A 922,746-nucleotide genomic window follows, 5' to 3' on the forward strand; every position below is an offset into this window, starting at 1 on the left:
ATTAATTTGATCTCCTCTCGGTAGAAAAACGCTTAGTTTTGAACAATATTTGCGCTGATGCCGGGAAACAATGGGGTTGAAAGTAATGGAGAACGCATAATCCGTTTTAACATCTTATATAAAGAACTTCCTCGACGGGTAACTTGAAAGCTGCGGCAATTATAAGAGCGAACGTAATCGAAGGGGAGTAATCTCCTTTCTCGATTAACCCTACTGTCTGGCGAGTGGCTCCGATGGCATCCGCTAGGTCTTGCTACAACCATCTGAAGCGAGCACTCAGTTCGCGAACGTTGTTAATAAGCACACGAGAGTTCCTTTCCAGTTATTGGTTGGGAGTGATTGTAACTTATGTATTGTAAAATGTAAACACTATATTGCATTTCGGAAGCCAGCTTAGTCATTTAAAAGCAAAAAGAAGACGGCAACACGTTAATACCGACGCTATAATGATCAGGCAGCTTTTTGCAACGCTGAACGACTACAAAAGCCACTACCACTATCTGCAACGCTGGCTGGCCGAACAGTACCCGATACTTAAGCTGGAGAAACAGACCGCCGACCACGCTCGGCAGTCTGTCGGACACATGCTGACTGCCCTGCGGACTCGCTTAGCCTTACGCTTGAAAGCTTCGGAACGTAAGACTGCGTAAGCTTCTTTAAAATAGCGCTGAGGAGAAAACGAAGCGAAGTGTTCCAAGGGCGGTCAAGCTCCCGAGAGCCAGCTTGTGGATGGCCAAACAAAGCCCCCAAGCGTTCAATCAACTTGACCCGACAGCCCAGCCATGGCTGGTTTCGGGCCGTTTGCAACTGCTTTCGCCTTGTTATAGTTTGCAGGTTGTTGACAGAAAAACCCAAAGAGGGCTGCAACAGTCTGCCTCCCGGCAACCTGTCACAGCCCCAAGCCCACGTCCGACGCGGCCTTTTGGTTCTTATTCTTCCCCCGTCGCCACCGGATTCTCGCTATACGAAATCCAGTCACTCCAACTCCCCGCATACAACTTAACATTCCTATAGCCGGCCTTTTCCAGCGCCAGTACATTCGGGCAAGCGGTGACACCGGATCCGCAGTAGACGATGATCTCAGCGTCTTTGTCCAGCTCGGAGAAATGCTCCTGCAACTCCTCGGCACTTTTGTAGCTTCCATCAGCATTCTGCGTATCCTTCCAGAAGAAGTTGACTGCGCCGGGGATATGACCGGCCTTCTTGTCCAAGGTTTCTTCCAGACCCAGGAAGCGTTCCCGGGCGCGGGAATCGATAAGGACCGGAGAGAGGCCGGTTGCAGAAGCCGAAGGCTCCATATTAGCAGATACCTGGTGTACGTTGTCCACGTCAACCTGCATCTGCAGCTGCACATTTGCCTGGAACGAGCTTGGTACCCGTACCGGCTGATGCTCCGTTACAGGGAATTTCTCTGCCTTCCATGCGCTGAAGCCGCCTTCCAGAATGAATACCTGTTCATGCCCCAGGTAACGCAGCAGCCACCAGAGCCGCGCAGCATTCATGCCGCTTTCGTCATCATAGGCGACAATGCGTGAATCATTTCCGATTCCCAGCTTCGAGAGGCGTGCAGCAAGTAACTGCGGGTCGGGGAGAGGATGGCGTCCGCCATGTTCTCCCACAGGGCCTGACAGATCCAGCTCCAAATCGAGATAGACCGCACCCGGAATATGCTCTTGTTCAAAGCTTTCCCGGCCAGCTTGAGGTTTACCGAGCGTAAACCGGCAGTCTACTATGGTTTGCTCCGGCTCATAGAGCCTTGCCAGCAGCCAGCGTTTAGAAACAGTTGCATCCATAAGTATCCCATCCTTTGCGTATATCAATATGAAATTTATTATAGCGGAAAAATCGGGTGTTCGCTGGAAGTAGTTATTTTAGTTGTTTTGGCGATTTGACACAGCCAGTTACTGATTTTACAATTGCCTTTGAATTGGTGAATATTTTTCACTTTATGGTAGACTCGCTACAATACATATAAGAGAGGGGCATAAGCCTACGGAGACCATTGTAAGCCAGGTTTGGCCGGAGTGGAGTGGAACATTGAGGAAGCGGAGCGGGGGCTGGAATAATACAACCTATTTTGTAGAAAATAGCACTCGCCGCGCCGTGCTGCGTATCTATGATACACATAAAGATAGAGAGAAAATCGAATTCGAGCATGCCGTGCTGCAAAAGCTGGGGATGTTGTCTTTACCCTTCAGAGTGCCTGTTCCCATCGCGACACCGGCCGGAGAAACTTTGGTTCAGCTGGAGGACAGGGCTGGTAAATTTAGCTGCTTGTTCGAATACATAGACGGAGATTCGCCCACTGAGCAGGAGTCTGGCTATTTCGAATCCTTCGGGGAGGCGGCAGGTACATTGTCCGTAGTGCTGGCAGAGATAAGTCCCGGACTTGCTCCGGTCTACCGGCCTTATTACGAGCTGCGGCAGGCTTATCCGCTATGTACCGGAGAAGCAATCCGTGAGCTGTGTCTGCAACCGCCAGTCCCCTTTACTGAACTTGCTAAGGGATTGGAGATCCTTTACAACGCCTATGAAAATATCGCCGATTCGCTGGCTGAACTTAAGGGGTTGCCGCATCAGCTGGTGCATGGAGATTTGAATGCTTCCAATCTGCTGGTGGAGACAAGCGATCACCGGCAAGTAGCTGCGCTGCTTGATTTTGAATTTTGCACCTTTGATGTGAGGGCGATGGAGCCTGCGGTAATTCTGTCAGGGCTATTGGGTCATGCGGAGGAAAGAGCGGCGGTCCGGGATTTTTGCCGGGGTTTCAGCACCAGGGTCCGTCTTAGCGAAGCCGAAATCAAGGCCGTTCCCGTGCTGATGCTGCTTAGAAAAGTTGATGTGTTCCTGCACTTTGTCACCCGCTATCTGGAGGGCACGGATGAAGCACATGTGCTTCATGAACAAGTGAAACAGTTATCCGCAGAGGTAACCCAGCTGTCAGTTGTATCTGCACAAATTCAAGAAATTCTGCTGGAAGAGCAAGGCGGAGCTTGATACAGCTGTCTCCCGGTATGGATCATGGTCTGAGCTCCACAGCCAGTTCCCCCGGTTGAGCACATTATCTTATTCGTCCAGCTTCAACTGTAAGTATCGATCTCCGTAATAAACGGACAGCCAAAATTTATAGTGTGGAACATTGCGGTAATCATCCGCTGTGTGTAGTTGGACTTTTGATTTGTGGGATGCCATGCTATTCTCCTTCGGCAGCTGGTTTCTAGTTTGTTTACCCTTTTTTACCAAGGATGTAACCAGTCACTCTTTTTGTTCGTAAGCATAGTTAAATCTATGAATGGGTTCGCTGTATTTGCTTATTGAAGCTTATTGAATATTTTGGAGAATTGGAGTTGCATGGATGAAAAGGTTAGTGATCATTACCGTCGGTAAAACACATAGCGGGAAAACTACATTTGCTAAAAAATTAGAACAGCATTTACACAACTCAGTTGTGATTGACCGGGATGATCATGCTGAATTTATCAACACACATTACAAAAGCTTGCTGCCTAAACAAGGAGCCAATACCTTCAAAAACGCCATCTCTCGGACAATTGTAGATTATGCTGTTAATGAGTCAAATTCACATCTTATTTTATGTAACGCCAATCGTGGTCGTAAAGGTCGTTTTGAGATGCTCGAACGTTTTCATCACAAAGGTTTTGTCAGCATACTTGTTCATTTTGAAATCCCCGATGATATTCTTTATTCTCGTATTACCAATAGTCAGCGTAGTACAACTATTTTCAGAAGTGCGTCTAATTTTGAAGAAGTGTTTAGCCGGCAGCAAGCAGAGTCTCATCATGGCGATGTGGTGGCACCAGCAGCAGGCGAAGCAGACCATTTGTTTGTAATTAAGGATAGTCATGAAGTTCAGTCTATCATTCAAAAAATTACGAATATCGCTCAAGGCTTATGAGTGAGAATCGTCTGAATATAACGTTGTCGAGGTGAAGAGCAGCTTCAAACAAGGAATTGGAGGAGTGTATGTTAAAAAGAAGAGGTGTGAAAATTACACTCTGCCTGCTGGCTGCACTGATTGTATTGGCTGGATTGGGAGCCGCATACCAATGGTATGGTTCTACACAGGACAGGAAGAATTATTCACCCGCCGGAAGTCTATACCAGGTAAAAGGAGGTAAAATGCACCTATATACTGAGGGTGCGGGATCAACGACTGTGGTGTTTGCAGCCGGGTGGGGAACGGCAAATCCTTACGCCGATTTTTCTCCATTGTACGAGGGGCTGAGGCAGCATGCGAAAATTGCGGTCTATGACCGCTTTGGTTACGGATATAGTGACTTAACCGGCAGAAAGCGGGATATTGACTCCATCACCGATGAAGTTCACGAACTGCTGCAAGTTTCCGGCCAGCAGCCGCCTTATCTATTTGTCGGCCATTCGCTAGGCGCACTGGAAACCATCCGTTATGCCCAGCGGTACCCTGAAGAGGTGAAAGGGATTCTGCTGATTGACGGTGGAAGTCCTGAATACTATGAGTCCAGTCCGGAGCTTAAACTAGTGTCCGGAATTTACAAGGGGCTTCGGGCGACCGGTATATTGCGTGCATTATATCATGTGAACGGATTCGCAGAATGGGTAGCGAGTGACAGCAATGGGGATAAGCTGCTGCCCGAGAAGCTGAAGGAAATAAACCGCAAAGCGGTACTGCTGCTGGCGGGCAACCGGAATATGACCGATGAAATTCGCCAGAGTCAAGAGAATGCCCGCGTCGTGTTGGCTGGCAGCAAACCGCTTCCGATTCCTGTCACTGTCTTGACTGCCGACTATTTCGGCAAGCTTGACGATGATGCCTCATGGATGGACAGCCAAGCAGTTCTTCCTGAATGGTCCGTCAAGGGCAAACAAATCATCGTGCCTGACAGCTCCCATTACATTCACAGCTATCAGCCTGAGCGGGTTGTTGAAGAACTGCTGCAGTTAATTGAAGGGGAATAAGCTGATTCATGTAAAAGAGGGTACACCTTGCCGGGTGTACCCTCTTTTTTCATATGGCTGCAAGGCATAAACTCTAGATCAGACGATATCCGGCAGGCAGCTCTCCGCTGTCGCGGATATTGCGGATTTGCGCTAACGTCAGCCTTTGATTGGTGGAGATGATTGATTCCACGTCATTGCCGTTGATGTAATCATCCAGATCTCGGATGTTGTGATTTCCACGCAGTACACGGAAAATGCCTCTGAAGCGGGTTCTGCTGAACAATACAAGCGTAGCATTGCTGCTGGTGGAGAAGAAGCGCAGACTTTCGATTCCGTCGAGAATGTTGTCTGTATTACGGATCCCGAGATTGCCGGTATAAATTCTGCTCCGTCCCCTGTAGTTCTCTTCCGAGTATACTGTGAGCCGCGGGTAAGTTTGGGAAATATGGACCGCTCGTTTCATTTTTATTCCTCCTAAAAGTTTTGTGAGCATCGCGTCCAGAATCTTCAGCGTACAAAACTGACTTCGGAAGCATGGGTTTAAGTTCTGTGAAATCAGCATGTGCTGAAGCTCATTCCACTACTATTCTATGTTTGCTTGAGAGGAAGTCTTGGACGAGGAACTATGGGACCGCCTTTTAATGACACCTAATTCCTAAAAAATGGCTTTACATCACATCGTCACTAGTGTACTATGTAACTAACACACCGACACGGTATTTGTTTCTCCAATATTTTTACTTTTTCAGGAGGTTGCTATGAAACAGTCAATGAGTACACAGGGACTTGCAACACAAGGGAAAGATTCCATTGTGCTGCAGATGAATCAGGTCAGTAAGGTTATCAAAGGAAAGGCGATAGTAGATCAGCTGTCTTTTGACATCCGCAAAGGAGAAATTGTCGGGCTGCTCGGACCTAACGGTGCCGGAAAGACAACGACGATCCGCATGATGACCGGCTTGATCAAGATGAGTGAAGGGGATGTGCTGGTTCAAGGACATAGCATCCGCAATGATTTCAACCGGGCAATAGCCCATATCGGAGCGATTATCGAGAACCCTGAGTTTTATCCGCATATGACCGGGCTGGATAATCTGAAGCAGTATGTACGGATGAGTGATGATGTTCCGGAATCGCGGATTGAAGAGGTTGTGCAATTGGTTGGACTGCATGAAGCGATGGGCAAGAAGGTAAAGGCTTATTCACTTGGTATGCGGCAGCGGCTCGGTATCGCCCAGGCACTGCTCCATTCGCCGAAGCTGCTGATTCTGGATGAGCCGACGAATGGCCTGGACCCTGCGGGAATACGCGAAATGCGTGATTATATGCGGACAATCGCTGAAGTTGAAGGGATATCCATCCTCATTTCTAGCCACATGCTTGCAGAGATTGAACAAATTTGCCATCGGGCCGTTGTCATTCAGAACGGAAAGCTGGTGACGGTAACCAAGCTGGGTGCCGGGGAAGAGACGGAAGGAGAAGTGTCACTCACTGTCCGGGTAGGCGGGATGGAAGCGGCAAAACGAGTTATACAAGAGCTGCAGGGAGTGGGGCTGGGCAGCGTGGATGAGGCCCGTTCTGAACTAAACATACGGCTGCAGGACATCAGGGTGCCTGAGCTCGTTGAGGCATTGGGAAGAGCCAATGTCGGCGTATACCGGATTACGGAGAACAAACAAAGCCTTGAGGAAGATTTCTTGAAATGGACAGGGGGCAACCGAATTGCGTAAATTTAACTATCTGGTGCTGAATGAATGGCTGAAGCTGTCGAAGAAACGTTCTTTTTTCGTGCCGCATGTACTGCTGATTCTGCTGCCGCTTCTGTTAGGCTATATGATCAAAGCTTTTTCCAAAGAGTCATTCGCCTCTGCTTCCGAGTTTACGGCGGTGATGCTGCAGCCAACCGGAATAGGCCAGGTCATCGCTATACTCGCCATCATTGGAACAGCGGGGATTGTATCCAAGGAGTATAGCCAAGGAACGATCAAGTTTCTGCTTATCCGCGCACGCAGCCGTATGGCTATTCTAGCCTCCAAGTATGTAACGGTACTGCTGTTCGCGCTGAGTCTGACCGCAGTTGCCGCCGTGGCTGTCTATCTCTCGGGTGCCATTTGGTTTGACGTTGGCGGGGGAGAAGCGGGAATAAGAGACATACTACTTTCGCTGCTGTACGGCTGCGTGTACACGGTCGTATATGTAACGCTGGCGTTTATGATCGGGGTGCTGACGACCTCCACAGGAGTGACCATCGGGATTACGATGTTTGCACTGACCTTGGATAAAGTAGTTATTTACCGTGATTTTTACAAATACTTTCTGTTTCCGAATATAAATCTTAATGTCTACCACAACAACGCAGCGCCGTTGCCGGGAATGACTCTTGGCTTTTCCATTGTAATGCTGGCGGTCTATCTGATTGCGTTTCTGCTGGCGGGGTTTGTGGTGTTCAGACGAAGGGACGTTGCTTGATGACCATTGAATTTGACAACAACCAGCCCATATATATTCAGATCATGAATTATATCAAAGGCGAGATTATCACAGGCAAGCTGAAACCCGGCGATAAAATCCTCTCGGTGCGGGAACTGGCCGCAGAATTGCAGATAAATCCAAACACGGTGCAAAGAACCTTTCAAGAATTGGAGCGTGAAGAGATTGTGGAAACACGGCGGGGTATGGGCAGATATGTTACGGGGAGGGAAGAGACCATTATGACCATTAAAAAAGAGATGGCCCAGGATGTCTTGGACCGGTTTATCCGCGGCATGGAGGAGCTGGGTTTCCAGGGAGAAGAGATCTTGACGGTCGTGGCGGAGAATATTGCACAAAGGAATAGTAAATAGGGGGATTGCCAGGGTGGACAGTATACTTCAAGTACAACAGGTTACTAAAAAATACGGCTCAAAACAGGCGCTGCGCGGGGTTTCTTTTGAACTCGGTGCAGGCAGAATCACCGGACTGCTCGGCAGCAACGGCAGCGGGAAAAGTACACTCATGAAGCTGATTGCCGGGCTGGCACAGCCAACCTCAGGCAGTGTGTCTGTGCTCGGTGTTCCGGTAGGGAAACAAAGCAAAGCATTGGTTTCGTTTATGCCGGACCGGCCCCTGACAGACCCTTGGATGAGTGTGGGAGATGCGATGAAATTTCAGCGTGACTTCTATCCGGATTTTGACCCGGTCAAAGCCAAACGTATGCTGGAGTTTATGAAGCTTAGTGAACGGGATAGGGTGCAGACGCTCTCCAAAGGGATGAACGAACGGCTGCAGCTGACCATGGTCCTCTCGCGGCGGGCGAGTTTATACATGCTGGATGAACCTATTGGCGGAGTGGACCCTGTGGCGCGGACGAAAATTCTCAATGCGCTGATGGAATTTTACGAGGAAGACAGCAGCATTTTGCTCTCGACGCATCTGGTAACAGACATTGAACGGATATTTGATGAAGTTATTTTTATAAAAGAAGGAGAAATCATTCTGCAAAGTGATGTGGAGGAGTTAAGGCTGCAACGGGGAAAAAGCATTGACGAGCTGTTCAGAGAGGTGTATGCGGAATGCTGAAGCTAATAAAATACGATTTTAGACGGAGCCGTGACCGGATTCTTGCGTACTTTGTAATCGCAATTCTGGTGCATGCCGCCACATGGTATTGGAACAGACACATGGGGGTTCAATTGGTCGCAATCAATCTGACCACGTATGTCGTAGTGGGGATCAGCCTCCTGCTCACTAGCGCGATTACCTTTGGCCGCAATTTGAAATCTTATCACCGCCGGCTTCTGCCAGTGAGTTCTCTGTATACCATCTTGTCACCGCTGCTGCTCTGCTGGACGCTGCTATTATCCGTTGTTATCATCGCAACCCTGCATCTTGGGATCTATATTCTCGTATATTCGGCGGATTTCCTCCCGGGAAACTTCTGGCCGGTTGCCCTAAACTGCATACTGCAGCTTATCTGGTTCTCCGGTTTAATGCTGATCTCCATTATGTTTGCCATCACGGTGGCCAATAGTGTGCGGGTCAGAGGAAAGATATGGATCATCATCGCTGTATTGGTGGTACTCCAGAACGGGCTGTCTTATCTTGAACAGCTGATGTTTAAAAGTTCTCTCGCGGGTGTGGAGAGCATGTTCGAGTTTGATGTTCTTGATGCGGACTCGGTTCGCAGCGGGATTACATTCTCCTACCCAGTTCTTAATTACTGGCCTATGTTATTTGAAGCGGCCGTTGCAGTTATTCTAATCTATGCGATGAACGTGCTGCTGAAGAGAAGGGTGGAGGCTTAAACCGCCGCTCCATTTGGGAGGGAGGCTGGGGATACTAACTACTCATGCGGCGTTTGCTGCCGAACAAAAGCAGGGCTAATTGCCCTGCTTTTCGTGTTTGCACAGCAAAAGACGTCCTCGAAGGAGGACATCCGGCTGTGTCCTATTAACCAACTTACTGGGCGCTGCGCGTGTTAGTCCAGCTTTCGAGCTCCCGCAGGAGTTGCTCTTCTTCATCCTCCTGCAAATCCAGTCTCACCCCATATTGATATTGGCCAAGCCCGAACATCCAGCCCCAGCGTACACTTCCCACAAACTGAAGTTTGTCTTCTGCCAGCTGAAAGTGGATAATTATCTTCGTATCGCCTGCAGTGAAGCGGAGATTCAGCGAAGTTCGGATTTTGCACCCTGAACGGCTAAGGTCAAGCAGTACGCCTTCCGTAAGCTTGCCTGCCCCGGGACCGTTGTTACCAGCAGGAAGTTCAAGCCAGCATTCGATGGGCTGGTTCATTACATATCGGAACGGTTCTTTTCTGCTGGAGTCGTCCATTGTTCACCTCCGCTAGTTTATTTGCTATTATAACGAAATGGTTTCATTTGAACAATCTCCTAAAGTGCTATTTTTTAAAAAGAAAAGTTTTACTTATTTGTTGAAACGAGAGAGGAGCAGATACCCCGTGTATCAATATGACAATGAAAATTTTACCGGGCATAATTTTGACTACGCCGAATTGCGTGATGGAGAACTGAACAGCTGTACGTTTGATAGGTGTTCTTTCAAGGGAGCTTCTATGGAAGAAATGACTTCCGGCGGCTGCCGTTTTGTGGATTGTGATTTTACCGGCGCATTGCTCAATGCCTCGCTACATAAAGGAGCGGCGTTTACCAATTGCAAGTTCTCCGGGGCAAATCTGTTTGTGTCTAAATTCGAGGATTGCAAAATGGTCGGCTCCGATTTCTCCAATGCGTATATGGACGGCATTACGCTGATCGGCGGGGATTGGTCTTACACCAATTTGCGGCATATTAACCTCAGCAGGCAGGACCTGCGGGGCATCAGGTTCGCTGAGGCGGACATGCTTGGCTGCAATCTGCAAAAATGCGATCTGCGCGGTGCGGATTTAAGCCGGGTACAACTGGCCCAGTGCAAGCTTGCGGGAGCAGATCTAAGGGATGCTAAGCTGGAAGGGATTGACCTGAAAAGCCTGGACTTAAAGGGAGTAAGGCTCGATGTGGAACAGGCGGTGCTGCTGGCACGTTCGCTGGGGGCTAAAGTCGGCTGATATTGGATACGCGAACAGCTCCGCTCTGTAAGATAAGGGCGGAGCTGTTTCTCTGTCTACAAGGCAGACTTTAAGATTGCAGATTTATAATTCCTGCGGCTTTATCCGATAAAAAAATTATCGACACTATTCTGCGAAAGATATGGGGAGAATGTGCATGACGTTTAACCTGCGGACTTTTTTTGCCAGTGCCTTTGCGGTAATTATTATCTTGCTGACTGCACTGCTTATTTATGTAATCGGGAATCAAGCTACGAAATCTGTGGAGGTAAGTATCGGGGGCTCGCTTGCTGCAGAAGCATATCAAATGTCGGAGAAACTGGATCATTTCATGTGGTCGCGTTCCGGGGAAGTGGAAGTGCTGAGCAAGCTTAACGCTTTCCAGAAGCCGCTGGACACTCAAGAAATCAGCGGATTGCTGAATCAATTGAAGAGCAGCCTGCCGGTGTTCACCTGGGTCGGTTACCTTGACCCGAAGGGAACTGTGCTTTCCGCAACGGACAACATTCTCCTTGGAAAGGATATCAGCCAAAGACCCGTATTTCAGGAAGGCCGGAAGGGGTTGTTCACGGGTGATGTGCATGATGCCGTGTTATTGGCAAAGCTCCTGCCTAATCCATCCGGAGAAGCCTTGCAATTCGTGGACGTGAGTGTCCCGGTCTACGACAAGGTGGGAATGCTTAATGGTGTACTGGCAGCGCATTTGAGCTGGGAGTGGTCGCGTGAGGTAGAGAAATCCATTCTGGACCCGCTCAAAGAACGGATGAAAGATGTGGAAATCTTCGTAGTCAGCCAGAAGGATGATACTATACTGCTTGGACCCTCTGGGCTGGTGGGAAAGAAAATGGCGAATGAAACGCTGCAGAAAGCCCGGGAAGGCGGAAATTCATGGATCGTGGACAGCGGCAGCGGAAAAGATTCTTACCTGACTGGATACGCTTACGGGGACGGTTATTTGAATTATCCGGGTTTGGGCTGGTCAGTGCTAGTTCGTCAGCCCACAGATGTTGCTTTCGCAACGGTACACCAGCTCGAAAGATTTATCATATTAAGTGGATTGGCAGCTGCGGTGATTTTCGGAATTCTGGGCTGGCTGCTTGCCGGATGGATTGCCCGTCCCCTGAATCAAATTGCCAAAACGGCAGATTTGCTCAGCTCTGGTGCCAATGTGGAAATCCCCGCCTTGTCCCGCTTTAAGGATGTGGCCATCTTGTCAACTTCACTGCGGAATCTGGTCAGCAATCTGACCAAAACAGAGAATAAGCTGAGCTATATGTCGGATATGGCTCTGCACGATGTGCTAACAGGGCTGCCGAACCGGGCCGGATTGAACGAATTTTTGGTTCACGCGGTGAACAAGGCTAAATTGAACCGGACAACCCTCAGTTTTCTGTATATGGATCTGGACGGATTCAAAAAAGTGAATGATACTTTCGGCCATGCTACCGGTGATGTTCTGCTCCAGCAGGTGGCTGTGCGGCTGCGGGAGTGCACCCGAGACAATGAAATCGTTGCCCGTCTGGGCGGAGATGAATTTGTGATCATTCTGCATACTTCTGCAAGCAAACCCATGCAGGAGTCGGAGGTTGTTGCAGCGCGCATCATCAGCAAAGTTAATCTGCCGGTCGTCATTGGAGGCGATACCATACAGGTCGGATGCAGTGTCGGAGCAGCCGTATGGACTCCAGACTGCTTGGATACAGCCGAAACTCTGCGGCTGGCGGACGAGGCATTATATATTTCTAAACGCAGCGGCAAAAATCGGATTACATTTGAAGCCGCTTGCTAATAGGCGCTGTGCAGCCAAAAAACCTTTCTGTGTAGATATAGCGGTTAACCTGCCGCTGTACCCTAAGAAAGGTTTTTTTGTGTTGCTATTCTAATGAGATTCTTAGTTGTTAGTGAAAACCTTAGCGCAATTTTTTTCGGGGGGAAGCCCACCATTTGATCCAGAGGCTCCCTTCGTCATCATGAAATAATTTAATGCCAAACCATCTAAGGGGTGTCCACAACTCTTTAAAATAATATGATGGCATAGTCCAATAGACCCTCCTAAATAGTTAATTTTCACTATATACTACCCCAAATTTTAGTAACTAACAATAGCTTTTCTATCAAATCCAGGTAAAGTTTTGGTAAAATCAGGGCTGTTTATCTTAAAGCTGGTTGCTCTATGTATGGTGTAGGATAAACAATTGATAATTCATTACCCCTTTATTCACTTAGCTAAACATCTATCTTGAATTCATAGGAATAAGCACAAGCTATTTGGCAGAATGCGCATTTAATATAGGGAGGGATGTGATGAGATGACGGAGACCGAATTTATTTCCAGAATTATACCCTACGCAGTCGAAGATATGAAGCGCAGTCATATTGCGGCCTCGCTGACCATTGCGCAGGCAGCGCTGGAATCCAGTTGGGGGAACAGCAGTCTAACGGTTAAATCCAATAACCTCTTTGGCATTAAAGGCAGCGGACCTGCCGGAAGTGTGGCGGTACGGACAACAGAGTACAGAGACGGCAAAGCGGTGAAGGTGACTGCAGCCTTCCGTGCTTACAATAACTGGGGTGAATCTGTGGCCGACCATTCTGCGTTGATCATCGGCGGGGTCTCATGGAATCACACCCTATACAGCAAGGTGATTGGTGCGGATGGAAAAAAGGCCGCACGGGAAATTGCCGCAGCGGGATATGCGACTGATCCCAAGTATGCGGCAAAGCTGATTCAGATAATGAATACCTATAACTTGTACGCATATGATGAAATTAAGGAGGAGGATGAGATGTCGGCGGAAGATAAGCAAAAGCTTGCAAGTCTGGAAAAAGAACTGAAAGATCTGCGGATTTTGTTGTCCGATCTTGCAGTCAGCAGAGATATGCTGAAGACAGATGTACAGGAGCACGGGCAGGCGATCACTAGTGCGACTGAGCGCCTTTCCCTAATTGAAGGCCGGATGGTGATGAATGTCCCGGCATGGGCGGAGTCGGCTGTCAGTGCAGCAGTGGCGGCGGGACTGCTGGATACGCCTGCCGGCGGCAGCTTGGATTTTTACCGGGTTCTGACAGTATTGCATCGGGCGGGATTGCTGTCATCCCGGAAGGAGGGGTGAACGTCATGTATAACGATGCGCTTAACAATGTGCTTGCTTTCGCATCGGTGTTAGCCGTATTTGTAATGGCTCTCGTTCAGCTTGTGAAGAATAGCGTGAAGCTTCCGCGCAACCTTGTACCGGCGGTTGGTCTGGCAATAGGATTATTAGTCGGGGCCGTTGCCTATCCTTTTACAGATATGAATCTGGTGCTGCGACTGTGGGCAGGCGGACTGGCAGGATTGTCCGCCACAGGTCTGTTTGAACTGGCTTTTAACAAAAGGGATGGAACAACTAAAGATTAATATCCTGTGATTGCTGATTCTTCCGAATCTATTAAAGATTTACTATAAATCATTGAACCTAATGGTGTTATGTACAAGCAATAAGTAATCTCTCTTAATACAATGAAATATGCAAGAAAGGAAGGGGGGGCTCATCATGGGAACTTATCTTGATGCTCGAACCTCGCAGAACGCGAGCATAGCGAACTCTATTGCCATTCCGATTCTGCTGCTGAATGCTCCGCAGCTGTTCGGACAAATTGGCTTGGTCACCGCAGGTGCTACGACGAATCCGCGAGTATTGTTAAAAGGAACAATCTCTTTGACGCTTCCGCTGGCGCTGGCGGGTATTACAATTACAATAGTGAGAGGAACGCTTAGTACCGATCCGGTTGTATATTCTGCTACCTCTACGTTTAGCCTTAGCGTCTTGGCGCCACAAGTCATCACGTTTTCAGCTGCAGACTTTAACCCGCCGATAACTCCTCAATTGACGTACACTGCTTTCGTTAGTTCCAACCTGCTCGGCACGGTTCGTGTCGGTCCGGAGAGCTTTGACGGCATTCTGGTCTCCGATTAATTTAAGGTTACTGTGTCTTGTCATGCCTGAAATATTGGTTATGACAAGACCTCTACATATACATTTGCCGTGGCCTAAATTTTGACCGTTTCGCCCAATCTGTTAAGCCAGCCAATACATATTCTACCTTGTAGTAATCATTATGAAGGAGGTAATCTCATGGGTGCAGATTGCGGATACGGTGGTAATGTTGGTGGCGTTCATAATTGTCCGGTAAGTCCTTTTACATCAACAGGTGCAATTCTTGTTCTTTATATCCTGTTGGTCATTATTTTGAGTGCCTGTTTCATCTAAGCTGGATAGCACATCGGCGTGTTCCCGGGCTTTTTGCCGGGGACGCGCTTTTTTCTGTGTCTAGTCCGATTTACATAATGCACCAAAACACTTATATTTGAGGATAATACCTTAATAAGGAGATCGTTATGGATTTCAGAAAAATAAAAAACGGTGAAAGTCTGCCGCTGGAGCTGCTGTTGTCAGCTGATCCTTCTCTGCCGAAAGTGGAGGATTATGCAAAAAGAGGTGATTGTTATCTCGCAGTTGACAAAGAGGACGTTGTGGGAGTGTATGTGCTGCTGCCGACAAGACCTGTTACGGTTGAACTGGTAAATATTGCGGTTGCTGAAGAGCAGCAGGGCAGAGGAATAGGTAAACAAATGGTGATGCACGCCATACAGATTGCCAGACAAGAAGGGTACAGCGTGATGGAAGTGGGCACCGGTAATTCAAGTGTAGGGCAGCTTGCGCTGTACCAGAAATGCGGCTTCAGAATAGTGGCCGTGGATATGGATTTTTTTACAAAACATTATCCTGAAGAGATCTATGAGAATGGCATACAATGCAGAGATATGCTACGGTTATCCCTAGATATATGACTCGCTGTATCATTAACTTATTGGAGGAATTGTTGTGACAACTATTTATAAGAATCTAACCGATCTGATTGGCAATACACCGCTGCTGGAGCTGGCAAATTACAGCAATTCTCATCAGGTTGAAGCTAAGCTTATCGGGAAACTGGAGTACTTTAACCCTGCTGGTAGTGTAAAGGACCGTATCGGCTTTGCGATGATCAAAGATGCTGAAACCAGAGGGCTGATCCAAAAAGATTCAGTATTGATTGAACCTACCAGCGGAAATACCGGGATTGGACTAGCTTTTGCGGCTGCTGCACTTGGTTACAGACTGATGATCGTGCTGCCTGAATCGTTCAGCGTGGAACGCCGCAAACTGCTGAAGGCGCTTGGAGCTGAGCTTATTTTGACCCCGGCGGCTGAAGGGATGTTAGGCGCGGTTACCAAGGTGGAAGAACTGGCTGCAGCAATCCCGAATTCTTTCGTTCCACAGCAGTTCAGCAATCCGGCCAATCCACAAATTCACCGCGACACAACTGCAGAAGAAATTTGGACGGATACCGGCGGGGAAGTGGACATTTTTGTGGCTGGGGTAGGTACTGGGGGAACCATTTCTGGTGTCGGAGCAGTATTAAAAGCAAGAAAACCGGGCGTGCAAGTAATTGCTGTCGAGCCGGCAGATTCGCCGGTCCTTTCCGGTGGCAAGCCAAAAGGGCATCAGATCCAGGGCATTGGAGCCAATTTTGTGCCCGATAATTTTGACCAAGACGTGGTGGACGAAATTTTTCAGGTTAAGAACGAGGAGGCATACGAAACGGCGCGCAGTCTGGCCAGAACAGAAGGCCTTCTTGTTGGAATTTCCTCCGGAGCAGCTGTGTATGCCGCATCGCAAATAGCCAAACGCCCCGGGAATCAAGGGAAGAACATTGTTATTATCCTGCCGGATACGGGAGAGCGCTACTTGTCTACACCACTTTTTGATGACGAGGAATAAATTCTTCTGCAGGACGTAACTCCGACGATAAAAAGAATCTGATTATTCAAGGGGCAACCCAATATTAAGCAGATTTGGTCCAATCTTGTTGGGCCTCAGCTCCCCGGGATGGTGTTGTTAAACTTACTGTAAGTTGGAGCGAGATTTAAGTGTATATACCCTGCCGCTGGTAGGGTTTTATTTTTTTCACTGCCTGTTTCATTGAATGTCTTTCGAATGACAATGTGTTAGAAGCCAAAAGAAATAGTCAAAACATCATCAATCTATACCATACTGATTTTCGTTTACTTAATGGGAAGCTATTAGAATATTATGGTTGTACAAAACAATTAAGTGAGGCATTAAGCAACAGTGGTTCAATAAGTGAAATAGAAGAGGTCAAACCTAAAGAGATAGAGGATTTTGTCCCTATGTATTAGGATATATGGATTAAGATAGGGACTGTTTAGAACAAAAATCGAGGCCCTATATCTAGTACCTTTTTCATATAACAACGGTAAAAGAGCAGGATAGAATATAAGAATCAAAGCCGTAAGTGCTAACAAGTGTAGATAAGCCAAATAGAATAATCGATGGTCTAAAGGTGGAATCAAATGGTATGAAAAACAATCCGGCTATAGCAAGACCATATTGTAATCGGGTTAGATAAATTCTGGTTTGTTTGTTCATAAATATCCCTCCTAACTTTAATTAATACGATTATAGAGAGATACGCAAATGGCGGGTGGTTACAGCAGCAGTTATTTTAATCCCATACCTAATGCAATGTTGTGGAAAGCGAATCCAAAAGCAACAGCAAAGCAGATTCCTACTCCCAAGCCCTCGATTTCAAGTATTTAACAATTCTACTCGACTTATCTAATTTAGTTTCGTAAGGGCAAAGCCTTGAACGTATATGAAATCACTTATCTGGGTGAAGTCGGCGAATATGAATCCTATTTTGTTATTCGAAGCGGGCTGACACATGGAAAAGTGGAATCTGCTAAGTACCATGAATATTCAGACCCATGCTCCGACTAACCTATTTCGAGTTTCTGAAGATGCTTCGCTGCCGTAAGATAGGTCAATCGACGCCGCGGCCCGACGAGGAAGCTTTCCCGGCGCCGGAACGCATCGAAACGGCAAATAGGCTGATTTGAGAGATCGGCAGCCGTGGACGCAAGTTTCTATATCACGAGAAGAAGGACTGATATGCGGCAAAGGTATGAAAGCTGTAACCATCATACAGCCCTGGGCGACACTGATCGAGCTTGGGGAGAAGCGATTTGAAAATCGCAGATGGGTGACAAAACACCGCGGTGAGCTGGTAATCCACGCCGGGAAGAAGGTGGACCGGGAAATCAGCCAACAGGGGCCTTTTTAAAAGCGTGCTTGCCCGCCATGGATATACAGCTGATAACCTGCTGACTGGGTGTGTAATCGCTGTTGCCAGGCTGGCAAAATTAAAGCTTAGATAGCCCATTTGAGAGGGCAGAGACAGCATGTATCACGCTTAGTATAAAGAATAGAACCGTGTAATTATGAATGGGTAGTCCATGTAATTAGTACGGAGTTGCGACTGAATTTAGTAGTAATAGATTATTATACTTCGCTGCATGCTTCTGCTCATCGAGGATAATTCCGTACAAAGTATCCTTATAAACGCCGTATGGAAGGCCGAACCATATCTTTCGATACTTTTCAACAGCAGACAATTCACCTTGGAAGGCTTTTTGCAACCCGGCAATATACGAATTAACATGTTCAGGAACTTCGCTGCTAACTCCTGTCACTTCATGTCCTGTTAATTCCCTGTACATTTGTCGGAACATTTGATTATGCCCTCGTTCATCATTCCGGATAGAGGTAATCACTTCAGCTTGTTCGTGGTTCGGAGCAAGTTTTATGAGTTGGTCATAAAAAAGTTCATCATTTCGCTCCCCTTGGACTGAATTCCTCATTAATTCAAGTGCATCTTGAGTTGAAGTTGCCCAAATGGGGACAAATTGTGATCGGAACCAATACGGATACACCATATACATGAGCTAAACCCTCCAATAGTTTGTAAGTATTCTACCAGCAATCATATGCACACTAGCCCAAGATGTGCATGATTTCTCTTTTTTCTTAAAAAACTATTCCTGGGAGTAGGAGTATCATGAGCGAATTATAGCTTCTTTGAAATCGTGAAACCCTTGGTACATTAGGCTTTTCATAAATAGTGCTGAGGAGTCAAATAACTGTTTTTTGGTCGTTTTTGCGAATTTGGCACCCAAGATTGCACCCAATTATGTTTTCCGTTTTGCAGGTTTAACCATATCGTCGAATACATCGGCAGCAGCTTTGTCCACCGATTCGAAGTGTTTGTTCTTCGGTCCTTTAATAACCGGAGCTCCATCTTTATACATGTTGAGGGGATATTGAAGATAGGGAGAAACCAAGCAGACATGTTGGTGGAATCTGACAGTTCCATTTCATTAGGATAGGGCGGAGATTGGTCGTGCCAAAGCAGGGTTTTATTGAATGGTTGGAGGGTATTAATTCAAATCGAAATTGATAGGAGTGATCTTATGCTACAAAGAAAGCATAGAGGCAAGATAATCTCGTGTTATGAGTACGGGGTATTATCACAAGGGCAATCTATTGTTGAAAATGGAGAAGAGACATGGGTCTTCCAGGCTGAAAATCATGAGAATCTGATGATGAATTCAAGCTTTCAATGACCTTTCGATGGAAGGTTGGGAATTGGTAGCTGAGAACAAAATTAACTACATTCTCCGTAAATCCATTAAACGACATGCTTCATCTTCAGGTGTATAGAAGAAAACAATTCGGGAAAATGCACCCAATCAGCACTCAATTCATTATTTTTGCTCAAAACCATTTATTGCGAAATTTAGACGATCCTTTGTTACATAAGGCTTTATAGAACAAAAATCGAGGCCCTATTTCTAGGGCCTCTTTCATGGGAGAGGAGAAACCGGACGAAGAGCTTATGGGGAAACGTAAGCCTGCTCCGCGGTTGTCTACGACATTTTGTGATGTCGATAGTTACATGATGTCCCGGTTGCTCCAGTCTTATACCTGTGGACGTTAAAAAAAATCTGCCGGCCTCAATGTGACAACGGTAGACAATCTTTTTATTTCAATAGACAATTGTGGTACTATAGGCTTGGACTTGTGCCTTAATCGGCATAATAAACAGAGACATAGAGCAGGTGAATAATTGGTGAGAGTTGTATCGGGAAGTGCAAAGGGGAGGCCCCTGAAGAGTGTTCCGGGCAGCGGAACGCGGCCTACAACCGACAAGGTAAAAGAAGCGGTGTTCAGTATGATCGGTCCTTATTTTGAGGGCGGGGCAGCGCTTGATTTGTTCGCAGGTACTGGCGGTCTTGGCATTGAAGCCTTGAGCAGAGGGATGGACAGTGCGGTATTTGTGGATATGGAGCAGAAAAGCATCGACACGGTGCGTGCGAATCTGAAGGCAGCTAAGCTGGAAGCGCAAGCTGAGGTATACCGCAATGATGCCGGCAGAGCCCTTAGCGCGCTGGAGAAGCGGGGACGTTCGTTTGATCTTGTGTTCCTGGACCCGCCGTACAGGCTGAAGCATGGGGATGAGCTGATGATGGCGATGGCGCAAAAAGGTCTGCTCAGATCAGATGCGGTCATCGTGCTGGAGCATGAATCAGGCTATGCCTATCCGGAGGATATTCCGGGGTTCTATAGAACCAGACAGGCTGTATACGGCGAGACGACAATTTCAATCTATCAGTATGAATCCGCTCTCCGTGAAGAGGCTGTGAGTGGTAAGGAGGGTAATGATGAGTCTGCAAATTAGAAAAGAACGTGTTGCCATTTATCCCGGGAGCTTTGATCCGGTTACGATGGGACATATGGATATTATCCGGCGTGCAGCCAAACAATTCGACAGACTGATTGTTACCGTGCTTAACAACCTAAGCAAGAATCCGATGTTTTCGGTAGAAGAGCGTACGGAGCTGCTGCGGCAGGCCACTGCGGATATTCCAAATGTGGAGGTTGACAGTTTCCGCGATCTGCTGGTTAATTATCTTCGCCAAAAGGACGCTCAAGTCATTGTCCGCGGGATCCGTACGGTCACTGACTTTGAATATGAATTGCAGAACGCATCCATTAATCATAATTTGGACCCTGAAGCGGAAACGATCTTTATGATGACCAATCCGAAATATTCCTACCTTAGCTCAAGTGTGGTCAAGGAAATCGCCCACTTTGGCGGGAATGTGTCGGATTTTGTGACCCCTGAGGTAGAACAGGCAATGAAGCTTAAATTCAGCCGTTTAGACGGCGGAGCCAAGTAACAGCAGATACAGCGGCAGACAGAGCGATGATCATCATCAGCAGCAGCGATTGCAGGCCAAGCAGCTGGGGGACTACGCTCCATACGTTCAATGCTCCAAGTGTTGCGGTCGATTCGGCAACCTCGGGACCCGCCACCGCCGGCAGTACGGTTTCACGGAGATTCATCAGCGGGTTCCATAATAATAGGGTAAAAGCAAAGGCAAATACTCCATGCAGCAAGCGGACGGCGGCATAAGGCAGGAAAGAGATTTTCGCCCTTTTAAGCAAGGTAAGTGCTTGGAGCTGGCCGCAAATTCCGCTCCAGCCGAGAGCAGCTGATAGCAGGGCCAGGCCTGTGATCCCCATGGAACTAAAGTCGTGAGGTGCTGTCAGTTCTGAGGTCAGTGCATTTGCTCCGAGATGAATCTCCAGAAAACTTGCCGCCAAAGCAGGAGGCAGCTGCGGTACTAGAGAAGTAGCAATATTTATGACAACAGCGAACATAATCATGTAGCCGCCGATAACCATCAGGCTCTGAACGGCAGTTGAGACGGATTCGCCGAGCAGCTTGCCGAATCCGCGGCCATCTTTTGCCCGGGCTTCTGATACTGCCTGATGCATCCGTCTGGGCAATGAAGCCGTTTTGCGCTGTGATGGAACTACCATCGGAGCTTCGGTTTTCGCCCGACCTGTGAGCAGGGTCGCGGTTACGCCTGCGGCAAGTCCCGAAATCCAGTGGATGGCCAGCAGGGTATATCCGGCGGCAGGACTGTGCAGAAAAGCAACGCCGACTACAATGAGCAGCGTAACCGGACTGGCGAAGTGGGCGACGGAAGCCAAGCGTCCGGCCTCCTTGTCCGTAATGCTGCCCTGCTTATGCAGCAATTGCACACCGCCTGCGCCAGCCGGGAAACCGGCGGTCATTCCGAGGGCGAGTGTCCAGCCTCCGGCCCCCGGAAGACGGAAAATCCTGGTCATCACCGGCTCCAGCAGTACTCCGAGTCCATGCACGAATCCCGTGGCTGTGAGCATTTCTGATAACATCAGAAAGGGCAGAAGCGCCGGGAAGACAAGTGTCCACCAGAGCTTCAGACCCTGAAGGGAAGCCTGGAAGGAGGACTCCGGCGATAAGATAATCGCAATGGCGAGCACAATGGCAACGGCCCCGGACAGAAAGGGAACCGAGGCTGAAGTGAACCGGCGTATTTTAAAGTTATTCATTATGAGCATCACCTCTTCATAACTTAGGACATGGGCTGAGACTGTTATCAATTTATGCAGGGCAGACAACCATCATGCCACAGCGGAGAGGATACAGCTCCGAAGTTTATTTGGAGACATAAGCATAGAGCCGCGGGGAAAGAAGGGAATTGCATTGAGGCAACTGAAACGCCGGGTAGGCGTTCGCGCCATAGCCTACTTGTTTACTTTTGTGGTTATACTCTATGTTGCAGTATTTATGAATACTCCATATCTCGTGTATCAGCCGGGCAGTGCCTCAGAGGTGGCGCCGATGATCAAGGTGGAGAATGCCGATCCGCAGGAGCAGGGCACATTCATGATGACGACCGTATCAGCGAGCTACGCCAATGTTGCCCTATTAGTGGCTTCTGCGTTTAATTCCAATGCGGAAGTCGTATTGAAAGAGACCAGGCTAGGGGATAAGAGTGAGCAGGAATATGCGGCTGAGCAGGTATATTATATGAGCAGCTCCCAGTCTGCTTCCGTTCAGGCTGCCTATCATGCTGCGGGCGTTCCTTATGAGGATGTTGTAGACTATCTGTATGTCTTCTCGGTTCCGGAGGAAAGCAGCCAGGACCAATTTCAAATAGGCGACAAAATCATCCGTGTTCAAGGGCAAACTGTGCCAGACCCCACTGCGCTCTCCAAACTGCTTTCCTCAAGCAAGGTTGGCGATCAGGTAGAAGTCGTACTGCAGCGGGGTGGTAAGGAAGTCAAGGAACAGGTAACACTGGTGGAGGTTAAAGACAAGGAGACTGCGGCGGGCCGCCCAGGATTTGGGGTTGTGATTGGCGCGGTGCAGAAGGTACAGCCGAAGGACGCAGGAAAAGCGGTCAGCTTTGTGGATACCAGTGTCGGAGGACCCTCGGCTGGCCTAATGTTTACGATGGAAATTTATAACCAACTTACTAAAGGCGATTTAACCAAAGGACACCGGGTAGCGGGAACTGGAACTATTGACGCTGAAGGCAAGGTAGGGGCCATTGGCGGAGTGAAGCATAAGATTGTTGCTGCAGACCGGGAGGATGCGGAGATTTTTTTCGTGCCGGTTAAGAATTATGATGAAGCCAAAGCCAGAGCGGATAAAATAGGCACCTCAATGAAGCTGGTGCCTGTATCCACTCTGGATGACGCGCTGAAATATATGGAAGAGCTGCCGGTCAAACCCTAACCGGCGGCAGTAAGAAATCGCTGTACAAATCAGTACGCAGAGGATTGGCGAAAGCTCCGGCATACGCGGCGGAGGCTTGGAGATCGCATTCAAGCATCGGATGTGAGAAATGGGCAGGACTCAGGACAACGGGAAGAGAGGCACTTCTCTTCATATTCTTGAGCAGCTTTCTGCCGCTCTCGCTGAACCCCAGAACCCGAATGTAGCCGGGGCCTTGGGCCAGCCGGGAAGGTGTCATTTCCTCCTTGCTGTGATTCAGCAGGGCATGCAGCAGCAATCTCTGCAGCCGTGTATGCGTGTAGCGTCTGCTCTTTAATACTTGCAGCAATGCGCTGACCGAGAATTGTTCAAGCTGCGGCATGACTCTCAGCAGCCGGTTCTCAAGCCCTTCATTCATATCCTGCAGGGACCTCAGCTCTGCGGCAGTATGCGTAGTCAGCACATGACGGAGCTGGATGCGGAAGTCTTCCAGGTTCAAAGGGCCTCTGCCGGCTGCATGCTCTCTTTCCAGGATGGACACGCTATATTCTGGCATGAATTCTGCAGGTGAGCCGCCTTCATTAAGAAGCCGGCGGATCGCTGTGGCGCTGGCAATGGAAGACCCCGCCTGCAGCGGGTCATGGAAGCCTGCGCCAGTGCGCGGCACGGTAAGAGGTCTGATGACACTGCCGAGCCGCCGCAGGGCGATCAGGTAATGCAGGCCGAGACTGTTGTTCGGCTGCCGCAGCAGTTCTTCGGCATCGAAGGGTTTCTCCTCTCCCGGGAGAGACCCTTCCCAGACTGCCGCCGCTGCTGTGCTGTATGCGGCGGGGAAGCTTGTGCCTAGCGCCATGAGGCGGCGGATCTCGCTCTGAAGCTCGCTGCTTTCTTCGGCCAGGAATCCGGCCAGCGGCAGCAGCTCACCCAAAGTGCCGGCTTCGGAGCCGAAGCACAGGCTGTCCACGACCCCGGTCGCTTCCAGCAGGGATACAGCTCCGAAGGCGAACCACTCTGCCGGTTGAAGCGCATAAGCGACCGGCAGTTCAATCACGAGATCGGCGCCCATATGCAGCGCCATCTCCGTGCGGGCCCGTTTACTGACCGCAGCCGGCTCGCCGCGCTGGGTGAACGGGCCGCTCATGACGACGATCACGCTGTCCGCGCCGGAGATTTTTTTGGCTTCGTTGAAATGGTGGACATGCCCGTTATGTAAAGGGTTGTATTCTGCTATTATGCCGACGGTTGTCACAGCTGCTTCACTCCGTATTCTGAGAAATATGGTGATTTAATAGTTATATCATAAATTGTCCCTCTTTCTGAAACAATATAAAGGGAAAATGGTTGACAAAGTTCGGTAATAATAGGTATAATAAATTTTGTTTGTTTGGAGTGATGATTATGAAGATTCACTTTCGCAAAATGGCAAATGTCGATGAGCCTCTGAATATTCATGAAACTATGGATGTCAGCGAGCTTGTCAAAGGGCGAAAGGATATACTTGCTGTTGCACCGCTCTTGGTGGACCTTAAAGCGCTGCCCGCGGATACCGATTGTGTGAACGTGGTGGGAAGACTGAGTGGAGAGGTGGACATGTTATGTTCACGTTGTCTCACCGAGGTCAACAGTAAGCTGAACATTCCTTTTGCGGAGACTTTCAAGTGGCTTAAGGAGCCAATTCTTCCCGAAGATGAAGATGATGAACTCATTTACATCAAAGATGAGACTGTGGAGCTTGTCCCGTTCGTGGAAGAAAACTTCGTACTGCACTTGCCGGATTCGGTATTGTGCAAGGCAGACTGTCTTGGTCTTTGTCAGAAATGCGGACAAAACTTGAACGAAGGCACCTGCAGTTGCGACAACACAGTGATCGATCCTCGACTCGCTGGGTTGAAAGACTTTTTCAAATGAAGTATGACTAAGACCAAATCCCGCGATAGGCGGGTTAAAACCGAATTAGGAGGTGTAACACAATGGCAGTACCTCAACGGAGAACGTCCAAAACACGCCGTGACAAACGCCGCACCCACTTCAAACTGGTTGTGCCGGGCATGGTGAAATGCGAACAATGCGGAGAGCTGAAACTGGCTCACCACGTATGCAAAGTTTGCGGAACTTACAAAGCAAGAGAGATCATCAAACAATAGTTTCTAATAAGAGTAGCACTTCATCTAATGGTGGGGTGCTATTTTTTTGGGGATGGGTAAAGATTCCCCTCCGTTATTGTGTGGCTGAAGCCGCGTGGTTATGCCGCTTTTCAGGCAAAGCTTTATTTTTGCCGCAGCATGCTTTATACTACATATTAGTACCAGGTTCTAAATGAAGTTTATGACCTTTATATTGATGACGATAGCGGCCTTCTCGCGGCCGGATGCTAAGTTCAGCATGTGCCAGGAGGTGAGCCGCCATAGAGCGGATGTCCAAGAAAGAGCGCCAGCAGCAGCTGCTGGGTATTATCGATGGCAATCCATTTGTGACCGACAGGGAGTTGACCCGGCAGCTCAAGGTGAGCATTCAGACCATCCGTCTGGACCGGCTGGAGCTGGGGATTCCGGAGCTGCGTGAACGGATGAAGCAAATGGCTGAACATTCTTATGATCAGGTGCGCTCCTTACCAGCCAATGAAGTGGTCGGTGATATTGTCGATCTGCAGCTGGACAAGAGCGGCATTTCCATATTTGAAATTCGTGAGGAGCATGTCTTCTCCAGGAACGGGATCGCTCGTGGCCACTACGTGTTCGGACAGGCCAATTCGCTGGCGGTTGCCGTGATCAATGACGAAATTGCCCTGACCGCTTCAGCCGACATCCGGTTTGTGCGCATGGTCCGGTTAGGCGAGAAATGTATTGCCAAAGCGCAGGTGCGTTCGCTCGCTGGCCGGAACGGCAAAGCTGAGGTGGACGTATTTACGTATGTCGGAGAAGAACTCGTGTTTCAGGGTCATTTTGTAGTGTACCGGTCCGCAATTGAAGAATACAGCGAAGGGGGAAACCGCAGTGCTGATCGCCATTGATGCCATGGGAGGCGATAATGCTCCTGAATGCAATGTGGAAGGGGCATTGTCCGCGGCCGCGGAATGGAGCGATACGCAGATTGTGCTCGTCGGCGACGAAGCCAGACTTGAGCCGCTGCTGAAGAATAAACCGTCCAATGTGACGGTGCGTCATGCGGGGGAAGTGATTGGCTCCGATGAAGAGCCGGTCAAAGCAGTCCGCCGCAAGAAGGATTCATCCATGGTTGTGGCTGGACGTATGGTGCGTGAAGGGGAAGCAGATGCCATGATCTCTTCCGGGAACACAGGCGCGCTGATGACCACGGGGCTGCTTGTGGTGGGGAGAATGGATGGAATAGAGCGCCCGGCGCTTGCTCCGATGATTCCGACGCTAGATGATGTCGGCGTACTCGCCCTTGATCTGGGGGCCAACATGGATGCCAAGCCCCAGCACCTCGCACAATACGCGCTGATGGGCAGCATCTACCGCAGCAAAGTACACGGAATTGCCAAGCCGCGTGTAGGGCTGCTGAATGTGGGGACTGAGCCGGGCAAAGGTAATGAATTGACCAAAGAAGCTTATCCTCTGCTAGCCGCTTTGCCGGGGATTCATTTTGTCGGCAATGTTGAAGCACGTGATGTGCTGACGGGCAATTGTGATGTGCTTGTTTGTGACGGGTTTGCGGGCAACATACTTCTGAAGACACTTGAAGGTACGGCGGGCGCTATGTTCTCTCTGCTGAAGGAACAGTTCAGCCGTTCGCTCAAGACCAAGCTGGGTGCGGCTATACTGATGCCGGAGCTCAGAAGTCTCAAGGGGAAGATGGATTACAAGGAGCACGGCGGAGCGCCGCTGCTCGGTCTTAGCGGTCTGGTAGTGAAAGGGCACGGCTCATCTGACGGCAATGCGGTCAAGAATGCAGTCAGACAAGCGCGGATTGCGCTGCAGGCGGGTCTTGTGTCCAGCATATCCAAGGAAATTAGCGGGAAGTGAGTGACGATATGAAACAGTTACGTCCGGTAGGAATAATTGGTACAGGAAAATATGTGCCCGAAAAAATATTAACTAACAGTGATTTGGAAAAGATAGTCGAAACGAATGATGAATGGATTGTCAGCCGTACAGGGATCCGTGAACGGCATATTGCCGCTCCGCATGAGGCGACCTCGGATCTTGCTTATGAAGCTGCGCTGAAGGCGCTGGAATCAGCAGGCATGAAGGCGGAGGATCTGGATCTCATTATTATAGCAACAGTTACACCTGACAGTTCTTTTCCGTCCACAGCCTGCATTCTGCAGGACAAACTGGGGGCCAAAGGAGCCGCGGCTTTTGACTTGTCCGCAGCCTGCTCCGGCTTCGTCTACAGTCTGGCAACAGCAACCGGATTTATCCAGAACGGGATGTATAACAATGCATTGATCATTGGAGCGGATACCTTGTCGCGGATTACGGATTACACGGACCGCAACACTTGCGTGTTGTTCGGAGACGGCGCGGGAGCGGTTATTCTCGGCGAAGTTCCGGAAGGCAGAGGTTTCCAATCCTTTGATCTCGGTGCTGAAGGCTCCGGAGGCAGCCTGCTGAAGATGGAAGCGGGCGGCTCGCGTATGCCGGCTTCCCAGCAGACGATAGACGACAAGAAGCATTTCATATACATGAACGGCCGTGAGGTGTTCAAGTTCGCCGTTCGGGTGATGGGTACGGCTACCGAGCGTGTGCTTACCAAAGCAGGTCTCACGAAGGAAGACATTGATCTGTTCGTGCCGCACCAGGCAAATATCCGCATCATTCAATCGGCTATGCAGCGTTTGGATCTGCCAGAAGAGAAATGCGTAATCAACGTGGACAGATACGCCAATACGTCTGCGGCTTCGATTCCGCTTGCGCTGGTTGAAGCAGCGGAAGAGGGCCGGATGAAGGAAGGCGACACCGTGCTGATGGTTGGCTTCGGCGGCGGCCTTACTTGGGGTGCCTCGGTACTGAAATGGTAAACATATAAACGAGCAATGAATTCAAAGAACTCGGTGTGCCTGCCGCTTGATTTGCAAGCCCGGCAGCTGCACCGTTTACGGGAAGGAGTTCGAACTTATGGGTAAAATCGCATTTGTCTTTCCCGGCCAGGGTGCACAGGCAGTTGGGATGGGTAAGGATGTTTATGACGCTCTGCCGGATAGCCGTGCGGTGTTCGAGAAGGGCGATGAAGTGCTTGGGTTTCCGCTGAGTAAACTTGTATTTGAAGGTCCGGACAGCGAACTCAAGCAGACGGTAAACACACAGCCTGCGCTTGTAACAACCAGTGTAGCTTATCTGGAAGCACTGAATAAGCATGGACTGAAGCCAGACTACGTTGCAGGTCACAGTCTGGGTGAATACAGCGCTCTTGTGGCTTCAGGCGTACTGTCTTATGAGGATGCAGTCAGCCTCGTGCGTCTCCGGGGACGTTTCATGGAAGAAGCGGTTCCTGGCGGACAGGGCGCTATGGCAGCTGTATTGGGTGCAGAACGCGAAGCTTTGGCTGAGCTGTGCAACAATATTTCCGCAGAGGGCAACCCGGTTGAATTGGCAAACGTCAACTGTCCGGGTCAGATTGTAGTGTCCGGATCGCTCGAAGGTGTGAATGCTGTCGTTCAGCGTGTGAAAGAAGCCGGAGGCAAGCGGGCGATTCCGCTCGAAGTCAGCGGACCGTTCCACTCTTCTTTGATGAAGGAAGCTGCCGAGCGTCTGGCAGCTGAACTGAAAGATGTAACCTTTAATGCGCCTTCAGTTCCTGTAATTGCCAATGTTACTGCCTCGCCGGTTACCGATCCCGAGGAAATCCGCGGGCTGCTGGTACGCCAGGTGTTCTCGCCTGTACTCTGGCAGGACAGTGTGGAATGGCTGATTGCGGCTGGTGTGGACACATTTGTTGAGATTGGCTCCGGCAGTGTGCTGGCAGGACTGATCCGCAAAATTGACAAGAATGTCAAGGTGATCAATATCAACAGTCTGGAAAGCATCCAGACAGTCAATGGCTTGGCTTAACCACAGCGCAGGATAAAGGGAGGGGAATACAGAATGTTCTCAGCATTAAGAGGCCAGACGGCCCTTGTAACCGGCGGTTCCCGCGGCATCGGCCGCAGCATAGCGCTTCTACTCGCAGAGCATGGCGTGAAAGTGGCCGTGAACTATTCCGGAAGTGAAGCTGCAGCGCAGGAAACAGTAGCCCGGATAGCAGAGCTAGGCTCCGAGGGGATTGCCCTGAAGGGGAATGTAGGCAAAAGCGATGAGGCGGAGAATCTTGTTAAAGAGGTCTTGAACACTTGGGGCAAGATTGACATCCTCGTTAATAATGCCGGCATCACCAGGGACAACCTGATTATGCGCATGAAGGAAGAGGAATTTGATCAGGTCATCGAAACGAATCTCAAAGGCGTGTTCAACTGTCTAAAAGCAGTCACACGTCCGATGATGAAGCAGCGTTACGGGCGGATCATCAATATTTCTTCGGTTGTGGGTGTGACGGGGAATCCTGGGCAGATTAACTATACTGCTGCAAAGGCAGGGGTAATCGGCATGACGAAAGCTGCGGCCCGCGAGCTGTCTTCACGGGGAATTACCGTGAACTGCATCGCTCCCGGTTTTATAGACACCGATATGACCCGTGAGTTGTCCGATGAAGTCCGCAGTGAGCTGATTAAGGGAATTCCCCTTGCTCAGCTTGGGCGGCCGGAGGACATTGCTATGGCGGCGGTATTTTTGGCCTCGGAAGGGGCTGCTTACATGACCGGTCAGACACTTCATGTGGACGGCGGTATGTACATGTAAGATCAAACCAGCGTATAGGGATTAAGGGAGAAGCGGGAAGAAGCGCCCGGAAAGCGTTTTTTACGCTCTATGGTATTTTGACTTCATATCTCGTATAATACCAAAAGAGGAGGTGAACCGGATGTCCGATGTATTGGAGCGTGTAAAACGCATTGTCATCGACCGCTTAGGTGCCGATGAAGCTGAGGTAACATTAGAAGCGTCTTTCAAAGATGATTTAGGTGCTGATTCTCTTGATGTAGTAGAATTGGTTATGGAATTGGAAGATGAATTCGATATGGAAATCTCTGATGAAGATGCAGAGAAGATTACGACCGTGGGTGAAGTTGTGAAGTACATACAATCTCATACCTAGAGTCATATGATTGAGGGTCCCGTTCCTGCTAGGGCGGGACTTCTCCTCATTTTACAGCACAAATGAAATGCAAAAGGATGCATATTTGCACCTTTACGGGGAAAATAACAGAACCGCAGAGGGGTTAATTTTTGCGGCGACTGCAGTTTATATAGACTATTCAGAGAGCATGTATGTTCAATTATGTTGAAGTATACAGCCTACAGATGGGGTGATTGCGTTTGAGTCATAGAGTGGTAATTACCGGTATGGGCGTGATGACGTCACTGGGTAAAGATTTGGATACGTTCTGGGATAGCCTCATGAGCGGGAAATCCGGTGTTTCCAAGGTTGAAGCCTTTGATGTCAGTGAATACACTACGCAAATAGCAGCTTCGGTTAAAGACTTTGATGCGGAAGAACGTTTTGGCCGCAAGGAAGCCCGCAAGATGGACCGTTTCGTTCAGTTCGCGGTAGCAGCCGGAGAAGATGCGCTGAAGGACAGCGGACTTAAGATTGGTGAAGATATTGATGCGGAGAGAATTGGTGTGTCCGTCGGATCAGGTATCGGAGGTCTGGGTACTTGGGAAGACAATCATAATCTCCTGCTCGAAAAGGGACCGAAACGGGTCAGCCCGTTCTTTATTCCCATGATGATTGCCAATATGGGCTCCGGCCAGCTGTCGATCAATCTTGGTGCAAAAGGTCCTAATACAACAACTGTGACAGCCTGTGCAACAGGAAGCCACTCCATAGGGGAATCCTTCCGCCTGATCCAGCGCGGTGACGCGGATGCGATGATCTGCGGCGGTTCCGAAGCTACTATCCGCCCGACAGGGATGGCAGGATTCTGTGCCATGCGGGCGATGTCCACCCGCAACGACGAGCCGGAGAAGGCCAGTCGTCCATTTGACAGCGGCCGTGACGGTTTTGTAATGGGTGAGGGTGCCGGGATTCTGATTCTGGAATCGCTGGAGCATGCCGAGAAACGCGGGGCGAAGATCTATGCCGAAGTGATCGGCTACGGTCTGAGTGCGGATGCCCATCATATGACGGAACCGGATCCTGACGGCGCAGCACGCTGTATGAAGATGGCGATCCGAGATGCCGGTATCGCACCGGAAGAGATTGATTACATCAATGCGCATGGCACTTCCACGCCAGTAGGCGACAGATCGGAAACGGCTGCCGTGAAGAAGGCGCTTGGAGATCATGCTTACAAGGTTGCAATCAGCTCCACGAAATCAATGACAGGCCATTTGCTTGGTGCTGCCGGCGGTGTGGAAGCGATCATTTGTGGTCTTTCCCTGCAAAATAACATCATTGCGCCAACCATCAATTTGGACAATCCTGATCCGGAATGTGATCTGGACTATGTTCCGAATGAACCGCGCAAAGCAGATCTGAATATTGTTATGTCGAATTCGTTCGGATTCGGAGGACATAACGCAACCGTAATTCTCAAAAAATATAATCAGTAAGGGGACAGTGCAGTGAAAGGAGACCTGAAGCAGTTACAAAGTCAACTTCAAATCCAATTTCACGATGCTGTACTTCTGAAGCAGGCCTTTACCCATGCCTCTTATGTGAATGAACACCGTTTCAATCAGCATCAGGACAATGAGCGTCTGGAGTTTCTCGGAGACGCGGTTCTGGAGCTTACGGTTTCTGAATATTTGTACAAGTTGCTGCCGGACAGACCGGAGGGTGAATTGACTAAGCTGCGGGCCGCTATTGTATGCGAGCCTTCACTGGTCAAGTTCGCTGAGAGCTTGGGTTTCGGCAAATATGTATTGCTGGGCAAAGGGGAAGAACTTACGGGCGGACGTACTCGCCCGGCCTTGCTGGCCGATGTGTTCGAATCCTTCGTGGGAGCGCTTTATCTCGACCAAGGGCTGGAAACGGCACGGCGGTTTCTTGATCATCATGTATTTCCGCTGGTGGAGACGGACGGCAAGCTGCAAATGCAGATGAGCGATTTCAAGACGGAGCTTCAGGAGCTGATACAGCATCACGGATTGGGTACGCTGGAATATCGGATTATTGAAGAACGGGGACCGGCGCATGAGCGCGAATTCGTCTCTGAAGTGTATATGTCCAGCCAGTCTCTCGGCAAGGGCAGCGGCCGTTCCAAGAAGGAAGCGGAACAACAGGCTGCAGCTGCAGCGCTTTTGCGTCTGAAGGAAGACGGCGCCTGAGTGATGTGGAACTTAGATAAGGTAGCTAGCAAAGAGCGGTAAAGGTCTGAATCCGGCAGGAAAAGCGGAATTTAGACCTTTGCTGCTCTTTTTTAAATATCATTAGATTGAACAAGCTTTTTAGGAATTTATGGATATCGTGTAAGAAGTGGATGAATTCACGTTGAAACGAAAGGATTTGCCCTTTTTTGTGGTTTGACAATCTTTATTGGGTAGGTTTAACATGTAATTAATTAAATAAATTACCATAATAGGGATGTTAAGGCTGGGATGTAGTGATGTCTGAGACTGTATTTGAATGCCAGGAGAAGATGCGAAGACTTGCAGTTAAGATTGTGAAGCATTATCGCGGCAAAGGTCCGGAGAATGTAAAGGTTAGGATGGAGTATGAGTCCTTAATCATTATAGAGATTCGTGGAATTCTCTCCAGTTTATCTGAAATTTTGCTCAGCGAAGGTGCGGTACATTTAGTTACAGAATACTGGAAAGTGCTGAAGCCTTATTTGGAGAGAGAGTTTATGGCAGAGATCGTAGAAACGCTTGGCAGCCCCTTTACATATACATGGAAGATCGAAGACCCGAATCCAGGGGATAGGGCAATTATTATTCAATTGAATAAATCGGTTTGATTAGAGAGAATGGACTTTTGCTCCTTAGCTTTTTAATAAGCCAGTACATTGTGTATTTCTGATTATACCTTGTATTGGCTTATTTTTGTATTGCTATAATTGTGCAAAAAATCACAAGGAGTGGTGAGGAACTATGGAGAATAAAGTGCTGACTGTATGTCCGTATTGCGGAAGTGGTTGTCAGATGAATTTACTTGTTGAGGAGGGGAAAATCGTAGGCGCTGAACCAGCGGATGGAAGAACGAATGAAGGGAATCTATGCCTTAAGGGTCATTATGGATGGGATTTTCTGAATGATCCGCAGATTCTTACCGCCCGTATCCGCAAGCCGATGATTCGTAAAGCAGGGACACTGGCAGAGGTATCCTGGGAAGAAGCCATTCAGTATACAGCCGAAAAACTAACAGCAATCAAGGAAAAGTATGGACCGGATGCAATCATGGGAACCGGTTCAGCCCGTGGCCCGGGAAATGAAGCCAATTATGTCATGCAAAAATTTATGCGCGCTGTTATCGGAACCAATAATGTTGACCATTGCGCTAGGGTATGTCACGGGCCGTCCGTAGCTGGGCTTACCTATTCGCTAGGGGATGGCGCAATGTCCAATTCAATTCCTGAAATTGAGGACACGGATTTGTTGTTTATTTTTGGATACAATGCAGCGGTTACCCATCCCATTGTGGCGAGAAGAATTGTTAGTGCGAAGCAGAAGGGCGCCACCATCATCGTAACCGATCCCCGCAAGACGGAGTCGGCCCGCATTGCAGATACTTGGCTGCCCCTTAAAGGCGGCACGAACATGGCGCTTGTCAATGCCTTTGGTCATGTGCTAATTGCTGAGGAGTTATACGACAAGCAGTATGTTGAGAAATATGTGGAAGGTTTTGCGGAATATAAAGCCAGTGTGCAGAAATATACACCTGAATATGCGGAGAGCATTACAGGTGTGCAAGCGGCGGAGATCCGCAAAGTAATGAGGCAATATGCGAGTGCGAACAAGGCGATGATCCTGTACGGTATGGGGGTATGTCAATTTGCCCAAGCCGTGGACGTTGTAAAGGGTCTGGCCTCACTGGCGCTTCTGACCGGTAACTTTGGCAGACCTGGCGTCGGGATTGGTCCGGTCCGCGGCCAAAATAATGTACAGGGTTCCTGCGATATGGGGGCATTGCCAAATGTCTATCCGGGATACCAGTCTGTTACGGATGACAAGATCCGTAAAAAATTTGAAAAGGCCTGGGGAGTGGCTTTGCCTCGCAAAATCGGGTATCGGATTACCGAAATTCCTCATCTCGTTCTAAAGGAAGACAAGGTGAAGGCCTATTATATTTTTGGCGAAGATCCGGTGCAGAGCGATCCGAATGCCTCAGAAGTGAGAGAGACGCTGGATAAATTAGAATTTGTAATAGTCCAGGACATCTTCATGAACAAGACGGCCCTGCATGCCGATGTGATTTTGCCGGCCACCTCCTGGGGTGAGCATGACGGGGTCTACTCCTCAGCTGACCGTGGGTTCCAGCGGATCAGAAAGGCCATCGAGCCTCCCGGTGAAGTAAAGCCCGATTGGCAAATTATCAGCGAGCTTGCCACGGCGATGGGCTACCCGATGTCCTACCGGAACACGGAAGAAATATGGGATGAAATGAGGGGGCTCTCCCCGTCGTTTGCCGGAGCCAGTTATCGGAAGATGGAAGAACAGGGCAGTGTTCAATGGCCTTGTCCGTCAGAAGATCATCCGGGCACACCGTATTTATATGAAGGGAACCGGTTTACCACTTCCAGCGGCAAAGGACAGCTGTTTGCCTGTGAATGGAGGGCACCGCTGGAGCAGCCGGATCAGGAATATCCGTTGTCCTTGTCCACAGTGCGTGAGGTAGGGCATTATTCGGTTCGGACGATGACCGGCAACTGCCGTGCCCTCAGTCAACTGTCGGATGAGCCTGGTTTCATCCAGATGAGCCCGGCGGACGGATCAAGCTTAGGGATTGAAGACGGCCAGCTTGTACATGTTGTATCCCGCCGAGGCAGAGTGTTAGCCCGGGCACAGATCAGCAACCGTGTCAAAACCGGAGCCACCTATATGACCTACCATTTCTGGATTGGGGCCTGCAATGAGCTGACGGGTGATTATCTGGACCCGGTCTCCAAAACTCCGGAATACAAGTATTGTGCGATCCGCATCGAGAAAATTGCAGATCAGCTGCGCGCGGAACAACAGGTTCAGCAGGAATATGAGGCGCTCAGAGCGCAGATGCATGTGGAGGCGAGACCGGTATGAATAATGTACAGCCGAATCCGTTTGTCATTGCCGAAGCGGGCAAATGCATAGGCTGCAAGGCGTGTGAACTGGCATGTTTCGCAGTTCATAACGATCACAATGGGGTTGGGGCGGCGGCGGGTACTGTTACGGTACCGGTTATTCCCCGCCTGCATGTCATTCGAACAGAGAGCTTCACACTGCCGGTACAATGCCGCCAGTGCGAGAATGCGCCTTGTGCGGAAGCCTGTCCGGTTCAGGCGATCCGGCAGGAGGAGGGGACGATAGTTATTCATGAAGAGAGCTGCATAGGCTGCAAAGGCTGTGCCATGGCCTGTCCGTTTGGTGCCGTCAGTCTGTATAAAGCATACAGCAACGGCAGGGTAGTCCCTCAGATTCAACTGAAGGAGCGGCAGCATAGCGCGATGGTACGTAGCGCCAAAGTGATCGCCTATAAATGTGATTTATGCCGGACCAGGGACCATAAGGACGGAGCTATGGGAAACGTTCCGGCTTGTGTAGAGGTCTGTCCGGTAGAGGCACTGTCACTGGTTCATCCGGATACCAGTGTAGCCAGGTCACGGACAGCAGCAGCTATGCGACTGTAATACCACTTCAATTCAGAAAAGAAGGTTGCACTATGTCGTATAAGGATCCAATCATTCATATTGACGAACAATTATGTACCGGCTGCAGACGTTGCGCGGCTGTATGTCCTGTGGATGCCATTATCGGCGAACCGGGCCACCCGCAGACTATTGATGCTCATCGCTGCGTCGTTTGTGGACAGTGTGTGCAGATTTGTACCGCTTATGCTGCGGACAACGAGTCGACGACAGCCTCACGAGCGGTAAAGTTACAGGAAAGAGGGCAGCTCCCCAATGTGCGTGAGCCTTTGTTCGCTGCTTATTCGTCAGGGGATATCCAGAAGGTAAAAGCTGTTCTGGCTGATCCGAAACGGTTCAAGGTGGTGCAGTGCGCTCCTGCGATCCGAGTATCTCTGGCGGAGGAGTTTGGGCTGCCCTTCGGCACTTTAACCCCGGGGAAAATGGCGGCGGCGCTGAGACGGCTGAAGTTTGACCGGATTTATGATACGAATTTTGCTGCGGACGTGACGATTATGGAAGAGGGCTCAGAGCTGATTGGCAGAGTGATGTCAGGAGAGCGGCTGCCAATGTTCACCTCCTGCTGTCCGGCCTGGGTGAAGCATGCGGAGACGGCAGCACCGGAGCTGCTGGAGCATTTGTCCAGCTGCAAGTCCCCGATGCAAATGGGTGGAGCCTTGTTCAAGACCTACGGAGCGGAGCTGGATGGAATTGCACCTTCGGATATTTTCAGCGTCGCGGTTATGCCCTGTACCTGTAAAAAATTTGAATGCAGCAGAGAAGAAATGAGTGTGGATGGTTGCCGTGAAGTGGATCTCGTTATTACTACAAGGGAACTGGCCAGCTTAATCAAGGATCAAGGCATCGATTTCATTCATCTTCCCGACGAGCCGTTTGATTCACCGCTGGGCAAATACTCTGGAGCGGGCTCGATCTTCGGCGTCACAGGCGGTGTGATGGAAGCTGCGATACGAACAGGGTATGAACTGATCACCCATGAGCAGATTCCCAATCTGCAATTGGATTTTGTCAGGGGAGAGGAAGGCATCCGGACGGCAGAAGTTCAGATTGGCGATTTGGAGCTCAAAGTGGCAGTAGTTGCAGGACTGAAATATGTGGATGCTGTTTTGGCAAAAGTTGCAGAGGGCACCTGCCCGTATCATTTCATTGAAGTGATGGCTTGTCCCGAAGGCTGTGTCAGCGGCGGCGGACAGCCCAAGCTCCTGTTGGAAACGCAGCGGAAAATTGCTTATCAGGCCAGAAAGAGCGCTGTCTACCGCCACGACTCTCATCAGAAGGTCCGCAAATCCCATGAGAATCCAGATATTATCAAATTATATAAGGACTTCTTAGGTGAACCGTTAGGCCATACTTCACATCATTTGCTGCATACCAAATTTGTTGACAGAAGTCTTAAGGAGGAGATGTCATGAACCGGTTTGTCATTGCCGATCCCGATAAATGTATTGGTTGTCATACTTGTGAAGTGGCCTGCGTAGTTGCACATGCCGGGAATAATATGTTCGTTCAGGAAGAGAGCGGGGCTGACTTCTATCCACGGTTGACAGTCGTCGAGACCGATGAAGTTACCGCACCGGTGCAGTGCAGACATTGCGAGGATGCTCCTTGTGCCAATGTGTGCCCGAATGGCTCCATTACGAGCAAAGACAATAGCATTTTCATCAATCAGGATAGCTGCATTGGTTGCAAGACCTGTATGCTGGTATGTCCTTATGGGGCGATTACAATGGTTCCGGCACATAAAGGTGGCCAAAAGCAACTTCAATCCGGGCTTCGTTCCAATACATCGGGTGCATGGAGCCGCAAGGAGAGAATTGTGGCGAACAAATGTGATTTGTGTGAAGACAGCGGCAAGGGCCCGGAATGTGTACGGGTATGCCCCACAAACGCTCTCCAATTCATCGTTCCAAGCCAGATTGAGGATTCCATTTCCCGGAAAAGACTGGCCAGTGCGCAGTCATTACAGCAGTTTAGCGGTTTTTCGCGCCTCTAATTCAGTCACTATAACGCAGAAAGCAAGGTGGAGCGTTTGTCCGATATCTTGGTCGATCACTTTGGTCGTTTACATAATTATGTGCGTATCTCCGTTACTGAGCGCTGCAACTTGGGCTGTCAGTATTGCAATCCGGGCAGAGTAGAAAAGGCTGTGGAGGGTAACCCGCTTACCTTTGACGAAATTGAACGGATCGTAAGGGTACTCGCTGAGATGGGGGTAACCAAGGTGCGACTTACCGGAGGAGAACCGTTGATGCGTCCGAACCTGGAAGAACTGGTGGCCAGGTTAAGGGCCATCTCCGGGATTGAACGTGTCGGTCTGACCACGAATGGACTGCTGCTCGCCCCCAAAGTGCAGAAGCTGCGTGATGCCGGGCTTACAGATCTCAACGTCAGCCTGGATTCTCTAATTCCAGAACGCTATTCCAGAATCACTGGGGGCGGCGATGTCAGCAAGGTGTTGCATGCTTTAGCAGCTGGTTTTAAGGCTGGCTTCGAGGTACTGAAGCTGAATATGGTCTTGATGAAAGGTGTAAACGATGATGAAATTGAATCCTTTCTGCAGCTGACTCAGAAATATCCGCTGCACGTCCGCTTTATTGAATATATGCCCATGGGTCATGATATCAACGGATGGGAAGCGGGATATATGCCTTTGGATGGAATACTGGAGCGGTGTGCCAAGGCTGGTTTTAGTCTTGAAGCAGATCCGGACCCGGGTAGGACAACTGATGAGCCGACTAGGAAAGCAGCAGATTCCGGCCCGGCCCGTTATTTTCGCATCCAAGGTGCGGCAGGGCAATTTGGCTTGATTCATCCGGTCAGCCAGCATTTCTGTAATTCATGTAACCGGCTGCGTATTACAGCAAACGGTCACGTTAAGCCGTGCCTCTTCTGGAACGAAGAGCTGTATATCCGGCCTTACATCGCTCAATCAGAGCTGCTGAAGCAATTGTTTCTGCGCGCCCTGGAAGCCAAACCTGGCCAGCATATAATGATGGACCAACCGGGCACCAAGCCACCCTTGAAGGCCACAATGCGTCTGATGTCGCAAATTGGGGGGTGAAAAACAATTGAACGACGATCCTATGTTTCGGGTGGAATCGGATGCTTTAGGGAGTGAAGCGGTTCCCAGTGGGGCTTATTATGGAATTCACGCGGTAAGGGCGCGGGATAATTTTGCGGTCAGCGGCCGGCCGGTGAATCCGCGGATCACGCGGGCCATTGTAATGGTGAAGAAAGCGGCAGCCAAAGTAAATGGCAGGCAAGGGGGTATTTCCGAGCAGGCGGCTGCGGGTATTCTATCTGCTTGCGATGAAATTCTACAGGGCCAGATGGATAAACACTTTATTGTGGATGCGTATCAGGGCGGAGCGGGAACGAGTACGAACATGAACGTTAACGAGGTGATAGCCAATCTGGCCATCGAGAAACTTGGTGGACATAAGGGGGATTACCGGCTGATCCATCCGATAGATCATGTGAATCTCTATCAATCTACCAATGACGTGTATCCCACTGCCATGCGAATTGCGATGATTCCGCTGCTTCGCTCGCTTAGTGAAGAGTTTGCCTCTCTTCAGGAGGCATTGCAGGAGAAGGAGCGGGAATACGCCGATGTGTTAAGGTTAGGACGGACTCAACTCATGGACGCACTGCCCATCATGGCCGGACAAAGCTTTGGTGCTTATGCCAAAGCGGTTGCACGGGACAGGTGGCGGCTGTACAAGGCGGAGGAACGGCTGCGGGAGATTAACCTTGGAGGAACGGCAGTGGGCACAGGAATGAATGCCCCCCTTGCTTATATTTATGCCATTGCAGAAGAGCTGCGGGAACTAACCGGAATGGGGCTGTGCCGCAGCGATTTTCCGATGGATGGCACCCAGAATATGGATGTGTTTGTGGAAGTTTCAGGTTTGCTCAAAGCCGCTGCAGTGAACTTGCTGAAGATATCCGGCGATTTCCGGCTGCTTAATGCCGGGCCCTCCGGCGGAATTGCAGAATACATCCTGCCGCCTATGCAGGTAGGTTCTTCGATCCTGCCCGGTAAAATGAACCCGGTCATCGCAGAGATGGCCGGGTCAGTCGCTATGAAGGTGATCTCCAATGATACAGCAGTCACTTTGGCGGCGGCCAGCGGACAGCTGGAGCTGAATGCCTTTGCCCCTTTAATCGCAGAATCTCTGCTTGAATCTCTTGAAATTCTTACTGAGGCTGTACGGCTCTTTCATGAGCGATGCGTGCGTGGGTTGAAAGTCGATACTGCACATTGTCTCGAGCATTTGGAACGCTCCGGCGTCATGGCTGCCGCAGCGGTGACGTATCTGGGTTATGACGCCGCAGCTGAACTGGCTACGTCTGCGGCGGCCTCGGGCCGGCCGTTAAAAGAGATTTTGCTGGAACAAGGACTGATGACGAAAAAGCAGATCGATGCCATTCTGCATCCGCTGGAGGTTACCAAACCAGGCATCCCTGGAAGATCAAGAGATTTATAAAGGTTCTAAGATAACGAAGGAGCGCATGTTATGAGCTTACATGATACCCCGCGTGGAGAACGAATGCACATTGCAGTCTTTGGACGGCGTAATGCCGGGAAATCCAGTGTGATTAACGCTTTAGGCGGTCAGGAGACGTCCATTGTTTCTCCGGTAAGCGGGACAACGACAGATCCGGTTTATCAACCGATGGAGCTGCTGCCGGTGGGACCGGTAGTGCTCATTGATACCGCCGGATTGGATGATAGCGGAAGTTTGGGCGAACAGCGGATTCGCAAAACAAATCAGGTTCTGAGCAAAACCGATCTGGCGTTGCTGGTGATAGACGCTGTCCAAGGAGTAGGCGAATTTGAGCACAATCTTTTACAGAACCTGTCTGTCAAGAAGATTCCGGTCATTCTACTATTGAACAAAGTAGACTTGCTCGAAGAACATGGTAACGGTGAGGAACACACTGTAGTGGCGGCAAAGGCAAAGGTAGAAGACCAGCTTCATTTGAAGCCAATGCTATTCAGTGCTCTCAGGAATACTGGGATCACGGATCTAAAAGCTGCAATCGTCCGGGAGCTCCCGAGGGACGAAGACCGGTTCCGGCTAGTGGGAGACCTGCTGAATCCCGGAGACTTGGCTGTTCTGGTAGTGCCGATCGATAAGGCAGCACCCAAAGGAAGACTGATTCTGCCCCAGCAGCAGACCATTCGTGACATCATGGAATGTGATGCAGTTGCTGTTGTCACCAAGGAACAGGAGCTTGGACACACGCTCAAGACGCTGGGGCGCAAGCCAAATGTGGTCATCACGGATTCACAGGCATTTCTTAAAGTTCAGGCAGATACCCCAAAGGATATCCCGCTCACGTCCTTTTCCATATTGTTTGCCAGGTACAAGGGGGATCTTCCTCAGCTTGTACGCGGGGTTCGCGCTATTGGTCGTTTGCAGGACGGAGACCGGGTGCTCATTGCGGAAGCCTGCACGCATCACCGGCAATCCGATGATATTGCTTCCGTGAAGATTCCCCGCTGGCTGCGGGAACTGACAGGCAGGCAGCTTCAAATTGAACATGCCGCAGGCAGTGATTTCCCTGCAGGACTCGGCGGTTATTCACTGATCATTCACTGCGGAGCGTGTATGTTGAACCGCAGGGCGATGCTGGGGAGGCTTGAAGAGGCGGAACATGCGGGTGTTCCAATTGTGAATTATGGTGTATTTATTGCCTACGTGCAGGGGGTGTTCCCAAGAGCCATCGAAATGTTTCCGTCTGCAATGCTGGCCTGGGAGGAGGGGGCATATAACCATTAATGCGTATATTAAAGCGGGGGTGTTCCAAAAGCCATCTGAATGGCTGCTGGAACACCCCCTTTTTGTGACAGCGTACATTGGGTGCGGCCTAAAACCGTAGATCTCGTTCGCCGTTATGGATACGCTGAAGTTGCTTTAGGGTCGCTTTTTTGACCGATTCCTTGGGAATGCGCTCCAGATTGTCATGAATCGTCTGCTCTCCAATGGCCCGCATCTCCTCATCGGCGTAATCCAGCAGGTATTCCTGAAACGTCATCAGGGAGTTCGGCTGACAGACATTATGAATTTGGCCGGATTTGGCCAGCTGCATGAAACGGTCTCCCGTGCGGCCTTCCCGGTAACAGGCGGTGCAGTAACTCGGCACATAGCCGTCCTGGCAGAGATTTTTGATGATTTCCATAGGGGAGCGGTGATCGCCTACCATGAATTGCGGTTTGTCATCTTTATCTTTGTTCACACTGTATGCGCCAACACCTGTGGCGGAGCCTGCGCTGATCTGGGAAATGCCCAGTTTGATTATCTGATCACGAAATTCAGCGTCTTCGCGTGTAGAGAGTATCATTCCTGTATAGGGAACGGCTATTCGCAGAACGGCGACGATTTTGGCGAAATCCGGATCGCTGACCAAGTAAGGGTAACTGTCCAGGTTCACATTCTCCGCTTCGCGCAGGCGGGGGACGGAAATCGTATGCGGTCCGCAGCCATAGGCCTGTTCCAGATGCTCGGCATGCTTTAGCATGGCTATCGTTTCATATTTATAATCATAGAGCCCATACAGAACACCAATACCAACATCCTCGATACCGGCTTTCATGGCCCTGTCCATGGCGGTCGTATGCCAATCATAATCACTTTTGGGTCCTTGCGGATGGTATTGCTTGTAACTAGGTCTATGATAAGTCTCCTGAAATAAAATATAAGTTCCAATTCCCGCCTCAGCCAGCTTGATGTAGTCATCGAATGTGGTTGCAGCGATATTGACATTGATCCGGCGGATACTGCCATTGTCCAGCTTCGTATCGTAAATGGTCTTTATGCAGTCGAGAATATAATCGATGGAACAATTGCGGGGATCCTCACCCGCTTCCAGCACAAGCCGTTTGTGTCCCAGAGACTGCAGAACGTTAACTTCCTGGGCAATTTCATCTGAGGTTAAGCGGCTGCGTGTGAATTCAGAATTGGAATGTTTGTAACCGCAGTACACGCAATTATTGACACAGTAGTTGCTGACATAGAGCGGTGCGAACAATACAATCCGGTTGCCGTAGATCCGTTCCTTGATAACTCTGGATACCTGATAAATCTCATTCAGTGTTTCCTGATCTTCCACATTTAAGAGGACAGCTGCTTCTTGTGAGGTCAGTCCTTTACATTGTCTGGCTTTCTCAAGAATTGCGGACACCTTGGCCCGATCCGATCCGGCATTTTCTCCAAATCGCAGCGCTTCTTTGATCTCTTCGTCCTGAATGAAATCCGCCGGACGACTTTCATTTACTCGGCTCACGAACATCCACTTCTTTCTGGGTTCATTATTGGATTGACAAGCAGACTTGGACTCTTCCAACTCGATTGCGAGATGACAACAGGCTGATTCGGTGGCTTCCTTACAATGGAACATGCTGTGCAGAAGAACGGGATAGATAATTCAGACTATCTCCCCGGCCCATATCCACATGGAATCCGGCAGCTTCAATCCGCTGTTCCAGACAGAATCTGCATTGGGCGGATTCGTCACCCAGACAGATTTTGTTATTGTAGAGCGTATATTGGGCTCGTACAGTCAAAGGAGAGAGATTAGGCATGACCACATTGGCGCCTGCTTGCAACGCCAGCTCCCGCCCGTTCGGGTGAGCGGTTCCCATGGCTGTTGTAGCAGGGATTAGGGCATTCGGCACGAAGAGCCGGGCAAGAGCAATCATATCCAGTGTATCTATTACTGTTCCGGCCGGCTCGTCCTTTAAGGGTGTGGCCTGATGCGGCAAAAAAGGGCCAATGCCGATCATATCCGGTTCAAGCGCCTTAAGATACAGCAGGTCTTCAGCCAAATCCCCGGGCGTTTGGCCTGGTAAACCAACCATAAAGCCTGCACCCACCTGATAGCCGAGGGACTTGAGAGCCTCCAACCGATTCCGGCGGCTGTCAAAGGTCATGGTCGGGTGCAGGGCTTGGTACAGCTTACGGGAGGCTGTCTCATGACGCAGCAAGTAACGGTCAGCTCCGGCCGCGAGCAGTGTAGCGTAAGTCTCATCATCCCGTTCACCAATCGACAGTGTTACCGCGGTATCCGGATAGAGTGTTTTAATGCGCGTAATGAGCTCGGCCAGCTTCTCAGTGGTGTACCAGTCGTCTTCTCCGCTCTGCAGAACAAAGGTACGATAGCCCAGCTCATACCCTTCCCGGCAGCATTCCAAGATTTCTTCAGGTTGGAGCCGATAGCGGCTGACTGTCTTATTGCCGGAGCGTATGCCGCAATACAGGCAGTTCTGTTTGCAAATATTGGAAAATTCGATCAGCCCACGCAAAAATACACGGTCGCCATAACGTTCCATTCTTTTCAGATGGGCCAGGTGATGAAGCCGCTTTTTTAGATTTTGGTCCGGGTTCCTCAGTACGGTAATGATCTCTTGAGCTTCCAGTGATTCTTCTTCATATAATCGATCCAGCAATTGTTCCGTTGACATCACTCCCTATCCTGGAGGGGATTAATCATATAACCAAAAAATAACAATTGCGAAGCTCTAGAAAAAATTGTAACAAAAGTAAAAATAGAGAACAGTGAGTTTTGTGCTTGAATTTTGAGGTTCAAGGAGGGGGGAAAGCGGGACAACCGGAGATACGATCCGGACGGGTATACACATTACATGAATTCTGACGAATGAAACCAACGGTGGTGATTCCCAACTGTTCCGCCAGCTCAAGTGCTAGTCCGGTGGGGGCAGATTTGGACAAAATCATTTCACAGCCTATTTTGGCTACTTTCAATAAGATTTCAGAAGAGATCCGTCCGCTGAAAACAACAATTTTGTCATTGAGTTTCAAATGTTGCTTCAGGCAGTAGCCGTAAATTTTGTCCAGTGCATTATGACGCCCAATGTCGCTGCGGGCCAGCAGCACCCCGCCGGCATCGCAAATTGCAGCAGAATGGACGCCACCGGTGCGGTGGAACAGCTCTGATCCGGTTTGCACTTCCTCCATTAAGCGGAAACAATCGTCGAAAGAAAGTGACACATGTACCCCGTCCGCAATTTTGGCCGTTCTGGCATCATTAATGTAGACGAAGCCATGCCGGCTAGACCCGCAGCAGGAAGTTACATATCGCTTGGCGAACAGCTGACGGTGTAATGGGCTTAAGTGGTCTATAGTTACGTGGACGAAACCTTCTTCTTCCTTACTCCAAATCGCCTTGATATCCTGGAACCCTCTAATGATTCCTTCGGATGCCAAATAACCGATAACCATGTCCTCGATATATTCAGGCGTGCATACCAGAGTGACGAATTCATCACCGTTTATTTTGATTGTGACCGGATGCTCCGTAACGATAAGATCTTCCTCCATCGTGATATGGCCACTGCGGTAACGTATAATTTCCCCATGCCGCTCGGATCCGAGTTCCAATGCAATCACCCTTTTTCGTTAGAAATTGAATATCTCAACATTTCCTTAAATGATAAATAATACCATCTAAAAACACACCCTTACTACATCACTTTTCCTAAAAAGTGTCAATTTAATATCTCACATACAGCCTTTGCGTTCTTCATGAATCAGAGCTATTTTAGGAGTTGAACGCTATGGTATAATGGGTCAGAGGTGATAGGCGAGTTATGTTTTTGAAACGGATTGAATTAGCGGGCTTTAAATCATTTGCCGACAAAACGGAAATGGAATTTGTACGCGGCATAACGGCCGTTGTTGGCCCGAACGGCAGCGGCAAAAGCAATATTTCCGACGGCATCCGCTGGGTGCTCGGTGAACAGAGCGCCAAATCGCTGCGCGGCGGCAAGATGGAGGATATTATCTTTGCCGGAAGTGATGCACGCAAAGCCGTGAATTACGGTGAGGTGTCGCTCACTCTGGACAATGAGGATCATGTCCTGCCGCTCGATTTCAGCGAAGTTACAGTAACGCGCCGTGTGCACCGCAGCGGTGAAAGTGAATATTTAATCAATAAGCAGGCCTGCAGGCTGAAGGATATCACAGAGCTGTTTATGGATACCGGCATCGGACGCGAGGCTTATTCGATTATCGGACAAGGCCGGATTGAAGAAATTCTGAGTACGCGTTCCGAGGATCGCCGCGGTATTTTTGAAGAGGCCTCAGGTATTGTTAAGTATAAATCACGCAAAAAAGATGCGGGCCGCAAGCTGGACGAAACCGAGCAGAACCTGCTCCGGATTCATGATTTGATCAGCGAGCTGGAGGATCAGGTAGGCCCGCTCAAGGATCAATCGGAGAAGGCCATCCGCTATAAGGAGCTGCGCGAGCAGCTGAAACAGCTGGAAATCTCCGTGTACGTGCACCAGATAGAAGGCATTCATACCTCCTGGAAGGAAGGCAATGCCCGGCTTGAAACGCTGCAGGTCGAACAGCTTGAGCTGTCCACTGTCGTTTCGGCCCATGACGCCAAGCTGGAGAGCGGGCGTTCTGAGCTTCGAGCACTGGAGGCGCAGGTTGAACAACTGCAGGAACAGCTGCTTCGTTACAGTGAAGCGAATGAGAAAAGTGAAGGCTACGGCGAAGTGCTGAAGGAGCGCAAGCGCAACCTGGAGAACAACCGCGAGCAATTGATGCTTACACTGGGCTCGGTAGGAGAGCGCTCAGAGGGTAGACAGCGCGAGCTGGCAGAGCTGGAGCATAAGCTGCAGCAGTCAAGACAGGCTCTGGAGGAGCTGCGCGCTCAACTGGCAGATGAGGAAGTCCGGCTGGAAGGAGTGGCTGGCGGGATTAGCCAAAGCAAGGAAGAGAAGCTAAAAAGCGCCTTGCTTGAGCTAATGAACCTGATGGCCCAGGCCCGCAACGAAATTCGTTACGCGGATCAGCAGAAGGAAGCCTTGGAGCGGCGGATGAGCCGCAGCGTTGAGGAAAGCGGCAAATGGGTCGCGCGGCTCGCGGAGCTGTCTGCTTCGCAGAAGGGTCTGAAGGATACCATTGCCACACTCGGCAAAGAGATTGGAACGCTGCGCGGCGCCTACATCACGGAGAGCGAGCAGACCAGCAAACGCCAGAAGCTGCTGGAGGAAACGCAGAGCGGACTCCGTAAATGGGAACAGAAGCGCGAAGCCCAGGTTTCCCGGCATGAGACGATGAAGGAAATGCAGGATGATTTTGACGGATTTATGCTTGGAGTCAAAGAGGTCCTTAAGGGAGCGCGCAAAGGCCAGCTAAGCGGTGTGCACGGTGCAGTAGCGGAGCTGATCTCCGTGCCGGAACGGCTGGAGCTGGCTGTGGAAACAGCGCTAGGCGCATCGCTTCAGCATGTGGTTATGGATAATGAAGCCGTCTCCCGTCAAGCGATTACCTTTCTGAAGCAGCGCCAGCTGGGACGGGCTACATTTCTGCCGCTGGATGTCATCCGGCCCCGGCAGATTACCGGCAGCGACCGCAGTATGGTGGAAGGTGCGGAAGGATTTGTCGGCATCGGCAGTGATCTGGTCGGTTATGAGGACAAATATGCAAGCATTGTCGGCAGCTTGCTCGGAAATGTCGTTATTGCAGAAAGTCTGGAACAGGCTAACCGGATCGCCGCCAAATGCCAATACCGCTACCGTGTAGTTACGCTGGAAGGCGATGTTGTCAATGCCGGCGGTTCGATGACCGGGGGCAGTCAGCATAAGAAGAACAACAGCCTGCTGAGCCGTAAACGCCAGCTCGACCAGCTGTTCGGTGAAATTGAAGAAAGCGAACGTCAGATTGCCAAGCTGAAGCAAGGCATTGCCAAACTTCGCGAGGAGCAGGAGAACGCTGCGAAGAAGCTGGAGCAGCTGCGCCATGACGGTGACGAGAAGCGTCTGGAGGAGCAACGGGTCTCCGGTGATTTGAAGCAGCTGGAACAGGAACTGCGCCATGTTCAGGAGCAGGTGGATGGTGCGGGTGCCGAACGCAGCGGCTTTGAGAGTGAAGTCCGCAGTCTGGACGAGAGCCGCAATCAGGCGGTTGCCGAGCTTGCAAGGCTGGAGAAAGAAGAGAAGGATTCCCATGAGGCCATCCGCAATGCCGAATCGGAGCGTAAGGCGAGTGAAACGGCTAAGGAAGAGCTGCAGGGTAAGCTGACCGGCATGAAGGTAAGTGAGGGTAAGCTGGATCAGGAGATTTTCTCACTGGAGGAACAGCTTAGACGCATGAGGCAAGACGCCGGATCGCAGGATAAAGAGCTGCGCCAGAGCCGCAGTCTGCTTATGACCATCGAGAAGGATCTCGAAGAGAATTCACGCGAAGCGGTCAAACAGAAGGAAGATCTGAACAACTACCGCCTGAAGAAAGAAGAGACGGCGGGTACGCTTGATTTGGCGCGCGCTGAACGGGCGGCGTTAACCCGCAAGCTGGAGCTTGCCGAAGGTGAAACCAAAGACCAGCGGCAGGCTTTAAAGGCCGTGGAGGACAAGCTGCGTTCCACAGAGGTAGCTGTAGGACGGCTTGATGTTGAGCTGGACAACATTCTCCGTAAACTGAGCGATGATTACGAGCTGAGTTATGAACTGGCGAAGCAGCGTTATCCGGTTCCCGAGGATGTGCCGGCCGCACAGCTGGAGGTGCAGCGTCTAAAGCGCAGTATATCTGCGCTTGGCGAAGTGAACCTGGGGGCAATTGAGGAGTATCAGCGCGTGCATGAACGTTATACTTTCCTCAGTGGCCAGAAGGATGATCTGGTGGAGGCCAAGACAACGCTTTACCATGTCATTCATGAGATGGAAGAAGAGATGTCCAAACGCTTCAAGCAGACCTTCGATGCCATCCGCCGTGAATTCGGCACGGTTTTCTCGAAGCTGTTCGGCGGCGGACGGGCGGACCTGATGCTGCTTGATCCCGAGCATATGCTCGACACAGGCATAGATATTGTCGCCCAGCCTCCCGGCAAAAAACTGCAAAATCTGCAGCTGTTGTCAGGCGGTGAACGCGCATTGACCGCTATGGCACTGCTGTTCGCCATCCTGCAGGTCAAACCGGTGCCTTTCTGTGTGCTGGATGAGGTGGAAGCGGCACTGGATGAAGCGAACGTAGTCCGCTTTGCCCAGTATCTGCGCGAGTTCTCGGAGCAGACACAGTTTATCGTGGTTACCCACCGCAAAGGAACCATGGAGGAAGCGGATGTGCTGTATGGTGTAACGATGGAAGAAGGCGGCGTATCGAAGCTTGTCTCGGTGAAGCTGGAGGATGAGGAAGCGGAGATTGCCTAAATGAAAGCATTGTATTTCGGAAATGAACCGGGGAATCTGGTGTCTTAACGATAAGAGGAGGAAGAGCATGAGTTTTTTTAAGAAACTGAAAGAAAGTATTTCCGGTAAAACCGAAACGGTTACCAAACAGTTCCGCGACGGTCTGGAGAAGACCCGCAAGGGTTTCGTTGAGAAGGTATCCGATCTCATCATCCGCCGTAAAAAAATAGATGAAGAGTTTTATGAGGAACTGGAAGAGATTCTGATCGGTGCCGATGTCGGGGTAAATACGGTAATGTCGCTTGTTGAAGAGCTTCGGGCTGAAGTGAAGCAGAAACGGATTGAGGATGCCTCGGAGCTGCAGCCGATCCTCTCCCGCAAACTGATGGAGCTGCTGCGCGGTGATGACGACAACAGTCTGAAAGAGAATCCGGACGGAATCACCGTTATTCTGTTCGTCGGCGTAAACGGTGTCGGCAAGACAACAACAATCGGCAAGCTGGCACACCGCTACAAACAGGAGGGTAAAAAGGTTCTTCTCGCCGCAGGCGATACCTTCCGGGCCGGAGCGATTGAGCAGCTTGAGGTCTGGGGTCAACGGGCTGGTGTTGACGTCATCAAGCAGCAGGCGGGCTCTGACCCGGCTGCAGTAATGTTCGATGCCGTGCAGGCAGCCAAGCAGCGGAATGTGGATGTGCTGATTTGCGATACGGCGGGAAGACTGCAGAACAAGAGCAACCTGATGGAAGAGCTGAACAAGATCTTCCGGGTCATTCAGCGTGAAATTCCCAGCGCTCCGCATGAGGTGCTGATGGTGCTGGATGCGACTACCGGTCAGAATGCCTTGACGCAGGCGAAGCTTTTTGGTGAAAAAAGTGGCGTTACCGGCCTGGTGCTGACCAAGCTGGACGGGACCGCCAAAGGCGGTATTGTTGTGGCGATCCGCCAGGAAATGAATCTGCCGGTGAAGCTGGTTGGACTGGGCGAGAAAATGGAGGATTTGCAGCCATTTGATTCCGGACAGTTCGTTCATGCGCTGTTCGCCGGGATGATCTCTGACGAAGATCAGAAGGAAGCGCAGGAGTAACTCGCCGCAGGCGCTTCAAACGAGGATGAACTATGATTACCATAAAAGCCCTGCAGAACGGTTCACGTTCTGCAGGGCTTTTGTCATTACTGATTGTGTGAAAAAACAACTGCCACCAGGTTTTTTTGTGAAAAAGCTGCCCCTTCTTTAAATAGAAGGAACGGGTGCTTTTATATTTGGATACTTATATTAAAAAAACATTATATGAAAAATTCATAATAGTACTGCTTGTCAACTCACCTGCATACAATTCAATGTATAATTCACTTTCGTGCTCCCGAAAACTAAACTCATGAGAAAGGAAGCGATTCCACAAATGCTGGATGGGGTATAAACTCCATTTTGTTGTTATATATATTGACATGAACAATATCATTTACGTATTATGAGAGTAGTATTTAATATTTTCATACTTAATTCTTAAATTACGAACCAGCTTGTCAACAAACTTCACACATTATAATGATCCGAAAGGAGTCGGGCTCATGTCAAAACTTGATCCTTTGCCCGGTCTGTCTCCGTATCCGCTGCAGCATTTCTATGATGAAATGTATGCCGATGAACGGAGCATCCGTCCTCATTACAAACATGTGAACCGCATGTTTTCCGGGATGAGCCCTGAAGAGCTGCAAGGCAAGCAGAAGCTGCTGCAGCGCCGGATGATGGAAGAAGGTATTACCTTTACGCTGTACAACCCGGCACAGGATCATCCGATGGAACGAACGATTCCTTTCGATATGATTCCGCGGATTATCCCCAAGGGGGAATGGGAGAGGCTTGAGGCTGGCATTGTCCAGCGGATCACGGCTTTGAACCTGTTCATCCATGATATTTACCACGAGCAATACATTGTAAAAGACGGGATTGTCCCGCGCCGCATGATTATCTCCAACTGTTATTTCCGGCCGGAGATGGCGGGACTGCGAGTCCCCGGCGGTGCTTATGTCACTACCTCGGGCATTGACCTGATCCGCCATCATGACGGAGAGTATTATGTGCTCGAAGACAACCTGCGTACTCCTTCCGGCTTTTCCTACCTGTTTAAAGGCAGATCACTCATGAATCAGCTTTTCCCCGAATTGTCTTTCGCCAGCTCCATCCGGGATGTGGATCATAGCTTAAACCGTTTTCTGTCTGTGCTGCGGAGTTTATCTCCGTCGAGGACCAAAGATCCGGTTATTGCGCTTCTGACCCCGGGAGAATATAACTCCGCTTATTATGAGCATGCTTTCCTGGCACAACAGATGGGCATTCATCTTGTAGAAGGCCGTGATCTGGTGACCCAGGACCACAAAATTTATCTGAAAGAAATGAATGGGCTGCGCCGTGTAGATGTGTTGTACCGCCGTTTGGATGATGACTATATCGATCCGCTGGCGTTCCAGCCCAGCTCCCTGCTCGGTGTCGCCGGACTGATGAATGCCTACAGGGCAGGCAACATTGCCATCGCCAATGCACCGGGAACCGGAGTAGCCGATGACAAAGCCATGTATGTCTATGTTCCAGATATGATCCGGTATTATCTCAATGAAGAGCCGATTCTGGGCAATGTCCCCACCTACCTGTTATCACGTCCGCAGGAACGCCAGTATGTGCTCGATAATCTTGCGGAGATGGTCGTGAAGGAGACCTCACTCTCCGGCGGCTATGGCATGCTGATTGGAAGTGAAGCTACCAAGGAGGAACTGGTTGATTTCCGGCTCAAGATCCTCGCTGACCCTGCCCGTTACATCGCCCAGCCGATTATGTCGCTCTCAAGAGCGCCGGTATTGTCAGGAGGGACAATGGCTCCGCGTCATGTTGATCTCCGTGCATTCGTGCTCATGGGTGCGGACCGCAAACCGCATGTGATTCCCGGAGGGTTAACCCGGGTTGCCATGAAGGAAGGCTCGCTGGTCGTGAATTCTTCACAAGGCGGTGGGGTCAAGGATACCTGGGTAATGGCCTGAGGGAAATGCATATTGCTTCTGGATCATAAAATGCCGAATCACTATGTTAGATGAGGGAGTGGCGAGGATGCTGAATCGTAATGCGGAGGCTTTGTTTTGGATCGGCCGGTATATTGAACGGGCAGAGAATCATGCGCGGCTTATCGATGTGCATTATCATATTCAACAGGAAGAGGACTTCCAGGAGGAAGGACATAAATGGTCGAGGCTGATTGATGCGCTCGGGGTCAGAAATGAATACCTGCGGCAATTTGACAGCTTTTCGGAACAGGATGTATTGTCCTTCATTACGCTGGATCTGGGCAATTCCAATTCGTTATTCTCTTGTGTTCATCAAGCGCGCAACAATTTGCGCACTCTGCGTCAGCATTTGCCAAGCGAGCTGTGGGATATTGCCAACGGTTTTAATCTGTGGCTCGCAGAGCAGTCGGTAGCGGATATTATGCGGGGTCCGCATCATTTCTATCAGCAGGTCAAAGAGCGGGCGGCGATGTTTCTCGGGGCAGAGCAGTCTGTCATGCTGAGGGGAAATGAATGGCATTTTATTGAGAGCGGCCGCTTTCTGGAACGGGCAGAGAACACGACACGGATTCTGCAGGCGGTCACTGTACAGTGCAAGTCTAAGGAAATTAACGCGATTTATACCCAGCTTCAGGCGGTGCTGAAATCCGTGAGCGGTTATCAATCCTTCCGAAGGTATTATGCAGATGCCATGTCACCGGAGAGTATTCTGGAGTTCCTCATTGTGAATGCCTCTTTTCCGCGTTCGGTCCGCTTTTCATTCCATAAATTGGAGGAGCATTTAGCCAAGCTCGAGCTGGATACTTCTGAGAAGGGCTCCGGGCATGAGAAGGTCATTCGCCAGGCCGGAAAGATCAAAGCAGAGCTGGATTATATGGAGAAAGAAGAAATGTCCGGCGATCTCGTCGAGGATGTGCTGCATTCGCTGATGTTATCATGCCAGAGACTGGGCAAAACGATGGAAGGCGCCTTTTTTCGCCGCGAAGGAGTGCGGGTATGAAAATTCAGATCCATCATACGACCACCTACAGCTATCCCGAGCCGGTTACGGACAGTGTCAATGAAATCAGGCTGACGCCGCGCACGAATTACCGCCAGTCCTGCTACCATCATGAGGTTGAGGTGTTTCCCCCCGCCAATTTGCTGACTTACGAGGATTTCTTCGGCAACCGGGTTCATGCTTATTCCGTGAACAAGCCGCATACGGAGATGGTCATCCATACGAAGGCGACCGTAGTGACTTTAGATAAAGCACAGGGTAACGATCTGCCGCATCTTCCGCTGGAAGAGCAGGTGAGACTGCTCAATGATGAGAAATTCCAGAACCGGTATGTTGAGTTCATCTTGCCGACGCGTTATACGGAAGTGACTCCTGAGCTGGTTGAATTTGCTTCACAGCATCCCTTTGACGAAGCCGATGATATGTACGAGTGGACCAAAAAGCTGTCATCGACCATCTACGAGCAATTTACGTATGATCCCGAGGCTACCAGTGTGAACACGACTGTGAAAAAAGCATTAAAGCTGAAGCGCGGCGTCTGCCAGGACTACGCACACTTGATGATTGCGGTCTGCCGCAGTGTCGGTCTGCCTTCCAGATATGTTAGCGGGTATCATTTTGTCGGTGATTTGCAGGGAGCTAATGCCAATTTCGAGCAGGCTTCGCATGCCTGGGTGGAGACGCATATTCCCGGCACGGGCTGGCTTGGTTTTGATCCCACCAATAACGTGGAAGTAAGCTGGCGTTACATCAAACTTGGGCATGGCCGGGATTACAAGGATATTGTACCGGTCAAAGGTGTCTACCGCGGAGTATCGGGTACGCTCACCGTGAAGGTGGATGTCCGTCAGTTGGGAAACTAAATGTACAGAATCCAGGCCCCACATTGTGGGGCTTAGTTTTGTATCTAAATGAGATAACCGGGTCACATCCTCTTGTTTTGTGCATCTTTAGTGCAACTTGCTGCCTGGTTTGCACAAATTTTGCATAACCTGATTATAATCAAGGCCGATTTGGGTAATCTTGAAACAGAGCCACTTGGATGGACGAATCGGAAGGAGAGTGTACATATGAGCCCAAATATAGCTAAAAAGCAGCGTTTTCTTGGAAAAACAGCCATAATCACAGGTGCGGGCTCGGGAATCGGCAGAGCGACGGCGATTCAAATGGCGCGCGAAGGTGCAAATGTAGCCTTGTTTGATCTGGTGAATGAGCGTACTTCGATCCTGGAGCAGAAGCTGAACAAGCTCCGCAAGGATTGTGCACTGGCCATTGACGTAGACACCTCGGATGAGGAACGGATGAAAGAAGCAGTGCGCAGGACCGTTGAGCATTTCGGAGGTCTTGATGTTGTGTTCGCCAATGCTGGAATCAACGGAGCTGTGGGTCCGATTGAGGAACTCAGCCTTAGTGATTGGGAACGTACTATATCGGTCAATCTGACCGGAACCTTCCTGACGCTGAAGTACAGCATTCCCCATCTGAAGGATAAAGGGAAAGGCAGCATCATTATCACCAGCTCGATTAACGGCAACAGCAGATTCGCCAGCTTCGGCTGGTCCCCATACAGCACAACTAAAGCCGGTCAGGTAGCCTTTGCCAAGATGGCGGCACTGGAGCTGGCCAAGTTCAAAATCCGGGTCAATGTAATCTGTCCTGGTGCGATTTCCACCAATATTGATGAGAGCACGGAATTTAATGAGGATATGGAAGCTATCGTGATTCCGATTGAATTTCCGGAAGGGGCACAGCCACTCGCGGATGGACCGGGCAAACCGGAAAATGTAGCGGATCTGGTTGCTTTCCTAGCCTCGGATGAATCCATTCATATAACGGGTGCGCAGATTGTGATCGACGGTGCAGAATCCCTGTTGTCCTAACCCATAACGCAGCGGGTGATACATCATCTGCTTCCCAGCAAACAGCCTTAGCCGGTGATCAGATCAATGATCAGGGTTGAGGCTGTTTGCTGTGTTTTTCTTGTTGTAAACATACAGGTTATGGTAACATTTCAGCTAAAGGGCCTGGGCTGACCCGGACTCATAAGTATTATTATGCTATACAATGGCTCTACCCTGTGGTGCGGGCGCTTTTCCCTAAATATGCGGTTTCACTAAAAGAGATCGGTCTGGCTATGATTCATCTATCAGTCCATGGATCTGACCGCGATATTCTGGAAAGCCGGGAGATTGCCGCCATCGCAAGAGAGCAGTAGGTTAACTGTTAAATAATCTATCACAGAAAAAGGTGATCCTATGAATCAAGAGGTGACAGATTTCATTAACACTGTCCAACAGCCATGGCAAAATGAGCTGTGTAATCAACTCCGCCAGTTGGTTCATGATTCCATTCCGGAGGTACAGGAGCGTATTCAATACGGCAAACCGCATTTTCTTAAAAACGGCAAATATGCTGCGGTTATTACCACCGCTAAGGGTTGGGTGACCTTTTCCATCTTCAATGCAGCAGAATTGGAAGCTCCTGACGGATTGTTCGAAGCCGGAAAACCGGAAAGAAGAACAACCAAGCTGCTTGAAGGCAAACCGGTTGATTATGAGCTGCTGGGTGCATTGCTGAAACAAGCCTCGGCTACACTCTAGGGTAGTTCATAGAATCGGATGCTGAACAATAAAAGGAATGAAACACTGCCGAAAGGTGGTGTTTTTTATTTTTTCACAAGAACAAAAACTAAACAATCTAATTAGATAGTTGTAAAATAACAAACAAAATGATAATATGTCTATATTAAATAAAGCGGATTGGGTGATTGAGTTGCCGGAAGGAAAGGGTTCAGTCAGTATTTCGGAAAAATTCTGGAATGCCTCGATTGAGGAGTTAAAGCAAGGTTATATTTTTGAGACGCGAGACCGTTCAGGAATCTATACCTGTCTGGTATGCGGTGAAGAATATGAGAAGGGTATTATCTATAAGAATGACAACCATTACTATGAGGCAGAGAAATATGCTGCGCTTCATGTGGCCAATGTTCATGGCACCATGTTTAATTGGCTGCTCGGAATGGATAAGAAACTTATAGGGCTGACGGATCTGCAGAAAGGGCTGCTGCTTGCATTTCATCAGAGCCTCAGTGACGGGGAGGTTGCCAAGGAGTTAGGAATCGGCAGTACTTCCACGGTGCGGAATCACCGGTTCACACTGCGTGAGAAGGTCAAGCAAGCCAAATTGTTTCTTGCCGTCATGGAGCTGGCTGAGGAGAAACCGGGTGTTTCTTCACCATTTGTAAGTATCCCGCGCTCCGCTTCCATGATCGATGAACGTTTTGCTATTACGGAAGAGGAGAATGCCGAGATCCTTGGGACTTATTTTAAGGAGGGACTGGATGGCCCGTTATCCGAATTTCCCAAGAAGCAGAAGCGGAAAGCCGCCATTCTTCGCCAACTGATTAAGAGGTTTGCCGCCGGCCGCAAATACAGTGAGAAAGAGGTTAACGCCATTCTGGGTGAAGCCTTCCCTGATCATGTCACACTGCGGCGCTATCTGATTGATTATGGCCTGCTGGACCGCGAGGATGACGGCAGCAGCTACTGGGTTAAATTATAGAGCCTGTGCCCCGGGACAGAGCTTATTATTGAAGGAGAGATCAGGAATAATGGAAAAAGCAAGACGCAAAGAACTGGCCTATGATTATGCCCACTCTCATCGGCCGATGGGTGTATACCGGATTGTGAATACGAAGAACGATAAGTCTTTTGTAGGCAGCAGCCTTAACCTGGAAGGCGTATGGAACAAGCATAAATTTATGCTCGATATTAATAGCCATGACAATAAATCGCTGATGGCCGACTGGGTAGAGTACGGGGAAGAGGCCTTCCGTTTTGAGATTCTGGAACAAATTAAACCGGAGGAGGATTTTGTGGCATCCGTGTCCGAGCTGGCCAAATACAGAAAGCAGCTTCCGGAGCTGGAGAGCAAATGGATGGACCAGCTGTCTCCCTACGGAGACCGCGGTTATCATAAACCCAAGCAGAAATGAAATGACATAGCGGCTGTGTTAAAATAAGAAGCAAAACGGGTTCTGAACACAAGGAGCGGTACGATATGGGTATGCTGTCATGGCTGGCGGAGCAGCGGATTCAGGAAGCGATGCGGAGCGGGGAATTCAAGGATCTTCCCGGGGCTGGAAAGCCGCTGGAGCTGGAGGACTTGTCGGGGGTTCCTGAGGAACTGCGGATGTCATTCAAGATTATGAAAAATGCCGGGCTGCTGCCGGAAGAGATCACACTGCGTAAGGAATGTGTAACCCTTGAGGAACTGCTGGCAGCATGCCGCAACAGCGGGGTTACTAGTTCTGGTGAACAGAAAACGCTGGAGAACAAGCTCTCCATGAAGAGACTTCGGCTGCAGGAACTGCTGAGGCAGCGCGGGCTGGAGAGCAGCAGTTCCATCCTGGAGTACGGCGATAAAATTCGTCAGAAGCTGCTGAGTGAAGAAGAATGAGTCTGCGCCCGGAGGGGCGGCAGGCTTTTTTTTGTTATCTTTCGGTATATCTGTATCCGGTTGGGAGAGTTCGAATCCAACTTTATGAAGCATCTTGAAATTTAGGATCGTTTCGCCCATGATGATTAGGCAGGATAGATGCAATACGCGCTGCCAATTATACTAAGTTAATCACAGATTATGGAGAGAAAAGATGAAACAGCTTCCTATTATGCAGGTGCTCCCTGACCTGAAATTGATACTGAATAAGAATAAAGCAGCTGTACTTATTGCCGAACCCGGTGCGGGGAAGACGACCGGAACCCCTCCGGCTTTTTTGGACGAGCCTTGGATGTCTGGCAAGAGTATTCTAATGCTGGAGCCCAGAAGGCTTGCAGCCCGTTCAGCGGCTGTTTATATGGCGGCCTGCCTTGGAGAGAGTGTGGGACAGACGGTAGGCTACCGGATGCGTATGGACAGCAAGGTTGGCAAAAACACACGGATTGTTGTTGTGACCGAAGGTGTGCTGACGAGAATGCTGCAAAGCGATCCTTCACTTGGCGATGTTGGACTTATAATTTTTGATGAATTTCATGAGCGCAGTCTTCATGCTGATCTCGGGCTGGCACTGACGCTGGAGGTGCAGTCTGTGCTGCGTGAAGATCTGCGTATTCTCATAATGTCAGCTACACTGGATGGAGAACGGGTGTCGGCGCTGCTTGGCGGAGCGCCGGTAGTGGATTGTCCCGGCCGCACCTATCCGGTGGAGACGATTTATGTTCCGGGATCAGGCACAGCGCAACTGGAGCAAGCAGCGGCCATTGCCGTCCGCCGGGCCCTGGATGAGCAGTCCGGTGATGTACTGGTGTTCCTGCCCGGCGAACGGGAGATCCGCCGTACCGAACGTGAGCTGCAGAGCGGGGCGCTTCCCCAAGGGACGGTGCTGCGGCCGCTTTATGGCCAGCTCCCGCAGGCCATGCAGGATGCGGCGGTGGCTCCAGCCGTGCCGGGTGAGCGCAAGGTCGTATTGGCAACTTCCATCGCCGAAACAAGCTTGACCATCGAAGGGGTGCGCACGGTGATTGACACCGGGCAGCGCCGTACGCAGGTATTCTCTCCGCGCACCGGCATGCCGCGGCTGACAACAGTGCCGGTATCGAAGGCATCGGCTGACCAACGCCGTGGCCGTGCCGGGCGGACAGCGCCGGGAGTCTGCTACCGGCTGTGGAGCAGCGAGGAGCATCAACGTCTTCCGGACGACAACGTGCCGGAGATCATGGAAACCGACCTGGCGCAGCTCGCGCTGGAGCTGGCGCTATGGGGCGTGCGCGATCCTGCCGCGCTGCCCTGGCTGGATGCGCCGCCCGCCGCGCCTTACGCGCAGGGCGCTGCGCTGCTGCGCCAGCTCGGCGCGCTGGATGCCGGCGGCGCCATCACGCCGCACGGCCGCAGCATGGCCGCGCTTGGCGCACACCCGCGTGCCGCGCATATGCTGCTGCGCGCGGCAGAGCTTGGCGCCGCGCCGCTCGCCTGCCGGCTGGCGGCGCTGCTGCAGGAGCGGGACCTCTTCAAGGGTCCCGCCGCTGCGGACAGCGACCTCACGCTGCGCGTGGAGGCGCTGTTGAGGTTCGAGCGCTCCGCCGAGACGGGCGGAGCGGACCCGGCGATCTTGCGCGCGGTGCAGCGCGAGAGCCGGAATCTACTGGCGCAGCTGCAGGCCGCGCCGGAAGTGCCCCGAGACAGCAGCGGCACAGGGCTGCTGCTGTCGTTCGCCTATCCCGACCGGGTCGGGCAGAAACGCGGCGATGGCGCGTTTCTGCTGGCCGGCGGCCGGGGGGCGGCGATGCGGGAAGGGCAGCCGCTGTCGCGTTCGCCCTATATTGTTGCCGCCGGCGTGGACGACCGCGCCGGGCAGGGGCGGATCATGCTGGCCGCAGATCTGCCTGAAGAAGAGCTGCTCCGTCATCATGCGGGCAGTTTTACAGAGGAACGGGAGGTTTACTGGGACAAAGAGAGCGGAAGCGTCAAGGCGCGCCGGCGTACGCTGCTCGGCGCGCTGGTATTGAAAGAGACCTCGCATGAGCGGCCTACGGCAGAAGAGACGGAGGATGTCCTGCTGGGGGTGATATCCGCAGAAGGTCTGGAGATATTGCCTTGGGATAAAGGAACAGTGCAGTTGCGGCAGCGAATGGCATTCATGCATGGACTGCGGACGGATTGGCCTGATGTGGCGGATGAAGCCTTGCTTGGCTCGCTGGATGAATGGCTGAGGCCCTTCATCCAGGGAATGCGCAACCTGCGTGATCTTCAGCGTCTTCCCTTAAGCCGGGCGCTTGAAGGAATGCTGGACTGGAACAGCAGACAGAAGCTGGACAAGGAAGCTCCGACACATATCTCGGTGCCCAGCGGATCTCGGATACCGCTGGATTACAGCAATCCGGGCGCGCCTGTACTGGCAGTAAGGCTTCAGGAGATGTTCGGGCAGGTAGATACACCGAGAATCGGCATGGGGCAAGTTCCTTTACTGCTGCATCTGCTGTCACCGGCGAGACGGCCGATGCAGGTCACCTCCGATCTGGCGAGCTTTTGGCGCAGTACCTATTTCGAGGTTAAGAAGGATCTCAAAGGCAGATATCCCAAGCATTATTGGCCGGATGATCCGCTGCAGGCGGCGCCTACAAACCGGACCCGCCCGGTTAAATAGGGACGATGAATCGTCCCGCACGGATACATCCGGTCAAATAAGAACGATGAATCGTCCCGCACGGATACATCTTGTTAAACAGGGACGACTGATCGTACGCAGAATAGCAAAACTATGAATTTCCAAGGAATTGTGAAGTCTTGCTCCTGTAAACTGTTTGGTTCAGCCGCTAAAGGGTAATAATGTAGCGAACCACAATTACGAAGGAGGGCTTCAAGTGACTAACAAAATTGTAGGAGTTTTCGATACGGAACAAGAAGCGACCAGAGCAATTGAAGGACTTCAAAGTCGAGGAGTCAGCAATGACGAAATCTCAGTAATCACAAGAGACCGCGATGAATTAAAAAGCATTTCTGATGATACAGGTACGATGGCTCCCGAAGGGGTAGCGACAGGCGCGGCTACAGGTGGTGTGGTAGGCGGAATTACCGGGTTGCTCGCAGGAATCGGGGCATTAGCCATTCCGGGGATCGGTCCCATTCTGGCGGCTGGACCTATTGTGGCAACACTCACTGGAGCAGCTATTGGTGCCGGTGCCGGTGGTCTGGTAGGCGGATTGATTGGTCTTGGTATTCCTGAGGATGAAGCCAAGGAATATGAAGGATATGTCGACAGCGGCAAAATCCTTGTTCTCGTAGATGACAACGGCAGAGGCCGGGATATCCACGATGTGTTCAGCGGCAGCCAATCCTTGAACTCTGGTCGATACAATAACCTCTACAGCGATACTACAGTGGATGACACCTTGATTAACAGGGAAACAACCGATACTTATAACCGTAACAGATTGTAAATAAATTTTGATTGCAAGGGGCTTTATCAGTCTCCTTGACCCCATATTTGAACTAACAAAAAATGTTCTTCCGCTGACAAGCCGGAAGAACGTTTTTTTTATTGTGTAGAAGATTATGCATTGTGAAAATTGTGGATCATTCGAAGCATGATGAGGCACAGGCGCGGCTACTAATGATCGCATAAAAGTGGCAGAAACTTTATCAGTGTGCTGCACAGAAAGCACATTAGAAATCGGCGCGGACAGTCATCTGGATGGAATGAGAGGCATAAATGCATCTGAATTTTCCGCACACGCGCTATATGGCCAAGTGAGAGGCATAAATGCATCTGAATTCGCCGCACACGCGCTATATGGCGGAGTGAGAGGCATAAATGCATCTGAATTCGCCGCACATGGGTTAAATGGCGGAATGAGAGGCATAACGCATCTGAATTTGCCGCACACACGCTACATGGCGGAATCCAGAAGTTACTCAACAATATAGTTCTATCTAGTCCACCAACTTCCCAATCTGTTCCAACTTGTTGCAACTCTATTCCCAAGCTGTCTTCACCTTTTCGTCATCGAAGGGTTCTTGAACACGGCGACAGCGCACCATCCATCACAACAACCACTATAACCCTAATTTCAGCATATGAAAAATTCACAATAGAAAAATCAAAAAAATCACTCCCCCACCTTTCCACGAGAATGACCACCATTTTATCTTCACTTATGTCTTACAAACAAGGAAAAAGTGGACCCTGAGCAAGCGGGGGCTTCAGGTTGTGAAAATTGGTAAATAGTGTTTTACTAGAGTTATGCAATAGAGTATTCAATAGAGTTTACTGAAAAGGTTAGAAAGAATACAGGTAAAGTCATTCCACTACAAGGAGGGGTTCCGATGGCATTTATGATTGCCCAGCGGGCTTTTATTAAAGTATATCTGATTACGATGGTAGAACAGCACAAGGGATACGGTTATCAAATGCTGGAGGATTTGCGGAGAGATTTCAAAGCTCATAGCTATGCTCCTCCCCAAAGTGAAATCTACCGTGCGCTCCATGAACTGGTGCAGCAAGGAATACTTTACCGCACTAAGCAGTTGAAGGGAAATGATCCTAAGGTCGATTTTCAGGAAATTGTCTTATATCATTTCACGGCCGATGGGGAGGAAAAAGCCAGGCTCTATAAAAAGCAGGTGAAGACAGACCTTGACCGCTGCCTCGGTATATTAAACAAGGCGGTAGCGGATAATTTCTAAAGTCAGGAATCCTCTTTTTCTACATCCTGCCCGGGAGGTGTGACCGGAGAGCTGGCGCTGCCGTAGTCCTCAACGGAATCCCAGGCCCCGGCATCATCAAATCTTCCGCTATGCTCCTGCCGTCCCTCGCCTGCCCCGGCAGGAGGAGGTGTCATTACCTGTTCTTCTACGGGACGGTCACTCGAGAGCTCTCTGCCGGGAGAGTATTCTACGGTATAGGCTGTGTAAGGAATGGCCTCTAAACGTTCATAAGGGATGTTTTGTTTGCTGGCGATACAGACACCGTAGGTACCATCCTTCATTCGTTGCAGCGCTGCTTCTATCTCTTCTAATTCTTCTGTAAGAGCTTTGTTAATACCCAAATCTCTGCTTCTTTCGAAGGTCTCTGTGCCTGTGTCAGCCGGATGGTTGTCGACGGAGGAGAGTTCACCGGTTGAGATTTTGAGCGAATCACCGAGCAGGCTGTTTTCTTCACCATTACTGGAGAAATGTTGTTCCAATTCTTCTTTGCGCTCTTCTAAAGCAGCTTTAAGTGTGGCCAGCTGCGAGTTACTTAAGTGGCTCATTATGTGACCTTCCTTTCTGCGAAAAGAGTAGTATTGCTGATGTATTCTTACCTTACCCTTTTCGCGAGGAGGGCAATCAGTGAAGCTATGAAATCAGAACTGCAACTTTAGTGATATTTTCAGGTTGCACTCAGCCTGTTATAATGGTTACTGCCGGAGAACACAGATAACTTGGAGGTCACTTAAATGGATGAACATATGAAACGCCGATTGGACAAGCAGAGAAAGCTGTTCAGCCAGCTCGGCATTACACTTGATGCACTGACGATTCATGAGAAGGAATTTGGTATGAAGCTTCGTGGTTATGACGCGGAGGAAGTAGATACTTTTCTGGACAGCGTAATCAAGGATTACGAACGATTTTATGCGACGATTGCCGATTTGATGGATAAGTGGCAGGAACAGCAGATTGAACTCCGCGAAATGAAAGCTGAGACCAAGGCAATTCCAGTCGCTCCTCCGATCGTTAGAGGAATTGATCCGAGAGAGTTGGAGGATGTTATCATCAAACTTGAAAACAATATCCGTCAATTAAAAGATAGACTGCCACAAAGTGAAGGCTACTTGTGACAATAAAAGGATGAATATGAAATATATTCCTATATTTTGCAATCGGGTGACTTGTTTACTGCATTTCCAACATTTACAATAAAATGGGAGTATATATCGGGATGCAAGATGGAGGTTGAAACCTTTGCCCAAGAAGCAAACTTGGAGCTTAAAGATTCGTGGCAAAATTGCAGTAGGCTATGTCTTGATTTTCTTAATGTTAGGCCTTTTTCTGCTGATCGTATCCAGTAGAATTACCGATCTTGAGAAGGAAACAGTTTTCCTGAGTGACCATGATATAGAAGTGCACGAGCTTACATATCAAATTGAAAAAAATGTCCTGGATATGGAGACCGGACAAAGAGGATATGCGCTCACCGGAGACAATTCCTACCTGGTTCCATTTAATAGCGGCCTTGCAGCTTGGCAGATCAATCTTGCCAAGCTGAATGGTCTGATTGCAGACAATCCGGACCAGATGCGGAATCTAGGCGTTATTAAAGAAAATATTCAATTATGGATTGATCTGGCCGGACAGCCAGTGGTTGATCTAAAGCGGAATGGTGAGGATCAAGCCATAGCTAAGTTTTTCCGTAATGATACCGGCAAATCGGTTATTGACTCGATCCGCTCGCAGTCCGACTATTTCCGGGATAACGAGCGGAAGCTAACCAATGAACGGATTTCGAATTTGAAGGAAAGCAATAGCAGACTTCTGATAACCATGTATATTCTATGGACACTGGTTGTGCTGCTCGCGGTCTTGATTACGTATTTAATCTCTGCAAGTATTGTAAATCCGCTGCAGCATGTCATTCTGGCAATTAATGGGATCGCTGGAGGCGGCAATATGTCTGAGCGGATAAAGGTAAAGACCATGGATGAAATCTATGATCTTGGTGAAGCTACCAATAGTCTGCTGGATAAAGTGCAGCTGGAACAGTGGAGCAGTGAGCAGCAGACTGCCATGTCCGTAATTCTGCAGGAAGCTACAGATATTTATTTGTTATGCAGGACTTTTATGAATAAACTGGCAACAACCCTTGAGATGCAATACGGTGCCATTTATGTTATGGATCATAAGGAACGTTATAAATGTATGTATTCCTATGCCGGTGCTGAGAAAACAGAATTCCCGTTTGCAGAAGATTCAATCTTACCCGGTGTGGGTCTTGTGGGACAATGTGCAGTAGATAAACGTATAATTATAGTTGAAGATTTGCCGGAGAATTATATCAGCATTAATTCTGCACTGGGCAGAACGGCTCCCCGCTTCGCAGTTATTGCACCGATTATATTTGAGAATAAAACTGTGGCTGTTTTAGAAGTAGCTTCATTGACCCAATGGGCATCGTATCACCATGAGCTTTTATCCAAGCTTTTGGACATGATGGCGGTTTCCGTGAATTCAGTGATGACCCGTATGGAAATCCAGAAACTGTATCATAATTCCCAGGTCATGAATGAAGAGCTGCAAGTTCAATCGGAAGAACTGCAGGTGCAATCTGAGGAATTGCAGGTGCAGACCGAAGAATTGCAAAATCAAACGAATGAATTGCTCACGGTCAACCGGGAACTGGAGAATCAGAAGGCCGTTGCAGAGAATGCCGCAGTGGAACTGGAACGATATAATGAGCAGCTTGAGTTAAGCTCCCGCTATAAATCGGAATTTCTGGCGAATATGTCGCATGAGCTGCGTACTCCGCTGAATAGTATGCTTATCCTATCCCAACTGCTGGCCGAGAACCGCAATAACAACTTAAGCGAGGAAGAACAAGGTTATGCTTCGGTCATTCACAATTCCGGCACTGATTTGCTGGTCATGATCAACGATATTCTCGATCTGTCCAAGGTGGAAGCCGGCAAAATGATGGTGGAAATGGATGCGGTCAATCTTACGGAGCTCCCTACATTGCTCAGGGGTTATTTTGGTAAAACCGCCGAACAACAGAAATTGGAGTTTTCTGTGAACATCGGTGCAGAAGTACCGGATCTATTTTATACCGACGAAATGCGGCTGCATCAAATTCTGCGCAATCTGCTGTCCAATGCCTTTAAGTTTACGGAGGTAGGTTCCGTGCAAGTTGACATTACCCGGATCGAAGCTTATTCTGACCCGCAGTATAACCCAACTGAGCCAGTTTTGGCTTTCTCCGTCAAGGATACGGGAATCGGGATTTCGGAAGAGCATCGTGAGCTGATTTTTGAAGCTTTCATGCAGGCAGACGGTTCAACTGTACGCAAATTTGGGGGAACCGGGTTGGGTCTGTCAATCTCCCTGCAGCTGGCCAGATTACTGGGCGGGTATATTTCACTGCAGAGCGAGCTGGGGCAAGGCAGCACCTTTACACTATTTCTTCCTTGCCGTTGCCTTGAAGCTGACATGGAGGATGGACTTCAGCCGCCGGGCTCCTGGTCAACCGTTGCGGCGGCACGGGAGCGGGAAGTCACTCAAAAGCCTGAGAAGGCCACTATAACTGTGGACACAAGTTTGTTTGAGAAACAATATGACATGCTCCAAGGCAGGACTGTGCTGATTGTTGATGATGATCTTCGTAATATTTATGCCCTTAAGCAAGGGCTGGAGCCTTATCAGATGAATATCCTTACGGCACAGTCAGGCTTTGAGTGTCTACAGATTGTCAGGGAACAGGCAAATGTGGATATCGTGCTGCTAGATATTATGATGCCGAATCTGGATGGTTATGATACTCTGTCAATCATTCGTGAAGAACTCCTGCTTCCGGATCTGCCGATTATCGCGATTTCAGCCAAAACCATGAAAGAGGACCGTGAGAAATGCCTGGCGGCGGGCGCAACTGATTTCATAAGCAAACCTGTTGTTATGAAAGACGTGATTACCCGAATGTGCCGATGGATTACGGTTGAATAAGCTTAGGCTTATGAGTTTGCTTGACTTTTGAAAAATTACCATTGACGGCGATATGAACTATGAATTATGATAGGCTCATAAATGATCATTTATATGTAGTTGGCGTGTTACCGTAAAGGGCATGAGCCAAGGATTGTCTTCATTCATTTGAGACAGTTCTTGGCTTTTTTTGTTGCCTGTAGCCTGAAGATTAGGGGAAGGAGGGGAGAACTTGTCACGGGAAATCGAACAATTTCAAGTTCAGCGTGTAATTGGGAATAACGTTGTAATGGTCCAGGGAGAAAAGAACGGCAAGGAATATGTCATTATTGGCAAAGGCATCGGCTTTGCGGTGAAAGATGCCGGTGTGATTGAAAGCAACGATCACCGGATCGAAAAGCTGTTTCGCCTGGAAGACCGGGAAGAATGGAGCCAGTATCAAATACTGCTCGAGGACATTGATCCTAAAATAATGAAAATCACCGATGAGATTATCGGAGATATCACCTGTCAGTTTCCCGGCAAGTTAAACGACAAGATTTATTTGGCGCTCCCGAGTCATATCCAGTTTACCATCTACCGTCTGAGGGGCGGGATGGATATAATTAATCCTTTTTTACAGGAAACCAAAATGACTTTTCCGAAGGAATTTGAGATCGCTTTCAAAGCGGCAGAAAAAATCAGTGACGAGTTTAAAATACAGATTCCTGAGGACGAAGTAGGATTCCTCACCTATCATGTATACTCCGCTGTGAGCAATGTTCCGGTTGGACAGCTGGTGAAAGCCTCCAATATCGTGAATGAATTGATTGAGATGATCCGGGAAGAGCGGAAGATTACCTTTGAGCACGGCAGTATGAACCATGTCCGGTTGATGATTCATCTGCGTTTTTCGCTGGAACGGATACTGCAGGGATCCTTAATAGATAATCCCTTCGTGAAGCACATTAAGAAGGAGTATAAAGCGGAATATAAGCTGGCGCAGAAACTCGGGAAAGTAATGCAAAGTTCACTGGAAGTGGAAGTTCCTGATGAAGAATTATGTTTCCTGGCGATGCACTTGCACCGGCTATTCCAAACTTTAGAGAAGAACAAATAGCAGCTTGCGAGGAGTGGCGCGGATGTTTTCCAAATGGAAATCCAAAAAAGAAGAGCAGCATACTGAACAGATCATAGAAATTACAGCTCCTATCAGCGGGCAAGCGGTTCCTTTGAACCAGGTACCTGATGATACCTTTGCCGGCGGACACATGGGCAGCGGAATTGCAATTGAACCTGCTGAGGGGAGGCTTAAGGCTCCGTTTGACGGCAAGATTGCCCATATCGTGAAATCCAATCACGCATTGATTCTTGAGCATCCGTCCGGATTACAGCTGCTGCTACATATCGGAATCGATACGGTCAGCCTGAAAGGCAACGGATTTGTCAGCCATGTTGCTACCGGAGACAGCGTAAAGGCAGGGCAGACCTTGATTGAATTTGATCTTGAGGCTATACAGGCGGCAGGACTTGCAACAATCTCGCCGGTAATCGTAACGAGTATGGAGGAACATTTACCGGAAATAGAGAGTCTCTATGGTGCAGTCACAGCGGGTACGAATATCGTTCTACGGGTGGCTTCAAAGCACTAGCATACTTGAGCAGAACCAATCATGAAACCAAGGGGATGATATTATTATGTTGGCTTTTCTACAAAAGTTAGGTAAGTCTCTGATGCTTCCGGTCGCGACATTGCCGGCAGCAGGGATTCTGCAAGGGTTAGCTTTGATTAATTACGAAAAAGATTGGCATCTGGGGGCTAATGTAGGCGGATTCCTGAATCAATATGTTGCTCCATTCCTGAATGCTGGCGCGGGCGCCATATTCGGCAATCTCGCTTTAATATTTGCTATCGGTGTGGCAATAGGGTTCGCCGGAGATGCTGTAGCGGCATTGTCTGCGTTGATTTCATACCTGGTACTCACCAAAGTTCTGGCTATCGTACCCTTGCAGTTCTCATTTATTAACGACGACGTTGTTCTGAATATGGGGGTACTCGGGGGTATCTTTGCAGGTGCATGGGCAGCCTTCCTCTATAAAAAATACCACAATATCAAGATGCCGGACTGGCTGGGATTCTTCGCAGGCAAACGTTTTGTTCCGATCGTGACTGCCGGTTCCATGATGGTGCTTGCCATATTCGTAGGTATGATCTGGAGCCCTATACAGGATGTAATCAGTGATTTCGGGAACTGGGTTGTGGGTCTCGGCGCGGTGGGCGCTTTTATCTTCGGTACAGCCAACCGCTTGCTGATCCCTATCGGATTACATCACGTACTCAACACCATTGCTTGGTTTCAAATTGGTGACTTTACCAATGCAGCCGGTGAACTGGTACACGGGGACTTGACACGTTTCTTCGCCGGAGACAAAACCGCAGGGATGTTCATGACCGGGTTCTTCCCGATTATGATGTTCGCTCTGCCTGGTGCAGCCTTTGCTTTTATCCATACTGCAAAACCGGAGAAACGCAAACTGGTTGCCTCTATCTTTATTGGTTCAGCGATTGCTTCCTTTTTAACAGGTATTACTGAACCGCTTGAGTTTTCCTTTATGTTCGTTGCTCCGCTCTTATATCTGGTGCATGCCATTTTAACAGGGTTATCATTGGCCCTGATGTACGTCCTTGATGTTAAGATGGGCTTCGGATTCTCCGCAGGTTTGATTGATTCCTTGCTGTACCTGAAGCTTACTACTAATGCATGGATGCTTATCCCGATAGGACTTGCGTTCTTCGTCCTCTATTATGTGCTCTTCCGCTTCATTATAGTGAAATTTAAGCTGAAGACGCCTGGGCGGGAAGATGAGACCGAGGATGAAATCGAAGAAAAGTCCATCGGCGGGGCTTCGGCAGGTGTTTCTTCCCAAGCCGCAAAAATTCTGGAAAACATCGGCGGACCGTCCAACATCCGGAATATTGATGCCTGCATTACACGGCTGCGGTTGATCGTAAACGACGATAAGGCAGTAAAAGATGCTGCGCTTAAACAACTGGGCGCTTCCGGGGTTATGAGACTTGGTCAAGGTGCGGTGCAAATCGTATTTGGTCCAAAATCGGAACAGATTAAGGATGATATAAAGAAGCTTATGTAATAAATATTATGTGCGGGCATCTCTGATGTCCGCATTTTTTTGTGATGCACCTCTTGCAATATATACAATACCGAGTATAATACTTGGTATAACGGAATTAAGGAGTCGGTACACATGTCAGTCGATGATTATCTGGATCTTTTAAACTACGCCAAAGCAATTAACGATGGACAGTGGCAGGCTGACATCATTGAGAATTTAAAGAACTTCAAGGAAGCTTCCGAAGAGCGGGAAAGAGTGGAGAATGTCCGGGAACTCTGGAACCGGTTTGATCATATAAACCTGATGCTGCTGGAATTGTTCAACAAGTTGAGGGAACATGAGGATGCTGAGGACAGTTACCGGTGGAAAGAGAAGATTTGGGAGCTGAAGATGGAGCGGATTACACTGGCAAAGCAAATTCAGGAGAGATATATCAAGATCAGATAATAGATGAATTGATATCCTTACTTGATAATACAAAATAAAAAAATGGCATGCAGTTAGTCTGCTCTGCCAAGACTTGCGAAGTTTACGTTAAGGTGAATTTTGCGGATTCACATTAACAATCTGAAAGATGAATTATTTCGACATTTGCATTCCTTCACGCATCATCGTCATACACATGGTCATCATTTCATCGCAGTCTTGCATTTTCTTCATCATCATGTCCATATCCATGTCCATCATGTTCATTTCAGTCATCTTCTCCATGCACATCTTCATACTGTTCATCTTGGCCATCATGTCTTCCATGCACATATTCATCATCATTTCCATACACATCTTTTCCATTGTTAACGCCACCTCTCAATTTATAGTAGTTTACCTTCTCAAATTACTATATTTTGCTAGTCTAATCAACACTTTTTAAATATTTAAGCCTGGAAATATTTTATTATTTGTCACTATTATGTATATTCAGACCTTGCAGATTGTAAATATAAGATTACTAAACATCACTGTGCACGGTTATTAGAAGATACCGGCAGTTCCTTTTTTCATAAAAAGGGGCTGCTTTTTTTTGTAAATATAAGATTTTATATGCTTCACGCTATAAATTATCCTTCTATTTCTCGCTGAAACGGTACCGTCCTTAAAAAGGACGACAAAGCCGTTTCCACTTGTTGTGGTAAGATGTTTTTGACGTTTTCTGATACAAAAAAGCTTCAGGCTTCGTCTTACTTATAGCTGCAGCTGATAAGGAGGATTTAAACAATGGATATTCCGGAATCTGATATATTCAAAGCTCTATTTTATGAACACTATCCTGTGGTGCGGCGTAAACTTGCTGCTTTGGTACGGGATGAGACGGCGGCGGATGATTTAGCCCAGGATGTATTTTTAAGACTTTACCGCAATCCGCCGGATGACCCCGGAGCGCTCGGTGCCTGGCTGCATAGAGTGCTTACCCGGGTCGGATATGATTATTTGAATAAAGTAGCCAGAGAACGGCGGCTGCAAAATAAGCAGGAGCTCCTCTTCGATATTGGGGCCTCTCCGCCTACAGGTGAAGAGGTGGTGCTCGCCAAGCTGGACCAGGAGGATGTCAGGACCTGGCTGGACAGCCTGCCGGACAGAGACAGACAGGCGCTGTTGCTGAGATATTCGGGTTACAGCTACGCAGAGATCGCCGGAGAGCTCGGTGTAAAGCCGCCGGTTGTCGGGACACTGCTAAGCAGGGCCACAACGAAGCTAAGGCAGCATGCAGTAGAGGCGCTCCCGCACACGACTAGACCGTGAGGACAGCGGCGTTTGGAAATTTTGCTTCTATATATTACTTAGGAGGAACGATCAATGACCAATCCTATAAAACATGAATCAGATCAGCTGAATATGGATGAAGCTTGGGCCAGGCTGCAAGACAGCATTGCGCAGGAACCGGTAAATCCGGTATGGGCAGCTTGGGGCCAGCAATCAACGACAAACAATGATCCCTTAATAAATGCTGCTTCTACAGCTGGTACACCCGGCGGTAGGACTGCAATGACGCAGATAACAGGGCAGGCTGATTCTGCTACGGAAGGCAAGAAAACGGGAAAACGGCCTCGGCGGCCTCAGATGAACCGCCGGCGGAAGTGGGCGGCAACAGCAGCCAGTGTAGCTATCTTCGCTGCTATTCTCGCCACTCCGGTAGGAAGCACGGCTATGGCAGCAATCCTGAACCAATTCCGGATGCAGGAACCAACAGTTGTGAATGAAAGCGATCTGCGGAATATCTTCAATCAGATTACCGAGGGGGGAACTGTCGGTGAAGCTGCCAGTAAATTCGGAGCGGTCTCGAGTTCGTCCGGAACCATCGATGGAGCGGTACCTATAAATGATTTGCAGAAAACGCTGGGGTACAGCGCAGTCAGCGGGGAAGGATTTGACCAAGTCAAGTCTGCTTGGATTAGTCCTTCCCAGGAGATGACCCTTATGCTGAACGTTGACGCAGTCAACGAAGCGTTGCTGCGCCTGGGATCAGATCAGCTGCTACCGGAATCAATAGATGGCAAGCCGATAACTCTGGCTATTCCTGAGATCGTCCGCTACGACTTATCCACGGACAATCAGCATTGGGCGAGCTTTACTCAGATGAATACGCCAATAGTGACGGTAGATCCGTCTATAGACGTAGAAGAAGCCGTTAAGGCTGTCCTTAACTTTCCGCTTCTCCCGGATCATCTGAAATCCAGTTTGCAGCAAAGCCGGATTCTATCCGGCGACATTCCATTGCCGCTGATTAAGGGTCAGTTCTCAGAAGAAATCACTATTGACGGGACACCGGTTATTTTTAATAAAAACGAATATGGCAGAGGAACGCAATATAGTGCGACTTGGGTGAAGAACGGCCAGTTGTTCGATTTCTCCGGAGGAGAAGTGTATTCGGACAAAGCTAAGTTTATGACGAAACTGCAGGAGCTGATCACATCATGAGCATTCCCGCAATAGAAGCCAACTCGTTGACCAAAGAATACAGCAACGGGCGCGGTTGCCGGGATGTAACGATTACTGTGGGGAAAGGGGAAGCCTTTGGCTTCCTCGGCCCCAACGGTGCCGGGAAAAGCACCTTTGTGAAGATGCTGGTTGGACTTATCCATCCTACAGGCGGAAGCGCCTCTTTGTTAGGACATAAAATTGGTACGATGGAAGCCAAGATGAAGATCGGTTATCTGCCGGAGCTGTACCGCTATCAGGAATGGCTGACCGGGGAAGAGGTTGTGCGGCTGCATGCCAGATTATGCCGGATCGATAAAACCGTGGCGGGTCAAAGAATTCCTCAGCTGCTTAATGAGGTGGGTATTGGACAACGCGGACGGGACAGGGTCAAGCATTACTCCAAGGGCATGCAGCAGCGGCTGGGACTGGCTTGCGCGCTGGTGAACGAGCCGGAGATCGTTTTCCTGGATGAACCTTCATCTGCGCTCGACCCGATTGGACGCATGGAAGTCAGGGGTATTCTGCAGCGCTTGAAGGAGCGCGGAATCACTATTTTTCTCAACTCTCATCTGCTTGAGGATGTTGAGGTGCTGTGCGACCGGATGGCACTGCTGAATAACGGTCTTATCCTGCGGCACGGCACAGTATCAGAAATATTAAATAAGCGAACGAGCTGGCATTTTAAAGTGGGCGGCTTTTCGCCTTTTTTGCTGTCCTGGCTGAATGATTTTACCGGACTGTCAATCAACATCTCTTCTGGTGAAGATAAGCAGGAACGGGACTCCTTGCAGGGAACGGATCCTGACAGCGGAATTGTATGGCTGGAAGCAGAGCTGGAAAGTGAAGAGCAGGTGGGCTGGCTGAATGCGGTTTTTATAGAACAGGGTTTGACTTTATATGAAGTGAAGCGTAAAAAAGAGCGTCTGGAGGAATGGTTTATGGATGCGGTATCCGGACTGAGCCACAGGGGGGAGCGGGAATGAGAATTATACTCGGGATGACCTGGAAGGAAATGCTCCGCAAAAGGGTGATGATGCTGACCCTGGTGATGACAGTGATCTTCCTGCTTGCTTTCTGGTTTGTGGCCGGCACTATCGGCGGAGATCGACGTTTTGGCGGCGGGTCCGGAATCGTGAATGGCAGTATTCTTATTGAGCGGTTTACGAATGGGGCATTTATACTGACGTTAGGGTTTTTCTTCGGATCGTTTGTTATCGCTTTTCTGGCGATCTTCAGCTCCTTCTCGGCCATTGCCGGGGAAGCGGAGCAGGGAGTGATGCAGGCGATGCTGCCCAGACCGATTCCACGCTGGAAATGGTATCTCGGCCGCTGGCTTGGCTATGTCACGCTGGGGTTACTCTACGCACTGATACTTTTCGCGGCTATTCTATTCATTACGAATGCCCATGCCGCAATACCTAGAGATATGGCAGCATTGGTTAAAGCTTTCCTGATTTTTGCTTCAAGTGTTCCGCTGTTGATCACATTGTCGATGCTGGGCTCCGGATTTTTCTCGGCGCTCGGGAACGGGGTATTTATGACGATGCTTTACGGAGCGGGCTGGCTGGGAGGCATGATTGATAAGGTGAGCTCAGCGCTGAGCCTGGAAGGCAATGCACTTCATATGCTAAACAATATGACAGGCTTCATGTCAATGCTCATGCCGGTTGATGGTTTGCAGCGCAAAATGACAGCTGTGCTGTTCAGTCTGGACGATCTTGGCGGTATGGTCTCGTTCAGTGGCGGGGCATTTTCACTTCTTAATTTGAACTCAGTTCCCTCGAATTCATTTGTGGTCTACGCTGCGGTTTATACTGCTGCTCTTTTCATAATCGGCTTGCTGCGGTTTCAGCGGAAAGATTTATAAATACGGAGTTCCAGAAAATATGAACAACAATAAGCGCCCTTTTTATTCCGGCTGGCGGAACAAAAAAGGGCGCTATTGATGCTGCGGACCCCATATCATTTGGTTGCGCCGATCTCGATCCACTCTGTAGACCAGTTGCTGATTTCTCCAAGAATAGGAGCCAGGGCAGTGCCTTTGTCCGTCAGCGAATATTCAATGCGTACAGGCATTTCAGGATAAACTGTACGCGTGATAATGCCCTCATTTTCCATTTCCTTCAAGCGGTCAGACAAAACCTTTCCGCTGAGATTGGACAAGCAACTCTCGATTTCACCAAACCGGCGAGGGCCATTCATTAATACAAATACGATCAGTGCAACCCAACGTTTGCTAAGCACATCTACTGCTTTTTCAAAGCGTGGACACATCTCGAAGTCATTCATTAAGATCACCTCTGCATTCATTATATCATAAACTTACAATAAGTAATTATAATTATTTAAATATATATTATAACTTGACGAAGTTATATTACAATGATAAACTAACTTACAAATAGTTACTTGAAGTTAAAATTAAAAATATTTAAAACTTTAGGACGGTGCACTTATGATTAAACCTGATATCCTTTCTATATTGCAGAATAAGATCAAACGGATAACGATGGATGATTCCACTAATATACTGGTCGGACCGATTACGCTGCCGGTGAATCTCGATGGAGAAACAGTCACTTTTAAATGGTACAGCTGGTTGAAATCGGATGACGTTGAACTGCAGGGCGGGGATTCTATAGAAGCAACTGAATTATTGATCTCCCGTCTGTCTTCCATGAATCTCGCTGACAGTCAGCAGTCCAGTGTACTCGTTTACGGTGATTTCGAAGACTCGGACGAAGCTTTGATCCGGATGCACAGCATCTGCCATACCGGCGATATTTTCGGCAGCAAACGCTGTGATTGCGGCTTCCAGCTGCACCAGTCGATGAAGATGATTGCCCAGCACGGCTCCGGTGCGTTGTTCTACCTGGCTAACCACGAGGGAAGAGGCATTGGCCTGTTCAGCAAGGCAATGGCTTATATTCTGCAGGAAGAGGGTTATGATACTGTGGAAGCCAATCTGGAGCTTGGCTTTGCCGATGATTCCAGAGACTATAAGGATGCCATCAGCGTACTGCAGCATCTGCGCAGCAAACCGGTGACACTGATTACGAACAACCCTAAGAAGATGGACGCCTTGAAGGCTGCCGGAATGAACACAGTGAAAAGAATTCCGCTATGGGGTGACGTTTCCGTATTCAATGAGAAGTACCTGCGCACAAAGGTAACGCGGTCCGGCCACTTGGAAGCTGTGAAAAGTAACGATTTCTTTGAAGGCAGAGTCGCCAAATAATGCTGTCATCCAGCTACATTCCTGATTTCCCCCGCAGAAACGGATGCCGTTTGTAAATGGACGGTATAACCGTTTCTGCTTATTTTACGATAAACGGGTAGTGCTTTTGTAATCCGTGCATTATAATGGGGTACTGAACCCAATCTTTAGCTTAGCGAGGTACAATATGAACGCCATTCAAGTGCAGGACTTACGCAAAACGTTTAAAGTCCAAAAGAACCGCGAGGGCCTCAAAGGGGCCTTCGCTGATTTGTTTAAGAGGGAATACTCCGAAGTGACGGCAGTGAAGGACATTTCGTTCACGATTCCTCAAGGTGAAATTTGCGGATACATCGGTGAGAACGGTGCAGGCAAATCGACCACGATTAAAATGCTCACCGGCATTCTCGTTCCAACTGCTGGCAGCCTGACTGTAGGCGGGTTTGTTCCGTATGCCGAACGTGAGAAATTTGTGCAGAACATCGGCGTAGTCTTCGGGCAGCGCAGCCAGCTGTGGTGGGATATCGGCGTGATCGAGTCTTTTCAGCTGCTGCGCAAGGTATACCGGGTCTCCGAACAAGATTTCAAAAAGCGTCTCGATGAGCTAGTGTTACGTCTGGAGCTGCAGGATCTGCTGAACCGGCCGGTCCGCAAGCTTAGCCTCGGCCAGCGGATGCGCTGCGAGCTTGTGGCCGCACTGCTCCATAACCCCTCGATCCTGTTCCTGGATGAACCGACCATTGGTCTCGACATTGTCGTGAAATCGGAGATCCGCGAGTTTCTGAAGGACATGAACCGGGAGCATGGCACAACCATTCTGCTGACTACCCATGATCTGCAGGATATTGAAGCGCTCTGTTCACGGGTCATTATGCTCGATGATGGGCGGATTATTTATGACGGCGGTCTGGAGGACTTGAAACAGCGCTGGGGAACCGGGCGTGAGGTGGTATTCCAATTCGGCACAGCTACGAAGCTCAGCCAGATAATGCAATGGACGGAAGGTATGCCGGTGACCTGGACGGCCGAGAACGACCTCGCCGCCAAAGTCTGGATTCCGCTGGAGCTGAATGTATCGGATGTGCTGGGACGCGTGGTAGGCCTGGCAGATATAACAGACATCAAGATTATCGAAACCAACACAGACGATATTGTCCGCAGTATTTATCAATCCGGATCGGCGGAGAAACCGGAAGAGATGATCGCGGCTTTGCAGGAAGAGAAAGAGGTCATACATGTCGGACAAGCTTAACGCCGCTGTTTCCAGCTCCGCGGGTGGCTCCTCTTCCTCTGGAGGACAGCCGGAAAATGGACACAGACTTTTGCTGGGCGCTTATTTTGATTTTATCCGCATCCGCTTTCTGACCATGCTCGCTTACCGTGTGAACTATTATTCAGGGATTCTAATCTATACGCTTAATATCGGGGTGAACTATTTCACCTGGAAGGCCATTTATGGGAACGGGGAGTCGCTTGGCGGGTTTACTGGAGCGCAGATGACCACCTATGTGGCCGTCTCATGGATGGCGCGCGCCTTTTATTTCAACAACCTGGACCGGGAGATCTCCACGGATATCCGGGACGGCAGCATCGCCATTCAGTTCATTCGTCCTTATAACTACGTATTGGTCAAAATGATGCAGGGACTCGGCGAAGGGTTATTCCGCTTCATGATGCTGATGATTCCGGGGATGGTCATCGCCATTCTGTTATTTCCGGTGCAATTGCCGACAGAGCTTTCGGCCTGGGCCGGATTTCTGGTCATGCTCTTCTTCAGCTTCCTGATCAGTTCACAGATTAACGTTATCACAGGGCTGTCCGCCTTCTTCGTGGAGAACAATGAAGGCATGATGCGCATGAAGCGGGTCATTGTAGACCTGTTCTCCGGCTTGATTATCCCGATTAGCTTGTTCCCGGACTGGCTGTCCGGTGTGCTGAAGGTTTTGCCCTTTCAAGCCATCACCTACCTTCCGGGCTCCGTGTTTACGGGCCGGGTACAGGGTGTGGGCATATGGAATGTGCTCGGTGTCCAGGTGTTCTGGTTCCTGGTGCTGCTGATTCCAATTGTCTGGCTATACCACGCGGCGCGTCAGCGGCTGTTCGTGCAGGGAGGGTGAGGAAGGTTTGTATTATCTGGGATTGTTAATCGAATATTTGAAAAATTATATGAAGACCCGGCTGACCTACCGCGCCGATTTCTGGGTGGAGGTCATTTCGGATCTGCTGTTTCAAGCGACTAATTTTATTTTTATCCTTGTGATCTTTATGCATACCGACAGCCTGGGCGGCTGGAATCAAAATGAAGTGGTGTTCGTATACGGCTTCTTTATGGTCCCGTACGGCGTCTTCAGCTGCTTTGTGAACATGTGGGGCTTCAGTGAGCGTTATATCGTCAAAGGCGAAATGGACCGGATTCTGACCCGGCCTGCGCATAACCTCTTTCAGATCTTTCTGGAGAATGTAGACCCGCCAGCCCTGTTTGGTTCGATCATTGGATTGATTATTATGGCAATCAGCGGCGCTAACCTCGGACTGCCGTTCGAGTGGTGGACGATACCGGCACTGATCCTCCTTACGCTTAGTGCGGTAGCCATCTATACGGGGATTTACACCACGCTGACTTCATTGTCATTCTACTCCGATGCCCCGACCGGCATTTTGCCGCTGATGTACAATATTCAGAGCTATGGCCGTTATCCGGTCACGATCTACAACCGGGCTATTCAGGTATTGCTCACCTGGGTTATTCCGTTCGCCTTCGTCGGTATTTACCCGGCAGCACTCTTTCTGGAACGGGATGAGATGCGAGGAATGGCGCTGCTGACTCCTGTAGTCGGTGCGGTATTCCTTTGCCTTGGTCTTGTTTCTTGGAACTACGGGGTTAAACGGTATAAGGGAGCAGGCTCCTAAAGCAGCTTTTCAGCCATAAAATAGTATCAGCAAGGCAGACAGGAGAAAGACACCCTGTCTGCCTTTTTTCTGTCTCTGTAGAATTGGTATGGCGGATAGAGTGCAAAGTGGTTATTTCCCGGCACAGACCGAACAGGTAAGCTGGCTGTATGGTTTAAATGTGCTAAGGGAGTGATCGAACATGGGGGTCTTTGGAGCCGAGTTTAAAAAAGGGTGTTTGGATTCTTTGCCGATTGTCGCCGGTTTTATTCCTGCCTGTTTTACTTTTGGGCTGGTTGGCAAGGGACTTGGACTTGGAAGTCTGGAGGTTTTTCTGATGTCAGCATTGATGTATGCGGGCACAAGCCAATTCGCTGGCGTCAAGCTGCTTGCGGCAGGGACGGCGGCGCCTCTTATATTGCTGCTGACCTTGGTTATTAATTTAAGATACCTGATGATCAGTTTGTCCTTTTCAGGGTTGGTCAGACGAAACCTCAGTACTGCGGTGAAGGCGTGGATCGGCTTCAGTTTAACAGAAGAGGTCTATGCTGTAAGTATGCTAAGCCATAAGCAGATTTTAGGGCAGGAAGCAGCGGACGGGCAATCACCGGAGTTGCCGCTGCATTATCTTCTTGGCCTGCAAATTCCTCCTTATACTGCGAATCTTGTGTCCACAGCTGCTGGTATATCCCTTGCAGCCTATATTCCGGCCGCTTTTTTACCCGCGCTGAACACCTCGCTATATGCTTTATTGATTGCATTAATTGTTCCTCAGCTGCGGGGCAGCAGGCGCAATCTGGTGATTTGCCTGTGCTCGGCGTTGTTCTCCTGGGTTCTGCAACCTTACCTCGGGAGTTCTGCTGTGCTTGCCGCCATGCTGGCAGGAATGACTGCCGGCCTTCTCGTTCCAGTTCGGGTTAACAGGGCTGTGGAGGAGACCGCATGAACATTGCAGTGATCGTTGGCATGGCGCTGATCACCTTTTTGCTGCGATTCGCGCCGCTGCTGCTTACCCGTGATTTCCTTCCGAAAACCGGTAAAATCAAGATGATGCTGGATCATTTGCCGCTGGCTGTACTGAGTGCCTTAACGGTACCGGGGATCTTTCAGGTAGATCCCAAAGCTCCGCTGATCGGTATCGCTTCCGGCGCTGCTGCTGTTATACTGGTCTTAGGCCGTAAAATACCGCTGCTGCTTGTTGTTCTGGGTGCGGTAACAGCGGCAGTTATAGTAAAGGTGATATCATTAAATTTCTGATATATGATGAAATGTGGAGAGGTGCCCGATGAATCATGAACTGCTAATCACGCTTGACAGAGATAGGGCAGTGCCTTTAAACCGGCAGATCTATGAGCAGATTCGGACAGCTATCCATTCCGGAGCTTTAAGTGGAGGCGATCCGTTGCCGCCAACGAGAATGCTGGCCAAGCAGTTATCCCTCTCGCGAAGCGTGGTTCTGCAGGCATATGAGCTGCTTCAAGCAGAAGGATATCTGGAAATGCGCAAAGGTGCGGGAACTTTCGTTACGGGTCTGCGGCCAGAGTACGGGCTATCAGGCGATGACCCTGACATGGAAAAGATTGCACAGGAGGACCGGCAACTTCACTTGAAGAATGAACTGGCCCTCTCTTTGCTTACACCTGATGCTATCATGGATAATGTCGGACCTGGTGCCGTGTTTTGTGATTTCCGCCATGGTGTGCCTGCCTGGGATGCCTTTCCCATGGATAGCTGGCAGAAAGCGCTCATGAATGCCTGCCGCAGCGCCACGCCGCAGACACTGGGATATGGAGCTGCGGAGGGCTCATATTCCTTGCGCCAGGAAATTGCCCGGCTGCTGCGTTCAACACGTTCCATTCCCGTGACTGCCGAGCAAATTGTGATTACATCGGGGGCAACGCAGGCCTTGGATATTTTAGCGAGGTTATGTTTGAGCAAAGGCGACGGATTGATTATGGAAGATCCCACCCACCATACGGTACGCGCAATATTCAGGTTCTCCGGCGCTGAGATTATACCGGTAACGGTGGATGAGGAAGGCATAACCGTTGAAGACTTCGACAAACGTGTTCTTCAAGCGGCAGAAACAGGGCAGAGCAAGATTCCGAAGCTGATTTATGTCACGCCATCCCATCAGTTCCCGCTCGGGACAACGATGTCATTAAGCCGCAGGGTTCAGCTTCTGAAATGGGCAAAGGCGCATGACGCGTTAATTATTGAAGATGATTACGACAGTGAATACAGATACGATGGTCCTAAGCTGTCAGCACTTGCCGGTCTGGATCCCGGCAGCAGGGTGGCCTACATCGGAAGCTTCAGCAAAATCCTGTTTCCGGCGCTCCGCATAGGCTATATTATCCTGCCCCCATCCATGATCCCGGGATTTCTGGCGGTCAAATGGCTTGCCGACCGGATGTCTCCTGCTCTGGATCAAGAAGCGCTGGCTGAATTTTTGAAGTCTGGACAATATGCCCTTCATGTTGCCCGAATGAATAAGCTCTACGCCGGGCGCAGAAGTTGTCTGCTTCACAGTCTGCGGAAGGAGTTTGGCCCTCGGGTGCGTACGTTTGGTGAAGAGGCAGGCCTGCATGTGCTGGTTGAGCTGGATTCACCGGCAAATGAAAATGATATAGCGGCAGCTGCGCTTCGGTATGGCGTACGTATCTATCCAGCCTCTTCTTACTTCGTGGGTTCCAAGCCGCAGAAGCCTGTATTTCTGCTGGGTTACTCCAATCTTACGGAAAGCCAGCTGAAGAGCGGGGTGCAGGCGATCCGCAGGGCGGAAGACGATGCGAAGACAATGAGCTTGCATTAATATGGCACGAATAGGGTTTTGAAAAAGTTGAAAGATCATCACTATAAAAATGAAATTGGCGGAATTGAGGAGGTACTGGATGAAATCATATATCCTTGGGGTAGATTTGGGTGGAACGAATATCAAAGCAGGGCTGTTTGATACCGGTTTTACAGCAATCGGGGAATTGTCAACGGCTACTGAAGCCGCGAAAGGACCGGCATTTGTGCTCGAACGGATTCGAAATGCGGTTCAGCTGCTAACGGAGGAGCATGGAGTTGCTTTGGAGCAGATCCAATGCATGGGACTGGGCATCCCCGGTTTGCTTGATCCGGAAGAGGGACTGTCCATCTTCTCTCCTAATTTTCCGGATTGGGAAAACATACATATTGTAAATGAAATGAAAAAGTTCTACTGCTTTCCTGTATTTATTGATAACGATGTGCGAGTCAATATGTACGGTGAATGGCAGTTTGGCGCAGGCAGAGGGTATAGAAATCAGGTGCTGCTTACGCTAGGAACGGGACTAGGTTCAGGAATCATCACTCAGGACAGGGTGCTTTACGGTACTACTTTCAGTGCCGGGGAAATCGGGCATATGAACATGTACAGGAACGGCCGCCCTTGCCGCTGCGGAAGCTCCGGCTGTCTTGGGAGGTACGTGTCCGCTGTAGGCATGGTCAACACTTTTAAGGAAAAGCTGGGTGAAGGCAGAACCAGTATCATTCAGACTTGGACAACCGGTAATAATGATGCCATAACCGCTTTGATGATCTCTGAGGCGTATGATCTAGAGGACAGCCTGGCTGTCGAGGTGATGCATGAGACAGGGGTTTTGCTTGGGTTTGGACTGGCCAATGTCATTAATCTGCTGAACCCGGATGTGGTCATTATCGGCGGGGGAATGGCGGCGGCAGGGGACAGGCTGCTGCGCAGTGCCCGGGAAACGGTAAATGCACATGCACTGAAACTGGCGGGCGGCAAATGCAGGATTGTTCAGGCTCAGCTTGGCAGCAGGGCCGGAACGCTGGGGGCTGCATACTACGCGTATAAGAAGGATTGTGTTAAGCTGGGAGATGAAGGAAAAAAAGTGTAATCTAGTGATTACCGTAGACATCAGGCAATCAAGAGTATTGATAAAATCGAAAATGATATCGAACAGCCGCTTGCCGCTCCAGAAATGGACTATGTAATCCGGTTTGAGGAGCCTGTTAAGTTTGCCCAAGCACTGCCGGAAAGTGAAGATCCAACGGAACAGCCTATCTCGTCTGTCTATACGTCTGTTCCCGATACTCATATCTATAAACAGATTAATGGACAGCAGAGTGAATGGATCGGTCCTGAGTCGTTAAAAGCAGGAGATGAAATTGAACTCACTTATTTTTATCCGCTGACCCCTGTTTTTTTGGCGATGGAAATTAAAGTGCTGAGTGAATAGCAAACACTGAAAAAAAAGCAGCATTCTGCTTGAATGGAGGAAGACATACCATGAGTTTACCTGTACAGATCCGTCCTATGACCCAAGAAGACATAGAGATGATCTATGAAGGCTTATCCGGTCACGATATCAGTAAACCACTAGAGTATATCAAAAGCTGCTGGGAAGAAAACCGTAGTAAAGAAAGAGTGACGCTCCTGGTGTCCCTTGAGAGTAAGCTTGCAGGCTGGGGCCATGTGGTGCTTCACCCGCAGTACCCCTACTTTAAAGAGCACGGAATCCCTGAAATCCAGAACTTTGACATTATCCCCCCGCTCCGCAAGCTGGGCATAGGGAGCCTGCTTATCGAGGCGCTGGAAAAAGAGGCATTTGTGCAGTCGGATACGATAGGTATAGGCTTCGGGTTGTATGCTGACTATGGTACTGCACAAAGAATGTACATCAAGCGCGGCTTTGTCCCCGATGGCAGAGGGATAATGTATAACGATATGCCCGTAGTTCCAGGAAGCCAAATTTGTGTAGATGATGATCTGACGCTATTTTTAATCAAAACCAAAGCATAAAACATTTAATTCCGATAAAAATAGCGCATGCTATGCTATATAGAGCGGACAGAACAAGCAGGAGGGCGAAAATGAAACGAGAGATCCAGCATGTACCCTATGGCTATGAACCACCAGCCAGCGAACGCAAAGGAACGCTAGTTTTCTATGATTCCTTTGAGCATATAAGTGATCAGGAGCTGGCTGAGGCAGCCCGGACGGCTACAGAACGCAAATTCACCAAGCTGGTGCTGTATCCGTTGCATGAAGAAACGGTAAGGCGGATGACGAAGGAGCCTGTACAGGCGTATTATAAGCGGGAAGACCGTTTACATGAGTGGAGAAGAGAACAGGGACTTTCATTTATCACTGTGGAAACTCTGGAGGGAAAGCGGAAGAAATATACGCCGCTCGATTCTGCACTCCGTCATATTAGTGAGGTGTATCCTTCGCCGTATTTCCTGTATCTTACACCAGAGATGGCTAATTTGTTTGCTTCTTATTCCTCCTTTGAGGAGTGGATCGTGAAGCTTCGGCTTATTCTGAGCGAAACTCCATCTACTATTCATCCAAGGCTTGAGAAATTTCGCCATCGCTGGGATGTTGCGGGCGACGAAGAGAGGAAATAACCTGTGGCAGGAGTTGGCCAGCACATTCAATGCCAGTCTCAAGCAGCAGTGAAGACCCAGGTCTCATTGCTGCTTGTTTTGTTGTTGCCGGTAACAATGTCCGCCGCTGCGGCTGCTGTCATTACACGCTATACAGCGTTATTGAGTGCTTCCCTGTTTGCGTTTGTAGTTGTACATTCTCCACTGGTAATGGATAAAGCAGCCAACGCAGAATCCGAGAATAGCGACAGTTGCTGCGACCGCTACCAATGCGGTGAAGATATATGCGGCAATATTCCAGCCTGCCAGAAAGCTGATCAGACCAGCGGCAAGACAGAAGACGGCTATGCTTTGGTTAAATTGCTGCTGCTCCCAATCTTCGTGCACATAAGCAGAGTGTTCTTTCTTGAGGAAATTTACCCCAACCTTCATCACGGGATTGTATCCGAACAGTAGACCGGACAAGCCGGCGGCTAGGGGAATCGCAAGTATCCAATGTTGTCCTGTAAGCCAGGTTAATAATACGGAGATCACGATAACTGCCTGGTTGGTTTTGACCAATGGTCTGGGGATTCCTTTGGATTTGATATCTTTACCCATCTAATTCACACCTTTCGCATTGGAATTAATTAAATTATAGCGGATCCCTCTGCCACTAGCAATCAGAAAAGACTTATTTAATCTCAAAATTTCCATCCTTTACGTTCGTGTAGGTAATGTCCTTAGTCCACATGGCTCAGTCGCTTCAACAGTTTAACTCAAATGAATTATTCTTTGACTCCTTCAGCCTTGAAAGTTAAGCTGTTTTTTGTCTGCAAGTTTCCTTCTTCCAAAAAAAGAGACTTAAAAAAGTGACTTTCAGCGCCAAACCGAAAGAGTCATGAAGAATTCTGAAATCTGGTATGTTAAAGTGTAAATAGTTAACAACACAAGAAAGAAGGGCTGAATATGATCTATGTTGTGCTGGACGACCGAGGCTTTACCGATACGTGACGGTCCGGATTGTAAAGAATACGCGCTAAATTTGTAAGCTGATGCTAGCTGATGAAGTCTATGTGAACAGAAATTTTCGCTACTATAGGAATCAGGAGGATATTCAGTGGATGGCCCATATACTAGTGGTTGAAGATGAACAGCCGATCAGCGATTTGATTACCATGAACCTTAAGCTGGTCGGACACACGTATTCCAAAGCTTATACCGGTTCAGAGGTTTCTGGAATTCTAGAACAGGAGCGAACGGATCTTATTCTGCTTGATGTGATGCTTCCCGGTATGGACGGGTTTGAAGTGATGCAGCAGATTGCCCACTTGCGGATTCCGGTAATTCTGATTACGGCCAAAAATGCATTGGCAGACCGCATCAAAGGGTTCGAGTTAGGTGCGGATGATTATATTATAAAACCCTTTGAAATCCTTGAGCTGCTGGCCCGTATCAATGTCGTGCTGCGCAGGAACGAACAAACTGCCTCTGCTTTTATTTGCGAAGAGGTGGAGGTCCGGTTTCCGGAACGTCAGGTCCGGGTAGACCAGTTGCCGGTGGATTTGACCACCCGGGAATTTGAGCTGCTCGAAGTGTTGATCCGCAACCGGAATATAGCCCTCTCGAGGGAAAAGCTGCTTGAATTGGCCTGGGGCTATGATTTTGCCGGCGACACCCGCACCGTGGATGTCCATATCCGTCAGCTGCGCAAAAAACTGGGCTGGGAAGAACGAATCAAAACCGTATTCAAGCTGGGCTACCGCCTGGAAGTTCAGGTCTAGCCATGCGGTTCTGGCATAAGATTCTCCTCTCCGTCCTCGTGCTCTTCATTGCAGCCCTCGATGTAAGTGTAATTATGGTGATGAAAAAAAGCTGGCAGCTGAACATGGACAGCGAGACTAAGCGGGCGGCCAGCGAGCAGCTGCTGATTGCCAATAATATATACGAGAATCTTGATTCTATCCTGGCACGGGGCATCACCCTCACCCCTGTCTTGCTGCTCAGTGTGGCTGAGTCATATGGTGAACACTACCGCACACAAGGAATTGGCTTGGAGCTGCGGGAGAACGGTCGGCTAATCTACCCGAATACGGGCGGAAAGGACGGTATGCAGGATGAACATACCATCCGGTTATCCATGCCGCTTCCTGCTCCTTACCAGCATATGGAGCTGGCCTATAAGCGCGATATCAGCGGGCTGTATGCCCAGCAGCAGGAGCTGAACCACTTCTTTGTAATGATTAACTGGATTGTAGGTCCGGTGCTGGCGCTGCTGCTCTATCTCCTCATCCGCCAACTGACCAAGCCGCTCAAGCAGCTGTCGGAGACGACCAAGACAATCGCTGAGGGCAATTATTCGAACCGTGTGGAGCTGCACAGTAAGGACGAGTTCGGAGAGCTGGCACTCAATTTCAACCGGATGGCTTCGGTGGTGGAGCAGCGGATGACCGATCTCTCCGACATGGCCGAGGATAAACAGCGGATGGTCGATAATCTTGCCCATGAACTGCGTACACCGCTGACCAGTATGCAAGGTTTCGCTGAATTTCTCACTTCGGCGAACATTGGCCAGGAAGAACAGATAAAGGCTGGCCGCTATATTTGGAGTGAAACGATCAGGCTGAAGAATCTTGCCTTTAAGCTGCTCGATTTGTCCGTCCTCCGGCACCAGCCTCTGGTGCAGTCAGAGGTGGATGTTTCTGGACTGTTCGAGGCGGTAGTGCAGACGGAACATCAAAAAATAACTGAGAACGGAATACTGTTGCAGATTGACAGCTCCATCCCCACCGTGTGGGGAGATGCCGATCTGCTGGCATCCTTTCTGGTGAATTTAATCGAAAATGCCATTCATGCTTCAAAGCCAGGCTGCCAGATCCGCTTGCTAGCCTATAATCAGAACGGGGAGGCTGTGCTGGAAGTGCGTGACAGCGGAAGCGGGATGACGGCGGAACAGAGCAAGCGTGCCTTCGAGCCGTTCTATCGGGCGGACCCTGCACGTTCACGGACCTATGGCAATGCCGGTCTCGGTCTCTCCTTGTGCCGGCAAATTGCCGAGGCGCATCAAGCCAGAGTTGAGCTGCAATCTGTTCTTGGTGAAGGGACAAGCATCCGCATCTTTTTACAACTCCATAACAACTGTCCTCCTACTCCATAACATCTTGGGATTAAGGTATAGACAGATTCAACATCTTTGATCCCAATGGAGGTAATACAATTGAGCAAGAACAAACTGTCTGCTACGTTAGCTGTTATCCTATTTTCAGGAGCTGTGCTCACTGTCAGCGCGACTCTCGTCCCCAGCTTAGTGAACTCCGCAGTCGTCGCCAAGAACAGCCCGGAAATTCAGGGTAGTGCCCAGCTGGCTTTAACCGGAAGCACCGTCCCTGTGCTGAAAGTTGAGGCACCGGCGCCGGTGTCCACTGTGAAAGAAGACCTGCTTAAGCAGATGACTGAGGCGCAAATCCAGCAGATCTATGACTTCATAGACAAGCCGGGCGATCCTCGCAATTCAGGCCGGGAAATGACCGATTCAGAAGTGAACCGCAGACTGGTTCTGGATGACCAGTATGTGTATGATGGGCTCCGCCCCAAACAGCAGCTGCCGTTAAAGCCGGGACAAGCAGAAGTGTATCTGGATTTGGAGACCAATACGTACACATACCCGGAGCGGAGTTTGACCGATGAAGAGCTGCTGCAGCTGATTGACTGGTCCTACCGGGTCAATTATATCTTGTCCAAACGGAATGTGACTGCGCCCCCCCTGCCGCAGGAATTCAGCAAGGCTGAAGCGCAGGCGCTGGCGGCTGAAAGTGTGCGCAAGCTGTTTGATGCCGATATTTCCAAGCTGCAAACGACAGTTATTCTAGATGAACTAAGACTGGACAAACATCCAACCTGGAGCGTTCATTGGTCTCCTTATAAGTCGCAAACCCTGCGGGGGCAAGGCAAGGAATTTTGGCAATATCACGTAATAATTGATGCGAAAACCGGGGTCGTGCTAGATACGACAGCAATTAATTTGGCGCTGAAAAGAACTCCCATCGACAAAGCGGCCGCCAGTGCCATTCAAAAGGATGCCAGCTGGATTCAAAAAGCCACCCAGATCGTTACGGACAAGCAGGGGGAAACAAGAAACATTGTCAAAGCTTATCTGACCGATACCGAAGTTAACAACAAACGCGGGATGGTGGCAGTGAAACTGTTGTTGGAAGACGGAAGCAGCTATACAGCGGAATTCCGCTATCCGAATCAGGCCCTGCGCTGCCTTATCTATGAGGCTGCCGACAAGGCCGATTAAGCAGAAACCGTTTCAAAAAAACGAGTACAAAGTTCCAAATAACAAGAAAAAAAACTTTTCAGCCCTTTCGCTTCCCTGCAGGAAGCCGGAAGGGCATTATTCGTTCCGGGTGTCAGAAGAAAATAGAGTTTTATATAGATTGAACTAAAGTAAAACATGAAACCATTTTTAAACATAATCGTAGCATATTGTAAATAAATAGAATTGAGGTGAAGTATGAAAGCTGCTTTTGATTACTTAAGAAGAGCCTATTATAGGCTTAGTTATTATTATCAGAAATTTCAATTGATTGTAATGTCTTTTGTAGTTGTTGGAATAGTTGATTATTTTTTTATTTACGAGATTTTCGTTTCATTATCAGCATTATTTCCTGTTTTTATTTTAGAAATTGCTCCAGTCATTATTATCATTTTATCAATATTTATTATTCGAGGAATCGTTAAATTTATAAAGAAGATGAAAGAAAACAAACACTTACTATTTTTATTCTAACTAGAAATTATAGTTCAAACGACAGATGAAGCTGGATTTGAAAAATTAGCACGGTTATACATAGATATAGAGGGCTTTGATGGCTGAAGTAGCAATAAAGGTATCTATGGGGATGACTGGTTGAGCCTGCATTCCGTTGACTGGCTCTTGTTAGCTTCCAAATTTATAGCTTGGTGGCAGGAAGGTGTCATCCTGTCTAAAAGCCAGGCAGCAGATTGGGGGCTTTTACATCTTAGTGGCGGATGGAAAGAGAATTTGAAGCGATGCAAGAAGCTAAGGAAGGATCCATCCATGGTAACATGTCTAGAGTATTCCGAATGGCTGAGTAATTTGGAGCCAGCTATTATAGAAGCATCACATGATCTGGACAGAGCTCTCGAAACAACTATTCACTAAAGTAGAATCTTTACAGTCCTATAGAAAGACAGTTAATAATAACTTTTCCGCTAACAGGAAACGCAAGCTCACGCAGGTTAGAAGATTAAGACCTCCCTTTAGAAGCAAACATAGATGTAATAGCTTCTAATGGGGGGGATAAGGGCAGTCTTGTTGAAGAAGGTATACCATTGTAATATAGTATTTTAACAATGAAATATTGGAGGTCCTTATGGAATTCAAAACTGCAAATGTAAACCATCTTCCTGCAATTGTCCGTTTATTAGCGGATGATGAATTGGGGGCTACCCGTGAGCGTTTTGAACACCCACTGCCAAAAGCATACATTGATGCTTTTGCAAAGATTGAACAGCAGATTGGTAATTCCATAATCGTTGCTTTGGATAACAACGAAGTTATTGGTTGTCTTCAGCTTACAATTATTCCGGGGATTGCAAGATTAGGAACGACACGCGGTCAAATTGAAGGTGTTCGTATTGACAGTGATTATCGTGGCACAGGAGTTGGAGAGTCCTTATTTCGTTATGCTATTAATGAGGCTAGAGCAATGGGGTGCGGGATAATTCAACTGACAACTGATAAAAAACGTAAAGATGCCCATCGGTTCTATGAACGACTTGGATTTGTTGCTAGTCATGAGGGTATGAAACTTTTACTAAGTACTTAGTCATTGAACTATCGGGAAACGATAACTCAAAAAGACATGAGGGCATATAACACTTTGATGGAAAGGGAATCAGTGAAATTTAACCATAATTGATGTATGGAACAAATTGGTATTATAAAATATGGTTCACGGTGTGCATTTAAGCGCGCAGCGTCGCATGTTATAATAGTTTTTTCTTCAAAAGCCGAAAAGATTCCGACCTCTATAGGCGGAGATGAATCGGCGGTTTTCAACTATTCAGCGAACATATGTGCTACACTGTAAGAAAATACTACAAAAGGGGGTGTCGCACATGATCGTTCATCAAGCCTATAAATACCGCATCTACCCGAATACCGGGCAACAGCAACTCATTCGTCGAATGTTTGGCTGTTGCCGCTTTGTGTTCAATCATTTCCTGGAAGAGTGGAACCAAACCTATGCCGAGACAGGCAAAGGTTTGTCCTATCAGACCTGTGCGACACAGCTCCCCTTCCTAAAAACACAATATGACTGGCTCAAAGAAGTCGATAGTATTGCTTTACAGTCCGCCGTTCGGCATGTGGCAGATAGCTTTGACCGCTTTTTCAAAAAGCAAAATCAAGCGCCTCGCTTCAAAAGCCGGAAGCATCCAGTACAAAGCTACACCACGAAATTCACGAACGGAAATATCGCCATTGAAGGCAACCAATTGAAGCTTCCCAAGCTCGGCTGGATGCGTTTCGCCAACTCTCGGAAGCTGGAGGGTCGTATACTGTCCGCTACGGTACGGCAAAACGCCAGCGATAAGTATTTTGTCTCCCTGGTTTGCGAGGTCGAAAAGACCCCGCTCCCACAAGCAGATGCACATATCGGCATTGACTTGGGGCTTAAGGAATACGCTGTGTGCTCCAACGGCGAACATTTTGCCAACCCCAGGTTTTACCGTCAATACGAGAAAAAGCTTGCGCTGTGGCAGCGGCGTTTGGCAAGACGCACACCAGGGGGCTCCAACTGGAAGAAAGCCAAGAAACACATTGCTCGTATTCACGAACACATTGCAAATTCCCGGAACGATTTTCTCCACAAGATGACAACGAAGCTGATCCGTGAGTGCCAAACGATCAGCATCGAACATCTGCATGTGGCGAATATGATTCAAAATCCCAAACTCTCCAAGTCCATCGCTGATGCGTCCTGGGGCGAATGGGTGCGTCAACTGACGTATAAAGCATCCTGGTATGGACGAACCCTCCGGGTTGCCGACACCTTCGAGCCGACCAGTCAGCAGTGCCACGTATGCGGCACGATCCATCCCGAAGTGAAGAACCTCTCGATTCGAGAATGGACATGTGTAGCTTGCGGAACACACCATGATCGGGATGAAAATGCGGCTCATAATATCAAACAGGTAGCGGTATAGCAATTACCTATAAAAATAAAACATAGAACTGCGGGAACGCAGGGATCGCTTGCCCATAAGAGGAGGTTGCTCCTCTGTTCGCAAGAATCCACCCCTTCAAGCGTCAGCTAAGTGGTGGAGATTCAATTTGTCGCATTATTATATGAAAATATATCGATCAAGGTGCATTAAAACTAGCTAGAAAAGTTGAAAAAAAAGATGTCCGCATGACCAATAAAAGCGTAGTGTTGAAACCAGCAACTCTGCGCTTTTTTTGTGCAAATTACCTAATTATGTATGGTTTATGGAGAGTTAATGAACATCAATTAATAGAATAGGAATGGGGGCAAATATGGATCAGGTATTACAGAAGATAGCCAATTTGATTAGCGGTGAGGTTAAAAGAGTCACCATTGGGATTTCGGGTCATGGTGCATCTGGAAAGACAACGTTTGCCCATAGTTTTTTAAAGCTTCTGGGACATGATGATGTGAATTATATTAATACTGACCCCTATATTGTCAGCTCTCATCTTAGGAAATACACTTTTATCGACTATGAATATAACAATGAACTTCATCATGAAAAAATGACTGCTTGTCACCCTGCTGCTCATCATATATTCGCTTTAGAAAGAGACATACATATGTTAAGAGATGGTTTAGATTTTTATACAATAGGCACGAATTATACAAAGAGTACGTTAATATCTTCACACAACAAAATAAATATAGTGGAAGGCATGAGTGTTGCCTTTACAGACCCAAATTTGTATGACCTGAAAGTTTACTTATATACGGATGGAGAAACCGAGTTGATGAGAAGGAGTATACGTGATGTTTCTGAAAGAGGAACAGATATTAATTATTTAAGAAAATCTCATGAAGAGCGTAGAATTCAATATGATTTATTTATGCACCCGTATCATCAAAAATTTGATATAGTTTTAAAAAATTCCAACGAAGAGTATATTCTTGAAAAAAGCTGTTTTAATTAAAATGTGAAATAAAGACAAATTGGATATTGAGATTATAAGGTTTACGGGTTCTGGAAAAACATCAATAGTAGATGCTTTACAGTTAAAATCGCACAGTAGGCACATCATTTTAAGACCCTCTTTCCTTCGGGATTGAGGGCTTTTTTCTGCTAATAACTGAATGGCGGAAGCACCGTCCAATTGTGGGGAGAACTCCCTTCTTTCGGATGGCTTATGACGATCGTCACTTATCATATGACGGTCTTTTTTAATATATTTACGACGGGGAATATATTTGTCAAGAAGGAGCGGGAAGGTTGAATAACGAAATAGAAATCAAGCAGTATAGTGTTGGAAAAATATTGGGTTTATGGGCTATAGTCACGTTGCCAATGTTCTTTATTCGATTCGGACTGATGCCGTTTCTGGTGCCAATCGTCAGTTTTCATCCGCTAATTGTCTTTTGGATGCTTATGATTGTCGGCATGATCTGGCAGTTTGTACTATCTGTCATCATCTTGAAAAAAGAACTGGGCAGTTTAAGCTGGGAGAAGCTGAAAAAAAGACTGTGGCTGAATCATCCGGTTCATCCGAAAAAGTTTAAAGTCTACAAAGTCGCTTATTCATTCACGCTTCCGATCATCCTATACGCTTTTTTCTTTGAAAACTCAGGTTTGTTCCAGTTTGTAGGAGAAGCGCTCAACCGGATTTTCCCGTTTATGGCTCCTCAGGAGTATACAAAGATACAAAATCTGATGGCTCCTGAATTTGTCGGTGCCTGGTATCTGCTTGGTATTGCGCTTGTCAGTTGTTTGTTTAATTATTTACTGGGAGAAGAGTTGTTCTTCCGTGGCATTCTGCTGCCGCAGATGAAGGGAGCCTTTGGAAGATGGGATTGGGCCATGAACGGCGTTTTGTTCGCTTTTTACCACCTGCATAAAATAACGGATATTCCTATGATTCTCATCGGATCGATTTTTTTCGGCTTTTTAAATGTCAGATATCGCAGCTTTTGGCCATCCGTCATCATTCACGGGGTGGAAGCCATACCAGTGCTTTTAGGCGTTATTGCGGCCATTCTAGGAATCATGCTGTGAAGTGAGCGATTTCTAAAGGATGTGTGGTTTCATGAATATTTCAACAGTTCATACCCTAAGCAATACGAAAGTATCGAAATTATTTTTCTTTGGACTGGCATGCTCTTACGTGGTCCTGTTATTGCTTTACTTTGTTTTATCTCAATATAAAGGCTTTGCGGTGGTTACGATCCTAATCGGGCTCTATTTCTTAAGACACTCGAAACGAGTGTTAAATCATCCTGAGTATCATCCCATTGTAGCCGTATCCCCGATTGTCGAAATCGTTCTCCTCTTTCTTCTATTCCTGGGAAGCAGAACAGAAATCGAGAGTATCGTATTTGTTCTCTTTATTGCGGATCTTCTCTTACACTACAAGTCGTGGTATGCTTTTCCGTTTGCTTATGGTGGATATTTAGCCTACATTTTTTTGTGGTCACCAGGCGGAGAAGATTTATGGCGGAATATGTTCCATATTTTGAGCTATTCGTTTTTGGTAATACCAATCTGGAGCACCAAGCTGCTGCTCAATCAAAGGGATATGAACCTTCGATTAAACGAATCTTTGATCCAGGAAGCTAGAACTAGAGAAGAGATGGCGGCATTAAAAGAGAGAACGCGGATTGCGGAAGAGGTTCATGATACGATGGGACACACGTTAACTACAGCGATCGTCGCCCTTGAGGGAGCCCAACTGCTCTTCGATAGAAAACCGGAGGAATCTCTTCGGAAGATCCTCATCGCACGCGAGCAGCTGAAGCAAGGACTCGGCAATATCCGTCAGGTTGTCAAAACATTAAAAGCAAAGGAAGGGACTATTGGCGACTTGGGGCTTAAGGAAGGAATACAGAAGATCATGACCGATACGGAAAAGCAGACGGGTGTTCAATTTATTTTACATTTTGAAGAGGTCACCCATCTAATTTCTCTTCAGAAGTATGTTATGATCAACTTCATAAAGGAATCGATCACCAATGCGCTAAAACATGGCAAAGCAAGTGCAATGGAGATCTCTGTCCTTGAGCAGCAAGATACGATTCATATTAGGGTAAAGGACAATGGAATCGGCAGCGATTCATTCATATTTGGGTTTGGTCTGAAAACGATGGAAGAAAGAATTGAGGCCATCGGAGGTCAGTTGAGTGTGCAAAGTGAGCCTATGAAGGGATTTGCACTCCATGTCCGGATGCCTGTTGCAAAGGGGGACGGTTAATGGATAGCGATCGCAAAATCAGCGTCATGCTTGTGGATGATCATAAAATTATGCTTGAAGGTCTGGAAACTTTGCTTTCGATAAGATCGGAGATAGAGATTGTTGGGACGGCCCAAACCGGCGAAGAAGCACTTGAACGGCTGCACTCGGTTGTTCCGGATGTCATCCTGATGGACATCCGCATGCCGGGTATGGGAGGCGTAAAGGCAACCGAAGCCATTAAGGAGCTCCACCCGCATGTGATTATACTCATCTTAACGACCTTTGACGATGATGAGTATATTATAGAGGCTTTATGCAACGGAGCTTCCGGTTATTTGCTTAAAGACATCGATGGAGAGAAGCTTGTTCAATCCATCGATGAAGCGCTCTCCGGAAATTTGCTGCTTACTGGTAAAGTGGCAAAAAAGCTTGCTCTCACGATCCGCAATAAAAACAGGGGGTTTGAAAAAGCAGGTAAGGAACTTGAGCTAACGCAAAAAGAACTTGACCTTGCAAGGCTGCTTATTGAAGGATATAACTCAAAGGAAATTGCCGGAAAATTATTTTTGACTCAGGGAACGGTAAAGAACTATTTAAGTGACATTTATTCCAAGATCGGTACCAATGACCGGGCTAAAGCAGTCTTGTTATTAAAAAGATATTTATCAACATGAGAGAGTGGTGTCAGGAACTGGATTAGTGACTCTGCTTTGAATACGGGTTAAAAACTCTGACCAGGTGGCTTTATCCTGGTCAGTTTTTTCATTATTAAGCTTCTTCAAATTGATCTACAGTTCCTTATCTAGTTAGAGCGGTGATTTTCAATAGGCACCGTAAAGTTTAATTTTAAAATAATTTCACGTTGACATTTAGGCCTCTTCCGTGGTTTTATTATGTAGACCGATTGTTATAAAAGTAAAAGGAAGTGTAGAGCTTGTCGAACAAGCACAATGCACGGGAGGCGATTGTGGACACCGCTTCAAGGTTGTTTTTTACCCAAGGTTATCATGCTACCGGGCTAAGTCAGATCATCAAAGACAGTGAATCGCCGAAGGGATCGCTATATTATTATTTTCCCCGTGGCAAAGAGGAGCTGGCCTTGACCTGCATTAACCGGACCAGTGAGATCGTCGCTAAGCAGCTGCGTCATTATGTGGAAAATGGCAAAAGTGCGGCAATCGCGATTCAGGATTTCATTCTGGGAATGGCTGCTGATGCTGAGAACTCAACCTTTAAAGGCGTTGTTCCGTTCAGCTTCTGGCTGTCTGTAGAAACCTCCTGCGTCAGCGAGGAGCTGCGGACAGCATGCCAAGCCGTATTCAACGACTGGCAGGACGTTGTCATGCAACAGCTGCTTGCTGAAGGCACAGATCAACAAATGGCAGCCGATAAGGCTTCCGTTGTGATTTCTTTGTTTGAAGGGGCACTGCTCCAGACATTGACGTACCGCAATACACAGCCGCTGCTTGCAGCTGCTAGAGCTATACCCGCCATACTGGATTGACAAGAAAGAATATAGAGAGAAAACTATACATTTTCAGGAGGATACAAGAGTGGAAGCAACGATGCAAGGAAAGAAGCAAACCCCAGAAAGAAAGTTCAAGACAATTCCGATCCTCGTCTCCTTATTGCTCGCCGGATTTATCGGCATGTTCAGTGAGACTGCGTTGAACGTGGCATTGACGGATTTAATGCAGGTGCTGAATATCACACCTACAACGGCCCAATGGCTGACAACGGCTTACTTGCTGACACTCGGAATTCTCGTTCCGATCTCAGGTTTGCTGCTGCAATGGTTCACAACAAGACAGTTGTTTATCGCTGCGGTAAGTTTCTCAATTCTGGGAACCTTCCTGGCTGCCATTTCGCCAAGTTTTGAGTTTTTGCTCACGGCACGCGTCGTTCAAGCGATGGGAACTGCACTGCTCCTGCCGCTGATGTTCAATACGATTCTGCTCATCATCCCAGCCGAGAAAAGAGGGGGAGCGATGGGACTGATTGGACTCGTGATCATGGTTGCTCCTGCAATCGGCCCAACCATTGCCGGACTATTGATTGAGAGCTTAAGCTGGCACTGGATTTTCTGGCTGTCGCTGCCGTTCCTGGTAGCTGCACTGATCTTCGGAATTCTGTTTATGCAGAACGTTTCTGAAGTGACGAAGCCGAAAATTGATGCACTTTCCATTCTGCTGTCTTCGTTAGGTTTTGGAGGCATTGTCTACGGATTCAGCAGTGCCGGTGAAGAAGCGGGCTGGGGAAGCCCGAAAGTAATTATTGCCATCGCTATCGGTGTAGTAGCACTCGTGCTGTTCGCTGTTCGCCAATTAACGATGAAGCAGCCGATGATTAATCTGCGTGCATTCAAATATCCTATGTTTACAGTTGGCGTGCTTATGGTCTTCATCTGTATGATGGTTATCCTTTCATCCATGCTGATTCTTCCGATGTATCTGCAGCAAGGCCAAGGTTATACTGCCTTTAAAGCCGGTCTGCTCCTGCTTCCAGGCGGAATTATCAATGGTCTGATGTCGCCGATTATGGGACGCTTGTTCGATAAATATGGACCTAAATGGCTCGTGATTCCAGGGTTGGTCATTGTAGCGGTATCCCTGTGGTTCTTCTCCAGCATCACTCCAACATCCACCGTTGTGTTCGTTATCGTGCTTCATAGTGCGCTGATGATCGGGATTTCGATGATTATGATGCCTGCCCAGACGAACGGGATTAACCAGCTTCCGCTGCAATATTATCCCGATGGAACTGCCATTATGAATACACTGCAGCAGGTAGCCGGTGCAATCGGTACTGCCTTGGCAGTCAGCATCATGACCGCTGGCTCGAAGAGCTTCATGAAGACCGTAACTAATCCAGCCGATCCTATCAATATTGTTCCGGCATTTACACATGGGGTTCAGAACGCCTTTATCTTCGGAATGATTATGGCTATTGTTGGACTGGTTGTCGCCTTCTTCCTGAAACGTGTCATTGTACAGCACAAAGCTCAGGGCATGATGCACTAATAAGAACATTTGTAGTTTTAGAAGCACATCCGCAATGCGGGTGTGCTTTTTCCATATGCTGGACGATATTTGTGAAATAATGTATAGTGTACATAGAATAACGATGTATTAAGGAACGGTGTCAGACTTTGGCCTAATTGAATCCTGAAGGGAGTGTTAACAAAATGAAAGTCAGCAAAGAAATGCTTAAGGGCAGCACAGGGACGTTGATTCTAACGCTGCTGCTGGACAAGCCGCAGTACGGATATGAGCTGATCAAGGAGCTGGAGCAACGTTCCGAAGGTGTATTTTCCTTAAAAGAAGGTACACTGTATCCCATTCTCCATGCGATGGAAAGTGAGCGCTGGGTAGAGTCTTACTGGGTAGAGGTTGAGGGGCGGAAGCGCAAATATTACCGGATATTGAAGGAAGGCGCGGAGAAGCTGAAGGAGAAACAGTCCGAGTGGCGTTTATTTAAAAAAGCGGTGGATACTGTAATTGGGGAGGGCGGAGCATAGTGGAGTCGAAAAGTGGGCTGGAGCAGTATTTGGACAACGTATGCGGTGAAGTCAAAGCCAAGAAAATGCATGCCGAGATCCGCAGCGAGCTTAGGGGCCATTTGGAGGATCTGATGATTGAGCAGGAAAGTCTTGGTGCATCCAAAGCAGAGGCAGAAGTTTTGGCGGTTGCGCAAATGGGTGATCCGAAAGCTGTAGGAAAGGATCTGCATCATATTCATAAACCAAGGACTCCATGGGGTTTGCTGGGAGCTCTGCTGTTGTTCTCTGCGATTGGGTTGTTGGGGATGAGCTCATTGGAAGCAAGCTTTATGAACAACCCGAGAGTTCCTGCAAGCTTTCTGCCGAAGCAATTAAGCTTTATGTTGATCGGGATTGCTTTAATGACTGCCTGCTATTTCATCAATTTTCGCAGGCTTCAAAAGCTGTCCTGGCTGCTGTACATCTTTTCAATAGCAGGGATAATCGCAAGTTTGAAATGGGGCCTCTATGTGAACGGGAGCCGGACTTATTTTTTGGCTTTTGGGGGAATCGTGATCAACCTGGTCTCCTATAGTCCTTATATTGTGCTGGTTGCGCTGGCAGGCATCTTCTCAAAATTTAAAGCGGATGGCAAGCTGGGAACTAAGCGGAATTTGCTCCCGGAGTTAGTTATTCTCCTTGGACCGGCGGCGGCCTATATCATTGCTGGCCCCATACCTGTGTTGTTGCTGTATTTGGTCTGTTCTCTGATATTGTATACCTGGCTTTCCGGGGCCTGGTTGCGTTCGACGTTGATCGGTGGTTTTTTTCTAGCGGCGGGCCTCCGGTATGCGGGGAATAATCAACAGATGAGAGACCGGATTCTGGGTGCAATCAATTACAATATTAATCTGGAGTCCAGTGGATTTGTCTATAAGACCCTGAATGAGGTCATTGCTTCAGCAGGCTGGAGCGGACATGGCTTCGGTGCTGAATTCGAGAGGCTGTCGTATGCATATTCAGATATGCTTCCTGCTTATTTGGTATACTGCTTCGGATGGGGCGGCGGGCTGGTGCTGCTGGGTATAACTCTTTGGTTTTTAATCAAGCTCTTCTCTTCAATTCAGGCAGTGAAAGATTATTATGGCAAGAGTGTTATTATTGCTCTGTCACTCATACTTGCTATGGGACTGTTCTACGGTCTGCTGGTGCTAAGCGGCAAAATGATTCTGACCAGCATTCCATTTCCGTTCATGAGCTATGGGGGCCATGTTCTCATTGAATATGCGGCGCTTGGACTGCTTATGGGCATCTACCGGCGCAAGGATATCACACCTGCTGAACATGAATCACGTACTATAAGGGGGGCATTATGACACAGCAGAGCCAATTCGGTTCACATTGGAATAGAAAGATCCTGCTAAGCTTATCCATTCTTCTGGGTACGGCGGCAGGATACTCAGCATTCGTAGCTAAGCCTGCTTACGCCGCTGGTACACAGCAATCCGCAGCCGTGTACAAACAGTTCCAGACATATGTACAGCAGTCATCTACACTCGTTAAGGCGCGCAGCTATCTCATCAATCATATTGACGAAGCCGGGCTCTGGTATGCTACCCAAATGACTTTGCAGTTAGAAAATGCGCAGAAGGCCGAATTGCCAAAATATACGGAAAAATTGGATTCGGAAGCGGTCCGTCAGGCGATTGACGCAGCGGTTCGGAAAAACGGACTTACCTATACCTCCTTGCTAAACAACATTAAAGATTCCAAGATACGTACAGTACTAATTGAAGGACGAGATAAAGGGTATAAAATCAGAACCAGTGAAGGCATGTACTATCCGGTAATGAATTATGAAAGCTATAAGGCGTTCAAGCCTCATATTAAGACTGATATAGGAACATATATAGATATGATGGCAGCAGAATCGAACAAGCCTAGTCTCAAGGAAGGTTCAATCATAATTAGCTGGAATGAGCTTTTGGCCAGGACACTTGCAATGGAAGATTTCGTTAGAAGGTATCCGCTCTCTGACAGGCTTGAAGCGGTCAAACTTACACTATGGAGTAAAAAAGTAAATCTGTTCATTGGCTCCGGCAATACACCAGCGTATGATTATATCGAAGAAGGTGCTCCGGTTATTATTAACTCTGAACTCCGGCAAGCTTATGAAGCTGCAATTCTGACCGGCAGCGGAGATAGCGAACTTCTCAGAACCATAGAGGAGTTGCTCGCACTGCTGGACCGCAATAACAATGAGTTTACTCCTGATGTTCAAAAGTTTATCAATACGTACTTGGATCCGAACTAGGGGAAGGAAGGAGCTTTATCTTAATTATGAAGCAGCATAGGACAGGCAAAAGGCTGACGGCGATCATGCTCTTGCTGATCTTGGGGATGACCTCAGGCAACACCGAAAGCTCTGCAACAGCGGCAGGTGAACCCGGACAGAAGGCAGGCGCATCAGCACAGCAAGTTAGCACCCAGAAGAAGAATAACCTGCCCAATGGTTTTGTTTATCTGGATGAGATCATTCCAACCGCACAATATGAAATTCGTTATTATAGCGATAATAATTTTACCGGTACACGGGTTGACGGGTACAAAGCTCCTCTGGCGATCTTCTCAAAAACGGCGGCGGCGGCATTGAAGAAGGTTAGTGACGATTTGGAGCGAAAAGGATACATTCTTAGAATATATGATGCTTACCGCCCGCAAAAAGCAGTTAATCATTTTGTCCGCTGGTCGCAGGATGCCGGAGACATTAAGATGAAGCTGCAGTATTATCCTAAGCTGGACAAACAGAATCTGTTCAAGCTTGGTTTTATCGCCAAAAAGTCGGGACATTCCAGAGGCAGCACGATTGATCTGTCTCTCGCCGACAAAAAAACGGCTGCCCTGGTCGATATGGGCAGCCGGTATGATTTTTTCGGCGAGATCTCCTATTATAATACTTCACTGGTCAGCGCCAAGCAGCATGCCAACCGCAAGCTTTTGAAAGATGCTATGGCGAAGCATGGGTTTAAGCCGTACAGTAAAGAGTGGTGGCATTTTACGCTGATTAAAGAGCCTTTTCCGAAACAGTACTTTACCTTTAATGTAGAATAACAAGCTGGGATGATTTACGAAAAATCCGAAATCCCTACGCAAAGCCTCCATAGCCATGACTGTTTCACAAATCCGCCCTGCGTTTTCTCGGCATTCGGTTCATGTTGGCGTTCAGCGGCATTTTTCCCAGCAGTTCGGAGGCGACGATCCCCAGCAGTACTAGCGCTGCCCCGGTGTAACCTTGCATGGACAGCTGTTCCCCGGCAAACCAGAAGCCGAAAAAGGCAGCAAACACAGGCTCAAGGGAGAAGATCAGGCCGGTGCGTGTCGGGGTAGTGTATTTCTGGGCTACCGGCTGTAAGATAAAGCCGCAGGCGCTACAGAGAATGCCAAGCGCAAGAATCGCAATCCAGCCTGGCATGGAAGACGGCAATGACGGTGTCTCGAAGACAGCAGACAGCACAAGGGCGTACCCACCGGCAAAACCTAACTGCAAAATGCCGATATTCAAGGAGTCGCAGGTTTTTACCGCTTTGCCGGTGACAAGGATCTGCACAGCATAAAATACTGCTGACAGGATGCACAGCAGGTCACCCGGCTGCACATGCAGCGAGGAATTTAAGGTCAGGAGCCCGATCCCCGAAATGGCCAGCACAGCGCCAAAGATCTGCGGGGGAGCGACTCTTTTTCTGAAAACAAGCACATCAATCAGTGGAACAAAAATAACGGTCAAAGCGACCAGGAATCCGGCATTGGAGGTAGTAGTTGTCTTCAGTCCGAAGGTGATGCAGGTGAATACGAACAGCAGCAGGAATCCGAGCAGTGCTCCATATTTCAAGGTTCTAAGGTCTATTCTGCGTAGACGCTTGTGAAACAAAATGGCCGCCAGCACAAAAGCAAGGCCGAAACGCAGTGCAATCAGATTAAATTCCCCCAGTGTATCCAGTCCCATCTTCATGAAGATGTAGGAGGAACCCCAGAACATCGTTACTACAATGAGCATTAGCTCAGCCTTAAGCGGCTTCATCTCGTCATCATCCTTCTTTACGTCAAGTGATTATAGTATAATATGGCTTATTACATAAGGTAACTGAATGTTTATCATAGGAAGCATGAGGAAAATTCATGTAAGTTAAGAAGGGGGCCGGAGTCCTTGAGCATCACTAAATATGAGGTGTTTCTGAAGGTTGTGGAGCTGGGCAGCCTGACCAAAGCCGCTGATGTTCTGGGCTTTACCCAGTCCGGGATCAGTCATACCATCAGCAGCCTGGAGATGGAATTCGGCTTTTCGCTGCTGGTAAGAAACCGCTCGGGGGTCAAATTAACGGTCAACGGTGAGCAGGTAGTGCAGCCTATCCGTGAGATCCTGAAATGGAATGAGCAGTTGAAGCAGCAGGTTGCCGACATTCACGGGCTGGAAACGGGGACGATTACGATTGGCACGTTTACCAGTGTGTCTGTGCATTGGCTGCCGGGGATGATTAAAGAGTTCCGCAAGGAATACCCTTATATTGAATTCAAGCTGATGGAGGGCGGCTATCTGGAGATTGAGCAGTGGATTGAGGCTGGGGTCGTCGACTGCGGTTTTATTTCACTCCCCACCCGGGATAAATTTGAGGTATTTCCCCTGAAACAGGACCGGATGCTGGCCATCCTCTCCCAAGACCATCCCTTGAGCAAAGCACCATATATGCCGCTTGCGCAAATGGCCTATGAGGATTTTATTATTCAGAAGGCCGGATCGGATTATGATGCCAGGCGTGTGTTTGAGCGGGCGGGAATCCAGCCGAATATCAAATTCACGGCCGGAGATGATTATGCCATCATTGCAATGGTGGAAAATGGTCTCGGCATCAGTGTTCTCCCTGAAATGGTCATCTCGCGCCAGAATCATAATGTAGCTATGCTGGAGCTGGAGGAGCGCAGTTTTCGCTCGCTTGGTATTGCTGTTCATTCGATGAAGTATGCATCACCGGCAACCCGGCGTTTTTTGAAGCATGTACAGGTTTGGCTGAAAGATTATCCGGAGTAACTCAATGGGCTGGAGGTTGAAATGGAAGCAAACTTTGATAGACTGCGCACGCAAGCAATGAACATTGTCGCAATTCCCCAGCATTACCGTTTGGTGATGGAAGACAGCACGCCAACGCGGGATGCGGTCAATCGCTCTTTTATCTGGGAAGACCCGGAGAACAGGGAATGGACCCTTGAGATCTCTCTGGATTTGGCTACCGGTTGTCTGGTGGACTTGAATGTGGATTTGGAACCTAATGAGGAAACCAATGACAGGGAAGATCCCAAGGGCATGGGGGAGGAAGCGAGGGAAATCGCAGATGCCTTTGTGGGCAAGCATGCGCCGGACGCGGCTGGTTTGACTTGGATTCATACGGATGACAGCAGAAGACGAATTACGTACAGGGAAGAAGTCGGTGGCCTGCCTCTCCCGGACACAGGTTGTGAGGTGACGCTGGATCAAGGGCTGGGCATTATCCGTTACCGTCATCATCTTAAATCAGCTCCAACACCGGAATGGCCTGCCGTCCTCGTTAACGAAGGTGCAGTAAAAGAACAATTGCTGTGTCATACCCATATGGAGCTGCAAATCACAGCATTTTCTCCTTCCATCTACGATGTGCCCGGTACAGAAGATGAGTATCGGATGGTATATAATCCGGCTCCGCTTATGCGATTTATTGATGCTGTAAGCGGAAGGGACTGCTTCGGACCTGAACATTACGCTTTGCCATCAATTCATTCGCTCAAAGTCGATGAAGGGCCGACAGAAACTGCGGGAAGTGGGCCGGAAGAAGCTAAAACGGGTGCAAACCGCAGCATTGCTGACTGGCAGCAGCTGCTTGGCATAAATCCGGAGCTATACGAGCTTGAGAAGTCTTCAGACGATGGCGAACGTATTATGTTGCAGTACAGGCATATAGATGAACTGGAAGATGAACCTGAGCAGGCAGCACTCTCTGTAGACGGATATATGAAGTATAGGTGGGGAGACAAGCTCAGGAATCTGGAATCTCCGTTTAAGCTGCAGATCGAAAAGACGACAGGAACCTTGCTCCGCTTTCATCGGAATGACCCGGGAAAGGAGCAGCCGCTTTCTCCCCTGAACCGGCAGCAATGCTGGGTTAAAGCGGAAGGGTTTCTGCGTGAGGTGTTCCCGGACTATGCTTCCTATCTGCGGCTGGAAGTTGATAAGGATGACCTGGAGGATGAACCCCGCAGCCGTGAGTTTTTCTTTTTGCCTGTCTACATTGGCGAGATCCCGGTTAACGGAGAGCGGGTAACGATTAGTATCAGCACAGCAACCGGGAATACCTGCCTTTATTCCGGCGTCTCTTGCGAGATGCTCCAACAGTTGGCTGAGCCCAGGCTTGCCCCGCTGCTAACACCTGAGATAGCCTTAGAAATCTATAAGCGATATATGGATGTCAAGCTTAGATGGATTAAGGATTCTAATGCGGTGCGGCCGGTATACCGGCTGATTTATGAACTTGTAACTATTCCACGGTCTGAGCCTTCTAGTGGATTCGTCAACTGTAAATTGAGATACATTGATGCCCGAAGCGGCGAACCGATTTGGGGGAAGTACTAAAGGGTGAAAGAAATTTCAGGTTGACGAATGTGAAATGGCATGAAAGAATGTACGCGTGTACATTAAGCGGTTACAAAGTTATTAGCCACGGAACTCTTCGTTCGTGCTTCATCGAAGAAAAGTGAACCAAAGGAGGAATAAGATGAAACAGCTCCGCATCGGAATGATCGGCTACAAGTTTATGGGTAAAGCCCACAGCAACGCCTACCGCAGCCTTCCCATGTTTTTTCCGCAGGCACTGAGACCGGAAATGTCTATGATATGCGGGAGGAATACCGCTGCGTTGCAAGAAGCAGCTTTACAGCTTGGCTGGTCTGATAGTGTGACCGACTGGAAAGAGCTCATCTCCCGGGAGGATATTGACCTCATTGATATCAACGCGCCCAGCAATGCCCATAAGGAAATTGCTCTGGCAGCAGCCAAAGCAGGCAAGCATATTTTCTGCGAAAAGCCGCTGGCGCTGAATCTTGCGGATTCCCGTGAGATGCTGGAGGCTGCGACGGATGCGGGCATCATTCATATGGTCGGCTTCAATTACCGGTTCTCACCGGCAGTCAGGCTGGCGAAGCGGCTGATTGAGAGCGGAAGACTCGGGAAGATCTATCATTTCCGTGCCTGGTTTCTGCAGGACTGGATTATAGATCCGGATTTCCCGCTGGTGTGGAGACTGCAGAAGGAGATTGCCGGTTCCGGCTCGCATGGCGATCTTGGAGCACACTTAATTGATCTTGCCCATTTCCTGGTCGGCGATATGCAGGAAGTAATCGGAATGAGCGAGACCTTTATCAAAGAGCGTCCGCTAGCCGCTGAGATGACCGGCTTAAGTGCGAAGGCAAGCAAAGATGCCCCAACAGGAGAAGTGACTGTTGACGATGCGACACTGTTTCTGGCCCGGTTTGTAAGTGGTGCTTTGGGCAGCTTTGAAGCTACTCGTTTTGCTGCGGGTCACCGTTCGACCAATTCTTTTGAGATTAACGGCAGTCTGGGCAGTGTGAAATTCGATTTCGAACGGATGAATGAGCTGGAGGTGTACCTGACCTCGGACGACGAGGATGTTCAGGGCTTCCGGCGTGTGCTTGCCACCGATCCGGCCCATGATTACGCCGAAGCCTGGTGGCCGCCGGGCCATACCATCGGGTTCGAGCATACGTTTATCCACGAGATGCTGGAGCTCTCCACCGCCATTGCGGAAGGACGCCAGCCGGAGCCAAACTTCCATGACGGAGTAAAATGTCAGGCTGTTCTGGAAGCTGTTGAACGCTCCATTGAACAGAGACGCTGGGTGGAGATATCCGAAATGTAATTATCAATAAAGCATCATTATAGTTGAAGGAAAGCTAATTATGATCTTCCTGCCCAAGAAACAGCACCGTTCGCTTCCCAGGAACGGTGCTGTTTTACGTGTTATGTGGAGGAGTGAACTATTTGCGCGCCCCGGAAGGAGTAATCCCTTTGTATTGCTTGTAGAGTTTGGTGAAATAATTGGGGTTGTCGCAGCCCACTTTGCCGGCAATTTCTGTCACAGTCAAATCCGACTCCAGCAGCAGACGTTCAGCTTCATGGATCCGGCTTAAGTTCACATAGTCGATAAAGGTGCGTCCGGTCAGCTTTTTGAAGGTTTTGCAGAAATGATAAGGATTCAGATTGACAAACTTTGCAGCCCATTCAATCGAGATCTTCTCATCAAAATGAGCTTCCAGATATTCCAGCAGCGGTTTAAAGCGTTCGCGGTTAATGGAATGGCGCTCGCTCTGATGCCTCTCTGACAATTGCTGCGGCGGAAAGCTGCGTGACAGCAGGGTAAAGAACAAATGCAATTGGTTCTTTACAACCAGTTGAAAAGCAGGGCCTTTACTGCGCACTTCGGCAATGATGGCTTGCAGCAGGGGATAATAACAGGAGCAAGCCGGGTTCAGATCGGCGGGTTTGACCGGAAACTGAAACCGGTTATTCAGATAGGGTGCAACGAATTGCTCATGCTGGGAGTCCTGGTTTCTGTCTTTGAACAGTGAAGCATGGAACACGATGGATACGTAAGAAATATCCCCGCTGTATAAACTGTAACCGACATGCAAACCGCCTGAAGGAACAATAATCACATCACCCGGCCCGGCTTCATAAGGTTTGCTGTCCACATGAAAGATCGCATGGCCTTCCTGCATCACAATGATTTCGAAATGCTCATGCCAATGCAAGAAAAGGATATTCTGTTCCACTTTAGCCTCTCGGCACTCATTAAAAAAAAGGCGGAACGGATAGGTTTTCTCTTCGAGCTGCGGGTATTCCTTAAGCTCCTTCGGATAAGTCATGACTTCTTTCAACTCCCCCAATATTGAGCTATATTAACACAAGATAAAACGAGAATTCACACCAAATGAGCTATATACTTGATTTGCTGAACTTACTATAAACCAATATTGGAGTGGTACACAAGATGGAAGATACAATGAGAATCGGAACACTGGTTGGCGGGGGAGATGCTGTAAGAGTGATTCCTCAAATAATTGGACACGGATTTGAATCCTTCAGTCTTACCTTTTGGCAGACCATCGGAGAGACGAATCTGATAGAAACCGCGGCGCGTGTACGGGAACTGGCTGCAGAGCATGATTTTGTTATCTCCTCAGTCGGCATATTCGGCAACCCGCTAACCGGTGCCGGCGATAATGCTGATACCCTGGCCAGCTGGGAACGTTTGATTGATCATGCCCATCTCTTCGGCACAGATATGGTATCCGGTTTCACAGGACGTCTGACAGGGCAGTCAATAGATGAATCCATACCTAAATTCACGCAGGTCTTCGGGGAACTTTCCAAGAGAGCGGCTGACCGGGGGGTGCGAATTGCATTTGAGAACTGCTCGATGGGCGGTAATTGGGACTCCGGAGACTGGAATATTGCGCATAATCCTACAGCCTGGGAAAAGATGTTCAACGCGGTTCCGGCAGATAATCTCGGCTTGGAGTGGGAGCCCTGCCACCAGATGGTCGCCCTGATTGATCCGCTCCCGCAGCTGCGCAAGTGGACGGATAAAATATTCCATGTCCATGGCAAGGATGCTACAATCGCCTGGGACATTGTCAAGGAATACGGCATCCATGGTCCGAAGCCTTATGTATGGCACCGGACCCCGGGTTTTGGAGACACGAACTGGGCTGATGTGATCACGATTTTGCGCCAAGCCGGTTACAAAGGTACCATCGACATTGAAGGCTGGCATGACCCGGTATATCGTGATGAGCTGGAGATGACCGGACAAGTTCATGCTCTGAACTATTTGAAACACTGCCGCGGCGGCAGCTTTATACCCAATCCGGTCTAATACAGAAAGCGGGGAACTACCAATGACAGCAAAATACCGTGTTGCGATTGCCGGTTGCGGAGGAATGGCCAATGAATGGATCAGCTATGCGTTGAAACGCCCGGAGGTCGAAATCGTTGCCCTTGTAGATATCAAGCTGGAGTCGGCACAGGCTATGGCCGGGAAATATGGGCTTTCCACTCCGGCCTTTACGGAGATACGGCAGGCAATTATAGAAACGGGTGCCAACCTTGTGTTTGACGTCACAGTTCCGTCCAGTCATTATTCTATCGCAAGTACATCACTTGAACTGGAATGTGACGTGTTCAGCGAGAAGCCCTTGGCTGAAACGATGGAGGAGTGCAATGAGATTGTTGCGTTGTCGGAACGCACCGGACGAACACATGCTGTCATGCAGAACCGCAGGTACGATCCGCGCATCCGCTCGCTGCGCGGGCTTGTCGACGCAGGTACGGTCGGCCGGACGGGTTATATCGGAGCGAGTTTCTTCCTCGCCCCCCATTTTGGCGGTTTCCGCGAGGTGATGAGCAGTCCGCTCCTGCTGGACATGGCCATACATACCTTCGATCAGGCCCGTTTTATCAGCGGAGCTGATCCGGTTACAGTGTACTGTCAGGAATTTAATCCACCCGGCTCCTGGTATGAAGGCCAGGCTGCCGCTATTTGCATCTTCGAAATGTCGGATGGCTCTGTATTTTGCTATCAAGGGTCCTGGTGTGCGGAAGGTGCACCCACCTCTTGGGAAGCGTCGTGGCGGATTCAGGGGGAGAAAGGGGTTATTCTCTGGGATGGTGTAGGCATGCCTTATGCTGAAGTAATCGCAGGTGGTGACCAGTCCGGTAAGTTCATCCGTGACTATGAGCAGGTAGAAGCACAGGCCGTTTCGATGGATGAGACCTTCCATCATGGCTGTCTGGAAGAGATGTTCCTTTCGCTCTCCGAGCAGCGTCCTGCTGAAACAGACTGCAGGGATAACCGCTACAGCATGGCGATGGTATTCGGCGCCCTTGAGAGTGCCAAGACCGGCCGCAAGCTTGAAATTGCTGAGGTCATGAACCATTCTGCAAAGCATATGCAGCTTGGGTAGAAGCAGGTGTCATAGCTGGGCGTACCTGAATACGCCTGCTGTGGTCGCACAAGTGTTAACGTAAATAAAGCAGCCGTATCCGCAGACATGTCTGCAGATACGGCTGCTTTTTGTTTACGAGTAAAGATTACATCCTAGAAGCCTTTGTATTGTGGCTCCTCTTGTTCAAGTTCGGTTACACGGCCTTCAACCTGCTGCACAATTTGCTGCGTCTGTTCCGCTGCACTTGTGAACAAGGTTTTGGCCTGCTGGTTTTGAGTCTCCATCGCGAATTGCTCCAGACTCGCTTGCGCGCTTTTCAGCGATGACAGGCAAGTCTTCACTTGTGAGGATACAGTCATTAGATATTGCCTCCTTTTAGGTAGTTAGCAAACTGAACGAATCATAGTATCCACCGGTGAAGATGCAGAAATACAGGTAAAAAATTCTAATTCGAAGCGTTGGTCTTTTGGATTAAACAAGAAATTATTTCTTGGTTAGGTCTGCGCCCTTTAACAAATAATGAGCATGTTGACATGCGGTAATTCTAAACTTAGGAGGTAGTAATCATGCCGGAATGGCTTGAGGTGATTTGGCGGACAATTTTCGCGGTGGTTGTGCTCTTCTTTTTGACAAAGCTGCTGGGGAAGAGACAAGTTTCGCAGCTGTCTTTTTTCGAATATATCACTGGAATTACAGTAGGTAGCTTGGCGGCTTACATATCCCTCGATACCGATAAAACATGGCATTTGGGGGTGATTTCGCTGATCGTCTGGGTGGCGTTCTCCCTTGGTATCGAGTTTCTGCAAATCAAGAGCAAGAAGGCCAGGGATTTCATTGACTTCAAGTCAACCGTGCTAATCAAAGACGGTAAAATTCTGGAAGAAAATATGAAAAAAGAGCGTTTAACAACTGACGAATTGCTGGAGGAGCTGCGGAAGAAGGATGTCTTCAAATTGGCAGATGTCGAATTTGCGATCATGGAATCGGATGGAGCGATTAACGTCCTGCTTACCCGGGAGAATCAGGCGCTGACACCAAAAGATATGGGCATTAAAGTGGCTCCTGAGAAGGAATCTCAAGCCGTTATTATGGACGGCAAGATCATGGACAAACCTTTGGATACGCTGAATTTGTCCCGAGGCTGGCTGCAGGGCCAGCTTGAAAAGCAGGGTTTAACCGCTGAAAATGTATTCCTCGGCCAGGTGGATTCCTATGGCGAACTTACTGTGGATCTATATGCGGACAAGGTGCAGGTGCCAAAGCCGCAGGATAAACCCCAGCTATATGCACTGCTGAAGAAATGTGAAGCCGATCTGGAACTGTTCAGCCTTTCCACCGACAAAAAGGAAGCCAAACAGATGTATGAAGAGTGCTCCGGGAAGCTGCAGACATTGCTGCAGAGTTTGAAACCTTATATCCAAAACTGAGTAGTTTAACTCCATATAGCCTTACAAGACGAGCAGGCCAACAAAAACGAATGTTTTTTGTTGGCTTTTCATATGCTCAGCAATGTACACCGAGGGTGATTCCCCAAGTGTTCAATATTTCACATAAATGTAATAATGAGGGGTGAAAAAGACTGTACAATTCTCAATAAATACTTATGATTGAGATTAGGCTGACCACTGCAAAAGAGCAGGCTTTTGATTTTTCGGCAGTCTTAAGTTTAAAGTGAAGTGAGGGATGCGATGCCGGGATAGGTACTGTGCTGATTTGAAGAAGCAGAAACAGGGATGAATTCGTAAATACCGCAACAGGTACTGAAAGAATATAACCTATTGGAGGTAAATGTTAACGTGAAAATAAAAAAACGATTTGCATTCTCTGCAATGATTGCGCTTTCGGCTATGCTGGCTCTCTCAGGGGTGGGTGGAAGTATTCCATCCGTTCAAGCGGCAAGCATCTTCAGTGATGATTTTGAATCCGGCAATGCCGGCAGCTGGACCCACACGTCAGGCTCATGGACAGTGCTGCAGGACGGTAGCTCTCATGTCTATTATCAATCGGGTAATACGGAAGGGCGCTCCTCGGCGGGCAACAGTAGCTGGACTGACTACAGCGTGCAGGCAGATGTGAAAATTGACAACTTTAACGGCACAAACCGCACTTATCTCTGCGGCCGTTATACAGATGGCAATAATTATTATGCGGCTTCGCTCTCCAACAGCAATGGGGGTACGCTGGAAATCCGGAAGAAGGTCGGCGGCTCCAGCACTACACTTGCCACTAAAACAGACTTCCCTGTCACTGCCGGTACAGTGTACACGGTTAAGCTAGAGCTAAGCGGAAGCACGATCAACTTTTATGTGAATAATGTCTTGCAATTGAATGCACACGATAACAATTTGACTTCCGGCGGTATCGGATTGGTCGCTTATAAGACAGCAGCCAAGTTCGACAATGTAGTTGTTTCTACTACGGATTCTACGACTCCAACTCCTTCACCAACCGCAACTGCAACCGTGGCACCGACGGCTACAGCCAGTTCTACTCCAGCACCATCGGCTACTCCGACAGCTGTACCCACAGCAACAGCAACAGTTACACCAACACCAACACCAACCGTGGCACCGACAACGACACCCCCTCCGGCAACGGGTTCACTGTATGTCTCGCCGAATGGAGCGGCCGGAAATGCCGGAACCATCGGCAGTCCTACGACCCTGGATTCAGCTATTACTAGAGTAGCCCCGGGAGAGACTATTTATCTGCGCGGGGGAACCTATACTTTTTCCGCTCCAGTAACAATTGAACGGGAGAACAGTGGAAGCACCAGTTTGCGCAAAAATATTGTGGCTTACGGAAACGAAAAACCGGTGCTTGATTTCTTCGCCGAATCCTTTGGGTCTACTGAACGCGGACTGCAGATTTATGGCCATTACTGGAAGGTAAAGGGGCTTGAGATCAAAGGTGCAGGAGATAACGGGATCTTCATTGGCGGCAATTATAATATCATTGAGAATGTAGAAACGCACCATAACCGGGATTCAGGGCTGCAGATCAGCCGCTATTCCTCCTCACTCTCCAATATGAGCGACTGGCCCAGCTATAACCAGATCATTGGCGTATACTCCCACGACAATTTCGATCCGGACAATGGGGAGGATGCTGATGGTTTTGCCGCCAAGCTGACGATTGGACCGGGCAACGTCTTTGACAAGTGTATTGCTGCATGGAATACAGATGACGGCTGGGATTTATATACCAAATCGGAAACAGGCCCGATTGGTGTGGTTACGATCAAGAACAGCATCGCCTACAAAAATGGCCAAACCTCGGATGGAAGCAGCACGGCAAACAGTGACGGCAACGGCTTCAAGCTGGGCGGGGAGAAAATTTCTGTGAATCATATTGTACAGAACAGCATCGCCTTCCAGAATAAAAAACATGGCTTCACCTACAATAGCAATCCGGGCTCCATTCAGCTGACAGGCAATACCTCGTGGAGCAACGGCCAAAGCAATTTTGCTTTTGACACAGGGACACACCAGTTTACCAATAATTTGAGCTTTGCCGGCGGCTCCAGTGACAAAACCAGTGGTACAGATGTTCTCAGCACCAATGTCTGGTGGAAGAGCAATGCCAGCACGAATGCCAAGGGACTGGTCGCGAGCAGTGCCGACTTCGCCAGCTTGACCCCTTCAGTCGTCAGAAATGCGGATGGTTCCTTCACACTCGGCAACTTCCTGAAACTGGCCAGCGGCAGTGATCTCATTGGCTCGGGCACACCAAGCGGCACGAATATCGGAGCTACGCTCCAGTAATCGTTATAACTAAGGAGATGCATGTTATACAAACTTTGAGGAGGAGAAAAATGGCTTCCAAACGAATGAGATTAAGGCTGCTGAGCGGAATGGGATTCGCTGTAATTCTTGCACTGATATTTATTGTCCCGGCCAGCGCAGCTTCTTTAGTCAGCTATGATTTTGAAAATGAAGGCGCTAACAACTGGACCAGCACAACTGAAACCTGGTCTGTCGTTCAGGATGGAAGTTCCTCCGTCTACTATCAATCCAGCTCCTCGGAAGGGCGCACCTCTGCCGGTAACAGCGGATGGACCAATTACAGCGTGCAGTCCGCCCCAACACCATCAGACGCGCTCAGTGCATACAATTTGACTGGCTTCTCCGCAGGCAACTCCGGCGGAGGCATTGTGAATGAATCGAATACCACCCTTTACAAAAAGGTGTACACTGCGACTGATCTGGCAGCTGCACTCAAGAAAGGGTCCGGTGTAAAGGTCATTGAGATTATGAATGACCTGAATCTAGGCTGGAACGAGATCCCTTCCGCCGCTCAAACCTCACCGTTTGCGGCCCATAATTCTCCGCTGACTCACCCGGTACTGCTGCAGACAGGAGTAAGTAAAGTTACTCTTGACGGCTTTGACGGTCTGACGATCTTCTCGGCTAACGGGGCTAAGATTAAGCATGCGTCATTTGCAATTAAACGCAGCTCCAACCTGATCATCCGCAATCTCGAATTCGACGAATTATGGGAATGGGATGAGGCCAGCAAGGGGGATTTCGACAAAAACGACTGGGATTATATCACGCTTGAAGAGGACACCAACGTATGGATTGACCACTGTACCTTTAACAAGTCCTATGACGGACTGGTCGATTCGAAGAAGGGCACTTCCGGGGTGACCCTCTCCTGGTCAACCTTCAAGGGCGATGACCGGAGTCCAAACAGCTGGGTGACCCGGCAGATCAACGCGCTGGAGGCCAACAGCTCTGCTTATCCGATGTATGCCTATCTGCGCAGCAGCGCCATCGGTTTAAGCAAGGCAGATATCATTGCAGTTGCAAGCTCTCAGAAAAAAGGACATTTGGTGGGTGCCACATCTTTTGATTCGGGAAATTCCAATTTAAGCATTACCCTGCACCATAATTATTATCTCGACATTCAGGACCGCTTGCCGCGTCTGCGGGGAGGCAACGCCCATGTCTATAACATTCTGGCGGATAATTCCGCTGTTTGGGCAGCGAAGTCAAGAATCACAACAGTGATGGAAACGGCGATTGCCGGCAAGGGCTACCACTTTGGAGTAACCAGCAACGGGTCCATTTCTACGGAAGGCGGGGCGGTATTGGTAGAGAAATCCAACTTCGTTGATATCTTGTATCCGCTGCGCAATAATCAGACAGATCCCGCAGATTCCAGCTACAGCGGTAAAATCAAGGCGCTCGACACGATGTACTCTTTAAATGGCGTGTCTTTCAGAGGGAACAGTGACACCTCCGGAAGTCCGCTTGCCCCGGTACCGGCAACTATTATTCCGTTCTCCTGGTCTGGAATTTCGGCTTTGCCTTACAGCTATCCGGTGGATGACCCCTCCACGCTAGCTGCCAGACTAACGGCTTCCAATGGCTCGGGAGCGGGTAAACTGAACTGGACGAAATCCAACTGGTTACAGACAATGTATTAACCGGACTGGGTGGGAGAGCGTTTTTATTTCTCGATTAACGGCGCTATACTATAGTGGAATGGCTATTATTACATTTGGTATAGAGAGGAAGTTGTTGATCTTGGAATATGTGAAACTGGGATCTACCGGTCTGGACGTCTCGCGGATTTGCCTCGGCTGCATGAGTTATGGCATTCCTGAACGCGGGTCGCATGCCTGGACACTGAATGAGCAGGAGAGTCGTCCGTTTATCCAAAAGGCGCTGGAGCTGGGCATTAATTTCTTTGATACAGCCAATGTATATTCGGACGGAACCAGTGAGGAGATACTTGGGCGGGCGCTGAAGGATTTTGCCTCCCGCGATGAAGTGGTCATTGCCACCAAGGTGCATGGCAGAATGCGCCCGGGGCCCAATGGCGGCGGATTGTCACGCAAAGCGATACTGAGTGAAATTGACCACAGTCTTAAGCGGCTGGGAACGGATTATGTGGACTTGTATCAAATCCACCGCTGGGATAACCAGACGCCTATCGAAGAGACGATGGAGGCCCTGCATGATGTTGTGAAGGCGGGGAAAGCCCGTTATATCGGAGCTTCCTCCATGTATGCCTGGCAGTTTCTCAAGGCGCTGCATGTTGCAGAGCAGCATGGCTGGACCCGTTTTGTCAGCATGCAGAATTATGTGAATTTGCTGTACCGTGAGGAGGAACGGGAAATGCTGCCGCTTTGTGAAGCGGAGGGCATCGGCGTGATTCCCTGGAGTCCATTGGCCCGCGGCCGCCTTACAAGGGACTGGGAAGAAGCGAGCACCCGTTCCGAGCGCGATGAATTCGCCAAGCAGCTTTATTCACAAATGGAAGAGGCGGACCGGATTGTCGCACTTAGGGTGAAGGAAATCGCCGAGGAACGGGCTGTCCCGCGTGCTCAAGTGGCCTTGGCTTGGGTGCTTCAGAAGAAACCTGTGGCCGCTCCGATTGTCGGAGCGACCAAGATGGCGCATCTGGAAGATGCAGCAGCAGCGGTGTCCCTTCGTCTGACCCCGGAAGAAGTCCGCAGACTGGAAGAACCGTATATCCCGCATCCTGTAATCGGCGGATTGAACTGAATCTTTACCCATGATGCATTAACCCTAAGAGCCTGCTGGTGAGCAGGCTCTTTGTGCTGCGGGCGGAGAGGGAAATAGATGCATAACTTCATCGACTATTGGAAAACTAAGTAAGATTCCCTATAGATCAGTGGAGGTGAAGCGAGATGACAGCCAGCATACTGGATAATATAAAAGAGCAGCTTACGGGATGCAGCGATGCCGTATACCAGTCTATTATCGTATATGGTCATGCCTGCATGCTGGTCTACATTCCTTCCATTGTAGATACACTCAGTCTGCAGGAGTTTGTGTCATCTCCGCTCAAATCCGAAGCGAATTCCGAGCCGGATTGGCCGCGTTTTCTGGAACGGCTCGACCGGGGATCTGCTTTTGCCATTCCTTATATCAAGGTATTTGACCCCGATCGGGCGGTAGAGCTGATAGTCAGCGGCAATCCGGTGCTTTGTATCGAAGGGCTGCCCTATTTATATTATTTCGAGATCGCCCACTATCAGAAACGTTCAGTATCGGAATCACAGAACGAGCTGGTTGTCATCGGCCCCCAGGAGGCCTTCATCGAAGATATTGATACCAATTTATCGCTGCTGCGCCATAAAATTAAACATGCCGATCTAAAGACCAAACATTTCTCTATCGGCAAATATACAAAAACCGATGTGTATGTGGTATATATCGAAGGCCTGTACAAGCCGGAGCTTCTGGCTTCAATTGAAGATACATTACGCAAAATGTCGATCGACGGTGTGCTTGGCATCAGTTATTTGGCAGAGCATATGAAGCAGGGGAATTTCTCGCCTTTTCCTGTGTTCCAGTATACAGAACGCCCTGACTCAGTGGCAGCCTCATTAATGGAAGGGCGGGTGGGACTGCTGCAGGATGGGACTCCATCCGCTCTGCTGACACCGGTAACTTTGTTCTCGCTGCTGCAATCCTCCGAGGATTATTACCAAAGCTTTTATGCCGGCAGCTGGATCCGGCTGGTCCGCTTCTTTTTTTCTATTATATCCATGCTGCTGCCTGCGTTGTATGTTGCGATTACAACCTTTCATTCGCAGATCATTCCTTCTGATCTGTTGATTACCATTGCTGCGGCAAGAGAAAACATCCCTTTCTCTGCCCTGACCGAAGCGCTGATAATGGAGCTGACCTTTGAAGCACTTAGAGAAGCGGGAACCCGGATTCCTAAGCCGGTAGGGCAGACGGTATCCATCATTGGCGGTATCGTAATCGGGCAGGCTGCGGTTCAGGCAGGAATTGTTTCTGCGCCGATGGTTATTGTCGTTTCCATTACCGGGATTGCTTCCTATATCATTCCCCATTTGGAGCTGGGTTTGACCTTCAGATTACTGCGTTTTGTGCTCCTCATCCTGGGTGGAACGATGGGGTTATTGGGCGTATTTGTGGCTACTTTTATGATTTACGGCCATTTGGCCAATCTTAAATCCTTTGGAACTCCTTATTTGCAGCCGATCGCTCCGCTTGTATTACAGGATTTGAAGGATACGCTGTTTCGTGTTCCGTCCCCGTTCATGAATAAGCGCAGCACATCCTTTACAGACCGGAAGAATCAAAGGAGACAGAAGCGGCAATGAAACTTTTAAAGCAGGCAGTCATTATCCTAATGCTGCTGAATCTGACCGGCTGCTGGTCCAAGGTGGAGCTGGATGAATTGACTTTTGTTTATGGATTATACATTGATGTTGGCAAGGAACCCGGAACGGTTGAGGTATCCATCAGCTCACCTCTACCCAATAGGCTGATGTCAGGTACGCAAACAGGGAGCGGAACCGGAGACGGCAAAGCCTACACTTTGGTTTCAAAGACAGCGCGTACCCTCCAGGATGCGAACATCATGATTCAAAAGGATCTTTCACGCCGTATTGAGCTCTCTCACATCAAAATTGTCGTGTTGGGAAACGAATATGCCCGGCAGGGAATCGGGGAGGTGCTGGAATGGTTCGAAAGAAAACCAGAATTTCCCCTCGGCACATATATCATGGCTGCTCCCGGGAAGGCCAAAGATATTTTTAAGTTATCTCCTGTGTTCGAACAGCTTCCCGACCAAGTGCTGATGAATATCGCAAATGAGAATATCATGTTCAATACAAGCGTTATGGATTGTATATTAGCGGAAGTTTCAAATATGGGGTATGCGATGAACTATCTTTCATTCGGTAAGAAAGACGAAACGAGCGAGCAAGGAAAAACGGAGTATTGGGCAGGTGTACAAGGGGTTATGCTGTTCCATGATGCTAAGATGAAGGGCATTCTGGATGTAAAGCAGAGCAGGGCTTTGGCATGGGGGGCGGGACATCTGGCCGGAAGATTGAAGCTGCCTGAATATACGATAACCTGGGATGAAGAAGGTAAAGGCACTGCCAGCGCTATATTCCAAAGAAACTCCGCCTCAAGCTCTGTGAAAATGACAAGCAAAGGTCCTGTCTTTCATATAAAGGTGAAAGGGGGCGCAAGTATTACCTTTTTTAAAGATTCAGAGGGCCGCAGTGCCAGCAAACTTAGTCCTTTATTAAAGAGAAGGCTTCAGGAGCAGGTTGTAAAAGAAATTTCGGACTCGCTCCGGACTGTGCAAGACGCGCAGGTTGACGTTCTGCAGCTTGGAATGCTGGTGGAATGGAATTATCCTAAGGCGTGGAGTAAGCTCCGCGAACGCTGGACTGATTATTACGCCCATCATGCCGAGATTAAAGTAACGGCTGACTTCACCATAGAGGATTTTGGTTCGGAGAGATAAATGAATACTCAAGGAGACGTTATGACTACATCCAAATGGCAGATGTTCCGTTTCACCGTTGTCTACCTCGCTTCACAAAGCTCTATGTTTCTGATACCCGGTTTACTCACAACTTCAGGCTATCAGGGCTGGATAGCGATCATTGCAGGCTGTGCACTGGGGATGATTCCGCTTTTTTTTACTATTCAGGTGGGCAAGATAAAGCCTGGAGAGGCGTGGGTCGATTTTGGCAAGGAGATTATGGGGAAGTGGCTGCATGGGGGAATGGTTTTTCTTCTACTGATCTGGTGTGTTTATTTTGTCTCCTTTGATATTGAGAATTTTGTATTGTTTTTTGGTGCTAATTATTTGCGCGAGACGCCACCGCTGTTTATTCAGATTGTTATTGGGCTGGTGATTATGTATACGGCTCACCTGGGCTTTTCGACGATAGTCTATATGACTGACGGGTTATTTCTGATTTTTCTCTTCTCCACTGCGCTCAGTTATTATATATTTATCCCAAATGCCGACTACTCAATGCTCCCTGCCCTGCTCCATTACCATGATCCCGGGATTGCTTTCAAGGATTCAATCACGACAATGTCCTGGTTTGGGGGATGGACGGTGTTTTTGTTCGTTGCCCCGGATCTCAAAATCGACAACAAAATGCAGAAACGGCTGATTGTTGCGGGGATTAGCGTAATGCTGACCGTACTGGCTGCATGGCTGATAACCATCTTGAATTTTGGTCCACATTTCGGCAAGGAACTGCAGTTTCCTTATTTGCAATTGATCCAGAGTTCCTCACATGATGATCTACTGGGTAATTCGGACCCGATTCTCATCGGATTATGGTCTGCTTCAATGTTTATACACAGCGCTTTTTTGATATATGTAGCGCACAAATGTGCTTTGTACTTGACCAAACAGAAAGCAAAAAAAGTGATGATCCCTTTCCTGACGATCGGTTCGATCACAATTGCCTATCTGTATTCGCTCAATCTCACTCAATACAATAAGAATTACAATGCCTTTGGCACTGTGATTATTTGGCTGATTGTGGAGTGCATCCCCGTGTATTACTTCATTATTGCTTTCATCCGCTCCAAGATAAGTACGGCGTCCAAATAGCCGCAGGAGACTTATCTATTATAAATTGGAGGCGCTTTCTGGTATGATTAGGAATTAATACATACCACTAAAGCGATGGGATGGTGCCTGATTTATGAATCTTCAAGAAGCAACTCAATTAATAGAATCGATAAGAGTCAATCTGGCTAAAGTTATTGTCGGCAAAGAGGAAGGTGTGAACCTTCTGCTGACAGCCCTGCTCGCCAATGGACATGTGCTGCTGGAGGATGTTCCCGGCACAGGTAAAACACTGCTCGCCAAAACACTGGCCCGCTCGCTGGACTGCACGTTCAAGCGGATTCAGTTCACTCCGGACTTATTGCCCTCTGACTTAAGCGGAATTAATTACTATAATCAGAAGACCGGTGAGTTTCAATTCCGTCCGGGCCCGGTATTCGCCAGCATTCTCTTGGCCGATGAGATCAACCGGGCCACGCCGCGGACCCAGTCCAGCCTGCTGGAATGCATGGAGGAGCGGCAGATTACGATCGATGGTGTGACCCATGAGCTGGAAGCGCCGTTCCTCGTCATTGCAACACAGAATCCGGTTGACAGTCAGGGAACTTTCCCGCTGCCTGAAGCGCAGCTTGACCGATTTCTGATGCGGATAATGACCGGCTATCCAACCTTTGAGCAAGGGGTTGATATTCTACAGCGGTTCCGCCAGAACAATCCGCTTGATCAGACGACTGCGGTAGCAACCGCCCGGCAGATTCAAGAGATTCAGCAGCTTACGGCTGCAGTGAATGTCAGCGACGATTTGCTGGCTTATATGATTAGGATCGTCGAAGCAACCCGCACTGCACCGGGGATCAAGCTGGGAGCCAGTCCGCGGGCAGGCTTCGCCTTGCTGCGTGCTTCCCAGGCGTATGCATTGATTCAAAGCAGGAATTATGTGATTCCGGATGATATCAAGGCAGTGGCAGTTCCCGTCCTTGCCCACCGGCTGGTGCTGCAGCGCGGCCCGGGATCCCGGGAGGGGCAAGCCGTAGAGCTGGTACTCCAGAAGCTGCGCGAAGTGGAGGTTCCGGCAGAGCCGATCCCGGCTACAAGCGGCGGAAGGGTGGAGTAAGAGATGGCACTGCCCTGGTTCATCCTCAGCACGCTCCTGCTGCTGCTGTTGATTTCTGCTGTCTATCAGCGACATGCGCTGAAGAAAGTCAGCTACACCCGCTATTTCTCGGCCAAAACCGCCTATGAAGGAGAGCATGTGGAGATGGTTGAGGAGATAGCGAACAATAAGCTGCTCCCATTGCCCTGGCTGCGGCTGGAGTCCAGCATAGCCCGGGGTCTGGAGTTCGGCAGCCAGGAGAATCTAGGTGTCAGCAGCGGGGAGATTTATCAGAACCACGTAAGTATGTTTTTTCTGAGGTCTTACCGGCATATCAAACGTCGCCATCAGGTCCGTTGTCAGCAAAGAGGCTTGTTCAAGCTGGAAAGCGTCACGATGACCACTGGAGACCTCTTTGGCATGAGCCGGAACAGCAAGGCGTTCTCCTTACAATTGGAACTGCTGGTTTATCCGGAGATTATAGACCTTTATGAGCTACCGCTGCCGATACACAGCTGGCTGGGAGAACTGCCGGTCAAAAGATGGATTATTGAAGATCCTTTTCTGACGGCCGGAACCCGAGAGTACAGTCCAGGGGATTCGCTTGCGTCTATTAACTGGAAGGCAACGGCCAGAACCGGGCATATGCAGGTGCATCAAAAAGATTACACCGCCGATTCGCGGCTGTTCCTCTGTCTGAATGTTGAGATCAGTGACTCCATGTGGAGAACCGTTACAGATAAGGAACGGATTGAGCTGGGAATACGTTATGCAGCGACGATAGCAGAGTATGCAGTAGGGCACGGGATCGACACCGGGCTGCTTAGTAACGGGAGAATGGACGGTGGAGGTGAGCGGGAGCCGGTGACTGCAGACCCGATGGGCCAACTGGAGGATGTTCTGGGGCTCTTGGCCAGGCTGAACCTGGACAGGACGCTGCCCATGTCAAGACTACTGGAGTTAGTGGCTGAAGAAGGGCATAAAGATAATGATTATCTGATTATTACCTGTCACCGAGGCCCAGAGCTTGAGCTGGCAGCTGAGCAGTTAAGACTGCTGGGAAATGGTGTGGAATGGCTCGACATTCCGGATGAGGGGAGAGAGTCTGCATGAACACTGCTAGAGGTCCCCGAATGAAAGCGTCATTGACTTTATGGTTGGCCTGTCTCATAGAATGGCTTCTATTTCTTCCGGTATGGGTTCTGCTTCAAAGCTACCAGCAGTCCGGGCAGGCTATCCTGCCATGGATGTACATTCTGCCTCTCCTGGCGCTGGCCGGGGTGCTGTTGCGGCATTTATGCAACCGGAAGTGGAAGCAGCTGCTTTCCGCTCTGCTACTGGGGGTGGCGTCAGGATTTTTATTCGGTGAGTTGTCCATTTTTGCACTTCCTTTTATCGCTTGCAGCGTGTTGTTTGCTTATCTGGGGATGACTGCCGCTTCCCGGAATAACCGGAATGGAATGTACATTGCCGGAATTGCCGTTTATTTTACAGCTACAATCATCAATACCCGGATTCCTGTACTTGAGTCCAACCTGTCCTTGTTAACCTGGTGTGGAAGTCTGTGTCTGGTATTAGTACTGTTGGATACGAATACCAGCTTTCTTCGCTACAGCTCTTTTGCCGGTGAATCCGCGCGCCTGCCTGCAGGGATAAGACGACATAACCGGATGTTTGTCCTGCTGTTTATTGTCGTGGCCGGCTTGCTTGCGGCAGGCGGGGGCAAAGCTGTAGGCATGCTTCTATGGAATACAGTCCGGATGTTTATGAACTGGATCATCGCGTTGTTTAACGGAACAGAGGAACCGATTCAGCCTGAAGCTGCTCCTCCGGCGCAGCCACTAGAGCTGCCTCCGGCCGAGACTCATGAACCGGGTTTGCTGGCAATGATCTTCGAAGTCTTGTTTTATGCCATTGGAGCGGCGGCAATTCTTGTTTTGCTTTATTATGTCTTGCGTTGGCTTTACAGAAATACAGGCGGAGTGCTGCGCAGAGCACTGGATGCCCTGCTGTCCATGCTGCGGAGAGAAACGCCGCAGGAGCATAATGCCTTTCAGGATGAAGAAGAGAGCATCTTCGCCTGGGGAAAGACTGTGCAAGGCATTCGGGATTACTGGAGCAGCCGGTTGAAGCTGCGCAGACACAGTGACCGCTGGGAAGGAATGAATGGAGGCCGTGAGCGGGTACGCTGGATGTATCGCCATTGGCTTAACAGCAATCGGAACGAAGGATATGAAGTGAAAGGATTTCTTACTCCACAAGAGACGGGAGCGGATGTGGAGGAATGGACTGGCGGGAAGAACCGCCGCCATAATGGAGACAGCAATACCCCGGCAGTTCCTGAAGGTTTGCTTAGGCTTTACAATCAGGCGAGATACGGAGAGGAGGAGCCGCAGGCAGCAGAAGTCTCAGCTTTGAAGGACCGGCTGAAATAATTCTCATAGATAGATTCCAAACATTCTCTGTAGTCACGGCCAATCCCAAAATAGAAGAATTATAAGTTCAATCTATATAGTTGGATACGAAGAGGAGTGGAGAGGATGGCCCGGTATTTGCGCGGGGAGCTGGCAAAAGAGGCAAACGTGAATATTGAAACACTTAGATATTATGAGAAGCACGGGCTGCTTCCGGCACCACAGCGGACGGCATCCGGTTACCGGCAATATACGCATGAGACATTGAATCGAATCGTCTTTATCCAGAATGCCAAGTCTTGCGGGTTTACGCTGAGGGAGATCAAGAAGGCACTGGTGAGGTCGGCAGACGGAAGTATCGGGATCGCTGATTTTATCGCAGTTATTGAGCAGAAAGTCATCAGCATTGACCTCGAAATATCAAAGCGGGAAAAGACGAAGGCGCTGTTAGGCGATCTGAAGAGCAACCTCGAATCTGCCGAGAGACATCCGGGGGTGCAGGAAACCTTGCATATTCTTAAGATGGAGCCATAAAGAACCCGGAATACAGATTGCCTCTTGACTGTGTACCATACTACAGGGTTTACAATCCAGACAAAACCTTGTAGGAGGAATGAACAGGATGCAGACACCGATCGAACAGCTTCAAGCCATGAAAAGTTTCTTAAAACAAACAGGCGGCAATTTGGGAAAGCCGGCAGAGCAAATTCGTTCTGAAATGGCCGAAGCCGCCAAGCAATTGCCGGCGCTTCCGGGTGATGTACAGGTGAAGCCGGTAACGACCCGGCAGTTGACTGGTGAATGGGTCATCGCTAATTGCATTGAAGCGGAAGGAAGAAAACGAGCAATCCTATATTTTCACGGGGGAGGGTTTATCTCCGGGAACTGTGAGATCTATCGTGATCTGGCGGCAAGACTATCTTCAGCCTGCAGTGTTCCTGTACTTACAGTGGAATATAGGCTTGCCCCGGAGCACCGTTATCCGGCCGCAAATGAAGATTGCCTCAATGCATACCGCTGGATGCTGGCGGAGGGATATTCGCCGGATGACATTATCCTTGGCGGCGATTCGGTAGGGGCCACTCTGGCCTTGATGACAATGATCAGTGTGCGGGATGCAGGGGAGAAGATGCCAGCAGGGGCGTTTCTGCTCTCGCCGCATAGTGATCTCGTACATTTGGACGGATATTCTTATGATAGCCTGGCTGATTCAGATCCAACGGGGAGCCGGGAGGGCAATCAGAGAATTCTGGAGGATTACTTAGGCGGTTCTTCCGGGGAGAAGCCTGCGATTCTCTCTCCATTACGGCTCTATCTGCACGGTTTGCCCCATCTGTATATTCAGGTTGGCGATCAAGAAGTGCTGCTCAGTGATGCGGAACGTTTGGCCGATCGTGCACGTGCTGATGGAGTAGAGGTTACGCTGGAAGTATGGGAGAACATGTGGAGTGTGTTTCAATTCATGGCCGCACTGCTGCCCGAAGCGCAGCAGGCGATCATGAACATCGGCAGCTATACAGGGGGAATCTGGGGGAAAACAGCTAACTTGCCTGATGACAGCAATCACGGGGGAGTTACATTAACAAGCGCAGAAGCATGAGTGAGAGAACCCCGGTAAGCACGGTTCCCAGCAAACTGCGCGTCTTTATGGCCACCCAGAAGGTGGGCAAGGCGGCGATCAGTTCCACATTGGAAGACAGTGAAGTGAATTTGCCTTCCTCAATGAACAGCTCCTGGGCGACGAGCGCCGACATAATCGCAATGGGTACATAACTCAACCAGCGCATCCCCCATTCGGGAATGGAGATCCGGCTTAGCAGCATCATCGGAAGTACCCGCGGAATGAACGTAACCAATGCGGCTCCGAAGATAATCAAGAAGATATCCAGTCTTATTTCCATTTTTGCATCACCATCCCTATCGTAGGTGCAATTAGAGCTGCAGCGATCACGCCGAAATTAGGCGACCACAGGATGGAGACACCGACCGTAACCACTACGGCAATAGCTCCAACTATAAGATCCAGTGCATATTTGTTCCTGCTCAGTATGGTCAGCACCAGTAGTCCTATGAACATAGCCGGAAGCGCGAAGTCCAGTCCCCACTGCTCCGGGCTTGAGATCCATTGTCCCAGAACAGCACCTGCGAGGTTCGCGAACAACCAATTCAGGTAGGCGGTGATATTGAGTCCATGCATCCATTTCTCGCTGATGTGTTTTTTTCTCGCACTCTCCTGAATGGCGACGCCAAAGGTTTCGTCGGTTAAGAGTGCGCCTATCAGCAGGTTTCTCATGGGTGTGAGGTGGCGGAAATAAGGGGACAACGCAGCACTTAACAGCAGGTGGCGCAGATTCACAAGCAGGATCGTAATGATGATGCTGGCCCCCGTGCTTCCTGCGGCTATCATTCCCGCCGCGATGAATTGGGCGGAGCCGGCATAGAGAATGATGGAAATCATAGCTATTTCAGCGATGGAAAGACCGGCCGTTTTCTCGACAACCCCGGCGGCAAAGCCGATACTTAAATACCCGAGCAAAGTGGGGATACAATCCTTAACTCCCTGCAGGAAGCTGTCCTCCTTGCCCTGCGCGTCAAGTGTTTCTGACGCCTGTACAGGCTCCAGCTTCATGGTTGCTCCTCCTTTTTATCAATGGAATCATCAAGATGAAATGAAATCAGATTATATTAATATCTAATAATTAACGGTGGTTTGCAAGGATATTGTTCCTGAAAAACCCGAAAATGAACCTGCCGGTGCTCTGTATGAGGCATTGTGAAACAAGAAAGTCAGCGAAGAAGTGACTGATGGAGATCATCCATCTGCTTCAAGTAATGTAATCTGTGCACTAACTTCACGAAAAAGTCCCGCTGCAGATAGTTCTGCAGCGGGACTTTCAAATTGTATTTATCCTATTATTTGAGCACCAGCACACCGAATCCTTCCATACTGTAGGTTCCCGAAATGCTTTCTCCTGTCAGCAAATCTGTTCTCTGTTCTTTGAGTGAGATCACTGCAGGCTCTTCGCTGTAGTTCAGCAGGAAGGTGAGGCTGGCGGATTCGCCTTGACGGATTTGCAGCTCGACCTCACTTGGCAGCTCGAGCCAATGTTCAGCCGGTGAACGTAGATTTAGAGCACCAATGATTCTTGTCGCAGCTTCTTCATTGAATACAGCTCCGTAATACCACACCTCGCCTTTACCACGGAGATTTCGGGTAACGGCCGGTTTTCCTTTATAATAATCGGAAGCGTAGGTCGCCATGACTTCCACGCTGTCTTCTTCCACGTGAAGGATATCGTTAAAAGCGTCGGCTCCCGTCAGTGCTTCCGGTTCTTCAGTCCAACTGATAAAGGTGGGACGCCGTGTACCTTTAACTACAGTGAATTCTTCCACTGTTACCCCGCAGAGCTGTCTTGCCGCCCCGGGGAAAGGCCGCATATAGCAATGTCCACGCTTATCCTTGTAGCCGGTCCGGCAGCCGAAGATCAGTTTCCCGCCTTGCTGCACATATTCATCCAACAATGCCGCTATTTCATCTGTCATGATGGCCGGATGCGGGTAGACCAGCACTTGATAACGGGCCAGTTCCTCTACGGTTGTAGTGCGGCCCAAGTAGATAATGTCACTGGGAATGTGCTGCCGCTGCAGCGCTTTGAACCATTCCTTGTTGCTCTGCCACATGAAAGGGCCGTGCCAGACATCATATTCACCGTCCCATTCATTGTCATAATCCCGCAGAATGGCTACTGTGGCCTCAGCGCGTGTCCCGATGATCTCTTGGCCGGATGCCGCCAGCTCCTCGCCGATCCGCGCCGCTTCCCGGACTCTCCGGTTGGGCTGGTTATGGTAATCATTGAGGCCATGCCAATAGATCTCATTGCCCATGGTTGCCGTTCTCCAGCGGAAATACAGCACCATATCTGCGCCATGGGCGATAGACTGGTACGTCCAAAGCCGCATCTGCCCCGGTTTAGGTGAGGGCATGTCCATACGGTTCACCCAGCCGCCTGGTCCGGATTGCTGTTCCATGATGCAGAAGTTGGGACTGATGGAACGCACAACACTGAGGGACAGGCTCCAGCTCCGGTCACCCAGCGGATTTCGTTCAGCAGGATCAGTATGAATGCTGGAGAACTGGGGGTATGAATCATAGCTGAAAAAGTCCAGCAGCTCATCACTCATTTGATGACTGTCCAAATGGCCGAATAACCCGTTTGTCGTAACCCATTGATCCGGCGCCGCAGCACGGATAATGTCGGCCTGATTCTTGGCAAACGAAATCGTATTATCAGAGATAAACCGCTTCTCGTCCAGCGCCTGATGCGGATTAGGCTGTCTCGGGACCGGGGTAGGACGCGGTAAAAAGACCTGAGACCAGTTAGTGTAGCTCTGATTCCAGAAGACTGCACCCCATGCCTCATTCAGTTTCTCCAAGGAGCCGTATTTATCTTGCAGCCACTTCCGGAAAGACTTGTGGTCACTTTCGGAATAGAATTCACTGATCTCGCAGTTCAGCTCGTTGTCGATCTGCCAGCCGGTTACTCCGGGGTGGTTGCCATAATGTGCAGCAAGCTGAGCGGCAATCCTGGCGCATAACTCGCGGTATTTGGGGCTGCTGTAATTGTAATGCCGGCGCATGCCATGCTGAAGAGTAACACCTTCATAAGTCACATTAAGCACTTCCGGGTATCGTTCGGTAAGCCAGGCAGGAGGCGTAGCCGTCGGTGTACCCAACACCACCTTGAGTCCATGGCGGTAGGCCAGATCAATGGCGCGGTCGAACAGTTCAAACTGATAGACACCTTCTTCAGGTTCAAAAATAGACCAGGCGAATTCACCCATACGGACAATCGTGAAGCCTGTTTCCACCATCCGGCGGTAATCATCTTCCCACATCTCTTCCGGCCAATGCTCGGGGTAATAGCATACGCCCAGCTCGAACCGATCTGCTGCAACTGGTTTCTTCATAGGTTCCTCCAAGTGTAAAAATATGCTTTGAACATTATATAAATCTATTGTATTATCAGGTACATAAAAACTGATATAACATAATATTGCTATTATATGACTATATTGCGTGCTTGCTTTCCAAGTATAGAATAGAGGGAGGACGAAATGAAAAAGCAATGGGTCTTGCCCGCCCCGGCTTACGCCCACTATGTATGCTATCCGGAATTTCTCGGGCATTACAATCATTTTCCGCAGCATGCGGAGCGGAGAAGCGAGGGAGTACTGAACAGCTACAATCTCCATCTGGTATTTGAGGGGACGGGTTATGTTTTTCAGGAGGGAGAACGGATTCCCATGGGAAGGGGAAGCGGCTTTCTGTTCCCTAGAGGGGCATATCAGCAATATGGCTCTGATCCCCGCAGACCCTGGGAGGTGCGCTGGGTTCACTTCAATACAGCCATTTCCTTGCCGCTACTGGAGGAAGCAGATCAGTCGCGCGGTTATTTCTTTACATTCGATCCGGATGCCGGGCTGGAGTCTATCTTTGATGAGCTGTTCGAGCTTAGCGCAGTCCATGAAACCCGGAGTGAACCTCGTTTCTCGGCTTTACTTTATGAAATTCTGGTTACACTGTTGCAAAATTCCGAGCCGCTTCATGGATCGGTGCCCCTGGAGATCCGACATTCCATTAGGCGTACAGCCGACATGATTCATAAGGATTGCCAGCGTCCCTGGACACTGGAGAGCATGTCTAGGCTTGCGGGTTACAGCAGCTATCACTTTTTGCGGCTCTTCCGGTCCATCATGGGGAAGACACCGAACCGTTATTTGAGTGACTGCCGTCTGGCCAGGGCCAAGCTGCTGCTGGTCTCTTCCGATTTGTCTGTTGCGCAGATTGCAGATCAGACCGGGTTTCATCAATCCAGCTACTTCATTAAAGTGTTCAAACTGGCAGAAGGTATGCCTCCGAGCCAGTACCGCCGTACTTTCGGCTCTTAGTGACGCAGACGATTAGGGTTTATTAACGGTCACCGTTCTGAAAACAGCGCATGTTGCGCTGTTTTTTTGAAACATTGGCACAAAAAGGTTACAAATTCGCATCATAGAGTTACAACTTGGTTACATTTACCTTCCAGCCAACAACTATAATAATTCTAGTTAATAGACTTGGGAGGGGAAAGAAAGTGAGAAAGCATAAAAATACATACGTTGCTCTGCTCTTAAGCACCATCGTTCTTGGTCAAGTGGCCGGAGGGATAGCTGCTCCTTCTTCGGAAGCAGCAGGCACAACACCAGCAGCAGCAACAACAGCAACCGTCAAAATCAATCCGATTCAATTAGGCCAAGGAGTCACTGCCGCATTGGAGGATGTTAATATTTGGCCGCAAACCGGTGGCAATATTCTGGCCTATACGCTTAAGCTCTCTAACAACGGCAGTTCTAGTGCCAATCTGGTGCATTATTTTCCGCGTGTAGTCACTCCGGGAGGTTCAGCCATTCCCGCCAATCCAGTAACTGCTGATGCGCTTAAGAAAAAGGTCGGAGCCAAGGACAGCCTGCGCGTGACCTACTATGTGAATGTCGGTCAAACGACTTCGCTGCAGGGAATTAAGATTGCCATGTACGTATGGGACGCCAAAGCCAAGGGGTATCTAAAGAATGCGGGTTCTCTGGCGATTCCGGCGGGCTATTCCACAGCCGCTGAACGCGGCAAGATCCTGAGCACCACCATGAATGACATTCCAGTTACAGCAAGTGCGGATTCCCTGCAGCTCTACAAGTTTAGCGGTAAAGTGTACGCCAAGGTAGGACTGAGCATTACCAATAAGGGCAGTAAAGTTCTGAATGAAGCCGGATACACTCCATATCTCCAAACGGCAAGCGGCACCTCTTTCGAGCTGACGGTGAACAGCGCACAGGCAGGTTACAAGATTCAGCCGCAGGAGAAAAAGAGCATTTACTATTTGGCGGAAATTCCCGCAGCCCTGAATACCAACAACATGAAGCTGCAGTTTACACAAAAGGATGAGACCCTGAAGCTTGAGCTTCCCAAAATGTCTTTCAAGCTTCCAGTTGCGTCTACTCCTAATTTTGTTGTGAATCCAGGTGCTGTCAAAAAAGTCGGTATTAACAGCAATACAGTGGAAATGCAGCTGGTGAATGCTTCGGTTTATTCAGAAGACGCCCATGGAGTATGGTCCTTTCAGTTACGTCTGAAGAATGCCGGCAACAAGGCGGTGACCCTGCCAAACTACGAGCTTGCCGTGAAGTCGATCAAAGGGACAGCTTTCCCGGTGAACGCCAAGGCACTCAGCGGGCTCACGCTAAAACCGTTGGAAACCAAGGTTGTTCCGCTTACAGTGCAGGTACCCCTTGAGGTCGAGCAAGCCGGGCTGCAACTGCAGATGATTGAAGCTGTCAGTGCCACAGAAACGGCCGGCCCAACCACTGGCCCAACCACTGGCGAAACTGCTGGTACACCTGGAACGGTAACGGCGGCGTCTCCCAAACTGATTTTTCCGGTAGCCTACTTTACCATTCCTTATGCGCTTCGTGCTGATGTACAGAAGGGGGAGGTCTATAATCGGACGAATCAATTTGGCTCCTTCTCATACAACCTGACGTCTTTACAACGGTATCCTTGGAAAGATGATGATATCGTCATGGCCAAGCTGAACATCACCAACACCCAGTCCGTAACCCTTACTCTTCCCGAACTTACGGGAGCGATTAAGCTGGGTACTAATGATTTAGCGGCGACCACGGATCTTCTGATCGATAAAGAGGCCGCAACGCTGGCTCCGGGCAAGTCCGCCGAGATCGTAGTGATGTCTAAAGTTCCGTATACCGAGGAATTTGAAAATGTACGAATTAATTTATTCAGCACGGTGAACACCGAGAAGGTGCCGTTCCTGGATCTCAGCATGAGTAATTCACTGAATGCAATAGATAATATTGACCGCGGCGGCACCTACAAAATCAGCGGCAAAGGTAAAAATGCCAATGTTCAGGAGAGCCGGACGACGGTTTATGAGGGGATCAATTCCAAAATTGTGTACACGGAACTGCTCATAAGCAGTCAGGAGAAAAGACAAAGCAAGATGACGCGTCTGCAGGCGTATTACAGAACGAAGGACGGGCAGTTTTTTGATGCAAAACCTAATCAACCCGACAATGCTGCAACACCTGGCGGTATGCAGTTGGTTTCGTTCTGGGCGAAGCTGCCGAAGACGGCAAGTGCCGAAGACATCTCACTGGTATTAGGTTCCGGGGTGACCGGAAACAAGTTAAGTGAAAGCGGACAAGAGGCTACCGGCTTTATTAATGCAAGTGCCCTACTGCTCACACCTAAAACCACAGCACCGGCGGGTAATTTAACGAAGATCACATTCTTCCCCTATAATTTGTCGGTCATCAACTCAGAAGGCAGACTATTGGAACTAAACGACACTATCAACATCGTAATGACTTATGATCTGACCCGGGACAACAGTATCGACAGTGGCGATTTGGAGCATAAGCTTGTGCTTAGAATGACTGATCCCTATGGCGTATCACAGGATAAAGTGCTGACAATTGGCACGGATCTGACAGAAGGAAATAGCAATACCTTCTCGATGTCCTTCAGTAAAAATCTGTACACGAAGCTCAAGGGCGGCACTTACAAATTAACTTTGTTTGATGAATTCCAAGGCGAGCGGCAGGAGCTTGGGGGCCAGGTTTTCAACCTGTTCATCGACCGCCAGCTGATAACTAATACCAAAGATACCAACGCTAAATGACAATGGAAGAAGGAGCAGCTTCTATGTTGCGAGTAGAAAATATCAAGCACTCTTTTAAGACCGGCAACGAATGGACCCCCGTGCTTCACGATATCAGCTTCAATGTAAAGCAGGGTGAAATGGTTGCCCTGCTGGGCAGTTCCGGCTCCGGGAAATCTACAATGCTAAACCTGATGGCCGGCCTGATGAAGCCGACTGAAGGCCATATTTACATTGCGGATCACGATATTGTTAAGATGGGAGAAAACAAGCTTTCCGTGTTTCGCCGCAAGCATATCGGATTTATCTTTCAGGCCTATGAGCTGATCACCAGTCTTACCGTGCGCGAGAATGTGGAGCTGCCGCTTGTGTTCCAGTCCGTCTCGCCATCCATCCGTAAGCAAAAGGCGCTTGCGCTGCTGGAGCAGGTCGGCATTCCGGACAAAGCTGATTTATTTCCTTCCCAGCTGTCTGGTGGCCAGCAGCAGCGGGTAAGTATTGCCCGCTCGCTGATTACGGAGCCATCGGTCATCTTCGCGGATGAGCCGACAGGGAACCTGGACTCCAAGACTGAGGATGAAATCATCGACATCCTGCTCAAGCTCAACCGGACGATGAACACTACTTTTATTGTTGTCACGCATGAACATGAGGTAGCAGAGCAAATGCAGCGCATCTTTTCCCTGCGGGACGGTTATTTAATTACCGAAGAGCAAAAGGCGGCAGAAGCGGAACCTCAAGAGGAGGAGACGCAGTGAAGATCAGAGATATAACCCGTATGGCCTGGGATCAGGTCAAACGGCGCAAGGTGGTTACCGGACTGTGTATGACCGGACTTTCCATCGGTTGTGCAGCAATCATTGTTGCGCTTAGTGTTGGACAATCCGCACAGAACTATATGACCGATGAGGTCAATCGCAGTTTTAAAATGGATGAAATTATGGTCTCTCCAGGCGGCGGTATCCCCTCGCGTGGCGGCGGCGACAGCAGTAAGGCTCCTGCCGAAACAAACGAGAACCTGAATCCAGGTAAGCTGACGGAGCAGAAGCTTGAGATTATCCGCGGTCTGGATCATGTAGTCGCAGCCGCGCCGTTTCAAGATGTCGGCTACCTGCAGATTGTCACGGTCGACAACAAAATAGGCGATGCCAGAGTCATTGCAACAGACTTAGAGATGCTGAATAAGTACGGCCATACCTACAAACAGGGAGGGGGCTCAAATCTCCCGGGTATGACTGTGCTGAATTATGGGGCAACACTCGGCCTGATTGACAATGAAACCCGTACGAAGCTTTATGAGCGTCTTTCTGCAGATCCTTTTAACCAGGAATTAAATGCTCAATACACCAGTATGACCCTGCTCCCTTCAGAAATGTATAGGCAGCAGCTACAGATACAGGCGCAGGACTATAGCAGCGCGTCAAGAGCCATCAAGCTCAGCTCACCGCTGCAAGTAGGGGGCATCCTGGCTAATCCGACGGGGACTAGCGATGAACGTGCTTCCTATGACAAGATTATGTATATCTCTCAGGATACTGCGGTTCAACTCGGGAAAGAGCTTGCTTTTGACAATATGTCGGTCATTAATGTGCCTGAGGAAGGCAGCTACAACTCAGTGACGGTTAAGGTGGACGACGTTGACAACATTAAGCAGGTAGAACAAATGATTCAGAAGCTGTCTTTAACGACCAGCAACAATCTGTATCAGATGGATATGCTTAAAGAGCAATTTGATACAATCAAAATGGCAGCGCTTGGAATAGGTGTTTTTATTCTAGTCATTGCTTCCATTTCCATTATTGTTGCCATGACCATGTCCACCCATCAACGTAGACGGCAGATTGGGATTATGAAGGTGCTGGGCGCGAATATGGGGCAAATCCGCAATATGTTCATTACGGAAGCGGCACTACTGGGGCTTTTGGGCGGATTATTGGGCGTTCTCTTTTCCTACCTGATTGTAAATGGTCTCAACAAGCTTGTGGGTACAGCTGGTGATGGTATACATTTCTTTATTCCGGAAACGAACCTTCCCATCGGGCTTGTATTTGCGATTATGACAGGTGTGCTGTCGGGGATCTATCCGGCGATCAGCGCTTCAAGAACAGATGCGCTTACTGCTATTAAGCGGGACTAGCTATTTTTAAATTGAAAGGACGCCGAACAATGAAGAGGATAATTAAAAAGAGCCTGAAGTGGCTCATTATTGCGGCCATCGTGGGTATCGGGGGATATCTGCTGTTCACCAAAGTGATCAAAAAAGAAGAACCCCAGATCGTGATGGAGTCTACGCAAGCAATCAGCTTTCCGGTTACTCAGGAGACCATAACGAGTTCTGTTCAGGTGAAGGGGAAATCACAGTATCAAGAGGAGACTCTGGTCTATGCTCCTTACGCTTCAAAGGTTACAGCATGGAAGGTGGAGAACGCCGGCCAGGTGAAAAAGGGGGATGTGCTGTTCACTCTGGACCAAAGCACATTGCAAAACGAAATTGCCACCACGGAGGCTGCCATTCGCAAAGCGCAGCTGGAGGGGGAACTGAATTCATTCGTCAGCCAACAGGACGCGGAAACTGCAGCTCCAATCGGAACTGAAGCGGAGCGGCTCAAAGCGCTGGCGGCCCAGGAAACGGCACGCATGAATGAGGAATTGAATCAGGTCAACGCAGGTATTCAAGAGCGGGAGCTGGCGGACAAAAGGAATAAGCTCAAAACGGCGATCTATCATGCGCCTGCAACTGGCATTTTCCTGTATGACAGCAGCAAAGAACGGCCGCAGATGGTGACGGACAATCAGTATATCGGTAAGATTGTTGATCTGAGCAAGCTTGAATTTATTGCGCAGGTCGGGGAACAGGACATCTTCCGCATCAAAAAGGGCATGAAGGTTCAGGTCAAGATGACTGCAATGAAAAATCTTACGCTTAAGGGTGAAGTGACCGAGGTATCGAAATTCGCCACTACAACCAGCGGACAGAACTCGGCAGCAAATCAGGTGCCGCAATTTGAGGTGGTTATTTCTCTCCAGCCGGATGAGCATTTAATCGGCGGCCTCAGTCTTAGCGGCGAAATTGAGACGTTGCGTAAAGAGAAAGCCACAGTAGTCTCCAGCATCGCTGTTATGCATGAAGGTGATCTGGCGTATGTAATGCTGGATAAAGGAAATGAGCAATATGTACGGCAGGAAATCAAGGTCGGAATGGAAACTACGGACAAGACAGAAGTTCTCTCTGGACTAAAGCCCGGGGATAAAGTAGTTATTCAGTAGTTAAAATAACGGGCAGTCTGTTGATATAACAACAGGCTGCCCGTTTAGCTTGTCGAAGGCTGTTGAGAGAGTCTCAACAGCCTCTTTGTTTACTTGGTAAGCGAACTTCGCCAGCTTGTGATATCCTGGTTCAGCTTTCTCAGATCGGGTACGGCTGTCGGCTGGTCGGTCAGACGGTATTTGTCCTTCAGTGCAAGAATGCGGTAGACACTCTCATCAATTCGTGACTCCTTGATGGTGCCGCTTTGGACACTGGCCAGCAGCGCTTTCCGAACCGCTTGCTCATTCCCGTATTCATGGGCGACAAGAAGGATATCACTGCCCGCCTGTACGGTATCGACAGCTGCGGCAGCCAGCGTGTAGTGCTCGGTGATGGCACCCATTGTGAGGTCATCGGTAATGACCACTCCCTGAAAGCCCATCTCTTCACGCAGCAGCTTTCCGATAATGGCCCTGGACAAAGAAGCAGGCTTATCAGAATCAAGCTCCGGAAAAAGAATGTGCGCAACCATTACCGCATCCGCATTCTCCTGAATGGCCGCCTCGAACGGCTGCCATTCCAGTTTGGCCAGTTGGGCAGCAGTTTTGTTCACGACCGGCAGTTCCAGATGGGAGTCGACGGATGTGTCGCCGTGACCGGGGAAATGTTTAACAACCGGTATAACGCCTTCACTGGCGATTCCTTTCATCTCAGCGATTCCTAATCTGCTGACGAGGTCGGCAGTGTTTCCGAAGGAACGGTCGCCGATTACAGGATTATCGGGATTGCTGTTTATATCCAGCACAGGGGCAAAATCCATATTATACCCGGCTGACAGCAGCTCTCTGGCGAGCAGCTTGCCCATCGTTCCGGCAGCACCGGAATTGTCGGCTGCGCCAACGCTCCCGTTCGACGGTATTGCGGCATATTCATCAGGCATGCGGCTGACCTTGCCGCCCTCCTGATCTACGCTCATGAACAGCGGAACCGGATTCTCCGCGTTGCTCTTCTTCAGGTCATTGATCAGACTGACCATGCCCTTCAGGTTGCTGATATTGTCTTTATACAGGATAATTCCGCCGATCTTGTCTTCGGCAATCATCCTTTTTGCCTGGGTATCTAGCTTGATGCCGTCAATGCCGACCAGGAGCATTTGCCCGATTTTCTCCTCCAGTGTCATATTTGCCAATTTGCTCTCAATTGTATCGCTGCCGCTGGCCGCTGATTGCATTGGTGTCGCTGTCGCTGTTGCTGTTGCTGTCGCTGCTGAAGCCGCTGTTGCGGAAGGTGATACGGTTATGTAGTCCGTAGGAGAAATATTTCCTGTCTGCACATTGGTGCTTCCTGCGCATCCGCTGATGGCAAGCAAGCCGGAAAGTACGGCAGTCACAGGAAAGAGTCTGCTCCAGTCTCGCGGGGTGAAGTGCCGGTATTTCAGCCAAATCATTTTCATTTGCAAATATTCTTCCTTTCGTTTGCCGATTCACTGGCATGGATGATAAGATGGAGGAGACTTTACATAAGGCTTGTTTCAAGCAAATTACTCTAAAGGACGAGGTGAGGGACCCATGAAGGAAGAATTAATGAATACATTGAATGAGCAGATGAATTTTGAATTTTATTCTGCTCACGTTTACCTGGCGATGGCTGCTTATTGTTCAGGTGAAAGTCTGGACGGTTTCGCTAACTTTTTTCTGGTACAGGCCGAAGAAGAACGGTTTCATGCAATGAAAATTTACAAATTCCTTAATGACCGCGACTATCGCGCTACGCTCGCTGCCTTACCGGAGCCGAAGAACGAATATACATCCATGCTGGATGCCTTTGAACATGCCTATGCCCATGAACAGCAGAATACGCGAAAATTCTACCATCTGGCCGATCTGGCGCTGGATGCACGTGAGCACGCGACCATCTACTTCCTCAAGTGGTTCATTGATGAGCAGGTGGAGGAAGAGGCGCTGTTCAGCAATATTATCGCCAAGCTGAAACGGATTGAATCCGATAGCAACGCCTTCTACATGCTGGACGCCGAGTTTGCAGCGCGTTCATTTACTCCGCCGGCAGAATAAATGCTTAATGTATGAGCAGCTGCTCTAACATAGTTTAGCAGAAAAGGGATCTGTCTTATAGGACAGGTCCTTTTTTGTGTTTACCTTGTGAAGGGCGAGAGCCCGCAAAGCCTTTCTGTATAAGAGAATAATTCCGGTCCCCAAGACAAATCACTGTCTGATGTTGAACTAGGGCAAACAATGTTGCGTATTGCAAAACACTTCCTGCTTCCCAACTCTATTTGGCAGGGTTAACTAATGCGCCGCCCGGCAACACTGTTTCTCTAGACCCACCCGGATGTCAGCGTGTAGTATAGAACAATACTATTGTTTGGAGGTTCTTTTTTTTGGAAAACTACAGCGACATTAAACAAAGTGAAAAAGGGGCTTGGCTCAGTTTATTTGCCTACATTCTTTTATCCGCCGTCAAATTGTTCATCGCAAGTGTCTCGGGTTCCCAAGCTCTGCTTGCAGACGGATTGAACAATAGTACGGACATCATTGCGTCTCTCGCCATCCTGACAGGTCTTAAGATTTCCCGGAGACCTCCTGATTCCAATCACAGCTACGGGCATTTCAGAGCGGAGACGGTAGCCGCATTGATTGCTTCTTTCATTATGATTGCCGTAGGGTTGCAGGTTCTGTATCAGGGTGTCAACAAATTTGTCCAACCGGTGCTGGAAACGCCAGATCTTATTGCTGCCTGGACGGCTGCGGGTTGTGCGTTAGTTATGCTGGCTGTTTATGCGTACAATATCAAGCTTGCCCGTGAACTCAAAAGCAATGCCATGCAGGCGGTAGCTCAGGATAACCGTTCGGATGCGCTCGTAAGCATAGGCGCTTTTATAGGGATTATCGGTTCACAGTTTGGAATTCCCTGGCTGGATCCGCTGACTGCGACAATTGTTGGGCTTCTGATCTGCAAGACAGCCTGGGATATTTTCCGCAAGGCTAGCCATGATTTAACGGACGGTTTTGACGCAAGCGAACTGGAGCTGATGAAGCAAACCGTTGCCCAAATCGATGGCGTAGAATCGATAAAAGATATTAAAGCACGCATTCATGGCAACAATGTACTGGTGGACACAACCGTGCTGGTGAACTCGAAGCTGAACGTGGTGCAGAGTCATGATATTACGGAAGAAATTGAAGACCAATTGAAGGACCGACACCAGGTTTCCAATGTGCTTGTACATATAGAGCCGCTGTAAATATAGAATGGATTCCAAAGTCTGATATGCCCGGCGAAAGCCGGAGCAGTCAGGCTTTTTTTGCAATATAGCCTACGGGCAGGACCCTCATTGTAGCGTATTGCAATTTCCTGCATGAACACTCTAATACTTGACTTATACGTCTTGTATATGTATATAATAACATTATGATATTAACAAAAAGATAATAATTAAATCCGCAGCTGTAAAGGAGTTTGGCTATGTCAAAACAACCGGTCACTGACCGCAACGGTATAACCGAGGAACAATTCCTAAAAACATATGATGCTGGAGTGTATGAACGTCCATCCGTAACGGTCGACATGCTGATTTTTACCGTGATGGAACGGGAACAGGATAATTACCGGAAGCTTTCCGAGAAATCACTGCAGCTGCTGCTGATTCAACGGGGCGAACATCCTTACTTGGGACAATGGGCGTTGCCTGGCGGTTTTGTCGGTGTACATGAAAGCCTGGATGAAGCGGCACGCCGGGAATTGTTCACAGAAACGAATATAGACAATATCTATATGGAACAGCTGTATACCTGGGGAGAGGTGCAGCGCGATCCGCGGATGCGGGTCATCAGCTGTTCCTATATGACTTTGGTTGATCGTACCGCACTGAATGTGCAGGCGGGGGATGATGCGGCTGATGCTGCCTGGTTCGAGGTATCACATGAGATCCTCGAAGCAAGCCGCAGAGAGCTGGAGCAAGGATATGAGCTGGACCAATTCATCAAGATCACTCTGCAAAGTGATAAGGTGACTTTATCAGGAGTGGTCAAAATTACCGAATCCGTTCAAGGCCATGTCAGCAAGATCCTACGTGAGATCGTGCAGAGTGAAGGCTTCGCTTTTGATCATTTAATGATGGTTCAATATGCGATCGAACGCCTGCGCGGCAAGGTTGAATATACGGATATTATTTTTAATCTGATGCCGCCCCTGTTCACTTTGTCGGAGCTTCAGCGTGTCTATGAAATCATTCTGGGCAAAGAGCTGCTGGCCGCCGCCTTCCGCCGGAAGATTGCTGACCGTGTGATGGAAACTGAGGATTTCACCAGGGATGCCGGACACCGCCCCTCTAAGCTGTACCGATATAACATGAACCGGGCTTCCAATCAATGATATGAGGAGAGAGCAAGATGGAGAAATTCACCTATTTTTACCGCAGCGGCTCACCATTCTCACAATGGTATCCCTGCCGTTTCACGGTGGGAGAGCTTCACTTTAATAGCACTGAGCAGTATATGATGTACAGTAAGGCACAATTGTTTAAGGATGAAGAGCTGGGATTGAAAATCTTGCGGGCCACAACTCCCAGAGAGCAGAAGGCATTGGGGCGTCAGGTGAGCGGTTTCGACAAAACCATTTGGGAACAACACTGCAAAGAGATTGTCTATCAAGGAAACTGGGAGAAGTTTATTCAGAACGAGGACCTGCTGCAAGCGCTGCTGGATACGAAAGGCACCACGCTGGTAGAGGCCAGTCCGACGGACCGGATCTGGGGTGTGGGTTTAACGGAAGAGGATCCGAGGATACGAAGAAGAACTACCTGGCGCGGCACCAACTGGCTGGGGGAAATCCTGACGAATCTTCGCGAGGAGTTTACTCGCTCTACTATCTAATCGTTAAATAGATTACCAGTACAAGTAGACCAAGAGCTGCCATCCAGGACAGCGGGTGATTGGGATTTAACCCCCAGCCGAGCCCTGATGATTTCGGAACAAATATACGTTGCTTTGGCGCTTTCTTGCTGAACATATCGTGCACCTCTGTCCTCTGTAAATTTTATTATGTGTAAATGCTGAGATAAGTATTGATCAAATGGCGAGAAATTGCAATAACTTCTGATGCGCAGCCTTTAGGCTTGCGCTTTTTTTGCATCAACCCAAAAGAAATTTGTTACATATTGTCGTGTGATGTTGTTAACAGAACTTTCTTGCGGAAATGTGGAGAATTAGATATGCCTCTAAATATGAAAATTATGGTAAAGGATAAGGTGAGTGAGTACATGATTGAATGGAAGGATTCGTATGATATCGGCGTGGAGAAGATTGATTGCCAGCACAGACAGCTGCTTGTGAAGCTTAATGAATTTTTTGATGCTTGCACGAACCAGAAAGGCAAAGAAAAGATTGAAGAAACACTGAAATTCCTTAAGGACTATACCCTTGAGCATTTTGGCAATGAAGAGCAGTTGATGTCGGAGATTGATTTCCCTGAGCTTGCCGAGCACCAGAAGACTCATGCCGAATTCGTGCAGACTGTGCTTGAACTGGAAGAAAGCATTAAGACCAAAGGCGTATCCGTACTGTCCACAATCAAACTGAACCGCACCTTGACGGACTGGTTGATCAACCATATCCACAAATGTGACAGGCTGATCGGTGATTGCATTGCCGCTAAAGGCAATAAGGCTGTTTAACTTACATAGATAGATCATGAAGATGCCGCAGGGCATTTTCTTTTTTATGTTGCTTGACTGTTGGGAGGTAGACCCTCTCATTTATTACAATGCTCCGGCACAGTTTATACTCGGCTAATACTTTATGATATGATTTGAGGTAGAACGTATAGATATGAGCTGTACGCTAAAGGAGTGGTTGAATGAAAATACTGCGCATGCTATTTTCCGGAGCTGGAGTGCTGCTTGTATTGGGATTGGTTAATTTCTACATCGGCTTTCATCTCTGGGTTCTGCTGGAGAATTGGCTGCCGGGTATTTCAGCAGGTGCCTACTGGACGGTGTTTATGGTTATTGCTTTTGCCTATATGATCGGAATGGCGCCCTGGCCAAAGGCTGTGAAACCGGCGGCCAGATTCTTCAAAGTGATCGGGTCCTATTATTTGGCCTGCATGGAGTTTGCGGTAATTGTGCTGCCGTTAACTGATCTGCTCTATTGGGTGCTGGGACTTATGGGGGTTAACCGTTCGGCCTTTACTTATGAAGCAGGAGCGACGCTGGTTCTGTTGCTGGCTATCTTCCTCATTTGGGGTTCACGGAATGCCTGGAGCACTATTGTACGCACTCATCCGATCAAAATTGATAAATCCATTGGAACAAGCGCACCCCTTACGGTCGCCGTTGCTTCGGATTTGCATCTGGGGAATATTGTAGGCAACCGTCATTTGCGCAAAATGGTCACCGAGATCAACAACATGAAGCCGGATGTCATCCTACTTGCCGGGGATGTGCTGGATGACAGTATCGAGCCGTTTATCCGCAATGGAATGAGTGAACAGTTAAAGCTGCTTAAAGCCCGTCATGGCGTATATGCCGTACTGGGAAATCATGAATATTACGGCGGCTCGATCAAAGAGTATACTGAGCTGATGGATAGCATAGGTATCAAAGTTCTGCAGGACGAAGTGGTGGAAACTGCGGGCGTCTATATTGTCGGCCGGAAAGATAAGACCGCGGAAGCTATGGAGGCTGGCGGCAGACTTAGTGTCTCTTCGTTGCTGCAAGGTCTGGATCTCTCCCGTCCTATAATCATGATGGACCATCAGCCTACCGGTTTTGACCTTGCAGCAAAGGCAGGGGTGGATATCCTGTTATCCGGACATACACACCGCGGACAGATTGCGCCTAATCACTGGATTACCAAACGCCTCTTTGAGCTGGATTGGGGCTATCTGCTTAAGGAGAAAATGCATGTAATCGTCTCCTCCGGCTATGGCACCTGGGGGCCGCCGATCCGTCTGGCCAGCCGCTCCGAGCTGATCAAGCTGGAAGTTTTGCTGGAGGGCAGCAAACAATACAGTGAAGAACCGCTGTCTTCACAGACAGTGCTCATTTAAGCTGTACATGAATTAAACATTAGACATTATATAGATTGAACTTGAGAAATACATGTAGTCACGACCAATCCCAAAATAGAACCCCTGCAGCTTCAATGGAGTAGCTGCGGGGGTTAATCATGTCCAAGGAGTGTTAATCTTGAAATACATAGAATTTGGAATCGGCAACCGGTGGATAGTCAGAACGGAAACAGAATTTGAGGATGGAACGGAGACGGAGCAGCAGGGGATTATCCGGCCGATCCATTTCCATTCGCTGTACCTGAGGATATGGATAGGGAAGACTGTATTCGTTGCTGATCTTAAAGAAGGCTGCAAAAAATCAAGGAAGAGCAGAAGCAAAATCAAAATAGTTATCGGAATCAGCAGTTATTAGAACTGTTATAGGATTGACAGATGCGGTAGATTCACGTACATTGAAGTAGTTAAGTTATTAACTATATGGAGCTGAGCGGAATTTATGGACGATCTACAAAGATATGTAATGGAGCAGCCGCTATATACGGAGGTATTCTTCACATTGGTTGAGGCAACTGCAAATGTCGTGGCGGTATCCGAGAAATACTGGCAGAATCAGGGTCTGAACGGAGCGCGTATCCGTATTCTGGTGGAAATCGCCAAGCATGGCGGAACTATGCTGCCTTCAGTGCTTGCCGAGAAAATCGGCGTGACCAAAGCCAATATCAGCCTGCTGCTTTTGCCGCTGGAGAAGGACGGATTGATCAGCCGGGCAAGCCATGCTACGGACGGCCGGAAATCGGTCATTTCGATCACTGGTAGCGGACGCGCACTGCTGAAAGAGCATCTTCCGGAGAACCGTCAGGCAGTTGCCGAAGTTATGAAGCGGCTGGATGAAAAGGAACTGCTGGAGTTGATGTCATTGCTGCACAAACTGAACCGCTCTATATAAGTTTGGAGGTATAAAGCACCGATGATACTCTCATCTTAACATTCAATCTGATAGTAGAAGTACGTAACAGCTTTTTTTGTTTAAATAGTTAATAGCTTAACTAAATTCCATGAACCAAAGAGAGGGTGCAAACCGATGAAGACTATGATTACGGGAGCAACTGGCCAATTAGGACGCCTGATTATTGATAATCTGCTGCAAAAAATGCCACAGGAGCAGATTGTTGCAGGTGCCCGCCATCCGGACAAAGCTATAGAACTACAACGTCAAGGAATAGAAATACGTTATGCCGATTACGATGTCCCTGAAGGGCTGGAAGCTGCATTCCATGATATATCCCAACTGCTGCTAATTTCAAGCTCACACACGGATGACGGCATTCGCCTTGCCCAGCACAAACGGGTTATTGAAGCAGCAGTCAAAGCAGGCGTTTCGCATATCCTCTATACCGGCTTTGCCTTCCCGCAACAACGGATTAATATTGCTTCCGGCAATGTCCATACGCTTACAGAGCGGGTGATTCTGGATTCCGGCCTAGAGTACACCTTCCTCCGCAACGCATTATATATTGATTTCGTGAATGTACTTGGATTAAAAGAAGCCAGCCGCAGGGGTGAGCTGATTACACATCCGGGGGATTTTCGGTTCAACTCCGTTTCACGTGAAGATTTGGCCCTGGCTACAGCCGCTGTTCTTGCCGGCTCCGGGCACAGCAATCGGATTTATGAGCTGGCTGCACCACATACGTGGAGCTTCAATGATCTCGCAGCAGCGCTGACATCGCTGGCAGGCAAGCCGGTAACACATCGGGAGGATGCCAGCGTTCAGCACTGGATTTATTCTTTTCTGAAGAAGATTGATACGGTCTCTACTTCGAATGACCTGGAACAATTAATGGGGCGGAGCATCACTTCGCTGCAGGACAGTATAGTGCCTTTTGTTTAGTCTATACTATTTTTCCAATGGATACATCTCATAATGCTTCCCGTCACTGGGAGCCATGGCTCCTGGAACTCCCCATACACTCTGGTGGATTTTGTCCGCATCTACTACGGAATAGATATAGGTCCAGTCCTTTTCGTTGCTGAAGCGAACCTCCAGGTGATAAGGGTTGTATTGTCTTCCAGCTTGACGGCTAATTTCCCACTCTTCACCAGGATACTTTACCTCTAAATATTGGTTAAGTTGTTCTGTTTTTTTTGATACCTGATAATCAAGCCAATAGGGACGAACTGCAAAAAACACAAGCAATAGTACAGTTATCGAACCTGCAGTAATTAAACTGATCTTCCTAATCTTATCTGGTAAAAGCACTGCTATAACAAAAATAACAATGACAAAAATAACTGAGGCTGTGATTTCCATTGCTGTTATTGGATGCAAGAAAAGCCCTCCTCTTATGATCAAGCTAAATATTCATGCAGCTCTTAAAGTCTTAACAGTGCCTTAATATTAACATGCGGCGTGACGATTTTCAGTAATTTAGAACATAATGAAAGCCAGCTTGCCGGACTCCCGGTTGTCTTAACGCAGCAATGTTGCTACTATGGTGACAGCTAAGAAGGGATATGGGAGAGGTGTTCAGATGAAAAAGATATTGGTTGCCGATGATGATCTAAATATCCGTACACTGCTGCGGCATGTATTGACCCGGGATGGGTATCTGGTCGTTGAAGCAGGCGATGGCCGGGAAGCAGTAGGGCTGATGAAGGAGAGCACGGTGGATCTTGCCGTCGTGGATGTAATGATGCCGCAAATGGACGGGCTGGAGCTGTGCCAGTACATACGCGAAACGTACGACATTCCGATTATTCTCCTGACGGCGCGGCAGCAGCTCAGCGATAAGGAGCAGGGCTATTTGCGGGGGACGGATGATTATGTGACCAAGCCGTTTGAGCCAGAGGAGCTGCTATTCCGCATCAAAGCGCTGTTCCGCCGCTATTCGATAGCTTCCGATGACAAGATCCGTCTTAACTCGCTCGTGATCGACCGCAAAAATTATGAAATCAGTAACGGGAACGATGTGCTGCTGCTGCCGGTGAAGGAATTTGAGCTGCTGGCGCAGCTAGCGCAGTATCCGGGGCGTCTGTTCTCGCGCAGCGAGCTGATTGAGCTGGTGTGGGGAGCCGATTACGAGGGCGACGAACGGACGGTGGATGTGCATATCAAACGTCTGCGCCAGCGGTTTGCTGACTATCAAGAGGATTTTGTGATCCGCACGGTGCGCGGAATCGGTTATAAAGTGGAGATGGTGAACGCATGAAGTCGCTTTATGTACGGATGAGTGTGCTGTTTTGCTCAATTATACTGATAAGCAGTTTTATGGGATTTTTCGCATCCAACTTCTATTATCAGGTCAAGATCAAACCGCAGAACGATGCCAAACTCACGAAAATGGCGATAGGTTTGCAGCAGTTTGTCCAGGACCATCCCGATGCGGTGGGAGAATATCTGCTAAGTACGGCATCCCTGGGGTATAAATTATACTTGTCCAATGGTCAGGGCGACGAGAAGTTTTATGGCTTGCCTTTCCGCAAAAATGATCTGGGCGAGGAAGTGCTGCAAAACGTGCTTGCCGGAGAGGTCTACCATGGAGTGGCGGAGTTCCCGAGCCAGGCGTTTGTGACCGGTTTTTTTGATAATCAGCTCAGCAACTCGATTGGATTGCCGGTGCGTATCAACGGTCAGACCTATGCCTTGTTTATGCGTCCGGATGCCGAGGTGCAGTTTGGGGAGCTGCGGATCTTTTTTGCCGTGTTGCTTGGGGTAAGTGTTCTGTTCAGCCTGTGGTTTGTCCTCGTTACCGTGCTGCATGTGGTTAAACCGATTACGAGGCTGACTGCCGCTACGAAAAGGATTTCCAAAGGAAGGTACGACATCCGGCTCAATACCCGGCGGCGGGATGAAATCGGCCAGCTGGCCTCCCATTTCATGATCATGAGCCAGGAGCTGGAGCGGACGAACCGGGCGCGTCAGGAGTTTGTCGCCAACGTCTCGCATGAGATTGAATCGCCGCTGACCTCCATCCAGGGCTTTGCCCATGCGCTTAAAGATTCTGCACTGCCGGAGAACCAGAGGCTGGAGTACCTCTCCATTATTGACGGGGAGAGCCGCCGCCTCTCGATGCTCAGCAAACAGCTGCTCACCCTGTCCTCTCTGGATTATGACGAGAATGCGCTGCAGAAGAAGAGCTTCGATCTTCGTGCGCAGCTGCGCCAGGTCGTGCAGATTATGGAGTGGAGACTTACGGAGAAGGAGCTGGCGGTTCGTCTGCATGTGGAGGATATAACACTTCAGGGGGATACGAATCTGCTCTATCAGGTGTGGATGAACCTGCTGTCCAACGCGATCAAATATACACCCTCAGGTGGAACCATCACCCTATCCGCGGAAGCCACCGGGGGCAGCTGTAAAGTTACAGTCGCGGATACCGGGGAAGGAATATCAGCCGCAGAGCTGCCGATGATCTTCGACCGCTTCTACAAAGTGGACAAGGCGCGTACCCGTGACAGCAACAGCAGCGGGCTGGGACTGTCTATAGCGAAGAAAATAATCGAAACGCACGGCGGCACTATTGAAGCATCCAGCACGGTCGGTACAGGCACCACCTTCACCGTGAATCTGCCGCTTCTGTAATTATTTATTCATACTCCGTTCATTTTCATCCTCTACACTGTGTTTATACAGAGCAGAGGGAGTGGTTTTATGTTTTTAGCTTTAAGGGAAATGAGGCATTCCAAAGCACGTTACAGCCTTATCATGGTCATCATGCTGCTGGTTTCCTTTCTCGTCCTGTTCGTTACCGGGCTGGCCAGAGGACTTGCCTATGCCAATATTTCAGCGGTGGAGAATATGCCGGCTAACTATTTTGTCGTCCAGGGCGACGCCGATCATGCCTTCAGACGTTCTCAATTAAGTGATGCCGAGCTGATTGCGGCACGTTCAGTTGTGGGCGAAGATAAAGCAACACCGCTTGCGGTGCAGACGAGCACGGTAACATCGGACAATGGGGATGCGAAGGCGGACATTACTTTTTTTGCCGTAGATATGAATGGTATGCTTGCTCCTAAGGTGGTGCAGGGAACCGGGATATCGAATGAAGCCGGGGGCAGCGCAGTTGTGGACTCCCAGCTTGCACAGTCGGGAATTACCCTGGGAAGCACCATCGTTGATCAGGCTTCAGGGATGTCCTGGAAAGTATCCGGTATTGTGGACGATAGTTCTTACAGTCATACCCCGGTTGTCTATATCAATAATCTGGACTGGCAGGAAATGAAGCAAGGGGCACGGCAGGAGAAGGCTGATTCACAGTCTGTGCCTTACAATGTGGTAGCGCTCAGCGCATCTTCTGCTCAAGCTGATGAAATTACCGCCAAACTGGACAATGTGGAGGTCATCACGCAAAAACAGGCGATCTCCAGTGTACCCGGTTATTCGGCGGAGCAGAATTCACTGATGATGATGATTGTGTTCCTGTTTGTCATCGCAGGCGTTGTACTGGCAGTATTCTTCTATGTAATCACGATTCAGAAGACGAGCCAGTTCGGTATCCTGAAGGCCATGGGCACCAAAATGTCCTATCTCGCCTGGAGTGTGGTAGGGCAGGTAATGATACTGTCCGTAGCCAGTCTGGCAATAAGCCTGCTGCTGACCTTTGGTATGAATAAGGGGCTGCCGGATTCGATGCCGTTTCAGTTGGAGAGCTCGACGATTATTTTAACCAGCGTGTTGTTTATAGGTATGTCTCTGCTGGGATCACTTATTTCTGTAGCAAGTGTTGCTAAGGTAGATGCATTGGAAGCGATAGGGAGGGCTGGAGCATGAGTGCCAAATTAATCATGAAGCAAGTGACCAAAACCTATGGAGACGGGGACAGCACGATGTCGGTCTTGAAGAACCTTGATCTGACGGTCAATGCCGGCGAATTTGTAGCTGTTCTGGGTCCTTCGGGCTCAGGAAAAAGCACCTTCCTCTCGGCGGCTGGAGCTCTACTGACACCAACAAGCGGGGAAATCCTTATTGACGGAGAGCCACTGGGCAATAAGGCAAAGAGCGAACTAACCGAACTGCGGCTGCAAAAAATCGGCTTTATGTTTCAAAGCGCACAGCTGCTGCCTTATTTAAAGGTTGAGGAACAGCTGCTCTATGTAGCCAAGTTGGCGAAGCTCAGCACCAAAGAAGCCAAAGTGCGGGCTGCGTATTTACTCAAACGGTTAGGCATTTGGGAGCGCCGCAACCACTATCCCGAGCAGCTGTCCGGCGGACAGAAGCAGCGGGTGGCGATTGCCAGAGCGTGGATGAACAAGCCGGCGATTCTGTTCGCAGATGAGCCTACTGCAAGCCTTGATTATGAGCGGGGCAAGGAAGTGGTGCGGATGATTGCCGACGAAGTGAAGAGTGAGGGGAAAGCGGCAGTCATGGTAACCCACGATGAACGGATGCTGGAATGGTGTGACCGCGTGCTGCATCTGGAGGATGGAGTACTGATTGAGTCTTAAGTTTATGTATGCCTTAATGGCCTGAACCCTCGAACAAGGGTTCAGGTTTTTTGCTATCCTGTAAAAATGTTGTCTATGAGAATTAGACTGGCGGTTTACGGTCTGGATTAACCGGTGCAAGCAGCTTCTCGATAAAGACGGTTATGGCCATGGTAGCAGCGTTTTCCTTGCGGCTGATGATTGAGAAATTTCTCTCCAGCAGCTGATGCCTGATCCGCAGCTCGCTGATTTCGCCCCGGGCGAGCTCTTTGCGTACAATCCATCTCGAGAGCATGGCGATTCCTAATCCAGCCGAGACGGCTTCCTTAATCCCCTGGCTGCTGTTGAATATATAAGACCGCTTATGGGAGATTTGGGCATGCTGCAGAAAATGATCGCTGAAGGCACGCGTGCCGGAGCCAGGCTCCCGCAGCACCCATACCTGATTCTGGAGCATGTCTTTATCTACGGCATTTGCGGCCGAGAGGGGATGGCTACACGGAGCTACAATGATCATTTCATCCTTCATATAGGGAATCACGGACAGCTCATGGTCAGACGTTTCGCCTTCAATGAACCCGATATCAAGGATGTTCGATTTAATGGCGGCAATAATCTCCTCGGTATTGTGGATCGTGACCTGCAGATTCACCTGCGGGTATTGATTGGCGAACTCGGCAATTCTGCCAGGCAGGATGTACTCTCCAATCGTAAAGCTGGCCCCGATATGAATACTCCCGGTGACTTCATCGCGCAGCAGTTGGATTTCCCTGCCCGCTTCTTCATAATGCGAGAGGATCTGCTTCACATGTTTATAGAGGATAGCTCCCGCTTCTGTCAGCCGGACTTCCTTCGGGGAACGGTGAAGCAGCTTGGTTCCCAGTTCATTTTCCAGGTTGCGGATATGCAGACTCACGCCGGGCTGGGAGAGGTTTAAGAGCTCTCCGGCACGGGAGAAATGGCGCTGTTCAGCAACGGTTGCAAATACACGTAATGCATCTACTATCATAATTATACCTCATTATTAGCCTTGGAATTCTTTGTACATGGCCGATTATTATCCATTTTAACATAGTTATTATCATCAATCATAAGTATTTGTAATGATAGAGATAGCAAAGACGTATTTCACTTCCCTGTTGGCTGCACTTATAGTGAGATTACAAGTTAGCAACGTAATTGAACGTAAACAGGGAGTGGTTTGAGATGAATCATGCACATCAGCTTCAGCGCTTGAACGATAAATACAGCGGATTTATTCTAGGAATCCTGCTTACAGGACTACTGGCCATAGCAGCCAAATATTTGGCGCTGCTGCCTTACCTTGGCATCATGGGCCAGCTGGTAATTGCCATTCTGTTAGGAGTTCTGCTTCGTACAGCAGGAGGGGTACCGCAACAGGCAGTGCCGGGCATCAGCTTTTCCAGCAAGAGATTGCTCAGAGCGGGGATCATCCTGCTCGGGATGAGATTGAACCTGTTTCAACTTGTGCAGGCCGGTCCCAAGGTGTTGGCGATTGCCGTGATTAATATTGTATTTACTTTGTTCACCGTTTATGGACTCTGCAAATGGATGAAAATTGATAGGACACTTGGACTGCTGACCGCTTGCGGAACTGCGATATGCGGAGCAGCAGCCGTCGCGGCAATCTCTCCCCAACTAAGGGCCTCGGACAATGAGACCGCAATAAGCGCGGCAACGGTAGCTGTGCTGGGGACGATATTTACGCTGGTTTATACGTTAATTTATCCGGTGTTGTCCCTTAGTCCAGAAGGGTATGGGATATTTGCCGGAGCCACTCTTCATGAAGTAGCGCATGTGATCGCCGCTGCCGCACCCATCGGTGAAAAGGCTGCAGACCTCGCGGTGATCGTGAAGCTGACTCGGGTAGCGATGCTTGTTCCGGCAGCTCTTGCTATTGGCGTCTGGGAAGCCTATAGACAGCGTAAAGCAGAGAGAGTGTGTAGGGGGCAAGTGACGGCTGTACAGCCACCGCATTCCAAAATTCAGTGGAGGAAACTTCCGGTTCCCTGGTTTATCGGCGGTTTTTTGCTGATGAGCGGTGTAAATACGCTGGGAATAATCCCTGAACAAGTAACGGCTGATCTGATTATCCTGGCGTATATGCTGCTGGCCATGGCGATGGCGGGACTCGGGCTTGGTGTGGATATCAAGACCTTTGCCCTAATGGGTAAAAAACCGCTGCTGGCTGGCTTAATCGGCTCGTTACTGCTCTCGGGACTTGGATTTCTGCTGGTTCATCTCCTTGGACTCGCATAGTCCGTTTCTCCCCTCTACCTTGTGCTGTTCCGGTAGGCAGAGGGAGATACGCCGGTAGATTTCTTGAAATATTTCGAGAAATGGGCCAGCTCCATGCCCACCTGCGCAGCGATATCGGAAATGCTGGAAGTAGAGTAAGAGAGCTGTCTTTTAGCCAGTTCCATCCGCTTGAGCTGCACATAATGCATGGGCGGAACCCCCATGTATTTCTTGAAGTAGGGGATGAAATAGTTCGGATGCAGATGAACCAGCTCGGCCAGTTCCTCTACCTCCATAGGCTGCGTTAGGCGCTGTTCAATGTATTGCAGGACGTTCGCTAGCTGTTTTTGACCATTGGTATGAGCCAGCTCACCCATGAAATCGGAATATCCGCCGTCCTCCAGGCAGAGTGCTAGCAGATGAAGTAGTGCGGCTTGATTCCGCATGGTGGAGAGAAGGTTCTCTTCCGGAAACCGTGTTATCATCTCTGTGAAAATCTCCCGAATGGCATCCGGCTCCGCAACATCGCTTATGTACAGCTTGTTGCCTGTATGAAACAAGGGCCATTCTCCGATATGGGCATCAAAATGACAAAAGTACCGCTTATAGGGATTGTCAGGGGAGGTTTCTGTAGTTTGCGTCGAGCCTGCCGGCATGATCATCAATTGGCCGGGGCGCGGATAATGGGCTTGCCCGTTCAGGATCACCTTACCCTCGCCGCCATCAATGAAATAAAGTCTGTTAAAGGATGGCGTCTCATTCAAGCGGTTCCATCCGGGGTATCTGCTGCTTAAGTGGGCATGGGTAACGGTGACGCTCAGGTTCTGCAGTAACGCTCCTGTAAGGTTGCCGGATTGATTCATCATATAACTCCTTTATTGTGTAATAAATCCAGTATACCGCTTTCATTTAACTAAAACATCTTAATTATGTACAAAAAAACCTTAATTCCGGTCATGTTCACTGTCTGGAAATAGGGTTATTCTCATATCATAACTCACATAGGAGTGATTCATAGGATGAAGAAGGTTCGTTATGGAATTATTGGAGTTGGAAATATGGGCCGGGCCCATGCGCTCGATCTGATTCATGAAGTAAAAGGAGCTGAGCTGGCGGCTGTCTGTGATACAAGCCCCGAACGCCTGGAGTGGGCGGCAGAGCACTTGCCTGATACGGTGCTCAGGTTCAGCACACCTGCTCAATTATTTGCCTCCAAAAGTATTGATGCCGTATTAATCTCCACTCCGCATTATGATCATCCGCCGCTTGCGATCGAGGCGCTGAAGCACGGCTATCATGTATTAATTGAAAAACCCGCCGGTGTATATACGAAAGCCGTGCAGGAGATGAACGAAGCCGCTGCGCAAAGTGGCCGCAAATTCGGCATTATGTACAACCAGCGGACCAACCCGCTCTATCAAAAGCTGAGAGAGCTGATTCAGTCCGGTGAGCTGGGTGAGATCCGCCGCACCAACTGGATCATTACTGACTGGTATCGTTCGCAGAGCTATTACAACTCCGGGGGCTGGCGGGCTACATGGGCTGGAGAAGGCGGCGGTGTGCTGCTGAACCAGGACCCGCATCAGCTGGATCTTTGGCAATGGACAACCGGAATGATGCCGAAGCGTGTGCGTGCATTCTGCCAGTTTGGCAAGTACCGCAATATTGAGGTGGAAGATGATGTAACCGCTTATGTCGAGTATGAGAACGGAGCAACAGGCCTGTTCATCACCACTACCGGGGAGGCGCCGGGAACCAACCGCTTTGAAATCAATGGGGATAACGGAAAAATCGTCGTGGAGAACGGCAAGTTGACCTTCTGGCGTCTTCGCATCCCGGAGCCGAAGTTCAATGCCGAATTTGCCGAAGGCTTCGGAAGACCCGAATGCTGGAAATGTGAGATTCCGGTTCCAGAGGGCGGAGGAGAACAGCACAAGGGAATCTTGCGCAACTTCACCAATGCCATTCTGCATGACGAACCGCTGCTCGCTCCCGGAGAAGAGGGAATTCGCGGCCTGACACTTTCGAATGCAATGTACTTGTCCGCTTGGACTGACAATTGGGTTGAGCTTCCGATTGATAGTGATTTGTTTCATGAGAAGCTCATGGAACGGGTGGAGAGCTCTACCTTCCGGAAGGAAGCTGTAGAGCAGCGGGCTTTTGACGTAAAAGGTACTCATTAATGTAATTATAGGACAGACAAACTTAATAAGGAGTGAATTGCTCATATGCAACGTTCTACAATAGCTGCACAAATGTACACACTACGTGATTTTACCAAGACTGCAGAGGATTTAAGGGCTGCTTTCCAGAAGCTGAAAGTGATGGGTTATCAGGCTGTGCAAATTTCCGGAATGGGTCCGATTGATCCGCAGCTGGTCAAACAATACGCGGATGAAGCTGGGCTGACCATCTGCGCGACCCATGTGCCGTGGAACCGGCTGGTGAATGACCTGGACGCATTGGCTGCAGAACATAAGCTGTGGAATTGCAAATACATCGGTCTCGGCGGACTGCCGGGAGAATATCAGAGCAGCCAGGAGGGCTATCGGACATTTGCCAAACTTGCCTCCGGAATTGCGCGGACCCTGAAGGAGGAGCATGGTCTGCAATTCGTTTATCATAATCATGATTTTGAGTTCGAACGGATTGATGGGGTTACGGGTATGGAGGTGCTGCTGCAGGAATCCGATCCCGAGGTGTTCGGCTTTGAACTCGATATGTATTGGGTTCAGGCCGGGGGAGCCAATCCGGTGGACTGGGTTCACAAGGTAAAGGGCCGGATGCAGGTCATGCATCTGAAGGATATGGCTATCATCTCCAGGGGACAGGTTTTTGCTGAGATCGGTGAAGGAAACATGAATTATGAAGCTATTATTGAGGCCGGCCGTGAAACGGGTGTGGAATGGTTTGTTGTTGAGCAGGATGTCTGCCGCCGCGATCCTTTCGAGAGTCTGGAGATCAGCCTCAAATACCTGATTTCGAAGCTGTGACCGGGAGGGTTGAAGATGAGCAGAAAAGATGGAATGATGTATGCACCTACTCATGAAGCTAGACCGGTTGTAAAACCGGGTGAATTTTTGATCGCTGCGATGGCGCTGGATCACGGTCATATCTATGGGATGTGCAATGGTCTGGTCGAAGCAGGAGCCCGGTTGAAATGGGTCTTTGATCCCGATCCAGAGAAGGTAAAAACTTTTGTCAGCACTTATCCTGGTGTTCAAGCCGCACGCTCCGCCGAAGAAATTCTTGAGGATCCCGAGGTCCGGCTCATTGCAGCGGCCGCGGTTCCTTCCGAGAGAGGGGCGCTCGGACTCAAGGTGATGGCACACGGGAAGGATTATTTCACTGACAAAACGCCGTTTACGGCAATGGAACAGCTGGAAGCAGCGTGGACTCAAACTGCATTGACGCGGCAAAAGTACATGACTTATTTCAGCGAAAGATTGCATGTGGAGAGTGCGGTGTATGCCGGACAGCTGATTCGGCAGGGAGTGATCGGCCGTGTGCTTCAGATCATCGGAATGGGCCCTCACCGCTTGAGCGCACCAAGCCGTCCGGATTGGTTCTTCCAGCGGGACAAATATGGCGGAATCCTCTGCGACATCGGCAGTCACCAGATTGAACAATTCCTGTATTATGCGGATTGCCGCGATGCCAAGGTACTGCACAGCAAGGTTGCCAACTACAACAATTCTGCTTATCCTGAGCTGGAGGATTTCGGCGATGCAACACTTGTCGGCGACAACGGGGCGACGCAATATTTCCGTGTCGACTGGTTCACACCGGACGGACTGGGCACCTGGGGTGACGGCCGAACGATCATTATGGGAACGGAAGGGTATATCGAGCTGCGCAAATACAGCGATATTGCCCGCTCCAACACAACGGATCATGTCTATTGGGCAGACCGTCAAGGAGAGCATTATGAGCATGTTTCCGGCAAAATCGGCTTTCCGTTCTTTGGCGAGCTGATACTGGATTGCTTGCAACGGACAGAATTTGCTATGACCCAGCAGCATGTCTTCAAAGCGGCGGAGCTATGCCTGGAAGCTCAGGCCCAAGCGGTAAATCTTACGCCCGAGACACTCATAAAGGCCTGATAGGAACGGAAATAAGATTGGAAGGTGCACAAGATGACAATACTTGGAGCAGCCATAATCGGCTGCGGAGCAATAGCTCCCTTGCATGCCAAGGCGATCGCGGCACAATCAGGGGGACAACTGCTGGCAGCTGTAGATATTGATGTGGCCAAAGCGGCAGCATTTGGAGAAGAATATGGCTGCGGCGCGCTAACAGATTATAAAGAGCTTTTGAACAGAGCTGATATTGATATCGTCCACCTCTGCACACCGCATGATCTGCATGCGCAGATGGCGGTCGATCTGCTGGAGGCGGGCAAACATGTCTTAACAGAAAAACCGATGGCGGTTGACCTGCCTTCTGCCCAGCGCATGCTGAAAGCTGCGGAGCACAGCAAAGGCCAGCTCGGCATCGTATTTCAGAACCGCTACAATGAACCCTCTATCAAGATTAAGGAGACCATTGAATCCGGCGTGCTGGGGCCGCTTGTATGTATGAAGGGGGTTGTCACATGGTACAGGTCACCTGAGTACTACAAGGAGAGCAACTGGAGGGGGAAATGGACCTCAGAGGGCGGTGGGGTGCTGATCAACCAGACGATTCACACGCTAGATCTGCTGCAATGGTTCGGCGGTGAGATCTCATCAGTACAGGGAAGTGTAAGCACAGATGTCTTGGACGGAGTTATTGAAGTAGAGGATACGGCACATGCCTGCATCAACTTCAGGAATAAGGTCAGGGGACTTTTTTACGGCAGCAATGCCTACCTTGTTAACTCACCCGTAGAGCTGGAAATAGTGTTCGAACAAGGGACGCTGCTGCTGCGGAGGGATTGCCTGTATCTGTGGAAGGACGGCCGGGAAACGCTGCTCAGTGAGCCGGGGGTGTCAGGTATTCAAGGCAAGTCGTATTGGGGAACGGGGCATCAAAGACTGATTCATGACTTTTATGACCATGTCCGCGAAGGAAGACCATTCTGGATTGACGGCTCAGAAGGACTCAAAACACTGGAACTGATTGCAGGCATATACAGCTCCTCCGGGATTGAAAAAAAGACTTATCCTTGGCAGACCGCTCCCTCAAATTGACTTTAAGCAGATTTAACCTTATCTTCTTAACATACGTTATAGTATGTAGAGATATATAGATAGGGAGAGGGATTACAGGTATGGAACAGGCAATGTTTGCAGGAGGCTGCTTCTGGTGCATGGTTACACCCTTTGAAGAATTGCCGGGTATACACGGAATTGTATCAGGCTACGCCGGGGGTTCAGTGGAGAATCCAAGCTATGAACAGGTCAAGACAGGCACTACAGGACACTATGAGGTAGTGCAGATCAGCTTTGATCCGGCACTTTTCCCGTACGATAAGCTGCTTGAATTGTTCTGGCCGCAGATTGATCCGACTGATGACGGAGGACAATTCCAGGACCGGGGAACGCAGTACCGGACTGCGGTGTTTTATTATAATGAAGAGCAAAGACTGGCAGCTTTGGCTTCCAAAGAACAGGTAGCGGCCAGCGGGCGTTTCGAGGGACCTGTCGTTACGGAAATCCTGCCCGCACCGGTCTTTTACCCGGCAGAAGACTATCATCAGGATTATCACAAGAAGAACCCGAAGCATTATAAGGAAGACCGGGAACAGTCCGGCCGTGATACTTTTATCGCGAAGCACTGGTAAGTATAGAAGAAGCTTGATCAGGATCAGCTGGACGGAGCACTTTCCGTTCAGCTTTTTTTTTTCACTTTTAGGCTGCACCAATTCCAACTTAATACTCATTCTTAAATTGTTGGAATTCCACATTCTTTCTACACATTTGATGGGTAAACTTCTAAGTATCCGTGATAGCTATGAAATGGAGGGATACACATGAAGAAAATCATACAATTAAGCGCTGTGACATTGCTGCTTGGTACGGTGCTGACCGCCTGTCAATCGGATAAGGAATCAGCAGCTCCGCAAAGTGAACAGAATCCTTCTGCCGCGATTTCTATGCCCTGGATTGCGACCAAAAACACAACCCGGATCAACACCTCGGACCCGGTTCAGGCAGCGGTACTGGTGTCCCGGTCTTTATGGACGGCAGAAACCAAAGCCAACCGTCCTGCAAGCGTAGTCCTAACCAATGCGGATAACTGGCAAATTGCTGCAGTGAGTACTGACTTAATCCACCATCCGAGTAACGGGCCGGTCTTGTTCTTGAGCAAAGATGGCGTTCCGGAGGTTACGTTGGAAGAGCTTAAACGGCTGAATCCGCTGGGTGCCGAGAGCAATGCGGGCATCCAGGTCGTTCTGGTCGGACCCGTCGCGGACGGTGTGGAAGAGCAGCTTAAGGCACTGGATTTAAAGGTGGACAAGATAGAAGGTGAAGATCCTGCTGCTGTAGCTCAGGCGATTGACGCTTATTATGCCAAAGTATCCGGCGAGCTGCCGCAGAGTGTAATTATCGGCTCAATGGACAGCCCCGAATATACGCTGCCTGCAGTCAACTGGATTGCGCATATGCCTGAGCCTTTGTTATACGTAGCGAAGGATGATATCCCGGCCTCCACGGCAGAGGCGCTCAAAAAGCGCGGAGGCGATGCTGCCATTTACCTTCTAGGCCCAGCTTCTGTTGTCTCGGCAAAAGTCGAGGAGCAACTGGGAGCATATGGTACGGTAACTCGCATCTCCGGTGATGATCCTTATGCGAATGCGATTGCTTTTGCCAAATTCAAGGATGAGGTTAGCGGCTTCGGCTGGGGTATCACGACTCCGGGCCATAACCTATCCTTATTGACGAAGGATTCCACCATGCTGGCCATCGCCGCTGCGCCATTCTCCCATTTGGGAAAACATGCACCGTTAATCTTTACGGAACAAGACGGACTACCGGATTCGGTCATGAATTATATGATGGAGCTTCAGCCCAAGTTCAAGGATTCACCGGCAGAAGGTCCCTATAACCATGCCTGGCTAACCGGCGATACCGGCACAATAACCAGCAGTGCACAGAGCGAAATAGATGACATGCTCGAAATCACCTCCGCCTCTGGAGACAATCCCCATTCGGGGCACTAAAGCAAGCTGGCTGGCTGCGGACATCCGTGGTCGGCTTGTTCTTTGTTTTTAGGTATAATTGAAAAAAGAATAAAGAAACTGTATAGATTGAACTTGAGAATTACAATTAGGGAAAAGTGGCGGAAGTCCAAACATTCTCTGTAGTCACGGTCGATCCCAAAATAGAAGAATTATAAGTTCAATATATATAGGCCACGAAAAGGGTGAACAGCTTGTCCAAAGCACAGGTTCTCATCGTTGACGATGAATGGAACATGCGGAATTTGCTGCGCATTTATTTGCTGCAGGAGGGTTTTGCTATTAAGGAAGCCTCCACCGGGCGCGAAGCCCTGTCCATGATAGAGAAACATAACTTCGACCTGATCCTGCTGGATGTAATGATGCCTGATATGGATGGCTGGCAGGTCTGCCAGGCGGTAAGGGAGAGCAGTCAGACGCCCGTTCTGATGCTTACCGCACGGTCGGAAACGAAAGATAAAGTACATGGGCTGGGCATCGGTGCGGATGATTATTTAACCAAACCGTTTGAACCGGAAGAATTGCTTGCGCGAATCCATTCCCTCTTGCGGCGTTCGAATATGTTCCGGGTTTCCGCGTCACAGGAGCAGGTGCTGGAGTACCCGGAGTTAAGGATTTATCCGCAGGCACGAGAGGTACAGGTTCAAGGTGAGAGGATCCTCTTTACACAGAAGGAATTTGATCTGCTGCATTTGCTGGCGCGCAGCGGGCAGCGCGTGTTTACGCGGGAAGAATTGGTAGAACAGCTCTGGGGCAATGACTACGGCGGTGAGACGCGGGTTATTGATACGCATGTTAAGAATATCCGCGAGAAGCTGCTGAAGGCAGGTCTTTCTTATGTACCGGTGCAAACCGTGTGGGGGCTCGGCTATAAATTCCAGATTCCCGGTAATGTCGAATGAAAAACAACATCATCGGCTTTAAGCTGGGTGTCGTGATTATGTCGGTGTTTCTGATTGTTCTGCTCTCACTCGGGATAGTGATAGACCGGATGTTTACAAGCTTTTATTACCAGGAAATGCAGACGGAAGCTGAGGAACTGGCCTCCCATTTCACAGCAATGGCCGAATCCAAAGATACCACGAACGGTCAAATGATGATGTCCTTTGCGGAGTTTTCCAATGTCAGCATCTTTAACATCTCCTTGGATGGAAAAGTGTTGCTGCACTCCGGTGTTCATGATTCTACAGATCGCTCCTTTATCCGGGCTCAGGATATGCAAGCTATTTTCACCGGACAAAGGGTGAGCTTCTTGTACAAAGACCCGTCCGGCTACCGTTATTTTGTTACGGGACAACCCATCTCAAGCGGTGACATTATTACCTCGGCACTTTATGTGATGTCTTCCACGGAGAATATGGAACATTCCCTGTCTACGGTGAGAGATATACTGCTGCTGTCTGGTCTGGGCGCCTTTTTGCTTGCTTTGGGCATCACTTGGTTCATCGCCCGCATATTATCGCGTCCGCTTGTCCAAATGCAGAAGGCTACGCGCAAGATTGCGGCTGGTGAACTGGAAACGCGGCTCACGATCAGCGGCAACGATGAGATTGGCTTTCTTGCTGGTGCCATCAACGATTTGGCTATGAATCTGCAGCACTACAGGGATACACGCCAGGAGTTTCTCGCTAATATTTCCCATGAGCTGCGGACGCCGATCACCTATCTCCAGGGGTATGCCAAGGTGGTTAAGGGAGGGCTGTATGAGACGGAAGAAGAAAAAATACTCTACTTGGACATCATCGACCAAGAGGCGCACCGGATTCAACATCTGGTAGACGATTTGTTCGAATTGGCCAAAATGGAGGAGGGGAAAATACCGCTGAATCTGGAAGAGGTCGATTTGGCGCTGCTCGTCGATCAGGCGGTCCGCAAAGTCGAATTGACTGCTAAAGAAAAAGGGTTGCAGCTAAATTCCAGCTGTACCGGTGAACCGATTGGTTTGCAAGGGGATGGCAAACGGATGGAGCAAATCGTAATGAATCTGCTGGAAAACGCTATTCGTTATACCGATGCAGGAGAGGTTAGCGTCCAGCTGGATTTTCGCGTAGACTCAGTTGCATTTATCGTCGAGGACACAGGGATTGGCATTCCTGAGGAGGAGCTTCCGTATATCTTTGACCGGTTCTACAGAGTAGAGAAATCACGTTCACGGCAGTACGGAGGCACCGGTCTGGGGTTGTCCATTGTGAACAAATTGGTAGAATTGCTCGGGGGCGAGATTGAGATTACTAGCAGGGCCGGAGCCGGAACACGGTGTAGGGTTGTTTTTTATAAATAGCCGGATTTCATGGCCGTCTCATTATATGGTCACGGACCCGAACCCGGTCCATAAACAAGACCGGGTCCGGGCTAGTGAGCATAATATGAATTATTGAGGGGATGGTGACTGTAGTTGTGTCAGCAAGCTGCGGATCGTCTGAATGACGAGATCAGGTTCGTCGTGAATAATCATATGTCCGCTATGGGTTGCGACAGTCTGCTTGCTGTCTGTGGAAAGGTCCAACATTTTGCGCTGCCCCTTTTGCCAAATATCTTCCAGCTTTTTACCGGCAGCTTCGGAGAAGCCAAAGCCTGCATAATCCTGAGGAATTCCTCGTGACAGGATTCTTACCGGAAGAGAACCAAGGTTCTGACCCCGAATAGCGTCCTCTGTGGTATGTGCCAGATTTCCTTCTTGTTCTTTAGCTTTGAAGAAACTAGGCTTTGAAATGACATTTATGAACTGCCCTCTATCTTCTTTCGCAACCAGGCCATCCAGCAGCACATCCTGGAATATACGCATAGCGCCTGATAATTTCAACACTTGCAAGACTGTTGCGGGGGGATTGCCCGCAAATTTTTCCGCAGTCAGAATAGGTTTGGTCTCACGCTCGTCATCTTCCGGTCTGGCATCAATCAGTACCATACCAGCAACCTCATCCCGGTAAGTATCAGCGAATAACCGGGCATACATCCCACCCAAAGAATGCCCAACTAGCAGGTAAGGGCCATCGATTCCCTCCCGTTCTAATGCCGTATGCAGCTCACGAACGATATTTTCTCCCGTGCGTGCTGTAGGCGCTTTTTCACTCCAAGCATATCCGGCTCGGTCGTAGCTCACAACAGTTGCGAATTCGGACAGCTTCTCAGGAATATCCCTCCAGGACAAACTGGTTTCACCGCTTCCCGATTCAAGAATAATGGTTGGGGAGCCCTGCCCCAATTTGTTAATGTGCAGCTTGTATCCGCCTGCATCAACCAGCTTGCCGGGAGGCTGGTATTTCTGTTCTGCATTTCTGGATGCCAGCCATTCATAAGCAAATCCGGACCCGAGCAGTAAAATTATGAAGGTGAGCAGGGAGAGAGTTACTCTTTTCCAGATCTTTTTTTTGGATCGTTTCTTCGGCTGTTGTGGTTGAATAGTCATAAAATAATGCTCCTCTTTCGATGTTTTATTTAATACAAACGTATTATATAAAACATTATAGCACATTGTATTATAAAAAGATAAGCAGGTATAATAGAGATATGCCAAAAAAAGTTGATCATGAGAAACAAAGAAAACGGCTTGCCGACGCCGCTCTGAGAATTATACATAACTCGGGTCTTGAACAAGCCACTGTCCGTAATATCGCAAAGGAATCCAGTTTATCGGTAGGATCGATGCGTCATTATTTCTCTACGCAGGCAGAATTGTTCGCATTTTGCATGAATCTTTTTCTTGCGAGAATTGAACAGCGGGTGGAGGGATTCCAGCCGGAGGGCAACCTGCTGCAGGATATGAAACGTCTGCTGCTGCAACTGATTCCGCTGGATGAAGAGAGAATTATAGAAAGCGAGGTTTGGTTTTCTTTTAATGCAAAGGTGTTGATCTACCCGGAGTTATCGAAACTGAACGACCGGATGCAGGAAGAGGTGTACAAGGTTTCGATGTTTGTTATTACAACATTAGTGGAACAGAAGGCGGCGAAGCCGGAGCTCGATGTTGATCTGGAAGCGGAGAAATTGTATGCGCTGATTGACGGGTTGGCCATGCATCAGCTGATGCAGCCCGGGAGGTTGTCCGATGAGCGCCTTGAGCAAATGCTTGAGCAGCATTTACTTATACTGTGTGATCTTAAATAGGGGCCAATCCAAAATCGGAGAGGCCCCTTCGAAGATTGATTAATGATTCATCCCGGCCATGCCGCCCATAATTTCCGGGTTAATCATGCCAAAGATCATGGCGATATGCGCCACCACCAGGAAGCCGCTGATCAGCATGAAATGCAGCTTCAGCTTGCTCTCTTCCGGATATTTGCGTCCAATCAGGCCGAGGTCAAGTAAGGCCAGCGGCAGCAGGAAGAACACGCCGCTCAGATAGAAGCCTACCGCTACTACGTCCACCCATGTATGCCACTCGCCATTTACGGTGAGCGGGACAAACGCGGTAGGGAACAAATAGAGAAAAACGCCGGTAAAGTAAAGTCCGGCAAGAATGCTGCAGATCCGGTTAAACGCTCGGAGCGGTCCATCCAGCTTCTTCGTAAACAGGATGATAAATTCTGTAACGGTGATCGTCTCTGCAAAAATGACCGGAATCGCCATGAAAAGAATTAAGTTCCAAGGCTGGTTGTCCGCAAGCAGGGACATGTAATGCGTCATATTCATGTTAAGTCCTCCAGGAAATAAAATCACTTCACCTGTAATGTTAAAAGATAAGTATGTGGAAAGTATGGAGAAACGCAGGTATGATTGAAAAAGCTGCAGCTGATGAGGGGAAAGAGACTGCGGCAATTGAATTTGGAGGGAGCAAGGCATACGTCATGGGAGAACTGAAGAGTATTTTATTTGATTTGGACGGTACCTTAACCGACCCCAAAGAGGGGATTACCAAAAGCGTGGAGTACGCGCTCAACAAGTTCGAAATAGAGGTAGAGCATCTCGATTTGCTTATTCCTTACATAGGGCCGCCGTTATATGAATCTTTTATCCAGATCCAGGGTTTTACCGCGGATAATGCCTTGAAGGCTGTTGAATTTTACCGGGAGCGTTACCGTACATTGGGGATGTTTGAAAACAGTGTGATTTCCGGTATTCCGCAATTGCTGGAAGAGCTCCGGCTGCAAGGATACAAGCTTTATGTAGCCACCTCCAAACCGACAGTATTTGCTGAGGAAATCCTCCGGCATTACGGTTTGGATGGCTACTTTATGCACACTGTTGGCAGCAATTTGGATGGCACACGTTCCAAGAAGCAGGAGGTAATCCGGTATGTGCTGGAGCAGAACGAGATTGCCGCAGAGCAGGCACTGATGATTGGAGACCGGGAGCATGATATTATTGGGGCAAAAGGCTGCGGCGTGGCCTCGCTTGGGGTAACCTTTGGCTATGGGTCGGAGGAGGAGCTTGTGAACGCAGGGGCCGATTATATCGCACATCAAGTAAAAGAGGTTGGTGAGATTATCTCACATCTCAAGCTCAATACAATGAGCAGCAGACGTTAATCTGTCGCTCAAAGCGCCTTTTACCCGTTTGGTTATCTTACAAGGACAAAAAAACTATTTTTCAACTGTGTATTGACTTTTCCGTGTTTGATTGCGTAATATGTAACCAGCAACACCATAAACACCATAACCAAGGCAATGACCAAAGACATGAGTTCCTTCACGGACTGACCAGAGAGAGAAGTGCAAGGTGAGAGCTTCTTACAGAACCGGCCGGAATTTACCCCTTTGCAGCCGTGGCACTGAACCCCTCCTGCTGTTAGGAAGGCTGTAAATGTCACCGTCTTATCCCCGATATCGGATACCAATAAGGATCTTGCAGCTTTACTTCCGCCGAACAGCAGGGGGTTGCTATTGCGCAGATCAAATTAGGGTGGAACCACGAGCTAAACGCACTCGTCCCTTTCTGGGATGAGATGCGTTTTTTTGCGTTCAAACATACAAAAAAACTTGAAGAAATGGAGGCTGAATCATGGAGATCAAAGCAACACTGCCGGATGGAACAATTAGGAGGTATTCGCGTAACACCACGATTGCACAAGTCGCAGAATCCATAAGTCCTACACTGAAGAAAAATGCAGTAGCCGGTAAACTTGACGGCAGACTCGTTGACTTTCATCAACCGATTACACAGGACAGCCTCGTTGAAATCGTAGTGCTGGACAGTGAAGATGGCCTGATGATCCACAGACATAGCACAGCGCATCTGTTGGCTCAAGCCATTAAACGAATATACGGTGATAAGAATGTCAAGCTGGGCATCGGCCCGGTCATCGAAGACGGATTCTATTACGATGTGGATATCGAGAAGCCTTTGTCTACAGAAGATCTGGCTGCGATAGAGGCGGAAATGGGCAACATTATCAAAGAGAACCTGCCCATAGTCCGCCGGGAGATCAGCCGCAGCGAGGCGCTGAAGACTTTTGAGGCGTTTGAAGAGCCGCTGAAGCTGGAACTGATCCGGGATCTGCCGGAGGAGGCAGTAATCAGCATTTATGATCAAGGCGAATTTTCGGATCTGTGCCGGGGGCCGCATCTGGCCTCAACAGGTGCGATCAAAGCCTTCAAGCTGCTGAGTGTGGCAGGTGCATATTGGCGGGGAGATTCCAGTAATAAGATGCTGCAGCGGATTTACGGGACTTCTTTCCCGAAGAATGCGCAGCTGGAAGAGCATCTGTATATGCTGGAGGAAGCGAAGAAACGCGATCACCGCAAGCTGGGCAAGGAACTGGAGCTGTTTATGTTCTCCGAGGAAGCGCCGGGAATGCCATTCTATCTGCCAAAGGGCATGATCGTCCGTACAGCATTGGAGGAATTCTCCCGGGGGATTCAGCGGGAAAGGGAGTACAGTGAAGTCCGTACACCGCTGATGATGAACAACCGGCTGTGGGAGCAATCCGGACATTATGATCATTACAAAGATGAAATGTACTTCACAGATGTCGATGAGAACAAGTTCGCACTTAAGCCGATGAACTGCCCGGGTCATATGCTGATTTATAAAAACAGCCTGCATTCCTACCGGGAGCTGCCGATCCGCATTGCGGAATACGGCCAGGTTCACCGCCATGAATTTTCCGGAGCGCTGAACGGAATGATGAGGGTCCGTACCTTTTGCCAGGATGATGCCCACTTGTTCGTTCTGCCCGAGCAAATTGAGGAAGAGATCGGCCGGGTACTCGCCTTGATCGACCATATCTATAAAGTATTCGGCTTTGAGTACAAGGTAGAGCTGTCCACACGGCCGGCAGATTATATGGGGGCGGAGTCATTGTGGGATCAGGCCGAGTTGGCGCTGCAAAAGGTACTGGAGAAACGTGGCATCCCTTATCGGGTGAATGCGGGAGACGGAGCTTTTTACGGGCCGAAGATCGACTTTCATATTCTGGACGCGCTCAAAAGAAGCTGGCAATGCGGAACAATCCAGCTGGATTTCCAGATGCCGGAGAAGTTCGACCTGTCTTATATCGGCGAAGATGGCCAGAAGCATCGGCCTGTCGTTATTCACCGTGCGGTCTACGGCTCGATCGACCGGTTCATGGGTATTCTCATTGAGCATTATAGCGGGGCATTTCCGGTATGGCTGGCCCCTGTGCAGGCCAAACTGCTGCCCGTGTCCGAGCATTTTGCCGATTACGCTTATGAGGTGAAGCAAGCGCTGGAAGCGGCAGGAATCCGGGTCGAGCTTGATCACCGCAAGGAGAAGCTGGGCCTGAAGATCCGCGAAGCTCAGCTGGAAAAGGTGCCATACATGCTCGTCCTTGGAGAAAATGAGCAGAATTCCGCTACTGTCTCGGTAAGACAACGCGCAGTAGGCGATCTCGGCACTGTAAGTATTCAGGAGATCATTCAGCGTATCGTTAGCGAGATTGCCGCCCGGCAATAGGTGTTTCTACATTATAATGTAACTCCAGTGACTGCTCCGTTTTCATAGACGGGGCAGTCATTTTACGTAAATAGGCAGACAAGGATGTTTCGGGTATTTTATAATGATCTCGGGCTTGATGAATAGACAATACTGGAGGCGTCCTTTGTGATTACAAACAACATCAAACAACTAAACGGCAAGTTTATCAAGCTTATTCCTATGGAAGCCGATCATAGGGCGGAGCTGCTCAAGCTCCTGCACAATCCGCAAATCTGGGAATACACCTGGCGGAAAATAACAACAATCCAACAAGTGGAACAACTAATAGAAACTGCGCTGCGCAATAAGGAGAATGGGGCCGACCTTCCTTATGTCATGATTGAACAAGCTTCTGGAAAAGTCGTCGGCACCTCGCGGATTATGCATCTGGACCGGATTCACCGCAATGCGGAGATTGGCTGTACGTGGATTTCACCGGAGTATTGGAGAACGCCAGTCAATACCGAATCCAAGTCGCTTTTGCTGCATTACTGCTTCGAAGAACTGGGGCTGATCCGGGTCAATTTTACGATAGTCGGATACAATTTGAGATCACAGAAAGCCATTGAACGTATTGGCGCTGTAAAAGAAGGCGTTTTGCGCAAGCACAGAATTACGTCGGAGGGCACCGTTCTTGATAATGTACTCTATAGCATTATTGACGAGGAGTGGCCTGCGGTCAAAGAGAATCTGCAATACCTGCTGAATGTTAAATATTCGTAGAACTATCCTCAATTCATTGGTATAATAGAAACATATATTCCCCAATAAACGTAAGTTATCAGTGGTACCCAGCCCATATTTCTCCCTTCATGGGGCAGATATGGGTTTATGTTATTTTGTGAGGGTTATGCAAAAATGCTCCTAAACTACGAAGTGATGGCGAGGTTGGCGCAAGGATGAACTGGTCTGATTTTGGTGAACGGAACAAACGCCTTAACCCACTGTGGACGCTGGGGGCGGGCATGAATCTTGGAGAACTGCAGCCTTATAAGGAAATGATTGCGCTCAGTGTGTTGCTGCAGGTCTACTATCTCGAGCTGGAATCCAATGAACGAAGAGCCAAAGAGGATATTATTGAGCTGGCCTGGAGTTCACTGGAGCGGTTTAATATTGCAAGGTTTGGAACCATCGAATCTGTGGAACGGCTGGTAGACGGGCTGCTGTGGAGCGGGGGCGGCGGGGATTTTGAAGCCTTTTATTATGATGATCAGACCCGGCAGATGACTCTGCAAAAGTACAAATACTTCACGGTAGACGAGGATGCGACCCGCACCAGTTGGGAAGAGAGCGGCAAGACAGTTTACCGCCTTTCCGAATATGCGATGGAGCTTATCTTCATGAGCCATGAGATTATAGAAGAGTTCCAGATTAGTATTAAACTGCTGGAGATCCAAATGCATATTAAGCATGGACGCGTCACCCGGGCGATGCAGGATGTGGGTGAACTGATCTCGCGGGTTCGGAAGATGACCCAGCAACAGCAGGAATACCGCAATGCGCTGCGGCGCAACCCGAAGCATATGTTCAGCGAATATGGGGTTATGCGGCATCAGCGGGTGGAGGAAATTCACCAGCAGTTTGATGAAGAACGCAAGCATTTTGATAATATCCACCGTTCCCTGGCCCGGCTGGCGAATGACGAGAAGGATGTTATCGACTTTAACGAGCTGCGCCTGTTATCCGAACGGGTGGAGCTGTCAAGAAAAGTACATGACGAGCTCGCGGAGGTTGTGCTTAGCATTTTTGAAGCCGAAACCAATTTAAGACTGAACTTTCCAGAGCTGTTCTGGGGAGCTGCCGGTTTTAATTTCCGCACGAATGTATGGGAGGAATGGGTGAAAGCTGAAGGCCTGCCGAGCGGGGACAGTCTGGAAACCTTGATTAGCGGACTGTTCACACCGAGCCAGGACTTTATCTACCCCCTCGCCTGGGCTTGGGAAGAACAGGATGTCGGTTTTCTGCCGGAAGAATATCTGGATGAGCCCGATGAAGAAGGGGAGGAGCAACTTGCAACTTATACGCCTAAGTCTATACCTTGGACTGAAGTTGCGGAGCTGTGGAAACCGATTTTTACCGAGCTTGCCGGCAAAGGACGTTTTACGTTCAAAGCGGATGCTTTCTCTCCGGAGGAACAGTCCCGTTGGGCACGGCTCCCGGATGCCATTGACCTGTGGGTACAGTTCTTTCATACCGAGGTCGTCGTACAGGAGTATAACGAAGACAACCCTGGCGGAAGTGACGAGTGCCAGAAGCTGATTCAGCGGCTGCTTACGGATTGTCCTGAGCTGGAGATGCTGCGGGGCAAAGTGCTGCGGACAACCATACTTGAACCGGATCAGGGGACAAGCGTGAGTTGGCCCGGTCTGGAAATGAGCCCTTATACCATTACTATAGTAGAGAGGTGAGAGAATACAGCATGAGCTATTCATTGGAACAATTGCAGCAGGCTTCGCGGCTGTTTTTTGATCTGCTTCGGCGGAAAGTCATATCTCTGGATGATCCAGCTGCAGTGGAATGCCTGCAGGATACGGGGGCCTATGACGCCTTGCAGTATATGGCTAAAGAGGGAGGCTGCCGGATTATGAATTCCGGGCACCGCCTTCACCTGCTGGTCAATCCGCTGGGATCGGGGTTCGCGTCCAACTTCACACAGCTGCGGAATAAATACTCACGAATTGAACGTAAAACCCATTTACATATTATCAACGTCATTATCCTGGTTTTTCTGGCGGAAATGGATCAGGATGAGCAGCACTTTAAGCCCGGTCAGGACAGCATGTCCTATATCCAAATCTCCGATCAGGTGTCCTCGCTTCTACAAGCATGGATCGAGCTGGATGAGGAAGGCAGCTTCAGCAAGCAGTGGCGTCTGGATATTCAGGCAATGCATAAAGTATGGGCAAGCCTTTATATGCAGACCAAAAGCCAGGAGGAAGGCGATTCCCTGTCGAGAGGCTCCGGTTCACGGATTGGACTGATTCATGAAGGGATGAAGCTGCTGGAGGAGGAACATCTGGTGTTTATTTCCGAGAACGAGAAGCGGATTTTCCCCCGGGAAGAGTTATATGAAAGAATGCGGTATCTGTACCACGATGTAGACCGTTACAAGGAATTGAAAGCTCTGATCGGCCGGACCTTGACGGAGAAGGAGGGGGAAGGCTATGCCGCGCATTGAACGAATCCGTATCGCCGGACTGAAATACGAGAAGATGCTTAAGAAGTATGATGATATGATTCTTGATCTTTGCAATGAGGAAGGCCCGGCCAATACCCTGATTACCCTAATGAACGGCGGCGGGAAAGGCGTACTGCTGCAGTCCATCTTCCAACTGCTCCTGCCTAAGGCGGCTTGGGGGAAAGACAATGAGAACCAGGTCGAGGCTTTTTTCCATAATCATAAAAAACAGCTCAAGCCCTATACCTTCCACGTAGCGATTGAGTGGCGGCTGGACAACAGTGAGCGTAACGAATACATGACGACCGGTATTGCCATGACTGCCCACAGCTCGATAGATCAGCTGGAGATTAAGGTTGACTATCTGCTCTACGCGCTGATGGATTATGAAGAGCAGGCTGAGCTGACCCTTTCAACGCTGCCGCTGTATGATCATGCGGAAGGCGGTCCTGTAAGTTTTGAGACGATTCAACAATTTGTACGGGAACGGCGGAATGAAATTGTTGCCTTCGGCAGCCACAGCTCCGATCTGAAGAAGTACTACAGCTTTCTTGCTGAACGGGATATTCATATCGGTGAATGGCGTAACATGAAACGGATCAATGGTGAAGAGGGCGGGATCAAGGGCTATTTTCAAAAAAATGAGGCCTTTACCAACCACAATCTGTTCGAGAAGCTGATTATTCCGGAGATTGGCTCCAGTCTGAACGAGGGTGTCAAAGAAGAGGATGGTTCGCTTCAGCGGATGTTTATCGATACCGCAACCATTGCCCAGAGACTTCCGATGCTGGAGCAGAGGGAAAAGGCTTTTGCCGAATTCACTACGCTGGCTGCACCGCTGTATGAGCTGGTCGAACAGGGAACGGAAGCCGAGCGGAGCTTCAGAGAGACTGAACTGCTGGGTCGGCAGATGTCTACGGTCATTCACGAGGAGCTTAAGAATGCAGAGGCGGAACGCAGCAAAACTGCCGATGCATTGGTTCAGCATCACCAGGAGGCGCGCCAGCTGCGTTTTGAGGGCGATAATCTGAAATATCTGCGCAGCAAAGAGGAACAGGATCTTAAGCAGGATGAATTCACGAGGATTTCAGACAACCAGACACGGGCCAAGTTGCGGCTGGATGAGTCGAAGCTGAAAGAGAAAAAGCTTGAAGTAGCTTATTATCTGGCCAAACGCAGCGCGCAGCTCCGCCAGATCGAGCAATGGCAGAAGGAAATTGAAGCTATCGAAGGCTCGCTGGAAATGAAGGAACGCCAGGAGGTTATTCAGGGAGCGAAGGAAGAGCTGCGGCTGCAGTGGGACAAAGTCTTTCAGCTCTGGCAGGGACAGCTCTCGTCGTTCGTAACCCGCCAGCATTCTCTGACTGCTGAAGAAAATGGCTTACGCAAAGAAAGGGAAAGCTTGCTGCTGGAACTGGGCGGTCTGGATAACCGGATCAATGAACTTACAGGAGCCATCCGCCAATATACCGAGGAATTGGGTGTTTTTGCCTCACGCCATGGGCATGAAGCAGCCGGGGCGCCAGGAGCGGCGCTGCAGCGCACGTTAATAGCAGCTAAGACAATCGCAGACAATATCAGCGGCTTTAACGAGCAGCGCAAAACTGCTGAAGAGCGTAAGCTCAGTCTGCACCAATCGCAGACCGAGCTGAAGGTGAAGCTGAATGCCGGGCAGAGCCAAAGCGATGAGCTTCAGAATCTGCTGGAGTCACAGATGAACAGGGAGTCACAGCTCTGGTCACAGCTGGTCGTGCTGCTGGAAATGTATGAAGAGCATCACCAACTGGGAGTTACGGCGCTATTTGAAGCGAAACCGGCCATTCAGGAGCGGTTTATCCGCAGGCTGGATGAGGCTGAGCAGCAGACGAAACGGCTGAGAAGGGATTATTACAACCAGCTGATCGATGTAGAGCTGCAGCAGGAGTCCTTCTGGCTGCCGAATGCGGATATCCTGAGAGTGAAGGACACACTGGATTCACTCAAAATCAGTTCCATGATCGGCAGCTCCTACCTGAATGACCTGCCTTACCTGAGCCGTGAAGAGGAAATGGAACGGCATCCGCTTCTTCCTTACGGAATTATTGTGACGCAGCGCGAAGCTGCCAAGCTCCAGCCGGATACGCTGAAAGAAGTCCTGCTCAAGTCAGCGGTGCCGGTTTTCATCCGGGAAGAGATGGCGGAAGCCGCATCCGGTCCTTTCCTGCTGCCAGCCAATCAAGGTCCGCAGATGGTTCTGCAGCCGGATCATTTCCAGGAATGGAAACGCGGAATATCCTCCAGTCTTAAGCATCAGGAGGAAGAGCTTAAGGATGCGGAAGCCTATCTGTCGAAGCTCAAATCGGCGCGGCAGGAATTCGAGCGCTTGTTCCAGAGTGAACATACCTTGGCCCTGAAAGCCAAACTGAATACACTTGAATTACTGCAGAATGAGCTGAATCTAAAGCTCGGGGATTTGAACACGGAGATCAGCAGGAATGAAGACAGCCTTGCGGTTATTCAGAGAGAGCTGGCACAATCTGAAGCCGATCGGACCGAGCATGAAGAAAGAGCACAGGCGCTGCGCCAGTGGGATGAACGGACAAAGAAGCAGGAACAGGATTATAAGGATAAGCAAAAAGCGGTAGAACGCAAAAAAGAATTGAGCAAAGAAATCGCCAGCAAGGATCAGGGGCTGGTTCAGGTAAAGGCCGAGCTGGGCAGCACCGCGCAGCAGCGGGAGAAGTGGATTGGAGATACCCGCTATTCGCTTTTTCCAAGGCTGCAGAACTGGTTTCCCGAAATTGCTTTCCCCGGCGAATATCCGGTTGCTCCTGCTCTGGAAGAAGAGCCCGTACTTGATCCTGCTGCTCAAGATACGCTAATGCAGCTGCTCAGCACGGTGGAAAGCCTCCAGCAGTCCTTAACGCAGAATGAACTGGAGATCCGTACGAGAGCGGGGAATATCAAACGGGCCGGTGAACAGCTGGCGGAGATCGAAGCTGCGGTGGTCCAGGTGGATCAAGATTGGCGGAATGCCCCTCTTCCAACGGATACAGCCGAGGTGATTTTGACGGCCAGAGCGAGACAGAAGAACGAGACGGTATACTTGGATGAGGACTATCAGCTTGTCCACGATTCGTTTATCCGCGCCCAGACCATCCTTGAGAATCTGCAGAAGGATCTACGGAAATCCGAAAAAGTGATCAAGGAGAAACATGAACGTGCTGTAGAAATATGGCATGATCCGCTGGATCAGAAGGAAGAAGAGATCAGCAGGCGTTTCCGGGAGAATGAACAGCTGCTTAACAGCTGCAAACAAGCCTTGAGTGTTATGGATCAATGGATTCAAACATTGGTAAGCCAAAGCAAAATCATGGATACCCATGTAGAGGGACGGGTCCAAATGCGGGATGTTCCTGAAGAGCTGCAGCAGCGGGTAAAAGAAAATTGTGAGCCGCTGGTAGCTGACTGGCTGCTGCGCAGCAAGGAAAGCCGCAGTGAGCGGTCGGAAATCTCCCGTAAGGTGAAGGAAGAGAAGACGTCTTTAAGCAGTAAATTGGCGAAAAGCGGCTGGAATGCCGAGCTGGAGACCAAAATCCAGGAAAGGCTGAATACTGTACATTGGGATGACTTTTCTATAGCCCGGCAGGTGCTTGATTCCATGCTCCAAAGCTCGCGCGATCAGATTGAGAGCATCCGCAGCGACAAGGAAGGGATGGAGCTGTCCCGCAAGCTGTGGGTTGGCCGTGCCGCCAAACGTGTCGTGCAGATTGTCGATATCCTGAAGCGTATGGAACGCCGGATGATCATTCTTAATGAGAATGGACATGCTTTTCCATTGGTCCGCCTGAATTACAAGAACATTACGGTGCCGAAGACGAGCGATGATATCGAGCCGCTGGTCAGTGATTATTTCAACCGCTGCATTAGCGGGCTATTGGAGAAATATGCCAAGATTGAGCAGGTGCCGGCAGCCGCTGTCAAAGAGATGATCAATGACGGGAAAATCGTATACGCCGCGATGCAGAACCGTTTTCCGGTGCTTCAGGTCTACAAGCCGGTGACCGAGAACTATTTCCTGTATGCGGCTCCTGAAGAGTACCATTATTCCGACTGGGAAGTTATTAACCGCGGAGCACTGGATGAGGCTGTCGGCAGCGGCGGGCAACGCCAGTCTGTGCAGCTGCTGGTTGCTATGATGATCATGACCCATAAGCGGGTCAACCGTGAGAACAAGGGCTGGACGGTTTTCCTGTACGATAATCCATTTGGTGAGATGGTTTCGAACAACGTACTTGATCCGGTATTTGAAATATCCAAAGCACTCAAATTCCAGTGGCTGATCGTTACGCCGCCCGAGCTGGTGAAGAATGATGTCAGCATCCGTTTCGGCGTGTACTGGCAGCTGTATTTTGGGGGAGATAAAGGAGAAATGCTGGAATCCACGCTCATTAAGGGTGGCCGAAAGCTGATTCCTGCTTCCTTGTTCTGACCATATCATAAGTCAATCGCGCTATCTAACGGCAACTATAGAAATAAAGTAAGAGACCCGGCATCACGCTGAGTCTCTTTTTGTTCTATCAGGCTATGTTTTGAATATACTATTTTCGTATGGAAGGAGAGATGAAGATCATGGAAATTCGGATGAGACAAAAGACGTTTATCATAGCTTTAATTGTACTGCTGCTGAGTATGCTGCTGCCCGCTTTTAGCTTGGCCCAAACTGCCGTGCCTGAGCACACGGACTCTTTTTACGTTAATGATTTCGCCAATGTGATTGATGATAAAACCGAAAATTACATCGTCAACTATGGTATTCGTTTGCATCAGCAGAGCGGTTCACAAGTTGTGCTGGTGACAGTGGACTCTACAAATGGAGCTGCGATAGAGGAGTATGCAACCTCGCTGTTCAACGCCTGGGAAGTAGGCTCAGCTGACAACAATAAGGGTGTGCTGCTGCTCTTTTCGATCAAAGATAACGAGTACTGGGCGGTTAGGGGCAGAGGCCTGGAGGACGAGCTTAATGACGCTGTTTTATCGCAAGTTCTTTCCCAGTCGCTTGCGCCGGACTTTGCCAAGAAGGAGTACAGCTTCGGGGCACGCAAAACTTACGGGTCACTGATCCAAAAGCTGGGCGGAGTCTGGAAGGAGCAGGTCGGTTCCAAAACCTACGTATCCGATAATGCCGGAGTTCTCAAAAAGGTCAGCAAGCTTTATCTCAACCAATCCAGCAACCGTTTCAAGACAACGACCGGAAGCGGCATTTATGTGGTTACGGTTAAAAATTCCGCAGACAAAAACCTGCAGGAATATACGTATTCGAAATTCGCCTCCATTGGGGCGGGTTCCAAGGATGTAATGCTGGTGCTGGACATCGGCGGGGACAATTACCATATACTGCAAGGCAAGGACATCGACGGAATGCTGACCAATGAGGCGATGCAAGATATTCTGGATAAGGTGCTTGAACCGGAATTCGCCCGAAAAAATTACGCAGGTGGTGCGGTAGCAACAGTCAATACTTTGCACAAATTCTTGTTGGCCAGAGCAGATATTCCCCAGAGTTCCACAGTGGTAAGTTCAGAGACTATTGCCGTTTCCAGTACGGCTGCATTACCGGCTGACAAAGCAACGGTAGTGGAAAACCAGCCTGTTTCTATATCCAAAGGTATAATAGTCAGCGGTCTGTTTCTTGTGTTTATCCTGTTGTTTAGCCTTGCGATAGTATGGCGGAACAGAAAAATCGCACTATACGGTTATGGCAGCCGCAAGCAAAGACACGGATGAAATGATGGCGGAAAAGGCGATATCCAATGCCCGAGTGACCCTATAAGGTCAACGGGCATTATTTTTTATGTGAAGTTTAATATTACTTCGTTAGTCTAACTCTTTGATCATCTTGAAATTATGCAGGATAACACCTTTTCGCTCCACCGCCTGCATCTGAACAGACCTATAGCCGTGATGTTCAAAAAATGGCTTTGCTGTGATGCTTGCATCGACAGTTACTTGGACCAGTCCCAAGCTTCTGGCTTCGGCTTCAAGTACTTTTAACAATCCCGAGGCAATGCCTTGTCCCTGAAAGTCTTTATGCGTAAATACTCTGTCCAGATATCCCTCAGGTGACATATCCGCAAAACCGATGATGCTGTCATTCAACTGGACTATATAAGAAAGGTGGCTGCTCAACGATTCTTTCCAGGCATTCTGCCGGGTTTCCCGGTCATTGTTATCTGCCCAGGCGTCAAGCTGCTTCTCAGAATAATCCTTTTTATTTACGGAATGAACCGTCTCATAGAACAAGGTAACAATTTGTTCGATATCCGAAAGCCGAAACTTTCTAATCTCAAAATCTTTAAAATTCATTGGTAATCCCCCTCCAAACGACATTTAACCTCATTATAGTACACGGGTCTCCTAACCTTCAGCAGCAGAATTGAAAAAAATGAAACTTTTAATCTTTCATTATCGTCTATGATGAAAGTATATGTTTTCATGCTTATTACCATTAATAGAAGTATTAGGGAGGCTTTATGAAGTGAGCTCATCATCATTACCTCAGCGCAATGCTGTAAGCAAGAAGAAGAAAAAACCGGTCCGCAAGCGCAAGAAAAAAAGTTTTTTACGCACACTCTCCAGACTTTTTTTAATCTTGATCCTATTACTAATCGCCGGCGGGAGCTGGCTGTATTTTGCGCCCTCCGCGCATAATCTTCGCTACTTGATCGCAGATACGCTGATTACCACTCAGCACCGCTATATGGCGAAATATATCATTGGTGAAGATGAACTGAAAGACCGGGTTAAGGAGTACAATGAACGCTTTGTGCATATGGGAGATGAGAAGGACACCCATACCATTGTACAGCCGCCGGTGGAGGTAGAGAAACCTTTGGTCGAGATTGAGGAAGTGTCCGGCACGGGTTATTCCGGTTATGTCATGACCGTTAATGATCCGACCAAGGTACGGCTGGGTGTTCCCGGCAAAATTGGATCAGGCGAGAAAGTGTCCAGCATGGTGTCACGAACCGGCGCGATTGCCGGTGTGAACGGTGGCGGCTTCGCCGACCCGAACTGGAAAGGCAACGGATTTAAGCCGATAGGACTCGTGATTTCGCAAGGGAAATTGTTTTACAATGGCTTGGGCGGAAAAAAATCAACACAAATCGTCGGCCTCGATAAGCAAGGCAAAATGATCGCTGGCAATTATTCGCTGAATGAGCTCAGTGATCTTGGTGTACAGGAGGCAGTGTCCTTTCAACCGAGATTGATCGTCAATGGCAAGGGCCTCATTAAGAATGCGGCCGAAGGCTGGGGGATTGCCCCAAGAACGGCGATGGGTCAACGTGATGACGGTGCTCTTCTATTTGTGGTGATCGACGGACGACAGCCCGGATACAGCATCGGCGCCAATCTATATGATGTACAGCAAATCATGCTGAAGCACGGAGCGGTGATAGCTGCCAATCTGGACGGAGGTTCATCCACCGTACTTGTTAAGGACAACGAGATCGTCAACAAACCTTCTTCGCAATACGGAGAACGTTATTTGCCTACGGCTTTTCTGGTGTTTGAACACCCGGAGCAGGCGGATATTACGAACATCTGGGAAGGCCTGGACCCTGCGAAGATCGATGCTGGAAAGAAGCGGACACATTAAACTGCAGGTATCCTAGACAGAACAGACGTGGAACGTCAGAAGGTTCTATGCTACGATATCTTCTGTGATGCTGAATTATCGCTTAAGGACCGGAGGGGGAACAGGGTTGACATTGCAGCAGCTCCGCTACGCAATTGAAATTGCCAACAGCGGCTCGATGAATGAAGCGGCCAAAAGGCTTTTTGTGTCGCAGCCCAGTCTCTCCAACGCCATTAAGGAACTGGAGAGCGAACTGGGAATTACTATATTTGAACGAAACAACAGAGGGATCAGCATCTCTGCTGAAGGGATGGAATTTCTGGGCTATGCCCGGCAGATCATTGAACAAACCGAGTTTATGGAGAACCGGTATACCGGCAAAAAACGCAGCCCGATTTATTTTTCCGTATCGACCCAGCATTATGCTTTTGTCGTTGATGCGTTTGTCAGGTTGATGAACGAGCGCAATGTGGCGGAATATAATTTCAGCCTGAGAGAAACGCAGACTTATGAAATTATTGAAGATGTCCGCACATTGCGCAGCGATCTCGGTATTCTGTATATCAACGAGAGTAACTATAAAGTGATGAACAAGCTGTTCAGCGACGGGAACCTGAAATTCACCCCGCTGTTCAATACGAACCCGCATGTTTATGTCAGAACGGGCCACGCACTGGCCGCCAAAGAAAGGGTTACACAGGACGAGATTCTTCCGTATCCCTATATTACCTTTGAGCAAGGGGATAACAATTCGCTGCATTTTTCTGAAGAGATGCTGAGCTTCACGCAAATACAGAAAAATGTTAAAGTGACAGACCGGGCCACGCTGACCCACTTGTTGCTGGGGAGTGATTCCTATACGATAGGCACGGGCATTATGGCCTCTGAGCTGAATGGCGAAGGGCTCGTAACGGTTCCTTTTGACAGCAATGAGGTGTTCACGGTTGGCTGGATTGCCCACAAGGACCGTAAGCCAAGCGAAATCATGTCCGGGTTCATTGAAATTCTGAATGATCTGGTGTCTGAACAATATTTCGACTTCAATCAATCCTTACTATAACAGCAGGAGGGACGTATGATCAGTCCAGTTATCGGCTCCAAAAGAAATGCTCCTCCCTTTCGTTACGACATCGTCGGCAGCTTCCTGCGTACAGATGAGATTAAGACCGGCCGCAATTTATTTGAACAGGGTGAAATCACGGCAGAGCAGCTTTATGAGATAGAGAATCAAGAGATTTCCAAGCTGCTGGAACAGGAAAAGGCGCTGGGAGTTAAGGCGGTCACAGATGGTGAGTTCCGGCGTTCCTGGTGGCATCTGGATTTCTTCTTCGGAATCCAAGGCACACAGAAAATTAGCCTGAACCAAGGCGGCGGCTCGAAAGAAACTGCCCAGCGGGCGGAGAGCTTCAAGATTGTCGGTAAAATCGCCTTTACGGATCATCCCGTGATCGGACAATTTATCAAGACGCAGCAGTTAGCCGGAGATACGCCGGTAAAAATGACGATTCCTTCTCCTGCCTTGTTTCATTTCGTGCAGGATTATAACGGGAATGAAATTTATCCGGAGCGTGAAATGCTGTACGCAGATATTATTGCAGTGTACCGGGCAGCGATTCAGGCTTTCTATGATGCGGGCTGCCGCTATCTGCAGCTGGATGATACGACTTGGGGAACGCTCTGCAGCGGCAAGCACCGGGCACATCTGCGCAGCCGGGGAATTGATCCGGACCAGCTGGCGCAGGACTATGTGCGGCTGATTAACGAGAGCATCTCTCTACGTCCGGCGGATATGACGATTGCCCTGCATGTGTGCCGGGGCAACTTCCGCTCCACCTGGTTCGCCGCAGGGGGATATGAGCCGATTGCCGAAGTGCTGTTTGCTCAGGCAGAGGTCGATGCCTTTTTCCTTGAATACGATAATGAACGGTCCGGTGATTTCGCGCCGCTGCGGTTTATCCGTGATCAATTTGTAGTACTGGGGTTGGTGACTACCAAACATGGAGGCCTTGAGAGTAAAGAGCAGCTTAAGCTCCGAATTGAAGAAGCCGCCCAATATGTAAATATTGAGCAGCTGTGTCTGAGTCCCCAATGCGGATTTGCTTCCACGGAGGAAGGCAATATGCTGACCGAGGAAGAGCAGTGGGATAAGCTGCGCCTGGTTATTGAAACCGCTAATGAAGTCTGGATCTGAACAGAATACGAGTTACACACTAAGAGACCGCTCCTGAAATTAGGAGCGGTCTCTTAGTGCAGATTTGCGAGTCAGCAAGGAGACGGGAATCTGGCAGCTTCGAAAGAAGTGGTGACAACAAATGAAAATTGATCTATAAAGCCTGGAGTTGTGGTGGTGGCAAAGATTTCAACCCGATCGCCGCCGTTCAGTTTCAAGATCGTAGAAACACTTGTAGCGTTGCTTCTGTTTACATTGGTGCCGAAAAAATCGTTGTCTACCGGTGTATTAGGAGATTGAATACCATTCACCAGGATCACAAGTGCAATGACGTAATTGACAGTAGGGTTTACAGGATTGACGGCAATCAATGAACTGATGGAATAAACGCCTGAAGTTTTTGGAATAAACACGGAGTGGAGAGGATCATATTCACCGCATAAATCGAATTGAACCACAGGAAAAGGAATTTTGGTAAGCTGATCAGCTTTAGTTATGCTGACAACGCTGTTAGGGGTACCGATTGCCCTAAAAGCCGATGGACGGATTGTGCTCCAGATATCCAGAGGTCTTATTCTTTTCGGTTCAACTCTTTTATGTTTTTGGATTTTTATGACCAGAGGTCTTCTTCTGAAATTTTTTTTGCGGATCGGCTTATACATGATACCCCTCCTAAGTGTAGGTGTTTACCTCATTCAACTTATATATATGGCACTTGCAGTTGATTGAAATAGGTAAATAACAGGGGATATCAGCACATTTTAGGTATCTGTCTTCATGCTGTAGGAAGGTTGTTCAGGATAAAACACATCAGCGGAAGGGTAGGACAGTGTACGCAACCAAATGCTGAAGATCCCTTATCCGGTTGGGAGTTTCTCTTGAAGAATGATTCAACAGTTCACATAGGGCAATGAGATCCTCCAGCTTGGAGAGAAGCCGCCAGTTCTTATCCAGAACCGTACCGTGCTCCTGATAGGCTGCAATAAAATGCTTCTCAAAGACAGAATCAGCCGCTTCATAACGCAGGATGTTGCCAATATCAACGTATCTGTTCCAGGAAAAAGCGAACTCCCAATCCAGTACAGCTGACACAGAGCAGTCTGCAGCATCCCGGTGCATCAGAATGTTCAATCCGTTAAAATCAGAATGGACGAGGACGGGTCTGGCATGGCTCCGGCTTTCCTTCAAGGCTGCAAGATTTGACTGGCAGAAGGACCAAACTGCTTGTGTCAGCTCATCACCAAGCCAGCTCCCGCAAGGTTTATGGAAGAGGCTGTCCTCAACGAAGGCGAGAAAACCTTCGGCATCAGTATTGAACGGCTCGGAGATCCGCAGGTCTTTGCCGAAGAAACCAAACTCCGGGAATGTGTAATTATGTATGCCGTTTAGAACTCTGCCGGTTGAAGCTGCGGCTGATGCGACATCCAGAGCTGTTCCGGTTTTTAATACATCACGTAAGTGAATTCCTTGTTTCCATTCCTGCACAGCCCACGGCTGATTAAAAATGGTGCAGCTTGTATCAACATGAATAAAATTCGCTACAGGGACAGTCGGACTTATAAGTCCGGCAATGGCCAGCTCTTTGTAAACGATCCTACCATCCTCACTGTACAGGCGAAGCACAAAGGGGTCAGCCATTCCCTCCACAGTGATCTTATAGTTGGAATTTCGAAATCCAGTAGACATTGCTTCAGCATAGGTTACTCGTTTCCCGGAGAATACAGGCTCGACAATCTCCTTAATTTGCTTAAGCTCCAGTGAAACAGGTTGCTCTGTCCGTTCCCAGCTCTCTTTCATCTCATCAGCCTCCTTGAAGCTATCGTAACATACCTATTCATCAAACGGATGTTATTGACAGATGTACATGAACCGGGTTACTATGGCTTACAATAACTTACATCAACAACAGCAATGAAGAGAAGAGTAATTGGAACCTATTGTTCACAGAGAGCTCCAGCCTGGTGAAATGGAGCAGCGATGATTCCAACGAATAAAGTCTCCGAGCTTCATACGGAATTGAGCCGATTGCTCAAGGATGGTATGACGGGATCTCCCGTTACAGAGATAGGGTATAAGCGTAATGGCCGTACCCGAAGAGGTGAGCAGGGTAACCTGTTCGCAAACAGAGGTGGTACCACGACGCTAATTATAGCTCTCGTCCTCAAGATGACAATCTTGCGGACGGGAGCTTTTTTGCTTTATCCAACTAAAAAATTAGAGGTGATTGGTTATGCATTGGGCAGAAAAAATAGCGAGTCAGTTAATTGAAATGCATCCTGAGCAGCAAGCCTTTGTGTGTGCTTCGGGGATCAGCCCGTCGGGTTCGGTACATATCGGGAATTTCCGGGAGATCGCGACGACTTATTTTGTAAGCAAAGCGCTCGAAAAAGCGGGCAAAGAAGTGAGGTTTATTTTTTCATGGGATGACTTCGACCGGTTCCGGAAGGTTCCTAATCATGTAGATCCCGGCTTTGAACGATATATTGGATTGCCTTATTCCAAGGTTCCGTGTCCTTATGGCTGCCATTCCTCCTATGCGGAGCATTTCGAGCAAGAATTTGAACAAGCGCTGATGGCATTTGGGATTACACCCGAGTTTATCTATCAGAGCAGGGAGTATCAGTCGCGCCGCTACAATCCGGCCATTCTTCAAGCGCTGCGCCGCAGAGGGGAGATTTACGATATTCTCATGTCATTTAAAACAGGGGAAGCCAGTGCGGAAGACAGAGCTGCTTTTTATCCAGTTCATGTATATTGTGAGCAATGCGGAAAGGACAGCACTACGGTTGTGGATTTTGACGATCAGGCAGAAACACTATCCTATACATGTACATGTGGTCAGCATAACACTGTCTCTGTCCCGGAGGCTGCTATAATCAAATTGCATTGGAAAATAGACTGGCCGATGCGCTGGGGAATGGAAGGGGTAGCTTTCGAGCCCGGTGGACGCGATCATTCCTCTGAAACAGGCAGCTTCAACGTAGCCAGTGTGATTTCTGCACAAATCTTTGAGAATAAGCCGCCTTATTACGTGCCTTACGAATTCATCAGCATCAAAGGCAGCCACGCCAAAATGTCCAGCTCGTCGGGAAATCATTACACGCCTGCGGATCTTCTGAAAGTGTATACCCCGGAGAATCTATTGTTTCTGTTCGCAAAATATCAGCCGAATGCCGCTTTTCATATTGGGATGGATGAAGATGTACTCCGAAATTATGCAGAATTTGAGCGTTTTCGTGAAGCCTACCCGTCTCCAACACTCTCTGAAGAGATCAAAGCTGCTTTGGAGCTGTCCATGAACCATGTTACAGAGGCCAAGGCCCCAAGCTTCAGTCAGGTCTCCGGTATTTTGCCGCTTGTGAACTTCGATTTCGAACTGCTAAAGGAGATAGTGGCACGTAACGGTGGAGGGCACGACGAGGAGCTGCTGCAACAAACCGCAAACCGTGCGGAGCATTGGATCAGACAATGGGTTCCGCAGCGTATGATTACAGTGAATACTGAACCTGACATCGCCTATTATCAGACTTTAGAGCCCGGCGAACAGGAATGGATTAAAGATTTTTGCAGCTTACTGCGAAGAGAAGGAATGGATGAACAAGAGCTGATGACGGAAATTTACGCAATTTGTCACGATAAGGACAAAAAAATAATGAAAAACAATCAAAAACGTTTGTTTAAAATCATCTATCAATTCACTCTCAATCAACAGGAAGGACCGCGGATTCCCGTGTTAATTCAGGTGCTGGGAGCGGAACAAATACTGGCTTTGTTAGACTTTTCCTAGCAAATGGACTGCCCTTTACGTGATCGTTCGATCAGAGGTATAATAGAAGTCGACTGTTTATAATTAATGTTGGAAAGTGAGCGGAAACTATATGGGTCGTAAATGGAATAATATTAAAGAAAAGAAAGCATCGAAGGATGCCAATACAAGTAAGGTCTACGCCAAGTTTGGGGTAGAGATTTATGTAGCCGCGAAGAAGGGCGAACCTGATCCGGAATCAAACCGGGCGTTGAAGGTTGTTCTGGAACGTGCCAAAACGTACAATGTGCCGAAAGCCATTATCGACCGTGCTTTGGAAAAAGCTAAAGGCAGCGGTGATGAGAATTATGTTGAACTTCGTTATGAAGGCTTCGGACCAAGCGGCTCAATGATCATTATTGATGCGCTCACGAATAACGTTAACCGTACAGCTCCCCTGGTGCGTTCCGCGTTCAGTAAGAATGGCGGCAACATGGGTGTCAGTGGTTCGGTAACGTATATGTTCGATCAAACAGCCGTTATCGGTCTGGAAGGCAAATCTGCCGATGAAGTGATGGAAATGCTGATCGAAGCGGACCTGGATGTTCGCGATGTACTGGAAGAGGACGAGGCTGTCATAGTATATGCCGCGCCTGACCAGTTCCATGCGGTACAGGAAGTGTTCCGCAATGCAGGCATAACCGATTTCACCGTGGCTGAGCTAACCATGCTTCCACAGAATTATGTCGCGCTTGCCGAAGATGCCGAGGCTCAATTTGAGAAGCTGATTGATGCTCTGGAAGAACTGGATGATGTACAGCAGGTATATCATAATGTGGATTCCGAAGAATAGCAGCACTGATTTCATCCGAAGACGGCCAGCAGATGTTTTGTCTGCTCTGGCCGTTTTTTTATATGAGACAGCAATCTTTATATGGGGTTATTTTGTTAGGGGGCGCTGGAAAGAATAATCTGGCTGTGGAAATGCCAAAATAAGCTGGAACACTAATAAGTATCCAACTTAAAAGGAGGCAACACAGTGCCGCATGAAACAACGCCGGATAAAAACCTGATCAATACGGTGGAAGAACTGGAGAATGCACCCGTCAACAGCCAGGAAGCCCAGCAAAGGGAGCAGAAAAAGCTCGACAACCGCAAAGAGTCGCTCCGGGATGATAGGACGACTTATAAGAAAAATGAACAAAACACGTATAAGTGATCCTTCCACTTGAGTAGCACCAAGAAAAGTGGCAGAAGATATTCTGCCGCTTTTTTTGTCATTTATACACCATTTGAGCTAACGCATCTTAATAATCCAGAAGGCGTCCATTATCATGCCATTGACCGTACATTTTATTTTCTTTAGTGTTTGTTATAAATTTGTCTAATCTACTCTTAAATAATTCGGGTTGCTTAATATTACATTGTATCGTGTCGATCCGAACACGTTGATAAAGAGCTGGAAATGCCAAAAAATTCTCATAAACTTGCCTTTCCTCTTTAAGCCTTTGCTCAATAACCCTATCTATTTTAAAAGAATCGTGGTCCATATCAGGAAGTACCTTTCTTCCTTCATCAGTCATTAACCCCAACTTTTCGAGGCGGCGGACACGTTCTTTATTCAATTCAGTCCAAGAACTTTTTTTGCTTCTGGGAGACAGTCTCTGCACCAGCTCAGTTTCAGATATTTTCTTTTTGACTCCATCGATCCAGCCAAAACATAAGGATTCTTCGACCGCATCCAAGTATAGCAACGTATCTGGGTTTGGCGTCATACTCACTACGACCCAACAATATTTTTCAGTCTTAGCATTTTCCTGCAGCCAACCCCTCAACGCTTCTCTCGATATTGCTGTAATTAGATTTTCAATTTCCATAGATGAAAAATATTCTCCTTTTTTGGTATTCATACCTCCATCATAGCAAAGGCGGCTTGCTTTTAGTATAAGATTACGACCATGATACATATATTACTGCCTTCCGGGCAGGGGTTAAAGACACACATCATTCCATCTATTTACATTTTATTAGTAACATTTGTAACTGACTTGATGGACAAAAATTGATAAATATAGATTGTAAGCGTTTTTATAACATGACTGGGGGAATGGTTGTGAAAAAGGTAACAAAGTTATTGCTGGTAGCCGGTATTTCATTGGCAGTTGTAGGAGTAGGCAACAGCAACGTGCTGAATGATGTATCTTCAGCCGCCAGTGCACCGCTCAAGGTAGGCCGGGTAGAAGCGGCAGCACATGGCACGAAATGCTTCACCGTAGCTGTTGCCGTTGTTCAAAACGGTGTAATCGTGGCTGCCTCGCTGGATGATTATCAATTCCTGAGCACAGATGTGGCCAAGGGAGTCCCTAACTCCGATGCCGATTTCGGAAAAAATTATAAAGACCCTGCAATGGTTCTGGCCTCCAAGAAGGCCAATAACAAATATTACAGTGATCATATGAAAGAAGAAGCCAAATCCACCGTTGCTTATGACAAAAACTTAGCTGCTGTTGAGAAATTTGCGACCGGCAAGACGATTAAATCGCTTGAAGCTACGCTCACTAAGAAGAGCAAAGAAGAAATGGTGGATGCCGTCAGCGGGGCTACGCTGGTGGATACCAAGGGCTACTTAACGGCTATTTTGAACGCAGCCAAAGCTGCTAAATAACACAGTCACTTCGATAGATCGAATACTAGACTCCTTCACGGCTGCTGCTGTGAAGGAGTTTTTATTTCTAGGTAAAGTTGAACTAAAGAACAATTTCAGGAAATCCAAACCTAACAGCGGCCGGAAGTCCAAACATTCACCGCAGTTGCGTTCTATGCCGGCTCAATAAATCTAAAGTTCCACTTATATAGTTTAAGAACACCGCCCTTATCAACTGCTAAGCCGCAGCTAAGTTATAGATGAAGTAGATAAGTGGGATTATTTATGCTATATTTTTCACATGGCTTTTAACAAACGTACGTTCCTATAATATAACTAAAGAGAGAAGGTGCACCTCAGAATGTCTGAATTCCGCCTCTTAAGTGTTGTGCATGTTTTTATGATTAGAAATCAGCAACTGCTGCTCCTCAGGCGCTTCAATACGGGACATGATGATGGATATTACGCGCTCCCGGCGGGACGTCTGGAACGTGGTGAAGGGGTAATGGCCGCCGCAATTCGTGAGGTTCAGGAAGAATGCGGCGCTGTAATTGCTCCCGGGGATTTAGAAATGACCGGAGTAATTCATATTAAAACTTCCCATGACGAACGGATTGATTTTTTCTTTATCGCCAAGCAGTGGTCAGGTGAAATTAGCAACGCTGAACCCCATAAATGTGATGATCTTCGCTGGTTTCCATTAGACCGGCTGCCTGCTAATCTTCTGCCTGTTGCTGGTCAGGCGCTGGACCAATACAGGCAGGGAGTATGGTTTTCGGAACATGGGTGGAAGTAGAAATGACAGAGGAGTGAATTAATGCTGACTATGATAAAGGGGCCTTATTTGCAGTGGCCGACCGAAGAATCTATGACTTTCATGTGGGAAACCTCTAAGCCTGCTGCATCCAGAGTGGAAGTGATGAGGGCAGAACGAATACATAGCGGTTATCAAGGAAACTACAAGCAGCCGGAACAGATCCTTGCCAGTGCTGAGAATTCTGGATATTCCCTAATCCAGCAGCTTACGGTTAGCGGACTGGAACCAGGAACGATTTATTTCTACAAGGTGTATTCTCAGAATGAGCAGGAGGCGGCAGAAGCAGGGCCATTTCCCTTTAAGACAGCTATGTTGCCAGGAGAGCCGTTTTCATTTACGGTAACCAGTGAAACCGGCGGCTACAGCGGTTTTGATATCACAGGCGGAGAGATCAACAACAGCATCTTTGCACAGATGAAAAAGTTCCGTCCGGACATCAGCCTGTTTATCGGTGACATTGTTAATGATGGAACAAATTATGCCGATTGGGATCAGTATTTTTTCAGTCCCGGAAAAGAGCTGCTGCAAGATACCCCCTGCTTTAGCTGCTTGGGCAATCATGAGAACGGAGGCTCATGGTATTATGATTTTTTTGCTTTTACCGCTCCGAAGAATTATTACTCCTTTGATTATGGAGATGCTCATTTTATTGCTCTGGACAGCACGGATTTCATAAACAATGATACTTATCCTGACAGCTCGGGGAAATTTCAGGCAGGAAATGCGCAATATGATTTTCTGGTTCAAGATCTGCAAAACACTTCCGCCAAATGGAAAATTGTCTACTTTCACTATTCTCCTTATGTGTCCGGCGGTTATCAGGTTGAAGCACTGCGGGCGCTTTGTCCATTGCTGGAGCAGCATAGTGTGGATCTTGTACTCAGTTCCCATACGATTGTGTATGAACGAAGCTATCCGCTGCGCTCCGGCAAGCTGGATTTCATGGACGGGATCGTATATGTCGTAGCTGGGGGAGCCGGTGCAATGCCAGAGTGGCTGCTGCCCAAGCGGGAATGGTTCACTTCACAATCGCTGGCAGTGCCGCATTTTCTGCAAGTAGCAGTAACTCCACAACAATTGGAAATTCGCGCGATCGATCATCAAGGAGCGTTATTCGATAAATTTAGTATTTTCAAGGATACGGATGGAGCAAAGGAGTTCGTGTGAGGTCTGGGTAAAGGTATGCTGAGCTAAATAATAAGCGGTTTACTCATTAGGTAGCTAAAGATAGCACAGGGAAATAAATCTATGGTGCGCTCATCCAAAATTGTGTATGCTGGAGTTTGTTTAGAGGACAGTCTCTGAAATACATAGCAGGAGGATTTGCGCAGTATGGAGCATGCAAGCATAACTATGATAGCTATTCTGGTCATTTGCGGATTTCTGGCCGGACTGATTGATTCTGTAGTTGGAGGCGGCGGGCTGATTGCAATTCCGGCACTGCTGTCTGCGGGTATCCCATTACCCTTACTGCTTGGGAGCAACAAATTAGCCGGGACGTTGTGCTCCTTCACAAGTACCGCGTCTTTTATGCGTTCCGGGAAGATCAACTTTCAACTGGTCAAAGTACTCATTCCTTTTTCCATCATCGGTGCAGTGGCAGGTTCACTTACAGTCAGGCAGGTGCCCTCGGAGTTTCTGAAGCCGCTGGTTATTGTCATGCTGGTCGTGATCACAATATATACGTTGTTCAAAAAAGCTTGGGGAGATGTATCCACATTCGCCGGCAGCAGCAAAAAATCACGTCTAATCGGTATTGCAGTCGCTCTGCTTATCGGTTTCTATGACGGATTTTTTGGTCCGGGAACCGGTTCCTTTCTGATCTTTGCCTTCCTGATGATGGGGTTCGAGTTCGTGACAGCCGCAGGAAATGCTAAAGTGCTCAATTTCGCCAGCAATATTTCAAGCTTATTGACCTTTGTAGCGTTAGGCTCGGTCAGTTATTCCTACGGACTGATTATGGGAATCCCGATGGTGATCGGGGCCATTGTCGGGTCCAGAATTGCCATCCGCAAAGGTGCCGCATATATCCGTCCGTTATTTATTGCGGTGACGGTCATCTTGATCAGCAAGCAAATCTGGGATACGATGCATTAACAAGAAGAAATGGCGGAGACAGTTTTTCGATACAACCGGAGACGGAAATGGAGTGGGACACAGTTATGACTAATAAGCTTTACTACGAATCTGCCTATTTGAAGGAATGGCAAACCAAAATCAGCCGTGTGGTTGAGAAAGAAGATGGCTTGTATTTAGCTTTGGAAGAAACGGCCTTTTATCCTCACGGTGGAGGGCAGCCCTGTGATACGGGGTTTATCAATGAACTTCCAGTCCTTGATGTTATTCTGGAGGACGATGAAGTACTGCACAAGGTAGAACGTTTGCCTGCAAACAACCAGCTCAGCTGCCGGATTGATTGGGACAAGCGGTTCGACCATATGCAGCAGCACAGTGGCCAACACCTGCTCTCAGCCGTATTCCTCGATCTCTGCCAGGCCATGACATTAAGCTTTCACCTTGGCAGTGAATATGCCACGATCGACATTGAACTGCCGGAGCTGGCTCCAGCTCAGCTGGCGCTTGTGGAACGGGAAGTCAACCGGCACATATACCTGAATCACAGCATTACAAGCTATTTCGTAAATGAAGCAGAGTTGGCGCGTCTGCCTCTTGTGAAGCAGCCCAAAGTGACGGAGAACATCCGGATTGTCGAAATTGATAGTGTAGAATATAACGCCTGCGGAGGGACACATGTCTCTTCTACAGGAGCTATCGGCATGATCAAGCTGCTGAAAGCAGAGAAGCAGAAGGGCAATATCCGAATTACTTTCAAATGCGGAACCCGCGCACTGGAGGAATTTAATGAGAGTTTGCAAATACTCAGCGTACTGTCCGCAAAATACAATACGGGCAAGGATGAAATCATTGACCGGATTGAAAAGTGGGAGCAGGAGCATAAGGACCTGCAGCTGGAACTCACGGCATTGAAGGACCAGAATGACAGCTTCACCGCCCGGGAGCTGTTGTCAGCTCTGGAACCGGACAGTCATGTGATCTCACAGATCTTCGAGCAAAGATCTTTCAAGGATTTGCAGAGCCTGGCCCTTAAGCTGACTGCACAGACGGAGCTTCCGATCTTGCTGCTCTCGGCAGCAGAGAATAAAGTGGTGCTGGCCCACAGCGGCAGCTCCGAAAATTCCTGTGGAGCCTTCTTCAAAGCCAGCCTGGCAGAATTCCAGGGTAAAGGCGGGGGCAGTGATAAGATGGCGCAGGCCGGCTTTCCGGCATGGGAGAATGCACTTGCTTTTTATGAATTTGCCAAAAAAGAATTTATCTAGACGAGATCGCCTGATGCCATAGATTCACGAAGCTGTACTTCGGATCACTGAAACAGAAGTATTTCTCAAAAATAAAGTATCTTTATAAAAAATAGCCGTATCGCTAAAAAGCGAATACGGCCATTTGGCGTTGAGGGTTGCTTAAGGGTTATATAATAACTGCCCCTTTATAATCGCAATAGAGCTTGTATAATCTAAAATGTATATCTGTTTATATTTCCATGTCGGACTTCAGGAGAATTGTAATGAAAGAGCTGAACTATGAAGAGTATGAAATACTCGAATCTTTGTTTAACCAGAAAAAGCAGCATATTCCGGCGTTATCTGTGCTGCGGGGGAGTTATCCGGGGCGGGTATTTACAGATGTGACGGAGAGGCCGACCCTTGCAATAGTGTGGGCGACCGGCAGATGGATGTATGCCGCAGGCAACATCAACCCGGAGCAGAATAAAGAGGCAGTGAAGCTGTTTTTGCAGGATGTGGCACTTCCCGATTGCAAAGCTCAGAACCGCAGCTGGTTTGAAATTTACACGGACGATTCCAGGGAGTGGGAGACGTTGTTTCTGGGCGGAATGGACAAATTGAACAAATGGAACGTGGATAAACATCTCGAGTCAGTGTATGTGTTCCATTCTGAGCAATTTAATCGGAGACAACAATACGCGAAACCGGATTTAACCAGTAACCTGCGGATCGAACTCTCTGAGTATCCTGTTTTGCCGGATGCTTATCATCACCTGCCTTATGTACTTTCAAAGTTTGCGGAGCAGACAACCTGCGGTGCGGCGGTAAAGCTTGGAGAAAGTACCCTTTCGATCTGCAAAAATAACGGGTTCACAGCCGGACGTGAATATTTTATTGATGTGGATACTTTCGAAGCAGCCGAGCGGAACAAGGGCTATGCAGAACAAGCTGCAACTGCTTTAATCGACTATTATCTGACAAGGGGGATGGTTCCACTTTGGGAAACGACGCATGAGAACCACCCTTCTCACAGACTAGCTTCCAAATTGGGATTTGCCCCTGTTGAGCAATACCCGGTATTTTCTTTTGTGAGACGGTAAGGTGCTACTTGTGTCTTGCACAGCGGACCGTTCATAATAGAAATGGATGGTATGCTGTGCAAGTGTCGTTAAGTGGCGTTAACAATCTAATATTCCGGGAGGATATCATATGAATTACCGTAAGCTTGGAAATACAGGACTGTCAATCAGCGAAGTCAGCTTTGGCACTTGGGCCATTGGCGGCGACTGGGGAACAAGCCGGGATGAGGACGGACTGAAGGGTCTGGCGCTGGCTATTGAGCAAGGCGTGAATTTCTTCGACACCGCTGATGTCTACGGTTCCGGACATGCCGAAGAGCTGCTTGCCAAAGCCACCAAAGGCAAAGAAGATCAAATACATATTGCCACGAAATTTTGCCGTGCCGGTGACATTCATGATTCTGAGAATTATTCAGCACGGAGAGTAAGTGAATACGCGGAACAAAGCCTGCGCCGCCTACAGCGTGAAGCCATTGACCTGTATCAGATTCATTGTCCGCCAATTGAGATTTTACGTGACGGTAGTGTATTTGCCGTTCTGGATCAATTAAAAGCCGAGGGTAAAATCCGTCATTACGGAGTCAGCGTGGAAACGATTGAAGAGGGACTTCTATGTCTCGAGTATCCTGGCGTGCAAGCGCTTCAGATTATCTTCAATCTGTTCCGCCAGCAGCCCGCACTGGAACTGCTGCCGCGTGCCGAAGCGCAAGGTGCGGGAATCCTGGTGCGGCTGCCGCTTGCCAGCGGCCTGCTCACAGGGAAGTTCAAGGAGGACAGCACCTTCCAGCCTGACGATCACCGCAGCTTCAATGCCAACGGCGAGCAGTTTAATGTGGGCGAGACTTTTGCGGGTCTGCCTTTTGTCAAAGGTGTAGAGCTGGCCCGTAAGCTGGATTGGATCAGCGAAGGCCGGGGGAACATGGCAAGAGCAGCGATGCGCTGGATTCTGGATCATCCTGCCGTCAGCTGCATCATTCCAGGATTTAAGAATGAAGCGCAGGTAGCCGACAATCTCGCTTCACGCGAAGTCCCTTCCTTTACGGCAGAAGAGATGCAGCGGTTAAGCCAGTTTTACAGCAACGATGTCGCTCCGCACATCCGTGGGGGTGTATAAGCCGACTCTATGACAAGGAACACAACCATCGGTCTGCTTGCCCATGTTGATGCCGGGAAAACGACCTTCGCCGAGCAGCTGCTCTATCATACGGAGGCCATCCGCAGCCGGGGCAGAGTGGATCATAAAGATACGTTTTTAGATACGCATGAGATTGAAAAAGCCCGTGGAATCACGGTATTTGCAGACCAGGCGGAATTCAGCATCGGAGATTCGCGCTACTTTCTGCTGGACACGCCCGGGCATGTCGATTTCTCGCCGGAGATGGAGCGCGCGCTGCAGATTCTGGACTACGCGGTGGTCATTGTAAGTGCTGTTGAAGGTGTGGAAGGACACACAGAGACCGTATGGCAGCTGCTGCGCCAGCATGGAATTCCGACCTTTTTCTTCATCAATAAAACCGACCGTGCGGGCGCTGACCCGCAGCGTGTATTGAATGAAATCAGCCTACAGCTCAGCAGGGATGCTTTCATGCTGCCGGAACTTCAGGAAACCGGAGTAGACGAAGAACTCAAGTCATTTATGGCCGAACGCGATGATCAGCTGTTTGAGGCTTATCTGGACGGAAGTCTAAACGATTCTGACTGGCTCGAAGCGCTCATCGCTTTAGTCCTTCACGGCAAAATCTTTCCGTGTATGTCTGGCTCTGCCTTGCTGGACGAGGGCATCGACAGCTTTCTCCGCAGCCTGGATGCTTTAGTACATACTGAATATGATTACCAGCAGCCTTTTTCAGGAAGAGTATATAAGATCCGCCATGATGAAAAGGGAACACGGATCACCTACATTAAAGCACTGCAAGGCGTGCTTAAATCAAGAGAGGAACTGGCTTACGGTCCGCCTCAGGAACGGATAGCGGAACGGATTACCGGTATCCGCAAAATTTACGGGGCTAAGACAACAGCAGCGGAATGGGGTGCTGCGGGAGAGCTGTTTGCGGTCACGGGATTAACATCCGCTAAGCCTGGAGAAGGCGTCGGGTTGTTGCAGGATCACCTCAGCAGCGGGCTTGTCCCGACATTGAAATCAAAGGTGCGGTTTGAACCGCCCGTGCATCTTAAGGAAGTGCATACTGCCTTCCAGCAGCTGGGTGCGGAAGACCCGTCGCTGAATGTGAGCTGGGATGAGGAATTGCAGGAACTGCATATTCAGGTGATGGGGCAAATTCAGTTGGAGATTCTGGAGCAGATTATGCGCGAACGCTTCAGTATCCCGGTGACATTTGGCGATCCGGAGATTCTGTATATGGAGACGATCCAGAACACAGTGTACGGTTGCGGCCATTTTGAACCGCTCGGCCATTACGCCGAGGTGCATCTGAAGCTTGAGCCCGGCGCGCGCGGCAGCGGTATCTCTGTTCAGAATGAGTGCCACCCCGACGATTTAGCTGCCGGCTACCAGCACCAGATTGAGCAATATTTGCTGGAAAGCCGGCATCGTGGCCTGCTTACCGGCTCACCGCTGACGGATCTGCGTATCACCTTGCTAAGTGGAAGAGCGCATAATAAGCACACCCACGGCGGGGATTTCCGGGAAGCCGCATTCCGGGCTTTGCGTCAAGGACTGGAGCAGGCGGAGAATATTTTGCTGGAGCCGGTGTATGCGCTCAAGATCAGGATAAATATCGATCATGTGGGCAAAGTAATGGCGGATATCCAGCAGGCTAGCGGGAGCTTTGCCGCACCCGAGATGACGGATCAAGTGGCAGTCGTCACGGGTACGGTGCCTGTCGCCACCTTTATGAACTATTCCGTCAGACTGGCCTCAATGACGCAGGGCAAAGGCTCATTGTCGCTAAGGGTTGCCGGTTATCAGGATTGCCATGAACCGGAAACCGTTATCCTAAATAAACAATACAATAAAAATGCCGATCCGGCTTACACCTCCATTTCGATTTTTTGCGCGAAAGGGCAAGCTTTCTCCGTACCTTGGGATGAAGCGGAGGAACATATGCATGTGAAGCGGCAATGGTAAGCACCCTCTGGCAGATTGCAACGAGGACATATGTCCTTTCCGTAGCAAGAAATTTCGCTTTTAATTAAAAAGAGCAAAGGCCAAGATTTTGAGGGGGATTTACATGACAGTAACGATAGACAAGATCGCTTGGATTCACATCGTGGAAGGTAAAGTATTGGCTGCCCGTTCCCACGGAAAGGATACCTATTATTTTCCCGGCGGGAAACGGGAATCGGGTGAAACTGACAATGAGACGTTAATCCGGGAGATCGAAGAGGAATTAACGGTCCGGCTTGTGCCGGACAGTATCCGGTCTTTTGGCACTTATGAAGCAGCAGCCCATGGCAAAGAGGAAGGCGTGCTTGTCCAAATGACCTGTTTCACCGCAGATTACACAGGGCAGCTTGCTCCGGCAGCGGAAATTGCAGAATTGGCATGGCTTAGCTATAAAGACAGGGAACATGTTTCCGCTGTCAGCCAGATCATCTTTGACCAATTACATGAAATGAAGCTACTCTCCTAATATTTGCTTTTCCAGGCCCGTTTCAGCCAATGCCATGGCTTGAAACGGGCTTTCGATTTACTGTCCTGTCACCTCCAATTCAACTCTTTCCTCCACTTAGGACATATGTCCTTCACGGATAACGCCAGATGTCATTTAATTAAAGCAGAGATCACATAGAGGAGAGAGAAGCAATGAGAGGAATTATTTTTGCATTCTTGGCCGGGGCCTGCATTACGCTGCAAGGGGTAGCCAACGCCCGCATCAGCCAGGATATAGGCACGTGGCAGGCAGCAACGATCACCCAATTAACGGGCTTTATTATGGCTTTTATCATCCTGCTGTTCGTTAGAGACGGGAAGAAACAAGGCTTCAAGCTGGTCAAACCCTTGTATTTAACAGGAGGTGCATTCGCCGCTTTTGTTATTTTCAGCGAAGTGACCGCAATTCAGAATATCGGTGTTACCTTTACCATATCGGCACTACTGATCGCGCAGCTGCTCCTTACATTTCTGATAGATAGTAACGGATGGTTCGGTGTGGCGAAGCAGAAGATGCGGCTGCCGCAATTCATCGGAATCGGCATGATGATCTTGGGTGTAGTCATTCTTAAGTTCTAGCCTTGGAGGGAAAGCCGGCCATGAAGGAAATTCAAGATCAAGGTCTGCTGCAGACCTATTTGCAGAAACATCAGCTGGAGCTGATTCTCATTGAACCGCTGAGGGCGCATCTGTCGCTGTACAGCTTTGCGCAGGGGGAAACAATTTGCTTCAAAGGAGATCCTTCCGAGTCGCTGTACGTGCTGGTTAAAGGCAAACTCAAGATTTATACGACGACGGCCGAGGGCAAGACGCTGATTATTTCCTTCAAGACACCGCTCGAGCTAATTGGGGATGTTGAATACATCCAGGGAACAGAATTGCTGAACACGGTTGAAGCCGTATCGCCGGTTCATATGATTTGCATACCGTACAGGTGGCTGAGAAAATACGGGCAGAACCATCCGCCCTTGCTGCAATTTTTGCTGGAGATTATTACTCAGAAATTCTACAGAAAATCCGATTTCCTCAGCTTGAACCTGATGCACCCCGTTGAGGTACGGCTGGCGAGTTATCTTTTATCCATTACCTATGATGAATCTGATCCTCAATTTACGGGGCAGTTAAGCACGATTAATCTGGTGGATACGGCGAATTTTATTAGCACCAGCTATAGGCATTTGAACAGGGTAATCCAGAAGTTCTGCCAGCAGGGGCTGACCGAGCGCAGCAAAGGCTACATTCTGGTGAAGGACCGGGAAGGGCTTAGCAGGCTGGCGCACCGTAATATTTATGAGTAAACCACACCATACTGATGAACATAAAGAAGATAAAAAAGGAGTAATAGATAATGATACTTGGACTACTACTGGCCATGTTTGCCGGGGCGCTTGTGAGCCTGCAGAACATATTCAACAGCAAAGTAAATGAACATACGGGATCATGGTCCACAACAACATTGGTACTGGGGATGGGCTTTATTGCTTCACTGGTAATGGGGCTGATCGTGGAAGGCAAAAATATGTTCACTCTTCAGCATATGCAGCCCTGGTACTGGATCAGCGGAATGATCGGTGTCGGTGTGGTCATCTGTCTGGTGCAGGCCACCAGACTGCTTGGAGCGACATATGCGATTTCGATTGTACTGACGTCTCAGCTCGGCTTCGCCCTGCTGTGGGATTCACTGGGCTGGCTCGGTCTGGCCAAGGTTCCGTTCACGTTGAATCAGCTCATAGGTGTTCTGGTGATTGTAGGCGGAATTCTGGTCTTCAAATTAGGTGGGGGCCGCGAGCCGCAAAAGTCTGCCGAACCCCGCAAGCAGCGGCAAGCATTGCATACCGATTAATAGCAGTTATTCTTAGGCTTAGGTCTTTTTTGCAGCAAAAAGCGCGCACCGTATGGTTACGGTTGCGCGCTTTTTTTGTTACAGCTCTAGTGGAGAGCTTTACTGCCGAGCAGTGCGTTTTTCCACTTGCTGTAGACCATCCAGGCGTCTCCATTGTCCAGTAAATGCTTGCAAGTATACACGCCTTCTTCTATGGAATTGACCTTTCCGGCCACGTGAAGCCGGGCTGCGCCATTCAACAGCGTCTGATTGTAGAAGGCCATATGCCCGCCTCCCTGAAGTACTGCTTCAGCCGTCAGCAGCTGCCGTTGGGGAGTCCAGTCCATTTCAGGCACAACGGTTTCAAGTCCCAGGGCATCAGGATCAATGATATCCAGCTGCGCTATGCCGTTCGCAATGGAGTATACGCGGTTCGGGCGGTCGATATAGAGATCCTCAGAGCCTTCCACCCCTTGAACAACCAATCCCTTTTGGTAGCCGAGCTTCACGATAAGTCTGGAAATCCGGTCGAATACAGTATTATGATAGATCCCGAATACGATGTAAGGAGAACAAGAATAGTCGATCAATTTCTCGGCTGTATTTAGGATCGTTCTCATGCCTATGTCTTCCCGGAGGCTGCGGATGGCCCCAAGCGGAGGACACCACTGCTCAGCCTTGGCGAAGAGGACGCCGCTTTCTTCTGCAGCTTCGATCGCGTCTGTCCGGGACAGCCTGGCAATCTCAATACCGGAGGCTTGAATAATGTCCTGCAGCGTAACCCCCCACTTGGGCGGCAATGAAGGGGAACCATGCAGTGTGACCGGCACTCCCGCAGCAGACAGCAAGAAAGCGGTAGGGAAGGTGGCGACAAAAGAATTCGTTCTGCCGTCATAAGGCCCGGCACAATCCAGGCCCTGCTGAACCGGCTCACGGAGGGCAACCTTGCGGCAGACCGTTACGAAGGCTTCCAGCTCCTCGATGCTTTCCAGCTTGATGCGCTCCGCAATTAGAAAGGCACCAATCTGCACGGGAGAGGCTGTCTGGCCCAGAATGGATTCCGCTGCAAAATAAGCTTCATCATAGCTTAAATCCCGGGCACCTCGTTTGCCTCTGGCAACTTCTTTTAGAATATTGATCATATGGGATTCTCCTTAAGTTTGATCCTGCAGCAGCTGATATACTTTAACAATCGACGTGGCGACATCAACCATACGCTTGCGTTCATTCATCGCCTGCTTGCGAAGAAGGTCATAGGCTTCGGATTCACTGATGTTCTTCGCTTTGGAGAGAATGCCTTTAGCCATATCAATCCATTTGCGCTCTTCGATCCGGGACAGCAGCTGTTCCCGCTCCTTCAGCCATTGATGGCGTTCGAAGCACTGCTTGGCGCTGAAATGAAGAATCCAGTGAATCTCCTGCGGGTGCATGAAGGGGGATAATATCCCGTCGACCCTAATATTGTCTTCACAGGCCGAGACAGATAATGTCGCGGTCAGGGAGGTGCACCACCAGACCATTGGCGCAATTTTGTGCTGGATCAGCGGGGTGCTCCAATCATTGATTTCGGTGATAGGCAGATGAAGAATGGAGGCATCGGCATCGCTGATCAGGGCCAGGGCCTGTTCCGGAGTATCAGCTACCTCGACCACATAACCGCAGGAGCGAAGAATGACGTCCGGGCTCCGGGACGAGAGCGTTTCTGTATCGTTCTCTGTTGTACCATTATGAATGACGAGCAGGGAATGCATAGTTTGCCGCTCCTTTTACATCGTAATGATCGACGTCATAGATCTACTCTTGAACATACTTATATAAGTTATAATGTTATATTATATAACACATATTTAGCGATGTTGTCGATAAATTAAATATATAAAAATTTATATGTCATAATTGTTGACGTATTACGAATTCATGTAGTATAGTCATTTTAACAAATTCATCAAATCTACGAATACAACGATGTATTCGGTCGAAGCGGCAATGGCGCCTGCTCTCACATCTGTTACCTGGAATCGTAAGTTTCCGGCCGGAGTGAAGCGGGCTATTTCTGTTGTCTACATGGAGAGGAGAGAGGCATATGTCAGCAATACGCAAAAAACTGATACTGGTCGGAAACGGGATGGCGGGGGTACGGGCGATCGAACATTTGCTCAAATTGGCTCCTGAGGCTTACGAGATTACGATTTTTGGTTCCGAGCCGCATCCGAACTATAACCGGATTATGTTATCTTCTGTCCTCGCAGGCGGAGCCAGCATGGATGAGATTATTATCAATGACCTTGAATGGTACCGCAGTTTCAATATTACGCTGTATACGGGCCACACTGTCACTTCCATAGATACTGTGGAGCGTAAAGTATATACGGATAAAGGGATAGAAGCCCGCTATGATGAGCTGATTCTGGCCACCGGCTCTAACCCGTTCATGTTGCCGCTGCCCGGAGCAGAGAAGGAAGGAGTCATCGCATTCCGCGATATTAAGGACACCCGGATTATGCAGGAAACTTCGCAAAAGTATAAAAAAGCGCTGGTCATCGGCGGAGGACTGCTTGGTCTGGAGGCGGCAAGAGGACTGCTGCACCTGGGGATGGAGGTTTCGGTTGTACACATCCATGATTACATTATGGAACGCCAACTGGATGAAGCGGCTTCGGTGATGCTCCGCAAAGAGCTGGAAGAACAGGGGATGAAGTTCCTGCTCAAGAAGCAGTCGGAGGCAATTCTCGGTAAAAAAAGAGTTAAAGGACTACTGTTCACAGACGGCGAAGTAGCCGAAACCGATCTGATCGTGATGGCAGTCGGCATCAAGCCGAATATTGAGCTGGCACGCAAGAGCTCTATTAAGATTAACCGCGGCATCATTGTGAATGATTATCTGGAAACCAATATTCCCGGAATCTATGCAGTCGGAGAATGTGCAGAGCACCGGGGTATTGCTTACGGACTCGTAGCTCCGTTATATGAGCAGGGGGCTGTGCTCGCCAAGAGACTGGCGGGTGTTCCGACTGAAGGTTACACAGGCTCTATTACCTCGACCAAGTTGAAAGTATCCGGGGTCGATGTATTCTCCGCAGGCCAGTTCACGGAGCAGCCGGGGTCAAGAGCTTTACGCTATCAGGATGAGATCGACGGAGTCTACAAAAAGCTGGTCATTCAGGACGACAAGCTGATCGGTGCCGTCTTGTTCGGCGATACGAATGATGGGGCACAGCTATTCTCCATGATTAAGAAAAGCGAGAATATTAAGGGGAAGGAAAAAGAACTGCTGCTTGGGATTTCCGGCGATGCCCTTGCCTCGCCCAAAGGAAACCGGCTCGAGGGCATGGCTGATGACGAGATCATCTGCGGCTGCAACGGTGTGTCCAAAGGGGCGATAGCCGAGGCTATTCAATCCGGGGGCTGCACCAGCGTAGGCCAGATCAAAGCCTGCACGAAAGCTTCCGCCTCTTGCGGCGGCTGCAAACCGCTGGTAGAGGGACTGCTGCAGCTCTATGCCGGTGATCATGTGGTCACGGTCAAGGAAGGCATCTGCGGCTGCACTACACTTGGACGCGACGAAATCGTCGCTGAGATCAAGCGGATGGAACTGAAGACAGTCAAGGAAGTCATAAATGTACTGGATTGGAGTAATGAAGAGGGCTGTGCCAAATGCCGTCCTTCATTGAATTACTATCTGGGGATGCTCTGGCCTGAAGAATATGTGGATGAGAAGGAGTCCCGGTACACGAATGAACGCTACCATGCCAATATCCAGAAAGATGGCACGTACTCGGTGGTGCCGCGAATTTACGGAGGCGTGACCTCACCGGCTGAGCTGATCAAGATTGCAGAGGTTGCCGCGAAGTTCAAGGTTCCATTGGTGAAGTTCACCGGCGGGCAAAGACTTGATTTGCTCGGCGTCAAGAAGGAGGATCTGCCGAAAATGTGGGAAGAGCTGGATATGGCTTCCGGGCATGCCTACGGCAAGACACTCCGGACGGTCAAAACCTGTGTCGGCTCCACCTACTGCCGGTTCGGTACGCAAGATGCCCTTGGTATGGGCATTCGCTTAGAGAAAGCTTTCGAACGGCTGAATACGCCGGGCAAAGTGAAGCTTGCAGTCTCCGGCTGTCCGCGAAACTGTGCGGAAGCGACGATTAAGGATTTCGGCGTTGTCGCCATTGATGGCGGCTGGGAGCTGCATATCGGGGGCAACGGCGGTGTGCATGTACGGGCAACAGATCTCCTCTGTGTAGTGAAAACCGATGATGAGGTGCTGGAATGGGCCAGTGCATTTCTGCAATATTACCGGGAGAATGCCGGCTGGAATGAGCGGACAGCCCAGTGGGTCGAACGTGTGGGTCTGGACAGCATTAAGCAGGCCTTAGAGCTTAAGGAAGAGCGGCTGGCGCTGCAGGAAAGAATTCAGAAGACGCTCAGTCTCACCACCGATCCGTGGAAACAAATTGTTAATGAGCCGGAGCTGCGCAAAAATTTCGAAGAACTCTCACAACCCGAGACGGTATAAGGAGGCCACTGCTATGACTATGACCAAAATGCTTGTTGGCAATTTGACGGATATCGACATCAGAGGCTCGCGCAAGTTCAAGGTGGGAGACAAGGAGATAGCCTTGTTCCGTCTCTCCGGTGGTGAGGTGCTGGCTGTTGAGAATAAATGCCCGCACAAAGGCGGCGTCTTATCGGAAGGTATGGTCTGCGGTTCAAAGGTGCACTGTCCGCTCCACGACTGGCGGATTGACCTTCATAGCGGTGCTGTACAGGCACCCGATTCCGGTCATGTGACAACCTATGAGGTGGAGGTAGACCACAGCAGCGGGCACATCTATCTGACCATCTAGTACAAATAATGATTACAGGGGGAATAATCATGGATTACGTGAAGCCTAGTGAAGTGTTGTCCGCAATGATCGAAGCCGGCAAGGCCAAAGCAGAGCTGAGCATCATGCAGCTTATTGTACGCGGCAGCCTCGGCGGAGCGATACTGGCGTGTGCGACTACCTTAGCTTTTACAGCAACAGCCCAAACCAAGATACCTATGATCGGAGCACTTTTATTCCCTGTCGGCTTTGTAATGATTATTCTGCTTGGACTGGAGCTCGTTACCGGCAGCTTTGCTTTGATTCCGCTGGCGGTGCTGGAGAAAAAGACGTCTCCCGGCCGGATGCTGAACAATTTCTTCTGGGTAATTATCGGTCACTTAATTGGCTGTGCAGTATATGCGGCATTATATGGCCTCACTATTACAAAAATGGGGACCGATATGTCAAATCCGCTAATTCAGACGTTGATCACAACAAGTGAAGGTAAAACATCAGCCTATAAGAGTATGGGGGCAGAAGGGATGACGCTCGCCTTTATCAAGGCGATGCTCTGCAACTGGATGGTTACGCTCGGGGCAGTGATGGCAATGACCTCTAAATCCACAGCCGGAAAAATACTGGCGATGTGGCTGCCGATCCTAACGTTCTTCGGTCAAGGCTTTGAGCACACGGTGGTCAATATGTTCGTGATTCCTGCCGGAATGCTGCTAGGGGCAAAAGTCAGCTTTGGAGACTGGTGGATCTGGAATGGTATCCCCGTTCTGCTCGGGAATTTTCTCGGCGGGGTGCTGTTTACTGGCCTGCTGTTCTATCTTTCGCAAAAAAGCTTTAAGTCCGGAGCTTCTTCCGCTGGGGATCAGCCGTCCGGACGGGGAGATGCTGTTATCTCAAGCACGGCAGCATTGGAGAAAGGCCTATGAAACAGGGAAGCATAAGTATTGTTGGAGCAGGACCGGGGGACCCGGAGCTGATTACGGTCAAAGCGCTGCGGCGCATTCAGACTGCGGATGTTATTCTCTATGACCGGCTGGTGAATGAAGAATTGCTCGCTTATGGCAGGAAGGAGGCAATGCGCATCTATTGCGGCAAAGCGCCGGGCCAGCATTCTATGCCGCAGGATGGCATTGAAAGGCTGATGATTAAACACGCTTCCGCCGGCAGCCATGTCGTCCGCTTAAAGGGCGGCGATCCCTTCGTCTTCGGACGGGGCGGGGAAGAAGCGCTTGCCTCTGCTGCTGCGGGAATTCTCTACGAGGTCATTCCCGGCATTACTTCGGCCATCGGTGCAGCGGCTTCCGCTGGAATTCCTTTGACTCATCGCGGCCTCGCCGCCTCATTTGCCATCGTAACCGGCAGCCGCTGCCACGATCATGCTGCTCCTGTCCGCTGGGATGCGCTTGCTCACAGCGTGGATACCCTTGTCATTTACATGGGGGTGAGCCAATTGAGCGGGATCCGCGAACAGCTGCTGAAGCATGGGAAGGATGCTGCAACTCCTGTAGCGCTGATCGAGAATGGGACTACAGCCCGTGAGCGGACGGTGACCGGTACGCTTGGCAACATCGACAAGCTGGCCACGGTTATGAAGATCAGCAATCCGGCACTTATTATCATCGGTGAAGCGGTGAAAGTGAGGGAACAGCTGCTGGCTCTGGAGAATGCCGCACGTTCGCAAATTGGATAATCGCATGGATTATAATTTTTAGGAACTGTCAAGATGTAAGTGAGTGCAGTCACAGGCCCCGGTTGAATATAAAATCTATACTTATTCCATAATCTATTTAGGAGCAACCTGCTCTAAAGGAGAGTGGAGGATATGCAAATTCAACTGGATCCCTTAACTTCCGGACGACTTGAAGAAAGTCTTAATGATAAACCCGGATCCTTCAAATTATTCTATGACACGGAAGATTGCGGCTGCAACGGTGTTTTGGTTTTGTTGATCGTAAATGAACCTAATACAACGGATATCGTCTTCCAGCAGCAACCCTTCGTCTTTCTCTGCGACCGCCAGCAGGAATCATTATTTGATGAGGTGATGACTCTGGAAGCCGACGAACATTATCCATCCTACAAGCTGACAAGCGATTCCACTTTATTCGGAAGCAATATCAGAGTGAGAGATGCGCGGCAATAAATTTGTCAGATGACAAGAACATAGTCCTTTAAGAATCCGCGCTCTGCGCGGTTTTTCTGTTGTAAGGGGCCCGGTTATTATCCTCCTCGGGATAAGAACTGGGTCCCTTTGCCGGCGATGTACTCCTGGAATTTATGTAAAGTGTATTCCTTATGATGCCAGGCAGGCTCAATCTCTCAGAGTCCAGCTGTTTCCACTTTCTTCATATAATTTTGACTGTGTACAATAAACTCTGCGGCCACCGGAGAAACGTACTGAAAGTCACGTACGGCAAGTACGACCTCGCGAGTTATGGCTGGTCGAAGGGGAACAGCCGTCACTTTTGGCAATACCTCCGGCATGAACAGTTCGGGCAGGATGGTGACCCCGACCCTTTCCTGCACCATGGAGAGGATTGTGGCCGGATCCCTCACCTCGAAGGTGATGTTCGGTACATTGCCATGCTCCTGTAACAGTTTTTGGATGCCATAGTCTTTAACCATAATAAAGCATTTGCCCCTCAGTTGGTCGAAAGTGAGAAACGGTTCGTCTTTCAGCGGACTATCGTTTGAAACAAACACCTTCATTTGATCCTGAAGCAACGGAAACGTATGTAGCTCTTTGTCAGGCGTGGTGGTAAAGCCGACATCTATTACGGAGCCGGAGATCCAGCTGTGAATCTCTTCGTAGCTCCCCTCAAACAAGACAATATCAATCTGAGGAAACAGCTCCCGGAACGAACCGATTAAGCCGGGAAGCACCTTAGCGGATACACTGGGAATGACTCCGATACGAAGTGTTCCCGCTTCCAATCCCAAGGAAGCAGAGGATTCCTCTCTCATGCATGATGTAATACGCAAAATTTCCCGGGCATGCTGAATCATCCGTTCACCGATGTAGCTCGTGGAGATGCCGCGCCGGTTGCGGTGAAACAACAAGATTCCCAATTCCTTCTCCAGACTGTTGATCATTTGCGATACCGCCGACTGCGTAAACCCCAATGCATCTGCCGCTCTGGTAAAATTTTTGTGCTCCGATACTGCAATTAGAACTTGTAGCTGCGTAAGTGTCATGTTTCCTCCTTAGACATTAGTAATTACTTATTAACTATATAATAAAGCATAATTTCACTAATGGTATACTGCGTCGTATACTCTACCTTGTGAGCAGTGAATCAACTGTAAAAAGGGAGGAATATTTTATGCATCCTGAGTGGAAGAGCATCTGTAATGATTTTATCCAGGCAACCTCTTACGCTGTCGGCGATTTGGAAAAAGGTTGGGCGGCAAAGTACGACTTTTCTAAAGCTCCGCCTACGTATTTGCGGTATGAAGACGCTATTGTGCATATCCCATTGGGAAATCCGGACTTTCCGGAAGCTCCAGCCCTGTGGGAACTGCTGAACAACCGCCGTACCAAGCGTAATTTCACCAATGTGCCACTTTCATTGAACGAATTAAACCTATTGCTCTGGGGAACACAGGGAATCACTGCAAATATGGAGGGGTATCAACTTCGGACAACGCCTTCCGCAGGAGCACTTTATCCGATTGAAACTTATCTGCTGGTGAATAACGTGGTAGGATTGGAAAAAGGACTGTATCACCTGGATGTGGAGCGATGGACCTTGGAAGGGTTAAAACTGGAGGACGTAGCGCAGGTTGCCTATCTGTTTACGGAGGAGCAGGAGATGACCCGCCGGGCGGCCGTTAACTTTGTTTGGACTGCAGTGGTTGGACGCACGGAAGACAAGTACAACGAACGGGCATATCGGTACATATGGTGGGATGCAGGTCATGTCTCACAGAATCTTCATACTGTCGGGAACGGGTTGGGGCTGGGGGTAGCCACCATAGGCCACTGGTTCGACAATAACATGAACGAATATCTGGGCATCGACGGGAGCAGTCATCTCTCTGTTCTGATGGCATCCGTCGGCAAAACAACGGGAAAAGGCTGGAAGCATGATAGAAGGCCTACTTAAGTAGCGTAAGAGAAGGAGATGAAGATAATGAGTAATTTTGCTAAAACACCACAACCGCCTTATTACGCGGTTATCTTCTCGAGTCAACGTACCGAAGGAGATCATGGATACGATAGCATGGCAGAGAATATGGTAACATTGGTGTCCAAACAACCAGGTTTTTTGGGTGTGGAAAGTGTCCGGGATTCGCTTGGTTTTGGGGTAACGATCTCTTACTGGGAATCCTTGGAGGCCATTAAAAATTGGAAAGCAAACGAAGCGCATGGATTAGCACAGGAAAAAGGGAAAACGGATTGGTACGAAAATTACATCACGAGAATCTGTAAAGTAGAAAGAGAATACTCCCTAAATGAAGTCTAAGAAGTTCATTTTCCTATAAAAATCCCGTCTTACGTTAACAAGAAGATCGAAATCTTCGAGCGGATGCTAAGTGAGATGGAGTGAAATATCATCTGCATGCCAAAAACCCACCTGTCTCAGCATTTCAGCATAGGTGGGTTTTTGGCATGTTCATTCGCGATGTTTAATAAGCCGTCCAGCCGCCATCTGCTACGATGACGGTTCCGTTCACGAAACTGGATTCTTCGGAAGCAAGGAACAGCGCTACTTGAGCAATTTCTTCCGGTTTGCCGACCCGCGGGTTCAGGGCCAGTCCTGGCTGGGTACGCCCCATACCAAATTGACTAATGTTTGTCATTGAAGAACCAATATTAGTCTCAACTGCGCCCGGTGCAATAGCATTGCAGCGGATTCCCTGCTGAGCGTACATGAAGCCGGTATTCTTGCTGAAACCCACAACGGCATGTTTAGAAGCGGTATAGGTAGCACCGGCCCGGGCACCGTTTAATCCTCCGGCCGAGGCGACGTTGATAATTACCCCTTTTTGTTTATCAAGAAAGATGGGGAGAGCTTTGCGCGTTGAGAGCATTACGGAGTTCGTATTGATTGCGAAGACACGGTCCCATTTGTCATCTTCAATATCCCCGGCAGGTTCGAAATTATCCATAATTCCGGCATTGTTCACCAGAATATCCAATGTGCCATAGGTATTCACTGTAGTATCTATCAAATTCTGAATGTCTGCTTCGGACGCTACATTCGCCTTTACTGCAATAGCCTGGCCTCCGGCTGACTTGATTTCGTCTACGGTGCCTTTAGAAGCTTCTTCGTGAATATCTGAAACTACGACCTTGGCACCTTCTTTTGCATAAAGCAAAGCGATTGCCTTACCCATTCCTGAAGCTGCCCCCGTAACCACAGCTACTTTGTCCTGAAGTCTCATCTGAATTCCTCCAATGTCGCGAATATCTTCCAAACGCTAGTATCTTTTAAAGGTATCCAGTTTATGCAGAATCACTGTGCTGTACCTGTGGATCACTTCCTTAGGTTTATTTGCATGTTATCTGCTTTATGTTATTCTGGAAATAATTATGGTAGTTTACAGGGAAGGAAGAGAGCGATTGTGAAGTATATCGGGCTGGATATCGGAACGACTTCAATTTCCGGATTGGTGTATGATCTGGAGCAGCGAACAGTGCTTCATACCATTTCGGATGAGGGAGGAAATACCCCTACTGGCTCAGCGGAGTGGGAAAGGCTGCAGGACCCTGAAAGAATTCTCCTGCAAGTGGAAGATATTCTGGAGCAACTGGTATCATGGGAACCGGATGTGTCCGGGATAGGCCTGACCGGACAAATGCACGGTATCCTATATATAAATAGAAATGGGCAACATGTCAGTCCGCTTTATACTTGGCAAGATGGCAGAGGGGGTCTTCCTTACGATGCTTCGCTTTCTTATGCGCAGAAGCTGAGTGAATCGACCGGCTACCCGGTCACTCCAGGCTACGGGCTGGCAACACACTATTATAACCTGCTGCATGATCTTGTTCCGAATGATGCCTCCAGCTTCTGTACGATTGCCGATTATGTGGCATTAAGGTTAGCAGGGTGCGATGTGCCAAGAATCGACGCAACACAAGCTGCTGCGATTGGCTGCTACAGCTTCCTTCTAAATGATTTTGACCGGACAGCCCTTGCTGAGGCAGGAATTGTTTCGAAGATGCTGCCACAGGTTGTACCCTCAGGAACGGTAGTAGGACTCACATCTCACGGAATTCCTGTATACACCTCGCTAGGAGATAATCAGGCAAGCTTTCTGGGAAGTGTACCGGCTCCTGACCAGTCGCTGCTGCTGAACATCGGTACAGGTAGCCAACTGTCGGTGCTGCTGCCGGAGGGTATGGAGCAAGTAGACGGAATGGAAATGCGGCCTTATCCCGGCGGTGGTGTGCTCATGGTAGGTGCTGCACTCAGCGGAGGCAAATCCTACGCTCTTTTGGAGCATTTTTTCCGGCAAATCATCGAAGCTTATACCGGAGAAGCAGCGGAAGAAGTATACAGTATAATGGATCGGCTGTTAAAGGATAATCCGGCGGGTAGCCAGGGGTTAACGGTACACTCACAGTTCCTTGGAACCCGATCAAACCCTAGTACGCGCGGCAGCATAGAAGGCATTTCGCTGGACAATTTCACTCCCGGCAAACTTGCCCATGCCTTTCTGGAGGGGATGGTTGATGAGTTGCACGTATTCTACACGGCTCTTGGGATGAAAACCGGCAGAACCTACGATTATATAGTCGGCTCTGGTAACGCACTGCGTGCCAACACAGTATTATGTGCCAAAGTCCGGTCGGCGTTCAGGCTTCCTTTTAGTCTGAGTAGCTCACAGGAAGAAGCGGCAGTGGGTTCGGCATTATGCGCAGCGGTAGGATCAGGTTACCTAAGCAGCTTCAGAGAAGCCGGAGAATACATAACGCTGGAACAAAGCAATCAAACCTGCGAGGTAGAGATTAGCAGCAAGGATAAACTTCGCCTGATGGACAAATACGGATTGTCTGCTCCAGAGCCACAGGAATCTGTTATACCGTTTATTAGTGATGCTGAAGAAGCAGAGCGTGCAGAACTTCCTTACACGCAGAGTGCAGGTTTAATGGAGTCCGGTCCCCGGATAATCCCTGTTCTGCCCGGACAATCCATTGGCCCGCTGCGGCTTGGAATGACCGAAGCAGAGATCGCGAAAGCCGCAGCGGAATTTCCGTTATTTTATAAAGTAGAATATAACGGTGCCGGATCGGCGGTATTCATCGAAATCGCCAATTCTGGGGAAGAGTGGACCTGCAGTTTTGCCGGGATTGATCTATTTGCTACCATGGCTGAGAAGCTGATAATTATTCTGGATCAATTATCTCCCTATGAACGGAATCCTGCGGAAACCGGATGCACCTATACTTTTCCGCAGCTTGGTCTGACGTTATGGCGGTCCGATGCCCTTAGCGAAGCGGATCTGCTTACTGAAGAGTATTTGTCGCTTCCTCCCGATATTTACGAGGATGAGAAACGGCTGCTGTATTTTGAATCGGTGTCAGTGTTTGTTCTATTAAAGGAGGTTAACGATGAAACGGATGCCCTTTGAACGTCCAACCGAACATTATGATGCACGGATCATGGATATCGACGAGAAAATCTGTGCCCTAATCAAGCAGCGGAAAGATATCTCCGGCAATAATCCGGGCTTTCCTCCCTTAGAGCAAATCTCTAAATGGGCGGCGGATTTCGAACTCTACGAGGATTTGTTAAAATCAGTATTCGGAACCTTGTTAAGTGAAGAGCATTTTAAACCCTTGATTGAGCCTTCCGGATTCAGACAACATATTCCTGTGCTTCAATCCATTGAGCAGGGTGAATATTTCTATACACTGACTTCCTTGCGGCAATACAGCAATGCCAGCGTAATTACATTCAATATAGATTGGGATGTTACGGTAGATGATCTGATCAGACATTCCTATAAACATCACAAACATTTTGAACTTGATCTGGGTGAAGCTTATGACTGCCGAATGTCAGATGGCGGTAGCTCAACGGGGCATGCCGCTTATAATTATGTGGTCTCCCCTCCGCTGCCTGACGATTTATCAGGGATAGACCTTGCATTTAAGGAATACATCGGACCATTCAAGAACAAAGAGACAGGTACTGAAATTGTTTTTAGCGTGAAATGATGCTGATTTATCCCTTTATCGCCCCGCGATGTTTCCATAATGGACTAAACAGACAACCTGCGAATATAAGCATATTTATGCTTAGCGTAATCAGGAACACCGTGCGCGGCCCCGACAGCTCAGAGATCCAGCCCGACGCCATAATGGCGAAGGGCATCCCCAGCTTGAAGATTGATCCCGTAATTCCGCTGACCCGGCCAATTAGCTGATAAGGTGTCGTCTCCTGGCGGAACGTCCAGATGCTTACCGTGCTTATCGTCTCAAACAAACCGTATAGAAACAGACCGAAGGCAAGTACATAAGCAGAGTGCGACCAATAAAAGATGATACTCGTCAACCCGACGCATAAACTGGATAACGTAATCAGCTGTCCAACTGTGAAATAACCCCGCAATTTACCGATCAGCAGGCTTCCTGCCAGTCCTCCGATTCCAGCAGCCGAGAAAACGAGGCCAAGTAGCGCGTTCCCGAGCTTCAGTTCATCTTTTGCGAAAAAAATAATTGTCGTATCCACCATCCCTGACGTGCTGTTCAGAAAAATAACGGCGATCGTCATCGTCCATAATAACTGGTTCGTGCGTAATTCAATCCAGCCTGCATGCAGCTCTTTCCAGAAGCCGTCTCGCTTCGAAGAAGGCGATGCGGTCTCTTCATGGGTTCGAATACAGGAAAGTGTAATGAAGGCCAAGGTGAATGCAACCGCCGTAATCAGCAGAGATACATGGAGATTGGGTAGGATGAGCAACAAGCCGCTTAATACGGGTCCGGCGATCCCGACAAAGGTCGTCACGAAATTGTAGGATGCATTTGCCGGGGTGAGCATAGACTTGGGAAGCGATTGCTTCACCATGGCAACCCGGGCGTTAGAATAGGCATACCCAAAGGTCATCAGCAGAAAACCCGCAATGTACAACAGCCAAAGAGAATGACTCCCCATTTCGATAGCCGCGTACAACCCCGCGAGAATTACGATCTGCAGCAGAATAGCCGTTAAAGACCACCTTTTCTTATGTACCCTGTCTACCAGTACGCCAATGAACATCGCGAGCAGCAAATTCGGCAGGAATTCAATGCCCCTCATCGTCGACATAACCACGGAGGACTTCGTGAGATCATACAAGATGAGCGGGAGGGCAAGCTCATAGATCTTGTTCCCCAACGCCATGATCGCACCTGTCCCTAATAGAATCATAAAAGCCGGACTGCGCCAAATGGATAGCACCGGCTGCGCTTGCGTTATGTTGGATGACATTAGTTCATACACGCTCCTCTTTACGGCTGGAATGACTCAAATTATACTTTTACAAAAGTGGTAGTAAAATAGAAAAGTTAATTTATTGATTTCGCCTTTTAGAGGAGTGACGATGATGGATATTGAAGATCATTACTTAACGCTGCATAAACAATATGAGTTAAAGCCGGATAAAGCCTGGTTTCCCGTGTCGATGGATGAGCTGTCGGTTATCTTTGACTGCACGCGCCGCAATACGCAATTTCTCGTCCAGAAGCTGAAGGAGCATGGTTATATTGACTGGAAATCGGGACTGGGCAGGGGGAATACTTCACAGCTTGTACTTCTCCGGGACAAAGAAGAGCTGATTCTGGAAAAAGCGCGCAGACGGGCGCAGCAAGGCCGGATTCGTGAAGCCTTCGAATGTCTGCAGGCCAGTAGTGACGAATCTCTGCATACGCAGTTCCACAGCTGGCTTGGTGACCAGTTTGGCATGCATAAACAGCGGAGTGATGAGGATGTGCTGCGGTTTCCCTTTTACAGGCCCGTGCCTGATCTTGATCCGCTGACAGTTGTCCGGAGAACGGAGGCGCATATGATCCGCCAGTTGTTTGATACATTGGTGGAATACGATCCGCAGCAGCAGACGCTGAAGCCTGGACTTGCCCATCACTGGGAGTGTGACGAAACGAAAAGCCGCTGGACCTTTTATTTGCGCAAGGGCGTGATGTTCCATCATGGTAAAAGGCTGACGGCGGAGGATGTGCGCTTTACTTTCGAGCGTATCAGGAACTGGAGTGCCGGCGATTTTCTGGCACAAAGTGTGCTGCAGGTGGAGATGAAGAGTACGTATAGTGTTTGTTTCCAGCTGGCTGAGCCGAATGCGCTGTTTGCGCATTTTATAGCCACCGAAAGATTTTCAATCATTCCGAATGATTTGGAGCAGATAGCTGCTAGACATGACTTCGCCAGGCTGCCAGTGGGCACCGGCCCATTTCAAATGACGGAGAATAATGAATCCATCCTGGTGCTGGAGGCCAATGAACGTTATTTTAATGGACGGCCTTTCTTGGACCGGATTGAAATGTGGGTGTGGCCTAATTACGAAGAACAGCTGCGGAGCAGGGAGCGGTCTTCGGATCAAACACAGCTGCTGTATTTTGAAGCGCTTAGCAAGGGGGATTCTGACCGGACATTGAACCAATATGAGCTCGGCAGTACATTGCTAACGTTCAATTTGTCCAAAGACGGAGTAGTGCAAGACAGGCGATTACGGGAGGCGATTCATCTTGCGCTGGACCGGAAGCAAATGATTCGGGAGCTGCAGGGGAAAAGAGCCGTGACTTCTTCAGGCTTTGATCCCGGGTGGAATGACCCCGCATATGGCTCTGATTTGGATGAAGCCAAAGCTCTGCTGCGAGCCTCTACTTATGCCGGTGAAGTCTTGCAGCTGTACACCTATGAGTATTTCAGCAATGAAGAGGATGTGCGCTGGATCCGGCAGGAGTGCGGCAAGCTGGGCGTTAAGGTGGAAATAAATGTGCTGCCTATTCTGGAGCTGTCGCAAGCTGGGGTGATTGTGCAGGCAGATATGATCTTCGTTGGTGAAGTGCTGGGCGGGCAGCCCTCGATTGCTTTAATTGAGATGTACCGGTCTCCTAACGGTTATATCCGCAACCATTTAGATGCTGCCACGTTGGCAAAAGTCGATGGACGAATCCGGGATGCTCTGGAAACTGCCGATCCGGAGCAGAGAATGCAGATTTTGAGCGGGATCGAGGCGGAGCTGAAGCGGCAGTGCAGTGTGCTTTTTATGTATCATAGTGTGCAGACAGTCGGGCATGAGAAATCGCTGCATGGGATCGAGATGAATGCCTGGGGCAAAATCGACTACAAGGAAATATGGATTAAGTAAGAACATATAATAGGTTCAGGAAGGTTTATTCTATCATAAAACAATCAAAATATATTGTAAAACGATAAATTATATGTTAAATTCAAAACGGTAATACTTCATTAATTAAGAAAGGCTAAAAGCTGCCCGGCGAGGAGATAACATTATTGAAACCAATAACACAACTTTTGCATTTTGGCTATCATCAGGCGATGAGCTGCATTTTTCCGATTGCGATCTTTGGGACCTTAGCTCTTTCCGGTGCAATAGATGTGCCTTTCGTTTACCGTTATGATGCCATTCTTTTCATATTGCTTACTGTGCAGTACCTCATGTACCGCAGTGGATTAGAGACATGGGATGAGATTAAAGTGATCTGTATATTTCACTGTATTGGACTGTTGCTGGAAATATATAAGGTGAGTATGGGATCATGGTCATACCCGGAGCCCGGGCTTACGAAAATATTCGGTGTACCGCTCTATAGCGGTTTTATGTATGCAAGTGTTGCAAGTTTTATGTGCCAGGTATGGCGTAGACTGAAGATGGACATGACCGGCTGGCCGGGGCTTACTTCTGCGGGATTACTGGGAGGAGCCATCTATCTGAACTTTTTCACACATCATTTTATTCCCGATTTTCGCTGGTGGCTGACGGCGCTTGTGCTCATTGTTTTTTGGAAAACTTGGATCATCTATCGGGTACGGACCGTTACTTATCGAATGCCCTTGACACTGGCTTTTTTCATCGTAGGTTTTTTTATCTGGTTAGCCGAAAATATAGCTACATTTTTTAATGCCTGGAAATATCCTGACCAGTACCAAGCCTGGCAAGTGGTTAGCTTCAGTAAGATCAGCTCGTGGTTCCTACTGGTGATCATCAGCGTTATTATTGTGGCCCAACTAAAACATGTTAAAGCGAACCGTATTACAAAAGGGTAAGGGTCCAGCTAAGATTAAGCAAACGGGACACGATAGTACAATAAAACAGTGGCAGTCCAGGACAATATTCTCGTCCATGGCTGCCGCTGTTTTTTGTTGTGTTCAGGAAACGCAGCGCACGAGGCTGGGCTGGATTATTATTACATAAAACTTTCCCTAGTGAAAATTAGTTTGACATTAGAAACAAATGCCTTTATTTTTATATATATAAATAAGTTTCATTAGGGAAACATATTTTCCTTAATGCACATTATTGAATCTTATCTATTCTATGAACCAGGAGGAGAAACAAATGAGGAACCTGTGGGTGGAGAGAACGAGAAAATTAGGTGTGGGTGCATTGCTGTCTTTGGCACTTGTAATCACGGCCTGTAATGAGAAGGAGAGCGGGAACGCAGCAGAAGGGACAGACAAAGACACCATTGCTGTGGTTACGACCATTTCACAGATTGCAGAGCCTATAACGATTATTGGCGGAGATAAAGTACAGGTACAGAGTCTTATGGGACCGGGTGTGGATCCCCATCTGTATAATGCCACTCAAGGAGATATAGCCAAGCTGGGCGGTGCAGATCTGGTCCTGTACAGCGGCTTGCATCTGGAGGGCCAAATGCATGAGGTGTTCCAAGAGATCGGCAAAACGAGGCCGACAGTAGCGATAGCTGAGAGTATCCCGGAAGACCAGCTGCTCACAAATGAACTGGGAGACACGGACCCCCATGTATGGTTTGATATCGACCTCTGGAAGCAGGCCCTCGGCAATGCAGCAGAGGAGCTGAAGAAGCTGGCCCCGGAGCATGCAGAATATTTTGAGAGCAATAAAGCGAAATACTTCGCAGAGCTGGACACGCTGAACACGGATTCAAAAGCCAAATTGGCACAGATTCCTGAAGCCCAGCGGACACTGGTTACCGCGCATGATGCATTCAGCTATTTTGGCAGGGCAAATGGTATTGAGGTAATAGGCTTGCAGGGACTGAGTACAGAGGATGAATTTGGCGTCTCTGACATTAACGATACTATTGACTTGCTGATTCAGAACAAAATTCCTGCCGTATTCGTAGAAAGCAGTATTAACCCGAAATCCATAGAGGCTGTGATTGAAGGAGCCAAGAGCAAGGGGCTGGAGGTCAAGCTCGGCGGCGAGCTGTTCTCCGATGCCATGGGCAATGCGGATACCGTTGAGGGTACTTATCTGGGAATGTATAAACATAACGTGGAAACGATCTATACTGCACTCAGCGGGGGAGGGAAATAAGATGAGCGATGTTCTAGTAGAAGGCTTAAATGCCTCTTACCGGCAAAATAAAGTATTGCACGATGTTTCCTTCAAGGTGCAGCCCGGCACGCTTACGGCGATCATCGGCCCGAACGGTGCCGGGAAATCGACCCTGCTCAAAGTGATGCTGGGCCTGCATCCCAAGCTGTCGGGCAGCGTATCTTTTTACGGCGCCGCCTTCTCCAAGGTGAAATCACGTATCGGTTATGTGCCGCAGCGGGGCTCCGTGGATTGGGATTTCCCGACGGATGCGCTGGATGTAGTCATGATGGGACTGTATGGCAAAGTTGGGTGGCTGAAATGGCCCAAAGCCAGTCACCGGCAGCAGGCATTACACGCCCTGGACCAGATGGGGATGGCCGATTACGCGCACCGCCAGATCAGCCAGCTGTCCGGCGGGCAGCAGCAGCGGGTGTTTCTGGCCAGGGCGCTGGTACAGGATTCTGACCTTTATTTTCTGGATGAGCCCTTGGCCGGGGTAGATGCCGCGACGGAGAAGGCGATTATGACGACACTCCAGCTATTGAAGGAGCAGGGCAAAACAGTGATGGTCGTACATCATGATCTACATACGGTAGAGGAGTATTTCGACCACGTGCTGCTGTTGAACCGTACGATTGTAGCCCACGGAAGTACCCGTGAGGCGTTTACCCAAGAGCAAGTGTACCGTGCCTATGGAGGTTCGCTTCGCTGGATCGGAGGCACCTAATGGATATAACCGGCATCTCACCCAACACACTCTGGGTATTATTTAGTACTTTAATTCTTGGGATCGCCTCAGGTTTGATCGGTTGTCTGGCGTACTGGAAACGCCAAAGCCTGATGAGCGACGCCCTTTCCCATGCGGCTTTGCCGGGAATTGTGATTGCTTTTACGATCGTTGGTGTCAAAAGCGTTCCGGCAATGATCGCCGGAGCGGCGCTAAGCGCAGTGCTCGGTTTTCTCTTTATCCAGTGGATTCAATCGTCCACCAAAATTAAAGAGGATACGGCGATGGGAATCGTGCTATCGATCTTTTTCGGACTTGGAATCATGCTGTTGTCCATTGTAAACCGGACGGCAGGCGGAGGCCAGAGCGGTCTGGATTCCTTCATATTTGGCCAGGCAGCTTCCATGACCGGTAAAGATGTTAAGATCATGCTGGTGCTGGCATTGATTGTGATCGCGTTCATATGGATCGGTTTCAAGGAGTGGAAGCTGTTTCTGTTCGATGCGGATTTTGCCAAGGGGCTGGGTTTGTCCGGGCGGGTGATGAACGGGATGTATATGAGCATGCTGATTCTTGTTATTGTCATCGGGATTCAGGCGGTAGGTGTCATCCTGATGTCGGCTCTCCTGATTATTCCCCCGGTAAGTGCGCGATACTGGACCCAGTCCTTCAAGCGGATGCTTATCATTTCCGCTGTATTCGGCGGGGGTGCCGGGGCCGCAGGAACATGGGTCAGCACACTGGGAAAAGGCTGGCCGACAGGACCCTTTATCGTTCTGGTCTCGTCTTCGCTGTTCCTTGTGTCGCTTGTCTTTGGCTTTCAGAAAGGCTGGCTGGCGAAGCTTCTTCACCTGCGGGCGCAAAAGAAAAAATCGGCGGAATCAGCACATCTGCATACGCCTGAGGAGGGGAAAGCGGTATGAGCTACACAGCCTGGATCTTGCTTACAGCTTCACTTGTCGGCTTAACCTGCGGAATAATTGGAACGTTCCTCATCCTTAGACGAATGGCAATGATGGCGGATGCCATCAGCCATAGTGTGCTGCTGGGGATCGTCGTTGCCTTCCTGATCACCAAGCAGCTGAGCGGCGGACATATGCTGATCGGCTCCATCATCGCCGGTCTGCTGACAGCCATGCTGGTCCAATTCCTGCACTCCCGCGGCGTAGCCCAGGATGCTTCCATTGGTGTAGTCTTCACCACATTGTTCGCAGTCGGTGTAGTTCTGATTGCAACAAAGGTAGGGAATGCACATCTAGATGTAAAACACGCATTGATGGGTGAAATTACATTTGTTCCGTGGACTACAGTGGAGCTGCCTTGGATAGGTGCCGTTCCTCAAGCAACGCTAATGCTGTTCATTGTACTCATTATTGTTCTTGCCGTTATTCTTGCATTGTATAAAGAATGGAAGATTACATCGTTTGACCCGGCGCTTGCGGCCAGTCTTGGACTTCCGGTCGTATTGATGCATTATCTGTTCATGACGCTTGTATCGGTAACAACGGTGGCCTCATTTGATGCCGTCGGGGCAATTATGGTCGTAGCCATGCTGATTACCCCGGCTGCGTCCGCTTATCTATGGACAGACCGTCTTTCGGTCATGCTGATGCTCAGCGCCGGTTTTGGCGTCCTCTCTGCAGTCGCGGGTTACTATATTGCAGTGTGGCTGGACACCTCAATTTCAGGCTCCATGGCCTTTGCTACCGGACTTGTATTTATAGCAAGCTTCCTGGGTTCTCCGTCAAGCGGCGTGTTGTCCCGGTTTTTCCGGGCTCCAGCAGTGATTGAGGAATAGCATAAGCCAGTACTTTCCTCTGTGATGCGGGCAGACCATATTAATCTGCTTGAAGGCGGATGTATTGCGGACCGTGGAAGCCACAGCGAATTATGGAGCCGCAACGAGCTGTATCGGACACTTTTTCAGCATAATATGCAGGAGTCTGTATAACCAAGAAGCCCTCAGGTTTCCGCCTTGAAGCGGAGCAATGAGGGCTTTTGTTAGGCTTAAGAAGCAATAATCCGGTTTATACCCTCTGAGGGAATTGGATGAGTATGGCATTTCTTATCGTATCCGCCATCATCAACGCTTCACGCTCGATACGGTCATACAGCTGAATACTGGTGTTGTAGTCCTTGTTCAACATCGCTACTGCTTCTGCTTTAGTTAGTGCCAGATGATCGTAGAACATTTTCCTGAACTCATCTTTGGGGAAAAAGGGGTTAATGCGGGCTAGAAATTCAACAATTTGATCCGCATTGGCAACCCATTTTTTCTCTTCGGCGGCAGCTGCATTGGTATCACCTGCTTTCGCAGCTTTGACAAGATCAGCAGCAATTACCAAGTGTTCTTTGATAAGATTGCTATAAGCATTAGCTATACTCTCTCCGTAAAAGGGCTTAAGCGCGTTGCCCATATCCGGCGCATTCTGCAGGAGGCGCGCCAGTACCGCATCGGTATCGGGCAATCCGAAAACAAGACTGATGATGGCCATTCGTGTCCACGCCACATGCTGCTCCCATAATAAGCGCATATGGTTTTTGAATTCAATCTGAGCTTTGGTCAGGCAGATCACCTGTGGACCTGCATTTGCAGGAGCCATATTGGGCCATGCGTAAGACGTTCTATTTCCGGAGGGGCCAAAGCCCCCATAAGAATACATACAATCTAACCTCCCCTGAATACTTATATCCCCATAGTATGGGAATTCCGCCTATGTGTTCACAGATGGCTGCAAAAGAAGGTGGTTTTTACGTTTTCCCTAAACAAAAAAACGAGATATCCGCTGAGCGGAATCTCGCTTTTTGTTGCAATGGCAGATTAAATTCGAGCGAGCGTGAAGCGGAAGCTATACGGCCGGTTTGCAGGCAGAGTGAACTGTTCATGCGTTGGTGCACCCCAGCTGTCGTCCCCGCCGACACCCATTTGCTTGTAATTGACCCTCAGCACGGTTTTATCCGAAGCCGGCAATTTATAGATGTGATCGCTGGCTTCCAGTTCTTCTGGTTTCCAAGGGAGTACGTTGATTTCCAGCGATGTTGTATTTTCGATATGGATCCCTGATCCATCGCTGCCTTCTGTAACTGAAGCATATCTGACATCTGTCTTGTTCCCGCATTCCTGTGGCTTAAGGTAAGGAGTGAACTGTTCACTGACTTTGCCGCTAAAGCGTCCCAGACGGGCTCCGGTTTGCCGGTCCCAATAGTTCTCATGTGGTCCGCGTCCGTACCATGACACAGTGTCCAGGCTTCCATCCAGCACGAACAGCATTCCGAACTCGGGAATTTCCGGCAGCGAGCTGCTGCCCGGGTTCAGTTCCTGCAAAATCTCCACAGATCCGTCAGGACGGATTTCATAGGTGACCAGTAGAGTGGACACGGGATTTGTGGGCAGCAAGTAGGTTGCCGATACGAAACAAAGATTCTCTTGAGTCCGGGTAGTGAATTGAACAAGACTGCGTTCATAGGAAGCCTTTCTCCAGACTGCGGAACGTTCCTGCAGATGGTTGCCAAGATCATTATCGGTGACGGCTCTCCAGAAATTCGGTCTTGCAGGCTCAATCAGGCGTTCTTTGCCCAGGACTTGATAAGAGAACAAATCTCCGGTTGCCGAATTGAAAGAAAGTGAAAAGTCAGCTCCTGCAATGATCAATGCTTCCTCTTGCTCAGTGATGTGAAGGGGATCTCCTGCTGAAACGGGAAGATTTCCTGCAACTCTTGGAACTAGAATGAACTGCTCCCATGCAATCTCATGGTTGGCATCTGCCCATGCTGCTGCAGCAGGTTGAATGAAGGACAAGGTCAGCACTGCTTCTTTATCATTGGCTATGGAACTAAGCTCATACGGAATGACACAATCGACAGTCTCTCCCGGTGCAGCGGCAATCCGCAGAGAGCCCTCTTGCGAAGTTACGCCTTCCAATTCAAGCTTCCAATGTAAATCATATTCTTCGATATTCGTAAATAAGAAGTTATTGCGGATTTGATAAAGACCTTTCTGAAGATCCTGGGCGGTGACTTTTATATTCTGATAGCATTTTTTGACCTCAAGCAGCTTAGGGGTAACTGTCCGGTCTGCAAACAGCAGGCCGTTGCCGCTAAAATTCCCGTCATGTGGGGATTCACCGAAATCGCCGCCGTACGCCAGATATTCAATCCCCTCTGGAGTTGTAGTGCGGATGGCCTGATCCACCCAGTCCCAGATGAATGCGCCTTGGAACACATCATATTTGTCGAACATATCGGTGTAGAGATGCAGTCCGCCGCAGGAATTGCCCATAGCATGGCTGTATTCACAAAGGATATAAGGCTTCTGCGGATTGTTTGTCGCATATTGTTCAACGCCGGCAGGCTTAATGTACATCGTAGACTCGATATCGCTCGCCGCTTCCGAAGGTCTGTAATGAAAAATTCCTTCATAGTGAACAGGACGGGTAGGATCGGCTGCCCGCAGATAGTCATGCATGGCAATAAAATTATCGCCGCCAAAGGACTCATTGCCGAGTGACCAGATGATAACAGATGGATGATTTTTGTCCCGTTGCATCATGGAATTACAGCGGTCGATGACATTGGCGCGCCATTCCGGCTTGCTGGCGGGAACATTCCCCTCATGCAGCTCTTGTTGTCCATATTGCCAGCTGCCGTGTGTCTCCAGATTGGTTTCGTCGATTACGTAAAGACCGTATTCGTCACACAACTCATACCAAACTGACTGATTGGGATAATGAGAGGTCCGTACCGCATTAATGTTATGGGATTTCATCAGATGAATATCGCGGATCATATCCTCTACGGACAATGCGCGTCCAGTGTCACAAGAGAACTCATGCCGGTTAGTGCCTTTCAGTACGATCCGTTTCCCGTTAATCTTCATTAAGCCGTCTCTAATCTCGAAGGAGCGGAAGCCAACCTTTGTGCTGACCGCCTCTTGAACGGCCTCCTGACCATCCACTAGCGAGATCACCAGGGTGTAAAGGTATGGTTTCTCCGCACTCCATTTATGAGGCTGAGCTACAGGTGCCGACAGTTTAAGCTGCTGCAAATCTCCTTCCTGAAAAGATACTGCAGCAGCAACCGGAGCAGCCCAGACCCCTTGGCCATTGTTGTCATAAAGCTGCATTTGCAGCGAGTAATCTCCAGCTTTGCGGCTAAAGTAATCTTCCACTTTGATGTCCACGTTCAGCTCCGCATGCACAAACTCGTTGTCCAGATCGGTCCGGGCCCAAAAGTCGGCAACACGTACGGGAGGTGCGGTATACAAATAAACGTCGCGGAAAATGCCGCTAAGCCGCCAGAAATCCTGATCTTCCAGCCAGCTCGCATCACACCAGCGGTACACCTCAACGGCCAGCTTATTCTCTCCTGCTTGCAGATAAGCTGTAATATCGAAGTCCGACGGGGTAAAGGTATCTTCACCATAGCCGACCAGTTCTCCGTTCACCCATACATAAAAAGCAGACTCCACACCCTGGAAGCTGAGGAATACAGGCTGGCCGTCCCAAGCTTGCGGTACATCAAATGTACGTACATAGGAACCTACAGGATTATATAAAGTAGGGGCAAAAGGGGGCTTCAAATCCGGTTCTGACTCTGCCCAAGGATACCGCACATTGGTATATTGAGGGTAATCATAGCCCTGGAATTGCCAATGGGAAGGAACAGGAATATCCGCCCAATTGCTGTTGTCATAATCTGATTTATAGAAATCCTTGCTGCGTTTCTCAGGAGTTTCGGCAAAGGCGAATTTCCAAGTACCGTTCAACGATTGATAACGAGAGGAGGATTGTTTATTTCCTTGGAGTGCTTGCTCAGCAGTCGGGAAAGACATCATGGAAGCATGCGCTTCCATTCGGTTCAATTGAAAAATCTCCGGATTGTTATTCCATTCGGGATATCCGTTGGCAGGTGGCTGATAGACTAGCTTCTTACGCACTTTAACATCTCCTTATATTGTTATATTCATATTATAGAATGAGAAAGGCTCAAGGTATATATAATGATATTCTTATCAAATAACACAATATGAAACTAAATAGGGCTTTCTTTCGCTAGAAATGAAGGCTAATATAGAAGCAACAATTAGAAACGGAGAATCCTTGTGAAAAGCAAAATGATTTTTTGCCAAACTGATGAGACGATGCTGCTGCCCTTATATGCCACAACCATCGGATATTGGGAGCATCAGGCTGAAACTTTGCGTCCGGCCGGTTTTCCGGATTATCAGATGCATCAGGTGCTTGAAGGCAAAGGTGAACTGAATATTAATGACAAAAGTTACATCGTAGGCCCCGGGGAAGTGTTTTTTCTATATCCTGAAATTCCGCATTTCTATACTCCGGTTAGCAGGGAGTGGAAGCTGGCGTGGATTTCATTTAGCGGCAGGGAAGCTGCCCAGATGCTGATGTACGCAGGAATACGCGAGTCTGGACCCGGGAGATTAAGAGACGAAGCACTTTTGGAGCCTTTGCGGGAGATGCTTCTTTTGTCTAATGAACATCCGCTTGAAGATGATCTGGAATGCTCCAAGCTGCTGTACGCATTGCTGTTGGATCTGAAACGCAAACTGCTGCCTTCTTCCAGCGAGGAAGATGAAATGGAACGGATTAAGCCCGTCCTGCGCTATATAGAACTCCATCTGCACCGGCCGCTTCAGTTAAAAGAACTGGCAGAAGTAGCTGCAGTATCGCCGCAGTATTTGTGCCGGCTGTTTCAGCACACGGTTCATGAGCGGCCGGTAACGTACATTAATAAACAGCGGATTAACCGGAGCAAGCAATTAATGTTTAACGTTCGCGGTAAAAAAATCTACGAAATTGCCCGGGATGTCGGTTTTGAGAATGCCAGCTACTTTTGTGCGGTGTTTAAACGGGTGACAGGGATGAAGCCTGAGGATTTTAAACGATTGCATGGTTTGGTTTAAAGGTGAATGCAGGGGGGATATAATCGGAGCTGGACCTTTCATGAATACTGCATAACAAAAAAAGGCAGCCCACGGCTGCCTTTCGTTCATTCATTGTGCTGCATAAATAAAATGCTCAACTGTCCTTACTGTATCTTCGATCTCCGGATTTGAGTTGTCGATCATTGCGACATTCGACGCGGGCAGCGGCCACGCGACAGTGCGGCTGCCAAGCGAAGACCGGAATTCCTGCCAATGCTGAAATTTCCAGTCATCCAAAGACGAGTGCCTGCCTTGAATGCGTTCCCGGTACAAATCCTCGTTGGCCAGTCCGACCAGAACAACCTTGACCTCAACCTCGGGCAGCGTAAGACCGATCCGGGACAGCTCACTGCTAATCCAGTCTGGGTCTGCTGCTTCCTTGGTAAAGGGTCCAACCACGAATACATCGCTATTCAGGCCGATATTATCAAGTGCGGCGTCCATCGTAATGCGGTAACCGAGGTCGCGGCAAAGTCTTTTATATTCTGCGGAATCTCTGTCAGTCGGGTCCAGACCATGCATGGTCATGATGGCGTCCGCCGCCGGCCGCAGCAGAATATCCATATCGAAGAAGGCGGCTTTGCGGCGCGAGGCTACCGCTTTGGCCAGCGTCGTTTTGCCCGCACCTGCCGGTCCCAGAAAAAATACCAGTTTATTCATCATTCTGCTCTCCTCAAATCCCGATTCAGTTCACACCTCAACCAGTATATCCTATCATTTTTTGCAATCCAAAAAAAGGTTGAACAGAGCCAAAGAGAGCGCTCAAGTTCAACCTTTTTTATACCCGGTAGTGTTCACCTTATTTGACAACTTTCTTGCCGGAATTCAATAATTTATGCCACTTCTTAAGGTAGATCACTCTGCGGAACATCGTTTTATCCTTCAATTGATTAAAGATATAAGCATCCGGCCGCGTATTTACCTCAATAATCCATGGCTTCAAAGCAGAATCCAATCCAATATCCAGGCCTATTTCCTTAAATCCGCTGTGGTTTTTATGGAATTCTTTCGCCACCTGATCCCCTAAAGCTTTTAATCCTTTGATATAGTCTTTTTTCTTGTCTCCTTGCAGGTAAGGACTAAGCAGCGTTTCCAGAGGAAGCGGTTTTCCGCTGTTGTGGAAATTCGTAACGATTTTCTTAGGATGTGCCATTCGCCCGATATATCCGGTACATTCCCAATGGTTCGTGCTGTTCATTTGCGTCATAATGCGCACATCAAAGATACGATTCTGATAAGTTAGCAGATTTATCCCTTGCTGAACCAAATATTCACGCTTTAATTTACTGCTGCCTAGCGAAGTGAACAGAGCGCCGTAAGTTTTAAAATAACGGGGAGTCTCGCCTACGTGATAGGCATATTTATGTTCACCATACTTAATAACTTTAATGACACCATTTCCTCCGGTTCCTTTGACAGGCTTTACATATACCATCTTATGCTTGTTAAGCATGGACTGCAGGGCTTCATACGAATAGATCCGGCTATCGGGCACGAATTGGCGGAGCCGTGAATGGTTAAGCAGCATTTTTGTTTTGGACCATTTGCTTGCAATGGTAATGGTTTTTTTGGTGGTCGCGGCTTTCTTGGACAACATCAGCAGGTCACCTCGTTCTAATAGTGGAAGTATAGCTTTACACACTTATATTGCCTGTCTTACGGGAATGGATCATTCCGCAGCCTTCAGCACATAGGATATCGTATGTAAGTCATCGGTCATCAACCACAGGCAAAAAGACGGGGGGATGCGCGGAAGTTTCATGTATAATTAAGAGAATATGTAGAAGGGTTTGGAGGCAATGTGCAGATGACAGTCTCCGTGATTTATTTCATTTTTACAATAACCGTAATGATTGCGCCTACTGGATTGTAGAGGATGAGGGAGAGGTTGCGGGCGGGTGCGGGATGGCCCCTTTTGCCGGTTTCGAGCATTTTTCCTGTGACGCCTGGTATATTAGGGAACTTGAAAATTAGCTGTAAAAGGAGGATTGCGGCTTGGAGTTATCATTGAAATCTCTGGATTTAAAAGCAGCGGAAGTTGGCAACAAAGCCTCGAATTTGTCCAAGCTTATAAACGAACAATTCAGCGTGCCCGATGGTGTAGTGCTGTCCCAAACTTATTTCGCATGTTCGGAAGCTGAACTGCAGCAGAAGTTGAATCGACTGTCTGAGCGTCTGGAGAGAATGCTTCCTTCCGCTGACGGCTGGGCCGTCCGCTCCACGGCAATCGACGAAGACGGCGGAACGAAGTCCATGGCTGGTCAATACAAGACCGTAATTATTCAGCATTCCTCTCAGCTGCCGGCTGCAGTTGCTGAAGTGCATGAGGGGTCAATTCCTGTGATCATTCAGACATTTATTGAACCGGATTATTCCGGTGTTCTGTTTTCCTGCAACCCGCTTACGGGAGAATCCGAAATAATCATTGAACTTGTAGAAGGAAGAGGAGAAGCTCTCGTGGGCGGGGACACCAATCCAATGGTCCATTACCGGGAAGGCAAATGGAGCGATTCCAGCCCATTGCTCGAACAACTCCTGCTCCATATGGAACCATGGATTATGAAAGCAAAGGAGCTAATGCAGCAGCAGGTGGACATGGAGTTTTGCATCAAGAACAAATCGCTTTACTGGCTTCAGGTTCGTCCTGTAACAACCGGAGTCCATACCGATTCGTGGGACTACGATTTTGCACATATCCCTGACTCCTTCCTTGAAGAGGACTGGTTTCTTCTTGATCAGTGCACGGAACCCGTTACTCCGTTAGTAAAGAAGCTGGATCCGGGCAATTATTTTCAAATGCCTTATTGGGATATACGGTTCGTTCAGCATTACCCTTACATCAGTCTGAAAAAGAACGTTGGTGCCGCTGCGCCTTCACAACCGGACGACGGGACAAGCATGCTGCTTAGATGGCAGGCGCTTAGAAACAGATACGAGCCGATCTTCGATCAACAGCTGAACGAAAATATTACGCAAGCCTCACTTGAAGACTTATGGGAGAAGACAGCTGTTCGGGTAGAGATCAACCGGTCTTATGTGAGTGAGTATTTGAACCGGGACTGGTTCATGGCACGACGCATCATAGGGAAGGAGCTGGAACAGCTCGTCAGCCGCTATGCTGGAGAGAATGCAGACGTACCGCTTTTATTGTCCTCGCTGACTGGAGAAGTGAACACGATCACGTATCAAAAAACGTTGCAGCTTAACCAATTGGTAAACTCTGCGCGGAAATATCCTGACTTTGGAGAACTGTGCAACAAGGTTAGAAGCAGTGAACCTCATCCATGGGCAGACCAATTTGCTGCTTTCATTTCCCAGTACGGCTACGAGCTTCCACATCCCTTGGCACTGCACCTGAAGACCTTGGCCGAGAGTCCGGAAACGTTGTTGTCCAGAATTGCAGCTGAACTCCATACCCGCAAGATTTCTCGTGAGGGGAAAGGTCAGGAAAGCTGGAAAGAAGTTGCTGCCAGGATTGGGCAACGGATGGAGCATGACGAGAAAACGGAATTTCATAGGCTGTTAACAGAGTATAGAGCCTACGTGATCCGAACAGAAGATGACGATTATCTGCTCCAGAAAGGTTCATCCTCTATTAGAAGAATCTTGCTCGAAATCGCTCAGCGTTTAGTAGACTGCGGCAAAATAGAAAGCAGGGAGTCTATATTTTTCCTCTATCCCGATGAAATACATGAACTGATCTCCGGTGCCCGCCAAAGTGTGGAAGAAACGGAACTCCTTCAACGGGAAAAAAGCTTTGCCGCAGCAGCAGCAATTAACCCTCCATTACTTCTGAAGCCCGGTAATGCGCGGAAGGTGTCCGAAGACCAAAAGCTGCAGGGGGTAGCTGTGGCGCAAGGATGCAGAAGTGGAAAGGTCTTTAAATTAATGAATCCGCTGGACCGGGAAAGCTACAACCAGATTCCGGAGAATGCGGTCATCGTAGCTCCAATCCTGACGCCCAATCTGACTTATGCGATCTTGGCCTGTGCAGCTATCGTAACCGAAGTGGGCGGTTTCTTATCGCACGGAGCTATTTTTGCCCGGGAGATGGGCATTCCGGCGATTGTTCAGGTAGAGGCAGCGACAAGTCTTCTCCAGAATGGTGATGAAGTACAGGTAGATGCAAAACGGGGAGTAATTGAAATACTGAAGCGAAACTCAAATCCATCATAGGAAGTGATCTTTCATGAAGCTGCCAGTCTTGAACCAAGGTCTTGCTGAACAAATTCAGCAGTCGGAAATTGACTATTTAACCTCAAGAATTAACTCCATCCGCGAACGCGAAGGTAACCCGGAGGGTGTTGAGATTGTCCGTTTCGGCCACACCACTGGTTTCTATATCAGGACCATGCCATGGAGCCTGTTTAATTCCGTTAAGGGGATCTCTGATCAGGACGTGGACAAGCTGGAGGAGATCATCCGATTTTATGCTGCCAAAGACAGAGCTTTCCAGATCGATGTGGATCCTGTTCATTGCAGCTCCAAGCTTTTTAAAGGGTTATCCGGTCATGGACTTTACCAGAGTGGGTTTCATGCTGTACTGTATGGGCTACCGCGTCAAACGCCGTCTGAACTTCCATCCAAGATAACAATTGTCGAAATTGATAACGTAAATTCCTTTGACACTTATGCAGAAATCCATTGCCTAGCTTCCGGCATGCCGTTGTCCGATAAGATTCATTTCGTGAATAATAATCTAGGATTGCTGAATAGGGCGGGGTGGAAGCTTTTCGCAGGTTATTGGGAGGGGCTTCCGGCCGGAGTGGCTGCGATGCATATAAACGGAGATATCGCCTCCTGCACACTCGCCGCAACAATTCCTGAATACAGAAACAGGGGGATCCAGACTGCATTATTGCACAAGAGGATGCACGAGGCTCACTTGGCAGGTTGTCGGCTCATAACGGCTCAGGCGGGTTTTGGTTCTACAAGCCAGAACAATATGGAACGGGCCGGATTTCAACTGGCTTGGACAAGAGCGGTTTGGACAGCCCGCCTTTAATTTTTGTAGAATCAAATGGATTAGCCGTTGTGAAGACGTTCAGGGTTCAGCATGTTATTATTAACAGCATTTCTTAGCAAGGGAAAAACAGCCAGTCTCCGGTTTATGGGGAGCTGGCTGTTTCTATGATCTCACCTGATTATGCTTGAAGCGCCTCCGCAACATCCCCCTTGTGCAATGAGCAAAAGGCTGCAAATCCGCCACCGCGCGCGCGAAGCTCCTGGAAGCTGCCAACCTCGGCGATTCGTCCGTTCTCCATATAGATAATTTCATCATACAATCCCAACAATCCCTCATTCATATTATGGGTTATCGTAATTAAGGTCAGCTCTTTAAGCGTGAGCAGTCTGCTTTCGATTTCATAAGCGGTCTGCATATCAATCGCGGAAGTTCCTTCATCCAGAATCAGGATCGGTTTGCTGCGGATCAGCGCCCGGGCAACGGCAATCCGCTGGCGCTGGCCGCCGGAGAGCTGTGAGCCGTTCTCACCAACGGTAGTCAGCAGTCCACTGGGCATCTTCTCCACAAACTTATGGACTCCGCTGGTACGAAGGGCAGTTTCCATAACTTCCTCGGAGAATTCCTCATGTAAGCAAATATTCTGCTTAATGTCCGTATCGAACATATAGACATTCTGATGGATGGTCGCTGTCATTTGCTGCAGCTGCTCTGGGTCAAGCTGTTTGAGGTTGATCCCATCAAGGGTGATGGAGCCTTCATACCTGTCATAATACCCGCTAAGCAGTTTAACAAGTGTAGATTTACCGCAGCCGCTTCGTCCGACCAGTGCATATTTTTTTCCTTTTTGCAGGGAAAGATTGATGTCCGAAAGCACCTGATTTCCTTGCTGATAGGCAAATTGCAAGTGGCTGACCTCCAGATTCTCATTGAAAACAGGTTCGAGCAACCCTGACTTCAGCTGTGCCTCTTCGCTTGCCAGATCATTGATCCGTTGTACAACGGGTTTGACACCTTGAATTTTGGGCAGATTCTGCATCACGACAAGTACAGGTCCCACAAAACCGCCGCTCAGCTGGACAAGGGCAACCAGGCTCCCCGCTGAGAAGTCTCCGGAAATAATCAGATAAGCAGCAATAAAGACTACTGAAAATTGAGTAAGAATAGCCAGCGTTTCGGAGAGGCTCTCATTGGCGGCAAATAGCCGGTCAGCAGCAAAACGGGTATTTGCGGCTGCGGTGTTCTCCTGCTGGAATTTCTGCTCCGTGTGTTTGCCCATGGCATAGGATTTGATCACTTCATAACCCGACAATAAATCCTTAACGCTAGTGGTAAAAATGGACATCCGGGCAGATACGGCGCTTTGTTTGTCCTGCAGAGCTTTGCCGAAAAGGGAAGGGACGGCAAACATCAGAATCATACATACCACCAGGATCAAGGTAACCAGCGGGCTCAGGTAGAGGAGTGCAATGAGGGAGGAGGCAAAAACCACAACATTCTGCAGGGTAAGCAGCAGGGGTTGGATATAGTTATCCTCCAGCAGTTTGATGTCATTGGTGAGTGCCGACAAATAATCAGCCGTATTGGACGAAGTGAATTCTTCTGCATTTCTGCGGAATACTCCACGGAATACCCGCTCCCTCAGTGACAGGGTCAGATTGCGGATCAAGGCTTTGCTGCAAATGGCATATATGAAACCGAACAAGCTTAGCAGCAGCAAATAAGCAACCGACAGGATCAGAATTTTTTTGAAAAGTAACATGTCACCCTGCATGGCGGCATCGATTACCTTTTGCAGAATGATCGCAACCAGTACGCCTGCTGCCGAGGTAATGATACTGAACAGCAGGGTAACCGCAAGCAGCATTTTGTTTTGACGGATGGACTGTTTCATCAAATAGACAACTCCTAATATTAGATTATCATTAAATTTATAAGATGACAGTATCATATTAATATTAATTATGTCAAACATATTAGACGGATATCTTATTCAGGCGCACAAAAAAACTTCCCGCTAAAAACACACGGGAAGTCTGTCAATGCTATAGCAGAAAATGTTCAAGGTCAGCAATTAACTGCCGCAAGTTGTCAGAGTCCAGATGATAATACACCTTGCCGTTTTTTTTCTCAATTCCGACCATACCGCAGGCCAGCAGCACATTCATATGATGAGACATGGTGGCAGCAGTTAAGCCCATCTGATCTGCAATTTCCAGATTGTATTTCGGACTGACCTTGAGCGACGCCAGGATTTGCAGCTTGCTGTTGTCCCCGAGTGCCTTCATCCGAAGCAGCAGAAAATCTTTGGAATCGGCATGGCCCTTGCTGGCTACCGGAAGCAGATCGACGAACAGGCCATAGTAGCAATGCTTGGCGAACATCACCTGCCCAAGCGGAACAATTAAGGATGGATGGACAGAGGGTGCATCGCTGAACATCTCCACCAGCTTAATAAATTGTACATCGTCCTGCCTTTGCACGGATTGAACATACTTGGAAATCAGCTTATTCAGCGGCTTCTCCAGTTCCTGGCACACCTGCTCAAATGCAGACAAGTTATTGTTGATGATCCGGGCAAGCGCCTGGATTTGTGTACGCGGCTGCTGCAGCAGCCTCAACATTTTCCATTTCATCCCTTCTTCAAGAGGACTGTCGCTCAGGAAGGTGATGATATCAGCCAAAGATAGACTTCCGGAAGGTGAGGTTTTCTGCAGTTGGTAATTTTGCATGACCTCCATGTCGAGCAGGATCTTCCATATTTCTTCATGAAGCACCTCATCCGGCACTTCTGCAAGCGAGTTTAGCCAAGCCGTATTTTCACTGAGCAGCAGATGTAGAACGGAGAAGAAGGAGTCATTTTCATCCCCGAAAAAGAAGTCCGCTTCCTTACCAAGTACACGATATTTAAGAAAGGTATGGATGTACTTGTCTACTATTTTCAAATGTTTGCTGTAAAAGGCTTCTCCGTCCAGCCCGAATTTGTTCAGGTCTTCAATCGTCCCTTTCTTGTAAGTCTCCACATGGCAACTGACGTAGAGCAAACCCAAGGTCTCAAAGACGGGATCCAACTGTTCATGAATGTTGAGGTTCATAGGTCCTCCATAGGTTTTATTAGTTTGGTGCTTATCTAATTCATTATATTTTCATTAAATAGGATTATCAAGTTTCAACTTGACAGTCGCAAATATAAAGATATTATAGATATAGTAAGTCCTTTAATATAAGAACTTAAGATCTGAAAGTCTAGGTTAGCACTTCAAGGGTAAAAATATGTTGTATTCCCGGATATAAAAAGTCTTTAATAGCCATCAAGGAGGATGAGATTTATGATTTACGATTGCGCGATTATCGGTGGGGGACCTGCCGGGCTGAATGCAGCCCTAGTGCTTGGCAGAGCAAGGAGAAGTGTGGCTCTGATCGACAACAACCGGCCTAGAAATGCTGTTACGCATGCGTCTCACGGTTTTATTACAAGGGATGGAGTAACACCGGCTGAGTTCAGGCGCGTGGCACATGAGGAACTGCAGCGTTATCCGTCTGTAGACCATTTGCCGTTCGAAGTGGTCTCGGTCTCTCAAGCGCAAGGTGGATTTGAGATAGAGGATTTGGGAGGAGTCCGTGTTCAAGCCCGGAGGCTGATCCTGGCGACGGGTCTAAAGGAGATCTTTCCGGAGATCGAAGGCTTGCGTCCTTTATACGGTAAAAGCCTGTTTAACTGTCCTTATTGTGACGGATGGGAGCTGAGGGATCAACCATTGGCCATTGTCTCTGAGTATCCGACCGTATTCCATATGGCTAAGCTGCTCCTCAATTGGAGCAAGGATTTGCTTGTGTGTACACATGGCCAGGCGTCCTTGACCGATGAGCAAAGACAGCAGCTTGAATCTAGAGGAATCGTCGTGATCGAACAACCGGTTGCGGCTTTCCACGGCCAGAACGGCCGGCTTGAGCACATTCGTTTTGCAGATGGAACTAGTGTGGCCAGAACCGGCGGCTTTGTAGCTCCGAAACTTGTGCAAAGCTCAACGTTAGGAGAGCAATTAGGCTGTGAAATAACGGAGCTTGGAGGGATTCGGACAGATGACAAGGGACAAGCTTCTGTCTCCGGTGTATATGCCGCAGGTGATGCTTCGTATTTCGCGCCTTCCCAATTGATTTTTGCCGCAGCCGACGGCAGCCGAATTGGTATGAACGTAAATATGGATCTGACAGAGGAAGATTTCAACAGTTGAAATCTTCTTTCCGGTTAGTTACCGAAACAAAACAAGCAATTCTTCGTCTATAGGTAAGTAATGGAAACGGAGGGTTTACCATGTCACTGCCTATTCAAAAGTCACAGAAACAAGGCCGCACTTTCAGACTTACTGCTGCTTGCGTGTTATTGAGTATGTGTCTTGCCACACCTGCCCGGGTATCTGCCGATGCCGGAGCAGTTTCCCGAATGAGTGGCGAACAAGCAGCTAAGGAAATTTCAGGTTCTGCAATCAAATCTCAGGTTGCCGCTACTGTCTCACCTTATGCACCGGTTCTCACAACATTCAACATTGAAGGTAAACAGCTGAAAGCACTGGCGTACAGTGCGGATGGAACCCTGTTGGTCCAGCTGATGCCGATTGCCCGGGCCATGGGATATACGGTGGAAGATCAGGCCGGGACCGGTGATCTAACGCTCAGCAAACCGCGGCGCGTGATCAAGCTTACTCTTTACAATAGTTCTTATAGTGTCAACGGCCTAACTTCTTCAGCCAAAACACCGTTTGTCAGAGAGGGTTCCACGTATGTGCCGCTCCGCCAGCTGGCTACAATGTCAGGTTATGATATTGTGCTGAAGGGCAAAAACAGCTATCTCCTCCATTCACGTCCGGAAAATGAGCTGACGATTTCCGCTTCCGGTGAGCTGGCGGTAACTACAGAGCCTTATTCATTTTCTATCCGTTATCCCGTTCTTTCCGGTTCTGCGCACAAAGAGGGTATTGATAAGATTAATCACTTCCTCCAGAACAAGGCAGAAGGCTGGAAAACACAGGCCGAGCAAGAGCTTGCACAAGCTTGGGCAGCACATCCCAACAAGGACAAAATTATAGACTACGCGCATATCTTACCCTACGGGCTCCAAGTGGAGTGGACGATCGCTTACAATGAAAAGGGCCTGCTCAGTCTGTACGCGGATACTTATCAATATATGGGCGAATCCAAGCAGGACAAAAGCATCCGGTACAGCTGGACCTTCGATCTCGCCACAGGAGAGGAGCTGTCACTGCAGCAGCTTGCAGGGAATAATCCGAATTACCAGACACAGATTAATCAGTATATTAACCTGAAGATTGCTTCCGGGGAAGCAGGCCCTTTCGCACCGCTTCAGTTTCCGGGAATCGAAACCTCCAGTACTGGCTGGTATCTGCTGGATGGACGGATTGTTGTATATGTGCAGCAAGACGCTGCTAATTTCATTCATGATGGAATTTTTGAAATACGAATACCGGTCTCCCGAATTTCTGGAATGGAGAATTGACATATCGCAAATTATCGATATAATAAACTTCATGAAACCTATAGATGTTTTTAAAGCGTTGTCCAATGAATCGCGGATTCAAATCCTGCAATGGCTCAAGGAGCCTGATGTTCATTTTACGCCCCATGAAGGGATTGATATGACGGAAACCGGGGTATGTGTCAGTCAAATTACCGATAAGCTGAATATGACCCAATCAACAGCCTCCCAGTATCTTTCGATACTGCAGAGAGCAGGGCTTATTACTACCAAACGTATTGGCAAATTTACGTATTACCAAAGGGATGAAGAAGCGATTCTCAATATGGCTGAATACATGAAGCAAGAAATGTAAGGCACAAACTGAGTTCTTGATCTAAGAATTCGGTTTTGTTTTAATTTAACAATTCGATAATTCGTAATATGTAGATTTTTTCATGATTAATCACATCTATAATTCGCGATATATCTTTATATATAACAACAACTTAGGAGCTGAACATTACATATGTCTACGAACTGGAAGATATACACACTCGCCATCATTAGTTTTTTAGTCGGAACCTCGGAATACATTTTATCCGGTATTTTAGATAAGGTTTCACTTTCGTTTGGTGTATCGCTAGCGTCTGCAGGTCAACTGATTACGATTTTCTCACTGGTATATGCGCTTTGCACACCTATGCTTATGGCTTTGACAGCAAGCATGGACCGCCGCAAATTAATCGTCTCTGCACTCGGTGTATTTGTTGTATCCAACATTCTTGCTTTCGTGCTGCCTGGGTATGGACTATTCGTGGCTGCACGCATCCTGATGGCGCTTGGAGCCGGAGTAGTCGTGGTTACGGCCTTAAATATTGCTGCCAAAATCGCTCCTGAAGGCAAACAGGCCAGCTCCATCGCAACGGTCGTGATGGGATTTACGGCATCGCTTATTATCGGAGTCCCTCTGGGACGGATGACCGCGGATATCCTGGGTTGGAAGTTTGTGTTTGGCGGAATTGCTCTGCTGGGCATCTTGGCAATGATCATTCTCTCGTTCACCATACCGAATATTAAAGGAGATTCACCTGTACCGCTGCGTAAGCAATTAGCACTGCTGAAAAAGCCAAAAGTAGCACTCGGGTTGTCCATTTCTTTCTTCTGGCTTGGCGGTTATTCTATCGCTTATACGTATCTGTCACCGTTCCTGCTCAAAGTATCAGGTATAAGCAGCGGTTACATCAGCGGGGCTTTGCTGGCTTTTGGGATCGCCAGTATGATTGGCTCAAAGGTTGGCGGCTACAGTACAGACCGCTGGGGAGTACACCGTACCTTATTCAGTGGAATGGCGCTTCATATCGTAATGCTGCTCTTGTTAGCTGTAGTTAAGGACTCTTTGGCCGGAGTATTGGCCGTATTGGTATTGTGGTCATTTGCTGCCTGGTCATCCGGACCCACACAGCAATATTATTTAACAACGATTGAGCCTGAAGCCTCTGGGGTTATGCTAGGTCTGAATCAGTCCATGATGCAGCTCGCGATGGCTGCCGGAGCGGGGCTCGGCGGCATAGCCATCAATCAAGTTGCTTTGTCCTCCATTACATGGTTCGGTGCTGCCGGCGTTGCCCTGGCGATTATTGCTGCTTTTACGCTTTACCGTCTGGATTCCGCACATCAATTGACAGCCTGCTCATTAGAATCTTATAATGAAATGACTTAAACGTATAAGTTGACCTTTTAATATTAATTTATAAGGAGAGATTATTATGGAACTGGCAGCATTTATCCACGAACCGAAGGGGGCATTTTCCTATGCGGTTAATCAGGAGACCCTTCATATCCGTATCAAGACCAAAAGAGATGATATTCAAGCCGTTAAGCTTCTTCCTATTGACCCGTACAACTGGAAGCCTGTAAGCAAAGGTTCACATGTGTGGGAGTTTGCAGTAAAAACCATACAGCCTGTGGAGATGAAGAAGGAATATGTTACCCGTCTGCATGATTGCTGGTTTGCAGAGGTGCCGGGGTTCAAATGGAGCAGAATCCGCTATGGCTTTATATTGGATGACGGGCAGGAGCTGTGTTTTGCCGGATCCCATAGCTTCATCCCGCTGCAGGAAGACTCGCCGCCGCCTGCCGACCATACGAATTATTTCAACTATCCCTATATTCTCGAAGATGATCTTTATAGGGCACCCGCTTGGGTAAGGGATACCGTGTGGTATCAGATTTTCCCGGACCGGTTCAACAGGGGAGCTGCCGGAGAACAGGATAATCTGCTCGCTTGGGGCAGCGATGAAATGGACGGCCCTGAGAAGAAATTTGGCGGGGATCTGCAGGGCGTGACAGAGAAGCTGGATTATATCCGGGGTCTTGGTTGTGATGGGATTTACTTTACGCCTATCTTTGAGTCACCTAGCTCGCATAAATACGACACCAAAGATTATTTCCGGATCGACCCCCAGTTTGGCGACAATGAGAGCTTTGGATTGCTGGTGGAGGAGGCGCACAAGCGGGGCATTAAAGTGATGCTGGATGCCGTGTTCAACCACTGCGGGCATGAGCATCCCTTCTGGCAGGATGTATTGAAGAATGGACAAGACTCGCTCTACTTTGATTACTTTTATATTATGGACCCGGACAAACCTGTGGTATCAAATTCTATGGCGGCTACGGCGGATGACGATGATTTGGGAGCACATCTGAACTACCGGACTTTTGGATTTGCCGAAAATATGCCAAAATGGAATACAGAAAATGCAGAAGCAAGAGAGTACCTGCTGAGTGTAGCGGTGTATTGGACTGAGCGATATAATATAGACGGCTGGCGGCTGGATGTTGCCAATGAAGTGCCCCATGATTTCTGGCGGGAATTCCGCAAAAAAATCAAAGGCATTAACAAAGAGATCTATATTCTCGGTGAAAACTGGTTTTACTCCAACCCTTGGCTACAGGGCGACCAGTTCGATTCGGTTATGAACTATGAGTTCACGGCAGCAGTTACCCGTTTCTTCGGGGTCCATCTTCAGAATCAGGAACGGTTTACAGCAGCAGATTTTGTATATGCGATTAACGGGCTGCTCGTCAGCTATCCCAAACCTGTGATGCAAAATATGTTCAACCTGCTGGACAGCCATGATACCGCACGAGTTCTCCACATCTGCGGGGACAATGCAGAACTGGTGAAGCTAGCCTATGTCTTCCAGCTTACGTACGGTGGTTCCCCAAGCATTTATTATGGTGGCGAAGTGGGTCTGGGTGGGGATGAACACCACAACCGGCAATGTATGCCGTGGGATACTGCGAAGCAAAACCAGGATCTCTATCAGACCATCCGCCGGTTGATTGAATTAAGAAAGCAATACAACGTGTTCAAGGAAACTGATATCTCATGGCTGTCCATTGATGATGAGACCGGAAGCTTGATTTATTCAAAAGAATCACAAGGCAGCACACTGTATGTGCTGATTCATAATTCACCGGTGGCGGCAAGCCTCAACCTTCCCGTTGAACTGAAGGATCAGGTGCTTCAGGACATTTTTGCCGGAGAATCCGTTCGCTTATCAGATGAAATCAGCATGGAACCTTACTCCTTCCGGTTGCTGGTTCAATAAAGTGAAACGTAATTATTATGGAGGTTAATGTTAATGAATGCAGAGGGCAAACCAGCTATTCTAGAATCGATGACAATGTTTGTACCACAAGACGCCAATCGCGGCATTTCTTTTACCAATAAGGAAGCGGCCTTTTACTTCACTCAATCGCACCTGACGAATCATCCGGAGCATGCCCATTTTGAAGGATTCAATGTGGCCAAGAACAGAATTTTCGGCGGATATTCTCTATATATAGATAAGCAAAAGCTAGATAATCAAAAGTCGGATGTCTGGGTGTATCCCTATAAAATGCTTCGCAAACACGGGGAACTGACCGAAGAGCTCTGGATGTTTGATTATAAAAATGTAATAGAAGTAAGTCTGGAAGGCGGCTCCGGGCAGGCTGCCGGAATTGTCATAAACGGTGAGAATGTTGAATGTATAGCACTAAATCATCAGATTGCTTTGTTTGCCTCCATGGAGGGAGACTGGATTATTGCTGTAAGCTCCAAGAACATCCAGCCGCTGTCTATGGACAACGGGATTGTAACCAGCTCTGGCAACTCAGACGGCTTTTACATTGCGGTTGGCAAATCGGCCGCTGAGGCAACTGCCTTGATTCAGGATGCCCAGAAACATGCTGTCCGCTGGAAAGCGGATCGTGTGAAGCGGATGGAAGACTTTTTGAACCATAATGTATATGTGGATTCCAGCTCGGAGTCGCTCACCCTTGCGCTGAATTGGCTGAATCTCACGATGGATCAATTGGTGACAAGGCAGCAGGGAGAGGGGATTTACGCCGGTCTGCCCTGGTTCAATGAGTACTGGGGGCGCGATCAATTTATTGCTCTTCCGGGTGCAGCGCTCGTTAGCGGACAATTTGAGACGGCCAAGCATATCCTGCTATCTTTTGCGGAATTTCAGGATACGGAGGAGTCGTCCAGAACTTTCGGCAGAGTGCCGAATATTCTCGCTCCCCAGAACATTGATTACCATACCACTGACGGTACACCACGTTTTATTATCCAGCTGCAGGATTATGTAAAATACTCCGGTGACACTGCAATCATCACACAGCTATACCCGGCGGTGCAGAACAGTATAGAAGGATCGATCCGCAACTGGGTGGATGACAAAGGATATCTTACACATAAAGACAATGAAACGTGGATGGATGCCCGCGATGCCGATCTGAATTCTTATTCGCCAAGGGATACCCGGGCCAATGATATACAAGCGCTTTGGTACAATCAGCTTCGTGCGGGCGTATATTTTGCGGAGGTTATGAACGATCAAGAAAATGCAGCCAAATGGGATGCCATTGCTGAGAAGTTAAAAGGCAATTTCGAGCTGGATTTCCGTGATCAGGCACATCCTTATCTGGCAGACCGGTTGACTGCGGAGGGCGAAGCGGAATTCTCCTTGCGTCCGAACCAGCTGTTTGCTCTGGATATGCTCGAAGACAGTGAATATAAGAGCAAAGTTATCCGCACCGCATGGGAGGAACTGGCTTATCCTTGGGGAGTTGCCTCACTAGACCGTCAGCATCCGTTGTTCCATCCCTTTCACTTAACGGAGCTTTATCACAAAGATGAAGCTTATCACAACGGCGCGGTATGGACCTGGTTAAACGGCATCGCCATGCAGCGGATGATTGAAGCAGGCCAGCCAGAAACGGCATACAAGCTGTTCCGAAATATGAACTGGCAAGCGCTGAATCTGGGTGTAGTCGGAGGACTGAGTGAGAATCTGGATGCTTACCCTCAGGAGGGTGAGGACTGGGCGAAGCTAACTGGAGCTTATTTGCAGGCCTGGTCCAATGCGGAGCAGCTGCGGGTCTGGTACCAATATTTTCTTGGCATCCGGCCGGATATGATCCGCCGCACGCTTACGCTTGCACCAAGAATCCCTGAAGAGATCAAAGAGTTGCACTATCAGGTCAAAGTAGGTAACGGCAGTATTAATGCAGCCTATTCCGCGGAAGCTTTCGGACAGACCTATCAATACAGCTTTAATGGAATTGGGCTGACTGTAATTATTGATATTTTGCCTTTTGAGATCGCGAGAATAGAGGTTGAATCCAATACCATGCTGGAGATTAACCGGACTGAGCATACATTAAAGATTACTCAGCGTGATGCGGAGGGTAAGATCATTACAAGCACTGTCATCCCACAATCAGAAGAGAGAACACGGTGGCAGTCGCAAAGCGATCAGATCTTTAAGGATGTCAAATTTGCAGAGCCGTTGCCTCTGAATGCGCATCCGGTGATGCGGCGGTACAATGTTTCAGCAGAAAGCCCGAGTGACTAGAGGATATCTTCAAACTGGAAGAGCTTTGGGGAAGCAGAGATTTAGTATTGAAAGTAGGGGCCCTAAAGCCCGCAGCGGGTTTGTTTATTCGTAACGGGCTCAGGAGGCGCTATGGAGAGTGAAACCCCTGTTTATTCTCTTTTGCGGACCCGGGCGACCTTATCTGCTCTGCATTCTATCTAAAAACGGCCAGCAGGGAGAAATAACTGCGCTGGAGTCCGTTTTCCTACTGTAACAGGCTAAAAGCCCCAAATAAGTGCAACTCGGTCCGTTCGTGCTCAGAGTACCCATGATTCCTTAGGGCATACAGCAGCAGGTTTTGGCGGGGAAGCGGTTTGAAGATACGCCTTAGAACAAAAGAATGTTGAAGCCGCCCTTTTGGGCGGTTTTTTAAAAATATAATTTATATGAGGAAGGCGAGGCCGTTTCCACTTTTGATAGAGGAAAGGTTACGTTCGATGTCGCTTTCGATACGCCATTGGCGGCTCACCGACAATTTTTTTGAATACGGAGTTGAAAGTGTCAATATCCCGGTATCCTACCGACTCGGCAATCATGCTGATCTTGAGATCAGAGGTGCGCAGCCGTTCGCAGCTTTTTTGAATCCGCAGATGCTGCAGGTAGGAGCCAAAGGACTGGCCGGTATGCTTGAGAAACATGCGTTGAAGATGCCGGCTGCTCCAGCGGGACATTTGGGCCAGATGGGCAAGAGTGATTCCCTCGGAAAGCTTCTGCTCCATAAATAGAATGACCTGGGCGAAATCGGAAGCCTCGATTGTGGACCTGTCTTGATCCGCATATAGTTGTCTGTATACGGTGACTATCAGCTGGCTTAGCAGTGTTTGCAGCATAGTTACGGAGCCGATGCCAGGCACAGACATTTCGCGGTGGAGATTCAGCATTAGTTTCTCTATCGAGCCGTCCCAATCCGAGACGGAAAAATAAGCTGATCCCCTGCTGCCGAGTGACTGCAGATGTTCTATAATTGGTGATTCTTCTTGCAGCAGGGCGGACAAACGGTCCACCATATGATCATCAAAAAGACAGTTATAGACTATCAAACGGTCCTGTTCTGGATGAGATGTGGCCGGCCGGAACACGTGGGAAACGCCCACCGGAATCACGAACAGCATGCCTTTGCGAACCGGAATCACAGCTTGATCAATGTGATGAAAACCCCGCCCTTCAGCGACGTAGCAATATTCAATAAAGTCATGGGAGTGATAAGGAGCGAAGAAGTTTTCCGCGTAGCGGTTGACCAGCAAGTGCAGATTGTTCTTCAACAAACTCTCGCTTTTGAACAATTGTGCGGATCGTTGCATGTAATCTCCTCCTATAAAAAATGGCATGATTTCAGGGATATATTGACCGTATTGCCGGGTAATGAAAGCGGTACCGAAGCTATAATTATAGAGCAATGATTAAATTATAGCTATAGAGGGAGGATCACACCGATATGTTCGCAATAGAAAAACTTCGCTGTGAGTACAAACAAAACCCGCTCGGCATCGATCTCGCTGCACCCCAAATCAGCTGGCAGCTGGTAACGGATCGCAGAGATTGCAAACAGGCTGCTTACCAGATTCAGGTTGCTGTGGATAGCAGCTACCGTGAAATGCGCTGGGATTCCGGCAGAGTGGAGTCATCGCAGTCCATTCATGTCGCGCTAGATCAGGTGAAGCCGGACGCGCGCACGCGTTACTATTACCAAGTTAGGGCATGGGATCAAACCGGAGTGTGCTCCCGCTGGTCGGAGACTGCATTTTTTGAAACCGGGCTAATGGGTGAGCTATGGGAGGGAGAGTGGATCAGTGCTCCAACCGAGTATTTCACTGAAGATTCCGAGGTTTGCCCGCAGCTTCGTACATTCGTTGAGCTTAAAGGGACGGTTGCAAGTGCAAGAATTTATGTTACCGCACTGGGTCTGTATGAGCTGCAGTTGAACGGCCGGCGTGTCGGAAATCACTATTTCACTCCCGGTTGGACGAGTTACGGTAAACGCTTACAGTATCAAACGTATGACGTAACCAATCTCCTGTCCGGGGGGACAAATGTGCTAGGCGCACTGCTGGGGAATGGCTGGTACAAGGGACATCTGGGATGGAAAAAGGAGAAAAAAATCTATGGATCAACAACAGCGCTTTTACTGGAACTTCATATAAAATATACGGATGGCAGTACGCAGCGCATCCATACCGGGCAAGGCTGGGAGGCGGCAGAAAGCGCGATCCGCATGTCGGATATCTATATGGGTGAGACTTACGATGCACGGCTGGAGCGTAATCTTATGAGTACACCGGAAGCAGGATGGCATCCCGTTGCTGTCATCGGGCATTCCAAAGATATAATTGTGGCACAGGAAAATGTTCCTGTAACCCGGAATGAGAGTCTGCAGCCTATTGCACTGCTGACAACTCCCCAAGGCGATAAAGTTCTGGATATGGGGCAGAACATGGTCGGTTGGCTCAAATTTTCGGTACAGGGGAAGGCCGGGGAGACCGTTGAACTTCAGCATGCCGAAATATTGGACGGGGACGGCAATTTCTACCGGGAAAATATCCGTAGTGCGATGCAGCTCATCCGCTATACGCTGAAGGGTGATGAAATAGAGGGCTATGAGCCTCATTTCACCTTCCAGGGGTTTCGTTATGTGAAGCTTACAGGCTTCCCGGAAACCGTTCAACTTGAGGATTTCACAGGTGTGGTGGTGCATTCAGATATGGAGCGTACCGGGGACTTCCAGTGTTCGGATCCCTTGGTGAACCAGCTGCATCACAATATTCTTTGGGGGCAGAAGGGGAACTTTCTGGATGTGCCAACCGACTGCCCGCAGCGGGATGAACGGCTCGGCTGGACCGGTGATGCGCAGATGTTTGTCCGTACAGCTTCGTATCTGATGAACACTGCGCCGTTCTTCACCAAATGGCTGCGGGATTTGAAGGCGGATCAGACCCCTGAAGGAGGCATTCCGTTTTATGTTCCCAACCTGACGGAAGCTTTCTCTGACGGCTGGGGAGAGACAAGCAACTCGTCGGCAGCTTGGGGTGATGCAGCTGCAGTCTGTCCATGGACGATCTATGAAATGTACGGCGACAAACGGCTTCTAGCAGAACAGTATGAGAGTATGAAAAGCTGGGTGGGATATATTCGCGCCCAGGGAGACAATCCTTATTTGTGGAATACCGGATTTCATTTCGGGGACTGGCTGGCGCTGGATTCAAAGCCGGACAGCTATGTTGGAGCCACAGATCCCAATTACGTAGCTACCGCATTTTATGCCTATTCGGTTTCACTGACAATTAAAGCTGCTACCGCGCTGGGAAATACAAAGGATGCCGATGATTACCGCGAATTACATCGAAGAATCCTTGAATCCTTCCACGGAGAATATGTGAATCCAGACGGGCAGTTATCCGTCCCCACCCAAACGGCTCAGGTGTTGGCGCTGCGCTTTGATCTTATAGACGGGGCAGCAAAGGAGCAGGCAATCCTGAAACTGGCAGAACTGCTCGCCGAAGCCGGAGATCATCTGACGACAGGTTTTGTGGGCACGCCTTATCTGAATCCTGTACTTAGTGACAGCGGGCACAACAACCTTGCCTACAAGCTGCTCTTTCAGAAGGATTATCCATCCTGGCTCTATCAAGTGACTAAAGGGGCAACTACGATCTGGGAGCATTGGGACGGGATCAAGGAGGACGGCAGCTTCTGGAGTGCAGACATGAACTCCTTTAATCACTACGCATACGGAGCAATCGGAGAATGGCTGTACCGTTATGTTGCCGGAATCGGGCCGGACGAAGCTGAGCCGGGATTTAAGAAGGTTCATATCCGTCCGAGACCGGGCCAAGGCATGGATTTCGCCAAAGCCAGCCTAGAAACCATGTATGGCACAGTGGCTTCGTCATGGCGGCGGCTGGAGGATGGCGGTATGGAAGTTCAGATTACAGTCCCCGCAAATACAAGTGCGGTAGTTATACTTCCGGGAGCAGCGCTGCAGGGATTGCTTGAGAGCCGCGTTCCGGTGGAGCAGGCTGAAGGCATCTACAGCACATTGCCTGCAGAAACTGGTGTGCAAATAGAAATGGGATCGGGCAGCTACCAATTTACTTACGGGTATCCTTTGTAAATGCCGTAATTGCTCTGTTCAGACTCGGCAGTGTCAGGTTCTTACTCCACAGTGAGAGCCTGCCGCTGTTTTTTTTCGCTTAATTTTACTCTATGATCTTTGCACTTACGCTCTGGCAAACGTTTTAACTGCAGACAAAACTTAGAGGAAAACATTAAAGTACATTGCTAAACTTTTTTAAATTGATATTGCGGCTAATCAAGGGTCTGGCGGGTTTAGCTTAGCACTTGCATAAATGTTGTACGATTACATTAGAAACGAAAGGAGGAGATCTTACTTGGAAAAAGATAACGTTGCTTTCACGCTGCACTTGAGCGCAAAGCCCGGCGAAATCTTTACTTTCGGCACTTATCCGCAGACGGTTGGCGGCGAGGACAGAACACCAATTAAGTGGCGGGTGCTGCAAAATTCGGGTAGTGAGTTATTCATTTTGAGCGAGTACATTTTGGACTGCAGGCGATATCATGGGGAGAATGCTGATATTACATGGCGTGACTCTGATTTGCGAAGGTGGCTGAACGATGAGTTTTATAATGCCGCATTCAATGACTCCGAGAAGAGGTTCATCAAGACTACACATTGCGCTGACAATGGAGAGGGTAGTGCAGACACGGAGGACAAGGTTTTTTTGCCCAGTGTTTCTGAGGTGAAAGAACTGACCTATAAACTTGATGAAGTCTCTTTAAGTGCGAAACGTCGGGCAATAGCAACAGAATTTGCCAGAATAAAAAAGAACGATGGATGCCACTTGTACGTGTATAATAAAAAAGTAAAAAATGACTATATCACCGAGGAGGGTGAAGAATCGGGCTGCTCCTGGTGGTGGCTGAGAACTCAGCATGGCAGTTCTTCACGCGCGTTTTTTATTGGCCCTCGCAGCAGTATTCGCAGTTATGGACGTGTCAACTTAGCTTGTTACGGTGTGCGTCCCGCTTTAGTAATACATTTTCAATGATAAGGATCGGCGCTGGAATATTCATGGAATCGGCCATCTTTTCCGTAGAAATACCTCTCATAGGTTATGCTGCGTAATCTCTATAATGAAGGTGTATTGCATAGAAAGGAGGAGCATCGGCTACAGCTACGATCAAGCACCTACACATTTTGGAGGAGGAGTATAATGCGCAGCAAGTATCTTGCAGGCTCACTTGTAGTCATTCTGCTGATCTCAAGCTGGTTCCCGGCCGTTGGGCCTTTCGCACCCGTATCTGCGGCTGGCGGAACGAACCTGACGCTGGGAAAGAACGTAACGTCGAGTGGACAATCTCAAACGTACAGCCCGGACTACATCAAAGACAGCAACCAGGAAACCTACTGGGAAAGCACGAACAGTGCATTCCCCCAATGGATTAGTGTCGATCTTGGAGCAAGTACGAGCATGGATCAAATTGTACTCAAAGTTCCTGCAGGCTGGGAAACCCGTACACAAACGCTTGCCATCCAAGGCAGTACGAACGGCACAACGTTTACAGATATTGTCGGATCCAAGGAGTACGTATTTAATCCGGCGGTGGCTGGCAATTCAGTTACCATTCATTTCACCGCTGTCAGTACACGTTACGTCCGTCTGAAAGTAACAGCCAATACCGGCTGGCCAGCTGCACAACTCTCTGAATTCGAAATTTATGGTACCGGCAGCATTACGCCAACACCAACACCAACAGCGACTCCAACTCCTACAGCAACAATTACACCAACAGCTTCACCAACGGTTACACCGACACCAACAGTCAACCCGACAGCAACTCCAACGACTTCTCCGGGCAGCAACATTGCCACCGGCAAAACAATCAGCGCATCCTCAAGTACTCAATCGTTCGTGGCTGCTAATGCAAACGATAATAATACAAGCACATACTGGGAAGGCAGCGGCAATCCAAGTACATTAACGCTTGATCTCGGCGCAAATTATAACGTTACATCGGTGGTGCTCAAGCTTAATCCGTCCACTGAATGGGGTACGCGCACACAAACCATTCAAGTGCTCGGCCATAACCAGGACACGACGGCTTTTGGCAGTCTGGTATCTGCACAATTGTATACGTTTAATCCGGCCTCCGGCAATACGGTCACTATTCCGGTGACCGCAACGGTCAAACGTATACAGCTTAAAGTCACAGCAAATTCCGGCGCACCGGCCGGACAAATTGCTGAATTTCAAGTATTCGGCACACCTGCACCGAACCCGGATCTCCTGATTAGCGGCATATCTTGGACACCTGCCGCTCCTGTTGAGAGCAGTGTGATCACGTTGAATGCAACGGTTAAGAACAACGGCAATGCAAGTTCCGCAGCCTCTACGGTGAATTTTTACCTGAACCGTGAACTTGCCGGAACTTCCCCGGTAGGCGCATTAGCGGCAGGCGGGTCGGCGAACGTTTCGCTGAATATAGGAACAAAAGCCGCTGCATCCTACGCCTTAAACGCCAAAGTTGATGAGAGCAACCTTATAATCGAGCAGAACGACACCAACAACAGCTATACGAATGCAGCATCGCTCGTTGTCGCTCCTGTGACTAGCTCAGATCTGGTGGGTACAGTATCGTGGACACCAAGCAACCCGGTTGCCAATAACGCTGTCAACTTTACTGTGAATCTTAAAAATCAGGGAACCATGGATTCAGCAAATGGTGCCCATGGAGTCACTGTAGTTCTTAAGAATTCTGCAGGTTCAACCATTCAAACCTTTAACGGTTCCTACAGTGGTACCCTCGCTGCCGGAGCATCTGTTCATGTTGCAATTCCGGGGACTTGGGCAGCGCTTAATGGCAACTATACCGTAACTACTACCGTTGCCGCAGACGCCAACGAAGTGACGGCAAAGCAGGCTAACAATGTAAATACAACAAATCTGGTTGTATATTCTCTTCGTGGGGCAAGTGTACCCTATACACGGTACGACACCGATGACGCTGCCCGAGGTGGAGCTGCAGCCCTGAAGAGTGCACCTACGTTCAATCAGGCATTGATTGCTTCGGAAGCTTCCGGCCAGCGTTATGTGGCACTGCCCTCGAACGGTTCTTATGCCCAGTGGACAGTAAGACCGGGTGAAGGCGGTGCGGGTGTAACCATGAGATTCACCATGCCAGATTCGGCAGACGGTATGGGGCTTAACGGTTCGCTGGATGTATATGTAAATGGAGTCAAGGCCAAGACTATTCCGCTGACCTCCTATTACAGCTGGCAGTATTTCTCGGGCGATATGCCGGGAGATGCACCTAGTGCAGGACGCCCGCTGTTCCGTTTTGATGAAGTGCATTGGAAAATGGACACAGCGCTGCAACCGGGAGATACGATACGCATTCAGAAGAATAACGGGGACAGCCTGGAATATGGTGTGGATTTCATTGAAATTGAGCCCGTTCCGACGGCTGTCTCACGTCCGGCAGGTGCAGTCTCTGTAACGGATTACGGGGCAGTGGCGAATGACAATAAGGATGATCTTGCTGCTTTCAATTCTGCTGTTACTGCAGCAGTTGCAGGCGGGAAAACACTTTACATTCCGGCAGGAACCTTCAACCTCAGCAGCATTTGGCAGATTGGCTCGATCAGTAAAATGATAAGCAACATAACAATTACTGGAGCGGGTTACTGGCATACAAATCTCCAGTTTACCAATCCAAATGCGGCGGGTGGAGGCATTTCGCTCCGAATAACAGGCAAGCTTGATTTCAGCAATGTGTATCTTAATTCGAATCTGCGTTCCAGATATGGGCAAAATGCGATTTACAAGGGTTTCATGGACAATTTTGGAACCAATTCCATCATCCATGACGTCTGGGTAGAGCATTTTGAATGCGGCATGTGGGTTGGGGACTATGGGCATACTCCGGCAATCTATGCCAGCGGGTTGGTGGTCGAGAACAGCCGCATCCGCAACAACCTCGCCGACGGAATCAACTTCGCCCAAGGAACAAGCAACTCCACCGTACGTAACAGCAGCGTGCGGAATAACGGAGATGACGGTCTTGCGGTGTGGACCAGCAATACCAATGGTGCACCTGCGGGTGTAAACAATAGCTTCTCCTACAATACGATCGAGAATAACTGGCGTGCAGCGGCTATTGCCTTCTTTGGCGGAAGCGGGCATAAGGCTGATCATAATTACATCATTGACACCGTTGGAGGTTCCGGAATCCGAATGAACACGGTGTTCCCGGGATATCATTTCCAGAACAATACCGGCATTGTATTCTCGGATACAACCATAATCAACAGCGGAACCAGTAAAGACTTGTACGATGGAGAACGCGGAGCGATAGATCTGGAGGCTTCCAATGATCCGATCAAGAACGTAACATTCACCAATATTGATATCATCAACACTCAGCGGGATGCAGTTCAGTTCGGCTACGGAAGCGGATTCGAGAATATTGTGTTTAACAACATCAATATTAACGGTACTGGACTTGACGGGATTACCACCTCGCGGTTCGCGGGGCCTCATCCGGGTGCGGCGATCTACACTTATACCGGCAATGGTTCCGCAACGTTCAAGAACCTGACGACAAGTAATATCGCTTATCCAGCGTTATACTTCATCCAAAATGGGTTTAAGTTGACCATTCAATAAGATTAACTAAAGGCTCCTGCCTGAGAAGGATTCCATTAAGGGATATCTCGGGCAGGGCCTTTTTGTATAAACCTGGATATCAATCCTGACAGAGCTGAATATCCATGTTATGATATGAATGAATAAAAATTAATTCATTCACCACTAAGCTTGACTTAAACACAGAAGATACTGGAGGGGCTTCAATGAAAAAAGTTACTGCATTTATCGGAAATCATCAGAAGCATTCGACTTACAAGGCAGTATGTGAATTTGAGCGTAATCTCAAAGCTTATGGTAATATTGAGTTCGAAATCGTATTTCTGAAAGATTATCAGCTTGAATATTGCCGGGGTTGTAAGGTATGTTTTGATAAAGGGGAGGAATATTGCCCTTTGCATGATGATCGTGACATTCTGATGGAAAAGATGATCCAATCAGACGGAGTTATTTTTGCCACTCCCAATTACGCATTTCATGTATCCGCACCAATGAAGAACCTGCTGGACCGGCTTGCTTTTACATTCCATAGACCGCGTTTTTTCGGGAAGACCTTTACGGCTATTGTTAATCAGGGAATCTTTGGAGGCAACGCTATCGTTAAGTATCTTAGCAGTATGGGGGGTAACTTCGGATTTCGGGTTTCCAAAGGCTGTGTCCTGACGACGCTTGAGCCCCGGAGTGAAGCTGCGCAGAACAAAATAACCCGGGAAATCAAAAAAGCCTCTGTGAGATTTTACAAGAACCTTATGCGACCAGCACCACCAGTTCCTTCTTTTTTCAGGCTGATGACATTCCGTATGTCCCGTACCAGCATTCAGCTAATGCTCGACGATAAGTCTAAGGATTACCGGTATTACAAGGAAAACGGCTGGTTTGAATCGGGGTACTATTACCCGGTTTCCTTAGGGCTCGTCAAAAAAATGGCTGGTCGTATTTTCGATGGAATGGGAAAAAGAATGGCTAAACGCTCATAGCAAGTTACAGTAACTATATATCTATCTATCGGAGGGCAATAGAGTGGAGGATAAGAAAACAGAGATTTTTAACAATGGTAAAGCAATCTTCAGTGCGAAAGGTTTTAAACAAACCAATGTCTCCGACATTACAAAGGCGGCCGGGATTGCAGTAGGCACATTTTATAATTACTTCTCTTCTAAGGAGAAGCTGTTTCTGGAGATCTTTCTGGAAGAAAATGTGAAGCTGAAAAAGAGCATTATGAAATCAATCGACTTAAACGAGGAACCTCTGCCGCTGATCAAAAAATTAATAGCATTAAACATTAATGGGATGAATTCAAACCCGATCCTTAAAGAATGGTTTAATAAAGATGTTTTCGTCAAGATTGAGCAACAATACCGTGAAGAGAACGGCGTCGAACAGGTTGATTTCTTATATGACAGTTTTGCAGAACTGTTCAGATGCTGGCAAGCTGAAGGAAAGATAAGAAATGACCTGGATGTTGAGCTGATCATGGCTTTTTTCACAGGAATTATTATTATAGACACCCATAAAGATGAAATCGGGATTCAGCATTTTCCGCAGATTATGGATTACATGGCGGAGTTTGTAATGAAGGGGTTGACTGATCATCCGCAGGCTAAACCTATGTAGATTGAAGTTAAGCAGCCGCAATAAGCTGCCGGGAGAACCGGCAGCTTGTTCACTGGATTAATTTGAGATATAGGTACCGCCGCCTTTAATGCAAACGGGCTCGTCATTAATGGATAGCCAAACGTCCACGGAGGAAAGATTGCGGATGATCTTGCGGTCGACACTAAACTTCAAGGAACGGACAGCCTGAATATAATCCATGATTTCGACATTTGTTGCATACCATACATCGGAGTGACCGCCGGCTTTCCGGCAAAAGGCTTCGATCAGTTCCCAGTTGTTCTGGCGCTCGAACTCAAAGCTGTGCCCCCAAACATAGCAGAGCCTAAACTTCTGCGAAGGTCCTTCGGTAGTAAAGCGCTCCCAAATCCCCTCAAGCTCATCCTTGTGATGACAAGTCGGATGCCATTCCATAAAATCAAGAGGGACATCAAACTGTCTGGTGGAAACAACAGTACGGCTGTATTCAATACCTGCTGCTTGTAGCGGAGGGATGATAGCTGCCGAATACGAACCATAGGGATAAGACATTCCCCGAATCGGATAGTCTACGAGCTGCTCCAGCCGTCTGCGGTCTTCCAATAGCTCCTCTACCACCATGGGTAATGGCAGTCGGTCCAAATGCGGGTGGGTTACAGAATGCGCCGATATTTCGTGATTGCGGGCTATGGCCCGTACATCATCATTTGTAAGAAATCCGGGAGCATTCAGCATTGCGCTGTTGAGATGAAAGGTTCCTCTGATCCCGTATTGATCAAATATTCCGGCCAGACGAATATCGTGTTTATGCCCGTCATCATAGCTCATGGTGAGTGCTTTGGACATCCCGCCGGGAAATAAATTAAATTTCAGCTTCATCATTACCACACTCCATTAATGTTCATTTATGTAAACAAGCCTGTTAAGCTTTATTATAGTGTAACTCCCCGGAAAATTGGGAGGTTTTTTACACTTAAGGCGTCCCTTCAGCTGAGTTTCTGCAGATGGGACGCCTTTTTTACCACTATGGGCCGTTTCAGAAAAGCACTAAATATCATCCGTGTCTCAGTAAAAGGTTAAACGTTGTTCACTCCGCTTTTTTTCTCCGTAAAAAAGTAAAGCAACGCCAGCAGCGGCAAGACCGTTCCGATCAAAGAGGTGAAGCTCCAGCCGCCATGAGCATAGGACCAGCCTCCCAAGGAGGATCCAATAGCCCCGCCCATAAAGAATATGGACATGAACAGACCGTTCAGACGGCCTCTGGCCTCATTCCCGAGTGAATAAATTGCACGCTGTCCAAGCACGAGATTTCCCGACACAGCCATATCCAGGGTAATAGCGGCGAGTACAAGCAGGAGAAGGACTGCTCTGGAATGGCCTTGAAGCAGAAAAGCCAACAGAAAGGAAAGTGTAGCCAAAACCATCGCCAGTCCGGTTAAACGGCGGGTCCAGCCTTTGTCCGCCAGACGTCCGGCGATTGGAGCCGCTACGGCTCCTCCCACACCGGCTAAAGCAAACCATGCAATCCCTTGCTGGGACAATCCGAACTCATCTGCCAAATGTAAAGGGACCGCAGTCCAGAAAAGGCTGAAGGCTCCAAAAAGAGAAGCTTGATAAAAGGCGCGGCGCCGCAATACCGGCGTTTGCTTGAATAAAGTAACCAGCGACAGGGTTAACTCTCCATAGTTCATTGCCCGCGAGGGCATACGTTTCGGAAGAATCCGCGACAGCAAGACCGACAGTACGGCAATCAGAACCGCGGAGATTGCAAATACAGACCGCCATCCCCAAAAGCTTGCAGTAAAGCTGGCTAATGGACGGGAGAACATAATGCCGAGCAGAAGTCCGCTCATCACATTTCCCACTACACGTCCACGTTGTTCTTCAGAAGCCAAATAAGTAGCATAAGGGACCAGAATTTGAGCGACTACAGAACCTAATCCAATAAAAAAGGAAGCCGTCAGGAACAGTGCTGCGTGATGGACGAAAGTCGCGGCCACTAGAGCAATCACGACGACGATCAGCGAAACCACGGCAAGACGCCGGTTTTCGATAATATCACTAAGCGGTACAATGAACAGCAGACCCAGAACATAACCGATTTGAGTAATGGTAACTATTAATCCTGCTGCTGCTGAGGACAGCCCTGTTGCAGCACTGATCGGACCCACTAACGTTTGTGCGTAATAAAGATTGGCAACGATGATACCGCAAGAGGCCGCGAGCAGAAAGGTAATCCATCCCGGAATAGGCTGACCCTTCACTTCTTGTTCATTTTGCATTGTAATCCTCCTCATTTCATAAAAGTATGGTTTAAATAATATACTGAACGTTCAGTTCACTAATTCATAATCAAATAATATACTGAACGTATCGTTTTGTAAATGGGTAATTTTGATTTTCTTTTTGTGGGAGATTAAGTATAATGAACGTATAGTATTTATAAATATGGGATTGTGAAGTTATTTTGCGAAGGGGACTGATAGTGTGAATACCAAACGAGGGCGTCCACGCAACATGGAGACTCAGAGTTCGATTTTGAAATCCTCCTATGAACTGCTTCTTGAGCATGGTTTTGCGGCAGTAACCGTTGAGAAAATTGCAGAGCGTGCCGGGGTTAGCAAAGCTACGATCTATAAGTGGTGGCCCAATAAAGCGGCAGTTGTAATGGATGGCTTCCTTTCAGCGACTACAGAAAGGCTGCCGTTGCCGGATACAGGTTCGGTGTACGAGGACATCCTTATCCACGCCACGAATCTGGCCCGTTTCCTGATTAGCCGGGAAGGCAAAATGATTACCGAGATTATCGGTGAAGGACAACTCGATGAGGGTCTGGCAGAGGCGTACCGGACACGGTATTTTCAGCCGCGCAGGCTGGAGGCCAGACAACTATTGGAGCAAGGCGTCAAGCGGGGGGAGCTAAATGCAGAACTCGATATCGGGATATGTACGGATCTCATTTATGGACCTATTTTCTACAGATTATTATTAACCGGTGAAACACTTGACGATGTCTATATTCAGAAACTTGTAAAGCTTGGTTTTCAGGGAGTTGCTCCCATTGCAACGTATAAATGAAAAATGGCCGTGTCCAGGTGAATTATCTGGATACGGTCATTTTATTGATCTAAAATATTTTGAAAAGCAGATATATTCCAGCGATGATTCCGGCGATGATCAGCCAGCTGGATATTTCATCCCACAGACTGGGAACGCCCCGGGAGTGAAGCTTCTGTTCGTTTACATCAAAGTTGGCTTTATGGCCTACATGGTCCGTTGTACGGGGTGGAGGAGAGTTATTGCCATCAAACATATAAATCAGCTCCTTGCTTCATTATTAGTTAATTATAACCTTTTGAGAACATTAAAGGAAGGTTGATCTGCGGTATAACATGTGAGCGCGGTAAAAATAAATCAATCGTTTTCCCGTTGAAAGGCGTCTTACTTACATGAACTCTTTCAGAGGGCCTCTTCTACATGCCAACACTAAAGAAAGAGAGGGGGAGTGGCGATGGTAGAAAATACGATGAAAGAGGTCAGAATGGTGGATGTTGCCGAGATGGATGAAGAAGCTTTTTTTCAGCGGCTGTATGTGGAGCACCGCAAGTTGTACTCGATCGCGTTCAGCTACCTGAGAAGTGAAGCTGACGCGCTGGAAGTGGTGCAGGAAGCGTCTTGCCGGGCATGGATCAAGCGCAAAAAGCTCAAAGACGAGCAAGCCTTTACATCCTGGGTGATACGAATTACCATCAACTGCTGCATGGATGAACTCAGGCGCAAAAAACGTGTGTTTCCGGCGGAGACGCTGATAGAAGAAGCGGCGCAGGAAATGAAAAGCAATGAACGGATTGACCTGGAACGGGCGATGGACCGGTTGAAGCCGAAATACCGGCATGCGGTGATTCTAAAATACTACCAGGACATGACAACTGCCCAAATTGCCAATGTGCTGCAGAAACCGGAGGGTACGGTTAAAACCTGGCTTCGCGAGGGACTTAAGCAGCTGCGGGATTATCTGTAGAGATACGGGAGGTGAAAGAACATGATTGACAAAGAAGAACGCGTTCTGCACCAGAATGTGGATGAAGTAAAGCATAATGCTGAAGCCCTTGAGGAAATGAAACTCTATAATGCAATGCGAGGTGGAATCATGCAGGGAAAAAAACGCGAAAAGCGGCGCAGCTATTTCTACGGAATGGGTGTAGTAATCGCAGCCGCTGCAGCAGCACTGTTTCTTTTTAATATCAATGATGCTCCAGGAACGGAAGTTGCCGAACAATCGCCGCAGAGCTACACAGCTACCACTAAACCATGGACCGATTCCGCAAAATTTAGCGGAGCCTCCATAAGCGATAGATCTTTTCAAAGCATACTAGACCGGAATCTCATAAAGCCTGTCTACCAGAGCGTGGAGAAAAACGGCCTGCGGGTCGAAGTCATGGGCGCTGTCGCAGACACCCGAAAGTTGTTTATTTTGTATAGTGTACACAACAATACGGACCAAACGGTATCTCATGCTGATTTCTCATTGGATTTTGGAGCTTTTGAAGCAGCGTCTATCGGAGCGAGTTTAGAGATAACTGCTCATAGTAGTCAAATCAACGCGGGCCAAACCTCCTATTTCATCTATACGAATAACCTGTCACCCACGGTTGACTATCCCAAGGAAGTGACATGGAATGTGATGCTGTACCAAACTTCAGGCAAGGGACTCCAGACTAACCTGTCAATTCCTTTCGAGCTTGATCCGGACATGTTCAAGGAACAGACACGAACGCTACATCCCGAAAGCAATCTGATTGTTGATGGTCAGACCATTAAAGTGAATCAGGTGCTCTATACTCCGCTGAACACCTATGTGGATTTGGAATTTGATAAGAATAATGATAAACAAGTCTTCAGCCTGATTGAGCCTGTGCTGATTGTTAAAAGCGCAGGAAAGACGGTGAAATCCTACTACCCCGGCATCATCACAGCCGATAATTCCGAGGTCTATTCGGACCGCTCCCAGTCCACGCTTTACTTCAAGAACACCCAGGACGGCCAGCCGGACGCTGCCACATTGAAGACCTTCGGAATTGCCGCTCTTGATAAAGATCAAATGAAAATTAAAGTCGATCTAAGCAAAAAGCAGATGATCGAAGCTCCGAACTCAGACCTTTCCATTATTGAATCTGAAGAGGGGGCGGAAGCTGAAAAGATCCTGTTCCAGCAAACGTTTCAGAAAGCCCCATTGAACAGTATCATTAGTATGCGGCTGTCGGATACCTTTACCGATGGCAATGGTCAATCCCACAAAACGGCGGGTGTGAACGGCCAAATCAGTAGAATTTCTTCGAACAAGGAGAGTACGGCCGTAGATAAATACCTCTATAATTTTGGAAAGGAAGCCGTTGAATACCCGCAACCGCTAACCTTAACTATTGAGCGGTATTGGAACCCGATTATGGACACGCAAACTGTAGAGTTCTCATCGCAAAAATAGGTACTGTCTCCTGTAATGAGATTTTTATTTAAACGGAATTTAACCTTTCACCAACCCGATTTTTAAACTACGTCTTTTACAATAGACCAGTAGGGGAGAGGCGATTATCCGATTACGTTCAAAGACTTGTTACAGGGAGCAGTGAAACCGATGGAAGAGAAAAAGAAAAAGAAGTTTAAATTTTGGAGAATTGTTAGAAGTATTGTACTGCTATTATTAGTAGTATTGATTCTCGGTGTGGTTGCGAATATGCTGGTGACCAAGTACGAACAAAAGAGATACCCTGCATGGGGCCAACTCGTGGAAGTCTCCGGCAAGAAAATGCATGTGTACACCAAAGGTGAGACGGGAAACACTATTGTTCTTTTAAGCGGCCTGGGGACAGCAGCGCCTGTCTTGGATTTCGAACCTTTGATGAATGAGTTGGCTCAAAACAATAGAGTGGTCGTCGTGGAGCCTTTCGGATCTGGCTGGAGTGAGCGGACTTCAAAACAACGAACTGTGGAAAATATCGTTGAAGAATGGCGGACCGCTTTGCAAAAGGCAAATGTAAAAGGCCCTTATATCCTAATGCCCCACTCTATATCCGGAATTTATAGCATGTATTATGCCAATAAATATCCGTCTGAGGTAAAAGCAGTAATAGGCATTGATCCAACCTTGCCGCAGGCGGTTGAGTATTTCAAAGAGTCTGCGCCCGCGATGCCTAAATATTTGAGCATGGCGGCACCAACCGGACTTGTAAGATTGGCAACCTACGTCAGCCCTAAGAATGTTCTGCCGATATCTGCTGATGGAACTTATTCTGATGAGAATTTAAAGCTGACCAAGATCCTCACTGCATGGAATGCCTATAATAAGAATGTAGTAAATGAAGCAAGCGAAATTAACAACAATATCAAAAAAACAAAGAACCTGTCATTTCCTTCAAACATACCTGTAATGATTTTTACTACAAAACCGGACAAAGTGAATGAAGAAGGCAAATCCAACATTACCTTTTACGAAACCCAGCTGAAGAATGTAGCTTCTAACAAGCTCGTCGTATTGGAAGGGCATCATTATCTGCATTGGACCCATTCCAAGAAGATTTCAGAGGAAGTAAATGAATTCCTCGCTGCATATGCAGGGAACAAATAGTATAACAAGTGAGCCGCTTCAACAAATAAGTCAAGCACCTCTTACTAGAGGGGCTTGGCTTTTGCAATTCCTGCCTAGAATTTTTTCTTGTGATAAAGTTGCTCTCGACTAAAACAGCAATATAAGCGAATATAAATAAAGCAATACTAAAAACTAGAAACAACCTATGGGGGTACATATATGAGAAAGCCAATTATTGCCGTGGATATGGATGATACGATCTGTCATCTGGTTAAGCGGGCGATTTACCATAACAACAATGATTTCCCTACGCATCTGCTGCGGTATGAAGATATGCTTGATTGGGATACCGATCATCTGCGCCATCCGGATTGCACTCAGGAAATCTTCTACGGACGGCCCGGATTGTTTGAGGAGCTTGAAGTGTTCGACGAACATGTCGTCGGGGAGATGGAGAAGCTGCATAACGCTTATGATGTAATTATCGTTACGGCTGCACAGCCGAAGACAGTCATCGAGAAGTGGAACTGGCTTCAGAAGCATATGCCTTTTATTCCAATTGAGAACTTCTTCCCTTGCAAGCGGAAGACGCTGATTAACTACGATCTGCTCATTGATGACGGGGTACATAATTTGGTGCCAGCATTGCAGGAGGGAAGGAAAGTACTCTGCATTCCACATCCTTGGAACCTGAAGGCCCGGGAGCAATATGCATTTCCGCTGCTTACCACCTGGCAAGGTGCCAAAGAGCAGGTTGATCTAATCCTCGGGGGTCAGCCCGTTTCATCTTAATACAATCTTAATACCACAGCCAAAGTTGTAACACTATGCAGATTTTGCTCATGATATACTAGCGCTAAAAGCGAAGATATTGAAAAAGGGGTAGCCAAATGGCAACAAACTGCACCGGCTCAGCTTCCGAATTTGAGCAGATTCCAGACCTGCCGGAAGAGAAAAGACTTGGAAGACTGAAAATATTCTTCGGTTACGCAGCAGGTGTCGGCAAGACTTGTGCCATGCTGAGTGCTGCCCATGAGGAACAAAAAGCCGGAATTGATGTTGCTGCAGGCTGTATTGAGTCTCATCACAGGCCGGAGACGCTGATTCTGCTCAAGGGTCTGGAGCTTATGCCGCCACTGGAAGTCACCCATAACGGTATCCTTACAGAGGAGTTTGATCTGGACCGTGCGATCCGGAGAAGACCTGATCTTATCCTTCTGGATGATCTGGCTCATATCAATGCGGCTGGCAGCAGGCATAAAAAAAGATATCAGGACATAAGCGAGCTGCTTCGCGCAGGAATCCATGTCTATACGACTATTAATGTGCAGCATATTGAAAGCCTGCAGGATGTAGTCGCTTCAATAACCGGCATTTCTGTAGAGGAGCGTATTCCTGATAGTGTATTCGATAGTGCCGATCAGGTTGAACTGGTTGATATTGAACCTGATGATTTGATCGACCGCCTGAACAAGGGGAACATTTATCCGGATGAAGAAGCACAAAGGGCAAATGCTCATTTGTATATCAAAGAAAAACTGACTGCCTTGCGTGAGATTGCACTGCGGTACACGGCAAATCAATTGAACAGAATCGCTTCACACATCGGTACTCAGGTAAAAACCAACGAATATTATGCCAAAGACCATGTCCTGGTCTGCCTTTCTTCGGCGGCTACCAATAAAAAGGTGATCCGCACGGCGGCGAGAATGGCGGAGGCTTTTCACGGGGAATTCACCGCATTGTTTGTGGAGACACCGAAGACGCAAAAGCTAACCCAGAAAAACAAGGCGGAACTTAGAGCGAACTTTAGGCTTGCAGAGCAGCTTGGCGCACAAATTGCCACAGTCTATGGAGAAGATATCCCTGGACAGATTGCGGAGTATGCCAAAGCAAGCCGGGTTTCGAAGATCGTGGTGGGGCGCTCCCATAACAAAAAGAAGTGGTTTGCAAAAGCGAATTTGGCCGATAAGCTGACCGCATCTGCACCCAATATCGACATTTATATTATTCCGGACACCCAGCCTACGTTCTATAAAAGATTTCCGCAATATGTGAGCTATCCCGAGCTGTCACTGGCTGACACAGCCAAGACGACTGGAATTCTGGTTGTCTGCACCTTAATCGGACTGTGGTTTAATTATCTCGGTTTCAGGGAAGCAAATATCATCACGGTCTATATTCTGGGTGTGCTGCTCAATGCGATGGTTACCGGAGGCCGGCTGTACAGCGCTGTGTCTTCGGTTGTTAGTGTGCTTGTGTTTAATTACTTTTTTACCAAACCTTATTTTTCTTTACAGGCGTATGGTTCGGGTTATCCGGTTACCTTCCTGGTGATGCTGTCGGCTTCCTTTATCACAAGCACTCTGACAATGCGGGTAAAAGAGCAGGCCCGGCAATCCGCGCAAAAGGCTTATCGGACAGAGGTGCTTCTGGAGACAAGCCGTAAACTGCAGCAGGCGAAAGACACCACGGCAATCATTCATGAGACGGCACAGCAAATGGTGAAGCTGCTGGACAGAACGATTATCTTTTATCCGGTGCAGCAAGACAGCTTATCTGAGCCGCTCGTTTTTTTAAAGGAAGAGTCGGCTGTAGATCCTCAAGAGTTTTCGGGCGGAAATGAACAAGCGGTTGCGGACTGGGTCTATAAGAATAACAAACGGGCCGGGGCTACCACAGATACCTTCTCTGCCGCCAGTTGCTTGTATCATGCGGTGCGGGGAGGAGATTGCGTATTTGCAGTGGCAGCCATCGCCATGGATAAGGAAGACCCGCTGGAGGTTTTTGAGAAAAGTCTGATGATTGCGATGCTGGGAGAATGTGCGCTGGCGCTGGAAAAAGAAATGCTAAACGAAAAACAAAAAGAAATCTCGATCCAAATTCAGCAGGAACAGCTGCGGGCGAACCTGCTGCGGGGAATCTCCCATGATTTGCGTACCCCCCTGACCAGTATATCCGGCAATGCGGGAATCCTCATCGGAAACTCCAAGGTGCTGAGCGAGGAACAGAAGAAGGGGCTGTACACCGATATTTATGATGATTCCATGTGGCTTATTAATCTGGTGGAGAACCTGCTGTCCATTACCCGGATTGATAATGGGTCATTAAATCTGAATATGCAGGGAGAGCTTCTGGAGGAAGTTATTGCGGAAGCTTTGCTTCATATTCATCGAAGCAGCATAGATCATATGATCAGCACCGTACTTGATGAAGAGCTGCTTATGGCTAAAATGGATTCCCGGCTGATTATTCAGGTCCTGATCAATATTGTCGACAACGCAATTAAATATACCGGGACCGGGTCGCATATTACAGTCTCGGCGAGACGCGATAAAGAAATGGTCAGTGTAGAGATTTCCGATGACGGTCCCGGTATCCCGGAGGAAGCGAAGGCTAAGCTGTTTGACATGTTCTATACGGCGGATAATATCCGCGGAGATGGCCGCCGCGGACTGGGACTCGGGCTTTCATTGTGTAAATCTATTGTAACTGCTCATGGAGGCACAATAAGTGTGAAAGATAATGTTCCGCAAGGTACAGTGTTCCGCTTTACCCTGCAGGCCGTGGAGGTGGTTGTTCATGAATAAGCCTTTAATTCTTGTCGTCGAGGATGACAAGCCCATCCGCAAATTGATTACTACAACACTGGAGACGCAGGGCTATAAGTACCATACAGCTGAAACAGGCCAGGCCTCGATTCTGGAGGCGGTCTCCAAGCAGCCGGATATTATGATACTGGACCTCGGACTTCCCGATATGGATGGCGTAGATATTATAAAGAAGGTTCGGGCATGGTCGAATATCCCGATTATTGTGGTCAGCGCCCGCAGTGAAGACCGGGACAAAATCGACGCGCTGGATGCAGGCGCAGACGATTATCTGACCAAACCCTTCAGCGTGGAAGAGCTGCTGGCGAGGCTCCGGGTCAGCCTGCGGCGTATCCGGTACGATAGTGACAAGCTGCTGAAGGATGCATCTATTTTTACTAACGGAAGTCTCAGAATCGATTATTCGGCAGGCATCGTATTGTTGGACGAAGAAGAAATCCACCTCACTCCCATTGAATACAAGCTAATCTGCCTGCTGGCCAAAAATGTGGGAAAAGTATTGACCCATAATTACATCCTGCATGAAGTCTGGGGCAGTCATACCTATGACATCCCTGCCTTGCGTGTATTTATGGCGACTCTGAGAAAGAAAATAGAGAAGCTGCCTTCTCAGCCAAAGTACATTCAAACCCATATCGGAGTTGGTTACCGTATGCTGCAGGTTGGCGACGATACAAAGTGACCTGAGTTAACGCTTAGAATTCATAAAAATGTCAGCGTAGACCTGGAAGAATTTAACGAGAAATTTCAAAGCACCCATTCTACTAGGGCGTGTCTTCAAACCGCTTCACCCGCAAGGTGTGTGTGCTTCCGGAAAGTGTATTCCTGGCTCTGAGCATGAACGGACCGAGTTGCACTTATTTGGAGCTATTAGCCTGATACAGGAGGACATCGGACTCCAGCGCAGTTATTTCTCCCTGATGGCCGCTTTTTGATAGAATATAGAGCTGATAAGGTCGTCTGGGTCCGCAAAAGAGATTAAACAGGGGTTTTACTCTCCATAGCGTCTCCTGAGTCCTTCCCTCGTAATTAAGAGGGATTCTCACGAATGCTCACTCATTCGCAGGATTTCATCGCTATGAAGCGGTGGAGATGGTTGGCTTACGATGGAAATTGAACCGTCGAGCGGTTAGCGGGCGGGCGGGAACAGAAGCAACGCATGACGTGCCTTTAGATCGTCGATATCCTGCACACTCCACTTGGCCCACGGAGGTTCACCCTCCCAGATCTCAACGGGTCTACGCCCTCACATTCCTTCGTTACACCTGTCCATGGCGTGGAGACCGATAGCGTTTACTTAACGGGTCAATGCCCTTACGGACTCAAGCACTCGGTTCTCTTATGCATATATGCTGTACAATCCTGCGAATAAGTCAATTCTCGTGGTTCGGGTTTACGCGGCAACCGGGGCTGCAAGTGCACTGCGGTATGTTTCCCCTCGCTGCACCATGCCGATCAGAATACGAGCCAGCTTGCCAATCAGTTTAAAAAGCGACGCCTGCTTCTTCATACCCTGCGCCTGGTTGTGCGCATGCCACCGCTTGAAATCGGGGTTTTGCCGCACGAGATTCAGCATCCCCCAGTATAAGTGTTTGCGGAGCGTACTGTCGCCGCGTTTGGAGAGCTTGATTTGTCCTTTGAATTTGCCGGAGGTGCACTCGGCCAGATTCAGGCCGGCTCGCCGCAACAATTGCCTGCCATGCGCATAGAGGCGCAAGTCGCCAGCTGAAGCCAGAATGGCTGCCAGCGTCATGTTTCCAAGCCCGCAGATGCTCCGCAACTGCTCGGCCAAGGGGATCTCCGTCAAGATAGATTGGATGGCCTCATCCATTTCGCCGAGCATAGCGACCACGTGCTCATAGGTTTGAAGCAGGCGGCGGATGTCTTGCCGCGCTTCTTCCGTTGCCCTCGTATCGCCAATACTGTGCGTTGCTGCTGCCAGCAAGGCCGCCGCCTTAGCTCTGCCGCTGACGCCAGAAGCACGTCTCATCCCTTGCTTACGCCAATGGTCAATGACTTCGTCGATGCTCAGTCTCTTTAGGTCACACGGCATAGGGCAAGCGTGGAGCGACGCCAGCGACCTTAGCACCGTCCAGTCCGGGAAGACTTGGCGAAATTCCGGGAAGTAAAGGTCTATCCAGCGAACGATCCGGTTGCCCAGGCTTGTCGATTGTTTGACCCAATACTCTCTATCGCTCATGAGCGTCTTTAACCGTTCGAATACGGCTGCCTGAGTAACGTAGTCTGTGTAATAGCCACGGCTTACGACGTCCGCAATGACAAGCGCATCCTTGGGGTCGTTCTTGGATGGACTATTGTCCCGGTTCTCTTTGTTGCGGTGAGTCGTCACTGGATTGACCAACACCACCTCGATCCCTTGCTGAAGCAGCCAATTGGCGAGGTTAAACCAGTAATGGCCGGTGGGCTCCAGACCGATTAGAAGGGATGTCAGCCGATGCTTCGACTGAGCTTCCCTTACCCAGCGCAAAAACTTCTCAAAGCCTTCCAGTGTGTTAGGGAAAGACAGGTGACGGGGAGTGAGCGAACGTCCGCGAAAATCGGTCATCTGTGCGGCGTGTGCATCCTTAGCGATGTCGATCCCGACCACTGCATGCTGCATGCTAATTCGTTCAATGCGTTGATTTGTCCTATCGTTTCGGTTAGACTTCATAGTAAGCGCCTCCTGATGGGTTTTTAGGGCTGTAGACCCCTTACACCCCCATCATACGAGGCGCTCTTGTTTTTGTCTAAGCTGAAAACTTAGCGTATACAGGAATGTTTACGAGTAAATGAATCCGCTACGGGCTTTTAGGGTCCCTACTTTCAATTTGTTTTGTAATTATAATCATGTGTTAAAATGGTAATGTTACAATAATATAGGATAGGAGGGTAGGTGAAAATTTTAGTGTCTAAAAATTTAGAAGGAAGGATGAAATGGTGAAAAATAAAAAAGTGTTTACAGTTTTAGCTACAGCATTTTTGTTAACTTCCATCTCTGTTTCTGTATCGGCGGCAAGTTCTACACCAAATGCTTCGGATGCACCTGCCAGAATTGCTCAGGTTGTTCCAAGTAGCAATTTCGTAGATAATTTAAATACAACACAGATTGAGACTAATTCTACTGTTCAAGTTACTGATGTCCCTAATATCACTGTCCCTCTATCCACAGAGCCTGTGCAAGTTCTGACTGAGAAAAACGTTGCTGCAAGAGGAAGTAATGCTCCAACTAACTTTTGGAACTTGGCAAATAACTCTTATTCAGGTTCTTTCTCTTATGTAGAGGACTATGTATTTACGAATTATTATTTCCCTGTTAATGGTGAGAAAATAATATATATCAATGTTACTACTACCCCAGTGAATCATGGGGCAACTGGAAAATATAGAATTGTTGCTTATGAACTTACAACTGGAAATGTTGCTGCAACCTATAAGGGGACTGTTGGCATAACTGCAAATGCGATGTTCTATAATCTCAATCAAAGTAAGACATATTACTTTGGTATTTTGAATGATATGGATAGCCCAATAGATGGATCGCTTACAGTTTTTCACTAATAAAATGTTATATATCTGCCCAACGGCTTCGGCTGATGGGCATTTTTTTAATTCACTTTGTGAAAGTTTTTATTGAAAATAATGATTCTCTTATTGACAGCCCTTTAGTCACTATATTCACAAATTGAGAAGGCTCTTTCTGTGGAAGGTCAAAAGAATTGTATTCAAGTAAATGACTATAATTATGCATAATATAGATTGAACTTGAGAATTACATGTAGGGAAAAGTGGCGGAGGGGGATTTTGGAACTGTAGGAGCGACAGCGTCCGCCTTTAGGATTGGATTTCTAGCGCGATTCGCGGTTAAATTCAGGAAATCCAAACCTAACAGCGGCCGGAAGTCCAAACATTCTCTGTAGTCACGACCAATCCCAAAATAGAAGAATTATAAGTTCAATCTATAGGTACAAAATGATTCAATAAAAAATAGTGTAATATCATTGAGAACACCAAACAGCGTTATAAATAGTGGAGATGCTTGGTCTCCACAGAGAAAAGGATCACAGAGCGGAATAGTAAGCCGCCTGTGATCCTGCTATTAAATGTAAAATGAATTAGAATACCTCGTAATTATGGCCATAGTTATTATCCCAATACGTTTGACCGCCAGTTGTATACTCAATCGAATATTTAACATTTGTAGCACCCGGAACATTGATGCTGTAATTCCAGTTTTCAACAGTGTTGAAATTATTCAAAGAGCCAGTATAAACGGCGTAGGCCTCATGAGTCGTCGCCCAGTCGTCCGTTGTGTACAGTATTTTTACTGATTTTGCCGGATTCAGGTTCTTCACATAGATATTTCCGCTGAATTCACCATTGCTCAGAGTACTATTGGCGTTAAGCACATTGGGTTCTCCCAAAATCACGGATCTTAGGGGAACTGTATGATTCACTTGATTGTAATAATTCGCTCCCCCGTTGTTATCCCAATAGGTCTGGTTATTCACTTCGTATTTGATTGCGAATTTTATGAAGTCCAGATTTTTCAACTCCAAATGATCTGTTGAAGAATCAGTTCTGGAAATGCCAAAATGCCATTTCTCATGGTTTACATCCGCCGCCCCAACATAAGATGCACTCGTATCATACCAATTTGTGTTATCTGTCGTGTAGTGGACAGTCACATTCTTCACGGGTCCCAGATTAGCAACTTCAATATTGCCGCTGAATCCGACATATCCAGGTTTATAAATAACGCCGACATCCGAGTCAATAAGCTTTACCTCATTACCGCTGGCAAATGCCGATCCGGCAAAGGATACACCAAAAATCAGAGTAAACATCATCAATCCAGCAAAAAGTTTTTTCATTGCTTTCACAGTTCTCGCTCCTCTAATTTAAAATTTTTACACCTGAGTCTGAGCCGACAAGGAAGACATACATTTGAACGCGTTATTGTTCTTTCATCCCTCCCTTAACACTTTGAAACCAAATTGAAATTTACGGAAAGGAAATCATTTCCTGTTAATACAATAATCTTAATTGGGCTTGATGTAAATAGTAAAATAGTAACATAATTTATATATTAAGTAAGGCGACTTTCACACCTGAAAAAATGTACAGACTAACTGGATACTGTAGCACGGAATTAACCGTCTTGGGAGAAGGCGGTTTTTTTCGTTTCAAAAAAGGAAGGACTCGCCGTCTATACGATCAACTTAATGCAATCTTTATCCGCTCATACAAACCCTGACCCTGAATTAATGCCTTGAGTGCTATTCTAAACCGGTAGCTAAATATGACATTCAGGAAAGGATCTTTATGATGGATGAATTTTTGAAAAATGCCGGGTTGATCGCAATCATGATCGTGGTGCTTTATACCATTAAGAAGATTTATGACTACATTGATTTAAAGAGGGCAGGCGACTATGAAGATGATGAATTCTGACAATCTTAATGCAATCTTTATTCTCTCATGCAAACCCTAACCCTGAACTAATGGCATAGATGGTACGCTGAATCAGTAGTTAAAAGCAGAGATGAGAGAATGTTGGAGAGGAGTGCGAAGGATATGATGGACATGTATATGGTGGTGGCACTCGCTGTGTTTTTCGGTATGTTCTATGCGTTTGCACAGTGGTGTGGGCACGTCATCGACGATAAAGGGGGGAAAGAGCAATGACAGTGGTCCTGATCGCAACGATGCTGTTGTTTCTCTATTTGGTCTACGCCCTGATTCATCCGGAGAAATTTTAGGCAGTGCGGTAATAAACAGCAAGACATATAGAGCATTGAGCTGAAGCTCATTAAATGAAGGAGGGGCATTCGTGGGTATTATACAAATCGTCGTAGTCATTGCCATACTGCTGCTACTGGTTAAACCGGTAGGAACTTATTTATATCATGTGTTCTCAAATGAACCAAACCGGTTGGACCGGATCTTTGGGGGATTCGAGCGAGGCATATACAAGGTAAGTGGCCTGAAAAACCGTGAAGGGATGTCCTGGAAGACCTATGCACTCAGCTTTCTTTCTACCAACATTGTGCTGGTTGTGTTCGGTTATCTGGTTCTCCGCCTGCAGGGCGGACTGCCTGTAAATCCGAATGGAATTACCGAGCTGGAGCAGACCCTTACGTTTAACACGGTAATCAGCTTCATGACTAACACTAATCTGCAGCATTACAGTGGGGAGACCGGTCTTTCCTATTTCTCGCAGATGGCGGTTATCACCATGATGATGTTCACATCGGCAGCCAGCGGTTTTTCCGTAGCAGCAGCTTTTGTGAGAGGGATTACCGGTAAAAATTCACTGGGGAATTTCTTCGAAGACTTCGTCAAGGCGATTATTCGGGTGTTCCTGCCGCTTGCACTGCTTGTAACAATGGCTTTAGTAGCACTGCATGTTCCGCAGACATTAAAACCTACACTGGAGGTAACTACGCTGGAGGGTGCTGCTCAACAGATTGCGATCGGGCCGGTTGCCTCACTGGAATCCATCAAGCATCTGGGAACGAATGGCGGAGGATTCTTCGGGGCGAATTCCGCACATCCATTTGAAAATCCGTCACCGCTTACCAATGTCATTGAAATCCTGTCCATGTGGATGCTGCCCGCATCCTTGCCTTATATGTACGGACTGTTCGCTAAGAATAAACGGCAGGGCTGGGGCATCTTTGCGGCCATGATGACTTTGTTCGTACTGCTGTTGTCGCTCAATTATGCTGCGGAGATCAAAGGAAATCCGGCAATGGCAGACCTGGGCATTGAAACTTCTCAAGGCAGCATGGAAGGAAAAGAAGTTCGCTTCGGTGTACCGCAATCCTCCTTGTTTACGGCAGTAACAACCGCAGCGACAACAGGTAGCGTCAATAATATGCATGATACCCAAACCCCGCTGGGAAGTATTACGCCGCTTGCGCTAATGATGCTGAATAACGTCTTCGGTGGCAAAGGCGTGGGCCTTATCAATATGCTGATGTACGCCGTGCTTGCGGTCTTCCTGTGCGGGCTGATGGTGGGGAGGACGCCGGAATTCCTCGGTCGAAAGATTGAAGCGAGGGAGATGAAGCTGATCGCGGTGGCGATACTGATTCATCCGCTGATCATTCTGGCACCGACAGCAGCCTCATTCCTGACGGATCTGGGGCAAGGCGCTATTAGCAATAGCGGGTACCACGGTCTGACGCAAGTGTTATATGAATACACTTCCTCTGCTGCCAACAACGGTTCAGGTTTCGAAGGACTTGCGGACAACAGCACATTCTGGAATGTGATGACTGGTATCGTAATGCTGCTAGGACGCTATATCTCAATCATTGCAATGCTCGCCGTTGCAGGTTCCCTGATCCGCAAGCAACCCGTACCGGAGACAATCGGCACATTCCGTACAGACAACGGTCTGTTCACCGGCATCTTGATCGGTACGGTGCTGATCATTGGTGCGCTGACATTTCTGCCGGTCGTGGTCCTGGGACCGATTGCTGAACATTTGACTCTACGGTAGGAAAGAGGGAGAAATAGAGATGAGTACTGTACAAAAAAAGAAGCTGCTGAGTGGGCCTATTATACGAAGTGCAGTCAAGGACAGCTTTATCAAGCTGAATCCGATGACGCTAATGAAGAATCCGGTCATGTTTGTTGTTGAAATTGGAACGATTATTGTTCTGCTGATGATTCTCGCCCCTGGTTATTTCGACGCAGAGGAGGCTAGAGGCTTCAATATAGCTGTCTTCTTCATACTGCTGGTTACCGTATTGTTTGCCAATTTTGCGGAAGCTCTGGCGGAAGGCCGCGGGAAAGCGCAGGCGGATACACTGAAGAAAACCAAGCAGGATATTTCCGCGAATAGACTGGTAGGAGGCGTCATTAAGATTGTTGCTTCCTCCGAACTGCGAAAAGGCGATGTCGTTGTTGTCAGTCAAGGAGAACTTATTCCCGGCGACGGCGAGGTCATTGAAGGGCTGGCATCCGTGGATGAATCGGCTATAACAGGTGAATCGGCTCCCGTTATTAAAGAAGCCGGCGGAGATTTTGGCTCCGTGACAGGCGGTACGAGAGTCGTAAGCGATCAGATCAAGGTACAGATTACAAGTGAACCCGGCGAGTCTTTCCTTGACCGGATGATCTCACTGGTGGAAGGAGCCAAACGGCAGAAAACACCGAATGAAATTGCGCTGAACACGCTATTGATCAGCCTGACGATTATCTTCCTGATCGTGGTAGTCACCCTGCAGCCGATTGCCGCTTATCTGGAGGTCAACCTGGAAATTCCGGTCTTGATTGCGCTGCTGGTCTGTCTGATCCCCACTACCATTGGAGGGTTATTGTCGGCAATCGGAATTGCGGGCATGGATCGGGTTACCCAGTTCAATGTGCTCGCCATGTCCGGTAAAGCGGTCGAAGCTGCCGGAGACATCAACACGATGATTCTTGATAAGACCGGCACAATTACCTTTGGCAACCGTATGGCCAGTGAATTTGTACCTGTGGGCAATGAGACGGTAGAGGATCTGGCCGGGTGGGCCGCTGTCAGCTCGCTGAAAGATGAGACGCCGGAAGGGCGCTCCGTCATTGAGCTGGCCAAGAAACAAGGATACAGTTACGACAACAGCCTTATGGCTGGAGGCGAGTTTATAGAATTCCGTGCCGAAACACGGATGAGCGGAATGGATCTTCAGGACGGCCGGATGGTTCGCAAAGGGGCTGTGGATTCCATTAAGCGCTGGGTGTCTTCTCAAGGGGGGCAGATTCCAGATCATTTGGATCAGCAAACGAATGCCATTGCCGGCAAAGGAGGGACACCGCTGGCTGTTGCAGTTGATAACCGGATATATGGACTCATCTATCTGAAAGACACGGTTAAGCCGGGGATGAAGGAACGTTTTGATGAACTGCGCAAAATGGGCATCAAGACGATTATGTGTACAGGGGACAATCCGCTGACTGCTGCTACTATCGCCTTCGAGGCCGGAGTCGACGGATTCATTGCCGAAAGTACACCGGAGAATAAGATCGAGGTCATCCGCCGGGAGCAAAGTGAAGGCAAGCTGGTGGCAATGACTGGGGACGGCACGAATGATGCTCCTGCATTGGCACAGGCGGATGTGGGACTTGCGATGAACAGCGGGACCACAGCGGCGAAGGAAGCGGCCAATATGGTTGATCTGGACTCCGACCCGTCTAAGATCATTGAGGTTGTGGCGATCGGCAAGCAGCTGCTGATGACACGCGGAGCATTAACAACCTTCAGTATCGCGAATGATATCGCCAAGTATTTTGCGATTATTCCCGCCATGTTTACGCTGGCCATTCCAGAGATGGAAGTGCTGAACGTAATGGGACTAGGTTCTCCAAGCTCCGCGATTATCTCAGCACTGATCTTTAATGCAATTATCATTCCATTGCTTATCCCTTTGGCGATGAGAGGCGTATCGTATAAGCCGATGAGCTCCACCAAGCTGCTGAGCCGGAATATATTTATCTATGGGCTTGGCGGGATCCTGGTTCCCTTCCTCGGCATAAAGTTGATTGACCTGGTTGTAAGCATATGGATTTAAGATCACTGCACTTGGCTAGAAGAAAGGATGAATAAATTATGCAAATCGTCAATTCAGGCGCAATAGAGCAAAAGCCAGTTTCTAAAGGTTCATATATATTTAGTGTGATAAGACTTAGCCTAGTGTTTGTTGTATTATGCGGGATCATCTATCCGCTGGCTTCTACCGCGCTTGCCCAGGTTCTTATGCCTTCCCAGGCGAACGGGAGCCTGCTGAAGAATGGAGAAGGCCAGGTGATTGGCTCTGAGCTAATTGGCCAGAACTTTAAGAATCCGGCGTTATTCCAAGGCCGTGTGTCCAGTATTGAGTACAAGGCTGAAGCCTCGGGATCGAACAACTATGGACCGTCCAATCCGGATTTGCTAGAACGCACCAGCAATACTATAGCTGAGTGGAAAGCGAATAACCCTGACATTCCGGTTAGTGAGCTGCCTATAGATTTGGTCACGAACTCCGGTTCCGGCCTGGATCCGCATATATCTCCCGCTGCGGCTACGGTACAGATCCCCAGAATCAGCAATCTGACCGGTATTTCAGCAGATAAGCTAGAAGCATTGGTGGAAAAATATACTGAAGGCCGCGATCTTGGGGTGTTTGGTGAGGAACGTGTCAATGTGCTGAAGCTAAATCTCGCTTTAATGGAAACACCGGCGAATTAGAACCGGCTCACCCCTGCCTGCGCTTCCAGCGGACAGGGGTAGTTTCCGCTTAAGGATAGGAGGTTAACAAGTGGCACCATACAAACGCAAAACCCCGGAAGAAATTCTGTATTCCATTTACCGTTTGCACCGGGGCAGGCTGAAGATTATCATCGGCTCCGTCAGCGGATCAGGCAAAACCTATCATATGCTGGAGGAAGGCAAGTTATTGAAAAAGCAGGGCATTGATGTTGTAATCAGTGCCGTATCGACGATGCAGAGAGCGGAAACCATGCAGCAGCTTGCCGATCTGGAGCGTGTCCCCAGCATTCATTGGCTGAAAGACGGCAAGGAGCAGAAGGATCTTCCTTTGGAGACTTTGCTGGAGCGCAATCCCGAGGTACTGCTTGTAGATGGCTTGGCGCACCGCAACCGCAAAGAAGCCCGTTTTCAAACGCGGCTGGAAGATATCCGTTATTTGATGGACAACGGCATTAGCGTAATTACGACCATCAATGTGTATGAATTGGCTGGAGTGGGTGAGACCATCTTTCAAATGACGGGAATCCGCGCAGATGAAACCGTACCGCTGCATACCCTGGAGCTTGCGGATGAGGTCCGCTTGATCGATGTCTCACCTGAAACTATTCTGAAGCGGATCGAGGAAGGTGTTTTAGGCCATGAGACGCATCCTGCACTGTCCCGACCCGGCAATCTCGGCGTGCTTCGAGAGCTGTCTCTGCGTCTGGTGGCTGAAGGTGTCAACGATTCGCTAGAGAAACATCGCGAGGAACATGGGCTCATTGGTCCTTCCGGCGCGATGGAGCGGATACTGGTATCCGCGCAGTACCATTGGAACGGGTCGCTTTATGTGAGAAGAGGCCAGCAAATCGCCAAGCGGTTGGGCGGTGATCTGATTGTGGTGACATTTGCTATTCCTAACCGGCCGCTGACGAAGGACCAGCAGACCTTTAAGCGTTCAATTGTAAAGCTGGTAGAGCGGGTGGGCGCCAGGTTTGAAGAGCTTCCTCTCACCCTTCAACGCCAGCTTCCTTCCGAACTGGTGCGTTATGCCATTCAAAACAATGTGACCCGGATCGTCATGGGCCACTCCCAAAAAAGCCGCTGGCAGGAGCGGTGGCAAGGCTCGATCGCTGACCGTGTACTGCGTCAGACCCGCAATATTGATGTGTTTCTGATGGCCGACCGGGCCGAGCAGGAAGGAGAACGGATTCTGCCGATCAAACGTAATCCGCAAGGGAAGAAGGAGCCTTTCCACCGGTTGACCAGTCAAGAGATGGAGAAGAAGATTGAAGTGATCCGCCGTGGATCCTTTAAGGTATATATCGGTGCGGCTCCCGGAGTTGGCAAAACCTACAAGATGCTTCAGGAGGGGAATATACTTCAAAGCAGAGGCATCGATGTTGTCATCGGGCTGCTGGAAACCCATGGCAGGAAGGAAACCCAGGAGCAGATAGGCGAATTAATAACGGTACCCCGGGCCAAAATTCTATATCAAAATACGCATTTGGAAGAAATGGACACGGACGCAATTATTACCCGCCGCCCGGAGGTCGTCCTGGTGGATGAGCTGGCACATACCAACGTGCCCGGCAGTATAACCAGAAAGCGGTATGAAGATGTGATCCGTCTGCTCGAAAACGGCATTTCTGTCATTACAACTGTAAATGTGCAGCATCTGGAAAGCTTGAACGACGCGGTAGCCCAATTAACCGGCGTACGTGTCAGGGAGACTGTGCCGGATGCGATTCTCAAAATGGCCAGTGAGGTCGAACTGATCGATGTAACGCCACAAATGCTGCAGGAGCGGATGCGGGAAGGGAAGATATACGCCTCAGAGAAAGTAAACCAGGCGCTGGAATCGTTTTTCAAGATCGGCAATCTTATTGCACTGCGTGAACTGGCCCTCCGCGAAATTGCGGATGATGTAGATGAAAGGCTGGAGGCCTGGGACCGGGACAATTCCTTGCGGGGCCCATGGAGCAGAAAAGAGGTGATCTTCGTCTGTGTGGATCTGGGACCAAGGGCAGAGCGGCTGATTCGCCGCGGATTCCGCATTGCGCATCGCTTGAAAGCCGAGTGGTATGTTCATTATGTGCACTGCAGTTCGAAAGAAACACCCGAGGAGCAGAAACGGCTGGAGACGCTGCGTCGTCTAACAGAACAGCTTGGAGGGAATTTAGAGGTGACTATGGCAGAAAGCCGTAAGAACCTGCACGAGCATTTATTAATCAGGATCAATGAAGTGAAGACGACACAGCTGATCATCGGGCAGGTGAGGAAGCCGCTCTGGCGGACGCTCATCAAAAAAAGCTTCGTCCACTATCTGCTCCGTCATGCCCGGCATATGGATATGCTGGTGGTGGCTGATCAATGAGAAGAGTGAGGAAGACAGAAGGAACCGATCCTGTGGATTGGTTCCTTTTACATTCTTCTTTTAAAGTCTTATAATAGGAGAATGAATATTCATTCCGCTCAAATCTATACCGGTTGAATCCGGAACCATTCCAGTCTAAGGTAAGGGTGATTACACTGGCTACTAACAAACGGGAAGATATCATGAAAGCGGCCTTGGTGCTGTTTGCCGAGAGAGGATATGACGGCACAACCGTTCCGATGATTGCTGAAAGTGCGAAGGTAGGGGCAGGTACGATATATCGCTATTTTGCCAATAAAGAATCGCTTGTTAACGGATTGTTTCAGCATTGCGTGCAAGTGTTCTCGGACACGTTAAAATATGAGGGCATTCATTCCACGCCGGATATTCGGGAGCAATTTCATTATATTTTTCAGCGTTTAGTGAAGTTTGCCGATAATAATGTGAATGCGCTGCTCTTTATCGAATCCCATAATAGCGCTTATTATCTGGATGACCGAAGCAAGCAGGTGTTTGATGAGCTGCTTGGAACGTTTCGCCAAGTGTTGGAGAATGGTAAAAAAGTTGGGGTCATCAAAGAGTTCAATACAGATGCGCTGATTGCCATTGTATATGGTGCGTTTGTGCTGTTGTTCAAGCTGATTAAGTCTGGAGTGTTAACCGAAACCCCCGATCTGCTGGAAGGTGTCGAAGAAAGCTGTTGGAATGCCATTAGAATCCTATGATTCTAGTGTTTTAAGGAGACTGCCAAATGACAAAAGTAAAGATATTTACAGATAGTCTTTCAGATCTGCCGTCCACCGTAATAGAACAATATGAGATTGGCATAGCTCCTGTATATGTTGTTTTTAGTAATGAGCTGATATTCCGGCATACGGTCGATATAACTACTGAGGAGATCTACACCTACGTAAGAGAGAAGGGGACGATTCCCGGTATTGCTGCTCCAACATCTCATGACTTAAGTACTCTCTTTGCTCCTTGTATTGCTGCCGGAGACAATGTATTATTCATCAGCATGGCCTCGGGGTTATCCCCAACCTACAAGAATGCAGTGGCAGCCGCCCAACAATTTCCGGAAGGGAGAGTCACTGTCATTGATTCCTCAAGCATTTCCTCAGGGACGGCGATGATGGTCCTTCGGGCAGTCGCAGCGGCGAGGAAGAGAAGGCATCCCGCAACTATAACCAAAGAGCTGCATCACTCCCGGACAAACCTGGAAGAAGAAATGCTGCTTGATAAGCTTAACTTTGTAAATCAGGGTGGAAATGTTTACGGTTTGCATAATCGGATAAAAAGTCCTTTGAATTTAAAAAGTCCGGCAACGGTCAGATCGGGGCGCATGCATTTCTCCATGAATGAGCCACAAGGCGGCGCCACAAAAGCGCTGGATAAGATGCTGCACAATGCAATTGACAACAAAGACGAGATTGACCAGAAGCTCGTGCTTATCTCACAGACGATGGCAGAGCAGCCTGCTGAATATTTAAGGGAAGCATTGATTAAAAAAGTGGGATGCGACGAAGTGCTTGTGACTTCGAGCATCAGCGGCTTTCTCTCCCGCACCTCACCACGAAGTTTGGGTGTAAGCTACTACCGCAGAGCTGATCAGGACTGATATATTACGGAAAAGCGGGGAATACAGCAAATGAAGAACATGTATGCGAAATGGGCGGCGCTTACGGAAAGAAGCAGCCATCTGGCGCTGTGGAGCACTTTTTTGAAATGGATTGTCCTGGGCGGCATAGTAGGCGTATTGTCCGGAACGGCCTCGGTTTTTTTCCTCAAGAGTCTGGATTATGTTACTGAGGTTCGGCTGAATCATGGATGGCTGCTCTTTCTGCTTCCGGCGGGAGGCGCGCTGGTAAGTTTTCTATACATGCGCTACGGCAAAAACAGTGCCAAGGGAAATAATCTGATTTTGGAGCAAATCCGGGAGGGTAATGAAGCAATTCCGTTGCGGATGGCTCCTTTGGTGCTGTTTGGCACGCTTATCACTCATCTCTTCGGTGGTTCAGCCGGGCGGGAAGGAACTGCAGTACAAATGGGAGGCAGCTTGGCCGAAGGATTCGGGAGACTTATTAAGATCAATGCGCTGGACCGAAAAATATTGCTGATGTGCGGGATAAGTGGTGGTTTCGGCTCAATCTTCGGGACACCTCTGGCCGGGACCATTTTTGGGCTGGAGGTGATTGCGATTGGACTCATCAGCCATAAAGCGCTGCTGCCCTGTTTCACAGCCAGTTTTGTGGGCGATCTGGTGACTACCCGCTTATGGAAGGTGCATCATACCCATTATCAGGTGGATGTTTTTCCGGCTCTGGATCTAGTCGTCCTGTTAAAAGTGATCGCTGCTGCGATAGTGTTTGGTTTAGTCAGTATGTTGTTCAGCGAACTGACCCACTTTTTAAAGCGAACGTTCACCTACTTCTTTAAAAACCCGATGCTAAAGAGTGCGGTAGGCGGGCTCATTATTATTACCTTAGTTTATGTCATAGGTTCCAGGGATTACTTGGGACTTGGTATTCCACTCATCAGCGGGTCCTTTGAGACAGAAATGCCGCCATTTGCGTTCCTGTGGAAGCTCATTTTCACTGCATTTACTTTAGGCACAGGCTACCAGGGCGGTGAAGTTACTCCATTATTTGCTATAGGGGCGACACTCGGAAACAGCCTGGCTGGTGTACTTCATTTATATGCTCCTTTCCTGGCCTCACTGGGCTTTATTGCGGTATTCTGCGGAGCCACCAATACACCTATTGCCTGTTTCATAATGGGGATTGAATTATTTGGTTCCACCGGGGCGGTTTATATGTTTATTGCTTGTCTGGTCAGTTTTTTATTCTCAGGACATACCGGTATTTATACATCCCAGCAGATCGGCGTATCGAAAAGTCATCTGATCCCTATCCCAGAAGGGACTACCCTAGCCTCCGTCAAGGGTCTGCGCAAACGAAAAACAAAAGCCAGCGGAAAAAAACATACCAATCAGTAGATTTGCTGATCAAAACCATGCTTGGGTTGAAATTAAATAAAAGGTATGGTAAAATTCTGTTACTTTAATGACTGGAGTTGAAAAGGATAATGTAGAAATTTTCTTGCGAATCTTTTAAACAATAAAACGACAAATGCGATTTTATTTCGCATGTGTTTTATTCTTTATACGCAAGAAAGTTACGCATTTCTTTTCACTCAGACGAATATCCTTGTCTAACTCCGCTTTGGGGCTGGATTTGCTGTATTTATTTGAGCTACAAGAAAGTAACTTTCTTGTAGCTCTTATTTTTTTATATACAGGAGGAATATTTATGTCATTAATCAATGTTGCGAACCTCACGTTTGCCTATGAAGGCAGCTACGATAATATATTTGAGAACGTAAGTTTTCAAATTGATACCGATTGGAAATTAGGATTTACGGGAAGAAACGGGAGAGGGAAAACAACCTTCCTAAGCTTGTTGCTTGGTAAATATGAATACAGCGGAACGATTTCGTCTAAGGTCGATTTCGACTATTTCCCGTTCCCTGTCGAGAATAAGGAAAATAATACCCTTGACGTAATCAGCGACATCTACCCGGATTATATTCACTGGAAGCTGATGCGGGAGCTTTCATTACTAAAAGTATCCGAGGATGTTCTATACCGGCCCTTTGATTCCTTGTCCAACGGTGAGCAGACGAAGGTGCTGCTTGCTGCATTATTTATTAAGGAAAACAGCTTTTTGCTCATTGATGAGCCTACCAATCATTTGGATCTGAATGCAAGAAAACTGGTCAGTGCTTATCTGAATACCAAAAGCGGCTTTATCCTGGTCTCCCACGACAGATCCTTTCTGGATAATTGTGTAGACCACATCCTGTCAATCAATAAAACCAACATAGAAATTCAAAAGGGGAATTTCTCCGCTTGGTGGGAAAATAAAAGGCGGCAAGATCATTTTGAACTGGCAGAGAATGAAAAACTAAGAAGAGACATCAAGCGCTTGTCGGATTCTTCTAAACGAACGGGCAACTGGTCGCATGAGGTGGAGAAAAGCAAAAATGGAACACGGAATTCCGGTTCCAAGTTGGATAAAGGTTATGTTGGCCACAAGGCTGCTAAAATGATGAAACGCTCTAAAGCCATTGAGCAAAGACAGCAATCTGCCATTGCTGAAAAGTCTAAACTGCTGAAAAATATTGAAAATTCCGACAGCCTGGAGATTTCACAGCTTAATTATCATAAAAACGAGCTGGTTGAGCTTGAACATGTCTCGATTCAATACGGGGAGAAAATCGCCTGCGCAGATATCAGCTTTTCGATTGAGCAGGGGGAGCGAATTGCACTTTCCGGTATAAATGGCTCCGGTAAATCAAGCATTATCAAGCTGATTTGCGGCGAGGAGCTAGACTATACAGGCACACTCAGGAAGGACAGCCAGCTTACGGTATCTTACGTATCACAGGACACCTCGCATTTACAGGGCAATTTAACGGACTACGCCAGAAGCAACGGGATTGATGAAAGCCTGTTTAAATCGATTTTAAGAAAACTTGATTTCTCCAGAGTACAGTTTGAAAAGGATATATCTGCGTTTAGCGGCGGGCAAAAGAAGAAAGTGCTTATTGCGAAAAGCCTTAGTGAGAAGGTCCATTTGCATATTTGGGATGAGCCGCTTAATTTTATTGATATTATTTCCCGGATGCAGATTGAAGAGCTGCTGCTGGAATACACACCAACTATTCTTTTTGTCGAGCATGACAGTGAATTTTGCAACAATATTGCTACAAAAATCATTCATCTGTAATCCATTACCTGAATTTCTCAGGACCGGTCACTGCAGACTTTCTCGGCTCACCCGAAATAACTCCTAACTCGTAACCCAATGAGTTCTTTCGCGTATATGATATAACTATGATCCGACGAAGCTGCAGGGATTGAATGTTAAAGGTCCAAACTAAAAGAAGTTGAGGTAATCCATCTTATGAATGAATTTACACTGCATGCCGATACAGCGTATAAGCTGGCTGAGCAGAAAGCTGCTCAATATTTTGCATCACTTTTTACACAGGTCAGGAATAGGAGTTATGTGCCTGCCTTAACTGCAGACTTCCATTTGTGGAAGAAGAGCCATATTCATCATCATTCATGGCTGTCCTTTTTTTCGCGAAACCAAAGGAACCCCGGATCTGCGGATTACCACCGGTATATTCAATGGCTGAATTATACAGGGAAATTAAATGATTATCTCGACCGGAGCATTTCCTATATCTACATGAGGGATCTGGGCAAAGCGCTGGATTCTCCGGACACTCAAACCAGGATTCAGCGGATGGTTGCCGATATCAAAGATCAATTGATACCCTCAGCCTCAGCAGGCGGGGAAACACAGCAGGACATGCTGAATTTGGCAAAGCTGTACCGCTGGGCCCAGAAAGAAGGGGTTGAAACAGCCACGATCTGGGTGATTACTAAACTCAAAACCGTCTCCGCCAATCTGCCGGAGGAAATGAATCCCGAGCAAGCCCAGCGTAAGCTGATTAAGATTATTATCGGGGTTGTCATGTATGTGATGGAAGAGATGGAAGGTAACCTTGCCCCTGCAGAACGTGCCTTAAGACTTGATGAAGCCATACGGCTGGGGTATTCTTATGGACTTACCTATCCTTTCATAGACGATCTTTTAGATTCTGCTGTCTTAACCGTTCCTGAGAAAGAACAGTATTCCCGGTTGATCCGTCAAGCGCTTCTGAGCGGAATAGTCCCGGAGCTGGGTGAGTGGGACGGTGAAAAGATTCCGCTGATGGAGTACGTGCATTCGGAGCTGCGGGAAGCCTTTGAGTACATTAAGAACCATCAGCGGATGGAGACGCAGAAATCGTTTTTTGAGCGTTCCTATGTGTTTTTTCACTCTCAGGAAATAGACCGGGCAAAGAATCTGTCCCATGATGGTTATACCAATGAGGAGCTCTATATTCCTGTGATCCTAAAATCATCTTCCTCCCGCTTGATTGTCCGCTCTGTAATCAGTGCGCCGCTAGATGACGGTTTTGATCATCGAACTTTCTATTATGGCTTATACAATCAGCTGGCGGATGATTTTGCCGATATGTCCGACGATATGCTGGAAGGCGCGGTTACCCCGTATACCTATTATTTAAAATACCGCCAGCAGCGCAACGATTTGATCAATCCCTTTGAAATGTACTGGACTGTCATTTCCCATCTGCTCCATAATGTGTTTCATTCTGATCCTAAAACTTGCGAGGTGATTCTGGACCGGGTCATTAACGGTTTGAAACGTTCTAGAGAACGTTTAGGCAGGGATAAATACAACGAAATCATGGAGATATTTGCGTCTGGCAGCCCGGAATTCAAACGCCTGGTAGACCGGATGGTTCACAAAGCAGAGGATGTCGATTTCTTCGACAAATTGCTTCGGGACCAGCTGCTTAATACACTTCGTAACAACCGGAAGGAAAAGGAAGAGTTTCACGATACGATCAAAACGGTACGCGGAATGATCAATAGCCAGCTCCTAATCCCTAAGCCTGAGGGAATGCCACCGATGAAGGAACTGCTTATAGATGCTGCTAATTACAGTCTCGAAGGAGATGGGAAACGAATACGTCCAGTCTTAACGTGGGTTATGGGCGTAAGAGAATATGGACTGGAGCCAGCGGATATTGTGCCGCTGCTCAGATCCTTGGAATATATGCATACCGCTTCCTTGATCTTCGATGATCTGCCATCCCAGGATAATGCGTCAACCCGCAGAGGGCGTGAAACCCTGCATCAGGTGCATGATGCTGCGACTGCCGAATTAACCGGCCTGTTCCTGATCCAGAAGGCTACAGAGGAACAAGCATCTCTCCGTCATTTCGATCCGAAAACCGTGCTTGCCCTGATGCAGTATTCAGCACAAAAGACTGGGGATATGTGCATGGGGCAGGCGATGGATCTGCATTCCAAAGGCGAAGATTTAACTCTGGAGCAACTGAATGAGATTTGCTTTTACAAGACCGGGATTGCCTTCGAGGCGGCGCTGGTCATGCCAGCTATGCTGGCTCAGGTGAAGGAGGCGGAAATTACTGCGCTGAAGAAATTCGCTTATCATGCGGGGATCGCCTTCCAGATTAAAGATGATTTACTCGACCAGGAGGGTGACCGGCTATTGCTCGGCAAACCCGTTGGCCAGGATGCCGGAAATAACACTTCGACTTTCGTATCCATTCTTGGGCTGGAGAACGCCCGGAAAGAGCTGTGGGAACATTACTGTCTGGCCTCGGAAGCATTGAGCGAGCTGCCCCGGAATATTGCTTTTCTGAAGCATTTATTGAATTATATGGTTAACAGGAACCGCTGAACTGCACACATGAAATCATACAGTAAACGGCAAGCCTCTGCACTTGGAGGTTTGCCGTTTCTTCTTGCTGCTGTCACCAAGAGAGATAGTTAATAAATTTTTAATAAACAGCGCGTAAACTGACAATACAGTAAGGGGCAAAGATGTAGGAATAAACTGTTTGGACAGCGGAGCGGATGACTATCTTCCAAAGCCATTTGCACTCGAGGAATTGCTGGCAAGAATGAGGTCGACTAGGATATGTACTCCGAAAATAAGGGCAGTGCGATTACAGAAATGAAAATACGCTGCCATACGTCCCCTTATACACGGGTTGTCCGAATTTCCGTACCCATTCATCGAACAGCTTCTGGGAAATGCCATTGGCGACAATTACATAATCCGGATGGTCATACTCAATAATGTCGGGAAGATATTCCGAAAATCCGTACATGGAGCGTTCAAAAGCAGTCCATCCCAGCGCGCCAAGGGAGGCTTTCGTAATAAATGGATCCTGCCTGCCGTCACACAGCACATCACCGCCGCGGAACATCACATAACCGGATGAACCATAACGGTCAAGGACTTTGGGCCGGGTTCCTTCAGGGGTACGCTGCAGAATGTAGTTCATTTCATCCACCGGATAATTGTACGCATTAATGACAGGCGGAACCATGAATATATACGCAATATTTAGAAGTAACCCTGCTGCAAGCAACAGCCTTAGTGTGCTTTGCCGGATTAGAATACCTGGTTTGCGTAAGAACGCCAGGGGAATAGCTTCAAAAAATACAGCTCCAAAATAAGGGATGAAAAGCCACATAAACAAGTTCTGCTTAAAGTTGGACACACCCAGATACAATATACCGAGCATGAAAAAATAACGAAAAGGTTTTCCCTGTAGTGCAAAAGGAAGGGTACAGGCAAAAAACAGCAGCAATATCATAAGGGGCAGATTCTCCAGACTGTTGTAATGAATCGGCTTCCATTCATTGATAAGCAGATTGAAGTTTTTTTGCGTCACCGTCAGGATATACAGAAGACTCTTCAGTCCTCCAGGATTTGCAATGCCAATCAGCCAGACCAGGACAAAGACAATGGTTTTATGTAAATTCAGCGTTCGATTCAGTAAGGATTCTAGCAGTGCCATACCGGTAAATACGGCAATGACTAGCCACACACCTGCATGGAAATTGGCGATGGCCAAAGAAAGGGCGATCATAGCAACGGCATATTTAGTTTTAGCTGACAGTTGATACTCCCTCAGATAAACGAAGAACCAGACAATCATGAACGACGAAATCATCTGCGGACGGCCTTTGAAGTAGTTGTAATAAACCCAGCATGAAATCAGCAGTACAAAAGGGAGCAGAAGAACATGCTCCTCCTGAAGTCCCAGCTCTTTGCGCGATATTTTACCTAGACGTAACAGTCCAAGCACTAAAAAGAACAAACAAGCCGCAGTCAAAACGTACACTCCCGGCCAGCCGAATGCCTGATAGAGCGGTGCAACGAGGATTTGAAATCCAACTTCATGCGGGACATATGGCAGCTTGTCACCGTAAAACGTATGAATGGCATGATGCAGGACTTCTCCGTGATTGATCATATAACGGCCAACCTCAATATGCCAGAAGGTATCGGGATCATTGTAGGAAAACTTGGGAAACATTAACAGAACAATCCCGATAATCACTATTCCGTATATCGATTTGACTATTTTAAGCTTCATGTTGACTGCCTCCCCCTGGGTTTTGAGTTCTATTATAACCTCCTATTCTTAAAGGAAGGTAAAGACATCCAATAATCCTGCTAAATTAATAGTTCGTTAAGAATTGCTTCACGGCCAGTTTATACTTAGCCATTACACTCAGACTAGACGAACCATAAATGGATAACAGGAGGATGTAAGGCTGTGCTTACTTTGTATAATTCCCCCTTACTGCTGCTCTAATCTCTATAGTTTCATCCTGCAGCGCACGATATGAACTAATGAAACGGAGTGAAGTGTATGCATCAACTATTGACATGGATAACTGAAACGGCGCTTCATCTTGTACATTCACTGGGGATCTGGGGGATATGGATCGGAATGATCCTGGAGAGCGCCTGCATCCCTATCCCCAGTGAGGTAATTATGCTCAGCGGCGGCTTTCTGGTTGCCCAGGGATCACTTTCATTTTTGGAAGTGGTCGTGGCAGGTTGTATTGGGAATCTCATCGGCTCGATCATTGCCTTTTATGTCGGCCGTGCCGGAGGAAGACGCTTGCTCGATAAATACGGCAAGTATATCCTGCTGAATGCGCATCATCTTGAGCAGGCGGAACGCTGGTTCAATAAATTTGGAGAGGGCACCGTATTTTTTACGCGGATGCTACCCTTTATACGGACCTTTATCTCTTTGCCGGCAGGAATTGCCGGAATGAAAACTTGGAGATTTATAGGATTTACCTTGCTGGGTTGTATCCCTTGGAATGTGGCTCTTGTCTATTTGGGATACCGTTTAGGCGGGAACTGGAGCGTCGTGGAACAGTATTTGCGCCCAGTCAGTTATGCGGTTGCCGGAGCCGTAGTGCTTCTGTTGGCATGGTGGTTACTTCGTAGAAAGAAAGAACGGGCAGTTTAAACAGTTTTACGTCTTAATAAATCCACCTTGTGCTTTTGGATTCTTCTTGAATTATCGTATGATAAGGAAATCATGGAACTAATAAGAGGCGGGTGATTGACCGGATATGTCCATACGTTTGAAATTTCTGCTGTCCTATGCGGCTATGCTGGTGGTACCGCTGCTTCTGCTTGTTCTTACTGCTCTGCTGCTGACGGTTGTCTATCACGGAGATGTGCAAAGTCTGAAAAGCGCATATGAGAGCAAATTTGAAGGAATGGAAGAGAGCGATACTCGTAACCTGATTAAACATACCTTCATGCAAAATACAGATTTACTTACAGATACAGCCTTTCTGGACGAATTATCTGCTGATATGCTCAAAAAAAACACGTCAATCTATATCCGCTCAGGGAATAAGTCACACTATGCCTCAGAGGATCTCCAGCTTAAACAGGGGTTAACCGATGAATTGCCGCCGTTCAAACAAGCGGGATCCCATAGCGAGCCTTTCAGAACGAAATATGACAATGACTGGTATAAGGTTGCCCAGTTCGATTTATTGTCCAGCCATGCAGAGCCGGTAAGCATTTTCCTGGTGAGTAAAATTGATCCTTTGGTTCATTTTGTGCGGACATTCTTCCCTATTCTGTTTCTGTCGACGATAGTCGTACTTCTGCTGACACATACCCTGCTGACAACCTATATGTCGAGAAGGATTATCCGCCCCTTGCTCGAACTGCGCAAAGCAGCCCGAATGGTGTCGGAGGGGGATTTGGATTTTCAGGTCCAGATTGACGGCAAGGATGAATTGGGGCAGCTTGGGTTGGCCTTTGAGGAAATGAGGTCCCGACTTCAGCAGTCTATACAGATTCAGCAGCAATATGAAACGAACCGTAAAGAGCTGATCACGAACATATCACATGATTTAAAAACGCCAATTACTGCTATAAAAGGCTATGTGGATGGAATATTGGAGGGCGTGGCAGATTCACCCGAAAAAAACGAGAAATATATGCGAACCATTGCTGCCAAAGCCGGTGAAATGGATCATCTGATTGATGAATTATTTTTGTACTCGAAGCTGGATATGCAGAAGCTGCCTTTTGCGTTTGAGTCGGTACGTATTGTGCCTTTTCTAAATGATTGGGCGGAGGAGCTCAAGGTGGAGCTGGAGAAGCAGGAGGTAGATCTGCGCATAGCGATAAACGGCGGGGAAGAGGCAAGGGTAGCTGTAGACCGTGATTCCTTCAAACGTGTGTTTGGCAATATCATTCAAAACAGTCTGAAGTACATGGATAAGCCGGAAAAGAGAATCACCATCCAAACCTCGATAGAAGCGCAGCAGTTTACTCTGGCCATTGGCGATAACGGATCGGGGATTCCGGCGGAGGCGGCTGGGCACATCTTTGAACGGTTTTACCGGGCAGAGCAGTCCAGGAATACAAAAACGGGCGGAAGCGGCCTGGGTCTTGCCATTGCCAAACAGATTATTGTGGAGCATGGAGGGACCATTTATGCGGATAGTGAGCTAGGCGAGGGGACCGTGATACACATTGTTTTACCGATTGAACAAGGAGGTGCTGGAGAATGAAACGAACGATACTGATTGTAGAAGATGAGTCTTCGATTGCCGAGCTTCAGCGGGATTACCTGGAGATGAACGGTTTTGAAACCGAAATCGCTGTTAATGGAGAACAAGGTCTTGAGCTTGGTCTTAGCGGCAAATTCGAATTAATTATACTGGATGTTATGCTGCCCAAGCTGAATGGCTTTGAGGTGTGCAAAAAAATCCGCGATGAACTGGACATTCCGATTCTTATGGTTACCGCCAGACGCGAGGATATTGACATTGTTCGCGGATTAGGCCTCGGTGCAGATGATTATATGACCAAACCCTTTAAACCCGGAGAACTGGTTGCCAGAGTAAAGGCCCATTTATCCCGGTATGACCGTTTGAAAGGGCGCGGCTCCTCTACAAGCGAATTGGAGATCAGAGGGCTTCGTCTGAATCCGGATGCCCGCAGCGCTTATGTCAGGGATGAGGAGATTACGCTGACGACCAAGGAATTTGATTTGCTATATTTTCTGGCGCTCCATCCCAATCATGTATTCAGCAAAGATCAGCTCTTTGAGCGCTTGTGGGGCGTAGACTCCCTGGGAGATACACAGACAGTGACTGTGCATATCCGCAAGCTGCGCGAAAAAATCGAAGAGAATTCGGCCAATCCGCTCTACATTGAGACGCTTTGGGGTTCCGGCTATCGTTTCCGTTCCTGAGTGCCTCTATGTACACATACAAGCCAATGCAAATCCATGGGATGCTGCTTTGGCTTTTTTTGTTGCTTAACGGGAGTTAAGAATTATTTAAGGGTCTGTTCACAGGCACTTTAGATTTACCCGTTAATCTAATAGCACGGGAAGCTTCCGGGAATAAAACTGAAGTATCCACACCAAGGGGGAGAGGTCATGGAATATATAGCCAAGCTAACAGGAGTCAGCAAAAAATTCCGTAACGGTAGAGGCATTAGCGGCATGGATATGGCGCTGCAGCAGGGAGATATCTACGGTTTGCTTGGACCCAACGGTGCCGGCAAAACCACACTTTTGAAAATGCTGACCGGCTTGATTTCTCCGAGCGTCGGAAACATTTCATTGTTTGGGCAAGATCTGGAGGAATCCTTATCAGCAGGTATGCGGAGTGTGGGCTGTATGATCGAATCCGCCGATTTTTATGATTATATCACAGCAGCACAATACTTAAAGCTAAACACCAACTTCTATCCGGAACTCAGGTCCCGGCGGATTGATGAAGTTCTTGAAGCGGTGGGTCTTGCCGCTTTTGCCAAAGAGAAAATAAGAAACTTCTCTACCGGCATGAAGCAAAAGCTCGCAATGGCTTCTTCTATTCTGCATTATCCGGAGCTCGTGATCTGGGATGAACCGACAAACGGGCTGGATATTGAAGGCGTTGTTCATTTTCGTGCGCTCGTTAAGCAATTATCCGTTGAAGAAGGAATTACCTTCCTGATTTCCAGCCACATGATTCATGAACTGGAGCAGCTATGCAATAGAGTGGGTATTTTGCATCAAGGCGTTTTGGTTCGCGAAGGTAATGTGCAGGAGCTGCTGACGGACAATATATCCCTGGAGGAGTATTATATTGCCGAATTACAAAAAGGGAAGGAGATGATGGAGCTTGGACGGCTTAACAGCAGGGCTTAAAAATGAAATACAGCTCATGATCTACCGCAAAAAAACAATTTTCTTCTTTTTGGTTTCCGCGTTGCTTCCTGTTCTGCTGATTATATTACTCCATACGCTTCAACCCATTCTAGGACTTGCTGCCATCAGCCCTTCTTATCCGGTTCAAATGCTGGAAATCTATACTGTATTCTTGATTCCCTTGTTTATGTTTCTAGAGATTGCCGATTGTTTTCCGCAGGAAATATCATCGCGCACCCTGAAGCTGGCGCTGCTGAGGCCGATCACAAGATTGGGGGCTTACACGGCAAAATTTCTGGCTCTCGGAGTGGCCATCGGCGTGTTGCTCATGCTTCTGGGTATCGTGAGCACGCTGTGCAATCTATTCTTCGGGACACCAGGGGCGGGAAGCATTAATCTCTTCGGTGTAGGGAAAGCCTACGCCGCAGCCTTCCTGTCCATGTGGTCTATGGCCGCCCTATTCGTATTCATCGCTCAATTTTTCCGCAGCGCCTCCGGGTTTCTGATATTTTCCATACTATTCTATACCGGAGCTAAGGCAGTTCCTTACCTTATAAACGGATTTTCTTCTTTCTCCATTACTGCCTATACAGATTGGTATTCGTTATGGTTAAGCCACAGCATCGCCAGCGGCAGGCTCGTTACATCTTCTTTATTCCTCTTGTCCAGTTTGGTTATGTTTCTAATGTTAGGCTATATCTTCTTTGAACGTAAGGAGGTCTAGCGGTTAAATTGCCTCAGGTTATGAACTTGTCAATTAATGCATAAATGAGAGGGGAATCCACCTATGAATACAATTCATCCGCCCGGGCAGGAAGAACGCCAGCTATGGAATAAGGTTCCACAAGTTACGATTTTCTTCTGGATTATTAAAATTATGGCCACCACTGTAGGTGAGACCGCAGCAGACTTTCTTAATTTCAATCTGAATTGGGGCCTGACCATCACAACGCTTGCGATCAGTGGTTTGCTCCTAATCTCCCTATACTTCCAGATGGACGCCAAAAAATACGTACCGTCATTGTATTGGATCACCGTTGTGCTGATAAGTGTGGTTGGTACACTGATCACCGATAATCTTGTAGACAATCTTGGAGTTCCGCTGGAATCAGCTACGCTTTGTTTCTCTATAGCTTTATTGATAACTTTTGTAGCTTGGTACGCCAGTGAGAAAACCTTGTCGATCCATTCCATTACCACTGCTAAGCGGGAAGCCTTCTACTGGCTGGCGATTCTTTTTACCTTCGCCTTGGGTACGGCTGCTGGTGATCTTGTCGCAGAGAGTATGAACTTGGGATATGGGGTCTCAGCGGTAATCTTCGCAATAATCATTGGTGCTGTTACCTTCGCGCACTTCCGTTTGAAGCTGAATGCTGTGGCTGCATTCTGGATCGCTTATATATTAACCCGTCCTTTGGGAGCCTCGCTCGGAGATTATTTATCGCAACCCCGCAGTGAAGGTGGACTTGAATTAGGTACGACCGGTACCAGCTTAATTTTTATTGTGATTATTTTCGGATTGATCCTGTATTTAACCAAGTCCAAGAAGGATCAGATTGCGGCTTAAGTTCGCTTGTCCCTGATCCAATACTTAAGATTTATTTAATAGTCTATTCACGGTGAATTTAGGAATATGGCTTAGGCTGAAGCAGCAAGTGAATTTAGCATTGAGAGGAAGATAGAAGAATGAAGAAGAAGTGGTTGTTAACTGGAAGCACGCTAGGAATTAGCGGTGCTATAATGCTGGCTACCGGATTTACGGTGTTTGCGGGAACCTCTGGTTATGATGATTACAAGGCTGCGCTGAAGAATACGGCGCAGAATCTGGAGAGTGTTACTGTCCAGGCGGAAGCTCGCCTTAAGGACAATGGCAGCCTGCTTAGCCAGGTGCAGAGCAATTTGAAGGCCAGCCTGCAGAATGAAGTGGTGAGCGGAACCGTCAAAATCGACGGCAGCGCTGGTTCGCAGAACATCAGCCTTTACAGTCAGCCGGATGGCCAAGTCTGGAAAAGTGATGCTTCCGATACTTACTATGTGAAGCAAGACCAAGCCGATAAGGATGATCAGACAGCGGGTAAGAAAACAAATGACGATGTTTGGTTCAGCAATCAGGGAGAGACGGTTATTGATGCGCTAATCGGGAACTTAAAGAATGAAATTACTTCTACTACCGGCAGTGACGGGTCCAAGAATATTTCACTTCAACTGGAAAGCGCGCAAATTCCGGCTGCCTTGCAGGCCCTGGCACCTATCGCCTTTAAACAACTGTCGGATCCTTCAGAACGAGGGGACCGTCCAGACAATGATTCGGTTGATATTCAAAGTGATCCCGAAGAACTGTTTCAACAAAGTCTGTTTAACATTAAGGAGATTGCTCTGACAGATGGTGTGCAAATTCAAAGCATCAGCCTGAATGCAGTGATTAATCCATCCAATGAAATTCAGCGCCAGCAATTTGAGATCACATTTACCGGACTGGACGCGAAGGGAGTATCCCATACCCTGACTGCCAACCTGGATGTCCAACTGTCCGGCATGAATGGAACAACTCCGGATACCATTGACTTGACCGGTAAGCATGTAGTGCAAGTAAAGGATGATCATGAAGACGGGCATCACGAATAACCCCGGCGGAGAATGACTATCCCATTGGATTGGAATACGGGCGGATTAAGGACATGACGTTCTTATCCGCTCTTCTTATAGCCACCTATATTAATAATTGCAGCAGAGAGGAGCGAACTATACATGTACGATTATATAATTGCTGTGATTCAAGGCATTGTCGAAGGAGTAACTGAATTTCTGCCGGTATCCTCCACAGGCCATTTAATACTTAGCGGTTCCCTTCTGGGATTCACCGGAGATAAAGCTGACACCTTTGAAATCATTATTCAACTGGGAGCCATTCTAGCCGTTGCAGTCATTTACTGGCGGAGGATTCTTGGTCTGCTAGGTCTGGTAAAAGCTGAATCCGGGAGCATGAACACAAATGGAGGGTGGAAATTGAATCTTATCCATATCATCCTGGCTTGTCTGCCCGCGATGGTGCTTGGACTCGTTCTTCATTCCTTCATCAAAACCTATCTGTTCTCTCCCTATACCGTGCTTGCTGGACTTGTGTTTGGAGGATTGTTTATGCTGTACGGCCAGAAGAGACAAATTGCGGTACTAGCGGAGAATATTGACCAGCTAACCTACAAGCAAGCCATTAAGATAGGTTTGTTCCAGTGTTTGGCCTTGTGGCCGGGCTTTTCCCGTTCCGGAGCAACAATCGCAGGGGGCTTGCTTGGGGGGGCAGGCTACAAAGCCGCAACTGATTTCTCCTTCCTTATTGCTATTCCGATGATGGTGGCAGCGAGTGGTTATGAACTTCTTAAGAGCTATCAAACCTTAACAGCGGCCGATGCCGGATTTTTCATCACCGGCTTTCTTGTAGCCTTTGTCGTTGCACTGCTGGCCGTAATTACATTCCTGAAGCTGCTGCAGCGGTTGAAGCTTGCACCCTTTGCTTATTACCGGTTTGTACTGGCTGCCGTATTTTTGATTTATCTGCTGGTTCGCTGATATCTCACTGGGTTTACAAAGGTTCTATCTCCAAATGTCGATAGGCTTGGCATCCCGGCTTTTACCGAGGGTGCTCAGCCCGTAGATATCTTCAAGGGTCCGCAACAATGAATAATGATTTGTTTTTACCGCTAGTGCACCTTTCTTAACATTAGCGCCGACGATGAATGTCGGTATTTTATTATGTTCGCTCATATCATCCTCATCCCAGGTTACAATGAGCAGACTGTTATGTTTAATGGCCCAGGCAGCATAGGAGGACAGATGATTCTTAAGCCACTGGTCCGCTGTTTTGACGCTGCCGTCATGCATATCATTATTCAGGCTCGGAATGACAAAAGAAACGGTCGGCAACTGATTGAAATCCTTGGGAAAATTGGATAACGGCATGTTGAGGCTGGCAGGCAAATTGGAGAAATTCACCCAGGGGTTATGTTTTCGTGCATATTTCGTCTTCAGATCATAAGGACCCGTATAGCCAACTTTAGGCAAGCCTTCGGAGTAGCCTCCAAATGTAAGTCCATGACGAATGAGCTCGGAAGCCAGATTAGCGCGGTGAATTGGAGCGTGGGAAAGGTCATCCGTAACCCCTTGATTAGAGCCGGAGAAGAGATCTAAATAGTTCGGCTGGCTTGGGTGTTCTATGGCATAATGGTTGGTAAGGCTCAAACCTTGTTTGGCCAGGCTGTTCATATACGGTGCAGATGGATTGTTTAGAATCTTGTGTGAGGAATGGTTTTCTTCGACTACAATGACGATATGCTCAATAGTTGGCTTAACAGCATTGGACTTATTCGCCGTCAGAGAAGTGGAAGCCAGCATAGCCGCACTGTCTGAAACGGGGTGGGCCGGAGAATTGACCCCTATTGTTATTAAAGCTATAGAAGCTATCATTAGTTTGGATTTGAACATTATCCTTACCTCTTTCGTATGTAAAATCTAGAGCATTTCTTATTCTACACTCTATTTATTAAAATTCTCTAAAGAATGAGAGCCGTTGTACAATTCAATCTGTCTGGACGGTTCAAGATATATCCAGACTAGTGTTCAGAGAACGGGAGAGATAACATTGAGCGCTTTATTCGAAGTACATTGCCGTAGGAACTGTCCGGTCAGCGGTTTAGCTAGGCGGTTTGCATAAGGGCAAATAGAAACAAGGCATTACCGGCACCCATAAGGGGTGCCGGTTTTTTCATTCTCAAGAAAGGTCATTTGTTTATCCGTTCATTATGAAAAAAAAGTAAAGATTGACATACTTAATAGTAATAATTACAATTAAACTCAATGTTAATAGTAATAATTACTATTAAAACTGCAATCCAATTCTAACCGCTTGGAAAGGAGTATATAAAACTTTCGGCATAGGGGTTCTGCCAGAAATCTTATCATTGCGAATTATCATTCTATGGAGGTATCAAATGAAAGAAAATCAAAAGAAACTCACAAACAAGCGAGCTTTTTCTTATGCAGCCTTGGTGTTGTCAGTGCTCTTATTGCTGGCCGGCTGTTCAACGGGTTCCAAGCAATCTGACCCTTCACCCGGCGCACAAAACACCAGCAAAGTGAAAGACGATTTAGTACTGGCCGTTGGTATCATGGATGGCGGACAGTTTGATCCTAAAAAAGGCTGGGGAATGACCCAAATCCGTCTGACCCATAGCTCACTGCTGGCTATCGACTCTGATCTCAACTTTATTGGGGATCTTGCAAAATCCTATACGATCAGTGAGGATGCACTAACATGGACCTTCCCGCTTCGCGAGGAAGCCAAATTCTCCAACGGGGAGCAGGTTACTCCGGAAGATGTCAAGTATACATACGAAATGCTCAAGGAAGACGGCATTAAATTCGATTTATCTTTCGTTAAGTCGATTGATGTATTAGAGAACAACACGATCGCTATTACGCTTAATGAACCGCGCTCTACCTTTGTAAGCCAGCTTACAGAGATCGGAATTGTGCCTAAGGCCCACTATGATGAACATTATTCCGAGAACCCGGTCGGTTCCGGCCCTTATAAGGTGGTTCAATACAATGAAGGACAGCAAGTTATCATGGAATACAATACGTACTGGTACGGCAAAGAGCCGCAGTTCAAAAAATTGACCTTCCTGCTTCTCGAAGAAGATGCCGCCCTTGCCGCCGCAAAAGCTGGAGAAGCCGACATTGTCTACGTTCCGCCGACTTTCGCAGAGCAAAAGGTAGAGGGAATGACCCTACGCAGCTATGAGAGTATTGATTCCCGCGGGATCATGCTGCCTGCAGTCCCTAGCGGCGGTAAAGGCTTGACCAATGGCAAGGAAGTGGAAACAGGTAATGATGTGACCTCAGATCTCGCTATCCGTCAGGCACTTAATGTTGGTCTGGACCGCCAGAAGCTACTGGATGTGGCACTTGATGGACATGGTAAAAAAGCATATTCCCTCGCCGATGGTTTGCCATGGTTTAACGAAAAAACCGTGATCGAGGACGGGAACATTGAAGCGGCAACCAAAATCCTCGCCGATAGCGGCTGGGTAGATACGAACAAGGACGGCATTGTGGAAAAAGACGGCCGCAAGGCTGAGTTTGACATGTATTTCAGCTCCAGTGACCAGCTTCGCAGTGACCTGTCCCTAGCTGCTGCAGATCAAGCGAGTGCTTTCGGCATCAAGATCAACCTCATCGGGGTTACATGGGATGAGATTTATCTTAAAGGCAAGACAGCAGCAGTGGCATGGGGAGGAGGTAGGCATCACCCTTACCAGCTGTATACGATGAATGCCTCAGACCAAATCGACAAGGGCATTGGCAATATGTCTAATTACCACAATCCCAAGGTGGATGAGTACCTGCATCAGGCGCTCACGTCTTCCTCACTCGAAGAGGCCAATAAATACTGGAAGCTTGCCCAATGGGATGGAGAAACGGGCTTCAGTGGCATCGGAGATGCTCCGATCGTTTGGCTGGTGCGCGTTGACCACTTGTATTTGGCCAATGAGAAGCTGGATCTTGGTAAACAGCCGATTCACTCGCACGGTCATGAGTGGGCATTATTCGGCAATGTAACCGAATGGACATGGGGTAAGTAGGAAGGGGAAATATTGTGGCCAAAAGCATCGTTATTCGCCTGATTCGCGTTGTAACCCTGCTGATCGGATTATCCATTCTGACCTTTTCACTTATTCATCTGTCTCCAATGGACCCGGTCAATGCCTATATCGGTGGGGACAGCTCAGCGTCGCCAGAGCAAATTGAAAAAATCAAACAATATTGGGGTGTAGACAAAAGCCCGGTGGAACAATACCTTGCTTGGGCAAAAGCATTGCTGCAAGGCAACTTTGGGATTTCAAAGCTGTATCGCAGCCCGGTCATCGACATTATCCAAAGCCGGTTTTTAACATCACTTGCTTTAATGGGGACAGCATGGATTTTATCGGGAGTCATCGGATATGTACTAGGAATGACTGCCGCAATGAACCGGGGCAAATGGATGGACAAGCTCATTAAATGGTACAGCTATACGCTGGTATCCACTCCAATCTTCTGGATGGGCCTCATTCTATTAATCGTATTTGCTGTCTGGCTTAAATGGTTTCCTGTGGGTTTGGCCATGCCGGCCGGGGTGATGGAAAGTGATGTGCGGTTCATCGACCGGATTCATCACTTTGTGCTGCCTGCTCTGACATTGAGCATTCTGGGAGTCGCCAATGTTGCGATGCACACCCGCGAGAAAATGATTGATATTCTAAACACAGAGTATGTCATTTTTGCCAGAGCAAGAGGGGAAAGCAAGTGGCAGATATTTAAAAATCATGGTGTTCGAAATTCGATCATTCCCGCGATTTCCCTGCAATTTGCCTACTTTGGCGAACTTTTTGGGGGCTCTATGCTGGCCGAGCAGGTATTTGCTTATCCCGGGCTGGGCAGCACCTTGACCACTGCAGGTTTAAAGGGGGACCTCCCGTTAATGGTGGGCATTATTCTGATTAGCTCCTTGTTTGTTTTTGCAGGGAATCTGATCGCCGACATTTTGAATAAGGTTGTAGATCCGCGCATGAAGGGGGAGGCCTGAGATGCTGACCATACCTGAAGGAATGAATGTACGCAAGAAAATGATTCTGCTGCTTGCGTTGTCTTCCGGCTTTCTGCTGGCCATATTGATTCTCAGCTTTTGGCTGAGCAATGACAATCTCCGATTGAGTGCGGCAAGCAAGAATCTTGCCCCAAATCTTCAATATATATTCGGTACAGACTGGCTCGGCAGAGATATGTTCACACGTACCCTCAAAGGACTGCGCCTCTCACTGGCGGTAGGAGCGTTCGCCTCCATCCTCAGTGTCATCATCGCTACTGTAATGGGGATTTGTGCGGCGACCTTTGGCAAGACAGTAGATGCCGTCATTTCCTGGTTAATTGATTTGTTTATCGGTATGCCTCATCTCGTGTTTATGGTTTTGATCTGCTTCATTGCAGGTGGTGGAATACAAGGCATCGTACTCGGTGTATCCCTTACGCATTGGACAGGGCTGGCAAGGGTAGTCCGTTCCGAAGTGCTGCAAATTAAAGGTGCGGAATACATTCAAATCTCTAAAAGCTATGGAAAATCAGCTTGGTATATCGCAACAAAACATATACTGCCTTCTATTTTCCCCCAAATTATGATTGGTTTTCTGCTGATGTTTCCGCATGTGATTTTGCATGAAGCCGCATTAACATTCCTGGGTTTCGGGCTTTCTCCTCAAACTCCGGCTATTGGGATCATATTATCTGAAGCGATGAACCATATTTCAACCGGCAAATGGTGGCTGGTGGTGTTTCCGGGACTGCTTCTGGTCGTAGTGGTTAAGAGCTTTGACAGTATCGGCGAACAGCTTCGTATTCTGATGGAGCCTGCCAGTTCCAATGAATAGAGGGATGGATAATGACTAATGTACAGAATAAACGGCTGTTGCAGGTTGAGAACCTGTCCATTGGCTTTTCACAATATGTGAAAGGTACGCAAAGACGGATGATCCAACCGATAACGGATATGCATGTGGACATTGATGAAGGTGAAATTGTTGCCGTGGTAGGAGCGAGCGGTTCAGGGAAAAGCCTGTTGGCACATGCTGTGCTGGGTATCTTGCCAGGCAATGCGATCAGCAGCGGAAGCATCTTATACCAGGGAGAAGAGTTGACGCAAAAGAGAAAGGAACAGCTCCGGGGCCGGGAGATCTCATTCATTCCACAGTCCGTCAATTATCTTGATCCTCTTATGCGAGTCGGGAAGCAGGTACAGATCGGGCTGGATCAGGCAACCGCACAGGCTAAGCAAGAAGAGCTATTCGCAAGGTATGACCTGAAAAAAAGTGATGGACGTCTGTTTCCGTTTGAATTATCGGGCGGGATGCTGCGCAGGGTGTTGTTCGCGACAAGTGTCAGAGAAGGGGTGAAGCTGGTTATTGCCGATGAGCCGACCCCCGGAATTCATCCGCAGGCACTCTCCGAAATCTTGCGGCAACTTAAGCAATTCGCTAAAGAGGGGGCCGGAGTAATGCTGATTACTCACGATATCATGTCGGCGCTGGAAATTGCTGACCGGGTGGCCGTGATCAAGGATGGAACAACAGTGGAAATCTCCGCCGTTTCGGCTTTTGAAGGCAAAGGGGAACGATTAAAAACCGATTACACCCGAAGGTTATGGCGGGCCTTGCCGCAGAATGATTTTGATTTGGAATTTAAGCGAGAGGAGGCGGAGTCATGTCTCTGATCGGAGAAAGCTTAGGTCATTATTATCAAAAAGACCGCTGGATTTTTAAAGAGATCAACCTGTCAGTAGCCCCGGGCGAGGTTCTTGGGTTATCAGGTTACAGCGGATGCGGAAAAACTACACTGTCCCGAATATTGGCCGGGTATATCCCCCCGCGTGAAGGGAAGGTAACGTCAGATCAGATAGACATGAAGGGGCCGGGATTTCGGCCTGTCCAGTTAATCTACCAGCATCCGGAAAAAGCGATTAACCCCAAGTGGCGTATGCGGGATGTTGTAACGGAGTCCTATACTCCTTCTCAGGACATTCTGGATGCTTTCGAAATCCGCAAGGAATGGATGGACCGTTGGCCGATTGAACTCTCAGGGGGAGAGAAGCAGCGCTTCTGCATCGTCCGTTCCCTGAATCCTGCCACCAAATATATTATTGCCGACGAGATGACCACAATGCTGGACGCTATTACACAGGCACAAATCTGGAACACTTTTCTCCGCATTTGTAAAAGCAGGGAAATTGGAGTTATTGTGGTCAGCCACGAGACCAGCCTTCTGAACCGGATATGCGATACGATCTATAAGGTGGGCAGCAGTTAAAAAAAGGAACATCTGTAAGGTCATTAGCCCTACGGATGTTCTTTTTTAGCCTGCATAGTTTTATAATGAGAATAATGCGGATGATCCGTTGTTATTGTATTATTCGATTCAAATACCAGCCAAAAATTATATGAATAAGGTTTACAATCCTAACATATCAAACTATGATTTAGCTTGAATATAGATGACAAATCTCATAGGAATTAATATTTACATCACACTAACGGAGGTCGCAAGTTGAAGACAAAAGAGATGGTATTTGCCGCATTATTTGCTGCACTAATAGGGGTATTAGGTATGATTCCACCGATTCCGCTAGGGTTTATCCCGGTGCCCATTACCGCACAAACACTTGGTGTCATGCTGGCGGGAAGTTTTTTAGGTAAGAAGACAGGAAGTCTTAGCCTGATTTTATTTATCGTGTTAGTCGCTCTGGGTTTACCTTTATTATCCGGAGGACGTGGAGGTTTCTCTGCATTAGTCGGGCCGTCAGCCGGTTACATTTTAAGCTGGCCCGTAGCTGCATTTTGTATCGGATATGCGACAGAAAAAGTCTGGTCCAATGTAAAAACATGGAAAGTTATCGTCATTAACTTAGTTTTTGGTGTGATGCTTGTTAGTTTGATCGGTGCGCCGGTTATGGCTTTGATTACACATACCTCTATTTGGGCCGGACTTGTGGGAGCAACCGCATTTTTGCCGGGGGATTGTATTAAAGCGGTCATAGCTGCTATTATAGCGCTACAATTAAAAGCCGTCAGTCCAATCGAAGAGAAGTGATAAAGATGAATCTGATTGAACCCTTACTGCGTTATGCAGAGCAGCAGCCCGACCATATCGCTTTAACCGATGGCGAAGAGAGCCGTACTTATGGGTCATTGGTACAGCGTATGACTACAATTGCACAGGGTATACGGCAAAATGGCCTTCACCATGATAAGATTGCCATTTTATCTGCGAACCGCATTGAATTTGTAGAGGTGTTTTTAGGAGCTATTTATGCCGGGTGTGTTCCCATCCCTTTGGATCCCAAATGGAGTATAAATCAAGTGAACGCTGTTCTACAGCAATGTCAGCCGAAAATGATTTTTGCAGAGACCCATTTGGCAAAGATTCTAGACTTACAGGACACGGCAATTCAACTTCTAACTTTTTCTGATCAGGACATGGGTTCAGGTTCTTATGACAGCTGGTTGCTCACTCTCAAGCCGGAAGCTGAAATGGATGAATCGAATGAATTATTGTTTATCGGCTTTACTTCAGGCACAACAGGAACACCTAAGGGGTATATGCGCACCCACTTGTCGTGGATTCAGAGCTTCGAGGCGACCAAAGAGGCTTTCCTGCTAAACCGCATAGAGCATATGTTAGCTCCAGGCCCCTTTGTTCATTCCTTGTCTTTATTCGCGGTAATGCAGAGCCTATACAGCGGTGCAACCTTTCATATCGTAAAAGAGTTCGATGCCGGCAAGGTTCTACAGTTGTGTAAACAGAATCCCGATGTTATTTTGTTCGTCGTGCCGACGATGATTGAAGCACTGCTCCAGCAGAAGGATAAATTTGGTCAGACACAAATCCAGGCATTAATCAGCTCAGGCGGGAAATGGTCAGAGAGGTCTAAGAATAGGTGCAGGGAGATATTCGGCGCAGCGAAGCTATATGAATTTTATGGCTCATCTGAAGCTAGTTATATCAGTTACCTGGATGTTCATGCCGACAACAAGCCGGATTCAGTAGGCAAACCCTTTTCTGGTGTACAGATATCAATTCGTGATGAGCATCTTCAGGAGGTAACCCCAGGGGGCATCGGGCAGCTTTATATTCGGAGTGATATGATGTTTACCGGGTATTATCATTTGCCGGAAGAGACTTCAGCGGTTTTTCGTGACGGATGGCTGATCATCGGAGACTTTATGTATATGGATCAGGATGGATATTTGTATTTGGCTGGCCGCTCAAAAAACATGATGGTTTCCGGTGGCCTTAATGTTTTCCCGGAAGAAGTAGAGTCTGTGCTGCAGCAGATGCCGGAAATTCAAGAAGTGATGGTACTGGGAGTACAGGATGCCTATTGGGGTGAACAGGTGACAGCACTTGTGAAGTGGAGCGGACAAACGCGTTTATCTGTAGAACAAATCAAGGATTACTGCTGCCGGCAAATTGCGAACTACAAGGCCCCAAAACAGCTCATCACGGTAGAGCAGTTCATTTATACAAGTAGCGGAAAAATTGCCCGGCAGGCAATGAAAGACTACGCGAAAAGATGGATGATATGATAGAGGCTGTAATTGTGATCGCTAAACGGACACCCATTGGCAGGATCGGCGGAGTATTAAGTGCTCTTGAGCCGGAAGCATTATTAGCACCGCTTATTCAGCATATTGTCGCAGAAACGAATGTGCCGAAGGAATTAATTGATGATGTCATCATTGGCAATGTAGTAGGTCCAGGCGGCAACATCGCACGGCTTTCTGCTCTGGAAGCAGGACTGCCAGTGACGGTCCCGGGTGTCACGGTTGACCGGCAGTGTGGTTCTGGTCTGGAGGCAGTCAATCTTGCGGCAAGGCTGATTCAAAGTGGTGCTGGTGAGATTTATTTGGCTGGTGGAGTTGAGAGTACGAGCCGTGCCCCATGGAAAATGGCCAAACCGCAATCGCTAACGGGTGCACCGCAGCTATATACACGGGCCCGTTTCACTCCAAGCGCCTACGGCGACCCGGATATGGGCATTGCAGCCGAGAATGTCGCCCGTAAATATGCGATTTCCCGGGAAGAACAGGACCGTTATGCTTTGAAAAGCCATCAAAAAGCCATTCATTCGCAGCAAACCGGCCGATTTCTGCAAGAGATCGTTCCTGTACAAGCGAATGGCGGATGGGTTACCCTAGATGAATGCCCCAGAGCCAATACTAGCCTGGAAAAGCTGCAGCAGCTGCCGCCAATCTTTCTGGAACAGGGTACGGTAACGGCTGGCAATGCATGTCCTCTGAATGATGGAGCGGCTCTGGTTCTGATGATGTCCCGTGAGAAATGCCGGGAGCTTCAACTAAAGCCTATTTTGCGTGTCGTCGATGCCCAAGCGGCAGGTGTTGATCCCAATTATTTAGGTATGGGGCCTGTTCCAGCTGTTCAAAAGGTGCTTAACCGCCAGCACCTGAGTGTTGCCGATTTGGATATCGTGGAGTTTAACGAAGCTTTTGCCTCACAAGTATTAGCCTCACTACAGGAGCTTCAGATTCCGCAGGAAAAGGTGAATCGTGGAGGCGGAGCACTGGCCATTGGCCATCCTTACGGTGCTTCCGGCAGCATCTTGATCACACGGTTATGCACGGAGATGTTATATAAACCTTATAAACGAGGGCTGGCCACACTAGGCATTGGTGGCGGGATAGGTCTGGCCACGCTGGTGGAGGCGGTCCAATGAATACAGTCCGGCATCAGGTTCATATCACTGCGGAGTGGATTTCTGACTATGCACAAAGTATCGGAGCTCCCTTGAAAATGATAAAAGGTGATCTGATCGCACCTGCCACAATGCCGATTATTTTCTGGCAATTTTTCGATATTCCCTGGTTGAAGACGGATGCCCCCTTAATTCACGGCACGCAGCATTTTACCTACCAGGAACCAATTACCGCAGGGATGATCCTGGATTGTGAATTATCCTTAACGAGGATGGATAAGAAAGAAGTTAGACAGGAACGGATGACCTTTTATTACCACACGCTTATTTATACCTGTGGCGGTAATCTCATAGGGACGGCAGATACCATATTAATCCGGGCAGGTGATTAAGATTAAGAAACGTATAACTGCCGAGGCTGTCCGGCAATATGGTGCTGTCTCTAAAGATACGGCTGCCATTCATCTGAATGCCGAAGCTGCTGTTAAGGCTGGCTATAAGCGGCCTATAGCGCATGGTATGTATATCATGGGGCTGGCACAATCGTTATATCTAACCGATCATCCAGCACAGTGGATTACAACGTATAGCATGAAATTTCATAAACCGCTTGTAGTAGATACAGATGTGGTGTTTCACTTTGAGCCTAGCGACGGTCATATCGAAGTGAAAGTCACATTAGAATCTGGTGATGTGATTGCTTCAGGTACCTTTTCAGTGAAAGAGATGAAGTGATGGATAAAGTAGCCGTAATTACAGGAGCCACCAGAGGGATTGGGCGCAGCATCGCCTTAAAGCTTGGCCAATCCGGTTATCAAGTGATTGTCAACGGGACAAAGCAGGCGCTAATCGACGAGGTTGTGCAGGAGATTCACCGGACAGGCGGCGAGGCGCTGGGGATTTGTGCCAATGTCGCAGATCCGCTTGAGGTCACTGCGATGGTGGATGCTGTCATCGCTAAGTATGGCCGTATAGATGTATTGATACATAACGCCGGTAATTTGCATGACCAGCAATGTCTGCATATGACGGATGAAGAATGGAATTCGGTGCTGGATGTGCATCTGAATGGAGCTTTTTATAGCATTCGCCGGGCACTGCCTCATATGCAACATCATGGCGGAGACATTCTTCTGATGACCTCCACTGCCGGATTAACAGGTTCGATTAAGCAGGTGAATTACAGTGCGGCCAAAGCTGGAATGCTTGGAATGATGTGGACGCTCGCAGCCGAACTAAAGCGCAACGGTATTAGGGTAAATGCCATTGCGCCTGCTGCCTTAACGGATATGACCCGGCCTGTCATCCAGCATATGAAGGAAAAGTACGCCAGCCGCAAAGAGCCGTTCCCGGAGTTCTGGCAGGTGGGGGAAGCAGATGATATTGCCCGGTTCGCAGCCGCATTGCTGGAACAGCCGGATATTGAGTTAACAGGTGAAATATTTGGTGTGAATGGTTCGAAGGTAACGAAGTGGCAAAAGCCGGAGCCTGCTTTTACCGAAACCGGCATAGAGGCATTTTTCAAAACATGGCGGCAACAGAAGGGTAGTCATTAAATGCTGACATTCGATCACGTTCATTTTTATTATAAAAAAGGGCAGCCCGTCATAGAGGATTTAAGCTTTACGATTGAGACGGGGGAGTTCGTGGCAATTGTCGGGGCGAATGGCTGCGGCAAGTCTACAATTGCCAAGCTAATGGATGGATTGCTGCTTCCAAAACAAGGGGATGTAACCTTTCAGGATCTAAACACCTCCAGACCCGCAGACCTTAGGATGATCCATGAGCAGATAGGGTTTGTATTCCAGAATCCGGAGGACCAATTCATTACTACAACGGTGATGGATGAAGTGATCTTTGGATTGGAAAACATTCGTGTGCCAAGGGAAGAAATACGCTGCCGGTTGGATCAAGCCCTACAGGCTGTGCAAATGGAGAATTATTTGGAGTCGATGCCCCATCAGCTCTCAGGCGGTCAAAAGCAACGGGTAGCTATTGCCGCCATCCTGGCTATGCAGCCCCGGATTATTATTTTTGACGAAGCTACTTCCATGCTTGATCCGCAGGGGAGGGAGCAAGTGCTTTCGATCATGCAGGAGCTGCACCGCCAAGGCATGACCATTATCCACATCACCCATCATATGGAGGAAGTGCTGGCTGCGGGGCGTATTTTACTCATGGATAAGGGGCGTCTTGTATTTGATGGAGATCCGGTTTCTTTTTTTGAAACGGTGCCCGTTGAAGACTACCAATTAGAACTTCCTTTTGCGGTTCGAGTATATCGAATGCTGCATCCGGACATGCCGCTAACGGTAGATTGGAAGGAGATGATCCGCTCACAATGGTCTACCATCTAAACAATCTAAGCGTGAGTTATGCCGATCGGGCAGCTCTGCAAAATGTCAGCTGCACGATTCAAGAAGGCAAGTGGATCTCTGTCATTGGCCATACAGGCGCCGGCAAGTCTACATTTGTCAAAGTGCTGAAGGGGCTGATTCCGGACATTGCCGGAGAGTATTTGATTAATGATCATCCCATTCCCAAGGACCGTAAAGGACAACTAAAAGCCCTACCTGATATAGGCTACGTATTTCAATATCCCGAGCATCAATTATTTGAATCGACGGTGTACAAGGAGCTTGCCTTTGCTCCTAAGCTGCGTGGGGATACGCCTCAGCAGATAAAGAAGTCGATAGAAATCATTCTTTCGCAAGTAGGTCTGACAGAAGATATCCTGCCATTGGTTCCGTTTCAGCTAAGCGGGGGGCAAAAGCGCCGTGTAGCTATCGCTTCCGTATTGATGATGGATCCGAAGCTGCTTATTCTGGATGAACCTACAGCAGGTCTCGATCCAGTAAGCCATGCCGCATTGCTTCAGCTGCTGAGTAAATGGCAGCAGCAAGGTAATCGCACCGTTATATTCGTATCCCATCAAATGAACGATGTTGCCGAATACTCGGATGAAGTCATGGTATTTCACGAGGGGCAACTCATGGGGCATTATGAGACCGGCACTTTATTTCTGGAACAAGCGGAATTGCTGGAGAAACTGGGTTTATCCCTTCCGGAACCTGTACAAATGTTAAAGGTAGTTGAGGAAATGTCCGGTGAGATAATTGAAGTGGCGAGCTGCAGAGAGCAGGATATATTCGCAAAAGTGCTGCCCATCTGGCAGGCAAGGAGACTCTAAATGTCTAATACCCTGTTAATGGGACAATATTTGGAGACGCACTCCATATTTCACCGTCTGGACCCGCGGACAAAGCTTGTGAGCATGATTATTATCATGCTGAGCTTCCTAATGCTGGACACGTTCGTCAGCTACGTTGTCGCAACCCTTTTTTTGGTTGGCATTATGTGGTTATCCAAAATCCCGTTACAGGTCTTTTGGAGAGGCATGAAGCCGGTCTTGTTTATTTTGATGTTTACTTTTCTCTATAATGCCTTATCCACGAAGGGGAATATCATTTGGTCCTGGTCCGTTATAGAGGTGACAGAAGAGGGACTGCTGAACGGGTTACGTTTCGTTTGGCGTATTGTCTTAATCATCTTGCTGGCTTCTATTTTAACGTTAACTACAAAACCGCTGACCTTAACCCATGGGCTGGAGAAATTACTGGCCCCTTTATCCAAACTCAATGTGCCGGTGGAGCAGTTTTCACTAATGATTGTGATTGCGATCCGGTTTATCCCAACGATTATGCAAGAGCTTGATCGGATTCTCCTGGCCCAGAAGGCCAGAGATTATGATATTACCACCTTAAAGCTGCCAAAACGTATATTTGCCTATATTCCGATTCTCGTGCCTTTGCTTCTAACGGTGATTCAACGTGCCGAACAACTGACTCATGCCATTGATGCGCGTGCTTATGGGAATGGGAAAGGGAGAACTTCCTATAAGCAATTGACATTCCAGCGTGTCGATTATCAAGCAGGCGGAGCAGTTATACTAATGACCGTGATCCTGCTGCTGTTGAAAATTTGGGGATTTTAAGTGGATAGAAGGAGAGATAATGATGAAATGGGCTACACGGGTAACTGAATTATTACAAATTAAATATCCTATTATTCAAGGGGGACTTGCCTATTTAGCCTATGCAGATCTTGCGGCTGCGGTTTCAAATGCAGGGGGATTAGGCCAAATTACCGCTATGAGTCTCCCGGATGCAGATGCCTTGCGCTCGGAAATTGAGCGTGCGCGCACCCTGACGAACCAGCCCTTTGGTGTCAATTTTGCTATTGGCAACCATAATATTAACTATAGGGATCGGGTCCAGACTGCTATTGATGAGAAGGTCCACGCTGTGACGATCACTGGTGGAGATCCTACGGCGATATTAGAGATGATGCAACCCACGGCAATAAAAACACTGGTGCTCGTTTCCTCACGAAGACAAGCTCAAAAAGCGGAACAGCTGGGCGCATCGGCGGTGATTGTTGTCGGGCAGGAAGGCGGCGGGCACTTAGGGCGTGATGATGTTGGAACGCTGGTGCTTGTCCCGCAAGTGGTTGATGCTGTTCAAATTCCCGTCGTTGCTTCAGGTGGAATTGGGGATGGCCGGGGCTGGATGGCTGCCCATGCCCTTGGTGCTGAAGGTATTGAAATGGGGACACGCTTTATCGCCACTCAGGAATGTGTGGACGCCTCCGCCTCTTACAAAAAAGCCTTGATTGAGAGTTCGGAGGCAGATACAACAGTGATCAAACGTTCTATCCATTCACCGGCCAGGGTATTGCGAAGTGCCTACACGGAGAAAATTCTCGAAATCGAGCGCGTAACCCCCACCTATGAAGCATTAAAAGAATATATTAGCGGTGAAGCCAACAAACGCTGGATTTATGAGGATTGTGAAGAAGAGGGGTTCGGTTGGGCAGGTCAAGTGACCGGCATGATCCATGATATCCCAACCGTCGCCGAATTGATCAATAGAATGGTCCAAGAGGCGGAGAAGGTTCGCGGAAAATGGGGAAGCTAGCGTCCACGGAAAGTCCGGCGCAAGTCCTCGGTCCATTTGTCCGGGATTTCCCAGGGGATAAAATGTCCACCTTCTGCATGGGCTGTGATATTGACATGGTTATACCAGGGAGCGCGATCGCTGTCCAGGAAGTTCTGTACGCGGTTTTCGGTTGTGATCCCTGGCGGATTTTCGTAGCCCACGAAGCTAATACCGGTTGGTGCCTCAATGACAGGCCAGCGATCATGAGCGGGTGTCCACGGATAGCGGTTGGCGTTGGCGTAGACGCGTATTGAGGTTTCGATGGCGTTGTTAACCCAGTAGATTGTTGCGTGTGTAAGGATGTCGTCCTTGGAAAAAACATTCTCAACGTTGCCTTTATTATCACTCCATCTTGCCCAGCGTTCCAAGATCCAAGCGAGCATGCCTGCGGGCGAATCGCTTAGTCCAAAGGCGAGGGTGGCTGGGTCAAGGACATGTACGGCGAGATGCGATGCGAAACGGCGATCCAGATTTAGAATCCCCTTCCGGATGTCTTCAGGGATATTGCCGGGTATAGGACGGCCTCCTGCGAAATCCCAAGCGCGCTCCCCGTTGAAGAAGTTAAGTTTCAGCGCTGACCCAATGTGTATCGCATAGAGCTCATCTGGATATTTATGTCCCAGTTGACCTGTCACGAGAGCGCCTACATCACATCCTCCTGCAGCGTATTTAGTATAGCCGAGGATATCTGTCATGAGTGTATGCCAGAGATCAGCAATTTTCCAAAAGTTCATATCCGGGTTGTCCGGCAGTGGCGTCGAAAATCCGAAACCGGGAAGTGAGGGGACGATTACGTCAAAAGCTTCGGCTGGATCGCCTCCGAAGGCGCCAGGATCCGCAAGCTGATCAATGACCTTGGACCAGTGCCAGAATGTCCAGGGCCAGCCATGAGACAAAATTAAGGGTGTAGGGTCTGGTCCTACGCCTGGTTTACGCATAAAGTGCACAGAAACTCCCTCAATGTCTACTTTATAATGTTCATAGACGTTGATCGCTTTCTCGGCTTTGCGCCAGTCAAACTCGTGAATCCAGTAATCAACGAGTCCCTCAAGATAGTTCCGGTTTACCCCGTAAAACCAGTCATCGTTACCGGCGTCTAAAGGCCATCTCGTAGACTTCAGACGAGATAGAACGAACTTAATAACTACACAAAAGGGCAAAAGTAGCGGAGGGGAATTTTGGAACTGTAGGAGCGATAGCGACCGCCTTTGTCACCGGATTTCCACCGCATACAACGGGCTAAATCAAGAAATCTGGGGACAACAGCGGCCGGAAGTCCAAATATTCACCGTAGTTACGTCCTAGCCAAAATGGGAAAATTTTAAATTCAATCTATATAGCTTCCTAATATCCACTATTGAGGTGAAGATCCATGAAGCAACCAGAGATAAGAAAAGCCGCCGTCAAAGATGGCATAACCGTATCAAAGATTATTACTGAATCATTTAAAAGACGAACCGAATTACTTCAGGTATCAGAAACAGAATATCCCAATCATGTTGCGTTTGAAACGGAAAGGATGGCAATAACCAGAATTAACAATTCAACGGTTAAGATTTTATTTGTGAATGATGAACCAATAGGGACCATAGGCACCCGGCAGGAAGGAGAGATTGGAATTATTGATAGACTGGCTATCCTCCCATCCTACAGAGGTGAAAATTACGGAAGGTTATTATTAGAGCATTCAGAAAATGAATTATTTAACAACGATTGTACAGAAATACATATTTCCTTAGTTGCCAGCTATCAAAATTTAAGGAGGTTTTATGTTGAACACGGGTATACCTGCATAAGTTCAACAACTCTATCAGGCTTGCCCTGTGAAGTGCTTTCATTACGAAAATATAAAAGATGAGTTGAGCTGAGAATGGACCATGGTGCATTACCGGGAAGAGAAGAAGGCCGATACAGAAGCCTTTATACAATTTCTCCAGGATCTTCTCTCTGCCTATTCGAATAGAAAAAACGCCTTAGAATCTTAATTGTGGTCTATATAGTTGCTATATACCACAGCATATGATATTTTTGTATGAAAATAACAGTACTTTGTACACGCTCTAAAGTTCACCTAGTAATGTTAATATCTACAAGAGGTTAAGATTGTTTTTAACTATTGTTTAAATTAGGAATAGGCCAACAAACGACCACCCTGGAAATGAAGTTGGCTGTCTCTTCAACATTATTAAGAAAGCGCTTACAAATCTTATGAAAGGAGAAAATTGAATGCGGGAAAAAATTATAATCATTGATGATGATACTGAAACTCGCAAAATATTGGTTCAATCCTTACTAGAGCATGAATATGAAGCTGTTGGATACCCTCACAGCGGACAAGCATTGGTAAGCTTCATTCATTCTCACGATCCTGATTTAATTATTCTTGACCTGTCAATGCCAGGGGCGGGCGGCTTGAACTTATGCACGGAATTGCGTAAATTCAGCGATAAACCAGTCCTTATTACAAGTCATCATACCGAAGATTATCTTAGGATTGAAGCCTTGAACCGGGGGGCAGATGAGTTTATTGCCAAACCCTCCAGCTTTGAGGTATTGCTCGCCCGGATCAGAGCACACCTCCGCAGGTATAAACGGGCTTTCCCTGTTAATCAACGTCATTTAATTGTTTATCCAGGCCTGCAGATCGATCCTACTACCCACACAGTAATGGTCTATGGCAAGGAAGTCTCTTTATCCTCTAAAGAATTCCGACTCCTTGTTGTTCTCGCAAAGAACCCGAATCGAGTATTCCACACCGAAACCTTATACGATCTTATTTGGAAAGACATTAAGCATGGGGACATACGAACCGTCATGGTCCATATTTATAAATTGCGGCAAAAAATTGAAAAAAAACCGAGTGAACCGCTATATATTCATACTGTCAGAGGTGCCGGCTATAAATTTAACGGATCGGTTTCACTATTGATGGAATCCATGGATGCGTAGTATTAAAACACCGTTTATCGAATAATCTAAGACTTTGCTAAAAAAACTTATTTCATTACTTTAACTAGACTTTAACATACGTTGGTAAGATGGACTTGGATGCAAACGATTGCAGTCCGCAAAAAACCAGCTTTTTAGCAGTATATACCTTGCTGGTTTACGGATCACATACTCGTTTTCATACCAAAGGGTACAGGAGGAGAAAAAAGCTAATGGTGAAAAAGAGTTGCAAAGTATTTCTAAGCATGATGCTGCTCTGCTCAATGCTGTGGAGCGTTGCAGTATTGCCAGCGGGCCAAGCAACAGCGGCCACAGTGACCCCGACAGCACCGTCCACAGCAGCGTCTGCAACAACCAGCAACGCGCCGGTTAATAACACGATGATGCAGTTTTTCGAATGGAATACACCTAAGGATGGTGGACATTGGAACCATCTTGCTGCCGAAGCAGCTAATCTGAGCGATGTGGGGATCACGGCAATCTGGATACCCCCTGCTTATAAAGGCCATGTGGGAACCGACGATGTTGGTTATGGCGTTTACGATTTCTACGATCTGGGTGAATTCAACCAGAAAGGAACCGTACGTACCAAATATGGTACAAAAGCTGAACTGAAATCGGCGATCAGCTCGCTTCACAACAACAATGTTCAAGTCTACGGCGATATCGTTGTCAACCATATGTTGGGCGGCGATCAAAGCGAGAACATTAAAGTGACACAAGTACAGGGCAACAACCGCAACCAGACGATTGGCGAGTTTAATACAAACGTTTGGACAAAATACAATTTTGATGGCCGCAACAATGCCTATTCCAATTTCAAATGGAATTGGACGCATTTTGACGGTTCAGGTGACTACGATAAAATTTACCGCTTTCCAGACAAAGCATGGGATTGGGAAGTTAGCACCGAGAACGGTAACTATGACTACCTGATGGGTACCGACATTGACTATGACAACACTGCAGTTGCAGATGAAATAAAAAAATGGGGCGTATGGTATGTCAACGAAATGGGTCTGGATGGTTACAGACTAGATGCTGTTAAACATATCAAATACGGCTTCATGAAGGAGTTTGTAGAAAATGCCCGTGCCAAAACAGGTAAAGAGTTGTTCACTGTCGGTGAATTTATCGGTGGTACAGCTGAATTGAATTCCTACCTGGGCAAAGTGAATCAAAGCATGTCCTTATTTGATTTCCCGCTCCGCAACAACTTTGCGACAGCTTCCAGTTCCAACGGAGGTTATAGCATGCGCAACCTGGCCAGCGGAACATTGACGGGAACAAATTCGGATAAATCCGTTACTTTCATTGAAAATCATGATACGCAGCCTGACCGTTCAGATGCTCATGGCGCACAGGTTCTTGATTGGTTTAAACCGCTTGCTTATGCGTACACTCTGACACGACAGGAAGGTTATCCTTCAGTATTCTATGGTGACTACTATGGAACCAGAAGCAGCAACACTGCTGGTCCTGGAACAGGAAAAATTAAATCGCTGAAGAGCAAGCTTGATCCGCTTCTGAAAGCACGCAAGGATTACGCTTACGGTAAACAAAACGACTATCTTGATAGTGATGACATGATCGGCTGGACTCGTGAAGGTTTGGCTTCCAAACCAAACTCCGGATTGGCAACGGTCATGACAGACCGTGCCGGCGGATCGAAAACGATGTATGTGGGAACAAGCCACGCCGGTGAACAATGGAAAGATATCACAGGCAACTTCTCTGATAAAGTAACTATCGGCTCCAGCGGTAATGGTACATTCAAGGTTAAAGAGGGTTCTGTATCGGTATGGGTACCAGATGTGGCAACTCCAACCGATCAAGCCCCTACAGTACCAACAAATGTACAAGGAACAGCAGTAGGCACTACATCTGTAAATCTGAGTTGGACAGCTTCTACTGACGACAAGGGAGTTGCTAAATACGAGGTTTATCGTGACAGCGCTCTCATTGGTGAATCCACCAGCACTACTTACAACGATTCAACAGTAGCAGCCAACAAGACCTACGCCTATACGGTTAAGTCTGTAGATACAATCGGACAGAAATCAGGCTTCAGCGTTGAGGCTACTGTTACCGTCGGCGGCGGAGGAACGCAAGATCAGCTTCCAACTGCGCCAACGAATGTGAAGGGAACAGCAATAGGCACAACATCTGTCAACCTGACATGGAGTCCTTCCACGGATGACAAGGATGTTGTGAAATATGAGATTTACCGTGACGGTACGCTAAAAGGCGAAGCCACGGGAACAGCATATTCAGACAACACTATAGTGAATGACAAAACGTATTCCTACACAGTCAAGGCTGTAGATACAATCGGACAGAATTCAGCATATAGTGTTCCTGCTGTCGTGAAAATCGGCAACGGTGGACAGCAGCAGCAAGAAGCAAGCTTATTCAGTTGGGATAATGCAAACGTTTACTTCGTCATGACAGACCGTTTCAATAACGGTAATACCAGCAATGACGGCGCTTATGGCAGACCTAAGACTGATGCTTGGGGCTCGAATGTGGGTACATTCCACGGTGGAGATATTAAAGGTTTGACCAAGAAGCTGGAAGAAGGCTACTTCACAGATTTGGGTACAAATGCAATATGGATCTCGGCTCCGTGGGAACAAATGCACGGCTGGGTAGGCGGTAAAGACGGTGACTTTGCTCACTATGGCTACCATGGCTATTATGCACTTGATTTCACTGCGATGGACAAGAGTATGGGCACCATTGATGAAATGCGCGAGTTCGTTGACCTCGCTCATACCAAAGGAATTCGTGTTGTCCTTGACGTGGTTATGAACCATGTCGCTTATCCGACACTTGTGGATATGGCGGAATACGGATACGGTGACCGCGGCGGACTCGCCGGAAACTGGACTCCGGATAAAGGCCAAGGCCAGAACTGGCACACGCACAACAACATTATGAACACAAATAATTCCAGTGCATGGGCTTCCTGGTGGGGCAGCAGTTGGATTCGCGCCAACACTATTGCGGGTTACGATCAATGCGGCAGCAACGATCAGACGCTGTGTGTAGGGTTCCTGCCTGATATTAAGACCGAATCCACTAGTGGTACCAGTTTGCCGCCGCTACTGAAGACGAAGTTCAACAAAGAAACAAGCGGTTACGACAACTGGATCGTTCCGGCTGCCAAGCAATACCGCAAAGATCTGAATGTCGCCCCTAAGGATTACATGATCAAATGGCTGTCTTCATGGGTCGAAGAATTCGGAGTTGATGGTTTCCGTATTGATACTGCGAAGCATGTTCAAGCAGACAAATGGAAAGAACTCAAGACAAGCGCAAGTAGTGCGCTTGCGAAATGGAGACAGAATAACCCGTCGAAACCGGGAGCAGATTGGACAGATAACTTCTGGATGACAGGGGAAGTTTGGGGTCAAGGCCTTGGAAGAGACAGCACTTATTTCGATAACGGGTTTGATTCCTTAATCAACTTTTCTTTCCAAGGTGCGAATATGAGTGACCTGGAAGGCCTTTTCTCCCGATATGCAAGTGAATTAAATGGAGATCTGCCTAACTATAATATGCTCAGCTATCTTTCTTCCCACGATAAAGGGTTGTACACCCGTGGAGGCTTGATTCAGGCAGGCACCGCGCTTCTGCTTCTTCCGGGCGGAGTGCAGACGTACTATGGAGATGAAACGGCAAGACCGTTCGGGGCTACTGGCTCTGACCCGTATCAGGGTACGCGCTCATTCATGAACTGGAGCGGCATTAACCAAGGTGTTCTGTCACACTGGCAGAAGATTGGGCAATTCAGAAACAATCACATTGCAGTAGGTGCAGGAACTCATAAGAAAATTGCAGACAGCCCGTATACGTTCTCACGCACCTATGAGAAGGATGATGTTCTGGATAAAGTAGTCGTGGCTACAGGAGCTTCCGGAACTGTGGATGTGAATGTATCCGGCATCTTCCCGGATGGCACTACGGTACGCGATACTTACACGCAGAACGAAGTGGTTGTAAGCGGAGGCAAGGCCAAATTCACTGCTGGAACCAACGGCGTTATTCTGATTGAAAATGTTGGCGTAAACAAAAAGTTCCCGGTTCTGACGGCCTCACCAGCAGGCGGTAAATTCAAAACCGAAACTACCTCTGTAACGCTTTCGATCAAGAATGCGGACAGCGGCAAGTACACGCTGGATGGCAGTGATCCGGTTAACGGAACTGCATTTACCAATGGAACAACAATCACAATTGGCGCAGACATGGCCATTAATGACAAGAAAACACTGAAGATGTACGCCACGAATGAAAATGGCGAAGGTACGGCGTCGCACGATTTTACTAAGGGTGATCCTAACGCCAAGCTGGAAGTTTACCTCAAGAAACCGGCTGGATGGGGAACACCTTCCATTTACTTCTACGACACAGCACCTAAGGACAATGACCCAACCTGGGCTACAGCTCCAGCTATGACAAGCGCTGGCGGAGACTGGTATGTCTACAGCTTCGACAAAGCTGAACAAGCTACAATTATCTTTAAAGACAGCACAGGTAAACAAGTGCCTGCTCAGAACCAAGCTGGATTCACCAGAACAGCAACAGGCTGGTATGACGGAAGCGCTTGGTCCGATACAGATCCGCGTGTCGTGACTAAACCGACGGCTCCATCGAACCTGGCTAGTTCTGTAAAGACAGACAAGACAGTAACATTGACTTGGAATGCGTCCACTGACAGCTCCGGAATTGCCGGATACGACGTATACCGTAACAATGTGAAGGTTGGATCGGCTACAGCAGCGACTTATAAGGACACAGGCTTGACTGCAGAAACAACGTATACCTATAAAGTTATTGCCAGAAGCCAAACCGGCGGAACCTCCGATCCAAGTAACGAGCTCAGCGTTAAGACTAACCCGTCTGAACAAGGCACAGACAACACCGTTACGGTTTACTACAAAAAGGGATACGCAACTCCCTACATTCACTACCGCGCTGAAGGTGGCAACTGGACAGCCAGTCCTGGTGTGAAGATGGAGGATTCTGTAATTCCGGGATATGCTGTGCACACGATTGACCTGGGAACCTCATTGGCAACACGAGCAGAGGTAGCATTCAACAATGGCAGCGGTCAATGGGACAGCAACAATCAAAAGAACTATTTCTTCAATATAGGCGACAATACCTATGACACAGGTAAAGTGACCGCTGGTAAACCGGAAGGTCCAAAGCCAGGAAATAAGGTTACCGTCTACTACAAAGAGGGCTGGACAAATGTAAACATTCATTATCGCGCCGAGGGTGGTACCTGGACATCCGTTCCAGGTGTGAAGATGGAGAATGATTCGTTGAACCCTGGCTACAAAAAAATAACTGTTGATATTGGAACCGCTAGCCGTCTGGAAGCTTGTTTCAATAACGGAAGCAATGTTTGGGACACCAACAATCAGAAGAACTACTTCTTCAACGCAGGCGACAATATTTACATTCCTGGCAACAATAATGCTGCAGGACAAGTGAAGCTTGGGGAGAAACCGGTGGGAGTAGATACGATTGCTCCTTCAGTTCCAGCTAACCTGGCTGGCAATCTCAGCAGTGGAACTCCTAAGACGATCACTTTGTCTTGGGGTGCCTCTACTGACAATATTGGCGTAGCAGATTATCAAATTACCCGTAAGGCTGGTACAAGCACGGAGACATTTACGGTGAATGTAACAACTTTTATCGACAGCACGGTAACGGAAGGTACGACTTACAAGTACCAAGTCCGTGCTCGTGATGCTGCAAATAATTTCTCTGCTAACAGCAATGAAGTAATCATTGAAACTTCAGCCGGAACCGATACAGAGGCGCCAAGCGTTCCAGCCAGTCTTATATCGACCGGTAAGACAACTTCAACGGTGAGTCTGTCCTGGGCAGCTTCAACAGATAATGTGGCTGTAGCAGGTTACGACATCTATCGTGGTGCAGTAAAAGCAGGAACATCAACAACACCTGCATTCACGGACACCGGTTTGGCTGAAGAAACATCATATACCTACACTGTAAAAGCTTTCGATGCTGCAAATAACTTCTCAGCAGCAAGTGCTGAGCTTACAGTGGTCACATTGAAAGGAACGATCGTTATTCCTGGTGGTGACAAGCCCTATTCCACTAATCCTTCATTTGGTAAACGCGTAACTACTCCAATCACAATTGACGGAACTAACAGTGGTGAATGGACAGATGACATGCTGATTGCTATTGACATGGCCGGCGATGATCCGCGTACACTTGGCAGCAATTGGTCTCTTCATGAAGCGCCAATGGATCTTAGCCATCTGTGGGCAGCTTGGGACAACGAGTTCCTGTATTTGGCTTGGCAGTATATAGATGTTACAGACATCGTTGATCCTGCTAATGCTGGTTCTGCAGGCGGTACAACGATCCGCTCCATGGATATGCCGCAGACGATTGCCATTGATACGATTCGTGGTGCTGGTGCAACAAATGATATGTGGAAGAAGAATGGAAATCAGCCGCTCTGGGGCGGGCTGGATCTACCTGATTATCAATTCAACATCGCTTCGAATATGTTCCACTCCGGTTACATTTCCAGAGCCGTAAACGGTGTGTTCCCTGTCGACGATGCTGGAGTGAACTATAAGACAGGCGCAGCAGCAGGTATTACCGTTAAATTTGCTAAAGGCAAAGGTTATACATCCCTGTGGGGCGTGAAAGATGCTGATGATGTTAATGATTCAAGCAAGCTTGTAAACTTCATGGCACTTGGCCACGATCCAAATCGTGACACGCTCTATGAAGCGAAAATTCCTCTCAGCGCACTCGGAAATCCGGATATTGAAAATGCAGGTATCGGCATAATGCTGCACCAAGGCGAGTACTCGCCAATGGACACCCTTCCAAATGATCCAGGGACTTCGAACACGCCAGGGGTTTCGGATTCCAACTCTCCAAAAGAGTGGGGCGACATAGATTTATTGACAGCACCATTCGCACGTATCGGCAGATAATAGCGGAAGGCCATTATTGAATTACACATTCCCCGCAACAACACAAAGAGGTCGGCCAGTTTTCTGGCTGACCTCTTTTCAATGAAACACTGTCAATGAACAACAAAACCATATAGCAATCTTTTGCACATTGATATTTCCATCTGTATAAGTTTCAGTAATGGAAAATTATAGGAAATCCAATAATTTGTGAATCATAATGATTTGTTGTTATGAAATAAATGATGAATAATAATGAAATAAAAAAAGATATTTTAGTATATATTTCACTAAAAGCATTACTATATTCCGAGTTCATGTCGATAATAAGGTCAAGATAGGCGGATATTCATAATATTTTGCTAACTCAAGGTGAAAAAGTTGTTTTTTCACTTCACAAAACTTAATATCTATGATTAAATGATTATGAAACGATAGTAAATATTTATGAAACTTATTTCACTATGATTGCATCACGGTGATAAGCGTTCACAGCTTTTATAATACGGAAAGGGGGTGAATACAACTATTGCATCTGTATGTCATTCGACATGGACAGTCGACAATGAATATCGGGAAAGGGGGAGGTGCGGATTGTGAGCTGTCCGCTATAGGTTATTGGCAAGCCGAACAAATCCCATCCTTCTTCCGGAACATTAAAGTTAAGGTCATTTATTGTAGTCCACTTCGAAGAGCGATTTTATCAGCATTGCCTCTTGCGCGGTTCTGTAATTTGCCGGTAATTCTTGTTCCTGAAATGTCAGAGATGTTCCTGGAGCCTTGGACGTATTATCGGGATTACGAGTGGCAGAGTTGCGTTCAAATTGAAAGCGGTTACCAAAACGTGCGATTCATACATACACATGATGAAAGCAAGCGATGGTGGCCGGTATGGCCGGAAGTACCGAGCTCAGTCAGAGTAAGAGTTCAGTCCTTCTACGATGCTCATATTGCTCCGGAACTTGGGACGGACGAACATATTGTCGTATTTGGGCATGGGCAGTCCACAGCGGACTTGAAACAAATCGCCAACCCTGGCGACCTCATCCCAGTCTACAATGCGGGAATCGTACAGTTCGTTATGAATGCTGCTGGTAAATGCGAGTCTGCCGTAGTCCATACAGAGCATCTTGGGGTTCATGTGTCTGATTAAAACTGCAACAACAAACACAATAGATTGAAAGGGGTTTCACACAATGGAATTCAAAAAAGCAACATTACTGTTGACAGCACTTATTACAGCTTTTTCTGTTAGTGCATGTTCATCTAATAAAGACAATACGCCGACGTCAAGCGCAAGTCCTGCTGCTGCAAACAATACTCAAGGAGCTGCAGAAAACGTGGGGGAAGAGGGGCTTGCTCCTGAAGCAGGCGCAAAGTTAGTAGTCTGGGAAGCTAAAGATGAGAAACCTTTCCTTGATGCGATTGCAAAAGAGTTTACAGCTAAATACAATATCCCGGTTGAATTCCAGGAAGTACCGTCAACGGAGCAACGTAAAAAATTGAAAACTGACGGCCCTGCAGGACTGGGCGCTGACGTTCTGGTTATGCCTCATAATACGCTTGGTGATGCAGTTGCTTCCGGGATTGTCCTTCCTAACGATTTCTACTCAGAAGATACAGTGGCTAATTATCCTGAAAAATTAGTTGATGCCGTATCACTGGACGGTATGATCTATGGTTACCCTCGTAACGTAGAAACGTACCTCTTGTACTACAATAAGAGCCTCGTGAAAGAGGAAGATCTCGCATCATGGGACAACATTATCAAATTTGCCAAGGGCTATAATGACGTAGCGAATAACAAGTTCGGCTTTATGTGGCAAGTGACCGATTTCTACTATAACTATTCATGGATTGCCGGAAGCGGCGGGTATGTTTTTGGTGCTAACGGCACAGATCCAACCGATATTGGTTTGAACAATGATGGAGCTGTTGAAGGCATGAAGTTTTTCCAAAGCCTGCGTGAGGCGCTGCCGATTAAAGGTGTAGATGCTACCGCAGACGTAAAAACGAACCTGTTCCAAACCGGTAAGCTGCCAATCAATATGGATGGCGTTTCCCAATTGAGCAACTTTACAACTGAAAAACTTGGATTTGAAGTAGGAGCTGTTCCGCTTCCTCCTATGCCAAATGGTAAAGCACCGATTAGCTTCTCAGGCGTTAAAGCCTATTATGTAAGCTCTTTCAGCCAATACCCTAACGCTGCGAAACTCTTCATTCATTTTGCCACTTCTGAAGCTGCTGCGAAGAAAAACTTTGAATTGACGGGTCTCATTCCTGCACGCAACGGCATGGATTCGGATCCGGCTATTGCAAACAATGAAGTTGCAAAGGCCTTCACCGAACAAATTAAAAACTCCCAGCCAATGCCGAACATTCTGCCTGCAACTCAAATTTGGGGACCATCGACTGCTTCACTGGAATTGATTTGGGATGGCGCAGATGTGAAGGAGACTTTAGACAAGTCTGTTGCTGATATTAAGGCCGGTATCGAACAACAAGGAAAGAAATAGATTTCGAAGCAGAATACAAAATTGGCAATTACCCGCTGAATAAGTGGGTATAAGATGAACTTGAGAATGAGGCGGCGGAATCGCTGGGAAGCCCTATACACCGGGTACTCAGCCATTTTAAAACGTAAGATTCTCAAGTTCACGTTCTATAATTGCTTCATTTAAAGGAGATGTGTCACTGAAGATGAACCAGAAAAGGAAGACGGCTACAATTCTCTCCGTTCTAGCAATGGGTTTAGGGCAAATCTATAATCGCCAATACATAAAGGGAATTCTGATGCTCCTATTATATGGTTGTGGATTATATTACATTATCTTTAACCTGAAAGAAGCATTATGGGGGATCTTTACCCTTGGAGAGAATGCGCAGCACTTAGAGCTTGTCGGTAAAATATATAAGATGGTTCCCGGAGATCATTCGATTTTCCTTATTGTTCAGGCCTTGATTGTCTTATTCGGACTTATTGTCTTTGTTTATATGTACATTGCGAACATTAAAGATGCATATAAAACAGGGAAGTCCCGTGAACAAGGGATTACACCCCATACATTCATAGAAACGGTACATTATATTAATCAGCATAAATTTCCACAGTTCATTATTGCTCTCCCGCTTGTATTTGTATTGTTCTTCACTGTCTTGCCTCTAGTATTCTCGGTAATGATTGCTTTTACGAATTACTCTTCGCCAAAGCATCTGCCTCCAGCCAATTTGATAGACTGGATTGGCTTCGATGCCTTTAAAGAACTGTTTACGTTAAGCAAATGGGCCAAGACATTTTATGGAGTATTCACTTGGAATGTCATCTGGGCAATACTTGCAACGCTATCCACATTTTTCGGGGGTTTTGCGGTAGCGCTGCTTGTACAGAATTCGCGTACCCGCCTGAAGCCTTTATGGCGCACAATCTATATCCTGCCATTTGCAATTCCGAGCTTTGTCTCCTATTTGGTTATGCGCAACATGTTTAACTCCCAGTTTGGTCCTATTAACCAGTATCTGAAATGGTTTGGTATACAGGGCCCGTCGTGGCTCTCGGATCCAACTTGGGCCAAGGCAACGGTTCTGCTGGTTAATCTATGGCATGGTTATCCTATATCTATGCTGCTCATTATCGGGATTCTGACCACCATCTCCAAAGAGCTGTATCAGGCTGCGGATGTTGATGGAGCATCGGCATTTCAGCAGTTCAAAATGATCACCTTCCCAAGTGTCATGTTCTCGTTATCTCCGATTCTGATTGGTATGTTCGCTGGCAACGTGAACAGCTTCAGCGCTATATTCCTGTTGACTAACGGTAATCCGGCCAATAGTGAATATCAATTTGCAGGAAGCACGGACATTCTGATCACATGGTTGTATAACTTGACGATGAACCAAGGAAATTACAATTTCGCTTCCGTAATTGGAATCATTATATTTGTCATTCTGGCGACCTTGTCCATTTGGAATGTGCGTCGGACACGTTCGTTTACAGAGGAGGAGATTAACTGATGGTTAGTAAACTGAAACTCAAGAATATGTTCAGCACTGTAGTCCACCATATTCTGCTGGCAGTTATCGCCATTATAACCATCTACCCGGCAATATGGGTTGTGTTAGCCTCCTTTCGGCCAGGGACTGCGCTGTACAGCGAGCACCTGCTTCCTGATCGATTTACAATAGAGCATTACAAGGAACTGTTTAAATCATTCCCCTTTTCACAATGGTATGTGAACACACTGAAGATTGCTGTTATTTCAATGATTTGCAGTACTTTTTTTGTATTGCTGACGGGCTACGCGTTTTCACGGTTCCGTTTTAAGGGGCGGAAAACCTTAATGTCGGGGTTGTTCGTTCTCAATATGTTCCCATCCTTTATGAGTATGATTGCGGTCTATATTTTGCTCCTGAACATGAACTTGCTGAATACTCACTCTGCACTGATATTTGTATATTCCGCAGGGGCAGCTATGGGATATTTGCTCGTTAAGGGTTTTTTCGACACCATTCCAAGGAGTTTGGAAGAAGCAGCAAGAATAGACGGGGCCAACCATTGGATCGTATTCTTTAAAATATTTATGCCATTGTCCAAACCTTTGGTTGTGTACTTGGCTGTTACCTCGTTTGCGGCGGCATTTAACGACTTTATCTTCGCCCAAATGGTACTGCGTACCAAGGAGCAGCAAACGCTCGCAGTGGGATTGTATAACATGGTAAATACTCAGTTTTCTACGCAGTTTACCATTTTTGCGGCAGGATGCGTATTGGTTGCATTGCCAATTACAATCGTATTTATGTGCTTCCAGCGCTTCTTGGTGGAGGGTCTGACTGCAGGGGCTGAAAAAGGATAACCGTTAAACCGTTTATTGAAGATTGGAGGAGAAGCAGTTGTTTGATTTGCATACACATCACGAACGATGCGGCCATGCTGTAGGTTTGCTGGAACGATATATAGAGAACGCAATTTCAAAAGAAATAAAGATTCTTGGAATTTCGGATCATTCACCTTATTTTTTCTCGGAGGAGGACAGACCTTTTCCGGGACTGGCAATGGCCAAAAGTGAATTTTTCAAATACGTAGAAGAAATTATCAGGTTGAAGAAGAAATACGAGGATCGCATTGAGCTGCTGATTGGCGTGGAATCGGATGTTTTCAAAGAGCACATCGATTTATATGGCCAAGTCTACAGCGGATTTCCTCTTGACTTTGTAATCGGATCGATCCACTTCACATCCCCATCTTGTATTATGAGAGGGCTGGACTGGAGTATCGCTTCCGAGGAAGAACGCGAGGCAGAATTCAGGCGGTTTATTGAACTCATACAGCTCACTGTTCAAAGCGAGTGGGTTAACATTATCGGACATATGGACAGGTTCAACCGGGGATATCAGTCATTTACTGATTTGTACAAGCCACATATCGCTCCTACGCTTAAAATGATGGCAGAACGGGGCGTGGCTATGGAAGTGAACACAGGCGGCTTCCGGACGGCTTTAGAGGACTGGTATCCAGCGATGGATGTGATTGAGCAAGCCCACTATTATGGGGTGGAAATTACATTTGGTTCGGATGCTCATAAGCCTGAGCGGGTCGGCAATGAATGGGAGCAGGTTCGTGACACACTGGAACATATAGGTTATAAACGATGGGTTATTTTTAAACAACGGAAGCCGTATTATTTAGATCTCAAATCCTAGAAATCTGGAGGAGTCCATGAAAAACAGAATGTCAGGTGCGAGATTGCTCGGCAGCCTTAAAAGATCGGTCGGAATAAAACTCTTTTTCATGTTTTTTTGCACTATAGTTGTACTGGTATCCATACTTGGAGTAGCTTCCTACACTGTCTCAAAGAATGTTATTAAGAAAAAGGTTGCTGCAGCCTCTCTGCAAACGGTTGTACAGGCGTCAGACAAGCCAAAAACATTATCCAAATCACGATGATTATCGCCATACTCTCTGCTCTTGTAAGCATTGGTATTGGATTGATTATGATACGGATGGTAGCTAAACCGCTGGTTAAACTCTCATCCTTGATGGAAGAAGGGGAAAAAGGGAATCTGTCCGTGCGTACGAATTTTAAGGGACAGGACGAAATTGGCCGACTGGGACAAAGCTTTAACCAAATGATGGGACAAATTTCCCTGCTGGTGGAGAAAACCAATGATTCCGCGCAACATGTATTGCAAACAGCATTTGAGTTGTCTGAAGTTTCCCAGAACACTTCCACGATGGCGAAAGAGGTCGCTGTGGCAGTCGAGGAAATTGCACAAGGGGCAATGGGGCTTTCGATGGAAGCAGAGAACGGGATGAATTACGCTGACAACATCGGGATGAATATGAATAAAGTGATTGATATCAATTCAAAGATGGAAGGCTCGGCTGATCGGGTGTATCAAATCAGTAATGAGGGAACCGGGTATATGGGTGATCTCATCACAAAAACGAATTCGACTGAAGAATTGACCAGATCCATGATAGGTAAAGTGGATAAGCTCAAAGACAGCACAAGCTCGATTCGAAAAATTCTGGAAGTGCTCACAACAATGGCCCAGCAGACGAATATTCTGTCCTTGAATGCGTCAATAGAGGCGGTCAGAGCTGGTGCGGTAGGGAAAGGATTTATGGTCATCGCGGATGAGATACGAAAACTTTCGGATCAATCCAAAGTATCGATAAGCGTTGTTCAGAACATTACAAACGATATTCAAAAGGAAGTTGAGGAAGGGCTTGTTTATCCAGGAAAGTGCATCATCAACGGCTTCCATCAGGGAACTGAATCAATCACAGTTCATATTATCCGAATCGATAAGCAACGTAAGCGCGGTGGCAGAGCAATCATCCGCAGCCTCGGAAGAAGTAGCTTCTATAGCGACCGAGCAATTAAAAATTAGTGAGAAGCTGGTATTCCTTTCCGACAAATTGGAGAATTTGTCAGAGACGCTTAAAGAATCCCTGGTTCAATTCCATACGAATAGGGGAGAGTGAATACGAAGGGAAGTGGAAGTGAATGGGTAGCGCAAGCTCAGCTATATGGCACATCAGCTATTGGGATATGACGCTGCGAATTCTGATGGCCTTATTACTGGGCGGATTGATCGGATTTGAACGGGAAGTCAATAACCATGCGGCCGGATTCCGGACCCACATTCTCGTTTGCGTCGGTTCTGCAACAATTATGTTGTTGTCTATCTATGGATTCAGTGATTTCGCGGATCAGCCCTATGTCAGAATGGATCCTGCACGGTTAGCGGCTCAGGTCATTACAGGTATCGGATTTCTAGGTGCAGGAGCAATTATTCGCACGGGTTCGTATGTTTCCGGTTTGACTACAGCGGCTTCCATCTGGGTTGTGGCAGGCATCGGCCTCTGTGCCGGTGCAGGGTTTTATTTCGGAGCTGTTCTGGCTGCATTTCTTGTACTCGTCAGCTTGTTTGTATTCAATAAGTGGGAGAAATACATGCTGCGTAAATATCGAAAATATGAAATGAACATCAAAATGTATAATAGACAAGACATATTAGCACAAATTGTGGCCGAATTAGGGACCCAAGAGATACAAATTTCTGAAATGCTGGTTCAATCCAACCAAAAGAAGGAAGAAAATCAGCAGCAGACAGTCCATGTACGCTTAAATGTCAAACTGACCCGCGGGGATAAAATTATGAGTGCGGTTAATAGAATCTTCACATTTGAAGATGTACTGTCGGTTGAAATACCTAATTTTTCCAACCTTTCAAAAGAAACCGTTGATTGGGGTGAATCAACAAAGAGAAAACTGGATTTAAACTGAATATTCATAGTAGAATAAACAGATAGGGAATGTTGTTATAGAAAAAAGTTCTCTCATTTTTCGGGGGTGGTTGAAATCACTACTATAAAAGACGTAGCTCTCCTAGCGGGTGTATCGCCCGCGACTGTTTCCAGAGTGATTACCCAAAAGGGCAATATCGCTAGCGAGACCAGGGCTAAGGTTTTCTCTGCTATGGAGCAAATAAATTATGTGCCGGTACAATCTCAATTACAGAATAAATCCGGAACGATAGGCTTCTCGATTGCAAGAGATCCTAAGGACATGCTCGAGAATCTATTTTTTAGCGATGTGTTGTGCGGAATTTCGAATGCGGCGAAAAAGTTAGATTATAACGTACAGTTCTCGCTTTACTATAATGTTGAAGAACAAATCGAGAAGTCGATTCAATTGTTTAAGAAGAACCAGGTAAAGGGATTTATCTTTACAAGCGTGAGGTCTTCGGATAAGGATTTATTGTTAAATAGTATGCAGGAGAACAATATTCCTTTTGTCATGATCGGGAGCAGTCTGAACCACAATGTATTTTCCGTACACAACGACAATATCCGTGACAGTTATATGGCGACCCGATACTTGCTTGATAAAGGATACCGCAATATTTTGTTTCTGACGGCGAACGTGAAGCAGGATTTCACTTACGATCGTATTCACGGCTATCAGAGAGCTATTGAAGAGAGTGTGGAAGAGGCTTCTACGAACATCGTTTACTCCAGTAACGAAGAGGCAGACATAACGAATGCGCTGGACAAAGTTCTCGGAGAAGGGACCAGCTTCGATGCGATCCTGACGATGGAACCTATTGTGTCTCTAATCGCGACGAAATATTGTCAACGCAAGCAGATGAGAGTGCCGGAAGACGTCGGTATGCTTACCTTCAATGATGCAGCCTATTTGGATAAAGTGTCGCCATCAATTACCGGCTTGAACCTCAATCCATCAGTGCTTGGAGCCGAAGCATTCCAGCTCGTATATGAGTTGATATATACTAATTCGCCAGCCTTAGTACACAAGAGTGTAACAATTCCCTCGGAAATTATCGAACGGGAGTCCACGAATCGTATTGTTGTTTAGATCGCTGTTCTATCACTACAAAAAATGAAGCACCTTGCTTGCAGAATTTTTATATTCTGTGAGCAGGGTGCTTCTTTAGTTCAAATATAAGAATTTATATGCTTCACGCTATAAATTATCCTTCTATTTCTCGCTGAAACGGATACCGTCCTTTTGAGGACGGCGAAGCCGTTTCCACTTGGCCCGGCTTGAAAGTATGGCAAGACTCCGGGTTTTTTTGCCGTTACCGGAATCCACGTTATTCTGAATGGCAGCACCCAGTCTCTTTATATCCTTCCAGCACTTTTAGATGCTCCCGCCCCCAGCCGCACATGTTGTCCAAAAGGGTGCTCAGCGTTTTACCGTGAGCGGAGAGGCTGTATTCAACCTTTGCGGGGATACTGGGGAACACTTTCCGTTCTATTAACATGGCCTCTTCCAGCTCCCGGAGCTGTTTGGACAGGGTCCCTTGCGAGACATCCGGAATGAGGCGCCGCAGTTCACCGAAGCGCTTCGTGCCGTCGATTAATAAAATGAATAAAATCAGCGGCTTCCATTTCCCCTCGATCGCTTCGAGTGTTGCCAGCACCCCGTCCAGTCTGGGCTCTTGCAGATTCACAGATCATTTCCTCCTTCACCTTCTTGTAGATGTACTTTTATCATACTGGAATATATTTTTTTGTGCATCCTTCGCAGTCCGCACACCACCTGAAGGTACGAAAATTCGTACCAGGTACGAATAAAGTGCGTACTGGACGACGACACTCTTTCATTCCATAATGAACAAAAATGTACAGAACCACGGAGGAGAAACAGATATGGACTATTGGAATTTAGCAGATAAGAAAGTGGTTATTATTGGAGGAAGCTCAGGTATCGGTTTAGCTACGGCTGTGGCTGCCGCCAAGCTAGGGGCGCAGGTTATCATCGCAGGACGGTCGCAGGACAAGCTGCTTCAGGCGGCGGAGCATGTGAAACAGCAGGCAGGAAGCGTTATGGAGTTCCATGTGCTGGATAACCGGAATGAAAGTCAGCTGGAGCAGTTTTTTGCGCAAATCGGAACGTTTGACCACTTGTTTACGCCTGGCGCTGCTTATGTTCGCGGTCCGCTCACGGCAGACCGCGATGTTGCGGTCAGCTGTTTTGAAGGCAAGTTCTGGCCGCAGTACTTTGCTGCTAAATATGCTGCCCCTTATTTGTCAGCTACGGGCTCAATAGTGCTGATGTCCGGAGCATTCAGTCAGCGGCCGCTGGATGGAGGGGCTTCTTACGCCGCGTGCAACGGTGCGATCGAGAGCTTAGGCAAAGCGCTGGCAGTGGAGTTAGCCCCCGCTCGTGTTAATGTGGTCTCACCCGGCACGATCTGGAGAGAGGGACAGGAGGGCAGTGCACGGGGAGAACATTTTAAAGAATACGAGAAGCTGTCGCTTCTGGGACGTGTGGGCTATGATGAGGAGGTTGCGCATACGGTACTATACCTGATGACGAATCCCTTCACAACAGGCAGCACCTTGTTCCCGGATGGAGGTTATCTTTTGCAGTAGCATCTGCTTCGTTTACATGTTGGGACGTCAACAAAGCCAATGGCGGTTTCAATCCTAAGATTACCTTCGAGTAAAAATAAATAAACAAAACACCCGTGAGTATTGGCGGGTGTTTTGCTTTTTTATAACTCTTTTTCACCAGAACACGCTGCTGAAACGGTCATACATATTAATGCTTTGTATCGGTAGCATCATACATAGTGATATAGACTAAGTGATTTCTAATGTGATTCTAAGAGTGCTCTAATTTATTGAAATTATACTATGAGATGTAAGAAGACATCGAATTCAAGGAGGAAGAAAATGAATAAGAAGTGGCTTTTATCTGTTGGTTTAGTTAGTGCGGTGACACTTGGAAGTGGAGCTTTACTGCACTCAGCCTTTGCAGCATCCAATGTTCCGGTCAAAACAACTGCCCAGGCAACTGGACAAGCTGTATCGGATGGAGATGGAGAAACTGCTGATGATCAAGTCAATTCAACCCTAAATTCTACCCAGGAGCAATCGGACGGAGACGGAGAAGTTGCGGATGATCAAGAGCAATCAGACGGTGACGGAGAAGTTGCAGATGCTAAGGAAGAAGCTGATTTATTGAAGCAGGCTAAAATCTCAAAACAGCAAAGCATTACCCTTGCGCAAGGTCAGGTGAAGGGAACCGTAAAACAGGTAGAGCTTGAAGACGAAGATGGTGCTGTGGTTTACAGTGTTGAAATTATCAGCGATTCGAAGTTGGAAACTGAAGTGAAGGTGGACGCAATAACCGGCAAAATCATTAAAGTTGAGAAAGCCGATGCTTCAGATACGGACAACAACCAACAGGAGCAAGATACAGAAACTGCTGATGAATAATAAATGAAAGAGGACAGGATACTACTCCAATACGGGGGGTTCCTGTCCTTTTTTCGGCTTGAAAATGGTTAAAAGGGGAAATGTCATTGGTACATTCAATACTGATTGTTGAAGATGAAGTGAAAATTTCACGCCTTCTGGAGTTGGAGCTGACCTATGAGGGCTACCATGTAGAAATTGCCGAAAACGGCAGGGACGGATTGGAGAAAGCGCTCGCTCAAGGCTGGAATCTAATCATTTTGGATATCATGCTTCCGGAACTTAATGGTGTGGAAGTCTTAAGAAGATTAAGAAAAGTAGATGCCTATACTCCAGTGATTCTGGTAACTGCCCGAAATAGCACGTCCGAAAAAGTAGCAGGTTTAGATCAGGGGGCAAATGATTACATTACCAAACCGTTTGAGATTGAAGAACTGCTGGCCAGAATTAGAGCAAATATCAGGCTTGGCGGCGAAAAGTCCAATTCTCCACAAGAACCGTCAATTATTCAAATCAATAATCTGATCATTAACAAACATACCAGAGATGTGATCCGTGAAGGCCAAAAGATTGAGCTTACCCCTAAAGAGTTCGATTTATTGGTTTTTCTGACAGAGAATAAAAACCAAGTACTGAACCGGGAGCAAATTATTAATCACGTTTGGGGTTATGATTTTGTTGGAGATACGAATGTTGTTGATGTTTATATCCTATATGTTAGAAAAAAGATCGATTCCGGTTTCAAGAATAAGTTAATCAAAACAATTCGCGGCATCGGATACTGCATCAAGGAGGAAGACGGTTGAAGCTAGGAACTAAAATCACCTTGTTGACCTCTCTTTTGCTTATTGGCATATTATTGTGCGTTGATATTGCAGTATATTTGTTATTCATTAAAAATGCCGGCCAAAATGCGGGTGAAATGCTCTTAAGTAAATGGGAGCCAATTATTGCGCAAGCAGAATTCTTGAGCAAAGAAGCTCAGGAGACTTTACTTTATAATTCATTAACAGAAGATACCCTCATTCGAATTTCCGTCCCTGGCTCTAATATCGTGCGTAATATCTCGAATGATGCTGATTTTGATTTGAATGAGATTCCGTTTAGCTATAGCAAAACTAAAAGTACTAAACTTTTACATCATGACGGGAGAAGAATACTTATCGTCTATATTCCTGTGATGAACGCGAGCGGGACCTTAGACCGTTTTGAAATTGCTGAGAAATTAGATGATTTGGAGACCAACATTCAAATTCTTGTGACAATACTGACGTTCACCACTTTCGGAGCAGCCTTAGTCTGTATGTTGGGTGGAAGCATTCTCTCCCGTACAATCGTTAAGCCTATTGCAAGCAGTATAAGAACGATGAGGGAGATTGAAAGCAGTCTCACTTATAAGAAGATTCCTTTTAAAAGAAAGGGAACTGATGAAATCTATGAAATGACGGAGACTTTCAATCGAATGATCGAAAGACTGGAGGAGAGCTTTTGGAATCAGCAGCAATTTGTCTCCGATGCCTCTCATGAACTCAATACGACTCTAATGATCATAGAGGGCTATTCGAACATGCTTAGACGCTGGGGAGCCCAGGATAAAAAAGTGCAGGAAGAAGCCGTGAAGTCCATCTACGAGGAAACTAAACGGATGAGGGTAATGACTCAGCAGCTGCTAAATTTGGCTTCATCCCAGCAAGGGGGACAATTTACGTTGAGTTCGGTGGATTTAATCCAAACCTGTAAACAGGTGATTGCTCACTTCGGTCAATTAAGCTCCAGAAAAATCGTAGTTCATACAAGGGAGAAGCAATTAGCGATACAAGCGGATCACAGCAAAATTAAACAGCTAATGATTATTTTGCTCGATAACGCCTTGAAATACAGCACGGCCGCTATAGAACTGCATTTAACCAGCCAACACGACTGTGTTCAATTTATCGTTAAAGATTATGGAATCGGAATTCCTCCAGAGGAGGTAAAACATGTGTTTGAACGTTTTTACCGTATCGACAGCTCTCGCCACAGGAAGACAGGAGGGACTGGACTTGGACTGCCTATTGCAAAAGCAATTGTGAAGGAGCATCAAGGATCGATCCGAATTGAGAGCAGTGAAGGTAAGGGAACAGAAGTAATTGTTGAGCTGCCGACAATACCTCGCTCATCCGTAGTGCTTGATTATCAGGTTTAAATTTATCTTTGAAAGAAGGATCTGCTCTTTTGATGCCAAATCAGCTGCCGTAGCTGGAAAAGCAATACATTCGGTAAACAGCAAGCCGCCTCTGATTATTCAGAGGCGGCTTGCTTAATTGATTAATATATTAATTTACGGCTTTCTCACCATCTTGTCCCGTTTGATCAGGAAAAGGATTAACGGATGGTGCGGGAACTGAAGCAGCGGGGGATATTGTTTCTGGGCTGCTGTTTACAGAGTTCACTGTTACTTGTCCGTTTGTAGGCAATACCCGGCGTGCTGTTGTGTAATGAGAATTCCACCAGCCTGTATTCAGCGGAGTGATCGTCACTCCCCCTTTTCCAAACGTGTGGAGAATCTTTCCATCGCCCATATAAATGGCTACATGATGTATAGGAGAATAGAAGAATACAAGGTCTCCAGGTTGCAGCTGATCCCTAGTTACGAACGTTCCGACATTGGACTGTTGACTGGATGAGCGGGGAATAGATACTCCATTTTGTTTAAATACAAACTGAGTAAATGAGGAGCAATCGAAAGCATCAGTTTTACCGGACTGCGCCCCGAATTTATAAGGGACTCCTTGGTATTTCAGACCAGTTGAAATAACTTTATCCCCAACAGTTGCAGCTGTTGCTGCATAAGCCGTGCTGGTGCTGTCTATAAATCCAGTTCCTGCAGACAACAAGGCTATACCTAGAGTGACACCAATACCCAAATTGCGAAACCGTCTTTTACTGTGAGTTGTATTCATATGTTACCTCCCGTTGTTGTAATCTGGGTGATCACCTGAATACACTGTAGCACGTTAAATATTTACATAAATTGTTAAGGGTTGAAATTTTGTTCTCTCCTTGAGGGATTACCGCCTTTTATTAGAGTACGATTAGAATTTTCACATCTGTTTCTTATTGACAGGTCGCCCGGGAATGGGCACAAGCGCTTGTCCTCCGAAGTAAGAAGGACAAAACCTGTCCTATCGTAAAGATTAAACATTCTACAAGAGATGAGAAAGCGCTGATAACCGGAACAATAAATATCCCAGCTCCGACTTCAGTCCCAGGTCAGCCGCGATCAAGAATATAAAGCGGCGTCCCGCTCCCGCATAACAGCACTTCTTTCTTATCTAGTTACATGATACATGTCAGACTTTATTGGTATAAGTTTGGTATAGCAACTTCCGGGTTCGTGTCTGCTTCATAGTTGATATCAGCATTCTCAAAGCCAAACAACTGGAAGAACTCTCTGCGGTAGCCTTGCAGGTCGGTAAGTTCATTCATATTCTCTGTGGACAAAAGGTTCCAGATGCGGGTTACCTCAGCTTGAACGGCAGGCGACATTTCGCAGTCATCAATACGAATGCGTCCTTCCTCATCCAGCGGAACTTCTCCACTTGTATAGAGACGATCTGCAAACAGTCGGTACGTCTGTTCAATACAGCCTTCGTGCAGTTCTAGTTCCTTCATCACTTTGTATAGGACTGAGATGTATAAAGGAACAACCGGCAAGGCGGAACTCGATTGGGTCACCAGCCCTTTACTAACCACGACGAATGCGCGACCGCCATGAACCTTCATCTGCGCGTTAAGCTCTCTGGCGGTGGCTTCCAGATGATCCTTAGCCCGGCCGATGGTTCCGGAGCGGTAGACCGCATCCGTAAGCTCCGGCCCGATATAGGAGTAAGCTATCGTTGTCGCATCGTCTGCCAGCACATCTGCTTCCCGGAGAGCATTAATCTACAGCAGCCAATCTTCACCGCCCATCACTTTGACCGTGCCGCGGATTTCCTCTTCTGTGGCAGGCTCAATAGATATGGTGCTTACTTCACCGGTATGGAAGTCTACCGTTTTATTAGTGTAGGTGCGCCCGATAGGCTTCAGCGCAGATTGATACACCTCACCTGTCTGCGGATCACTCCGTCGTCCTGTAGAAACACTGTAGACCACAAGATCGACCTGTCCCAGCTTCTGGCGGATCAGCTCAATCGTTCGCTCTTTGGTTTCTTGCGAGAAAGCATCACCGGCGACACTGTAGGACTGCAGGCCTGCTTCTTCGGCAAGCCGTTCAAACGCCGCTGAATTATACCAGCCAGCGGATGCTGTCCGTTTTCCGTTTGGACTGCTCTGCCGGTACACGCCCACTGTGCTTGCGCCCGCACCGAAAGCAGATGTAATACGGGAAGCAAGACCATATCCGGTTGAGGCTCCAATTACCAGAACATTACGGGGGCCCTGGATCTTCGGCCGTTTTGTTATCGCTTGTATTTGCTGCTGAACTTGGCTGGCGCATCCCTCTGGATGTGCAGTTGTGCATATGAAGCCGCGTGTTCTTGGTTTGATTATCATGGTCTATGCTCCTCACTTTATGTATATTGACGTGACAGGAAACACTTGTTTGTATTCAATACTTCTCATATGTTTATTACTGTAAAATCGACAAAAATACAATATACTCCCTTTTTATTACAAATGCACAAAAGGAAGCTATTCCTAAATTTTGAATGGTTTAAAAAAAGGGGGAGGGTTATGGCTTTTTGGAATACAGGACCAATTGAAAATAACGCATGAAGTCCTCCGTAGTGAACAATCTGATTCGTCCGAGACAAAATAAATCATTGAGTGAAAGATGAAGGATAGTTGAATCAAACAAGGAGTAGTTTGCCACGGCAGAGCCGCTACCTTGTTTTCATTAAGCTCAAATTAGGTAAGAGGCTGGTGCAACAATCAGAGCAGGATTAATCTCCCATGAGTGCTTCCAGATAGGAGTGACAATCTGTGATGCACCGTGATCGTTGGAGTCAGACTAACGGATGGGCTCGTAGGCACCATAGCTTATCCACCTTCTTCTTCCAGCCATAGTAGCAGTATAACAGATACATATATTTTCATCATCTGTGGTGCGTCGTTTGCGCTGCATGTATGGCTAACGGGAAACGATAGTTGAAAAAAACCAAACCAACTCGGCAGTTCAGTCCAAAAGGAAAGGCTGCTTTTGATTGAACTACTATGAAAATTCATTGCACCAAAGTGTGGAAAAAGGCAGCACTAAAGAAGACGCAGCTCGTTCGTTTTTTAAAAGGGGAGAGCGCCAGAATAGCTTTTTATTGCAGCTTTATACAGATTAAGTGCCTTCTGGTTTAGTGATGGTAATGGAGTAGCCTAGTCCTTCAAGTCTGCGTAAAGCATGTCGCACAATGGACTGTTCCCTTTGCTTATCAAAGTAGTCTTCCCCTAGATCAACATACATTTCTTTACGAGTTAGAAGGTAATAGGAGATTCTCAACATGGCATGGGCGACTACTATTCCTGCTCGTTTCCTTCCTTTCCGTGCAGCTGTACGCCTATAAAGTGCACCGAGGTAGTTCTTTTAACCTTTTACGGAGCAGCTTCCGTTAAGCCTGATCTCAAATATTTATTGCCCTTTTTGGTTTTAGCCGATTTCCTTTTGCCCGCACTTTCGTTATGGCCAGGAACAAGTCCTGCGCAGGAACACATATGAGCTGCGCTTGAAAACTGGTTTTTAATATCAGTACCGATTTCAGCCAGGATTTGTTCGGCCATTCGTGTTGATATGCCTGGAATTGAGTCTAATCGTTCGATATCTTCTTGGTAAGGATTTACTCGCCGTGCAACTTCTTGATCCAGCATATCAATTTGTTGAGTTAGAAAGTCGATGTGAGTTAGAATGGTTTTTATCATTAGGCGTTGATGGGGGCTTGCGTATCCTTGGAGGGCAAGTTCAAGTTCGTCTTTTTTTCGTTTTAGTGTTCGAAGGGCCATGTTGGCCAGTTGCTCAGGATCATCTATACCTTCAGCAATCGCATAAAGCATGTATCTAGAGGAAACTCCCATAATATCTGAGACAACGGAACCAAGCTTAATATTGCTCTCTCTAATACTTTTTGGATTCGATTATGCGGTCTGGCACGTTCTTCGATGATACTCCGACGATAACGAACAAGCTCTCTTAACTCACATTGATTACGGTCTGGAATGAAACTGGCTTTGATCAGGCCGTGGCGAAGGAGTTGGCAAATCCATTCTGCATCTTTAACATCGGTTTTGCGTCCAGGTACAGCTTTCATATGCTGGGCATTAAGCAGTAATATTGTCTTTATGGACATCCATACCGCACGCCCGTTCAATAATTACATCCACGCCATTCAACCTTTCTACGGCATCATGATTGGAGATTGGTGCAACAACCAGAATAGGATTAATCTACTATGAGTGCTTCCCAGCGGGAGCAACATTCAGTGGTGCACCGAGGTCGTTGGAGTCAGAATAACGGATGGGCTCTAATCGCACCATAGTTCATCGACCTTCCTCTCCCAGCCGTACTTCCAGTATAAAATACCGAGCTGAAATTTTCATTCTCTGTGGTGCAGCGCTGATTTTGCGCTGCATGGTTGGCTAACGGGCAGCATTGTGGCACCGTTCAGTATGAAAGTGTTTGACTAATTTGAATATCAATCTATAATTATGAAAGAAAATTGGACTTGGACAGGACACAGACAGATTGTCCTGATTTGTGCCCTCCTGAATGGATTGAAATGCCGACATGCTTCAAAATGGCCGAGGGCTATGAGGAAAACGATAATCGGTATAGCTGTATGTATATTCACAGCAAGCTTCCATAAGTAGGAGCTTGTTGTTTCATTTTTAGAAGGAGAACAGGTCAAAATGACACTAAAAAAAAGAATCTTTTTATTGTTCTTTCTCAGTGCGTTTATCCCCTTTATCAGCATATTTGCAATTTCTTACTATACCATTGACTCCATTTTCGCAAATAAGATCGATGATGGCATCCGTAGCAATTTACAGCAGGTGACATCCTCATTGGAGAATTCAATCACCAATCTGAATCACGTTACGCAGCAATTGTCTTACAGTGGCACTGTAGGCAAAAGGATGGATGAATTTTTGAATCCGTCCTCCGATATCTTCGAATTGATCGAGGCCAGGGACGAATTAAAGAGCGAGTTAAGCGTTGTCACGTTTACCAATCCAAATATCGGTTTGACCTTATATTACTTCCAGAAAGAAGGCACTACGCAGTTCGGTAACTTTCCGATCAAGGATCATTTTTCTCCTGAGTCTTTGCCTGTGCTCTTCCAAACCTATGGAATTAAGTACTATGGTCCCCATATCAGCATGAATCGATTCGATGACAAACTCGTTCTGTCTGCTATGCGAAGAGTACAACTTCCCAAAAGGGACGATGCGTACATTTACGTAGAATCCGGCTTTCGTCTTACAGAGGATATCTTGGGTTACAATCAATACAACGGCGCTTTATCTCATTTGATCCTGGATGGAGAAGGCAACATTGTGTACAGTGAAATACCGGAAGCCATGAAGGTCGGGGAGAATTTCTCCAGCTTAACAGTCGACCCTGTGAAGGACGGAATATCCCGCGGGTACCACTGGTTTAAAGAGGATTCCTCACAGAAATGGAGTATCGTATCGGTCATTTCACAGGCTCAATATCAACAGGAGAAAAACCAGTGGCTGCTTCAAATATTGCTGGTCGCTTTATTTTTCCTTGGCTTTACCGTATTTCTTGCTTGGCTTCTGTGGAAGATGGTCTACAAACCACTCGGACTCTTCCATTCCGAAATCAATGGGATGTCCAAGAATCCACAATCGACAGGGAGCCGAGCTCGAACTCAGATTCCCGAATTTGATTTTCTGCTGGGTGAATTTACCAATATGCAGCATCAAATCGGTGACCTCTTCAAGGAAGTGCAGCAGAAAGAGAAGATTCGTGCAGACCTGGAAGTGGAAAAACTGCTCTATCAGATCAACCCGCACTTTCTGATGAATACGCTGGATACGGTGCACTGGCTGGCCGTCATGAACGGACAAGGGGAGATCGACAAGCTGGTGCAGTCCTTGAACAAGCTGTTGTATTACAATTTGGGCAAATTAGGGCAAGTATCCACGATGGAAGAGGAAATTGATGCGTTAAGGCAGTATCTGATTTTGCAGCAAATTCGATATGACTTTGAATTTGACGTCCGCATTACTGCAGATGAACAAGTGCTTCAAATTCCTGTGCCTCGCTTTATTTTGCAACCGCTGGTTGAAAATTCGCTATATCATGGGTTGAGTGACGAAGGTTTTATTCAAATTGAAGTTACACGCACTGAAACGTTGAACATTATGATACAAGATAATGGTGCAGGCATGACCGAGGAAGCCATTCATAAACTGCTGAACAATCGTGTAGCTGAACAACAAAAAGTAGGGATGGGTATAGGACTCAATTACGTTCACCGTATGTTGAAGGCACAGTACGGGGATCAAGCACAACTGGTGATCGAGAGTGAAGTGGGAACGGGGACAAGCATACTGCTCATATTGCCTATTAAAGGAGAAGATATCCCGGCATGATTAAGGTATTGATTGTGGATGACGATAAGCTCGTACGCAAAGGCATTAGCTCTGCGATGCCATGGAACGAGTTCAACATGGAAGTTGTAGGAGAAGCAAGTAACGGGGCGAAAGCACTGGATTTTCTGAAATCCCAACCGGTCGATCTAATGTTGACGGATCTTGCCATGCCGGTAATGTCAGGGATTGAACTGATGCATGCTGCGAGGCAGCTCTATCCGGAACTTCATATCGTTGTGTTAACACTGCATCAGGATTTCGATTATATCCAGGAAGCGCTCAGGCTGGGAGCCATCGACTATATAGCCAAAGTCCAGCTGGAGAAAGAGCAATTCGAACATGTTCTGCATCGGATACATACCCGAATTAACGGGTTGACGAACACGAAAATAAAGATGCCTTCACAGAATGCAATTAATGTCCATTATCGAAATGTGTATGCACTTGTTTCACTGGATCGCAAATCAGAACATACGTGGACAATGGAGCTAACTGCGCATGAAGAAGAGATAAGGTGGGAGGTTGAGCGGAATAGCTGGATGTGGGCAGTACCCCAGTACGAAGAGGATCAGCTTTTTCATCAATTAAAGGAATCCCTGAATCAGGTCCCCCAAAGTACGTTGTTGGTTTTGTCTGATGTACAAGAGCGAACGTGGTCGCAAATCAAAAACTGGATTATGAATTATACAGAGACGTCATTATTCTATGCGTACAACCCCAGTGACCAAGTCATTCCCGTTTCGATGAAAGAGGGAGACATATTTTCAAAAGAACCGCAGGATGAGGACATTGACCGGATTAAGCAAAGTTGGTTCCAAACACTATGGACCCATCATGACAGTTACTACAACCAACTTATTGACCAGTTCAAATTATTACGATTACATAAAGGTCAGTTGATGGGATTGCTGTACTCGATCGTTATGGAGTGGAACCACCTTTTTGCCCAAACTACGCTTGGAAGAATCTCCATGATCCATTCTTTCGAGTCCTGGTTCGAGGTCGAAGAGTGGATCAAGCAGACTGCTGCAGGCATTCGAAAGACCGATGAACAGACTTCATATTCACCGGAAATCATCGATGCCGTGAAAAAAGCGGTGATGATCGTGCAACATGATTTGGAGCAGGCATATACAGCTTCAGGTCTCTCCCAACAACTCAACATCAGCCGAAGCTATTTCAGTCAATGTTTCAAAGATCTGATGGGGAAAACCTTTAATGAGTACTCCCGGTTCATCCGGGTAGAGAAGTCCAAAGAGTATTTGCTCAATACGAACAACACGATTTTCTGGATTGCGGAGCGAGTGGGTTATACGGATGAAAAATATTTCAGCCGGATTTTCCGTGAACTGACAGGTCTTCTGCCAAGCGAGTATCGGCAGCTAGGCAGAGGAAATAAATAGCGGATATCTTCCCAATGACCGAACATCCATTTAATGAGAAAAGTGACCGTATTCCATGATCGTTGTAGGCTGTCATGTAAATGATACGAAAGACATTTTATCGATTTTTGATAAATGAAGGCCGACAGCTTCCTGTTTTAGGAGCTGCTGGCCTTTGTTTTTGATCAAGAATAAGGATAGATAGACGAATGTAGGTCAGTAGGTAGGGTATATGCTCACAAGCTAACCAATGTATTATATTACCGACTGAAAACTGTAACCATTTCTCTATCCAAACGGACGTGCAATCCCTATCTCGATTGGTCTTCAATCCATTTTATAATGAAAGCGTAAACATAATTGATAATCAGTATAAAGGGGAATCGAACTAGATGAGAACAAAATGGTCCATGAAAAGCAAACGGTTGACGAAGCGTCTGGCCGTGCTGTCCATGTCTGCCTTGATGGTTGCAACCCTCGCGGCATGTGGAGACTCTTCCAATCCTCCTACCGCAGAGGAAGCAGGCAAATATGAGGTAACGCCGGGAGATCCGTTCAGTGCCTATAAAGACGAAATCACCGTAACCATGGGACGGGTGACCACAGCCAACCCGAAACTGCCGGCTGGAGATACCTATGAGAACAACGCGTATACTCGGCTGGTCAAAGACACGTTTAACGCTCAGATTACAGATCAATTTGAAGCCAATGGTGAAGATTATAGCCGTCAAGTTTCGCTCGCCATCGCCTCCGGGGAATTGCCTGACATGATGCGCGTCGATTCCAAAGATGAACTGAAAGAACTGGTGGATAATGATCTGATTGAGGATCTGACAGCCATTTATGATCAATATGCTACGGATAACATCAAGCAGATGTACGATTCCTATGATGGCCGTGCATTAGACAATGCGACGATCGATGGACGTTTGATGGGCCTTCCGGCGACTTCCCTGGATTCCGCACCAACGATGGTTTGGGTCCGTCAAGATTGGCTGGATCTGCTGGGAATTCAACTTGATGCAGACGGAGACGGGACCATCTCGCTGGATGAAGTGGAGAAAACAGCGCTGGAATTCCTGAAAAGAGATCCTGGCCAATCCGGGAACCCGGTAGGTATTCCATTTGTGAACACGCTGAATACAACAGATTATAATGGCTCTGCTTATACCATGCTGGGAGTTGCCTCAACCGAGGGAGCGTTCCCGCAATATTGGATGGATGGTGAAGAGGGCAAAATCGTGTATGGTTCCACGACAGAAGAAACCAAGCAAATGCTGGGCATCATGGCGGATTGGTTCAAGAATGGCATCATTGACCCGCAATTTGGGACCCGCACGTTTGATGACATTACTGCACTCTACACCAATGGCCAAAGCGGTATCGCTTTTGGACCGTGGCATATCCCTGACTGGGGACTGATCAGCGTGAAGCAGATGGATAAAAATGCAAAATTCTCGGCGTATACGTTGGAGGATGCAGACGGCAATGTCAACGTGGCACATGCCAATCCATCCAATCAGTTTATCGTGGTGAAAAAAGGATATGAACACCCTGAGCTGGCCGTTAAGATTGTAAACCTGTTCTACGATAAACTGGCTAATGATAAAGATGCCGCAGCAACCATGCCGGAAGCTGCCAAGTATCAAGAGACCGGGGTAGACGGTTCTACGAGACCTTTTAATATCGAAGTCAACTCGGCTACATCGCTGCTGGATGATTACTCTGACGTCGTTCGTGGGATTAAAGGAGAGATTGGCCTGGATGAGGTTCGTACAACCGAATCGAAGAACAATATCGGAAGCATCAAAACCTATTTAAGCGACATGGATACGGATGACGCGACTGCTTGGTCGAAATATCATTCGCGGATCAACGGAGTTGGACTGATCGACAAACTGACACAGGAAAACAAATTCGTCTGGATGACACCTACTTTCTCTGGAACTACATCAAGCATGAAACAGACGTGGGCCAATCTGACGAAGTTGGAGCAGGAATCGTTTATCAAAATCGTGACCGGTTCAGAACCGCTCGATTACTTTGATACATTCGTCAGCAATTGGAAGAAACAAGGTGGTGATCAAATCATTCAGGAAATTGAAGACGAGGTCGCATCAAAACAATAAACATCATGAACAGTGGCAGGGCTGCGATACGCAGCCTTTCTTCAAGAAAGGGGTTCATCCATGAAACAGGAGAATTTGAAAGCAAGGGGCCGGCTTGGCGCAGGTGCCATGTACCATATGATGATGCTGCCAGGCATTTTGTTTTTGCTTATATTCAGCTATGTTCCAATGGTCGGCATCATTACGGCTTTTCAGGACTATATACCCGCCAAGGGCATGTTCGGCTCCGAATTTGTAGGGCTGAAGCATTTTATTTATATGTTTAAGCTGCCGGATATCGCGCAGGTCGTCAGCAATACGTTGGTGATTGCTATTGGCAAGATTCTGCTCGGAACGATGATGGCCATCATTTTTTCCGTTTTGTTAAATGAAATTCGTATTAAATACGTAAAAAAATCCGTGCAGACTATTGTTTATCTGCCGCACTTTCTATCTTGGGTTGTACTGGCATCCGTCGTTGTCAACATGTTCAGTTTGGACGGAATTGTGAATCAAATGTTGGCGTTCTTTGGCCTGGAAAATATTAATTTCCTTGGCAGCAACACCTGGTTCCAGCCACTGATTATCGGAACAGACGTGTGGAAGGAGTTTGGTTACAGTTCCATCGTCTATTTGGCTGCTATTACGTCGATTGATCCCGGTCTGTATGAAGCGGCAGGAATGGATGGAGCCAGTTGGTGGAGAAAAGTATGGCATATTACGTTGCCGGGCATGCTCCCTATTATTCTGCTCATGGGTGTAATGAGCCTGACCAATATTTTGAGCGCCGGTTTCGATCAAATCTATAATCTGTATAACCCGGTTGTCTATGAGTCGGGCGATATTCTGGATACCTATGTCTACCGGATCGGTCTCGTTGGGCGACAGTATAGCTTCGGTACGGCTGTTGGCTTGTTCAAGTCCGTGATCGGCATTGTTTTACTCTTGTCTGCCAACCAGTTGGCCAAAAAATATACGGACCGAAAAATATTCTAAGGAGGCAAAACCTGTGTCCTATTCTGCAAACTTAAAAGATCGAATTGGCCGGTTTGTCATCTATGCCATCGTCATCATGCTAGCATTGGCCTGCCTTCTTCCGTTATGGAATATCGTTGCCATTTCATTCAGTAGCAGCGAGGCGGTATCAGCGAATGCTGTAGGTCTCGTTCCGGTCAATTTTACAACTGCAGCGTATACCAAAATTATTGATGATCCACAGTTCTGGCGTTCCTTTGGCATATCTGTTCTACGTGTCGCGCTTACCCTTGTGCTTAACATGACTCTGATTATTTTGATGGCTTATCCGTTATCCAAATCGAAAAGGGATTTTAAAGGCAGAAACATTTATATGAATATTATGATTTTTGCCATGTTGTTCAGTGGAGGCATGATTCCGAGTTACCTGCTGATCAAAAACCTGGATATGTTGAATACGATTTGGGCACTTGTTCTGCCAGGCGCTGTCCCGATATTCAGTGTCATCCTCGTGATGAACTTCTTCTCCGCTGTACCTAAAGCGCTTGAAGAAGCAGCGTTCATCGATGGGGCGAATCCGCTCCAGGTCTTGTTCAAAGTCTATGTTCCTGTGTCCATTCCTGCGCTGGCAACAGTCGCTCTATTCAGTATCGTGGGTACATGGAATGACTTCTTCAGCGGTTTGATCTATATGACCAAAGTCAGCAATTATCCGCTAATGACCTATATTCAGTCCCTTAACGTGAATATTGCCGATTTGCTTCAAGCCGGCACGAATTCCAGTGAGCTCAGCAACCTGACTGAAATTTCGAAAAAGAACCTGAATGCGGCCAAAATCGTAGTCGCTGTCATCCCGCTATTGCTGATTTATCCGCTGCTGCAAAAATACTTTGTGACTGGCATTGTCGTAGGATCCGTCAAAGAATAACTAGATGCTGTGAGTTGATGAAAATAAACCACGTTTCGTGTGAAAGAGAGGTTGAATGGAACATGAAAAATAAAAAATGGTGGAAAGAAACCGTTGTATATCAAATATATCCACGGAGCTTTCAAGATAGTAACGGAGATGGAATCGGCGACTTGGAGGGCATTGTGTCCCGATTGGATTATTTGCAGGAACTCGGCATCGGTGCGATTTGGTTATCACCCGTTTGCAAGTCCCCTCAAGATGATTATGGGTATGATATTTCAGATTATCAGGATATCGATCCGATGTTTGGGTCTTTGGAAGATATGGAAACGTTAATTCATGAAGCCGGGAAACGAGACATTCGGATCATTATGGATTTGGTGTTGAACCATACATCGGATGAACACCCTTGGTTTCAAGAAGCCAAAAAAAGCAAAGGGAGCAAAAGATCCTGTTCACAATCATGCGAACGTCCTGCTTGAATGGCTTATTTCCCGATAAAAAAGTACAGGCCGCCCCCGGGATCGACTAAGATCCGGGAAGCGGCCTATGTGTTTAGGTATTACTAGTTGTTGTCCAATTGCAGGGCTGGGCCGAAAAACTCATAGTGAATTTGTTCTTCTTTCATTCCGAGCGCATGCAGTTCACGAATCATCGCTTCCATAAAAGGTACCGGACCGCAAACATAGGCATCCCCTGTAATATCTACATATGACTTTAGGACTTCGCCTGTAATTACTCCATCCGGACCACCGGAATAGAAGGTTTTGGTCTTAACATTGCTCATAGCAGATGCATGTTTCTCGACATCTTTACGGAAAGCGGCCAGTGCTTCATTCCGCGCAGAATGCAGGAATACAGTCGGCCGGTCCGGCGTTGCTGCCGCAACGGTTTCGAACATGCTTATCATCGGCGTGATGCCCACACCGCCAGAGATAAAGGCCACAGGCGTTGTTTTGGTGGCATCCAGCAAAAACTCACCCGCCGGGGCGCTTACTTCGACGGAATCTCCTTCTGCAACCTGCTCATGAAGATAAAGCGAGACGACGCCATTCGGATCATTATCGGCTTCACGTTTCACGGAAATGCGGAATTCATCCGCTTTTGGCGCTTGCGAAAGGCTGTACTGACGGATCATGGTGTACTTCTCGCCAGGTATTAAGACACGTACAGAGATATACTGTCCTGGCTTATAATCCGGTACATTGGAACCGTCTGCCGGTTTAAGATAGAACGATGTAATGTTGGTGCTTTCTTGTACTTTGCGCGCAACAGTGAACGGTTTGAAGAAATTCCAGCCATTTTCCTGTTCACGCGCTTCTTTATACATGCTGTCTTCAACGCCGATAAAGGCACCTGCGATGACGCCGTAGGCTTCTTCCCATGCTTTGAGAATTTCATCGGTGGCGGCATCACCCAGCACTTCCTTGATGGCTTTCAGTAAAAATTCGCCGACGATCGGGTAATGCTCCGGTTTAATGCCAAGACTGACATGCTTGTGTGCAATCTGGACAACCGCAGGCAGGATATTCTCAAGGTTGTCAATGTGGACGGCTGCTGCGTACACCGCATTGGCAAGTGCAGCCTGCTGGCGGCCTTGCGCCTGGTTGGCATGGTTAAATACATTAAGAAGTTCTGGATGGGCTTCGAACAAATTCCGGTAAAACACTGATGTAATGGTTGTGCCATGTTCGGCTAATACGGGTGCTGTGGATTTGACAATATCCCGGGTTTCCTGTGATAAAATAACGATCAGCTCCTCTCAATTGTTCCAAATTTAATATATACTCATTTTAAGTTAAAAGATATATTTAAAATACCACTTTAACAAAATGGACAATATATATGATATTATTTGTAATAAATATCACTTACTATACCAACAATTGGAGGGAAATATGAGACTTACTTTGTATACAGATTTTTCTTTGCGAATCCTCCTCTATCTTGGATCAAAGCAGCGAAATGAGCTTTCAACCATACAAGACATATCGAACGCTTATCATATCTCCAAAAATCATTTGATGAAGGTCTCACACGAATTAGGAAAGGCGGGATATATTGAAACTGTAAGAGGGCGGGGGGGAGGTATACGGCTTGCCCGGACACCTGAAGAGATAAACATTGGGGAGGTCGTACGCCGGATGGAAGACGACTTCTATCTTGTCGAGTGCTTCAATCCTTCAGGCGGCAGTTGTCCGATCTCCCCGGTTTGTGGACTTAAAGGAGCACTTGCCAGAGCACTTCAAGCCTATCTGCAGGTGCTAAATGAATATACGCTGCAGGATTTATTAATCAACAAAGATGACCTGCGTGCTATTCTTCAACAGCAGGAGAAGGTCACGCCTCCGCTAACAACAGCCGTTCTTCATCCCGGCTATGAATGGAGTTCACAACCAACAGGGCATGGAACTGATGAATCACCTCAGGAATGAGTCCGTCTTCCTCCGCATCGGCGTGGCTAATGATTCGCGTCTCCCAATACTCAATCAAATGATCGGCCGCTTGGCGCGCCACCTCGATTTCTTTTGCTTCCAGAAGCTCTTCCACTTCTTCAGTTTTAGCTATAGCACCGGACAGCCCGCCCTGATGAATGGCATGATGGGCGTGCAACTGGCGCAATGAAGGACCTGTCATGTGGCTCATCCTCTCGTTTTTTTTTTTCAGTATAGCACACCAGAAAGCAGTGGAATTCCCGCTAAGGAATTCCACGGATCACAAACAGGGAACTCCCTAATAGGAGCTAATATCCTTAATCATCAAGTACACCGTACAGCTTTTCTCTCAGCGAGGAAGGCTTTTTTTGCTTTTTATTCAGATCAAGGGAATTCCCGCGGCTCAATAGGCGATTCCCTAATGGGAAGTATCGCCAGGGGGATCCATAATGAGATTAATTGAATGAATGTATATTTTTACGCAACCCTGTCCTTCATTCTGCAAAGGAGTGTTCGTAATCGATGAAGAAAAAATATGGTCTCAACTTTTTCAAGCCAATTGAAAGCTATTCCGGGAACTGGTCCATTCTTGAGGAGAAAAACCGGGATTGGGAGAATATGTACCGCCAGCGCTGGTCTCATGATAAAGTAGTCCGCACCACTCACGGAGTCAATTGTACAGGTTCCTGCAGCTGGAAGGTATTTGTGAAGAACGGAATTATTACCTGGGAGAACCAGCAGATTGATTATCCTTCCTGCGGGCCGGATATGCCGGAATTCGAACCGCGCGGCTGTCCCCGTGGAGCTACATTTTCGTGGTACGAATACAGTCCTCTGCGCGTGAAGTATCCCTATGTTAGAGGGAAGCTGTGGCGTCTGTGGCAAACGGCGCTGTCCGAGCATGACAATTACGTCGATGCATGGGCCAGCATTGTAGAAGATCCTGCGAAGGCTGACCTTTACAAGAAGGCCCGCGGCAAAGGCGGTCATATCCGAGTGGGATGGAACGATGTACTCCATCTCATTTCGGCACAACTGATTTATACCATTAGAAAATATGGTCCCGACCGGATTGCCGGCTTCACACCTATTCCGGCCATGTCGATGGTCAGCTATGCTTCGGGTGCGCGCTTCATCTCGCTCCTGGGCGGTCAAATGCTGAGCTTCTATGACTGGTACGCCGATCTTCCTCCGGCATCTCCGCAAATTTGGGGTGAGCAGACAGATGTGCCGGAATCTTCTGACTGGTACAATGCTGGCTATTTGATGATGTGGGGGTCCAATGTGCCGCTTACCCGGACACCGGATGCACACTTCATGACGGAAGTGCGGTATAAGGGAACCAAGGTAGTATCGGTGGCACCGGATCTCGCGGAAAACGTCAAATTCGCCGACAACTGGCTGGCGCCGAATCCCGGTACGGATGCCGCGCTCGCCCAGGCTATGACGCATGTAATTCTGAATGAGTTCTATAATGAGCGCCAGGAACCGATGTTCCTGAATTATGCCAAGCAATATACAGACATGCCTTTTCTGATTTTGCTGGACACGCATGAAGATGCCTTGAAAGGCGGACGTTTTCTCCGGGCGAGCGACCTCGGTGAGACATCGCAGCATTCAGACTGGAAACCGGTCATCTTTGATGAGTCAGCCAGTGAATTCATCGTTCCCAATGGGACCATGGGCCAGCGCTGGGAAGAAGGCAAGCAATGGAACCTGATCCTTGAACGTGAAGATGGAAGCAAAGTGGAGCCGGCGCTGAGCATTGAAGGTCATGGAGAAAAGTGGACAGAAATTGTATTCCCTTACTTCGATAATGCCGGTAACGGTACGTTCAGACGGATGATCCCGGTCAAAACAATCCAGCTGGCAGACGGTACAGAACAGGTTGTTGCGACTGTTTATGATTTGATGATGAGCCAGTACGGCATCGCTCGTACAGCCAGCCCGCTGAACGCCAAGGACTACACTGATGAATTCTCTCTTTACACGCCTGCCTGGCAGGAGAAAATTACGAGTGTGAAATCAAGTGTCGTTGTTCAAATTGCCCGTGAATTTGCCCAGAACGCGATTGATACGGGCGGACGTTCGATGATTATCATGGGGGCTGGGATCAATCACTGGTTCAACAGTGACACCATCTACCGTTCCATCTTGAATCTGGTGATGCTCACCGCTTCACAAGGTGTCAATGGCGGGGGCTGGGCGCATTATGTCGGTCAAGAGAAATGCCGCCCGATCGAAGGATGGTCAACTATTGCCTTTGCCAAAGACTGGCAGGGTGCGTCCCGTCAGCAAAATGCCACATCATTTTTCTACTTTGCAACTGAGCAATGGCGTTATGAGGAGAGCGGCACGGATTCGCTGAAATCGCCGACGGGCGGAGAGGTAGCTTATCAGCATCCGGCTGACTATAACGTGCTGGCTGCACGTCTCGGCTGGCTGCCGTCCTTTCCGCAGTTCAATAAGAACAGCCTGCTGTTCGCGGAAGAAGCTGCGCAGCAAGGCAAGAAGTCCAATGCCGAAATAATTAGCCACACTCTGGAAGAGATCAAATCGCGTAAAACCCGCTTTGCAGTGGAAGATCCGGGCGCTCCTGAGAACTTCCCGCGTTCACTGTTTATCTGGCGCTCGAACCTGATCTCAAGCTCCGCGAAAGGGCAGGAGTATTTCATGAAGCATTTGCTGGGAGCTTCCGACGGGCTGCTCGCCGAGCCGAATGAAGAGCAGAAGCCGGAGGAAATTATCTGGCGGGAAGATGTGGAAGGCAAGCTGGATCTGATGGTTGCCCTGGATTTCCGGATGACCACAACGCCGCTGTATGCGGATATTGTATTGCCTGCGGCCACCTGGTATGAGAAAACAGATCTGTCATCAACAGACATGCATCCCTTTGTTCACCCGTTCAATCCGGCTGTGAACCCGCTCTGGGAATCGCGTTCGGACTGGGATATTTACCGCCAGCTTGCGGAGGTTTTCTCCGAAATGGCGAAATCACATTTGCCTGGCGTCTACAAAGACCTTGTCTCAACACCTCTCGGCCATGACTCGGTAAGCGAGATTTCACAGCCTATGGGTCTTGTCAAAGACTGGGCCAAAGGCGAGATTGAAGCGATTCCGGGTAAAACAATGCCAAACCTAAGCATTGTAGAACGGGACTATACCCAAATACATGATAAATACATCTCGCTCGGACCCAACCTCGCAACCGGCAAAGCAGGGGCACATGGCATCAGCTTCTCTGTCGCCGAAGAATACGAGGAATTGAAGCAGATAAGCGGGGTTCATTTCGACGATTCAATCAAAAACGGACTGCCAAAACTTCAAACTGCCCGCCAGGCGGCAGATACGATCCTTCATCTGTCATCGGCTACCAATGGCCGTGTATCCCAGAAGGCTTACGCGCAAGCGGAGAAAGATTCGGGCGTTGAGCTCAGAGATATCTCGGCTGACCGGGCAGCAGAGAAGATTACGTTTCAAAGTATTACCGCTCAGCCGAGGGAAGTCATTCCCACACCGGTATTCAGCGGCTCGAACAAGCAGGGCCGCCGTTATTCGCCGTTCACAACCAATATCGAACGTCTTGTTCCTTTCCGCACTTTGACCGGAAGACAGCATTTCTATATTGACCATGAGATCTTCCTGCAGTTTGGAGAATCGCTGCCAGTCTATAAGCCCACCTTGCCGCCGATGGTCTTCGGACCGCGTGACAAGGCAGTGAAAGGCGGACAGGATTCGCTTGTTCTACGGTATTTGACACCGCATGGCAAGTGGAATATCCACTCTACCTACCAGGATAACCAGCACATGCTGACCTTGTTCCGCGGGGGTCCAACCGTATGGATCAATAATGAGGATGCCGAAGCGCATCAGATTTCCGATAATGACTGGCTGGAAGTATACAACCGCAACGGTGTCGTAACCGCACGCGCAGTCGTCAGCCACCGGATGCCGAGAGGCACCATGTTTATGTACCACGCCCAGGACAAGCATATTCAAGTACCAGGCTCTGAGATCACGGATACTCGCGGCGGAAGTCATAATGCTCCTACACGAATTCATTTGAAGCCTACTCAGATGGTGGGCGGATACGCACAGCTCAGCTACGGTTTCAACTACTATGGTCCAATCGGCAACCAGCGGGATGTCTACGTAGCCGTACGCAAAATGAAGGAGGTTAACTGGCTTGAAAATTAAAGCGCAAGTAGCGATGGTAATGAATCTGGACAAATGCATTGGCTGCCACACATGCAGTGTCACCTGCAAGACAACCTGGACTAACCGTAAAGGCGCGGAATATATGTGGTTCAACAACGTTGAAACAAAGCCGGGGATCGGCTATCCGAAACGTTGGGAAGACCAGGAGCTCTATAAAGGCGGCTGGAAGCTGCGTAAAGGAAAGCTGGAGCTGAAGTCAGGCAATAAGCTGTCCAAGATCGCGCTCGGCAAAATCTTCTACAATCCAGACATGCCGGAAATGAAGGATTACTATGAGCCGTGGACTTACAATTACGAACATTTGACGAATGCAGGTGAACAAAAACATTCCCCGGTTGCACGGGCACATTCGGCGGTAACGGGTGAGAAGATGGATCTGGAATGGGGGCCGAACTGGGAAGATGATCTCGCGGGAGCGCATGTAACCGGACCGCTGGATCCGAACATCCAGAAAATTGAGGAAGAGATCAAATTCAACTTCGAAAAATCCTTTATGATCTATCTGCCCCGCCTTTGTGAACACTGCCTTAATCCGAGTTGTGTCGCGTCCTGTCCTTCCGGTGCGATGTACAAACGGGATGAAGACGGAATTGTGCTCGTCGACCAGGAAGCCTGCCGCGGCTGGAGATATTGCATGACTGGCTGTCCGTATAAGAAGGTGTACTTCAACTGGCAGACCAACAAGGCGGAGAAATGTACCTTCTGCTTCCCTCGCGTGGAAGCGGGCTTGCCAACGGTCTGCTCCGAGACTTGTACCGGCCGGATTCGCTATTTGGGCGTTCTGCTGTATGACGCCGACAAAGTCCTTGATGCCGCTTCGACGCCGGACGAGAAGGACCTGTACAAAGCACAATGTGATCTGTTTATGAATCCGCATGATCCGGAAGTGATCGCCCAGGCAAGAAAAGACGGCATTTCGGAAGACTGGCTGGAGGCAGCCCAGAACTCCCCGGTTTACAAGCTTGCCATCGAGCACAAGCTGGCATTCCCGCTTCATCCGGAATACCGGACGCTGCCAATGGTTTGGTATGTGCCGCCGCTTAGTCCGATCATGAATTATTTTGAAGGAAAAGATTCGCTGAAGAATCCGGATCAGATCTTCCCGGCTATCGAAGAAATGCGCACTCCGATCCAGTATTTGGCCAACATGCTGACTGCAGGTGACACGCAGACGGTCAAAGAAGCCTTGCAGCGGATGGCAATGATGCGCTCATATATGCGCGCCAAATCCACAGCTCAGGAATTCGACCTAAGCCGTCTGGAACGTGTAGGCATGACTGCACATCAGACGGAACAGATGTACCGGCTGCTCGCCATCGCCAAATATGAAGACCGCTTTGTGATTCCGACTTCCCACAGAGAACAGCATATGAACCCTTATCGTGCCCAAGGTTCGACCGGCTATGGCAATAGCATGGGAGATATGGGCTCCGGCTCCGGCTGTGACGGCTGCGGCCCGGCCAGTGCTGCAGGAACCACGATGAAGAACGGCAAGGAAATGTATGAAGAGAACTTCTACGGAGGGATTTGGCGTGATTGATCTGATCAAATTGTACGATTACAAGCAATCCTTCGGATATTTCGCCCTGCAGCTTATGTACCCGGAGAAGCTGGATTTTCATCCGGCTTTTCTGGAAGAGGCGTTCAGCAGCGGCCACCCGGGTTACGCCCATGTGCACACCTACTGGTCACTGATGCAAAACTTCAGCCTGGAAGAGATTCAGGAGAGTTATGCGGCCACTTTTGATTTCCAGAAAGACTGCGCCCTGTACATGACCTATTTTAAATTTGAAGATGCCAAAGAACGCGGACAGATGCTGGCCAAACTGAAGCTATTATACGAAATGTTCGGGCTGCAAATGCCGGAAGGGGAGCTGCCCGATTATCTTCCGCTGATGTGTGAGTTTCTGTATGCTGCAGAATGGCTTGAAGATCCGTCAGCGCCTGAGAATTTCGGGATGCTGATTGCGATTCTTGAGGATGGCACCTATCATCTGCTCAAGGCACTTGATAAGAATAAAAGTCCCTATTTCCACCTGGTGAAGGGATTGCGTGAAACATTTAAAGCTTGTGCCCGACAGGAGGCCCCCAGTCAATGAATATGTTTGCTCAGTTTCTATGGGTTATTTTCCCTTACATTTGTATGGTGGTCTTTATCGGCGGACATATCTTCCGCTACCGCAAGGATCAGTTTAACTGGACGGCGAAATCCAGTGAATTCATTGAAAAGAAACAGCTGAAATATGGAAGTATCTTATTCCATCTTGGGATTATTCCGGTCATTTTTGGCCATGTCGGCGGTCTCGCCATACCGAAGTCATGGATGGAGGCAATCGGTGTCAATGAACATCTTTACCACATAGGCGCGGTGTATATTGGCGGATTTTTCGGAGTAGCCACGTTGCTGGGGATGATCATTCTGACCTCCCGCCGCTTTACGATCAAGAATGTCCGCCGGCTCAGCAGTGCCTCCGATTTGATTGTCAATTCACTGCTGCTCTTTATCGTCTTTATGGGAATGTACTCCACAATCGTAACCAATGCCGTACAGCCCGAGTTTGATTACCGTGAGACGATTTCCGTCTGGTTCCGGGGCCTCTTCATGTTCAGACCGGATCCGTCACTTATGGAAAGTGTGCCGTTTTCCTTCAAGCTGCACATCCTGTCCGGCTTTGCCATTTTTGCCTTTTGGCCGTTCACCCGCTTAGTCCATGTATGGAGTGTTCCATTGAATTATGTAGGCAGAAGTTATATTCTATACAGAAGAAATAAATCGAATTAAAGGAAAGCAAGCGAAAACTTCTTTCCCTGTTCAATTAGGAGAGAGAACGATGACAAACACGGTGAATTACCAAAAGGAGCTAGATCAGATCCGCAAGGTTTTAGGTTATGATTTTATGTCAATGGCCCTTGCTGAACCAGCAGAATATGACTATGTGATCCGATGGAAATACGCCTCCGGCAATACGAATGACCGTTTCAAACGGATTGTGCTGCAATCGGGAAGAGGAATTGCGGGAATCGTGTTCAAGACCGGAAAACCGTTTTCACTCTCTTCTGTACAGAAACATGTGCAGCCTGATACCTTGTTTAACTATCCCATTACTAAGATGGAGAATTTGAACAGCATTGGCGCTGTCCCCATATGGAACGATGCCCGCGTCGAAGGTGTACTGCTTGGAGGATTCAGGGGAGAACAGCAGGTAACCGATGAAATGCTGCACGCCTTGGAGACAGTTGCGCGTAAAGGTATTGGAGACTTGAACGGGAAGGAATTGTTGCTGAGTTGAGGGTACCCGGAATGGATCTGCCGAATCTGTTAATGACGAAGCTGTTTGAGAACAGCATGGAGGCCATGTTCTTTTTTGACCGGGAAGGGAAAGCCCTGGCAATGAATCCGGCTGCAGAGAACATCGTAGACAAGGATATCCTGAAGCAGCTTTATCAGGGAAATCCCCAGGCTCTTTGTGGAACTTGCCGGGGGTATACCAGTGAAACGGAACTGCGAACCTGCCTTAACTGTTATTTCAATACACCGGACTCCGAGGATTTTACATCCTATCAAGTTTACCTGGAAACCAAAGACAAAAGGATCGTTCCTTATGCCGCTACGTTTCATACCATTGATTACGAGCAAGGTATCCGGGTATTTATGCTGAGAGATTTAACCAGACAGTTCAAAACGCAAGAGAAGTTTTATCAGAACAAAATGATGAAACATGTGATAGAAGCGCAGGAGAATGAACGCAAACGGATATCCCGTGAGCTGCATGACAGTGTTGCCCAGGAGTTGATGAGCGCAGTCATTGATCTTCGCGTGCTCAAGTATATGACATCTGACGAGCAGCTGCTGAGGAAAGTAAAGCAGACTGAGGTATCAATGACCCGGCTGCTGAATGATATCCGTAACCTCTCAGTAGAGCTTAGACCTGCGGCACTTGATGATTTCGGATTGGAAGCTGCATTCCGGTCCCACTTCAAACGGATGGAACAAAGCTATGGCCTTGTAATAGAATATATATCTCAGCTTTCAGAGAAGCGCTATGAGAGTGAAATCGAGACCGTCATGTACCGGGTTTGCCAGGAAGCCGTTTTGAACGCGCTAAAGTATGCCCAAGTAGACACGGTCAAAGTTTCTCTTACAGAGAAAGACGGTGTCCTGCGGCTCCTGGTCGAAGATGAAGGAACCGGCTTCAAATTGGGGGACGAACCTAGCGGAACCGGACTTGGCCTCTTTGGCATGCAGGAACGGGCGGAATTGGTAGGCGGTACTTTCAATGTAGATTCAGGTATTGGCAGAGGTACAAGAATCCTTTTACAGGTTCCTGTAGGATTTGCTCAAGGGAAGGAATGAGATTCTGATGAAGATCGTCATTGCAGACGACCATGCGATAGTACGCAGCGGATTCTCCATGATCCTGAATTTTCAGGATGATATTGAAGTGATCGGAGCGGCGGCAGACGGAAGAGAAGCTTATGCCATGGTAGCCAAATTCCGGCCGGATATTCTGATCATGGATCTGAGCATGCCGCCGGGAGAAAGCGGACTGATTGCGACAGGCAAGATTAAAGAGGATTACCCGGATACCAAAATCCTGATTCTGACGATGCATGATGATGAGGAATACTTATTCCATGTACTCAAGAACGGAGCTTCCGGATATGTCCTCAAAAGCGCGCCGGACGAGGAGCTATTGCTGGCCATTCGGACCATTTATGAAGGCGGCACCTATATTCATCCCAAGATGGCGACTTCTCTAGTCCGTGAGTTCATCAAAAAGGATAAGACCGTCAGCACAGAAGACCTGTTCGAACTGTTGTCGAAACGGGAACTGGAGATTCTACCGCTCATCGCCAAGGGATACGGCAACAAGGAAATTGCTGAGAAGCTGTTCATCTCCGTCAAAACAGTTGAAGCCCACAAAGCTAAAATCATGGAGAAATTAAATCTTAAAAGCCGGCCTGAGCTGGTTGAATATGCATTAAGGAAAAAAATGCTGGATTTCTAACCGGTGAATGGAGGTTATGCTTGCGTGCCGGATTTTGCAGAATTGCAGTTTACAACACCCGCCATGCGCATTCTTGAGAACGAACACCGTTATCTGTCTTTTCTTATGGAAGAATGGCATGCCATCGTGCTTTGGTTTGAACAGGAAACGATAAGTGTGGAAGAAGGCAGGACACGGCTTCAAGAGCTGCGTAAAGGGGTCCTCGATTTTACCGGTCCGCTGAAGAAGCATATAGCGAAGGAAGAAATACATTTTTTCCCGCTGTTGGGTACTTATATCGGTTTTGAACAAGGGCCGCTTGTCGGTATCCAGGAGGAACACAGCGAAATTGACGGATATATCGGCCATTTCCTGCATCACACGAATAGCGGGATAGAGCTGATGTTACTTGAAGAGATCCGTGAAGCTGTGAGATATGCCGGTGAAGCTTTTGAAGTATTGACTGTGCACTTTGTGAAAGAAGAGGCTGTCATATTCCCGATGGCCGAAAATCAGATGAATACCTTGGACAAAGAGCGGTTATGCCAGAAACTAAATACGCTCATCACCTGAAACACACAAGCTGCTTCTTCTTGAAGCGGCTTTTTTATGCTTTGCAGCTATATAGATTGAACTTGAAACTTGAGGAAATGGAGCGGAGCGACGGAGGGGGATTTTGGAACTGTAGGAGCGATAGCGACCGCCTTTGTCTTCAGATTTCAACCGCAAACAGCGGTCATAATCAAGAAATTCTTACGACAACAGCGGCCGGAAGTCCAAATATTCTCCGCAGTTGCGACTGAACCTTTACTCTAAACTTTTCAGTTCAAGTTATATAGAACTTATGAAGGTGATTCCAGTGTCTTCATACAGGGCGAAGCCGTTCCTGCCTATTTTCAGGGTTTACCCTGTCAGGGAAAGGGTTCTCCCCTATATCTGAACAGGGGGATCGGCGGATACAATGAGATCAGGAAATACGTATCTAGATAAACAATCAGGAGAATAAATGGCGAAAAGGTGAGTTGAATGATTAAAAAAATGCAGTTGCCGCTACAAACATTAAACTTGATTCTCGGATTCATGGTATGGGTTATTATTTCCTCCCTGATGCCTTTTATTTCCGAAGACATCAGCATTCCACCCGGGAAATTGGCGATGGTCACCGCAATTCCGGTTGTCCTGGGTTCGATTCTAAGAATTCCGCTTGGCTATTATGCAAATATTTTAGGAGCACGGATTATCTTTATGACCAGCTTTATTCTGCTCTTGTTTCCGGTCTACTTTATTAGTGAAGCTTCTACAATGACTCATTTAATTATTGGAGGAACTTTTCTTGGAGTTGGCGGGGCTGTATTCTCAGTAGGGGTTACTTCACTGCCTAAGTATTTTCCTAAAGAAAAACATGGTTTGGTAAACGGGGTTTACGGAATAGGCAATATCGGAACTGCCGTCACAACCTTCTCGGCCCCGTTCGTAGCCGCACAAATCGGCTGGTCACCGACTGTGAAGATGTACTTGATTCTTTTACTTATCTTTATTGCATTGAATTTCTTTTTCGGGGACCGGCACGAACCCAAGATGAAAACACCAATCATCGAGCAAATCAAAGGTGTTGCCAAAAATGAGAAGCTCTGGCTGTTCTCGCTGTTCTACTTTATTACCTTCGGGTCTTTTGTAGCGTTTACGATTTATTTGCCGAACTTCCTGGTCTCCAATTTTGGACTGGAAAAGGTGGATGCAGGCATGCGCACAGCCGGCTTCATCGCAGTTGCTACCTTTTTCAGGCCGGTAGGTGGCTGGCTCGGCGACAAATTCCAGCCTTTGTTCCTGCTGATTGGCACATTCAGTATCTATACGGTTGCAGCGATTATTCTTGCATTTATGCCTTCCATGGGTCTGTATACAGCGGGCTGCCTTGCCATTGCGGTAAGTGCGGGAATCGGAAACGGTGTTATTTTCAAATTGATGCCTTTGTACTTTAATAAGCAGGCAGGAATTACCAACGGGATTGTGTCAATGATGGGTGGTCTTGGCGGCTTTTTTCCGCCGATTATGCTGTCGTTGATTTATTCGGTCACAGGTCAATATTCCATTGGATTCATGCTGCTCTCGCAGGTGGCCCTAGCCAGTCTGGTGCTGGTGGTATGGCTGTATTATCAGGATCGGCTTGCGCTTACCTCTGAAGTGTTCAACTCGACCGGACAGGGGATTCTGGTAACCGATGTATCAGGACTTATTAAAACCGTGAATCCGGCATTTACGAAGCTCACGGGCTTCACTGAAGAAGAAGTACTCGGCAAACAGCCCAGCATCCTGAAGTCAGGCCGCCAATCCAAGGATTTCTACAGCGGCATGTGGAGTGAAATCAGGGCGAAGGGGATGTGGCAGGGCGAAATCTGGAATCGACGCAAAAATGGTGAGGAATATTTGCAGTGGCTAAATATCAGCGCTGTTAAAGACGAGACAGGCGAAGATGTTCGCTATGTGGGCACGTTTAGCGATATCACGCAGAAGTAATCGAAAGGGACGATGCCAGATGAATGTACATCCACCACAAGATCAACTGCGGCGGCCCATCCACGATTTGCGGATATCTGTAACCGACCGGTGCAATTTCCGGTGTTCCTACTGCATGCCAAAAGAAGTGTACGGTGAAGATTATGTCTTCCTACCGACAAGTGAACTGCTGACATTTGAAGAAATTCATCGCTTGACGAGTTTGTTTGTTTCGCTTGGCGTAAGCAAAATCAGGCTGACCGGCGGTGAACCGCTGATGCGGCGGGGTCTGCCCGAGCTTGTTGCCAAGATTGGCTCTTTGGACGGTGTAGAAGATATCGGTTTGACGACCAATGGGGTACTGCTAGGGCAACAGGCGGAGCCTCTATACGAGGCGGGACTACGCAGACTGAATGTTAGCCTGGATGCACTGAATCCTGAGCTTTTTGGGAGAATGAACGGGCGTGGAATCAAACCCGGTTTTATTTTAAAACAGATTGATCATGCCATAGAGGCCGGTTTTGAGGTCAAAGTGAACATGGTGGTGCAAAGAGGTCTGAACGAATCGGAGATTCTGCCGATGGCCCGCTATTTCAAAGAAAGAAATATAACGTTGCGGTTCATCGAGTTCATGGATGTCGGCAACGACAATGGCTGGAGCTTTGAAAAAGTCGTAACGAAAAAAGACATCATGGAGCGCCTCCAGAGTACATTCGAGCTGGAAGCACTCGACAACAATTATTTCGGTGAAGTTGCCCAACGCTACCGCTATAAGGGCAGCAAGGCAGAGGTTGGTTTTATTACTTCGGTATCCGAGTCGTTTTGTTCTTCCTGCACGCGCGCCCGGCTGTCCTCTGACGGCAAATTTTATACCTGCCTGTTCGCATCAAGCGGTTTTGATCTCAGGAAGATGATTCGCAGCGGGGCGGATGATCAAAGCTTGCTCGAAGCTATTAGGAACGTCTGGGAGCAGCGTACAGACCGCTATTCTGATGAACGGACGGAACAAACCGTAAGGAATAGAACAAAGATAGGGATGTCCTATATTGGAGGTTAACGACTGATAGTACGATGGGAGATGAATTGTGCCAATGAACGGAGCACAGCTGCTAATTCAGATGTTGATAGAGAAGAAAATTGACACCCTATTCGGATACCCCGGCGGTGCGGTATTACCTTTGTATGATGCGTTGTATGATTGCGACAGCATACAGCATGTTCTCGTTAGACATGAGCAGGCAGCGGTACATGCTGCTGATGGATATGCCAGAGTAACGGGACGCCCGGGAGTAGCGCTTGTTACCAGCGGGCCGGGTGCAACAAATGCGGTTACCGGTATTGCTACAGCCTTTATGGACTCGATTCCGTTAATCGTCCTGACGGGCCAGGTTTCCACCGATCTCATAGGTCTGGACAGCTTTCAGGAAGTAGACATTTATGGCATGACGATGCCCATCACCAAGCACAACTATATTGTCAGGGAGGTCGCCGATCTTCCGAAGATTGTGAACGAGGCATTCCATGTCGCAACAACGGGACGACCCGGCCCAGTCCTCATTGATTTGCCGAAGAATGTAATGGCAGCAGAATTTAACATGGAGGAACAATCTGGCAATCAGGATTCCCAGCCATATATCCGGGGTTATCAGCCAAAGCATTCTATGGATCCTCTGGACATCCAACTCGCAGCTGATCAGTTGAACCGTTCTGAACGCCCGCTTATTCTTATTGGTGGAGGCTGTATGACAGGTAATACTCCGGCATTGTTAAAAGAGTTCGCCGAGCAATTCAACCTTCCTGTAGCCAGTACGCTAATGGGTTTGGGTGCCTTTCCATCCGGGCATTCCCTGCATCTGGGTATGGTCGGGATGCACGGAACAGTCGCAGCCAATCGTGCGCTGCAGGGTGCGGACGTTGTGTTATGTCTCGGGGTTCGTTTCAGTGACCGTGTTACAGGCAACCGTAAGGCATTCTCGCCGGGTTCTTATAAAATCCAAGTCGATATTGATACTTCCGAATTAAATAAGAACGTTGCAGTCGATCTTGCTATCACAGGAGAATGCGCAGATCTGCTTGCCGGACTGTTGGAAAAAATACATATGCAAGAACCTGCTGTTTGGAATCAGCAAATCCGAATCTGGTCCAAGCGTTCCACAAAATCACCGCGGGTGCAGGATACCAAGCTGACTCCGGTTGAGGTGATAAGGTGCATACAAAATGCAACAGATGGCGATGCCATCATCTCTACGGACGTAGGACAGCATCAAATTTGGACCGCCACACATTATAATTTCTCAGAAGCCCGCTCTTTCCTGACCTCCGGTGGGCTTGGGACAATGGGCTATGGCCTGCCGGCTGCAATTGGTGCTGCAGTAGCTTTTCCTGACCGTCAAGTGGTGTGTATCACGGGAGACGGAAGCATCCAGATGAATATGCAGGAAATGATGACGGCGGTCGATCTGGGCCTGAACGTCAAAGTCGCTATCTTCAAAAATGGCTACCTGGGTATGGTAAGGCAGTGGCAGCAGCTGTTTCTTGGCCGCCGTTATTCTTCCGTACGTATCAGTTCACCCGATTTCGTAGCTTTGGCCAAATCCTTTGGCGCCCAGGGGCTCCGGGCCGATAATCTTGTCGATGCCGAGCATATTATTGATCTTGCTCTCCATACGGACGGACTTGTCGTCATGGAGTTCGATATTACCGAGGAAACGAATGTATATCCCATCGTACCTCCGGGGTCCAGCAATCAGGACATGATTGTTGAATAACATCAGAACAATTCAAAAAGGATGTTTCTCTATCGAATCACCGTAGAGGAACGTCCTTTTTTTTGCTGCCAACCACTAGAAGTACAAGACAAGCACAGACACATACAACATAAGGGAAAAACCTATTTCAATCATTCCGGTACGCTTGGCGGTGACTCCTGTCTTGGGGAGAATGGCTGCCCGCAGCAGCAGGATAACAAGTGGAGCGAGCAATGAAGGGAATAGCAGCAGACCAGCCACAGCGAACAGCAGATGATACAGAACAGATCCGTAATAGAAGCGGATGTTGTTTCGTTCACGAATAACCGTTTTGACATACAAGGCGGTCCCGATAAAATAGAGTACGCTGAGCAGGAACAGCTCTGTCACGGCGCCCCAGCTTTCTCCTTTGCCGACATAAAAGACAGGATAAATGATCAGGCAAAATGCCAATATGGCGCAAATATCATTAAGCAAGGCACGTTCATTTTTGGTTTTTGCATAATACAGATTAACAGCGAACAGGGGAACAAGCGGCAGAACAAATCCTAACAGCTTAGGTTCAGCAATCACCAGATAAAGGATAAAGGGCAGAAGCAGAATCCCGTAAACCCGCATGGGCTGGAGGTAACGCTCCAATTTCCCTGTCTTTACCCATTGCAGCAACGGGAAGCTGAACAAATAGATCAGAAGCCAGCAAACAAACAGGGGAATATGTATAAATTGTCCTTTCGATGAAGCGACTCCGAACAGAAATGGAAGGATAAGCATCGCCCAAGCCCCGTGCTGGTTGGGTATGTACTTCCTCATGAGAACAAAACCTCCTTCCCTGAAAATAAACGACAACCTTAGGTTGCCGCACTACTTAACTATACGTCCTTACCTATGTTGTTATAGTGATTTGAGACACTACGTATCAATAATAATGTATGAATAACAGTCATTTACCTTGTACATAGTAAAGAAGAACGCTGCTCATAAAGTGGAAGAAGAAGGGAGTGCTGTGGAGCATGAAAGAAAAAGAAATTAAACAGAACGCTATTGAAGCGGACCAGTTGAACTTTCACGACCAAACAGACGATGTAGTCCGTAGTGTGTCTGCCCCAAAGGGGATCGACGAAGCCGTTGTAGCTATGACCTCACATATCAATAAATATGATGTACCGGATGAGCTGGAAGACAATAATTAATGAATCAAGCGCGTGCAGGTTAACCTGATACGCGCTTTTTTATATGGCTTGATAAACTTCCCTGACGATAGCTGTCAGGGAAGTTTAATTATAATAGGCTTATCAAATGTGATTGGAGTGTTATAGAATGCAAACCAAAAAAGCTTATCTTTATGTATTTAATACAATGTCAGACTGGGAATACGGATATTTAATTGCTGAACTAAACACAGGCAGATATTTCAAAAAAGATTTAGCACCTTTAAAAGTAGTTACGGTAGGTGCTAATAAAGAAATGGTTACTACGATGGGAGGACTGAGCATAAAACCGGATATTTCCATTGATGAGTGTACAATTCAGAGTAAAGATCTTTTAGTGTTGCCCGGAGGGAATACTTGGGGAGAAGATATTCATCAGCCTGTCTTGAAAAAAGTTGGCCAAGCCTTACAGCTAGGCACTATTGTTGCTGCAATTTGTGGGGCAACCGAGGGGCTGGCGAACAATGGATACCTGGATTCTAGAAAGCACACAAGTAATAACTTAGAGTATCTTAAAATGGTCTGTCCGAATTATAAAGGAGATGAATTCTATGAGATAGGACCTGCTGTATCTGGTGAGAATTTGGTTACTGCCTCAGGGGTAGCTCCTCTGGAATTTGCGATGGAGGTACTGAAACAATTAGATGTATTTACACCAGATACATTGCATTCATGGTACAACCTCAATAAGACTCAACAACCTGAATACTTTTTCCAGTTAATGAATTCAATATCCTTGTAAGCGTGCAATCAACATGTGATTATACATTATTGCGAAAATGTTGGGGGGAAACACCTACATATTTTTTGAATAGCCGCGAAAAGTAAAAAACATCATTGTATCCAAGGGAAACGGCAGTATCTTTAATCGATCGATCTGTATTCAGCAGTATATTTTTGGCTTCGGAAATTTTGAGACGGTGAATGTACTTATTAAGTGAGTACCCGGTATGTTTCTGAATGATACGCCGGAGCGTGGATATCGAAATGTGGTAGCGTTCGCAGAATGCATCAGCATCAAAACTTTGATGCAGGGATGCCGCAATATCATCCATGAGCTTGGTGATGTAGTCTGTCGAATCGGTATTAGGCTGGCTGCTTTGTACAAATTCGTACAAAAGGGATTCAAGGAGTAAGGAAGCCCGGTCCAGATTGCTTGGAATGCCGCTTTCCATCAACATGAAGATTCGATCAATTTTGCTCTGTTGTGCATCATCGAGTCCTGTCTGGCGAACACGGTAAGGTTCGGTTAACCAGGTAGAGAGCCACTCCGCAGTTCGTGATCCTTCTACTGTGAAATAGAATTCATCCCAAGTCTCTTGCGGGTCGGGTCCATAGTCAAAGGTGGCGTCTGGAAAAAAGACAAAAAAAGAACCTTTATGAACAGGCTGCTTTTCCTTGTTGTTAACCTGATATGTGCCCTTGCCGCCTGCAATGTAAACGAAAGCATAATATTGGAATTGGGCTTGGGTTCGGTACAGCGACCGGTTGGGGAGGTGCCCGACATTGACGATCGATAATGATTTTAGCTGCAGCTTACTTTCATCTGTCGTGCGATCAATAATGCGAATAGGCTTAGAACTGATTGTATAGTCCATGTAGGTGGTCATGATGGTTATTCTACCTCCAGAAGAGTCATGTTATCTTAATTGTATAATAAAATATGACCAATATATAGGAGGGTTCATGCGGCATGAGTAAAAAGAAAATTGGACTGATCGGAGCGGGATCCATCTCCGACTTGCATTTGCAAGCCTACCAGGGGAATGAACATGCAGAACTATATGCTATATGTGACTTGAATCAGCAACGGGCAGAAGATAAAGCGAAGCAGTACAATATTCCGAATGTGTATAAAGATTATCATGATTTATTAGCTAATCCCGAAGTGGAAGCGGTCAGCATTTGTACGTGGAACAACAGTCATGCAGAGATCAGTATTGCAGCCCTGCGTGCCGGTAAGCATGTGCTAGTGGAGAAACCTTTATGCCGCAGCGTTGAAGAAGCGAATGCCATCCAGGATGCGGTACGTGAAACTGGCAAGTTGTTGCAGGTCGGATTTGTACGCCGTTACGACGCCAATGCGCAGCTTGTAAAGAACTTCATTGAGAAAGATGAACTGGGTGAAATCTATTATGCTAAAGCTACTTGTATCCGTAGACTTGGGAATCCGGGTGGCTGGTTTGCAGATGTTGAACGTTCCGGGGGAGGCCCATTAATTGATCTCGGAGTCCATATTATCGATTTGTGCTGGTATATGATGGGGCGTCCAAAGCCCGTTTCGGTTAGCGGCAACACGTATCACAAATTGGGCAACCGCGCGAATGTGAAGAACTTATCCTTTTATCAGGCAGCCGATTATGATCCAAGCACCAATGGAGTGGAAGATATGGCAAATGCACTAATCCGTTTCGAGAATGGGGCATCGCTTATGGTTGATGTCAGCTTTACCCTTCATGCGAAGTCGGATGAGCTTGCTATTCGTTTATACGGTGATAAGGGCGGAGTGGAAATTGAACCTGAATTGACCATGATTACTGAAAAATATGACACCATTCTGAATGTAGCTCCGCAAACAGACAGCAAATCCATAAATGTGCCGGAAGCATTTTGTAATGAAGTGAATCACTTTCTGGCCTGCCTGCAATCTGGAGAAACACCGATCAGTCCGGTAGAAGATGGCTTGCAAATCATGAAGATATTGTGCGGTATCTATGAGTCTGCGAACAAAGGACAAGAAGTTCAGCTCTAATAGAATTTCAGGAAAAGAGGGTGAAACAATGAAATTGGGAATCAGTTCATACAGCTTGGTAAATGAATTGGAATCGGGTGAAATGGATATTTTGGGTGTAATTGATTGGATTGCCGACCAAGGCGGCGAGCATATTGAGATTGTACCCATTGGATTCGAATTGACTGGTAATCCTGACTTAGCGGACGCTATTCGAGAAAAGGCAAAGTCGCGAAACATAGATGTGTCCAACTATGCCATCGGCGCCAATTTTGAAACGGATTCCCAAGAAGCCTTTGAGCTGGAAATCAGGCGGGTAATGGATGAAGTCGACGTTGCCGCAAGACTGGGTGTAACTCGTATGCGCCATGATGTTGCCAGCAGCAGCGATACTTCGATCGGCAACTTTCATCGTCAATTGGACCGCCTGGCAGAAGCCTGCGGGCGAATTGCCGATTATGCAGCACAGTATGGTATAGTAACCAGCGTTGAGAATCATGGCTATTTTATACAAGCCAGTGACCGGGTACAAGCATTGATTCAGCGGGTGAATCGGACAAATTTCCGTACAACGCTGGATGTGGGCAATTTCATGTGCGTGGATGAGAACTCTGTGGTTGCCGTGAAGAACAATATTGCATATGCTTCTGTGGTGCATGTAAAGGATTTCTATTGGAGACCTTCGTATCAGAATCCCGGGGAGGGCTGGTTCCAAACGGCAAGCGGTAATTATTTAAGAGGTGCAATCGCAGGCCATGGAGATATTGATATGCGTGAAGTGCTTCGTGTGGTTAAAGCGTCAGGATATGACGGATATATTTCACTGGAATTTGAAGGGCTTGAGGAATGTAAACGGGGAACCCGGATAGGTCTTGATAATGTGAGAAGGCTTTGGAACGAAAGTTAATCTGCGATGAGATCAAAACCCGGTAAAGAGGAGGCTTAAGAATGAAATTGGCAAACCCGATTGGTATAATGGTCGATAGTCTGCGTCTTAACTTGCGGGATGGACTGGTGAAAGCTAAAGAGCTGGGGGCAGATGGTGTACAAATCTATGCAGTTGAAGGTGAGATGGACCCTGAGAATCTGTCCCCGCGAGACCGAAAGGAATTGAAGAGTTATATCGAATCCCTAGGTCTGCGAATTTCAGCATTGTGTGGTGATCTGGCTGGCCATGGTTTTCAAGATGCGAAGGTGAATTCGGCGAAAATTGAGAAATCGAAGCGCATTCTTGATTTAGCCGTTGATCTGGGAACACAGATTGTTACCACACATATTGGTATTGTTCCGAATCAGGTGAATGATCCAGTCTATGATACGATGCAGCGTGCGTGTGAAGAGCTTGGTGTCTATGCCAAGAGCTTGGATGCCTATTTTGCAATTGAGACTGGACCGGAAAAATCTGCACATTTGAAGCAATTCCTCAATTCGCTGAGCACGAATGGCGTTTCTGTCAACTTTGACCCTGCCAACATGGTCATGGTAACGGGTGACGATCCTGTTCAAGGAGTGCACAATCTGAAAGATTACATTGTTCATACGCATGTGAAGGATGGCATCCGTCTGCGGGAGGTAGATCCCCGTGAAGTCTATGGAGCGTTAGGCTATGAGCCGATGAGTCACGACCGTATTGCCGAAGATGCTGCATCTGGCGCAAGCTATCGAGAACTGGCTTTAGGGGAAGGCCATGTGGATTTTGATAACTATTTCAAAGCGCTCCAGGATATTGGCTACACCGGGTATTTGACTATTGAACGTGAAGTGGGCGATCAGCCGGAAGCTGATATTGCCAAAGCGATTGATTTTATCCGGCGCTATCGTTAAAGAAATAGGGCAGTGATGAATACATCAAAAAAAGGCGAGTCTCTGAATAATGGAGACTTGCCTCTTTTTGTTGTTCCACGTTGATTTTTTATCGAAGAACAAATTCTCCAGGCATCTACAGGGATACTGATAGAACAAAAGTAGACCATGGAGGCAACCCATATTGTGACAAGCTTTTTCATTAACAAAATCCCCTTTGATTGAACTTGAGAATATACATTTAGGGAAAAGTGACGGAGGGGAAGTTTGGAACTGGAGGAGCGATAGCGTCCGGAAGTCCAAACATTCTCTGTAGTCACGGCCAATCCCAAGATAGAAGGATATTAAGATCAATCTATATAGCAATTAGAACTATTCACAGATTCGCTCCAGCAATGTTCCCAATTGTTCAGCTAATGCTTGATGTGAAATCGGCATTTCATTCGAAAACCACCATTCCACTACGCCTACATAAGCCGAGGCCACAAATGTCACGGTAAGGTCTGCATTTAACCCCTGGTTTTTTCCTTTCGTCACATCCACCTCATTACGGAACTCTTCAATCAGAAAGTCAACGAACCGGTTGCGAAAATATGGGGCTCCTTTACTTGCCAGCATCATTGAAAAAAAGGAGTAATTGTCTTCGAGGTATTCTGTCCAGATCAACGAACCGCTTACAAAATCCAGATCAGCTGCTGCTTCACACCGCTCCCGCAGCTCGTTAATATGGGCCTCTATGAGTTTGTCCAGCAAATCGTATTTATCCGTGTAATGAAGATAAAACGTTCCCCGGCTGATATTTGCTCTGTCGGATAGATCCTGTAAGGTGATATCATCAATATTCTTTTCAGACATTAGTTCAATAATGGCTTTCTTTAAAGCTTCTTGCGTCTTGAGTATTCTCCGATCTATTTTAGCCATCTTATGGTCACCAGACTTTCTTAAGGTAATAACTAACATAACACTTGAACCTAGTTGTAATTATAGACAATTGCACATTAATGTATCAAGGGTTATTATGCTTTTGAAAAATGGATGTTGACTTGGAGTTAACTCCAGAGGGTAAACTCCTTTATGTAGCAATAGCTAATAAAAAATAGAGGAGGCATTGTTGATCAGTCTAGGTATGCCGGAGCAGGCATTTAACTATAAAAGTTGAACACAAGAACTACCTAGAGGCAAAAGCAGCGGAGGGGAATTTTGGAACTGTAGGAGCGATAGCGAGGATGGCGTACTGGCATCTGTCGACGCTATATAAGTAGAAAATGGACTAAGTTTCATGCAATTAATAATTGGATGCGAACCGGGAGGTGAAGCGAGTATGGCGTTGGCCATTAAACAGGTTGCAGAGAAATTTGATGTTTCCCAGGATACACTCCGTTATTATGAACGGATCGGGCTGATTCCTCATGTAAATCGCAATAAAAGCGGTAACAGAGATTATACGGAAGAAGACTGCAAATGGGTTGAGTTTATCATCTGTATGCGGCATGCCGGTCTCTCGATTGAAGTATTGATTGAATATGTCGATTTGTTTAACCAGGGTGATGAATCCGCCGAGGCCAGAAAAGATCTATTAATCGAGGAACGCAAGCAGCTCGCCACAAGAATGGAAGTCATGAAGAAAACGCTGGAACGCTTGGATTCTAAGATTTCAAGGTATGAGCAAACTATAGGAAAAAGAGAAAAAACACTAAGAAGATCTGCTGAGCAGTCTGATAACGAAATCTAGGATTAAACACCTATGTACGATCCCTTTAAGGCGTAATAAAAAGCGAACCGGCAGCTACAGTGCTGCTGGTTCGCTTTTGTTGATTAATTTTTCGCTGCTGCAATGAGCATTACATATCAAGTTTAACGTTAGTGAGACCTTTCACGATTTCAGGGTCGTTATGAGAAATGGAAGACGGTGGCATTATAAGTCATTCATCATTTCATCAACGTAGGTGCTTTTCAACGATTGGACTGCGGATTCCCTGTTTATTGAATAAGAAATTTTATAGATACAGGAGTATATCACGTTAAGGACGTATTCAAATGCTATTTGCGAGGAAAAGGTTCCGATCTTGGCATGTTTTACTTCATCATTTGGCACTTGAATACAGAGCGTACTGAGTTTTGCCAGTTCACTTTGAGTGGTAGCTGTGATGGTGATAAAAGGGATCTGTTCACGTCTGAAGTGCTGAGCTGCTCTTACATAAATCGGTGACTTTCCGTGGTAAGTCAAGAAAATCGCGCAATCCTCTTCCGTCAAATTAACGGTATGATATGCCCATTCGTACAGCTCAGTAGCGATCACTACATATTTGTTGATTTTAATCATTTTATTCTGAAAACTCTTCGCGCGGATTTGGGAATCTCCCAAGGCATAGATAAAGATCCTTTTTGCTTTGTCCAGCATCCCGGCTGTTTGGGACAGCAAATCATCATCCATGTAGGCATAGGTTTTGTCGATCGTTTCCTTCATCAATTCAGCAATTTCTTTCGCCACTTGAAGTGGAGATTCCTCATCACTAAACGGATAATTAGGGTCGACGCTGGAAATGTTCTGGGTATATTGCTGGAATTCCCGGGCAAGTTTAATGATGAACTCTTTAAATCCGGACAGCCCAAGTTTATGGGTTAAGCGATTGACCGCTGAATGCGATGTATAAGTAGCCTTTGCAAGCTCCTGAATATTTAAATGCAGTATGCTTTCTTTATGCATCAGAATATAGGCAGCGATACTTTTTTCGTTTGGTGTAAAGTTATGCATTTCCGATAATTGGGTCAATATCTTCAACAGATTCACTCCTATAAACATTTTGTTCAAAAAGCTACCGGGATCTAACCAAGGAATTGGTGGAATGTACCGTTTTGCCGGCTGATCCTTTACGCTAGGCTGAGTTCTTCTATAATAAATGAAAAAGACTTAAGGGGGAATTCATATGCTTACGATCGGTTATATCGGGAATGGCAAAAGCACAAACCGTTATCATCTGCCTTTTTCATTAAACCGGGAAAATTTGAAGGTGAAGACGATCTACGCCCGTAATCCGGGTAAAGGAGAGTGGGAGAAGGCGCCGGGCATCCTTTACACCGATGAACTTGAAATGTTAATGAACGATGAAGAGATTCAGTTGATCGTGATCTGTACACATATTGATTCGCATTATGCTTATGCCAAAATGGCGCTTGACCACGGGAAGAATGTGCTTGTCGAAAAACCTTTTATGCCAACTAAAGAAGAAGCAGTCTCAATCTTCCAATACGCCAAAGAGAAAAATCTGGTACTCCAATGTTATCAGAATAGACGTTACGACTCGGACTTCCTCACGACCAAAAAGGTTATCGAATCAGGTAAACTGGGTGATTTGCTGGAGGTGGAGATGCATTACGATTATTATCGCCCGGAGACCCCGAATTCAGTTACGCATTACTCCAAAAATAACAGTTACTTATACGGACATGGGGTTCACACCATTGATCAGGTCTTATCCTACTTTGGGGAACCGGAATATATACATTACGATGTTCGTCAACTGCTGGGAACCGGCAGAATGAATGATTACTTTGATCTGGATTTCTATTATTCTACACTCAAGGTATCGGTTAAATCGAGCTTCTTCCGCTTGAAGGCGCGGCCCAGTTTTGTTGTATACGGAAAAAAAGGGGTATTCGTTAAACAAACGCAGGACCGCCAGGAAGAGCACCTGAAATTATTTTATTTGCCCAAGGGACATGCTGATTTTGGCATTGATTTGCCGGAGCATTATGGTACCCTGACTTATCTGGATGATGCAGGCCAATATCATGAAGAAAAAGTCGTCTCTGAGAAGGGTGACTATGCCCGGGTATATGACGATATGTATCAAGCTATCCTGCAGGGCAAAGATAAGACAATAAAGGATGAAGAAACGATTGCCGTTATGGAGATCATCGAGAATGGGATAGAGGGGTGCAGCTAGAATGAAATTAGGAATCGTGGGAGCCGGCAACATAGTAATGGAGTTATTAAGCTTTGTTCGTGATATTCCTACTATCTCATTACAGGCCATCTCTTCAAAACCTGACCATCAGGAAAAATTGCTGACCCTGCAAAGCCAATATGGAATTTCTCAGATCTTCTACAATTATGCTGAGATGCTTGGGAGTGATGAAGTGGATACGGTCTATATCGGGCTGCCCAATCATCTGCATTATTCCTATGCGAAAGAAGCTTTACTGAGAGGCAAGCATGTCATTTGTGAGAAGCCGTTCACATCCAATTTGGGTGAATTTCTGGAGTTGAAAGAGATTGCACTTCAGAGTGGATTAATACTGGTAGAAGCCATCACGAATCAATATTTAAAAAACTATCTAAGCATGAAGGAATTTCTGCCCAAGCTTGGAGAGCTCAAAATCGTGGAATGCAACTATTCCCAATATTCCTCCCGCTATGATGCCTTCAAAGCAGGAGAGGTGCTGCCCGCCTTTAACCCGGTACTGTCCGGGGGAGCGTTGATGGATATCAATATTTATAATATTCATTTGGCGATAGGCCTCTTCGGAAGCCCGGAGAAGGTGGAGTACTTTGCGAACATGGAGCGTGGGATAGATACTTCAGGCATTCTGATGCTTGATTACGGTAATTTCAAATGTGTCTGCATAGGTTCAAAAGACAGCGCAGCTCCTAGTGCAGTTAACATTCAAGGCAATAAAGGATATATCCGCCTGACAGGCTCGACTAACAGTATAGATTGCTTTGATTATGTTCCCAATAAGGAGCAACCCATCCGGGTAGATCGTAAAGATCATCCCCACCGGATGTATGATGAATTCATCGCCTTTGACCGTATGATAAATGAAATGGATATGGAAAAGGTTACGGATAGGCTCGAACATAGCGAGAGAGTCATGCGTGTGATTGAGCTTGCCAAGCTGTCTGCCAATCTTGTGTTTGGTCCGGACAGATCGAAGCAATAAATATAAAAAAAGGGCCACTGACATATTCAGTGGTCCTTCTCTATGTTCACTCCCACCAATGCTTCATTTCTGTAATTCCAACATCCCACAGTTTAGCATTGCCGGAAACTATAATCGTAATTTCGTTGATTTTATCAAAGGGTATCTCCAGAGGTTCGGCTTCTTTACTATATTCATCATTGTATTGAGCCACCATGTTCCCGTCTGCCATTACAGTGACCTCACCTTTGGAATCCCCATTGTCCTGAATGCCATAATAGGAATAGAACTTTACATCTATTTTGTTCCCCAAGATATAGGTGTACTTTTTATCTTTGTCGCCATCACTGCTATACATGTTAAATTCAGGTTCAATTCTCTTGCCTGCTACAGTGAAAGTTGGAAGGTTCCCGGTCATAGGAAAATTACCTGTAACTTCCTTCAGTTCATGTAGAGCTCGGATAGGGCCTTCTTGTTTCACTAAAGCATAATTGACAGTTTCAGAGATTATAATTATCCCTACAAAAAATAGAACAACTGACAAAGCTGCAACCATGAGCTTTTTATAAGTGATTTTCGGAGAAAATCCAACCTTGTATGCGAAAAATCCTATCGCGCCACCTAATGTATTGGATATTACATCATCTACATCAAAGCTGCCGAGATAAGTTAAAGCCTGCAACGTTTCCAGAACGAGAATCGCCAAGACAAACAAAGAAATGAACTTCCTGAATCTGACACGATACAACAGGGGGAAAAGTACGCCGAAAGGGATAAAGGCAGCAATATTGCCAAAATCATATACCCATGAAAAAGTCGGTTTTGGAAAACGAAGCGGAATGGTTTCTGGAACAAGTATAAATGTGTATCCAGATTGACCCGTTGCATTCTCTAATCTGTTAAAAGCAAAGAATATAAAATACAAAATTAAAAGGGTGTATAGAATGGTTCCTGCAGAGATGAACTTCCGCCATTTCGTATCCATAAATATCTCCTTAATCTCATACTAAAACACACTTTGATGCACACGACTTAATATTATAATATTTATATTGGTGGATGTAAACGAAGTGAGGAACCCATTCACCTTCTTTAATCGAATAGGGGTGACCCCAGCCATAAATGACTGCTTGGGACACCCCCGTTATCTACACATAATACCTTTATTTACTGCTCCATAAGGCTACACGGTCCTGAACATATTTGGTGTAGCCTTTTTCCATTTTCTCAACGCCGGCTTTATCCAGTTCAGCCATGTAGGCATCCCAGATTTTATCGAATTCGGCCGGTTTCGCCAGGATGGCCTGGGGAATGCGTTTCCACGTAATATCCCTCATTTTGTTACCCAGAATGGAGACTTCATCCTCGCCCGGAATCGCGATATTCCATGCCGCTCCATAAGCTTTTTCCGCGAATTCTTCTTCTTTCGGGAACAAATCCTTCCATGTGGTAGCCTTGTAAGCGGCCAAGGTTTCTTTTTCAACATCGCTGTAACCCAATACAAGCTGTTCCGGGAAATTTCTAGTGTAATAGTTGCCGGTTGAGTCCTTGGCGCCATCACCATAGTGGACCATCATATTCCAGTAGAAGCCGAGTCCGGATTCTTTAGTAAACGCCGTATTGTCGTTGTTAATCCGGTCCTGAACTTCTGCAGGAATGACGCGTTTGCCGTTTTCCACTACATAATGCTTGCCTTCAATTCCCCAGTTGTTCAGGATTTGCCCTTCGTCGGAAGCGAGGTAATCCAGGAACTTAATCGTACGGACCGGATCTGGATTCGTGCTGGAGATCGAGATGCCGTAACCACCCATAAAGCCGGTAGGCCAGAAGCTGGTTTCCTTATATTCTTTCGTCAGCGTTACCGGATAATGGCCATAGGTTTGATCGAATTTGCCTGCCGTCTTGAGTGCCTGCTGGGCGTCGTTGTAGTCCCAATCCTGGTCAATCAGGCCGAGCACCCGTCCGGTGGCTACTTTAGCTTTGTATTGGTCATACTTCTGGACGAAGCTTTCCTTATCGAGCAGGCCGATGTCATTCATATGGTTCAGCCAGCGGAAATATTCTTTCTCCTCCGGACGGCGGAAGTGGTAGATGGCCTCATGGGTCTCCTGATCGACGTAATATTCCCCGTCATCCGAGCCGCCTGTCGTGGCAACCGCAGGGTTGGTGACGGAAATATACATATGCCAGTCATCTGCGTTCAGGGAAACCCCAATGTTTTTGTTGCCGTTCTCATCGGTGGGATGCTTCTCCAGATAGGCTTTGATCACATTTTCATAATCGGCAACCGTTCTGATTTCCGGATATCCGGCTTCTTTCACCACACGGTGCTGCAGTTCGAATCCGCCCCCGGCCACGAATTTCTTCTCATCCACTGCTGCCCAGGTCGGAATGGCATAGATGGACTGGTCTTCATTGGTATACTTGGCCCGGGCGAGGTTGTCGCCGAGCACACGTTTGATGTTGGGCGCATATTTATCAATTAATTCGGTCAGATCGATGACTGCTCCGGCATCGACAAGCTTGCCGATATCCGCTTTGGCGGAAATAATATCCGGATATTCGCCGCCGGCTGCGATCAATGCGATTTTTTGCTGCGGGTCACCGACAGCAAATTCCGCATCGAGGGTGACACCTGTTTTCTCAGTAAGTACTTTACTGACTTCGTCTTTCATATTGTTCCAGTTCGGATTCGGGTCCTCCGCGAAGAAGGAGAGTGTAAGCGGACTTAAATCTTCGGCTTTCGCCGTAGCCTCTGCGGTGGCGCTGCCACCATTTGTAGCCTTAGTGCCTCCGGCATTCTCTGCCGTATTCTTGGTATTGTTCGAGCCGCCGCAGCCTGCCAGCACACTGAGGAGCAAGGTCAAGACCATCAGTACGACGTACGGTTTCGCTGTCTTTCTTGTCATGAATAGAAACCCTCCCTTTTTCTGGTCACAAAATGTATTGTATACACAGGCTAAGCCTGCCGATACCGGAGACGGACTAGCTTTTTACCGAACCCAAAGTCATGCCTTTGACGAAATAGCGCTGCAGAAACGGATAGACGACCAGAATAGGTACAGTGACGACGATCGTGATCGCCATTTTGACCGATTCCGGGGAGATTTGCGCCATAACCTCGGTCATATTGCGGCCGCGGAAATTATCCGCATTGGTCGTCGTGCTCTGGATGACCTTCATCAGCTCAAACTGCAGGGTGGTCAGCTCATCCTTGGAACCGTTATAGAGGTAGGTATCTAACCAGGAATTCCACTGGCCGACAGCCAGGAACAGGGCGATGGTTGCCAGCGCCGGTTTGGTTAGCGGGAGAATAACCCGCCAGTAAATCGTGAAGTCGTTGGCCCCGTCCAGCTTGGCGGATTCCTGTAGGGCGTAAGGGAGGCCATCGATGAAGGAACGAATGACGAAGACATTAAATGCACTTACGAGACTGGGGAGGACATAGACACCGAAGGTCCCCATCATATGCAGATTTTTGATCAGGATGTAGATGGGGATCAGTCCGCCCGAGACGTACATAGTAAGCGCCAGAAATGTGGAGACAAATTTGCGGGCCTGAAAGTCCACCCGGCTCAGGGTGAAGGCAAGCATGGAGGCACTGACTAGCCCGAGGATCGTGCCGATGACGGTGCGCAGGATAGAAATTTTAAGTCCGGTCATCAGCCCGGAATAGGCAAAGATCGTCTCATAGTTCTTGAAGGTGAACACACGGGGGAAAACCGTAATCCCGCCTTTGATGCTGTCTGTGGAGTCGTTGAAGGAAATCGCCAGCACATTCAAAAAAGGATATAACGTGGCTATAGTCACCACAGTAATCGCAACATAGACTACCAAATCGAAGATGCGGTCCGACCAAGACGCAGCGGCCATTTTATTGTTCAGCATAAGGGCCTCCTATATGATGCTTTCCTTCGTTATTTTTTTGAAAATTCCATTGGCCACAAACAGCAGAATCACACTTACCACAGAGTTGAAGATGTTAATAGAAGTGCCGAAGGAGAAACGTCCCATGCCCAGCCCATAGTTCAGTGCATATAGATCCAATGTCTGCGAGAAGTCGCGCACCAGATTATTTCCTAGCAGGAACTGCTTCTCGAAGCCTATACTGATTAGATGCCCGATCGAAATAATGAGCAGTATAACAATCGTAGTCCGGATGCCGGGCAGTGTAATGTTACGCACCTGCTGCAGACGGCTCGCACCATCCACCCTTGCGGCTTCATACAGCTCCGGTCCTATACCCGAAATGGCTGCTAAATAGATAATCGTGTTCCAGCCTGTTTCCTTCCAGACATCCGAAGCCGTGACAATCCCCCAGAAGAAATGGCCTTTGGCCATAAATTGAATGGGTTCACTGATAAGATGGAGGCCCATCAGCAGATCGTTCACCGCACCGTTGTCGGTAGAGAGCATCTTGGTGATAATCCCGGCGGCAACTACCCAGGATACGAAGTGGGGAAGATAAGAGACCGTCTGTACGAAGCGTTTCAGAATTTGCAGCCGCAACTCATTCAGAAGGATGGCGAATATGATGGGAATGATGAATCCGGCAAGCAGGCCCATGATACTCATAGCGAGTGTATTGCGCAGCGCATTGAAGAATTGCTCATCCTGGAAAAGCTCTTTAAAGTACTGCAGACCCACCCATTTCTGCTCGAAAAAGGATTTGCCGGGTTTATATTTTTGAAAGGCCATAGTCCATCCCCATAACGGCAGATAGTTAAATACAAATGCCCAGAGCACAAACGGTATGGCCATCATATAGAGATATTTCTGCTGCAGGAAAGTTGGCCAAAAGCGTGAGGCGGGCTTCTTCGGCTCCGGCTTTACTTTGGTGGTAATCGCTTTCATTTATGTCCCTCCTTCGATATGGCATTATCATAAGCTACAGGAAATCAGGGAAACACCCGAACATTTTCTATAAAAAACAGGGAGAAATCAGCTCTTTTCGTAAGCGTTTTCTGAAACTGCGTGCTCACACAGAGCTTCCTCTGCGGTAGACGGAAGGAGAAATACCTTCAACTTTTTTGAACTTTTCGCGAAAATAATCCACATCGCTGAATCCGACTTCGCTCGCGGCCTGATGGATTTTCCAGCCCTGATCCAGCAGCTCCTTGGCTTTCTCAATGCGGACCTTGTCCAGATAGCTATTGAAGGAAAAGCCTGTACTGTTTTTGAAAAGCTTGCCCAGGTACGCGCTGCTGTAAGTAAACACATCCGCCAGCGTTTCGAGCTTCAGGTTCTCATTGTAATGGCGGTGAATAAGGTCTTGCATTCGCTTCATTAAGACGTCCATATCGTCTCGGGTAATTCCGCCTGCATGCTGCTCCAGCATAGTAGTGATGTAGCGGTACAGCTGGGGCAGGGAGGTATGTTTATAGATTTGCTGGATTTGCTCGTCCATCCGGTTGTGCTGCTGAGCCAGCTCACTGTATTGGAGCGAGAGTTTGTTGATCAAATGCGTGACCATTCGTACATAGCGTGATTTCACAGCCATCTCAGAGTAACTGGCGGCGATCATCAGTTCACCGGTTTCCTGGATTAAGGAAGGGAGTACATCGAAGGTGCCGATTTCCATGGCGAAATACAGGCGCTCCACCACAGAATCAAGCCTGCAGTCCACTTCCTCTGATCTGACCTTGAGTACTTTCTTCAGCTTCAGGGAATCCGGTCCAATCATACCCGGCTCATCGTAGAAAAAATGCTCCTTCATCCGTACCAGTGCGGATTGGCGGGAGACGGGAAGCTCCTCCAGGGTATCCACCATATCACCCGCGGTGATGATGCATTCAAGCCCATAGGCGGTTACGGCTTGCAGTATATTCTGGACCATTAATTTGCGTACAAGCTCCTTCTGATAAGAGGGCTGCAACAGAACCCCTAAATAGGAGTCCAGCGAGAAGACAATTCCCCACGCCTGTTCATCAAAGCTTGCTGCAAGCCTGGCTTTAACGGCCGTTGAAGGCCCGTTGTCCGCATTGTCCTGGAGCAGCAGCCGGATCAGGACTACCTGATAGGAATCCCATAGCAGTCCTGCTTCATGGATGGCTGCCTCCATTGAAGGCAGCATCTGCGGGCTGTTCTCCATCAGCAGGGATTGAACCAGCATTTCGCGGCTCCACACCTTTGCGGCGGCATGATTCTTGCGATGGGTGCTCCGCGCATCCAGCACTGCGGACAGTTTTGCCAGATATAACTGCAATTCCAATTCATCTACCGGCTTAAGTAAATAGTTATCAATGCCAAAAGCCAGCGCACGCTTAGCATAGTCGAAATCGGCATAACCGCTGAGGATAATGATGTGTATCTCCGGATCGTTTTCCCGCAGCTCTTTAATAAGCTCCAGACCATCTCTGCCGGGCATCCGGATATCTACAATCATTAGATCAGGACTATAGAGTTCATATTTATACTTGGCTTCTATGGCGTTCGCCGCTGTATCTATAATCTGATATCCACAGCTCTCCCAGTCCAGCAGAGCAGTAAGTCCCTCACGGATTGCCAGCTCATCATCCACAATCAACACTCTATACATAAGAATCGCTCCTCAGGGGGATGGCAAAGCTAATCTGCGTTCCGAATCCGGTTTGACTGGACAGGGTAAGTCCGCATTCCGGGCCGTAGGTTAACTGAAGCCGCAAATGAATATTGCGCATCCCGATATTATTGGTTTCATAGTCATCCTTGTTCTCCAGCATCTGCCGGATTTCTTGCATCCGTTCTTTGGAAATACCTATGCCATTGTCGGATACCTGCACCTTGAGCTGTTTGTCTTCTATGCGGATATCCACCCGGACCATACCGCCGTCAATCCGGTTCTCCAGCCCGTGGATCACACAATTCTCCACCAGGGGCTGAATGATCAGCGGCGGAATCTGAATACTGTGAGCCTTGGGGTCTACTTGAAGCTCATAGGCTAGCCTATCATCATAGCGGAATTTCTGGATGACCAGATAACAGTTTACGGTCTCCAGCTCACTGTGCAGACTGATCATCCCATTGCCGACCTCCAGGTTTTTGCGCATCATTTTACCGAGCAGCCGCACGACCTGGGATATATCAGACTGGCCCCTGACTAGAGCTTTCATGCGGATGGATTCCAGAGCATTGAACAGAAAATGGGGGTTGATCTGGCTGGCCATCATTTTGAATTTAATCTCATTCTGCTTCAGTTCGATTGCATTTTTTTGCCGGTTGGATTCCTGTACCTCGCTCATGAGGTCGTTAATATTCCGCACCATATGATTGAACTGTCTCGCCAGCTGGCCGATTTCATCTTTACCGTCAATTACCAGCGTAGCACTCAGATTACCGGAAGCGACCTTGGAAATATGTTTGCTTAAGTGCAGCATCCGTCCGGTGAGTAGCCGGGAGAAATAATAGATAAGCAGAATTGCCATCAGTAATGCAGAAATAATGACAGAGGAAGCCAGTGAGATAATCCGGTTGGGTTCGCTCACGATACTTTCAACGGAAAAAATGGAGATGATGCGCAAACTGTTCAGGCTTCCCCCTGGATGCCAATCATCAATCAGCATTTTAAAAGGGTTGCCATCAATCGTTATATCATAGGGACCTTGTCCGGCGGTGGTGGCAGATACAGGGCTGAAGTTAATATCAACCAGCGATTTGCCCAGTGTATCTGCACGGTTGGAGGCTACTATATTGTCGTTCTCATCTACTATTATGGTTTCAAAAGTCTCCTGATTCAGGATGGCATTAAGCTCGTCAGTATTCACATTTACAACTAAAACTCCGGCGGTACGCTGCTTCAGAAAATCTACTTTGCGGATCAGACTGAGATAATATTGGCCGTTGCGGTTGTCACGGATATAATTCCAGCAGACCAGGCCTTTCTTGGCGATAGCGGTTTGATACCACTGCTCCTGTGTGACCGTCTCATCCGCCTGCAGAAACTCCCAGTTGTCAAGAATTGTGGGATTATTGATATACAGGCGGATGCTGGAGATCTCTTTGTACAGGCGGATAAAATCACGAAAGTCAGGATAGTCCCAATAAGCCTTCACAACATCATAGACCGACTCGTACCGGTGGTTGGCAGCTTCCTCCAGTCGGCTGTCATTGGACAGCCGGTAAGCAATGTCAAGCGGGACGCCCAGCAGTTCGCCGGTCCGTTTTTTCACCCGGTCCACATTAGCTGTAATTTGCTCCAGAGCATTGCCCATCGCCATATTCCGCAGTTCACTCGTCAGAAATACCCCAACAATCAACACCGGAATTAGGGCGACACAGCCAAAAGACAAGAACAGCTTCGTCCTGAGCCGCAGATTGTTCATTAGGGTGATGATTCGGGCATACACAGAAACATACACCTCCATTAATATATTTGATAGCGCTTACAAATATGTGTATCGCAAACTACCATCCATTAAATGTAATATAATATGCATTTATTGTCTCGTGAAAGAACCACTATATAGATTGAATTTGGAAAATTAAAAAAGGGTGGGAGTGACGGAGTAGAAGTTTGGAACTGTAGGAGCGACAGCGTCCGCCTTTGTCTGTGGATTTCAACCGCGAACAGCGGAATAAAATCAAGAAATTCTTACGACAACAGCGGCTGGAAGTCCAAACATTATCTGCAGTTACTACTATAACCCAAAATAGAAGGATCTTAAGTTCAATCTATATAGCTAAAGAAGCTGAGAAGTAAGATGGGTGAAGCAGGAAACAGCTATGTTCAAGGAGAAAGTAATGGAGAACCAAAGATCAGGAGCAACAATACAGGGTTGCATAGATTACCATGATTAGGAGTGAGATTGTTGCAGACAAAGATTAGCCTTGAAGGCGAGTGGGAATTGCAATTAGATAAGGAGAAACAGGGACTACAGCTGCCTTTTTCCGATGTCATTACCTTGCCGGGAACGACATCACATGCCCGCAAGGGACCGAAGAACGAAGAGGTTCTGGTCAGCGCCCTGACAGATGAATATCTGTTCGAAGGGTCGGCTTGGTATTCGAAGGAAGTAGTCATTCCAGAAGAACTCGCAGGAAAGACTTGTTTCCTATATTTGGAGCGCACCAGGCTTACGACGCTCTGGCTGAACGGTCAAGAGATTGGCAGCCGTGATAGCCTGAACACTGCGCATGTATATGATTTGACAGGGAAGCTTCAGTCTGGCAGTCAGACACTCACCGTCCGGGTCGATAATACCGGTTATCCGACCAAAGGCGGACATATGACTTCGCCGGACACTCAGACCAACTGGAACGGAATCACTGGACGCATCGAGCTTCAGTTCTACGGCAAGTCCTATTTGAGCGGAATTCGGCTCGATCCGAATCTGCCTGAACGTTCTGTCCGAATCACAGGAATACTGGAAGGAACGGCTGTAACAACGATTGCTGTATCAGCTTCCAGTTTTAATAGCCAGACAGCCCATTCGGTGGCTGAGCAGGAATTCACAATCTCGCCGGGGAACTTTACGATTGACTACACGTTAGGTTTGGATGCGCTTCCTTGGAGTGAAACCGCACCCAATCTCTATAACCTTAATATCCTCCTGAAGGATAGAGAAGGCGGAACCGGCGAACTGTATGAGTCGTTCTTCGGCTTGAGGGAATTCAAGGCGGATGGCGATAAATTCACGATCAACGGGGAGAAGACTTTTCTCCGCGGCAAACATGACGGACTGATCTTCCCATTGACCGGCTATGCCCCGACAGACGTAGAGGAATGGCTTAGAATTCTGGGGATATCCAAATCCTATGGTATCAACCATTACCGGTTCCACACCTGCTGTCCGCCGGAAGCGGCCTTTACCGCTGCCGATATGCTCGGGATCTATATGGAGCCGGAGCTGCCGTTCTGGGGAACGATTACAGAGCCATCGGACGAGGGTCATAACCAGGCTGAGCAAGACTATCTGGTCAGCGAAGGATATGAAATTCTGAAAGCGTTCGGCAATCATCCGTCATTCGTGATGATGTCGCTCGGCAACGAGCTGTGGGGCAGCAGAACCAAGATCGATTCCATTCTCAAAGACTATAAAGCATTCGACGACAGACCCTTGTATACTCAAGGCTCGAACAACCACCAATGGGTACCGGAAATTCTGGAGCATGAAGATTTCTTCTGCGGAGTGCGTTTCTCGAAGGAGCGTCTGTTCAGAGGCTCTTATGCGATGTGCGACGCACCGCTCGGTCATGTCCAGACCGCACTGCCGGGTACGATGAAGGATTATGACGACCAGTTCGTTCCTCCGTCCCTGCAGAGCGGAGAGGTAGCAGAAGCGGGAGGTACTGTCCAAATTCAGTATGGTACTGAAGCCAAAACGGTGCAGGTCGGAGACACGTCCGGGGAATGGATTCCGCATATTCCTGTTATCTCGCATGAGATCGGGCAATACGCGACCTATCCAAATTATGAGGAAATCAGCAAATATACAGGACCGCTCAAAGCTGGTAATTTCAAAATTTTCCAAGAACGGCTGGAAAGCAATGGCCTGGGGCATCTCGCGGGCAAATATTTCGAGGCTTCTGGACAACTGGCGGCTGCTTGTTACAAAGAAGAGCTTGAGGCCGCTTTCCGCACCCGGAGACTTGCCGGATTCCAACTGCTGGATCTGCAGGATTTCAGCGGACAGGGAACAGCCTTGGTAGGTATTCTTGATGCATTTATGGACTCCAAAGGAATGATTACACCAGAGGAATGGCGCACCTTCTGCAGCGATGCAGTCCTGTTGGCAAGATTCCCGAAATACAATTACATCTCCGGAGAAGTCTTTAGTGCCAGCGTCGAGCTGAGCTGGTTCCGGTCCGAAACACCAGATTCCCTTGTGCTGCAATGGGAGTTGACCGCAGACGACAGAACGCTGGCCGAAGGCTCAAGTGCAGTAAACATCCCGGCGGGTTCGAATTATATCGATATCTGCCAGTTGGCCATTGATCTTCCTGCCGTCCAGAAGATGACGAAAGCTGTACTTACTCTGAGAATCGCCGGATCAGATATCCGTAAATCCTACGACCTGTGGGTATATCCAGAGAATAGCGGTTCCGGGCTGGACCGCATCCGCATTTTCGAAGAGCTTTCCGATGAGGCGCTTGCGCTGCTGGAGCAAGGTGACAACGTGCTGCTCATGCCAAAACCGGAGTCTCTTCATAACGCTATTGAAGGCTTCTATTGTACGGATTTCTGGTGTTATCCAATGTTCCGCTCCATCTCTGAGAGCATGAACCGCCCGGTACCTGTCGGTACCATGGGGCTTCTGATCGACAACAGCCATCCTGTGTTCCGTGATTTCCCGTGCGAACAATATTCCACGTACCCTTGGTGGAGTATCATAGAGAACTCAAAATCAATTATCCTGGACGGAACCGACCGGGAGTGGAGCCCGATTGTACAGACAATCGACAACTTTGAGCGTAATCATAAGCTGGGGTTCCTCTTTGAGTGCCGAGTAGGGGCGGGCAATCTGCTGGTCTGCGCCCTCGACGCCAGTAAAGCAGGAAAAACGCCGGAAGGAAGACAATTCCTGTCTAGCGTAGCCGGTTATATGGCATCCAGCGAATTCAAACCGCAGTACACAGCAAACGTATCAGAGCTGCACAAGCTTATTCAATAAGCATCAGGGCCAGTTCGATTTGAATAGATCTTAAGTTCAATTTTGCAGGGAGCCGTTTATCGGCTTCCTGTTTTTTTTAGATAAACAGAAGTAGAAGAAGAAGAAGAAGAGAGTTTTATAGGGTGATCAATCAAGTCTATTGAAAAATAGATATCGAATAATAACCTCGCAGAGTAGGTTTTTCTTGCCCGATAGTGCTCATAAAAATAAATTGTCAAAATCATGCTTTATCTGGGATTATTTTGTTGTAGATTTGTCATTATTTAGTTATAATTCTATTAATCATCAATGAGTAACGAACTCAATTCTAGCAACATGAAAGGATGAACAGAGTGGCACTTGAATCGCATCATCTGCAGCTCGAGTATGAATTCTTAAAGGCTCTGAGGAATGCTGAAGTTCCGCTTGGAGCCAGCACTCTGGTTCATACGCTGGGGAAGAAATATGAACTCAGCCAGGCAACCATCGGACGCAAGCTGATGGAATTTGATTTCGAGGGCTATACCGTTCTGAAAGGCCGGAAAGGGCGCATTCTGACAGAAAAAGGAACAAGGCGCATTGCATATTTGGAGAAAGAGCTGCACCAGAAAAATGTAAATTCCCAGTTTCTGCAGCTATTGAATAATTCAGGAGAGTCCGCATTGGTGGATGTGCTAGTGGCCAGACGGGCGCTTGAGCGGGAAATTGCCGCATTGGCTGCACAGCGGGCTACAAAGGAAGAAATCAGTCTGCTAGAGGCTTCTATTGCCAGTCAGAGCGAGCTTTTATCACAAAATATCATTCCCTATGAAGAAGACCGTGAATTTCATACTTTACTAGCGCTTACGGCGCGTAATCAGGTATTGCTCCATGCGGCTCAGCTGGTATGGCAAACCGGCAAAGATTTCCTGGAAACCGCCTATATTCGCCGTACGGTGGGCAGCGAGCTTGTGGTTGATCACCGTAAAATTCTGGATGCCGTTGCTGCGGGTTCACCTGAGCAGGCGGAAGCGGCAATGGTTATGCATATCAATCAAATGATAGAGGATGTCAAACGTTATTACGCTATCCAAAATCAGGAACAGCGCAATTCGTAAATGCTTTGAATAAAGGAGTGGAAATTGTGGAGATCCATTACCGCTTAGGCATAGATATTGGCGGAACCTTTACGGATGCCATTGTTACAGACGGGCAGGGCCAGATTGTCGCGGCGCTCAAAATACCCTCGATAGCTGATGCTCCCGAACAGGCGATATTCCAGGCATTAGACCAGCTGCAGTCGAAGGGAGTGGACACACGCAAAATTGAACTCTTCGTGCATGGCACTACGCTTGGCGTAAACACGCTGATCGAACGCAGTGGTGCAGTTACCGGGCTGCTCGTGACCAAGGGTTTCCGGGATGTACTCGAAATACGCCGCTTACGGCTTGAGAATACAACTAACCTCTATGGGGATAAAGCGCTGCCGCTTGTCCCGCGCCAGCTTGTAAAAGAAATCGATGAACGTCAGCTCGCAGACAGCAGAGTGCTCACCCCGCTGGACCCGCACCAACTGCTCCAGGCAGTGGATGAATTGGTGCAGGAGGGGGTTACGGCACTAGCCATCAGCTTCCTGCATTCTTATGCCAATGCCGGGCATGAGCAATTGGCCGAACAGCTGATCCGTGAGTGTTATCCGCAACTGCTCATCTGTAGAAGCAGTGCAATCTGGCCGCAGCAGCGAGAGTTCGAGCGGACGCTGGCCACGGTGATGAATGCTTATGTAGGCGAACGGATGGGGTCTTATTTCAAGCGTCTGCAAGAAGGAATCGGACCCTATGGCGTATCGGCGACGCTGCTGTCCACCATGTCAAACGGTGGTATGATGACCGCTGCCCGCGCTGCGGCCGAGCCAGTAAGGACGCTCCTGTCCGGTCCTGCCTCGGGTGTGATTGGCGCAACCTTTATCGCGGAGCAGGCAGGTATTAACCAGGTCGTTACCTTCGACATGGGCGGGACAAGCGTAGATGTCGCCTTAATTGACAAGGAGCCTACCTACTCCACAGAGAATCAGGTGGGCGATTTCCCGGTTATCATTCCTGCGGTAGATGTGACCGCCATCGGAGCGGGCGGAGGCTCGATCGCCTGGGTTGATTCGGTCGGGGTATTGAAGGTAGGGCCGCGCAGTGCAGGCGCCAAGCCGGGCCCGGCGTGCTACAACCGCGGCGGCAAGCAGGCGACAACCACTGATGCCTATTTGCATTTGGGCATTCTGCAGGCAGACCGTTTTCTCGGCGGCCAGATGCAGCTGTTCCCTGAACTGGCTGAACAGGCGCTTACGATTTTGGGTGACCAGCTCGGGCTGACTGCCAAGCAGACGGCGCAGGCCATTCTGGATGTGGCCACCGCGAATATGTATGCCCAATTCTCACCGCTGATGGCGCGAAAAGGAGTCGATCCCCGTGACTTCACTCTGCTTGCCTATGGGGGCGCGGGCCCGATGCATGCTTTTCTGATGACGCGTGAAGTTGGCATCCGCCGGGTGTTGATTCCACCTTCTCCTGGAACGCTTTGTGCTCTGGGCTGTACGGTTGCCAATTTGCGCAACGACTTTGTCTTCACACTTCACAAGCGCAGCCGTGGACTGGATGCCGGAGAACTTCAGACACATTTTTATTCGCTTGAGCAGCAAGGACGCCGCTGGATCGAGGATGAGGCCAAGGGGGGAGTAACTCTGGGCGGTACATACGTCATTTACAGCGCGGATATGCGATATGAAGGACAGGCATTTGATCTGGAGGTTACTCTCTCAGATTCTGATATTTCTGATCCTGAAGAAGCGGAGATTAAATTCCACCGCAAATATGAATCCGTCTTCGGAATCAGCCAGCCGGAGGCGGAAGTCATGTTCGTCAATCTGCGGGCAAGTATCGTCGGGCTTCTGCCAAGTAAGATTAGGGCAGCTTCTCCGCAGGTAGCAGGCAGTGGAAAACCTGTGGAGTCCCGGGGAATCACGTTTGACGGATTGGATTACCAGGCTAAGGTGCTTAATCGGGAGCATCTGAACACAGATACAAGAATCTCCGGTCCGGCTATCCTTGAGGAATATGATACGACGGTGTTTGTACCTCCCGGCTACACAATACACAGAGATGCTAACGGAAATATTATCGGGGAGGCAGATCTATGATTACGGATAAAGTCTTCCTCGAAATCTTCAACAACCGGATTCAGGCAGCAGTAGAGGAAATGGCCAACGTCGTCCTGCGCACCGGCTTTACCGCCTTTGTCAAAGAAACGGGTGATTTCGGCACCTACCTGTTATCGCCGGAAGGCGAGACGTTCGGCTCTCCGCTGAATACGGGATACAACCTCTCCCTGGGAATTCCTGCGGCTACCGCCATCAAGGCAATACACCAGTGGCAGGAAGGTGACATAGTCATCTGCAACGACCCCTATACCACTGGGGGGATGGTGACCCATCTGCCGGATATTCACCTGATTAAGCCTTATTTCCATGACGGCAGGATCATTGCTTTTGGACTTTGCTTCGTACATTCTTCGGATGTCGGCGGAAAGGTTCCGGGCAGCGTATCGCCAAGCGCTTATGACATACATATGGAGGGCATCCGGATTGCGCCGGTCAAGCTGTATGAGGCTGGCTGTATGAATGAGCAGGTGCTCCGGCTGCTGCTGGACAACAGCCGGATCCCCGAGCAGAATCTTGGCGATCTCAAGGCGCTTATGGCTGCGCTGAACAGAGGGGAGCAGCGGCTGAAGGAACTCATCGGCAGATATGGGGCGGAGCAGGTGGAGCAAGGCATTGAGAATCTTCTGGAGTATGCGGAGCTTAAAGCCCGGGCGATCATTCAGGATATCCCCGACGGCTCCTATGACTTCTGGGACTATCTGGAGAAGGGGCCCGGCGGCTATCCGATCCGGCTGCGCTGCCGCATGACAATTACCGGCACGGATATCTATCTGGACTTTAGCGGAACCGACCCGCAGGTTAGAGCTTCGTTTAATATTCCGACGCATAACCAGCAAGGGCACTATATGCTTGTGCCGGCGTTGATCCGCTACTTCCGGACACTGGATCCGGCGATTCCATGGAATTCCGGGATGGTGCGGATGGTGCGCAACTACGCGCCTCCGGCATCGGTGCTCAATCCGGAACCGATGGCGGCGGTAGGTGCGCGAGCGGCGACCTTTATCCGGGTGATGGATGTCATTACAGGGGCGCTGAGCCAGGCGCAGAGCAGCAAGGTGCCGGCTGCTGGAGCAGGTCAAGCCTGCATTGTGATGATGGCAATGACCGATGCTTCCGATGGCAAGAGCAAAGTTGGTGTAATTCAGCCGATCTGTGGCGGATCAGGGGCAAGACCGATGAAGGACGGGATTGACGGGATGGATTTCGCCGTAGGCCATTTGCGGAATATTCCGGCTGAAACGGTTGAGGCGGAGATGCCTGTACTGATTGAACGTTACGGTTTAAGAGCGGATTCAGCCGGAGCCGGCAAATTCAGAGGCGGCAGTGGCATTGACCTGCGCGTCAGGATTCTCAGTCCGGATACCGTGATGACCGCAAGAAATATGGAACGGATGGAATTCCAGCCCTGGGGCCGCTTGGGAGGTGGTGTAGGTAATCATGGAGAAGCGATATTTAATGAAGGCCGGCCAGATGAACGCAACCTTGGCCGGATTGATGAGCTTTTGCTACAACCGGGAGATACCGTGACTTTTCTGTCCCAGGGCGGCGGCGGATATGGAAATCCTTATGAACGGGACCCTGCATTCGTACGGAATGATGTGCAGAAAGGACTTTTGTCGGAAGATCAGGCGCGTGAACAATACGGCGTAGTGCTAAATTCAAATGGCAAAACCTTTGATGAAGCATCCACTAAGCTGCTGCGTAATGGACGCAGTAAGAATCGGGAAGCTTTCAGCTTCGGGGGAGCCAGGACTGCGTTTGAAACGGTCTGGACAGATAAAATGCAGCTCGCCGTGAACGCTGCTCTGAGCAGCTATCCGCTGGCACTTCGGGATTATTTGAAGAGACAGACGATGGCAGAAGCTGAGTCCAGAGTTGCTGCGGGGCATCCAGTTTCGGCTTCAGCAATACCAGAGATCATGGAAGAATTGCGCAGGGGAATAGGGCTGCGCTGATGACAACAGCGGCTATGACCGGAAGGCGACAAAATTAGGAATTATATTAAATAACCTGAAGGAGAGAACCGAATGAGTACTCAAAAACCTAAACGCTCTTATATCTTACCGGCAATGTCGCTTGCCATGATTGTGGCACTGTCAGCTTGTGGAGGGGGAAGCAACGCGAATAATGCTACTGGAAACAATGTTGCTAAAAACAATGCTGCCGGGAAGTCGGAAGATTCGACAGCAGCCGGCAGTGGTGAAAAGGTCAAGCTGACCATGTTTATCTGGGCCGGCTCCAATCAGGATGTGGTTCCTAAGGAAGTCGTAGCAGAGTATGTAAAGAACCATCCGAACGTTGAGGTGACCTTCGAAGAATCCTCCAATGCTGTAATGTATCCGAAGATGCTGGCAGGCAAGCAGGCTGATCCGAACAATCCGATTGTAAACTTCGGTTATTTCAACGCAGATGCTTCAGCCAAAGGCATCAATGACGATATGTGGGAGCCGCTTGACCCGGCCATAGTCACCCATATGAAGGACATTCCCGAAGCCTTCCATACCGCTGATAACAAGGGCATCGTCTGGGGCGTGTCGAGCTTTGCGCTGGTCTACAACAAAGATCTGGTAAAAACACCGCCGACAAGCTGGAACGACCTGTGGGGAAACGAAGAGTTCAAAGGAAAAACTGCATTGTGGGATTACATGTTCTATTCTTATCTGTCCCCGCTTCTGGCTGTAAAAGGGGAAGAACTCGGCGCATCCTACGAGAATCCAGAGCCGGCCTTCCAGTTCTGGGCGGATAACAGCGAGCAGATCGGCACACTGGTTACCTCGAACGACCAGCTTAAGGGTCTGCTCGATTCGGGCGACGCCCTGATTGCTCCGTTCAGCTCACAAGTAGCACAGACTTGGATCGACGGCGGCTCGCCGCTGGCCGTAGCTTATCCTAAGGAAGGTGCGATTTCCTTCCCTTACTCGCTGCAGGTTGTCAAAGGTTCTACGCCGGAGCAGGCAAAAGTGGCCAACGAGATCATTAATGAGCTGCTTAGCGCAGATGCGCTGTCCCGTTACGCCGAGGCGACAGGTACTCCAGTGACAAGCACGGCAGCAGTCATCCCGGATAAATATAAGGATGATCCATCCTTCTCCGTTGAGGAGCAGAGTAAGGGAATGAATCCGGACTGGGATACGCTGGCCAAGAACAGCTCCGCCTGGAAGGAACTGTGGGACCGTCTGGTCAAAACAAAATTATAAACCGGCTGCTGGCAGCAACCGAAGAGATGGGAGTTGGGGACAATGAGTGACGGAGTGGGGCCGATTGCAATCGAGACGCGAAAAGTGAGCAAGTCTTATGCGGGAAATACGGCCGTTAATCAGGTGTCGCTACAGGTGAAACGGGGAGAATTCGTCTCTCTGCTCGGGCCCAGCGGCTGTGGGAAAACCACGCTGCTCCGGCTTCTCGGCGGCCTGGAGCAGCCTGATGAGGGGACTGTGCTGCTGTCGGGACAAGATGTCTCGGGGATCCCGGCCTATGGACGGAATACGAACATGATTTTTCAGCAACTGGCGCTGTTCCCCCATATGGATGTCTACAATAACATCGCTTACGGCTTGAAAGTCAGAAATACCCCGAAGCACGAAATCAAACAGCGAGTACAGGAGATGCTGGAACTGGTGCAGCTTGGCGACTACAGCCAACGCGCCGTCTCCCAGCTATCCGGCGGACAGGCGCAGCGCGTTGCCATTGCCCGCGCCTTAATTAACAAGCCGGAGGTGCTGCTGCTGGACGAACCGCTGTCAGCACTGGATTTGCAGCTGCGGCTGGATATGCAGCGTGAACTGAAAAGGATACAACGTGAATTCGGGGGCACGTTTATCTTCGTTACCCATGATCAGCATGAGGCGATGAACATGTCTGACCGCATCGGTGTCATGCGGGGCGGCAAGCTGCTTCAATATGCAACACCTGATGAAATCTACGAACGGCCCGTGGACAGCTTTGTTGCCAAGTTTATCGGTGACACCAACCTGCTTCGGGTGAAGGTACTTGGTGCGGAAGAAGGCCGGGTCTGGGTTCAAGCCGGCGGCTTGAAGCTTGCCGTGCGCCCGCCGGAAGACCAGCCCCCGCTCCCTGCGGGGAGTACGGGTTCACTCTCCGTCCGTTACGAGTATCTCCGAATCGGAGAAGCAGCAAGTGGCTGCGACAACCGGCTGGAAGGAAGAGTGACCGAATGTGCATATGGCGGTGCAAGCATCAAGTATACGCTGGATATGGGTGGCCATATCCAGCTGCATGCCAGCACTCTGTATCAGCGGGGAGATGCCCGGTATGCTCCGGGCGACTCGCTGCAAATCGGATTCAATCCCGAAGACGGTCTGCTCCTGCCCGTTGATGGACCTCCTCAAAGAGTAGGTTCCTTATGATGAAAGCTACCGGCAAGCTCGTGGGGCTGTTCTCTCCGGGGAACCGAACCTGGGCGGCTCAGCTGCTGCTGCTGTTGCCTGCGCTTGCCTTGATGGGCATCGTGTATCTAGGTGGACTGCTGATCTTCGGCCGGTACAGTTTTGACCTCTACGAGAATGGGAGGCTGATCCGGGACTGGAATCTCGATTCCTACCGTTCTTTCCTGGGAGACCCCTATTATTGGACCTTGATAGGTACCACCTTTCGAGTCGCCGCCAAGGTAACTTTATGGAGTCTGCTGCTTGCCTATCCGCTAGCCTACTGTATTGCCGGCCTGAAAAGGCCAGGCATACAACAGTTCTTCTTGCTGCTAACGTTTCTTCCGCTTCTCGTCAGTGCTGTTGTCAGATCGTATGGATGGCAGCTGCTGTTGTCTAAGCAGGGTTTTATGAACTGGTTGTTCATAAAGATGGGACTGACGGATAGCGGATTTGAGATGATGTATAACGAGACCGGGGTTATCGTTGCGCTTGTACATATCTTTCTGCCGTTTATGGTGTTCCCGATCTTGAATGTGCTTACCCAAACCGATGATTCACTGAAAGCGGCAGCCCATGATCTGGGCGCAGGCAAATGGCGTACGTTTTTAACCATTACACTACCTTTGTCCGTGAGGGGCATTGCGAGCGGGGTGCAGATTGTCTTCACACTCTGCCTGACCGCATTTACAACACCTCAGCTGATCGGAGGCGGGCGTGTCATGACGCTTCCGGTACTGATCTATCAGCGGACATTGGATACGAACTGGCCAATGGCGGCTGTGGCGAGCCTCTTTTTGTTTGCTTCATCAATCCTTGTATCCCTGATTGTGAACAAGGGAGCCGACCGGCTGATGTTCCGGCGTACCCGGACGGGAGTGCAGGCCCATGACTAAAAAACCACGGGATTACAAATGGATTCTCTACGTATGCGCCGGCGCGGTCGGCCTATATCTGCTGCTGCCGTTGTTGATGATCCTGGTGACCTCAGTGAGCAGCGGAGCCTCCAGCAAGTTTCCGCCCGAGGGGCTGACGCTGGGATGGTACAGCCGTCTGGGTGAACAGAAGCAGTTTCTGGAAGCCTTCCGGAACAGTATGCTGTCTTCAGCGGGTGCAGTTCTGCTAGCGCTGGTTACTGGCACTATGGCTGCGCTGGCGATTGTCCATTATCCTTTTCCGGGCAGGGGACTTTTGCGCGCCTTTTTCATGTCGCCAATGGTAATGCCCAAGATTACATTAGGTGTGGCGTATCTGATCCTGTTCTCAAAGATGCACATCGCTGGCGGATTATTTGCCCTGATTCTGGGAGAGGCAGTCATCGTCCTGCCGTTTGTCCTGTCCATTGTTGGCAGCGCTCTCGCCAATCTCAATCCGGCACACCGCGAAGCTGCCGCCGATTTGGGGGCGGGACCGTTTCGCATTTTCTTTACGATCACATTGCCGCAGCTGCGGTTTTCGCTTTTTTTAGCTGGTTCGATTGCCTTTGTCTTCACCTTTGATCAGGTCGAGACGGCACTGCTTATTTTACGTCAGGGAAGTTACACCTTGCCTATACAGCTCTTCTTGTACATGGAAAAATGGCAGGATCCTACGGTCGCTGTCGTGTCCATGGTGCTTATCGCTTTTGCACTTGTTCTGTTTTTTGCAATCAAACTGCTCATCCGCTCCGCACCGGGTCTGGAAAAACTGCTCGGCAGCCGAACGAAGAAAAGGAGGTCTTGAACCTGATGGACAAGCAAATCTCGAATCCTGTTTCCGGAGCCAACCGGCCGCGTGCCGCTGAACTTATGGCAACCAGAGGTCTGGCCGCTCTTGTGGCGACCACGCCGGAAAACATCAACTATATTCTTGGCTCGCAGCTGCGGGCCAGCAACTGGACGATGCAAATTTATGCTGTACTGCCGCGTGAACCGGAAACCCGTCCCTGTGTCATTATCCCTACCAACCGGCTGGGTGTAATCGCGCAGCTGGGGATTACCGGAGCGGATTTATATGTGTATAGTGATTTTTTTGTGGAGGGGTCTGTCGAAGGCAAGCCATCCACTCCGGATATCGATCTTTTTTACGCTTTGCTGCAGAATACGACAACCTATGTGGGTCCGATTGAGGCGTTGGAGGCGGCTCTTGAAGATCTTGGGCTTAAAGGACAAGCAGTAGGAGTGGACGAAATGAGGATCGCTCCGGATCTGCTTGCCAAATTTGCCGCAGGACTTCCCGGCGGACAGGCTGTAGCAGCCTACCAGCTGTTCCGCCAGATCCGGCAGATTAAGACCCCATTTGAAATCGAACGTCTGCGGAAGTCTGCAGCTCTGAACGAGACGATTGAGCAGCAACTAATCGATCTGATCGCCGCGGGTGTGCACGAGAAGGATTTGGCCGACCATTACCGGCTTGCCGTGATGAAAGCAGGGGGCACCCCCGCGATGACGGCAGTTGGTGCGGGTCCGCGCAGCGCACTGCCGCTGATTGAGAATTATTTCCGCGTCATCGAGCAGGGGGATCAGATCCGTTTTGATCTCTGTCTTCAGTTGGACGGATACTGGGGAGATACAGGACGGACTGTAGTGCTTGGAGAAGCCACACCTTGGATGGAACAGCACTTTCATGCGGTGCGCAGCGGCTGGGAGCAGGCGCTTGAAATGATCCGCCCCGGCGTAAAAGCATCTGATGTTTTCCAGGCAGCCGTAGCCAGAGTTCAGAAGGAAGGCATTCCGCATTACCGGCGCCAGCATGTGGGGCATGCCATCGGCCTAGAATTGTACGATGATATAACTCTGTCGCCCGGAGATCACCGCATTCTGGAACAGGGGATGGTGCTGTGTGTGGAAGTTCCTTATTATGAACTGGGCGCAGGCGGATTTCAGATTGAAGATACGATCGTGGTGACAGCAGACGGCTACGAGTTCTTAACACAGATGGAACGAAAGCTGTTCCGCAAATAACAAGGAGGGTTCCGGTCACCCTGTCCTGTTCTGACAATCGGAGTTTCTCCAGAAAAGAAAGTAGGGAGCAATGAAAATTCAGCAGGGTTCAAAATCGTTCCGAAATATTAGTCTTGCACTGTTTGCCGGAGGTTTTGTCACATTTGCGCTTCTTTATACCCTGCAGCCTTTGATGCCGGAAATTACCGAAGCGTTTGGAATCACGCCGACGGAAGCCAGTTTAACCTTGTCGGTCACCACTCTATCCATGGCATTGACCATGCTGTTCATCGGTTCCATATCCGATGCGGTTGGCCGCAGAGCCATCATGACGGCCTCTCTGGTTGCAACTTCCGTGATCGCCGTCATTTCCGCTTTTAGCCCGCTTTTCCCCGTATTGCTGCTGTTGCGTATATTGCAAGGTATTGCGCTCGCCGGATTGCCCGCTATAGCAATGACTTATCTTGTGGAAGAAATCGACCCCCTCAGTCTGGGCTATGCAATGGGACTTTATATTAGCGGCAACTCCATTGGAGGGATGGGGGGCCGGATCATCAGCGGGTTGTTGACCGACTGGTTTGACTGGCGCGCAGCTGTCGGTGTCATTGGCGTGTTGGGTCTGGCTGCGGCTATGATATTCTGGATGGTGATTCCGCCTTCACGCCATTTCGTGAAGCAGACAGGCAAGCTGGGCCAGGTGATTCCTCTGCTCTGGTCGCAATGCCGTAATCCGCGGCTCCTTTGTCTGTATGGGCTAGGCTTCCTGCTAATGGGCAGCTTTGTCACCTTGTTTAATTATATTGGCTTCGAGTTGACCGGTGAACCGTACAATCTTAGCCAGTCACTGGCCGGCAGCATTTTCGTCGTGTATCTGATGGGAACCTTCAGTTCCACCTGGATGGGACGGCTGGCTGACCGGTATGGCCGTACCGGTGTTATTAGGTTAGCCCTTGCCATCATTTTAACGGGAGCACTTTGCACGCTGCATCCCTTCTTATGGGTCAAAATCATCGGCCTTGCGCTGTTCGCCTTTGGTTTCTTCGGTGGCCATTCCATTGCCAGCAGCTGGGTGGGCCTGGTAGCCGATGAACATAAGTCGCAGGCCAATGCACTGTATCTCTTTTTCTACTACGTAGGCTCTAGTGTGAGCGGTACAGGCGGCGGGGTGCTGTACAGCCATTTTGGCTGGTTCGGCATCATCGGCATGATCGCAGCCTATGTGGCAATTAGCCTGATGTTATGCGGCTTCCTAGTGCACAAGAGCGGGGGAGGGATTCAGAAACTTTAATTCCATAAACTAAGAAGAGGCAGCCGACGGACGGCTGTCTTTTTTGTATGATCGCTGATTGAGGATAGACTATAAGTTCATCAAATGACGTCCGTTTTCAGCAGTGAAGGAAATATCTGCTTGTCTACTTTCCTTAAAAAACTTGGTAAGGTAGAGGTTAGCAATTAATAAGAGGTGAAAAGTTGTCATGAATAAGAAACACTGTTTGTTCTGCGATGAGATTGTTCCCATTAAACCGGAAGGCGATTACGATAGATATATTGGCTGTGCCTGTTCACCCGGCGGTTTCTATAGCCTTCGGAGAGACAGCTATGAACCTATTAATTCGTTGCCGCACCCCAAGAAACGCGACATGCTTCATTTAATATCAGCTTATATCCGGGAGTTGACCGATTGTGATGAAAAGGTCACTCTAGCCGCCAACGACTTAGAGTCGATTGCAAATTCTCCGAAAATACCCGTTACCATTGAAGATAAAGGAAACCGTCTATTGCAATATTTGTACAGACATTCCGAAGGACCGGAGGAACCTGTGGTCATTCAACCACTCTCCAGCAGCTATAATTTGACCTATTCGCCCAATCTGCAAGAGCTGGTCTATATCATTGATAAGCTGATCAATGAGCAGTTGCTCATCAGGGAAGGTATGTCTTTTAAGCTTACCGGCAAAGGATGGAGTGAAGCCGCTGCGAACGCCGGAGGAAAAAAATTAAAGCCTTGCGTCGTTCTCATCTCGGATGAGGGGGATATGCGCACGGAGTGGCTGGAAATACTGTTGCCGAAAATCGAGCAGTGCGGTTATCTGCCGCGATTGCTTACACATACAAAAACGCAGAGCCGTGAACAGTATTCCTTGGAGCTTATCGCGGACAGTAAACTGATGATAGCGGACTTATCCGGTCAATCCCCCGAGGTGTATTTTGCAGCGGGATATGCGCTCGGTTTAAACATTCCGGTGATCTGGACCGTAAACGGCAGCGATGCCGATAACCTTTTTGTACAAATCCAAGATATCCGTCCGATGGTTTGGGATACAGCCGAGGAGCTGGCAGTACTACTCCAGCAGAAGTTGAGTTTATAGAGAATTTCCAGGACATGACCCGGTAAACGAAGCAAAAATAAATAACAGGCGTCTCTCATAGAGGAGGGCGCCTGTTATTTATTTTACTGATATAGATTTCCCCACAATTAAAATTCAGGATTTTTTGGCAATCATCTTTTTCAACTTGATTTCGGACTCTTTCCCGGTTGACTGTCCCACTTGTTGGATGAAGAAGGAAAGCAGCAAGGCGAGAATGCCGATTCCCACAATAACGAGGTAGGCATCATTTATGCCCTGGATGGACGCTTCCATCATCATGTGTTCCTGGGTTGCGCTTTTTGCGCCACTTGCGCCCATAAGATTCTGCAAATGAGTTGTGGTACGGCTCGTCATGATGGTTACCAGCAAAGAAGTACCTATGGCACCCGCGACTTGTTTAACGGTATTGGAGATTGCGGTGCCATGCGCATGAAGCTTCGCCGGCAATTGATTTAATCCTGCGGTTTGAATAGGCATCAGGAACATCGCCATTCCGATCTGCCGGCCTGTTGACATGAACACCAGATAGATATAGCTGGTAGAGTCCGTTAAATTAACAAAACTTAGGGTCGTGGTGATCGTTATAAGCAGACCGATGATGGCAAGCCATTTTGCTCCGAACCGGTCGAACAGCTTTCCGGTGACCGGCATAAGCAATCCCATCACAAGCGAGCCGGGAAGCAGCAGTAAGCCGGACTCCATGGCCGTATAGCCGCGGGCACTCTGCAGGTACAGGGGAAGCAGAATCATATCCGCATACATCACGATTGTAACTGCGATACTGATGACGGTGGTTAAGGAGAACATCTTATATTTGAAGGCCCGGAGATCAAGAAGCGGATGTATGGAAGCCAACTGCCGCCAAGTAAACAGGGCAAGAGAAAGGATACCCGCACCAAGAGACAAGAGCACCTCTACACTCGACCAGCCTGCGCTGCCGGCCCGGCTGAAGCCATACAGCAAAGCGCCAAAGCCGAGGGTGGATAGGGCCACGCTAATCATATCAATCTTGGGATAGGAGCGTTTCGATACATTCTTCAAATAAATAAATCCGCAGACAATAACAAGGACAGTGGGGGGGATGATCCCATAGAACATGGTTTCCCAACTGTAATGTTCCAGGATATATCCTGCCAAAGTAGGTCCAATCGCAGGGGCAAATATAATCGCCAATCCGACCATGCCCATGGCAGCGCCTCTCTTTTCCGGAGGGAAAAGCGTTAAAATAACATTGATGAGCAGCGGCATGATAATTCCTGCGCCAGTTGCCTGAATCAAACGCCCGGTAAGCAGAACGGGGAAGCTAGCCGCGAGGGCTGCTACGACCGTTCCAGCGAGGAAAATAAACATGGAAGTCTGGAAAAGCTGCCGGGTAGTAAAACGCTGCATTAAATAAGCCGTAATCGGAATCAGTACACCGTTCACCAGCATATAGCCTGTTGTCAGCCACTGGGCGGTTGCCGCTGAGATGTTGAAGTCATTCATTAATTCCGGCATGGCAACGCCCATCACCGTCTGATTCAACGTCGCAAGAAAAGCTCCAAAAATCATAATGAACAAAATAGGTCCTCTTTTTAGGACACTGATGTTTACTTCTCTCTGTTTACTCACTTACTCCATCCTTTCAATGGTACCTTTTTCTTTTTGAGCAGCATGCAAATCCCTATTAGAAAAAATAAAATACTGCATCCCATTCCAAATAAAGCGCTGGAGCTGATGGCATTGGGCGATTTCTCCATCATAAGCAGAGTGTATTGAGTCACCACAATGGAAACCATTGCGTCTACAAAGCTAATCATTTTCAGTGAAGAAACGATAGGTCCCTTCAGATGCCGGTTAGCCAAGGTACCGTAAATGGCAATACCAAGCTTGGTAAAAGCAACCGCTGCTACCAGATAAACAATGTAACCTCTAAACATGAAAGCATCTCCGGCAACATACATCCGCAGGCAGACCAACAGATAGGAGATCCCGAGAAGACAAAGGAAAGTGCCACTGCGTTGATAAACAATAAATTCCATGTTATATCTTTGTGCGGGGCCTTCAATAGTTTTGGCCACTCGATATTTATAAAGTGCCTGACCTCTTGCGGCAAAGAGGATTATGTAATACACCGCGTTAATCATGAACCATCCAGATAGGAGATACACACCGAGGATCAACTTGCCGATGCCGATCAAAGCATTGATTGTAAGTGATGCAACGTTTGTTAAGGCAGTTCGGTCTTGATAATCGACCAGATAGCGGTCAAATAAACACTTAATCACTTCCCCAGCAGGGCATTAGCCTTTTCGCACACCTCGTAAATCTCGTCATACTTCTGATCGATCAGAGGCGTTACCTTGTTCGTTTTTTTCTTGCTGATACCGCTGAAGAGAAAATACGGGATGATCCAGCCTACAAAACCGGGGACTGCCAGAATTATTGTAAGAGGCAGCAGATCAGCTTGATTAGCAAACACAGAGCCAGCCATGAACGCTGTTCCAATAACACCGATAACATAGGCAACGACAGAAGCACCGATGACCTTGGAACTTTCCAGCGTTTCAATTTCGTTAACGGAGGCATCGAATTGGCGTTGCAGGCGGGTCAGCTCGGCTTTATTACGGATCTTCCGGTCCCGCTTAAACTTCATGGTTACAGAACCAACATTCTGAACTGAGGTCGAAGTACCCTCCAGCGCCCAGCCGAAGTTGTTATACCCGTCTACATACACCGACTCCATTTTGCGTTTTACCGTAACGTCCTTGTACTCATAACCGACGAAATTAGATTCGTTTCTTGTGATCTCACTCATAATAATGTCTCCTTTATTAATTAAGTTGATGTTGAAGCTTTCCTGTTTCACTTGACTTGATCATCTTACTGCCGAGATATTTATGAATTGCTTATAAAATGTTTATAAAATATTAATTGAACAATCGTTATGAACCGGAATTGGAAGATATGTTGTCTAATATAAAAAGCAGCCTGAATTCGTGTTCCGAATTCAGGCTGCTTTATCTTCAAAAGCCGAAAAGACTCCGACCTCTGTAGGCGGAGATGAATCGGCGGTTTTCAACTATTCAGCGAACATATGTGCTACACTGTAAGAAAATACTACAAAAGGGGGTGTCGCACATGATCGTTCATCAAGCCTATAAATACCGCATCTACCCGAATACCGAGCAACAGCAACTCATTCGTCGAATGTTTGGCTGTTGCCGCTTTGTGTTCAATCATTTCCTGGAAGAGTGGAACCAAACCTATGCCGAGACAGGCAAAGGTTTGTCCTATCAGACCTGTGCGACACAGCTCCCCTTCCTAAAAACACAATATGACTGGCTCAAAGAAGTCGATAGTATTGCTTTACAGTCCGCCGTTCGGCATGTGGCAGATAGCTTTGACCGCTTTTTCAAAAAGCAAAATCAAGCGCCTCGCTTCAAAAGCCGGAAGCATCCAGTACAAAGCTACACCACGAAATTCACGAACGGAAATATCGCCATTGAAGGCAACCAATTGAAGCTTCCCAAGCTCGGCTGGATGCGTTTCGCCAACTCTCGGAAGCTGGAGGGTCGTATACTGTCCGCTACGGTACGGCAAAACGCCAGCGATAAGTATTTTGTCTCCCTGGTTTGCGAGGTCGAAAAGACCCCGCTCCCACAAGCAGATGCACATATCGGCATTGACTTGGGGCTTAAGGAATACGCTGTGTGCTCCAACGGCGAGCATTTTGCCAACCCCAGGTTTTACCGTCAATATGAGAAAAAGCTTGCGCTGTGGCAGCGGCGTTTGGCGAGACGCACACCAGGGGGCTCCAACTGGAAGAAAGCCAAGAAACACATTGCCCGTATTCACGAACACATTGCAAATTCCCGGAACGATTTTCTCCACAAGATGACAACGAAGCTGATCCGTGAGTGCCAAACGATCAGCATCGAACATCTGCATGTGGCGAATATGATTCAAAATCCCAAACTCTCCAAGTCCATCGCTGATGCGTCCTGGGGCGAATGGGTGCGTCAACTGACGTATAAAGCATCCTGGTATGGACGAACCCTCCGGGTTGCCGACACCTTCGAGCCGACCAGTCAGCAGTGCCACGTATGCGGCACGATCCATCCCGAAGTGAAGAACCTCTCGATTCGAGAATGGACATGTGTAGCTTGCGGAACACACCATGATCGGGATGAAAATGCGGCTCATAATATCAAACAGGTAGCGGTATAGCAATTACCTATAAAAATAAAACATAGAACTGCGGGAACGCAGGGATCGCTTGCCCATAAGAGGAGGTTGCTCCTCTGTTCGCAAGAATCCACCCCTTCAAGCGTCAGCTAAGTGGTGGAGATTCAATCGATCTTATCCATTCAATCGCATGGGGAAGAGCTTACTTCTCCACTTTCAATTTGACTGTGAATGTTGTACCCTGGTCGGGCTCACTCCTAACCGTTATGGCACCGCCCACCAGTTCAATGACCCGCAGCGAAAGAGCAAGTCCAAGGCCGTTTCCCTCCCCGGAGTGGGAAGTATCTCCCTGATAGAATTTATCGAAAATATGCTTCATCGTTTCTTCGTCCATGCCGCAGCCAGTGTCTGCTACCGTAACCGTAATCGTATCTTTATCTGAAGTCTGCGATAAGGTGATCGTTCCGCCGGGGGCTGTAAATTTCAGCGCATTGGAGAGAAGATTAAGCCACACGATCTCAAGCATACTTTCATCTGCACGAATGATGGCACGGTCCTCTATGTCCGCCGCAAATTCGATATTCTTCGCTTCCCAGGAATTTTCAAAAGTAAGGGCGCAATCGCATAGCTGTCTGCACAGATCATAGGGTTCGGCAACGTGATTAATCTCCTGATTATCCAATTTGTTCAGCTTCAGAATATTGATCACCAGCGTCGTTAATTTTTGGGAGGCCGAAATGATTGTATTAGTATATTCTGTACGAAGTTTCGGCGACAGATCAACCTTTTGCAGCGCCATAGCGTAACTATGAATGACGGATAGGGGGGTTTTAATTTCATGGGACACATTGGATATGAAATCGTTTTTGAGTGTTTCGATGCTGCCGAGCTCTTCAACCATCTTGTTAAAATCCTCGAACATTACGTCCACATAATCCTTCTTATCCGCTCTATGGAGTGGTTCCAGATAGACAGAAAAATCGCCTTCCGCTACCTGTTTTGCGGCCTCGCTGAGTTTTCTCATGGGCTTATCAAAGGTTTTGTACTTCTGCCTTGCGGTGAAAAGGCAGAAGATGAGGGCAACGATGATCCAATATCCCGTGATCCCGAAGATGTATTGCGGTGGAACGTTTTCTACGGAAAGATAGGCATCGTAGATCAGCGCTTGCCCTGCGGTCAGCGTGGACAGCACAATAAAGGTCCAGAAAAACTCTTTCCATGAAAAATGCTGCGATTTGAGCCGGAGCTTCTCTTTCTTTATCTTCCTCATTGCAGCACTGCCTTGTAACCAAGTCCATGAACCGTCATGATCTTGAAATCCTCACAGCAGGAGAACTTGTCCCGAAGTTTAACAATATATACATCCACGGCACGCAGGCTTGTTTCGCTGCCAATGCCCCAAAATTCATCCATAAGCTGGGCACGGGAAAAGGTATGTTTGGGATAGGAAAGCATCTTGTAGAGTATGTTGAATTCCCGTAGCGTCACCGAAATTTCCTCACCGTTTACCGTTGCGGTCATCTCATCTGCGTCCATCATAAGACTTCCTACCGCCAGTTTCTTTTCATGAGCAATATTCGCCCGTCGAAGCAGAGCACCCACACGCATTACCAGTTCGTCCATATTGACCGGTTTGACCATGTAATCGTCAATCCCTGCACGAAACCCTTTTTGTTTCGAGGAAATATCGTCACGGGCGGTAACAAAAAGAATAGGGATAGTCTTGTTAATAGCCCTGACCGTTTCCACAAATTCAAAGCCATCAATCTCCGGCATCATAACGTCTGAGATGATAAGGTCGTACAGACTGTTATACATCAAATCATATGCCTCGCGTGGGTTTAAACACCCTTTAGCATCGTATCCGTTATCACACAGATAGGTGCAAATAATTTGATTGAGCTTTATATCATCCTCCACAACAAGGATATTGACCATGAAAAAACCATCCTTTCTAAGGAAACTAAAATTAGTATAAGAGTCAAATGTTAAAAAAATGTTTGGATGGAGGGATGAACGAAAAAACCCCTCCAAGTATAACAGTAATGTGATGCTTTTTACTGTCTACCTAAAGGGGATAATGTAATATCACTCAGAAATAATGCTTATCATTATCTGTTCACAAGCTCGTTAATTAGCTTCAGGATGACTTCCCGCTTAATAGGCTTGCTGACATACTCGTCCATCCCGGCAGCAAGACATTTTTCCCGATCACCTTTCAAAGCATTGGCTGTGACTGCGATAATCGGCGGACAGTTCTCCTTGTGTTCTTCTCTTATCAACTTCACCGCATCGAAGCCGTTCATAATCGGCATGTGCAGATCCATTAAAATAAGATCAAACTTTTCTTTGTGTGCTGCTTCAACTGCATCTATTCCGTTTGTGACAGTAGTGATTCTATGACCTATTTTTTCAAGTGTTTTGGTTAACACCAGTTGGTTGATGTAATTGTCTTCAGCAAGCAAAATGTTGATTTCCCGTGTATTAGGGTGCTTGTACAAGGAAGACTCTTGAGCGGGTACTGTCGCTGTTTTCTTGGGCTTGATGGTGAAGGAGAAAGACGAGCCACTCTTGCCGTCACTCTCCGCGTATATCTCGCCGCCCATCATATCGATGATTCTGCGGCTGATCGCAAGGCCCAGACCAGTGCCTTCGTGATTGCGCGTCATAAAGCTGTCAATCTGCGCAAACGGTTCAAAAATGTCATTCAGCCGCATAGGATCAATCCCAATGCCCGTATCAGTTACCGTAAAGGCCAACTTTGTCGGATCTTCCTTTAGCAGCTTCACTTTTACCGATATGCTGCCCTTGGAGGTGAACTTCACGGAATTGCCGAGCAGGTTCAGGAGGACCTGTTTCAAACGGTCGCGATCTCCGTAGATATAGTCCGGAACATCATGATTTATAGTACTGGAGAGCTCAATTTGCTTTTGATCGGCTTTCATGGAAATGACGGCGAAGCTGTCCTTGATGCATTTGCGAAGATCGAATGAATCCTCTTGCAGTTCTGTCCGGCCTGCCTCGATTTTTGAAAGATCAAGAATATCATTGATGATATTGAGCAGCGTTTCCCCGCTTTTGCGGATGATCTCTACATAGCCCCGTTGCTCTTCATCAAGGTTAGTAGTCTCAAGCAGAATATCCGTCATGCCGACTACCCCATTCATAGGGGTGCGGATTTCGTGGCTCATCATGGCAAGAAACTCACTTTTCGCTCTGTTCGTAGACTCGGCAGCCTCCTTTGCAAGCAACAATTGCCGCTGTTCAGAGATGTCCTTACAGATGAGGTAGAATCCGATATTTTGATTACTCACATAAATCGGTGCAATACTGGTGAGCACTTCAACAATCTGGCCACTCTTGGTTCTAAGCGCATTAATGTGCTGTTCAACCGAATCATCGTACAGCGCTCTTTTCAGAATCTTCTGGACATTCTCGTGGCCAATTAGACTCGAAAGCTCCATCCCGATCAGATCGGCCTCTATGGAGTAGCCTGTGATCTTTTCCGCCATACTGTTGGCGTTAATAATTCGGCCGTCTAGGCCAAAGGAAATCACGGTGTCATGGTTGTATTTTTTGAGTGACGTATACCGCTCAACTGATTCCTGAAGGCGCTGCTCGGATTCTTTTTGCTTGGTGATGTCAATGATTTGGCAAATGTAATACAATGCCTGGTCCGCCTCATCACTGAAAAGCTTGAGAGAAAGCAACCCCCACAAGTCGTCTTCATTTTTTGAAATAAACCGTTTTTCGAGCTGTACGTTGGTTCGGTCACCCATGAGCGCCTTGAGCTGGTGTATAGTTCTAAAATCATCATCGGGATGGGAAAGGTTTTCCAACCTCATGCCGTCAAATTCTGCAGTGGAATAGCCAAAGATCTGTTCAATGGCGGGGTTAACAGTTAAAATCACACCTTCTGGCCCAACAAGGGCGATGCCAAAGGAGGCGTGATCAATGACCTGTTGGTTGAATCGTTCCTGGTTCAGGTTTACGCGATGCATGGCGGCCTCCATAGGGTAAGGTAATGTGTGCGTCAAAAATAGACCTCCTATATGGAAGGCCTGAATCTAGTGAAATGAATATAACTCCGAAATTGAATTACCCGATTGATTTTTTATTGAAACAGGAAGAAAATTGAAAATACCCGTAACATAATTTCAAGCTAGGAGATGATTAGAATGTACAATCAAGCCAAAAGAACGCTTACTACCGGACGATTGATTTTAAGACCCTTTAAAGAATCTGATGCACAACGAGTCAGTGAGCTCTGCAATAATTACAATATTTATAAGAGTACATTAACTCTACCTTATCCATACTCCATTGATTGTGCATTATCATGGATTCAAACACAAGAGGTTAATTTTAACAATAATAAATCCTATGAGTTCGCCATTACTGACAAAAATACATATGAGCTTTATGGAGCTATCGGCCTGTCCAATAACCAAACACACAAAAATGGCGAACTCGGGTATTGGATAGGTGAGGAATACTGGGGTAAAGGATATGCGACAGAAGCAACAAAAGCTATCCTTGAGTTTGCCTTCACAGAAAAGCATTACCATAAAGTGTACGCGAGATTTTTTGCTTCAAATCCAGGCTCTGGACGGGTTATGCAGAAATCGGGCATGGTGAAGGAAGGTGTTTTATTGCAGCATGTCTATAAAGAAAATAAATTTGTAGACCTTATTCATTATGGAATTATTAACACTTGAGGGTGAGCTTTTTTTATATACAAATGACCAATTGAAACAGCGGCAGCCATGGACGAGAGATATAGTCATGGACTACCGCTGTTTAGATTATAACGATGGCTATCAGCATATCCGGAATGTTACAGACGAAACTGTTCATTATAAAACGGCTCTACCCCCGCTTTAAGATAGTCTCCGTATGCTTCAACATACCAGTTAAGGCATTTCGCTTCCCCGTGTTTAAATCAGAGGCATTCCGCTTTAACGCATCGCGGATGGGGATGACCTCTGTCATTTTTCTGCCGCTTTTCTCTTTACGAACTACGCAGGTCGGGATGTAATCGACGTTAGTGATACTTGTGTTTCCTTTTTGATCCTTTTTGATTTTAAGAGTAAGAATGATACTGCTTTGGGTATAAGGAATATTCATGAGTTTAGTCGAAACAAAATTACCCAGCGAATAGATAACGAATTGTTTCTTTCCCCGAACAGCTAACGGTTGAAGAACATGCGGGTGAGATCCCAGGATGATGTCCGCGCCATTTTTAAAGAAGAGGTTGACCAGCTGCTTTTGCCTCTTGTTTGGAGTGTACTTATATTCGTTTCCGAAATGCAGATAAAGCAAGACCAGGTCGGCTTTCTTTTTTATAATTCGAATTTCTCGGATGATTTTATCGGTTTCTATCCGATTGACCAGCCATGGCTGACTCGCCGGTACAGGAATCCTGTTGGTTCCTGCCGTGTAAGAGAGAATTCCGATCGTAATCCCTTTTACGTTTTTGATAAGAGTTTTCTTGGAATCTTCTAATGACTTAGATGTTCCGGTATGGTCGATTCCAGTATGGTCCAGAACTTTTAACGTGCGAATCAGACCCTGTGTACCATAATCCATGCAGTGATTGTTCGCAGTTACTAATACATCGAATCCGGCTTCCTTAAGTGCCGGGGCCAATTCGTCTGGGCACTTGAATATCGGACCGCTTGAACGCAGACTTTTCCGGCTATCCCGCCCGTTTCCGGCAAAGGTGGTTTCGAGATTGCCAATCGTCAAATCAGCCTGTTTCAGATAAGGAGCAACTTTTGCGAACAGGGGGCCGAACGAATAGGTACCGTCAGCTTGTTTAGCATCTGAAATAATATGACGTTTGACCATAAGGTCTCCTACAGCATTTATTTGTATTTCCGTCATCGTTATCCACCTTTTTATTGTTTTGATTAGGATATGGCGGAGGGGGGGTATGGGTTATTAATATTCACATCAGAACAGGGGCTGTTTCCGGGACATCGAAAGCTCGGAAAGAGGCTTTATTTTTTCTTTTTTATACAAAATGTGACCCTACGCATAATCACTTCATTTAAATCGTCTAAATTTAAGGTACACGAATTTTATCTCAAACTTTCAGAATTTGATTCAAATCCTCTTTTTTGTTTGGCGGCCATAATAGAATATGGTTATTGATAAACATTATCAACCAAACATTGGAGGTTAACGAAATGAGTACACAGTTCAAAAAAATCGCCGAGGATACTTTCTGGATAGGCAAAATTGATAACCGTCAGGTTCCCTTTCACCGCCTGGTTCTGGCAAAAGGAACGACCTATAACTCATACCTGTTAAAAACAGGAAAGCCGACCGTCATTGATACCGTAGATATGGAATTCGGACGTGAATATGCCGAGTGTCTGGGTGAAATGATTGATCTTCTGGATATTCATTACATCGTAATTAACCATACAGAGCCTGATCACTCCGGTGGACTGGCGGCTCTTGCTGGCAAGGCTGCAAATGCCACAATTGTATGCACCGAAATTGCCGTACCGGAATTGCAGGAAATGTACAAGCTTCATAGCCGGAACTTCCTGGTGGTTAAAGACGGAGATAAGCTGGATATCGGAGGAAAGACACTTCTGTTTAAAGAAACACCGTACCTTCACACTGCTGAAACGATGATAACCTATTGTATCGAAGATCAAATCTTATTTCCTTGCGATATCTTCAGCACGCATGTTGCGGTGGAGAATCTGTTCAGCGATGAAGCCGGTTTTGATATCACGGAAGATTTCCAGGGTTATTACGCCGCCATTATTCATCCTCACAGAAGATATGTAAGAACACTGCTGGAGGCTGTCAAGGATCTTGAAATCCGGATGATCGCTCCTTCCCACGGATTTGTGATCCGGGAGGACATCCGCAAATATATCGAAATGTACGCCACGTTGAGCCGCGAAACCACTCAAGGAAAAAAGGCAGTCATTGTATATACCACCATCAAAAACAGTACCAAGAAGATGGCCAAAATTATACAAGACTGCTTGCAGGAAAATAATATTGCGACAGAGGTCTGGGATGCGGACAAAAGCAGCGCCGCCGATATTCTGAACAGCATTGCGTCAGCCGATGCGGTCTTTATCGGCAGCTCCACTAAATACGCGGACATGATCGGGAACCTGGAGAACATTCTGAAAGAAATGCAAAACATGAATCTGGAAGGCAAGCTTGCTGCAGCCTTTGGCTCATACGGCTGGAGCGGTGAAGCCATTGAAGTCATTCAGGATTATCTGAACGGAACCAACATGACGGTGCAAAGCACTTCTGATGTTATTAAATCCACAGGGATGACACATGTGGAGTTCCCTTTAAGAATCAGATTTTCCCCTAAAGAGCCTGAGAAAGTACAAAAAATTAAAAATGCTGCTGAATTTGTATCGGATTTGCTGCTGAGTTCATTTTAGGAAGGAGGATTATAGGATGACAAAACATTACGTTATTGTCGGCGGCGGAGTAGCCGCCGTCCATGCCGCCAAAGCGATCCGTGATCAAGACGCAGAATCGGAAATCTCGATCCTCGGAGAGGAAGACCAACTGCCCTACAACCGGATTAAACTGACCAAAGGCCTGTTTACCGACCTGCACAGTGAGAAGGTGCTGATCAAGAAGGAAAAATGGTATCGCGATAACCGGATATCCGTAAAGACCTCTACCCGAATCAGTTCTGTCCACCCGGACCGGCAGCTGGTGGAGACAGAAGACGGGCAAAGTGTATCGTATCATAAGCTCCTGTTGTGTATGGGAGCAAGGAACCGCGCGCTACCGATTGAAGGTGCGGACCTAAACAATGTTCATACCCTCCGTGATATGAACGACGCGGACCGGCTGAAAGACAGCCTGCAGGATGGCAGCCGTGTAGCCGTAATCGGCGGAGGAGTACAGGGAATCGAAACCGCTTGGGCGCTGCATGAAGCAGGATATCAGGTAACGGTGATCGAAGCATTTCACCGTCTGATGGGCAGACAGCTTGATGAGAAATCCTCACAGCTGCTTAAGGACACCCTCGAACGATCAGGTGTTAAGGTTATTCTGCAATCAGGGGTGGCATCTATTACAGGGTCAGAGTTTGTTACCGGAATTACGATGGATGATCAGTCATATTTCTCCTGTGACCATGTAGTTTACTCTATAGGTATCGTACCGAACACGGCGCTGGTAAATGGCTCGAATATTCTAGTCCGGCAGGGCATTCTCGTAAATGAACAAATGCAAACAAGTGATCCGCATGTGTACGCAGCCGGAGATGTTGCTGAAATTAACGGGCATGTGGAAGGACTGTGGGGCGGAGCGATCGAGCAGGGCCGGATTGCCGGCAATAATATGGCCGCCAATCTCACTGTTTATCGTAGAGCTGTTCCAGTGACCTTGTTTAACGCTTTTGGCCTCTCTCTATTTTCAATAGGCAACGTTGATGAACGGCAATGTGACATGATAGTGTGTGGAGAAGAAAATGGAGCGCATACGCTCATCTATGTGAAAGATAACACAATTACCGGGGCGATATCCTGGCAAGGCGCAGCTGCGTCCCTGGTATATAAAGCCGCTGTCGAGCAAGGCATCACGCTTACGGGGATTGATCTCAACGGGAGCAATATCGTGGAAATTATGGCTGAAGTACAAACCAGATTGAACTAAACTACCAACTTTTTAGGAGATGATAATGATGAAGAAATACATCTGTCAACCCTGCGGCTATATCTATGATCCGGCAATAGGCGATCCCGATGAGGATGTGGCTGCAGGTACAGCATTTGAAGACTTGCCTGAAGATTGGGTTTGTCCGGTATGTGGTGAGGATACAAGCCACTTTGCGCCGGTTGAGGACAAAAAGTCTTCTGCTTCCTAAAAAGAAGCAGGAGTTGTAAAAAAAATGAACAAAAGGGGGGACAGTTATGAATGAGCATTCTTGCCAACACGCTGCAGAACCTTGTACCCGCAAGGTGCCGATTTTTGCTGCGTTGAGCGATGACGATCTCTCCCGGATCAGCGCCATGATCAAGCACCGTAAGTTCACTAAAGGTCAACCGTTAATTCTGGAAGGGGCGCCGTCGGATACGCTGTACATCATTCAGCGGGGGCATGTTAAATTATCCAAAACAACTCCTGAAGGCAAGGAACAAATTCTGCACATCCTGACGAACGGGGATTTCTTCGGGGAACTGAGCATATTTAACAGCGATGAGCTGAGCAACTTCAGTGCTTATGCGCTGAAAGAAACCAATATTTGCATGCTGACCCGAACCGATATGGAGCAGCTAATGACTGATAATCCGGATATTTCGCTTAGGCTGTTGAAGAGTGTTACCAAAAGACTAGCCCATACAGAAAATCTGGCGCAAAGCCTGGCAACCAAAGATCCGGAAATACGGATTGCTTACATGATCATGGAACTCAGCGACAAATATGGCAAGCAACGTGGTGATCATATTCATATTGACCTTCCGCTGTCTCGTGAAGAACTGGCCAGTTATGTCGGGGTCACCCGCGAAACTATTAGCAGAAAATTCTCAAGGTTCGAAGATTCGGGTCTTATTGAGCTGATTGGAAACAAGCAGATGGTTATTACAGATCCGGCCGGTTTGGAGAGTTATATGGGGTATTAAGATAGTAACGGATCAAAAAAAATCAATATGATTAAGCGGCATTTCTACCATTAAGTTATTGTGGGGAGCAAACTCCGATACTTGTCGTTCCGGATGGAGTATCCATTACTACAGGGAGCTTATAGGCGTGTTAAACAAGCTGTCGAGATTATTCTCGGCAGCTTGTTTTGCAGTGTCACTGGGTGAATCTACTTCTTCAGGGTTGTCAGCATACTCTGGATATGGCTCTCCATTAGCTGCCGTGCTGTTTCGCTTTGTCGTTCCTCGATGGCAATGGCGATCAGAACATGATAATTGGAAGCTTTCGTCCGCATATTGGGCAGCGTATTGGTCTGCTTGCGCCCTTCGGCCAGCAATGGAAGAATCGAATTCAGCATCCGCGCCACTACCGGATTTGCTGCCCCTTCGGCGATTAACTGATGAAAGGCAAGGTCTGTCTCGAAGAATGGGCCACCTTCCTCCATTTGCCGCACCATTCGCTCTGCCAGTACCCGCAGCCTGCGGATCTGATCGTCATCGGCCCGCTGCGCGGCCAGAGCGGCAAGTTCAGGCTCAATGAGCAGTCTTGCTTCCAGCAGATCCACTATCGAAATGTTTTCCAATTCCTCTAAGGCTACCGCCGGATCATCCAACAGCAGCGGATCGTTTCGTACATACATCCCACGTCCGTGCTCAATGCTGACATTCCCCTGACTCTCTAATATCCGCAGCGCCTCGCGTACTGTAGTAACGCTAACGGAAAAATCAGCAGCTAGCTGCTGCAGAGTAGGGAGCCGATCCCCCGGAGCCCATTCCCCATCGAGGATTTTCTGTTTCATAAGCTCTATTGTAGCCTGAAACGCGGTCTGTTTGATCTGTTTCATGTTTAGCCGTCCTTATCACTTGGAATGAATTCATTTTAGCATAGGAGCTTCTTGAGGATAAGCAGATATGTCTAAGTATTGATTTAGTATTGACTAGTAAACAACAAGATAATATGATTGTAGCATAAAGATCGTATCAATATCGTAAAGGTAATTACATTTAACGTTAAAAACAATGGATCGCACGGTTTTTTTGTGTAATAAGGGAAAAAAGTAAGAGATTTAATTTTATTCAAGAATAAAGATATGATCTTTATGCAGAAACTCTATCAGTGATGAAGCGGAAGGAGGAGGGGCAATGGAGGTAGTAACCTTTGGGGAAACCATGGTACTTCTGGCACCGGACCGGATGGTTCCCCTGGAGTATGTGAACGGCTTTCACAAGCATGTTGCTGGAGCCGAGACCAATGTGGCAGTTGGGCTTGCCCGTATGGGGCATACCGTGGGCTGGTTCAGCAAGCTCGGAAATGATCCATTTGGACGCTATATTAGGCAGGTCGTAAGAGGACATGGCGTCGATACTTCCGAAGTCAGGATTACAGACGAAGCGCCGACGGGAGTGTTTTTCAAAGAACAAATATCCCCGGACAAAATACAGGTGTACTACTACCGCAAACAATCGGCTGCCAGCCTGATGCACGAGGAGGAGCTTAATGAGGCTTATGTTGGAAAAGCCCGCATCCTGCATGTTACCGGCATTACTCCGGCGCTTAGCCCGGAGTGCAGGAAATTAACCTTTCGAGCCCTCGAAGCGGCAAAAAAACACGGTGCGGCCATTGTGTTTGATCCCAATATCCGCTGGAAGCTTTGGAACAGAGAGGAAGCCTGCGTTGTGCTTAATGAAATGGCGGCACTTGCCGACTACGTGTTGCCCGGTATTGAGGAGGGACAGTTTCTGACAGGATGCTGTACGCCTGCAGACATCGCAGATCGTCTGCTGAAATCCGGCGCCGGTGCTGTCGTAATCAAGCTCGGCGCCAACGGGGCTTATTACAGTAACGGACGAATCGCGGGAAATGAGCCAGGGTTTCCGGTGAAACGGCTCATTGATCCGATGGGTGCCGGAGACGGTTTTGCCGCCGGATTTATAAGCGGATTGCTGCAAGGGGAGGACCTGCCCTCAGCAGTGCGACGCGGCAACGCGGTAGGTTCCATTGTTGTCGGGGTAAGCGGCGATGTGGAAGGTCTTCCGACACGGCAGGATGTGGATCTTCTCCTGGCAGGAGGATCCGACATGGAGGATATTATCCGGTAAGTGAGGGCAATCCAAAGGAGGAGGAAAGAAATGGACAAAAAAATTCAGATTGAGCGGTTGATAACTTCCGGACTGGTCGCCGTTATTCGCAGACCAGAGCCTGAAAGGGTGGATAAAATTGCCGCGGCACTGGCAGATGGCGGTGTCGGGGCGCTGGAGATTACAGCCGATACGCCGGAAGTGAACAGGTTGATCGCGGACATGAAGGCGAAATATGGAGATCGCCTGCTGGTGGGAGCAGGTACGGTGCTGAAGTTGACGCAGGCCGAGCAGGCTATCGCGGCGGGAGCCGATTTTATTTTTTCGCCAAATTTGAATGAGGCAATTGTGGATCTGACCTTAAAGTACGGGCGAATCTCCATCCCAGGCGTAATGACGCCGACCGAAGCTGTCAGAGGGCACGAAGCTGGTGCTGACCTGCTAAAGGTGTTCCCCGGCGGTTCGCTGGGCGCCTCCTACATAAAGGAACTGCAGGGGCCCCTTGGTCACATCCGGATGATGCCGACAGGAGGCGTGACACTTGCGAATGTCGGATCCTTCATTGCCGCCGGATCTGTTGCCGTCGGTTTAGGAAGCGCTCTCGTAGACCGGAAAGCGGTGGAGCAGGGCGACTATGGGAAGATAACAGAGACGGCCCGCCAATTTGCGAAAGAAGTCAGAAAGGCTAGAATGAACAACACAAAAGGAGCTAAATAATCGATGAAAATAACCGGATTTGAGACTTTTATCGTTCCTCCCCGCTGGCTGTTTCTGAAGATTGAAACCGATGAGGGCATATCCGGCTGGGGAGAGCCGGTGGTCGAAGGTAAGGCTCACACTGTTCAGACCGCAGTGGAAGAGATGATGGATCTTTTGATCGGACAGGATCCTCAGCGGATTGAAGACCTATGGCAGTTGATGTACCGGGGAGGATTTTATCGTGGCGGGGCTATTTTGATGAGCGCGATAGCCGGGATCGATCAGGCGTTGTGGGATATTAAAGGGAAAATCTACAATGCGCCCGTGTACCAGCTGCTCGGCGGCGCTTGCCGCAATTCAATGCGGGTTTACTCCTGGATAGGCGGAGACCGCCCCATCGATGTCGTCAAATCTGCTCTGGAGAAGAAGGCCGCCGGTTTCACGGCGATTAAGATGAACGCCTCGGAAGAGATGCAGTTCATTGATACACATGACAAGGTGTATGCAATCGTTGAGCGGGTCGCCGCCATTCGGGAGGCCTGTGGACCGGAATTCGGGATCGCTGTCGATTTTCACGGGCGGCTTCACAAACCGATGGCAAGGGGACTGGCCAGAGAGCTGGATCCGTACCGTCTGATGTTCATTGAAGAGCCGGTGCTGCCGGAAAACAACGAAGTACTGCGGGAAATCGCACATCATACCAGCACTCCGATCGCGACGGGTGAGCGCATGTTCTCACGCTGGGATTTTAAAAATCTGCTGAAGGATGGGGTGGTCGATATTATTCAGCCCGACCTGTCCCATGCGGGAGGCATCACGGAATGCAAGAAAATATTCGCCATGGCCGAGGCGTTCGATGTTGCGGTCGCTCCGCACTGTCCGCTTGGGCCGATTGCTCTTGCCGCCTGTCTTCAGGTAGATGCGACGTCTTATAATGCGGTCATTCAGGAACAAAGCCTCGGCATCCATTATAATCAAGGAAATGACCTGCTGGATTATATCACCGATCCTACAGTTTTTGCCTACAGTGACGGTCATGTCAATATTCCCTCCGGACCGGGTCTTGGCATTACGGTGAACGAGGAGTATGTGCGGAAGATGGCGGAGTCGGGCCACCGTTGGAGAAATCCGGTATGGCGGCATCGGGACGGCAGCATTGCTGAGTGGTAAGGCCTATTACAATATTCAGGAGGATGGTCATGTCATTTATTCCGAATTACTGGGAAGATACCGAGACGCTGCAGATTAACAGGAAAGCATCCAGAGCTTACTATATCCCATACGCGTCAGCTGCAGACGCGCGCCGCAGAAAGCGGGGGCGTTCCCCGTATTATCAGACGCTGAACGGCCGCTGGAAGTTCAAATATCACGCCAGCGTCAGAGAGGTCAAGGAAGATTGTGTGGCCCCTGACCATGACATCAGCCGTTGGGATGATCTGGTGGTTCCGTCCTGCTGGCAAGTTAACGGTTATGATCAACTGCATTACACGAACATCAACTATCCCTTTCCGTTTGACCCGCCCTTCGTGCCCAATGATAATCCTGCCGGACTTTATGTCAGGGAGTTCACACTGCCGGATAATTGGAACGGCAAGGAGAAGGTGGCGGTATTTGAAGGAGTCAATTCCTGCTTCTACCTGTGGGTGAACGGACAATTTGTTGGCTACAGCCAAGGAAGCCGGATGCCGGCCGAATTCGATATATCGCCTTATGTCCGTCCTGGTGTGAACCGGATGGCCGTCATGGTGCTGAAATGGTGCGACGGAAGTTATGTGGAGGATCAGGATCTTTGGAGATTCTCTGGTATTTTCCGGGACGTCTACCTGCTTGCCAGGGATTCCGCTCATATCTCCGATGTATTCAACCGCACATCTCTGTCCGCAAGCTTCGATAGTGCGGAGCTAAACTGCGAGGTGGAGACAACAGGCAGGCTTGAAGTTGAAGCTGTTCTGCAGGATGCAGACGGTGCTGAGGTAGAGCGGACGCAGGCCGTGATCGAAGGCCAAGGTACGTTGAAGCTGCATGTTCAGAATCCCGTGCTGTGGAATGCAGAGAACCCGCATTTATACCATTTATACTTGTTCGCAGGCGATGAAGTGCTGCATTTTCCCGTAGGCTTACGCGAAATATCCATTCAGGATGGCGTGTTCACGATCAACGGTCAAGCGGTAAAGCTTAAGGGTGTCAATCGACATGACTCCCACCCGGAGCTTGGACAGACGATTCCGGTCAATCATATGATCAAAGATTTGCGGCTGATGAAACAGCATAATATCAATACCATTCGAACCTCGCATTACCCGAACGACTCCCGTTTTCTGGAGCTCTGCGACGAATACGGCTTCTATGTGATCGGAGAAGCCGATCTGGAATGTCATGGCGCGCTTCCTGCAGGGGACTTCAACTGGTTCACGCGCAACCCCGAGTGGGAGAAAACTTTTGTCGAGCGGGCAACCCGGATGGTGGAGCGGGATAAGAACCACCCATGTATCATAATTTGGTCCATGGGCAACGAATCCGGTTATGGAGAGAACCATATGGCAATGGCCCGCTGGACCAAAGCAAGGGACGCTTCACGTCCTATTCACTACGAGGGTTCGGATCCCCGCCACGGCGGCAGCCCGGATACGGAGGTGCTCGACATGGAGAGCCGGATGTATGCCTCCAGCGGGGCGATTGCAGCGTACGCGTCCGATCCGGATACGACCAAACCGATGTTTCTGTGTGAATACAGCCATGCCATGGGCAACGGGCCCGGTGATTTGCAGGATTACTGGGATGTGATCAACCGGTATCCGAAGCTGATGGGTGGATGTGTCTGGGAATGGGTGGATCATGGCATCAAGATTATGAAACACGGACGGCCTTATTATGCTTATGGGGGAGATTTCGGCGATCAGCCTAATGACGGCAACTTCTGCATTGACGGTCTGGTTGCCCCCGACCGGAAGCCGCATTCCGGACTGCTGGAACTCAAGCAGGTGATTGCACCCGTTGTATTTGAAGCCAAAGAAATCGGATCGGGGCTCATAGAAATTCACAACCGCTATGATTTCAGGGATCTATCTCATGTGAGAGTTCTGTGGAAATTGGAAAAGGACGGTGAAACGGTAAGTCAAGGTGAAATCAGCGGTTTGTCGGCCGGCCCTCACGGATCGCAGACAATCGAAGCTGGTTTCGCGATGCCGGAGGAGCCGGGAAGGTACTTTGTTACTCTGTCGTGCAGGACGGCGAAAGAAACCTGGTGGGCATCACCCGGCCATGAAATTTCCTTCGGCCAGTTTGAACTGCCGGCTCCGCAGCGTGAGCTGTTCCAACCCGAGGCCCGGTCACCTCTCCAGGTGGAGCGCCGGGACGACCGGCTTGTCATCACGGGATTTGATTTTGAATATGGCTTTAATCTTGGCACCGGTATGTTTGACAGCCTGGTCAAGAATGGAGTGGAGATGCTGCTTGCGCCGCTTTCTTTTGCGGTATGGCGCGCCCCGGCGGATAATGACCGGTTCGTGAAGCACGAATGGATGCAGGAGGGGTACGAACGGGCTGTAACCCATATTTACCGCGTGGACACGATCCGGCAGGACGGTGAAGCCGTAGAGCTGGAAGCGTTCTTCTCGATGGGAGGCTATTTACGTCCGCCGTTCTTACGGGGAACGTTCCGCTGGAAGGTGGACGCAACAGGAGAGCTTTATCTCCGTACTAACGTAACGACCAGAGACGGTATTCCATTCTTGCCCCGGTTCGGGCTGTGCGCTGTGATGCCGGAAGGGAATGAGGAGATCGAATATTTCGGCAGGGGTCCCCATGAAAGCTACATCGACAAGGGACATAGCACTAAAATAGGAAAATACCTGACTACCGTCGATGAGCAGTTTGTGGATTATATCATGCCGCAGGAGAACGGTTCCCACAATGAAACGGAATGGGTTATTGTCTCGAATGAGCTCGGCATGGGACTGAGATTCCGGAGTGACCGTCCATTCTCCTTCAATGCTTCGCATTATACACCGGAAGATCTGACCCAAACCTCGCATCAATACGATCTGACCCGCAGGCCGGAGACAATTGTTCATCTGGATTATCAAATGAGCGGCGTAGGCTCCAATTCCTGCGGTCCCGCGCTGCTGGCTCCCTACAGGCTGGATGAGAAGGAGTTCCAGTTTGAGCTGAATATTGCACCGGTGTTCAAAGAAGACGAATAAACCGGGATTAACCGGATTTGCGGAAATAGGCAAGGGGGACCGGATCACGTAGATCCGGTTGCCCTTTTTACGCTTTGGTAAGGCCAGTCGATGCTGTGGAGGGAACGGAATGAAAACGAAAGCTTCACACCCCCGGAACAAAGGCAAACCGCAGGCATTATCAATAGGCCGAAGCATGTACGCCAAGCTGCTGATGTTCTTCACAGTCATTGCGCTGCTTCCGTTGGCCGTAATGGGTTATTTCTCTAATCATAAATCGTCGCAGATCGTGAATTCACAGTTCGGGAGCTACGGAATGAACGCCATTGAGGAGCTTAAGCTCCATTTGGATACCAGCATCGCGCAGATGGACAATATTACGGGCAATCTACTGAATTATTTGATCTCTACACCCATGGTCATCGAAGATGGCGGAACGCTGAACTATAGCCGATATAAGGAGGAACAGGCGCTCCAGCGCTATCTTATATCTTTTGAAACGGTCAATATTGTAAGTGTTTCGGTTGTGATGCCTTCGGGGAAATTTATCGGAAGCGGCGGACTTGATCAGGCAAGGCTTACGGACTCCTCCTTCTGGCGCCAAGTTGCCGGGAATGGCGGAAGACAAGTTATCATCCACCGGCCGGATTACTATTACAGCTTTGTAAATGACAACATGGTCATCAGCCTGGTTGTGCCGGTCAAGGATCACTTCGGACTCCCGCCAGGCAGCCGGATTCTAATCGATACGAAGGCGGATTCTGTGGTGAATCTGCTTCGGGCGTTTCAGCATAATATGAATGCTCACCTGCAAATACGGGCAGCGGACGGAAGCGTACTGCTGCAAAGCTCGGAGAAATACAGTAGTTCGGAGGACGATATTGTCTGGTCCGGCGTTATGGAGCGGGAGGGCTGGACTGTTGAGGCCAGAATGCCGCATGCTGAGTTCTATCGCTCCTCGGGCGTGATCCTGAACTATACGCTGATCGTTGCGGGCTGCACGCTGCTCTTCGCCATCGCGATGGCCCATTTCTTCTCGCTTCGGCTTACGCGGCCCATTCAAAAACTGACCCATTCGATGCGAAGATTCGGACAAGGGGAACTGTTCATCCAGACCCCGGTGCTCACCAGCGATGAGCTGGGCTATTTAAGCCAATCCTTCAACCGGATGACCGGACAAATCCAGGATCTGGTGCGTGAGATCAGCCGGAGCGAAAAGCTGAAGAGCGAAGCGGAACTGCGGGCGCTTCACTACCAGATCAACCCCCACCTGCTATTTAACACACTGAACAGCATTCAGTGGAAGGCGAGGTTGGCCGGGCGCCGCGATATTCAGAAAATGATTGAGCATCTGGTTGCCGTCCTGGAGAGCACTTTTGCAGTGACTAAAACACTGGTGCCGCTTGAGGAGGAACTGGCTTTAGTGCTTCATTTTATCGAAATCCAGCGGCTCCGGTACGATGATGCCTTTAGTTTCAAGCTGGAGGCCGAGCCGGAGCTGATGTCCTGCCTGGTGCCGCGGATGGTGTTCCAGCCGCTACTGGAGAACATCTTTTTTCACGGCTTTACAGACGGAGCAGGTGAAATTAGGCTGTCACTCGTCTCCGGATCAGGCGAAATTAAGGCGGAGTTAACTGACAACGGGATCGGTATCAAGCCGGAGCATTTGCTCTATGTGAGGAACGGCCAAGTCATTCCGGGCAAAAAAGGAGGACTTGGCATGCGGAATGTCAGAGAGCGCTTTAACATGCATTTTGGCGAAAACTGCGATTTTACGATAGAGTCCGAACGAAACCACGGAAGTAAGGTGATCATACGATGGCCAAAGAATTACGGAGAGATTTACCCCTGAAGGTGCTTATCGTTGATGATGAACAGCTTGTGAGAAAAGGGCTGAGGATGACAGTGGACTGGGGCAGACATGGCATGGCAGTCGTCGGCGATGCACCTAACGGCATCCTGGGCTGGGAGAAGGTGCTCAATCATGAACCCGACATTGTCATTACCGACATCGTGATGCCCGAGATGGACGGAATCGAGCTGGCTCATAAAATTAGACACAGATATCCCCATGTCAAAATCCTGTTTCTGAGCTGTCACCGCGACTTTGCTTACGCACAGCAGGGGATCCAGCTCGGTATCTCCGACTATATTGTAAAAACCAGCATGGGCGACGAGGAAATGGAGCGATGCCTCGATAAAATCCGGCGTGAATGCGAGCTTCATCTGCAGAATCAGTCCTCCATGGCAGCATCTGAGGACGAGATGCAAATTGTGATGGAGTGGCTTCGGGTACAGGATATCACTGCAGACGAGAGGCTGGTAGCCAAGCTGAATGGAGATTGGAGCTGGATGACCCGAGGCGGCTGCATCTTTCATTTGTATGATAATGGAAGCGCTAACAACTCCAGTTTTTCGATGTCTGATGACAAACGGAAGGAATACCGCAATGAAGTCTCCTCCCCAATTGGCCCGGAACCGGAGCCAAAAGCTTTTCTAAAGATTGGTGAGGCATTTGCATCCGGGTCACCAGGACGTGCGTTCTTACCGTGTCCAGACGGTACTGCGCTGCTGGCCTGCCACTGGGCGGAACGGGATACGGCGGAGCATGAACTGCTGCATCTGAAGAGTTCACGTAATCCCGGATTGGGATGGAGACTGGAGGGGCCGGTTGAGGGCGGGGTACGATGGATTGAGGGTGTGCTGCGTCTATTGCGCCTGCGGGCAATCGAGCGCGAGACCCGTCTGGTTAGCCGCCAGCATAAGGAGGATATTCTCAGCGCCATTGACTATATCAACCACCATCTGCATCTCGATCCCCGAGTCGGCGAAATCGCCGACCGGATCGGTATAAGCCGCAGTTACTTCAGCACCGTATTCAAAGAAGCAACAGGCAGCAGCCTGATTGATTTTCTTTCCCAGAAAAAGCTGGAACGGGCACAGAATCTGCTGGCAATGACAGACTATCGGATGGAGGAAGTTGCAGAGAAGATCGGGATTGGAGACGTCAAATACTTCGCCAAATGGTTTAAGAAAAGTGTCGGATTCGCTCCGGGACAATACCGCCAACAAACAAAAAGACACCAAAATCCAATGAATTGACCTTTCGCCCGTGTAGAAAACGGGCTTTTTTATTACATTCCAATAAAAGTGAACCTTTTTCGAACGGCAGTCGGATTTGAAAACCCTTACATTTCTCTTATGATGGTATCAACCCACTCAAGGAGGTCAAACAATGCATAACAAAAGAGGGAAAATGCTGCTTTCCATGCTTTTTACAGCTTCCATGCTGTTAAGCGCCTGCTCTGGTTCCAACACACAGAGTAATTCCGGATCGGCTGGAACGGATCAGGGGGGAGAGGAGAAGGTGAAGCTTGTCGTCTGGATTTGGGAGCAGGCCAAAGCCGGGATTGATCTAAATATGGACCGGTTCAAGGAAGCTTATCCCAATATCGAAGTTGAGTTCCAAACCATGAAATCCACCGACCTTTATCAGAAGTATTTGGTGTCCTCCAATACTGACGACGCGGTGCCGGATGTGCTGGCGCTCGAATCGACGAATCTATCACAGATGGTGGAGATCAATTCGCTGCTCGACATTACCGAACGTGTGGCTCCATATAAAGATAATATCGTGCCCTACAAATGGAAGGACGCCACCATGGACGATAAAATTTATGCCATGCCATGGGACAGCGGCCCGGTGGTGATGTTCTACAGGAATGACCTGTTCGCTAAGGCCGGTCTGCCGACCGATCCCGATGAGGTCGCCGCCAAGATTAAGACTTGGGACGATTATTATCAAGCCGCCAAGCTGGTGAAGGAGAAGACAGGAGCGTTCATGTACGGCGATTCGAAGACCAATTCCAGCAACCGCGTGTTCGAATCTATGATGTGGCAGCGCGGATACTGGTATTTTGACGAGAACGGCAAGGTCACGGTCGATAGCCCGGAAGTGAAGGAGATCACAGATTACTTGATCAAGATGCAGCAGGAAGAGCTTGTCTATGACGCCCGCGCCAACTCCGACCCTTGGGGCAATGCCATCGGTGAGGGTAAAATCGCCAGCGTAGTCGGCGGTTCCTGGCATGACGCGATCATCGAAAAGCAGTACTCGCCGCAGGATTCGGGCAAATGGTCAGTTACGACGATGCCGAAATGGTCAGCAGACGATAAATATGGCGGGGCTAACCAAGGCGGGTCCAACATGGCGATAAATAAAAACTCGAAGCACCCGGAAGAAGCCTGGAAATTCATCGAATTCATGCTCGGCGATAAGGAGTCTCAGACCAAAATGATGCTGGAAGCGGGGCTATTCCCCTCGTTGAAGACGGTATATTCCGACTCAGCAATGGACAAGCAATTTGATTACTTCAAGGGCCAGCCTATCTTAAAAGTGTATGCCCAATCACTGGAGAGCACCTATCCGCTTGCTTACACCTCTGATTTCCCGATGGCCAACAAGCTGATGACGGACGTGTGGGCAAAGGTGTTCCTGAACGACGCCTCCTCTGGAGATGCGCTAAAGACAATGGCCGATGAACTCCGGCAGAAGACCAAAAGAGAGTAGACAGCAGCAAGGATCAAGGAGGTGAGAATATCTATGGGCAAGACAAGATGGAACAGACAGATGCGTTACGCTCCGTATCTGTACATTTCCCCATACTTTATTTTATTTGGCATCTTTTCACTGTATCCAATTATTTATTCGTTTTATCTCAGTCTCACGGAATGGAACGGTGCAAGTGACAAGCTATTCATCGGACTGGACAACTATACGGCGCTGCTGAAGGATCATTACTTTTGGCTGTCGCTGTGGAACAGCTTAGTCATCTTCCTGATGTATGTGCCGCTAATGCTCTTTCTTGGCTTAATCTTTGCCAGTATGCTTAACGCCAAATGGATGGTGGGCAAAGGGTTTTTCCGGATGGCTCTGTTTGTGCCGAATTTTGTGTCGGTGGTCGCTGTATCATTCGTATTCGTGCTGCTATTCAATACCCAAGACGGGCTGATCAACACGTTCCTGCTTAACCTCAGTTGGATCAAGTCTCCGCTTCCTTGGCTTGATTCCCCGTGGTGGGCGCGCTTTTCTGTGGCGTTAATGGTACTGTATCGTTGGCTCGGCTACAATATGCTGCTATTGCTGACCGGTCTGCAAAGTATTCCGAAGGATTTGTACGAAGCAGCTTATGTCGACGGAGCGACGAAAGTAAAAAGCTTCTTCTTCATTACCATTCCTTTGGTCAAAAAAATGCTGCTATTCTGCACCGTCCTGTCCACAATCGGCACCTTCTCGCTCTTTACCGAGCCGTACATTCTTACCAAAGGCGGTCCGCTAAATTCGACGCTGACGCCGGTGCTGATGCTGTATAACGAAAGCTTTCAGAATTTCAACTTCGGCTACGCCTCGTCAATCGCTGTCTGCTTCTTCATCTTGATGATGAGCATATCGCTGATCCAGATGCGTCTATTCGATGAGAAATAAGGGGGGGAGAACCGAATGACGCTTTTGACTCAAACGAAAAAGAAGTCTGCGGCGAAAAGGGCCAGCCGTTCAGGTGAGAAGGGTCTGACCGCTGGTGCAGCATTTGTCCTGATGGCCGTGGTCTCCCTCATCACGTTGTTTCCGCTGTTCTGGTTATTCAGCTCATCGCTGAAAGATATCAGCCAAATCTTCGTCAATCCGCCGATCTGGCTGCCGACAACGCTGCATTGGGAGAACTTCACTGAATTGTTCGTGAACCGTAAATTTGGCATTATCACCTGGAACAGTCTGCTACTGTCCACGACCATGACGATTACTGCGCTGCTGTTCTGCAGCCTGGCCGGGTTCGCCTTTGCCAAATATCGGTTTCGCGGCAAGGACATTCTGTTCGTCTTCGTGCTCGCTTCGCTAATGATTCCTCATGAAGCAACGATGGTTCCACTGTTCATCATTTATAAGAACCTGCATCTCATCGACAACATCTGGGGAGTGATCTTACCCGATCTGGCCAATGCTTTTGGCATCTTCTTCATGCGGCAGTACTGCAGTTCCATTCCCGATGAAATGATGGAGGCGGCACGAATTGACGGATGCAGCGAGATTGGCATGTTCCGCCGGATCATTCTTCCCAACCTGAAATCGGCATTCGCCGCCCTGGGGATTATCCTGTTCGTCAAGCAATGGAACAACTTTCTGTGGCCGTCCGTTATTCTGCGCTCCCAGGAGCATATGACGTTGTCCGTGGCGCTCAAGGCGCTGGAGGACAGCAACAATACACCTTATCATCTCATCATGGCCGGTTCGGTTGTAAGCGTGCTGCCGCTGCTTATTATCGTTTTGATTTTTCAGAGACAGCTTATTTCCGGCATGATTGACGGTGCGATTAAAGGATAAACACGAATAGATTAAAGAGCTGGACATTACCTCGTGAATGGGAAGGAGTTACGCAAGCCATGAAATTTGGTGTTGATTATTATCCCGAGCATTGTCCGCCCGACTTGTGGCAGCGGGATGCAGAAATGATGAAGGAGATGGGCATCGAGGTTGTGCGGATGGCGGAGTTCTCATGGGCGAAGATGGAGCCGAGTCCCGGCATCTATGATTTCGGCTGGCTGGACGAAGCCATTGAACTGCTGGGAGAGCAGGGGATTACAACCATGCTGGGCACGCCGACGGCGGCTCCGCCGGTGTGGATTATGGAGCTTCATCCAGATCTGTATCCCCTGAATGCGGAGGGACAGAGGGTAGGCTTTGGCGGCCGGCATCATGACTGCCAGTCGCATCCACACTACCGGAAGCATATTAAAGAATTTGTGCGGACCATGGCTCTGCGCTACCGGGACAACCCCTATGTTGTCGGCTGGCAAATTGACAATGAGCTGGGTAACAGTCACCGTAATTTGTGCTATTGCAATCACTGCCGGGCAAGGTTCCACCGATGGCTGGAGGAACGGCATGGGACGATCGAAGGCCTGAACCAGGCGTGGGGAACGGTGTTCTGGAGCCAGACCTATACCTCTTTCTCGCAGATTCCCGTTCCACTTGCTACACCTAACAGCCATAATCCATCGCTTCTGCTAGATTGGAAACGATTCTGCTCCAGTCTGGTCGTCGAGTTCCAAAAGTGGCAGGCGGATATACTGCGGGAGGTATGTCCCGGCCATCTTATTACGCATAACTTTATGGGCTTCTTTGACAAGACTGATTATTTCGAGCTGGCGAAGGATCTGGATTTCATCTCCCACGATCAATACCCGATGCTGTTTCTGGAGGAGCGGATCAAGCGCAGCTCGCCCTCCCACCTCGGCATGGCGCTCGATCTTATGAGGGGAACCAAAGGGAAGCCGTTCTGGGTGATGGAGCAGCTCGCCGGACCGACAGGGACGGAAATTCTCGGCTCAACGCCCCGGCCGGGGCAGATGCGGCTCTGGACCTTTCAATCCGTTGCCCATGGTGCGGATACCATCGTCTATTTCCGGTGGGATACCTGCCTGTTCGGCAGCGAGCAGTACTGGCACGGCATTCTGCCCCACAGCCGTATTCCGGGTCGCCGATACGAGGAAATCCGCGACAGCATAGCTGAACTGGCTCCTCATATGGAGGCTTTCCGCGGGGGACTTCCCGAAGCCGAGGTTGGGATTGTGTTCAGCTACGACCAGGAATGGGCGCTGCAAATCCAGCCGCATCATCCCGACCTGAACTACGTCGCACATCTGCACCGTTATTATAAAGCATTATTTGATCACAATATCCCTGTAGATCTGATTTCCGAAAATGACGATTTCTCGAAGTATAAAGTGCTGATTTTTCCGCTCCTGTTCGTCACCGATTCAGAGCTATGCCGAAGACTATATGAATATACAGAAGCGGGCGGGCATGTCCTGCTCGATATGCGGACCGCAGTCAAGGACCGGAATAATGCCGTTATTTCACTGACGCTGCCGGGACAATATTCACAGCTGCTGGGTCTAAGCATCTACGATTATGACTGTCTGCGCCAATTCGGGCAAAGTGTGAGATGGCTGAATGATGAGGGGATTTCCAGGGTAGCCCAAACGGAAGATGAAGGCAGGAAGTCTGAAGAGGAAGCGGAGCTGTGGTGCGATGTGATCACAGTGGAAGGCGCAGAGGTACTAGCTGTATACACCAGAGATTTTTATGCCGGAACACCGGCGGTTACCCGCCATGCATACGGCAGGGGACGAGCCTATTATGCCGGCACGGAATTGGGACCGGAGACGATGGAAAAGCTGGTCATGGAGATGATTGGCGACGCTGGGGTCTGTGGAATCGCAGCCGCACCGGAAGGCGTCGAGATTACCCGGAGACGGGGAAAGGACGGTACTTATTTCTTTGTCATGAATCATAACCGGACGGTATGCGAATTGGATGTTCCAAAGGGATGGAGTCTGGTTTCGGAAGTAAGTGGAATGAACAAGCGTTGCAACCCGAAATTGAAGTCTGAATCCTCCAAGGAATGGCATGAATCCAATCCCATCCTGCTTCAGCCTTTTGACTGTGCATTGTTTCTTGAGATCACCTGATTAACTTGAACTACATCAGCGGCAGTTCATAAAATCTACCTAACTGACGGACACAGCTATTCTGCGTCCGTCAGTTAGGTTTTTTTGCAGTCAGATCTATAATGAAGACAGAAAGACTAGGTATACATCGACAATCATAATATATCATGATATATTATTATGTAAATCATGAATAATAAGAGTCAGGAGATAGTGAAGGTCATGAACGAACCGACGTCTTCTAAGCCGATGTATGAGAAGATCTTTGATGAAGTGAAGGAGAGCATATTGACTCAAGCCTATAAGCTTGGAGAGCGTGTTCCTTCCGAGAAAGAACTGGCTGATAGCTATAATGTAAGCCGTATTACCAGTAAAAAAGCGCTTGAGCTGCTGGCCGCCGAGCATTTGATCGTCCGTAAGCCGGGCAGGGGTTCGTTTGTGGCCGATCCGGTCGCTGAACTTCAAGAGCTGCCTCCCGGAACAAGTACCGGAATCCCTGCAATCAATGTAGAAGAGAAGACCATCGGGCTGATCATCACCGATTTTGGCAACAGCTACGGTACGGGGCTGATTTATGGTATGGAGCAGGCTTCACGCGATAATGACTGCTTTCTGGTCTTGCGGAGAACCTTCGGTATTCCCGAGAATGAAGAACAATCCATCCAGAAGCTGCTCAACCTGGGTGTGGATGGGCTGATTATCTTCCCGGCGCAGGGCGAATATTTCAACGCGGAAATCCTCAAGCTGGTCATTGGCCGTTTCCCCCTGGTGCTGGTGGACAGACATTTAAAGGGGGTAGCCGCCGCATCGATCAGCACGGATAATCTTCAGGCAGCGCTTGAAGCCACAGAGTATTTGTTTGATTTGGGACATACCCATATATCGTTTCTTTCGCCTCCGCCGGTTGATACCACTGCCGTCGAGGACCGGATTGAAGGCTTCATACAGGCACATGCCCAGCGGGGAATCATGGTGGATAAGGAGCTGTGGGTCAGTGACTTAACCTCGACATTGCCGAAGTTTTTTAACCCGGATAATATTGAACATGATCTCGCGCGCCTGGAATCCCATCTGAAGAGCCACCCTGACATAACCGCGCTGTTTGCCATCGAGTACAATATTGCCTTGCTCGCTAAGACAGCGGTGGAACGCCTGGGACTGCGCATCCCCGAGGATATCTCCATTATTTGCTTCGACAGTCCGCCGACACAACTTGGAGGAGGTTATGCCTTCACCCATATGCGCCAGAATGAAGAAGAGATGGGTCGGCTTGCGGTAGAGAATGTGCTGACAATTATGAATGGGCATTCTGTACCGAATAAGGTAATGCTGGAGGCGAAGCTGATCCCCGGCAGCTCGACCGGACCGGCAGTTCGAAAGTAACGGCAACAGATAGCGACGAACCCATTCAATCGGATGGGTTTTTTTATATCCAGATTCTTGAAATGATATATCATTAAGTCTAAAATATTGATTGACATATTATTTGTATACCAATATACTATTTAATGAAAGCGCTTAATAAAAATACAAAAGGGAGGTTATTTCAACTGTACTCTTCAAATGAACTACCCCAATCCATACAACGGCTGGCTGCACAGGTTCGGACAATATTGCAGGACCGCCCAAAACTGGCGGACATGTTCGAACAATGTTTATCGAACACCTGGAATACAACAATAAAACGTAATAAAGACGGAAAGACCTTTATCATTACTGGTGATATTCCTGCCATGTGGCTGAGGGATTCTGCCGCACAGGTCAGGCCTTTTCTGATCCTTGCTGCTGAAGATGAGGAAATAGCAGACATGATCGAAGGATTGATTAAGCAGCAATTTGCTTTTATCGAGATTGATCCTTATGCAAACGCTTTTAATCAAGAGGCGGATGGACGGGGGCATCAGGATGATCTCACGGCAATGAACCCCTGGATCTGGGAGAGGAAATACGAAGTAGATTCCTTATGTTATCCGATCCAGCTCAGCTATTTACTGTGGAAGAATACCGGACGGACCAGCCAATTTGATGCTGCTTTTGAAAAAGGGGTCCGGCGGATTATTGAACTGTGGACCACCGAACAGAACCATGAGCGCGATTCCCTCTATACGTTTCAACGCCTACATGGAGCACCCACGGATACGTTGGTCCGTGAAGGCAAAGGCAGCCTAACGGCCTATACAGGAATGACCTGGTCCGGGTTTCGACCAAGCGACGATGCCTGCGAATATGGCTATCTCATCCCGGCCAATATGTTCGCTGTTGTTGTTCTCCGGTATGTGTGTGAAATTGCCGCTGAGGTGCTGAACAGCTCTGAGCTTGCAGCTTCCGCGCAACACCTGCTGGAGCAGATTGAAGGAGGTATCCGGCAACACGGTACTGTGGACCACCCTGAGTTTGGGACTGTGTATGCCTATGAGACAGATGGACTTGGTAGTGTGAATTTGATGGATGATGCCAATGTTCCCAGCCTGCTCTCCATTCCTTATCTCGGCTACTCTCCAGTTGATGATCCTGTATATATGAATACCCGCAGCTTCATATTGAGCAAGAGTAATCCCTATTTCTATTCAGGCATAGCCGCAGCAGGCATTGGCAGCCCCCATACCCCAAACCGTTATATCTGGCCAATCGCCTTAGCGGTACAAGGAATGACTTCAGGAAATACTGAGGAACAGCAATCCATTCTTGACCGGCTGGCGCAGTGTGATGACGGTACCGGGTATATGCATGAAGCTTTTCATGCAGATGATCCCGGCGCGTACACCCGTCCATGGTTCTCTTGGGCCAATATGATGTTTTGCGAGCTGGTGCTCATGCGCTGCGGAATCGAAGTAAAGCGCAGCTAAATGAACGGCAACAATGACATACCAAATAGTCTGAGGGGGATGAAAACAATGAAGAAATGGTTGATTACAGCACTTACTCTGGTGACGGTCTCTGGTCTGGCCGCCGGGTGTGGCGGTAATTCTGGCAATTCCGGGGATGCCAATGAAGGGAAAAGCGGAACAGAGCAAGGCGGCAAGAGTGCAAAGAAGACAGAGCTTACTTTCTGGGGGGACTGGGGCGGAGAAGGCCAGAAGCAGTTCGAAACGATGGTCGATGCTTTTAACAAATCGCAGGATAAAATTCACGTGAAATACGTGCTGCAGCAGGATATGATCACTAAATTTCTTACTGCAGCCACGAACGGCGGTGCTCCTGACGTACTTTTCTGGGACCGCTGGCGGACTTCACTTTATGCGCCCAAAAATGTGCTGCATCCGGTGGATGACTATTTAACACGTGATGGGATCTCCAAAGATGATTTTTACAGCGAATCGCTGAACGAACTTTCTTACGACAATAAATTATACGGTCTGCCGCTTACAGTAGACGCTCGTGCACTATTCTACAATAAGAAGCTGCTGGCCGAAGCCGGGCTTCAGCCGCCGACGACTTGGGATGAGCTTGAAGCGGCGGCTGCGAAGCTGACGAAATGGAACGGAGACAAGCTTGAAGTAGCAGGCTTCTCCATGGCAGACCTGGGATTGTTCAACATGTATCTCCAGCAGGCGGGCGGCACCATGCTGACCGAAGACGGGAAGACCAACTTCAACAATAAGCAGGGTAAGCAGGTGCTCGAATTCTGGGACCGGATGATGAACAAAGATAAAGTGTACAAAGTGGGCTTTGAGCTGGGGCTCGGAGAAGGCCAGGATGCCTTTGTTACCGGAAAAGTCGCTATGCTCTATTCAGGCCCATGGATGCTCAGCACTTACAATAAATACGGTAAAGACCTGGAATACGGCGTTGTTCCTCCGCCAGCAGGCCCTAACGGTGACAAAGGCAGTGTGATGGGCGGCTTCGGCCTGGTTATTCCTGAGGGCTCCAAGCATCACGATGAGGCCTGGGAATTTATCAAATGGTGGACGGCTAACAAAGACAACGCTCTGCTGTGGGCTAAGACCAGCTTGAACCTGCCTGGCTTCAAGCCTTCGATGGAGGACCCGTTCTTCAAGGATGATCCGCTGTGGAAACCTTTTATGGAAACCCTGGAATTTGCTAAGGTCCGCCCGTCACATCCCGGCTATTCCGTGATGGAGACGGACGCCTTGGCGCCGAATCTTCAGCTTAACCAGCAGAACAAACTGAGTATTGAGGACACACTTAAGAAGTCTCAGGAGCAGGGAGACCAAATGCTTAAGGATAACGAAGTTGTGAAGTGACAGTTGTAGCAGCAGGGAGACGGTGCCTCCCTGCTGCTATGGAACCTTGCCGCATAATGAAGGGGGGAGTATGGCTTCCATGAGAAAAGTGGAAAGACATCAGGCGCGGACTGCTTATTTGTTCATCACGCCTACAGTGCTGCTGTTCGTGGTCTTTACAATTATTCCAGTAGTAATGGCCTTATATCTCAGCTTTACCAATTATGATGTGCTTAGCCGAAATGACTGGATCGGGCTTGATAACTACCGGCGGCTGGCTCATGATGATCTGCTGTGGAAAACCTTCCGCAATGTGTTTCTGTATTCGCTGATTTTTGTGCCGCTCAATATTCTAATTTCACTGCTATTGGGACTGCTGCTCAGCCGGGCGTGGCGCGGGGTGAAGCTGTTCCGCACCTTTTATTATCTGCCTACGCTGACTTCAGCTGTCGCGGCAGCAACGGTATGGATCTGGCTGCTGCACCCGGAATTTGGGCTGATTAACGGTTTGCTCTCCTACGTTGGGATTACAGGTCCGGCCTGGCTGTCCGAGACAAGAACGGCCATGCTCTCAATAGTCCTGCTGACACTCTGGCAGTCCGTCGGCTCTAATATGATTATTTATCTGGCAGGTCTGCAAGGCGTTCCGGATTATCTGTATGAATCGGCCCGGCTGGATGGTGCCAACAAAATGGATTGCTTCCGGTATATCACTTGGCCGCAGTTACGGCCGACAACTTTCCTGGTCAGTACCATGGCCATCATCGGTGCACTGCAGCTGTTTGACCAGGCTTTTGTTCTGACGCAGGGAGGGCCGGCCAATGTCACGAAGACACCGGTCTATCTGATCTACCAGCAAGGCTTTAACCAGCTGCAAATGGGCTATGCTTCTGCGCAGGCATTTGTGCTGGCGATGGCCATCCTGGTCTTTTCACTGATCAATATGCGGATATCCAAAGCGGAAGAGTCAGTCATTTAAACAGGGCTGCCCAGGAAAAAAGGAGGCTTACAGCTATGGGTGTTACCGGCGGCTCCGCCCTGAAGCGGGGCATTAACAAATCCATTTATTATATCGTATGTATCGTTATTGCTGTTGCCATGTTCCTGCCATTCTATTGGAGCGTACTAACGTCCCTGAAACCGGATGAGGAGATCTTTGCGATGCCGATCCAATGGTTTCCGAAGCATTTGACCTTTGATCATTACCGCAAAGCATTCTCGACCGTGCCATTTGCTTTATTTTTCTGGAATTCGCTTGTTCTTGCCGTATCCGGTGTACTGGCCAATTTATTCTTTGGCTCACTCAGCGGCTACGCTTTTGCGAAGCTGAAATTCAGGCTCAATAAGCCGGTTTTCCGGGTGCTCCTGGCTGCGATGATGATCCCCGGCATCGTAACCATGATTCCGACCGTTTATGTGATGCGCCATATTCCATTCGCCGGAGGCAATGATCTTTTCGGCAGTGGCGGCAACGGACTGATGAACTCCTTCTGGGGCATTATTCTGCCGGGCGCATCCGGGACGTTCGCGGTGTTCTTCATGCGGCAATTTTTCCTCACCCTGCCCAGCGACATGCTGGAAATGGCCCGGATTGAGGGCTGCGGTGAATTTAAGATCTTTTGGCGCATTTATCTGCCGCTCACCAAACCTGCACTGGCTACCTTAAGCATCTTTACCTTTCAGGCAGGGTGGAACAGTTTCCTTTGGCCGATGATCGTCTTAAATGATCCGGATAAAGCGACCATTCAAATGGGGCTGCAGGCCTTTTCCTATAACTTTCAGACCGATTACGGGCCGATGATGGCCGGTGCTCTGGTCGCGATTCTGCCGATATTGGTGCTCTTTTTGGCCCTGCAGCGTTATTTTGTACAGGGCATTGCGTTCAGCGGTATTAAAGGGTAAGCAGCTACTGAAACCAGATCAGATTTGAGGAGAGAGAGCCTTATGAAGCAATTGAAAATTGAGCCACGACTGTGGGAGGAACGGGCGGACAAGGCGCAGGAAGCGCTGGATCATTATTTCTGGAACGAAGACATGGGCATGTACAACATTGAGACGCCTTGCCCGAATGGAGAATGCAACACTATATTTCACTATTGGTGGATGGCCCATGCCGTGGATACACTGGTGGACGGTCTGCTGCGGACAAGAAACAGACGGTACGAAGAACGTCTCGCCTCGCTGCATGAAGGTCTTCTCCGCCGCAATGGCGGAAGTTGGCCAAATGAGCTCTATGATGATATGGAATGGATGGCACTATCATGGCTACGTGCGTATCAGGCAACGGGGAAGGAGAGCTACAAGCAGACCTCATTAATTCTGTGGCAGGACATCAAGACGGGCTGGAACGATCATATGGGCGGCGGCATCGCCTGGCAGAAATCGCAGCTTGATTATAAAAACACCCCGGCCAACGCGCCTGCCGCCATCCTGGCTGCCCGGCTGTATCAGGCCTTCGGTGATCCGCAGGATCTAGAATGGGCAGAACGGATTCTAAGCTGGCAAAAGAAACATCTCGTCGACCCGGAGACCGGTTTTGTCTGGGATGGGCTGAACCGTGAGGGGGATGGCACAATCGATAAAGACTGGAAATACACCTACAATCAAGGAGTGTATATAGGCGCCGTAATTGAACTGTACCGGATTACGGATCAAGCCGGCTACCTTGAAGATGCCCGGCAGACCTTCGCCGCAGCCGTTGAAGAGCTAACCGGTCCGCAGCTCAGGGTGTTGCCGGATGAAGGAGGCGGAGATGGCGGTCTGTTCAAGGGCATACTGGTCCGCTATACAGCCGAACTTGTAAAGTCCGATCCTGAGGCCAGAGAAGCTGCATCCTTTCTTGAAAGAAATGCGGAACTGCTTTGGGAGAGAGGGAAGGCGGCGGAAAGTGCGTTGTTTGGAACGGACTGGTGCCACCCGCCCGGCGGCATTGTACAGCTAAGCTCCCAGCTCAGCGGCATAAAGCTGCTGGAGCGGATGGCTGAGCTTGGCACTATTATCGGTGAATAATTAACGCCAGATGGGGATGATCCTATGGACATTTTTGCTGAAGCTTCAGCACAGGCTGATTGGAAGGCACGTGCGGACTGGTTCCAGCGCTGCCTTCAGCAGCATTATTACAATGAAGAGACCGGTATTATGAATCAGTGGTTTCCCAAAGCGCATATCCGTCCGGACGACAACTTCTATTATTGGTGGCAGGCCCATGTGATGGATGTGCTTGTCGATGCTTATGAACGTACGGGAGATCCCGCAGCTCCCCTGCGTATCCGCGAATTCAGCCGTTGTCTGCGTGCTTATAATGGCGGTACCTTTTCCCATAATTATTATGATGATATGGAGTGGACGGCACTTGCGCTGCTGCGGGCGTACCAGGCTACCGGGGAAGAAGAATACAAGAATGCTGTGCTGGAGCTGTGGTCTGATATTCAAACCGCGTGGAACAGCCATTTCGGGGGAGGAATGGCCTGGAAGAAGGATCAGCTGGATTATAAGAACACCCCGGCTAATGCGCCCGCCGCCATTCTGGCTGCCCGTTTGTACGGATTATTCCGGGATCCGGAGGATCTGGAATGGGCGGTCCGTATTTACGAATGGAACAAAGCCCATCTGGTGGATCCCGGCTCAGGCTTTGTATGGGACGGAATCAACAGGCTGGGAGACGGCCAGATTGATTATGACTGGGAATTCACTTACTGCCAGGGAGTGTTTCTTGGAGCGGCGCTTGAACTGTACCGTGTTATAGGAGAGCAGCAATATGCAGACGATGCTCTGCGGACAGCCGACACAAGCATACGCCGATTGTGCCACCCGGTTACATTCATGCTGCCTGATGAAGGCGTTGACGACACCGGATTGTTCAAAGGAATTCTGATCCGCTACTGGGTTCAGCTGGAGAAGCAGTTTCCTGGAACACTGTCTATCCGTAAAGTTATTCTGGCGAATGCCCATGCTTTATGGACGAAAGGACTGGACCACGAGCTGGGACTCTGCGGCCCTTCTTGGGAGCATAAGCCTTTACTTCCGGTTCAGCTCAGCGTGCAGCTGAGTGGATTGATGCTGCTTGAAGGTGCAGCCGCTTTGGAAAATCAGCGGAACGAGTGAGCAGGGGATTTCAGCTTATCTAGATACATTTCTAATCTAACCATACTGAGAATTGCAAACAGCACGTCTCCATTCCTAATGGGAGAAGTGCTGTTTAATTTGCAGGCTTCTATTCTTTCGTCATAAAAACACTATGGGGGTCTTCAATGTAATCCGTAAACGGACTATAGTATTCAGCTCTTGTACTCAGTTAGCAGAGTTGGCTGATGCACGGTGTAGCAACCGGTCCATGGCTTTCTGTTCTTTTGAGATTCATTCTTGCCCGCTTCATTCTGTGTTTATTTTTTATATAAAGAACGTCATAATGAACTAACGACAATTATAAGTATATATAAAATAAATATTGTTGTAAATACAACAATATTGGACTGGCAGGTGATTGAATGAAGGAGATACTTCGTGAAGTGGGAATGATTGCGAGGGCATTAGATTCTATAAGTAATATAGAGTTCAAGGAATTAGATCTTACAAAAGGGCAGTATTTATATCTGGTTCGAATATATGAGAATCCGGGAATTATTCAAGAAAAGCTGTCGGAAATGATAAAGGTGGACCGAACAACAGCAGCACGTGCGATTCAAAAGCTTGAAATCCAAGGCTTTATTGAAAAGAAAGACGATGAAACGAACAGAAAAATTAAAAGGCTATTTACAACTGAAAAAGGTAAGCAAGCGTACTCTTTTCTAAAGAGAGAAGGGGATCATACCGATTCGGTTGCGTTAGCAGGATTTTCTGAAAAAGAACAAGAAACATTGTTTCGTCTTCTACTAAGAGTCAGAAAAAATGTTGAGGTCGAGTGGGAATTCGTAAAGAAGGGGAATAAAAGGGAGTACTGATATCAGAAGCGGCAGTCTAGGATTTTATTTTCCAATCCAAGACTGCCGCTGGTTTATTATTGAATTCAGTTAGAGTTTAACTTCTTCGTTCCGGCTTGGATCGCTGTATTTATAGATACCAGGGTTCAGTTCAATCTTGTCATCAAAGGGAATACCTTTGTAGCTATCGATATTAACCCCTGTAGATACCATACCCTTAGGTGTAATTTCAGGTACTATTTCTTTGCCATTAATCCGTACCGTAGTTTGGTTAACACCCTTGAAGCCAGGGGATTTGGAATGGGACTCGACCATCAAATTTCCGCCCTCAATATAATACGTGAATTGAATATCAAATCCATCCACATTAAGTTTGGCGAACTGCTTTTCTTTCTTAGGTTTATTTAGCGTGATCCAATTCTTAGAGGTATCCCGTTTTTCAATGACAGCATCTTTTAATTTAAGTTTCATTGGAACATCAGACCAGTCCTTATACCACTCCGAAGATTCAAATTCAAATAAATGCTGATAGCTTTCGGGATGATCTCCTTTTAAAACCCGATCCCCGGCGATTGTTTTATCCCCTATAACCAGCTGAGCAGTTTTGTAGTGGACAATTCCTTTTTTAAGCGACTCTTCTTCATTGATTAGGATCTGGATAACTAAAGGGGTAATCACCAGCTGATCAAACGTTATGCCTGTCTTTTTTTGGACTTCAGGACTGGTGTACAATTTCTTAGTGTACATAGCTTCACTTGCCTTTTTTCCATCTGCTTTAAAATCAAACTTCCAACTGCCCGAAATCCGTTTTGCTTCTTCAATGTAACTAAAATGAAGACTGGCATCCTTCCAATCGGGTTCAGTCATATCGAATACCTGTTCAATAAACAAATCCGAACCTTCGCTAGGCATGATGGTAGGAACTGCTTCTTTCACTTGACCACCAGCATTAATTACCAGTTGCGGGGTGCCGCGTCCCAAGTCAGCTGGTGAAGCAGCGACTCTATAGCGGATAATGGTTTGATTTGAAGCTTGTCGAACGGATTCAATATGGAGGGTTGGATACTGTGTAGATCCGGTAACAATCGTATCTCCGGCTTGAGGGTTAGATTCTAAGGGAATATCCCTATTACGGAGAAAAATAAGATTTTGCGCTTCAAATTTGTAGTCTTTTTTATCATCCTTTAATGTATCAGGGGTTTCGTATACACCAAGGAGTTTCTTGCTTTCCGGGTCGTATTCTAAATTGCCGTATACTTTTGCCTCGCTACCGGATTCACTTGTCATGGTATTTTTCTCTGTAGCAATTCCAATATATTGGCTTAGGTCTGTTTTAGTATCCAAAGATATGAGCATTTTCATTTTTTCTCCATCCGTCACCACACCGTTCAAGTTCATTGTAACTCCAGAACTGGAAGCTTGGAGATCATACTGCTGGCCGATACCGTTTTTTAATGCATTGGTCACACTACGGCCGCCAATTTTATCCCAATTGATCGTCACACTAGCGTATACAGGAATGGCGACAAGCAAGATACATGAGAAAACGATACTGATGGGAACAACCTTCGCACGATGTCTAGGAATATTCTGCGAAGGCTGCAGATTTATTTGGCGTTGATATGCTTCTTTTTCTATGGCTGTCCACATTAAATCATAATCCGGCAGAGGAATGTTCTTATCCTTTTCAATATACTGATTCATTGCTGCTCATCTCCTTTAGTTGAGTTCCAACCATTTTGCCCTTTAACAGCTTGAGCCCCTTATTTAGTCTGGATTTTGCAGTTCCTTCGGGTATGTCCATCACTTTAGAGATCTCGGGTACAGTTAATTCGTTAATAAAACGAAGGACTACTACCATTCTGATTTTGTCGGGAAGCTTACTATATAAGCCTTGAATTTCTTTTTTTGTTTCCCGGCGATTTAAATGCTCTTCGACAGGGTTGGAATCCTGAGACCTGGATAGTAAATAATTACGTAATTCTTTCATCACTCCTGTTTTACGCCTTCTGATCAGGCTGTTACACTCATTCGAAGCAATTCGCAAAATCCACGATTTCAGGTTTCTTACCTTTGATCTATCTGCCAAAATCACTTTGACAAATACCTCTTGGCTAATATCCTCAGCATCAGCCTGGTTTTTCATCAAATAGTAGCAAAAATAATAAACATCTTCTTTATACAGCTCGAAGATTTCCCGGTCAGTCATTCTGCTGCACCCCCTTTTTTGTTGTTCTCATCAATAAGACAGATAGAGGCTAGCCATCGTTCATTTTATGTACACTATAGTTTTGACAGTAGACTCCGAGAATGAGAGAATATTGTTTTGTAGAAGCTACAGATTTCAAAAAAATTATGGAGGCATATTAATGAATCAGCGTTTTCGTATCACAAGATCAATGCAGGAAAACAATGCGGAGCCATCCATCTCTTTGGATGAATGCAAAGATTACTTTGCAGCTAAGCCCGACTTTGCATACTCACAGGTTTTTACCGTAAAAGGCCCGGAAAGCAACATGTCCATTGATGGAGACTTTTTTATGTGGAAGCAGGGGGATGTGGAAATTCCTTTCCGGCTTTACATGGGTGATTTGTATGTAGCTATTTCCAACGAAGCTGTAGTTCCCAAAATGATTGAAATTGCAACGGAACTGCAAGCTGATATAGTTGAAGGGTAAAACACCAATCAAGGAGGCCATTATGCTACCGATACATCCTCAAGACATCCAAACTGTGATCGACCGCCTCACCGGTCAGGAACTTTACCTGCACCTTGAACTCACGACAGGCGCCTATGCCAGTCATTTGGATAGCAGCCGGCCAACGGCTTCGGCGTTCATCACCAATGCGGCCGTCTCATATACGCACGGCTCCATCTCCGGCACAGGTCCTTACCGGGTCGGATTAAAGACAGCAAACGGCTGGATCTATGCAGAGGGCCTTACGCATGTTGATGAGAATGAGCATGAACGTCTAATCATGGCTGGGCACGACAGTCAAGGAAAGCTAATTGTGTCATTGCAATTAAGCCGGGAAAAGTTCTAATGAAAGCGGAGGATCAAGCAGCCATGAATACTAAACAAGCCAAACATGAGCGCATCTTAGTGGTATTTCCCCATCCCGATGACGAAGCATTCGTTGCATCAGGGACATTGGCTATGTACATAGAAGGCGGCGCTCAAGTCACGTATGCTTGTCTGACACTAGGGGAGATGGGCCGCAATATGGGCATCCCGCCGTTCGCGAGCCGTGTCAGCTTGCCAGCAATCCGCAAGGAGGAACTGACAGCGTCTTGCCATGCGATTGGCATTCAAGACTTAAGGATGCTCGGCTTCCATGATAAAATGATTGAGTTCGAAGACCAGCAGCTGCTGGACTCCCGCATCCTGTCACTGCTCCAGGAATTGACCCCGTCGCTGGTCATCACCTTCTATCCAGGGTACAGTGTGCATCCCGATCATGATGCCACCGGGGCCGCCGTCATCCGAACCATCAGCCGGCTCCCCGCGGCAGAACGGCCGCTTGTGTACTGCAGCGCCTTCGCCAGCAATCACGAGATGGTAATCGGGAAAGCAGATGTGACCGTAGACGTAACAGCATTCCTTGTTAAGAAAATGGCTTCGATTACAGCGCACCGTTCGCAATTCCAAGCGGCGGAACTCGTCGGGAACCGGGAGCTGAGTGATGAAGAAATCCGCGAACGGTTCGGCACAGAACAGTTCTGGACCTACCGGTTCGATTCATCTCTATGATAGAGGAACAGTTTATGGACAAATCCCCCTGCCTTTAGGCAGGGGGATTTGTCATTTTCCACTTAAATGCTGAACCAACATGCCAACAAACCGGTTAGCCATTTGTTTATCCTGAAGTTCGCTGCTCCAATCGTTCTTGGGAATCAAGCTCATTTTCTGAAGTAAACCCATCATAGACATGAAGATAAAATGAGCGGTCTTCAAAGGCTCAGTATCTGACTTTAACGATCCATCTTTAAATCCAATGTCCAGAGCATCCAATAGGAAATGGCGTTCTTTTTCCCGGTTCACAAAATTATTGTACTGCTCTTTGAGTTCATCACTTGAGTCATAGGCTTCATAATGCAGGTCGAAGAGAAGAATAAACTTGATGTACTCTGGATGTTGCGAAGCATAATCAATCCAAGCCTCCAGCATCGAAGTAAGCATCTGCTTACCATTCATTTCGGCTGAAGCTGCTCCTCCAACAAATTGGGTCATACTCTGGAGGATTTCCATCTGAACCTCAAAGATCAGTTCGTCCATGGATTGAAAATGCTTATAGAATGTAACCCGGCTTACACCGGCCACGAGGCATACATCTTTAATATTAACTTTGAGAAAGCTTTGCTTCATAAAAAGTTCCTTAGCCGCAGCAATTAGTTCTTCCCGGTTTTTGTTTCTCAAATTCTGATGCCAGTTCTCAGTCATAGGCAGCAACCCGTTCTTTATCATTTTTTGGCTTTCGCAAGGTTAAGAAAAGAGCAGATGTAAGGATAAGTGCACCAAAAATATAGGGTATATTCATGTGTTTGTCAAACAACTGCCCCGCTAAAATCGGCCCAAGTATATTTCCTATGCTGGTATACGTTGTATTTAATCCGGCAGCATATCCTTGCCGATCACCAGCTGAGTTAGCAATCAGCGTACTTACCGTTGGTCTTAAGAATGCATTAAAGGCAAAAAACAGGGCAGATACCACGATCAGATAACCTAAATTAAACTTGATGATCATTAAGAGCAAACTTATTGCCGTGATCACCAAAGATAGACGTATAAGTTTCATCTCGCCTAGTCGCTTAATAAGATAATCAAGCAGCCAGATCTGCACAATGATGCCTATAACTGCGCCTACTGTAATGATAATTGAGATTTTAGCGGCATCAAAACCGTACTTTTGTTCCACAAATAAGGCATACACCGTTTCATAATTCATCAAACCAAATGTCATGATCAGAATGAGTAGGAGATAGCGGAAATACGAAGTCCGGAATGAATTTAGGATCAGGTTGTGAAGGGGCTCCCGGCGTACCCGTTTACTAACGGATTTCCGTCTTTCCTTGGGAAGTGTCTCTGGCATAAATATACTAAGCAGCGTAGCGGCAAGTCCAAGCCCACCCGCAAAAAAATAGGGGACACGTATGCCGAATTCAGCGATAATCCCCCCTAACCCTGGACCAAGTACCATACCCAAATTCATGGAAGCCCCCAATAATCCCATTCCTTTAGCGCGGGTTTCCTGAGTGGTAATATCAGCGACATAGGCCATATTGGAAGGAACCATTAATCCAATACCTATTCCCCCGATAAATCGGGCAATATACAGAAGCGGCAATGTCGCAGATACAGCAAACAGCAGATCCGAAATGACCGTTAAAAACAGACCGGATATGATCATTGATTTTCTTCCCCACTGATCCGAAAGCTGCCCGCCTATAGGTGAAAAAATAAACTGTGCGGCTCCAAAAGCAGCAATAAGATACCCGGCTGCAGCCCCTGAGGCATTAAATTGTTTTAAGTATTCAGGAAGAATGGGGATGACCATACCTTGTCCCAATAAAGCGATAAACAGATTCAGCATTAGAATGAAAAGTGGAAATCTGGCAGACTTAGGTAAGCTGCTCATATCAAAGCCCTCCCGCGAATGATTTACACTAAGTAAATATTAACACAATGTAAATCATTCTAATTGAAAGAGAGAACATTGTAAATGATAAATGCAACTCTTTTAACTTGAATCAATAGTTGAGAAATTAGAAATTACCATATGACTCCGATGGGTACTTAAGCTATAATGAGTTCTTAAAAAATAGAAAATGGGGCGTTATGAAATGAATCAGTTTAAAGGTGAAAAAAGCCTGCTATCGGAGAAAAAGGAACGTTTCTCCTCCAGCGGCTTTATTTTCGCGGCCATCGGCAGCTCGGTGGGTCTGGGAAATATGTGGAAATTTCCTTATATTACAGGAGAAAATGGCGGAGCGGCTTTCTTCCTGCTCTTCATCGTCTGTCTGGTGCTGATCGGCTTGCCTGTTCTATTGGCCGAACTCGCCATCGGACGCAGTGGCCGCGGAAGCGCGGCAACGTCGTTCATCCGTGCCGGAGGCGGGAAAGGGTGGAAGGCAGCTGGAATACTGCAAGTGATTGCGCCTTTTCTAATCCTCTCCTTTTATATTATTGTTGCAGGTTGGACGCTGCACTATGCAATGATTGCCTTCAATGGACAACTGTTCAGCACGACTGATTATGCAGGTGAATTTGGTTCATTTATCTCAGGGTACTTGCCGATTGTCTGGCAGGGTGTAGCCATCCTGATTACTGCGGGAGTAGTTATCCTGGGGGTATCGGGCGGGATTGAGAAATTTAATAAAGTATTGATTCCCGGCCTGGTTGTACTCCTTATTGTGTTGATGATTCGTGCGCTAACCTTGCCGGGTGCAGATAAAGGGGTTTCCTTCTTCCTCAAACCGGACTTCTCGGTACTGACGGCAGAATCCGCACTGGTCGCCTTGGGACATGCCTTCTTCTCGTTATCACTCGGAATGGGGATTCTTTTGACTTACGGTTCATATGTGGATAAAAATCAGTCGCTTGGCACCGCTACACTTGCGATAGGAGCCGGAGATTTGATCTATGCGTTTATCGCCGGATTGATTATTTTCCCGACTACGTTCTCGTTTGGCATTGCGCCTGACCAAGGACCTTCGCTGATATTCATCGCTCTGCCGGCGGCTTTCTCGGCTATGCCGTTAGGTTCGTTCTTCGGCGGTCTGTTCTTCATCCTGCTGGCGATTGCCGCCTTGACCTCAGCTGTATCCCTGCTTGAAGTGCCTGTATCCTTCGCGATGGAACGCTGGAACTGGAGCCGTCAACGTTCGGTTTGGGTATTGTCTCTGGTCTGTTTTCTGCTCGGTATTCCTTCAGCAATGTCGCTGGGAATGTTCCCTGAACTTACGTTTGGCGGCAAAGCCCTGTTCGACTGGATGGATTTCATTACCTCCAACATTATGCTGCCGCTTGGCGGTCTGCTGATCACCATTTTTGCCGGTTATTTCTGGAAGGGGGCAGCAGAAGCGGCTGGACTACAGGCGCGCTGGTTCCGCATCTGGTTATTCATGCTCCGGTATATTGCACCTATTCTGGTATTCCTGGTGTTGCTGCATACCTCGGGAATCCTTAAATTCTAATTCAATAACCATTCATTGCTGAATGAACAAAAGATCTCTACAACCCATGTGGTTGTAGAGTTTCTTTGTTTAGAGCATCACCTAAGACTCTTCCAGTTGTCGCGAGTTCCTGTGCCGCCAACTCATGCATACCAAAGACAATGCAATGACCGAGAGGATCAAACCAAGCAGTCGAAATCCCCCAGCGCTGAACTTACCTCCCATTATGATGCCCAGCAATAAGGAAGAGAGAATGGTTCCCAGATATCTTGATGTCATAAATACGCCGGATGCTACACCGATCATTTCTTTTGGCGAGCTTTTGAACAGAGCCACTTGCATACCGACATTGTTTAACCCGTTCCCAACACCGAATGCAGCCAACGACACACATACACTGATAACCGGTGAAGTTGGATTCATGGTCACCATCCATACCGATCCTAGTGTCATTAGTATTCCGGATGTCAGCAATGCGGGCCCTGGTCCTGATTTATCTATCCATCGTCCGGCTAGTGGAGAAACAATGAGCGAGCATAAGCCTAAGCTTAACATCAGAATCCCTGTATGGGATTCGCTGACATGACGTACCATTTGCAAGTAGGACGGAAGCCCGAAAAAGAGTGAGTAATAAAGTACGTTAACGAGCATGAATTCGATATTAACCCAAGTCATCTCAGGATATTTGGCGAATGTGCGCAAAGGAATAAAGGGTGATGCCGCTTTTAACTCATGGCGTACGAAAGCCCCCAGTGCAAAAAGGCCAATCAGTCCGATAATGACAGGACCCAACGAGACATAGCCAGATGATTTTGCTGACAGTAATCCCACCAGCAAGGCGACCAGACCCACGATAAAGAGCAGAATCCCTGTCGCATCAATCAAATCACACCATTTACGGAACGACATCTGGGATGAAACGGATATTGGCGGTTCGTCCTTAGGAATCATCCTCCAAGCTAACACAAAGCTCGTAACCACGAACGGAATATTAACGAGAAAAATCGCAGACCAATCCCACCATTGAATCAAAACTCCACCTATAAAGGGGCCGATAGCTGCCGCACCGGATAGGAAAATGGACATCACGGACAGCGCAGCCGCCTGTTTCTCCGTAATATGAATTCGCACAATGGCCATTCCAACTGCAACCATCATGCTTGTTCCGATGGATTGCACAATGCGGAACACAATGAGCCACCCAAAGGTGGGGGATAGCGGAGCTAATAATGATGCAACGAAGGCTACAACAAGACCGGTTAGAAAGATCTTTCTGCGCCCGAATAGATCACTGGCCTTCCCCATGACAGGTTGAGCGATAGCACTCGCAATATAGAATGAGAAAATGATCCAGGATACCTCTGTAAAATCAAGCTGATACACCTTTTGCAGCCTTGCTATAGCCACGGAAATCATCGAAGAATTTAATGGGTTCAATAGGATCCCCAGACCCACGGAGATCATCAGCCACCTGCTGCGAGCATTCATTTTTGGTCCTCCCCAAGTGTATTGATATTATCGTACTTGAGATTTATTATTTATTCCAACGCCTTTTATGTTATGATTTCATAGACTAGAAGGAATGAGAGGGGTGTGAAATGGAACTTCTTCAACTGCAGTATTTTCTCGTAGTAGCCCGGCTGGAGCATGTGACCGAAGCAGCACGTACTCTGCACGTTACCCAATCCTCACTAAGCAAAACAATTCAACGTCTGGAAGAAGATCTGGGAGTCCCGCTATTCGACCGGATAGGAAGGAAGCTACGCTTGAATGAGTTCGGAAGCCAATTCCTCCGCAGGGTAGAAAGGGCTTTGTTTGAACTGGAACAGGGAAAGCAGGAGCTGCGTGATTTATCCTCCCCGGAACAAGGCACACTTGAACTTGCGGTGACTGCCGCGAGCACGTTACCAAATATCCTTCGGGAGTTTCGAAAAAAGCGGCCTAATGTCCAATTTCATGTGCAAATGCTGACCACGCATGAAATGGTTAAGCTTCTTCACAGCGGAGAAGTCGATTTCTGCTTGTCCTCACCTGCCATAGAGGAGGAGGATATTGAATGCCAAATAGTCTTCATTGACCCCATTCTTGTAGCGGTTCCCAAAGGGCATCGGCTGGCAGGCCGAAGCAGTATTTCCTTGACAGAATTGAGGGATGAAGAGTTTATTGGTGTAAAGAGAGGTTATGGTACCCGCGATTTAGTGGACAATGTATGCAAATCTGTTGGCTTTGAACCTAGATATGTGTACGAGGGGGATGAACCAGCAAGGCTAAGTGCCCTTGTGGAGGCAGAAATCGGCATCGCTTTTATACCTAGCACGGCAAGGAATTCTAGGGAACAGATTCACTATCTCCAAGTGGAAAATCATGACTTGGCGCGTGAGATCGCATTATTGTGGCACAAAAGCCGCTACATTTCGCCGGCTGCTCTGGAATTCCGTGAAGTCGTTTTAAACTATTTTAAGCCATTGACCTGAAAAAACAGGCGATGGCTTTTTTTTAAATGTTAAGAATTTATATGTTTCACGGTATAAATCATCCTTCTATTTCTCGCTGAAACGGAAACCGTCCTTTTGAGGACGGTTTCCGTTTCACTTGTTTGACACAGAAGTGTTTCTCTTCTCTATCGACGCCGCTCAGATGATATGTTATCATGATAAACTGATAACGTGTTAACGAGCTAAAGCGTAGTATACAGTGTGTCATTTACTAGGGGGATTAGAGAGATGAAGAGAAAAGGATTATTAATTTTATTCGTAGTTATGGCAATTGCAGTGATCGCAGGCTGCTCCGGTTCAAAAGGTGATGACGGCAAACTGGTGATCGGTATAGATGATAAGTTTGCTCCTATGGGCTTCAGAGATGACAACAATGAAATTGTCGGTTTTGATATTGACTATGCGAAAGCAGCAGCCGGGAAAATGGGCAAAGAGATCACCTTCCAGCCAATTGACTGGTCGGCCAAGGAATCGGAGCTGAACAGCGGACGCATTGATATGATATGGAACGGGTACACCATAACAGACGAGCGTAAAGAGAAGGTGTTGTTTACCAAGCCTTATCTGGAGAACAGCCAGGTTGTAGTCGTGCTGGCGGATTCGGCGCTGTCGAAGCTGAATGATCTGGCCGGAAAAGAAGTCGGACTGCAAAGTCTTTCGTCGGCTGCCGATGCCTTGAATGCCAGTCCAATCAAAGCAGAGATTGACAAGGTATCCGAATTTCCGGACAATGTGCTTGCCCTGACGGACCTGAAGTCGAAACGCCTGGATGGAGTGGTTATTGACGAAGTGGTGGCAAGATATTACATGTCTAAGGAGACCGGTACTTACAAGCTTCTGGATGAATCACTGGCTCCTGAGCAATACGGTATCGGGATTAAGAAAGGCAATGAAGCACTGCTTACTGAGCTGCAAAAGGCTCTGGATGAACTAAGCAGTGATGGAACGGCTGCCGAAATTTCAACGAAGTGGTTTGGCGAGAACAAAGTACTGAACTAGATTGTTTCCTTTAGGAGTCGGTTGAAGATATGAATATAGATTACATTATAAAAATTGCCGGGCCGATGCTTGAAGGTGCACGGACGACCGCCTTGCTGTTTCTGATTGTCATCGTGCTGTCCATTCCGCTAGGGATGCTGGTCACACTGATGGCCAAGAGCTCAATTAAACCGCTAGCTTGGCTTGCGCACACTTATATTTACGTCATGCGCGGAACTCCGCTACTGCTGCAGCTGCTATTCTTCTGCTTCGGCTTGCCGCAGATTCCGGTCATTGGGGAATATCTGGTCATGGACCGCTTCGTTGCGGCCAGTCTTGGCTTTATCCTTAATTATGGTGCTTATTTTGCCGAGATCTTCCGTGGCGGGATGCTCTCGATTGATAAAGGACAACATGAGGCGGCTAAGGTTCTCGGGCTCAGCAAATGGCAGACCCTGCGCAAGGTAATTCTTGCCCAGATGTTCCGGGTTGCATTACCAGCAGTAGCCAATGAGTCCATTACTCTGGTCAAGGATACTGCGTTGCTCTATGCTGTAGCTGTACCAGAGCTGCTGAATTACGCAAAGACGGCGGTGAACCGCGATTTTACGGTGACCCCATTTGTAGTTGCCGGCGTTATTTATTTGCTGATGACATTAATACTAACGCTGTTCTTCAAGGCACTTGAGAAACGTTTCAAATTTGAGTAGAAGGGCTGTCCAATTATGAGTAGTATGATTGAAGTTAAGCAATTGCAGAAATCTTTCGGCAGTCTCGATGTACTGAAGAAGATTACCTTTGATGTGAAACCGGGAGAAGTCGTGGCAGTGATCGGTCCTTCCGGTTCCGGAAAAAGTACGATGCTCCGCAGTCTTGTTCATCTGGAGGAGGTTACCGGCGGAAGTATCCTTATCCATGGCAAACCGTTGGTAGAGAACGGCAAATACGCCAGCAATGCAGATATAAGGGAGATTACCGCGACCATGGGCATGGTGTTTCAGCACTTTAATCTGTTCCCCCACCTTAGCGTACGGGGGAATCTGGAGCTTGCTCCACGAACGCTGAAGCGGGAGGGCACTCAGGATATTGCCGCCAAAAGTAAGGAATTACTCTCCAAAGTAGGCCTTGCCGATAAAGCGGAGGTGTACCCTTCCATGCTGTCAGGTGGACAGAAGCAGCGGGTAGCTATCGCCAGAGCGCTGATGCTGAACCCGGATATCCTGTTGTTTGACGAGCCGACTTCGGCACTTGATCCCGAGCTGACCGGCGAGGTGCTGCGTGTCATCCGCCAGCTTGCGGACGAGAACATGACGATGATTATCGTCACGCATGAGATGAACTTTGCCCGCGATGTGGCAGACCGTGTATTCTTCATGGATAACGGGGAAATTGCCGAATCGGGAACACCGGAGCAGATCTTTGGCAGCCCGCAGCTGGAGCGGACCCGGACGTTTTTGAATCAGGATTAACAAGAGTATCAAATATGAAAACAAACTAACACGTATGAATAAACGCAATATACAGCATCCTATTACTGTAGTATACATGATGCATTTCCAGAGGAGGCTACCCGAGATGAGCCAGCAGAAGCAAAGAAAAGAAGCTGGGTGGAAATCCCGAAAGCAGGACCAGCACCCCCATGGTAAAATCAAGTCGCTGAAAGAGCTTTCCAGCGAGTATGATGCGGAACATACTACGTCGTAACCTAGCACAAGGCGGTAGGTTGCCGATTCCCTTCGGCAGCCTATTCGCACCGCCCGCTGATCTGGAACATTTACCAGAATACATAGTTCCAGACTGGGCTATTTTCTTCCTTTGCCTGGGATTGGAATATGCCTAATGGACTCAATGGGGTGGTACAGCAGCATCCATGGACCTGAGTAACGCATTACATCCTTAATTTTTTGACGGTAATCCTGTTTGTAACAGTGGATTGGGCATTTTGCGCAAGCTGTTTTCTCCTCACCGAATCGACAGAGCGATAGTCTGTTCCTCGCATATACATTTAACTCCTGACATTCCTCGCAGAAGGCTGTTTGATGATGTTTTTTCCTGCAATAGATATGAATCATTTTTGATACCAATTCTTGTTCTCTTCGAATTCTAGGACCCTCATTTAATTCCCGTTTCACTTCTCTTGTCATGTGTGAAAGATTCCTTTCAGTGTTATAAGAATACATTAACTCTATTTATTAATGAAAACGGGTATTACTCATTACATTTTCAAGGCATTTTGCGAAGGCCAACATGCATTTGTCCTACTCAGGACAGGTGCTCAAGCAGGAAGTTAGAGAGAACGTGAGTGGCTATGGAAAAACGGGCTAAAGGTATACGATCATTACGGCATCAAACGAACGGACACCAAACCGGCTCCCGCGGAGGAGTTCAAAGTGAAGGAGATTCCGTATTTATGAAAAGGATGATAAAATCAGCAGGTATTGGAGCCTTTATGTGCCGGTAAAGCCGGGAACGACGCAATATAGCACCGTTATCGAGCATTTAAATCTAGAGCTCCAATTGCATTTATTTTGTTTGTTCATACTCCGTTCATATTACCGTTACAAGGAGTACATATTTGTCATGTAAACTTTGCAATAACGGCCCGCTTAAGGCAGTCCAATACACAGATAAGGACAGGAGAAGATGAGTATGAAACGACAAGAAGAGGGTACAAAAAAAAGGATGCGCAAACCACTTCGCATAATCCTTAAATCTATAGGAGCTTTAGCAGGATTAATGGTACTTTTTCTAGCCATTGTTTTTATTGTTAATCTGGTTTGCAACAAGGTGGAGCAGGGTAAAATAGAACCCTATGGCCAGTTAGTATCTGTAGACGGAAAACATATGAATGTGCTGATCCAAGGGGAAGGCGAAGAAACAGTCGTGCTCCTTCCAGGTTTTGGAACAGCATCTCCAGCACTTGATTTTAAGATGCTGGTAGATGAACTATCTCCGTTCTACAAAGTTGTCGTGGTTGAGCCGTTCGGCTATGGATTAAGTGATGAAACCGATAAGGAGCGGACCGCAGACAATATGGTAACTGAAGTCCATGAAGCTTTGCAGCAGCTCAATATTGACCGCTTCACGCTAATGGGCCATTCCATTGCAGGTATCTACGGATTGAATTATGTTAACAAATATCCAAACGAAGTAAATGCATTTATCGGAATCGACAGCAGTGTGCCAACCCAAGGCGGAATGAATGATGGATTCCCATTAAAAACGTTCAAATTCCTCAATAAATCAGGTCTCTTAAGATTGATCAAAAAAGTAGGGGAGGACCCCTATGCTTCGTTAGCATTTGATGCTCACACCGTAGAGCAATCGAAAATGATTGCAAATAAAAATAATAATAATGACACTACTTTAAATGAAATGAAGAATATTTCTTCTAATTTTAAAGCGGCTCAACAGTTGAAGTTCCCAAAAAATCTTCCTGTTCTATTGTTTATCCAAGCGGATAATAAATCTGTTGAAGGTTGGATACCACTGCATGAAGCGCAGGCCAAAGACTCTGTACGTGGGAAAGTCATAAAACTTGATGCAGATCATTATTTGCACCACACCAAATCCAAAGAAATCGTTGAAGACTTCAGGGAGTTCATGGAGCAAGCAAGCTGAGACGAGTAGGGGGAACGGACATTTAGCGTAGATGCAAACCGAGATCACAAAATAATAACGGTCTTAAGTAAAGCTTCCCGCCGCAAGACGGGAAGCTTTTTAATTTGCCCATGAGCTAACCTGGGTAATCCCGATAAAACTTCCTGGGCAAATGAGCAGATATTTGGTGCATATAAAAAAATAAAATACCCTATTGAAACGTTTCCAAAATGGTGATAGAATAAATCCAACAAGTGAATGAAACGTTTCATTTAATAAATGAAACGTTTCCAAATAGAAAGGCAGGTGCAACATGGCTAGTATTAAGGAGGTTGCTGATATTGCCGGCGTTGCAGTTGGGACCGTTTCCAGAGTCATTAACAACCACCCTTCAGTCAAACAGGAGACTCGCGAGAAGGTACTAGCTGCGATCAAAGAAATAAATTATGTACCGAATGAGGTGGCAAGAAATTTTAAGATGCAGAAGTCTATGATGATTGCACTTTTGCTTCCTACAATAAGGCATCCCTTCTTTTCCGAGCTTGCCTACTATATTGAAGATGAATTGGATCGTCATGACTACAAATTGATTCTGTGCAACAGCAAAGGCAAGCCCGAAAAAGAACTATATTATTTTGATATCCTGAACCAGAATAAGGTCGCAGGGATCATAGCTATTACTTACAACGATATCGAACATAGTGTTGTGAAAGACATCCCGCTGGTTTCAATAGACCGCCATTTCAAAGATGAGATTTCCTGTGTCACCTCGGATAACTATAACGGCGGACGTATCGCGTTACAAGAGTTGCACAAGGCAGGGGTACGGCATCCGGCCTACCTAGGTTATATCGCGACGTCGATCCGGGGCGAAGTGGATTTGAGAAAAGTCGGTTTTATGGATGCTGCCAAGGAGTTGGGACTGCCCCAAGCCGATTATGAAATTCCTGATCTCGACGAGGATTTATTGAACCCCCATCTTGATCAGATCTTAACGGCTGCACAGTATAAAGAAGTTGACGGGGTGTTTGTGAATGGTGACATGCTGGCAGCTCGATATATTAAGCGGGCACGAGAACACGGAATCCAGGTTCCGGAAGACGTGAAGGTAGTAGGTTATGACGGAATTCAGAAAGATGATTTGTTTCATCCTTTCTTATCCACCATTGTACAACCTGTTGAAGAAATGGCCCGGACGGCAGTACGTCTACTAATCCAAAAAGTAGAGGGCGTGGAGCTTCATAAAGATCTCTACCGCCTACCGGTAACATTCAGACAAGGCGGGACCACTTAAGGTTACAACATTCGCTATAGAACTTTGTTCTTATGGCGAATGCAACATTATTTGTAAGTGCTTTATATGTTAAAAATGCATAAAGGAGGAAACTTAGTGGTGGGGTCTAAACTGAAAAATATGCCATTAAGGCTAAAGAAAAATTCAGAGATTAAGCATTATTGGTTCATGCTCATTCCGGCTTTGGTTTGGTTGATCATGTTTCAAATCGTTCCTATGTTCGGTGTTGTAATGGCTTTCCAGGATTATAATCCGGGTGCCGGCTTTCTTCATTCAGAATTTGTTGGATTAGAGAATTTTCGGTACATGCTTGAGTTAGACGATGTGCGTCAGGCCTTAATCAATACGCTTATCATAGCACTGGGGAAAATTTCAGGGAATTTGCTCATTCCTCTCATTTTCGCTCTTATGCTTAATGAACTTCGCCAAAAATACATGGTTAAATTCGTTCAAACAAGCGTCTACTTGCCGCACTTCTTATCATGGGTTATTTTGTCAGGGATTATGATTCAAATCTTTGGCTTCAACGGCCCGTTCAACCGGGTATTGGAAATGTTAGGGTTTGAACCGGTTCAATTTTTCCAACAGGCTGGTTTGTTCAGAGGATTTATTATTGGTTCGGATGTGTGGAAAAACTTCGGCTACAACTCCATCATTTATTTGGCTGCCTTAGCGGGCATTGACGGTACTCTCTATGAAGCTGCAGGTATTGATGGGGCAAGCCGCTGGAGAAAATTATGGCATATTACTTTGCCGGGAATCCGCACAACTGTCGTTCTATTAGCCATTTTGTCACTCGGCAGCGTTCTTGATGCTGGTTTCGACCAAGTGTTCAACTTATATAATCCGCTAGTGTACAGCACGGGTGACATTATAGACACTTATGTATATCGCGCCGGTTTACAAGATTTGGACTTCAGCTTGGGTACAGCGGTCGGATTATTGAAATCGGTCGTCAGCTTTATTCTTATTGTTAACGGTTACTTGTTAGCCAAGAAGCTTTTGGGGTATCGAATATTCTAATTTAGGAGGGAGAAAGTTGGTAGAGAACAGATCACTGGGGTCGAGGGCGTTCGACATTTTCAATCTAGTATTCCTTTTGTTAATGACACTGCTTTGCTTGGTTCCCATATGGTATTGCTTAATGATCGCTCTGAGTGACAAGGCGGCGGTCCAGGCAGGCAATGTGTTTTTTTATCCTATCGGATTCAACTTGTATTCATTTCAAGTGATTCTGTCCGAAGCTAAGTTTTTTAGAGCGATATTTGTATCGTTCGAACGCGTTATTTTGGGCTCCGCTTTCACGATGCTGGCATTAGTACTTGCTGCCTATCCTTTATCAAAGTCGGGCAAGCTTTTTCCGGGACGCAATCTTCTAATGTGGCTATTCGTATTCTGCATGCTCTTTAACGGTGGGTTGATTCCTTGGTTCATTACTCTGAAAACATATAATCTGATCGATAACATCTGGGGATTAGTGTTATGTGGGGGAGTCCCGATATTCAACTTGATCCTGATTATGAACTTCGTTAAGAATTTGCCGGAGGAGCTGGAAGAAGCAGCCAAGATAGACGGGTCTGGTCCTTGGAGATACCTGTTCAGCATATTATTACCTCTCTTAAAACCCGTACTGGCTACCGTTGTTTTGTTTACCATAGTGGGATACTGGAATGACTTCTTCCAAGGCATGGTTCTCTCCACCCGGGAGGAAAGTTATCCGTTACAAACCTATATCCAGCAACTCGTAGTTTCCACAAATCTGCAGCAAATGGCTTCCATGTCTCTTGAGCAAATGAATCGTTTGTCCAAATTGAATAACGACTCGTTGAATGCCGCCAAAATTTTCGTAGCGATGATTCCGGTACTGATTATCTACCCGTTCTTGCAGAGATATTTCGTGAAAGGCATCACGCTTGGTTCCGTAAAAGGTTAACTTCTAATCTAAGGATGTTGTCCGAGGAGGAATCCTTGAACATAAAAAAACAAAAGGGGAGTTATATGCAGATGAAAAACAAAAAGGTTTATGCTGCAACTTTGTCGTTCGCTTTGCTACTCATGGGGTCACTCACGGCGTGTACTGGAAATGCTGACAATGGCAAGTCTTCTTCGGAAAACAGTGCTAATCCTGCTTCCAACAATAGCGCTGCAGAAGTACCGGCAGATCCGCTTGGAAAACAACCTCAGTTAACCACGCTTACAAGAGGAGTCCCGCTCGATCCGAACCAGAAGTACCCTGACGGTCAAGATGTAGATGACAATGCGTATACGAGAATGCTGAAGACAAACTTTAACATTGAAATTAAAAATGCTTTTACCGCATCCAACTCAGGCACGGATTATCACCAAAAGGTTGATCTTGGGATCGCAACCGGAGAAATTCCAGATTACTTGACCGAGCTGACTTATACAGAATACAAAGCGATCGTTAAAGCAGGCTTGGCAATGGACATTTCCGAAGTCTGGGAAAAATATGCGAGCACGAAAACAAAAGAAGTGTACAAATCTAACCAAGAACTCTTTGATAGCTTAGTAAAAGAAGACGGTAAAATGTATGCCATTCCTTCCTCGAATCCAATGCCGGATTTCCTGTCCGTGATGTGGGTCCGCCAAGATTGGTTGGATAAATTGAAATTGAAAGCGCCTACGAATTTGCAAGAGCTGGAAGCCGTTGCAAAAGCTTTCGTTGAGCAAGATCCAGACGGAAACGGAAAAGCAGATTCGGTTGGGCTTGCAGGCCCTTCGATTGACGGTAAATTATATCAAGACATGACGAATTCCAACTTCGCTTATCACTTTGATCAAATTTTCGCTGCGTTCAATTCCTTCCCAGGCATCTGGGTCAAAGACAGTGAAGGAAAGGCCGTCTATGGATCCATCGTGCCTGAAACTAAAACAGCGCTGCAGAAATTAGCCGATATGTACAAGGCAGGGTTGATTTCACAAGGTATGCTCACTTCGAAGACGGAAGAATTGGTGTCGAACAATAAGGCAGGGTTGTTCTTTGGTCCTTGGTGGTTCCCGTTCGGGGATCTTGGAAACAGCTGGAAGAATGACAAAACCGCGAACTGGCAGCCTTATTCACTGGCTTCCGGCAGTGATGGAATCTACTTGGCGAAGGGAGGCAACGCAGCCCGTACCTTCACGGTCATTAGTAAGGATAACAAAAACCCTGAAGCCGTCATCAAAATGCTTAATATTTATAAAGATGGTCTCTACAAACATGTTGATCCGGCAGAGCAAAAGGTACTAGGAGATGCTTCATTCCCGATGTACCAAACCTTCTCCATGGCTGATGGTCCTGCCATGGTCTTGAAAGAGACAAGCAATTATCTCGAAGGCAAAAAGACAGCGGATGAGATTCATACGTATTTCCAGGACTTCGATGCTTACACAGATGATGCATTCAGTAAGATCATCGCTTCCAAAACGGAACCTTTTGATAATATGAGCATCTCGGGCTGGGATTTCTCCGGAGCAAAAGCGGACGATTTCGGTACGGTTTGGGCATTTGGCGTAGGCTTGAAGCCGTACGTGGAAGGTAAATTCCAGTTCGTAAACACCTTAACCTATGAGCAAACCAAAACAATGGAAAAACGTTGGTCGAATCTCAGCAAGCTGGAGTATGAAACCTTTTCCAAAATTATCGTTGGCCAAGCTCCAATCAGCGCATTTGATGAGTTCGTAAGCAAGTGGAAATCTCAAGGCGGCGATCAAGTCACGAAAGAGATCCAGCAATCGTTAGATAAGTAACACGTTAAGAGAATATTGAACAACAATGAGTTCTGTCAAAAACAGAACTCATTGTTTCGATAAGACCCAGTACACTATAGAGATAAAACTAAGTTGTGAGGAGAGAAGAGATGTCATCTGAAGTTATACAAGCAGAGAAATACAGACCCAAGTTCCATTTTAGTCCGCCAGCGAATTGGATGAACGATCCGAATGGCTTGGTTTATTTTAAGGGGGAATACCACCTCTTCTATCAGCATCACCCTCATGGAACCAGCTGGGGGCCGATGCACTGGGGACATGCAGTGAGTAAAGACCTGGTCACTTGGGAGCATCTCCCTATTGCACTTGCTTCCGACGGGCTGGGAATGATTTTTTCGGGCAGTGCAGTGGTGGACTGGAACGATTCAACCGGTTTTTTCGACGGGGAACCCGGTCTTGTCGCTATTTTCACGCATCACGCCCATTCACCTGGAGGGATTTCAATAGAGAAACAAAGTATTGCCTTCAGTAGAGATGAGGGAAGAACTTGGATTAAGTATGAAGGGAATCCCGTCCTTACTTCGGATAAGCATACTGATTTCCGGGATCCTAAGGTGTTCTGGCATAAAGAAACTGAGCAGTGGGTGATGATTGTTGCCAGTGGTCAAACCGTTTGTTTATACCGTTCTCCAAACCTGAAAGAATGGAGCTTCAGCAGCGAGTTTGGGCAAGGGATGGGTTCGCATGACGGCGTTTGGGAGTGCCCGGATTTATTTGCATTACCCGTTGACGGAGAGGAGACGGCATTGAAATGGGTCATGTTCGTGAGTATTGGAAATGAGCCACATGTTCCGGAAGGGTCTAGAACCCAGTATTTCACCGGACGCTTTGACGGGTTAGCTTTCATACCGGATCAATCCTCTCAAATGACTCGTTGGATCGATTATGGTAAGGACAATTACGCTGGCGTGAGCTGGTCTGACGTCTCTGCTAAAGATGGACGCCGGATTTATATCGGCTGGATGAACAATTGGAAATATGCAGGCGAAACTCCAACTGAAGGATGGAGGGGGGCCATGACATTTCCAAGGGTACTGACTTTGGAAACGAGGAACGGCGACATTGCATTGATTCAGCATCCCGTCAATGAATTGGAATCCATCCGAGTGCCTCAGATTGAATCGGAAGGGAATTCCTCTGCTATGCTCGATTCAATTTGCGAAGGTATGGAATTAGAAACCTATGAGCTTGTTGCCGAATTCAAATGGACTGAGACCGTGGATTCTATAGGCTTCAAGATCAGAGCCTCGGACCAGGAGGCAACAGTCGTCGGTTACTCCGTTAAAGATGAAAGCTTATTTATCGATCGTACCCGTTCCGGAAATATTGATTTTCATGATGATTTTTCGGGTAGACATCAAGCAAAATTACAGTCCAGCCAGCAGTGCGTGAAATTCCAACTTATAGTGGACCGGACATCCGTCGAAGTCTTTGCCAACGATGGAATCCTCGCGATGACGGATCTGATTTATCCTTCCTCCGACTCATTGGGTTTATCGTTCTTTTGTGATGGCGGGGAGTTACTGTCCTATAAAATTGCAATCCATAAATTAGGCTGAAAATTAGAACAAGGCGAACTCACAGGAGTTCGCCTTGTTCTGTTTCTAAGAGGAAAGCCATCGTTACATGACAGTTAGCATCGCAGGTCGATTTCAAAGGTTTTAATCTCATAAGGTTCAAGGACAAAGCAGATGCCAGCATCGTTATGCATTTCGCCATCTGGTTGTTCCATCAAGTTCGTTTCTCTCCATCCATGAATCTGCAGGCTGCTCGTTAGCTCCAGCATGTTAGAGCTTCCGGAGTAATCGTGAATACGCACGATGAGGCAGTCCGAATCCTCTGCTTTTTTGACAGCAGAGATCATAGCCGTATCGCCGGACAAGGCGAACATGGAGCGGCTTGGCTGCTCTGCATGTCCCTTCGTATAGCGAATCGGGGCATTCAGGAACCAGGCTTGCTTGACGGTCTGACCGGTCAGCCAATCCCCTTGATGCGGTAGAAGGGCATAGGTGAAGCGATGCAGCCCCTGATCGGCATGCGGATCAGGATGTGTAGCGCTTTTGATCAACGTGAGCCGCAGGACATTGTTTTTAATATCATAACCGTATTTGGAGTCGTTCAACAGGCTGACACCATAACCCTTGTCGGACAAATCTGCCCATTGATGCCCGACAGACTCGAAGCGCGCCCAATCCCAGCTCGTATTCCAATGTGTCGGCCGTTTCACGTTGCCGAACTGAATGTCATAGGTTGCCTCAGTTGAGCGGATACCGACGGGGAAAGCCACCTTCAGCAATTGCTGCTTCTCGTGCCAATCCACTTCGGTCACATAGTCGATGCGCCGTTTCCCGGCATAGACGATCAGGTTCTGCGTAATTGTAGAATTACGGTACTGCCAATTGAAGCGGATGACGGCCCGAAGCGGACCTGTCTCAATCACTTCGATTGCTGTGCAATCTCGAATCTCAGTCATTTTTTCCTGATAGAAGATATCAATATCCCAAGCTTCATGTGCCAGAGGTTTATCTTCAAACACCTGCAATAGATTGCCGTTAGCACCCTTGGCCAGTACTTCCCGTCGTGCTGCTTTATCGTAAATGCGGGTCAACTGCCCGGCTTCGTTCCATGCTAATTGATAAAAAGGGGTTTCGATTCCAAGTTCTGTATGGCTGAATGGAGACAACTCCGAATTGATAGATTCAGCTTCGCCATGGAAATGTATGGTTGTATACCCGAGCGAAGGAATATCTTGCACCTCAATATACCAAATGCCTGTAACCAGCTGTGCATTCAAGCGTAGCCCTGCATCGCCTAACCAATATCCCTGCTCCATCCCCGCAGAAGCGGGAATAGCGACTAGCTCCGTAATACTCCATGGTGAGGAATTCCACACCGAGAAACTGCCTGCCGTTTTCCCTGCTGCGATCGCAGTCCGGGCTTGTGTGTCGACTTGACTGCCGATCTGCCACGCTTCCTCGTATTCAACTGTACTGTCTTCGTACACCTCACGGATGGAGGAGCCTGGAATGATGTCATGGAACTGGTTGCGCAGAATGATTTTCCATCCTGAGGTCAGCGGTTTGGCTTGATACAGATTCCAGTCTTCCTGCACAATGCTTTGCAGGGCATTCAGCCACTCGGCTTCACGATAGGCCAGTTCGAGTTTGCGGTTCATCTGTTTGTTGTAAGCTTGGCTGGTATACGTCCCGCGGTGATACTCCAGATACAATTCGCCGTCCCAGGTATGGATGTATGAATCGGTATCCGCCACCGTCTGCTGCAGCTTTTCGAAATAGGCATCTGCACGTCCGGTAGTCACCTTGGGTAGTCCGGGCAATTGATCCAGCCGCCGCCGCATCTCGAGCATTTCGCGGTTTACGCCGCCACCGCCGTCACCATAGCCATAGGACAGCAGCAGTTCCTGATTCATCTCCTTGTCGCGGTAGGCATCCCATATTCCTTTGACCGTCTTGGGGATGATCTTCCCGTTATAGGTGTAGAACCATGAACCCGGCTCAGACCACGGTTCAGGAGTGGTGATGAAATGGGTCAATACCTCGGAGCCGTCTATGCCGCGCCAATGGAACGTATCGAATGGCATTCGGTTATACTGGTTCCAGCTAATTTTCGTAGTCATGAACGTATGAATGCCCGATTTTTTCAAAATTTGCGGCAGGGACCAGCTGTACCCGAACACATCCGGCAACCATAAGTACCTGCACTCCGATCCGAACTCCTCCTTCAAGAAGCGTGTACCGATCAGCAATTGCCGAACCAGCGATTCGCCCGAGGTCAGATTGCAGTCCGCTTCAAGCCACATGCCACCGCCGGCTTCCCAGCGGCCTTCCGCAATGCGCTCCTTGATGGATTCATACAGCTCCGGGTAGTCTTCTTTCACATATTCATATAGCTGGGGCTGTGTCTGCAGGAAAACATACTCCGGGAACATCTCCATCAGCCGCATCACCGTAGAGAAGGACCGCGCACATTTCTCGCGTGTATGCTTAAGCCGCCACAACCAGGCAACGTCAATATGGGTATGGCCAATACAGGTGATGGTCACATCGGATAGTTTGTCCATGGCTTCCAGGCAGGCGCTAAGATTGTCTCTGGCTTCGTAGACAGAGATGAAAAACGCCTCTGATTCGGAGTCTGCCCAGTCGATCATACGTAAGGATTGCTGAAGCGCCTGCAGCAGCTTCGTCCGCTCCGGTGCATTTGCATCCAGGATTTTTACGGTTTCGAGAATGGCCGTCCCGGTGAACACAAGATCGTCCATTTTCTCATCCAGCCAGCACAGCTCCGCCTGTTTGAAGGTATGCGTCTGATTACGCGGTTGTCCGCCTCCTTCAAGGCCGGACCATAAGCGGAAGAGCAGCTCAGCTGAATTGCCTGCCGCCGAAGCAGGAAGGAATACTTCCTTATGATTGGAATCGACGCCTTGAAAAGGCTTGCCTTCCCAGTAGAAAAGGGATTCAAAGCCGGAGTTATTGCCGCCCCCGGTATCGCCGAAATCAAACAAGCCGACGATTCGCTTATTTTCCCAGGATAAAGGGATTTCAGCATCTGTACGCAGCCACAAATAGAGATCCCGGCCAGTCCAGGTCTCGTTAATATGCATTGGTTGCCAATTGGCTTCGGCACGTGGAACCGTAGGATTAATATCTTCCCGGCGGTCTTCACAAGCAAGAAATACGCTCAAGGTCTTCCTGTCTCGGTAACGGAGTGCGGATAATTCATGAATACGTGCCTGTAATTTGTTTTCGGTAAGAAACATCGTGTGGACCCCCAGTTCATATTATCGGAGGGTGAATGATTTATAGGGAAAGATCCAAATTGGGATAAAAAGTGAATAGCATAGGGGAATGCGCTCATTATAGCGCTTTCTTTTCTTTTTGACAATTGAAAGTTGAGGGGAAGGCACTGCATGTTCTATTTATTGCGTAAAATTAACGAACGGTGATACACTGAGTTGAAAATTGGCTCCGAAGGAGGCGGTCAGGCGCGAATGTCCAAGATCCGGACCTTTTATCAAAATCATCTGAAGAAAAAAATGTTTAACAAGATCCTCTTGTTCTACTCCATGGTCATGGTTCTCTTGTTTATTAGTGTCTCTATTCTCGCTTACCGCTATTATGAGCAGCGGCTCGTACGGGAGCAGATGGATGCGAGTCTTCAGGAACTAGACATCATCAGCATCAGTCTGAATCAGCAGAACGAACGGATGTATGGCGCGGTGCAGCAGATTTATACGGATGCGATGATTGGAGATGATTTGAAGTATTTCTTGACTCATGAATATGAGAACTTCCTCAAGTGGCGTCTGAATCAATATGCAAACAGCTACCGGACGGAGCGCAACAGCTTTGATTATCATTTACGCCTGCTGCTGAAGGAGGAAGCATCCATCTCGAACATCGTGCTGTACAGCTCGGACCAGGACTTTTATTACCTTCTAAACCGGGAAACGCAGCATTTTTACGATCAACCTACGTTATCCGCCGCACATCAGGACTGGTATGAAGGGTTCCGCAATCAGCCTTGGCAGTATATGGGCAACGAGCCGCTGTTCGAGGGGAAAGCCGCCGGGGAATCCACACCTTACAGCTACGTGAATGTCCTTAAGGACCCTGTGACGCTGAAGGAATACGGTGCCATCCTGTTCGAACTCAATACAAGCCGGATTAAAGGGCTGCTGCGGGAAAAATTAAACAATACGAGCAGTCGGATAATGCTGATCACGTCGCAGGGGCAAGTGATTTTTGACTCGCAGGGGCGTTACGATAATACCGTCTATCCGTATTGGAAGCAGATGACTAAGCCGGGGGATTGGGTGAATCTGGAGGAACGCTCCAAAGTACAATTACTGAATATCGGGAACACAGGGATGGTCGCTGCTGCCATCATTCCGGAGTCTCAAATCGTACAGAGCCTTCAAACCTTACGTTTTAGTCTCACAGGGATCGTGATCTTATGCATCATTATCAGCATCTCAGTGACGTTCACCGTTATCCGCCGCTACTCTAAAAAAATCCACAGAATTATCGTCTACATGCGGCGCTGGCAGGATGGCGATTTGAGCAAGCGGATCAAAATGGAGGGAGAGGACGAACTGCAGCAGATCTCGCAAAGCTTTAACTATATGTGTGACCGGCTGGAGTCCTATATCCAAACCGTCTACATCTCGGAGATCAAGCAGAAGAACGCACAGCTCGTGGCTCTGCAGGCGCAGATCAATCCGCATTTCCTGTACAATACGCTCGAGAGTATACGTATGAAGGCCATCAGTTCAGGGGCCAGGGATGTTGGTCAAATGATTTATATTCTCGCAACAATGTTCAGGCATTTGATCAAAAAACAAACACATGTAACTTTGGCCGAAGAAATCGAACTGTGCGGGATGTATTTGGCCTTGATCCAATACCGGTACGAGAACAAGCTGCAGGTGGAAACGAACATCGAGATGTCGGTCGCCGGAAGTATCGTGGTTAAACTGCTGATTCAGCCGATTATCGAAAATTACATCGTTCACGGCTTTCGGGCAAATGACGACGATAACCGGATTTCAATAATGGCTGCAAAACAGGAGAGACACATCATTATTCGTGTGAAGGATAACGGGAAAGGCATAACGCAAGAGAAATTAATAGAGCTACGCAAGGCGCTGCAAAGTGAGGGGGGAGCACCTTCGCGATCAAGTGATTCCCTGGGTCTAAAAAATGTACATGAACGCATTCGTTTGAATTATGGCAGCGAGTTTGGAATAAGTGTGATCAGCGAGCAGGATAAAGGCTGTGAGGTTATCATCGAAATTCCATTCACAAGGGAGGACTAACCGAATGAGGAACGTATTGCTGGTGGATGACGAGCCACTCATTGTCGAAGGAATGCAGTCCATCATCGATTGGAATGCGAATCATATGCAAATTGCAGATACAGCACGCAATGGGGTGGAAGCGCTAGCAAAACTGGACGGCTTATCCGTAGATCTGGTTATCACGGACATCATGATGCCTCAGATGACAGGACTTGAGCTGATCCGTGAGGTCAAAGTACGTAGTCCCCTCACTAAGTTCATCATTCTGAGCGGTTACGAGGAATTCAATTACGTGCGGGAAGGCATTACGCTGGGTGTCGAGAACTATTTGCTCAAGCCGGTCAATATCGACGAATTGGAAGCGACGATTAAGCATATGCAGCATGATTGGGAGCGCGAGGAAATCAGACAAATCCAAATGGATCAGAGCTGGAGGATTCTGAGGAATAATATATTGCAGCGGTGGGCTAATGAAACCATTGATGCCAAAGAGTTCCGGGAGCGCGCGCAGCTGCTGGAAATCCCCCTGACCAAGTCAAATTACAGCGCTGCTGCGCTGCGAATCGTAACTGATCATGATCACGAGATGGATGATCCGCAGTTTTACAGACCCGTAATTGCCGAGCAGTGTGAAATCATAGGGAGAAACCAATTACCACACGGCTGTGAGATCATCTGCTTCCCTGATCAGGAAGGGGATATCATCGTGCTGTTCGCTTCAACCGGCATGGAAGAAGAAGAATGGCAATTTCATGCGCTTCGCGGGATGAAGCAGTGGATCACGTCTGATACAGGCGCCTGTGTATGGAGCGTGAAAGGGCAGTCCGAGCAATCCTATCTGGGGTTTCCGCAAAGCTGCAAACAAGTGAAGCTGTGGCTTGAGAATCATTTGTTGGGCGAGTCAGAGACTTTCATAGTGACATCGGACTACGAAAGAGAAGCCGATCCTGCATATGAGCAAAGGGAGCCCGCTATGGATCAATTCCATAAGTTGCTCCGGGACGGGAAAAGTCTTGAGGTTGACCGGTTCATCGACGACTTCTTTGATGTTCAGGCAGAGGATGGGCACTCGGCAAGAACGCCGTTCTTCAACTCCGCAATTCAGCTTATGCTGGCGGCCAAGACATTGGAAAAGACTCCGGATTACGGAGGCGTATTCGCTCCCTTATCCAGAATCCATACTCGCAGAGGGCTGAAGCGGCTGGTGAAAAGGGTGATCCATCAAACACTTGATACATACCATGCGACTGAAAGAGACTATAGCCCGCATGTGATGGCTGTACTGGATTTCGTAAAAAACACTTACAAAGAGGAGCTTTCGCTGAAGACGCTCAGCCAGAAACTGGACCTTCATCCCAACTATCTGGGGCAGTTGTTTCAACAGGAGGCGGGCACAAGCTTCTCCGATTATGTGAACCAGTACCGGATCGAACGTGCCACCCATCTGCTGCTGTACACAGACAAAAAGACGGCGGAGGTGGCAACGGAGGTAGGCTATTGGGATACATCGTACTTTTACAGGCAGTTCAAAAAATATGCCGGCGTTTCCCCGACAGAACTGCGTTCGATGTATATGAAAAAGTAGGCACGACCTGTCGGTTCGAAAAAAGCACACCTTGCGGAGGTGTGTTTTTTAGTGAAATGAAGGCGCTATCTTTAATTAATCCATCATTTTATTGTATTTTTCAACTATCTCGGCGGCTGCCCGGCTTTCATAATAAAGACAGGGGTGAACGGGAAAATCCAAAACACCAAGTGAGCTGAAGTTTACCATTGTTGATTATAGGGGATGAAGAGTGGATGAACTCAGCTACAAGTGAATCAAAGGAGGGACAGCCGTGCTAGGCATCTTGAAGAAACTGATGAAGAATAGGGCGTTTCTTCTGCTGGTATTGCCGGGAGCAGCGTGGTTTATTATTTTTGCTTATTTGCCGATGTTTGGGACGATTATTGCCTTTAAGGATTTCCGGATTCATCCGGGAGGTTTTCTTGAAAGCGTTTTAAAAAGCGAGTGGGTCGGCTTCAAAAACTTCGAGTTTCTGTTCTCGACCGACGATGCTTATATCATAACGCGCAATACGATTCTTTATAACGTCGGTTTGATCATGCTTGGACTGGTTCTCGCGGTTACGCTTGCCATCATTATGAATGAGCTGTTGAATAAACGGCTGGCGAAATTTTACCAAACCGCAATGTTTATGCCGTATTTCCTCTCATGGGTTATTATTAGCTATTTTGTATTCTCGTTCCTCAATGTCGAAAAGGGCGTGTTCAATCAGCTTCTTGTCTTCTTTGGCGAAGATCCGGTCAGTTGGTACAGCGAGACGAAATTTTGGCCGTATTTTCTTATCTTTCTGGGTCTCTGGAAAAATGCCGGATACGGGAGCGTCGTCTATCTTGCAGCAATTGCCGGCATCGACCGCTCTTATTATGAGGCAGCAATGATCGACGGCGCTACCAAATGGAATCAGATCAAGTTTATTACACTGCCGATGCTGAGGCCGCTTATGATCATTTTGACAGTTCTGGCACTCGGCGGCATCTTCCGCTCGGATTTCGGCTTATTCTACCAGGTTCCGCGGGATTCCGGCGCATTGTATCCGGTCACCAACGTTATCGACACATTCGTGTATCGGGGGCTGACGATCATGGGCGATACAGGTATGAGTACGGCTACAGGCCTTTATCAATCCGTTGTCGGTTTGATTCTCGTTCTGCTCGCGAATTACGCTGTACGCAAAATTGAAAAAGATTATGCCGTATTCTAAAAAAATCGGCAAGGGGGGGCCTGCAATGAATGACTTAAGCGAATCTATGGAGAGAACGTTGCTCTATGCTCCCAGGAAGAAGACCAGGGACATCAATGCGATTAGTCCATTATGGAATTTTATATTTAATGTGGGGGTGTGCTTATTCGCCCTATCCTGTATCTTCCCGTTTATTTTTATCATTATCATTTCCTTTACGGACGAGAAAACGTTGGCCATCGACGGATTTAGTATCCTGCCCAAGGTGCTCAGCCTGGACGCCTACCGGTTTCTGATGCGGTCCGGTGAGCAAATGGTCCAATCCTTGGGGGTGACTCTGGCCGTAACGGTCATTGGAACAGTTCTGACGCTGTATCTCGTTTCTACATATGCGTACGCAATTTCACGCAAGAACTTTGACCAGCGCCGGTTCTTCAGCTTTCTCGCTTTCTTCACCATGCTGTTCTCCGGGGGACTGGTCCCGGGATATATCGTAGTTACGCAAGTACTTCATTTGCGGGATTCCATCTGGGCGCTGATATTCCCATCCATTCTGAACGCATTCTATATTATCGTCATGCGCACCTTCTTTACGACGACTGTACCGGATGCGATCATCGAATCGGCCAAGATCGACGGAGCAACCGAATTTGGCATCTACACACGTATTGTGCTGCCAATCTCGCTGCCGGGTATTGCGACTATCGGGCTTTTCAGTACACTTGGATTCTGGAATGACTGGTTCAATGCGCTTCTGTATATTGATAATCCAAATTTAATTCCACTGCAAACACTTTTAATCCGGATTCAGAACAATATGGACTTCATCGTACAGAACAGCAGCCAGGTAGTATCTTACGACATTGCTGCGACCTTGCCGACAGAAACGGTCCGTATGGCGATGGTTGTGCTGGCTACGCTGCCAATCGCGCTGGCGTATCCGTTTTTCCAAAAGTATTTTATCCAAGGACTTACGATTGGTTCGGTTAAAGAATAAGTTGGATAAGTTGTAGCTGCCCGATCCAGGGCAGTAACAATAGATATTTATATTGATTAGGGGGAGACATATGAAGTCCAAGAAAATTGTATTGCTGATGGTTGTGTTTCTGTTTGCACTTGCTTCCACGTTGGCTGGCTGTGGCAGCAACAACACGAAGGAGAATAGTAATGGGAATACGCCGTCCGAGACCCAATCGGCTAGTCCAACGGAATCCGGCGACCAGACCGGGGATAAGCTGGACCCGGTGAAGCTCAAGGTATACCTGATCGGTGGTCCACAGCGTGACCTGCCAAAGGTTCAAGAGGAAATGAATAAATACCTGACGGACAAAATCAACGCAACCGTCGACATCACAATGATTGACTGGGGCGACTACTCGAAACGGTTGCCGGTTATCACTGCTTCCGGGGAGAATTACGATATCGCGTTTACCTCATCCTGGGCTTTTGACTACCTGCCGAACGCGACTCGGGGTGCATTTTTGCCAATCAATGATTTGCTGGAAAAATACGGTCAGGACATCATAAAAGAGCTCGACCCGCGTTTCCTGACTGGATCGCAGGTGAATGGAAAAAATTATGCTGTGCCGGTGAACAAGGAGCTGGCTTCGCAATGGGTATGGCGTTTTAACAAACAGTATGCCGACAAGTACAAGATGGATATTACAAAAATCCGCACCCTAGAGGATCTCGAACCTTATTTGAAACAAATCAAGGAAGGCGAGCCGGCTGACATTACACCACTGGCCGTACCGAAAGGCTTCAAGCCTTATATGCCGTTCGACTTCCTCCTGGGCGATGAGTTCCCGGTTGGTATGAATATGAATTCAACGGATGGCAAATACGTCAATATCCTTGAATCCGACGAACTAAAAAGCTCGCTCAAAACCATTCGCAAATACTATCAAGCCGGATATCTGCGCAAAGATGTTGCAACTCTGGAAGGCATTGATAACATCAAGACAGGCAAATGGTTTGCTGACCGCGAGCAAACGCAGCCTTATGCAGAATTGGGCTGGTCGAGAAGTGCGGGCTATGACATTGTGACCTCACCGATGCAGGATCCGGTTATCTTTACAGGCTCTGCAACCGGTTCTATGCACGCAATCTCGGCGAATTCCAAAAACCCGGAGCGTGCGATGATGTTCTTGAACCTGCTCAATACGGACAAATATTTGCGCAATCTGATCAACTACGGTATCGAAGGCACGCATTATAAGAAGATCTCTGAAGACGTTATTGAAGATCTGCCGGCCATGAAAGACGGGTACCAGATGCCGGGATTTGCACTAGGCAATCTTTTCCTGACCTACAGCCACAAGGAAGACCCTGCGGATAAATGGGAAGCGTTCAAGGAGTTCAACAATTCCGCCAAGGTTGCTCCAAGCTTCGGCTTCAACTTCAACCCTGATCCAGTAAAGACCGAAGTAGCGTCCATCTCGGCGATCGTAAAAGAATTCTATCCACCTATCATGACAGGTGCAGTCGACCCGGATGAACATCTGCCGAAGGCAATCTCCAAGATGAAAGCTGCCGGGCTGGACAAAGTCATAGCAGAAGCACAGAAGCAATACGACGAGTGGAAAGCAGCCAATAAATAAAGCTGGCATTATCTACTATTAACAACACAGATTGATCAATTGGAGGAGGATGGCATGAAAAAGATAGGTGCAGGTTTTATCTTCTTAGTTATGATGTGCGCTGCATTATCCACTTCTGCGTTTGCAAAACAGCCTTATTCATCCTATTGGTTTCCAGAGCAATTGCTTCAGTGGAGTCCGGCATCCGACCCGGATGCAGCATTCAACCGCAGTACAGTCCCGCTGCAGGACCGCTTTGTGGGAGCAGGAGTCAACTCGCATGCGACTAAAGCGCCGAAGGTTATGGCTTTATCGGCACTCAATTCGGGAACAAGTGGAGTACCCTCACAGGGCTCGGACAAATTCGGGGCAAACACGTTTACCTATTGGCAATATGTTGACAAACTAGTCTATTGGGGCGGCTCGGCCGGCGAAGGGATCATCGTGCCTCCAAGCGCCGATACGATCGACGCAGCTCATAAGAATGGCGTGCCGATCATTGGAACGGTGTTCTTCCCGCCAACTGTGTATGGCGGGAAATATGAATGGGTGAAGCAGATGCTTCAGCAGAACAGCGACGGCTCCTTTCCTGCCGCTGACAAGCTGATCCAGGTTGCGAAGTATTACGGATTTGACGGCTGGTTCATTAACCAGGAGACTGAGGGTGGTACGCCGGCTGACGCACAGCAAATGAAAGCTTTCCTGAGTTATCTTGAATCGCACAAGTCTACATCTATGCACATCGTATGGTACGATTCCATGACCAAAGAAGGCAGTATCAGTTGGCAGAATGCACTAAATGACAAAAATGTGATGTTCCTGCAGGACAATGGGAAGCAAATAACAGACAGCATGTTCCTGAACTTCTGGTGGAAGGATCTTAAAAGCTCGGCAGAGAAGGCCACAAGCTTGGGCAGAAGTCCGTTTGACCTATATGCAGGCATTGATGTTGAAGCCAAGGGTTACGATACGAAGGTGAACTGGAAGCTGCTGCTCCCGGAAGGAGAGCCTGCAGTCACTTCTCTGGGTATTTACCGCCCGGACTGGGCTTTTAACAGCGCAGAGAGTATGGAGGATTTCTTCATCCGCGAGAACAAATTCTGGGTGGGACCAAACGGAAATCCGGGCAATACCGCGAGCAGCCAAGCCTGGAAAGGAATCGCGAACGATGTGGTCGAAGCATCCCCTGTAAATGAGCTGCCCTTCATCACCAGCTTCAATACTGGAAGCGGACAGAAATATTATGTTCGAGGGAAGCAGGTGCGCGATAAGGGATGGAACAACCGGAGCCTGCAGGATATCCTGCCGACATGGCGCTGGATCGCAGACAGCAAAGGAACACCGCTTACACCGGTACTCGATTGGTCCGATGCGTATTACGGCGGCAGTTCGCTGAAGGTATCAGGAGTGCTGAGCCATGACAATGCGACACATCTGAAGCTCTACAAGACAGATCTGAAGATCGAAGCAAGTACGAAGCTGGCGGTTACTTACAAAACGCAGAGCAAGCCGAGCCTGAAGGTTGGCCTTGCTTTCGCAGACCATCCCGACCAATTTGTCTTCCTTAACGTGAAGGATAAGACATCACCAGGCTGGACTACAGAAACATTGAATTTGACCCCTTATAAAGGGAAACGGATCATGGCGTTGTCACTGTATTTTGACTCCAAGGATACGATAAGTGATTATGCCATACAAATTGGCCAGCTCTCCATCCAAAATGCCAACGACCCGATTCAACAGCTCCCGGCGGTTCGAGAGTTTAAAGCCACTCAGTCCGATTTCCGCAATGGAATCTATGGAGATGCCAGATTGCAGTGGAAACCGCTTGATCAGCAGGTGAAGCAGTACGAAATCTATCGTGTACTGCCGGATGGCAATGAGGTGCTAATGGGTGCAACGCCAAATCATGTGTTTTATGTCCCTGAGATGAGAAGAATAGATAAAGAAGCGGTCACGGTATTGAAGGTCGTTGCGGTCAATGGAAGATACGAGCAAGGTCAGGCCACCAGCGTGAAGATCAGCTGGCCGGCCTATCCGAAGCCGGCTGCGGAGTTCAAAGCCGATCGGACGCTGGTGGCTCCAGGTGAGAGCGTAAACTTCACCGACCTGTCGACCGAAGTGACAGAAGGATGGTCATGGACCTTCGAAAGCGGAAGTCCTGCTATCAGCACCTCGAAGAACCCGGTGGTAACGTTCAATCAGGAAGGCGTGTATAGCGTGACACTGACTGCAACCAACAGCTCGGGCCAAGACACAGTGACGAAAAAGGCGCTCATCACCGTAAGCAAGGAAGCCGGTGCGGTGAAGAATCTGGCACTTGGCAAAACTGCAACAGCCGATCATGCCTGCGGGGAAAAGGAAGGAGCGCCTAATGCCGTAGACGGTAAAGTGTCGGACAACAGCAAATGGTGCGCACTTGGCAATCTGCCTCACTGGCTTCAAGTCGATCTGGGCGCCGAGCATCCTATCAGCACCTTTGTCATCAAGCATGCTGAGAGCGGAGGAGAGTGGTCCGGGTTTAATACCAGCGATTATACCATTCAGGTGAGCAGCGACGGTACGAACTGGGCCGATGCCGTCAAGGTCCAAGGAAACACGGCAGCCGAGACGACTGATGCGATTGCGCTAGTTAAAGCCCGCTATGTAAAATTAATCATTACTAAGCCCTCGCAGGGTGCCGATACAGCCGCGCGAATCTATGAGTTTGAAGTTAAGGGACTGTAATATTACACTTAAAATATCATCTTTATAATGAAGCAAATAAACCGCACGCCCTTCATAAGGCGTACGGTTTATTTGCTTTGTCTATTGGATCAATTCATTCCGAAGAGAAGCGGCGTCAAAAAGAAATCTTCCGGCCAACACTGGCCGGGGCTATATTACCAGCGTCAGCATCTTGTACGAATTCTTGCGCCGTATTCCCGCCGGCCCGGGACAAGATGGTTACCAGCTCTTTATATCGTTTTTCTGTGGCATACTGCAGCGGCGATTTTTGATAAACATCTTGTTGATTGGGATTCGCGCCTAATTTTAGCAAGAGTGAAGCGATCGTTGGATTGTTTTCGCCAATAGCGTAATGAAGCGGGGTTCTCCCCATATAATCGCCCTGATTTATATCCATACCTTCCTGCACAAGAAGAGTGATCATCGCCAGGCGTTCCTGCTCCGCATATGTATCCAAGGAAGTGATGTCTTCCAACATAATATCGTTGTATGTTATGGCAAGACTGATCAAGTTCCGCCCCGTGCCATCTTGATAAGTTTTCTCAGCTCCATGTCTGATCAGCAGATGATAGACCGCATTTTTCGGGTACCATTTTAGGAGTTCTTCCATGAGATTCCCGAGTTCTGCGGGACGTCCGTTTGCTTTTAAAATAGTGATATATGTATCCAGAATCCCAACTTTCCCCGTATTGACAGCCTGCATGATGGGAGAAGGAATCCATACCTTTTGAGAGTAAGGATCTCCCCCCGCTTCCACGATTTTGCGTACCAAAGCCGGATCTGCATCGTTCCGGTTGCAGGCATACAGTGCAATGTCCAGAGAGCGAACGTTGGATTTAGGCAAAATCAGCTCGATGAGCTTCTCATTGCGGTTGATGATCGAGTAACTTAAGGCTGTTTCATTTTCCGAGTCTTCCGCATTGACATCGGCGCCCGCGCTGATTAGATATTCGACAAGAGCCGATTTGTTTTCGGAGGCGGCCACCAAGAGGGCGGTTTTTTTGTTGCGGTGTTTTGTTTCCAGATCATAGCCCTGCTGCACGAAGGTGGCTACAGTTTCGACTTTTGCCTGCTTGACTGCCTCAAGAAAGGCCCGCTTCTCATCCTTTGAGAATTCCCGCTTCGTGATGATGCCTTGTGGAGCTGTAGCTGGCGAAGACACGGACTGGACTGTTGCCGGGTTAGGCTCGTATTTGATGCCCAGATAATGAAGCATTAGCACAAGAAAAGCTTCACCTTGAGCTGCGCTACAATTGAGGTGACCCGTAAATTCTTCGACGAGTTGCTCGAACTCGCTTTGGGTTAAATTACTGTTTTGACGGACAAAAATTCTCTGAAACGTTTCGCTTCGGGTAATTCGTAGTAAGTCCCCGGCCGCTTGACGGTTAAAATCTTCAATCGTGAGTATCGCCATGATGCCCTCCTTAAAAATAAGCTTGCTTGGATAAATAATGGCTATATAGAATGAATTTAATAACTACACAAAAGGGCAAAAGTAGCGGAGGGGAATTTTGGAACTGTAGGAGCGATAGCGACCGCCTTTGTCCCCGGATTTCCACCGCAAATAGCGGGTTAAATCAAGAAATCCGGGGACAACAGCGGCCGGAAGTCCAAATATTCACCGTAGTTACGTCCTCGCCCAAATGGGGAAATCTTAAATTCAATCTATATAGAAAGCCCAGCTGAATGTATAATTATTATAGCTTTACTACGAATATTAGGAAATACACAAGTGAAAGGATAGACTTCAATGTTTGATATCACCAGTTACCTGCAAGCCGGTTACCCGACATTATGGATTCGTACATGGGAGGAAGCGCGGGCGTTAACGCAATTGGCCAAAGTAGCCCGAGATCAGTCCCTTAAACTGAAAGTGTGGTCAATTACCGAAGGCTGGATAAGCAAAGATACGGGGAAACGGCTGGAAGTAACAGACCCTGTAGAAGCGCTTAATGCGGTGAGGGACGGCGAGGATTCGAGTCTCTACGTGTTTCTCAGCTTTCATTTCTATCTGGGGAGTCCCGAAGTGCTGCAAAAGATTAAGGATCTTATCCCGATCGCCAAAAGCCGCGGCCGCCATCTTGTGTTTCTCTCCTGCCGCGTAGACCTTCCCCCAGAAATTGAAAAAGAAATTACACTAATCGATATTCCTCTACCCAAAATAGATGAATTATCCTCAGTACTGGACAGTGTTCTAGAATCTGTTCCTCAATCTATTCAGATAGATGATCGCAAGGCACTGTTGGAAAATGCACTGGGCCTCACTTGCGCGGAGGCGGAAAATGTTTTCGCTCTGTCACTTGTCCGCTACAAAAGCTTTTCGACCGACGCAATTCGTAACGTCCAGCTTGAAAAATCAAATGTCATACGAAAGTCGGGGCTGCTCGAGTTCATACCGGCAGAGCTTACAACGGAAGAAATCGGCGGTCTGGATTTGCTCAAGTCATGGCTGTCTGAGAGAAAACGGGCTTTTTCCGAAGAAGCTCAAGCCTTCGGTTTGCCAAACCCAAAAGGAGTTCTGGTTGTAGGCGTGCCCGGCAGCGGTAAATCTCTTTCAGCCAAAGCTATTTCGAGCGCTTGGAACTTGCCACTGCTGCGCTTCGATATCGGGAAGGTATTCGGAAGCCTTGTAGGGCAGTCCGAGGAGCAGATGAGGCGGGCGCTGAATTTGGCCGAGACGATATCGCCTTGCATTTTATGGATCGATGAACTGGAGAAGGGGATGGCCGGACTGCAGACATCGGGCTCCTCAGATTCCGGTGTAACGGCGCGTGTACTTGGAACCTTCCTCACATGGATGCAAGAAAAGTCGCGGCCCGTTTTTGTATTCGCTACGGCGAATAACGTGAACGCCCTGCCCCCTGAAATGTTGCGGAAAGGGCGGTTCGATGAACTGTTTTATGTAGATCTGCCCAACGAGCTAGAGCGAAAGGATATTCTTCGCATTCATCTGAAAAAACGCAGGCGGAATCCGGACGTTTTCGATCTGGGACAGCTTGCCCGGGAAAGCGACGGTTTTGGTGGAGCCGAGATTGAGCAGGCAATCGTGTCCGGGCTCTATCGAGCTTTCAGTGAACATCGCGATTTGCAGACGGGTGACATCTTGGAAGCATATCGGGCAACCAAACCACTCTCGCAAATCATGAAGTCGCATGTCGAGCGTATCCGGGAATGGGGCATGGCGAATGCGCGTCCCGCCTCATCCAGCATGATAGAGATAAACGGCGACGATAATAAAAGACGCTTATTTATTTAAGCGGAGTTAGGAGGAACTGGTGTCACATTTCACAACTTTGCAGACAACCATTAAAAATATCGAGGCGGTCCGTATGGCGTGCCGGGAACTCGGATTAGAACTTGTGCAAGAAGGCCAGGCGCGGGGCTATGGGGGACGAACGATTAACGGAGATTATGTCATCAAATGCAAAGGACCGTATGACGTTGTTTTGAATAAGCAGCAGGACGGCCACTACGGGATTATCACCGACTGGTATCGGGGACATGTGGCCAAAGAAATCGGTGAGGGTGGAGGCCGCCTTCTGCAAACATACGGTGTAGTTCTAGCCACTATGGAGGCCCGCAAATTGGGTTATTCGGTAACCCGTCAATCCATGCCCGACGGGTCGGTGAAAGTGGTGTTAACTCAAGCAGTATCAGGCGGAGGAGGGGAGCTGTGAAATGAAGCAGATTGTCATAACGGTCGGACCCGACGGTTCCGTTTCGATCGAGGCTCAGAACTATAAGGGTACTGAATGCGACGCCGCGACCCGGCCATTCGAGCTTGCATTAGGACAGATAACGAAAAAACAGCGAAAGCCGGAATTTTATTCTGCGAAGCATGGAACTATGAACAAGTACGAAAAACTTTTATGAATAGTAGATCACCATTTAATGAATCTGTTCAGGACGCCGAAATTCAGCTCCTGCTTCATACTAGTGTCACTCCTTACTCCCTGGTGAACGGCCCGGGGTTGCGTTCGGTCATACATTTGCAGGGTTGTACCCTCGCTTGCATTGGGTGTTTTAATCCGGCTTCTCACCAACCAGGAATCGGTATCAAAATGAGCATTGATGAGCTCTGCAAGAGTATTCCAAACGACGTGGAAGGCATAACCGTAAGCGGCGGGGAGCCTTTTCAACAACAGGATGGCTTGCTGCTACTGCTCAAGAAGCTACGTCAACATGGATATTCCATCATCGTGTTCAGCGGGTATACCCAAGAGGAAATTTCCAAGTTACCGAAAGGGAATAGTATTATGGAGTATATCGATGTGCTGATCGACGGCCGCTATGAGGCAGACCAGTCAGCTGATATTGGTCTGCGAGGGAGTAATAATCAGGTAATCCACCTTTTGACGGACCGTTATCGGATGGAGGATCTGCAGGTTCGCCGGACAGAGCTAACTTTCCTGCAAGATGGCACAGCTACGTTGACAGGGTTTCCAAGCGGGGCCTTACGAAAGATTTTTAGTCAAATAAGATAAGACGAATAATGGACTAAACCAAATAAATAGCTAAGAGCCGCGCTCCGCGCGGTTTTCTTAATTTAAAGGGACCAGGTATTTCAGTCAAGGAGGCTTAACAATATGACATTCCATACCCCTGACCGTATAAAGATCCCGCCAGGGTTCTGGGCTGGTTTGCGAGAGTTAGGAATTGCCGCTCACGATGTTGTTCGTCAAGCGCGGCTGCCGCTCACGATTATCAACGGACCTGCAGGAGTCACGGTCGCCCAATATTTTGCGGTCTGGCAGGCATACTCTGATCTCGTCGGCGATATCTCCCAAGGAATCATCAAGCTTTCTACTGCGTTTGATACAGCGCATTATCCGCCGTCCGTCATGGCGACATACCATGCTCGCGACTATCGCGATGCGCTTAACCGCATGGCCCGGTACAAGCAGTTGTGTCCTCCTGAGAGCTTACAGATTACCGAGGAAGGCGAAAGCTGCAGGATCGAACTGGATTGGCAGCGTACTGAGCAATCCGGTCCGGCGATGCTGGTCGGGATTACATTTGCCACACTTCTGGAGCTCGGGCGCCGGGGCAGCGAACAGCCTTTAACTGCAAAGCTCGTCGAATTCTCACAGCCAATGGGCGATGTAAAGTCGCTTGAAACTTACTTCGGCTGCCCGATACGGACCGGCACGGAATGCAACCGGTTGACGCTGCGTCGAAGAGATCTGGACTGCCCTTTTGTTTCGTACAACGAAGAGTTGTTGGAGATTCTGACTCCTGCTCTGGATCGTACGCTGGATGAACGGCAATACGGCCGCTCCATGACCGAAACAGTCAAATGGATCATGAAACGCAGCCTCACAGGAGGGCGGCCCGACATTCAGACTGTCGCCAGGGAACTGGGTATGAGCGATCGCACCTTGCAGCGTCGCCTTACGGACGAAGGTACGAGCTTCAAGCAGCTGTTAATGCAAGCTAGACATGAGCAGGCGCTAGAGTATTTGGCTGACCCCTCGCTAGAGATTAAAGAAGTAGCCTTCCTTATCGGATATGAGGATCAGAACTCATTCTACCGTGCCTTTCGCTCATGGCAAGGCGATACTCCATCCCATTGGCGTGCCGAACATATAGGTCCTAACATTCCGACAACCATAACATTGGCGCGTTAAGCAAGAACAATGGCGTAAAAGGCTAGTTACCGGTCGACCCAGACAAGGTAATATAATCCCTATCTCGAACATCTAGAGAAAAAGGAGACAGATAACATGGATATGGGACTAGCCAATAAAACCGCACTTGTGACAGGATCGACGAAAGGGATAGGAAGGGCTATTGCCATCGAACTGGCCCGAGAAGGAGTTAATGTACTAATAAACGGGCGGAACGATGAAGAGGTAGAACGAACAGTTCAGGAAATCAAGGCACAATTCCCGGCCACCTCTCCTCAGAATGCGACAGCTGATATCGTGAATATTAAGCAAAGGGAAGCTTTATTCAAGAAGTACCCCAGCGTGGATATTTTAGTAAACAATATGGGCATTTATGAAATCATGACATATGAGGATATTGACGATGAAGTGTGGGAGAAATACTTCCGTACGAATGTTCTCGCCGCAAACGGATGTTCTAAATTTTATCTTACTCAGATGTTAAAAAACGATTATGGCCGCATTATCTTTATTGCGAGCGAAGAAGCCATCATGCCTTCCGGTCAAATGCCTCAGTATTGCATGACCAAATCGATGTTATTATCCTTGTCCAAAAGTTTATCTAAACTAACGATAGGAACGGAAGTTACCATCAACACGATTATGCCGGGACCCACGCTCTCCGAGAATGTCCATCAAATCATTGATAGCATTTACCCTAATGAAGAAATTAGTTTTGCGGAAAAAGAGAAAAAATTCATGGCGACAAACCTGCCTCAATCTGAAATCCAACGGTTTATCAGGCCGCAAGAGATAGGCAGACTAGCTGCATTTGTATGCAGTCCAGATGCCTCCGCATTTAAGGGTTCTCCAATCCGAATGGATGGGGGAATGGTGCCGACGATTTTTTAACCTTAATTATGATTGCCAGACGCTTGAGCTTCCTCTTATTTTATATATCGTGAATTGAAGGCCCTACCCACACCGCTGCATGTAACAGTAGAGGAAAATAATCCCTTTTGTCGAATGTATGTATGATGAGAGAGCTTGAATTATTTTCTGGGGAGAAGTGGACAGACATGATTAAACGTAAGAGGATTGTTCTTATTGTGGCCGTATTGACATCTATAATGCTAACCGGGGCAACTAGAATCGCTCCAAATCTTGAACAAGCACCCGAATTAAAAATTAGAGTCCAAAAAATCGATTACCCTAAACCCTTGGAACCGTTGACAATCTTTTGGGCAAAAGATAATGAGGGGCTGTATAAGACGATTTTCGGTCCGGGCAAGACGAAGACTACTATGGTCATGACCGGTATTTACAGCAATATCTTGTATGAAGATTACGAGACATTATATTTTCTGAAACATGGGGTTAACCAGACAAGCGATATCTACAAGCTAGAAGTGTCCTCCAAAAGATTGACGCGCCTGACCAGCTTAGGGGGAATCGATCAATTTTCCCTCAAGAACAAGAGCATCTATTATGTCACCAATAGCATGACTATCGAACCTGGCGTGTACCGGATGGCGCTGGATGGAAAGTCGAAGGTCAGAGTTAGTTCAACCCTATTGGATGCGCAGGATAAAAGGTATCGGTATTACATTGGCTCAGGAATACAAACTGATGGATTGGACGTCTATTTTCCGCTTTTGCGACAGCCCTTGCCGTCTACTGGCGAGAAGTATATCGTGCAGAAAGACGATGAAATCGAATATAACTGGAAGACCGCGAAGAACAATGAGGAGCAACTCTCTACTTATTTTTTCTATATGACAGATTACATGGGTGATACAGATTCCGATTCGTTCGTTTTTGTAGAGCATGATGAGGAGGCAGACACGACTTACCTTCATCTGTTTAAAAAAGGTAATCAAATTGTTCGTAAAATAATCGGTTGGGAACTTGAGCCTTTGGACATCTTGCACGGATGGGCGTATTTCACCGCAAAGGCTGAAAACTTGGAAGCGGGAGGGACTTTCGCCATTCGGCTGGACGGTTCAGGACTGCGTCAAATCGGTAACAATGAATTTTTACTATCCGACTACTTAGGAAGCATTAAGCGGAATCTTGTGTTCCAGAACCGTAACGACGGCACATTTACGATTATGAAGGAATTATGATTTCATTAGAAGTCGCCATATTGGCGACTTTTTTTGTAGTAACGATATAAGCCGAAAGTGACAAAATGCTAATATCCCAACCTTTCTTCCTGTGATATGATTATTTAAATATATTTATTAGTAGGGGATGGTGCAAATGTTAGATCAGCGAGTGTACGTCCGGTTCCCGGAGGAAGCGGACGCCGAACAATTGACAGGAATGTTCAAGCGCAATCGGGAGTTTTTTGAGAAGTTTTCACCAACCAACCCGGATGAGTTCTATACGGAGGAGCAGCAGCTCCAAATGATTAAGAAGAGTAATGCCGATAGAGCAGAGGACCGGAAATATGATTTCATAGTATGCCACATGGCGGACGACCGGATTATTGGTAACGTAGGGTTGTCCTTTGTGGTGCGGGGTCCGCTTCAGTGCTGCATGATCGGATACTGTCTGGACCAGGATTATAACGGCAAGGGCTATATGACGGAGGCTGTGAAGCAGGTGGTGCGCTATGCCTTCGAGGAGCTGAAGTTTCACCGGATCACAGGGGAAGCCTCTCCCCGAAATCCCGGATCCATGCGCGTGCTTGAGAATGCCGGGTTCCACAAAGAAGGCATCGCTCAAAGCAATGTAAAGATCAATGGGGTCTGGGAGGATCATCAGGTTCTGGCCATTATCAATCCCTCCGAGCGCAGCTAGACATTACGCAGCTAACTTGAACAATTATGTAATCAACCTTGATTGGCTTTGTGCCTTTCGAGGTTTTTTTCAACAATCCATTATAAATAAAAAAATTATCGTATCATATCTTCGTCACTTCCTTCCGAAAGTAAATAGAAAGACTTTATTCAAAGTGTGATACATTTGTTTGACTATTATAAACAACAAAGAGCTTATTTGACATCAGAAGGAGCTGGCTAATTTATGGATCAAATCATTGTATTCAAACTCGGAAATGAAGACTTTGGACTCGATATCAATACTATCGGGGAAATCCAAGATTCTAAAAAATCCACACCACTTCTATTTGCCGAACCTTGGCATGAAGGATTCGCAACTATTTACGGAGAACTCTACACTGTCATTAACCTGAGAATAAAACTGAATATTTCTCGTCAGGAACGCCGTGAACAAGACAAGTTCATCATCTTGCATACACATAAATTAGCTTTTGTTGTTGATTCTGTTGAAGACATTGCCTCCGCTGCTGATTCTGTCGTTCATGAACCACCTGATAATCCCAATAAGCAAGTGATCGAGTGCAGGTATGAATCCAACAATCGTATGATTTCGGTCTTAAATGTCCAAGCACTCATTGATTCAACACTTCTTAAGGCAAGTGAGTAACGATATTCATACAATTTTCTGCTGAAGTAAGGGGAAGATCAATTTAAGTAGACTATTTATTTCATTTTGGACGTCCTAAGCAGTTAAGGGACGTCTTTTCTTCGTAAACGGGGCGTCCAACCACGCTGGCTTCAAAACCTGTTGCCGATCAATTTATAGGAACCCAGCATATAACTGGGTCTCGCGCCTAATTGTTCTGCTTAGGAGGACAGGCTATGATAGAAAGTAACTTATAACAGCACTAAATAAAGGAGCACGTTATGGAAATGGAATCCACGTTAGAAACGATTCTGGACGAAATGAAACAGGAGATTGACAATTGGATAGCCTATATTAGCGATAAGGACGCAGAAAAAATCGTAAAACGTACCAAGCTGCAGGTGGGAATTCACGGTCATGCTTTGCTCGAATATGCCAAGGGCAGAGTTGACGTGACAGATGATGAACTCAATCTCACTTTGCCTGGAGGTAAGGCCATCCCCGGCGAGTTACTGAGCGAGGAAGAAGTGCGAGAGCAGATTGTCCCTGAGCTTGCTTCTTATATGCAGCATAAATTGAATGCGCTGCCTCCGGCGCTAATCGATTATCAATTTACTTTTGACGGTAAGTTTCGGACGCGGGAGGGCGGAGTCAACGTTCGTATTCTCGAATTCGTTGACGAGACGAAGAAGCAACAATTGCTGGAACGAATCTCCATCTATATTGCGGATAAGCTCGAAGCGGGAAAATATCCAACCAAACCTTTGGAGACGTTTTTCCTCTCCAGGCACCTGTTGGACGAGAGACTCTTCCCTGACACAGATCCCGGTGTAATTATTTCTGTTTTCGAGAACATTCAACAAGTGAATAAAGGGAACAAGCATCTTGCTGAGCATCGGAATAATGTTACCGGGGCTTTGAGGAATTGGGTAGAGAGTCATTGGTTGCCCTGTTATTTCGATAATATAGGGACACAGTGGCAGAAAGAATATAAGAAAAGAAGCGATGCCCGGCTGGAAAATATGGAGCAAGGTCCGATCGAGCTGGCCCTCTATGCTGCAATCCTGATTCTTAAATACGAACCTTCCTATAGTAGAAGTGTGGGGCTGGCCATTTTGAATTGCGCTATCGAATTGGGAAGCGCCCAGGCAAAACGTCTGACAAAGGAAGGCAGTGGAACGTTCGCCAAGGAGGACGTCAGCTTTCGCGATGAACTGGCGGAATGTACGGCCAACGATGTGTTTGCCGAGGTGACCATAGCCATTAAGCAAGAAACGGAGGAGAGCTACGCGCAGGCACTCCGGTTTCTGACTCACTTGCTAAGCCTGGGCTTCCCGAAAAGCTATCAAATCAAGCTGAAATCAAGCGTCAAGCAATGGCTGCCGATGAAAGGATTGGCCAAGTCGAGCACGCACCGATTCTTTGCCAACGCCCTGGAATATCCGAATTTGCACCCCTTGCTGGAGGAGTACGCCCGGGTGGCGATGGAACCATTCGAATGGTATGCGGATACAGAAGGCGAAAAAAATTGCATGCCGGGCAGTTATGCGGTCTTCGGCCTTGGGCTTACAGATCAGGATTATTTTCCATTAGTAGAACAATACATGGGGATGGTTGACGAAGAACACCAGTCCGTTCAGAATCACTTCACTGTCGCGTTGGCCGAGCGGCATGGCATTCACTTGGAGACAATTCCTACGCTGGTGAAATGCATGCTGCATAGCACGGATTCGATGAAGCTGAAGATCCATACCGATATGGAAGATGAGGCGCATCTCCGGCTGCTGCTCGATCAAGTACGCGGTCTGCAGAACTATGAGGTGGAGCATATCGTTTATTTGATCTGGGGCGGAGCGGACAAACTGAAGAAGATAGCCGCCAAAGCCGAAGGGGATCGGGGAAAATGGCTTTTTGAGCTGGCACAAGCCACCGGCCGCAGTTAGCCTTGGCGATCATCCTGCGAAGTGTTTTCTAATTGAGCGTTAGCTTATCTGGATGGCAAAAGTTTAATTTGGGGAGCATCTTCATTCTTATAAATCGGAATGAGCTGAACGAGACCCTTGTCTTCGTCAACCACCGGAACTTCAATCAGATTCCGATCTGAAGTTGGAAGGTGGGAATCAGAAACTAGCTCCGAGCTAACGTTGTCTACTATTGGTGATTCTACAAATTGTTCATTGAGCGTATCCGACTTTCCAAAGACGAAGACAGTAGAAAATAGTAGGGCACTCAAACCTATATACTTGAAACGTAATTTCATCATTCCTACCTCCGTAAACGATTAATTTGAAGATTTAACTATATTCTACATTAAAATGGGTGAGGACAAGTAGCGGAATTGGCAGACGCGCAAGGTTCAGGTTTTGGTGCGGCTACAATTAGTAAAAAGAACGTTCCCCACGCTGGCGCCTTCTTACCCATTCTTGCGGACAGACTTGCTCCAGCGCTGCAGATGATGCCTGATATATTTGGTGAATATGCAGGGGAAATAGATGTATATGCTGCTCTATTACAAATTGTCGATGCTGGCCAACTGCTCTATGGAAGCGACTATCCGTATACGCCGGAATCAGGCTGTATGGCCTTGGCTTCCGCCCTGGATACCACAGACCTGCTGACAGATGGACAGCGGCATGCTATTTATCTGGATAATGCCCTGCGGTTATTTCCAGAACTGTAAGGAAAGATGCTGCGCTTTTCCCATAGGAATGACAAGATCCCGGCTTCTTTTAGGAGCAAGCCGGGATTTTGTCATTTTTTGACATGATGAATTATATTTCAGCAACAACCTGGCAGGGAAATCCTGAGAATCCATCCATATTGACGTTTCAGCTCGTCGTAGACGTTAAAGATCCCCTGCTTGGGTGTTCCGCTATCGCAAAAGATGACCTGGGGCAGCTGTTTCTGGCGTTCCCGGGAAATGGGGATTTTCTCAAACTGGCTATGGCTGATGATAAAGGCATTATAATTACCCATGGCAATACGGGAGACAAAGCGTTGACACATCAAAATCCTTTATTTGACTTTTGAAGTGAAGAAGCATATTATAGTTCATTAAATGAACTGTATAAATAATGAACCATTTAAAAAGTGAACTAAAGGAGGCGGAATGGTTTGAAAGAGAGCAAACTAGACGCGGTTGCAGAAGGCATATTAAAGGTTTTTCCTGAAATTGTTAGATATTTTTTTCAACTAAGAGACGAAGCATCAGATTCCAGTTACACGTATCAGGACTATGTAACACTACATGTACTAGAGGAATTTGGAAAGGTCCCCATTTCAGCTGTTGGGAAAATTCTGTTGATATCCAAATCGAGGATGACGGCGCTTGTGGACAAACTAATTGAGGCAAAGCTCATAGAAAGAATTCCCGATTACGAGGATCGCAGAATCATCAATCTTGAATTAACGAGTAAAGGCAAGGAATTAGCCTTAAACAATCGGAGAAATTTAAAGATTGGGATTAGCAAACGATTTGTAAATCTCAGCGAAGACGAAATGGAGCAATTCATCCATTCCATGACGGTTATGCAGAAGCTAATGACTAAAACAGGGGAGAAAACATTGTGAATACCATTGAGACTTTAACGAATAAGCAAAAAAATGTAATTATGCTTGGTCTGACACTGAGTGTTCTGCTCGCTGCCTTGGATAGTACAATTGTTTCTACTGCTATGAAAAATATTACGAACGACCTGAATGGGTTGGATTTATTTGCTTGGCCGCTAACGATCTACATGCTTTTTTCCACCATAATTACTCCTATATCGGGAAAGCTTGCAGATACATTTGGCCGAAAGTTGTTTTTTATGATCGGTGCGATCACCTTCTTGGTAGGCTCTGTATTATGTGGGTTGTCGCAATCTATGATTCAGTTGATTATTTTCAGAGCAATTCAAGGGCTTGGTTGCGGAATATTAATGGCGAATACGTTCGCCATGATTGGTGATATTTTTCCTCCTGCTGAAAGAGCCAAGAACTCAGGCATCGCATACTCCGCATTCGGTTTGGCCAGTATCATTGGGCCGCTCCTTGGGGGAACCATCACCGACCACTTCGGTTGGAGATGGATATTCTACATCAATCTTCCGATAGGCTTCCTATTTATAACACTTATTCTAATTACAGTGCCAACAATAAAAAACGGGAGTACCGCTCGACGAAGTGTAGACTATGCAGGAACTGCCGTCTTAATTGCAGGGCTAATTCCTATGCTGCTGGCATTTACGTGGGCTGGTAAAAAGTATCAATGGTCATCACCAGTGATCATTTACATGTTTGCCTTCTCAGCAATCATGCTAATAGTATTTGGTTTAATTGAAAGAAAAGCGAAGGAGCCAATCCTGCCCTTAGCCCTGTTTAAAGATAGAACCTTCCGCGTAGCATCGACATCTGTATTCTTGTCTAATGCCAGCATGTTTGGAGCGGTGCTTTTCATTCCCTTGTTTGTACAAGTCGTGCTTGGTAAGAATGCAACGAACTCCGGTATGGCGATGGCGCCACTCATGCTTAGCTTTGCAATCGCAAGTATGCTTAGCGGAAGAGTTATTTCCAAGACGGGGAAGCTGAAGATTTTCGCGGTCAACGGATTTATTATTACGGCCATTGGATTTTTTTTCTTGACAAGGTTTGATGCGAGTTCGACCATTTTGCAGATTAATATTGCTATGATTATTTCTGGTCTGGGAATCGGGTTGAATATGCCGGTTTTTACTCTGGCTGTCCAGAATGCATTCCAGCAGAACCAAATGGGAGTTGTTACTGCTGCGGTTCAGTTTTTTAGAAATATTGGAGGGACTATTGCATCAGCTGTTTTCGGGGCAATTATGTTGTCATCAATTACAAACGGAATTAAGAAAGTAGATCTAACCCAGTTTTCTTCCTCTAATCCTCCCTTTGATTTTAGTACAATGATTACCAACCCTCAGGCTTTGACCAATGTAAACACGATAAATGCATTCAAAGAACAAGTGCCACCGTCAGCAATGGATGATTTTAATAAGCTATTGCTGCGGATAAACGATATCCTTTCAACTTCTATTCAACAGGTATTTATGGCAAGTCTGCTTATTGCCATTGCTGCAATTGCCATCTCGCTGCTGCTTCCGAACCATTCTATCCAAGAGAAGCAGAGACAAAATAAGTCTAAATTGAACATTGATCGATAAGCTGGCCTGTTGATTAGATCAGTCCATAGTCAATTATGCAAATAAAAAGCAAACGGAGGCCAACTGTTGGTCCGTTTGCTTTTATAATTATCTGGATCATTTAGAGGAGAGGATTAGCAATTCCTCGGATAGGCTCAATTCATGATTGTGAACAAATTGATGCTTGTTCAAAGTATATTCACAGGCATTTTCAGAATCGCATTCATTTAATCAGTAATTTTTTTAAGCTCAAAAATAGTTGCCTCTGATAACAAGATAAGCCTATCGTTATTAACAACAAAAAAGCTTACACTTACAGGTATGCTCATTTTTGTAGAAGGGTCACTTATATCTATTGCTTTTACTTCATCATTTATATTTAAGTCTGGGATATCTATTTTATATAATCTATAAAAAGAGTCAGAGTTATAGCATGTCGCTGTAATCTGATATAATGGATTTTTTAGTTCATATTGATATTTCTTATACTTTTTAATTCCTTTTGATGAAAAAAAGTCTTTTTCGATTATAATTTTATCTCCAATAAATTTTTGCCCTGTTGGATATTCAGAAGCATCATTATATGAATTTGCAAATCCTAAATGCTTCTCAACTTTCCAAGTTCCATAGAAATATTTTTCAGTTTCACTATCCAAACTTATACGTTCTACAGTACAATATTCGGATGTGTTTGTTGGAATAATAGACTCCTCCGTTTCAGGTTTAGGCTCACTCGAAGTATTTGGATTTGATGTCATTTCAACATTTCCACAAGCCGATGCTAGCATCAACATTATTATCATACAAGCCAATATTGTTTTTTTCATATCTCACACTCCTACTATAAAGTTATGTTTTCGCATGTTTAGTTGTTACTTGATTACTATACCGAGCTCATTTTTCAACACTATATTCCCTTTTCATCTACCTAGCAGAAATTATATCAGAGCAATTGAAGCGATGAATGACATAAAATTAACATTATTTATGAATAAGGTTAACTTTATGTTATCTAAATCACAAACAACAATACGCCCAAACATCCATGTCAGAGCCTCATCCCAAAGAAGGATTACGCGTTTGTTTGTGCAACTAATTCATTTACCTTCTTATACAAGGTATCTCCTCCAAAAGGCAAGTACCGACTTTGTTTTTGTAATCGGAACTTAAGTGCATTTTAGCTTTTAATTGCCCATTCTATCCAGCAAAAGTAAACTAGAATCGATACAAAAATTCTGATACTCAACATAATAGGAACTTTATCTGGGAGGGGTTATTGTGAAGCGAAATATTCGGAAGAAGCAGGTCTTATACAAAACCTTAGGCCACATAAACTACGCCACTTCCTACTAACCTGGCTGAAAAAGAAGGGCATTGACGACGCACTCATACAACCGTACTCCGGCCATGAAAGCCGCAAGTCATTAGAGGTGTATTCAAAGCTCGCCATTACCGAAGCACAAAACGAGTACAACGAGGTTATCAACAAATTCCCAATCTAACCCATACGCTTGCACTTGGTGACAGCGACGCTGGTATTACCCCAATAAGCGAAAATCAGATTGACAAAATAATCTATTAGATATATTGTGGATATTCGAAGTCTATTATTTATCTTAATTATAGATATATTGTATCTATAATGTATTTTATTAATCTTGAAAGGATGATTCATAACTCATTCAATCGAAAGGGATAACTGTATCCATACACGTCTTGCAGCAGCTCGCTGCATCCGATTAGTACTTCTGAAAGCGGTGAAGATAGCTTGACTAATAAACCCAGCATTATTGTTGCCTCCCTGGTGGTTGCCAATTTTCTAGCCCAATTGATGCAAACGATGTTAAATACGGCGTTGCCGCGTGTCATGCAGGATCTTGCAATTCATGAGAATCAAGCGCAGTGGCTGATTACAGTGTATTACCTGATGATAGGTATAACTGTTCCTGTTGCCGGATTTTTGATCGGAAAGTTTACCACGAGAGCCTTGTTCATGGCCTCTGTCGGAGCGTTCACAGCAGGAACATTGATTGCCGGGATCGCCTGGAGTTTCCCGCTAGTCCTGACGGGGCGTTTGGTTCAAGGCATCGGTGCGGGCCTGCTGTTTCCGCTGTTTCAGACGACAATACTCAGAGTCTTTCCGAAGGAGAAAATCGGTGCAGCGATGGGAGTAGTCGGTTTGGTCCTGGGGCTGGCTCCGGCGCTTGGGCCCACTCTGTCTGGGTTCGTGGTTCAGAACCATTCATGGAGACTGTTGTTTTACGCTGTGGCGCCGCTTGCAGCCGCCAATTTATTCTTAGCGCATTTCACGCTGCGGAATGTAGGAGAGACTCATCAGACCAAACTCGACACCAGGTCCATTATCTATTCTTCACTCGGATTCGCTGGTATTTTGTATGGATTTAGCATTGTCGGGGAAGAAAAGGGAAGTCCCGCTGTCGCTGGGGTCATCCTTCTGGCCGGATTCCTGATCGTGGCGGTGTTTATTAAAAGACAGCTCAAGCTCACAGCACCTTTGCTCGATTTCAAGCTGCTTCGGTACCGCTCCTTTACCCGATCTTCCATTGTGGGGGTGATCTTGTTTGCGGTGATGGTGGGGGTTGAGATGCTTCTTCCTCTGTATGCACAGACGATAAGAGGCTTAACACCTCGGGAGTCCGGGCTTATGCTGTTGCCGGGTGCATTGCTGATTGGTGTCTCCGGTCTGATCTCAGGCAGGCTATATGACCGGTTTGGGGTTAGCCGCGTAACTCAGGGAGGATTTCTGCTCATTCTGATCATGGCATTGGCTCTTGCCCTCACGTTATCAACAGAGACGTCCTTTAATCTACTGGTTATAATGTATGCCCTGCTTATGTTTGGGGTAGGGGCAGTAATGTCTCCAATTACGGCCTATGCCATGGCAAGTATCCCAAACACTATGGTTGCTCATGCTTCTCCAATGACGATTACGCTGCGCTCGCTCAGCAGTTCAATAGGAGGTGCCTTGCTTGTAACGATAATGACTTCAACTGCGAGTGCCAGTTCCTTATCCTTTCCGCTGGATATGCTACAAGGCGTCCACATTGCATTCTGGACATTGACGGCTTTTGCCGGATTAGGATTATACTTGTCTTTTCATCTGCAAGAAGCGAGAAAGCTCAAACCTGCTAATATTTGATTTCTTAAATCTTTCCTGTGTTAGTTTTCGGATATGTATTCTGTAATTTCAGACTTTAGAAGGATGTGCACGATGATGAGGTCAGTATAATTAGGAATTGAAAGGAGAGTCATTCGATTCATTAAGATAAGTACTTTAGACAAATTGGGGGTTGAAAAGATTGAATAGGCACGAAAATAGCTCCAATGCACCAAGCCTGTTTCGCAATCGGTTCCTGCAGACGATTCTATTATCAAGTGTGCTCCTGCAGATCGGCATCTGGGTACGTAATTTCGCTATTCTCCTATACGTTGCAGATAGAACAAACAATGACCCCTATGCCATTTCGCTAATCAGCGTAGCTGAATTCGCGCCTATTTTTGTTTTTTCTTTCATCGGAGGTACTTTTGCCGACCGTTGGAGGCCGAAGCGAACGATGATCTGGTGCGATTTATTATCCGCGGTATCGGTATTCGTAGTACTTCTGACCATCCATTACGGCTCCTGGCACTCCGTCTACCTTGTCGCCTTCATCTCAGCTATTCTTTCGCAGTTCTCGCAGCCTTCAAGCATGCGATTGTTTAAGTATCATGTGCGGGAAGAACAGCTGCAGCAAGGAATGGCTTTATTCCAATCGCTGATGGCTATCTTCATGGTGCTTGGCCCTATGCTTGGCACCTTCGTTTACAGCAAGTTTGGTCTTGAAACCTCGATCGCTGTAATGGGCGTGGTATTTCTGCTTTCTGCACTCGTCCTTATTCGGCTGCCTGAGGATAATATGGAACCTCAGACAGCTGCTGTAAAAGGGCAGTTCCGAAAAGACTTCATAGAAGGCTTTCGTTATGTCTGGCAAAGCCAAGTGCTACGTATGCTTGGACTTGCGTTTATTCTTGCGGGACTCTCAGTTGGCATAGCCCAAGCTCTCAACCTGTTTATTGTAACGGAGCGGCTAGGCAAAAGTGAGGAATTCCTGCAATATCTGCTGATGGTGAATGGTGCAGCCATGCTGATCGGTGGCGGGATCGTAGCCGTATTCGCAAAGCGGGTTCCGCCGCAGCTTCTTCTAGCGATAGGGATGCTGGCAGGCGCGGTCTGTACAGTGATTGTCGGGTATTCGACGAGCGTTCCGGTCACGCTGACTGTTCAATTTCTGAATGGGCTAGTTTTCCCTTGCATTCATATTGGGATTAGCACAATGATTCTGAAATGGTCACATGCTTCCATTGTCGGCCGGGTGAATGGGGTTCTGAATCCGATGTTCGTTGGGATGATGGTCGTTTCCATGTCTTTCGCTGGTGTGTTAAAAGATGCCTTCTCGCTGGGTACGATCTATAGCGGAGCAGGATTATTATTTCTTCTTGGCGCACTGGTCATGTTGCCGATCATGAACCAAAAAGCACCGGATCACGCACATACCGCACAAAAGACATAATATCGAGACCTCTATAAGGTTGAAATGAAAAAGAACCGGCCATCAAAAAGTGGCCGGTTCTTTTTCATTCCATGGTGGTTAACCTTCAGGGAGTACCGGTAAGAATCGGGATAGTTGTTCTGCTGGATCCTATAACCACGATCCGCAGCCGTTTTAAGCTCGGCCATCTGACTGGCCAGGCGGTGCCCAGTGTGACTTACCCTTTGGATTCTGTTCTTTTCTTTGACCATAGTTTTCGTATCACATGAATACAGAGCAGCAGTAAAGGCAAAAGAAGCCCTATAGATAACGTATAAGATAACCATACTGTCCCATCCCACGTTTGTTGGTAAGGGACATTCGGATATATGACTACCGACATGACAACCAAGATCATTCCGAGTGGTGAAACTAGAGGCTGATAATCTTCTAAATTAAAAACCTGAGCTATGGCCAACACAATTACGTATATGTATATAGTGGCCCTAAAATAGAGCGAAATAAACCACATGATGGCCATGATGGCTTCAATGCGCTGCAGAAAATTGCCGATATTGATTTTCTGGGCTAACGAATAGCTTGGAAATAAACTTTTTGCCGTTAAATCAGGTCCTAAAACCAAAATCGACAATGCAACAATCAGGATCATCATCAGCCCGCCAAACATGCTTCCGCTGAAAAAAGCTTTACGGGCGTTATCGATACGATTCACAGCCGGAAAAATCATTAACAAAACGATATGGGGTAGAAACAAAACACTGATAAAGGATAGTGCAGCAGGCCAGATCGGTCCTAATCCTGCCTCCAACACGGGCTCGACATTTTCCAGTTTGATCTCGGGTGCAATTAAAATAACTAAAGAAATATAAAGAAGGATAAATAAGGGGAACAATAGTTCAGCAGAACGGGCAAATGTTTCAATTCCAAGCCGTGCCCCCATGACTATAATGACCGCAAAAAGAATATTTACGGATTGAGCCGGCGTTTCCGGCATGATTTGGGTAGTTAGAAAATTTCCTACATCATACAACGCTGAGGCAGGACCACTCAAGAAAAGAGTAACGATAAATAGAAGAGAAATGGTTTTGCCCAACCATTTTCCGAGAAGGGCTTCAATGATCTCAACCAATGTCATCCGTGGATAAAGGGTCGCTATTGTGTTGTAAATCCATACGAGGAAAAAACCGGAGCCCACGCCAACGAACGCGGCGATCCACGCATCCTGTTTGGCTAGGAAGGCCATACCTGAGGGAATGACCAGGATTGCGCTTCCGATTGTAAATAAAGTCGTTAAGACCATAAATTGACGTCCGGAGATTTTGACTTGCTTTAACACATCTTTCACCTCGTTTTTATGTTATTAGACCGATATGGGTTAGAAAATCAGTGAATGGTTTATACACAAATGTAATCCAATCCAAAGGGGTGGGAATAGCCCATTGCAATGCCTCGGCGCTGCTGATTCCCACCCCAAGGAGTAGCAGAAGGGAAAACACCCATAGCTCCTTTTTCAACCTTTTTCTCAACATGTAAGGGACTTCGAGAATCATGATCGCAGCAGCGGACAGGATTATTCCCAGTATGACCGCCATCTGGGTTAGCATCGTTAATCACCTTCTTTCGCATGGTAATATGATACCTATTGGTAGCCTACTTCTTCATTTCATTCAGGAATGAGCTTCCAGTCGTACCTAAGCGTCGAATCTTGAAATCGACTTTGATGTTCACCGGTAGTTCTGCAAAGTACTCATTATCCCAATTTTGTTTCAGTGACTTCCAGGCTCTCGGGTTACTGCGGTGAATGGCTTCACCGAATCCGAAAATGTCAGCTTTGTACGATTTTTGTGCCTTCTTGATCGCAGACTCCATAACTCCTGCTATCTTTTCTTCACTTTTCTTCTGTAGATCATAAATCGTGTTCGTCTTAGTCAGATCCAGTTCGCTACACTCAACTTCCCCCACGTTGGCTTCAATCTTGAGGTGAATATTGATCCGGGGCTCACCCCTATAAATGTACCCTTTCATGGAGGCATGGGTCCGGATGATTTCCATTACGACTTTGCCACCTTTGGGACAGGTTACAAAGCCAACAGAGCTTTTCACTTTGCTGAGGATGAAATTGTAACCCTTGCTTTCACTTTCATTTAACCAGCCAATCAATCTATCTTTTTTAAATACAGCAAGCCCAGAATACTGTAGGCGAGTATGGGGGGATATCATTTCGACATTTTTTTTTGTTTCTCCAGATTCTTGATCTCCAACGATCTGAAGTCCAGTCAAGATGGGCTGCTTTCCTTCACTTGTGAGATCGGCTATAAATTGATCTAAGGTTACCGTAGCACTGGGGGACCAGCTTTTTTCCGACGATTCCAGGGATGAGAACAGCTTGTCGGCAGGAATAGGATCCAAGGGCGTCATGATTTTGAGCGTATCCTCCGCACTTGAGCGTTTCGTTACTACAAGGTAAAAATCGGAGCGAAATTCATGGTCCCTGGACAGGAAGTCCAGGGCTTTTGCTATTCCTTCCGTGGCCATCGACTCGCCGATCACGCATATGCGAAGGTGGGAAAAATAGATTTTTCTAGGACTTAGTGTTGTTAGTTTTCGGACCGCTTCAAATAGGGTATCGGCTTCCGATGTATACAACGTGGCGGGGGCCCGCCCGCCCACCCCTTTCTTGGTAGATACTTCTCCAGGATCTACGACTTGGACAGAAACACGGAATTGATCTCCTTGCTTATCTATTCCCATACCGACGGCGATTGCAAGCTCATTTAACTCTTTGCGGTTCCAACAGCCAGTCAGAAGCGTGCCAAGTGTAAGAATTAGAAATAGAAAGGAAGTTTTCCGTTTCATGCTTGTCCACTCCTTTCAATCCGTATCTGTCTCCTCTGGTTTATTTCCGTGATTTTCGGGGTGAAGCGATTCGCGATTCACGTTCTTCTGATTAAGTAGTCGGGGACGAGAGACCATCAACCAGTGCGGAAGCCGTATGAGCGTATCCTTGGTGTCTGCCGGGATTAGGGGCGCAAGCGGACTCATATACGGAACGCCGAAAGAACGAAGGCTGCACAGATGCAGAATGAGGGCAATGCCTCCGACGATGATCCCGTACAGCCCAAATGAAGCGGCTAGTCCCATCAAAGGGAACCGCAGCATACGAAAAGCGATGGACATATTATAGGCAGGGAGAACAAAGCTGGAAATCGCGGTAATAGATACGACAATAACCATTGCTGCAGATATGATGCCCGCCTCGACGGCTGCTTGCCCGATGACGAGTGTGCCTACGATAGAGACGGCTGCTCCGATGTACTTCGGCATGCGAACGCCAGCTTCCCGCAATATTTCAAAAGTCAATTCCATCATGAGTGCTTCGATAAAGGCGGGGAAGGGAACAGCCTCCCGCTGTGCTGCCAGACCGATCAGCAGTGAGGTCGGCAGCATTTCCTGATGGAACGTAGTGATGGCAATATATAAGGACGGACCGAGCAGGGAGATAAAAACCCCGGTGTAACGAAGAATCCGGATAAAGCTGCTGATGTCCGCACGCTGATAATAATCCTCCGCTGCATGCAGGAAGGAAACAAACAACGCGGGTACGATAAGCACAAACGGGGTTCCATCCACCAGGATAGCGATTTTTCCTTCCAACAGTTCGGCGGCGATGACGTCTGGACGTTCGGAGTTGTACACTGTTGGGAAAGGGGTGAAAGTTTTGTCCTGGATAAATTCCTCGATATACCCGCCTTCGAGAATACCGTCTACATCAATGCGATTCAACCGCTCATGCACTTCCTCGACCAATTTATGGTTCGCGATCCCATTGATATACATGAGAGCGACATCGGTCTTAGTCACACGACCGATTTGTTTCGTTTCCAGCCATAGATTCGGATCTTTAATCTTGCGCCGGATTAAGGCCGTATTCGTGCCCAGTGTTTCCGAAAATCCTTCCCGTGGTCCACGGACGACATTTTCTGAGGCTGGTTCGGTGACACCGCGATCCTTCCATCCTCCTGCGCTGACCACTATTCCCTTCGTCTCACCGTCAATCAGGATGATTGCATCCCCGGACAACAGCGCGTTATATAAAGTTTCAAAGTCGGTAATATCCCGGATGTCACCGATGGTCAGAGTGTAATCTTTCAAAATCTGCAAGACATTGGAGGAAATTTGAATCCTGCGGTTCACGTCCTCAGACAGGCTGCTATCGAGCATCATCGATTTCATGATAAAGTCGGATACTATATTTTTATCCACTAAACCGTCGGTATAGAGGATCGCGATGGTTTGGCTCCCGTCCTTGCCAATGCGAACTTCTCTGATGATAATGTCGGTGCTGTTACCGACGGTTTGTCTGATCTGCTGAAGGTTTTGTCCAAGACATGCACTGATCGGTTCCTCTGAATGTGCAGGTTGACTCTCGCTGTGCTGGACCTGGGGCTTTTTAACTTTGTTTCTTTTACGAAAACGCATGAACGTTCTCCCTCTCCTTAAGGATTCTTTTAATCCAGTATGGGCCCAGAGGTCTCTTGATAAACTTATTGCTGGAATTATCATATAAAACCATTTATTTTTGCTTTTTTGTGGATGATACGAACATGTAGTTGGGGAATTGTCAGAAGTGAAGGTACCTCCATTATAAGGGATCAGTATGGACCCGGGGGGGGGCCTAGTATTTTTATTGAACACCCTGACTGCACCTTTATTGAATATGTAGAACCTGAAGGACCATTAAGGATTCGATAAAATAACAGCCTGCTTTCAGTGAGTCGCCATCACCGAAATCAGGCTGTTATTTTAATGTAACGAAACAGAAGATAAGCTTGTTCCAGAGCTTTCTGTGCCTGTACCATCTCCGTATGATGACCTCTTCAATATGTTTTCCCATATAGCAGTCCTGAGCAGGGGACTTATGGAAATTGAAGAGATCTCCTAAAACTGCAGCTTCCACGGCTCTGGATTTGTTGTTCCAAAACTCTATTTCTTCATACTAATCTGAAAAACATCTCCTGCCTCGCCGCCGAAAACAATCATCCCGCCTTTTGGGAGGGCGACTGGCTTATCTTTATTAAAGATAGAGGAGAACACAAGCATTCCTTTCTCATCGTAAACGACGTATCCTCCGGTTGCCGGAGCATCAACGCTCATCGTTTTAGCAGCCGAATTGTCACCGATTTTGAACCATACAGCATGACCGTTATCCTCAATCGTGCAGATCGACGTTTTTCCGCCGTAGATCGGATTAACAGCATCCTCACTTAGATAAGACTGCCCATCTATTGTCAAATACTCCTTGTTGTTCACGGTATGGAAGCTCAAATTGAAGGCATCCCTTCCGTTCATAACCGGAATTTCAACGGCATTTACAGCTGTATGCTCATCAACAATTTTAGTACCTGATGCATAGCCGTTTTCACTATCCACAGCTATATTTTTGACTAAGATAGCAGGGGAGAGATAGAATAGCGAATTGATCTTTTCTCCCAACTCATAGTAATTTTTACCGTTTCTTTTTTCCCATGCGGCTTTGGTTGCCTGCTGCAGAGGATTGGCATCAAGCTTCTGATATTCATAAGTGACCATAATCGTTTGCCCGATTCCAGGAATATCCACATATGAATCAAGCTTAATATAGGTATTTCCATTCGATTGTTTGTCAAAGCTTATCGTCACATTGCCATCGTTGTTTTTGAATTGTCCTTTGCCTGTATACACATAGGTTTGTGGCGGGATAATCCCCCGACCAGAGCGGAAAGCTTCATCTCTCCGTTCTTAATCTCCACATCGATCGTTGTGCCAACTGCGCCGTATAATCCAGAATAAGCGAGCTGCTCTTCCGGCATGTTGACCTTCACGGATGGTTCAAAGGTTCGATCCGGCAAAACCTCTTTGATCTTGCCTTTGTCCTGCAAATATTCCAGTAGAACGTTAGATGCAAAAATACTATTGTAGATCGAACTCCCTCCTGATGACAGGACAGCGATTGAAATATTATGCTCAGGCAATGAAGTTAAGGCAGCATGATACACAATGGTATCCCCGCCTTTGGATAAGGCCTTGATGCCGTAATCATCAAACGGAGCCAAGCTGACAGCATCCCAGCCTAAACCATAGTTATAAATGTTTGTCTCCTCAGGTACCCACACGCCATTTCTATATTCAGGATTTTGCATCGCGGTGGATGACTTCTCTGATAAAATATTCGTCCGATTACCGATCAATAAATCCCCGAAAATTGTAAGCTCTTCAGCAGTGGAGTAGAGTCCGCCTGCACCAATGACGTTGGCATTCTCAACTGGCAAAGCCTGTTCCATTGTAGGGTAATAGGTTTTCGCCAGTTTTTCTCTGTCAAAAACACTAAGCGGCGTTTTGGTGGAGATTAATTTCAGCGGCTGGATAACCTTTTGATCCAGAAATTCGGTATAGCTTAAGCCGCTTACTCGTTCCACGAGGATTTCCAGCAGCTGAAATCCATCGTTACAATACACCGAATATTCGCCCGGGTTGGACTTTAAACGCTCAGATTGAAGCCTCAGCAATAACTCATCATGACTGCGGGTATCATTGTCATCGAACAGCATGCTATTTGCATAATGAGTTCCGTAAAGCCCCGACGAATGATTCATAAGCATGCGTGGTGTAATTTTCTTATATCTTTCATCGGCCATGGTAAAATCCTTGATATACGTGACAAGCGGTTGATCGATATCGATTTTGCCCACATCAGCCAGCATCATCGCTGCAGCCGTTACATGCATTTTGCTGACGGAGCCGATACCGAACATCGTGTCCTTCGTAATTGGAGCGTTAGTGGCTTTATTGTGGACACCCGCGCTGTCCGATAATACAATCGAGCCCGAATCCATAATGGCGTACTGCAAGCCGGTTACCCCATAGTCGGACACTATTTTTGCTGCCAGGTTTTGAGCCTTCTCCTGTACGGTTTCCTTGCTGATTTGTGCTGAAGCCGAACTCATGGGTATGACCACAAGCATAGCTGCCATTACTACAGCAATGATTTTCTTCATGCTAACTTCCTCCTTAGGTTCCTTTACCGGAATTCACCGGGGTTTAATGGTCTGTATTCAGCATACAAGAGAGGAGGCTGGTATATGCAAAAACACCCCGAAACGCTAAAAAACAATCCCTAAACAACAGCTTGTTTAGGGATTGTCCGTTCAAAAGGGCAGCATGACCATATTATGAAAGGTTTTTTGCTTGGTTTCAATAGTCATATGTCCGCCGTATTTATCACAGAGTCTGGCGATATTCGTGAGCCCGATGCCATGATTCTCCGGGTTAGGCTTTTGGCTGCGCAAAGGAACGACTTCATTATCCATATGGTTAAGAATGTGTATGAACAGTGCGGATTCATGGGAAAATATCTTGATCACGACGTAGCGGTCCTCCGCGATTTTCACATGCTTGGAAGCTTCAATCGCATTATCCAGCATATTTCCGAGTACGACACATAAGTCATAGCGATCTATCAATATCTCAGGAGAATACAAGTTCAGCTTCGTATCTATCCGAATGCCATTCGCTTGTCCGATGTTAAGCGTGTTAGTAACGAGGGCGTCTATCACCAAATGGCCTGTATTTACCCGCTGATAAGCGCCTTCGACTTTATTTAACGTCGTTCGGATATGCTCTAATGCTGCCGCTGGCTCATTTCGCTTAATACACTCCTCGATATAGAGAAACTGCTGGTTCGTGTCGTGAATTATTCTTTTGATCGATTTAAAGCTGTGCACAGTCTTTTCATAATTTGCATCCTGGTAGTCCATCTGCTGCTGCAGCTGGGCATTCTCATGCTTGAACTGGAATTTATCAATAATCGTATCAAAAATGTAGATAATCATCACGTTAATAAAAAGAAATCCAATAGCAGAAAGGAAATAATGGATGTTCATCTCATTGTAATTCGTGAGCACATTCAGCTGGTAGATGCTGATGATAGGAACAAGTATAAATAATATATAGTAACGATAATGCAAAGAGAAGCTTCTGCGTTTGGCAATCAGCCGGATAATCTGAATGACGGCAAACATAATCGTGAAGCTGAGCAGGGTGGCCTTGAATAACAAGTTCTGATTCTGTTCATTTACTGGATCAAGACTGGTAAGGTCAACCGAATCCAACAGATAAAAAAAATAGATCGAAATAAAATTAACAATAGACATTAACACACCATACAGCACAGTAAAAATGATCTTTGTTTTCAGTTCCACAGTATAGGCTAGCGCCAAACTAAAGATGACCACTAAAGCCAGGATCGAAGAAATCACAAAGGAAACCGGAACGGAAATATAAACGTAACCAAGCACCCCGAAAATAATAAAGTAAATCCACCGCTTTTGCTTTTGGGCAGATTTGTCAAACACCGAGTTAAAGAAATAAATGATCTGAAGGCACATCACAACCTCAACACACAACCCAAACATCCAGTTGTTCGTAATCATCTCAATGGACCTTCATTATCATAAATTTGGTGTAACAATCCTTAACCTCTTTCAGTTTAGAGCGGCCGATCGGCAGCTGAGTCCCACCCGACATAAGCACAACCCCGCTGGCGAACTTCTGCACATGAAGCAGATTGATAATGACGGAACGGTGGATTTGCAGGAAGTTGTTGTCTTTGAGTGCCAGAGCATAATCGGCAAGGATGCCTTTACTTTCATAGATTTGATTGAGGGTAATAAAATTCAGCTTACTTTTTATGGTTAGGCTTTTAGCAGCTTCGATCGCAATGATATCATCATGCTTCAGCACAACTTCTTCAAAGGCTGACTTGATGATCATAAATTTTTTATCAAGGGCTTGGAAGTATTGGCATAGCTTGATCATTTTCTCCTCCAACACCTGGGGAGTAATAGGTTTGATTAAATACTGGAAGGTCATTACGTCAAAGCTTTCCACCATATATTCCGGGTAGCTTGTCAGAAACATGATTTGTTCATCCAGGTGTTTTAAACTCCTTATTTGGCGGGCAGTCTGAATCCCGTTTATACCCCCCATCTCAACATCCAATATTATTATGTGAAAAGGGGGTTCATTACGCTCATAATGAGAGACAAGCTGCTCCCCCGAGCTGAATTCCTCAATTTCAAAATCAATATTCACCTTGATCGACAACGCAATCAGCAAGCCTTTGACAATCTCTCTTTGTTTGTCCTCATCATCGCAAATAGCCACTCGATACATAGTGGATCACCTCTCATTTTTAATGCCGCTGTTCTAGAGCTTGATCTAACTATCATACAAGCTTTCGGGCTTGAATAAATCATTTTTGGATGAAATGCAGATTTAGATCCCTCAAGTGCATACGGAAACGAATTCTCTCAAATTCCTATGTATCAAAACTGCAGTATAAAAAGCGTACTGCCAGCAATTGCAGAACGCTTTTATTATTTCAACAGAATTTAACGAAAAGTGATTTGAGTCTTTGCATAATTTACAAATCAGCTATTTTGAATATGACAAAGCTGCTCATATTTACCTGCTGATTTCCGGCAAATGGTAGTAATACAGCATTTGTAGTACCTGTATTTGTAAGACGTATTGCATCACCGGCATTAATTGGAATGATCCCTTGCCCAACCAGATGTACATCATTTGCCGTGCTTGTGTTATTTCCAGAAATGGTTATGGATTGTTCAAAATTATTCACTGTAACTACAAAAGCAGCACCTGGTAGTACAGCATCCCCTTGAATGTACAAAATGTAGTTAACATAATATAATCCTGATTGTTCTGCTATTGCCGCTCTTGCACCAGCATCGAAAGTAAATCCTCTTTTCGGATCTGATATTAGTGAAGATAATGGTATAGAAACATTTGGAGGTATAACTGTTGGAGCTGTAGATACTAACACTAAATCTGCAAAAGCGCTGGATAAGGTTCCTTGAGGGCCAGTAGATCCTGTTGGGCCTGCTGGACCAGGTAATCCTTGGGGTCCTGTTGGTCCTGCCGGGCCAGGTAATCCTTGAGGTCCTACTGGGCCTGGTACTCCCTGAGGCCCCGTTGAGCCTAGTAATCCTTTAGGTCCAGCTGAGCCTGATAAGCCTTGAGGTCCTGTTGGTCCTGTTGGTCCTTGAGGTCCTGCTGGTCCTTGATGTCCCGTTAGTCCTTGAGGTCCCGCTGGTCCCTGAGGTCCCGTTGGTCCTTGAGGTCCCGCTGGTCCATGGGCTCCTGATAATCCTTGAAGTCCCTCGGGACCCTGAGGCCCGGGTACTCCTTGGGGGCCTGGTAATCCTTGAGGTCCTTGGGGTCCCTGAGGGCCCTGAGGTCCTTGTGGACCTTGAGGACCTGCTATTCGGTTTTTCACACCCATAATATCATCCCCTCTGATCGATATGCCGTTAGTATATATACCCAGGAGTTTATTTGTCTGGGCATATTTATAATTGGGCTAATAACTGATTTTTTAAATGTGATGTTTATTTACCGTAATTAATCATATTGTGGGTTATCACCTTAAATGGGGGCATCCTGATGTGGATAAAATGGTCTAATGATTCAGAACATATTGTTTTACCTAATAAATATAGTTTACAATTTGGCGCGCAGATTCCTCCAATAATAAAATTTCACTTTGGTTCGTTTGAAACAGAAAAAGAATTGACACTAAGTACCCTATTAACAAAGGATACAATCGTTTTACCTATATCAATTAAACTCAATTTTATGATTCCTGATACACTTCCTTATGATTTAAGAATAGATGAGAATGGTCTGCATCTCGGCCCGGTAATTGCTATTTTAACTTCGAGAGTACATGTTTCCCCAGGCATTAGAACAAAGTACCTTGAATACCTGTGGGATTATAAGAATTTACATGGATTAATTTACCTTTGTCCCTTAGAGGGGATTAATCCTGCGAAAACAGGAATAGAAGGTTACTACTACCAACCAGATGAATTAGGAAGCGCAGGAATTTGGAAGAAAGGGGTATTTCCATACCCTAATGTTGTCTATCGCAGGATTGGAGTAAACAGAAACGATAAATACGACCACTTGCTGGTTACTGTTGGCCAAAAGATCTTTAATCCAAGCTTTTTAGATAAATGGGCAGTGTGGAAGGCTCTTCAGGATAATCCTAAGATAAATCCCCATCTACCTAAAACAGCATTATTGAGAAATGCAAAAGAGGTTATTTGCATGTTAAAAGACTATGGTTCAGTTTATCTTAAACCGGTGAGCGGCTCCTTCGGCAGAGGTATAGTAAAGATCGAATTAACCAACAAGGGTTACCTTTGGAAGCATAAAAATACAAAAAAAAAGTTGAGTCAAAAAAAATTAATAAAGATATTGTGTTACTACAAGAGGCGGCGGGCTTACTTATTTCAGCAGTCAGTAAGTTTGAAAGTCCATAATAAACACGTCGACTTTCGAGTGATAATGCAGAAAAACAATACACAAACCTGGAACTGTACTGGCATTATTGCTAGATATGGTATGAAAGGAAAGCATTACACCAATGATGTAAGTGCGCTGAAATTGGGAGTGGATGGTTTAAAAAATGCATTACATTTAAATGATCTACAGACTAAACTCAAGACTCAGGAAATTCTGTCTTTATGTACTTTGGTTTGCGAAAACCTGGATGAGTTACATGGACCCTATGCAGATTTAGGTTTAGATGTGGCAATTGATACTAATTATAAGGTGTGGTTACTTGAGATCAATTTTAGGCATATGCATAACATTGCTGCACTAGTTGGCCAACAGAGTAGTATGTATAGTAAGGTAATAACACGCCCGTTAGAATTTGCAAAAGCATTTGCTGGATACAGCACTCCATAAACATAGTTTATTTCGGACAACGTTTTTTAGCTTTATCAACTGAATATATCTTTAGATTACCGGTTTATTCTAACCGGTTTTTTTACGTACAGTAAGAACTAACGATGATACCCGAGTTAGAGTTTCATTCTCTAAAGATAAGGGTATATAAGCTATATTTTCGAAATATAACCGCAAGCAAGTCACAAGTTGGGAAGTGAGGGGCGTCATGGATTCTGCAGTCAACATCCTGCTCGTAGACGATCACCCGGAAAACTTGGTTGCCATTGAGGCCGTTCTCAGCGGAGAACCTTATCGTCTGGTTCGGGCATATTCCGGTATTGAGGCTTTGCGCTGTTTATTGGAAGAGGAGTTTGCCGTCATTGTCATGGATGTGCAAATGCCGGAAATGGACGGGTTAGAGACAGCCAGCATCATCCGGACCCGGGAGAAAACCAAATTCGTCCCCATCATCTTTATGACAGCCACCAGCAATAAAATGGAGCATATCTTCGCAGGCTATTCCGTTGGTGCTATGGATTATATGACGAAACCCTTCGTTCCGCAAATTTTTAAATCCAAAATCGAGGGGTACGTCAGTATGTATGAAGCTAACAAAACCCTTCAGATCCAAAGTGAAATGTTGAAGAAGCAAACGAGGCAGTTAGAGAAAACCAATCAGGAGCTGATCCAAGCCAAGGAAACGGCGGAGATCGCTTCCCGTGTGAAATCAGAGTTTCTGGCCATGATGAGCCATGAAATCCGGACTCCGCTGAATGGGATCATAGGCATGTCTGATCTGCTTCTTGCCTCCGATTTGCCGGAAGAATATTCAGAGATGGCAGGGATTATCCATACTAGCAGCAATGCACTGCTTTCTGTCATCAACCATGTCCTCGACTTTTCAAAAATTGAATCCGGAAAAATGGAATTGGAGGAGGAACCCTTCTCCCTTCAGCACTGCCTGATTGAAACGATTGATTTGTTTACAGCCAAAATCAGGGAACGGAATCTGGAAGTGGTGGTGCTGGTTGATCCTTCGCTGCCGCCATGTATAAAAGGGGACATGAATCGCCTCCGTCAGGTGTTGAATAATCTGGTGGGTAATGCCGTAAAGTTTACGCATGAAGGCAGTGTATACATAATGGTAAACAAGCTCGCGGAGACGGAGAATTCGCTAACGCTTGAGTTTATGATTAAAGATTCCGGGATCGGAATCCCTCCGGATAAGATAAACGAACTGTTTCAGCCGTTCTCCCAGTTGGATGCCTCAACTACACGTAAGTTCGGAGGCACGGGGCTCGGATTATCGATCAGCAAATCCTTGGTTGAACTAATGGGCGGCACGATCCGGGTAGAACCATCGAATGAACCCGGCGCAACATTCATTTTTACAATTGCAGTCAAGACGCTCATGAGCCCAATTCAACCTCCAGACGAGTCAGATCGGAAGCCGCTGCATACGGATGCTACAACCCAGAGCCATACGCCGGCTCCGATTCGTGTCTTGGTTGGAGAAGATGACAACGTAAGCCGGAGGCTAATGAAACAAATGCTGGAAGCACTCGGCTTCTTTGCCGATTTGGCGGAGAACGGCACAGAGGTACTGGCAGCTTTGGAACAAACGCCTTACGATCTGCTTTTCCTCGATCTCCGAATTCCCTTCAAAGAGGGCTGGGAGACTGTACAAGAAATCAAAACGAAAGTTAAAGACAAACAAACTGTGATCATTGCCATGACGGCTAACGTTTCTAAGCAAACGATGCAGTGCTGTTTGTCCTCGGGCATGGATGATTTTATCGCCAAGCCTGTTCGATCAGAAGAGATAAAACAGGTCATTCAAAAATATGTGATGGAAAAGGGGCAGTGTTGAGTTTATGAGCAATCAAGACCAAATCAACGAAACGAACGACGATCAAATTGGCGTCGGCGAACTGCTCAACGCCTTAATGGCGATGAAGAAAGGCAACTTCTCCTACAGGATGCCCTATGACCGTACGGGTATGGCTGGAAAGGTAGCGGATACATTTAACGAGATTATGGATATTCAGGAAGCTCTGGTGTCTGAAGTCCAGACAGTAGCCAAGGTTGTCGGAAAAGAAGGGAATCTTTCGAGAAGGTTTGTGCAGAAGAATCTGGGTGGATCATGGGAAACGATTACTGATTCGTTGAATGGTCTGGTCATCGACTTGATTCAACCGACGAGTGAGATGGTCCGGGTTATTAACGCCGTAGCCAAAGGCGATCTGTCCCAGAAGGTGGAACTTGAAATCGAAGGACGAGCTCTTACGGGTGAATTCCAGAGAACAGCAAGCAACATTAATATGATGGTGAATCAGCTCAGCACCTTTGCCTCCGAGGTTACTCGTGTGGCGCGCGAGGTCGGTACGGAAGGAATCTTGGGCGGCCAGGCAGACGTCAAAGGGGTATCGGGCACATGGAAAGATCTTACGGACAGCGTGAATTATATGGCGACAAACCTCACGGATCAAGTGCGTAATATCGCGGCGGTAACCACTGCTGTCGCAAATGGTGATCTGTCAAAGCAAATCACGGTTAATGCGCGCGGAGAGATTCTCGAACTCAAGAATACGATTAACACGATGGTGGACCAGTTGTCCATGTTCTCCTCCGAGGTTACTCGTGTGGCGCGGGAGGTTGGCACAGAGGGCAAACTCGGCGGGCAGGCGGATGTCAAAGGCGTATCCGGCACTTGGAGAGATTTAACCGAAAGCGTTAACTACATGGCGTCCAATCTGACTAACCAAGTGCGTAACATCGCAGTTGTTACGACTGCGGTCGCAAATGGCGACCTGTCGAAGAAGATTACTGCTGATGTGCAAGGCGAAATCCTGGAGCTTAAGAACACCATCAACACGATGGTGGACCAATTGTCCACCTTTGCTTCCGAGGTTACCCGGATGGCGCGTGAGGTCGGTACGGAAGGGATACTCGGCGGGCAGGCGGATGTTAAAGGCGTATCCGGCACATGGCGGGATTTAACGGAAAGCGTTAACTACATGGCGTCTAACTTAACCAACCAGGTGCGTAACATTGCGGAAGTGACCACCGCCGTTGCCAAGGGCGATTTGTCGAAGACAATTACCGTTGATGCGAAAGGTGAAATCCTCGAATTGAAAAGCACAATCAACATCATGGTGGACCAGCTCAGCAACTTTGCCTCCGAGGTTACCCGTGTGGCGCGGGAGGTTTCAACAGAAGGAATCCTCGGCGGGCAAGCGGATGTTAAAGGGGTATCCGGCACTTGGAAGGATTTAACTGACAGCGTTAACTTTATGGCTGGTACGCTGACCGATCAGGTGCGCAATATCGCTGAAGTGACGACTGCGGTTGCGAAAGGGGATCTATCCAAACAGATCACGGTTAATGCGAAAGGCGAAATCCTTGAGCTTAAGAACACAATTAACACGATGGTGGAGCAGCTTTCCACCTTCGCTTCCGAGGTTACACGGGTGGCGCGCGAGGTTGGTACCGAGGGCATGCTGGGTGGACAAGCCCAAGTTAAAGGCGTTGCGGGTACATGGCGAGATTTGACCGAGAGTGTAAACTATATGGCTTCGAACTTGACCAACCAAGTGCGCAACATCGCCGTCGTGACGACGGCCGTCGCAAACGGAGACCTGTCTAAGAAAATCACGGCGGATGTCCAAGGCGAAATCCTCGAGCTCAAAAATACCATCAATACGATGGTGGACCAACTCTCGATGTTCTCCTCCGAGGTTACGCGGGTAGCGCGTGAGGTAGGTACGGACGGGAAACTGGGCGGACAAGCACAGGTTAAAGGGGTTGGAGGGACCTGGAAGGATTTGACTGAAAGCGTTAATAACATGGCCCGGAATCTGACGGACCAGGTGCGGAATATCGCGGACGTTACGACGGCGGTAGCAAAGGGTGACCTGTCCAAGAAAATCACCGTAGATGTCAAAGGCGAAATCCTTGAACTCAAAAATACGATTAACACAATGGTGGACCAGCTCTCGACCTTCGCCTCCGAGGTTACACGCGTAGCGCGCGAGGTTGGCACAGATGGAAAACTTGGCGCGCAAGCGGAAGTTAAGGATGTTTCCGGTACGTGGAAAGATTTGACCGATACGGTTAACTATATGGCCAGTAACTTGACCATTCAGATGCGCAACATTGCCGGCGTTACAACGGCAGTTGCGAACGGGGATCTGTCCAAGAAAATCACCGTCGACGTAAAAGGTGAACTATTGGAACTGAAGAACACGATAAACACGATGGTGGATCAACTAAATTCGTTCGCATCCGAGGTTACGCGGGTGGCGCGGGAGGTCGGTACGGACGGCAAGCTGGGCGGACAAGCTCAAGTGCGCGGCGTCGGCGGAATCTGGAAAGACCTCACCGATAACGTTAACATCATGGCGACCAATCTGACGGATCAGGTGCGCGGGATTGCCAAGGTCGTGACCGCAGTTGCAAACGGCAACCTGAAGCAGAAACTGACTGTTGAAGCCAAAGGCGAAATTGCCGAACTGACGGATACCATCAACAATATGATCGAGACGCTGGCCACCTTCGCCGACCAGGTGACCACCGTGGCGCGGGAGGTAGGTGCCGAAGGGAAACTGGGTGGACAAGCGAACGTGCCTGGCGCAGCCGGTACTTGGCGCGATCTCACCGACAATGTTAACTACATGGCGAGTACGCTGACCACTCAGGTGCGTGCGATCACCAATGTCGCCACAGCGGTGACGAACGGTGATCTGTCACGTGCCATCGACGTATCCGCATCCGGAGAAGTCGCAACGCTGAAAGACAACATTAACGAAATGATACGGAACCTGAAGGAAACAACCCGGATCAATACGGAGCAGGACTGGCTCAAAACCAATCTCGCCAAATTCTCACGGCTGCTTCAAGGACAAAGAGACTTGTATGCGGTCAGCCGTATGATCCTGTCCGAGCTGGCTCCGCTCGTGTCCATGCAGCATGGTGTCTTCTACATCAATGAACCGTTTAACGGCGAACCGGTGCTGAAGCTGTTTGCCAGCTACGCTTACCAAAGCCGCAAACATTTGGCGAACGAATTCCGGGCCGGGCAAGGGTTGGTCGGCCAGTGCCTGATCGAGAAACAGCGGATCCTGCTCACTAACGTGCCAGGTGACTATGTCGTGATATCGTCCGCTTTGGGAGAAGCCGCACCTCTCAACATCATTTTGCTGCCGATCATATTCGAAGATCAGGTGCTGGCGATTCTGGAACTTGCATCCTTCCGCCCATATAGTGATATCGACATCGCCTTCTTGGATCAGCTTACGGAATCCATCGGAATCGTGATTAACACGATGCAGGCGAACCAACGTACGGAGGAGCTGCTGATCCAATCGCAGTCACTCACCGAAGAGCTCCAAAAACAGCAGATGGAGCTGCGGAATACGAACGACGAGCTCGAAGATAAAGCAAAGTTGCTCGTGCTGCAGAAGGCGGAAGTGGAAAGCAAAAATCATGAGGTAGAGGTGGCCAAACGATATCTGGAGGAGAAAGCGGAACAGCTTGCCCTCACGTCCAAGTACAAATCCGAATTTTTAGCCAATATGTCGCACGAACTTCGTACCCCGCTGAATTCCTTGCTGCTCTTGGCAGAACAGCTTGCCGAGAACCCGGAGGACAATCTTCACGAGATTCAGGTGAAGTTCGCGAAAACCATTCAGGACTCTGGACTCGAATTACTTAATCTTATTAACGATATTCTCGATCTGTCCAAAATCGAATCAGGCACAATCACACCAGATTACAGCGATGTATCTTTGGCCGAACTGACAGGCGGGCTCGACCGTACTTTCCGCCACATGGTGGACGCTAAGAAGCTTGACTACAGAATCAAAATTGATCCCGGTGTTCCGGCAAGCTTAGTGACGGACTTCAAGCGGCTTCAGCAAATTTTGAAAAACTTGCTTTCGAACGCCTTTAAGTTCACGGAGCAAGGGCAGATTATGCTTCAGATCCGGAAAGCAAGCGAGGGCTGGCACCAAGAAAATGAATCACTGAATCGTGCTAAAACGGTCATTTGCTTCTCCGTCAGCGACACGGGAATCGGCATCCCTCATGAGAAACAGCAGATCATTTTCGAAGCCTTCCAGCAGGCGGACGGCAGCACGAACCGGGAATATGGCGGAACGGGCTTGGGACTTGCAATATCCCGGGAAATTGCCGAGATGCTGGGTGGAGAAATCACTCTGTACAGTGAAGTGACCAAGGGAAGCGTATTTAATTTGTACCTGCCAACTGAAGCGGAATTCACGGAACCGGAGATCAAGAGAACACATGTACCAGAGGTGATTGATATCACCCCGCCCAAACGCAGAAGCAGCCTAGTCAGAGCGGCGGAAGACACTTTGATTGACGACCGGGATAACATTGAACCGGGTGACCGTGTATTCCTGATTGTGGAGGATGATCAGAAGTTCAATGAAATTATTCTCGACCTCCTCCATAAAAAAGGAATCAAAGCTGTCATTACGGCCAGCGGGTGGGATGTCCTGGAACTCGTTCAAAAGTACAATCCGATCGCCATAACGTTGGATCTGCATCTTGGTGGGGATACGAACGGTTGGCTGGTACTCGATCAGCTGAAGAACGATATCCATGTGCGGCATATTCCGATTTGCGTCATGACCGTTGACGAGGACGAGGTGCTTCTGCTGCAGAAGGGTGCTCACGATTATTTCCGGAAACCTGTGACGAACGAAGAGTTGGAGAATGCTTTGGATCGTCTGAACCAATTTGCGGACAAGAAGGTTCAAAATCTGTTGGTGATCGTCCATGATGAGCAGGAGCGCAAGCAAATTGTCGACCTGCTAAGCAATCAGGATCTCAAGATCACGGCAGTGGACACGGGGCGCAAAGCGTTGAACCAGATCAACACGAAAGATTTTGATTGCGTCGTGCTGGACAACAGCTTACCGGATATGAATCTTATTCGATTCGCCCGAGATATGTACAAAAATGCCAAAAACAAAAGAGTTCCCGTCGTAGCCCGCCTGAGCAAGAAGTTAACACCGGCGGAGGAGAACGAGTGGGATGAGTTAGTCAAAATGGTGGTTCTCAAAGAGGTGAAGTCGAATCTCCAATTGATCGATGAAACGACTCTCTTCCTGCACAGTAAGGCGGAGAAGCTCCCTTCCGGCTCAAGGGAAAAGCTGGTCAAACTGCATAATTCGGATGAAATGATCGAGTATAAGAAAGTGCTTGTGGTGGATGATGATATCCGGAACATTTTTGCACTAACGTCAATTTTGGAACGCCATCAAATGAAAGTCATTCCTGCGGAGAACGGCCAGGATGCCATTAACCTTCTGGAACAGAGTCCGGACATCGAAATCGTGCTGATGGATATCATGATGCCGGGTATGGACGGTTACGAAACAACCCGCGCTATCCGGCAGAAAGAGCAATTCAAGAACCTGCCCGTTCTTGCACTCACAGCGAAAGCCATGAAGGGAGACCGGGAGCTGTGCCTCGAAGCCGGCTGCTCGGATTACATCACCAAACCGGTCAACAGCGCACAGTTGTTATCAATGATGCGCACATGGCTAGACCAATAACCCATACGTTCGATAAGAAAGCCCTCGTCCTAAAGACGGGGGCTTTTAGACGTTATCTAAACGATTTCCAAGAACAACAGACCGATTAGCCCATGGATAGACCAGCTATCGGAATAAACAGGCGATTATCGGAGGCTATCACTCCTCTAAATTTATATTTCCTGAAGCTGAATGCACACTCAGCGTGGAAGCTTCCGTATTAGCCGTGCCTACCGTGCCCTTTAGGCTTTGGCCGCCGCCGTCCGTCTGAATCTCTGTGGATGCCTCGACGCCTAAGTTGATCTTGCCCGATTGGGTAGATGCATCAACCTCCCCCGTGAAGCCGTTGACGGTGATATTGCCTGAATCGGCGTTCAGCGAGATTGTCTGTGCCTGGCCTTCAAAGGTTATATTGCCGGAAGCTGTGGCCAGACGGATGGATTCATAGCTTTGTTCCGGCAGTTCCAGGTAGAGGGTCTCATTCTTTAAATGGATGAATCCGGATGCCGGTTCAGTGTTAACGGTAAGCACCCCCGCCTCCAGCCCCGCCGGCAGCTCACCGCTTGTTTTCATACGGAGCTTTACTTCTGAATCCTTGGAACGGCTCACCTTAATGGATTGTCCTTCAGTTTTCACTTCAATCTGCTGTACCTTGGATCCCTCGAAAGAAGCTGTTTTCTCCACAGCTTTGTCCCCGCAGCCTGCAAGTACGAGGATAACGAACGCTGCCGCGATGAGGACAAACCATTTCTTGCCTTTATATTTTGTCATATGGATCTCCTTCTTATTGATAAATTACCGGTCTGCAAAAGCCGGGTGGTTATGCCTGCAGCGAATAAAAGAATGGTCAAGATGAGATAAAGCGCAGGGTTCCTTTCGAATATCCCCAAAAAGTCAAGTGAGGGAACATGATTGAGCGGTCCCACATACCACCAGAGCAAATAAATGACCTCAAACAACTTTTTTGAGCCGCCTAATGTGCCCAGTGCAAGCGCCAAAGTTGGAATAAAGAGGATAGCCGTTCCCCAAGCCAACAACGAAGACATCTGACCCTCCACGATGAAGCGAAGGATTGCACCCGTCGAAAACAGCAAGGTGATGAAGACGCCGGAGAGCCATTCTGTCAACCACTTTGCCAGCGGCGAACTGCTGGACAAGATAAGTTCAGTGGTGAAATTATGTTTATCCCGCGTGCCTAACTGCGACCATAAAGCTAGGGGCCATATCATAATAAAAGGCAGCCAGTTGTTTATGGAGTTTGGCGTAATCAGCATAGGTCCTGAAATGAGCACTATAGCGGGCAGCTTCCACCACAGGGACATGCCTTTCAGCATAAGCTTCAGCTCGGCTTTGACCCGCCCGGGCAACCTTGCACTCTTCACTTTTATTGCCGGAGACAGCTTCAGCGAGACACTGTGTTCTATGCCCGCAAGCGGAAAAGATGTTGTTTTCCCCTTGCCCGATGCAAGCAGCGGATGAGCTTTGGATGAGCTTTCCGAGTTTTCAAAACGCCGAAACAGCAGGGCTGAAAGGACGATACCCACTATACCCGCAGCTATCCAGACTAGCCGGATTAGGACAAGCGAACGATCCCATGCTGCGCCTTCCCACACAAACGTGGAGATCGGGCCCTGTGTCGGATAATACCCAAAGCTTCCGCTCTCCTCAAGACTGGAGAGGGTAGGATAATGCTCCGCTGCACTGTGGGCCATCGTTTTCAGAATACCGTTGATGCCGAACAAATCCCCCCAATCGCTTGGCGCGGCAATGGACACCGCACCGACAGCGATCCACAGGCAGAAGAACAACACATTTCCCAAAACTCCCTTAAAACCGGGAAACACATCAAACAGGATGGTTAAGGAAGAGAGCAGAAACAGGGAGGGGAAGGTTACATAAAAAAAGGGAGCCATATAATCCATTAGCCGGAGCTGGGAATCTTCTCCCCGAAGCAGCTGCATGGCCATAAATGCCACTACCAAAACAGCTCCAATCACCAGCAGTACCACAAAATTCGCCGCCGCCTTACTGGCGATATATCTGATTTTCCGGACAGGGGCGGAGGCGATTAACGGCCCGAGCTTCAGGTGAGCATCTCCCGATATTTGGCTTCGAAGCATGAAAAAACCGAACAGCCAGAGCAGCATTGTGGACAGCATCGCCGCAAGTCCGCCCAGCCAGGCCGAATTATAGATGCCTCTGACCCCGCCGATATAAAAGATTTCATACCCGGAAGCAGCATCCGGTACGCAGGCATAACCGGCAAACACGCTGATTCCTATGACGAGCAGGAAGGAATAACTGCGCATCTGACTTTTCAAATTGCTTTTGATAATATAAAAGTAGGCTGAGAGAGTACGGATCATGGCTGAACTCCTAACGAGGACACAGTATACAGGTACGCATCCTCCAGTGAAGCGGGCAGCAGGGTGGCATTTGCGCTGGGGCGCAGATCGGAAACGATCCGGGTATGGATGCCGTCGCTGCGCTGAATGGCGCTGCTTATCGTGTATTTGGCCTGCATGTCCGGCAGGGAGGAGGCAGGCAGGATGCAGTTCCAGACCTTCTGCTCCACACTCTGAATCAAGTTCTCCGGTGCCGCATGCTTGACAAGCCGTCCCTTCGCCATCAGGGCGATGGAGGGAGCGATGGACTCAATGTCGGTCACAATATGCGTTGATAAAATAATGATTCTATCTCCTGACAAGCTGGACAATAAATTGCGGAATCCGATTCTTTCTCCGGGGTCCAGTCCGACCGTAGGTTCGTCGACAATGAGCAGCGACGGATCATTAAGCAGAGATTGGGCAATGCCCACCCGCTGTCTCATGCCGCCCGAGAATCCGCCGAGCAGCCGTTTCCGGTCGTTTGAGAGATTTAAAATTTCCAGCAGCTCGTTGATTCGGGACCGGGCGGACCGGGCGGACAGACCTTTCATTGCCGCTATGTATTCCAGAAATTCAAGCGGGGTCAGATTCGGATACACGCCGAAATCCTGCGGCAAATATCCCAGCTCCTTCCGCAAAACCTGCGGCTGCTTGGCAATATCCACACCGTTCCATTTGATGCTCCCTTGACCCGGTTTCTCAATAGTCGCAAGCATCCGCATTAATGTGGATTTACCGGCACCATTTGGGCCGAGCAGTCCGGTCACACCCTGTTTGAGCTTCAAGGTAATGCCGCTAAGGGCCTGCTTTGCGCCGTAGCTTTTAGATACCTGTTCAATTTGCAATTCCATCTCTATTCCTCCGTCACAATCCAATTGCCATACCATTCCTTGGCGGCGTAACATAAGATTAGCCCACAAAAGTAAAAACAAAGCAAAATTGCGGTTAAAAGGAAACAGCTGGCAAGAGAAATTCCAAAAGGAATGATAAACTGAGAGAGAACTTATGCACTCAGGGAGGAAATACTGTTGCTGAATGACAATATGAATGCAGAGAAAATTCTACTGGTCGATGATGAGCTGGGGATTTTGACCTTGCTGGAGATTACGTTGAAGAAAGAGCGCTACCATAACATCACAAGCTGCTCAACCGGGGAACAAGCATTATTTTTCGTGAAAAATCATACCTATAACCTGATCCTGCTGGATGTAATGCTGGGGGATGTGAATGGCTTTGACCTGTGCCGTGAGATCCGCAAGCATACAGACACACCAATTATTTTTATCACCTCCTGCGCAAGTGATTTCGATAAATTGACCGGGCTCGGGATCGGAGGGGATGATTATATTACGAAGCCTTTTAATCCGCTTGAGGTCGTTGCCCGGATCAAAGCTTTGTTCAGAAGGCAGAACCTCACCCAAGCCTCTTCTTACGGGAACTCGGAAAGTGAAAGGAACAAGGAATACAATTACGGGCGTTTTATTCTGAGGCCTGCGGACGCTGCATTGATCGTGAATGGACAGACTGTGGAATGTACGGCCAAGGAGTTGGAGCTGCTCAGCTTCTTTTGCCGGAATCCGAACCGGATCTATACGACATCTCAAATCTATGAACTGGTATGGGGCAGCCCCGGGTATGGCGATGAGAAAACAGTCACTATTCATATTTCCAAGATCCGGAAAAAGCTGGACGACAATCCGAAAGCCCCCGAGCTGATCATTAACCTGAGAGGGATCGGTTATAAATTTGTGCCACCGGTCAAGGGGTTCTGAGATGAAAACGGGATTTCGGTTCAGTGTCCATTTTGCCATCGGATTAATTGCCTGGATGCTTGGACTCGGCATTACCATGATGATTACCGTGGATGTGCTGTTTCCTCTGCTGGGCCTGCTGGAAGGGCAGGAGTATTATGATCTGTACATTCTGGCGGTATTTGTGCTTAATATTACCGGATGCAGCGTGCTGTTCGGCTGGTACTTCGGGAGTCCGTTAAGATTCATGATGTCTTGGATTGCTTCCTTATCGGGCGGGAATTTCGAACCTCCGACTGCAGCAAAGGGCATCTTCAAACGGAACCAGAAACTGAAATCCCGCTACCGGCTGTACAGCGAATTGATAGTGAACATTGAGTCGCTGTCCGCCAGCCTGAAGAAGTCCGAACTCGAACGCCGTAAGCTTGAAGATAACAAAAAAGATTGGGTGGCCGGCATCTCGCATGATCTCAAAACACCGTTAACATATGTCACGGGATACTCAGCTCTACTGCTGAATGAAGAGTACAGCTGGAACGCGGAGGAACAGCGAACGTTTCTGCAAGAAATCCAGTCCAAAGGGCTGCATATGGAGGAATTGATCAGCGACATCAACCTCTCTTTTCAGATAAATGAGGATCATGCCTCTTTGCCCATGCAGTTTGGCACTCTGGAGTTGATCGGCTTCCTGCAGCGGCTGATCGCCGATGTCGGCAACGATCCAAGAGCAGTGTCCTACCTGTTGAGCCTGGATGCAGAGATAGAGTCGCTGGAGCTTGTTGCTGACGAGAAGGTGCTCTACCGGGCGCTGCAAAATGTGCTGATGAATGCCGTGCTTCATAATCCGGAAGGAACTGCCATTCATGTTACTGTGCGGCGGGAGGGAGAGGAAAGTGCAAATATCATGATTTCCGACAATGGCACTGGTATGGACGAAGATACGCTGAACAATCTGTTTCAAAAATATTACCGCGGAGCAAAAGGCAGCTCCCATAAGCTGGGAACAGGACTAGGTATGGCTATTGTAAAAAACCTGATCCTCGCACACGGCGGCTTCCTGACTGTAGATAGCGAAGTAAGTAAAGGAACCACATTTCATATCCGTCTACCTGTCCGGGTGCATGAAAAGTCTACTTGAGCTTGAGAGATCAGTTGAAATTTTGAACAAGATATGAAAAAATAAGTTGCTGTATCAAATCCGGAACTTCCATGAACAGTACTATCTGGTTTCGGACAAACGGATAAAATTGGACTAGGGGTGAATTTGATGTTTTGGACTCCATTATTTGAAAACGACGTACCAGTAGCACACTTCTGCTCTTAGTGGAGTGAGTGTGACTACATCTCTCCGTTAGGGGCATTTGTGGCCTAATTAAAAAACGGAGGGTATAAAAGATGAAAAACACCTTATTAGGTTCTTTATATTTAACTTTAGCTTCCATGATCTGGGGCGGTATGTACGTTGTTGTTAAAATTGTAGTATCGGTCATACCTCCATTAGAACTTGTATGGATGAGATATTTAGTAGCCATTGTTGCACTTCTAGTTATCGGCTTCATCACACGACAGAACTGGCGAATTGAGAAACGTTATTTTATCTTAATCGTAGCTATTGGGCTCATCGGTAATACGATTTCAATTGTTGCACAGGAAACGGGTACCATGTTATCCACAGCACAAATGGGAGCCATTATAACTTCTTCAACACCAGCATTCATGGTTATTTTTGCTCGCCTTATCCTTAAAGAACAGTTGACATTAAAAAAGGGAATCTCTGTTTTATTAGCGACAATTGGGGTGCTTTTCATTGTTGGAATTGGTGATGTGAATTTATCCAGTACACTTGGAGGTATTGCCCTGCTTATTGCTGCATTAACATGGGCCCTCATGTCTGTACTTGTAAAACGTTTGCCAAGTGATTACTCACAAATTGTGGTAACCACCTATTCCATCTTAGTAGCCCTAATCGTGTTGACTCCTTTTGTATTGCCGCGGTTACACGAGATTAGTATCTCTCAACTGGCTCACCCGACGATTTGGGGAGGACTCTTATATTTGGGTATTGTTTCAACAGCAGGCGGATTTCTACTTTGGAATCGCGGATTGCAAATGCTTAATGCCTCAAGTGGAGGAATATTTTTCTTCTTTCAACCCCTGGTTGGAACATTACTTGGATGGCTTGTTCTAGGAGAGAACATAGGTGTAGCGTTTTGGATCGGCTCTATCCTAATTTTTACAGGTGTTCTATTCGTTATCAACGAGAAAAAATAGTATTTAAGAAACTCCATTCGAATGTATGAAGTGCACCCTTGAGAATAGACATTGGAATAACCCCCTTGTTAACCAATAAAATTCTAGGGGGTGCATTTACAGCCATGCTGATCATCACACTATTCTTTTGGATAGTACCTATCAATAAAGTGCGTACTACTTTTTTATGTGTGCACTGTTTAAACTAACCTTACTTTGAAGTAAGGGAGACGATAAAATGACTAAAAAAACGATACGCCTGTTAATGCCGCAATGGCAAGGGGGAAACAACCCTAACTATTCTTTTGGAGCCGAGCTGCTTGCTTGGTTAGCTCCGGACAATGATCAACCTCTTATTAATGTACCTGTTCAGGCTTATGATGGAACTCCGCTTGAGAATGAGAACGGTATGAATGGAAGAAAACAGCTACTTAAACAATTAGAGGCAGCTTATCATATCATTGATGCTCATAAGCTCCTAAGTGAGAAGATTATTCGCTGATATGTACTTGCAGCCACTGTTGATTTCTCTCCCCATACAATTGCCGGTATGCCCTCAATTTTTATTTCCTGCTTCATCATTTAGTGGAAGTTGAATATACTTATCCCATCGCCGAGTGAATTCAGGAGATATTCCTGAAATTGCCCGGTTTTTTCATAGAAAGATGCTACATTCAACAGTATAATAGTTTCTGTTATTCAAGTTATATTTATGGAGGAAAATGGATCATGAAATACGACTGTTTAATTGTTGATGATGAAGAAGCGCTGTCAACAAGCACCTGTAAATACTTTAATATGCTTGGCGTGAAGACCTATTGGGTAGCAGATGAACAGGCATGTTTTGATTTTTTTACGCAAAACAAGGCCGATTTGATCCTGCTCGATATTAATTTAGGGCAGCAATCCTCCGGATTTGAAATATGCAAAAAACTGAGAAAAGCCACCAATATCCCTATATTGTTTATAAGTGCACGAACCAGTGATGATGATGTTCTGCTTGCACTAAATATCGGTGGAGACGACTATATCCAAAAGCCGTATGCACTCAGTATTATTTTGGCTAAAGTGAAAACGGTATTGAAAAGATATGGGGGCGATGTTGATGTTTTAAGCTTTGGCAGCTTTACGATGGATCTGATCTCGGAAAAGCTGATGAATGATGGCTGCGAGATTAAATTGAAGGCTATGGAATATAAGCTGCTGTCCTACTTAATCCAGAACAAAAATCGCCCTCTCGCCAAAGAGGAACTGTTCTCTAACGTCTGGAATGACGCAATCACCAGTGACGGAACCTTAAATGTCCACATCCGCAAACTGCGTGAAAAAATTGAAGAAAACCCTAATGAGCCGCGTTATATTAAGACGATTTGGGGGACCGGTTATGTATTTGAGACCGATTAGGGGTGGAAGATGAGCATCAAGAAGGTAACATTCTTGGCGGCAGCCATTCTATTCTTTGGCATTAGTGTAATTCTTTTTGTTTTTCGAAGCTTAACTGCAACAGGAACGGATGTTGTTGCTGTAAATGATATTACACAAACGATTGTTGAACATTGGGACACTCTGGATCAGTCTGCCTTGCCAGGTCGTCAATACAGCTTGGAATATACAGTACTGGATAGCCACGGGGAGCTGGTTGGGGCCACAAGACGTGGATTAAGTGAGAATATAGACTCTGCTATCTATAATCGGGATACGATTGTGGATATTTCGCGCAATGACACGGTATTGGGGAAAGTAATTTTTTTTAATAATACAAGTGAACGATGGAAGCATTACAGGGATAAGCTGCTTGTTTTTTTTGGAGTTAATATCATTTTTATCATTTTGTTTTGTTTAATCTATGCAGTATATATCGACAGATCTATTTTTCGCCCTTTTCGTAAGCTGCAGGCATTTGCCCGTCATGTGGCAGAGGGCAAGCTGGATATGCCGCTCGAAATGGAAAAGGGCAACGGGTTCGGTGCATTTGCAGAAAGCTTTGACTTAATGAGAGAGGAACTCGCGAAAGCGCGCGAGAACGAAAGACTGGCAAATCAGAGCAAAAAGGAGCTGGTAGCCTCACTTAGCCATGATATAAAAACGCCTGTCGCCTCCATTAAGGCTGTCTCCGAAGTTATGATTTTGAATTCTGTTATTGAGGATGACATAAGCCAGCTGGAAGTGATTAATGCAAAAGCTGACCAGATAAATACATTGATCACGAATATGTTTAGTGCAACATTAGAAGAGTTACAGGAGCTAACTGTCAGAGTAACGGAAGAGTCGAGTGTATTACTGGGGGATCTAATCAAAAATGTTGACTATAATAATAGAGCTACTATATCGCCTATCCCCGAATGCATTGTGCTAATAGATATGCTTCGGCTTCTGCAGGTAATTGACAATATCATAAGCAACTCTTATAAATACGCGGGTACATCCATTGGTGTATTAGTAAACATCAAAGGACAATATCTGGAGATCGAATTCAAAGACTATGGACGCGGGGTCTCTCCGGAGGAAATCCCACTTCTATTCAATAAATTCTATCGTGCCCGAAATTCAGTCGGCAAAAGCGGAACAGGACTGGGATTGTATATTTCCCAATATCTGATGGACAAAATGTCCGGTGATATCATTTGCAGGAATATAGATGGCGGTTTTGTGGTGATCTTAAGATTACATATCGCGTAAAAAATTTTAGAATTGGTTAAGAACTGTCTAAAGACCCGCTAAGAATTAAAAAGCTAAGATAAGACTGTAAATAAAACTTTAACTGCTTTACAGGCAGTAAGTTTTAACAGTCTTTTTTAATAGGGGGCCACGTAATGAGTCAAGTAATTATCACAACCGATAAGCTTAGTAAATCGTTTTCTACTGGGGGTGTGCAGCAGCACATTCTTAAAAATCTTGATCTGGAGATATTATCCGGGGATTTCACCGTAATCATGGGTTCTTCCGGTGCGGGAAAATCTACGCTCATGTATGCCCTATCAGGTATGGATAAGCCGACGCTAGGCTCCGTTACATACTTTGATCAGGAAATCGCAAAGCTGTCCAATGATAAGCTGGCGGTTTTTCGCAGATTAAATTGCGGATTTGTATTTCAGCAAATGTTCCTGCTCGATAATATGAGTATATTGGATAATGTTATTGCCGCAGGCCTGCTTGTCAGTAATGACAGAAAAGCCATCGCTGCACGAGCAAAAGATCTGTTTGCGCAGGTAGGATTAACTGAAATGATTTGGCGGAAATTCCCTACCCAATTGTCCGGTGGGGAAGCTCAGCGTGCTGCAATTGTGCGTGCATTAATAAACCAGCCAAAGGTTGTTTTTGCCGACGAACCCACAGGCGCTCTTAACTCCGCGGCAGGTAAAGTGGTACTTGATGTGTTGACCGATCTTAACAGCAAAGGGCAAAGCATCATCATGGTTACCCATGATCTGAAATCTGCAAGAAGAGGAAACCGGATTTTATATATGCGTGACGGTGTTATTCATGGCATATGCAACTTAGGCAAATACGTAAGCGGCGACAGGGAGCGGCACGGCAAGCTTCAGGCCTTCCTCACTGAAATGGGGTGGTAAAGTTGCGGAAATTAGCTATGCTCAGCTTTGCAAATATACGAAAAACCAAAGGACACACGGTTTCACTGTTGCTATTGTTCCTCATTGCCGGATTGCTGCTAAATGCGGGCTCGCTAGTGTTTGTGAATTTTGGCAGTTATTTTGAAAAAGTCACCAAAGAGCTTAAGACAAACGATGTGTACTACCTCTTGCCAAATCAGTTATATACCGGAGAGGTAGATGAGTACATCAGAAATAATAATAATGTATCAAACATGCACAAAGAGGATGTGTTATGGGCTTCGGCATCCATCCCCTATAATGGTGAAACACGTAAGACCAGTTTTATTCTCAATGATATGGATAAAAAACGTGATTTCTCTAAATGGAGATTTGTTGAAAAGCATTTACCGCCTGATTCCATGTCCATATATGTGCCGTATATATTGAATATTGACGGTGGTTACAAGCTGAATGACAAAATTGAAGTTACCTTGGAAGATGAAGTTCTTACATTTACAGTAAAAGGGTTTACAGAAGATGCCTTTTTCAGTTCTTTTGATACCGGAACTTTAGGGGCTTATCTTCCTCATGAAACCTATGAAAAGCTTGTACAGAAGCTGGGTAACAAATATAGTTCAACACTTGTTTTTGCTGATCTTGATAAAATAAATAATGAAGTTGAAACAGGGATAGGACAATTAATACAAAAGAATCAAAAATTTGCTGTTTCTACTTTAGCTGCAGCAACCAGTACGGATACATTATCCACCATGGATTTAGATACGTTGAAATCAACCCGTGTTACTATGGCAAATATAGTATCGGTAATGTCCATGGCTTTCGCTATTATTATCGCAGTTGTATGCTTTATCGTAGTGCGGTTTAGAATTGGTAACAGCATTGAAGAAGACATGACCAAAATCGGGTCTTTAAAGGCGATCGGATATACCAGCAGACAAATTATAGGGTCTATTGTAATGCAGTACATGCTTATTGCCTTGGTTGGCAGTATAGCAGGCATATCGTTGTCCTATTTAGCTACGCCAGTACTTTCTAATATGTTTGCCCATCAATCCGGACTTATGTGGGTGCAAGGCTTCGATGGAGCAATCAGCAGTGTTATTCTATGTACAATTTTATTCATTGTTATCATTGTTTCCTTCATTTCCTCGGGACGAATTCGTAAGCTTAATCCGATTGTAGCCTTAAGAGGCGGAATCACAACCCATAACTTCAGAAAAAACCATTTACCGCTTCATAAGTCAATAGGCAGTCTGCCGGTCGTTCTCGGGTTCAAATCCATGCTGCAAAGCAGGAAGCACACCTTCATGATGGCAGTGATCCTTGCCGCTGTATCTTTTGCCAGTACCTTTGGCTTTGTGATGTTTTATAACACTGTTATTGATACAAAGGCATTTGCAGAGACTCCCGGAGTCGAACTTTCAAATGTGATGGCTGTTTTGAATTCGGATAAGGATCAACCAAAGCTTGTTGAAAACATTAAAAACATGAAGAATGTAAGAAAAGTGCTGTATCTTGATGAGGCTAAGATTAAGATAGAGAGCTATGATGTAACTGCTTATGTGATGGAGGATTATTCTGCAAAAGAAACAGATACCGTCTATAAGGGCAGATATCCGCTGCATAGCAACGAAGTTGTGCTTGCCGGTATCTTAGCTGACAAGCTGGATAAAAAGGTCGGAGACCGTGTCACGATAAATGTCGGCGCTAAGCAGGCTGAGTATCTGATCACTGGCTTATCTCAAGGTGCAAATATGGGCGGAATGAATGCGTCGATACGACGGGACGCCTTCCTTAAGCTTAACCCGGACTTTAAACAGCAGAGTCTGCAAATCTATTTAAACAAAAATAGTAAATCTGATGTATTTATAAACAAGCTTAAAAGCGACTATGGAGATTCTATCTCGGCAACAGTAGACATGGATAAAACCCTGGAACAGGGTATGGGCACTTACTTATCAATTGTCTCGAAGCTTGGGATTGGCATGATGGTTATAACCTTAGTTGTCGTGATTCTGGTTCTGTATTTTGTAATTAATTCATCGGTTATTCGTAAGAAACGTGAACTGGGTATACAAAAAGCAATTGGTTTTACAACCTTCCAGCTAATGAATCAGCTCTCGCTTGGATTTCTGTCGCCTATCATGATAGGCGTATTGCTCGGAAGCGCAGCTGGAATTACCCTAACCAATCCATTCATGTCAGTGGCTATGAGTGCTATGGGGATTATGAAGGCGAATTTTATTATCATGACGTCGTGGATTACTTTGCTTGGTGTGGCACTTGTCATTGTTTCTTACTTTACTTCGATGCTGATCACATACCGCATCCGTAAAATATCCGCATATGCTTTAGTAAGTGAGTAAATTCGATAGGGTGGGGACGTGGATAATCACGTTCCTTTTTTTGCTTTAATTATTTGTAATATTTTATATATAACGCTCGGTGCGATACTAATGTGAAAATATCTATTTAAGAAAAATTTAAGATCTACACACCTGGATTTTAAGTTGTTCAGTCTAAACTTTGTACCAAGAAGAAATAGGAGGAACATCAAGCCATTTACGAAGACAGTGCAGAAGCCAAGGTGTTCCTGCTTCACTGACAAAAATTATGGCCGGATTTCGCGAAGATGAGGAGGTTACATATTAAAAACGGAGGTGTCTTAGTGAAAAAAATCTTCATGATTGCATTAACTATAACCATTTTAATTGGAGGAAGCCTCTACTTCCAAACTCAAAGCAGCTACTCAGAATATGTAAGCATGCAGGCTGACAAAACCATCTCAGAGGAATTAAATGCCGTAGATAACAATCCGAAGAATGTCAAGACAGAGAATGAGAAGCTGGGCAATGAGGAGCCCCCAGAGGAGATTTCTTTGGATGTTACGCCAGATGTTGAGAGAACTCCTGAGGATATCGCCTTGGACAAACGACTTGATGCAGATAGAAAAAGTAATGAAAGAACTTATCGGGAGGAAGGAAGAACAGGGTCATCAATTAGGCCAACGATAGAAATTCCGACTTTGTCTATCGATGATTATATAGGTATCTACAAAACTGTTGATGCATACATGAGAGAAAATTCGGATCGGTTTCCCGAGCCGGCAGACAATGGCACCAGAGGAAGCACTTCTGATCCGAGAATCCAAAATATTCTATATGCAGAAGAAAAATCAGGTATCATAGCAGGATTTGAAGATGAAAACCTGGTGGCATGGGCAGTGAAAAAGCTGGACGGAGCATATACCAACCTCTTGCTAGGGAGAACGTCTGCGGGAGAGGACTGGCAAGTTCTCTCAGAAGGAGACGTATATCAGTTGAGAAAGGAAATTAGCGATGGAAATTAAAGCGGAAAATGTAACAAGAACATTTGGAACGAAACGGGCCATTGATGAACTGAATTTTATTTTGCCTGAAGGTGTGTACGGACTTTTGGGAGATAATGGGGCAGGGAAAAGCACCTTGATGCGAATTCTTGTGGCAATCGACCATCAGACCAGCGGCAAGGTTACCTTTAACGGCAAGGATATCTTCCATATGAACGACGACTACCGGAATCTTGTGGGATATATCCCTCAGGATTTCGAGGTGTATCCCGCGTTCACGGCAACGGAATATCTGGAATATATGGGAGCACTGAAGGGGTTGTCAAAAAAGGAACTGAAGCACAAAGTTCCAGAGGTATTACAGTTTGTCAACCTGGAGAAAGTGGCTAATAAAAAGGTCAAAACCTTTTCCGGAGGGATGAAAAGGCGGGTGGGCATTGCCCAAGCCATCATTAACGATCCAAAGATATTAATTTTTGACGAGCCCACCGCTGGGCTTGACCCCCATGAGCGAATCCGTTTTTCAAACATCATAAGCGAAATGGGACAGGACAAGATCATCTTGTTTTCTACCCACATTATTTCGGATATCGAAGCAATCACCACCAATGTGATTATCCTAAATCAGGGCAAAATTAAAGAGCAAGGTAATGTGCAAAAGATGTTATCCGGGATTAAAGGAAAAGTGTTCACCGAGGAGATGGACAGAGAGCGGCTTGCCTCCTTTAAGAAGGAACACCTCATCGTACGAATACGGCAGGAAGAAAACGCTGTCAGTGTACGGTACTTGGGAGAAAAGGAATCAGGCGCAATCGTATGCGAGCCCACGCTGGAAGATTACTACATCCACTTAGGGAGTGGGAGCCATGCGTAATTTCATTCCATTAGAACTGAAAAAAATACGAAATAAAAGTACGGTGATTATCAGCCTACTCTTTCTCACAATTATTCTGATCCCTTTGGTTCAAACCGCCCGGAGTATCGATGTCTTGGATGATGAGGGAACCATACATAGCGGCATTGGGGGCTGGGATATTTTAAGGGAGCGAACGGTTGAGGGCACGATGACGACAGATTATTTATTACAAATGAAACAGAACTACGAAAACAGTGTGGACAAACCTTATATTGAGGGGGAAGTGGATACAGACCGCAAGCTGGGCAAAAAATTGATGTTTCCTCACGATATGCTGAACTGGGAACTGAATTTTCCATATGAAAAATACCGTGTGCTCGATAACAGCTTAAATGTAACCAATGAGCAGCTCGCCAGTTTTTATAAGGATTGGAAGGGCAGCTTTACCGAATATTTATCCAATGAACAAAATCTATTTCCTTATACAAAGGAACAAATCGAAATCATATCCCAGAAAATGCAAAAAGTACACACCCCATTTTTATTCAAATACGATAGCGGCTGGGAGTACCTGAAAATAGGTTTATTAAATACGATCTACCTTTTCTTTATGTTCTTGGCCTTTATCCTATGTGAGGGATTCTCCAAAAACAGCAGCAAAGGAATTGACAAGGTGACCTTATCCACCAAGGAGAGCCGGAGGAAGCTGCTCAGCTATAAGCTTGGCGCCGCTAGTGTGTTTTCTACGATAGCCTATTTTGCGTATATTGCGATCGTACTGCTGTTTGTTGCTGTAGTCTATACGCTGCACGGCTGGGACTCTTCGGTTCAAATCGGAACGACTACATTTTATTCGATGAATCAGCTTCAAGAGGCGTTACTCTATATTGCCATGGGATACTTTTCCACCCTCGTCGTGACGCATCTTATCCTGTTTTTGTCCGTGGTTTTTAAAAGAGGGAGACTGGTATTAGCAATTTCACTGATTTATTTTTATCTCGTCAATACTTATCAGATGGGGAGGGGGGCGCTGATTGAAAAAGTGATGGTCTTCATGCCCCAGAACTTTATCAATAATCTTATAGGCATAGAGAAATTATATTTTGTGGGTAATACCGTGTTTCCTTATGTTTTTGTCGCCCTGTTTCTGGGTACTGTGTACATTCTCTTATCTCGAATCGGTATCTCTATATGGATGAGAAGATATTATTTACAGTAGAGGAAGGTAGGTGAAATCATGAGCTACTTATCAAAATTAAACAGAAGTAAAATCCTAAACATAAACGTATTCGGTTTTTTGTTGGCATTGTTTCTGATACTTACCTTTTACAACCTAGACACCATCAAAACAGGTTATTTAAATCAGGCAAGATATGAGGTAACAGATGGGACGGAATACCGGTATTTCTATCAGCCGGAGGTATTGGATGAAGTTGAGATTAACAAGATTTTGGAAAAATACAGAGAACTTAGCCTACCAGAAGACAGGAATACAGCGGATGTTGCAGATTTGCCAGCCTTGGATATGATTATCCAAGTGTATGGCTGGGACTGGACTGGAATACGGGATGTCTCAGCAGAACAATTCTATCAGGACAGGGCAGACATCATCAGAAGTGCACAGGAGGAAGCGGGGAGTTCCAGGAAAGGAAACAGCAACGGGACTTTTGCAGCGGCTTCTCTCTCCGAACTTATCCGGATGGGTTATGCTGAGGGCTGGAAGAACGTTAATTCAGGGATGAGCCAGTGTGTTTTTATTGTCCTGGTTCTCATTTCCATTGTACTGGTTCCAATTTTTAATGAAGACGAGACCTTGGGCGTGGACGGACTGGTGAAATCCACGAGGTTTGGGAAACGTAAGCTGAGTAGGGTACGGATCATCAACGCCTTCCAACTCTCTTCACTGCTTTATCTGGCGGCGGTGGCGATTTACATTACGCCTATATTCTTTATGTACGGTTTACAAGGAGCGGATTTGCCTATACAAAGTAGTCCACAATTTTTTTTATCAATGGTTGAGGTGAATTATTTCGAGCAGTTTTTGATCAACCTGGTCATTGGATATGTGGCAATCTCACTGATGACAGGGATTACCTTATTGATCAGCGTATTAGTCACACAGGTTTATACTGGCTACGCCCTGTTATTATTCACCATAGCCATATCTTACGCCATTCAGATGAGCGAGGTATTCTTTCTGAAACATTACGTGGGCAATTTTCTGCCCATGCAGATAGCCGAGTTCAACAGCTATTACACAAGTTTTGAACCCTATGGAGGTATTTCTACAATCATTGCCGTTCCTTCCATTACTGTTGCAGTTTTATTTATGCTCCTACTATTTTTGCCAAGATGGATTAATAAAATGAGGTTTACTTCTTAAATTGAGCATTATACATAAAGTTAAAAACAACTTGATCGATTCCATCCGAGAAGATTTCATGAATCTGATGCCATCAATTTTTGGTATTCACGAGGTGCATAGCCTGTGATTTGGCGGAACTGCCGACTAAAATGCTCAATATTCATGTATCCGCAAATTGCGGCGATTTCGGAGATCCGATGCGGACTATGAAGCAGCTTTTCCTTGGCAAGACGGATTCGGCATTGAATGACGTCGTCCATGCACGAAATGCCAAAGGTTGACTTATAGATGGCCTGTAAATAGCCAGAACTGAGATGCACATGTTCGGCCATAGCCGGAACGGCCCAAGAATGACCCGGGTTGTTGTATACCGCTTTGCGCAGATTCAACAGATTTTGATAGTGAGGAGTATTATTCGTACTGTGCGAAGCTTCAATAAGCTTATTGATGATAATTCGGAATAAGTAATCCATAGACAGCTCCCGGTAAGCGCAGGAAAAGAAATGTTCAGCCGTAAGCAACTGAAACAATTGGTGGAAATATTCCGGGTCGGGCATGGGAAAGGGAACTCCATGTAGTAGCTTTGATTCCTTCAAATGAATTTCGTCTGAATCAAAATGAATCCAGTCATTCCCATAGCTACCTGCACAGGCCCGGTAGAGTATCTTTTGATGAGGTTGGAAGACTACCGCGCAGTTAGCAGGGTATTCCTTCATCTCGCCCTCAACCCAGAATTGGGCGGGTGTTCTGGTGAGAAGGAGCAACCATGTATTATGTCCTTCAGGGACGTCATAAACAAAATCTGCGGTATGGATGGCATCATATCCGGCATAGTATATTGTTATCATATCATTAGCCTTTCTTAGAATAGATCAAATATACGACAGTATACATCATTCAATAGAGCCGTGTCATTGACTTATAATTTCATGTATATAATTGAACTGAAATTCTTCTACTTCGGGATTGGCCGTGACTCCAGAGAATGTTTGGACTTCCGGCCGCTGTTAGGTTTGGATTTCCTGAATTCAACCGCGAATCGCGGTAGAAATCCAAACCTAAAGGCGGACGCTATCGCTCCTCCAGTTCCAAAATTCCCCTCCGCCACTTTTCCCTAAATGTAATTCTCAAGTTCAATCTATTTCTCACCATATGAGAAATAATCAATCAATAACATTCAATTATGAGGTGAAATCATGAAGTACAGCAATCCCGTAATTAAAGGTTTCTATCCCGATCCAAGTGTTTGTAAAGTAAATAATAAGTATTATCTCGTCAGCAGTTCCTTTCAATATTATCCTGGCGTACCTTTATTCGAAAGCGATGATTTAGTGAACTGGAGACAAATTGGACATTGCTTAACAAGACAATCACAAGTTCATCTTGAGAAGATAGACAGTTCTGGAGGAGTATTCGCATGCACCATCAGATATCATAACGGTCGTTTTTACATGACCACCACTAATAATTCTACCGGGCAAAATTTCTATGTTTGGACAGATGATATCTACGGCGAATGGTCGGAGCCCATCTTTGTGGACCAAGGGGGGATAGATCCCTCATTTTACTTTGAAGGAAATTCAATCTACTTTATGAGCAACGGCACTGATGACACTGGAAGGAACAGCATCTTTCAATGTGAGATAGATATCGAAACTGGTGAAAAGCTTACACCAAGCCGCGTGATCTGGCATGGAACAGGGGGACGTTATCTGGAATGCCCTCACCTGTATAAAATCAATGATCTCTATTACTTAATGGCAGCAGAAGGAGGAACCGAATATGGACATATGATTGTATATGCAAGAGGCAATTCCCCTTACGGACCTTTTGAAGCGTATCCCAATAACCCCGTTTTAACAAACAGGAATCTGGGGGGATATGAGATACAGGGTGTAGGCCACGGAGATTTAATTCAAGATCACGATGGAAATTGGTGGATCGTTCATTTGGGATTTCGGCAAATCGGCAGATGGGTTATGCATCATCATCTGGGGCGGGAAGTGTTTTTGATGCCAGTTACTTTCCATGAAGATCATTGGTTTACGGTGGGAGACGATGGTACGACTCAGGGGGAAGTTGAAACAAACTACATTCCCAATTCGGCTAAACAGATAGAACAGACGCAGTATACTTTTCATAACACAAGCTGGGATATAGATTGGTGTTACTTACGTTATCCCGATAAACAGAATTATTTGCTGGGTGATGGGGAATTGAAATTAAGAGGTTCACAGATTTCATTAGATATGGCGGATTCTCCGACCTTTATCGGTTTGCGTCAAAAGGATTTCCGTGTAGAAATCTCCTGTGAGATTAGAGTGAATGATGGTGAAGCGGGAATAACGTTATACATGGATGAGCATCATCACTATGATTTCGCTTTGAGAAGAATAGGGGAGCGAATTGAAGCCGTTAAGCGTCTGAACATCGGAAACATTAAGACCATACACGAACAATCCGATTTAAATTCAAATGTAGCCATTTTAAAGATTATTTCAGATCATGACACTTACTCTTTTCAGGTAATAAGCGATGGTATAGCAATTGATTTGGGCTCTGCGCAAACCAGATATCTCTCCTCAGAGGTTGCCGGAGGTTTTACCGGCGTTGTAATCGGGTTATATTCCCAGGATGGAAGCTGTTCGCAATTCAATGACTTTAGCGACTTCAAATGTACGTATTTAAATTAACAATATGTATTTTGGCGAAAAACCCTCATCATTGGTGACGAGGGTTTTTTCAATGTTGTGTTGGACGAATAATGTATGGGTTTTGACCATTTCAATTTGGATTGATACAATAAGGCAAACTATGTCGAATGACTTTAAAATCAGGTGGGGTGATTTAAGCTTGCAACATGAAAATGAACTTTTGGAGGTATGGTTGTCTTGGTCCCGCATCAATTCAAATTTAAGTGAAAAGTTAGAACAAGCTCTGCTGAACAATTATAATTTATCTTTGAAGGAGTTCTATGTTTTAAATTTCATATCCAATGCTGAGGAAAAAAAATTACGGCTACAGCAACTTCAAGAACTTGTGGGACTAAGTCAAAGTGCTACATCGAGACTCGTCGTTAGAATGGAAGCTAAAAACTGTGGTGCGTTAGAAAGACATATATGCGAGGATGACCGGCGTGGTATTTATACTCGAATTACAGAGTTAGGCGAGAATAAATACCAGCGGGCACTTCAGACCTTTAATCAGGTCTTACAAGCAGAACTAAAAAAAGATGGATTTAATTCAGAAGTAAAGAATCTGACGAAAAAATTATTTTTGTGACCAGTGTAGAGATCTTGTAAGTAGAGTTGAGATGATTGTTAAGTTTAGGATTACGACTTGACATATTTATTTTTCTCCGGTAAATTATATGCATGCGCATGCTTTATTCAATGTTACTGTAATTCAATTCAGCTGATAAGGAGTGGATAGCTATGAAGGTGTTAGTAGTCGGATCGAATGGACAAATCGGACAGCACCTTATTCAACAGTTGAAAGCAAGCAACGATCACACCGTCCGGGCGATGGTACGGAATAAAGAACAAGCCGATACATTTGTACAACAGGGAGTCGAAACTGTTCTCGCGGATTTGGAAGGGACAGTAGACTCCATTGCAACGGCCGCCAAGGGTTGTGACGCTATTGTGTTTACGGCTGGATCAGGTGGAAAAACGGGTGATGACAAAACACTGTTAATTGATTTGGACGGTGCAGGAAAAACTATTGAAGCTGCTGAAAAAGCAGGCATTGACAGATTCATCATGGTCAGTGCAATTCAGGCGAATAACCGGGACAACTGGCACCATAATATTCTACCGTATTACGCAGCTAAGCATTATGCAGACAAAGTGCTCGAAAGCAGCAGTCTGACATACACGATTATACGTCCAGGAATTTTATTGAATGAACCAGGAACGGGAAAGGTGTCTGCTGCGGAAAATATCACTGTTGGCAGTATCCCTCGTGAAGATGTAGCGCGTACCATTGTGGCTGCTTTGGAAGAGAAGCACACCTATAAGCGTGCCTTTGATCTGATTGCTGGTTACGATCCGATTCCTGATGCATTGCAAAAGTTCTGAAAAACCCATAACCTGAAAGTACATACATGCTTGCGCATGCATGATAAATTTAATATATAAGAGCAAAAAGGGGAGCGTTTATCCATGATAGATTTGTTTAGCCCATATTCTTTTAAAAGTTTAGAACTGAAAAACCGTGTTGTGATGCCTCCAATGTGTCAATACTCCGTCGACAATAAAGATGGTATTGCCACAGATTGGCATTACATGCACTATGTTAGCCGTGCTGTAGGCGGAACTGGTTTAATCATAATTGAAATGACTGATGTAGAGCCCGATGGGCGCATTTCCGATTTCGATCTTGGTCTTTGGTCAGATGATCAGATTCCGGCTCTGAAACGGATTGTAGATGCTTGTCATAGTCACGGTGCCAAAGTGGGCATCCAAATCGCGCACGCTGGACGCAAGGCGGAAGATGCTGAAGTTCCAGTAGCCCCTTCAGCTATCGCTTTTGATGAAAATTCTAAACAGCCCCGGGCACTTACCACCGCAGAAGTAAAAGGAATGGTTGAGAAATTCCGCACTGCTGTAGCTCGCGCTGTCCAGGCTGGATTCGATACTATCGAACTTCATGGTGCGCATGGCTATTTGATCCATCAATTTCATTCTCCACTAACGAACAAACGGGATGATGAATATGGTAAAGATCTTACCTTGTTTGGCCGGGAGGTTATTCAGGCTGCAAAGGCCGAGATGCCGGAGGACATGCCACTAATCATGCGTATATCAGCTAAAGAATACGTTGAAGGTGGTTATGGGATTCAGGAAAGCATTGCTTTTGCCAAGGAATATCAAGCTGCAGGAGTAGACATGTTTGATATTTCATCAGGTGGCGAGGGAGCTATTGCTGCATGGGGCAGACCAGGAACTCACGCAGCTTATCAAGTTCCGCTCGCTAGAGATATCAAACAAGCACTCGATATTCCAGTGATCGCTGTTGGAAGATTGGATGATTCAATTTTGGCGAATGCAGTTATAGGAAATGAAGAGGCAGATTTGATTGCAGTCGGAAGAGGAATGCTGAGAAATCCATATTGGGCCTTAGAAGCTGCATCAAACCTGAGAAAAGAAACAGCAGTTCCTAAACAGTATACTAGTGGATTCTAAGCTCGATTTGTCGAGAAATTAATGAGTATTATACGAAAAAAACTTAGGAGGTTTACGATGTTTAATACCGAATCAGTACAACCATTACTTCGTCCTTTTACTTTGGGAAATCTTAATCTGTCTAATCGGACAGTAATGGCGCCAATGACCCGGAATCTGTCTCCCAATGGGGTTCCTGGAGCAGATGTTGCTGCATACTATCGCCGGAGAGCCGAAAATAATGTGGGTCTGATCGTAACAGAAGGCACGGTTGTTGATCATGCAGATGCATCCAATCAGGAGAATGTCCCTTTCTTTTATGGTGAAGAAGCATTGAATGGCTGGGCAAATGTTGTGTCTGAGGTTCATGAAGCCGGCGGCAAAATTATTCCTCAAATCTGGCACATGGGTGCACGGGGCAACGTCAATGATTATTCCGAGTCCGAAATCAGTGGCATCGTTGATGCTTTTGCACAATCGGCAGCCGAAGCCAAGCGCATTGGATTTGATGGAATTGAAATCCATGGAGCTCACGGCTATTTGATTGACCAGTTCTTTTGGGAGAAAACTAATGAGCGTACTGATCGTTACGGAGGCAGCATGATTGCACGTACCCGCTTTGCGGAAGAAGTCATCCAAGCTTGCCGCCAAGCCGTAGGTCCTGACTTTACCATCGTGCTGCGCATCTCACAGTGGAAAGGAACGGAATATACAGCCAAATTAGCGAAAACACCCGACGAGCTTCAGCAATTTCTGCAACCTTTGGTTAACGCTGGAGTGGATATTTTCCATTGCTCGACACGGCGTTTCTGGGAACCGGAATTTGAAGGCTCTGACTTGAATCTTGCTGGTTGGGTTAAGAAGCTTACAGGCAAACCAACCATTACTGTGGGTTCGATTGGCCTTGATGGTGATTTCATGACTCTTTTCACTGAAGGAAAAGGTGCAGAGAATGCAAGTATCGAGAGATTGGTTCAAAAGCTCGAAAATCAAGAATTCGATCTGGTTGCTATCGGTAGAGCATTGCTTGTAGACCCTGCATGGGTCAGTAAAATTCGGGATGGGAAATTGGATGAATTGATTCCATTTACTCCTGAAGCACTCAAAACACTTTATTGATCGGTAGGTTTGGATTTCCTGAATTTAACCGCGAATCGCGGTAGAAATCCAAACCTTGCCCATGCTTCCGAAGCGAGCTTTCCTGCGGAAAGCTTTCAGGCGGACGCTCTCGCTCCTCCAGTTCCAAAATTCCCCTCCGCCACTTTTCCCTAAATGTATATTCTCAAGTTCAATATAGAAAACAAAAGACTGGTATTATGGTATTATCCCCTTCAAGTAGACACTCGTAAAAAACCTCCTGTGTTAACATGAGGAAATGAGTGAACTTGGAGGGGGTTTTTGTATGGCGAAAAAGGGACAAGTATTTCAATCGTACTCAGAGGAATTCAAGGTAGAGGCTATTCAAACCTATCTTAAAGGAGTAGAGAGCTACAAGGTAGTCGCAGAAAGGTTGGGGATTGCGAGTTGTACCCAGCTTAAAGTATGGGTAAAGAAATATCGGATTGGAGAGCCATTTGATACACGTAAGGGTACAACAAACCCTTTGAAAGGACGTCCTCGTACTACATTTGCCAGTATCGAAGAAGAACGAGATTACTTGAAGGCACAGGTGGATTACTTAAAAAAGCGGTATCCAAATCTGTTAACGGAGCGAAGTTCGGGCTACAAGACAAATACGCCGTAATCGAAGAGCTACGTGACCAGCATGGCGTTACCCGCCTATTAGCTATTGCAGGTGTATCTCGAGCAAACTACTACAAGTGGCGAGGTACACAGGCTCAGCGGATTGAAGCCCATGCGCAGGAGCACGCAATTAAAGAGCATATGGTGGCCGTTCACTTAGCCCATCCCTATTTTGGATATCCTCGAATGCGAACAGCCCTGTGGGAGGCCGGCTACCTCGTCAACCACAAGAAGGTGTGGCGGCTCATGAAAGAACTGTCGATCCAGTCGGTCATTCGAAAGAAAAGGAATCGCTCGAGCTATGCTCCTTCCGTGGTCTATCCTAACCGATTAAAGCGCCAGTTTCATGCGACAGCTCCTCAACAGAAGCTGGTAACCGACATTACGTATATCTCAGACGGCACGCGCTTTTATTATCTGTCCGCCATTCAGGACCTGTTTAACAATGAAATTGTGGCCTGGCAGATCTCAGAGCGAAACGACGTAAAACTCGTCCTGGATACAGTTGAACAGTGGACACGAAAAAGAGACGTGTCTGAAGCCGTACTCCATTCGGACCAAGGCTTCCAATACACGTCTCAGGCGTACAACACACGATTAGAGGCATTCAGCGTCAAGGGCAGCCACTCTCGCAAAGCAACCTGCCTAGATAACGCCTGCATCGAATCCTTCTTTTCGCATCTGAAGACAGAAAAGTTGTACCTTCACCAGTTTAAGTCAGAAGCAGAGATTCATCAAGCCGTCGAGGAGTATATCTACTTTTATAATTACCAACGTTTCCAGGCGAAACTCAAACAGCGCGCGCCGATCGAGTATCGGCACGCGCTGGCTGCTTAGCTTTTTTTCATCTGTCTTCTTGACAGGGGTATGACCATTGTACCGGTCTTTTATTTATTTTTTTGTACGTCAATCCATGTAACAGAATATGCAGCCCCCCAATGTAAATTAACGGGTGCACGGGTGGAAGTTCGGGCTACCCGACTATCTATACACGTTGAATGGTACAATGTGAATATAAGCAGAAATTAACACTACCCGGAGGGATGTTTGGCATGAGCGAATCGAATCAGGAGTATATCGTAATTTCGGGTGCGAGGGAAAACAATCTCAAGAACGTATCCTTGCGCATTCCGAAACGGAAGATCACGATCTTCACCGGGGTGTCCGGATCCGGCAAGTCATCGATCGTCTTCGATACGATCGCCGCAGAATCCACGCGATTGCTGAACGAGAACTTCAGCATGTTCGTGCGAAATTTCCTGCCCCGTGTTCCGCAGCCGGATACGGATGCGATTGAGAACCTGAGCATGGCTGTTATTGTGGATCAGAAGCGGCTGGGTGGGGGATCCCATTCCACATTGGGCACGATTACTGATATTTCTCCCATTCTCCGTCTTCTTTTCTCCCGAGTAGGCCAGCCCTATGTTGGACAAGCGCACATGTTTTCGTTTAACGATCCGCAAGGCATGTGTCCCGAGTGTAACGGACTTGGCCGGCGGCTTGGTGTCGACATGAGCATGGCGCTGGACAAGTCAAAGTCGCTCCATGAAGGGGCTATTATGCTGCCGGACTATTCAGTGAACGGCTGGGAATGGAACATGATCGTGCAGTCAGGAGACTTCGATCTCGACAAGAAGCTGAGCGATTATTCGGAAGAGGAACTGGAGCAGCTGCTGTACGCCAAGGCAAGAAAAGTTAAGATGGATTTCGCCGGCAAGGCAACAAATATTACAGTGGAAGGCGTCATTGAGAAGTTCACCAATAAATACATCAAGCAGGATGTGAAGATGAAGTCCGAGCGCACACAGAAAGCTGTTGCGCCGTATATTTCCGAGGGGCCTTGCTCCAGCTGCCACGGTGCGAGACTCAGTCAGGCCACGCTCAGCTGCAAGATCAATGGTCTCAACATTGCGGAGCTATCCTCCATGGAGGCCGGACAGCTCATCCGCGTCATTCGTGAGATTAATGATCCTGTCGCCGTGCCGGTCGTCAAGTCGCTGACGGAGCGGTTGCAGCATCTAGTGGATATCGGACTTGATTACTTAACGCTGGACCGTGAAACGGATACTTTATCCGGCGGCGAGTCGCAGCGCGTCAAGATGGTTAAGCACCTGAGCGGCAGTCTGGTGGATGTTACCTACATCTTCGATGAACCCAGCGTGGGTCTGCACCCCCGTGATGTTCACCTGTTAAATGAACTTCTGCAGAAGCTGCGTGACAAGGGCAATACTGTGATTGTTGTCGAGCATGATCCCGATGTGATCAAGGTGGCGGATCATATCGTCGATGTCGGACCTCACGCTGGCAGCCATGGTGGTACCATTGTGTATGAAGGAAGCTTCCAAGGCCTGCTGGAAGCCGGTACGCTGACAGGCACACATCTGAAACGTCCGCTCCAGTTGAAGCAAGAGTGCAGGCAGCCGTCCGGTAAGCTGTCCATCAAGGAGGCTACACTTCACAACCTGCGGAACGTGAGTGCAGATATTCCAACCGGAGTGCTGACAGTAGTAACTGGTGTTGCCGGTTCCGGTAAGAGCACGATGATTAACGAAGTATTTCTCAGTCAGCATCCGGACGCCATCGTCATCGACCAATCGGCAATAGGAGTGTCAACACGTTCGAATCCCGCAACTTACACAGGCATTATGGATGATGTGCGCAAGGCGTTTGCATCCGCGAACAAGGTGAGTCAAGGCTTGTTCAGCTTTAACTCCAAGGGGGCTTGTGAGAACTGCCAGGGACTGGGTGTTGTGTACACAGACCTTGCCTTCCTCGACAGCGTGAAGCTGCCCTGTGAAATATGCGGAGGCAGACGATTCAAAGAAGAGGTGCTCGCGTACAAGCTGAACGGCAAGTCAATTGCAGAAGTGCTGGAGATGAATGTGGAGCAGGCATTGGCGTTTTTTCAGCTAAAAGAGGTAGTGCGCAAGCTCCAGGCGATGAGTGATGTGGGGCTGAATTATATTACACTCGGCCAGCCGCTCAGCACGCTTTCAGGAGGGGAATGCCAGCGCATCAAGCTGGCCAGCGAGCTGCATAAGAAGGGCAGCATCTATGTGATGGACGAGCCGACGACCGGACTCCACATGTCAGATATCGGTCACCTTCTGGAGATCATAAACCGTCTCGTGGATACCGGCAATACGGTGATTGTTATCGAGCACAACCTCGATGTGATCAGCCAAGCGGACTGGATCATTGATATGGGACCGGACGGAGGCAGCAAGGGCGGCCAGGTTGTGTTCGAGGGTACACCTCCGCAGATCATCCATGCGGAGCAGTCGATCACGGGAAGATACCTGATGTAATTAATGGCCGGAAGTGTTAACGAATTAATTTAAGATGATGGTAACTAAAAATACCGCCCTCGAAAAGGGCGGTATTTTTAGAAACATATAAGGTTAGAATTGAAAGTCTTCATCCTTCAGCGGTTCCACGTTAAGCGCCCGGATATATCCGTTGCCTTTCTTCGAGAAAAAGTCATGCTGCTTGGTGTGGGTACTGATGCCGTTCTGGACAATCGGATTGATCTCTTCCTCGTCGAACAGAGGATCATGGCCCAGATTCATCATCGCTTTGTTAGCGTTGTATCTGAGGAAGGTCTTGACCTCGTCCACCAGTCCGATGGGAGCATAGATCTGCTCCGTATAACGTTCTTCATTCTCATGCAGCAGGCGGAGCAGTCCCACCAGTGTCTGGTGCAGGTCTCGCTGATCGTCTTCCGCAAGTCCGTCAAAGATCTCCTGCGCGAGCACCCCGACATATACCCCGTGAATGCTCTCATCCCGCAAAATAAGGTCGATGATCTCACCGCTGCAGGTCATTTTACCCTGGCCGGCCAGATACAGCGGGTAGAAGAAGCCGCTGTAGAACAAGTAGCTCTCCAGCAGCACGGAGGCCGCCATAGCGAGATACAGGTCTTTAGGCGAGTCTATATTTTTGTAATATTGTGATATGGTCTCCGCCTTGAACTGCAGGTACGGGTTCTCTTCCACCCAGCGGAATACACTGTCTATCTCCTCTGTGGAGGCTAATGTGGTGAAGATGCTGCTGTACGACTTGGCATGAATCTGTTCCATCATGCCCATGAAGCCCAGCACGGCCTTGCGCTGAAGGCCTTCAACATGCTCCATAATCTGGGGCATACCGACTCCGCCTTGAATTGTATCCAGCAGTGTCAGGCCGCCCAGCACCTTCATATAAGAGTCCTTTTCCTGCTCACTGAGCGTGAGCCAGGACATTTTATCATCGGACAATGGAATTTCATCATCTGTCCAGAATTGCATAATGTTCTGATTCCAGAACATCAATGAGAAATCGTCATCGGGACGGTTCCAGTTAACGGCTTGAATAGCGCTCATAATCGTGCAATCTCCTTTTTTTGCGGCCATAGCCTTCCATTTAAATCGAGCAGGTGAGGCATTCCTCGACGGACAGTTTTTTGGTCCGGGTGTAATACAGCGACTTCAGTCCTTTATGCGCCGCATACAGGTATGAGCGGGCCAGTTCCCTGGTGGATACATCGCTGTTGACATGCAGCACGGTCGATATGCCCTGGTCGATATGAGGCTGAATTTCCGCGATCAGGTCAATGACCTTGAACTGATCCATCTGGTAAGCCGATTTATAGAAGAACACATTGTCCGGACGCAGGTACGGCATCGGATAGTATGTGGTTGAATTGGCATAAGTCCGGGTCTCAATCTGCTCCACAATCGGCATAACGCTCGAAGTGGCATTCTGGATATAGGAAATACTGGCTGTTGGCGCAATCGCCAGGCGGTAAGCATGGTACAGACCGTTGGCCATTACTGCATCCCGCAATTGTTCCCAGTCTGCAGGTGACGGGATATACATATCCCCGAACAGCTCCTGCACTCTTGGTGTAGCCGGACGGTAATCCGTTGTCAGGTAACGCTCAAAATAAACGCCGGTGGCGTAGTCTGATGCCTCGAAGCCATGGAATGAGCGGCCGGTTGCAGCAGCGATCTCCATGCTCTTCTCCAGGGAATGGAAGTTCATTGTCATGAAGAAGGTCCGGGCAAAGTCGCGGGCTTGCTCGCTTTCATAAGCGATGTTGTTCTTCGCGAGATAGCCGTGAAGATTCATGACGCCTAGACCAACAGAGTGCATCTCTTTGTTCGCTTTAGCTACGCCAGGGGCATTGGAGATACTGGTCATGTCGCTGACAGCAGTCAGGGCGATCATACCTTCATGCACGGATTCGCGGATCTTGCCGTGTTCCATCACGTTGACAATATTCAGGGAAGCCAGATTACAGCTTACATCGCGGCGGATGGTATCCTCCTGTCCGTAATCGGCAATCTCGGTGGTCTCCTGGAGCTGGAAGATTTCGGTACAGAGGTTGGACATTTTGATCTGTCCGACATTTTTCAGGGCATGGGCCGCATTGGCGTTGCTCTTGTTCATGATATAAGGGTAGCCGGATTCCAGCTGGATCATGGCAATTTTGGTCAGCATATCCCGTGCGCTCATGGCCTTCTTCTTCTTAACACGCGGATCGGCCAGCAGCTTATCGTACATGTCATCCAGATCCATATCGTCGAGATGCGTGCCATAGGCTTTGTACACAGTGTATGGGGCAAATACATGCAGCGGTTCATTGTCCTTCGCCAGCTTATAGAAGCGGTTCGGAATGATCAGCCCAATGGACAGAGTTTTGAGCCTTGTTTTCTCGTCGGCGTTAATCTTCTTGCTGTCGAGGAATTCCAGGACATCCCAGCCAAAAATGTTGTAGTAGGCTGCTCCGGAGCCTTTGCGTTGACCCATCTGATCAGCATAGGAGAAGCCGTCCTCCATGAGCTTGAGCACAGGCATGATGCCCTTGGCTGCATCCTCGACACCCTTGATCGTCTCCCCGCGCGAGCGCAGCTTGGACAGGTTGACTGCCACACCGCCGCCGATCTTTGACAGCTGCATGCAGGTATTGAGCACGTAGTTGATCGAATTGAGCGAGTCGTCCATTTCGATAAGGAAGCAGGAGACGAGCTCACCGCGCCGGCTTTTACCGGCATTCAGGAAGGTTGGAGTTGCCGGCTGCAGACGCTGCTCCATCATCGAACGGGCAAGCACTCCGGCAGTATCGGCGTTGCCGCGTCCCAGGTGGAGGGAGACTGCCGCCACACGGTCCGGGTAGTGCTCCAGATATTGCTTGCGGTCATTGCTTTTTACAGCGTAGTCCATGTAGAATTTCGAAGCTGCCATATAGGATGGGAAGCTGAAGTTGTAGCTATGGGCAATCTGGTAGACTTGCTCAATTTCCTCTACGCTGTACTGCCCGTAAAAGTTCTCGTAGAAATCCTGTTCAATCATGTAATCGACCTTGGCTTTTGTATTTGCAAAAACCAGGCTCCGCCGCTCTACATCCCGCATAAATTCGGCTACTGCCTCAAGGTCTTTGTCCAGTTGAAAGAAGCCGCTCTCGTCCCGCTTCATTAACATGTTGTTCAGTTCAATATGCCGCAACCCGGCTCACCTCCTGTTTAATTCGTTCCACATCGCCAAAAGTACCCGATAACTCAAATTTACCGATAACTGGCACATTGTACTGGTCTGCAATCAAGTCTGCACTGTTTGCGAACAGCTTGCCCCAGTTCTTGTTGCCGCTGGCAGCGATGCCTTTCAGATTGGCATAATTGTTCCCCAAGAAAGCAGACACCTTCTCTGGAATCTGTCCAAAGCCGGTGGTATATGTAATTAGCACATAGGGCTCGTCAATCGTCATATGCTCCTCAATCTGCACAGCCGGCAGCTTCAGCTTGCCGATGAAGCGTTTGACGTTTCCTGTTTTTGAATCATACGCGACTAGCATGGTGTCAGTCCCCCTGTAAATATTGAAACTACTCTTAAAATTGTAAAGATTGAATTGCTTAGTTTTAAATACTGAAAAATCATATTAACACTATATTTAGTGTGCGTTGTTTATTTTAATCACTATATGTTGGAAAGTCAATATTGACAAACCACCTTATTCGTTATAAATCTGTCTAGTAAGCGCTTTGCTAGAGTATCGGAATCCCATAACTTCAGGCGGTGCAAGCACTTTTCCACTTCTGAAGAAGCTGACACATTTGTAGGGGGGCTACCCATTACCTTATTATCTGTCTTTATACGGTCCGTTGACTGAATATTGCTATAATCAGTCAAAATATAGCAAGATCCGATGAAAGAATATCAATATTATTATATTTGTGTTTCGATTCGAAGTTGGATCAGATGACAAATACCCAAATAGAGGAGAACCCTAAGATGGTTACGTTATTACTAATGATTATTTATCTCGCATTTATGGGTCTGGGATTGCCAGATGCTTTACTAGGCAGCGCTTGGCCCATTATGCAACACGATATTGGTGCCACAACAGAAATGGCAGGTTATATATCGTTAATAGTCTCATTCTGTACGGTAATATCGAGTTTATTTGCCAGCAGATTGTTGCACAGATACGGTACGGGGAAGGTAACCTTGTTCAGTATACTCTCTACGGCTATTGCTTTGCTTGGATTCTCTATTTCATCAGATTTCATATTTCTAATTCTACTTGCTATTCCTTTGGGCTTAGGAGCAGGTTCCGTGGACGCCGCATTGAGCAACTATGTAGCAATGCATTTCAAAGCCAAGCATATGAACTGGTTGCATTGTTTTTGGGGAATTGGAGCATTTACGGGTCCAATTATAATGTCGTTTTGGCTGAACCGTGATAACAACTGGCGTGCAGGATACGTTACAGTAGGCTTACTTCTGCTTACTATAGCGATGATATTACTGGCGTCTTTGTCTTTATGGAAGATTTTTGAGAAGGAGAGTATAGAGGAAGGAAGCGACGAAAAGAAACTGATCAGCAACAGAGAGGCTTTACGAATCCCAGGGGTGAAAATATCCATGGTTACTATGCTCTGTTACAATGGATCGGAAGCTGCTGCAGGTCTATGGATGGCATCTTTTTTTATAGGGAATAAAGGGGTTTCTCCTGGCACAGCAGCAGCTTTATCTTCCTTATTCTATATTGGAATCATCATTGGACGAATCATATCAGGATTTCTGTCGACCAACGTATCCAGTAAAAACCTGATAAGATATGGTGGGATCGTGGGCTGTTTTGGACTTTTGATTCTTGTTATGCCAGTCCATTATTGGATTTCTGCAGGTGCTCTATTTATTGTGGGGTTGGGCGGAGCACCAATCTATCCAAGCATTGTTCATTCAACACCGGAACGTTTTGGCAAAATAGCTTCCCCAAGTGTCATTGGACTTGCAATGGCAAGCGCTTATACGGGTTCAACCCTAATACCATCATTGATGGGGATATTTGCAAGTCATTTGGGAATGATTATGGTTCCTGTAATACTGCTCATTCTTTTTTGCATCATGCTGATATCTTCTGAAATGGTTAACATAGTTTACAAACGTAAGGTTCGATAGGACAAGAGCATTTTGGAACTGCAGGAGCGATCCTTTTATAAAGCTCAAATACAAAGTCGCCTAAATGGCGGCTTTTTTTTGTTTTGTGAACTTGATTTGGAGAATGTTACTATTAACCATTCGTTAAAGGGAATGTGCACAGTTTGGCACACAGAGTAGCGTTATGCTATTGGGATTCTCCGCGCATATCTCCAATAGTCACCTAAAGGTAACTCTATTATAAAAAGGTGCCTACTTCCAGTAAGTAACTATATAACTTATGATTTATTGGGCACTAGAAAATGCAATCAGTAAAGGCGGGGTTCAGCTTGGGCAGCAGCTTATGGGAGCAGATTACGAATTATTTCACAACCGACATAGATGCTTACTTGCTCTCCGTAAAAGAGCACATCGCCATCAGCATCTTGGCTTTAGGGGTCTCAGCTATACTTGGAATCATCCTGGGATATTTGTGCGCGGAACGCAAGAAATACGAAAAATGGATCGTCTCCCTCTTTCAGGTTTTGCGGATCATCCCAAGCCTGGCGATCCTCTTTCTGTTGATCCCGCTGATGGGGACAGGATTCCAGCCGGCTATGACAGCACTGATATTACTAGCCATTCCGCCGATTCTGTTGAACACAATAACCGGACTTGAAGAAGTGCCTGCGTTTATGCTGGAAACGGCTTACGCGGTGGGGATGTCGGACTGGCAGGTGCTATTGAAGGTGAAGCTTCCGTTAGCCGCGCCGCTCATTCTGACCGGAATCAAGACGGCTGCCATTGAGATCGTGGCAAGCGCGACATTAGCCGCAAAGATCGGCGCCGGAGGTCTCGGGAGCATTATTTTTACAGGCCTTGGTCTAAACCGGATCGATTTGCTCCTGATTGGAGGTGTATCGGTTGCGGTGCTGTCCATCGCCTCCGCGCTCATCCTTGATGGGGCAGAGAGATATTTGTTTAAATATAAATTCACCGGAAAGTAGGGATTGGATATGAAGAATACAACAAAGTCATTCACAGCGGTTGCAATTGTACTGCTATTGCTGCTTACACTGGCCGCCTGCGGCAGCAAAAACGAGGAAGGAAGCGGCAAACCAACCGTACGTGTCGGGAGTAAAGATTTCACTGAAAATTTACTCGTAGGTGAATTGTATGCCCTGGCTCTGGAGGATGCAGGATACAAGGTCGAGAGAGTCTTCAACATTGCAGGGTCTGTCATTCATACCTCGCTTATTAATAATGAGATTGATCTATATCCGGAATACACAGGGACAGGCTTGTTAACCATTCTCAAGAAGCCGCTGATGACCGACCCTGAGGAAGTTTACAATACGGTGAAAGATGAATATAAACAACAGTTCCAAGTCACTTGGCTGGATTACTCCAAAGCCAATGATGGAGCAGGGCTGGTTGTCCGCACAGCTGTATCTAAGGAGTTGGGGATTACAACGATTTCCGATCTGCAGAAGCATGCAAGTGAGCTGCGGTTTGCCTCCCAAGGTGAAGTCGATCAGCGTGAAGACGGCATCCCGGCGCTGGAGAAGATCTATGGTCCGCTAAAATGGAAGTCGTCAAAGGTCTATGATAACAGTTTGAAATATGAGGTTCTCTCTAATGACGAAGCGGATGTTGCACCGGGGTATACAACAGAAGGCATGCTGGTAAATACGGATAAATTCACACTGCTAGAAGACGACAAACAGGTATGGCCGCCTTATAATTTGGCTCCGGTTGTCCGTGACGAGGTATTGAATGCCCAACCGGACATTGCGGAGAAGATTAATAAGGTAAGCGCTGCGCTGGACACCGCAACCATTACAGCCTTGAATGCAAAGGTGGATGTGGACAAAGAAGAATATGAAGATGTGGCCAAGGAGTTTTACGACTCCATTAAATAAACGGGATTTCTGGAGGAGAATATGGCACAGACTGCGATCGAACTCAGCAATGTGAGCAAGAAATATAATCAGGCCGGCTATTTCGCGGTGGATCATGTAAGTCTGTCCATTGAAGAAGGGGAGTTCATTACCATTTTGGGCTCCTCGGGTTCCGGCAAAACTACATTGATGAAAATGATTAACCGTCTGTACGAGCCGGACGAAGGGAGCATTACGCTTTTTGGTGAAGATATCAGAGCCCTAGATCCAGTTACAGTAAGAAGACGCATCGGTTATGTCATTCAACAGGTAGGTTTATTTCCGCATATGACCATCAGACAGAATGTCGCCGCCGTACCTAAGCTCTTAAAGTGGAGCAAAGCAAAGATTGAAGCTAGAGTAGATGAATTATTAACACTCGTTGGTCTAGAGCCGGGTGAGTTTAAGAACCGCTATCCTTCCCAGCTGTCAGGCGGCCAACAACAACGGATCGGATTGGCAAGAGCGCTGGCGTCAGACCCCAAGATCATGCTGCTTGACGAACCTTTTGGTGCACTAGATGCCATCACCCGGATGAATTTGCAGGATGAACTACTGCGCATTCACGGAGGACTTAAGAAAACCTTTCTGTTCGTGACCCATGATATCAATGAAGCATTTAAATTGGGGCACCGGGTTATTGTTATGGACAAAGGACGGGTCTGTCAATTCGATACTCCAAAGAATATTGCGTCCTTCCCTGCAGATGGCTTCGTATCCTCCTTAATCGCTTCATCCCGCGGGCAGGAGAAGTTCTGGGAGGGGTTAACTTGATCGAATATATCATGAACCACCCCGATAAATGGGCAAAGGCGCTGGTGGAACATTTGGAGATTGTGGGCATGACACTACTGGCATCGCTTTTACTCGCCTCGATTCTGACCCTAATCTCCATGACATCTAAAATGCTGTCCAGGTTCTTGGTTCATTTGTTCTCAATCATCTATTCGATACCCAGTGTGGCTCTGTTCGCGATGATGATTCCTGTAACGGGACTGGGCAAGACCACGGCTATTACAGTGCTTGTAGTGTACAATCAATATCTGCTCCTGCGAAATTTCTTTGCAGGTCTGAATGGGGTTGATCCCGCCATCATCGAAGCGGCTACAGGCATTGGCATGTGTAACCTGCAGGTGCTGTACAAGATCAGACTGCCGTTATCCATAAGAGCCTTTTTTACCGGAATACGGCTTGCGGTAGTATCTACGATAGGCATGGCTACGATCGCTGCGTTCATCAACGCAGGAGGATTGGGTGATATCTTGTTTGACGGACTTCGGACAATGAACGTATATAAAATCGTCTGGGGCAGTGTACTATCCGCCGGAATGGCGGTTGGTGTCAATGCGCTGCTCGTTAGGGTAGAAAAAAGCATATAGATTGTACCTTGGAAGAATAAAAATTGGGGAAAGTGACGGAGGGGAATTTTGGAACTGGAGGAGCATTAGCGTCCGCCTTTGTCTTCGGATTTCTACTACTAGTAGTGGTTAAAATCAAGAAAATCTGAAGATAACAGCGGCCGGAAGTCCAAACATTCTCTGTAGTCACGGTCATCCCAGAATAGAAAAATCCCAAGTTAAATCTAACAAAAGGAGAGTTGCAGCATGAAAGCAGTAGTATTGGAGCATCCGTGTGAGCCGCAGGAGCTGAAGGTGCGGGAGGTACCATTACCTGAAGTGAAGCCAGGCTGGGTCCTGGTCAAAATCCAGGCTTTTGGCATTAATCGTTCGGAGATTTACACCAGACAGGGGCATTCGCCTTCTGTTCAACTTCCGCGTATTATCGGGATTGAATGTGTGGGTGAAATTGAAGATCCTTCGGATAGCGGCCTAGTCAAAGGACAACGGATTGTATCGTTAATGGGCGGGCTTGGACGCGATTTTGACGGCAGCTATGCGGAGTATACACTAATTCCATCAGACCAGGTGTACCCTATTGATATTCAGCTGGACTGGGCTGAGCTCGCTGCGATTCCGGAAATGTACTACACGGCTTATGCTTCGTTATTTGACACCCTGAAGCTGACTGGGGGAGAGGCACTACTGATTCGCGGAGGCACCAGTTCTGTAGGACTCGCAGCATTACAGCTTGCCAAGAGTATTGGAGCAACGGTGATCTCAACGACAAGAAATCCGGACAAGATGGAGCTGCTTAAGCAGTTTGGCGCGGATCATATCTTGCTTGACGACGACAGCTTGTCCGAGAAGCTATTTGCTATTGCCCCAGGCGGAGTAAATAAAGTATTGGAGCTTGTAGGAACCGTTACGCTTAAGCATTCACTTGGACTTGCCGCCGAATATGGCATCGTGTGTGTCACGGGGATTTTGGCAGGCGAGTGGGTATTGGACGGGTTCGAACCAATGGTTGACGTTCCGACTAACGTGTATCTGACATCGTTCACAAGCACGCCTGTCAAGAGACACTTGCTCGTAGAGCTGTTCCAGCATATCGAACGGCATGAGATCAAAGTACCTATCGCCAAAGTTCTGCCGCTCGAACACATCCATAAGGCACATCTCTTAATGGAGAGCAACTCAGCTAACGGTAAAATTGTAATCGTAAATAAATAGTTACAAGTAACGCTTGGAACAGGCAAAAAAAGCGCTTGAAGGAGCCGGACACATTTATTGAGGATTCAATAATGTTCAGCTCTTAGAAGCGCTTGATTGCGATGATTAGAAGACAGGATTAATCGGCCGACGCTTTATTTTCAGCTGCTGTCTGATTGTCCTTGTATGTCTCTTGATAACCATTACCCCATTGCTCCATAGCGGAGATGATCGGACGCATCGTGTGCCCTATTTCGCTTAAGGAATATTCGACCCGTGGCGGAACTTCGGCGAATACCTTTCTCACGATAATCCCGTCTTGTTCCATAGAACGAAGATTATCCGTCAGCACTTTCTGGCTGATTCCGGGGATTGTATTTCGCAGTTCAGTAAAACGATTCGGTCTAGCCAAAAGGTTCCTCATAATGAGCAGCTTCCACTTATTACCTATCAATCCCACAGTAACGGCAACAGGGCAAAAGGGAAGTTCATCTTTAGTCAGCATGTTCTGATCCTCCAATAGTTCCAAAAAGAATGTTATATCATCTAAGGGATACTAATTCCGAAAGTGATATTGCACCATTATCATAGTGTTGGAAGCTAAATAAAGCAAGCTGCAGCCTCACAGCCCCCCTCAGTTTAAATATTTCAGTCTCCCTTAGTAATCTCAATGAACTTGCTGGCCGCGGTCGTCAGCGGCATGTTGCGCATGGTCATCATGCCCACCCTGGCAGGGGGAAGCTGAACATCCAGTTGAATCTCGAAGAGAGAACCTTCCTCCAGCTCCTTGGACACGAATTCCCGGGTCACAAACGAGATGCCGAGTCCTTTGCGGGCAAACTCGATCAGCAGGCCAACGCTGCCAACCTCGAATTCAGGCTTCAGCTCATATCCGTAGCCTTGGAACAAGTCCGTAATCGCCATACGTGCGCGGCTGCTGCGGGAGAAGAGGATAATGGGGTACTGTAGCAGCTCCTCAATAGAGAGCACCTTCTGGTTCAGCTCGGCATAGTGGCTGCCCGCGATGAAGCAGTCCTGCAGCTGAAGTCCCTGCCGCACCTCAAGCTGGGGATCGGTGATCGGCATGCGCACTACGCCCAGATCGACGAGGCCTTCTTTTAAATATGAAATGACCTCGGGTGTCGTTCCGTGGATCAGATGAAGCCGGATGCCAGGGTAGCGCTGGTGAAAGATTTCGATAAAAGGCAACAGATAATGCTTGAACAGTGAATCACTGCCGCCAATTCGCAGTTCGCCGTTGTCAAGGTTTTTGAGCTCGGCCATTTTCTTCTCGGCTTGGGTGATAAGGATATGGGATTGTTCAATATAGGAGTACAAAGTGGCCCCCTCAGGTGTCAGCACGACGCCCTTGGAATTCCGGGTGAAGAGGGTAAGGCCGAAGCTGTCCTCCAGTTGTTTAATCGCATGACTGACGCTTGGCTGGGTAATGTACAGGGATTTGGCGGCTTGGGTCAGGCTTCCAGTCTTGGCTGCCCAGTAAAAAACCTTGTATAGCTCGAAATTGTTCATAGACATGGTCTATAGCTCCTGTGAAATATATTAATTACTTGTATGGATCGTATTTGTATTATAGTGTAACCAGGAAAGATAAACCAGAGCAAAAGGAGAATGGAGATGGAGGCAACCACATTTGTTTTATTTGGAGCGACAGGGGATTTAGCCCGAAGAAAAATCTACCCCGCGCTGTATAATCTGTTTCTCGACCACAAGTTGCACCATTCATTCTCTGTGATTGGTCTTGGCAGAAGAGAACTTGCTGATGAAGCCTTTCAGGCTATGGTGGAGCGGTCCATCCGGGATTTCTCCCGGCGGGAAGTGTATGATTCTGCGTCCGTGCGCCGCTTCCTGAAGGCCTTCCGATATAATGTGCTGGATGTGGGGCATACAGAGGATTATCTTAAGCTGTTGCAGCGGGTTGAGAAGCAGGAAGAGAGCATGGGCAGTTCCCCGAACCGGATGTTCTATTTATCCGTCGGTCCTGAGTTTTTTGAGCCGATTGCCTTGAACATTAAGGAAAGTGGCCTGGGTGCTGCCAAGGGCTGGAAACGTCTGGTGATTGAGAAGCCCTTCGGACATGATCTGCTGTCTGCGCAGGCACTGAATCTGAAGCTGAGTGAAGCGTTTAGTGAGGATGAAATTTTCCGGATCGACCATTACCTGGGTAAGCCTATGGTGCAGGAGCTGGATGTATTCCAGCAGACGAATCCGGTGCTTCACGCACTCTGGAACAACCGCTACATTGCCAACGTGCAGATTACTGCGGGGGAAACGGTGGGCGTGGAAGAAAGAGCGGGTTATTACGATCATGTGGGTGCACTCAGAGACATGTTCCAGAATCATATGCTGCAGCTGCTGATGATGCTTGCGATCCGCTTGCCGAAAGACAGCTCCGCAGATGAGGTGCGCTACAAGAAAAAAGAAGTTATGGAAGCCCTGGAGCCGTTGGAAGAAGCGGATATCCAGTTTCAAGTGATCCGTGGGCAGTACACTGCAGGCACCATCAAGGGCAAGCCGGTTCCAGGCTATCTCTCTGAACCGGGAATTCCGGCAGGTTCGATGAACGATACATTTATTGCAGCCAGACTTACGATCGATGATCCATTCTGGAAAGGTGTGCCGTTCTATATCCGAACCGGGAAGAGAATGAAAGAGAAATCGACACGGATTGTGATTGAATTCAAAGAGCCGCTCAAGCAGAACTCGTCAGCCGCCGAGGATGATATCCCCAATCTTCTGGTGTTCGAGATCAGCCCGAACGAGGGGATTACGCTACAGCTCAAGGCAAGAGATCCCCAGCACAAGGGGAAGTTCAAGGCCATGCATATTGACTTCCATACCAGGTCTATTGAGGTCCCGGAAGCTTATGAGAACCTGATTTATGATGCCTTACACGGAGATCCGTCATTCTTTGCGCATTGGAATGAGGTGGAGCTGTCCTGGAAATGGGTGCAGCCGATCCTGAATGCTTTTGACAAGAATACGGTTCCTCTTCATTCCTACGCTGCGGGTACGTTCGGACCTGTAGAATCGAATCAGCTGCTGGCGAAGGATGGAAATCACTGGTGGCTCGACTCTGCCATTGAAGAAGTAAGCGAGCTAGCTTTGCCTGATGCTTCAAATTTTTAATACTAATATTAGTTCAACTAAAAATGGAGGTTTACGAACATGAAATTTTTTATCGATACTGCAAATGTGGAAGACATCAAAAAAGCATACCAAATCGGTGTACTGTCCGGAGTCACAACGAATCCATCTCTGGTAGCCAAAGAAGGCGTGAAATTTGAAGACCGCATTGCAGAAATTCTGCGCACTGTGCCTGAGGTAGAATCCGTATCCGCCGAGGTGACACCGGATGCCGTCACTGCGGAAGAAATGATCGCACAGGCAAACGAGCTGATCAAGATCAATAACTATGATAAAAACATTACGATCAAGCTCCCGATGACGCTCGCAGGTCTGGAAGCCTGCCGGTATCTGACTAAAAAAGGCGTGAAAACAAACGTGACGCTGATCTTCACAGTGAACCAAGCGCTGCTCGCTGCCCGTGCAGGAGCTACTTATGTATCGCCATTCCTGGGCCGTCTGGATGATATTTCGGAGGATGGAGTGCAATTGATCGTAAAAGTTGCCGAGCTATTCCGCATTCATAACCTGGATGCGCAGATTATCGCCGCTTCGGTCCGCCATCCGGACCATGTGACCCGCGTTGCCATGGCCGGTGCGCATATTGCCACCATTCCGTTCAGCGTGATCGAGCAGATCTCCAAACATCCGCTCACCGATCAGGGGCTGGAGAAGTTCGCTGCCGACTGGAAGAAAGCGCCGCAGGTCTAATACTGTTAATAAAAAACCAAGATTTCTCAAGAGGCTGAAGTGACGGAGGAGAAGTTTGGAACTGTAGGAGCGATAGCGACCGGAAGTCCAAACATTCTCCGCAGTCACGACTAAGCCCCTTGATCTCATTCTTGGTCCAGCACATATCATAGGGAGGTTTATTGACGATGGGTAAACAGCAGATTGGTGTGGTCGGCTTAGCCGTCATGGGTAAGAATCTGGCCTTGAATATGGAGAGCAAAGGGTTCTCGGTGGCCCTGTACAACCGTTCCCGGGAGAAAACCGATGAGCTGCTTGCAGAAGCGGCGGGCAAAAATTTCGCAGGTGCCTACAGCATTGAAGAGTTCGTCCAGTCTCTGGAGCTGCCGCGCAAAATCATGATTATGGTCAAGGCCGGTAAGCCGACTGATGATACGATTCAGCAGCTGGTGCCGCATTTATCGCCAGGGGATATCCTGATTGACGGTGGGAACGCCTTTTTCCCGGATACGCAAAGACGTAACAAAGAGCTTCAGGCTCAAGGCTTCCGCTTCATCGGTGCAGGGGTATCGGGCGGTGAAGAAGGGGCGCTGAAGGGACCCGCCATTATGCCGGGCGGACAAAAGGATGCTTATGAGCTGGTGGAGCCAATCCTGACTGCCATTTCGGCCAAAGTGGACGGCGATCCGTGCTCCACTTACATCGGAGAAGATGGAGCCGGTCACTATGTCAAAATGGTCCATAACGGCATCGAATACGGCGATATGCAGCTTATTGGCGAAGCGTATCAGTTGTTGAAGGATGTACTGGGACTGGATACCGATGAGCTGCATCAGATTTTCTCGGAATGGAACCGCGGCGAGCTAAGCAGCTATCTGATTGAGATTACAGCCGACATCTTTGCCAAAGCAGACCCGGACACAGGCAAGCCGATGGTCGATGTGATCCTGGATTCCGCCGGACAAAAGGGGACAGGCAAATGGACGAGTCAAAATGCGCTCGATCTGGGCGTACCGTTGTCCATCATTACTGAATCCGTCTTTGCACGCTTCATCTCGGCCATGAAGGAAGAGCGTGTGGCTGCAAGCAAGCACCTGAAGGGACCTGAGGTCAAGAGCTATGACGGAGACGCCAAGGCATTCATCGAGGCGGTCCGCAAAGCGCTCTATGCCAGCAAAATCGCCTCGTACGCCCAAGGCTTTGCCCAGATGAGAGTGGCTTCTGATGAATATAACTGGAACCTGAACTACGGGAGCATTGCGATGATTTTCCGCGGAGGCTGCATTATCCGCGCAGGCTTCCTGCAAAATATCAAGGACGCCTATGACCGCGACCCTGAGCTCAAAAACCTCTTCCTGGATGAGTATTTCAGCAGTGTGGTTCATAACTACCAGGAGGCGTGGAGAGATGTAGTTGCGATTGCCGTCAAAAGAGGGATTCCGGTTCCGGCCTTCGCTTCCGGCCTGGCTTACTACGACAGCTACCGTTCCGAACGTCTCCCGGCCAACCTGCTGCAGGCACAAAGAGACTACTTTGGAGCGCATACCTTTGAACGGGTGGATCAGCCGGGAAGCTTCCATTTTCAATGGATGAACAACAACGAATAATAAGCTATTATTAGATATATATTTCTTTGCAGAAGTCCGGGTGAATAAGCCCGGGCTTTATTAGCATCTGAGGGATTGCGGAGTAAAAAGCCGCTCAACCTTCATTGAGTTCTTCATTTAGTAGCTCGATTTCAATGATTATGATATTCTTTAACCGATGTTAAAATTTGGGTAATAAGAGGAGGGGCATGGTTGAAAAGATTATTAGGTGTATTATTGATTTTTAGCTTACTTATAGGGTTAAATACGGCTTCGTGGACTGCCGCATCACCAGCAGGAACAAAGCAGGTCCTCCGGATCGGTCTTGAGAAATTACCGGCATCACTCGATCCCGCCATATCCTCAGACGTCATTACATCGACAATCGTCAATGGATTGTTCGAAGGATTGGTTCGGCTGGATAAAACAGGTCAGGCTGTACCGGGCATCGCCAAAGCATGGACAATCTCATCTGACGGCAAAACCTATACGTTCACACTACGGTCCGACGCGAAGTGGAGCAATAAGGAGAGGATTACCGCCGCGGATTTTGAATACGCATGGAAAAGGGCGTTAGCGCCTGAAACCGGGAGCATCTCTGCATTCAATATGTATACAATTTCCAATGCGAAGGATTACAATCAAGGCAGGCTAAAGGATTCTTCAAAAGTGGGAGTGAAAGCACTGAACAGCAATACCCTACAGGTGACGCTGAACGAAAAAACAGCCTATTTCATTCAATCGCTGGCAGAGAATGTTTATTTGCCGGTAAATGCGGGGAATGTGAAGGCGAACAAAAAATGGGCTTACTCTGCAAATACCATAATCACGAACGGCCCCTTCACACTACAGTCCTGGGAAAAAAATAAAATGACTCTGGTTAGCAACCCGAAATATCATGCAGCTGCTGATATTCATTTCTCAGAAGTCCAATTTCTTCGGCCAAAGCCGGGAACAGCTAACACTACTGCTGCTTACATAAATAATGAAGCAGACTGGGTTGTTGCGGAATTCGATAAGCTGGATAATTCTACTCTTGCTAAGACATCTTCTATCCGTACCGTAGAGATGCCTCTTGGCTCAACTTATTATTATCAGTTCAATCTGCAGCAAGCTCCCTTTAACAACGTAAATATAAGAAAAGCCTTAGCTATGGCAATCGACCGGGAAGCTCTCCGGTATGGATCACCTGCATTCGGATTTATACCTCCGGCTATCCGTAGCACTGATCTCAATTTTCGTACCGCAGTTGCAGATACGTCTTATTTTAAAGAAAATGTGAAGCTGGCCAAGGAATTGCTGCAGAAAGGCTTGAACGAAGAAGGGCTTAACGAGTTTCCAAGCTTTTCGGTCATCGTTAACGAAGGACCTGGGCATTATACTATCGCAGAATCCATCATTAACGACTGGTACAACAATCTGGGTATCAAAGCAAGTCTCGAGGTCCAGTCCTGGGAAGAGCTGATCAGCAACAAGGTCAGCCGGAATTTTGCCGTGGTAAGAGCTGGCTGGGGAGCAGACTATAATGATCCTTCGGCTATGATGGAGATACTGTCTTCCACGAATGAGAACAACGATTCAGGCTGGAGTGATCCGTTGTATGACAGCTATGTAACTCAAGCAAAACATACCTTTGATCCGAAAGAACGCATCAATCTTTATGCCAAAGCCGAAAAGCTGCTTATCGACCAGATGGCGATCATTCCGCTGTATTATTATGTTGCAGATGTTCTGCAAAAACCCAATATTCATAATGTATACCTAGACTATGATGGAAACATTGCCTTCACGAGGGGATATATAAAATAAAGTAAACAGCCAGCAAATCCACCACTTTTAATGAGTCGGTGATTGCTGGCTGTATTTATGAAGAACTATCCTCCTCATTATGCACCGATCTGCGTCCGCAAGTGAAACCGCCCCTAAGCTAAGGCTTTAGCCCAGTTGAGAGTTCCTCTGATAATATGTTGTAAATGCAACAATAATATTATAAACTATTAATCATAACGACAACAAGAGAATATATTAATCTTATATAAAGGAGCTTCCTAGTATGTCAGTAATAATAAAGAAATGCAGCCGTGAAGATTTACAAATACTACAGCAAATTAGCGTTGAGACATTCAATGATACGTTTAAACAGCAAAATTCACCTAAAAATATGAAAACCTATTTAGAAAAAGCATTTACCTATAAACAGTTGGAAAAGGAATTGAGCAATGTTTTTTCAGAATTCTTTTTCATCTTTTTTAATGAAGAACTTGCCGGGTATCTAAAAGTAAACATCAATGATTCCCAATCTGAAAAAGCAGGTGATGAGTCACTAGAAATTGAAAGAATCTATATAAGAAACAATTTTCAAAGAAAAGGGCTTGGAAAGTATCTAATAGACAAAGCAATGGAAGTAGCGGTGATCCAAAATAAAAAGAAGATCTGGCTAGGAGTTTGGGAAAAGAATGAGAAGGCCATTGATTTTTATAAGAAAATCGGTTTTGTTCAAACGGGAGCTCACTCTTTTTATATGGGTGATGAAGAACAAACTGATTTTATAATGACCAAAACATTCGCCTGAAGTTATTCCTAACTGTGCGATTCCCTTCATTTTGCCTCTTACAAGGTGCTGAACACGATATTACGCAGCTTGCGCGTAATTGTCGTCGTTCCGGCATCTTTTTTTTGGATCATAAATAGTATAGTCAGACTTTCTTGAGGACTGTTACTGAAATACGCCCCCAGCCAGCCGTCCCAGCCGTATTCACCTTGGCTGCCGATAAATCCGGCTTTTCCGCTGTCGGTCATGATGCGCATCTGATTGCCGTAGCTATGTCCGCGCAATGTGTGCCACGTATCGAAGCCTTTTTGCTGCCAATCGGTTAAAGCTGCAGACGTTAAATATTTAACTGTTCTGGGCTTCAATAGTTGAACACCTTTTAAGCTGCCTTGATTCATTAGCATTGTTGTAAATTTGGCGTAATCGTCAATCGTAGACACAAGTCCCGCTCCGCCCGACTCAAATGCCGGATCAAGGTCCATCTGATGGCCAATGCCCAGGTGGCTTTCCGCATACAGCTTCAAACCGCCTTCACCATCATCCTGATAGGTTTTCACAAGGCGTTCTCTTTTTCCTTCAGGCAGCCAGAAACCGGTATCTTTCATTTCCAGCGGCTCGAAGATTTCCTTTTTCAAAAATTGCCCATACCGCATGCCGCTAACCGCTTCCACAATCGCGCCAAGGACGTCTGCCGATGTTCCGTATTGCCAGTACGTTCCCGGCTCGAACGAAAGGGGGACTTTACCTAGGCAATTTGCAAATTCCATTGTGCTCATCGCGTTTTCACTGTACAAACGGCTGCCCAGTTCTTGAAACAAAGCATCCGTTTGCTGTCCGGCTTTGTCCGTTCCGCCATATACCAATCCGGATGTCATGTTCAGCAAATCGTGAATGTTGACCTCCCGGCTGACAGGCACCAGTTCGCCGTTTTTCTCGACCTGTTGGTTTTGGAAGCCCGGAATATAGCTGCTAACAGGATCGAATAAATCGATATCCCCACGCTCAAGCAGCATCATGACGGAAGTGGCGGTAATCGGCTTCGTCATCGAATATAAACGAAAAATCGAATCCCTTGTAATAGGACGTCCCGACTCGAGATCGGCCAAGCCGTCTTCATGGTACAAAACTTCATTGCCGTTCTTGATCAGCATAAAGTTTGCTCCTGCGATTTCCTTGTTGCCGATACTTGCTTTCAGCGTTTTTTTCAATTGGTTGGTTAAGTTTGACTCCAGCATGTCACTTATGTCTCCTTCTCGAATAACTTCACTTTAACTAAAGCGGATGTTAACCATTCGTTATAGAAAATATTAAGCGCTTTCGGACAGATTGTATAGTGCCACGGCAGAACACAATCCGGTTAACCTGCAAAACGGATACAATATAACTCTTATGCCACCGGATAGTTTTATAAGATATGGTGTCTCCACGGTAATATTTGGGGTATATTGGAAGGAGTAAATTATGGAGGAGAAAAACAAATGTCAGATGTAGTGGTCCGGATACCCGTTGAATCGTGGTCAATAACGGAATTGACGAAGGAGACATACTGCTGCTGTTTCCAGCCTGTACAGATTTGGGGAGACGATGTTGAGGTTGAAATATTCCTGCCCACGGCAATCGGAAGTAAGGAAATAGCAAAAGATGCAGCTATAAGTGCCGTTCCTTTGCTGGAGGAGGAGCTTGCCTGGCTTCAGATGAACAAGGGAGAACTCGGTAAGGCGCTGGAGTGGGCTAAAGAGCGGGCCGAGGAATGGATTTGGGATGACCCGGATTTTGTTGAGCTATCGGACAATGAAGGCTATGTGGAGCTGGACGGGCAAACTGTTTGCGTCCCGATTTCGGATGAAGCTTTTTTAAACAGCTTGTTTCTATGGAGTGTTGTTTTTGAGCAGGTAGATGGTGCCGGTTCGTTTAAGATGTCAATTGAGCTTGGGAACAAACCGGATTATTTTGCCGGACATCGGATACATATCGACATAGATGAACATAAAAATTTTGTAAACCAAGGTTTATAAGGAGAATGAGGGATATGACAGAGAAGGCAGAGACACTGTGGCAGCGCATTATTGCAAAAGGCAGCCGGAATACTCCGGGGTACGAAGCAAATTTGAATTTACAGCCTGGCGCTAGCGTGGAAGAACTTGATGGGCTTGCCAGTACGCTGGAGGTTGTACTTCCCCAGGAGTTGAGGGACTTCTATAGCATATATAATGGTCAGGATTGGGAAGCAGGCTCGCAGTGTTTTGTCCGAAATCTAACGCTGTCGCCGCTTGAACAGATTCTCGAGGATTGGGAATTTCTAAATGAAGAGTTTGATCCGGATGACATGGAACCGGAGATTGCCCCGCAGATCAAGCCGTTACTGTGGAATCCACGGTGGATCCCTATTGCCAGCAACGGGGGTGGCGATCATCTCTGTATAGACACGGACCCTACAGCAGAAGGGACCTTTGGGCAGTTGCTCTATTTTTATCATGACTGGGGAAACCGGTCTGTTGAGGCGGCAGGCTTGTTTGACTTTATTGAACAATGCTTGAGTGAAGAGGAGTGAGGAGATAGAGGTATATTCTGCATGAACCATAAAAAATGGTATCCTCCAAAAGTGAAGGGGCAGCATAGCCTAATGAAACTAGGACATATAATGATTTTCGTCAATGACATGACAAAGGCGAGATGGTTTTATTCTGAATTACTGGGTTTGCAAACACTGTTAGAGCAAGAAAATAAGCTTGTATTTGCCCTTGACGGCTGTCAGCTTATAGCTTTCAAGTGTGAAAAGACCAAAGAAATTGGAGATTATTCGAACGAGGCTAGAACAGTTTTGGTGTTTGAGGTCGTATCCATTGAGCAAACTTATAAGGAAATGAAGGATAAGGGTATTCAATTTTTGCATGATAAACCTACACAAGGGCGATATGCTGCTTTCGTCGATCCGTTTGGTAACGTGCATGAAATCGCTGAATCGTTCGATTGAAAGTCGTTAAAGTAGCGGCAGTCTAAAACTTTATATTCTCGTCCAAGACTGCCGCTGTTTCTATTATTGGGCTCAGTCCCCAGTGAACGAGTCGCCACACACCTTGGCGAACAGCTCTTCCTTGGGAACTACGCGGTTTTTGTGCCGGGCCATTTAACGGACACTTAAATTTCTGTGAATTGAACACCCATTAGTGTCATGGTGGCAATATCTAAAGCGGTGTCAGTTGCTTCTTCTGGGAAGCTGACTCCCCGTTTAGGTGAGATTCTTCCATTTAACTCGAAAATCCGCTCAAGTTGAGTCAATGTACTGGCTGCCGTAAGATGTGCTTGACCTAGCGGGTCAGTAACACGGATTCTATGTATCTTTGAATTAGTTTTTATAGAGAGAATAAATTCCTGCGGTGCGGTTGAAGTATTGAAGCTGCTATGAAGTATGGACGTACGTCTCTTTAGGGACAGGCGCGCCCAAATACCACAGTTCACCAATGCAGCGAATGCACGGTTTGTAAAACGGCTGTCGAAGGCCAGACGTATGGACACCCCTTTGGCAAGTCCATTACTAACCAAGGTCATACTCTCAGGACTGCTTATGCGTCGGCACTGGAAGACTTGTTCTCTGCTGAAGGTGACAGTCTTGGGATCAGAGAAGCCGAGAACGGTGCGTGCATTGCTTTTCTCCCATATTTCAAAAGGCAAATGAGCGTCAACGAAATGAGCGAAAGAATCTAGGCCGCTTTTGTCTTTTAAAGAAAGGAGAATATCGATATCGATGTTTTCCGCCGGCTCCTTACCCATCAGTAGGGATGAAGCGGCAATCGTTGCGGCACTTGCCATCCAGCCAGAGGCAAGTACAACGGGAGAATGGCCTTTTTCTTCGGCTACCACAGCGTGTGCATCATCAATTCGTTCGATCCAGCGGGTGATATCAATGAGTGGAATCCCCCGTTTCACGGCTGCTCGCAGCAATCGATCTTCCTGATCATTGACCGAGACGATAATGGCATCGGGTATATATTTCATACCTGCCAGCGGATCGGCATCAAGTATGTCGATCCGTACTCCATCAGCTTTGGGTAGAAAACGTGCTGCTGACTGTGCTTTATGAAGGCGTCGTCCCCCAATAATGACATGTATCTCGGGATAATGAATCGAAATCAACTCGCTTAACACTGTTCCTACCGTGCCGTATCCACCAGCGATAAGAATAGATATATTACTTTTCTTGAAAATATGCTTACTTGATTTGTTTTCCTGAACATCTGTCATTTGATGCACCTCATTCATTTTTGCTAAAAAAACAATAAACACTTGTATTTATTTGAACATGTGTTTATTGTAAAGATGGAGTTTGAACATTTCAATCTTCAATATCGCAGGAAGTGTTCAAATATGAACATATTATAAAAAATTGTTGAGGAGATATTGAATGAAGGATAGAAGGACAAGCAAAACGAAGCGGGCTATTCGTTCAGCTTTTTTACAGCTGTTAGAACATAAACCCTTAAATCAGATTACAGTGGCAGAAATATCGAGGGAAGCTGATCTGGGGAGAGGCACATTCTACTTACATTATAAGGATATCCGCGATTTATCGGATCAATTAGAAAATGAAATATTGCGTGAGCTCGAAGAACTATATGATGCTTCTCTTCCCTGCGATACGATGGAGAATTTAATTAAGCTTACGGAAACGCTGACGGAATACATGGAGTCTAACCGTGAGCTGTTTATTCTGCTGGCACGCAGGGAACAAGAAGCAGCGACATTTCAGAAGATCAAACAGTTTTTTGTGAAAAAGTTGATCCTGGAGGACAGGCGCCCGTTTGATGAATACAAACAGACGGAGGCTATTTTCCTTGTCGCTGGGGTAGTAGGTGTATTGGAGGTGTGGATCAGTGAAGGTATGAACAAGCCGCGTCAGTTGATATCCAAGTGTCTTTATGAGGTATTAATGAAGATGGATATTTAACAGTTGGGAAGCATAAAAATAGTGAGATCGGGATACCGGATGCAGAATTCACAAAAAACAACTCGAAAGGGAGTAGGTTATGGACATCGAAAAAATCAAACAGATTATAAATTCTGGGGAGATGTATGATGACGCAGGTGATGATGTAGCAGCAGTTAGGTCACTCGCTTTAACCATGTGCCGGGAATATAATCAAAAAGTAAATACAAATGAAGGCTACGATATGTCTATATTGAAAGAATTGTTTTCAGACGTGGGTGAGAATGTATATATTGAATCTAACTTCCGTTGTGAGTTTGGATTCAATATCTCTATGGGGCACGATGTGTATATTAATCACGACATGATTATTCTTGATTGTAACGAAGTGAAAATCGGAAATGATGTCTTTATTGGGCCACGTGTGGGGTTATATGCAGCAAATCATGCGGAAGATCCCTTTGAACGGGCGGATAAAGGAGTCTATTCGAAACCAATTACAATAGGGGATCGGGTATGGCTGGGGGGAGACGTTAAAGTTACTCAAGGTGTGACTATAGGCGAAAACAGCATTGTTGGTGCTGGAAGCGTAGTGACCAAAGATATTCCTCCTAATGTCATTGCTGCAGGAAATCCGTGCAAGGTTATTAGACCGATTAAATTTTCTGATCGTCCTTGGAGAAGATAAGTATATTGAATGGTTTTTCCAGACGATCTTGAAGACAAGGTTATTGATCAACTCATGTAAATGGGTTGATTTTTTTTGTCCGAAATAGAGGGGATCGGCTAAAAAAACCTGTTCTTGTCCTATTGCCACGAAGCCTGACGTTATCCATTCATCCTTCATTCCAGAAAAATCAATCCTCAAAATAAATGCAACAATTGAGATGCTGGAAACGAACAGTTATTCATCTTTAACGATCGAGGCCATTGCTTCACAAGCAGGTAGAATCAGAGTTTGATTTTGACAGCAATAGGTCCATTCAGGATAACTTCAAACAACAGCTTGAAGCTTTAGTTCGTATTCTCAGCAGCAAAATTGGGATAACGAAAACCTGTCCTTTACCTACACAGAATTTCAAACAGATGTACTTGCCATAATTCAGTTGTCAGATGAGTAGCTCTGCGTAGCAAATAAATCTGGATAAATAGTTAATTTCACCCTTATAGTCACTAAAATCGATTATAATTAAATTTATGTTCAAGTCGATTACCTATCCTAAGTTAATAGGATAATCATACGCAAAAAGGCATAGTGATGAATCGCCTATGCTATAAGGGTTATAGAGTTTTCGAATACACACTTATGTATAAGAGGAGGCGAATGATATGACGATAATGCCTGTTATAGTAATGATCTTTGTATTTGTACCTACCATTGTACTCATGGTAAGCATGCCTTATTTAACAAGAGAGACGATTAGTTTTGGGGTCACCGTCAGCGCTGTACAATTCCACAGTGAGCCTCTGCGCCAGATGCGGAAGTCATATGCTAGGATTAGTGCTACCTTGCATACCATCCTATTCATTGTTTGTATCATCTGCCTAATATACGGTGATGAACATTCCAAGCAACAAAGTTGGATCATTGTCACTTATTCACTCGCCATGGTCGTAATCTCCCTAGTCATAAACATTAGCTATCATTTCAAAATGAAAAGTTTACTACCTATGCTGCCTATTGCTCCGGAACCATCGATCATGGCAGTGGACACTGGATTTCGGAAAAGAAACATTGGCTTGTCTAGTAATTGGTTCCTCATTCATGTTTTAATTATTGTTGTTAGTATTGTAACTGTGCTACGCAACTACGATCTGATTCCTGATCAGATTCCGATCCATTTCAACAGTAGTTGGAACATAGACCGCTATGCAGCTAAATCTTATAGTCTTGTGCTTATTCCTACGATAATACAAGTGTTCATAACACTTTTGTTCATATTTGAGAATTGGAGTATTCGCAGAGTGAAGCAGCAGGTTCAACCCACTGATCCGAACCGTTCCATTAGACAAGACGTAACTTTCCGCCGTACTTGGTCATGTTTTATGATTACAGCAAGCTTCTTATTAGTTATCCTGTTTTCCGTCGTGCAACTAAACATGATATCTCTGCTTAACATCAATTTCGCTATCCCCATTATCCTAATCATAATAGCCTTTATCATGCTATACGGCTTCGCCTTATCGTTCTGGGCTGGTCAGGGCGGAAGCCGCTTGGAGCGATCTGCCGATTACTCCAATGTCAGACCTGTTCATGATGATGATAAATGGCTGTTAGGTATGATTTATTTCAATCGTAAGGATCCAAACCTAATCGTCGAGAAAAGGTTCGGAGTCGGCTGGGGATTAAATTTCGGTCACCCAGTAAGCTGGCTGATTTGGCTCGGAATTATTGTACTGTTAGTTGTGGTGTGGTAACAAGGCTTGGAGGTTAATACTCACCGGAGTATTCTATAATAGTAGGAGCGTATAACATGAATTTAAAAGAAAAGTTGATATTAATAAAAGAAAATGGCTACCAAGCACCTCCCGATATATTCCAGTTGATACAAGAAATGATGAATAACATCGGTTCTTTGGATGCTGAGCTACGTGATGAGCTAATTTATACAATCTTATCACATTGGATTCCCGGTAATTTTCTAACTGCAAACGAACTAGAACAACTTGTGCCAGTTGTTTTGGATAACAACCATTTACTTTTTAAGCTTGGTGAAACAAATACAGACTCTGTCTTCACTCGATCTTTCTCAATGCTAGTCATACCGCTCCTCTTGATGAGGCATAGAGAATCACCATTTCTCTCAAGAGAGCAAATTCATCAGATCAAAGAGAAAGTGTTTTTACATGTACAAGAAGAGCGTGATTACCGTGGGTATGACGAAGAAAAAGGCTGGGCTCATGCTATAGCCCACGCAGCAGATGCTTTAGACGACTTGGCTCAATGTTCCGAACTAGATAAAAATGACCTCTTAACCATCCTCGATTTGGTTTACAAAAAGTTGACCATAACAGATCGGATTTACTCCGATGGGGAAGATGAGAGAATGGTAAATTCCATAATTAGTGTTTTAAATAGAAAAATACTTAGTCAGACTTATGTAGAGCAATGGATTCAAAGTTTTGGTGATGTGGAAAAAAATTCAGAATTTCTACCTGCCTTTAAGCAAAAAAATAATATAAAGAACTTTTTGAAAAGTTTATACTTTCGAGTTAAATTTTACAAAGTGGATGCCGAACTCTGCTCAATTATCGAGCATACTTTATATAAAGTAGAAAAAGTGTACTATCCCTAACTAAGAAAAAAGTAACAGATACGAACACCAAACTTCGATGTTCAGCGAATTCTTGCTGAATATATTGACAGGTAGTTCTAATCGCTATTCCAATTATCCGCCCTTCCATTAGGCGGCTTTCTTTTTGCCGAAAATCAACACTGGTGGCAGCCATTCTTAATTTAGGCCATAAAATCATTCTTTACCGATCGTTCTAAATATGTTATATTGTTGGCATGGGAGGAATACACAGATAAAAAGCCACGTTTCATTGAAAATGAATATGGCCGTCTAGACATACTTTTTTTTACCTAAATAAGAACGATCGTTCTAAATTGTACTTAAAACTCATTTACACTAATCTGCATGTTATGGAGGAGAGAATATTATGAAGTATACAGTTATTACAGGAGCAAGTTCAGGGATTGGATATGAGACGGCATTGGCGTTTGCTGCACGTGGCAAAAACTTAATTTTGGTAGCTAGAAGATTGGACAAATTAGAAGAACTCAAATCAGCAATTCAGGATATTGATCCTACTGTAAATGTTATTGTTCGTACTAGTGACCTGTCTGTTACGGATCAGGCCTACACACTGTATAGCAATCTAAAGGAATATCAAATTGAGACCTGGATTAACAATGCGGGGCTCGGTGAAGCTTCTTTTGTAGTAGAGCAGAATTTAGATAAAGTTGAAACTATGCTACGTGTTAACATCGAATCCTTGACGATCCTTTCTACACTATATGTGCGAGATTATGCTGATGTAGAAGGAACTCAGTTAATTAACGTCTCATCCGCACTCGGATATGCCATTGCTGTTGGGAGTGTTGCTTATTCTGCATCTAAATATTACGTTAGTGCCTTCACAGAAGGGCTTGCAAAGGAACTAGAAATGAAAGGCGCAAAACTAAAAGCAAAAGTTTTAGCACCAGCAATAACGGAAACAGAATTCGTGAAGAAATCATTAGATGCTGAAGAATTTGATTACAAATCAAACATGCCTAAGTACCACACTGCCAAACAAATGGCGGGCTTCATGTTGGATCTTTATGATAACAACGAAGGGGTAGGGATTGTAGATCAGAACTATGATTTCAATCTGAGGGGCCGAATCTATCCAATAATTTCAGAATTTTAAAGTTCAGTGAACCGAATAAAGGTGAAACATGGCGTACAACTGAAGATTGTGCGCCATGTTTTTAGTCTAAAGCTGTTCGATGCTATCCCCAAATTAGCAAAGGAAGATGATGAATATGAGAGCAGCACAAATACAGAAATATTCAAAAATAATACAAGTGGAAATAAATGATGTTAATATGCCACAGATCAATAGCCATGAGGTACTTGTCAAAGTAAAAGCTGCAGGTGTAAATCCACTGGACATCCTTAATCTAAATGGAAGTGTTCGGATGATTGCCGACTATAAGTTACCATTAACTTTAGGGAATGAACTATCTGGAATGATTGAAGCCGTTGGTGATGATGTTTTGAATTTTAAGGTTGGTGACCCTGTTTATACGAGGTTGCCGCTTAATAAAATCGGTGCTTTTGCTGAATATACAGCCGTGAATGAAGATGCTTTATCCATCATGCCTGAAAATCTATCTTTTATTGAAGCTGCTGCGGTACCCCTTACTGCCTTGACTGCTTATCAAGCATTGCATGATGTACTCCTTGCCCAGCCGAATAAAAAGCTATTCATTCCTGGAGGAACCGGAGGATTTGGAGCTATGGCAATCCCCATTGCCAAATCAATGGGATTATATGTTATTACAAGTGGCAGTGAAAGAGGCAAATCACGTACACTGTCGATCGGGGCTGATCAATTTATAAATTACAAGGCAGAGAATTATGCTAACATACTATCAGATATCGATTATGTGATCGACACCTTAGGTACCAAAGAGATCAAAGCTGAACTGGGCATTTTAAAACCACAAGGGAAACTGGTATCATTGAAAGCAGGACCTAATTATCGCTTTGCAGTTGACAATCATTTTCCAATGTGGAAAAAAGCATTGTTTGGTCTAGTGGGTGCTCGTTTAGATTCTTTAGCGCGTAAGAAACAAAATGAATATCGTTTTTTATTTGTGCAAGACAACGGAAGCCAATTACAAGAAATCACCAAACTTGTTGAAAAAGAAAATATCAAGCCCTCTATAGATTCAACTTATACGTTTGGTGACATTAACAAGGCGTTACTTAAAGTGTCGACGGGCCATTCCCAGGGCAAAGTGATTGTGACCTTCTAAACAACAAGCAACTTAAACGACGTTGCTCGCGTATACTGAGTTAAAAACAAATTATATCCAACGCCCAGAAGCAAAGAAAAGGGGAAATAAATATGAGAATAGAGTTACATAAGCAAAGTGATATTGATACTTTAACTGATATTTGGTATAGAGGCTCAATTCAAGCACATGATTTTATCGATCAAGAATATTGGCTTTCTCAAAAAACGGAGATGAGAGATAAATACATTCCAATGTCGGACACCTATGTAATTTACAATCAATCAGAAATTGTTGGGTTCGTTTCTATGGTTGAGGACTATTTAGCGGCACTTTTTATTGATACGTCTTATCAAAAAAATGGTTATGGAAAAGAACTAATTAATTTCATGAAAATTCAAAAATCAAAAATTACATTAAAAGTATATAAAGAAAATACTTCAGCAACACGCTTCTATGAGAAGAACGGCTTTACTATTAAAGAAACTCTTTTAGATGCAAACACCAATCAGGAGGAATACCTAATGGAATGGAAGGAGTCATAAAGGATACAAGTTCTTGTCCTTTGCGCAGGACAAGAACTTGGTCTCATTGGCGGATAGATCAATGTCTAGTACCATGAATTTGAATTCATCCAGAATTTGGACTCATTCTCGTATCAAGTCAAACAAGCAGCTTCTCCATAATCATCACATCAGTCGGCTTTCCATCTAAAATCCCTTGGTTCTCAAATACACCGACTTCACGATATTTCATTTTTCGATACAACCCTTGCCCATTTTTATTGAAAGGGAAGGTAAACAAGACGATTTTGTAAAACTCATTTTTTCGGGCTTCTTCTTCTAAAGCTTCCAAAAGTATGGATCCGATGCCTTGGCCTCGATATTCCCTATGAATATAGATGGACAAATCGGCCACGCCACGATACGCACAGCGAAGGGAATAACGATTTAAAGATGACCAGCCAATGATGCCCTGTCCATTTTCAGCGACCAGAATCGCAAATCTTCCTTGATGTTCATCAAACCAGTTGTTTATGAAGGGACGATCTTTCGTTTCTTCTTCAAGAGTAGCAATTCGATCTTCAATGCCTTGATTAAAAATGTGAAGAATATCCACTATATCTGCATACGTTGCTCTCCGAACAGTAATGCTCCTCATATCCCATAACCTCCAAATCAGTTTAAGATTTTACTGCTTTAATAACGGCTGAAACAATGTATTGATCAACATTGGCACCGGGAACCCAGTCTTTAATGAATGTTCTGGACTCGTCTTTAGGCTCAATCCGGATATCAGCAAAGCCGCTTTCGCGAAGCATTGCTTCAACATCTGAAATGGAAGAAGCACCGGAGATGCAACCGGAGTAGAGTTCTTCAAGATCATTTTTAATTTCAGGTGGAAGCTCCGCCGTAGTTACGATGTCCGCGATGGCCAGACGACCACCCGGCTGAAGGACCCGGTAGGCTTCACGGAACACCTGTTGTTTATCTGGTGAAAGATTAATAACGCAATTGGAGATAATCACATTTACCGAATTGTCGGAGACGGGAAGATGCTCAATCTCACCCAAACGAAACTCAGTGTTCATAAATTCTCCTTTAATAGAGTTCTCCCTTGCGCGGCTGATCATCGCAGGTGTCATATCCACACCGATTACATGGCCTTGGTCACCTACCTGCCGGGAGGCCAGGAAACAATCGAATCCGCCACCGCTCCCGAGGTCCAGAACATGTTCACCAGCCTGCAGTTCAGCAATAGCTTGAGGATTGCCGCATCCAAGGCCTAAATTGGCACCTTCGGGAGCTGCAGCCAGTTCTTCACTGAAGTAGCCCATTTTAGCGGATATGGCATCAAAATCAGAAGGGGAGTCACAACAGCTTTCGGCTGGGGTACAGCAGGAAGAGGCAGCTTCGACCTTTTTTACGGCGATTTTTTGGTAGCGGCCCCGTACATTCTGGCGGATCTGGTCGTTTGTCATTTGGGTCATGATTGAACACTCCTTTAAAGGTATGGATTAGTTTTCACGTTATATGTTGAATTAACTTGCAAATTGCAAGTATAAGTCAAGAGAAATCACCCTTTTACTGGTGCACAGCAATTGCTGGATTTCCCCATAGCTTCGTTGAACAGCTTAATCGAACGCAGTAAAGTTTCTACTTCAAACTCACTCATATTCGAAAAAGCTTCATCCAGGTAGGCGTTCATTTGATGATCAATCGTTGTTGCCACCATTTTCCCTTCGGGAGTAAGCACCAGGGTATAGACTCTTCGATCTGCCTTGTCAGCCATTTTTGTAACCAGTTTCATTTTCACCAAAGATTGGACTTGTCTGCTAAAGGTTGTAATATCGGTCCCGAGTGTTTCAGCAACCTGTTGCATGGAAGGACTATGGCTCCGATCAATTTCATACAGCAAATGGCTTTGGGCTGCGGAGAGATTACATCCGCCTACGCTGCAGCAATCTTTATTCAGTAATCCTAAACGCCTGGTCATGATTTGGAATAATTCTCGTGGGGTTTCCATTGTTATCACCTCTTGACTTAAGTTATATCGTAATTACTTGTAAAATGCAAGTGTGTGAATTCGTGGGTATACTATTTACTCCTAATTCCAAACAGTCCTATCTAATATGAAAAAGGTGCCAACTGCTGTTTGCTGCGAGTGACATTTAGGTTATTGATTATATAAGCTCATAATTATATAATGATGTTCGAGATCCAATCTAATTTGCTTAATTTAATTTTGTCCATTGGTTGGTCTGCCTGGTGGAGCGATACTCGCTTAGCTGCAGGGGGATTCGGCTTTAACTTTGTTCTTGATGCTGTACCGACCATGGAAGTGGTAAAGGGTGCACTTTGGGCGATCGTATTCTTTTCCATCGGGGTGTATGTCGTTGTGTATGGGCTGCTAAATGCGGGCCTTCCGTTATTTTAAAACTAAAGGAGATTATGAATCATGAATAAGAAAACCATTTATTTTTTGTGTACAGGAAATTCCTGCCGGAGCCAGATGGCCGAAGGTTGGGCAAAAAAATACCTGAGTGACGACTGGAATGTATACAGTGCTGGTATTGAAGCTCACGGTTTAAATCCGAAGGCTGTACAAGCCATGAACGAAGTGGGTATTGATATTTCAAGTCAAACCTCGGATATTATTGATCCGCAACTGCTGAACAACTCCGATCTCGTGATTACTTTGTGTGGAGATGCCGCAGATAAATGTCCAATTACCCCTCCTAAAGTGAAACGTGAGCACTGGGGATTTGATGATCCAGCGAAAGCGCAAGGAACAGATGAAGAAAAATGGGCTGTCTTCCAGCGGGTGCGTGACCAAGTGGGCGAGCGCATCAAACAATTTGCTGAAACTGGTAAATAATTATTCCTTTAAAAACCCGCGCCAGGCGCGGGTGTACAGAAAAGGGGATAACTGGATACTAATTATGGGCAGAATAAGTATAATCTCTCTTGCAAACCTTGTAAGACTTCTTCCGGCATTTCCCTAACCTTTATATCCCCACCGAGGAAAAGTAGCCAATTTGTTATTTCGGTCAATTCTTCGGGCTTGTTAACATTGATAAAAGTCTTTAGAACGGCTGTGGTCTGGTAAGGATTCGTATAGGAGATTGAAACCTTTAAAGGATGGTATTTTTTGAACTGGGCAATCGCATTTGGACCAAGCTCAAGGACCAGGTTGATTACTTCTTCCTGCTTACTTAGCTTTTCTAAAATCTTTTTCTTACTTAATCTTTTTTTCGTCGGGTAGGGTATAACACTAGTGAGATGGTCGACAGGAAAAATCTGCTTCTTTTCTTCTTTCAAGTCAAAACCTTCGATCAGCCAAAGGCTTTTTTCACGATAAAGGTGCAAGAGATAAATTGGATAAGACTTTATTACCTTCTCTTCTTTGATGGTAATCAATAAATAACTATCTGAAAGAAGGATTTGGATCAGTTTTTCTAACATGGGATGGGGGAGGTCTGAAAGATCAAGCAGGTCGGGATTGTTGGGGTTGGTCCCTTCAAAAAGCAAGCTTTGATTTAGAAGAAAAAGCTCTTCTTGCTGGTTTTCTGAGATGAGGCCCAGTAATTTTTCAGATAAAGACTGACGACTCTTTAGATAGGGAAGTTGTTGATTTCTAGTGGCCATAAAGGCAATAAAAAGGGCTTTGACCTCATTATTGGTAAAGCGAACGACGGGAAGTACTGAGTTTCGCATGACAAAATAACCCCCATCCCGTCCAACTTCAGCGACAAGCGGCATCCCTAAGGCCTCAATTTCTCTGATGTCTCTAATAGCTGTCGAACGGGAGATGTTAAATTCCTGCATGATTTCTGAAATTGTAAAGTGGGCACGATTGTTGATATACCGCATGATGATATTAATCCGTTCAACTTTTTTCATCGGACTCCTAAACAGTATCATTTTTTGACATGATTTAAGGCTATCATATACTTATCAAGTGAAGAAGACAAATCATTTGATTAATTTAACTAGAAGGCAGGTTTTGAATATGGCAGAATATACCTTAGAAGAAAAAGACAGCTTTACCGTTATAGGTTTAGGAACGGAGCTTACAAGTGATTACACAGACTATGCTGGCATAAACAAGGAAAAGTCTGATTTTTGGCAGGCCGTCAGCCAAGATGGAAGGCTTGATTATTTAAAAGACATTGCCATAAATGACTACATTTTTGCTGTAAACGAAGCGGTGAATAGCAAGATGATGCATTATGCTGGTGTCATGACCGAGGCCGCTGCACCAGAAGAAGCCAGAGTTATTCAATTTCCTAAGGGGGAGTACCTGGTTGTTAAAGGGGAAGCGAAGACGGCTGATGAACTGAATAATAACCTTGCCGGCCTTGCCTTTGGTCAAGCCTTGCCGGAAGCAAAGAATGTAGCCTATGTTGGCGGACCAAATACAACGGTTGAGATGGGGCAGCGAAACGGATTAGTTTTTGGTGAAATGTGGATTCCTGTTATAAGGAAATAAAGAGTATAGAAGGAGGCATAGGCATGTCCTATATCGTTGATTTTAAAAATGTGTCTACGATTGGTTTAGAATCTTCACCTGTAGTAGAAACGCTTGCCGGTTTACGTGCGAATGAAGCCCGTTACTTTATGAATAAGTACAAGCATGAATTTACGGTTGTCCCAGCCAGCGAAAGCCAGGAAACCCTTGCTTATGTGAACCGGATATTGAAAGAAGAACGTGATATTGAGTTTGCGGCCAAACCTTTAGAAACATCTCGTTTTCAAGTGGAAAATATCCAATTTGCCTATGTCTTTTATGAGGATGGTCTTGCGATCAATGTCATGTATACGGTGGATGACCCTAAGAAACGGGCAGTTGGTTTTAAGCTTTCTGAGGGGATGGAGGTCCCAAAGGAGTTAGAAGCAAAGTTTAAGTTTGCCAGGCAGAAGTCTAAACTAGCTGGAACAATTCGGGGTTCGTTTTTTGTAATTAAAGGAGAATATTAAAGTAATTAATAACCCGCGCCCCGCGCGGGTTTTGTATTTTAAAAAAAGTTGTTTTATCGGGCTACTACGGAAGAAGGATATTTCAATTATAATTGTTTTTCACCATCCTGTTTATCGGCAGGAACTGGTAAACTGTACATATATTGAAGGGGTTTGGACAAAAGTTATTATAAATACGTTATAGCTAAAGGAGAGATATTATCACTTATAACGAGGTTGTTAAAAGCGTTGATGCATATTTACTACCATTAATATCAGAGTTATACGGGTTGGAAGGCTATGAAACCGGTCTGGTTAAGGCACATGACGGAGGGCGGAATGTCGTATACACCTGTGAGAAAGAGGGCGCCGACGCAAAAATACTCAGAATCGCTTTCTTACCGGACAGGAGCCGGGAAGATTTTCTGGGAGAACTTGAGTATATCAGGTATTTATTCGAGCATGGAGGAAGTGTCTCGGATGTAGTCAGCTCCAGGAAGGGGAATCTGCTGGAAGAGATCAGCCACAGTCATCATATCTTTTTTATCAGCCTGTTTAAAAAGGCCAAGGGGAAAATGCTTGTAGAAAATAATTATCAGTACCGGGAAGGCGCTCCAATTACCGAATATTATTATAATTGCGGTAAAGTCCTGGGGAAACTGCATCAAATATCGAAAGAGTATACTCCTATCCATCGCCGGTATAGTTTTTTTGACAAATACAATGCCGAATATATCGATAAACTGATACCGGATTCCTTATCTCCGCTTAAGGAGAAGTTGGTAGAGCTCCTTAATACCTTAGAAGGGGTAGACAGGAACAAAGAGTCTTTTGGGTTGAACCATTTTGATTACAACGATGGGAATTATTCGATAGATTTTGATACCGGGCAAATAACTGTATATGATTTTGATAATTCTTGTTACTGTTGGTATATGTTTGACTTGGCCAGTATCTGGGGAAACGGAATGGGCTGGATACAATTTGAACCAGACGCCGGTAAACGTAAAAAGTTTATGGAGGATTATTTTGAAACAGTCCTCGCAGGATACAGATCTGAGACCAAGATCGAAAATTCGATGTTGGATACATTGCCCTTGTTTATTCAAGCAAACTTCTTGGAGAATATTATAGATGCGTTCGAGGTAATGCGAAACAACGGCGAAGAGCCGGAGTGTGATGAGGAGCTGTCGTATCGTATAAAATGCATGGAAGACGATATCCCGTATTTCGGATTTTTCCATGAGATTTATTCGTGTGAAGAACCTTTTCAGTATGAGGAGCGAGATATTTAGTCTTTTTGTGCATCAGAAGCCGCCATATTGACGGCTTTTTTTGTTTTTATGTTATAAGTTCTTTTCCCAAATACCTATAGTTCAGAACCAAGATTAATGCAAAAAAGTCGAATGTAGGCCTAAAATGCGCTTTATTGCGAAGAACATCATTCCATTATTTGATACACTTTGTGCATATTTGGATGCGGGGTTTGATCCGCTCAATATGAAAGGCATGACCGGAGATGAAGTGTCAGAATGAAGTCAAAGTTGCACAAATCAGATACGGTCAAGAAAGGGGGGATCATCACAAGACTGAGCAAAGAGAACATTTTGAAGATATGAAGAAGATTGAAGATTCGCTGTTATGGCGGTTTCATGTTCGGATTTTCCCCTGATTTCTAAAATGAATTTTAGATAAATAGGAGGAGTTAAGTACATGAGTATAAAAGCTATTTCCATCAAGAAACCGGTGCTTGCATTCTTTATGTCATTTCTAATGGTAATTTCGCTTGCGATCCCCCCATCTCCGGGATATGCAGAGTCAGCGGGCAACCAGACCGCCCGTCAGGCGGAGTATCTTGACCGCGGTCTGGTTGCGGTTCTGGCCGACAACGGCGTGTTCTTGAGCTGGCGGTATTTAAATACGGATCCAAATGCAATCGCTTTCAATGTGTATAAAAACGGATATAAAGTCAATACGGCGCCCATCAGCGATGCCACGAATTATGTGGACACAACAGGCGCAGACAGCTCACAGTATCAGATTTCCGCCGTCATTGCCGGCAAGGAAGAAATGCAGCCGGAGACGGTATCGGTGTGGCATAATGATTATTTACCCATTCCGCTGGATAAACCGGCCGACGGCCGAACCAAAGACGGGGGCACGTATTCCTATTATGCCGGTGATGCTTCCGTGGCGGATTTGGATGGCGACGGCGAATTTGAAATCGTTTTCCTGTGGAGTCCAAGCAACTCGAAGGACAATTCCCAGGCAGGCTATACCGGCAATGTCTATATTGATGCCGTTAAACTTGATGGCACCAAGCTCTGGCGGATCGACCTGGGTGTCAATATCCGTGCCGGAGCTCATTATACCCAACTGATGGTGTATGATCTGGACGGCAACGGCAAAGCCGAGGTCGTCGTCAAAACAGCGGACGGAACGAAGGACGGTCAAGGCACCGTGATCGGAGACGGAACGAAGGATTACCGTAACGACGGCGGGTATATCCTGACGGGCCCGGAATATCTTACGCTGTTCGACGGACAGACCGGAGCAGCCGTGTCCACCGTAGAATATCAGCCTCCAAGAGGCGATGTAAGCGCATGGGGCGACGGATACGGCAACCGTGTAGACCGGTTCCTGGCCGGTATTGCCTACTTGGACGGCGTGAAGCCAAGCGTAGTCATGGCCCGCGGCTACTATACGCGCACCGTGCTCGCGGCTTATGACTATGATGGCGGCAAATTGGTGCAGCGTTGGACCTTTGACACCAACGAGGCCGGGGCTCAATATCAGGGACAAGGCAACCACAATTTAAGTGTGCTGGATGCCGACGCTGACGGCAAAGATGAAATCATGTACGGCGCGCTTGCGATTGACGACGATGGAAGCTTGCTGTACAGCACCGGACTCGGCCATGGCGACGCGATGCATGCCGGCAAGCTCGATCCGAACCGGGACGGCTACCAGATCGTCAGCGTGCATGAACATACGAATGCCGAATACGGGCTGGAGATGCGCGATGCCGCTACAGGAGAAATTATCTGGGGCCAGTATACAGGGAAAGATACCGGCCGCGGAATGTCGGCGGATATTGATCCAAATTATCCTGGTTACGAATCCTGGGCATCCACGATTGTCAACGGACAGATGGATCCCTTATCCCGCGGATATGCGGCGAACGGAGAAGTCATTTATGAACAGAATGAAGTGCCGCGAAGTGCAAACTTTGCGATCTGGTGGGATGGCGATCTCCAGCGGGAGCTGTTCGACCACGAATGGAACAACAGTACAGCGAAAGGTATTCCGCTCATTTACAAGTGGGATTACGGGAATAAACAGCTGAAGGAAATCTTCCGGGCAGCAGGGAGCTTGACCAATAACCACACCAAAGGAAATCCGGCGCTTCAGGCGGATATATTGGGCGATTGGCGTGAGGAGCTTCTGCTGCGCAGTGAAGACAGCACGGAATACAGACTTTATACGACGACAATCCCGACGGGCTACCGGATTCCCGCGCTGATGCAAGATCCGGTATACCGGCTGGGTGTAGCCTGGCAGAATGTAAGTTACAACCAGCCGCCTCACACGGGATTTTATCTCGGGGCGGAAGCGATGGAATTCCCTAAAGCGAATTTGGCTCTTACCGGCGGAAAAGAAGTGCCGGAGCAGATCTATCACTTTGATTTCGGTACAGACCCTGCGGCTGGCACAACCGCCGTGCAGGATACACTCTATGCACAAGCAACGGGTTACGGATTCGAGAAGACAAGCGGAATTACGGTGGATGCAAACCATGTTTCTCTGCCGGAAAACGCCAAATTCGCCGTAGACCTGCCCAATGCCAATTACAAGGTAACGCTCAAACTGGGCGATGATGCACGCGATTCGAACGTAGGCGTCAAATCCGAATTCGTTCAGAAGCTGGCCGTGACCAGCGTGAATGCGGGAGAACCCCGGATCTATTCTTATGACGTTGCGCTGGTAGACGGCCAGCTGGAGTTCATCTTCTCCGGCACGGCCATTGACGTGCAGGAAATCATCATCGAGAAATACCCGGAGCAATCACCGGGAGCCGCGACGACGATCTATTTGGCCGGCGATTCAACGATGCAATCTTATAGTAGCATGCAGGCTCCGCAGGAAGGCTGGGGTCAGCAATTCGGACGCTATTTTGCAAATGGCGTAGTGGTCCAGAATGATGCGATCGGCGGCAGAAGCAGCAAATCGTTTATGGTTGACGGCCGTCTGGATACGATATTAGAGCGGATCAAGCCGGGAGATTTCTTCTTTATTTCCTTCGGCCATAACGACGCCAGCGCAGGCATTCCGGACCGGTATGCATCTCCGGCGGATTACAAAACATATTTGGCCCGTTATGTGAACGGCGCCAGACAGCGCGGTGCAACACCGGTGCTGCTTACTCCGGTAGGGCGCAGAGATTTTAATACAGTTACTCAAGAATTTAACGTAAGCTTCCCGGAATACGTGAACGCTGCCAAAGAAGTAGCGGAAGAGCTGGGCGCGCCGCTGGTTGATTTGAGCCAGTTAAGCGTTACGTATTACGATAAGATCGGCCTGAGTGCTACGGAGAAAATCTTCCTGTACGCCAATCCGGGCGAATATCCGAAGTATCCGAACGGCGTGGGCGATAATACACATTTCAGCAGCTACGGTGCGCAGGTCATTGCCGCATTAGTTGCGGGAGCAGTGAAAGACATGGATTTAAGCATTTCGCCGTATGTCATTGACCCGGACATTTTGGAACCCGAGCCGGAACCGGAGATCCAGGTCTATGAGGAAAACTTTGAGGGCGATCCCGCCGCCTCCGAATATGCGCTGGTCAATGCCACAGGTATCGGCGGGCAGATGACGGGAACGGTTGCAGAGCAGAACGGGAACAAGGTGCTGTCCCTTAGCGGTTCAGGATCCGGACACCGGGCGAAAGTGTTCCGCCTGTTCGATGCAGTGAATGGCGACATCGTCAATGTCAATTTTGACTGGCATTCCGGCAATGTGGGCGCATCCCCGTCGGAAGGACATTTGTCGCTCCAGGATGCGAACGAGAATATTATTTTTACTCTGTTAACAAAGACCGGCTCCACAAGTCCAGACACGAAAATCCATTATTTTGCAGGCCCATATACAGCAGACTATGGTACCGGCATCTCAGCTGTTCCGGAAGGCGGCACAGCCACGAACATCCTGAAAAACCAGTGGGTCAATGTGGATGTCAAAATTAATTTTGCTAAGAAGATGATAGATTTGACGTTGACTAGCCTGGCGGACCCCAGTGTCACGCAGACGATCGAGGATATTCCGATGAATCCCGGTGTCTACGCCAATAACGCAAGGGCACTCCGCTTCCTGGGAACGAGAAAGGGCGGGGGAGGCACACTGAACTGGACCACTCAGATCGATAACGTGAAGATTGAAGGGACGAAGCTGCCGCCGGTTGCCGGCGATCAGAAGGCATTGATTGCGCTTCATGACAAGGTGAAAGCATTGGATCTGTCAGCCTATACAGAAGCATCCAAAGCGGTGCTGAATAAAGCTTTGGCGGCTGTGGAAGCGATCATCGGTACGGAAGCGACGCAGGCCCAGGTCGACCATGTATTGAACATGCTGACGGTCGCGAGGGATTCGTTAACAAGCGAACCGGTAGGCGAGATAAGCGAGTACAAGTTTGATTTTGGCTCTGGAAACGCTGCTGAAGGATACACAAAGGTAGACGCCAAAAGAGCTTACCTGGAAGGAAACGGTTATGGCTTTGCCAATACCGCGCTAGTCCAGGACGAGAACCGGGAAACCGGGGATGACCTGAAGGAGGATTTCACCCGCGTGAACGGCACCTCTTTCCTGGTAGAAATGGAACCGGCCAATTACCGGGTAACAATGACTATTGGCGATTCGCAAGAATCCACCAACGCAGGGGTTATTGTAGAACAAATGCCAAAATTGCCGGTTACAACTGTACCGAAGGGTGAATTCAAGGAAATTTCATATGACATCGCCCTGATTGACGGCGTCTTTAACTTTGAGTTCTCAGGCAGCACACCAAAGATCAACGCGCTGAAGATTGAACGTCTGCCGGGCAACGGTGCGGGCGATCAGCCGGTTATTTATCTGGCAAGTGATTCCACGGTGGCCAATTATGCGGAAAGCTATCGTCCGCAGGCCGGATGGGGCGAAACGCTTAAAGGGTACTTCGATCTGGATCAGATCAGTATCGATAACCGGGCTGTAAGCGGCCTAAGCAGTAAAACCTTCCTCGTAGGCGGATATCTCAACAACATTCTGCTGGGCATTCACGAAGGGGATTATCTGTTCATGCAGTGGTCCCATAATGATTCCACACCATCCCGCCCTGAGCGTTACCTTACACCTGAGCAGTTCAAGGTGTATCTGAAAGATTACATTAACGGCACTGTACAGAGAGGCGGAATTCCGGTTCTGGTTACGCCGGTCAACCGACGCGATTTTACCGGAGAAGTATTGAACAAGAGCTTCCCGGAATATGTGCAGGCAATGAAAGAGACGGCGCAAGAAACCGGTGCTTTACTGATCGATCTGAATCAGGCCAGCTGGAAATATTTCCAGGAGCTTGGTCCTGAGGGCACCAAATCTATTTTCATGTGGGTAGGTACAACTGAGGACAATACCCATCTTCAGATGAACGGTGCGGTCAAGGTATCCGAGATGGTGGCACGGCTTGTACAAGAGCTGGATATTCCACTGTCCGACCTTGTCACACTGGAAGAGGAACCATCGGATACGACAGCACCGCATACGACCGCGGTAGTAGAAGGAGAGTCGCAGAACGGGTGGTATACTTCAGCGGTAAAAGTAACTTTTACCGCGACGGATGAAGACCCGGGAGTTGACACGACCTATTACCAAGTCGATGGCGGCGAAATTGAGAGCGGCACGCATCTAATTCTGAGCGATGAGGGCAATCACACTGTGACTTACTGGAGCGTTGATCTGGACGGCAACAAGGAGACCAAACAGTCGCTTTCAGTGCCGATTGATCTCGCACCTCCGGCCATCGCGATTCAGGGTCAAACGGAATACACTATTGATCAACACATAGACATCACTTACACGGCCGCCGATACGGCCTCCGGCGTGGCCGAGCCGAATGGCGTAATGTTGAATGCCCCGGCTTATACGCTGGAGCCAGGCTTGAATTCAGTAACTGCAGCGGTCTATGACCGTGCGGGCCGGGAGAGCAGCGTTGACTTCAGCTTCGGAGTTACTGCTACCTTCGTAAGCCTGGCAGAGCTGACACGCACCTTTGCAGCCGAATCGGAAGACCCGGGTGCAGGAGCGGTTGCTGAACAGCTTGCCGGTAAGCTGCAGCAGGCTGAACAATCGGCGAATGCGCGTGATGGTGCGATGGCGCGCCAGCTGCTCGCGGCATACGCCAATGAGGTTGATGCCAGCAGAGATACGGTATTTACGGCTGAACAGGCAGACGCGCTGCGTAAGTGGGCCGCATGGCTCAGCCAGGTGACGCCGCTGGCGAGCAGTGCTCCAGGCACTCCAGTGTTGTCCGATAATAACGGACACGATACGGGTCTGAGAGACGGAGATTACACTATTACGATGAATCTCTGGTGGGGCAACAACGGGACTCTTTTCAAGCTGTACGAGGATGGCAAGCTCATCAAAGAAGTGCCTCTGGCTGACCATTCTCCATCCGCCCAGTCCGTGCAGATTGATATTACCGGCAAGCAGAACGGTACGTATGTCTATACCGGTGAACTGATCAATTCACTGGGTACGACGAAAGGTTCGCCGCTGACTGTGACCGTCACCGATGCTTCCCCGGGCCAAGCGGTATTATCGAACGACAACTGGGATGGAGACGGTAGTTTTAGCGTCAGTATGAATCTGTGGTGGGGGACAAATGCTACCGAATATGAGCTCTATGAGAATGGAGTTCTGGTAGACACGCAACCTCTGCAGGCTCATACGCCCGGCGCCCAATCGGCAGTAACAGCACTCTCCGGAAAGGTTCCGGGAACCTATGAATACGAGGCTGTGTTACGCAACCCGGCGGGTGAGACCAGAACGGCAAAGATGATCGTAACGGTCCAAAAGTAACTGGATCAGGCTCGACAAATGCACACAAAAAACGGCTGCTAAATGATCGGCAGCCGTTTTTTGTGTTGTTATAAGTGAAAAAGTGATCACTTAATGATGATACTAAGGGAAGAGGGAAATCAAAAAAGAACCTGAGTAATTTATCAGGTTCTTCTATATTGCATATAAACAGACACGATGATATAATCAGTCTGCGTCTTTTATAATATGTATAGACATAAATGTTTCATCTTACAATTTAAATTTACCATGCCACTGAACTCTTGTCAAATGTTTTTTTCTCAATTTAATGGTAAGGAGAGATGTTAAATGAGTTCTTTGGTTCTCGGATTTCAGGAAGTGGACAATATGCAGCTTTTGCTCGTTGGCGGAAAAGGGCTCCATTTAGGGGAATTATCAAAAATAGAAGGAATAAAAGTACCCGAAGGATTTTGTGTTACAACAGCGGGATATCAAAAAACCATCGCACAAAACGAAACGTATTCTGCTTTGCTCAATCGGTTAACTATGCTAAAAGTAGAAGATCGGGATCAAATTGGTGAAATCAGCCGGAAGATTCGACAACTCATTATGGAAGCAGAAATTCCTTCCGATGTTGTGAAAGCAGTAACTCAATATCTCTCCCAGCTTGGTGATGAGCATGGCTATGCAGTGCGTTCTAGTGCGACTGCCGAAGATTTGCCGCATGCCTCTTTTGCGGGTCAACAAGACACCTATTTAAATGTCATCGGCAAAAAAGCCATCCTGCAGCATATCAGCAAATGTTGGGCTTCGCTGTTTACTGAACGCGCGGTAATCTACCGTATGCAGAATGGATTTGATCACAGTCAAGTTTATTTATCAGTGATCGTTCAAAAGATGGTATTCCCGCAGGCTTCAGGGATATTGTTCACCGCTGATCCGATTAGCAATAACAGGAAGCTGCTATCCATCGATGCCAGTTTTGGACTCGGAGAAGCACTGGTTTCTGGTCTGGTCTCTCCCGATTGTTATAAAGTACAGGAAGAGGAAATCGTCGATAAGATCATATCAACCAAACAATTGGCTATCTATGGACTACCAGAAGGCGGCACTGAAACCCGGCAGCTCGATCCCGATCAGCAAAAGGCTCAAACACTTACTGAACAACAAATTTTACAGCTGGCACGGATCGGAAGACAAATCGAAGCTTATTTTGGCTGTCCACAAGACATCGAATGGTGTCTGGACCATGATACCTTTTATATCGTCCAGAGCCGGCCAATCACTACTTTATTCCCGATTCCTGAAGCAAATGATCAAGAGAATCACGTTTACGTATCTGTCGGCCATCAACAAATGATGACTGATCCCATGAAACCATTGGGACTGTCTTTTCATCTGTTAATTACTCCTGCACCTATGCGAAAAGCCGGTGGAAGGCTGTTTGTTGATATCACACCTAATCTGGCTTCACCTGATAGCAGAGAAAATTTATTAAATGCCATGGGACAACACGATCCGCTCATAAAAGACGCAGTTATGACCATAGTAGAGCGAGGAGATTTTATAAAATCGTTACCAAATGATAAAAAAGAACAGAGTATTGGTAAAAGCAATAAAGGTATGTCGTCTGCGGGGTTTCAAGCACCAATCGAAAACGACCCGACCATCGTTTCAGATTTGATTAAGCGTAATCAAACATCGATAGAAGAGTTGAAACAAAACATCCGAACGAAATCAGGATCGGATTTGTTTGATTTTATCCTGGAAGATATCCCGCAATTAAAGAAGATCTTATTTGACCCACAAAGTACGGCGGTGTTTATGACTGCTATGGATGCTTCAGCATGGATCAATGAAAAAATGTACGAGTGGTTAGGTGAAAAAAACGCAGCAGATACGCTTTCTCAATCTGTACCAAACAACATTACTTCAGAAATGGGTCTAGCGCTATTGGATGTCGCAGATGTGATTCGTCCTTATCCGGAAGTCATTGATTATTTACAAGATATAACAGATGATAATTTTTTGGATGAACTGGTTAAGTTTGATGGTGGACAGGAAACTCAAAACGCTATCTATACTTATCTGGGCAAATACGGAATGCGATGTGCCGGTGAAATCGATATTTCAAGAACTCGTTGGAGTGAAAAACCAATTACACTTGTCCCCATGATTCTTGGTAATATCAAAAACTTTGAGCCTAATGCCAGCCATCGAAAATTTGAGCAAGGGCGACAGGAAGCTATGGCTAAAGAACAAGAGTTATTAGAGCGATTGAAGCAATTACCGGATGGTGAACAAAAAGCCAACGAAACCAAACGAATGATCGACCTGATCCGTAATTTCATCGGATACCGGGAATATCCAAAATATGGAATGGTTAACCGCTACTTTGGTTATAAGCAGGCTTTACTGAAAGAAGCGGGACAACTCGTACAAGCGGGCGTCATTCATGAAAAGGAAGATATATTCTATCTCACTTTTGAAGAACTTCGCGAAGTCGTACGCACAAACAAACTGGAATACCAGATCATCAGCAAACGAAAAGACGAATACAAATTTTATGAAAAACTAACTCCACCACGTGTGATCACGTCGGACGGGGAAATCATTTCGGGTGAGTACAAACGAGAAAATCTGCCAGCCGAAGCTATTGTAGGTCTAGCTGTTTCTTCCGGAGTTATAGAGGGGCGGGCACGTGTCATCTTAAACATGGAAGAAGCTGATCTGGAAGATGGAGATATATTAGTCACCTCATTTACTGACCCTAGCTGGACACCATTATTTGTATCCATAAAAGGTCTAGTTACTGAAGTAGGTGGACTGATGACCCATGGAGCAGTTATTGCACGTGAATATGGCTTGCCGGCAGTTGTCGGAGTGGAGAAGGCTACCAAACTGATAAAAGATGGGCAACAAATTCGCGTGCATGGAACAGAAGGGTATATCGAAATATTGTAATGGCTTGGATGTATATGGCGACAGAGAGAGGATCAACCCAGAACCTCGAAATCGAAATCATCGTGCAATCTGCGCAGGCGGTAAGCGTTCATGGCGAATTCGCGCAGCTCCTCAAGAATGGTGTAATTCGCCCATGCGCCTGCGACAGCACCGATTCCAGGCACCATCTGCAGCATTTTCCGGAAGTCAATGGCGTCACGATACTCGATCTGAAATGTCTCCCAGTCCATATTCCGGGAGTATTCGGCGTCGGAGACCCACTGTTCCTTTTCAATATGCCAATGCGTGATGGAATAGAGCAACCTGGCGCGGTTTTCCGGCCCCGAAAAGGTCATTTGAAATACCTTGAGAATGAATACCCGCTCGGAGAAGTGCTTGGTGTCATAACCATAAACATGCGCTAGCTCGAACAAAAATTTCATTTTGATCGCAATTAAAGCTGGAAAGTCTACCATACTAAGCATAATGCCGCCAGCTCCCGTTCCAGCGCCTTCTGCAACTGCTATTTTTTGGTATAAGGCAAACAATTCTTTCGCTTCCTTATCGGCAGACTCCAGACCCAGAGTGCTCTGCACCGGACGGCGAGGCGTATATTCCGCACCGAACAATGCCGTACGCACGATTGATCGTATGGTGGTCGTAATGATGTTATGCACCTTCGGGGGAATTAAATGATTTATTCGATTGCCGATTGTTTTCGATGTTTTTTCCAGCCATCCCGGGGGTTTGAACATTTTTTGTTCCCAGTTGGCAACTTCCCTTTGTACTTTATGCTCGTAATTCATGATCAATCGCTCCTCCAAAAGACATAGCCATATTGTAACGAATATCTCCGTAATTAGGAACAGACCGCGGTAGGTAGCGGACCTCGACTAAAGTCCAGCATCACATACAGGATAGATAAGAAGGAACTGTTTCAACTCAAAAGCCATTAAAGGTTTCTTTGGCCATAGTATCGAACATTTTCATAATCACAAATACAGCAGGGTTGAAAAATCCGAACTTCAATGCTTACAAAGTTGTCAGGGGGATTACAATAAATGAAACCATCAATACAAAGAATTCGAGATTTAACTTTAGTGCGAAGAGCGGGAAGCCGCTTATTGGTCATAGGCTGTGACTCCAGCGCAAGTATCGGGAACAAGCCAATGGATGCTCTGCAGACTCCGCCGGATATAGTCGGCTATTATACAGCCAGAGTTGCGGTTATGGAAGTTCTGTCCGTGGGCGCGGATATTCTTACAGTAGTGGATACCCTAGCTGTGGAAAAGTATCCGACAGGGAGCGAAATTATCCGCGGGGTACAAAGGCTGCTGGACGAAGCTGGACTCACGGAGGCTCATTTGAACGGTAGCACAGAAGAAAATTTCAAATCGTGCCAGACCGGCGTAGGGATTACCGTAATCGGGGAAACCGATGAGGAACGGCTGAAGCTGATGAGGTCGGTTGCCGGAGACTGTGTGGTTATGCTGGGAGAACCGCTGATCGGGAGCGCAGTATTGGAACAAGAGGCAAGAGTATGCAGTATCCGGCAGCTGCAGTCACTTGTAGCCTCGCCTGAGGTGCATGAGATTCATCCGGTCGGCTCTAAGGGGGCCGGGTATGAAGCAGGACTTCTGGCAGAGCTGAACGGCTGCATTTTTCAGGCAGTTCCAGGGATCACAGAAAAGCTGAATGCCTCAGGAGGCCCGTCGACGGCGGTGATTTTTTCAGCGGCAGAGGAAAAACTTGAACACCTCCAATCCGAAATTGGCGGCGAGATGGATATTATCGGTCGTTTGCTCGATAAAGCAATGTAGATTTTTCTTTAGGACAAGCACTTTATAAATAGCCCAATTGGAGGAGTCTGTATGCCATATTGTAAAGTCAAGAATGCCAATATATATTACGAGGAAATTGGTACAGGTAAACCGATTATAATGATCCATGGTTTTACACCAGACCATCGGTTAATGAGTGGGTGTATGGAACCGATATTTGAAGACATCCCCGGTTGGCGTCGTATCTATCTTGACCTGCCTGGAATGGGACAAACAAAGGATTACGATCAAATATGTAATTCAGATGATATGCTGGAAGCAGTTATAAATTTTATTGAAACTCTTGTCCCAAACCAAGATTATCTCATAGCAGGCGAATCATACGGTGGATATATTACAAGAGGAATAATTAATAGCCATAAAGATCGTATTGGTGGAGCTGCACTGATTTGTCCATTAATTATTCCTGAACACAAAAGAAGAATACTTCCCGAGCATTTTGTTGTTCATTCTGATCGCGAGTTTATGGACACCTTAAGTGAAGAGCAAATAAGTGATTTTAGCGCCAATCAAGTCGTTCTCAATGAATATAATTGGAAAAGGTATTAGGAAGAGATAGTGGCAGGTTGTAAGATCGCTGACTACGATTTTCTTAGCAAGATTCAAAGAAACTATGGATTTTCCACCAATATCAATGAATTAGTTTTCGATAAACCAACAGTATTTACTCTTGGGCGACAAGATGCAGTCGTTGGTTACAAAGATGCTTTTAGTATTTTAGACAATTATCCTAGAGCAACCTTTGCCGTCCTAGACCGAGCAGGCCATAATCTTCAGATTGAACAGGCTCTATTATTTGAGTCGCTTATGCGTGAATGGCTTGAAAGAGTAACAGAGTTTGGATTTTAGTTGTGTATTAATCCGTTGAACTAACATTAGCTTGTCAATGGAAGAAACAAATATCCTTTCCCCTGCGGTTACTCCCCATCTAAATTAGAGCGACTTATTGAAAATAGAAAGCACCTTTGTTACTGTTACTGATATACAAGCTGGGAAGGAAGGTACATTATGTCATCAACAACTCAAGTGTTTAAAGCAACAGAGCCTCATGTGAAGATCATCGGGCGGACCCACTACTATAACGAAGTGCTGTGGCTGGCTCTCTCAGGCGGCGGTGTGGAATTTTCATTCCATGGCAGAAAAGCGGAGATTACTTTAAAAGGTGATGCTGTCGCCTCAACCGGTAATAACTTGGCTCGAATTGGCATCAGCGTAAACGGGAAACGGGTAATTGACGATCAACTGGACACACCGATTAAAACGTATACTGTATTTGAAAGCGATACTGTGCAGGATATAACGGTAACGGTTATTAAACTATCAGAGGCTGCGATGTCAACAGTTGGGATTCAAGAGATCGCTGTCGATGCTGCGGATGGCATTAAGCCAACCCCGCCAAAATTACATACAATTGAATTCATCGGCGATTCCATTACCTGCGGCTATGGAGTTGATGATGAATACGAGCTGCATTCTTTTTCCACGGCTACGGAAGATGTCACAAAAACCTATGCCTACCTGACTGCTCAGCAGCTTAAGGCTGACTATAGCATGGTTTCATACAGCGGATACGGCATCATCACAGGCTATACGGAAAACGATCAAAAGCTTACCACTCATCTTATCCCGGATTACTATGAAAAAGTGGGCAAGTCTGAGGGGGGATTTGAGGGTACACTGTTGCCCCAAGAAGTATACTGGGATTTCAATAAGTTTGTGCCTGATCTGATTATCATTAACCTCGGAACGAACGATGATTCCTATACCAAAGAGGAAGCCAGTAAGCAAGCAGAATATGCCCGGAAGTATATTGAATTTCTAAAAATGGTCAGACGCAACAATCCTCATGCCTCAATTCTGTGTACGCTGGGGATTATGGGGGATAGACTGTATCCTTATGTCGAACAAGCTGTTAGCGGGTATAGCCGGGAAACAGCCGACAGCAATATTACCACAATGAAGTTTGACGAGCAGCTGGCAGCTGACGGCTACGCCGCCGACTTCCACCCGTCTCAAGCTACTCACAGTAAAGCGGCGAATAAACTGACTGCTCAAATCAAAGAACTTATGAAGTGGTGAAATATGTAAAACATTAGTCCCCTAAGAAAACGATACTTTTAGCGGGGTCGTATAATTCCTTTAATTGTTTAACGTCGGATCTCGGAGGTGAACCAAACATACGGGAATATTCACGGCTGAATTGGGAAGAACTCTCATAACCGACCCGGAAAGCAACTTCAGCAGCTTCTGCAGATTCAGAGAGCAATACTCGCCGCGCCTCCTGTAATCTTAATTGCTTCTGAAATTGAATGGGACTCATACCTGTCACTTCCTTAAAGTTACGATGGAAAGAAGAGAGGCTCATACTCGCCGTTTCGGCAAGCTCTTCAACACGCATAGATTGATTGAAATTTGTAGTGATGTGATCAATTACTTCTCTGATTCGATAGGTATTGCTGCCTTCCATTGCTATTTGACCTAGTGTAACACCGTAAGGCCCCTTCAGAAGGGTATAAAGAATTTCCTTTGTAAATAGTGGAGCTAGGTACGGGATGTCCTCTGGCCGGTTCAGCAATTCAATGAGTCTTAGCGTCGCATCCATTAAGGAATGCTCCATCTGACCTACAAACAGGGCACGCTTTGCATTGTCATTCGGCACTGTGCGAACGTTAGCCTCGTTGATAACCTCTAAAATCTGGTCATGTGTAAATTCTAATTTAATGCTCAGATAAGGTGTTTCGGAGGAAGCTCTAATGATCTGGCCGACTACAGGCAAATTCATGGAAGCAATCAAATAATCTGCTGATCCGTATTCAAATCGTTCTTGAGCCAAGAGCACCTCTTTTAACCCTTGAGCAATAATGCAATAAGAAGGTTTATACACCCTGTATGCAGGTTCAGATACTCCGGAGTATCGGATTATAGACAGATTGGGTATAGCTGTCTCAAACACTCCATCTTTCGGTGAAAATTGCTCGATGAGCTTTGCCAGTTTTTTTTGTTGATTTAGGATTTCCTCCGACATGATGATTCCTCCAATTTTCTTTTCTCGATTATAAACCAAACGAAACAAGAGCAGATGCATTTATGCAATCTGCTCTTGTTTTTAGTATCTTAAGATTGTCAGATATCTAATTTACGGTTACCAATCCATTTGACCATTTCAGGATCGCGGTGGGAGAAGAACAAGCTCTCTTTCGTGTCTAACGCCATAATCGCATTCATATCTTCTTCGCTTAATTGGAAGTCAAAGATACTGAAATTTTCGACCATTCTTTCTTTGCGAACCGATTTCGGAATGACTACAACCTCTCTTTGGGTTAACCAGCGTAAAACGACCTGAGCAACAGATTTATTATACTTTTCAGCGATGGATACCAATAGCTCATTCTGGAAAAGGTTATTCTTTCCTTCAGCAAAGGGCGCCCATGACTCGATTTGTACCTTGTTCTCCTTCATAAATTCTTCACTTTCGATTTGCTGATTGAAAGGATGCGTTTCAACCTGATTTACGGCAGGAACGACTTCATTATGAATAATTAGATCGATTAGGCGGTCCATATGAAAGTTACTTACGCCAATTGCACGGACCTTTCCTTCACGGTACAATTCCTCCATCGCGCGCCAGGAGCCATACACATCACCAAACGGCTGATGAATCAAATACAAATCCAAATAATCCAGTTGCAATCTATTCAGTGAATTCTCAAACGCTTTCTTCGTGCGCTCATAACCAGTATCCTGGACCCAAAGCTTCGTTGTGATAAATAACTCATCTCTTGCAATGCCGCTCCGTTTGAGCGCTCTGCCAACGGCTTCTTCATTCAGATAGGAGGCAGCGGTATCAATCAACCGGTAACCACTTGTGATAGCGTCATAAACGCTTTGTTCACACTGACTTTGATCAGCAATCTGATACACACCGAAACCGAGCACTGGCATTTCTACCCCATTGTTCAAAATTACTTTTTGCATAAAATATCCTCCAGAAGTTTAGAAGTATTGTTTCTCAATCGGTAACGCTTATCCATTACATACTTATTATGCTCCAGATGATCAAGGAATCGTTATATCATTCATGCCATATCATTGCCTAATCCTCTTACTCATCTCATTTAATAGCTCGCTTTTATTGTTGGGAGTCATAAACTTCTTTCTAATAAAGCCCCCACTTGTTTGGCCATTTCCTGCGGCGTCAATCTCACTTTGAAATCCTTTTATACAGTGAACAAGAAGCCGGGTTCTAAAATAGGACGGACCTGCCCCATTGCTACTGAGTGTGGTAGCTATTTCACTAAGAAATTTTGCGGTTGCTCCTACTAAACAATTTACAGATAAGGAACATTATCCAGCTTAGATACCATTAAAATAATTATTATTACAGGAGGTACTATAATGTTAACTGTTAATGCACGCGCTACATTTAGTCCGGAAGGTCCGTTCAAACTGACTACTATAGAGCGGAGAGAACTTCAACCGCATGATGTCCTCATTAAGATTAAGTACGCTGGGATTTGCCACTCTGGGTTGTAACTCTGACAAGTGATGCCATCTTTGCGATGCAAATAAACAGGCTTTCCAGAAACAATGGAGCTGAAAAAATATCCAAGGATTTTTGCAGTGAGTTAATTGATGAGGTTATGGCCTTTATACAAGAATAAAAAGCTAATGGTTATTTTATTTTTGACTCCAGATCAATAAGGGATTAAAATTGATCGAAATGGAGTGATGAGGTTATGGCAAAACGCGCGATGTCCCCGGAGGCTAAAGCTATAAAAGCTCAGGCCATCTTAGATAAAGCAGCAGAAATGTTTATTTCAACTGAATACGGAAAAATTAAAATGTCCGATATCGCTAAACAGATGGGTATGTCAAACGGTATTTTGTTTGTTTACTTTAAAACCAAAGAGGCGTTGTTTTTCAGCCTGTTGTGCCGAGAATACGAGAAAAGGCTTGCTCGTCTGACAGAAATGGTGAAAGAAATGCAAATCCGGAATTTCGATGACTTCAAGAGTCTCGTCTTAATTGAGCTTACTGAACTGGTCGATCATAATCCCTTGTATATCTTGCTGGAATCTATGCGCACGGCAGTATTTGAAAAAAATGTTGACGCAGAAACGATGCTGAATCAGAAGCTAAATCTGTACCAGTTAATGGCAGATCTTGTGTCTATAATTTGCGCTCATAACGCGTTAACACAAGAGGATATCATGGATATCCTCCAGGCCGAAGCCTCAATTATAACCGGCTGTAAATTATCTGCCACCTTACCCGCAGAGGTCATCGATATTATTGAAAAGAACGGACTGGAGGGTTTCAAACGTAATTTTAAGAATGATGTGCTCAAGACAATGAATTGTTATCTGGATGGTTACCAGAAGAACCACATAGAAGTTCGTACTAACAAGCAATAGTATTAGTATGTTCAAGGTATACACAAGAAGTGGCGAAGCATTACAAAATTTTATGGAAGGCAGGCGGAGAAGCGCGGACGCAGTGGAAGATTGCAAGGGTTTGAGTAAAGTAAAGGTTAATCAAAACCACCCGTTTGACGGGTGGTTTTGATTTCATTACTATAATTTTCCGTTTGTAGGATCTATAGAGCGGGCCTAAAAAGGTACATTTTATTTCACCGATAGCTTGGCGCCGTTGCTGGCAATGATGTCTTTGTACCAGTGGAATGACTTCTTGCGGTAGCGTTCCAGCGTTCCACTACCGTCATCGTGGCGATCAACATAGATATAGCCGTACCGTTTCTTCAACTGTGCGCTCGAAGCGCTGACGAGATCTATGCAGCCCCACGACGTATAACCCATCACTTCCACACCATCGGCAACAGCTTCTGCAACTTGAAACAAGTGATCGTTTAAGTATTGGATACGATAGTCGTCTTCGACTGTTTTTTCACCGGCTTCGTTTACGATAAGCTCGTCTGCCGCACCTAACCCGTTTTCCACGATGAATAGTGGTTTCTGGTAACGTTCATAAAATGTATTCAGTGTGAAGCGCAGGCCCTGCGGGTCAATTTGCCAGCCCCATTCGCTTGCAGGGAGATAGGGGTTCGCCACGCCGCCCATGATGTTTCCTTCGCCATGTATATTTTTCTCAGGATCGGCAGTTTGGCAGACACTCATGTAATAACTGAAGGACACAAAATCGACTGTATGAAGTAACTGCTCTTCATCTCCCGGTTCCATATGAATATTGATGCCCTGCTCGCGGAAGTAACGCTTCATGTAGCCTGGGTAGCGTCCGCGGACGTGTACATCGCCGAAGAAATAGTTGCTGTGGTTATATTTCATAACAGCAATTATGTCATCCGGATGCGGTGTCAGCGGATAAGTAGGAACGCTCAGCACCATACAGCCGATTTGTGCCTTTGGATCGATTTCATGGCAGAGCTTAACTGCGGTCGCGCTCGCAACCAATTCATGGTGAATGGCCTGGTACAAATCCTGCTTACTGAGCTTTTCTTTTGGTGTGTAAATACCTCCGCTCATAAACGGTACTTCCAGAATCGAGTTAATTTCGTTGAAGGTCAGCCAGTACTTGACTTTGCCTTTATAGCGTTTGAATACCGTGCTTGCATATTGAGCGTAGAAATCCACTAATTTCCGGTTCACCCAACCGTCGTACTGCTTGGACAGATGTAGCGGTGTTTCGTAATGCGAGAGGGTAACCAGAGGCTCAATGCCATATTTCAAACATTCGTCAAACAGAGAGTCGTAGAAGCGTAAGCCCTCTTCATTTGGCTCTGTTTCGTCTCCATATGGGAAAATACGCGACCATGCGATGGAGGTCCGGAACACTTTGAAACCCATCTCTGCAAACAACTTAATATCTTCTTTGTAACGGTGGTAAAAGTCGATGCCGATCAGCTTCATGTTATCTTCTGTAGGCTCTTCGGTAATCGCTCCCATAGCACCTTGAGGCGAGACGTCCTGAGTGGATAGCCCTTTGCCTCCTTCATTATAGGCACCTTCAAGCTGGTTGGCGGCGACGGCGCCGCCCCATAAGAATCCTTCAGGGAATGACAGGCCAGTTTGACTTAGATTTTTCATACTGAAATCTCTCCGTTTCTTTTATGTGATACACTAGAAAGCAACTTCTACTATCAGCCTAGTTGGTGTAACCCGTTACATGTCAAGCACCGCAATTTAAAAGGAGAGGAATCAATGTCAAAATTTAAAAAAATCATGGAAATGACCGGTTACTCCCGGGCTACAGTCTCCCGGGTAATCAACCAGTCGCCTAAAGTTAGTCCTGAAGCGCGCAACAAAATTTTACGGATCATGCGCGAGCTCGATTATGTGCCTAACAGCAACGCCATTTCGCTATCCACGGGACGGACGAAGCAAATCGGCCTTGTTGTCGCTTCGCTGAATGAAATGATAATGCCTTTTGTGAACGGCTTTGTGGATAGGGCGATGGAGGACGGATACCAGACGATTATTTATCCGACGCGGGGCGATGCAGCTACGGAGCTACAGGCATTTGAAGATTTGCGCAGCAAAAGAGTGGATGCAATTGTCATTGTCACTTGCGTTAACGATCCGCACAAGCTGAAGGCTTACTGCAAATACGGCCCTATTGTATCATGGCAGCGGATGGAGGAAGGCGGCATCCCTTCCATTGCAATGGATCAGTCAGTGGGTTATACGCTGGCACTAGAGCATTTGATTGGTAAGGGGCACCGGGCAATCGCCAATCTTTTTGCCAGGCCGAACAGTTTAAATACGCACAGCAGGCGTGAGGCTTACGAACGGACGATGCAGACATACGGAATGCCTGTACTGAGAGAGTGGTATCGGGAGAAGATATATACCCTTCGAAAGGGAGAAACGGAGCTGGAGCATTTGCTATCCGCCTCCGGACCTAATGCGCCGACTGCTGTACTATGCCCGAACGATTACGTAGCAGTCGGTCTGCTGACGGAGGCGCGCAAGCGGAGCATCGACGTTCCCGGTCGCCTGGCCATCGTCGGATTCGATAACATCGATCTAGCGCGCGTCTTTGGTCTGACAACCGTCGACAACCCGATTGCGGAGCAGGCCCGCAACGCATATACAGTGCTTGCGTCGCAGCTCACTGGCAGCGGCGCGCAACCAGACAAGTTGGAGTACCGGTTGGTGGTGCGGGCGTCAACCTAGGAAAATGTTGTTGAGGAAAAATTACATTGGAGACAGAAATATGTGAGGAGGTGAGAAAAGTAAAACCATGGTTTGTGATCACCCTAGCTCCAGTGGCTTCATAAAAGTTTAAACGGCAATCTTCCCCTTAGCTTTTATTTATCCGTTCAGTACGGATCAAGCGCAGTTGTCATCCCCTCTGCTGTATATCCTTGGAGATGGAATATGAATTCAAGGTAATCTGTAAACAAAACCTTCCAGCTCATCAATATCGGCGATGTCCGCCTACTTCAAACGCTTTGCCCGAATCGCTCCTTTAGCTTGCTCTTATAGTTCGTCGTGCGTCCGCTCGAATGAGTGGCGCTCTCGATATTGCTGCGGGGTAAGCTTGAAGCGATTATTAAATTTTTTATAAAAAAAGGTGAGGTTATTAAATCCAGTAGTTTCTGCAATATCGTAGATTGGACGATTTGTGTTTGCTAATAGAAACGAAGCGTAGTTAAATTTTTCACTTTGAATGAGATTTTTAAATGTTTGCCCTGTTGTTTTTTTAATCAAGGAGGACAAATAATTGGGGTTGAAGTTAAAATGTTCCGCCGTTGAGGTCAGTGTACATTCCATAAAATGCTGCTCGATGTATTTTAAAATGTCGATAGTGCTAACTCTTGGGCTTGTTAACGCCTCTGGACGGTTCGTATCGTATTCGAACACGCGCAATAGTTCGTAGAAAATGAGTTGCATATAAGAATTTATCATTTCAAAGGAGCCGATGGCGCGATCGTAAAATTCGCAGAGCAACTGCTTAATCAAGATAAGCACGCTAGCATTGTTTTCTGAGTGGAAAATGATATAACGATTATGATTTTGATGTTCGGAGATCGCATTGGCCAAAAAGTGGGAGAGAATACCACCGTTCGCTATTTTGCTTAGAAAGGAAGAACTGAAGTAAGATTTGCGGATAAGAATATTCACGATAACATCCTGTGATGTCGTTGCCAGAATGGCATGAGGAACGCGAGTATCAAGAATGCAAACCTCTCCCTGTTTCAGGGTAACCTGCTTGTCATTGATAATTTGCGTACATTGTCCGGAATATACGAAGTTAAGTTCTATGTCACTGTGAATATGAAGAGGAACTTCAGCGAAGCGGGTGTGTTTGTATATCATAATGTTGTCCTTCTCACCTATAACATCGACAAAGACAAATACCTCTTGTCCGTTTTCCAACACGGTTTTGGGCATAAATTCATAAACGGATGAACGGAAGCAGGGATTCAGTTCATAAAACTTTTCCCTTTCGGTCAAACTATGCAGATAGTTGTCAAGTTGGTCATGATTCAAACTGAATTCCTCCATCTGTATATGTTGGAGGTAACTATAACATCTGAAAAAATGATAGTCAATAACAATGCTTTTGATATTACAAACTTAATTTGAAAGCGCTATATTTAGATTGAAATAAAGAAATTCAATTTTATTATCGTTGTTTTTTCTTTGATTGTGTTGGTTTGGTACCTTTCTTGAGTCTGATTACAATTAGATTAGAATCAAATCCGATTAACTTGTATGAGAAGATATGATACTCAAACCTAGTCATATTAAAGAGCAGGTTCACCTTAGATTCAACTTATAGAAAGGAAGCGTTTTGGATGAAGAAAATTTCTGAGCTATTACAAAACAGAGAAGGGAACTACATCCTTCCGTTTTTTTGGCTACACGGCGAGGAAGAAGGTACACTCCGTGAGCACATGCAGGTAGTTCATGAAAGCGGTATCGGCGCGGTATGCGTAGAATCACGGCCTCACCCTGATTTTGTTGGTCCTCGTTGGTGGAACGATCTTGACATTATTATGGATGAAGCCCGCAGCAGGGGGATGAAAGTATGGATTCTGGACGACGCGCATTTCCCTACAGGCTATGCTGCAGGCCGGATCAAATCGGATTATCCACAGTATGAGAAGTTGTATCTCAAAGCACATCAACAGGATTTTGTGGGTCCCCAGATTCAAGGCGGGATCATGGTGAAGTATGCATTGCTTCGACCCGGTGATCGAGGACTAGCAGTGGATATGACAACAGACTCTACATCAGGAAAACCGGAAATGGTAGATAGAGATCGGATTATCGGCGTTGTTGCAGCGCGCAAGACAGGACCTGATGAAATAGATGCGGAATCGCTAATTGACTTGACAGAATATTTGCATGAAGGAACGGTGTATTGGGACATTCCGGAAGGACGTTGGCGCATTTATACACTAGTTGTAACGAAGTCTGGTGGCGAGAAGGAGACAGAAGGATACCTTAATCCAATCGTGCCGGAGGCAACACAGGTACTGATCGATACAGTTTATGAAGCTCACTACTCCCGCTATAAGGACGACTTTGGAGACACACTGGCAGGATTTTTCTCGGATGAACCGCGGTTCGGCAATGTAAAAGGGCCCCTTGCCTCGATCGGGCGGTTTGATATGGTCCTTCCTTGGCGAGATGACCTGCCTGAAATGCTAAGTTCTTATTTTACTGGGGAGAAAGAAGTCATTCGCCATCTCCCTTTACTATGGGCAAATGCTGGGGTAGAAGGACATCGTATGCGTTACCGTTATATGGACCTTATTACCTCCTTGTATGCTGAACATTTTACGAAACGTCTCGGAGATTGGTGCCGGGGTCATAATGTGGAATATATTGGACATGTCATTGAAGATAACAACGCTCATGCCAGATTAGGATACGGGGCTGGACACTTCTACCGTAGCTTGTGGGGACAGGATATGTCCGGTATCGATGTAGTGCTTCATCAGATTTTGCCCGGATTAGATGACGGCTATTACAAGTCGATTACAGCAACTGGCTGGGACGGAGAATTTTTTCATTACGGTTTGGCCAAAATGGGCGCTTCGCTCGGTCATCTAGACCCGAAAAAGCATGGACGCACCATGTGTGAAGTTTACGGTGCTTACGGCTTTGGGGAAGGACTGAAGCTGATGAAATGGATTACGGATCACATGCTGGTTCGCGGGGTGAACCATTTCGTGCCACATGCTTTTTCATTGAAGAAATACCCGGATCCTGATTGTCCACCGCATATGTATGCAAATGGTAATGACCCTCAGTATCGTTATCTGGGTGTATTGACGCATTATATGAATCGGATCAGCCACTTGCTCTCGGATGGCCGGCATATTGCCCCGGTAGCCATTCTATATCATGGCGAAGCCGAATGGTCCGGAGATTACATGCTCTTCCAGAAGCCTGCGCGCGAACTGATGCAACATCAAATTGATTTCGATGTCGTCCCTGCTGAATTGGTAGCCCATGCCCACGTTGAAGATAGTAGGCTCTATATTCATGACGAGCGGTTTGAAGCATTAGTTATTCCTTACGCCGAAGCATTGCCGGCCCAGTTGCTTATGCAAGTGCAGACATTTACGGAAGCTGGCGTAAAGATATATTTCGTAGACGGACTTCCGGTTCGCACCAGTGAAGGTGAAGCGTTAAGGAAGGATCAGTTACAGAAATTAGGGGGACTTGATGGAGAGAACATCGTAGCCCTTAATCAGCTTTCTGTTCGGCTGAAACAGGAGGACGTGCATGATATCTCCGTATCTGAACATCAGCCCTATTTAAGATACTATCATTACATTCATCCAGATGGGGAAGCGTACATGTTCTTCAATGAAGATCCCGCCCAAACGATTAGCACCACAATTGAGATCCCTGCTATAGAAGACACTCAGCAGTTGTTCATCTATGATGCATTCTTGAATCAACTATCTCCATTAAAGGTTCATACCCGGGAGGGAAAACATTCATTTCATCTTAAACTTGATAAATATCAATCTATGATCGTTGTCCAAAGTGAAACTATAGCAACAGAAACGGTTCTTTTTGCGGAGGCGAACGACATGTTGCCAAATATTAGAGCGATAAAAGGGGAGTGGCAAATATCACTTGCTACTGCTGCGCAGTATCCTAATTTCACCGACTATGGAGAGACCACCGATCTTCGGTCACTGGCTCTTCCGGGGGTTCTGCCTTCTTTTTCAGGTACGGTCCGTTATGAATTGACATTCGATATGCAAAAAATACCTGATGCTGCAAGACTAATCATCCATGAGCCTTATGAGGTTGCGCAAGTTTGGTTGAACGGTCAGGATCTCGGAACCCGTATTTGTCCACCTTATACTTACGATGTCAACGGATGCCTTCAAGCAGGCGACAACCGGTTAATCATTGAGGTGACGAATACCCTAGTGAAAGAACAGCAGGATTATCTGTCGCAGTTTCTAATTCAGGAACCAACAGGTATTGTCGGCGGAGTGTTCTTACAATACTAGATTAAGAAATGGAATGCCCTTCATTTCATAAGAACTCATGAGGAGTGACTATTCATGGATCAACGTCAGTTGGCAGCAGAGGTGCTACGAAGTGTTGGTGGCAAGGAGAATATTAACAACGTAACTCATTGTGTAACACGTCTTAGATTTGAATTGAAAGACAACAACTTACCAGATACTGAGGAGATAAAAAAGCTGGAAGGCGTCATTTCAGTTATTCAGCAAGGTGGACAATATCAAGTTGTTATCGGCAATAAGGTTGCCTTAGTTTTTAACGAGTTGAGCTCGCTCTTAGGCGGTAATACTGAAAGTACGGAAGCTTCAGAGACTGAGACAAAGGGGAAAAAGAAGCTGTTTGACCGCTTTACCTCAATGATATCCGGTGTATTTATGCCTGCTATGGGTGCGTTCTCGGCAGGCGGTATTATCAAAGGGATCCTTGCGGTGCTTTCATCATTTGGCGTGTTATCGGCAACTGACGGGACATATATCGTGCTTAATGCGATGGGGGATGCACTCTTTTATTTCTTCCCAATCTTTCTCGGCAGCTCGGCAGCCAAGTATTTTGGCTTGAACCAATATCTAGGGATGTTAATTGGTGCCTCCATGGTTTATCCTACTCTGGTAGCGTCTGTCGGCGCTGAGGAACAACTAACGTTCTTAACAATGCCGATCAAAATGATGAATTACACATCCTCTGTATTTCCGGTCATCGTTGCTGTATGGTTCGCATCGTTGCTGTACAAGCTTATTGATAAAAGAGTTCCTCAGAGCTTGAAATATTTCTTGTCCCCTTTGATCGTTGTATTGATTACAGTTCCATTGACCTTGTTTGCTATCGGTCCAGTTATTATGTATTTGAGTGATGGACTGGCCAGCATTACAACAGTTGCCTATAATTTCAGCCCAGCTCTTGCAGGTCTGGTTCTTGGGGGGGGATGGATTCTCATCGTTATGTTTGGTCTTCACTGGGCGTTTGTTCCGATCTTTGTTAACAATGTGATTACTGCAGGCTCCGACTCCTTAATGGGATTACTGGCAGCTAACCAGTTTGCTATAGCCGGCGCGGCGCTTGCTTTTGGATTGCGTGCTATCGATAAGCAACAAAAATCACTGGCTATCTCCACTGGCGGAACGACATTGCTTGGGGTGAGCGAGCCTGCTCTGTACGGAGTGTTGCTGCCGAACAAAAAGCCATTGATCATGGCAATTATCGGCGGTAGCGTCGGAGGCTTATTCGGCGGATTGATGCATTCAAAAGTATATACGTTTGTACCTGCTGGAGTGTTTGCAATTCCAGGTGCGATTAACCCGGAAGGAATTGATTTGGGATTTTACGGATATGTTATACAAATGGCAGTAGGTCTGATTGTTGCTTTCGTTCTCACTTACTTTTGGGGATATCAAAAATCCGGCAACAATAAATCCGGCGCAGAAACTGCTTTAGTGACCAGTGGTCCTGCGAATGGTTCGGTACAAAATTCACAGGTTGCGACGAACAAAGCAGAGCAGATCACGGTATATAGCCCTCTTTCAGGTGAAACGGTGGAATTGAAGGATGTAAGCGACGAAGCTTTTTCAAGCGGGGCTATGGGGAAAGGTATCGCAATTATTCCGAGTAACGGGAAACTGGTCTCTCCGGTAACGGGAGTTGTTACGACTGTTACCAAATCGAAGCATGCCATTGCGATTACAGGTGATCTGGGAGAAGAAGTCCTTATTCATGTGGGTTTGGACACCGTTAAACTAAAGGGTGAGGGTTTTGATCTTAAAGTGACAGAAGGCGATCGGCTTCAAGTGGGGGATATATTAATGGAAGTCGATCTCAATTTGATCAAGGACCGCGGGTTTGATGTCGTCACGCCTGTAATTATAACTAATACTTTCGATTATTCAGAAGTTGAAAGTAGGAATTTAAATCGGGTAATTGCAGGAGAGTCATTACTTACTCTTGTGAGATAACAAGCGTCAACAACAAGCTTGAAGAAATGAACTGTGAGTTCATATATCCATACAAGGAAGCCGTCGGTAAGCTTGTTCCTGTTAGCTTTCTTGAGTACCCTTAATTTATACAAATTCTCCGGTAAGGGTGGGGGAGCAGTTCACCCGGAGGGGCGGACTACAGGGTCCCTAGGCTATCTATACGTGGAATCAAAAACGGCTGCGCTGTCCAGTAATGGGCGGTGTAGCCGTTTTGTTCTTGGTTTCTGAAACGTTGACAATTGACTCTCAGTCACTTATAATTGACTCAGAGTCAAATACAAAAAATACGGAGGTTTTATTCATGAGTCAAAAAGTTGTATTAATTACAGGGGCATCTTCGGGTATCGGTAAAGAGGCGGCCATGGAGCTGAAAAATAAAGGTTTTACGGTTTATGCGGCTGCGCGGCGCATCGACAAAATGCAGGATCTTGCTGCAAAAGGCATTCGTCCTATTTCCTTGGATGTCACCAATGACGAATCCATGATTCAGGCTGTCAATGAGATTCTTAAAAAGGAAGGAAGAATTGACATCCTGGTTAATAACGCAGGCTATGGCTCATATGGAGCGGTCGAGGATATTCCTATGGAAGAGGCTCGGCGACAGATGGAGGTGAATGTCTTCGGACTGGCGAGACTGATACAGCTTGTGGTGCCGAGCATGCGCAAAAATAAATTCGGCAAAATTGTTAATGTTTCCTCTATGGGAGGGAAGATTTGGACCAATTTTGGCGGCTGGTATCATGCAACCAAATTTGCAGTAGAAGGTCTTTCGGATTGCCTTCGACTGGAATTGGAACCGTTTGGCATTGATGTCATTGTTGTGGAGCCAGGCGGAATTAAAACGGACTGGGGAATCATTGCCGCCGAAAATCTGAAAAAGGTATCTGCAAAAGGACCGTATGCTCAGGCTGCCAGCAAATCGGCCGATGGAATGATTAAAAATTATACAGGCAATCAATTATCGAAACCAGAGTTAATTGCACGCACCATCGGCAAGGCTGTAACCGTGAAAAGACCGAAAACGCGCTACCTGGTCGGTTATATGGCGAAACCGATGGTATTTATGAAAACTGTCTTTGGAGATCGTGCCTACGACAGAATTATCAAAATGTTCAGTTAATCATACAAATACAACTAATATGAAAAGGGTGGATATCATGACTAAGTTTGATCCTCTTTTGCCGAAAACAACAACGTATTGGAAAAGGGACGGTATTTTCTTTATCAAGCATACGAATTTTTTTGTAACCATGGAGGAAGCTTACGCCATCGGAGAATTGCTTAAGGAAGCTCATCGCGACATAGAAACGAATGCCATCGTCATTGACAATCGTGAGGCAAAAGGAGCATGGACACAGGAGGTAAATAAAGTCTGGATAGAGGTATCGATGGAAGTCAGCAATGAAATCCCAAAAAAGGTCGCTACGTTAACAAGCGATGTTGTCGCTGCCATGCAAATTAACCGGCTTTCCCGGAGCAATGGAATGGAACAAATGTCCAAAGGGTTTTGCAGCGATTTCGATGAATCGGTTAGGACCTTCTTGAAAGAATAAAGACAAAAAAGGCGGTTTTATCTTTGACTCCAGATCGATGAGCCCTTTAAATAAATCGTATGGAGTGATGAACCTAATGTCAAAGCGTGCAATGACTCCCGAGGCAAAGGCCATAAAAGCAAAGGCTATTATGGATAAAGCGGCTGAAATGTTTCTGTCATCGCAGTACGAAAAAATCAAGATGTCCGATATAGCCAAGCAGATGGGCATGTCAAACGGGATTCTGTTTGTGTACTTTAAAACAAAAGAAGCATTGTTTTTTAGCCTGCTGTGCAGGGAGTATGAGAAGCGACTCACTTGTCTGACGGAGATGGCGAAGGAGTTACCTGTGCGGAGCTTCGATGACTTCAAAAATCTCGTTATGAATGAGCTCATGGAACTGGTCAACCAGAATCCCCTTTACGTTAAGCTGGAATCCATGCGCACAGCGGTTTTCGAGAAGAATGTGGACCCGGAAACCATGCTGAACCAGAAAATCAATCTGTACAAATTGATGTCAGAGCTAGTTGCCACTATTTGCGCTTCGCACGCATTAACCCAAGAAGATGTGATGGAGATCCTCCAGGCTGAGGCCTCTATCATAACCGGCTGCAAATTATCAGCCACCTTGCCCGAGGAGGTTGTGGATATCATCAAAAATAACGGCCTGGATGGACTCCAACGTGATTTTCAGGGCGATATTCGGAAAACGATGATTTGTTATCTGGATGGATATTATAAGAATTATATAGTCATTCGTACTACCGGACAGTAGTTAAAGTTCTAATGTGGAAAAACGGAGGGTCAGAATGACAAAAAGAAAACAGACTGACACGGCTGTTGTAGCTGGCGCTACAGGAATGATGGGGAAACAGCTAGTGCGGCTCTTGCTTGAGGACCCGGCATATCAAAGAATCATCGTACTTGTACGTCGGAGTATGGGCATATCCCACCCGAAACTGGTGGAAAAACAAGTCTCTTTTGACAGACTGGAAAGCGAATTGGATGCTTCTGTACTTAAAGACGCTGATGTCTTCTGCACGTTAGGCACGACAATGAAACAAGCGGGCTCAAAAGAAGCCTTTTCCAAAGTTGATCATGAGTATCCGTTGGCTCTGGCTAAAGCTGCTCTTCAGCATGGTGCCGCCAGCTACGTCATTGTTACCGCGATGTGGGCGTCCGAACAGTCCAAGATGTTCTACACACGTGTTAAAGGGCAATTGGAGCGGGATTTATTGTCTCTTGGGCTACCACGTCTTGTCATCCTGCGTCCCTCTCTCTTGATAGGGGATCGTGAGGATGAAAGCTTTGGGGATCGGGCAACGGATATGATTTTTCGCTTGATTGGTCCATTATTGATTGGGCCGCTAGCCAGAATGAAAGCAATCCAGTGCAAGGATGTGGCTCAAGCTATGCTTATGATGGCGCATGAATCAGGTCCAACAGTTGAAGTGCTGGAGTCTGAAGTTATCTCATTAAGAACCGGCAAGAGAAACAGTCGTAACAAGGTTTAACACAACTATAATATGGGAGCTGGTCTTTAATGAAAACTTGGTTTATAACTGGAACTTCAAGTGGATTTGGTCGGAGTCTGACTGAGCTTTTATTAGAACGTGGTGATCGGGTTGCAGCTACGTTTCGAAAAGATAATGCATTGAATGATCTAAAAGATCGATATGGTGAACAATTGTGGGTTGCTACATTGGATGTAACTGATAATCAGGCGATTCGAACCGTTGTTGATCAGGCATTTAAGGATTTAGGGAATATTGATGTTGTTGTTAACAATGCAGGCTATGGATTGTTCGGAGCAGCTGAGGAAGTGAGTGATGAACAAATTACGCATCAATTCAATACGAACGTCATCGGGTCCATTCAAGTCATTCGAGCTGCGCTTCCTTATCTGCGTGCCCAAGGCGGCGGGCGCATCATACAGCTTTCCAGTATGGGCGGGCAAGTAGCATTTCCAGCTCTGAGCCTTTATCATGCAACGAAGTGGGCTATGGAAGGCTTTATCGAAGCTCTCGTTCAGGAAGTGGCTCCCTTCAATATTCAGGCTACGCTCGTTGAGCCTGGAAGTGCACGAACAAAATTCAATGGCAGCATGATTACAGGCGAGCCTATGAGCGAATATGAGAATACCCCTGTAGGCTATATTCGGCAAATGTCGCAGCAAGCCGCGACGGAAAACTTCCCTGGTGATCCGGAAAAGATGGCTCAGACCATAATTGTAGCTGCAGATTCTGATAAAGCTCCGCTGCGGCTAACACTGGGAAGTGATGCTTATGAACTCGTTCATAAAAACTTGGTTTTACGCATAATTGAGTTAGAGGAACAAAAAGAGGTAGCTTATTCTACAGACTATAATATTAAAGCCTTTTGAAAAGGATTTTCACGAACATTAAAAAAAAGCCCTATATAAATAGAACTTAAAAACTTGAGATATGGGAAGGAGTTAATGTAAATCGGGATGGAATTTCATCATCCCGATTTTTGCAGTTATTATAGAGGAATTTGTCGCCATAATAAATCAACAAATGTGGTATATCCCGCTATAAACCATTCGGCGGAATAAGTGTACCCATAATCATTTCCGTGAGATTTTAAAATAAATCGTGCATCACTCTCATATGAACTTCCATTCATAATTGTTACTATAACGATGTAGCAAGACAATACAGATTAAATTAGGAGGGTTAAAGATGTTGAAATGGAAGCGTTCTCTTACAGTCTTGGCCATGGCAGCCTTGCTGGGAACGATGGCGGCATGCGGCGGCGGGGCAAAAAACAATGCAGAAACTTCTGCAGAGCCTGCTAGCACAAATACTGCCGAAAAGGGTGCACCAAGCAATGAACCTGTTAAGCTACGAATTATGTGGTGGGGATCCCAGCCGCGACATGAGGCGACCTTGGCTGCGCTGGACTTGTACACAAAGAACAACCCCAATGTTACGTTTGAGCCGGAGTATTCCGGTATGGATGGATACTTGGACAAATTATCGACTCAAGCTGCGGCTAGTAACGCACCAGATATCATTCAGCTTGATCCGGGCTGGACGCCGGACTGGATGTCACGTAACCAATTGGCTGAGCTGGCTCCTGAGGTCGATGTAAGTAAATTTGATGAGAAATTGCTGGCCGGAGGCCAACTTGACGGTAAGCAATATGCTGTTCCTCTGGGTTCGGTAGCGTTTGGCATGGTGTATGACAAGGCTGCTATGGATAAGCTCGGGATTGCGAGTCCGACCAATGGCTGGACTTGGGATGATTTCTTCGCCTTGGCCAAGGAATCCAAATCCAAGCTGCCAAGCGGGCAATATTTTACCTTGGACTATGCAGGCAACTACTTTATGTATTCGGCCTACCAATACGCCAAAGGTAAAGGCCAGGTCATCACTGATGATGGTCGCTTCAACGTAGATCAAGCTGCCTACTTGGAATGGACCAAGAAATTTGAAGAGCTGCGCAAAGAAGGATTGGTTCCTCCGGCGGATGTAAACGCATCCGACAAGGAAAATGATCCGCAAATGGACTTGATGGCAGCTGGCAAAGTTTTATTCCGGTATAGCTTTTCTAATAACCTGGGGACTTGGGACAGCATCAAACCAGGTGCTTACGCACTTGTAACCATGCCGCGTGCAGAAGAAGCAGGCGGATGGCTGAAACCATCCATGTACCTGTCCGTCTCCAAAAACTCCAAGCATGCTGAAGAAGCTAAAAAATTCATCAATTGGTTTGTGAATGATCAGGAGGCAGGTAAGATTCTGCAAACATTCCGCGGTCTGCCCGCTAACAAGGATATTTCCACTTCCCTGGAAGCAAACATGAGCGATCTGGATAAGGTTGGATTAGAACTCCTCCGTGCTACTGAAAAGGATGGTCAGACCTGGTCGGCTGGAGCAGGAGGCTGGACGAATTTTATTGACAAAGACTGGGTGCTTGTCCGGGATCAGCTTAGTTTTGGAAAAGTCACACCGGAGAAAGCCTTTGAACAGTTGAAAGAAGCAGCACAATCTTACGAGAAATAATTCAAGGACGAAGCCCGGAACAAGCCTTGTTCCGGGCCTTGATTTTAATTTCGCTGCAGACGGCTACCCCGAACATTTACGACTATACTGGTGGTTGAACATACAAAAAGATCAAGTGGAGTTTGAGTCATAGGGAGGAGTATACATGAGTAATTCTGTGTTGTATCACCCCGGAGACGGGTATCTGGCCTGGCTGCAGTACCGCCGGATCACAGCGGGGACAAATGTTGATCAATATGCGGCATACAATCATCTTGTTGTGACTGAGCAGGATGATGTTGTTATTCGTTCTGCAGTGAACGAGCTGACTCAAGGCATGGAGGGAATCACAGGGAGAAAAGTTTCCATCTCCGGGAAAACAGAGACAACTCCCAGTATCATTATAGGAACCTTCGGAACTGGCTTAGCGATAGATAAATCATTCAGCACCGGTGTAAGCGATGCTGTTAAAGCGGAGGGTTATGCGCTTCAAACGGACAGCATTACCGGTAATATTGCCATCGGAGCAGCTACTCCCGCAGGTGTATTATATGGAGTGTTCCATCTGCTGCGAATCATGGGTACAGGGGGTTCTGTTCATAATTTGAATATTCTAGAGAACCCTGTCAATCAGCTGCGCATGATCAACCAGTGGGATAATATGGACGGGAGTGTGGAACGGGGGTATGCCGGGAAATCAATTTTTTATGAAGCTAACCGGGTAACAAGCAATCTTCAGCGTATCCAGGATTATGCCCGCCTGCTAGCCTCCAGCGGAATCAATGCGATCGCCATTAATAATGTGAATGTCCACCGGGTGGAGAGCCGTTTGTTAACGGAATTCCTGCCGGATGTGGCGAAGCTGGCAGCAATCTTCCGAGCCTATGCAATCAAGCTGTTCCTGAGCGTCAATTATGCCAGCACTATTGAGATCGGCGGTCTCTCATCGGCAGATCCGCTGGATTCAGACGTCCGAGAATGGTGGATGACCGCAGCGTCGGAAATATATGCAGAAATACCTGATTTCGGAGGATTTCTGGTAAAGGCCGATTCGGAGAACCGGCCGGGACCGTTCACCTATGGAAGAGATCACGCCGACGGGGCCAATATGCTGGCTGAAGCGCTGAAGCCGCATGGCGGAATTGTAATCTGGCGATGTTTTGTATATAACTGCAAGCAGGATTGGCGCGACCGTACCACGGATCGGGCGCGGGCAGCCTATGATCATTTCCAGCCGCTGGATGGACGCTTCATGGACAATGTCATTTTGCAGGTGAAGAATGGACCGATTGACTTTCAGGTGAGAGAGCCAGTCTCGCCGCTGCTAGGTGCTATGCCGAAGACGAATCAGGTAATCGAATTTCAGATTGCCCAGGAGTATACCGGCCAGCAGCGTCATGTGTGCTACCTGATACCCCAGTGGAAAAAGATAATAGACTTTGATACGCAGCTCCAAGGAGAAGGAACTACTATCCAGCGCATTGTGGAAGGAGATGTTCACGGCAATCCTTACAGCGGCTTTGCAGCCGTCTCGAATATTGGTAATGACACCAATTGGACGGGACATCTGCTGGCACAGGCTAATTTGTATGGTTATGGCCGTCTTGCCTGGAATCCAGAGCTGTCTGCCGAGGAAATTGCTATGGAATGGATTACGCTCACCTTTGGCACCAATGAGCTGCTGGTTCAGACTATACTAGACATCCTTATGAACTCCTGGGAGATTTATGAATCGTATACAGCTCCGCTGGGCGTTGGGTTTATGGTCAATCCTGACCATCACTACGGCCCTAATGTGGATGGATATGAATATTCAATGTGGGGTACTTATCACTTCGCAGACTGTTATGGTGTGGGTGTGGACCGCACTACAGCAACAGGAACCGGGTATACCTCCCAATATGCCCGTATTAACATGGAAATGTACGAGTCGCTCGAGAGCTGCCCGGATGAACTGCTGCTTTTCTTCCACCATGTCCTATATACCCATGTGCTTCATTCTGGCAAAACTGTGATTCAGCATATTTATGACACACATTTTGAAGGCGCGGAGCGGGCAGCTGGATTGTTAGATGCCTGGAAGCTAGTGAAGGGACAAGTGGATGAAGAGGCGTACCAGCATGTAGCAGACCGTCTTGCGGAGCAGACTGAGCACGCTAAGGAGTGGCGGGATAGAATCAATACGTACTTCCTCCGGAAGAGCGGCATTGCTGACCAATGGGGAAGAACCATATATTAATGATTCATGTAAATGGGGAGCGGTGAATACCGCTTCTTTTTTTATCGTTATATTTTGAAAGAATTCGAGCATTCCCCTCCTTTAGCGGATGATAAGCGGATTATATACTTAAAGTATAAAAATTAACCACAAGAGGTGACCACAGATGAACCGTTCCACAGCCACTATAGCCCAATCTGCTGCGAAGACGAAAAAAAGCTCATACTTTCGAAGCAGATGGAACGCCCCGCTTGCAGGCTATTTGTTTATTTCGCCATGGCTTATTGGGTTTCTAACGCTTACGGCGTATCCGTTATTCTTATCACTGTACTATTCGTTCACCGACTACACTTTGATGCAGCCGATGAAGTGGATCGGTACCCGCAATTATGAGCGTATCTTTACAGCGGATCCCAAATTCATTCAATCCGCTAAGGTAACCTTCACTTATGTGCTGGCTTCCGTACCTTTGAAGCTTATAGCGGCTCTCTTTGTCGCTATGATACTCAGCAAGGCGGTAAAAGGAATAAGCTTCTACCGCACGGCGATCTATTTCCCGTCACTTATCGGAGGGAGTATCGGGGTATCGCTGCTCTGGCGCAACATTTTTGGTGTAGACGGGGTCTTTAACAAACTGATTGGCGTCTTCGGTTTTGAAGGAAAGGGCTGGATTACAAGTCCCGATACGGCACTTGGCACGCTGATTCTGCTGACGGTCTGGCAATTCGGCTCCACCATGGTTATTTTTCTGGCCGGCCTGAAGCAAATTCCTAATGATCTGTACGAGGCGTCTTCTGTGGATGGGGCCAATAAAGTAACTCAATTCTTCAAAATCACACTGCCGATGCTTTCACCGATTCTTTACTTCAACCTGATTATGGCAGTTATTGGAGCCTTCCAAATGTTCACTTCCGCATTTGTGATTACGAACGGCGGGCCGATGAACTCCACTTATGTGTATGCGATGTACTTGTATGAAAGGGCATTCAGCCGTTACGAGCTGGGATATGCTTCAGCACTTGCCTGGATTATGCTGGTCGGAATTATTGCAGCCACTGTACTGATCTCTTACACCTCGAAGTATTGGGTATTCTATGAAACAGACACTGGAGGGAAAAAACGTAAATGACAACACTAAAATTGAAGCCTGCGTTTCGCCATCTGTTCATGATACTCTTCAGCTTCATTATGGTTTACCCGGTTCTCTGGTGGATCGGTGCTTCACTGAAGCACAGTACAGAGCTTGGCTCGCCGTCGATTTTCCCAGCTGTCCCGCAATGGAGCAACTTCACAAAAGGCTGGAGTTCGGTTCCCGGACACACGTTTACGGATTTCTATCTTAATACCTTCGGACTTGAATTTGCCGTAATCGTCGCAACGCTGCTATCCTGCACCCTGGTTGCCTTCGGTTTTGCGAGATTGGATTTTCCGTTGAAGAATTTCTGGTTCTCCATCCTGATGCTGACCTTAATGATGCCTGGACAAGTGCTAATCATCCCTCAATACTCATTGTTCTACCAGCTTGGCTGGGTGAATACGTATCTCCCGTTTATCGTCCCCCATTTGCTTGCCGGTGGGGCAGGAGGAAGTTTCTTCGTCTTCCTTCTGATTCAATTTATACGCGGTGTTCCAAGAGAACTTGATGAATCGGCCAAAATTGACGGGTGTTCCTGGTTCGGTATCTTTTGGAGGGTTGTTATGCCTCTCGCCTTTCCTGCAATTGTTACGGTGACAATTTTCTGCTTCCTGTGGAATTGGGACGATTTCCTGGGTCATCTCCTGTACATCAACAGCGTGGACAAGTATACTGTTGGACTCGCACTGCGTATGATCAATGACTCGCAATCAGCGGCGGAGTGGGGTCAACTGCTTGCCATGTCACTAGTGTCAATTCTTCCAGCAACTATTGTCTTCATGTTCCTTCAGAAGTATTTCGTTGAAGGGATTGCAACAACGGGAATAAAAGGATAAGATGCAAGTGGAAACGGCTTTGCCGTCCTCAAAAGGACGGTATCTGTTTCAGCGAGAAATAGAAGGATAATATATAGCGTGAAACATATAAATTCTTATCTTTTTAAAAAACATCAGTCCGTTAACGGTAAAGCTTCGAATACCCTTCGCAGCTTTACCGTTTATTGTGTCTGAACCGGAGTTGAAGGAAGGTAGAGCGTTTGAGCAATCCTTTTAAAAAATACAGAATTGACCGCCTGTTTTTTCATAGCTTTGCCATAGTACTTATTGCGGTTATCGGTGTTACAGCATGGACAAGCTACAGCAATTCATCCAAGGCGCTCGTAAAGACTACCTCCTATTACCAACAGCAGTTGCTGGATGAGTTGAATAATGAAATTACGACCCGGCTAGTCATGATCGAGCAGATTTCACTGTCCAGCTCGCGCGACAGCGAGCTGATAAATTTTCTCCTGAACAGGCAGGATGAATTTGAGAGATACCGCAGACGTTCAGGTGTAGAAAGTGCACTCGCGAATTTGACCTATGCGATCCCGCTGATTCAAGGGATTGACCTGTATATGAATAACCCTATCCTAAGTGAACGGCAAAGCTACATCCAATTCCGGAACCTTACGGATCTTAACAAGCAGGAGGGGGCCGGATGTCTGGCGAAGAGCGACTTTTGCTGGTCCAAAGAGTATAATTTTACCAGCGCGCAAGGTGAGGTTCCGGTGCTCAGCTTTTCCAGAAAAATAATAAATGAGAATGACTATTTAGGTGTCCTTGTCGTCCACATCAAGGCCAACGAGATCCGGAAACTGCTAACCGGCAATTCCGACGGATCTAACCGGATCATGGCAAGCAGCGAAGGACAGCAAATTATGAAAATAGGCGATGCCATTGACCAGAATGACTGGTCCCAGTGGATTGATCTCAAAAGCAATAAATCGGGCTATGTCCATATCCCGGCAACCAATGGATCCCGCGATACGCTGCTCGTCTATTCAAGGATGGATAATTCCATCTGGACCCTAATCGAATTCACCTCTTGGAAACAGATCACGGCAAGCAGCCTGAAGCTGGCGGAGTGGATCGGTCTGATCGGTATTGCTGCAGTGCTGTTGGTACTGCTCTTGACCCACTTTTTAAGCAAGCAATTTACCAAGCCGATCAAAAAGCTCGTAACTGCGATGCGACTGTATTCCGTAGGAGGCGACAATGTAGAACTTCCGGTGGATTATGAGAATGAATTCGGTTATTTATTTTCCGGTTACCGGAAGCAGAACGAACGGATTGAAGAACTGTATCTCTCTCTGGAGCGCCGTTATGATCAGCAACGGAAAGCTGAAATTGAGGCGCTTCAGGCTAATATCAATCCACACTTCCTATATAATATGCTGGATCAACTCAACTGGATGGCGATTGAGGCCGGACAAGACGAACTTAGCCGCATTTTGGAGCTAATGGGCCGTATGTTTCGGATCGGCCTGTCCAACGGCAACAGCTTTATCACAATAGCAGATGAACTGCTGCATATAAAGTGTTATCTGGAAATCCAGCAGCTGCGCTGGGGAGAAGGGCTTGAATACAGGATTGAGGCAGCGTCTGAGCTACAGGAGTTATACATTCCGAAGCTTACACTACAGCCGTTCGTGGAGAATTCTATCGTTCATGGATTCAACAAACAGAAAAGCGGCTATGTGTCTATCGTAATGGATAAAATGGGAGATACTCTGCATATTGTAATCGAGGATAATGGTGCCGGACTCAAGCAGCCTGAAGACAGATCCCATAACCGTCATACAGGAGGCTACGGTATACGCAATGTGAGAGAGAGAATTTCCGGTTACTTCGGGGAGAGTTATGGAATTGCACTTGGAGAACGTGAAGAAGGTGGAACAAGAGTGGAAATAACGCTCCCGCTGCTGACAGATCCTCTAACCAAAAAGGACTGATCCCTAATAGATAGCTCCATGGTCAATATACAAACGCACATATTATTTCGGTAAGCGCTTCCGTTGGCATGAGAAACAGCCGTGCTTTCGTACTTAAGAGTTAAGGAGGTAAGCGTAATGTGGAAAATCGCAATCATTGATGATGAGCGCCAAGTCCTGAAGGGGATGAAAAAGGCGATTCCCTGGGATGAGCTGGGAGCTGAGTGGGTTGGAGAGGCTATGAACGGAGAGGACGGACTGGAGGTAATTCGCCGTACCCAACCGGACATTGTGATCACTGATCTTTATATGCCCGTGATGAGCGGTCTGGATATGATGGAGCAGCTTAGGAAGGAAGGATTCCAAGGTAAAATCATTATTCTGAGCGGTTATTCAGATTTTGAGCATGCGAGACAGGCTCTAAGGTTTCATGTGACCGACTATGTCTCTAAGCCAATCAGTCTGCCGACGTTAAAATCAATTCTAAGCAATGTCGTACAGGAACTTGAGGAAGCGGAAGAGAAGCGAATCAGGCAGTGGGAGATTGAGTTTAAAATGACGATGTATGAGCCTTTTGTTGAACTGGAGTGGGTTCGCTCCGCAGCTGTCGGTACCCTGGGTCATGCATACAGAGACAACACACCTCTTCCCCCGTCATATCTTTTTTGGCAGGAACGCAAGCATGTCACTGTCGGCATCGAGCTGATCCGTGATGAACGAGCCAGATGTCTATCCGTCTCCGATTGGAACCTTTTCCGGTTTGCGGTCAGCAATATTGCTTGTGAAGTAGCGCGTAAGCTGTTCCCGGATCTGGAGTACACAGAGCTGCACAGTACCAGAACATTACTGATTATTCATCCGGATGCAGGACAGCTCGAACAGTTAGAAGACAAGCTTGAAGAGCTGGGAATCAGGCTGATTGACAGCATCGGCAGCTATCTCAAGCTGGTTACACGTATAGGAATCGGGGGAGTGAAGGATACATGGACCAAGCTTTCCGACTCGACAGAGGAAGCTTTCCGCGCGATGGATCAAAGAGCATTACGGGTCGCTTCCGCACATGAAGTGTATATGTACCGGGAGAACAGCAGCAGCGAACCGGGAAGTGTCGCCCTTTTTCCGGTCAAGTTCTCGTATAAGCTGGCAACAGCAATGAAGGTATCTCAGGAAGCGGAAGCCCATCAGCTTGTGCTGGAATATATAACGGAAATGAAAAAGCAAGAGGGGATATCACAGGGATACGTACAAATGCTTGGAAGCGAGCTATGGGGAATTATAACCTATTCGTTGTATGAATCCGGCTTTGTACTGGATGAACTGTTCACTAATGACCAGATTGCCAAGGAGATCAGCAGCCTGATCGTACCGGACCAACTGGCAAGCTGGCTTATAGACAAAATCACCAAGATCTGCAGCAACAGGCAATGGAAAGGAAGCAGCAAGCATCGGCAGGTTGTCGATTTCATGACCAGTTACATTCATGAGCACTATGCGGAAGAGCTGACACTCGCCGAGCTTTCGGATAAGGTATTCATTTCGCGGAACCATTTGTCTATTATTTTTAAGAATATTACTGGAGAAACCTTCAATAACTACCTGACCCGGGTTCGGATCGAGAAAGCGCGGGAGTTGCTCATGGAGCGGAATATGCTGGTGTATGAGGTGGCAGAACGGGTCGGCTATAAGAACATTCCCTACTTCAGCACTTTGTTCAAAAAAATAACCGGTATGAACCCTACAGAACTTATAAAAAGCTAACGCTCCCGAAGGACAGCATCCTCTATACGAGGAATGGAACGGTGCTGGGCCGATGGAGACAGGGTGATTCCCATCTTTTATAACGCAAGCCTTCTACTCTGGAAGGCTTGCGTTTTTTTTGGCGAACCTGCCGGGTGATATTCCTACGATCTTGGTAAAACTGCGGATAAAGTTCGCGTAGTCGCTGAAACCGGATTGATAGCATGCTTCGGTAATGCTGAGCCCCTCATAGAGATAGGATTTGGCGAGTGCGATGCGGCGGTCTACGATATACGAACGGAGCGTTAACCCCGTATGTTTTTTGAACTGGCGGCTGATATAAGTGCTATTCAAATGAAAAATGCCGGCAAGCTGTTCAAGTGTAATGTCCTGCGCAAGATGTGCTTCAATATAATCCATAGTTTTACGAACCAGCTCCGGCATGATATCGGTAGGAATAAAGCTTGCATTGTGAAAAACAGTATTGGTCAGAACTAATAATTGAGCGATACAGCAATTGGCCTGAATATCTGTTCCATACGCATCAGAAGCTAGTGCTTCCTCCAGATCGCCTGTTAATTGCAAAAATCGCTTCAACTGCGCTTCCTCTAAATGCACAATATTTCCTTTCCCCTTAGGGCGGTAGTCGAAGCACCCGGATAAATGGGTTGCCGGAGTAGAGAGGCGATGCAAATAAGATTTCTGGAGGTTAATCGTAACCCGTTCATATTCAGATTCATCGAGGCTAAAGGAACGGTGCATTTCCTCCGGATTTATTACAAGCAAATCACCAGGTTCCAAACGGTAACAGCTGTTCTCAATGTAAAAGTTGATGTTGCCGCGCAGAAACAAGTACAGCTCGTAGGCTTCGTGTCGGTGATAGAAGGTCCCCAGGTTATAAGTAGTAATCCTGTGCAGGTAGAGGAAATCTTTCTGGATGGGATCATAACGAAGCTCAAAGGGCTCGTTCATCTGCTACCTCCTGATCTATTCGCGCAATAATTATAGCGGAATTTGCAATGATTATTCTCTGGAACTACATTAAAATGTCATTATCCTAGCACGTTAGGGTGAATATGACAAGCGTTTTTTTGCATACAACAGACTGGAGGGTATTATCATGGAACTTATTATAACTGCAAGAAGCAAATTTCAAGAAGATACCGAATATTCCGGATTAGACAGGCACGGACTAAGTTCATCTGTAGAGATAACAGGCGGTAGCGGTAGCGCCAAACAGCCATTTCAGGCAGTGGTACGGATAAGAAATCTAAGCAGTTCAACGTGGTCAGGAGTCATTCATATGGAGCTGCCGTTTGCAAAAGTAAATCCGCGGTTCTTCCTGCCGGCATTTATGTACGGCCGAAACCGCGGTGAAGCTCCGCAGAATGTTCCGAATGAGTTCCCCAGGTTGAGAGAAGGAAATCCTTCACGACCGTCTTCTCCTTGGTGGATGGTGCGAAGCGACCGATTGTCACATCCAGCGGCTCTTGTATATGACACGGGCAAAATATATGGACTTTGTGCCAGCCCTTATTTTATAAACAAGAATGGGGTCAAAACCCAGTGGAAACCGGACCTGCCGGGTGAGTTCTACCAGTATGGCGGCTATACATGCTCGCTTGCCAAAGGAACAGTCGGGTATACGCTTGGTTATGAGAATGCACCGCTTTTATTCATTAAATCTCGTCTGGTCAAGGAACGGGCTCCTCTTGATAAGAATTGCTTTGAACTGGCTGCTGCTGAGTCGGTGGAGTTCACAATGGATTTGTATGAGTACGAAACCGAGTCTGAGCTGGGCATCAATGCTGCGCTGGAAGACATCTATTACTGCTATCATCAGCATCCAAGACAGGGCAGTGATATCCGGACGGCTGCTGCTGACCTGTCAAAGGCTATTTATCAATATGGGTGGTTACCTGAGGACCGGAGTTATTCCACATTTGTTTATGAAGACAAGGAAACAGGCGGTTACCGCTACAATAAAATAATCTCGATCAGTTGGACAGACGGTTTGTCTGTAGCCACTCCGGTTCTGATGGCCGCGCTGAGGCTTGGGGATGAGTCCATGCGCGAGCAGGCGCTTTCCTGTATCGAGAATATCATCGAGAATTCCTTAAATCCTGCTTCCGGGCTACCTTATGAGGCATATCAGGATGGGAAATGGAGTATAAGCGGCTGGTGGTTTGACGGGATGCGTACTCCAGGGCATTCTGCCTATCTGTGCGCGCAGGCTATGTATTATATTATGAAGGCGTATGAATTTGAAAAAAGGATTAAAGATTGCCTTCATGAGGACTGGATGATCTTTGTAAGGGAGGTTCTCCTCGTATTGGAGAAAAGCAAAAATTCGGATGAAGAATACCCGACCATTCTATCCGAGAGAACCGGTGCCGGACTTGAATATGATTCCTTCAGCGGAACATGGTGCATGGCGGCTATGGCATACTACAGCTGGCTAACCGGGGACAGAACGCATCTGGACAGCCTGAAGCGCAGCGAAAAACATTATTATGAAACCTATGTGAAACGAATGGAATGTTATGGGGCTCCGCTAGATGCGGATAAGGCAGTAGATTCCGAAGGAATTCTGGCATACATCAAGGCTGTCAGATATCTGCACGCCCTCACTGGCGATGAACTGTATCTCGATCATATGAGGGATGCAATTGATTACGAATTCACCTTTAAATTTGCTTACAACTCACCGGTTAAGGTACCTCCGCTAAGCAAGATCGGCTGGTCCAGCTGCGGGGGAAGTGTTACCTCTGTCGCCAATCCGCATATTCATCCGATGTCCAGTAATATTGTGGATGAGTTGTACTACTTCGTACAGCAGCGAGATGATTCATACGTCCGGCAGCGGATGCTGGATACGGTTGGCTGGGGGTGCCAGACCTACAACCGCTTTGATAAGGAATTCGACCATGGCAAAACGGGCTGGATGTCCGAGAGATTTTGTCATTCTGAAGGGCTGGTAACGGAGAGCTACAGCGACGGTTCTCCGGCAAGTACCTGGTTCTGTTTGATGCCTTGGGCCAGCGGAAGTGTTATAGAAGGCTTGGTCGGCTACTACTGGGAAGCGAACGTCAAGTAGCGTTGGTGATTATAAGTGGCATGGTGGGAAGAAAACGAAGTTCAATTGGAAAAGCAACAACAATATGAAACTGAATTAATAGCCTTTTGCAAGACTCAAAAGGAGCAGGATGTCCTTAAAGTAGATTTTCTTCGACCATTAGACAATCTTTTGCGAAAAAAAGTGAAAACCGGACCGGGCAGGGGATTATCCCTATCCGGTCCGGTTATTTTTTTCATCCACTATATGCTTTTCAGCAGATTGCGGGCAAGCGAAAGCTACCCCGCCTCCAGGCTTACTTTCGGAAGCCCTCGAAGTTATTGGTTTGAAACTAAACGATCAAGGAACTTATAAGCGTCGCTATTAAACTTCCAAACAACACCAAATTTATCAACCAACATTCCGAAGCAGGAAGACCAAGGCATTTCTGATAACGGCATAATAATATAACCTCCCACAGACAAATTGGAAAAGTAATTTTCCAGTGCCTGTTTATCATCAATAACGATACTAATCAGTATATTGTTGCCTTTAACAAACTCGCCTGTTACTTTCTTCATCGAAGGCAGAATATCCGACATCATTATTTGTCCACCAGCGAATTCTAACGATGACTCCATAATCATGTTCAATTCATTTTCTGGCATAGGGTAGTTTGGATCTTGTGGAAAATCCTTGAATTTCACTTTTTTTACTTTACTTGAATTCAGAGCTTCTGAATAAAACTCAATGACCTGCTCTGTATTCCCATCAAAGTTTAAATATGCAATAACTGACATGAAAAAACCTCCTCCTTGTAATACATGAAGTATAAGCTATAATAGGTGACAGCTATTTTGTCACCTATTATAGCTTTGGGATAATTTTTTTCACCTTAAAAGGATTATCAGGGAGGGACAATATGAATAAAATTGAAAGACTAATATCTATTGTAATGATCTTGCTGCAAAAGAATGTTGTTTCCGCAACCGGATTTGCCCAATTATTTAACGTGTCCAAAAGAACGATTCTACGTGATATGGAAACTCTCAGTTTGTCTAATATACCTATTTATTCTATAAATGGAGTTAAGGGCGGATACGGGATTATGGATGAATACAAATTAGACAAACGACTTTTAAGCAGTAAAGACTTAGAAAATATCCTAACCGCATTGGGCGGATTGGGACAAATTCTATTTAGTGACGAAGTTGAGCTAACTCTTAAAAAAATCGAATCAATGATAGGCTCAGCAACCTGGAAAGGTTCAATTCAACTGTCATTTTATGACTGGGACGGTCGTTCTGAAATTCTTCAAATACTAAAGACTTGTCAAGAAGCAATAGTACAAGGAAGATTACTTAGCTTCGACTATATAGATGGAAGTGGAGGGAAGACGAATAGAATGATCGAGCCATACCAGCTTCATTTTAGTGAAATGAGTTGGTATTTGAAGGGGTTTTGTTTAAATCGAATGGAGTATCGGACTTTTAAATTGTCCAGAACAGATAATCTTAATATCGATATCAAAACATTTGTTCCTAGAGATTTTTTGACTGAGCAAAAAGCCGAACAACATTATCAACCGGAATTAATTACAATTAAAGCATTGATCTCGCATAGCATAAAAGATCACTTTATTGAAAGATACGGGCAGAAAAGAATTGAAGCCTATAATTCTGAATTTTTAATAGCCACAATAGATGTGCCGCAAAACCATATCGGATTCCGGTTTTTGGCTAGTTTTGGATCTGAATTAGAAATCATAGAGCCTCAAACATATGTTGAAGATTTTCGAGAGTTTCTAAGTGCCATGATAAAGAAATATACCTAAAGAATCCCCATCGGATAAGTATAGCCACATAAAGGAGAAGGAAAGAAGATGAAGGAAGAATCTACAGAGCTCATGGACAGTTTGCTAAACGCTTACAACGAAGAGGCATGGAATGATTATGTTCAAGCTTGCAGAATAATGGACCCCGCTGTAAGGAGTCAATTAAATCATATAGAGGTTCCCGAGGACTTGGCCGTAGTGCTTAATTATAACTTGGGTGAACACGATGCGGAGAAATGGCTTTTTAGAAAGGTACCGGCACTGGATAACATTCAGCCATATGAGCTGGTTCACACGGAGCGGGGAATGAGGATTTTAAAAGAGGCATTAATGCGCTTTCCTTGAAGTCTAATAAATAATACATACGGATTGACTCCCGGGGCTAACGCCTTTAAGCCTGTGAGAGTTCGTAAACGCAGGTACGATAGCTGAAATCAACGAAAACATAAAAAAACCATAGATCATATATGACCCATGGATTCGTATGTCATTTTTTTTCAAGACCTTATTCAACATCATAGCAAATCAGCAATTATAAGTCTATATTTTTTTTGAGAATTACTTTACCATCTTGTTATAAGATGATGAATGGAGATGGTAAAAATGCTTAAAGAAATATTTGTTAAGAGTGCAATGACTTATGAATATCCCCCGGATGGGGGGACAGTGCCGATTATAGACCCGTATGATGGATGTACAATTGGATGTCCTTATTGTTTCCAATTAGAAGATGAGACTTGGAATACTGACTTGAATGTTAAAGTTAATATTTCAGATGTTTTGCAAAAAGAACTTATTCAATGGAACAAAGAAGATACTGTGTACTTGGGTAGTAAGTGTGATCCTTATATGGAGATAGAACGGAAATACCAATTAACAAGAAAATGTTTACTTGAATTAAGTAAGTTAAACTTGAAATGTATGGTTACAACTAAAGCCGGATCAAAACTTATCTTTAGAGATATTGATGTAATAAAACCTATGGGGAACAAATTCACTTTACTTTTAGGATTATCTAACCTGCAACAGTTGAGTGAAATCGATGATTATACTCTTATGAGTAATATACAGACAGCAAATCAGTTACACCGAATGGGAATTACTGTATGGGTATTTATTACTCCGATTTTACCTGGTATTACAGATATAGATTCAATGATTAGCGCAATAGATCAAGACATTCCTGTATTTTTAGATAAGGTTAGATTAAAACGAAACACTAGACCAGCACTAAGGTTGGAACGTTTCATCGGCAATCATTACCCTCATTTAATTAAGACTTACAAAGACATAATCTATAATAATACGGATGTTTACTATGAAGATATCAAAGAAAAGTGGGGTAAAACTGAGAGAGTAAAGTTTGTATTCGAGTCAAGTAATTCAACCGACTAAGGGGAGTCTTTATGAGAACGATTGGTTATGTACTAATAATACTTTTTAATATATTCCTTTTATCTGCTTGTAATAGTAGCAATGTTAATTCCAGTGACCATCCTTCTTCCAAATCCGATGTGGTAGCAAACCACACCAATGAGCCACTTTCAGAAGAAGTGAAAGTAGAAGAAAAACCATCGAAGGATATTATTACATTAATACCATCTGGATGGAGAGTACTAATTCAAGATGATGAACCTGTTACAACAGAAGGTGATTTAAATAAAGATGGAGTTACGGATGTTGCAATGATAATTGAGCAACTACAACCTAATACAGAAGAGGCTCCTGAACGGTCCTTACTAATAGCGTTTGGAACAAATGATTCCTACTTGTTATCAATAATTGCAGACAAAGTCATTTTAAAATCGGATGAAGGAGGCGTTTGGGGAGACCCTTTTGAATCTCTTTCAATTGATAGAGGATCTGTTGTCGTTAGTGATTATGGAGGCAGTAACTGGAGATGGTACAACAAATATAGATTTAGATTTCAAGATAATGAATGGTATTTGATCGGGGCGACGATGGGAGAGTACTTTTCTGGAAATGCAACTCAAGAAGAAGCAGATGAACAAGATTATAACTTACTAACTGGAGATTATATTATCAAGAAAACAAATGAAGATGGGAAGATGACGACGGAGCGGGGAAATAGAGGGAAGCGACAATTAATAAAACTCAAAGATTTCAATATTGAGAACATGTAAATGATAGAATAGATGAATTGATTATCGCCAAGCTTTTTGGCGGAAGGGAGGATTCGCGTTGAGTGGATTATTCGAAATATCTAATCTGTCCAAATACCATTGGGACACTGGAAATCATGCATCTAGATATCTGTTCTCACACATCTCTGCTCAACTCCCGGAGCCGGACCGGATTGCCCTCATAGGTGCTTCAGGCCAAGGGAAAAGCACGCTGCTGCGGATTCTGGCGCTGCTGGACTCTCCCGATGAAGGCGATTTGATCGTGGAAGGTGTCTCGTTCAAGGATATAAATCCCCGGCAATGGCGCATGGCAGTAACTTATGTAGCGCAGCAAGCGGTAATGCTGCCAGGCAGTGTGGAGGACAATTTACGGCTGGTCAGCCGGCTGCACGGTACTCCTTATGATTCAATTCTTGCCGCACAGCTCATAGAGCAGCTCGGTCTCGATTATCTGGATCTCGGGAAGAAAGCGGCAGACTGCTCAGGCGGAGAGAAGCAGCGGATATCGCTGATCCGTTCATTGCTGCTCCGTCCCCGGATACTGTTGCTGGATGAAATCACAGCTTCACTGGATATGAACAGTTCACAGAAGGTTGAAGCGCTGCTGCTAAATTGGCATCAGAAGGAAGGAACCTCCTTCGTATGGGTAACGCATGATCTGGAACAGGCCCGCAGAATTAGCAGCAGAACATGGATTTTGAGCCAAGGTAGCCTGCAGGATCATAGCAGTGATTGCTTATTTAAGGAACCGGTAGCGGAACTGGCCCGGAAATATATCCAGAGTACTGAAGGGGGAGAGCACTCATGAGCTTGACCGCGCTTAGCTTTACACTGCTGTTTGTCATCGGAACGATGCTGATCTCCATCTGGCAGAAGCTTGGGTTGGAAAAGGACATAGCCATAGGCACGATCCGTTCTGCCGTTCAGCTGCTGGCGGTAGGCTATGTGCTGCAGTTTATTTTTCAGGCGGAGCATATGGCCTTTGTCATTTTAATCATTTTTTTTATGATTGGTGTTGCTTCATTTAATGCCGCCAAGCGAGGCAAAGGGCTGCCGGGGCTGGTATGGAGGATTGCGGTGGCAATTTCCGCCTCGGAGCTGATGATGATGGGAATACTGCTCGGATTGCATATTATCGATGCTACACCGCAATATATTATTCCGATCAGTGGAATGACAATCGGAAGTGCTATGGTCGTCTCCGGCCTATTCATTAACCAGTTTAAGCATGAGGTTCAACAGAATAAAGGGGAAATCGAAACACTGCTGTCCCTGGGTGCAACCGCTCAGCAGGCTATGCAGACCGTCAGAGCCAGGGCTGTGAAATTCAGTATGATTCCTACGATTGACGGCATGAAGACTGTGGGGCTTGTACAACTGCCCGGGATGATGACCGGGATGATTATTGCTGGGGCCAATCCGGTCATAGCCGTGCGTTATCAGATACTCATCGTCTTCTCGTTCACGTCATCCGCTGCCATTACAAGCATACTGCTTAGCGTACTTATTTACCGGCTGTTCTTCACTGCCGGCCTACGTCTGCAGCTGCCGGGAGCCGGCAAATATTAGCTCATGAGCTTAGCAGATATTCACCTTAGAAGGTTGGGAACATCTCTACTCAAGAATCCCGGTATCTACAATTTTAACTTCCACTTTAGGGTGGAATTGCACTTTACGATAATCCTCAGACCAATTTTTCTCCTTCCAGACATTGTGATGATAAGCAATAAGCTTTCTCCCCACACCAAAGATATCACAGTTAGCCTTTTGGACTTCTTCCACAACCGATTCGGCTTCCTTTGTGAGAATGTCCGAAAGCGCTTGATTTATTTTTTGAAGATCTTTCTCTTTTAGCGAATGCTCTCCGGGAAACTCTTCTACGATGGCTTGAAGTTTCAACTCCAAGTTGACATCAACACTTTCGTCAGCAGATACCGATACCTTGAATTTACGTTTCACTTTTTTTAAACCTACATTAATGGTAATGTACTCCTGTATATTATCCGGATATCCCAGAACAATTTTCTTTGTGAATCGCGCATTTTTCCCCTTTTGCCCCTTCAGCAGGACTAGTAATATTGACTGATCCGGGTTCAGCATCCCACTATAATACTGATCATTAAAAAGGGCCAATCCTTTCGTTATAATCTCATTGCCTTCTATAGCTATATAGGGAAGTGCAAAGTCCTGCCCAGGATCCTTCAGGAACCGGAACACGGTATCTAACGTTTCTTTTGGGAATACACTCATTTCCTCAAGACTTTCAATCTTTTGGGTAATGAAATCGCCAATTTTTAATTCCCCAACCATTTTTTGTTCAAGAATGTCGGAGGCATTTCCTTCCGCAATAATTACCCTAACGTTGGATGTCGGGTTGGTTGGATCCCTGAAGTTCACATCCAATTTAGAGTAAAGGCCTTGCTCTACCACTGACTTTCCGAGTAATTGAAAACCATTTTTCAGAAATCTTATGTTTCCCCTCACTCGATTACGCATCTCATTGCTGGCACTACGTAGGTTATGTCCATAACTCGTATGAATTTCGTTCGTAGTGGATTTTTGCTCAATATCAGGTGGGATGATTAATTCCACAGTTTCTTTTATCTTTCCATTTTCAGTTAGATCAAACCCCACACTGTAGGCCAGATGCAAGTCTTTCAAATATTCCCGGTCCCAGCATCCTGTCAGGCTGAGGGGGAAAAGAATAATCAGCACCGACAGTGCAACCGTTCCTAATTTCACGCGCCATCTCATGCAAGGCCACTTCCTTTTCTCTTTATAAATAGAGAAATGATTAACATTAGCAGCGGGAATCCAGCAATAAAGAGATAGGCGGCATTTGTAGAGGCTGTATCCAGTAGATGAATGCCAACAGAAGTTACTGGCGCAAGCGCGATCATAAATGTAATGATTTTCACAAACGGAGTAAATTTCCGATGGCTTTTCCGTCTAAATAAAGCACTGAGCCCAATGGACGCTGCATAGCAATAGCTTACGATAGAACATACAAGGGTTATGGTCCAGATCGGCAAAAACAAGATATCTGCACGGTCTACAATGAAAAAGCTTAGAGATTTCATTAAGTAAATGACCGGTTCGGGAATCATTTTGATTTGCTCGGAGTTAAAGAACATCAGACAGGTAGAGACCACAAAGAAATAGAACAGGGTCACAAACAAGTTAGAGAGACTGACCGTTATCAATTTTTGTTTATCTGTACCTTCAGACAGCGGGTAGATGATCAGCATTAATTCGAAACCATACATAGATATGGTTGTTTCCTTTGCTCCTTTCACGATATTCCAGAAGCCTTTTTCCAATAGCGGTAACATATTTTCCAGATGGGCTTGAGTTAACCCATAGATGATAAATAAAAATAGAGGAATAAAAAGCACGGAAGCCAGCGTATAAAATCTTGCCAACACTGTCAGCTTTTCTCTTGCGAGGTAGAGAGTCATGATAGAAAAAAGAGCTAGTACAGCCCATCTTGGCGTAGTTTGCAGCATCCATCTCCGGAGCACCTCAACGGTACTAAGCATAATATTGGAGCCAAGCAGAATAAAGTAACCAATATACAGAATAGTCAATAGACTGCCAATAATCGGGCCTGCAAGTTTCATGCAAATACCGAATAGGTTAAGTCCGGGGAATTTCTTCAGCAGGACCCAAAGAAGAATGATGACAAGTTGGGTAATAACCCCTGCAACTAAAACAGAAAGCCCACCTCCACCTTTGGCAGTTTCGTTAAGTTTGTTAGGAAGAGACAGAATACCAACACCGATTTGGGCTTGAATAATAAAAAGGAAGAGTTGTCCCCTTGTGATCATTTTTTCTTTTTGAGCCACCGTATCAACTCCTGTAAGTACTGTGTAAATTAATGATCATTTATCCGTTTTTGGGTTGCTTGAACTCTTTCGGATAGACCAAATTGGAAAGCGTACGAAGGTATCTTTCAAGCCTTGAAATTTCAACGGACTTAAGGGTCTCAGGTAGGGTTGCCCAAATGATTCTAGCTTGCACAAATGTATGAAAATGAGTGTTAACCCAAATGATATCCCAATATATCCGAATAATGAGGCAGCAATCATCAATGGAAACCGCATAAACCGGATAGCAGAGCTCATTTCGTTGGAAGGGATAAGAAAAGATGCAATGGCAGTCAACGCTACAACAATGATCATCGAATAAGAAACCAATCCCGCCTTAACAATTGCATCCCCGATGACCAACCCCCCAACAATCCCAATAGTTTGACCTACACGGCTGGGCAGACGAAGTCCTGCTTCCCGCAGCAGTTCGAATATAAGTTCAAGCAGCATCGCTTCAATCAGCGGAGGAAAAGGGACCCGGGTCAATAAACCTTGAATCGAAAAAAACAATTGCAAGGGAAGGACATTGGAGTGGAAAGAAACGGTGGCAATGTAGAGCGCTGGCAACTGAAATGCTGTTACAAAGCCGATCAGACGGATAAACCGGACAAGAGAAGCGATCATCCATCGATTGTTATAGTCATCCGGTGTCTGATAAAAGCTGAAGAAGCTCGCCGGCAAAATCAGAGCTGTGGGGTCCCCATCCAGCAGTATGGCGACATATCCGTCCAGCAAATAAGCTGAGGTATGATCCGGACGCTCCGTATTGATTAGTTGCGGAAATATGGAGAAGGAGTTATCCTCCGTTAATTCCTGAATAAAGCCAGTGGAGATTATCCAATCGAGCGAAATTTTCTTTATTCTTGATTCTACAATCTTTATCAATTCAGGGTTGGCGATATTCTCCATATAGACTAAGCCTACCTGTTTGGGGGCGAATTTCCCAAGTGTGAAGTAGCGGACAATAAGGTTTGGGGAGGCTATTTGTTTGCGAATCAGGTATAAGTTAACCTTCATCTGTTCAATAAAACCGTTATGAGGTCCCCGAATAACCCCTTCATTCTCAGGTTCGCTAATGCTTCGTTCGTATTTGGCAGGAGTGTTGAGGACATAGAATTCAGACATTTCTTCTAAAAAATAAACACAGCTTCCTTCAAGAAGTCCCTGAATACCTTGGTTTAGTTCTGTTTCCAAACTGAAACTAAGTGTTGTGAAAAGCTTAGAGAGGTCTTTGTCCTGATTACGGCTAAAAGGAACAATCACGTTCCGTTCAATCAATTCCGTATCAGTGAGAGACTCCAGATAAAAGACCATTCCTTCCTTTCCCTGAAAGGATAAGTTTCTTTTTTTGAGGTCACTTGTATAGAATAGTGCGGCTTCGATATAATCGGAGTTTTGATCTACAGAAGGAAATGAGGTCTGAGTTTGGTTAGTCATTATAAGGCGCTCAACTTTCGATTAGTTTTGCTTTTAACGTTCCCGGATGATTTGCAGAATATTCCTGACGGGAGCTTTAACGTGTGATACAGAAGAGTACGGCGGATGATGTTGAGCAGCAGAGGTTTCTGTTTTGTTTTCCTAGGGACATGAAGTAGAGCAAAAATGAGCAAATCATCGATCGCGTAAGAGTAAAACCAAAGAATGCGCATTCATTCGTGAAGTGATGGCATTTTGGGCTTCTTTTGCCATCCGCAGCGTTTTACATTAAATGGTCACAGGCGTAAGATTCAAATCAACAACCGAATGAAATATAACTGTTCTCAAATGGCTGAATTCCGATAATGGGAACGGGGGAACCAATGGTGAATGCGGCTTTTGCTCAGATAGCTGCCGCTCACTTGGGGTGAATCCTTGCTGCGTGCTGAACAGCCGCTTCTTACAAGGTAGGGCAATCTCGCTGCCCGAATCCGTCAGCTAACCCCGTAAGCCTCGAAGAGAGAGGATGAGCGCCATGATCGATTAACCGACCACGGAGAGCCCTGATGCTTCTGTGGTCTTTTTGCTGCGCATGCAGAAAGGAAAGTTGATCTGTATAAGAGTTTAATAATCTTATAACAACGTAAATCAGAGTCATTAGGCAACTATCTAAAATGCTTTAAAGGGGGGATTGTTATCGTTACTGTATTTATCGTGTGCTTCTGGGTTGGATTGCTGCTTCTCCTCAGCGGCGGATTTCATGGGCATGGCCTGGCGGGTCATCTGCATATGGGAGGTGGCGATGCTGGTGGTCCGGGCTTTGTGCCCATACTCCCTCTGATGGTGTTTGTCACGGTCTGGGGCGGCAGTGGTTATGTGCTTACCCGGTTCAGCGGAATGAATATGCTAGCAGTGGTGCTGATCTGCACCGTGCTTGCCTTGCTGCTGGGCTGTCTGATATATGCGGTGCTGGCCCGGGTGATGACTCGGTATGACAGTAGCATGAATAAAATGGATTATGAGCAGGCGGGACAACTTGGGTACATCAGTATTTCTGCAGTGGATGGAGCAGTGGGAGAGATGGAATATGTGCTGCATGGAACGATGCGTTCCATTGGAGTGCGGGCAGAAACCGGCCAGCAGCTCGCCAAGGGCGACAGGGTGATTATTTTGAAGGTGGATAAAGGAATGGCGGTAGTCACCCTCTTCGAGAGGGAAAACGAACAATTATAAATAACGGGGAGTGTCGAACCGAATGGTTATTCTTTATTTAATCTCGGCAATTGTTGTTGTTATCCTGCTGGCTTTGTTCAGTATCGTGAACGCTTATAAAAAGGTTCCGCCCAATCAGGCGATGATTGTATTCGGCCTCGGCGGAAAAAGAGTGGTTCAGGGCGGCGGGACGTTCGTCATTCCCGGCTTCCAGAACAATAAGACCATCTCCATGATGCTGATGAGCTTCGATGTCATCCCGGCGCAGGCGATGTTCTCCCGGCAGGGCATCAAGCTCAACCTGGAGGCGGTAGCCCAGATTAAGATAAAAAGCGATCCTACCGCTATTCTGACTGCCAGTGAGCAGTTTATCGACAGGCCGGAAGAAGACCGCGAGACGATTATCCTGCATTCGGTGGAAGGCCATTTGCGCGGCTTGATCGGACAATTAACGGTGGAATCCATTCTAAAGACACCTGACGAAATCAACAGCAAGATGCGGGAGACCTGCTCGGAAGACCTCGATAAGATGGGGCTTGAGGTGGTCAGCTTCACCATTAAGAAAATTACTGACGACAAAGGGTATATCGACAATATGGGGGTTCCGGAAATTGAGCGCATCCGCCGTGATGCCAGCATCGCCAAGGCGGAAGCAGAACGCGACATTCAGATCAAGCAAGCCGAGGCGGAGAAAGAATCCGCCATTGCCAAAGCCAATGCGCATCAGGCCACCATTGAAGCGGGAACCGCCGCCCGCGCCAAGGAATCTCTGTTCGAGAAGGATTTGAACATTAAGCAGGCGGACTTTAAGCTGGAGACTGAAGTGAAGAAAGCACAGGCGGATCTTGCGTACGAATTGCAGCAGAACAAAATCAAGCAGTCGCTGGTTACCGAACAGGTCAAGATCACGCAGATGGAAGCGGAGGCCAACCGGACCGTCCGGGAAATCGAAGTTGAGCTGAGACAGAGGGAGCTGGAGGCAACGGTGATCAAGCCTGCTGAGGCGGAGAACCAGGCTACGATCATGAGAGCGGAAGCAGCTAAGCAGCGGAAAATTCTTGAGGCGGAAGCAGAGGCGGCCACAATGACCAAACGGGGGCTGGCAACAGCGGAAGCAGAACTGGCGAAGGGAAAAGCCAACGCGGAAATTGTTCAGCTGGCCGGAGCAGCGGAAGCGGGGGCACTGGAGAAGAAAGCTGAAGCGTACAAACAGTTCACGCAAGCCGCCCTTATAGTGAAATTCTTGAAGGTTCTGCCAGAGCTGGCTGACAAAATCGCTTCCCCGCTGGCCAAGGTCGATAAGATTACAGTGATTTCCCAGGATGGAGCTTCATCCGGCGTAAACAAAATCACCGGCGATATCGCCAAAATCATGGCCCAGGTTCCTGAATTGACACAGACGCTTACCGGTATGAACGTGACAGAGGCTCTCAGCGGGCTGCTCGGCCGGGATAAAGAGCAATAATTCTATACAAGCTGGGATATTGAATTCCTTGCATAAGCAACGCTCTATTATGGAAAACTTCTGTAGTGCGAATAAACAGCATGATTCCATGTTTGGAGACTTATTTTGATTTCCTAGGAGGTTAAGATTATGACAAATCAGGATCCGCAGGAGCTGCTTAAGCGAAAACACGAAATGGATGAGCAAAAACGACAGTTCACAAATTTTTCCCGAAGTGTTTGCGGCCATGGTGAGTTAGAAGCAGGGCAGGAATTCAGTACTGACCGGGTGCCTGACGATCAGAACCGTATGAAATCTGTTGAGAACAGACGTGATTGATACTAAGAAAGCTATAAAAATAAGCCGATCCTTTTCTGGATCGGCTTAAAAAATGATTATTACGTTCTACCCCTGAAAGGAGGGCGGAACTATCATCCGGGACTCGTTACTTCTCCCAAAGCTCAATCAGTCGGCCTTCAGGATCTTCAATCCAAACAAACTTTCCAAAATCACTAATCTCTTTGTTCTTTGCAAGAGGTACACCAATATGTTCAAGATGCTTAATAGTCTCGTTTAGATTATATACTTGAAAATTTAACATCACTTGTTGTTCTATTGGAAAATAATTGTCATTATCGGTAAAGAAAGAAAAGATAGTCTCATTTCCTACTTGGGGTTTTATCACAGTACCATTCCAATTTTCTATTTCAATCTTCAGCACTTCACTGTACCATTTTTTTACAACTTCAAGATTCTTAGTTCTCCAAAATATTCCTCCGAAACCTTTTATCATCGTCTCTAACTCCTGTCTGTCATCAAATTTTTAGCTATCCGATTACATTAGATATTCGATATTTAAATTAGAGTTCCTTTTTCAACTATACTGCCCGTTTAGCTTGATGAAGAGTCGACAGACAAATAATTTATTATCTCAATCAAGAATATAATCCTTTGAGAACCCGCGCCCCACGCGGTTTTTTTTGTTTTAAGGGACCAAGGGTATAGATTCAACTATAAATATAAAGCGGTATTATCAGAACAACCGCTATTGACAAACCACTACTTTGTGTTACTATATAGTGGTAGTAAGTAACACTGAATACCAGTCATACAGAATAGCAAGGGGTGATTGTGCTGGAAAATCTGACGGAAATGCTCAAAGGCGTGCTTGAGGGCTGTGTCCTTGAAATAATAAGCCGCAAAGAAACCTATGGCTACGAAATCACGCGGCGGCTAAACGCCCTCGGCTTCACAGATGTTGTGGAGGGAACGGTGTACACCATCCTGATCCGGCTTGAAAAAAGCAAGCTGGTGGATACCACCAAAAAGCCCTCCGACATGGGTCCTCCGCGAAAGTTTTTTGCGCTCAACGATGCGGGACGTGAGGAGCTGCGGAGGTTCTGGGAAAAATGGGGATTTGTTGCGTCGAAAATCAACCAATTAAAGGAGGAGTAGTAACAATGCTTGATTCAATCATAAAATTGATAATAGGTGACATGGAAGAAAAACGGGCCTATAAACAAATGATGAAGAGGGTTGACGCCTTGCCGAAAGATTATCGGTTTGCATTTCGCAAAATTCAACATTATATGTTTAGTGTTGGCCCCCTTGGCGGTGACATGACGATATTTACGGACTTGACGATGTTTAAGGACTTAGTGGATTTATTTGAAGCAAGTGCGGCAGAGGGCAGGCAGGTTCTTGATGTCATAGGCAGTGACTTCGGCAAGTTTTCTGATGAGTTTATGCGCGCGTCGGTTACCAATACCGAAACAGTGCGGGAAAAACTAAACAAAGAGATTATGGAAAAATTCAATAAGGAGGAGCAATAACTATGCTGGAGCTTATCAAAAAAATGATCGGGGATAAAAAAGAGTATAAGCAGCAAATGGCAAGGGTAGAAGCGCTACCTGAAGAATATCGGTTCGTATTTGAAAAAATCTATGGATACATGTGGAGTTTCGCAGTAGGAGACGGCTCTGACATGTTGAAAATTCAGCACGAATTGATCGAGTTGTTTGAAGCGAGCGCGGCGGACGGCAAACACGTTCTCGACGTGACGGGCGAAGATGTTGTCGGGTTTTGCGACGAGCTTCTGCGCGGTACGAAAATGTGGACCGATAACTTTCGCAAAAAATTAAACCGCGACATGATGAACAAACTCGGAAGGGGGGACGATTCTAAATGAAAGACATCGCAATTCAAGTAAAGGATTTAAAAAAATCCTACAAGACCACGGAAGTCCTAAAGGGAGTGAATTTCGAGGCGCGGCGCGGCGAAATTTTCGCCCTGCTCGGCTCCAACGGCGCGGGCAAGACGACGATTGTTAAAACCCTCACCACGCTGCTTAAACAGGACGGAGGCACCGCCTTCGTAAACGGCTTTGACGTCGCGTCAAAGCCAGACCATGTACGTCAGTCGATTAGCTTGACAGGACAGTTTGCTGCCGTGGACGAGATATTGACCGGACGGGAAAACCTGATCATGATTGCCAGGCTCCGACACCTGACAAATTCGATTCAGATCGCGGAGGATTTACTGAACCGCTTCGGCCTGACCGAAGCTGCCAACCGCAAGGTGTCTACTTATTCGGGCGGTATGCGCCGCAGGCTCGACATTGCCATGAGCCTTGTGGGAAAACCGCAGCTTATTTTTCTCGACGAGCCGACCACCGGGCTTGACCCCGAAGGACGCAACGAGGTTTGGAAGACAGTCAAAGAGCTTGCGAATAATGGCACGACGGTATTCCTGACCACGCAGTATTTGGAAGAAGCCGAGCAGCTTGCAGATCAAATTGCCATTCTGCATGAGGGCAGGATTATCGCGAGCGGCACACTCGCGGAGCTGAAAAAGCTGTTTCCGCCCGAAAAGGTGGAGTATGTTGAAAAACAACCCACATTGGAGGAAATATTCCTCGCAATCATCGGTAAAAAGGAGGAAAAGTAAATGGAAACGATTAAGAAACACTTTTTCAGCGATATGGGCGTTATGCTTGGGCGTTCCATGCGCCATATTTTCCGCAGTATGGATACTATCATCACGGTCACCATCACTCCGATCGCGATGCTGCTGCTGTTCGTTTATGTGTTCGGCGGGGCGATTCAAACCGGCACAGATAACTATGTGAATTACCTGTTGCCCGGCATCCTGCTGATTGCGATTGCAAGCGGCATTGCCTATACGGCTTACCGTCTGTTTATAGATATGCAAAGCGGCATCTTCGAAAGGTTCCACTCCATGCCGATTGCGCGTTCGGCCGCGCTGTGGGGGCATGTGCTGACCTCATTGGTGTCCAATGCGATTTCGGTTGCCGTCATCATTCTCGTAGCGCTCATTATGGGCTTCCGCTCGCCGGCAGGAGTATTGTCATGGCTTGCCGTGGCCGGTATACTTGCGCTGTTTACGCTGGCCTTGACATGGATCGCGGCGATTGCCGGACTGTCCGCAAAATCGGTGGATGGCGCAGGCGCCTTTTCCTACCCGCTTATCTTCCTTCCGTTTATTAGTTCAGCGTTTGTGCCTACCGAGTCGATGCCGTCGGCTGTCCGCGCTTTTGCCGAAAACCAGCCAGTAACTTCAATAGTAGAAGCCATCCGCGCGCTCTTGTCGGGGCAACCTGTCGGAAATGATATTTGGGTTGCACTCGCGTGGTGTTTAGGGATATTGATCGTCGCATATCTATTTGCGATGCGCACATACAAACGGAAAGCAGCTTAATGTTTGCAGGCATTAAAATGAGAGTGGTCAATTGTCCCAAGTGTAAACAGGAAACGATAATTAATGTAAAGGAACTGAATATGTCAGCTATCAAAGAGCCAGACGCTAAGACGCAGAGCCGATAACCGTGAGTGAAATCACAGTTGTCGGCTCTTTATTTATGATAACTCCCCAAGCTATATGATTGACAGCAAAGGAGAATGCGACAGTTCCCTGATAAAGAATATAGTTTTTATGAACCCGCACTTGAGGCAAATCAAAACACCTTCCCACATTTTAAGTTATTACAAAATTCATTTAAGGGAGTACATTTTCTTATTTGCCCCGGAAGCTATAATGAAGGACATGAGAGCTCCTTAATACAGCCGGAGGGATGAGAGAAATGAAAGCGGTTTTAGACAGTCAACGAAACCATGTCGGTATAAAAAAGAGAAATACTTTTTGGTTCAGAATAAAAAGAGATGCCATCCTGTATGCCCTTTTACTGCTGCCTCTGTCGTACATTGCCATTTTTAAATATGCTCCCATCTATGGCTTGATTATGGCATTCCAGGATTACAACATTTTCGCAGGAATCGGAGGGAGCGAATGGGTGGGGCTGGATGTGTTCAGGTTTATTTTCCAGCAGGACAGCTTCTATCGCGCACTGAAGAACACGCTTGTTCTGAATGTTCTGGATTTGATCGCGGGATTTCCGGCGCCCATTTTGCTGGCGATTTTACTGAATGAAGTAAGACAGGCAAAATTCAAGAAAATGACCCAGACCGTGCTTTATCTGCCTCACTTTATGTCCTGGGTTATTATTGGGGGGATCGTATACCTGATGTTCTCCAATAGCGGTATGGTCAACCATTTCATGGCTAGTCTTGGTTTGGAGAAGATCGAGTTTCTGTCGCAAAAAACACCTTGGCTGATCACTTATATCTCCGTTGGCGTATGGCAGAATGTCGGATGGGGGACCATCATTTATCTGGCGGCCATTACCGGAATCAATAAGGACTTGTATGAGGCCTCCGATATGGACGGCTGCAGCAGACTTCGCAAAATGTGGCATATTACACTGCCCGGCATTAAGCCAACCATCAATATTTTGCTGATCCTCCAAATTGGCAGGATGGTTTCTATTGGATTCGACCGTCCCTTTGTGATGGGGAATTCGCTGGTTAGCGAATATTCTGATGTGATCAGTACCTTCGTCTACAGAGTAGGTATTAGTTCGGGAGATTTCTCCCAGGCAACAGCGGTAGGATTGTTCCAGTCCGTGGTCGGCCTGACTCTGCTGGTTTCTGCCAACTTTATCGCGAAGAAATTAGGGGAGGACGGGATATGGTAAGGATGGCGGACACTATGCGTAAAAAGAAAAAAATGAGTGTAGCGGATATTTCGATTATTGTATTTATCGTGGCATTGTCCTTCACATGTATCGTTCCATTCCTGTACATGATAGCGCTTTCCTTTAGCTCCAACGAAGCGATTATTTCGCAAAAGGTAGGACTATGGCCGGTAGGCTTCACAACAGAAACGTACAAAACCATCTTGAGCGATGTGGATATGCTTTATACACTTGGATACAGTATTGTGCTTACGATTTTCTACACCGTCGTGTGTATGTTCTTGACCATTTGCGCAGCGTATCCGTTAACGAAGAAACGGCTGTGGGGAAGAAACTTTATTTTGTCAGCCCTGGTCTTCACCATGTATTTCAGCGGCGGTTTGATCCCCTCCTATATTCTGGTTAAGAACCTTGGCATGATGAATACGGTATGGAGTCTGGTGTTGCCGGGCGCCATGAGCGTGTTTAACTTGATTATCCTGAAGACCTTCTTCACTTCTCTTCCGGAGAGTCTGGAGGAATCGGCTGCTATTGACGGATGTTCGGATCTGGGGATTCTCATCAAGATTATACTTCCCCTCTCGTTGCCTTCGATTGCCACATTAAGCCTTTTCTATTCGGTGGACAGATGGAACGGATTCCAGGATGCACTGTTCTACATTACCAAAAAAAATCTGTATCCTATGCAGTTAAAGCTGTACCAGATCATTTCTGCCAATCAGCAGCTCGACAGCCAACAAGGAGGAGAAGGAAGTATCGGCTCCTACATTGTGCCTGAGTCTCTGAAAGCGGCCAGTGTTATGTTTACAACCATCCCGATTCTACTGATCTATCCCAAATTGCAGAAGTATTTCGTAGATGGTGTGATGACCGGAGCGATCAAGGGCTGAGGATAAACAGTTCAGATTGAAGGGGGGGATTCCCGGGCTGGTGGATAATGGATGTAAAGATGCAAGGGATTTACAGCATGGACAATTTCAATAAATAGGGGCATGAAAGGGTGGTTTAAAGTGAATACGGGCATGAAGAAGACAACCTCAATTATGTTTAGTATAATGCTTCTGGCCAGTGTTGCGGCAGGCTGTGGAGGGAATGACAAGAAGAGTGGAGAGACGGCCTCACCAGAGGCGTCAACCGCTGCATCCGCATCACCTTCTGATCCTCCTGTAACCTTGACTGTGGAAGTGTTTGACAGAGGTGTTCAAGGACAACCCGACCTCAACAACAACGCGTGGACCAAATACGTCAATGAACAATTCGGCAAGCCCAATAACGCCATTGTAGAATATGTTTCTGTACCCCGCTCCCAGGAAGTAGACAAGCTGAATGTGTTGATGGCTGCCAACCAGGCTCCTGATATTTCCTTCACCTATGACGGGACTTTAGTAACCCGCTACGCAAAAAGCAATGGCCTCTATACACTGGATGAATTGCTTGAGAGCCAGGGCCAGCAATTGAAGTCTTACCTTGGTGAGAAAGTTCTCTCCTACGGGAAATATGATGGGAAACAAGTCTCCATCCCGGGTAAGCGGACGCTGATTGCCTGGAACGGTATGTTTATCCGCAAGGATTGGCTGGACAGTCTGGGCATGCCTGTTCCGACTACCCGGGATGAATTGTATGATGTGCTGGTTGCCTTCCGCGACAAGAATCCCGGTAATGTAAACGGTATCATTCCGTGGGCCACAGCGGCTGCGGGCATGAACTACACTTTCGGCAACCTGGTACAATCCTTCTGGGGTGACATGTCGGAGGAGGAATTCGTTACCACCACCAACTGGCTGAAGCCCGGCAACAAGGAGGCATTCGAATGGCTGAACAAGCTGTACAATGAAAAGCTGATCAGCCCCGATTTTGCTCTGGACAAAACAACCAAGCAAGCGGATGCCGATGTCAGCAACGGCAAGGTAGGCTTCTACGCTGCCAACTGGGATTATCCGCTGCTGCAGAAAATTCGTGATCCGCTGCTGCAAAATGCGCCAGATGCCAACTATGTTCCTGTAGATACCTTCAAGAACTATGAGGGGAAGTACCTGAAAGAGGTATATAATGAGAACGGGCTATTCTCCTTTATTCCGAAAAGCAGCAAGAACGCGGAGCTGGCCATGAAGTATCTGAACTGGATGGCTAACCCGGAAGTATTGTTCTTCCTGCAGTTCGGCCAAGAAGGCATCAACCACAAGCTGATAGACGGCATACCCCAGGGGATTGCCCAGACCGGAGAAAATATGCAAATGAGCAATCTGAATCTGGATTATACTCTGGTTGTAAACGGCGCTGAGCTGGGCGATACCGAAAAGAATGTCAGAACGTATGCAGCAGCTTTGGCAGCCGGAGATAAGAACTATGAGAAGCTGGCTATCGATTCGTACAAGATCAATACGACAGACGGCTATACCGGCTTCTACTATGGCGTCCCGAACGAAGCTAATATCAAATACGGCAAAACGCTCGGTGACATGAATAAGCAAATGATTGACAGGCTGGTCGTTGCCAAGCCGGCAGAGTTCGATGCCTTGTATGACAAGCTGGTGAAAGAATATATGGACGCCGGCGGCAAGGCTGTTCAAGATGAGAATGTGAAGAACTACAAAGAAGTCATAGCCAACAAAAAGTAATTCATTGTATTCGGATAAGCCATCTATTGTTCTTTAATGTGGTTTATCCGAATTTCGTTTGCTATTCTCGAACAGTTTTTCTATTATTCGGAGGAATCTATATGTTCAGGAGAGGATACCCATGTACAAGGTCATGATTGTAGATGATGAGTCGTGGGCGATTAGAGGAATCCGCAACGCCTTTGACTGGGAGAAGTATGGTTTTGAAATCATCGGACAATATACAAGCGCTTACAAAGCGTGGGATGCCATAAGAACGGCAGAACCGGATTTGGTGTTTACTGATATCCGTATGCCGGACATTTCCGGACTGGATCTGATGAAGAAGGCCAAAGCACAAGGGTTGAACATTGAGTTTGTCATCGTAAGCGGATATGCGGAATTTGAATATGCCCAGGAAGCGATGCGCTACGGCGCGCTGGATTATTTCCTGAAGCCGTTGGATGTTGATATGGCTGATCAGTTCATCACGAAGCTCGCCATGCACTTCTCCCGTAGAAGCGCTGCACGCAATCACCTCCTTCTGGATGCGCTGACCTCAGCGGATCAGGACGAGATAAAGCGTTTTCTACCGCTTTCCGAATTCGCAGCTGTATGCTATTACCAGGTGCTTGCTATCTATTTCGAGGGCGAAAAAAAGGATTTCAGAAAGCTGCTGTCTTTGGAAGGAAGGCCTGTTTATGCTGTGGAAGTTGAAGCCGGAACCAGAAAAATGTTGGTTGTTCTGATGACGGAGCATAGGGCTTGTTTGGAAGTGAATTGGGATGAATCGCTTCTGAATAAGACTGGCATCAGTGTTGTGGGCATTAGCAGTATCTCCAGCCAGCTTAAGCATATGAGCAAGCTGATTAAAGAAGCAGACCTGTCCGCCTCCCAGGTTTTTCTGGAGGAAGCTGCAGGCGCCGTTCACTATGAGCCGAAGCTTCATCTGGTGAAACCATGTATCGATGGGCTCTATAGTATCATTCAGGAGAATCAATTTGACAACATGGATATGTACATCAAAGGGCTGCAGGAATACTTTAGGAATCATCATCTGGGCATGTGTGAGGTTGTCTACTTGTGGAATCAAGCTGTCGGGATACTTGTAAACGCATATTCTGAGGAATTGAAGGATATGGAACTGGAATTCCTGAATTATTCTGAGATCAAGGAACGATTTGAACACTTTGAATCTATGTGCAGCTTTTTGCATGACGTCCTCGCCTCCATCAGGCAAGGGAACAGCCGCTCCTTGCAGGAAGGGGATATCTTGTCCTGCTTCAACCGGATGATAGCCTATATCGACCGGCACTTTGAGCAGAAATTGTATTTGAAGGATTTGTCCGCCCAATTCTTCATCAATCAGGTCTATTGCTGTCAATTATTCAAAAAAAATCTGGGCAAAACCTTCTCCGAATATGTGTCGGAACTCAGGATCAATAAAGCACGTGAGCTTCTGAAGCAAACTGGCCTGTCCATTGAGAAAATTGCCATTAAGTCCGGGTATGTTGATTATTATTATTTCAATAAAGTTTTCAAGAAGCATTGCGGGATGACGCCTACCAAATTCAGAAAAAGTTAATATGAACGGAGAGGCGGGCCATGAAGACCAGTAAAGTGAAATTGAAACATCAGATATGGCTTATCTTTTTTTCTCTATCGTTATATTCACAGTCATGGAATTTTATTTTTTTTATAGTTTCTCTAATTTAACCCAGAAGAGAGCCGCCACTTACGGCAACCAGATGATTGAGCAAACACGCCGCAAGATTGATTCTGTGTTTAATGATATCAGGGTCAGCACCAGCATTGCGGTCAATAGCAAACTGATTCAGGAATTTTCCGTAGTGGATGATGATTACAAAAGGGCGTTTGATAGTGGTCCATATGCGCTGGATCTCATGGAATATATGAGATCCTTTAATTCGTATGTGAACGGAATTGTAATTAATGATATTCGAGGAAGGCGGCTTTACAGTCTGGCGTCCGCAAGCGGCGATATTTTTTTTATCAATCGTTATGAAACCTTTATTCGCAAGTATAAGGATGATCCTTCGCTTCGGGATAAGGGGATGTTCACCACGATTTTAAAAGATGACAGAACAGAAACGGAACAGTTTTTTTATATCGCGCCGATTGTGGAGGCTATCGGGGGAATCTATTTCTCTCAAATTACGGGTTACTGCACAGTGATGGTCAATATGGAAAAGATGCAGGGGCTTGTGGAAAATACGGAATTAACGCAGAGCTCCACCTTGTACATTCTGAATAGCCGGGACGAGGTGATTGCATCCACGAATTCCAATGCCCGAGGCACGTTGTTCAGAGATGTTCTGTCTATGGATAAGGACATCTTGCTTAACGGCGTAAAAGCAACCATCGACGGGGAAGAAATTCTTGTCCAGGTCAAGGGTTTGGAGCAGGCAGACGGGTGGCGGGTTGTTAGTATGATTCCGGTGCATGAACTGACTGCAGACATGAACCCCATGCGGAAGGTCAGCATTATCGTGGGGATTGGAATTATTCTAAGCATGATCATAACAGGCAGTTTTTTTATGAACAATCTGATGCGTCCGATGATGGGACTTGTCATGGATATGAAGAAGGTAGGGAGGCGGGATATGGGCTTCCGTATTAAAGTCCGGTTTACCAATGAGGTAGGCTTGCTAGCCTGCGACATTAACCGGATGATGGATGAAATGGAGGAAATGGCCCGGGATATGTTCAATACCCAGGCTAGACTATATGAATCCGAGCTGAGCCAGAAACAGGCGGAGTTTGCTGCCCTGCAAAGCCAGATCAATCCCCATTTCCTCTATAATACGCTGAATTGTATCAGCAGCATCGGATTGGAATACGGAAGCAGAGAGATTGCGCAAATTACGTTTTGCATGTCTAAAATCTTCCGTTACAGCATCAAAAAGGATGATCTTGTACAGATCAGTGAAGAAGTTGACTGTATTCAGGCTTATATGAAGATTATCTTAATCCGGTACGAGAATAAGTTCTCCATGGAGCTTGATGTGGAGGACAGGCTGCTCAAAATGAAAACGCCCAAGATGATACTTCAGCCCATTGTGGAAAATTCCGTTTACCACGGGCTGGAGCGGATGGACCAAGGGGGGCGGCTCCTGATTACCGGGAGCATGGATGCGCATGGGGATGTGTGCTTCTGTATTACAGATACAGGGAGGGGGATGGAGCCGGAGGAGCTGGCCGCCCTCCAGGCCAAGCTGGGTATGGAGTACCCGGAGCACGCGCCAGACGGCCAACCGACAAGAGGCATTGGGCTAACCAATATCCATAACAGGCTCCGGCTGCTGTTCGGAGAGGGTTACGGAATCACCATAGAAAGCCGGTTCGGCCATGGGACGACAGTAACCGTGAAGATTCCGAAGCTGATAAACGACCGCAAACCTTTGGAAGAGTAGCAGGAAATTTGTTTTGTATTAGATAAAAGAAGGGAATGTGAGCTATGACTTCATCCATCCTGCGGACAGAATATCCGCGTCCGCAATTCGTAAGACCAGACTGGCAGCATTTGAATGGAACATGGGGGTTTGAATTTGATGACGAACGTGTTGGCGATACCGCACAATGGAGCAGCGGCCAGCAAGCCTTCAGCCGCCAGATTCAGGTCCCCTTCACTTACCAAAGCAAATTGAGCGGCATTGGAGAAACGGCCTTCCATGATCTGGTGTGGTACAAGCGCAGCTTCACGATTCCGGCGGAATGGGCGGGGCAGCGGGTTATCCTGCACTTCGGCGCAGTGGATTATCAGGCTACAGTCTGGGTAAATGGCAGGCAAGCAGCCTATCATGAAGGCGGCCATACGCCATTCCAGTCGGATATCACGTTCGCTCTGCTGGATGGAGAGAATACTGTGGTGGTGCGGGCCGAGGATTTCAGCAGGGATGTGACCTTGCCACGGGGGAAGCAATATTGGAAGGAGGATTCGGCTTCCATCTTCTATACCCGGACGACGGGAATCTGGCAGACCGTATGGCTGGAGCCTGTTGCGGAGCTTCATATCAAGAAGCTAAAGTTCAAGCCGGACATTGACCGTAATGAAATCCAAATCCGCACGTTTCTTAATCAAGCTCCGGTTGGCTGCAAGGCGGAAGTCCGCATCGACATCCGCTTCAAGGACGAATATCTGGCTACTACCAGCTTCTCGATGGATCATGCGGAAGAAGCCCGCACCATCGGACTCCATGATTTTAACGATCACGGATTAGGGCGCTGGTGGTCGCCGGAGCATCCGAATCTGTATGACGTAACCGTTACGCTCATCGTGGACGGCATTCAGGACGACCAAGCGGAAAGCTACTTCGGCATGCGCAAAATAGCGGTGGAAGCCGGCAAGCTGATGCTGAATAACCGGAACTATTTTATGCGGCTGGTGCTGGATCAGGGGTACTTCCCGGACGGGATTCTGACGGCTCCCAGTGATGAGGCATTGAAACAGGACATTGAGTTGGCTAAACAAATGGGCTTTAACGGCGCACGCAAGCACCAGAAGATAGAGGACCCACGCTTCTTGTATTGGGCCGACCGGCTCGGTTATCTGGTATGGGGGGAGATGGCCAATGCCTATGCGTATTCGGAGGAATATGTGCGCAAGGTAACGGCGGAATGGCAGGAGGCGGTGGAGCGGGACTACAACCATCCGTCTCTGGTGGTGTGGGTTCCCCTTAACGAAAGCTGGGGGGTGCCCAACATCTTAATCGATAAACGGCAGCAGCGCCATGCCATGGCAATGTATTATCTGACCAAATCCCTGGATGACAGCAGGCTGGTTATCTCCAATGACGGTTGGGAGCAGATGACCACGGATCTGGTCACCATCCATGACTATGAATGGAGGCGGGAGGATTTGACGGAGCGCTACAGCACCTTGGAGCGGACGTTGGAAGGAAAGCCGCCGCGCAGGGAGCTGTTTGTAGGGGGAACCGCATATGCGGGCCAACCGGTTCTGGTGACGGAGTTCGGGGGTATTGCCTATAAGAAAAGCGATTGGGAGGGCTGGGGCTATTCCGGTGCAGACAACGATGAGGATTTCCTGGCTAAGCTGGCCGACGTGATAGAGCCGCTGCTGCAATCGCCTCATGTCCAAGGCATTTGTTATACCCAGCTGACCGATGTGGAACAGGAGATCAACGGCTTGTTGACCTATGACCGGGCCCTCAAGGTTCCGTTGAACAAAATAAGACAAATCGTTGCCGGGAGGTAATATAGAATGAGTTTGTAAAGGTTCGCCTTCAGGACACATCCTTTAATTGGGGATTGTGTCCTTTTTGTTTGCGGTCAGGGCTCCTTTTCTAAAACGGTTACAAAAACAATTTAAGATAGTACATTTTTATAATTTTCTTCGGAAGGTAGAATGAGGGCAATAGCCAGAAAAATCAGTACAACAGGGAGATGAAAAAATGAAAGCGGTTTTATGTGGCCCATAGGGCTGGGGAATGACGCATTTCTATAGTCCAGTATCTTACTATGATTCGAGGGAGGACTGCAAATGCTCAGGAAAAGATTCAGATATCTGCTACTATGTCTCGCAGTGCTGCTGATGCTGCCGCAATGGAGCGGAGCGGCTGCGGCGGCAGAGTCGACGCCAGATACGCCAGATTCGGCGTCGGTGCAGGGGGGGAAGAACGTGTCAGATTTCTACAATGTTATCATGCAGGCAGGAGCCGATCCTTGGGTTTACAAGCACACGGACGGCTATTATTACAACGTATTTGTCAACGCCAGCGGCATCATGATCCGCAGAGCGAAGACCATCACAGGCATTGATGCGGGCGAGAGGAGCCTAGCCTGGACACCGGTTAAGGGTACCATGTACAGTTCCAATGTTTGGGCGCCAGAAATGCACTATCTCAAAGATACCGATGGCAAATACAAATGGTATATCTACTTCGCGGCTGACAACGGAACCAACGCAAACCACCGCATGTACGTGCTGGAGAACGCCAGTGATAATCCGATGACCGGAACCTGGGAGTTCAAAGGGAAGATTACCGATTCTACCGACCGTTGGGCGATCGACGGCACTGTGCTGACTGTAAATGAGAAACACTATTTCATCTGGTCCGGCTGGGAGGAGACGGACGGAAGCTTCCAAAATTTATATATTGCAAAGATGAGCAGTCCTCGGACCATTAGTTCGGAACGGGTATTAATTTCGACGCCTGACCATGATTGGGAAACGTCTCCGGGCAGAATCAATGAAGGCCCCCAAATAACTATAAAGGGCGACACCATCAATCTGGTCTATTCAGCAAACGGAAGCTGGACAGACAGTTACTGCCTCGGGCTGATCACTGCCAAGATTGGCAACGATTTGATGAATACCAGCTCCTGGGTAAAACAGGACAATCCGATCTTCTCCAGCGCCAATGGCGTTTACGGACCGGGCCACCACAGCATCGTCACGTCTCCTGACGGCGCGGAGGACTGGATCATTTACCATGCCGCCCGCTGGCCGGGATCAGGATGGACCCGCAATGTCCGCACGCAGAAATTCACCTGGAACGAAGACAATACGCCGAACCTGGGAGAACCCGTCGATCCGAACAGACCGATTGTTAGGCCTTCGGGCGAGCCGGTGCGGAAGCGCTATGAAGCGGAAAACGCGTTACTGGTGAAAGATCCGAGTGGCGAAACTTCTCCCGGTGTCTGGCGAGAAAGCACCGCTTCTGGCGGGATGAAGATCGCAAACATCAAGAACGCCAATGATTATGCACAGTTTACAGTTAACGTGCCGAAGGCGGGATTTTATGCGCTGTCCGTGCGCAATGCCAACGGCTCACCTAATGCGGCGGATGCCTCTCATTTCTTGTCGGTCAACGGCAGTTCCGGCGCCAATTTGAACATTGTCTATTCCGGTTCGAATCGTTGGGGAGCCTCCACGGCGAAAGTCTATCTTAAGAAAGGCGACAACATCATCCGCTTCTCGAAGGGTAACAACCTTGCCGAAATCGACAGTATGGATATATTCAAGCTTGATACGTCAGAAATTTTATTCGAATCTCCAGGGTACACGCTGGGGTTGGGTGAAACCCGCAGTTTGCCCCTGTATATGGTAACAGGCACTACCTATACCGCTCTTAACACAGGAGTTTTCTTCAGTTCCTCGAACACCAAGGTCGCCGTTCCGGACAGACACCCAAGCTGCCCCTCTATGTTCCGGTGGTCTATGCGGATGGGAATACCGGTATTGCAGAGGTCATCTGGAATCTGGAGGGACTTGCGTTCAACTCGCCTGGCACTGTTCAGGTGTCTGGCAAACTGAAGGGTCTTGCCATTAATACCACCGCTGCCGTCGAAGTTGTCTCTGGGTGGGATCTTGATGAAATTGTGAATGAAATTCGCAGCAGGACAGTCAATCTCTCAATCCCCTTAGGCGAAGGTTTGGGCAACTATAGTCAATCTGCATATAATGCCCTCCTGGCTGCGCTGGACCATGCGGATGAGTTGTCCACAGGCGGAAATATGACTGAAGAGCAGTTTAACCTGGCGCGGAATTCCCTTGCTGAAGCGGAAGCAGCTCTATCAGCATCACTCAACCTTACACAGGATGGCGTGACTTATAATGTTTACCGGGATTTCGAGAATGACACAACGGGTAAACAGCCTTTCGGAATTGAAGCCACCCGAATCCAGAGTGGCGGTGCAGCGCAGATCGTGGAAGAATCCGAGAATACGTTTTTGCGGCTTAGTACTGGACCCACGAAAGGATATGTAAATATGTTCCTTCCATATATAGGTCAGGTATTTGCGACCGGCGACCAAAGAGTCGTTGTAGAGTATTCCGCACGCTTTCAAAAGGGTCTTCAGTATGCGAATGCTTTCCAGCCGAAAAACCAAACAGGCGCCTACGCAATGACAGTAGCCTTTGAGAACGCCGGCAATGATCCATGGATTAGAGTGGCTGAATCATCCGTTTGGAAAAATGTGAAACCTTTCAGCTACGATACTTGGTATCATTTCAAAATCATTGCTGATATGGATGCGCAGACTTACAGCGTTTATATGGGGGATGAGGTCATTGCGGAGAACTTTGCATTCCGTACGGAGGGCAGTACTGTACTAACGGGACATGTCTTCGGCATCGACGGCTTCCCCAATGGGCAGGTGGATTTCGATAATATCCAAGTCAAGATTGCATCGGTGGCGGAAAAAGCCGAACAGAATGCGCCTTTGGGGCTTGGGCACCAAAAGGTTAGTTTCATTACAGGGACTGTCAACGGTACGATCGGTATTATAAACCAGCGGGAATCATGGAGGGATGGATATGTCGAATCCGACATATGAAAAATTTGAGCCTTTAAGGAATGCGAAACTTGTTTTGGGGTATCTGACATCCATGGTGGATGAGAAGGCGGACAACCTTCCGTATTGGCTTGTGCTGCCGCATAAAAATCCTGCTGAAGCAGCTCACTGCCGGGTAGACGATGCGGAGCTGGTTGGCTCCTGGTATGAAGCCATTGACGCCGTCCGGAAAATGCTGAAGACGGAAGAAGGCGCCCAGGTTCAGTTATCCTTTTACCGCCATCTCATGAAGTCTTGGGGAGAGCATGGGCTGCGCTTTCATGAGCCATACCCCTGGACCCATACGAATCATAGCTCCTTTCATGAAATGGGCTATATCCTTCCGGCGCTGAACAGGATGCTGGAGAACAACCCCGGGGATCAGGAGCCGGAGAAGAGGGCTTCTGAGCTTGTAAGAGGGCTCCGCTCACTTGTAATCGAAAGAAAGGTCAGAACCTTCTGGTCAGGAGATTTTGAGGAAAAGGAGCCGGTTTATGAATTCCCCAATGACGTGTATTTGAAAGACGGCGGGTTCGATCTGTCAAGGCACACCGGGCGGGGGGAGCAGGGGATCCGCAATGCAATTGTGCTTCACTCACTGGTGCGCAGATATGAAATCGCCGGTGACGAGGTTGCGCTTGATTTGGCTACTGGCATTGCCAATCACCTCTTAGGACCCTCGCGCTATTTTAATTACAAAATGGAGTTTTTCGGCCATGTCCATTCGGCAGGATGGGTTGCCTCTGGACTAGTCCGGCTTGGCCGCATCACCGGCAACCAACGCTACATTGCCGCAGGCAAAGGGATATATGACTATATCCGTTCCCTGTCCTCCTCCTTCGGCTGGGTGCCCGAATATGCCCAATGGCATCCGCTGCATGAGGAGCACTGTGAAACCTGCTGCATTAAGGATATGATTGAATGCACTAATGAATTGATTCTGGCCGGGTACGAGGAATATTGGGAGGATATGACCCTGTTTGCGCGGAACCAGCTGGTGGAAAATCAGTTGAAGGTGTCTTCCTATGTAGTTACAGACAATACCCGGCCTGACGCAGAGGGGATTAGCTACAGGGAAATTGACAAGAGAATGATTGGCGGCTTCACCGGAGGCTCCCTCGTCAATTCCATTTCGTTGTCCAAGTTCCGCTCCATTGCAGGCTGCTGCGTCGGCATGGCTCCGGTGGCCCTGGAAATTGTATGGAACCGGTCGGTGGAATTCCGCGATGGGAGGGTGCTCGTCAATATCCCCGTTGATAAGGAAACTGAGGAAGCCACGGTGTGCATGAATTATCCCGAAACAGGCTATATTTCCATCACGCCCAAGCGGCGGTGTGATGTTGCGGTACGGGTTTACGACTGGATGGGTCAGGATCTGGGCGGGAGGATTAATGGAATAGCCTGCGCATCCTCAAGGGAGGGCAATCTGGTGATATTCCGCAACGTAGCGGCAGGGGACCTTGTGGAGCTGGAGCATCCTTTGGAGACGGCGGTGGTGAAAGAAACGGTGCGGGGCGAGGAATATTCGGTATCATGGAGAGGCTGTGATGTCATCGATATTTTTCCGCGCGGAGAGCACTTGAGACTGTACCAGCGGAATTTACACATACCGAAATACTATCCGTCCGCGGAAGATGTTCATTTCACCGGGGCCGTCAATTATGGTCCAACCCAGCAGGCGCAAGGGGAAAAAGTAACGGCAGACACACCCATTACAGGACAATAATCAAGCAGTAATAAATCCTAAAAGAATGAAGCACACCGGAATCGGTGTGCTTTTTGCGCATTGCAATGCATGGAAGCAGCTTTACAGGGCTGCTTCCATGCTGGGTCACTCATAGAGTGTGGACCAACTCAGTGCTGACGCGGATTTTCTGTTTTAAGAGATCAAGTATTTTTCCTTTTGAACGGTTATGGTGCTGAACACCATGTTGCCATTCCCATATTTGTAAGTATGGAATTTGACCAAAATCTAAATAACAAGATACACCGTACGATAAACCTTGATAATATCAGGATTTCATTATAGTTTAGGAACCTTGTTACTCTCTAAGTATTGAATAAAAAAACCTTCCAAAGGCAAAATAAAAGATGAACTTAGGAGGGGTGCTCATGACATTGATGGAGAAGGTTCTTACAACGGATCTTGAGGATAGTGAGGCAATTCTGCGGGAGCTTCTCCATAATTCATCTGACGTAATGTTTCGGAAGCTGCATACAGATGGTCAAACCCTTCTGTTCATTTACGTGGAAGGATTATGTGATACTAATTTAGTGGAACAAATCATTCTTAAACCATTTTTATACCGAGGATTTTCGGGTGATAACTGTGAAGGGCCTCCGTTTACACACACGCTTAGACAACTGATGCTTCCGGTGCTGAATAAATCCTCGGCAACGAAAGCCGGAGAAGTTGTCAAGGGCGTTTTGGCAGGATACGTGGCTCTCCTTGCCGAAGGAGAATCCGAGGCCCAGATAGCAGACTTCCAGCACTATCAGCAGCGTAATGTTGAAGAGCCCTCGACTGAACCCGTTGTTAGGGGTCCTAGAGATGGCTTTACTGAGTCTCTTCGAGTAAATACGAGTTTGATCCGTAGGCGGCTCTGCACCCACGAATTGGTCAACAAATCGTTCCAGCTCGGAGAAAAAACCGGAACAAAAGTAGAAATTCTCTACTTAGAAGGGGTCGCTAAAGCTTCCATCGTGGAAGAAGTAACTCGACGCATCGGTGAAATCCGAATAGACGGAATATTAGAATCGGGATATATTGAGGAAATGATCGAAGATACTCCTTACTCACCCTTTCCTCAAATTCAGAATACAGAGCGACCTGATGTTGTTTGTGCTGCATTGTTGGAAGGCAAAGTGGCAATTGTCACGGCAAATACTCCTTTTGTGCTCATCGTTCCCATGACGTTCTGGTCCGGCCTTCAAGCATCAGAGGATTATTACGAAAGATCCATTTTCACAACACTTGTAAGGTGGGTTAGGTACTTCATGTTCCTGATCGCCCTGCTGCTTCCGTCAGTTTATGTGGCTTTAACTACTTTTCATCCGCAGATTCTTCCGACAGTCCTTCTAATCAGCATCGCAGCAGCAAGAGAAGGTGTCCCCTTTCCTGCCGTCATGGAAGCCTTCCTGATGGAATTTATGTTCGAGGCACTTCGCGAAGCGGGCGTCCGACTCCCGAAGACAATCGGTTCAGCCGTTAGTATTGTGGGAGCACTGGTTATCGGACAATCAGCTGTAGAAGCTGGCATCATCTCAGCTCCCATGGTCATCATCGTGGCAACGACGGGGGTCGCTTCCTTCGGAATACCCCGCTACAATCTCGGCACTGCTTTGCGTGTTCTACGTTTTCCCATGTTGTTGCTAGCTGGATTTATAGGAATTTACGGTATCTTGATCGGTATTACGGCGATCCTTATCCATCTGTCATGCTTGCGTTCATTCGGTGTTCCTTACCTCACACCCGTATCATCCGAAACGACAGGCTATGTTAAAGACCTCATCTTTCGCGCTCCTAGATGGAGCTTACGTTATCGTCCTAAAAACACGACAGGGAGTAAAGGTAACCGAATTTCATGATAAGCTCCTGTCTTTATTTCAAAGGAAGGTGACAGCTCATGTATCTAAAATTGGGGATTATCCTGGTACTGATTCTATCGCTCACAACGGCATGCTGGGACCAGAAGGAGCTTAGCAACCGGTCCCTCTGGATCGCCTCTGGGTTCGACAGGAACGAGAGAGGGGATATCGTCTTGAGTGGCCAAGTTTTGATACCGGGTCAACAGGGTGAAACCGGAGGGAAAGGAGGTTCCTCTGGCAAGGGTATAGGTAATTTCGTTGTTTCGGGAAAGGGGGAGAGTGTCAGTCAGGCAGCAGCCGATTTACAAGCAAGTCTTTCCCGAGAAGTATTTCCCAGCCACCGCAGGGTAGTTTTTGTAGGAGAACACTTCGCGAAGGACGGGATCGCCGACATCCTGGATGAACATTCCCGGAATCCGAAGGTCAGGTTGCGGTCCGATATCTTTGTCGTGAAAGGTGGTACCGCCCTTGAACTGCTCAAATCTTCGTATCCCTTAGAGAAGATACCCGCGATTGGCGCTTACAAAGAACTGGAATATACAAGTGGCCTGAAACAGGCGACATTAATGAGATTTTTAAGAGCAGCTAGCAGCGATGGTGTTAGCCCGACCTTACCCGTAATTTCTTTAGATCGGAAAGGTGACGAGAATCAGGAAGTGAAACAGCAAGAAATTTTTCGGATGAATGGCATAGCCATTTTTGATAAAGAAAAGTTGAATTTAAAAGGTTATATCAGCCAAATGGAAGCATTGAATGTGAATTGGATTACAGGTGTGTTAAACAGCACAACAGTAACAACTCTCGTGCCTAAAAATCAAGGGAGAGTCAGCCTACACCTATCCCGGATGGGACGAAAAATTTGGTCAGAATACAAAAGAGATAAGCTTGTCATTCATGTTCAGTTGATCGGCAAAGGATTAATTAGGGAGAACCAAGGCCGGTTGGATCTTCGTAATCCTGCCAATGTCAAATTGGTCAAGCAAGCTCTAGAAATTGAAGCAGCAAAGAGAGTTAAAGAAACCATCTTTAAAATTCAGAAGACTTTCCATGAGGATATCTTCGGGTTTGGTGAGGTACTTCACCAAAGAAGTCCGTCGTATTGGAAGAAATTAAAAAATAACTGGAATTTTTATTTTACTGAGGCAGAATTCGATGTGAAAGCTGATTTGACGGTAACCCAAATAGGGCTGACGGGACCTGCCCTGCATTTACAGGAGGAGGAAACGATACCGTGAACACGACTAAAATTTCTAACATTCAAGTGTTTTGGATAACGTTTTCGATGGAGAGTGCAATAATATTATTCTTGACCCAATCGCTTGTCATTCAGATGACGAAGCAGGATGCTTGGATTTCTTTCCTAATCGGGGGTGTTATCGCCTGCGGGATCACTCTCCTGTGCAGGGCCTTGTCCCTTCTGTACCCCGAACAGACACTCGGCGAATTCAGTGAAAGAATTTTAGGCCGCTGGCTTGGGAAAATAATAATTACTCCCTTTTTTATAGTGTGGATAATCACTTCGGGAACGCTTCTTCGCCAATTTTCGGATTTCTTCCAAATGATCTTGTTTGACCGAACCCCTTCAAGCGTGCTGATGTTACTCATGATGGTAATCGTAGTAAGCTTGGTCTGGGCTGGAGGAATCGAGGCGATTGGGCGGTGCAGCCAAATGATGGGGCCCTTAATTTTGGTGATTGTCATTGTGGTCACTTTCTTGAGCTTTAACAATTATGAATTCGCGCAAATTCTTCCTGTTTTCTCGGAATCAGGTGTAGGAACGATTATGCGAGGAAGTCTAGCGCCCGCCTCGGTGCTGGGAGACACCGTTTTCCTGTTGATGGTGACAAAATTCATGAAGAACCCCCGTCAGGGAACGAAATTTGCTGTTTGGGGCGTCGCGGCCGTTTCAATCATATCCTCTATAATGACCTTGACTGCTCTATCAATTTTCGGTTCAGCGTTAGCGGCAAAGATGCTGATTCCAACATTTGAGTTGATGCGATTCGTCTCCCTTATGGAGTTCATACAGAATATCGAAATTTTTTCGTCGGTTTTATGGTTCTTCAGTGTGTTTATCAAATTGAGCTTATATTTATTTATAACATGCTATGGAATGTCCCAATGGTTAGGATTAAAACGTTGGACCAATTCAATCTGGTTGATTGCACCAGCAGTGTATCTTATAGCATGGAAGAGTCCCCAAGCTGTTCTGTACAATTCCCAAATCCAGCTTTATCTGGGCGTTCGTTACGTAATGCCGTTTGAGCTGATTGGGATCCCATTCCTGCTGTGGATGGTTGGCACTATTCGTAAACGACGATCACGTCAGTAAATACATTTAAAAGCGCTCAGTGATCAAATCACCCGAAATACTTACAGCTTTTGAGCTTGAGCTCTCCGAGGAGAAACAAGGGGGGATAGTTTGAGAAAAACTCTATTTTTGATAATTCCGCTTTGGCTGGCAAGTACTTTTTTTGCAATTTGGCCAATTCAGGCGGATTGGGCATATAATTTTGTTGTAAACGACGGTAAATCGTATATCATTTCTGACAATCGAGTGGAAAAGGAACAAATCGGTTCAATAATAGGCAAAGTTACATCATTTTCAGACAAGGAAGGCACATACTCAGGTAATTTTTCGAATCACTATCCGAAGGGCACTGAATATTACAAAATCAAAGACGTGAACAAAAATGAGGCTATTGCGATAAAGATAAATGATGGGTCATTCATTAAAGCTAATTATGAGGGTGAATATGCCGGTTCCAGATTTGATTGGGGAACAGTTGTATGGTATACCGCCGGCTTATTCTTGCTAGTCCTTGTCATTGTGAAAAATAATCGGAAACGAAGCTAAGACTAAAAAGAAGGATCATTAAGATAACGGGAAACGTTAGTTAAATAAAACAGCGGCAGTCTAGGACTGGTTTTCTCGTCCTTTTACTGTCGCTGTTTCGGCTTCTGGGGTCAGTCTAATTATTCATTGGTGGCATCGCTAGGATTCAATCGGAATAGGCAAGGGGCAACCTGGTAGGTTGTGCTTTGGCAGGGATGCGCAGACTCGTCGCCTTAACAAACGGGATACCCGGCCTGTCTGCGTACAACCAATTGTGAATTGAGGTACCGAATGACCGAACAGGTGATGGAAATATGAAATCCATTCACCACACATAGAGCTCACTGAGCTTAATAAAAGCGGCAGCTTTCGGCAGTGTGCAGCAGCTTGAACAAGCGGCGGATTTGTAGTCTGGGGCGATAGTATAGGTCTGTAAGTACATTGATTCCGCTTGTGCGATCAGACTAAAGCTGCCATCTTCACGCTGCTGTACCGTAAATGAATCAAGCGGCCGGGACAGCCCGGTGCCAATCGCCTTGATATAGCTTTCCTTTAATGTCCACAAGTCATAAAAAAAATCCTGCCGCTCCCCGGCAGACTTGCCCTGTAACGCCTCTCGCTCCTCCACAGAAAAAAACCGCTCTGCTATTTGAATATCTATGGGCCGTATCTGCTCAATATCTACTCCGAGTGAACCCTCATTCATTCCCCAGATCATCAGTACCCAATCTCCTGAATGAGACACATTATACTCAAAATCAGGCAGCCCAGACACCCCCGGTTTGCCGAATGGATTCTCCTCGAACTGAATATTGCCATTCCGTTGACCGAGCTGGCTGCAGAGGATGTACCGCACCAGTATCTCGCCAAATAAAGAACGATATGCATCTTCCTTATGGAAAAACCGGGCGAGACGTGCGCGCCGGGCTTCCGATACCTGTGCTGTAAAATAGGCATAGCTCTCCAGACTTAGCTGCTCCGGGAGCTTAAAAGCAAGAATTTTGGACATAAACAACACCTGTCTTAGGAGATTTTAATTTGTTTTCGTTATTGTGAATATTGTGAAATATGAAGTCCGTTCTCTAAACAGGACAGCTATACGATTCTAGCATATTTATCTGAACTCACTCCATACCTAAATTGGTTCTAATAGCTCTTTCCGAAATTTGCACATTATTGAATTACTGGCATATTACGACATAATAGGACGTCGAATGCTGCAGATATATACACCATTCTATTAACTTACTTAAAATTGTATTAATAATCTTTATTGTTATATAGTCCTAAAGAATGGTATTTATTTAAATATTTTCATAGTATAGTTGGTATTATCAAGACATCGTCAAAATCAGTTTTAATACTACAATATTATTGAATGAAAGCAATATTACGGGAGTGATATCATGTCATTGGAGAATGAATGTGAAGATAATAAGGCGGATATTGCCATTATTGGCCTCTCCATCCGTCTGCCTGGCATTGATACCGTTTCACAGTTCTGGGAAGCAATCCTGGGTGGAGAAGAGGTGGTTGCTAACACATCCCCGCAGGATAAAGCAGAAGTTGCTTCTGCGGAGGGAAGGCAAAACTTTATTCGCACAAACACCAACATTCGGAACATTGAGAATTTTGATGCTGCTTTCTTTAATTTCAACATAAGAGAGGCGTCCTTGATGGACCCGCAGCATCGTCTGCTTCTGGAGATGGCTTGGGAAGCGCTGGAGGCAGCCGGATATGATCCGGGAACTTATGACGGTCTTATCGGGATGTATGCGGGCGTGTACGCGAACTATTATCAAATGTTCAACCTTATGCCGCTTCTCAATGGCAACAGAGCAGCCTCCGAACTCCAAATGCAGATTGCAAGTGAGAAAGACCATGCAGCGACGATGGCCGCTTACAAGCTAGGCCTTACCGGACCAGTGCTGAATGTTCAGTCTGCCTGTTCCAGCTCGCTGGTTGCTGTACATCTGGCTTGCGAGAGTCTGCTCACTTACTCCAGTGACATGATGGTATGTGGAGGTGCAACACTCGGCATTCCCCAAGCCAACGGCTATTACTATCAAGACAACGGGTTGTTGTCCGCTGATGGGCATCTCCGGGCGTTCGATAAGCAGGCTACTGGAACCTTGTACAGCGATGGGGCAGGTTGCGTCGTACTGAAAAGATATAGTGATGCCCTTGAGGATGGCGACACCATTCATGCTGTTATTAAAGGTTCTGCTGTCAATAATGACGGAGCCCTCAAAGCCGGATATACAGCTCCCGCAGTCAAAGGTCAGATTCAGGTTATTGAACGCGCACAGATGAACGCAGACGTAAGCGCCGAGGACATCTGTTACATAGAAGCTCATGGTACCGGCACTCCTCTAGGAGATGCGATTGAGCTTGAGGCACTGCATGAGGTATTTGCCAGACATACTGAAAAAAACGCTTTTTGTGCTTTGGGTTCGGTCAAATCTAACGTCGGTCATACGGGGCCATCCGCAGGTATTGTTGGGTTAATCAAAGCAGTCATGGCCCTGCGAGAGAGGATACTGCCACCCGCTATTCATGCAGATACACCACACGACAGATTAATGACGGGCCAGAGCCCGTTTTATCTGAATCCTGTTCCGCTGGAGTGGAGCAGCCCCAATCAGCGGCGTCTGGCTGGGGTCAGCTCCTTTGGGCTTGGAGGCACCAATGCACATGTTATCCTGCAAGAAGCGCCCGTGTTGCCAAAGGAACCTTCCTTACGGCGCAGCAAATTGTTCGTCCTCTCCGCCAAAAGTGCAGAAGCGCTCAAGAGGCAAAAGCAATCCTTGCAGCAATTTCTAAGCTCTGCTTCAGAAGAACAGTTAGCGGATGCAGCCTATACACTGCAAACCGGACGGAAGCTGTTTGAGCACCGGGCAATTTGGCTATACGGCTGCGGAGGTGAGACGCAATGGATGGAACGGGAGACTAGCAGGAAGGATAACCCCGATCTTGCGGGCATGCCCTTGTTCCACTTCCCGGACCTATCCAATTTCGAGGCTCCTGAGCTTGGGGATTGGATCGCTGAGGAAACGGTATTCTACAACAACTTCGTGCAGGGTAAGAAGCTGGCAGAGGAATGGTTCGGTAAGGGAGATTCGGCATTGCAGGAACAAGCCACATACGCATTAATCGTGCAGATCTCCTTGTTCAAACTCTGGGAGAGCTGGGGAATCCATCCCTCGGGCTGCCAAGGTACGGGCAGCGGCTTATTTGCCGCCGCTTATGCCTGTGGCCTCCTGACTCATGCGGATGCTTTGTATCTGGGCAGCTCCTTTACAGCCGCACTCGCAACTTCGGGTGAGGCGCGGGGTACTTTTGTCCGAAGCTACCGGCAACGTGTCTCCAGTCTGAAAACGGGGCTGATGAAGGTTCCACTTGCAGCACCGCCGGGGAGGGACCCGATGACTCATACGGAGTGGAGCAGCAGCGATTTTTGGACAGCATATCTGGCGGATGCCCTGGAAAACGGAGCCTCATTACAGACCAGCAGTAAGAATGAAATAGATCGGCTGGTGCTTGATATGAATCTCGGTGAACCTTCGGAAAGTCATGGAGTGACAGAATGGAAGAGTATTTTCCTTCTTCTCGGCAAAGTCTGGATGGAAGGCTGCCCCGTCAATTGGAAGGCATATTATCAAGGGGAACGCCGCCGCCGCATTGAATTGCCTGCCTATCCATTTGAAAGAACACGCTGCTGGGTGGAGCGTGATGATTCTGCACTTGATACTACCGGACCGCTTCAGCCCATTTCGGAACCCGTCAACTTGCGGCCAGAGCAGTTGGATGGATACATCGCACCAAGAACAGAGGTTGAACGGGACCTGGTTGCAGCTTGGGAGCTGTATCTGGGGGTGGCCCCGATCGGAATCAACGACAATTATTATGAACTGGGAGGCAACTCGCTGCTGGCAGCTTCCTTGCATGCACATATATGTGAACAGTTTTGCGTGACGCTTAGACTTGAAGTTTTTTTGGAGCAGCAGACGATAGCCCGATTAGCCGAATCCATTGAATCCTGGAGACTGAATTCTATATCTGCGAAAGGCGGACACTGATATGGATCTTGTGAATAAGGCATTGCATCGTTTAAGCCATCCCCAAAAGAGAATTTGGTATACCGAATGCCTTCATCCCCAGACAGCCGTACATCATATTGGTGGCTGTGTGCGTATTCACGGAACGCTCGACTTCCCCCGTTTGGAAACTTCGATCCAGAATGTGATTCAATCTCATGATGGCCTGCGCCTGCGTTTGCGGGCACAAGACGGAGAACCGCAACAATATGTAGCGGATACTACTTCGCTACAGCCGTTGCCCCGCTACGACTTCAGCTCATATGCCAATCCCCAGACGGCTTATGAGAGGTGGGTGAAGGCAGAGGCGGCAAAACGATTTGAACTTTTCGATTCTCCTTTATACCACATCGCTACCTTCAAGGTGGGGGAGCAGGATAATGGTTTTCTCCTGAAAGCCCATCATATCATCTGCGACGGCTGGTCAATGGACCTGCTGACCAGACAAATTCTCGGACATTATGAATCGCTGGGCAGGGAAGACATCTCTGACTGTGCGGTGTCCGAACCCTCCTATTTGACTTATCTTGATCTCGAAAGTCAATACCTGAGCTCTCAGCGCTGTCAGAGCAACAAACAATTCTGGGAGAACAAATTTGACATTCTTCCCGAACCTCTGTTTGACAAAACTGCCACTGCTCCGGCCGGCAGCCGCTATACCCGCCTGCTCGACAAGCAGGCCACCGAGCAGATTACCCGTGTTCTGCCAGAGCTTAATGTGTCATTGCCCCTATTTTTATCTGCCGCATTCGGGTTGGTATTAGGCAGGTATTACCAGAGAGAAGATCTAATCCTGTCCATACCCGTGTCCAACCGCTCTGCACACACCAAGGCAACGGTTGGCATGTTCACTGGCAATCTGCCGCTGTCACTGCATCTTAAGGAAGGCCTGTCCATACGTACATTTTTACAGCGGGTACGCCGTGAATATTCACGTAATCTCGCTAATCACAAGTATCCGTTCGATCTCCTTGCAAAACATCTTCAGTTGCGAAAAAAAGGGCATGGCAGCTTATACCAGGCCGCTGTGAATTATTATAATACCCACCTGCTGACAACCGTGGACAGCATGATGATTAGCAATGAGGAGTTCTACTCCGGCGAGCAGGCTTATCCCGTACAGTTGATGATCAAGGACTGGTCCGAGGATGGCACGTTATTGTTCACTCTGGACTACCAGACTCAGATCATTGGCAAGGAAGAGGCAGAGTCGCTGGTGGAATGTCTCCTGCATGTGTTGAACCAGATGGTGCATACTCCAGACCTCCCATTGAAGGAACTGACGCTGTCTACCGAAAGACAATTGGAACAAACTTTGATTCATTACAACCAGCATTCAATCCATAACTATCCACTTGAAAAGACGGTTATGGATCTATACGCAGATCAGGTTCGGCTCCATCCCAATCGGATTGCCGTGAGCTGTGCAGATGAGAAGCTGACCTTTGCAGAATTGGCGCAGCAGGTCAATTGCCTTGCGGCAGCCCTGACCGCAGAATTTCCGCAAGTGTCAGGCGTTATAGGCGTACGGATGCATCATTCTCCCGAACTGATCATTGCAATTCTAGCGATTCTTCAGTGCGGTGCGGCTTTTCTACCGCTTGACCCCGGAGTTCCGGCCGCCAGAGCGGAGTATACACTCCGAGACTCGGGAGCAATCTGCCTGTTGACCGATCTGCCAGAGGAACCGGCTTTCGTCTGGCCTATTCCAACGCGCAATCCCCGGCATCTGCTCCGGCATAGACCGTTGTCTGCGGGGGAACAGCAGAGGCCAAGGCCTGAAAAAACGGCTTACATCCTATATACCTCGGGATCTACAGGAGCGCCCAAAGGGGTTAAAGTTCTTCATTCTAACCTGGCCAACTATATCACTTGGGCAGCAGCAGAATACTTGACCTCGGAACACGAAGTGTTCGCCTTTTATTCCTCAATCGCCTTTGATCTGACGCTGACATCCTTGTTCGTACCGCTGGTCAGCGGCACCCAGTTGAGGATATACCCCTCCAGCGGCGAGGACTATACCTTGAGCCGGATTCTGAGCGAGAACAGAGCTACAGTAATCAAGCTTACCCCTTCCCATCTTGCGCTTATGGGGGAAGAACGGAGGCCGGATGCTGCCTTGCGGACACTGATTGTAGGCGGGGAGAGTCTCAAAACCGGCCTTGCAGCAGCCGTTCAGCAAGCCTACGGGCCCAATCTGGCTATTTATAACGAATACGGGCCAACGGAAGCAACCGTAGGCTGTATGATTTACCGTTATGATTCCATAAAAGACAAGGGAGCGGCGGTTCCTATAGGAGTACCTGCTGCAAATGCGAAGCTATATATATTGGATAGGGATTTGCGGCCGCTGCCTCCAGGTGCGAGGGGAGAACTCTATATCTCCGGCCCCGGTGTTGCGGCTGGCTACGTCCATCAACCCGAGCTGACGGCGGAACGATTCTTGCCGGATTCAGTGAACAAGGGCAACCGGATGTATCGTACGGGGGATCTGGTCCGGTGGGGTGAAGGCGGAGTGATGGAATATATCGGCCGCTGCGATACCCAGCTTAAGGTTAGAGGCTACCGAATCGAGACGGAAGAGATTGAACATCACCTGCTGGAGATGGAGGGCATCCGTAATGCAGTTGTTTTGACGGAGGGTGAAGGCCCCGGTATGGAACTGGTCGCCTGTATTGTCGGAGGCTCGCTTACAGCGTTGGATATCCGCAGCCGTCTGGCAGGCATCCTGCCTGGATACATGGTTCCGGGACGCATCATTTTCAGGGCAGAGATTCCGCTTACTGCTAATGGGAAGGCCAATCGGAGGCAGCTTGCACAAGATTTAAATGCCGCCGCTGCAGAGGTCCAGGAGTACGAAGGAGGGACGCAGACTGAACGCCTTTTATCCGCACTACGGACCGTTCTAGACCGTAGGGAAATCAGCCTGGAGGACCGTTTTTTCAATCTGGGCGGGGATTCCATCAAAGCGATTCAGATTTCAAGCCTGCTCAAAAACCAAGGACTTCAACTCAGCGCGGCTGACATTCTGGATCATCCCCTCATAAGCGAAATGCTGCTGCATCTCACGGAAGATAAGGTGGTTCAGCCGCAGGGTCCGCCGGAGGGAATCGTCCCGTTGACACCGATCCTGTCGTGGTTTTTCTCCCGGGAGCTTAAGAATGAAGACTACTATCTGCAATCGATGCTGCTGGAGATCAGTGAAGATGTTGCCACGCATACCCTTGAAGACAGTTTAAGGAAATTGATCCGGCTGCATGACTCCTTGCGCTTGCATTATGACTCTGTACAGCAGCAGCTAGCCTATAACAATAACCTTTCTGTGTATGAGTTCCAGCTAAATGTACTTGATTTGACCGGATTCGATCCTAAACAACGCGCTCAAGAGTTACTGTCATATACCTCCGCACTGAAGGCAGGCATACGCCTTACTGAGCAGGAACATTTCCCCTTCCGCGCCTGTCTGATTATGGAGCCGGGACGTGCTAATCGTCTGCTGCTGGCGGCTCACCATGTCTGCATAGACGGTGTCTCATGGCGGATTATTATGGAGGATTTGGGACGATTGCTTCAGGGAGAACGCCAGTGTCTGCCCAAAACATCATCGTTCAAGCGCTGGGCCCTGGCGCTGAGCGAACGCACTGAACCGCTGGTCCAGCGGGAGCGGGAATATTGGAGCGGAAATTACAACCTCCCAGATGATCATTGGCTTTGTTTAGGGCAACCGGGTAGTGGACGCACGACACTTCGTACGCTGACGTTCGGCCCTACAGAAACGGGGCTATTGCTTGAACAGTGCCAGCAGATTAACGGTCTGCAGCCCCATGAGCTGCTGCAGACTGCGCTTGCCCTGGCACTTCATGATACCTGGGACTGGCAGACGCAGGTCATTTGGCTGGAAGGACATGGCCGGGAGCCCTTGTTCCCTGAAATTGATCTCTCGCGTACCACTGGCTGGTTCACCAGTCTGTATCCGGTCAGAATTACGGTTGAGGCAGGTACAGGTGTAATCGAGAAGAGGGATAACATTCTCCAACAGTTTAGGGCGGTGCCCCGCAAAGGGCTGGGATATGGCATTTTGGCTTATGGATTAGGGCAGATTACACCGGCTGTTCCCCGGATTTTGTTCAATTATCTTGGGGAATTTCAGGAGGATTACGGGAATGGGCTGTTGCGTGTTCTGAATGAGCCAACAGGACCGGATATGGCCGAAGACAATGCAACACCATTCGCACTGGAGATCAACGCTTATATTCTGAAGCGCAGACTGTATCTGGAGTTACGTTATCCCTCCAGTATGCCGGACAAGGTCATGGAGCAGTGGATGGAGCGGTATGAAGCCCTCTTTGTGGAACTTCTCACTCAACCGCCGGTTCAGAGGGAGCCAAACTGGACACCCGCCGATTTTGATGCGGTGGATATGACACAAGAGGAGTTGGATTCGTTATTCAAATAACAGGGGGGATGGCATGAACCGCTTGCTAATCAAAATGCTCTGTGCCTGTATTCTGCTTGGTATAACTGCGCTGCCGCCAGCTTCGGCAAATACTGCTGGTAGCGGGATTTCGGCTGAGTCCGTCGACGAATATGTGCTTAGGCTGATGGATCAGATGGATCTTCCCGGTGTCTCTGTAGCTGTGCTTCGCGGTGACAAGACTTATGTTAAGGGGTATGGCAAAGCTGACGCCAGCCGGAATATACCGGTAACCCCGGACACCTTGTTCGAACTTGGCTCCAACAGTAAAGCCTTCACCGGCGTCGGTCTGCTGCTGCTTGTCGAAAGAGGGCTTGTAGACCTGGAAGCGCCGGTAACCCGCTATCTGCCATGGTTAGCACTGCAAGCGAAGGGGGAGTCTGCGGAACCAACGGTCGGGCATTTCCTCCACCAGACCAGTGGACTGGGCAGTGATTCCGTTGCGCTGATTGATCCGTCCACCGAAGACAACGCACTCCAGAATACGGTGCGCGGACTAAGCGAAAACCCGCTCTGGTATAAACCGGGGACCCAATTTCTGTACTCCACCGGAAATTATGATGTACTTGGCGCGATTATTGAAGCTGTGAGCGGGATGTCCTATGAATCTTATATGTCCGCTGAAGTTTTGCAGCCTTTGGGTTTAGAGCAAACATCCGCAGGAAGAGCGATCTTGCAAGGTGGCAAGGAAATCTCCCAAGGATACAAGCCTGGACTTATCAGCAACAGAGAGTATCAAGCCCCCGTCTACCGCGGGAATACACCCGCAGGCTACATTTTGTCAAGCGCTAAGGATATGGCCAACTGGTTGAATCTGCAGATGAACCCGGCAGCAGCGCCTTCAGAGCTTAGGGGGGCCATTGCCCGTGCGCAGATTCCCGATGAAACGGTCAAGGCAACAGAAACTCCTCCGTACACGACACCTTTTCATTATGGCGGTGGCTGGCTTGTATTTAACAAAGGAGATCATACCCTCTATTCACACGGGGGCAATAATCCAAATTTCTCTTCTTACGTCTTGTTTGATCCAGTAAAACAAATCGGAGTTGCTGTCCTGGGGAATCGGAATACGACGGCGACTTACGCCATCTGCGAGGGATTGTATGCCTTGCAGCAAGATCTGAAACCTGCCGCTGCACCAATGGATACTATGGACACGGCGAATCTCGCAGGACGGATCATTATCCTCATTTGTGCGGCTCTTTGTCTCTGGATGATCTACGTATGGGTCAAGGATCTGCGTTTGATCCGCAGTGGCAGACGGATGCGTAGGGGACCTTCTATCGCCCTATACGTCAAGATATCCGGTTTTGTTATCCTAGCCGTTTTTATCGTGGCCGTGGCCTGGTATATACCCAAAATGCTTTTTTGGGGCTATCCTTGGAGATTTATTGTCGTCTGGGCACCGTTTACGATTGTACCGGCTATGATTTTGATCGCAATCACTGGAACGATGTTCCCGGCCTTAAGACTGTTAAAAATGTGGTTCCCGCTACATCCAAAGGTGCAAACGGACCGCCGGACACAGCCGCAAGTGACTCAAGAGGAGGCTTCCTTATGACTATCAAGCTTTTTACAATTCCGTATTCCGGCAGCTCAGCAGCCATCTACCTGAAATGGAGGACTCTGCTGCCAGAAAATATCGAAGTGGTACCCCTTGAATTTCCAGGCAGAGGCAAACGGTTCGGGTCCAAGCTATGCGGCAGTATGGAGGAATTGATTGACGATCTTGTACAGCATATTGGCAGCCAGCTTCAGGGGAGTCCATATGCGCTGTACGGACACAGCCTGGGAGGACTGGCGGCTTATGAACTGAGTGTGCGGCTCCTGGAGAGCGGACAGGCGCTTCCGGTACATGTCTTCCTCTCTGGCTGTAACCCCCCACACCTGCGTTATGGAGAGGAGCAACTGCATAAACTGCCGGACGAGCTATTCCTTCAAGAAATCATCAAGCTGGGCGGTACCGCTCAGGAACTGGTTAATCACTCGGAGCTAATGAGAGTTTTTCTGCCGATCATCAAAGCGGACTATAGAATCTACGAGTTATATGCCGGTAACGGCCGGTGCGTGAAGCTTCCGGTGGATTGCACGGTCATGCTCGGCACCGATGATCCCTTGATGCCTGCGGAGAACGGGATAGAGTGGGAGCAGTATATCAGCGGGAGCATGGTGATCAAAAATCTGCCCGGCGGCCACTTTTTCATTCATGACCGGCAGGATGATGTGATCGCCGCCATTCAGGATGCACTTGCCGTTCATAAGTGAGGAGGCCCAAGATGAAGGTTGAGAAAAACAACGTCCAGGATATTTGGCCGCTGCGGCCGCTGCAGCAAGGGATGCTGTTTCATTATTTGCAGGGGGAATCCAAAAGTGAATACATGGAGCACCTTGTCCTTAGCCTGCAGGGGCAAGTCGATAACCGGCTGTTCAATGAGGCCTGGCTCGCTGTCTACCGTGCGAATGACGCATTGCGGTCCGTTTTCAAATGGGAGGGTCTCCGGTCACCTGTACAGGTGGTGCTTCGGAGCCGTGAACCGTTGCCGGAAATCTATGATTTCACGGGCGGAATTATCCCTGATGAATTTAAAGCCGTCATTTCCAGTGAAGATCAAGCGGCTCTGAAGCAGACGAAGAGCATAGAGGAACGGATGCAGCTAACTGCAGAAATCATTGGCAAACGGAACCGTACGATACGTTTCAACCTGACCCGGGAAACCCTAAGAATCGTATTATGTAAGTTCGACGGGGAATGCAGATTGTTCCTTACGTACCATCACATTGTGCTGGATGGCTGGAGTCTCGGCATTGTGCTGGAAGAATGGCTTCATGCCTACCGGGCACTCGCTGAAGATCAGGAAGTGTCCCTTTCAGCAAAGCCGGGAATGAAGGCTTACCTGGCTGCTGTCAAAAGCTCACGCGAACCGGAACGGGAAGCGGTGTATTGGGCCGATTGCCTGCGGGATTATGAAATAAAGCAACCGATACAGCCGTTCTACAAACCCCGGCGCTCGGGATTCAAACGGGTATCCCTGAACATACCGGAAACGGCAGCGGCGGGAATGCGGCTATTTTGCCAAAACAATGGCATGTCGGTAGCCACCTTGATGAATGGTGCGTGGGGCATATTGCTCCAGAGGTTCAAACATGTCGATGATATTGTATTTGGCTCGACGTTATCCGGCAGGGGCGTTAGTCTTGCCGGCATCGGGCGTATAGTCGGGCTGTTGATCAATACGGTGCCGCTGCGTCTTTCCAGCCGAAAGATGGAAAGTGTTCTGGAGTATTTCGCGGGCGTTCATTCAGCAATCGCGGCCAGGCGTCCATATGAAATGGCTGGTCTGTCTGAGATCCGGGAATACGCTGGGATTCAAGGTACGGAGGAGTTATTTGATACCTTACTGGTCATGGAGAACTATCCGCTGGATAAGGTGCTGCTGGAGCAGCCGATGGCAGACTCAGTACCGGAAGATCTAACCGGGCAAGTTCCATTGTCGATCAGTTCCTTTGAAATGGTGGAGCACGCTCATTATCCGCTTACTCTGCTCATTCGGGAGAGCAGCGGTTTCGAAATGGACTTCATCTATGATCAGGAAAGCTATGAGTATTTTGTGGTAAATCAGATGTCACAGTGCTTTGTGCAACTGCTGCATAATCTTGTCGCGCAGCCAGAGGTACTGGTGTCAGACATTAGGATCGCGGAGCCTGACGCACTAAAAATGAACGGACTGCTGTCATCCGCCGAACCCCTGAAGCAGTTCCGTGAACAATCTATTCCGCAGTGGTTCACCACGATGGCACGGAGCCATCCCCAGAACATTGCCATAATTCATGAGCAAGTCAAGTGGACCTATGCTGAGCTTGATCGGATGTCTGACCGGGTAGCCGCTGCACTGATTCGTCTTGGAGCCGGGCCGGAGCAATACATTGGAATCGAGTCTCGGCGGAGCCCGGAGACGATCATGGGACTGCTCGCGATTCTGAAATCCGGGGCGGCTTATGTGCCTCTGCACCCGGATTATCCCGAAGAGCGGATCAGGTTCATGATCGAAGATTCAGGAATGCGGCTTATGCTGTCAGACACGGATAGCCGGCTTTCTTTTATGAAATCCATGAATGTAGATACGCTGTGTTACCAAGATATCCTTGAGAAAGAAGATCCAGCACCGCTAGACAGCTGCCCTTCTCCGCATGATGGCGGACACCGTCTAGCCTGCATTGTTTATACTTCCGGATCTACCGGAAAGCCCAAAGGCGTAATGATCGAGCATAGAGGCATCGTGCGGCTGGTCAAGCATACAGAGTTTGTGAATTTCAGCGCCAGCGATGTGATTTTGCCGACATGTCCGTTTGAATTCGATGTCTCCAACTTCGAGATCTGGGGGGCACTGCTGAATGGAGCGTCACTGTACCTGATGGCTCAGGACAAGCTGCTGATGCCTCAGGTATTAAAAGAAACGCTGCTCCAGCAGAAAATAAGCTTGATGTGGATGACTACACCGCTGTTCAATCAATTAGCCAGTGTGGATGCTTCGCTGTTCCATTCCCTGCGTTATCTGATTATTGGTGGTGATACGTTGTCGCCAACGCAGATTAACAAAGTGAGACAGGCCTGCCCGGCTTTGGCACTCGTCAATGGCTATGGTCCTTCCGAGAATTCGGTGCTGTCCACCACATTTGCGATTGAACGGGAATATGAGACCAGAATCCCGATCGGCAGACCTGTCTCGAACTCCACTGCATATATTCTGGACCGGAATCAACAGTTTTTGCCTGTGGGAGCAATTGGTGAACTATGCGTCGGGCTGGAAGGCGTGGCAAGAGGGTATCTAAACAACCCTGAGCTGACCGAAGCCAAATTTATTCCCGATCCGCTTTATCCAGAGTACAGGATGTACAGAACAGGGGATTTGGCCCGATGGCTTCCTGATGGGAATATTGATTTTCTCGGGAGAGCCGACAATCAGGTGAAGGTTCGGGGATACCGGATTGAGCTGCAAGAAATCGAACATGAATTAAGCCGGCTGTCCGGAATAGAAGACTGTACGGTTATTATTATTCAGTCATCTGACCGGGAGAAGGAGCTGGCTGCATATTTTGTAGCGGGCGACAAACTGCAAGCAGGTTCGCTAAGAAAAGCGTTGCTGGAACGGCTGCCATCCTATGCGGTGCCTACGCGTTATATGCAGCTTGCTGCGCTGCCGCTGACGATCAACGGGAAAATTGACAAGAAGGCGCTGCGCAACCTGCCGTTCCCTTCCTCAGTCATCGGAGGTAAACCTGCAAAATCATTGGCCTTTATGGAAATCACGGTGCTGGAAGCCTGGAAGGAAGCACTAGGGGTGGAACAGATTGGACTTGATGACCCCTTTTTTGATATCGGCGGGAATTCGCTCCTGACGATCCGTATCAGCGATAAGCTGAATGCCTCCACCGGTATCGAGCTGTCGGTAACCGATTTATTCCGATATCCAACGGTCAGAGAGCTCGCCGCGTACATGGCCGCGAAGCAAACCGAAGGGAGCCCGAAGAACGACAACGATCATGTACCTGTTCCCTCCCAAGTAGAGCAACAGCCGATGGAAGGCGCTTCAGCAACAACTAGTGATATTGCTGTTATCGGACTTGCCGGAAGGTTCCCAGGTGCTGCTGATCCGACGAGTTTTTGGCGCAATCTGCGGGATGGGAAGGAGAGCATTTCGTTCTTTTCCGATGAAGAATTACGCGCTGCGGGAATTGCCGAGACGCTGCTGCGTGACTCCATGTATGTGAAGGCCAAGGGGATGCTTGAGGATATCGAATACTTCGATGCGGAATTGTTCCATTACAGTCCGCAAGAGGCCGAACTTATGGACCCGCAGCTTCGCATTCTGCATGAACTCGCCTGGGCGAGCCTGGAGGATGCCGGATATGATCCCATGCGGTACCAGGATGCCATTGGCTTATTTGTGGGCGCAACGGTCCATTTGAACTGGGTAAACCGCCTGTTCGATTCGCTGGAGGACGATACAGAACGCTGGCGGGCGGCAAATCTTAATGTACATTCCTTGAGCATGCCCATCTCATATAAGCTCAATCTGAAAGGTCCGTCGTTAACCGTAGAAACCGCCTGTTCTTCGTCTCTAGTAGCGCTACATCTAGCCTGTAATTCCCTGATGCGGGGAGAGTCCGATCTGGCGCTGGCAGGAGGGGTGTCGATCTCAGTACCCAAGAAATCGGGCTACACCTACCAGGATGGCATGATTAAATCGCCGGACGGGCACTGCAAAGCCTTCGATGCAGATGCCAAAGGGACAGTCAGCGGCGACGGTGCGGGTCTTGTGGTGTTAAAAAGGCTGGATCAGGCTGTTCGGGATGGCGATCATATCTACGCTGTTATTAAAGGATCTGCGATTAACAACGATGGAACGCGCAAGGCTGGATTCACGGCACCTAGCGTTCAGGGACAACTAGAGGTTGTGACGGCTGCATTGGAAGCCGCAGCCGCCCCTGCGGAATCCATCAGTTACATTGAGACACATGGTACGGGCACCCCACTGGGTGATCCCATCGAGATCGAGGCCTTGTCCGGGTTGTTCCCCGCCTCCAATGGAACTGGAACAGCCATCGGGTCTGTCAAAACCAATATCGGACATCTCGATGCTGCTGCGGGAATTGCCGGATTCATCAAAACAGTGCTGGCACTGCATCACAAGCAGTTGCCTCCCAGCTTGCATTATAAGCAGGCTAATCCAGCCATCGGCTTCGACAAAAGTTCATTGTATGTCAATGCCACGCTTCAGGATTGGCTGCCGCCGGAAGGTTCGCCGCGCCGTGCTGGCGTAAGCTCCTTCGGAATCGGTGGAACCAACGCGCATGTCGTTCTGGAGGAGGCTCCGCTTTCCGTCGCGGCAGATCATGGGAACAGACAGAACCGGAGTGAGGGATCAACCGAATTGTTCCTATTATCCGCTGCGACAGAAGAAGCCTTGCTGCAAAAAACAGAAGACTTGCTCTGTTATCTCAGTTCGGCAGAAGGTCAAGAGCAACAGCTTGCTGATATCGCCTATACGCTGAATACAGGCCGTCAAGAATTGAACTGCCGGGTGGCATGGATTGCATCGGATGCAGCTGAGCTTGCTGCCGGCCTGCGTGCTTTCCAGAGCGGAACTCGCAACATTGCCCGTATCCGGGAGGCTGTGCATGTAGTATTCGCATTCCCGGGCCAAGGAACCCAGCATGCAGGAATGGCACGTTACCTGTATGATACGCAGCCGCTATTCCGGAGTGAAATGGATCGCTGTCTGGAGCTGGCCTCACCGATCTTGGCGACCGATTTGCGGTCCATCTGGCTGCCGCAGCAGGGGCCGGACTCGGGAGGGTCAACACTGCCGGCAACGACTTTGAAGGCTATCGACCAGACCGAAATTGCCCAGCCGCTGCTGTTCATGGTGGAGTATGCGCTGGCCCGGCTTTTGCAGCATTGGGGCATCTCACAGGCGGCTATGATCGGGCATAGCCTCGGTGAATACACGGCGGCCTGCATCGCAGGCGTGTTGACACTGGAGGAGGCTATCCGGCTGGTGATCCGCCGATCCTCGCTAATGCAGCAGATGGAACACGGTGAGATGATTAGTATTAGCCTGGGGCATGAGTGTTTGCTTCCAATGCTGGGCGAATGGCCCGATCTGTGCGTGGCTGCGACCAACAGCCCGGAACTCACAGTGGTCTCGGGACCGCCCGCATCCATCCGTGCCCTGTCAGCCGAACTGCGGCAAAACGGCCACGAGCCGTTCCGTCTGCAGGTATCGCATGCCTTTCATTCCGCGATGATGGAGCCGATGCTCGGCCCCTACAGCAAAGTGCTCCAAGAAATCAAATTGGCGGCTCCGGCAATTCCGTATATCTCCAATGTTACGGGTGAGTTCATCACAGCCGAACAAGCGGTGGACCCTGAATACTATGTGAATCATCTCCGGCAAACCGTCAGGTTCTCGGAAGGCGTGACAACGCTGGCGGAACAGCTTGAGCCTGTATTTCTGGAAGTCGGCCCGGGCCGGACGCTGGGTCAACTGATCCGCCGAAATCCGGGTATCAGCAGTACCAGTAAGATTCTTAGCATAGTACCCAAAGCCTCCGAGGCACAGGCCGCAGGTGTTCATCTGCTTCAGGCCTTGGGCGACCTATGGATGAGCGGAGTGGCTATCAACTGGGAGAAAGTATTTGAGAACCGCAAAGGGCGGCGGGTTTCCCTGCCGGTGTACCCGTTCGAGAAGCAATATTACTGGAAATATCAGCAGGGGAAAGCAGAGAATATCCAACCGGACAGCTCGCTTTCCCGCAAACGTCCGGTTTCAGAATGGGCTTATGCCCCGGACTGGAGTGTGCAAGAGGGCAGTATGGAAGACAAACGTACTGCCTGCAACGGACAGACGGTGCTGTTGTTCACTGAGCGGAGCCTTTTCGCTGACCAGCTTGCAGAGTTACTGGAGGAGCAAGGAGACCGCTGGATCAAGGTCTACCCCGAAGGGAGCTTTCAGAGGGAGTCTGCTGCTGAGTACACCCTTGATCCCGGCAACCCGGCCCATTATGCTCAATTGTTTGATGTGCTTGCCGAAGCCGGGATACAGCCGCCCGAACGGATCATTCATCTGTGGAGTCTTGGGTTGGAACAAGCCGAAACCTTGGTTCAGGCCCAAGTAGCGTCCGGTCGAAACGGGGAGAATCTTGCCGGCATTGAGGTGCTTAACCGCTGCCTGTACAGTGTACTGGAACTGGTTCGTGCGGCCGCTGTAGCCGCGCAAGGGAAGACGCTGGATCTTACACTGGTCACAAATCAAATGGAACGGGTCCATTCGAACGACATTGTAGATCCGCTAAAAGCTACCCTGCTTGGAGTAGCCAGCGTTATCCCGCTGGAGTATCCACATATCCGGGTGCATACATTGGATCTCGATAAGGATTCCGCCGCCGCGAATTCCGGACTTCTGCTGACACTGCCTTTCGAAGGGTCGGAGGGTAAGGCTTGCCCGCTTCCCACACGGCAAGCGCTGCGGTCCTCACACCGATATGAACACGGCTTCATCCGGGTGCCCCTTCCCCGGAGAACCCTTCCGTCTGGCGCTTTGCGCAAGGGAGCGGTGTACCTGATCACTGGCGGACTTGGCGGAATCGGCCTTGCGCTCGCCGATTATCTTGCTAGTCAATATCAGGCCAGGCTTGTACTGGTTAGCCGCAAGCCGCATCCGGTACAGGAGCGGCTGGAGCAGCTAAGTGTGAGCGGAGCACAGGTGCATGTGGAATATGCCGATGTCGCTGACCGAGCATCGATGGAACGCGTCATTTGCGCAGCGGCGGAGCGCTTCGGCCCGCTGGACGGAGTATTCCATGCCGCAGGAGTGCCGGATGGAAGCATGATCCACATCGCAACAAGAGAACAAATCGCAGCGGTGCTGCGGCCCAAAATCGCAGGTACCACAGCTTTATATGAGGTGCTTGCAGATATGCAGCAGCCACCGGCATTTCTCCTGCTGTTCTCTTCGATCAGCGGCACGTTCGGTGCTTTCGGGCAGAGTGGGTACGCAGCGGCCAATGCCTTTATGGACGGATTCGCCCGTGCACATGCCGGGGAGTCGTCTGGAATGCGCGTAGTCAGCATGGATTGGGATGCATGGAAGGAGACGGGGATGGCTGTTGAGGCTATGAACCGATTTAACGGGTCCGACAAAGACGATTTGGATACCCCAGCCTACAAAGAAGGGCTTACGGACCTTCCGCTGCGCATCTCCCACCCGCTGCTGACCTCCAAAAGTGAGGCGGCAGGGGAGACGCAGACGGTTTATGTGTCCAGATTGTCGGCAGAGCATCATTGGGTACTGGACGGCCACCGGATGCTCGGTTCCTCCATTTTACCGGGAACAGGTTATGTAGAGATTCTCAGGGCATCGTTTGAAGAGTTAACCGGAGATACCGGCCTGAACATTGTAGAACTGTTTTTTGTACAGCCGCTTGTGGTCGAAGAGATGTGTGAGCTAAGAACGCTATGGTCCAAGAATAGCAGCGGCTGGGAATTCTCCATGTCCTCCATAGGAGCGGCAGGAAAATGGGTACAACATGCCAAAGGCTGCGCGGAGCGCCGGGAAGAGCAGACTGATCGGACACTCAGCGACACAGAGCTCAATAAGCTCCATAACTGCCTACTGGCAGCAACGGTTCCTGTAGAAGCAGAACGATCCGAGGAAGGCACGAAGGTACGCATGCAATATGGCCCTCACTGGAACAACATGCGCCGGGTCTTCCGAAACGAGAATGAAGCTGTTGCCGAATTGTCATTGCCAGAGGATCTGGCAAGGGACTCGGCTGATTACGGAGTTCATCCCGCTCTGATGGACCGGGCAACGAGCCTGCTCAACGAACAAACGGAGGACAGCCGTGCTTATCTGCCTTTTGCGTATAAGAACCTCCAGATTCTCCGGCCGTTTCCTGCTAATCTCTGCACCATTGTGCAAGAAGGGGAACAAAGTGAAGAAGCCCGGACGTATACCTGCCTCATCACTGATCTGGAAGGCAGTGTACTCATGGAGATTGAAGAATATGTCATGAGAAAAGTCCGTGACCAGTCGCTGTCAGACAAGTTGCCTTTGGAACGCGAAGGAATGTTGCCTGCGGTCGGCAATTATCGTCTGGGATTAGCCGTACCAGGTGAGCTGAACAGCCTGCATATCCTGTCTGAATACCGGATGCCTCCGGGACCGGATGAGGTAGAGATAAGAGTGGCGGCTAACGGCCTGAACTTTAAGGAAGTGCTGTATGCACTCGGTGTGCTTAAGCTGCCGGATTCCTATGGTTTCAGCTTCGGCCTGGAATGCGCCGGGACGGTAACGAGGGTGGGGGCAGGCGTAACCGGTTGGCTGCCTGGAGATGAAGTGATGGCGATAGCCGGAGCAAGCTTGGGCAAATACGCGCGTGTGCCGGCAAGCTCGATGGTGCGCAAGCCTACCCGGATATCGTTTGCTGAAGCGGCAACCCTGCCGATTGCCTTTATGACAGCATACTACGCGCTGATTATCCGCGGACAGCTCTCCTTGGGCGAGAAAGTGCTGATTCATACGGCAACAGGCGGCGTGGGTCTGGCAGCCGTGCAAATCGCCCAGTGGGCTGGAGCGGAGATTTATGCAACGGCCGGCACCGAAGAGAAACGAGACTACCTGCGTTCCCTGGGTATCTCCCATGTGTACTCCTCTCGGGATCTTGCTTTTGCCGACCAAATCCGTGAGTCTGCCGGAAGTGTAGACGTGGTTCTGAATTCCCTGACGGGAGAGGCTGTCGAAAAAGGCCTTTCCTTATTGGCCCCGCATGGCAGATTTCTGGAAATGGGCGTAAAGGACATTATGGAGAACAGCAAGCTGGGGATGCGGATTTTCGAGAAAGGAATTTCTGTGTCAGCCATCAGCATGGACAGTGGCCTGCGCGGCTACACAAAGCTTTTCCGCGAGATTGCCCGGCATGTGGAAGAAGGCACTTTTACACCGCTGCCTGTGATCCCCTACCGGTTCGCAGATACGGAAGAGGCTTTCCGGTATATGGCATCGGCCAAGCATATCGGCAAAATCGTCATTACCCAGGAACATGCTGCAGCTCAAAAGCCGGAGACGGTGCAGCTCCAGGATGGAATGACCAATGCTGAAGGAATGGAAGTGCTTGAGCATATTTTAACCAAAGTCATGAGTGCAGAGTTGTCCCACGTTCAGTGGCTGTTGTCAACGACCGACCTGAACACCCGGTATTCCTTACTTGAGGCTAACACGCCGGAGGGGATAAGACCTGCTAATAAGCCTCTTCCTGCGGGACGCAAGCGGAAACGGTCGGCTAACAGCACCGAATATGCACCACCGCTTACACAGACGCAGAAGAAGCTGGCAGAACTGTTCATGGACTATCTGGAGCTGGAGGCGATCGGGCTGCATGACAATTTTTTCGAAGCGGGAGCAAGCTCACTTGACCTGATTCAGATTAATGCCCAAATCAATGCTTTGTCCGTCAAAGATACCTCAATTGTCAAAATGTACTCCTACCCGACGATTCATCTGCTGGATGCCTATTTGTTCGCGGACAGGGAAGACCAGACGGACAAGAGCGAGGTTCTCAAAGATTCCGAAGACCGCAAAAGAAAAGCAAGCCGCTTGAAAACACTGGAGTCCATCAAGGGAAGAAGGTGACGTGATGAGTGAAGAGACCGCAGAGACCGGACTTGAGATTGCCATCATTGGCATGAGCGGTAAATTCCCGGGCGCGGATAATATCGAGGATTATTGGAATCTGCTGATGCAGGGCGCATCCTCCGTAACCCAATTCAGCTTCGAAGAGCTTCGGGAACAAGGGATTTCTCCAGAACGTTTGAGCCATCCTGATTACGTCAAAGCGAAGCCTTACCTGGGCAACGTATACGATTTTGATGCTTCTTTATTCGGATATGCTCCATGGGAAGCCGAGAACATGGACCCCCAGATCCGTCTGTTCCACGAAATTGTCTATCATGCGCTAGAGAATTCGGGCTATCACCCCGACCGCTATGACGGCCAAATTGGCATGTATGCCGGAGCCCCGCTCGACCTGAAATGGACGAGTGATCATCTGTCCCGTCACGGAGACGGAGAAGATGTGCTGGAGTCGGGCATCGTGTCGAGTAAGGATTTCTTAAGCCAACTGATTTCCTACAAGCTCAATCTGACGGGACCCAGCTACACCCTGTACACCGCCTGTTCAACCTCACTCGCAGCAGTCCATCTGGCTTGCCAGGGTCTCCTGCTTGGAGACTGCAATCTGGCTATTGCCGGAGGGGTAACGCTGGAGCAGCCGGGCAAGTCGGGTTATCTCTACCAGGAGGGCACTATTTATTCTAAAAGTGGCGTTTGCCGCCCTTTTGACAGCCGGGCCGATGGCACCATCTTCGGAGAAGGCGCAGGCGCGGTGGTGCTTAAGCGCCTCTCGGAAGCTATAGATGACGGCGACCATATCTATGCCGTGATTAAAGGCTCGTCGAGCAACAATGACGGGCGTCGAAAAGTAGGCTTTGCCGCCCCCAGCCTGGAGGGCCAGAAGGAGGTCATCCGCTCGGCCTGGAACCTTGCAGATATTGAACCGGATACCGCCGGTTACATCGAAACCCACGGTACCGGCACCAAAGTCGGTGACCCGATTGAATTTACCGCCTTACAGCAAGTGTTCGGGCAGGAGAGCCAGCACCGGCCCATCGGCTCGGTCAAGGGCAACATCGGACATCTTCATGCTGCTGCCGGGATTGCCGGCTTGATCAAGACCGCTTTGTCTCTGGAACGGCAGATGATTCCGCCGACAGCCAATTATGCTGAACCCAATCCGCTGCTGGAGATGGAGAAGTCGTCCTTTTACCTCAGCCGGGAACCCGTGGCGTGGCCTAGAGGGAAGCTGCCGCGCCGCGCAGGCATCAGTTCGTTTGGCGTTGGCGGCACCAATGTCCATCTGGTTCTCGAGGAGCCGCCAATCCGGGCGCTCAGTGAGCCGGCGGAGCTTCCGGCTGTTCTGCTTCTCTCGGCCAAAAGCCCTGCTGCCCTGGAGCGGATGCAAGGCGAATTGGCAGACCATTTGGAGAACAAGTCAAGTAGCGTACCGCTGGCCGATGTTGCGTTCACGCTGCAAATGGGACGGGGGCAATTCAAATACCGGCTAGCCTGTACTGCAGTGCAGACGGAAGAGGCTGTCCGCCTTCTAAGAGGTTCTGAAGGTGTTGGAATGATTCGATCTTCTCAGGAGCGTATCAACCGTCCGGTGGTGTTCATGTTCACGGGCCAAGGCTCGCAAGTCATGGGGATGGGCGCAGAGCTGTACCAGCGCCATCTGTCCTATCGCCAGGAAGTGGACCGGCTGTCGGAGCTGCTGCGGCCGAAGCTTGGCCTTGATATCCGCCGCTATATCGGCGTGGCGGAGGCAGAAGCTCTGACTCTTGCCGGCACTTCCTCCGATTCGGAGCTGGACCAGACCTGGCTTGCTCAGCCCGCATTGTTCGTTTTGGAATATGCGCTTGCCCGTGCCTGGATGAAGCTTGGTGTCCGCCCTTCACACATGGTGGGACACAGCATAGGGGAATATGTTGCGGCAACACTCGCCGGGGTCTTCACCCTTGAGGATGCTCTCGATATTGTTGTGGCTCGCGGACGACTGATGCAGTCCGCTCCAGGTGGAATGATGTTAGCCGCAGCTATTCCTGCATCTGAAGCTGGCCGGTATGTCAGTGCAGACATATCGCTCGCAGCTATTAACCAGCCGGGGTTATGCGTATTCTCAGGCGACGAAGAAAAGCTGCGGCAGCGTCAGGAGGAGTGGAGCCGAGCGGGGATTTTCACGACAAGGCTGAACACCTCTCACGCATTCCACTCTGCACGGATGGATGCCATTCTGGAGCCGTTCGGCGAAGTGCTCCGCTCCAAACACCTGAATACACCCGAGCTGCCGTTCTATTCCTGTCTGACCGGGGAACCTGTCACTAGCGAGATGGCAGTGAATCCCGAGTATTGGACCGCGCAGCTTCGCGGGACGGTGAACTTCTCGGCGATGATCAGCGGCTGTCTAGCCAATGAGGACAATGTCTTACTTGAAATAGGCCCAGGCCAGACGTTATGCCGTCTGGCGAAAGCTCAGACCGGAAGTGACCGCCTGGTGCTGTCCAGCCTGGGAGCCACGGCAGCAACAAGTGAAGCAGTCGTTTTCGTGCAGACCTTGTCCCAGCTATGGCTGGCCGGGGTACCCGTCCAGTGGGAGCAGCTCTATCCGCCGCAGTCCCGCCGGCGGCTGCCCCTGCCTATGTACAGCTTTGACCGGCAGACCTATCTGCCTCGGCCAACGCTTCCAGGGCCGCTCCGGGCTGCAACGGCGGAGCAGGACATTTCCTTGCTCTACCTGCCTGCATGGAAGCAGGAGCCGCTCCCGGACGCACCAAATAATACCCGTTCGCATCCTCTAACCTGGCTCATTCTGCGGGGAGAAGGCCGGGCAGTCAAGCGATGTACAGAACGGCTTGTTGAACAGGGAGACCGCTGTATCGAGGTGCTGGCTGCCGCGCAGTATCGACGGCTAGCACCGGATCTGATCGAGCTGAATCCGGTCCATGCCGGGGATTACCAGCAGCTCGCCGGTGACCTGCGAAGGGACGGCATTGTCATCAACCGCATTCTCCATGCCTGGATGCTGGAAGAGCAGCCGCAGCCCGGAATTCCGTCCGCTGCAGAGATGACGGGAGCAGCAGCAGCCGAGCGCGGATACCTGTCGCTCATTCATCTAGTCCCTGCCCTGGATAAGGATCTCTGCGGAGTCCAAGTCCAGCTAACGGTGGCGGCCAGCCGGATCTTTACGATCTTCGGAGCAGGAGGAGGTGAGGCGGAACGACGGGCCATCCTTGGGCCGATCCTGACCTTGGGCCAGGAGCAGCCCGGCTGGAATGGCCGGCTGGTTGACTTCCAGCCTGAGGAGCCCGAAAGACGTCTGACAGACAAGCTTTGGCTGGAGCTAATGTCGCCCCCCGGCACTTCGATAGTAGCCGCTTACCGGGGCGGGACGCGGCTGGTGCAAGCTTTTGAACCATTTACAGCTCCAATCCATTTGGGAGAGCCTGCTATCTTCCCCGAAACAGCGGCAGCAACACCCGGGGAGGTTTATCTGGTTGTCTCTGCCGCTGGTGGCGCGGAGTTGATCCGCAGCTTTTTGGCAGCCCGGCCTGGTGTGGAGGTCATAGCGTCCGAAGGTCTAGGATCAGATCAGCTTCGTCAGGCCATTGCGGCAGCGGCTGGAATCTGCGGCCGGATTGACGGGGTGGTATACGAACCGGAGCTGCAAGCCTTGGAATGGCAGACACTTGCGGCGTTGTCTGCGGCGGCGAACCCCAAGGTTCCGTCGCCCCGCACCTTCCAGGAACTGAACAAGCTGCTGCAGAGCTATGATGCTGAGATCGGTTTTGGCTGGCTATTATCTTCCTTGTCTTCCGTAGTTGGCGGACTGGGCCTCACCGAACTGGCAGCGGCAGCAGGCGTGCTTGATGCCGCTGCGGAAGATGCGGGCAGCGGGAATATCCCCTGGCTGTCGCTGAGCCGGGATTTCATCCGCAACACTCCAGCCCCGGGTCCGGGCATTACCCGGGAACAGGAATATGCCTTATATGAGCAACTGTGGCCGATACGGGGACAGATCAGCCGGGCTATCATCTCTGCTCAGCCACCAATATTCCGGTTGAAGATCGCCTCAGAGGGACAGCCACTTCCGGCGGAATCCCATCCCTCCGCCCATCCTTACGATGCTGTGGGCAGTCGCGAGCGCCCGGCTTATCTCGGAGCATACAAACCTCCAGTGACGGAGCAGGAGGCTATCATCTGTGAGATTATCGCCGAACTGCTTGGAGTACATCCGGTAGGTGTGGATGACCATTTTTACGATTTGGGTGGACACTCGCTGCTTCTGACACGACTCCTGTCACGAATCAAGGATGTGTTTCGCGCCGAACTGCCGCTTCGTACCGTGATGGAGAATCCAACGGTGGAAGGGATGATCCACAGCCTGGTGAGCGAGTGGGGTGATGCCGGAACCGTAGCGGACATTGCAGATGCCTACCGGGAATATCAACGGCTGACCTATGAAGGTGTACAGTGAGCAGAATTCAGGACGGAGGAAGAACGATGGAACAGAGGATTGGCGTTGTAGGCTCAGGTGTGATGGGAAGCGGCGTAGCCCAGGTCTTCGCTCAAGGAGGGTACGACACGGTAGTTGTAGATATATCCGAAGCGCAGATGCGCCGAACCCGGGAGAAGATCCGGGAGAGCCTTCGTTTTCAGAAAATGATGACGGGCGTGGCCCCGCGGGAACGTGCCGAGGTGGTGCTGGACCGCATCCACTTCACCCAGGAGATCGAAGACCTCGCTGCGTGTTCGTTCGTGGTGGAGAATGTGACCGAGAGCTGGGAAATCAAGCAGACGGTATACGAACAGCTTAACAAGGTCTGCGCGAAGGATTGTATTCTGGGGGTCAACACGTCGGCGATTTCAATCACACGAGTTGCCGCATTGGTGGAACGCCCCGAGCGGGTTGTCGGGATTCATTTCATGAATCCGGTGCCGCTCAAACCTATGGTAGAAGTCATCAAAGGATACCATACCACCCCGGAGACGCTGCAGATGACGCAGGAAATGCTGGGAACCCTCGGCAAGCAAAGTGTAGTCGTTGACGACTCGGTCGGGTTTGTGACGAACCGGGCGATGATGATTTTTGTCAATGAGGCCATCTTCATGGTGCAGGAGCAGGTGGCTTCCTCGGAGGACATTGATATTTTGTTCAAACAGTGTTTCGGGCACAAGATGGGCCCCTTGCAGACAGCCGACCTCATTGGTCTGGACACCATTCTCAAGTCACTTGATGTGCTGTACGAAGGTTATAACGACAGTAAATACCGCCCTTGTCCCTTGCTCAAAAAAATGGTCGATGCCGGGCTTCACGGTATGAAATCCGGTCAGGGTTTTTATTCTTACAATTGATTACAGGAGGCTGATCCCTATGAATCATGAGGAAATCAAAGCACAGGTGACTACATTTCTTACCCGCTCGCTGCGTACCAAGGAACTTAAGGAGGACGATAACATCCTGGAGCTGGGCCTTGTGCATTCCCTGTTCATGATCCAGTTGATTATGTTCATCGAGAAGACCTTTCATCTGGAGCTGGAAGAAGAGGATTTGGATATGGACAATATCAAGACAGTCCACGATCTGGTAGTTCTGATTGAACGCCATCAACCTACGGGAGCTGAAATCTAATGACTACGCCGCTAAAAGCGACCTCCGTCCCTACCGCCCTTGCCATCCGCCAGTTTGTTGACACGCACATCCTGCCGCAGGCCGCCCAGATGGATCAGGAGCAGGAGATTCCGCGCGCATTGTTCACTGAGATGGCAGCCGAAGGACTTACAGGCCTTGCGATTCCAGAAAAATATGGGGGAACTGCCGTCGACTACGCCACACTTGGCGCCATTCATGAGGAGTTGGGCCGCGGATATGCCTCGGTGCAGAATGCCTGTACTGTGTTCGGCATGGTCTGCAAACCGCTGGCGCGATTTGGGTCGGAAGCCCAGAAGCAAAAATGGCTGCCCGCCATCGCGGCTGGCAGGGTAATTCCGGCGATTGCAATCACCGAACCGATGGTGGGCAGCGATATTGCCAAGCTGGAGACGGAAGCGGTTCAGGAAGATGGACAAATCATCCTGAATGGCCGCAAAAAGTATATCACGCTCGGGCAAATCGCCGATTTGTTCCTGGTGTTCGCCCGCTTGAACGGGCGCGGGGTCGCTGTACTGGTGGAACGGGGAACTCCCGGTTTGCAGATTGATCCAATGCGGGGGCTGATGGGGCTGAGAGCCAATATGGTTGCCGAGCTGACCTTCGAGCATTGCAGTGTGCCTGTGGATAATTTGGTTGGCAAAATCGGCTTCGGCTTCACTCATGTGGCGAACTATGCGCTGGACGAAGGCCGTTACACCACCGCCTGCGGCAGCGTCGGGTTGGCACAGGCCTGTCTGGAGCAAAGCATCCAGTATGCCGGTGAGCGGTTCCAGTTCGGTGAACCCCTACGCAAGCATCAGCTTGTGCAGAAGATGCTCAGCGAAATGATTACCGAGTCCAAAGCCGCCCGCGAGCTGTGTGCCGCCGCCGGGAGACTGCGGGAGCAGGGTGATCCGGCGGCCATCACAGAGACCTTGGTCGCCAAGTACCATGCTTCCAAAACGGCTGTCCATGCAGCAGATCATGCCCTGCAAATACACGGCGCTTCAGGCTGTATGAGCGGTAATCCGGTAGAACGGTTCTACCGGGATGCCAAGATTATGGAGATTATTGAGGGGACTTCACAGATGCATGAGCTGCAAATCGCACGCACCTTCCGTTTGTGACACTATGCCGCATCTTTGGCAGAAGGGTGAGGATCGGATGAACAATCAAGCAGACCTGGCTTTATTATTCCCTGGATCAGGGTCCCAATATAAAGGAATGATGCGGAGCCTCTATGAATCCTCGCGCATGGTGCAGGACACCTTGCATGAGGCAGATGACATTCTCGGTTTTGAATTATCCCGGCTGATGATGGAGGGCAGTACGGTGAAGCTGAACCGAATCGGGCATATGCTGCCGGCTATCTGTGCGGCGAGTGTTGCCCATTACCGCCTATACCGGGAGCAAGGCGGACCGCTTCCAGCCTACATGGCGGGACACAGTCTGGGCGAATATTCCGCACTAATTTGCAGCGGTGCCTTGTCCTTCAGGGACGGGCTGATGCTGGTCCGCTTCCGTGCCCGACTGGCGGAAGCGGTTATGGAAGCCACGGACGGCGCCATGAGTATTATGAAATCGGTTGATCCTGCACAAGTCGCATTGCTGTGCCTGAAACTGCAAGCCGAGGGGCGGGAGGTCAGCATTGCCTGTCAGAACTCCCGCAGCCAGATCGCGGTTTCCGGTCAAGACGCTGCACTGGTCGAGCTGGAGCAGCGGGTAACAGAAGCGTCAGATAATGCACAGATCAGCCACTTGATCGGAAGCGCCCCTTATCATTGTGCTCTAATGCAGCCGAGAGCCGCTGAAATGACGGAGGAACTGCTCAAGTATAACTGGAGCCTTCCGGCATGTCAGCTTCTGTCCAATGTAACCGGACGGCCTTATACATCTATCCAGGAGATGCGGGGGCTGCTGGCGCAGCAGCTATACAAACCGGTGCTGTGGCAGAACTCCATCATGTATCTGCTGGAGAACGGTGTTCAGACATTCATTGAAATGGGTCCGCAAAACATCCTCAAAACACTGATGCCCGAAATTTCTGAGCAGACCCGTGTATATGCCCATGATGAAAAGGTGGACCGGATGACCATTAGAGATCACATAGCCGCTTCTTCATTCACTCCTGTGCCCAGGCACAAGGCTGAGACAAGCCCGCCTGCCGCAGATTTGCGGCTTAAAGCAATAAGCATGTGTCTCACCCATGCCATGACCACCCGCAATAACAACCAGGCTGATGTTCCGGTTATGCCGTCCTTGGAGCTGTATACGCAAGTCAAACAGATGAAGCATGAGCTTGATCAAGGGGAAATAGCACTTGGAGAAGAGCATCTTGCCCTGGCAATATCCATGCTGCAGGCCGTGTTTGAAGATAAGCGTACCCCGGACAGTGAACGGGAGCTTCGATGGCTGCAGATCAAGGAAAAGACCGGTGTGGAGCGGCAAGCAGAGATTACTGCCATTGCAAGGAGGGAACCGGAATGAGTCTGCCTACTGTAGAGAACGAATTGCTGCATAAGCTGTGCGGCTTTAACGATACCGCTGCGCCTTATTCACAGGACACCACCATTGTCCAGCAGTTTGAAGCACGTGTGGCGGAGCAGCCGCTCGCACCTGCTGTATACGTGAAGGAGGCAATCTACACTTACGGGGAATTGAACCGTGCGGCGAACCGGCTGGCTCATGAGCTACGGTCAAGCGGTGCCGGAAACGGGTCGATTGTCGCCTTAATGCTTGAACGTTCTTTTGACATGCTGGTTGCCATATACGGAGTACTCAAAGCCGGAGCCGCGTATTTGCCGCTGGATCTGGAGAGTCCGCCTATGAGGCTGCAGACCATGCTGTCTGACAGCGCCCCGGGCTGGGTCATTACGGAGGGAGGCCTTTCCCGTCCGTCTGTGCTGCCTGCAACAGCAGAATGGGTCCCGCTAGATAGTCTGGCAGACCGTGATCTGCCCGAGACGAATCTGCCGGACGGACCAGAGCCAGGTGACCTGGCTTATGTAATTTATACTTCCGGTTCCACCGGCAACCCCAAGGGTGTGCTTGTGGAACATGATGCCTTGACCAACCGGATCGAATGGATGCAAAAAACCTTCCCCATTACCCACAAAGATATCCTGTTCCAAAAAACAGTGTATACGTTTGATGTCTCGGTCTGGGAACTGGTCTGGTGGTCAACCGCTGGCGCTGCGGTCTGTCTTCTGCAGCCTCGCAAAGAGAATGATCCGCGCATGTTCGTGAGACTGATCGAGAAAACAGGGATCACTGTCATTCATTTTGTTCCCTCCGTATTGCGTTTGTTCCTTGAATATATCGGCAGCGATTTTGCACTGGAACGCTTGCGCAGCCTGCGTTATGTCTTTTGCAGCGGAGAAGCGTTGACCGTCCCGCTGGTCAGTCAGTTCTATCATACCTTCCCGCCCGGACAAGAAGTGAAGTTGATCAATCTCTATGGTCCTACGGAAGCGGCGATTGATGTCACCTATCATGTCTGTGAACGGGATGCTCTGGACCAGCCAGTTCCCATCGGACGCCCCATTGACAACATCCGCTTGTATATTCTGAGGGATGATTTGACGCTTGCATCCATTGGAGAGACGGGACAGCTATATATCTCAGGTGTGGGTCTGGCACGCGGATATCTGAACCAGCCACAGCTAACGCTGGAGAGATTCGTGCCCAATCCCTATGAACCCGGACAGCGCATGTACCGTACAGGCGATCTCGCCTCATGGACTATGGAGGGGGAGGTCATGTACGCCGGACGGGAGGACGATCAGATCAAGCTGCGGGGACTCCGCATTGAGCTGGGTGAAGTGGAGAGTTGTTTGCTCCGTGCAGCCCATGTAAAAACCGCCGTTGCCGGGGTGCGCATAGGGGATGCCGGGGAACAATTCCTAACCGCCTTTGTGGTTGCAGCTGTAGACGCGGAGCCCATTCCGGAACAGGACAAGCTGCGGGCGCTGCGCGCCGAGCTTGCTATGTATTTGCCTGCGTATGCGATTCCGACAGAGATCATCTGGATGGATGGAATTCCACTGAAACCAAACGGCAAGGCAGACCGGAGCCTCCTGCTTGCCATCCACGGAGGTAAGGCCGCACAAAGCTAAGGGGGCGGAACGGAAGATGATAAACAATGAGCTGTATGACAGATTATTGCGCAACAAAGGCATTTCAGTTCCGGGGCACAAGCACACCACAATTCCCCGTACAGGAGAATCTGGTTCCTTCAGCTTGTCCCCCGCGCAGCGCGGGATCTGGTTCCTCCAGCAGCTGCATCCGGGCAGCGCCGCCTTCAATAACAGCGCGGTGCTGAAGATCGAAGGGAACCTCGACACAGACTGCATGCGGGCAGCACTGCGCTCCCTGCTGGAGCGCCACGAACTGCTGAACGTGAATTACAGACTGCACCAGGGCGAACCGTTCGCTTGTCCTCACGCAGGAGACTTAGCTTTTGAAGTAGTGGGAGCGGAGGGCGGTGGCAAAGCCGCTTCTTCCGAATGGCTGCATGCCGAAATCACACGTATTGCAGGCAGTCAGATAGACCTGGAGCATGATCCGCTAATTTCTTTTACACTGCTGCAGGTGAGTGAGCAGGAGCATATCTGGATCATCCGCATGCACCATATTGTAGCGGACGGCTGGTCCAAGGGGATTCTCCTTCGTGACTTCACACATCTGTATGAAGCAGAGTTGAACCGGACAGCACCAGACTTGCAGCCGCTTACGATCCAGTACCGGGACTATGTACGGTGGCTTGAGAGCCGGAGGGAAGAGACGGCGTATGCACGGGATATGGCATTCTGGCTGGACAAGCTGGAAGGCGCGCCTCCTATGCTGGACATACCCGCCGATTTTAAACGGCCAAGCTCCATGTCGGGCTTGGGAGGTATGGAGTCGTTTCGGATAGAGCCAGACGTGTATGAGCGCATTGGCAGCTTTTGCCGGAAGGAACGCTTATCGGTGTTTCATTTCCTGCTGACCGTCTTCAAGACGCTGCTCTTCCGGTACTGTGCAGAAGAAGATTTGCTTGTCGGAACGCCGGTAGCCGGACGGACAAGAACCGAGGTGGAGCCGCTGATAGGGATGTTCGTGAATACTGTGGTAGTCCGTACGCAGCCGCGGGACGACCTGTCTTTTATAGACTATGCAAGGAGCGTTCAGGAAGAGGCTTTGCTGGCTTTTGACCATCAGGACCTGCCGTTCGATCTGCTTGTCGAGAGACTGAACCCGGACCGCGAGCGAAGCGTACAGCCCGTCTTTCAGACCATGTTCCAGCTCGATAATCTGGAGATACCTGTTATGGAAGCGCAAGGTCTCTGCTTATCAGCCGTCCCGCTGGACATCGGGATTGCCCAGAATGATCTGTCCGTATCCTGCTGGGAGGATGACGGAGCACTGCGGGGGACTTTTGAATTCAGCTCCGATCTGTTCACAAGAGCAACGATGAGACGAATGATCGGGCATTTTATCCGGCTGGCGGTGGCAGCTCTGGACGATCCGCAGGAGACGCTTGGACGGCTCAATCTGCTGGAGGCCTCAGAAGAGAAGATGATTTTACGGTCATGGAACGAAACGGAGCAACCAGTACCGGAACATGGATTTATAAGGTGGATCGAACGCAGAGCTGCCCAAACTCCAGAGAAATGCGCGGTGCTTGAGGGAGAACATACACTTAGTTACCGCGGCCTGAACCAGTGGGCGAACCGTCTTGCGGCACAGCTTATGGAGAAGAGCCTGCACGGGGAGACGCCGGTGATCGTCTGCCTTCCCTCCTCGGGACGTTTTGTGGCGGCTGCACTAGCCGTATCCAAAGCAGGGGGAGCCGTGGTGCCCGTTGATCCTGCGATGCCCCGGGAACGTATCCAGCAGATGGTGGAGGAGCTTGGCGACGTGTATGCACTTAGTGATGCCGTCCATTCCGAGTTGCTGTCACTCCCGCCAGAACGGGTAATCTTGCTGGAGGAGCAGATCCCCGTGTTCGGTGAGCAGGACGAGCGGGGACCGGACAATGGATTATCGCCGCAGGCGCTCGCTTTTATCATCTTTACTTCCGGTTCGACAGGGGTTCCTAAAGGAGTCCTTCTGGAGCGGCGCAGCATCGACAATCTGGTCCACTCCTTTCTTTCATCGTACCAGGCGACGGACTTGGATCGTCTGCTGCCCATTACATCGGTTGCTTCAGCCAGTTTCATCGGAGAGTCGCTGCCGATTCTGGCTGCCGGAGGGACTCTCGTCTTGCCGGATACCGAAACCGTGCTACACCCGGGCAAGCTGCGGGCCTACATGGAGCAGCATCACATTACGATCCTCAGCACCGTACCCTCTATGATTCGGTCCTTGAATAGCGACGGCGGAACTTCTTCCCTGCTTCGCCTCATTCTGAGTGGTGGAGAGACTCTGCTGCCCACACATGTGGACAGGCTGCGCGGAATGGACATTGCCAACGGGTATGGACTATCGGAATCTGGCGTGTGCAGTACGTATAAGTTACTGAAGCCCGGCCAGGACGGGGAGCAAGCCGTTTCCGCCTCACTGGGCAGACCGGTAGCCAATCAGCAAGTCTATGTGCTGGACTCTCATCTACGGCCGGTTCCGATTGGGGTCAAGGGACAAATCTGCATCTCTGGACACGGATTGGCCCGTGGATATTTGAATCGTCGTGACTTGACCGAAGCGGCATTTGTTCCCCATCCATTCCGCCAAGGCGAGCGGCTGCTTCTGACAGGGGATACCGGATATTTGCTCCCCGGCGGCGAGCTTGCCTTTATCGGCCGCAGCGACCGGCAGGTCCAAATCCGCGGGTACCGGATTGAACTAAGTGAAGTAGAGCGGCATTTGTGCACGTTCCCGGAAGTCGAAGAGGCGGCTGTGCATCCTCAGCCCGATTTTGAAGGCAACCTGCGGCTGATCGCGTATTATACGGTCCGCAGCCAAGCGAGCATTATCGGCCAGCAATTGGCACATTGGCTGGAGTCGCGGATTCCTTCATATATGAAGCCAGCTACTTATATTCAATTGGAGCGCATTCCTTACAATGCCAATGGCAAGCTGGAGGTTTCTGCCCTTCCGCAGCCTGGCGAGAGCCTTGCCCGTAACGGGGCCGCCTATGAACAGCCCCAGACCGCAGCAGAGAAAACCATCGCAAAAGTCTGGGAGGAGATTCTTCAGCTCCGGCACTTTGGCGTGGAAGACAACTTTTTTGATCTGGGCGGACATTCGCTGCTGCTCGCCAAAGTGCATGACCGGCTCAGCCGGGAATTTCCCGTTCCGCTGACGCTGGTGGATTTGTTCAAATACCCGACGGTCCGTTCACTTGCCGGATATCTCAGCGAAGGTTCGCGCGATTCTCTGGGGACTGACATTTACGAGACGGCCGCGAAGCAAAAAAACGCATTTCTCCGTTACCGGAAAAAAGCTCCTTCCGTAGCGGTTCGCAGCACCATAGAGAAGGAGGAATAGATGCTATGAGTCATCCTGAGTATCCTTATAACGGAAATGAAATTGCGGTCATCGGCATGGCGGGAAGGTTCCCTCAGTCCGAGAACCTGGAGGCCTTCTGGAGGAATCTGACCGAGGGAAAAGAGTGTATTTCCCATTACTCCAGCCGGGAACTGGAGGAGGCGGGCATTGACCCCGGAATACTGAGTCAGCCGAATTATGTCCGGGCCAAAGGGGAAATCGGCCAGCTCGATGCATTCGATGCCGCTTTTTTCGGGATCAATCCCAAGGATGCGGAGCTTATGGACCCCCAACATCGGATGATGCTCGAATGTGCTTGGGAAGCGCTGGAGCATGCTGGCTACCAATCCTCGGAATGCGGAGGCTCCGTGGGCGTTTTTGCCGGAAAAAGCATGAGCTCATATCTGTTCCTGAACCTCTATCCTCATATTCAAAAAATGCTGGCCACCGGCAATTTGCAGGCAGCCATCGGCAATGACAAGGACAGTATGGCTACAACGATCTCCTATCGCCTGAACCTCAAAGGCCCGTCTATGGCGGTGCAGTCCTCGTCGTCCACCTCTCTGGTCTCCGTCTGCATGGCAGCACAGAGCCTGTTGACCTATCAATGTGACATGGCGCTGGCTGGTGGCATCACGGTTGGCCCGCCTGAACGTGCAGGCTACCTGTTTGAGCCTGGAGGAATTATGTCGGCGGATGGGCACTGCCGAGCTTTTGACGAGAACAGCAGCGGATTTGTTCCGGGCAACGGTTACGGTCTTGTCGTGCTGAAACGGCTGGATGAAGCGATCCGCGACAAGGATCATATCTGGTCTGTCATCAAGGGGTTTGCCGTCAACAATGACGGAGCGGATAAAATCAGCTATACCGCGCCAAGCGTAGGCGCACAATCCGAAGTCATCGCTTCGGCCCAGGCGCTGGCAGAGGTTCACCCGCAGACAATCGGTTACGTTGAAGCGCATGGCACCGGCACCCGAATGGGAGATCCCATTGAAATAGAGGCGTTGACCCAAGCGTTCCGCCTTGGCACGAATCAGCGCGGGTATTGCCCAATCGGTTCGGTCAAAACGAACATAGGGCATCTGGATTCTGCCGCCGGCATTGCCGGATTCATCAAAGCGACGCTCATGCTGCACCACAAGCAAATTCCGCCGACGCTCAATTATGAGCGCCCTAATCCGGCGATTGACTTTGACGGCAGTCCTTTTTACGTAAATACAGGGCTTACGGATTGGCCCGAGCAAGCCTACCCGCGTCGCGCCGGAGTAAACTCGCTCGGTATGGGCGGCACCAATGCCCACGTGGTCCTTGAAGAGGGTCCACGTATGTACAGTGCACCAGCCGCGCCGGGGTGGCATATTCTTCCAGTATCGGCGAAATCCGAGACCTCCCTGGCTGGTAATCTGTCCCGGCTGCAGCACTATTTACGCGAAGAGACGCAGACGAAATTAGCGGATGTAGCATATACACTGTCGGTTGGCCGGCAGGCTTTTGGGATCAGGGCGGCTGTGGTCTGCTCCACGCAGGAAGAAGCTGTCCTGGCAATGGAAGCGGCCGACCCGCAAGCGGTATACCAGGGAGAAAGTCCTTCCAGGAACCGTCCTGTGGTGTTTATGTTCACGGGGCAAGGCTCGCAATATATGGGGATGGCGGCAGGCCTATATGCTGCTGAGCCGGTATTTCGCGAGTATTACGACCGCTGCGCAGTGCAGATCCAAAGCCTGACGGGGATGGATATCAAGCTATTGATGCAATCCGTTAACAATCACCCGCAAATACTGGATGTGAACGAGACCGCGCTTACCCAGCCGCTGTTATTTGCTGTTGAGTACGCAATGACCCAGCTCCTGATCAGCCGGGGACTTCGTCCACAGGCCATGATCGGCCATAGTCTGGGAGAGTACGCCGCAGCCGCAATCGCAGGTGTGTTCCGTCTCGAAGATGCCGTTATGCTGGTCTGCCGCAGGGCAGAGTGGATGTCCCGGACCGAAAGAGGAGCGATGCTGGCAGTTGGGCTCAGCCGTGAGGCAGTAAACGGATATCTACAAGAGAGAATTACGCTGGCAGCGGTCAACAGCCCAAGTCTATGCGTGTTGTCGGGAGAAGAAGCCGCCATTGCCGGACTGGAACAGCGGCTGACGGAAGAAGGGGTTTTTAATAAAAAACTATCCACCTCTCACGCCTTCCATTCGCCGCTGATGCAGCCGATGGCCGCCGCTTACCGTGAGTTGTTGATGCAGGTGGAATTAAAGGAACCCTCTGTTCCAATAATGTCCTGTCTTACCGGTACCTGGCTGAAGGCAGAGGAGGCTATCGATCCCGAGTACTGGACACGGCATATTCTCGACCCGGTTGTCTTTATGGATGGACTTGGGGCCCTGCTGCGCGAAGGAAACCGGTTGTTTGTGGAATTAGGACCAGGCTCCACATTATGTGGTCTGGGGCGGCAGAACCCGGCAGCGGCTGAAGACAGTGTGTGGGTGCCCGCCTTGCGTTCTGTCCACGGACAGGACGAGGACACGCGGGTGTTGGCACAGGCTATAGCCAACCTATGGGTATGTGGTGCAGATCTGGACTGGGGGCTTTATTTCGGAAATGAGACGTGCCGGCGGGTTCCGTTGCCAACGTATGCGTTCTCCCGGCAGAGCTACTGGGTATATCCCGAAGCTGCCCCGTCCGGCACAAATGCCTCGGTTACGGCTACGTCAGGGACACAAGCATCCGGGATATCCGTGCCGTTCAGTTCCATTCCCGAGCAACGTCAAACCGGATCACGCCATGCCCGCCCCAAGGTAACGGCAGCGTACCGTGCGCCGGAGGGGAGCATTGAGCAACAGCTTGTGGAGATTTTGGAACGGGAGCTTCATATTCAACCGGTGGGTGCGGATGATAACTTTTTCGAGCTGGGAGGTCATTCGCTGCTGGCCACCCAGGTACTTGACCGGATTCGGCAAGCTTTGGGCGTACAACTGTCCATCGAGAACATCTTTCTGCACCCGACCGTAAGCGGAATGGCTCAAGTGCTGGAGAACACCTCCGGAGGGACCCGCAAAGAGCAATCCATTGTAAGTTTGTTCCAGGAAATAGCTGCTATGAGCAGTGGCGAAATCGTCAGCAGCCTTGCAGATGACAAACTCAAACCGAGCGGAGGGAAGGGGTAATGGCCGAACAAGTAGCCTTATCCTCATTGTCGCCTGAGCAAAAACAATGGTTCCGGCTGCAAATGCGTGAACGGGGCATTCCCGTGCTGCAAATTCCATTGGAAAAACAAACACGCGATGGCAATGGATTACCGTTGTCCTACAGCCAGGAGCGTTTATGGCTGATGGAGCAGCTAAGCGGCACCGCCTCCAGTTATCATCTGCATCAGGCAATCCGAATTACCGGTACTCTTAAGAAGGGGCATTTGGAAGCCAGCCTGCGCCTGCTGGCGGCCGGTCACGAGAGCTTCCGGACCTCATTCACCGCCACAGAGGGGAAGCCGCAGCAGCACATCGCCGCCGACAGCGTCATTCCGCTGCTGCAGGTCAAGGTCACAGGGGCAACAGAAGCGGAGCGGCTGCGCCAGGTCGAACAAGCGGCTCAGCCGCTGCTTACGCAGCCGTTTGATCTCGGCAGGCCGCCATTGCTGCGCGCCGGATTGTACGAGCTGGCAGAGGATGACCACATGCTTGTGTTCGTCATTCATCATATTGTTGCCGATGGCTGGTCGCTTAGATTGCTTACAGAAGAATGGGTGCAGCTCTATAACGTATTATGCAAAGGTCAGAGCCTACCGCATAATCAGCGTGAATACGACTATGCCGATTATGCCTGCTGGCAGAGAGAATGGATGCAGGCAGAGATGCTGACGGAAGGTCTGCATTACTGGAAGGAGCAACTGCAGGGCGCAGATCCTTTCTATACAATTCCTTCACACCGCCCGCGCCCGCGCTTGCTGACCTCGGGCGGAGATAGCTGCACGCTGCGGATCGAAGCGGAAGAGCTTGAAGCGCTCAGAGTTCTCGCAAGGTCTGCAGGCGCCTCGCTCTTTATGACTGTACTGGCTGCCTTCAACGTGCTGCTGTACAGATATACCGGCAGGGGAGATGTTGTGGTCGGCACTCCGACGGCAGGAAGATGCCGGGAAGAAACCGAAGAGATGCTGGGCTGCTTCGTGAACAATGTGATGTTAAGAACGGATATCCGCGAAGCGGGCAGCTTCACAGAGGTCCTGCAACTGACCATGCAGACAGTGCTTGGAGCCCTGAAAGCTCAGGAAATCCCGTTCGAGCATGTACTGGATGCATTGAATCCGCCCCGGGACATGGCATATTCGCCTTTATTCCAGCTATTTTTTATCTTTCAGCAAGGCGGCATGTCATTGGATCAACTGGACGGTGCTGTCTGCACGCCGCAGAAGTGGACTCAGCCGTCTGCTAAATTCGATATCACACTGGAAGTTATCGAACATCTCCACCATTTGGATGTAATGCTGGAATACAACACCGATCTCTATGACAAAAGAATAGCAGAAGGTCTGCTCGCCAACTATGTCTGGATGCTTGGGAATTTGCCGGCGAAAACGCAGCAGACGCTCCCGCAGCTTCCATTGATTTCCCCGTTTGAAGAAGCGGAGCTGCATAAGGCAGGCATCGGCCCGGGTGTTGTTTACCCGGAGCGATCGACACTGTATTCACTGGTGGAGCGGCAAGCCGCAGCCAATCCGTCAGCCGTGGCAATTGTATGCGGCCCTCGTTCCTATACTTATGCCGAATTGTATGGGGCGGCAGAGCGGTTAGCAGCCTATTTGCAGTGCTCAGTCGGCGCAGGGCCGGGCCACCGCGTTGGCATCTGTGCCCGTCCTTCGTTCGAGCTGGCGGCAGGCATCCTGGGCATTCTGATCAGCGGCAGCGCTTATGTTCCGCTCGACCCGGTCTTTCCAGAGCAGCGGCTGCAATACATCGCGGGCCACGCCGAACTGGACTGCATTCTGGTAGATCATCCTGCGGAAGCCGAGCGGTTCGGCGACCATCGCTGCTGCGACATCAGCCCAGGCAGCCCATGTTGGCAGACTAATCGTGCTCTGTCTGACTCCAAGGCATCTGAAAGACCTCATCACGCTTATATGATTTATACCTCCGGGAGTACAGGCCAGCCCAAAGGGGTAGCCGTGACTCACCGGAATGCGGTCCATTTCCTATATGCCATGCAGGATCTGCTGCATATGACATCCGAGGATTCGCTGTTGTCTGTGACGACATGCTCGTTTGATATTTTCTTGCTCGAACTGTTTTTGCCATTATCCGCAGGGGCAACGCTGATCTTCCCACAGGAGGGAAGCAGCAGCGATCCAGGACTGCTTATGGAGAATATGAATCGTTATAAGCCGACCTTTATGCAGGCAACACCGGTATTGTGGCGGCTGCTGCTGGCAGAGGGCTGGAAGGGTTCGGAACACATGACTGTACTCTGCGGTGGTGAGGAACTGAAGCCGGAGCTTGCTGCACAATTGTTGCACCGGGGTAAAGCGGTATGGAACCTGTACGGTCCCACCGAAACGGCGGTATGGTCTCTGGCCCACAAGCTTACGCCGGATGACCTCCTTCACAAAGTCCCGATTGGCAGACCGATCGGACGTACAACCTGCTTGATCCTGGATGAAGCGCTGGCTCTTGTGCCATTCGGAGCCGAAGGCACACTGTACATCGGAGGTGACGGCGTAACGGACGGCTATCACCGTCAGCCGGAGCTGACCGCGCAGAAGTTCATCATGAACCCGCTGGACCAGGCGGGAGGGCGGCTATTCAATACGGGGGACCGGGTCCGGCTGCTGCCTGGAGGAGAAATGGTCTATCTCGGCCGTAAAGACCAGCAGCTCAAGCTGCGGGGCTTCCGTATCGAGCCTTCTGAGATTGAACAGCAGTTGAACCTTCAGCCAGAGATTGCGGCAAGCGCCGTAGTCGCTTGCGACGACGGACAGGGAGAACAACTGTTGGCTGCGTATTGGGTGCCGGCCCCTTTAGCCTCTGGCAAGGAGACCATTCCTGACGAGGCAGACTGGAAGGAAACACTCCGTGAGGTACTTCCCAGTTATATGATCCCGGCACGTTTTGTTAAGCTTGCTGTGCTGCCTTTGACACCAAACCGCAAGGTAGACCGGCAATTCCTTTCACGGCTGCCGCTGGACAAGGCGGTATTAACCCGCAGTTACACAGCGCCGCGAAGCACAACTGAGATCCGGCTCGCCGAGGTATGGGGAGAGGTGCTGAACCTGACCAGCGTCGGAATACATGATCATTTTTTTGATTTGGGCGGTAATTCTTTGTTGGCTGTCAAGCTGCTGACTGAAATCCGCTCCAGGATGCAGGTGGAGCTGACGCTCCGGGAGCTGCTTATCGCCTCCACCATTGCCAACATGGCAACTGAACTGGATGACGCTGCGGTGGCACCTTTGTCAGAGACGGGAAGCTCAGCCAGAGTGGGCTTACCCGAATTTACAGTGTCGCCGCAAGAAGCCTTTGAACCTTTTCCTTTGACCGAAGTACAGATGGCCTATTGGAGCGGAAGACGGACAGGCAGCGCCGCCACTCATGTCTATCAGGAGATGGAGTTTGCGGGTCTTGATCTTGAACGTTTCGAACAGTGCTTCCAGACGCTCATTAAGCGGCATCCTATGCTGCGGGCAATGGTCTTGCCGGACGGCATGCAGCAGATTCTGGAAGAGGTCCCGCCTTACCCGGTGAGAATGGCAGACGCAAGCGGCTGCTCCGAAGCGGAGCGCGTCTCACGGCTGGACGACATCCGTCAAGTGATGTCGCAGACCATTCATACCGGCAGTTGGCCGATGTTCGCCATTGAAGCGACCCGGCTGCCCGAAGGACTGACCCGGCTGCATATCAGCTTTGACCTTATGATCGCCGATGCACTGAGTTTTCGGATTATTCTGGAGGAACTGGCTGCGCTGTATGCCGGAACAGCCCAATTGCCACCACTGGAAGCAACTTTCCGTGATTATGTGCTGTCCTTGCTGTCCGTAACCTCTGCAGACCGTTATAGAATGGCGCAGACCTATTGGCAAGAGCGGCTACCCCGCCTCCCGGCCGGTCCGCATTTGCCTGTTGCGGTTTCTCAAGGCTTGAAGCGGCAGGAATTTAAGCGCTGGAAGGCCGTTCTGCCGGCCAGTCTCTGGTCGAAGCTGTCAGCGGCGGCACGCAAACGGGGGTTAACTTCCTCCGCATTGCTGCTCGCCTGTTATGCGGAAGTACTTGCGCTGTATGCAAAGCAGCCGCATTTCCTGTTGAATCTAACGCTGTTTAACCGTCTCCCTCTGCATCCGCAAATGGAACATTTGGTTGGCGATTTCACAACCATCAGTCTGCTGGAGGTCGATTACCGTGAACCTCTTCCTTTTGGCAGCAGGGCTGGGCAGCTCCAGAAACGTCTGTGGACTGATCTCGATCACCGCCTTTACAGTGGCATCCGTGTGACAGAACAGCTTATGGCCCACAGCATTCTGAGTGAACCGGTTCCGGTGGTGTTCACAAGCCTGCTGGACTTGTCTGACAGGGAGGGGACGACAGCCGGATTTGATCAGATCTTCCAGCGGAGGAATGAATCCGAGACGGAAGCACGCAGTCTGTCGGAGACACCTCAGGTATGGCTGGATCACCAGGTAGCTGAACGGGACGGCGAGCTTCACTACAATTGGGACGCGGCCCTGAGCAAGTTCCCGCCGGGAGTGCTGGATGAGATGTTTGCCATCTATGGAAGCTTGCTGCGCCGATTGGCAGAAGAAGAAGAGGCCTGGGAGCAGGCCCTGCCGCTGGCCGATTCGGGTTCAGCCGGATTCGCACACCGCCTGAGACTGGCGGAAATTGACACACGGCACCGACACAAACAGGAGACGCAGGACATTGCCCTGCATCATGGCTTTCAGCGGATGGCCCGCACTCAGCCCAATGCTCCGGCCCTGATTGTGGGCGGATATACGTTCTCTTACGGAGAGTTGAACCGCAAAGCCAATGCTATAGCGCATCAGTTGGTGGCGTATGGCATACAGCCGGAGACATTAGTTGCCGTAGTGATGGAAAAAGGCTGGGAGCAGGTAGCGGCGGTTCTAGGGATCTTAAAGGCCGGAGCGGCCTACCTGCCGGTAGATGCAGGTCTGCCTGCCTACCGCATTGGAGAGCTGCTGGAGCTCGGACAGGTTCAAGTGGTACTGGTCCAGTCCTCTGTCCCTGTAGGTGATTGGACCACTACCGGTATTAAGACCCTAGAGGTCAGCGAAAATACCGGAAACGAAGAGACGCCGGAATATGGAGGCAATGCAGACGGAATAGGCGAGCAACTGGCCTACGTTTTATTCACTTCCGGCAGTACAGGAACGCCTAAAGGGGTGATGATCAGCCATATAGCCGCGGTTAATACGTTGACCGATATTCACCGCAGCCAGGGGCTGAACCCGCAGGATCTCGTGCTTGGCCTTTCTTCGCTAAGCTTCGATTTGTCCGTATTCGACATCTTCGGCTGCTTGGCGGCAGGAGGCACACTTGTGCTGCCAGAGCCGCAGCGGCTGCGCGATCCAGCACACTGGCTGGAGCTAATGCAGAAGCACCGGGTTACGGTCTGGAACAGCGTTCCCGCCTTCATGAACATGCTATTGATCTATGCCGCATCTGAGGTACGGCTGGACTCCCTCAGACTGTGCCTGCTGAGCGGAGACTGGATTCCTTCTACTCTTCCGGGAGCTATTCGCCGCCTAAGTACTCAGGCCGAGGTTATTGCGCTTGGCGGGGCAACCGAAGCAGCGATCTGGTCGATTCAGTTCCCGGTTCACACTGTCGATCCGGCTTGGACCAACATTCCCTATGGTCTATCCATGTCCGGCCAGCGTGTATATGTGCTGAATGCACGGATGGAAGAATGTCCAGTATCGGTGCCGGGAGAGTTATATATTGGCGGTCTGGGTGTTGCCAGCGGCTACTGGCGGGATGAGCTCCGCTCTGCTGAACGCTTTGTCATGTCGCCTATCACCGGAGAACGCCTCTACCGGACGGGGGATTGGGGCCGCTATGGATCAGACGGGGTCATTGAATTCCTTGGACGCGACGACCTCCAGGTCAAAATCAGCGGCTACCGCATTGAGTTAAGCGAAATCGAAAGCATCCTGAAGACCTGTCCCGGCGTTCAAGAGGCTACTGTGCTTGCTGAAGGAGAGGAGGACGCGAGACGTCTGCGCGCTTTTGTGGTTCTCGGTTCGGAACGGCAACCCATGCCGGACCCGGCTGTACTGCGTTCCCATCTGCGCTCCCGGCTTCCAGGCTATATGGTTCCTTACAGCATAAGCATTCTCGAAGAATTCCCTTTGACTCCCAACGGCAAAACTGACCGCAAAGCACTCCTGGCCATTCTGCCTGAGACGTTTGAACCCGCAGCGGGACCGGCGCAATCCGTATTGGAAGAAGGTATTATCTCCATTTGGAAGGAACTGCTGAACCGTCCGCATATCGGCAGGGATGAGCATTTTTTCGACCTTGGCGGGAATTCGCTCAAGCTGGTTCAAATGCAATTGAAGCTGCAGGGGATGCTGAACCGCGAGATTCCTATCATCGAACTGTTCAGGCATACCTCCGTCGCAGCGCTGGTTGAATTTTTCGGAAGTGCTTCAGTGGACAAGTCCCCTACAGGTATGGAGCAAAAAGCGGCGGACCGTGCGGACAGACGGTTTCAAGCAAGACAGACGCGCCGCAGATGATTTTGAACATAAGGGAGGAAACACAGTGAGCAAGGAACAGTCGGAGCAGGATATAAGCAATGATATCGCCATCGTCAGCATGGTGTGCCGGTTCCCCGGGGTGGATACCGTGGAGCAGTATTGGGAGCTTCTAGCTAGTGGGACGGATGCGCTTCAACTAAGCCCCGCACCGGCAGGACCAGGCATAGAACCCCTGAACCGCTTGGGGACCGAAGGTCTGATCCCGGTGAATACTTCATTGAAGGACACTGAGAAATTTGATGCTGCCTTCTTCAAGCTGACCAGCAGGGAAGCCGAAATCACCGATCCGCAGCATCGGCTTTTTATGGAGAGCGCCTGGGAGGTACTGGAGAAGGCAGGGTATAACCCGCTGAATTATCCCGGACTGATTGGTTTGTTCGCGGGAGTCAGCACCAGTACTTACCTGATTAACCACTTGCTTGCGGACAGGGACCGGAACGAATCCGTCAGTGATTTGCAGCTTATGATCGCCAATGACAAGGACCATATGACCGCCCAAATTGCCTATCGTCTAAATATTTGCGGACCTGTCGTTGCCGTACAAACTTCTTGTTCGACTTCTCTCGTAGCAACGCACCTGGCCTGTGAAAGTCTGCTCAGCGGACAATGCGACCTTGCACTGGCAGGGGGCGTGACGCTCAAATTTCCGCAAGTTCCGGGCTATCTGCATCGCCAAGGAGGGCTGACCGCAGCAGATGGGATGATTCGCGCTTTTGACGCAGAGGCTACTGGGACTGTATACAGTAATGGCCTGGGAATCGTCGTCTTGAAAAGGCTTGAAGATGCACTGCGGGACGGAGATATGATCCAGGCCGTAATCAAAGGTTCGGCAATTAACAGCGACGGCGCTAACCGGATCGGCTACGCTGCTCCCGGTGTAGATGGCCAGGCGGCGGTCATTGCTGAAGCCATGAGCATCGCACAAGTCCAGCCGGATGCAATCAGCTACGTTGAAGCTCACGGCAGCGGCACGCCGCTTGGAGATGATATTGAGCTTGAGGCGCTAAGCAGAGCGTTTGCAGCGGCGCACTCCAACCGTTTTTGTGCAATTGGTTCGGCCAAAACCAACATCGGCCATGTCGAGATGGCTTCTGGGGCAGCCGGTCTGATCAAAACAGCCTTGGCGCTCAAGCACCGGAAAATTCCGGCAAGCCTTCATTTTGAGACACCGAATCCCAAGCTTGAAGAGTATAGTAGCCCCTTCTACGTTAATGATATGCTTGCTGACTGGGATGCCGGGGCACATGGGCGGTATGCCGGAGTCAGCTCCTTTGGACTAGGTGGAATCAATGCCCATTTGGTGCTTACGGAAGCACCGGTTCTGGCGGAAGGGGATGCGGAGAACCGCTGCGAGCTTCTGGTCCTGTCGGCCAAGACAGCAAGTGCGCTGGAGCGGATGTGCGCCAATATGGCGGCCCATATAGAAATACACCCGCAGCTTAATCTAAGCGACGTGGCTTATACCCTTAAGACAGGACGGGCGGTATTTGCCGTTTCAAAAGCTATTGTCTTTCGCGGGCGCACCGATTTGCTGGAGCAGCTAAGGGCTGCGAGTGTAATCGGAACTACACGTCAGGGATCTGCAGCGGAGAGCAAGCAGACTGTTTGTTTAAGCTTCTCCCAAAGCTGTGTGCTCTCTGCAGAGGAGGCTCGCGATTTATACGAATCGAGTCCGACATTTCAGCAGTTGATTAGTGAGCTGTCCGACCAAATCCGCCGCTCATATCCACTCGACCTGCGACATTATGTTCGGTCCGCCCTTGCACCTGAACCATCTTCTGCTACCGCGAGAATGCTGTCGTTTGCGCTGCAATTGGCGCTTGGCCGCCTGTTCCTTGGCTGGGGTATCCAAGCCTCTTCCATCGTTGGTACCGGAATAGGCGACTGGGTCAGACAGGTGTTGAAGGGCGAATGCGCCCTGGAGGATGCTTTACATCAGCCCTACAGCGAAGACAAGGATCATACTTCCGGTCATGCACCTGTGCAGGAGGAGCAGGTCTATGTCCTGAACCTGGGCAAGCCCAGCCAATCCGACGGGCAGATTGCAGCGGCAGGTCAAGTACCCGGACTCTATTGGCTGCAAAGCGAAATCGCCCGATTATGGCTGGCAGGCGCTGAACTGGATTGGGTGCTGTATTACGAAGGAGAACGCAGACGCAAGCTAGAGCTCCCAACCTATCCTTTTGAACGAGGTGTATTCTGGATCGGCCCTTCCAGCGGGCGTGCCACAGCAGATGTTGAGAGTGGAAGCCGCCAAGGAAACAGAATGGCAGACAATAACTATTATCAGCAGAAAGTCAAAGAAATCTGGGAGCAGAGCCTTGGGCTCGAGATCGCGGATGGACAGGAGACCTTCTTCGAGCTGGGCGGGCATTCCCTGCTGGCGACCCAAATTTTGTTTGTGATGAACAAGACCTTCTGTACAGAAATTACGCTCCAGCAATTTTTCGATCATCCTACTGTGGACGATCTGGCTGCATTGGCAGCGGAGCAAGCCGGGCAAGGCATCAGTGCGTATTCTGATCTTCCCGAGGTGCAGATTGCCTTGGCGGAGCGGTATGATCCCTTTCCACTGACCGATGTGCAAAAGGCCTACTGGATCGGCCGTTCGGAGGGCCTAGAGCTTGGAAATGTATCGACCCATATGTATTTTGAAAATGATGTCGCTGACCTTAATCTAAGCACGTTCCAGCAGGCGTTCCAAGCGCTGATTGACCGGCATGACATGCTTCGCTCGGTGATTCTTCCGGATGGGCAGCAGCAGATTCTGCCTCAAGTTCCCAGCTATATAATCCATTCCTATGACCTCACCGCTTTTGGGGAAGAGGAGCGAAGCGCCCATGTGCGGTCTATTCGTGAAGAGATGTCGCACCAGGTGCTGGATTGCTGCCAGTGGCCGTTGTTTGATGTCCGCGCGACGCGGCTGCCTGAAGGCCGGGTCCGGCTGCATATCAGCGTTGATCTGCTAATCGCTGATGCCTGGAGCCTGGAGCTGCTGCTGCGTGAGCTCTCAGTACTTTATCTGAATCCGGCACATGTCTTCGAGCCGCTGACCTTGTCCTTCCGCGATTATGTGCTGGCTACTGCAGAGATTGAAAAAAGCGAATTATTCCGCCGCTCCGAGACGTACTGGAAGGGCCGGCTGGACTCCCTGCCAATGGGACCGCAGTTTGAACTGGTGAAGGAACCGTCCCAAGTGCTGAAGCCGGAATTCAGACGGCGGCAGCATGTCATCTCCGCCCCACACTGGAAGCAGCTCAAAAAGAGAGCGGAAGGTTATGGCATTACCTCTACAGTGGCTTTACTGTCTGCTTTTTCGGAGGTGCTGACGTTATGGAGCCGCAAGGCGCATTTCGCCCTTAATCTGACCTTATTCAACCGTCTGCCGATCCATCCCGAAGTGGGCGAGGTCATTGGGGACTTCACCTCCCTGACTCTGCTGGAAATTGACAACCGCGAACCGGGTGCCTTCATCAGCCGGGCCCAGCACCACCAGCGCAGGCTGCTTGAGGATATGGATCACCGCTATTTCAGCGGTGTGCGGGTGACAAGGGAGCTGCTGGCCAAATACAAAGAGCCATCGAAGGCGATTGTACCCGTAATCTTCACGAGCATTCTGAATCAGACGGAACAAGCTGCGACCGAAGGCCAGCCAGCCCAGGCCTTGCAGGAGGATCGCTATAGTGTCTCGCAGACTCCTCAGGTGTGGCTGGATCACCAGGTGCTGGAACGGGATGGAGAGCTGCATTTCAATTGGGATTCTGTAGATGAACTGTTCCCGGCCGGCATGCTGGACGAGATGTTTGCTGCATATTGCGAGCTGCTGGACATGCTGGCTAAGGAAGCACAAGTCTGGGATGAACCACTGCCCCTGAGTATGGAGCTTTCGCGCAGATTGCCGCACCGCGAACGTCTTCATGAGGTTGCAACATTCCATACCCGGCCACTACTGCCTAATCCGTCACCTGGGTCACTGCTGGAGCGTTACCATAACAATGTAAGGCAACGACCGTCCGCAGTGGCACTTATCGCCTCTGGAGGGCAGCTTAGTTATTCCGAATTGAATGACTACGCCGATTACGTTGCCGGTCAGCTTATCCTAAATGGAACCCGTCCGGGCGAACCGGTGGCCGTTGTGATGCACAAGGGCTGGGAGCAGATTGCTGCCGTGCTTGGGATTCTCAAGGCTGGCTGCGCGTATCTGCCCGTAGATGCCTCACTTCCCCAAGCCCGGATAGCTGAGCTTCTGCGGCTTGGACAAGTCGCAAATGCCGTCATTCAGCCCGATTTGGATCACTCAGATTGGCCGCAGCTTATGCCCGTTGTTCTTAACGGACAGTGCAAGCCGGACGGCAAATACGGAGCAGAGGACCCGGAGGCAGCGGACCGCCTGGCGTATATTATGTTCACTTCAGGGAGCACGGGCGTTCCCAAAGGTGTCATGGTCAATCAGCGCTCTGTTCTCAATACCATTGAAGATATTCTTCACACTTATAAAGTTGGACCGCATGATGTCATGTTCGGCTTGTCTGCGCTGAACTTTGACCTGTCCGTGTTTGATATCTTCGGCATGCTCTCTGCAGGAGGCACACTCGTTCTGCCAGACAAGGATCATCTCCGGGACCCTGCACATTGGCTGGAGCTGATGAACCGGACAGGCGTAACCCTCTGGAATACAGTTCCTGCACTCCTCAGCATGCTTACGGAACTGGTCAAAGATACGAATTCGCCAGTCTGCAGCTCGCTGCGTCTGGCTCTGCTTAGCGGTGACTGGATACCGCTGGGCTTGCCTCAAGCAACCAGCCGGTTGAAGCCAGGGCTTGAGGTGGTCTCTTTAGGCGGTGCTACCGAAGCAGCCATCTGGTCGATTGCTTACCCGGTTCAGGAGGTGTTGCCTGGCTGGACCAGCATTCCTTACGGACGTTCACTCGCCAATCAACGGGTATACGTGCTAAACGAACGGATGGAGGAGTGCCCTATAGGCGTATGCGGGGAATTGTATATTGGGGGAGAAGGCCTCGCTATGGGTTACTGGCAGGATGAACTGCGAACCCTGGAACGATTCATCCGTCATCCTCTGACCGGCCAGCGGCTCTACCGCACCGGCGATCTCGGGAGATATGCGGAGGACGGAAATATAGAATTCTTGGGCCGGGAGGATCTGCAGATTAAGGTACGCGGGCATCGCATTGAGCTAGGCGAGATCGAAGCTGCCCTGAAATCCCATCCGTATATCAAGGAGGCTACCGTAATCAGCCAAGGGGAAGGCGAACGCAAACGGTTGTCCGCCTATGTGACCGTCGACCGTGAACAAGCTTACGGTGTCGCGGGGATGGCCGGGCAGGAATTGATTACGGGGGCAGTGGACCGGATGTTGTTCAAGCTGAATGAACCCGCATTGCGAAATAATCTATCCGGTAAAAGCTACAGTCTGGGTGATGCAGCGGAAGGCAACGATCCATTCTTGCGGCGGCGCAGTTACCGCAGCTTTGTGAAGGAGCCGATTTCCCGGCAGCAATTCGGGGCATTTACGTCCGCTTTGTCACAAAGGACTTTCGATGGTCTTCCTTTTCCCAAGTTCCAATATGGTTCTGCAGGCGGGCTGTATCCAGTCCAGGTCTACTTCCATCTGAAGCCTGGAGCGGTAGAGGATCTGCCTGGCGGGCTGTATTATTACAACCGCAAGGAGCATCAGCTTGTACTGCTCGAAGAACATCCACGGATGGATGCTGCCATTCATGCACCGGGGAACCGTGAAGTTTTTGAAGCTTCGGCCTTCCAGATTTTCCTGATCGGCTGCATGGATGCAATCGTCCCTATGTATGGACAGAAGGATGGGCTGGGCTATTCGATGATGGAAGCCGGGATCATCTCGCAGCTCCTGGAAGATAAAGGCCCTGAGCACGGAATTGGCTTAATTCAAATGGGTACCCTGGGCTTCGATCACATCCGCCCAATGTTCCGGCTGCGTAGTAACGATGTATATCTGCATTGCATGCTTGGAGGCGGGATTACGCCTGAGCAGATGACTCTGTCTGGACAGGTGGAAGAGATGAACCTCTATTCTTCCAATAAAACCACTACCAAGGAGAGCAAACCGGACATCGGCAAAGCCCTAACCGGTTATTTAAAAGAGAAATTGCCTTCATACATGGTGCCGTCGGCTATACAGGAGCTGGAGAATTTCCCGCTGACAGCCAATGGCAAAGTAGACCGCAAAGCGCTTGCGCTTCTGGCACCGCAGCTCCCGGAAACCGATGAAGCGGCCATTATGACGACTGGCGAACTCCCCTCTGGATCAGCTCCGTTGCTGCAGCAGATTGCGGATGCCTGGCGCAAAGTTCTGAACCGTCAGGATATTGGCCTGCACGATAATTTCTTCGATCTTGGTGGTGATTCGATCAGTATGGTTGCGCTCTTCCGCGAATTGCAAGAGGATTATGGAAGCAGGCTGACCATGATCGAACTATTCAGGTATCCGACGATTAAAGATCTCTGTGAATTTCTGCTGGAAGATGCAGCAGATTCACCGCCGCAGGATGGCTTGCCCCTGGAGCGTGAACGGGCTGATTCCCGGCGCAGTTCCCTGGCCCAGTTAGCCGGCAAACAGCGGCAAGGCCGATAAACAACCTAAATTCAGGAGGGAACAGAACATGAAGAAATGTATGCTGCTATTATTTATTGCGCTGCTGGCCTGTCCGAGTGGCACTGCCTTATCGGCAGCCGCTCCAGCGGTCAAGATCTCGTGGAATGGAACACCGATTACCTTTACAGGGGCCACACCGGTTCAGGAGGGCAAGACCTGGCTCGTACCGATCCGGCCTGTCTCCGAAGAACTGGGTGCAGATTTGCTATGGGCTGCCAAAGAAAAGAAGCTTACCCTGTCAACATTTGCCCGGACGGCAATACTGGTTATCGGCAGCAAGCAAATGAAGGTCAATGAGCAGACCATTACTCTTCATGCAGCCCCTAGACAGCACCAGTCCGCCATCCTCGTTCCACTGGAGGCGCTGGAGGCGATTGGGCTTGTAACAGCCTGGAATCCGGCGAAAACCGCAGTGGATCTGAAGCCGGAATTCACCGTTGTTAAAAAGTACGTTTTCCCAATTCAGGTTGCAAGCATCCGTTACCGCGGCCAATACGAGGAAATTACCAAGGTCTTTACCCTGCTTGACAGCAAAGTGAAAGATGTAATCAATGGTCAAGGCATGAGTTTGTATTATGAGCAGAATTATGAATTAGGACATGACACAGAGATTTGCATTCCGGTCAGTAAGGCTGTGGAGGGCGAGTCTATAGAGTACAAGGGCCAGAAGATTCCGATAGTTACCAAAACGCTGGAAGGCGCTTATTTCCTGTCGGTGGTTCACCAGGGAACGCCGGATACGCTGGGTGACGTCTGGGCGCAAATGGACTTATATGCTAAAAATACAGGAGTCCAGCTTACATCACCGTCACGGGAAGTATATGTGCATGAGGATCTGAAGGATTACCGTAAACAGGTTACCGAAATTCAGCTCCGGTTCAAAGACCTATGAAGCCTTATAACGAAGGTAAGTTTTGCTGGGCCGAGCTGGGCAGCGGTGATCCGGCAGCATCCGCTGCATTTTATACCGCATTATTTCCTTGGAGCACACAAACGACAACTATGGAAGATGGGCGAAGCTACACGGTATTCCAATCGGACGAACAAGATGTGGCTGCCATGTATTCCTTAGGTGATCCCAAGCTGGCCTCTTTCTGGGGCTGCTACATTGCTGTTCAGGACGTGGAGTTCTCAGCTGAACGGGCCCAGTCACTGGGAGCGGAAATGCTCATTGCCCCAAGACGCATAGCAGACAAAGGCGCTATGTGTGCATTCCGTGATCCTACCGGAGCGATGGTGGCCTTATGGGAAGCGGCAGAGCATCTGGGCTCGGGCGTTCAGCACGAACCGTACTCTATCGACTGGCATGAGCTGTATACAACAGATCTGAACGCCGCCGCTCATTTTTATACGGAACTGCTGGGGTGGGCAATGGAAGAAGTGCCAACTCCGTCAGGCCGTTATCTCCAGTTCAAAGTTGGAGCAGACTACGTAGCCGGCATGAAGGAAATTCCCCAAGACATGGCGAACATGAGCAGTGGCTGGGGATTATATTTCAAGGTTCCCGGAAGCGAGAAGGTCACTCAGCAAGCGGTAGCCTTGGGAGCTGCTGTGATTATCCCCCTGGCGCCAGTGCCGGGTGGCGGGACATTTGCCACTTTGCAAGACCCGCAGGGAGCTTTCTTTTCCATCCAGCACGGGTTCTAGGCACAAATTCTTCCGGGATAGCCCTAAACAAGTTTGGCTATCCCGGATATCTCAAACAGAATAGTGAGGTAGTGACACAATGACCTACTTGCAAATTACCAAAGAAAACATCGAACAAGAACATATCTGCTGCGCCCTGGGCGCGAAGCAATATGAGCAGGCGGTCCGGGACAAAAAGCAATGGCTGAGTGAACGGATGGAGGACGGGCTGGTTTTGTACCGGCTGAATGACCGGGCGAAGGTTTTTATTGAATATTTGCCTGCCGAGAAGGCTTGGATCCCGCTTAATGCCCCTAACTATATGTACATTAACTGCCTGTGGGTATCTGGAAGACACAAGGACAATGGTCATTCCAAACAGCTTCTGGATAAGTGCAAGGCAGATGCCCAAGCCTTGGGCATGGATGGCATTGTGCATATTGTCAGTAAGAAGAAAATGCCTTATTTGAGCGATAAACGTTTTTTTGAGCATATGGGATTTCAAATCACCGATGAAGCAGATCCTTATTTCGAGCTGGCAGTACTCAAATGGAACGATGAGGGGGAGCGCCCGTCTTTTGCACATTCCGTGAAGCCTGCGCCAGCCACGGGCGACGGGATTTGTATTTATTACACAGCACAATGTCCTTTTGCCGTTGGCGTTTTGGAGGATTTGCGGTCAGTGGCGAAGGAGAGGGGTATCCCGTTTACGGCTCATCTCCTGACTACCCGGGAGGAGGCCCAGGCCGCCCCTTCGGTCTGGACAACCTTCAGTCTGTTTCTTAATGGTACGTTCATCACTCACGAGATTATGAGTCCGGGCAAGTTCGCGAAACTGCTCGACAGCGCCAAATAGTAAGGATACAGGGAGGAAGAAACTTGAATTTAACTTATCTTACCGCTTCCGATGTGATCCGGCTGCTTGAACAGGGTGAGGTGAATTCCAGGCAACTGCTGGATCACTATTATGGCCGGATGGACCTTGTGAATGAAGGGCTCAATGCCGTGGTGCAGCAGCAGCGGGAAACTGCCTACGCCCAGGCGGATCAGGCCGACCGGGACAGAAAAGAAGGCCGGAGGTACGGGCCACTGCATGGTCTGCCGCTTACGGTTAAAGAGTCATTTAATGTCAGCGGGATGCTTACAACCTCTGGAGCCCCGCATTTAAAACATAACATTGCTACAGAGCATGCGGCCACGGTGCAACGATTGATTCAGGCCGGAGCGATCGTTATGGGGAAAACCAACGTGCCGGTGATGACTGCAGACTGGCAGACCTATAATGATCTATACGGCACGACCAATAATCCTTGGAACACAAACTTGACACCAGGGGGTTCATCTGGCGGCAGTGCGGCCGCTTTGGCGTCTGATTGCACGCCTGTGGAATTCGGCAGCGATCTGATCGGCTGCCTGCGGATTCCTGCGCATTATACCGGTGTATATGCCCACCGCTGCAGTCTTGGAATGCTTTCGCTTAGAGGACATGTTCCCGGCAATCCTCCCGGTGACCCAAGCGAACCCGATTTGTCGGCGGCTGGCCCGCTGGCCCGAAGCGCCAAGGATCTGCGGCTGATGATGGATGTACTGTATGATCCCTGGGTAGATGTGCCTGTCCCTCCTGATTTCCGCACCAACACATTAAAGGAGCAAGCGAAGATAAAAGTCCTGACCTGGTTTGAAGCTCCGGGGCATGAAATAGACGAACGTATTAAACGCAGATATGCTGATTTTACCGCAGGTTTATCAAGGATGGAGGGGGTGGAGGTTCACCACGGAATGCCTCCTGAGATCCAAATGGACAAGTTGTTCGACCTGGCTTTGAAGCTGTCCGGACGGCTTGTCGGCACCTCATTCAATTCAAGGCAGCGCCTGACTGCAAGTCTGGCCTCCCTTGGCCTGCGGGCATCCCGTTTGGTGACGAAGGCTTTTCCTGAAGGGCTAGAGGACTATTACCGGGCAATGAATCAGAGTGAAGGGGAACAAGAGGAAACGGACCGCCTGCGTCAGGAATATAACCGTGTGATCACTTCCTTACTTCAGGAATATGATGTTCTGCTGCTGCCCATCAGTCCCGTATTGGCAATTCCCCACATGCAGCAGGCGGTAACTAGAAGGATTCTGGAAGTGAATGGAAGAGCAACTGGATATAACGAGCATTTAATCTGGAATATCCTCGCGACTGTCTTTGGACTGCCTGCCACAATTTTGCCGCTGAACCGCTCTAACGATGAATTACCTTGTGGAATCCAGATCATCGGTGGGCATTTCAAGGATCATATCACCATTGACTTTGCCGAAATATGCGAGTCATTGACAGAGGGATTTCAAATTCCTCCTGGCTATTCATAAATGTACTACTCACCTTACATTTTCAAAATCACGATAAATATTATTTTCATCTTCAATAGTTTACGGATAGAAATGAGTATTAAAAGCACAAGGCCGCGGCTATGTGCTTTTTTATTTGGCGGACGCTTATGCCGGGCAGAGCAGTATAGCCGCCCGCCTGCTCTGATATGTAATCGGCTCAAGCCGTTTCACTTTGCGATGCCTCGCGTTCTGCGGCCGATTGTACCTCAAGCTTACGGACAAGGGACGGAAGTGAAAAAAGGTAGAAGAAGCTGACCGCTACTGTACATAGCGCGAGTATATAGTGCAGCCAAGTCACCGAAATCCATGCGGGAAAGGCCAGGGCGACAATGCCCAGTGCCATGGAGTGGCCCAGCATCATGACCGGATCAATCAAAGCATTAACCCGGCCCATATTACGGGCGGGAACCAATTCGGGCATCCAGCTGCCAAGAACGATATTGATTGGCGCAATTGCAATACCCGCGAGCAGAATAATGACTAAGTATACCTCGACCCGACCGGCAAAACCGAGGCCCCCAATAAGCAGGCTGGCTGCGAATAACCCCGTTATAAGCACCGGAGTCCGGGTGAAGCGGGCAATGAGACGAGGACCGAGAATGCTGCCCAGCAGGAAGCCGATGCCAAGAAAAACGGTAATCATCGAGGAATAGACGACATAATTATCCGGACTCAGTTTATATTTCATTGCAAAAATCGGAAGCACAGCAAACACACCATTTACGATCCCAAAGAACAAAAATCCGCTGATAAGTACGAGCAGCAGCCGATTTCCAGCGATATAACGAAGACCCTGCCAGAAATCTGTAATGAGGTGCGAAAAGCGAAGCTCGCGAATACGGTTCTTGCCGTTAGGCATTCGGGCATTCTCGGGAAAATCCCCCCAGGCCAGTAGCAGACCCGAGATTAAAAAACTGGCACCGTCGATGATGAGAGCGCCTTCAATTCCAATAAAATGATAAGCGGTCGCTCCCAGACTCATCCCGAATAACATGAACATTCCCATAACGATCTGGTTCAACCCCGATGCCTGAACATACTGGTCATGACCGATGCTTCCCTGCAGCAGCCCCATCTCAGCCGGACCAAAAAATTTGGAGATCGAGCTGCGCAGAAACAGGACCAGAAAACATAGCACGATTAGATCGTAATGCACGAATACCAGCAGCAGCAAGGTCAAACCGGCACGGATCCAATCGCTGTATGCGGCGATATGCTTTCGGTCGAACCGGTCGGCCACAACACCGACGATCCAGAATACTGCCAGTGTAGGCAAGGAATACATCAACTCCGCGGTCGTTGCCAGTGAGGGGCGCTCGCTGAACCGGTCTACCAGATAATAGGCAAAAGCCATGTTGCCGACCACCGTACCCAGTTGGGAAGCAAAAGCCGCAATAAACAGCTTGCAGAACACAGGATTGCGAAAAAGTGACTTCATTGAATCTCCTCCCTTAAACTCAAGAAATCCATTGCTTGGCCGGCTGACGGTTGAAGCAGACTGTACAGATAGTGAAGTAGTGCATTGAATTGCATACTGGTATCCGCTTGCTTGATGCCAACCGTGATGGAATGTGTAACGATACCTTCCTGAAAGGAGGAGACCACCCTGGATATCTCACTAAGATCCATGACTGGAGTAAATTCGCCGCGGCTTACCCCCGTCCGAAGCAAATCTGCAAAACGTTCGATGCCTCTTTCGTACCGTCTTTCAAGCAGCTCTCTGCGTGGAGAATCACGCCAGCCGACTAGAAAATACTCGTAAAAAGCAGACATCATACCGCCGCCCTCCATTTGCTCCAAATCATGAAGCTGCTGGGTATAGAGTGTGATAATGACTTCCCACATGGATGATGAAGCAGCCTTCAAGTATTCAAGATACTGTTCATACTCAAGATCCTGACGATCCAGCAATGCTTCAAAAATTTCCTCCTTCGTTTGATAATAGAGGTAAATCCAGCCCCGGCTCATGCCTGCTTCCTCGATAATATCCTTCAGCGAGACCGCGCCGTAGCCTTTTCTAATAAATACACTTTTAGCAGCATCCAATATCTGCCGGCTTCGCTGTTCTTTCCGGTGATCCGTCAATCGGGGAGACATTTACCCGCCGCCTTTCTAATTATCCAAAATGAACCGCGTGTCATTATTATTTTAATGACACGCGGTTCATTTTGCAACAAATAAATAGCGTAATAATCTATAATTATTAATAAGATTCTCTTGTTATATTGTCTTTAAATTCCAGGTTATTCTCCAATGGAACTAAGTTCTTGTTCTCCGATGTAAGAAGACAAGAACATAGTGCCATTAGAACCCGAGCCAGGCGAGGATATCTCACGAAATAAAAAACCACTTAGGCTCGGAAATCCCAAGCTCAAGTGGTTAATCGTGCTTTTATATCTTATAACGACCTTAAGTTGTCGGGTTCAATGCCCCTTGATACTCATTCATTAAATTGTCGATAATCTGCTGTACGGACAAAATCTCTTTAATCTCATGGACTCTGGACCCAGCAAAAACCAAACCGTTCTTAACATCTCCTCTAAGGGAAGTAAGCAGGGACTCCATTGTACAGAAGCGATGTGAACAAACCTTTAGACAATCATAGCATTTGACTATCTTTAATTTAGCATTATCACTGATCCGGTCCGTAAATTCATTCCGAATCGCTCTACCTTCTAGACCCACTGTAGACTTGATGAGGACAGTATCTCCTTGCTGAGCATCTACATACTTTTGCTTGAAGGCTAAGGGAGCATCACACTCATGGCTTGCCACAAAACGGGTACCCATTTGAACACCAGATGCGCCAATCCGAAGGGCTTTTGCGATATCATCCCCTGTCAGAATCCCACCCGCAGCAATAACCGGAATGGAAACGGCCTCTAAGACTTCAGGAAGGATATCAAACATGGATCTGTCTGTACCTAAATGGCCTCCAGCTTCGAACCCTTCCACAACGACTGCGGAGGCACCAAGTCTTTCGGAAATTCTGGCTAATTTGGCGGATGAAACAATAGTTACCACAGGAGTACCATATTCTTTACCCCAAGCATAAATATCTCTAGAAATTCCGGCTCCAGAAATAATAAAGTCAACCTTTTCTTCCAAAGCAACCTTCATTTTTTCGGCAAAATCCTTTACTGCGAATAGTACATTCACACCGATATAGCCACTCCCTTTAGAGAGTTCTCTTGTTTTGCGAATATGCATTCTCAGCTCTTCAGTAGTGATCCCTGTACCAGAGATGGTGCCGATCCCGCCTGCATTGGCTACAGCAGCGGCTAGTCCACTTAAGGATATACCTACGCCCATTCCACCTTGAATAACAGGAACTCTGGATTTAATATGTCCGAATTGGATTGTTGGAAGTTTCAATTACACACCTCTTTCACAAATTGTAGATATCATAAAAACTCCTATGGAGTAATTAGCTATAACTTAACACAGTTAAGTCTTTCCCGATGTGACTGTGAGCATGCTCAAACTATGTTAAATATCATGTCTTTCAAGTAGGCCTCTTTTTTATGAAACTCTATTAACGAACGATAAAATTGTCTTAACTGGAAGCCATTCTTTAGATTGTGTTATTCTGTCTAATAGTGAACTCAATTTAGAGAGCGGGATGTTACTTGAAAAGAAACATATTATATATTGAAGATAATGAGAAAATAGGCAATTGGGTAAAAGAAGAATTGGAGCGGCGAGGATTTTCAGTTCAGTGGCTGCTTTCTGGTGATGGAGCCGAAAAAGAAGTGAATCAGCATGAAATCGTTATTTTGGACATCATGTTACCCGGTTTAGACGGATTTACTGTGGGAAAACGATTAAAAAAGGCAGCTCCTGCTGTTCCTATTTTGCTGTTAACTGCCCGAACATCGATAGATGATAAGGTAGAAGGTTTACAATTTGCTGATGACTATTTAACGAAGCCATTCCATACGGATGAATTAGTTGCTAGATTAGAAGTATTAATCCGTCGAAGTGGCGGAACACATTCCGAACGTATTTCATTAGGAAATGATATTGAAGTAGATCCAGAAGTCCAAATGGTATTTGACAAAATCACAGGAGAAGAAATTATATTGACAGGGAAACAACATCAAATTTTAATGTACTTCTTACGCCACCCTAATCAAGTGTTACCAAAAGAACAAATCTATGAAGCCGTTTGGGAAGAAGCTTTTATAACAGGTGATAAAACATTAATGGTACATATCCATCGACTGCGCCAAAAGTTGGAACGTCATCCGGATTCCCCAGAGATTATTGAAACGTTGAAGGGAATAGGTTATCGGGTGAAACTATGAAACAGACTAAATCATTATTTCGTCGTTTTCTAAAAGGACATTTTCTATTTATCTTTTTTCCTCCGATTGTACTTATTTTCTTATCTGCGTTCATTGAGTCTCCTTTTAATGAAGAAGAGCTGAACAAGTTAAATTATTTTTACGTTGTACTGCTTTTCTTTGGTTTTATTATTGTAGCATTTGTTGTAATATCTTGGATTTTCTTCTTGAGGCTTCGTAAACGTCTCACCCGCTTACAGGAAGTCATGTCATTTTCAGCTAATAATTTTCCTAAACCAATATCTGTTCAAAGAGATCGTATGGATGAAATAGACCAGTTAGGAAGTTCTTTTAATTGGATGATTCAGCAGCTTGAAGACAGCCGCAAGCGAGAATATGAAGAGGAATTATTACGACATCGGCTCATTGCGAATTTATCTCACGACTTACGAACGCCACTTACTATTTTGAGAGGACATATCACCAGATTAAATAAAGAAGCAATAAGTTTAGAAGGACAAAACTCATTAACAGAGATGAACCATACGATTACAAGAGTCGGAGATCTAATGGATGATTTACTTTCCTATACATTGCTTACATCAGGGAAACATCCTTTCGGGCCCACTTCAACAGATATTGGACGTTTAGTAAGAGCATCTGTTGCTGCGTGGTATCCTGTATTTGAAGAAAAAGAAATTCAGGTTGATGTTGATTTACCGGCAGAGGAGACTTTTTATTGGAAAGCAGATCCTAAATGGATGACACGGGTTCTGGACAATTTATTTCAGAATATTCTTCGCCATGCAGCAGAGGGGAAATATGTACACATTATGGTAGATGTAGAAAAAGAACAGATCCTTGTTGCAGACAGAGGTCCAGGTATGGATAACTCTTCCTATGAGCATGGGGCGGGGATTGGTTTATCGGCTTTAAATTATATGTTGAAAAAAATGAAGCTGAAAGCTGACTTTACATCAAATGAAAACGGCACAAGAGTGGTTATTGGTAGAGCTTAACCTAAAGGTAACCCAGAATTAAACAGCATGATCACCGGGATGTAACTTTGCTTCTTTATAATTAGAACCATAACAGAAAGGAAGTGTTATGGTTGCTTACAATTGATAACTTAGTCAAACATCGCGGAACTGGGGAAATCTTATCAGGTATTAGTTTTAAAGCTAGACCAGGTAGAGTAACTGGTTTTTTAGGTCCAAATGGGGCAGGTAAAAGTTCTACACTTCGCATCCTGCTTGGATTAGATCGTGCCACCTCAGGGAGTGCGCTAATTAATGGAAAGCCATTCGCAGAATTACATAACCCTCTGGCAACAGTAGGTGCCGCACTTGATGGATTTGGAGCTCATCGTATGCGAACAGGACGGGCACATTTGCGTTGGATTGCCCGTGCGGCAGGATTGTCCCGCTCACGTGTCGAGGAAGTTCTGGAAATAGTGGGTCTTACTAATGCGGCTGGCAAAAGAGTTGGAAGTTATTCCCTTGGTATGGGAAGAAGACTTGGAATGGCTGCTGCATTACTAGGTGATCCCCAGATATTGATTTTAGATGAACCCGTAAACGGGCTCGACCCAGAAGGAATTCGTTGGATTCGGACATTTTTACGTGAACGTGCTGATTCTGGAAACACGGTGTTATTATCCAGTCATCTAATGGGAGAGCTTGCAGAGACTGTTGATGATGTGGTGATTATTAAGCATGGAAAAATCGTTGCAAATGGAACATTGGAAGAAGTAATAGGTAACCATTCCACGCTGGAGGAAGCCTTTTTTGCCCTGACATCTGAAAATGCAGGTGAGGTTGTATGAGAGCATTCAACGCGGAACTATCTAAATTGTTCTCCCTGCCGGGCATTTGGCTTGCCTTGCTTATTGGAGCATTTGCCCCAGCGGTCATTGCTGCCTTGGACAGCATAGCACAAAAAGAAGAGATTATAGCTGGAGTTAGCACACGGTTAACGGAAGTTGGCTATATCGGGTTAGCTCTTGGTGTGCAAGGCGTTATTATTCTTGGGGTGCTTGCTGTCAGCAGTGAGTATTTGACAGAGAGCAGTGAATCTGGTGGAGGACAACAGATTACAACAAGTTTAACTGTTGTTTCATCCCGATTTCTTTTTTTGCTGGCAAAAGCAGGCGCTGTGACAGTGATCAGCATACTGTTATGTATTGTTGCTATTATGACAACTGTGTCAGCAACGCATCTTATTCTTGGTGAATATGCCCCTGCATTTGAATGGTCTAAACTTATCGGTGCAGTTTGTTACTGGACATTCACTGCTCTTTTAGCCTTTGGGATAACTATTCTAACAAAGAATGGTATTATCCCGCTTGCTGTGCTCATAATAAATTCTTCTGTTGTATCATTTAGTGTCCTGCTTTCTAAGGTTACAAAGTTGGCGTTTTACTTACCAGATAGGGCTGGCGCTGAAATGTTTATGTTTACGAGCGACAGACTTCACACCCCGTTCACAGGCGGTGTAGTCATGTTTGCCTGGGTAGCCGTTATTTTCATTGTTGCAGCTATTGTATTCCATAGGAGGGACGTTGCATCATGAGTGTCTCATCTAGTAGAAAGATAACACAAATCCTTGGTGCTGAACTGGATAAATTAGTTACATTACCATTGATATGGCGCACTCTTATGGGTACCTTCATTCTTAATTTAGGTTTAGCCGCAGCTTTTACTTCTGCTGGTCTACAAGGAGCAGCAGGAACGCAAAGTATACTGAATATAGGACTTGCTTCTATGGGATATCTTCAAGCAGGGTTCATTATTCTTGGTATCTTCGCTACTTGTTCGGAGTATACGGGTGGACAGATTCGAACTACTTTAACTACGATACCTTGGCGTGGGTTTCAATTATCCACGAAGCATTTGGCATTGGCAATTATAACCATTCCTGCTGCATTTATTATTGCTGCATCAGGTGTACTATATACTTTTATTATGATGAGAGACACAGCAGTAGTGATTGAAATAGACACAATGATAGAATCATTAGCAGGTGCAACAGGCTATCTAACCTTAACCACACTTCTCAGTGCAGCTATAGGTGCTTTATTAAGACGAACTACTCCTGCTTTAGTGGTACTGCTTGGTTATTATTTCATTGTCAGTCCTTTGTCGAGAGATTTTCTACACAGTATTAAAAATTATTTTCCGGATACAGCAGGATATTATATGTATATGCCGCCTTCCTCTGATGAGATAAATGTCCTTACACCCATGCAAGGGACAGGTATTTCAATGTTATGGACACTGATCTTTTTTACAGCAGCTATTGTATTTTACCGTAAACGAGATGCGTAAGTTTATTCCATCGATGAATCCCACGGGATGTTCTTGAGAATATTGAGTGGGAATAGCTTAGGAACTAAAATACTCTCTTTTATCTGCTTGTATAGCAAATAGAAGAGAGTATTTATTATATTTCGATAAGTAAAGTAGTACTAGAAGTATTTAATTTGTAATTCCAAAGCTAGTATTAGTTATATATTTCGGTTTATTGCTATGCAGGACATGAGAAGGGTTTCACAGGTTTAGCTGTCATGATAACGCTCTTTCTGTGCCTGTTCATACTCCGTTCATATTGCCGTCACGAAGGGGACATCTTGGTTGATTACACTTTGAATATGTCGCTAGCGCGGCTCTACAGATATAAAGACAGGAGAAGATGAACGTGGCAGGAACGGTGGAAATCAAGACAGGGAACAGAATCCGCAAAAAACAGAAACTATGGTTGAAAATAATAGGAGGTCTTCTCGGGGCGCTTGTGCTATTCATGGGCATCTTGTTTATCGTTAATGTGATCAGTAACGGGGTCGAGAAAAAGAAAATCGAACCGTACGGCCAGTATGTCAATGTGGATGGTAAAAAAATGAATGTGTTTATTCAAGGCAGCGGCGAACAGACAATCGTCCTTCTTCCTGGACAAGGAACTCCGTCGCCAGTACTTGATTTCAAATTGCTGATCGATGAATTGTCTCCAGAATACAAAGTCGTAGCGATTGAGCCGTTCGGATACGGGTTGAGCGACGAAACTGAGAAGGAAAGAACAACAGAGAATATCGTCAGTGAAGTTCACGAAGCTGTGCAGCAGTTGGGTATTGACCGTTACGTTCTTATGGGACATTCCATCACTGGACTATACGGAGTGTCTTACGTGAACAGCTACCCGGATGAGGTTCTTGCTTTTGTCGGCATCGACAGCAGTGTTCCGAATCAACCCGGCATGGATGTCAAATTGCCTCTGAAATCCATGCAGTTTCTGCAAAAATCAGGTCTGATGAGATTGTTCCAAAAGGTGAGCGAAGATCCATATGAGTCACTTGCCATCGATGAGTATACTAAAGAACAAATGCGTCTCATTTCGAATCAAGTCGCGACCAATCCAACAATGATGGATGAGCTCAGACATCTCGGTACCAATTTTAAAAATGGAGAACAGCTTACCTACCCTAACGATTTGCCGGTGCTTCTTTTCGTCCAGTCGAATAACGAGAACAATGAGCAGTGGGTTCCGCTGCATGAGGCACAAGTCAAACAATCGGCACAGGGAAAAATGATCCCGATGGAAGGCTCACATTACCTGCATCATACGAAATTCAAAGAAATCGCCGGGGCATTCAAAGCGTACATGAAGCAAATACAACCTTTCAAATAATAAGAGGAGGGAGAGAGTTTGGCACAACCAGCAGGAGAGGAAGTAAGGAAGCGTTCAATAGTGAAAAGAGTGCTGCATATTTCATTAAAAGTAATCGCCGCAGTGGTTATAGCTATTCTACTTTTTATCGCCATCGTATTTACTGTAAACAAAATCAGCAGTCATTCAGAACAAAAAAGAATGGAGCAGTATGGTCAGCTTGTGTCTGTAGATGGTAAGCATATGAATGTTTTCATCCAAGGCGAAGGCGAAGAAACCGTAGTGCTTCTTCCCGGTTATGGAACAGCGGCGCCCGCACTTGATTTTAAGCCACTCCTATCAGAGTTAAGCCCTTATTATAAAGTCGTCGTGATCGAACCTTTTGGTTACGGATTGAGCGATCAATCCCGGAAGGAGCGCAGTTCAGCCAACATTGTAAGTGAAATTCATGAAGCGTTACAAAGTCTCCAGATCGATCGTTACACCCTTATAGCTCACTCTATTTCCGGGCTCTATAGTCTGGATTATGTGAACCAATATCCAAATGAAGTGAAAGCCTTTATCGGGCTGGACAGCAGTGTTCCGTCACTAAGCGAACAGAAAATTGATTCGTCTGATACAGAACCGGTTAAATGGTTCCGCAACCTGGGCTTTGCCCGGTTACAACTGAAACTGAGTGCTGACCCTTATGAAGGACTGCCCTATGATAAAGCGGCTAAAGAACAATTGGACATCTTGATACGCAAAAACATGTATAATACAACTCAATTAAATGAGGCAGTGAGTATGTATTCCAACTTTAAAGCAGCAGAAAAACTCACTTTTCCTGCCAATTTACCTGTCCTTTTCTTTCTTCAGGCGAATCACCCTGCGACGGACCGATGGATTCCGGAACATGAGAAGCAGATACAGAACTCTGTACATGGAGAAATGGTCTTATTGGACGCGGGACATTATCTGTATCGTTCCCATTCTAAAGAAATCTCTGAAAAAATAAGGGGATTTACGGGAGGAATAAACTCAACAGATTAACAGTCTGGTACCATCATAAATCGCGCGCTGCGCGATTTATTTTGCGTTGCAGTTACTCTCTTTTACGAACAAAAGGAGGCGAAAATTGATCTTTTCTGAAAAATCGGGATGTCAAAGTGAAAATCGAAATGACAGGAATCTGCGGAAAGGATCTGGCCCCCAATATTTCCAACGGCGACAGCCTTGAACTAGAAAATAAAGTTATAGACTGCCGCTGTTTGTTGAAATAACGTTTCCTTTTAGTTCAAAGCCACGTGGAAGTGAACTAATTTTCGTCCTCTGCAATATGCTTCAACAACTTGGCTGGATTACCTGCGACAATCGCATTTGCAGGTACATCTTTTGTTACTACCGAGCCCGCCGCAACAATAGAATTGTCACCAATCTTCACACCTGGCAAAATGGCGCAGTGCCCACCAATCCAGACATTGTTGCCAATCGTAATCGGTATGCCGTACCCAGTTTTATTTCGGTCCTTCGGTTCAATTGAATGACCCGCTGTATAGATTCCGACGTTCGGTGCAAACATGCAATCGTCGCCAATGTGAACTTCAGCCATATCCAATATGGTGCAGTTATAGCCAGCATAGAAGTTGCGTCCCACATGAATGTTATAACCTACGTCACAATGAAAATTATGCTCGATGCTTATTCCTTCACCAGCGCTTCCAAACAACTCTCGAATCAATCTTTCTTTCTCTTTCCCATCCTCAGGGTCGCAGTCATTGAAAGCCTTAATAAGCTTCTGGACACGCAAGCCTTTCTCCCGTAGTTCATCCGTTCCACGTTCGTAGTAGAACTTTCCTTTATTAGGTTCGCTCATAAATATCCCCTTATTCCAACATTTTACTAAGTATATACGATAGGGCGTTCACATAAAAACTATTCTGATATGATCTTGGATTGAAATTACAATCTGTAATAAGATTTACGTTGTCAACAATCACCATTTACCGCTTCTATTATTTTATAGCAGAGCATTGCCATTTCTGCAGCGGATTGCTTCGCACCGCTTCTAATCCAACTTGCAGCTACACTGTAGATGGCACCGCTCCAAAAGTAAGCAGCGTAGTTGGTAAGTAAGGATACATCTTTTGATCTAATCAATTGTGCGTCTTGCATTTCGCTAAGTATAGTATCTGCCATGTTAACTTTCAGGATAATTTGTAAGCAGTCGATATGTTGTTCTAAAGTGTGAAATAAAGCAAGCCAATAATCATAAGAGTTTCTAATTGGATGATGCAGATTCATCGCAGCAACGATTTTATCTACAATTTCCTTCATCGTACTCTGTAGAATATCTTCTTTGGAGTTGTAATTCCGGTAGTAAGCAGTGCGGGACACCCCGGCCCGTTTAACGATACCTGTAATCGTTATATCCTCAAAAGCCTGATCCTTCATAAGCAGCACCAAAGCAGCTTCAATACTTGATCTAGTGATTCGATTTGATTCCTCATTTGATAACCTGAGGCCTTCCATACGTTGTAACTCTGTATCTTCTTTCTCAGACATTACAATCTCCCCTTCTTTGTTAAGCCCGTTCTATCATGCATTGACCCTGTTTGATATGATGTTACAATTGTAATGTCAGTTCGAATGTATGTTATTTAATGAATTTTGTCAATTGAATTTAAGAGGGGAAATCTTATGAAAGCACTAATTCTTGAAAAACCAGGGGAACTGGACAGCCTTACTGTTGTTACAAATAGGGAGATGCCAGAACCCAAAGATAATGAGATCAGAGTGAAGGTCTATACAGCAGGATTGAACCCTTCGGATTACCAAGTGGCTGAGTACGATGGTCTGGAGTCCGAGAAGAAACGCGTTCTGGGATTAGAAATTGCAGGAATTGTAGATGCCGTTGGCAGCAGCGTGAACAATTTTGAAATTGGAGACCGCGTGTACTATCTTCGCAGCATTAATAATCTCGATGGCGGATTTGCGGAATACTCTGTGACTACAGCTCACACTGCAAGCAAACTGCCGGATGAAGTGCCTTTCGAACTGGCAGCGGTAGTTCCGGCAGCAGGATATACGGCGTATCAAGCGATAATGCAGAAGCTTAAGCCGCAATCCGGTGGCACCATATTGATTCATGGCGGTGCAGGGGGTGTAGGGGGATATGCGATTCAATTAGCAAAAATATGTGGATTGAAAGTGATTACTACTTGCTTAGGAAAAGATATCGACTATGTACGCGTTCTTGGGGCAGATGAGGCAATTGATTTTACTAAAGGAAGTGTATATGAAGACATCTTGAATCTGACTAATGGCCGGGGTGTTGATTACGTTTTAAATACGATAAGTCCCGATAGTGCAACTAAAGACCTTGAGATTCTTGCCTTCGGCGGCGAAATGGTTGTAACGGCTGGATTCCCTGATTTTAGCAGAATCCGTTTTTATGATAAAGGGATGTCTTTACACGAGATAGCACTTGGTGCTGCTCATACACAAGGTGATTTTAATGCACAATCCAATCTGGCAAGAATTGGAGATCATTTTGGTAAATTGCTTGCAGAAGGAAAGATTGTACCTCCACAAATCACAACGATAACCATGGAAGAAATTCCATCCTATTTGAAAAAATTAAAAGAAGGCAAGATCACCGGCAAGGTTGCAGCCAGAGTCATTTAGGAGCGACTATTTGCAAAAGAGGGATCAATGATCGTTCTGATAGGTAGACGGAAGGAAAAATTGGAGGGGATTTCGGCGTTAATATCTCTATCAAACGGCCAATCCTGTATAATATCAGCAAATGTTACATGCCTAGAAGATGTGAATAAACTGCGCGAGCAAGTGTTAAGCCGTTTCGGGAGAACACTTTAGCTGTTGAGGAAAAAGAACATGGTATAAGGTTTACGTGGATTCATTTGTAAAAAACATGACTAAACGCCAATCAAATTGCAGTAAAAAACATAATTAAACGACTGTAAACAACCGTAAATAATCGGTTGTTTTTTGCATTAGATGCATTAGAAAGGGGGTACTCGGCAAATGGACAAGAACATGGTACTATTGCCGATTTGATGATTATCTAAAAGCTCCATTCCAGAAGGCGATGTTATATGAAGTGTAGTAATGGACCGTGGAGCGGATCTGTAGCCCGTTGTTGTCCAGACTGTTGCTACCAAAATGCTGGAGATAATAGTCATAGGTTCTCTCAGCATTATAAAACGATAACTCCGAAATATTGAACCCCTATCCGAAATTCAAGCCATATATAACAGAGATTTTATAGTTTATAATGTATTTCATAAAATCCATATAATTACATCAAAGAATTTAATTCGCAATAAAAAAAGAATATATTTCATTTTATGAAAGGAGAATATGTATTGCCGGAAATATTAATCATAATCCCGAGATAAAAATTATATATAGGATAGGTGAATAAAATGATTGATTTATTACAGTTACAAAAAAGAGTTTATCAGAATAAAATTGCGAAAGGATTTAATGTTACTGATATTTTTCAAGAATTTTGTTTTATATATGGCGAATTATCAGAAGCTTGCGAAGCTTATCTGAAAAAGAAAGACGATTTGGGTGAAGAATTGGCTGATGTTGCACTCTACTTAATAGGGCTTTCGGAACTTCTAGGAATTAACTTGGAAGAAGAGATAGTGTGTAAAATGGAAAAAAATGAAAAAAGAATATACGAAAATAAAGATGGTGTACTTACAAAAGTAAAAGAATAAAACTTTCCCCCACTCGGCACACGATATGACACCTCATGTAAAGATAGGGGCAGATCCAATTGAAGCAGGTGACTACATCATTCCAACCAAAGAAGTTTTACGCTTAATGGACAAAATGATGAGCGTAGTTTATTGAACACAACTCACTGGAGTTGTGTTTTGTAAGAGGACAAGAATATATACCTTTTGAAATCCGCGCAGGGCGCGGATTTTTTATTATGGCTTTAGCCAGTTGAGTGCGTGAAACGCGCGAAACAAAAAACCACCCGCTATGCGGGTGGAGGGATCGAGGGTTTGACCAACAAGACCATTCCGATAAAATTGAGATGTTCAGGCGAGGCGAAGGGAATGGTCTTAGATGGCAAACAGAGCTATAGTTTAGCTCACACAAAGTGGATGTGCAAATACCACATTGTATTCACCGAGCACTGTGGGTCTAAATGAAGCCAACGTAGTACCGTAAACATTTTTTGAAAAAGTCGTAAATAGGCGACGATGGTAGTGTATGCAGGGTAAATACAGGCCATTGAATGTTGCGAATGTTTTATGAATAAAAAACTAATTTCCGCTCAGTTAAATCTGGCTCTGATCTTAGATGTATCGAGCGGTCACTTATTGCTTCGACGTCCTGCCGGTCATGGGTAACAAACAGGCAGGTCATCTCCGCTTTCTTTAAGATCGTCCGCAGCTCGGAACGGATCGATTCCTTTAGCCCCGCATCGAGGTTGCTGAAAGGTTCGTCCATCAGCAGAATCGTCGGCTTCTGCGCCAGCGCCCGAGCGAGCGCCACCCGTTGCTGCTGCCCGCCGCTGAGCTCATGGGGATAACGTTCCTTGAATTCGCCAAGCTGGACAAGGTCAAGCATTTCCTCCAGACGCTTGGCCCGCTCTTTTCTCGGAAGCCGGTGAAGGGCGAACTCGATATTTTTCCGGACATTCATATGAGGAAAAAGCGCGTAATCCTGGAATACCATCCCGACACCCCGTTGCTCCGGCTGTACAAAGGTACTTTCATTGACCACAGGAGCGCCGTTAATCCGGATTTCCCCTCCAGCCGGAATCTCCAGGCCCGCGATCAGCCGCAGCAGCGTGCTTTTTCCGTTGCCGCTTGCGCCGACAATGCCGACAATATCCCCTTTTTCAATGGAGCAGGAGAACCGTTCGATAACCGGGGGAATCCCCCGTCCGTAAGAGAACGAAAGATTATGGATTTCTACAATACTCATTTTTCCCACTTCCTGTCTAAGCGATGCATTACATAAACCGAGATGAAGCTGATGAAGATAATAAGCAGAGACGGGATGGATGCTTCGAAAATTTGTTCGTCGTTCGCGTACCGGTAAGCTTTTGTAGCCAGGGTCTCGAAATTGAAAGGTCTGAGTATCAAAGCAAGCGGAAGTTCCTTGCAGATTTCCACAAAGGTTAAGATACAACCGCTCATTACCGCCCCCTTGATCAAAGGCAGATCCACTTTAATAAATGTTTTCGTCATCCCAAGCCCCAGCATCCTGGATGCTTCCGTAAATTTCTGTCCCGTTTTCTCAAATCCGACTTCCACAGCATTGAATCCTGTAGCCATAAACCGGATCACATAGCCCATAACCAGCATGGCCAGGGTTAAACTGAGCACAAGAGGTGTTCCGTTTAATGCAAACTGATGATGAACAGCGGCCCAACCTTTATCCAACTGCAGGAACACGACCAGCACACCGATGGCAATAATCGCTCCAGGAATGGAGTAGCCGGCGGTTACCGCTTTGGAGAGAAAAAATGAAGCTGTAGAACGCGAACGATTCGCAGCGGCTACAATCAGCGCAAACACCATAATAATCAGGGTGGAAACAGCAGCCACGGACAAGGTCTGATAGACAAGATGGACAAAGTCCCCATTCCACATGGTGTCAAAGGTCCAACTGGCCCATTCGATCAATTGAAGAAGCGGAAACAGGAAAGAGGCACACCAGACAATCATACAAAACACGGCTGCCGATATTCCCGGCAATCCGGTAAGTCGTCTTGGCACAAGCGGTCTCGATTTGCTGGTTGTAGAGCTGTAAGCCCGCCGTTTGCGAAGCAGCATTTCGACAAAGAACAGGCCTAGCACAATAATCATCAGCCAGGCGGCAAGGCGCATGGCCGAATCGGCATCGTACATCCCGAACCAGGTCTGAAAAATTGCCGTAGACACGGTCTGTATTCCGAAATAGCTGGTGACCCCGTAATCGCTCAGCACCTCGAACATGACCAGACTGACGCTACCTGCGATCGCCGGCCGGGATAATGGAAGGGCGATACGGATATAAATGGACCAGCCATTTCTTCCAAGCAGCCGGGCGTTCTCAATATAAGAAGCGCTCTGTTTTTCCAGGAACGATTTGGTGATCAGGTATACGTAAGGGAACAGAAACAAGGTGAATGCAATAACCGCGCCCCGCATTGAAGAAAACGTAATAAGTTCCTGATCGGGGACGATCCCGAACCGGTTCCGAAGCGTGGTCTGGACAACACCGGTGTAGCTGAACATCGTGCTGTACGTAAATGCGGCAATATAAGGAGGAATCGCCAAAGGCAGGACCAGCGCCCACCTGAAGAACCGTTTCCCCGGAAAATCAAATACCGCTACTAGCCAGGCTAGCGTGACACCGAGCAGTCCTGTAAGTACGGCAACCGTCATTGTCAGCTGAACCGTCTGGGCAATATAATCCTTGACCAGGTACTGCCTGATTTGCACCCAGTTTTCGTTCGGCGGATCAAAGATCGAGAGGAATACGAAAAAAATGGGCAGCAAAATGACTGCTGCCCCCGCTAAGCTTACGATCCGCCAAACGCTAAGGCGCCTTTTTAACTTTACCTTAACTGCGCTTAGATGCATATGTTATTTCCAGCCTGTTTTGTTCATGATCTCAATCGCCTTGGCATTGTGAACGCCCAGTTTGTTGAAATCGATTTGCTGCGCTTTGAAAGTTCCCCAGGATTTGAGCAGTTCAGGCAGCTCTGTTTTTGCATTTACCGGGAACTCATAGTTTTCATTGGTAACCATGGTCTGCGCTTCTGCGCCGGTCAGGAATTCAATGAGCTTCACGGCATTTTCCGTATTCTTGCTGTGTTTGATTACGCCTACGCCGCTGATATTCACATGAGCGCCTGTTGTTTCCTGGTTCGGGAAGAATACACCGATGTTTTGCCCGACCTTCACTTCTTCAGGATCATCCGAGTTCAGCATCAGACCTACATAGTAAGTATTCATAATCGCAACATCGCCCACACCGGCAACGATAGCTTTCGCCTGGTCACGGTCGTTTCCTTCAGGAGTACGGGCCAAGTTGGCAACAAGTCCTTTGGACCACTCTTCAGCGTTCACCTCTCCGTTCAGTTCAATGAATGACGACAGAAGGGACTGGTTATACAAGCTTGAGGAAGGACGGACAAGTACTTTACCTTTCCAAGCAGGGCTTGTCAGATCCTCGTAGGTGGACAGTTGTTCGGGTTTAACCCGATCCTTAGCGTATACAATCACACGGGCGCGTGTGGAAAGTCCGATCCACTCATTGTCGGGATCACGAAGTTCTTGAGGTACGTTTTGATCGATGGTTTCCGAAGTTACCGGCTGAAGCAACCCGGACTGCTTGGCATTGTTCAATACGCCTCCGTCAACGGTAAGGAACAAATCAGCCTGTGTGCTTTCTCCTTCACGCTTAAGACGCTCAATCAATTCCTCTGCCTTGCCATCGATAAGATTTACTTTGATTCCGGTTTCCGCAGTGAATTTTTCATACAGCAGGGCGTCTACGTCATAACTGCGAGCGGAATAAACATTTACTACTTGCTCAGCAGCCTGTGCAGTTGGCTGGTTCTCCCCCGAGTTAACGGCGCTTGTTTCATTGGTCTTGTTGGCACCGCAGCCTGCCAACAGTCCGACAGTCAAGATTCCTGTAAGCAATGGAACTAAAAACTTTCTATTCATCATACCAAAACATCCCCCTGAAATTATAATGATTCTCATTCTCATTAAGGGATATGATAACTTTTATGATCTCTTTATGTCAATAAAAATAAACTCAACTGATTCATCGGGAGTCATTTTTTTATGCATATTGTCATCGTTTGGAGTTGTTGCAGGCGATGTAGTCCTCAACATGTTTCCTTAGCTCTAGATAGATCTTACAGCTTCGATACTCCAGGTCATACTAGAGCTATCCTGTTCTAATAATGGGTAACACTGTAGTGTATTCCCCTTATCATGGTTCTAAGCGTTCTAGCTCCTGGAATGGAACTGAGATTATGGATTACGGAAAGAAACCGTTCGTCATCAACATTGAGCAAGTAACGAAACTGAATAATACCTTTCGAACTGCTTTATGGTCGGGAGAATATTTTCAAGTTACAGTTATGAGCATTCCGGTTGGAGATGACATTGGTTTAGAAGTACACCCTCATACAGACCAATTTATCCGAATTGAAGAGGGCCAGGGTCTCGTTCAAATGGGTGACTTAGTTTATGTTATTTACGCACCACCAGAACATCCGACCGGAACCATACATGTTACAAAGGTGGAGGCAATGGTATCACATTGATAGACGACGCTTTAAATTTAGTATTTATAACTTCAGTTTCATTCAGCAGACAATTATCGAAATTATCGAATAGAACAACTGATTTGAAGAAACATAATGTCAAACATGTACGCAATGCGCCAACATTAGTCCCCTCCTTAGTTAAATGAGCCTTTCACCGGATAAAGTTGAGTGAAAGGCTTCTTTCTCGTGTTCATATCCTTTTGCTATCTTCATAACTTCTTCATAAGCTGCAAATTTGTTCTTCATAACTCTCTTATATAGTGTAACTATAAGGAGGAGATACAAATGAAGAAACTTTGGATTGGATTATCAGCATTGGTACTTGTTATGGGGATTGGAACCGCTGGCGCTTACGCTGCAACAGCAAACAATGATACTAACGGCAGCAGTTTTTTAGGAAAAATGCTACCCTTTGCCAAACAAATGCACCCAAACCTGTCAGAGGACCAAATCAAGCAAATGCATGACAATTGCAGCACTTCAAACGGTACGGGAATGTCAGGAATGATGCAAAATTCTCAATATAGCAGGGGTATGATGAACTTCTAATCCGATCATGATAAGATAAGACCTCATAGAAATGAGGTCTGTCTCATTTTAACAACAAAGCAGGTGATGAAGTTCGTGAAAATTTTAGTAGTGGATGATGAAGAAAATATCCTGCAGGTCATTAAGGCTTATTTGGAAAAGAATAATTATATTGTGTACAAAGCCGACACAGGAAGAGGCGCGATTCATCTTTTTGAAACCTTTCAGCCCGATCTGATCGTGCTGGATTTGATGCTTCCGGATATGACCGGAGAGGAAGTATGCAGAATGGTACGTAAATCATCGAACGTTCCGATACTCATGCTGACTGCAAAGAGCAGTGAGGACGATATGGTGAATGGGCTCATGATTGGAGCCGATGATTATATTACCAAACCATTCAGCCCAAGAGAGCTGCTCGCCCGGGTGATTAGTCTTTTAAGAAGAACCAATCAGCGGGAACAAGGGAATATGTCACTGCTGTCATATGCGCAAGGCTGTTTAACAATGGATTTGGAACGTTATGAGGTGAGAATTCACGAGGAGCCCGTATCCCTTACCCATATGGAGTTTAAGCTGCTGGAAATTTTAGCGAAGCATCCGAAGAGAGTGTTCTCACGCCTTGAACTGGTTAACCTTACCCAGGGTGATACCTTTGAAGGATTCGAGCGAACCATCGATGTTCATATCAAGAATATTAGACAAAAAATTGGCGATGACCCTAAACACCCTGTTTTTATCGGTACAGTATTTGGAGTGGGATATAAATTCTTGGTGAGTCCGGATGAGAAATAGAGGCGGATTGAGCAGAAAGCTTCTTATATCCCATGCCGGTGTGGCTCTTGCTGCGCTTCTGTCTATTGTCCTGCTTGTCAACATAGTAATGAATGTTTCGTTCAACCAATATCAGAAAAACCAGGAGCGGGCGGAAATACAAACGTTACTGGAAGATCTAAAAGAAGCTTATAATGAGTCAACCAGCCAATGGAATACAAATGTATGGATGATGATTTCGCACCAGGCGATGGTTAGTGAATATATCGTTCGTGTATATGACAAAGACCACCAATTGATTTGGGACACTAGCCAAATGGGGATGCAAAGAAAAGTGAATTCCCAGCCTAAGCAAGACACCATTACAAAAGCAATCGTAAAAGACAATCAGCAGGTCGGGACAATGGAATTTCAACCATTGAACGAAACATCGCAAAGCCAAAATCAGCAGTTTCTGCGAATGTTTAATACATTGTTATGGGCCGCAATGATTCTCGTTATTGCCGGGACGTATCTGTTTAGCAGCTATATGGCCAAAAGCATTAGCCAGCCTCTTTTAGAGATTAAAGATATCGCTTCGCGAATGAGGGAGGGAGATCTCACTTCCAGGGTTGAAGTTGTAAATCAAAATACAGAGATTGATGACGTGGGGCGTGCGCTCAATCATTTGGCTGAAGGGTTGGAAAAGCAAGATCAGTTAAGGAAATCACTGACTGCTGATGTGGCGCATGAGCTGCGAACGCCCTTAACTACTATACAAAGCCATTTGGAAGCTTTTCAGGATGGCATATGGGAACCGACGCCGAATAAGCTTCAAGTGTGTCATGATCAAGTCCTGCGACTGGTTCGACTCATCAGTGATTTGGAAAATCTGGCTGCAGTAGAGAATCCAATGGTTCAGCTGAAGACGGAGATCGTATCTCTTAACGATATTGTTGAGATGTCGTTAAATACAGTAGCCAGCCAGTTTAGGCATAAAGGACTTTCAGCTGACCTGATAAGTACAAATGACGTTTGGATCACAGGGGACCGTTCGCGGCTCGTTCAGGTATTAGTAAATCTGATAAGCAATGCATTCAAATATACGAGTTCTGGAAGTATTCATATTGAAGTGTTAAAAGAGAAAGCAGAGGGCGTAGTCATCGTATCCGATACCGGAATGGGAATACCTGAAGATGAACTTTCCTATATCTTTGAACGTTTTTACCGCGGGGAGAAATCAAGGAATCGGAAGACTGGCGGAGCCGGAATAGGACTAGCGGTTGTTAAAGCCATAGTGGATGCTCATGCCGGATCTATTCATGTTGAAAGTGGGAATAAAAAGGGAACTACTGTTTGTGTTCGTCTTCCATTAATTCGATGAAAGGATGAGAGGAAATGATGATGGGTTATGGCTCTGGGTTCGGAACATTTGGATTAGTCATCAATTTTTTACTGATCGTAGGTGTAATCTATTTGGTGATAAAATGGGTTAGGGGCAATGGGAATTCACGATTTATTGACAATACTCCAGAGAGAATCTTGGATGAACGCTTTGCAAGAGGTGAAATCACGGAGGAAGATTATTACCGGATGAAGAGCATTTTGCGGGATTGATAACATTAATGGAGATATGGCAAAAGAACAAGGAGCCCTCATTTGATTTATCCCCCTCCTGGTTTGTTTATAATTCTAAAATTATCATCTTTTGGGGAGACGAGAAATATTCCCTTCAAGTAGACACTCGTAAAAAACCTAATGTTATTACTAGGAACGAGTACACTTGGAGGGGATCCTTTTATGGCCAGAAAAGGACAAGTATTTCAACAGTATACGGAAGATTTCAAGATGGCGGCGGTCAGGGAGTATCTTAAGGGATCAGCCAGCTATAATGTAGTGACAGAAATGTTGGGTATTCGGAACAGCACCCAACTGAAAGTGTGGGTGAGAAAGCACTGAAGCGAAGGATACCGACTCTTTATCTGGAGGGGCTGAAACAAAGGCTTGCTTTGGCTATTCTGATGTAACTGATAACAATGTAGGTAACTTTGTGTCATTTATGTAGGCAACATTGTGTCAATTTGTGTTGTCCTAAAAGGGAGAGTATATATCAACCTACATACATATGTACAAAATACGGGTTTTGTGAATAAGTATCATGTAAATAAACCGGACCAGCCTAATTTAGCCGTTATTGCTTCTGATCTGGCTTATTATGCTTGTGGTATTATAAATGATATTTTACTACTCTTTATCATTTTTTTAGAATATTAATTTCTTTGCATGATACTTTTCATTTCATTTATTTAATGTGTTCATTCAATACGATATTCTGTAATTAGACTGTACTTGGTGATGTAACTCGAATCGTCTGAATTATCAAATGAATTTCTCCGGATCTTACTTAATTCTGATCCTGCAGTCCCAACTGCAGGATTTGCCGTTAATTCATTTATTCCTTTACTTATGGATCCAATTAGTCCTGTTAATTAATTTGGCAATAAAATTTCATTTACACTGTTAACTGCCTCATTATGAGGTTTACATTTTCTCAGATTAGTTGATCCTATTTTTTAACTCATGTCACCTCCCTCTTTTATCATCAAACATTTACCATATAATAACATTTTAAAACATGGTCCATCTGAATATTTTGAATTCATCATGAAGTCCTTCACTTAGTTAGCTCCGAAACCTGTATTTCAATTTTTTCGATGCATCTAAATCTGGACTTCTATAACATTTGTAATGTTGAAGCAATTATAACCCCCATTTGATTTTTCAGACATAAAAGTGCCGCAATCAACTTTCTTTCATTGATTGCGGCACTTTTATGTGATTTTCATACAGGATTTATTTATCTTGAAGTTTATTAATTAAAGCTAATACCCGGTTATTCTTTGTTTCTTCCTTTTTAGCAATTTCAATATAATTTATCTGCTCTCGCTTAATGTAATCAGGCTGAGTTAGGAATGTATTCAGTATGTGGTGATCTTCAAGGCTTTTTGAAATGTAATCCGGCAAAACAATATTACGGATTTCCTCGCACTTTTTAAGAGTTACATGGATTTTGTCACCGAGCTCTTTATGTACGGCTCTTCGAATAAATTCATTATAAACAAAATAATGCCCATTTTTTGAGGGCAACAACGTATGGTCAAACTCGTGCCCGTCCACGGTGATTTGAACAGATACTTTACCATTAGTATCGAATACTTCCCTTACTGAATATGGGAAATAAACTACTTTCCATTTCATTTTACCTTCCAGCATCTTTATCTCACTATCAAATTCATAAACCATATTGAATACACTCCTCATTGTAAAGAAGCTGTTTTCTATCACTCACGTTATCATAGCCACTTTACTGCTTCTAGGTGGTTCGAATTCAGTATATTGTTGCAATAACCTATATGATGTTGAACATGTCGGATTTGCATTAGGATTACATCAGTTTTGGTTATTTCTTCGTATAGTACACATGGTTCCAATAATCTGTCATCAGTAAGTTCATCCAAAAACCTACGGGCCACACTCAATATCTCCTCAACATACTCCGTCATTTCTTCTTTAGTAGGGTAGTCAGAGCACTCCTTATCTAGGGCTTCTGTTATATCCTTGCCGAAGTCAGGTATTTTGAATTCTTCATCCTTCTGCTGCCTAAACCAAAATTTCATACTGGTTGTAGCATGAAATATCTGCTTCCAGTATTTTTGCTTGGCATCCATCCAAAAATCATCAGGACATACTTCGATAAGTTGCTTCAACATTTCTAACGTCGGTTCAAACTGTCTTCTTAAGACAGCTACCATCTTGTCACTCATGCTCATCAACTCAATTCTCATAATTTAGTATTGTGACTATATTCTTGATTTCAACAAACAAAACCTTCTCATTCTCAGCAGTGCTATTGGCAAATTTGTGAACCCCCAAGCTAGTTCCACCCGATACGTATTTCAAATAGTTTCCTGATCACTTCAGCGTTCGTCGCTCAGGCTGTATCGCCTTTCAACATTCAGTTTACGCGATCTAATAAGCACTCTTATACATAGAATAAAGTAAAACAGGCTGCCTCTAGGGCAGCCTGTCGTAGTTAATGTTATTTTCGAACCGAAAAAATGAACTTCTCCAATGATCCTATATCGGTAATGCTCTGATTACAAGCATCGCTCTCCAGACATACGTACTGGCCAACAGAAGAAATATTATCCGGTGAAGCGTTCGCTGGCTTGGTCTTAACCGTGAGGAATGCAAGCTCTTGATGACGATTACAGAACAAGCAGTACCCTTTCTTGTTAGTGGGCGTGATTCTTCCCTCGATACCAATGAACTGTCCTTCGAACGGATAGACAATGAATAATTTGTTCGTAGCTATGTCTACCCAACTCAGATACGTTACATATCGGAAGTCGATAGATCCTAAGTCAGGCACCTTCAGCTTCTTATTCTTAGGAAATAGTTTCTGAATCTGCTTCAACGTAATTGGTGGAAATGGCTCCAGATAGGGTTCTAATGCGCTCAAAAATCTCTGGAAATCATATGCACTTTCGAAGGTCGATATTTGTTCCAGCATTTGCTGCTGATCATTTGTAAGATTAGGAATGGCTTCAATAATATTCGCAGCTGCACGATATCTTACAGTCTTCAAGACGTTTCGATCCGCGACGGTTCGCAGCGTTTTCTGCAAAAAATCCGTTTGTTTCTTAATGACGTTATATTGATGGTTTCTAATAAATGGTGTATTCATAGCTCTTCAGCCCCTTATTTTTTATATAAAAACATAAGGTGCAAAGCCTATTATTAGAAACGATAAAGTCAAGGTTGGGCGATCGTATCCATCCTACCGCCCCCACGCAAAGTATCGCCCCAGATTAGGCTTTGCATGAGGACTTCCTAGCTAATGAGCAATTCTGCTTTGCCATCAGTAAAACCCCCAATCAAATTCACATGGGAAAAGTATATCAAGAAACCCCAGGAGGTGCAATTTTTCTGTTTCCCTCTCACCAATTTTATCGCCAATACATGTAAGCGGTATCAAGATAAAAACACTCTCCGCTCTCTTGAAAATGTACCTGTAAGCTTCAATTCCTCTCCGCTCTGCATGCTCATACCTCAGCTCAAATGGAGATAAGCTCTTTACAATAAAGGGACCGCATAAATTATGCTGTCTATTTGGCATGTTATCTGTAGTAGTCAATGAGTGCATCACTCAAGCTAAATTTTACCACTCCCTCCCATGCTCCAGTTCAGTTGACTGACGTTCTAAAAAGGTTTACATTTAAATAGTTAAACCATATTAACTATTAAAATATTTAAAGTATATTTTTGAGGTGATGACTACTGGACAAGCAGGATCAGCTATCTTATTTAATCAGCCGTCATATGTTGACACTGGTAGCGAGCTACACCAAATTACTGGACAACAATTTAACGGCGCCCCAATATTTTATTTTGCAGACCCTGGCGAAGCATGACATGCAGACCAGCTCCTATTTTGCCAATGTGCTGGGTGTAACGCTCTCCGCCATCACCAATTTAAGCAGTAAGCTCGTTCAGAAGGGATATATTGAACGTGTGGTATCTGAAACTGACAGGCGCCAGGTGCACTTGAAGATTACAGACCAAGGGCGTGAAGTCGAACAACGGATGCTGGAACGGTACAAACAGCTGACAGACGGATTATGGAGTGAATTTTCCGGCACAGAGCTGGACCTTCTCATCCATTCTTATCAGAAAATGATCGATCACTTAGAGCTGAATATGAACAAGAACAATACACAGTCACAGGAGGAATAACACATGGGAAGATTAGATCATAAAGTAGCGGTTATTACTGGAGCAGCCGGCGGCATGGGTAAAGCAGACGCCCTATTGTTCGCCAAAGAAGGTGCCAAAGTTGTAATTACTGACTTACAGGAAGAGAAGCTGCAGGAGGTTGTCCAAGAGATCCGGGAAAACGGCGGCGAAGCCATTGGAATAAAGCAAAACGTTGTCTCCGAAGAAGATTGGGCACGGGTCGTTGATGAGACCTTGAAGGCGTACGGCCACATCGACATTCTCGTCAACAACGCCGGTGTTTCTGACCCGACTCCATTTATGGAACAAACCGTGGAACGCTGGGAGAGAACGATGGGCATCAATGTAACCAGTATTTTCCTCGGACAAAAAGCAGTCATTCCACACATGATCGCAGCCGGCGGCGGCTCGATTGTCAACATCTCTTCGATCGCCGGGTTGACCGGCGGAAGCGGCGCAGGTCCATACACTGCCAGTAAAGGTGCCGTACGTATGCTGACGAAGGCCACTGCTGTAGATTATGCCAAGCATAATATCCGCTCCAACTCCATACATCCCGGCTATATCGAAACTCCAATGACCGAGGATCTGCTCAAGGATGAAAAAATGAAGCAATGGTTCTTCGCCCAGACCCCGCTTATGCGCCTGGGCACAGCTGAGGACATCGCCAAAGGCGTCCTGTTCCTGGCTTCGGATGATTCCTCCTACATTACAGGCATTGAGCTGCCAATTGACGGCGGATACTACGCTAAATAAATAATTCTAGGCTGCGCTTCTGCATTTACAGCAAGCTGCTTTGCACACCAAAGACCCAGGTTGTCGGATTCCCTCCGCTTCCCGGGTCTTTTCTCGTTTGAAATCTGTATCGGAAATTTAGAAATTCAAAAATCATGGAGTGAACACCGCTAAACCGCCAAATGTACTGTACCGTCTTTGTAAATATCTACTCTTTGCGCGCAAAGCAGCATGCCCAGTCCATTAGCTTGACCTTTTTCTCTTAAGTCTCTCTCTCTGCGTTCCCAGATTTCTCTGTCATGGATAATGTCATATAAATAGTAGCTCTCGGAATTAGCACCTTCCATCTCTTCCACGAAGATAAAGCTGCCTTGAAAAAGTGCCTTGAACCACTCAACCGCTTCCGTATGTGAGCTGAATACAGGGAGATCCTGTTCAAACCGCTCCGACAAATAACGTTGCTTCAGCCTGCCGATCCTTACATAATATTCATCAAGCGTTTGTGGAGTAATCATATCAAAGCCCCCTTATGCTACACTAAAAACTTTTTCCAAAAATATCATGTTCCTCAGCGGAGGGATATGATATTCTTCATTCTCGGGCAACAACAATCACTGGCGGATTGTTCACGACTGAGCATGACGGGTATTGAAATGTAGAGAATACACCACACCATTTATAATAGGGAGGCTATATCTTTGGAAAATACGGATTGGATCTCACTCGCGGCACTGATACTCACGTTGCTGCTTATGCTCAGGGTAATCAGTCTCAATAAGCGAGTCAACGAATTGCAGTCACAGCTGGAACGGATCGACAGCCGGTCAGCGATGGATGGAGGTTTTATTAAGACGGGGATTGCTGCCCCGACGCCGCAATTTGTGCAGAATATTGATTTAATGCCGGATTTGGAGAACAGGCTGCGCATGCTGCTGGCCGAAGGCAAGAAAATCCAAGCCATAAAAGTACTGCGTGAAGCGCGGGACTTATCCCTGATGGATGCCAAAAATTTTATTGATGATATGGAGCAGGGGAAATAAGGAAAGCTGTACCCGCTTGAATCAGAAACGGCTGCGCCCTCCTTAAAGGAATGGCGCAGCCGTTTCTTTGCAAGTTATATAATCCTATATATCCTTACTCATGAAGATACGTAACGAAACCAGATAAGATCCAAATAGGATTATAATATAGGCCAAACCACTGATAACCGGGATCAGAATGCTCTCGGTCTTGCCTGTGCTGACCCAGTTCGCCAGATCAGGTAACCATGTCATGAGCTTGGTCAAAGCGGCGAAATTAAGCATAATTAACATGATAAAAATAAAATTGACCACCTGAGTCCCTTTTTGGCCCAGCCAGTAGTGCAGCGGCAGGTACACTGCGGCTAGCAATGGGAAGCTCGCAATGCACAGGGCAAGCTCTCTCCAGGCAATGGGCTCTGTGGCCCGCCCGGTAAGGAAGGCAATTCCATACAGCAGCAGGGTACAAACCAAACTGAGCAGGCAAGAAGGAATCAGCGCCAAATATTTGGCCATTACAATCTGCTGCCTCGGCATAGGGAGACTGATCAGGAATTTCTGATTGTGCTGCTGCACATCCAGTGTACAGGAATTGATCAGGAGCAGCATGGCCGGAAACAAGGCGAACATGGTGTAGCCATCGAAGTTGGTGTAGCCCATAATGATGTAGTACGGAACAAGCAGCAGCACGAACTTTTGCACCAGTACGAAGTCTTTACGGATAAGATACAACGAGTTATACATGCACATCACATCCTTTTACAGTAAAATACATGATTTCCTCCAGCGTTGGCGTCTCGCAAATTGCATTGTCCTTGAAGAAGCGCTCCCCCTCTGCCCGGTTCCCGACCAGACCCTCGAAGCCAAGCGCACTTTCCCGAATCCCAAGGAACAAGCGGCGGACATCGCGGTCAAGCAGCTCCTTGCCGCCTTTGACCAGCAGATATTTCTCCGTCAGCGCTTCCTTCATCTCATTAAAGACCATCTTCCCGTCATTGATAAAGACAATATAATCGGCAATCCGGTCAAGATCTGTTGTGTTATGCGTGGAGAACAGAATCGACTTCTTCTCATCCTGAATATGTTCAGTGAGCAGATCCAGCATTTCTCTGCGGAACACAGGATCTAGACCCGATGTAGGTTCATCCATTATGAGTAAATCGGCTCCATGTGACAAGGCAATCGCCAGCGAGAATTTAATCTTCATTCCCTTGGACAAATCCTTAATCTTCTTGCCTGGCGGAAGCTTGAACAGCTCCTGGTATTTCAAGTATGTATTCTCATCCCAGCGGCTGTAGAAAGGAGCAATAATCTTCTTCATCTGCTTGACGGTAAGCTGCTCGTAGTAAATATTCTCATCCGACACATAACCGATTCTGCTCTTGATGGCCGGTTGATGCTCCTGGTTATCAAGTCCGAATAGGCTGATCTCTCCCTGATCCGGATGAACCATGCCCATGATCATTTTAATCAGCGTTGTTTTGCCTGCTCCATTCGGGCCGATCAGACCGGTAATATACCCTTCCTTCATCGCCAGTGAAATGTCCTGCAGCGCAAAGCGGTCATAACGCTTGTGCACGTGACTCAGCTCTATACAGTTACTCATCCCTTCTCCTCCTCATATAGCAGTTTCAGCATGTCCACAATCTCGGTGTATTGGAGTCCAAGCGCCCTGCTCTCATCAATGACTTCCTTCAGCTTAAGCTCCATAATCCGCAGCCGCTGCTCCTTGATAAATTCCTGATCAGCCCCGGACACAAAGGAACCCTTGCCGACGATGGAATTGATCAGCCCTTCTCTCTCCAGTTCCTCGTATGCCCGCTTCGTCGTGATGACACTGATCTGCAGCTCTTTGGCCAGCAGGCGGATAGACGGCAGCGGTGTCCCGGATACCAATTCACCCTGTAGAATCAGTTGGCGGATCTGCCCCACAATCTGGGCGTATATCGGCTCACCCGAGGTACTCGAAATCAAAATGTTCATGTTGCTGCACCATCATCCTTTTGTAACAATGTAGTTAGTGTATATATGTAATATATACATTATATATAGGTATGTCAATAATATCCTTTTATAGAACACAAAAAAGGCTGAACCCTCAATTGCTTGCGGGTTCAGCCTGAAGTGAACAGTCTCTTCTCATCATCTTCAACCAATAAATCCGGTTGTTCTTAAGAAATGGCGCACGATGTCCAACTGGTACTGTACCCGTAAAGAGAAGTCCAGACTCCAGCAGGTCTCAACGGTGACCGCCTTCGTACCGAGAATTTCCTGAACCGCCTTCCGCGAGGTTCCGTTTCGCTCACGCCGCCGGATATTGAAATGATAGGAAGACTGAGTTATGGACCGGTTCATTCGTTTAACGATTTGTTTGGCCACTCTAGCTGTGCGGCTTCCTGGACTAATAATCAAAGTCTGGCCAACCCGTTTGGGATTTTTTTGTGATAGTCCATTCGCTTCATGCAGATCCAGATACCACGAAGGGCCATGGTGCTGCGCCAGCTGAAATAAGGCTCCTGCCAGCGAATGGCTGGCCTTCGATTTACCACGGTAAGGAAAGGTCCGGTTTAAATCCGGCTTGCCTCTGATCTTCTTACGGTAAGCCTTTTTATTCACCAGAGGGACTATAATAAGTCTGCCTTTTAGGAGGATCAGCTCTCTGCGGGTGAACATTCCCGCCAGATTTTGCGCTGCACGGATGCTGGCTGGTTCATTCCCGTGTATTCCAGACACCACCATAAAGACCGGGCCGGGACGTAGGCCGCTAACGACATAATAGGGAGTTGCATAAGACGTATCTGGCGCAAGCATACTTTTCTCGACGAACACCGAATCTCACCTCCGGAGCGGTTCCGTAAAGGAATATCTATATATAAGTATTCGTACTGCTGCTTACGGTTTGGACACTCCGGGAAAAACATCGTCCATTAGCCTCAGCAGGCTCCCTGTTTAGACAGACAAAAAGCCCGGTTTCCCGGGCTCTGTTAGTCATACTTATATGCTATTGATACTGCGGCAGCCAGTCGCCGTGGGCAGCTATCAATTCATCACACATGTTCACAATATCATCCATCGACAGCTCTGCCGCCGTATGCGGATCTAGCAGGGCCGCATGATAGATATGCTCTTTTTTGCCGGTGATTGCCGCCTCTATGGTCAGCAGCTGTGTGCCAATGTTCGTGCGGTTCAGAGCGGCACATTGCGGAGGCAGATCCCCCACAAAGGTAGGTGTAACCCCGCTGCTGTCCACGAGACACGGAACTTCGACACAGGCCTCCCGTGGCAAGTTGGTGATCAGACCTGTATTCATCACGTTGCCACCGATCTTGAACGGTACATTCGTCTCGATCGCTTCCAGAATATAAGAGGCATATTCATGCGAGCGTTCATGCTGAAGCTCGTGGTTACCGACGAGTTCCTCGCGCAGTTGCTGCCAGCGGCCAATCTGCTCCACACAGCGGCGCGGATATTCGTCGAGCGGAATCTGGAAGCGTTCGATCAGCTCCGGGTAGTTCCTTTTTATAAAATAAGGATGGTACTCCGCGTTATGCTCAGACGATTCTGTAATGTAGTAGCCGAACTTCAGCATCATTTCATAACGTACCATATCTGTGTGAGGCTCCAGCTGTTTCTCTGCCGCACGGCGCTTAATCTCCGGATAAAGATCCTTCCCGTCCTTCGTGACCTCCAGCAGCCAAGCCATGTGGTTGATTCCGGCGATCTTCGCCTGCACTCCCGTCTGGTCGATTCCAAGGTGGTCAAATAATCCGGGGATACACTGCTGCACACTATGACACAGTCCTACTGTCTGCACACCGCCATAGGTGTTCATTACATTCGTCAGAACAGCCATTGGATTGGTATAGTTCAGGAACAGTGCATCCGGGCAGACCTCGCGTACATCCGCAGCAAAATCCAGCATCACGGGGATGGTGCGCAGATTGCGGAAAATGCCGCCGATGCCCACCGTATCCGCAATCGTCTGCCGCAAACCGTATTTCTTCGGAATTTCAAAATCGGTTATGGTGCAGGGATCGTAACCTCCGACTTGAATCGCGTTAATGACATACTTGGCGCCGCGCAGCGCTTCTTTGCGGTCGGAGTAAGCGTTAATCCTGCATGTGCTGCCGCTGCTATTCTTAATGGAGTTAAGCATGTTCTCTGAGTCCTTTAGCCGCTGATGATCAATGTCGAACAAGGCAAGCTCGAAACCCTGCAGCGCCGCTGTCGCTATGCAGTCACCCAGAACGTTTTTGGCAAAAACAGTGCTTCCTGCACCGATAAATGTAATTTTAGACATGAACAATACGCCTCCCGTTGGTCGCGGTAAGAATGCCTGCTTTAAGCAAATAAGGAGTTTATGCAAGGATGAATAGGGCAGATGATTGCAGTAATTACAGTCATTATCCGCTGTTTTTTTGCTATATTCACTATAAAATAGAACGCCGGAAATGAGTATGGAGAAATACAAGTGAGATATGGATCTTTGTTGCATTTGGAATCGTGATGTAGTAGCCTGAGATTAAATGCAATATCAATATGACTCAGTCATTCATGTATGGGAGGCCCTTCAATGAATCTCGAACATTCGTACTTCACTGCCAGCTTTAATCTCGTACCAGAAGAGCAGGACATGGCCGTATTATTCAGTGGTGAAGGCAGACCCGTACCCGGACACAAGATCGGCCCCTCCGTGCATGATTATTTTTTGATCCATACCGTGCTAGATGGCGAGGGCTTCTTTCAAAGCGGGAATGTCTCGCGGCACTGCCGGACCGGAGACACGTTTGTTATTTATCCGGGGTCCCTATTCAGTTACCAGGCTGACAAGGACAGCCCCTGGCACTACGTATGGGTAGCCTTACAGGGGGAAGCTGTTACGGCACTGCTCTCCGATGCCGGGATTACCAAGGAACGTCCGTTGCTGCATTCCGGGAACACCCGCGAGCTGCACAGCCTATACGAACATATTCGCTTGGCCTTCCAGCAATCCCCTTATCCCCGGCTGGAAAGCCTGGAGGCCTCCGGCTGGACCCGGCTGCTGCTCCACCAGTTCGGGCTGGCCAACCTCAGTGTCCTGCCAGCCCGACCCAAAGAAATGCCCGAGGTCATTGACCGCCAGATTGACCAGGCGATCCGTTGGATCTCGCTGCAGTTCCACCAGCAGATCAGCATCGACCACATGGCGGCGACGTTGGGTTATCACCGGGTGCATCTGTCCAAGGCATTCAAACAGAAGACCGGTTTGTCTCCCAAGCAGTATCTGCTGAAGATGCGGATGGACAAAGCCAGGGAACTATTGGGGGGAACACTCACCATCGATCAGGTGGCCTCATCCGTCGGATTCAACGATGCTCTCTACTTCTCCAAGCAGTTCCGCAAATACACTGGCATGCCGCCGAGCGAGTATCGCGCCGTTCTCCGTGAGAGTTAAGGCGAAATGCTGAACAACCCTGACGGAGTTCACCGGCAGGGTTGTTTTAAAACCTATTAGTCACTATATAAGTTCTTGCGTACCTTTAATCTAAAAGGCCCGTCTAAGCGCAGCTTTATTTTCTGTCCGCCTTGTCAACATATTGACCTGTCAATGGATCATAGTGCGGACGTTCCCCGGCGATCTTAAGCTCAATCCGTTGCACCGAATACAGCAGCTCCCCGAAACCGATAAAAAACACACCAATCAGGCAGGACCAGATGAACAGATAGATACCGGCAGATAATGTGCCCATGTTCATGGCTACAGGAATCGAAGCAATCAGTCCAAGAACAATTACACCGCCACCTAAATATTTTAAATGTTCGCCTTTCATTGACTTCCTCCTATCTGCAGAACAGACTCATTATAAATTGTTGAAATTCATCCCGATTACACCTGCAACAAGACTAACCAGCAAGTAGACAATGATCATCCCAAGCAAAACTTTAAACAGGTTAACCGACCTTTTCATTGTTTGCTTCACCTCCTGTTAGCCCGCCTAACGGGTTTCTTATTTATCCGATGGAAGAAATGAAATCCTAAATTATTCCAACGGCTACTCGTGCTAATTGTAGTGTTTCAATACCTTCCCGTCAATGTTGCTCCTTGCAGCGTATTAGTTAATTGATGCAATTGGGGTGATGCGGTATACTGCTGTGTAGACTTTATACTAGTACAGAAATGATTAAGGAGGTTGTCCAATTGAAGGAGATTCGAATGCAATCAAAAGACCGCGCCGTAAGCTTCAGACTCATTGAAGAGTCCGGAGAATTTATAGTGTTTGACATGTCATTGTCTGGCCCTGCGCGGGATAGAACAAGCTACAGCGGAACAAGTTTTGAAGCAGCCTGGAAAGCTGTCGAGGCTATAATAGGGGTAACAGCTATACCGGACGAATTCAAACCATATGCAACAGCATTGTAGTAACAAGCAGAATGCAAAATCTTTTATGACATGAACATATAAATTTTAAAGAAAGGGTCCCAGGATTGGGACCCTTATTTATGTAGTCGCATGAATAACATCGTCAATCTTAATCCAATCATATTCATACTCAATCTGTAATTTGACCTGTCGCAGTTGCAGGTCCACCGACATAACAACGCCCCTGATCTTATGGTCTTTCTCTGGATCGAACAGCGTGATCGTGATCTGTTCGTTGTAACGCTTGGAATAAGCAATCACTTGATCAATCAGCTCCCATTCCTGAGCATCAAGCACGGGTTTGCTTCGCAGGCACTGTTTTTCTTCATCCTGGATGATTCGGCGCTTGTGCTCCGGAGTCATCATCCGGCTGCAGTCGAATATGCTGTCAAATTTCTTCATGTTGTCAGACCTCCTCAGCCCCTATAAATAGGAACACTTGTTTGTATTATAACCATCTTAAAGAAATTAAAGCAACGGAAAAATCCGCCAGCTGAACACTGGCGGACTGAGAACTAAACGCTATTTGATTGAATATTACACCAAAAAAGCTATGCCCGATTCACCGCGACAACCAGGTTATGGGGACAATTATTTCATGTTCTCCACCGGCAGATTCATTACAAAGTACTGAATAGCCAATTCTTTTTCAATCGTCTTCAATACATCTTCTTTCGTACTCTCGTACACAAACGTTTCCTGCTTTAAATACGTTAATACAATATTGCAGCTATGATCAAAACTGGCGAGAGCTTTGCTGTCTTTCTCTTCCAACTCCAAGCGCATTTGGGTAACTAGTATTAAGTATTCTTCAATCAAAGCCATCCGGTACGCATCTTTCAGTACGTCAGCTTGTCCCCAAGCATACATGCCCCCCTCTATTACTTCAGAAGAGTGCTCCACATACTCAAGACTTGAGTTCAATAGCAGCAATTCGATCCGTTCAAGGATTTCATGATAAATCCCCTTGATAACATTCCTTGTATCCACAGCCATTCACCTCTCCGACTCCATTTTTCTGAGAAAATCAACCTATCCGTCCTAACCTGGAGGGTGCTTGGGTCTAGATTCACTGTAAACAGTTACTTTAAGAATAACCCGGTTTCTAGGCAATGTATATAATAATAATACAATATTGTAACCATTAAGTCTGTTAAATTCTTCTAATCCTGTTTAATGATAAGTAGAGATCATAATGCCACAGTTTTAAAAGGAAGTGAAATGAATGAGAAAAATAGAAATACAGTCGGCCTTGGAGCAAAGTATGAAGCAGCGTGTTCATCTTGTGAGCGGTGAAACTTTTACCGGCCTTTGTGAAATTGATCATCCTTCGGATTCCTTAAGCATTTCAACAAATAAAGGTATCCTTAGGGTACCTTTTTGGACCATAAAACGTTTTGTTCACATCAGAACATAGTCAAACCAGCCTGGCTTTTTTCAAAAAAATCAACCCGCCAACATACGGACTGGCGGATTGATCAATGTACACATTTCATGCAATTATTAGCTGAATTTGAATCCCAAACTTATATCTATAATTTACCATCCAAATGCCATGAATACAAGAAATTTCAACTTTAGCCAAGCATTTTGCACATAAAGGCCGGGAAATAACTTCACCTTGGAACCACAGCGTTCGATTCAGCATTGTCACGGCTTTGCCGCCGTAGCGGTAACAGTTTTATAATGGAGCTACTCTGCGCAGAGAGTAAACGTAGAAGGAGCTTTACAATGGACCTCAAAACATCCATTTACCAGCATATTGTTACGGAAGGAACACATTATGAAGTCGGGCGCGCACTAGGGGCATTTTATAAACACGACACTGCTTTTATGTCCTTTATGTCCTCGCCGTTTATGGGCAGTCCGCCGCTCCATCCGGCTGCCGCTGATAAGGCAATGAATATGTTCGAGAAATATTGTCCCGGGGTCAATCAGGAAATCAAAGGTTTCGCCGATGAAACCGGCATCCGGGAAGAAGCGGTCGTCTTTTACTTCTCTTATTTCCAGTCAGCCGGCCATTGCAGCCAGGCAGCCTTACGAACCGGTCCTATAGACAAAAGCCGTACATATCATATGCGGACGTATGATTTTGGCTGGGAGGATGCTCCCTATAATCAGCTTTTGCTGAGCACCACCCGTGTGACGGGCAAGCCCGCCCACATCGGATTTTCACTTCAGCTCTTCGGCCGGTATGACGGCATGAATGACGAAGGTCTCAGCGTGACCACGACTTCCGGCAGAATCCGGCCAGAAATGACAGGTGAGGGCTTTGTGTTCCCGGGAGTGGTTCGGGCCCTGCTCGATGGCTGTACTACAACCAGAGAAGCTGTTACCCTGCTGCGCAGCATGCCGATCTCCGATTACAGGAACTTTCTAGTGACCGACAGGCACGGTTCAATGGCATTGATCGAAGCAGCTGGGGCACATAAGGAAATTGAGGTTTATGATGCCAGGACAGCGAGCCTTTCCCAGCTTGTCGTTTCCACCAATCACTATACGCTGCCAGCCATGAAGCAACATAACCTTCAGCTGATGCATAACTCGCAAGCGAGGCAAGAGGCGATGTACTCGACTCTCTGGAACAGAGGAACGGACTATAATCCGCTGGAAGCAATGAAACAACTGGCAGGTCAGCACCTGCCAGAAGGCGTCTGCTGCCATCACTACGATGAAGGTTTCGGGACGTTATGGTCGATCGTTTGTGACAATGCCTTACGGGAGACGCATATATGCTTCGGTTCACCCATGATTAACCCTTGGAGAAGCTTTGGGTTCAGTGATCCGCCCGGCATAAACGAATATACCGCCACTTTGCCTAACGAACAGTCCGACGCACAGTTTTGGAGCAATATACTTTAAGAACCTTTCATGTTAAAAAAAGAGCGGCAACCGGCTGACCTGTTATTCAGGGTCCGGTTGCCGCTCTATTCATACTTTTTTCTCCGCTCACTGCATGGCTTTGTTTAGAATTGAATGCACAAAAGCTGTCTTGCCCTCCGTATAGGCTTCTCTGTCATTGCGGTATTGTTCTGCCAGGGCCAGCTTTACTTCCTCATACGCCCGAACCGCAGCGGGATGACTCCGCAGATAGTCCCGGAATGCAATATGCTCCAGATAACCTTTACCGTCCTTAGGACATACATAAAGATGATAATGCATCAAACCGTCATCCTTCTCGCACTCGAATACCTCTCTGCCCTCGATCCCAAGATTTCCAAGATGCACATAACCAAATTCCCGGAACCTCTCGACAATATCAGGCAGTGCCTCATAGCTCTCCATCACAAGATCCAGGTCTATAATCGGTTTGGCCGCCAAACCTTCAATAGAGGTACTGCCCACATGCTCGACAGCAATGACAAGATCTCCGAGGATCTCAAGCATCCGCTCTTTGATTCTGCTGAATTCGGCCTTCCAAACGGGATTATAAGGAACAACTTCAATAGGAACAGGGCTTACAGCGATGACAGTCACCTTCTTTATTGGGTTTGTTAGTGTTCTGTCAGCTTACTGTAAACCTTCGCTCTTTGTAAATGATCCGGTGCACACTCTAGAGTGGCTGCGCACTCCCGATTTCAGATGGCTGGGATAAAATGCAAACCAGTTTCTCATACTATCTGTTAGCAGATGGAGGTGAAATCATGCCCAAAAATAGTGCCGATCCCAAACACGACCGTGCAAATAATAAAGCAGATAAGAAAAACAACCAGCAAAACCATGCACATCTTACTGAAGAACCCCAGATGTTAAACGCCAATAAGGCTGAAGATTATGTTCCCAGTTTGAATGGTGTCACCAAAAATGAAACTTAAGCTGTAAAATTGTACAGCAAACAGGTTGCTCCCCGTCGCTGAATGACGGGGAGCAGCCTCTTCTTGTCTCCAAGTAAATATTTTTAGTTTTCCATTCAGTTGACTTGTCCCGTGGCTGAATGATAGGCTTTTCTTCTAAGCCTTGTTAAGGAGAATGCCCGATGAAAAAAGCGACAATGAAGGATATTGCCCGCCAGGCGAACGTTTCAGTAGCCACGGTCAGCTATGTGCTGAACAATGTGAAGAACCAGACGATCCCTGACCCGACCCGGCAGAGTATACTGCAAATTGCCCGGGAGCTGAACTATGTCCCGAATCTCGCAGCACGTTCCCTGGTCAAACAACGGACCGGACTGGTCGGCATTCTGATTAACCGGACATCCGCATTGCCCTATTGGAAACGCCAAAATTACATGTCGCTGGTGGAAAGTCTGGAAGCGATGCTAACAGAAGCCGGTTATCATACACTGCTTGTCCGTTTGAATCCCCTTAATCCTGCGATGGACGTAATCCGTGAACGTAAGCTGGATGCTGTCTTTGTGCTAGATGTTATGGATGAGATGTTCTACCGGATATCCGCCAATTTTGTGGAAGGCGTTCCGCTGATTCTGATCGACAGCATCATTGATGACCGTCTATTTAACCAGGTTAATTATAACTATCCGCAAGCGCTGCAGGCCGCTGTATCCTCCTCCGCAGCTCCCTCCTGTCTGGTCATGGAGAGCTATTATAACAAGGCGTTATCGGAGTGGGTCATTGCTGAATCCGCCTTGCCGCAGGAGCATATTCATATCGTGAACAATTCGCAAGAGGCACAAAGTGAACTCGTGAGCTTTTTGGCCCTTAACCGGGATAAGCACGTCATCGTCATCAATGAATTTTTGGCAAAAGCTGTTGAAAAAACTGCCTTGGCCTCTTCTGTTACAGCGATTTGCACCTGCGGGGTACCGGAAATCCTGCTGGACAGCACGACAATCATACAGTTTCAGAACGATAGAGCACTGACCGCCTATGAATTAATGACATCTGTTTTCCGCGAACAGTACGATACCAGCCTGACAGGCAGCAATCAATTTTTGGTTGAAGTTCTCCAATAAATTCTCTATAATAACTTAAACGTTTAAGTTAAGTAATTATGAGGAGGTTTTATTGATGAATATTCCCAGCGCTGAGATGGTGAATGCCCCACCTGTGCCCCAAGTGAACTATCCGGTTTTACGCAAAAACAAAGTTTTCCTGCTGTTGTTCACAGCCAGTACGCTTACGATACTGGGAAATGCCTTTCACAGTCTCGCTCTTAGTCTATGGGTGCTGCAAGAGACTGGCAGTGCTAAAATGATGAGCATCATGACTGTCAGCAACCTTGTCATCTGTTCATTGCTAGGCAGCGTGGCCGGTACACTCGCCGATCGCGTCAACCGCAGAACGCTGATTGTATGTGCCTATCTGGTGCAGAGCATCACCGTACTGGGAATCGCTTACGCCCTTACCAGCCCTAATCTCTCCTTCGTCCTGATTGTTTGTCTTACCGGAATTGTAACCTCTGCCGGACAATTTCAGTCTCCTGCCTTTCAGGCTTCCCTGCTGACTGTCGTCGGCAAAGAGCATATCCAGCAGGCAGCAGGCTGGATGACCTTGTCAGAGAACATCTCCCGTACTGTTGGTTACGCTCTCGGCGGAATCTTTGTCGCTGCCTTCGGTGGTGCTTGGGCAATCTTTGTAGATGGGATGACCTTTCTATTGGCCTTCGTGCTGGTGCTAGCCTCAGGCTCATTCACTGGTGTTATAGCCGCACGTGGACCAAAAAAAACGTTCAAGCAAGATATTTTCAGCGGTTTCCGTTATATTTGGAGTAATCCATTTGCTAGAGCTGTTACCTTACTGCTTCCCGTACTCACACTATTTTTCCTCTCCTGCCTCATGCTGACACAAGTCATGGCCGTGCAGGTATGGAAGGCAAGTCCGTTTCAGTTCGGTCTGATGGAGAGCTGCATCCCGCTTGGGTACATGCTTGGATCGGGCTTGATATTGACTGCCGGGAACAGGATCAGGCACCGCGGTCTGCTGGTCGCTGCCAGTCTCCTGCTGCTGGGTCCGCTGTACGCCCTGCTGTCGGTTACTACCTCAATGATGCTGGCCATCCCGCTCATTCTGCTAATCGGCTTCACCTTCTCGTTCAGCACTTTACTGATTAATATCATCCTGAGACTCGAGGTACCTGAAGACTTGCAAGGGCGGATGTTCGGTGTACTGGGGTCCTTAATGAGTGTGGCTCCCCCTTTGGGACTTGCTGTCTTTTCTGCGGCAGCCGACCATTTTGGAGCCTCCGAAACCATGCTGGCTGCCGGTCTTATCCTTTTTCTGTTTGGCACCGGAGCTGCAGTCGGACTTAAAGTAATTCGTGAATATAAATAAGAACTGGAGTGAAGTTCATTGGGCCAGACTGAATTGATTATGAAGTATTTGCGTGAGAATCCGCTGAAAAATGTAACCCCGTTAAAGATGATGACCGCTTATCATCAAGTTATAGACAGCTATCTGGTCCACCAGCAGGAACACTGGGGCATTCTGTTGCTTCTGCCTGCGGACGCTTATTCCTTTGATCAGCGGATATACCCGAATGCCGAGAGAATAGTGCTCATGGATTACAGCAGCCCTGAGGTGCTGCCCGAGCTGCTAAAGCGATTGCCCGGAGAAACGAATCTGGTCTTCAAAATTCAGGAGCAGACACGAATTTCGATTGCCGGTCAATTTCCGCTGCACAAAGTACGATGCTTTTATTCCTATAGTTCTACAGTAGAGCAACGGTTCGATCCGGACGCCGAAGCTGTACTGAACGAACAGATGGATGAACGGCTGCTTCCATTATGGCGGGCGAATGATTACAGCAAGGAAGAAATTGAGCATTATTTTGCAGACGGCGCTTTTTCCATATCCATATTCCAGGGAGACACGCCACTCAGCACCTGCCTCGTCTTCCGCAACGAGGAGCGAATCTGGGAAATCGGGGCCGTGCGTACGGCTGAAGCCGGCAGAAGAAGCGGACTTGCACAGCGGGTCGTCCGCACTGCGGTATTTCATACGCTGCAGAGAGGTTATATTCCAAGATACCAGGTGGAGGATACTAATATCGCCTCCATTCGTCTGGCCGAATCCGTCGGCCTTACGCTAGCGGTGAAGCTGGAGCATTGGCTAAATTATATAGAACAGCTGAAATGATCAATAATTCATCACCGTAATATTCTGGAAATTGTTATATAATGCAAGGAGCAGCAATAACAATTTGTTAGATGAAGGAGTTCGTTCATGAGCTATCAACCGTTTGGGCATCAGGAGTATTATACGCCGCCACCCCCGTTGGCAAATCCATTGCCTCATTGGTGCTTGGGATTCTGTCCATTGTGTCACCATATATCGGGATTCTATTTGGGATTATTGCGATTATACTTTCCGCGATTTCCCTGAAAGAGATTCGTACCCGCTATGAAGAGGGAAGAGGTCTTGCCATCGCCGGTCTCATCTGCGGAATTGTCGGTACACTTATTTACACCTTACTTATATTACTGTTTTTATTCGCCCTGTTTGCTTTTAATGAAATAGATTCCGGTAACATAATCCACTTCAGCACTAACAACATCTGATAGGCTGTAAGAAATGCAGGATTTTCGAGTAAATGGACAAAAAAGGAAGCTGAACCGGTTTCGATAATCGGCGTCAGCTTCCTTTTTTATTGCGGCGGGCAGCCTTTGGTCAGAAGAATATTGATGTTTTGCTGCTGGCGGTATTCAGTCGGAGTCAGTTGGAACTTTTTGCGGAACATCTGAGTAAAATGGCGCATGTCCTGATACCCAACACGTTCTGCGATTTCAGCCAGCTTCAGCTTGGGGTTCAGCAGCAGCAGCTTTGCTTGCTCCAGCCGCAGTGAGGTGACGTATTCTTTGTACCCCTGCCCTGTCTTTTGCTTGAACAACTGGCTGAAGTACGCCGGGTTCAGGAACACGACAGAGGCCATCTTCTCCAGCGATAGATCCTCGTAGTAATGCTCCCTGATAAAATGCAGCGCAACGTCAATGGCCTTCTCTCCGCTTCCCTTCAGCGGTTCCGCCTCAAACGCTTGTGAAGCGGATGCTTCCCTCATCCGTTTCACGACCTGCGGCACGGTATTGAAATCGTAACTCAAGCCGGAATGCAGGATTTGAAAAGGCATCTTCAGATAATGGTTGAGATGGTCACGGAGCTCCTCCTGGAACGGTTCAATCCGCTCGTTCTCCCTCAAGGTAACCAGGCCGAGTAAACTCTGCCGGTCGAAATTGACGACAAAACCGTTCCCATGCAGCTCGATCAGCTCGGAAAGTACATTCTCCACGATAAAATGCTCCAGGCGCGCGCTTTTTTCCCCCGGGTCCAGCTGTACCATCACCAAGTAAAAGTTGTGATAATCTTCGATGAACGGACCAATATCCAAATTGCCGATATCAAGGCCAGAGGCCAGCCGCTGGAATACACCTTCCCGCAGAAATCTGAGGCTTGCCTTCAGCCTTTCCCCCTGCCGTGAAATGTCGTTGTCCTTCTGGATCTCCAGCGTCAGATTATTGATGATCTCCTCCAGCTTGTTTTTGCCAATCGGCTTGAGCAGATAATCCCTCGCTCCAAGACGGATCGCCTCCTGTGCGTAGGAGAACTCACTATGAGCGGAGATCACGATCCATTTCACATAGGGATATCTGCGTTTGGAAATTTTCATAAACTCAAGGCCATTCATACCCGGCATTAGGATATCAGTCAACACGATGTGGATACGCTGTTCTTCCAGCACCTTGACAGCTTCCTCGGCCCTTGTAGCCACAAAAACCTGATACTCCGGGTACAGATGATTAATCGTGCGTTTGATGCCTTCGCGGATAACCCGTTCATCATCGGCTATGAGAATATTCACTTGTATGTGTCTCCCTCCACTCTAATCGGAAGCATGATGGCAACCTGTGTCCCTTCTCCGGGTAAACTTTGAATCTGCAGACCGTAACCATCCCCGAACATATACTGCAGCCTGCGGTGGAGATTCTGCAAGCCGATGCCGCCTTTGCCGCCTTCTTTCGGACTGTCTCCGTTCAGCGAATCCTGCAGCCGCTCCAGCTGTTCCGCATTCATGCCATTACCGTTATCTTCAACGAATAACTTCAGAACATTCCCTTCTTCACGGGTGTATACCTTCAGGATACCCTGACGGTTAAGCGATTCCAATCCATGCTTGACAGCATTCTCGATCACCGGCTGCACCGTCATCTTCGGAACGCGGATGTTCAGCCAGCGCTCATCGACTTCAGCGACAATATGCAGCCTGCCTTCAAGACGGATGGAAATGATCTTTAGATAATGGCCGATCTGCTCCATCTCTTCTTCAAGGGTAACTTCCGCGCCGTCTTCCCACTGGCTGCTGTAACGGAACATGGAGGACAATGAGAGTACAAGCTCGCCCAGCTGCTCATTTCCCTCCTCATCAAGCATCCAGTAAATCATATCCAGTGTGTTGTAGAGAAAATGCGGGTTCACCTGGGACTGCAGCGCATGCAGCTCAGCGTTCTTCTCACTGACGGAAGAGAGCTTGACCCGTTCAATCAATTCCTCAATCCTCCGGACCATCCGGTTGAAAGAAGCGACGAGAATATTGATTTCCTGATAGGAAGACACATTAACCACGCCCCGGAAGTTTCCGATTTCCACCTGCTTCATCTCCCGGATCACTTTCTTGAGCGGTGAGGATATGGTCTGCGACACAATGGAAGCAATCAGGGTGGATACGAAAATCAGAATGGAAATTACAATCAGCAGGTATCGCTTCATTTCGTTCAATTCCACATTGAGATCTTCGTCCGGAGTGATGCTCATTACCCACCACCCGGAGAACGATAGCTTGGAGGCTACTATTAAGCGGTCGCTTTCCTGCTGTACAATGACATCCTTATCCCCCTGCAGGGACGGCAAATTCTCCACGACCGGTGACGGGTCCGTAGCCGAGGATACAAAACGCCCATCCTGAGACATCAGATAAACCTGGCTGTGCGCTCCCAGCTTCAGATTATCCAGCGCATCAAGAACAGGCTGCGGGTTTGTTTCGTACAGAACGATGCCTATCGGCTTGTGTTCATTGAGATCATAAATTTGCCGCCCGAAAGCGAATACAGGACTGTCCTCGACCTCATCAATGAGCGAATGTTCGTACACTCCGAGCCAGACCATTTTCCCCGTAGAAGCCTTAAGCTCATGGTACCAGTCCTCGGTGTGATACTCCGGGTCGACCACGTTCATGTAGTTGCCGTAATTATAAATTTTGCCTTTGTCCATGATGACATGGATGCCTACCAGATCGTCCCGCGAATAAAAAATCGAGCCAATGATATTCGTGATGGTCTGTTCATTGATAAAAGCCACTGCCGGTTCATCGGTTGTTTCATTGAGCAGGCGAACCATCTCAAAGTTATTGCTGAGTGATTTGGACAGGGAATCATACCCCTTGTAGAGCAGGGTAAACAGCCCGGCCGTTTGAGCGACGTTCTTCTGCGACAGATCACTGATCTTTTCATGCAGCTGAACAGTAGTCCGGTTATAGTACAGCAGGCTGACAATCAGCAGAATACTGGACATGCAAAAAAGAAACAGCAGAAACAACCGATGGTGGATGGAATGAAAGCCATTTCGCATAGGACTCTCCTCCTTTCAACATCCTGTGTCTGCCGTTCCCTATTATAAATCCAATACAAATTTAAATGCAACGCCCATTAACCCTTAACGGCTCCTGCCACCATGCCTTTTGTAATCCGGTTGGACAGGAAGAAGTAGATCAGGATGACCGGCAGCGCGCCCATGACGAGGAATGCGCCGATATTTCCATAGTTGACTGAATACTGGCTGACAAAAGTGTAGACCCCGAATGGCAAAGTCTTCAGTTTCTCGGAAGAAATGAAGGTTGCCGCCAGAATATATTCGTTCCAGATGTTGATGAAGGTCAGGATGCACACCGTCATTACCGGCGGAATCGAAACCGGAAGAATAATGCTGCGGAAGATGCGGTATACACTGGCTCCATCGATAAATGCAGATTCCTCAATTTCATGCGGAATGTCTCTCATGAACCCGGAGAGGATAAACACGGCAATTGGCGTGGAGAATGCAATGTAAGGCAGAATCAGTGATAAATGTGTGTTCAGGATATGCACATTTTTGAAAATGATCATCAGCGGCAGCAGAGTTGCCTGCATAGGGATCATCATTCCCATCAGAAAGACCATCATTACAATGTTTCCATATTTCCAGCGGAACCGTGAAATCGCATAGGCAACCATAGAGGCCAGCACAATGACGAAAATCATCGTAACAGCCGTAACAAATACACTGTTAGATAAGTATTTCAGATAACTCCCTGACGTATACGCTTCGCTGTAGTTATGCCATTGAAACGATTTAGGGAAGGAAAAGAAGCTGCCATCCATAATTTCTTCATTGGTCTTCAGGGAATACAGCAACAGCCATAACAAGGGATACAGCTGGGTCACTACAGGAATGGCGAAAAGAAGATACACGATTCCTTTTTTGAATTTTCGCATGATCGCGCACTCCTTTTCTAATTGAATTTCCGCTCGATTTTATTGAATACGGTATTAATGAATCCGGTAAAGACCAGACAGACCACAACCAGGAAGGTGGCAATCGCACTGCCGTATCCATACTTGAAGGACATAAAGGAACTGTTATACATATGGGTAGAGATTACATCGGTAGCATGTGCCGGGCCCCCCGCCGTCATGACCATGACCAGATCGAAGGCCTGCAGTGAACCGATAAACGCCAGTACAATTGATATTTTAAAGATCGGAACGATCAGCGGCAGGGTGATGTAGCGGTCCGCCTTAAATCCATCTGCTCCGTCAATTTTAGCCGCTTCATAAAGCTCATCCGGAATATTGGACACCCCGGTATACTGAATCAGCAGATGGTAGCCGAAGAACTGCCAAAGCGATACGAAATAGAGTGCAAACATGGCAATCTTGGGTTCAGTGAGCCAGTTATGTGTCCAGCTGTCCAGTCCTAAAGAGATCAGAACCCCGTTCAGCATACCTCCTGCGGAAGCCGGATTGTAGACTGTTTTCCACAATTGGCCGATAATGACGACGGAGAGAATAACCGGTGTGAAATAGATCGAAACCAGTGTATTAGCTCTTTTCAAATAACGGTTAAGTAGAATAGCCATAAACAGGCACAGTGGAATTTCCAGCATGGAAGCCACCGCATACAGCAGTGTTCTTCTTACTGATGGCCAAAAGACAGGATCATTAAAAAACATATCTTTAAAATTGCCGAAACCGATAAACTCTGCAGAAGTGAGACCGTCCCACTTCAATAAGCCTGTATACAATGAAACCAGTATGGGAACAAACACAAGGCACACATACAAGAGCAGACCTGGCAATACGAAGACGGCTATTGTTCGTCCTGGCACCTTTAGTACTTTCATCTTTCCCGCCTCCTAAACAAGCAGATTCTTTTTCTATGTCCATCATAGATCGATGCGAAGAAGCTCTGGTCAGCTCGCTTCGCATCGATAGATAATGGGAATGTTTCTATTGCTTCTTATTTATTAGCTTCGAATGCGGTTTGATGTTCCTTGCCTACTGCAGCGGAATCCACTTTTTGTACAAACAGGTTTTGAATGCTGCTCAAGTGAACTTGCGCGGTTGCCGGGTTCATCGTATTGTCAAACGCCAGGTCGCCGCCTTTGACTTCATTGAACAGGCCTGCAATGTTGATCGCAAGATCGGAGTAACCGGCAGCTTTCAAATCGCCATCTACTTTTTGGCCCAGACCTACGGCATTTTTCAGTTCAAATTGCTTCTTAGGATAGTTGGATGCGAAGAAGTTGAGGAAATCCTTGGTTTCCTGCAAATGCTCGCTGTTTGCGGAAATGGCAAATGCACTGCCTGGTGCAAGCATAAATTCATTAGGGTCGCCTTTACCGTTAACTGTAGGGAATTGGAAAGCTCCTACTTTGCCGGCTACAGATGAAGCATCAATAGCTCCGGTTTCCCATGAACCGATTGACCACATTGCCGCTTTACCGGTTTTGAAGATATTGCCGCCTGCATTGGCATCAATGGATGTTGCACCATCAGGGAATGCGCCGGCTTGGACCAGCTGCTGGAAGGCGTCTACTGCTTCTACGAATGCTGGATCTTCGAACGTTTTCTTGCCGTCAAGCACCTCTTGCAGGAAACCCGGGCCGCCGTTGGTACGGAGCAGAATGTTCATGAACAGGAATGAGCCTGTCCAGGAGTCCTTTTCACCGATCGCAAGGGGTGTGATGCCTTTCTCTTTGAGGATCTTTACATCCTTAAGCATTTCTTCGAATGTGGTTGGCGGGTTCGCAATTCCGGCTTGCTCAAACAGCTCCTTGTTGTAATACACAACCTCGATATTGTTGCCGTCAGGCAGTGCGTATACATTATTATTGAAGCTGTAGTAATCGAGCAGTCCGGTTTGATACGTATCCTTCAGTCCGTTCTGCTCCAGCATATCGTTCAGTGGAGCGAACAGTCCGGCATCTACAAACGGTTTCATTTGTGCAGCAGGGTTAACAATGGTGATGTCTGGCACTTCTTTGGAGGCCGCTTGTGTTTTGAGCTTTACTTTTTGCTGGTCTGTGTTCAAAGTATCCAGTTCAATATGAATGTTCGGGTTTTCTTTTTCATATTCCCCCACCAATTCGCGGATCATTTTGTAGGCGGGTGTTGCAGGGTCAGGATAGATGTTCTGGAAAGTAATCGTTACTTTTTTGCCGCTGTCTTTGGTAGCTTCCGCAGCGCTGTTGGTGCTCTTCGGAGCTGCGTTGTTCCCCCCGCTGTTATTGTTATTGTTGTTGTTGGAGTTGCCGCATGCCGCCAAGGTTAATGCCATAGCAGCAGTTAGACCAATGGAGAATGTCTTTTGCATTTTTCTGTTGACCATTTGTTTGTTGCCCCCTGTCTTCGTGATATGTTCATTATCTTTCGATTAAGCGCTTCCAACAAGGTGGGAACTGCAGAATAAAGGTTTGTTTTTTCTATATATAAAATAAAGCATGCATATTGCGATATCTCTTTCCAATATTAGCTTGCCATTGCAGAAAAATAGCAGCAGCCCGGGATATGATCATCCGTGGCTGCTGCCGCATCATTAAGGCTATGAAGTTTAGATTTCATAGTACTTCCGTGTTACAGATTGTAGTAGACGCTCTAGTTCTCCACCCGCCACTGCTTAATCACATTCAGCAGCCCAGGCACATCCAGCCCATCCAGTGAAAAGGCTTTGCGCAGCAGCTCATGGGGGATGAATTCATCATACTTGCCGAGATATGGCGCTTCATCCTTGCTGAGCAAGGAAAGCGGGTCCGCCGCAGCGGTTGTTTCAGCCATGATCTCTTCCTCCAGCGTATCTGCATCCACACTGCCGGCGACTACCATATAATAAGGCTCCATCGGTGTGATGGAACGAAGCCCCAGCCGGCCCTTCAGGTTATTCTTCAGCAGCCGTTCCAAAGTCCGGAACTGCCTGCTTCCCGCCCACGGCAGGATGAACATGGAATCGCCGCCTGCCGGCAGGACGGAGCGCGTGAGCAGACCGCTCTCCTTGGCCAGGCGTCGGGCCCGTTCCAACCGGGCTGCCGCGCTTGGCGCCAGATACGGATATAGCGACGTCGCTCCCAATACCTCACGGATTTTGGCCATGATCCGGGTATGCACATCACCGCCAGCACCAAGCCAGAGAGTATCAACCTTGCCGCGCGAGCCTTTGACATAGACGGCCTTATGGCGGTTGTCTACCTCCTCCACCTTCCACAGCTTGCCCGCCAGCGTGAAGCAGTAACCCGGTGGGGGCACGGTGGTAATGGAGCCGATTTCCTCGGTGCCATTATAGACGACATGCTCCTCATCGTCTTTGAATACAGCAAGAAAACGGAAATTGTTGACGATCTTCTCACCGGCCAGCCCGATTAGCAGCCCGCCTTCCTCCAGTGTCTCAATATGGCCCATGCCTACCATGTACTCCATGAAGGTATCGTAATCCGCCGGGTCAATTCCCCGGAAGGACGGCAGGCTCAGAACAGCTGCCTTCAAATCCTCCGGCTCGGCTTCCCCCATGCTCTTAAGAATGCTCATCGTCTGATGGTACAGGAGCCCAACCGGCAGCTGGCGCACATTTAGCGGCTCTACCCATTTCTCCCGCACATACAGCTCAATGACCGCAATCGCCCGCAGCAGCGTCCAAGGCATCCGCGCGGGCAGCTGCGCCTCCTCATCCTCCTCCTCCGGGGTGACGAAGATCATCTCCGAAGCGGAGTCACCGCGTCTGCCGGAGCGTCCCAGCCGCTGGACGAAGCTGGCGCAGCTGTAAGGTGCGCCGAGCTGCAGCACCCGCTCCAGCTCGCCAAGATCTATCCCCAGCTCCAGGGTAAGCGTAGCTGCGGCTACCGCCGGGCCGGGACCTTGCCGGAGCGCGGCTTCCGTCTCTTCGCGCAGCATCGCGGAGATGCTTCCATGATGCACATGGAACACATCCCGCTCGCCGCGTTTGGCTGCCATGCGCCGCATCTCCAGAATCGCCTCCTCGGCGTCCGTACGGCTGTTGGTGAAGATCAACGCCTTCTTCAGATGCGTATGATCGTAAATGAACCCGTAATAGGCCTGGCGGGCCCGCTCCAGGTGTTCAGCCTGCACCTCATCCCGCGCATCCGGGAAGGAGAAATGCTCCACACTCAGCCGCAGCTTGCGCCCCCCTTGCGGAGCGGATACCTCCACGCTCTCCCGCGTACCGGCGGCCAGCCACTCGGTCACGGATGCATAATCGCTCAGCGTGGCCGAAAGGCCGATCCGCCGGGGATGGCAGCCGGCCATCCGCGAGATCCGGGCCAATTGGCTGAGCACCTGGATGCCGCGGTCCGCCCCCATAAAGGCATGCACTTCATCAACAATAATGAAGCGCAGATCATGGAACAAGGCGGGGATCGCATTCGGGCGGTTCATGAGCAGCCCCTCCAGCGATTCAGGGGTAATCTGCAGCACTCCTGAAGGATTCTGCATCAGCTTCGTCTTATCTGCTTGCGGCACATCGCCATGCCAATGCCAGACCGGGATATTGCCTTCCCGCAGCAAATCATTTAACCGTGTGAATTGATCATTGATCAGCGCTTTGAGCGGCGCAATATAGAGAATCCCCACTGAATCGGACGGGCGCTCATAGAGCTCAGTTAATGCGGGAAAGAATGCCGCCTCCGTCTTGCCTGAGGCCGTACCGGAGGCAATCAGCAGGTGATGCGGGGTATCAAACAACACGCGGCAAGCATCTACCTGAGCCTCGCGAAGCGTCTCCCACCGGTTCTTGTAAATAAACTCCTTGATGAAAGGAGCCAGCCTGTAGAACGGATTGTCGCTCATAGGTCAAACTCCGCAAGAAATCCGTCCAGTTCGTTTTGCTCAGTCTCCGCCGGTTTTGCGGTGCGCTCGCCCACCAGCTTCTCGAACGAAATCTCCGGATGCTGGTGAAGGGTGTGTAGCAGATCCATGAAATCACGCACGACCTCGCGCGGGGTCAGCAGTTCGTCAGCGCCCAGTCTGCCCACGGCTTCTTCCATGAAATGCACCAGCTGCTCTTGGGTAAGTCTCGCTTCATAGCCGTAATGCAGAGCGTGGATATCCCGCAGCTTCTGAAGCAGCACCAGAATTTCCTCATGGGACAGCATGTCCAGCGCAATAATCGGTCCGGTGAAATTATTCAGCTCGGCTGAGCCGTAACGGCCCGCCACCAGCCGTGAACGCAAAGCCTCGTAGCTGAACAATCCGCGCCGCCCGTCTTCAACGAACTGCGGGGTACCTCCAATAAAGATGCCCAGCCGTTCCGCTTTGCCCTGCATCGTATCGTTGAACATTGTCAGCAGCTTTTCGTAGTTGCTCTGGCGGGAGATGCTGTTGGTAATCTTGTAGAGGTTAACACCCTCATCTATAAAGAGCAGCAGACCTTTATAGCCGATGGCACCTGTGAATTCCGCCCATAGCTTCATATAATCGTACCAGTTGTCATCATCAATTATTACGCCTACGCCAAGTGCTTTGCGCGCCTCGGTGCGGGTGGCGAATTCACCGCGGAGCCAGCGCAGCGCATCTTGCTTCAGCTCATCATCGGCAAGCTTATGACCGTTCCAGTAAGCCGCCAGCACTTTGGCAAAGTCAAAGCCATGCACAAGACCGCGCATCTCAGAGGCTACTGTATAAATTCGCTGCTCCACCTCTTTGCCAAGCTGCAGAGAGTCAGGTCCATACCCCTTCTCCTGCATCACCGCCTGCTGAAGTGTCATAATCCACTTCTGCAGCATGATTTCGAGTGCTCCACCGTCTGGACGGGTCCGGGTCGACAGGTGGCTCATCAGCTCCCGGTAGGTTGCCAGGCCTTGTCCTTTCGTTCCTACCAGCCGCCGTTCCGGCGAAAGATCGGCATCCGCGACCACAAAGTCCCGGTCCATGGCGTAGTTACGGATAATTTGCAGCAGAAAGCTTTTGCCGCTGCCGAATTTACCGGTAATCAGCTTGAAAGCTGCTCCGCCCTCAGCAATATTGTCCATATCCCTGAGGATGGCTTCCACCTCCGGCCGCCGGCCGACAGCAATATGTTCCAGTCCGATTCGCGGCACTACACCCGCCGTGAGCGAGTTTACGAGTGCGGTTGTCATCCGTTTCGGTATTTTCAGTTCATTCATCTAGGGATTCACCTCTTCAAATATTGCAGCACGGGCATAAATTCCTCAGTCAATTCCTCACCGTCGATCAGCAGATCGCCGAGCATGTCCATGGCAAGTTCGTTAATTTCGTCAAACAGCAGCTCCGGCATCGTTCCCCCGGCAGCGGCCAGCTTCTGCACAGCCTTCATTCCATCCTCCTCCGCGAGCGCGGACACTGCTTGCCGCTGCAGAGGTGTCAATACGGAAGCAAATGCCTCCCACTCATTGTCTGTGCTGCTCGCGGCAGCGGGCGATGCTGGAACACTTATAGTCTCGGGAACAGCATAAACCTCTTCTATAGGATCCTCTTCTATAAAGGAAGGGACAGCATAATCAAGCTCCGAATCCCCGGAATTCTCTGAATCCTCCAACTCCGCTGAATCCTCAGATTCCTCTATGGTGAGCAGCGTACGGACAATCTCGGAATCGCTCTCCAGCCGTTCAAGCTTCCTCTTGTCAATAACGACCGCCGGACCTTTCCCGGCTTGCTCTGCCTTACGGAATTCCCGTTTCAGAAAACGGGTCACCAGATCGTCCATATCCGCGTCGACCTTAACGTCTTTCAGCCGTCCGCGGAAGCCCATCAGCTCGCGCAGCTTGTTCTCGGTGAGCCGGAAAAGCCGCGTAATCAGGCTGCGCAGAGGCGGAGATTTACTGATCCTTACGACAGGCACCAGTACGGAGTAGCCGTAGAGCGATATATCATAAACTGCGCTGCGGAACAGGTAACGCTCCCGCAGTACCGGCGGGCCGGGCGGGAACATTTCCACCAGCTTGGAGCCATGTTTGCGGGCTACGTAGGCGTCTATTAATGCAACCACTTGAGGAATATAACGCTCAGCCGCCGCTTTGCCTTCACCGGTGTGGAACTTGGATTTGCCAATGTCATAATCCGACATGACCGTCAGCACGGCAAAGGTCAGCTGTTCCGGTGCAGCAGACAGGCACCTCATCAGCTCCAGCTCCGCCAGATCTCCGGCAAGTCCGCGTGAACGGGCAACGATGCCTGACAGCGGTACGTCCAGTTTATGCACGAAGGCAAAATCGGCAATCCAGCCGCCAAGATATTGATCGAGCCGCTTGTATTGATCCCGGTAAGCTTCCCATAGCAAGGACAGCTGTCTGTACCCTTCCTGCGGCTCTTCCCAGCCTACTCCGTTAATCAGCTCATAGACATGCAGAAAGATATAGGAGAGATCAGTCTTCGGATATCTGCCATGTCTGACTTCATCCCGCCAGAAGAAATACCATCTGTATTGCGCTCCCGTCATATGCCCGTATGTAGGCCAATAACTCTTGAATGGAACAAACAGTGTTGCGGCTTCCCTTTGTTCCACCAGCTCACGTGCCCGGTGCACAAATTGGCTTTCCGTAGTAGTTACCGGTTCCTGTTTCTCTTCCATATCCCAGAGCTGAAGCTGTACCGTCTCCTTCGGCGGCTCTTTCTTCTTCACCTTGGCGGCGGCTGACTGCGGCTGCACATTTCCGGCAGCTTCCCTTGGTGGAATCGGCACATTACTCTCCGTGCTTTCCCAGACCAGCTCTGTAAAGTGCGGCAGCTTCCCTTCATTATTCATTCTTCCATCGCTCCAATCCTGAAACGTAATCCGAGAAGACCCTGCTCCTGCTCTTATGAAAAAACGGTCCTGTTCACATGGTGTGAAGGAACCGTTTTGTTCTTCTCGAATTATCCGAACCCGCTGTACATTTCACATCTAATATTAGCATTGTTGCAGGATTAACATCAAGTAGATCCGGCAAGGAATACTCTCTTAGAGCAGCTCAGTTCCTTTCGTTTCCTTACCCAGAAACAACACTGCCAGCGCACCGACAATAATGGTTACGAAGAACAGCATAAAGATTGAGCTGATGCCGACCTTATCGCCTACCAGAAAGCCTACCAGCAGCGGTGCGATCACACCGCCAATCCGGCCAAAGGAGGTGGCCAGCCCTGATCCCGTTGAGCGGATTGCAGTCGGATACAATTCAGGGGTATAAGCGTACATGCCGCCCCATGCGCCAAGATTAAAGAACGAGAGGCAGATTCCGGCAGCCATCAGCATGCCCTCCGTTGTCGCATTTCCGAACCAGGCAGCGCTGACTGCTGTGAGCAGCAGGTAGATTACCAGTACAAACTTGCGCCCGAACTTTTCAATGAAATAAGCAGCGGTGAAGTACCCGGGCAGTTGGGCCAGCGTCATAATCAGTACATACTCAAAACTCTTAACAAGGCTGAAGCCCTTAATCACCATTACCGTAGGCAGCCACAGGAACATGCCGTAATAGGAGAACACCACCGTGAACCATAGAATCCACAGCATGATCGTCGATTTGCGGTACTCCGGCGACCAGACGATAGCAATGCGTTTACTCAACGAAACCGGAGCCTTCTTAATTTCCGCAAACCGCGGGGAATCATCGATGGCACGCCGCAAATACAGCGCATAAAGTGCCGGTACGGCACCTATGCCGAAGGCGATACGCCAGCCGTAATCCGGAATGACAAAATAGGCAATCAAAGCGGACAAGATCCAGCCTACCGCCCAAAAGCTCTCCAGCAGCACAACCGCCCGGCCTCTCTCTTTTGCAGGCATGCTTTCCGACACCAGCGTTGAAGCAACAGGCAGCTCTCCGCCCAGCCCGAACCCGGCTACAAAACGCAGTACACATAATATCCCGAAGCCTGTAGCAAAAGCCGACAAGCCGCTGGCCGCTGAGAAAATCAACAAGGTCCACAGCAATACTGACTTGCGTCCGAAACGGTCAGCCAAAATCCCCGCCGCTGCCGCCCCTGCTGCCATGCCCACCGAATTAATACTGGTCAAAAATCCAATCTGCTCCGGTTCGAGCGACCACTCCTTGGCAAGCGCTGCAACCACAAAAGAAATCATTCCGACATCCATCGCGTCAAACATCCAGCTTAATCCCGCACTGAACAGCAGTTTCCTTTGCTTCGGATTTCGCAGCAGCGTCATTTGATTCAAGTTCAAGCACCCTCTTCCCTTACTCCGACTATTCTACCCTGATATTGCTAGTTTCTCTTACACATTCTAAGAGTGCCGCTTCTAAAAATCAAGGAATAAAGCAGCATTAAAGTATTGCCGGGCCAGTGCTTGAAAATAACAGGTTTGTACAGAAATTGCCGAGATCATCAGCATATTTTGCACAGCATCCCTTTGCGGTCTTGTCAGATGATTCAGCCGGTTCATCAATTTATCCATTGCACTTCTTAGCGAGCTGTCCGTTTTCCAGGAATAATCTTTGTTTGCGCTGCGTTCAGCTATCCCTTGAGCCTGCAGCGCAGGGCTGCGCTTAATCTCTTCGAACAGTTCCGCATACCCGTGATACAGCTGCGCCGGTTCAACCAAATCATCATCATCCCGTTCCGGTTTCAGGAAAAGCAGGCGGAAGAGCTGACGTATACTTTCGAAATCAAGCGCTGCTTTAAGGTCATCAATGATAAATAGCAGCGCTGCCTGATTAACCGAATACTTTTTTCCTTCCCTAGGTGAGCCGAGATATTCCTTGAAGTCGCGCTTCACCCAATTTTGCATAGCGGTGGCACTCAGTGTGGAATACTCTATGAGATGTCCAAGAGCAGCAATGTCCGAGAGTGAGAACCCTTTGACGTTCCCTCTTTTGATGATCTTTTGCAGGATCGGCGGGATTTCCGTAGAGAGGAACGCAGGCAGGGACATCCCCTGTCTCACCTCTTCGTGATGAAATTTCGTCCAGACCTCCTGAAGAATATGCAGCGGTTTTTGCTCTGAACTTCCGGTCAGCGAGAGCAGCAATCCAGACATTTCTTTTCGGCTTAAAGTAAAAGCTTCCATAGATGGCACCCCTTCGCCATTTGATATTTTAATGAAAAGTTCGTACAATAGGTTCAAGTGAACTCATAATATGAGTATAACCTATTTTAATAACGAGAGGGATGGTAAAGATTTTATGGGTATAGGACTTAGTTTGACGTTGGTGGCCATTTTGATTATTTTAACCGCTTTTTTTGTAGCCACGGAATTTGCAGTAGTGAGATTGAGAGGCAGCCAAGTAAGTCAAATGGTTCTCGAGGGAAAGAAAAACGCTTTAGCTGTACAAAGAGTTGCAGCGAACCTTGACGGTTACTTGTCTGCTTGTCAACTTGGGATCACAATCACTGCCCTCGGTATCGGGGCGTTGGCAGAACCTGCATTTGAGCAGCTGCTGATTCCTTTATTCGATTTGGCTGATATCAGTCACAGTGTGAGCGAACCTATTGCTTTTGCATTGGCATTTATTATTGCCACATTCCTGCATGTCGTAGTCGGAGAACTTGCACCGAAGACGGCCGCTATCAACATTCCGGAGAAAATCGGTCAAATTACAGCCCCGCTGATTATTTGGTTCTACAAAATATTGTACCCTCTGATCTGGCTCATGAATGGTTCCGCCAATCTGCTTGTCAGCTTGTTCGGAATGAAGCCAGCCAGCGAGCACGGCGATGCGCACAGTGAAGATGAGATTCGTCTGATTCTGTCCGAAAGCTATGAAAGCGGCAAAATCAACAAAGCCGAATATGGCTACGTGAACCGGATCTTTAATTTTGACGAGATGCTGGCCAAAGAAATCATGGTGCCGCGGACAGATATGGTGTGCTTATTCACCGACCACTCGCTGGCGGAGAATTTCAACATCATCCGTAAAGAGCAGTACACCCGATTCCCTGTCGCTGACGGCAGCAAAGATAATATTATCGGGATGATCAATACGAAACAGCTGTACCTGCAGTATGACAACAACCCGGATTTCGATTTTAAAAGCCTGATATTGCCGCTTCTGACTGTGTCTGAGGTAACCCCGGTGAAGAACTTGTTAACCCGTATGCAGGTAGAACGTGTGCATATCGCCCTTCTGCTTGATGAATACGGCGGAACTTCCGGTCTGATCACGATTGAAGATATTCTCGAGGAGATTGTCGGGGAGATCCGTGACGAATTTGACGGGGATGAACGAAAAAACATCGAGAAGCTCAGCGACGTCAATTACTTGTTCGACGGCAAGGTTTCTCTCCTGGAGATCAAGCAGCTGACAGGTCTTGACTTCCACGATGATGAAGTAACAACCATTGGCGGCTGGTTATACAGTCACCTGAACGAGCCCACTATCGGCAAAAGCATGAATTACGAACATGTTACGCTTACAGTCCGTGAGATGAACAAAAACCGCATCCGCAAGGTTGAGGTGCTTATCGGGGAAAAGGACTCCCTGGAATCTGGGCAACAAACGGAATAATAGCTGAATATATATCAATAAAGGCAAAGGCGCTCCGTCAAGGAGCGCCTTTTGTTGTAGCGGAACTTAGTTAGATAAAATCTTGCTCATATAATATTCGTCCACCCAATTCCCGCTGACCTTCAGTGATTTCTTCTTGATGCCTTCAATTTCAAAGCCGCGCTTGGTGTATAATGACACTGCTCGATCATTATGCGTCATAACGGTCAGCTCCAGGCGCACAATGCCGACGCCGGTTGCCCAGCTCTCCATCTCCCGGAATAAGCCGCTGCCGATACCCATTCCCTGATAATCCGCCAAGATGCCTATCACAATATACGCACTATGCTTAATACGTCTTAGGCTTCCTCCACTGACGGATAAGTAACCCGCCAGTCTGCCATCTGCCACGGCACCGATCAGAATCGAAGTTTCGGCCTTGGCGAAGCTCTCAATCATCTCTGTTACTTGCTGCAGTCCGGTCTGCCTCTCATCCGGCTCCAGCAGCATAAATGAAGACTCCTCATCCAGACGATGCTGCAGACTCAGGAGTTCAGCAGCATCCCCGGTTACCAGCTCTTTCAACGTTATATTCATCATTTCCTCCTGCCCGATCTTGCTCGGCATAACACTAATTGCCGATGTACTTCTTGAACAGCATACTCCCGCTCCCGTCATACCCGAGCGCCTCATAGAATCGGTGGGCGGCTTCTCTGCTTGAATTGCTGGAGAGTATCACTTTAAGCGCACCTCTGGCAGCCGCAGCTTCTTCGGCAAATCTCATAAGCGCGGCGCCGTAACCCTTACCTCTCAACTGTGGGGCGATGATCACCCGCTCGATGACTGCGAATGGAAGGTCCCCACTCAGCGCATCCATGCAAAAATGCAGATGGACTGTACCAACAACCTGCCCATTATCTTCATACACATACAGAAAACTGTCCGGATTGCCGCCAATCTGTTCTATCCTCCGTGGGGATACATTAACACCCGGATGCTCCGGCAAAAGAATGCGGTATAGCGTTTCTATCGCGGCAGCATCCTGGGGCAATGCTTCTCTAATCATGTCGGAGTTCTCCTTATCATCCATCTTATATAGATGTTAATCTCCTTTAACAACGGCAAATCATCAATACATTTCCGTCAGGATCCTTGAAGTTAAACCAGTGATCATTCTCAATGTCAGTCAGGATCTCCGCACCGCTGGCTTTGACAAAATCATAAGAAGCATCGATGTCCTCCGTATTTAAATGAAAGGACGGCACATTCAAAACCGACTCGGCTGTGAATATTCTGCTGTCCAGTACAATACCCGGCCCTTGCATCGGCACCACATACAGATGACCGAACAATACCTCACCATCAAGCGGAAGCCCCAGTAAGCTGCAATACCAGTTCTTTGATCTTTCAATATCACTGACCGGAATGAATACGGCGCCAATCTGATTCAGAATCGGACTTGTCACAGCAAGTACAGCCTCCTCTATGCTTTCTCAGAATAGGTATTACTTTTTAGTAATTCGATAAAATATGCCAATTTCCTTCCCCCGCAAGTTGATCGATTGGAACTTATGATATAATCTGGACAGATGATATCAAGACGTCAGGAGAATGAATTTGGCTAATCTATCCCTCGGGCACCTAAGGCTGACGCCACCCAAAATACTATCGCTCGGATTCATGCTGCTGATTACGGCAGGAACAGTACTCTTATGCCTCCCGGCAGCTTCGACCGGAGACCGGATCTCCTTTATCGACGCCCTCTTTATGGCGACTTCAGCGACCTGTGTCACCGGGCTCGCTGTCATCGACACCGGAACACAGCTGACGGTGTTTGGACAAATTGTCCTCCTGGTGCTGTTCCAGTTTGGCGGTCTCGGATTTGTGACTATGGCCACGCTGATTACACTTGTACTTAACAAACGGATCTCACTCAAAGAAAGGCTGCTGCTGCAGGAATCCATGAACCAGAACTCCATGCAGGGCATCGTCAAGCTGATCCGCCGGGTACTGATCTATTCCCTGGTCATACAGCTTACCGGAGCAGCCCTGCTTGCCGTAAGGTTCATGCTGGATATGCCTTTTGGAAAAGCGATATATTACGGTTTGTTTCATAGCATTTCTATCTTTAACAATGCCGGATTTGATCTCTTCGGAGATGTGCACGGGCCATTCAGCGGTCTTACCCGCTACGTGGAGGATCCAATTATAAACATCACTTCCATGCTGCTCATTTTCCTTGGCGGAATTGGGTTTATCGTGTTATCCGACGTAATCGACTTCCCCAAACGCAAACGTCTGACCTTGCATTCCAAGGTGGTTCTCTCCACTTCAGCTATCTTGATTCTGGTCGGGGCGGCAATTTTTTTCTGGCTTGAACTGAACACCACGCTAAAACCGCTGCATGCCGGCGGCAAAATAATGGCCTCTTTCCTGCAGGCGATTACCCCCCGCTCAGGCGGGGTGACAACCATTGAGATTCCGCTCTTGCGAGAATCCACTCAATTTCTGATGATTCTGCTGATGTTCATTGGTGCGGCGCCTGGATCTACCGGCGGTGGGATTAAGATTACTACCTTTGCCATACTGGTAAGTACAGCATATGCCAAACTGCGCGGGAAGGAAGACATCGTCATGTTCCGCCACCGGATCTCCAAAGAAAACGTGTACCGGGCCATCACGATGACACTGCTCTCACTGATGCTGGTAGTCATTGCGACCATGCTGTTGTCCGTGACGGAGAGTGCAGATTTCCTGACCGTATTGTTTGAGGCGGTGTCCGCTTTTGGGACCTCGGGCATTACAATGGGGCTGACTACGGAGCTGACGACCATCGGGAAGGTTATGGTGATCATACTGATGTTTGTCGGACGTACCGGACCGCTGACACTTGCATATGCGCTTAAACCGAAGAACAGTAAAGAGCTCTACCGTTATCCTGAAGGCAATATTACGATCGGGTAGAGCTTTCGAACCTATACCTATATAAAATGCGACCGTTCGCCGGCAGTGAATGCCTTCATCGGTCGCATTTTTGCGATGCTATTCTTCTTCCTGAATGTCCTGGGTATCCAGTGCGGCATCCAGCAGCTGATTAAACAGATCGTCATCATTCTCCAGCAGCGTGTCAATCTCCAGGAACTGCTCTTCGCTCCCCGGTTCGCCGGCAAAGCTGAAACTGTAATCCCATTCGCTTCCCCGTTTGCTGAAGAACGTAATTTCATACGGAGACTTATGATTGTCGAGCGTGAACACCGTCCTCCCGACATAGCTCTTATCTTCTTCGCGTTTCAATTCCGCCTTTATAATTTGTACGTTCATGCGCTTTCCTTCCTTTCATCTGATCGTCCACACTCTCCCAGTATAGCATTGAAATGAAAGCAAATCCCTCTCTTTCCGCTGCAATTGACTTTTTTCATCCGGCGGTTAATAATTTAATACAATGCTCATACAGCACTAAAATATAGTAAATGGAGGAAACCCAATGCTCAATTTAGAAGCGAAGCTTAGCAAATATGCAGATCTGGCAGTCGAAATCGGCGTCAACGTTCAACCGGGTCAAATACTGGTCGTGAACGCCCCCGTTTCAGCAGTAGAATTCGTACGGCTTATTACAGCCAAAGCTTATGCCATAGGGGCAAGTCTGGTCAAAGTAAACTGGAGTGACGAGAGCATTACCCGCCAGCAGTTTGAACATGCCGCACCGGAAGTCTTCACGAAGGCTCCAACGTGGTACGCGGGAGAAATGACCGAATTCGCCGAGAATGGAGCCGCTATTCTGACTGTAATCGCCGAAGATCCCGACGCACTGAAAGGCATTGATCCGGAACGTATCGCCAGTTATCAAAAGACACGCGGTGCTGCGCTTGCGAAATACCGTGATTACCAAATGTCCGATAAAATCAGCTGGAGTATTGTCGCCATCCCTACACAAGCTTGGGCTGATAAAGTGTTCCCTGATGTTCCGGCCGAAGAACGTGTGGATAAACTATGGGAAGCTATCTTCCACACTGTCCGTCTTGACCGTGAAGATCCGGTTGCCGCCTGGCAGGAGCATCTTGATACACTAGAACAGAAGGCTGATGTGCTTAATGCCAAGAAGTATAAAAGCCTGCATTACATAGCACCCGGCACAGACCTGACTATCGAACTGCCAGAAGGTCACATTTGGGCGCAAGGAGACAGCATCAATTCCAAAGGCCACACTTTTGTTGCCAATATGCCAACAGAAGAAGTGTTCACAGCACCGCTTAAAACAGGTGTTAACGGCACGGTCAGAAGCACCAAGCCGCTCAGCTACGGCGGCAACATTATTGATGATTTCTCCATCACCTTCGAGAACGGACGTATCATCAGTGTAAGCGCCGGTAAAGGCCAGGATTCACTGGAGTATCTGATCAGTCTGGATGAAGGCGCCAAATATCTCGGCGAGGTTGCTCTTGTGCCTCACCAGTCCCCGATCTCCGAATCGAATATTTTGTATTTCAATACCTTGTTTGACGAGAATGCTTCCAACCACCTGGCCATCGGCACAGCTTATGCCTTCTGCCTTGAGGGCGGTAAAGAGATGACCCAGGATGAGCTGATCGCCCATGGCCTGAATACCAGTGTCACCCATGTCGATTTCATGATCGGCTCACCTGACATGGATATTTACGGAATTACAGCTGATGGTACACGGGAACCGGTATTCAAAAGCGGAAACTGGGCGTTTTAAACACAGACTACAGATAGCGGAGGAGCAAATCATGTTGAGTTTCAAGCAAAAGCTGGAGAATTACGCACTGCTGGCTGTAAAGATCGGAGTCAATATACAGCCCGGGCAAACGCTCGTACTCAATGCAGACATCGTTGCCGCAGAGCTTGTCCGCCTGATTGTGCGGAAAGCTTATGAGGCCGGTGCTAAGCTGGTCAAGGTCAATTATACCGACGAGTTCGTCACACGGACCCGCTACGATCTGGCCCCGGCGTCAAGCTTCCTTGAACCGCCGAAATGGCAGGCGGATGAGCTGGAGGATCTGGCACGCAACGGTGCGGCCATCCTGACAGTAATCTCTGCCAATCCGGATCTCCTGAATGGTGTAGAAGCCAGCCGGATATCCGATCATCAGCGTACCGCAGGCCAGGCTATGGCCCCGTACCGTGAAATGATGATGAACAATTACATCAGCTGGAGCGGTATCGCTTTTCCGTCGCCATCGTGGGCCGCCAAGGTATTTCCCGATGCACCGCCGGAAGAACAGGTTGGCCTGCTGTGGGATGCTATCTTCAAGGCGGTACGTGCAGACCAAGAGAACCCCGTTGAAGCTTGGAGCCTGCATCTGGGCGGCTTAAAGCAGCGCTGTGACCTTTTGAACGCCAGAAAATACCGCAAGCTGCATTATACCGCTCCCGGAACGGATTTGACCATCGAATTGCCCGAAGGGCATATCTGGTGTCAGGCCGGAGCCGTGAATGGACGCGGAGTCTCTTTCCTCGCCAATATTCCGACAGAAGAAGTATTCACTGCCCCGCTGAAGACTGGCGCTAACGGCAAAGTCAGCAGCACGAAGCCGCTCAGCTATGGCGGCAACATCATCGACCGGTTTACGCTTACCCTGGAGAATGGCAAGGTCACAGACTTTACGGCAGAAGTCGGCCAGGAAGCATTGGCTTCCCTGCTGGCTATGGATGAAGGAGCCGCATACTTCGGTGAAGTAGCGCTGGTCCCTTACCACTCTCCAATCTCGGAAAGCGGCATTCTCTATTACACTACACTGTATGATGAGAATGCTTCATGCCATCTGGCACTTGGAGCCGCTTATGCATTTACCTTGCAGGAGGGCATCTCTATGACCAAGGAGCAGCTTGCTGACAAAGGGATGAATCAAAGTCTGACCCATGTGGACTTCATGATGGGTTCCCCGGAAATGAATATAGACGGAATTACAGACGATGGAACTGCTGAACCCATCTTCCGCGCAGGGAACTGGGCTTAAGCAAAGTTTCTGAGCTATTGTGTCCGTTCGATTAATCCCTTATAGCCACACCCCGTTGCTCTCTGAATAGAGGGTAACGGGGTGTTTTTGGTTTGCCAGAAGATAGTTAAAGGCATAATTAACCCAAATTTAAAATTATGTTCAAATAATATTCACAATATTGTTGAAATTAATTCACAAATATGTCACAATACAATTAAGGATTGTATTTCCAATCCGGTTTAAGTGTTGGATGAAGCCAATCAGTGCTGAACGATACTCACAAAACTTTTAGGAGGTCATCCTGATGAAAGAGTCGATATCCCAAGAGCTGGAACGGCCGGAGCATGAACGTCCAAGTGTTCAAGCCCCTACAGACTCAAGCATTATCGCATCCAATGCAATCAAATACACAGCTTACATCATGCTACTATTCGGTTTCTTATACTTTCTGATTGCATACCTGGCTCCTATGCTATGAGGTTGCTTCATTATATAGCTTTAATAGAAAGCGCTTACGGCTTTTGAGCTCCTGATGGAGTCCAATAGCCGTTTTTATTTTCTTGCATTGTTCCTTCTTAGGGTTATCCACAAATGGGAGCACGCAAAAAAAGGTTTTGCCTTCCTCAACGGACGGCAGAACCTTTTTTTCTGCAAATAACAGCTTCACCGTACTTGCCAGAACTTTGAAACCGTTATTTAGTGATTACCAGGACAATGCCTTGCTGATCCAGGCTATGGCAGCAGGCGACCAGGTAGCATCCATTCTGGAGCGCAGCCAAGCTATAGCTTCCTCCCGGGAACCTTCATAAGGTGTAAGGCCATGAATTCCCATCCAATGCCCTACGGTCTCAAACGAAGTGCTGCTCCAACCATTTACTTCTCCCAAGTCATTTTGGCGTGCCTGAACTCCGGAGATTACAATATCAAGAGTGCCTTGCAGCTCTGTGACGGCATTGTCAAAGGCAGTCTTCTTTTCCTTTGCTTTCATATCACCCAAAGAACGCAGCTGGCGGGTATCAATGCCTTCGTTGGCACGGATAACCTGCAGCAATGTCAATGCTTCTCTGCTGGCAAGGCCGTTATTGTACCGTTCTTCCAGTTCTTTAGAGCTGCCCACTGCTTTTACAAATGCCGGAAACCAGTCCCGTGAGACGAGAATTGCCTTTTTCTTAATAAACTTGCCGTACCCGGCCAGTCCCTCACCGGGAAACTGTGCACGCCATCCCCATGGATCCAGCTCTGAACCGGTATGCCAGTTCTCGGCTTTGGTCAGCCCATTTAATGACGGATGCTCCGGAATCAGTGAAGCAAGGGGGACAATCCCCAGCTTGGCAATGACCTCAGCCATCTCTTTATAAGTTGTTACACCGCCCTGCACTTCCACGTTTCCCATCTCACTTTCCCCCTTAACGGAATGGTTAAATCACTTAATCATGGTTGTTCTGGACTGCTTACACTGTCTTCATGCAGCTGATTCCTGCAATAAATGTATCAATCAGCCGGGATAAGGAGATTCCCAAATCGAGCGGCAGGCCAAAGCCTCCCTTGTTCTCCAGTGCAGCAAATCCGTGCAGTATACTCCGCAGTCCCCGAACAGCATGCAGTTCTCCCTCTTCTCCAAGCCCGTAACCAGACAGCACATGCAGGATAAAGGATAAAATCTGCTCACCTGCCTCTTCCAGCGCTGTGTTCCCTTGATCAGGTGCTTGCAGTGTTGTTTCGTATAGACCCGGATGCTGCCTTGCAAAGTTCATGTAAGCCTGCCCCATAGCGTGAACAGCTGCATCTCCGGCTAAACCCTCAGAAGCCTTTGTCATCGCTGTGTGGAGCTGTTCCAGGCCGTGTACAGCCAGCAGAGTCCGCAGCCCGGCTAGTCCGTTAACATGATTATACAACGACGGAGAGCGTACGCCCAGCTTGGCCGCGAGTGAAGCCAGCGTGACTTCTCCCATCCCCTGCTCATCCGCTAATTCTGCCGCAGCCAATACCAGCGTACGTGTATCCAGTCCAACCCTAGGTGACATCTTATCTTCCTTCCTTTCCTAGCTGCAATTGAGCTTTGCTCACAGCCAGTTTCATGGCTTCTCCAGGCGCCTTCAGCAGGTTGCCGTGTCCAACAGCAAGCACCGCTGCAGACGTTCCTGCAAGCTTAATTGCACTGGCCACAGCCTGCTCCTTATTCCAGGTAGCCAATGCCGGAAATGGAAACCATGGCACAACCGTCCCGGCCACCGCAGTTCTCTTAAATGTCTGAAAAGCATCCCCTGCTATCAGAGCTCCGCTCCGTTGATCCAGAAAAGACATCGAGCCTGGGGTATGGCCGGGAGTACTAATTGCGCTTAAAGAGCCGACAGTATCTCCGTCACGGAGCAGAATGTCCGGTTTGGTGGAAATTTTGGTAGGTACGCTCCCTTTAATCGGAGTCTGCGGTTCACCTTGTCTAAGCGAACGGTCTCCGCGCAGCAAAGCTGCATCACGCTCAGAGATATATACAACAGCTTCAGGAAGCCGTTTCTTCAGTTCATCCAGTGCTCCAACATGATCTCCATGAGCATGGGTCAGCACGATTCGGGTAATAGGCAGGTTCAATTTAGCCGCTGTACGGAGGATCCCTTGGACACTAAAAGACATTGCCGCATCAATCAATGTTAATTCCTGATCTTCTACAACAAGATAGCAATTGACCGGAAACCATCCGGGCATCCACGTAAGCTGCAGCAATTTTCCTTCTTGAGTAATTCTCATAAATACACCCCTTAAAAACTAATGGTATTAGTTATAATATAAACTAATGGCATTAGTTTTGCAAGAGGCCCATTCCAAAGCAGTACATCCGTCTATTCCAGGTGCTTATCCGCATTTTGATTGGAGCGTTTAATCATGAACCATTGCATCCAGGTAATCCCGAAGAAAAAGATCACGGAGCCAACCAATGTGCTCATTACACTCGCAACTACATCAACTTCCTCCTTACCCAGCAGGTCATAGCTGATCATCAATATTGCCCATATCAGAGCACCTGCAGCTCCACTGATCAGATTGGTTTTCTTGAGCCGCTTTACTTCCCCGGCCTTGCTCGGCAGGAGGAATAGCCCACCACGCATGCTCCGGAGCGTAACATAGAAACAAGCTGCCATCAGGATGAGGAAGCTGTCCAGCCAATACTTCAGATCCAAGTGCAGAACAAATACTTTAACAAAAACACTGGCCGTAATGCCCACAAACACAATCGTAAAGCCGTGCGACATCAACTTATGTACTTCACCTTGAATCCGCTCATCCTTGATCCCCTTACCTTTCATAACTACTCCTCCCAAAATATATCGTTCAAAGTTGTTTCCAGTTCCTTGCAGATGGCAATACATAACCGGATCGTCGGGTTGTAATTCCCCGCTTCAATCAGTCCTATCGTCTGTCTCGTCACGCCCACCGCTTCCGCCAGCTGTTCCTGGGACAGGTCCTTCTGAATCCGCGCCAGTTTCAGCTTGATGTTCTTCTCACTCACCAGAGCCCTCCCGGAGAATAAATTCACTTACCGCTCCATTGTAATCTATAACCGTCATTATGTACATTATATATTGCATTTTTATTTAATCCCATAGAAAAAAAGCATCCCGCAGGATGCTTCAATAAGAGTTAGCCCAGTTTTTGTTCCTAACAGCGGCTTAGGTGGTTATTCCACAACTCCACTCTCCGGATAGCTGTCTACAACTGTAAGCAGCTGAGCGGCTTCCTTGCGTGGACGGCTGGCGGGAATGATCTCCGGATAACCGGCATGGATCATCGCAATCACCTTCTCTCCCGGCTTCACGCCAATCTTGCTGCGGAATTCTGGAGTGTAAATATAAGGATCCGTCTTCCAAATCGTACCTACTCCCCGTTCCCATGCCGCCAGCTGGAAGTTCTGCACAAGTGCGGATGCAGCGGCAAAATCCTCATCCCACTCTCTTTGACGCGGGTCCTCAGGGATTACGACGATTACGGTTAAAGGAACCGATGAAAGATATTCTTTGCGTTTGATGGCAAATTCCGGATCAGCTGCCCCGCGCTTTAAGAATGTATAAGCAGCATCCCCGAGGAATTCCGCCCCTTCCCCCTGAAAAGCAATAAATCTCCACGGCTGCCGCAGTCCGTGATTTGGCGCCCATACCGCGATATCCAGCAGTTCCTTTAGCAGGCCTTCAGGCAGGGGTTCAGGCTTAAACTGTTTAATGGAGCGGCGCTCCTTGATCACTTCGGCAATGCTGCCGTAAGCTGCAGACTGGTTCTGATTCATAAGGATTCCCTCCAGCAGTAAGTTATGATAACCATTCTCAGTGATTGTACATGATTCCAATCGCTTTTTCAAACTGGGGAATGTCCTGATCATACTCGCCAAGCCTATCCTGTATCTTGGAGGTGAATGCGCTTGTTAGAGCCAAAAAAGCACCGCCCGAACGGGCAGTGCCTGTAGAACTCTTCGATCAGCCGAAACGGCCCATGATATATTCCTGGGTCATTTGATTCTCCGGATTGCTGAAGACTTTCTCTGTCTTGTCGTATTCCACAAGTGAACCGAGGTAAAAGTATGCGGTAAAATCCGAAATCCGCGCCGCTTGCTGCATATTATGCGTAACAATAACGATGCGAAGCTCTTCCTTGAGTTCCTTGATCAGCTCTTCCACTTTACCGGTCGATACAGGGTCGAGTGCCGATGCCGGTTCATCCAGCAGCAGGATCTGCGGATTAACCGACAATGCACGGGCGATACATAACCGCTGCTGCTGTCCGCCGGACAACGCCAACGCTGAATCCTTCAGGCGGTCCTTAACCTCGTCCCATAATGCAGCACGCCGCAGACTGCTTTCCACAATTTCGTCCAGTGCCTGCTTACCTTTAATGCCGTGGTATTTTGGACCAAAAGCAATATTGTCATAAATCGACTTATAGAACGGATTCGGTTTCTGCCAGACCATGCCGATCTTTTGCCGCAGCTTGATCACATCCGTACCGTGAGCGTTGATGTCCACGCCGTCAATCCAGATGCTCCCTTTCGTTGTCGAACCGGAGATGTCATCATTCATACGGTTAAGTGAACGAAGGAAAGTTGATTTACCACAGCCCGACGGGCCAATAAGTGCAGTAACAGTATTCTGGCCAAATGGAAGACTGATTCCCTTTACTGCTTCATATGTGCCGTAAAATATGCTCAGGTCCTCTGTTTGAAATGATTCACGCACCACTGGTTCCGCTATTCCCATCTCTTACTCCTCCTAAAATGTTTCTATAATCAAAGTTTTAGTTCATTCTTTTGGAAGCAGTCAGCTTGCGGTAAATATATCTGCCGAAATATCTTGCGGCCAGATTGAAGATCAATACTGTAATAACGAGCACGGCCGAAGCTCCGGCTGCGATTTGTACGGCATCAGGCGCCAGCCCTTCGCTGTTGACTTTCCAGATGTGAACGGCCAGGGTTTCAGCCGGACGGAAAGGATTAAGCGGTGAAGTTTGACTAAGCGGATTCCAGTTGGTGAAATCCAGACGCGGGCTGCTCATGCCCGCCGTGAACATCAGAGCAGCCGCTTCACCGAAGACACGGCCAGCGGAGAGGATCGTACCGGTGATAATCGTCGGCAGCGCCACGGGTAACAGTACAGAGGTAACAATCTTCCACTTGGATAATCCAAGGGCAAATCCTGCCTCTTTCTGCTGCTTGGGCACTGTACGGAACGCCTGCTCCGTAATACGCACCATCAGCGGCAGATTAAATACGGTAAGTGCGAGAGCACCGGATATTAAGGAGAACCCCAGATTGAAGGTGTTTACGATCAATAACAGACCGAACAAACCTACGACAATGGAAGGGAAGGAAGACAGGACTTCTACGATCAGGCGGATAAAGTTCGTAAGTTTACCTGGACGTGCATACTCTGCCATAAAGATCCCCGCTCCAAGACCCAGCGGTACAGTTATGATCAGCGTCAGCACCAGCAGGAACAGTGAGTTGAACAACTGTGGACCCACACCTCCGCCTGCGCGGATTTTTTGCGGTGCGGAAGTCAGGAAATCCCAACTGATATGGTTTAAGCCACGGATCAGAATATATCCAAGCAATCCAACCAGAATGGCTACAATAAGTAATGCGAAAAAGACGATAACGGTAGTGGCAACCTTGTCTGCTGTTCTCGGCTTCAAATTTTATTTCTCCTTTCAAGCATTCTTACGATGAGGACAAAAGCAAAAGTCATCAGCATAAGAACCAGCGCCATACTCCACAGCGCATTATTGTGCGTTGAACCCATCGTTGTGTTCCCCATGCCAAGCGTAATTACGCTGGTCAAGGTTGAAGCCGATTCGAAAAGCGACCGCGGCACGAAAGGTGCATTACCGATTACCATCTGTACAGCAAGGGCTTCACCGAAAGCACGGGCCATCCCCAGCACTACCCCCGTCATAATTGCAGGGAATGTAGTCGGAAGAATCACCCGGGAGATCGTCTGCCACCGTGTAGCACCGAGCGCAAAGGAGGATTCTTTTAAGTTTTGCGGCAAAGAAGCCAGCGCGTCTGCAGCCACGCTTGTAATCGTCGGCAAAATCATTACCGATAGGACAAGCGCGCCTGCAGCAACCCCGATGCCCTGACCTGGCAAGGTATTACGCAGAAACGGCACAATGACGCTTAAACCCACAAAGCCGTAAACGACTGATGGGATACCTGACAGCAGTTCGATAACCGGCTGCAGCAGCCTTTTACCCCAGCCTGGCACAATCTCGGTCATGAACAGAGCAGCGCAGATACTGAGCGGACTTGCGATAAGCGCTGCAAGCAGCGTAACCAGAAATGAGCCGGTAATAAAAGGCAATGCTCCGTAGGAGGGAGTGTCTCCTTCCGGGGACCATTTTTTGCCGAACAAGAAATCAGAAAGCTTAATTTCACCGCTGGTAAAGTTAGCAATCCCTTTGGACGCCACAAAATACACCATCGATACAATGATTACTATCAATAGGAGTACACAGAAGGACATATAAGAACGCCCGATAAAATCTTCGATATGATGTTTTTCAATTTTGGATTTCTTAGGTTTTACACTCAAGCTGCTCCCTCTTTCTAAAGTGAAAAGAGAGGCAGAAGGATTCCGCCTCTAATCACATGAAGTTCTAATGAATGAAGTCTGTAAAGCTTGTCAGCCAGGAATTACTTGGTTGATACTTTGCCTTCTACATCACGGGAAACCTGCATTTTCGAAGCAGGGATATATCCAAGCTCTACTACATCGCCATTCTGCACTTCATCTGTCATGATGTAGTCAAGGAATGCTTTGACATGTTCAGCAGGCTCACCATTTGTGTACATGTGCTCGTAAGCCCATACCGGATATTTACCGGAGATAACATTGTCTACAGAAGGCTCAACACCTTCATAGTTCAGCGTTTTTACAGTTTCATCAAGGTAAGACAATGCCAGATATCCGATAGCCCCTGGAGTTTCGCCGATCATTTTCTTAACAGTACCGGAAGAGTCTTCTTGAATCGATCCTTCTTGGTCTTCTGTTTTAGTTCCAAGTGCGAAGCTTTCAAAGGTTGCGCGTGTACCCGAGCTTGCTGGACGGTTGATGATTTGAATCGCTTGATCCGCTCCGCCAACTTCACTCCAGTTCTTAATTTTACCCGTGAAGATGTCAACCAGCTGCTGTTTCGTCAGGCTGTCTACACCAGCTTTTGGGTTGCTTACTGCTGCAATCGCTACAACCGCAACTTGATGGTCAACGAGTGATTTTGCTTTTTCTGCATCTGCATCCTTCAGCTTCTCTTCTGCGAACACATCGGAGTTACCGATATCTACTTGCTTCTCAGCAACCTGAGTCAAGCCCGTGCCGCTTCCTCCGCCTTGTACTTGAATATCAACGCCTGCGTTTGCATCCATAAAGCCTTCAGCTGCCATTTCAACAAGTGGCTGAAGCGCTGTGGAGCCCGAAGCCAGAATCGATCCGCTTAATTTTGCGCCGCTGCTTTCTGTAGGTGTATTTGTCGCAGCTGCATTAGTTCCCCCATTATTAGTTGCCGCATTATTTCCTCCGTTACCGCATGCCGAAAGTGCTACTACACTGGTTAAAGCCAAAGCCATGATCCACGATTTTCTGAATTGCATTGTTGTTTGTTCCTCCTAAAGGTTTTGTGTGTGTCTGACCCATTGAATCTGCTTCTTACAAAACTCACTTTGGAAGCATTCCTCTGTGTGTATCTCTTATGACTCTTCCTATTCTAGAGCTCGTTCGTTAGAGAAAAAGCTTATGTTTGTAAAACGAAAGATAAAAATTCTAATAGAAAATGTATAACAGTATAGATATAATCTATATTAAGAAGATATTTTATTAACTTATTGCCATCCAGACCGGAGGAAATCCATGAATATTGTGAAGCTGCAAATTGTAGTCCTGATTGAAAAATATAAAAAAGTAACGGATGTCGCTGCCGAAATGGGCCTAAAACAGCCTACCGTTTCCTTTCATATGAAAAGCCTTGAGAATGAGCTCGGAGCTTCCCTCTTTCAATACCGCAGCGGGCGTGTGCTGTTAACCGATGCCGGACGGGCGCTTTTTCAATATGCAGTTCGTATTGTTTCCCTCGCTGCAGAAGCGGAGCGGAGCGTCAAACAGTTCTCCTCCCTCACATCGGGTAGCCTTACGCTTGAGGCCGGGTACATGCCTGGTACTTACTTTGTTCCTAATATAATGTCGCAATTTATCAATCTTCATCCGGGGATAGATGTGTCGCTTACGATACAATCGGATCACCTTGTGCGCGAACGGCTGAGGGGGCGGGAGATCCAACTGGGGATACTGCAAGATAGTGATGGCGGAGATGACTCCTTTCATACCCAGGTAGTTGCCCGGGATGAGGTTGTTCTTATATTTGCGCCCGGTCATTCGTTTGCTCAAATTAAAGTGCTGTCCCCGGAGCTGGTGGCGCAGGAGCCATGGATTCAGCATGATCCCGCTTCCAGCCTGAGAGGAACAGCCGACCAATGGGCACAGCTGAACAATGTCCGTGTATGGAATAATACTGTTGTTAATTCGCCGGAGGCCTTTAAAAGGATGATTAGTGAAGGCGGAAATGTGGGACTATTCTCCAAAGCAGGGGTTGCAGACGAGGCGGCCTTGGGCCGTTTAAGTTATGCTCCGCTCCCGGGGATTTCGCCTGGGCTTGCTACTTATGTACTGGCTTGGCGAAAGGATTATACCTTAACTCCCTTGCAGCAGGCGTTTGTGGAAATGGCTGCTGCTGAGAGCGTGTTGGTATGATAACAGTTAATTGTATTTATTTAATGTCATTAACTATATGTATTAATTAATGATGTGAATTAAATAAACCGCTGCTCCACTCAGGCTGATTGATACAGCTCAAAGCAGACCACCGGTTCTATGTTGAAATACATTTTTTATTTATTCATGCCGTTAACTATCTTTCGATTCTCCGCAGAAACGGCCACCGTCCTAAAAAGGACACCAAAGCTATTCATCGTAAAGTCAACGTTTCTCTGCTACCAGTGTAAACGTCTTGGGAATTCCTTTGTCGTAAACCTCAGACGACAGGTTGGGCTCCTCCACCAGTTCTCGGATGACTAGACCACTAGCGGCGGCTGCCGTAACGATCTCCCCCAAAGTCCAGCGCCGCCAATAAACAACACTATGTTTCTCACCCGTCTGACTGCCTGAAGCAGGCAAATACTTCGAGTAAGACACCTTTTTCTCTTCCAGCGCTGTATCGAAATAATCGCCGCTTACCTTGTGCTTCCGTACTTTAGCAGTAGATCCTTTGGAAGAAATCAGCTTGGTCGTTACCGGATGAAAGTCGCGCAGCACGAAGGTTCCCCCCTGAGCCAGCAGACGGCAGACAGTATCCATAAACGGGGTCAGGTCAGTGAAATAATGGACAATCCCCATTTCAGCGAAAACGATATCATACGTGCTGTCCAGCACCTCGTCCGGCAGCTTCAGCACATCCGAGACGATATAGGACAGCCCGACTCCGGCTTCCTGCGCCAATTCCGCTGCGTACCGGGCGTTGGCTTCCGAGAAATCGGCAACAGTCATTTCAGCTCCCAGCAGCCCAAGGGCTACCGCCTTCATGCCGTTCGAGCCCATCAGATTCATCATCTTCTTCCCGCGGACCTCTCCGAAATAAGCGTTTAACGGGAACAGCCGGGATGCTGGATCTTTGGACAACTTTGCTGCTGCCTCTGACGGAGTGCCGAATCTGCTCGTCCATGCGGCATAGGTATCCTCATTCCAGAGTTCTTCACTGGAAGGCGCAGCTCCCGGATTGTCTTGCGGTTCTTGTTCTAAGTCTTGATCATTCATACTGTGAAATACCCCTTTATGTTGATAAGTTGTCTGTTAGAATGTGTGCTTTAGGAGATGCTGGGCAGAGCCTCACTTCTCTTTGCAGCTTTCCTGCGTCCTGCATACAAATAGACTGCAAGCCCTCCCATTACCAATACACCGCCGGCCCATTGGAGGATTGTCAACTGTTCGCCAAGCAGCAGGAAGGCCAGAATACTTGCACCAACCGGCTCTCCCAGAATATTCATCGAAACGGTAGTCGCCGAAGCGTACTGCAGCAGCCAGTTAAACAAAATGTGACCAAATACGGTCGGGACAATTGCCAGCAATACGAAGATTCCCCACTCCCTTGGCGGATAATCAAAGAACGGAATGCCCGCCAGCAGATTATATACCGCAAAAACAATAGCCGCTGCGATAAATACAATCAGGCTATACAAATACGATGGCATGCGGGCAACCAGCTTCTGTCCGATCAGCAAATGAGCGGCAACTGCTGCTGTTCCGCCAATGGACAGCAAATCACCTTTTAAATTGTCGGAGGACAGGCCGATATCTCCCCAGCCAATAAATACAACACCAAAGATCGCAATGGCAAGCCCCGCTATGGCGGACATGCTGCTTTTTTCTTTATACAGCAAATAGGCTCCCAGCATAATAAACACCGGCTCCAGTGCCATAATCATCGTCGAGCTGGCTACAGAGGTGAATTTCAGTGAACCCATCCACAGTAAAAAATGCAGGGCCAGCATCGCCCCGGACACAAGCAGCAGCAGCCAGTCTTTGCGGCGCAGGGCAAAAGCGGCTCCGCTGTAAGGCCGGGCAAAGGGCAGCATCAATAGCGAGGTGAACAGCAGCCGGTACATCCCCTGAACCGATACCGGAGCGGATGACCATTTTATAAAAATAGAAGAAAAAGAAATAGCCACAATTCCAATCAGCATCAATAGCGGAATGGGAACAGGCGGTTTTTTTGAAGTCACAGCAGGCATCCTTTCGGCTCAGATAAAAGTCACTTATGTAAATTTACCGCAGAATCCGGAAAAATGCAGCTTTTTTCATGAAAATTCGCAACAAAGGCTGCAGCTTCCTGAAAAACATCAAAGGCATGGCCTCCCGGCCTGCGGCGGAAACCCATGCCTTCGTATGTTGATCCGGTAACCGATGAACTCCCGTAACATTAAGGCTTAAGCACAACCTTGATACAATCCTCTTCCTTGTCTCCGAACACCTGGTAGCCATGCTCCGCTCTGCTGATCGGCTAGCAACATACTATGTTATAACCCCATAGTCCCGGTGTTTATCCGTTATTCCCCGAAGTCTCTCTCCTAGATGCCTAAGTATTCTAAGAAATCGAATATTCCTTGTAGTACCAGCCAGCCTGCAAGCACAGCAGCTGCTAATACAACAGTAAGTAACACAGTCCATACCCTAATATTGCGTTTCAGTCTGCTTGAGCGTCCCATTCCCACTTCATCATCTGACTTCCAGTACCAATCACCGTCAAGATTCATCAGTTCATCACCCTTCCGCTAATTCAGTGGGCGGATGCAGCAGCGGAGAGTACATCATCAGGGCATGATTTTCGGCTACCGCTTCATCCCCTGCAAGCTCGCCGCTCCGCGTAAATACTCTGCGGCGGATGCTGTTGCTGCGGACATAACCGCCCCATGGTTCCAGACGGATAACATGATCAGCCTCGTATACCTCATAACGATAAAGCTGCTTGTCATCGCATCGCCATTCGCCGTACAGATGAGTATCATCCAGGTGCAGCTTCAACTGATATGTCCGGTCTGTATTGTTCTGAAGCTGCAGATCCAAATAATTATATGCACAAGTAGCCCCGCTGCCGAAAGGTTGTGTCCGCTGTTCGTCGGGAAATACATCATAGCTGTGGCGGTGCCGCTCGGTCACGCTCAGCGGGGTGTGCAGCGTCATCCAGTAGATCAGATTGGACAACTGGCATAATCCGCCTCCTGTGCCGGAACGAAAACCACCGTAATATAGAACCATTCCGTCCAAGTAACCTTTGCGCCGGGTTGGCTTGCCGATCGTTTGCCAATACGAGAAGGTCTCTCCCGGCGAGATCACCAGACCATCCAGCCTGGCGACGGCCAGACGCAGATTTGCAATCTTATTGTACTGTAGCTGCATGTCCACATTTCGCAGTCTGCGCAGGAGCGGGGTTGAATGCCCGGCTGCCTTATAGGGCAGTGCCTCAGACCGATGTTTTGTTGCCTTGTTCCCGTGCTGAATAAACCATGTCCAGTATCTTTTCCAGGTGAAATATCGCTTGCCGGCGAACAATCTCAAGCTGGAACGGCGCACTGGCTTCATCGCAGATTTCCCTGCATTCATTGGAATTCTACCTCACGCTCCGGCCGAAGCACAGCGAATCTCCCGCCCAGCACTGAATTATGATGCCTGACAATCTCTTCACCGCTAAAATCGGCGTTGCCGAAAGTGCTATGCGCATCCTGGACCAGTACGCTGGAATACCCCATGCTGTAGGCCCGTCTAGTGGTTGTATCGACACAGAATTCGCTTTGCATCCCGCATATGACAAGATCGGTCACACCCAAACGCTGCAGCTCCTCATGCAGCCGGGTACGGTGAAAAGCATCCCAAGTCGGCTTCTCGACGATGGAGTCTTCCTCCTTCGGCATAATTCGGCTGCTGATCTGCCAGGTGGGCAAGCCCTTCGTATATTCCTCATCCTCGGTATGCTGGATATAAACAACCGGAGCCCCTGCGGAGCGGGCTTTATTCAATAGCGATATAATCCGGTCCATCACGCCTCCTTCATCATGCAGCTTCACATCATAAGAGAACATGGCTTCTTGGACATCGATAATTAATAAGGCTGTTGTCATGTATGATCCCTCGCTATTCCCTGATTTTTCAATAATTATACCAGAAGAATACGTGAAGAATACCCTTGGTATTTTACAAATTCATCTGCAAACATTATAAAATTGTCATCCCTTTAGATAATTTCTTGTACAACAAAAAACCGGGCCTCTGCATGGCAGAAGTCCGGTTCGAATCTTGATTATTTCCCTCGTTTATTATGCCAGATGAGTGCATGAAGCTGAGGGAGCACCCGTGCCCGGTTCATCTCCGGATCGAAGATCACCTGATTAAACAGCCATTCCAGTCTACCCAGCAGACGTACGGAAATGTCACCTTCCTCCGTGACATCCTCATTGCCCGGCTGCAGGAACAGTGGCACCTCAGGGTATCGTTTATGCACTGCTTTGGCATATTCATAATCGCCTTCGTTAAAGACAACAACCTTCAGGCTATGGGCAGCTTTGCCTTTATCATGCAGCTTCCCCATAATGCCATCAAGGGTCTCCCAATCCGTCGTCATACCTGAGCTTGGCGGCTTGGGGCTGATTGTCAGCACATCCACATCGTTGAACCATTCCTGCCAGCGGCTGCCCTGCGTTTCGATTGCCGCTTGAATGCCCCGCTCGTGCAACCCCATGATGAAGGTACCCATCGCCTCGCCAATTAGTGCAGGGTTGCCACCGGAGATGGTTACACAGTCAAAATTATTTCCGGCTAGTGAGAGCAGCTCGGCCATAATCTCCTCTGGTGTAAGCATCCGCACCTTATCCTTGGCCGAACCATCCCATGTGAATGCGGAATCGCACCAGCTGCAGCGATAGTCACAGCCATAAGTACGGACGAACATGGTTTTCACTCCGATAACTGCGCCTTCCCCCTGAATGGTTGGGCCGAACATTTCTATGACCGGAATCTTACTCACAGTCACAACCCCCATGCATACGGTAGGAGGGTCCATCCTCCGGAATATCCTCAGCCAGCACCTCCGCCCAGGAAGTGGGCGTCTCCCACAGCTTAACGGAATATAGCGGCAACGCCACTTGCTTCAGCTTGTAGGCTATATAACACGCCATGTTCTCCACCGTCGTGCGGAAGGAGAGCAGCGCTACCTTCGATCCCGTATTTGTCAATGTATCCAGCACAGGCTCGTTGCCCATCGCCAGAAAAGCGTGATCCAGCCGGTCGACCAGACTCTGCTGTACCGTGCTTTTAATATCGCTGAAATCAATCACGAAGCCTTCGTCCGAATGCCCCTCCTCCAGGGAAGGTTTGCCCTTCAGGACCACTTCAAGCTTGTAGGTGTGGCCGTGGAGATTACTGCATTTTCCCTTATGTCCAATCAGCTGATGTGCAGCGTCAAAAGTGAATATTTTACAAACCGATACTTCGCCTAGCATTATAAGCCGACCTTCTTTCTCTCAGCCACATATTGCTCAAGGCCACGCTTGCGAAGCAAACATGCTGGGCAGGTGCCGCAGCCGCTGCCAATGATACCGTTGTAGCAAGTCAGAGTGTGCTGACGGATGTAATCAAACTGGCCCAGCTCGTCGGCCATCTTCCAGGTTTCTTTTTTATCCAGCCACATTAGTGGTGTATGAATGACAAACTCATAATCCATGGACAGATTGAGGGTTACATTCAATGATTTCACAAACACATCGCGGCAGTCTGGATACCCGCTGAAATCGGTCTGGCATACGCCGGTGACGATATTGGCATATCCTAGCTGCTTCGCCAGAATTGCCGCAAAGGACAGGAACAGCAGGTTCCGGCCATCTACAAAGGTGCTGGGCAATTCATCCCCTTCACCGGATACAATTTCTATATCATCACGGGTCAAAGCATTGGGTGCCAGCTGATTCAGCAATCCCAAATCAAGAATATGCTGCTTCACATTGAACTTGGCGGCAATTTCCTTGGCAACCTCAATTTCAGCGGCATGGCGCTGGTTATAGTTAAAAGTAACGACCTGAACTTCCTCGAAGTGCTGAATAGCCCACACGAGGCAGGTTGTACTGTCTTGTCCGCCGCTGAATACGACGAGCGCTTTTTTATTCATTTCACACTCTCTCCTCTCCACGATCTGGGATCATCGGTTATCCACTTTTTCTGGATATAGGTCATGATTAATCAGCCGGTGTTCGGCCATCGCCTCATACTTGGTTCCCGGACGCCCCCAGTTGCAGTAAGGATCAATGGATATTCCGCCGCGCGGGGTGAATTTGCCCCATACTTCGATGTAACGCGGCTCCATGAGCGAGATCAAGTCATTCATAATAATGTTGACACAGTCTTCATGAAAGTCACCGTGATTGCGGAAGCTGAACAGATAGAGCTTCAGGGACTTGGACTCGACCATCTTTTGCTCCGGAACGTACGAAATGTACATCACGCCGAAATCCGGCTGTCCGGTTACGGGGCACAGGCTGGTGAACTCGGGGCAATTAAACTTCACAAAATAATCGCGGCCGGGATGTTTGTTGTCAAACACCTCGAGAATTTCCGGATCATAGCCGAATTTGTACTGCGTCCCTTGATTGCCCAGCAGGGTGACCTCTTGCATTTCCTCTTTCAATCTGCCTTCTGACATGACAAAAAACCCCTCTCTTTTCCCGCGGCTTACTGCCGGAACTGGAAAGAAGAACGAGATTTCGAAAACATGGCCCTACTAAGAAATTACGCAGCATAGCAGGAAATAAGTATAGGCATCTCCCTATACTCCCTTAAGCCCCCTTCAACCGGAGACTTTACCTATGCATCAAGATGTCTTAGTTTTTTATAGAGGGAGTTTGCGAACCTCTCCTGCGATGTACACGCAGACTTCTTCTTAAGCTTATTATTAACGTCTTGAACTATAACATGATTGGCAGAAGATTGACAACCATAAAGAATTTTCCTGCTAACAGACTTATTGCCATCACTACTCTTTGCCGGTTCTCCAGATCCATAGTGCCAGAACGGTCATCCACAGCGGGAGCAGCAGACTCTCGAAAAGTAGCGGGCCGTCGCCGTTTAGAATACGATTTAAATTTTCCACGATTTCAATGCTTGGCAAAGCGGCGAAGAACGGATAAGTCCAGTCCGGCAGTGCCTGATATACGGAAGCAAGCAGGAAAAAGACAACCATGACCGCAGAGCTGACAGCAGAACCATTCTTAGAAGAGTCGAGCTTCAATCCGATGATCATTCCAACCTCCACAAAAAGGATCCCTCCAGCCAGCATATACGGAAAGACCGACAGCAATTCTGAGGCAAACCCCTGATTGAGCAGAAATACTACCGTTTGTGACAAGACAGAAAACAGCAGAACTGTTAAACCTTTGGCCACAAGAATCTGCCCTCTGCCAAGCGGTGATATAAGCAGCGCATCAAAGGTTTTACTTTCCCGTTCTTCAATGAGACCCGGACCGGTCATCATAATCCCTACCATAACCTGGGCGAACAAAATCCACGTTGACAGCAGCATAAAGTTAATCCCGTTTTTGTCCATGACCGAGATGATGATTTTGGACATAAAAATCGGCAGCATCACGAGAATAATTATAGAAGGATTGCGGAGCAAATCCTTGCATTCATGACGGATCAGCTTCGTCACTTGACTCAACTCAGCTCACTTCCCGTCAGGGCGGCGAATACGTCTGCCAAAGAAGCTTCTTTGCTATGCAGGCTGATAAGCTTCCCGCTCGCCATAAGCTGATAAATGTGGTCTTTCGTCATCTCGTCCGCCAATGGCCAGGATGTGCTCATCACTTTATCCTCTTGCCAGTATTCGGTTTCAATCTCTGCCTTTCCATAAGCCTTTTTCAAGCTCTGCGGGTTATCCAGTGCGACCAATCGTCCAGCATGCATAATGCCTACACGGTCGCTTAACTCCTCCGCCTCATGCATATCATGGGTGGTGATGACAATCGTAGTTCCTTCAGCCTTAATCCTCATTATGTATTTCCTGATAAGCGCCGCCGAGTTGGGATCCAATCCGCTTGTCGGTTCATCCATAAACAGTACTTTGGGCCTGTGCAGCAGGCTTCTGGCGATTAACACACGCTGCTTCCAGCCTTTGGACAAGCTGCCAACCTTGGAATTCTGTCGTTCCTCCAGTTGCAGGCTGCCAATCACTTCATCCACCCGCCCCTTGGCCACACCGTACAAATCGGCAAAAAGTTCAAGGTTATCGCGGATCGAACTGCGTACATATAGATTTGGCAGCTCAAAGACAACCCCGATCTGAGCGTGAACCTTCTTTTTATGTTGTGAAATATTCATGCCATTAATCACTATTTGTCCTTCACTGGGCTGAAGCAGGCCGGTCATCATGCGAATAGTTGTTGTTTTCCCCGCCCCGTTGGGGCCTAGAAAGCCAAATACTTCCCCTTCCCCCACTGAAAAAGACAGCCGGTCTACCGCCCGCTTCTCCTGAAACGATTTCGATACCTCCGTAAGCTGAATCAATGGCCTACCCGCCTTTGCCTAAAGTTTGCTTTCCTTCAAGCTTATTCGTAGAAATTGAGAATATCCCAAGGAACTGTTTCAGAAATATGGATTCAATTTCAACGAAAGGGGTAACTTAGAATTTATAATCTCTTAAATAAGGATGGGATCAACTTATGGATCAAACGGTACAGAAGCTTATAGATTGGCTCGATGCTCACGCAACCACAACCATTGTAATCAAAAAGCAGGAGCTTGAAGATCTCGATACAGTCCACTTTCAATTGGAAACCGTAGAGTACCGCACCGCTGAGGATACGATCGATGATTATCTGGATGATGCGCTTATCTTAAGAGGTTCAGGCAATACCCTGAATGCGGATGGTGAACTTGTGCCGCTTCCACAGCATAGTTATGAAATTGCCGTCAGCGGACTACGTTTGGATAATCTTGGTGAAGATAACGCGGAACTCCAGACAGATAGAGCCAAGTATGCTCTCTCCATAAGCTAATCGGAATACTAAGAGCCCACTACACATGTCTCTATGCAAAGAAAGGCCGCGGTAATTACTCCCGCGGCCAACGATATGAAGTTATTCTTCTCCGATAATTTCCACTTCAGTCTCCAGCTCGACTCCGAATTTATCCTTCACTGCAGCCCGCACATGCTGAATAAGTCCGATATAATCACTCGCAGTGGCATTATCTGCGTTGACAATAAATCCGGCATGTTTACGCGAGACTTCCGCACCGCCAATCCGGGTCCCTTGAAGCCCGCTTTCCTGGATCAGCTGTCCGGCATAACGGCCCGGCGGCCGCTTAAAGACACTGCCGCATGACGGGTATTCCAACGGTTGCTTGGATTCACGCAGATAGGTCAATTCATCCATGGAAGCTTTAATTAAAGCAGGATTTCCCGGATTTAGCGCGAATCTGGCTTCCAGCACGATATATTCACCGCTAGCAAAAACACTTTGTCTATATCCCCATTGAAACTCATCCCCTTGCAGGGTGACCAGCTGCCCCGCCTTATTGATCGCAAGTGCACTTTGCAGCACATCCTTAACTTCGCCTCCATAAGCGCCAGCATTCATGTAGAGAGCACCGCCAACTGTTCCGGGGATACCGCAGGCAAACTCAAGACCTGCCAGTTCCTGCTCCAGGGCATACCTGGATACATCAATGATCTTAGCACCGCACTGGGCGTACAGAAGATCTCCTTGAATCCCCATACTGTTAAGGCCTGAGGTCTGCAGGACGATCCCGCGGATCCCACCGTCACGGATAATTACATTTGAACCATTTCCCAGTACTGTGAGAGGAATATCATTTTTCCGGGCATATGTAACAATATTTTGAATTTCCTCATAAGTGACAGGTTCAGCCAGTATATCTGCACGGCCGCCCATTTGGGTGAATACATAATCCTTAAGCACTTCATGGCTTTTTACCGTACCGGCTGGAGCCAGTTGCTGCAGATCCTCTTGAATTTTGCTGATATTCATCCTTCATGCTCCTTTTACGCTGTGAAAATAATAAATCTTACCTTCTATAATGTTTATGTTGATCCAGCTTTACTTTGAACTATGGCAACCACAACTTTAACAACGAACAGGCTCCCTTGTCAATGACGGGAGCCTGCTGCGGTATGTCTGCTATTTTTAGTATGAAACAATTTTTACAGTTATATCCTAAACCTGCGACGATGCAGCTTGAATGCGGTATTCGGCTCTACGTGTGGCCCGTTCCTCTTCTTTCAGACGGGGGCAGGTATAGCAGACACTTCCGCCTTCAGTCCGATAATACAGACAGCAGCGGTTACGCATGTGTACCCTCTGCTCTGGATCAGCAAGCGATTCGATCTTACGTACCTCTACATCAAATGGATTTCTGGGAAGCTGGAACACTTCCGCAGCCAGGCCTTTCCTCAGATAACTGTAGTCGTCCTGCACGTGAATAAGAAATTCCTTATTGCTGTCGCCTGCTGCAAGCATTTCAATGTAGTAGTTGAACTTAGACGGGAGCTGTCCCCAGATCTCCCCCAGTCTCAATCCGCTGGCGGCAGACATTGTACGCAGCAGCGGGCTTGCTGTGTTCCTGTAGAACTCAGTGAACACTTTATTACGCCAAGTAACCCGACCCTGTTCGTCAGCAGGCGCTGGCTCCATCACCCAGGAATTCAAAGAGAAGGCAACGCGGCAATACCCGCTCGCCGGAATGAGATGAATGCGCAAATTAGATAAGTTGATCACCGGCACATTGGAATATAACGAGACCGAATATTGTACTGCTAGCGCCAAGCTGGAGAACCAGCCGCCGAAGTATGCAGCCACAGCCTTATCGTCCAGTGCCTTCATCAGCGGTCCGTAGCAGTCCACAAATGCTCTTATACCCTCTACATTAATCAGATCCTGCGCTGTAAATGAATACCTCGCCTCCTCTGGGGGAGATGGATAAAGATCAAATTTGCTGCCTATGTCTTTTATCTGTGCCTCATTCATTCCGTTTCCTCCTTAATTCCCCTAGCTAATCCTTCACTTGTCAATTACATGCCGACAGCTTTATAAGCAGCAAGCTCGTAAGGAAGGCATAAAGGTACACCTGTACGCGGATCGGGAACGATATCACATTCGATTCCGAATACTTTGCGAAGAACATCTGGTGTCATAACCTCCATCGGGTTCCCTTCGCTGATGACGGTGCCTGACTTGATCGCTACCATATGCTGCGCGTAGCGGGAGGCATGGTTCAAATCATGCACCACCATAATGATCGTGCGGCCCTCTTCCTGGTTCAGCTTCTGCAGCAGCTGCAGTACTTCCAGCTGGTGAGCCATGTCAAGGAACGTGGTCGGCTCGTCAAGGAACAGGATATCTGTCTGTTGTGCTAGAGCCATGGCAATCCAGGCACGCTGGCGCTGTCCACCGGAGAGGCGGTCGATTGGACGATCATGGAACTCTTCCATCCCGGTAACGGAAATCGCATTGGCGATAATCGCACGGTCTTCAGGAGTCATGGTGCCGAAGCCCTTCTGATGCGGGTAACGCCCGTATCCAACCAGTTCGGATACAGTCAGTCCGTCCGGTGCCGTCGGGTTTTGCGGCAGGATGGCCAGTTGACGAGCCACTTCTTTAGTAGATAGGGTATGAATTGATTTGCCGTCGAGCATGACATTGCCGCTCTTAGGTTTCATAATCCGCGCCATCGTCTTGAGAATCGTGGATTTCCCGGAGCCGTTCGCTCCTACCAGCGCTGTGATCTTCCCTGTTGGGAGAGACAGGTTCAACCCTTTAACAATCGTAGCCTCCGCATAACCAATACTCAGCTGTTCTGTATTCAAACGTTCCGACATGATCTTCACTCCTTAAAAGTTTTATGGAGCATGCGCTCCTTTAAGATTAACGACGCAATAAAACTGACTTCGTAAGCATTCGCTTAGTTTTATGGAGCATTTTGCTCCTTTAGTTAATCAGGCCTTTGATTTGGCCAGTAAATATAGGAAATAGGGAGCGCCGATCAGCGCAACTACAATACCTGTCGGTATTTCAGCCGGCTGCAGAATCCAGCGGCCGATAGTATCCGCAGTAAGCAGCAGCAGCGCGCCGATTAAGGCACAGGCAGGCAGCAGCACCTGATGCTTCGGTCCAACGAGCCTGCGGGCGAGATGGGGCGCAATCAGCCCCACAAAGCCTATGCCGCCGCTTACGGCGACACAGGAGCCGGACAGCGCGACTGCGGCGGCCAGCAGCAGAATGCGTTCCTTCTCCACCGGCATGCCCAGCCCGGCCGAGGTTTGGTCCCCGAGGTTAAGTACATTCAGCACCCGGGCTTTGTAGAACGCAAATGGCAGCAAAATAGCTATCCAAGGTGTCAGCGCAAGCACAAATCTCCAGTCGCCGCCCCAGATTTTACCTGCCATCCAGATCGCCACAAACTGATAATTCTGCGGATCCAGCCTTAACGACAGGATCAATTGGAAAGCATAGATGCCTGCACCTACAGCGATCCCGATAAGTATCATTCTTGTCGGCGACAGGCCATCCTCACGCCGGAAAGACAGGAAATAAATAAGTGCAGCTGTAAGACTTGCTCCGGCCAGCGCCAGCAGCGGAAGAACAAAGATTGGAGCTGCCGAGGTTGCCGGAACAAATGAGATAAAGATAATCACCGCAAACCCGGCACCGGCATTAATCCCCAGTGTAGAAGGCTCTGCCAGCGCATTGCGCGATAAGCTTTGCAGAATGCAGCCGGAAACCGCAAACCCTGCGCCGACAAGCAGCGAGATCACTATGCGCGGTAGCCGGAAATCAAAGAGAATCAGCTTTTGCTGCTGCGTTCCCTCTCCAAGGACTGTGTGTAGGACATCCAGCGGTGATAATCGCATTAACCCGGTGTTCATACTGACAATAAAGATGACCACGATAAGAACCGCAAGTGAAGTCAATATAGCTGCTTCCCGGGTACGGCGTTGTTTCCCGGTGGGTGAGCGCAGAGCTTTGCTCATGACAGCTCCCCCTTCCGTTTACTCGCCAAGTAAATAAAGAACGGCACGCCGATCACTGCGATTAAAGCGCCTAGCGGTGTTTCATAAGGCGCGTTAATCATTCTGGCCGCAATATCAGCAAATACAATTAGTAGACTGCCGAGTACTGCAGAGCAGGGAATAATCCAGCGGTAATCGACACCAACCAGATAACGGGTAATATGGGGGATAATCAGCCCCACAAAAGCAATCGGTCCAACCGTTGAAACCGCGGAGCCGGCGAGAATCACTACAATAATAATCCCGGCTGTTTGCACTAGCCTGGTCCGCTGTCCAAGCCCCGCCGCTACATCGCGTCCGAGACTAAGGAGTGTAATGGATCGGGAGATCAGCAGAGATCCTATCAGAGCTGCCGCAATCCAGGGAAACAAAATACGAAGCTGTGTCCAATTCGTCCCGCCGATCCCGCCTGCCATCCAGAAGGCAATATCCTGGGACAGATGAAACAGAATCGCGATTCCCTGGCTTACCGCCAGCAGCATAGCACTTACAGCGGCGCCGGCAAGGGTCAGACGCAGCGGGGTTAAGCCGCTATGGGAGAGCGAGCCAATCCCGAACACAAGAATGGCCGCCGCTGCAGCGCCGATGAAGCAGTACAGCATGATGTAGAGAAAAGAAGCAGATGGCGCAAAAGCAAAAGCTAACGCCAATCCTGCGCCGGCACCGGCATTCAGACCCAGCAAGCCGGAATCTGCCAGCGGATTGCGGGTCATGCCCTGCATAATTGCTCCTGCGACGGCGAAACAAGCACCAACCAGCGCTCCCGCCAAAGCACGGGGAATCCGCAGTTCCCGAATAATCTGATGCTGCTGCAGATCCGGATTAAACCGGAAGACCGCCTCCCATACCGTCACCAGTCTAATATCCGCGGCACCCACCGAAACGGAAAGTGCCAGACCAAAGACGACAGCGGCAAGGCCGAAAATCAAAATAACTACCGCAGCAACCGGCCTTGTCTTCAGCGGTTGATCTCCTGACGGATTTGTATTGTTAGCTATAGAACGTGTGGATGACACCATAAGTCTTCCCCTTAATAGGATGAGTTCAATGTTTTAATGAGAACAACTATCATTCTCATTATCGCAAATATCTGAATTATGTACAAGCTTTCACAGCTCGCACTTTCACTGTGAATGATTAAGTCAATGTCCTAAAAAAAGGTGCAGGTCATTGTATCTCAAGATACAAGAACCTGCACATCCCTCCACAGCTGAAGAGTTCTCTCTACACACAGTTAAGGCTGATTATTTCACGAGAAAACTCAAGACATCATCAATGGTTTTAGAGTTGGCAATGGCTCCGCTGTACAGCCAGCTGCTTGCCTCGCTAAGTTCATGAACATTTCCAGCCTTAACCGCAGGGATACCCTTCCAGATTGCTCCGTTAAGAATGTCAGAGGCTTCGGTCTTGTCACTGTTCACCAGGAAGATATGATCTGCGGTCAGTTCAGCCAATTTCTCCAGTGTGATCGGATTCCAGGTCGCTCTGGATGCCGCAGGGATTTCTGTAACCAGGTTGGGTTGCTTCAACCCCAGATCTCCGTACAATACAGCACCACTGCTGCGTGTTTCATCTACTATAAAGAAGTTCTTCGACACCAGCCACAGAATGGCGACCGAATCATCACCAATGGAGCTGCTGATTTTGGCTTTTGCATCTGCTGCTTTTTGATCGTAGTCTGCAATGGCTTGTTCAGCTTCAGTGCTCTTGTTCAGGAGTTCACCGATTTTGAGCAGCGATTTGCGCCAGTCTTTGCTAATCTTGTCACCAAGGACATAAGTAGGTGCGATTTTGTTCAACTGGTCGTACAGACCGTTCTGCACACTAGACTCAGACTGCACAATGTGGAAATCCGGTGCAAAGCTGGTCACAGCCTCCAGCGGAAGATCATAGCTGATGGTTGGCACATCTTTAAGATCAGCAATCAGATATTCCTGGGTTCCGTTTGTCACGGACCACTGCGCTACCGGGGTAACGCCCAGTGTTACCAGGTAGTCTTCCATATAAGAAGCAAGTACGCGCTGCGGATTAGCCGGTACCGTGACTTCATGTCCCATGGCGTCTGTCACCGTTTTCTCTGTAGCCGGTGCAGTTGTTTTCGTTGGCGCTGCCGTTGCTTCAGCAGTAGCCGTAGGTGCAGCGGTAGCTTCCGCTCCAGAATTTGCAGCATTCTCATTATTGCCATTGCCGCAAGCGGACAAGAACAAAGTCATAGCCATACATCCGATCAATGCCAGCTTCATGCTGCCTGATCTCTTATTGTTCGAAAACATTAAATACCCCTCCTGTATTTACAAGCATTAATGGTCAAAGGTGTCCGAGGCCTTCGCCTTACTTTTTAAATGATATTGATTCTCATTATCTCTGTCAACAAAATTATTCGTTCTATAAAAAAAGGTTGCCTCCGCAAGCTACGGAAACAACCTCTGCTAACCATATTTATCTGCCTATTTGTGCAAATGATAGGGCACTGTTGCTACAACTATATCTTTTTGATTCATTAGATAAGAACGAATGAACAGGCTGGTCTGATTATGCAGGATCGCCTGCCACCAATGTTTGGTAATGAACTGTGGAATTAATACGGTAATATGGTCTGTAGTAGCGGTCTTCCACTCTACGGTATCGATAAATTTCACCAGTGGGCGGATAATGCTGCGGTAACGGGAACGAAGCACGATCAGGCGTACACCCGGGTTCCATTCCTCCCATTTTTGCTCCATCTTGTGAATCTCCTCTTCATCAAAACCAACGTAGACTGCCACCACATTATCTGTTAACGACTTCGCATAACTGATCGAATGCAGCACAGCGCGTGTCACACCCGCAACCGGAACAACAACGGTACTTCCTTTAATCAACGGTTTATCCGTAGCAGGACATATACGAAGCTGATCAGCTATATTCATATAATGACGGTGAATGCGGTGGAATACGAACATGACAACCGGCAGGAAGATGAAGGCCATCCACACGCTGGAAAACTTGGTAATGATAAAGATAAGCGTAATCGTCAGGGTAGTCAGCATACCGATTGTATTGACTACAAATTTATTCTGCCAGCCTTTCGGCTTTGTTTTGAACCAGTGCACCATCATGCCAAGCTGCGACAGCGTAAAAGGGATAAATACTCCGACTGCATACAGCGGAATCAGCCCTTCTGTATTTCCGTGGAAAGCAGCTACAAGCACAGCCGACAATACTCCGAGAAAGATAATACCATTAGAGAAGCCCAGGCGGTCTCCCCGGACCATGAAGGCATGAGGCAAATATTTATCTTTGGCGAACATGAACGCAAGCAGCGGAAACGCCGAGTAAGCTGTATTCGCCGCCAGGAACAAGATGACGGCTGTTATCCCTTGGATGAAAAAGTACAAACCGCCCCGGCCAAACGTAGATTCGGCAATTTGCGACACGACGGTGGATTTCTCATTAGGAGTAATCCCATACCAGTATGCCAGCAGCGTAATGCCGGTGAACATCAATCCGAGGATGCCTCCCATCAGCATCAAGGTTTTGGCGGCGTTTTTTTCCGCTGGAGCTTTGAAGTTCGGAATGGCATTCGATACCGCTTCTACCCCGGTCAGTGCCGAACAACCGGAACTGAAGGCTTTGAGTAATAGGAACAGGCTGACATTGGAAACGGCGGAACCGATTTCCGGGATTTCGGCATGAGCGCCGCCTGTAATATATTTGTACACCCCGGCAATGATGAGTACAAAGATAGAAACCACGAACAGATACACCGGGATGGCAATAAATGAAGCGGACTCCGTCACCCCGCGGAGATTGATAATCGTCAAGATCAGAATGACGGAGACTGCAATAAGTACAGTATGATTATGAAGACTCGGAAAGGCCGATGTGATCGCATCCGTTCCCGCTGAAGCACTAACTGCAACCGTAAGAATGTAATCTACCAATAAAGAGCCGCCAGCCAAGAGGCCGGTAGGAACGCCCAGATTGCTTTTTGCCACGATATACGCTCCGCCGCCTTGCGGATAGGCAAAGATGGTCTGGCGATAGGAAAAAATAAGGATGGCCAGCAGGCCCAATACGGCTAATGCAATCGGCAATGAATACCAGATGGCGGTGAAGCCCGCGGCCACCAGTACAATCAGAATTTGCTCCGTTCCGTAGGCCACAGACGAGAGTGCATCGGAAGACAGAACAGCCAGTGCTTTCACCTTGGATAACTTTTCATGATCGAGTTCGTTCGACTTCATCGGACGCCCGATCAATAGTCGTTTTACCTTGCTTACCATTGTAGTAACAGTTCCTCTCTTTGTTGAGTTGAAACGGTAATACCGCGCGCCGTTTTCATTGGCAGGTTTCATAAATGCAGGCACAAAAATAAGCATACGGAAATGATCCGCATGCTTACGCATGCTCATTATCCCACCCTTGCTTACGAGGTTAGCTGGCGGATTCGGGCTGTGGTAGCCCTACGGTTCCGGTCATACTGACCTGCCTCCGATTCACCCCATTGACGTTGCCGTCAAGTTTGGTTCCCCCGTTTTTCCTTGCGGAAAATTCAGCGCATATTCAACTTCTCACAAGGACTAATAATAGTCTACAATAGCTTTTCAGTAAAGCGGTGAAAAAAATGAAAAAAGAATGAAAAAACATCCAAAAAGCTCAAATCCAAGATCGGGGATAAGTGGATCTTTCATTCTCTTTCATTATCCCAGCGTTCCGTGATTTTTGAGTGTTTTGGATGTTAATTGTGACAGAAATTAAGGAAATATTTATGCTCTAAATTCTGCAAAGCCTTTTCTTATTCTGCTGCCTCTTCTTGGCGCCCGGTCCAGAGCAAAATTGCGATTAGAGCAAAAGCAATCAACGCAAGCAGAGGTACCGTAATGAACCCTAAAAAGTTCAAATAATCCTCATTGCAGGGTACACCAATTTTGCATGGCAAAATTTTACTGAGTGCAGGAATTTTCTGCTCTGCGTAATGGTACAGGGAGATGCTCCCGCCTATCAGACATAAAGGCAGCACATAAGGAATGATGCGTTTATCTCCCCGGTACGTGGCAATTCCGAGCAGAATCAGCTGAGGATACATAAAGATACGCTGGAACCAGCATAGCCTGCAGGGTTCATAATGCAGCACTTCACTAAGATACAAGCTTCCTGCTACTGCAATTACGGAAACAAACCAGGCCAGATACAGGCAGTGGCGTCTGCAGAAGGTAGAGAATTTCATCATTTGGCATCCGCCGAATCAAGGGCGATTTGCACCTGCGAGTCGATGGCTTTGATATCAAAAGCCTTGTCTACCTTGACTCCATTAACAAATACAGTAGGAGTAGAGGTCACTTTGCTGTCTTCGGCCAGCTTCATATCTCTCTGCAGTTCACTTTCATAGGTGCGTTCCTCAATGTCTTTACGCAAGAGGTCAAAATCTATCGGCAGGTTCTCTTTCTGCGCCAGGCTTACCAGGTAATCAGCGGTCGCCCACTCTTCGCTCTCCTCGCCCTGATTAGCATAGATTGCGTCATAATAGGTCCAGAAAGCTTCACTGTTCTGATGATAGACAGACAAAGCTGCTAATGAAGCTGTTTCGGAATCCGGTCCGATAAAGGCCATATTTACGAAGTAAAAGGCCGCTTTGCCCGGAGTTACGTATTTTTCAACAAGCTGAGGTTTGATGGTACCGGTAAAGTCTGAACACGCCGGACATTTATAATCCCCGAATTCGACAATTTTGACTGGAGCATCCTCTTTTCCAAGTCTGTGCATCTCGCTGTAATTAAAGTCAGAGTTCCCTTTTGGAATCAGCATGATTAGAGCGACAAAGATAATGATAACTGCTGCTACTGTGCTGAAGATCAGAATTCTCGTTTTTTGCTTCTGCTTTTCCTGTTCTGCCCTGCGCTTCTCCTGCTTGCTCTGTTGGGGAGCCGCGGCACTGTTTCGTTTGTTTTTGCTCAAAGAGAGTTCCTTTCCGTCCACTCAGGACCCGGGTAATGAAAGTCATATAATTTAAAATTATATAATTAAAGTTCTCTCTTTGGCAAACTTCCATAACAAACTTCAGCTCACACCGCCTTTGTTTTCAACTTACTGTTCGGAGTCTCTCCTTCCTTGCTGAAAAGCTGTTCCTTAGCCTGGTCCATCGGATGCAGGGGGATTCTAAAGATGAATTCCGTCTTTCCATCCTGCGGGGAATCGACCCATATCGTACCGTTCATCAAATCAATCAGCTTCTTGCAGATAGCTAGCCCAAGCCCCGTTCCGGGGTATTTCCGGCTGTGAGAGGCATCCGCCTGGGAGAAGGGCTGAAACAGCAGCGGGAGCTTGTCGGGTGGAATGCCGATGCCTGTATCTTTCACTCTAAACTGCAATTGTTCTGAGTTCCCCTCCGTACGGCACAGTTCCACTACTACGTTAATCTCACCTGTATGGGTGAATTTAACGGAATTTCCAATCAAATTCACAAGAATTTGCCGGATTCGAGCGCTGTCTCCAACTAAATAGTCAGGGATGGCCGGTGCAACCTGGAGTGTGAGATTTAATGCTTTCTCCTTACATACGACCTCGTACAGATTCATACATTCCCTGAGCAGCACTGACAGCTGAAAAGGCTCCCTATGCAGCTGCAGGCCGTCAGCCTCCAAGCGGGAAATATCCAGAATATCACTAATCACATTGAGCAAGGCATGACTGCTTCTATTTTGCAGCTTTAACAGATCCTGGTGCTCCTGATGATGAATCTCGTCAGCGAGCAGCTGATTTATTCCGATGATCCCGTTTAACGGCGTTCTGATTTCATGGCTCATAGTAGCCAGAAATTCGCTTTTCATCCGGGCAGCACTTTCAGCCGCTTCTTTGGCAATAATCAGCTCCTGCTGAAACAGGGCAAGCGCAGTCACATCTTCGGCAACGATATAGACAAACCGCTCCTTCTCATTTACCAGCGGAAAAACCGTTGCACTGCAAATTAGCCTGACTCCATTTTTCATTCTCACCATGAGCTCCAGCTTCGCCGAATGCCCTAACGATGCCCGCTTCACTGCCTCCTTAAGTGCAATTTCATCTTCAAGGCTGTACATTATATTTTTGTAATCTCTCAGTTCTTCTTTACCGTAACCAGTCGTCTGCCGTAATGCCGGATTTGCGCTTACAATCTTCTTGCGTACCGGGTCGATACAGAGCACTATATCCGGACTGAACTCAAACAACGCTACATAACGTTGCTCGTTAAATTTTGCCGAGATGATTACACGCTTCCGGTCCCTGTACAAAAGTGCCAATACAACCGCTACAATGGCTATAAATGAACCTCCAAGAATCATCCCGAGCAGTGAATCCTCCAGAAACAGAGCATCCCCGGCATAGGTAACGCGATCTGAGGAAATGAAAGAAACACCCGCCATCGCTGCATAATGTGTACCGGTCAATGCTCCAGTCAGGGTAAGCACAAGCATTATTTTTTTGGCTGAAAAGATGTTATAGGCATTCTCCAGCCACTTTGGATCATAAGAGGCTGTAATGACAGGAACAACAAGCGAGAACAAGACAGACATTATGATGGAGAACAGACTTTGCTCATAGATTGCAGAATACTGCATAGCCATAATTCCGCTGTAGTGCATGATGAGAATCCCCCCGCTAAAGAGCAGCCCGCCTAAGCCAAGATAGACTCTGCTGCGTGTACGCGGGTTATTAAACAGTTGAAACAGCACAAAGGAAGCCGCGATTGGAATGAGCAGCGAGACAATCATCAGGGGCAAATAATAGGACACCGCAGTTTCCAGCCTCATGGCACGCATACCTATAAAATGCATACTCCACATCCCGATTCCCAGAACAGAAGACATCAATATTATAAAAGGCAACCTTCTTCTGCCCCGTACCAGCCGTTCCGCCAGATCTAGGGCCGCAAAGCAGGATAGAAATGCTATCGCAATGGAAAAGAGGACCAGCAGATCATTATAATGATTCTGATGATTTAGCATTTGGACCTCTCCTTTCTCGGTTAGATAAGTACAAAGATGCTAATTACACTTTCTTACCCGACAAGAAACGACTCGAATCGGTCTCCCAATGCTAAATTGTGGTATTGAATTACACACCAAAAAGGCACTGCGCTAATTCTTCGCTAGTGCCTTTTTGGTGTAATGCTTAATAAGTTTATGCTCCAGCTTCCTCCGTCAAAAACTGCAGCTTCAATAGCTTAATTCGGGAAATCCGCTTGTTCTCGGTTTCCTCTACCACGAACAGATGGCCGTCGAATTCAACGGTTTGCCCTTTTTGCGGCGGATTGACTTCTAACTTGGAGTATAGCCAGCCGCCTATAGTATCATAGTCTTCCGTCTCCATATGAAGCCCTAGTGAGTCGTTGATCTCTTCGATCAGCATGAGGCCGTCTATGGAAAACTCATCCTCCCCCAGTTGCTCAACACCGGGACGCTCCTCATCGAACTCATCCTGAATTTCTCCGACAATCTCCTCCATAATATCCTCAAGCGTAACCATGCCTGACGTACCGCCGTATTCGTCAATCAGAATGGCGATTTGAGTCTTCGCCCGCTGCATCACCTTCAGGAGCGCACTGATCTGAATGGACTCTGGAACGGTAAGAATCGGACGAATCAATTCATTGTACTTCGGCGCCTGATCCCGGATGAGATCCTTAATGTGGATAAAGCCAAGAATATGGTCCTTATCGCCATCACAAACCGGATAACGTGTTCTCATTCCGTCAAAGGCAATCTCAAGGTTCTCTTCTGCCGTCAGATGACTGTTTAGACAGATCATTTCGGTTCGGGGGATCATAATCTCTCTGGCCATCGTATCGGCAAATTCAAAGATATTGTCCACCAGAGTCATTTCTGTATTGTCGATCAGCCCGCTCTTGTTGCTCTCCTGCATGAGGATGCGGATTTCTTCCTCTGTATGCGCCGTGGCCAGCTCTGAGGCCGGTGCCAGACGGAAGAAACGCAGCAGTCCGCCTGCTAATCCATTGACGATCCAGATAAATGGATACATGATCCGGTAGAAGACGTTCATCGCACCTGCCGTTAGCAGAAGCACCTTCTCCGCTTTGTTCACGGCAATTGTCTTGGGTGCCAGCTCGCCTAGTACAATATGCAGCACCGTGATGAACATAAAGGCAATAATGAGGGAGATCACATATACGGTTGTTTCACCGAAGCCTAGGCTTGTTACAAGCGGCCCCACAATCGTAGCTATGGCCGGTTCACCCAGCCAGCCGAGTGCGAGCGAGGCAAGCGTGATGCCAAGCTGGCAGGCGGACAGATAAGCATCTAGATTGTGGACAATATTTCTTGCTGCGGGTGCTCTTTTACTGCCCTCCTCAATCAGTGCTTCAATGCGGCCGCTTCGTACCTTGACCATCGCATATTCAACCGAAACAAAAAAGCCATTAAACAGCACAAGCAAAAGAATAAGACCTACATGTAATATACCGGGTAAAGGGTCGCTCAATTTATACTCCTATCCACCGTTCTTCGTATCGGGTGGATAGGCCCACCTCCTTCGATTTTTCAAAATGTTAGCTTGTGAAACGCCAAACGTTCCTTTCAGTATCAATTTCCCAATGCCTTCAACTCCTGACTAGAATCACGGATTATAAATATATACATTATTATATTATTACTCACTCCATAAAAACAGGTGTAAACCGGAGTAAAAATATGATCTAGTTTTCCTTCTTATGGACATACTCCGTATAAAAGGTATAAAACAAGGTTAACGAATGCAAAAAAAGTTGTAGATGCGCTTTTATATATGTTAAATCTTCCGCACCCTCTCCGTCAAACTTGACGCGTTCAGCTTTGCCCTTCTAGCCATGTTTGGCTTAAATGCTACATGGTAAGACAATGCCCGCCAGATTCCGGCAGGGCACTGCTTATAGTACAAAAAAACAGCAGCCCCCATTTCCAGGCGGACTGCCGTTTACAAAATGTCTTCTATGGATAGTTGTTCAGGTGGATTAACGGAAGTTGCGGGCGACCGGTGGATTTCCGATGACTCCCGGGTACTGGTAAGTAAGCGGCTCATCGAAGGTGGCATAATCGAAATAAATCATCAGCAGCACAGTTCTCTGTCCGGTAGCTGGATCACTGATAATGATATGATCCCGCCCCGCAGCTTCCAGCACGCCTTTGTAAACCTTGGCATTCCAATCCTTGTTGTTCTCATATGTGAAATAAAAGGTCCCGATCTTGCCCAGGTTGAGGCGGAAAATGTTCTCAATGTAGGATTGTTCAAAGGCCGGGGCTGTGGTCGGCATCACGCTTCCTGTAGGCGTCATGGGGCTCCCGCTGGTGACTTGAGGCGGCATGCTGCCCATGTAGCCGCTGGCGGGCATTCCGCCTCCGTTCATGCCAGTGGAAGAAGAAGTACTGCCAATCATATAAGTAACGGGACGGTAAGGTTGACCTATCATTTGTGTAAAACCTCCTAAAAGTTTTGTCAGTATTCGCTTCCTTGAATACACTTCATGTAGAACATGCTGCGACATCACAATTTTCGCTTGCCAGTTTCAGCGGGGGAGACAGACTACGGAAACACTCTGTCTCTCCCCGCAGAGCCGGCTGTACTAATATACAGCCGGGCAATCCGTGCTGGTTGGAGTAAAGAAGCAATGAGCTTTGTAGCGGCCGGTGTTCTGCTGGTTATACCAGGTGGCAGGACAATCGCCTACAGGACGGAAGAACCACAAGGCATTAGAGGCCGGCCAGCGTCGTTCTCCGGCGATGACTCTTTGGGCCAGGCGAATGTCGGCTTCCCGGGCACGCTGATAGAAGTACCCCTTCTGGGGTGCTTCAAAGCCACCTGGACTTTGAAACACCATATCGTTAATATTGCGGATATTGTTGAAGTCCAGGCAATTGCCGAGAATCCGGTTGACCCCGACATTCCCGACCATAAGCATGCCGGCCTCTCCGTCCTCTTCGGCCTCCGCCCGCATCAGCCGCGCAAGCACCTTCACATCTTCCGAGTTCGCTTTGATGACGGCCACACATTCTCCTCCTTTTGCTTCGTAGCAGTTCTGAAGGCATCCGCTTCTTGCCGGACTTCTTGCAAAACCTGCTTCGCAAGCTTCCACATCTCTTGACTGCTCGCTGTATTGTATGTGCATTCGCCTAAGAGGTGACAGTTCACGCCTATTTTCTTCCCGTTACTTGGATTACATAGTTATGGCTCATAAATCATTTTGCGCGTCATGCCACCGTCAATGATAAGCTGTGCTCCTGTAACGAAATTATTATCCGGTGCCGTTAAATAGAGACAGGCTCTGGCGATGTCCTCCGGTCTGCCTACCCGTCCCGAAGGATGCTGGCTATGGTCAATCTCACGCAGCTCCGCATAATCTCCCGTCTCGATCCAGCCCGGACTGATGCAGTTTACCGTGATGCCATCTTCCCCCAGCGTAACCGCCATGGCATGGGTCAGGGCAGCGATGGCTCCTTTGGACGCCGCATAGGCTTCCGTATTCGGTTCTGACATCAATGAACGGGTTGATGACAGATTTACGACGGCTCCGCCTTGCGGATTATTGCGCATAACTTTGGCTGCTTCCCGGGTTGCCAGAAATACACTGCGTGCATTCGTATTGAGTACTTTGTCCCACTCCTCCACAGACAGCTCGTACAGCGTAGAGGTATGCGGATTCGCAATGCCTGCATTATTGATCAGAATATCAACGGTTCCGTACTTAGCTGCTGCGTGGGCAACCAGTGCAATAATGTCCTCCTCCTTGCTTACGTCGCAAGCGACAAATTCAGCAGTTCCGCCTTGACTGCAGATTTCGGCTGCCGCCATGCCTCCTGTGCTTTCATCGAGCTCTGCGATAATTACGCTGGCTCCCTCGGAGGCATAAGCTTCGGCGATCGCTCTGCCGATACCATGGCCGGCTCCAGTGACAATTACAGTTTTATGCAAATAATTCATCATTTCATAGCTCCTTGTTAGTTATTATTAGGTATAGATCCAGACAATATAAATATCCCCTTGCTTCGCAGACCGGAAACAAGGGGATTGTACAGTAACCTCAGGTCTATTGTAAACCGAGCCAAATTCGTATCACAGACAGTTAAATTAATCAGCTGTGGAGTAATGCAGACTGCGCTGAAACCCGTGATACCTTGTACCTTGGTAAGTCAACACACCTCTGTCTCCTTCTGCGCTCATGCCGAACTCATTTCCGTCCACTTTAAACTCCATCCTGACGCCTTGGTCCGTCTCATAAGTCAAATAGTAGGTTGTACTGGTGCGGCTGCTCTGATTCTCATCCTGAAGCTGCTGCTGGCGGACTTCACTGCGCTTGCTGACGATCCGGGCAGGAACGGTCAACAGGGGTGAGCTGTTGTTCCGGCTCCATTGAAGCAGCCCCCTGCCAGCAGATACAGCGACAATGCCAATCATCAGGGCGAGAAAAATCGGTATTACCGTCCCGGTAAGATCAAACATCCAAGAAGAATCCGGGCCTATCCCCATGACTTATTCCTCCTTAATCCCCATTTTTCAGCTTTCCGCATAACTGCAGTCGCTTCTGTACATGTATATGCCTGTTCCGGTTCATACAGCATCACAAAAAGATGAAAACCATATTCGCCGTCAGCAGACGACAGGCTGCCTACCAAAAAGACCACCCGGCTCTCAGATTTGAGAACACAAGTGGTCTTTAAAAACGTTCATTCTGCCTATCAATATTAAGCATGTACAAGATCTAAGAGTTGCTTGGTTTCGTTCTCTTCTTCCGGAAGCATTCCGTTGTCCGCCCAGCAGGCTCTGCATTGTTCTTCAGTTTCACAGAGGTGTGCATCATCACAGTTATAGCATAATTGCAGAAGGTTTCTAGTCATATAATCCGTTTCAAAAGTTGTCATTGTAATCTCTCCTATTCGGAATGAAAGTTTGTGAAAAAATGAACTTGCTTTCTATGTGTTAAATATATCACACGCTCAGCGCTTTGTCATGTGATTTTTTTCACATTTTTAAAGAAAATTTTAAATACGTTTTTTTGCTTCATTCAACGCCCAGAACATCAATACATTCGGTTGGTATAGCTGTCTTGCAGTGAAGCTTTTACTTTTTCTGCGTTCATACCAGGAAGTTTGGCATGGTCAGATATCACTTGAGCAACATTCGGCAATTCGGCCTTCGCAATCCAAGAGTCAGGATTCCACAAGCTGGAGCGTTTTAACGATTTTGCACAATGCATGTAACATTCTTCCACTTCAATGACTATGCCTACCAGCGGCATCCGCCCATGAGATTCCATTCGGACAAGCAGCTCTTCATCACGGACAATATAAGCATGACCATTCACTCTGAGCGTTTCTTCCAGTCCCGGAATGAGGAAGATAAGGCCCGCGTTTGGATTGGACAGAATATTCCTTAGCGAATCCATTCGGCGGTTACCCGGCCGTTCAGGTATAACAAGATGGTTGTCATCCAGAACAAGCACAAAACCCGGCGCATCCCCTCTGGGTGAGACATCACATAATCCCTCCGCATCGGAAGTGGCCATGATCAACAATGGTGACTTAGCGATAAACTGGCGGCAATGCTCATCCAGGGCATCAATCGCTTTGTTCTTCACCAGTTCGCTTGGATAACCGAGCATAGCACGCAATTCCTCTTCTGACTTGATTGTATTAAAATCATGCATCTTCTTCACTCCATATGTATGAATTTCATAGATTCACCTGCTACTTATTGTAACACAGGGAAGAATTGATATAAAAAAAAAAGAGACTGCAATCTGCAGCCTCACTGATAAATCAACTCACATTACCCGCCAGCTTACGCCTCCATTGGTTGTCTGCAGCAGGATAGATCGTCGATTTTCTTTTTTCTCAATTAAGAGCCAGCCGACATCCTTTGAAATAAACTGCAGCTTAACAATTTCCGGATATTCCAAGAGCTTGGATTGCAGAACGCTGCTGGCCGGAAGTGTTGTCCAGGTTGCACCTGCATTAATCGTCTTGTACATCAGATTTCCTTTCAAGGCCCAGCCGAGTTGAGAATTTAAAAAGGCAGGAGCCAGGTGGCGGTTGATCCCTGTCTGTATGCCCAGACCGAACGAAGTGAATGTCCAGCTTTCTCCGCTATTGGCGGTAAAATATCCATTATATGTGATGGAAGCTTCCTTATCCTTCTGGCAGGCCACCGGCAACCACCCGGATGTGCTGTTATTGCCGAAGAATTCAGGTTCTCCGGTGATCACTTTGTCGCAGCCTCTCCACTGTTCATTCACTAGAAACTCCGGTCCCTGACTCCAGGTTGCTCCACCGTCTTGAGTCATGTATATCTTGGGCAGTGCTCCGGTCTGGAGTGTCACGAATCCACGGTCTGTATCCTTAAAGATCATCCCGGTCGTCACGCCCGCCATCGGAATTGCATGATTTGGCAGCTTCGGATTATATTGCTCGTTCTGCATAACCATATTCCATGTGGCCCCCCCGTCTGCCGTTGCATACAGCGCTTTGCTAGCTTTAGTGGCATTGATATCCCAGGAGGTCATCAGCCATCCATGGCTCGGAGAGCTGAAGTAGATGGAAGAGATCGTATTCGCATCCGGGAAAGAAGAGATTTTCCAGCTTAGTCCGCCATCGGTTGTACGCAGCACAACGGTTTCCGTTGTTCCAAAAGCACTTCTTATAATCCAGCCGTTCTCCAGATCCGTAAAGAAAATCTCTTGGCTGTACACCGGATTAGACAGAAACTGCACATTCGCGGAAGGTGAAATATTCGCCCAGGTTTCCCCGTTATCTTTGGTCATATAGATCCGAAGCTCATTTTTGGTAACACCCCAGGCCAGTCCTGCAGAATCGGTTAACAATCTGAAATCCGTAAGCCGGGTCTGAATTTGATATTTGGGTGTATCTTTATTGACTAAGTTTTGAGCATCGGGTGTAATCAGGGTAATCGTCTGCCCTTCTTCCGGCGCTTCCGTCGGCTGAGGAGGCTGAGTGGGCTCAGGAGCAGGAGAAGAAGAGCAAGCCGAGAGTATGAGTAGGCTCAGGAGAACCACCAGTAACGTTCTCAGAACCTTGAAATCTGCTGTTTGGGATGACAAAGCTCTCTCTCCTCTTCGGTTATCGTTTATTTTTGATTCAGTTTGCTGTTCTTGTATCCGTATAGAAAATAGATCAGTAGTCCGACAGCCAGCCAGATGACAAAGCCGATCCAAGTCTCTCTCCCCAGATTATACATTAAATAAGCGCAGGTTGCCGCACTAAGCAGCGGGATGTATGGCACCCAGGGCACCGTGAACCCTCTCTTCAGATTCGGATGGGTACGGCGCAGCACAATTACACCCAAGGATACCACGAGAAAAGCGAACAGTGTTCCAATGCTGGTCAGGTTAGCCAGCCGGTCCAGTGGAACAAACCCGGTGAGCACGGCGATCAATCCGCCGACCATCCAGGTGCTGCGCACGGGGGTATGCGTCTTGGCGCTTACCTTGGACCAGCTTTTCGGCAGCAGCCCGTCCCGTGAGATCGCGAACAAGAGACGGGTCTGGCCGAAAAGCATAACAAGCAGAACCGTGGTCATCCCGGCAATAGCGCCTACAGAGATTAGACCGGCAATCATATTCTGGTCCACGAATCGCAGGGCGTAGGAAACGGGATCACTGACATTCAGGCTATGATAAGGTACGATCCCTGTCAGAACCAGCGAGACAGTAATGTACAGCACGGTACAGATTGCAAGGGATGAAATGATACCGATAGGCAAATCACGCTGCGGGCGCTTCACCTCTTCCGCAGCAGTAGATATGGCATCAAAGCCGATATAGGCGAAAAAGACGGTAGCCGCCCCATTCACCACCCCATGAAAGCCAAAAGGTAAAAATGGCGTCCAGTTCTGCGGTTTCACATAGAAAAATCCCGTAACTATGAAGAGAAGCACTACAGACAGCTTAATCACAACCATAATTGCATTAAAGCGGGCCGTTTCCTTGACTCCGCGGGTCAACAAATAGGAGATCAGCAAAATAATGATCATGGCGGGCAGATTTACATAAGTCCCTTTGTCCGCATTATAAGCCCCGGAGAGTGCTGTGGGCAAATGCAGGCCGAAACCATCCAGCAGGCCCTGGAAGTAGCCGGACCATCCACTGCTTACCGCTGCTGCCGCAACCCCATATTCCAGCACCAGATCCCAGCCCAGAATCCAGGCCAGCAACTCGCCGAAAGCGACATAGCTATAGGCATAAGCGCTGCCGGACACCGGGAGCGTTGAAGCAAATTCTGAATAACACAGTGCGGACAGCACGCAGGCAAACCCGGCGAGAATGAAGGAAAGCACAAGGCCTGGCCCGGCATGCTCCGCGGCTGCGACTCCTGTCATAACAAATATCCCGGTGCCGATAATAGCCCCTACACCAAGTGTTGTAAGATCCAGCGCACCCAGTGTCTTGCTCAGTTTAGCGCCATCGGCGCTTTGAGGCGCAGTCAGCGGTTTTTTGCGGAATAAATCCATTCTTAAATTCTCTCCTGTCAATGAAATGAGTATGGAACTCCTAGGGTGCCGTGGTCAGCAGCTTCATGCCCAGTCCGACAAATATAACTCCGGCTGCGATGTTGGCGCCCTCCTGCACACGGGGCTTCTCCAGAAACTTACTGCTAAAGGCACCGGCAAAATAAGCAAGTGCTCCGAAGATCAGAGCGGTCAGGACAATAAAGATAAGTCCAAGCACAAGCATCTGCATAGGTACAACACCATAGTCATAATTCACGAATTGCGGCAGAAAGGTCAGAAAGAAGATGGCCACCTTAGGATTAAGAATATTCATAATAAATCCTCTACGCAGCAATGCCCTTTCATCCTTCTTCTCGCCCTCGTTCACTACGAGTGTTGCTTTACGGTGCTTCAATGATTTGTAGGCCAGGTAAAATAAATACAGTGCACCGGCAATCTTAAACAGGGTGAACAGCAGCGGTGATGTCTTCACAATGATTGACAGTCCCAGTGCTGCAGCCAACGTATGTACGGTATTCCCCAGTGCCAGTCCGGCAGCGGTGTAGACGCCTGCTTTCCGGCAATTCGTAATCCCCTGGGTAACAGCGAAAATAAGATCCGGACCCGGGATAAGGATCAGTAGAATGGCAGCCCCAAGATACATAAATAGTGTAGCCATACTAAACATAGCTACCTCCTCTCTGCGAAAGCACGTTGTTAGCTTGCCCGTTTTCGGGTAATGGATTAAAAACAAGCTGCTTGAAAACACTAACTCCAGAGCTTATGATGGATAAGATTGGACACAAAAAAATCGAAATTCGGAGGAGATGGAACAATGGCCCCCCCATTTAAGCCCAATCGTGTCGTAGTTATCGGTACCGGTGCAGTCGGTACAACAACCGCATATACGCTGCTTCTGCGCAGACGGATGCCTGAATTGGTACTTATCGATGTCAATCATCAGAAAGCGCTGGGTGAAGCACTGGACATGAACCACGGCATGCCGTTTGTCGGCGGTGTAAAGCTGTGGGCAGGAACCTATGAAGATTGCCGGGAAGCGGATATTATTATCGTAACCGCCGGCGCCTCCCAGAAGCCGGGTGAGACCCGGATTGATCTTCTGCGAAAGAACATCGCGATTTTTAAAGATATCATCCAAAAGATTACGAAATACAATCAGCATGCCATTCTGCTGATTGCTACGAATCCGGTAGATATCCTGGCTTATGCCACTCTTAAGATCAGCGGCTTCGACCGCAGACGGGTCATCGGTTCCGGTACAGTGCTCGACAGTGCGCGGTTCCGCTATTTGATCGGTCTTCATAAAGAAATAGATCCCCGCAGCATTCATGGTCAAATTATCGGTGAACACGGTGACTCCGAGCTTCCGGTATGGAGCCTTGCCAATGTGGCCGGTATCGATTTGGGCTTTGATGAAGCGGAACGCAAGGAGATCTTTGAAGACACCAAGAACGCCGCCTATGAAATTATCGACGCCAAAGGTTCTACCTCATATGCGATTGCGCTTGCCCTGGACCGGATCGTGGTTTCGATTCTGCACAATGAAGGTGCTGTGCTGAATGTCTCCACGCTGCTGAACAACTATAACGGAGTTTCGGATGTGTTCCTCGGTGCTCCATGTGTCGTTGACCGCTCCGGTGTTCGCGAAGTGCTGGATCTGCCGCTGAGTGAAGACGAAAAGGCAATGTTCCAGAAATCTGCAGAGAAGCTCAAAGCGGAAATTTCCAAGCTTGAATTGTAACCATTTTACTGGTTAGCACGGGGCTGTCCTTGTCATTTCGATGACCGGGACAGCCTTATTTTATGCTTCCGGCACGCAAAAGAAACCGCCCTTCAAGCGGATGGAATATTAACCCCGCGAATAGAAGGACGGATTTTCCTTAAGTACTATAACATGAATCTTTTTTGCCTGACAATGACATTAATTTAATGCTTAAAATTTCCAAGAGCGTTCTGGACCCTTGAGACAGAGTTATTTTGTGACTGGCAATTTGTAATACTCTTTCAGCACTTGCTCCGCTTCCTTACCGTAAATATCAAAACCATTGTTGGACGAAGCCTCTTCCAGAGCGTAGAGCTTTGTGCTCCAGTCCCACCAGAAGAAACCGGCGAACCAAGGCTCATTCCAAAAGGTTTCAAGTGCCGAACGATAAAAGTTAGCCTGCTCGCTTTCCGAATGAGGCAGATCCTTATGCGTAAAGTCCCACGGCATAGTGGCACAGCCGAGTGCGCTGCGGCAGCCAATTTCGATAAAAACAAGCGGCTTGTTGAATCTTTCGGCTAAAGCCTTAAGCCGGGGTTTCTGCTTCTCCCAGGCGGTGAGCATATTCTCATAGGAATCCCCCGGCACAGAGGCTACAGGATAATATGCGCTGGTTCCGATGAGATCGACCGCATCCAGCCACTGAATCCCTTCTTCTTTACCATGATTGGCGTTGTAAACGATGGGGCCGGTATACAGGTTCTTCACCTCACGGATAACTTCCCGCCATTCGGCTTCCCTATATTCTGTAGCTACCATTTCACAGCCGATACAGAACATTTCGCAGCCCAGCTCCTCTGCCAGCTCCGCATAATGCTTCAAGAAATTCGTGTAGGACTCGAACCAGGCTGCCCAATAGGCGTCTCCATCCTCAGGAAAGCCGATCCGCGCTCTCCAAATCCCGTCTCTGGAGTTGACTACAGGCTTCAGGCAGACCTTCAGGCCCAGCTCCTTTGCATTCCGCACCGCATGCTCAATATCCCGATCTGTCGGCGTGTAACCGTAATCAAAATGAATATCTGTTGAGAAAACTGTATCCTGCCAGGTCCAGAAGGACAAAGCGATCCACTCACTTCCGGTATCAGCCAGCTTTTTCATCGAATCCGCCGCATAATCTTTCCGGTACTCTCCTCTTTTTGTCTCCCAGCCATAAGTCATTCCCTTAAAAAAAACTTCCTTCATCCCCAAGTCCTCCTACTAGTTAGTAATAACATGTTATTTCGTGTACCGATTAACCTTAAATAATTACCAGCTATATCAAAGCCTCAATAACAGTTAGAATAAATCAAAAACAAAACAATAACAAGTTATTTTTGTTATTGAAGAGAAGCCCTAACTAAATGAGTTATTTAGCGGCATCTGGATAACAGCAGAGGAAAAGAATTGTACACTGAACTTTACGGGCTGTCCCCCTTTTCAAGTTAGCAATTGTGCAAAAAGAGACATAGTTAACTTAACATTAGTTATGTTAACTATTATTCTGGATTTATGCTTTTACCAGTGCTTCTGATGTAGAAAGAAAATTAAGCATTAGACAGGCCCCCACTAAAAACAGCGGCAGCCGTGGACGATAAAGTCCTGGGTTGTACTTTATTGATTCGGATATCTTTGATCCACTTGTTGCGACGTTTGTTATTTTACTCACCTTCTAATAAATTGCATAATAGAAACCCTTTATTTATAAGGGTTTAAGATGTTGATACAACATGACTTTCATGTGGTTTAACAGGAGAAAGGAGGAGAGAAGAGTGCAGGCTTTGCAAGTAACATGGAAAAAGCACCCAAACTCAGGCGCTTTAAAATAAGCTAGTGCTCTATCCGGCTAGTAATTAAAGAATAGTTGGATATAAGCGTTTCAATTTGATTCTCGCGTCTTGAGTGGTGAACTGCCAGTTTACTTTCGAGCCTGCTGCGTTGCGTTGCTGTGTCCAAGTACTTACTTGTTTTTTGAAACTTTCCATATCAGGAAGTGGTTTTTCCAGGGCCTGCCGCGACATAATGCCAATTTCAATTTCCGCCATGTCCAGCCAGCTCTCATGTTTTGGCGTATGATGCCATTCAAACCGATTCGCAATACGGTGAGCTTCCTCCGGTGAAAATGCCTTATAGAGCGAGGCAGTCGAATGTGTATTGAGATTGTCGGTGATCAGGACCACTTTCTTGGCATGCGGGTATAGGACATCCGATGTATACTTGAGCACCTGGGCGAAATCTACAGCTGTCCGGGTTGTGGTGACGATGGTTTCACGTTTGCCCGCAAGCGGTTCAAAGATCTTAAAGACATCGGCAACGCCGTTACGCTCATACTCCGAATCCACTTTTTCAGGCTGACCCGACGCACAGGAAATTCGGGTTTCTTTGATCAGTTGCTTATTGGTTTCATCGATGCAAACAACCGGACGCTTGGGATCATAGGGACGCTGATAGACATCCAGTACATCCTCCATTTTGGCTACAAATTCTGCACTGGCTTCTGGAATGCACCATTCCTTGACGAGCCACGGTTTAATCTCGTTTTTTTCATAAATTCGCAAACGGTGCTGTCGGTTATATATTCGACCACCTCCAGCCGAATGAGTTCATCCGCGATGGCTTTGTATCGTCCAGCGCGAACGCCCATCCGGTGGCGCGGAGCAGGCGATGGCACAAATTCTCGCTTCGATCTCACCCGTTACCTTACGATGATGGTTTTCTTGTTTCTTTCTGCCTAACTCAAATATTAAGCCCCAGGTTATGCCTGGGAGAACTGAACAGGAAGTACCGTGAGGCATGATGAAAGAAAGTCCCCGTTTGCTATACTGAGAAATGGTTTCGCCAGCCAAATTCTCAAGCAAAGGGGGACGCTACCCATGGGTGGTAGCAGTCTAGCCCACACCCGGTGGGATTGTAGTTGTCCTATCATATTCATCCCAAAATTTCGTCGAAAAGTCTTCTTCAAGGAGATCAGGAAAGAAGTTGGGGAAATTCTAAGGACGTTATGTGAGTACAAGAACGTAGAACTGGTAAAAGGGAGCATCAGTGCGGATCATGTGCATATGTACGTGAAGATACCACCGAAATTGAGCGTATCCGAATTTATGGGATATCTCAAAGGCAAAGCGCACTGATGGTGTTTGATCGCTTTCCAGGAATGAAGCAAGGGAGCGGCAGACACCTGTGGGCAAGAGGATATTTTGATCAAGCCACCCGTTGAACGGGTGGTTCTGTGACTTGGAGGGAGGAAATCCCGATGAAAGCAAAACGAAAATGGCTGGTATTGCTGGAACGCTGGTGCTGCTGGGTTTGCTGTGCTTCTGCGTGGCAGCGTATGCTGCTCCGTCCGGAGATGTGTCCGGAGCCATTGAAAGCACCTGGAACGATGCCTCGGCCCAGATCAAATCCGTCGTCAATAAAGTGGTGTTTCCGGCCATCGACCTGATCCTGGCGGTGTTTTTCTTCGTCAAGCTGGGGACGGACTATTTTGATTACCGGAAGCACGGACAGTTTGAGTGGGCGGCGCCCGCTATCCTGTTCGCCTGCCTCGTGTTTATGCTGACGGCGCCTCTGTACATTTGGGGGATTTTGGGGATGTAGCAAAAAATAGATCGAATTCTTATAGTCAAGGATTCGGTCTGTTTTAATTAGGATTTCAAATCCGTATTATGCTCATAGTCTCATATGTTTTCTTCAAGCCATGCATGAACTATCTTTACATCCTCTTTTTGCATAAAAGGATGATCACTATTTTGAGAGATTTCCAACTTGCAATCATGTGATTTCGCAAAGTCCTTAACAATTTCCAGAGATTGCATACTGTCTTTTCTGCCGTAAAGGATTGAAGTTGGAATATTCCATTTTTTAACCGGATGTTCCTTTACAAACTTATAATAATCCCAACGCAGCAAATCAACAGAGGTTACAATCTCTTTTTGTATGCGTAGTTGTTCTTCTGTCACATCAAACCAATTAAACATCTGTTTAATTAGATATTCCATGTTTAATACAGGTGATTGGAACAGACAATTGACAAAATTACTATTTGTGTAAGCATTCAAACTGAAATACGCTCCCAAACTGCACCCAAACAAAGAAACATGATCCCAATTTGAAAAGGCATAGTCTCCAATTAGAGTAAGGTCATTAATGCCATTCCAAATGTCACAACGATAACTACTGTCCTTTCGTTCCCCGTGTTCAGGCAAATCGAAACTTAGCGTTTGATATCCTTTTTTCACAGCGATTTCAGCAAAATCTCTAGCATGTTCTTTGCATGACATTTTGCCATGAACATGGACATATACCTTGTCTGATCTATCACCCCAAATAATGGATGGGATGTTGCCAATTTTTATATTTTGAATTTTCATAGATACCTCCGACTGTTGAGGCATTACCCTCCATAGATTTCTGATTGTTAAGTTGCATGATCTTTTTAATTCTCCTTTCTCGACCTTTTATTTAAAAGAAATAAGCCGCAAATATAAACAGACTAGTGCTCTATCCGGCTAGTAATTAAAGAATAGTTGGATATAAGCGTTTCAACTTGATTCTCGCGTCTTGAGTGGTGAACTGCCAGTTTACTTTCGAGCCTGCTGCGTTGCGTTGCTGTGTCCAAGTACTTACTTGTTTTTTGAAACTTTCCATATCAGGAAGTGGTTTTTCCAGGGCCTGCCGCGACATAATGCCAATTTCAATTTCCGCCATGTCCAGCCAGCTCTCATGTTTTGGCGTATGATGCCATTCAAACCGATTCGCAATACGGTGAGCTTCCTCCGGTGAAAATGCCTTATAGAGCGAGGCAGTCGAATGTGTATTGAGATTGTCGGTGATCAGGACCACTTTCTTGGCATGCGGGTATAGGACATCCGATGTATACTTGAGCACCTGGGCGAAATCTACAGCTGTCCGGGTTGTGGTGACGATGGTTTCACGTTTGCCCGCAAGCGGTTCAAAGATCTTAAAGACATCGGCAACGCCGTTACGCTCATACTCCGAATCCACTTTTTCAGGCTGACCCGACGCACAGGAAATTCGGGTTTCTTTGATCAGTTGCTTATTGGTTTCATCGATGCAAACAACCGGACGCTTGGGATCATAGGGACGCTGATAGACATCCAGTACATCCTCCATTTTGGCTACAAATTCTGCACTGGCTTCTGGAATGCACCATTCCTTGACGAGCCACGGTTTAATCTCGTTTTTTTCATAAATTCGCAAACGGTGCTGTCGGTTATATATTCGACCACCTCCAGCCGAATGAGTTCATCCGCGATGGCTTTATATCGTCCAGCGCGAACGCCCATCCGGTGGCGCGGAGCAGGCGATGGCACAAATTCTCGCTTCGATCTCACCCGTTACCTTACGATGATGGTTTTCTTGTTTCTTTCTGCCTAACTCAGCTTCCAGTCCCTCAAATACAAAGCGTTTCGCTATACGTGGTATGTGTCTCGCTGTATGCACTTTGAATGCGATTATACGTCCACTCTGTGTTTTCCGGGCGTTGGTCCAGCTTCAGCAAAATTTGCGCATGCTTGATGCGGTAGCCTTTTCCACCTTTCTGTACGAGTTTCTGCAAGTCATCGCGCTCTTCCTCTGTCAGTGTAACGATATATCGCGGCATCGGTATAACCTCCGCTTATGTTTGGATAATTATACCACCAACACGCAGAACTCTCACTACATTTTTCCGCCGGATGGAGCACTAGTATATTTATTTGATTTTCGAAAAATCAACTTTATAAGTTACTGAAAACTCTTTCCCAGCATAAAGATAAATTAATTCTGCTGGCTTACTGAAATCAATTTTGTTGATATCAAAATCTGCAATTAATAATTTTTTATAAGCTGGTGAATCAGGCCAAGAAGAGGTATGATCTGCCGATTCGTTTAATCCAACAATTTCTAGTGGCTGATAAATTTTCGAACCCTGTTTTAAAACAATGTTGAGGGAGTTTGCAAAATCAATGTCATCACCAAATGCTATAACTCTAAATGATAGCACATCAATCTGTGCAAACATCTTTGTAATATCTTTTGCATCTGCTAAAGTAAATTCTTTGTATTCATCAGCAGCAAAATAGGCCTCACTCGCAATCAAAGAATACGGAGTGACAAGTGTTGTCACTGGTTGCAAGAATTTCATTTTATCATCATAGAATAGGGAAGGATTGACTCTTAGAATACTTAAAGTATGTCTCTTTACCCCCTAATCCAATTTTTATTGCATTTTTCATCTGTTGGTCGGATAGGTTGAAAATATTCCCTTTTATTGTTTTGCTAGACAACCTTTGAGTTGTTGTAACCTCTGTCTTTTTTAGAACTAGAGGTTGGCTCAGCAAACACCACAGAAGAGCATAGTAGAGAGGTCGCCAAAAATACAGTTGCAATTTTCTTCAAGTTAAAAACACCTCATTTTATGTAATGATTCCATATTACACCAATTATAGGTATATAGTTTCGGCACAATCTAAAGATCAGTGTTGATTTTTTCAAGCAGATAAGCGATGCCGATTGCATTCGACTAAAATTCCAGCTATGTACCGTACTTGCATGCGCTCTACCTTACAATCATTCTTTTAGAAATCGGATGGTCCTCCTTCAGCTCCAACAGATCCCAAAGATTTCCGTATAAATCCTTAAAGACAGCAACTGTCCCGTACGATTGTTCTTGCGGCTCCCTTACAAATTCAATCCCCTTTGCATTCATTTCCTGATAATCTCTCCAAAAATCATCCGTGTTCAAAAACAGAAACACCCTGCCTCCAGCCTGGTTGCCGATAAACGGTTCTTGTTCAGATTTGGATGCTCTCGCGAGCAATATCGTTGTCCCGGTTGAACCAGGCGGGGAAATAACAACCCATCGTTTGTCTTGTTCAGGCTGATAGGTATCCTCAATGACTGTAAAATTCAGTTTTTCTGTATAAAATGTAATGGCTTCATCGTAGTCTTTGACGACTAAAGCGATATGTACAATGGATTGAATCATTTAATACACTCCCTTTGAATTAGATAAACGGCTCAAGCTGAACCTGCAGTCTGGACATGGCTTCTTCCTTCTCCCGGCTCGTAATATGCGTATAGACCGTCGTAGTCTGGATGGACGAATGTCCCAGCAGCTCCTGCACGGTACGCAAATCCGCCCCTTTGCGCAGCAGCATCGTGGCAAAAGAGTGCCGCAGCTTATGGCTGGAGTACGGCCGGCGGTGAACTGTCGGCACTTCCCGCTGAAAACGGCTAAAGGTATCTGCGGCTATGCCCTGTATTCCCCGTATCGATAGTCTGCGTCCTTTTTGAGAAATAAACATTGCTTCCTCTTTGCTAAGCCAAGGGGTGAGACGTTCGTTCAAGGCTTGCTGCAGAAAAGGGGCGACAGCCTCCGGCACCGGTACATTGCGCCATTTGCGTCCTTTGCCAAATACACGCAGTGTAAGCCGTTCCGCATTATAATCACTCAAATTAAGCGTATGGACTTCCCCCACCCGTAGCCCCATATAAGACATCAGTAAGAAAACGGCCAAATTTCGGCTACGGTATTTGCCTTCTACTGCAGACAAAAACCGCTGCAGATCCACTTCATCCAGATAGACCGGCTCACGGTTTTTTTCGGTTTTGGATTTTTTGATCCCGGCTGCCGGATTGGTTGTCAGCATTTCCAGCTCGATGAGTGCCTTAAACAAGCAATTTACCGAGGCATGCTTGCGGTTACGCGTCGCATCACTTACCCCGCGTTCGCGGACCGAGGTCAGATAGGACACTACCTGAAGCTTTTTAACGGATTCCAGACTTCTGCCATTCAGACTCCCAAGAAACTCCCGCACATCGGCTAGATAGGATTTCTGCGTGTACGCCGTAAATCCGGCATCTTTCATCCAGATCAGAAAAGCCTCAAGCTCTTCTTCATAGTCAGTCCCCAGTTCGTTCATGTAGGTCCTCCTCCCCATGATTTCGACAACCTATTGTACCACAGAATTTAATACACCTTTATTTGTATTTCTCCACTTAACTGCATGTTTCTCTACCGTCAGCAAAAATTCATGAAGGGCTGGCGATTTCCATTTTTTTTGATGGTAGACAGTCTGCGTTGCGACCCGCTGCGATTCATCATTCCAGTTGAGCCGGGCCAGCTTGCCGTCTGCTAGTTCGCTTCTCACCGAAATCAGCGGAAGGAAAGAAATGCCGAGGCCGGACATTACACACTGCTTGATCGCCTCGATACTCCAAAATTCCAGCTTGGGATCGGGAAACACTCCTTGGCTGTTCAAATGACGCTCAAACAAGATCCGGTAGGTACAACCTGTCTCTGTAAAGAGGATAGTTTCATTCTTAAGGTGCTGCGGCTCGACACTCTCCTGCTGTAGCAAAGGATGATCCGGCGGTGCAATGAGTGTCATCTCTTCATGAATCAATGTTTCACTGCACAAGTCTTTAAACTCCGCCTCCGGCTGCAGCAGAAAGGCCAAATCCAGCTCACCGGAGCGGACGGATTCAGCCAGCTCCCAGCAAACGCCTGGCTTCAGTGTAATTTGAACCTGCGGATATTGTCCTCGGAATTCCTTAATGATGCCCGGCAGTCGAAAAGCAGCCAGCGATTCCGGCGCACCAATCCGCAGGACTCCCGATACCTCATTCTCTGCACTCAGGGCATTCTGGGCCAGCGAATGCATCCGGTGAATTTCCTGCGCATAAGGCAGCAGACGGCGGCCGGCATCGGTCAGGATGATTTTTTTGCTGATGCGGTCAAACAAAGGCTGGCCCAGCTCTGCCTCCAGCGCTTGAATCTGCGCAGTAATACTGGACTGGGCATAGTCCAGCTTTTGAGCAGCACGGGTAAAACTGCCTACCTCAACAACGACTAGAAACGTAAATAAATGCCGCGATTCCATATGCCTATCATCAACCTTCCCCGGAGAATGTATCATCGGTTTTTCAAATGGATAACATTCAAACTTTCCGTTTTTCCTATGGATACATTATCTGATACTCTATAACTAAATACAAGGTAAAAGGAAAGCGGGATCTTATTAATGAAGGAAACTCCTACACTGCAACGAAACATCGGTATGCCGCAAGCTATCGCTCTATACATTGGAGCCGTGCTAGGTTCAGGTGTATTAATCGTACCCGGACTAGCCGCGGAAATGGCCGGTCCGGCCTCCCTGTTGGCCTGGGGATTCATGACCCTAATGATATTGCCTCTGGCTTTGTCGATGGGTCTCCTCTCCGCTAAATTCCCAAATGCCGGAGGTGTGTCCCATTTCGTCACCTTGGCCTTCGGCCCCAAGGCCGGAGCATTGGTGGGCTGGTTCTTCCTGATGTCAGTGCCCATTGGCGGACCTGTGGCTGCGCTGACGGGAGCCGGGTATATGACGGCCGCCATGGGCTGGGGGGACGGAGCCCGAATCGCTATCGCCGCCGTGATGCTGGCCATTGGCCTGATCACGAACTGGATGGGTATGCAGGTTGCAGGCAAAGTACAAATTGCCGTCGTTATCGCAATCATTACTGTGCTGGTGTTCTCGTTTGCCACCGCACTCCCCCGCATGGAAAGCACGCATTTCACGCCTTTTGTTCCCCATGGCTGGTTAAGCATCGGGCAGGCGGCAGCTATTCTCTTTTGGTGTTTCATCGGCTGGGAGGCAGTCTCCCATCTTTCAGAAGAGTTCAAGGACCCGCAGCGTGCAGCTGTTAAGGGGGTCACCATTGCCGCTATTATCGTAGGGGTGCTCTATTTCTTATCCGCGCTGGCTACAGTTGGAACCCAAAGCTACCTCCGTGGAGGCGCTGATTCCTCGCTTGTCTGGATCATCAGCCAGCCGCTTGGCGCATGGGGCGGCTTCATCGCCGGGCTTACCGGCCTGTTCATCTGCACCGCGACGATTATCGCCTACTCCAGCGCTGCATCACGGGTGGCCTTTGCCTTGTCCCGTCAGGGCTATGCTCCTAAGTGGATGGGACGCCTGTCCAGCCGGTACAAGACGCCCACTGGGGCTATTGGTTTCTTGTTGCTTTGTTTTGCTGCAGTACTGCTCCTCTACGGCAGTGGTCTGCTCTCCATCACCACACTGATCCAGTTTCCCAATGCTACTTTTATCCTGACATACATTGGAGGCTGTGCGGCCGGCATTCGGCTGCTCAAAGGCAACAGGCTTGGAATAACGATCAGCTGGATATCTTTTATTGCAACACTGGCGGTGTTTCCGTTTACCGGATGGGCAATACTGTATCCGCTGCTGATTACGATCGTCTTTATCGTCGTCACCGTTTTGGGCAATAACCGCAGGTCCGGCAGCGGTTACTCTCAGACACTGGAACATCGTTAGTCGGCGAGCTGGCCCCTTAAATAGAGCAGGCCGCACCCTCTCTGCTAGGCAAGGAGGATGCGGCATGTTTTCTTTTGAAAGAACATCTATTAGTCTTGTACTACCCGGATAGTTCTACTCGTTCCACTTGAGGGGAATCCGTAATTCAAACTGCTGCACGTTATCCAAATAACGGAAAGGATGAGCAACAATTTGGAGTTTATCACTCTTTTTAAGCGGTGGGAAGGTCAACTGGAACGTAAGCGAATCTCTGCTGATCCGGACTGGCTGTCCTCTGGAAGATTTAATTTCCCCTTCTTCATTCTCAATGGTAAGCCAGGTATCCTGACTGTCCGGTTGACTCGCTTCATACGTGACGACCGTCTGCTTCTCTTCATATTGAATATTAGTGATCGTTACCTTTCCACCGTGATTGCCATGAAGAACCAAGGGATATACGCCATTAAGCTGCTTACGCTCCTCCGTCTGTACAATGTCTTCATTATGGACCGGCTCTGTGAGTTTTAAAGTCACATATTCCGGTTTAGGATTCAGCTCTGTAAACGGGGAAAAGTTAAAATAAAAATAATCTGGCGTTGCCCCGTCACCGCCCTGATCACCGTACATTGTGCCTATATCATCCTCAAGTTTAGCGTTGAATTGGTAATAGGGATTCTGTTTTTTGACCACAACCTGTGACATTACCGGTCCGAGGGTCAATTTCTGGACGGTGTATTCTTCTTTGCCATAAGTGAAACCTATACCTTCAGGGTATATTATTTGTGTCATCTCTTTACTCTTCTTTTTGTCTAATAGGAGTGTAATATCCCAATTTCCTCTTGTAGTGCCGATGCAATCAACAGCCATCTTAAGTTTCAGCTGTTCCGGCAGGTCCTCGTTCCCAAAATTCAGCCGAGTAGTCCCGACAAACGTATGCTCACCGGTAATTGTAAAGTCTTGGGTATAAATGGATGAAGGATTTATTCCAGCAAAGCTGAGCTCGTAATATACGGCGGCTTGTTCCTGTGTGAGCTTAGGTGAGGATTCAGGAAATTCCACTTCATAATTCAGCACCAGCTGAATCCCGTCATAATAAATATTAACTACCTTAAATACAATCCCGTGATCCTCTGTCGATACATTGATTGATTCTGTCAGGTTGTGAGCGTCAATCCGACTCAGGTCGGTGGTATCTACACCTTTATCATAAAGACACTCCAGAAATGGAATGCTGCGCAGCGCCTCAGCCACTTTCGGGGATATAAATCCCGCTCCTATCACTAAACCAGAAGCTACTATTAGGGCTGCCCCGATCCCTATACTCCATTTGAGGAAAGGTGAAAAAGCCCGTTGTCCCACAGAAGCTCCTGCTATACCGGCATTATGGCGATCCCAGATATCTTCGAACTGGATGGAGGGCTTGTTCGCCTGCAGCAGCTGTGTGGCCTCCTGCTGTAAACCAGCGGACACATTTCCAGGGTCCTCATCCTCACGGGAATTATAAAATCTCATTTCAGCCCCTCCTTTAAGGTATGCAGCTCAGGCTCCAGTTCGCAGTATTGCCTCAGTTTCTCCAGCGCGGCATGCAGCCTTGATTTGCAGGTTCCCAGTGGTATGCCTAATACTGAGGCGGTTTCCGGCAGTGGAAGTGCGGCATAATAATGAAGGGTAACGACTTCACGCTGTTTCTGGGACAAGCGGCTTACCGCCGCCCACAGCAGCTGGTCACTTTCACTCTGCAGGGCAATGCTTTCAGCAGAATCATCCGCTGCATCTAACGACGGCGTTCCGGCGAATAGCTGCGACCAGGTTTTCTTACGCAGCATCGTACGTGCTATATTGACTGTTATGCGATACAGCCAAGGCCGCAGCGGCTTTGACGAGTGGTACAGATGACGCTTGGCAAAAGCACGCAAAAACGTCTCCTGAGTAATATCATCCGCCAGTGCCCGCTGTTTGGTAATCATAAGCGCAATGCCATAGACGTATGCGGAATGCTCTTCGAACATTTCCCTGGCCTGCTGTTCAGTAATCGGATAGTCTTTCAATCGTTCTTCCTCCCCGGTTAGTCAATGAATATACGCTTTATCCCTAGCAAACCGTTCGCTTTTGGGCTAAATTTTTTAGGGAGGTTAACGGGGGCTGCAACGCGTTTCGTTTCAGGAAGGTCGCATACGGTTATGGATTGAAGAGAGATAGAACCCATATTTCATTAAAGGAGACGATAAACATGCCCGAAAATAAAAAGATCGTTCTCGAACCGGCAGCGCAGAAATTTGCCGATGACAATGCAAAGCCCCCTTTCCTTCCTGACCTCGGTCCTGAAAAGGGCCGAGAAACGGTGGATACCGTTCAGTCCGGTGAAATAAAAAAACCGGAGGCCAATATCCAGGATCTCTCTGTTCCCGGCGGACCCAAAGGTGAGGTTCCGATCCGAATTGTTCGTCCGGTTAACTCTTCTGCTTCATCACTTCCTGTTATCTTATACATTCACGGGGCCGGCTGGGTATTCGGCAACAGCCATACTCATGACCGGCTCATTCGTGAACTGGCGGCCGGCGCGAATGCGGCCGTTGTTTTCCCGGAATACAGCCTGTCTCCGGAAGCCAAGTATCCTACAGCGATTGAGGAAATTTATACGGTGCTGGAATGGATCTCTAAGCATGGATCTGAACATGGTCTTGACGGGGGCCGATTGACTGTAGCCGGGGACAGTGTCGGAGGTAATATGACTGCGGCCATAACGCTGATGGCCAAAGAACGCAAAGGCCCGGCAATCAGCAAGCAGCTGCTGTTCTATCCGGTAACCGATGCTTCATTCGATACGGAATCGTATCACCAGTTCGCCGAAGGTTATTTCCTTCAGTGTGAAGGGATGAAATGGTTCTGGGATCAATATACAACAGATCCGCAGGAACGGGCTCAGATTACCGCTTCCCCGCTGCGGGCCAGCCTGGAGCAGCTCAGCGGTTTGCCGGAAGCCCTGATTATTACAGGAGAAGCCGATGTGCTGCGGGACGAAGGCGAAGCCTATGCCGCCAAACTGCGTGAAGCGGGCGTCCCGGTAACAGCGGCCCGGTTTCAAGGCATCATCCATGACTTTGTCATGCTGAATGCGCTCGCGGATACGAATGCCAACAAAGGAGCACTGCTCTTGGCAACAGCGTGGCTGCGGCAATAGTGCTTAAAGTAACAAAATATATGTAACGTGAAATCAGGCCAGCTTCGGGTGTACTCCGAAGCTGGCCTGATGCCTTAAAAACGGCTTAATTACAGTAAAGTGTGCAGCTGCTAAGCAGTTATTTTTACACCTAAAATATTTAACCGCCTTCCCGCACAAATCCGCTGAAGCTGTAGCCTGGGTTAGTTCCGATTGTTATTTACGCTGACTGTAAAATTCCGCCGCTTTGACCAGCATGTCCTTCAACGAACTGAAGGAAGTCGTATGACTGACATGCTCATTCAACTGATCCTGGGGCAAGGATTTCAAATCCTCCGCCGAAGATGCAGAGAAACCTCCGCTTTGCAGCAGCTCCTGCAGTGACTCAAAAGGTGTAAACTGTTGCAGAAACGATCCCGATAACAACTGATCCAAAGGGAGTTTCTCCATCAATTGATCCAGCGGCAGCTGATCTAGTGGCAGCTTTTGCAGCAGTTCGCCCACTCCGCCTTCTTTAACCGTATCCACCAGACCTTGTATTTTCTCACCGAATCCTCCGAAATTGAATCCCATAACGAGCCCTCCTATTAAATCTTTAGTTGCCCCTTATTACCCCAATCTGGACCGGTTGAAATATTAGTTTACATATTAATTATTATGTTAACTAATAAACAACTTCCTTATTTTAGAAACTTATTAAGCATTTATACGTCTAACTAATATGAACATTCACAAGGAGATGACTCTTTTGCCACAAGTAAAAACAATTCTCACATCACTTCTCGCTGTTTCCCTATTATCATCCGGTACCACCCTAATGTTGCAAGGAATGGCTACAGACACCGCCTATGCAGCATCCAGCGCCACTTCTGTGAAAGCCGCCAAGGACACCTCTCTCCCTTTGAAGTGGTCTGTCGCAACAGATGGCATTGGCATGTATGACAAGCTGCCCATCTTAAATGGAATCCTCTTTTATACCGCCAATAATACACTGTACGCCAAAAATATAGCTACCGGCCAAGTGAAATGGTCCTACAAAAACGGCGGGGAGCCGCAGATCCTTACGAACAGTTCCATCTTCTTTATCGATAATAACGAACAGCTCGTAAAAGTATCCGCTGACACGGGGAAGCTGCTGTGGAAGGTTAAAGTGTCAAAGCGACCGATAGAAGTCGGAGCACAGGCCCGCCTGATTAACGGAAAAGTATATTTCTCCAATGAAAGCGGCGGCGTAGCTGCCTATCATCCGGTGACAGGCAAGAAAATATGGGAGAATACGAATATCCCCATGTATGTAGGCACCATTTACGGAGAATATAAAGGCGTTCTCGTCGTCTCCAGCACCGTCGATAATACACGCACACAATTTTACGGACTAGATCTTGCTACTGGGAAGAAGTTATGGAGAACTGAGGGCTTATATAGTTATGTAGGTGTTCAGGAGGGACATTTGGTTCTGCGGAAACAAGTCAAAGAACAATACGATGCTGAAGCCACTCCCGTTCCGGGTCATCTATTGACACTGGTCCAATTGGACCCGGCAACAGGCAAAATATCAGGCCAAGAAGACTACAAGCCTCTGAATGACATCGACAGAATGAGCAATTACTACACTTCCATTCAGAATTCTTATATCTACACGGTGGCTGGGAATCTTGATAAGGATGAATATACACTAACACGATTTACACGCGGCCAGAGCAAAGATACAGCAACAAAAAGCTACGAAAGCTATGGCAGATGGCTGGCCGGTCCCACAAACGGAATGGCTTTCTTTCAAAAAGGAACCCAAATCACCGGAGTCAATCTTGAGAATGACCGTGTTGTGACGTTCGACAATCCGGCAAGCAAGGTTGAACTGCTGCAGCGGGTTGGCAAGGCTGTATTCACTATTTACGAGAACGGGTACCTCTCCATTAATCATGCAGATACCGGAGCCTTGCTCGGGATTATCAAAACCGGAGCCGGCTACCACTATTTTGGCAATGTTACGATCGAAAAGGGAATCGCACTGATCCCGACAGAACATAAATTGCTGGCCGTAGCCCTGCCTAAAGAATTGCAGTAAAAGATCTTTACGTTTAGCGGTTCCTGTGAAGAAACTCCCCGATTCTCCGGGCAGCTTCCAGGAGCCGCTTTTCTTCTTCAACCAGCGCGATTCTGACGAACCCTTCTCCCTGTGATCCAAAAGCATCCCCCGGGATTACAGCAACACCAGTCTTCAGCAGCAGCTCTTGAGCGAACTTACGTGATCGGCCAACTTCACCTGGAGTTCCCCAAGCCTCCGGAAGCCGTGCCCAAACAAACATTGTCGCTTTGGGCTTAGCAACAGACCAGCCTTCCAAGGACAAAGCTTCAATAAACACATCGCGCCGATGCTCATAAAGCGGGGCTACCTCCAGTTTATCCCCTCCAGCCATCGCCAGCTCCAGCGCAAATGCCGCAGCCTCCTGTACCGGATTAAATACCCCATAGTCTACATTGCTCTTCAGTTCACGGAGTGCGCCGACAGCTTGGCGGTTGCCGCTCATAAAACCAACGCGGCATCCGGCCATATTAAAGCTCTTGGAGAACGAATGAAATTCAACCGCCGTCTCTAGTGCTCCAGGTACTTGCAGGATACTTAACGGACGGTAGCCGTCAAACCCCATCTCCGAATACGCCAAATCATGAATAACCAGCACCTCCCATTTCCGGGCTAATGCAATCAGTTTCTCCATGTAAGCCAGATCGGCCGTAACCGCAATCGGATTGCCGGGAAAGCTGAGCAGGATAAAAACCGCCTGCTGCCATATCTCATCAGGAATGCTGTCCAGATCAGGCAGAAAGTCATTTTGCTCCAGCAAAGGGAGTTGCCAGGCCTTGACCCCTGCAATCGCCAGTGAACCGGAATAAATCGGATAACCTGGATCAGGGACAATCGCCAAATCTCCGGGATTGCAAATGGACAAAGCAAGATGGGCCAGCCCGTCCTGTGAACCCATCAGCGCCACCAGCTCTTCCTCATCATCCACTTCAACATCAAACCGCCATTTCATCCAGGCTGCCGCTTGCTTGCGGAACAAGTCGCTTCCCTTGGAAGCGGGATAAGAATAACTGTTCTCCCTGAGAACTGCATCACTTAACGCTTGGCGAATCTCAAGAGCAGGTGCCTGATCCGGACTGCCGATCCCAAGGTCGATGACCTCGATGCCCGACCTCCGTGCTTCTGCTTTCCATTCGGATACCTCCGAGAATATGGATGAACCCAAATATGATAGTTTATCCGATCGCCATCCCCGTTTGGAACTGCTGTATGTCAAAATCAAAACCCCCAGCTGTTTTTCCAATTAGTATAGCATGATTTCTTTCACCCGGTTTTACACAAAGCTCACATCAGCAGGCCGAAAACAATTAAAACCATATTATAAATTTAATACCTTATTATTCCACTACAAGCCCTCAAATCGGCACAACCACTTGGTTAGATGAACCTATTAAAATGGATCTCAGATGAAACAGCGTATAATTTATGTTATACGCTGTTTTTTCAGGGCAAATTTGGGCCATTCTACTGTGGTTTTCACAATCCAGACAATAAGCTCTTTCTCCATAGCTTAGAATCTTGACTAAGTGATAAACAGCCGCCAGAATGATTGGCGGCTGCGTGTGATTACGTATTCACCTTGTGCTCTCCTGTTTATTGAAGATCAGCTTTACTTCGCTGGCAGTTTCAATAACCGGTATAATACCGTCATCCCTTCGGCACGTGTTGTCTTCCCATCCGGTTTAAACATCCCCCCGGGTTGGCCTTCAATGATGCCGAGTGCTGCCGCTTCATTCACGGCTTGCTGTGCCCAGGTTCCCATTCGCCCGGCGTCATGAAATGCCGGGGTCGCGCCAGTTACTGCCGCGCCTGCGTTGCTCAAATGATATGCGCGCATAATCATCACAGCCATTTCCTGCCGCGAAAGGGAATCCTGCGGCCGGTACACCCCGCCGGCTCCTCCTATAATTCCAGCTGCGGCAGCGGCATTTACTCCCACCGCGTACCATGCGTCTTCAGGGACATCCTTGAACACGGCTGCTTCCATTTTAAGATTCAACAGTCGGTCCAGCATCACCGCGAACTCTGCACGGGTCAATATCTGATTCGGAGCAAATAAACCTTCGTCGGTTCCAGTCGCGATATTTCGGGCAGCCATCACTTCAATGGCATGCCGGGCCCAGTGAGAGTTCAGATCTCCAAAGGTCTTGGTGGATTTCGTCAGCAGATAAGCTCCCCATTGAGCCGGCTGGAATTCTATGCTTCCACCCGTAATTTTGCTGTCAAGATACCGCCAGTTCCCCTGTTCATCCTGCACGTAAATCACGAGCTTGTCCGGATCACTTTCTCCACCAGAAACCGATATTTGTGCGTTCAGAGCAAAGGAGTTCTTATCCAACGGATCAAGATTTTTAACCGACGAAGTAATAGTATACAGAATACGGCCTTCTGTATTTGCAGGCTGATCTACCGCTGTCTTTTGGGTAAATGTCAGCGTGACCTCTTCCGCTTCGGCCGACAATAACTGCTGCGCGGCTATCGTCCATTTCGAACCCCGGTCAAGAATTTGCAGTGGTTTACCGAGCTGAACCGCCAAACGGATGACAGATTGCGGAAACCATACAGATATAGCGCCAGTTGCAGAACTATCAACATCTTTAAGATCTATACTTAATACAGCGGCTTCAGCATTGTTCAATTCCTTGAGTGCCCATGCCTCATCTACTTTAAGCAGATCCGGCTTTGCGGCTGGAGGGACAACAGCACTCTGGAACTCGGGATTGTTACCAGCAGGTGGAGCTGTATAAATCTGCCCAGCCGAAACCTTAGCCTGGGCAAAACCGTTAATTTGCCGGCTTTTATTGATTTCATAGACTGCAATATACGAACCCGCTGCAACAGCGATATCTTCCCCCGGCTTGTAGCTGAGTACTCCGGCAGGCAGGAAATCTCCTTTAACCGGAACTGCTATAGCATCGGCTGACACTTGAACAGCTATACTGTTGAGCGGATCATAGGTCGTCGTTTGTACCGTGGCCGTGCCCTGCGTTTTGCCGGGTACAATATCCAATTTGAGCATCGGGATGGGATATGACGCTACCTCTCCCCGCTGCAGCAGCTTTGAGCTGAAACGGAAGATTGTCCCCTTTTCGTCCGTCTCATAAATTGCGATATACATTCCAGCTTCCACATCGGCTAACTCGAAAGGCAGGGCGGAAACCGGAACCGCTTCAGCAGGTACACGGTCAAGCACAATGTCCGGGGTATCCAAAGGCTCCACAGAAACGATTCGCTTTAACTCATGATAGACTTCATCATAAACTGCAGTTTTGACCAGAGCTCTGCCGGGTGCACCTCCCGGACTAACTTCAATCGGAGCCACAAGCGGAGGAGCCGCAGTGTCAAACGGTGTCACCGCAACCTCCATCGATTTCCCGCTCTCTCCAGCCGTTTCGCTGGCCGAGGTCACTGTTACATAATAGGTGGTGTCATTGGCAAGCTCCTTCACTGATAAATAGGTGCTTGTTGCAACGCCTGCCGGTGCACCGTAGCCCTCCCCTGCGGTACGCAAATAAATATTATAATGATCCGCATTGGGAGAGGCAGACCAGTTCAGTTCAACCCCGCGATCCCGCGCGCTTGCTGTAACATTCAGCGGTACTGCCGGAGCCGAACCACTGTCATCGAACCGCATCACAACCGTTCTGTAATCTCCTCCTGACTGTGCCATATCCGTGAATGCAGCATAGACAATGCCGTCTTCCACGTATAGCGAGGTATGATCTACCGCTCCTTTGGAAAAACTTTTGTTCCCGACAAATTCCCAGCCCTTATCTCCTTTGCCGGTATATTTCATTACAATGGCTTTTCCGCCATTTTCCGCTGACCTGAACAAGATATAGGGTATGCCCTGATCTATAAAAAGACGGGTATAATTCAGGTCGTTATCAGGATTCCCTTCAAAATTTTTGCTGCCGACATAATCCCAGTTCTGCCCGTTAAATTTGACCAGATTCGGCCCCACATCCCGAAAAGCCAGATATGGCGTTCCCTCGTACACAAATACCGATGTCCACTTGACGGCCTTCGCAGTTGTCATGTTCTTGGTAAACCCGCGTCCGCCTAAAGCTACCCACTGGCCGCCATCATACATCATGACAGTTCCCCGGTTGGCGTTATTATCACGGAAAGCGACATAAGGCGTGATTCCGTCTACAAATAATGATACATAGGTTCCTGCCGCACCTACGGATATGATTCCGTCCCCGACAAGCTCCCAGCCAGTGTCGCCTTCACCGCTATATCTCATTACCATCGCACCCGGCTCTTGGCCATGAGCAGGCTGGACGTTAAAAGCAACAAAAGGTATACCGTTCTTATCAATAGCCAGAACTACATTATCAACCAGCTTGTCGACGATGCTTCTCCCTCCAACGGGCTCCCATTTGGTTGCACCCTTTCCTGTATACTTCATGACCGTAACACTGTTATGGATATCGGTAGATGCGACATACGGCACGTTATTAAAGAAAGCCAGCGAAGTATATCCAACGCCGCCTTCCAGAAATCCTGGGCTTCCAACATACTCCCAACCGGTGGGCGTGTGTTTTTTGACGGACACTTTTCCATTCTCTACGATGGCCAAAAAAGGTGTGCCGTCATTTACGATCAAAGAGTTGTCCATAGTGGCAGAGCTGGAAACAGTTCCTAAAGATTCCCATACGTTCAAACCCGGCGTAGCGTTGACCTCTGCAGATTCAGCTTCATCACTAACCCCATTCTCATTAAAAGCCCTCACCTTGAAGTAAACTGTCTTCCCACTGGTCAATCCTTCGGTCAATGTATATGCGGTTGAGCTGTTCCCGGTAACTACAGCAGCCGGTGTATCCGGATAACTGCTGACTTCCGCATCACGCTGGTAGATGTAGTAACCCGTTGCATCTGCTCCAGTAGCGGCAGTAACCGGATCCCAGCTAATGTTCACTTGTGCATTATTGACCGAAGTGGTCTGCACATGCAGCGGAGCAGTTGGCGGCAAGGCCAACGGCGTTATCTTGATTTCATTGGAATAACGTCCATCCACCGTACGGATCATAAACCGGTAGGATGTATTATTTTCAAGCTTTGGAATCACATCACTTCGTCCTTCTCTGCCGACAGAGCTGAATTGTACCCCGTCTTTAAAAATAATGTATCCAGTAGCCTTTTCTGCTGCGTCCCATTCCAGTTGAACTGCCGAATCCCGCACTTGACCCCAGAGTTTGAAATCGGCATCGCTGTATTTGATGATAGATATGGACCCGGTCTTACCGTCTTCTACGTAGCTGACATATGGTACTCCACCCCTGACTGTCATATCAGATAGACTCTGAACTGTTACGGATAATGATTCTCCAAGCTTATCCCAGGTGTAGCTCCCATCTAGGAGCTTGATTAAGCTTTTGGCAGATACGGTGTAGGGTTCAGTATAATCCCGATACATGGCATATACCTTTCCGGCTTCCGCAGATAAGGTATATGAGCTTACTCTATTCTCGGAAACCGTATTTCCAGCCTTCGTCCAATCTCCCAATAATTCACCCGCTGAATGCTCCATAACTGTCAGCCTGTTGCCGTTCGCGGAACTGTCTACATATCCGAAATATAATATCCCGTCTTCGACGATTAACTTAGGCATGCTAAGCGCTCCACCAGTGAAATTCTGGTTGCCGATCCGTTCCCATTCCTTGCGGTCCGGATTGTATTTCTTCACAGTTGCTCTCTGTGCACTGTTGCTTGAAATATAGCCTACATATAAAATACCATCGTCATCTATTGCAAAAGGGGCATCACTGCTCGGATGGCTTCCCTCAGGACTGGGTATTAACGTCCATGCTCCTGCAATGTATTTTTTGATCTGCCACACCTTTTCACCCTTAACGACTCCCGAATACGCTACATATGGGGTTCCATCCACTATCGTTAAGGTTATGTGCTCAAGCGTGGTGCTTTCACTGACAAAGACAGGCCCTCCGAGAGTCTCCCATCCCTCTTCCGCCAACTTGCTCACATGCAGTTCATTCTTATCTCCCCTATAAGCCAAATAAGGTATATCATTGTCGATTACGAAGGAGCTGGTCACCGAAGCCGCCGGCATTGGGATTGCCTCCGGCGGAGTAGGAAGCATCTTCCATTTCACTCCGTCATACTTTTGAATCGAAGGAATACCGTTTCCGCTTTTATAAGCAGCGAGATATTTAATGTACAGTTCGCCCTTGCTGTTATAGGCTATTTCCGGAAGGGCAGCTTTCGCAGCAATTTCCCTATTGCCTTCATATATCCAGGTTCCCTCCGCTTCCAATCCTGCCGCGCTGCTCTGGCTCCTCCCGAAGCCCTGCACCAGCATTGCCGCAGAGAGCAAAACTATCAGCAGGCTCCTGCACCATCTATTTCCCTTCACTTTCACTTTTCCATCTCCCCTTATCTTTTGTATACGTTACATTGAATTGCCTGCACCTATAAAAAATCGGCCTTCCCTGCAGTATTAAGCAAAGAAGGCCGTTCATTGGAATGCACACTAATGCAGGCTGCAACAGCGGCAATTTCCTAGATCATGACAACTCAGTAAGCATATCCGCCGGTAAAGGTACCAGAGGTGTACAAGTCAATGCGGTTAATGTTAGAGAGAAAATAAGGAATATTCGTCTCTTGCGCTGCTAATGTTCCAAACAGCAATCGAATAACATCCTCACCACTGCCGTTGATATCAGTAGCCAAAATTGCCGGCACCAAGGTTCCGGAGGTAGCAATGTCCGGATTCGGGAAGGTATAACGGCTGGAGAACAGCTGCGTTCCCGGATTGTTAAAGGTTCTGGTGTAGTTAGGTCCAACCAGCGAGGAGAAAGTTACACTAATTACATCGGAGTCTACATCGACACTTAACGCTTCGTTGTCTATAAGACTCTGGAAGAGTTCGAGAACCGGACTGCCGTAGGCAGTATACGCTGCATTCGTGAGATTGTTGCGATTGCCTGTATAGTCAAAATAATCTGCATTGGCATTAATATCTGTAGACGTTATTGTCCCTACAAAAGTGCTGTCTAAATACAGATCAATAGAGCTGGTAGGTGCTGCGAAGACCTCTTCCGGCACGAGTAAACTTGCCGCAGAGACCGACACCGTAAATAAGAGACCAAGAATCATGAGACCTAATCTTCTGCCGAATATGTGGGTGCGTGATAAACTAATCATCTTCCACTCCTCCTAGATTATATTTGTACAGACGGAAAATTCCGCTGCGCAGCCTCTTCTTGAAGCTCTATGAAAATCCGCTATGCTATATTTAATTATGTCTGATTATATCTATTTATATCTATATATAACGTAATATTTGTTACACTCTAGTAAATATTTTCTGAATCAAACTAAAATATAATAAACGATTGTGCTGAACAGGATTAAAAATGAATCCTGTTCAGGCAGAACCGTTAGTTCACTCTAGGCATAAGATAGGATATCAATGGCGAAGGTGGGCGAATTTTATGTCCAAGAATAAACGCGGCAAAGCGCTCTGGCGGATGCCGTCCCGCGGCAGAGGAACCTGCCCGATCTGTGGCAGCACGCGAATCAAGCTGCTCTATATCGGCAAAGGTGTTGCCGGCGAGAAGCTTGAAGTTTGCAAGAAATGCGAGGGCAAACAAGCAGGTTGAAAAGATTAAGCCGGGGAACGTAATCTTCTTTCTGAATCACAAGACAGGAAGAACAAAGGGGAGTGCCGCATCTTCGGCACTCCCCTTTGTTCTTCTAATTAATTCAATTCATGCTGTGGCAACCAATTACGGACACCGTTATCTTCAAGAGTTCCCAGAGTAACATCCGAGATGCGGCCAAATTCTATCACTGGCAGGGGAGGCATTGAATTAACCTGCTCTCTTCTGCTACATGCTCATTTCAATACAATCTGATGGTATGCTCCCCGCTTGCCGTATCCAGAATCACTTCCCGCTCATGCTTCCAGGTAGGACTGCTCAGCCCAAGCACCTTATCCGGATCCCGATCCTCACCGCGAATCATAACCCAGTAGTCCTGATTTTCCAGCTTATGCATGAATAATCCAAAATACCGGCTCCGGTAAAATTCAGCGAAATATTGGCTTTCCCCAAGTGTAGCGATCCGGTATTTCACAACCAGCAGCTCTTGATTCCGGGGGGATTGCAAATATTCATATTGCCAGACCATAAACGACGAACAAAAGTATTTCCCCCCGAACAGCAACAGGATTAAGGAAACCGTCAGGATCAGGAGCAGCTGTTTTTGGAGCAGAACCAGTGACACACTTAGCAGGATTACATGATAGAGGACGATATATCCCCCGATGGGTGAAACCGCGGTCCAGGCGAATAATCCAACAGCCCAAGAAGGACAAGTAGTACATCGGAAGCAAGTAAGATTCCAAGTAAAAAAAATGATATTTTTTTGCGGGCAGTCAGCTTGGACAACATAAGGCCCTCCCTTTTCCAATCAGACATATGCCTAATGATATAAGCGGGAGCACATGGAATAAAGAGAAATTACCAGGTTTTTCTTTCCTGTTTTATTGTGAATCCGGCAGGTTTAATTGCCAGGTTAGTCATGCTTCACATACGGGTCTCCGGGAAACCCGGTTTGATCCACAGCCTGGAGATGTCCAGAAAACCAAAGGATCCCGTATGCAAGCCGAACAGACTCTGATTCAGCTGGGCTCTTTTGTTCATATGACAGCCATAGAGGACCCAACAATTCTCGCGCAGAATCGCTTCCGTCCGCTCCAGAAGTTCGCCTCTGCCTTCTGCAGGTTGTTCTGCAAAATGCTCCAGTTCCCGCTGTAATTGGTCCCGCTGACTGTCCTGAAGCAACGCGTGCAGATGGTTAGACTTGTTCACAAAGTAATTAATCATTCCCCACTGCCAATCATCTTCGAGCACCTCTTCCGCAAACAGGAAATCCGCTTGCTGCTTGACTTCCTCCATGTTGTATTCCTTGTAGGACATCAGGCAAATATGCAGACCGATTCGCTCCGCACGCTGCTGCAGCCACCCAGCTTCTTCAAGCTCATCCTTTCTGGTAACATAAGCAAGCGTAATCTCTTCTCCGCTGTACCCGCTGGATTCCAGCAGCTTCGCCGCCTCTTCAAGCGAATGCTCTTTCCAGATAATGCGGCGGCTGTACCAAGGCAGGAAGCTGTCTGCCGGTGTAATCCGGTTACCGCCCAGTTCCTTGATCAGCGCAGATGGATCATAAAGAAGACGCATCGCCTGGCGAAAAAACGGATTGTGCTGAATGCCCTCTTTGCGAAAATTCACGATAATATATCTGCAACCCAGCGCCGGATAATCAATACTGTTGCCAGAGCAACCATCCGAATAGGAGCCTGAAACTGCGGCATCCGGCAGCTGGTATTGGCGTGCACCAGAGCTCTGATCCGGCAAATACCAGATTTCGACCCGGTCCAAAAGCGGACGAATGCTGTAGTAATCATCAAAGGCTGCAAGCACAAGCACATCTTCATTCAAATTCATCAGCCGGTAGGGACCTGTTCCAAGGGGTTCCTGGTCATTATCAGCATCAAAGGGCAGAATCGACATGTGAATGGAGCTTAAGAGATGAAGAAAAAAGAGATTAGGCGATGACAGATTGAAGCGGATCCGGTGATCCCCCTCAAGCTCTACTTCTTCAATCCCCCGAAAATGCCATAATGCCGAACTGTCCAGCTCCACCAGCCGCTGCAGCGTACTTTTCACATCCCGCGAGGTCATCACTCTGCCGTGATGGAAACGAACACCTTTGCGCAAATAGAAGATATAGCTGGTATGGTCCTCATTCGCTTCCCACATATGGGCCAGAGCCGGATGAAAGGAATCGCTGACGGCATCATATGTAACTAAAGTACTGCAGATTTGTCCGATCAGATAGGCTTCAAATGCTGTGTACACAAAAGCGGGGTCAAGCTTCTCCATGCTGCGGTTGCGGGTAATCCGCAGGATATCAAGTCCTGTGGTCGATTCTGTCTCACTCTGATAGCCCATCTGTTTATTTAACAAGGTTAATAACCTTTCCTTTAACGGACCTTTGACCTCAGGCAGCCCAATTAACTCGATGGCCTGCTTTATTTTCCCGCTGCTAATCAGCTCCAAAAGGTAATTCTCCAATATCTCTTCCACAGTGCGTAAAAAAGTCATCACCGAGGTGTGGCCTCTCCCCCGTCCTGCCTGCCACTGAATGAACCCCTTCTCCTCGAGCTTGCGCAGAATAAATTTCACGTTGCGTGGCGTGCAGCACAGCACAGATGCCAGCAGCTCAATTGTCACCGGAATAGGCATATGAATATTAAAGGGATTATTAATCTCCGAGGCAACCCGTAAATAATGTGTGACGTTATTGTCCATGATCCATGCTCCTTTAAAGGTGAAACGGGGAACGCAAACCTTACACTTTTACTTCCCCCTTTTATCATTACAATTATACATAAAGCAGCTTCGATTAGCAGGTTTAAAAATTCAGCAACCAGAGTAGGAGATTCACATTATATGAAACAACATTTGCAGCACATCCATCCCTTAGCCTGGACCATTATTATCGGGACAATGTTCGGACGCCTGGTTACCTCCATGAGCATTCCCTTCTTATCCATCTATCTCACCCAGGTGCTTGGCGCTTCCGCGACACAGACTGGTTTCACGGTAGCTGTCAGCTCACTGGCTGGCGTCCTGATCAGTTTCTATGGAGGTTATATCTCCGATGTTATCGGGCGTAAAATCGTAATGCTGGTCTCGGTCTTCGGCTGGGCCTGTGTATTCTTCGGCTTCTCTGCCGCCCAGCATTTATGGGTATTCTTCCTGGTTAATACGCTAAACGGCCTATGTCGTGCCGTATTTGAACCTACTTCTCGCGCCTTACTGTCGGATATTACCCCACCGGACCATAAACTGCTCGTGTTCAATTTAAGATACGCCGCCGTCAATCTGGGTGTTGTTTTTGGTCCGATTATTGGCCTGCAGCTGGGCTCTGCAAAATCGACCTTCCCGTTTCTGATTGCCGGAATTGTGTATATTGCTTATGGGCTTGTGCTGTTTATGCAGTTCCGCATCCATCATTCCACACTTCCGCAGCGTTCCGAAGTCCGTGCTCCGAAGCTGCGCGAAGCACTGGCAACGACCACCCGGGACCGGGTATTCCTGCCCGTACTGCTGGGTACAATCTTCTGTGTGCTGGGATATGGGCATTTCAGCTCCACACTGGCCCAGTATTTAGCAATGAATACCCATTTCACGAACGGAGGACAGGTATTCTCCTATATGCTGTCCCTTAATGCCGTAACCGTACTGGTGGTCCAGTACCCGATTGTCCGCACGGCAAGCCGTTTCTCGCCGATTGTCCCTCTGATTCTCGGGAATCTTTGCGTAGCGCTGAGCCTGCTGCTGTTCGGAATTGCCGGTGGAGTGGCACTGCTGATGTTCAGTGTCGTATTGTTCACCATAGGCGAGGTACTGCTCTTTACGATGATGGACATGCTCATTGACCGGATTGCCAAACCGGAATGGAAAGGTACGTATTTCGGAACCATAGGCTTTAATAATCTCGGCAATGTAATGGCTCCTATTCTGGGGGGACTGCTGCTGGATCAATTCGGCGCCGCGAATGGACCGGCTGTCTTTGTACCCCTGGCCTTAACCACCGCCTTGGGGCTGCCTTTCCTCATTACCGCCCACAAACGACTTAAGATCAGAGAAACGGGCGCTGGTGATGTAAACGTATAGAAATCAAAAACCCGGATAAGCTTAGAAGCTTGTCCGGGTTTACTAATGGTGAACATTGTACACGCAGAGTGAAATTTGTTCGTTTAATCACACATTAAAGACATACTTTGAAAATAGCCCCCAGTAATCGTAATCATATTCTTGCGGATAGCTTATCAAATGTTTTGAACGATAAATCCAAGTTTTAAGCTCCTCTGTTTTTGCACCTTTTTCAACTTTGTCCAATAATGAAGTTAGATCAGCTATATCACTTTCTATCTCTGATGCAACAATGTCACCTGTAAAAACGTAAAGACTGCTTAGAAAAAAGGTTTTTTTCTGGCATTTATCATCATCAATAAAACTACATATCATGGGTATATTTTCAACATTATTAACCGCTAACTCCCAGTCTTGGCTTGGAATCTGCTCATCACAATATGCCCATATCTTAATTTCCTCTTGAGTCGGGTTCCACGCATGTTGAATATCTCTGAACAAAATCCAATCTCCTCCAACTATAGTTAACATAATATAATTTATGTAACCTTACTCTTATAAACTTTCTTTCTGGTATACAATGTCATCCGGTTCAAGAGTTCCGTTCTCATAAGCATACCTCATCAACACATTTCCAATGAACATCCCGGGGGAAATCTGGATAGACAGTTCAGCCATAAGAACATGATCCTGAATAAAGTATCTGACAATGTTCCCGACAACCGGTTGATCAAACCATATACCTGCATCACTTTCATTGAACTTAAAAGGATAATCCTTGCCTGAAACTGAGATCGTGTACTCCCGCTCGCCGTTTCCCTTTTGCAGCACAGAGGAAATTTTATTTCTTACGCTGTCTTTAGGATCGGAAACCGGAATCTCTGTGAAATCAGCAGTCAATACATGAACCTCCGATTCACGCACACCTGTACCAGTGGATATCGTAAGTACAACAGCAATTTCATCTCCCTCTACGCCGTTCAAATCACTGAGGATGACCTTCGGATAAAAAGAGGGGTTAGAGGTATTGCTCCATTCATAATCTCTGGACTCATTATCGAGCTGAACTGTCAACGGGGAGTAGCCGCTCTCCGGCTTACTGACCCCGTACACAGCGATTTTCTGAGCTTTATCTTCCGTCAAAAGAACCTTATGATCACCCGCACTATTATTCTGCTCCGCATTCCGGGACTTGTCCGTTGTACATCCGCTAAGTAAAATAACCCCTGCTGCTATAGCGTTAGCAATCTTGTTCACATCACTCCTCCTCGCATTGACCCCAATAGGATTGATAAAACGTCAATGCTTAAATTATCGCATAAGCCTTTGAGTATATTGTGTAATTTTAGTTGCAAATCATTTAAATTCCAGTAACTATTTGCAGAGCTTGATCATAGGTACTTATGCTGCAAAGCAGTTACTTTCTCCTTAATGTACTCTCTAAGTAGAAACGGCTCAAGAATTTCGGTATCGGTGAGCAGCGCCAGCGCCTTCAGACAGGCATTCTCATAGCTGTACATATTTACGGTCAACACAAGAATTCCCTCCTCTTCACCCTTATGCATAACCTCAAGCCTGTTCACAAGTTCCTGCTTACCCTTTTCTATGCGAAGGACTACCGGATAGTGTTCTTCAGCCCTCCGGCTTTGTTTAAAGCGCTCCTCCCCGCTGCTCCAATACTTCTCCAAAGAAAACTCCGCCGGGATTCCATATTCTTCTTCCAGTAATTGTACCGCTTCGAACCGCTCGCATTTAAAGGTGCGCATCCCCTCTGCCTCCTCGCAATAAGCGACCAGATACCAAGCCCCTTGTTTGACTACGAGGCCGTAGGGCAGCAGTAACCGGGAAGAAATGTCGTTATTGACCTTTCGGTATTGAACGCTAATCTTTTGTGATTTCCACAGTGCAGCACGCAGAGTCTCCAGACACGGCACCGCATTCTGTTCCGTCCACCAAGGGGTATCATCGAAATAAAAGACATTTTGGGCTTTGCGGATATCCTCCTGATAAGCGGCTGGCAAGGACTTTTCCAGCTTTAATAACGCGTTCCTCAACTTGAGGCCCGATTCGCTGTTCCTTCCTGATTGAAAGCCCATTCCCGTTAAATAGAGCTGAATCATCTCGTCCCCGTGCAACTGCCGCAGGTTGACCGTGTAGCCCTCCATTAGCGAAATCCCGCCACTCGGCCCAGGTGCAGATACCATGGGAATTCCAGCCTCCGCCAGAACGTCTATGTCTCTATAAATGGATCGTACCGAGGTTTCTAGTGCGGCCGCCAAGTCACTTGCTTTCATTTTCCCCCTGGATTCTACCAGTAACAATATCCCAATCAAGCGATGCAAGCGCATATATTCCCTCCTATCCTACCCACGAAATTAATAGGGTTTTGAAGCTTCTCGAATTCTTGCCACTCTGTTGTCAACAATAGCAGTGTACTATGAAATATATCAGAGAGAAGGAGCTGCTGCAAATGAATATTGGCATATTAGGAACAGGTTTCGGAGCATATCATGCCGCCATATTAAAGAAACTGGATAGTGTTGAACGGGTTGTCATCTTCGGGAGGAACGAAGACAAGCTGCATAAGCTGAAGGAAGAGCTTGGCGTTGAGATCACATCGTCTATAGAGGACATTATGCAAGATTCCGGACTGGATATCATTGATATCTGTCTACCTTCTCCACTACATAAGAAATACACTCTAGAGGCACTGAAAGCCGGCAAACATGTATTTTGTGAAACTCCGGTTGTGCTAAGCTTAGAAGATGCGACGGCAATGAGAGAGGCTGAGCTTCAATACGGGAAAAGAATTCTCGTCAATCAGTTCATCAAATTTGATCCGGCCTATCAATATCTGTATGAATCCGCACGACTGGAGAAGTATGGCAAGCTGCTGCATGTGTCTGTCAAAAGAGAAACCCCACCACTTTGGGGGAATCTGGGGCTTGGCACCCTCCCTACAAATCTGATGATCCATGAGCTGGATTTCATCACCTGGCTGCTGGGTTCAACTGCTCCCTCCTCCGCATGGGGAACAAATAGCGGCAAGGAGGAACAAGCGCTGGTCCATGTATCCTTTGAGGAATCCGGGGTCTCAGCGGAAGTTACCGTTTCTTCGCTTATGCCTGATTCTTACCCCTTTACAGTTGGATATGAGGCTTACTTTGAGCAGGCGAAGCTGGTCTTTCATGAAAGTGATGACATGCAGGGAAACATCGATACTGCATTGTATGAATACAGCAAGGCCGGCAAGCAAGAGATCGTTCTGGAGAAACAAGATCCATACAAGCAAAGTCTCCAGCATGCGATTCACTGTTTACAAAACGGATCGGAATCCGTCCTTTCGCTGAATCAAGCACTCCAGTCCATGGAAATAGCGCTTGATCTGAAGCAGCGGTTAACCGGCTCTACAGACTAAGCACGAAATCAGGGAATTAAAATGTTATTGATTGGAGCTGTGCCCCGTTCTTTTTCCTGGGTTTAGTATGCAAGTTCGGTGTGTGTAAGGTATGCTCTGGAGTATCAAGGGAACGGTGTAGTAAAGGGGTTTCTATTGTGAATTTTTCATATGTTGAAATATTATCTATAAATTCAAGTATCAGACTGGGCTAAATAAAAGAAACAGCGGCAGCCATGGACGAAATAAAGTCCTAGACTGCCGCTGTTTCTTTGAGCTAACGTATCCCTTTAGCTGAATGACCTGTCTGAGATCGGAATAAAATGCTGCCAACGACACAAATATCAAAATAGATAGACTCCGCCTCTACCGGAAATTTTCTACACGCTCATGCAGAAAGGCATCTAACGTGCGTGGCTCTCTGCCGAGCAAGCGTTTCACAGTGTCATTTGGACTTTCTGGCACCACCGTAGACATGGTTTGAATTTCCACAACGTGGTTCGCGAGCCAAGGAGGCATATGCCCGTGCTCGATAAGATTACGAAGTAGTACTTGGGGTTCCATGTTGATGTAACTTATCGGCCGATTAAGCAGGGCGGATAGTTGACTCGCGATCTGGGGATAACTGAAAATCTCCGAACCAGTAAGCGTATATATTTGGCCTGATACCTCGCGGTTGGTTAGAACTTCTGCGGCAACATCTGCGATATCGCGACAGTCAATGAAGTTACACGGTGAATCGCCCATGGAGCCGAAAAATACATTTTGGGTTGTGATCGTTGGTGCAAGGCGTAATAAGTTTTGCATGAACGCATAAGGGCGCAACACGGTGTGGGTGAGACCCGATTCCCTCAGCGTTTTCTCGATTTCTTGATGCCAGCCCGCCACTGCCACTGGAGAGCTCTGCTCAAAGGCAGGGCTGGATATTTTTACGATGTGTTTGATTCCAGATTCGGCGGCAATCTGAATGATTGAAGTTTCCAATTCGATTTGTCTTGGACTATTGGACATGGCAAGGAAGAGCTGGCTAGCACCTGTAAACGCGCGGCGCAGCGATTCGGGGTCAGAAGCCTCCGCCAATGCGACCTCGATAGTCGATCGGCCTTTTTCTCCGATCTGATCACGCAACTTCTCTGGCTCTCTGCTCAGCGCCCTGACAGGTACGCCATGATCAACCAAACGTTCCAAAAGTGCACTGCCTATCGTACCTGTTGCTCCCATAATAACTATCATTGTTTTCTTCTCCTTTTGGACGAAAAATTAGTTGTGACCGCAAGACGCCACCGCCATGTCACTATCGTGCTTGCTATGAATCCAGACAACGGGAAATCGATCCAGACACGATCGGCCCAGGCCAAGTGATTGCTCGGAATCATAATTTCTAGTGAAACAGATGTCACCCATGCGGCGTATAGGCCAAATGAGGACCCGGCCAATGCGAACACTCCTACCACAACCAAGTGAGGTGCACCGATAACCCATCGCATTTGGCCCACCCGGCTGCTCAACAAAAGGCCAATCATCAAGGCCATCAAGGCCGATGCACCTCCGATTGTGGTCAATGCCCCAATTTGAAGTCCCCTATTGGCAGTAACCAATCCCCCGATACCTGCCATGATGGCAGGAGCAGCATAGGCCATTACAACTTCACGCCATAGTACAAAAGTCTTTTTCTTGGAACCAACAGCTTTGATGCCGTAAACATCATCTGTCTGATTCCCGTATTTCATCTGGTTCATTTAGTTGCTCCCTTCTTCTTTGAAATAGTTCAACGATTGCTTTCAGTGAGACATAATTAGGTTCCTAACTATATAAGAGTAAAAATAGGCTAGCATCACTAGCCCATTTTACTCATTACTGATATTTCCTTTTGGTTTCGAGCCTAGTTCGCCCGTAAGTGCTGAGATGCCTTGTGTAACTCGGCCTAGCAAGTCGAGAAATACGCTGCGCTCCTCGATATTAAGTAAGCCCACCATTGCTTCCAGCCGAGCGAAATGCTCAGGAGCCATTTCACGGAGCTTCTTCGCTCCTTCTTCCGTCAAAATGACCGATCTCTGACGGCCATCGTCTGAGCTTGATCGCCGAGCTACTAGGCCATCTCGTTCAAGAATGTCGATAAGACCAGTCACTGTAGCACGTGTAACGCCTAGATGCTCCGCTAATTGCGAAGGCAACTCTTCTCCTTCGTTGTCTTCAAGATCTGCCAATAAACGATATCGCCCTGTTGATAAACCGAATCTAGAGAAATGAATCTCCGAGGCATGCCCAAGCTTGGCTCCCGCTGCCATTAGCCTAGACGCGACGAGTATAGCCTGTGCGTCTATGTCTAGGTTATAGCGGTCAATCTGACGCTTGGATTGTACAAGCGATGGAATAGCGTCAATGTCATTTGTTATTTTATTATTGTTGTTCATACATGTAGTATGGCACCTAATTACTTTTGTGTCAACACATTTTAATAACACATCAACCGTTAATCCAATACAACACTGTTTACAGTATAACGATAAAATAGAAAAGAGCTGCTAAGACAAAACGGTATAGCGCAAACCATTCCAATCGAAGTCGTTTAATCAGTTTGATGAACGTCACTACTGCAATCATTGCCACAATAAAGGATGTCATAAAGCCAATTAACATTAGAAAGAAATCGTCAGAATTCAGCAAATCGCGACTATCGTACAAATCCAGCAAGCTTGCACCAAACATTACAGGCACGGAAATAAGGAACGTGAAATCTGCAGCGGCTTTTTGGCTAGTGCCAAGCAAAAGGCCACCTGAAATCGTCGAACCTGATCTCGAAAATCCCGGCCACAAAGCCAAACACTGGAACAGGCCAATCCCGAAAGCCTGTTTATAATTAATCCCATCAATCGTATCAGCGGTTTCAGTTCTCCTACTCCTTGCTGCAATGATCATCAACACACCACCCACAACTAGACCGATCAAGACAGGGGTTGGGCCGAATAATTTGCTTTTTATTGTATCCTTGAAGAGAAGATATAGGATTAATGCTGGTAACATAGCCAAAATCATATGAATGACATTTAATCCTTTACTTTTAGAAAAATCCATTCTAATCATATTAGCCCCAATCTTCAAATACCTCCTCCAATAAAGAATTAGAACTGCCATCACTGCACCCAACTGTATAACAATTTTAAATGTTATTGCCGCGTCTCCCTCAAAGCTAAGCAAATTGCCTGCTAAAATAAGATGTCCAGTAGACGATACCGGTAAAAATTCAGTTAAGCCCTCAATTATGCCGAGTATGATTGCTTTAATTACATCACTCATCAGTGGAAAGCCCCCTTTCGAAAATAAGCTCATATAACAATTTCCAGTATAAGGGGGGTCATGTCTATATTCCCATCGCTTAATATAACAATATTCAATTTAGTATGACATAATTGTCACATTGCTCATATTCTCTATTGAATAAGTGATCTTTAAACAAAGACGACTAGTTAACATAGTAATGATTATGTTAACTAGTCGTCTACCTCTTCTTTTAAGAGTCAATTCATCGCATGAGCAAAGCTCGTTATCCTGTCCAAAGCTAACCCTGTATTGCCCTTTTCCTTTCCTTTGGCGATCCGGAGGATTAATTTGTCCGTTGCAGACATTTTATCGGTATAAATCTCATCTCCGAATACTTCCTTCACAAGGGCTTTGCTGTACAATTCCTCAGGAAAAGCAAGTCTGAGCTCTTGCTCCGCCTGCTCTCCCTTCAAACCTGCGCAAATGAACAGCCCGAGACGTTTGCTCTTTAACATCTCCTTATTATCTCGGGAAAATTGGGCCATTTCCTTGCGAATTTTCCCGTAATAGACGGAACCGCCTAAAATAATATTGTCATACGCAGTAAGCGGTGGAACTTTGACGTACTTAAGATTGATCGCTTCCACTTCGCCCCGCAGCTGGGATTTCAAGAGATAGGCTGCCTTCTCTGTACACCCGTATTTAGTGGCATACAAAATCAATGTCCTCATTATACCCGCTCCTTGTCAGCTTTCAGAATGGGAATTATCCTGATGCTATCGTTAGCATCGCCTGCAAATGACGTGAAATCAAGGCTTCCTTCTGTTCCTCCGGGGGATTCTCTACAGTCAGTCTGATAATCAACCCGAAGGCTGCGCTCCAGATAACTTGGGCTGTCAGCTCCAGTTCACGCTCACTTTGTGACGCCAAGCCCTTGAACCTGCGGAGTGTTGCGCACAGCATGCCGATTGCATTCCGTTCCTGTAAAGCCCCCATATGCAGCACCGCAGTATGTCTGAGGACTGCCGCAGAATCATTAAGCATTACATTGCGGTATTGTGTCCCTTCCTCTATAGCCATGCGAATAAATTGCGACAACGAGCGGCTCAACGCCTCCTCCGGTAATAATTCTTCACTGTTATGTGCCGTGGCAGCGTTCAGGTTCTGAAGCAGATTGCGGTACCCTTGCTCCAGCAATTGCCCGATGATATCCTCTTTCCCCTCAAAATAGTGATAAATGATCCCCGGTGAATACTCCATACTTTCAGCTATTTTGCGGATCGACAGCTTCTGTATTCCATTCTCGGCCACTAATTGGCCTGCCGTTTCCAGAATCAGTGTCCGCATGGCTTCCCGCTCACGCTCTTGCCGGCCTTCTTTGCTCATGGTGACTCCCTTCAAACTACTACAATAATCCGTTTTTTAAACAATGTAATGTTATTAAACAATGTTCAATACGCAACTCAAATATACATCTGTACAACTCGTATTGTCAACATGCATGAAGCGTTTGAAAGGATCAGCAGCGGTGCATATAATGAAATAGGCTATCTTTACACCGGCTATAAAACAACCGATGCCAAGCTAGCCCATGTACTGCTCTATGAGATAATCCGCTCCAATACACTACATCATCACCCCCGTTATCAGCAAATTTACGCCGATTACGATTACACAAGCACTCGCATGATCTATAAAGTATGAATCACATCTCTTACTCAAACTATAGAGGATAATGATGTTTCAGACTAATCTCCTTATGAAATAGATGTTTAATTATCGTACCTTTTTTTCCAATCGTCAGACCATTCCTTAAAGGTTAGACCTGTGACTTCTTCAAGCGTCATTCCGTCCAGCGAATAGGCGCTTCCCATCAGCAACTCGCCTTCTTTAAGCGGGAACGAAGTCCCGCCAATCACTTCTCCATCTGCCATCAGGATGTTAACATTGGTGGTATGCGTCAGATATATTTTTTCGAGCGGATGATTAGATACGGTGAACTTATAAATGGTTATTTTTTTTCCTACATAATCATCGGGAGAAACGGCTTGAACACCCCACATCTGCTGATAAGGGGTCGATTCCGGACTTCCATACAACAGCTTTTTGGTCAACGTGTATTCAAAAGCCTCGTCTTCTGTGGAGATGATCTTATAGCCTTGCGCCTTAACATAGTCATGTGCAGTTTGTTCATCCCCTGCAAGTTCTTTACTGCAGCCCATTAGAATCAGTAACATAAAGCCGATCCATATGCCAAAATATCTGCGTGTTCTCATTTCTCCCCTCCATTCTTCAGATCAAGCAGATGCTGGAGTTGCCATTCACGTTCTTTGGCCGTGTTGCTAATTCTATCTGCGGGGTAAGAGCTGTAGGTTATAGCTTTGGCAGCGTAGGTTGCTGCGTGAACAGCGTGTCCGGCTACATGAGCGGAGGCTGCGGCCTGGCCTGCAGAACGGGCTGCGGCGCATGCAGCATCCCCTTCGGTTTCACGGGCCGCAGCATGAGCGGCAAAAGCGGCTGTACGTGCTTCACTCATCGTTAACTCACCGCGCAACCAGGAACGCCCGGCCTCAACAGCTTCCCGAAGACGCTTGTCATCCGGGTGCCTCTCTTCAAAAAACGGGAGTACCCGCTCAGCGCAATCAACAGCCCATAAGACAAGTGTTTTGTGCTCAACTTTATTTTGAAGATCACTAATCGTTTTCCCCTTGTCGGTATCAATAAATTTCACGTTCCCCATTTTGGAACCTCCTTGAATGGATGTTAAGTTAACATAATATTATATATGTCAACCAACAGTTGAAGCCTAAAGTATAGGATGTTCGGAAACAGATCATTCCACGTAGCTGGATTCTATCCAATCCACATTATATACCGAGAAAAAAGACGCGCCGGATTCTGACGGCACGTCTACATATACTCTATCATGGAGCCGTCATCTTGTGCTGGCATGAGTAAATTAGGTATGCCCCTTTTGCTACCTGTGCTAGTCGATGTCTTCGATCTTCCATTCTCCCTGCTTGCCCGGCAGCAAAACAATCGTGAATCCCCGGTCGGCAATATATCCTTCATCATCCATCAGGTAATAATCCACTTGAAAGCCAGCCCATTTCTCGTTTTTAAAGGGAATCCACTATTGCCTACATCCGGTATCTGTACAAAGACACCGGGTACAATTGGAGCTTTTTTCTCCATATATTGCAGATCTTTAAGTATGTTAACAAATACCGGAAGCAGATGCTCACGCTGTTCTGCCATAGTATGGATCTCAGCGATGTAGCGCTTTCCCTTCGCCTCAACGGAAAATACATCAACTGTCGCATTCCCAGTCCTGTAATTGCCCATATATTCCTTATACCTCAGCAACCCCGCGTCACTGTTTGTTAGACTCAGCTTGGCTTCTTCGGCAAAGAGAGAAATAAAGTTCTGCTCATCCGCAGTCCCCCAGGCCGTTACCCCACCGGCTTCAAAACGTTTCATCGTTTCCGGCATCAACACTCCAAGCGGCAAGGTCCGATGGGCGGAAAAATCAGCCGAGACTTCTTCCCCTTCAATGATGTAAGACCTACCACCGCCACTATATTCCGGAACGTCAGCCTGCATTAGTGCGATGGACCTGTCAGCAGGCTGATCTGTGGCTTGTACAATAGCCCTTCTGTCCTTAACAGCTGCCGTTGGCGAGGGTTCAGAAGTTGAGGATACTCCGGTCTGAACCGCTTCTTGCGCTGCATCAGAAGGCACATTCGCAAGCTTGTCATTATCATTGTTACAACCCGTAAATAACGCAGACGATAGCGCAATACAGACGACCCATAATTTTTGTTTCAATTTATTTTTTAATCCTATTAATACTTAATGTACTGAAGTACTGACTTGGGTTACCTTGCTTTGGATTAAAGCGCTCTTTAAATTCTCCATGCGTATAGCTGCCGATCACACGGTGCCAAAAGTTGCGGGCAGGCGTATTGGCGCGGATCTGCGACACCTTCCAGTCACCCGGAAACATATCAAACAAACGGTGGGCTGCCCATGTGCCTACACCGCTGCGGCGGTATTTCTGCATCACAAAAAATTCAGTCATGTAGTACTGCCCTTCCAGGTTGCGAAGCAGACGGTCCACCAGTGCGAATCCGGCAATATGCCCATCCACCGTAAACAAATAAGCGAATTTATTGTTGCCGCTGTTCCAGTAGGCTTCAAGCCCGGGATACTCCGGAAATCCGCCATCACGGTCTACCTCAAGATCCAGGTAACGGGTAAAGTCATACAGATAGAATTGCATGAGTCTGCTGATCGTCTGCTTTTGCTCCTTGGGAACCAGTTCGATTCCAAGCTCCATTAGGTTCACCTCTGCCATTCGCGTTTACTTCACATCATATAACTTTGTCACTTCTGGAGCAAGCCGCCTGCCTCTCATTCCCGGTGCAGCACAAAACATGATAAGATAGATTAGACCGCAACACTTCCGAGGGCCAAGTGGATATTCCGCTAATCCCGAACAATCCCTATGAAAAAAGCTTGCGTCATGCTCTCCAGTGTCTGCAGAATGGAACAGATTCAACTCTTTCCTTACAACATGTGCTGAAATACTTGGAGAAGGCGTCCATGCTGACGGATCAGCTTACAGCTCTCATGCATACTTAAATGGAAGTACATCGCGATTGAATCCGTTGACTTTTGCCGCCCGTTATGTGATTTCATCCTTTTTCCTGGTGATTGTGATTAGGTAAAGATATGTGTTGTAGGTGGGCGAATGGGCTAGATGGAGCATTAGGTTTTGATTTTTTTATTGTGAATTTTTCATATAATGAATTTTTATAGTTAAGTGGAAAAAGGGGAGTTATTCGTTGATGCCGACGGTCGTGATTTATCTCTTTTAGACAGAATCGGAAGGTTGTTACCATAATTATTATTATGTTAACTTATGAGGGCTATTTAGAGGAATGGAATTCGTTACCTTCCCAAAATCAATACAGCGGCAGCACTTTAAGCAGAAACCTACACACCCTTATATTTGAACAGAATCATCTGTTCTTGCTGCCGCTCTTTTGCTCTTTCATCGCATCCGTATGATACTCCTTGCCATTGGCTTGCTTCCCCTCAACTCCGGGACATTGTAAGCACGAATTTCTCTAGCTTATCCACCGATAATCCAGCTTCAGCTTCGTGCCCCTTCCCCTTGACCATGCGCAGAATCCATCTGTCCAATGTTGATATTTTCTCCGGATCAATCTCATCACCCAGGATCTCCTTGGCGAGTGCCTTGTTGTACAAAACCTCAGAATAAGCTTGCTTCAGTTCCTCCTCCGCCTTCTCCCCTGTCATTCCTGCACAGACGAAAAATCCTAGCCGCTTGTTTAACAGCTCCTGCTGATATTTGGACGTAAACAACGCCATTTCCTTGCGGATTTTGCCAAAGTAGATGGAGCTGCCCAGAATTACCGTGTCATATGAAGCCAGAGCCGGCACTTTGGCATATTTTAGATTCATAACCTCAGCCTCTCCAAGCCTGGATTTCAAAAGCATTGCGGCCTTCTCTATACATCCATATTTACTGGCATACATAATCAATGTTCTATTCCTCATAATATCCGCCCCTATTCTATGGGTAATGAGTTTGAAGACTATCCCGGTTCCTGTACATTGCTCAATACAAGGTACAAACAAACAATAACACCCAAATGAAACGCAGGGAACGCTACCAACTCTACTGTAGATACACTTACTCCCGCCCTCAGCATCCCAATGATCATGGCTGTGATGGAGGTTAGGAGAGCAGCGGCTTTCACTATGACTACAGAAGCAAGCAGATAACCATAAGGCCGCCTGCGAATGAGCAGTAACCCGGTAATTGCCGTGAGCGGAACAACAATAGCTAAATCGAGTGCCTGAATCACTAATGTGCTGTAATGCTCCAACCCTACAGGGGCTGTCCCTTGCCGTAAAGAACTAGCAAGCCTGCCCAGCCATAACATCATAATCATAAACGCGATAAACAGCAGGAAAACGCCGATGCTTGTGGCCGGTAAACTGTGTTTAAAATAACGTTCTACCTTCTCCCGCTCGAGGGACAACAGTGTCAGAATAAAAGCAAATAAGCTGGCTGAGAACAACATGACATAGATTAGAAACAGGTGATTGTACATAGACAGGAAGCTGTAAGACGCATAAGTATATGTAAAATATCCCAAAGCTCCAGCTAACAGCAAACGTCCTCTGACCCTCCCTTTGAAGCTCATAACCAGTGACACAACCAGCAAAGGAACCCCCAATACCAGCGTAACTCCATCCTGGGCTATAGCCTGAGCAGCTGCGGAAACTGAATCGTGTTTATATATCCCACTACCATATAATTCGACCTTGTCACCCCAGATAGAGGTAAAAGATTCAGACCTTCTTGCCGCCTCCGGGCCGTGACCTGACAGCAATCCGTACCCCGACGCAATTATCGCTAGGAGAATAATTAAACCCGTTAAAATGCCAACTGACCGTCTATATTCCATCGGCGTCTCCCCCTGGTCGAATAGTCAAGCAGAAACGGCTTTGCCGTCCTTTTAAAGGACGGCACCGTTCCAGCCCCCCCGCAATTAGAAGCATGGCCTCAACATGCCGCGCGATCAGGGTCTCCTTCTGCTCCTCAGGCAGCTCTTTCTCGACGGTCAGCCTCATGATCAGTCCAAATGCCGCGCTCCAGATCACCTGGGCGGTAAGCTCCATTTCCTCCTCTTTACGGGCATCCATCCCTTTGAATTGGCGAAGAATACTGCAGAGCATGCTGATCGCATTGCGCTCCAGTGCAGCCCCTTTATGCAGCACTGCCGTGTGGTTAAGCACAGCTGGTGAATCATTCAGTATCACATTCCGGTACTGGGATTCCTCCGCTGTTGTCACCCGAATGAACTGCGACAGCGACTGGCTTAGCTTCTCCTCAGCCGATTCTTCATTCTGCGAAGTGTGTAATCGGGCTGTTAGCCCATCAATCAACTCCCTGTACCCCTGCTGTAGAAGCTGCTCGACAATAGCCTCCTTTCCCTGAAAATAGTGATAAATGATTCCGGCGGAATAGTCCATCCGTTTAGCAATCTTGCGGATAGATAACTGCTTGATCCCCTTCTCGGCCACCAGCTCACCGGCTGTTGTCAGAATCAAATGACGCATCGCTTCGCGTTCCTGCTCTTGCCTTTGTTCTTTGCTCATGATTTCAAAATTCCTCCATTTGCGTTTAGATCAGCAAATTTAACACTGCAATGTTTTTAAACAGTGTTCAATATACATTATATGGAACTATACTGCTGCGGGATGTGATTATTTTGACATTCTTAAGGAATCTCATTTCCAAACTGTATAATTTCCTAACAGAAATAAAGCCTGAGATAGCCCCGGCGGGCATCCCAAGCTTTAGATTTATCATTCAGTTGCCGAATTAAGTCAACATAATTATTGAATAAAATTTGGAAACATTTTGCTCATTCGAAACGTCTAATCATAGTACATCAGGTTAGGTTCACCTCTGCCATTCGCGTTTACTTCACATCATATAACTTTGTCACTTCTGGAGCAAGCCGCCTGCCTCTCATTCCCGGTGCAGCACAAAACATGATAAGATAGATTAGACCGCAACACTTCAAACCTAAGCAAACTATGAAAAAGGTGATTGTTATCAGCATCCAAAAAAACAGCGACCGGAAAAATCTCGACCAGAGGCTGCATCTTATGCCATGGTTTGTACAGCAATTCATTGACTATAAACGGCCGGATCTGTCGCCTTCAACCCTACTGGAGTATATCCGCGATTATGAATCTTTTTTTGGGTGGCTGCGTGTGGAAGGACTGTCAACGGCCGGCAGCAATGCTGAAATCACTCTGCTTGATCTGGAAACACTTCATATGGACAGTATTGTCGGCTACCGGCTGCATTTAACTACCCGCGCCGAAGGAACGAACACCCGGGTGACGGTATCCCGCAAGCTGTCCGCTCTGCGCTCCCTCTTCCATTACCTGAGCCAGATTGCCGAAGATGAGAATTTCTACCCGCTGCTGAAGCGCAATATTATGGCCAAGGTGGAAATCAAACGCATTCATAAACCGAAAGATACCGCAGCCAAGCTAAAGGGGAAAATTCTCGAAGACGAGGAACTGCTGGAATTTGTGGGCTACATCTATGAAGGTTATGGCAGAGATGTTGAGGCTAACAAGCAGGCACATTACTCCTTTCAGTTGAACCGGGAACGGGATGCCTGCATCGCCAGTCTGATCTTGAATTCCGGCTTGCGTGTATCCGAGGTGGTTAATCTCAACGTGGATGATCTGGATGTGAACAACAAGCTGCTTTATGTATACCGCAAGGGCAATAATGACGAGACCTTCAAGACACCTGTGTATTTCCGCGAGCAGGCCAAGGATGATCTCTCGCTGTATCTAAGTCTCCGCCAGGCCCGCTACAAGACGCCAAAGAGGGAAAAGGCGTTGTTCATTGCATTGCCCAATGGCAGCCAGGAAGGGAAACGGATGACAAAACGGGCGATTCAAGAGATGATTATCAAATACGCCAAGCGTTTCGGAAAGCCCTATTTGACTGTGCACAAGCTGAGGCACTCTTTCGCCACAGACTATTATCTGCAAAATGATATCTACAAAACTAAGGAGCAGCTCGGACACGCTTCGACCGAAACTACCGAAGTCTATGCCCATCTTACGGACAAAACGATGTCCGAAGCGATTGAGCGGCGTGTGGAAAGCTGATGGCATCGCTGCTGCTCTGTAGGAAACATGTGACGCTGCATTCGAGCGGAGTTTTGTTCTAATGCTGAAGAGTATTTAATTTTTATTATTGTAAGGAGCATACCTATGTCAGAGTATTACAATTATTCACCATCCGGCCCAGCCGGAGCTTCTCTCTATTTGCAATCGGACTGCGAGAACTGTTTTGGCTTATGCTGTGCGGCACTGCCCTTCGCGGTTTCGGTAGACTTCGCGATGAACAAGAACGCCGGACAGCCCTGTCCCAATCTGCAGACGGACTTCCGTTGCGGTATTCATACCGCGCTAAGAGACAAGGGCTTTCGGGGCTGCACAGTGTATGACTGCTTTGGGGCAGGCCAAAAGATATCCCAAATCACCTACGGCGGTAAGGACTGGCGGCAAGCTCCCAAAACATCATCACAGATGTTCGAAGTATTCCCGGTAATGCGTCAGCTACATGAACTGCTGTGGTATCTCACCGAAGCACTTCATTTCCAGTCAGCCGCCCCGCTTCATAGTGCACTGTCAACCGCTCTGGAGAAGACCGAACAACTCACGAACCTGAAGGCCGAGGCGCTGCTGGAGCTGGATGTTGCTGCTCACCGGGGGGAAGTCAACGAACTGCTCCTGCGTACCAGTGAACTTGTGCGTGATGCGGCCCGCCGGGAGCTGAAGTCGGTTCCCAAACGACAAGCAAAATATGGCCGCGGCGCGGATCTGATTGGAGCCAAACTGAAGGGTGCGGATCTGCGGTGCGTAAGCCTGCGGGGGGCCTATCTCATCGCTGCTGATCTCAGTGGAGCAAATCTGCAGGCTGCTGACCTCATTGGCGCAGATTTCCGGGACACTAACCTAAGCGGAGCGGATCTGACCGGCAGCCTGTTTCTTACACAGGCACAGCTTAATGCAGCCAAGGGCAATACCTTAACCAAGCTGCCTCCAGCGCTTGCCCGTCCTGGTCACTGGACGTAGGATCTTCAACAATAGCAGCCCCAGTCTTCCGTTACCATGGAGGACTGGGGCTGCTGCTCCTTGCGACCCGATTTTGAATAGACGGTTCAATGAGGCGCGGACAGAATTCTTCGGGTTTTCTTTTGTGAATTTTTCATATGTTGAAATTTTGAAAATAAGTCCGTTGTTGCCACAAAAATTCAGCGATTGCCGCACTGTCGTTGATGCTGAAATGCCGGATTCCCGGCTCTATCCGCACTTTGTCCTTCATTTCCTCCCAAAATGCGGCAGCGACCTTATTCTGGGCATTGTTCAGCAGGCTCAGGTCTTCTTCGTTATGAACCAGTACTATTTTAGGATAAGCTTCATGTTTGAAGCCCTCAACGAGCACATAATCATAGCTGGAAAAAGCTGAAATCAGCTCTGCCAAACTACTGCTGCGTTCTTCGATCACCGATGTCTTTCTGCCGCTGGTGATGGCAATTGCGGATGCTCCGGCCTGCCGTTGCTGCCAGGTATCTGTCCCCGGATGATCCATATCATAGTCATGGGCATCATGTTTGATCACCGCCACCGTGCAGCCGTGCCGCTGCAGCAGGGGAATCAAGTCACAGATCAGCGTAGTTTTGCCGCTGTTTTTATAGCCGACGATCTGGCATACGGCAGGTGGACTCTTGTCGCCTCCGCCATTCGATTCCTCACCCGTTCGAGGACTTCCCGCGGGAACCCGGCTTGTCCTGCCTGCATTTCTGCTGCAGGTATTGCTGTTCTTGCCCTTTCCATTCCTGCCTCGTCCTAGCCTTGAGTTGCCAATGTTCAGCCGCGCAAAGTCCCGGCCTGTTTCACTTCTTTTCTTGCTCCGCTTCATCACGTTCCTGCTTCACCCCTGATCTCTAGTTCCGCACGCTCCCGCATGGCTGCCAGAGTCCATTCAGCCCTGAAGTTCTCCCGGCAGCTTCAGCACCCTTACTTTGGCGCCAGAGCTTAAACCGCGTTCTTCCGGCGGAACGACAATCAGACAATCGCTGTCCTTGATCGTTACCATGACCGATGATTCGTCGATTGCTGCCGGATAGGCATACAAACAGCCATCACGGAATTCCAGCCTTGCGCGCACATAACGTGTATAATTGTTCACCTTCGAATAATCTGCACCTAGCACAGCCGTCCATTCCGGCAAAAAGGGCAGCGTAGCACCCTGCATCAGGGAAATGACCGGCCGCGCAAACAGATGAAAACCTACGAAGCAGGCTCCGGGATTGCCGGACAGTGCCAGCAGCAGTTTGCCTCCGCGAACAGCGGCTGTTGTGACGCTGCCCGGGCGCATCGTAACTTTATTAAATAGCATGTCGCCGCTGTTCTCCCGGACCAGATCACCCATAATATCGTAATCCCCCACAGATACCCCGCCCGTAGTGATCACCATGTCATAGCTATCCAGAGCCATTTGCACTTTGCTCCGGGCCAGCTCCAAGTCATCTATGATCGCACCCAGCATGACAGGCTCACCCCCGGTCTCCCGCACCAGCGCTTCCAGCATCGGTGAGTTGCTATTGCGGATTTTGCCGGGTTGAAGTGGCTCATCTACCTCCAAAAGCTCAGTACCCGTAGCGAAAATCCCGATCTTAGGCCGTCTAAGTACTTTGACGGTATGTACTCCAAGCGCTGCCAGCGCAGCGATTTCACCCGCAGCAATCTTCCCTCCTGATCGAAGTACAAGCGCTCCTTCCTTCAGTTCAAAACCCTGCGGAGTAATATTGCGGCCGGCCTGCTGCGGCTTGCGGAGTCCGACAAAACTTTTGCCATCGGCTTCCCGGCTTTCCGTGATCTCCAGCATCACAACCGTATCCGCACCTTCGGGCACCTGCGCCCCTGTCATAATTCGCGCGGCTGTTCCGGACGTTATACTCACAGCAGGTACAGCTCCGCATGGAATATCATCGACGACTTCCAGCCAGACTACGCGGTCCTGCCCGCAATCCTTGGTATCCCCGGCGATCAGCGCATACCCGTCCATCCCTGAGCGGTTAAATGCCGGAAAAGGATGCGGCGCAATCACCGGCTCGGCCAAAAAACGCCCGCAGCTCTGATTCAGCGGTACTTCCTCACCATCCAGCAATTTTGCATATTCAATCACCCGGGCTTGCGCTTCTTTAACCTGGAGTGCTTTTCGATGAAATTTATGATCCGGTGTATCCTGTCTGCTATTCATAAGAACCCTCCGTCCTCTGTCTCATGTGGCACCATGTGCCTACTGTTTGCTGCTCCGGTACAGAACTATTTTAACATGAGACCCGGGAAAGTGATATTTGGATATGAGTGTCTGCTCTCGGTACGTCCCGCTTAGCTTTGCGAGACGAAGCAAAAAGGATACCCGCTATAGAAGCGAAGGTATCCTCTAATCCCCATTTGGGATATAAATACAGATGTTGAATTACGAAGCCCGGATCACTTTGACATCTCCCGGAATTACTTTCTCGCCCTCATAGAGCATAAACCGCCCGTTCTGCCATTCCACCCGCAGCAGCCGGTAATCATCGGACTGGTACTGCCAGACATGCTGCTCTCCGCCATTGACATACGGCGTCTGTCCTGTTACCGCTGCGAACCCTTCGTATTCTTCCTCCAGGTGGAACGTGTAACCATCCAGCTCCAGCGTAGAAGGTACCTCGGCAGGATCATCCAGCCGCCCGTCAATCGGTTGATACAGACTGTACTGCAGCTGTTCACGCTCCTCAATATACAGATAGGAGATCTTGCTTCCGTCGCGGAGTGTCAAGACAACCGCATTGCGGCCGCTGGTTTTCGTCCGTCCTGTTACTTCATAAGTAACCAGTGACACTTCGCAAATATCTCCCGGGGAGAGATTCAGCATACTTTTTGGTGCAGCCGGTGCTTCTGTTTTGGAAAAAAGATTACCAATACGTTTCCATATACTCAAACTCCATCATTCCTCCTGTTATATTTAACCTCGTATATAAGCCGCAATAATTAATGCCCCCGTTACATGCAGCGAGCCAGCCAATAATCCATAACCGATTTTGCCCAGCTGGGTGCCATAATCAAGATTTAGCTTACCCCAGCGGCTCAGCAGCAGGCGGACTGTCTTTTCAAGGAAAAACAAAAGAACAAAGGAAACTATGGAGACAATAAGCGCATCTCCCAGACCCTTTGAAGTGGAAATGGAAGCCGATAATATGTAGGCTTGTGCCAGCAGTTTCAGTACGAAACGCGTTGTGACCGCCATATTGCCTGCCTTCAGTTCCTCTAAATCATTATAACGGGTAAACAGCGAATCCACGAACATCAGTACACATAGAAGCACTGCGCCGCTCACCGTCCATACAACCATGGACACCAGTGTTTGGAAATCCATTGCTTTAGCCCCCGCTTATTCAGATTGCTGCTCTATCCGACCACATAGAGAAGGCGAAGGAGAAACCGCTAGTTCCGTCTCCCCTTCGCCTGTGAACACCGGCTTTAGGACCGGTAAGTCCATATCCTATTGTTTGTCGTATTGCTTCATCAGCGCAGCCAGCTCATCTTCTACAGCTTGGTCCTTGCCCAGCTTCTCGAATTCATCGTCAAGTGATTTATTGCCCGAGCTCATCTCATTGCTGGCTTCTGCCTGAGCTTCAGCTTGCAGCATCTTTTCTTCCATGCGCTTCAGTCCGGCGGAAGCCGAGTCAGAGCTGAAACCGCTCATTGCCTTATTGATTTCAGTTTGCGCCTTGGCGGCATTGAAGCGGGCTACCAAAGTCTCACGTTTGTTCTTCATCTCGGTGAGCTGTTTGCGCATTTCCTCCAGTTTGGCACGCAGGTTGTCGGCCGAAGCTTTATTCTGATCGAAGCTTGTTTTGTACTCCACCAGCTTGACTTCAGCAGATTTCTTCTCTTCCAGCGCGCGGCGGGCCAGATCGGCATTGCCGGCTTGAGCTGCCGTATGCGCCTGCTGGTTGCGCTTGGCTACAAGTGCTTCCTGCTCTTCATACAGCTGTTTGAATTTCTTCTCGATGGCGATCTGGGCAGCTACCGCTTTCTCAGCATCCTCCAAATCCTCGGTCATATCACGGATATATTGGTCCGTCATTTTGACCGGGTCTTCCGCCTTGTCAATAATCGCATTCACATTGGACATGGTCAAATCACGCAATCTTTTAAATATAGACATCGGTTCATTCCTCCAAAATAAAAGTTAATTGCTCATTTGGTATCTTTTACGCAGAGTGTCGAGAATCGTTTCAAATTTATTGCGTTAAATATTGATCTACCTTGCTGTTTACGATTTCTACAACTTTAGTGATGTCCTCTTTGCTCAAATCATCATAATGAATGCCCATAACCACCGTGACCGTCTTGCCCAGTGCAGCCGATACCTTGAGCGCGATGGCTTCACTGATTGTATGCTCTTTGTGATGGGGGACGGCAGAGGTGGATACGCTGATGTTATCACCGTCAACATATGCGGTGCTTGCCGCACCGATATGGCGGACCCCTCCGGTAATGAGCAGCAGTAAATCACGGCCTACAGCTATTGCAGACAGTTCAATGTCTTCTGGATGGAACTCATAAGCAACCAACCCGATCTCCCCCTTCCCATTATATTAACCTTGAAGCACGAAGATATCTCAGGTCAGCGGAAAAACAGTACGTGCAAAACTTGGGATAGCTCACACAATACCGCGGATCTCGTCCAGGGAAGAAATGTTCTCAGCTAGCATGAACTGCTGCAGTTCTTCCACAAGCGTGCTTCCTGCCCGCAGGTTCATGAAATTATAGGTTCCAACCTGGATAACCGTTGCTCCGGCCATAATAAATTCTATAATATCCGTTGCCGAGGTAATTCCGCCCATACCGATTACCGGAATGGACACCCGTTTCGCTACCTGATGCACCATACGCAGCGCCACCGGCTTGATCGCCGGACCGGACAGTCCGGCATACAGATTATTGAACACGCTGCGGCGGCGGCGGACATCGATCTTCATCCCTGAGATCGTGTTAATCAGCGAAACCGCATCTGCCCCCTCTTCCTGGCACATCTCAGCCATTTCGGCGATATCCTCGGCGTTCGGTGACAGCTTCACGGCGAGCGGAAGTTTCGTTGCTGCTCTGACCGCACGCACGACCTCCTGTGCAGCAGGAGTCTTGACACCGAAAGCGATACCTCCTTCTTTTACATTGGGGCAGGAAATATTAAGCTCTATCATGTCCACCGCAGTTGTGCCGGCTAGACTCCGGGCTTCGGCATCCCGCTGGATCAGCTCGGCGCCGAGTACATAATCATGCAATGTATTGCCGCCAAGATTCACGATCCGTGCAGTGTCCAGTGTCTCCCAATATGGAAGTTCCTTGGCCAGAAACCCTTCCACTCCAGGGTTCTCCAGACCGACACTGTTCAGCATGCCGGAAGCCGTCTCATAGACGCGAACACCGGGGTTTCCAGCCTTGGCGTTAAGTGTAAGACCTTTGCCGGAGATTCCTCCCAGCATGGACACATCGTAAAGCTTGCCATACTCACGGCCGAAGCCGAAAGTGCCGGAGGCCATGACGATCGGATTCTTGAAATGTACGCCTGCTATATTTGCAGTTAAATTAATCATGGAAGAGCACCTCCTCCGCCAAAAAGACCGGACCGTCCGCACATGCCTTACGCTGCCCGTCTCGGCAGGACACACTGCATACGAGACATGCACCTATCCCGCAGGCCATCCGGTTCTCCAGTGAAAGATACACACCCGGTTTTTTGCCTGCTGTCTCGGCTGCGAAGCCTTTTAATTGCGCTGCTTTCAGCATGGGATGCGGTCCACAGACAAAAATATGATCATAGCTGGTAAAATCAACACTGTCGAGAATCAGGCCGCCGACATTGACCGTCAGCTCCGCCGCCAAGGGACGAAATGCTTCCGTACGGAAGGCTTCCCGGCTGAATCCCAAATAAATATCGCTGCCCGGAAGCTTCTGCGCACAGTAATAAAGCGGAGCAATGCCAATCCCCCCGCCTACCAGAGCAACCTTCCCCTCAACTTCGGGAAAGCCATTGCCAAACGGCCCTTCAAGATCAATGTTATCTCCGGGTGTCAGACCGGCAAAGATTTCAGTTCCTTCCCCGACCACATGATAGAGAAATTCGACACCGTCATCGTTTACTTGATGTATGCTAAGCGGTCTGGACAACAGCGGATAGGCTCCCCATGCCCGCAACATGTAGAATTGACCCATTTCACCGCCGTAATTCCCTTCAACCCGAAGGTGGTACACTCCATCAGCCAGCCGCTCGTTAGTTATAACTGTCGCCACGTTATCAAGCTCCTTCAAATTTAATCTTATTAACCATGCCCTAGAAGGAGTATAAAATCTGTGACATATTTCACATTGGTAGAGTGCTATTTTCTGTGCCATACCCCGCGCTCATAGGGTTTCGGCACATTCGCTTTGTCTACCCCGCCAAGCGCTTCCTCAGCATGCAGCGCCCAGTAAGGGTCACTGAGCATTGCCCGGCCAATAGCCACGAGTTCCGCCTTCTCTTCGGCAACTACGGACTGGGCTTCTGCGTAGTTCTCAAGACGTCCTACCGCTATAACCGGAACCTGCAGGCCGCTTCTGATATATTCAGCGAGATCCACCTGATAAGCCGGACCCGCGTTAGGTCCACCATTAGAGCCGACCGGTCCTTCTCCGCCAGAAGATACATGGAAGATATCTACGCCAGCGTCTTTATACCGGCGGCAAATGTCCAGAGCATAGGCTTCATCATAGCCGCCTTCGACATATTCTCTGGCTGATACTCTCATCAGCAGCGGCATCTCTGCGGGCAATACTTCTCTAACTGCTTGGACCACTTGTTCGCCGAACAGTGCCAAATCAGCTCCGTACTCATCTTCTCTGACGTTGGTGAGCGGGGAATGGAACTGATGAATCAGGTATCCATGGGCACCGTGGATCTCTACCGTGTCAAAACCGGCTTCCACTGCTCTGCGTGCGCCCTCACGGTAAGCCAAGACAAGCTCTGCGATCTCTTCTTTGGAGAGGGCCTGAGGTATTTTGGACTTCTCATCGAACGGAATTGCCGACGGAGCAACCGGCGGCTCCGCATCCAGCGCCTTGCGGCCTGCATGACCTAACTGAATAGCAATTTTGGCGCCGTACGCATGGACCCCATCCGTAATCTTGCGGTAGGCCGCTATCTGGTCATCGCTCCAGATCCCGGTGTCGTGGTTAGTGATTCGCCCGTCCGGATGCACACCGCTCATCTCTACAATAATAAAGCCGGTTCCGCCAACGGCGCGGCTGACATAATGCACGAAATGCCAATCATCCGGTATTCCGTCCTGCTTGTGCACCGCATACTGGCACATCGGGGGCATAACTATCCGATTCTTTAAAACTAAGGCCTTCAATTCATAAGGCTTGAATAAATCAGTCATTTCCGATTCCAACCTTTCCGGTGATCCGTTTTATAGTGGAAGCGAATCTCCCATTTCATTAGTATACACGTAAAATTCACGGCAATAAATCTCAACCTGTGAGCATGGAGTCCGGCATAAATTAGCCTTCGCTTGGGGATAACAAGGGAGAAACCGCAGTGAGCGAAGTTACATAGGAGGTGTGGATGAATGGATAAGCTGTTAAAAGGGCGGAAACTGCTCATTCTCTTAGCAATTACAATGGTTCTGCTTAGCCCCGTGACCTCTGCAGAGCTTGTTTCAGCCTCTCCTCCCCTGCTGCAGCAACCGGAAGAGAACGGAACCCCTCAGCCACAAAATGCTGCCGAAGACGAAGTAGAGGCTATTGCACCCGGTTCTTCTTCTTCCGCAGCGGCTGCCCGGCGGCAAAAACGCAGCAAAACTCTGACTCTAAGTCAGCTGATGCGCAAATATCCGGAGACGATCAAGACCCAGGGGCCCCGGAACAGGATGATCGCCCTGACGTTTGATGATGTTCCTGATCCGCGTTTCACACCGCAGCTGCTGGATGTTCTCCGCAAATACCATGTGAAAGCGACCTTTTTTGTCGTCGGAAGCCGGGCTGAGAAACATCCTGCACTGGTGCAGCGGATGATCAGGGAAGGCCATGTTGTCGGCAACCACTCTTATAATCATCCGGAATTCGGGAAGCTTAGTGTAAATGAATTCCGGACACAAATTGTGCGTACCGAAAATATTATTGCTGCCCTTGCCGGGTATAAGCCACGATTAATTCGCCCGCCGTATGGGGATGTCAGTGAGCAACAGCTCAAATGGGCAAAAAGTCACGGCTACAAGCTGATCAATTGGAATGTTGATTCTTTGGACTGGCGGGGGTTGTCCAAATCGCAGGTAAGAAACAACATTCTGTCCCATGCGGGCAAGGGGGCGATTGTGCTGCAGCACGGCGGCGGCGGCCAGGGAAGTAATCTTCGGGGGACGATCCAGGCGCTCCCGGAAGTTATCAATATCTTGCGCAAGCGGGGTTATACTTTTGTAACCGTCCCCCAAATGCTTCAGATTGATAAAAATAAATAACTATTTTAGTGGCTATAGCCTCTAGGTTGTTCTTTATTTCAACTGATATAGCAAAAGCTTCGCCTTCCATCTAGAACCGCTGTCGTTTTTTTGAAATTAAAAAAGGAAACGAGCTGCCATGATCTGCGGCATTCATCGTTTCCTTTTGAGTGTGGCTTAATAGCGGCATGGAGCCGTTAAAGCTGACTATTCAATAATGTACAAATTCACGTACTGAAATCCAAAATCCGATACGAAGCTTTGGCTTCCGGGAATAAAGATATCTATACGGTTGCCTTTGATCGCACTTCCCATATCCGTGGCCGTGGCCAGAAATGCCTGCTTCGGCAGCCCGGGATGCGAATGTCCGGTCACCAGCACCTTCGTGCCGAGCGGAATCACATTCGGATCTACAGCAATCGTGCCCAGCTTAAGCGCATCGCCGAAATAATCGACCGCCCCCCATTTGCCGTTCTCACTGGCTGCCGAGGAGTAGGCTGTAGCTTTGGCCTGAATAATTTTGGCATAGTTGAATTCTTTACCCCAGGCTTGGACTGTATTGGATTCCTTCTCCACGTTCAGGCTGGTCGAAATGACGGAAGCTGGGGACGAGGTGTCTGCAGCGGCAATAAGTTTATTCTCACGTGGTATGGTGAGCTTAAGCCCCGGATAAATATTCACGCTCGCAACCGACTTGTTGGCATTCATGAGTTCATCGACACCGATACCGTAATAGTTCGATAGTGTATAATAGGTGGTAGTTTCTCCTGCAATATGTACGCTGTCCGCCTTGGCGGGGACTGCATGCAGCAGTGTACTGATGCCAACGGCAGCAGCAAGGGCTGTAATGGCTCTGAATCTGATCTTCATATTTGCCTCCTTCATTAGTGGGTGCAAGAGGGTTCCCGTGAGGGAATATCTCGCACCAAGATAACTCTGGACGTATGTACCTTTTTCTTTGCCGGCATATCCAGTGCAGTTGTTTGTAAACTAACAGTATTGAATATATCACAATTTTGTAACCAATGCCTAAGAAATTGTTACCATTCTGATAGAATTTACTTTTTCTCCACGCAACGAAAGGAATACTATTACATAGAAATCATATATTCTCAATATATTAAGAGATTTTTTAAGATATTCGGATATTATCCGCGAAAATTTTACACAGATTTAACAATTCCCCCTTCGGCAAATAGTAGAATGGTAGAATACGATAAAGTTATTAAGACATTGAAGCACACTTGGAGGGTCTATGAACGCAGAAGAGAAAAAAAACAACCATAGCAGTCCAGCTACTGCTTACCTCAACCGGGACTTAAGCTGGATCGAATTTAACCGCCGCGTACTGCTTGAAGCGCAGGATCTGGACAATCCGCTGATGGAACGCGCGAAATTCCTCGCGATCGTATCCAGCAATCTGGATGAGTTCATCAGTGTGCGTGTAGCCGGAATTCAGGATCAGATTAGAGCCGGCTATACGAAAAAAGATTTTACCGGCTATACCCCCTCCGGATTGTATAAACGTCTGATCAAGCGGGTCACCAAAATTATTGCCGACCAATACCGCACCTTCCGCGATATCTCCCGGCATTTGCATAAAGAAGGCATTGTCTTTGTTAACTACGAGGATCTGACTCATGCTCAGGAGTTGTCGATTGAGCAGTATTACCGCGACATTATTTTCCCTGTTCTGACTCCGATGGCCGTTGACCAGAGCCGTCCGTTTCCGCTTGTGCACAGCCAGTTCATCTATCTGGCCGTGGTACTGACCCGTAAGAACAGCCAGGAAGAGGATCCCTATTTCGCCATCCTGCAGATCCCTTCCAACCTGCCGCGGTGCATTCCGCTACCTCACCGTTCCAACAGCAAAAAACGGCAGTTCGTCTTTATTGAGGATGTTATCCGCCATCATATTCAAACGTTATTCAGCGGCTATGAGCCGGTAGCAGTCAGCGAGTTCCGCCTAACCCGCAACTCTGATCTGACGATTGATGAGGAAGGCGCAGAGGATTTGCTCGAGGAGATTGAAAAGGAGCTGCGCAAACGCCGCCGTGGTGTTCCCGCCCGGCTTGAGGTGCAAAAAGGGATTCATCCTTATGCCCTTGAACAGCTGCAGGCCGAATTCGAGCTTGAGGATTTTGTCTTTGAAATTGATGGGCCCCTTGACCTCGGGTTCCTGCGGGGATTCGCAGGCAGCCTGAAGGGCTTCAGTTACCTGTTTGATGCTCCGATAGTGCCGCAATATCCGGCGGAATTTGAGGAGAATGAAGATTTCTTCGAAGTGCTGAGCGAGCGCGATGTGCTTGTGTACCATCCATACGAATCCTTTGATGCGATGAGCGACTTTATTATTCAGGCCTCCGAGGATGAGCATGTCATGGCCATCAAGATGACCCTGTACCGGGTCAGCGGCAACTCGCCGCTGATTACCGCCCTGGCCAATGCCGCAGAATCGGGCAAACAGGTTACCGTGGTAGTAGAGCTGAAAGCCCGCTTTGACGAAGAGCGGAACATTGCCTGGGCACGCAAGCTGGAACAATCCGGCTGCCATGTCGTCTATGGCCTGGTCGGGCTCAAAACGCATGCTAAAGTGACGCTGATCGTCCGCCAGGAAGGGAACGAGCTGCGCCGCTATGTACATGTCGGTACCGGGAACTACAATGACAGCACAGCCAAAGCCTACACCGACCTCAGCCTGTTCACTGCCAATAATGAAATTGGGCTGGATGCCTCAGAGCTGTTCAACCAAATGACCGGTTATTCCGCCAATTATGACTGGAATGCCTTCATCGTCGCTCCGACCAACATGAGCCTGTCGCTGCAAAAGCTGATTCTCCGCGAAGCCGAGCACGCGGCAGCCGGCAGACCGGCACGGATTATAGCCAAGATGAACTCTTTATCCAATCAGGAGGTCATCGACAGCCTGTACAGTGCAGCCCAGGCCGGTGTTTCCATCGATTTGATTGTACGCGGCGTCTGCTGCCTGCGCCCGGGCATTGAAGGCCTCAGTGAGCGGATCACAGTCCGCAGCATCGTTGACCGTTTTCTTGAGCATTCACGCATCTATTATTTCGAGAATGGCGGCAAGCCGGAAGTGTATTTATCCAGCGCCGACTGGATGACACGCAATTTGACCCGGCGGATAGAACTGATGTGTCCGGTGTTGGACAGCGGCATCCGCAAGCAGATCGTCAAGATCCTTGATCTGTCGCTGAAGGATAACGTGAAAGCCAGCTTCCTTCAGCCGAATGGATATTACGAACGGCCAGACGACAAAAAGGCTCCCTTCCGGAGCCAATTAGCCGCTTTGGAGGTCAGTCATTGGAAAGGGAGCCGAGCTTTACCTTCACCGACCAAGCATTCTTAAATGCTTTTAGGGCATTCTCAATGTCTTCCTGTCCGATATGCACCTCACCTACACCCTCAAGCTCCAGATGAAGAGTATTGCCGTGCAGCTCAGCATTCAATCCGCGGATTACACCGATCTCGGTGCTGTCCAGAGCAATGCTAAGCTGTACGAGCGTACCCAGCTTATGAATCCACTCCTCGTCGGAAGCCAGTAAAATGTCCTTATGTGTCTGGGACAATTTCTGCTTCCGGCTTTTTGTGCTGTAGGAAGCAATAAGCGCACTGAGAATCAATTGCCGGTGAGTAAGACCCCGAATCGGTGAATTCATCAGCCAGTAGCGTGTATGCCGTTTCGACTGGTAGTAGTTAATATTCGACCCTGTCCGGTGCAGCATGATGGAGACATAGATCAGCATCTTCTGCTCTTCGTGGTCACCTTCATGTCCCAATGCGCCAAACAGACTCATCGCCAGCTTGCAGATATGTTCCAGATGCCCTTTAGAAGTGCGGATATCGAAGCGGATTATCGTATCCAGACTGAACTCCAGCGCACTGTCACACACCGGCTGCTCAGGATTTAAGAGGTCGTGCAGCATGCCTTCCCGCAAACCTTCCCCGCTGATGAGTGCCTGACTGGCTCGGATATAGTTGTATACCGTATGGAAAATGACCAGCCCCGACACAATGATGTCCGCCCGGCTTTTGGACAACCCTTCCATATCTTTCCGTTTCTCATAAGGCGTATCAGGCAGTATCTCCATAAACCGGTCTATCGTTTCACTGGAGAGTACATAACCATGAGAATTCGGCAAGGAATACTCCCTCATCTTCTGGTCCAGCTTGCCTAATGAACGGAGCGTTCCCCCGAGGCCGTATAACGGCAGACCAGCACTGGTGCCCAGCCACTCATGCTCGACCAGCCTGCCGGTCACATAAGCCTGGAGCTTCTTCACTTGTTCGCTGTTCCAGTTGCCTTGGTGGCTGAACATGAGGTTGGTGTTGACCGCACCGAATGGAAAGGAGATGCTGTGCTGATAACGTCGTCCGCGGAACAGGGTAACCTCCGTACTGCCGCCGCCAATATCAATCACGAATCCGTCCTGCACATCAAAGGCATTAATGACGCCAAGAAATCCAAAGTAAGCTTCCTGATAGCCGCTGATCACCTCAATTGGAATCAAGGAAGCCTCCGAAAGATATGTAATGATCTCGGAAGAATTTGCGGCGTTGCGAATGGCCGCTGTCGCTCCTGCACGGATCCTATCCACCTCAAAAGCGCTGCAAATCTCCTTAAACTGGCGCAAGACAGGAATAATGGTGTCCATATCTTTCCGCTCGAGCCTGCCCTCTTTTGTAATCTTCTCACTTAACCGGGCAGAGTATTTGCACTCCTTGATGATTTTGTAACCTCCTTGCCGCGTTGTATCATAAATCACAAGACGAATGGAGTTGGAACCAATATCAATGATGCCTATCCGGCAGAGATCATCGCTCATCTGTATGTACCCCCTTCAAGTTGATCGAGCATATCTATATACTATATCACCCATTTAGGTCTTAACCAAAAGCAAAACGGCCGCCGGAGTTGTTTCCAAGGGCCGTTTAGTGCGTTTCTATAAGACTTTGCTGAGGAAATCCCGGGTCCGGTCATGTTTCGGATGGCCGAAGACTTCCGCAGGTGTCCCCTGTTCTACGATATAGCCGCCGTCCATAAAAAGAATCCGGTCGCCCACTTCACGGGCAAAGCCCATTTCATGAGTGACAATAACCATCGTCATCCCATCTTCGGCCAGCTTCTTCATCACTTCCAGCACCTCCCCGACCATCTCAGGGTCAAGCGCCGATGTCGGCTCATCGAAGAGCATCACATGCGGCTGCATGGCCAGTGCACGGGCGATGGCGATCCGTTGTTTCTGCCCGCCGGAGAGCTGAGCCGGGTAAGCATCGCGTTTATCTTCAAGCCCAACCGTCCGTAGCAGCTCCATCGCAATTTTTTCAGCTTCCGCCGGCTGCTGCTTTTTTACTTTGAGCGGAGCAAGCATGATATTCTGCAGCACCGATTTGTGCGGGAACAGGTTGAACTGCTGGAACACCATGCCCATTTTTTCACGGGTCACATTAATATCATGTTTCTTCGCTGTGATGGACTCGCCTTCAAAGGTGATTTCTCCCCCAGTGGGCTGCTCCAGCAGATTCAGACAGCGCAAAAAGGTGCTTTTGCCGGAGCCGCTGGGTCCGATGACCACCACAACTTCGCCTTTTTGGATTTCGAGGTCAATGCCCTTCAGGATTTCCAGCTTGCCAAAATGTTTTTGCAGGTTGTTAACGGCGATCATCCGTATTCAGCCTCCTTTCGAGAATGCCAAGCAGCTTAGATAAAGTGAATGTAAGGATGAAATACATAATGGAGATGATGATCAGCGGTGTAAGCCCCTCATAAGTAATGGCTGTAATATTTCTGGCCTGGAAAAGAAGATCCGCCACCCCGATCATCGACACAATGGACGACTCCTTAATGATCGTAATGAACTCATTGCCGATAGCCGGCAGCACATTCTTCAGCGCCTGGGGAAGCACAATGTAGCGCATGGTCATCCCTTGTTTCATCCCGAGAGAACGGGCTGCTTCCATTTGGCCGCGGTCCACGCCTTGAATACCGGCACGGAAGATCTCGGCCAGATAAGCCGAACTGTTAATCGTGAGCGTAATCGCACCGGACTGAATCGCCGAAAATTCCAGACCTAATTCTACTAAGCCGTAATGGATGAGAAAGAGCTGTACCAGCATTGGCGTACCGCGCAGAAATTCAACCCACGCAGTAGCGATAAACCGCAGTACGCTCCACTTGGACATGCGCAGCAGAGAAACTATAATTCCCAGTACAAAGCCGCAGAGTACCCCAATCAATGCCAGCAGCAAGGTGTATTTTAAGCCGGAGAAAAAAAGATTGCGGTATTCATATGCCATATCGAATAGATTCATTGCAGGCCTAACCTCCTGTCTTCTTATTGGATTTCAAAAAAATAGAAAACAGCGGATCACCGCCATTTTCTGAATAGTGTAACTGTACTCTGCATAACTGTCATTATTTCTGAAAGTGCCGGAATCTGAGCTTCCTTTATTTGCTTATGGAAAGGTCGCTTGCAGCCGATACGTACTCTTCGATTTTGCCGTCTGCCGTCAAACGTTTCAAGGTTGTATTCACTTGATCCAGCAATTCTGTATTGCCTTTCTTCACTCCGATAACGTATCCGTCATCCTCTACCACTGGTTTGGCGTCAGTAATGACTAGGCCCTTCACATTCTTCACGAACGATTCGGCAACAGGCCCTTCCATAATAGAAGCATCTACACGGTTAGATTGCAGCTGCATAACAATCTCAGTCATTTTGGTCAGCGAGGTCAGCTTCGCCCCTTCAATTTCTTTGGCGATATCTTCCTGAATCGAACCTGTCTGAATGCCGATCTTGGTATTCTTCAGGGCATCCATAGTAGCAAATTTAGCTTTATCAGCTTCACGAACGACAACCGCTTGCTCTGCTTTAAAGTAAACATCGGAGAGGCCGACTGCTTCTGCACGTTTTGGTGTATAGCTCAGTCCGGAGATAACAATATCCACTCTTCCGCTCGATAGCTCATTCAGCAGGGAATCAAATGGAAGATCCCTGATAACCAGCTCAGCACCCATATCAGCAGCGATGTCCTTGGCAATCTCGATGTCAAAGCCTACGATCGTATCCTTGCCATCTATCATTTTATGGAATTCGTAGGGCGGAAATTCTGCGCTGGTTCCCAGCGTCAGTGTTTTGGCTGCAGTTTCACTGCCCGCGTTGCCATTCGATGCCGCATTTTTATTATCTTCATTGTTATTGGTACCACAGCCGGTCATAAGTCCTACCGCCAGCAGCATGCCTAAAGAAAGTTTACCCCATTTTTTCATCTGTATATCTCCCCTATCCTGTTTTGGTACTCTAAGTTGTGCCTTTGACCGATTTATTATAAATCACTCCGCATGAATATGCAAAGACAAATTTGTGACAAAGCCCGTTAAATCAAGGTTAGAAGAATATGGTGTAAGCTTGCATTACATTCCATCATTTTGCACATGCCCTGATATGAAGTATATACTATTTACTATCTCCAGCTACTTCCTGGAATAAACGGAATTGGTTCACAATGACCTCTGGAGTGGTAATAACATGCAAACTGAGTGAAAAGGATGCCCGCGAGGTCAGTTTGTTCAAGTGGTTTCAATGATGAGAATGCTCACAAACATAAGCTTATGCTTTCGATGTTTGTTCGAAGTGTTGCAATGATGTGAATGCTCACAAACATTTAGGAGGTGCAGGCCATGCTGCTGGAAGCGATGTACCATGTTCCCCGTGACAAGTGGGCTTATGCCTACGATACAAAAACTATACATCTGCGTGTTCGCACCAAACGTGACGATGTGGACTGTGTAGCAGCCCTTACAGGTGATAAATATGATTGGGATCATACCTTTTATGAAATCATGATGGAAAAAGCCGCTTCCGACGACAGATTCGATTATTGGGAGGCTGCGGTCCGGCCTAAATATAAACGGCTCAGTTATACTTTTCGCGTCAGCAAAGGACAGGAAAATGTATATTTGCTTGATAACGGCATCCGTTCGGAATGCCCTCAGCCGCCTAACCACTTCTACGAGTTTCCCTATATACATCAAATTGATCTGTTCAAGGTTCCCAACTGGGCCAAGGATGCGGTGTTTTATCAAATTATGACCGAACGTTTCGCCAATGGCGACCCTACCAATGATCCTGAAGGAACCGAAGCCTGGGGCGGAACTCCGAAGCTGGATAATTTTTTTGGCGGAGACTTGCAGGGAGTGCTGGATCATCTTGATGATCTGCATGAACTGGGTATCAATGCTGTATATTTCACTCCGCTGTTCCTCTCCCCCTCCAACCATAAATATGACATCGTGGACTATAAAAAAGTCGACCCCCATTTCGGAGATAATGAGCTGCTGAAACATGTAGTCGAGGAATGCCACCGAAGAGGAATACGGGTGATGCTGGACGCCGTCTTCAATCATTGCAGCGACAAGTTCCCGCCTTTTCAGGACGTGCTGGAGAAGGGTGAATATTCGGTTTATAAAGATTGGTTCCATATCAACTCCTTCCCGGCTGTGGTGGCTGACGGTATTCCTACGTATGACACTTTCGGCTTTTTTGGCAATATGCCCAAGTTCAACACAGCAAACTACGAGGTCAGAGCCTACCTGCTGGAAGTCGCCGAATATTGGATTAAGGAGATCAAAGTAGACGGGTGGCGGCTGGACGTTGCCAATGAGGTGGATCATCATTTCTGGCGCGACTTCCGCAAAGTGGTGAAATCCGCCAACCCGGAGGCCTATATCGTTGGTGAGGTGTGGAGTGACTCCCTTACATGGCTGCTGGGCGATCAGTTCGACTCGGTGATGAACTACCCGTTCTCAGGTACGGTGCTGGAATTCTTTAATGGCGGTATGGATGGCATCACCTTCGGACAACGGATCGGCGCTCTGTTAATGAGATATCCGCAGCAGACAAACGAGGTGGTCTTCAATTTGCTCGGCAGCCATGACACTCCCCGTTTGCTGACGGTGGTCGGAGAAGATAAACGGCGCCTCAAGCTGGCGGTTGTTTTCCTCTTCACCTTTATGGGGACACCTTGTATTTATTACGGGGATGAGATCGGCCTGACCGGCTCCGAAGATCCCGACTGCCGTAAATGCATGGAGTGGGATGAAAAGAAGCAGGACCGCGAGCTGTATGATTTTTACCGGATGATGATCTTCCTGCGCAAAGGGCACAAAGCCCTTCGAGAAGGCAGATTCCGCATTCTGGTAGCCTGTGAAAATGACCCCTGCATCGTGTATGAACGTGCGGATGAGATCATTCATTTCACGGTCTGGATGAACAATTCCGCGGAGCCTCGCACGCTTAGACATCCGATGGAAACCGATGACTGGCAGGATGCGCTTACCGGCGAACCGGTTGCCCCGAAGGAGGGGATTATGCATATCTCGCTTGATCCTTATGGTTACCGGATTCTGTGCCGTAATTTAAGCTGAAGGCAACAAGATTGTGTGCCTATTAAAACCAGTCAAACACGATAAAGTGTCTGACTGGTTTTTTTATGCTATATCCTCTCGAATATCCTTATAAAACTCAAAAAAGACACTCCTAAAGTCTTAACGACCTGTAGGAATGCCTCTTTGTGCTTTAATTATTGTATAATTTTGTTGTAGATGTCGATATACTGCTGCGCGGAAACGTTCCAGCTGTAGTCACCGGCAAAAGCGTTTTTCGTGACTTTTTTCCAGTCTTCCGGCTTGCGGTAGAACGATACAGCCCGGCGCAGTGTATGCATCATGTCATGTGCGTTGTAATCCTTAAATGTGAAGCCGTTGCCCTCGCCTGTTTCCTCGTTATAGGCATGAACGGTATCATTAAGCCCGCCTGTCTCACGGACTACAGGAATACTTCCATAACGCAGCGCCAGCAGTTGGCTGATTCCGCAAGGCTCGAACTTTGATGGCATCAGGAACAGATCGCTGGCCGCATATATTTTGCGCGACAAAGCGTCATTGAACAGAATCTGCGAAGACAGCTTGGTCGGGTACCGCCATGCCGCTTCACGGAACCAGCGTTCATAGGATTCGTCCCCTGTGCCAAGCAGTACAAATTGAATATCATCGTAATACAGCAGCTCATCCAGCACGCGTGTCAGGAGATCAAGACCCTTGGAATCAACCAGCCGCGTAACCATTGCGACCATCGGAATATACGGGGCTACGGGCAACCCTAACTCCTGCTGCAGGCCCAGCTTATTCTCAGCCTTCTTCGCCAGATTTGAACGGTAACGTGTAAAGATTTGCGGATCGCTGTTGGGATTGTAGCTCTTAGTATCAATGCCGTTAACAATCCCGCTGAGACTGTCCGCCCGGGAAGAGAGCAAGCCATCCAGACCATATCCATAATAGGCCGTACGGATTTCTTCCGCATAAGTCGGACTGACCGTAGTCACATGATCACTATGGACGATCCCGCCCTTCATATAGTTCACGTTGCCGTAATACTCTACACCGCTGAAGTAGCTGTCATCCAGGCCAAGCAGCTCACCCAGCACGGAATAAGGAAACACGCCTTGGTATAGCAGATTGTGAATGGTAAAGACAGTGCGCATCTCGCTGTAGAACGGATCATGCCGGTAATGGCCCTGAAGCAGCATCGGAATGACTGCAGCGTGCCAATCATGGCAATGCAGCACATCCGGCTGAAAATTAATGGCCGGCAGGCATTCCAGAACCGCCCGGTTGTAGAATGCAAACCGTTCACCATCATCCAGATATCCATAAATGCCGTCACGGCCAAAATAATATTCATTGTCGATAAAATAGACCGGAATACCATCGTAAATAATCTGTTCGATGCCGCAATACTGATTGCGCCAGCCTACAGGAACATCCACTACGGCTACATGCTCCATTTGCGAAGTGAACTTCTCCGGAATTCCCCGGTATTTTGGCAAAATCACCCGTACATCCACTCCTGCGCCCTTTAGCGCCTTGGGCAGAGCTCCAATGACATCAGCCAAACCACCTGTCTTAACAAAAGGATGGGCTTCGGCTGCAGCAAATAAAACTTTCATTCAGATTCCCCCTTAAATGTACGAATTCCACTATTTCAAGCTTGTTTGACCACCTTGCGGCCGGATTTCTTGAGCACCAGAAATCCAAGTGCCGGAATGGTCAGCTCTATGCTGTTCAACTGATTATGCCATTCTTTCTTGCTGCTCTTCATGGGCTCATTGCTGGCACCCGAGCCGCCAAACTGAATACCCTCAGAGCTGAATATCTCTTCATAAGTTCCCGGGCGGGGTACGCCAATCCGGTACTGACGCCGTTCCACCGGCTGAAAATTGATAATTACAAGCAAGGTATCTACGGGTCTCTTACCTCTGCGGATATAGGACACAATACTTTGGCCATTATCATCGGCATCAATCCACTGATAGCCTTCCATATCATGATCAAGCTCCCACAATGCTTTTTCCGCCAAATACAGCTTGTTCAGCGCAGCGGTATAGGCCAGCATTCCGCGGTGGCTTTCATAATCCAGCAGCAGCCAATCGAGCTGCTCCTGATCCTTCCACTCGATAAATTGTCCGAATTCTCCACCCATGAACAGCAGCTTTTTGCCGGGATGGGTAATCTGGTAGCCCAGCAGCAACCGGAGACCGGCAAATTTCTGTTCATAAGAGCCTGGCATCTTGTCCAGCAGTGATTTCTTGCCGTGCACCACTTCATCATGAGAGAGCGGCAGCGTGTAATTCTCGGCATAGGCATAACAAATTGGGAAGGTCAACAAATTATGATGATAGGGCCGTGCCCCGAAATCATGTTCTATGTAGCCCAGTGTGTCATTCATCCAGCCCATATTCCATTTGTAGTTGAAACCGAGTCCCCCTTGATGAGCTGGAGAAGTAACGCCAGGCCAGGCGCTGGATTCCTCCGCCATCATCAATGCTTTCGGATAATACTGAAAGATTGCTTTATTCAACTGCTGTATGAAACGGATGGCTTCAAGATTCTCAAGACCACCGTTTTGATTGCGTCTGAACTGATGGCCCTGCTTCTCAAAATCGAGCCGCAGCATGCTTGTAACCGCATCAACTCTCATGCCATCTATATGATACTGCTCGAACCAGAATAAGGCATTTGAAATCAGAAAGGAGGAAATTTCCGGCTTGCTGAAATCAAAGGAAAGCGTTCCCCAGCCCGGCTTCTCGGCCAGCATAGGATCCGCATACTCATACAGCGTTGAACCGTCAAACATTCTCAGGCCATGTGCATCCTTCGCAAAATGGGCCGGAACCCAGTCAAGAATGACTCCAATGCCTGCCTGATGCAGCTGATCAATTAAATACATTAGCTCATGCGGCTCTCCGTAACGGCTCGTTGCGGCAAAATATCCGGTTCCCTGATAACCCCAGGATAAATCATAAGGATGTTCAGCCAGCGGCATAAACTCTACATGGGTATAACTCATCTCCAGCAGATAAGGGATCAGCAGATCACTCATTTCCCGGTACGTATAAAATTCTCCGTCTTCCTTCTGACGCCAGGTGCCGAAATGCATTTCGTAAATGTTCATTGGCCCGTTGTACGGGGCCTTCGTCCGCCGCCGCCAGGCAGCATCTCCCCAGCTGTAGCCGTTAAGATCCGCCACCACTGATGCCGTCGCCGGACGCACTTCAGCCTTGAATGCATAAGGATCAGCTTTAAGGAAGCTGTCGCCATTCGCTGCGACGATCCTGTATTTGTAAAAAGTTCCCGGCTCTATTCCCGGAAAAAAACGACTCCAAAATCCTGAATCGGGTATCTTATATAACGAGTCCACGTCCTGCGTTCCATCCCAGCCGTTATGATTACCAGCCAGTCCTACATATGTCGCATGAGGAGCCCACACGGTAAAGCGTACGCCGGTCATTCCTTCTTCAGCGGCAATGTGCGCGCCCAGCATCGTATAGCTGCGATAATTCGTGCCCTCATGGAACAGGTAAATATCTTCAAATGACGGGAGGTTTTCTGCTTCTTGTATGTCAGGCAAATCATCACCACCTTATTATATAGGATGCACCTATAACATTACCCGAATGTTGGGCGTTTGAAAATGATTTTACAAGCAAAATAAGCTTTCACAGAATAAAGAAAATATTCATGTAATTTTTCTTGCGGTAACGCTATATATTTCACCTATGTCGTTTCAAGCGCTTGTGGAGAGTTTATATTACAAGCATTGACAAAAAAATGGGAGGGATAACAAATGAGTAAAAAAGAATGTATCGCCATGCTCCTGGCGGGTGGTGAAGGCCGCAGATTGGCCCCCCTGACCAGCACGATGGCAAAGCCTGCAGTCCCTTTCGGAGGACAGTATAGAATCATTGACTTTCCCCTCAGCAATTGTGTGAATTCCAATATCGACACTGTAGGCGTACTGACGCAGTACGAAGCTAATTCCTTGCATCAACATATTGGTGAAGGGGAGCCCTGGGGGCTTCACAGCACAACTAATCAGGGTGTCAGACTGCTTCCTTCGGGAGTTGAAGGCCGTGAAAGTTATTCTGGAACAGCCGATGCCATTTATAAGAACATTGAGTTTATTGACAATCAAAATCCTGAGCATGTACTGATCCTCTCGGCAGATCATATTTACCATATGGACTATCGAAAAATGCTGGATTACCATATCGGCAAATCCGCCAAAGCCACCATCTCGGTAATGGAAGTGCCTTGGGATGAAGCAAGCCGCTTTGGTGTGATGAACGTAAATGAGGAACTCCAAATTTCTGAATTTGCCGAAAAACCAAAAGTCCCTAAAAGCAACCTCGCTTCGATGGGGATTTATCTATTCGAGTGGAAATACCTGAAAGAACATCTTCTCCGTGATGCCGCAAATCAGGCTTCCAGCCATGACTTCGGCAAAGATGTGATCCCGACGATGCTGGAGGCTAATGATGAATTGTTTGCCTTCCGTTTTGAAGGCTACTGGAGAGATGTAGGTACAGTGGGCAGCCTCTGGGAAGCGCATATGGATCTTCTGCAAGCCGATAACGGCTTCAAGCTCGACAACTCGAAGTGGCCAATGTATAGCCGGGCCCGCCGGACCAAACCCGCTGCAGTTAAACCACGTATGCAGTTGCAGATCAAAACAGCAGATTGCCTCGTAAATGAAACTTGCCTGCTGGAAGGCAGCCTGCAGCGCTCTGTAGTGTTCGGCGGCGTGGAGATCGGCAAAATGACCATGATTAAACAAAGCGTTATTATGCCGGGTGCACGTATTGGCCGGGGCGTAGTGATTGAAAATGCAATTATCGGTGAAGGAGCTGTTATCAAAGACGGCGCTGTAATTAAGGGCAGTGTGGACAACATTGTCGTTGTCGGTCCTAATGAGATTGTGGCCGCCAAACCTGTCATTCGTACTCAGCCTTCCCGTCTACTGCAGGAAGTGTACGAAAAAACCGGACGTCTGCGGGCTGAAGGACTTCCTTCCTAAGTTATCAGCATCCCGTCAGTCTCCAACCTATACAAGAAAAAGCAGCATTCTCTGATAACCGGAGCTGCTGCTTTTTTCTTGCAATATTTACTTCCTGTCGCTTTACACTCATAAAGAGCCTGTTACAGTAATTCGGGTCCGTTTTCACCCTCTGCTGCAACTGGAGGCTGTTCCTCGGTCAGCGGCAAAATAACAGTAACCTGCGTTCCTTTGCCCAGCTCACTATCCAATTCCAGCTTTCCGTGATGAAGCTCCACAATTTGCTGGGAAATGGCAAGCCCCAGTCCGGTTCCTCCGTTCAGCGCGTCGACCTGGAAGAAACGATCGCGGACTCTGGAGAGGTGGGCTTCACTGATGCCAATTCCGCTGTCCCTGACAATGACAGCCATCTCCTCCTTGGAGAGACGGTGGGTGGACAGGACAATGCTAGAATCTTCAGGGGAGAACTTCACCGCGTTGTCCACCAAATTCAGGAATACCTGTTTCAGCCGGTTGGCGTCTCCTTTGATATAGATCGTCCCTTCACATTCCAGCAGTAGATGTATACGTTTCTTCTCCGCTTTGGCCCATACATTCAGTATCGTCTCCTGAAGCACCACTTTGATATCGATAAGAGCGATGGATAGCTTCATCTCATTCTGCTGCAGCTTGGAGAAGTCGAGGATTTCCTCCACCAGCCCGATCAGCCGGTCGCTTTCCTTGGATATAATCCCCATGCCCAGCTTGGTTTCCTCCGGATCGTAGCCACCTGAAATCAGTGTTTCACTCCAGCCCTTGATGCTGGTCAGCGGCGTCCGCAACTCATGGGAAATCGAGGAAATGAAATCATCCTTAATCTGATTGCTGCGGATAATTTCATCTGCCATATAGTTGAGTGTGGTTGCCAAATCACCAATCTCATATTTGTAGTCACCTTTGATCCGGGTCGTAAATCTGCCTTTGGCCATCTGCGCCGATACTGCCGTAATATTATTGAGCGGCTTTACGATGGAATTGGCGAGACCGAAGCTGAAGAGCATAACAATAGCCATTACTGCTCCACCGATACCGATGGATACCAAGGTAAGATTCAGCAAATCTGAGTTGATTCTCTCCATGGACGTAAGGTATCTTACAATAAAAGAATCGCGGCCGTTAATGTGCAGCATTTTGGATACCGCCATAACGCTCTCATTCGTCCCTGCTTGTCTGCCTACCCAGCGTCCGATGCTTCCGCCAACCGCTTCTGATACATCACTGGTAGTAATCGTACGGTCAGGCTGAAATGGCGTAGATCCGGTAAGGATATCACCGTTAAGGGTCAGTATTTCCAATTCCGTATTATCCATATCGAAGTATTCAAGCAGCTTCTGAAAATGAACGGGCGAACCCTCGTTGGAAAATGTGAATTTATAGAAGTTTTCCGATATTCCGATCTGGGTCGTAATTTTATTATAAACACTATCGTAATAATACGTCCGGATGGCCAGCAGAAAAATAACCTCAACGAGGAGGAGCGCCACGAAGACTACAAGAATATAGTGCAGTACAATCTGTCTGCGCATCCCCTTCTTGATCATTGTCCTTGACCCTTCCATTTATAGCCGTGTCCCCATACGGTCTGTAGGTATTCGGGTTCTGAGGGATTATTCTCAATCTTTTGGCGCAGCCGGCGGATATTTACATCAACAATTTTCGGATCGCCCATGTACTCCTTGCCCCAGACATGATCCAAGAGCGAGTCGCGGCTGAGCGGCGTGTTTTCTTTTTCCAGGAAAAATTGTACCAATGAAAACTCGGTTGGCGTCAATTCGATGCCTTCCCCGCTGCGCTTAAACTGTTTGGAAATCAGATCGAGCGTAAACGGCCCCGAATGAAATGAGACCTTTGCAGACTGCTCCCGGTGAACATTGACACGGCGCAGCAGCGATTGTATACGGGCGATCAGCTCCGTAGGACTGAATGGTTTGCTGACATGGTCATCCGCACCGACTGAAAGGGCGTAAACCTTATCCTGCTCCTGGACTTTTGCCGTAAGAAAGATAATCCCGAGCCGTTCATTCGTTTCCCGGATGCGTCTGCACACCTCAAATCCGTCGATGCCGGGAACCATTACGTCCAGGAGTGCAATATCAATATCAGGAACCGTAGTCAGCTTGTGCAGTGCTTCATTGCCGTCAGCGGCTTCCAGCACCTCAAATCCGTTACGCTTGAGATTAATAACTATAAAACTGCGGATGGATTCTTCATCCTCCAGGATTAATACCTTACTCATCGATTCCCTTCCTTTCTATAGGCGAGGTGATTTTATTGTTGTCGCCCCCGCTTGTGTTCTGCTCAACTTCTCCCCGGTAGCCGATAAACTTATCAAGATCAAATCCTAATATTTTCCACCCGCTACTCTTTACGCGCTCCCATTCCGCCGGAGAAAAGAATGAGATTTCTGCTACCGTCTCACCGGTATTCGACAAAATAAACTTAAGTGATTTGTCCTGGACCGACTTGGTATCCACTGTAACATTCTCATGCCATTCCGGTAAAAGATCAATCCTGAAGCGGTCCGACGGATCACGGTATTGCAGCGCGGAAAAGGTTAAGCCGTTTTTGCCGTCCCATTTGTAATAAGAATTGAAATAGGGAATCGTCTCAGGATCAAAATATTCCCAGCCCTTCGGCGGCTCCAGCAATCCGATTTCGATAACGCCGTCGCCGTCGATATCCTCACTGACAATCTTTCTGTCCTTAAAGGTCCGGGCATCTCCGGGGATCACCACACGCAGCTTATTATTCTCCATCACTACCACCGTCGTATATGCTGAGCGTGAATCCACTGCCGAATCCAGAACTATACCTTCTTTATTCTCTGCCACTTTTCCTGAGACAATATTGTAATAATTACTGAAATAAGGATCCAGATCGTCAAGCTCATCCAAAACCTTAAAGCCGTCGTTGTACTGATAGGTAGTAATTGTGGCAAACTCATTGCGTTTAAAATATACAACCGTGATGTCTTCAATCCCATCCTCATTGAGGTCATCGACCATATATTTCGTGTAGGGCTGGGAGAGCACTTCCTCCAGCTCTCCGCCGGAATAGGAGTAGACCACCATCCCTTTCTCTACACCTCGTGAATAACCGGCAATGATATTCAGCTTGCCTTCACCGGTTACATCCCTTAAATCAACGGAATCCAACTCCGTTCCGCCACCGTCAAATACCAGCTTCTTCTCCCAGACATCGTCCCGCTTCTCCAGGATCATGCCGTGAATCAGTACGGCCTCGTTCTTCGTCGAATAGAAGACGAGTGTCTCCATCGTTCCGTCCTTGTCCAGATCCTCAGTGAAAATAGAGCTGTCATCGTCACTAACCGGACGGATCAGCGAAGCTCCGGCTGGCATGTGGGACGTGATCGCCGTCATCAGCGAAGCCTTATCGGCAGACAGCTCCGGCGCCTTCATCCGCAAAACAGGATCGCTGATGAAGGTGCAGCCCGACAGTATGGACAGAGAAAGAGATACCGCCGCCAGACGTCTCAGAACTCGATTATTCAACTTCATCACTCTTTCCTTGTTTCGTGGTGTAATGTTTACAGATGCAGGCGTTCTTGTGATGTCAGACGGCGGCCCTTTACATCATGTTTTATCCGGCCGTCTTCAAGAACCCACAGTCGTGTAGCATAACGTTCCGCCAGCTCTAGGGGCAACACCGTCACTACCGTCAGCCCTGTCTCTTTGCAGAGCTTGCGCAGGGTTTCCAGCACTCCCTCTGCTGTACGCGGATCAAGACCGGTAACCGGTTCATCTGCCAGAATCACCTTGGCTCCGTGAACCAGTGCCCGGGCAATCGCCACCCGCTGGCGTTCTCCGCCGCTTAGCTGGCTTGTCTTCATCTTGGCCTTATCCAGCAGACCCAATAAATCCAGCTCGTCCATCGCGCCCATGTAGTCGTCTGAACGGACCATTCCTGTCACCATCCGCCAGAGCGGTGTTTGTGAGGACTGGCCTATCAGCACGTTCTTAAGCGCAGTCCGGTTCGGATTGAGCTCTGCATTTTGTTCCAGATAAGCCCACTCCCGGCGGATCTTCCGTTTGCCGGTAAAGACATTTCCGAGAATATTGACTCCATCCACCCTGAAGTTCCCTCTGTCCCATTTCTCTTTCAGTGCAAGGCAGCGCAGCAGCGTTGACTTGCCGCTCCCGCTGGCTCCCAGCAGTACAACAAGCTCACCTGGTTCTAATTGAAAGCCAATGTCCTGCAGAACAGGCAATTTTTCTTCCCCGACTGCTTTGGCTAAATGTTCAACTGTGATCATAGTTCAGCCTCTCCCTGTCTTTGACTCTACTCATATAGTGTACTCTGAAAGCGTGATCGATTTCCATGCGAGCATCCGTTCTTATCTTACCTCAATTCAGCTGGCGTGGCGAGAATAATAACCCTGCCAAACCGAACAATATATAAAAAGCGCCCAGCAGGACAAAAACACCGCCTCCCCAGCCAAATTCTAGCAGCAGTCCGCCGATGCCAGGTCCCACAATGCTGCCGATACTAAAATGAAAGGAGGAAACCACATTTGCTGCGGGCAGCAAATTGCGCGGAAGAATATCTGCAGCGTAACTTAGACCCAGCGAGAAGAAAGAACCTACCAGACCGCCTGCCACCATCAGCACAACCAGTGTCAGCAGGAAATGATTACCGGACAGCGGCAGCAAGGTAAAGGCCAGACCGCCACTCACACCGGAAAAGATCAGAATCTTCTTTCGGCCGTAGCGGTCGCTCCATATCCCCAGCGGCAGTTGAAGCAGCAGACCGCCAATACCGGCGAATGGCAGCAGCGCAGCAATCTGATCCGTGCTGTAGCCGATGCGCAGTCCGTACACAGGGAAATTACTGTTCAGACTAGCTTCCATATAGCCGTAAAGAAGTGCAGGAATCAGGGCATACCAAGCGAGGCTGTAGCTTCTCCCGAAACGCCGCGCTTGTCCCTCCCCATGCTCCACTTTATCCGGGTGAGAATCCGGCAGCTTGATGAGGACTAGCAGCAGCACCAGCACAAAAAGCGCAGCAATAATCAAAAACGGTGCGGCCTGGCCATATCGCAGCAGGCTGATCCCAATCGGGCCGAGACTAAATCCGAGTCCGTAGGACATCCCATACAGCGAGAGATTGCGCCCCCGGTGCTCCGCAGGTGTCATGAGCAGCACCCATAGCTGCGCGGCATAGTTAATGGCTGAGTCTCCAATGCCCACAAACAGGCGCAAGACAAACCAGACCTTGATACCCGGCAGCAGCGGGAACAAGAGCAGCGCCACCAGCACAAGGCTGAGCCCGGCAGCGATCAGCTTCTTGAAGCCGATGGCGCCAAGAACCCGCTCGGCTGCCAGCGTCATCGCAAAAGTGCCTACATATAAAGCAGCGGCATTAAGTCCGTTTAGTGAGGAAGAAACCCCTTTTTGCTCCAGCAGAATGGAGAGTACCGGAAGCAGCAGCCCTTGGCTGAGCCCGGCAGCGATAATAACGGTAATCAGAATCATATAATTCCATTTGTTGTTCAGTTTGCTTGTTGCGGTGAGCCGGTCTGACACGGATGAATCCTCCTAAAAGTTTTGTGAGCATTTACTTCCTGAGTCGCTTCGAACAAAACTGGCTTCGAAAGCATACGCTTAGTTTTGTGAGCATTTGCTTCCTGAGTCGCACTGAACAAAACTGGCTTCGGAAGCTTAGGGCTATGTAATACAATAGTTAAGCAAACGGACGTGAAACGGCAAACACCGAACATTATAGTGGACAACCCTCTTCAAAACAAGAGATAATATATAGAAGTGACGGATTTCCCTGGGGGTGTATGCTTCATGAGCTATGAACTGAAAATTGATGTCTCGCCTGTATATGAACTGCTGGACAGTTTCATGATATATGTTACCGGTAAATGGATCTCTAATCTGGATATAGGTCCCGACTGGGTCCGTGATCTCGACGGCCGCATACCGCCGCAGCAGGTATCCGCTCTGAAGCAGGCTGCCGAATGGCCCTTTACTGACTATGATGTGCTGTATGCCTGGGCTTACAACCGCGGGCCAGGCTCCAAAGTGCTGCAGTTCCTGGACGAATTGGAGTCCTCCTCACTGGAGGAGCGCTTCGGGCGCTTGTCTCCCCTGTTCCCCGATTTTACGATTGAAGAATGTAAACGGATCAGGGACAGCTATGCTCCGCTTCTTCGCCTTTGGTATGATCAGTACTTCCGCCATGTGGAGCAGAAGATTCTGCCGCTGCTGATTGAGGACGCCTCGGAAAAGAAGCTGCTGGAGAGCAAAATGGACCCTGGAGCGCTGATTGAATACGCCTCAGGCGGAGTGGTAGTCGGTGACATCCCGGATTTGCAGACTATTGTGCTGCTGCCTACAGTGCACAACCGGCCGATTAATACGTATTGCTTCTATAATACCTTAATGATCATTCAGTACCCTGTAGATGTGCCTTCTGAAGACGAGGACGAGCCGCCTACCGTACTGCTGCGCCTGACCAAGGCGCTATCGGACCCGACGCGTCTAAGACTGCTGCGCTATGTGGCTAATGAGCCCAAGACCATATGGGACATGCAGTCCGATTTGAACCAGTCCAGTGAAATGCTTATGCATCATTTGCTTATCCTGCGGGTCGCCGGTCTCCTGCGCGTCCATCTGGGCAGTGAGGGAGAAGGCAATGAACGTTTCAGCATCCGCGCGGACGGCGCCTCAGATCTTCAGATGTTCCTGGAATCCTATATTCGTTTATAATAACAGTACCAAATAGAGACAGAGACAAGTGAATGCTTACGAAGCGAGTTTTGTACGAAGCCCTGCCCATAAGTATCTGCTAACAAAACTTTTAGGAGTGAGCGTTATGAAATATTCAACACAGCAAGTAATTTTCGATTTGGACGACACCCTGGTGCACTGCAACAAATATTTCGACCTCATTCTGGGGCAGTATTTCGAACTCATGTCCGACTGGTTCAGCGGCATTGGTCCTACTACGAGTGAAGTCCGCACCAAACAGGCCGAGATTGATGTAGAGACGGTAAGTACCAGCGGACTGGCCAGTGAAAACTTCCCCAAGTCCCTCATCGCAACCTACCACTATTTTTGCGCCAAATTCAACCGGTCAACCGATCCCTATCAGGAGCAGCAGCTGATGAAGCTTGGACTCAGTGTCTATGATCAGGAAATCGAAGCATATCCGGGCATGGTCGAGACGCTTGATTCATTGAAACAGGACGGTCATGATTTATATCTGTACACCGGCGGCGACGATACGATTCAACAGCGCAAGATTGAGCAGATGAAGCTGGATGTATATTTCAACGACCGGATCTTTATCCGCCAGCACAAAAATGTAGAATCACTGGAAAATATTCTGAGCACTTACCCGTTCGAGCGCCAGCGCACCTGGATGATCGGCAACTCTCTGCGCACCGATGTACTCCCTGCCGTTACCGCAGGCATCAACAGCATTTACCTGAAGCAGCAGAACGAATGGCTCTATAACCTGATCGAGCTTCAACGTGAAATGCAGCAATCTGTAGTAACCATTTCTTCCATTCACGAAGTAACCCCGGTTATCCGGACAGCGTCTCTGCGGCAAAATCACGGCTGACAAAAAGACAAGTCCTTGTTACAAATGACATAGGCAACCTCCTGGCAGTGTGATTATACTGTTTGAGAAGATTCTCATCTCATTGCAGGAGGTAGGAATGAACAAGAAGACGAACCCTAAGAACACTCCGGACAGCAGACGCTTACTCCCCATGCTGCTGGCTGTAGTTGTGGTTATCCTCCTTGGTGTGCTTGTCTATATCACGACGAGCAACAAAGACGATGAGGCCATAGTATTCGACAATCTGCCCAACTACACGGATGTAAAAGGCACCATCGTGGTTGACGGGCTGAAGTATGAGAAGCAGCCGCATCTCGGAAGTGAAGATGCCAAGGTCAAGGTCATTGAATTCGCCGATTTCAAATGCCCTGCCTGCAAGAAATGGACGGCAACTTATCTGGATACGTTCATTAAAGATTATGTAGACAGTGGCAAAGTGCAATTTTATTTCATGAACTTTGCATTTATTGACCGGGATTCTTATCTTGGCGCAAGTGCCGGCGAAGCCATCTATAAGCAGAGTAACGAGAAATTCTGGGAGTATCTTCATAAGTTATATGAGAATCAGGGTGACGAAAGCAAGATCTGGATTACCCAAAAGTTCATCCTAGACTTCGTGAAGGACAATATTGATGGCCTGGACTATGCTCAATTTGAGCAGGATGTCCAGAATCACACCTACATGTATGATGTGAAGGAAGACTTTAAGATTGCCGGCTCTTATGGAGTGAATGGCACACCTAAATTCATGGTGAACGGCGTTCTCCTGCCGAACTCTTCATATGAAACACTGGCCGCTGCCATCGAAGCCGAACTGGTCAAATAAGAAAGTAATGCATTTAAAAAGAGGATGTGCTCCGGCCGGAAATCATTAGGCCAGGGTGCATCCTCTTTGATTGCTCGTAAGATTTAAACTTTGCGTTTTATTCTACAGTCAGTTGACCTGTACTCACATCCGAGAGTACCAGCTTGCCCTCCTGCGGCGAGCCGTCCTCACCGGCAAGCTTCAGCTTGCCTGTTTTGCCTTTCTCAATCAACGCCTTGACCTGGGCATCACTAAGGGTGCGGCCGTGATTTTCCTTCCAGATGACAAATTTACAGCCTTCCTTGTAATGGGAACAGCCATACCCTTTGCGGCCCATAAAAATCGTTCCACCGCAGCCGGGCCGCGGACACTTCCCGATGATTTTTGGTCCGTCATCCCCTTTGGCCGCAGCCGCTTTTCCGGCAGCTTCCGCTCCTGACTCTCCAGGCGCTTTGCGGGGCTTCGCCTCAGCCGGTTTACCTGCCGGCTTGCGTGCCGCACCGGCGCCGCTTCGTCCTTTGGCTCCGCCTTTCAAGGATGGCGTCTCCCCTTCAAAGGAGGTTTTGGCTGCCCGGGACTGTACCCGGACTTTGTCCACAATCATCGAGGCGAAGCGTTTGACGTTCTCCATAAACTGCCCGTCCGCCGCCGTGCCTCTGGCGATTTCATTCAACCGCCGCTCCCACTGGCCGGTCATTTCCGGTGACGTCAGCAGTTCGACGCCTGCACCACGAATAAGCTCAATGGCAGTCCTGCCCTTTTGCGTGATGGCGATTTTTTTGCCCTGCATTTCCACATAACCCACGTTCTTAAGCCGTTCAATCGTCGCCGCGCGGGTAGCTGGTGTGCCAAGGCCGGAGTCCTTCATCGCGTCGCGCAGCTCCTCATCCTCGATCTGCTTGCCCGCACTTTCCATCGCTTTCAGCAGCGTGCCCTCCGTGTAGTGCTTAGGCGGCTGGGTGTCCTTCTCTTTGACGATCGCATTACTGCACAGCACCTCATCGGCAGGAACCACTGAGAACGGTTCATTCACTTCAATTTCTTCTTCCTCTTCCTCTTCCTTGCCTTTGCCCTTGGACGGCTTGGCCTTGTCCTTCTTCTGATCGCCGTAAATCACTTTCCAGCCGAGGGACAGCAGCTCCTTGACCGTAGTTTTGAAATTTTCGTTCTCCACCTCGGTAAGTACGGTATGAACCTTATATTCAGCAGCCGGATAAAATTGCGAGAGGAAGCGGCGCACAATCAAGTCGTACAGCTTGGCCTCATCCGTGCTAAGTCCCGATGCTTTGCGGTTAGTCGGCAGAATGGCATGGTGATCTTCAACCTTCGAGGGATTGCAGATAAACTTATTGCCTTTATGGACCAGATTCCGGTTGGCGCCTTTGACCCATTCGTCGTACGATGTTCCTTGCAGGGCGGAAAGCGTCTTGTGCATCTCCGGGATGTTCTGCTCGGTCACATAGTTGGAGTTGGTCCGGGGATAGGAGATCACCTTATGCTTTTCATATAATGCCTGAGCAATATCGAGCGTTTTTTTGGCGGAAAAAGCATGCTTACCGTTCGCCTCGCGCTGCAGCAGCGTCAAATCATATAACTTATTCGGATACTCTTTCGTCTCTTTGACCTCATAAGAAGCTATCCTGCCCGGCTTGCCCTTGACCTTGGCGGCCAAGGCTTCAGCTTTGGCTCCATCCGTCAGGCGTTCCCCTTGCCACATCCCTTTGTAGGTCATCTCGTTCTGAGCGAAATGTCCCTCCACTTCAAAAAACTTAAGCGATGAAAAAGCTTCTATCGTCTTCTGGCGGTCATAGATCAGCGCAAGTACTGGAGTCTGCACCCGCCCGACAGACAGCAGCACATTATGTTTGGTCGTAAACGCCCGGGAGCCGTTCATGCCAATCAGCCAATCCGCTTCACTGCGTGCTCTGGCGGCTTTGGTCAGGTTTTCGTACTCTGAACCGTCCCGCAGCTCCTGGAACCCTTTACGGATCGTCTCCGGAGTCAAATCGGAAATCCACAGCCGTTTCACCGGCTGATTCAGCTTCAGATGCCGCTGTATCAGCGAAAAAATATGCTGTCCCTCCCGCCCGGCGTCGCAGGAATTGACCAATAGGTCGCTGCGTTTGGCCAGTTCACCAATAACTTTCAGCTGGTCAATGGTACGCGCATTGGGTACCAGCTTGAACTGCTCGGGGATGATCGGCAAATCATTGATATTCCATTTTTTATATTTGTCGTCATAGGCTTCAGGCTCGGCCAACCCGATAAGATGTCCAATCGCCCATGTGATGATGTACTGCTCCCCTTCCAGATAGGAACGGTAATTTTTGGCCTTTGGTTCTATTGCGGCGGCGATATTCCGCCCCATATCCGGTTTCTCCGCAATAATAAGTGTCTTCAAAAAGTATCGCTCCTTAACCTTCATTGTTCCAAAATACGTCCAGTAGTCTATTATACCATTATGTTTAACGTATTACCTGCTATTAATCAGTATAAGTTGAGCACCAAATACAGGTGCTCATGGATTCTACCAGGCTTTTTTATCATTAAATATAAAGAGCAGCTCCAGCTTCCTTTGCAACTCCAGTTGACGGTGATGGAACCGGATGTGAATGAGAAATCCCCCGCCAGTATCACTGACGGGGTTTCATTTTATTTTTGCAGGTCTTTTAATACTGCCCCAAGGTCGGCGGTATACTTGGTCAACCTTAAGCTTATCTCTGTACGCATAACATCACGGGTTAGTCCAAAGCGTTCCTGGTACCCCCGGCAAAAGATTTTATAATATACCAAAAATTCCTCCTGTTCATCCGCCATCATCCTGATATTCCGCTGCTTCAGCTCTTTTTGTAACTGATAGGTATCCTGAATAATCCTGCGCTGAATGGCTTGCCCGGCCATTAAATAGGCGCGTTTAAGAATGTTGCCTGAATGTTCGATCTCCTTCAGGCTTTTGCTAACCATAGTATCTATGTAAGGGAGCAATATGAGGTCACGAACCATTGTCCGTTCATCGACTGTTATCATTTTTCTTACCTCATCATCTTGCTTCTGCTCATACTGCTCCACGTGTTCGGTCATTAACATTTTGGTTTTCCATCTCTCATTCCCGTTTAATTTACTCATTTATAATGTCCTCCAATCTGTTCGGCCCGTTCCAGGGCAACTCCAGATTCGAGCAACGAGGAAGCACGTATGAGCGCTCGGCTACCGTACCGGGTTTTGATTTGATCAATTGCCCATTCTCTGTTGTATGTGCGGATACGGTCATCAAATAAGGTAAGCTGCATGACACTGTCATCGGTCAAATGCGATATAGATATCGCTAAACGGCTTAAAGGCATACCGGTCCAATTATCAACGAATAAGCGATATGCCGCTGCTGCCACCTCATGAGTTAAAGACGATGGCTCCGGCAGTGTCATTTGTCGGCTGTATGAGTTTGATTTATCACCATCGGTTTCTGATACCGCTATAGACACCGTTGCCCCCATATACCGGTATCTCCGCGCTCGTTGGCACACCTCAATCACCAATTCAAGCAAAACAACCTCGATTTCAGGTAGCCGGGTATACAAATTCCAGCGTAGAGCCTTACCGTGTCCTACTGATTTGATTTGATGGCGTATGCCGGTAACTACTGGACTGGGATCTATGCCACGGGCAGTCTGCCAGTAATACTCCGCCTGAATATCGCTTTGCTTGCCCATGGTCGTACGCATTCTCCGCTTAAACTCACCTAACTCCATACGGGCAATATCTCCAATTGTGGTAATACCCATGCGGTAAAAATTTTTGCTCATTCGACCAGCCACCATAAACATTTCATGCACTGGCAACGGCCAGAGCTCTTTATCTAAATTGTCGTAATCAAGCCTGAAAATTCCGCCGTCCTTCTTCTTGGCAAAGTTGTTTGCCATCTTAGCAAGTATTTTTGTCGGTCCGATCCCCACTCTGGTCCAAACACCAGTTGATAACATGACATGCTGCTGAATGGAGTGAATTACCTCCTGCAAATCTCCTCCAAAAAAGCTCAATGAGCCTGTCACATCCAAAAATTGCTCGTCGATACTGAAGGCTTCAACAAGGTCGGTATAACCGTGATATATTTCTGAAATCAGCAGAGAGACCTTTATATACGTACTCATCCGTGGCCGGATGACCACGAGATCCCGGCATTTAGTCATTGCTTCACCCACGCGTGACGCGGTGGTTACACCATAGGCTTTGGCGATGGGGCATGCTGCCAATACAATGCCATCCTGGTTGGATCTCCGACTGCGACAGGCTTATCTTTGTATTCAGGGTGAGCAGCCTTTTCGACGCTTGCGTAAAACGCTTGGCAATCTGAAAGTAAAATGATTCGGTCCTTAGGCATATCGCTGCTCCCGTACTGAATGCCACGCGAGGATATTAGAGAGCAGAAAGACTCGTGGCGCACGGACTGATAAACAATTAGCGATCTCTCCCAGTTTGTCCAGGTATATGATTTCGATGATTTGGCCGATACTCATTTTCATGATTGATCGCCTCCGATAAAATAAGAACATTCGTTTGTATTATAACCAAACATATGTTCTTTAAACAATCATGAGTATATTCCACAATTGGAATGTTTATGTATAATTGATGAACATAATCTTTATATACCAAATATAAGAATTTTTGTTTAGACTAAAGCATCTCTTATCTACTATGATATGGTTCATTCATATTAAGAGAGGGGAAACAATTTTGAAAAAGAAGCTTGGTCTATTATTTATGTTTTTCGTAATTTTATTTTCATCTTTTAATTTCTCAATTAATACATCACTAGCAGAAGAGCGTTATTCAGAGAATCTTATTCCTGTAATGACATCTTCAACTCCTCAATCAGGGAGCGTAAAGTCTAGTGAACAATGGGATGGTGGAACTTCTAATTGGAAAGCTTTTGATGGAATTTTGCACTACTCTACAGCTGCAGGCGTTTATACCGCTTGGGGAACTACCAAAACCACTGGATGGTTATCATATGAATTTCCAAATCCAAGAACAATATCAAAATATGTAATAGGATATGGTGGATTCGTTGGAACTTCAGAATTTGGATCACAACCTAAAAATTGGACCTTTGAGGGATCTAATGATGGTGTCAATTGGGTAATACTAGACAGTCAAAACAATGTCACTACCTGGGTTAAAAACACACCTAAATCTTATAGGTTTGAAAATAATACAGCTTATAAATTCTATCGTATCAATATATCTGCAAATAATGGCTCTACGAATAATTCAGTAAATTTAACAATTCACGAACTTCAAATGATGGAAAAAATAATTGAAGTTCCTAATTCTCCGACCAATCTCGCTGCTACCGCTGGTAATGCAAAAGTTGATCTTGCATGGACTTCAGTATCAGGCGCTACTTCTTACACTGTAAAACGTTCCTTGGTTTCTGGAGGTCCCTACATCTCAATAGCTACTAATGTTACAGATATAACTTATGTTGATAATACAGTTGTTAATGGAACGACCTATTATTATGTAGTAGCAGCCTTAAAAGCAGACAGTGAGAGCGCGAATTCGAATGAAGCATCAGCCACCCCTCAAAAGATTACTAAGCCTGATCCAGAACCCTCAGGAGATCGAGCTATTCTTGCTGTCACTTTAACAAATGGCTCTGAGAAAGAATATGACCTTTCATTTGAAGAAGTTACGGCCTTCCTGAACTGGTATGATGCAAAGGATGCTGGAACGGGACCGGCCAAATATGCAATTAATAAACACGACAACAACAAAGGCCCATTCACCAGCCGAAAGGATTACGTGATATTTGATAAAATTTTGACCTTTCAAGTAAGTGAGTACACAGCAGCAGAATAAACAAAACAAGCCCGTTAGGCAAAGTGGTCAAGCCCCTGTTTTATAGACACTGAAAAAAGACCCTAGGCTATAAGCTGCTTCCGGTACTCTACCGGAGGCAGCTTATTTAGTCTTCGTTGCGGTCGATGTTGGTTGTAAAATTGAATATAGGCTTCAATTCGCCTTTGTACCTCGTCCAAATTTCGGATGTCATAAGGGTAGAGCCCTTCCGTTTTGAGATGCGAGAAGAAGCTCTCCATGGAGGCATTGTCATAACAATTTCCTCGGCGAGACATGCTGATTTGGGCGCCAACCTTTGGCAGCATGTCGTGGTATGCATGAGACGTGTATTGGAATCCCTCGTCTCTGTGAAAGATCAGTCCGGTCACGTCTTTTGTCTTGTGAAAGGCTTTCTCAAAGGTCAGTAGAACCAGTGGATTGTCATTTCTCTGACTCATGTGGTAGGCTACAATTTTATTGTTAAACAAGTCTTTCACCGCAGAAAGGACCTTCTTATGATTCATCCAAACTCCATGATCCTGCAGCAAGAACAACTGGATCTGTCGGTATGCTCGTAAACCTTCTTCACGTTACATACCGATCTGCTTCATCTCCTGCATCCAGATTTCCAAGCACTTTTTTAGCATCTCGTTCTTCCGCTTCAGCCTTTGGATCTGCCTATCCTGATTCACATATTCCTCACGCGTTCCCCGTCCATGCATCAGTCCAAACTCGCCAAGTTCCCGATACTTCCGCATCCAAATGTTAAACTTCTCCATGATTCTGCGATAGGTCCATCCTTCTTTAACGTGTAGGCGTATAGCTTCAAGCTTCGTCTCATATGAATACGTTGTTAACTTCTGTCCCTTTTTCAAGAGGTTTATTCCAATGTCTATCTAAGGGGTACACTTCAAGTGCCTAGCGGGTTATTTTATGTATGCTCTAAATTCAAATCTTTCCAAGATGGCCGCAATAAGTCGCGTCAGATTCGTCATATCAGCATCTTTTGGTAAAAGTGTTTTTTTATTGCCCCGCTAGTATCTAGGTTTGTATGATCAAGAAAAGTATAACTTAAATGTATTTTATCATCAGGAATTAAGTCCAATCTATCATTGCGGATTCACAATATAATAACGTATAACCTTGAAATGGAGTGATGATAAATGGCGACAATTATAAGTTATGGTTCACAGGCAAAAATCCCGTTAAACCCGCTCACTATTGCTACAACAGTTGCGGGGATTCCTGGAGCTGGAGCGGGTCTAGCCACAGCGCAAGTAAATATTAGTCCGGCTAACCCTGCCTCTTTCTCCAGTAGAGTCGAGTTAAATGGTAGTTTTAGTCTTACTGCACTTGCTAATAGTCAATTTTTTGTTATAATTCGGCGTGCTGGAGTTGATATTTATAGATCCTTTTTCCGTTTTACTACAACTACTGATATTCAATTAAATGTTCTGTGGGTTGATGGTCCTTACCTTGGAATCCACAACTATGAATTGGTAATTCAAAATGATAGTAACTTGCCTATAAATCTATTTGGACCCATAGCATTCACAGCAACTGCTATTGGAGGAGACGGCGTAATTTAAGTTATAGAACTAGATTTGGGTCTAGTCAGATAACAAACGCGAAATCTTTTGATGCTCAAAATCAAAATTAGCGGTTGCAAATTGAAACGGAGAAAAAACGTGGATTTAAATATACGAAGAATTAAAAAATGAAAAAAAGCCCTGCGACCATTACGGCCGACAGGGCTTTTACCGGTGCTTTCGGACTGCACGCTTCGGCGCTTCCGATATATGTCGCAGTCTTTTTTTCGCAGATTACGCATGGCCTGCTTTCCGAAGAAGAAGTCCATTCCTTTACCTGTGTCATGGCTGTGTCTCACCTTCCTAAGCCTCCAGAATGGTTAATCAGGATCACGTCCTCCGGTCCGTATCTGGCTGCAACCTCGACTGCCACAATACCTGATGTCTCGCCACCGCTATAGCAGACGATGTGCTTCAAGTCTGTTTCCTCCCTGGGACTAGACAGCCCCTAAATGTGCAACCTCATTCGCTCAGTCTGCGTAAAATTGATAAAGGAGTTGGTAAAAATGGTGGTCTTCGCTATTCTTTTCATGTTGCTTGCGATACTGAATATTTTCTTTCCGGCAATGGGCTGGTACATACGTTATGGATGGATGATAAAGGGTGACTCCGAACCCAGTGACGCATATCTCATGATGAGTAGAATAAGCAGTGTTATCGTACTTATTGTTTTTCTCATATTCTTTTTGCCTATAATTTTTAGTTAGGGGCTTGCTGATCCCTTAAAATAACTGCTGCTATTTGATTGCTGTCCGCCGCTACGCGATTTCCACATTCTGCAGGCCGATTTCGATAATGTTACATACCCAATTGTTTTCCGGGAATGTGGCAAAGTGTCCATCTGGAAATGGCTGAGTGGCCACTGTCCAAACGCTACGTTTATTCCTCATTCCGCTGTACTCGATATCTTCCCGATCTGGGCGGTACTGCTGCGGCTGACCGGGCGGTGGAGATTCTTTTACATCACGGGCGAAGGAATTGCCCTTGCTCCGGCCTTTGCGGTGAATGGTGCCGTGAGATCCTTCCTCTCCCAGCCTGCAGGAACTTTGAAGTCCCCCCCGCGCTTTCCGCCCTCCTGGTTATCCAGCGGAGTTTTTCCGAAGAGTACCCTCCTCTATAACCGGCGCAGTCACCTGTCTTATGATACGCCGGACGTCATCCAACTTGTCACCGATCTGAGCAGGCACATTTCCTCCGGGTCGGTATTGTCATACTCGTCCGATTCTTCGGCACTCTCGATGGTTTTAGTAATCTGTTTGATCTGCGGAAGTAGCTTCTGAACATCAGCTATAATTTGATTTTTCCATGTGATTATCATCTTAAAGGAAGAAGAGTAGCTTACGCTGCTCCCCCGCCCCCTTTCATTTTTCTCTCAACACGCTTCTTATAGGCGTTCCCACTTAGCTGACAATACTTTAGGGCTGTAATCATTCTCTTCCGCGATCTCTTTCTTTACTCACTTCTTCCATAGTGTCAGCTCCTTCGGCGTCTTGTTCCTCGCCCAGGTTCTACCGGTTTTCGTTCCATCCAGAAGCCTCCGCTCTTTCTGACTCCGATCGCAAATACCTTGAGCGAAATGAACTTGATGAATTTTCAAATGGGTTTGAGGAGTTTGGCATCGAGGATGATTTAGAACCCTTTGATTATTTGTTGTTTAGCGGATCCCGTTCTGGAGAGTTTTGCGCTTTGGAGTGTGGCCTGACATTGATTTTGAGACTTTCGAATGCCACGTTTATAAAACATATTTTCCGCCATACTCATATCCCAATGCTAATCGAGGCAAGTCTGGAATCTGGATCTCCAATTGATTTAAAAACTATCATAAGTCGAGTAGGTTTCGTTTTTTTAATAATTTCATATATATCCGCTAGTTTAGTCCAAGCAGCACGACGGTTTTTTCATATATTAATTTTAAGGAGGTGAATATCCTATGACCATTCAATTTGTAGATTTACGGTTATCGAACCAGGCAGCTTCCGATGCAACTCCAGTTGTGATTCCATTAGCGGCTACCCCTTTGGTATTCGGAGATATCGGGATTCAGACCGCAGGGGTACTGCCTGAGAATCAGAGCAACGTCCGCGTGCTGCTGGCTGGATATGTAAAGACGGAAAACAATCCCTTGTTCAATACGAATACCCTTAGAGTTCGCAGAAATGGAACCATTATTTTTACCACAACATTCGGGGTGGCGATCAGCAGGGAAAATGAAGCTTTTGGTTTCTCTGCTGTCGATGTCCCCCCTGCTGCCATTGTAGCAACCGGGCAAATTCAGTATACGGTTGAAATCTTCACCAATGCAGCTGCCACAGATCCATTTAATAACGTTCAGGCGAGAAACTTCAGCGGAATTGCCGCTGCAGGCAATTTCTCCGGCTAAACAATCTTCCCCTGCCAATCTTAAGATTGGCAGGGGATTCAATTACATAATCAAAAATGCCGCAAGCCGCTATCAAACCTTCACTTCAATTCAAAGTCCCGGCAATCCGCATAACCGCTTCAGTAATATCCAGTACTTCCTTAGTGCTGGCTTTGCGGTCCATATATTCAACCTTCTGCGCTGCAGCATCCTTGCCTACAACAATCGCAACCGGAATACCGATCAGGCCGGAATCCTTAAATTTCACCCCGGCACGCTCATCCCTGTCATCATAAAGCGTGTCAATCCCTAGAGAGGTAAGCTGCGCATACAGTCGTTCAGCCACCGCTGTCTGCTCTTTGTCCTTGGTTGACATCAGTAGAATATGAACATTGTAAGGCGCGAGAGCTTGGGGCCAGATAAGACCCTGTTCATCATGATTTTGCTCGGCTACAGCAGCCAGCAACCGCGAGATGCCAATCCCGTAGCAGCCCATAATCATTGGAGCACTTTTGCCTGAATCGTTCAAATACGTGGCTCCCAGCTTCTCACTGTACTTGGTACCCAGCTTGAAAACATGGCCGATTTCAATTCCCTGATGAAAGTGCAGTACCCCTTGGCCGCAATTCGGACAAGACTCACCCTCCAAGACATTTCGGAGATCACCCACATGCTTGAGGCTGAAATCCCGTCCGGGTACGACACCGCGGAGATGGTAATCTTTCTCTCCGGCACCCGCTATCCCCGACTCCATAGCCGCAACTGCCGAATCAACCAGCACGGTCAGCGAAAGACCGACTGGACCAACAGAACCGCTCTCTACTCCAGCGGCATGCTGCACAGCTTGATAATCTGCCAGGGAGATGTTGCTAGCCCCGATCATTTTGGCCACCTTATGTTCGTTGACCTCATGATCACCGCGAACCAGTACGGCATAAAATTGACCGCTGGCTTCATATATCAGCGTCTTGATGATTTCCTCAGGCTGGATGTGCAATTCCTGCTCGAGTTGTTCAATCGTCCGGATGTCCGGTGTATGGAACTTCTCGGCAGCAGGTTGGTCCCCTCTTATCGTGCGTACTTCTTGCTCTCCCTCAGGAGACCGAACTTCAGCCAATTCCAGATTTGCAGCATAATCGCAGACAGAGCAGACGCCAATGGTATCCTCCCCTATTTCGGAAAGCGCCATAAATTCGTGGCTCCCGCCTTCACCGCCTATGGCCCCGGAATCGGCATGCACGGCCCGGTACAGCAGACCGCAGCGTTCAAAAATCCTTTGATAGGCGTTATACATTCGCACATAAGATTCGTCCAGCCCGTCCCAGCTGGTATCGAACGAATAGGCATCCTTCATCAGGAACTCCCTGCCCCGCAGCAACCCGGAACGCGGCCGGCGCTCATCACGAAACTTGGTCTGAATCTGGAACACAGTCAGCGGCAGCCTCCGGTAGGAATTGATCTCCCCCCGTACCAGTGAAGTTATTACTTCCTCATGGGTTGGGCCCAGTACAAACTCCCGGTCATGACGGTCTTGAAGCTTGATCAGCTCCTTGCCGTAGACTTCATATCGCTCCGACTCTTTCCAAAGCTCAGCAGGCTGCATCGCGGGCATCAGGATCTCCTGTGCACCCGCGGCATCCATTTCCTCGTGGACAATCTGTTCAATCTTGCGCAGCACACGGCGGCCAAGAGGCAAATAGGTATAGATTCCGGCCGCCAGCTGGCGGATGTATCCTGCACGCAGCAGCAGCTGGTGGTTTGCGGTCTCGGCCTCAGCCGGAGCTTCGCGAAGGGTTGTGGCAAGTAGTTGACTTTGACGCATAAGGTTCAGCCCTCTCTGGTTTGGTTAACACAATTTCTCAAGTCTTCTTAAGAAAACGCAAAAAGACACATCCGTCAGGGACGAATGCGTCGTGATACCACCCTATTTCAACCGCCAAGCTGTGCCTGGCAGTCCTCAAGTCCGGATAACGGCCGGGGCCGGCAGCACCTTAATGTCTTTCCAAAGTGCAGCAGCTTTCAAGGCAGGGTACACTTCTCTCGCTTCATGAAGGACCTTTCAGCCGGTGAGTCCTCTCTCTGATCCAAGCGATTCCAGAAACGTAGATCCTTGATCAACGCTATTACGCTATTAATATGGTATTCAATTTAAAGGATAATGCAAATTTCGTCAAGCCCGCTGAGAGATCCATCAGTTTCCACTCTCTCCAATTTCAGTGCAATTAATCCTTTACAATGTAAAATTATATCAGGATGTATGTTAATTCTTTCATATTCAAATATAGACATATGAAATTATTGTGTCAATAAACCGAATATATCATTATAACATTTCACAAGGAGCAGCTGCTTACAACCAAATCTGCTTCTATGCAACCAAGGGGGAGTCATAACAATGTACACAAATATTAGAAAAATCATCCGCAAACTCACATCCCGTTCACTTCAGAGGAAGATGATGTTGATCTTCACGATTATGCTGGTTATCCCAGTCCTCCTCGTGAGTTACTTCTCCTACTCCAGTGCAAGCAAACAATTGGAGCTGAAGATGCAGGAATCGACACATGCCAGTGTGAATTTGCTAAAAACTACAATCAATGAAACGGTAAATGCAGCTATGAAAAATGTTCAACAGCTCAGCCAGCAGCTCACTTCCGCCGACATTGATGCTCAAACACCGGAAGCCCGTGAACTCATTGAATTGTTCATGAAAGAACATCCAGAGCTGGAGATCCTTACGGTGGGTAATGAAAAAGGCTCCTGGATGAAGGCACCGGATCCCGGCAAGCAACAGGATTACGATCCGCGTACCAGAGAATGGTACAAGGCGGCCATGCAAAATGCCGGCAAAGTTACCATCGTGGATCCCTTCGTTTCCGCCACTACAGGCAACTACAACCTGTTCATCTCTGAAACGCTAAAAGACGGCAAAGGAGCAGTCACCACCAGCCTTAGCCTTAAAGCGATGAGCGAACGAATCAACCAGGTTAAGCTGGGAGAACACGGCTACTACTATGTCGTTGACCGCAATCATAAATTTGTGTCCCATCCCGTCAAAACAGCAGGAGAAGAGATCGACGACTATGTGGTGAAGCTACTTACAAATGAGGGTGGAGCGTTATCCTATACCAATCCGGATTCGGGTCTTGAAATGCGGGGCTATTACACCACTGATCCAATTACCGGCTTCACGATTGTCGGTGTCTTAACCACACAAGAATTCTCAGATGCCTCCCTGCCTATACTCTATACCGGCTTAATGGTTCTCGGAGCAGCCCTGATTGTTGCATTGGTATTGATGTACTTTATTGTCCGGGCAATCTCCCGTCCAATCGCCAACCTCAACAACTCGGCACGCCGTGTAAGCGAGGGCTATCTGAATGAACGAATTGTGATTGACCGTACAGATGAGATTGGCCAATTAGCTGAGAACTACAATCTCATGGTCGATTCCTTGCGGAATATCGTGATTGACATCTCGGATACGTCCGGTCTCTTGGCTGCTTCGAGCCAGCAGCTGACAGCGACTACAGAGGAGAACTCCAAAGCAACAGCCTATGTAGCCGGGCTGGCAGAGGAGTCTTCGATTGGTGCCGAAACTCAAACCGCTGCGATGATTGAAACGTCGCGGGCGATGGAAGAAATGTCCTCCGGCATTCAAAAAATAGCCGAAGCCGCCTCATCCATCGTTGATTCCTCGACCGATACAGGAGCAGATGTGCTCGTCGGGAGCCGCAAGATCGAGCAGGTCAGCAAGCAGATGAACGCCATCCGGGAATCTACGCAACTGTCGGCTGAGCTGATTGGACAATTAAATGGCCTAAACAGCGAGGTATCGGAAATGAGCAGCGCCATTTCCACTATCGCCGTACAGACTAATCTGCTCTCATTGAATGCAGGAATCGAAGCCGCACGCGCCGGGGAACATGGCAAAGGGTTTGCAGTAGTTGCCGCCGAGGTGCGCAAGCTGGCTGATCAGTCTAAAATGACCGCCGGCAATATCCAAGACACTATTGTTCAGATGACTGAACTGATCGATCAGACCTATGAAACCATCCAGAATAGAGTGTCGGCAGATGTCGAGCTTGGTATGCAAGTAACGGAAGAAGCCAAAGAAGCCTTCGCAAGCATTGAACATTCCACAGCCAAGATCAATGGACAGATTCATGACATCTCTGCGATCACTGAACAAATGTCAGCAGGTGCAGAAGAAGTCGCCGCATCTGTCCAGGAGATCTCGAACATCTCGCGTTCCGCTTCCGATGCCTTCCAGAATGTAACAGCTGCTACCCAGCAGCAGCTTGCCTCGATGGAAGAGATCACCTCTTCATCGGGTGAGCTGTCCAAAATGGCCGGAGATTTGCAGCAAAAAGTTGAACACTTCAAGCTTGAAGATTAGGCAGCCGCCTAATCTTCACCTCTCAGCTAAATCAGCTCTAATTTAAAGAAGCCGTCTTCCACAGCTTATACTGTGAAAGACGGCTTTTAAGGTTTCATGTTCAGATATTCATTATAGATTAGACGAGAACTGTCGATCCCATCAGATATTTATCGACTTCACGTGCAGCTTCGCGTCCTTCATTGATCGCCCAGACCACAAGACTTTGCCCACGGCGCATATCACCGGCGGCAAATACTTTATCCACGTTCGTGTTGAACTTGCCGTAACGAGCCTTCACATTGCTGCGGCGGTCTGTCTCAAGGTTCAACTCCTCGATCATCTCCTGCTCCGGTCCGTCGAATCCAATCGCAATCAGGGCAAGCTGAGCCGGATATACTGCCTCCGTACCTGGGACCGGCTGATAAATCTTACGTCCGGTCTCATCCACCATCCGGCGGATTTGTACGGTATGAAGTTCCTTGAGGTTGCCTTCTTCATCACCTACGAATTTCGTAGTCATGATGGAGAATTCACGCGGGTCATCACCGAAGATTGCCTTGGCTTCCTGCTGTGCATAGTCAAGCGTATACACATTCGGAAACTGCGGCCAAGGATTGGCAATCGGATCACGCTCAAGCGGAGCTTTGTCATGCGTACCAAATTGGGTAATACTATTGCAGCCATGGCGGAGCGAAGTTGCCACACAGTCAGAACCGGTGTCACCGCCGCCAAGCACAATAACATCCTTACCTGCAGCAGAGACAAAGTTGCCATCCTGCAGATTGGAGTTCAAGTAGCTCTTAATCGTGCCGTTCAAATAATCCATCGCATACATGACGCCCTTAAGCTCAGCTCCCGGGACGTTGAAACGGCGCGCCTTGGTCGCACCGCCGCAGAGGACAACCGCATCAAATTCATCGACCAGCTGCTGTGTCGGAATATCTTTGCCGATCTCTGTATTCACTACGAAGTTCACGCCTTCGGCAGCCAGCAAGTCAACACGGCGCTGCACGACACGTTTGTCCAGCTTCATGGTCGGAATTCCATATGTCAACAGGCCGCCTACGCGGTCACTGCGTTCAAATACAGTTACAGTATGTCCTGCCTTGTTAAGCTGGGCCGCTGCAGCCAGACCAGCGGGTCCGGAGCCGACGATGGCTACAGTCTTGCCGGTACGCTTCTCCGGCGGACAAGGCACAACCCAGCCTTCCTCAAAGCCCTTATCGATGATGGCAAGCTCTATCGTCTTGATCGTAACCGGCTGGCCGATCAGACCGACGGTACAGGAGCCTTCGCAAGGTGCCGGACAGATGCTGCCCGTAAATTCAGGGAAATTGTTCGTCTTATGCAAACGTTCGAGTGCTTCCTTCCACAGTCCCCGGTACACCAGATTATTCCATTCAGGAATGAGATTGTGGACAGGGCATCCTGAAGTTCCGCCGGCCATATCAATACCTGTATGACAATAAGGGGTTCCGCAATCCATACAACGGGCGCCTTGTGTCCGAAGCTCGTCCTCGGTTAAATGATGGTGGAATTCTTCCCAGTCTTTCACGCGCTGTTCAGGATCCCGGTCTCCTGGGAGCTGGCGCTTATACTCCATAAATCCAGTAGGTGTAGACATATTTACGTTTCCCCCATCCGTTCTCTTCGTGTTGATGTATAGTACATTGTAACATATTGCGGCAGACTCATGTCGTTTCAGCGCAATGAAGTACCTGCACATTCTATACTACTTTTAAGTTTAGCATTTCTAATTTTAATTATAGTAGCATTCTATACTTTCGCACTGTAATGGATTAATCTGCTGATTATTTGTACTATTTCACATGTTGTGTCAGAGAAAACGCTTTTTCTTCAAACCGTACGTTCATAAACATAGAATCGGTAATCATACGGATTTTTCTCGTCGCGAATTCCTGGGGTGTTGGAAATCTCTGTCCACTCACTCCACTCTACCTCAGGAAATTTCGTATCGCCTTCAAACTCATGTTCAATCCGGGTCACAATCAGCTTATCGGCATACGGCAGGAACATCCGGTAGATCTCCGCACCGCCAATAATCATCAGTTCATCACCCTTGCCGCCTTCAGCCAGCGCTTCCTCCACTGTGTGCACGACCTTTGCCCCCTCCGGAGCATAGCTGCGGTCCCGGGTAATAATAATACTCGTTCTGTCCTTGAGGGGCTTGCCCCCGAGCGACTCCCACGTCTTACGGCCCATTAGCATTCGTTTACCAAAAGTTTCGGATTTGAAAAAGGCAAAATCACGCGGCAAATGCCAGGGCATATCATTGTCCTTGCCGATTACACCGTTAGCACCCATTGCCCATATCATGCTTATACTCATATTTTAGCCCCCTTTTCAAGGAATCATCAGAAATGTTTCCAACAAAGACTATATAGCCACTGGTGCTTTAATTCCCGGATGATGAACATAATCAGTAAACTCAAAATCTTCAAAGGTATAATCAAAAATACTGTCCGGCTTTGTGAGAATCTTCAGTGTAGGCAGCGCATAAGGCTCTCTGGACAACTGCTTGGCGACCTGCTCCAGATGGTTTGTATAAATGTGTACATCGCCTCCGGACCAGATGAAATCACCAACCTCAAGGCCGGTCTGCTGGGCAACCATATGTGTGAGCAGGGCGTAGCTGGCAATGTTAAAAGGCAATCCCAGGAAAGTGTCCACTGAGCGCATCGTCAGCATGCAGGACAACTTGCCGTCCGCTACATAGAATTGGAACACAAAATGGCAAGGCGGCAGCTTCATCTGCTCAATCTCGCCCACATTCCAGGCACTGACGATATGACGGCGGGAATCGGGATTATGTTTGATCGACTCGATCACATTCGAAATCTGATCAATAATCCGGCCGTCGGCGCTCTCCCAGGCCCGCCATTGGGAACCGTATACGGGGCCCAGCTCCCCGTTCTCATCTGCCCATTCGTCCCAGATCGAAACACCGTGCTCCTTCAGATAGGAAGTGTTCGTCTCTCCTCTAAGAAACCACAGCAGTTCATAAACTACCGATTTCAAGTGAATGCGCTTAGTTGTCACCAGCGGAAAACCCTCTTGCAGATCAAAGCGGAGCTGGCGCCCAAATACGGATATCGTACCAGTACCTGTCCGGTCGCTTTTTTCCGTGCCATGATCCAATATATCCTGAAGTAAATCCAAATATTTACGCAACAGTCAGCGCTCCTCTCCTCTTTTTTTCTTATCCTAGTTTACCATGACCTGACCGCCCTTGTAACTTAGCAAAGAACAGGAAATTTTTTTCGCGAATCTTGTTCGAATGCCAGTGCTGGCTATACACCGGCTACTCTGAGATCCGCAGCTCAACTTTTTGCTCAGAGGCCTTCACCACAGCACGTCCGCCAACAGGGAAGGTAAAGATCGGCGAGACATGCCCAAAATTGACATCGGCAATTACCGGGAGGTGCTGCAGCTCTTTTTTACTCTTAATGATGGAGCGTAATATTTCCGGGGTCATCTGTGAAGCACGCTGAAATCTCCCGATGACCAGAGCCTTTACTTGTGCGAAGCCGGGCTGATGAAGCAGCGACTGCAGGTCGCGGTCAAAGTTCCCCGGGCGGGATTCATAGTCATCTTCCACAAAAAGAATCGCGTCCCTCAGGCTGGGCATAAACTCTGTCCCCTGCAGCAGATTCAGTGTGCATAGGTTACCACCAATTATAGTTCCTTCTGCGTAACCTTCGTGAATGGCATAAGGCCCGGCGTTTGCTTCAAATACACGATTTTCCTGATCCAAGAACCAGGCATCATCGCTCCACTGCTCCGAAGGAAGTATATCCACTTCTTCATCTTCCATCATCATTTTGACAAAATAATCGGAAGTATATTCATTCCCGTGACGCATGGACAGTGTAGAGAAATGAGGACCGGAGTAGGTGATCAGTCCTGTTTTGGCATAAATGGCATTCTGCAGTACCGTAATGTCGGAATAGCCGCATAACCGTTTGGGATTCGCTGCAATCAACCCGAAATCCAGTCCCCGCAGCATCTGGTTGCAATTGAAACCACCAAGCGTCGTCAATATCCCTTTTACCTTAGGATCGCTGAAGGCGCTGTGGAGATCCTCAAGTCTGGAGTCCACCGAAGACGAATCGAAGCCATCTCTTTCATAAGCATGCTTGGAAAAAGAAACGGTAAACCCAAAAGCCTCCAATTTCTTTGTTGCTGCCACGATTTGCTCTTCCGCTATAACCCCTAAGCTCATGGAAGGTGAAATAATCCGGATTTCATCACCGGCTTGCAGTTTTGCCGGCTTCATTGTCTTCACTCCCTTTGTGCTTGATTTGCTCCAGCAGCAGGTCAGTAAGTTCATTTACAGGCAGCGTACCGTCTGCCACATAGTCGGATGAGGGAAGAACGGTATGAAGCATTGCCAAGTATGCCTCCCGGCCTCCACGCAAATATCCTTCCATTTCCCGGGCTACATCGCTGCTTGCGGAATCTTTATACTCTCGGATGAATCTTCTGGCCATAGCCACATCAAGCGGAGTGTCGATAAATATGGCATAATCAATCAACCGGCTTAGTTCGTTATGTACATAGGCGAAAGGATAATCGAGTAAAATATACTCCGGCCGGTCCGCTCCGGCAAGCAGCCCTTTCAGGTCAGCCACCAGGGGTTCAAGCTTCCACTCGTTATAGTCAGCACCCCGTTCCATCCACCGATCAAACTCATCAGGCCAAGGGAAATCATAGTCATCAAAAAACAAAGCAGCCGAGTTCACCAGCCGCTGCTGCAAGATTCTGACGGCAGTCGTTTTGCCGCCGCCTGAGACGGCTGCTATGGCGATAACACAAGTTCTGTGTGTAATGTTCCTCTCCTCCTTTTATACCCGCTTACGATGAAAGGACAGCTGTATAGGCCCGTTTCTCTCTTGATCTTACCACAAGTAGTTTCGGCTGCCATCTGTATAACTATATGTAATGTGTTAAAAAAAGAGGATGTCTACCAAGCCATTTGCATGGCTCGGCGGACATCCTCTTATTGTTGTCTGCCGAAGCAGTCTATAATTTATTATTTAATTACATGAATTGGGTGGCCTTCCACAAGCTCAGCCGCTTCCATGACGATTTCGCCAAGGGTTGGATGCGCGTGGATTGTCAATGCGATGTCTTCGAGCGTAGCGCCCATTTCAATCGCCAGACCCAGTTCAGCAATCAGGTTGGAAGCTTCGATACCCACAATTTGTGCGCCCAATACGAGGTTGTTCTCGCTGTTTGCCACAATCTTGATGAAGCCATCCGGAGCGTTCAAGGAAACTGCACGGCCATTACCTGCGAACGGGAATTTGCCGGCTTTTACTTTGTAGCCCTTGTCCTTCGCTTCTTTCTCGGTCAGACCCACACTGGAGCATTCTGGATCGGTGAACACAACAGCCGGGATGACTTTGTAGTCAACAACGGATTTGTGTCCGGAGATCGCTTCAGCAGCGATTTTGCCTTCGTAAGAAGCTTTGTGTGCCAGAGCAAGGCCTGGAACAATATCGCCGATTGCATAGATGTTAGGAATGTTGGTACGGCCCTGGTGGTCAACTTTGATCAAGCCGCGCTCGTCAAGTTCCATACCGATCAAATCCAATCCCAGCTCGCCATCCGTATTTGGACGACGTCCTACAGTTACAAGCAGGTAATCCGCAGTAATTTCCTTGGACTCGCCGCCCACGGAGTATTTCACGGTTACTTCCTTGTCGTTCTGTACAGCACTTTCCGCTTTGGCATTAGTAACAATCTCAATCCCAGTCTTCGCCATGTTCTTGGCAACCAGACGGGTCATATCCTTGTCAAAGCCAGGCAGAACTGTATCCAGACCTTCAATGATGGTTACTTTAGTGCCAAATTTGGAGTACATTTGGCCAAGCTCGGCTCCGATGTAGCCGCCGCCGATAACGATCATGCTCTTCGGAATTTCCGGAAGATCAAGCGCTTCGGTCGAAGACAGAATACGTCCGCCAAATGGGAAAGGCTTCAGTTCGATCGGACGGGAACCTGTAGCAATGATACAGTTGTTGAATTTGTAGCGGGGAGATTCATGTTCATTGAACAAACGGGCTTCGTTTGTATTGATGAACATAGCTTCACCGCTGAATACTTCAATTTTGTTGCCCTTCATCAAACCGGTTACACCGGTTGTCATTCTTTTGACAACGCCGTTTTTGAATTCCTGTGTTTTTGCCCAGTCTACTTTAACGTTCTCGGCAGTGACACCGAAAACTTCACCGTGCTGTGCAGCTTCGAATTGATGGGCTGCAGAGATCAGAGCCTTGGAAGGAATACATCCGCGGTTCAAACATACACCGCCGAGTTCCGATTTATCCACAATCAGAACTTTCTGGCCGAGCTGGGCGGCACGAATTGCCGCCACATACCCGCCGGGACCTGCACCAATTACCAATGTGTCGATTTCGATTGAAGCGTCTCCGACTACCATTAATTACACCTCCATAACTAACATATCAGGATTTGCGAGCAGGGTCTTAATATAATTCATGAAGTTCTGTGCTGTTGCACCGTCGATGATACGGTGGTCAAAGCTCAGGGACAGCGCCATAACAGGAGCGGCTACGATTTCGCCGTTCTTCACAACTGGTTTCTCCGTGATACGTCCAGTACCGAGGATCGCCACTTCAGGGAAGTTGATGATCGGTGTAAAGAACATACCGCCAGCGGAACCGATGTTGCTGATGGAGATTGTGCTGCCTCTCATTTCGTTAGCTGCCAACTTACCGTCGCGTCCGCGCACAGCCAGATCGGTAATGCTGCTGGCAATCATCCAGATGCTCTTACGGTCAGCATCCTTGATAACCGGAACTATCAAACCGTTGTCTGTATCTGTAGCGATACCGATATTGTAGTATTTCTTGTAGACAATTTCATTGGACTCTTCATCAATCATGGCGTTAAGCGCCGGGAATTGACGGGAAGCGGCCACGAGTGCTTTGACGATAAACGGAAGATAAGTCACCTTCACGCCTTTCTTCTCAGCAACTGGTTTCATGCGGGCACGGAAAGCTACAAGCTCGGTAACATCCACTTCGTCCATGATGGTAACGTGAGGCGCAGTGTATGCGGATTTAACCATCGCATTGGAAATCGCTTTACGGATACCCTTGAATGGTACACGTTCTTCTTCAAGGCTTACATTGCCGGATGCTGCTGGTGCAGCTTCTTTGGCCTTGGCTTTTGGTGCTTCCGATGCTGCTGGTGCAGCAGCCGGTGCAACTGCTGCCGGTGCAGCGGAGCCGCCTTTCAGGAAGGCTTCAACATCTTCATGAGTGATCTTGCCGTTCTTGCCGGAGCCGTTCACCTTGGAGATGTCAACACTCTGCTCACGGGCAAACTTGCGCACACTTGGCGTAGCAAGTACATCGCGGTTTGGAGCAGGAACCGCTGCTGGTGCAGCTGCTGCCGGTGCAGTTTCTTGAGCAGCCGGAGCTTCAGCGTGGCCGCCTTCCTGCTGTGGAACTTCGCCTTCTGCAGCAATGATCGCTACAACTTCGCCCACACGGCATACCTGTCCGTCCTTCACACGTACTTCAAGCACTGTGCCGTTAACCGGGCAAGGCACTTCTACTACAGCTTTGTCATTCTGTACTTCCATTACGATATCGTCATCGGTTACTTTGTCGCCGACTTTGATATGCATTTTGATAATTTCGCCTTCATGCAGACCTTCGCCCAGTTCAGGGAACCGGTATTCAAAGTTTACAGCGCCGCCAGCTGCAGGGCTGCTGGTTGCCGGAGAAGTCTTAGTGTCAGCTCCGCCTTTGGCTGCATCTGCTTCTTGAGTAGCCTGTGCTTCCGCATGGCCGCCCTCCTGCTCAGGAACATCGCCTTCTGCATCAATAATTGCCACTACTTCGCCTACGCGGCAGACTTGACCGTCTTTGGTGAAGACTTCAAGCACTGTACCGTTGACCGGACAAGGAACTTCTACAACCGCCTTGTCATTCTGTACTTCCATTACGATATCGTCATCGGTTACTTTATCGCCGGCTTTGATATGCATTTTGATAATTTCGCCTTCATGCAGACCTTCGCCCAGCTCAGGGAACCGGTACTCAAATTTTGCCACCTTGATAACCTCCTAATAGTTATATAGCCGATGCTTCTTCAACTAACTTCTCAGAAACTCGCTTCGAAAGCATCCGCTTAGTTTGTGAATACCTCAAAAGCAAATCAGAAACGGGTGCCGCCCTTTTACAAGGGCGGCAAGGACGTTTCTTCTTAGAATTCCATAACTTTCTTAACAGCTGCAACTACGCGTGCTGGTGTAGGAATCCAACTATCCTCGATTTGCGCGAACGGATAAATGGTGTCCGGACCGGCAACACGAAGCACTGGCGCTTCCAGATGAAGAATAGCTTTTTCATTGATTTGTGCGATTACCTCTGCAGCCACACCGGAGCTCTTTTGCGCTTCTTGCACAACGATCGCACGGTTTGTCTTCTTCACAGAAGCAACGATGGTATCAATATCAATCGGGCTAACCGTACGCAGATCGATAATTTCAGCCTTGATGCCTTCCTTTTCCAGCTGATCGGCCGCTTTGGTAGCAGTATGTACCATTAGACCGTAAGAGATAATTGTAACATCCGAACCTTCGCGGACAACATTTGCTTTGCCCAGCTCGACGGTATATTCACCTTCAGGCACTTCTGCACGGAATGCATGGTACAGGTTCAAGTGCTCCATGAAGAATACCGGGTCATTGTCACGGATCGAGGCAATCAGAAGTCCCTTTGCATCGTAGGGATTGGAAGGAATAACCACTTTGATCCCCGGGCTTTGAGCGATCAGGCCTTCGAGTGAATCGGTATGCAGTTCAGCCGCTTTTACGCCGCCGCCAAATGGAGTACGGAATACTACAGGAGCATTGAATCTGCCCCCGGAACGCCAGCGCAGGCGTGCAGCCTGAACGACGATTTGATCGAGTGCTTCAAAGATGAAACCAACAAACTGGATTTCAGCGATCGGACGGAATCCTTGCACGCCCAGACCAAAAGCCAGACCGCCGATGGCGGATTCAGCAAGCGGAGTATCGAAAACACGATCTTCGCCAAATTCTTTTTGCAGCCCTTCCGTTACACGGAAGACGCCCCCTACATTCCCTACATCCTCACCGAAGATAAGAACGTTAGGGTCACGGTTCAGTTCAACGCGCATTGCGTCACGAATTGCTTCTTTCATATTCATTTGTGCCATTGCCTGATATCCCCCTTATTCAAAATCGGCTTTTTGTTCTTCCAGATGTTTCGGAGTTACCTCGAACATGCTGTCGATCAAGCCAGGAACGGTCATTTTTTCGGTTTGCTCTGCTTTTTTAATCTGCTCGTTAACAGTCGCTTTCGCTTCTTCTCTTACGCGCAGCGTATCTTCTTCGGTCCAGAGGCCTTTCTTCTCCAAATACTTGGCAAGACGGGCAATCGGATCCTTCTCGTTCCATTGTCCTTCTTCTTCTTTGGAACGGTATTTGCTGGCGTCATCGGAAAGGGAATGCGGACGGAAACGGTAAGTCACAGCTTCAATCAGCGTAGCTCCTTCGCCTTTGCGTGCGCGTTCTGCAGCTTCCTGCACCGCGGAGATTACTGCAAAGACGTCCATGCCGTCGATCTTAATACCGGGAATACCAGCTGCTACTGCTTTATGTGCAATGGATTTGGCAGCCGTTTGCTTCGCGAACGGAGTCGTAATCGCATAGCCGTTATTTTGAACAAAGAAGATTACCGGCAATTTGAAGCGTCCGGCAAAGTTAAGACCTTCATAGAAGTCGCCTTCGGAAGAACCGCCGTCACCAGTGTAAGTAATAGCAACGTTTTGTTGTTTCTTCAATTTGAAGCCCATTGCAATTCCGGTAGCGTGCAGAATTTGTGCACCGATGATAATCTGAGGCATAAGAACATTTACACCTTCAGGAATCTCACCGCCATGTTGATGGCCGCGGGAATATAAGAAAGCCTGGTATAATGGAAGTCCATGCCATACCAACTGCGGAATGTCACGGTAGCCAGGGCATACGAAATCTTCTTTCTGCAGGGCGTATTCACTGCCCACCATGGTTGCTTCTTGTCCGGATACCGGCGCGTAGAATCCCAGGCGGCCTTGACGACCCAAGTTGACCGCACGGTCATCCCAAGTACGGGTAAATACCATACGATACATGATTTCTTTCAGTTGATCATCGGTAAGTGTAGGCATCTTATCCTTGTTGATAACTTCTCCATCCGGGGAAAGTACCGAAAGGGCCTCTACGTCCTCTGTATACACTTCATAAGGAACTCTAGTCATCATTTTCACCTCAATAAAAAAATTTGAATACCATTTGAATATCAGTGGCCTCTGTTATAGAATTATTATACACCTGTTTTATCTGTTTCGTCAAAGAAATACGCATAAAATTTATGTTTCCATAAATTTTGTATGTATAACAGGTTGATAAATATCCTATAACAGATTAGAGTTTTTTAAGCAAGTAAATGATTAATGCCACATTTACCGCTTGGGTAATTTTAACGCACTGCTACGTTTAATGCAAAATTCGACAAGAAAGGTGACGATTCAGCTATGAGCGAACCTGTTTTTCTGAAACGTACAATTGTTAAGCAAACATTATGGAGTGAATTTCTCCAGGAAGAACGCAGGCTGCGCATTTATCTCCCCCCCGGTTATAACGAAGTCCTCAGTTATCCGGTAGTGTACTGCCAGGATGGTGAGGAGTTCTTCAACTTCGGCCGCATCGCTACTCTTGCCGGGCAGCTGATTGTGGAAGAAGATGTGGAACCTTTCATTATTGTTGGCGTGGAAGTAAATGTCCCCGTGCGGACACAGGAGTATGCCCCCTTTGGCAGCAGGTTCAAGCAATACCTGTCTTGCTTTGCCGAAGAGATTATTCCCTTCATTGAACATAATTATCCGGTTCGCCGCACCCCTGATGAGCGGATCATCGCCGGAGACTCCTTGGGCGGCAGTGTTTCTCTGCATTTGGCACTGGCATATCCCGGGCTTTTCACCCGTGTCCTTAGTCTTTCCGGTGCATATTATCCGGAGTCACGTGAAATCATTGCGCAGGAAGAGGACCTCTCCTGGCTTACTATTAATATGGTAGTAGGACTGCAAGAAACTGAATACCAGACGGATACCGGAGTTTACGATTTCGTGCAGATGAACAGGGATACCAAGGCTTTGCTGGAATCGCGGGGCGCTACAGTATCCTACCGCGAAAAAGACGGGCGTCATCTCTGGGGATTTTGGCAAAAAGAGCTCCCAGAATCATTACTCTATTTCTTTAACTCATGAAACAGGTGAAATGGGCAAAATAATGAACATACTGCGAACGTATGTATGTTTCCTAACTGATTACGCTTTCAAATCATGACGGGCATTACGGTGCCCGTCCTTTTTTTTGCAAGGACGGCAACCGATATTCTGGAATGTGGCGCCCTGTCTAGAGCTTCTCCGCAATAATCCGCTCCAGCAGTACATCGCAGCCGGCACTGATCAGATCATAGACCTGCTCGAAGTTACCGGTGAAATAAGGGTCTGGTACCTCGCGCAGCTCTTCATCCGGCAGCAAATCCATGAAGAACAGCAGCTCCGCGTCCTTCCCCCCGGGAAGCTTGCGGACATTCTCCCCATTTGATTTGTCCATGCACACTATATATTGAAACTTTTCAAAATCACCGCTGCTAACCAGGCGAGCTGTCATATTCTCATAGCTGATTCCCCACTGATCGAGAATACGGCGGGTTCCTTCATGCGGTGCTTTGCCGATATGCCAGTCACCAGTACCGGCAGAATCCACCGAGATTCTATCGGATAGCTTGCGTTCACCAATTTTATGGCGGAGCACCGCTTCTGCCATAGGCGAGCGGCAAATATTGCCCAGACAAACGAATAATACACTTACGATTTCTCTCACCTCCTGCAATTGTTTCCTCAGTTATTTAATCTGCACATTTCATAAACGAAACGTACTCTATTCATTTTAGCGTTGTCCGCATCAATTGTACAACTTTTCAATCTGCATTATACTTGGTCAGGATGACAAACTATGTAGCAGATTTAAAGGAGGGGATTGTATTGCCATCCAAACGTGTTGTTATTTTTGCCGGCGGCGAGCTGTCAGAGGAGTTTTTACTACTATTAGATGAAGAAGATTTTATTATCGGTGCTGACCGTGGCGCCTTGTTTCTAATATCCCATGGGTATACACCCGACATTGCCGTTGGCGATTTCGACTCTGTCTCCCCAGAAGCACTGCAGCAGATTGAGGCAGGAAGCAAAAAAACCATCACCTGCGACCCTGTGGACAAGGACTTGACCGACAGCGAGATGGCGCTTGAGCTTGCACTCAACACCCAGCCCGAGTCGATTCTGCTGATCGGTGTGACCGGCACGCGGATGGACCATACTCTGGCCGGGATCCAGATGATGACAAGAGCACTGCAGCGGCAGGTAAGCTGCTCTGTGATGGATACTCATAATTATATCACCCTGACCGGTTCGCAGGCGCTGGTGCATGAGCGGGGGTATACTTATGTCTCTTTACTCCCTCTGACTCCTGAAGTTACAGGGATTACACTTCAAGGTTTCCAATACCCGCTTACCGATGCCACGCTTAAGCTTGGCCAGTCTCTTGCCGTAAGCAACCGTCTGATAGAGGAGTGCGGAACAGTTACTATTGAGAGCGGTCTGCTGCTGATTATTCAGAGTAAAGATTGATTTACATATGAATTCGGAGACATCGTTGTAACCTTTGTTTCAAAATGAAAAAGCCGGGATAACCCTTGTCAGAAAAGGGGTTTCCGGCTTTTTTTGTATCGAAATAACCGTCAAATATTAATATTTTGTAACTTTTAATGCGATTTTAATAAAACGCTTACAACCCATATCCAGCTTGCTTTTGAACCCTCTGTTCCATATTTTAGGGCATGTATAACCTGCTATACTACGAAACAGAGAAAGACGAATGAATGATAGATACAAACCTGGGAGGTATTACAACATGAAAAAGCAACAATGGTTTAAGCAAGCAATCGTCGTAGGAATGTGCACCACAATTGGCCTGAGTACACTAATGGTTACAGGAGCCGGCACAGCACCCGTTGCTGCTGCATCCGTGACGTCGTCCTCTACTGGACAAAAGGTTGTTAATTTCGGCAAAAACTATATGGGTACCCGTTATCAGTTCGGCGCATCCACTTCTACTACCAGATATTTTGACTGCTCTTCCTTTACCAAATACATTTTCGCCAAATATGGCGTCAATCTGCCGCGCACATCTGCAGCGCAATCGAAAGTCGGAACCTATGTTTCCAAAGCTAACCTTCGTGTAGGCGATCTGGTGTTTTTCTCCAGCGGCAGCAGAGCTAACGGCAGAAACGTAACTCACGTAGCTGTATATGCAGGAAATGGCAAGATTCTTCACACTTATGGCTCACCGGGTGTAACGATTTCGGATTTGAACTCCGGAAACTGGAAAAGAACCTACCTTAAAGCCCGTCGCGTACTGTAGTTTTCTACAAGTGGAAACGGCTTCGCCGTCCTCAAAAGGACGGTATCCGTTTCAGCGAGAAATAGAAGGATAACTTAACGCGTGAAACATATAAATTCTTATCTTTTAAAATAGTTTTCAGCGCTTTCCATGCACCGGAAGTCAGTCCGTCTCTACCCCTTCCGGTGCGCGCATTACATATCCGGTTCCACGTACGGTATGAATCAGCTTATTGCGATGGCCCTTGTCCACTTTCAACCGGATATGCCGGATGTAGACATCTACTACATTCGTATCCGCTTGAAAATGGTATCCCCAGACATGCTTTAGAATCTCGCCGCGGGGACAGATTTCCCCCAAATGCACGGCGAGGTAATACAGCAGATCAAATTCTTTGGGGGTCAGTGTAAGGGAATTTCCGTCCCGGCTAACCAGCCTGCGGCTGGGGTCCAGCACCAGTCCATCGACCTTAAGCCGTGTCTCATGGCCCCTCCGGTGTCCGGTGAGCCATAACAGATTCATTACCCTGCATTTGAACTCGCCTGCATGAAGCGGCTTCTTCAAGTATTCATTGCCGCCCGCCTCAAAAGCCGCAACTACCTCTCCTTCCGAATTGCCGCCGGATATGACTACTACTGGCAGAAACACGCCCCGTTCTCTAAGATCCGCAATAATTCCCCATCCCTCCCATCCTCGGGCATCGTACAGCTCTGTTAAGAGCAGTACGGGCTCCTCTCTGGACAGCATTAAGCGAAGATCTTCAAGATCTCCGCTTAATGCTGTTTGCAGTCCAAGCTCATGCAGAGTGAGCTCAATGAATTGATGCTCCTCTTCTCTCCTGGTTCTGTCTTCCGCAGATTCTTTACTGCCAAGGACTGCCCCGGGCGCAAACCATACGACTACCTCATTCATGGACATCCCCGCCTCACTCATCGTTCGATAGCGGCCGCACGGCCGCAGATATTCATTAGATTTCCCGCAAAGCAAAGAGACCATTCCTCAGAAATGGTCTCTTTGCTGACTTCTATTAACAATTATTTCACAAAATCAATCTCCTGAAAGCCCGCCACCTCAGTGTCCCAGCGTTCACGCACAAAAGCCTGATGACTGGGGTGATTATTATAGGCCTCGTAAGCCTCCTGATTATCGAACTCCATCGAGAAGCCAAAGTCATATTCACATTTGGCACTCACCTGGCGCAGCACCTCAAAATTGCGCACCACCGGAATAGCGCTGAGAATATCCTCTCCGGCTCTCAGAAATGCCGCTGTTTCCTCAGAATTTACCGGATGTTTTAACGTAAAGATTGCCATGTGACGGATCGTTCCATTGTTCATTCTATCCTCTCCCCTTCATTATCCGAAATACCGGTGATAAAAGCTGCGGGCTGCTGCAATATCACTGGTTCCATGAATCAAAGCTCGTCCATCAGTGAAAATGACCATGCGGTAAGGCCCATCCGTATAGGAGACAAGATAAGGATTGCTCTCTACCTTGCCGGCCCCCAGTCTGGACAGCCGGTCTGCCGTTTCCTGCAGATTCAGCTTCTGCCGCCGCGCCGGACGGATCTGCACGGTGTCCCGGCCACAGAGCACATCGCTCCGTTCCGTATTCGCCGCTGTCAGATAAGGATAAACCGGCTGGCTGCCGCAGGACGGACAATCACTCTTCTTGGCAGCTTTGACACCGATCTCCTGATGTTCATTACGCCACACATCAAAGGTCAGCAGCTTGTTGCGAAGCTGTTCCTTCCGTCCTCCGAGCAGCTTCAGCGCCTCCGCTGTAGCGTTAGCAGTAACGAGCTGCACTGCCTGCGGCAGAATCCCCGCCGTATCACAGGTATCCCCACCCAGAGGTATAGTCCCCAGCAGGCAGTTCAGACATGGTGTTTCTCCAGGCAGTATCGTATAGGTAATACCATAGCTGCCTACGCAGCCCCCATAGATCCAGGGAATGCCGTACTTCATCGCCATATCATTTATAATTAGCCGGGTATCAAAGTTATCAGTACCATCCATGATGAGGTCCACGCCGTGAAGCAGGCTTTCCAGTTCTTCGGCACGCACATCCAGCACATGCGCTTCAACCTTTATTTCGGAATTGATGTTCTCCAGTCTGGCTTTGGCCGCTTCCGCTTTGGGCATACGCCCGATAGCGTCCTCCTCGGTGTACAGCTGCTGGCGCTGCAGATTGCTCCACTCCACATAATCACGGTCGGCAAGAATCAGGCGTCCCACTCCGCAGCGCGCCAGTGTCTCGGCAATCCCCGTGCCAAGCGCTCCAGCTCCAACAATAAGTACGCTGGAACGTGCTAGGCCCTGCTGCCCCTCTATCCCGAAAGGTGTAAAGCGTACCTGGCGTGAATATCGTCCATCCCGGCCTGAAGAATGGACAGCAGACTCTTTTTCATGTTCATTATGGCTCATCCCGGAAACAACCCCCCATATTTAAAAGCCGGGGAACAGCACCAATAACATTGCTCTTCCCCGGACTTTGAAATTCAACTATACAGATTGCGCCGACCACTGCTCAACATCCCAAGTCTTTGTCACCCAATCTTCGTAGAAATCAGGTTCATGAGATACGAGCAGAATGGTACCTTTGTATTCCTGCAGGGCACGCTTCAGCTCTGCTTTGGCGACGATATCAAGGTGATTTGTAGGCTCGTCGAATAAAATCCAATTGCTTTCGCGCATCATCAGCTTACATATACGCACCTTAGCCTGTTCCCCACCGCTCAACATGCTCAGCGGACGGGTAATATGCTCATTTTTCAATCCGCAACGGGCCAGATGGGCGCGCACTTCATGCTGATTGAGACTGGAAAATTCATTCCAGACATCATCAATCGGTGTAATGTTAGCAGCCTTAACCTCCTGCTGGAAGTAGGCAGAACTGAGGAAATCACCCAAGTACGTTTTTCCGCTGTAAGCGGGAAGCACGCCGAGTATCGTCTTCAGCAGCGTGGATTTACCTACACCGTTGCAGCCGACAATTGCAATCTTCTCCCCGCGTTCAATCGTCATATTCAGCTTTGGCAGCAGCGGACGGTCGTAGCCAATCTCGAAGTCGATGCCTTCAAATACAGTCTTGCCGCTGGCCCGGCTTTCCTTGAACGAAAACGTCGGCTTGGCCGCTTCTTCTGGACGTTCAATCCGTTCCAGACGGTCGAGCTGCTTCTCACGGCTCTTCGCCCGTCCCGATGTGGAAGCGCGCGCCTTGTTTCGCTGAATGAAATCCTCTTGCTTCTTAATGAACTCCTGCTGCTTCTCATAAGCATCAATATGCTGGTTCTTGTTCATGTCAGCCATATCAAGGAATTGCTCATAGTTGGCCGTATAGCGGGTCAGCTTGGCAAATTCAAGATGGTACACGACATTAACAACCTTGTTCATAAATTCAGTATCATGGGAAATCAGCAAAAAGGCATAAGGATACTGCTTCAGGTAGTTGGTAAGCCAGTCAATATGCTCCACGTCCAGATAGTTAGTAGGCTCATCGAGCAACAGCACATTCGGTTTCTCCAGCAGCAGCTTGGCCAGCAGCACCTTAGTCCGCTGTCCTCCGCTGAGCGAAGCGACATCACGGTCCAGGCCAATCGCCGTCAATCCCAGCCCGTTGCCCATTTCCTCAACCTTCACATCAATCAAATAGAAATCTCCGATATCCAGCTGTTCCTGGATTTCACCCATCTGTTCCAGCAGCAGTTCCAGCTCTTCCGGAGAGGCATCGCCCATTTTCTCGGTAATCGCCATCATCTCATTCTCCAGCTCAAGCAGCGGCAGGAAAGCATCCTTCAGCACATCGCGCACGGTTTTACCCGGCGTAAGATTGGTATGTTGATCCAGATAGCCATAACGCACCTTGGGAGTCCATTCCACTCTCCCGCTATCCTTCAGCAAAGTTCCGGTCAAAATATTCATCAGCGTCGATTTGCCGACGCCATTCGCCCCCACCAGTCCAACATGCTCTCCGTCGAGCAGCCGGAAATTCACATTCTTGAAGAGCTGCCGGTCTCCGAAGTTGTGGGAAACGTCTTCTACTGTAAGTAAACTCATAAATTCTCCGTAAGCTCCTATCTATATTTAAAAATAAGCAGTATTCTGTCAATACATACAACGACCATTTTAGCACAAGTAAGCGCCAGCCTGAAATAGGAATTTAACTGAATGAAAGATCTATTGCAATATAATTCCATTCATTTACGTTCTTTTCTGAAAAAAACCATAGCGTTTTTCAGAATTCTTCTTCACGCTTTCACTTAGCAGTTCATCCAGAACCTCCAGTAGCTTCCCTTTCCGTTGAAAAGGATCCTGCTGGAGCGGCAAACTGTATACCCTCCCAATACAAAGCGCCGATTCTAGCAGCAGCGCTGCAGATTTTCCAGCAAACGGCAGACAAATCCGCCACTGCGGCTGTGGTGCAAGCCCGCTGCGGCGCAGCCAGTGAAGAGTATCTTCCAGTCTCCATTCGGCTCCCGATGTAATCAGCATCGGAACATCGCTGGCCGTGAACGCCTCAAATGCACCCTCATATCCGCCTGTTCCAAGGTCAAGTACTATAAACTGATATCCCCTCTCCAGTATTTCTGTCATATTCCCATGTTCTGGACGCTGCCAGAAATGCAGCTCTTTCCATTCCAGAGGAAGAACTTTACTGGTGGGAAATCCCCCGGCCACCGGAAAATCAAACAGGCTGCGGATACGATCATAAACGGATGAATCCGGGCTGAAATCCACCCAGGCCGTCATCCCCCTCCTGGAAAGGCTGCTGGCCACTGCCAGAGAGGTATGTGTCGTGCCGAGGCCCGAAGCTGTCCCGAGCAGCGCCACAATGGTTGTTTTCCGTTTCGTCTCCGGGCCGGAAACCCGCATCTCCCGGAATGTGTAATTCTCAGCCGCTGCTTCAATCGGCTCCAGCGCACGTAGCACCTCCTCAGCGCTTTGATATCTTTCTTCGGGATGATGGCGCAGCAAACGTCTGATGACAGGAATCAGTTTATCCGGAATTACCCGGCGCAGCTTGGCCTCCATGCCCGGTTGCCAGCGGCTGTATTGACCGGCAGAAGCCATATACAATATTAGCGCTCCCAAACCATAGAGGTCCGTGAAAGGCCCGCTCTGTCCGTTGCCGTATTGTTCCGGTGCGGCGAAGCCGACAGTCCCCAGCTTCTCGGTATCTTCACCTGCACCGCTTCTGTAGCTGCGGGCAATGCCAAAATCAATCAGCATCAGCGAATTCGTCCCGGTCAGCATAATATTAGAGGGCTTCAAATCACGGTAAATAATCGGCGGTTGATGCCCGTGCAAATAACATAATACCTCCAGCAGCTGTTTGACATAGCTCATCAGCTGTTCAGTCTGTATCGGTACAGGATGCCCGGCCATATACTGGCTAAGGGTCACACCTTCGATATAATCCATAACCAGATAACAATATCCTTCTTCATCCGGAGGGTAGAAGTCGGCAACTCTCGGGAATAGCTTGTGGTTCAGCGAGATAAGCATATCTGCTTCCGCCAGAACGGATCCGTAATTCCCTTCGCCTTCAAAGCACATGCTTTCCTTCACGGCCCAGCGTTTGCCCGCCAGCCGTATATCCTCCGCCAGATATACATAACTCATTCCGCCCGTACCGATTAAAGCAGTGATTTGGTACCTGTCTCCAAGAACCTGCCCCACAGCAAGCTTCGATTCGTAATTCATCCTCATTTCCTCCTTGTCCCTAGCCTGATACAAACAAAAAAGAGGGAGAGCCACCGTTATACAAGCTTAACCCGGCGATTCGCCGGAAGCGTAGATAACGGGATGCTTTCCCTCTAATAACTAAATTATTTATAGAATGAACTAATGCTGTTACCTAAACAAAGATTCACTTAATACTTGATCATATACAGTGTAATCTCGTCACGGTTATGAAACAGCTGCTTCGCCCGCTGAATCTGCATCCGTTCACCTTCAAACATACTGATGATTTCCTTAATCATCGCCAGTGGCTTCTTATGCATTAGCTTCACTGTAACAACCGCCGTTCCACCTGGCGTGAGACTGTGCAGCAGCCCCGTAACCAGCTTCGCCATCAGCTTGGGGCTCCAGCTCATATCGCAGACCAGCAGATCAAACTCGTTCTCGCGGAATTTCACTTCACCCGCATTTTTGCGCAGAATCTTCAGTCCCGGCTGATTGCGCAGCGATTCATGCATCAGTGCCGGGTCAACGGCCGTCACCTTGAGGCCGCGCTCCAGCAGGAATGATGTCCAGCCGCCCGGAGAAGCGCCAATATCGACCGCATTGCGAAAGCTGGAGAACGGAATGGCAAATTCCTTCTCCGCTTCCATCAGCTTAAACTTCGCCCGTGAAATTTGCCCATCCTCCTTGCGGAAACGGATCATTCCGCCGTTCCAGCTGGACAGGTTGTCCTCAGGCCGGGATACTCCGGCATACAGCGCCTCTCCGTCTGCATATACAGATATAACCCACGCAGGCTCCTGTACGGTGAATTCCGCACCCAGACTCACGAGCTGCTCCTGCAGCCATTCCCGAAGCTCGCCGGGACTGTCCTGCCAGAAGGAGCTTCCGCCTTTGCGCACATGCAGCGAAACCTTCTCGCCTTCCAATTCTTTGCGCCGGCTCAGATAGGCTACCAGCCGTTCCAGGGCAGACGGGTTGCCCTGATCCTGGAACTGCACGGGCTGAATATGCCGCAGAAAGATCGGCAGGTTCTGCGCCAGCAGGCTGGATACCTCATCCGGCTCCGCCTCCAGTGTCGCCAAGAAGATCTCACCCGGCAGCAGCAGCGTACTCTTCACCGCGCCGAACAGGCGACGGAGCTCTTCCTGGGCATAAGGTGCAAAGCCGTGATTGGCGGTGCAGATATAACGTGAAAGGGTCTTTTCTTCCGGAGCAGCTGTCTGCTCACCGTTCTCTTGTATACTATCGTTCAAATCATTTGCCTCCAGGTCTGATTTTAATCCAGGGACGACCGCTATCCCATTCAACTTCTACGGGAATATCAAAAGTAGCCAAGATCATTTCTTTGGTTAATACTTCTTCTTTGGGGCCGGAGCCTGCCAGCTTTCCGTCACGGATCAGCGCCACATGGGTAAAGAGCGGCACAATCTCTTCCACATGATGTGTAACGTAAACTACGGATACATCACGCTGCTTCAGCTTGTCGATCTCGGCGAGCATTTTCTCCCGCTCGTAAAGATCAAGGCCAGCGCAGGGTTCATCCATAATCAGCAGCTTCGGCTCGGCCATCAGGCAGCGGGCCAGCATCGCCTTTTTGCGTTCTCCTTGGGACAAGGTGCCAAACGGATGATAGGCCATATCTCCGAGGTTCATCTCTTCAAGCAGCCTTTTCGCCTGATCCTGAACAGATTGTGGAATCGCCTGATAAAATCGCAGATAAGCATAAGCACCGGTAGCTACCACTTCCCACACGGGGTCGGTGAGCGACAGCTTTTCCATCAGTGACGGGCCGATATAGCCGATTTCCTTGCGCACTTCACGCAGATCGCACTGGCCGTATTTATAGCCCAGTACCTCAACGGATCCGCTGCTTGGAAACAAATAACCAGTCATCATCTCCAGAATGGTTGTTTTACCGGAACCGTTCCGTCCAAGAATAACCCAGTTTTCGCCTTGCTTCATTTCCAGCGACACATCGTCAAGAATCTGGCTTTGCTCCCGTCTAAGGGTAAGATGTTGTAAAGATATCATTTATGAGGTCACTCTCCTTATGTATTCCAGCACTTGTTCTACAGAACCCATTGCATAATGAATCTCCGGTTCAGAGCAGCGGTCCGCCGGGACCACCAGCAGTGCAGGGACACTTGAAATACGGTAGAGGTTCACGAGCTCCGGAAGCATGTTCACATTCCCGCCAGCCATTATCAAATCTTGGGGCAGCAGATGAGCCGCTACCTCCAGCATCCGCCGGGCAGCCTTACAGGTCCCGCAAAGCGGGGTATACAGAAAAACAGCAAGCGGTTCACGCCTCTGCTCCAGCAAACCCAGCAGCTCGGATTGATTCATTTCAGTAATTTCAGTCATATGCATCCCGCTCCTGCAGCAATTTCCATTAGCTTCTCAGCTGTGATCGGTCCATAATGCAGTACGCTTCCCTCAGGTCTTGCAGCATACAACAGCTCATACATTTCTTTGCGGCCAGCTGCACTTGAGGTATGCAGATAGATCTCCCGGGGATACAAGCCTTCCAGCACGATTCGTCTGGCCACTTCAGCCCCGTTGTAATCTTCCGGCCCCATATCATAATCCAGCGACAGGATACCGACCTCGCATTCACGCAAGAGCAGCAGACATTCTTCCGTTGTCCGGGCCAGTGTGAAGCCGGAAGGCAGCTTTCTTAGATCATCCATATAAATATTTATCACGGTCTGTCCTCCGCTTCATACCAGGCCAGCACGGCAGCAATCTCCTGGCGGTGGGTGCCGTCCGGCCCCTTTCCGGTTTCCAAGGCAACTGCCATGTGACGGAAATGCTCTGAGGTCAGCAGCTTCCGCAGATTCTCTGCACCAATATGGCCTTGTCCGATCGGCGCGTGCCTGTCCCGGCGCAGCCCATAGGGATAAAGGGAATCATTCAGATGTACGGCAACGAGATGCGGCCAGTAATTCAGCGCAGCCCCCCGTTCCAGCAGTTCCTCCGTATGCTGCGGATTCCAGATCCCCGATGCAAAAGCATGACAGGTATCAAAACAAAATCCGATCTTCTCCGGAAAGCGGCTAAGCTCGCGTACCTTAACCAGCTCTTCCAGCGTCATGCCTTCATTGCCATGATTCCCGGCCTGATTCTCAATCAGCAGTTTGGTCCGGCCATTCCAGGCGACCAGTGTGTCATTCATACATTGTATAATATTTTGATAGCCTTGTAACGGCTCTATTCCGGCAAAATGTCCGAAATGCACGACTATCCCCAGCGAACCGCAGGCCTCCGCGATTTCCAGATCATTCAGCAGCGACGCCACCATGATCTCTCGGGAAGCCGCACCATTGGTACCGGCCGCCATATTCGTCGGGTAAGGAGTATGCGCGATAGACACGATTCCCTTCTCCCTGCAGAAGGCAGCGCAGTCCTCGGCATCCCGCCTGTCCACCGGCTTCAGCTTCAGACTGCGCGGATTCTTCGGAAAATATTGAAAACATGCCGCACCGCTCTCCCAGGCGAACCGGGCCGCACGCCCGTATCCGCCGCGAATGCTGACATGAGCCCCGATTTTGGGGCTATTCTTCATGCTGGCAATCCGGGCAATAGAACACTTTACGCCCGGATTGCTCCGTCTTAATTATCGTTCCCCCGCCGCGCAGGCATGGTTCGCCTTCCCGGTCATATACCTTGCACTGGTCATTGTAAGAGCCGGTAACTGTATCGCCGGCCATAAACGGCATCTCCATATAGCCGCCGATTTCCGTTGCCTCCGTCAGTACCTTGCGGATACTGTCATACAAGCGTGTAATCGCCTCGGGTGATAGATTCTGAACCAATACCGAGGGCAGCAGCCTTGCCTCAAAAGCAATTTCATCGGCGTAGCAGTTGCCGATGCCGGCCATAACCTGCTGGTTTACGAGCAGGCTCTTAAGTGCGCCGCGGCGTCCCTTCAGCAGTCCTGCGAAACGCTCCGCAGTCATTCTGCGGTCCAGAAGCTCAGGACCCAGCTTGCCCATTGCCGCTTCGCTTTCCTTAACCGACAACAGATGAAGGTATCCGAGCCGCAGACCCATAAAGTATAGGATGTGCTCGCCGAAGGCCAATTCCACCTGTGTACTGCGATCCGGACGTTCTTCCTCTGTTCCATAGTAAAGCAATCCGCCGAGCATTAAATGCAGCAGCAGCCTGCGGCCATCGTGAAGGTGGAACAGAATATGCTTGGCACGGCGTTCTACAAACACAATGCGCGCACCTACCAGTGCGTTGACAAAGGCTTCAGTGTCCATATTTATTGTTTTTTCTCTATTCACAGTTACACCCGTAATTGGAACATTTATAAGATGCTGGCTTAGCAGCTTTCGGTAATTCTCCATTTCCGGCAGTTCCGGCATATTCACATCGTCCCTTCTAGGTTGGTAAAGCAATCACAACATTGACATTATACACCGAGCCTTGCCATAAGTTCAGCTAAATCAGCATAAATTTCATCTGGTGTTACGCCTGTTATTTGTTGATAATGTTCAAAATTGTCCGCTGTAGTCAGGCCGGTAAGCACCAATATCGTCCGGCAGCCGGCTTTTACCCCGGCCGAAATGTCAGTCCGCATATTATCCCCGACAACTACAGCCGTCTCTGGTTTAATTCCCAGCAGTGCAGTTGCATAGGTGACCAGGTGCGATTCCGGTTTGCCGATGACTACGGGGGACACACCGCTTGCGGCTTCAATCGCCGCCCCCAGTGATCCCGCTCCCGGCATGACCCCATCATCGGAAGGCAGCATCAAATCCGGGTTCGTCAGCACAAATTTCGCACCTTCCTGAATCCAGCGGGAAGCCTGCGCCAGTGAATCATATGTAAAAGAGCGGTAAATCCCTTGCACCACATACTCCGGTTTCTCCGTCACAATTAACAATCCTGCAGCTGTACAAGCTTCAATCAATCCCTCTTCCCCAAGTATCGCCACCCTTGCCTTTGGTGATTCCTCGGCAACATAACGTGCTGCAGCCATTGAGGAAGTGCAGACCTCTTCCGCCTTGGCTTCAATGCCCATCCCGTTCAGATGTGCGGCGACAGCCGCCGCTGTCCGTGACGAATTGTTTGTTACAAACAGAAAGGGGATTCCCGCTGAGCGCAGTCCTGCTATCAGTCTGTCAGCGCCGGGAATCATCACGCCTCCGTGAAATAATGTCCCGTCAAGATCAATCAGCAAACCTCCGATATCTTTCATACCGCTCCCTCCATCCCCAGAATATTAATTAATGCAATTAATAAATCACTCAATTAATTAACATTAAATGAACCGCAGCAATAGCAGACAAACCCGCAACTGTTCGGCATTTTCTCTATTGCTTCGTGCTGTTTTAACGAGTCTAATCTTTAAAATTTAACATACATCGTCGAACGATAGCGAACCGCTGTCCTGTTGGTCTTTTTATGGCAGTACAGTGTCATTTCCTGCGCTTTCCCGGAAAATAATTTAATTCCCCGGGCCATTTCCCGCTGGCTTCAGGGAGTTTCGCCGATACACCGGAAAGGTGCAGAACTCTTCTGCGAGCAGTGTATTCGGGAAGATCGCCTGCGCCTCTTCCAGCAGTGGAGCAAGCTCTTCCTGCGAAATATAACGTGAGCTGAAGTGTGTCAGTAACAGTTCCCGTCCTTCCGCTTCATGGGCAAGCATAGCCGCCTGCCGGGCAGTGCTGTGATGATATTGATAGGCCATATCCGCCAGTTCATGGGCGAAGGTTGCCTCATGTACGATAAGATCAGCACCCTGTGCCAGCGGTAGACTTCCCTTACAAGGCCGTGTGTCGCCCAGAATAGTCACGATGCGTCCTTTTTTCGGCTCGTTGACCACATCTGCAGCGCGAATGAGCGTCCCTTCATCGGTAACGACATCTTCACCTTTCTTCAGCTTGCCGTAAAGCGGCCCCGGCTTCAACCCATAGCTTCGAAGCAGTTCTGTATTGAGACTTCCCGGACTGTCTTTCTCTGTTACCCTGTAACCGTAGCTGTCAATCCGGTGCTCCAGCAGGCCAGCCTCCACCTTAAAGCTGTCGTCTTCAAACACGAGACCTCCGGTATGCTCTACAATATCAAGCTTATATGGAATACGGGACTGGCTGACGGATAATGAAATGTCCAGAAAAGCCTTCAGGCCCGGTGGACCATATACAGTTAGCGGAGCAGTTCCACCCTGATATCCGCGGCTCGACAGCAGACCCGGTAAGCCAAACAGGTGATCACCGTGCAGATGGGTAATAAACAGCTTCTCCAGCTTACCCAGCCGCAGTGGAGAACGCAAGACCTGGTGCTGAGTGGCTTCTCCACAGTCAAACATCCAGAAACTGCGCCGTTCCTCAAGCAGTCTTAGGGCAATTGAGGTAACATTGCGCTGTAGGGTCGGCACACCTGCATTAGTGCCCAGAAAATAAACCTCCATAATAATCCTCCTCTCTTTTTTCTGTAAAGACAAAAACATCTTCCTTACACCTATGAAATGCATTCTACCTCTTTTACGAAATGAAATCATCTTTCTCTGCATTTCTTCCGCTCCAGCTTCGTTCCCAGCAAAAAACCTCCCGATTACGGGAGGTTCCGCTTAGTAGGATTTCCACCTTCAGACCAGTCCATGGGGATTGGGAAGCTTACAGCTTCTCTACGTTGAAATACTGCGCTTCTGGATGGGCGAAGACCATCGCTGATACTGACGCCTCCGGCTCCATCATGAAGCCTTCGGTAAGATGGACACCGATATCCTCAGGCATAAGCAGCTTGAACAGCGGCCCTTGATCCTCCAGATCCGGGCAGGCCGGATATCCGAAGGAAACGCGGATCCCCTGGTACCGCGCACCATGTCTCTGCTTCATCGTCATATCTGCAGGATCCGGGAAGCCCCAGGTATCCCGCATCATGTGATGAACACGCTCAGCAAGCCCTTCAGCAACCTCAAGCGCCACTGCCTGCAAAGCATGGGAACGGAGGTAATCCCCCTTCTCTTTCAGTTCAGTCGACAATTCACGGACACCGTGACCGGCGGTAACGACCAGGAACCCGACATAATCCATAATTCCGCTCTCCACTGGCTTCAGGAAGTCGGCAAGACAGAGAAACGGCTCGACATTCTGCCGCGGGAAAGTAAAGGTATGCAGAACCTCTGCAGTGTTCTGCGGGTTATAGATCAGTATATCGTTACCCTGGGACTGTGCCGGGAAAAATTGATACATGGCATGAGGCTTAATGGTGCCCTCCAGCATCGCGTGATGCAGGATGTCATCCACTGTCTCCTTCAATTCAACGGTGCGGGCATCCCCGGCGGCAAGCTGTGCTTCCACCGAACCGCGTAATCCCAGGTGATGGCCCAGCAGCATCTGCATATTCACATATGGAATGATATGACCTAGCGGATAGCCGCGCAGCACATGGCGCTCTACGTCCGGCGGAATGAATACAGGTGCATCTGCTGAAATCTTGGACCGGACGGCCCGGGTCAGCACCGGAAGCTCCTGCTGCGGTGCCACCGCAACCGCCGCCTCCGCTTCAAGGCGGACCTCTTCTTCAATCTTGGCCCGCTCCAGCGGATTCATCAGCCGGTTAGCGATATCCAGACCATCCATCGCATCTTTAGCGTACAGTACCAGGCCGTCATATTCAGGCCGGATACGATTTTTAGTGAATTTACGGGTCAACGCGGCACCGCCTACCATGATCGGCACATCAATACCTGCTGAGCGCAAATCCTGGGCAGTCAGGACCATCTGCTGCGCCGACTTGACGAGCAGGCCGGATAGGCCGATCGCATCGGCCTTCTCCCGGCGGAAAGCTTCAATGATATTTTCAGGTGGTACTTTTATACCCAGATTAACGATCTGGTAACCATTGTTGGAGAGAATGATCTCCACAAGGTTCTTACCGATATCATGGACATCCCCTTTGACGGTGGCTAGCATAATCTTGCCTTTCACCGATGTCTCGTCCTTCTGCATAAACTGCTCCAGATGGCCGACAGAGGCCTTCATTACTTCAGCGCTTTGCAGCACTTCAGCGACAATCAGCTCATTGTTGTTAAATAACCGGCCCACCTCGGACATTCCAGCCATAAGCGGCCCGTTGATGATTTCCAGCGGACCACTTTTGGTCAGCGCTTCGTTAAGATCAGGTATCAGCCCTTCCTTCGTTCCTTCAACCACATAGGAAGCGAGCCGTTCTTCCAGCGAAAGATTGGAGATCTTCTCTTTCTTCTCAACCTTTTTCTCACGGAACGCAGCAACGAAGGCAGACAGAGTCTCATCATTCGTATTGTAAATCAGCTGCTCAGCCAGATGGCGCTCTTCTTCCGGGATGGAAGCATAACGCTCTACCTTCTCCGTGTTCACGATGGCATAGTCCAGTCCGGCCTTCGTGCATTCATACAGGAAGACCGAGTTCAGCACCTCGCGGCCCGCTTCCGGCAGTCCAAAGGAAACGTTACTGATCCCCAGTATCGTATGCACGGAAGGCAGGGCTTCCTTAATCATGCGGATACCGTCGATGGTCTCCTTAGCAGAGCCGATATACTGCTCATCCCCTGTACCAACAGGGAACACGAGTGTATCAAATATCAGGTCCTCAGCCGCCAGCCCATATTTGTTCACCAGCAGATCATAGGAGCGTTTGGCAACCTCCAGCTTGTCTTCCGCTTTAATGGCCTGTCCGGATTCATCAATCGTGCCTACGACAATCGCAGCCCCGTATTTATGAATCAGCGGTGTAACCAGTTCGAATTTTTCTTCACCATCTTCAAGGTTAATGGAGTTAATAATCGCTTTACCCTGGCAATATTGCAGCGCCAGATCAATAACCTTGGGATCGGTTGTATCGATCATCAATGGAACCTTCACCTTTTTGACTACCAGCTCCAGAAACAGCTTGATGTCCTCGATCTCATCGCGGTCCGGATCCTGTACGCAGACGTCAATGACCTGAGCTCCACTCTTGACCTGTGCCCGGGCAATCTCCGAGGCTTCCTCGTATTTCCCTTCCACGATCAGCCGCTTGAATTTCCGCGAGCCGAGTACATTCGTACGCTCACCTACCATATAAGGACGGTTGTCACTCTCAACGTAAACAGGCTCAATGCCTGACAATGCCGGCGGATGACTTCCCTCCAGCTGGCGCGGCGGATAAGCCGCTAGTGTCTCTGCCATCGCCCGGATATGATCCGGTGTCGTTCCGCAGCACCCGCCGGCAATATTCAGCCAGCCCTTCTCGGCAAAACCTGCCAGCTTGCGGGCAAGCGAATCCGGTGACTCATGATAGTTCCCGTTCTCATCCGGTAACCCGGCATTGGGATAGCAGCTAACTGCTGCCGAAGAAATTGCCGAGAGCGACCGGATATGATCGCGCATAAACTCGGGTCCGGTTGCACAGTTCAGCCCGATGGAGATCGGCTTCAGATGCTCCAGCGAGATATAGAACGCCTCAATATTCTGTCCAGCGAGCGTCGTGCCCATCGGTTCGATAGTACCCGAGATCATGACTGGCAAAGTGATGCCTGCCTTCTCAAAGGCGTTGCGGATGCCGATGCTTCCGGCTTTCACATTCAAAGTATCCTGGGAAGTTTCCAGCAGCAGGGCATCCACTTTGCCGTCAATCAGCGCTATAGCCTGCTCCTCGTAGCTATCCACCAGCTCCTGGAATGTTACGCCTCCGGTGACCGAAAGCGTTTTTGTTGTCGGACCCATCGCCCCGATTACGTAACGCGGGTGATCGGGCGTTTCAATCTTTTCAACAGCATTTCTGGCCAGCCTCGCAGCTTCCAGGTTAATCTCCCGGGCCCGCTGAGGGATATCGTATTCGGCAAGCACAACCGAGGTTGCGCCGAAGGTATTCGTCTCGATCAGATCTGCGCCTGCTTCAAGATATTGTTCATGAATAGTCTGTATAACCTCCGGACGGGTGAGCACAAGCATCTCATTACAGCCATCCAGCTCATCCCCGCCAAAATCTTCACCGGTAAGTGGCACCTGTTGAATCATCGTGCCCATTGCTCCGTCTAAAATCAGTATCCGCTGCTGCAAGCTTTCAGCAAGTGTGTATTTAGCCACTTCATATCCCCCCAGTAAAACATTAGAGTAAGTTTAGCAGAATAAAGCGGAATCGAAAAGCCTTCCTTTCCACTCTGCATAATAGTTTTTCTTTATAGCCAGCCTCTATCTCTATTTCATTATGGCTGCACTGTAAGTTCTTTAGTCGGCATAGAGTGCTGTGTTCTAGCTGTTACATGCGAAGTCACATCATAGTTGCCTTCCTTCATCAGGATCGACTCAGCTTTATATGTACCGTTGCCGGAGAGCTTGCCTTCAAGCTCCTGCTTGTCTTCTTCATTATTTTTATTCACAATCTCAAAAAGCACCGCCTTCGCATCATCCACAGCTTCACTGCCCTGGGTAACCACAGCCTCAAAAACTACCTTTTGATTTACCGACACGTCCCCCGGATTCCAGCTCAGCTCGACGTGAATCGGTTCCATAGAGTGCTCTGATCCGTCATGCATATGGCTTGATTCTCCATTATTACCTGAACAGCTTACAATCATTGACATCGCCGCAATCGTAAAAAGAGCAATCAGCTTCTTGGGTTTCATCATCCGGAGTCCTCCCGACCAAGGTAGAATTTATAATGATATTTCCAGCTTGCGGTTGCATTCTTTTACTATTATACACAACATATTCGCAATTTTAGAAGATTGCTTAAACTTTCACGCCTTTTTCGTGAAGTTAGTCATTTACAGATGGATTCTCTCCCTATAATTGACCAACCTCTTGCTTTGAGCGCAAAAAAGCCAGCATCCCATTAGGGGATACCGGCTTCACAAAGGTTACACTATAGCGATTGTACCAGGGGGAGGAGCTCAGAGAGATGGCCGATTCTATAATCCGGCTGAATCTCAGGATTTGGTAATTTGCCAGTACGGTTAATCCAGACAGTAGTCAAGCCAGCGGCCAAGCCGCCCTTAATATCCGTCGTGAGTTTGTCGCCGACCATCATCCCTTGTTCAGGGGTTACATCCAGCAGCGAAAGAGCATGCAGGAAGATATCCTTGTCCGGCTTTCCTTTGCCAAAGCTGCCTGAGATGACTACATGATCAAAATAGTGGATAAGCTCCGGCACTCCGTCGAGCTTCTCCTGCTGCAGTGACGGGCAACCATTCGTGAGCAGCAGCAGCTTCACTTTACCACGGAGCGCATCAAGCACCTGTAACGTCTCTTCATACATGTAAGGCAGGCTACGGCGCTCGGCAGCAAACCTGTCTGCCAGCGTTTCGGCAAGCACCTCATCTTCGACACCGAGGGAGGCCAGACCACGCCGCCACGACTCTTTACGGTATACAGGAGCCAACTGCTGGAGCTTACGGAACTCCGGTTGTTCTCCAGCTGAGAAATTGGACCAAAGTGCTTCATAAGGATTAATCCCGATCATCTTTGTGAAAGGGAACGTCTCATAAGTCTCATAAAGATTCCTGGCTTCCCTGCGAACGGCAACTTCAAGCTCTTTAGGATCAATGGAGTCACCTGCAGCTTCACATGCATTGCGGAAGGCTTCTTCAACACTCCGTTCATCCCAGAGCAATGTATCGTCAAGATCAAATAGTACGGCGGTAATTGGCATTAGACTTCTCCCTCTCCCTATGCTGTTATATCTTCCTACTCGTGTACTACTTCGATATTATTGGCTTTGCCGAACTCCTCCAGGCGTACACCCATGGCCTCAGTGTTATACCGGTTAATCAGCTTGGAGAAAATCCACTGTTTGCGCTTGCCCTTATATTTAAGCACAACCACTCCACGGGACAATGTGATCTTCTCAATATCTCCCGCCTGCAGCCAGCGTTCACGGTTATACTTAATCGTAGACACTCTGTTGCGCTCAACCTTCAGATACGGACGCCGGAAGAATAGAAGTGCCGCCAGCGCAAAGTAAAGAACGACGCCCAGCCAATTGGCAAGGATGCCGCTGCCTCTGGCCTCGTCGATCGAGCCTACCACCCAGAACATAATTCCAAGCAGCATTAGAACAACAGGAAATACAATGTTGCGGCCCTTAAAGATATCACTGTTTTTCGCAGCTGATTTTGACGAAGAAGCATAAATGGAATCCTTGCCCTGCTTCTTTCTTTGCTTGTTGACCTGCTGTGTGTTGCGTTGAACCATTCTTTCCCAAGAACGGGCCATGTCAGTTCCCCCTAGTCATCCTGTAATATCTATGAAAAAGACACACTGGACTAATGTTTGAGTCCCTTGTTGCCTTGTTCATGCTCATCATTATCCACGATTTCAATGGTATCGAGCTGGGCCCGGAAGTTGCTGCGGATGTTGCCCAGATAAATCTCGCGGAGCTTGGCCCGTTCAGCCAATTCCTCTTCACTCAGGCCGCCATTCTTCTGTTTGCGTGCCAGTTCATTGATGCGTGCGACCAATTCGTCAATATTCAATGCTTTCCCCTCCCCTATAAATTCATTCTAACTTTGCCATGAGAAAAAGAGCTTGTCAAGGTCTGCCCCCTGAAAGCTCTTTACGTCAGTCTATACTGCTTATGATGAAGTTAATACACAGGCAATGTCAGTATATCTCCGGCCTGAATGTTCCCGTTCTTCAAACCGCTTGTTTTTTTAATTCCTTCTATATATACGACCGTCTTCATACCCGCTGGTTTGTTCTTAAGGGCGATACTCCAGAGCGTGTCTCCGCGTTCAACTACTACCCGTTTCTCCTGCTTCACTAATGATGCTGAACTTGCAAAAACATTACCAACAACTGTAAATCCGGATACAACAAGCATAAAGACCAGCACAAGCTTCACGAGATATTCTTTACGGCATAATCCTAAGATCGCTGCAAATAAAGCGGCGGCGGATTGTTTCATTTCATTCATATGATTAGAAGCAGATTGTCCTCTAGTAGATTCAACTTCACCGGCCTCTTCGTAGATGCTGCGGTATGTACTGTATTTTAACATTGTTATCGTCCTCCAAACACTTGTTCTTACTTTCGAAAATAATATAACACGAACATGTGTTTTGATCAATAGAATTTTTAGAACAATTGTTCGCTTTTTTTCCGTATCCATAAATGTGCCAGTTTCCAGCACCGGCTTTGCCTTTTCCCGCCATTTCCAAGCCGTTATTAGATACTAATATGGTAAAAAGCTACTATTTCCACTATTAATCTCAGATTGTTAGAACTTATGTTTGTACGAACGGAAGTTCTATGTTATAATTTTCCCAAACATACTATATGGGGTTGATTCCGATGTCAAAGATTTCGAGTCGTCAACTGGCGATCCTGGAATTTATACGTAACGAAGTCCGTAGCAAGGGTTATCCTCCGTCCGTCCGGGAAATCGGTGAAGCTGTAGGCTTGGCCTCAAGCTCCACAGTGCACGGCCATCTGGACCGGCTTGAGAAGAAAGGCCTTATCCGCCGCGACCCTACGAAACCGCGTGCAATTGAGCTGCTCGGCCAGGAAGATTCCGAGAATGTACATCAATTCGTACAGACGGTTACCCGTATTCCTGTCGTAGGTAAGGTCACCGCCGGGGTGCCGATTACCGCAACGGAGAATATCGAAGATTACTTCCCACTACCTTCCCACTATGTGGGGGACAACAAGGTATTTATGCTCTCCGTTCTCGGTGACAGCATGGTGGAAGCAGGTATTATGAATGGTGACTACGTAATTGTCCGCCAGCAACAGACTGCTGACAATGGCGATATCGTCGTTGCCATGACCGAAGAAGACGAAGCTACAGTCAAGACATTCTACAAAGAACGTGACCACATTCGTCTACAGCCGGAGAATCCGGCTTATGAACCCCTCCGTCTTAACCGCGTTACGATTTTGGGACGAGTTATCGGTCTCTTCCGCGATATCCATTAATATTTTTGTTCATATTTAAGGGCTGCTTCGCTTTTTCAAGTGAAGCAGCCCTTTCCCCTTTTCAAATGGTCATTTTACTCATTGCGAACATTTGTTCTATTTATCTCATATAACATTTCCTTTGAACAGCAACAGCACTCCGCACATATTCTGATATCAAAGGAGTGCTGAACCTATGCCTAATTATCGGATTATTGTTGATCTGTCGCAGCGCATGCTATATTTGCTTGACAATAACATCGTTACCCGAGGGTTCCCTGTCGGTATTGGCACCATACTTACCGTTTCACCGGCGGGAGAATACACTATCATTAACAAACAGCCCAAGCCTGGCGGACCCTTCGGTGCATTCTGGATGGGTCTATCCAAACCACATTACGGCATTCATGGAACGAATGACCCTTCCTCCATCGGACATATGGTCTCCCATGGCTGTATCCGCATGTACAATGAGGATGTGCTGGCCCTTGCAGCAATCGTACCTATTGGAACACGGGTTACAATAAGGGAGTAACAGTATGGTGGTCAGACAAAAAGCAAAAACACCCAAAGGATCACAAAAAAATGATCGAGGGTGTTTTTCATAGTGCTTAATATTGGTCCTTCCTGTCTGCTGATTCATACCGGTCGCGTATTTCACGATTTTTAGCATATATGTACAAATCCAAAGCTATTATTCCTCTCCTGGCAAGTTTAACCAACAGTACGAATGCGTAAATACAAGCTACAACCGATATGAGCCACATCAATACGCTAAATACGCCAATTCCATTAATGAAAAAATTACCTCGATGCACAGACAACTTTCACTCACTCCCCTGTATTCTTGAATATGAAAATACCCCACCGTTCTGGCAGGGTACAGTTATTTCGTCATCATACTGTTGTATGGAACAAATTGTATATGATCTTTATTTCAACAGCTTCGGCTTAGGCTCTATCGGAAAGGCTGGTTTGTTGTGTTTCGGCAGCCTCATCAGAAGAACCATGTCCAGGTCCCAGCAAATTCAGCACAATCACACCAATGACGATTAAGGTTATTCCTATTACGCTGCCTGTATTTATTTTTTCTTTCCAGATCAGTACTGAGATCAGAACTGTAGCTACCGCTCCGATTCCAGACCAAATTGCATAGGCCGTATTTAATGGAATAGCCTTCAATGACAACGACAAAAAGAAGAACGAGCAAATGAAACTAATCAGCATTACGATTACAGGGATTATTTTGGTGAATCCTTGCGATGCTTTGAGCATCGAAGTTCCTACAAGTTCGCTGGCAATGGATATCGCCAAAAACAGATACGGCACTTACTTCTCCTCCTTTACTCCGTCCATCAATTCTTTGTAAATGCGTTCTTTTAACTCCAGATCTGGCGGTGCCAGTCCAAACTTTTCCGCAAACCAGAGTCCGTCGGTCGCCAGTCGGGCAATGGTTGCCCACAGTGGATCCACACCGTCATTTTCAAAATTATGTTGCCATTCAGCATATTTCTCCTGTATGTTTGTCAACAAGCCGGGATTCGTAAATAAAGCTGCTGCCAGCACCGAGTTCATGTCACTGCCTTCTCCAAAACCATAAAAAGTAGATTCAATGTATGCCCTGCTCCATTTACCAGCTTGTTGCTGGTCATGCTCTACACGGCTCTGAACATCTTCCGTAAAGTTTCGGGTCAGCTCATCCACCATACCGGAAACCAGTTGCTCCTTGTTAGGAAAGTGATACAGTAAACCGCCTTTGCTAACGTTAGCCGCTTTGGCCACAGCTTCCAGAGTTAAGTGTTCCACCCCTTGATCACGAACAATGGAGGAGGCCGCTTGCAAAATCATTTTTTTCTTGGAGCTGTTGTTATGTATAGTCACCTTATCACCCCGATTTCAACTGTACCGTCTGGACGGTTTTTTGTCAAACCAATATAAGTATAAATAACCTGGCTTTTCCGCAAGCAGAAAATAAAATAAAGAGAATACGCCATACGCTTGCAATGCCCACAAAACGGGTAATAAATACCATATATAGTTTGAAGATCACTTATGTAAGGTGAATGAATGGGCTATCCTAAAGTTATACAGGAATTCACCCTTACAGGCGGGAGGAAAAAGATGAAAAAGAACAAACCATTCTATAAAATCTGGTGGTTCTGGGTGGTTTTAATAGCCGCCGGCATCATAGGGTTGGTAACCACCGGGAACGAGGACAAGTCAGATGATCCTACTGCTTCGATTACGGCGCTAGCAACACCGATGGTTACTGCCAAGCCAACCACTGAATCAAGTCCATCTCCAGCAACAGAACCAACGTCTAAGGCTACAGCAGAACCTACAACTGCCCCACCCCCTTCACCCTCAGCCGAACGAACTGTCAACCCCACTCAAGCAACGTCTGCTGATCAAGTACCTTTATCTGCTGATGAGGTGCTGGCTTACACTGCCAATCTTACAGGTAAAACTTTTATAAAAGATGTAAACGTCGGGACAGACAATATAACGGTTACTTTTTTTGAGACCTACCAAGCATATAAAGAAGCGAACCCAACCTCCGGCATTACAAAAGAAGATTACATCGATTACTTTTCTACAGGCGACCAAATAAACAAACTGCTTATGGAAGAAACAAGCCGATTATTCGCGCAATTCCCCGGAGCTGCTTCGATTGACATGGTGATTCCATACGATGGGAAAATCTATTCCGTAGCTCTCACGCAAGGAGAAATCGAGCGATTTTATAACGTGGACTTCAGTACACTGGCTTCCAATGAAATATGGAGAGAGAAAGTTAGCAAGCCACACTTCAACAAAAGAGAACGGCAACAATTCGTTGAGCAGTTCGTCCAAGTAAATTAACAAGGAGTTTGTGATGTACACCGATTAATTGTATAATCTACTAAATATTAACTAGGAGTGATCGCAATGAGTAAACTCACGCGTTCAGATAAAGCTATCGTTTCCTTTTTACTTGGATTCGCCTCCCTGTTCATTATTGCGTTCTTCGTAATTCGATATATTGTGCAAAATGTTTCATTTGCTCCATAAAATCCATATTTACTTGCGGCACTTGTCTGGGAAAAACTTAAACCATAGACATCAATACCCCGTCATTATAATCACTGACGGGGTATTGTTCGTCAAAGGATGGTGAACTATTTTCTCAATGATCAATTGATAGTTTTGCACACCCAGTGGTGCTGTTTCTACAAACAATTCTTCAAGTGTTATATTATTATCAAAAACATTAGTTACCAGACACCAATTAAGGCCATCAATCCCACCCTATGTTTCTGCCATTTCATCATCTCCTACCAGATCTGCTTTATACTTTTCTTGGGAGATGTTAATGCGTAGATTAATAACACCCGGCTAAACATTTTTTTAGTTATCGCGCTAAGTAAACTGACAGGATCGGAGTAAAAATAATGAATAACATATTAATAGTTGAGGATGATATCGCCTTGAGCGATGGTATTGTCATTGCACTCAAAGGGCCACATATAACCATCATGCAAAAGCATGACATTACCTCTGCAAAAGAACAATTAAAAACTACTGCCTTTGATTTAGTAATTCTAGATGTTAATTTGCCGGATGGAAGCGGGCTGGATCTTTTAACTTACATACGCAAATCAACAACGATGCCAGTCATCGTTCTAACTGTTCATGATCTGGAAACGGATATTGTCACTGGCTTTGAGCTGGGTGCCGATGATTATATCACTAAGCCTTTTAGTCTTATGGTATTAAGGGCCAGAGTAGGAGTTCAACTAAAAAAAGCCAGACACCCGCACCCCGACACCATTCAAGTTGACGATTTCTACTTTTCATTTGATAAGATGAAATTTTTGAACAATGGTAATCCGGTCGAGCTTAGCAAAACCGAGCAAAGGCTACTTCGTATCTTGATTGACAATCGGGGAATTACCGTTTCCCGCGATCGTCTGGTGGACAGCATCTGGACAGATGGAGCTGAATATGTAGGTGAAAATGCCCTGTCTGTGACGATAAAAAGGCTGCGTGATAAACTCGAAGAGAACCCCTCCGCTCCTTGTTATATCAAAACCGTCTATGGGATCGGTTATACATGGGCTATAAAATGACAATCTTGAACTATATATGTATTGGAATTGCCGTTACTGCACTTATAGCAGCAGCTGCTGCGATTATGCTATACCGCAAAAACATCGACAAAACAATAAAAACATTTGAGAACATGATTGATACTGCGATTGACGGCAATTTTTCAGAGAAGGTTTTTGACGAATCCGTTATATCTGCGTTAGAAGCAAAGCTCGCCCATTTTCTAGCGCTTTGTTCTGTATCTTCTAAAAATTTACTTGCGGAAAAGAATAAAATAAGCGAACTCATATCCGATATTGCGCATCAAACGAAAACACCTATCTCGAATATCTTGCTATATTCTCAAATTCTCAGTGAATACGAATTACCTCAAGATGGTTCTACTTGTGTAAAGGCCCTGTCAACACAAGCTGAGAAGCTTCATTTCCTGATTCACGCCTTGATGAAGACATCACGCCTGGAAACGGGGATTATCAAGCTAATCCCAAAGCAAGGCTCCGTCCAAGAGCTGATGGATGCTGCGTTGGAGCAAATTATGCCAAAGGCGAACGGTAAAGAAATCACGGTTGTTAGAAAATGTACAGCAGCGCTGGCTTGGTTCGATCTAAAATGGACGGTCGAAGCTGTCTACAATATCTTGGATAATGCTGTGAAGTATACAAAAACCAACGGAAGCATTTCCATTAGTGTAGATGTTTTTGAATTGTTTTGCCGAATTAATATTACCGATAATGGTATAGGCATTGCGGAAGAGGAGCAGGGTAAAATATTCATGCGTTTTTATCGCTCTCCTGCTGTTAACACGCAAGAAGGTGTGGGCATTGGCCTCTTTTTGGCAAGGGAAATCATCGCGGCTGAAGGAGGTTATATCAAGGTATCTTCGCATCCGGAAAGAGGATCTACTTTCTCCATTTTTCTTCCTATGGATCAATAATTCTTTCAACACTGTTAGATTTCAGAAAGAATGTAGAAAGATTAGTAAGCTATTGTATGTACTGTAGAGAACTAAGTACATACATTTTTTGGTGTGGGAGGAGAACAACTTGCAAGTATTAGAAACCAAGGATCTAAAAAAAATTTATGGTAGCGGAGATACTGCGGTTCATGCATTAGACGGGGTGAACCTAAAGGTGGAAAACGGGGAGTTTGTCGCGATTATAGGTACATCCGGAAGCGGCAAGTCTACCCTGCTGCATATGCTTGGAGGACTGGACCGGCCAACCAGCGGAGAAGTCACGGTCGATGGCAAAAATATTACCTTGTTGAAAGATGAGGAATTGACCATTTTCCGCAGACGGAAGATGGGCTTTGTATTCCAGAATTATAATTTGGTGCCGGTCCTGAACGTATCCGAGAATATTGTGCTGCCTATTGAACTGGACGGAAAACAGCCTGACCAAGCCTATTTGTCTAAAATTGTGAATATATTGGGGCTTGAAAACAAATTATACAATCTGCCAAGTAATCTCTCCGGGGGACAGCAGCAACGGGTAGCCATTGCCAGAGCGCTGGC

Annotated in this window: 804 protein-coding genes, 13 pseudogenes, 3 riboswitches and 1 other annotated feature (1 of these 821 cut by a window edge); of the genes and pseudogenes, 530 read left to right on the top strand and 287 right to left on the bottom strand. The window is 47.9% G+C overall.

The annotated features are described in order from the left end of the window. Positions 1–106: 106 nt before the first annotated feature. Both H70357_RS35300 and H70357_RS15515 read right to left on the bottom strand, forming a co-directional pair. A pseudogene (locus tag H70357_RS35300) lies at positions 107–304 on the bottom strand (helix-turn-helix transcriptional regulator). A gap of 625 nt (positions 305–929) precedes the next feature. After that, positions 930–1,793: a sulfurtransferase gene (locus H70357_RS15515; RefSeq protein ID WP_038591134.1), complete on the bottom strand. Its 864-nt coding sequence runs from the start codon at positions 1,791–1,793 to the stop codon at positions 930–932. 244 nt (positions 1,794–2,037) lie between these two features. Between H70357_RS15515 and H70357_RS15520 the strand changes: the two genes are divergently transcribed. The 3 genes from H70357_RS15520 to H70357_RS15530 all read left to right on the top strand — a co-directional run bounded on the left by H70357_RS15520 (position 2,038) and on the right by H70357_RS15530 (position 4,956). Then, positions 2,038–2,997, top strand: a complete 960-nt coding sequence (locus tag H70357_RS15520; protein WP_231578434.1) for a phosphotransferase — start codon at positions 2,038–2,040, stop codon at positions 2,995–2,997. Between the two features lie 358 nt (positions 2,998–3,355). Further along, entirely contained in the window at positions 3,356–3,916 is a 561-nt protein-coding gene (locus H70357_RS15525) for an AAA family ATPase (RefSeq protein ID WP_038591139.1), read from the top strand. A 68-nt stretch (positions 3,917–3,984) separates the two neighbouring features. Beyond that, on the top strand, positions 3,985–4,956 hold the full coding sequence (locus tag H70357_RS15530; protein WP_038591141.1) for an alpha/beta fold hydrolase: 972 nt from the start codon (positions 3,985–3,987) through the stop codon (positions 4,954–4,956). A gap of 73 nt (positions 4,957–5,029) precedes the next feature. Here H70357_RS15530 and H70357_RS15535 read toward each other — a convergent pair whose 3' ends face one another. Next, a complete protein-coding gene (locus H70357_RS15535; protein WP_038591143.1) occupies positions 5,030–5,401 on the bottom strand; it encodes a hypothetical protein in 372 nt (123 codons plus the stop codon). A gap of 295 nt (positions 5,402–5,696) precedes the next feature. Here H70357_RS15535 and H70357_RS15540 point away from each other — a divergent pair, with 295 nt between their 5' ends. Genes H70357_RS15540 through H70357_RS15560 form a run of 5 tightly spaced genes read left to right on the top strand, consistent with a single transcriptional unit; the run spans position 5,697 to position 9,221 of the window. Beyond that, positions 5,697–6,668, top strand: a complete 972-nt coding sequence (locus H70357_RS15540) for an ABC transporter ATP-binding protein (protein WP_156130875.1) — start codon at positions 5,697–5,699, stop codon at positions 6,666–6,668. Beyond that, a complete protein-coding gene (locus H70357_RS15545) occupies positions 6,661–7,407 on the top strand; it encodes an ABC transporter permease (protein ID WP_038591145.1) in 747 nt (248 codons plus the stop codon). The genes H70357_RS15540 and H70357_RS15545 overlap by 8 nt, the downstream gene beginning before the upstream one ends. Beyond that, positions 7,407–7,781, top strand: coding sequence for a GntR family transcriptional regulator (locus H70357_RS15550; RefSeq protein WP_038591147.1), 375 nt, complete (start codon positions 7,407–7,409; stop codon positions 7,779–7,781). Before H70357_RS15545 ends, H70357_RS15550 begins: the two co-directional genes overlap by 1 nt. 13 nt (positions 7,782–7,794) lie before the next feature. Further along, a complete protein-coding gene (locus H70357_RS15555) occupies positions 7,795–8,496 on the top strand; it encodes an ABC transporter ATP-binding protein (RefSeq protein ID WP_038591149.1) in 702 nt (233 codons plus the stop codon). Then, on the top strand, positions 8,490–9,221 hold the full coding sequence (locus H70357_RS15560) for a hypothetical protein (RefSeq protein WP_038591152.1): 732 nt from the start codon (positions 8,490–8,492) through the stop codon (positions 9,219–9,221). Before H70357_RS15555 ends, H70357_RS15560 begins: the two co-directional genes overlap by 7 nt. A 154-nt stretch (positions 9,222–9,375) precedes the next feature. Here H70357_RS15560 and H70357_RS15565 read toward each other — a convergent pair whose 3' ends face one another. Continuing rightward, positions 9,376–9,750 carry a PilZ domain-containing protein gene (locus H70357_RS15565; protein WP_038591155.1) on the bottom strand — a complete coding sequence of 125 codons (375 nt, stop codon included), beginning with the start codon at positions 9,748–9,750 and terminating at the stop codon, positions 9,376–9,378. A 127-nt stretch (positions 9,751–9,877) separates the two neighbouring features. Between H70357_RS15565 and H70357_RS15570 the strand changes: the two genes are divergently transcribed. The 8 genes from H70357_RS15570 (at position 9,878) to cysK (ending at position 16,287) form a co-directional block, all read left to right on the top strand. Then, positions 9,878–10,483, top strand: a complete 606-nt coding sequence (locus H70357_RS15570) for a pentapeptide repeat-containing protein (protein ID WP_038591158.1) — start codon at positions 9,878–9,880, stop codon at positions 10,481–10,483. 157 nt (positions 10,484–10,640) lie between these two features. After that, complete coding sequence (locus H70357_RS15575; RefSeq protein WP_038591161.1) at positions 10,641–12,272, top strand: sensor domain-containing diguanylate cyclase; 1,632 nt, start codon at positions 10,641–10,643, stop codon at positions 12,270–12,272. A gap of 520 nt (positions 12,273–12,792) precedes the next feature. Further along, a complete protein-coding gene (locus tag H70357_RS15580) occupies positions 12,793–13,596 on the top strand; it encodes a glycoside hydrolase family 73 protein (RefSeq protein WP_038591163.1) in 804 nt (267 codons plus the stop codon). Positions 13,597–13,601: 5 nt separating this feature from the next. Beyond that, positions 13,602–13,880: a holin gene (locus H70357_RS15585; RefSeq protein WP_038591166.1), complete on the top strand. Its 279-nt coding sequence runs from the start codon at positions 13,602–13,604 to the stop codon at positions 13,878–13,880. Between the two features lie 136 nt (positions 13,881–14,016). Next, a complete protein-coding gene (locus H70357_RS15590; protein WP_038591168.1) occupies positions 14,017–14,439 on the top strand; it encodes a hypothetical protein in 423 nt (140 codons plus the stop codon). A gap of 159 nt (positions 14,440–14,598) precedes the next feature. After that, positions 14,599–14,733, top strand: coding sequence for a YjcZ family sporulation protein (locus tag H70357_RS36645; RefSeq protein ID WP_218642515.1), 135 nt, complete (start codon positions 14,599–14,601; stop codon positions 14,731–14,733). A 128-nt stretch (positions 14,734–14,861) separates the two neighbouring features. Further along, a complete protein-coding gene (locus tag H70357_RS15595; RefSeq protein ID WP_038591171.1) occupies positions 14,862–15,314 on the top strand; it encodes a GNAT family N-acetyltransferase in 453 nt (150 codons plus the stop codon). Between the two features lie 34 nt (positions 15,315–15,348). Continuing rightward, positions 15,349–16,287 (top strand): cysteine synthase A, encoded by a 939-nt coding sequence (gene cysK, locus H70357_RS15600; RefSeq protein WP_038591173.1) that lies wholly within the window; start codon positions 15,349–15,351, stop codon positions 16,285–16,287. A gap of 483 nt (positions 16,288–16,770) precedes the next feature. Here the strand turns inward: cysK and H70357_RS35890 are convergent, their stop codons facing one another. Further along, positions 16,771–16,956 (bottom strand): hypothetical protein, encoded by a 186-nt coding sequence (locus tag H70357_RS35890; RefSeq protein ID WP_156130876.1) that lies wholly within the window; start codon positions 16,954–16,956, stop codon positions 16,771–16,773. Positions 16,957–17,491: 535 nt separating this feature from the next. Here H70357_RS35890 and H70357_RS35305 point away from each other — a divergent pair. Next, a complete protein-coding gene (locus tag H70357_RS35305; protein WP_331281766.1) occupies positions 17,492–17,650 on the top strand; it encodes an ASCH domain-containing protein in 159 nt (52 codons plus the stop codon). Between the two features lie 178 nt (positions 17,651–17,828). Here the strand turns inward: H70357_RS35305 and H70357_RS15610 are convergent, their stop codons facing one another. Beyond that, a complete protein-coding gene (locus H70357_RS15610; protein WP_038591176.1) occupies positions 17,829–18,308 on the bottom strand; it encodes a ferritin-like domain-containing protein in 480 nt (159 codons plus the stop codon). Between the two features lie 1,187 nt (positions 18,309–19,495). On the opposite strand from H70357_RS15610, the gene rsmD reads away from it, so the two are divergent. Together rsmD and coaD are read left to right on the top strand one after the other, a co-directional pair. After that, complete coding sequence (rsmD, locus tag H70357_RS15615; RefSeq protein ID WP_038599635.1) at positions 19,496–20,104, top strand: 16S rRNA (guanine(966)-N(2))-methyltransferase RsmD; 609 nt, start codon at positions 19,496–19,498, stop codon at positions 20,102–20,104. Next, positions 20,088–20,606 (top strand): pantetheine-phosphate adenylyltransferase, encoded by a 519-nt coding sequence (gene coaD, locus H70357_RS15620; RefSeq protein WP_144024236.1) that lies wholly within the window; start codon positions 20,088–20,090, stop codon positions 20,604–20,606. The genes rsmD and coaD overlap by 17 nt, the downstream gene beginning before the upstream one ends. On the opposite strand, the gene H70357_RS15625 is transcribed toward coaD, so the two are convergent. Then, on the bottom strand, positions 20,578–21,807 hold the full coding sequence (locus H70357_RS15625) for a nucleoside recognition domain-containing protein (protein WP_052092054.1): 1,230 nt from the start codon (positions 21,805–21,807) through the stop codon (positions 20,578–20,580). The two genes, coaD and H70357_RS15625, sit on opposite strands and share 29 nt — an antisense overlap. A gap of 154 nt (positions 21,808–21,961) precedes the next feature. Here H70357_RS15625 and H70357_RS15630 point away from each other — a divergent pair, with 154 nt between their 5' ends. Continuing rightward, a complete protein-coding gene (locus tag H70357_RS15630; RefSeq protein ID WP_038591182.1) occupies positions 21,962–22,999 on the top strand; it encodes a SepM family pheromone-processing serine protease in 1,038 nt (345 codons plus the stop codon). Here the strand turns inward: H70357_RS15630 and H70357_RS15635 are convergent. Beyond that, a complete protein-coding gene (locus H70357_RS15635; protein WP_038591185.1) occupies positions 22,989–24,227 on the bottom strand; it encodes a nucleotidyltransferase in 1,239 nt (412 codons plus the stop codon). The two genes, H70357_RS15630 and H70357_RS15635, sit on opposite strands and share 11 nt — an antisense overlap. Before the next feature lie 149 nt (positions 24,228–24,376). On the opposite strand from H70357_RS15635, the gene H70357_RS15640 reads away from it, so the two are divergent. The 18 genes from H70357_RS15640 to hydF all read left to right on the top strand — a co-directional run bounded on the left by H70357_RS15640 (position 24,377) and on the right by hydF (position 41,605). After that, positions 24,377–24,886: a YceD family protein gene (locus H70357_RS15640; RefSeq protein ID WP_038591190.1), complete on the top strand. Its 510-nt coding sequence runs from the start codon at positions 24,377–24,379 to the stop codon at positions 24,884–24,886. Between the two features lie 62 nt (positions 24,887–24,948). Beyond that, a complete protein-coding gene (gene rpmF / locus H70357_RS15645; protein ID WP_019911234.1) occupies positions 24,949–25,122 on the top strand; it encodes a 50S ribosomal protein L32 in 174 nt (57 codons plus the stop codon). Positions 25,123–25,391: 269 nt separating this feature from the next. Next, the gene (gene fapR / locus H70357_RS15650) at positions 25,392–25,988 is read left to right on the top strand and encodes a transcription factor FapR (RefSeq protein ID WP_038591193.1); all 597 of its coding nucleotides are present in this window, start codon (positions 25,392–25,394) and stop codon (positions 25,986–25,988) included. Next, on the top strand, positions 25,972–26,961 hold the full coding sequence (gene plsX, locus H70357_RS15655) for a phosphate acyltransferase PlsX (protein WP_038591196.1): 990 nt from the start codon (positions 25,972–25,974) through the stop codon (positions 26,959–26,961). The genes fapR and plsX overlap by 17 nt, the downstream gene beginning before the upstream one ends. 8 nt (positions 26,962–26,969) lie before the next feature. After that, on the top strand, positions 26,970–27,959 hold the full coding sequence (locus tag H70357_RS15660) for a beta-ketoacyl-ACP synthase III (RefSeq protein WP_144024237.1): 990 nt from the start codon (positions 26,970–26,972) through the stop codon (positions 27,957–27,959). 97 nt (positions 27,960–28,056) lie between these two features. Beyond that, positions 28,057–28,989, top strand: coding sequence for an ACP S-malonyltransferase (gene fabD, locus H70357_RS15665; protein WP_038591202.1), 933 nt, complete (start codon positions 28,057–28,059; stop codon positions 28,987–28,989). 33 nt (positions 28,990–29,022) lie between these two features. Then, positions 29,023–29,772: a 3-oxoacyl-ACP reductase FabG gene (fabG, locus tag H70357_RS15670; RefSeq protein ID WP_038591204.1), complete on the top strand. Its 750-nt coding sequence runs from the start codon at positions 29,023–29,025 to the stop codon at positions 29,770–29,772. Positions 29,773–29,893: 121 nt separating this feature from the next. After that, positions 29,894–30,127 carry an acyl carrier protein gene (locus tag H70357_RS15675; RefSeq protein WP_019911228.1) on the top strand — a complete coding sequence of 78 codons (234 nt, stop codon included), beginning with the start codon at positions 29,894–29,896 and terminating at the stop codon, positions 30,125–30,127. Between the two features lie 221 nt (positions 30,128–30,348). Next, positions 30,349–31,587, top strand: a complete 1,239-nt coding sequence (fabF, locus tag H70357_RS15680; protein ID WP_076109231.1) for a beta-ketoacyl-ACP synthase II — start codon at positions 30,349–30,351, stop codon at positions 31,585–31,587. Positions 31,588–31,599: 12 nt separating this feature from the next. Continuing rightward, on the top strand, positions 31,600–32,304 hold the full coding sequence (gene rnc / locus H70357_RS15685) for a ribonuclease III (protein WP_038591210.1): 705 nt from the start codon (positions 31,600–31,602) through the stop codon (positions 32,302–32,304). Between the two features lie 278 nt (positions 32,305–32,582). Further along, complete coding sequence (locus H70357_RS15690; protein WP_038591213.1) at positions 32,583–32,933, top strand: Na-translocating system protein MpsC family protein; 351 nt, start codon at positions 32,583–32,585, stop codon at positions 32,931–32,933. A 133-nt stretch (positions 32,934–33,066) separates the two neighbouring features. After that, on the top strand, positions 33,067–35,211 hold the full coding sequence (fdhF, locus tag H70357_RS15695; protein WP_038591216.1) for a formate dehydrogenase subunit alpha: 2,145 nt from the start codon (positions 33,067–33,069) through the stop codon (positions 35,209–35,211). Beyond that, positions 35,208–35,798 carry a 4Fe-4S dicluster domain-containing protein gene (locus tag H70357_RS15700; RefSeq protein ID WP_038591219.1) on the top strand — a complete coding sequence of 197 codons (591 nt, stop codon included), beginning with the start codon at positions 35,208–35,210 and terminating at the stop codon, positions 35,796–35,798. Before fdhF ends, H70357_RS15700 begins: the two co-directional genes overlap by 4 nt. A 32-nt stretch (positions 35,799–35,830) precedes the next feature. Beyond that, the gene (locus H70357_RS15705) at positions 35,831–37,228 is read left to right on the top strand and encodes a [FeFe] hydrogenase, group A (RefSeq protein ID WP_038591222.1); all 1,398 of its coding nucleotides are present in this window, start codon (positions 35,831–35,833) and stop codon (positions 37,226–37,228) included. Next, a complete protein-coding gene (locus tag H70357_RS15710) occupies positions 37,225–37,809 on the top strand; it encodes a 4Fe-4S dicluster domain-containing protein (RefSeq protein WP_038591225.1) in 585 nt (194 codons plus the stop codon). Before H70357_RS15705 ends, H70357_RS15710 begins: the two co-directional genes overlap by 4 nt. A 27-nt stretch (positions 37,810–37,836) precedes the next feature. Further along, complete coding sequence (gene moaA / locus H70357_RS15715) at positions 37,837–38,877, top strand: GTP 3',8-cyclase MoaA (RefSeq protein ID WP_379142019.1); 1,041 nt, start codon at positions 37,837–37,839, stop codon at positions 38,875–38,877. A 22-nt stretch (positions 38,878–38,899) separates the two neighbouring features. After that, positions 38,900–40,306, top strand: coding sequence for an aspartate ammonia-lyase (locus H70357_RS15720; RefSeq protein ID WP_052092553.1), 1,407 nt, complete (start codon positions 38,900–38,902; stop codon positions 40,304–40,306). A 30-nt stretch (positions 40,307–40,336) separates the two neighbouring features. After that, entirely contained in the window at positions 40,337–41,605 is a 1,269-nt protein-coding gene (gene hydF, locus H70357_RS15725) for a [FeFe] hydrogenase H-cluster maturation GTPase HydF (RefSeq protein WP_038591231.1), read from the top strand. Positions 41,606–41,693: 88 nt separating this feature from the next. Here hydF and hydG read toward each other — a convergent pair whose 3' ends face one another. The 3 genes from hydG to fdhD form a co-directional block, all read right to left on the bottom strand. Beyond that, positions 41,694–43,109, bottom strand: a complete 1,416-nt coding sequence (gene hydG, locus H70357_RS15730) for a [FeFe] hydrogenase H-cluster radical SAM maturase HydG (protein WP_231578436.1) — start codon at positions 43,107–43,109, stop codon at positions 41,694–41,696. 100 nt (positions 43,110–43,209) lie between these two features. Then, entirely contained in the window at positions 43,210–44,286 is a 1,077-nt protein-coding gene (hydE, locus tag H70357_RS15735; protein WP_052092055.1) for a [FeFe] hydrogenase H-cluster radical SAM maturase HydE, read from the bottom strand. Positions 44,287–44,407: 121 nt separating this feature from the next. Further along, positions 44,408–45,163 (bottom strand): formate dehydrogenase accessory sulfurtransferase FdhD, encoded by a 756-nt coding sequence (gene fdhD / locus H70357_RS15740; RefSeq protein ID WP_052092554.1) that lies wholly within the window; start codon positions 45,161–45,163, stop codon positions 44,408–44,410. A 269-nt stretch (positions 45,164–45,432) separates the two neighbouring features. Between fdhD and smc the strand changes: the two genes are divergently transcribed. The 13 genes from smc (at position 45,433) to H70357_RS15805 (ending at position 62,218) form a co-directional block, all read left to right on the top strand. Beyond that, on the top strand, positions 45,433–49,002 hold the full coding sequence (gene smc, locus H70357_RS15745) for a chromosome segregation protein SMC (protein WP_038591241.1): 3,570 nt from the start codon (positions 45,433–45,435) through the stop codon (positions 49,000–49,002). Positions 49,003–49,069: 67 nt separating this feature from the next. Beyond that, entirely contained in the window at positions 49,070–50,068 is a 999-nt protein-coding gene (ftsY, locus tag H70357_RS15750) for a signal recognition particle-docking protein FtsY (protein ID WP_038591243.1), read from the top strand. A gap of 485 nt (positions 50,069–50,553) precedes the next feature. Beyond that, a complete protein-coding gene (locus H70357_RS15755; RefSeq protein ID WP_038591246.1) occupies positions 50,554–52,017 on the top strand; it encodes a circularly permuted type 2 ATP-grasp protein in 1,464 nt (487 codons plus the stop codon). Between the two features lie 67 nt (positions 52,018–52,084). After that, complete coding sequence (locus tag H70357_RS15760; protein WP_038591249.1) at positions 52,085–53,038, top strand: alpha-E domain-containing protein; 954 nt, start codon at positions 52,085–52,087, stop codon at positions 53,036–53,038. Then, positions 53,035–53,901: a transglutaminase family protein gene (locus H70357_RS15765; RefSeq protein ID WP_038591251.1), complete on the top strand. Its 867-nt coding sequence runs from the start codon at positions 53,035–53,037 to the stop codon at positions 53,899–53,901. Before H70357_RS15760 ends, H70357_RS15765 begins: the two co-directional genes overlap by 4 nt. Before the next feature lie 207 nt (positions 53,902–54,108). Further along, complete coding sequence (locus tag H70357_RS15770) at positions 54,109–54,918, top strand: SDR family oxidoreductase (RefSeq protein ID WP_038591254.1); 810 nt, start codon at positions 54,109–54,111, stop codon at positions 54,916–54,918. A 375-nt stretch (positions 54,919–55,293) separates the two neighbouring features. Next, a complete protein-coding gene (locus tag H70357_RS15775) occupies positions 55,294–55,638 on the top strand; it encodes a DUF1801 domain-containing protein (RefSeq protein WP_038591256.1) in 345 nt (114 codons plus the stop codon). Positions 55,639–55,774: 136 nt separating this feature from the next. Next, positions 55,775–56,599: a DUF2087 domain-containing protein gene (locus H70357_RS15780; RefSeq protein WP_081965812.1), complete on the top strand. Its 825-nt coding sequence runs from the start codon at positions 55,775–55,777 to the stop codon at positions 56,597–56,599. A gap of 49 nt (positions 56,600–56,648) precedes the next feature. Further along, positions 56,649–57,032 (top strand): GIY-YIG nuclease family protein, encoded by a 384-nt coding sequence (locus H70357_RS15785; RefSeq protein ID WP_038591260.1) that lies wholly within the window; start codon positions 56,649–56,651, stop codon positions 57,030–57,032. A 65-nt stretch (positions 57,033–57,097) separates the two neighbouring features. Beyond that, on the top strand, positions 57,098–57,496 hold the full coding sequence (locus H70357_RS15790) for a DnaJ family domain-containing protein (RefSeq protein WP_038591263.1): 399 nt from the start codon (positions 57,098–57,100) through the stop codon (positions 57,494–57,496). Positions 57,497–57,689: 193 nt separating this feature from the next. Then, complete coding sequence (hrpB, locus tag H70357_RS15795; RefSeq protein WP_038591268.1) at positions 57,690–60,179, top strand: ATP-dependent helicase HrpB; 2,490 nt, start codon at positions 57,690–57,692, stop codon at positions 60,177–60,179. A 217-nt stretch (positions 60,180–60,396) separates the two neighbouring features. Next, positions 60,397–60,972: a general stress protein gene (locus tag H70357_RS15800; protein ID WP_038591272.1), complete on the top strand. Its 576-nt coding sequence runs from the start codon at positions 60,397–60,399 to the stop codon at positions 60,970–60,972. An 886-nt stretch (positions 60,973–61,858) separates the two neighbouring features. Next, complete coding sequence (locus H70357_RS15805) at positions 61,859–62,218, top strand: replication termination protein (protein WP_038591275.1); 360 nt, start codon at positions 61,859–61,861, stop codon at positions 62,216–62,218. A gap of 2 nt (positions 62,219–62,220) precedes the next feature. Here the strand turns inward: H70357_RS15805 and H70357_RS15810 are convergent, their stop codons facing one another. Beyond that, positions 62,221–62,784 (bottom strand): TraR/DksA C4-type zinc finger protein, encoded by a 564-nt coding sequence (locus H70357_RS15810; RefSeq protein WP_038591278.1) that lies wholly within the window; start codon positions 62,782–62,784, stop codon positions 62,221–62,223. Positions 62,785–62,970: 186 nt separating this feature from the next. Between H70357_RS15810 and H70357_RS15815 the strand changes: the two genes are divergently transcribed. From H70357_RS15815 to H70357_RS15840, 6 genes are all read left to right on the top strand, one after another. Continuing rightward, positions 62,971–63,354 carry a DivIVA domain-containing protein gene (locus H70357_RS15815; protein WP_038591281.1) on the top strand — a complete coding sequence of 128 codons (384 nt, stop codon included), beginning with the start codon at positions 62,971–62,973 and terminating at the stop codon, positions 63,352–63,354. 124 nt (positions 63,355–63,478) lie between these two features. Beyond that, positions 63,479–66,226: a CHASE3 domain-containing protein gene (locus H70357_RS15820; protein WP_038591283.1), complete on the top strand. Its 2,748-nt coding sequence runs from the start codon at positions 63,479–63,481 to the stop codon at positions 66,224–66,226. Positions 66,227–66,437: 211 nt separating this feature from the next. Continuing rightward, the gene (locus tag H70357_RS15825; protein WP_038591286.1) at positions 66,438–67,304 is read left to right on the top strand and encodes a PRD domain-containing protein; all 867 of its coding nucleotides are present in this window, start codon (positions 66,438–66,440) and stop codon (positions 67,302–67,304) included. A 22-nt stretch (positions 67,305–67,326) separates the two neighbouring features. Beyond that, positions 67,327–67,836: a PTS sugar transporter subunit IIA gene (locus tag H70357_RS15830; protein WP_038591289.1), complete on the top strand. Its 510-nt coding sequence runs from the start codon at positions 67,327–67,329 to the stop codon at positions 67,834–67,836. A 46-nt stretch (positions 67,837–67,882) separates the two neighbouring features. After that, on the top strand, positions 67,883–69,337 hold the full coding sequence (gene nagE / locus H70357_RS15835) for an N-acetylglucosamine-specific PTS transporter subunit IIBC (protein WP_038591292.1): 1,455 nt from the start codon (positions 67,883–67,885) through the stop codon (positions 69,335–69,337). A 114-nt stretch (positions 69,338–69,451) separates the two neighbouring features. Beyond that, entirely contained in the window at positions 69,452–69,766 is a 315-nt protein-coding gene (locus H70357_RS15840; protein WP_038591295.1) for a hypothetical protein, read from the top strand. A gap of 132 nt (positions 69,767–69,898) precedes the next feature. Here H70357_RS15840 and H70357_RS15845 read toward each other — a convergent pair whose 3' ends face one another. Beyond that, entirely contained in the window at positions 69,899–70,111 is a 213-nt protein-coding gene (locus H70357_RS15845) for a hypothetical protein (RefSeq protein WP_038591298.1), read from the bottom strand. Between the two features lie 423 nt (positions 70,112–70,534). On the opposite strand from H70357_RS15845, the gene H70357_RS15850 reads away from it, so the two are divergent. Genes H70357_RS15850 through H70357_RS15865 form a run of 4 tightly spaced genes read left to right on the top strand, consistent with a single transcriptional unit; the run spans position 70,535 to position 74,105 of the window. Beyond that, positions 70,535–71,059 carry a sigma-70 family RNA polymerase sigma factor gene (locus H70357_RS15850; RefSeq protein WP_038591301.1) on the top strand — a complete coding sequence of 175 codons (525 nt, stop codon included), beginning with the start codon at positions 70,535–70,537 and terminating at the stop codon, positions 71,057–71,059. Positions 71,060–71,113: 54 nt separating this feature from the next. After that, positions 71,114–72,235 carry a hypothetical protein gene (locus tag H70357_RS15855; RefSeq protein WP_038591304.1) on the top strand — a complete coding sequence of 374 codons (1,122 nt, stop codon included), beginning with the start codon at positions 71,114–71,116 and terminating at the stop codon, positions 72,233–72,235. After that, a complete protein-coding gene (locus H70357_RS15860; RefSeq protein ID WP_038591307.1) occupies positions 72,232–73,221 on the top strand; it encodes an ABC transporter ATP-binding protein in 990 nt (329 codons plus the stop codon). The genes H70357_RS15855 and H70357_RS15860 overlap by 4 nt, the downstream gene beginning before the upstream one ends. After that, positions 73,218–74,105, top strand: a complete 888-nt coding sequence (locus H70357_RS15865; RefSeq protein WP_038591310.1) for an ABC transporter permease — start codon at positions 73,218–73,220, stop codon at positions 74,103–74,105. The genes H70357_RS15860 and H70357_RS15865 overlap by 4 nt, the downstream gene beginning before the upstream one ends. 95 nt (positions 74,106–74,200) lie before the next feature. Here H70357_RS15865 and H70357_RS15870 read toward each other — a convergent pair whose 3' ends face one another. After that, the gene (locus H70357_RS15870) at positions 74,201–74,527 is read right to left on the bottom strand and encodes a catDE operon transcriptional regulator CatR (protein WP_038591312.1); all 327 of its coding nucleotides are present in this window, start codon (positions 74,525–74,527) and stop codon (positions 74,201–74,203) included. A gap of 166 nt (positions 74,528–74,693) precedes the next feature. On the opposite strand from H70357_RS15870, the gene H70357_RS15875 reads away from it, so the two are divergent. The 11 genes from H70357_RS15875 to H70357_RS15925 all read left to right on the top strand — a co-directional run bounded on the left by H70357_RS15875 (position 74,694) and on the right by H70357_RS15925 (position 83,747). Continuing rightward, complete coding sequence (locus H70357_RS15875) at positions 74,694–75,476, top strand: GTP cyclohydrolase II (RefSeq protein ID WP_038591315.1); 783 nt, start codon at positions 74,694–74,696, stop codon at positions 75,474–75,476. 166 nt (positions 75,477–75,642) lie between these two features. Then, a complete protein-coding gene (locus H70357_RS15880) occupies positions 75,643–76,707 on the top strand; it encodes an ABC transporter ATP-binding protein (RefSeq protein WP_038591318.1) in 1,065 nt (354 codons plus the stop codon). A 70-nt stretch (positions 76,708–76,777) separates the two neighbouring features. Continuing rightward, positions 76,778–77,572, top strand: coding sequence for an ABC transporter permease (locus tag H70357_RS15885; RefSeq protein ID WP_038599651.1), 795 nt, complete (start codon positions 76,778–76,780; stop codon positions 77,570–77,572). Between the two features lie 49 nt (positions 77,573–77,621). After that, positions 77,622–78,365 carry an ABC transporter permease gene (locus H70357_RS15890; protein ID WP_179091683.1) on the top strand — a complete coding sequence of 248 codons (744 nt, stop codon included), beginning with the start codon at positions 77,622–77,624 and terminating at the stop codon, positions 78,363–78,365. 181 nt (positions 78,366–78,546) lie between these two features. Next, the gene (locus H70357_RS34365) at positions 78,547–79,290 is read left to right on the top strand and encodes an AzlC family ABC transporter permease (RefSeq protein ID WP_052092056.1); all 744 of its coding nucleotides are present in this window, start codon (positions 78,547–78,549) and stop codon (positions 79,288–79,290) included. Next, positions 79,287–79,601, top strand: a complete 315-nt coding sequence (locus H70357_RS15900; protein ID WP_052092057.1) for an AzlD domain-containing protein — start codon at positions 79,287–79,289, stop codon at positions 79,599–79,601. Before H70357_RS34365 ends, H70357_RS15900 begins: the two co-directional genes overlap by 4 nt. A 28-nt stretch (positions 79,602–79,629) precedes the next feature. Continuing rightward, entirely contained in the window at positions 79,630–81,159 is a 1,530-nt protein-coding gene (gene pdxR, locus H70357_RS15905; RefSeq protein WP_038591324.1) for a MocR-like pyridoxine biosynthesis transcription factor PdxR, read from the top strand. 79 nt (positions 81,160–81,238) lie between these two features. Beyond that, a complete protein-coding gene (locus tag H70357_RS15910) occupies positions 81,239–82,234 on the top strand; it encodes an ROK family protein (RefSeq protein ID WP_038591327.1) in 996 nt (331 codons plus the stop codon). An 84-nt stretch (positions 82,235–82,318) separates the two neighbouring features. After that, the gene (locus tag H70357_RS15915; protein ID WP_052092058.1) at positions 82,319–82,576 is read left to right on the top strand and encodes a hypothetical protein; all 258 of its coding nucleotides are present in this window, start codon (positions 82,319–82,321) and stop codon (positions 82,574–82,576) included. Between the two features lie 50 nt (positions 82,577–82,626). Then, positions 82,627–83,139, top strand: a complete 513-nt coding sequence (locus tag H70357_RS15920) for a GNAT family N-acetyltransferase (protein WP_038591330.1) — start codon at positions 82,627–82,629, stop codon at positions 83,137–83,139. Positions 83,140–83,210: 71 nt separating this feature from the next. After that, positions 83,211–83,747 (top strand): hypothetical protein, encoded by a 537-nt coding sequence (locus tag H70357_RS15925; protein WP_038591333.1) that lies wholly within the window; start codon positions 83,211–83,213, stop codon positions 83,745–83,747. Positions 83,748–83,885: 138 nt separating this feature from the next. Here H70357_RS15925 and H70357_RS35310 read toward each other — a convergent pair whose 3' ends face one another. Continuing rightward, positions 83,886–84,326 carry a DUF4395 domain-containing protein gene (locus H70357_RS35310; protein ID WP_081965813.1) on the bottom strand — a complete coding sequence of 147 codons (441 nt, stop codon included), beginning with the start codon at positions 84,324–84,326 and terminating at the stop codon, positions 83,886–83,888. 503 nt (positions 84,327–84,829) lie between these two features. Here H70357_RS35310 and H70357_RS15935 point away from each other — a divergent pair. The 17 genes from H70357_RS15935 to H70357_RS16015 all read left to right on the top strand — a co-directional run bounded on the left by H70357_RS15935 (position 84,830) and on the right by H70357_RS16015 (position 100,756). Then, a complete protein-coding gene (locus H70357_RS15935; RefSeq protein WP_038591339.1) occupies positions 84,830–85,489 on the top strand; it encodes a response regulator transcription factor in 660 nt (219 codons plus the stop codon). 80 nt (positions 85,490–85,569) lie between these two features. Beyond that, positions 85,570–86,862, top strand: a complete 1,293-nt coding sequence (locus H70357_RS15940; RefSeq protein ID WP_231578437.1) for a HAMP domain-containing sensor histidine kinase — start codon at positions 85,570–85,572, stop codon at positions 86,860–86,862. Positions 86,863–86,922: 60 nt separating this feature from the next. Beyond that, positions 86,923–88,005 carry a hypothetical protein gene (locus H70357_RS15945; protein ID WP_231578438.1) on the top strand — a complete coding sequence of 361 codons (1,083 nt, stop codon included), beginning with the start codon at positions 86,923–86,925 and terminating at the stop codon, positions 88,003–88,005. A gap of 216 nt (positions 88,006–88,221) precedes the next feature. Next, positions 88,222–88,497 carry a hypothetical protein gene (locus H70357_RS15950; RefSeq protein ID WP_038591348.1) on the top strand — a complete coding sequence of 92 codons (276 nt, stop codon included), beginning with the start codon at positions 88,222–88,224 and terminating at the stop codon, positions 88,495–88,497. Positions 88,498–88,644: 147 nt separating this feature from the next. Next, positions 88,645–88,893: an aminoglycoside adenylyltransferase domain-containing protein gene (locus tag H70357_RS37140; RefSeq protein WP_442950473.1), complete on the top strand. Its 249-nt coding sequence runs from the start codon at positions 88,645–88,647 to the stop codon at positions 88,891–88,893. Between the two features lie 211 nt (positions 88,894–89,104). Further along, positions 89,105–89,560 (top strand): GNAT family N-acetyltransferase, encoded by a 456-nt coding sequence (locus tag H70357_RS15960; RefSeq protein WP_038591353.1) that lies wholly within the window; start codon positions 89,105–89,107, stop codon positions 89,558–89,560. A 292-nt stretch (positions 89,561–89,852) separates the two neighbouring features. Continuing rightward, complete coding sequence (gene tnpB, locus H70357_RS15965) at positions 89,853–90,941, top strand: IS200/IS605 family element RNA-guided endonuclease TnpB (protein ID WP_038591356.1); 1,089 nt, start codon at positions 89,853–89,855, stop codon at positions 90,939–90,941. A gap of 331 nt (positions 90,942–91,272) precedes the next feature. Next, a complete protein-coding gene (locus tag H70357_RS15970) occupies positions 91,273–91,917 on the top strand; it encodes a uridine kinase family protein (protein ID WP_038591358.1) in 645 nt (214 codons plus the stop codon). Positions 91,918–92,213: 296 nt separating this feature from the next. Further along, entirely contained in the window at positions 92,214–92,993 is a 780-nt protein-coding gene (locus H70357_RS15975) for a CPBP family intramembrane glutamic endopeptidase (RefSeq protein WP_038591361.1), read from the top strand. 31 nt (positions 92,994–93,024) lie between these two features. Next, positions 93,025–94,185: a sensor histidine kinase gene (locus H70357_RS15980; protein ID WP_038591363.1), complete on the top strand. Its 1,161-nt coding sequence runs from the start codon at positions 93,025–93,027 to the stop codon at positions 94,183–94,185. After that, positions 94,185–94,841: a response regulator transcription factor gene (locus tag H70357_RS15985; protein WP_038591366.1), complete on the top strand. Its 657-nt coding sequence runs from the start codon at positions 94,185–94,187 to the stop codon at positions 94,839–94,841. The genes H70357_RS15980 and H70357_RS15985 overlap by 1 nt, the downstream gene beginning before the upstream one ends. Before the next feature lie 260 nt (positions 94,842–95,101). Next, positions 95,102–95,671 carry a TetR/AcrR family transcriptional regulator gene (locus tag H70357_RS15990; RefSeq protein WP_038591368.1) on the top strand — a complete coding sequence of 190 codons (570 nt, stop codon included), beginning with the start codon at positions 95,102–95,104 and terminating at the stop codon, positions 95,669–95,671. A 61-nt stretch (positions 95,672–95,732) separates the two neighbouring features. Continuing rightward, a complete protein-coding gene (locus H70357_RS15995; protein ID WP_038599661.1) occupies positions 95,733–97,187 on the top strand; it encodes a DHA2 family efflux MFS transporter permease subunit in 1,455 nt (484 codons plus the stop codon). Positions 97,188–97,351: 164 nt separating this feature from the next. Beyond that, on the top strand, positions 97,352–97,684 hold the full coding sequence (locus H70357_RS16000) for a PadR family transcriptional regulator (protein WP_038591370.1): 333 nt from the start codon (positions 97,352–97,354) through the stop codon (positions 97,682–97,684). Next, on the top strand, positions 97,684–99,021 hold the full coding sequence (locus tag H70357_RS16005; protein ID WP_038591373.1) for an FtsW/RodA/SpoVE family cell cycle protein: 1,338 nt from the start codon (positions 97,684–97,686) through the stop codon (positions 99,019–99,021). The genes H70357_RS16000 and H70357_RS16005 overlap by 1 nt, the downstream gene beginning before the upstream one ends. Next, on the top strand, positions 99,018–99,959 hold the full coding sequence (locus tag H70357_RS34370) for a hypothetical protein (protein WP_052092059.1): 942 nt from the start codon (positions 99,018–99,020) through the stop codon (positions 99,957–99,959). The genes H70357_RS16005 and H70357_RS34370 overlap by 4 nt, the downstream gene beginning before the upstream one ends. A gap of 26 nt (positions 99,960–99,985) precedes the next feature. After that, positions 99,986–100,756, top strand: a complete 771-nt coding sequence (locus tag H70357_RS16015; RefSeq protein ID WP_038591375.1) for a M15 family metallopeptidase — start codon at positions 99,986–99,988, stop codon at positions 100,754–100,756. 64 nt (positions 100,757–100,820) lie between these two features. Here the strand turns inward: H70357_RS16015 and H70357_RS16020 are convergent, their stop codons facing one another. Continuing rightward, the gene (locus H70357_RS16020) at positions 100,821–101,723 is read right to left on the bottom strand and encodes a DMT family transporter (RefSeq protein WP_038591378.1); all 903 of its coding nucleotides are present in this window, start codon (positions 101,721–101,723) and stop codon (positions 100,821–100,823) included. Positions 101,724–101,849: 126 nt separating this feature from the next. Between H70357_RS16020 and H70357_RS16025 the strand changes: the two genes are divergently transcribed. From H70357_RS16025 to H70357_RS16035, 3 genes are all read left to right on the top strand, one after another. Then, positions 101,850–102,728: a LysR family transcriptional regulator gene (locus H70357_RS16025; RefSeq protein ID WP_038591380.1), complete on the top strand. Its 879-nt coding sequence runs from the start codon at positions 101,850–101,852 to the stop codon at positions 102,726–102,728. 21 nt (positions 102,729–102,749) lie between these two features. Next, positions 102,750–104,300, top strand: a complete 1,551-nt coding sequence (locus H70357_RS16030) for a YcdB/YcdC domain-containing protein (protein ID WP_038591383.1) — start codon at positions 102,750–102,752, stop codon at positions 104,298–104,300. A 142-nt stretch (positions 104,301–104,442) separates the two neighbouring features. Then, complete coding sequence (locus H70357_RS16035; RefSeq protein WP_038591386.1) at positions 104,443–105,603, top strand: Gfo/Idh/MocA family protein; 1,161 nt, start codon at positions 104,443–104,445, stop codon at positions 105,601–105,603. Between the two features lie 118 nt (positions 105,604–105,721). Here H70357_RS16035 and H70357_RS16040 read toward each other — a convergent pair whose 3' ends face one another. Further along, entirely contained in the window at positions 105,722–106,609 is an 888-nt protein-coding gene (locus tag H70357_RS16040; RefSeq protein WP_038591390.1) for a helix-turn-helix transcriptional regulator, read from the bottom strand. Positions 106,610–106,734: 125 nt separating this feature from the next. Between H70357_RS16040 and H70357_RS16045 the strand changes: the two genes are divergently transcribed. Further along, positions 106,735–107,622 carry a sugar phosphate isomerase/epimerase family protein gene (locus tag H70357_RS16045; RefSeq protein ID WP_038591393.1) on the top strand — a complete coding sequence of 296 codons (888 nt, stop codon included), beginning with the start codon at positions 106,735–106,737 and terminating at the stop codon, positions 107,620–107,622. Positions 107,623–107,644: 22 nt separating this feature from the next. Then, positions 107,645–108,709, top strand: coding sequence for a Gfo/Idh/MocA family protein (locus H70357_RS16050; protein WP_038591396.1), 1,065 nt, complete (start codon positions 107,645–107,647; stop codon positions 108,707–108,709). A 134-nt stretch (positions 108,710–108,843) separates the two neighbouring features. Here H70357_RS16050 and H70357_RS16055 read toward each other — a convergent pair whose 3' ends face one another. Continuing rightward, positions 108,844–109,050 (bottom strand): DUF1657 domain-containing protein, encoded by a 207-nt coding sequence (locus H70357_RS16055; RefSeq protein ID WP_038591399.1) that lies wholly within the window; start codon positions 109,048–109,050, stop codon positions 108,844–108,846. Between the two features lie 207 nt (positions 109,051–109,257). On the opposite strand from H70357_RS16055, the gene H70357_RS16060 reads away from it, so the two are divergent. From H70357_RS16060 to H70357_RS16115, 12 genes are all read left to right on the top strand, one after another. After that, entirely contained in the window at positions 109,258–110,118 is an 861-nt protein-coding gene (locus H70357_RS16060; protein WP_038591402.1) for a DUF421 domain-containing protein, read from the top strand. Between the two features lie 1,035 nt (positions 110,119–111,153). Beyond that, positions 111,154–112,455, top strand: coding sequence for a right-handed parallel beta-helix repeat-containing protein (locus H70357_RS35320; protein WP_379148628.1), 1,302 nt, complete (start codon positions 111,154–111,156; stop codon positions 112,453–112,455). A gap of 50 nt (positions 112,456–112,505) precedes the next feature. Then, the gene (locus tag H70357_RS16070; RefSeq protein ID WP_442950464.1) at positions 112,506–114,122 is read left to right on the top strand and encodes a pectate lyase family protein; all 1,617 of its coding nucleotides are present in this window, start codon (positions 112,506–112,508) and stop codon (positions 114,120–114,122) included. Positions 114,123–114,222: 100 nt separating this feature from the next. Continuing rightward, entirely contained in the window at positions 114,223–115,206 is a 984-nt protein-coding gene (locus tag H70357_RS16075; RefSeq protein ID WP_038591405.1) for an aldo/keto reductase, read from the top strand. A gap of 146 nt (positions 115,207–115,352) precedes the next feature. Next, a complete protein-coding gene (locus tag H70357_RS16080) occupies positions 115,353–116,801 on the top strand; it encodes a spore germination protein (RefSeq protein WP_038591408.1) in 1,449 nt (482 codons plus the stop codon). After that, positions 116,798–117,961, top strand: a complete 1,164-nt coding sequence (locus H70357_RS16085; RefSeq protein ID WP_038591410.1) for a Ger(x)C family spore germination protein — start codon at positions 116,798–116,800, stop codon at positions 117,959–117,961. The genes H70357_RS16080 and H70357_RS16085 overlap by 4 nt, the downstream gene beginning before the upstream one ends. Positions 117,962–117,982: 21 nt before the next feature. Further along, positions 117,983–119,074, top strand: coding sequence for a GerAB/ArcD/ProY family transporter (locus H70357_RS16090; protein ID WP_038591413.1), 1,092 nt, complete (start codon positions 117,983–117,985; stop codon positions 119,072–119,074). A 94-nt stretch (positions 119,075–119,168) separates the two neighbouring features. After that, positions 119,169–120,146 carry an AAA family ATPase gene (locus tag H70357_RS16095; protein WP_038591416.1) on the top strand — a complete coding sequence of 326 codons (978 nt, stop codon included), beginning with the start codon at positions 119,169–119,171 and terminating at the stop codon, positions 120,144–120,146. 3 nt (positions 120,147–120,149) lie between these two features. Beyond that, positions 120,150–121,238 carry a DUF58 domain-containing protein gene (locus H70357_RS16100; RefSeq protein ID WP_038591419.1) on the top strand — a complete coding sequence of 363 codons (1,089 nt, stop codon included), beginning with the start codon at positions 120,150–120,152 and terminating at the stop codon, positions 121,236–121,238. 20 nt (positions 121,239–121,258) lie between these two features. Then, positions 121,259–122,560 (top strand): hypothetical protein, encoded by a 1,302-nt coding sequence (locus tag H70357_RS16105; protein ID WP_038591422.1) that lies wholly within the window; start codon positions 121,259–121,261, stop codon positions 122,558–122,560. Between the two features lie 105 nt (positions 122,561–122,665). Beyond that, positions 122,666–123,073 carry a MerR family transcriptional regulator gene (locus H70357_RS16110; protein WP_052092060.1) on the top strand — a complete coding sequence of 136 codons (408 nt, stop codon included), beginning with the start codon at positions 122,666–122,668 and terminating at the stop codon, positions 123,071–123,073. Positions 123,074–123,161: 88 nt separating this feature from the next. Then, positions 123,162–124,139, top strand: a complete 978-nt coding sequence (locus H70357_RS16115) for an alpha/beta hydrolase (protein WP_052092061.1) — start codon at positions 123,162–123,164, stop codon at positions 124,137–124,139. On the opposite strand, the gene H70357_RS16120 is transcribed toward H70357_RS16115, so the two are convergent. The 3 genes from H70357_RS16120 to H70357_RS16130 all read right to left on the bottom strand — a co-directional run bounded on the left by H70357_RS16120 (position 124,114) and on the right by H70357_RS16130 (position 127,507). Beyond that, entirely contained in the window at positions 124,114–124,440 is a 327-nt protein-coding gene (locus H70357_RS16120; protein ID WP_038591425.1) for an AzlD domain-containing protein, read from the bottom strand. The genes H70357_RS16115 and H70357_RS16120 overlap by 26 nt on opposite strands. Beyond that, a complete protein-coding gene (locus H70357_RS16125) occupies positions 124,431–125,168 on the bottom strand; it encodes an AzlC family ABC transporter permease (RefSeq protein ID WP_038591428.1) in 738 nt (245 codons plus the stop codon). The genes H70357_RS16120 and H70357_RS16125 overlap by 10 nt, the downstream gene beginning before the upstream one ends. A 284-nt stretch (positions 125,169–125,452) precedes the next feature. After that, a complete protein-coding gene (locus H70357_RS16130; protein ID WP_038591431.1) occupies positions 125,453–127,507 on the bottom strand; it encodes a beta-galactosidase in 2,055 nt (684 codons plus the stop codon). Between the two features lie 147 nt (positions 127,508–127,654). Between H70357_RS16130 and H70357_RS16135 the strand changes: the two genes are divergently transcribed. From H70357_RS16135 to H70357_RS16155, 5 genes are all read left to right on the top strand, one after another. Continuing rightward, the gene (locus tag H70357_RS16135) at positions 127,655–128,488 is read left to right on the top strand and encodes a helix-turn-helix transcriptional regulator (protein ID WP_038591434.1); all 834 of its coding nucleotides are present in this window, start codon (positions 127,655–127,657) and stop codon (positions 128,486–128,488) included. Positions 128,489–128,673: 185 nt separating this feature from the next. Further along, positions 128,674–131,271 carry a hypothetical protein gene (locus tag H70357_RS16140; RefSeq protein ID WP_052092062.1) on the top strand — a complete coding sequence of 866 codons (2,598 nt, stop codon included), beginning with the start codon at positions 128,674–128,676 and terminating at the stop codon, positions 131,269–131,271. 23 nt (positions 131,272–131,294) lie between these two features. Beyond that, positions 131,295–132,008 carry an ABC transporter ATP-binding protein gene (locus H70357_RS16145; protein WP_038591437.1) on the top strand — a complete coding sequence of 238 codons (714 nt, stop codon included), beginning with the start codon at positions 131,295–131,297 and terminating at the stop codon, positions 132,006–132,008. Beyond that, a complete protein-coding gene (locus H70357_RS16150) occupies positions 132,005–133,387 on the top strand; it encodes an ABC transporter permease (RefSeq protein ID WP_052092063.1) in 1,383 nt (460 codons plus the stop codon). Before H70357_RS16145 ends, H70357_RS16150 begins: the two co-directional genes overlap by 4 nt. A 29-nt stretch (positions 133,388–133,416) precedes the next feature. Next, positions 133,417–134,517 (top strand): efflux RND transporter periplasmic adaptor subunit, encoded by a 1,101-nt coding sequence (locus tag H70357_RS16155; RefSeq protein ID WP_197073695.1) that lies wholly within the window; start codon positions 133,417–133,419, stop codon positions 134,515–134,517. Positions 134,518–134,606: 89 nt separating this feature from the next. Here the strand turns inward: H70357_RS16155 and nagZ are convergent, their stop codons facing one another. After that, positions 134,607–135,950 (bottom strand): beta-N-acetylhexosaminidase, encoded by a 1,344-nt coding sequence (nagZ, locus tag H70357_RS16160; protein WP_231578439.1) that lies wholly within the window; start codon positions 135,948–135,950, stop codon positions 134,607–134,609. Between the two features lie 115 nt (positions 135,951–136,065). Here nagZ and H70357_RS16165 point away from each other — a divergent pair, with 115 nt between their 5' ends. The 9 genes from H70357_RS16165 (at position 136,066) to H70357_RS16205 (ending at position 143,420) form a co-directional block, all read left to right on the top strand. Continuing rightward, a complete protein-coding gene (locus H70357_RS16165; protein ID WP_038591439.1) occupies positions 136,066–136,569 on the top strand; it encodes a ferritin in 504 nt (167 codons plus the stop codon). Positions 136,570–136,895: 326 nt separating this feature from the next. Beyond that, positions 136,896–137,759: a cation diffusion facilitator family transporter gene (locus H70357_RS16170; protein ID WP_038591441.1), complete on the top strand. Its 864-nt coding sequence runs from the start codon at positions 136,896–136,898 to the stop codon at positions 137,757–137,759. 221 nt (positions 137,760–137,980) lie between these two features. Beyond that, positions 137,981–138,889 (top strand): NUDIX hydrolase, encoded by a 909-nt coding sequence (locus H70357_RS16175; RefSeq protein ID WP_038591443.1) that lies wholly within the window; start codon positions 137,981–137,983, stop codon positions 138,887–138,889. A gap of 17 nt (positions 138,890–138,906) precedes the next feature. Continuing rightward, positions 138,907–139,389 carry a riboflavin biosynthesis intermediates N-glycosidase gene (locus H70357_RS16180; RefSeq protein WP_038591445.1) on the top strand — a complete coding sequence of 161 codons (483 nt, stop codon included), beginning with the start codon at positions 138,907–138,909 and terminating at the stop codon, positions 139,387–139,389. 386 nt (positions 139,390–139,775) lie between these two features. Further along, positions 139,776–140,189 carry a bacteriohemerythrin gene (locus tag H70357_RS16185; RefSeq protein WP_052092565.1) on the top strand — a complete coding sequence of 138 codons (414 nt, stop codon included), beginning with the start codon at positions 139,776–139,778 and terminating at the stop codon, positions 140,187–140,189. Positions 140,190–140,371: 182 nt separating this feature from the next. After that, positions 140,372–141,565 (top strand): metallophosphoesterase, encoded by a 1,194-nt coding sequence (locus tag H70357_RS16190; protein WP_052092064.1) that lies wholly within the window; start codon positions 140,372–140,374, stop codon positions 141,563–141,565. Between the two features lie 139 nt (positions 141,566–141,704). After that, complete coding sequence (locus H70357_RS16195; protein ID WP_038591447.1) at positions 141,705–141,941, top strand: DUF3977 family protein; 237 nt, start codon at positions 141,705–141,707, stop codon at positions 141,939–141,941. 84 nt (positions 141,942–142,025) lie between these two features. Next, positions 142,026–142,475 carry a MarR family winged helix-turn-helix transcriptional regulator gene (locus H70357_RS16200; RefSeq protein WP_038591449.1) on the top strand — a complete coding sequence of 150 codons (450 nt, stop codon included), beginning with the start codon at positions 142,026–142,028 and terminating at the stop codon, positions 142,473–142,475. 135 nt (positions 142,476–142,610) lie between these two features. Further along, positions 142,611–143,420 (top strand): NAD(P)H-binding protein, encoded by an 810-nt coding sequence (locus H70357_RS16205; protein ID WP_038591453.1) that lies wholly within the window; start codon positions 142,611–142,613, stop codon positions 143,418–143,420. A gap of 6 nt (positions 143,421–143,426) precedes the next feature. On the opposite strand, the gene H70357_RS16210 is transcribed toward H70357_RS16205, so the two are convergent. Next, on the bottom strand, positions 143,427–143,858 hold the full coding sequence (locus H70357_RS16210; RefSeq protein ID WP_052092065.1) for a hypothetical protein: 432 nt from the start codon (positions 143,856–143,858) through the stop codon (positions 143,427–143,429). A 202-nt stretch (positions 143,859–144,060) separates the two neighbouring features. Here H70357_RS16210 and H70357_RS16215 point away from each other — a divergent pair, with 202 nt between their 5' ends. The 4 genes from H70357_RS16215 to H70357_RS16230 all read left to right on the top strand — a co-directional run bounded on the left by H70357_RS16215 (position 144,061) and on the right by H70357_RS16230 (position 147,973). Beyond that, a complete protein-coding gene (locus H70357_RS16215; protein ID WP_038591456.1) occupies positions 144,061–144,738 on the top strand; it encodes a response regulator transcription factor in 678 nt (225 codons plus the stop codon). Next, positions 144,735–146,111, top strand: a complete 1,377-nt coding sequence (locus tag H70357_RS16220; protein WP_038591459.1) for a sensor histidine kinase — start codon at positions 144,735–144,737, stop codon at positions 146,109–146,111. Before H70357_RS16215 ends, H70357_RS16220 begins: the two co-directional genes overlap by 4 nt. Before the next feature lie 69 nt (positions 146,112–146,180). Next, positions 146,181–147,299, top strand: coding sequence for an ABC transporter permease (locus H70357_RS16225; RefSeq protein WP_038591462.1), 1,119 nt, complete (start codon positions 146,181–146,183; stop codon positions 147,297–147,299). Then, a complete protein-coding gene (locus tag H70357_RS16230; RefSeq protein ID WP_038591465.1) occupies positions 147,296–147,973 on the top strand; it encodes an ABC transporter ATP-binding protein in 678 nt (225 codons plus the stop codon). Before H70357_RS16225 ends, H70357_RS16230 begins: the two co-directional genes overlap by 4 nt. Positions 147,974–148,055: 82 nt before the next feature. Here the strand turns inward: H70357_RS16230 and H70357_RS16235 are convergent, their stop codons facing one another. Beyond that, entirely contained in the window at positions 148,056–148,961 is a 906-nt protein-coding gene (locus H70357_RS16235; RefSeq protein WP_038591467.1) for a LysR family transcriptional regulator, read from the bottom strand. 197 nt (positions 148,962–149,158) lie between these two features. Between H70357_RS16235 and H70357_RS16240 the strand changes: the two genes are divergently transcribed. Further along, on the top strand, positions 149,159–150,232 hold the full coding sequence (locus H70357_RS16240) for a YeiH family protein (RefSeq protein ID WP_038591470.1): 1,074 nt from the start codon (positions 149,159–149,161) through the stop codon (positions 150,230–150,232). A gap of 14 nt (positions 150,233–150,246) precedes the next feature. Here the strand turns inward: H70357_RS16240 and H70357_RS16245 are convergent, their stop codons facing one another. Further along, positions 150,247–151,074: a helix-turn-helix domain-containing protein gene (locus H70357_RS16245; protein WP_038591473.1), complete on the bottom strand. Its 828-nt coding sequence runs from the start codon at positions 151,072–151,074 to the stop codon at positions 150,247–150,249. Positions 151,075–151,230: 156 nt separating this feature from the next. Here H70357_RS16245 and H70357_RS16250 point away from each other — a divergent pair, with 156 nt between their 5' ends. The 8 genes from H70357_RS16250 to H70357_RS16285 all read left to right on the top strand — a co-directional run bounded on the left by H70357_RS16250 (position 151,231) and on the right by H70357_RS16285 (position 159,654). Next, positions 151,231–152,394: a Gfo/Idh/MocA family protein gene (locus tag H70357_RS16250; RefSeq protein WP_038591476.1), complete on the top strand. Its 1,164-nt coding sequence runs from the start codon at positions 151,231–151,233 to the stop codon at positions 152,392–152,394. 45 nt (positions 152,395–152,439) lie between these two features. Beyond that, on the top strand, positions 152,440–153,204 hold the full coding sequence (locus tag H70357_RS16255; protein WP_038591479.1) for a sugar phosphate isomerase/epimerase family protein: 765 nt from the start codon (positions 152,440–152,442) through the stop codon (positions 153,202–153,204). 15 nt (positions 153,205–153,219) lie between these two features. Beyond that, a complete protein-coding gene (locus H70357_RS16260; protein WP_038591482.1) occupies positions 153,220–154,314 on the top strand; it encodes a Gfo/Idh/MocA family protein in 1,095 nt (364 codons plus the stop codon). Between the two features lie 33 nt (positions 154,315–154,347). After that, positions 154,348–155,382 carry a Gfo/Idh/MocA family protein gene (locus tag H70357_RS16265; RefSeq protein ID WP_038591485.1) on the top strand — a complete coding sequence of 345 codons (1,035 nt, stop codon included), beginning with the start codon at positions 154,348–154,350 and terminating at the stop codon, positions 155,380–155,382. Positions 155,383–155,462: 80 nt separating this feature from the next. After that, on the top strand, positions 155,463–155,975 hold the full coding sequence (gene msrA / locus H70357_RS16270; RefSeq protein WP_038591490.1) for a peptide-methionine (S)-S-oxide reductase MsrA: 513 nt from the start codon (positions 155,463–155,465) through the stop codon (positions 155,973–155,975). A 189-nt stretch (positions 155,976–156,164) separates the two neighbouring features. Beyond that, positions 156,165–157,355 (top strand): cell wall-binding repeat-containing protein, encoded by a 1,191-nt coding sequence (locus H70357_RS16275; protein WP_038591493.1) that lies wholly within the window; start codon positions 156,165–156,167, stop codon positions 157,353–157,355. Between the two features lie 212 nt (positions 157,356–157,567). Further along, positions 157,568–158,275 carry a response regulator transcription factor gene (locus tag H70357_RS16280; RefSeq protein ID WP_197073696.1) on the top strand — a complete coding sequence of 236 codons (708 nt, stop codon included), beginning with the start codon at positions 157,568–157,570 and terminating at the stop codon, positions 158,273–158,275. Further along, positions 158,272–159,654, top strand: a complete 1,383-nt coding sequence (locus H70357_RS16285) for a sensor histidine kinase (protein WP_038591496.1) — start codon at positions 158,272–158,274, stop codon at positions 159,652–159,654. The genes H70357_RS16280 and H70357_RS16285 overlap by 4 nt, the downstream gene beginning before the upstream one ends. Before the next feature lie 90 nt (positions 159,655–159,744). Here the strand turns inward: H70357_RS16285 and H70357_RS16290 are convergent, their stop codons facing one another. Further along, positions 159,745–160,782 (bottom strand): alpha/beta fold hydrolase, encoded by a 1,038-nt coding sequence (locus H70357_RS16290; RefSeq protein WP_038591499.1) that lies wholly within the window; start codon positions 160,780–160,782, stop codon positions 159,745–159,747. Between the two features lie 101 nt (positions 160,783–160,883). Here H70357_RS16290 and H70357_RS16295 point away from each other — a divergent pair, with 101 nt between their 5' ends. Next, complete coding sequence (locus H70357_RS16295) at positions 160,884–161,480, top strand: TetR/AcrR family transcriptional regulator (protein WP_038591502.1); 597 nt, start codon at positions 160,884–160,886, stop codon at positions 161,478–161,480. Positions 161,481–161,519: 39 nt separating this feature from the next. Here H70357_RS16295 and H70357_RS16300 read toward each other — a convergent pair whose 3' ends face one another. Then, positions 161,520–162,005, bottom strand: coding sequence for a DUF6803 family protein (locus H70357_RS16300; protein ID WP_038591505.1), 486 nt, complete (start codon positions 162,003–162,005; stop codon positions 161,520–161,522). Positions 162,006–162,085: 80 nt separating this feature from the next. Between H70357_RS16300 and H70357_RS16305 the strand changes: the two genes are divergently transcribed. From H70357_RS16305 to H70357_RS16335, 7 genes are all read left to right on the top strand, one after another. Then, a complete protein-coding gene (locus tag H70357_RS16305; RefSeq protein WP_081965819.1) occupies positions 162,086–162,841 on the top strand; it encodes an HAD family hydrolase in 756 nt (251 codons plus the stop codon). Positions 162,842–163,313: 472 nt separating this feature from the next. Then, positions 163,314–165,227 carry a threonine--tRNA ligase gene (gene thrS / locus H70357_RS16310; protein ID WP_038591508.1) on the top strand — a complete coding sequence of 638 codons (1,914 nt, stop codon included), beginning with the start codon at positions 163,314–163,316 and terminating at the stop codon, positions 165,225–165,227. A gap of 147 nt (positions 165,228–165,374) precedes the next feature. Further along, the gene (locus tag H70357_RS16315) at positions 165,375–165,971 is read left to right on the top strand and encodes a GNAT family N-acetyltransferase (RefSeq protein ID WP_231578440.1); all 597 of its coding nucleotides are present in this window, start codon (positions 165,375–165,377) and stop codon (positions 165,969–165,971) included. A 176-nt stretch (positions 165,972–166,147) separates the two neighbouring features. Then, positions 166,148–167,656: a hypothetical protein gene (locus H70357_RS16320; RefSeq protein ID WP_038591510.1), complete on the top strand. Its 1,509-nt coding sequence runs from the start codon at positions 166,148–166,150 to the stop codon at positions 167,654–167,656. Between the two features lie 11 nt (positions 167,657–167,667). Next, entirely contained in the window at positions 167,668–168,426 is a 759-nt protein-coding gene (locus tag H70357_RS16325) for a DUF6063 family protein (protein ID WP_038591513.1), read from the top strand. Continuing rightward, positions 168,413–172,897, top strand: coding sequence for a coiled-coil domain-containing protein (locus tag H70357_RS16330; RefSeq protein WP_038591516.1), 4,485 nt, complete (start codon positions 168,413–168,415; stop codon positions 172,895–172,897). Before H70357_RS16325 ends, H70357_RS16330 begins: the two co-directional genes overlap by 14 nt. A 140-nt stretch (positions 172,898–173,037) precedes the next feature. Next, a complete protein-coding gene (locus H70357_RS16335) occupies positions 173,038–174,192 on the top strand; it encodes a TPM domain-containing protein (protein WP_038591518.1) in 1,155 nt (384 codons plus the stop codon). Between the two features lie 90 nt (positions 174,193–174,282). On the opposite strand, the gene H70357_RS16340 is transcribed toward H70357_RS16335, so the two are convergent. Continuing rightward, positions 174,283–174,771 (bottom strand): GNAT family N-acetyltransferase, encoded by a 489-nt coding sequence (locus tag H70357_RS16340; RefSeq protein ID WP_038591521.1) that lies wholly within the window; start codon positions 174,769–174,771, stop codon positions 174,283–174,285. Positions 174,772–174,943: 172 nt separating this feature from the next. Here H70357_RS16340 and H70357_RS16350 point away from each other — a divergent pair, with 172 nt between their 5' ends. The 3 genes from H70357_RS16350 to H70357_RS16360 all read left to right on the top strand — a co-directional run bounded on the left by H70357_RS16350 (position 174,944) and on the right by H70357_RS16360 (position 178,235). Beyond that, positions 174,944–176,065 carry a phosphodiester glycosidase family protein gene (locus H70357_RS16350; protein ID WP_038591527.1) on the top strand — a complete coding sequence of 374 codons (1,122 nt, stop codon included), beginning with the start codon at positions 174,944–174,946 and terminating at the stop codon, positions 176,063–176,065. 106 nt (positions 176,066–176,171) lie between these two features. Further along, complete coding sequence (locus tag H70357_RS16355) at positions 176,172–177,104, top strand: LysR family transcriptional regulator (protein WP_038591530.1); 933 nt, start codon at positions 176,172–176,174, stop codon at positions 177,102–177,104. A gap of 15 nt (positions 177,105–177,119) precedes the next feature. Next, positions 177,120–178,235: a 5-methyltetrahydropteroyltriglutamate--homocysteine S-methyltransferase gene (locus tag H70357_RS16360; RefSeq protein ID WP_038591533.1), complete on the top strand. Its 1,116-nt coding sequence runs from the start codon at positions 177,120–177,122 to the stop codon at positions 178,233–178,235. A gap of 71 nt (positions 178,236–178,306) precedes the next feature. Here the strand turns inward: H70357_RS16360 and H70357_RS16365 are convergent, their stop codons facing one another. Together H70357_RS16365 and H70357_RS16370 are read right to left on the bottom strand one after the other, a co-directional pair. Further along, positions 178,307–178,876: a hypothetical protein gene (locus H70357_RS16365; RefSeq protein ID WP_052092066.1), complete on the bottom strand. Its 570-nt coding sequence runs from the start codon at positions 178,874–178,876 to the stop codon at positions 178,307–178,309. 148 nt (positions 178,877–179,024) lie between these two features. Next, positions 179,025–180,011, bottom strand: coding sequence for a phosphotransferase family protein (locus H70357_RS16370; protein ID WP_038591536.1), 987 nt, complete (start codon positions 180,009–180,011; stop codon positions 179,025–179,027). Positions 180,012–180,116: 105 nt separating this feature from the next. After that, positions 180,117–180,380 (top strand) — a binding site (T-box leader). 64 nt (positions 180,381–180,444) lie between these two features. On the opposite strand from H70357_RS16370, the gene lysS reads away from it, so the two are divergent. From lysS to H70357_RS16390, 3 genes are all read left to right on the top strand, one after another. Then, complete coding sequence (lysS, locus tag H70357_RS16380) at positions 180,445–182,001, top strand: lysine--tRNA ligase (RefSeq protein WP_038591542.1); 1,557 nt, start codon at positions 180,445–180,447, stop codon at positions 181,999–182,001. A gap of 91 nt (positions 182,002–182,092) precedes the next feature. Beyond that, entirely contained in the window at positions 182,093–182,812 is a 720-nt protein-coding gene (locus tag H70357_RS16385) for a YebC/PmpR family DNA-binding transcriptional regulator (RefSeq protein WP_038591545.1), read from the top strand. A 186-nt stretch (positions 182,813–182,998) separates the two neighbouring features. Next, complete coding sequence (locus tag H70357_RS16390; protein WP_038591548.1) at positions 182,999–183,178, top strand: hypothetical protein; 180 nt, start codon at positions 182,999–183,001, stop codon at positions 183,176–183,178. 88 nt (positions 183,179–183,266) lie between these two features. On the opposite strand, the gene H70357_RS16395 is transcribed toward H70357_RS16390, so the two are convergent. Beyond that, a complete protein-coding gene (locus H70357_RS16395; protein WP_038591551.1) occupies positions 183,267–183,836 on the bottom strand; it encodes a YdeI/OmpD-associated family protein in 570 nt (189 codons plus the stop codon). Positions 183,837–184,072: 236 nt separating this feature from the next. Between H70357_RS16395 and H70357_RS16400 the strand changes: the two genes are divergently transcribed. From H70357_RS16400 to H70357_RS16455, 12 genes are all read left to right on the top strand, one after another. After that, the gene (locus H70357_RS16400; protein WP_038591553.1) at positions 184,073–184,624 is read left to right on the top strand and encodes a hypothetical protein; all 552 of its coding nucleotides are present in this window, start codon (positions 184,073–184,075) and stop codon (positions 184,622–184,624) included. A gap of 340 nt (positions 184,625–184,964) precedes the next feature. Continuing rightward, positions 184,965–185,399: an NUDIX hydrolase gene (locus H70357_RS16405; RefSeq protein ID WP_038591556.1), complete on the top strand. Its 435-nt coding sequence runs from the start codon at positions 184,965–184,967 to the stop codon at positions 185,397–185,399. Between the two features lie 21 nt (positions 185,400–185,420). Further along, positions 185,421–186,587: a purple acid phosphatase family protein gene (locus H70357_RS16410; RefSeq protein WP_038591559.1), complete on the top strand. Its 1,167-nt coding sequence runs from the start codon at positions 185,421–185,423 to the stop codon at positions 186,585–186,587. Positions 186,588–186,752: 165 nt separating this feature from the next. Next, positions 186,753–187,517, top strand: a complete 765-nt coding sequence (locus H70357_RS16415) for a TSUP family transporter (RefSeq protein ID WP_038591564.1) — start codon at positions 186,753–186,755, stop codon at positions 187,515–187,517. Between the two features lie 65 nt (positions 187,518–187,582). After that, complete coding sequence (locus H70357_RS16420) at positions 187,583–188,758, top strand: alanyl-tRNA editing protein (RefSeq protein ID WP_038591566.1); 1,176 nt, start codon at positions 187,583–187,585, stop codon at positions 188,756–188,758. Positions 188,759–189,003: 245 nt separating this feature from the next. After that, positions 189,004–189,822 (top strand): GNAT family N-acetyltransferase, encoded by an 819-nt coding sequence (locus H70357_RS16425; RefSeq protein ID WP_038591569.1) that lies wholly within the window; start codon positions 189,004–189,006, stop codon positions 189,820–189,822. Positions 189,823–189,931: 109 nt separating this feature from the next. Next, positions 189,932–190,915, top strand: coding sequence for an aldo/keto reductase (locus H70357_RS16430; protein WP_038591573.1), 984 nt, complete (start codon positions 189,932–189,934; stop codon positions 190,913–190,915). 9 nt (positions 190,916–190,924) lie between these two features. Further along, the gene (locus H70357_RS16435; RefSeq protein WP_038591576.1) at positions 190,925–192,889 is read left to right on the top strand and encodes a GTP-binding protein; all 1,965 of its coding nucleotides are present in this window, start codon (positions 190,925–190,927) and stop codon (positions 192,887–192,889) included. A gap of 103 nt (positions 192,890–192,992) precedes the next feature. Next, entirely contained in the window at positions 192,993–193,394 is a 402-nt protein-coding gene (locus tag H70357_RS16440; protein ID WP_038591579.1) for an NUDIX hydrolase, read from the top strand. Between the two features lie 173 nt (positions 193,395–193,567). Next, positions 193,568–193,993, top strand: a complete 426-nt coding sequence (locus H70357_RS16445; RefSeq protein ID WP_038591582.1) for a DMT family transporter — start codon at positions 193,568–193,570, stop codon at positions 193,991–193,993. Between the two features lie 20 nt (positions 193,994–194,013). Next, positions 194,014–194,712: a Crp/Fnr family transcriptional regulator gene (locus tag H70357_RS16450; RefSeq protein ID WP_038591585.1), complete on the top strand. Its 699-nt coding sequence runs from the start codon at positions 194,014–194,016 to the stop codon at positions 194,710–194,712. Between the two features lie 50 nt (positions 194,713–194,762). Continuing rightward, a complete protein-coding gene (locus H70357_RS16455) occupies positions 194,763–195,257 on the top strand; it encodes a DMT family transporter (RefSeq protein WP_038591588.1) in 495 nt (164 codons plus the stop codon). An 86-nt stretch (positions 195,258–195,343) separates the two neighbouring features. Here H70357_RS16455 and H70357_RS16460 read toward each other — a convergent pair whose 3' ends face one another. Together H70357_RS16460 and H70357_RS16465 are read right to left on the bottom strand one after the other, a co-directional pair. After that, a complete protein-coding gene (locus H70357_RS16460; RefSeq protein WP_038591591.1) occupies positions 195,344–196,378 on the bottom strand; it encodes an anthranilate phosphoribosyltransferase in 1,035 nt (344 codons plus the stop codon). Positions 196,379–196,390: 12 nt separating this feature from the next. After that, the gene (locus H70357_RS16465) at positions 196,391–196,987 is read right to left on the bottom strand and encodes an ANTAR domain-containing response regulator (RefSeq protein WP_038591594.1); all 597 of its coding nucleotides are present in this window, start codon (positions 196,985–196,987) and stop codon (positions 196,391–196,393) included. A 332-nt stretch (positions 196,988–197,319) separates the two neighbouring features. Here H70357_RS16465 and nirB point away from each other — a divergent pair, with 332 nt between their 5' ends. The 5 genes from nirB (at position 197,320) to H70357_RS16490 (ending at position 202,199) form a co-directional block, all read left to right on the top strand. After that, complete coding sequence (nirB, locus tag H70357_RS16470; RefSeq protein WP_038591597.1) at positions 197,320–199,749, top strand: nitrite reductase large subunit NirB; 2,430 nt, start codon at positions 197,320–197,322, stop codon at positions 199,747–199,749. 19 nt (positions 199,750–199,768) lie between these two features. Further along, positions 199,769–200,080 (top strand): nitrite reductase small subunit NirD, encoded by a 312-nt coding sequence (nirD, locus tag H70357_RS16475; RefSeq protein ID WP_038599708.1) that lies wholly within the window; start codon positions 199,769–199,771, stop codon positions 200,078–200,080. Positions 200,081–200,109: 29 nt separating this feature from the next. After that, the gene (locus H70357_RS16480; RefSeq protein WP_038591600.1) at positions 200,110–200,982 is read left to right on the top strand and encodes a formate/nitrite transporter family protein; all 873 of its coding nucleotides are present in this window, start codon (positions 200,110–200,112) and stop codon (positions 200,980–200,982) included. Further along, a complete protein-coding gene (gene cobA / locus H70357_RS16485) occupies positions 200,979–201,746 on the top strand; it encodes a uroporphyrinogen-III C-methyltransferase (protein ID WP_038591603.1) in 768 nt (255 codons plus the stop codon). Before H70357_RS16480 ends, cobA begins: the two co-directional genes overlap by 4 nt. Before the next feature lie 132 nt (positions 201,747–201,878). After that, positions 201,879–202,199, top strand: coding sequence for an iron-sulfur cluster biosynthesis family protein (locus H70357_RS16490; RefSeq protein WP_038591606.1), 321 nt, complete (start codon positions 201,879–201,881; stop codon positions 202,197–202,199). Between the two features lie 176 nt (positions 202,200–202,375). Here H70357_RS16490 and H70357_RS16495 read toward each other — a convergent pair whose 3' ends face one another. After that, entirely contained in the window at positions 202,376–203,251 is an 876-nt protein-coding gene (locus H70357_RS16495; protein WP_038591609.1) for a LysR family transcriptional regulator, read from the bottom strand. A 128-nt stretch (positions 203,252–203,379) separates the two neighbouring features. Between H70357_RS16495 and H70357_RS16500 the strand changes: the two genes are divergently transcribed. Beyond that, complete coding sequence (locus tag H70357_RS16500) at positions 203,380–204,162, top strand: SagB/ThcOx family dehydrogenase (RefSeq protein ID WP_038591612.1); 783 nt, start codon at positions 203,380–203,382, stop codon at positions 204,160–204,162. Positions 204,163–204,189: 27 nt separating this feature from the next. Next, entirely contained in the window at positions 204,190–204,522 is a 333-nt protein-coding gene (locus tag H70357_RS16505; protein ID WP_038591615.1) for an antibiotic biosynthesis monooxygenase family protein, read from the top strand. Positions 204,523–204,685: 163 nt separating this feature from the next. On the opposite strand, the gene H70357_RS16510 is transcribed toward H70357_RS16505, so the two are convergent. Continuing rightward, on the bottom strand, positions 204,686–205,444 hold the full coding sequence (locus H70357_RS16510) for an SDR family oxidoreductase (protein ID WP_038591618.1): 759 nt from the start codon (positions 205,442–205,444) through the stop codon (positions 204,686–204,688). 180 nt (positions 205,445–205,624) lie between these two features. On the opposite strand from H70357_RS16510, the gene H70357_RS34380 reads away from it, so the two are divergent. Further along, positions 205,625–207,637 carry a sedoheptulokinase gene (locus tag H70357_RS34380; RefSeq protein ID WP_052092067.1) on the top strand — a complete coding sequence of 671 codons (2,013 nt, stop codon included), beginning with the start codon at positions 205,625–205,627 and terminating at the stop codon, positions 207,635–207,637. Then, on the top strand, positions 207,618–208,226 hold the full coding sequence (locus H70357_RS16520; protein WP_038591621.1) for a hypothetical protein: 609 nt from the start codon (positions 207,618–207,620) through the stop codon (positions 208,224–208,226). The genes H70357_RS34380 and H70357_RS16520 overlap by 20 nt, the downstream gene beginning before the upstream one ends. A 7-nt stretch (positions 208,227–208,233) precedes the next feature. Here the strand turns inward: H70357_RS16520 and H70357_RS16525 are convergent, their stop codons facing one another. Beyond that, positions 208,234–209,478, bottom strand: coding sequence for an MFS transporter (locus H70357_RS16525; protein ID WP_052092068.1), 1,245 nt, complete (start codon positions 209,476–209,478; stop codon positions 208,234–208,236). Between the two features lie 112 nt (positions 209,479–209,590). Here H70357_RS16525 and H70357_RS16530 point away from each other — a divergent pair, with 112 nt between their 5' ends. The 6 genes from H70357_RS16530 (at position 209,591) to H70357_RS16555 (ending at position 216,078) form a co-directional block, all read left to right on the top strand. Continuing rightward, positions 209,591–211,372, top strand: coding sequence for an SgrR family transcriptional regulator (locus tag H70357_RS16530; protein WP_081965824.1), 1,782 nt, complete (start codon positions 209,591–209,593; stop codon positions 211,370–211,372). Between the two features lie 146 nt (positions 211,373–211,518). Then, positions 211,519–212,292 carry a DUF817 domain-containing protein gene (locus H70357_RS16535; RefSeq protein WP_038591624.1) on the top strand — a complete coding sequence of 258 codons (774 nt, stop codon included), beginning with the start codon at positions 211,519–211,521 and terminating at the stop codon, positions 212,290–212,292. Positions 212,293–212,584: 292 nt separating this feature from the next. Then, on the top strand, positions 212,585–213,550 hold the full coding sequence (locus H70357_RS16540) for a metal ABC transporter solute-binding protein, Zn/Mn family (protein WP_038591626.1): 966 nt from the start codon (positions 212,585–212,587) through the stop codon (positions 213,548–213,550). A 1-nt stretch (position 213,551) separates the two neighbouring features. Further along, the gene (locus H70357_RS16545; protein ID WP_038591628.1) at positions 213,552–214,280 is read left to right on the top strand and encodes a metal ABC transporter ATP-binding protein; all 729 of its coding nucleotides are present in this window, start codon (positions 213,552–213,554) and stop codon (positions 214,278–214,280) included. Next, complete coding sequence (locus tag H70357_RS16550; RefSeq protein ID WP_038591630.1) at positions 214,280–215,203, top strand: metal ABC transporter permease; 924 nt, start codon at positions 214,280–214,282, stop codon at positions 215,201–215,203. The genes H70357_RS16545 and H70357_RS16550 overlap by 1 nt, the downstream gene beginning before the upstream one ends. Continuing rightward, entirely contained in the window at positions 215,200–216,078 is an 879-nt protein-coding gene (locus H70357_RS16555; RefSeq protein WP_038591632.1) for a metal ABC transporter permease, read from the top strand. The genes H70357_RS16550 and H70357_RS16555 overlap by 4 nt, the downstream gene beginning before the upstream one ends. 229 nt (positions 216,079–216,307) lie before the next feature. Here the strand turns inward: H70357_RS16555 and H70357_RS16560 are convergent, their stop codons facing one another. Together H70357_RS16560 and H70357_RS16565 are read right to left on the bottom strand one after the other, a co-directional pair. Next, the gene (locus H70357_RS16560; protein ID WP_331281770.1) at positions 216,308–216,883 is read right to left on the bottom strand and encodes an acetylglutamate kinase; all 576 of its coding nucleotides are present in this window, start codon (positions 216,881–216,883) and stop codon (positions 216,308–216,310) included. Positions 216,884–217,101: 218 nt separating this feature from the next. Then, the gene (locus tag H70357_RS16565; protein WP_038591635.1) at positions 217,102–220,215 is read right to left on the bottom strand and encodes a beta-galactosidase, LacZ type; all 3,114 of its coding nucleotides are present in this window, start codon (positions 220,213–220,215) and stop codon (positions 217,102–217,104) included. 165 nt (positions 220,216–220,380) lie between these two features. Between H70357_RS16565 and H70357_RS16570 the strand changes: the two genes are divergently transcribed. Beyond that, positions 220,381–221,202: an AraC family transcriptional regulator gene (locus tag H70357_RS16570; RefSeq protein ID WP_038591638.1), complete on the top strand. Its 822-nt coding sequence runs from the start codon at positions 220,381–220,383 to the stop codon at positions 221,200–221,202. Between the two features lie 90 nt (positions 221,203–221,292). Here the strand turns inward: H70357_RS16570 and H70357_RS16575 are convergent, their stop codons facing one another. Together H70357_RS16575 and H70357_RS16580 are read right to left on the bottom strand one after the other, a co-directional pair. Beyond that, positions 221,293–221,883, bottom strand: coding sequence for a P-loop nucleotide/nucleoside kinase family protein (locus H70357_RS16575; protein WP_038591640.1), 591 nt, complete (start codon positions 221,881–221,883; stop codon positions 221,293–221,295). Between the two features lie 139 nt (positions 221,884–222,022). Further along, on the bottom strand, positions 222,023–222,820 hold the full coding sequence (locus tag H70357_RS16580; RefSeq protein WP_052092069.1) for a YheC/YheD family protein: 798 nt from the start codon (positions 222,818–222,820) through the stop codon (positions 222,023–222,025). Positions 222,821–223,218: 398 nt separating this feature from the next. Here H70357_RS16580 and H70357_RS16585 point away from each other — a divergent pair, with 398 nt between their 5' ends. Together H70357_RS16585 and H70357_RS16590 are read left to right on the top strand one after the other, a co-directional pair. Continuing rightward, the gene (locus H70357_RS16585) at positions 223,219–225,399 is read left to right on the top strand and encodes a PEP/pyruvate-binding domain-containing protein (RefSeq protein ID WP_038591642.1); all 2,181 of its coding nucleotides are present in this window, start codon (positions 223,219–223,221) and stop codon (positions 225,397–225,399) included. 13 nt (positions 225,400–225,412) lie between these two features. Beyond that, entirely contained in the window at positions 225,413–226,228 is an 816-nt protein-coding gene (locus H70357_RS16590) for a GNAT family N-acetyltransferase (RefSeq protein WP_038591645.1), read from the top strand. Between the two features lie 139 nt (positions 226,229–226,367). Here the strand turns inward: H70357_RS16590 and H70357_RS16595 are convergent, their stop codons facing one another. Together H70357_RS16595 and H70357_RS16600 are read right to left on the bottom strand one after the other, a co-directional pair. After that, positions 226,368–228,080 (bottom strand): ABC transporter ATP-binding protein, encoded by a 1,713-nt coding sequence (locus H70357_RS16595; RefSeq protein WP_038591648.1) that lies wholly within the window; start codon positions 228,078–228,080, stop codon positions 226,368–226,370. Positions 228,081–228,231: 151 nt separating this feature from the next. Next, positions 228,232–229,281 carry an ArsR/SmtB family transcription factor gene (locus tag H70357_RS16600; RefSeq protein WP_038591651.1) on the bottom strand — a complete coding sequence of 350 codons (1,050 nt, stop codon included), beginning with the start codon at positions 229,279–229,281 and terminating at the stop codon, positions 228,232–228,234. Between the two features lie 234 nt (positions 229,282–229,515). Between H70357_RS16600 and H70357_RS16605 the strand changes: the two genes are divergently transcribed. From H70357_RS16605 to H70357_RS16630, 6 genes are all read left to right on the top strand, one after another. Further along, positions 229,516–230,421: an NAD(P)/FAD-dependent oxidoreductase gene (locus H70357_RS16605; protein ID WP_038591654.1), complete on the top strand. Its 906-nt coding sequence runs from the start codon at positions 229,516–229,518 to the stop codon at positions 230,419–230,421. A gap of 80 nt (positions 230,422–230,501) precedes the next feature. Beyond that, a complete protein-coding gene (locus tag H70357_RS16610) occupies positions 230,502–231,701 on the top strand; it encodes a GNAT family N-acetyltransferase (protein ID WP_038591657.1) in 1,200 nt (399 codons plus the stop codon). Positions 231,702–231,732: 31 nt separating this feature from the next. Next, positions 231,733–232,035 (top strand): ArsR/SmtB family transcription factor, encoded by a 303-nt coding sequence (locus H70357_RS16615; protein ID WP_038591660.1) that lies wholly within the window; start codon positions 231,733–231,735, stop codon positions 232,033–232,035. A 153-nt stretch (positions 232,036–232,188) separates the two neighbouring features. Further along, the gene (locus H70357_RS16620) at positions 232,189–233,382 is read left to right on the top strand and encodes an MFS transporter (protein ID WP_038591663.1); all 1,194 of its coding nucleotides are present in this window, start codon (positions 232,189–232,191) and stop codon (positions 233,380–233,382) included. 46 nt (positions 233,383–233,428) lie between these two features. Next, a complete protein-coding gene (locus tag H70357_RS16625) occupies positions 233,429–235,276 on the top strand; it encodes a glycoside hydrolase family 13 protein (RefSeq protein ID WP_038591666.1) in 1,848 nt (615 codons plus the stop codon). Positions 235,277–235,309: 33 nt separating this feature from the next. Then, a complete protein-coding gene (locus tag H70357_RS16630) occupies positions 235,310–237,571 on the top strand; it encodes an amylo-alpha-1,6-glucosidase (RefSeq protein WP_052092070.1) in 2,262 nt (753 codons plus the stop codon). A 449-nt stretch (positions 237,572–238,020) separates the two neighbouring features. Here H70357_RS16630 and H70357_RS16635 read toward each other — a convergent pair whose 3' ends face one another. Next, entirely contained in the window at positions 238,021–238,893 is an 873-nt protein-coding gene (locus H70357_RS16635) for an AraC family transcriptional regulator (protein ID WP_038591668.1), read from the bottom strand. Between the two features lie 134 nt (positions 238,894–239,027). Here H70357_RS16635 and H70357_RS16640 point away from each other — a divergent pair, with 134 nt between their 5' ends. The 5 genes from H70357_RS16640 (at position 239,028) to H70357_RS16660 (ending at position 247,866) form a co-directional block, all read left to right on the top strand. After that, positions 239,028–241,700 carry a family 78 glycoside hydrolase catalytic domain gene (locus H70357_RS16640; RefSeq protein ID WP_038591671.1) on the top strand — a complete coding sequence of 891 codons (2,673 nt, stop codon included), beginning with the start codon at positions 239,028–239,030 and terminating at the stop codon, positions 241,698–241,700. A gap of 277 nt (positions 241,701–241,977) precedes the next feature. After that, complete coding sequence (locus H70357_RS16645) at positions 241,978–242,655, top strand: DUF6273 domain-containing protein (RefSeq protein ID WP_038591674.1); 678 nt, start codon at positions 241,978–241,980, stop codon at positions 242,653–242,655. 165 nt (positions 242,656–242,820) lie between these two features. Continuing rightward, the gene (locus H70357_RS16650; RefSeq protein ID WP_038591677.1) at positions 242,821–246,273 is read left to right on the top strand and encodes a discoidin domain-containing protein; all 3,453 of its coding nucleotides are present in this window, start codon (positions 242,821–242,823) and stop codon (positions 246,271–246,273) included. Between the two features lie 185 nt (positions 246,274–246,458). After that, positions 246,459–247,229: a flavodoxin family protein gene (locus H70357_RS16655; protein ID WP_038591683.1), complete on the top strand. Its 771-nt coding sequence runs from the start codon at positions 246,459–246,461 to the stop codon at positions 247,227–247,229. Positions 247,230–247,272: 43 nt separating this feature from the next. Further along, entirely contained in the window at positions 247,273–247,866 is a 594-nt protein-coding gene (locus H70357_RS16660) for a TetR/AcrR family transcriptional regulator (protein WP_038591685.1), read from the top strand. Positions 247,867–247,923: 57 nt separating this feature from the next. Here H70357_RS16660 and H70357_RS16665 read toward each other — a convergent pair whose 3' ends face one another. After that, positions 247,924–248,727, bottom strand: coding sequence for a polysaccharide deacetylase family protein (locus H70357_RS16665; RefSeq protein ID WP_231578442.1), 804 nt, complete (start codon positions 248,725–248,727; stop codon positions 247,924–247,926). Between the two features lie 194 nt (positions 248,728–248,921). Further along, positions 248,922–250,127: an MFS transporter gene (locus tag H70357_RS16670; RefSeq protein WP_038591688.1), complete on the bottom strand. Its 1,206-nt coding sequence runs from the start codon at positions 250,125–250,127 to the stop codon at positions 248,922–248,924. Positions 250,128–250,332: 205 nt separating this feature from the next. Here H70357_RS16670 and H70357_RS16675 point away from each other — a divergent pair, with 205 nt between their 5' ends. Further along, the gene (locus tag H70357_RS16675; protein ID WP_038591692.1) at positions 250,333–250,923 is read left to right on the top strand and encodes a TetR/AcrR family transcriptional regulator; all 591 of its coding nucleotides are present in this window, start codon (positions 250,333–250,335) and stop codon (positions 250,921–250,923) included. Between the two features lie 49 nt (positions 250,924–250,972). Here H70357_RS16675 and H70357_RS16680 read toward each other — a convergent pair whose 3' ends face one another. Continuing rightward, entirely contained in the window at positions 250,973–251,158 is a 186-nt protein-coding gene (locus H70357_RS16680) for a hypothetical protein (protein ID WP_038591695.1), read from the bottom strand. Between the two features lie 198 nt (positions 251,159–251,356). On the opposite strand from H70357_RS16680, the gene H70357_RS16685 reads away from it, so the two are divergent. The 6 genes from H70357_RS16685 (at position 251,357) to H70357_RS16710 (ending at position 258,724) form a co-directional block, all read left to right on the top strand. Continuing rightward, positions 251,357–251,866, top strand: a complete 510-nt coding sequence (locus H70357_RS16685) for a sigma-70 family RNA polymerase sigma factor (protein WP_231578443.1) — start codon at positions 251,357–251,359, stop codon at positions 251,864–251,866. Between the two features lie 21 nt (positions 251,867–251,887). Then, complete coding sequence (locus H70357_RS16690) at positions 251,888–253,330, top strand: DUF4179 domain-containing protein (protein ID WP_038591698.1); 1,443 nt, start codon at positions 251,888–251,890, stop codon at positions 253,328–253,330. 150 nt (positions 253,331–253,480) lie between these two features. After that, the gene (locus H70357_RS16695) at positions 253,481–254,470 is read left to right on the top strand and encodes an alpha/beta fold hydrolase (RefSeq protein ID WP_081965827.1); all 990 of its coding nucleotides are present in this window, start codon (positions 253,481–253,483) and stop codon (positions 254,468–254,470) included. Between the two features lie 180 nt (positions 254,471–254,650). After that, positions 254,651–255,223: a 5' nucleotidase, NT5C type gene (locus H70357_RS16700; protein WP_038591701.1), complete on the top strand. Its 573-nt coding sequence runs from the start codon at positions 254,651–254,653 to the stop codon at positions 255,221–255,223. A gap of 98 nt (positions 255,224–255,321) precedes the next feature. Next, positions 255,322–258,021, top strand: a complete 2,700-nt coding sequence (locus H70357_RS16705) for a sensor histidine kinase (protein WP_038591704.1) — start codon at positions 255,322–255,324, stop codon at positions 258,019–258,021. Continuing rightward, on the top strand, positions 258,014–258,724 hold the full coding sequence (locus H70357_RS16710; protein WP_038591707.1) for a response regulator: 711 nt from the start codon (positions 258,014–258,016) through the stop codon (positions 258,722–258,724). Before H70357_RS16705 ends, H70357_RS16710 begins: the two co-directional genes overlap by 8 nt. 711 nt (positions 258,725–259,435) lie before the next feature. Here H70357_RS16710 and H70357_RS16715 read toward each other — a convergent pair. After that, positions 259,436–260,713, bottom strand: coding sequence for an IS110 family RNA-guided transposase (locus H70357_RS16715; RefSeq protein ID WP_038591710.1), 1,278 nt, complete (start codon positions 260,711–260,713; stop codon positions 259,436–259,438). Between the two features lie 263 nt (positions 260,714–260,976). Here H70357_RS16715 and H70357_RS16720 point away from each other — a divergent pair, with 263 nt between their 5' ends. After that, positions 260,977–261,600 carry a hypothetical protein gene (locus H70357_RS16720; protein WP_038591713.1) on the top strand — a complete coding sequence of 208 codons (624 nt, stop codon included), beginning with the start codon at positions 260,977–260,979 and terminating at the stop codon, positions 261,598–261,600. A 554-nt stretch (positions 261,601–262,154) separates the two neighbouring features. On the opposite strand, the gene H70357_RS16725 is transcribed toward H70357_RS16720, so the two are convergent. Further along, complete coding sequence (locus H70357_RS16725) at positions 262,155–262,913, bottom strand: carbohydrate-binding protein (RefSeq protein WP_231578485.1); 759 nt, start codon at positions 262,911–262,913, stop codon at positions 262,155–262,157. A gap of 451 nt (positions 262,914–263,364) precedes the next feature. Between H70357_RS16725 and H70357_RS36915 the strand changes: the two genes are divergently transcribed. From H70357_RS36915 to H70357_RS35895, 12 genes and pseudogenes are all read left to right on the top strand, one after another. After that, a complete protein-coding gene (locus H70357_RS36915) occupies positions 263,365–263,493 on the top strand; it encodes a hypothetical protein (protein WP_269322560.1) in 129 nt (42 codons plus the stop codon). A 230-nt stretch (positions 263,494–263,723) separates the two neighbouring features. Then, positions 263,724–263,801: a K(+)-transporting ATPase subunit F gene (gene kdpF, locus H70357_RS37145; RefSeq protein ID WP_081966187.1), complete on the top strand. Its 78-nt coding sequence runs from the start codon at positions 263,724–263,726 to the stop codon at positions 263,799–263,801. Between the two features lie 71 nt (positions 263,802–263,872). Then, entirely contained in the window at positions 263,873–265,549 is a 1,677-nt protein-coding gene (kdpA, locus tag H70357_RS16730) for a potassium-transporting ATPase subunit KdpA (protein WP_038591718.1), read from the top strand. Positions 265,550–265,568: 19 nt separating this feature from the next. Beyond that, positions 265,569–267,602: a potassium-transporting ATPase subunit KdpB gene (kdpB, locus tag H70357_RS16735; protein ID WP_038591721.1), complete on the top strand. Its 2,034-nt coding sequence runs from the start codon at positions 265,569–265,571 to the stop codon at positions 267,600–267,602. Between the two features lie 38 nt (positions 267,603–267,640). Next, complete coding sequence (gene kdpC / locus H70357_RS16740; protein WP_038591724.1) at positions 267,641–268,261, top strand: potassium-transporting ATPase subunit KdpC; 621 nt, start codon at positions 267,641–267,643, stop codon at positions 268,259–268,261. 70 nt (positions 268,262–268,331) lie between these two features. Then, positions 268,332–270,638: a universal stress protein gene (locus H70357_RS16745; protein ID WP_038591726.1), complete on the top strand. Its 2,307-nt coding sequence runs from the start codon at positions 268,332–268,334 to the stop codon at positions 270,636–270,638. A gap of 182 nt (positions 270,639–270,820) precedes the next feature. Next, entirely contained in the window at positions 270,821–271,363 is a 543-nt protein-coding gene (locus H70357_RS16750) for a TetR/AcrR family transcriptional regulator (RefSeq protein WP_052092571.1), read from the top strand. A gap of 26 nt (positions 271,364–271,389) precedes the next feature. Next, entirely contained in the window at positions 271,390–272,256 is an 867-nt protein-coding gene (locus H70357_RS16755) for a DegV family protein (RefSeq protein ID WP_052092071.1), read from the top strand. Between the two features lie 39 nt (positions 272,257–272,295). After that, positions 272,296–273,633, top strand: coding sequence for a voltage-gated chloride channel family protein (locus tag H70357_RS16760; protein ID WP_081966189.1), 1,338 nt, complete (start codon positions 272,296–272,298; stop codon positions 273,631–273,633). Between the two features lie 313 nt (positions 273,634–273,946). After that, the gene (locus H70357_RS16765; RefSeq protein WP_038591732.1) at positions 273,947–275,425 is read left to right on the top strand and encodes an Lsa family ABC-F type ribosomal protection protein; all 1,479 of its coding nucleotides are present in this window, start codon (positions 273,947–273,949) and stop codon (positions 275,423–275,425) included. Between the two features lie 177 nt (positions 275,426–275,602). Next, positions 275,603–277,984, top strand: a complete 2,382-nt coding sequence (locus H70357_RS16770; RefSeq protein WP_197073592.1) for a polyprenyl synthetase family protein — start codon at positions 275,603–275,605, stop codon at positions 277,982–277,984. A gap of 160 nt (positions 277,985–278,144) precedes the next feature. Continuing rightward, a pseudogene (locus H70357_RS35895) lies at positions 278,145–278,216 on the top strand (DNA-binding response regulator); the annotation flags it as partial. Positions 278,217–278,252: 36 nt separating this feature from the next. Here the strand turns inward: H70357_RS35895 and H70357_RS16775 are convergent. Further along, positions 278,253–279,695 (bottom strand): hypothetical protein, encoded by a 1,443-nt coding sequence (locus tag H70357_RS16775; RefSeq protein ID WP_038591737.1) that lies wholly within the window; start codon positions 279,693–279,695, stop codon positions 278,253–278,255. 279 nt (positions 279,696–279,974) lie between these two features. Here H70357_RS16775 and H70357_RS16780 point away from each other — a divergent pair, with 279 nt between their 5' ends. The 8 genes from H70357_RS16780 to H70357_RS16815 all read left to right on the top strand — a co-directional run bounded on the left by H70357_RS16780 (position 279,975) and on the right by H70357_RS16815 (position 287,360). Beyond that, positions 279,975–280,589, top strand: a complete 615-nt coding sequence (locus tag H70357_RS16780) for a DedA family protein (RefSeq protein WP_038591740.1) — start codon at positions 279,975–279,977, stop codon at positions 280,587–280,589. Positions 280,590–280,695: 106 nt separating this feature from the next. Beyond that, entirely contained in the window at positions 280,696–282,162 is a 1,467-nt protein-coding gene (locus H70357_RS16785) for a sensor histidine kinase (RefSeq protein WP_038591743.1), read from the top strand. Further along, a complete protein-coding gene (locus H70357_RS16790; protein WP_038591746.1) occupies positions 282,159–282,848 on the top strand; it encodes a response regulator transcription factor in 690 nt (229 codons plus the stop codon). The genes H70357_RS16785 and H70357_RS16790 overlap by 4 nt, the downstream gene beginning before the upstream one ends. 189 nt (positions 282,849–283,037) lie before the next feature. Next, positions 283,038–283,793 (top strand): ABC transporter ATP-binding protein, encoded by a 756-nt coding sequence (locus H70357_RS16795; RefSeq protein WP_038591749.1) that lies wholly within the window; start codon positions 283,038–283,040, stop codon positions 283,791–283,793. Next, complete coding sequence (locus tag H70357_RS16800) at positions 283,768–284,517, top strand: ABC transporter permease (RefSeq protein ID WP_038591752.1); 750 nt, start codon at positions 283,768–283,770, stop codon at positions 284,515–284,517. Before H70357_RS16795 ends, H70357_RS16800 begins: the two co-directional genes overlap by 26 nt. Positions 284,518–284,580: 63 nt before the next feature. Next, positions 284,581–285,360 carry a COG4705 family protein gene (locus tag H70357_RS16805; protein WP_038591755.1) on the top strand — a complete coding sequence of 260 codons (780 nt, stop codon included), beginning with the start codon at positions 284,581–284,583 and terminating at the stop codon, positions 285,358–285,360. A 119-nt stretch (positions 285,361–285,479) separates the two neighbouring features. Next, positions 285,480–286,418, top strand: a complete 939-nt coding sequence (locus H70357_RS16810; protein WP_038591758.1) for a hypothetical protein — start codon at positions 285,480–285,482, stop codon at positions 286,416–286,418. Between the two features lie 123 nt (positions 286,419–286,541). Beyond that, on the top strand, positions 286,542–287,360 hold the full coding sequence (locus H70357_RS16815) for an undecaprenyl-diphosphate phosphatase (protein ID WP_038591761.1): 819 nt from the start codon (positions 286,542–286,544) through the stop codon (positions 287,358–287,360). A 24-nt stretch (positions 287,361–287,384) separates the two neighbouring features. Here the strand turns inward: H70357_RS16815 and H70357_RS16820 are convergent, their stop codons facing one another. Then, entirely contained in the window at positions 287,385–288,272 is an 888-nt protein-coding gene (locus H70357_RS16820; RefSeq protein ID WP_038591764.1) for an alkaline phosphatase family protein, read from the bottom strand. Between the two features lie 506 nt (positions 288,273–288,778). On the opposite strand from H70357_RS16820, the gene H70357_RS16825 reads away from it, so the two are divergent. From H70357_RS16825 to H70357_RS16895, 15 genes are all read left to right on the top strand, one after another. Further along, a complete protein-coding gene (locus H70357_RS16825; protein ID WP_052092072.1) occupies positions 288,779–290,431 on the top strand; it encodes an ABC transporter substrate-binding protein in 1,653 nt (550 codons plus the stop codon). Between the two features lie 14 nt (positions 290,432–290,445). Then, complete coding sequence (locus tag H70357_RS16830) at positions 290,446–291,414, top strand: ABC transporter permease (RefSeq protein WP_038591767.1); 969 nt, start codon at positions 290,446–290,448, stop codon at positions 291,412–291,414. A 1-nt stretch (position 291,415) separates the two neighbouring features. Continuing rightward, the gene (locus H70357_RS16835) at positions 291,416–292,252 is read left to right on the top strand and encodes an ABC transporter permease (protein WP_038591770.1); all 837 of its coding nucleotides are present in this window, start codon (positions 291,416–291,418) and stop codon (positions 292,250–292,252) included. Positions 292,253–292,263: 11 nt separating this feature from the next. Continuing rightward, entirely contained in the window at positions 292,264–293,091 is an 828-nt protein-coding gene (locus H70357_RS16840; protein ID WP_038591774.1) for an ATP-binding cassette domain-containing protein, read from the top strand. Beyond that, entirely contained in the window at positions 293,082–293,684 is a 603-nt protein-coding gene (locus H70357_RS16845) for an ABC transporter ATP-binding protein (RefSeq protein ID WP_038591777.1), read from the top strand. Before H70357_RS16840 ends, H70357_RS16845 begins: the two co-directional genes overlap by 10 nt. A gap of 237 nt (positions 293,685–293,921) precedes the next feature. Next, a complete protein-coding gene (locus H70357_RS16850) occupies positions 293,922–294,464 on the top strand; it encodes a biotin transporter BioY (RefSeq protein ID WP_038591779.1) in 543 nt (180 codons plus the stop codon). A 5-nt stretch (positions 294,465–294,469) separates the two neighbouring features. Further along, a complete protein-coding gene (locus H70357_RS16855) occupies positions 294,470–295,960 on the top strand; it encodes an AMP-binding protein (protein WP_038591782.1) in 1,491 nt (496 codons plus the stop codon). Continuing rightward, a complete protein-coding gene (locus H70357_RS16860) occupies positions 295,957–297,108 on the top strand; it encodes a thiolase family protein (protein ID WP_038591785.1) in 1,152 nt (383 codons plus the stop codon). The genes H70357_RS16855 and H70357_RS16860 overlap by 4 nt, the downstream gene beginning before the upstream one ends. Then, a complete protein-coding gene (locus H70357_RS16865) occupies positions 297,105–297,479 on the top strand; it encodes a hotdog family protein (protein ID WP_038591788.1) in 375 nt (124 codons plus the stop codon). The genes H70357_RS16860 and H70357_RS16865 overlap by 4 nt, the downstream gene beginning before the upstream one ends. Beyond that, positions 297,472–297,822, top strand: a complete 351-nt coding sequence (locus H70357_RS16870; protein ID WP_052092073.1) for a MaoC family dehydratase — start codon at positions 297,472–297,474, stop codon at positions 297,820–297,822. Before H70357_RS16865 ends, H70357_RS16870 begins: the two co-directional genes overlap by 8 nt. Further along, a complete protein-coding gene (locus tag H70357_RS16875; RefSeq protein WP_052092074.1) occupies positions 297,822–298,643 on the top strand; it encodes an SDR family NAD(P)-dependent oxidoreductase in 822 nt (273 codons plus the stop codon). The genes H70357_RS16870 and H70357_RS16875 overlap by 1 nt, the downstream gene beginning before the upstream one ends. Beyond that, positions 298,644–299,444 carry an energy-coupling factor transporter ATPase gene (locus tag H70357_RS16880; RefSeq protein ID WP_038591791.1) on the top strand — a complete coding sequence of 267 codons (801 nt, stop codon included), beginning with the start codon at positions 298,644–298,646 and terminating at the stop codon, positions 299,442–299,444. Continuing rightward, the gene (locus tag H70357_RS16885; protein WP_038591794.1) at positions 299,429–300,277 is read left to right on the top strand and encodes an ATP-binding cassette domain-containing protein; all 849 of its coding nucleotides are present in this window, start codon (positions 299,429–299,431) and stop codon (positions 300,275–300,277) included. Before H70357_RS16880 ends, H70357_RS16885 begins: the two co-directional genes overlap by 16 nt. Continuing rightward, positions 300,278–301,081: an energy-coupling factor transporter transmembrane component T family protein gene (locus H70357_RS16890; protein ID WP_038591797.1), complete on the top strand. Its 804-nt coding sequence runs from the start codon at positions 300,278–300,280 to the stop codon at positions 301,079–301,081. A 22-nt stretch (positions 301,082–301,103) separates the two neighbouring features. Beyond that, positions 301,104–302,063: an NAD(P)H-dependent flavin oxidoreductase gene (locus H70357_RS16895; protein ID WP_038591800.1), complete on the top strand. Its 960-nt coding sequence runs from the start codon at positions 301,104–301,106 to the stop codon at positions 302,061–302,063. On the opposite strand, the gene H70357_RS16900 is transcribed toward H70357_RS16895, so the two are convergent. Next, positions 302,060–303,244 (bottom strand): epoxide hydrolase family protein, encoded by a 1,185-nt coding sequence (locus tag H70357_RS16900; RefSeq protein ID WP_038591803.1) that lies wholly within the window; start codon positions 303,242–303,244, stop codon positions 302,060–302,062. The two genes, H70357_RS16895 and H70357_RS16900, sit on opposite strands and share 4 nt — an antisense overlap. A gap of 212 nt (positions 303,245–303,456) precedes the next feature. Here H70357_RS16900 and H70357_RS16905 point away from each other — a divergent pair, with 212 nt between their 5' ends. The 11 genes from H70357_RS16905 (at position 303,457) to H70357_RS16965 (ending at position 320,889) form a co-directional block, all read left to right on the top strand. Beyond that, positions 303,457–303,942, top strand: a complete 486-nt coding sequence (locus H70357_RS16905; RefSeq protein WP_038591806.1) for a GNAT family N-acetyltransferase — start codon at positions 303,457–303,459, stop codon at positions 303,940–303,942. Positions 303,943–304,310: 368 nt separating this feature from the next. Beyond that, complete coding sequence (locus H70357_RS16910) at positions 304,311–305,033, top strand: response regulator transcription factor (protein WP_038591809.1); 723 nt, start codon at positions 304,311–304,313, stop codon at positions 305,031–305,033. A 212-nt stretch (positions 305,034–305,245) separates the two neighbouring features. Continuing rightward, entirely contained in the window at positions 305,246–312,028 is a 6,783-nt protein-coding gene (locus H70357_RS34385; RefSeq protein ID WP_052092075.1) for an alpha-amylase, read from the top strand. Positions 312,029–312,572: 544 nt separating this feature from the next. Next, on the top strand, positions 312,573–313,160 hold the full coding sequence (locus tag H70357_RS16925) for a histidine phosphatase family protein (RefSeq protein ID WP_231578267.1): 588 nt from the start codon (positions 312,573–312,575) through the stop codon (positions 313,158–313,160). Positions 313,161–313,203: 43 nt separating this feature from the next. Then, positions 313,204–314,523, top strand: coding sequence for a sugar ABC transporter substrate-binding protein (locus H70357_RS16930; protein WP_038591815.1), 1,320 nt, complete (start codon positions 313,204–313,206; stop codon positions 314,521–314,523). Between the two features lie 184 nt (positions 314,524–314,707). Beyond that, the gene (locus H70357_RS16935; RefSeq protein ID WP_038591818.1) at positions 314,708–316,018 is read left to right on the top strand and encodes a sugar ABC transporter permease; all 1,311 of its coding nucleotides are present in this window, start codon (positions 314,708–314,710) and stop codon (positions 316,016–316,018) included. Further along, positions 316,018–316,857 (top strand): sugar ABC transporter permease, encoded by an 840-nt coding sequence (locus H70357_RS16940; protein WP_081965828.1) that lies wholly within the window; start codon positions 316,018–316,020, stop codon positions 316,855–316,857. The genes H70357_RS16935 and H70357_RS16940 overlap by 1 nt, the downstream gene beginning before the upstream one ends. A 37-nt stretch (positions 316,858–316,894) precedes the next feature. Further along, positions 316,895–317,704: a histidinol-phosphatase gene (locus H70357_RS16945; RefSeq protein WP_038591821.1), complete on the top strand. Its 810-nt coding sequence runs from the start codon at positions 316,895–316,897 to the stop codon at positions 317,702–317,704. 300 nt (positions 317,705–318,004) lie between these two features. Next, a complete protein-coding gene (locus tag H70357_RS16955; protein WP_197073593.1) occupies positions 318,005–318,898 on the top strand; it encodes a methyl-accepting chemotaxis protein in 894 nt (297 codons plus the stop codon). A 116-nt stretch (positions 318,899–319,014) separates the two neighbouring features. Next, entirely contained in the window at positions 319,015–319,797 is a 783-nt protein-coding gene (locus H70357_RS16960; RefSeq protein WP_052092077.1) for an MgtC/SapB family protein, read from the top strand. A 66-nt stretch (positions 319,798–319,863) separates the two neighbouring features. Next, positions 319,864–320,889: a LacI family DNA-binding transcriptional regulator gene (locus tag H70357_RS16965; protein ID WP_081965829.1), complete on the top strand. Its 1,026-nt coding sequence runs from the start codon at positions 319,864–319,866 to the stop codon at positions 320,887–320,889. 238 nt (positions 320,890–321,127) lie between these two features. Here the strand turns inward: H70357_RS16965 and H70357_RS16970 are convergent, their stop codons facing one another. Then, complete coding sequence (locus H70357_RS16970; protein WP_052092079.1) at positions 321,128–321,487, bottom strand: winged helix-turn-helix transcriptional regulator; 360 nt, start codon at positions 321,485–321,487, stop codon at positions 321,128–321,130. 199 nt (positions 321,488–321,686) lie between these two features. On the opposite strand from H70357_RS16970, the gene H70357_RS16975 reads away from it, so the two are divergent. The 4 genes from H70357_RS16975 (at position 321,687) to H70357_RS16990 (ending at position 325,425) form a co-directional block, all read left to right on the top strand. After that, positions 321,687–322,412 carry an SDR family oxidoreductase gene (locus H70357_RS16975; protein ID WP_038591826.1) on the top strand — a complete coding sequence of 242 codons (726 nt, stop codon included), beginning with the start codon at positions 321,687–321,689 and terminating at the stop codon, positions 322,410–322,412. Between the two features lie 303 nt (positions 322,413–322,715). Beyond that, complete coding sequence (locus tag H70357_RS34390) at positions 322,716–323,261, top strand: PepSY domain-containing protein (RefSeq protein WP_052092080.1); 546 nt, start codon at positions 322,716–322,718, stop codon at positions 323,259–323,261. 80 nt (positions 323,262–323,341) lie between these two features. Continuing rightward, positions 323,342–324,046 carry a response regulator transcription factor gene (locus tag H70357_RS16985; protein ID WP_038591828.1) on the top strand — a complete coding sequence of 235 codons (705 nt, stop codon included), beginning with the start codon at positions 323,342–323,344 and terminating at the stop codon, positions 324,044–324,046. Beyond that, positions 324,043–325,425 carry a sensor histidine kinase gene (locus tag H70357_RS16990; RefSeq protein WP_038591831.1) on the top strand — a complete coding sequence of 461 codons (1,383 nt, stop codon included), beginning with the start codon at positions 324,043–324,045 and terminating at the stop codon, positions 325,423–325,425. Before H70357_RS16985 ends, H70357_RS16990 begins: the two co-directional genes overlap by 4 nt. 268 nt (positions 325,426–325,693) lie before the next feature. Here the strand turns inward: H70357_RS16990 and H70357_RS16995 are convergent. The 4 genes and pseudogenes from H70357_RS16995 to H70357_RS36655 all read right to left on the bottom strand — a co-directional run. Next, positions 325,694–326,182: pseudogene (locus H70357_RS16995) on the bottom strand (C40 family peptidase); the annotation flags it as partial. A gap of 397 nt (positions 326,183–326,579) precedes the next feature. After that, positions 326,580–327,773 (bottom strand): annotated as a pseudogene (fabV, locus tag H70357_RS17000) (enoyl-ACP reductase FabV). 1,029 nt (positions 327,774–328,802) lie between these two features. Then, on the bottom strand, positions 328,803–329,258 hold the full coding sequence (locus H70357_RS36650; RefSeq protein WP_231578269.1) for a transposase: 456 nt from the start codon (positions 329,256–329,258) through the stop codon (positions 328,803–328,805). After that, positions 329,231–329,551: an IS110 family transposase gene (locus H70357_RS36655; RefSeq protein ID WP_331281771.1), complete on the bottom strand. Its 321-nt coding sequence runs from the start codon at positions 329,549–329,551 to the stop codon at positions 329,231–329,233. Before H70357_RS36655 ends, H70357_RS36650 begins: the two co-directional genes overlap by 28 nt. Before the next feature lie 559 nt (positions 329,552–330,110). Here H70357_RS36655 and H70357_RS17010 point away from each other — a divergent pair. From H70357_RS17010 to H70357_RS17035, 6 genes and pseudogenes are all read left to right on the top strand, one after another. Then, entirely contained in the window at positions 330,111–331,823 is a 1,713-nt protein-coding gene (locus H70357_RS17010; RefSeq protein ID WP_038591834.1) for a sensor histidine kinase, read from the top strand. Beyond that, positions 331,820–333,226 (top strand): response regulator transcription factor, encoded by a 1,407-nt coding sequence (locus H70357_RS17015; protein WP_038591837.1) that lies wholly within the window; start codon positions 331,820–331,822, stop codon positions 333,224–333,226. The genes H70357_RS17010 and H70357_RS17015 overlap by 4 nt, the downstream gene beginning before the upstream one ends. Positions 333,227–333,597: 371 nt before the next feature. Continuing rightward, a complete protein-coding gene (locus H70357_RS17020; RefSeq protein WP_038591840.1) occupies positions 333,598–335,334 on the top strand; it encodes a type 2 periplasmic-binding domain-containing protein in 1,737 nt (578 codons plus the stop codon). A gap of 60 nt (positions 335,335–335,394) precedes the next feature. Continuing rightward, positions 335,395–336,309, top strand: coding sequence for an ABC transporter permease (locus H70357_RS17025; RefSeq protein ID WP_052092081.1), 915 nt, complete (start codon positions 335,395–335,397; stop codon positions 336,307–336,309). Between the two features lie 13 nt (positions 336,310–336,322). After that, a complete protein-coding gene (locus tag H70357_RS17030) occupies positions 336,323–337,216 on the top strand; it encodes a carbohydrate ABC transporter permease (protein WP_038591843.1) in 894 nt (297 codons plus the stop codon). Between the two features lie 62 nt (positions 337,217–337,278). Further along, a pseudogene (locus tag H70357_RS17035) lies at positions 337,279–337,635 on the top strand (alpha-amylase family glycosyl hydrolase); the annotation flags it as partial. 128 nt (positions 337,636–337,763) lie between these two features. Here H70357_RS17035 and hmpA read toward each other — a convergent pair. After that, the gene (hmpA, locus tag H70357_RS17040) at positions 337,764–338,945 is read right to left on the bottom strand and encodes an NO-inducible flavohemoprotein (RefSeq protein ID WP_038591849.1); all 1,182 of its coding nucleotides are present in this window, start codon (positions 338,943–338,945) and stop codon (positions 337,764–337,766) included. Positions 338,946–339,096: 151 nt separating this feature from the next. Between hmpA and H70357_RS35330 the strand changes: the two are divergent. Further along, positions 339,097–339,522: pseudogene (locus H70357_RS35330) on the top strand (RrF2 family transcriptional regulator); the annotation flags it as partial. Positions 339,523–339,538: 16 nt separating this feature from the next. Here the strand turns inward: H70357_RS35330 and H70357_RS17045 are convergent. Further along, complete coding sequence (locus H70357_RS17045; protein WP_038591852.1) at positions 339,539–339,835, bottom strand: hypothetical protein; 297 nt, start codon at positions 339,833–339,835, stop codon at positions 339,539–339,541. A 320-nt stretch (positions 339,836–340,155) separates the two neighbouring features. On the opposite strand from H70357_RS17045, the gene H70357_RS17050 reads away from it, so the two are divergent. From H70357_RS17050 to ilvB, 11 genes are all read left to right on the top strand, one after another. Then, positions 340,156–343,830, top strand: coding sequence for a nitrate reductase subunit alpha (locus H70357_RS17050; protein ID WP_038591855.1), 3,675 nt, complete (start codon positions 340,156–340,158; stop codon positions 343,828–343,830). After that, the gene (gene narH, locus H70357_RS17055) at positions 343,820–345,391 is read left to right on the top strand and encodes a nitrate reductase subunit beta (RefSeq protein ID WP_038591858.1); all 1,572 of its coding nucleotides are present in this window, start codon (positions 343,820–343,822) and stop codon (positions 345,389–345,391) included. Before H70357_RS17050 ends, narH begins: the two co-directional genes overlap by 11 nt. Next, a complete protein-coding gene (gene narJ / locus H70357_RS17060; RefSeq protein ID WP_038591860.1) occupies positions 345,384–345,950 on the top strand; it encodes a nitrate reductase molybdenum cofactor assembly chaperone in 567 nt (188 codons plus the stop codon). The genes narH and narJ overlap by 8 nt, the downstream gene beginning before the upstream one ends. Then, positions 345,947–346,633 (top strand): respiratory nitrate reductase subunit gamma, encoded by a 687-nt coding sequence (gene narI, locus H70357_RS17065; RefSeq protein WP_038591863.1) that lies wholly within the window; start codon positions 345,947–345,949, stop codon positions 346,631–346,633. The genes narJ and narI overlap by 4 nt, the downstream gene beginning before the upstream one ends. A gap of 49 nt (positions 346,634–346,682) precedes the next feature. Beyond that, on the top strand, positions 346,683–347,141 hold the full coding sequence (locus H70357_RS17070) for a GAF domain-containing protein (protein WP_038591866.1): 459 nt from the start codon (positions 346,683–346,685) through the stop codon (positions 347,139–347,141). A gap of 11 nt (positions 347,142–347,152) precedes the next feature. After that, positions 347,153–348,205 (top strand): sensor histidine kinase, encoded by a 1,053-nt coding sequence (locus H70357_RS17075; RefSeq protein ID WP_038591869.1) that lies wholly within the window; start codon positions 347,153–347,155, stop codon positions 348,203–348,205. 7 nt (positions 348,206–348,212) lie between these two features. Continuing rightward, positions 348,213–348,860: a response regulator gene (locus tag H70357_RS17080; RefSeq protein ID WP_038591872.1), complete on the top strand. Its 648-nt coding sequence runs from the start codon at positions 348,213–348,215 to the stop codon at positions 348,858–348,860. A gap of 24 nt (positions 348,861–348,884) precedes the next feature. Next, positions 348,885–349,412 carry a hemerythrin domain-containing protein gene (locus tag H70357_RS17085; RefSeq protein WP_038591875.1) on the top strand — a complete coding sequence of 176 codons (528 nt, stop codon included), beginning with the start codon at positions 348,885–348,887 and terminating at the stop codon, positions 349,410–349,412. A gap of 453 nt (positions 349,413–349,865) precedes the next feature. Continuing rightward, positions 349,866–351,356, top strand: a complete 1,491-nt coding sequence (locus H70357_RS17090) for an MFS transporter (protein WP_038591878.1) — start codon at positions 349,866–349,868, stop codon at positions 351,354–351,356. A gap of 19 nt (positions 351,357–351,375) precedes the next feature. Then, positions 351,376–352,392 carry a GTP 3',8-cyclase MoaA gene (gene moaA, locus H70357_RS17095; RefSeq protein ID WP_038591881.1) on the top strand — a complete coding sequence of 339 codons (1,017 nt, stop codon included), beginning with the start codon at positions 351,376–351,378 and terminating at the stop codon, positions 352,390–352,392. 34 nt (positions 352,393–352,426) lie between these two features. After that, entirely contained in the window at positions 352,427–354,103 is a 1,677-nt protein-coding gene (gene ilvB / locus H70357_RS17100) for a biosynthetic-type acetolactate synthase large subunit (protein ID WP_197073720.1), read from the top strand. A gap of 75 nt (positions 354,104–354,178) precedes the next feature. On the opposite strand, the gene H70357_RS17105 is transcribed toward ilvB, so the two are convergent. Next, a complete protein-coding gene (locus H70357_RS17105) occupies positions 354,179–354,892 on the bottom strand; it encodes a YwiC-like family protein (RefSeq protein ID WP_038591886.1) in 714 nt (237 codons plus the stop codon). A gap of 188 nt (positions 354,893–355,080) precedes the next feature. On the opposite strand from H70357_RS17105, the gene H70357_RS17110 reads away from it, so the two are divergent. Then, positions 355,081–355,272, top strand: a complete 192-nt coding sequence (locus H70357_RS17110; RefSeq protein ID WP_231578270.1) for a hypothetical protein — start codon at positions 355,081–355,083, stop codon at positions 355,270–355,272. Positions 355,273–355,399: 127 nt separating this feature from the next. After that, positions 355,400–356,032: a type 1 glutamine amidotransferase family protein gene (locus H70357_RS17115; RefSeq protein WP_038591891.1), complete on the top strand. Its 633-nt coding sequence runs from the start codon at positions 355,400–355,402 to the stop codon at positions 356,030–356,032. A gap of 19 nt (positions 356,033–356,051) precedes the next feature. Here the strand turns inward: H70357_RS17115 and H70357_RS17120 are convergent, their stop codons facing one another. After that, the gene (locus H70357_RS17120; protein ID WP_038591894.1) at positions 356,052–356,900 is read right to left on the bottom strand and encodes an AraC family transcriptional regulator; all 849 of its coding nucleotides are present in this window, start codon (positions 356,898–356,900) and stop codon (positions 356,052–356,054) included. Positions 356,901–356,983: 83 nt separating this feature from the next. Between H70357_RS17120 and H70357_RS17125 the strand changes: the two genes are divergently transcribed. The 3 genes from H70357_RS17125 to H70357_RS17135 are packed head-to-tail and all read left to right on the top strand — an operon-like array spanning position 356,984 to position 359,845. Continuing rightward, complete coding sequence (locus H70357_RS17125; protein ID WP_038591896.1) at positions 356,984–358,042, top strand: Gfo/Idh/MocA family protein; 1,059 nt, start codon at positions 356,984–356,986, stop codon at positions 358,040–358,042. A gap of 28 nt (positions 358,043–358,070) precedes the next feature. Next, positions 358,071–358,928 (top strand): sugar phosphate isomerase/epimerase family protein, encoded by an 858-nt coding sequence (locus tag H70357_RS17130; protein WP_038591901.1) that lies wholly within the window; start codon positions 358,071–358,073, stop codon positions 358,926–358,928. Between the two features lie 41 nt (positions 358,929–358,969). After that, positions 358,970–359,845, top strand: coding sequence for a sugar phosphate isomerase/epimerase family protein (locus H70357_RS17135; RefSeq protein ID WP_038591904.1), 876 nt, complete (start codon positions 358,970–358,972; stop codon positions 359,843–359,845). 351 nt (positions 359,846–360,196) lie between these two features. Here the strand turns inward: H70357_RS17135 and H70357_RS17140 are convergent, their stop codons facing one another. Beyond that, complete coding sequence (locus tag H70357_RS17140) at positions 360,197–360,745, bottom strand: TetR/AcrR family transcriptional regulator (RefSeq protein ID WP_038591906.1); 549 nt, start codon at positions 360,743–360,745, stop codon at positions 360,197–360,199. Between the two features lie 400 nt (positions 360,746–361,145). Here H70357_RS17140 and H70357_RS17145 point away from each other — a divergent pair, with 400 nt between their 5' ends. Then, positions 361,146–361,556, top strand: coding sequence for a MerR family transcriptional regulator (locus H70357_RS17145; protein WP_197073594.1), 411 nt, complete (start codon positions 361,146–361,148; stop codon positions 361,554–361,556). A gap of 183 nt (positions 361,557–361,739) precedes the next feature. Here the strand turns inward: H70357_RS17145 and H70357_RS17150 are convergent, their stop codons facing one another. Then, on the bottom strand, positions 361,740–362,606 hold the full coding sequence (locus H70357_RS17150) for a MurR/RpiR family transcriptional regulator (RefSeq protein ID WP_038591908.1): 867 nt from the start codon (positions 362,604–362,606) through the stop codon (positions 361,740–361,742). Between the two features lie 145 nt (positions 362,607–362,751). Here H70357_RS17150 and H70357_RS17155 point away from each other — a divergent pair, with 145 nt between their 5' ends. Continuing rightward, positions 362,752–363,771, top strand: a complete 1,020-nt coding sequence (locus H70357_RS17155; protein ID WP_038591911.1) for a Gfo/Idh/MocA family oxidoreductase — start codon at positions 362,752–362,754, stop codon at positions 363,769–363,771. Between the two features lies 1 nt (position 363,772). Then, positions 363,773–364,768, top strand: coding sequence for a Gfo/Idh/MocA family protein (locus H70357_RS17160; protein WP_038591914.1), 996 nt, complete (start codon positions 363,773–363,775; stop codon positions 364,766–364,768). A gap of 46 nt (positions 364,769–364,814) precedes the next feature. On the opposite strand, the gene H70357_RS17165 is transcribed toward H70357_RS17160, so the two are convergent. From H70357_RS17165 to H70357_RS17190, 6 genes are all read right to left on the bottom strand, one after another. After that, positions 364,815–365,732: a VanZ family protein gene (locus H70357_RS17165; RefSeq protein WP_038591917.1), complete on the bottom strand. Its 918-nt coding sequence runs from the start codon at positions 365,730–365,732 to the stop codon at positions 364,815–364,817. Positions 365,733–365,910: 178 nt separating this feature from the next. After that, positions 365,911–367,656: an ABC transporter substrate-binding protein gene (locus H70357_RS17170; protein WP_038591920.1), complete on the bottom strand. Its 1,746-nt coding sequence runs from the start codon at positions 367,654–367,656 to the stop codon at positions 365,911–365,913. Positions 367,657–367,732: 76 nt separating this feature from the next. Continuing rightward, complete coding sequence (locus H70357_RS17175; RefSeq protein ID WP_038591923.1) at positions 367,733–368,635, bottom strand: carbohydrate ABC transporter permease; 903 nt, start codon at positions 368,633–368,635, stop codon at positions 367,733–367,735. 9 nt (positions 368,636–368,644) lie between these two features. Beyond that, positions 368,645–369,601, bottom strand: a complete 957-nt coding sequence (locus tag H70357_RS17180; RefSeq protein WP_038591926.1) for an ABC transporter permease — start codon at positions 369,599–369,601, stop codon at positions 368,645–368,647. A 124-nt stretch (positions 369,602–369,725) separates the two neighbouring features. Continuing rightward, complete coding sequence (locus H70357_RS17185) at positions 369,726–371,285, bottom strand: response regulator transcription factor (protein WP_038591930.1); 1,560 nt, start codon at positions 371,283–371,285, stop codon at positions 369,726–369,728. After that, a complete protein-coding gene (locus H70357_RS17190) occupies positions 371,278–373,071 on the bottom strand; it encodes a sensor histidine kinase (protein WP_052092082.1) in 1,794 nt (597 codons plus the stop codon). Before H70357_RS17190 ends, H70357_RS17185 begins: the two co-directional genes overlap by 8 nt. Before the next feature lie 453 nt (positions 373,072–373,524). Here H70357_RS17190 and H70357_RS17195 point away from each other — a divergent pair, with 453 nt between their 5' ends. The 11 genes from H70357_RS17195 (at position 373,525) to H70357_RS17245 (ending at position 389,179) form a co-directional block, all read left to right on the top strand. After that, complete coding sequence (locus H70357_RS17195) at positions 373,525–376,335, top strand: DUF8487 domain-containing protein (RefSeq protein ID WP_231578271.1); 2,811 nt, start codon at positions 373,525–373,527, stop codon at positions 376,333–376,335. Positions 376,336–376,667: 332 nt separating this feature from the next. Then, entirely contained in the window at positions 376,668–377,411 is a 744-nt protein-coding gene (locus H70357_RS17200; protein WP_231578272.1) for an FCD domain-containing protein, read from the top strand. 26 nt (positions 377,412–377,437) lie between these two features. Then, a complete protein-coding gene (locus H70357_RS17205; RefSeq protein WP_052092083.1) occupies positions 377,438–379,483 on the top strand; it encodes a hydantoinase/oxoprolinase family protein in 2,046 nt (681 codons plus the stop codon). Continuing rightward, the gene (locus tag H70357_RS17210; protein WP_038591942.1) at positions 379,480–381,459 is read left to right on the top strand and encodes a hydantoinase B/oxoprolinase family protein; all 1,980 of its coding nucleotides are present in this window, start codon (positions 379,480–379,482) and stop codon (positions 381,457–381,459) included. Before H70357_RS17205 ends, H70357_RS17210 begins: the two co-directional genes overlap by 4 nt. A 72-nt stretch (positions 381,460–381,531) precedes the next feature. Then, complete coding sequence (locus H70357_RS17215; RefSeq protein WP_038591945.1) at positions 381,532–382,701, top strand: ABC transporter substrate-binding protein; 1,170 nt, start codon at positions 381,532–381,534, stop codon at positions 382,699–382,701. Between the two features lie 42 nt (positions 382,702–382,743). Continuing rightward, positions 382,744–383,871 carry an ABC transporter ATP-binding protein gene (locus tag H70357_RS17220; protein WP_038591947.1) on the top strand — a complete coding sequence of 376 codons (1,128 nt, stop codon included), beginning with the start codon at positions 382,744–382,746 and terminating at the stop codon, positions 383,869–383,871. Further along, positions 383,868–384,785 carry an ABC transporter permease gene (locus tag H70357_RS17225; RefSeq protein WP_038591950.1) on the top strand — a complete coding sequence of 306 codons (918 nt, stop codon included), beginning with the start codon at positions 383,868–383,870 and terminating at the stop codon, positions 384,783–384,785. The genes H70357_RS17220 and H70357_RS17225 overlap by 4 nt, the downstream gene beginning before the upstream one ends. Further along, on the top strand, positions 384,778–385,611 hold the full coding sequence (locus H70357_RS17230) for an ABC transporter permease (RefSeq protein ID WP_038591952.1): 834 nt from the start codon (positions 384,778–384,780) through the stop codon (positions 385,609–385,611). Before H70357_RS17225 ends, H70357_RS17230 begins: the two co-directional genes overlap by 8 nt. A 5-nt stretch (positions 385,612–385,616) precedes the next feature. Then, entirely contained in the window at positions 385,617–386,831 is a 1,215-nt protein-coding gene (locus tag H70357_RS17235) for a M24 family metallopeptidase (RefSeq protein ID WP_038591955.1), read from the top strand. Positions 386,832–386,901: 70 nt separating this feature from the next. Continuing rightward, positions 386,902–388,098: an MFS transporter gene (locus H70357_RS17240; RefSeq protein ID WP_038591957.1), complete on the top strand. Its 1,197-nt coding sequence runs from the start codon at positions 386,902–386,904 to the stop codon at positions 388,096–388,098. Positions 388,099–388,285: 187 nt separating this feature from the next. After that, the gene (locus H70357_RS17245) at positions 388,286–389,179 is read left to right on the top strand and encodes a hypothetical protein (RefSeq protein WP_038591960.1); all 894 of its coding nucleotides are present in this window, start codon (positions 388,286–388,288) and stop codon (positions 389,177–389,179) included. Between the two features lie 114 nt (positions 389,180–389,293). Here H70357_RS17245 and H70357_RS17250 read toward each other — a convergent pair whose 3' ends face one another. The 3 genes from H70357_RS17250 to H70357_RS17260 are packed head-to-tail and all read right to left on the bottom strand — an operon-like array spanning position 389,294 to position 391,976. Next, on the bottom strand, positions 389,294–390,730 hold the full coding sequence (locus H70357_RS17250; protein WP_081966194.1) for a DHA2 family efflux MFS transporter permease subunit: 1,437 nt from the start codon (positions 390,728–390,730) through the stop codon (positions 389,294–389,296). A 56-nt stretch (positions 390,731–390,786) separates the two neighbouring features. Next, positions 390,787–391,446, bottom strand: a complete 660-nt coding sequence (locus tag H70357_RS35335; RefSeq protein WP_231578273.1) for a hypothetical protein — start codon at positions 391,444–391,446, stop codon at positions 390,787–390,789. Then, a complete protein-coding gene (locus H70357_RS17260) occupies positions 391,443–391,976 on the bottom strand; it encodes a hypothetical protein (protein WP_038591965.1) in 534 nt (177 codons plus the stop codon). Before H70357_RS17260 ends, H70357_RS35335 begins: the two co-directional genes overlap by 4 nt. A 323-nt stretch (positions 391,977–392,299) precedes the next feature. Between H70357_RS17260 and tnpB (H70357_RS17265) the strand changes: the two genes are divergently transcribed. Further along, positions 392,300–393,388, top strand: a complete 1,089-nt coding sequence (gene tnpB / locus H70357_RS17265) for an IS200/IS605 family element RNA-guided endonuclease TnpB (protein ID WP_038591967.1) — start codon at positions 392,300–392,302, stop codon at positions 393,386–393,388. A gap of 160 nt (positions 393,389–393,548) precedes the next feature. Here tnpB (H70357_RS17265) and H70357_RS17270 read toward each other — a convergent pair whose 3' ends face one another. The 3 genes from H70357_RS17270 to H70357_RS17280 all read right to left on the bottom strand — a co-directional run bounded on the left by H70357_RS17270 (position 393,549) and on the right by H70357_RS17280 (position 397,383). Beyond that, the gene (locus tag H70357_RS17270; RefSeq protein WP_038591970.1) at positions 393,549–394,616 is read right to left on the bottom strand and encodes a HAMP domain-containing sensor histidine kinase; all 1,068 of its coding nucleotides are present in this window, start codon (positions 394,614–394,616) and stop codon (positions 393,549–393,551) included. Next, entirely contained in the window at positions 394,613–395,284 is a 672-nt protein-coding gene (locus H70357_RS17275; RefSeq protein WP_038591972.1) for a response regulator transcription factor, read from the bottom strand. The genes H70357_RS17270 and H70357_RS17275 overlap by 4 nt, the downstream gene beginning before the upstream one ends. A gap of 173 nt (positions 395,285–395,457) precedes the next feature. Next, positions 395,458–397,383 carry a PAS domain S-box protein gene (locus H70357_RS17280; protein ID WP_231578274.1) on the bottom strand — a complete coding sequence of 642 codons (1,926 nt, stop codon included), beginning with the start codon at positions 397,381–397,383 and terminating at the stop codon, positions 395,458–395,460. Between the two features lie 141 nt (positions 397,384–397,524). Between H70357_RS17280 and H70357_RS17285 the strand changes: the two genes are divergently transcribed. Then, on the top strand, positions 397,525–398,064 hold the full coding sequence (locus tag H70357_RS17285; RefSeq protein ID WP_038591975.1) for a GNAT family N-acetyltransferase: 540 nt from the start codon (positions 397,525–397,527) through the stop codon (positions 398,062–398,064). A 151-nt stretch (positions 398,065–398,215) separates the two neighbouring features. Here the strand turns inward: H70357_RS17285 and H70357_RS17290 are convergent, their stop codons facing one another. Continuing rightward, positions 398,216–399,232 (bottom strand): CapA family protein, encoded by a 1,017-nt coding sequence (locus tag H70357_RS17290; protein WP_038591977.1) that lies wholly within the window; start codon positions 399,230–399,232, stop codon positions 398,216–398,218. Positions 399,233–399,537: 305 nt separating this feature from the next. Here H70357_RS17290 and H70357_RS17295 point away from each other — a divergent pair, with 305 nt between their 5' ends. From H70357_RS17295 to H70357_RS17310, 4 genes are read left to right on the top strand one after another with little or no spacing between them, the layout of a single operon-like run. Beyond that, the gene (locus H70357_RS17295) at positions 399,538–400,776 is read left to right on the top strand and encodes an FprA family A-type flavoprotein (RefSeq protein WP_038591980.1); all 1,239 of its coding nucleotides are present in this window, start codon (positions 399,538–399,540) and stop codon (positions 400,774–400,776) included. A gap of 16 nt (positions 400,777–400,792) precedes the next feature. Beyond that, positions 400,793–402,007, top strand: a complete 1,215-nt coding sequence (locus H70357_RS17300; RefSeq protein WP_038591981.1) for an NAD(P)/FAD-dependent oxidoreductase — start codon at positions 400,793–400,795, stop codon at positions 402,005–402,007. A gap of 28 nt (positions 402,008–402,035) precedes the next feature. Further along, on the top strand, positions 402,036–402,218 hold the full coding sequence (gene rd, locus H70357_RS17305; protein ID WP_038591984.1) for a rubredoxin: 183 nt from the start codon (positions 402,036–402,038) through the stop codon (positions 402,216–402,218). Between the two features lie 46 nt (positions 402,219–402,264). Continuing rightward, on the top strand, positions 402,265–402,975 hold the full coding sequence (locus H70357_RS17310; protein WP_052092084.1) for a Crp/Fnr family transcriptional regulator: 711 nt from the start codon (positions 402,265–402,267) through the stop codon (positions 402,973–402,975). Positions 402,976–403,163: 188 nt separating this feature from the next. On the opposite strand, the gene H70357_RS17315 is transcribed toward H70357_RS17310, so the two are convergent. After that, positions 403,164–403,838 (bottom strand): FadR/GntR family transcriptional regulator, encoded by a 675-nt coding sequence (locus tag H70357_RS17315; protein ID WP_038591987.1) that lies wholly within the window; start codon positions 403,836–403,838, stop codon positions 403,164–403,166. A 298-nt stretch (positions 403,839–404,136) separates the two neighbouring features. Between H70357_RS17315 and H70357_RS17320 the strand changes: the two genes are divergently transcribed. From H70357_RS17320 to H70357_RS17405, 18 genes are all read left to right on the top strand, one after another. After that, complete coding sequence (locus tag H70357_RS17320) at positions 404,137–405,093, top strand: sugar kinase (protein WP_038591990.1); 957 nt, start codon at positions 404,137–404,139, stop codon at positions 405,091–405,093. A 30-nt stretch (positions 405,094–405,123) separates the two neighbouring features. Beyond that, complete coding sequence (locus H70357_RS17325) at positions 405,124–405,789, top strand: bifunctional 4-hydroxy-2-oxoglutarate aldolase/2-dehydro-3-deoxy-phosphogluconate aldolase (protein ID WP_038591993.1); 666 nt, start codon at positions 405,124–405,126, stop codon at positions 405,787–405,789. A gap of 3 nt (positions 405,790–405,792) precedes the next feature. Next, entirely contained in the window at positions 405,793–406,941 is a 1,149-nt protein-coding gene (dgoD, locus tag H70357_RS17330) for a galactonate dehydratase (RefSeq protein ID WP_038591996.1), read from the top strand. Between the two features lie 29 nt (positions 406,942–406,970). Beyond that, positions 406,971–409,973, top strand: a complete 3,003-nt coding sequence (locus H70357_RS17335; protein WP_038591999.1) for a glycoside hydrolase family 2 TIM barrel-domain containing protein — start codon at positions 406,971–406,973, stop codon at positions 409,971–409,973. A 109-nt stretch (positions 409,974–410,082) separates the two neighbouring features. Beyond that, the gene (locus tag H70357_RS17340; protein WP_052092085.1) at positions 410,083–411,804 is read left to right on the top strand and encodes a cache domain-containing sensor histidine kinase; all 1,722 of its coding nucleotides are present in this window, start codon (positions 410,083–410,085) and stop codon (positions 411,802–411,804) included. After that, the gene (locus H70357_RS36305) at positions 411,771–413,054 is read left to right on the top strand and encodes a response regulator transcription factor (RefSeq protein ID WP_038592001.1); all 1,284 of its coding nucleotides are present in this window, start codon (positions 411,771–411,773) and stop codon (positions 413,052–413,054) included. The genes H70357_RS17340 and H70357_RS36305 overlap by 34 nt, the downstream gene beginning before the upstream one ends. A gap of 133 nt (positions 413,055–413,187) precedes the next feature. Further along, positions 413,188–414,522 carry an ABC transporter substrate-binding protein gene (locus tag H70357_RS17350; RefSeq protein ID WP_052092086.1) on the top strand — a complete coding sequence of 445 codons (1,335 nt, stop codon included), beginning with the start codon at positions 413,188–413,190 and terminating at the stop codon, positions 414,520–414,522. A 33-nt stretch (positions 414,523–414,555) separates the two neighbouring features. Beyond that, a complete protein-coding gene (locus H70357_RS17355) occupies positions 414,556–415,437 on the top strand; it encodes a carbohydrate ABC transporter permease (protein ID WP_038592004.1) in 882 nt (293 codons plus the stop codon). Positions 415,438–415,452: 15 nt separating this feature from the next. Next, positions 415,453–416,331, top strand: a complete 879-nt coding sequence (locus H70357_RS17360; RefSeq protein WP_038592006.1) for a carbohydrate ABC transporter permease — start codon at positions 415,453–415,455, stop codon at positions 416,329–416,331. A gap of 59 nt (positions 416,332–416,390) precedes the next feature. Further along, positions 416,391–418,481 carry a beta-galactosidase gene (locus H70357_RS17365; RefSeq protein ID WP_063848047.1) on the top strand — a complete coding sequence of 697 codons (2,091 nt, stop codon included), beginning with the start codon at positions 416,391–416,393 and terminating at the stop codon, positions 418,479–418,481. 201 nt (positions 418,482–418,682) lie between these two features. Continuing rightward, positions 418,683–419,843: a GntR family transcriptional regulator gene (locus H70357_RS17370; protein ID WP_038592008.1), complete on the top strand. Its 1,161-nt coding sequence runs from the start codon at positions 418,683–418,685 to the stop codon at positions 419,841–419,843. A gap of 125 nt (positions 419,844–419,968) precedes the next feature. Further along, positions 419,969–421,306, top strand: a complete 1,338-nt coding sequence (locus H70357_RS17375; RefSeq protein ID WP_052092087.1) for a glycoside hydrolase family 125 protein — start codon at positions 419,969–419,971, stop codon at positions 421,304–421,306. A gap of 48 nt (positions 421,307–421,354) precedes the next feature. Beyond that, on the top strand, positions 421,355–422,665 hold the full coding sequence (locus H70357_RS17380) for an ABC transporter substrate-binding protein (RefSeq protein WP_038592011.1): 1,311 nt from the start codon (positions 421,355–421,357) through the stop codon (positions 422,663–422,665). Positions 422,666–422,735: 70 nt separating this feature from the next. After that, entirely contained in the window at positions 422,736–423,623 is an 888-nt protein-coding gene (locus H70357_RS17385) for a carbohydrate ABC transporter permease (protein WP_038592014.1), read from the top strand. 35 nt (positions 423,624–423,658) lie between these two features. Next, entirely contained in the window at positions 423,659–424,546 is an 888-nt protein-coding gene (locus H70357_RS17390) for a carbohydrate ABC transporter permease (RefSeq protein ID WP_038592017.1), read from the top strand. A 42-nt stretch (positions 424,547–424,588) separates the two neighbouring features. Then, positions 424,589–425,653: a glycoside hydrolase family 76 protein gene (locus H70357_RS36310; protein ID WP_038592020.1), complete on the top strand. Its 1,065-nt coding sequence runs from the start codon at positions 424,589–424,591 to the stop codon at positions 425,651–425,653. 24 nt (positions 425,654–425,677) lie between these two features. After that, on the top strand, positions 425,678–426,748 hold the full coding sequence (locus H70357_RS36315; protein WP_038592023.1) for a glycoside hydrolase family 76 protein: 1,071 nt from the start codon (positions 425,678–425,680) through the stop codon (positions 426,746–426,748). 383 nt (positions 426,749–427,131) lie between these two features. Beyond that, positions 427,132–427,584, top strand: coding sequence for a MarR family winged helix-turn-helix transcriptional regulator (locus tag H70357_RS17405; protein WP_038592026.1), 453 nt, complete (start codon positions 427,132–427,134; stop codon positions 427,582–427,584). Positions 427,585–427,653: 69 nt separating this feature from the next. Here the strand turns inward: H70357_RS17405 and H70357_RS35900 are convergent, their stop codons facing one another. Beyond that, the gene (locus H70357_RS35900) at positions 427,654–429,267 is read right to left on the bottom strand and encodes a DUF4179 domain-containing protein (protein ID WP_038592029.1); all 1,614 of its coding nucleotides are present in this window, start codon (positions 429,265–429,267) and stop codon (positions 427,654–427,656) included. Continuing rightward, on the bottom strand, positions 429,251–429,772 hold the full coding sequence (locus H70357_RS17415) for an RNA polymerase sigma factor (RefSeq protein ID WP_038592031.1): 522 nt from the start codon (positions 429,770–429,772) through the stop codon (positions 429,251–429,253). The genes H70357_RS35900 and H70357_RS17415 overlap by 17 nt, the downstream gene beginning before the upstream one ends. A 160-nt stretch (positions 429,773–429,932) precedes the next feature. Here H70357_RS17415 and H70357_RS17420 point away from each other — a divergent pair, with 160 nt between their 5' ends. The 3 genes from H70357_RS17420 to bshB2 are packed head-to-tail and all read left to right on the top strand — an operon-like array spanning position 429,933 to position 431,315. After that, the gene (locus H70357_RS17420) at positions 429,933–430,241 is read left to right on the top strand and encodes a hypothetical protein (protein WP_038592034.1); all 309 of its coding nucleotides are present in this window, start codon (positions 429,933–429,935) and stop codon (positions 430,239–430,241) included. A gap of 22 nt (positions 430,242–430,263) precedes the next feature. Continuing rightward, positions 430,264–430,608 carry a YojF family protein gene (locus H70357_RS17425; protein ID WP_038592037.1) on the top strand — a complete coding sequence of 115 codons (345 nt, stop codon included), beginning with the start codon at positions 430,264–430,266 and terminating at the stop codon, positions 430,606–430,608. Between the two features lie 23 nt (positions 430,609–430,631). After that, positions 430,632–431,315 (top strand): bacillithiol biosynthesis deacetylase BshB2, encoded by a 684-nt coding sequence (bshB2, locus tag H70357_RS17430; protein ID WP_038599801.1) that lies wholly within the window; start codon positions 430,632–430,634, stop codon positions 431,313–431,315. 51 nt (positions 431,316–431,366) lie between these two features. Here bshB2 and H70357_RS17435 read toward each other — a convergent pair whose 3' ends face one another. Continuing rightward, on the bottom strand, positions 431,367–432,005 hold the full coding sequence (locus tag H70357_RS17435) for a TetR/AcrR family transcriptional regulator (RefSeq protein ID WP_038592040.1): 639 nt from the start codon (positions 432,003–432,005) through the stop codon (positions 431,367–431,369). Then, positions 431,998–433,200: an MFS transporter gene (locus H70357_RS17440; RefSeq protein ID WP_038592043.1), complete on the bottom strand. Its 1,203-nt coding sequence runs from the start codon at positions 433,198–433,200 to the stop codon at positions 431,998–432,000. The genes H70357_RS17435 and H70357_RS17440 overlap by 8 nt, the downstream gene beginning before the upstream one ends. A 205-nt stretch (positions 433,201–433,405) precedes the next feature. On the opposite strand from H70357_RS17440, the gene H70357_RS17445 reads away from it, so the two are divergent. Next, on the top strand, positions 433,406–434,758 hold the full coding sequence (locus H70357_RS17445; protein ID WP_038592046.1) for a sodium-dependent transporter: 1,353 nt from the start codon (positions 433,406–433,408) through the stop codon (positions 434,756–434,758). Positions 434,759–434,839: 81 nt separating this feature from the next. On the opposite strand, the gene H70357_RS17450 is transcribed toward H70357_RS17445, so the two are convergent. Then, positions 434,840–436,225 (bottom strand): MFS transporter, encoded by a 1,386-nt coding sequence (locus H70357_RS17450; RefSeq protein WP_038592049.1) that lies wholly within the window; start codon positions 436,223–436,225, stop codon positions 434,840–434,842. A gap of 110 nt (positions 436,226–436,335) precedes the next feature. On the opposite strand from H70357_RS17450, the gene H70357_RS17455 reads away from it, so the two are divergent. The 5 genes from H70357_RS17455 to H70357_RS36660 all read left to right on the top strand — a co-directional run bounded on the left by H70357_RS17455 (position 436,336) and on the right by H70357_RS36660 (position 439,914). Beyond that, positions 436,336–437,211, top strand: a complete 876-nt coding sequence (locus H70357_RS17455; protein ID WP_038592052.1) for a LysR family transcriptional regulator — start codon at positions 436,336–436,338, stop codon at positions 437,209–437,211. Positions 437,212–437,460: 249 nt separating this feature from the next. Next, positions 437,461–438,231: an amino acid ABC transporter substrate-binding protein gene (locus H70357_RS17460; RefSeq protein WP_038592055.1), complete on the top strand. Its 771-nt coding sequence runs from the start codon at positions 437,461–437,463 to the stop codon at positions 438,229–438,231. Positions 438,232–438,260: 29 nt separating this feature from the next. Further along, positions 438,261–438,920: an amino acid ABC transporter permease gene (locus tag H70357_RS17465; RefSeq protein WP_038592058.1), complete on the top strand. Its 660-nt coding sequence runs from the start codon at positions 438,261–438,263 to the stop codon at positions 438,918–438,920. 15 nt (positions 438,921–438,935) lie between these two features. Continuing rightward, positions 438,936–439,679, top strand: coding sequence for an amino acid ABC transporter ATP-binding protein (locus H70357_RS17470; RefSeq protein WP_038592061.1), 744 nt, complete (start codon positions 438,936–438,938; stop codon positions 439,677–439,679). A gap of 106 nt (positions 439,680–439,785) precedes the next feature. Next, complete coding sequence (locus H70357_RS36660; RefSeq protein WP_231578275.1) at positions 439,786–439,914, top strand: DUF6254 family protein; 129 nt, start codon at positions 439,786–439,788, stop codon at positions 439,912–439,914. 98 nt (positions 439,915–440,012) lie between these two features. Here the strand turns inward: H70357_RS36660 and H70357_RS35355 are convergent, their stop codons facing one another. Beyond that, entirely contained in the window at positions 440,013–440,390 is a 378-nt protein-coding gene (locus H70357_RS35355; RefSeq protein WP_379139623.1) for a nitrous oxide-stimulated promoter family protein, read from the bottom strand. A gap of 469 nt (positions 440,391–440,859) precedes the next feature. Between H70357_RS35355 and H70357_RS17475 the strand changes: the two genes are divergently transcribed. From H70357_RS17475 to H70357_RS17500, 6 genes are all read left to right on the top strand, one after another. Next, on the top strand, positions 440,860–441,831 hold the full coding sequence (locus H70357_RS17475) for an alpha/beta hydrolase (protein WP_038592063.1): 972 nt from the start codon (positions 440,860–440,862) through the stop codon (positions 441,829–441,831). Positions 441,832–442,123: 292 nt separating this feature from the next. Continuing rightward, positions 442,124–443,104: a LacI family DNA-binding transcriptional regulator gene (locus H70357_RS17480; protein WP_038592066.1), complete on the top strand. Its 981-nt coding sequence runs from the start codon at positions 442,124–442,126 to the stop codon at positions 443,102–443,104. Positions 443,105–443,224: 120 nt separating this feature from the next. Continuing rightward, a complete protein-coding gene (locus tag H70357_RS17485) occupies positions 443,225–444,127 on the top strand; it encodes an ABC transporter permease (RefSeq protein WP_038599804.1) in 903 nt (300 codons plus the stop codon). A 16-nt stretch (positions 444,128–444,143) separates the two neighbouring features. Then, complete coding sequence (locus H70357_RS17490; RefSeq protein WP_038592069.1) at positions 444,144–445,037, top strand: carbohydrate ABC transporter permease; 894 nt, start codon at positions 444,144–444,146, stop codon at positions 445,035–445,037. Positions 445,038–445,072: 35 nt separating this feature from the next. Next, the gene (locus H70357_RS17495; RefSeq protein WP_038592072.1) at positions 445,073–446,854 is read left to right on the top strand and encodes a type 2 periplasmic-binding domain-containing protein; all 1,782 of its coding nucleotides are present in this window, start codon (positions 445,073–445,075) and stop codon (positions 446,852–446,854) included. 110 nt (positions 446,855–446,964) lie between these two features. Beyond that, the gene (locus H70357_RS17500; RefSeq protein ID WP_038592075.1) at positions 446,965–448,434 is read left to right on the top strand and encodes a glycoside hydrolase family 32 protein; all 1,470 of its coding nucleotides are present in this window, start codon (positions 446,965–446,967) and stop codon (positions 448,432–448,434) included. 74 nt (positions 448,435–448,508) lie between these two features. Here the strand turns inward: H70357_RS17500 and H70357_RS17505 are convergent, their stop codons facing one another. After that, on the bottom strand, positions 448,509–451,652 hold the full coding sequence (locus tag H70357_RS17505) for an alpha-mannosidase (protein ID WP_038592078.1): 3,144 nt from the start codon (positions 451,650–451,652) through the stop codon (positions 448,509–448,511). A 231-nt stretch (positions 451,653–451,883) separates the two neighbouring features. Here H70357_RS17505 and H70357_RS17510 point away from each other — a divergent pair, with 231 nt between their 5' ends. The 6 genes from H70357_RS17510 to H70357_RS17535 all read left to right on the top strand — a co-directional run bounded on the left by H70357_RS17510 (position 451,884) and on the right by H70357_RS17535 (position 461,745). Then, positions 451,884–453,710 (top strand): sensor histidine kinase, encoded by a 1,827-nt coding sequence (locus H70357_RS17510; RefSeq protein ID WP_038592081.1) that lies wholly within the window; start codon positions 451,884–451,886, stop codon positions 453,708–453,710. A 4-nt stretch (positions 453,711–453,714) separates the two neighbouring features. Continuing rightward, complete coding sequence (locus H70357_RS17515) at positions 453,715–455,277, top strand: response regulator transcription factor (protein ID WP_038592083.1); 1,563 nt, start codon at positions 453,715–453,717, stop codon at positions 455,275–455,277. A gap of 253 nt (positions 455,278–455,530) precedes the next feature. Continuing rightward, positions 455,531–456,460 (top strand): ABC transporter permease, encoded by a 930-nt coding sequence (locus H70357_RS17520; protein WP_038592086.1) that lies wholly within the window; start codon positions 455,531–455,533, stop codon positions 456,458–456,460. 25 nt (positions 456,461–456,485) lie between these two features. Further along, positions 456,486–457,436, top strand: coding sequence for a carbohydrate ABC transporter permease (locus H70357_RS17525; RefSeq protein ID WP_038592089.1), 951 nt, complete (start codon positions 456,486–456,488; stop codon positions 457,434–457,436). Between the two features lie 70 nt (positions 457,437–457,506). Continuing rightward, complete coding sequence (locus H70357_RS17530) at positions 457,507–459,039, top strand: ABC transporter substrate-binding protein (RefSeq protein ID WP_038592091.1); 1,533 nt, start codon at positions 457,507–457,509, stop codon at positions 459,037–459,039. A gap of 54 nt (positions 459,040–459,093) precedes the next feature. After that, a complete protein-coding gene (locus H70357_RS17535) occupies positions 459,094–461,745 on the top strand; it encodes an endo-beta-N-acetylglucosaminidase (protein WP_038592093.1) in 2,652 nt (883 codons plus the stop codon). A gap of 115 nt (positions 461,746–461,860) precedes the next feature. Here the strand turns inward: H70357_RS17535 and H70357_RS17540 are convergent, their stop codons facing one another. Continuing rightward, the gene (locus H70357_RS17540) at positions 461,861–463,159 is read right to left on the bottom strand and encodes an ankyrin repeat domain-containing protein (protein ID WP_038592095.1); all 1,299 of its coding nucleotides are present in this window, start codon (positions 463,157–463,159) and stop codon (positions 461,861–461,863) included. Positions 463,160–463,495: 336 nt separating this feature from the next. On the opposite strand from H70357_RS17540, the gene H70357_RS17545 reads away from it, so the two are divergent. The 10 genes from H70357_RS17545 (at position 463,496) to H70357_RS17590 (ending at position 472,726) form a co-directional block, all read left to right on the top strand. Beyond that, the gene (locus H70357_RS17545) at positions 463,496–465,001 is read left to right on the top strand and encodes an AAA family ATPase (RefSeq protein ID WP_038592097.1); all 1,506 of its coding nucleotides are present in this window, start codon (positions 463,496–463,498) and stop codon (positions 464,999–465,001) included. Between the two features lie 19 nt (positions 465,002–465,020). Then, on the top strand, positions 465,021–465,422 hold the full coding sequence (locus H70357_RS17550; RefSeq protein WP_038592103.1) for a DUF1257 domain-containing protein: 402 nt from the start codon (positions 465,021–465,023) through the stop codon (positions 465,420–465,422). Between the two features lies 1 nt (position 465,423). Then, positions 465,424–465,618 (top strand): DUF2997 domain-containing protein, encoded by a 195-nt coding sequence (locus tag H70357_RS17555; RefSeq protein ID WP_038592106.1) that lies wholly within the window; start codon positions 465,424–465,426, stop codon positions 465,616–465,618. Continuing rightward, positions 465,615–466,229 (top strand): 4Fe-4S single cluster domain-containing protein, encoded by a 615-nt coding sequence (locus H70357_RS17560; RefSeq protein ID WP_197073595.1) that lies wholly within the window; start codon positions 465,615–465,617, stop codon positions 466,227–466,229. Before H70357_RS17555 ends, H70357_RS17560 begins: the two co-directional genes overlap by 4 nt. Before the next feature lie 102 nt (positions 466,230–466,331). Further along, positions 466,332–467,372: an AraC family transcriptional regulator gene (locus tag H70357_RS17565; RefSeq protein ID WP_038592109.1), complete on the top strand. Its 1,041-nt coding sequence runs from the start codon at positions 466,332–466,334 to the stop codon at positions 467,370–467,372. Between the two features lie 96 nt (positions 467,373–467,468). Next, positions 467,469–468,263, top strand: a complete 795-nt coding sequence (locus tag H70357_RS17570) for an SDR family NAD(P)-dependent oxidoreductase (RefSeq protein WP_038592122.1) — start codon at positions 467,469–467,471, stop codon at positions 468,261–468,263. A 167-nt stretch (positions 468,264–468,430) separates the two neighbouring features. Next, on the top strand, positions 468,431–469,477 hold the full coding sequence (locus tag H70357_RS17575; protein ID WP_156130879.1) for a hypothetical protein: 1,047 nt from the start codon (positions 468,431–468,433) through the stop codon (positions 469,475–469,477). 136 nt (positions 469,478–469,613) lie between these two features. Further along, positions 469,614–470,156 (top strand): GNAT family N-acetyltransferase, encoded by a 543-nt coding sequence (locus H70357_RS17580; RefSeq protein ID WP_052092089.1) that lies wholly within the window; start codon positions 469,614–469,616, stop codon positions 470,154–470,156. 225 nt (positions 470,157–470,381) lie between these two features. Beyond that, the gene (locus H70357_RS17585; RefSeq protein ID WP_038592128.1) at positions 470,382–470,804 is read left to right on the top strand and encodes a chemotaxis protein CheW; all 423 of its coding nucleotides are present in this window, start codon (positions 470,382–470,384) and stop codon (positions 470,802–470,804) included. Between the two features lie 266 nt (positions 470,805–471,070). After that, entirely contained in the window at positions 471,071–472,726 is a 1,656-nt protein-coding gene (locus H70357_RS17590) for a DUF6138 family protein (RefSeq protein WP_038599811.1), read from the top strand. Positions 472,727–472,770: 44 nt separating this feature from the next. Here H70357_RS17590 and H70357_RS17595 read toward each other — a convergent pair whose 3' ends face one another. Continuing rightward, positions 472,771–473,046 (bottom strand): hypothetical protein, encoded by a 276-nt coding sequence (locus H70357_RS17595; RefSeq protein WP_156130880.1) that lies wholly within the window; start codon positions 473,044–473,046, stop codon positions 472,771–472,773. A 75-nt stretch (positions 473,047–473,121) separates the two neighbouring features. Here H70357_RS17595 and H70357_RS17600 point away from each other — a divergent pair, with 75 nt between their 5' ends. The 4 genes from H70357_RS17600 to H70357_RS17615 all read left to right on the top strand — a co-directional run bounded on the left by H70357_RS17600 (position 473,122) and on the right by H70357_RS17615 (position 475,951). Beyond that, complete coding sequence (locus H70357_RS17600; RefSeq protein WP_038592133.1) at positions 473,122–473,463, top strand: amidohydrolase family protein; 342 nt, start codon at positions 473,122–473,124, stop codon at positions 473,461–473,463. Positions 473,464–473,531: 68 nt separating this feature from the next. Continuing rightward, positions 473,532–473,813: a hypothetical protein gene (locus H70357_RS17605; protein ID WP_038592136.1), complete on the top strand. Its 282-nt coding sequence runs from the start codon at positions 473,532–473,534 to the stop codon at positions 473,811–473,813. An 84-nt stretch (positions 473,814–473,897) separates the two neighbouring features. Beyond that, positions 473,898–474,353: a MarR family winged helix-turn-helix transcriptional regulator gene (locus tag H70357_RS17610; protein WP_038592138.1), complete on the top strand. Its 456-nt coding sequence runs from the start codon at positions 473,898–473,900 to the stop codon at positions 474,351–474,353. Beyond that, positions 474,350–475,951 carry an MDR family MFS transporter gene (locus H70357_RS17615; protein WP_052092090.1) on the top strand — a complete coding sequence of 534 codons (1,602 nt, stop codon included), beginning with the start codon at positions 474,350–474,352 and terminating at the stop codon, positions 475,949–475,951. The genes H70357_RS17610 and H70357_RS17615 overlap by 4 nt, the downstream gene beginning before the upstream one ends. A gap of 206 nt (positions 475,952–476,157) precedes the next feature. Here H70357_RS17615 and H70357_RS17620 read toward each other — a convergent pair whose 3' ends face one another. After that, positions 476,158–476,757, bottom strand: coding sequence for a hypothetical protein (locus tag H70357_RS17620; protein WP_038592141.1), 600 nt, complete (start codon positions 476,755–476,757; stop codon positions 476,158–476,160). A 423-nt stretch (positions 476,758–477,180) separates the two neighbouring features. On the opposite strand from H70357_RS17620, the gene H70357_RS36665 reads away from it, so the two are divergent. The 3 genes from H70357_RS36665 (at position 477,181) to H70357_RS17630 (ending at position 480,501) form a co-directional block, all read left to right on the top strand. Next, a complete protein-coding gene (locus H70357_RS36665) occupies positions 477,181–477,432 on the top strand; it encodes a tyrosine-type recombinase/integrase (RefSeq protein ID WP_269322568.1) in 252 nt (83 codons plus the stop codon). A 266-nt stretch (positions 477,433–477,698) separates the two neighbouring features. Beyond that, on the top strand, positions 477,699–479,090 hold the full coding sequence (locus H70357_RS17625) for a DHA2 family efflux MFS transporter permease subunit (RefSeq protein ID WP_038592144.1): 1,392 nt from the start codon (positions 477,699–477,701) through the stop codon (positions 479,088–479,090). Between the two features lie 160 nt (positions 479,091–479,250). Next, entirely contained in the window at positions 479,251–480,501 is a 1,251-nt protein-coding gene (locus tag H70357_RS17630; RefSeq protein WP_038592147.1) for an MFS transporter, read from the top strand. Between the two features lie 196 nt (positions 480,502–480,697). On the opposite strand, the gene H70357_RS17635 is transcribed toward H70357_RS17630, so the two are convergent. The 7 genes and pseudogenes from H70357_RS17635 to H70357_RS36675 all read right to left on the bottom strand — a co-directional run bounded on the left by H70357_RS17635 (position 480,698) and on the right by H70357_RS36675 (position 490,360). After that, the gene (locus H70357_RS17635) at positions 480,698–481,816 is read right to left on the bottom strand and encodes a GerAB/ArcD/ProY family transporter (RefSeq protein ID WP_038592151.1); all 1,119 of its coding nucleotides are present in this window, start codon (positions 481,814–481,816) and stop codon (positions 480,698–480,700) included. A 314-nt stretch (positions 481,817–482,130) separates the two neighbouring features. Further along, the gene (locus tag H70357_RS17645; RefSeq protein ID WP_038592154.1) at positions 482,131–483,336 is read right to left on the bottom strand and encodes a Ger(x)C family spore germination protein; all 1,206 of its coding nucleotides are present in this window, start codon (positions 483,334–483,336) and stop codon (positions 482,131–482,133) included. Positions 483,337–483,351: 15 nt separating this feature from the next. Beyond that, on the bottom strand, positions 483,352–484,959 hold the full coding sequence (locus H70357_RS17650; RefSeq protein ID WP_052092092.1) for a spore germination protein: 1,608 nt from the start codon (positions 484,957–484,959) through the stop codon (positions 483,352–483,354). 504 nt (positions 484,960–485,463) lie between these two features. Then, positions 485,464–487,514, bottom strand: a pseudogene (locus tag H70357_RS17655) (serine hydrolase domain-containing protein). 150 nt (positions 487,515–487,664) lie between these two features. Then, the gene (locus H70357_RS17660) at positions 487,665–488,948 is read right to left on the bottom strand and encodes an ATP-binding protein (RefSeq protein ID WP_038592157.1); all 1,284 of its coding nucleotides are present in this window, start codon (positions 488,946–488,948) and stop codon (positions 487,665–487,667) included. A gap of 1 nt (position 488,949) precedes the next feature. Continuing rightward, positions 488,950–489,690, bottom strand: coding sequence for a LytR/AlgR family response regulator transcription factor (locus H70357_RS17665; protein ID WP_038592161.1), 741 nt, complete (start codon positions 489,688–489,690; stop codon positions 488,950–488,952). Between the two features lie 250 nt (positions 489,691–489,940). Then, positions 489,941–490,360 carry a hypothetical protein gene (locus H70357_RS36675; RefSeq protein ID WP_231578529.1) on the bottom strand — a complete coding sequence of 140 codons (420 nt, stop codon included), beginning with the start codon at positions 490,358–490,360 and terminating at the stop codon, positions 489,941–489,943. Positions 490,361–490,980: 620 nt separating this feature from the next. Between H70357_RS36675 and H70357_RS17675 the strand changes: the two genes are divergently transcribed. From H70357_RS17675 to H70357_RS17685, 3 genes are all read left to right on the top strand, one after another. Next, the gene (locus H70357_RS17675; protein WP_038592164.1) at positions 490,981–492,291 is read left to right on the top strand and encodes a YheC/YheD family endospore coat-associated protein; all 1,311 of its coding nucleotides are present in this window, start codon (positions 490,981–490,983) and stop codon (positions 492,289–492,291) included. Positions 492,292–492,499: 208 nt separating this feature from the next. Continuing rightward, on the top strand, positions 492,500–494,143 hold the full coding sequence (locus tag H70357_RS17680) for a response regulator (RefSeq protein ID WP_038592167.1): 1,644 nt from the start codon (positions 492,500–492,502) through the stop codon (positions 494,141–494,143). Positions 494,144–494,147: 4 nt separating this feature from the next. After that, positions 494,148–499,856 carry a HAMP domain-containing protein gene (locus tag H70357_RS17685; RefSeq protein ID WP_038592170.1) on the top strand — a complete coding sequence of 1,903 codons (5,709 nt, stop codon included), beginning with the start codon at positions 494,148–494,150 and terminating at the stop codon, positions 499,854–499,856. 138 nt (positions 499,857–499,994) lie between these two features. Here the strand turns inward: H70357_RS17685 and H70357_RS17690 are convergent, their stop codons facing one another. Genes H70357_RS17690 through H70357_RS17700 form a run of 3 tightly spaced genes read right to left on the bottom strand, consistent with a single transcriptional unit; the run spans position 499,995 to position 503,073 of the window. After that, on the bottom strand, positions 499,995–500,606 hold the full coding sequence (locus H70357_RS17690; RefSeq protein ID WP_038592173.1) for a DUF4097 family beta strand repeat-containing protein: 612 nt from the start codon (positions 500,604–500,606) through the stop codon (positions 499,995–499,997). Next, a complete protein-coding gene (locus H70357_RS17695) occupies positions 500,603–502,201 on the bottom strand; it encodes a hypothetical protein (RefSeq protein ID WP_052092094.1) in 1,599 nt (532 codons plus the stop codon). Before H70357_RS17695 ends, H70357_RS17690 begins: the two co-directional genes overlap by 4 nt. After that, positions 502,198–503,073, bottom strand: a complete 876-nt coding sequence (locus H70357_RS17700) for an ABC transporter ATP-binding protein (protein WP_038592175.1) — start codon at positions 503,071–503,073, stop codon at positions 502,198–502,200. The genes H70357_RS17695 and H70357_RS17700 overlap by 4 nt, the downstream gene beginning before the upstream one ends. 192 nt (positions 503,074–503,265) lie before the next feature. On the opposite strand from H70357_RS17700, the gene H70357_RS17705 reads away from it, so the two are divergent. The 12 genes and pseudogenes from H70357_RS17705 (at position 503,266) to H70357_RS17760 (ending at position 516,365) form a co-directional block, all read left to right on the top strand. Beyond that, entirely contained in the window at positions 503,266–503,994 is a 729-nt protein-coding gene (locus H70357_RS17705; RefSeq protein ID WP_038599828.1) for a response regulator transcription factor, read from the top strand. A gap of 1 nt (position 503,995) precedes the next feature. Further along, positions 503,996–505,111, top strand: coding sequence for a sensor histidine kinase (locus H70357_RS17710; RefSeq protein ID WP_038592178.1), 1,116 nt, complete (start codon positions 503,996–503,998; stop codon positions 505,109–505,111). A 257-nt stretch (positions 505,112–505,368) separates the two neighbouring features. Continuing rightward, positions 505,369–506,244, top strand: coding sequence for a DMT family transporter (locus H70357_RS17715; protein ID WP_038592181.1), 876 nt, complete (start codon positions 505,369–505,371; stop codon positions 506,242–506,244). A 217-nt stretch (positions 506,245–506,461) separates the two neighbouring features. Then, a pseudogene (locus H70357_RS17720) lies at positions 506,462–506,698 on the top strand (arginase family protein); the annotation flags it as partial. Between the two features lie 254 nt (positions 506,699–506,952). Next, positions 506,953–507,627: a response regulator transcription factor gene (locus H70357_RS17725; protein WP_038592191.1), complete on the top strand. Its 675-nt coding sequence runs from the start codon at positions 506,953–506,955 to the stop codon at positions 507,625–507,627. A gap of 33 nt (positions 507,628–507,660) precedes the next feature. Further along, complete coding sequence (locus tag H70357_RS17730; RefSeq protein WP_197073596.1) at positions 507,661–508,902, top strand: HAMP domain-containing sensor histidine kinase; 1,242 nt, start codon at positions 507,661–507,663, stop codon at positions 508,900–508,902. Positions 508,903–509,036: 134 nt separating this feature from the next. Beyond that, positions 509,037–509,795 carry an ABC transporter ATP-binding protein gene (locus H70357_RS17735; RefSeq protein ID WP_038592197.1) on the top strand — a complete coding sequence of 253 codons (759 nt, stop codon included), beginning with the start codon at positions 509,037–509,039 and terminating at the stop codon, positions 509,793–509,795. Between the two features lie 2 nt (positions 509,796–509,797). Next, positions 509,798–512,164, top strand: a complete 2,367-nt coding sequence (locus tag H70357_RS17740) for an ABC transporter permease (protein WP_038592200.1) — start codon at positions 509,798–509,800, stop codon at positions 512,162–512,164. 302 nt (positions 512,165–512,466) lie between these two features. Continuing rightward, entirely contained in the window at positions 512,467–513,147 is a 681-nt protein-coding gene (locus H70357_RS17745; RefSeq protein WP_038592203.1) for a hypothetical protein, read from the top strand. Further along, on the top strand, positions 513,137–514,000 hold the full coding sequence (locus tag H70357_RS17750) for an ABC transporter ATP-binding protein (protein ID WP_038592206.1): 864 nt from the start codon (positions 513,137–513,139) through the stop codon (positions 513,998–514,000). The genes H70357_RS17745 and H70357_RS17750 overlap by 11 nt, the downstream gene beginning before the upstream one ends. Further along, positions 513,993–515,201: an ABC transporter permease gene (locus H70357_RS17755; protein ID WP_038592209.1), complete on the top strand. Its 1,209-nt coding sequence runs from the start codon at positions 513,993–513,995 to the stop codon at positions 515,199–515,201. Before H70357_RS17750 ends, H70357_RS17755 begins: the two co-directional genes overlap by 8 nt. 18 nt (positions 515,202–515,219) lie before the next feature. Beyond that, positions 515,220–516,365, top strand: coding sequence for a hypothetical protein (locus H70357_RS17760; RefSeq protein ID WP_038592211.1), 1,146 nt, complete (start codon positions 515,220–515,222; stop codon positions 516,363–516,365). Between the two features lie 56 nt (positions 516,366–516,421). On the opposite strand, the gene H70357_RS17765 is transcribed toward H70357_RS17760, so the two are convergent. After that, positions 516,422–517,195 (bottom strand): helix-turn-helix transcriptional regulator, encoded by a 774-nt coding sequence (locus H70357_RS17765; protein WP_038592213.1) that lies wholly within the window; start codon positions 517,193–517,195, stop codon positions 516,422–516,424. A 348-nt stretch (positions 517,196–517,543) separates the two neighbouring features. On the opposite strand from H70357_RS17765, the gene H70357_RS17770 reads away from it, so the two are divergent. The 8 genes from H70357_RS17770 (at position 517,544) to H70357_RS17805 (ending at position 526,563) form a co-directional block, all read left to right on the top strand. Continuing rightward, a complete protein-coding gene (locus tag H70357_RS17770) occupies positions 517,544–519,040 on the top strand; it encodes a glycoside hydrolase family 43 protein (RefSeq protein WP_038592216.1) in 1,497 nt (498 codons plus the stop codon). A gap of 121 nt (positions 519,041–519,161) precedes the next feature. Then, positions 519,162–519,629 (top strand): MarR family winged helix-turn-helix transcriptional regulator, encoded by a 468-nt coding sequence (locus H70357_RS17775; RefSeq protein WP_052092582.1) that lies wholly within the window; start codon positions 519,162–519,164, stop codon positions 519,627–519,629. A gap of 152 nt (positions 519,630–519,781) precedes the next feature. Further along, positions 519,782–520,426: an SDR family oxidoreductase gene (locus H70357_RS17780; RefSeq protein ID WP_038592219.1), complete on the top strand. Its 645-nt coding sequence runs from the start codon at positions 519,782–519,784 to the stop codon at positions 520,424–520,426. Between the two features lie 84 nt (positions 520,427–520,510). Then, positions 520,511–521,533, top strand: coding sequence for an NADH:flavin oxidoreductase/NADH oxidase (locus H70357_RS17785; RefSeq protein WP_038592222.1), 1,023 nt, complete (start codon positions 520,511–520,513; stop codon positions 521,531–521,533). A gap of 57 nt (positions 521,534–521,590) precedes the next feature. After that, positions 521,591–522,631: an NADH:flavin oxidoreductase gene (locus tag H70357_RS17790; RefSeq protein ID WP_038592224.1), complete on the top strand. Its 1,041-nt coding sequence runs from the start codon at positions 521,591–521,593 to the stop codon at positions 522,629–522,631. A 283-nt stretch (positions 522,632–522,914) separates the two neighbouring features. Then, entirely contained in the window at positions 522,915–523,256 is a 342-nt protein-coding gene (locus H70357_RS37150) for a transposase (protein WP_038586069.1), read from the top strand. Beyond that, entirely contained in the window at positions 523,139–524,092 is a 954-nt protein-coding gene (locus H70357_RS17800) for an IS3 family transposase (RefSeq protein WP_442950466.1), read from the top strand. Before H70357_RS37150 ends, H70357_RS17800 begins: the two co-directional genes overlap by 118 nt. 215 nt (positions 524,093–524,307) lie before the next feature. Beyond that, the gene (locus H70357_RS17805) at positions 524,308–526,563 is read left to right on the top strand and encodes an ATP-binding cassette domain-containing protein (RefSeq protein WP_038592226.1); all 2,256 of its coding nucleotides are present in this window, start codon (positions 524,308–524,310) and stop codon (positions 526,561–526,563) included. 93 nt (positions 526,564–526,656) lie between these two features. On the opposite strand, the gene nrdF is transcribed toward H70357_RS17805, so the two are convergent. From nrdF to nrdI, 3 genes are read right to left on the bottom strand one after another with little or no spacing between them, the layout of a single operon-like run. Further along, positions 526,657–527,616 (bottom strand): class 1b ribonucleoside-diphosphate reductase subunit beta, encoded by a 960-nt coding sequence (gene nrdF, locus H70357_RS17810; protein ID WP_038592228.1) that lies wholly within the window; start codon positions 527,614–527,616, stop codon positions 526,657–526,659. 40 nt (positions 527,617–527,656) lie between these two features. After that, positions 527,657–529,741 carry a class 1b ribonucleoside-diphosphate reductase subunit alpha gene (gene nrdE, locus H70357_RS17815; RefSeq protein WP_038592231.1) on the bottom strand — a complete coding sequence of 695 codons (2,085 nt, stop codon included), beginning with the start codon at positions 529,739–529,741 and terminating at the stop codon, positions 527,657–527,659. Beyond that, positions 529,728–530,087, bottom strand: coding sequence for a class Ib ribonucleoside-diphosphate reductase assembly flavoprotein NrdI (gene nrdI / locus H70357_RS17820; RefSeq protein ID WP_038592234.1), 360 nt, complete (start codon positions 530,085–530,087; stop codon positions 529,728–529,730). The genes nrdE and nrdI overlap by 14 nt, the downstream gene beginning before the upstream one ends. A gap of 437 nt (positions 530,088–530,524) precedes the next feature. Here nrdI and H70357_RS17825 point away from each other — a divergent pair, with 437 nt between their 5' ends. The 6 genes from H70357_RS17825 (at position 530,525) to H70357_RS17850 (ending at position 536,165) form a co-directional block, all read left to right on the top strand. Continuing rightward, a complete protein-coding gene (locus H70357_RS17825) occupies positions 530,525–531,697 on the top strand; it encodes an MFS transporter (protein ID WP_038592237.1) in 1,173 nt (390 codons plus the stop codon). Positions 531,698–532,005: 308 nt separating this feature from the next. Further along, positions 532,006–532,662: an ABC transporter permease gene (locus H70357_RS17830; RefSeq protein WP_038592238.1), complete on the top strand. Its 657-nt coding sequence runs from the start codon at positions 532,006–532,008 to the stop codon at positions 532,660–532,662. 9 nt (positions 532,663–532,671) lie between these two features. Next, positions 532,672–533,577 carry a glycine betaine ABC transporter substrate-binding protein gene (locus H70357_RS17835; protein ID WP_038592240.1) on the top strand — a complete coding sequence of 302 codons (906 nt, stop codon included), beginning with the start codon at positions 532,672–532,674 and terminating at the stop codon, positions 533,575–533,577. A 21-nt stretch (positions 533,578–533,598) separates the two neighbouring features. Next, complete coding sequence (locus H70357_RS17840) at positions 533,599–534,369, top strand: ABC transporter ATP-binding protein (RefSeq protein ID WP_038592241.1); 771 nt, start codon at positions 533,599–533,601, stop codon at positions 534,367–534,369. Further along, on the top strand, positions 534,366–534,974 hold the full coding sequence (locus tag H70357_RS17845) for an ABC transporter permease (protein WP_038592243.1): 609 nt from the start codon (positions 534,366–534,368) through the stop codon (positions 534,972–534,974). The genes H70357_RS17840 and H70357_RS17845 overlap by 4 nt, the downstream gene beginning before the upstream one ends. Before the next feature lie 225 nt (positions 534,975–535,199). After that, positions 535,200–536,165 carry a zinc-binding alcohol dehydrogenase family protein gene (locus H70357_RS17850; protein WP_038592244.1) on the top strand — a complete coding sequence of 322 codons (966 nt, stop codon included), beginning with the start codon at positions 535,200–535,202 and terminating at the stop codon, positions 536,163–536,165. A gap of 118 nt (positions 536,166–536,283) precedes the next feature. Here the strand turns inward: H70357_RS17850 and H70357_RS17855 are convergent, their stop codons facing one another. Further along, complete coding sequence (locus H70357_RS17855; RefSeq protein WP_052092095.1) at positions 536,284–536,649, bottom strand: winged helix-turn-helix transcriptional regulator; 366 nt, start codon at positions 536,647–536,649, stop codon at positions 536,284–536,286. A gap of 143 nt (positions 536,650–536,792) precedes the next feature. Further along, complete coding sequence (locus H70357_RS17860) at positions 536,793–537,680, bottom strand: LysR family transcriptional regulator (protein WP_038592247.1); 888 nt, start codon at positions 537,678–537,680, stop codon at positions 536,793–536,795. A 99-nt stretch (positions 537,681–537,779) separates the two neighbouring features. Between H70357_RS17860 and zwf the strand changes: the two genes are divergently transcribed. The 5 genes from zwf to H70357_RS17885 all read left to right on the top strand — a co-directional run bounded on the left by zwf (position 537,780) and on the right by H70357_RS17885 (position 544,136). Next, positions 537,780–539,291, top strand: a complete 1,512-nt coding sequence (zwf, locus tag H70357_RS17865) for a glucose-6-phosphate dehydrogenase (RefSeq protein ID WP_038592249.1) — start codon at positions 537,780–537,782, stop codon at positions 539,289–539,291. Between the two features lie 39 nt (positions 539,292–539,330). Beyond that, positions 539,331–539,999, top strand: a complete 669-nt coding sequence (gene fsa, locus H70357_RS17870; RefSeq protein ID WP_038592252.1) for a fructose-6-phosphate aldolase — start codon at positions 539,331–539,333, stop codon at positions 539,997–539,999. A 167-nt stretch (positions 540,000–540,166) separates the two neighbouring features. Then, complete coding sequence (gene gndA, locus H70357_RS17875; RefSeq protein ID WP_038592255.1) at positions 540,167–541,585, top strand: NADP-dependent phosphogluconate dehydrogenase; 1,419 nt, start codon at positions 540,167–540,169, stop codon at positions 541,583–541,585. 192 nt (positions 541,586–541,777) lie between these two features. Then, positions 541,778–543,373 carry a peptide ABC transporter substrate-binding protein gene (locus H70357_RS17880; RefSeq protein WP_052092096.1) on the top strand — a complete coding sequence of 532 codons (1,596 nt, stop codon included), beginning with the start codon at positions 541,778–541,780 and terminating at the stop codon, positions 543,371–543,373. A gap of 244 nt (positions 543,374–543,617) precedes the next feature. Beyond that, the gene (locus H70357_RS17885; protein WP_038592261.1) at positions 543,618–544,136 is read left to right on the top strand and encodes a spermidine/spermine N(1)-acetyltransferase; all 519 of its coding nucleotides are present in this window, start codon (positions 543,618–543,620) and stop codon (positions 544,134–544,136) included. Positions 544,137–544,174: 38 nt separating this feature from the next. On the opposite strand, the gene H70357_RS17890 is transcribed toward H70357_RS17885, so the two are convergent. Further along, entirely contained in the window at positions 544,175–545,350 is a 1,176-nt protein-coding gene (locus H70357_RS17890) for a serine hydrolase domain-containing protein (RefSeq protein ID WP_038592264.1), read from the bottom strand. Between the two features lie 243 nt (positions 545,351–545,593). Between H70357_RS17890 and H70357_RS17895 the strand changes: the two genes are divergently transcribed. From H70357_RS17895 to H70357_RS17905, 3 genes are all read left to right on the top strand, one after another. After that, on the top strand, positions 545,594–546,130 hold the full coding sequence (locus tag H70357_RS17895) for a DUF2262 domain-containing protein (RefSeq protein ID WP_038592267.1): 537 nt from the start codon (positions 545,594–545,596) through the stop codon (positions 546,128–546,130). A gap of 14 nt (positions 546,131–546,144) precedes the next feature. Continuing rightward, on the top strand, positions 546,145–546,666 hold the full coding sequence (locus H70357_RS17900; protein ID WP_038592270.1) for an SMI1/KNR4 family protein: 522 nt from the start codon (positions 546,145–546,147) through the stop codon (positions 546,664–546,666). A gap of 72 nt (positions 546,667–546,738) precedes the next feature. Further along, a complete protein-coding gene (locus H70357_RS17905) occupies positions 546,739–547,089 on the top strand; it encodes a VOC family protein (RefSeq protein WP_038599835.1) in 351 nt (116 codons plus the stop codon). Between the two features lie 164 nt (positions 547,090–547,253). Here the strand turns inward: H70357_RS17905 and H70357_RS17910 are convergent, their stop codons facing one another. After that, complete coding sequence (locus tag H70357_RS17910) at positions 547,254–548,357, bottom strand: saccharopine dehydrogenase family protein (RefSeq protein WP_038592273.1); 1,104 nt, start codon at positions 548,355–548,357, stop codon at positions 547,254–547,256. A gap of 160 nt (positions 548,358–548,517) precedes the next feature. Here H70357_RS17910 and H70357_RS17915 point away from each other — a divergent pair, with 160 nt between their 5' ends. The 7 genes from H70357_RS17915 to H70357_RS17945 all read left to right on the top strand — a co-directional run bounded on the left by H70357_RS17915 (position 548,518) and on the right by H70357_RS17945 (position 555,093). Continuing rightward, complete coding sequence (locus H70357_RS17915; protein ID WP_038592275.1) at positions 548,518–549,060, top strand: TetR/AcrR family transcriptional regulator; 543 nt, start codon at positions 548,518–548,520, stop codon at positions 549,058–549,060. Between the two features lie 79 nt (positions 549,061–549,139). Then, complete coding sequence (locus H70357_RS36920) at positions 549,140–549,727, top strand: sugar O-acetyltransferase (protein WP_038592278.1); 588 nt, start codon at positions 549,140–549,142, stop codon at positions 549,725–549,727. Between the two features lie 641 nt (positions 549,728–550,368). Continuing rightward, positions 550,369–551,457, top strand: a complete 1,089-nt coding sequence (locus H70357_RS17925; protein ID WP_038592281.1) for a DUF1648 domain-containing protein — start codon at positions 550,369–550,371, stop codon at positions 551,455–551,457. A 56-nt stretch (positions 551,458–551,513) separates the two neighbouring features. Next, a complete protein-coding gene (locus H70357_RS17930) occupies positions 551,514–552,335 on the top strand; it encodes a DUF2785 domain-containing protein (RefSeq protein WP_038592283.1) in 822 nt (273 codons plus the stop codon). A 367-nt stretch (positions 552,336–552,702) separates the two neighbouring features. Next, positions 552,703–553,455, top strand: coding sequence for an SDR family NAD(P)-dependent oxidoreductase (locus H70357_RS17935; protein WP_038592286.1), 753 nt, complete (start codon positions 552,703–552,705; stop codon positions 553,453–553,455). 115 nt (positions 553,456–553,570) lie between these two features. Further along, complete coding sequence (locus tag H70357_RS17940; protein ID WP_038592289.1) at positions 553,571–554,569, top strand: NADP-dependent oxidoreductase; 999 nt, start codon at positions 553,571–553,573, stop codon at positions 554,567–554,569. 92 nt (positions 554,570–554,661) lie between these two features. Next, positions 554,662–555,093: a GNAT family N-acetyltransferase gene (locus tag H70357_RS17945; RefSeq protein WP_052092097.1), complete on the top strand. Its 432-nt coding sequence runs from the start codon at positions 554,662–554,664 to the stop codon at positions 555,091–555,093. 118 nt (positions 555,094–555,211) lie between these two features. On the opposite strand, the gene H70357_RS17950 is transcribed toward H70357_RS17945, so the two are convergent. The 3 genes from H70357_RS17950 to H70357_RS17960 all read right to left on the bottom strand — a co-directional run bounded on the left by H70357_RS17950 (position 555,212) and on the right by H70357_RS17960 (position 557,074). Next, the gene (locus H70357_RS17950; RefSeq protein WP_038592290.1) at positions 555,212–555,709 is read right to left on the bottom strand and encodes an arsinothricin resistance N-acetyltransferase ArsN1 family A; all 498 of its coding nucleotides are present in this window, start codon (positions 555,707–555,709) and stop codon (positions 555,212–555,214) included. A 22-nt stretch (positions 555,710–555,731) separates the two neighbouring features. After that, positions 555,732–556,538 carry an arsenite methyltransferase gene (locus H70357_RS17955; RefSeq protein WP_038592293.1) on the bottom strand — a complete coding sequence of 269 codons (807 nt, stop codon included), beginning with the start codon at positions 556,536–556,538 and terminating at the stop codon, positions 555,732–555,734. An 86-nt stretch (positions 556,539–556,624) separates the two neighbouring features. Further along, positions 556,625–557,074 carry a MarR family winged helix-turn-helix transcriptional regulator gene (locus H70357_RS17960; protein WP_038592295.1) on the bottom strand — a complete coding sequence of 150 codons (450 nt, stop codon included), beginning with the start codon at positions 557,072–557,074 and terminating at the stop codon, positions 556,625–556,627. 297 nt (positions 557,075–557,371) lie between these two features. Between H70357_RS17960 and H70357_RS35910 the strand changes: the two are divergent. Beyond that, positions 557,372–557,473 (top strand): annotated as a pseudogene (locus H70357_RS35910) (ArsB/NhaD family transporter); the annotation flags it as partial. Positions 557,474–557,506: 33 nt separating this feature from the next. After that, positions 557,507–557,926: an arsenate reductase (thioredoxin) gene (arsC, locus tag H70357_RS17970; RefSeq protein WP_038592300.1), complete on the top strand. Its 420-nt coding sequence runs from the start codon at positions 557,507–557,509 to the stop codon at positions 557,924–557,926. Positions 557,927–557,988: 62 nt separating this feature from the next. Here the strand turns inward: arsC and H70357_RS17975 are convergent, their stop codons facing one another. Further along, the gene (locus tag H70357_RS17975; protein WP_038592303.1) at positions 557,989–558,951 is read right to left on the bottom strand and encodes a helix-turn-helix transcriptional regulator; all 963 of its coding nucleotides are present in this window, start codon (positions 558,949–558,951) and stop codon (positions 557,989–557,991) included. Between the two features lie 109 nt (positions 558,952–559,060). Between H70357_RS17975 and H70357_RS17980 the strand changes: the two genes are divergently transcribed. From H70357_RS17980 to ppsA, 5 genes are all read left to right on the top strand, one after another. Next, positions 559,061–559,540, top strand: coding sequence for a GyrI-like domain-containing protein (locus tag H70357_RS17980; protein WP_038592306.1), 480 nt, complete (start codon positions 559,061–559,063; stop codon positions 559,538–559,540). Between the two features lie 23 nt (positions 559,541–559,563). Continuing rightward, a complete protein-coding gene (locus tag H70357_RS17985) occupies positions 559,564–560,028 on the top strand; it encodes a DUF8821 family protein (RefSeq protein WP_038592309.1) in 465 nt (154 codons plus the stop codon). Between the two features lie 269 nt (positions 560,029–560,297). After that, on the top strand, positions 560,298–561,302 hold the full coding sequence (locus H70357_RS17990; protein WP_038592312.1) for a phosphotransferase enzyme family protein: 1,005 nt from the start codon (positions 560,298–560,300) through the stop codon (positions 561,300–561,302). A gap of 418 nt (positions 561,303–561,720) precedes the next feature. Beyond that, positions 561,721–568,116 carry a rhamnogalacturonan lyase family protein gene (locus H70357_RS17995; RefSeq protein WP_038592315.1) on the top strand — a complete coding sequence of 2,132 codons (6,396 nt, stop codon included), beginning with the start codon at positions 561,721–561,723 and terminating at the stop codon, positions 568,114–568,116. 309 nt (positions 568,117–568,425) lie between these two features. Further along, positions 568,426–571,041: a phosphoenolpyruvate synthase gene (gene ppsA / locus H70357_RS18000; protein WP_038592318.1), complete on the top strand. Its 2,616-nt coding sequence runs from the start codon at positions 568,426–568,428 to the stop codon at positions 571,039–571,041. A gap of 32 nt (positions 571,042–571,073) precedes the next feature. Here ppsA and H70357_RS18005 read toward each other — a convergent pair whose 3' ends face one another. Further along, complete coding sequence (locus H70357_RS18005) at positions 571,074–571,826, bottom strand: EcsC family protein (RefSeq protein ID WP_038592321.1); 753 nt, start codon at positions 571,824–571,826, stop codon at positions 571,074–571,076. Positions 571,827–572,081: 255 nt separating this feature from the next. Between H70357_RS18005 and H70357_RS18010 the strand changes: the two genes are divergently transcribed. From H70357_RS18010 to H70357_RS18020, 3 genes and pseudogenes are all read left to right on the top strand, one after another. Then, positions 572,082–572,840 carry an AIR synthase related protein gene (locus tag H70357_RS18010; RefSeq protein ID WP_038592323.1) on the top strand — a complete coding sequence of 253 codons (759 nt, stop codon included), beginning with the start codon at positions 572,082–572,084 and terminating at the stop codon, positions 572,838–572,840. A 51-nt stretch (positions 572,841–572,891) separates the two neighbouring features. Then, positions 572,892–573,710: pseudogene (locus H70357_RS18015) on the top strand (alpha/beta fold hydrolase). A gap of 159 nt (positions 573,711–573,869) precedes the next feature. Next, on the top strand, positions 573,870–574,940 hold the full coding sequence (locus H70357_RS18020) for an SGNH/GDSL hydrolase family protein (RefSeq protein WP_052092099.1): 1,071 nt from the start codon (positions 573,870–573,872) through the stop codon (positions 574,938–574,940). Between the two features lie 13 nt (positions 574,941–574,953). On the opposite strand, the gene H70357_RS18025 is transcribed toward H70357_RS18020, so the two are convergent. Both H70357_RS18025 and H70357_RS18030 read right to left on the bottom strand, forming a co-directional pair. Then, positions 574,954–575,886, bottom strand: a complete 933-nt coding sequence (locus tag H70357_RS18025; RefSeq protein ID WP_038592325.1) for an AraC family transcriptional regulator — start codon at positions 575,884–575,886, stop codon at positions 574,954–574,956. A gap of 98 nt (positions 575,887–575,984) precedes the next feature. Next, on the bottom strand, positions 575,985–576,836 hold the full coding sequence (locus H70357_RS18030) for an aldo/keto reductase (RefSeq protein ID WP_038592327.1): 852 nt from the start codon (positions 576,834–576,836) through the stop codon (positions 575,985–575,987). Between the two features lie 420 nt (positions 576,837–577,256). Between H70357_RS18030 and H70357_RS36695 the strand changes: the two are divergent. Continuing rightward, positions 577,257–577,391: pseudogene (locus H70357_RS36695) on the top strand (alcohol dehydrogenase); the annotation flags it as partial. 206 nt (positions 577,392–577,597) lie between these two features. Further along, positions 577,598–578,275: a TetR/AcrR family transcriptional regulator gene (locus H70357_RS18035; protein ID WP_038592329.1), complete on the top strand. Its 678-nt coding sequence runs from the start codon at positions 577,598–577,600 to the stop codon at positions 578,273–578,275. A 210-nt stretch (positions 578,276–578,485) separates the two neighbouring features. On the opposite strand, the gene H70357_RS18040 is transcribed toward H70357_RS18035, so the two are convergent. Beyond that, positions 578,486–579,922, bottom strand: coding sequence for a glycoside hydrolase family 1 protein (locus H70357_RS18040; RefSeq protein WP_038592332.1), 1,437 nt, complete (start codon positions 579,920–579,922; stop codon positions 578,486–578,488). A gap of 114 nt (positions 579,923–580,036) precedes the next feature. On the opposite strand from H70357_RS18040, the gene H70357_RS18045 reads away from it, so the two are divergent. Then, positions 580,037–581,011 (top strand): LacI family DNA-binding transcriptional regulator, encoded by a 975-nt coding sequence (locus H70357_RS18045; protein ID WP_038592335.1) that lies wholly within the window; start codon positions 580,037–580,039, stop codon positions 581,009–581,011. Positions 581,012–581,317: 306 nt separating this feature from the next. Here H70357_RS18045 and H70357_RS18050 read toward each other — a convergent pair whose 3' ends face one another. Then, entirely contained in the window at positions 581,318–582,331 is a 1,014-nt protein-coding gene (locus tag H70357_RS18050; RefSeq protein ID WP_038592338.1) for a helix-turn-helix domain-containing protein, read from the bottom strand. A gap of 308 nt (positions 582,332–582,639) precedes the next feature. Here H70357_RS18050 and H70357_RS18055 point away from each other — a divergent pair, with 308 nt between their 5' ends. From H70357_RS18055 to H70357_RS18115, 13 genes are all read left to right on the top strand, one after another. Continuing rightward, positions 582,640–585,327, top strand: a complete 2,688-nt coding sequence (locus H70357_RS18055) for a glycosyl hydrolase (RefSeq protein WP_038592340.1) — start codon at positions 582,640–582,642, stop codon at positions 585,325–585,327. A gap of 54 nt (positions 585,328–585,381) precedes the next feature. Then, on the top strand, positions 585,382–587,289 hold the full coding sequence (locus H70357_RS18060) for a beta-glucoside-specific PTS transporter subunit IIABC (protein WP_038592342.1): 1,908 nt from the start codon (positions 585,382–585,384) through the stop codon (positions 587,287–587,289). A 322-nt stretch (positions 587,290–587,611) separates the two neighbouring features. After that, positions 587,612–588,430: an oxidoreductase gene (locus H70357_RS18065; RefSeq protein WP_038592344.1), complete on the top strand. Its 819-nt coding sequence runs from the start codon at positions 587,612–587,614 to the stop codon at positions 588,428–588,430. Positions 588,431–588,467: 37 nt separating this feature from the next. After that, the gene (locus tag H70357_RS18070; RefSeq protein WP_038592346.1) at positions 588,468–588,863 is read left to right on the top strand and encodes a hypothetical protein; all 396 of its coding nucleotides are present in this window, start codon (positions 588,468–588,470) and stop codon (positions 588,861–588,863) included. A gap of 76 nt (positions 588,864–588,939) precedes the next feature. Then, a complete protein-coding gene (locus H70357_RS18075) occupies positions 588,940–589,617 on the top strand; it encodes a TetR/AcrR family transcriptional regulator (protein ID WP_038592348.1) in 678 nt (225 codons plus the stop codon). 34 nt (positions 589,618–589,651) lie between these two features. Continuing rightward, positions 589,652–590,356 carry an NAD-dependent epimerase/dehydratase family protein gene (locus H70357_RS18080; RefSeq protein ID WP_038592352.1) on the top strand — a complete coding sequence of 235 codons (705 nt, stop codon included), beginning with the start codon at positions 589,652–589,654 and terminating at the stop codon, positions 590,354–590,356. Positions 590,357–590,385: 29 nt separating this feature from the next. Further along, on the top strand, positions 590,386–591,225 hold the full coding sequence (locus tag H70357_RS18085; protein ID WP_038592354.1) for an SDR family oxidoreductase: 840 nt from the start codon (positions 590,386–590,388) through the stop codon (positions 591,223–591,225). Between the two features lie 319 nt (positions 591,226–591,544). Further along, a complete protein-coding gene (locus H70357_RS18090; RefSeq protein ID WP_038592357.1) occupies positions 591,545–592,870 on the top strand; it encodes an ABC transporter substrate-binding protein in 1,326 nt (441 codons plus the stop codon). A gap of 145 nt (positions 592,871–593,015) precedes the next feature. Further along, complete coding sequence (locus tag H70357_RS18095) at positions 593,016–595,088, top strand: alpha-glucuronidase family glycosyl hydrolase (protein ID WP_038592360.1); 2,073 nt, start codon at positions 593,016–593,018, stop codon at positions 595,086–595,088. Between the two features lie 145 nt (positions 595,089–595,233). Continuing rightward, positions 595,234–596,196 carry a carbohydrate ABC transporter permease gene (locus H70357_RS18100; protein WP_038592364.1) on the top strand — a complete coding sequence of 321 codons (963 nt, stop codon included), beginning with the start codon at positions 595,234–595,236 and terminating at the stop codon, positions 596,194–596,196. After that, positions 596,193–597,038 carry a carbohydrate ABC transporter permease gene (locus H70357_RS18105; RefSeq protein ID WP_038592367.1) on the top strand — a complete coding sequence of 282 codons (846 nt, stop codon included), beginning with the start codon at positions 596,193–596,195 and terminating at the stop codon, positions 597,036–597,038. Before H70357_RS18100 ends, H70357_RS18105 begins: the two co-directional genes overlap by 4 nt. Positions 597,039–597,238: 200 nt before the next feature. Further along, positions 597,239–598,975 (top strand): sensor histidine kinase, encoded by a 1,737-nt coding sequence (locus H70357_RS18110; protein ID WP_038592370.1) that lies wholly within the window; start codon positions 597,239–597,241, stop codon positions 598,973–598,975. 117 nt (positions 598,976–599,092) lie between these two features. Then, positions 599,093–600,712, top strand: a complete 1,620-nt coding sequence (locus tag H70357_RS18115; RefSeq protein ID WP_038592373.1) for a response regulator transcription factor — start codon at positions 599,093–599,095, stop codon at positions 600,710–600,712. Positions 600,713–600,805: 93 nt separating this feature from the next. Here H70357_RS18115 and H70357_RS18120 read toward each other — a convergent pair whose 3' ends face one another. Continuing rightward, positions 600,806–601,663, bottom strand: a complete 858-nt coding sequence (locus tag H70357_RS18120) for a helix-turn-helix domain-containing protein (RefSeq protein WP_038592375.1) — start codon at positions 601,661–601,663, stop codon at positions 600,806–600,808. A gap of 148 nt (positions 601,664–601,811) precedes the next feature. Here H70357_RS18120 and H70357_RS18125 point away from each other — a divergent pair, with 148 nt between their 5' ends. Then, positions 601,812–603,788: an AGE family epimerase/isomerase gene (locus H70357_RS18125; RefSeq protein WP_038592378.1), complete on the top strand. Its 1,977-nt coding sequence runs from the start codon at positions 601,812–601,814 to the stop codon at positions 603,786–603,788. 296 nt (positions 603,789–604,084) lie between these two features. On the opposite strand, the gene H70357_RS18130 is transcribed toward H70357_RS18125, so the two are convergent. After that, on the bottom strand, positions 604,085–604,546 hold the full coding sequence (locus H70357_RS18130; protein WP_038592381.1) for a VOC family protein: 462 nt from the start codon (positions 604,544–604,546) through the stop codon (positions 604,085–604,087). A 122-nt stretch (positions 604,547–604,668) separates the two neighbouring features. On the opposite strand from H70357_RS18130, the gene H70357_RS18135 reads away from it, so the two are divergent. The 6 genes from H70357_RS18135 (at position 604,669) to H70357_RS18160 (ending at position 609,293) form a co-directional block, all read left to right on the top strand. After that, complete coding sequence (locus H70357_RS18135) at positions 604,669–605,580, top strand: helix-turn-helix transcriptional regulator (RefSeq protein ID WP_038592384.1); 912 nt, start codon at positions 604,669–604,671, stop codon at positions 605,578–605,580. Between the two features lie 48 nt (positions 605,581–605,628). After that, entirely contained in the window at positions 605,629–605,925 is a 297-nt protein-coding gene (locus tag H70357_RS18140) for an antitoxin Xre/MbcA/ParS toxin-binding domain-containing protein (RefSeq protein WP_038592387.1), read from the top strand. Positions 605,926–606,183: 258 nt separating this feature from the next. Continuing rightward, entirely contained in the window at positions 606,184–606,975 is a 792-nt protein-coding gene (locus tag H70357_RS18145; protein ID WP_038592390.1) for an SPL family radical SAM protein, read from the top strand. Between the two features lie 11 nt (positions 606,976–606,986). Continuing rightward, complete coding sequence (locus H70357_RS34400) at positions 606,987–607,724, top strand: hypothetical protein (protein ID WP_052092100.1); 738 nt, start codon at positions 606,987–606,989, stop codon at positions 607,722–607,724. Between the two features lie 58 nt (positions 607,725–607,782). Then, positions 607,783–608,532 carry an ABC transporter ATP-binding protein gene (locus H70357_RS18155; protein WP_038592393.1) on the top strand — a complete coding sequence of 250 codons (750 nt, stop codon included), beginning with the start codon at positions 607,783–607,785 and terminating at the stop codon, positions 608,530–608,532. Next, positions 608,529–609,293, top strand: a complete 765-nt coding sequence (locus H70357_RS18160; protein WP_038592396.1) for an ABC transporter permease — start codon at positions 608,529–608,531, stop codon at positions 609,291–609,293. Before H70357_RS18155 ends, H70357_RS18160 begins: the two co-directional genes overlap by 4 nt. A gap of 45 nt (positions 609,294–609,338) precedes the next feature. Here the strand turns inward: H70357_RS18160 and H70357_RS18165 are convergent, their stop codons facing one another. From H70357_RS18165 to H70357_RS18175, 3 genes are read right to left on the bottom strand one after another with little or no spacing between them, the layout of a single operon-like run. Further along, on the bottom strand, positions 609,339–610,478 hold the full coding sequence (locus tag H70357_RS18165; RefSeq protein ID WP_038592399.1) for a Ger(x)C family spore germination protein: 1,140 nt from the start codon (positions 610,476–610,478) through the stop codon (positions 609,339–609,341). Next, positions 610,475–611,569, bottom strand: coding sequence for a GerAB/ArcD/ProY family transporter (locus H70357_RS18170; RefSeq protein WP_052092101.1), 1,095 nt, complete (start codon positions 611,567–611,569; stop codon positions 610,475–610,477). Before H70357_RS18170 ends, H70357_RS18165 begins: the two co-directional genes overlap by 4 nt. Before the next feature lie 36 nt (positions 611,570–611,605). Further along, complete coding sequence (locus H70357_RS18175; RefSeq protein ID WP_052092102.1) at positions 611,606–613,030, bottom strand: spore germination protein; 1,425 nt, start codon at positions 613,028–613,030, stop codon at positions 611,606–611,608. Between the two features lie 319 nt (positions 613,031–613,349). Next, positions 613,350–613,537, top strand: a riboswitch (cyclic di-AMP (ydaO/yuaA leader). 294 nt (positions 613,538–613,831) lie between these two features. Between H70357_RS18175 and H70357_RS18180 the strand changes: the two genes are divergently transcribed. From H70357_RS18180 to H70357_RS18190, 3 genes are all read left to right on the top strand, one after another. Next, complete coding sequence (locus tag H70357_RS18180) at positions 613,832–614,242, top strand: NfeD family membrane protein (protein WP_156130882.1); 411 nt, start codon at positions 613,832–613,834, stop codon at positions 614,240–614,242. A 22-nt stretch (positions 614,243–614,264) separates the two neighbouring features. Beyond that, a complete protein-coding gene (locus tag H70357_RS18185) occupies positions 614,265–615,686 on the top strand; it encodes a flotillin family protein (protein ID WP_038592405.1) in 1,422 nt (473 codons plus the stop codon). 129 nt (positions 615,687–615,815) lie between these two features. Then, positions 615,816–616,004: a hypothetical protein gene (locus H70357_RS18190; protein ID WP_038592408.1), complete on the top strand. Its 189-nt coding sequence runs from the start codon at positions 615,816–615,818 to the stop codon at positions 616,002–616,004. 106 nt (positions 616,005–616,110) lie between these two features. Here H70357_RS18190 and H70357_RS18195 read toward each other — a convergent pair whose 3' ends face one another. Further along, positions 616,111–616,458, bottom strand: a complete 348-nt coding sequence (locus H70357_RS18195) for a VOC family protein (RefSeq protein WP_038592409.1) — start codon at positions 616,456–616,458, stop codon at positions 616,111–616,113. 359 nt (positions 616,459–616,817) lie between these two features. On the opposite strand from H70357_RS18195, the gene H70357_RS18200 reads away from it, so the two are divergent. The 19 genes from H70357_RS18200 (at position 616,818) to H70357_RS18290 (ending at position 638,073) form a co-directional block, all read left to right on the top strand. Further along, positions 616,818–617,120 carry a PadR family transcriptional regulator gene (locus H70357_RS18200; RefSeq protein WP_269322569.1) on the top strand — a complete coding sequence of 101 codons (303 nt, stop codon included), beginning with the start codon at positions 616,818–616,820 and terminating at the stop codon, positions 617,118–617,120. A 5-nt stretch (positions 617,121–617,125) separates the two neighbouring features. Beyond that, positions 617,126–617,497, top strand: a complete 372-nt coding sequence (locus H70357_RS18205; RefSeq protein WP_038592415.1) for a DUF1048 domain-containing protein — start codon at positions 617,126–617,128, stop codon at positions 617,495–617,497. Positions 617,498–617,499: 2 nt separating this feature from the next. Then, the gene (locus tag H70357_RS18210) at positions 617,500–617,853 is read left to right on the top strand and encodes a DUF1048 domain-containing protein (protein WP_038592417.1); all 354 of its coding nucleotides are present in this window, start codon (positions 617,500–617,502) and stop codon (positions 617,851–617,853) included. After that, a complete protein-coding gene (locus H70357_RS18215) occupies positions 617,850–618,611 on the top strand; it encodes an ABC transporter ATP-binding protein (protein ID WP_038592420.1) in 762 nt (253 codons plus the stop codon). Before H70357_RS18210 ends, H70357_RS18215 begins: the two co-directional genes overlap by 4 nt. After that, entirely contained in the window at positions 618,612–619,382 is a 771-nt protein-coding gene (locus H70357_RS18220) for an ABC transporter permease (protein WP_038592423.1), read from the top strand. 17 nt (positions 619,383–619,399) lie between these two features. Then, positions 619,400–619,507, top strand: coding sequence for a cysteine-rich KTR domain-containing protein (locus tag H70357_RS18225; protein WP_231578488.1), 108 nt, complete (start codon positions 619,400–619,402; stop codon positions 619,505–619,507). 257 nt (positions 619,508–619,764) lie between these two features. Next, positions 619,765–620,715, top strand: a complete 951-nt coding sequence (locus H70357_RS18230; RefSeq protein WP_038592426.1) for an ABC transporter permease — start codon at positions 619,765–619,767, stop codon at positions 620,713–620,715. A gap of 14 nt (positions 620,716–620,729) precedes the next feature. After that, on the top strand, positions 620,730–621,605 hold the full coding sequence (locus tag H70357_RS18235; protein ID WP_038599854.1) for a carbohydrate ABC transporter permease: 876 nt from the start codon (positions 620,730–620,732) through the stop codon (positions 621,603–621,605). Between the two features lie 153 nt (positions 621,606–621,758). After that, on the top strand, positions 621,759–623,333 hold the full coding sequence (locus H70357_RS18240) for an extracellular solute-binding protein (RefSeq protein ID WP_231578277.1): 1,575 nt from the start codon (positions 621,759–621,761) through the stop codon (positions 623,331–623,333). 121 nt (positions 623,334–623,454) lie between these two features. Beyond that, on the top strand, positions 623,455–624,897 hold the full coding sequence (locus H70357_RS18245; RefSeq protein WP_038592429.1) for a response regulator: 1,443 nt from the start codon (positions 623,455–623,457) through the stop codon (positions 624,895–624,897). A gap of 163 nt (positions 624,898–625,060) precedes the next feature. Further along, positions 625,061–626,746, top strand: a complete 1,686-nt coding sequence (locus H70357_RS18250; RefSeq protein WP_231578278.1) for a sensor histidine kinase — start codon at positions 625,061–625,063, stop codon at positions 626,744–626,746. Between the two features lie 44 nt (positions 626,747–626,790). After that, positions 626,791–628,548 carry a glycoside hydrolase family 2 protein gene (locus H70357_RS18255; protein ID WP_038592432.1) on the top strand — a complete coding sequence of 586 codons (1,758 nt, stop codon included), beginning with the start codon at positions 626,791–626,793 and terminating at the stop codon, positions 628,546–628,548. Between the two features lie 285 nt (positions 628,549–628,833). Next, positions 628,834–630,609 carry a family 43 glycosylhydrolase gene (locus H70357_RS18260; RefSeq protein WP_063848048.1) on the top strand — a complete coding sequence of 592 codons (1,776 nt, stop codon included), beginning with the start codon at positions 628,834–628,836 and terminating at the stop codon, positions 630,607–630,609. Then, positions 630,507–631,631: a hypothetical protein gene (locus H70357_RS18265; protein WP_231578279.1), complete on the top strand. Its 1,125-nt coding sequence runs from the start codon at positions 630,507–630,509 to the stop codon at positions 631,629–631,631. The genes H70357_RS18260 and H70357_RS18265 overlap by 103 nt, the downstream gene beginning before the upstream one ends. Next, entirely contained in the window at positions 631,612–633,354 is a 1,743-nt protein-coding gene (locus H70357_RS18270; protein ID WP_038592438.1) for a glycoside hydrolase family protein, read from the top strand. The genes H70357_RS18265 and H70357_RS18270 overlap by 20 nt, the downstream gene beginning before the upstream one ends. Before the next feature lie 386 nt (positions 633,355–633,740). Continuing rightward, positions 633,741–635,216, top strand: a complete 1,476-nt coding sequence (locus H70357_RS18275) for a spore germination protein (RefSeq protein ID WP_052092104.1) — start codon at positions 633,741–633,743, stop codon at positions 635,214–635,216. Between the two features lie 38 nt (positions 635,217–635,254). After that, positions 635,255–636,451 carry a Ger(x)C family spore germination protein gene (locus H70357_RS18280; RefSeq protein WP_052092105.1) on the top strand — a complete coding sequence of 399 codons (1,197 nt, stop codon included), beginning with the start codon at positions 635,255–635,257 and terminating at the stop codon, positions 636,449–636,451. Then, positions 636,448–637,548, top strand: coding sequence for a GerAB/ArcD/ProY family transporter (locus tag H70357_RS18285; RefSeq protein ID WP_038592441.1), 1,101 nt, complete (start codon positions 636,448–636,450; stop codon positions 637,546–637,548). Before H70357_RS18280 ends, H70357_RS18285 begins: the two co-directional genes overlap by 4 nt. A gap of 90 nt (positions 637,549–637,638) precedes the next feature. Then, on the top strand, positions 637,639–638,073 hold the full coding sequence (locus H70357_RS18290; protein WP_038592444.1) for a hypothetical protein: 435 nt from the start codon (positions 637,639–637,641) through the stop codon (positions 638,071–638,073). Between the two features lie 304 nt (positions 638,074–638,377). On the opposite strand, the gene H70357_RS18295 is transcribed toward H70357_RS18290, so the two are convergent. Further along, entirely contained in the window at positions 638,378–639,061 is a 684-nt protein-coding gene (locus H70357_RS18295) for a 4'-phosphopantetheinyl transferase family protein (protein WP_038592447.1), read from the bottom strand. A gap of 397 nt (positions 639,062–639,458) precedes the next feature. Here H70357_RS18295 and H70357_RS34405 point away from each other — a divergent pair, with 397 nt between their 5' ends. From H70357_RS34405 to H70357_RS18390, 19 genes are all read left to right on the top strand, one after another. After that, a complete protein-coding gene (locus H70357_RS34405) occupies positions 639,459–642,131 on the top strand; it encodes a type I polyketide synthase (RefSeq protein WP_052092106.1) in 2,673 nt (890 codons plus the stop codon). A gap of 1 nt (position 642,132) precedes the next feature. Continuing rightward, positions 642,133–646,605 (top strand): non-ribosomal peptide synthetase, encoded by a 4,473-nt coding sequence (locus H70357_RS18305; RefSeq protein WP_038592450.1) that lies wholly within the window; start codon positions 642,133–642,135, stop codon positions 646,603–646,605. A gap of 13 nt (positions 646,606–646,618) precedes the next feature. Next, positions 646,619–648,184, top strand: a complete 1,566-nt coding sequence (locus H70357_RS18310; RefSeq protein WP_052092107.1) for a serine hydrolase domain-containing protein — start codon at positions 646,619–646,621, stop codon at positions 648,182–648,184. Continuing rightward, positions 648,181–648,888, top strand: coding sequence for a thioesterase II family protein (locus tag H70357_RS18315; protein WP_038592454.1), 708 nt, complete (start codon positions 648,181–648,183; stop codon positions 648,886–648,888). The genes H70357_RS18310 and H70357_RS18315 overlap by 4 nt, the downstream gene beginning before the upstream one ends. An 11-nt stretch (positions 648,889–648,899) precedes the next feature. Then, positions 648,900–658,817 (top strand): hybrid non-ribosomal peptide synthetase/type I polyketide synthase, encoded by a 9,918-nt coding sequence (locus tag H70357_RS18320; RefSeq protein ID WP_038592457.1) that lies wholly within the window; start codon positions 648,900–648,902, stop codon positions 658,815–658,817. Between the two features lie 4 nt (positions 658,818–658,821). Continuing rightward, complete coding sequence (locus H70357_RS18325) at positions 658,822–663,273, top strand: type I polyketide synthase (RefSeq protein ID WP_038592460.1); 4,452 nt, start codon at positions 658,822–658,824, stop codon at positions 663,271–663,273. A gap of 26 nt (positions 663,274–663,299) precedes the next feature. Continuing rightward, positions 663,300–664,151, top strand: coding sequence for a 3-hydroxyacyl-CoA dehydrogenase family protein (locus tag H70357_RS18330; RefSeq protein ID WP_038592463.1), 852 nt, complete (start codon positions 663,300–663,302; stop codon positions 664,149–664,151). A 19-nt stretch (positions 664,152–664,170) separates the two neighbouring features. Next, the gene (locus H70357_RS18335; RefSeq protein ID WP_038592466.1) at positions 664,171–664,428 is read left to right on the top strand and encodes an acyl carrier protein; all 258 of its coding nucleotides are present in this window, start codon (positions 664,171–664,173) and stop codon (positions 664,426–664,428) included. Next, entirely contained in the window at positions 664,428–665,555 is a 1,128-nt protein-coding gene (locus H70357_RS18340; protein ID WP_052092108.1) for an acyl-CoA dehydrogenase family protein, read from the top strand. Before H70357_RS18335 ends, H70357_RS18340 begins: the two co-directional genes overlap by 1 nt. Positions 665,556–665,592: 37 nt before the next feature. Continuing rightward, positions 665,593–666,915, top strand: a complete 1,323-nt coding sequence (locus H70357_RS18345; RefSeq protein ID WP_038592469.1) for an ACP S-malonyltransferase — start codon at positions 665,593–665,595, stop codon at positions 666,913–666,915. Next, positions 666,912–668,543 (top strand): non-ribosomal peptide synthetase, encoded by a 1,632-nt coding sequence (locus H70357_RS18350; protein ID WP_052092109.1) that lies wholly within the window; start codon positions 666,912–666,914, stop codon positions 668,541–668,543. The genes H70357_RS18345 and H70357_RS18350 overlap by 4 nt, the downstream gene beginning before the upstream one ends. A 16-nt stretch (positions 668,544–668,559) precedes the next feature. Continuing rightward, a complete protein-coding gene (locus H70357_RS18355; protein ID WP_038592472.1) occupies positions 668,560–671,895 on the top strand; it encodes a non-ribosomal peptide synthetase in 3,336 nt (1,111 codons plus the stop codon). Positions 671,896–671,900: 5 nt separating this feature from the next. Continuing rightward, positions 671,901–675,056, top strand: coding sequence for a type I polyketide synthase (locus H70357_RS18360; protein ID WP_052092110.1), 3,156 nt, complete (start codon positions 671,901–671,903; stop codon positions 675,054–675,056). Beyond that, positions 675,056–681,631 carry a non-ribosomal peptide synthetase gene (locus H70357_RS18365; RefSeq protein WP_038592475.1) on the top strand — a complete coding sequence of 2,192 codons (6,576 nt, stop codon included), beginning with the start codon at positions 675,056–675,058 and terminating at the stop codon, positions 681,629–681,631. Before H70357_RS18360 ends, H70357_RS18365 begins: the two co-directional genes overlap by 1 nt. Before the next feature lie 25 nt (positions 681,632–681,656). Next, the gene (locus tag H70357_RS18370) at positions 681,657–688,277 is read left to right on the top strand and encodes a non-ribosomal peptide synthetase (RefSeq protein WP_052092111.1); all 6,621 of its coding nucleotides are present in this window, start codon (positions 681,657–681,659) and stop codon (positions 688,275–688,277) included. 28 nt (positions 688,278–688,305) lie between these two features. Next, the gene (locus H70357_RS18375; RefSeq protein ID WP_038592478.1) at positions 688,306–689,190 is read left to right on the top strand and encodes a stalk domain-containing protein; all 885 of its coding nucleotides are present in this window, start codon (positions 688,306–688,308) and stop codon (positions 689,188–689,190) included. Next, a complete protein-coding gene (locus H70357_RS18380) occupies positions 689,187–689,945 on the top strand; it encodes a VOC family protein (RefSeq protein ID WP_038592481.1) in 759 nt (252 codons plus the stop codon). The genes H70357_RS18375 and H70357_RS18380 overlap by 4 nt, the downstream gene beginning before the upstream one ends. Positions 689,946–690,024: 79 nt before the next feature. After that, the gene (locus tag H70357_RS18385; RefSeq protein ID WP_038592484.1) at positions 690,025–690,780 is read left to right on the top strand and encodes a GNAT family N-acetyltransferase; all 756 of its coding nucleotides are present in this window, start codon (positions 690,025–690,027) and stop codon (positions 690,778–690,780) included. 23 nt (positions 690,781–690,803) lie between these two features. Next, on the top strand, positions 690,804–692,276 hold the full coding sequence (locus tag H70357_RS18390) for an amidase family protein (protein WP_038592487.1): 1,473 nt from the start codon (positions 690,804–690,806) through the stop codon (positions 692,274–692,276). Positions 692,277–692,454: 178 nt separating this feature from the next. Here H70357_RS18390 and H70357_RS18395 read toward each other — a convergent pair whose 3' ends face one another. From H70357_RS18395 to H70357_RS18405, 3 genes are all read right to left on the bottom strand, one after another. Beyond that, positions 692,455–693,735 carry an MFS transporter gene (locus H70357_RS18395; protein WP_038592490.1) on the bottom strand — a complete coding sequence of 427 codons (1,281 nt, stop codon included), beginning with the start codon at positions 693,733–693,735 and terminating at the stop codon, positions 692,455–692,457. Next, positions 693,732–694,394 carry a TetR/AcrR family transcriptional regulator gene (locus tag H70357_RS18400; protein ID WP_038592493.1) on the bottom strand — a complete coding sequence of 221 codons (663 nt, stop codon included), beginning with the start codon at positions 694,392–694,394 and terminating at the stop codon, positions 693,732–693,734. Before H70357_RS18400 ends, H70357_RS18395 begins: the two co-directional genes overlap by 4 nt. A 312-nt stretch (positions 694,395–694,706) precedes the next feature. Beyond that, positions 694,707–695,672: an NAD(P)H-dependent flavin oxidoreductase gene (locus H70357_RS18405; protein WP_038592496.1), complete on the bottom strand. Its 966-nt coding sequence runs from the start codon at positions 695,670–695,672 to the stop codon at positions 694,707–694,709. A 254-nt stretch (positions 695,673–695,926) separates the two neighbouring features. Here H70357_RS18405 and H70357_RS18410 point away from each other — a divergent pair, with 254 nt between their 5' ends. The 7 genes from H70357_RS18410 to H70357_RS18440 all read left to right on the top strand — a co-directional run bounded on the left by H70357_RS18410 (position 695,927) and on the right by H70357_RS18440 (position 702,274). Beyond that, complete coding sequence (locus H70357_RS18410) at positions 695,927–696,604, top strand: response regulator transcription factor (protein WP_038592499.1); 678 nt, start codon at positions 695,927–695,929, stop codon at positions 696,602–696,604. Then, a complete protein-coding gene (locus H70357_RS18415) occupies positions 696,601–697,602 on the top strand; it encodes a HAMP domain-containing sensor histidine kinase (RefSeq protein WP_038592502.1) in 1,002 nt (333 codons plus the stop codon). Before H70357_RS18410 ends, H70357_RS18415 begins: the two co-directional genes overlap by 4 nt. A gap of 83 nt (positions 697,603–697,685) precedes the next feature. Further along, the gene (locus H70357_RS18420) at positions 697,686–698,408 is read left to right on the top strand and encodes an ABC transporter ATP-binding protein (RefSeq protein ID WP_442950449.1); all 723 of its coding nucleotides are present in this window, start codon (positions 697,686–697,688) and stop codon (positions 698,406–698,408) included. Further along, positions 698,405–699,154: an ABC transporter permease gene (locus H70357_RS18425; RefSeq protein ID WP_038592508.1), complete on the top strand. Its 750-nt coding sequence runs from the start codon at positions 698,405–698,407 to the stop codon at positions 699,152–699,154. Before H70357_RS18420 ends, H70357_RS18425 begins: the two co-directional genes overlap by 4 nt. Beyond that, on the top strand, positions 699,151–699,909 hold the full coding sequence (locus H70357_RS18430; protein WP_038592511.1) for an ABC transporter permease: 759 nt from the start codon (positions 699,151–699,153) through the stop codon (positions 699,907–699,909). Before H70357_RS18425 ends, H70357_RS18430 begins: the two co-directional genes overlap by 4 nt. A gap of 364 nt (positions 699,910–700,273) precedes the next feature. Beyond that, positions 700,274–701,263: an alpha/beta hydrolase gene (locus H70357_RS18435; protein ID WP_038592514.1), complete on the top strand. Its 990-nt coding sequence runs from the start codon at positions 700,274–700,276 to the stop codon at positions 701,261–701,263. Positions 701,264–701,281: 18 nt separating this feature from the next. Then, positions 701,282–702,274, top strand: a complete 993-nt coding sequence (locus H70357_RS18440) for an alpha/beta fold hydrolase (RefSeq protein WP_038592517.1) — start codon at positions 701,282–701,284, stop codon at positions 702,272–702,274. A 265-nt stretch (positions 702,275–702,539) separates the two neighbouring features. On the opposite strand, the gene H70357_RS18445 is transcribed toward H70357_RS18440, so the two are convergent. Both H70357_RS18445 and H70357_RS18450 read right to left on the bottom strand, forming a co-directional pair. Next, positions 702,540–703,097: a sugar O-acetyltransferase gene (locus H70357_RS18445; protein ID WP_038592519.1), complete on the bottom strand. Its 558-nt coding sequence runs from the start codon at positions 703,095–703,097 to the stop codon at positions 702,540–702,542. A 113-nt stretch (positions 703,098–703,210) separates the two neighbouring features. After that, a complete protein-coding gene (locus H70357_RS18450; RefSeq protein WP_038592522.1) occupies positions 703,211–703,786 on the bottom strand; it encodes a TetR/AcrR family transcriptional regulator in 576 nt (191 codons plus the stop codon). A gap of 135 nt (positions 703,787–703,921) precedes the next feature. Here H70357_RS18450 and H70357_RS18455 point away from each other — a divergent pair, with 135 nt between their 5' ends. Continuing rightward, entirely contained in the window at positions 703,922–704,908 is a 987-nt protein-coding gene (locus H70357_RS18455) for a zinc-binding dehydrogenase (RefSeq protein WP_038592525.1), read from the top strand. A 396-nt stretch (positions 704,909–705,304) separates the two neighbouring features. Here H70357_RS18455 and H70357_RS35370 read toward each other — a convergent pair whose 3' ends face one another. Further along, positions 705,305–705,463 carry a hypothetical protein gene (locus H70357_RS35370; RefSeq protein ID WP_442950474.1) on the bottom strand — a complete coding sequence of 53 codons (159 nt, stop codon included), beginning with the start codon at positions 705,461–705,463 and terminating at the stop codon, positions 705,305–705,307. 206 nt (positions 705,464–705,669) lie between these two features. Between H70357_RS35370 and H70357_RS18460 the strand changes: the two genes are divergently transcribed. Next, a complete protein-coding gene (locus tag H70357_RS18460) occupies positions 705,670–705,972 on the top strand; it encodes a MazG-like family protein (protein WP_197073598.1) in 303 nt (100 codons plus the stop codon). A gap of 544 nt (positions 705,973–706,516) precedes the next feature. Here the strand turns inward: H70357_RS18460 and H70357_RS18465 are convergent. From H70357_RS18465 to H70357_RS18475, 3 genes are all read right to left on the bottom strand, one after another. After that, positions 706,517–707,197 (bottom strand): ABC transporter ATP-binding protein, encoded by a 681-nt coding sequence (locus tag H70357_RS18465; protein WP_038592528.1) that lies wholly within the window; start codon positions 707,195–707,197, stop codon positions 706,517–706,519. Continuing rightward, complete coding sequence (locus H70357_RS18470) at positions 707,194–708,759, bottom strand: ABC transporter permease (RefSeq protein ID WP_331281723.1); 1,566 nt, start codon at positions 708,757–708,759, stop codon at positions 707,194–707,196. The genes H70357_RS18465 and H70357_RS18470 overlap by 4 nt, the downstream gene beginning before the upstream one ends. An 87-nt stretch (positions 708,760–708,846) precedes the next feature. Beyond that, entirely contained in the window at positions 708,847–709,938 is a 1,092-nt protein-coding gene (locus H70357_RS18475) for a Fe(3+) ABC transporter substrate-binding protein (RefSeq protein ID WP_038592535.1), read from the bottom strand. Between the two features lie 242 nt (positions 709,939–710,180). Between H70357_RS18475 and H70357_RS18480 the strand changes: the two genes are divergently transcribed. The 5 genes from H70357_RS18480 to H70357_RS18500 all read left to right on the top strand — a co-directional run bounded on the left by H70357_RS18480 (position 710,181) and on the right by H70357_RS18500 (position 713,447). Next, entirely contained in the window at positions 710,181–710,546 is a 366-nt protein-coding gene (locus H70357_RS18480) for a cupin domain-containing protein (RefSeq protein ID WP_442950450.1), read from the top strand. A 288-nt stretch (positions 710,547–710,834) separates the two neighbouring features. Beyond that, complete coding sequence (locus H70357_RS18485) at positions 710,835–711,098, top strand: hypothetical protein (RefSeq protein WP_038592538.1); 264 nt, start codon at positions 710,835–710,837, stop codon at positions 711,096–711,098. Positions 711,099–711,164: 66 nt separating this feature from the next. Next, complete coding sequence (locus H70357_RS18490) at positions 711,165–711,872, top strand: response regulator transcription factor (protein ID WP_038592541.1); 708 nt, start codon at positions 711,165–711,167, stop codon at positions 711,870–711,872. Next, positions 711,862–713,214, top strand: a complete 1,353-nt coding sequence (locus H70357_RS18495) for a sensor histidine kinase (protein ID WP_038592544.1) — start codon at positions 711,862–711,864, stop codon at positions 713,212–713,214. Before H70357_RS18490 ends, H70357_RS18495 begins: the two co-directional genes overlap by 11 nt. A gap of 14 nt (positions 713,215–713,228) precedes the next feature. Then, positions 713,229–713,447 carry an SHOCT domain-containing protein gene (locus tag H70357_RS18500; RefSeq protein WP_038592547.1) on the top strand — a complete coding sequence of 73 codons (219 nt, stop codon included), beginning with the start codon at positions 713,229–713,231 and terminating at the stop codon, positions 713,445–713,447. A 1,236-nt stretch (positions 713,448–714,683) separates the two neighbouring features. Here the strand turns inward: H70357_RS18500 and H70357_RS18510 are convergent. The 3 genes from H70357_RS18510 to H70357_RS18520 all read right to left on the bottom strand — a co-directional run bounded on the left by H70357_RS18510 (position 714,684) and on the right by H70357_RS18520 (position 716,577). After that, positions 714,684–715,133, bottom strand: coding sequence for a YdeI/OmpD-associated family protein (locus H70357_RS18510; RefSeq protein ID WP_038592550.1), 450 nt, complete (start codon positions 715,131–715,133; stop codon positions 714,684–714,686). 50 nt (positions 715,134–715,183) lie between these two features. Beyond that, on the bottom strand, positions 715,184–715,654 hold the full coding sequence (locus H70357_RS18515) for a DinB family protein (RefSeq protein ID WP_038599891.1): 471 nt from the start codon (positions 715,652–715,654) through the stop codon (positions 715,184–715,186). A 275-nt stretch (positions 715,655–715,929) separates the two neighbouring features. Next, complete coding sequence (locus H70357_RS18520; protein WP_038592553.1) at positions 715,930–716,577, bottom strand: FusB/FusC family EF-G-binding protein; 648 nt, start codon at positions 716,575–716,577, stop codon at positions 715,930–715,932. A gap of 635 nt (positions 716,578–717,212) precedes the next feature. Between H70357_RS18520 and H70357_RS18530 the strand changes: the two genes are divergently transcribed. Together H70357_RS18530 and H70357_RS18535 are read left to right on the top strand one after the other, a co-directional pair. Further along, entirely contained in the window at positions 717,213–717,626 is a 414-nt protein-coding gene (locus H70357_RS18530; protein ID WP_038592559.1) for a MarR family winged helix-turn-helix transcriptional regulator, read from the top strand. Positions 717,627–717,629: 3 nt separating this feature from the next. Further along, complete coding sequence (locus tag H70357_RS18535; protein WP_038592562.1) at positions 717,630–718,382, top strand: SDR family NAD(P)-dependent oxidoreductase; 753 nt, start codon at positions 717,630–717,632, stop codon at positions 718,380–718,382. A 149-nt stretch (positions 718,383–718,531) separates the two neighbouring features. Here H70357_RS18535 and H70357_RS18540 read toward each other — a convergent pair whose 3' ends face one another. Beyond that, positions 718,532–718,876 (bottom strand): hypothetical protein, encoded by a 345-nt coding sequence (locus H70357_RS18540; protein WP_038592564.1) that lies wholly within the window; start codon positions 718,874–718,876, stop codon positions 718,532–718,534. Between the two features lie 183 nt (positions 718,877–719,059). On the opposite strand from H70357_RS18540, the gene H70357_RS18545 reads away from it, so the two are divergent. Further along, the gene (locus H70357_RS18545; protein ID WP_038592567.1) at positions 719,060–719,401 is read left to right on the top strand and encodes a ribosomal protein L7/L12; all 342 of its coding nucleotides are present in this window, start codon (positions 719,060–719,062) and stop codon (positions 719,399–719,401) included. Between the two features lie 84 nt (positions 719,402–719,485). On the opposite strand, the gene H70357_RS18550 is transcribed toward H70357_RS18545, so the two are convergent. The 5 genes from H70357_RS18550 to H70357_RS18570 all read right to left on the bottom strand — a co-directional run bounded on the left by H70357_RS18550 (position 719,486) and on the right by H70357_RS18570 (position 723,680). Beyond that, positions 719,486–720,124, bottom strand: a complete 639-nt coding sequence (locus tag H70357_RS18550) for an ABC-2 transporter permease (RefSeq protein WP_038592570.1) — start codon at positions 720,122–720,124, stop codon at positions 719,486–719,488. Further along, a complete protein-coding gene (locus H70357_RS18555; RefSeq protein ID WP_038592573.1) occupies positions 720,117–720,986 on the bottom strand; it encodes an ABC transporter ATP-binding protein in 870 nt (289 codons plus the stop codon). The genes H70357_RS18550 and H70357_RS18555 overlap by 8 nt, the downstream gene beginning before the upstream one ends. Next, positions 720,983–721,363, bottom strand: coding sequence for a GntR family transcriptional regulator (locus H70357_RS18560; protein WP_038592576.1), 381 nt, complete (start codon positions 721,361–721,363; stop codon positions 720,983–720,985). Before H70357_RS18560 ends, H70357_RS18555 begins: the two co-directional genes overlap by 4 nt. 165 nt (positions 721,364–721,528) lie before the next feature. Continuing rightward, positions 721,529–722,209 (bottom strand): M14 family metallopeptidase, encoded by a 681-nt coding sequence (locus tag H70357_RS18565; protein ID WP_038592579.1) that lies wholly within the window; start codon positions 722,207–722,209, stop codon positions 721,529–721,531. Positions 722,210–722,381: 172 nt separating this feature from the next. After that, a complete protein-coding gene (locus H70357_RS18570; protein WP_038592582.1) occupies positions 722,382–723,680 on the bottom strand; it encodes an alpha-glucosidase/alpha-galactosidase in 1,299 nt (432 codons plus the stop codon). A gap of 273 nt (positions 723,681–723,953) precedes the next feature. Between H70357_RS18570 and H70357_RS18575 the strand changes: the two genes are divergently transcribed. Next, the gene (locus H70357_RS18575; protein ID WP_081965845.1) at positions 723,954–724,814 is read left to right on the top strand and encodes an AraC family transcriptional regulator; all 861 of its coding nucleotides are present in this window, start codon (positions 723,954–723,956) and stop codon (positions 724,812–724,814) included. Positions 724,815–724,929: 115 nt separating this feature from the next. Here H70357_RS18575 and H70357_RS18580 read toward each other — a convergent pair whose 3' ends face one another. Further along, positions 724,930–725,190: a hypothetical protein gene (locus H70357_RS18580; protein ID WP_038592588.1), complete on the bottom strand. Its 261-nt coding sequence runs from the start codon at positions 725,188–725,190 to the stop codon at positions 724,930–724,932. Positions 725,191–725,558: 368 nt separating this feature from the next. Between H70357_RS18580 and H70357_RS18585 the strand changes: the two genes are divergently transcribed. Beyond that, positions 725,559–725,780, top strand: a complete 222-nt coding sequence (locus H70357_RS18585) for a hypothetical protein (protein WP_038592591.1) — start codon at positions 725,559–725,561, stop codon at positions 725,778–725,780. A gap of 78 nt (positions 725,781–725,858) precedes the next feature. Here the strand turns inward: H70357_RS18585 and H70357_RS18590 are convergent, their stop codons facing one another. After that, positions 725,859–726,182, bottom strand: a complete 324-nt coding sequence (locus tag H70357_RS18590) for a YolD-like family protein (protein WP_038592593.1) — start codon at positions 726,180–726,182, stop codon at positions 725,859–725,861. A gap of 189 nt (positions 726,183–726,371) precedes the next feature. Next, positions 726,372–726,776, bottom strand: a complete 405-nt coding sequence (locus H70357_RS18595; protein WP_038592595.1) for a hypothetical protein — start codon at positions 726,774–726,776, stop codon at positions 726,372–726,374. Between the two features lie 229 nt (positions 726,777–727,005). Here H70357_RS18595 and H70357_RS18600 point away from each other — a divergent pair, with 229 nt between their 5' ends. Both H70357_RS18600 and H70357_RS18605 read left to right on the top strand, forming a co-directional pair. Then, the gene (locus tag H70357_RS18600) at positions 727,006–727,197 is read left to right on the top strand and encodes a hypothetical protein (RefSeq protein ID WP_038592597.1); all 192 of its coding nucleotides are present in this window, start codon (positions 727,006–727,008) and stop codon (positions 727,195–727,197) included. 314 nt (positions 727,198–727,511) lie between these two features. Further along, complete coding sequence (locus H70357_RS18605) at positions 727,512–728,642, top strand: C45 family autoproteolytic acyltransferase/hydrolase (protein ID WP_038592599.1); 1,131 nt, start codon at positions 727,512–727,514, stop codon at positions 728,640–728,642. A gap of 87 nt (positions 728,643–728,729) precedes the next feature. Here the strand turns inward: H70357_RS18605 and H70357_RS18610 are convergent, their stop codons facing one another. Then, complete coding sequence (locus H70357_RS18610) at positions 728,730–729,257, bottom strand: GrpB family protein (protein ID WP_081965847.1); 528 nt, start codon at positions 729,255–729,257, stop codon at positions 728,730–728,732. Between the two features lie 167 nt (positions 729,258–729,424). Between H70357_RS18610 and H70357_RS36320 the strand changes: the two genes are divergently transcribed. The 5 genes from H70357_RS36320 (at position 729,425) to H70357_RS18630 (ending at position 733,236) form a co-directional block, all read left to right on the top strand. Beyond that, positions 729,425–729,595 carry a hypothetical protein gene (locus H70357_RS36320; protein ID WP_179091754.1) on the top strand — a complete coding sequence of 57 codons (171 nt, stop codon included), beginning with the start codon at positions 729,425–729,427 and terminating at the stop codon, positions 729,593–729,595. 161 nt (positions 729,596–729,756) lie between these two features. After that, on the top strand, positions 729,757–730,692 hold the full coding sequence (locus H70357_RS18615) for a LacI family DNA-binding transcriptional regulator (RefSeq protein WP_052092114.1): 936 nt from the start codon (positions 729,757–729,759) through the stop codon (positions 730,690–730,692). A gap of 55 nt (positions 730,693–730,747) precedes the next feature. Next, positions 730,748–732,010 (top strand): MFS transporter, encoded by a 1,263-nt coding sequence (locus H70357_RS18620; RefSeq protein WP_231578280.1) that lies wholly within the window; start codon positions 730,748–730,750, stop codon positions 732,008–732,010. Positions 732,011–732,028: 18 nt separating this feature from the next. Continuing rightward, positions 732,029–732,814 (top strand): GNAT family N-acetyltransferase, encoded by a 786-nt coding sequence (locus H70357_RS18625; protein WP_038592600.1) that lies wholly within the window; start codon positions 732,029–732,031, stop codon positions 732,812–732,814. A gap of 71 nt (positions 732,815–732,885) precedes the next feature. Further along, a complete protein-coding gene (locus H70357_RS18630; RefSeq protein ID WP_052092115.1) occupies positions 732,886–733,236 on the top strand; it encodes a DUF4190 domain-containing protein in 351 nt (116 codons plus the stop codon). An 86-nt stretch (positions 733,237–733,322) separates the two neighbouring features. Here H70357_RS18630 and H70357_RS18635 read toward each other — a convergent pair whose 3' ends face one another. From H70357_RS18635 to H70357_RS18680, 10 genes are all read right to left on the bottom strand, one after another. Next, positions 733,323–734,531 carry a response regulator gene (locus H70357_RS18635; protein ID WP_038592601.1) on the bottom strand — a complete coding sequence of 403 codons (1,209 nt, stop codon included), beginning with the start codon at positions 734,529–734,531 and terminating at the stop codon, positions 733,323–733,325. Then, positions 734,528–736,294, bottom strand: coding sequence for a cache domain-containing sensor histidine kinase (locus H70357_RS18640; RefSeq protein ID WP_038592604.1), 1,767 nt, complete (start codon positions 736,292–736,294; stop codon positions 734,528–734,530). Before H70357_RS18640 ends, H70357_RS18635 begins: the two co-directional genes overlap by 4 nt. A gap of 77 nt (positions 736,295–736,371) precedes the next feature. Beyond that, positions 736,372–737,196, bottom strand: a complete 825-nt coding sequence (locus H70357_RS18645; protein WP_038592607.1) for a carbohydrate ABC transporter permease — start codon at positions 737,194–737,196, stop codon at positions 736,372–736,374. 17 nt (positions 737,197–737,213) lie between these two features. Then, on the bottom strand, positions 737,214–738,104 hold the full coding sequence (locus H70357_RS18650; RefSeq protein WP_038592609.1) for a carbohydrate ABC transporter permease: 891 nt from the start codon (positions 738,102–738,104) through the stop codon (positions 737,214–737,216). 116 nt (positions 738,105–738,220) lie between these two features. Beyond that, positions 738,221–739,591 carry a sugar ABC transporter substrate-binding protein gene (locus H70357_RS18655; RefSeq protein ID WP_052092116.1) on the bottom strand — a complete coding sequence of 457 codons (1,371 nt, stop codon included), beginning with the start codon at positions 739,589–739,591 and terminating at the stop codon, positions 738,221–738,223. Positions 739,592–739,857: 266 nt separating this feature from the next. Further along, on the bottom strand, positions 739,858–742,056 hold the full coding sequence (locus H70357_RS18660; protein WP_038592612.1) for a DEAD/DEAH box helicase: 2,199 nt from the start codon (positions 742,054–742,056) through the stop codon (positions 739,858–739,860). Beyond that, positions 742,053–743,372, bottom strand: coding sequence for an ATP-binding protein (locus tag H70357_RS18665; protein ID WP_038592615.1), 1,320 nt, complete (start codon positions 743,370–743,372; stop codon positions 742,053–742,055). Before H70357_RS18665 ends, H70357_RS18660 begins: the two co-directional genes overlap by 4 nt. A gap of 8 nt (positions 743,373–743,380) precedes the next feature. Then, positions 743,381–744,970 carry a TerB N-terminal domain-containing protein gene (locus tag H70357_RS18670; RefSeq protein WP_052092117.1) on the bottom strand — a complete coding sequence of 530 codons (1,590 nt, stop codon included), beginning with the start codon at positions 744,968–744,970 and terminating at the stop codon, positions 743,381–743,383. 195 nt (positions 744,971–745,165) lie between these two features. Further along, positions 745,166–746,368: an MFS transporter gene (locus tag H70357_RS18675; RefSeq protein ID WP_038599911.1), complete on the bottom strand. Its 1,203-nt coding sequence runs from the start codon at positions 746,366–746,368 to the stop codon at positions 745,166–745,168. Positions 746,369–746,458: 90 nt separating this feature from the next. Next, entirely contained in the window at positions 746,459–747,226 is a 768-nt protein-coding gene (locus H70357_RS18680; RefSeq protein ID WP_038592618.1) for a DUF1836 domain-containing protein, read from the bottom strand. A 115-nt stretch (positions 747,227–747,341) separates the two neighbouring features. Here H70357_RS18680 and H70357_RS18685 point away from each other — a divergent pair, with 115 nt between their 5' ends. Further along, on the top strand, positions 747,342–748,664 hold the full coding sequence (locus tag H70357_RS18685; RefSeq protein WP_038592621.1) for a hemolysin family protein: 1,323 nt from the start codon (positions 747,342–747,344) through the stop codon (positions 748,662–748,664). Positions 748,665–748,730: 66 nt separating this feature from the next. Here the strand turns inward: H70357_RS18685 and H70357_RS18690 are convergent, their stop codons facing one another. Genes H70357_RS18690 through H70357_RS18700 form a run of 3 tightly spaced genes read right to left on the bottom strand, consistent with a single transcriptional unit; the run spans position 748,731 to position 750,109 of the window. Further along, a complete protein-coding gene (locus H70357_RS18690; RefSeq protein ID WP_331281724.1) occupies positions 748,731–749,243 on the bottom strand; it encodes a GNAT family N-acetyltransferase in 513 nt (170 codons plus the stop codon). Positions 749,244–749,274: 31 nt separating this feature from the next. Further along, the gene (locus H70357_RS18695; protein WP_038599917.1) at positions 749,275–749,709 is read right to left on the bottom strand and encodes a GNAT family N-acetyltransferase; all 435 of its coding nucleotides are present in this window, start codon (positions 749,707–749,709) and stop codon (positions 749,275–749,277) included. A gap of 46 nt (positions 749,710–749,755) precedes the next feature. Further along, positions 749,756–750,109, bottom strand: coding sequence for a VOC family protein (locus H70357_RS18700; RefSeq protein WP_038592624.1), 354 nt, complete (start codon positions 750,107–750,109; stop codon positions 749,756–749,758). Positions 750,110–750,254: 145 nt separating this feature from the next. Here H70357_RS18700 and H70357_RS18705 point away from each other — a divergent pair, with 145 nt between their 5' ends. After that, complete coding sequence (locus H70357_RS18705) at positions 750,255–751,607, top strand: TrkH family potassium uptake protein (RefSeq protein WP_038592626.1); 1,353 nt, start codon at positions 750,255–750,257, stop codon at positions 751,605–751,607. A gap of 78 nt (positions 751,608–751,685) precedes the next feature. Here H70357_RS18705 and H70357_RS18710 read toward each other — a convergent pair whose 3' ends face one another. Then, positions 751,686–751,964, bottom strand: coding sequence for a hypothetical protein (locus tag H70357_RS18710; RefSeq protein WP_038592629.1), 279 nt, complete (start codon positions 751,962–751,964; stop codon positions 751,686–751,688). Positions 751,965–752,127: 163 nt separating this feature from the next. On the opposite strand from H70357_RS18710, the gene H70357_RS18715 reads away from it, so the two are divergent. From H70357_RS18715 to H70357_RS35925, 3 genes are all read left to right on the top strand, one after another. After that, on the top strand, positions 752,128–753,360 hold the full coding sequence (locus H70357_RS18715; protein WP_038592631.1) for an aminopeptidase: 1,233 nt from the start codon (positions 752,128–752,130) through the stop codon (positions 753,358–753,360). Between the two features lie 31 nt (positions 753,361–753,391). Beyond that, on the top strand, positions 753,392–754,621 hold the full coding sequence (locus tag H70357_RS18720; protein WP_038592633.1) for an aminopeptidase: 1,230 nt from the start codon (positions 753,392–753,394) through the stop codon (positions 754,619–754,621). A gap of 286 nt (positions 754,622–754,907) precedes the next feature. Next, positions 754,908–755,081 (top strand): hypothetical protein, encoded by a 174-nt coding sequence (locus H70357_RS35925; RefSeq protein ID WP_156130888.1) that lies wholly within the window; start codon positions 754,908–754,910, stop codon positions 755,079–755,081. Positions 755,082–755,306: 225 nt separating this feature from the next. On the opposite strand, the gene H70357_RS18730 is transcribed toward H70357_RS35925, so the two are convergent. From H70357_RS18730 to H70357_RS18775, 10 genes are all read right to left on the bottom strand, one after another. Continuing rightward, positions 755,307–755,996, bottom strand: coding sequence for an AlkZ-related protein (locus H70357_RS18730; protein ID WP_038592637.1), 690 nt, complete (start codon positions 755,994–755,996; stop codon positions 755,307–755,309). Positions 755,997–756,054: 58 nt separating this feature from the next. Continuing rightward, positions 756,055–756,627 (bottom strand): TetR/AcrR family transcriptional regulator, encoded by a 573-nt coding sequence (locus tag H70357_RS18735; RefSeq protein ID WP_038592640.1) that lies wholly within the window; start codon positions 756,625–756,627, stop codon positions 756,055–756,057. Position 756,628: 1 nt separating this feature from the next. Then, complete coding sequence (locus tag H70357_RS18740) at positions 756,629–757,348, bottom strand: MBL fold metallo-hydrolase (protein ID WP_038592642.1); 720 nt, start codon at positions 757,346–757,348, stop codon at positions 756,629–756,631. Positions 757,349–757,440: 92 nt separating this feature from the next. Further along, the gene (locus tag H70357_RS18745) at positions 757,441–757,905 is read right to left on the bottom strand and encodes a DUF6773 family protein (protein WP_038592644.1); all 465 of its coding nucleotides are present in this window, start codon (positions 757,903–757,905) and stop codon (positions 757,441–757,443) included. Positions 757,906–757,907: 2 nt separating this feature from the next. Further along, the gene (locus H70357_RS18750; protein WP_038592646.1) at positions 757,908–758,108 is read right to left on the bottom strand and encodes a helix-turn-helix transcriptional regulator; all 201 of its coding nucleotides are present in this window, start codon (positions 758,106–758,108) and stop codon (positions 757,908–757,910) included. A 168-nt stretch (positions 758,109–758,276) separates the two neighbouring features. Next, positions 758,277–758,879 carry a nitroreductase family protein gene (locus H70357_RS18755; protein ID WP_038592648.1) on the bottom strand — a complete coding sequence of 201 codons (603 nt, stop codon included), beginning with the start codon at positions 758,877–758,879 and terminating at the stop codon, positions 758,277–758,279. A 187-nt stretch (positions 758,880–759,066) separates the two neighbouring features. After that, positions 759,067–759,843 (bottom strand): phosphate ABC transporter ATP-binding protein PstB, encoded by a 777-nt coding sequence (gene pstB, locus H70357_RS18760; RefSeq protein WP_038592650.1) that lies wholly within the window; start codon positions 759,841–759,843, stop codon positions 759,067–759,069. A 37-nt stretch (positions 759,844–759,880) separates the two neighbouring features. Further along, positions 759,881–760,777, bottom strand: coding sequence for a phosphate ABC transporter permease PstA (pstA, locus tag H70357_RS18765; protein WP_038592653.1), 897 nt, complete (start codon positions 760,775–760,777; stop codon positions 759,881–759,883). After that, a complete protein-coding gene (gene pstC / locus H70357_RS18770; RefSeq protein WP_038592656.1) occupies positions 760,774–761,676 on the bottom strand; it encodes a phosphate ABC transporter permease subunit PstC in 903 nt (300 codons plus the stop codon). The genes pstA and pstC overlap by 4 nt, the downstream gene beginning before the upstream one ends. A 101-nt stretch (positions 761,677–761,777) precedes the next feature. Further along, complete coding sequence (locus H70357_RS18775; RefSeq protein WP_038592658.1) at positions 761,778–762,731, bottom strand: phosphate ABC transporter substrate-binding protein PstS family protein; 954 nt, start codon at positions 762,729–762,731, stop codon at positions 761,778–761,780. A 256-nt stretch (positions 762,732–762,987) separates the two neighbouring features. Between H70357_RS18775 and H70357_RS18780 the strand changes: the two genes are divergently transcribed. Continuing rightward, positions 762,988–763,884: a LysR family transcriptional regulator gene (locus H70357_RS18780; protein ID WP_052092118.1), complete on the top strand. Its 897-nt coding sequence runs from the start codon at positions 762,988–762,990 to the stop codon at positions 763,882–763,884. Positions 763,885–764,109: 225 nt separating this feature from the next. Here the strand turns inward: H70357_RS18780 and H70357_RS18785 are convergent, their stop codons facing one another. The 11 genes from H70357_RS18785 to H70357_RS18835 all read right to left on the bottom strand — a co-directional run bounded on the left by H70357_RS18785 (position 764,110) and on the right by H70357_RS18835 (position 772,230). Next, complete coding sequence (locus H70357_RS18785; protein WP_038592660.1) at positions 764,110–764,943, bottom strand: class I SAM-dependent methyltransferase; 834 nt, start codon at positions 764,941–764,943, stop codon at positions 764,110–764,112. Positions 764,944–764,993: 50 nt separating this feature from the next. Then, positions 764,994–765,908, bottom strand: a complete 915-nt coding sequence (locus H70357_RS18790) for a DMT family transporter (protein ID WP_197073599.1) — start codon at positions 765,906–765,908, stop codon at positions 764,994–764,996. A gap of 345 nt (positions 765,909–766,253) precedes the next feature. After that, on the bottom strand, positions 766,254–766,439 hold the full coding sequence (locus H70357_RS18795) for a hypothetical protein (protein WP_038592661.1): 186 nt from the start codon (positions 766,437–766,439) through the stop codon (positions 766,254–766,256). Between the two features lie 7 nt (positions 766,440–766,446). Then, positions 766,447–767,286, bottom strand: a complete 840-nt coding sequence (locus H70357_RS18800) for a VanW family protein (protein WP_038592662.1) — start codon at positions 767,284–767,286, stop codon at positions 766,447–766,449. Then, positions 767,283–767,801, bottom strand: a complete 519-nt coding sequence (locus H70357_RS18805) for a cysteine hydrolase family protein (protein ID WP_038592665.1) — start codon at positions 767,799–767,801, stop codon at positions 767,283–767,285. The genes H70357_RS18800 and H70357_RS18805 overlap by 4 nt, the downstream gene beginning before the upstream one ends. Before the next feature lie 179 nt (positions 767,802–767,980). After that, positions 767,981–768,703 carry a 7-carboxy-7-deazaguanine synthase QueE gene (queE, locus tag H70357_RS18810; RefSeq protein WP_231578281.1) on the bottom strand — a complete coding sequence of 241 codons (723 nt, stop codon included), beginning with the start codon at positions 768,701–768,703 and terminating at the stop codon, positions 767,981–767,983. Further along, the gene (locus H70357_RS18815; RefSeq protein ID WP_038592670.1) at positions 768,696–769,178 is read right to left on the bottom strand and encodes a 6-pyruvoyl trahydropterin synthase family protein; all 483 of its coding nucleotides are present in this window, start codon (positions 769,176–769,178) and stop codon (positions 768,696–768,698) included. Before H70357_RS18815 ends, queE begins: the two co-directional genes overlap by 8 nt. Next, a complete protein-coding gene (gene queC / locus H70357_RS18820; RefSeq protein WP_038592673.1) occupies positions 769,178–769,840 on the bottom strand; it encodes a 7-cyano-7-deazaguanine synthase QueC in 663 nt (220 codons plus the stop codon). Before queC ends, H70357_RS18815 begins: the two co-directional genes overlap by 1 nt. Positions 769,841–769,870: 30 nt before the next feature. Beyond that, a complete protein-coding gene (gene queF / locus H70357_RS18825) occupies positions 769,871–770,371 on the bottom strand; it encodes a preQ(1) synthase (protein ID WP_038592676.1) in 501 nt (166 codons plus the stop codon). Between the two features lie 172 nt (positions 770,372–770,543). Beyond that, positions 770,544–770,587: riboswitch (PreQ1 riboswitch) on the bottom strand. Positions 770,588–770,701: 114 nt separating this feature from the next. Continuing rightward, positions 770,702–771,376, bottom strand: a complete 675-nt coding sequence (locus H70357_RS18830; RefSeq protein WP_231578490.1) for an ABC transporter permease — start codon at positions 771,374–771,376, stop codon at positions 770,702–770,704. A gap of 5 nt (positions 771,377–771,381) precedes the next feature. Next, a complete protein-coding gene (locus H70357_RS18835; protein WP_038592679.1) occupies positions 771,382–772,230 on the bottom strand; it encodes an ABC transporter ATP-binding protein in 849 nt (282 codons plus the stop codon). A gap of 155 nt (positions 772,231–772,385) precedes the next feature. Between H70357_RS18835 and H70357_RS18840 the strand changes: the two genes are divergently transcribed. Then, complete coding sequence (locus H70357_RS18840) at positions 772,386–772,721, top strand: protein YmzB (protein WP_038592682.1); 336 nt, start codon at positions 772,386–772,388, stop codon at positions 772,719–772,721. Positions 772,722–772,802: 81 nt separating this feature from the next. Here H70357_RS18840 and murB read toward each other — a convergent pair whose 3' ends face one another. From murB to H70357_RS18935, 20 genes are all read right to left on the bottom strand, one after another. Next, on the bottom strand, positions 772,803–773,714 hold the full coding sequence (murB, locus tag H70357_RS18845; protein ID WP_038592684.1) for a UDP-N-acetylmuramate dehydrogenase: 912 nt from the start codon (positions 773,712–773,714) through the stop codon (positions 772,803–772,805). 186 nt (positions 773,715–773,900) lie between these two features. Next, complete coding sequence (locus H70357_RS18850; protein WP_038592686.1) at positions 773,901–774,710, bottom strand: (2Fe-2S)-binding protein; 810 nt, start codon at positions 774,708–774,710, stop codon at positions 773,901–773,903. A 44-nt stretch (positions 774,711–774,754) separates the two neighbouring features. Beyond that, entirely contained in the window at positions 774,755–775,561 is an 807-nt protein-coding gene (locus H70357_RS18855; RefSeq protein WP_038592689.1) for an ABC transporter ATP-binding protein, read from the bottom strand. A 117-nt stretch (positions 775,562–775,678) separates the two neighbouring features. Beyond that, a complete protein-coding gene (locus tag H70357_RS18860; protein ID WP_038592692.1) occupies positions 775,679–776,713 on the bottom strand; it encodes a FecCD family ABC transporter permease in 1,035 nt (344 codons plus the stop codon). Further along, positions 776,710–777,771: a FecCD family ABC transporter permease gene (locus H70357_RS18865; RefSeq protein WP_052092121.1), complete on the bottom strand. Its 1,062-nt coding sequence runs from the start codon at positions 777,769–777,771 to the stop codon at positions 776,710–776,712. The genes H70357_RS18860 and H70357_RS18865 overlap by 4 nt, the downstream gene beginning before the upstream one ends. A gap of 225 nt (positions 777,772–777,996) precedes the next feature. Next, the gene (locus tag H70357_RS18870) at positions 777,997–779,025 is read right to left on the bottom strand and encodes an iron-hydroxamate ABC transporter substrate-binding protein (RefSeq protein ID WP_052092122.1); all 1,029 of its coding nucleotides are present in this window, start codon (positions 779,023–779,025) and stop codon (positions 777,997–777,999) included. A gap of 174 nt (positions 779,026–779,199) precedes the next feature. Then, positions 779,200–781,017, bottom strand: coding sequence for an APC family permease (locus H70357_RS18875; RefSeq protein ID WP_038599932.1), 1,818 nt, complete (start codon positions 781,015–781,017; stop codon positions 779,200–779,202). Between the two features lie 125 nt (positions 781,018–781,142). Further along, positions 781,143–781,302, bottom strand: a riboswitch (cyclic di-AMP (ydaO/yuaA leader). Positions 781,303–781,529: 227 nt separating this feature from the next. Next, positions 781,530–781,961, bottom strand: a complete 432-nt coding sequence (locus tag H70357_RS18880; RefSeq protein WP_081965848.1) for a disulfide oxidoreductase — start codon at positions 781,959–781,961, stop codon at positions 781,530–781,532. Further along, entirely contained in the window at positions 781,961–782,689 is a 729-nt protein-coding gene (locus H70357_RS18885) for a DsbA family protein (RefSeq protein WP_052092123.1), read from the bottom strand. Before H70357_RS18885 ends, H70357_RS18880 begins: the two co-directional genes overlap by 1 nt. Before the next feature lie 107 nt (positions 782,690–782,796). Further along, positions 782,797–784,716 (bottom strand): ATP-binding protein, encoded by a 1,920-nt coding sequence (locus H70357_RS18890; protein WP_052092124.1) that lies wholly within the window; start codon positions 784,714–784,716, stop codon positions 782,797–782,799. A 175-nt stretch (positions 784,717–784,891) separates the two neighbouring features. After that, a complete protein-coding gene (locus H70357_RS18895) occupies positions 784,892–786,208 on the bottom strand; it encodes a hemolysin family protein (RefSeq protein WP_038592697.1) in 1,317 nt (438 codons plus the stop codon). A 508-nt stretch (positions 786,209–786,716) separates the two neighbouring features. Continuing rightward, positions 786,717–787,109, bottom strand: coding sequence for a spore coat protein GerQ (gene gerQ / locus H70357_RS18900; protein WP_442950475.1), 393 nt, complete (start codon positions 787,107–787,109; stop codon positions 786,717–786,719). A 216-nt stretch (positions 787,110–787,325) separates the two neighbouring features. Further along, positions 787,326–787,748 (bottom strand): cell wall hydrolase, encoded by a 423-nt coding sequence (locus H70357_RS18905; protein WP_038592703.1) that lies wholly within the window; start codon positions 787,746–787,748, stop codon positions 787,326–787,328. Positions 787,749–787,924: 176 nt separating this feature from the next. Beyond that, on the bottom strand, positions 787,925–788,680 hold the full coding sequence (locus H70357_RS18910) for an SDR family NAD(P)-dependent oxidoreductase (RefSeq protein WP_038599939.1): 756 nt from the start codon (positions 788,678–788,680) through the stop codon (positions 787,925–787,927). A gap of 147 nt (positions 788,681–788,827) precedes the next feature. After that, positions 788,828–789,220 carry a DUF2500 domain-containing protein gene (locus H70357_RS18915; RefSeq protein WP_038599942.1) on the bottom strand — a complete coding sequence of 131 codons (393 nt, stop codon included), beginning with the start codon at positions 789,218–789,220 and terminating at the stop codon, positions 788,828–788,830. A gap of 221 nt (positions 789,221–789,441) precedes the next feature. Further along, positions 789,442–789,618, bottom strand: a complete 177-nt coding sequence (locus tag H70357_RS36325) for a hypothetical protein (RefSeq protein WP_179091757.1) — start codon at positions 789,616–789,618, stop codon at positions 789,442–789,444. 158 nt (positions 789,619–789,776) lie between these two features. After that, on the bottom strand, positions 789,777–790,403 hold the full coding sequence (locus tag H70357_RS18920; RefSeq protein WP_038592706.1) for a pyridoxamine 5'-phosphate oxidase family protein: 627 nt from the start codon (positions 790,401–790,403) through the stop codon (positions 789,777–789,779). Positions 790,404–790,520: 117 nt separating this feature from the next. After that, positions 790,521–791,813 carry a WD40/YVTN/BNR-like repeat-containing protein gene (locus tag H70357_RS18925; RefSeq protein WP_038592709.1) on the bottom strand — a complete coding sequence of 431 codons (1,293 nt, stop codon included), beginning with the start codon at positions 791,811–791,813 and terminating at the stop codon, positions 790,521–790,523. A gap of 26 nt (positions 791,814–791,839) precedes the next feature. Continuing rightward, on the bottom strand, positions 791,840–793,222 hold the full coding sequence (locus H70357_RS18930; protein ID WP_038592712.1) for a branched-chain amino acid transporter BcaP: 1,383 nt from the start codon (positions 793,220–793,222) through the stop codon (positions 791,840–791,842). Positions 793,223–793,262: 40 nt separating this feature from the next. Next, positions 793,263–793,880 (bottom strand): LysE family translocator, encoded by a 618-nt coding sequence (locus H70357_RS18935; RefSeq protein ID WP_231578282.1) that lies wholly within the window; start codon positions 793,878–793,880, stop codon positions 793,263–793,265. Between the two features lie 156 nt (positions 793,881–794,036). Here H70357_RS18935 and H70357_RS18940 point away from each other — a divergent pair, with 156 nt between their 5' ends. After that, complete coding sequence (locus H70357_RS18940; protein ID WP_038592719.1) at positions 794,037–794,963, top strand: L-lactate dehydrogenase; 927 nt, start codon at positions 794,037–794,039, stop codon at positions 794,961–794,963. Positions 794,964–795,194: 231 nt separating this feature from the next. Here the strand turns inward: H70357_RS18940 and H70357_RS18945 are convergent, their stop codons facing one another. Both H70357_RS18945 and H70357_RS18950 read right to left on the bottom strand, forming a co-directional pair. Beyond that, entirely contained in the window at positions 795,195–796,166 is a 972-nt protein-coding gene (locus H70357_RS18945) for a glycoside hydrolase family 113 (protein ID WP_038592723.1), read from the bottom strand. A gap of 647 nt (positions 796,167–796,813) precedes the next feature. Next, positions 796,814–797,518: an IS630 family transposase gene (locus H70357_RS18950; RefSeq protein WP_081965849.1), complete on the bottom strand. Its 705-nt coding sequence runs from the start codon at positions 797,516–797,518 to the stop codon at positions 796,814–796,816. A 315-nt stretch (positions 797,519–797,833) separates the two neighbouring features. Between H70357_RS18950 and tnpA the strand changes: the two genes are divergently transcribed. After that, positions 797,834–798,091: an IS200/IS605 family transposase gene (tnpA, locus tag H70357_RS18955; protein WP_052092125.1), complete on the top strand. Its 258-nt coding sequence runs from the start codon at positions 797,834–797,836 to the stop codon at positions 798,089–798,091. 103 nt (positions 798,092–798,194) lie between these two features. Further along, positions 798,195–798,557, top strand: a complete 363-nt coding sequence (locus H70357_RS18960) for a DUF3852 domain-containing protein (RefSeq protein ID WP_231578283.1) — start codon at positions 798,195–798,197, stop codon at positions 798,555–798,557. An 80-nt stretch (positions 798,558–798,637) separates the two neighbouring features. Here the strand turns inward: H70357_RS18960 and H70357_RS18965 are convergent, their stop codons facing one another. From H70357_RS18965 to H70357_RS18995, 6 genes and pseudogenes are all read right to left on the bottom strand, one after another. Then, positions 798,638–799,330, bottom strand: a complete 693-nt coding sequence (locus H70357_RS18965; protein ID WP_038592726.1) for an alpha/beta hydrolase — start codon at positions 799,328–799,330, stop codon at positions 798,638–798,640. A 145-nt stretch (positions 799,331–799,475) separates the two neighbouring features. Next, positions 799,476–800,589, bottom strand: a pseudogene (locus H70357_RS35375) (IS630 family transposase). An 84-nt stretch (positions 800,590–800,673) separates the two neighbouring features. Then, positions 800,674–801,105, bottom strand: coding sequence for a hypothetical protein (locus H70357_RS18980; RefSeq protein ID WP_038592732.1), 432 nt, complete (start codon positions 801,103–801,105; stop codon positions 800,674–800,676). Positions 801,106–801,519: 414 nt separating this feature from the next. Beyond that, positions 801,520–801,948, bottom strand: a complete 429-nt coding sequence (locus H70357_RS18985) for a VOC family protein (protein WP_038592735.1) — start codon at positions 801,946–801,948, stop codon at positions 801,520–801,522. Positions 801,949–801,967: 19 nt separating this feature from the next. Further along, positions 801,968–802,885: a tyrosine-type recombinase/integrase gene (locus H70357_RS18990; RefSeq protein WP_081965850.1), complete on the bottom strand. Its 918-nt coding sequence runs from the start codon at positions 802,883–802,885 to the stop codon at positions 801,968–801,970. Between the two features lie 30 nt (positions 802,886–802,915). Beyond that, complete coding sequence (locus H70357_RS18995) at positions 802,916–803,845, bottom strand: LysR family transcriptional regulator (protein ID WP_038592742.1); 930 nt, start codon at positions 803,843–803,845, stop codon at positions 802,916–802,918. 141 nt (positions 803,846–803,986) lie between these two features. On the opposite strand from H70357_RS18995, the gene H70357_RS19000 reads away from it, so the two are divergent. Beyond that, entirely contained in the window at positions 803,987–805,282 is a 1,296-nt protein-coding gene (locus tag H70357_RS19000) for an APC family permease (protein ID WP_038592744.1), read from the top strand. 114 nt (positions 805,283–805,396) lie between these two features. On the opposite strand, the gene H70357_RS19005 is transcribed toward H70357_RS19000, so the two are convergent. Then, a complete protein-coding gene (locus H70357_RS19005; protein WP_038592747.1) occupies positions 805,397–806,773 on the bottom strand; it encodes a DUF4179 domain-containing protein in 1,377 nt (458 codons plus the stop codon). After that, positions 806,770–807,309: an RNA polymerase sigma factor gene (locus H70357_RS19010; protein WP_052092127.1), complete on the bottom strand. Its 540-nt coding sequence runs from the start codon at positions 807,307–807,309 to the stop codon at positions 806,770–806,772. The genes H70357_RS19005 and H70357_RS19010 overlap by 4 nt, the downstream gene beginning before the upstream one ends. Before the next feature lie 182 nt (positions 807,310–807,491). On the opposite strand from H70357_RS19010, the gene H70357_RS19015 reads away from it, so the two are divergent. Continuing rightward, a complete protein-coding gene (locus H70357_RS19015) occupies positions 807,492–808,442 on the top strand; it encodes an alpha/beta hydrolase (RefSeq protein WP_038592750.1) in 951 nt (316 codons plus the stop codon). Positions 808,443–808,637: 195 nt separating this feature from the next. Here H70357_RS19015 and H70357_RS34415 read toward each other — a convergent pair whose 3' ends face one another. Continuing rightward, on the bottom strand, positions 808,638–808,994 hold the full coding sequence (locus H70357_RS34415; protein ID WP_052092128.1) for a hypothetical protein: 357 nt from the start codon (positions 808,992–808,994) through the stop codon (positions 808,638–808,640). 175 nt (positions 808,995–809,169) lie between these two features. On the opposite strand from H70357_RS34415, the gene H70357_RS19025 reads away from it, so the two are divergent. Then, on the top strand, positions 809,170–810,489 hold the full coding sequence (locus tag H70357_RS19025; protein ID WP_038592753.1) for an outer membrane protein assembly factor BamB family protein: 1,320 nt from the start codon (positions 809,170–809,172) through the stop codon (positions 810,487–810,489). Positions 810,490–810,502: 13 nt separating this feature from the next. Here the strand turns inward: H70357_RS19025 and H70357_RS19030 are convergent, their stop codons facing one another. The 3 genes from H70357_RS19030 to H70357_RS19040 all read right to left on the bottom strand — a co-directional run bounded on the left by H70357_RS19030 (position 810,503) and on the right by H70357_RS19040 (position 817,677). Continuing rightward, positions 810,503–811,723, bottom strand: coding sequence for an aminotransferase class I/II-fold pyridoxal phosphate-dependent enzyme (locus tag H70357_RS19030; protein ID WP_038592757.1), 1,221 nt, complete (start codon positions 811,721–811,723; stop codon positions 810,503–810,505). Positions 811,724–812,116: 393 nt separating this feature from the next. After that, positions 812,117–816,892: an S-layer homology domain-containing protein gene (locus tag H70357_RS19035; RefSeq protein ID WP_156130891.1), complete on the bottom strand. Its 4,776-nt coding sequence runs from the start codon at positions 816,890–816,892 to the stop codon at positions 812,117–812,119. A 155-nt stretch (positions 816,893–817,047) separates the two neighbouring features. After that, positions 817,048–817,677, bottom strand: coding sequence for a hypothetical protein (locus H70357_RS19040; protein ID WP_038592763.1), 630 nt, complete (start codon positions 817,675–817,677; stop codon positions 817,048–817,050). Between the two features lie 290 nt (positions 817,678–817,967). On the opposite strand from H70357_RS19040, the gene H70357_RS36330 reads away from it, so the two are divergent. After that, positions 817,968–818,135: a hypothetical protein gene (locus tag H70357_RS36330; RefSeq protein WP_179091874.1), complete on the top strand. Its 168-nt coding sequence runs from the start codon at positions 817,968–817,970 to the stop codon at positions 818,133–818,135. Positions 818,136–818,376: 241 nt separating this feature from the next. Here H70357_RS36330 and H70357_RS19045 read toward each other — a convergent pair whose 3' ends face one another. Further along, on the bottom strand, positions 818,377–818,760 hold the full coding sequence (locus H70357_RS19045; protein WP_038592766.1) for a hypothetical protein: 384 nt from the start codon (positions 818,758–818,760) through the stop codon (positions 818,377–818,379). Positions 818,761–819,062: 302 nt separating this feature from the next. Continuing rightward, complete coding sequence (locus H70357_RS19050) at positions 819,063–820,850, bottom strand: ABC transporter substrate-binding protein (RefSeq protein ID WP_038592769.1); 1,788 nt, start codon at positions 820,848–820,850, stop codon at positions 819,063–819,065. A gap of 141 nt (positions 820,851–820,991) precedes the next feature. Between H70357_RS19050 and H70357_RS19055 the strand changes: the two genes are divergently transcribed. Continuing rightward, on the top strand, positions 820,992–822,221 hold the full coding sequence (locus H70357_RS19055; RefSeq protein ID WP_038592772.1) for an MDR family MFS transporter: 1,230 nt from the start codon (positions 820,992–820,994) through the stop codon (positions 822,219–822,221). Positions 822,222–822,308: 87 nt separating this feature from the next. Here H70357_RS19055 and H70357_RS19060 read toward each other — a convergent pair whose 3' ends face one another. The 3 genes from H70357_RS19060 to H70357_RS19070 form a co-directional block, all read right to left on the bottom strand. Continuing rightward, positions 822,309–822,701 carry a hypothetical protein gene (locus H70357_RS19060; RefSeq protein WP_038592775.1) on the bottom strand — a complete coding sequence of 131 codons (393 nt, stop codon included), beginning with the start codon at positions 822,699–822,701 and terminating at the stop codon, positions 822,309–822,311. Positions 822,702–822,755: 54 nt separating this feature from the next. Then, positions 822,756–823,457, bottom strand: a complete 702-nt coding sequence (locus tag H70357_RS19065; RefSeq protein WP_038592778.1) for a hypothetical protein — start codon at positions 823,455–823,457, stop codon at positions 822,756–822,758. Positions 823,458–823,591: 134 nt separating this feature from the next. Next, positions 823,592–824,548, bottom strand: coding sequence for a helix-turn-helix transcriptional regulator (locus H70357_RS19070; protein ID WP_038592781.1), 957 nt, complete (start codon positions 824,546–824,548; stop codon positions 823,592–823,594). Positions 824,549–824,670: 122 nt separating this feature from the next. Here H70357_RS19070 and H70357_RS19075 point away from each other — a divergent pair, with 122 nt between their 5' ends. Further along, positions 824,671–825,618: a Gfo/Idh/MocA family protein gene (locus tag H70357_RS19075; protein WP_038599953.1), complete on the top strand. Its 948-nt coding sequence runs from the start codon at positions 824,671–824,673 to the stop codon at positions 825,616–825,618. A gap of 345 nt (positions 825,619–825,963) precedes the next feature. Here the strand turns inward: H70357_RS19075 and H70357_RS19080 are convergent, their stop codons facing one another. The 13 genes from H70357_RS19080 to H70357_RS19140 form a co-directional block, all read right to left on the bottom strand. Next, the gene (locus tag H70357_RS19080) at positions 825,964–826,830 is read right to left on the bottom strand and encodes an SDR family oxidoreductase (RefSeq protein WP_038592784.1); all 867 of its coding nucleotides are present in this window, start codon (positions 826,828–826,830) and stop codon (positions 825,964–825,966) included. Continuing rightward, positions 826,827–827,336 (bottom strand): hypothetical protein, encoded by a 510-nt coding sequence (locus H70357_RS19085; RefSeq protein WP_197073600.1) that lies wholly within the window; start codon positions 827,334–827,336, stop codon positions 826,827–826,829. The genes H70357_RS19080 and H70357_RS19085 overlap by 4 nt, the downstream gene beginning before the upstream one ends. Before the next feature lie 108 nt (positions 827,337–827,444). Continuing rightward, positions 827,445–828,011 carry a MarR family winged helix-turn-helix transcriptional regulator gene (locus H70357_RS19090; RefSeq protein ID WP_038592786.1) on the bottom strand — a complete coding sequence of 189 codons (567 nt, stop codon included), beginning with the start codon at positions 828,009–828,011 and terminating at the stop codon, positions 827,445–827,447. Between the two features lie 79 nt (positions 828,012–828,090). Continuing rightward, positions 828,091–828,894, bottom strand: coding sequence for an undecaprenyl-diphosphate phosphatase (locus H70357_RS19095; RefSeq protein WP_038592788.1), 804 nt, complete (start codon positions 828,892–828,894; stop codon positions 828,091–828,093). Between the two features lie 221 nt (positions 828,895–829,115). Further along, positions 829,116–829,589 carry a flavodoxin domain-containing protein gene (locus H70357_RS19100; protein WP_038592790.1) on the bottom strand — a complete coding sequence of 158 codons (474 nt, stop codon included), beginning with the start codon at positions 829,587–829,589 and terminating at the stop codon, positions 829,116–829,118. Between the two features lie 34 nt (positions 829,590–829,623). Next, positions 829,624–830,244, bottom strand: a complete 621-nt coding sequence (locus tag H70357_RS19105; protein WP_038592792.1) for a TetR/AcrR family transcriptional regulator — start codon at positions 830,242–830,244, stop codon at positions 829,624–829,626. 386 nt (positions 830,245–830,630) lie between these two features. Then, positions 830,631–831,134, bottom strand: a complete 504-nt coding sequence (locus tag H70357_RS19110) for a hypothetical protein (protein ID WP_038592794.1) — start codon at positions 831,132–831,134, stop codon at positions 830,631–830,633. Next, the gene (locus H70357_RS19115; protein ID WP_156130892.1) at positions 831,131–831,598 is read right to left on the bottom strand and encodes a putative immunity protein; all 468 of its coding nucleotides are present in this window, start codon (positions 831,596–831,598) and stop codon (positions 831,131–831,133) included. The genes H70357_RS19110 and H70357_RS19115 overlap by 4 nt, the downstream gene beginning before the upstream one ends. A 338-nt stretch (positions 831,599–831,936) precedes the next feature. After that, entirely contained in the window at positions 831,937–832,686 is a 750-nt protein-coding gene (locus H70357_RS19120; RefSeq protein ID WP_038592797.1) for a hypothetical protein, read from the bottom strand. A 1-nt stretch (position 832,687) separates the two neighbouring features. Continuing rightward, entirely contained in the window at positions 832,688–833,215 is a 528-nt protein-coding gene (locus H70357_RS19125) for a GNAT family N-acetyltransferase (RefSeq protein WP_038592800.1), read from the bottom strand. Positions 833,216–833,958: 743 nt separating this feature from the next. Further along, positions 833,959–834,444, bottom strand: a complete 486-nt coding sequence (locus H70357_RS19130) for a flavodoxin domain-containing protein (RefSeq protein ID WP_081965854.1) — start codon at positions 834,442–834,444, stop codon at positions 833,959–833,961. A 38-nt stretch (positions 834,445–834,482) separates the two neighbouring features. Then, positions 834,483–835,361 carry a hypothetical protein gene (locus H70357_RS19135; protein WP_081965855.1) on the bottom strand — a complete coding sequence of 293 codons (879 nt, stop codon included), beginning with the start codon at positions 835,359–835,361 and terminating at the stop codon, positions 834,483–834,485. After that, positions 835,351–836,055, bottom strand: coding sequence for a TetR/AcrR family transcriptional regulator (locus tag H70357_RS19140; protein WP_038592803.1), 705 nt, complete (start codon positions 836,053–836,055; stop codon positions 835,351–835,353). Before H70357_RS19140 ends, H70357_RS19135 begins: the two co-directional genes overlap by 11 nt. A gap of 462 nt (positions 836,056–836,517) precedes the next feature. On the opposite strand from H70357_RS19140, the gene xerS reads away from it, so the two are divergent. Together xerS and H70357_RS19150 are read left to right on the top strand one after the other, a co-directional pair. Further along, a complete protein-coding gene (gene xerS / locus H70357_RS19145; RefSeq protein WP_038599968.1) occupies positions 836,518–837,600 on the top strand; it encodes a tyrosine recombinase XerS in 1,083 nt (360 codons plus the stop codon). 105 nt (positions 837,601–837,705) lie between these two features. Further along, positions 837,706–838,572, top strand: a complete 867-nt coding sequence (locus H70357_RS19150; protein WP_038592806.1) for a pentapeptide repeat-containing protein — start codon at positions 837,706–837,708, stop codon at positions 838,570–838,572. A 133-nt stretch (positions 838,573–838,705) separates the two neighbouring features. Here H70357_RS19150 and mobB read toward each other — a convergent pair whose 3' ends face one another. From mobB to H70357_RS19195, 9 genes are all read right to left on the bottom strand, one after another. Beyond that, positions 838,706–839,419, bottom strand: coding sequence for a molybdopterin-guanine dinucleotide biosynthesis protein B (mobB, locus tag H70357_RS19155; RefSeq protein ID WP_052092130.1), 714 nt, complete (start codon positions 839,417–839,419; stop codon positions 838,706–838,708). 63 nt (positions 839,420–839,482) lie between these two features. Then, positions 839,483–840,763, bottom strand: a complete 1,281-nt coding sequence (locus H70357_RS19160) for a molybdopterin molybdotransferase MoeA (RefSeq protein ID WP_038592809.1) — start codon at positions 840,761–840,763, stop codon at positions 839,483–839,485. Positions 840,764–840,985: 222 nt separating this feature from the next. Then, positions 840,986–841,492, bottom strand: a complete 507-nt coding sequence (locus tag H70357_RS19165; RefSeq protein ID WP_038592812.1) for a DUF4178 domain-containing protein — start codon at positions 841,490–841,492, stop codon at positions 840,986–840,988. Between the two features lie 24 nt (positions 841,493–841,516). Then, entirely contained in the window at positions 841,517–841,927 is a 411-nt protein-coding gene (locus H70357_RS19170) for a DUF350 domain-containing protein (RefSeq protein WP_038592815.1), read from the bottom strand. 126 nt (positions 841,928–842,053) lie between these two features. Beyond that, a complete protein-coding gene (locus H70357_RS19175; protein ID WP_038592818.1) occupies positions 842,054–842,722 on the bottom strand; it encodes a PspA/IM30 family protein in 669 nt (222 codons plus the stop codon). A 76-nt stretch (positions 842,723–842,798) separates the two neighbouring features. After that, on the bottom strand, positions 842,799–843,131 hold the full coding sequence (locus H70357_RS19180) for a prenylated flavin chaperone LpdD (protein ID WP_038592821.1): 333 nt from the start codon (positions 843,129–843,131) through the stop codon (positions 842,799–842,801). Between the two features lie 90 nt (positions 843,132–843,221). After that, positions 843,222–844,154, bottom strand: a complete 933-nt coding sequence (locus H70357_RS19185) for a dihydroorotate dehydrogenase (RefSeq protein ID WP_038592824.1) — start codon at positions 844,152–844,154, stop codon at positions 843,222–843,224. Then, positions 844,147–844,851 carry a dihydroorotate dehydrogenase electron transfer subunit gene (locus tag H70357_RS19190; protein WP_038592827.1) on the bottom strand — a complete coding sequence of 235 codons (705 nt, stop codon included), beginning with the start codon at positions 844,849–844,851 and terminating at the stop codon, positions 844,147–844,149. Before H70357_RS19190 ends, H70357_RS19185 begins: the two co-directional genes overlap by 8 nt. Before the next feature lie 86 nt (positions 844,852–844,937). Then, positions 844,938–845,978 (bottom strand): NADH:flavin oxidoreductase/NADH oxidase, encoded by a 1,041-nt coding sequence (locus tag H70357_RS19195; protein WP_038599973.1) that lies wholly within the window; start codon positions 845,976–845,978, stop codon positions 844,938–844,940. A 189-nt stretch (positions 845,979–846,167) separates the two neighbouring features. Here H70357_RS19195 and H70357_RS19200 point away from each other — a divergent pair, with 189 nt between their 5' ends. Further along, positions 846,168–847,055: a polysaccharide deacetylase family protein gene (locus tag H70357_RS19200; protein ID WP_038592830.1), complete on the top strand. Its 888-nt coding sequence runs from the start codon at positions 846,168–846,170 to the stop codon at positions 847,053–847,055. 186 nt (positions 847,056–847,241) lie between these two features. On the opposite strand, the gene H70357_RS19205 is transcribed toward H70357_RS19200, so the two are convergent. Beyond that, positions 847,242–847,904 carry a 3D domain-containing protein gene (locus H70357_RS19205; RefSeq protein ID WP_038592833.1) on the bottom strand — a complete coding sequence of 221 codons (663 nt, stop codon included), beginning with the start codon at positions 847,902–847,904 and terminating at the stop codon, positions 847,242–847,244. Positions 847,905–848,289: 385 nt separating this feature from the next. On the opposite strand from H70357_RS19205, the gene ppk1 reads away from it, so the two are divergent. Further along, entirely contained in the window at positions 848,290–850,404 is a 2,115-nt protein-coding gene (ppk1, locus tag H70357_RS19210) for a polyphosphate kinase 1 (RefSeq protein WP_038592836.1), read from the top strand. Here the strand turns inward: ppk1 and H70357_RS19215 are convergent. The 4 genes from H70357_RS19215 to H70357_RS19230 form a co-directional block, all read right to left on the bottom strand. Continuing rightward, complete coding sequence (locus tag H70357_RS19215) at positions 850,352–851,881, bottom strand: Ppx/GppA phosphatase family protein (protein ID WP_038592839.1); 1,530 nt, start codon at positions 851,879–851,881, stop codon at positions 850,352–850,354. The two genes, ppk1 and H70357_RS19215, sit on opposite strands and share 53 nt — an antisense overlap. A 117-nt stretch (positions 851,882–851,998) precedes the next feature. Continuing rightward, positions 851,999–852,721: an amino acid ABC transporter ATP-binding protein gene (locus H70357_RS19220; protein WP_038592842.1), complete on the bottom strand. Its 723-nt coding sequence runs from the start codon at positions 852,719–852,721 to the stop codon at positions 851,999–852,001. Continuing rightward, positions 852,708–853,367: an amino acid ABC transporter permease gene (locus tag H70357_RS19225; RefSeq protein WP_038592845.1), complete on the bottom strand. Its 660-nt coding sequence runs from the start codon at positions 853,365–853,367 to the stop codon at positions 852,708–852,710. Before H70357_RS19225 ends, H70357_RS19220 begins: the two co-directional genes overlap by 14 nt. 136 nt (positions 853,368–853,503) lie before the next feature. Further along, a complete protein-coding gene (locus H70357_RS19230; RefSeq protein WP_038592848.1) occupies positions 853,504–854,325 on the bottom strand; it encodes a transporter substrate-binding domain-containing protein in 822 nt (273 codons plus the stop codon). A gap of 411 nt (positions 854,326–854,736) precedes the next feature. Here H70357_RS19230 and H70357_RS19235 point away from each other — a divergent pair, with 411 nt between their 5' ends. Then, on the top strand, positions 854,737–856,482 hold the full coding sequence (locus H70357_RS19235; RefSeq protein ID WP_038592851.1) for an alpha-glycosidase: 1,746 nt from the start codon (positions 854,737–854,739) through the stop codon (positions 856,480–856,482). Between the two features lie 155 nt (positions 856,483–856,637). Here H70357_RS19235 and glgA read toward each other — a convergent pair whose 3' ends face one another. Together glgA and glgB are read right to left on the bottom strand one after the other, a co-directional pair. Then, positions 856,638–858,062: a glycogen synthase GlgA gene (gene glgA, locus H70357_RS19240; RefSeq protein WP_038592854.1), complete on the bottom strand. Its 1,425-nt coding sequence runs from the start codon at positions 858,060–858,062 to the stop codon at positions 856,638–856,640. A 35-nt stretch (positions 858,063–858,097) separates the two neighbouring features. After that, positions 858,098–859,936 carry a 1,4-alpha-glucan branching protein GlgB gene (gene glgB / locus H70357_RS19245; RefSeq protein WP_231578491.1) on the bottom strand — a complete coding sequence of 613 codons (1,839 nt, stop codon included), beginning with the start codon at positions 859,934–859,936 and terminating at the stop codon, positions 858,098–858,100. 303 nt (positions 859,937–860,239) lie between these two features. Here glgB and H70357_RS19250 point away from each other — a divergent pair, with 303 nt between their 5' ends. Next, positions 860,240–861,469: a glucose-1-phosphate adenylyltransferase gene (locus tag H70357_RS19250; protein WP_038592860.1), complete on the top strand. Its 1,230-nt coding sequence runs from the start codon at positions 860,240–860,242 to the stop codon at positions 861,467–861,469. A gap of 122 nt (positions 861,470–861,591) precedes the next feature. Here H70357_RS19250 and H70357_RS19255 read toward each other — a convergent pair whose 3' ends face one another. From H70357_RS19255 to H70357_RS19275, 5 genes are all read right to left on the bottom strand, one after another. Next, positions 861,592–863,028 carry a sensor histidine kinase gene (locus tag H70357_RS19255; RefSeq protein WP_038592863.1) on the bottom strand — a complete coding sequence of 479 codons (1,437 nt, stop codon included), beginning with the start codon at positions 863,026–863,028 and terminating at the stop codon, positions 861,592–861,594. Further along, a complete protein-coding gene (locus tag H70357_RS19260) occupies positions 863,025–863,723 on the bottom strand; it encodes a response regulator transcription factor (RefSeq protein ID WP_038592865.1) in 699 nt (232 codons plus the stop codon). Before H70357_RS19260 ends, H70357_RS19255 begins: the two co-directional genes overlap by 4 nt. After that, entirely contained in the window at positions 863,716–864,999 is a 1,284-nt protein-coding gene (locus H70357_RS19265; protein ID WP_156130893.1) for a hypothetical protein, read from the bottom strand. Before H70357_RS19265 ends, H70357_RS19260 begins: the two co-directional genes overlap by 8 nt. 35 nt (positions 865,000–865,034) lie before the next feature. Next, on the bottom strand, positions 865,035–865,760 hold the full coding sequence (locus H70357_RS19270) for a phosphonate ABC transporter ATP-binding protein (protein ID WP_038592869.1): 726 nt from the start codon (positions 865,758–865,760) through the stop codon (positions 865,035–865,037). Positions 865,761–865,851: 91 nt separating this feature from the next. Continuing rightward, positions 865,852–867,030 carry an MFS transporter gene (locus tag H70357_RS19275; protein WP_156130894.1) on the bottom strand — a complete coding sequence of 393 codons (1,179 nt, stop codon included), beginning with the start codon at positions 867,028–867,030 and terminating at the stop codon, positions 865,852–865,854. A 267-nt stretch (positions 867,031–867,297) separates the two neighbouring features. Between H70357_RS19275 and H70357_RS19280 the strand changes: the two genes are divergently transcribed. The 3 genes from H70357_RS19280 (at position 867,298) to H70357_RS19290 (ending at position 869,906) form a co-directional block, all read left to right on the top strand. Continuing rightward, positions 867,298–868,221, top strand: a complete 924-nt coding sequence (locus H70357_RS19280) for an ArsR/SmtB family transcription factor (RefSeq protein WP_038592871.1) — start codon at positions 867,298–867,300, stop codon at positions 868,219–868,221. Between the two features lie 106 nt (positions 868,222–868,327). Then, a complete protein-coding gene (locus tag H70357_RS19285; protein WP_038592873.1) occupies positions 868,328–869,080 on the top strand; it encodes an HAD family hydrolase in 753 nt (250 codons plus the stop codon). 97 nt (positions 869,081–869,177) lie between these two features. Then, the gene (locus H70357_RS19290) at positions 869,178–869,906 is read left to right on the top strand and encodes a DsbA family protein (RefSeq protein WP_038592876.1); all 729 of its coding nucleotides are present in this window, start codon (positions 869,178–869,180) and stop codon (positions 869,904–869,906) included. A gap of 97 nt (positions 869,907–870,003) precedes the next feature. Here H70357_RS19290 and H70357_RS19295 read toward each other — a convergent pair whose 3' ends face one another. From H70357_RS19295 to H70357_RS19305, 3 genes and pseudogenes are all read right to left on the bottom strand, one after another. Then, the gene (locus H70357_RS19295) at positions 870,004–872,286 is read right to left on the bottom strand and encodes a type IA DNA topoisomerase (protein WP_038592879.1); all 2,283 of its coding nucleotides are present in this window, start codon (positions 872,284–872,286) and stop codon (positions 870,004–870,006) included. A 251-nt stretch (positions 872,287–872,537) separates the two neighbouring features. After that, on the bottom strand, positions 872,538–873,011 hold the full coding sequence (locus H70357_RS19300; RefSeq protein ID WP_038592882.1) for a YhjD family protein: 474 nt from the start codon (positions 873,009–873,011) through the stop codon (positions 872,538–872,540). Then, positions 873,008–874,263, bottom strand: a pseudogene (locus tag H70357_RS19305) (DNA polymerase IV). The gene H70357_RS19300 and the pseudogene H70357_RS19305 overlap by 4 nt, the downstream one beginning before the upstream one ends. Positions 874,264–874,619: 356 nt before the next feature. On the opposite strand from H70357_RS19305, the gene H70357_RS36335 reads away from it, so the two are divergent. After that, on the top strand, positions 874,620–875,747 hold the full coding sequence (locus H70357_RS36335) for a fibronectin type III domain-containing protein (RefSeq protein WP_052092132.1): 1,128 nt from the start codon (positions 874,620–874,622) through the stop codon (positions 875,745–875,747). A gap of 62 nt (positions 875,748–875,809) precedes the next feature. Here H70357_RS36335 and H70357_RS19315 read toward each other — a convergent pair whose 3' ends face one another. Continuing rightward, positions 875,810–876,250, bottom strand: coding sequence for an IS3 family transposase (locus H70357_RS19315; protein ID WP_156130895.1), 441 nt, complete (start codon positions 876,248–876,250; stop codon positions 875,810–875,812). Positions 876,251–876,316: 66 nt separating this feature from the next. Next, positions 876,317–876,484: a hypothetical protein gene (locus H70357_RS35935; protein ID WP_156130896.1), complete on the bottom strand. Its 168-nt coding sequence runs from the start codon at positions 876,482–876,484 to the stop codon at positions 876,317–876,319. Positions 876,485–876,889: 405 nt separating this feature from the next. Here H70357_RS35935 and H70357_RS19325 point away from each other — a divergent pair, with 405 nt between their 5' ends. The 5 genes from H70357_RS19325 to H70357_RS19345 all read left to right on the top strand — a co-directional run bounded on the left by H70357_RS19325 (position 876,890) and on the right by H70357_RS19345 (position 879,695). Next, complete coding sequence (locus tag H70357_RS19325) at positions 876,890–877,315, top strand: hypothetical protein (protein ID WP_038592888.1); 426 nt, start codon at positions 876,890–876,892, stop codon at positions 877,313–877,315. A gap of 128 nt (positions 877,316–877,443) precedes the next feature. Beyond that, positions 877,444–877,716 carry a hypothetical protein gene (locus H70357_RS19330; protein WP_038592890.1) on the top strand — a complete coding sequence of 91 codons (273 nt, stop codon included), beginning with the start codon at positions 877,444–877,446 and terminating at the stop codon, positions 877,714–877,716. Positions 877,717–877,821: 105 nt separating this feature from the next. Continuing rightward, a complete protein-coding gene (locus tag H70357_RS36965) occupies positions 877,822–878,022 on the top strand; it encodes a DUF6199 family natural product biosynthesis protein (RefSeq protein ID WP_038592891.1) in 201 nt (66 codons plus the stop codon). Positions 878,023–878,148: 126 nt separating this feature from the next. After that, entirely contained in the window at positions 878,149–878,595 is a 447-nt protein-coding gene (locus H70357_RS35940; protein WP_156130897.1) for a hypothetical protein, read from the top strand. A 650-nt stretch (positions 878,596–879,245) separates the two neighbouring features. Continuing rightward, positions 879,246–879,695: a hypothetical protein gene (locus tag H70357_RS19345; RefSeq protein WP_038592896.1), complete on the top strand. Its 450-nt coding sequence runs from the start codon at positions 879,246–879,248 to the stop codon at positions 879,693–879,695. An 85-nt stretch (positions 879,696–879,780) separates the two neighbouring features. Here H70357_RS19345 and H70357_RS19350 read toward each other — a convergent pair whose 3' ends face one another. Beyond that, entirely contained in the window at positions 879,781–881,496 is a 1,716-nt protein-coding gene (locus H70357_RS19350; RefSeq protein WP_038592899.1) for a proline--tRNA ligase, read from the bottom strand. A gap of 573 nt (positions 881,497–882,069) precedes the next feature. Here H70357_RS19350 and H70357_RS19355 point away from each other — a divergent pair. Next, the gene (locus tag H70357_RS19355; protein WP_052092134.1) at positions 882,070–884,073 is read left to right on the top strand and encodes a methyl-accepting chemotaxis protein; all 2,004 of its coding nucleotides are present in this window, start codon (positions 882,070–882,072) and stop codon (positions 884,071–884,073) included. Between the two features lie 118 nt (positions 884,074–884,191). Here H70357_RS19355 and H70357_RS19360 read toward each other — a convergent pair whose 3' ends face one another. From H70357_RS19360 to pdhA, 9 genes are all read right to left on the bottom strand, one after another. Continuing rightward, positions 884,192–885,679 (bottom strand): glutamate synthase subunit beta, encoded by a 1,488-nt coding sequence (locus H70357_RS19360; protein ID WP_038592902.1) that lies wholly within the window; start codon positions 885,677–885,679, stop codon positions 884,192–884,194. A 233-nt stretch (positions 885,680–885,912) separates the two neighbouring features. Further along, entirely contained in the window at positions 885,913–886,404 is a 492-nt protein-coding gene (locus tag H70357_RS19365; protein WP_038592908.1) for a dihydrofolate reductase, read from the bottom strand. Positions 886,405–886,452: 48 nt separating this feature from the next. Next, a complete protein-coding gene (locus H70357_RS19370; protein ID WP_038592911.1) occupies positions 886,453–887,247 on the bottom strand; it encodes a thymidylate synthase in 795 nt (264 codons plus the stop codon). A gap of 130 nt (positions 887,248–887,377) precedes the next feature. Continuing rightward, a complete protein-coding gene (locus H70357_RS19375; protein WP_038592914.1) occupies positions 887,378–888,352 on the bottom strand; it encodes a S66 family peptidase in 975 nt (324 codons plus the stop codon). After that, positions 888,324–888,818 carry a nucleoside/nucleotide kinase family protein gene (locus tag H70357_RS19380; protein WP_231578284.1) on the bottom strand — a complete coding sequence of 165 codons (495 nt, stop codon included), beginning with the start codon at positions 888,816–888,818 and terminating at the stop codon, positions 888,324–888,326. Before H70357_RS19380 ends, H70357_RS19375 begins: the two co-directional genes overlap by 29 nt. Before the next feature lie 290 nt (positions 888,819–889,108). Then, positions 889,109–890,521, bottom strand: a complete 1,413-nt coding sequence (gene lpdA, locus H70357_RS19385; RefSeq protein ID WP_038592917.1) for a dihydrolipoyl dehydrogenase — start codon at positions 890,519–890,521, stop codon at positions 889,109–889,111. Positions 890,522–890,524: 3 nt separating this feature from the next. Next, positions 890,525–892,165, bottom strand: a complete 1,641-nt coding sequence (locus H70357_RS19390) for a 2-oxo acid dehydrogenase subunit E2 (RefSeq protein ID WP_038592920.1) — start codon at positions 892,163–892,165, stop codon at positions 890,525–890,527. A 152-nt stretch (positions 892,166–892,317) separates the two neighbouring features. Next, positions 892,318–893,295 (bottom strand): alpha-ketoacid dehydrogenase subunit beta, encoded by a 978-nt coding sequence (locus tag H70357_RS19395; RefSeq protein ID WP_038592923.1) that lies wholly within the window; start codon positions 893,293–893,295, stop codon positions 892,318–892,320. 15 nt (positions 893,296–893,310) lie between these two features. Continuing rightward, on the bottom strand, positions 893,311–894,378 hold the full coding sequence (gene pdhA, locus H70357_RS19400) for a pyruvate dehydrogenase (acetyl-transferring) E1 component subunit alpha (protein WP_038592926.1): 1,068 nt from the start codon (positions 894,376–894,378) through the stop codon (positions 893,311–893,313). A 276-nt stretch (positions 894,379–894,654) separates the two neighbouring features. Here pdhA and H70357_RS19405 point away from each other — a divergent pair, with 276 nt between their 5' ends. Next, positions 894,655–895,386 (top strand): alpha/beta hydrolase, encoded by a 732-nt coding sequence (locus tag H70357_RS19405; RefSeq protein WP_038592929.1) that lies wholly within the window; start codon positions 894,655–894,657, stop codon positions 895,384–895,386. A gap of 148 nt (positions 895,387–895,534) precedes the next feature. Here H70357_RS19405 and H70357_RS19410 read toward each other — a convergent pair whose 3' ends face one another. Next, positions 895,535–895,999, bottom strand: coding sequence for a low molecular weight protein-tyrosine-phosphatase (locus H70357_RS19410; protein ID WP_038599989.1), 465 nt, complete (start codon positions 895,997–895,999; stop codon positions 895,535–895,537). A 170-nt stretch (positions 896,000–896,169) separates the two neighbouring features. Between H70357_RS19410 and H70357_RS19415 the strand changes: the two genes are divergently transcribed. Both H70357_RS19415 and H70357_RS19420 read left to right on the top strand, forming a co-directional pair. Further along, positions 896,170–896,811: a thiamine diphosphokinase gene (locus tag H70357_RS19415; protein WP_038592932.1), complete on the top strand. Its 642-nt coding sequence runs from the start codon at positions 896,170–896,172 to the stop codon at positions 896,809–896,811. 283 nt (positions 896,812–897,094) lie between these two features. After that, positions 897,095–897,604, top strand: a complete 510-nt coding sequence (locus tag H70357_RS19420; protein WP_038592935.1) for a C40 family peptidase — start codon at positions 897,095–897,097, stop codon at positions 897,602–897,604. Positions 897,605–897,745: 141 nt separating this feature from the next. Here the strand turns inward: H70357_RS19420 and H70357_RS19425 are convergent, their stop codons facing one another. The 19 genes from H70357_RS19425 to H70357_RS19515 form a co-directional block, all read right to left on the bottom strand. Next, positions 897,746–898,495: a winged helix-turn-helix domain-containing protein gene (locus H70357_RS19425; RefSeq protein WP_052092137.1), complete on the bottom strand. Its 750-nt coding sequence runs from the start codon at positions 898,493–898,495 to the stop codon at positions 897,746–897,748. A 122-nt stretch (positions 898,496–898,617) separates the two neighbouring features. Further along, complete coding sequence (locus H70357_RS19430) at positions 898,618–898,920, bottom strand: Dabb family protein (RefSeq protein WP_038592937.1); 303 nt, start codon at positions 898,918–898,920, stop codon at positions 898,618–898,620. Positions 898,921–898,938: 18 nt separating this feature from the next. Next, the gene (locus H70357_RS19435; RefSeq protein ID WP_038592940.1) at positions 898,939–900,009 is read right to left on the bottom strand and encodes a ThiF family adenylyltransferase; all 1,071 of its coding nucleotides are present in this window, start codon (positions 900,007–900,009) and stop codon (positions 898,939–898,941) included. Positions 900,010–900,087: 78 nt separating this feature from the next. Continuing rightward, complete coding sequence (locus H70357_RS19440) at positions 900,088–901,641, bottom strand: ABC-F family ATP-binding cassette domain-containing protein (RefSeq protein ID WP_038592943.1); 1,554 nt, start codon at positions 901,639–901,641, stop codon at positions 900,088–900,090. A gap of 144 nt (positions 901,642–901,785) precedes the next feature. Then, positions 901,786–903,288, bottom strand: coding sequence for a serine/threonine-protein kinase (locus H70357_RS19445; protein WP_038592945.1), 1,503 nt, complete (start codon positions 903,286–903,288; stop codon positions 901,786–901,788). Positions 903,289–903,458: 170 nt separating this feature from the next. Further along, positions 903,459–904,526, bottom strand: coding sequence for an SAM-dependent methyltransferase (locus tag H70357_RS19450; RefSeq protein WP_052092138.1), 1,068 nt, complete (start codon positions 904,524–904,526; stop codon positions 903,459–903,461). 1 nt (position 904,527) lies between these two features. Then, the gene (locus tag H70357_RS19455) at positions 904,528–905,304 is read right to left on the bottom strand and encodes an ABC transporter ATP-binding protein (RefSeq protein WP_038592948.1); all 777 of its coding nucleotides are present in this window, start codon (positions 905,302–905,304) and stop codon (positions 904,528–904,530) included. After that, positions 905,305–905,637, bottom strand: a complete 333-nt coding sequence (locus tag H70357_RS19460; RefSeq protein WP_231578285.1) for a thioredoxin family protein — start codon at positions 905,635–905,637, stop codon at positions 905,305–905,307. Next, positions 905,634–905,978, bottom strand: a complete 345-nt coding sequence (locus tag H70357_RS19465) for a cyclic-phosphate processing receiver domain-containing protein (protein ID WP_038592951.1) — start codon at positions 905,976–905,978, stop codon at positions 905,634–905,636. The genes H70357_RS19460 and H70357_RS19465 overlap by 4 nt, the downstream gene beginning before the upstream one ends. Further along, on the bottom strand, positions 905,975–906,838 hold the full coding sequence (locus H70357_RS19470) for a deoxyribonuclease IV (protein ID WP_038592953.1): 864 nt from the start codon (positions 906,836–906,838) through the stop codon (positions 905,975–905,977). Before H70357_RS19470 ends, H70357_RS19465 begins: the two co-directional genes overlap by 4 nt. Next, positions 906,828–907,643 (bottom strand): Fpg/Nei family DNA glycosylase, encoded by an 816-nt coding sequence (locus H70357_RS19475; RefSeq protein ID WP_038592956.1) that lies wholly within the window; start codon positions 907,641–907,643, stop codon positions 906,828–906,830. Before H70357_RS19475 ends, H70357_RS19470 begins: the two co-directional genes overlap by 11 nt. A 47-nt stretch (positions 907,644–907,690) precedes the next feature. Then, positions 907,691–908,479 carry an HAD-IIA family hydrolase gene (locus H70357_RS19480; protein ID WP_038592959.1) on the bottom strand — a complete coding sequence of 263 codons (789 nt, stop codon included), beginning with the start codon at positions 908,477–908,479 and terminating at the stop codon, positions 907,691–907,693. A gap of 249 nt (positions 908,480–908,728) precedes the next feature. Then, positions 908,729–909,691 carry a ribonuclease Z gene (rnz, locus tag H70357_RS19485; protein ID WP_038592962.1) on the bottom strand — a complete coding sequence of 321 codons (963 nt, stop codon included), beginning with the start codon at positions 909,689–909,691 and terminating at the stop codon, positions 908,729–908,731. Between the two features lie 205 nt (positions 909,692–909,896). Beyond that, positions 909,897–913,274, bottom strand: coding sequence for a methionine synthase (gene metH / locus H70357_RS19490; protein WP_442950476.1), 3,378 nt, complete (start codon positions 913,272–913,274; stop codon positions 909,897–909,899). A gap of 179 nt (positions 913,275–913,453) precedes the next feature. Beyond that, positions 913,454–913,876 carry a FixH family protein gene (locus H70357_RS19495; RefSeq protein ID WP_052092139.1) on the bottom strand — a complete coding sequence of 141 codons (423 nt, stop codon included), beginning with the start codon at positions 913,874–913,876 and terminating at the stop codon, positions 913,454–913,456. Positions 913,877–914,112: 236 nt separating this feature from the next. Next, positions 914,113–914,898: an HAD family hydrolase gene (locus H70357_RS19500; RefSeq protein WP_038592967.1), complete on the bottom strand. Its 786-nt coding sequence runs from the start codon at positions 914,896–914,898 to the stop codon at positions 914,113–914,115. 35 nt (positions 914,899–914,933) lie between these two features. Continuing rightward, complete coding sequence (locus tag H70357_RS19505) at positions 914,934–915,461, bottom strand: hypothetical protein (RefSeq protein WP_038592970.1); 528 nt, start codon at positions 915,459–915,461, stop codon at positions 914,934–914,936. A gap of 50 nt (positions 915,462–915,511) precedes the next feature. Beyond that, a complete protein-coding gene (locus H70357_RS19510) occupies positions 915,512–915,721 on the bottom strand; it encodes a DUF896 domain-containing protein (protein ID WP_038592973.1) in 210 nt (69 codons plus the stop codon). Between the two features lie 110 nt (positions 915,722–915,831). Further along, positions 915,832–916,245, bottom strand: coding sequence for a LysM peptidoglycan-binding domain-containing protein (locus H70357_RS19515; RefSeq protein WP_038592976.1), 414 nt, complete (start codon positions 916,243–916,245; stop codon positions 915,832–915,834). A 293-nt stretch (positions 916,246–916,538) separates the two neighbouring features. Between H70357_RS19515 and lexA the strand changes: the two genes are divergently transcribed. Both lexA and H70357_RS19525 read left to right on the top strand, forming a co-directional pair. After that, positions 916,539–917,165 carry a transcriptional repressor LexA gene (gene lexA / locus H70357_RS19520; protein WP_038592979.1) on the top strand — a complete coding sequence of 209 codons (627 nt, stop codon included), beginning with the start codon at positions 916,539–916,541 and terminating at the stop codon, positions 917,163–917,165. 175 nt (positions 917,166–917,340) lie between these two features. Continuing rightward, a complete protein-coding gene (locus H70357_RS19525; RefSeq protein ID WP_038592981.1) occupies positions 917,341–917,679 on the top strand; it encodes a L,D-transpeptidase in 339 nt (112 codons plus the stop codon). Between the two features lie 416 nt (positions 917,680–918,095). Here the strand turns inward: H70357_RS19525 and H70357_RS19530 are convergent, their stop codons facing one another. Together H70357_RS19530 and H70357_RS19535 are read right to left on the bottom strand one after the other, a co-directional pair. Next, a complete protein-coding gene (locus H70357_RS19530; protein ID WP_038592983.1) occupies positions 918,096–918,473 on the bottom strand; it encodes a DMT family transporter in 378 nt (125 codons plus the stop codon). Continuing rightward, positions 918,474–919,025 (bottom strand): TetR/AcrR family transcriptional regulator, encoded by a 552-nt coding sequence (locus H70357_RS19535; RefSeq protein ID WP_231578286.1) that lies wholly within the window; start codon positions 919,023–919,025, stop codon positions 918,474–918,476. It abuts the gene before it with no gap. A gap of 240 nt (positions 919,026–919,265) precedes the next feature. Here H70357_RS19535 and H70357_RS19540 point away from each other — a divergent pair, with 240 nt between their 5' ends. The 4 genes from H70357_RS19540 to H70357_RS19555 all read left to right on the top strand — a co-directional run. Next, positions 919,266–920,006, top strand: coding sequence for a hypothetical protein (locus tag H70357_RS19540; RefSeq protein ID WP_038592985.1), 741 nt, complete (start codon positions 919,266–919,268; stop codon positions 920,004–920,006). Positions 920,007–920,575: 569 nt separating this feature from the next. Next, positions 920,576–921,253, top strand: a complete 678-nt coding sequence (locus tag H70357_RS19545; protein WP_038592987.1) for a response regulator transcription factor — start codon at positions 920,576–920,578, stop codon at positions 921,251–921,253. Further along, entirely contained in the window at positions 921,250–922,167 is a 918-nt protein-coding gene (locus H70357_RS19550; protein ID WP_038600007.1) for a sensor histidine kinase, read from the top strand. Before H70357_RS19545 ends, H70357_RS19550 begins: the two co-directional genes overlap by 4 nt. Before the next feature lie 109 nt (positions 922,168–922,276). Then, positions 922,277–922,746: the 5' portion of an ABC transporter ATP-binding protein gene (locus tag H70357_RS19555; protein WP_038592989.1), read on the top strand. 208 nt of this gene lie beyond the right edge of the window; the window shows 470 of its 678 coding nt (coding positions 1–470); it begins with the start codon at positions 922,277–922,279; the stop codon falls past the right edge of the window.

The sequence above is a fragment of the Paenibacillus sp. FSL H7-0357 genome, assembly GCF_000758525.1.
GTDB lineage: Bacteria > Bacillota > Bacilli > Paenibacillales > Paenibacillaceae > Paenibacillus_AQ.

Excerpts from the sequence above, each read along its gene's own strand:
- H70357_RS17735 (WP_038592197.1), top strand. The coding sequence starts at position 509,037 with ATGAGTCAAGTAATTATCACAACCGATAAGCTTAGTAAATCGTTTTCT.
- H70357_RS16305 (WP_081965819.1), top strand. The coding sequence starts at position 162,086 with ATGATTGAAAAAGCTGCAGCTGATGAGGGGAAAGAGACTGCGGCAATT.
- H70357_RS35310 (WP_081965813.1), bottom strand. The coding sequence starts at position 84,326 with ATGGGTAAAGATATCAAATCCAAAGGAATCCCCAGACCATTGGTCAAA.
- H70357_RS18030 (WP_038592327.1), bottom strand. The coding sequence starts at position 576,836 with ATGCAAAAAGTAATTTTGAACAATGGGGTAGAAATGCCAGTGCTCGGT.
- ppk1 (WP_038592836.1), top strand. The coding sequence starts at position 848,290 with ATGAACGCAGAAGAGAAAAAAAACAACCATAGCAGTCCAGCTACTGCT.
- thrS (WP_038591508.1), top strand. The coding sequence starts at position 163,314 with ATGGAGATCAAAGCAACACTGCCGGATGGAACAATTAGGAGGTATTCG.
- H70357_RS19070 (WP_038592781.1), bottom strand. The coding sequence starts at position 824,548 with ATGCGCTTGCATCGCTTGATTGGGATATTGTTACTGGTAGAATCCAGG.
- H70357_RS36325 (WP_179091757.1), bottom strand. The coding sequence starts at position 789,618 with ATGACAACTTTTGAAACGGATTATATGACTAGAAACCTTCTGCAATTA.
- H70357_RS18775 (WP_038592658.1), bottom strand. The coding sequence starts at position 762,731 with ATGCAATTCAGAAAATCGTGGATCATGGCTTTGGCTTTAACCAGTGTA.
- H70357_RS19005 (WP_038592747.1), bottom strand. The coding sequence starts at position 806,773 with ATGAGATTTTATAATTCCCGTGAGGATGAGGACCCTGGAAATGTGTCC.
- H70357_RS17130 (WP_038591901.1), top strand. The coding sequence starts at position 358,071 with ATGAAATTGGGAATCAGTTCATACAGCTTGGTAAATGAATTGGAATCG.
- H70357_RS36660 (WP_231578275.1), top strand. The coding sequence starts at position 439,786 with ATGAGCCAGCAGAAGCAAAGAAAAGAAGCTGGGTGGAAATCCCGAAAG.
- H70357_RS18220 (WP_038592423.1), top strand. The coding sequence starts at position 618,612 with ATGGAAACGATTAAGAAACACTTTTTCAGCGATATGGGCGTTATGCTT.
- H70357_RS17835 (WP_038592240.1), top strand. The coding sequence starts at position 532,672 with ATGAAGAATACAACAAAGTCATTCACAGCGGTTGCAATTGTACTGCTA.
- moaA (WP_038591881.1), top strand. The coding sequence starts at position 351,376 with ATGAATGTACATCCACCACAAGATCAACTGCGGCGGCCCATCCACGAT.
- H70357_RS18620 (WP_231578280.1), top strand. The coding sequence starts at position 730,748 with ATGAATATTCCCAGCGCTGAGATGGTGAATGCCCCACCTGTGCCCCAA.
- H70357_RS17010 (WP_038591834.1), top strand. The coding sequence starts at position 330,111 with ATGACACTAAAAAAAAGAATCTTTTTATTGTTCTTTCTCAGTGCGTTT.
- H70357_RS18645 (WP_038592607.1), bottom strand. The coding sequence starts at position 737,196 with ATGCGAAAATTCAAAAAAGGAATCGTGTATCTTCTTTTCGCCATTCCT.
- H70357_RS18745 (WP_038592644.1), bottom strand. The coding sequence starts at position 757,905 with ATGAAAGGTAAGGGGATCAAGGATGAGCGGATTCAAGGTGAAGTACAT.
- H70357_RS18270 (WP_038592438.1), top strand. The coding sequence starts at position 631,612 with ATGTCGAATCCGACATATGAAAAATTTGAGCCTTTAAGGAATGCGAAA.
- H70357_RS18105 (WP_038592367.1), top strand. The coding sequence starts at position 596,193 with ATGACAACACTAAAATTGAAGCCTGCGTTTCGCCATCTGTTCATGATA.
- H70357_RS17825 (WP_038592237.1), top strand. The coding sequence starts at position 530,525 with ATGGTTACGTTATTACTAATGATTATTTATCTCGCATTTATGGGTCTG.
- H70357_RS17900 (WP_038592270.1), top strand. The coding sequence starts at position 546,145 with ATGACAGAGAAGGCAGAGACACTGTGGCAGCGCATTATTGCAAAAGGC.
- H70357_RS18595 (WP_038592595.1), bottom strand. The coding sequence starts at position 726,776 with ATGGCTGTGGATACAAGGAATGTTATCAAGGGGATTTATCATGAAATC.
- H70357_RS16055 (WP_038591399.1), bottom strand. The coding sequence starts at position 109,050 with ATGACTGTATCCTCACAAGTGAAGACTTGCCTGTCATCGCTGAAAAGC.
- H70357_RS18855 (WP_038592689.1), bottom strand. The coding sequence starts at position 775,561 with ATGTCGGAACGTTTGAATACAGAACAGCTGAGTATTGGTTATGCGGAG.
- kdpF (WP_081966187.1), top strand. The coding sequence starts at position 263,724 with ATGACAGTGGTCCTGATCGCAACGATGCTGTTGTTTCTCTATTTGGTC.
- H70357_RS17515 (WP_038592083.1), top strand. The coding sequence starts at position 453,715 with ATGAGGAACGTATTGCTGGTGGATGACGAGCCACTCATTGTCGAAGGA.
- H70357_RS18575 (WP_081965845.1), top strand. The coding sequence starts at position 723,954 with ATGAATCTCGAACATTCGTACTTCACTGCCAGCTTTAATCTCGTACCA.
- H70357_RS18815 (WP_038592670.1), bottom strand. The coding sequence starts at position 769,178 with ATGCTAGGCGAAGTATCGGTTTGTAAAATATTCACTTTTGACGCTGCA.
- H70357_RS16320 (WP_038591510.1), top strand. The coding sequence starts at position 166,148 with ATGAACTGGTCTGATTTTGGTGAACGGAACAAACGCCTTAACCCACTG.
- H70357_RS16825 (WP_052092072.1), top strand. The coding sequence starts at position 288,779 with ATGAAAGAAAATCAAAAGAAACTCACAAACAAGCGAGCTTTTTCTTAT.
- H70357_RS16625 (WP_038591666.1), top strand. The coding sequence starts at position 233,429 with ATGGAACTGGCAGCATTTATCCACGAACCGAAGGGGGCATTTTCCTAT.
- pdhA (WP_038592926.1), bottom strand. The coding sequence starts at position 894,378 with ATGACTAGAGTTCCTTATGAAGTGTATACAGAGGACGTAGAGGCCCTT.
- H70357_RS18540 (WP_038592564.1), bottom strand. The coding sequence starts at position 718,876 with ATGATTACTCCACAAACGCTTGATGAATATTATGTAAGGATCGGCAGG.
- hrpB (WP_038591268.1), top strand. The coding sequence starts at position 57,690 with ATGAAACAGCTTCCTATTATGCAGGTGCTCCCTGACCTGAAATTGATA.
- H70357_RS16120 (WP_038591425.1), bottom strand. The coding sequence starts at position 124,440 with ATGGAAATAAGACTGGATATCTTCTTGATTATCTTCGGAGCCGCATTG.
- H70357_RS17315 (WP_038591987.1), bottom strand. The coding sequence starts at position 403,838 with ATGAAACAGATCAAACAGACCGCGTTTCAGGCTACAATAGAGCTTATG.
- H70357_RS17015 (WP_038591837.1), top strand. The coding sequence starts at position 331,820 with ATGATTAAGGTATTGATTGTGGATGACGATAAGCTCGTACGCAAAGGC.
- H70357_RS35935 (WP_156130896.1), bottom strand. The coding sequence starts at position 876,484 with ATGCGGAAGTATCGGGAACTTGGCGAGTTTGGACTGATGCATGGACGG.
- H70357_RS17425 (WP_038592037.1), top strand. The coding sequence starts at position 430,264 with ATGCTACCGATACATCCTCAAGACATCCAAACTGTGATCGACCGCCTC.
- H70357_RS16615 (WP_038591660.1), top strand. The coding sequence starts at position 231,733 with ATGAAACCTATAGATGTTTTTAAAGCGTTGTCCAATGAATCGCGGATT.
- H70357_RS19475 (WP_038592956.1), bottom strand. The coding sequence starts at position 907,643 with ATGCCGGAACTGCCGGAAATGGAGAATTACCGAAAGCTGCTAAGCCAG.
- H70357_RS36330 (WP_179091874.1), top strand. The coding sequence starts at position 817,968 with ATGTCCAAGAATAAACGCGGCAAAGCGCTCTGGCGGATGCCGTCCCGC.
- H70357_RS16135 (WP_038591434.1), top strand. The coding sequence starts at position 127,655 with ATGAAAAAGCAATGGGTCTTGCCCGCCCCGGCTTACGCCCACTATGTA.
- H70357_RS16710 (WP_038591707.1), top strand. The coding sequence starts at position 258,014 with ATGAATAAGCCTTTAATTCTTGTCGTCGAGGATGACAAGCCCATCCGC.
- H70357_RS15815 (WP_038591281.1), top strand. The coding sequence starts at position 62,971 with ATGGATGAACATATGAAACGCCGATTGGACAAGCAGAGAAAGCTGTTC.
- H70357_RS16885 (WP_038591794.1), top strand. The coding sequence starts at position 299,429 with ATGGTCTACCATCTAAACAATCTAAGCGTGAGTTATGCCGATCGGGCA.
- H70357_RS18080 (WP_038592352.1), top strand. The coding sequence starts at position 589,652 with ATGACAAAAAGAAAACAGACTGACACGGCTGTTGTAGCTGGCGCTACA.
- H70357_RS18365 (WP_038592475.1), top strand. The coding sequence starts at position 675,056 with ATGGCCGAACAAGTAGCCTTATCCTCATTGTCGCCTGAGCAAAAACAA.
- H70357_RS17545 (WP_038592097.1), top strand. The coding sequence starts at position 463,496 with ATGTTTGATATCACCAGTTACCTGCAAGCCGGTTACCCGACATTATGG.
- H70357_RS16185 (WP_052092565.1), top strand. The coding sequence starts at position 139,776 with ATGATTGAATGGAAGGATTCGTATGATATCGGCGTGGAGAAGATTGAT.
- H70357_RS15920 (WP_038591330.1), top strand. The coding sequence starts at position 82,627 with ATGAGTTTACCTGTACAGATCCGTCCTATGACCCAAGAAGACATAGAG.
- H70357_RS18275 (WP_052092104.1), top strand. The coding sequence starts at position 633,741 with ATGACATTGATGGAGAAGGTTCTTACAACGGATCTTGAGGATAGTGAG.
- H70357_RS17340 (WP_052092085.1), top strand. The coding sequence starts at position 410,083 with ATGAAAACGAAAGCTTCACACCCCCGGAACAAAGGCAAACCGCAGGCA.
- H70357_RS17725 (WP_038592191.1), top strand. The coding sequence starts at position 506,953 with ATGAAATACGACTGTTTAATTGTTGATGATGAAGAAGCGCTGTCAACA.
- H70357_RS16420 (WP_038591566.1), top strand. The coding sequence starts at position 187,583 with ATGACTAATAAGCTTTACTACGAATCTGCCTATTTGAAGGAATGGCAA.
- H70357_RS16665 (WP_231578442.1), bottom strand. The coding sequence starts at position 248,727 with ATGATGAAGCTGAAATTTAATTTATTTCCCGGCGGGATGTCCAAAGCA.
- H70357_RS17565 (WP_038592109.1), top strand. The coding sequence starts at position 466,332 with ATGACATTCCATACCCCTGACCGTATAAAGATCCCGCCAGGGTTCTGG.
- H70357_RS16050 (WP_038591396.1), top strand. The coding sequence starts at position 107,645 with ATGACAGCAAAATACCGTGTTGCGATTGCCGGTTGCGGAGGAATGGCC.
- H70357_RS16285 (WP_038591496.1), top strand. The coding sequence starts at position 158,272 with ATGAAAAACAACATCATCGGCTTTAAGCTGGGTGTCGTGATTATGTCG.
- H70357_RS17160 (WP_038591914.1), top strand. The coding sequence starts at position 363,773 with ATGAAATTAGGAATCGTGGGAGCCGGCAACATAGTAATGGAGTTATTA.
- H70357_RS19050 (WP_038592769.1), bottom strand. The coding sequence starts at position 820,850 with ATGGACAATAACGTCACACATTATTTACGGGTTGCCTCGGAGATTAAT.
- H70357_RS16080 (WP_038591408.1), top strand. The coding sequence starts at position 115,353 with ATGACAGCCAGCATACTGGATAATATAAAAGAGCAGCTTACGGGATGC.
- H70357_RS17930 (WP_038592283.1), top strand. The coding sequence starts at position 551,514 with ATGAATTTAAAAGAAAAGTTGATATTAATAAAAGAAAATGGCTACCAA.
- H70357_RS18555 (WP_038592573.1), bottom strand. The coding sequence starts at position 720,986 with ATGAGTAACTGTATAGAGCTGAGTCACGTGCACAAGCGTTATGACCGC.
- H70357_RS16560 (WP_331281770.1), bottom strand. The coding sequence starts at position 216,883 with ATGGCTCCTGCAAATGCAGGTCCACAGGTGATCTGCCTGACCAAAGCT.
- H70357_RS18280 (WP_052092105.1), top strand. The coding sequence starts at position 635,255 with ATGTATCTAAAATTGGGGATTATCCTGGTACTGATTCTATCGCTCACA.
- H70357_RS18920 (WP_038592706.1), bottom strand. The coding sequence starts at position 790,403 with ATGCATGATTTTAATACAATCAAGTCAGAAGAGGAATTGCGTGCTATG.
- H70357_RS17570 (WP_038592122.1), top strand. The coding sequence starts at position 467,469 with ATGGATATGGGACTAGCCAATAAAACCGCACTTGTGACAGGATCGACG.
- H70357_RS19225 (WP_038592845.1), bottom strand. The coding sequence starts at position 853,367 with ATGAATCTATTCGATATGGCATATGAATACCGCAATCTTTTTTTCTCC.
- H70357_RS18490 (WP_038592541.1), top strand. The coding sequence starts at position 711,165 with ATGAAGTTCGTGAAAATTTTAGTAGTGGATGATGAAGAAAATATCCTG.
- H70357_RS17360 (WP_038592006.1), top strand. The coding sequence starts at position 415,453 with ATGACGCTTTTGACTCAAACGAAAAAGAAGTCTGCGGCGAAAAGGGCC.
- H70357_RS18315 (WP_038592454.1), top strand. The coding sequence starts at position 648,181 with ATGACTATCAAGCTTTTTACAATTCCGTATTCCGGCAGCTCAGCAGCC.
- H70357_RS17050 (WP_038591855.1), top strand. The coding sequence starts at position 340,156 with ATGAAGAAAAAATATGGTCTCAACTTTTTCAAGCCAATTGAAAGCTAT.
- H70357_RS19325 (WP_038592888.1), top strand. The coding sequence starts at position 876,890 with ATGGCGACAATTATAAGTTATGGTTCACAGGCAAAAATCCCGTTAAAC.
- H70357_RS18450 (WP_038592522.1), bottom strand. The coding sequence starts at position 703,786 with ATGTCTGAGAAAGAAGATACAGAGTTACAACGTATGGAAGGCCTCAGG.
- H70357_RS17045 (WP_038591852.1), bottom strand. The coding sequence starts at position 339,835 with ATGACAGGTCCTTCATTGCGCCAGTTGCACGCCCATCATGCCATTCAT.
- H70357_RS34385 (WP_052092075.1), top strand. The coding sequence starts at position 305,246 with ATGGTGAAAAAGAGTTGCAAAGTATTTCTAAGCATGATGCTGCTCTGC.
- H70357_RS16430 (WP_038591573.1), top strand. The coding sequence starts at position 189,932 with ATGAATTACCGTAAGCTTGGAAATACAGGACTGTCAATCAGCGAAGTC.
- H70357_RS17445 (WP_038592046.1), top strand. The coding sequence starts at position 433,406 with ATGAATCAGTTTAAAGGTGAAAAAAGCCTGCTATCGGAGAAAAAGGAA.
- H70357_RS19230 (WP_038592848.1), bottom strand. The coding sequence starts at position 854,325 with ATGAAAAAATGGGGTAAACTTTCTTTAGGCATGCTGCTGGCGGTAGGA.
- H70357_RS17365 (WP_063848047.1), top strand. The coding sequence starts at position 416,391 with ATGAAATTTGGTGTTGATTATTATCCCGAGCATTGTCCGCCCGACTTG.
- nrdI (WP_038592234.1), bottom strand. The coding sequence starts at position 530,087 with ATGCTAGTCGCGTATGATTCAAAAACAGGAAACGTCAAACGCTTCATC.
- H70357_RS19395 (WP_038592923.1), bottom strand. The coding sequence starts at position 893,295 with ATGGCACAAATGAATATGAAAGAAGCAATTCGTGACGCAATGCGCGTT.
- H70357_RS16680 (WP_038591695.1), bottom strand. The coding sequence starts at position 251,158 with ATGTTTGATGGCAATAACTCTCCTCCACCCCGTACAACGGACCATGTA.
- H70357_RS16415 (WP_038591564.1), top strand. The coding sequence starts at position 186,753 with ATGGAGCATGCAAGCATAACTATGATAGCTATTCTGGTCATTTGCGGA.
- metH (WP_442950476.1), bottom strand. The coding sequence starts at position 913,274 with ATGGGCACGATGATTCAACAGGTGCCACTTACCGGTGAAGATTTTGGC.
- H70357_RS18445 (WP_038592519.1), bottom strand. The coding sequence starts at position 703,097 with ATGAGCGAACCTAATAAAGGAAAGTTCTACTACGAACGTGGAACGGAT.
- H70357_RS15540 (WP_156130875.1), top strand. The coding sequence starts at position 5,697 with ATGAAACAGTCAATGAGTACACAGGGACTTGCAACACAAGGGAAAGAT.
- H70357_RS16785 (WP_038591743.1), top strand. The coding sequence starts at position 280,696 with ATGTCCATACGTTTGAAATTTCTGCTGTCCTATGCGGCTATGCTGGTG.
- H70357_RS17705 (WP_038599828.1), top strand. The coding sequence starts at position 503,266 with ATGAATGCAGAGAAAATTCTACTGGTCGATGATGAGCTGGGGATTTTG.
- H70357_RS17595 (WP_156130880.1), bottom strand. The coding sequence starts at position 473,046 with ATGATGAAATTACGTTTCAAGTATATAGGTTTGAGTGCCCTACTATTT.
- H70357_RS18320 (WP_038592457.1), top strand. The coding sequence starts at position 648,900 with ATGAAGGTTGAGAAAAACAACGTCCAGGATATTTGGCCGCTGCGGCCG.
- arsC (WP_038592300.1), top strand. The coding sequence starts at position 557,507 with ATGAATAAGAAAACCATTTATTTTTTGTGTACAGGAAATTCCTGCCGG.
- H70357_RS19375 (WP_038592914.1), bottom strand. The coding sequence starts at position 888,352 with ATGAAGCCGGCAAAACTGCAAGCCGGTGATGAAATCCGGATTATTTCA.
- hydE (WP_052092055.1), bottom strand. The coding sequence starts at position 44,286 with ATGTCAACGGAACAATTGCTGGATCGATTATATGAAGAAGAATCACTG.
- H70357_RS35305 (WP_331281766.1), top strand. The coding sequence starts at position 17,492 with ATGAAAGCTGTAACCATCATACAGCCCTGGGCGACACTGATCGAGCTT.
- H70357_RS17470 (WP_038592061.1), top strand. The coding sequence starts at position 438,936 with ATGAGTAGTATGATTGAAGTTAAGCAATTGCAGAAATCTTTCGGCAGT.
- queC (WP_038592673.1), bottom strand. The coding sequence starts at position 769,840 with ATGAATAAAAAAGCGCTCGTCGTATTCAGCGGCGGACAAGACAGTACA.
- H70357_RS18665 (WP_038592615.1), bottom strand. The coding sequence starts at position 743,372 with ATGAATGAACTGAAAATACCGAAACGGATGACAACCGCACTCGTAAAC.
- rpmF (WP_019911234.1), top strand. The coding sequence starts at position 24,949 with ATGGCAGTACCTCAACGGAGAACGTCCAAAACACGCCGTGACAAACGC.
- H70357_RS19220 (WP_038592842.1), bottom strand. The coding sequence starts at position 852,721 with ATGATCGCCGTTAACAACCTGCAAAAACATTTTGGCAAGCTGGAAATC.
- gerQ (WP_442950475.1), bottom strand. The coding sequence starts at position 787,109 with ATGAACGGAGGCGGAATGCCCGCCAGCGGCTACATGGGCAGCATGCCG.
- H70357_RS16955 (WP_197073593.1), top strand. The coding sequence starts at position 318,005 with ATGGTAGCTAAACCGCTGGTTAAACTCTCATCCTTGATGGAAGAAGGG.
- H70357_RS16205 (WP_038591453.1), top strand. The coding sequence starts at position 142,611 with ATGAAGACTATGATTACGGGAGCAACTGGCCAATTAGGACGCCTGATT.
- H70357_RS18735 (WP_038592640.1), bottom strand. The coding sequence starts at position 756,627 with ATGTCACCTAGGGTTGGACTGGATACACGTACGCTGGTATTGGCTGCG.
- tnpB (WP_038591967.1), top strand. The coding sequence starts at position 392,300 with ATGATCGTTCATCAAGCCTATAAATACCGCATCTACCCGAATACCGAG.
- H70357_RS19360 (WP_038592902.1), bottom strand. The coding sequence starts at position 885,679 with ATGTCTACACCTACTGGATTTATGGAGTATAAGCGCCAGCTCCCAGGA.
- H70357_RS18910 (WP_038599939.1), bottom strand. The coding sequence starts at position 788,680 with ATGAATTATTTGCATAAAACTGTAATTGTCACTGGAGCCGGCCATGGT.
- H70357_RS18255 (WP_038592432.1), top strand. The coding sequence starts at position 626,791 with ATGACTTCATCCATCCTGCGGACAGAATATCCGCGTCCGCAATTCGTA.
- H70357_RS19075 (WP_038599953.1), top strand. The coding sequence starts at position 824,671 with ATGAATATTGGCATATTAGGAACAGGTTTCGGAGCATATCATGCCGCC.
- H70357_RS17105 (WP_038591886.1), bottom strand. The coding sequence starts at position 354,892 with ATGAGGAAGTACATACCCAACCAGCACGGGGCTTGGGCGATGCTTATC.
- H70357_RS17530 (WP_038592091.1), top strand. The coding sequence starts at position 457,507 with ATGAAGTCCAAGAAAATTGTATTGCTGATGGTTGTGTTTCTGTTTGCA.
- H70357_RS18685 (WP_038592621.1), top strand. The coding sequence starts at position 747,342 with ATGGGTATAGGACTTAGTTTGACGTTGGTGGCCATTTTGATTATTTTA.
- H70357_RS17145 (WP_197073594.1), top strand. The coding sequence starts at position 361,146 with ATGGCGTTGGCCATTAAACAGGTTGCAGAGAAATTTGATGTTTCCCAG.
- H70357_RS19235 (WP_038592851.1), top strand. The coding sequence starts at position 854,737 with ATGCTGCTGGAAGCGATGTACCATGTTCCCCGTGACAAGTGGGCTTAT.
- H70357_RS16085 (WP_038591410.1), top strand. The coding sequence starts at position 116,798 with ATGAAACTTTTAAAGCAGGCAGTCATTATCCTAATGCTGCTGAATCTG.
- H70357_RS16910 (WP_038591809.1), top strand. The coding sequence starts at position 304,311 with ATGCGGGAAAAAATTATAATCATTGATGATGATACTGAAACTCGCAAA.
- H70357_RS15865 (WP_038591310.1), top strand. The coding sequence starts at position 73,218 with ATGAGAATTATACTCGGGATGACCTGGAAGGAAATGCTCCGCAAAAGG.
- H70357_RS18840 (WP_038592682.1), top strand. The coding sequence starts at position 772,386 with ATGGATCAAACGGTACAGAAGCTTATAGATTGGCTCGATGCTCACGCA.
- H70357_RS16610 (WP_038591657.1), top strand. The coding sequence starts at position 230,502 with ATGTCACTGCCTATTCAAAAGTCACAGAAACAAGGCCGCACTTTCAGA.
- H70357_RS18165 (WP_038592399.1), bottom strand. The coding sequence starts at position 610,478 with ATGAGATGGCGCGTGAAATTAGGAACGGTTGCACTGTCGGTGCTGATT.
- H70357_RS15590 (WP_038591168.1), top strand. The coding sequence starts at position 14,017 with ATGGGAACTTATCTTGATGCTCGAACCTCGCAGAACGCGAGCATAGCG.
- H70357_RS17375 (WP_052092087.1), top strand. The coding sequence starts at position 419,969 with ATGAAAGCGCTTAATAAAAATACAAAAGGGAGGTTATTTCAACTGTAC.
- H70357_RS19125 (WP_038592800.1), bottom strand. The coding sequence starts at position 833,215 with ATGGCAGAGGTGAACCTAATGGAGCTTGGAATCGAACTGGTTCCCAAG.
- H70357_RS16300 (WP_038591505.1), bottom strand. The coding sequence starts at position 162,005 with ATGAATATGACGCATTACATGTCCCTGCTTGCGGACAACCAGCCTTGG.
- H70357_RS17910 (WP_038592273.1), bottom strand. The coding sequence starts at position 548,357 with ATGACAGATGTTCAGGAAAACAAATCAAGTAAGCATATTTTCAAGAAA.
- H70357_RS18435 (WP_038592514.1), top strand. The coding sequence starts at position 700,274 with ATGAACGTGGCAGGAACGGTGGAAATCAAGACAGGGAACAGAATCCGC.
- H70357_RS18010 (WP_038592323.1), top strand. The coding sequence starts at position 572,082 with ATGAAACCATCAATACAAAGAATTCGAGATTTAACTTTAGTGCGAAGA.
- H70357_RS18100 (WP_038592364.1), top strand. The coding sequence starts at position 595,234 with ATGAACCGTTCCACAGCCACTATAGCCCAATCTGCTGCGAAGACGAAA.
- H70357_RS16360 (WP_038591533.1), top strand. The coding sequence starts at position 177,120 with ATGATCAGTCCAGTTATCGGCTCCAAAAGAAATGCTCCTCCCTTTCGT.
- H70357_RS18965 (WP_038592726.1), bottom strand. The coding sequence starts at position 799,330 with ATGAAAATTCAAAATATAAAAATTGGCAACATCCCATCCATTATTTGG.
- H70357_RS18710 (WP_038592629.1), bottom strand. The coding sequence starts at position 751,964 with ATGAACGTACAAATTATAAAGGCGGAATTGAAACGCGAAGAAGATAAG.
- H70357_RS36310 (WP_038592020.1), top strand. The coding sequence starts at position 424,589 with ATGAAGCAATTGAAAATTGAGCCACGACTGTGGGAGGAACGGGCGGAC.
- H70357_RS16070 (WP_442950464.1), top strand. The coding sequence starts at position 112,506 with ATGGCTTCCAAACGAATGAGATTAAGGCTGCTGAGCGGAATGGGATTC.
- H70357_RS17240 (WP_038591957.1), top strand. The coding sequence starts at position 386,902 with ATGAAAATTCAGCAGGGTTCAAAATCGTTCCGAAATATTAGTCTTGCA.
- H70357_RS16510 (WP_038591618.1), bottom strand. The coding sequence starts at position 205,444 with ATGAGACTTCAGGACAAAGTAGCTGTGGTTACGGGGGCAGCTTCAGGA.
- H70357_RS18175 (WP_052092102.1), bottom strand. The coding sequence starts at position 613,030 with ATGACTAACCAAACTCAGACCTCATTTCCTTCTGTAGATCAAAACTCC.
- hydF (WP_038591231.1), top strand. The coding sequence starts at position 40,337 with ATGAGCTTACATGATACCCCGCGTGGAGAACGAATGCACATTGCAGTC.
- H70357_RS15525 (WP_038591139.1), top strand. The coding sequence starts at position 3,356 with ATGAAAAGGTTAGTGATCATTACCGTCGGTAAAACACATAGCGGGAAA.
- H70357_RS16230 (WP_038591465.1), top strand. The coding sequence starts at position 147,296 with ATGAGTGCCAAATTAATCATGAAGCAAGTGACCAAAACCTATGGAGAC.
- H70357_RS15760 (WP_038591249.1), top strand. The coding sequence starts at position 52,085 with ATGCTGAATCGTAATGCGGAGGCTTTGTTTTGGATCGGCCGGTATATT.
- H70357_RS19280 (WP_038592871.1), top strand. The coding sequence starts at position 867,298 with ATGAGCTATGAACTGAAAATTGATGTCTCGCCTGTATATGAACTGCTG.
- H70357_RS17985 (WP_038592309.1), top strand. The coding sequence starts at position 559,564 with ATGTCCTATATCGTTGATTTTAAAAATGTGTCTACGATTGGTTTAGAA.
- H70357_RS17855 (WP_052092095.1), bottom strand. The coding sequence starts at position 536,649 with ATGCTGACTAAAGATGAACTTCCCTTTTGCCCTGTTGCCGTTACTGTG.
- H70357_RS17525 (WP_038592089.1), top strand. The coding sequence starts at position 456,486 with ATGAATGACTTAAGCGAATCTATGGAGAGAACGTTGCTCTATGCTCCC.
- H70357_RS18025 (WP_038592325.1), bottom strand. The coding sequence starts at position 575,886 with ATGTCGGAGGAAATCCTAAATCAACAAAAAAAACTGGCAAAGCTCATC.
- H70357_RS19090 (WP_038592786.1), bottom strand. The coding sequence starts at position 828,011 with ATGAACAACAATAATAAAATAACAAATGACATTGACGCTATTCCATCG.
- H70357_RS18295 (WP_038592447.1), bottom strand. The coding sequence starts at position 639,061 with ATGTCCAAAATTCTTGCTTTTAAGCTCCCGGAGCAGCTAAGTCTGGAG.
- H70357_RS15985 (WP_038591366.1), top strand. The coding sequence starts at position 94,185 with ATGGATAGCGATCGCAAAATCAGCGTCATGCTTGTGGATGATCATAAA.
- H70357_RS15705 (WP_038591222.1), top strand. The coding sequence starts at position 35,831 with ATGTCGTATAAGGATCCAATCATTCATATTGACGAACAATTATGTACC.
- kdpC (WP_038591724.1), top strand. The coding sequence starts at position 267,641 with ATGCAAATCGTCAATTCAGGCGCAATAGAGCAAAAGCCAGTTTCTAAA.
- zwf (WP_038592249.1), top strand. The coding sequence starts at position 537,780 with ATGGAGGCAACCACATTTGTTTTATTTGGAGCGACAGGGGATTTAGCC.
- H70357_RS15720 (WP_052092553.1), top strand. The coding sequence starts at position 38,900 with ATGTTTCGGGTGGAATCGGATGCTTTAGGGAGTGAAGCGGTTCCCAGT.
- H70357_RS17680 (WP_038592167.1), top strand. The coding sequence starts at position 492,500 with ATGGATTCTGCAGTCAACATCCTGCTCGTAGACGATCACCCGGAAAAC.
- mobB (WP_052092130.1), bottom strand. The coding sequence starts at position 839,419 with ATGAAGCGGAGCAAGAAAAGAAGTGAAACAGGCCGGGACTTTGCGCGG.
- H70357_RS18930 (WP_038592712.1), bottom strand. The coding sequence starts at position 793,222 with ATGGATTTATTCCGCAAAAAACCGCTGACTGCGCCTCAAAGCGCCGAT.
- H70357_RS16555 (WP_038591632.1), top strand. The coding sequence starts at position 215,200 with ATGAGCTACACAGCCTGGATCTTGCTTACAGCTTCACTTGTCGGCTTA.
- H70357_RS16705 (WP_038591704.1), top strand. The coding sequence starts at position 255,322 with ATGGCAACAAACTGCACCGGCTCAGCTTCCGAATTTGAGCAGATTCCA.
- H70357_RS16655 (WP_038591683.1), top strand. The coding sequence starts at position 246,459 with ATGAAAAAAGTTACTGCATTTATCGGAAATCATCAGAAGCATTCGACT.
- H70357_RS15595 (WP_038591171.1), top strand. The coding sequence starts at position 14,862 with ATGGATTTCAGAAAAATAAAAAACGGTGAAAGTCTGCCGCTGGAGCTG.
- H70357_RS15900 (WP_052092057.1), top strand. The coding sequence starts at position 79,287 with ATGAACATTGCAGTGATCGTTGGCATGGCGCTGATCACCTTTTTGCTG.
- H70357_RS19460 (WP_231578285.1), bottom strand. The coding sequence starts at position 905,637 with ATGACTGAAATTACTGAAATGAATCAATCCGAGCTGCTGGGTTTGCTG.
- H70357_RS34405 (WP_052092106.1), top strand. The coding sequence starts at position 639,459 with ATGTCATTGGAGAATGAATGTGAAGATAATAAGGCGGATATTGCCATT.
- H70357_RS18985 (WP_038592735.1), bottom strand. The coding sequence starts at position 801,948 with ATGATTCAATCCATTGTACATATCGCTTTAGTCGTCAAAGACTACGAT.
- H70357_RS18465 (WP_038592528.1), bottom strand. The coding sequence starts at position 707,197 with ATGAGTATTGTAGAAATCCATAATCTTTCGTTCTCTTACGGACGGGGG.
- H70357_RS18120 (WP_038592375.1), bottom strand. The coding sequence starts at position 601,663 with ATGAACGAGCCCTTTGAGCTTCGTTATGATCCCATCCAGAAAGATTTC.
- H70357_RS16630 (WP_052092070.1), top strand. The coding sequence starts at position 235,310 with ATGAATGCAGAGGGCAAACCAGCTATTCTAGAATCGATGACAATGTTT.
- H70357_RS15960 (WP_038591353.1), top strand. The coding sequence starts at position 89,105 with ATGGAATTCAAAACTGCAAATGTAAACCATCTTCCTGCAATTGTCCGT.
- H70357_RS17245 (WP_038591960.1), top strand. The coding sequence starts at position 388,286 with ATGAATAAGAAACACTGTTTGTTCTGCGATGAGATTGTTCCCATTAAA.
- H70357_RS16940 (WP_081965828.1), top strand. The coding sequence starts at position 316,018 with ATGGTTAGTAAACTGAAACTCAAGAATATGTTCAGCACTGTAGTCCAC.
- H70357_RS19315 (WP_156130895.1), bottom strand. The coding sequence starts at position 876,250 with ATGAATCATAAGAAGGTCCTTTCTGCGGTGAAAGACTTGTTTAACAAT.
- H70357_RS17165 (WP_038591917.1), bottom strand. The coding sequence starts at position 365,732 with ATGGATACGAAATGGCGGAAGTTCATCTCTGCAGGAACCATTCTATAC.
- H70357_RS18345 (WP_038592469.1), top strand. The coding sequence starts at position 665,593 with ATGAACAATCAAGCAGACCTGGCTTTATTATTCCCTGGATCAGGGTCC.
- fdhD (WP_052092554.1), bottom strand. The coding sequence starts at position 45,163 with ATGGAGGAAGATCTTATCGTTACGGAGCATCCGGTCACAATCAAAATA.
- H70357_RS16750 (WP_052092571.1), top strand. The coding sequence starts at position 270,821 with ATGAAAGCGGCCTTGGTGCTGTTTGCCGAGAGAGGATATGACGGCACA.
- H70357_RS18235 (WP_038599854.1), top strand. The coding sequence starts at position 620,730 with ATGCGTAAAAAGAAAAAAATGAGTGTAGCGGATATTTCGATTATTGTA.
- H70357_RS16860 (WP_038591785.1), top strand. The coding sequence starts at position 295,957 with ATGATAGAGGCTGTAATTGTGATCGCTAAACGGACACCCATTGGCAGG.
- H70357_RS19470 (WP_038592953.1), bottom strand. The coding sequence starts at position 906,838 with ATGAAGAATAGCCCCAAAATCGGGGCTCATGTCAGCATTCGCGGCGGA.
- H70357_RS19455 (WP_038592948.1), bottom strand. The coding sequence starts at position 905,304 with ATGATATCTTTACAACATCTTACCCTTAGACGGGAGCAAAGCCAGATT.
- H70357_RS17320 (WP_038591990.1), top strand. The coding sequence starts at position 404,137 with ATGGAGGTAGTAACCTTTGGGGAAACCATGGTACTTCTGGCACCGGAC.
- H70357_RS18650 (WP_038592609.1), bottom strand. The coding sequence starts at position 738,104 with ATGAAAGTACTAAAGGTGCCAGGACGAACAATAGCCGTCTTCGTATTG.
- H70357_RS19330 (WP_038592890.1), top strand. The coding sequence starts at position 877,444 with ATGAAAAAAAGCCCTGCGACCATTACGGCCGACAGGGCTTTTACCGGT.
- H70357_RS15765 (WP_038591251.1), top strand. The coding sequence starts at position 53,035 with ATGAAAATTCAGATCCATCATACGACCACCTACAGCTATCCCGAGCCG.
- H70357_RS16690 (WP_038591698.1), top strand. The coding sequence starts at position 251,888 with ATGATTGACAAAGAAGAACGCGTTCTGCACCAGAATGTGGATGAAGTA.
- H70357_RS17405 (WP_038592026.1), top strand. The coding sequence starts at position 427,132 with ATGAAGGAGATACTTCGTGAAGTGGGAATGATTGCGAGGGCATTAGAT.
- H70357_RS16835 (WP_038591770.1), top strand. The coding sequence starts at position 291,416 with ATGCTGACCATACCTGAAGGAATGAATGTACGCAAGAAAATGATTCTG.
- H70357_RS19160 (WP_038592809.1), bottom strand. The coding sequence starts at position 840,763 with ATGAATAGCAGACAGGATACACCGGATCATAAATTTCATCGAAAAGCA.
- H70357_RS16365 (WP_052092066.1), bottom strand. The coding sequence starts at position 178,876 with ATGTATAAGCCGATCCGCAAAAAAAATTTCAGAAGAAGACCTCTGGTC.
- H70357_RS18425 (WP_038592508.1), top strand. The coding sequence starts at position 698,405 with ATGAGAGCATTCAACGCGGAACTATCTAAATTGTTCTCCCTGCCGGGC.
- H70357_RS17125 (WP_038591896.1), top strand. The coding sequence starts at position 356,984 with ATGAGTAAAAAGAAAATTGGACTGATCGGAGCGGGATCCATCTCCGAC.
- H70357_RS15610 (WP_038591176.1), bottom strand. The coding sequence starts at position 18,308 with ATGTATATGGTGTATCCGTATTGGTTCCGATCACAATTTGTCCCCATT.
- H70357_RS18325 (WP_038592460.1), top strand. The coding sequence starts at position 658,822 with ATGAGTGAAGAGACCGCAGAGACCGGACTTGAGATTGCCATCATTGGC.
- H70357_RS16290 (WP_038591499.1), bottom strand. The coding sequence starts at position 160,782 with ATGACTATTCAACCACAACAGCCGAAGAAACGATCCAAAAAAAAGATC.
- ftsY (WP_038591243.1), top strand. The coding sequence starts at position 49,070 with ATGAGTTTTTTTAAGAAACTGAAAGAAAGTATTTCCGGTAAAACCGAA.
- fabD (WP_038591202.1), top strand. The coding sequence starts at position 28,057 with ATGGGTAAAATCGCATTTGTCTTTCCCGGCCAGGGTGCACAGGCAGTT.
- H70357_RS16115 (WP_052092061.1), top strand. The coding sequence starts at position 123,162 with ATGCAGACACCGATCGAACAGCTTCAAGCCATGAAAAGTTTCTTAAAA.
- H70357_RS16340 (WP_038591521.1), bottom strand. The coding sequence starts at position 174,771 with ATGAATTTTAAAGATTTTGAGATTAGAAAGTTTCGGCTTTCGGATATC.
- H70357_RS18605 (WP_038592599.1), top strand. The coding sequence starts at position 727,512 with ATGGACCTCAAAACATCCATTTACCAGCATATTGTTACGGAAGGAACA.
- H70357_RS16465 (WP_038591594.1), bottom strand. The coding sequence starts at position 196,987 with ATGCATTCCCTGCTCGTCATTCATAATGGTACAACAGAGAACGATACA.
- H70357_RS18190 (WP_038592408.1), top strand. The coding sequence starts at position 615,816 with ATGACAAATCAGGATCCGCAGGAGCTGCTTAAGCGAAAACACGAAATG.
- H70357_RS16600 (WP_038591651.1), bottom strand. The coding sequence starts at position 229,281 with ATGAACCTCAACATTCATGAACAGTTGGATCCCGTCTTTGAGACCTTG.
- H70357_RS17335 (WP_038591999.1), top strand. The coding sequence starts at position 406,971 with ATGTCATTTATTCCGAATTACTGGGAAGATACCGAGACGCTGCAGATT.
- H70357_RS18980 (WP_038592732.1), bottom strand. The coding sequence starts at position 801,105 with ATGAAATTCTTGCAACCAGTGACAACACTTGTCACTCCGTATTCTTTG.
- H70357_RS17890 (WP_038592264.1), bottom strand. The coding sequence starts at position 545,350 with ATGCTGGAGTCAAACTTAACCAACCAATTGAAAAAAACGCTGAAAGCA.
- H70357_RS15805 (WP_038591275.1), top strand. The coding sequence starts at position 61,859 with ATGGCATTTATGATTGCCCAGCGGGCTTTTATTAAAGTATATCTGATT.
- H70357_RS16795 (WP_038591749.1), top strand. The coding sequence starts at position 283,038 with ATGGAATATATAGCCAAGCTAACAGGAGTCAGCAAAAAATTCCGTAAC.
- H70357_RS16620 (WP_038591663.1), top strand. The coding sequence starts at position 232,189 with ATGTCTACGAACTGGAAGATATACACACTCGCCATCATTAGTTTTTTA.
- H70357_RS17275 (WP_038591972.1), bottom strand. The coding sequence starts at position 395,284 with ATGGTCAATATCCTTGTTGTGGAGGATGATATAAAGCTCAATCAAATT.
- H70357_RS18860 (WP_038592692.1), bottom strand. The coding sequence starts at position 776,713 with ATGAGCAAAGCTCTGCGCTCACCCACCGGGAAACAACGCCGTACCCGG.
- H70357_RS16575 (WP_038591640.1), bottom strand. The coding sequence starts at position 221,883 with ATGAATAAACTGGTATTTTTTCTGGGACCGGCAGGTGCGGGCAAAACG.
- H70357_RS17170 (WP_038591920.1), bottom strand. The coding sequence starts at position 367,656 with ATGACAAGAAAGACAGCGAAACCGTACGTCGTACTGATGGTCTTGACC.
- H70357_RS17665 (WP_038592161.1), bottom strand. The coding sequence starts at position 489,690 with ATGTATCGAGTGGCTATTTGCGATGATGAGGACAAACAAAGAGAGATT.
- H70357_RS17840 (WP_038592241.1), top strand. The coding sequence starts at position 533,599 with ATGGCACAGACTGCGATCGAACTCAGCAATGTGAGCAAGAAATATAAT.
- H70357_RS15970 (WP_038591358.1), top strand. The coding sequence starts at position 91,273 with ATGGATCAGGTATTACAGAAGATAGCCAATTTGATTAGCGGTGAGGTT.
- coaD (WP_144024236.1), top strand. The coding sequence starts at position 20,088 with ATGAGTCTGCAAATTAGAAAAGAACGTGTTGCCATTTATCCCGGGAGC.
- H70357_RS17690 (WP_038592173.1), bottom strand. The coding sequence starts at position 500,606 with ATGACAAAATATAAAGGCAAGAAATGGTTTGTCCTCATCGCGGCAGCG.
- H70357_RS16020 (WP_038591378.1), bottom strand. The coding sequence starts at position 101,723 with ATGAAGCCGCTTAAGGCTGAGCTAATGCTCATTGTAGTAACGATGTTC.
- H70357_RS19095 (WP_038592788.1), bottom strand. The coding sequence starts at position 828,894 with ATGAGTGATGTAATTAAAGCAATCATACTCGGCATAATTGAGGGCTTA.
- dgoD (WP_038591996.1), top strand. The coding sequence starts at position 405,793 with ATGAAAATAACCGGATTTGAGACTTTTATCGTTCCTCCCCGCTGGCTG.
- H70357_RS19420 (WP_038592935.1), top strand. The coding sequence starts at position 897,095 with ATGAAAAAGCAACAATGGTTTAAGCAAGCAATCGTCGTAGGAATGTGC.
- H70357_RS18455 (WP_038592525.1), top strand. The coding sequence starts at position 703,922 with ATGAAAGCACTAATTCTTGAAAAACCAGGGGAACTGGACAGCCTTACT.
- H70357_RS17300 (WP_038591981.1), top strand. The coding sequence starts at position 400,793 with ATGACAAAACATTACGTTATTGTCGGCGGCGGAGTAGCCGCCGTCCAT.
- H70357_RS17980 (WP_038592306.1), top strand. The coding sequence starts at position 559,061 with ATGGCAGAATATACCTTAGAAGAAAAAGACAGCTTTACCGTTATAGGT.
- H70357_RS17390 (WP_038592017.1), top strand. The coding sequence starts at position 423,659 with ATGGGTGTTACCGGCGGCTCCGCCCTGAAGCGGGGCATTAACAAATCC.
- H70357_RS19115 (WP_156130892.1), bottom strand. The coding sequence starts at position 831,598 with ATGGGGAACGTGAAATTTATTGATACCGACAAGGGGAAAACGATTAGT.
- H70357_RS17075 (WP_038591869.1), top strand. The coding sequence starts at position 347,153 with ATGGATCTGCCGAATCTGTTAATGACGAAGCTGTTTGAGAACAGCATG.
- H70357_RS15980 (WP_038591363.1), top strand. The coding sequence starts at position 93,025 with ATGAATATTTCAACAGTTCATACCCTAAGCAATACGAAAGTATCGAAA.
- H70357_RS19430 (WP_038592937.1), bottom strand. The coding sequence starts at position 898,920 with ATGAACAATGGAACGATCCGTCACATGGCAATCTTTACGTTAAAACAT.
- H70357_RS17775 (WP_052092582.1), top strand. The coding sequence starts at position 519,162 with ATGTCGAATGACTTTAAAATCAGGTGGGGTGATTTAAGCTTGCAACAT.
- H70357_RS15780 (WP_081965812.1), top strand. The coding sequence starts at position 55,775 with ATGTCTATATTAAATAAAGCGGATTGGGTGATTGAGTTGCCGGAAGGA.
- H70357_RS15870 (WP_038591312.1), bottom strand. The coding sequence starts at position 74,527 with ATGAATGACTTCGAGATGTGTCCACGCTTTGAAAAAGCAGTAGATGTG.
- pstB (WP_038592650.1), bottom strand. The coding sequence starts at position 759,843 with ATGGGAATAGCGGAACCAGTGGTGCGTGAATCATTTCAAACAGAGGAC.
- H70357_RS17695 (WP_052092094.1), bottom strand. The coding sequence starts at position 502,201 with ATGATCCGTACTCTCTCAGCCTACTTTTATATTATCAAAAGCAATTTG.
- H70357_RS36645 (WP_218642515.1), top strand. The coding sequence starts at position 14,599 with ATGGGTGCAGATTGCGGATACGGTGGTAATGTTGGTGGCGTTCATAAT.
- H70357_RS18225 (WP_231578488.1), top strand. The coding sequence starts at position 619,400 with ATGAGAGTGGTCAATTGTCCCAAGTGTAAACAGGAAACGATAATTAAT.
- H70357_RS17895 (WP_038592267.1), top strand. The coding sequence starts at position 545,594 with ATGTCAGATGTAGTGGTCCGGATACCCGTTGAATCGTGGTCAATAACG.
- H70357_RS15855 (WP_038591304.1), top strand. The coding sequence starts at position 71,114 with ATGACCAATCCTATAAAACATGAATCAGATCAGCTGAATATGGATGAA.
- H70357_RS17235 (WP_038591955.1), top strand. The coding sequence starts at position 385,617 with ATGGACAAGCAAATCTCGAATCCTGTTTCCGGAGCCAACCGGCCGCGT.
- H70357_RS19170 (WP_038592815.1), bottom strand. The coding sequence starts at position 841,927 with ATGGATTTCCAAACACTGGTGTCCATGGTTGTATGGACGGTGAGCGGC.
- H70357_RS18890 (WP_052092124.1), bottom strand. The coding sequence starts at position 784,716 with ATGCTAAATCATCAGAATCATTATAATGATCTGCTGGTCCTCTTTTCC.
- H70357_RS18210 (WP_038592417.1), top strand. The coding sequence starts at position 617,500 with ATGCTGGAGCTTATCAAAAAAATGATCGGGGATAAAAAAGAGTATAAG.
- H70357_RS17025 (WP_052092081.1), top strand. The coding sequence starts at position 335,395 with ATGAAACAGGAGAATTTGAAAGCAAGGGGCCGGCTTGGCGCAGGTGCC.
- H70357_RS19345 (WP_038592896.1), top strand. The coding sequence starts at position 879,246 with ATGACCATTCAATTTGTAGATTTACGGTTATCGAACCAGGCAGCTTCC.
- H70357_RS19365 (WP_038592908.1), bottom strand. The coding sequence starts at position 886,404 with ATGAGTATAAGCATGATATGGGCAATGGGTGCTAACGGTGTAATCGGC.
- H70357_RS17225 (WP_038591950.1), top strand. The coding sequence starts at position 383,868 with ATGATGAAAGCTACCGGCAAGCTCGTGGGGCTGTTCTCTCCGGGGAAC.
- H70357_RS19500 (WP_038592967.1), bottom strand. The coding sequence starts at position 914,898 with ATGCCAATTACCGCCGTACTATTTGATCTTGACGATACATTGCTCTGG.
- lexA (WP_038592979.1), top strand. The coding sequence starts at position 916,539 with ATGTCAAAGATTTCGAGTCGTCAACTGGCGATCCTGGAATTTATACGT.
- H70357_RS17185 (WP_038591930.1), bottom strand. The coding sequence starts at position 371,285 with ATGTATAGAGTGTTGATTGTGGATGATGAGCTGGCAATCCGTGAGGGA.
- H70357_RS15675 (WP_019911228.1), top strand. The coding sequence starts at position 29,894 with ATGTCCGATGTATTGGAGCGTGTAAAACGCATTGTCATCGACCGCTTA.
- H70357_RS16445 (WP_038591582.1), top strand. The coding sequence starts at position 193,568 with ATGAGAGGAATTATTTTTGCATTCTTGGCCGGGGCCTGCATTACGCTG.
- H70357_RS17555 (WP_038592106.1), top strand. The coding sequence starts at position 465,424 with ATGAAGCAGATTGTCATAACGGTCGGACCCGACGGTTCCGTTTCGATC.
- murB (WP_038592684.1), bottom strand. The coding sequence starts at position 773,714 with ATGAATATCAGCAAAATTCAAGAGGATCTGCAGCAACTGGCTCCAGCC.
- H70357_RS17560 (WP_197073595.1), top strand. The coding sequence starts at position 465,615 with ATGAATAGTAGATCACCATTTAATGAATCTGTTCAGGACGCCGAAATT.
- pdxR (WP_038591324.1), top strand. The coding sequence starts at position 79,630 with ATGAATCATGAACTGCTAATCACGCTTGACAGAGATAGGGCAGTGCCT.
- nirD (WP_038599708.1), top strand. The coding sequence starts at position 199,769 with ATGACCAAAATGCTTGTTGGCAATTTGACGGATATCGACATCAGAGGC.
- H70357_RS16450 (WP_038591585.1), top strand. The coding sequence starts at position 194,014 with ATGAAGGAAATTCAAGATCAAGGTCTGCTGCAGACCTATTTGCAGAAA.
- H70357_RS17710 (WP_038592178.1), top strand. The coding sequence starts at position 503,996 with ATGAAAACGGGATTTCGGTTCAGTGTCCATTTTGCCATCGGATTAATT.
- H70357_RS15640 (WP_038591190.1), top strand. The coding sequence starts at position 24,377 with ATGAAGATTCACTTTCGCAAAATGGCAAATGTCGATGAGCCTCTGAAT.
- H70357_RS16595 (WP_038591648.1), bottom strand. The coding sequence starts at position 228,080 with ATGAAACAGTCCATCCGTCAAAACAAAATGCTGCTTGCGGTTACCCTG.
- fapR (WP_038591193.1), top strand. The coding sequence starts at position 25,392 with ATGTCCAAGAAAGAGCGCCAGCAGCAGCTGCTGGGTATTATCGATGGC.
- glgB (WP_231578491.1), bottom strand. The coding sequence starts at position 859,936 with ATGCTGGGCGCGCACATTGCCGCTGAAGAAGGAATGACCGGCGTACGC.
- H70357_RS36305 (WP_038592001.1), top strand. The coding sequence starts at position 411,771 with ATGGCCAAAGAATTACGGAGAGATTTACCCCTGAAGGTGCTTATCGTT.
- H70357_RS17230 (WP_038591952.1), top strand. The coding sequence starts at position 384,778 with ATGACTAAAAAACCACGGGATTACAAATGGATTCTCTACGTATGCGCC.
- H70357_RS16165 (WP_038591439.1), top strand. The coding sequence starts at position 136,066 with ATGAAGGAAGAATTAATGAATACATTGAATGAGCAGATGAATTTTGAA.
- H70357_RS15860 (WP_038591307.1), top strand. The coding sequence starts at position 72,232 with ATGAGCATTCCCGCAATAGAAGCCAACTCGTTGACCAAAGAATACAGC.
- H70357_RS19040 (WP_038592763.1), bottom strand. The coding sequence starts at position 817,677 with ATGATTAGTTTATCACGCACCCACATATTCGGCAGAAGATTAGGTCTC.
- H70357_RS19140 (WP_038592803.1), bottom strand. The coding sequence starts at position 836,055 with ATGAGCAAAGAACAAAGGCAAGAGCAGGAACGCGAAGCGATGCGTCAT.
- H70357_RS17485 (WP_038599804.1), top strand. The coding sequence starts at position 443,225 with ATGCCATTAAGGCTAAAGAAAAATTCAGAGATTAAGCATTATTGGTTC.
- H70357_RS16395 (WP_038591551.1), bottom strand. The coding sequence starts at position 183,836 with ATGGAAATTGAAAATCTAATTACAGCAATATCGAGAGAAGCGTTGAGG.
- tnpA (WP_052092125.1), top strand. The coding sequence starts at position 797,834 with ATGGGTGGTAGCAGTCTAGCCCACACCCGGTGGGATTGTAGTTGTCCT.
- H70357_RS18590 (WP_038592593.1), bottom strand. The coding sequence starts at position 726,182 with ATGAAGAAATTTGACAGCATATTCGACTGCAGCCGGATGATGACTCCG.
- H70357_RS36650 (WP_231578269.1), bottom strand. The coding sequence starts at position 329,258 with ATGCTTTATGCGATTGCTGAAGGTATAGATGATCCTGAGCAACTGGCC.
- H70357_RS18305 (WP_038592450.1), top strand. The coding sequence starts at position 642,133 with ATGGATCTTGTGAATAAGGCATTGCATCGTTTAAGCCATCCCCAAAAG.
- H70357_RS17270 (WP_038591970.1), bottom strand. The coding sequence starts at position 394,616 with ATGAGGAAGATAAAGAAAGAGAAGCTCCGGCTCAAATCGCAGCATTTT.
- H70357_RS17590 (WP_038599811.1), top strand. The coding sequence starts at position 471,071 with ATGGAATCCACGTTAGAAACGATTCTGGACGAAATGAAACAGGAGATT.
- H70357_RS17960 (WP_038592295.1), bottom strand. The coding sequence starts at position 557,074 with ATGGAAACCCCACGAGAATTATTCCAAATCATGACCAGGCGTTTAGGA.
- H70357_RS18310 (WP_052092107.1), top strand. The coding sequence starts at position 646,619 with ATGAACCGCTTGCTAATCAAAATGCTCTGTGCCTGTATTCTGCTTGGT.
- H70357_RS17885 (WP_038592261.1), top strand. The coding sequence starts at position 543,618 with ATGTCAGTAATAATAAAGAAATGCAGCCGTGAAGATTTACAAATACTA.
- H70357_RS18935 (WP_231578282.1), bottom strand. The coding sequence starts at position 793,880 with ATGGCTACACTATTTATGTATCTTGGGGCTGCCATTCTACTGATCCTT.
- H70357_RS16715 (WP_038591710.1), bottom strand. The coding sequence starts at position 260,713 with ATGAAGTCTAACCGAAACGATAGGACAAATCAACGCATTGAACGAATT.
- H70357_RS18245 (WP_038592429.1), top strand. The coding sequence starts at position 623,455 with ATGTACAAGGTCATGATTGTAGATGATGAGTCGTGGGCGATTAGAGGA.
- H70357_RS19540 (WP_038592985.1), top strand. The coding sequence starts at position 919,266 with ATGAAAAAGAACAAACCATTCTATAAAATCTGGTGGTTCTGGGTGGTT.
- H70357_RS36920 (WP_038592278.1), top strand. The coding sequence starts at position 549,140 with ATGGACATCGAAAAAATCAAACAGATTATAAATTCTGGGGAGATGTAT.
- H70357_RS16440 (WP_038591579.1), top strand. The coding sequence starts at position 192,993 with ATGACAGTAACGATAGACAAGATCGCTTGGATTCACATCGTGGAAGGT.
- H70357_RS16770 (WP_197073592.1), top strand. The coding sequence starts at position 275,603 with ATGAATGAATTTACACTGCATGCCGATACAGCGTATAAGCTGGCTGAG.
- H70357_RS19425 (WP_052092137.1), bottom strand. The coding sequence starts at position 898,495 with ATGAATGAGGTAGTCGTATGGTTTGCGCCCGGGGCAGTCCTTGGCAGT.
- H70357_RS18230 (WP_038592426.1), top strand. The coding sequence starts at position 619,765 with ATGAAAGCGGTTTTAGACAGTCAACGAAACCATGTCGGTATAAAAAAG.
- H70357_RS18720 (WP_038592633.1), top strand. The coding sequence starts at position 753,392 with ATGTTGAGTTTCAAGCAAAAGCTGGAGAATTACGCACTGCTGGCTGTA.
- H70357_RS18670 (WP_052092117.1), bottom strand. The coding sequence starts at position 744,970 with ATGAATAATGAAGGGAAGCTGCCGCACTTTACAGAGCTGGTCTGGGAA.
- H70357_RS19515 (WP_038592976.1), bottom strand. The coding sequence starts at position 916,245 with ATGTTAAAATACAGTACATACCGCAGCATCTACGAAGAGGCCGGTGAA.
- H70357_RS18375 (WP_038592478.1), top strand. The coding sequence starts at position 688,306 with ATGAAGAAATGTATGCTGCTATTATTTATTGCGCTGCTGGCCTGTCCG.
- H70357_RS17020 (WP_038591840.1), top strand. The coding sequence starts at position 333,598 with ATGAGAACAAAATGGTCCATGAAAAGCAAACGGTTGACGAAGCGTCTG.
- H70357_RS18660 (WP_038592612.1), bottom strand. The coding sequence starts at position 742,056 with ATGAGCGACAATCCGTTCTACAGGCTGGCTCCTTTCATCAAGGAGTTT.
- H70357_RS17915 (WP_038592275.1), top strand. The coding sequence starts at position 548,518 with ATGAAGGATAGAAGGACAAGCAAAACGAAGCGGGCTATTCGTTCAGCT.
- H70357_RS18070 (WP_038592346.1), top strand. The coding sequence starts at position 588,468 with ATGACTAAGTTTGATCCTCTTTTGCCGAAAACAACAACGTATTGGAAA.
- H70357_RS17435 (WP_038592040.1), bottom strand. The coding sequence starts at position 432,005 with ATGACTGAGAACTGGCATCAGAATTTGAGAAACAAAAACCGGGAAGAA.
- H70357_RS17750 (WP_038592206.1), top strand. The coding sequence starts at position 513,137 with ATGGAAATTAAAGCGGAAAATGTAACAAGAACATTTGGAACGAAACGG.
- H70357_RS17475 (WP_038592063.1), top strand. The coding sequence starts at position 440,860 with ATGAAACGACAAGAAGAGGGTACAAAAAAAAGGATGCGCAAACCACTT.
- H70357_RS17450 (WP_038592049.1), bottom strand. The coding sequence starts at position 436,225 with ATGAATGCTCGCAGCAGGTGGCTGATGATCTCCGTGGGTCTGGGGATC.
- H70357_RS36655 (WP_331281771.1), bottom strand. The coding sequence starts at position 329,551 with ATGTCCATAAAGACAATATTACTGCTTAATGCCCAGCATATGAAAGCT.
- H70357_RS18530 (WP_038592559.1), top strand. The coding sequence starts at position 717,213 with ATGTTGACACTGGTAGCGAGCTACACCAAATTACTGGACAACAATTTA.
- H70357_RS18535 (WP_038592562.1), top strand. The coding sequence starts at position 717,630 with ATGGGAAGATTAGATCATAAAGTAGCGGTTATTACTGGAGCAGCCGGC.
- H70357_RS17215 (WP_038591945.1), top strand. The coding sequence starts at position 381,532 with ATGAGTACTCAAAAACCTAAACGCTCTTATATCTTACCGGCAATGTCG.
- H70357_RS16640 (WP_038591671.1), top strand. The coding sequence starts at position 239,028 with ATGTTCGCAATAGAAAAACTTCGCTGTGAGTACAAACAAAACCCGCTC.
- H70357_RS16670 (WP_038591688.1), bottom strand. The coding sequence starts at position 250,127 with ATGCAAAATGAACAAGAAGTGAAGGGTCAGCCTATTCCGGGATGGATT.
- H70357_RS18580 (WP_038592588.1), bottom strand. The coding sequence starts at position 725,190 with ATGAAAGGCGAACATTTAAAATATTTAGGTGGCGGTGTAATTGTTCTT.
- H70357_RS16000 (WP_038591370.1), top strand. The coding sequence starts at position 97,352 with ATGAAAGTCAGCAAAGAAATGCTTAAGGGCAGCACAGGGACGTTGATT.
- lpdA (WP_038592917.1), bottom strand. The coding sequence starts at position 890,521 with ATGGTAGTCGGAGACGCTTCAATCGAAATCGACACATTGGTAATTGGT.
- H70357_RS15925 (WP_038591333.1), top strand. The coding sequence starts at position 83,211 with ATGAAACGAGAGATCCAGCATGTACCCTATGGCTATGAACCACCAGCC.
- H70357_RS15910 (WP_038591327.1), top strand. The coding sequence starts at position 81,239 with ATGAAATCATATATCCTTGGGGTAGATTTGGGTGGAACGAATATCAAA.
- H70357_RS16490 (WP_038591606.1), top strand. The coding sequence starts at position 201,879 with ATGCAAATTCAACTGGATCCCTTAACTTCCGGACGACTTGAAGAAAGT.
- H70357_RS15565 (WP_038591155.1), bottom strand. The coding sequence starts at position 9,750 with ATGGACGACTCCAGCAGAAAAGAACCGTTCCGATATGTAATGAACCAG.
- H70357_RS16435 (WP_038591576.1), top strand. The coding sequence starts at position 190,925 with ATGACAAGGAACACAACCATCGGTCTGCTTGCCCATGTTGATGCCGGG.
- H70357_RS19435 (WP_038592940.1), bottom strand. The coding sequence starts at position 900,009 with ATGAGCCATAATGAACATGAAAAAGAGTCTGCTGTCCATTCTTCAGGC.
- H70357_RS18125 (WP_038592378.1), top strand. The coding sequence starts at position 601,812 with ATGGAACTTATTATAACTGCAAGAAGCAAATTTCAAGAAGATACCGAA.
- H70357_RS37150 (WP_038586069.1), top strand. The coding sequence starts at position 522,915 with ATGGCGAAAAAGGGACAAGTATTTCAATCGTACTCAGAGGAATTCAAG.
- H70357_RS36915 (WP_269322560.1), top strand. The coding sequence starts at position 263,365 with ATGATGGATGAATTTTTGAAAAATGCCGGGTTGATCGCAATCATGATC.
- H70357_RS15940 (WP_231578437.1), top strand. The coding sequence starts at position 85,570 with ATGAAAAAAAGCTGGCAGCTGAACATGGACAGCGAGACTAAGCGGGCG.
- H70357_RS17620 (WP_038592141.1), bottom strand. The coding sequence starts at position 476,757 with ATGAAAAAAACAATATTGGCTTGTATGATAATAATGTTGATGCTAGCA.
- H70357_RS16030 (WP_038591383.1), top strand. The coding sequence starts at position 102,750 with ATGGAAGCAAACTTTGATAGACTGCGCACGCAAGCAATGAACATTGTC.
- H70357_RS16385 (WP_038591545.1), top strand. The coding sequence starts at position 182,093 with ATGGGTCGTAAATGGAATAATATTAAAGAAAAGAAAGCATCGAAGGAT.
- H70357_RS18675 (WP_038599911.1), bottom strand. The coding sequence starts at position 746,368 with ATGACGCTGCTGCGAAATCCGAAGCAAAGGAAACTGCTGTTCAGTGCG.
- H70357_RS16015 (WP_038591375.1), top strand. The coding sequence starts at position 99,986 with ATGAAGCAGCATAGGACAGGCAAAAGGCTGACGGCGATCATGCTCTTG.
- H70357_RS15690 (WP_038591213.1), top strand. The coding sequence starts at position 32,583 with ATGTCTGAGACTGTATTTGAATGCCAGGAGAAGATGCGAAGACTTGCA.
- H70357_RS19000 (WP_038592744.1), top strand. The coding sequence starts at position 803,987 with ATGAAGGAAACTCCTACACTGCAACGAAACATCGGTATGCCGCAAGCT.
- lysS (WP_038591542.1), top strand. The coding sequence starts at position 180,445 with ATGCATTGGGCAGAAAAAATAGCGAGTCAGTTAATTGAAATGCATCCT.
- H70357_RS16925 (WP_231578267.1), top strand. The coding sequence starts at position 312,573 with ATGAATATCGGGAAAGGGGGAGGTGCGGATTGTGAGCTGTCCGCTATA.
- H70357_RS17925 (WP_038592281.1), top strand. The coding sequence starts at position 550,369 with ATGACGATAATGCCTGTTATAGTAATGATCTTTGTATTTGTACCTACC.
- H70357_RS17685 (WP_038592170.1), top strand. The coding sequence starts at position 494,148 with ATGAGCAATCAAGACCAAATCAACGAAACGAACGACGATCAAATTGGC.
- H70357_RS17645 (WP_038592154.1), bottom strand. The coding sequence starts at position 483,336 with ATGAAACGGAAAACTTCCTTTCTATTTCTAATTCTTACACTTGGCACG.
- H70357_RS18460 (WP_197073598.1), top strand. The coding sequence starts at position 705,670 with ATGATTGATTTATTACAGTTACAAAAAAGAGTTTATCAGAATAAAATT.
- H70357_RS19440 (WP_038592943.1), bottom strand. The coding sequence starts at position 901,641 with ATGAGTTTACTTACAGTAGAAGACGTTTCCCACAACTTCGGAGACCGG.
- H70357_RS18500 (WP_038592547.1), top strand. The coding sequence starts at position 713,229 with ATGATGATGGGTTATGGCTCTGGGTTCGGAACATTTGGATTAGTCATC.
- H70357_RS19175 (WP_038592818.1), bottom strand. The coding sequence starts at position 842,722 with ATGTCTATATTTAAAAGATTGCGTGATTTGACCATGTCCAATGTGAAT.
- H70357_RS19445 (WP_038592945.1), bottom strand. The coding sequence starts at position 903,288 with ATGAATTACGAATCGAAGCTTGCTGTGGGGCAGGTTCTTGGAGACAGG.
- H70357_RS17940 (WP_038592289.1), top strand. The coding sequence starts at position 553,571 with ATGAGAGCAGCACAAATACAGAAATATTCAAAAATAATACAAGTGGAA.
- H70357_RS19505 (WP_038592970.1), bottom strand. The coding sequence starts at position 915,461 with ATGGCCCGTTCTTGGGAAAGAATGGTTCAACGCAACACACAGCAGGTC.
- H70357_RS16250 (WP_038591476.1), top strand. The coding sequence starts at position 151,231 with ATGAAGAAGGTTCGTTATGGAATTATTGGAGTTGGAAATATGGGCCGG.
- H70357_RS16190 (WP_052092064.1), top strand. The coding sequence starts at position 140,372 with ATGAAAATACTGCGCATGCTATTTTCCGGAGCTGGAGTGCTGCTTGTA.
- H70357_RS36315 (WP_038592023.1), top strand. The coding sequence starts at position 425,678 with ATGGACATTTTTGCTGAAGCTTCAGCACAGGCTGATTGGAAGGCACGT.
- H70357_RS15755 (WP_038591246.1), top strand. The coding sequence starts at position 50,554 with ATGTCAAAACTTGATCCTTTGCCCGGTCTGTCTCCGTATCCGCTGCAG.
- H70357_RS17905 (WP_038599835.1), top strand. The coding sequence starts at position 546,739 with ATGAAACTAGGACATATAATGATTTTCGTCAATGACATGACAAAGGCG.
- H70357_RS18395 (WP_038592490.1), bottom strand. The coding sequence starts at position 693,735 with ATGAAGTCACTTTTTCGCAATCCTGTGTTCTGCAAGCTGTTTATTGCG.
- H70357_RS16760 (WP_081966189.1), top strand. The coding sequence starts at position 272,296 with ATGTATGCGAAATGGGCGGCGCTTACGGAAAGAAGCAGCCATCTGGCG.
- H70357_RS19525 (WP_038592981.1), top strand. The coding sequence starts at position 917,341 with ATGCCTAATTATCGGATTATTGTTGATCTGTCGCAGCGCATGCTATAT.
- H70357_RS35890 (WP_156130876.1), bottom strand. The coding sequence starts at position 16,956 with ATGAACAAACAAACCAGAATTTATCTAACCCGATTACAATATGGTCTT.
- H70357_RS18570 (WP_038592582.1), bottom strand. The coding sequence starts at position 723,680 with ATGTCTAAAATTACATTTATCGGTGCAGGAAGCACTGTTTTTGCCAAA.
- H70357_RS19350 (WP_038592899.1), bottom strand. The coding sequence starts at position 881,496 with ATGCGTCAAAGTCAACTACTTGCCACAACCCTTCGCGAAGCTCCGGCT.
- H70357_RS18380 (WP_038592481.1), top strand. The coding sequence starts at position 689,187 with ATGAAGCCTTATAACGAAGGTAAGTTTTGCTGGGCCGAGCTGGGCAGC.
- H70357_RS36965 (WP_038592891.1), top strand. The coding sequence starts at position 877,822 with ATGGTGGTCTTCGCTATTCTTTTCATGTTGCTTGCGATACTGAATATT.
- H70357_RS18200 (WP_269322569.1), top strand. The coding sequence starts at position 616,818 with ATGCTCAAAGGCGTGCTTGAGGGCTGTGTCCTTGAAATAATAAGCCGC.
- H70357_RS15785 (WP_038591260.1), top strand. The coding sequence starts at position 56,649 with ATGGAAAAAGCAAGACGCAAAGAACTGGCCTATGATTATGCCCACTCT.
- H70357_RS17440 (WP_038592043.1), bottom strand. The coding sequence starts at position 433,200 with ATGAGCAGCTTACCTAAGTCTGCCAGATTTCCACTTTTCATTCTAATG.
- rd (WP_038591984.1), top strand. The coding sequence starts at position 402,036 with ATGAAGAAATACATCTGTCAACCCTGCGGCTATATCTATGATCCGGCA.
- H70357_RS16815 (WP_038591761.1), top strand. The coding sequence starts at position 286,542 with ATGTACGATTATATAATTGCTGTGATTCAAGGCATTGTCGAAGGAGTA.
- H70357_RS17385 (WP_038592014.1), top strand. The coding sequence starts at position 422,736 with ATGGCTTCCATGAGAAAAGTGGAAAGACATCAGGCGCGGACTGCTTAT.
- ppsA (WP_038592318.1), top strand. The coding sequence starts at position 568,426 with ATGAGTTCTTTGGTTCTCGGATTTCAGGAAGTGGACAATATGCAGCTT.
- H70357_RS34365 (WP_052092056.1), top strand. The coding sequence starts at position 78,547 with ATGGGGGTCTTTGGAGCCGAGTTTAAAAAAGGGTGTTTGGATTCTTTG.
- H70357_RS19205 (WP_038592833.1), bottom strand. The coding sequence starts at position 847,904 with ATGAAGATCAGATTCAGAGCCATTACAGCCCTTGCTGCTGCCGTTGGC.
- fsa (WP_038592252.1), top strand. The coding sequence starts at position 539,331 with ATGAAATTTTTTATCGATACTGCAAATGTGGAAGACATCAAAAAAGCA.
- H70357_RS18780 (WP_052092118.1), top strand. The coding sequence starts at position 762,988 with ATGAATATTGTGAAGCTGCAAATTGTAGTCCTGATTGAAAAATATAAA.
- H70357_RS16865 (WP_038591788.1), top strand. The coding sequence starts at position 297,105 with ATGAATACAGTCCGGCATCAGGTTCATATCACTGCGGAGTGGATTTCT.
- H70357_RS15915 (WP_052092058.1), top strand. The coding sequence starts at position 82,319 with ATGGACTATGTAATCCGGTTTGAGGAGCCTGTTAAGTTTGCCCAAGCA.
- H70357_RS19255 (WP_038592863.1), bottom strand. The coding sequence starts at position 863,028 with ATGATCAAGAAGGGGATGCGCAGACAGATTGTACTGCACTATATTCTT.
- H70357_RS16410 (WP_038591559.1), top strand. The coding sequence starts at position 185,421 with ATGCTGACTATGATAAAGGGGCCTTATTTGCAGTGGCCGACCGAAGAA.
- H70357_RS18715 (WP_038592631.1), top strand. The coding sequence starts at position 752,128 with ATGCTCAATTTAGAAGCGAAGCTTAGCAAATATGCAGATCTGGCAGTC.
- nrdF (WP_038592228.1), bottom strand. The coding sequence starts at position 527,616 with ATGAGCGCTATTCAAGCCGTTAACTGGAACCGTCCCGATGACGATTTC.
- H70357_RS18130 (WP_038592381.1), bottom strand. The coding sequence starts at position 604,546 with ATGTCAGTTATTGCATATTTAAACTTTGATGGGAATACAGAGCAGGTC.
- H70357_RS19130 (WP_081965854.1), bottom strand. The coding sequence starts at position 834,444 with ATGAGGAATAGAACATTGATTATGTATGCCAGTAAATATGGATGTATA.
- H70357_RS16720 (WP_038591713.1), top strand. The coding sequence starts at position 260,977 with ATGGTGAAAAATAAAAAAGTGTTTACAGTTTTAGCTACAGCATTTTTG.
- H70357_RS19105 (WP_038592792.1), bottom strand. The coding sequence starts at position 830,244 with ATGAGCAAAGAAGGCCGGCAAGAGCGTGAGCGGGAAGCCATGCGGACA.
- H70357_RS16240 (WP_038591470.1), top strand. The coding sequence starts at position 149,159 with ATGAATCATGCACATCAGCTTCAGCGCTTGAACGATAAATACAGCGGA.
- H70357_RS18755 (WP_038592648.1), bottom strand. The coding sequence starts at position 758,879 with ATGAATCAGAACCAGTCTGCAGCTTACGGCAGCATTGCCGAAGTGATC.
- H70357_RS34370 (WP_052092059.1), top strand. The coding sequence starts at position 99,018 with ATGACACAGCAGAGCCAATTCGGTTCACATTGGAATAGAAAGATCCTG.
- H70357_RS19355 (WP_052092134.1), top strand. The coding sequence starts at position 882,070 with ATGTACACAAATATTAGAAAAATCATCCGCAAACTCACATCCCGTTCA.
- msrA (WP_038591490.1), top strand. The coding sequence starts at position 155,463 with ATGGAACAGGCAATGTTTGCAGGAGGCTGCTTCTGGTGCATGGTTACA.
- H70357_RS15660 (WP_144024237.1), top strand. The coding sequence starts at position 26,970 with ATGAAACAGTTACGTCCGGTAGGAATAATTGGTACAGGAAAATATGTG.
- H70357_RS16545 (WP_038591628.1), top strand. The coding sequence starts at position 213,552 with ATGAGCGATGTTCTAGTAGAAGGCTTAAATGCCTCTTACCGGCAAAAT.
- H70357_RS16155 (WP_197073695.1), top strand. The coding sequence starts at position 133,417 with ATGAAGAGGATAATTAAAAAGAGCCTGAAGTGGCTCATTATTGCGGCC.
- H70357_RS18730 (WP_038592637.1), bottom strand. The coding sequence starts at position 755,996 with ATGGGAAACGTGGAAGTGCAGGGCGGTGTAACAACTTATAAAGAGATG.
- H70357_RS15890 (WP_179091683.1), top strand. The coding sequence starts at position 77,622 with ATGAAGACCCGGCTGACCTACCGCGCCGATTTCTGGGTGGAGGTCATT.
- H70357_RS16935 (WP_038591818.1), top strand. The coding sequence starts at position 314,708 with ATGAACCAGAAAAGGAAGACGGCTACAATTCTCTCCGTTCTAGCAATG.
- H70357_RS16845 (WP_038591777.1), top strand. The coding sequence starts at position 293,082 with ATGTCTCTGATCGGAGAAAGCTTAGGTCATTATTATCAAAAAGACCGC.
- H70357_RS17540 (WP_038592095.1), bottom strand. The coding sequence starts at position 463,159 with ATGGCGATACTCACGATTGAAGATTTTAACCGTCAAGCGGCCGGGGAC.
- H70357_RS16930 (WP_038591815.1), top strand. The coding sequence starts at position 313,204 with ATGGAATTCAAAAAAGCAACATTACTGTTGACAGCACTTATTACAGCT.
- H70357_RS34400 (WP_052092100.1), top strand. The coding sequence starts at position 606,987 with ATGAGAACGATTGGTTATGTACTAATAATACTTTTTAATATATTCCTT.
- H70357_RS17715 (WP_038592181.1), top strand. The coding sequence starts at position 505,369 with ATGAAAAACACCTTATTAGGTTCTTTATATTTAACTTTAGCTTCCATG.
- ilvB (WP_197073720.1), top strand. The coding sequence starts at position 352,427 with ATGAACGGAGCACAGCTGCTAATTCAGATGTTGATAGAGAAGAAAATT.
- H70357_RS16605 (WP_038591654.1), top strand. The coding sequence starts at position 229,516 with ATGATTTACGATTGCGCGATTATCGGTGGGGGACCTGCCGGGCTGAAT.
- H70357_RS15850 (WP_038591301.1), top strand. The coding sequence starts at position 70,535 with ATGGATATTCCGGAATCTGATATATTCAAAGCTCTATTTTATGAACAC.
- H70357_RS17090 (WP_038591878.1), top strand. The coding sequence starts at position 349,866 with ATGATTAAAAAAATGCAGTTGCCGCTACAAACATTAAACTTGATTCTC.
- H70357_RS15880 (WP_038591318.1), top strand. The coding sequence starts at position 75,643 with ATGAACGCCATTCAAGTGCAGGACTTACGCAAAACGTTTAAAGTCCAA.
- gndA (WP_038592255.1), top strand. The coding sequence starts at position 540,167 with ATGGGTAAACAGCAGATTGGTGTGGTCGGCTTAGCCGTCATGGGTAAG.
- H70357_RS17480 (WP_038592066.1), top strand. The coding sequence starts at position 442,124 with ATGGCTAGTATTAAGGAGGTTGCTGATATTGCCGGCGTTGCAGTTGGG.
- H70357_RS35355 (WP_379139623.1), bottom strand. The coding sequence starts at position 440,390 with ATGTATTCTTATAACACTGAAAGGAATCTTTCACACATGACAAGAGAA.
- H70357_RS18695 (WP_038599917.1), bottom strand. The coding sequence starts at position 749,709 with ATGATTAGAGAAGCATTGCCCCAGGATGCTGCCGCGATAGAAACGCTA.
- H70357_RS17975 (WP_038592303.1), bottom strand. The coding sequence starts at position 558,951 with ATGAAAAAAGTTGAACGGATTAATATCATCATGCGGTATATCAACAAT.
- H70357_RS18160 (WP_038592396.1), top strand. The coding sequence starts at position 608,529 with ATGAGCTTGACCGCGCTTAGCTTTACACTGCTGTTTGTCATCGGAACG.
- H70357_RS17295 (WP_038591980.1), top strand. The coding sequence starts at position 399,538 with ATGAGTACACAGTTCAAAAAAATCGCCGAGGATACTTTCTGGATAGGC.
- H70357_RS18475 (WP_038592535.1), bottom strand. The coding sequence starts at position 709,938 with ATGATGAATAGAAAGTTTTTAGTTCCATTGCTTACAGGAATCTTGACT.
- H70357_RS17675 (WP_038592164.1), top strand. The coding sequence starts at position 490,981 with ATGTGGATAAAATGGTCTAATGATTCAGAACATATTGTTTTACCTAAT.
- H70357_RS15770 (WP_038591254.1), top strand. The coding sequence starts at position 54,109 with ATGAGCCCAAATATAGCTAAAAAGCAGCGTTTTCTTGGAAAAACAGCC.
- H70357_RS16265 (WP_038591485.1), top strand. The coding sequence starts at position 154,348 with ATGACAATACTTGGAGCAGCCATAATCGGCTGCGGAGCAATAGCTCCC.
- H70357_RS19480 (WP_038592959.1), bottom strand. The coding sequence starts at position 908,479 with ATGAAAGATATCGGAGGTTTGCTGATTGATCTTGACGGGACATTATTT.
- H70357_RS17140 (WP_038591906.1), bottom strand. The coding sequence starts at position 360,745 with ATGGCTAAAATAGATCGGAGAATACTCAAGACGCAAGAAGCTTTAAAG.
- H70357_RS16245 (WP_038591473.1), bottom strand. The coding sequence starts at position 151,074 with ATGAATCAATCCGGCAACCTTACAGGAGCGTTACTGCAGAACCTGAGC.
- H70357_RS18630 (WP_052092115.1), top strand. The coding sequence starts at position 732,886 with ATGAAGGAGTTCGTTCATGAGCTATCAACCGTTTGGGCATCAGGAGTA.
- H70357_RS15790 (WP_038591263.1), top strand. The coding sequence starts at position 57,098 with ATGGGTATGCTGTCATGGCTGGCGGAGCAGCGGATTCAGGAAGCGATG.
- H70357_RS15775 (WP_038591256.1), top strand. The coding sequence starts at position 55,294 with ATGAATCAAGAGGTGACAGATTTCATTAACACTGTCCAACAGCCATGG.
- H70357_RS18415 (WP_038592502.1), top strand. The coding sequence starts at position 696,601 with ATGAAACAGACTAAATCATTATTTCGTCGTTTTCTAAAAGGACATTTT.
- H70357_RS16780 (WP_038591740.1), top strand. The coding sequence starts at position 279,975 with ATGCATCAACTATTGACATGGATAACTGAAACGGCGCTTCATCTTGTA.
- H70357_RS18615 (WP_052092114.1), top strand. The coding sequence starts at position 729,757 with ATGAAAAAAGCGACAATGAAGGATATTGCCCGCCAGGCGAACGTTTCA.
- H70357_RS17510 (WP_038592081.1), top strand. The coding sequence starts at position 451,884 with ATGTCCAAGATCCGGACCTTTTATCAAAATCATCTGAAGAAAAAAATG.
- H70357_RS18250 (WP_231578278.1), top strand. The coding sequence starts at position 625,061 with ATGATTGAGCAAACACGCCGCAAGATTGATTCTGTGTTTAATGATATC.
- H70357_RS19110 (WP_038592794.1), bottom strand. The coding sequence starts at position 831,134 with ATGAGAACACGCAGATATTTTGGCATATGGATCGGCTTTATGTTACTG.
- H70357_RS18680 (WP_038592618.1), bottom strand. The coding sequence starts at position 747,226 with ATGGAAGCTTTTACTTTAAGCCGAAAAGAAATGTCTGGATTGCTGCTC.
- H70357_RS16260 (WP_038591482.1), top strand. The coding sequence starts at position 153,220 with ATGAGCAGAAAAGATGGAATGATGTATGCACCTACTCATGAAGCTAGA.
- H70357_RS17310 (WP_052092084.1), top strand. The coding sequence starts at position 402,265 with ATGAATGAGCATTCTTGCCAACACGCTGCAGAACCTTGTACCCGCAAG.
- tnpB (WP_038591356.1), top strand. The coding sequence starts at position 89,853 with ATGATCGTTCATCAAGCCTATAAATACCGCATCTACCCGAATACCGGG.
- H70357_RS16125 (WP_038591428.1), bottom strand. The coding sequence starts at position 125,168 with ATGAAGCTGGAGCCTGTACAGGCGTCAGAAACACTTGACGCGCAGGGC.
- H70357_RS19100 (WP_038592790.1), bottom strand. The coding sequence starts at position 829,589 with ATGAGGACATTGATTTTGTATGCCACTAAATACGGGTGTACAGAGAAG.
- H70357_RS17325 (WP_038591993.1), top strand. The coding sequence starts at position 405,124 with ATGGACAAAAAAATTCAGATTGAGCGGTTGATAACTTCCGGACTGGTC.
- H70357_RS19270 (WP_038592869.1), bottom strand. The coding sequence starts at position 865,760 with ATGATCACAGTTGAACATTTAGCCAAAGCAGTCGGGGAAGAAAAATTG.
- H70357_RS19080 (WP_038592784.1), bottom strand. The coding sequence starts at position 826,830 with ATGATAGTTATTATGGGAGCAACAGGTACGATAGGCAGTGCACTTTTG.
- H70357_RS16110 (WP_052092060.1), top strand. The coding sequence starts at position 122,666 with ATGGCCCGGTATTTGCGCGGGGAGCTGGCAAAAGAGGCAAACGTGAAT.
- H70357_RS17770 (WP_038592216.1), top strand. The coding sequence starts at position 517,544 with ATGAAGTACAGCAATCCCGTAATTAAAGGTTTCTATCCCGATCCAAGT.
- H70357_RS16060 (WP_038591402.1), top strand. The coding sequence starts at position 109,258 with ATGCCGGAATGGCTTGAGGTGATTTGGCGGACAATTTTCGCGGTGGTT.
- H70357_RS16580 (WP_052092069.1), bottom strand. The coding sequence starts at position 222,820 with ATGTTGTCCAAGAAAGCCGCGACCACCAAAAAAACCATTACCATTGCA.
- H70357_RS15515 (WP_038591134.1), bottom strand. The coding sequence starts at position 1,793 with ATGGATGCAACTGTTTCTAAACGCTGGCTGCTGGCAAGGCTCTATGAG.
- H70357_RS18005 (WP_038592321.1), bottom strand. The coding sequence starts at position 571,826 with ATGAATTACGAGCATAAAGTACAAAGGGAAGTTGCCAACTGGGAACAA.
- H70357_RS18350 (WP_052092109.1), top strand. The coding sequence starts at position 666,912 with ATGAGTCTGCCTACTGTAGAGAACGAATTGCTGCATAAGCTGTGCGGC.
- H70357_RS18480 (WP_442950450.1), top strand. The coding sequence starts at position 710,181 with ATGGGTAACACTGTAGTGTATTCCCCTTATCATGGTTCTAAGCGTTCT.
- H70357_RS19300 (WP_038592882.1), bottom strand. The coding sequence starts at position 873,011 with ATGAGTAAATTAAACGGGAATGAGAGATGGAAAACCAAAATGTTAATG.
- H70357_RS18990 (WP_081965850.1), bottom strand. The coding sequence starts at position 802,885 with ATGAACGAACTGGGGACTGACTATGAAGAAGAGCTTGAGGCTTTTCTG.
- H70357_RS16335 (WP_038591518.1), top strand. The coding sequence starts at position 173,038 with ATGGAAATTCGGATGAGACAAAAGACGTTTATCATAGCTTTAATTGTA.
- H70357_RS17585 (WP_038592128.1), top strand. The coding sequence starts at position 470,382 with ATGGATCAAATCATTGTATTCAAACTCGGAAATGAAGACTTTGGACTC.
- H70357_RS18145 (WP_038592390.1), top strand. The coding sequence starts at position 606,184 with ATGCTTAAAGAAATATTTGTTAAGAGTGCAATGACTTATGAATATCCC.
- H70357_RS16875 (WP_052092074.1), top strand. The coding sequence starts at position 297,822 with ATGGATAAAGTAGCCGTAATTACAGGAGCCACCAGAGGGATTGGGCGC.
- H70357_RS17935 (WP_038592286.1), top strand. The coding sequence starts at position 552,703 with ATGAAGTATACAGTTATTACAGGAGCAAGTTCAGGGATTGGATATGAG.
- H70357_RS16880 (WP_038591791.1), top strand. The coding sequence starts at position 298,644 with ATGCTGACATTCGATCACGTTCATTTTTATTATAAAAAAGGGCAGCCC.
- H70357_RS18795 (WP_038592661.1), bottom strand. The coding sequence starts at position 766,439 with ATGAATCTTGACGGTGATTGGTACTGGAAGTCAGATGATGAAGTGGGA.
- H70357_RS16685 (WP_231578443.1), top strand. The coding sequence starts at position 251,357 with ATGGTAGAAAATACGATGAAAGAGGTCAGAATGGTGGATGTTGCCGAG.
- H70357_RS17250 (WP_081966194.1), bottom strand. The coding sequence starts at position 390,730 with ATGATTTTTGGAGCTTTTCTTGCGACGTTGAATCAGACGGTGATGGGC.
- H70357_RS17175 (WP_038591923.1), bottom strand. The coding sequence starts at position 368,635 with ATGCTGAACAATAAAATGGCCGCTGCGTCTTGGTCGGACCGCATCTTC.
- H70357_RS19215 (WP_038592839.1), bottom strand. The coding sequence starts at position 851,881 with ATGAGCGATGATCTCTGCCGGATAGGCATCATTGATATTGGTTCCAAC.
- H70357_RS16225 (WP_038591462.1), top strand. The coding sequence starts at position 146,181 with ATGTTTTTAGCTTTAAGGGAAATGAGGCATTCCAAAGCACGTTACAGC.
- H70357_RS18875 (WP_038599932.1), bottom strand. The coding sequence starts at position 781,017 with ATGGTAAGCAAGGTAAAACGACTATTGATCGGGCGTCCGATGAAGTCG.
- H70357_RS18655 (WP_052092116.1), bottom strand. The coding sequence starts at position 739,591 with ATGGTCAACAGAAAAATGCAAAAGACATTCTCCATTGGTCTAACTGCT.
- H70357_RS19495 (WP_052092139.1), bottom strand. The coding sequence starts at position 913,876 with ATGATGAAACCCAAGAAGCTGATTGCTCTTTTTACGATTGCGGCGATG.
- H70357_RS16550 (WP_038591630.1), top strand. The coding sequence starts at position 214,280 with ATGGATATAACCGGCATCTCACCCAACACACTCTGGGTATTATTTAGT.
- H70357_RS16040 (WP_038591390.1), bottom strand. The coding sequence starts at position 106,609 with ATGACTTATCCGAAGGAGCTTAAGGAATACCCGCAGCTCGAAGAGAAA.
- H70357_RS16220 (WP_038591459.1), top strand. The coding sequence starts at position 144,735 with ATGAAGTCGCTTTATGTACGGATGAGTGTGCTGTTTTGCTCAATTATA.
- H70357_RS15580 (WP_038591163.1), top strand. The coding sequence starts at position 12,793 with ATGACGGAGACCGAATTTATTTCCAGAATTATACCCTACGCAGTCGAA.
- H70357_RS15950 (WP_038591348.1), top strand. The coding sequence starts at position 88,222 with ATGAAAGCTGCTTTTGATTACTTAAGAAGAGCCTATTATAGGCTTAGT.
- H70357_RS18515 (WP_038599891.1), bottom strand. The coding sequence starts at position 715,654 with ATGAGTGACAAGATGGTAGCTGTCTTAAGAAGACAGTTTGAACCGACG.
- H70357_RS18330 (WP_038592463.1), top strand. The coding sequence starts at position 663,300 with ATGGAACAGAGGATTGGCGTTGTAGGCTCAGGTGTGATGGGAAGCGGC.
- H70357_RS15935 (WP_038591339.1), top strand. The coding sequence starts at position 84,830 with ATGGCCCATATACTAGTGGTTGAAGATGAACAGCCGATCAGCGATTTG.
- H70357_RS15875 (WP_038591315.1), top strand. The coding sequence starts at position 74,694 with ATGATTAAACCTGATATCCTTTCTATATTGCAGAATAAGATCAAACGG.
- H70357_RS17135 (WP_038591904.1), top strand. The coding sequence starts at position 358,970 with ATGAAATTGGCAAACCCGATTGGTATAATGGTCGATAGTCTGCGTCTT.
- H70357_RS17945 (WP_052092097.1), top strand. The coding sequence starts at position 554,662 with ATGAGAATAGAGTTACATAAGCAAAGTGATATTGATACTTTAACTGAT.
- H70357_RS18260 (WP_063848048.1), top strand. The coding sequence starts at position 628,834 with ATGCTCAGGAAAAGATTCAGATATCTGCTACTATGTCTCGCAGTGCTG.
- H70357_RS18360 (WP_052092110.1), top strand. The coding sequence starts at position 671,901 with ATGAGTCATCCTGAGTATCCTTATAACGGAAATGAAATTGCGGTCATC.
- nagE (WP_038591292.1), top strand. The coding sequence starts at position 67,883 with ATGTTGGCTTTTCTACAAAAGTTAGGTAAGTCTCTGATGCTTCCGGTC.
- H70357_RS16530 (WP_081965824.1), top strand. The coding sequence starts at position 209,591 with ATGATGGATATTGAAGATCATTACTTAACGCTGCATAAACAATATGAG.
- H70357_RS17380 (WP_038592011.1), top strand. The coding sequence starts at position 421,355 with ATGAAGAAATGGTTGATTACAGCACTTACTCTGGTGACGGTCTCTGGT.
- H70357_RS17465 (WP_038592058.1), top strand. The coding sequence starts at position 438,261 with ATGAATATAGATTACATTATAAAAATTGCCGGGCCGATGCTTGAAGGT.
- H70357_RS16810 (WP_038591758.1), top strand. The coding sequence starts at position 285,480 with ATGAAGAAGAAGTGGTTGTTAACTGGAAGCACGCTAGGAATTAGCGGT.
- H70357_RS17700 (WP_038592175.1), bottom strand. The coding sequence starts at position 503,073 with ATGGAATTGCAAATTGAACAGGTATCTAAAAGCTACGGCGCAAAGCAG.
- H70357_RS17580 (WP_052092089.1), top strand. The coding sequence starts at position 469,614 with ATGTTAGATCAGCGAGTGTACGTCCGGTTCCCGGAGGAAGCGGACGCC.
- H70357_RS18430 (WP_038592511.1), top strand. The coding sequence starts at position 699,151 with ATGAGTGTCTCATCTAGTAGAAAGATAACACAAATCCTTGGTGCTGAA.
- H70357_RS16235 (WP_038591467.1), bottom strand. The coding sequence starts at position 148,961 with ATGATAGTAGATGCATTACGTGTATTTGCAACCGTTGCTGAACAGCGC.
- H70357_RS17460 (WP_038592055.1), top strand. The coding sequence starts at position 437,461 with ATGAAGAGAAAAGGATTATTAATTTTATTCGTAGTTATGGCAATTGCA.
- H70357_RS16590 (WP_038591645.1), top strand. The coding sequence starts at position 225,413 with ATGAAGCTGCCAGTCTTGAACCAAGGTCTTGCTGAACAAATTCAGCAG.
- H70357_RS18940 (WP_038592719.1), top strand. The coding sequence starts at position 794,037 with ATGGCCCCCCCATTTAAGCCCAATCGTGTCGTAGTTATCGGTACCGGT.
- H70357_RS16145 (WP_038591437.1), top strand. The coding sequence starts at position 131,295 with ATGTTGCGAGTAGAAAATATCAAGCACTCTTTTAAGACCGGCAACGAA.
- H70357_RS16755 (WP_052092071.1), top strand. The coding sequence starts at position 271,390 with ATGACAAAAGTAAAGATATTTACAGATAGTCTTTCAGATCTGCCGTCC.
- H70357_RS16275 (WP_038591493.1), top strand. The coding sequence starts at position 156,165 with ATGAAGAAAATCATACAATTAAGCGCTGTGACATTGCTGCTTGGTACG.
- H70357_RS17355 (WP_038592004.1), top strand. The coding sequence starts at position 414,556 with ATGGGCAAGACAAGATGGAACAGACAGATGCGTTACGCTCCGTATCTG.
- H70357_RS17860 (WP_038592247.1), bottom strand. The coding sequence starts at position 537,680 with ATGTCTATGAACAATTTCGAGCTATACAAGGTTTTTTACTGGGCAGCC.
- H70357_RS18560 (WP_038592576.1), bottom strand. The coding sequence starts at position 721,363 with ATGAACATTTTGATTTCGAGTACCTCGGGTGAGCCGATATACGCCCAG.
- H70357_RS34390 (WP_052092080.1), top strand. The coding sequence starts at position 322,716 with ATGAATAAGAAGTGGCTTTTATCTGTTGGTTTAGTTAGTGCGGTGACA.
- H70357_RS16330 (WP_038591516.1), top strand. The coding sequence starts at position 168,413 with ATGCCGCGCATTGAACGAATCCGTATCGCCGGACTGAAATACGAGAAG.
- H70357_RS18600 (WP_038592597.1), top strand. The coding sequence starts at position 727,006 with ATGAGAAAAATAGAAATACAGTCGGCCTTGGAGCAAAGTATGAAGCAG.
- H70357_RS18510 (WP_038592550.1), bottom strand. The coding sequence starts at position 715,133 with ATGGTTTATGAATTTGATAGTGAGATAAAGATGCTGGAAGGTAAAATG.
- nagZ (WP_231578439.1), bottom strand. The coding sequence starts at position 135,950 with ATGAAAATGATTTGGCTGAAATACCGGCACTTCACCCCGCGAGACTGG.
- H70357_RS18800 (WP_038592662.1), bottom strand. The coding sequence starts at position 767,286 with ATGAATGCAGGGAAATCTGCGATGAAGCCAGTGCGCCGTTCCAGCTTG.
- H70357_RS18495 (WP_038592544.1), top strand. The coding sequence starts at position 711,862 with ATGAGAAATAGAGGCGGATTGAGCAGAAAGCTTCTTATATCCCATGCC.
- H70357_RS18355 (WP_038592472.1), top strand. The coding sequence starts at position 668,560 with ATGATAAACAATGAGCTGTATGACAGATTATTGCGCAACAAAGGCATT.
- H70357_RS16035 (WP_038591386.1), top strand. The coding sequence starts at position 104,443 with ATGAAACAGCTCCGCATCGGAATGATCGGCTACAAGTTTATGGGTAAA.
- H70357_RS16105 (WP_038591422.1), top strand. The coding sequence starts at position 121,259 with ATGAAAGCGTCATTGACTTTATGGTTGGCCTGTCTCATAGAATGGCTT.
- H70357_RS17575 (WP_156130879.1), top strand. The coding sequence starts at position 468,431 with ATGATTAAACGTAAGAGGATTGTTCTTATTGTGGCCGTATTGACATCT.
- H70357_RS19250 (WP_038592860.1), top strand. The coding sequence starts at position 860,240 with ATGAGTAAAAAAGAATGTATCGCCATGCTCCTGGCGGGTGGTGAAGGC.
- H70357_RS19285 (WP_038592873.1), top strand. The coding sequence starts at position 868,328 with ATGAAATATTCAACACAGCAAGTAATTTTCGATTTGGACGACACCCTG.
- H70357_RS16500 (WP_038591612.1), top strand. The coding sequence starts at position 203,380 with ATGCATCCTGAGTGGAAGAGCATCTGTAATGATTTTATCCAGGCAACC.
- fabG (WP_038591204.1), top strand. The coding sequence starts at position 29,023 with ATGTTCTCAGCATTAAGAGGCCAGACGGCCCTTGTAACCGGCGGTTCC.
- H70357_RS15550 (WP_038591147.1), top strand. The coding sequence starts at position 7,407 with ATGACCATTGAATTTGACAACAACCAGCCCATATATATTCAGATCATG.
- H70357_RS17370 (WP_038592008.1), top strand. The coding sequence starts at position 418,683 with ATGAACGAACCGACGTCTTCTAAGCCGATGTATGAGAAGATCTTTGAT.
- H70357_RS17180 (WP_038591926.1), bottom strand. The coding sequence starts at position 369,601 with ATGAAAGCGATTACCACCAAAGTAAAGCCGGAGCCGAAGAAGCCCGCC.
- H70357_RS19550 (WP_038600007.1), top strand. The coding sequence starts at position 921,250 with ATGACAATCTTGAACTATATATGTATTGGAATTGCCGTTACTGCACTT.
- H70357_RS17350 (WP_052092086.1), top strand. The coding sequence starts at position 413,188 with ATGCATAACAAAAGAGGGAAAATGCTGCTTTCCATGCTTTTTACAGCT.
- H70357_RS16765 (WP_038591732.1), top strand. The coding sequence starts at position 273,947 with ATGTCATTAATCAATGTTGCGAACCTCACGTTTGCCTATGAAGGCAGC.
- H70357_RS16700 (WP_038591701.1), top strand. The coding sequence starts at position 254,651 with ATGAGAAAGCCAATTATTGCCGTGGATATGGATGATACGATCTGTCAT.
- H70357_RS15840 (WP_038591295.1), top strand. The coding sequence starts at position 69,452 with ATGTCAGTCGATGATTATCTGGATCTTTTAAACTACGCCAAAGCAATT.
- H70357_RS15810 (WP_038591278.1), bottom strand. The coding sequence starts at position 62,784 with ATGAGCCACTTAAGTAACTCGCAGCTGGCCACACTTAAAGCTGCTTTA.
- H70357_RS16130 (WP_038591431.1), bottom strand. The coding sequence starts at position 127,507 with ATGAAGAAACCAGTTGCAGCAGATCGGTTCGAGCTGGGCGTATGCTAT.
- H70357_RS18335 (WP_038592466.1), top strand. The coding sequence starts at position 664,171 with ATGAATCATGAGGAAATCAAAGCACAGGTGACTACATTTCTTACCCGC.
- H70357_RS16695 (WP_081965827.1), top strand. The coding sequence starts at position 253,481 with ATGGAAGAGAAAAAGAAAAAGAAGTTTAAATTTTGGAGAATTGTTAGA.
- H70357_RS35925 (WP_156130888.1), top strand. The coding sequence starts at position 754,908 with ATGAAAGAGTCGATATCCCAAGAGCTGGAACGGCCGGAGCATGAACGT.
- cobA (WP_038591603.1), top strand. The coding sequence starts at position 200,979 with ATGAAACAGGGAAGCATAAGTATTGTTGGAGCAGGACCGGGGGACCCG.
- H70357_RS16460 (WP_038591591.1), bottom strand. The coding sequence starts at position 196,378 with ATGATCAATATTCTAAAAGAAGTTGCCAGAGGCAAACGAGGTGCCCGG.
- H70357_RS16840 (WP_038591774.1), top strand. The coding sequence starts at position 292,264 with ATGACTAATGTACAGAATAAACGGCTGTTGCAGGTTGAGAACCTGTCC.
- H70357_RS17220 (WP_038591947.1), top strand. The coding sequence starts at position 382,744 with ATGAGTGACGGAGTGGGGCCGATTGCAATCGAGACGCGAAAAGTGAGC.
- H70357_RS16455 (WP_038591588.1), top strand. The coding sequence starts at position 194,763 with ATGATACTTGGACTACTACTGGCCATGTTTGCCGGGGCGCTTGTGAGC.
- H70357_RS17420 (WP_038592034.1), top strand. The coding sequence starts at position 429,933 with ATGAATCAGCGTTTTCGTATCACAAGATCAATGCAGGAAAACAATGCG.
- H70357_RS15530 (WP_038591141.1), top strand. The coding sequence starts at position 3,985 with ATGTTAAAAAGAAGAGGTGTGAAAATTACACTCTGCCTGCTGGCTGCA.
- H70357_RS17285 (WP_038591975.1), top strand. The coding sequence starts at position 397,525 with ATGTACAATCAAGCCAAAAGAACGCTTACTACCGGACGATTGATTTTA.
- H70357_RS17120 (WP_038591894.1), bottom strand. The coding sequence starts at position 356,900 with ATGACCACCTACATGGACTATACAATCAGTTCTAAGCCTATTCGCATT.
- H70357_RS16775 (WP_038591737.1), bottom strand. The coding sequence starts at position 279,695 with ATGAAGCTTAAAATAGTCAAATCGATATACGGAATAGTGATTATCGGG.
- H70357_RS18640 (WP_038592604.1), bottom strand. The coding sequence starts at position 736,294 with ATGCGAAATGGCTTTCATTCCATCCACCATCGGTTGTTTCTGCTGTTT.
- H70357_RS18095 (WP_038592360.1), top strand. The coding sequence starts at position 593,016 with ATGAGTAATTCTGTGTTGTATCACCCCGGAGACGGGTATCTGGCCTGG.
- fdhF (WP_038591216.1), top strand. The coding sequence starts at position 33,067 with ATGGAGAATAAAGTGCTGACTGTATGTCCGTATTGCGGAAGTGGTTGT.
- H70357_RS17455 (WP_038592052.1), top strand. The coding sequence starts at position 436,336 with ATGGAACTTCTTCAACTGCAGTATTTTCTCGTAGTAGCCCGGCTGGAG.
- H70357_RS15845 (WP_038591298.1), bottom strand. The coding sequence starts at position 70,111 with ATGGAAAAGATGTGTATGGAAATGATGATGAATATGTGCATGGAAGAC.
- H70357_RS18550 (WP_038592570.1), bottom strand. The coding sequence starts at position 720,124 with ATGTATAACTCGTTGTATCTTATCCGTAAAGACTTCGTACTGGTGCAA.
- H70357_RS19015 (WP_038592750.1), top strand. The coding sequence starts at position 807,492 with ATGCCCGAAAATAAAAAGATCGTTCTCGAACCGGCAGCGCAGAAATTT.
- H70357_RS18205 (WP_038592415.1), top strand. The coding sequence starts at position 617,126 with ATGCTTGATTCAATCATAAAATTGATAATAGGTGACATGGAAGAAAAA.
- H70357_RS18400 (WP_038592493.1), bottom strand. The coding sequence starts at position 694,394 with ATGTCTCCCCGATTGACGGATCACCGGAAAGAACAGCGAAGCCGGCAG.
- H70357_RS18385 (WP_038592484.1), top strand. The coding sequence starts at position 690,025 with ATGACCTACTTGCAAATTACCAAAGAAAACATCGAACAAGAACATATC.
- H70357_RS16725 (WP_231578485.1), bottom strand. The coding sequence starts at position 262,913 with ATGAAAAAACTTTTTGCTGGATTGATGATGTTTACTCTGATTTTTGGT.
- H70357_RS19290 (WP_038592876.1), top strand. The coding sequence starts at position 869,178 with ATGAACAAGAAGACGAACCCTAAGAACACTCCGGACAGCAGACGCTTA.
- H70357_RS16495 (WP_038591609.1), bottom strand. The coding sequence starts at position 203,251 with ATGACACTTACGCAGCTACAAGTTCTAATTGCAGTATCGGAGCACAAA.
- H70357_RS18045 (WP_038592335.1), top strand. The coding sequence starts at position 580,037 with ATGTCAAAATTTAAAAAAATCATGGAAATGACCGGTTACTCCCGGGCT.
- H70357_RS17950 (WP_038592290.1), bottom strand. The coding sequence starts at position 555,709 with ATGAGGAGCATTACTGTTCGGAGAGCAACGTATGCAGATATAGTGGAT.
- H70357_RS17760 (WP_038592211.1), top strand. The coding sequence starts at position 515,220 with ATGAGCTACTTATCAAAATTAAACAGAAGTAAAATCCTAAACATAAAC.
- H70357_RS15560 (WP_038591152.1), top strand. The coding sequence starts at position 8,490 with ATGCTGAAGCTAATAAAATACGATTTTAGACGGAGCCGTGACCGGATT.
- H70357_RS17955 (WP_038592293.1), bottom strand. The coding sequence starts at position 556,538 with ATGACCCAAATGACAAACGACCAGATCCGCCAGAATGTACGGGGCCGC.
- H70357_RS16325 (WP_038591513.1), top strand. The coding sequence starts at position 167,668 with ATGAGCTATTCATTGGAACAATTGCAGCAGGCTTCGCGGCTGTTTTTT.
- H70357_RS18870 (WP_052092122.1), bottom strand. The coding sequence starts at position 779,025 with ATGTTTTCGAACAATAAGAGATCAGGCAGCATGAAGCTGGCATTGATC.
- H70357_RS16045 (WP_038591393.1), top strand. The coding sequence starts at position 106,735 with ATGGAAGATACAATGAGAATCGGAACACTGGTTGGCGGGGGAGATGCT.
- H70357_RS18040 (WP_038592332.1), bottom strand. The coding sequence starts at position 579,922 with ATGAAAAATCTAAGTCAAACTGGCCTGTCATTCCCTGAAGGATTCTTA.
- H70357_RS17415 (WP_038592031.1), bottom strand. The coding sequence starts at position 429,772 with ATGACTGACCGGGAAATCTTCGAGCTGTATAAAGAAGATGTTTATTAT.
- H70357_RS16975 (WP_038591826.1), top strand. The coding sequence starts at position 321,687 with ATGGACTATTGGAATTTAGCAGATAAGAAAGTGGTTATTATTGGAGGA.
- H70357_RS17790 (WP_038592224.1), top strand. The coding sequence starts at position 521,591 with ATGTTTAATACCGAATCAGTACAACCATTACTTCGTCCTTTTACTTTG.
- H70357_RS18140 (WP_038592387.1), top strand. The coding sequence starts at position 605,629 with ATGAAGGAAGAATCTACAGAGCTCATGGACAGTTTGCTAAACGCTTAC.
- H70357_RS17785 (WP_038592222.1), top strand. The coding sequence starts at position 520,511 with ATGATAGATTTGTTTAGCCCATATTCTTTTAAAAGTTTAGAACTGAAA.
- H70357_RS16895 (WP_038591800.1), top strand. The coding sequence starts at position 301,104 with ATGAAATGGGCTACACGGGTAACTGAATTATTACAAATTAAATATCCT.
- H70357_RS16200 (WP_038591449.1), top strand. The coding sequence starts at position 142,026 with ATGGACGATCTACAAAGATATGTAATGGAGCAGCCGCTATATACGGAG.
- glgA (WP_038592854.1), bottom strand. The coding sequence starts at position 858,062 with ATGAAAGTTTTATTTGCTGCAGCCGAAGCCCATCCTTTTGTTAAGACA.
- H70357_RS16090 (WP_038591413.1), top strand. The coding sequence starts at position 117,983 with ATGACTACATCCAAATGGCAGATGTTCCGTTTCACCGTTGTCTACCTC.
- H70357_RS17115 (WP_038591891.1), top strand. The coding sequence starts at position 355,400 with ATGCAAACCAAAAAAGCTTATCTTTATGTATTTAATACAATGTCAGAC.
- H70357_RS18705 (WP_038592626.1), top strand. The coding sequence starts at position 750,255 with ATGAATTTGGCTAATCTATCCCTCGGGCACCTAAGGCTGACGCCACCC.
- H70357_RS17805 (WP_038592226.1), top strand. The coding sequence starts at position 524,308 with ATGAGCGAATCGAATCAGGAGTATATCGTAATTTCGGGTGCGAGGGAA.
- H70357_RS16505 (WP_038591615.1), top strand. The coding sequence starts at position 204,190 with ATGAGTAATTTTGCTAAAACACCACAACCGCCTTATTACGCGGTTATC.
- H70357_RS16890 (WP_038591797.1), top strand. The coding sequence starts at position 300,278 with ATGTCTAATACCCTGTTAATGGGACAATATTTGGAGACGCACTCCATA.
- H70357_RS15625 (WP_052092054.1), bottom strand. The coding sequence starts at position 21,807 with ATGAATAACTTTAAAATACGCCGGTTCACTTCAGCCTCGGTTCCCTTT.
- H70357_RS17995 (WP_038592315.1), top strand. The coding sequence starts at position 561,721 with ATGAGTATAAAAGCTATTTCCATCAAGAAACCGGTGCTTGCATTCTTT.
- H70357_RS16255 (WP_038591479.1), top strand. The coding sequence starts at position 152,440 with ATGCAACGTTCTACAATAGCTGCACAAATGTACACACTACGTGATTTT.
- H70357_RS16855 (WP_038591782.1), top strand. The coding sequence starts at position 294,470 with ATGAATCTGATTGAACCCTTACTGCGTTATGCAGAGCAGCAGCCCGAC.
- nirB (WP_038591597.1), top strand. The coding sequence starts at position 197,320 with ATGTCAGCAATACGCAAAAAACTGATACTGGTCGGAAACGGGATGGCG.
- H70357_RS19055 (WP_038592772.1), top strand. The coding sequence starts at position 820,992 with ATGAAACAACATTTGCAGCACATCCATCCCTTAGCCTGGACCATTATT.
- H70357_RS18035 (WP_038592329.1), top strand. The coding sequence starts at position 577,598 with ATGGCAAAACGCGCGATGTCCCCGGAGGCTAAAGCTATAAAAGCTCAG.
- H70357_RS16805 (WP_038591755.1), top strand. The coding sequence starts at position 284,581 with ATGAATACAATTCATCCGCCCGGGCAGGAAGAACGCCAGCTATGGAAT.
- H70357_RS17500 (WP_038592075.1), top strand. The coding sequence starts at position 446,965 with ATGTCATCTGAAGTTATACAAGCAGAGAAATACAGACCCAAGTTCCAT.
- H70357_RS17080 (WP_038591872.1), top strand. The coding sequence starts at position 348,213 with ATGAAGATCGTCATTGCAGACGACCATGCGATAGTACGCAGCGGATTC.
- H70357_RS18215 (WP_038592420.1), top strand. The coding sequence starts at position 617,850 with ATGAAAGACATCGCAATTCAAGTAAAGGATTTAAAAAAATCCTACAAG.
- H70357_RS18785 (WP_038592660.1), bottom strand. The coding sequence starts at position 764,943 with ATGAATGATCAAGACTTAGAACAAGAACCGCAAGACAATCCGGGAGCT.
- H70357_RS19405 (WP_038592929.1), top strand. The coding sequence starts at position 894,655 with ATGAGCGAACCTGTTTTTCTGAAACGTACAATTGTTAAGCAAACATTA.
- H70357_RS16985 (WP_038591828.1), top strand. The coding sequence starts at position 323,342 with ATGTCATTGGTACATTCAATACTGATTGTTGAAGATGAAGTGAAAATT.
- H70357_RS18520 (WP_038592553.1), bottom strand. The coding sequence starts at position 716,577 with ATGAATACACCATTTATTAGAAACCATCAATATAACGTCATTAAGAAA.
- H70357_RS18060 (WP_038592342.1), top strand. The coding sequence starts at position 585,382 with ATGGATCAACGTCAGTTGGCAGCAGAGGTGCTACGAAGTGTTGGTGGC.
- H70357_RS15535 (WP_038591143.1), bottom strand. The coding sequence starts at position 5,401 with ATGAAACGAGCGGTCCATATTTCCCAAACTTACCCGCGGCTCACAGTA.
- H70357_RS16540 (WP_038591626.1), top strand. The coding sequence starts at position 212,585 with ATGAGGAACCTGTGGGTGGAGAGAACGAGAAAATTAGGTGTGGGTGCA.
- H70357_RS16095 (WP_038591416.1), top strand. The coding sequence starts at position 119,169 with ATGAATCTTCAAGAAGCAACTCAATTAATAGAATCGATAAGAGTCAAT.
- H70357_RS17290 (WP_038591977.1), bottom strand. The coding sequence starts at position 399,232 with ATGACGGAAATACAAATAAATGCTGTAGGAGACCTTATGGTCAAACGT.
- H70357_RS36320 (WP_179091754.1), top strand. The coding sequence starts at position 729,425 with ATGCCCAAAAATAGTGCCGATCCCAAACACGACCGTGCAAATAATAAA.
- H70357_RS16370 (WP_038591536.1), bottom strand. The coding sequence starts at position 180,011 with ATGAAAGAGAGCTGGGAACGGACAGAGCAACCTGTTTCACTGGAGCTT.
- H70357_RS18055 (WP_038592340.1), top strand. The coding sequence starts at position 582,640 with ATGAAGAAAATTTCTGAGCTATTACAAAACAGAGAAGGGAACTACATC.
- H70357_RS18690 (WP_331281724.1), bottom strand. The coding sequence starts at position 749,243 with ATGATGAATATAACGTTGAAAGAGCTGGTAACCGGGGATGCTGCTGAA.
- H70357_RS17780 (WP_038592219.1), top strand. The coding sequence starts at position 519,782 with ATGAAGGTGTTAGTAGTCGGATCGAATGGACAAATCGGACAGCACCTT.
- H70357_RS17070 (WP_038591866.1), top strand. The coding sequence starts at position 346,683 with ATGACAAACACGGTGAATTACCAAAAGGAGCTAGATCAGATCCGCAAG.
- H70357_RS17505 (WP_038592078.1), bottom strand. The coding sequence starts at position 451,652 with ATGTTTCTTACCGAAAACAAATTACAGGCACGTATTCATGAATTATCC.
- H70357_RS15995 (WP_038599661.1), top strand. The coding sequence starts at position 95,733 with ATGCAAGGAAAGAAGCAAACCCCAGAAAGAAAGTTCAAGACAATTCCG.
- H70357_RS16790 (WP_038591746.1), top strand. The coding sequence starts at position 282,159 with ATGAAACGAACGATACTGATTGTAGAAGATGAGTCTTCGATTGCCGAG.
- H70357_RS16525 (WP_052092068.1), bottom strand. The coding sequence starts at position 209,478 with ATGTCATCCAACATAACGCAAGCGCAGCCGGTGCTATCCATTTGGCGC.
- H70357_RS19135 (WP_081965855.1), bottom strand. The coding sequence starts at position 835,361 with ATGGAATATAGACGGTCAGTTGGCATTTTAACGGGTTTAATTATTCTC.
- H70357_RS16100 (WP_038591419.1), top strand. The coding sequence starts at position 120,150 with ATGGCACTGCCCTGGTTCATCCTCAGCACGCTCCTGCTGCTGCTGTTG.
- H70357_RS18075 (WP_038592348.1), top strand. The coding sequence starts at position 588,940 with ATGTCAAAGCGTGCAATGACTCCCGAGGCAAAGGCCATAAAAGCAAAG.
- kdpB (WP_038591721.1), top strand. The coding sequence starts at position 265,569 with ATGAGTACTGTACAAAAAAAGAAGCTGCTGAGTGGGCCTATTATACGA.
- H70357_RS17850 (WP_038592244.1), top strand. The coding sequence starts at position 535,200 with ATGAAAGCAGTAGTATTGGAGCATCCGTGTGAGCCGCAGGAGCTGAAG.
- H70357_RS17660 (WP_038592157.1), bottom strand. The coding sequence starts at position 488,948 with ATGATTACGAACAACTGGATGTTTGGGTTGTGTGTTGAGGTTGTGATG.
- H70357_RS17755 (WP_038592209.1), top strand. The coding sequence starts at position 513,993 with ATGCGTAATTTCATTCCATTAGAACTGAAAAAAATACGAAATAAAAGT.
- H70357_RS17155 (WP_038591911.1), top strand. The coding sequence starts at position 362,752 with ATGCTTACGATCGGTTATATCGGGAATGGCAAAAGCACAAACCGTTAT.
- H70357_RS19260 (WP_038592865.1), bottom strand. The coding sequence starts at position 863,723 with ATGAGTAAGGTATTAATCCTGGAGGATGAAGAATCCATCCGCAGTTTT.
- queF (WP_038592676.1), bottom strand. The coding sequence starts at position 770,371 with ATGTCAGAAGGCAGATTGAAAGAGGAAATGCAAGAGGTCACCCTGCTG.
- H70357_RS16905 (WP_038591806.1), top strand. The coding sequence starts at position 303,457 with ATGAAGCAACCAGAGATAAGAAAAGCCGCCGTCAAAGATGGCATAACC.
- H70357_RS17260 (WP_038591965.1), bottom strand. The coding sequence starts at position 391,976 with ATGAGTGAGATCACAAGAAACGAATCTAATTTCGTCGGTTATGAGTAC.
- H70357_RS18805 (WP_038592665.1), bottom strand. The coding sequence starts at position 767,801 with ATGACAACAGCCTTATTAATTATCGATGTCCAAGAAGCCATGTTCTCT.
- H70357_RS19150 (WP_038592806.1), top strand. The coding sequence starts at position 837,706 with ATGTCAGAGTATTACAATTATTCACCATCCGGCCCAGCCGGAGCTTCT.
- bshB2 (WP_038599801.1), top strand. The coding sequence starts at position 430,632 with ATGAATACTAAACAAGCCAAACATGAGCGCATCTTAGTGGTATTTCCC.
- H70357_RS18880 (WP_081965848.1), bottom strand. The coding sequence starts at position 781,961 with ATGAAATTCTCTACCTTCTGCAGACGCCACTGCCTGTATCTGGCCTGG.
- H70357_RS16295 (WP_038591502.1), top strand. The coding sequence starts at position 160,884 with ATGCCAAAAAAAGTTGATCATGAGAAACAAAGAAAACGGCTTGCCGAC.
- H70357_RS18945 (WP_038592723.1), bottom strand. The coding sequence starts at position 796,166 with ATGAAGGAAGTTTTTTTTAAGGGAATGACTTATGGCTGGGAGACAAAA.
- H70357_RS15575 (WP_038591161.1), top strand. The coding sequence starts at position 10,641 with ATGACGTTTAACCTGCGGACTTTTTTTGCCAGTGCCTTTGCGGTAATT.
- H70357_RS16635 (WP_038591668.1), bottom strand. The coding sequence starts at position 238,893 with ATGCAACGATCCGCACAATTGTTCAAAAGCGAGAGTTTGTTGAAGAAC.
- H70357_RS16650 (WP_038591677.1), top strand. The coding sequence starts at position 242,821 with ATGCGCAGCAAGTATCTTGCAGGCTCACTTGTAGTCATTCTGCTGATC.
- H70357_RS19195 (WP_038599973.1), bottom strand. The coding sequence starts at position 845,978 with ATGACTGATTTATTCAAGCCTTATGAATTGAAGGCCTTAGTTTTAAAG.
- H70357_RS16820 (WP_038591764.1), bottom strand. The coding sequence starts at position 288,272 with ATGTTCAAATCCAAACTAATGATAGCTTCTATAGCTTTAATAACAATA.
- H70357_RS19545 (WP_038592987.1), top strand. The coding sequence starts at position 920,576 with ATGAATAACATATTAATAGTTGAGGATGATATCGCCTTGAGCGATGGT.
- H70357_RS18485 (WP_038592538.1), top strand. The coding sequence starts at position 710,835 with ATGAAGAAACTTTGGATTGGATTATCAGCATTGGTACTTGTTATGGGG.
- H70357_RS18740 (WP_038592642.1), bottom strand. The coding sequence starts at position 757,348 with ATGAGAATTACTCAAGAAGGAAAATTGCTGCAGCTTACGTGGATGCCC.
- smc (WP_038591241.1), top strand. The coding sequence starts at position 45,433 with ATGTTTTTGAAACGGATTGAATTAGCGGGCTTTAAATCATTTGCCGAC.
- H70357_RS18195 (WP_038592409.1), bottom strand. The coding sequence starts at position 616,458 with ATGATAAAAGGTTTCGGAGGAATATTTTGGAGAACTAAGAATCTTGAA.
- H70357_RS18995 (WP_038592742.1), bottom strand. The coding sequence starts at position 803,845 with ATGGAATCGCGGCATTTATTTACGTTTCTAGTCGTTGTTGAGGTAGGC.
- H70357_RS18020 (WP_052092099.1), top strand. The coding sequence starts at position 573,870 with ATGTCATCAACAACTCAAGTGTTTAAAGCAACAGAGCCTCATGTGAAG.
- H70357_RS15710 (WP_038591225.1), top strand. The coding sequence starts at position 37,225 with ATGAACCGGTTTGTCATTGCCGATCCCGATAAATGTATTGGTTGTCAT.
- H70357_RS18850 (WP_038592686.1), bottom strand. The coding sequence starts at position 774,710 with ATGAATGAGGCACAGATAAAAGACATAGGCAGCAAATTTGATCTTTAT.
- H70357_RS15585 (WP_038591166.1), top strand. The coding sequence starts at position 13,602 with ATGTATAACGATGCGCTTAACAATGTGCTTGCTTTCGCATCGGTGTTA.
- H70357_RS16480 (WP_038591600.1), top strand. The coding sequence starts at position 200,110 with ATGGATTACGTGAAGCCTAGTGAAGTGTTGTCCGCAATGATCGAAGCC.
- H70357_RS17210 (WP_038591942.1), top strand. The coding sequence starts at position 379,480 with ATGATTACGGATAAAGTCTTCCTCGAAATCTTCAACAACCGGATTCAG.
- H70357_RS19085 (WP_197073600.1), bottom strand. The coding sequence starts at position 827,336 with ATGAACCAGATGAAATACGGGAATCAGACAGATGATGTTTACGGCATC.
- H70357_RS16180 (WP_038591445.1), top strand. The coding sequence starts at position 138,907 with ATGGAGAAATTCACCTATTTTTACCGCAGCGGCTCACCATTCTCACAA.
- rnz (WP_038592962.1), bottom strand. The coding sequence starts at position 909,691 with ATGGAGGTTTATTTTCTGGGCACTAATGCAGGTGTGCCGACCCTACAG.
- H70357_RS16215 (WP_038591456.1), top strand. The coding sequence starts at position 144,061 with ATGAAAAAGATATTGGTTGCCGATGATGATCTAAATATCCGTACACTG.
- H70357_RS16520 (WP_038591621.1), top strand. The coding sequence starts at position 207,618 with ATGAAACGGATGCCCTTTGAACGTCCAACCGAACATTATGATGCACGG.
- H70357_RS18340 (WP_052092108.1), top strand. The coding sequence starts at position 664,428 with ATGACTACGCCGCTAAAAGCGACCTCCGTCCCTACCGCCCTTGCCATC.
- H70357_RS35900 (WP_038592029.1), bottom strand. The coding sequence starts at position 429,267 with ATGAATCAGTATATTGAAAAGGATAAGAACATTCCTCTGCCGGATTAT.
- narI (WP_038591863.1), top strand. The coding sequence starts at position 345,947 with ATGAATATGTTTGCTCAGTTTCTATGGGTTATTTTCCCTTACATTTGT.
- H70357_RS18185 (WP_038592405.1), top strand. The coding sequence starts at position 614,265 with ATGGTTATTCTTTATTTAATCTCGGCAATTGTTGTTGTTATCCTGCTG.
- H70357_RS16425 (WP_038591569.1), top strand. The coding sequence starts at position 189,004 with ATGAAAGAGCTGAACTATGAAGAGTATGAAATACTCGAATCTTTGTTT.
- H70357_RS19185 (WP_038592824.1), bottom strand. The coding sequence starts at position 844,154 with ATGATTAATTTAACTGCAAATATAGCAGGCGTACATTTCAAGAATCCG.
- H70357_RS18065 (WP_038592344.1), top strand. The coding sequence starts at position 587,612 with ATGAGTCAAAAAGTTGTATTAATTACAGGGGCATCTTCGGGTATCGGT.
- H70357_RS17535 (WP_038592093.1), top strand. The coding sequence starts at position 459,094 with ATGAAAAAGATAGGTGCAGGTTTTATCTTCTTAGTTATGATGTGCGCT.
- H70357_RS17765 (WP_038592213.1), bottom strand. The coding sequence starts at position 517,195 with ATGATAACAATATACTATGCCGGATATGATGCCATCCATACCGCAGAT.
- H70357_RS18135 (WP_038592384.1), top strand. The coding sequence starts at position 604,669 with ATGAATAAAATTGAAAGACTAATATCTATTGTAATGATCTTGCTGCAA.
- H70357_RS18090 (WP_038592357.1), top strand. The coding sequence starts at position 591,545 with ATGTTGAAATGGAAGCGTTCTCTTACAGTCTTGGCCATGGCAGCCTTG.
- H70357_RS15700 (WP_038591219.1), top strand. The coding sequence starts at position 35,208 with ATGAATAATGTACAGCCGAATCCGTTTGTCATTGCCGAAGCGGGCAAA.
- H70357_RS16960 (WP_052092077.1), top strand. The coding sequence starts at position 319,015 with ATGGGTAGCGCAAGCTCAGCTATATGGCACATCAGCTATTGGGATATG.
- H70357_RS34415 (WP_052092128.1), bottom strand. The coding sequence starts at position 808,994 with ATGGGATTCAATTTCGGAGGATTCGGTGAGAAAATACAAGGTCTGGTG.
- H70357_RS16175 (WP_038591443.1), top strand. The coding sequence starts at position 137,981 with ATGTCAAAACAACCGGTCACTGACCGCAACGGTATAACCGAGGAACAA.
- H70357_RS18085 (WP_038592354.1), top strand. The coding sequence starts at position 590,386 with ATGAAAACTTGGTTTATAACTGGAACTTCAAGTGGATTTGGTCGGAGT.
- H70357_RS18865 (WP_052092121.1), bottom strand. The coding sequence starts at position 777,771 with ATGGTGTCATCCACACGTTCTATAGCTAACAATACAAATCCGTCAGGA.
- H70357_RS18115 (WP_038592373.1), top strand. The coding sequence starts at position 599,093 with ATGTGGAAAATCGCAATCATTGATGATGAGCGCCAAGTCCTGAAGGGG.
- H70357_RS17650 (WP_052092092.1), bottom strand. The coding sequence starts at position 484,959 with ATGCGTTTTCGTAAAAGAAACAAAGTTAAAAAGCCCCAGGTCCAGCAC.
- H70357_RS19200 (WP_038592830.1), top strand. The coding sequence starts at position 846,168 with ATGGATAAGCTGTTAAAAGGGCGGAAACTGCTCATTCTCTTAGCAATT.
- H70357_RS16405 (WP_038591556.1), top strand. The coding sequence starts at position 184,965 with ATGTCTGAATTCCGCCTCTTAAGTGTTGTGCATGTTTTTATGATTAGA.
- H70357_RS18240 (WP_231578277.1), top strand. The coding sequence starts at position 621,759 with ATGTTTAGTATAATGCTTCTGGCCAGTGTTGCGGCAGGCTGTGGAGGG.
- H70357_RS15830 (WP_038591289.1), top strand. The coding sequence starts at position 67,327 with ATGTTTTCCAAATGGAAATCCAAAAAAGAAGAGCAGCATACTGAACAG.